Source organism: Streptomyces sp. NPDC044003, from assembly GCF_056435185.1.
Window position 1 is genome coordinate 1 of record NZ_JBWKFA010000004.1, and the last position, 742,065, is coordinate 742,065.

Annotated in this window: 664 protein-coding genes, 4 tRNA genes, 18 pseudogenes and 1 riboswitch; of the genes and pseudogenes, 275 read left to right on the forward strand and 411 right to left on the reverse strand. The window is 72.3% G+C overall.

What is annotated here, in order from left to right; all coding sequences use genetic code 11:
* Positions 1-390, forward strand: a 390-nt coding sequence (locus AC07AW_RS17065; RefSeq protein WP_478816275.1) for an integrase core domain-containing protein, incomplete at its 5' end; no start/stop codon positions are given.
* Between the two features lie 1,016 nt (positions 391-1,406).
* Here the strand turns inward: AC07AW_RS17065 and AC07AW_RS17070 are convergent.
* Positions 1,407-1,551, reverse strand: a pseudogene (locus tag AC07AW_RS17070) (IS5/IS1182 family transposase); the annotation flags it as partial.
* A gap of 15 nt (positions 1,552-1,566) precedes the next feature.
* The gene (locus tag AC07AW_RS17075; RefSeq protein WP_478816276.1) at positions 1,567-4,326 is read right to left on the reverse strand and encodes a heavy metal translocating P-type ATPase; all 2,760 of its coding nucleotides are present in this window, start codon (positions 4,324-4,326) and stop codon (positions 1,567-1,569) included.
* A gap of 160 nt (positions 4,327-4,486) precedes the next feature.
* Here AC07AW_RS17075 and AC07AW_RS17080 point away from each other — a divergent pair, with 160 nt between their 5' ends.
* The 6 genes from AC07AW_RS17080 to AC07AW_RS17105 all read left to right on the forward strand — a co-directional run bounded on the left by AC07AW_RS17080 (position 4,487) and on the right by AC07AW_RS17105 (position 6,743).
* Positions 4,487-4,726, forward strand: coding sequence for a DUF2933 domain-containing protein (locus AC07AW_RS17080; protein WP_478816277.1), 240 nt, complete (start codon positions 4,487-4,489; stop codon positions 4,724-4,726).
* A gap of 27 nt (positions 4,727-4,753) precedes the next feature.
* The gene (locus tag AC07AW_RS17085) at positions 4,754-5,053 is read left to right on the forward strand and encodes a hypothetical protein (RefSeq protein WP_478816278.1); all 300 of its coding nucleotides are present in this window, start codon (positions 4,754-4,756) and stop codon (positions 5,051-5,053) included.
* Positions 5,050-5,331 (forward strand): hypothetical protein, encoded by a 282-nt coding sequence (locus AC07AW_RS17090; RefSeq protein WP_478816279.1) that lies wholly within the window; start codon positions 5,050-5,052, stop codon positions 5,329-5,331. Before AC07AW_RS17085 ends, AC07AW_RS17090 begins: the two co-directional genes overlap by 4 nt.
* The gene (locus AC07AW_RS17095; RefSeq protein WP_478816280.1) at positions 5,325-5,525 is read left to right on the forward strand and encodes a hypothetical protein; all 201 of its coding nucleotides are present in this window, start codon (positions 5,325-5,327) and stop codon (positions 5,523-5,525) included. Before AC07AW_RS17090 ends, AC07AW_RS17095 begins: the two co-directional genes overlap by 7 nt.
* Positions 5,526-5,581: 56 nt before the next feature.
* Positions 5,582-6,238 carry a DUF305 domain-containing protein gene (locus tag AC07AW_RS17100; RefSeq protein WP_478816281.1) on the forward strand — a complete coding sequence of 219 codons (657 nt, stop codon included), beginning with the start codon at positions 5,582-5,584 and terminating at the stop codon, positions 6,236-6,238.
* A 202-nt stretch (positions 6,239-6,440) separates the two neighbouring features.
* Entirely contained in the window at positions 6,441-6,743 is a 303-nt protein-coding gene (locus AC07AW_RS17105) for a hypothetical protein (protein ID WP_478816282.1), read from the forward strand.
* Positions 6,744-6,911: 168 nt separating this feature from the next.
* Here AC07AW_RS17105 and AC07AW_RS17110 read toward each other — a convergent pair whose 3' ends face one another.
* Positions 6,912-7,343 (reverse strand): heavy metal-responsive transcriptional regulator, encoded by a 432-nt coding sequence (locus AC07AW_RS17110; RefSeq protein WP_478816283.1) that lies wholly within the window; start codon positions 7,341-7,343, stop codon positions 6,912-6,914.
* Between the two features lie 83 nt (positions 7,344-7,426).
* On the opposite strand from AC07AW_RS17110, the gene AC07AW_RS17115 reads away from it, so the two are divergent.
* Positions 7,427-8,401: an alkylmercury lyase family protein gene (locus AC07AW_RS17115; RefSeq protein ID WP_478816284.1), complete on the forward strand. Its 975-nt coding sequence runs from the start codon at positions 7,427-7,429 to the stop codon at positions 8,399-8,401.
* A gap of 72 nt (positions 8,402-8,473) precedes the next feature.
* Here AC07AW_RS17115 and AC07AW_RS17120 read toward each other — a convergent pair whose 3' ends face one another.
* Positions 8,474-8,899, reverse strand: a complete 426-nt coding sequence (locus AC07AW_RS17120) for a heavy metal-responsive transcriptional regulator (protein ID WP_478816285.1) — start codon at positions 8,897-8,899, stop codon at positions 8,474-8,476.
* Between the two features lie 54 nt (positions 8,900-8,953).
* Here AC07AW_RS17120 and AC07AW_RS17125 point away from each other — a divergent pair, with 54 nt between their 5' ends.
* The 6 genes and pseudogenes from AC07AW_RS17125 to AC07AW_RS17150 all read left to right on the forward strand — a co-directional run bounded on the left by AC07AW_RS17125 (position 8,954) and on the right by AC07AW_RS17150 (position 14,481).
* Positions 8,954-11,269, forward strand: a complete 2,316-nt coding sequence (locus AC07AW_RS17125) for a heavy metal translocating P-type ATPase (RefSeq protein ID WP_478816286.1) — start codon at positions 8,954-8,956, stop codon at positions 11,267-11,269.
* Positions 11,270-11,299: 30 nt separating this feature from the next.
* Positions 11,300-11,791: a hypothetical protein gene (locus tag AC07AW_RS17130; protein ID WP_478816287.1), complete on the forward strand. Its 492-nt coding sequence runs from the start codon at positions 11,300-11,302 to the stop codon at positions 11,789-11,791.
* Between the two features lie 2 nt (positions 11,792-11,793).
* Positions 11,794-12,108, forward strand: a complete 315-nt coding sequence (locus AC07AW_RS17135) for a hypothetical protein (protein WP_478816288.1) — start codon at positions 11,794-11,796, stop codon at positions 12,106-12,108.
* Between the two features lie 25 nt (positions 12,109-12,133).
* Positions 12,134-13,048, forward strand: coding sequence for an FAD:protein FMN transferase (locus AC07AW_RS17140; RefSeq protein ID WP_478816289.1), 915 nt, complete (start codon positions 12,134-12,136; stop codon positions 13,046-13,048).
* Positions 13,003-13,350: pseudogene (locus tag AC07AW_RS17145) on the forward strand (hypothetical protein); the annotation flags it as partial. The gene AC07AW_RS17140 and the pseudogene AC07AW_RS17145, both read left to right, overlap by 46 nt.
* 45 nt (positions 13,351-13,395) lie before the next feature.
* Entirely contained in the window at positions 13,396-14,481 is a 1,086-nt protein-coding gene (locus AC07AW_RS17150; protein ID WP_478816886.1) for a PDR/VanB family oxidoreductase, read from the forward strand.
* 65 nt (positions 14,482-14,546) lie between these two features.
* On the opposite strand, the gene AC07AW_RS17155 is transcribed toward AC07AW_RS17150, so the two are convergent.
* The 3 genes from AC07AW_RS17155 to AC07AW_RS17165 all read right to left on the reverse strand — a co-directional run bounded on the left by AC07AW_RS17155 (position 14,547) and on the right by AC07AW_RS17165 (position 16,457).
* Positions 14,547-14,810: a cation transporter gene (locus AC07AW_RS17155; RefSeq protein WP_478816290.1), complete on the reverse strand. Its 264-nt coding sequence runs from the start codon at positions 14,808-14,810 to the stop codon at positions 14,547-14,549.
* 20 nt (positions 14,811-14,830) lie between these two features.
* Entirely contained in the window at positions 14,831-15,901 is a 1,071-nt protein-coding gene (locus AC07AW_RS17160; RefSeq protein ID WP_478816291.1) for a sulfite exporter TauE/SafE family protein, read from the reverse strand.
* A 130-nt stretch (positions 15,902-16,031) separates the two neighbouring features.
* The gene (locus AC07AW_RS17165; RefSeq protein ID WP_478816292.1) at positions 16,032-16,457 is read right to left on the reverse strand and encodes a hypothetical protein; all 426 of its coding nucleotides are present in this window, start codon (positions 16,455-16,457) and stop codon (positions 16,032-16,034) included.
* 502 nt (positions 16,458-16,959) lie between these two features.
* Between AC07AW_RS17165 and AC07AW_RS17170 the strand changes: the two genes are divergently transcribed.
* Complete coding sequence (locus AC07AW_RS17170) at positions 16,960-17,415, forward strand: DsbA family protein (RefSeq protein ID WP_478816293.1); 456 nt, start codon at positions 16,960-16,962, stop codon at positions 17,413-17,415.
* A 27-nt stretch (positions 17,416-17,442) separates the two neighbouring features.
* On the opposite strand, the gene AC07AW_RS17175 is transcribed toward AC07AW_RS17170, so the two are convergent.
* Together AC07AW_RS17175 and AC07AW_RS17180 are read right to left on the reverse strand one after the other, a co-directional pair.
* A complete protein-coding gene (locus AC07AW_RS17175) occupies positions 17,443-17,961 on the reverse strand; it encodes a hypothetical protein (RefSeq protein ID WP_478816294.1) in 519 nt (172 codons plus the stop codon).
* Positions 17,958-18,758, reverse strand: coding sequence for a methyltransferase domain-containing protein (locus tag AC07AW_RS17180; RefSeq protein WP_478816295.1), 801 nt, complete (start codon positions 18,756-18,758; stop codon positions 17,958-17,960). Before AC07AW_RS17180 ends, AC07AW_RS17175 begins: the two co-directional genes overlap by 4 nt.
* 123 nt (positions 18,759-18,881) lie before the next feature.
* On the opposite strand from AC07AW_RS17180, the gene AC07AW_RS17185 reads away from it, so the two are divergent.
* Genes AC07AW_RS17185 through AC07AW_RS17195 form a run of 3 tightly spaced genes read left to right on the forward strand, consistent with a single transcriptional unit; the run spans position 18,882 to position 20,493 of the window.
* Positions 18,882-19,472, forward strand: a complete 591-nt coding sequence (locus tag AC07AW_RS17185; RefSeq protein ID WP_478816296.1) for an RNA polymerase sigma factor — start codon at positions 18,882-18,884, stop codon at positions 19,470-19,472.
* Complete coding sequence (locus AC07AW_RS17190; protein ID WP_478816297.1) at positions 19,469-19,693, forward strand: zf-HC2 domain-containing protein; 225 nt, start codon at positions 19,469-19,471, stop codon at positions 19,691-19,693. Before AC07AW_RS17185 ends, AC07AW_RS17190 begins: the two co-directional genes overlap by 4 nt.
* A 2-nt stretch (positions 19,694-19,695) precedes the next feature.
* Entirely contained in the window at positions 19,696-20,493 is a 798-nt protein-coding gene (locus AC07AW_RS17195; protein ID WP_478816298.1) for a methyltransferase domain-containing protein, read from the forward strand.
* A 2-nt stretch (positions 20,494-20,495) separates the two neighbouring features.
* On the opposite strand, the gene AC07AW_RS17200 is transcribed toward AC07AW_RS17195, so the two are convergent.
* From AC07AW_RS17200 to AC07AW_RS17210, 3 genes are read right to left on the reverse strand one after another with little or no spacing between them, the layout of a single operon-like run.
* Complete coding sequence (locus AC07AW_RS17200) at positions 20,496-20,816, reverse strand: sulfurtransferase TusA family protein (RefSeq protein WP_478816299.1); 321 nt, start codon at positions 20,814-20,816, stop codon at positions 20,496-20,498.
* Complete coding sequence (locus AC07AW_RS17205) at positions 20,813-21,994, reverse strand: cysteine desulfurase family protein (RefSeq protein ID WP_478816300.1); 1,182 nt, start codon at positions 21,992-21,994, stop codon at positions 20,813-20,815. The genes AC07AW_RS17200 and AC07AW_RS17205 overlap by 4 nt, the downstream gene beginning before the upstream one ends.
* Positions 21,991-22,668, reverse strand: a complete 678-nt coding sequence (locus AC07AW_RS17210; protein WP_478816301.1) for an ArsR/SmtB family transcription factor — start codon at positions 22,666-22,668, stop codon at positions 21,991-21,993. Before AC07AW_RS17210 ends, AC07AW_RS17205 begins: the two co-directional genes overlap by 4 nt.
* Positions 22,669-22,752: 84 nt before the next feature.
* On the opposite strand from AC07AW_RS17210, the gene AC07AW_RS17215 reads away from it, so the two are divergent.
* Positions 22,753-24,147: an MBL fold metallo-hydrolase gene (locus AC07AW_RS17215; protein WP_478816302.1), complete on the forward strand. Its 1,395-nt coding sequence runs from the start codon at positions 22,753-22,755 to the stop codon at positions 24,145-24,147.
* Entirely contained in the window at positions 24,144-25,424 is a 1,281-nt protein-coding gene (locus tag AC07AW_RS17220) for an MFS transporter (RefSeq protein WP_478816303.1), read from the forward strand. Before AC07AW_RS17215 ends, AC07AW_RS17220 begins: the two co-directional genes overlap by 4 nt.
* Before the next feature lie 767 nt (positions 25,425-26,191).
* On the opposite strand, the gene AC07AW_RS17225 is transcribed toward AC07AW_RS17220, so the two are convergent.
* The 3 genes and pseudogenes from AC07AW_RS17225 to AC07AW_RS17235 all read right to left on the reverse strand — a co-directional run bounded on the left by AC07AW_RS17225 (position 26,192) and on the right by AC07AW_RS17235 (position 28,419).
* Positions 26,192-26,815, reverse strand: a complete 624-nt coding sequence (locus AC07AW_RS17225; protein WP_478816304.1) for a cytochrome b/b6 domain-containing protein — start codon at positions 26,813-26,815, stop codon at positions 26,192-26,194.
* Positions 26,799-27,512 (reverse strand): molybdopterin-dependent oxidoreductase, encoded by a 714-nt coding sequence (locus tag AC07AW_RS17230; RefSeq protein ID WP_478816305.1) that lies wholly within the window; start codon positions 27,510-27,512, stop codon positions 26,799-26,801. Before AC07AW_RS17230 ends, AC07AW_RS17225 begins: the two co-directional genes overlap by 17 nt.
* 141 nt (positions 27,513-27,653) lie before the next feature.
* Positions 27,654-28,419, reverse strand: a pseudogene (locus AC07AW_RS17235) (phosphorylase family protein).
* Between AC07AW_RS17235 and AC07AW_RS17240 the strand changes: the two are divergent.
* On the forward strand, positions 28,403-29,464 hold the full coding sequence (locus AC07AW_RS17240) for an NAD-dependent epimerase/dehydratase family protein (protein ID WP_478816306.1): 1,062 nt from the start codon (positions 28,403-28,405) through the stop codon (positions 29,462-29,464). The pseudogene AC07AW_RS17235 and the gene AC07AW_RS17240 sit on opposite strands and share 17 nt — an antisense overlap.
* Before the next feature lie 6 nt (positions 29,465-29,470).
* On the opposite strand, the gene AC07AW_RS17245 is transcribed toward AC07AW_RS17240, so the two are convergent.
* Positions 29,471-30,583 (reverse strand): sensor histidine kinase, encoded by a 1,113-nt coding sequence (locus AC07AW_RS17245; protein ID WP_478816307.1) that lies wholly within the window; start codon positions 30,581-30,583, stop codon positions 29,471-29,473.
* Positions 30,580-31,302: a response regulator transcription factor gene (locus AC07AW_RS17250; protein WP_478816308.1), complete on the reverse strand. Its 723-nt coding sequence runs from the start codon at positions 31,300-31,302 to the stop codon at positions 30,580-30,582. The genes AC07AW_RS17245 and AC07AW_RS17250 overlap by 4 nt, the downstream gene beginning before the upstream one ends.
* Positions 31,303-31,436: 134 nt before the next feature.
* Here AC07AW_RS17250 and AC07AW_RS17255 point away from each other — a divergent pair, with 134 nt between their 5' ends.
* Genes AC07AW_RS17255 through AC07AW_RS17265 form a run of 3 tightly spaced genes read left to right on the forward strand, consistent with a single transcriptional unit; the run spans position 31,437 to position 33,435 of the window.
* Positions 31,437-32,126, forward strand: a complete 690-nt coding sequence (locus AC07AW_RS17255) for a glycosyltransferase family 2 protein (protein ID WP_478816887.1) — start codon at positions 31,437-31,439, stop codon at positions 32,124-32,126.
* On the forward strand, positions 32,123-32,755 hold the full coding sequence (locus AC07AW_RS17260; protein ID WP_478816309.1) for a TIGR04282 family arsenosugar biosynthesis glycosyltransferase: 633 nt from the start codon (positions 32,123-32,125) through the stop codon (positions 32,753-32,755). The genes AC07AW_RS17255 and AC07AW_RS17260 overlap by 4 nt, the downstream gene beginning before the upstream one ends.
* Positions 32,752-33,435 (forward strand): class I SAM-dependent methyltransferase, encoded by a 684-nt coding sequence (locus AC07AW_RS17265; protein ID WP_478816310.1) that lies wholly within the window; start codon positions 32,752-32,754, stop codon positions 33,433-33,435. The genes AC07AW_RS17260 and AC07AW_RS17265 overlap by 4 nt, the downstream gene beginning before the upstream one ends.
* Here the strand turns inward: AC07AW_RS17265 and AC07AW_RS17270 are convergent.
* Both AC07AW_RS17270 and AC07AW_RS17275 read right to left on the reverse strand, forming a co-directional pair.
* Complete coding sequence (locus AC07AW_RS17270) at positions 33,408-33,821, reverse strand: hypothetical protein (protein ID WP_478816311.1); 414 nt, start codon at positions 33,819-33,821, stop codon at positions 33,408-33,410. The genes AC07AW_RS17265 and AC07AW_RS17270 overlap by 28 nt on opposite strands.
* Before the next feature lie 5 nt (positions 33,822-33,826).
* Positions 33,827-34,993: a molybdopterin-dependent oxidoreductase gene (locus tag AC07AW_RS17275; protein ID WP_478816312.1), complete on the reverse strand. Its 1,167-nt coding sequence runs from the start codon at positions 34,991-34,993 to the stop codon at positions 33,827-33,829.
* A gap of 113 nt (positions 34,994-35,106) precedes the next feature.
* On the opposite strand from AC07AW_RS17275, the gene AC07AW_RS17280 reads away from it, so the two are divergent.
* On the forward strand, positions 35,107-36,498 hold the full coding sequence (locus tag AC07AW_RS17280) for a glycosyltransferase 87 family protein (RefSeq protein ID WP_478816313.1): 1,392 nt from the start codon (positions 35,107-35,109) through the stop codon (positions 36,496-36,498).
* Between the two features lie 42 nt (positions 36,499-36,540).
* On the opposite strand, the gene AC07AW_RS17285 is transcribed toward AC07AW_RS17280, so the two are convergent.
* Positions 36,541-37,014, reverse strand: a complete 474-nt coding sequence (locus tag AC07AW_RS17285) for a hypothetical protein (protein WP_478816314.1) — start codon at positions 37,012-37,014, stop codon at positions 36,541-36,543.
* A 3-nt stretch (positions 37,015-37,017) separates the two neighbouring features.
* Positions 37,018-37,257, reverse strand: coding sequence for a TfoX/Sxy family protein (locus AC07AW_RS17290; RefSeq protein WP_478816315.1), 240 nt, complete (start codon positions 37,255-37,257; stop codon positions 37,018-37,020).
* A 601-nt stretch (positions 37,258-37,858) separates the two neighbouring features.
* Between AC07AW_RS17290 and AC07AW_RS17295 the strand changes: the two genes are divergently transcribed.
* Complete coding sequence (locus AC07AW_RS17295) at positions 37,859-38,725, forward strand: SDR family oxidoreductase (RefSeq protein ID WP_478816316.1); 867 nt, start codon at positions 37,859-37,861, stop codon at positions 38,723-38,725.
* Positions 38,726-38,967: 242 nt separating this feature from the next.
* On the opposite strand, the gene AC07AW_RS17300 is transcribed toward AC07AW_RS17295, so the two are convergent.
* Both AC07AW_RS17300 and AC07AW_RS17305 read right to left on the reverse strand, forming a co-directional pair.
* Positions 38,968-39,702: a DUF899 domain-containing protein gene (locus AC07AW_RS17300; protein WP_478816317.1), complete on the reverse strand. Its 735-nt coding sequence runs from the start codon at positions 39,700-39,702 to the stop codon at positions 38,968-38,970.
* Positions 39,703-39,962: 260 nt separating this feature from the next.
* On the reverse strand, positions 39,963-40,523 hold the full coding sequence (locus AC07AW_RS17305; RefSeq protein WP_478816318.1) for a DM13 domain-containing protein: 561 nt from the start codon (positions 40,521-40,523) through the stop codon (positions 39,963-39,965).
* A 404-nt stretch (positions 40,524-40,927) separates the two neighbouring features.
* Here AC07AW_RS17305 and AC07AW_RS17310 point away from each other — a divergent pair, with 404 nt between their 5' ends.
* A complete protein-coding gene (locus AC07AW_RS17310) occupies positions 40,928-41,734 on the forward strand; it encodes a DUF2182 domain-containing protein (protein ID WP_478816319.1) in 807 nt (268 codons plus the stop codon).
* Positions 41,735-42,019: 285 nt separating this feature from the next.
* Here the strand turns inward: AC07AW_RS17310 and AC07AW_RS17315 are convergent, their stop codons facing one another.
* Positions 42,020-42,643, reverse strand: coding sequence for a DUF1326 domain-containing protein (locus AC07AW_RS17315; protein WP_478816320.1), 624 nt, complete (start codon positions 42,641-42,643; stop codon positions 42,020-42,022).
* 711 nt (positions 42,644-43,354) lie between these two features.
* Between AC07AW_RS17315 and AC07AW_RS17320 the strand changes: the two are divergent.
* Positions 43,355-43,592 (forward strand): annotated as a pseudogene (locus tag AC07AW_RS17320) (hypothetical protein); the annotation flags it as partial.
* A gap of 123 nt (positions 43,593-43,715) precedes the next feature.
* A complete protein-coding gene (locus AC07AW_RS17325) occupies positions 43,716-45,389 on the forward strand; it encodes an alpha/beta fold hydrolase (RefSeq protein WP_478816321.1) in 1,674 nt (557 codons plus the stop codon).
* A 10-nt stretch (positions 45,390-45,399) separates the two neighbouring features.
* On the opposite strand, the gene AC07AW_RS17330 is transcribed toward AC07AW_RS17325, so the two are convergent.
* Both AC07AW_RS17330 and AC07AW_RS17335 read right to left on the reverse strand, forming a co-directional pair.
* Positions 45,400-46,944 carry an HD domain-containing phosphohydrolase gene (locus AC07AW_RS17330; RefSeq protein WP_478816322.1) on the reverse strand — a complete coding sequence of 515 codons (1,545 nt, stop codon included), beginning with the start codon at positions 46,942-46,944 and terminating at the stop codon, positions 45,400-45,402.
* 1,254 nt (positions 46,945-48,198) lie between these two features.
* Positions 48,199-48,924, reverse strand: a complete 726-nt coding sequence (locus AC07AW_RS17335; protein WP_478816888.1) for an alpha/beta hydrolase — start codon at positions 48,922-48,924, stop codon at positions 48,199-48,201.
* On the opposite strand from AC07AW_RS17335, the gene AC07AW_RS17340 reads away from it, so the two are divergent.
* Positions 48,865-49,170, forward strand: coding sequence for a pentapeptide repeat-containing protein (locus tag AC07AW_RS17340; RefSeq protein WP_478816889.1), 306 nt, complete (start codon positions 48,865-48,867; stop codon positions 49,168-49,170). The two genes, AC07AW_RS17335 and AC07AW_RS17340, sit on opposite strands and share 60 nt — an antisense overlap.
* Before the next feature lie 50 nt (positions 49,171-49,220).
* On the opposite strand, the gene AC07AW_RS17345 is transcribed toward AC07AW_RS17340, so the two are convergent.
* The 3 genes from AC07AW_RS17345 to AC07AW_RS17355 form a co-directional block, all read right to left on the reverse strand.
* Positions 49,221-49,577 carry a SpoIIAA family protein gene (locus AC07AW_RS17345; RefSeq protein ID WP_478816323.1) on the reverse strand — a complete coding sequence of 119 codons (357 nt, stop codon included), beginning with the start codon at positions 49,575-49,577 and terminating at the stop codon, positions 49,221-49,223.
* A 644-nt stretch (positions 49,578-50,221) separates the two neighbouring features.
* Positions 50,222-50,689: an SRPBCC family protein gene (locus AC07AW_RS17350; protein ID WP_478816324.1), complete on the reverse strand. Its 468-nt coding sequence runs from the start codon at positions 50,687-50,689 to the stop codon at positions 50,222-50,224.
* On the reverse strand, positions 50,686-50,997 hold the full coding sequence (locus tag AC07AW_RS17355) for an ArsR/SmtB family transcription factor (protein ID WP_478816325.1): 312 nt from the start codon (positions 50,995-50,997) through the stop codon (positions 50,686-50,688). The genes AC07AW_RS17350 and AC07AW_RS17355 overlap by 4 nt, the downstream gene beginning before the upstream one ends.
* A gap of 108 nt (positions 50,998-51,105) precedes the next feature.
* Between AC07AW_RS17355 and AC07AW_RS17360 the strand changes: the two genes are divergently transcribed.
* Positions 51,106-51,522 carry an SRPBCC family protein gene (locus AC07AW_RS17360; protein WP_478816326.1) on the forward strand — a complete coding sequence of 139 codons (417 nt, stop codon included), beginning with the start codon at positions 51,106-51,108 and terminating at the stop codon, positions 51,520-51,522.
* 51 nt (positions 51,523-51,573) lie between these two features.
* Positions 51,574-51,987, forward strand: coding sequence for an SRPBCC family protein (locus AC07AW_RS17365; RefSeq protein WP_478816327.1), 414 nt, complete (start codon positions 51,574-51,576; stop codon positions 51,985-51,987).
* Positions 51,988-52,106: 119 nt separating this feature from the next.
* On the opposite strand, the gene AC07AW_RS17370 is transcribed toward AC07AW_RS17365, so the two are convergent.
* The 3 genes from AC07AW_RS17370 to AC07AW_RS17380 all read right to left on the reverse strand — a co-directional run bounded on the left by AC07AW_RS17370 (position 52,107) and on the right by AC07AW_RS17380 (position 54,795).
* The gene (locus tag AC07AW_RS17370; RefSeq protein ID WP_478816328.1) at positions 52,107-52,436 is read right to left on the reverse strand and encodes a TfoX/Sxy family protein; all 330 of its coding nucleotides are present in this window, start codon (positions 52,434-52,436) and stop codon (positions 52,107-52,109) included.
* Positions 52,437-52,620: 184 nt separating this feature from the next.
* Positions 52,621-53,577, reverse strand: coding sequence for a sigma-70 family RNA polymerase sigma factor (locus tag AC07AW_RS17375; protein ID WP_478816329.1), 957 nt, complete (start codon positions 53,575-53,577; stop codon positions 52,621-52,623).
* Between the two features lie 18 nt (positions 53,578-53,595).
* Positions 53,596-54,795 carry an NAD(P)/FAD-dependent oxidoreductase gene (locus tag AC07AW_RS17380; RefSeq protein WP_478816330.1) on the reverse strand — a complete coding sequence of 400 codons (1,200 nt, stop codon included), beginning with the start codon at positions 54,793-54,795 and terminating at the stop codon, positions 53,596-53,598.
* A 367-nt stretch (positions 54,796-55,162) separates the two neighbouring features.
* Here AC07AW_RS17380 and AC07AW_RS17385 point away from each other — a divergent pair, with 367 nt between their 5' ends.
* Together AC07AW_RS17385 and AC07AW_RS17390 are read left to right on the forward strand one after the other, a co-directional pair.
* Entirely contained in the window at positions 55,163-56,560 is a 1,398-nt protein-coding gene (locus AC07AW_RS17385; protein ID WP_478816331.1) for an APC family permease, read from the forward strand.
* 422 nt (positions 56,561-56,982) lie between these two features.
* Positions 56,983-58,194 (forward strand): ROK family transcriptional regulator, encoded by a 1,212-nt coding sequence (locus AC07AW_RS17390; RefSeq protein ID WP_478816332.1) that lies wholly within the window; start codon positions 56,983-56,985, stop codon positions 58,192-58,194.
* A gap of 177 nt (positions 58,195-58,371) precedes the next feature.
* Here the strand turns inward: AC07AW_RS17390 and AC07AW_RS17395 are convergent, their stop codons facing one another.
* Complete coding sequence (locus AC07AW_RS17395; protein ID WP_478816333.1) at positions 58,372-59,067, reverse strand: discoidin domain-containing protein; 696 nt, start codon at positions 59,065-59,067, stop codon at positions 58,372-58,374.
* Positions 59,068-59,071: 4 nt separating this feature from the next.
* Between AC07AW_RS17395 and AC07AW_RS17400 the strand changes: the two genes are divergently transcribed.
* Positions 59,072-59,638 carry a hypothetical protein gene (locus AC07AW_RS17400; protein WP_478816334.1) on the forward strand — a complete coding sequence of 189 codons (567 nt, stop codon included), beginning with the start codon at positions 59,072-59,074 and terminating at the stop codon, positions 59,636-59,638.
* Positions 59,639-59,738: 100 nt separating this feature from the next.
* Here AC07AW_RS17400 and AC07AW_RS17405 read toward each other — a convergent pair whose 3' ends face one another.
* Positions 59,739-59,873, reverse strand: a complete 135-nt coding sequence (locus AC07AW_RS17405) for a hypothetical protein (RefSeq protein ID WP_478816335.1) — start codon at positions 59,871-59,873, stop codon at positions 59,739-59,741.
* Positions 59,874-60,579: 706 nt separating this feature from the next.
* Between AC07AW_RS17405 and AC07AW_RS17410 the strand changes: the two are divergent.
* The 3 genes and pseudogenes from AC07AW_RS17410 to AC07AW_RS17420 all read left to right on the forward strand — a co-directional run.
* Positions 60,580-61,032 (forward strand): annotated as a pseudogene (locus tag AC07AW_RS17410) (discoidin domain-containing protein); the annotation flags it as partial.
* 96 nt (positions 61,033-61,128) lie between these two features.
* Complete coding sequence (locus AC07AW_RS17415) at positions 61,129-62,262, forward strand: chitosanase (RefSeq protein ID WP_478816890.1); 1,134 nt, start codon at positions 61,129-61,131, stop codon at positions 62,260-62,262.
* A 27-nt stretch (positions 62,263-62,289) separates the two neighbouring features.
* Positions 62,290-62,469 carry a carbohydrate-binding protein gene (locus tag AC07AW_RS17420; protein ID WP_478816336.1) on the forward strand — a complete coding sequence of 60 codons (180 nt, stop codon included), beginning with the start codon at positions 62,290-62,292 and terminating at the stop codon, positions 62,467-62,469.
* Between the two features lie 83 nt (positions 62,470-62,552).
* Here AC07AW_RS17420 and AC07AW_RS17425 read toward each other — a convergent pair whose 3' ends face one another.
* Both AC07AW_RS17425 and AC07AW_RS17430 read right to left on the reverse strand, forming a co-directional pair.
* Complete coding sequence (locus AC07AW_RS17425; protein ID WP_478816337.1) at positions 62,553-62,738, reverse strand: hypothetical protein; 186 nt, start codon at positions 62,736-62,738, stop codon at positions 62,553-62,555.
* Between the two features lie 124 nt (positions 62,739-62,862).
* Positions 62,863-63,633: a methyltransferase domain-containing protein gene (locus AC07AW_RS17430; RefSeq protein WP_478816338.1), complete on the reverse strand. Its 771-nt coding sequence runs from the start codon at positions 63,631-63,633 to the stop codon at positions 62,863-62,865.
* Between the two features lie 364 nt (positions 63,634-63,997).
* Here AC07AW_RS17430 and AC07AW_RS17435 point away from each other — a divergent pair, with 364 nt between their 5' ends.
* Together AC07AW_RS17435 and AC07AW_RS17440 are read left to right on the forward strand one after the other, a co-directional pair.
* On the forward strand, positions 63,998-64,171 hold the full coding sequence (locus AC07AW_RS17435; protein ID WP_478816339.1) for a hypothetical protein: 174 nt from the start codon (positions 63,998-64,000) through the stop codon (positions 64,169-64,171).
* Between the two features lie 221 nt (positions 64,172-64,392).
* A pseudogene (locus AC07AW_RS17440) lies at positions 64,393-64,764 on the forward strand (M48 family metalloprotease); the annotation flags it as partial.
* 577 nt (positions 64,765-65,341) lie between these two features.
* On the opposite strand, the gene AC07AW_RS17445 reads toward AC07AW_RS17440, so the two are convergent.
* Positions 65,342-65,764, reverse strand: a complete 423-nt coding sequence (locus AC07AW_RS17445; protein WP_478816340.1) for a MarR family winged helix-turn-helix transcriptional regulator — start codon at positions 65,762-65,764, stop codon at positions 65,342-65,344.
* A 175-nt stretch (positions 65,765-65,939) separates the two neighbouring features.
* On the opposite strand from AC07AW_RS17445, the gene eno reads away from it, so the two are divergent.
* Together eno and AC07AW_RS17455 are read left to right on the forward strand one after the other, a co-directional pair.
* Positions 65,940-67,256, forward strand: coding sequence for a phosphopyruvate hydratase (gene eno / locus AC07AW_RS17450; protein WP_478816341.1), 1,317 nt, complete (start codon positions 65,940-65,942; stop codon positions 67,254-67,256).
* Positions 67,257-67,614: 358 nt separating this feature from the next.
* Positions 67,615-68,250 (forward strand): VOC family protein, encoded by a 636-nt coding sequence (locus AC07AW_RS17455; protein WP_478816342.1) that lies wholly within the window; start codon positions 67,615-67,617, stop codon positions 68,248-68,250.
* A 464-nt stretch (positions 68,251-68,714) separates the two neighbouring features.
* On the opposite strand, the gene AC07AW_RS17460 is transcribed toward AC07AW_RS17455, so the two are convergent.
* Positions 68,715-69,239, reverse strand: coding sequence for a peptidylprolyl isomerase (locus tag AC07AW_RS17460; RefSeq protein ID WP_478816343.1), 525 nt, complete (start codon positions 69,237-69,239; stop codon positions 68,715-68,717).
* Between the two features lie 360 nt (positions 69,240-69,599).
* On the opposite strand from AC07AW_RS17460, the gene AC07AW_RS17465 reads away from it, so the two are divergent.
* Positions 69,600-70,445 (forward strand): competence protein CoiA family protein, encoded by an 846-nt coding sequence (locus AC07AW_RS17465; RefSeq protein WP_478816344.1) that lies wholly within the window; start codon positions 69,600-69,602, stop codon positions 70,443-70,445.
* A gap of 3,191 nt (positions 70,446-73,636) precedes the next feature.
* On the opposite strand, the gene AC07AW_RS17470 is transcribed toward AC07AW_RS17465, so the two are convergent.
* The 5 genes from AC07AW_RS17470 to AC07AW_RS17490 form a co-directional block, all read right to left on the reverse strand.
* A complete protein-coding gene (locus tag AC07AW_RS17470; protein ID WP_478816345.1) occupies positions 73,637-75,499 on the reverse strand; it encodes a trypsin-like serine peptidase in 1,863 nt (620 codons plus the stop codon).
* A 5-nt stretch (positions 75,500-75,504) separates the two neighbouring features.
* A complete protein-coding gene (locus AC07AW_RS17475) occupies positions 75,505-76,665 on the reverse strand; it encodes a trypsin-like serine peptidase (RefSeq protein ID WP_478816346.1) in 1,161 nt (386 codons plus the stop codon).
* A gap of 18 nt (positions 76,666-76,683) precedes the next feature.
* The gene (locus AC07AW_RS17480; protein WP_478816347.1) at positions 76,684-77,706 is read right to left on the reverse strand and encodes a zinc metalloprotease; all 1,023 of its coding nucleotides are present in this window, start codon (positions 77,704-77,706) and stop codon (positions 76,684-76,686) included.
* Between the two features lie 158 nt (positions 77,707-77,864).
* A complete protein-coding gene (locus AC07AW_RS17485) occupies positions 77,865-78,053 on the reverse strand; it encodes a hypothetical protein (protein ID WP_478816348.1) in 189 nt (62 codons plus the stop codon).
* Between the two features lie 104 nt (positions 78,054-78,157).
* Positions 78,158-79,246 carry a LacI family DNA-binding transcriptional regulator gene (locus AC07AW_RS17490; protein WP_478816349.1) on the reverse strand — a complete coding sequence of 363 codons (1,089 nt, stop codon included), beginning with the start codon at positions 79,244-79,246 and terminating at the stop codon, positions 78,158-78,160.
* Positions 79,247-79,360: 114 nt separating this feature from the next.
* Here AC07AW_RS17490 and AC07AW_RS17495 point away from each other — a divergent pair, with 114 nt between their 5' ends.
* The 4 genes from AC07AW_RS17495 to AC07AW_RS17510 are packed head-to-tail and all read left to right on the forward strand — an operon-like array spanning position 79,361 to position 82,902.
* Positions 79,361-80,266: an ABC transporter substrate-binding protein gene (locus tag AC07AW_RS17495; protein ID WP_478816350.1), complete on the forward strand. Its 906-nt coding sequence runs from the start codon at positions 79,361-79,363 to the stop codon at positions 80,264-80,266.
* Positions 80,266-81,375, forward strand: a complete 1,110-nt coding sequence (locus AC07AW_RS17500) for an amino acid ABC transporter permease (RefSeq protein ID WP_478816351.1) — start codon at positions 80,266-80,268, stop codon at positions 81,373-81,375. Before AC07AW_RS17495 ends, AC07AW_RS17500 begins: the two co-directional genes overlap by 1 nt.
* A 7-nt stretch (positions 81,376-81,382) precedes the next feature.
* Positions 81,383-82,126 (forward strand): amino acid ABC transporter ATP-binding protein, encoded by a 744-nt coding sequence (locus AC07AW_RS17505; protein WP_478816352.1) that lies wholly within the window; start codon positions 81,383-81,385, stop codon positions 82,124-82,126.
* Positions 82,127-82,152: 26 nt separating this feature from the next.
* Positions 82,153-82,902, forward strand: coding sequence for a type 1 glutamine amidotransferase (locus tag AC07AW_RS17510; protein ID WP_478816353.1), 750 nt, complete (start codon positions 82,153-82,155; stop codon positions 82,900-82,902).
* An 85-nt stretch (positions 82,903-82,987) separates the two neighbouring features.
* On the opposite strand, the pseudogene AC07AW_RS17515 reads toward AC07AW_RS17510, so the two are convergent.
* The 3 genes and pseudogenes from AC07AW_RS17515 to AC07AW_RS17525 form a co-directional block, all read right to left on the reverse strand.
* Positions 82,988-83,187: pseudogene (locus tag AC07AW_RS17515) on the reverse strand (hypothetical protein); the annotation flags it as partial.
* A 21-nt stretch (positions 83,188-83,208) separates the two neighbouring features.
* A complete protein-coding gene (locus AC07AW_RS17520; protein WP_478816354.1) occupies positions 83,209-83,391 on the reverse strand; it encodes a cadmium resistance transporter in 183 nt (60 codons plus the stop codon).
* Positions 83,355-83,813 (reverse strand): cadmium resistance transporter, encoded by a 459-nt coding sequence (locus AC07AW_RS17525; protein ID WP_478816355.1) that lies wholly within the window; start codon positions 83,811-83,813, stop codon positions 83,355-83,357. The genes AC07AW_RS17520 and AC07AW_RS17525 overlap by 37 nt, the downstream gene beginning before the upstream one ends.
* A gap of 233 nt (positions 83,814-84,046) precedes the next feature.
* On the opposite strand from AC07AW_RS17525, the gene AC07AW_RS17530 reads away from it, so the two are divergent.
* On the forward strand, positions 84,047-84,406 hold the full coding sequence (locus AC07AW_RS17530; RefSeq protein WP_478816356.1) for a hypothetical protein: 360 nt from the start codon (positions 84,047-84,049) through the stop codon (positions 84,404-84,406).
* Between the two features lie 10 nt (positions 84,407-84,416).
* Here AC07AW_RS17530 and AC07AW_RS17535 read toward each other — a convergent pair whose 3' ends face one another.
* Together AC07AW_RS17535 and AC07AW_RS17540 are read right to left on the reverse strand one after the other, a co-directional pair.
* On the reverse strand, positions 84,417-86,666 hold the full coding sequence (locus AC07AW_RS17535) for a CHAT domain-containing protein (RefSeq protein WP_478816357.1): 2,250 nt from the start codon (positions 86,664-86,666) through the stop codon (positions 84,417-84,419).
* Positions 86,667-86,764: 98 nt separating this feature from the next.
* Positions 86,765-87,046 (reverse strand): hypothetical protein, encoded by a 282-nt coding sequence (locus AC07AW_RS17540; RefSeq protein WP_478816358.1) that lies wholly within the window; start codon positions 87,044-87,046, stop codon positions 86,765-86,767.
* Positions 87,047-87,288: 242 nt separating this feature from the next.
* Here AC07AW_RS17540 and AC07AW_RS17545 point away from each other — a divergent pair, with 242 nt between their 5' ends.
* Positions 87,289-88,266, forward strand: a complete 978-nt coding sequence (locus tag AC07AW_RS17545) for an acetylxylan esterase (RefSeq protein WP_478816359.1) — start codon at positions 87,289-87,291, stop codon at positions 88,264-88,266.
* 123 nt (positions 88,267-88,389) lie between these two features.
* Here the strand turns inward: AC07AW_RS17545 and AC07AW_RS17550 are convergent, their stop codons facing one another.
* Positions 88,390-89,580, reverse strand: coding sequence for a cytochrome P450 (locus AC07AW_RS17550; protein WP_478816360.1), 1,191 nt, complete (start codon positions 89,578-89,580; stop codon positions 88,390-88,392).
* Positions 89,581-89,958: 378 nt separating this feature from the next.
* Here AC07AW_RS17550 and AC07AW_RS17555 point away from each other — a divergent pair, with 378 nt between their 5' ends.
* Positions 89,959-91,044 (forward strand): cytochrome P450 family protein, encoded by a 1,086-nt coding sequence (locus AC07AW_RS17555; protein WP_352029332.1) that lies wholly within the window; start codon positions 89,959-89,961, stop codon positions 91,042-91,044.
* A gap of 11 nt (positions 91,045-91,055) precedes the next feature.
* A complete protein-coding gene (locus AC07AW_RS17560; RefSeq protein ID WP_478816361.1) occupies positions 91,056-91,832 on the forward strand; it encodes a class I SAM-dependent methyltransferase in 777 nt (258 codons plus the stop codon).
* A 103-nt stretch (positions 91,833-91,935) separates the two neighbouring features.
* On the opposite strand, the gene opcA is transcribed toward AC07AW_RS17560, so the two are convergent.
* Positions 91,936-92,847 (reverse strand): glucose-6-phosphate dehydrogenase assembly protein OpcA, encoded by a 912-nt coding sequence (opcA, locus tag AC07AW_RS17565; RefSeq protein WP_478816362.1) that lies wholly within the window; start codon positions 92,845-92,847, stop codon positions 91,936-91,938.
* Positions 92,848-92,929: 82 nt separating this feature from the next.
* Entirely contained in the window at positions 92,930-93,493 is a 564-nt protein-coding gene (locus AC07AW_RS17570) for a DoxX family membrane protein (protein WP_478816891.1), read from the reverse strand.
* A 171-nt stretch (positions 93,494-93,664) separates the two neighbouring features.
* On the opposite strand from AC07AW_RS17570, the gene AC07AW_RS17575 reads away from it, so the two are divergent.
* The 3 genes from AC07AW_RS17575 to AC07AW_RS17585 all read left to right on the forward strand — a co-directional run bounded on the left by AC07AW_RS17575 (position 93,665) and on the right by AC07AW_RS17585 (position 96,252).
* Positions 93,665-95,041: a M20/M25/M40 family metallo-hydrolase gene (locus tag AC07AW_RS17575; protein WP_478816363.1), complete on the forward strand. Its 1,377-nt coding sequence runs from the start codon at positions 93,665-93,667 to the stop codon at positions 95,039-95,041.
* A 38-nt stretch (positions 95,042-95,079) separates the two neighbouring features.
* On the forward strand, positions 95,080-95,694 hold the full coding sequence (locus AC07AW_RS17580; protein ID WP_478816364.1) for an HdeD family acid-resistance protein: 615 nt from the start codon (positions 95,080-95,082) through the stop codon (positions 95,692-95,694).
* 135 nt (positions 95,695-95,829) lie between these two features.
* Positions 95,830-96,252, forward strand: coding sequence for a DUF350 domain-containing protein (locus AC07AW_RS17585; RefSeq protein ID WP_478816365.1), 423 nt, complete (start codon positions 95,830-95,832; stop codon positions 96,250-96,252).
* Between the two features lie 10 nt (positions 96,253-96,262).
* On the opposite strand, the gene AC07AW_RS17590 is transcribed toward AC07AW_RS17585, so the two are convergent.
* Both AC07AW_RS17590 and AC07AW_RS17595 read right to left on the reverse strand, forming a co-directional pair.
* Positions 96,263-96,715, reverse strand: coding sequence for a hypothetical protein (locus tag AC07AW_RS17590; protein WP_478816366.1), 453 nt, complete (start codon positions 96,713-96,715; stop codon positions 96,263-96,265).
* A gap of 26 nt (positions 96,716-96,741) precedes the next feature.
* Complete coding sequence (locus AC07AW_RS17595) at positions 96,742-98,178, reverse strand: WGR domain-containing protein (RefSeq protein ID WP_478816367.1); 1,437 nt, start codon at positions 98,176-98,178, stop codon at positions 96,742-96,744.
* A gap of 176 nt (positions 98,179-98,354) precedes the next feature.
* Here AC07AW_RS17595 and AC07AW_RS17600 point away from each other — a divergent pair, with 176 nt between their 5' ends.
* Positions 98,355-99,497, forward strand: a complete 1,143-nt coding sequence (locus AC07AW_RS17600) for an SPFH domain-containing protein (RefSeq protein WP_478816368.1) — start codon at positions 98,355-98,357, stop codon at positions 99,495-99,497.
* 8 nt (positions 99,498-99,505) lie between these two features.
* Complete coding sequence (locus AC07AW_RS17605) at positions 99,506-100,405, forward strand: M23 family metallopeptidase (protein WP_478816369.1); 900 nt, start codon at positions 99,506-99,508, stop codon at positions 100,403-100,405.
* 107 nt (positions 100,406-100,512) lie between these two features.
* Here the strand turns inward: AC07AW_RS17605 and AC07AW_RS17610 are convergent.
* The 3 genes and pseudogenes from AC07AW_RS17610 to AC07AW_RS17620 all read right to left on the reverse strand — a co-directional run.
* Positions 100,513-101,184: pseudogene (locus tag AC07AW_RS17610) on the reverse strand (ABC transporter ATP-binding protein); the annotation flags it as partial.
* Between the two features lie 45 nt (positions 101,185-101,229).
* Positions 101,230-102,717 (reverse strand): ABC transporter permease, encoded by a 1,488-nt coding sequence (locus AC07AW_RS17615; RefSeq protein ID WP_478816370.1) that lies wholly within the window; start codon positions 102,715-102,717, stop codon positions 101,230-101,232.
* An 82-nt stretch (positions 102,718-102,799) separates the two neighbouring features.
* Entirely contained in the window at positions 102,800-104,002 is a 1,203-nt protein-coding gene (locus tag AC07AW_RS17620; protein ID WP_478816371.1) for an ROK family protein, read from the reverse strand.
* A 158-nt stretch (positions 104,003-104,160) separates the two neighbouring features.
* On the opposite strand from AC07AW_RS17620, the gene AC07AW_RS17625 reads away from it, so the two are divergent.
* The 3 genes from AC07AW_RS17625 to AC07AW_RS17635 all read left to right on the forward strand — a co-directional run bounded on the left by AC07AW_RS17625 (position 104,161) and on the right by AC07AW_RS17635 (position 106,267).
* Complete coding sequence (locus tag AC07AW_RS17625; RefSeq protein WP_478816372.1) at positions 104,161-104,730, forward strand: winged helix-turn-helix transcriptional regulator; 570 nt, start codon at positions 104,161-104,163, stop codon at positions 104,728-104,730.
* Complete coding sequence (locus AC07AW_RS17630; RefSeq protein ID WP_478816373.1) at positions 104,727-105,668, forward strand: ketopantoate reductase family protein; 942 nt, start codon at positions 104,727-104,729, stop codon at positions 105,666-105,668. Before AC07AW_RS17625 ends, AC07AW_RS17630 begins: the two co-directional genes overlap by 4 nt.
* Before the next feature lie 89 nt (positions 105,669-105,757).
* Positions 105,758-106,267 carry a hypothetical protein gene (locus AC07AW_RS17635; protein ID WP_478816374.1) on the forward strand — a complete coding sequence of 170 codons (510 nt, stop codon included), beginning with the start codon at positions 105,758-105,760 and terminating at the stop codon, positions 106,265-106,267.
* A gap of 48 nt (positions 106,268-106,315) precedes the next feature.
* Here the strand turns inward: AC07AW_RS17635 and AC07AW_RS17640 are convergent, their stop codons facing one another.
* Together AC07AW_RS17640 and xylB are read right to left on the reverse strand one after the other, a co-directional pair.
* On the reverse strand, positions 106,316-106,543 hold the full coding sequence (locus AC07AW_RS17640) for a hypothetical protein (RefSeq protein ID WP_478816375.1): 228 nt from the start codon (positions 106,541-106,543) through the stop codon (positions 106,316-106,318).
* A 65-nt stretch (positions 106,544-106,608) separates the two neighbouring features.
* Positions 106,609-108,087 (reverse strand): xylulokinase, encoded by a 1,479-nt coding sequence (gene xylB / locus AC07AW_RS17645; protein WP_478816376.1) that lies wholly within the window; start codon positions 108,085-108,087, stop codon positions 106,609-106,611.
* A 104-nt stretch (positions 108,088-108,191) separates the two neighbouring features.
* Between xylB and xylA the strand changes: the two genes are divergently transcribed.
* On the forward strand, positions 108,192-109,361 hold the full coding sequence (gene xylA, locus AC07AW_RS17650) for a xylose isomerase (RefSeq protein WP_478816377.1): 1,170 nt from the start codon (positions 108,192-108,194) through the stop codon (positions 109,359-109,361).
* Positions 109,362-109,379: 18 nt separating this feature from the next.
* Here xylA and AC07AW_RS17655 read toward each other — a convergent pair whose 3' ends face one another.
* Positions 109,380-110,450 carry a LacI family DNA-binding transcriptional regulator gene (locus tag AC07AW_RS17655; RefSeq protein WP_478816378.1) on the reverse strand — a complete coding sequence of 357 codons (1,071 nt, stop codon included), beginning with the start codon at positions 110,448-110,450 and terminating at the stop codon, positions 109,380-109,382.
* A 226-nt stretch (positions 110,451-110,676) separates the two neighbouring features.
* Here AC07AW_RS17655 and AC07AW_RS17660 point away from each other — a divergent pair, with 226 nt between their 5' ends.
* The 3 genes from AC07AW_RS17660 to AC07AW_RS17670 are packed head-to-tail and all read left to right on the forward strand — an operon-like array spanning position 110,677 to position 113,488.
* Positions 110,677-111,393, forward strand: coding sequence for a (Fe-S)-binding protein (locus tag AC07AW_RS17660; protein WP_478816379.1), 717 nt, complete (start codon positions 110,677-110,679; stop codon positions 111,391-111,393).
* Positions 111,390-112,814 (forward strand): LutB/LldF family L-lactate oxidation iron-sulfur protein, encoded by a 1,425-nt coding sequence (locus tag AC07AW_RS17665; RefSeq protein WP_478816380.1) that lies wholly within the window; start codon positions 111,390-111,392, stop codon positions 112,812-112,814. Before AC07AW_RS17660 ends, AC07AW_RS17665 begins: the two co-directional genes overlap by 4 nt.
* On the forward strand, positions 112,811-113,488 hold the full coding sequence (locus tag AC07AW_RS17670; RefSeq protein WP_478816381.1) for a LutC/YkgG family protein: 678 nt from the start codon (positions 112,811-112,813) through the stop codon (positions 113,486-113,488). The genes AC07AW_RS17665 and AC07AW_RS17670 overlap by 4 nt, the downstream gene beginning before the upstream one ends.
* Here AC07AW_RS17670 and AC07AW_RS17675 read toward each other — a convergent pair.
* From AC07AW_RS17675 to AC07AW_RS17690, 4 genes are read right to left on the reverse strand one after another with little or no spacing between them, the layout of a single operon-like run.
* Positions 113,448-114,473: a LacI family DNA-binding transcriptional regulator gene (locus tag AC07AW_RS17675; RefSeq protein ID WP_478816382.1), complete on the reverse strand. Its 1,026-nt coding sequence runs from the start codon at positions 114,471-114,473 to the stop codon at positions 113,448-113,450. The two genes, AC07AW_RS17670 and AC07AW_RS17675, sit on opposite strands and share 41 nt — an antisense overlap.
* 28 nt (positions 114,474-114,501) lie before the next feature.
* A complete protein-coding gene (locus AC07AW_RS17680; RefSeq protein WP_478816383.1) occupies positions 114,502-115,419 on the reverse strand; it encodes a carbohydrate ABC transporter permease in 918 nt (305 codons plus the stop codon).
* A complete protein-coding gene (locus tag AC07AW_RS17685; RefSeq protein ID WP_478816384.1) occupies positions 115,416-116,348 on the reverse strand; it encodes a carbohydrate ABC transporter permease in 933 nt (310 codons plus the stop codon). Before AC07AW_RS17685 ends, AC07AW_RS17680 begins: the two co-directional genes overlap by 4 nt.
* A complete protein-coding gene (locus AC07AW_RS17690) occupies positions 116,345-117,661 on the reverse strand; it encodes an ABC transporter substrate-binding protein (protein WP_478816385.1) in 1,317 nt (438 codons plus the stop codon). Before AC07AW_RS17690 ends, AC07AW_RS17685 begins: the two co-directional genes overlap by 4 nt.
* Positions 117,662-117,870: 209 nt before the next feature.
* Here AC07AW_RS17690 and AC07AW_RS17695 point away from each other — a divergent pair, with 209 nt between their 5' ends.
* Together AC07AW_RS17695 and AC07AW_RS17700 are read left to right on the forward strand one after the other, a co-directional pair.
* The gene (locus tag AC07AW_RS17695; protein WP_478816386.1) at positions 117,871-119,895 is read left to right on the forward strand and encodes a beta-galactosidase; all 2,025 of its coding nucleotides are present in this window, start codon (positions 117,871-117,873) and stop codon (positions 119,893-119,895) included.
* 125 nt (positions 119,896-120,020) lie between these two features.
* Entirely contained in the window at positions 120,021-121,601 is a 1,581-nt protein-coding gene (locus AC07AW_RS17700) for a glycoside hydrolase family 53 protein (RefSeq protein WP_478816387.1), read from the forward strand.
* Positions 121,602-121,661: 60 nt separating this feature from the next.
* Here AC07AW_RS17700 and dgoD read toward each other — a convergent pair whose 3' ends face one another.
* The 5 genes from dgoD to AC07AW_RS17725 form a co-directional block, all read right to left on the reverse strand.
* Positions 121,662-122,807 carry a galactonate dehydratase gene (gene dgoD, locus AC07AW_RS17705; protein WP_478816388.1) on the reverse strand — a complete coding sequence of 382 codons (1,146 nt, stop codon included), beginning with the start codon at positions 122,805-122,807 and terminating at the stop codon, positions 121,662-121,664.
* A gap of 66 nt (positions 122,808-122,873) precedes the next feature.
* The gene (locus tag AC07AW_RS17710; RefSeq protein ID WP_478816389.1) at positions 122,874-123,626 is read right to left on the reverse strand and encodes an SDR family NAD(P)-dependent oxidoreductase; all 753 of its coding nucleotides are present in this window, start codon (positions 123,624-123,626) and stop codon (positions 122,874-122,876) included.
* A 31-nt stretch (positions 123,627-123,657) separates the two neighbouring features.
* A complete protein-coding gene (locus AC07AW_RS17715; RefSeq protein ID WP_478816390.1) occupies positions 123,658-124,608 on the reverse strand; it encodes a sugar kinase in 951 nt (316 codons plus the stop codon).
* Entirely contained in the window at positions 124,605-125,243 is a 639-nt protein-coding gene (locus AC07AW_RS17720; RefSeq protein ID WP_478816391.1) for a bifunctional 4-hydroxy-2-oxoglutarate aldolase/2-dehydro-3-deoxy-phosphogluconate aldolase, read from the reverse strand. The genes AC07AW_RS17715 and AC07AW_RS17720 overlap by 4 nt, the downstream gene beginning before the upstream one ends.
* A gap of 222 nt (positions 125,244-125,465) precedes the next feature.
* Complete coding sequence (locus tag AC07AW_RS17725; protein WP_478816392.1) at positions 125,466-126,371, reverse strand: SMP-30/gluconolactonase/LRE family protein; 906 nt, start codon at positions 126,369-126,371, stop codon at positions 125,466-125,468.
* A 150-nt stretch (positions 126,372-126,521) separates the two neighbouring features.
* Between AC07AW_RS17725 and AC07AW_RS17730 the strand changes: the two genes are divergently transcribed.
* Positions 126,522-127,796 carry an ROK family protein gene (locus tag AC07AW_RS17730; protein WP_478816393.1) on the forward strand — a complete coding sequence of 425 codons (1,275 nt, stop codon included), beginning with the start codon at positions 126,522-126,524 and terminating at the stop codon, positions 127,794-127,796.
* A gap of 14 nt (positions 127,797-127,810) precedes the next feature.
* On the opposite strand, the gene AC07AW_RS17735 is transcribed toward AC07AW_RS17730, so the two are convergent.
* A complete protein-coding gene (locus AC07AW_RS17735; protein ID WP_478816394.1) occupies positions 127,811-128,584 on the reverse strand; it encodes an IclR family transcriptional regulator in 774 nt (257 codons plus the stop codon).
* Positions 128,585-128,713: 129 nt separating this feature from the next.
* Positions 128,714-129,016, reverse strand: coding sequence for an antibiotic biosynthesis monooxygenase (locus AC07AW_RS17740; RefSeq protein ID WP_392155703.1), 303 nt, complete (start codon positions 129,014-129,016; stop codon positions 128,714-128,716).
* A gap of 271 nt (positions 129,017-129,287) precedes the next feature.
* Between AC07AW_RS17740 and AC07AW_RS17745 the strand changes: the two genes are divergently transcribed.
* On the forward strand, positions 129,288-130,316 hold the full coding sequence (locus AC07AW_RS17745; protein WP_478816395.1) for a LacI family DNA-binding transcriptional regulator: 1,029 nt from the start codon (positions 129,288-129,290) through the stop codon (positions 130,314-130,316).
* On the opposite strand, the gene AC07AW_RS17750 is transcribed toward AC07AW_RS17745, so the two are convergent.
* The 3 genes from AC07AW_RS17750 to AC07AW_RS17760 are packed head-to-tail and all read right to left on the reverse strand — an operon-like array spanning position 130,306 to position 133,945.
* A complete protein-coding gene (locus AC07AW_RS17750; protein WP_478816396.1) occupies positions 130,306-131,223 on the reverse strand; it encodes a carbohydrate ABC transporter permease in 918 nt (305 codons plus the stop codon). The genes AC07AW_RS17745 and AC07AW_RS17750 overlap by 11 nt on opposite strands.
* A complete protein-coding gene (locus tag AC07AW_RS17755) occupies positions 131,220-132,242 on the reverse strand; it encodes an ABC transporter permease (protein WP_478816397.1) in 1,023 nt (340 codons plus the stop codon). Before AC07AW_RS17755 ends, AC07AW_RS17750 begins: the two co-directional genes overlap by 4 nt.
* Before the next feature lie 2 nt (positions 132,243-132,244).
* Positions 132,245-133,945, reverse strand: coding sequence for a type 2 periplasmic-binding domain-containing protein (locus AC07AW_RS17760; protein WP_478816398.1), 1,701 nt, complete (start codon positions 133,943-133,945; stop codon positions 132,245-132,247).
* Positions 133,946-134,304: 359 nt separating this feature from the next.
* On the opposite strand from AC07AW_RS17760, the gene AC07AW_RS17765 reads away from it, so the two are divergent.
* The gene (locus AC07AW_RS17765; protein WP_478816399.1) at positions 134,305-137,166 is read left to right on the forward strand and encodes a glycoside hydrolase family 3 C-terminal domain-containing protein; all 2,862 of its coding nucleotides are present in this window, start codon (positions 134,305-134,307) and stop codon (positions 137,164-137,166) included.
* Here AC07AW_RS17765 and AC07AW_RS17770 read toward each other — a convergent pair.
* Positions 137,153-137,620 carry a pyridoxamine 5'-phosphate oxidase family protein gene (locus tag AC07AW_RS17770; protein ID WP_478816400.1) on the reverse strand — a complete coding sequence of 156 codons (468 nt, stop codon included), beginning with the start codon at positions 137,618-137,620 and terminating at the stop codon, positions 137,153-137,155. The two genes, AC07AW_RS17765 and AC07AW_RS17770, sit on opposite strands and share 14 nt — an antisense overlap.
* A 41-nt stretch (positions 137,621-137,661) precedes the next feature.
* Positions 137,662-139,674, reverse strand: coding sequence for a fibronectin type III domain-containing protein (locus AC07AW_RS17775; protein ID WP_478816401.1), 2,013 nt, complete (start codon positions 139,672-139,674; stop codon positions 137,662-137,664).
* 275 nt (positions 139,675-139,949) lie between these two features.
* Here AC07AW_RS17775 and AC07AW_RS17780 point away from each other — a divergent pair, with 275 nt between their 5' ends.
* The 12 genes from AC07AW_RS17780 to AC07AW_RS17835 all read left to right on the forward strand — a co-directional run bounded on the left by AC07AW_RS17780 (position 139,950) and on the right by AC07AW_RS17835 (position 153,476).
* Entirely contained in the window at positions 139,950-140,600 is a 651-nt protein-coding gene (locus AC07AW_RS17780) for a GntR family transcriptional regulator (protein WP_478816402.1), read from the forward strand.
* A gap of 57 nt (positions 140,601-140,657) precedes the next feature.
* Complete coding sequence (locus tag AC07AW_RS17785) at positions 140,658-141,560, forward strand: dihydrodipicolinate synthase family protein (RefSeq protein WP_478816403.1); 903 nt, start codon at positions 140,658-140,660, stop codon at positions 141,558-141,560.
* Positions 141,557-143,287, forward strand: coding sequence for an L-arabinonate dehydratase (araD, locus tag AC07AW_RS17790; protein WP_478816404.1), 1,731 nt, complete (start codon positions 141,557-141,559; stop codon positions 143,285-143,287). The genes AC07AW_RS17785 and araD overlap by 4 nt, the downstream gene beginning before the upstream one ends.
* Positions 143,288-143,378: 91 nt before the next feature.
* Positions 143,379-144,275 (forward strand): carbohydrate ABC transporter permease, encoded by an 897-nt coding sequence (locus AC07AW_RS17795; protein WP_478816405.1) that lies wholly within the window; start codon positions 143,379-143,381, stop codon positions 144,273-144,275.
* Positions 144,272-145,135 (forward strand): carbohydrate ABC transporter permease, encoded by an 864-nt coding sequence (locus AC07AW_RS17800; protein WP_478816406.1) that lies wholly within the window; start codon positions 144,272-144,274, stop codon positions 145,133-145,135. The genes AC07AW_RS17795 and AC07AW_RS17800 overlap by 4 nt, the downstream gene beginning before the upstream one ends.
* On the forward strand, positions 145,132-146,331 hold the full coding sequence (locus AC07AW_RS17805) for a Gfo/Idh/MocA family protein (RefSeq protein ID WP_478816407.1): 1,200 nt from the start codon (positions 145,132-145,134) through the stop codon (positions 146,329-146,331). Before AC07AW_RS17800 ends, AC07AW_RS17805 begins: the two co-directional genes overlap by 4 nt.
* Positions 146,328-147,173, forward strand: coding sequence for a DUF6807 domain-containing protein (locus AC07AW_RS17810; RefSeq protein ID WP_478816408.1), 846 nt, complete (start codon positions 146,328-146,330; stop codon positions 147,171-147,173). Before AC07AW_RS17805 ends, AC07AW_RS17810 begins: the two co-directional genes overlap by 4 nt.
* Positions 147,170-148,801: a glycoside hydrolase family 43 protein gene (locus tag AC07AW_RS17815; protein WP_478816409.1), complete on the forward strand. Its 1,632-nt coding sequence runs from the start codon at positions 147,170-147,172 to the stop codon at positions 148,799-148,801. Before AC07AW_RS17810 ends, AC07AW_RS17815 begins: the two co-directional genes overlap by 4 nt.
* A 56-nt stretch (positions 148,802-148,857) precedes the next feature.
* A complete protein-coding gene (locus AC07AW_RS17820) occupies positions 148,858-150,198 on the forward strand; it encodes an ABC transporter substrate-binding protein (protein WP_478816410.1) in 1,341 nt (446 codons plus the stop codon).
* Positions 150,195-151,001 carry a rhamnogalacturonan acetylesterase gene (locus AC07AW_RS17825; protein WP_478816411.1) on the forward strand — a complete coding sequence of 269 codons (807 nt, stop codon included), beginning with the start codon at positions 150,195-150,197 and terminating at the stop codon, positions 150,999-151,001. The genes AC07AW_RS17820 and AC07AW_RS17825 overlap by 4 nt, the downstream gene beginning before the upstream one ends.
* Entirely contained in the window at positions 150,998-152,293 is a 1,296-nt protein-coding gene (locus tag AC07AW_RS17830; protein ID WP_478816412.1) for a pectate lyase family protein, read from the forward strand. Before AC07AW_RS17825 ends, AC07AW_RS17830 begins: the two co-directional genes overlap by 4 nt.
* Positions 152,294-152,315: 22 nt before the next feature.
* Entirely contained in the window at positions 152,316-153,476 is a 1,161-nt protein-coding gene (locus AC07AW_RS17835; protein WP_478816413.1) for a pectinesterase family protein, read from the forward strand.
* Between the two features lie 16 nt (positions 153,477-153,492).
* Here AC07AW_RS17835 and AC07AW_RS17840 read toward each other — a convergent pair whose 3' ends face one another.
* From AC07AW_RS17840 to AC07AW_RS17870, 7 genes are all read right to left on the reverse strand, one after another.
* On the reverse strand, positions 153,493-154,992 hold the full coding sequence (locus tag AC07AW_RS17840; protein WP_478816414.1) for a carboxylesterase/lipase family protein: 1,500 nt from the start codon (positions 154,990-154,992) through the stop codon (positions 153,493-153,495).
* A gap of 89 nt (positions 154,993-155,081) precedes the next feature.
* Complete coding sequence (locus tag AC07AW_RS17845; RefSeq protein WP_478816415.1) at positions 155,082-156,749, reverse strand: rhamnogalacturonan lyase B N-terminal domain-containing protein; 1,668 nt, start codon at positions 156,747-156,749, stop codon at positions 155,082-155,084.
* Between the two features lie 74 nt (positions 156,750-156,823).
* Entirely contained in the window at positions 156,824-157,405 is a 582-nt protein-coding gene (locus AC07AW_RS17850) for a hypothetical protein (protein WP_478816416.1), read from the reverse strand.
* Between the two features lie 153 nt (positions 157,406-157,558).
* A complete protein-coding gene (locus tag AC07AW_RS17855) occupies positions 157,559-158,320 on the reverse strand; it encodes a MerR family transcriptional regulator (RefSeq protein WP_478816417.1) in 762 nt (253 codons plus the stop codon).
* Positions 158,321-158,405: 85 nt separating this feature from the next.
* A complete protein-coding gene (locus AC07AW_RS17860) occupies positions 158,406-159,077 on the reverse strand; it encodes a hypothetical protein (RefSeq protein ID WP_478816418.1) in 672 nt (223 codons plus the stop codon).
* Entirely contained in the window at positions 159,077-159,616 is a 540-nt protein-coding gene (locus tag AC07AW_RS17865) for a SigE family RNA polymerase sigma factor (protein WP_478816419.1), read from the reverse strand. Before AC07AW_RS17865 ends, AC07AW_RS17860 begins: the two co-directional genes overlap by 1 nt.
* On the reverse strand, positions 159,597-160,652 hold the full coding sequence (locus AC07AW_RS17870) for a LacI family DNA-binding transcriptional regulator (protein WP_478816420.1): 1,056 nt from the start codon (positions 160,650-160,652) through the stop codon (positions 159,597-159,599). Before AC07AW_RS17870 ends, AC07AW_RS17865 begins: the two co-directional genes overlap by 20 nt.
* Positions 160,653-160,949: 297 nt before the next feature.
* Here AC07AW_RS17870 and AC07AW_RS17875 point away from each other — a divergent pair, with 297 nt between their 5' ends.
* Entirely contained in the window at positions 160,950-163,826 is a 2,877-nt protein-coding gene (locus AC07AW_RS17875) for a glycoside hydrolase family 2 TIM barrel-domain containing protein (RefSeq protein WP_478816421.1), read from the forward strand.
* Positions 163,827-163,859: 33 nt separating this feature from the next.
* Here the strand turns inward: AC07AW_RS17875 and AC07AW_RS17880 are convergent, their stop codons facing one another.
* From AC07AW_RS17880 to arfA, 8 genes are all read right to left on the reverse strand, one after another.
* Positions 163,860-164,459, reverse strand: a complete 600-nt coding sequence (locus AC07AW_RS17880) for a DUF4328 domain-containing protein (RefSeq protein ID WP_478816422.1) — start codon at positions 164,457-164,459, stop codon at positions 163,860-163,862.
* Between the two features lie 119 nt (positions 164,460-164,578).
* Positions 164,579-165,628: a rhamnogalacturonan acetylesterase gene (locus AC07AW_RS17885; RefSeq protein WP_478816423.1), complete on the reverse strand. Its 1,050-nt coding sequence runs from the start codon at positions 165,626-165,628 to the stop codon at positions 164,579-164,581.
* An 8-nt stretch (positions 165,629-165,636) separates the two neighbouring features.
* Positions 165,637-168,372, reverse strand: a complete 2,736-nt coding sequence (locus AC07AW_RS17890) for an exo-rhamnogalacturonan lyase family protein (protein ID WP_478816424.1) — start codon at positions 168,370-168,372, stop codon at positions 165,637-165,639.
* Positions 168,373-168,815: 443 nt separating this feature from the next.
* Positions 168,816-169,577, reverse strand: coding sequence for a hypothetical protein (locus AC07AW_RS17895; RefSeq protein WP_478816425.1), 762 nt, complete (start codon positions 169,575-169,577; stop codon positions 168,816-168,818).
* A complete protein-coding gene (locus tag AC07AW_RS17900; RefSeq protein ID WP_478816426.1) occupies positions 169,574-170,434 on the reverse strand; it encodes a carbohydrate ABC transporter permease in 861 nt (286 codons plus the stop codon). The genes AC07AW_RS17895 and AC07AW_RS17900 overlap by 4 nt, the downstream gene beginning before the upstream one ends.
* Entirely contained in the window at positions 170,431-171,450 is a 1,020-nt protein-coding gene (locus AC07AW_RS17905) for a carbohydrate ABC transporter permease (protein ID WP_478816427.1), read from the reverse strand. The genes AC07AW_RS17900 and AC07AW_RS17905 overlap by 4 nt, the downstream gene beginning before the upstream one ends.
* On the reverse strand, positions 171,450-172,733 hold the full coding sequence (locus AC07AW_RS17910) for an ABC transporter substrate-binding protein (protein ID WP_478816428.1): 1,284 nt from the start codon (positions 172,731-172,733) through the stop codon (positions 171,450-171,452). Before AC07AW_RS17910 ends, AC07AW_RS17905 begins: the two co-directional genes overlap by 1 nt.
* Before the next feature lie 158 nt (positions 172,734-172,891).
* Positions 172,892-174,406, reverse strand: a complete 1,515-nt coding sequence (arfA, locus tag AC07AW_RS17915) for an arabinosylfuranosidase ArfA (RefSeq protein WP_478816429.1) — start codon at positions 174,404-174,406, stop codon at positions 172,892-172,894.
* A 291-nt stretch (positions 174,407-174,697) separates the two neighbouring features.
* Here arfA and AC07AW_RS17920 point away from each other — a divergent pair, with 291 nt between their 5' ends.
* Positions 174,698-175,810 (forward strand): WD40/YVTN/BNR-like repeat-containing protein, encoded by a 1,113-nt coding sequence (locus AC07AW_RS17920; protein ID WP_478816430.1) that lies wholly within the window; start codon positions 174,698-174,700, stop codon positions 175,808-175,810.
* A 93-nt stretch (positions 175,811-175,903) separates the two neighbouring features.
* On the opposite strand, the gene AC07AW_RS17925 is transcribed toward AC07AW_RS17920, so the two are convergent.
* Positions 175,904-178,816, reverse strand: coding sequence for a glycoside hydrolase family 48 protein (locus tag AC07AW_RS17925; protein WP_478816431.1), 2,913 nt, complete (start codon positions 178,814-178,816; stop codon positions 175,904-175,906).
* A gap of 322 nt (positions 178,817-179,138) precedes the next feature.
* Between AC07AW_RS17925 and AC07AW_RS17930 the strand changes: the two genes are divergently transcribed.
* Positions 179,139-180,677 (forward strand): cellulase family glycosylhydrolase, encoded by a 1,539-nt coding sequence (locus AC07AW_RS17930; RefSeq protein WP_478816432.1) that lies wholly within the window; start codon positions 179,139-179,141, stop codon positions 180,675-180,677.
* 15 nt (positions 180,678-180,692) lie between these two features.
* A complete protein-coding gene (locus AC07AW_RS17935; protein ID WP_478816433.1) occupies positions 180,693-182,447 on the forward strand; it encodes a glycoside hydrolase family 6 protein in 1,755 nt (584 codons plus the stop codon).
* A 59-nt stretch (positions 182,448-182,506) separates the two neighbouring features.
* On the opposite strand, the gene AC07AW_RS17940 is transcribed toward AC07AW_RS17935, so the two are convergent.
* A complete protein-coding gene (locus AC07AW_RS17940; protein ID WP_478816434.1) occupies positions 182,507-183,541 on the reverse strand; it encodes a LacI family DNA-binding transcriptional regulator in 1,035 nt (344 codons plus the stop codon).
* A gap of 358 nt (positions 183,542-183,899) precedes the next feature.
* Here AC07AW_RS17940 and AC07AW_RS17945 point away from each other — a divergent pair, with 358 nt between their 5' ends.
* From AC07AW_RS17945 to AC07AW_RS17960, 4 genes are all read left to right on the forward strand, one after another.
* Positions 183,900-185,249, forward strand: coding sequence for an ABC transporter substrate-binding protein (locus AC07AW_RS17945; protein WP_478816435.1), 1,350 nt, complete (start codon positions 183,900-183,902; stop codon positions 185,247-185,249).
* 90 nt (positions 185,250-185,339) lie between these two features.
* Positions 185,340-186,344 carry a carbohydrate ABC transporter permease gene (locus tag AC07AW_RS17950; protein ID WP_478816436.1) on the forward strand — a complete coding sequence of 335 codons (1,005 nt, stop codon included), beginning with the start codon at positions 185,340-185,342 and terminating at the stop codon, positions 186,342-186,344.
* Between the two features lie 4 nt (positions 186,345-186,348).
* Positions 186,349-187,230 (forward strand): carbohydrate ABC transporter permease, encoded by an 882-nt coding sequence (locus AC07AW_RS17955; protein WP_478816437.1) that lies wholly within the window; start codon positions 186,349-186,351, stop codon positions 187,228-187,230.
* A 50-nt stretch (positions 187,231-187,280) separates the two neighbouring features.
* Entirely contained in the window at positions 187,281-188,723 is a 1,443-nt protein-coding gene (locus AC07AW_RS17960; protein WP_478816438.1) for a GH1 family beta-glucosidase, read from the forward strand.
* 65 nt (positions 188,724-188,788) lie between these two features.
* On the opposite strand, the gene AC07AW_RS17965 is transcribed toward AC07AW_RS17960, so the two are convergent.
* Together AC07AW_RS17965 and AC07AW_RS17970 are read right to left on the reverse strand one after the other, a co-directional pair.
* Positions 188,789-189,259, reverse strand: a complete 471-nt coding sequence (locus AC07AW_RS17965) for a hypothetical protein (RefSeq protein WP_478816439.1) — start codon at positions 189,257-189,259, stop codon at positions 188,789-188,791.
* Positions 189,260-189,449: 190 nt separating this feature from the next.
* Positions 189,450-190,178: an IclR family transcriptional regulator gene (locus tag AC07AW_RS17970; RefSeq protein WP_478816440.1), complete on the reverse strand. Its 729-nt coding sequence runs from the start codon at positions 190,176-190,178 to the stop codon at positions 189,450-189,452.
* A 168-nt stretch (positions 190,179-190,346) separates the two neighbouring features.
* Here AC07AW_RS17970 and AC07AW_RS17975 point away from each other — a divergent pair, with 168 nt between their 5' ends.
* On the forward strand, positions 190,347-191,261 hold the full coding sequence (locus AC07AW_RS17975; protein WP_478816441.1) for a glycerophosphodiester phosphodiesterase: 915 nt from the start codon (positions 190,347-190,349) through the stop codon (positions 191,259-191,261).
* A gap of 15 nt (positions 191,262-191,276) precedes the next feature.
* Here AC07AW_RS17975 and AC07AW_RS17980 read toward each other — a convergent pair whose 3' ends face one another.
* Entirely contained in the window at positions 191,277-191,783 is a 507-nt protein-coding gene (locus tag AC07AW_RS17980) for an HD domain-containing protein (protein ID WP_478816442.1), read from the reverse strand.
* Positions 191,784-191,859: 76 nt separating this feature from the next.
* Here AC07AW_RS17980 and AC07AW_RS17985 point away from each other — a divergent pair, with 76 nt between their 5' ends.
* On the forward strand, positions 191,860-192,786 hold the full coding sequence (locus AC07AW_RS17985; RefSeq protein ID WP_478816443.1) for a TIGR03564 family F420-dependent LLM class oxidoreductase: 927 nt from the start codon (positions 191,860-191,862) through the stop codon (positions 192,784-192,786).
* Between the two features lie 86 nt (positions 192,787-192,872).
* Here AC07AW_RS17985 and AC07AW_RS17990 read toward each other — a convergent pair whose 3' ends face one another.
* The 3 genes from AC07AW_RS17990 to AC07AW_RS18000 all read right to left on the reverse strand — a co-directional run bounded on the left by AC07AW_RS17990 (position 192,873) and on the right by AC07AW_RS18000 (position 194,852).
* Entirely contained in the window at positions 192,873-193,550 is a 678-nt protein-coding gene (locus AC07AW_RS17990; RefSeq protein WP_478816444.1) for a recombinase family protein, read from the reverse strand.
* A complete protein-coding gene (locus tag AC07AW_RS17995) occupies positions 193,523-193,759 on the reverse strand; it encodes a zinc finger domain-containing protein (RefSeq protein ID WP_478816445.1) in 237 nt (78 codons plus the stop codon). The genes AC07AW_RS17990 and AC07AW_RS17995 overlap by 28 nt, the downstream gene beginning before the upstream one ends.
* Before the next feature lie 139 nt (positions 193,760-193,898).
* Positions 193,899-194,852: a sigma-70 family RNA polymerase sigma factor gene (locus AC07AW_RS18000; protein WP_478816446.1), complete on the reverse strand. Its 954-nt coding sequence runs from the start codon at positions 194,850-194,852 to the stop codon at positions 193,899-193,901.
* 123 nt (positions 194,853-194,975) lie between these two features.
* Here AC07AW_RS18000 and AC07AW_RS18005 point away from each other — a divergent pair, with 123 nt between their 5' ends.
* Positions 194,976-195,716: a methyltransferase domain-containing protein gene (locus AC07AW_RS18005; RefSeq protein WP_478816447.1), complete on the forward strand. Its 741-nt coding sequence runs from the start codon at positions 194,976-194,978 to the stop codon at positions 195,714-195,716.
* A gap of 31 nt (positions 195,717-195,747) precedes the next feature.
* On the opposite strand, the gene AC07AW_RS18010 is transcribed toward AC07AW_RS18005, so the two are convergent.
* From AC07AW_RS18010 to AC07AW_RS18035, 6 genes are all read right to left on the reverse strand, one after another.
* Entirely contained in the window at positions 195,748-196,773 is a 1,026-nt protein-coding gene (locus AC07AW_RS18010; RefSeq protein ID WP_478816448.1) for a hypothetical protein, read from the reverse strand.
* A 129-nt stretch (positions 196,774-196,902) separates the two neighbouring features.
* Positions 196,903-198,096, reverse strand: a complete 1,194-nt coding sequence (locus AC07AW_RS18015; RefSeq protein WP_478816449.1) for an NAD(P)/FAD-dependent oxidoreductase — start codon at positions 198,094-198,096, stop codon at positions 196,903-196,905.
* 302 nt (positions 198,097-198,398) lie between these two features.
* Positions 198,399-198,971: a Tn3 family transposase gene (locus AC07AW_RS18020; protein ID WP_478816450.1), complete on the reverse strand. Its 573-nt coding sequence runs from the start codon at positions 198,969-198,971 to the stop codon at positions 198,399-198,401.
* 87 nt (positions 198,972-199,058) lie between these two features.
* Complete coding sequence (locus AC07AW_RS18025) at positions 199,059-200,249, reverse strand: DUF4158 domain-containing protein (RefSeq protein ID WP_478816451.1); 1,191 nt, start codon at positions 200,247-200,249, stop codon at positions 199,059-199,061.
* Between the two features lie 230 nt (positions 200,250-200,479).
* A complete protein-coding gene (locus tag AC07AW_RS18030) occupies positions 200,480-202,750 on the reverse strand; it encodes an MMPL family transporter (RefSeq protein WP_478816452.1) in 2,271 nt (756 codons plus the stop codon).
* Positions 202,751-202,881: 131 nt separating this feature from the next.
* Positions 202,882-203,589 (reverse strand): DUF2470 domain-containing protein, encoded by a 708-nt coding sequence (locus tag AC07AW_RS18035; RefSeq protein WP_478816453.1) that lies wholly within the window; start codon positions 203,587-203,589, stop codon positions 202,882-202,884.
* 136 nt (positions 203,590-203,725) lie between these two features.
* On the opposite strand from AC07AW_RS18035, the gene AC07AW_RS18040 reads away from it, so the two are divergent.
* The 3 genes from AC07AW_RS18040 to meaB are packed head-to-tail and all read left to right on the forward strand — an operon-like array spanning position 203,726 to position 208,694.
* Entirely contained in the window at positions 203,726-205,537 is a 1,812-nt protein-coding gene (locus AC07AW_RS18040) for a methylmalonyl-CoA mutase family protein (protein ID WP_478816454.1), read from the forward strand.
* A complete protein-coding gene (gene scpA, locus AC07AW_RS18045) occupies positions 205,537-207,714 on the forward strand; it encodes a methylmalonyl-CoA mutase (RefSeq protein ID WP_478816455.1) in 2,178 nt (725 codons plus the stop codon). Before AC07AW_RS18040 ends, scpA begins: the two co-directional genes overlap by 1 nt.
* A complete protein-coding gene (meaB, locus tag AC07AW_RS18050; protein ID WP_478816456.1) occupies positions 207,711-208,694 on the forward strand; it encodes a methylmalonyl Co-A mutase-associated GTPase MeaB in 984 nt (327 codons plus the stop codon). Before scpA ends, meaB begins: the two co-directional genes overlap by 4 nt.
* A 33-nt stretch (positions 208,695-208,727) precedes the next feature.
* Here the strand turns inward: meaB and AC07AW_RS18055 are convergent, their stop codons facing one another.
* Positions 208,728-209,207, reverse strand: a complete 480-nt coding sequence (locus tag AC07AW_RS18055; RefSeq protein WP_478816457.1) for a MarR family winged helix-turn-helix transcriptional regulator — start codon at positions 209,205-209,207, stop codon at positions 208,728-208,730.
* Between the two features lie 156 nt (positions 209,208-209,363).
* Between AC07AW_RS18055 and AC07AW_RS18060 the strand changes: the two genes are divergently transcribed.
* Complete coding sequence (locus AC07AW_RS18060; RefSeq protein WP_478816458.1) at positions 209,364-210,866, forward strand: MFS transporter; 1,503 nt, start codon at positions 209,364-209,366, stop codon at positions 210,864-210,866.
* Positions 210,867-210,922: 56 nt separating this feature from the next.
* Here AC07AW_RS18060 and AC07AW_RS18065 read toward each other — a convergent pair whose 3' ends face one another.
* The 5 genes from AC07AW_RS18065 to AC07AW_RS18085 form a co-directional block, all read right to left on the reverse strand.
* Positions 210,923-211,807, reverse strand: coding sequence for a geranyl diphosphate 2-C-methyltransferase (locus tag AC07AW_RS18065; protein WP_478816459.1), 885 nt, complete (start codon positions 211,805-211,807; stop codon positions 210,923-210,925).
* A 15-nt stretch (positions 211,808-211,822) separates the two neighbouring features.
* Positions 211,823-213,127: a family 2 encapsulin nanocompartment cargo protein terpene cyclase gene (locus tag AC07AW_RS18070; RefSeq protein ID WP_478816460.1), complete on the reverse strand. Its 1,305-nt coding sequence runs from the start codon at positions 213,125-213,127 to the stop codon at positions 211,823-211,825.
* A gap of 300 nt (positions 213,128-213,427) precedes the next feature.
* A complete protein-coding gene (locus AC07AW_RS18075; protein ID WP_478816461.1) occupies positions 213,428-214,840 on the reverse strand; it encodes a family 2B encapsulin nanocompartment shell protein in 1,413 nt (470 codons plus the stop codon).
* A gap of 453 nt (positions 214,841-215,293) precedes the next feature.
* The gene (locus AC07AW_RS18080) at positions 215,294-215,638 is read right to left on the reverse strand and encodes a GNAT family N-acetyltransferase (RefSeq protein WP_478816462.1); all 345 of its coding nucleotides are present in this window, start codon (positions 215,636-215,638) and stop codon (positions 215,294-215,296) included.
* A gap of 52 nt (positions 215,639-215,690) precedes the next feature.
* Positions 215,691-216,614, reverse strand: coding sequence for a pirin family protein (locus AC07AW_RS18085; RefSeq protein ID WP_478816463.1), 924 nt, complete (start codon positions 216,612-216,614; stop codon positions 215,691-215,693).
* A gap of 118 nt (positions 216,615-216,732) precedes the next feature.
* Between AC07AW_RS18085 and AC07AW_RS18090 the strand changes: the two genes are divergently transcribed.
* Positions 216,733-217,224, forward strand: coding sequence for a carboxymuconolactone decarboxylase family protein (locus AC07AW_RS18090; RefSeq protein WP_478816464.1), 492 nt, complete (start codon positions 216,733-216,735; stop codon positions 217,222-217,224).
* Between the two features lie 64 nt (positions 217,225-217,288).
* Here the strand turns inward: AC07AW_RS18090 and AC07AW_RS18095 are convergent, their stop codons facing one another.
* The 7 genes from AC07AW_RS18095 to AC07AW_RS18125 all read right to left on the reverse strand — a co-directional run bounded on the left by AC07AW_RS18095 (position 217,289) and on the right by AC07AW_RS18125 (position 223,909).
* A complete protein-coding gene (locus AC07AW_RS18095) occupies positions 217,289-217,594 on the reverse strand; it encodes a hypothetical protein (protein ID WP_478816465.1) in 306 nt (101 codons plus the stop codon).
* Between the two features lie 147 nt (positions 217,595-217,741).
* The gene (locus AC07AW_RS18100) at positions 217,742-218,719 is read right to left on the reverse strand and encodes a transposase (protein ID WP_478816466.1); all 978 of its coding nucleotides are present in this window, start codon (positions 218,717-218,719) and stop codon (positions 217,742-217,744) included.
* A 26-nt stretch (positions 218,720-218,745) separates the two neighbouring features.
* On the reverse strand, positions 218,746-219,225 hold the full coding sequence (locus AC07AW_RS18105; protein ID WP_478816467.1) for an N-acetyltransferase family protein: 480 nt from the start codon (positions 219,223-219,225) through the stop codon (positions 218,746-218,748).
* Positions 219,222-219,950, reverse strand: a complete 729-nt coding sequence (locus AC07AW_RS18110) for an HAD family hydrolase (protein WP_478816468.1) — start codon at positions 219,948-219,950, stop codon at positions 219,222-219,224. Before AC07AW_RS18110 ends, AC07AW_RS18105 begins: the two co-directional genes overlap by 4 nt.
* 215 nt (positions 219,951-220,165) lie before the next feature.
* Positions 220,166-222,340: a TerD family protein gene (locus AC07AW_RS18115; RefSeq protein ID WP_478816469.1), complete on the reverse strand. Its 2,175-nt coding sequence runs from the start codon at positions 222,338-222,340 to the stop codon at positions 220,166-220,168.
* Positions 222,341-222,410: 70 nt separating this feature from the next.
* A complete protein-coding gene (locus AC07AW_RS18120; RefSeq protein WP_478816470.1) occupies positions 222,411-223,205 on the reverse strand; it encodes a polysaccharide deacetylase family protein in 795 nt (264 codons plus the stop codon).
* Between the two features lie 137 nt (positions 223,206-223,342).
* Positions 223,343-223,909 carry a type 1 glutamine amidotransferase domain-containing protein gene (locus AC07AW_RS18125; protein WP_478816471.1) on the reverse strand — a complete coding sequence of 189 codons (567 nt, stop codon included), beginning with the start codon at positions 223,907-223,909 and terminating at the stop codon, positions 223,343-223,345.
* 202 nt (positions 223,910-224,111) lie between these two features.
* Between AC07AW_RS18125 and AC07AW_RS18130 the strand changes: the two genes are divergently transcribed.
* Positions 224,112-224,267, forward strand: coding sequence for a hydrophobic protein (locus tag AC07AW_RS18130; RefSeq protein ID WP_478816472.1), 156 nt, complete (start codon positions 224,112-224,114; stop codon positions 224,265-224,267).
* Positions 224,268-224,360: 93 nt separating this feature from the next.
* Here the strand turns inward: AC07AW_RS18130 and AC07AW_RS18135 are convergent, their stop codons facing one another.
* Complete coding sequence (locus tag AC07AW_RS18135; RefSeq protein WP_478816473.1) at positions 224,361-224,702, reverse strand: DUF3040 domain-containing protein; 342 nt, start codon at positions 224,700-224,702, stop codon at positions 224,361-224,363.
* A gap of 185 nt (positions 224,703-224,887) precedes the next feature.
* Between AC07AW_RS18135 and AC07AW_RS18140 the strand changes: the two genes are divergently transcribed.
* The gene (locus AC07AW_RS18140) at positions 224,888-225,817 is read left to right on the forward strand and encodes a SigB/SigF/SigG family RNA polymerase sigma factor (protein ID WP_478816474.1); all 930 of its coding nucleotides are present in this window, start codon (positions 224,888-224,890) and stop codon (positions 225,815-225,817) included.
* A 2-nt stretch (positions 225,818-225,819) separates the two neighbouring features.
* Here AC07AW_RS18140 and AC07AW_RS18145 read toward each other — a convergent pair whose 3' ends face one another.
* Complete coding sequence (locus AC07AW_RS18145; RefSeq protein WP_478816475.1) at positions 225,820-226,233, reverse strand: hypothetical protein; 414 nt, start codon at positions 226,231-226,233, stop codon at positions 225,820-225,822.
* 222 nt (positions 226,234-226,455) lie between these two features.
* Here AC07AW_RS18145 and AC07AW_RS18150 point away from each other — a divergent pair, with 222 nt between their 5' ends.
* The 3 genes from AC07AW_RS18150 to AC07AW_RS18160 all read left to right on the forward strand — a co-directional run bounded on the left by AC07AW_RS18150 (position 226,456) and on the right by AC07AW_RS18160 (position 230,336).
* Complete coding sequence (locus AC07AW_RS18150; RefSeq protein ID WP_478816476.1) at positions 226,456-226,788, forward strand: STAS domain-containing protein; 333 nt, start codon at positions 226,456-226,458, stop codon at positions 226,786-226,788.
* A gap of 70 nt (positions 226,789-226,858) precedes the next feature.
* A complete protein-coding gene (locus AC07AW_RS18155) occupies positions 226,859-227,308 on the forward strand; it encodes an ATP-binding protein (protein WP_478816477.1) in 450 nt (149 codons plus the stop codon).
* A gap of 64 nt (positions 227,309-227,372) precedes the next feature.
* On the forward strand, positions 227,373-230,336 hold the full coding sequence (locus tag AC07AW_RS18160; protein ID WP_478816478.1) for a hybrid sensor histidine kinase/response regulator: 2,964 nt from the start codon (positions 227,373-227,375) through the stop codon (positions 230,334-230,336).
* Positions 230,337-230,355: 19 nt separating this feature from the next.
* Here the strand turns inward: AC07AW_RS18160 and AC07AW_RS18165 are convergent, their stop codons facing one another.
* From AC07AW_RS18165 to AC07AW_RS18175, 3 genes are all read right to left on the reverse strand, one after another.
* Positions 230,356-232,686 carry a SpoIIE family protein phosphatase gene (locus tag AC07AW_RS18165; protein ID WP_478816479.1) on the reverse strand — a complete coding sequence of 777 codons (2,331 nt, stop codon included), beginning with the start codon at positions 232,684-232,686 and terminating at the stop codon, positions 230,356-230,358.
* Between the two features lie 201 nt (positions 232,687-232,887).
* On the reverse strand, positions 232,888-233,133 hold the full coding sequence (locus tag AC07AW_RS18170) for a DUF6213 family protein (RefSeq protein ID WP_478816480.1): 246 nt from the start codon (positions 233,131-233,133) through the stop codon (positions 232,888-232,890).
* A gap of 35 nt (positions 233,134-233,168) precedes the next feature.
* On the reverse strand, positions 233,169-233,645 hold the full coding sequence (locus AC07AW_RS18175) for a universal stress protein (protein WP_478816481.1): 477 nt from the start codon (positions 233,643-233,645) through the stop codon (positions 233,169-233,171).
* 196 nt (positions 233,646-233,841) lie between these two features.
* Here AC07AW_RS18175 and AC07AW_RS18180 point away from each other — a divergent pair, with 196 nt between their 5' ends.
* The 6 genes from AC07AW_RS18180 to AC07AW_RS18205 all read left to right on the forward strand — a co-directional run bounded on the left by AC07AW_RS18180 (position 233,842) and on the right by AC07AW_RS18205 (position 241,874).
* The gene (locus AC07AW_RS18180) at positions 233,842-234,501 is read left to right on the forward strand and encodes an endonuclease (RefSeq protein WP_478816482.1); all 660 of its coding nucleotides are present in this window, start codon (positions 233,842-233,844) and stop codon (positions 234,499-234,501) included.
* Positions 234,498-236,396: a transketolase gene (locus tag AC07AW_RS18185; RefSeq protein ID WP_478816483.1), complete on the forward strand. Its 1,899-nt coding sequence runs from the start codon at positions 234,498-234,500 to the stop codon at positions 236,394-236,396. Before AC07AW_RS18180 ends, AC07AW_RS18185 begins: the two co-directional genes overlap by 4 nt.
* A gap of 159 nt (positions 236,397-236,555) precedes the next feature.
* On the forward strand, positions 236,556-238,742 hold the full coding sequence (gene katG / locus AC07AW_RS18190; RefSeq protein WP_478816484.1) for a catalase/peroxidase HPI: 2,187 nt from the start codon (positions 236,556-236,558) through the stop codon (positions 238,740-238,742).
* A gap of 162 nt (positions 238,743-238,904) precedes the next feature.
* Entirely contained in the window at positions 238,905-239,723 is an 819-nt protein-coding gene (locus tag AC07AW_RS18195; RefSeq protein WP_478816485.1) for an SDR family NAD(P)-dependent oxidoreductase, read from the forward strand.
* Between the two features lie 118 nt (positions 239,724-239,841).
* Positions 239,842-240,375, forward strand: a complete 534-nt coding sequence (locus AC07AW_RS18200; protein WP_478816486.1) for an EF-hand domain-containing protein — start codon at positions 239,842-239,844, stop codon at positions 240,373-240,375.
* 266 nt (positions 240,376-240,641) lie between these two features.
* A complete protein-coding gene (locus AC07AW_RS18205; protein WP_478816487.1) occupies positions 240,642-241,874 on the forward strand; it encodes a serine hydrolase domain-containing protein in 1,233 nt (410 codons plus the stop codon).
* A 22-nt stretch (positions 241,875-241,896) separates the two neighbouring features.
* On the opposite strand, the gene AC07AW_RS18210 is transcribed toward AC07AW_RS18205, so the two are convergent.
* A complete protein-coding gene (locus AC07AW_RS18210) occupies positions 241,897-242,418 on the reverse strand; it encodes a DUF3291 domain-containing protein (protein ID WP_478816488.1) in 522 nt (173 codons plus the stop codon).
* A 32-nt stretch (positions 242,419-242,450) separates the two neighbouring features.
* Positions 242,451-243,104: a helix-turn-helix transcriptional regulator gene (locus tag AC07AW_RS18215; protein WP_478816489.1), complete on the reverse strand. Its 654-nt coding sequence runs from the start codon at positions 243,102-243,104 to the stop codon at positions 242,451-242,453.
* Between the two features lie 81 nt (positions 243,105-243,185).
* Between AC07AW_RS18215 and AC07AW_RS18220 the strand changes: the two genes are divergently transcribed.
* The 4 genes from AC07AW_RS18220 to AC07AW_RS18235 all read left to right on the forward strand — a co-directional run bounded on the left by AC07AW_RS18220 (position 243,186) and on the right by AC07AW_RS18235 (position 248,257).
* Complete coding sequence (locus AC07AW_RS18220) at positions 243,186-243,845, forward strand: TetR/AcrR family transcriptional regulator (protein ID WP_478816490.1); 660 nt, start codon at positions 243,186-243,188, stop codon at positions 243,843-243,845.
* A gap of 91 nt (positions 243,846-243,936) precedes the next feature.
* Positions 243,937-245,367 carry a GH1 family beta-glucosidase gene (locus AC07AW_RS18225; protein WP_478816491.1) on the forward strand — a complete coding sequence of 477 codons (1,431 nt, stop codon included), beginning with the start codon at positions 243,937-243,939 and terminating at the stop codon, positions 245,365-245,367.
* 14 nt (positions 245,368-245,381) lie between these two features.
* Complete coding sequence (locus tag AC07AW_RS18230) at positions 245,382-246,647, forward strand: MFS transporter (protein WP_478816492.1); 1,266 nt, start codon at positions 245,382-245,384, stop codon at positions 246,645-246,647.
* 161 nt (positions 246,648-246,808) lie between these two features.
* Positions 246,809-248,257: a purine-cytosine permease family protein gene (locus tag AC07AW_RS18235; RefSeq protein WP_478816493.1), complete on the forward strand. Its 1,449-nt coding sequence runs from the start codon at positions 246,809-246,811 to the stop codon at positions 248,255-248,257.
* A 12-nt stretch (positions 248,258-248,269) separates the two neighbouring features.
* On the opposite strand, the gene AC07AW_RS18240 is transcribed toward AC07AW_RS18235, so the two are convergent.
* The 10 genes from AC07AW_RS18240 to AC07AW_RS18285 form a co-directional block, all read right to left on the reverse strand.
* On the reverse strand, positions 248,270-249,940 hold the full coding sequence (locus tag AC07AW_RS18240) for an NB-ARC domain-containing protein (RefSeq protein ID WP_478816494.1): 1,671 nt from the start codon (positions 249,938-249,940) through the stop codon (positions 248,270-248,272).
* 125 nt (positions 249,941-250,065) lie between these two features.
* Positions 250,066-250,515: a hypothetical protein gene (locus AC07AW_RS18245; protein ID WP_478816495.1), complete on the reverse strand. Its 450-nt coding sequence runs from the start codon at positions 250,513-250,515 to the stop codon at positions 250,066-250,068.
* Positions 250,516-250,638: 123 nt separating this feature from the next.
* Entirely contained in the window at positions 250,639-250,878 is a 240-nt protein-coding gene (locus AC07AW_RS18250; RefSeq protein ID WP_478816496.1) for an ABC transporter permease, read from the reverse strand.
* A gap of 48 nt (positions 250,879-250,926) precedes the next feature.
* Complete coding sequence (locus AC07AW_RS18255) at positions 250,927-253,356, reverse strand: WD40/YVTN/BNR-like repeat-containing protein (RefSeq protein ID WP_478816497.1); 2,430 nt, start codon at positions 253,354-253,356, stop codon at positions 250,927-250,929.
* A gap of 39 nt (positions 253,357-253,395) precedes the next feature.
* Positions 253,396-254,205, reverse strand: a complete 810-nt coding sequence (locus AC07AW_RS18260) for a hypothetical protein (protein WP_478816498.1) — start codon at positions 254,203-254,205, stop codon at positions 253,396-253,398.
* A gap of 139 nt (positions 254,206-254,344) precedes the next feature.
* Positions 254,345-257,293: an aminotransferase gene (locus AC07AW_RS18265; protein ID WP_478816499.1), complete on the reverse strand. Its 2,949-nt coding sequence runs from the start codon at positions 257,291-257,293 to the stop codon at positions 254,345-254,347.
* A gap of 63 nt (positions 257,294-257,356) precedes the next feature.
* Positions 257,357-257,797, reverse strand: coding sequence for an Lrp/AsnC family transcriptional regulator (locus AC07AW_RS18270; protein WP_478816892.1), 441 nt, complete (start codon positions 257,795-257,797; stop codon positions 257,357-257,359).
* Between the two features lie 127 nt (positions 257,798-257,924).
* The gene (locus AC07AW_RS18275; protein ID WP_478816500.1) at positions 257,925-258,131 is read right to left on the reverse strand and encodes a NaeI family type II restriction endonuclease; all 207 of its coding nucleotides are present in this window, start codon (positions 258,129-258,131) and stop codon (positions 257,925-257,927) included.
* 57 nt (positions 258,132-258,188) lie between these two features.
* Positions 258,189-258,926 carry a pyridoxamine 5'-phosphate oxidase family protein gene (locus AC07AW_RS18280; RefSeq protein ID WP_478816893.1) on the reverse strand — a complete coding sequence of 246 codons (738 nt, stop codon included), beginning with the start codon at positions 258,924-258,926 and terminating at the stop codon, positions 258,189-258,191.
* Between the two features lie 74 nt (positions 258,927-259,000).
* Positions 259,001-260,491: a globin domain-containing protein gene (locus AC07AW_RS18285; protein WP_478816501.1), complete on the reverse strand. Its 1,491-nt coding sequence runs from the start codon at positions 260,489-260,491 to the stop codon at positions 259,001-259,003.
* 425 nt (positions 260,492-260,916) lie between these two features.
* Between AC07AW_RS18285 and AC07AW_RS18290 the strand changes: the two genes are divergently transcribed.
* Together AC07AW_RS18290 and AC07AW_RS18295 are read left to right on the forward strand one after the other, a co-directional pair.
* Positions 260,917-261,555, forward strand: coding sequence for a CBS domain-containing protein (locus tag AC07AW_RS18290; protein WP_478816502.1), 639 nt, complete (start codon positions 260,917-260,919; stop codon positions 261,553-261,555).
* A gap of 51 nt (positions 261,556-261,606) precedes the next feature.
* A complete protein-coding gene (locus tag AC07AW_RS18295; protein WP_478816503.1) occupies positions 261,607-262,293 on the forward strand; it encodes a response regulator in 687 nt (228 codons plus the stop codon).
* Positions 262,294-262,299: 6 nt separating this feature from the next.
* On the opposite strand, the gene AC07AW_RS18300 is transcribed toward AC07AW_RS18295, so the two are convergent.
* The 4 genes and pseudogenes from AC07AW_RS18300 to AC07AW_RS18315 all read right to left on the reverse strand — a co-directional run bounded on the left by AC07AW_RS18300 (position 262,300) and on the right by AC07AW_RS18315 (position 265,966).
* Positions 262,300-264,030: a sensor histidine kinase gene (locus AC07AW_RS18300; protein ID WP_478816504.1), complete on the reverse strand. Its 1,731-nt coding sequence runs from the start codon at positions 264,028-264,030 to the stop codon at positions 262,300-262,302.
* 181 nt (positions 264,031-264,211) lie between these two features.
* Complete coding sequence (locus tag AC07AW_RS18305) at positions 264,212-264,523, reverse strand: universal stress protein (protein WP_478816505.1); 312 nt, start codon at positions 264,521-264,523, stop codon at positions 264,212-264,214.
* A 181-nt stretch (positions 264,524-264,704) separates the two neighbouring features.
* Positions 264,705-265,073, reverse strand: a pseudogene (locus AC07AW_RS18310) (universal stress protein); the annotation flags it as partial.
* On the reverse strand, positions 265,070-265,966 hold the full coding sequence (locus tag AC07AW_RS18315) for a universal stress protein (RefSeq protein ID WP_478816506.1): 897 nt from the start codon (positions 265,964-265,966) through the stop codon (positions 265,070-265,072). The gene AC07AW_RS18315 and the pseudogene AC07AW_RS18310, both read right to left, overlap by 4 nt.
* A gap of 260 nt (positions 265,967-266,226) precedes the next feature.
* On the opposite strand from AC07AW_RS18315, the gene AC07AW_RS18320 reads away from it, so the two are divergent.
* Both AC07AW_RS18320 and AC07AW_RS18325 read left to right on the forward strand, forming a co-directional pair.
* The gene (locus tag AC07AW_RS18320) at positions 266,227-266,853 is read left to right on the forward strand and encodes a CBS domain-containing protein (RefSeq protein ID WP_478816507.1); all 627 of its coding nucleotides are present in this window, start codon (positions 266,227-266,229) and stop codon (positions 266,851-266,853) included.
* Between the two features lie 22 nt (positions 266,854-266,875).
* The gene (locus AC07AW_RS18325) at positions 266,876-267,865 is read left to right on the forward strand and encodes an Acg family FMN-binding oxidoreductase (RefSeq protein ID WP_478816508.1); all 990 of its coding nucleotides are present in this window, start codon (positions 266,876-266,878) and stop codon (positions 267,863-267,865) included.
* 8 nt (positions 267,866-267,873) lie between these two features.
* Here the strand turns inward: AC07AW_RS18325 and AC07AW_RS18330 are convergent.
* Positions 267,874-269,634: pseudogene (locus AC07AW_RS18330) on the reverse strand (glycoside hydrolase family 65 protein); the annotation flags it as partial.
* Between the two features lie 287 nt (positions 269,635-269,921).
* Positions 269,922-270,962 (reverse strand): alcohol dehydrogenase catalytic domain-containing protein, encoded by a 1,041-nt coding sequence (locus tag AC07AW_RS18335; protein WP_478816509.1) that lies wholly within the window; start codon positions 270,960-270,962, stop codon positions 269,922-269,924.
* A 177-nt stretch (positions 270,963-271,139) separates the two neighbouring features.
* Here AC07AW_RS18335 and AC07AW_RS18340 point away from each other — a divergent pair, with 177 nt between their 5' ends.
* From AC07AW_RS18340 to AC07AW_RS18350, 3 genes are all read left to right on the forward strand, one after another.
* Positions 271,140-272,567: an MBL fold metallo-hydrolase RNA specificity domain-containing protein gene (locus AC07AW_RS18340; protein WP_478816510.1), complete on the forward strand. Its 1,428-nt coding sequence runs from the start codon at positions 271,140-271,142 to the stop codon at positions 272,565-272,567.
* A 10-nt stretch (positions 272,568-272,577) separates the two neighbouring features.
* Positions 272,578-273,234, forward strand: a complete 657-nt coding sequence (locus AC07AW_RS18345) for a CBS domain-containing protein (RefSeq protein ID WP_478816511.1) — start codon at positions 272,578-272,580, stop codon at positions 273,232-273,234.
* 70 nt (positions 273,235-273,304) lie between these two features.
* Positions 273,305-273,964: a DUF4389 domain-containing protein gene (locus tag AC07AW_RS18350; protein ID WP_478816512.1), complete on the forward strand. Its 660-nt coding sequence runs from the start codon at positions 273,305-273,307 to the stop codon at positions 273,962-273,964.
* 36 nt (positions 273,965-274,000) lie between these two features.
* Here the strand turns inward: AC07AW_RS18350 and AC07AW_RS18355 are convergent, their stop codons facing one another.
* The 6 genes from AC07AW_RS18355 to AC07AW_RS18380 all read right to left on the reverse strand — a co-directional run bounded on the left by AC07AW_RS18355 (position 274,001) and on the right by AC07AW_RS18380 (position 278,236).
* On the reverse strand, positions 274,001-274,588 hold the full coding sequence (locus AC07AW_RS18355; RefSeq protein WP_478816513.1) for an Rv1733c family protein: 588 nt from the start codon (positions 274,586-274,588) through the stop codon (positions 274,001-274,003).
* Between the two features lie 44 nt (positions 274,589-274,632).
* A complete protein-coding gene (locus AC07AW_RS18360) occupies positions 274,633-275,136 on the reverse strand; it encodes a flavodoxin domain-containing protein (RefSeq protein ID WP_478816514.1) in 504 nt (167 codons plus the stop codon).
* Positions 275,133-275,591: an Hsp20/alpha crystallin family protein gene (locus tag AC07AW_RS18365; protein ID WP_478816515.1), complete on the reverse strand. Its 459-nt coding sequence runs from the start codon at positions 275,589-275,591 to the stop codon at positions 275,133-275,135. Before AC07AW_RS18365 ends, AC07AW_RS18360 begins: the two co-directional genes overlap by 4 nt.
* 79 nt (positions 275,592-275,670) lie before the next feature.
* The gene (locus AC07AW_RS18370) at positions 275,671-276,084 is read right to left on the reverse strand and encodes a CBS domain-containing protein (protein WP_478816516.1); all 414 of its coding nucleotides are present in this window, start codon (positions 276,082-276,084) and stop codon (positions 275,671-275,673) included.
* A 245-nt stretch (positions 276,085-276,329) separates the two neighbouring features.
* Positions 276,330-277,334 (reverse strand): universal stress protein, encoded by a 1,005-nt coding sequence (locus AC07AW_RS18375; protein ID WP_478816517.1) that lies wholly within the window; start codon positions 277,332-277,334, stop codon positions 276,330-276,332.
* Complete coding sequence (locus AC07AW_RS18380; RefSeq protein WP_478816518.1) at positions 277,331-278,236, reverse strand: universal stress protein; 906 nt, start codon at positions 278,234-278,236, stop codon at positions 277,331-277,333. Before AC07AW_RS18380 ends, AC07AW_RS18375 begins: the two co-directional genes overlap by 4 nt.
* 170 nt (positions 278,237-278,406) lie before the next feature.
* Here AC07AW_RS18380 and AC07AW_RS18385 point away from each other — a divergent pair, with 170 nt between their 5' ends.
* Positions 278,407-278,766 (forward strand): universal stress protein, encoded by a 360-nt coding sequence (locus AC07AW_RS18385; protein WP_478816894.1) that lies wholly within the window; start codon positions 278,407-278,409, stop codon positions 278,764-278,766.
* A gap of 136 nt (positions 278,767-278,902) precedes the next feature.
* On the opposite strand, the gene AC07AW_RS18390 is transcribed toward AC07AW_RS18385, so the two are convergent.
* Together AC07AW_RS18390 and AC07AW_RS18395 are read right to left on the reverse strand one after the other, a co-directional pair.
* Entirely contained in the window at positions 278,903-279,625 is a 723-nt protein-coding gene (locus AC07AW_RS18390) for a helix-turn-helix domain-containing protein (protein WP_478816519.1), read from the reverse strand.
* Entirely contained in the window at positions 279,622-280,548 is a 927-nt protein-coding gene (locus tag AC07AW_RS18395; protein ID WP_478816520.1) for a universal stress protein, read from the reverse strand. Before AC07AW_RS18395 ends, AC07AW_RS18390 begins: the two co-directional genes overlap by 4 nt.
* Positions 280,549-280,843: 295 nt before the next feature.
* Here AC07AW_RS18395 and AC07AW_RS18400 point away from each other — a divergent pair, with 295 nt between their 5' ends.
* The gene (locus AC07AW_RS18400) at positions 280,844-281,524 is read left to right on the forward strand and encodes a CBS domain-containing protein (protein WP_478816521.1); all 681 of its coding nucleotides are present in this window, start codon (positions 280,844-280,846) and stop codon (positions 281,522-281,524) included.
* Positions 281,521-282,378, forward strand: a complete 858-nt coding sequence (locus tag AC07AW_RS18405) for a universal stress protein (protein WP_478816522.1) — start codon at positions 281,521-281,523, stop codon at positions 282,376-282,378. The genes AC07AW_RS18400 and AC07AW_RS18405 overlap by 4 nt, the downstream gene beginning before the upstream one ends.
* Before the next feature lie 12 nt (positions 282,379-282,390).
* Here AC07AW_RS18405 and AC07AW_RS18410 read toward each other — a convergent pair whose 3' ends face one another.
* The gene (locus tag AC07AW_RS18410; RefSeq protein ID WP_478816523.1) at positions 282,391-282,801 is read right to left on the reverse strand and encodes a molybdopterin dinucleotide binding domain-containing protein; all 411 of its coding nucleotides are present in this window, start codon (positions 282,799-282,801) and stop codon (positions 282,391-282,393) included.
* A gap of 49 nt (positions 282,802-282,850) precedes the next feature.
* Between AC07AW_RS18410 and AC07AW_RS18415 the strand changes: the two genes are divergently transcribed.
* The 3 genes from AC07AW_RS18415 to AC07AW_RS18425 all read left to right on the forward strand — a co-directional run bounded on the left by AC07AW_RS18415 (position 282,851) and on the right by AC07AW_RS18425 (position 286,017).
* Positions 282,851-283,858 (forward strand): ABC transporter permease, encoded by a 1,008-nt coding sequence (locus AC07AW_RS18415; RefSeq protein WP_478816524.1) that lies wholly within the window; start codon positions 282,851-282,853, stop codon positions 283,856-283,858.
* Positions 283,859-283,954: 96 nt separating this feature from the next.
* A complete protein-coding gene (locus tag AC07AW_RS18420) occupies positions 283,955-284,782 on the forward strand; it encodes a hypothetical protein (RefSeq protein WP_478816525.1) in 828 nt (275 codons plus the stop codon).
* A gap of 170 nt (positions 284,783-284,952) precedes the next feature.
* Entirely contained in the window at positions 284,953-286,017 is a 1,065-nt protein-coding gene (locus AC07AW_RS18425; protein ID WP_478816526.1) for a ferritin-like domain-containing protein, read from the forward strand.
* Between the two features lie 120 nt (positions 286,018-286,137).
* Here the strand turns inward: AC07AW_RS18425 and AC07AW_RS18430 are convergent, their stop codons facing one another.
* The 3 genes from AC07AW_RS18430 to AC07AW_RS18440 form a co-directional block, all read right to left on the reverse strand.
* Positions 286,138-287,391: an acyltransferase family protein gene (locus AC07AW_RS18430; RefSeq protein ID WP_478816527.1), complete on the reverse strand. Its 1,254-nt coding sequence runs from the start codon at positions 287,389-287,391 to the stop codon at positions 286,138-286,140.
* 2 nt (positions 287,392-287,393) lie between these two features.
* Complete coding sequence (locus AC07AW_RS18435) at positions 287,394-289,469, reverse strand: bifunctional polysaccharide deacetylase/glycosyltransferase family 2 protein (protein ID WP_478816895.1); 2,076 nt, start codon at positions 289,467-289,469, stop codon at positions 287,394-287,396.
* A 233-nt stretch (positions 289,470-289,702) separates the two neighbouring features.
* The gene (locus AC07AW_RS18440) at positions 289,703-289,939 is read right to left on the reverse strand and encodes a hypothetical protein (protein WP_478816528.1); all 237 of its coding nucleotides are present in this window, start codon (positions 289,937-289,939) and stop codon (positions 289,703-289,705) included.
* A gap of 351 nt (positions 289,940-290,290) precedes the next feature.
* Here AC07AW_RS18440 and AC07AW_RS18445 point away from each other — a divergent pair, with 351 nt between their 5' ends.
* Positions 290,291-291,241: a glycoside hydrolase family 16 protein gene (locus tag AC07AW_RS18445; protein WP_478816529.1), complete on the forward strand. Its 951-nt coding sequence runs from the start codon at positions 290,291-290,293 to the stop codon at positions 291,239-291,241.
* A 294-nt stretch (positions 291,242-291,535) separates the two neighbouring features.
* On the opposite strand, the gene AC07AW_RS18450 is transcribed toward AC07AW_RS18445, so the two are convergent.
* Both AC07AW_RS18450 and AC07AW_RS18455 read right to left on the reverse strand, forming a co-directional pair.
* A tRNA-Pro gene (locus tag AC07AW_RS18450) sits at positions 291,536-291,609 on the reverse strand.
* Between the two features lie 53 nt (positions 291,610-291,662).
* Positions 291,663-294,347 carry an ATP-binding protein gene (locus AC07AW_RS18455; protein WP_478816896.1) on the reverse strand — a complete coding sequence of 895 codons (2,685 nt, stop codon included), beginning with the start codon at positions 294,345-294,347 and terminating at the stop codon, positions 291,663-291,665.
* A 263-nt stretch (positions 294,348-294,610) separates the two neighbouring features.
* Here AC07AW_RS18455 and AC07AW_RS18460 point away from each other — a divergent pair, with 263 nt between their 5' ends.
* Positions 294,611-295,114, forward strand: a complete 504-nt coding sequence (locus tag AC07AW_RS18460; RefSeq protein WP_478816897.1) for a DUF309 domain-containing protein — start codon at positions 294,611-294,613, stop codon at positions 295,112-295,114.
* Here the strand turns inward: AC07AW_RS18460 and AC07AW_RS18465 are convergent.
* Both AC07AW_RS18465 and AC07AW_RS18470 read right to left on the reverse strand, forming a co-directional pair.
* Entirely contained in the window at positions 295,100-295,471 is a 372-nt protein-coding gene (locus AC07AW_RS18465; protein WP_478816530.1) for a DUF488 domain-containing protein, read from the reverse strand. The genes AC07AW_RS18460 and AC07AW_RS18465 overlap by 15 nt on opposite strands.
* Positions 295,472-295,708: 237 nt before the next feature.
* Positions 295,709-296,311 carry a TetR/AcrR family transcriptional regulator gene (locus AC07AW_RS18470; protein ID WP_478816531.1) on the reverse strand — a complete coding sequence of 201 codons (603 nt, stop codon included), beginning with the start codon at positions 296,309-296,311 and terminating at the stop codon, positions 295,709-295,711.
* A gap of 150 nt (positions 296,312-296,461) precedes the next feature.
* On the opposite strand from AC07AW_RS18470, the gene AC07AW_RS18475 reads away from it, so the two are divergent.
* From AC07AW_RS18475 to AC07AW_RS18505, 7 genes are all read left to right on the forward strand, one after another.
* Positions 296,462-297,367 carry a phosphatase PAP2 family protein gene (locus AC07AW_RS18475; protein ID WP_478816532.1) on the forward strand — a complete coding sequence of 302 codons (906 nt, stop codon included), beginning with the start codon at positions 296,462-296,464 and terminating at the stop codon, positions 297,365-297,367.
* Positions 297,364-298,551 carry a DMT family transporter gene (locus AC07AW_RS18480; protein WP_478816533.1) on the forward strand — a complete coding sequence of 396 codons (1,188 nt, stop codon included), beginning with the start codon at positions 297,364-297,366 and terminating at the stop codon, positions 298,549-298,551. The genes AC07AW_RS18475 and AC07AW_RS18480 overlap by 4 nt, the downstream gene beginning before the upstream one ends.
* Before the next feature lie 83 nt (positions 298,552-298,634).
* Positions 298,635-299,648: an SPFH domain-containing protein gene (locus AC07AW_RS18485; protein WP_478816534.1), complete on the forward strand. Its 1,014-nt coding sequence runs from the start codon at positions 298,635-298,637 to the stop codon at positions 299,646-299,648.
* Positions 299,645-300,544, forward strand: a complete 900-nt coding sequence (locus tag AC07AW_RS18490; RefSeq protein WP_478816535.1) for a hypothetical protein — start codon at positions 299,645-299,647, stop codon at positions 300,542-300,544. The genes AC07AW_RS18485 and AC07AW_RS18490 overlap by 4 nt, the downstream gene beginning before the upstream one ends.
* Positions 300,545-301,084: 540 nt before the next feature.
* On the forward strand, positions 301,085-301,951 hold the full coding sequence (locus tag AC07AW_RS18495; protein WP_478816536.1) for a GNAT family N-acetyltransferase: 867 nt from the start codon (positions 301,085-301,087) through the stop codon (positions 301,949-301,951).
* A gap of 359 nt (positions 301,952-302,310) precedes the next feature.
* Entirely contained in the window at positions 302,311-304,113 is a 1,803-nt protein-coding gene (locus AC07AW_RS18500) for a S8 family serine peptidase (RefSeq protein ID WP_478816537.1), read from the forward strand.
* Positions 304,114-304,339: 226 nt separating this feature from the next.
* Positions 304,340-307,339 carry a helix-turn-helix transcriptional regulator gene (locus tag AC07AW_RS18505; RefSeq protein WP_478816538.1) on the forward strand — a complete coding sequence of 1,000 codons (3,000 nt, stop codon included), beginning with the start codon at positions 304,340-304,342 and terminating at the stop codon, positions 307,337-307,339.
* A 199-nt stretch (positions 307,340-307,538) separates the two neighbouring features.
* Here AC07AW_RS18505 and rox read toward each other — a convergent pair whose 3' ends face one another.
* Both rox and AC07AW_RS18515 read right to left on the reverse strand, forming a co-directional pair.
* Positions 307,539-308,966: a rifampin monooxygenase gene (rox, locus tag AC07AW_RS18510; protein WP_478816539.1), complete on the reverse strand. Its 1,428-nt coding sequence runs from the start codon at positions 308,964-308,966 to the stop codon at positions 307,539-307,541.
* 155 nt (positions 308,967-309,121) lie between these two features.
* Complete coding sequence (locus tag AC07AW_RS18515) at positions 309,122-309,931, reverse strand: caspase family protein (RefSeq protein WP_478816540.1); 810 nt, start codon at positions 309,929-309,931, stop codon at positions 309,122-309,124.
* A gap of 162 nt (positions 309,932-310,093) precedes the next feature.
* On the opposite strand from AC07AW_RS18515, the gene AC07AW_RS18520 reads away from it, so the two are divergent.
* The 3 genes from AC07AW_RS18520 to AC07AW_RS18530 all read left to right on the forward strand — a co-directional run bounded on the left by AC07AW_RS18520 (position 310,094) and on the right by AC07AW_RS18530 (position 317,547).
* Positions 310,094-310,987, forward strand: a complete 894-nt coding sequence (locus AC07AW_RS18520; RefSeq protein ID WP_478816541.1) for a DNA/RNA non-specific endonuclease — start codon at positions 310,094-310,096, stop codon at positions 310,985-310,987.
* Positions 310,988-311,157: 170 nt separating this feature from the next.
* A complete protein-coding gene (locus AC07AW_RS18525) occupies positions 311,158-316,467 on the forward strand; it encodes a trypsin-like peptidase domain-containing protein (RefSeq protein ID WP_478816542.1) in 5,310 nt (1,769 codons plus the stop codon).
* A 6-nt stretch (positions 316,468-316,473) separates the two neighbouring features.
* Positions 316,474-317,547 (forward strand): trypsin-like serine peptidase, encoded by a 1,074-nt coding sequence (locus AC07AW_RS18530; protein ID WP_478816543.1) that lies wholly within the window; start codon positions 316,474-316,476, stop codon positions 317,545-317,547.
* Positions 317,548-317,554: 7 nt separating this feature from the next.
* On the opposite strand, the gene AC07AW_RS18535 is transcribed toward AC07AW_RS18530, so the two are convergent.
* Entirely contained in the window at positions 317,555-318,202 is a 648-nt protein-coding gene (locus tag AC07AW_RS18535) for a maltokinase N-terminal cap-like domain-containing protein (RefSeq protein ID WP_478816544.1), read from the reverse strand.
* 161 nt (positions 318,203-318,363) lie between these two features.
* On the opposite strand from AC07AW_RS18535, the gene AC07AW_RS18540 reads away from it, so the two are divergent.
* The 3 genes from AC07AW_RS18540 (at position 318,364) to AC07AW_RS18550 (ending at position 320,991) form a co-directional block, all read left to right on the forward strand.
* Positions 318,364-319,608 carry a serine hydrolase domain-containing protein gene (locus AC07AW_RS18540; protein WP_478816545.1) on the forward strand — a complete coding sequence of 415 codons (1,245 nt, stop codon included), beginning with the start codon at positions 318,364-318,366 and terminating at the stop codon, positions 319,606-319,608.
* 101 nt (positions 319,609-319,709) lie between these two features.
* On the forward strand, positions 319,710-320,174 hold the full coding sequence (locus tag AC07AW_RS18545) for a GreA/GreB family elongation factor (protein WP_478816546.1): 465 nt from the start codon (positions 319,710-319,712) through the stop codon (positions 320,172-320,174).
* Between the two features lie 4 nt (positions 320,175-320,178).
* Positions 320,179-320,991 (forward strand): hypothetical protein, encoded by an 813-nt coding sequence (locus AC07AW_RS18550; protein ID WP_478816547.1) that lies wholly within the window; start codon positions 320,179-320,181, stop codon positions 320,989-320,991.
* 18 nt (positions 320,992-321,009) lie between these two features.
* Here the strand turns inward: AC07AW_RS18550 and AC07AW_RS18555 are convergent, their stop codons facing one another.
* The 3 genes from AC07AW_RS18555 to AC07AW_RS18565 are packed head-to-tail and all read right to left on the reverse strand — an operon-like array spanning position 321,010 to position 323,453.
* Positions 321,010-321,648, reverse strand: coding sequence for a DUF1345 domain-containing protein (locus tag AC07AW_RS18555; protein ID WP_478816548.1), 639 nt, complete (start codon positions 321,646-321,648; stop codon positions 321,010-321,012).
* A gap of 3 nt (positions 321,649-321,651) precedes the next feature.
* A complete protein-coding gene (locus AC07AW_RS18560) occupies positions 321,652-322,467 on the reverse strand; it encodes a family 1 encapsulin nanocompartment shell protein (protein WP_478816549.1) in 816 nt (271 codons plus the stop codon).
* Entirely contained in the window at positions 322,464-323,453 is a 990-nt protein-coding gene (locus AC07AW_RS18565; protein WP_478816550.1) for a Dyp-type peroxidase, read from the reverse strand. The genes AC07AW_RS18560 and AC07AW_RS18565 overlap by 4 nt, the downstream gene beginning before the upstream one ends.
* A gap of 311 nt (positions 323,454-323,764) precedes the next feature.
* On the opposite strand from AC07AW_RS18565, the gene AC07AW_RS18570 reads away from it, so the two are divergent.
* Positions 323,765-326,086, forward strand: coding sequence for an FdhF/YdeP family oxidoreductase (locus AC07AW_RS18570; RefSeq protein ID WP_478816551.1), 2,322 nt, complete (start codon positions 323,765-323,767; stop codon positions 326,084-326,086).
* A gap of 7 nt (positions 326,087-326,093) precedes the next feature.
* On the opposite strand, the gene AC07AW_RS18575 is transcribed toward AC07AW_RS18570, so the two are convergent.
* The gene (locus tag AC07AW_RS18575; RefSeq protein ID WP_478816552.1) at positions 326,094-327,869 is read right to left on the reverse strand and encodes an FUSC family protein; all 1,776 of its coding nucleotides are present in this window, start codon (positions 327,867-327,869) and stop codon (positions 326,094-326,096) included.
* A 265-nt stretch (positions 327,870-328,134) separates the two neighbouring features.
* Here AC07AW_RS18575 and AC07AW_RS18580 point away from each other — a divergent pair, with 265 nt between their 5' ends.
* The 3 genes from AC07AW_RS18580 to AC07AW_RS18590 are packed head-to-tail and all read left to right on the forward strand — an operon-like array spanning position 328,135 to position 332,261.
* Positions 328,135-330,453 carry an FdhF/YdeP family oxidoreductase gene (locus tag AC07AW_RS18580; RefSeq protein ID WP_478816553.1) on the forward strand — a complete coding sequence of 773 codons (2,319 nt, stop codon included), beginning with the start codon at positions 328,135-328,137 and terminating at the stop codon, positions 330,451-330,453.
* Positions 330,441-331,283: a formate dehydrogenase accessory sulfurtransferase FdhD gene (gene fdhD / locus AC07AW_RS18585; protein ID WP_478816554.1), complete on the forward strand. Its 843-nt coding sequence runs from the start codon at positions 330,441-330,443 to the stop codon at positions 331,281-331,283. The genes AC07AW_RS18580 and fdhD (AC07AW_RS18585) overlap by 13 nt, the downstream gene beginning before the upstream one ends.
* 48 nt (positions 331,284-331,331) lie before the next feature.
* On the forward strand, positions 331,332-332,261 hold the full coding sequence (locus AC07AW_RS18590; protein ID WP_478816555.1) for a LysR family transcriptional regulator: 930 nt from the start codon (positions 331,332-331,334) through the stop codon (positions 332,259-332,261).
* A gap of 58 nt (positions 332,262-332,319) precedes the next feature.
* On the opposite strand, the gene AC07AW_RS18595 is transcribed toward AC07AW_RS18590, so the two are convergent.
* Positions 332,320-334,836, reverse strand: coding sequence for an ATP-dependent Clp protease ATP-binding subunit (locus AC07AW_RS18595; RefSeq protein ID WP_478816556.1), 2,517 nt, complete (start codon positions 334,834-334,836; stop codon positions 332,320-332,322).
* A 188-nt stretch (positions 334,837-335,024) separates the two neighbouring features.
* Between AC07AW_RS18595 and AC07AW_RS18600 the strand changes: the two genes are divergently transcribed.
* Positions 335,025-336,326 carry a YhgE/Pip domain-containing protein gene (locus tag AC07AW_RS18600; RefSeq protein ID WP_478816557.1) on the forward strand — a complete coding sequence of 434 codons (1,302 nt, stop codon included), beginning with the start codon at positions 335,025-335,027 and terminating at the stop codon, positions 336,324-336,326.
* A gap of 4 nt (positions 336,327-336,330) precedes the next feature.
* On the opposite strand, the gene AC07AW_RS18605 is transcribed toward AC07AW_RS18600, so the two are convergent.
* From AC07AW_RS18605 to AC07AW_RS18645, 9 genes are all read right to left on the reverse strand, one after another.
* The gene (locus AC07AW_RS18605; RefSeq protein WP_478816558.1) at positions 336,331-336,840 is read right to left on the reverse strand and encodes a hypothetical protein; all 510 of its coding nucleotides are present in this window, start codon (positions 336,838-336,840) and stop codon (positions 336,331-336,333) included.
* Between the two features lie 63 nt (positions 336,841-336,903).
* A complete protein-coding gene (locus tag AC07AW_RS18610; protein ID WP_478816559.1) occupies positions 336,904-337,869 on the reverse strand; it encodes a hypothetical protein in 966 nt (321 codons plus the stop codon).
* A gap of 170 nt (positions 337,870-338,039) precedes the next feature.
* Positions 338,040-340,139: a DNA helicase RecQ gene (recQ, locus tag AC07AW_RS18615; RefSeq protein WP_478816560.1), complete on the reverse strand. Its 2,100-nt coding sequence runs from the start codon at positions 340,137-340,139 to the stop codon at positions 338,040-338,042.
* 206 nt (positions 340,140-340,345) lie between these two features.
* Positions 340,346-342,163 (reverse strand): ABC transporter ATP-binding protein, encoded by a 1,818-nt coding sequence (locus AC07AW_RS18620; protein ID WP_478816561.1) that lies wholly within the window; start codon positions 342,161-342,163, stop codon positions 340,346-340,348.
* 157 nt (positions 342,164-342,320) lie between these two features.
* Entirely contained in the window at positions 342,321-342,830 is a 510-nt protein-coding gene (locus tag AC07AW_RS18625) for a hypothetical protein (RefSeq protein ID WP_478816562.1), read from the reverse strand.
* An 84-nt stretch (positions 342,831-342,914) separates the two neighbouring features.
* Positions 342,915-342,999 (reverse strand) — tRNA-Leu (locus AC07AW_RS18630).
* Positions 343,000-343,116: 117 nt separating this feature from the next.
* Entirely contained in the window at positions 343,117-344,280 is a 1,164-nt protein-coding gene (locus tag AC07AW_RS18635) for an oxygenase MpaB family protein (protein ID WP_478816563.1), read from the reverse strand.
* 22 nt (positions 344,281-344,302) lie between these two features.
* Positions 344,303-345,355, reverse strand: coding sequence for a polyprenyl synthetase family protein (locus AC07AW_RS18640; protein ID WP_478816564.1), 1,053 nt, complete (start codon positions 345,353-345,355; stop codon positions 344,303-344,305).
* On the reverse strand, positions 345,348-345,626 hold the full coding sequence (locus AC07AW_RS18645; protein ID WP_478816565.1) for a polyprenyl synthetase: 279 nt from the start codon (positions 345,624-345,626) through the stop codon (positions 345,348-345,350). Before AC07AW_RS18645 ends, AC07AW_RS18640 begins: the two co-directional genes overlap by 8 nt.
* Positions 345,627-345,853: 227 nt before the next feature.
* Here AC07AW_RS18645 and AC07AW_RS18650 point away from each other — a divergent pair, with 227 nt between their 5' ends.
* Entirely contained in the window at positions 345,854-346,723 is an 870-nt protein-coding gene (locus AC07AW_RS18650) for a S1 family peptidase (RefSeq protein ID WP_478816566.1), read from the forward strand.
* A 144-nt stretch (positions 346,724-346,867) separates the two neighbouring features.
* Positions 346,868-347,161 carry an SCO0607 family lipoprotein gene (locus tag AC07AW_RS18655; protein WP_478816567.1) on the forward strand — a complete coding sequence of 98 codons (294 nt, stop codon included), beginning with the start codon at positions 346,868-346,870 and terminating at the stop codon, positions 347,159-347,161.
* A gap of 16 nt (positions 347,162-347,177) precedes the next feature.
* On the opposite strand, the gene AC07AW_RS18660 is transcribed toward AC07AW_RS18655, so the two are convergent.
* Positions 347,178-348,902: an acyl-CoA dehydrogenase family protein gene (locus AC07AW_RS18660; protein ID WP_478816568.1), complete on the reverse strand. Its 1,725-nt coding sequence runs from the start codon at positions 348,900-348,902 to the stop codon at positions 347,178-347,180.
* Between the two features lie 41 nt (positions 348,903-348,943).
* Complete coding sequence (locus AC07AW_RS18665) at positions 348,944-349,501, reverse strand: PadR family transcriptional regulator (protein ID WP_478816569.1); 558 nt, start codon at positions 349,499-349,501, stop codon at positions 348,944-348,946.
* 132 nt (positions 349,502-349,633) lie between these two features.
* Here AC07AW_RS18665 and AC07AW_RS18670 point away from each other — a divergent pair, with 132 nt between their 5' ends.
* On the forward strand, positions 349,634-351,889 hold the full coding sequence (locus tag AC07AW_RS18670) for a macro domain-containing protein (RefSeq protein ID WP_478816570.1): 2,256 nt from the start codon (positions 349,634-349,636) through the stop codon (positions 351,887-351,889).
* 117 nt (positions 351,890-352,006) lie between these two features.
* On the opposite strand, the gene pntB is transcribed toward AC07AW_RS18670, so the two are convergent.
* From pntB to AC07AW_RS18690, 4 genes are all read right to left on the reverse strand, one after another.
* Positions 352,007-353,425 carry a Re/Si-specific NAD(P)(+) transhydrogenase subunit beta gene (gene pntB / locus AC07AW_RS18675; protein ID WP_478816571.1) on the reverse strand — a complete coding sequence of 473 codons (1,419 nt, stop codon included), beginning with the start codon at positions 353,423-353,425 and terminating at the stop codon, positions 352,007-352,009.
* A 1-nt stretch (position 353,426) separates the two neighbouring features.
* Positions 353,427-354,953 carry a Re/Si-specific NAD(P)(+) transhydrogenase subunit alpha gene (locus tag AC07AW_RS18680; RefSeq protein WP_478816572.1) on the reverse strand — a complete coding sequence of 509 codons (1,527 nt, stop codon included), beginning with the start codon at positions 354,951-354,953 and terminating at the stop codon, positions 353,427-353,429.
* A gap of 288 nt (positions 354,954-355,241) precedes the next feature.
* Complete coding sequence (locus AC07AW_RS18685) at positions 355,242-357,794, reverse strand: discoidin domain-containing protein (RefSeq protein ID WP_478816573.1); 2,553 nt, start codon at positions 357,792-357,794, stop codon at positions 355,242-355,244.
* Positions 357,795-358,071: 277 nt separating this feature from the next.
* Positions 358,072-358,145 (reverse strand) — tRNA-Pro (locus tag AC07AW_RS18690).
* A 582-nt stretch (positions 358,146-358,727) separates the two neighbouring features.
* Here AC07AW_RS18690 and AC07AW_RS18695 point away from each other — a divergent pair.
* Positions 358,728-359,936: an acyl-CoA dehydrogenase family protein gene (locus AC07AW_RS18695; protein ID WP_478816574.1), complete on the forward strand. Its 1,209-nt coding sequence runs from the start codon at positions 358,728-358,730 to the stop codon at positions 359,934-359,936.
* Positions 359,937-360,017: 81 nt separating this feature from the next.
* Here the strand turns inward: AC07AW_RS18695 and AC07AW_RS18700 are convergent, their stop codons facing one another.
* The 8 genes from AC07AW_RS18700 to AC07AW_RS18735 all read right to left on the reverse strand — a co-directional run bounded on the left by AC07AW_RS18700 (position 360,018) and on the right by AC07AW_RS18735 (position 368,440).
* A complete protein-coding gene (locus AC07AW_RS18700) occupies positions 360,018-360,590 on the reverse strand; it encodes a GAF domain-containing protein (protein ID WP_478816575.1) in 573 nt (190 codons plus the stop codon).
* A complete protein-coding gene (locus tag AC07AW_RS18705) occupies positions 360,587-361,210 on the reverse strand; it encodes a GTP-binding protein (protein WP_478816576.1) in 624 nt (207 codons plus the stop codon). Before AC07AW_RS18705 ends, AC07AW_RS18700 begins: the two co-directional genes overlap by 4 nt.
* On the reverse strand, positions 361,188-361,559 hold the full coding sequence (locus AC07AW_RS18710) for a DUF742 domain-containing protein (RefSeq protein ID WP_189806647.1): 372 nt from the start codon (positions 361,557-361,559) through the stop codon (positions 361,188-361,190). The genes AC07AW_RS18705 and AC07AW_RS18710 overlap by 23 nt, the downstream gene beginning before the upstream one ends.
* A gap of 2 nt (positions 361,560-361,561) precedes the next feature.
* Positions 361,562-361,996 carry a roadblock/LC7 domain-containing protein gene (locus AC07AW_RS18715; protein ID WP_041132185.1) on the reverse strand — a complete coding sequence of 145 codons (435 nt, stop codon included), beginning with the start codon at positions 361,994-361,996 and terminating at the stop codon, positions 361,562-361,564.
* 6 nt (positions 361,997-362,002) lie between these two features.
* Positions 362,003-363,991, reverse strand: a complete 1,989-nt coding sequence (locus AC07AW_RS18720) for a sensor histidine kinase (RefSeq protein ID WP_478816577.1) — start codon at positions 363,989-363,991, stop codon at positions 362,003-362,005.
* A 516-nt stretch (positions 363,992-364,507) separates the two neighbouring features.
* Positions 364,508-366,193: a serine/threonine-protein kinase gene (locus AC07AW_RS18725; protein WP_478816898.1), complete on the reverse strand. Its 1,686-nt coding sequence runs from the start codon at positions 366,191-366,193 to the stop codon at positions 364,508-364,510.
* A 291-nt stretch (positions 366,194-366,484) separates the two neighbouring features.
* On the reverse strand, positions 366,485-367,312 hold the full coding sequence (locus tag AC07AW_RS18730) for a glycoside hydrolase domain-containing protein (protein ID WP_478816578.1): 828 nt from the start codon (positions 367,310-367,312) through the stop codon (positions 366,485-366,487).
* Between the two features lie 291 nt (positions 367,313-367,603).
* Entirely contained in the window at positions 367,604-368,440 is an 837-nt protein-coding gene (locus AC07AW_RS18735) for an alpha/beta fold hydrolase (protein ID WP_478816579.1), read from the reverse strand.
* A gap of 304 nt (positions 368,441-368,744) precedes the next feature.
* Between AC07AW_RS18735 and AC07AW_RS18740 the strand changes: the two genes are divergently transcribed.
* Together AC07AW_RS18740 and AC07AW_RS18745 are read left to right on the forward strand one after the other, a co-directional pair.
* Complete coding sequence (locus tag AC07AW_RS18740) at positions 368,745-369,743, forward strand: AraC-like ligand-binding domain-containing protein (RefSeq protein ID WP_478816580.1); 999 nt, start codon at positions 368,745-368,747, stop codon at positions 369,741-369,743.
* Between the two features lie 78 nt (positions 369,744-369,821).
* Positions 369,822-370,817 carry an alpha/beta hydrolase gene (locus tag AC07AW_RS18745; protein ID WP_478816581.1) on the forward strand — a complete coding sequence of 332 codons (996 nt, stop codon included), beginning with the start codon at positions 369,822-369,824 and terminating at the stop codon, positions 370,815-370,817.
* A gap of 19 nt (positions 370,818-370,836) precedes the next feature.
* Here the strand turns inward: AC07AW_RS18745 and AC07AW_RS18750 are convergent, their stop codons facing one another.
* Positions 370,837-373,137, reverse strand: a complete 2,301-nt coding sequence (locus AC07AW_RS18750) for a helix-turn-helix domain-containing protein (RefSeq protein WP_478816582.1) — start codon at positions 373,135-373,137, stop codon at positions 370,837-370,839.
* A 207-nt stretch (positions 373,138-373,344) separates the two neighbouring features.
* Here AC07AW_RS18750 and AC07AW_RS18755 point away from each other — a divergent pair, with 207 nt between their 5' ends.
* Both AC07AW_RS18755 and AC07AW_RS18760 read left to right on the forward strand, forming a co-directional pair.
* Complete coding sequence (locus AC07AW_RS18755; RefSeq protein ID WP_478816583.1) at positions 373,345-373,797, forward strand: hypothetical protein; 453 nt, start codon at positions 373,345-373,347, stop codon at positions 373,795-373,797.
* A gap of 300 nt (positions 373,798-374,097) precedes the next feature.
* Complete coding sequence (locus AC07AW_RS18760; RefSeq protein ID WP_478816584.1) at positions 374,098-374,547, forward strand: hypothetical protein; 450 nt, start codon at positions 374,098-374,100, stop codon at positions 374,545-374,547.
* An 87-nt stretch (positions 374,548-374,634) separates the two neighbouring features.
* Here AC07AW_RS18760 and AC07AW_RS18765 read toward each other — a convergent pair whose 3' ends face one another.
* The 10 genes from AC07AW_RS18765 to AC07AW_RS18810 all read right to left on the reverse strand — a co-directional run bounded on the left by AC07AW_RS18765 (position 374,635) and on the right by AC07AW_RS18810 (position 384,864).
* Positions 374,635-375,291 carry a DUF5701 family protein gene (locus AC07AW_RS18765; protein WP_478816585.1) on the reverse strand — a complete coding sequence of 219 codons (657 nt, stop codon included), beginning with the start codon at positions 375,289-375,291 and terminating at the stop codon, positions 374,635-374,637.
* 258 nt (positions 375,292-375,549) lie between these two features.
* Positions 375,550-376,086: a hypothetical protein gene (locus AC07AW_RS18770; protein WP_478816586.1), complete on the reverse strand. Its 537-nt coding sequence runs from the start codon at positions 376,084-376,086 to the stop codon at positions 375,550-375,552.
* 181 nt (positions 376,087-376,267) lie between these two features.
* A complete protein-coding gene (locus AC07AW_RS18775) occupies positions 376,268-377,191 on the reverse strand; it encodes an SAM-dependent methyltransferase (RefSeq protein WP_478816587.1) in 924 nt (307 codons plus the stop codon).
* Complete coding sequence (locus AC07AW_RS18780) at positions 377,170-377,868, reverse strand: cysteine hydrolase family protein (protein WP_478816588.1); 699 nt, start codon at positions 377,866-377,868, stop codon at positions 377,170-377,172. Before AC07AW_RS18780 ends, AC07AW_RS18775 begins: the two co-directional genes overlap by 22 nt.
* Positions 377,865-378,926, reverse strand: a complete 1,062-nt coding sequence (locus AC07AW_RS18785; RefSeq protein ID WP_478816589.1) for an isocitrate/isopropylmalate family dehydrogenase — start codon at positions 378,924-378,926, stop codon at positions 377,865-377,867. The genes AC07AW_RS18780 and AC07AW_RS18785 overlap by 4 nt, the downstream gene beginning before the upstream one ends.
* Before the next feature lie 56 nt (positions 378,927-378,982).
* The gene (locus AC07AW_RS18790; RefSeq protein ID WP_478816590.1) at positions 378,983-379,519 is read right to left on the reverse strand and encodes an EF-hand domain-containing protein; all 537 of its coding nucleotides are present in this window, start codon (positions 379,517-379,519) and stop codon (positions 378,983-378,985) included.
* Between the two features lie 279 nt (positions 379,520-379,798).
* Positions 379,799-380,536 carry a VOC family protein gene (locus tag AC07AW_RS18795; protein WP_478816591.1) on the reverse strand — a complete coding sequence of 246 codons (738 nt, stop codon included), beginning with the start codon at positions 380,534-380,536 and terminating at the stop codon, positions 379,799-379,801.
* A gap of 81 nt (positions 380,537-380,617) precedes the next feature.
* The gene (locus AC07AW_RS18800) at positions 380,618-381,565 is read right to left on the reverse strand and encodes a hypothetical protein (RefSeq protein ID WP_478816592.1); all 948 of its coding nucleotides are present in this window, start codon (positions 381,563-381,565) and stop codon (positions 380,618-380,620) included.
* 30 nt (positions 381,566-381,595) lie between these two features.
* A complete protein-coding gene (locus AC07AW_RS18805) occupies positions 381,596-383,137 on the reverse strand; it encodes an APC family permease (protein WP_478816593.1) in 1,542 nt (513 codons plus the stop codon).
* Positions 383,138-383,661: 524 nt separating this feature from the next.
* A complete protein-coding gene (locus AC07AW_RS18810; RefSeq protein WP_478816594.1) occupies positions 383,662-384,864 on the reverse strand; it encodes an MBL fold metallo-hydrolase in 1,203 nt (400 codons plus the stop codon).
* 131 nt (positions 384,865-384,995) lie between these two features.
* Between AC07AW_RS18810 and AC07AW_RS18815 the strand changes: the two genes are divergently transcribed.
* Positions 384,996-386,174 carry a glutamate dehydrogenase gene (locus AC07AW_RS18815; RefSeq protein WP_478816595.1) on the forward strand — a complete coding sequence of 393 codons (1,179 nt, stop codon included), beginning with the start codon at positions 384,996-384,998 and terminating at the stop codon, positions 386,172-386,174.
* Positions 386,175-386,238: 64 nt separating this feature from the next.
* Positions 386,239-386,835: pseudogene (locus AC07AW_RS18820) on the forward strand (TetR/AcrR family transcriptional regulator); the annotation flags it as partial.
* A gap of 197 nt (positions 386,836-387,032) precedes the next feature.
* Here AC07AW_RS18820 and AC07AW_RS18825 read toward each other — a convergent pair.
* From AC07AW_RS18825 to AC07AW_RS18835, 3 genes are all read right to left on the reverse strand, one after another.
* A complete protein-coding gene (locus AC07AW_RS18825; protein WP_478816596.1) occupies positions 387,033-387,809 on the reverse strand; it encodes an SIMPL domain-containing protein in 777 nt (258 codons plus the stop codon).
* Positions 387,810-387,942: 133 nt separating this feature from the next.
* Entirely contained in the window at positions 387,943-388,935 is a 993-nt protein-coding gene (locus AC07AW_RS18830; RefSeq protein ID WP_478816597.1) for a DUF6745 domain-containing protein, read from the reverse strand.
* Between the two features lie 40 nt (positions 388,936-388,975).
* Positions 388,976-389,302 carry a hypothetical protein gene (locus AC07AW_RS18835; protein WP_478816598.1) on the reverse strand — a complete coding sequence of 109 codons (327 nt, stop codon included), beginning with the start codon at positions 389,300-389,302 and terminating at the stop codon, positions 388,976-388,978.
* A 165-nt stretch (positions 389,303-389,467) separates the two neighbouring features.
* On the opposite strand from AC07AW_RS18835, the gene AC07AW_RS18840 reads away from it, so the two are divergent.
* The 5 genes from AC07AW_RS18840 to AC07AW_RS18860 are packed head-to-tail and all read left to right on the forward strand — an operon-like array spanning position 389,468 to position 394,723.
* The gene (locus AC07AW_RS18840; protein WP_478816599.1) at positions 389,468-390,427 is read left to right on the forward strand and encodes an STM4015 family protein; all 960 of its coding nucleotides are present in this window, start codon (positions 389,468-389,470) and stop codon (positions 390,425-390,427) included.
* Positions 390,424-391,668 (forward strand): STM4014 family protein, encoded by a 1,245-nt coding sequence (locus AC07AW_RS18845; RefSeq protein WP_478816600.1) that lies wholly within the window; start codon positions 390,424-390,426, stop codon positions 391,666-391,668. The genes AC07AW_RS18840 and AC07AW_RS18845 overlap by 4 nt, the downstream gene beginning before the upstream one ends.
* An 11-nt stretch (positions 391,669-391,679) precedes the next feature.
* Positions 391,680-392,501, forward strand: a complete 822-nt coding sequence (locus AC07AW_RS18850; protein ID WP_478816899.1) for an STM4013/SEN3800 family hydrolase — start codon at positions 391,680-391,682, stop codon at positions 392,499-392,501.
* Complete coding sequence (locus AC07AW_RS18855; protein WP_478816601.1) at positions 392,498-393,850, forward strand: STM4012 family radical SAM protein; 1,353 nt, start codon at positions 392,498-392,500, stop codon at positions 393,848-393,850. Before AC07AW_RS18850 ends, AC07AW_RS18855 begins: the two co-directional genes overlap by 4 nt.
* 9 nt (positions 393,851-393,859) lie before the next feature.
* Positions 393,860-394,723: an STM4011 family radical SAM protein gene (locus AC07AW_RS18860; RefSeq protein ID WP_478816602.1), complete on the forward strand. Its 864-nt coding sequence runs from the start codon at positions 393,860-393,862 to the stop codon at positions 394,721-394,723.
* Here the strand turns inward: AC07AW_RS18860 and AC07AW_RS18865 are convergent.
* Both AC07AW_RS18865 and AC07AW_RS18870 read right to left on the reverse strand, forming a co-directional pair.
* Positions 394,710-395,504 carry an SGNH/GDSL hydrolase family protein gene (locus AC07AW_RS18865; RefSeq protein WP_478816603.1) on the reverse strand — a complete coding sequence of 265 codons (795 nt, stop codon included), beginning with the start codon at positions 395,502-395,504 and terminating at the stop codon, positions 394,710-394,712. The genes AC07AW_RS18860 and AC07AW_RS18865 overlap by 14 nt on opposite strands.
* A gap of 152 nt (positions 395,505-395,656) precedes the next feature.
* Positions 395,657-396,610 carry a M23 family metallopeptidase gene (locus tag AC07AW_RS18870; RefSeq protein WP_478816604.1) on the reverse strand — a complete coding sequence of 318 codons (954 nt, stop codon included), beginning with the start codon at positions 396,608-396,610 and terminating at the stop codon, positions 395,657-395,659.
* A gap of 2 nt (positions 396,611-396,612) precedes the next feature.
* Positions 396,613-396,787: riboswitch (cyclic di-AMP (ydaO/yuaA leader) on the reverse strand.
* 356 nt (positions 396,788-397,143) lie between these two features.
* Between AC07AW_RS18870 and AC07AW_RS18875 the strand changes: the two genes are divergently transcribed.
* A complete protein-coding gene (locus AC07AW_RS18875; protein WP_478816605.1) occupies positions 397,144-397,965 on the forward strand; it encodes a tyrosine-protein phosphatase in 822 nt (273 codons plus the stop codon).
* Positions 397,966-397,971: 6 nt separating this feature from the next.
* On the opposite strand, the gene AC07AW_RS18880 is transcribed toward AC07AW_RS18875, so the two are convergent.
* The 18 genes from AC07AW_RS18880 to AC07AW_RS18965 all read right to left on the reverse strand — a co-directional run bounded on the left by AC07AW_RS18880 (position 397,972) and on the right by AC07AW_RS18965 (position 416,656).
* Positions 397,972-398,127 carry a DUF6126 family protein gene (locus tag AC07AW_RS18880; protein WP_017236655.1) on the reverse strand — a complete coding sequence of 52 codons (156 nt, stop codon included), beginning with the start codon at positions 398,125-398,127 and terminating at the stop codon, positions 397,972-397,974.
* A 19-nt stretch (positions 398,128-398,146) separates the two neighbouring features.
* Positions 398,147-398,776 (reverse strand): helix-turn-helix domain-containing protein, encoded by a 630-nt coding sequence (locus AC07AW_RS18885; RefSeq protein WP_392156065.1) that lies wholly within the window; start codon positions 398,774-398,776, stop codon positions 398,147-398,149.
* A 75-nt stretch (positions 398,777-398,851) separates the two neighbouring features.
* Positions 398,852-400,237 (reverse strand): aspartate aminotransferase family protein, encoded by a 1,386-nt coding sequence (locus tag AC07AW_RS18890; protein ID WP_478816606.1) that lies wholly within the window; start codon positions 400,235-400,237, stop codon positions 398,852-398,854.
* Positions 400,234-401,259, reverse strand: a complete 1,026-nt coding sequence (gene hpnH / locus AC07AW_RS18895) for an adenosyl-hopene transferase HpnH (RefSeq protein WP_478816607.1) — start codon at positions 401,257-401,259, stop codon at positions 400,234-400,236. The genes AC07AW_RS18890 and hpnH overlap by 4 nt, the downstream gene beginning before the upstream one ends.
* 7 nt (positions 401,260-401,266) lie before the next feature.
* The gene (locus AC07AW_RS18900) at positions 401,267-401,917 is read right to left on the reverse strand and encodes a phosphorylase family protein (protein ID WP_478816608.1); all 651 of its coding nucleotides are present in this window, start codon (positions 401,915-401,917) and stop codon (positions 401,267-401,269) included.
* Entirely contained in the window at positions 401,917-403,902 is a 1,986-nt protein-coding gene (shc, locus tag AC07AW_RS18905; protein ID WP_478816609.1) for a squalene--hopene cyclase, read from the reverse strand. The genes AC07AW_RS18900 and shc overlap by 1 nt, the downstream gene beginning before the upstream one ends.
* A gap of 107 nt (positions 403,903-404,009) precedes the next feature.
* A complete protein-coding gene (locus AC07AW_RS18910; RefSeq protein ID WP_478816610.1) occupies positions 404,010-405,110 on the reverse strand; it encodes a polyprenyl synthetase family protein in 1,101 nt (366 codons plus the stop codon).
* Complete coding sequence (hpnE, locus tag AC07AW_RS18915) at positions 405,107-406,576, reverse strand: hydroxysqualene dehydroxylase HpnE (RefSeq protein WP_478816611.1); 1,470 nt, start codon at positions 406,574-406,576, stop codon at positions 405,107-405,109. Before hpnE ends, AC07AW_RS18910 begins: the two co-directional genes overlap by 4 nt.
* A gap of 103 nt (positions 406,577-406,679) precedes the next feature.
* Positions 406,680-407,630: a presqualene diphosphate synthase HpnD gene (hpnD, locus tag AC07AW_RS18920; protein ID WP_478816612.1), complete on the reverse strand. Its 951-nt coding sequence runs from the start codon at positions 407,628-407,630 to the stop codon at positions 406,680-406,682.
* On the reverse strand, positions 407,627-408,538 hold the full coding sequence (gene hpnC, locus AC07AW_RS18925) for a squalene synthase HpnC (protein ID WP_478816613.1): 912 nt from the start codon (positions 408,536-408,538) through the stop codon (positions 407,627-407,629). The genes hpnD and hpnC overlap by 4 nt, the downstream gene beginning before the upstream one ends.
* Before the next feature lie 304 nt (positions 408,539-408,842).
* Positions 408,843-409,490, reverse strand: a complete 648-nt coding sequence (locus AC07AW_RS18930) for a TetR/AcrR family transcriptional regulator (RefSeq protein ID WP_478816614.1) — start codon at positions 409,488-409,490, stop codon at positions 408,843-408,845.
* Between the two features lie 118 nt (positions 409,491-409,608).
* Positions 409,609-410,394: an ABC transporter ATP-binding protein gene (locus tag AC07AW_RS18935; protein ID WP_478816615.1), complete on the reverse strand. Its 786-nt coding sequence runs from the start codon at positions 410,392-410,394 to the stop codon at positions 409,609-409,611.
* A complete protein-coding gene (locus tag AC07AW_RS18940) occupies positions 410,387-411,316 on the reverse strand; it encodes an ABC transporter permease (RefSeq protein ID WP_478816616.1) in 930 nt (309 codons plus the stop codon). The genes AC07AW_RS18935 and AC07AW_RS18940 overlap by 8 nt, the downstream gene beginning before the upstream one ends.
* A 50-nt stretch (positions 411,317-411,366) precedes the next feature.
* On the reverse strand, positions 411,367-412,212 hold the full coding sequence (locus AC07AW_RS18945; RefSeq protein WP_478816900.1) for a glycosyltransferase family 2 protein: 846 nt from the start codon (positions 412,210-412,212) through the stop codon (positions 411,367-411,369).
* Positions 412,213-412,259: 47 nt separating this feature from the next.
* Positions 412,260-413,039: a CDP-alcohol phosphatidyltransferase family protein gene (locus AC07AW_RS18950; protein ID WP_478816617.1), complete on the reverse strand. Its 780-nt coding sequence runs from the start codon at positions 413,037-413,039 to the stop codon at positions 412,260-412,262.
* Between the two features lie 10 nt (positions 413,040-413,049).
* On the reverse strand, positions 413,050-414,111 hold the full coding sequence (locus AC07AW_RS18955; RefSeq protein ID WP_478816618.1) for an iron-containing alcohol dehydrogenase family protein: 1,062 nt from the start codon (positions 414,109-414,111) through the stop codon (positions 413,050-413,052).
* Positions 414,099-414,848, reverse strand: a complete 750-nt coding sequence (locus AC07AW_RS18960; RefSeq protein ID WP_392156077.1) for a phosphocholine cytidylyltransferase family protein — start codon at positions 414,846-414,848, stop codon at positions 414,099-414,101. Before AC07AW_RS18960 ends, AC07AW_RS18955 begins: the two co-directional genes overlap by 13 nt.
* Positions 414,845-416,656 carry a DUF5941 domain-containing protein gene (locus tag AC07AW_RS18965; RefSeq protein ID WP_478816901.1) on the reverse strand — a complete coding sequence of 604 codons (1,812 nt, stop codon included), beginning with the start codon at positions 416,654-416,656 and terminating at the stop codon, positions 414,845-414,847. The genes AC07AW_RS18960 and AC07AW_RS18965 overlap by 4 nt, the downstream gene beginning before the upstream one ends.
* Positions 416,657-417,044: 388 nt before the next feature.
* Between AC07AW_RS18965 and AC07AW_RS18970 the strand changes: the two genes are divergently transcribed.
* From AC07AW_RS18970 to idi, 3 genes are all read left to right on the forward strand, one after another.
* On the forward strand, positions 417,045-417,986 hold the full coding sequence (locus AC07AW_RS18970; RefSeq protein ID WP_478816619.1) for a cation diffusion facilitator family transporter: 942 nt from the start codon (positions 417,045-417,047) through the stop codon (positions 417,984-417,986).
* Between the two features lie 199 nt (positions 417,987-418,185).
* Positions 418,186-419,445 carry a GNAT family N-acetyltransferase gene (locus tag AC07AW_RS18975; RefSeq protein ID WP_478816620.1) on the forward strand — a complete coding sequence of 420 codons (1,260 nt, stop codon included), beginning with the start codon at positions 418,186-418,188 and terminating at the stop codon, positions 419,443-419,445.
* Positions 419,446-419,597: 152 nt separating this feature from the next.
* Positions 419,598-420,218, forward strand: coding sequence for an isopentenyl-diphosphate Delta-isomerase (gene idi / locus AC07AW_RS18980; RefSeq protein ID WP_392156081.1), 621 nt, complete (start codon positions 419,598-419,600; stop codon positions 420,216-420,218).
* A gap of 49 nt (positions 420,219-420,267) precedes the next feature.
* Here idi and AC07AW_RS18985 read toward each other — a convergent pair whose 3' ends face one another.
* Positions 420,268-420,720 (reverse strand): ATP-binding protein, encoded by a 453-nt coding sequence (locus tag AC07AW_RS18985; protein WP_478816902.1) that lies wholly within the window; start codon positions 420,718-420,720, stop codon positions 420,268-420,270.
* A gap of 130 nt (positions 420,721-420,850) precedes the next feature.
* Positions 420,851-421,513, reverse strand: coding sequence for an HdeD family acid-resistance protein (locus AC07AW_RS18990; RefSeq protein ID WP_478816621.1), 663 nt, complete (start codon positions 421,511-421,513; stop codon positions 420,851-420,853).
* A 66-nt stretch (positions 421,514-421,579) separates the two neighbouring features.
* On the opposite strand from AC07AW_RS18990, the gene AC07AW_RS18995 reads away from it, so the two are divergent.
* Positions 421,580-422,323 carry an enoyl-CoA hydratase/isomerase family protein gene (locus tag AC07AW_RS18995; protein ID WP_478816622.1) on the forward strand — a complete coding sequence of 248 codons (744 nt, stop codon included), beginning with the start codon at positions 421,580-421,582 and terminating at the stop codon, positions 422,321-422,323.
* A 199-nt stretch (positions 422,324-422,522) separates the two neighbouring features.
* On the opposite strand, the gene AC07AW_RS19000 is transcribed toward AC07AW_RS18995, so the two are convergent.
* Positions 422,523-423,161, reverse strand: a complete 639-nt coding sequence (locus AC07AW_RS19000; protein ID WP_478816623.1) for a DJ-1/PfpI family protein — start codon at positions 423,159-423,161, stop codon at positions 422,523-422,525.
* Between the two features lie 147 nt (positions 423,162-423,308).
* The gene (locus tag AC07AW_RS19005) at positions 423,309-424,280 is read right to left on the reverse strand and encodes a GlxA family transcriptional regulator (protein ID WP_478816624.1); all 972 of its coding nucleotides are present in this window, start codon (positions 424,278-424,280) and stop codon (positions 423,309-423,311) included.
* Positions 424,281-424,406: 126 nt separating this feature from the next.
* Here AC07AW_RS19005 and AC07AW_RS19010 point away from each other — a divergent pair, with 126 nt between their 5' ends.
* From AC07AW_RS19010 to AC07AW_RS19025, 4 genes are all read left to right on the forward strand, one after another.
* Positions 424,407-425,273 carry an SCO6745 family protein gene (locus AC07AW_RS19010; RefSeq protein WP_478816625.1) on the forward strand — a complete coding sequence of 289 codons (867 nt, stop codon included), beginning with the start codon at positions 424,407-424,409 and terminating at the stop codon, positions 425,271-425,273.
* A gap of 109 nt (positions 425,274-425,382) precedes the next feature.
* The gene (locus AC07AW_RS19015; protein ID WP_478816626.1) at positions 425,383-427,812 is read left to right on the forward strand and encodes a Tex family protein; all 2,430 of its coding nucleotides are present in this window, start codon (positions 425,383-425,385) and stop codon (positions 427,810-427,812) included.
* A gap of 211 nt (positions 427,813-428,023) precedes the next feature.
* Positions 428,024-428,473 (forward strand): DUF2690 domain-containing protein, encoded by a 450-nt coding sequence (locus AC07AW_RS19020; protein WP_478816627.1) that lies wholly within the window; start codon positions 428,024-428,026, stop codon positions 428,471-428,473.
* A 136-nt stretch (positions 428,474-428,609) separates the two neighbouring features.
* Positions 428,610-429,056: a DUF2690 domain-containing protein gene (locus AC07AW_RS19025; protein WP_478816628.1), complete on the forward strand. Its 447-nt coding sequence runs from the start codon at positions 428,610-428,612 to the stop codon at positions 429,054-429,056.
* Positions 429,057-429,130: 74 nt separating this feature from the next.
* On the opposite strand, the gene AC07AW_RS19030 is transcribed toward AC07AW_RS19025, so the two are convergent.
* Genes AC07AW_RS19030 through AC07AW_RS19045 form a run of 4 tightly spaced genes read right to left on the reverse strand, consistent with a single transcriptional unit; the run spans position 429,131 to position 432,413 of the window.
* Entirely contained in the window at positions 429,131-429,532 is a 402-nt protein-coding gene (locus AC07AW_RS19030) for a hypothetical protein (RefSeq protein ID WP_478816629.1), read from the reverse strand.
* On the reverse strand, positions 429,529-430,284 hold the full coding sequence (locus tag AC07AW_RS19035; RefSeq protein ID WP_478816630.1) for a 2-phosphosulfolactate phosphatase: 756 nt from the start codon (positions 430,282-430,284) through the stop codon (positions 429,529-429,531). Before AC07AW_RS19035 ends, AC07AW_RS19030 begins: the two co-directional genes overlap by 4 nt.
* A 28-nt stretch (positions 430,285-430,312) precedes the next feature.
* Positions 430,313-431,950 carry an ABC-F family ATP-binding cassette domain-containing protein gene (locus tag AC07AW_RS19040; RefSeq protein ID WP_478816631.1) on the reverse strand — a complete coding sequence of 546 codons (1,638 nt, stop codon included), beginning with the start codon at positions 431,948-431,950 and terminating at the stop codon, positions 430,313-430,315.
* A gap of 13 nt (positions 431,951-431,963) precedes the next feature.
* The gene (locus AC07AW_RS19045; protein WP_478816632.1) at positions 431,964-432,413 is read right to left on the reverse strand and encodes a hypothetical protein; all 450 of its coding nucleotides are present in this window, start codon (positions 432,411-432,413) and stop codon (positions 431,964-431,966) included.
* Between the two features lie 90 nt (positions 432,414-432,503).
* Between AC07AW_RS19045 and AC07AW_RS19050 the strand changes: the two genes are divergently transcribed.
* On the forward strand, positions 432,504-433,463 hold the full coding sequence (locus AC07AW_RS19050; RefSeq protein ID WP_478816633.1) for an FAD-dependent oxidoreductase: 960 nt from the start codon (positions 432,504-432,506) through the stop codon (positions 433,461-433,463).
* Positions 433,464-433,571: 108 nt separating this feature from the next.
* Here AC07AW_RS19050 and AC07AW_RS19055 read toward each other — a convergent pair whose 3' ends face one another.
* The 3 genes from AC07AW_RS19055 to AC07AW_RS19065 form a co-directional block, all read right to left on the reverse strand.
* Complete coding sequence (locus AC07AW_RS19055) at positions 433,572-433,874, reverse strand: hypothetical protein (protein WP_478816634.1); 303 nt, start codon at positions 433,872-433,874, stop codon at positions 433,572-433,574.
* A gap of 118 nt (positions 433,875-433,992) precedes the next feature.
* A complete protein-coding gene (locus AC07AW_RS19060; RefSeq protein ID WP_478816635.1) occupies positions 433,993-435,306 on the reverse strand; it encodes a M14 family metallopeptidase in 1,314 nt (437 codons plus the stop codon).
* A 37-nt stretch (positions 435,307-435,343) separates the two neighbouring features.
* Positions 435,344-437,368 (reverse strand): Xaa-Pro dipeptidyl-peptidase, encoded by a 2,025-nt coding sequence (locus AC07AW_RS19065; protein ID WP_478816636.1) that lies wholly within the window; start codon positions 437,366-437,368, stop codon positions 435,344-435,346.
* Positions 437,369-437,592: 224 nt separating this feature from the next.
* On the opposite strand from AC07AW_RS19065, the gene AC07AW_RS19070 reads away from it, so the two are divergent.
* Positions 437,593-439,143, forward strand: coding sequence for a M1 family metallopeptidase (locus AC07AW_RS19070; RefSeq protein WP_478816637.1), 1,551 nt, complete (start codon positions 437,593-437,595; stop codon positions 439,141-439,143).
* 33 nt (positions 439,144-439,176) lie between these two features.
* On the opposite strand, the gene AC07AW_RS19075 is transcribed toward AC07AW_RS19070, so the two are convergent.
* Both AC07AW_RS19075 and AC07AW_RS19080 read right to left on the reverse strand, forming a co-directional pair.
* The gene (locus tag AC07AW_RS19075; RefSeq protein ID WP_478816638.1) at positions 439,177-440,067 is read right to left on the reverse strand and encodes an oxygenase MpaB family protein; all 891 of its coding nucleotides are present in this window, start codon (positions 440,065-440,067) and stop codon (positions 439,177-439,179) included.
* 96 nt (positions 440,068-440,163) lie between these two features.
* Positions 440,164-440,652 (reverse strand): F0F1 ATP synthase subunit B family protein, encoded by a 489-nt coding sequence (locus tag AC07AW_RS19080; protein ID WP_478816639.1) that lies wholly within the window; start codon positions 440,650-440,652, stop codon positions 440,164-440,166.
* Between the two features lie 158 nt (positions 440,653-440,810).
* On the opposite strand from AC07AW_RS19080, the gene sph reads away from it, so the two are divergent.
* Positions 440,811-441,803: a sphingomyelin phosphodiesterase gene (gene sph, locus AC07AW_RS19085; RefSeq protein ID WP_478816640.1), complete on the forward strand. Its 993-nt coding sequence runs from the start codon at positions 440,811-440,813 to the stop codon at positions 441,801-441,803.
* Positions 441,804-441,809: 6 nt separating this feature from the next.
* Here sph and AC07AW_RS19090 read toward each other — a convergent pair whose 3' ends face one another.
* A complete protein-coding gene (locus AC07AW_RS19090) occupies positions 441,810-442,325 on the reverse strand; it encodes a hypothetical protein (protein ID WP_478816641.1) in 516 nt (171 codons plus the stop codon).
* 94 nt (positions 442,326-442,419) lie between these two features.
* Positions 442,420-442,902 carry a macro domain-containing protein gene (locus AC07AW_RS19095; RefSeq protein WP_478816642.1) on the reverse strand — a complete coding sequence of 161 codons (483 nt, stop codon included), beginning with the start codon at positions 442,900-442,902 and terminating at the stop codon, positions 442,420-442,422.
* A 94-nt stretch (positions 442,903-442,996) separates the two neighbouring features.
* On the opposite strand from AC07AW_RS19095, the gene AC07AW_RS19100 reads away from it, so the two are divergent.
* Genes AC07AW_RS19100 through AC07AW_RS19110 form a run of 3 tightly spaced genes read left to right on the forward strand, consistent with a single transcriptional unit; the run spans position 442,997 to position 444,553 of the window.
* Positions 442,997-443,206 carry a helix-turn-helix domain-containing protein gene (locus tag AC07AW_RS19100; protein ID WP_030315760.1) on the forward strand — a complete coding sequence of 70 codons (210 nt, stop codon included), beginning with the start codon at positions 442,997-442,999 and terminating at the stop codon, positions 443,204-443,206.
* A complete protein-coding gene (locus AC07AW_RS19105) occupies positions 443,206-443,760 on the forward strand; it encodes a Clp protease N-terminal domain-containing protein (protein WP_478816643.1) in 555 nt (184 codons plus the stop codon). Before AC07AW_RS19100 ends, AC07AW_RS19105 begins: the two co-directional genes overlap by 1 nt.
* Positions 443,761-443,815: 55 nt before the next feature.
* Positions 443,816-444,553 carry a MerR family transcriptional regulator gene (locus AC07AW_RS19110; RefSeq protein WP_478816644.1) on the forward strand — a complete coding sequence of 246 codons (738 nt, stop codon included), beginning with the start codon at positions 443,816-443,818 and terminating at the stop codon, positions 444,551-444,553.
* Here the strand turns inward: AC07AW_RS19110 and AC07AW_RS19115 are convergent.
* From AC07AW_RS19115 to AC07AW_RS19130, 4 genes are read right to left on the reverse strand one after another with little or no spacing between them, the layout of a single operon-like run.
* A complete protein-coding gene (locus AC07AW_RS19115) occupies positions 444,540-446,714 on the reverse strand; it encodes a 3-hydroxyacyl-CoA dehydrogenase NAD-binding domain-containing protein (protein WP_478816645.1) in 2,175 nt (724 codons plus the stop codon). The two genes, AC07AW_RS19110 and AC07AW_RS19115, sit on opposite strands and share 14 nt — an antisense overlap.
* A gap of 40 nt (positions 446,715-446,754) precedes the next feature.
* A complete protein-coding gene (locus AC07AW_RS19120; RefSeq protein ID WP_478816646.1) occupies positions 446,755-447,969 on the reverse strand; it encodes an acetyl-CoA C-acetyltransferase in 1,215 nt (404 codons plus the stop codon).
* Positions 447,970-448,015: 46 nt separating this feature from the next.
* On the reverse strand, positions 448,016-449,167 hold the full coding sequence (locus tag AC07AW_RS19125) for an acyl-CoA dehydrogenase family protein (RefSeq protein ID WP_478816647.1): 1,152 nt from the start codon (positions 449,165-449,167) through the stop codon (positions 448,016-448,018).
* Complete coding sequence (locus tag AC07AW_RS19130; protein WP_478816648.1) at positions 449,164-450,309, reverse strand: CaiB/BaiF CoA transferase family protein; 1,146 nt, start codon at positions 450,307-450,309, stop codon at positions 449,164-449,166. Before AC07AW_RS19130 ends, AC07AW_RS19125 begins: the two co-directional genes overlap by 4 nt.
* A 293-nt stretch (positions 450,310-450,602) precedes the next feature.
* On the opposite strand from AC07AW_RS19130, the gene AC07AW_RS19135 reads away from it, so the two are divergent.
* Complete coding sequence (locus tag AC07AW_RS19135; protein WP_478816649.1) at positions 450,603-451,808, forward strand: saccharopine dehydrogenase family protein; 1,206 nt, start codon at positions 450,603-450,605, stop codon at positions 451,806-451,808.
* A gap of 34 nt (positions 451,809-451,842) precedes the next feature.
* On the opposite strand, the pseudogene AC07AW_RS19140 reads toward AC07AW_RS19135, so the two are convergent.
* From AC07AW_RS19140 to AC07AW_RS19160, 5 genes and pseudogenes are all read right to left on the reverse strand, one after another.
* Positions 451,843-452,139, reverse strand: a pseudogene (locus AC07AW_RS19140) (DUF6191 domain-containing protein); the annotation flags it as partial.
* Between the two features lie 54 nt (positions 452,140-452,193).
* Positions 452,194-452,565: a VOC family protein gene (locus AC07AW_RS19145; RefSeq protein WP_478816650.1), complete on the reverse strand. Its 372-nt coding sequence runs from the start codon at positions 452,563-452,565 to the stop codon at positions 452,194-452,196.
* Positions 452,562-452,696 carry a morphogenic membrane protein MmpA gene (gene mmpA, locus AC07AW_RS19150; protein ID WP_392156132.1) on the reverse strand — a complete coding sequence of 45 codons (135 nt, stop codon included), beginning with the start codon at positions 452,694-452,696 and terminating at the stop codon, positions 452,562-452,564. The genes AC07AW_RS19145 and mmpA overlap by 4 nt, the downstream gene beginning before the upstream one ends.
* Before the next feature lie 49 nt (positions 452,697-452,745).
* Positions 452,746-453,441 carry an endonuclease V gene (locus AC07AW_RS19155; RefSeq protein ID WP_478816651.1) on the reverse strand — a complete coding sequence of 232 codons (696 nt, stop codon included), beginning with the start codon at positions 453,439-453,441 and terminating at the stop codon, positions 452,746-452,748.
* A 36-nt stretch (positions 453,442-453,477) separates the two neighbouring features.
* On the reverse strand, positions 453,478-454,011 hold the full coding sequence (locus tag AC07AW_RS19160) for a GlcG/HbpS family heme-binding protein (protein WP_478816652.1): 534 nt from the start codon (positions 454,009-454,011) through the stop codon (positions 453,478-453,480).
* Positions 454,012-454,177: 166 nt separating this feature from the next.
* Here AC07AW_RS19160 and AC07AW_RS19165 point away from each other — a divergent pair, with 166 nt between their 5' ends.
* On the forward strand, positions 454,178-454,477 hold the full coding sequence (locus AC07AW_RS19165) for a YciI family protein (protein ID WP_478816653.1): 300 nt from the start codon (positions 454,178-454,180) through the stop codon (positions 454,475-454,477).
* Here the strand turns inward: AC07AW_RS19165 and AC07AW_RS19170 are convergent.
* On the reverse strand, positions 454,474-455,559 hold the full coding sequence (locus tag AC07AW_RS19170) for a WD40/YVTN/BNR-like repeat-containing protein (RefSeq protein WP_478816654.1): 1,086 nt from the start codon (positions 455,557-455,559) through the stop codon (positions 454,474-454,476). The two genes, AC07AW_RS19165 and AC07AW_RS19170, sit on opposite strands and share 4 nt — an antisense overlap.
* A 76-nt stretch (positions 455,560-455,635) precedes the next feature.
* Here AC07AW_RS19170 and AC07AW_RS19175 point away from each other — a divergent pair, with 76 nt between their 5' ends.
* The 3 genes from AC07AW_RS19175 to AC07AW_RS19185 all read left to right on the forward strand — a co-directional run bounded on the left by AC07AW_RS19175 (position 455,636) and on the right by AC07AW_RS19185 (position 458,595).
* Positions 455,636-456,100 carry a (4Fe-4S)-binding protein gene (locus tag AC07AW_RS19175; RefSeq protein WP_478816655.1) on the forward strand — a complete coding sequence of 155 codons (465 nt, stop codon included), beginning with the start codon at positions 455,636-455,638 and terminating at the stop codon, positions 456,098-456,100.
* Between the two features lie 130 nt (positions 456,101-456,230).
* A complete protein-coding gene (gene ssgD, locus AC07AW_RS19180) occupies positions 456,231-456,647 on the forward strand; it encodes a spore wall synthesis regulator SsgD (protein WP_478816656.1) in 417 nt (138 codons plus the stop codon).
* 244 nt (positions 456,648-456,891) lie between these two features.
* Complete coding sequence (locus AC07AW_RS19185) at positions 456,892-458,595, forward strand: ABC-F family ATP-binding cassette domain-containing protein (protein WP_478816657.1); 1,704 nt, start codon at positions 456,892-456,894, stop codon at positions 458,593-458,595.
* Here AC07AW_RS19185 and AC07AW_RS19190 read toward each other — a convergent pair.
* Positions 458,581-459,054, reverse strand: a complete 474-nt coding sequence (locus AC07AW_RS19190; RefSeq protein ID WP_478816658.1) for an ATP-binding protein — start codon at positions 459,052-459,054, stop codon at positions 458,581-458,583. The two genes, AC07AW_RS19185 and AC07AW_RS19190, sit on opposite strands and share 15 nt — an antisense overlap.
* Positions 459,055-459,236: 182 nt before the next feature.
* Between AC07AW_RS19190 and AC07AW_RS19195 the strand changes: the two genes are divergently transcribed.
* From AC07AW_RS19195 to AC07AW_RS19205, 3 genes are all read left to right on the forward strand, one after another.
* Positions 459,237-460,088, forward strand: coding sequence for a helix-turn-helix domain-containing protein (locus tag AC07AW_RS19195; protein WP_478816659.1), 852 nt, complete (start codon positions 459,237-459,239; stop codon positions 460,086-460,088).
* 14 nt (positions 460,089-460,102) lie between these two features.
* Entirely contained in the window at positions 460,103-460,327 is a 225-nt protein-coding gene (locus tag AC07AW_RS19200; protein ID WP_478816660.1) for a hypothetical protein, read from the forward strand.
* A gap of 227 nt (positions 460,328-460,554) precedes the next feature.
* Positions 460,555-461,529 carry an acyl-ACP desaturase gene (locus AC07AW_RS19205; protein WP_478816661.1) on the forward strand — a complete coding sequence of 325 codons (975 nt, stop codon included), beginning with the start codon at positions 460,555-460,557 and terminating at the stop codon, positions 461,527-461,529.
* Between the two features lie 31 nt (positions 461,530-461,560).
* Here AC07AW_RS19205 and AC07AW_RS19210 read toward each other — a convergent pair whose 3' ends face one another.
* Positions 461,561-461,818, reverse strand: coding sequence for a WhiB family transcriptional regulator (locus AC07AW_RS19210; RefSeq protein WP_478816662.1), 258 nt, complete (start codon positions 461,816-461,818; stop codon positions 461,561-461,563).
* 106 nt (positions 461,819-461,924) lie between these two features.
* Between AC07AW_RS19210 and AC07AW_RS19215 the strand changes: the two genes are divergently transcribed.
* Complete coding sequence (locus AC07AW_RS19215) at positions 461,925-462,785, forward strand: hypothetical protein (RefSeq protein ID WP_478816663.1); 861 nt, start codon at positions 461,925-461,927, stop codon at positions 462,783-462,785.
* Here AC07AW_RS19215 and AC07AW_RS19220 read toward each other — a convergent pair.
* The 6 genes from AC07AW_RS19220 to AC07AW_RS19245 are packed head-to-tail and all read right to left on the reverse strand — an operon-like array spanning position 462,775 to position 468,409.
* Positions 462,775-463,857, reverse strand: a complete 1,083-nt coding sequence (locus AC07AW_RS19220; protein ID WP_478816664.1) for an LLM class flavin-dependent oxidoreductase — start codon at positions 463,855-463,857, stop codon at positions 462,775-462,777. The two genes, AC07AW_RS19215 and AC07AW_RS19220, sit on opposite strands and share 11 nt — an antisense overlap.
* Positions 463,858-463,862: 5 nt before the next feature.
* Complete coding sequence (locus AC07AW_RS19225) at positions 463,863-464,726, reverse strand: ABC transporter substrate-binding protein (protein WP_478816665.1); 864 nt, start codon at positions 464,724-464,726, stop codon at positions 463,863-463,865.
* On the reverse strand, positions 464,723-465,487 hold the full coding sequence (locus tag AC07AW_RS19230) for an ABC transporter ATP-binding protein (protein WP_478816666.1): 765 nt from the start codon (positions 465,485-465,487) through the stop codon (positions 464,723-464,725). Before AC07AW_RS19230 ends, AC07AW_RS19225 begins: the two co-directional genes overlap by 4 nt.
* Entirely contained in the window at positions 465,484-466,329 is an 846-nt protein-coding gene (locus AC07AW_RS19235) for an ABC transporter permease (RefSeq protein WP_478816667.1), read from the reverse strand. The genes AC07AW_RS19230 and AC07AW_RS19235 overlap by 4 nt, the downstream gene beginning before the upstream one ends.
* Complete coding sequence (locus AC07AW_RS19240) at positions 466,326-467,336, reverse strand: ABC transporter substrate-binding protein (RefSeq protein ID WP_478816668.1); 1,011 nt, start codon at positions 467,334-467,336, stop codon at positions 466,326-466,328. Before AC07AW_RS19240 ends, AC07AW_RS19235 begins: the two co-directional genes overlap by 4 nt.
* 38 nt (positions 467,337-467,374) lie before the next feature.
* Positions 467,375-468,409, reverse strand: coding sequence for an ABC transporter substrate-binding protein (locus tag AC07AW_RS19245; RefSeq protein WP_478816669.1), 1,035 nt, complete (start codon positions 468,407-468,409; stop codon positions 467,375-467,377).
* 519 nt (positions 468,410-468,928) lie between these two features.
* On the opposite strand from AC07AW_RS19245, the gene AC07AW_RS19250 reads away from it, so the two are divergent.
* The 3 genes from AC07AW_RS19250 to AC07AW_RS19260 all read left to right on the forward strand — a co-directional run bounded on the left by AC07AW_RS19250 (position 468,929) and on the right by AC07AW_RS19260 (position 472,417).
* Positions 468,929-469,723 (forward strand): IclR family transcriptional regulator, encoded by a 795-nt coding sequence (locus AC07AW_RS19250; protein ID WP_478816670.1) that lies wholly within the window; start codon positions 468,929-468,931, stop codon positions 469,721-469,723.
* A 52-nt stretch (positions 469,724-469,775) separates the two neighbouring features.
* Positions 469,776-470,447 (forward strand): TetR/AcrR family transcriptional regulator, encoded by a 672-nt coding sequence (locus tag AC07AW_RS19255; protein ID WP_478816671.1) that lies wholly within the window; start codon positions 469,776-469,778, stop codon positions 470,445-470,447.
* A gap of 209 nt (positions 470,448-470,656) precedes the next feature.
* The gene (locus AC07AW_RS19260; protein ID WP_478816672.1) at positions 470,657-472,417 is read left to right on the forward strand and encodes an RCC1 domain-containing protein; all 1,761 of its coding nucleotides are present in this window, start codon (positions 470,657-470,659) and stop codon (positions 472,415-472,417) included.
* Here the strand turns inward: AC07AW_RS19260 and AC07AW_RS19265 are convergent.
* Both AC07AW_RS19265 and ligD read right to left on the reverse strand, forming a co-directional pair.
* A complete protein-coding gene (locus AC07AW_RS19265) occupies positions 472,398-473,306 on the reverse strand; it encodes an alpha/beta fold hydrolase (protein WP_478816673.1) in 909 nt (302 codons plus the stop codon). The two genes, AC07AW_RS19260 and AC07AW_RS19265, sit on opposite strands and share 20 nt — an antisense overlap.
* 112 nt (positions 473,307-473,418) lie before the next feature.
* Entirely contained in the window at positions 473,419-474,450 is a 1,032-nt protein-coding gene (gene ligD / locus AC07AW_RS19270; RefSeq protein WP_478816674.1) for a non-homologous end-joining DNA ligase, read from the reverse strand.
* A gap of 52 nt (positions 474,451-474,502) precedes the next feature.
* Here ligD and AC07AW_RS19275 point away from each other — a divergent pair, with 52 nt between their 5' ends.
* From AC07AW_RS19275 to AC07AW_RS19285, 3 genes are all read left to right on the forward strand, one after another.
* Complete coding sequence (locus AC07AW_RS19275) at positions 474,503-475,561, forward strand: ATP-dependent DNA ligase (RefSeq protein ID WP_478816675.1); 1,059 nt, start codon at positions 474,503-474,505, stop codon at positions 475,559-475,561.
* Positions 475,562-475,945: 384 nt separating this feature from the next.
* Complete coding sequence (locus AC07AW_RS19280; RefSeq protein WP_221518607.1) at positions 475,946-476,140, forward strand: hypothetical protein; 195 nt, start codon at positions 475,946-475,948, stop codon at positions 476,138-476,140.
* Between the two features lie 63 nt (positions 476,141-476,203).
* Positions 476,204-478,297: an MDR family MFS transporter gene (locus AC07AW_RS19285; protein WP_478816676.1), complete on the forward strand. Its 2,094-nt coding sequence runs from the start codon at positions 476,204-476,206 to the stop codon at positions 478,295-478,297.
* Positions 478,298-478,345: 48 nt separating this feature from the next.
* On the opposite strand, the gene AC07AW_RS19290 is transcribed toward AC07AW_RS19285, so the two are convergent.
* Positions 478,346-478,792: a YchJ family protein gene (locus tag AC07AW_RS19290; RefSeq protein ID WP_478816677.1), complete on the reverse strand. Its 447-nt coding sequence runs from the start codon at positions 478,790-478,792 to the stop codon at positions 478,346-478,348.
* Positions 478,793-478,906: 114 nt separating this feature from the next.
* Between AC07AW_RS19290 and AC07AW_RS19295 the strand changes: the two genes are divergently transcribed.
* Positions 478,907-480,250 carry a 6-phospho-beta-glucosidase gene (locus AC07AW_RS19295; RefSeq protein ID WP_478816678.1) on the forward strand — a complete coding sequence of 448 codons (1,344 nt, stop codon included), beginning with the start codon at positions 478,907-478,909 and terminating at the stop codon, positions 480,248-480,250.
* 73 nt (positions 480,251-480,323) lie between these two features.
* Positions 480,324-482,216: a M64 family metallopeptidase gene (locus AC07AW_RS19300; protein WP_478816679.1), complete on the forward strand. Its 1,893-nt coding sequence runs from the start codon at positions 480,324-480,326 to the stop codon at positions 482,214-482,216.
* Between the two features lie 99 nt (positions 482,217-482,315).
* Here the strand turns inward: AC07AW_RS19300 and AC07AW_RS19305 are convergent, their stop codons facing one another.
* The 3 genes from AC07AW_RS19305 to AC07AW_RS19315 form a co-directional block, all read right to left on the reverse strand.
* On the reverse strand, positions 482,316-483,134 hold the full coding sequence (locus AC07AW_RS19305; protein ID WP_478816680.1) for an SAM-dependent methyltransferase: 819 nt from the start codon (positions 483,132-483,134) through the stop codon (positions 482,316-482,318).
* 73 nt (positions 483,135-483,207) lie between these two features.
* Positions 483,208-483,444, reverse strand: a complete 237-nt coding sequence (locus AC07AW_RS19310; protein WP_015037566.1) for a DUF397 domain-containing protein — start codon at positions 483,442-483,444, stop codon at positions 483,208-483,210.
* Entirely contained in the window at positions 483,445-484,320 is an 876-nt protein-coding gene (locus AC07AW_RS19315) for a helix-turn-helix domain-containing protein (RefSeq protein WP_478816681.1), read from the reverse strand.
* Positions 484,321-484,590: 270 nt separating this feature from the next.
* Here AC07AW_RS19315 and AC07AW_RS19320 point away from each other — a divergent pair, with 270 nt between their 5' ends.
* From AC07AW_RS19320 to AC07AW_RS19330, 3 genes are read left to right on the forward strand one after another with little or no spacing between them, the layout of a single operon-like run.
* Positions 484,591-485,022, forward strand: a complete 432-nt coding sequence (locus tag AC07AW_RS19320; RefSeq protein WP_478816682.1) for an ATP-binding protein — start codon at positions 484,591-484,593, stop codon at positions 485,020-485,022.
* The gene (locus AC07AW_RS19325; RefSeq protein ID WP_478816683.1) at positions 485,016-485,492 is read left to right on the forward strand and encodes a hypothetical protein; all 477 of its coding nucleotides are present in this window, start codon (positions 485,016-485,018) and stop codon (positions 485,490-485,492) included. Before AC07AW_RS19320 ends, AC07AW_RS19325 begins: the two co-directional genes overlap by 7 nt.
* 52 nt (positions 485,493-485,544) lie before the next feature.
* Positions 485,545-486,255: a class I SAM-dependent methyltransferase gene (locus AC07AW_RS19330; protein ID WP_478816684.1), complete on the forward strand. Its 711-nt coding sequence runs from the start codon at positions 485,545-485,547 to the stop codon at positions 486,253-486,255.
* Between the two features lie 47 nt (positions 486,256-486,302).
* Here the strand turns inward: AC07AW_RS19330 and AC07AW_RS19335 are convergent, their stop codons facing one another.
* The 21 genes from AC07AW_RS19335 to AC07AW_RS19435 form a co-directional block, all read right to left on the reverse strand.
* Positions 486,303-487,004 (reverse strand): hypothetical protein, encoded by a 702-nt coding sequence (locus tag AC07AW_RS19335; RefSeq protein ID WP_478816685.1) that lies wholly within the window; start codon positions 487,002-487,004, stop codon positions 486,303-486,305.
* 101 nt (positions 487,005-487,105) lie between these two features.
* Positions 487,106-487,468 (reverse strand): zinc ribbon domain-containing protein YjdM, encoded by a 363-nt coding sequence (locus tag AC07AW_RS19340; protein ID WP_478816686.1) that lies wholly within the window; start codon positions 487,466-487,468, stop codon positions 487,106-487,108.
* A gap of 102 nt (positions 487,469-487,570) precedes the next feature.
* Positions 487,571-487,658, reverse strand: a tRNA-Leu gene (locus AC07AW_RS19345).
* 200 nt (positions 487,659-487,858) lie between these two features.
* The gene (locus tag AC07AW_RS19350; RefSeq protein WP_478816687.1) at positions 487,859-488,923 is read right to left on the reverse strand and encodes a sugar phosphate isomerase/epimerase family protein; all 1,065 of its coding nucleotides are present in this window, start codon (positions 488,921-488,923) and stop codon (positions 487,859-487,861) included.
* 58 nt (positions 488,924-488,981) lie between these two features.
* Positions 488,982-490,367 (reverse strand): alkaline phosphatase family protein, encoded by a 1,386-nt coding sequence (locus AC07AW_RS19355; RefSeq protein ID WP_478816688.1) that lies wholly within the window; start codon positions 490,365-490,367, stop codon positions 488,982-488,984.
* Entirely contained in the window at positions 490,364-491,569 is a 1,206-nt protein-coding gene (gene eboE / locus AC07AW_RS19360; RefSeq protein WP_478816689.1) for a metabolite traffic protein EboE, read from the reverse strand. Before eboE ends, AC07AW_RS19355 begins: the two co-directional genes overlap by 4 nt.
* Positions 491,570-491,579: 10 nt before the next feature.
* Entirely contained in the window at positions 491,580-492,428 is an 849-nt protein-coding gene (locus tag AC07AW_RS19365; protein ID WP_478816690.1) for a TatD family hydrolase, read from the reverse strand.
* A complete protein-coding gene (locus AC07AW_RS19370; RefSeq protein ID WP_478816691.1) occupies positions 492,428-492,982 on the reverse strand; it encodes an EboA domain-containing protein in 555 nt (184 codons plus the stop codon). Before AC07AW_RS19370 ends, AC07AW_RS19365 begins: the two co-directional genes overlap by 1 nt.
* On the reverse strand, positions 492,976-493,911 hold the full coding sequence (locus tag AC07AW_RS19375) for a sugar phosphate isomerase/epimerase family protein (RefSeq protein ID WP_478816692.1): 936 nt from the start codon (positions 493,909-493,911) through the stop codon (positions 492,976-492,978). Before AC07AW_RS19375 ends, AC07AW_RS19370 begins: the two co-directional genes overlap by 7 nt.
* Positions 493,908-494,879, reverse strand: coding sequence for an SCO3242 family prenyltransferase (locus AC07AW_RS19380; RefSeq protein WP_478816693.1), 972 nt, complete (start codon positions 494,877-494,879; stop codon positions 493,908-493,910). Before AC07AW_RS19380 ends, AC07AW_RS19375 begins: the two co-directional genes overlap by 4 nt.
* Positions 494,876-496,006, reverse strand: coding sequence for an inositol-3-phosphate synthase (locus AC07AW_RS19385; protein ID WP_478816694.1), 1,131 nt, complete (start codon positions 496,004-496,006; stop codon positions 494,876-494,878). Before AC07AW_RS19385 ends, AC07AW_RS19380 begins: the two co-directional genes overlap by 4 nt.
* A gap of 277 nt (positions 496,007-496,283) precedes the next feature.
* Positions 496,284-499,973, reverse strand: coding sequence for a ThuA domain-containing protein (locus AC07AW_RS19390; RefSeq protein WP_478816695.1), 3,690 nt, complete (start codon positions 499,971-499,973; stop codon positions 496,284-496,286).
* 198 nt (positions 499,974-500,171) lie between these two features.
* On the reverse strand, positions 500,172-501,176 hold the full coding sequence (locus tag AC07AW_RS19395; RefSeq protein WP_478816696.1) for a sugar phosphate isomerase/epimerase family protein: 1,005 nt from the start codon (positions 501,174-501,176) through the stop codon (positions 500,172-500,174).
* Positions 501,177-501,189: 13 nt separating this feature from the next.
* The gene (locus AC07AW_RS19400) at positions 501,190-502,407 is read right to left on the reverse strand and encodes a Gfo/Idh/MocA family protein (protein WP_478816697.1); all 1,218 of its coding nucleotides are present in this window, start codon (positions 502,405-502,407) and stop codon (positions 501,190-501,192) included.
* A gap of 50 nt (positions 502,408-502,457) precedes the next feature.
* A complete protein-coding gene (locus tag AC07AW_RS19405) occupies positions 502,458-503,504 on the reverse strand; it encodes a substrate-binding domain-containing protein (RefSeq protein ID WP_478816698.1) in 1,047 nt (348 codons plus the stop codon).
* 109 nt (positions 503,505-503,613) lie between these two features.
* Complete coding sequence (locus tag AC07AW_RS19410; RefSeq protein WP_478816699.1) at positions 503,614-504,615, reverse strand: ABC transporter permease; 1,002 nt, start codon at positions 504,613-504,615, stop codon at positions 503,614-503,616.
* The gene (locus AC07AW_RS19415; RefSeq protein ID WP_478816903.1) at positions 504,612-506,099 is read right to left on the reverse strand and encodes a sugar ABC transporter ATP-binding protein; all 1,488 of its coding nucleotides are present in this window, start codon (positions 506,097-506,099) and stop codon (positions 504,612-504,614) included. Before AC07AW_RS19415 ends, AC07AW_RS19410 begins: the two co-directional genes overlap by 4 nt.
* A gap of 192 nt (positions 506,100-506,291) precedes the next feature.
* Positions 506,292-507,473 (reverse strand): ROK family transcriptional regulator, encoded by a 1,182-nt coding sequence (locus AC07AW_RS19420; protein ID WP_478816700.1) that lies wholly within the window; start codon positions 507,471-507,473, stop codon positions 506,292-506,294.
* A gap of 159 nt (positions 507,474-507,632) precedes the next feature.
* A complete protein-coding gene (locus AC07AW_RS19425; RefSeq protein WP_478816701.1) occupies positions 507,633-508,325 on the reverse strand; it encodes a class F sortase in 693 nt (230 codons plus the stop codon).
* Between the two features lie 94 nt (positions 508,326-508,419).
* Complete coding sequence (locus tag AC07AW_RS19430) at positions 508,420-508,977, reverse strand: hypothetical protein (protein WP_478816702.1); 558 nt, start codon at positions 508,975-508,977, stop codon at positions 508,420-508,422.
* A 339-nt stretch (positions 508,978-509,316) separates the two neighbouring features.
* Complete coding sequence (locus tag AC07AW_RS19435) at positions 509,317-510,261, reverse strand: beta-ketoacyl-ACP synthase III (protein WP_478816703.1); 945 nt, start codon at positions 510,259-510,261, stop codon at positions 509,317-509,319.
* Positions 510,262-510,497: 236 nt separating this feature from the next.
* On the opposite strand from AC07AW_RS19435, the gene fdhD (AC07AW_RS19440) reads away from it, so the two are divergent.
* Complete coding sequence (gene fdhD / locus AC07AW_RS19440) at positions 510,498-511,334, forward strand: formate dehydrogenase accessory sulfurtransferase FdhD (RefSeq protein ID WP_478816704.1); 837 nt, start codon at positions 510,498-510,500, stop codon at positions 511,332-511,334.
* 31 nt (positions 511,335-511,365) lie between these two features.
* Here fdhD (AC07AW_RS19440) and AC07AW_RS19445 read toward each other — a convergent pair whose 3' ends face one another.
* The 3 genes from AC07AW_RS19445 to AC07AW_RS19455 form a co-directional block, all read right to left on the reverse strand.
* The gene (locus AC07AW_RS19445) at positions 511,366-511,749 is read right to left on the reverse strand and encodes a (2Fe-2S) ferredoxin domain-containing protein (RefSeq protein ID WP_478816705.1); all 384 of its coding nucleotides are present in this window, start codon (positions 511,747-511,749) and stop codon (positions 511,366-511,368) included.
* Positions 511,746-512,267 carry an isochorismatase family protein gene (locus AC07AW_RS19450; protein WP_478816706.1) on the reverse strand — a complete coding sequence of 174 codons (522 nt, stop codon included), beginning with the start codon at positions 512,265-512,267 and terminating at the stop codon, positions 511,746-511,748. Before AC07AW_RS19450 ends, AC07AW_RS19445 begins: the two co-directional genes overlap by 4 nt.
* Before the next feature lie 171 nt (positions 512,268-512,438).
* Positions 512,439-513,509 (reverse strand): bile acid:sodium symporter family protein, encoded by a 1,071-nt coding sequence (locus AC07AW_RS19455; protein WP_478816707.1) that lies wholly within the window; start codon positions 513,507-513,509, stop codon positions 512,439-512,441.
* A gap of 113 nt (positions 513,510-513,622) precedes the next feature.
* On the opposite strand from AC07AW_RS19455, the gene AC07AW_RS19460 reads away from it, so the two are divergent.
* The 3 genes from AC07AW_RS19460 to AC07AW_RS19470 all read left to right on the forward strand — a co-directional run bounded on the left by AC07AW_RS19460 (position 513,623) and on the right by AC07AW_RS19470 (position 517,702).
* A complete protein-coding gene (locus AC07AW_RS19460) occupies positions 513,623-514,489 on the forward strand; it encodes a LysR substrate-binding domain-containing protein (RefSeq protein ID WP_478816708.1) in 867 nt (288 codons plus the stop codon).
* A gap of 461 nt (positions 514,490-514,950) precedes the next feature.
* A complete protein-coding gene (locus AC07AW_RS19465) occupies positions 514,951-516,774 on the forward strand; it encodes an AMP-dependent synthetase/ligase (protein WP_478816709.1) in 1,824 nt (607 codons plus the stop codon).
* A gap of 133 nt (positions 516,775-516,907) precedes the next feature.
* A complete protein-coding gene (locus AC07AW_RS19470) occupies positions 516,908-517,702 on the forward strand; it encodes an aldo/keto reductase (RefSeq protein WP_478816904.1) in 795 nt (264 codons plus the stop codon).
* Between the two features lie 147 nt (positions 517,703-517,849).
* Here AC07AW_RS19470 and AC07AW_RS19475 read toward each other — a convergent pair whose 3' ends face one another.
* A complete protein-coding gene (locus AC07AW_RS19475) occupies positions 517,850-519,124 on the reverse strand; it encodes an SUKH-4 family immunity protein (protein WP_478816710.1) in 1,275 nt (424 codons plus the stop codon).
* A gap of 153 nt (positions 519,125-519,277) precedes the next feature.
* On the opposite strand from AC07AW_RS19475, the gene AC07AW_RS19480 reads away from it, so the two are divergent.
* Positions 519,278-519,742 (forward strand): RICIN domain-containing protein, encoded by a 465-nt coding sequence (locus AC07AW_RS19480; RefSeq protein ID WP_478816711.1) that lies wholly within the window; start codon positions 519,278-519,280, stop codon positions 519,740-519,742.
* Positions 519,743-519,760: 18 nt separating this feature from the next.
* Here AC07AW_RS19480 and AC07AW_RS19485 read toward each other — a convergent pair whose 3' ends face one another.
* Together AC07AW_RS19485 and AC07AW_RS19490 are read right to left on the reverse strand one after the other, a co-directional pair.
* Positions 519,761-520,672 carry a class I SAM-dependent methyltransferase gene (locus AC07AW_RS19485; protein WP_478816712.1) on the reverse strand — a complete coding sequence of 304 codons (912 nt, stop codon included), beginning with the start codon at positions 520,670-520,672 and terminating at the stop codon, positions 519,761-519,763.
* 99 nt (positions 520,673-520,771) lie between these two features.
* A complete protein-coding gene (locus tag AC07AW_RS19490) occupies positions 520,772-521,704 on the reverse strand; it encodes an AraC family transcriptional regulator (RefSeq protein ID WP_478816713.1) in 933 nt (310 codons plus the stop codon).
* 100 nt (positions 521,705-521,804) lie between these two features.
* Between AC07AW_RS19490 and AC07AW_RS19495 the strand changes: the two genes are divergently transcribed.
* Positions 521,805-522,650: a Rossmann-fold NAD(P)-binding domain-containing protein gene (locus AC07AW_RS19495; RefSeq protein ID WP_478816714.1), complete on the forward strand. Its 846-nt coding sequence runs from the start codon at positions 521,805-521,807 to the stop codon at positions 522,648-522,650.
* A gap of 5 nt (positions 522,651-522,655) precedes the next feature.
* On the opposite strand, the gene AC07AW_RS19500 is transcribed toward AC07AW_RS19495, so the two are convergent.
* Complete coding sequence (locus AC07AW_RS19500) at positions 522,656-523,606, reverse strand: helix-turn-helix transcriptional regulator (protein ID WP_478816715.1); 951 nt, start codon at positions 523,604-523,606, stop codon at positions 522,656-522,658.
* A 39-nt stretch (positions 523,607-523,645) separates the two neighbouring features.
* Between AC07AW_RS19500 and AC07AW_RS19505 the strand changes: the two genes are divergently transcribed.
* Both AC07AW_RS19505 and AC07AW_RS19510 read left to right on the forward strand, forming a co-directional pair.
* Complete coding sequence (locus AC07AW_RS19505) at positions 523,646-524,125, forward strand: hypothetical protein (RefSeq protein WP_478816716.1); 480 nt, start codon at positions 523,646-523,648, stop codon at positions 524,123-524,125.
* Entirely contained in the window at positions 524,122-524,580 is a 459-nt protein-coding gene (locus AC07AW_RS19510; RefSeq protein ID WP_478816717.1) for a hypothetical protein, read from the forward strand. Before AC07AW_RS19505 ends, AC07AW_RS19510 begins: the two co-directional genes overlap by 4 nt.
* Here the strand turns inward: AC07AW_RS19510 and AC07AW_RS19515 are convergent.
* A complete protein-coding gene (locus AC07AW_RS19515) occupies positions 524,567-525,313 on the reverse strand; it encodes a class I SAM-dependent methyltransferase (protein WP_478816718.1) in 747 nt (248 codons plus the stop codon). The genes AC07AW_RS19510 and AC07AW_RS19515 overlap by 14 nt on opposite strands.
* A gap of 21 nt (positions 525,314-525,334) precedes the next feature.
* Positions 525,335-525,640: a 4a-hydroxytetrahydrobiopterin dehydratase gene (locus AC07AW_RS19520; RefSeq protein ID WP_189803504.1), complete on the reverse strand. Its 306-nt coding sequence runs from the start codon at positions 525,638-525,640 to the stop codon at positions 525,335-525,337.
* A 103-nt stretch (positions 525,641-525,743) separates the two neighbouring features.
* Between AC07AW_RS19520 and AC07AW_RS19525 the strand changes: the two genes are divergently transcribed.
* On the forward strand, positions 525,744-526,565 hold the full coding sequence (locus tag AC07AW_RS19525) for a helix-turn-helix domain-containing protein (RefSeq protein WP_478816719.1): 822 nt from the start codon (positions 525,744-525,746) through the stop codon (positions 526,563-526,565).
* Positions 526,566-526,568: 3 nt separating this feature from the next.
* Here AC07AW_RS19525 and AC07AW_RS19530 read toward each other — a convergent pair whose 3' ends face one another.
* Positions 526,569-527,000: a hypothetical protein gene (locus tag AC07AW_RS19530; protein ID WP_478816720.1), complete on the reverse strand. Its 432-nt coding sequence runs from the start codon at positions 526,998-527,000 to the stop codon at positions 526,569-526,571.
* 229 nt (positions 527,001-527,229) lie between these two features.
* On the opposite strand from AC07AW_RS19530, the gene AC07AW_RS19535 reads away from it, so the two are divergent.
* Both AC07AW_RS19535 and AC07AW_RS19540 read left to right on the forward strand, forming a co-directional pair.
* Positions 527,230-528,435 (forward strand): low temperature requirement protein A, encoded by a 1,206-nt coding sequence (locus AC07AW_RS19535; protein WP_478816721.1) that lies wholly within the window; start codon positions 527,230-527,232, stop codon positions 528,433-528,435.
* 26 nt (positions 528,436-528,461) lie between these two features.
* Positions 528,462-528,869, forward strand: coding sequence for an IclR family transcriptional regulator domain-containing protein (locus tag AC07AW_RS19540; RefSeq protein ID WP_478816722.1), 408 nt, complete (start codon positions 528,462-528,464; stop codon positions 528,867-528,869).
* A gap of 63 nt (positions 528,870-528,932) precedes the next feature.
* Here AC07AW_RS19540 and AC07AW_RS19545 read toward each other — a convergent pair whose 3' ends face one another.
* The 5 genes from AC07AW_RS19545 to AC07AW_RS19565 form a co-directional block, all read right to left on the reverse strand.
* Positions 528,933-529,103 carry a hypothetical protein gene (locus AC07AW_RS19545; protein WP_478816723.1) on the reverse strand — a complete coding sequence of 57 codons (171 nt, stop codon included), beginning with the start codon at positions 529,101-529,103 and terminating at the stop codon, positions 528,933-528,935.
* A 56-nt stretch (positions 529,104-529,159) separates the two neighbouring features.
* Positions 529,160-529,534 carry a hypothetical protein gene (locus AC07AW_RS19550; protein ID WP_478816724.1) on the reverse strand — a complete coding sequence of 125 codons (375 nt, stop codon included), beginning with the start codon at positions 529,532-529,534 and terminating at the stop codon, positions 529,160-529,162.
* 66 nt (positions 529,535-529,600) lie between these two features.
* A complete protein-coding gene (locus AC07AW_RS19555; RefSeq protein ID WP_478816725.1) occupies positions 529,601-530,992 on the reverse strand; it encodes an amino acid permease in 1,392 nt (463 codons plus the stop codon).
* 66 nt (positions 530,993-531,058) lie between these two features.
* A complete protein-coding gene (locus AC07AW_RS19560; protein WP_478816905.1) occupies positions 531,059-533,173 on the reverse strand; it encodes a phage holin family protein in 2,115 nt (704 codons plus the stop codon).
* A 164-nt stretch (positions 533,174-533,337) separates the two neighbouring features.
* A complete protein-coding gene (locus AC07AW_RS19565; protein ID WP_478816726.1) occupies positions 533,338-533,742 on the reverse strand; it encodes a hypothetical protein in 405 nt (134 codons plus the stop codon).
* A 109-nt stretch (positions 533,743-533,851) separates the two neighbouring features.
* On the opposite strand from AC07AW_RS19565, the gene AC07AW_RS19570 reads away from it, so the two are divergent.
* Entirely contained in the window at positions 533,852-534,631 is a 780-nt protein-coding gene (locus tag AC07AW_RS19570) for an MBL fold metallo-hydrolase (RefSeq protein WP_478816727.1), read from the forward strand.
* 25 nt (positions 534,632-534,656) lie between these two features.
* The gene (locus tag AC07AW_RS19575; RefSeq protein ID WP_478816728.1) at positions 534,657-535,319 is read left to right on the forward strand and encodes a DedA family protein; all 663 of its coding nucleotides are present in this window, start codon (positions 534,657-534,659) and stop codon (positions 535,317-535,319) included.
* Here AC07AW_RS19575 and AC07AW_RS19580 read toward each other — a convergent pair.
* The 3 genes from AC07AW_RS19580 to AC07AW_RS19590 all read right to left on the reverse strand — a co-directional run bounded on the left by AC07AW_RS19580 (position 535,299) and on the right by AC07AW_RS19590 (position 538,939).
* The gene (locus AC07AW_RS19580; protein WP_478816729.1) at positions 535,299-536,345 is read right to left on the reverse strand and encodes an MBL fold metallo-hydrolase; all 1,047 of its coding nucleotides are present in this window, start codon (positions 536,343-536,345) and stop codon (positions 535,299-535,301) included. The two genes, AC07AW_RS19575 and AC07AW_RS19580, sit on opposite strands and share 21 nt — an antisense overlap.
* A gap of 64 nt (positions 536,346-536,409) precedes the next feature.
* Positions 536,410-537,642, reverse strand: coding sequence for an aminotransferase class I/II-fold pyridoxal phosphate-dependent enzyme (locus tag AC07AW_RS19585; protein ID WP_478816730.1), 1,233 nt, complete (start codon positions 537,640-537,642; stop codon positions 536,410-536,412).
* 82 nt (positions 537,643-537,724) lie between these two features.
* Complete coding sequence (locus AC07AW_RS19590; RefSeq protein ID WP_478816731.1) at positions 537,725-538,939, reverse strand: sulfite oxidase; 1,215 nt, start codon at positions 538,937-538,939, stop codon at positions 537,725-537,727.
* Between the two features lie 164 nt (positions 538,940-539,103).
* Between AC07AW_RS19590 and AC07AW_RS19595 the strand changes: the two genes are divergently transcribed.
* Both AC07AW_RS19595 and AC07AW_RS19600 read left to right on the forward strand, forming a co-directional pair.
* Positions 539,104-539,604, forward strand: a complete 501-nt coding sequence (locus AC07AW_RS19595; RefSeq protein WP_478816732.1) for an N-acetyltransferase family protein — start codon at positions 539,104-539,106, stop codon at positions 539,602-539,604.
* Between the two features lie 89 nt (positions 539,605-539,693).
* The gene (locus AC07AW_RS19600; RefSeq protein WP_478816733.1) at positions 539,694-540,530 is read left to right on the forward strand and encodes a methyltransferase domain-containing protein; all 837 of its coding nucleotides are present in this window, start codon (positions 539,694-539,696) and stop codon (positions 540,528-540,530) included.
* Positions 540,531-540,579: 49 nt separating this feature from the next.
* Here AC07AW_RS19600 and AC07AW_RS19605 read toward each other — a convergent pair whose 3' ends face one another.
* Positions 540,580-542,538, reverse strand: a complete 1,959-nt coding sequence (locus AC07AW_RS19605) for a DUF5107 domain-containing protein (protein ID WP_478816734.1) — start codon at positions 542,536-542,538, stop codon at positions 540,580-540,582.
* 190 nt (positions 542,539-542,728) lie between these two features.
* On the opposite strand from AC07AW_RS19605, the gene AC07AW_RS19610 reads away from it, so the two are divergent.
* Positions 542,729-543,061: a DUF6204 family protein gene (locus tag AC07AW_RS19610; protein ID WP_478816735.1), complete on the forward strand. Its 333-nt coding sequence runs from the start codon at positions 542,729-542,731 to the stop codon at positions 543,059-543,061.
* Here AC07AW_RS19610 and AC07AW_RS19615 read toward each other — a convergent pair.
* From AC07AW_RS19615 to AC07AW_RS19625, 3 genes are all read right to left on the reverse strand, one after another.
* Positions 543,058-543,600 (reverse strand): GNAT family N-acetyltransferase, encoded by a 543-nt coding sequence (locus tag AC07AW_RS19615; protein ID WP_478816736.1) that lies wholly within the window; start codon positions 543,598-543,600, stop codon positions 543,058-543,060. The two genes, AC07AW_RS19610 and AC07AW_RS19615, sit on opposite strands and share 4 nt — an antisense overlap.
* 115 nt (positions 543,601-543,715) lie before the next feature.
* Positions 543,716-544,066, reverse strand: a complete 351-nt coding sequence (locus tag AC07AW_RS19620; RefSeq protein ID WP_478816737.1) for a hypothetical protein — start codon at positions 544,064-544,066, stop codon at positions 543,716-543,718.
* Positions 544,063-544,317 (reverse strand): LapA family protein, encoded by a 255-nt coding sequence (locus AC07AW_RS19625; protein ID WP_478816738.1) that lies wholly within the window; start codon positions 544,315-544,317, stop codon positions 544,063-544,065. Before AC07AW_RS19625 ends, AC07AW_RS19620 begins: the two co-directional genes overlap by 4 nt.
* A gap of 188 nt (positions 544,318-544,505) precedes the next feature.
* Between AC07AW_RS19625 and AC07AW_RS19630 the strand changes: the two genes are divergently transcribed.
* Complete coding sequence (locus AC07AW_RS19630) at positions 544,506-545,261, forward strand: GntR family transcriptional regulator (RefSeq protein ID WP_478816739.1); 756 nt, start codon at positions 544,506-544,508, stop codon at positions 545,259-545,261.
* Between the two features lie 79 nt (positions 545,262-545,340).
* Positions 545,341-546,429: an adenosine deaminase gene (locus AC07AW_RS19635; protein ID WP_478816740.1), complete on the forward strand. Its 1,089-nt coding sequence runs from the start codon at positions 545,341-545,343 to the stop codon at positions 546,427-546,429.
* A 7-nt stretch (positions 546,430-546,436) separates the two neighbouring features.
* Here the strand turns inward: AC07AW_RS19635 and AC07AW_RS19640 are convergent, their stop codons facing one another.
* Positions 546,437-548,209 (reverse strand): CocE/NonD family hydrolase, encoded by a 1,773-nt coding sequence (locus tag AC07AW_RS19640; protein WP_478816741.1) that lies wholly within the window; start codon positions 548,207-548,209, stop codon positions 546,437-546,439.
* Positions 548,210-548,420: 211 nt separating this feature from the next.
* On the opposite strand from AC07AW_RS19640, the gene AC07AW_RS19645 reads away from it, so the two are divergent.
* Positions 548,421-549,074, forward strand: a complete 654-nt coding sequence (locus AC07AW_RS19645; RefSeq protein WP_478816742.1) for a GntR family transcriptional regulator — start codon at positions 548,421-548,423, stop codon at positions 549,072-549,074.
* Positions 549,075-549,301: 227 nt separating this feature from the next.
* Here the strand turns inward: AC07AW_RS19645 and AC07AW_RS19650 are convergent, their stop codons facing one another.
* From AC07AW_RS19650 to AC07AW_RS19670, 5 genes are all read right to left on the reverse strand, one after another.
* A complete protein-coding gene (locus AC07AW_RS19650; protein WP_478816743.1) occupies positions 549,302-550,237 on the reverse strand; it encodes a S66 peptidase family protein in 936 nt (311 codons plus the stop codon).
* Positions 550,234-552,237 carry a S9 family peptidase gene (locus tag AC07AW_RS19655; RefSeq protein WP_478816744.1) on the reverse strand — a complete coding sequence of 668 codons (2,004 nt, stop codon included), beginning with the start codon at positions 552,235-552,237 and terminating at the stop codon, positions 550,234-550,236. The genes AC07AW_RS19650 and AC07AW_RS19655 overlap by 4 nt, the downstream gene beginning before the upstream one ends.
* 46 nt (positions 552,238-552,283) lie before the next feature.
* Positions 552,284-553,618, reverse strand: coding sequence for a M20/M25/M40 family metallo-hydrolase (locus AC07AW_RS19660; protein WP_478816745.1), 1,335 nt, complete (start codon positions 553,616-553,618; stop codon positions 552,284-552,286).
* A complete protein-coding gene (locus AC07AW_RS19665) occupies positions 553,611-554,444 on the reverse strand; it encodes a M55 family metallopeptidase (RefSeq protein ID WP_478816746.1) in 834 nt (277 codons plus the stop codon). Before AC07AW_RS19665 ends, AC07AW_RS19660 begins: the two co-directional genes overlap by 8 nt.
* A 95-nt stretch (positions 554,445-554,539) precedes the next feature.
* Positions 554,540-556,288 carry a hypothetical protein gene (locus tag AC07AW_RS19670; protein ID WP_478816747.1) on the reverse strand — a complete coding sequence of 583 codons (1,749 nt, stop codon included), beginning with the start codon at positions 556,286-556,288 and terminating at the stop codon, positions 554,540-554,542.
* A 161-nt stretch (positions 556,289-556,449) separates the two neighbouring features.
* Between AC07AW_RS19670 and AC07AW_RS19675 the strand changes: the two genes are divergently transcribed.
* Positions 556,450-557,589 (forward strand): hypothetical protein, encoded by a 1,140-nt coding sequence (locus AC07AW_RS19675; protein ID WP_478816748.1) that lies wholly within the window; start codon positions 556,450-556,452, stop codon positions 557,587-557,589.
* A gap of 5 nt (positions 557,590-557,594) precedes the next feature.
* On the opposite strand, the gene AC07AW_RS19680 is transcribed toward AC07AW_RS19675, so the two are convergent.
* Both AC07AW_RS19680 and AC07AW_RS19685 read right to left on the reverse strand, forming a co-directional pair.
* Positions 557,595-560,057, reverse strand: a complete 2,463-nt coding sequence (locus AC07AW_RS19680) for an MFS transporter (RefSeq protein ID WP_478816749.1) — start codon at positions 560,055-560,057, stop codon at positions 557,595-557,597.
* A 238-nt stretch (positions 560,058-560,295) separates the two neighbouring features.
* Entirely contained in the window at positions 560,296-560,739 is a 444-nt protein-coding gene (locus AC07AW_RS19685; RefSeq protein WP_478816750.1) for an SRPBCC family protein, read from the reverse strand.
* A 147-nt stretch (positions 560,740-560,886) separates the two neighbouring features.
* On the opposite strand from AC07AW_RS19685, the gene AC07AW_RS19690 reads away from it, so the two are divergent.
* The 4 genes from AC07AW_RS19690 (at position 560,887) to AC07AW_RS19705 (ending at position 565,595) form a co-directional block, all read left to right on the forward strand.
* Positions 560,887-561,918, forward strand: a complete 1,032-nt coding sequence (locus tag AC07AW_RS19690; protein WP_478816751.1) for an Rv2578c family radical SAM protein — start codon at positions 560,887-560,889, stop codon at positions 561,916-561,918.
* Positions 561,919-562,033: 115 nt separating this feature from the next.
* Positions 562,034-563,662, forward strand: a complete 1,629-nt coding sequence (locus AC07AW_RS19695; RefSeq protein ID WP_478816752.1) for an alpha/beta hydrolase — start codon at positions 562,034-562,036, stop codon at positions 563,660-563,662.
* A gap of 78 nt (positions 563,663-563,740) precedes the next feature.
* Complete coding sequence (locus tag AC07AW_RS19700) at positions 563,741-564,193, forward strand: RidA family protein (protein WP_478816753.1); 453 nt, start codon at positions 563,741-563,743, stop codon at positions 564,191-564,193.
* A gap of 133 nt (positions 564,194-564,326) precedes the next feature.
* The gene (locus tag AC07AW_RS19705; protein ID WP_478816754.1) at positions 564,327-565,595 is read left to right on the forward strand and encodes an MFS transporter; all 1,269 of its coding nucleotides are present in this window, start codon (positions 564,327-564,329) and stop codon (positions 565,593-565,595) included.
* Here AC07AW_RS19705 and AC07AW_RS19710 read toward each other — a convergent pair.
* Positions 565,569-566,177: a HEAT repeat domain-containing protein gene (locus AC07AW_RS19710; protein WP_478816755.1), complete on the reverse strand. Its 609-nt coding sequence runs from the start codon at positions 566,175-566,177 to the stop codon at positions 565,569-565,571. The genes AC07AW_RS19705 and AC07AW_RS19710 overlap by 27 nt on opposite strands.
* Positions 566,178-566,477: 300 nt before the next feature.
* Between AC07AW_RS19710 and AC07AW_RS19715 the strand changes: the two genes are divergently transcribed.
* From AC07AW_RS19715 to pssA, 9 genes are all read left to right on the forward strand, one after another.
* Entirely contained in the window at positions 566,478-568,259 is a 1,782-nt protein-coding gene (locus AC07AW_RS19715; protein ID WP_478816756.1) for a 3-hydroxyacyl-CoA dehydrogenase family protein, read from the forward strand.
* A gap of 115 nt (positions 568,260-568,374) precedes the next feature.
* On the forward strand, positions 568,375-569,217 hold the full coding sequence (locus AC07AW_RS19720; RefSeq protein ID WP_478816757.1) for a TetR family transcriptional regulator: 843 nt from the start codon (positions 568,375-568,377) through the stop codon (positions 569,215-569,217).
* 406 nt (positions 569,218-569,623) lie between these two features.
* The gene (gene ccrA / locus AC07AW_RS19725) at positions 569,624-570,961 is read left to right on the forward strand and encodes a crotonyl-CoA carboxylase/reductase (protein ID WP_392156306.1); all 1,338 of its coding nucleotides are present in this window, start codon (positions 569,624-569,626) and stop codon (positions 570,959-570,961) included.
* A 10-nt stretch (positions 570,962-570,971) separates the two neighbouring features.
* On the forward strand, positions 570,972-573,008 hold the full coding sequence (locus tag AC07AW_RS19730) for a protein meaA (protein ID WP_478816758.1): 2,037 nt from the start codon (positions 570,972-570,974) through the stop codon (positions 573,006-573,008).
* Positions 573,005-573,970 (forward strand): HpcH/HpaI aldolase/citrate lyase family protein, encoded by a 966-nt coding sequence (locus AC07AW_RS19735; RefSeq protein ID WP_015037486.1) that lies wholly within the window; start codon positions 573,005-573,007, stop codon positions 573,968-573,970. The genes AC07AW_RS19730 and AC07AW_RS19735 overlap by 4 nt, the downstream gene beginning before the upstream one ends.
* Before the next feature lie 5 nt (positions 573,971-573,975).
* A complete protein-coding gene (locus AC07AW_RS19740) occupies positions 573,976-574,488 on the forward strand; it encodes a MaoC family dehydratase (protein WP_015656728.1) in 513 nt (170 codons plus the stop codon).
* Between the two features lie 2 nt (positions 574,489-574,490).
* The gene (locus AC07AW_RS19745) at positions 574,491-575,696 is read left to right on the forward strand and encodes an acyl-CoA dehydrogenase family protein (protein ID WP_478816759.1); all 1,206 of its coding nucleotides are present in this window, start codon (positions 574,491-574,493) and stop codon (positions 575,694-575,696) included.
* Between the two features lie 169 nt (positions 575,697-575,865).
* Positions 575,866-576,522 (forward strand): phosphatidylserine decarboxylase, encoded by a 657-nt coding sequence (locus AC07AW_RS19750; RefSeq protein ID WP_352027469.1) that lies wholly within the window; start codon positions 575,866-575,868, stop codon positions 576,520-576,522.
* Positions 576,515-577,381 carry a CDP-diacylglycerol--serine O-phosphatidyltransferase gene (gene pssA / locus AC07AW_RS19755; protein WP_351190376.1) on the forward strand — a complete coding sequence of 289 codons (867 nt, stop codon included), beginning with the start codon at positions 576,515-576,517 and terminating at the stop codon, positions 577,379-577,381. Before AC07AW_RS19750 ends, pssA begins: the two co-directional genes overlap by 8 nt.
* Before the next feature lie 72 nt (positions 577,382-577,453).
* On the opposite strand, the gene AC07AW_RS19760 is transcribed toward pssA, so the two are convergent.
* Entirely contained in the window at positions 577,454-578,458 is a 1,005-nt protein-coding gene (locus AC07AW_RS19760; RefSeq protein ID WP_478816760.1) for a GNAT family N-acetyltransferase, read from the reverse strand.
* A 461-nt stretch (positions 578,459-578,919) separates the two neighbouring features.
* Positions 578,920-580,071 (reverse strand): glycerate kinase, encoded by a 1,152-nt coding sequence (locus tag AC07AW_RS19765; RefSeq protein WP_478816761.1) that lies wholly within the window; start codon positions 580,069-580,071, stop codon positions 578,920-578,922.
* Positions 580,072-580,183: 112 nt separating this feature from the next.
* Between AC07AW_RS19765 and AC07AW_RS19770 the strand changes: the two are divergent.
* Positions 580,184-581,094: pseudogene (locus AC07AW_RS19770) on the forward strand (BCCT family transporter).
* Between the two features lie 130 nt (positions 581,095-581,224).
* A complete protein-coding gene (locus AC07AW_RS19775) occupies positions 581,225-582,292 on the forward strand; it encodes an ADP-ribosylglycohydrolase family protein (protein WP_478816762.1) in 1,068 nt (355 codons plus the stop codon).
* Between the two features lie 153 nt (positions 582,293-582,445).
* On the opposite strand, the gene AC07AW_RS19780 is transcribed toward AC07AW_RS19775, so the two are convergent.
* The 7 genes from AC07AW_RS19780 to AC07AW_RS19810 all read right to left on the reverse strand — a co-directional run bounded on the left by AC07AW_RS19780 (position 582,446) and on the right by AC07AW_RS19810 (position 588,601).
* The gene (locus tag AC07AW_RS19780) at positions 582,446-582,649 is read right to left on the reverse strand and encodes a type II toxin-antitoxin system VapB family antitoxin (protein ID WP_093873280.1); all 204 of its coding nucleotides are present in this window, start codon (positions 582,647-582,649) and stop codon (positions 582,446-582,448) included.
* Between the two features lie 21 nt (positions 582,650-582,670).
* On the reverse strand, positions 582,671-583,171 hold the full coding sequence (locus AC07AW_RS19785; protein WP_478816763.1) for a methylated-DNA--[protein]-cysteine S-methyltransferase: 501 nt from the start codon (positions 583,169-583,171) through the stop codon (positions 582,671-582,673).
* Between the two features lie 22 nt (positions 583,172-583,193).
* Complete coding sequence (locus AC07AW_RS19790) at positions 583,194-584,672, reverse strand: AlkA N-terminal domain-containing protein (protein ID WP_478816764.1); 1,479 nt, start codon at positions 584,670-584,672, stop codon at positions 583,194-583,196.
* Positions 584,673-584,763: 91 nt separating this feature from the next.
* Positions 584,764-585,540, reverse strand: a complete 777-nt coding sequence (locus tag AC07AW_RS19795; RefSeq protein WP_478816765.1) for a metallophosphoesterase — start codon at positions 585,538-585,540, stop codon at positions 584,764-584,766.
* A 108-nt stretch (positions 585,541-585,648) separates the two neighbouring features.
* Entirely contained in the window at positions 585,649-586,269 is a 621-nt protein-coding gene (locus AC07AW_RS19800) for an L-threonylcarbamoyladenylate synthase (RefSeq protein WP_116158053.1), read from the reverse strand.
* A 10-nt stretch (positions 586,270-586,279) separates the two neighbouring features.
* Positions 586,280-587,683, reverse strand: coding sequence for a phytoene desaturase family protein (locus tag AC07AW_RS19805; RefSeq protein WP_478816906.1), 1,404 nt, complete (start codon positions 587,681-587,683; stop codon positions 586,280-586,282).
* 81 nt (positions 587,684-587,764) lie between these two features.
* Positions 587,765-588,601, reverse strand: a complete 837-nt coding sequence (locus AC07AW_RS19810) for an inositol monophosphatase family protein (RefSeq protein ID WP_478816766.1) — start codon at positions 588,599-588,601, stop codon at positions 587,765-587,767.
* 112 nt (positions 588,602-588,713) lie between these two features.
* Here AC07AW_RS19810 and AC07AW_RS19815 point away from each other — a divergent pair, with 112 nt between their 5' ends.
* From AC07AW_RS19815 to AC07AW_RS19825, 3 genes are all read left to right on the forward strand, one after another.
* A complete protein-coding gene (locus tag AC07AW_RS19815) occupies positions 588,714-589,769 on the forward strand; it encodes a lipoate--protein ligase family protein (protein WP_478816767.1) in 1,056 nt (351 codons plus the stop codon).
* 18 nt (positions 589,770-589,787) lie between these two features.
* Positions 589,788-590,672, forward strand: coding sequence for a hypothetical protein (locus AC07AW_RS19820; RefSeq protein WP_478816768.1), 885 nt, complete (start codon positions 589,788-589,790; stop codon positions 590,670-590,672).
* A gap of 220 nt (positions 590,673-590,892) precedes the next feature.
* Positions 590,893-591,705, forward strand: a complete 813-nt coding sequence (locus AC07AW_RS19825; protein WP_478816769.1) for a serine protease — start codon at positions 590,893-590,895, stop codon at positions 591,703-591,705.
* On the opposite strand, the gene AC07AW_RS19830 is transcribed toward AC07AW_RS19825, so the two are convergent.
* Positions 591,659-593,200 (reverse strand): NCS1 family nucleobase:cation symporter-1, encoded by a 1,542-nt coding sequence (locus tag AC07AW_RS19830; protein ID WP_478816770.1) that lies wholly within the window; start codon positions 593,198-593,200, stop codon positions 591,659-591,661. The genes AC07AW_RS19825 and AC07AW_RS19830 overlap by 47 nt on opposite strands.
* Positions 593,201-593,835: 635 nt before the next feature.
* Between AC07AW_RS19830 and AC07AW_RS19835 the strand changes: the two genes are divergently transcribed.
* Positions 593,836-594,357, forward strand: a complete 522-nt coding sequence (locus AC07AW_RS19835) for an SMI1/KNR4 family protein (protein ID WP_478816771.1) — start codon at positions 593,836-593,838, stop codon at positions 594,355-594,357.
* Between the two features lie 373 nt (positions 594,358-594,730).
* Here the strand turns inward: AC07AW_RS19835 and AC07AW_RS19840 are convergent, their stop codons facing one another.
* The 10 genes from AC07AW_RS19840 to AC07AW_RS19885 all read right to left on the reverse strand — a co-directional run bounded on the left by AC07AW_RS19840 (position 594,731) and on the right by AC07AW_RS19885 (position 605,666).
* On the reverse strand, positions 594,731-595,897 hold the full coding sequence (locus tag AC07AW_RS19840) for an aldose epimerase family protein (RefSeq protein WP_478816772.1): 1,167 nt from the start codon (positions 595,895-595,897) through the stop codon (positions 594,731-594,733).
* Positions 595,898-595,959: 62 nt separating this feature from the next.
* Positions 595,960-597,426 (reverse strand): non-reducing end alpha-L-arabinofuranosidase family hydrolase, encoded by a 1,467-nt coding sequence (locus AC07AW_RS19845; RefSeq protein ID WP_478816773.1) that lies wholly within the window; start codon positions 597,424-597,426, stop codon positions 595,960-595,962.
* The gene (locus AC07AW_RS19850) at positions 597,426-598,166 is read right to left on the reverse strand and encodes a cupin domain-containing protein (protein WP_478816774.1); all 741 of its coding nucleotides are present in this window, start codon (positions 598,164-598,166) and stop codon (positions 597,426-597,428) included. The genes AC07AW_RS19845 and AC07AW_RS19850 overlap by 1 nt, the downstream gene beginning before the upstream one ends.
* Positions 598,118-598,978 (reverse strand): DUF6807 domain-containing protein, encoded by an 861-nt coding sequence (locus tag AC07AW_RS19855; RefSeq protein WP_478816775.1) that lies wholly within the window; start codon positions 598,976-598,978, stop codon positions 598,118-598,120. The genes AC07AW_RS19850 and AC07AW_RS19855 overlap by 49 nt, the downstream gene beginning before the upstream one ends.
* Positions 598,975-600,021 carry a Gfo/Idh/MocA family protein gene (locus AC07AW_RS19860; RefSeq protein WP_478816776.1) on the reverse strand — a complete coding sequence of 349 codons (1,047 nt, stop codon included), beginning with the start codon at positions 600,019-600,021 and terminating at the stop codon, positions 598,975-598,977. Before AC07AW_RS19860 ends, AC07AW_RS19855 begins: the two co-directional genes overlap by 4 nt.
* A complete protein-coding gene (locus AC07AW_RS19865; RefSeq protein WP_478816777.1) occupies positions 600,018-601,058 on the reverse strand; it encodes an endo-1,4-beta-xylanase in 1,041 nt (346 codons plus the stop codon). The genes AC07AW_RS19860 and AC07AW_RS19865 overlap by 4 nt, the downstream gene beginning before the upstream one ends.
* Positions 601,059-601,084: 26 nt before the next feature.
* The gene (locus tag AC07AW_RS19870) at positions 601,085-602,503 is read right to left on the reverse strand and encodes a glycoside hydrolase family 30 protein (protein ID WP_478816778.1); all 1,419 of its coding nucleotides are present in this window, start codon (positions 602,501-602,503) and stop codon (positions 601,085-601,087) included.
* Positions 602,504-602,540: 37 nt separating this feature from the next.
* On the reverse strand, positions 602,541-603,371 hold the full coding sequence (locus tag AC07AW_RS19875; protein WP_478816779.1) for a carbohydrate ABC transporter permease: 831 nt from the start codon (positions 603,369-603,371) through the stop codon (positions 602,541-602,543).
* Positions 603,368-604,264 carry a carbohydrate ABC transporter permease gene (locus AC07AW_RS19880; RefSeq protein ID WP_478816907.1) on the reverse strand — a complete coding sequence of 299 codons (897 nt, stop codon included), beginning with the start codon at positions 604,262-604,264 and terminating at the stop codon, positions 603,368-603,370. The genes AC07AW_RS19875 and AC07AW_RS19880 overlap by 4 nt, the downstream gene beginning before the upstream one ends.
* Before the next feature lie 109 nt (positions 604,265-604,373).
* Positions 604,374-605,666 carry an extracellular solute-binding protein gene (locus AC07AW_RS19885; RefSeq protein WP_478816780.1) on the reverse strand — a complete coding sequence of 431 codons (1,293 nt, stop codon included), beginning with the start codon at positions 605,664-605,666 and terminating at the stop codon, positions 604,374-604,376.
* 233 nt (positions 605,667-605,899) lie between these two features.
* On the opposite strand from AC07AW_RS19885, the gene AC07AW_RS19890 reads away from it, so the two are divergent.
* The 4 genes and pseudogenes from AC07AW_RS19890 to AC07AW_RS19905 all read left to right on the forward strand — a co-directional run.
* Positions 605,900-606,916: a LacI family DNA-binding transcriptional regulator gene (locus AC07AW_RS19890; protein WP_478816781.1), complete on the forward strand. Its 1,017-nt coding sequence runs from the start codon at positions 605,900-605,902 to the stop codon at positions 606,914-606,916.
* Between the two features lie 9 nt (positions 606,917-606,925).
* A complete protein-coding gene (locus tag AC07AW_RS19895; RefSeq protein ID WP_478816782.1) occupies positions 606,926-609,145 on the forward strand; it encodes a glycoside hydrolase family 3 N-terminal domain-containing protein in 2,220 nt (739 codons plus the stop codon).
* 281 nt (positions 609,146-609,426) lie between these two features.
* A pseudogene (locus tag AC07AW_RS19900) lies at positions 609,427-610,521 on the forward strand (glycoside hydrolase family 10 protein); the annotation flags it as partial.
* A pseudogene (locus AC07AW_RS19905) lies at positions 610,508-611,692 on the forward strand (glycoside hydrolase family 6 protein); the annotation flags it as partial. The pseudogenes AC07AW_RS19900 and AC07AW_RS19905, both read left to right, overlap by 14 nt.
* Positions 611,693-611,784: 92 nt before the next feature.
* Here AC07AW_RS19905 and AC07AW_RS19910 read toward each other — a convergent pair.
* The 7 genes from AC07AW_RS19910 to AC07AW_RS19940 form a co-directional block, all read right to left on the reverse strand.
* On the reverse strand, positions 611,785-612,783 hold the full coding sequence (locus tag AC07AW_RS19910) for a TIGR03842 family LLM class F420-dependent oxidoreductase (RefSeq protein ID WP_478816783.1): 999 nt from the start codon (positions 612,781-612,783) through the stop codon (positions 611,785-611,787).
* A gap of 10 nt (positions 612,784-612,793) precedes the next feature.
* On the reverse strand, positions 612,794-614,197 hold the full coding sequence (gene hydA / locus AC07AW_RS19915; protein ID WP_478816784.1) for a dihydropyrimidinase: 1,404 nt from the start codon (positions 614,195-614,197) through the stop codon (positions 612,794-612,796).
* Positions 614,198-614,216: 19 nt separating this feature from the next.
* A complete protein-coding gene (locus AC07AW_RS19920) occupies positions 614,217-615,500 on the reverse strand; it encodes an aspartate aminotransferase family protein (RefSeq protein ID WP_478816785.1) in 1,284 nt (427 codons plus the stop codon).
* The gene (locus tag AC07AW_RS19925) at positions 615,497-616,339 is read right to left on the reverse strand and encodes a nitrilase-related carbon-nitrogen hydrolase (protein WP_478816786.1); all 843 of its coding nucleotides are present in this window, start codon (positions 616,337-616,339) and stop codon (positions 615,497-615,499) included. Before AC07AW_RS19925 ends, AC07AW_RS19920 begins: the two co-directional genes overlap by 4 nt.
* Before the next feature lie 210 nt (positions 616,340-616,549).
* On the reverse strand, positions 616,550-617,986 hold the full coding sequence (locus AC07AW_RS19930) for a UL36 very large tegument protein (protein WP_478816787.1): 1,437 nt from the start codon (positions 617,984-617,986) through the stop codon (positions 616,550-616,552).
* A 90-nt stretch (positions 617,987-618,076) separates the two neighbouring features.
* Complete coding sequence (locus AC07AW_RS19935; protein ID WP_478816788.1) at positions 618,077-618,457, reverse strand: PPOX class F420-dependent oxidoreductase; 381 nt, start codon at positions 618,455-618,457, stop codon at positions 618,077-618,079.
* A 10-nt stretch (positions 618,458-618,467) separates the two neighbouring features.
* Positions 618,468-618,863 (reverse strand): winged helix-turn-helix transcriptional regulator, encoded by a 396-nt coding sequence (locus AC07AW_RS19940; protein ID WP_478816789.1) that lies wholly within the window; start codon positions 618,861-618,863, stop codon positions 618,468-618,470.
* Positions 618,864-618,924: 61 nt separating this feature from the next.
* Here AC07AW_RS19940 and AC07AW_RS19945 point away from each other — a divergent pair, with 61 nt between their 5' ends.
* Entirely contained in the window at positions 618,925-619,581 is a 657-nt protein-coding gene (locus tag AC07AW_RS19945; protein WP_478816790.1) for an NAD(P)-dependent oxidoreductase, read from the forward strand.
* A gap of 7 nt (positions 619,582-619,588) precedes the next feature.
* Here the strand turns inward: AC07AW_RS19945 and AC07AW_RS19950 are convergent, their stop codons facing one another.
* Positions 619,589-619,840: a helix-turn-helix domain-containing protein gene (locus AC07AW_RS19950; RefSeq protein ID WP_351188357.1), complete on the reverse strand. Its 252-nt coding sequence runs from the start codon at positions 619,838-619,840 to the stop codon at positions 619,589-619,591.
* Positions 619,841-619,873: 33 nt separating this feature from the next.
* Between AC07AW_RS19950 and map the strand changes: the two genes are divergently transcribed.
* The gene (gene map / locus AC07AW_RS19955; RefSeq protein WP_478816791.1) at positions 619,874-620,641 is read left to right on the forward strand and encodes a type I methionyl aminopeptidase; all 768 of its coding nucleotides are present in this window, start codon (positions 619,874-619,876) and stop codon (positions 620,639-620,641) included.
* Positions 620,642-620,659: 18 nt separating this feature from the next.
* On the opposite strand, the gene ggt is transcribed toward map, so the two are convergent.
* Complete coding sequence (gene ggt, locus AC07AW_RS19960) at positions 620,660-622,465, reverse strand: gamma-glutamyltransferase (RefSeq protein ID WP_478816792.1); 1,806 nt, start codon at positions 622,463-622,465, stop codon at positions 620,660-620,662.
* Positions 622,466-622,569: 104 nt separating this feature from the next.
* On the opposite strand from ggt, the gene AC07AW_RS19965 reads away from it, so the two are divergent.
* Positions 622,570-623,301: a hypothetical protein gene (locus AC07AW_RS19965; RefSeq protein ID WP_478816793.1), complete on the forward strand. Its 732-nt coding sequence runs from the start codon at positions 622,570-622,572 to the stop codon at positions 623,299-623,301.
* Here AC07AW_RS19965 and AC07AW_RS19970 read toward each other — a convergent pair.
* Positions 623,252-624,547: a cytochrome P450 gene (locus AC07AW_RS19970; RefSeq protein WP_478816794.1), complete on the reverse strand. Its 1,296-nt coding sequence runs from the start codon at positions 624,545-624,547 to the stop codon at positions 623,252-623,254. The genes AC07AW_RS19965 and AC07AW_RS19970 overlap by 50 nt on opposite strands.
* 134 nt (positions 624,548-624,681) lie before the next feature.
* On the opposite strand from AC07AW_RS19970, the gene AC07AW_RS19975 reads away from it, so the two are divergent.
* Entirely contained in the window at positions 624,682-625,986 is a 1,305-nt protein-coding gene (locus AC07AW_RS19975) for a hypothetical protein (RefSeq protein WP_478816795.1), read from the forward strand.
* A gap of 91 nt (positions 625,987-626,077) precedes the next feature.
* Entirely contained in the window at positions 626,078-627,664 is a 1,587-nt protein-coding gene (locus AC07AW_RS19980) for an alpha/beta fold hydrolase (RefSeq protein WP_478816796.1), read from the forward strand.
* A gap of 20 nt (positions 627,665-627,684) precedes the next feature.
* Here the strand turns inward: AC07AW_RS19980 and AC07AW_RS19985 are convergent, their stop codons facing one another.
* From AC07AW_RS19985 to pcaDC, 4 genes are all read right to left on the reverse strand, one after another.
* Complete coding sequence (locus tag AC07AW_RS19985) at positions 627,685-628,128, reverse strand: DUF6278 family protein (protein ID WP_478816797.1); 444 nt, start codon at positions 628,126-628,128, stop codon at positions 627,685-627,687.
* 82 nt (positions 628,129-628,210) lie between these two features.
* Positions 628,211-628,990, reverse strand: a complete 780-nt coding sequence (locus AC07AW_RS19990; protein WP_478816798.1) for an exodeoxyribonuclease III — start codon at positions 628,988-628,990, stop codon at positions 628,211-628,213.
* Between the two features lie 46 nt (positions 628,991-629,036).
* A complete protein-coding gene (locus AC07AW_RS19995; protein ID WP_478816799.1) occupies positions 629,037-629,669 on the reverse strand; it encodes an MBL fold metallo-hydrolase in 633 nt (210 codons plus the stop codon).
* A 9-nt stretch (positions 629,670-629,678) separates the two neighbouring features.
* Positions 629,679-630,929: a bifunctional 3-oxoadipate enol-lactonase/4-carboxymuconolactone decarboxylase PcaDC gene (gene pcaDC / locus AC07AW_RS20000; protein ID WP_478816800.1), complete on the reverse strand. Its 1,251-nt coding sequence runs from the start codon at positions 630,927-630,929 to the stop codon at positions 629,679-629,681.
* 244 nt (positions 630,930-631,173) lie between these two features.
* Between pcaDC and AC07AW_RS20005 the strand changes: the two genes are divergently transcribed.
* The 3 genes from AC07AW_RS20005 to AC07AW_RS20015 are packed head-to-tail and all read left to right on the forward strand — an operon-like array spanning position 631,174 to position 640,486.
* Positions 631,174-631,371: a hypothetical protein gene (locus AC07AW_RS20005; protein WP_478816801.1), complete on the forward strand. Its 198-nt coding sequence runs from the start codon at positions 631,174-631,176 to the stop codon at positions 631,369-631,371.
* A gap of 56 nt (positions 631,372-631,427) precedes the next feature.
* Positions 631,428-639,950: a golvesin C-terminal-like domain-containing protein gene (locus AC07AW_RS20010; protein WP_478816908.1), complete on the forward strand. Its 8,523-nt coding sequence runs from the start codon at positions 631,428-631,430 to the stop codon at positions 639,948-639,950.
* On the forward strand, positions 639,944-640,486 hold the full coding sequence (locus tag AC07AW_RS20015; protein ID WP_478816802.1) for an SMI1/KNR4 family protein: 543 nt from the start codon (positions 639,944-639,946) through the stop codon (positions 640,484-640,486). The genes AC07AW_RS20010 and AC07AW_RS20015 overlap by 7 nt, the downstream gene beginning before the upstream one ends.
* A 73-nt stretch (positions 640,487-640,559) precedes the next feature.
* On the opposite strand, the gene AC07AW_RS20020 is transcribed toward AC07AW_RS20015, so the two are convergent.
* The 7 genes from AC07AW_RS20020 to AC07AW_RS20050 all read right to left on the reverse strand — a co-directional run bounded on the left by AC07AW_RS20020 (position 640,560) and on the right by AC07AW_RS20050 (position 646,966).
* A complete protein-coding gene (locus AC07AW_RS20020; protein ID WP_478816803.1) occupies positions 640,560-641,399 on the reverse strand; it encodes a YhjD/YihY/BrkB family envelope integrity protein in 840 nt (279 codons plus the stop codon).
* Between the two features lie 87 nt (positions 641,400-641,486).
* Positions 641,487-642,065 (reverse strand): hypothetical protein, encoded by a 579-nt coding sequence (locus AC07AW_RS20025; protein ID WP_478816804.1) that lies wholly within the window; start codon positions 642,063-642,065, stop codon positions 641,487-641,489.
* Positions 642,062-643,237 (reverse strand): ROK family glucokinase, encoded by a 1,176-nt coding sequence (locus tag AC07AW_RS20030; protein ID WP_478816805.1) that lies wholly within the window; start codon positions 643,235-643,237, stop codon positions 642,062-642,064. Before AC07AW_RS20030 ends, AC07AW_RS20025 begins: the two co-directional genes overlap by 4 nt.
* Before the next feature lie 58 nt (positions 643,238-643,295).
* The gene (locus AC07AW_RS20035; protein WP_478816806.1) at positions 643,296-644,090 is read right to left on the reverse strand and encodes an ATP-binding cassette domain-containing protein; all 795 of its coding nucleotides are present in this window, start codon (positions 644,088-644,090) and stop codon (positions 643,296-643,298) included.
* The gene (locus AC07AW_RS20040) at positions 644,087-645,142 is read right to left on the reverse strand and encodes an ABC transporter permease (RefSeq protein WP_478816807.1); all 1,056 of its coding nucleotides are present in this window, start codon (positions 645,140-645,142) and stop codon (positions 644,087-644,089) included. The genes AC07AW_RS20035 and AC07AW_RS20040 overlap by 4 nt, the downstream gene beginning before the upstream one ends.
* Positions 645,139-646,158 (reverse strand): sugar ABC transporter substrate-binding protein, encoded by a 1,020-nt coding sequence (locus AC07AW_RS20045; RefSeq protein WP_478816808.1) that lies wholly within the window; start codon positions 646,156-646,158, stop codon positions 645,139-645,141. Before AC07AW_RS20045 ends, AC07AW_RS20040 begins: the two co-directional genes overlap by 4 nt.
* An 88-nt stretch (positions 646,159-646,246) precedes the next feature.
* Positions 646,247-646,966 carry a GntR family transcriptional regulator gene (locus AC07AW_RS20050; RefSeq protein ID WP_478816909.1) on the reverse strand — a complete coding sequence of 240 codons (720 nt, stop codon included), beginning with the start codon at positions 646,964-646,966 and terminating at the stop codon, positions 646,247-646,249.
* Between the two features lie 140 nt (positions 646,967-647,106).
* Between AC07AW_RS20050 and AC07AW_RS20055 the strand changes: the two genes are divergently transcribed.
* Positions 647,107-648,102, forward strand: a complete 996-nt coding sequence (locus AC07AW_RS20055; protein ID WP_478816809.1) for a Gfo/Idh/MocA family protein — start codon at positions 647,107-647,109, stop codon at positions 648,100-648,102.
* Positions 648,103-648,193: 91 nt separating this feature from the next.
* On the opposite strand, the gene AC07AW_RS20060 is transcribed toward AC07AW_RS20055, so the two are convergent.
* Positions 648,194-648,856 (reverse strand): response regulator, encoded by a 663-nt coding sequence (locus AC07AW_RS20060; protein ID WP_478816810.1) that lies wholly within the window; start codon positions 648,854-648,856, stop codon positions 648,194-648,196.
* Positions 648,831-650,003: a sensor histidine kinase gene (locus AC07AW_RS20065; protein WP_478816811.1), complete on the reverse strand. Its 1,173-nt coding sequence runs from the start codon at positions 650,001-650,003 to the stop codon at positions 648,831-648,833. The genes AC07AW_RS20060 and AC07AW_RS20065 overlap by 26 nt, the downstream gene beginning before the upstream one ends.
* A gap of 175 nt (positions 650,004-650,178) precedes the next feature.
* On the opposite strand from AC07AW_RS20065, the gene AC07AW_RS20070 reads away from it, so the two are divergent.
* The gene (locus AC07AW_RS20070; RefSeq protein ID WP_478816812.1) at positions 650,179-652,449 is read left to right on the forward strand and encodes an MMPL family transporter; all 2,271 of its coding nucleotides are present in this window, start codon (positions 650,179-650,181) and stop codon (positions 652,447-652,449) included.
* A gap of 101 nt (positions 652,450-652,550) precedes the next feature.
* On the opposite strand, the gene AC07AW_RS20075 is transcribed toward AC07AW_RS20070, so the two are convergent.
* From AC07AW_RS20075 to AC07AW_RS20090, 4 genes are read right to left on the reverse strand one after another with little or no spacing between them, the layout of a single operon-like run.
* Entirely contained in the window at positions 652,551-653,729 is a 1,179-nt protein-coding gene (locus tag AC07AW_RS20075; RefSeq protein ID WP_478816813.1) for a cytochrome P450 family protein, read from the reverse strand.
* 17 nt (positions 653,730-653,746) lie between these two features.
* Positions 653,747-654,427, reverse strand: coding sequence for a response regulator transcription factor (locus tag AC07AW_RS20080; RefSeq protein WP_478816814.1), 681 nt, complete (start codon positions 654,425-654,427; stop codon positions 653,747-653,749).
* Positions 654,428-654,432: 5 nt separating this feature from the next.
* Positions 654,433-654,660: a hypothetical protein gene (locus AC07AW_RS20085; protein ID WP_478816815.1), complete on the reverse strand. Its 228-nt coding sequence runs from the start codon at positions 654,658-654,660 to the stop codon at positions 654,433-654,435.
* Positions 654,657-655,868: a histidine kinase gene (locus AC07AW_RS20090; protein WP_478816816.1), complete on the reverse strand. Its 1,212-nt coding sequence runs from the start codon at positions 655,866-655,868 to the stop codon at positions 654,657-654,659. The genes AC07AW_RS20085 and AC07AW_RS20090 overlap by 4 nt, the downstream gene beginning before the upstream one ends.
* Before the next feature lie 146 nt (positions 655,869-656,014).
* On the opposite strand from AC07AW_RS20090, the gene AC07AW_RS20095 reads away from it, so the two are divergent.
* Positions 656,015-656,236: a hypothetical protein gene (locus tag AC07AW_RS20095; protein ID WP_478816817.1), complete on the forward strand. Its 222-nt coding sequence runs from the start codon at positions 656,015-656,017 to the stop codon at positions 656,234-656,236.
* Positions 656,237-656,267: 31 nt separating this feature from the next.
* Here the strand turns inward: AC07AW_RS20095 and AC07AW_RS20100 are convergent, their stop codons facing one another.
* The 3 genes from AC07AW_RS20100 to AC07AW_RS20110 form a co-directional block, all read right to left on the reverse strand.
* Positions 656,268-656,627: a hypothetical protein gene (locus tag AC07AW_RS20100; protein WP_478816818.1), complete on the reverse strand. Its 360-nt coding sequence runs from the start codon at positions 656,625-656,627 to the stop codon at positions 656,268-656,270.
* An 11-nt stretch (positions 656,628-656,638) separates the two neighbouring features.
* Positions 656,639-657,565, reverse strand: coding sequence for a DMT family transporter (locus AC07AW_RS20105; RefSeq protein ID WP_478816819.1), 927 nt, complete (start codon positions 657,563-657,565; stop codon positions 656,639-656,641).
* 115 nt (positions 657,566-657,680) lie between these two features.
* Positions 657,681-658,289, reverse strand: a complete 609-nt coding sequence (locus AC07AW_RS20110; protein ID WP_478816820.1) for a dihydrofolate reductase family protein — start codon at positions 658,287-658,289, stop codon at positions 657,681-657,683.
* A 171-nt stretch (positions 658,290-658,460) separates the two neighbouring features.
* On the opposite strand from AC07AW_RS20110, the gene AC07AW_RS20115 reads away from it, so the two are divergent.
* Positions 658,461-659,201: an SDR family NAD(P)-dependent oxidoreductase gene (locus tag AC07AW_RS20115; protein ID WP_478816821.1), complete on the forward strand. Its 741-nt coding sequence runs from the start codon at positions 658,461-658,463 to the stop codon at positions 659,199-659,201.
* A 109-nt stretch (positions 659,202-659,310) separates the two neighbouring features.
* Here the strand turns inward: AC07AW_RS20115 and alc are convergent, their stop codons facing one another.
* Positions 659,311-660,426, reverse strand: coding sequence for an allantoicase (gene alc / locus AC07AW_RS20120; protein WP_478816822.1), 1,116 nt, complete (start codon positions 660,424-660,426; stop codon positions 659,311-659,313).
* Between the two features lies 1 nt (position 660,427).
* Positions 660,428-661,762 (reverse strand): allantoinase AllB, encoded by a 1,335-nt coding sequence (gene allB, locus AC07AW_RS20125; protein WP_478816823.1) that lies wholly within the window; start codon positions 661,760-661,762, stop codon positions 660,428-660,430.
* A gap of 339 nt (positions 661,763-662,101) precedes the next feature.
* Between allB and AC07AW_RS20130 the strand changes: the two genes are divergently transcribed.
* Both AC07AW_RS20130 and AC07AW_RS20135 read left to right on the forward strand, forming a co-directional pair.
* Entirely contained in the window at positions 662,102-662,908 is an 807-nt protein-coding gene (locus AC07AW_RS20130; protein WP_478816824.1) for an IclR family transcriptional regulator, read from the forward strand.
* Positions 662,909-662,915: 7 nt separating this feature from the next.
* Complete coding sequence (locus AC07AW_RS20135) at positions 662,916-663,512, forward strand: hypothetical protein (protein ID WP_478816825.1); 597 nt, start codon at positions 662,916-662,918, stop codon at positions 663,510-663,512.
* 53 nt (positions 663,513-663,565) lie between these two features.
* On the opposite strand, the gene AC07AW_RS20140 is transcribed toward AC07AW_RS20135, so the two are convergent.
* Together AC07AW_RS20140 and AC07AW_RS20145 are read right to left on the reverse strand one after the other, a co-directional pair.
* Positions 663,566-664,234 (reverse strand): response regulator, encoded by a 669-nt coding sequence (locus AC07AW_RS20140; RefSeq protein WP_478816826.1) that lies wholly within the window; start codon positions 664,232-664,234, stop codon positions 663,566-663,568.
* Positions 664,231-665,358 carry a sensor histidine kinase gene (locus AC07AW_RS20145; RefSeq protein ID WP_478816827.1) on the reverse strand — a complete coding sequence of 376 codons (1,128 nt, stop codon included), beginning with the start codon at positions 665,356-665,358 and terminating at the stop codon, positions 664,231-664,233. Before AC07AW_RS20145 ends, AC07AW_RS20140 begins: the two co-directional genes overlap by 4 nt.
* Before the next feature lie 195 nt (positions 665,359-665,553).
* Here AC07AW_RS20145 and AC07AW_RS20150 point away from each other — a divergent pair, with 195 nt between their 5' ends.
* Positions 665,554-665,982, forward strand: coding sequence for a DUF6223 family protein (locus AC07AW_RS20150; protein ID WP_478816828.1), 429 nt, complete (start codon positions 665,554-665,556; stop codon positions 665,980-665,982).
* Positions 665,983-665,996: 14 nt separating this feature from the next.
* Here the strand turns inward: AC07AW_RS20150 and AC07AW_RS20155 are convergent, their stop codons facing one another.
* Positions 665,997-666,677, reverse strand: coding sequence for an ABC transporter ATP-binding protein (locus AC07AW_RS20155; protein WP_392159754.1), 681 nt, complete (start codon positions 666,675-666,677; stop codon positions 665,997-665,999).
* A complete protein-coding gene (locus AC07AW_RS20160; RefSeq protein WP_478816829.1) occupies positions 666,674-667,750 on the reverse strand; it encodes an ABC transporter permease in 1,077 nt (358 codons plus the stop codon). Before AC07AW_RS20160 ends, AC07AW_RS20155 begins: the two co-directional genes overlap by 4 nt.
* A 112-nt stretch (positions 667,751-667,862) precedes the next feature.
* On the opposite strand from AC07AW_RS20160, the gene AC07AW_RS20165 reads away from it, so the two are divergent.
* Both AC07AW_RS20165 and AC07AW_RS20170 read left to right on the forward strand, forming a co-directional pair.
* On the forward strand, positions 667,863-669,032 hold the full coding sequence (locus AC07AW_RS20165) for a sensor histidine kinase (RefSeq protein ID WP_478816830.1): 1,170 nt from the start codon (positions 667,863-667,865) through the stop codon (positions 669,030-669,032).
* A gap of 3 nt (positions 669,033-669,035) precedes the next feature.
* A complete protein-coding gene (locus AC07AW_RS20170; RefSeq protein WP_351188462.1) occupies positions 669,036-669,662 on the forward strand; it encodes a response regulator transcription factor in 627 nt (208 codons plus the stop codon).
* Positions 669,663-669,687: 25 nt separating this feature from the next.
* Here AC07AW_RS20170 and AC07AW_RS20175 read toward each other — a convergent pair whose 3' ends face one another.
* From AC07AW_RS20175 to AC07AW_RS20205, 7 genes are all read right to left on the reverse strand, one after another.
* Positions 669,688-669,912, reverse strand: a complete 225-nt coding sequence (locus AC07AW_RS20175) for a hypothetical protein (RefSeq protein ID WP_478816831.1) — start codon at positions 669,910-669,912, stop codon at positions 669,688-669,690.
* A gap of 124 nt (positions 669,913-670,036) precedes the next feature.
* A complete protein-coding gene (locus AC07AW_RS20180; RefSeq protein WP_478816832.1) occupies positions 670,037-670,714 on the reverse strand; it encodes an amphi-Trp domain-containing protein in 678 nt (225 codons plus the stop codon).
* A gap of 2 nt (positions 670,715-670,716) precedes the next feature.
* Positions 670,717-671,142: a DUF7144 family membrane protein gene (locus tag AC07AW_RS20185; protein ID WP_478816833.1), complete on the reverse strand. Its 426-nt coding sequence runs from the start codon at positions 671,140-671,142 to the stop codon at positions 670,717-670,719.
* Between the two features lie 28 nt (positions 671,143-671,170).
* On the reverse strand, positions 671,171-671,632 hold the full coding sequence (locus AC07AW_RS20190) for an SHOCT domain-containing protein (protein ID WP_478816834.1): 462 nt from the start codon (positions 671,630-671,632) through the stop codon (positions 671,171-671,173).
* A 58-nt stretch (positions 671,633-671,690) separates the two neighbouring features.
* Positions 671,691-671,888 carry a hypothetical protein gene (locus AC07AW_RS20195; protein ID WP_392159761.1) on the reverse strand — a complete coding sequence of 66 codons (198 nt, stop codon included), beginning with the start codon at positions 671,886-671,888 and terminating at the stop codon, positions 671,691-671,693.
* A 128-nt stretch (positions 671,889-672,016) separates the two neighbouring features.
* Positions 672,017-674,686: a winged helix-turn-helix domain-containing protein gene (locus tag AC07AW_RS20200; protein WP_478816835.1), complete on the reverse strand. Its 2,670-nt coding sequence runs from the start codon at positions 674,684-674,686 to the stop codon at positions 672,017-672,019.
* 159 nt (positions 674,687-674,845) lie between these two features.
* The gene (locus AC07AW_RS20205; protein WP_478816836.1) at positions 674,846-675,163 is read right to left on the reverse strand and encodes a DUF5955 family protein; all 318 of its coding nucleotides are present in this window, start codon (positions 675,161-675,163) and stop codon (positions 674,846-674,848) included.
* A gap of 196 nt (positions 675,164-675,359) precedes the next feature.
* On the opposite strand from AC07AW_RS20205, the gene AC07AW_RS20210 reads away from it, so the two are divergent.
* The 3 genes from AC07AW_RS20210 (at position 675,360) to AC07AW_RS20220 (ending at position 679,212) form a co-directional block, all read left to right on the forward strand.
* Positions 675,360-675,974 carry a nucleotidyltransferase family protein gene (locus tag AC07AW_RS20210; protein WP_478816837.1) on the forward strand — a complete coding sequence of 205 codons (615 nt, stop codon included), beginning with the start codon at positions 675,360-675,362 and terminating at the stop codon, positions 675,972-675,974.
* A gap of 224 nt (positions 675,975-676,198) precedes the next feature.
* The gene (gene aceB / locus AC07AW_RS20215; protein ID WP_478816838.1) at positions 676,199-677,821 is read left to right on the forward strand and encodes a malate synthase A; all 1,623 of its coding nucleotides are present in this window, start codon (positions 676,199-676,201) and stop codon (positions 677,819-677,821) included.
* A gap of 245 nt (positions 677,822-678,066) precedes the next feature.
* Positions 678,067-679,212 (forward strand): GDSL-type esterase/lipase family protein, encoded by a 1,146-nt coding sequence (locus AC07AW_RS20220; protein ID WP_478816839.1) that lies wholly within the window; start codon positions 678,067-678,069, stop codon positions 679,210-679,212.
* A 12-nt stretch (positions 679,213-679,224) separates the two neighbouring features.
* Here AC07AW_RS20220 and AC07AW_RS20225 read toward each other — a convergent pair whose 3' ends face one another.
* From AC07AW_RS20225 to AC07AW_RS20235, 3 genes are all read right to left on the reverse strand, one after another.
* The gene (locus AC07AW_RS20225; RefSeq protein WP_478816840.1) at positions 679,225-681,012 is read right to left on the reverse strand and encodes a hypothetical protein; all 1,788 of its coding nucleotides are present in this window, start codon (positions 681,010-681,012) and stop codon (positions 679,225-679,227) included.
* Between the two features lie 51 nt (positions 681,013-681,063).
* Positions 681,064-682,191: a beta family protein gene (locus tag AC07AW_RS20230; RefSeq protein ID WP_478816841.1), complete on the reverse strand. Its 1,128-nt coding sequence runs from the start codon at positions 682,189-682,191 to the stop codon at positions 681,064-681,066.
* Between the two features lie 95 nt (positions 682,192-682,286).
* The gene (locus AC07AW_RS20235; RefSeq protein ID WP_478816842.1) at positions 682,287-683,246 is read right to left on the reverse strand and encodes a fibronectin type III domain-containing protein; all 960 of its coding nucleotides are present in this window, start codon (positions 683,244-683,246) and stop codon (positions 682,287-682,289) included.
* A gap of 132 nt (positions 683,247-683,378) precedes the next feature.
* Between AC07AW_RS20235 and AC07AW_RS20240 the strand changes: the two genes are divergently transcribed.
* A complete protein-coding gene (locus AC07AW_RS20240; RefSeq protein WP_478816843.1) occupies positions 683,379-683,981 on the forward strand; it encodes a hypothetical protein in 603 nt (200 codons plus the stop codon).
* 151 nt (positions 683,982-684,132) lie between these two features.
* On the opposite strand, the gene AC07AW_RS20245 is transcribed toward AC07AW_RS20240, so the two are convergent.
* The 9 genes from AC07AW_RS20245 to AC07AW_RS20285 form a co-directional block, all read right to left on the reverse strand.
* A complete protein-coding gene (locus AC07AW_RS20245; protein WP_478816844.1) occupies positions 684,133-684,795 on the reverse strand; it encodes an aspartate/glutamate racemase family protein in 663 nt (220 codons plus the stop codon).
* Positions 684,796-684,854: 59 nt separating this feature from the next.
* Positions 684,855-686,303: a nucleobase:cation symporter-2 family protein gene (locus AC07AW_RS20250; RefSeq protein WP_478816845.1), complete on the reverse strand. Its 1,449-nt coding sequence runs from the start codon at positions 686,301-686,303 to the stop codon at positions 684,855-684,857.
* Positions 686,304-686,607: 304 nt separating this feature from the next.
* A complete protein-coding gene (locus AC07AW_RS20255; protein ID WP_478816846.1) occupies positions 686,608-687,996 on the reverse strand; it encodes an 8-oxoguanine deaminase in 1,389 nt (462 codons plus the stop codon).
* A 48-nt stretch (positions 687,997-688,044) separates the two neighbouring features.
* Entirely contained in the window at positions 688,045-689,463 is a 1,419-nt protein-coding gene (locus tag AC07AW_RS20260) for a nucleobase:cation symporter-2 family protein (protein ID WP_478816847.1), read from the reverse strand.
* Positions 689,464-689,536: 73 nt separating this feature from the next.
* The gene (gene pucL, locus AC07AW_RS20265; protein WP_478816848.1) at positions 689,537-690,460 is read right to left on the reverse strand and encodes a factor-independent urate hydroxylase; all 924 of its coding nucleotides are present in this window, start codon (positions 690,458-690,460) and stop codon (positions 689,537-689,539) included.
* Between the two features lie 5 nt (positions 690,461-690,465).
* Positions 690,466-690,855 carry a hydroxyisourate hydrolase gene (gene uraH, locus AC07AW_RS20270; protein ID WP_116158141.1) on the reverse strand — a complete coding sequence of 130 codons (390 nt, stop codon included), beginning with the start codon at positions 690,853-690,855 and terminating at the stop codon, positions 690,466-690,468.
* A complete protein-coding gene (uraD, locus tag AC07AW_RS20275) occupies positions 690,852-691,385 on the reverse strand; it encodes a 2-oxo-4-hydroxy-4-carboxy-5-ureidoimidazoline decarboxylase (RefSeq protein WP_478816849.1) in 534 nt (177 codons plus the stop codon). Before uraD ends, uraH begins: the two co-directional genes overlap by 4 nt.
* A gap of 156 nt (positions 691,386-691,541) precedes the next feature.
* A complete protein-coding gene (locus AC07AW_RS20280) occupies positions 691,542-691,880 on the reverse strand; it encodes a helix-turn-helix domain-containing protein (protein ID WP_453522307.1) in 339 nt (112 codons plus the stop codon).
* A 44-nt stretch (positions 691,881-691,924) separates the two neighbouring features.
* The gene (locus tag AC07AW_RS20285) at positions 691,925-692,179 is read right to left on the reverse strand and encodes a YkoF family thiamine-binding protein (RefSeq protein ID WP_078908558.1); all 255 of its coding nucleotides are present in this window, start codon (positions 692,177-692,179) and stop codon (positions 691,925-691,927) included.
* Between the two features lie 138 nt (positions 692,180-692,317).
* Between AC07AW_RS20285 and AC07AW_RS20290 the strand changes: the two genes are divergently transcribed.
* The 3 genes from AC07AW_RS20290 to AC07AW_RS20300 all read left to right on the forward strand — a co-directional run bounded on the left by AC07AW_RS20290 (position 692,318) and on the right by AC07AW_RS20300 (position 695,731).
* Positions 692,318-693,151 carry a TIM barrel protein gene (locus tag AC07AW_RS20290; RefSeq protein WP_478816850.1) on the forward strand — a complete coding sequence of 278 codons (834 nt, stop codon included), beginning with the start codon at positions 692,318-692,320 and terminating at the stop codon, positions 693,149-693,151.
* Between the two features lie 44 nt (positions 693,152-693,195).
* Positions 693,196-694,086, forward strand: a complete 891-nt coding sequence (locus AC07AW_RS20295; protein ID WP_478816851.1) for a 2-hydroxy-3-oxopropionate reductase — start codon at positions 693,196-693,198, stop codon at positions 694,084-694,086.
* 187 nt (positions 694,087-694,273) lie between these two features.
* Entirely contained in the window at positions 694,274-695,731 is a 1,458-nt protein-coding gene (locus AC07AW_RS20300; RefSeq protein ID WP_478816852.1) for a catalase, read from the forward strand.
* Between the two features lie 327 nt (positions 695,732-696,058).
* Here AC07AW_RS20300 and AC07AW_RS20305 read toward each other — a convergent pair whose 3' ends face one another.
* Positions 696,059-697,261: an MFS transporter gene (locus AC07AW_RS20305; protein WP_478816853.1), complete on the reverse strand. Its 1,203-nt coding sequence runs from the start codon at positions 697,259-697,261 to the stop codon at positions 696,059-696,061.
* Positions 697,262-697,318: 57 nt separating this feature from the next.
* Here AC07AW_RS20305 and AC07AW_RS20310 point away from each other — a divergent pair, with 57 nt between their 5' ends.
* On the forward strand, positions 697,319-698,338 hold the full coding sequence (locus AC07AW_RS20310; protein ID WP_478816854.1) for an ArsR/SmtB family transcription factor: 1,020 nt from the start codon (positions 697,319-697,321) through the stop codon (positions 698,336-698,338).
* Here the strand turns inward: AC07AW_RS20310 and gcl are convergent, their stop codons facing one another.
* A complete protein-coding gene (gene gcl, locus AC07AW_RS20315; RefSeq protein WP_478816855.1) occupies positions 698,339-700,126 on the reverse strand; it encodes a glyoxylate carboligase in 1,788 nt (595 codons plus the stop codon).
* A 576-nt stretch (positions 700,127-700,702) separates the two neighbouring features.
* Between gcl and AC07AW_RS20320 the strand changes: the two genes are divergently transcribed.
* The 3 genes from AC07AW_RS20320 (at position 700,703) to AC07AW_RS20330 (ending at position 702,870) form a co-directional block, all read left to right on the forward strand.
* Positions 700,703-701,452, forward strand: a complete 750-nt coding sequence (locus tag AC07AW_RS20320) for a hypothetical protein (RefSeq protein ID WP_478816910.1) — start codon at positions 700,703-700,705, stop codon at positions 701,450-701,452.
* A gap of 97 nt (positions 701,453-701,549) precedes the next feature.
* Positions 701,550-702,335, forward strand: a complete 786-nt coding sequence (locus AC07AW_RS20325) for a TIGR04222 domain-containing membrane protein (protein ID WP_478816856.1) — start codon at positions 701,550-701,552, stop codon at positions 702,333-702,335.
* A gap of 19 nt (positions 702,336-702,354) precedes the next feature.
* On the forward strand, positions 702,355-702,870 hold the full coding sequence (locus AC07AW_RS20330) for a GNAT family N-acetyltransferase (protein ID WP_478816857.1): 516 nt from the start codon (positions 702,355-702,357) through the stop codon (positions 702,868-702,870).
* Here the strand turns inward: AC07AW_RS20330 and AC07AW_RS20335 are convergent.
* Together AC07AW_RS20335 and AC07AW_RS20340 are read right to left on the reverse strand one after the other, a co-directional pair.
* Positions 702,867-704,462 carry an AMP-binding protein gene (locus tag AC07AW_RS20335; RefSeq protein ID WP_478816858.1) on the reverse strand — a complete coding sequence of 532 codons (1,596 nt, stop codon included), beginning with the start codon at positions 704,460-704,462 and terminating at the stop codon, positions 702,867-702,869. The genes AC07AW_RS20330 and AC07AW_RS20335 overlap by 4 nt on opposite strands.
* A 121-nt stretch (positions 704,463-704,583) precedes the next feature.
* On the reverse strand, positions 704,584-706,269 hold the full coding sequence (locus tag AC07AW_RS20340; RefSeq protein ID WP_478816859.1) for an AMP-binding protein: 1,686 nt from the start codon (positions 706,267-706,269) through the stop codon (positions 704,584-704,586).
* A 91-nt stretch (positions 706,270-706,360) separates the two neighbouring features.
* On the opposite strand from AC07AW_RS20340, the gene AC07AW_RS20345 reads away from it, so the two are divergent.
* Complete coding sequence (locus tag AC07AW_RS20345; RefSeq protein WP_478816860.1) at positions 706,361-707,176, forward strand: helix-turn-helix transcriptional regulator; 816 nt, start codon at positions 706,361-706,363, stop codon at positions 707,174-707,176.
* 164 nt (positions 707,177-707,340) lie between these two features.
* Here the strand turns inward: AC07AW_RS20345 and AC07AW_RS20350 are convergent.
* Both AC07AW_RS20350 and AC07AW_RS20355 read right to left on the reverse strand, forming a co-directional pair.
* Positions 707,341-707,721 (reverse strand): annotated as a pseudogene (locus AC07AW_RS20350) (hypothetical protein); the annotation flags it as partial.
* 118 nt (positions 707,722-707,839) lie between these two features.
* A complete protein-coding gene (locus AC07AW_RS20355; RefSeq protein WP_478816861.1) occupies positions 707,840-708,952 on the reverse strand; it encodes a winged helix DNA-binding domain-containing protein in 1,113 nt (370 codons plus the stop codon).
* 133 nt (positions 708,953-709,085) lie between these two features.
* Here AC07AW_RS20355 and AC07AW_RS20360 point away from each other — a divergent pair, with 133 nt between their 5' ends.
* Positions 709,086-710,192, forward strand: a complete 1,107-nt coding sequence (locus AC07AW_RS20360) for a magnesium and cobalt transport protein CorA (RefSeq protein WP_478816862.1) — start codon at positions 709,086-709,088, stop codon at positions 710,190-710,192.
* A gap of 28 nt (positions 710,193-710,220) precedes the next feature.
* Here the strand turns inward: AC07AW_RS20360 and AC07AW_RS20365 are convergent, their stop codons facing one another.
* The 7 genes from AC07AW_RS20365 to AC07AW_RS20395 form a co-directional block, all read right to left on the reverse strand.
* Positions 710,221-710,997 (reverse strand): ABC-2 transporter permease, encoded by a 777-nt coding sequence (locus tag AC07AW_RS20365; protein ID WP_478816863.1) that lies wholly within the window; start codon positions 710,995-710,997, stop codon positions 710,221-710,223.
* Entirely contained in the window at positions 710,994-712,544 is a 1,551-nt protein-coding gene (locus AC07AW_RS20370) for an ABC transporter permease (RefSeq protein ID WP_478816864.1), read from the reverse strand. Before AC07AW_RS20370 ends, AC07AW_RS20365 begins: the two co-directional genes overlap by 4 nt.
* Positions 712,541-713,494 (reverse strand): ATP-binding cassette domain-containing protein, encoded by a 954-nt coding sequence (locus AC07AW_RS20375; RefSeq protein WP_478816865.1) that lies wholly within the window; start codon positions 713,492-713,494, stop codon positions 712,541-712,543. The genes AC07AW_RS20370 and AC07AW_RS20375 overlap by 4 nt, the downstream gene beginning before the upstream one ends.
* Before the next feature lie 173 nt (positions 713,495-713,667).
* On the reverse strand, positions 713,668-714,372 hold the full coding sequence (locus AC07AW_RS20380) for a response regulator transcription factor (protein WP_478816866.1): 705 nt from the start codon (positions 714,370-714,372) through the stop codon (positions 713,668-713,670).
* Positions 714,369-715,613 (reverse strand): sensor histidine kinase, encoded by a 1,245-nt coding sequence (locus AC07AW_RS20385; RefSeq protein ID WP_478816867.1) that lies wholly within the window; start codon positions 715,611-715,613, stop codon positions 714,369-714,371. The genes AC07AW_RS20380 and AC07AW_RS20385 overlap by 4 nt, the downstream gene beginning before the upstream one ends.
* A gap of 169 nt (positions 715,614-715,782) precedes the next feature.
* The gene (locus AC07AW_RS20390) at positions 715,783-718,578 is read right to left on the reverse strand and encodes a S8 family peptidase (protein WP_478816868.1); all 2,796 of its coding nucleotides are present in this window, start codon (positions 718,576-718,578) and stop codon (positions 715,783-715,785) included.
* A gap of 213 nt (positions 718,579-718,791) precedes the next feature.
* Entirely contained in the window at positions 718,792-720,444 is a 1,653-nt protein-coding gene (locus tag AC07AW_RS20395; RefSeq protein ID WP_478816869.1) for a phospholipase A2, read from the reverse strand.
* A gap of 174 nt (positions 720,445-720,618) precedes the next feature.
* Between AC07AW_RS20395 and AC07AW_RS20400 the strand changes: the two genes are divergently transcribed.
* The 4 genes and pseudogenes from AC07AW_RS20400 (at position 720,619) to AC07AW_RS20415 (ending at position 722,702) form a co-directional block, all read left to right on the forward strand.
* Positions 720,619-721,287, forward strand: coding sequence for a hypothetical protein (locus AC07AW_RS20400; RefSeq protein ID WP_478816870.1), 669 nt, complete (start codon positions 720,619-720,621; stop codon positions 721,285-721,287).
* Between the two features lie 183 nt (positions 721,288-721,470).
* A pseudogene (locus tag AC07AW_RS20405) lies at positions 721,471-721,719 on the forward strand (MFS transporter); the annotation flags it as partial.
* Positions 721,720-721,781: 62 nt separating this feature from the next.
* Positions 721,782-722,126: an MFS transporter gene (locus AC07AW_RS20410; RefSeq protein WP_478816871.1), complete on the forward strand. Its 345-nt coding sequence runs from the start codon at positions 721,782-721,784 to the stop codon at positions 722,124-722,126.
* Positions 722,127-722,174: 48 nt separating this feature from the next.
* Positions 722,175-722,702 carry a hypothetical protein gene (locus tag AC07AW_RS20415; RefSeq protein WP_478816911.1) on the forward strand — a complete coding sequence of 176 codons (528 nt, stop codon included), beginning with the start codon at positions 722,175-722,177 and terminating at the stop codon, positions 722,700-722,702.
* Positions 722,703-722,724: 22 nt separating this feature from the next.
* On the opposite strand, the gene AC07AW_RS20420 is transcribed toward AC07AW_RS20415, so the two are convergent.
* The 5 genes from AC07AW_RS20420 to AC07AW_RS20440 all read right to left on the reverse strand — a co-directional run bounded on the left by AC07AW_RS20420 (position 722,725) and on the right by AC07AW_RS20440 (position 727,632).
* Positions 722,725-724,287, reverse strand: coding sequence for an AAA family ATPase (locus tag AC07AW_RS20420; RefSeq protein WP_478816872.1), 1,563 nt, complete (start codon positions 724,285-724,287; stop codon positions 722,725-722,727).
* Positions 724,288-724,446: 159 nt separating this feature from the next.
* On the reverse strand, positions 724,447-725,019 hold the full coding sequence (locus AC07AW_RS20425; RefSeq protein WP_478816873.1) for a hypothetical protein: 573 nt from the start codon (positions 725,017-725,019) through the stop codon (positions 724,447-724,449).
* A complete protein-coding gene (locus tag AC07AW_RS20430) occupies positions 725,016-725,288 on the reverse strand; it encodes a hypothetical protein (RefSeq protein WP_478816874.1) in 273 nt (90 codons plus the stop codon). Before AC07AW_RS20430 ends, AC07AW_RS20425 begins: the two co-directional genes overlap by 4 nt.
* On the reverse strand, positions 725,285-727,054 hold the full coding sequence (locus AC07AW_RS20435) for a hypothetical protein (RefSeq protein ID WP_478816875.1): 1,770 nt from the start codon (positions 727,052-727,054) through the stop codon (positions 725,285-725,287). The genes AC07AW_RS20430 and AC07AW_RS20435 overlap by 4 nt, the downstream gene beginning before the upstream one ends.
* A gap of 80 nt (positions 727,055-727,134) precedes the next feature.
* Positions 727,135-727,632, reverse strand: coding sequence for a hypothetical protein (locus AC07AW_RS20440; protein ID WP_478816876.1), 498 nt, complete (start codon positions 727,630-727,632; stop codon positions 727,135-727,137).
* A 215-nt stretch (positions 727,633-727,847) separates the two neighbouring features.
* Here AC07AW_RS20440 and AC07AW_RS20445 point away from each other — a divergent pair, with 215 nt between their 5' ends.
* Positions 727,848-729,755 (forward strand): caspase family protein, encoded by a 1,908-nt coding sequence (locus tag AC07AW_RS20445; RefSeq protein WP_478816877.1) that lies wholly within the window; start codon positions 727,848-727,850, stop codon positions 729,753-729,755.
* On the opposite strand, the gene AC07AW_RS20450 is transcribed toward AC07AW_RS20445, so the two are convergent.
* The 4 genes from AC07AW_RS20450 to AC07AW_RS20465 are packed head-to-tail and all read right to left on the reverse strand — an operon-like array spanning position 729,736 to position 736,398.
* Entirely contained in the window at positions 729,736-733,920 is a 4,185-nt protein-coding gene (locus tag AC07AW_RS20450; RefSeq protein ID WP_478816878.1) for a CHAT domain-containing protein, read from the reverse strand. The genes AC07AW_RS20445 and AC07AW_RS20450 overlap by 20 nt on opposite strands.
* A gap of 2 nt (positions 733,921-733,922) precedes the next feature.
* Positions 733,923-734,576: an RES family NAD+ phosphorylase gene (locus AC07AW_RS20455; protein ID WP_478816879.1), complete on the reverse strand. Its 654-nt coding sequence runs from the start codon at positions 734,574-734,576 to the stop codon at positions 733,923-733,925.
* The gene (locus AC07AW_RS20460) at positions 734,576-735,223 is read right to left on the reverse strand and encodes a hypothetical protein (protein ID WP_478816880.1); all 648 of its coding nucleotides are present in this window, start codon (positions 735,221-735,223) and stop codon (positions 734,576-734,578) included. Before AC07AW_RS20460 ends, AC07AW_RS20455 begins: the two co-directional genes overlap by 1 nt.
* Positions 735,220-736,398 (reverse strand): macro domain-containing protein, encoded by a 1,179-nt coding sequence (locus AC07AW_RS20465; protein WP_478816881.1) that lies wholly within the window; start codon positions 736,396-736,398, stop codon positions 735,220-735,222. The genes AC07AW_RS20460 and AC07AW_RS20465 overlap by 4 nt, the downstream gene beginning before the upstream one ends.
* A 237-nt stretch (positions 736,399-736,635) precedes the next feature.
* Here AC07AW_RS20465 and AC07AW_RS20470 point away from each other — a divergent pair, with 237 nt between their 5' ends.
* On the forward strand, positions 736,636-737,241 hold the full coding sequence (locus tag AC07AW_RS20470; RefSeq protein ID WP_478816882.1) for a histidine phosphatase family protein: 606 nt from the start codon (positions 736,636-736,638) through the stop codon (positions 737,239-737,241).
* A 69-nt stretch (positions 737,242-737,310) separates the two neighbouring features.
* On the opposite strand, the gene AC07AW_RS20475 is transcribed toward AC07AW_RS20470, so the two are convergent.
* Both AC07AW_RS20475 and AC07AW_RS20480 read right to left on the reverse strand, forming a co-directional pair.
* Complete coding sequence (locus tag AC07AW_RS20475; protein ID WP_478816883.1) at positions 737,311-738,633, reverse strand: diacylglycerol/lipid kinase family protein; 1,323 nt, start codon at positions 738,631-738,633, stop codon at positions 737,311-737,313.
* 135 nt (positions 738,634-738,768) lie between these two features.
* Positions 738,769-739,509, reverse strand: coding sequence for a class I SAM-dependent methyltransferase (locus tag AC07AW_RS20480; RefSeq protein WP_478816884.1), 741 nt, complete (start codon positions 739,507-739,509; stop codon positions 738,769-738,771).
* 245 nt (positions 739,510-739,754) lie between these two features.
* On the opposite strand from AC07AW_RS20480, the gene AC07AW_RS20485 reads away from it, so the two are divergent.
* The gene (locus AC07AW_RS20485) at positions 739,755-741,494 is read left to right on the forward strand and encodes a sigma-70 family RNA polymerase sigma factor (RefSeq protein ID WP_478816885.1); all 1,740 of its coding nucleotides are present in this window, start codon (positions 739,755-739,757) and stop codon (positions 741,492-741,494) included.
* 182 nt (positions 741,495-741,676) lie between these two features.
* Positions 741,677-742,065: pseudogene (locus AC07AW_RS20490) on the forward strand (amino acid transporter); the annotation flags it as partial.

Sequence of the window (742,065 nt, forward strand, 5' to 3'; positions counted from 1 at the left end):
CGGATCTACCCGCGCTGCGACCAGAAGACCGCCGTCCAGTTCCTCGACTACGTCCTGGAACGCCTACCGTTCCGCGTCGAGGTGATCCAGACCGACAACGGAGCAGAATTCCAGTCCACCTTCCACTGGAACGTCCTCGACAAGGGCATCGCCCACACCTACATCAAACCCGCATCACCACACCTCAACGGCAAGGTCGAACGCTCCCACCGCATCGACGCCGAAGAGTTCTACCGCATGCTCGACGGCGTCGTCATCGACGACACCGGCGCCTTCAACGACAAGCTCCGCGAGTGGGAGGACTACTACAACTACCATCGCCCCCACGGCGCCCTCGGCGGCCAGACGCCCTACGAACGCCTCAAGCAGAAGACCCAGACCCAGGTGTAAGCAAGCTCCGGCAGATGCACATCTAGTTCATGGAAGACGGTCCCTTCGGCCATCGGCCGGGCAACGCTGGACCCTCCCAGAAGCCGGCTCGCTGCCTGCCGCCCGCGAGGCCCCTCGGCAATGTGGAACTCGCGAGCGGCGGCCTCGCGAGCCGGAGGCGCGGTACGAAACAGACCCCGGCCGGCGGCACACGGGTTGCTTCGGCCCTGAGAGCGGAAGCGTGTACGGACCCGGCTGCCGACGTTGCTGCAAGCGCCGGCCGAGGCAGCAGGACTGAACGCCCGGGACGCGAACGTCTATTCCGTGATCCGCAGAACCCATCAGCACTCGGCCAGTGCGCGACGCGCTGGCGCAGAGTAGAGGATCTCCCCCGGGCGGGGTCACCATGGAACCGGACGACAGGAGTGCGCGAAGGAGAGCCGCCGGGCGATCTTCCAGAAGCGCGCCGGCGGGGCGGAGCGGGCCGAGGCGGACATGCGGTCGGTCGGTCTGGAGCCGCTGGAGCCTTACCGAAACAGCCAGACACCGTGGCGCTGCCGCTGCACCACGTGCAGGGCCGTCGGCGCACTTCGGCTATCCGCGGCCCGGAACCTGATCAAGGAGAAGACCGCATCGGGCTGCGCCACGTGCACTCGAAGAGCCCGCGGTCGGCGGCAGCGCGAGGCCAACGCCGGGCGGTTCAATCCGCCCCCCACATCGCATCAGCGATCACCAGCCGAACAGACACATCCGATCAGCCGATCAGCCCGTCAAAGAGACACGCTCCAACCCGTTCGGTCCCGATCGCCCCCCAATTACTCCCACCGCAGTCGAAACACGACCCGATCCGGGCACCGCCACACCAAGATCCGGACCATTTACGGACCAACCTCCACCGTAGGGTCACGCCAACTACCGTTCTACCTGGTCAACATGGGTGCCACTGCTGCACCACCAGCACTCGAAGAACCTTCTCGTCAGCTACTCGCCGAAGAAGCTCGGGTTCTTCCAGGAGCATGAAAGAGGGGCGCCTGATTGCGGGCGAAGGTGTGCTCGACGCGTGCCCGCACCTGTTCATGGGACTTGTTGTGAGCCTGCTTCCAGTCGGGCAGCTTCCTTGCCCTTGCGGTGGCGGTGCGGGATGACCAACCCGTCCAGACAGCCGCCGTCGGCGATGGTCATCTCGATCACAGCGGTTCAACGGTGTTCGTGCCGTCGCGCGTGCGGTTCGTGGCTCGTGCCCGGTGCGTCGGCGAAGCGGTCGGGGGCGCTGTCGTAGGCGGCGGCGCAGTCGGCGGAGCAGAAAGAGAGGGTGCTTCCGTCCGGGCGTTCGCGGCGTTCGGGCGCGGTTGCGGGATCGACGTGCATGCCGCACACCGGGTCGATGGCCGTCTCCCGCTGCTCGTCCCCGTCTTCGTCCGGTGCTGCCCGGTCGGCGCCCGACTCGACGTCCGGTCGGACGCGCGCCGCCTCGACCTCTTCCGGGAGTGGCGTGGGGCGCCAACGGCGGAGCCGGGACGCGTTGGTGACGACGGACAGGGAGGACAGGGCCATGGCTGCGGCGGCGATGATCGGGCTGAGGCGGATGCCCCAGAGTGGGTAGAGAGCGCCGGCGGCGAGGGGGATGCCGACGGCGTTGTAGACGAGGGCGAAGAACAGGTTCTGCTTGATGTTGCGCATGGTGGCGCGGGACAGGCGGATGGCGGTGACGACTCCGGCGAGGGAGCCGGAGACGAGGGTGATGTCGGCGGACTCGATGGCGACGTCGGTGCCGGTGCCGATCGCGAGGCCGACGTCGGCCTGGGCGAGTGCGGGGGCGTCGTTGATGCCGTCCCCGACCATGCCGACGGTCCGACCCTCGCTCTGAAGTCGGCGGATCTCGTCGGCCTTGTGCTCGGGTAGCACCTCGGCCAGGACGCGGGGGATGCCGACCTGGCCGGCGACGGCGGCGGCGGTGCGGGCGTTGTCGCCGGTGAGCATCACGGTGTCGGTGCCGAGGTGTCGTAGGGCGGCGACGGCCCGGGCGGAGTCGTCCTTGACGGTGTCGGCGACGGCCAGGGCGCCGGCGGCGTGTCCGTCGACCGCGATGAGCAAAGGCGTCCTGCCCTGCTCGGACAGCCGCTCGGCCCGCTGGGCCAGATCGGCGGCGTCGATGCCGGCGTCCGCGAGGAGCCGGGCCGTGCCCACGAGCACGGTGCGACCGTCCACGGTGGCCCGTACGCCCTTGCCGGTGACGGAGTCGAACGCCGAGGCACCGGGGACGGTCAGGCCGCGGTCACGGGCGCCCTCGACGACCGCCCGGGCGAGCGGGTGCTCGCTGTCGCTCTCGGCCCCGGAGGCGAGCACGAGCAGCTCGTCCTCGGTGAAGCCGCCGACCGGCTCCACATCGGTGAGGACCGGCCTGCCCTCGGTGACGGTGCCCGTCTTGTCCAGGACGATCGTGTCGAGCTTGTGCGCGGTCTCCAGGGCCTCGGCCGAGCGGATGAGGATGCCGGCCCGCGCCCCCTTGCCGGTGCCGACCATCACCGAGAGCGGGGTGGCCAGGCCGAGGGCGCAGGGACAGGCGATGATCAGCACGGCGACGGCCGAGACCAGGGCCAGCGTGAGGGCAGGCGCCGGGCCGACCGCGTACCAGAGGGCGAAGGTCCCGATCGCGACGGCGATCACGGCGGGGACGAAGTAGGCGGAGATCGCGTCGGCGAGGCGCTGGATGGGCGCCTTGGACGCCTGTGCCTGCTGCACGAGACGGACGATCTGGGCGAGCATCGTGTCGGCGCCGACCTTGGCCGCGCGGACCCTCAGCGAGCCGGTGGTGTTGACGGTGGCGCCGATGACGCCGTCGCCCGCCTGTTTGGTGACGGGCATGGGCTCGCCGGTCACCATCGACTCGTCCACGGCGGACGAGCCGGAGAGGACCTCGGCGTCGACGGGGATCTTCTCGCCTGGCCGGATGGCGATCTCGTCCCCGACGACGACCTCCTCCACCGGGATCTCGGTCTCGGCCCCGTCGCGTACGACCCGTGCGGTACGGGCCTGCAGACCGATCAGGGAGCGGATGGCCTCGCCTGTGCCGGCCTTCGCCCGGGCCTCCAGGAGCCGTCCGAGGAGGATGAGGGTGAGGATCACCCCGACGGCCTCGAAGTAGACCTCCCGCACGTCCTCGGGAAGCAGGCCGGGGGCGAGGGTGACGAGCAGGCTGTAGCCGTATGCGGCCGAAGTGCCCAGCGTGATGAGCGAGTTCATGTCCGCGCCACGATGGCGAAGCGCCGCCCAGCCGATGGAGTGGATCGGCCATCCCGTGTAGAACATCACCGGAGTGATCAGCGCCAGCTGGACCCAGTGGTTCAGCATCCAGCCCGGCACCCATTCCGCTCCGAACAGCTCATGGGCCATCACGGCGAACAACACCGGTGCGGTGAGCACGGCTCCCACGGCTACCCGACGGGTCAGATCCTTGATCTCCGCCTGCCGCTCGGCGATGTCGGCTGCCTCCGCCTCCTCGGCCGACGCTTCCCCTGTCTTCTCCGTTGCCTCCCGCGTCGTCCCCCGCGCTTCGACGGTCTCACTCAGGGGTCCATCGTCGGCCGGTTCGACGACCAGGGTGCCGTGGATCATGTTCATGCCGCAGGCGAAGCCGAAGGAGCCCGGCCGGTCGGGGTTCAGTCGTACGGTCGTCCGGGTGTGGGCCGGCAGCCCGGCACCGACCCTGAGGTCGGGGAACACGACCCGCGAGGTGCACTCACCGGCCTCCTGCCGATCGAAGACCACCTCCACCGGCGTCCCCTGGCGCACCTTGATCAGATTCGGACTGTAGCCGCCCCGCACCGTCACCTCGACCCGCTGCACCCCGCCGTCAAGACGGGCGACACCCGCCTTGCGCGGGCCGAAGAAGTACCAGCCCAGTGCCGCGATCAGCCCGACAGCCACCACGATCACCACGACATCCGCGACGCCCATGGCCTCGCCTCCTCGCACGCGCCTGCCCTTCCAGCCTCCCGCGCGGCATCCGCTCCGGCCACCGTGGCAGGGCAAGGCCTCATCGGCCCCCTGGGCGGGACCGTTCGGCCCCTTCGCTGTGGGACCGACCGCGAGACGATGGGAGGGAAGAGGGAGGCCCATGATGAAGCAGAACCAATGGGGCCTTTACGCCATCGCCGTCGCGATCGCCGTCGTCGGGTCCCTCGCCCTCGGTGTGCCCGTCGGCACTCTCGCGATACTCGGCGTCGCGCTGGCGTGCCCGCTGATGATGTTCTTCATGATGCGCGGCATGCGCGGTCAGGACACGCACGGAGGCAACGACGACCGACGCGACGCTCACGAGCAAAGTCACGACCGCGACGATTCCCCGCGTCCCTGACGGCCCGGTCGAGCCGGGGCGAATCCCGTGATCGCTGTGGTCGCCGCCGTCGTCGCGGGGCTGATCGCCGCGGGCGTCTTCTATGAGATCGCCCGCCTGATCACCCCGGACGAGCCGCGCTGCCCGCCGCTCGTCCGCGCGGCCGGACGCCGGGCCGCACTGGACGCCGCCGAGCGGTGGGTGGCAGGGCTGCGTATCCGCGGCCGCATCGACAGCGCCGCGTACCAACGCCGCATGGCCGCCATCGCTCACGGCCGCCGCACGCCGGACCGCCGGTCTCGTGCACGCGTCCCCCGCTGGCGGAGCTCTGGAGGTGATCGGCTGTGACGGTACTGACCTGGCTCCTGCTCGTCGTCGGGATCCTCGCGGTGGCAACCTGCGCTGTCCGCGTTCATCGGCGCCACGGTCCCACGCGCGAGGTGGCCGTCGTCCTCCTGGTCACAGGTCTGCTGCCCCTCCCGGCGCTCCTGGCCGACGAAGCCTCCGCCGCCGCCTGGGGGCTGTGGGGCGCCGTCGTCATCGCAGCCTCACTGACCTGGGCCGTCGCCGACACCCTCCGCGACATCCCGGCCCCGCCACCGACGAGATCCCGGAGGACATGGTGACCTTCGAACGGACCGAGTCCCGGACGCGGGCCCCGGGCGCGACTCCGACCGAGCACTCCTCACACGAGCGCCATCTTCACGTCGTACGGGCGCGGGCCACCCCGGCGGCCATCACCCATGCTGCGGGCAGCGCCGACCCCGAGGTGCTGCTCCTTGACAAGCCCTCCGCCCGCTGTGACGTCGCCGCCACCTGAGCGCCGCCGCGCTCACGCCGCGGCTCGACCCATCCGGCCCGCCCCGGAGGCAGATCATGAAGACCACCCTCCGCACCGCCCGTCGCGGCACCGCGCTCACCGCCGCCGCGGCCGCACTGGTCGCCGGAATCGCCCTGACCGGCTGCGGCGACGACAACTCCGGCTCGCCGGCCATCAGCTCCCCCACCGCCACAACCGGGCCGTCGAGCGTCCAGCCCGGGTCCCACAGCCAGGCCGACATCGTCTTCGCCCAGCAGATGATCCCCCATCACCGCCAAGCCATCGTCATGTCCCAGATGGCCGAGAGCCACGCCGCCGACCGGAGCGTCAAGGAACTCGCCGACGAGATCGAGAAGGCCCAGGAACCGGAGATCCGCACGATGACGGGCTGGCTGCAGGCATGGGGCGAGCAGGTCCCCGAAGGTATGTACGGCATGCACGACACGGAGGGAACGGACAGCGTGGACGACAGCGCCATGATGCACGGCATGATGGGCAGACTGCAGACGACGGACCTCGACCATGCCTCCGGCCGGGCCTTCGACACCATGTTCCTGACCATGATGATCGAACATCATGAGGGCGCCGTCACCATGGCGAAGGCAGAGAAGCAGAACGGCACGTACGGGCCCGCCAGGGACCTCGCCGACCAGATCATCAAGACCCAGACCGCCGAGATCGTCCTCATGCGCGACATGCTCCACGGCTCCTGATCCGTGCCCGCCTCAGGACGGCAGGACCGGGCGCCCGCCGCGTGCACGACGAGCGCGCGGGGGAAGGGGATTCCGCTCGTCGCCTCCAGGGCAGCGCCCGGTCCTTGCCGTTCGGACGTGGATTCCCGTTGTCGCCGGGACCCGCGCCACGAGAAGGATCCTCACCTGCGTGTACGGGACGAGCCAAGCAGGGGCGCCCTGCGTGAACACACGCTGGCATGATCGCGCCAAGGTCACGATGCGGGCGATGATGCCCGTGCTCCGGTGCCACCGCTTCGATGGGTTGGACCTGAGGCAGCAGTCCGGCCACGGTCACCGCGACGAGCCGGTGTACCGCCGCCTTCGAGGGGAGCCCGGCGGCGGCCCCCAGGGCATGCAGGCAGTACGCAGCAAGCTCACCGGGGGCGACGTCCTCCCGGAGCGCGCCGCTCTTCGCTCCCTCGACCACCACTCCGGTGACGAGCTCCAGGAGCCGCCGGTGGGCGTGAGCGATTCCGGCGCCTGATGGAGGAGTGCGGCCACCTACCGCCAGCCCATCACCGCCGCCGCCAGCGGCTGCCAGGCCGCCATCGACACCGAGCGGTACCTCGCCGCACGGGGCCTCGCACTCCGGGCCCGTCGGCGTGACGGCATAACCCGCGAGGGTTCGACCTGGGTTCGTCCGCGCGCCGGTTCAGCGTGTGGACGGACCCACGGTCGCGTTCGGGACCGGCGTGCTGAAGATGCTGCAGATGCCGTCTTCCACACAGGTGGAAGGGTCGGTCTCGGCCGCCCGTCGGGCGAGCTCGCGCAGCTCGGTGCGGGTCTTGCGCAGCTCGGCCATGCGCCTGTCGATCTCGTCCAGGTGCTGGTCGATCAGTCCGGTGACATGGCCGCAGGGGGCTTCACCGCTGTCCCGGAGGGTGAGGACGCCTCGGATCTCGGCGAGGGTGAGACCGGCGTGCTGGGCATCGCGGATGAACGCCAGGCGAGTCGCGGCGCCGGGCGGATAGTCCCGATAGCCGCCGGACGTTCGTGGCGGTGCGGGCAGGAGGCCCGCCTGTTCGTAGTAGCGGATCGTCTTGGTCGTCACGCCGCCGGCCGCGGCGAGGTCTCCGATGCGCATGACTCCACCCTAGCCCTTGACCTTCCAGTGCACTGGAAGGTCTAGCGTCGTCCGCAGAAGCGACGAGCTGGGAGGACGCCACGATGCGGATCACTGTGCTGACGGTGCCGGACTGCCCCAACAGACCGGTCGTGCGAGAGCGGATCACGGCCGCTCTGGGCAGCCGGGCGGCCGACGTCGAACTGATGGAAATCACTGAGCAGGCCGACGCCGAGCGAACGGGCATGACCGGATCGCCGACCGTCCTCATCGACGGTATCGACCCCTTCGCGCAGGCCGGGGCTGCGCCGAGTGTGTCCTGCCGGATCTACCGGGACGCCGACGGCAAGACGGACGGGGCACCGAGCGTCGACGAGCTACGACGAGCCCTGGCGGCGGCCGGCCTGCCGGACGAGCCGTGCGACGACTGCTGTGCGGTGGACGCCCTGGACCTGGTCGGACGGGGCGGCCGGGGTCGCCTCGCTCCCGTCGCGTGCGGACTGCGAGCCGTCCATCAGGCCGTACTGCGGCACTTCGCCACCGTCGGCCGGGCACCGGAGTCGGCCGCACTGGAATCGGCCGCCGCGGCGGCGGGCCGGACAGCGGCCGAGGTACTCGCCGAGCTGGACCGGGAGGACTTCCTGACCCTGGACCAGGACGGTCGGATCCGGGCCGCGTACCCCTTCTCCGCCGTGCCCACTGCGCACCGGGTGACGATCGCCGGCGGGGTCCAGGTGTGGTCGATGTGCGCGATCGACGCCCTCGGCATCCCCACGATGCTCGGCCAGGACGCGGTGATCACCTCGTCCGACCCGGTCACCGGCGAGAGCGTGACGGTCACCAGTGAAGACGGGCGAACGACGTGGGAACCGATGACCGCGGTCGTGTTCGTGGGCCGGCGCAGCGCCTCCGGCCCCGCGGCCGAGGTCTGCTGCGACACGCTGAACTTCTTCACGAGCCGCGCCTCGGCCGGGACATGGGCCGTGCAGCACCCGGACGTGGCAGGACAGGTCGTCGACCAAACCCGCGCGGAGGAGATCGGCCGTCAGACCTTCGGCCCCCTCCTCGACGACGCATAGCCCGACGGCCCCTGTGCGGGCTCCCCTCGTACACCGGTCTCCGCCCGGTTCAGCCGCACGACCGCCGCACGGTCACACCCGTCGGTCTTGGTCGGGGTCTTCCTGAATGATGTGGCAGATCACTCCCGGTTCGCCCCGGCCCGCGGCCTGGTCGGCACGGTCACGGACGGACTGGAGCGTGTCACGAAGGGCGGTCAGGTCGGCGATGCGGCGGTCGATCTCGGTGAGGTGTTCGTCAAGGAGGCCGGTGACGAGGCCGCACGGCTGGTCGCCCTGGCGCTGGAGGTCGAGCACGCGCTTGATCTCCTTGAGGCTCAGGCCGAGGGCCTGTGCCTGCCGGATGAAGCGGAGGACGGGCAGGGCGTCCTCCGTGTACGTGCGGTAGCCGGCGGCGGTGCGGTCGGGCGGGTCGATGAGGCCGTGCTCCTCGTAGAGGCGTACGGCCTTGGGGCTGAGACCGGCCTGCTTGGCGACGCGGCCGACGGTCAGGGTGCTCATGCCGCCAGTGTGCGTTTGACCTTTCCCTAAGGGCAAGGTTTTACGGTCCCGAGCATGACGAGCAAGACGAGCACGGAGACGGTGGCGGCGGTCGCCGAGCGCACGACCGATCTGGCGATCACGGGCATGACCTGCGCTTCTTGCGCCAACCGCATCGAGCGCAAGCTGAACAAGCTGCCCGGCGTGAGCGCCTCCGTGAACTTCGCCACGGCCGGTGCCCGTGTCTCGCACACCGCCGAGGTGACATCTCAGGAGCTGATCGACGTGGTCCGGGCGACCGGCTACGGCGCCACCCTGCCCGCGCCACCCGTCGCGGAACGACCCGCCGGCGCACCGCCGGCGGAGGCGGACACCAAAACCGAGGAGGAACGTCACGTCCGCGCGCTTCGGCACCGGCTGATCATCTCGGCCGCCCTCACCGTGCCCGTCGTGGTGATGTCGATGGCGCCCACCGCGCAGTTCCGGTTCTGGCAGTGGCTGGCCTTCGCGCTCGCCTCGCCGGTCGCCTTGTGGGGCGCCTGGCCGTTCCACCGGGCCACCGCGCTCAATCTGCGGCATCGCGCGGTGACCATGGACACGCTCGTGTCGCTGGGTGTGCTGGCCGCCTGGGCGTGGAGCGTCTACGCCCTGTTCCTCGGCGGCGCCGGCGAGCCCGGCATGCACATGGCCTTCAGCTTCCTGCCGCGCTCCGGCACGCATGCGGGTGCGGCCGAGATCTACCTGGAGGTGGCGGCGGCGCTGACCACCTTCATCCTGGCCGGCCGATATTTCGAGGCCCGCGCCCGGCGCCATGCCGGTGACGCGATACGGGCGCTGCTCGACCTGGGCGCCAAGGACGTCACCGTGCTCCGGGACGGGCGCGAGATACGCGTCCCCATCGAACAGCTCGCGGTCGACGACGAGTTCGTCGTACGGCCCGGGGAGAAGATCGCCACCGACGGGGTGGTCGTCGAAGGAACCTCGGCGGTGGACGAGGCGCTGCTCACGGGCGAATCTCTGCCGGTCGAGGTCGGCCCGGGCGACGCCGTGACCGGTGCGACCCTGAACGCGGGCGGCCGGCTCGTCGTACGGGCCTCCCGCATCGGCTCGGACACCAAGCTGGCGCAGATCGCCCGGCTGGTGGAGGACGCGCAGACGGGGAAGGCGGCCGTCCAGCGGCTCGCCGACCGGATCTCGGCGATCTTCGTGCCGATCGTGATCCTGCTCGCGGTCGAGACCCTCTTCGCCTGGCTCGTCCTCGGTTATCCGGCCGCCGTGGCCCTCACCGCCGCCGTGGCCGTCCTGATCATCGCCTGTCCCTGTGCCCTGGGTCTGGCCACGCCGACGGCGCTCATGGTCGGTACGGGCCGGGGCGCCCAGCTCGGGCTGCTGATCCGCGGCCCGGAGGTGCTGGAGTCCACCCGTCGCATCGACACGATCGTCCTCGACAAGACCGGCACCGTCACCGAGGGCCGGATGCGCCTCGCCGACGTCGTCCTGGGTCAGGGCGAGAACCGCGCCGAGGTGCTGCACCTGGCCGGAGCCGTGGAGCACGCGAGCGAGCACCCGATCGCCCGGGCCATCGCCGACGCCGCCGACGACGAGACCGGCGACCTGGCATCCGTCACCGACTTCACCAACCACGCCGGGCGCGGTGTCACCGGCACGGTCGCCGGGCGGGAGGTCGTCGCGGGCCGCGCGAGCTGGCTCGCCGAGACCTGGGGCCTGGAGGTCCCGGCCGACCTCGTACGCGCCCAGCGGGAGGCCGAACAGGCCGGTCGTACGGTCGTGTTCACCGCCTGGGAGGGCACGGTACGGGCGGCCCTGGTCGTCGCCGACACCGTCAAGCCCACCAGCGCCGAAGCCGTCGCCCAGTTCCGCAAGCTCGGACTCACCCCCGTCCTCCTCACCGGCGACAACGAGGCCGCCGCCCGGCACGTCGCCGCCGAGGTCGGCATCGACACCGTCATCGCCGAGGTACACCCCGAGGACAAGGTCGCCGAGGTCAAGCGGCTCCAGGCGCAGGGCAAGGTCGTCGCCATGGTCGGCGACGGTGTCAACGACGCCGCCGCACTCGCCCAAGCCGACCTGGGGCTCGCCATGGGCACCGGCACCGATGCCGCCATCGCCGCCGCCGACCTCACCCTCGTCTCGGGCGACCTGCGCGGCGCAGCCGACGCGATCCGCCTCGCCCGCCGCACCCTCGCCACCATCAAGGGCAACCTCTTCTGGGCCTTCGCCTACAACGTCGCCGCCCTCCCGCTCGCCGCCCTCGGCCTGCTCAACCCCCTGATCGCCGGCGCCGCGATGGCCTCGTCGTCGGTCTTCGTCGTCACCAACAGCCTGCGCCTGCGCGGCTTCCAGCCCGCCCGGCGCACCGACACCCCCTGATCCACCCGGAAAGAGAAGAGAAAGCAGCTCATGGCAGCACAGCTCAAGCACCGCACCGCCCTCGCCGTCGCCGGCGCACTCGTGACCGTCGCCGTCACCTCCGTCGTCGCCACCGCCGCCGTCACCGGCGGCGGCGCGGACACCCCACCGGCCCCGAACGTGACGTCCACGCCGCCGGCCCAGCCGTCGACCATGCCGATGCCCGACGGCACCGGCCCGGCGGCTCCGACTCCGGCCCCGGCCCAGCCCCAGAGCCCGGCTCCTACCGCACCGCCGATCAGCGACGCGGAGATGCGGGCGCGCCTCGACGCCATGCGCATGGGAATGGAGGCCGGGATGAAGTCCGGGATGGACATGGGGATGCAGGAAGGCATGAAGATGGGCAAGCCTCAGCCCGCCGCCCCCGACGCGCAGAAGGGCATGGGCGGCATGGGGTCCGGATCAGGCATGGGCTCCGGATCCGGCACGGGGTCCGGCGGCATGAGCATGGGCATGGACGACATGGGCATGGACGGGATGTAGTCGTGGCCGAGCCCGATCGCACCGACTCCGACGAGCACGACCGGCTCACGGCCGTCCGTATCGTCGTCACCACGGCCTCGGTGGCCGGAGCCGCACTCCTCACCGCCGCGCTCGCCGCCGGAGCCGCCCCGTCCTCGGCGGCGCCGGCCCCCGCGGTCCCGGCGGCGGCCGTGGCCCAGGCGGCACCGGCCGCCGCCCCGGTGGCCCGTACGAGCGGAAGCGGCTGCCCCGCGACCACGACCTCGGCCGCCCCCGCTCCGGCCCCCGCTCCCGTACAGCCGCAGTCTCCCCCGATAGCACGCAGCAGTGGGAGCTGACCGTTCGGAGGCACGCTTCCGTGCCATGGGCAGCACCGCCCACGTGCTGGTGCACGGACACCCGGAGCTGCTCGGCTCGGCACGCGCCCGCCTGGCGGTTCTGGAGGCGCGGTGGTCCCGCTTCCGCCCCGACAGTGAGCTGAGCCGTCTCAACTCCGCCGGCGGGAAGTGGTGCGAGTGCTCTCCGGAGACGGTCGCCGTCGTCCGCCAGGCCGTACGGGCCTGGCGGACGACCGGCGGCCTGTTCGACCCGACCGTACTTCCCGCTCTCGAATCCGCCGGGTACGTAAGGGACTTCACCTCCCCCAGGCACTGCCTGCCGGATGGTCCCGCGGCCGGACCCGCGCCCGGCTGCGAGGGCATCGAGTTCGCCGCGGACCGCCTTCGCCTTCCACCCGGCGTACGGCTCGACCTCGGCGGCATCGGCAAGGGCTACGCGGCCGATCTCGTCGCCACGGAGCTGATCGCCGCCGGAGCGACCGGCGCCTGCGTGAACCTGGGCGGGGACGTCCGTACGGCCAGGGTCGCGCCGGACGGCGCCTGGGTGATCGCGGTGGAGGACGAGTCCGCGCCCGGTACCGACCTGGCCTGGCTCACCCTCGCCGAAGGCGCCGTCGCCACCTCCACCCGACTGCGCCGCCGTTGGCGAAGCCGTGCCGGCACGGAACTGCACCACCTCATCGACCCGGCCCGCGGCGCTCCGGCCACAGGTCCGGTCACGACGGTCACGGTCGCATCGGCCGAGACCCACTGGGCCGAGGCGCTCGCCAAGGCCGCACTCATCGCCGGACTGCCCGCAGGGCGCGCCCTGTTGGAGCGTCACGGGGTGGCCGGTCTGCTCGTGACGGAGGACGGGACCACGCACCATGCCGGTCCCTGGGAAAGGTATGTGACATGGACGCCCAGCTCTGGTGGCACCTCGCCCGCGCCGGCGGACTGATCTCCTGGTGGTTGCTGTCCGCCACCGTCGTGGGGGGACTCCTGCTCTCCAGCCGAGTGCTCGGCCCACGCCGCCACACACCCGCCCGCCTTCAGGACCTGCACCGCTTCCTGTCCGGCCTCGCGGCCGTGTTCGTCGCCCTCCATCTGTCGGCTCTGGTCGCCGACTCGTGGGTGGACATCGGGCCGGTGGAAATCCTTGTCCCGTTCACCTCCGCGTACCGGCCGGCGGCCGTCGCCTGGGGAGTCGTCGCGCTGCACCTCCTGGCCGCGATCGGACTCACCTCGGTGCTCAAGTCCCGTATCCCGTACGACTGGTGGCGTCGGATCCACGCGGGCGCGTTCGCGATGTACGTCCTGACCGCCGTGCACGCGTTCACCGCCGGCACCGACACCGGCATCGTTCGGGCGAGCGCCCTGCTCCTCGTCCCGGTCGTCGCGTTCCTCTCGCTCTACCGGGTGCTCGCCGGCCGCCGGGGCGCCGAGGACGAGATCCTCGTCGTACGCGGGCGGCGGACGGTTGCCGACGGCGTCGTACAACTGGAACTGGCCGCCCCCGACGGGGGCGCGCTGCCCGCCTGGGAGCCCGGCGCGCACCTCGACCTCGTACTGCCCTCCGGTCGCGTCCGCTCCTACTCCCTGTGCGGAGACCCGGCCGACCGCACCTCGTACCGCATCGCCGTCCTCCGCGTCCCCGGCGGGCGCGGCGGCTCGGCGGAGGTCCACGGACTGCGTACCGGGCAGCGGATCGCCATCCGCGGCCCCCGCAACGCCTTCCCGCTCTCGCCCTCGGGGCCGTATCTCTTCATCGCGGGCGGGATCGGCATCACTCCTCTCCTCCCGATGATCCGGGCCGTGGCGGAGACGGGAACGGAGTGGCGACTGCTGTACGGGGGACGATCGCGCGCGTCCATGGCGTATGCGGAGGAGGTCGCCGCCCTCGGCGGCGACCGTGTCCGGCTCGTTCCGCAGGACACAGACGGCCTGCCGGACCTGCACGCGGCACTGGCCGAGGTGCCACCCGGCACGGCGGTCCACTGCTGCGGCCCCGAGCCGCTCCTGATCGCCGTCGAAGAAGCCGTCGCCCTGCCCCGCTTCCAGGACCGTGGCCTGACGCTGCACCTCGAACGGTTCGCGGCACCGTCACGGGCGAGGACGGGCCATGCCTTCGAGGTCGAACTGCGGCGCAGCGGACGGGTGCTGCCGGTGCCGGCCGACCGGACCCTCCTCGACGTGCTGCGCGAGGAGGACCCGCGGGTACGTGCCTCGTGCGAGCAGGGTTTCTGCGGCGCCTGTGAACTGCGGGTCCTCGGCGGCAGTCCCGACCACCGCGACACGGTGCTCACGACCGGTGCGGACCGAGCCCGTCGGGACGTCATCTACCCGTGCGTCTCGCGCGCCGACGAGGGGACCCGGCTCGTCCTCGACCTGTGAAGTGGGGTGCGTGGGCGGCGCGGCCTGACCGCCGCCGCCCACGCACCCCTCAGCACGTCAGCACATCACTCCGCGACGCGTGCCGAGTACTCCCCCGCTGCCTCGACAGCGGCCACGAGCACGCCCGGGGCTACGTGCGCGCCCTCTTCCAGGCGGACGACGCTGCGTCCGGTCCGTACGTCCGTCGTGGCGGAGCGGACCCCGTCGACGTCCTCCAGCTCGTCGTCGATGAGCAGCCCGCAGCTCGCGCAGTGCATGCCCTCGACGAGGAGCGTGATGGCCGGACCGTTCTCCGTCTCGGCCTTGTTCTTCCGGTTGAACAGCTTCATGTCGTTGATCCCTGGGTTCTTCAGACGAATTCGATGGCGCCGGTCTTCATGCCCATGGCGCAGGAGAAGCGGAGCGTGCCGGCCTTCCGCGTGCCGAGGTCGATCTCGGTGTCGCCGTCCCGCTCGACGATCTCCTGGACGCCGAGTTCGGGGATGGTGAACGCCCGGGCGCAGCCCCCGGAGTCCCGGCCGTGCAGGACGAGCGTGGTGGGCACGCCCGCCTTGGCCGTGATGGCGGTGGGCGCGTAGACGTCGGTCACGGTGATGGAGACGATCTGCTTGCCGGTGGCGGCGTCGGTGCGTACGGGCGCCGGATCGTTGCCCGTACCACCCTTGCCCGTGCCGCTGCCCTCGCCGCCTTCGACGATGAACGGGCCGCTCGCGGTGGCCGCCCCCTTGTCCGGGGTGCTGAACGAGACCCAGCCGCCGGCCTGGAGTGCGGAGCCCATGGTCCAGACCGCGACAGCGAGGACGACGACGGCCGTGAGCCCGGCCAGCTTCCCGGACAGGGCCTGGCTGCTGCGGCGGAACACGAACCCCAGGACGGCGAACAGCGGGGCCGTACCGATGACGAATCCCGCCATCACCGCCGCGCCCGCGACGGCGGAGCCGGACGTGATGGCGAGCAGCTCCATCGACAGGGTGACCCCGCAGGGCACGAGGACGGTCGCGAAGCCGATGAGGGCCGGCGTCAGAGCGGATTCCGTCCTGCCGCTGCGCCGCAGCAGGCGGCCGAAGGACGCGGGCGGGCGGGGCACGAGCCGTCCGACGGCCTTCACCCCGAACAGGTCGAGGGCGAAGAGCACCATCAGCACACCGGCCGCGAGCAGCAGCACGGCCTGGGTGCGGGGGCTGGGCTGAAGCGCCTTGCCGAAGACTCCGAGCAGGGCGCCGAGGAGGGTGTGGGAGAGGAGCTTCCCGGCGAGGAAGGCCCCGACGGGGGCGAGCGGAGTGTCTTCCGCGGTGGTGGAGGTACGGCGGCGGGTGACGGCCCCGGCCAGCAGACCTCCCTGGACGGCGGCGCACGAGGCACCACCGGCGAGCAGACCGGTGCCGGCACCGGTCACGAGCAAAGCGATGGACGACGACATGGCGTCGTGACTCCTGTTCTGCGACGACGGCGGCCCACGGCACAGCGGGTGCGGGCACGCCGAAGCGGACGTGATGAGCGCGGAGCCCCACGAGGCGGCGTCGAAGCTCAGCCTCGCGGGCGGCGCGCCGTCACGTCCGCGACACGCACAACCGGTGCAGATCAGGAGGTGCCACCGCCACGGGCGGGGCATGGGGCCACGCGCTGCCCGGGTGTACGGCGGAGGTCACGACGAAGGGCGAGGCCACCGGTGCGGCCGCCGAAGGGCCGTCCTGCGCGGGCGTCCCCTTCGGCGCGACACACTGTTCGTCGACCACGGGGCAGTCGGGCGCCTTGGCCGGAGCGTCGGCCACGGGGCCGTCGTCCGACGTGCCGTGCGGGGCCACGGCGTGCGTGGTCGCATTCATCGGCGCACCCATGGCCATCGGCATGGAGCCGGGCATAGGCATCGCGGCGGCCATCGCCGGCCGCGCCAGCCCCGACAGGCACGCGAAGAGCGCACACACCAGCAGCACCCCGGACCAGGTCCGGAGCGGCAAGGGCGGGCGACTCGACATGCGCGCCATGCTAGGCCATCACTCCGGCGATTCCGCACGCCTTGACCTTGCCCCAGGGGCAAGGTTCTACAGTGCCGTCCTCCCCTGATGACAGTTCAGGATTCGCTGAACCCCTAGAGGGATCAGCCATCATCGCAGCCGCAGGAGTCGCCGCAGCACGGTCAGCCTCCACTGCTCCTTCTGCTTCCTCGTCTCCCGCCCCCACCTCCTCCCTCTCCCGCACCGCCGTTGCCTCGGGAGAACGCGCGGCCACCAGCCTCAAGGCCATCGGCATCGGCTTCGCCCTCGGGCTCGTCGGCATGGTCGCCGCGATGGTCGTCACCGTCCGCCGCCACAGGAGGAGCACGGACGATGCCGGCCGGTGACCCCGTGGACGCCGGTGCGGTACGGCTGACGCGCTGGACCTGGGCCGTCGCACCGGCCGTCGCCGCGCCCGCGGCAGCGGCCGTGGCCGGGCCGACGGCGGGGGCAGGCTCTGCCGGAACCGGCCACGGACGCCCGCGTGGTCCGCGACAGCAGCCACCGTCTCACTGAGCCCGCCCAGAGCCGGGGCACCGTCGTCGAGTTCCTGGACTTCGAGTGCGAGGGCTGCGGCGCCTTCCACCCGGTCATGGACCGGCTGAAGAAGGAGTACGGCGACCGCATCACCTTCGTCGCCCGCTACTTCGCGATGCCCGGCCACCGCAACAGCGGATCCGCCGCCCGCGCCGCGGAGGCCGCCGCCCAGCAGGACCGCTTCCGGGACATGCACGACAGGCTGTTCACCACACAGCACGAATGGGGAGAGGCCCAGGACCCCAAGGACGCCGTCTTCCGCGAGTACAGCCGCGAACTCGGCCTTGCCCCTCGCCCGCGTCCCCCCGGCCGCGCTCGCCACCACCTTCGTCACCTCACTGGTCGGCGCTACCGTCTTCGCGCTCCTCTCCCCTTGGTGCCCTGTACTCGGCACAGGTGCTGACCTGAGAGCCGAGGAGCCGACGGGGAGTCACGGTGCGGGTGTTCGGGCCCGAGCGGCCAGCAGGGGTTTGAGGGCGAGGGCGGCGCCGATGACGAACACAGCAGTGGCGAGGTAGATCAGCCCGAGGTGGCCGAGTGTGTCGAGGTGGTACGGATAGTGGGCGGGCAGGGCGACCGCCAGACCCACGACGGGTACGACGACGGCGGTGACGTACGCCCACAGCAGGCCCCGTCGCACGCCGAACCAGGCCAGTGCCGCCACGGCGAGTCCGGCCGCGGCGATGAACCCGGACACCGCGATGTGCAGGTGCGCGATGTACTCGTACAGGTCGGGGCTGAAGGCGCGGATGCCGTCCTTGGTGGCCCCGGCCTCGGCCCGGCCGACGCCGAGTTCCAGGAAGGAGCCGGTGAAGTTCCGCACGAAGAAGATCACCGCATAGGCGACGAACGCGATGCCGGCCAGTGCCATCAGGCCGGAGCCGAGTCGGAGTGTGCTCGTGGACTTCACGTCCGCGGCCTCTGTGGAGTGGTGGGCGATGGTGGTCATGACACGCCTCCAGGGGTGCCGGGTTTGACGGCGAGCAGGGAGACGCTCTTGACGCCGTAGCGGGTGCCGGCCTTGCGGGCCCGCTCGCTGAGGAAGGCGTACGGATTGGGGCGCGTGCGCAGGATGTGCAGGCCGGCGGCTTCGATGAGCTGCCGATAGGTGTCCTCCTGGGCTGCGCCGGCGATGCAGGAGGCCCAGAGGTCGGCCTGTGCGGTGATGGCATCGCTCAGCTGCCGTTCGGTGACGAGGTCGGCGACGGCGAGGCGGCCGCCGGGGCGCAGGACGCGGGCGGCGCCGGTGAAGACCCGCCGCTTGTCGGGGGCGAGGTTGATCACCCCGTTGGAGATGACGCAGTCGACGTCGGCGTCCGCGACCGGCAGGTCCTCGATACGGCCCTCCCGGAACTCCACCTGGTCGAAGCCGGCGGCCGCCGCGAGGCGGCGGGCCTTGTCGAGCTGGGCCGGGGTGAAGTCGACGCCGATGACCCGACCCGCCGGGCCGACGGCCAGCGCGACGCAGAAGACGTCCGTACCGGATCCGCTGCCCAGGTCGAGGACGCGCTCGCCCGGCCGGAGGGCCGCCAGGTCCAGGGCGTGGCCGACCCCGGCGAAGGAGTCGACGGCCTCGGCGGGGATCCGGTCGAGGAGGGCGGCGGGGTAGCCGAGCCGTTCGGCCAGAGACCGTCCCAGTTCGAAGTGGAAGGCACCGCCCGGTTCGGCGGCGACCTGCCGGTAGAGGTCCTTCACCTTCGTCTCCAGTTCCCGGATGTCCGGCACCCGGGTCAGCGGCTCGGTCATGGCACTGCCTCGCTTCCCGATTGCTTCCCCGTTGTCTCGGACGGACCGGGTCGCCGGTCTTATTGCATTCCGGGAAAATGCAATAAAGCGGGTGGCGGAAAGCGTCTGAGTGGTGTGGCATCAATGCCGGTCACCGAGACCCCGCGGCAGCGGGAAGACCTCCGGGAGCTGGTACGGAACCAGCTCCCGCGGCTGTACGCGCTCGCGCGCATGCTGGTGGCCGACGAGGCGGAGGACGCCGTGCAGGACTGCATGGTGAAGGCGTTCGAACACGCCGGGCAGCTGCGCGAGCCGGCGGCCGGTGCCGCATGGCTGAAGGCCATCCTCGTGAACTGCTGCCACGACCGGCTGCGGGCGAGGGCACGGCAGCCGGAACCCGTGGACTTCGAGGACGGAGAGACCGCAGGATTCTCCCTCTACCGGAAGATCGCCTACGAGGACCCGTTTCCGTACTCGGACTCCGTCCACCTCGACTTCCTGCAGAGTTTCAGCCGGGACGACGTACGGGCGGTGCTCCTGGGGCTGCCGGACATCTACCGCGTCCCGCTGATCCTGGTGCACATGGAGGGCTACCTGGCCAAGGAGACGGCCGCGCTGACGCGGGTCCCACTGGGCACCGTTCTCTCCCGACTGCAGCGGGGCCGCAAGCTCTTCGAGAAGGCCATGTGGGACTACGCGCAGGCCCACGGGCTACTGAAGGAGGACCGGCGATGATCAGCTGCTCCGAGGCGACCGACCGGCTCTGGGCGTACCTCGACGCCACCCTCGGACACACCGAGCGAGAGGCGCTGGAGGAGCACCTCACCCTGTGCCTGCGCTGCTGCGGAGAATTGGAATTCACGGTGGAACTGCGACGGTTCCTGGCCGCCTCGGGGCACGAGGACGTCCCGCCGGACGTGCTCGCACGGCTTCGGACCGCTCTGGAGGATCTGTGACCATGACCGGCGACCTGATGCACGGCGCGGAGATCAAGGAGCTGGTCCGCGACGCCTACCAGCACGTCCCGCCGACGACCGAGGCCGTCGCCCGTGCCCTCTACAGTCCGCAGGAACTCGCCGGCGTCCCCCGGTCCGCGATCACCCGCTCCCTTGGCGTCGCCAACCACCTGCGCCACGTCGACCTCCGCCTCGGCGACACCGTCCTGGACCTCGGCTGCGGCGGCGGGATCGACACCGTCCTGGCGGCCCACCGACTCGGCCCCGCCGGCCGGGTCATCGCGCTCGACTTCCTCCCGGAGATGCTCGCCCGCACCGCCGCCGCCGCGCGGGAGGCCGGCCTGTCCAACGTCGAGCCGCTCGAAGGCGAAATGGAGGCCATCCCCCTCGACGACGCCACCGTGGACGTCGTCATCTCCAACGGCGTGATCAACCTGTCGCCCCGCAAGGCACGGGTCATGGCCGAATGCGCGCGGGTCCTGCGTCCTGGCGGACGGCTCTGCTTCTCCGACCTCACCGTCCACCAGGAGGACCTGCCGCCCGAGATCCTCACTCGGCCGGCCGCCTGGGCCGGGTGCGTCGCCGGGGCCCTCGCGGAAGGCGATGTCGTACGCAAGCTCGAACGGGCTGGATTCCAGGACATCGAGATCCCCTACCGCCGACCCTTGAGCATCGACGACTGCGCTCTGTATCCGCTCTTCGACCCCGGCACCATCGCCCTCATGCGGCGCCTCGTGCCGCCCGAGAAGCACGGCTCCGTGGCCGTGGCGATCATCGTCCGCGCCCGCCAGGGGCACTGAGGTCAGACCCCCGCGTGGTGCCAGGGCGCATCGGGCCTGGTGAGGCGGGCGTCCACGGCGATGCGAAGCGCGTATACCGGGCGGCCCTTGTCGTCGGGCACGGGGCCGACGTAGTGGTGACCGGTCATGTGGCACCAGGCGGGCAGGTCGAGCGGGGCGGCCGGGTCCGTGGCGACGACGTGCACCACGGTGCCCGGCACGGCCCCGTCGATCTCCTTGCGGAGACGGAGCAGGAGGGTGACGCAGAGGAGGCCCGTGCCGTCGACGACGATGTCCGGGGCGGCCGGGGTGCGGGGCTCCGGAGAGTGGAAGGTCTCCGTCACAGCGCTGCAACCCCCTTGGTAAGCGCGGCCGCCGCGGTCGCGATGTCCTCGGCCGTGGTCCACCGCCCGAGAGACAGCCGGACCGCGCCGAGCGCCCGCGCCGGTTCGAGGCCCATGGCGGTCAGGACGGGTGAGGGGGTGTGGGCGCCGCTGTGACAGGCCGAGCCGGTCGATGCGGCGATCTCCTCGGTGGTGGCAAGGAGTTCGTGGCCGAGTACGCCGTCGATGCTGAGGTTGAGCGTGTTGGGGAGGCGCTCCTCCACCGGGCCGTTGAGGTGGACGCGGCCGGGGAGGGCTGCGGCGAGTCGCGCGTGGAGGTCGTCGCGCAGCGCGGCGACACGAGCCGGGGCACCGTCGGCGAGCTCCTCGGCCGCGATACGGGAGGCGGTGCCGAGGGCCACCGCCAGGGCCACGTTCTCCGTACCGGCGCGAAGGCCGCGTTCCTGGCCGCCGCCGTAGACGACGGGCTCCACACGTACGCCGTCGCGGACGTACAACGCGGCGGCGCCCTTCGGGGCGTACATCTTGTGACCGACGACGGTGAGCAGGTCGACACCCAGAGCCTCGACGTCGAGGGGGATCTTGCCCACGGCCTGGGCGGCATCGCAGTGGAACAGCGCCCCGTGCTCGTGCGCGAGGGCAGCGAGTTCGGCGATCGGCTGGAGGGCGCCGGTCTCGTTGTTCGCCGCCATCACCGACACCAGGACCGTCTCGTTGGTGAGGGCACCGGCCAGCGCCTTCGGGTCGACGAGCCCCTGCCCGTCGACGGGCATCACGGTCACACGGGCACCGTGCAGGCGTTCCAGTGCGCGGCAGGTCTCCAGGACGGCCGGGTGCTCGGTCGCCTGGGTGATCACGTGGGGGTGCGAGCGGCCGGAGGCCAGGACGGCGCCGCGCAGCGCGAGCAGGTCGGCCTCGGAGCCGGAGGCGGTGAACACGATCTCACCGGGCCGGGCGCCGAGGAGGGCGGCGACCTGGGTGCGGGCCTCGGCGAGCGCCCGGCGCGGCACTTCGGAGAAGGGGTGGTCGCTGGAGGGGTTGCCGAAGAAGTCGGTGAGGTGCGGCAGCATCGCCTCGGCGACCCGCGGGTCCACGGGCGTGGTGGCGTTGTGGTCGAGGTAGACAGGACCGTGGGCGAGTCCCGGGTGCCGTGCCGGGCTGTCGGCCGCGGCGCTCACGTGAGGGCCCTCGTGTCGACGGGCAGGTCCGCGAGACGCCACTCCACCATGCCATCGTGGAGGCGGATCGCCTGCCGTCCCCGCTCGGTGAGCATGCGTACGGCGTCGTAGGCCAGGACGCAGTATTCACCGCGGCAGTAGACCACGGTCTCGGTCTCCTCGGGCAGCTCGTCGATCCGCGCGGCGAGTTCGTCGACGGGGATCGACACGGCGCCGGGGATGTGTCCGGCGAGGCACTCCTCCACGGGCCGTACGTCCAGCACCACGACGTTGCCGGCCGCCACACGTGCGCGCAGCTCGTCGCGGGTCAGCTCGGCATCGGCGTCAGGGCCGAGGTAGGCGTCGCGGGCGGCGGGGACGGCGGCCTGGTGGCGGTCGGCGACCTTTCGCAGCAGGGCGAAGAGCTGGGCGACGTCGTCGCCGGCGAGCCGGTAGTGGATGCGGACGCCCTCGCGGCGGGTGGCGACGAACCCGGCCTGCTTGAGGGTCTGCAGATGCGCCGAGGCGGTGGTCAGGTTCAGCCTGGCCGCCTTCGCCAGGGCATCGACGGTGCGCTCGCCCTGGGCGAGCAGGTCAAGCAGTTCCAGGCGCTTTCCGCTGGCCAGCGCCTTGCCGCTGGCGGCGAAGGCGTCGTAGAGGGCGGCTTTGCTGCCGCTCGTGGTGGCATCCTGCATTGCTTCCTCCAAATATCCATGGATTACTGTAACTCATAGGCGGCCGCACAGTCCGCCCTCCTGGCTGTTCCTTTGGCTGTTCCTATGGAAGGACACGTGATGGGCTTCGCCGACGATCACCTCATCCCCCTGGTCGACCAGGGGCTGGGCAACAGTGCCTACCTGGTCGACCTGGGTGACGGCCGTGCGCTCGCGGTGGACGCAAGTCGGGATCTGCGGGCGCTGAAGGCGGCCGCCGCCCGGCGCGGACTGCGCGTGGCCTTCGCCGCCGACACCCACCTGCACGCCGACTTCCTCTCCGGTGCGCTCCAGCTCGCCCACGACGACGACGCCACCGTCCTGGCCTCCGCGGCAGGACGGCGGGCCTTCGACCACCGCGGTCTCGGCGACGGCGACGAGATCGATCTGGGCGGTCTGACGCTGCGGGCCCTCGCCACCCCGGGCCACACCGACGAACACCTCTCCTTCCTCCTCCTCGACGGCGGCCGGGAACTCGGGGTCTTCACCGGCGGCTCGATGATCGTGGACTCCGCCGCCCGCACCGACCTGCTCGGTCCCGACCGCACCGAGGAGCTCGCCCGCGCCCAGTACCGCTCCCTCCAGCGCCTGATCACCCTGCCCGATTCCACGGCGGTCTGGCCCACCCACGGCGCCGGGTCCTTCTGTTCGGCCGTGCGGAGTACCGAGCGCACCTCGACCATCGGCGGGCAGAAGCAGACCAACCCCCTCCTCGCCGCCGAGGACGAGGACACCTTCGTGAAGCAGCTCGTCGCCGGCCTGGGCAGTTACCCCGACTACTTCGATCGGCTCGCCGAGGTCAACCGGCGTGGCCCCGCCGTTCTGACCACGGCTCCACTGCTGTCCGCGCTCACTCCCGGACAGGTCAAGGCACTGCTCGCCGACGGCGCTCAGGTGGTCGACGTGCGCCCGGCGACCGACTACGCGGCCGGCCACATCCCCGGCTCCCTGTCGATCCCGCTGCGCGGCCAGTTCGCGACCTGGCTGGGCTGGCTCTTTGCGGACACCGCCCCGATCGTCTTCGTCACGGGCGACCACCAGGACTTGTCGGAGGTCGTCTGGCAGTCGTACAAGATCGGCTACGAGCGCCTCTCCGGGCGCCTCGCGGGTGGCATGGCGGCCTGGCTCGCCGACGACAACACCCTGACCAGCACGGAGTTCCTCACCCCCGATCGAGCCGGGAACCGCCCCTACGTCGACGTGCGGCAGGACGGGGAGTTCACCGCCGGGCACGTCCCCGGTGCGTTGAGCATCGAGCTCGGCAGCCTCGCCGCTGCGGCCTTCGACACTCCGGAGGGCGCAGTCGTGGCCTGCGGTCACGGCGAGCGCGCCATGACCGCGGCGAGCGTCCTGGAGCGCGCCGGTCACACAGATGTCGCCGTCCTCGACGGCGGAGCGGCCGACTACGCCGCCGCCCACGACCAGAAGCTCGTCGAGGGAACCGGGGACACGTCGTCGTGAGTGCCGCACCCTCCACCCTGGCGACCGACGCGCACGGGCAGCCCGTGCGTCTCGGCCTGCGGGAGAACTGGCTCCAGTTCACCCTGCTCGTCATCGTCAACATCTGCGTCGGCGGCCTCGTCGGCCTCGAACGCACCACCGTTCCGCTCATCGGTTCCGAGACCTTCGGTCTCACCAGCGACCTGGCCGTCTTCTCCTTCATCATCGCCTTCGGCGTCACCAAAGCCCTCACCAACCTCGCCGCCGGCGCCCTGACCGCCCGCTTCCGCCGCAAGCAACTCCTCGTCACGGGCTGGCTGATCGGCATACCCGTCCCCTTCGTCCTCGCGTATGCACCTTCCTGGGGCTGGATCGTGGCGGCGAACGTGCTGCTCGGCCTGAACCAGGGCCTGACCTGGTCGATGACGGTCAACATGAAGATCGACCTCGTCGGCCCGGCCCGCCGCGGTCTCGCCACCGGCCTGAACGAGGCCGCCGGGTACACCGCCGTCGGCGTCACCGCCCTGCTCACCGGCTACCTCGCCACGTCCTACGGCCTGCGCCCGGTCCCGGAGTTGATCGGTGTGGTGTTCGTCGTCGCCGGACTGGCCCTCGCTCTGGTGGTCCGCGACACCGCCGCGCACGTCGCCCTCGAACTCGCCCAGCACGCGAGGCCGCTGCCCAGCGACGAGGACACCGGCCTGAAGGCCACGTTCACCCGCACGTCCTGGCGCAACCGCTCCCTGCGCGGCGCCAGCCAGGCGGGGATGGTCAACAACCTGAACGACGGCCTCACATGGGGTGTCTTCCCCCTCCTGTTCACCGATCACGGCCTCGGCCTGGCCGCCGTCGGCCTGATCAAGGGCCTCTACCCGATCCTGTGGGGCCTCGGGCAGATCCCCACCGGCCACCTCGCCGACCGCATCGGCCGCAAACCCCTGATCGTGTACGGGATGCTCGTCCAGTCGGTCGGCTTCGTCCTCGCCCTCACTCTGCTCGACCGCCCCCTGCTCGCCGGAGTCCTCTCCGCCGTCTTCCTGGGCCTCGGCACCGCGATGGTCTACCCGGCCCTCATCGCCTCCATCTCGGACCACGCCCACCCCGCCTGGCGCGCCAACGCACTCGGCACGTACCGCTTCTGGCGCGACATCGGCTACGCCGCCGGCGCCCTCGTCGCCGGGATCCTGGCCGACTGGCTCGGCCTGAACGCCACCGTCATCGCCGCCGCCGTCCTCACCGCCGCCTCCGGCCTCCTCGCCGCACGCTGGATCACCGAACACCGTCCCGCCGGCCGGTGACCGCCGGCAAGCCCCACGGAGGTGAACTTGCCGTCGGGTCGTTTGTGCAGCCAGCCGCGGTCGGCCAGCTTCGTGAGCTTCCCGCGCAGTGGCTCCAGCTTGCCCCTCACCCCGGTGTCCAAGCCCAGCACCTCGCCGATCTGCCGGGTGGAGACCGGGCCTCCGGCCTGCCGCACGGCGGTCAGGATGCGCTGGTACTCCGCCGGCAGTGCGGACTCAGCCACCCCCGGCCCACGGTCCGGGACCAGCCGCACCGCCCGCCCCGCCACCTGGACCACCGGCGACCCGGCCTCCGTTCGCTCGTCGGCGAGTTGCTCGCTCATTCGCTGCCACACCCGCTCGGCCACGGCCAGCTCATCCCGCTCAGCTCGTACCTCCGACAGCTGCTTGACCAGCTGCTCTTCGAGTCCGTCCAGCTCCGCTCGCCGCGCGGCGATCCGCTCCAACCCCTCGGGATCCATCATGGGCGGAGCGTAGGAGCGGCACCCGCGACGACGGACGGGAATCCACAAACCCACTCCTGCCAGACGATCTACACCCCAGACTGCCGCCCACGACCAGCACGAGCACCCCGAACCGGCGCCACACCAGCACCCTGACCAGCTACTTCAAGATGGCGCAGCTTCATTGATCTGGCTCACCCGCAGGGCCGCAAGGAACTGCGCAGAGCCATAGGCGCCGTCGAGTACCCGGCGGCGGCAGGACTGACCCTGCCCGCGGCGCTCGACAACGCGCCAGACTGCCACTCCCAGGCCGTTCGCCCGGTATCACCGGCCGATCTCGCGGGCCGGTTCGGCGGACTTCCACAGCGGATGCTCACGCTCGGCCCAGCGACGGTCCACCGCACCGGTGCGCATGCCCCTCCGGGCTTCCGGATCCCGCAGTGCCATCGTGACGTGGGCGACCAAGGCCGCCGTGACGGCCGCGGCTCCCCAGTCGTGCACGAAGGTCGCGCCCGTCCGCCATGGGAGCGGTGTGAGACCGGTGAACCACATCGCCAGTCCGGTGCAGAGCATCACCAGCATGGACCCGAGCGTCCACTGGGCGTACAGCTTCTGTCCGGCGTTGAATTTGCCCGCGGGGCGCTCGGGCAGACGTCGGCGCACGGCTCGCAGCCATGCCCGGTCGGCCGGGACGAACCGGCTCAGCAGGACCGCGTCGGCGCGGACCGCCCTGAGGGCGAGCCCGCAGAGCAGGGGAACGGGGAGCGCCGTCCCGCACCAGACGTGGACGGTCACCACCGCGCGCCGGTTGCCCACCAGCTGGGCCAGGGGCGGGAGATACAGACACGCGGCGGTGGCCAGGCACGTCAGCATCAAGGCGGCGGTGGTCCGGTGGACCCGGCGCACCGCGCGGTCGAAGCGGATCAGGCGGTCAGACGGTGGCGGCATCGTCACGTCCGTTCGACGAGCCGACCCAGGCGTCCGTGTCGTAGCCGCGTTCTTCCCAGTAGCCCGGCCGGACGGTGTCGGTGACGGTGATTCCGGACAGCCACTTGGCCGATTTGTAGAAGTACATGGGTGCGACATAGAGGCGCACCGGGCCGCCGTGGGCGTGGGAGATCGGCGCGTCCTTGAGCCTCAGGGCGATCAGTACGTCGTCCCGCCGGGCCTGCTCCAGGGTGAGGCTTTCGGTGTAGACGCCGTCGAAGCAACTGAACCGCACCGCGCGCGCCTCGGGCCGTACCCCCGCCGCTTCGAGGAGGTGTGCCAGCGGTACGCCTCCGAAGGGGGTTCGCGGCACGCGCCAGCCCGTCACACACTGCACGTCGTGCACGATCCTGCGCTGCGGCATCGCCTGGAGGTCGGTCAGCCGGTACTCCGCGGGGCGCTCCACCAGCCCGTCGACCCTGAGGGTGTACGTGGCCGGTCCCCGTTTCGCGACGGACGAGGTCACGGAGTAGTACCGGAAGCCGCCGGATCCGGGCAGCAGGGCCGTCAACCCGCTCGGGTCCCGGCTCGTCACCGCCTCCTGCGCGCGCTGGAGGCGGGGCCCCGCCACCACTCCGGCCGCTCCCAGACCGAGGATTCCCAGTACGACGCGCCGGCCGACCGGGGTGCCCCGGCTCTCGTGATTGTCGTCATCCATGGCGCCGATTCGATCAGGCGGACCACGGCGACTGCCAGGGCCGACGGCCATCCGTCAGGCTTTCGTCATCTCTCGCCCGGGCGGTGGCGCCACCGGCGCGCCGCCCGCCGGGACGCCGCCGCTCACGGACCGCCCCGAGGGTCAGTCGCCGGACACCCCGGGGAGGCCGGTGGTGAGCCCGTCCAGAGCATGTCCGCACGAGCACGCGCGGACGACCGGGTGCTGTTCGAGCGCCTTGAACAGCACCGTGCGCAGCCGGTCCACATTGCGGGCGAACACCTTCAGCACCTCGGCGTGGGTGACTCCCGCACCGCTCTCCACGCCGGCGTCGAGGTCGGTGACGAGGGCCAAGGAGCTGTAGCAGATCCCGAGTTCGCGGGCCAGCGCGGCCTCGGGATGCCCGGTCATCCCCACCACCGACCAGCCGTTGGCCGCGTACCACCGGGATTCGGCGCGGGTCGAGAAGCGCGGCCCCTCGACGACGACCAACGTCCTGCGGTCCACCTGTTCCCACGACATGTCCCGGGCGGCCTCCATCGCCGCCCGCCGGCCCGCCGCGCAGTACGGATCGGCCATGGACACGTGCACCACCTCCGGCATCGAGCCCTCCGGCACCGGCACGCCGTCGTAGAGCGCGGTAGTGGATCACGTGCGGTGGGATGCGATGGCCACGTCCGTGCCGAGGCAGGAACGCCACGCGGCGCCCCGCGACCTCGCCCACGAACAGCGCGTCGCTGGGAGGCCCGTACGCGGTCTCCACCTGAGCTTCGGTCACGTCGTCCAGCAGCTCCCGGAGCCCCGTACTCGGCCGGGAACGCCAAGGTGACGGAAGTCTTACGGCGCGGCGCGGCCCGCTCCGGCCGGCGCGTGGTGTCCGTAGCGTGCCGGTCATGCGCGTACTCGTCACAGGCGGAGCCGGATTCATCGGCTCACACATCGTCATCGCACTCGCCGAGGCCGGTCACGAGCCGGTGGTTCTGGACTGTCTGCTGCCCGGCGCCCATCCCGTGGCCCCCGAGCCTCCGGTCGCGGAGTTCCTTCAGGTCGACGTCAGGGATGCGACGCCGCTCCGGGCGGCGCTGCGCGGCGTCGACGCGGTGTGCCACCAAGCCGCCATGGTCGGCCTCGGCAAGGACTTCGCGGACGCCCCCTCGTATGTGGGCTGCAACGACCTCGGCACGGCGGTACTGCTCGCGCAGATGGCGGAGGCGGGCGTGCGGCGGCTGGTCCTCGCCGGGTCGATGGTGGTGTATGGGGAGGGCCGCTACGAGTGTCCCCGCCACGGACTCGTCCGGCCGGGGCCCAGGCTCCCCGACGACCTCGCGGCGGGGCGATTCGAACCGCGTTGCCCCGCCTGCGGCTCCGACCTGACACCCGGCCTGGTGGGGGAGGACGCGCCGGCCGATCCCCGCAACGTGTACGCGGCCACGAAGCTGGCCCAGGAACATCTGACAGCGGCGTGGTCCCGCGCGGGGGGCGGGACCGCCGTGTCGCTGCGCTATCACAACGTCTACGGCCCCGGGATGCCGCGCGACACCCCGTACGCCGGCGTGGCCTCCCTCTTCCGCTCGGCGCTCGCCCGCGGCGAGGCCCCCCGTGTCTTCGAGGACGGCGGTCAGCGACGGGACTTCGTCCATGTGCGGGACGTGGCCGCGGCCAACGTCCTCGCCCTGGAGGCCGCCGACGAGCTGCCGGCCGGCGCCCTCACCGTGTACAACGCCGGCAGCGGCGACCCTCACACGGTGGGCGAGATGGCAACAGCCCTGGCCCGGGCCGACGGCGGCCCGGAGCCGCTGGTGACCGGCGAATTCCGGCTCGGTGACGTACGGCACATCACCGCCGACTCGTCCCGGCTACGGAGGGACCTCTGCTGGCAGCCGGGAGTCGGCTTCGCCGAGGGCATGGCGGAGTTCGCCCGTGCGGAGCAGCGGGCCTCGGCGGCGCTGCGCTGACCGGGCTCAGCCCGCCGCGGCGGGAAGCGTGACCTCGAAGCGGCAGCCGCCGGGGACGTTGCACACCTCGGCGCGGCCCGCGTGGGCCTCGACGATGCCGCGGACGATGGCGAGGCCCAGGCCGGCACCGGCGGGCGGGGTGCGGGCCTCCGTGCCGCGCCAACCGGTGTCGAAGACGCGGGGCAGGTCCTCGTCGCGGATGCCGCCGCAGCCGTCGGTGACCGACAGCACCACCGCGTCGTCGCGGCGTTCGGCGGCGACCGCGACCGTGCCGTCGGCCGGGGTGTGGCGGATCGCGTTGACGAGGAGGTTGGCGAGGACGCGGGTCATCTCCTTGCCGTCCACCTCGACGGGGACGGCCTCGACCTCCTCCCCCACGAGCCGGACCCCGTGCTCGCGGGCGAGCGGGTCGGCTCCGCTCAGGGCGTCGCCCACCAGGTCGTACACCGAGACGCGGCTCGGGCTGAGAGTCAGCGCACCGGCATGGATGCGGGACAGCTCGAAGAGGTCGGTGACCATGGCGTTGAGGCGCTCGACCTCGGTGCGGATCTGCCGGTGGTAGCGGGCGGGGTCGGCGGCCACGCCGTCCTCCAGTGCCTCCGCCATGGCCCGAAGCCCGGCGAGCGGGGTGCGCAGGTCGTGCGAGATCCAGGCGACGAGCTCGCGACGCGAGGCCTCCAGGGAGCGCTCGCGCCTCCGGGATTCGTCGAGCTTGGCACTGGTGGCGGCCAGTTCGCGGGTGAGGGCGGCGAGTTCGGCGGTGGCGGTCCCGTCGGGGGCGGAGAAGCTGCCGCCGTCACCGAAGTCACGCGTGGCGCGGGCCAGCGCCCGGCTGCGGGCCACGACCCACCGACCGAGAACCAGCGCCGTGCCGAGCGAGACGAGACCGGCCATCGCGGCGACGACGGTCACCACCCACAGGTCGTGCCCCGACAGGAACATCGCCTGGGCGACCGCGAGCGTCCCGGCGAGCATGGCCGTCACGGTGACGGCGGCGACGACGGTGAGCGAGACCGCGACCGAGCGGTGGCGCACCACCCGCAGGACTGCCGCTCCGGCCAGACCGGCGCACACGGCGCCGGCCAGGGCGAACGCGGCGATGAGGAGCACGTCCTTCACGCCGCCCCCTCCTCATGGCCCGCTTCGAAGCGGTAGCCGACGCCCCACACGGTCTGGATCAAGGTGGGGTGGGCCGGGTCGTCCTCGATCTTCGACCGCAGCCGGCGGACGTGCACCGTGACGGTGGACAGGTCGCCGAAGTCCCAGCCCCACACCCGCCGCATCAGGTCCTCCCGGGTGTGCGCCGTCCCGGGGTGCTCCAGGAGGTACGCCAGCAGATCGAACTCCCTCAACGTCAGGGCGATTTCGGCTCCCTGCCGGGTGGCCCTGCGGGTGGTGGGGTCGACGACGAGGTTCGCGGCCCGCAGCGCCGGCCGGGCGGCAGCCCCGGCCGCCGCCCGGCTCCTGCGCAGTACGGACTCCACGCGCAGCACCAGCTCACGCGGACTGAAGGGCTTCGTGACGTAGTCGTCCGCGCCCACCTCCAGGCCGGTGATCCGGTCCTCCTCGTCGCCGCGCGCCGTCAGCATGATCACCGGGACCGGCCCGGCGGCGCGCAACCGCCGGCACACCTCCAAACCGTCCAGGCCCGGCAGCATCAGGTCGAGCACCACCAGTACCGGCCGGCGTTCTCCGGCCCGCCGCAGGGCCTCGGCGCCGTCGAAAGCATGCTCGACGACGAATCCGGCACGCTCCAGATAGCCGGTGACCACCTCGGCCACCGTCGGGTCGTCGTCCACCACCAGGATCCGGCTCTCCGGGCCACCGCTCTCACTCATGCCCGACAGCGTCGCATCCCTCGCCCGTCCGGCGACGGGCGCCCCAGGGCGTCAAGGGGTGATGTCCGCGTTTCGTAAGGACTTCCGCGGCCTCGATCCGCCTCGCGCTTCCTACGGTATGACGTGTGACCCCCATGACCGTAGACGTCGTCCTTCCCTGTCTCGACGAAGCCGAGGCCCTGCCCTGGGTCCTCGCCCGCATCCCCGCCGGATGGCGGGCGATCGTCGTGGACAACGGCTCCACCGACGGATCGGCCGCGCTCGCGAAGAGCCTCGGTGCCGTTGTCGTCCACGAACCCCGGCGGGGCTTCGGCTCCGCCTGCCACGCCGGACTCCTCGCCTCCGACGCCGAGTTCGTCTGCTTCTGCGACTGCGACGCCACACTCGACCCGGGCTTGCTGCCAGGCCTCGTCAAGGCGGTGGCGGAAGGCACGGCGGATCTCGTCCTGGGCCGTCGTCGTCCCACCGAACACGGCGCCTGGCCCACCCACGCCCGGGCCGGGAACCGGGCGCTGTCCTGGCTGCTCCGCCGGCGCACCGGGCTGCGGCTGCACGACCTCGGGCCGATGCGGGCCGCCCGCCGCGAGGCGCTCCTCGGGCTCGGACTCACCGACCGGCGCAGCGGCTATCCCCTGCAGATGGTGGTGCGGGCGGCCGACGCCGGCTGGCGGGTGAACGAGGTCGACGTGCCGTACCTGCCTCGATCGGGCCGGTCCAAGGTCACCGGCACCTGGCGGGGCACCTGGCAGGCCGTGCACGACATGCGCAAGGTCCTCGACGAACCCGCGCCGGCCCCGGAACCGGCGGGCGGTGTCCACCGGTGACCACCCTGCTCGTCATCGCCAAGCAGCCTCTGCCCGGCCGGGTGAAGACCCGGCTCACTCCCCCGTTCACCCCGGAGCAGGCCGCCTCCCTCGCCGAGGCGGCGCTGGCCGACACCCTCGCCGCCGCGGCCCGGGTGCCGGCCTCGCGGCATGTGCTGGTCCTCGACGGCAAGCCCGGTCCGTGGCTGCCGCCCGGATTCGAGGTCGTGCCCCAGGCCTCGGGCGGGCTCGACGAGCGGCTCGCCGCCGCGTTCGCCGCCTGCGCCGGGCCCGCCCTGCTCATCGGCATGGACACTCCGCAGGTCACCCCGCAGCTGCTGACCCCTGCCCTCGACGGGAAGCACTGCGGCGCCTGGTTCGGCCCCGCGGCCGACGGAGGCTTCTGGGCCCTCGGCCTCGCGTCCCCCGACCCCGCCCTGCTGCTCGGCGTACCGATGTCGAGGCCCGACACGGGGGCCGTGCAGTACGAGCGGCTGCGCGCGGCCGGGTTGCGCGTCGGCACCCTGCCCACTCTGTGTGACGTGGACACCGCCGACGACGCCCGGCAGGTGGCGGCCGAAGCGCCCAGCACCCGTTTCGCCGCCCGGCACACCGCGCTGACCGGCACCAGGGCGGGAGCGACCACGTGACCACGACGACGGCCTGGCGCTCCGACCCGTACACCGACGCCCTGCGGGCCGGGCGCGGCCCGCTCTTCCTGCGCCGGGACGACGGATGGCTGCTGCCGCTGGAGGTCGAGCGCTGGTGCGAGGCGCCCGACCGGGCCGACCGCTCCGTCCTGAAGCGCTGCCGGGGCGCGGTCCTCGACGTCGGCTGCGGCCCGGGCCGGCTCGTCGCCGCGCTCGCCGCAGAGGGCCGGCGCGCACTGGGCATCGACATCAGCCCGGCGGCGGTGGCCCGCACCGTACGGCTTGGCGGGACGGCCCTGTGTCGCTCGGTCTTCGACCCCCTCCCCGCGGAAGGCCGCTGGGACACGGCGCTGCTCATCGACGGCAACACCGGAATCGGCGGCGACCCGGCCGCCCTGTTGCGCAGGCTGCGGGAGGTTGTGTCCCCTGCCGGGACCGTCATCGCCGAATGCGTGCCCATGGACGTCGACGAGCGCTGCGAGGTACGGGTCGACGACGGCCGGGGCGGCCGGGGGGCGCCGTTCTCGTGGGCCCGGGTGGGCAGCCGTGCACTGGCCGGGCACGCGGCCAGTGCGGGCTGGGCCGTCTCCGGGCGGTGGACGGTGGCAGACCGCCCCTTCCTCTCCCTTGTGCCCCAGAGTTCCCTCGTGCCTCACTCGTCGCCGGTGATACGCCTCTGAGGACGCGCCCGCCACCGTCGTACCAGCGCCACGGCGCCCGCCACGAGGGCCACGGCCACGAGCACGAGCACGAGGTTGCGTCCGTACGGGAGCGGCAGCGCCGAAGGGTTGGGCGGTTCCCCCGGCCGTACGAGCAGCGGGAGCGTCACCAGGACCACGCTCCCCGCGACGACCAGCGCCCCGCGCAGCAGACCCCGCGCGCGGCGGCCGACGATCAGCAGTCCGACGCCGAGGACGAGCGGCGCGAGGATCCCGTCGTGCAGGACCAGCGCCCCGGCCAACCACACCAGCACACCCCACGGGTCCGGCTCGACCGCCACCAGCCACGCCCCGAGCCCGATCAGGACGAGCCCGAGACCGCCGACCGCATACCGGAGCACACTCACGTTCCTCACAGCACCTCCAGGCGGTGCACCCACTTGGTCTGCAGCACCCCGGGCCGATTAGGGGCGATGATCCGGGCCGGGAAGCCGTGGTCCAGGGAGAGGGTCCGGCCGTTGAGGGTGAGTGCAAGGAGGGTGAGCGGGTCGTCGGCGTACGCGGCGCCCATCTCCATCACCCGGTAGGCGCCGCTCACTTCCAGCGAGGTCACCCGCAGAGCCGCCGTCCCCGGCCTTCCGCCGGCCCGCGCCAGGAGCTCTCGCACGCGTACCCCGCCCCAGTCGGCGTCGACGCTCCAGCCCTCGACGCAGGCGATCGGCAGTCGGACACCCACCTGCGGCATCGCCCGCAGCGCGGCGAGCGTGAGCGTGTACGGACGCGGGCCGACGACCTCAAGGCGCCACTCCTCCAGTCCGCCCGCCGAAACTCCGGCCGCGGCGGCAGTACGGTTCACCGGCAACCCTTGCGGGCCATGGTCCGGATGCCGGGGCGCGAGCAGGTCGAACGCGGCCAGTGGGGTGAAGGACTGACCTACCGTCGTCAGCGTCACCACACCGACCGCGCCGCCCGTGGCGAGGAGCAGCGAGCGCCGGTCGATGCCGTCCTCAGCAGGCAGCACGAGCGTCCCCGCCGAGCGCCGACCCCAGTGGTCCCTGATCTCCGGGGCCTTGACCGCGATGTGCAGCAGGATCGAGCCGGTCACCACCCAGGCGACGGCGAAGTGGACCGGGACGAACGAGAAGGGCCACGGGTACCACTCGACGATGTTGAGCAGCCCGGTCAGCACCTCGAAGACCGCCGCGGCCACCAGCACCGCGACGGACAGCCGCTCCAGGGCGTGGCGCACCGACCGGACCGGTGGCCACACGAACAGCCGCGGGTACACCGCCCACAGCTTGACCAGGAGCAGCACGATCGCCGCCAGTCCGGTGGCGACGTGCAGGCCCTGGTTGAGCGCGTAGCCCCAAACCGGCCGAGTGGGCAGACGATCGGCGAGCCAGTCGGGCGGACGCTGGAGGTAGTGGCTGACGAGGCCGGTCGCGAGGCAGACGGCGAAGGCGAGGCCGAGCCACCGGCCGACGGCGGTCGCCGTGCGGGCGTCGTGCAGCCGGCCGCGGAAGGCGGGAGGCCGGACCGCGGGCAGCGCGAGGCGCGGCCTGGGCAAGCGGAAGGTCATGCCGTCCATCACACCGCCGTGAGCCGCCCCGTGGACGGTCCGACACCTTACGAAACCCGAACGCCCCGAAGGGTCGCCCCCTCGCGGGCCGCTCACGCTGCCAGGCTGCGCCCATGACCCGCACCCGTTCCGCCGTCGTCGTCACGTCCCTGCTGCTCACGTTGCTGGCCGCGGCCCTCGTGACCCTGCTGGGCGGGGACACGCTCGGAGTCGACTTCCTGGCCGGATACGCGGTCACGTGGGCCCTCTTCGCGCTGTGCATGGTCGCCCTGCGCAGGGTTCCCGCCCGTGCTGCGCTCCCGCTGATCCTGGTCGGGTCGGTCGTGGTGGCTGCCACGGGTCTGGTGGCGCCGCCTCGTACCAGTACGGACTCCTACCGGTACGCCTGGGACGGGCGGGTCCAGGCCGCCGGCATCTCCCCGTACGACCACACGCCCGCCGACTCCGCCCTGGTCGGCCTGCGCGATCTCTGGCTCTTCCCGGACCGCGCGACCTGTGCCGAGGGCCGTGATCTGGCCCCTCTCGCCGACGGCTTGTGCACCCGGATCAACCGGCCCGCCGTCCACACCATCTATCCGCCGGTCGCCGAGGCCTGGTTCCTCGCCGTCCACGCCCTCTCGCCGTCCGGCGTCCGCCACAAGACCCTCCAAATGGGCGGCATCGTCCTCGCCCTGGCCGTGACCGGCCTGCTCGTCCTCGCGCTGCGCCGCCGGGGCGATCCGCGCCGGGCGGCCTGGTGGGCCTGGTGTCCGGCCGTCCCGGTGGAGGGCGTGAACAACGCCCATGTGGACGTCCTCGCGGTCCTCTTCTCCGTCGCCGCGCTGGTCGTGGTGGTGCGGCGGCGGGTGGCGGGCGGAGTGCTGCTCGGTCTGGCGATCGCCGCGAAGCTGCTGCCCGTCCTGCTGGTACCGGGTGCACTGTCCGGCGTACGACGGCCGCGCAGGGCGCTCGCGGTGCTCGCATCCGCAGCCGGCACAGTCGGGGCGCTGTATCTGCCGTACGTCATGCTCTCGAACGGCTTTGTCCTCGGCTATCTGGGCGGCTACACGGAGGAGGAGGGCTACGACGACGCCGGCGCGGGCGGCCGGTACGCATTGTTGCGGCTCGTGCTCCCCGACGCCTGGGCACTGCCCGCCGCCCTGCTGGGCCTGGCGGCGGTCTCCGTGCTCGTCGTGATCCACGGAGATCCCGAACGCCCCTGGCGGGGCGCCCTGGTGACGTTCGGAACGGCGCTCCTCCTGCTGACCCCCGGGTACTCCTGGTACGCGCTGTTGCTCGTCGCCCTGGTGGCGCTCGACGGGCGCTGGGAGTGGCTGGGCGTCGCCCTCGCCGGGGCGGTGGCGTACCTCGCGGGCACCGTGGCCGGGGAGGCCGCCGTGACGGCGGCGTATGGTGCGGCGGCGGCCGCGGTGCTTGCGGGGTGGTGGGCGAGGCGGCGCCCCGGAGCGCGCGGGGCGTGCTCCGGGGCGCAGGTTCACGGGTCGGTCAGCGGCGGGCGACCGTGAAGGCGCACCAGGCCGTCCACGCGGAGGCGGTGTCGCCGTCCTTCACGCGGACGCGCCAGCGGTAGGCACCGTCGCCCAGGGTGCCCTCGGGCATCTGGAGGGCGGCGTCGTGGCTGGTGTCGCTGGCGAGCTGCGGTGCAGCACGGGCTGTCCGGACGCGGTGTCGACCTCGAAGGTCACCTTGCGGCGCGGACCCGGCCGGGCGGGCTCGAGGGTGCCGGGCGGGGCGACGGACTCCAGGGTGGCGGCGAGGGTCGGGCTGCCGATGGTGACGACAAGGCCGCCGACCGGGCCGCCGACCGGGCCGCCGCAGAGCTGGAAGCAGGCGTAGGAGCCGTTGGAGATCCGGGGCGCCTCGGGGGTGGGCAGCAGCCGGTCGTCCCCGGGGGCCGCCGCCGGAGCGGGGCAGGCGGAGGCGGCGGCGAAGGCCAGCGGGGCCGCGACGGCTCCGAGGGCGCAGGCCGCGACGAGGGCGATGGTCGTCCGACGGGTTCCCTTGCGGGGCCGGGGTCGCACCTTCTACCACTCGCGTCCGACACGCAGGTCGACTCCAATCGAAGGCCTCGCCCCGGGCCGTGCGAGAGCAGCGTCGGTGGCATCGGGGCCGACCCGGACCATCAGCTCCTCGCCGGTCACGCCGACCGCCATGTTGCCGGAGTGCAGGAAGGCCAGGCCGCCGAACGTCCGCTTCTCCGTGCCGGCCGGGTCCGCACCCAGATGAGCGCGGATCCGTTCCGCCAGCCCTTCGTCGAACGCCATGGCCGTCCTCACGTTCCGTTCTGCGGCGGACTCAGCCGCCGCTCCAGGTCGCGCAGGTCGTTGACCAGCGAGGAGCACACCTTGCGCCCCGTCAGGGGAGCTGTCGGCCCATGGAGACCGGACGCGTCACCCCGTACGCGGATCCGGGCGAGCGTGCGCCTCCGTCCGGCGCCGGAGTGAAGGTGTACGTCATATGCATCGGCATCGGCCCCGCGACCGACACCGTGTCCAGCAGTAGTGGTGACTCGTACGCGGCCACCCGCTCACACGGCAGCGGGATCACCCGCTCCTCAGTCACGTCGATTCCCGTCCTCTGCCCCGTCTCCCGGACCCGGCCGCCCCACAGTCCCATGGACCCATCCCCGTCGGCGAACGGCAACCGGACCCGTGCGGGAGCCGACGTGTCCGCCCTCTCGCCGGCCGCGACGGCCTGATGGAGACGCTGGGGGCCAGAGGGCACGACCGGGCCGGCTCCACTCCCGCAGGGCAGCCCGCCCGCGCGTCCTGACGAGTGAACCCGCGCGTGTCCTGACGGGCTCAGGACGGTCGTCCCGCACAACGTGGGCAGGAAGGCCCTGAATCGGCGTGAGGACGCGACGAGATGACGACAGTAGTGGTGACCGGCGCGACCGGGAACGTCGGACGACATGTCGTGAGCGAGCTGCGCCGGCGCGGCCTCCCCCACCGCGCGCTCACCCGCAACCCGGAACGAGCCACTGCCGTACTCGGCCCCGGCGCCGACCTTGTGCAAGGCGACTTCACCGATCCCGCATCGCTCCGTGCCGCCTTCGCGGGCGCCGAGCAGGCCTTCCTCAGCTGCGCCAACGATCCGCGGCAGGTCGAGAACGCGGCCAACGCGATCGAGGCCGCAGCCACGGCCGGTGTCCGGCGGGTCATCCTGCTGTCCACGGTCGGAGCCGAGGTCGGCGCCGCCAAGACGTTCGCCGATCAACACGGCCGCATCGAGCACCACCTACGCCGGGCGGGAATCCCCTTCGTGATTCTCCGGTCCGGCTTCCTGATGTCGAACCTCCTCGGCTCACTGCCGACGATCGAGCAGGCCGGGCGGATCTACCTGCCCGCGGACGACGCCCGCGTCGCCATGATCGACCCCCGTGACGTGGCCGCCTGCGCGGTCGCGGTGCTCTCCGGCCAGAGCGGGGACGGAGAGACCCATGTGATCACCGGCCCCGAGGCCATCACCTTCACCGAGGTCGCCCGCCGGCTCTCCACCGCCCTCGGACGGACGGTGGAGTACGTCCCCGTACCCGACGAGGCAGCCCTGGCCGGCATGGTCGACGCGGGCATGCCGCCGTGGCTCGCGGAGGGAGTGGTGGGCATCTTCCAGCTGCTCCGGAAAGGCGCGAACGTCCACACCACCGACTCCGTTCTCCGGCTGACCGGGCAAGACCCACGGCCCGTCGCCGACTTCGCCCGCGACCTCATGGCACCGCTCCTGACGCGGTGACATCGCAGCGGGAGTCGGCCCTCGCGGCACAGTGGATCCCGGTACAGGGGCTCGCCGCTTGACGTGCGTCGACCTCGGCCTCTCCCGTCGCGCTCGCTCAACGGTGTCCAGTCGCGATCGGCTTGCTGAACAACCGACACCGGCCACCCCACCGACACCGGCCACCCCACCGACGCCTTGAACAACCGCCGCCGTAGACGCGCGCAGTTCCCCACGTCCCAGACGCATGGAAGGCCGCTCCCTCAGGCCTCCTCGTACTCGTCGTGGCGGCGCAGCCAGTGGGTCTCCTCGCCCTCCTCGTGACGGCCCAGCGGCGTGCGGTCGAGGAGGCCGTAGTAGGCCATGGCGGGCTCCAGGCCGCGGGCGGTGGTGACGTACGTCCGGTAGACGGTGCCCTCCGACAGCGCGTAGCAGCTCAGCCCCGGGCCCTCGGTGACGTAGCCGAGCACGTCCGTGCCGCACGCCTCCGCCATCTGGCTCACGGTCGCAGGAACCTCGCCCTGCAGGAACGGTCTCAGCTCCTCCTCCGTGTGCTGGAAGCCGAGGTCGCGGTGGAAGTCACCGCCGCCCGCGCAGACCCAGTCGAAGCTCCAGCCCATCCGCTCCCGGTAGGCGAGGAGCTTGTCGACCGGCGCTCGCGAGGAGCAGATCAGCGTCACGTCGCGGGCCTTGAGGTGAACCGCGTTGGGATCGAGGGTGTCCGCGATCGAGGAGCACACCGGGCATCCGGCCTCGTACGGCGGGCCGAACATGAAGTGGTAGACGAGCAGCTGCGAGCACCCCCCGAAGAGGTCCGCGAGCGACGCTTCACCGCCCTCGGTCTCGAAGCGGTACTCCTTCTCGACCCGTACCCAGGGAAGATCCCTCCGCTGCCGCGCGAGCTGGTCGCCGCGCCGCGTGAGTTCCTTCTCCTGCGCGAGCAGCTCCTCTCGGGCTGTCTCGAACTCCTCCTGCGTGCCGACCCTGTGCTCGCGCATCGCCTTTCCCTCCTGTGCGGGAGGAGAACACCCCATCGAGGCGGGCGGTCTCCCGCGGCGGCTGCCTCAGCGCCTGCACCGGCGTACCAGTCCGGCCCTACGTCCACCGTACGCGCGGCGGCGGACCTTCGAGAACAGCTGCGTTGCGGAGTGGAGCCCCTCGACCGCGCCCGGAGCCACCTCCGGAACGGGTCTCACACGGTGACGCCCCGGAGCACGCATGTTCTCCAGGGCATCGCCGACGAACGGGTGTCCGAGGGTCAGGTGCGAACGAGCGCCGCGGCGCCGAAGGAGACGTCGAACCGGTCGCACCAGATGCTGACGCTCGCGTACTTCGACCAGTCGAGGTCCGACGGCAGCGGGTAGTTCTGGTCTCCCTTGTTGCCCCTCAGCCTCGCGAGGTTCACGTACTGTCCGTCGTCGAAGACGTCCCAGCCCGCCTTGCCCTCGCTGACGGGCGCGTCGCTCAGCCAGACACGCACATCTGGGCCACTGCTCGTCTCCAGGCCTTCGAGACGGAGCAAGTGGGTGCCGTCCGCGAGCCGGATGATCTTCACCGTCCCGGTCGTCGCGTGCTCGTGGCTGATGAAGGTGCCCTGCGCGAGGGTGACCGGCCCCGACGGGGAGGGAGCAGCCGACGCGGACTCCTGCATACCCGTCGCCGGAGTCTCCGAGGCCGCGCTCGGGGAGGGCAGCGCCTCGTTCACCGTCTCGTCCACCCACAGGGCCCACGGCCTGAACCACACCAGTCCGGCCGCCACAACCGCCAGAGCCGCGACGGCACCCGCGGCCCACCACTGCTTCCTCGTCACGCTCCCCACGACGCCCCTCCTTCCAAGCCTTCTCACCTTCAACCGCCATCCAAGGTGGTCGAGCCCTCGTCCGACAGCCCTGGCCCGATGACGAAAGGCTTACGTCATCGACGCCGGCTGCGGGGCAGCCGTCAGCAACATCCCGGTCGTCGCCGGCATGGCGACCGCCGGAGTTCTGAAGCGGTGTCGCAAGGGAGGGGCCCCTACGACTGGTACGTACCGCAGCGGAATGGCTGGGCCCCTCGTGCGTACCTCGCCGGAGCGAAGGTGCCTCACCCGCCGACGGACGGCTTACGGTCCGGCGCTCGCTTGCGCCCCGGCCGACGCCGCACGAGCCGCAGCGCTGTCCGCCCCGTGGCACTGGCCGGTCGGGCGCCGGTGTGCTGTCCTGGAAGTGCCTTCAGGGAGGCCCCATGCGTTCCGTCACCGTGGAGAAGCAGCCGCTGCGGCCCGGGGTGTTGATGCCCGCGAGGGATCTGGCGGTGGCGTGGGGCCTGATCGCGGTGATCGCGGTGCTGGCCTGGGTGATCACGCTCGGGCAGGCCCGTGACATGGGGATCGGGCCGGGCACGATGGGGATGACTCTGGGGCTGTTCCTGCCGCTGTGGCTGGCGATGATGGCGGCGATGATGCTGCCCTCGGTGGCTCCGGTGGCGGTGACGTGGGCCAGGGGCATCGCCCGGCAGTCGAGCGGGATGAAGCGTGCGGTGCGGACCACCGAGTTCCTCGGCGGGTACCTGCTGGCGTGGACGGCGTTCGGGCTGCTGGCGTACGGCGGACTGGCGCTCACCGGCGGCCTGGTCGACCGCGACCCGCAGGCCGGGAAGTGGATCGGCGCGACGGCCTTCGCCCTGGCGGGGTTGTACCAGCTGGGGCCGCTGAAGTACGTGTGCCTTCGGCACTGCCGCAGCCCGATGGCCCAGCTGATGCGCTATGCGGGCTTCCGACCGCCGGTGCGCGACCTGCGGGTGGGGCTGCACCACGGCGGGTACTGCGTGGGCTGCTGCTGGGCCCTGATGGTGGTGCTGGTACCGCTCGGGGTGATGAACGTGGCGGCGATGGCCGCGATCGCGGTGGTGATCTTCCTGGAGAAGCTGTGGCGGCGCGGCGCGCTGCTGGCCCGGGTGACGGGCGTGGCGTTCCTGGTACTGGCCGCGCTGGCACCGTTCCAGGACTGGCTGCTGCCGGGACTGACCCCGAGCGGGATGACGACGATGTGATCGGAGGTGGTGCTGCTCGTGCCACATGGCCCGCCGGCTGCCGCAGAAGGCGGCGCTGGCGCTGGCGACACGGAACGGTACCGCGTAGGGGAACGTCACCCGGGCCCGGCTGACGGCGATGGCGGTCCCGGCGAAGATCGCCCCTCCCTGATCGACCAGGGAGAGCAGGGTGCCGACGGCCAGGGCGACCGGGGTGCACGTGGCCGGTGAGGCGTCCGGCAGGACGGTGGCGAGCAGTGGCGGAGGAGACCCCTTACGGCCTCCTCCGTGGTGTGGCGGCGCGGTTCACGCGCGCCCCTTGGGTGCTCCCGCCGCCGGCTCGCTGCTGAAGACGAAGTCGGCCTTCTCGCCGTAGGCCGGTTCGAATTCCAGGCCGAATGCGGACGAGTTTCCGCTGGTACGGCCGATCCCGTACTCGGGGGCGAAGCCGAACATAGCGTTCTTGACCGTCGTCGGCGCGTCGTCGGCGCCGAGCAGCGGCTCGTACGTCAGCCGGGTGTATCCGGCGACGCTCGCAGCCGGCTGCTCACCGTCGGTGAGCGAGACCTCGCCGCGTTCGGTGCCCAGGAATTCGCCGATGAACTGTGCGAGTTCACCCAGCATTCCGCCCTCGCTGCCGGAGAGGATCCGTCCGAGCGCGTCGGCCTGCTGGTCGCTGGCGCCGCTGTCGATGACGACCCCGACCTTCCAGTCGCCGGCCGTCAGGTGGGAGGGGAAGTGGTTGTAGAAGGCGAAGTCGACCCCGGAAAGGTCGATGTCGTCCAACCGCCCGTCGGCGATGTGGAACACCGCCGCGCCCCGGCACTCGGTGTCGCCGTGGGCGTCCCTCGGCTGGGCGTCGACACTGCAACCGCAGATCACGGCACACGAGCAGCCGGCCAGGTACTGCCCTGAGATGGTGTACGTCATGGAATCGGTTTCCTCTCGCTCGAGGACCCCGTCGCCCGGCTGCTCCGGACGACGTCCGGGGGGGTGGGTGGCTCGGTGGTGAGCGGGAGGACTGCATGGTGAGGGACTCCGCTCCGCGGGATCGGTCGGGGAGCGCCGGTACTTCCACGCTAGGCGCGCTCGACGTGACCTGTAAACCGCGCGGAGCTCTCGCCTCGTGTCTCGATCACCAGAACGTCGCCGTACGGCGGATCACGGACGCGCAGCCGTCCAGTGGGGGGCCGAGGGCGTCGTCCACGGCGCCACCGCAGGGCAGCTCAAGCCCCGGGGCGGGTACGGTACGGCGGGCAGGGCCCGCGTGGTGCCACATGGTGCTGCTCCGGATGCAGGGTGTGAGCCGGCTGGCCTCACGACCTCTTCCCCTGGGAAGCGGTGCCCCCGCGGCGCTCGCCAAGACCAGCGCGGTCACGCCGATGGGAGACCGTCAGGCCCGGTCTCCTCATCGCCTCCAGGACCAGGACGCCGAAGACGCAGAGGCGACGGTGGTGCACTTCCGCGGGCCCGGGTAGCCGACGTGGGCACGGGGACCGGGATCGCCGCCCGGGTTCTGCACGAGCGCGCCGCCGAGGCGGTGGGCGTGAACCCGGTTCCGGGATGGCGGCGCAGTTCCGGAGCGAGCTGCCCAGGATGCCGCTCGTGCGCGGGGGACGGCGACCGGCTGCCGCTGGCCGACGCCTCGCCCACCAGCGCAAAGGCGACCACGACGATGCCAAGGACGGCGCCGGCGGGCCGGGTCCCGGCGACCGCCGCCGGGACGACGGCGTCCGTACCCGGCCCGACGCCCTGCGCGACGCCCGCGGGAACGCGCAGCGCAACAGCATCCCGCTGGACAAGACCCACTGCGAGGGCGACCTCGTCGACGTGGCGACGGGGGAAGAGGATCCTGGCACAGACCGACGACGCCGACCTTGAGCAGGGCTCGGCACCGGCGGAGTCGGTCCTGTCTCTGTCCCGGATGGGTAGATCTGCCCATGCGTGGCCCATGCTCCGCGGACGATGCTGATGCCCTGATGCACAGAGAGGAGCGGCAGAGATGTCACGCATCGACGAGGATGCCGCCACCACGGCGGGTCCGATGAAGTACACCGAGGTCAACGGGGTGCGAATCGCCTACGAGGCGACAGGCGGGGGCGGTGTTCCGCTCGTGCTCGTGCACGGCAGTTGGGGGTCGCACCACAACTGGGACGCGGTCGTCCCCGGCCTGGCGGCGGGGTTCCGTGTCGTCACGTACGACCGCAGAGGGCACAGCGACAGCCAGGACGGGACCGGTCAGGGCACGTTCGCGCAGGACGTGGACGATCTCGCCGCGCTGATCGAGCGGCTCGGGCCGGGCCCCGCATGGGTCGCAGGGAACTCAGCGGGCGCGTTCATCACGTTGCGGCTGGCGGCGGCCCGCCCCGAGCTGCTGCGCGGGATCATCGTCCACGAACCGCCGCTGTTCTCCCTGATCCCGCCGGGCAGCCCGGCGGAGGCCGCGTACCAGGCCGTAGAGCGCGGGCCGCTGGCGGAGGTGGAGCACCTGATCGCCGCGGGGGACCGCACGGGCGCGGCGGAGCTGTTCGTGAACGCGGTGGCGCTCGGGCCGGGCAGCTGGGCCGGGATGCCCGAGAACATGCGGCGGACGCTCGTGACGAACGCGCCGACGTACCTCGACGAGCTGCGCTCGCCCGACGCCTGGACCGTCGACGAGACGGCGCTGGCCGGGTACGCCGGGCCGGTGCTGATCACCTCCGGGGACCGCAGCCCGGCCCTCTTCGAACCGGTGCTGACACGACTGGCGCAGCTGCTGCCGCAGGCCGAGCGGCTCGTCTTCCACGGCGCGGGCCACATTCCGCACGTGACGCATCCGGAGACGTACGTGAAGGAGCTCATGGCGTTCACCGCGCGACACGACGCACCCGAAGGCCAGGCCGTCGAGCGCATCGATGTCCAGGCACCCGACGGTACGCCGATCGCGGTGTGGGTCGAGGGTGATGGGCCGCCGCTCGTGATGGTGCACGGTTCTCTGCAGGACCACACGATCTCCGCGGCGCTCGTGGCGGAGCTGCGCAAGGACGTCACCACGTACGCCATGGACCGCAGGGGCTTCGGCGCCAGCGGTGACAGCGACGACACCTACACGATCGAGCGGGAGTTCGATGACGTGGCGGCGGTGGTCGATGCGGTCGCTGCGCGTGTCGGCGGGCCGGTGGCGCTCTGGGGCCACTCGTACGGGGCGAGCCTCGCCATGGGCGCGGCCACGCTCACGGACGACGTGGCTCGCCTGATCCTGTACGAGCCGAGTCTCGGCCTGGTCTACCCCGAGGGGTGGATCACGAGGGTCGAGCAGGCGCTCGCCGAGGGCGACGACGAGGCTGCGATCGTTCTGGCGTTCCGGGATGTTCTCGGGTTCACGGACGGACAGATCGATGCGATGCGGTCCGGCCCGGAGTGGGCGCCCCGGGTGGCCGTGGCACCCACTGTGGCCCGGGAGGCGCGGGCCGAGGAGAGCTGGGTCTACCGGCCCGGGCGGTTCGACGGGGTCGCGGCGGAGACGACGCTGCTCTCGGGGTCCGAGAGCCCCCTGTCGCTGAAGCAGGCGACGGGTACGGCGGCGGCAGCGATCCCGGGAGCCCGTGTGCACGTCCTCGTGGGACACGCGCACATCGCGCACCGGACCGACCCCGCAATGGTGGCGGGGCTCGTCCGGAAGCTCATCGCCCTGTGACCAGGGCTGTTCACCCGCGCAGCAGGTCGTGTTCCATGGCGAAGAGCGCGGCCGCAGCGCGAGTGGAGCAGCCGATCTTGTCGTAGATGTGCTGGACGTGGTGCTCGGCGGTGCGGCGCGAGATGACGAGTCGACTCGCGATCTCCTTGTTGGACAGGCCGCGGGCCAGCAGCCGGATGACGTCGGCCTCCCGCTCGGTCAGTCCGGCGGGCAGCCCGGGCCTGAGGCGCCCCGGCGTCTGCCCGGCAGCGGTGACGACTGCGCTCACGCAGTCGGCGTCGAGGCGGCCGACGGCCGCTTCCCGGGCCAGCAGGTCCGCCGCCTCGGCCGGACTGCGGGCGGGCCGGTGAGGGCGATCCTGCGTGGCGCTCTGGAACGTGTCGGCGACAGCGAGCACCCGGGCCGGCAGCTGAAGTGCCGACCTGGTGAGTCCGTGGTGGTAGCCGCTACCGTCCAGGCGTTCGTGATGGAGGCCCGCCGTTCGCCCCAGCGGTTCGAGGACGGGCGAGCAGGCCAGGATCCGCTCGGTGTGGTACGGATGCAGCCGGATCTGCTCGTGGTCGCGCCTGGTCAGCGGACCGGTCTTGTCCCAGATCCCGCTGGAGACGCCGACGCGGCCCAGGTCGTGCAGGAGGGCGGCCACCCGCAGGTCGGCGACGGCACGATCGGGAAGGCCCAGCGTCCGGGCCGCCCGGCCGGCCAGCTCGGCCACCCCGGCCGAATGCCCCAGGGTGTATGAGGCCTTGAGATCGACCATGTCCGCGAATGCCCGCGCCACCCGGTCCAACTCCTCGTGGGCGATGTACCGCACGGGCGACGGCTCGACCGCCAGGACGGCCGCCCACGGGTCCCCGGCATCGATCTCTGCGAGCAACCCGGCACCACGACGCCGGAAGACGTCGGCGACCGACGGGTCGAACCATCCCCCGGCACGCCGCTCCACCATGGCCAAGGCGGCGTCCGACCCGCCCGCGTGGTGGAACAGAACGGCCTGGGTGGCGACTTCACCGATCCGCGCCGGCAGCGAGATCTCCTCCTTCGCCAGCCGTCGCGGCGCCCCTCTGCCGTCCCACCGCTCGAACTGCTGGTACAGGCAGTTCTCCACCTCCTGCCCCAGCTCCAGCCGCCGTGCGAGCAGCGAGCCGGCCTCACAGACGGACTGAAAGATCATCCTTCCGTGCCGCAGGTCGCCCACCGCACCCCGTACGACCAGGGCCGGCCTGCGCAGCCCCGTCCCCCGCCCCGTGCCGAGCGTCAGTGCCAGCACCTCCTCGGCGCGGCCGAAGTCCGCCTGCTCGGCGGCCGATCGTGACACCAACTCGTCGCCCCCGTACAGACGAGCCTCGACGGACGCGGTGGCGGTACAGCCGAGATGCTTCAGCAGCGAGGCCAGGTAGACGTCCCGGACCTGCTCCTCGGGCAGCCGCAGCGCCCGCGCGAGACCGGTCGCCAGCAGGCACGAGCGGACCGCCTTCTCCGGCGGCTGCCCCATCCCCAGATCGGTGGCAACCGACAGGGCGGCCAGCAGGTCGGCCAGACGAAGCCGGTCCCGCATCGGCACTCCTCAGTCCCCAGGCCCACGATCATTTTCCCACCGGGCCCGGCCGGGCGCCCCGCGGGCGCTTCGGTCGTCTCCTCGCGGTGGCCGAGGGAGCGACCGGGGGCGCCCCGGCCGTCCCGGGGTGGTCACGGCTGATGTCGTCGAGGTGGTGGGCAGCCGAGCGCCTCACGTACTCGGACGACGCGCGGTCGGCGCCGGCCGTCCTGAGGCCGCCCGGCCGCGAAGGCGTGCCGCTCTCCGTCGTGGCCCGAACCGAGCGACCCGGCCGGGTAGCTCGGCCGCGCCACGCACACCGGCCTCGGTCGGGTCTCCACGTTCGCCGAGCATCACACGACTGAACTCGAAGACAGCACGAAGGTCCACTGCGTCCCCGACGTCTCACGCGGACACCTCCGCCAACTGGGCACGCTCTGCCGCCAGTTGAAGGTCACGAGCTGACACGTGACGCACACGGCGCAACCGCTCCTCCTCTCCGAGCCCCGACCTGGGCGTCACCGGCTCGTCGCGGGTGGACTGGGTGAGGTCGTCGCGGCGGACGCGGAGTCGGTCGCCCCTGGCTGGGGTGACCGTCCACATCACCGGAGCGTCGGGGAGGCGGTGGCCGGAGCGGTCGCTGCGGGCGCTGGGTGCCCTCGCCGAGGCCCTGCCGACCGCGCATGTGGCGGGTCTGGTGCACCGGGACGTGAAACCGGGCAGCGTCCGCTCGGCGCCGACAGGCCCGCCTGATCGGCTTCGGGAGCGCGGGGCCGTCGGAAGCCACGGCGCTCACCGCGGACGGCTCCGTCGTCGGCTCCCCCCGGATGCCCTTCCCCCGAACGGGCGCGGGGTAGGGAGGTGGGGCCGGTGAGCGATGTGGCCGAAGGCCTCGCAGGGCCGCCCGTCGCTCGCAGAGGTCGGCGAGGCCACGGTTCGATGCGCACGGCCGGCACCCTCCGGGTGTTCCCGCACTCGTCGCCCCGGCGCGCGACCCGGGTCTCGACCTGCAGGTTCCGGTGCGGACCGAAACGCGAGGCCGGGCGGACCGCCCGCCCGGAGCGTGCCGCGGAAGCCTGCTGGGGCGTCATCGATGACCGTCGTACGGCGGCAAGTGGCAGGTGGAGACCAGGGCCTTCACCCCTCCAGTACTTGATGGCCGGTACTCAACCGCCGCCATCGGGTACCGATTGGCGGGCGGCGTTCCCGAGGGTGGTTGCGCTGGGTGCGACCGTGTCCCCACCGCTCCATCGGGCGAGCGTTACTGAGGTGACGTCAGTTGCTCGTCTCTTCTTCGGTGCGTGCGCAGGTGACTGTTCCGACGATCGCCCGTAGCGCTTGGACCACCGTGGGCCAGGCAGCCGAGTCCGGGTCCATGACATCGAAGTGGCTGCCGCCGGCTACCGGGCGGAGCGTCGCTCCGACCGCATCTGCGTAGCGACGGGCCACCGCAAGAGGCAAGGCCTCGTCGGCGGTGCCGTGAACGAGGACCGTGCGGCCGGCCGGGGTTCCGAGGGCCGCGGGGTCGGCTGCGGCGTAGCGGTCCGGGACCTCGGTGCGCCCGCCGCCGAGGAAGGCGGCGACCGCGCCCCGGCCGCTGCCGAGTTCGTCGGCGAAGGCGACGTCGGCAGTGGGGGCGAGGGCCAGGACACCGAGGATCCCGGGTGGGGTGTCCGTGCGGCCTGGGGCCCCGTTGGGCAGGCGGTGGCGGGCAGCGGCCCAGAGGGCGAGGTGGCCGCCGGCGGAGTGGCCGGCGTACGCGACGCGCGACGGGTCGATCCGGCCGGGCGCTGCCTCGGATGCGAGGTACGGCAGTTGGTCAACGGCTCGGGCGGTGTCGGTGAGGGTGGTCGGCCAGCCGCCGCCGGCGCCCACGCGGCGGTACTCGACACTGGCGACCGCGCAGCCCGTTTCCCGTCCGCCGACTGCCTGCTGCGCGACGTGGACTTCGCCGGCGCGACCCTGACGGGTGTCACCTTCCCGGGAACGCCCCTGGACCAGGTCGACTTCACCAAGGCCACCCTCGCCCGGGTCGACCTGCGCGAGGCGACCGCACTGGGCATCACCTCCGGCATCGAAGCACTCAATGGCGCCACCATCAGCACCTCCAGCTCTTCGACCTCGCACCCGCCTCGCCCGGCACATCGGCCTCACCGTGCAGGACAGCTGATTCGGCGACGCGCTGCGGGCAGAGTGCGGCGGCATTCGGTCCAACGACCTGGGGCCGTCCCGGAGCGCACAAATTGAGGCCGGGGCAGCGGCGGTTCCGCCGTCGTCCCAGCCTTGCGCCCCTCGGATCAGCCGATGGCCCAAGCAAGTGCCTGGTCGCGTGGCGTGAGGGGGAAGGTCTTCGTCGCGCCGGGGGTCATCCAGCCGAAGAGCGACGTCACGTGGGCCATCCAGTCGATGCCGGTGACCAGGACGATGCGTTTCCAAGCGCGCAGGCGCTCGACGCCGACCTTGCCGTCTTCCCAGAGCGCCCCACCGCTCATGCCGTCGAAGTCACCTACGAAGAGGAGGAAGCGGACTTCGCCCGCTGTGGCTGCTTCGGTGAGCGCGGGCAGGACAGTGTCCCGGTAGTCCTCGGCGGAGATCTTCCCGGACGCCTCGAATCCGACGACGCCGTTCGGCGGGTCTTCGAGCTGACTGATCACATGGTCCCCCGACGGGTGGGGGCGGCTTCCGTCCTGTCCCGAGCCCTTCCGCCTCGCTCCGGGACGACCGCCCCTGCCCGCCGGGACCTCCCTCTTCGACGACGGGCTGCCGACGCGAGACGACCGAGGCCGTGTACGGGCAACTGGACCGGATCTCCCTCCTGCAGACCGACAAGCCCTCCACCCCGCGGGTGACCGGGTCGTAGACCGCGTAGAGGCAGGTGGCGGTGACCGGCGCGCCTGGCTCGCCCGCGACGGAGGCGGCGACCTTGTCGAGGCAGGTGGGCAGCTCCTCCGACGCAAAGTCCCGCATCGCGAGCGCCAGCGAGAACTGGGCTCCTTCTGGAGGACCAAGGGGGCTTGGGCACGAGTCGCATCAGTTCGGAAGCCTCGTCCTGAGCGAGGCGCGCGCCGGCCGTACGGCGCGAAGCCTTCGTGCTCGCCTGCGGTGTGATCCGTGAACCGGACTGCGAGAGATCAGGGCCCTGGGAGGTGGCCTGCTGAGCACCCGCCGGTGTCGTACTCGCCGAAGAGCTCGGCTTCTTCCAGAGCGGTGAAGTCCGTTGTCCGGTGGGGGCGTCGCCTTCTCCGGCGTCCGTCCTGGCCGCCGCCGGGATCACGACCTACCGAGCGGGCAGCGGCCGTCAATGTGCGGGCGGCTGCATCCAGGCGTCCGGGCCTGGGTCGCCGCCTTCGGCCCGGACCGCCAGCCGGCCGACGTAGTGCTGCCAGCCCTCGGCGTGCGCGGCGCAGGCTTCGGGAGACGGGAGTCCGCTGTGGACGAGCCGCAGCAGTGTGCCGCCGACGGCGGGTTCCAGGGTGATCTCCACGGTGCTGGAGCCGGGCGGGACGGGCATGGGGCCGCTCTCCCAGCCCCAGGTGAAGACGAGCCGCTTGGGCGGGTCGATGGCGATGAAGCGGCCGGTGGCGGTGTTCTCGCCGGTGACCCGGGTGCGGTAGGAACCGCCGGGCTCGAATGAGAAGGTGCCGTCGGCACCCATCCAGGACAGCCACTTCTCGCGGTCGGTGAAGAACGCGAAGACGGTCTCGGGGCGGGCTGCGATGTGCCGCTCCACGACCACGGTGCCGACGGGCTTCGAGGGGGTCGTCATGAGGGGGTCTGGTTCCGTTCGGCTTCTTCGGCGAGCCGGGCCAGGGTGTCGAGTTTCGTGGCCCACATGGCCTGAAGGTACTCGGCGAGCGGGCCCAGCGCCGCCCGGTCGGCCCGGTAGAACCGCTTGGTCCCCTCCTTGCGCAGCGTCACCAGGCCGGTGTCGCGCAGCACCTTGAGGTGCTGGGAGACGGCGCCGAAGGTGACCTCGAAGCAGCCGGCGATGTCGCCCGCGGACAGCTCGTCGTCCCAGATCAGCCGAAGGATCTCGCGCCGCCTGGGTTCGGCTATCACCTGTACCGCGTCCACGCTCCGAATTTTAGTCCAGGCTTCAGCTTGTCGCCCATGAGGGGCTTATTTTAGTCTTGACTCAAATAAATCCCCCACGGGTCCCACCGGCACCACCAGGAGCACGCCATGACCGCCGTCACCTACGAGACCGACATCGCCGCCGACCGCTCCCGCGTCCTGGAGGCGCTCGACACCCACGACGGGCTCACCGGCTGGTGGACCGACGACGTCAACCGCAAGGGCGAGGTCCTGTTCTTCAACTTCCCCGGCGTCCCCGAGCCCTTCCGGCTCCACCGCGACCGGGCCGACGAGGACCGCGTCGTGTGGGTGAACGCGGGCGCCTTCCCGCCCCACTGGGCGGGCACCACCATCACCTGGGAGCTGACCGGGACCCCCGAGGGCACCCGTGTGGCCTTCTCCCACTCCGGCTTCCCGGCCGGCGAGGCCGAGATCCCGATGATCACCGAGACCTGGGGCATCCTCATGACCCGACTCAAGGACTACGCCGAGACGGGCATCCCGAACCCGTTCTTCACCGTCTGAGGGGCCCACGATGCAGGTCGACGTCCTGACCGAGACCGTGATCACCGTCCCGTGCGAGCGGGTCGCCGCCTACGCGGCCGACCCCTCGCACGCGCCGGAGCGAACATCGCGTCGGTCGAGTGGCAGACCCCACCCCCCGTCGTGATCGGGTCGCGGATGGCGTTCGTCGCCGGCTTCCTCGGCCGACGTCTGGCCTACACGTACGAGGTCACCGCGTACGAGCCGGGGCGCCGCCTGGTCATGGGGACCGCCGAAGGCCCCTTCCCCATGGAGACCACGTACACCTGGGAGCCCTGCGGGAGGGCCTGGAACCACACCCGCATGACCCTGCGCAACAGGGGCGAGCCCAGCGGCTTCGCCTCCCTCGCGGCACCCGTCGTGGCAGCGGCCATGCGGCGCGCCCAGCGCAAGGACCTCGCGCGGCTCAAGGCCCTGCTCGAGGAGCGCACCGCAGCTTCGGAGTGATGTCCGGATCGTGCACCCGGCTGCTCGCGGCCGGTCTCGGCGACTGCCTCCGCCGCCTCGCGCCCCGGGCGTGCGAGGCCCTCGACCGAGCTGGCGCACTCCGGCTCGATCGGCACGGGCTATTTCGGCGGAAGGGTCTCTGCAAAGGCGATCGACTCCGTCACCCAGTGCCGCAGGACGGAGTCCTCCGCGAGCCCCGGGCCCGAGACCGTCACCCAACCGCGCATCGGACGGCCGGTGAAGTCCATGGGCCGGGCTTCGGGCCGGGCGAGCGCCTCCTCACTCCGGTCCGTGCCCACCCGGGCGATGAGCTCGTCGCCCACCACGCCCACGGTCATGTTGCCGCCCAGCAGGAAGGACAGCCCGCCGAACATCCGCTTCTCGGTGATGTCCGGCCTTTCGCCGAGCTGCTCCCTGATCCGCTGGGCCAGGCCTTCGTCGTACGTCATGCGCCCACTGTCCCGCAGGGGGTCGTGATCCGCCCGACGGAGCGCCGGTACCGAAAAGAACGGAGCGCCGGTACCGAAAAGAGGTGTCCCCTCTCCCCGTACCCTCGCCCACCCTCCGGCGGTGTGCCCGCCCGACAGGTCTCTCAGCAGCACGGGTGCCGGGCCGGCCGCGGTCGGCGTCGGGTCACCACTGGGGGATGAGCGGCGCGTCCGGTTCGTGCTGCCGCCAGGCGTCGACGAGACGGGCAAGGCGGTTGGGGGCGGCGATGCCGTACATGGTTGCGATCTTGCCGTTGATGATGTCGAACATCGTGGAGCCGACGACCTGGTCGCCGACCACGAAGAGGATCGCCGGGGCCCCGTTGACGAGCGCGTAGTGGATGGCAGGAGCGCCGCCGGCCAGTCGCCTCTTCGCGGGTGAGGGCTTGAAGCCGGCCCGCACGACGGCGGCGATGCGCTGCGGAGTGTCGTACCGCAGCAGCGTCGTGGCCAGACCGCCGGCGCCGTCGGAGCTCGCGGTCGCGTCGTCGGTGAGCAGCGCCACCAGCCGTTCGGTGCTGCCCGAGGAGGCAGCGGCGAGGAATTCCTCGATGATCCTGCGGGCGGACGCTGGGTCGACTTCGCCGCCGCCGCGGCGCGCGGCGGTGATGCGGCGCCGGGCCCGGTGGAGGTGCTGCTGGCTCGCGGACTCGGTGATGTCGAGGATCTCGGCGATCTCGGCGTGGCTGTAGGAGAACGCTTCGCGCAGGACGTAGACGGCCCGCTCGAGGGGTGACAGACGCTCCATGAGAGTGAGCACGGCCAGGGAGACCGATTCACGCTGCTCGAAGGTGTCGGCAGGGCCGAGCATGGGGTCGCCGTCGAGAAGCGGTTCGGGCAGCCAGGCACCGGCGGTGCGTTCGCGGCGGGCCTGTGCGGAGCGGAGGCGGTCGAGGCACAGGTTGGTGACGACCTTGGTCAGCCATGCCTCCGGCACGTTGATCCGCTGCCGGTCGGCGGCCTGCCAGTGCAGGAAGGCGTCCTGCACGGCGTCCTCGGCGTCGGCGGCGGAGCCGAGCAGCCGGTACGCCAGCGAGGCCAGCCGGCTCCGACTGGCCTCGAACCGACCGGTGTCGAAGCGATCAGTTGCGGTGGTGTCCACGCGGACACCCTAAGCGGGCTACGCCACCGCCGCGGCGGCGGACCGATCAGGAGCGGCGGTGAGGCGGTGCTTGCGCCTGGGCAGGCCGAAGGTCGGGTGCGAGGTGGTCCACAGCGACATCCTCAGGATGACCGCCTTGATCCGCGCGGCCTTCCGGCCGCCCAGGTACGTGGGCTTCGCCTGCGCGTGGTCGTCGACCATCTGCAGGATCCCGTCCCGCCGCCCGAGACTGATGTGGTTGCCCACGTGCTCCAGCTTGGTGTTCGCGATCTTGCGGCCGGTCAGGCGTCCCGCGATCGCGGCCGTGGCCTGCATGCCGGTGTAGCCGGCCGAAGCGCACGACATCGGCAACGGGCGGCCGTTGTCGCCGACGGCGTAGGCGCTGTCGCCCACGGCGTAGACGTTCGGGTGCGAGACCGACCGCATGGTGCGATCGACGACGATCCGACCGCTCTCCGTGACCTCCAGCCCGCTGACGGCGGCGATGGGGCTGACCGCGAACCCGGCCGTCCACACGGTCGCGTCGGACGCCAGGACGGTCCCGTCGGCGCACAGCACCCGCGTCGCTTCGACGGCCTCGACGCCGGTGTACTCCAGGACGGTGATGCCCAGCCGGTCGCAGGCCCGGCGCAGGTGGCTGCGGGCTCCGGCGGAGAGCGTGGCGCCCAGCTCACCGCGGGCGACCAGCGTCACCGAGAGGCCCGGCCGGGATTCGGCGATCTCGGTGGCGGTCTCGATGCCGGTCAACCCGTCGCCGACGACCAGCACACCCCCGCCTTCGCCCCGCCGGTCCAGGCTGTCCAGGCGCTCGCGCAGCCGCAGCGCCGAGGGCCGGGTGGCGACGTCGAAGGCGTGCTCGGCCACGCCGGGGAGCCGGTGGTCGTCGCCGTGGCTGCCGAGCGCGTAGAGAAGCGTGTCGTAGCCGAGCTCGCCGCCGCCGTCGCCGTCGGCCACGGCGACGACCTGGCGCTCGGGGTCGACAGCGGTGACACGGGCCAGACGCAGCCGGATCTCCGTGCCCGCAAAGACGTCGGCGAGCCGCGGAGCCTCGATCTCCTGTCCGGCCGCGAGCTGGTGCAGCCGCAGCCGCTGGACGAAGTCCGGCTCGGCATTGACCACAATGATCTCGGTGTCCGCCGGGGACAGCCGGCGGGCCAGGGTCCCGGCCACATAGGCCCCGGCATAGCCGGCGCCGAGGACGACGATGCGGTGCTTCATGTCATTCTCCTGTCGGTTCGCTTGCCTCCGGCGGATTGAGCGGGACAGCGACCCGATCCCTGACAGAAATCGAATGTGATGTGGGCCACATGGCGATAGGGTCATGGCGAAGCCGGCTCCCCGGAGGTTGCCCTCCTGCCGACGCAGCCCGGAACGGCAGCCGGCCGACGGAGAGGGCACGGCCCGGGCCGGTCTGCGGCCACGAGCGACGACAGCTCCTCAAATGCGCTGCCAGGCAGCGCATTTCGGCTATTCCTTGATGCGGTACTGGCGTACCCTTAACACCTGGTGTGCCGGGAAGTCTGGTCGGCGGTCAGGTACGCACGGGCACGTCCGTGCGCCGGCCCTCGCCCGAAAGGCATCCCTCATGACCGCCATACGGCAGCCTGCCGCGTCGGCTCCGAGCCCGGGGTCCACCGCCCGTCGCGGACCGCGCCGCTCGGTCCTCTTCTTCGCATTCGCCTTCGCCGTGATCGCCGACCCCGTCTCCTCCGTTGCCTACGCCATCGAGGCCGCGCTGCGGGCGCTGCACGGGGACCTCGCCCTGCTCCTGCCGACCATGTCCCTGGTGGTGGGCCTTGTGGTGGTCGTGACCGCGAACTACTGGCAGCTCGTGCGCCGGTTCCCCAAGGGTGGGGGTGCGGCGGCCGCCGCCGGGCGGGCGTTCGGGGCGCGCTGGACCTTCGTGCCGATCGGCGCGCTCGTCGTCGACTTCGTCCTGACCATCGGGATCTCCATCGCGGCCGCCGCCAGCGCCGTGATCGCCCTCTTCCCGGGCCTCGCCGGCTGGCGGATCCCGCTCGCCCTGGTCCTGCTGCTCGTGGTGGCCGGGCTGACCTGGTTCGGGCACGGCGGACGTCTGCTGTTCGCCGTGATGACCGTGCTCTTCGTGCTGGTGTCCGTGGCGGTCCTCGTGCAGGGCTTCGTCAACCCGCACAGCACGGGTGCGGCGCCCGCCTCCACCGACCCGGGTCGCTCGGCGGCGCTCGCCGTGGTCCTCGCCTTCCCCGTGGCCATGGCCCTGGCCACCGGAGTCGAGGCCCCCTCCACCGCCATCGCTCAGCTCGGCCAGCTCGACGACACCCACCGCCGCCGCTTCGGGCGCGGCACACTCGCCCTGGTGGTGGTCATCGTCGGCGGGCTCACCCTCGGGCTGACCGCGCTCGCCGTGCGCCTGCACATCGGCATCCCCGGCGAAGACTCCACCCAGATCGCGGACATCGCCCAGGCTGCCACAGGATCCGGCTGGCTCTACGGAGCGTTCCAGCTCACCAGCTCCCTGCTCCTCCTGGCCGCCGCCAGCTCCTCCTTCCAGGCCGGTCCCGGCCTGCTCAAAGCGCTGGCCGGGACCGCGGACCGACCCGGCGTACTCCCGTCGTTCCTCGGCCGGGTCAACCGGCACCACGCCCCGTACTGGTCCGTGGTGGTCTACCTGGCGGCGGCCGCCGTGATCATCGCGGCCTCAGCCGGCGAGGAGCAGGAGCTGGTGCTCTTCTACGCGGTTGCCGTGTTTGTCAGCTTCCTCGTCGGCCTGCTGGCCATGGCCAGCTTCGCCCGCGCCGAGTCCAAGCCCGCCCTGGCCTGGGTCAATGGGCTGGCCGCCGCGGCGGTGGCCTTCACGCTCGCGGTGAATCTGCTCCGCGGCTGGCCCGTCCTCTCCCTCGCCGCCACGCTCCTCATCGCCGGGGTGTTCTACCTCCGCTGGGTCCGGGCCGGCCGCCCCTCCGGCATCGAGGACATCGAGGCCCGCGCCGAGGCGGCCTGACGACCGGCGGGGCGTCGCGCAGTCCGGTTCGAGCCCGCGGCGGAGTGCTGCGACCCGGCAGTTCGACGGGTGATCAGTTCCAGCAGGCGGAGAACGGCCGGGTCCGCCTCCGGGCGCCGTACGGCGACCACGGTCGGCTGCAGGTACGTCGACTCACCCCGCAGCCGGACGAAGGTGACGCCGGGATGAGGAAGTCCCGCAGCCGTTCGGGCAGGAGGCTGACGCACAGTCCTGAGGCGACGTAGCTGAACAGGCCGGTGAGATCGTCGGCCTCTGCGCGGGCGCGGGGTGTGAAGCCCGCCTGATGGCAGGAGAGTTGGGCCTACTGGACCGCGGGCGACGACCGGCTTCGTAAGCGATCTCCGCGTCCGGGGCCGCCTGTAGGCTGACCCGAGCGAAGACGACCTGCGTGCGGAGGGCCCATGACCGACCTCGTCCGCGGGACGCCCCGGCTGGTGCGCGCCATCAACGACCGGGCCGCGCTCCATCTTCTGCTCCGTCGGGGCCCGCTCACCCGCCCCGAGATCAGCAAGCTCACCGGCCTCTCCAAGCCCACCGTCTCCCAGGTCCTCGCGCGTCTCGAGGTGGCCGGTCTGGTCGTCACCAACGGTGTCAGGACCGGACTGCCCGGCCGTGTCCCGGAGACGTACCGGATCGCACCGACCTCGGCGTACGTCGCGGCTGTCGACGTCACCCCGGAGTGGATGGCCGTCCGGACCGCCGACATCACCGGGACGGTCCTCGGCGAGACCGAGGTCCCCACGCCGACCACGAAGGAACCGGGGGTGCTGCTCGGCGCTCTGCGTACGGCTCTGGCCGGCCTGCCCACCCCGGAGCCGCCGCGACGCGTCGTCATCGGTGTGCAGGGAGCCATCGACCCGACGACCGGCCGGATCGAGTACGCCAGCGAGGAGGACATGGCCGGCTGGCTGATCCCCGACGTCGAGCGCGTCCTCAGCGAGGGTCTTGGCCTCCAGGCCGTCGTCGAGAACGACGTGAACCTCGCCGCCGTCGCCGAGCAGGCCCACGCGGCCGCCGACTGCCCCGACTTCGTGCTGCTCTGGGCCGACGAGGGACTCGGCGCCGCGCTCGTCATCGGCGGGCGCCTGCACCGAGGCTTCTTCGGCGGCGCGGGAGAGGTCGGCTATCTGCCGCTCCCCGGCGCGGCCACCGCCCGCGACGCCGGCCACTACGGCTGCCACGGCTATCAGGAGCTGGCGGGCGGCGACGCGGTACTCGACCTGCTGCGCTCCTACGGGGTGCCGGGCACCGACTTCCCGGACGCGGTCGTGGAGGCCGTACGGCTGGCCACCGAGGGCTCGGGCCGGGCGGCCGAGGCGGCGGAGGCGGGCCTGCGTGTGGTGGCGGCACGGCTCGCGATGGGCCTGGCGTCCATCGTGACGGTCCTCGACCCGGGGCTCGTGGTGCTTGCGGGCCGGCTGAGCGCGGCGGGCGGCGAGCACCTGCGCGCACTCGTCGCCCGGGAACTGCGTGTCCTCTCCCACTCCCGCGCACCGATCCGGCTCTCGGCGGTGGAGGGGAACCCGGTGCTGAGCGGTGCCCTCGAACTGGCGCTGGCGGCGGCCCGCGAGGAGGTCTTCGGCGCGACGGTGCCGGCCGCGGTGGAGGGGTGACTCCCGCGGGGCCGGCCCGGTCGCGCCGTCTCAGCGGGTGACAGTGATATTGGTGAGCCCCCAGGTCGCACGGGTCACGGTGTTGCCGGCGTGCACGACGTTCGATTGCCGGAACACTGCGACGTCGACGTGATCTTGATGGCGCAGGAGCCGACCCCGCCGAGGTCGGAGCGGTTGTCACGCCAGACGTTGCCACAGCCGTTCTGGAAGGACGGCGTGGTGGAGGGGTTGTGGGTCTCGTAGCCGTTGGCGAAGGTTCCGGGCAAGGCGAACGTAGGCGCAGGCGGCCTCCCATTCGAGCCGGACCCGGGAGATCGTGTGGGTGGCGCCGAGGTCGACGGTGATCCACTGCGGGTCGACGCCCTCCTCGCCGGCCCAGCGGGTTGCGGTGTCCCCGTGGATGGCCAGGGCCGGTTCGAAGCCTGAGGCCTCGACGGAGGAGGCGGCCGCCGTGCGCACCGGGGTGCCGCCCCCGCCGGACGCGGTCATGAAGGAGAGCGTGCTGCTCGGTCCGGAGGTGTTTCCTGCGGCGTCACGAGTGCGGACGGCGTAGGAGTACGCCGTGGACGCGGAAAGACCCGAGTCGGTGTACGAGGTCCCGGTCGCGGTCCGGACGAGCGAGCCGCCCCGGAACACGTCGTACGTGGGGAACAGGGATGGGGCGGCGTCGGTGCGGGTGGCGTTCACGCCGGCGTTCGGTGGGGCGCTGTAGTCCGCGTTCTCGTTGCCGGCCCAGTCCGGGATGGTGGTCCCGCCCTGGACGAGGTGCTGGTACGCCGACGGGTTCGAGGCCGCGCTGCCGAACTGGTAGACGCGCTGCTTGTCGGGGTAGTACGGCTGGAAGGCGCCGCCGGCGGTGGTCTGCTTGCTCATATCGTTGCAGAAGAAGAGGTTCTGCGGGCCGGTAGCCCCGGACCGCTTCACGGCCTTGGGGCCGGCGCCCCACCAGATGGGCCACCAGGTCGAGCTGCCGGGTCCGCCGCCGCCCTTCTCACCGCAGTTGGCTCGGCAGTTCTGCGAGGAGTTGGCGTGGCCGACCGCGACCTTGTTGTTCTCGAAGAGGTTGCGGAGTTCCCAGCCGCCGTGGAGGTTCAGGTCGCTGTCGAAGTCGTTGCCGATGGCGACGTTGTTCGACGCTGACCACTGGAAGGTGAAGTGGCGCAGGTTCCGACTGGTGTTGTACGCGGAGAGGGAGTCCCAGACGCGTGAGCCGCCGAAGTGTCCGTTGCCGCCCTTGCCCTTGTTCCAGGAGCGCTCGAAGGAGGACTCCTGGACCTGGATGTTCTTGGCGCTCTGGGTGACGACGACGTGCGAGCCGGTCAGTTTGGTGCCGACGCGCCGGATCCAGACGTTCGCCGCCCACTTGAGGGCGATGCCGTGCTGCTGGTACTCGGGGGCGATGTTGACGAAGTTGGCCTTGGCGTCGGCCTCGGTGACGCTGTAAGTACGCCGCCGAGCTTCGGCATGCCGTCGAGTTCCTGGGTGATGCTCAGGTCCTCGATGCCGACGCCCTGCACGACCTTGAGGGGGGTGACCCGGCTCGGTCAGACCGTGCCGCCGATGGCGGCGGAGCCGTCCGAGGTCGAGTTCAGGGGGAGGTCGTACTCGAGCGGCTTGTCGAGGGTGACGTTCCTGTTGGTGGTGTCCACGGCCGCGATCTGGAAGATCTGCCGGCGCATGTGGAGGTTGGTGTAGGCCGACGCGTCCGTGACGGTCTGCTGCTGGTAGAACTTCGTGGTGTTGGCCGCCCCGACCCAGAGGTAGCCGCCGGTCCTGAACCGGCGGCTCCGCCCCGGGTTCCGGCCTTGCTCCAGTCGGGGGGTCCGGCGACGGGGGCGCGGCGGTTCGCGCTGGTCAGGTCCGGGAGGGCGGCGGTGGCGCCGGTCGTGGCGGCGGCTTGGGCGAGTGTCGTGGTGGCGGCGGCCGGGGTGGGTGTCGCGGTGGCCGCCACAGGTGACGGAATGCGGCGAATCCGCCGAGGGCGATGGCGGCCACGACGGCTGCCGCCAGGGGGCCTCTTGCGGTGGACATCGGCAGTCCTTGGGATCGATGGGGGGAGGTGCCGGTCGACGCATCACGTTCGTTAGGAATATTTCCTAACTATGACTGGAAGGGTAGGGACGCCCGGGTGGTCACGCAAGACCCGAGGGCCGGAACCGTCGCGAAGGAGTGCGCAGATCAGTCCACGCGCTCTCAACGCCCCGTCAACTCCCGTTCTCAAAACTGGTCTTGCGCGGTGACCGAACGCCTGCGTACCGTCGACGCCCATCGGCGGGGTTAGGCAGCCTTCCTAACTGCCGCTCACCCCCCTGTGCCCGCACGCTCCGGCGGGCAGCGCGCCCACCGCTCACCGCTCCACCCACTCCCCGATCGGAAGGCACCCCCATGCGCGAAAACAGAAGGCTCTGGCAGGCGATCGCCGCCACCGGCCTCACCGGCGGCCTCGTCGCGGGCTTCGTCCAGCTCACCCCTGCCTCCGCCGTCGGCACGAACCTGGCCCTCGGCAAGACGGTGACGACCTCCTCGATCGAGGGCGCCGGCTTCGAGGGTGCCAAGGCCGTCGACGGCTCCACCGCCACCCGCTGGGCCAGCGTCGAGGGCCACGACCCCGAGTGGATCCAGATCGATCTGGGGTCCGTCACTCAGGTCGGCCAGGTGGTCCTGACCTGGGAGGCCGCATACGCGAAGGCGTACCGCATCGAGCTTTCCGACGACGGCACGACATGGCGGCAGGCCTACAGCACGACCAGCGGAAATGGCACCACCGACGACCTGGCGGTCAGCGGCTCCGGCCGCTACCTCCGCGTGTACGGCACCCAGCGCGGCACCACGTACGGCTACTCGCTCCTGGAGATCGAGGTCTACGGCCCGACCACCACCACCCCGACCCCGACCCCGACTTCCACCAGCAGCACCCCGCCCGTCACCGGCAACCTGCTCGCCGGGCGCCCGGTCACCACCTCCTCCGTCGAGACGGCCGGTTTCGAGGGCGCCAGGGCCGTCGACGGCTCCGCCACCACCCGCTGGGCGAGCGTCGAGGGCCACGACCCGGAGTGGATCCGGGTCGACATGGGCAGCGTCCAGCCCGTCGGCCGGGTCGTCCTCAAGTGGGAGGCCGCGTACGCCAAGGCGTACCGCGTCGAACTCTCCGACGACGGCACGACCTGGCGCGAGGCCTACAGCACCACCACCGGCAACGGCGCCACTGACGACCTGAACGTCAGCGGCTCCGGCCGCTACCTCCGCGTGTACGGCACCCAGCGCGGCACCGCGTTCGGCTACTCGCTGTGGGAGGCGGAGGCGTACGGCAGCGGCGGGCCGACCCCGACCCCCTCCCCCACCAACACCACGACCCCGCCGTCCAGCGGCACGAACCTCGACGACCCGGCCAAGAAGGATGTGGCCATGAAGCTCGTCTCCTCCTTCGAGAACTCCTCCCTGGACTGGCGGGCGCAGTTCTCCTACATCGAGGACATCAACGACGGACGCGGCTACACCGCCGGCATCGTCGGCTTCTGCTCCGGCACCGGCGACATGCTGGACCTCGTCGAGCTCTACACCTCCAGGAAGCCCGGCAACCCGCTGGCGCCCTTCCTCCCGGCGCTGCGGAACGTCAACGGCACCGACTCGCACGCCGGTCTGGGCACCGCCTTCGAGAACGCCTGGCGCCAGGCCGCGCAGGACGCCGTCTTCCGTCAGACGCAGGAGGACGAGCGCGACCGGGTGTACTTCAACCCGGCCGTGAGCCAGGCGAAGACAGACGGCCTCAAGGCCCTCGGCCAGTTCGCCTACTACGACGCCGCCGTGATGCACGGCGAAGACGGCTTCCGGGCCATCCGCTCGCGTGCCGTCTCGCGGGCGAAGCCGCCGGCCCAGGGCGGCAACGAGACCACGTTCCTGAACGCCTTCCTCGACGAGCGCGAGGCCGAGATGCGCAAGGAGGAGGCACACAGCGACACCACACGGGTCAGCACCGCCCAGCGCAGGTTCCTCAACGAGGGCAACCTCCACCTGAACCTCCCGCTCTACTGGAGCGTCTACGGCGAGGCGTTCTCCATAACTTCCTGACACCCCCTGGAGAATCCGTGCCTCACGGTGACGACCGGTTCGGGTGCCGGCGGGGCATGCCCGACCGCATGGTCCTCCACTCGCTCGTACGCGCCGGGCGACCTGGTCTCGTACGCCGGCCACACGTACACGGCCACGTACTACTCCACAGGAGCCGCGCCGAACGACGCGAGTTCCTGGGCCGTCTGGCGTGACGACGGCATCTAGCTGACACCCCGCCCGTGGCGCCGCCCCCGCGTTCCGCGTGCGGGGCGGCGCTCGGTCCATCCCGACGGCGATCACGGCGCGTCTCAGGCGGTCTCGTCCAGCGTGTCGGCGAGGCGGTTCAGGACGTGGGGCCATCCGTGGCCCATCCCGTCGAAGGCCGGGCGGCCCATCGCGTGCAAACGAGCCCGTGAACCGTTCGACTTGCTCCAGCGGAATGTCGGCGCGCGGTTGCCGGCGGATGCGACATGCCCGGCCTGGTCCAAGACCACGCCGGGCAGCCTGCGCGAACGGTGCCCCGGCCCCAGCTGACCGGAATGATCGGCCTCATGGGCAAGAGGCCGGCCCCCGGATCATCGCTGGGTAAGCAGAGGGCCGTGGGTGCCGGTCCGAGGGTCAAGCCCTCTTCCTGAAGACGAGCACCTCAGTGGAGGCGACACCCATGGGGGCCACGAAGCCCGCCTCCAGGCTGCAGCCGAGGGTCTCGAAGAGGTCCACACAGGTCTGGCGGGGCATGGTGGCCGGGTAGGAGTCGTGGCCGGGCCCGCCCTGCGTCGCCCACGTTCGCATCGTGGCCGGGTCCAGGCAGGTCTCGGTCATGACATCGAAGACGATCCGGCCTCCGGGTCGCGTGACCCGTGCCATCTCGAAGAAGTAGCGCGCGGCGCTGAGGAAGGTCACGGTGTTGAAGACCTTGTGGGCCTGGACGAGGTCGACACTGCCGTCGGGGGTCGGGGCGAGACTGGATCCAGCGGTCGGCTGGGCAATCACGCCGAACGTGTTCACGAGGTAGTCGGCCCACGGCGTCGCGGTCTCGTAGATCTCATAGCGGCCCGGCGAGCACTCCTTCATGGTCTTCTCCAGGTACCGGCCGGACCCGGGGCCGATCTCCAGCACCGTCTTCGGGTCGGCGGCGAAGACCTTCAATTCACGCAGTTCGTCGATGGTGGACTGGGTGGCGCCGGGCGTGCCGTTCATGACCTCGTCGATGTAGTCACCGACCGGCAGGCCGGCCGCACGGGCGGCCCGCATCGTCGCCTCGAAGGGGATGAAGTCGTCCACTCCGCCCCGGTTGTTGGTGCTCCGCACGATGTCGAATCCGATACGTGCCAGGAGCCGCTTGACCCCTGCCTTCACCGCCGACGTTCCCCGCTCTGCCGTGCTCATCGGTTGTTTCCCCCTCAGGTCGTGAAATCGCTGACACAGGCGCGCGATGGGTGACGGAGTCGATTGCCGCGCGGCTGCTGGTTCGCACACCGAGCCCGAGCGCCCGACATGGCCCGCTCTCCCCCACGAGACCGAGCGGTGCACGAGACCGCCCACTATGCCGCACTACCGACTGGTTCATTCTCCTTTCCTCTCAATCCAGTTGGCCCCATTCGTCCGCCTCGGCCGACAGCGCTGGGTAGGCCGTCGGGTGATCCGCTCGCAGATGATCGGTCTCCGCGCTTCAGGGCTTCACCGCCGAGGGCGAGGGGAAGGCGGTAGGGTCCTTCACTCCCGGGCCTTCGTGGGGAGCGAGGGGTAGCCGGTGCGCAGCGCGGCCCGGGGCGCCGACGACTACACGGCCGAACTCCTCGGCCAGGTCCTCGACGCCTCCGCCGATCGCACCAGCGCGCTGCTCCGCTTCGCCGGACAGCTCGCCCCGGAGGAGGTCGCAGCCCTGCGCGCCGCCCTGAACGCGAGTGAGGACTGGCGCTCGTGACGACGGCTCTGCTCGCCTACGCCGCCCTGCTCGGCTACGACGCCGACCGTCCTCTGGCCCGCTCCGCCCGGGCCGCCCACTCCCCCGGGCAGCGCTGCGGGTGTGGCACACCTGCGCCGTCTCCTTCCTGCTCACCATCGCCACGGTCCTGACCCTCGCCGCCCATGACGTGTGGGAGCACGGGGTCGTGTGGCTCTTCCACGCCGACAAGCTGCGGCTGCATGCCGCCTACGCCGGCGACCGGCACATCGACGCCGTCTCGGACGGAGCGGCCGTGCTGCTCCTCGCGGGCACGGTCGCGCTCGCCGCCCACGCCGCCCGGCAGGCCCGGGACACGCGGCGCGTCCGTCGGCGCCACCACCTCGTCATGGACGCGACCGCCGATCCCGGCCGGGCTCCCTCGACGGCGTCCACATCCTCGACGACCCGGCGCCCGCCGCCTTCTGCCCCCCGGCGCGGGCGACGAGGCCCGCGTGGTCCTCACCCGAGGGGCGCTGCGCCTCCTCACCGAAAACCAGATCGGGGCGACCATCAGCCACGAACGCGCCCACCTGCGCCAGGGCCACCACCGGGCGATCCTCATGGGCGACACCGCCATCGCCGCGATCGGCTGGAGCGGAGCCCTCCGCAACTACCCGTCCCAGGTCCGACGGCTCGCCGAGATGGCCGCCGACGACGAGGCCGCCGGCGCCCATGGCGGACGTACAGTCGCCTCCGCCCTCCTGGAGATGTGCAGCGTCCCGCCCCGCACCGGTCCCCTGGCCGGCCCCGCCGCGACCGGCGGCGAGCCCTCAGAACGGATCCGCCGCCTCATCGCCCGGCCGTCCGCCGCACGCCAGCCCGCTGTCCGGCAATCGGCCGGGCGGACAGCGAACGTGCGCGGCCATGACAGCGCGCAGGAACCACCGATACGCCATCGCCTTCGCGCGCGCCGGGGCAGCGCCTGGCAGTGCGCGACGATCGGACTGCGAACGCGGTGTTCGACCCCTTCAAGGCGGATGAGTCGTTCTTCCTCAACATGCGGTTCGCTCCGGACGGAACCGCTCTGCCGCTGTAGGACGCACGGCCCGCGCACCGACACACACTCATGGCCCAGGCCGACAACCAGCTGCGGACGATCACGGACCGGCGCCTCCTTCGCGACCAGGCGGACACACCACTGTGGGGGTGTCAGCGGGTGGCGAGCCGGTCCAGTAGTGCCGTACTCCGAGCCAGCAGTGCCCGTTCCTCGTCCGTCAGTTCGGCCTCGATGGCCTGCGCGAGCCAGCCGGCCCTGCGGCCGCGCTCCGCTTCGAGTGCGGTCCGGCCCGCGTCCGTCAGTTCGACGAGCGACTTGCGGCCGTCCGTGGGGTGTGGCCGACGTGTGATCAGGTCCTGCTCCATGAGCAGTCCGACCGCCCGCGCCATCGACTGCGGGCGTACGCGCTGATCGGCGGCGAGGTCGCTCGTGGTCATGGGGCCGTTGCGGTCGAGGGCGCCGAGCACGGCGGCCTGACCCAGGGGGATGCGGTCCTCATGCTTGACGCGCCGGGTGAGCTTGCCCATGGCAGTGCGCAGGTCGGTGGCGATAGCGGCGGCTTCCGTGGAGGGCATAGCGCACCTTACCCCGGTGCCTGCATCACTGTGCCGCTGACCTGCACAGCATTACTGCACAGCCAAACTGCACAGCAAAACTGATCAGCATTGCTGTAGTGTTTCGCAACGTCGGGCCCAGCGCCAACGCTGTCGCAGCCGGGGCCCTGGCACACGGCAACGGGAAGGACCTCCCATGTCCGCACAGGCAGTCGCCCCCCTCGACTCCGAAGCCACCACCATCCAGACCGTCACCGCCCGCCGGATCATCGACAGCCGCGGCAACCCCACAGTCGAGGTCGACGTCGTCCTGGCGGACGGCTCCCTGGGGCGCGCGGCCGTCCCCTCCGGCGCCTCCACCGGCGCCCGGGAGGCCGTGGAACTGCGCGACGGGGACGCGGCACGCTGGCACGGCAAGGGGGTCGACCAGGCGGTGGCCCACGTCAGCAGGGAGATCGCAGCGTCCGTACGCGGCCGTGATGCGGTGGACCAGGAGGGTCTCGACTCCGCGCTGGTCTCCCTCGACGGCACCCCCACGAAGTCCCGGCTCGGCGCCAACGCGATCCTCGGCGTCTCCCTCGCCACCGCCAAGGCGGCCGCTGCTGCCCACCGTCAGCCTCTCTACCGCTACCTCGGCGGCGCCGACGCCCATCTCCTGCCGCTGCCGATGATGAACATCGTCAACGGCGGCGCCCACGCCGACAATCCGCTGGACTTCCAGGAGTTCATGATCGCGCCGGTCGGAGCGGACACCTTCGCCGAGGCCGTCCGCATGGGCAGCGAGGTGTTCCACACCCTGCGCCGTGACCTGCTGGCTGCCGGATACTCCACCGGCGTCGGCGACGAGGGCGGCTTCGCGCCGGCGCTGCGCACCGCCGAGGAGGCACTCGACTTCGTCGTGACCGCCATCGAGCGCACCGACTACCGCCCCGGCACGGACATCGGCCTGGTCATGGACCCTGCGTCGTCGGAGTTCTTCCGCGACGGGGTGTACGACTACGCCGGCGAGGGGGTGCGCCGCACCCCCTCCGAGAACGCCGACTACCTCGCCAAGCTCATCGACGCCTACCCGATCGTCTCCATCGAGGACCCGATGGCGGAGAACGACCTGGACGGCTGGCGGGAGCTGACCGCCCGCGTCGGCGACCGCTGCCAGCTCACCGGCGACGACGTGTTCTGCACGAACGAGACGCTGCTGCGCGAGGGCATCCGTACCGGCGTCGGCAACTCGGTCCTGATCAAGGTCAACCAGATCGGGACCCTGACCGAGGCGCTGGCCACCGTGGACACGGCCCACCGGGCGGGCTGGACGGCCGTCATGTCGCACCGCTCGGGCGAGACGGAGGACACCACCATCGCGGACCTGGCGGTGGCGACCGGCTGCGGCCAGATCAAGACCGGCTCGCTCTCCCGCTCCGACCGCACCGCGAAGTACAACCAACTCATCCGCATCGAAGAGGAACTGGGCGACACTGCCCGCTACGCCGGCCGCTCCGCACTCCGTAGGGCGTAGACAGCGGGCAGAGGTGAGGCATGAGCGGGCCCTCGCTCACGTTTTTCGAGGACCGGCCCGCTCACACGCCGGCACGAAGTCTCTTCCCGGCAGGTCACCCCACCCGGATCCGGGCGACGCCCACGAGATCAACGCGTGCGCATGGGGCTGCATGCCGGATCGAAATCGTGTGGCAGAGGCTGATCGAGCGGGTGGTGGGCCTCGACGAGGCCGCGGCGCTGCTGCCTGGCTTCAACCGGGCCTCCCCCGCCGGGATGACGGTGATCGATCCGCTCCACGGCTGAATCCACGGCGGACGCGGCCGGGGCGGCGGGCGTGGCGTCGGGATTTGGACGGGTTGTCGGGTGATGATGCCGCAGTGCGACTTGATCATGTGTCCTATGCGGTGGCCCGCGACAGCTTCGTCTCGACCGTCCAGCGGATCGGATCGGCCCTCGGCGCCGGGTTCGTCGACGGGGGTGTGCACCCGCGATTCGGCACCCGCAATTTCATTCTCCCGCTGAGCGGCGGCACCTACGTCGAGGTCGTCACCACACTCGACCACCCCGCCGCCGACCGCGCACCCTTCGGCCAGGCGGTCGCGCGCCGCGCCGCCGAGGGCGGCGGCTGGCTCGGTTGGGTGGTCTCCGTCGACGACATCACCCCAGTCGAGGCCCGCCTCGGCCGCACTTCGACCGAGGGCCACCGTGTCCGCCCCGACGGGTTCGACCTGAGGTGGAAGCAGATCGGCCTGCTGGAGCTACTGGAGGACCCGCAACTGCCCTATTTCCTTCAGTGGTTGGTCCCCAGCGAGGAGCGCCCGAGCGCCGACCCGCGCACCTCCACCACCATCCACGGAGTCTCCATCGCCGGCGACGCCGCCTCCATCGCCGAATTCCTCGGCGAACCGGCCGACCACCCCCTCGACCAGATTGACGTCACCTGGGTCGAAGATGAGGAACCGGGCCTGGTCTCGGTCGAGTTCGCCACCGCCCACGGCCCGGTCACGATCTGAGCAGGGCCCGACTGCCCCGCGGGAGCAGCCGGCTGGGGTCTCCTGGCCAGCGCGTGTCTCTTTGACGGGAGGCGCGTCGCGGCGGACGATTCGGGACCTCCCGGACGCCAGCCGGGCAGCCGGGCAACGGGGCAGCCGGGCAGCCGGGCAGCCGGGCAGCCGGAGGTGCATCGGCGACGGCTGGTGGCTGAATACGCTCGGAGTTACGCGGGTCAGGCCGCCCGTACGCCCAAGACGGAGTCCGGCCCCCGGCAGGGAGCCGGGACCGGACAACTGGTGCGATGTCCACGGGCAGCATCGTACGGAGTGCAGAGGTTGGGCCTTGGGCGCTTCACGTAGTCCGGGCACAAGGTCCAAAGCCCTCCCCTTCCGCACCCGGACGCTTCACCCGGTCGGCGTAGTCCGCCTGGGGCGGCCGCAGGCGCCAGGCATGCTCATCGAGGACGTGGCCACGTCGCGGTGCGTCAATGCCGGCAGGACGGCCGGACGCGGAGCAGCTCGGTCCGCAGGACGGGTGTGCCGTCGACCGGTGCCGGGTTCTCCGCGGTCGGCTCGATGCCTGCGGCGGCGATTTTGTCGAGTGTCGTCAGGCCGTCGGGGCCGACCGTGCCGAACACCGTGTAGTTCGGTCGCAGTGCGGAGGCGCCGTAGACGACGAAGAACTGTGAGCCGTTCGTGTTCGGACCGGCGTTGGCCATCGCCAGCAGGCCGCGCCCGTAGAGGCGGCGCGTGCCGGTGGGATCGGTGGGTGCGGGCGGCAGGTCCACCGGCAGCTCGTCCTTGTACTTGTACCCGGGGCCGCCCTCACCGGTACCGGTCGGGTCGCCGCACTGCAGGACCTTCAGCGTCGGATACGCCGTCAGACGGTGGCACACCGTACGGTCGTAGAACCCGTGCCGTGCCAGGTGCAGGAAACTCTGCACCGTGCACGGCGCCTTGGCCCGGTCCAAGTGCAGCAGGAGCGAGCCCTGGCTGGTCGGAACTGCCATGTCCACCGTGCCACGAGTGGGGGTGCGCCGCGGGTCGGGCGGCAGCGGAACAGGCCGCGCCGGCGGCTCGTCCGGGGTCTGCGTGTACTGGCAAGGGCCGTGCGTGGTGCGTGGCGGAGCGCTGTCGGAAGCGGTGGCGACACTCCCCCCGGACACGACTAACGCCACGGCCGCGAATGCGCTGATCAGTGCTCGTTTCATCTTGCACGCCCTCCCGATGATCTCCAGGTCTTGGAGCGGTCGCAGTCTAGGGCGTGGTGTGGTCTGCGGGAGTGGAAGTTCCGGCCGATCAGCGTGACCACAGGCCAATGCTTCAGGAAGACACGCCCTTGGCCGTGCCAGGACAATGGGATCCGCTGCGTGGACGCCGACCATCAGGACTGCTGCCTCCGCCAACTGCGGGCGCTCTTCCCGCACTTCGCGCGCATGCTTATCGTCTTTTCCATGGCCAACGGGGTGTACCACACCAAGTACGGCATCACGATCAATCTGACCTTCGAGGACTTGGGCCACCCGGACCGCCCTGGGCTGCTGGAAGAAATCACCCAGCCCGTCGGGGAGCGCGACCGTGATCTTCTGCAGTGCCTGACCGACTACCAGGGCGGCGATTGCCGGTGCGCACTTGCCGACAAGACGCCGTGGATGTTCGTACGTCGGCAGCGCCGCGCCGGCCGTGTCGTGTGGGTGGCCGCACACTTACCGCTGACGCACGCCGCGACGCCCGAGGAGAGCGACAAGCACAAGGCCATGAAGGAGCGCATAGCCCGCTCCGCCTTCCGTCACGGACTCGACGTCCAGGTCGAGGCGCGGTCGTCGGACGGCCGGATCGTCACCGACGTCCTGGTGTCGGGTGCCGGCGGACGGGTGGGGTGGGAGGCGCAGTACTCCCCTATCAGTGCGAGCCGAGTGCGGCGGCGCTCCGGGCGAGCCCGGGAGAACGGCATAGCGCCCCTCTGGGTGACCGGCGACGCGTCGTCGGAGATCATCGATCGCGCACCGTGGACGAGGGTGGAGGCTCGGCGGTGTTTCCGGGGACTCGCCCGTCCGCATCCCCGGCCCGGAGTGTCATGTGTGGGTCGTGAGGGATTCGAGGAGGGTCCAGTGCGCGGTGTCCCAGCGGTCGAAGGCCCGTACGAGGGCATCGAGGCGTCGGGGGTCGGGATGTCGCTCCCGAGCACCCGCCAGAAAGCTGCGCGTGAGCCGTGAACGGTCGACGTACTCCACGAGCGTCACGAACGCCGTCCGGGCGCCGGACTCGCTCAGGAGGGGCAGGGCGTCAGGACGCAGATCGGCCACCGGGAGCGGCAGCAGCCCGGTCGCCAGGTCGCCGAGCGACTTCAGCCACGCGTCGTCGGGTGCCGTGTCGAGGAGCACTTTCCGGATCGCCGGCCGAAGCTCGGGGTTGTCCCCGCGCAGCGCCGGCAGGGCTTCGGGCGGGATCGGGCCCTTGCGGGCCTTCGCGCCGAGCTTCCGTCTGGCGATACGTCCCGCGAGGCTGCCGAGGACGTCGTGCGAGCGTACGGCGTCGGAATCGCCGGGGCCCGTCGCGCGCGCCCGCTCGGCGAGTTCCTCGAGGTCCCTCGCCACATCGTCGAAGCCCCGGTCGCACGTGAGCCGTCCGAAGGCCCTCATGACCTCGGGGTCCGGGACGAGCAGGCCCGCGACGTCCGGGAAGAGCGCTCCCCTCCGGCGCCGGGGCTGCCACCAGGCACCGGTGAGGGCGAGCACGGTGTACTGGCGCAACTGGTCGACGGGGAACCCCGGGGAGGGCCGGTTGCCCCGGTTGGGGCGGGAGTGAAGCCTCGTGTCCGACGCCGCGTGGCCGGTCGCCACCCCTCCGAGTGCGGTCAAGAAGGTCCTGAGCATGTCGTCGGCCTGAGAGGCGCGAACGGTCTGAGCGCTCTGAGCGCTCTGAGCGGTCTGAGCGGTCTGAGCCGTCTGAGTGGTCTGAGCGGTCTGAGCGGTCTGAGCGGTCTGAGCGGTCTGAGCGGTCTGAGCGACATCCTCGGGCGACTCGGGGTGGAGCAAGCGCTGTCGTGCCCGGTCGTCGTCCGACACGATGAGGTTCACGAACTCGTGGCGACCCGTCGGACGGAGGTCCCCGGCAAGGGCCTGCTCCGCGAAGTCGTCCCACCGGGCACTCTCGCAGAACGCCTGGGCGAGCCATCCCGGTCGCGTGACCGACTGCGGCCACGGACGGTCGAGGAAGAGGTCGACGGCCGCTTCCGGCTCCCCGATGTCGACGAACGACGAACCGCTGCCCTTGACGTGGCGTGCCCAGAGACCGTCGGGGAGCAGCGTGGCATGTCCAGGCTCCAGCCGATCGCCGCGCAGCAGCCGGAGCTGGGCCTCGACGGCCGGGGCCAGGTCGGAGACGCTCTCTCCGAGTTCGCGCGCGAATCGGAGGTGGTAGTCCCACCCTGCCGGGGACGGGCCGTACGCGTCCTGCTCGTCGACGGCCGGAGACAGGTGTTCCGTCTCCAGCATCAGCCGGTGGTAGTAGGCCTCGACGTTCTCCGTCGTCGCCGGTTCCGTGACATCGACGGCCTGCGGGTGGTACCAGGCGGCCGCACGCTTGTGGATGGTCCGGACCACTTCGTGTACGCGGGGGTCGCCGGACATGAGGGCGAGCATCGCGCGCCGCACTTCGGGCAGGTGCTGCAGGCTGCCGTCGCTCGCCTGCCGCACCAGCCAGATCTCGTCGGCGAGCCGGTCGACGAGGCGGGTCGCTTCGGCCGTCGTCATCTCCGGGAATCCACACGGCTCGGCCAGCACGTCCTTGACGATCTCCGGTGTGACGCGGCGCAGGAGCAGGCCCGGGTGAGCGAGCGCCCGCACCCGTGCGTCGATGTGATCGAGGAACCGGTCGTACAGCACCGCGCGCCGCAGGTCCTCGTCCAGCCCCGGGCTCATGGCACCGCCGGCGAGGAAACCCTCGCGTTCCTTCCCGTCGAGGCGGCCGAGGAAGCGCGCCGCGACACGCAGGGTGAGTGGGTTGCCGCCGACGTGGGCGGCGAGCCGGGGCGCGGCATCCTTTCCCACGCCGAGCCGGAGCAGGAGTTCCGTGGCGGAGGCGGCGTCCAGCTCGCCGAGCTCGATGCTCTCACCGGGGAGGAGGGAGAACCTCGACCGTCCCGACACCACGACGCGCAGACCGGAGAGCCCCATGGACGAGCGGAGCTTGTCGAGCCACTCGGCCATGATGCCCTCGGGATCGTTCCACGTGGACCGCGGGCCGGCGAACGGCCGTGCTCGCTGCCATTCCTCGAAGGTGTCGAGGACGAGCAGCACCGGCTCGCCGCCTCGGGGCGAGTCCTTCAGCAGGCCGCCGACTCTCCACTCCAGGGAGGAGGAGCTGCGGACCCCCCTCTCGACGTACGAGGCCGGGTTCCAGCCCAGTTCCCTGCGGCCGAGCCGGGACCGTGTTTCCGTCGCCCTCGCCTCGGCCAGGCCGCCGGCGAGTTCGGGCCAGGCGGCCTCCAGTTGACGTGTGACGTCGAAGCTCAGCTCGACCCCGGCGTCCGGGCGGAACGCGACGCGGTCGAGGTCGATCACGATCACTGCGGGCGCGCTCGCGCCCCTCAGCGGTGACGCGAGTCGGGGCCGCACGACATCAGCGAGGAGCGTCGACTTCCCGGATCCCCCGATACCGCTCAGCGTCAGGATGGGGACGCCTTCGCCGGGCGGCGGCGCCGGAGCTTCGATGAAGGCCTCGAGCCGGGCGCGCTCGCGGCTGCGCCCGACGACTCCATGGGCCAACAGACCCGCGTAGCTCGCGAGGATCGACTCGACATGGGCCAGTGCGGACGCGCGCGCGAGGACCGGGCCGACGTCCTTGGCGCTCTCCGCCCACAGGAGCGCCTGCACCACGTCGGCGGTCGAGGCCTCACCGACGACGTGGTCGGGGAGCCGGGCGGCACCGGGGTCGGCATGGAGGCTTTCGCCGAGGAGCCTGCGCAGCACGTGACCGGCCGGGTCCGTCTCCACGTGTGCGGCCCGCCGCAGCGCATCGGCGAGCCCGGCCTCGGTGGAGGCGAGCTGTTCCAGCGTGCCGGCCCGGTGTGCGGAGCGCATCGTCCACGTCATCCGCCCGTCGACGACGGCTCGGTCGAATTCGGCCGCGATCCCGCCGAGCAGCTCGGCGCGGCGGTTCGTATCGGTCTGTCCCTCGATGAGGTCTACGGGTCGCACGGCGCCGCTCACAGCGGCGACCTCCCGGATCGCCTCGACGTCCGTCCGGCCGGTGGCGGCCTCGGTGTGCGTGCTCGGCTTCGGGGCGAGGCTCCGGGCGAACGCGGCGATCTCCGCGGTCGGCCGTGCGGCCCACGCCTCCCTGAGGGCCTGCGCGACCTGCGGCTCGACCACAGGTCGTCCGGTGTCGCCCGACTGCGGCTCGTTCACTGTGCACCACCGCGCTCCGCCAACACGGCACTGAGCAGGGGACCGACGACGCCCGCCACGACGGAGCGCGCGCGTTCCGCGATCCGATAGGGGCACGCACCGGGCATCGCCCGCTCGGCGTCGCCCAGGGCGTCTTCGACCATGGGCACGACGACCGCGAGGAGCTCCGGCGACGGGGCCGGCGGGACGACGGTGCGCGCGATGTCCTCGGCCGTCGGCGCTACGAGGTAGTCGATGCTCGCCTCGAATCCGCTCGGGAGGGTCTCCAGCCACCCGGCCAGTACGAGGCGGACACCGGGCGACTGCGGCAGGTCGATGACGAGCCGGCGCACGAGGTCCACGACCGCGGCCGAGGGACGTTCGGCCGTACTGTCGAAGCCTTCGAGGACGAGCCACGCCCCGCCCGTCCCCGCCATCTCCTCGAGCGCCTCGGCCAGGGCGGGCGCGGTGCGGCTGCGCACCTCGTGCTGACGCGTGGTGAGCCCGGACGGCGGTCTCGCACCGGTGTCGGCGGCGAAGGCGCCCGCCACCTTCTCGGCGAAGGAAGCGGCGTCGTCACGCTGGCAGTTCGCGACGTCGACCGCCGCGTACACCCCGGAGAAGCGGGTGACGACGGCACGGACGAGGTGCTTCGTGAACCGGAGGCCGTACCCCGGCTCCCCGATGACCGCGATGAGGCGGTCCGACGCGGTGGCGTCGGGGGACAGGCTGCGATGGATCCGCTCCAGCGTCCCGAGTCGGCCGATGACCACGCGGGTCACCGGGTTTCCCTGCTCATCGGACTTCTCGACCGTCTGGACGAGCGGCGCGCTCTCGGGAACCTCCAGCGATCGGATCCTGGACGACCACGGCAGCATGGGGACGGCGCGGTTGGAGGCCTCACCGGACTCGAACCGACCCGGCTTGCCCGCCTGATGGAGGCCGACGACCCGGAATTCCGCGTCGAAGACCGGGGCACCCGACGAGCCCTCGGACGTGTTCGCGGAGTGCAGGAGCCGCACGGGCGGATCTCCGAGGGGCTTGTCGACCTTCCCGACCGACCACAGCATGGGGAGGGCTCTGCCCGCGCCGTCATCGGGGTGGTGCAGCACGTGGATCTGGAACGGATGGAGAGGGATGGACTTGCACGGGGGCATCGGGTGGAACGGGCGCTCCTCGGCCAGTCTCAGGATCGCGAGATCCCAGGGCCCCTCCGCATCGATGCCGTCGACGCTGTCGACGACGAAGCCGGTGCCGGCGACTTCCTGGGCGGCCGGGGGGCTGTAGTAAGCGAGCCAGGAGGCCGCGAGCGGTGCCGTCGTCCCCGTCAGCAGCGTGGGCGCCTCCGCGTCTTCGAGCAGGTCCGTCACGTCCCCGAACGTCACGTGGATGCGTCTCGTCGAGTCCTTGCGCGGTACGGGGCGTCCCGGGCCCGCCTCGTCGACGAGGGGCTCCACCACGTGGGCGGCGGTCGCGACCAGGGCCGGGGCGACGAGGACACCGGTTCCGTGCCCCCCGTCGACGTCGACGTGGCACACGAGGTCGGAGACGAGGAGGAGGCGCCGCGCAGCCACGCGGACATCGACGGGAGTGTAGGCGGCCGAGTGGAAGGACTGGAGCGAGACGAAGCGCTCGAACAACTCCCGCCGGATGTCGGCCCCTTCGTCGGTGATCAGTTCCGCCTTGGCCAGGGCGGCCTGGAAGGCGACGAGCTTCCCCCGGCCCAGCGCGTTGGCGAGCGCACTGGGCACGTAGTCCTCGGGATCCTCGTAGTCGACGCTGCGGATGCCGAGTTGGCCCAGGATGGCTCGGATCCGCGGGATGTCGCACTTGATGGATTTCGCCATCTTGATGATGCCCGGATCCCAGGAGAGCGGCACGGGCTTCACCACCCCGGTATGACGGCAGCCAGTTGGGGCGTCGCCCCTTCGAGGCCGTAGGCCCAGTTCACCCGGTCGGGCACCCCGGCGAAGTGGAGCCCGAGCACCATGCGGCCCTGGGCCTCGAGGTCGACGACGAGCGAGCCGGAACTGCCGCCCAGCGTGCTGGCGTCATGGCTGATGATCCAGCGCCTGGCATCGTCCACCACCTCACCCCGCCCCTCGGTGAGCACTCCGGGGGTAAGGCGCTTCACACCCTTGACCCCGGCGAACAGTTCGGCGAACACGTCCGGCGTCGTCGACGCGGGGCTGCCGGGGAAGCCGACGAGGTAGATCCTGCGCCCTCGGGAGGCGAGTGCTCCCCGCGTTGCCGGATCGTCGCCTCGGGCCACCTCGACGGGGGTGGGGAACTGCCGCCCCGGCACCCGGTCGAGTTCGAGCACGGCCATGTCGAGGCCGTCGAAGTTGACGCCGCGGACGGTGGGGTGAGCGTGCTCGGGAGCCCCCGAACGGCCCACGCCCAGCACCCGGCGGATCAGAAACGAGCGGTTCGCCGGCCCGCCGCCGACCTCCGCCCCGAAGTCGACCGCCACACCGGGGGCGAGCGTTCCGGTGAACGCGCCGTCGGTACGGGACGGATGCGTGGAGATGGCCTCCAGGACGTGGTAGTTCGTCACGACGACACCGTCGTCGATCGCCCACGCCGTGCCCTGGTAGCCGAGGGGTGAGCGGGGGTCGTTCACCCGGCCGACCGCCTGGCAGACGTTGCGGACCTCGGCCTTGACCCGCGACAGGGATGCCGCCCACTTCGCCGCCGCCGGCGCCAGGACGTCGAAGAAGTCGTCTTCGACGAACATCACCGGGCGCGACCCGTCACTGTGGACGACGGCCTCCAGCCTCGCCTCGTCGTGCAGGTCGAACCGGGCATCGCCGCCGTGGTCGACGACCTCCCGCAGCGCGTGCTCGGCGCCGCGCATCAGCCGCTCCAGGGCCTCGGGATCGGCTCGCTCCCCCAGACGCTCCTCCAGCCATCCGATGTCGTCGGACAGCCCTGCGATCAGGCGTTCGGGGTCCAGGGGACTCGGCGCGCCGCCCTCGGCGGCGCCCTCGAGCCCTCCGCGCGACGACCCGCCGAGAAGCTGCTCGTAGGCGGTGCCGTCAGACATGACGTCCTCCCGCTCGGCTCAGCCGGCGCCCGCGGCGTGCGCGGCGGCCAGCTCCTCGACGCGGCTGCGGTACGCCTCGACCAGGCTGCCGCCGTTCGCACCGGGAATCCCCTCCGGGCCGGCCCCGATCGACTGCAGGACCGCGTCGGCCCGGGCCTGAAGGTCCGCCAGCTCGTCGGCGGTGTGCGGGTACAGCAGCCTGAGCCCGCGCTTGTCGTCGTCCGACAGTTCCTGCCCGTCACCGCTCGGCGCGCAACTGCTCGGGTTGGACTTGTAGAAGAACGGCGGGAACCGGTACAGCATCACGGATCGTGTGTCGAAAGGCCCCGCGACGGCATCCGGGTCGTCCTCGGTGCGGAGGTTGTGATCCACCTTCGCGCGCGACCACTTGTTCGGCGAACCCGCGAGGTACGTGTAAATGCCGGGGAGCCGCCCTTGAGCGTCCGCCACGAACACACCGTCCGCGTTCTTCGTGGGGTTGTACCCCTCTTGGTCGTCCCAGCGGAATTCGACCTCGCAGGTGCCTCGCATGTTCTGGTGGGCGTGGTGGAATCCCAGCGCGTGCAGGAACTCGTGACGCACAGTGCCCTCCCACTTGGCGGGCCTGGCCTCCGCGAAGCGCCCGAGGTTGAGGCTGCGCTGGCCGGGGTTGCCCCCGACCGGGCCACCGTCGGCGCCGATGGTGCGATCCGTGCTGTCGGTGCCGACCAGGGAGAAGTAGCCGCCCTGGTCGAAGCTCACGCGGATCTCGGCGGCGAAGGCGGTATCGGCCGTGCTCCACCGCCGATACTTCCCGGTCGCTTCGTTGTGGCCGAAGTCGAGTTTCAGGTTGCAGCTGTCGGTGATCTGTTCCGTCGCTCCTGCGATGTCCGCGTGCAGTTGGTCGTTCCCGTCGAGGAACGCGACCTTCAGGGTCGCACCGGGTGTCCACCGTGCGATGTCGGTGACGAGGAACTCCAGGCCGCCGGCCGATGAACGCCTCCACCGATCCCGTACTTCGATCGCCGCGACGACGTCATCCGGGAGAGATTCGAGTTCCATGACGCATCCTTTCGCCTCGCATCCGAAATGGTCCCCCCGACCGCTCCGACGATGGCTGGGCTGCCCGGCTCGACGCGCGAGCAGGCCGCACTGGAAGCTCAAATCCCAGACTGTCACGAATAGGGCGAGTTTGCTACCGTACGCCCACTGAGAGTAGTTCAGGGTTCATCAGCTTCGCCCGGCCCGGAACCGGCGGGCGGGAGGGGGCTGGCACGGGGGCCCGCATCGGCGTGACCGAGCGGCAGCAGCGCGACCGCGAGGGCCGAACCGGTGGCGGTGGCCGTGGCGGTGACGTTGCGCAGGGGGCGGGGGCCCGGGATGCGGCGGCGCGAGGTGTGCGTGTCCATGACCGCAGTCCACCAGCGGGCCGGGGTGCGGAGCACCGTGCGAGGTACTCAGGCGGACGGGCACGGGGTACTCATCCTCGGACGGTACGGGGCACCCGTACCGCTCAGTTCCGCTGCGTCGACTCCCCCGGGACGAGCCGGGACGGCACCGTGATCGGTTCGGGTTCGGCGCCCGTCAGGCGGTCGATGAGGGCCGCCGCACAGACCGCGCCGACCCGCCGGGGGTCGAGGCTGAGGGTGGTGAGGGCCGGCCGGGTGCCCGGTTCGGCCTCGTCCATGACGGTGACCATGAGGTCCCCCGGGATCGAGAGACCCAGTTCCTGGGCCGCGGCCAACACCGCTTCGCCGTACGTGCGGTTGAGGGCGTGGACGGCGTCCGGGCGGGTGGCGAGGAGGCGGCGGGCGGCGTCGCGGGCGGGCTCGCCGGGGGCGGTGCGCTCGACGGCGGCCGGGAGGTTCCGGGCGGTGCACCACTCCGCGTACGTCTGCTCGCTGTCGAGGGTGAACGAGTCGAGCTCGGATCCGCTGAGCAGCCCGATCCGCCGGGCGCCCGCGTCGTGCAGATGGTCCATCACCAGCCCGATGCCGGTGACGATGTCACTCTGCACGTACGGGAGTTCGGCGTGCGCCGGGTCGATCGGGCGGCCGTCGGTGACGACGGCGAGGCCGCGGCGCAGGGCCTCGTCGATGACGGGGTCGTCGGCGATGGGGTCGACGACGATCAGGCCGTCCATCGGGATGCGGGTCCACAGGTCCGTACCGGGGCCGACGGGCACGACGACCAGGGCGTAGTCGCGGTCGACGGCCTCGACCATGGCACCGGCGGTGAAGGCCGCGTAGTAGGGCCGGTAGGTGCGCTCCCAGGGCTCGGAGCTCTGGTGTCCGGCGGCGAGGCCGATCACTCCCGTGCGGCCGGAGAGCAGGACCTGGGCGGCGGGGTTGGGGCGGTAGCCGAGCTCCTCGGCGACCTGCCGGACCCGCTCGCGGGTGCGGGTGCTGACCTGGCCCTTGTCGTTGAGGGCGTGCGAGACCGTGGTGATGGACAGACCGGCCGCGCGGGCCACGTCCTTGATTCCGACCGTGCGTCCGCCGTCGGCACCGCGCCCCGCTCCGGCCGTCCGGCCGGTGTCCTTGCGCCCGCCCATCGCCGGGTCCTCCTCACCCTTGACTCCCAAAACCTTTTGGGTCAGCATACTCGGCATTCCGCCACCCAAAAGGTTTTGGGAATCCGATCTCCCCACCCCCTCTCCCCCCTCTCCCCCCTCCTCCCCGCTTCTTCCTTCCTTCTCCGAGCCCCGGGAGCCTCCGTGCGCCGTCCCCTTCCCGCCCTCCTCCGATCCCCCGCCCGCGCCGCCGCCCTGCTCGCGGCCGCCGCCCTCACCCTCACCGCCTGTTCCTCCGGCCCCGGCGGTGACGCCACCAGCGCCGACACCAAGGCGCAGGGCAACCGCTACGGCGACTGCACGGTCAGCGGCAAGCGGGGCGAGCTGAAGCTGAAGACCGTCACCCCCGGCGCCCTCACCGTCGCCGGCGACCTGCCCTCCGCCGGATGGTGGAACGGCAACACCGTCGCCGACATCAAGAGCGGCTTCGAGTACTGCCTCGCCGCCGAGATCGCCCACCGCGCGGGTCTCGACACCCTCACCGTCCGCAACGTCTCCTTCGACGCGATGGTCGCCGGCAAGGCGCAGGGCTACGACCTCGCGCTCGCCGAGGTGTCCATCACCGACGCGCGGCGCAAGGTGGTCGACTTCTCCACCCCGTACTTCGACTCCGACATCGGCGTCCTCGCCAAGCCGGGCTCCGTCACCTCCGCGAACATCCGCGGGCTGCGCCTCGGCGTCAAGCAGGCCACCTCCGGCGCGGCCTTCGTCAAGGACGAACTCAAGCCCGAGAAGCCGGTGTCCGTGTTCCCCGGCGACCCCGAGATGCTCGCCGCGCTCCAGTCCGGGCGCATCGACGCCGCCCTGACCGACACCGCGATCCTGCTCGGGCAGGCGTCGAAGTCCAAGGGCGCGTTCTCCGTCGTCGGCCAGTACGCGACCGGCGAGTCGTACGGCGCGATCCTGCCCAAGAACGACCCCGACACCGCCGCCCTCGACGGCCTCCTCGCCACCCTGAAGCGCGACGGCACGCTCGACCGCCTCTCCCGCGAGCACCTCGCGAAGGCGTTCGGCGGCGACCCGGCCACCATCCCCGTCTGGAGCCTGTGATGAGCGCCGCCACCACCACCGCCAAGTCCCCCGTCACCGCTTCCCCGCCCTCCGTCCGGCTCCCGCGCGTCCTGCCGCCGGCGGCGCTCGCCGTCGCCGTGCTCGTGTGCCTGGGCGCCGCCTGGACCGCCGCGATCCTGTGGCAGGCCGCGCCCGCCGACGGCGCCTGGTCCTGGACGCTGCGCGCCGTGGCCGTCGCCGGCGGGCTCGGCGCGCTGGCGGTGCTGAAGCCTGCCGGTCAGGGGGTACGGGCCGCCGGCCGGGCCCGGAAGGCCGCCGTCGACCGCTCGCGGCTCGCCGAGGCGCGCGCCGAGGCGGCCGACGCCCGCGAGTCGGCCTGGGTCACGGTGGGGGCGTCGGCAGCGGTGCTCCTGCTGACCTCGCTCACGCTCTTCCTCCTCGCCAACGACCACGCCGTCCAGGCCACGTTCTTCAGCCCCGAGGCGATCGCGTCGAGCGCCGCCGACGTCGCCCGCGCCTTCGGCACCAACGTGTTCATCGCCGTGGCCGCCGAGGTCCTGGTACTCGTCTGGGGTCTGCTGCTCGCCGTCGCCAAGCTGGCCCCCGGCCGCGCCGGGCGCCCGCTGCGGCTGCTCGCCACCGCGTACATCGACGTCTTCCGCGCCGTGCCGAGCATCGTCGTCATCTACCTCATCGGCTTCGGCCTGCCGCTCGCCGAGATCCCCGGGCTGAGCGCCCTCACCCCCACCTGGGCGGCGATCCTCGCGCTCACGCTCACCTACGGCGCGTACGTCGCCGAGGTGTACCGGTCCGGCATCGACTCCATCCACTGGAGCCAGACCGCGGCCGCGCGCTCCCTCGGTCTGTCCCACTCCCGCACGCTGCGGCACGTCGTCGTCCCGCAGGCGGTGCGCCGGGTGGTGCCGCCGCTGCTCAACGACTTCATCGGGCTGCAGAAGGACACCGCCCTGGTCACCGTCATCGGCACCATCGACGCCTTCAACCAGGCGCGGATCTACGCCTCCAACGACTTCAACCTCTCCTCCGTGACCGTCGTGGCCGCGCTCTTCGTCGTGATCACGATCCCGCAGACCCGGCTCGCCGACCGGCTGCTCGCCCGGTCCGGCACGGCTTCGAAGGGCGACTGAGACCCCCATGGCATTTCTCGAGATCGAAGGCATACGGAAGTCCTACGGCGCCCACGAGGTGCTGCGGGGCCTGGACCTGACGGTGGACCAGCATCAGGTGGTCACCCTCATCGGGGCCTCCGGCTGCGGCAAGTCCACACTGCTGCGCTGCGTCAACGCCCTGGAGACCATCGACGCCGGACGGATCGTCCTCGACGGGGACCCGGTCTCCGGGCGCGGCGTCGACGTGGACCGGCTGCGCCGGGACGTCGGCATCGTCTTCCAGCACTACAACCTCTTCCCGCACATGGACGTCCTCCACAACATCACCCTCGCGCCGACCGTCCTCGGCGTCCTGGGCGAGAAGGAGGCCGAGGACCGGGCGATGGAGCTGCTGCGCCGGATCGGCCTCGCCGACAAGGCGAAGGCGCTGCCCGACCGGCTGTCGGGCGGACAGCAGCAGCGTGTCGCGATCGTCCGGGCGCTCGCGATGCGGCCCCGGCTGCTGCTCCTGGACGAGATCACCTCGGCGCTCGACCCCGAGCTGGTCGCCGAGGTCCTGAACATCGTGCGCGACCTCGCCGAGGACGGCATGACGATGCTCCTCGCCACCCACGAAATGGGTTTCGCGAAGGAGGTGGCCCACCAGGTGTGCTTCCTCCACCAGGGCACCGTCCTCGAACAGGGCCCACCGGAACAGATTTTCGGCGACCCTCGGGAAGAACGCACCAAGGCGTTCCTGCGACGCATCGTGGAGGCGGGACGACTGTGACGCACCTGTCCGCACACCGTGTTCTGGTGGTCCAGCACGAGGCCGACACCGGCCCCGGCCTGGTCGGCGAGCGGCTCCGCGAGGCGGGGCTCGATCTGCGGGTCCACCACCCGTGGCGGGGCGAGGAGTTGCCCGCCGACCTGTCCGGCTGGGCGGGCCTGCTCGTCCTCGGCGGCGCGCCCAACTGCGAGGACGACACGGCCGCGCCCTGGCTGCCGCGCGTCAGGGAGCTGATACGGGAGGCCGTCGACGCCCGCCTCCCGGTCCTGGGCATCTGCCTCGGCGGCCAGATCCTGGCGCATGCCCTCGGCGGCCGGGTCGTCCGGCGCCCGCAGGGCCCCGAGGTCGGGGCCGTACCGCTGCGCCGGCTGCCCGCCGCCGACGCCGATCCGGTGCTGGGCGCGGTGCCCGAGGGGGCGCTCGCGGCCCAGTGGCACTGGGACGAGGCCGAGACGCTGCCCGTCGGCGCGGTGCCGCTGCTGACCGGGGACGACTGCCCCTACCAGGCCTTCCGGGTCGGGTCCCGGGCGTGGGGCGTGCAGTTCCACCCGGAGGTCCTCGCCGACGCGATCGCCGACTGGGCGGAATCGGACGGGCCGGCCGTACGGGCGGCCGGCGGCGACCCGGACGGCGCCGTCACCTCCGTACGGGAGGCGGAGCCCGGGCTGCGCGCGGTCTGGGGGGCGATGGCCGGGGCGTGGGGCGCCGTCGTACGGGAGGCCGCGGAGCCGGAGGGCGTCCGCGAACCGGTGCCCGTGCCCGGCACGTGCGGGTGAGGGCGCGCCGCCCGGGGTCCGTCTCCTTGAAGGGCTACGGGCGCCGTTCCTGGCGGTAGGCGGGGTGCTCGGCGTATGACTGGGCAGCGCGGCCTCGCCGCAGAGGCTGGCCCCTCTGGTCGGAGGGCTGGGGAATGACCGTGCGAATCCCGTGTCGGCGGCGGTGACTCCGTGACTCCGGATCGCGCGGGATGAGTACGCGCGGTCCGCCAGGGCGGGCAGGTGCGGTACTTCCACGCGATGGTCCGCAGGGTTCGGCGGTGATCGGCCCACCGCCGGCCGCGGACACGCCCTGGCCCCGCCGCCTCACAGACCGAAGGCACCGCCTTCGACGAGGATGAGCAGGCCGATGGTGACGAGGACCAGGGGCAGCACGATGTGGCCCCAGCGGGCGAGGCCCTTGGCGATGACCGGGCGGGTGGCGAAGAACCGTCCGGCGAAGCACCACACCGCTACCAGGAGGAGGAACACCACGGAGTAGACGGCCATCCCGCCGTGCCGGCCGTGGCGAAGACGGGAACGTAGACGCCGATGTCGTCGCCGCCGTTGGCGAAGGTGACCGCGGCGACATCCAGTGGGCCGGGGCCGCCCTTCTTCGTCTGAGCTTCTTCCTCGTCCGTATCACCGTCGCGGTGGTCCTTCCACGCCTGCCAGGCAGCCTTGAGGCCGAGCGCGAGGGGCAGCAGGCCGAGGTAGGGGATGGCTGACTCGGGCAGGAAGGTGGCGCCGAACGCGGCGGCCACGACCACGGCCAGGATGGCGGCGAAGCCCAGGTACTGGCCGAGCACGATGCGTCGGGTGGACCCCGGGTTCCCGGCTCCCTGGGCGAAGAACAGCGCCAGGATCAGGATGTCGTCGATGTTCGTGACGGCGAACAGCCCGACGGCCTGCCCGATGATGCCCAGATCCACGAGTGGAAGTCCTCTCCTTCGGCACGGATGCCCCCGGTGACGCTACCGGGGCCCGAACACCACCCCTCTCGCTTCGGGGGCGCCGCGACGGCGTCGTGATCGGTGTTTGCGAGGAGCGACGGCACCAGCCGCTGAAGCTCCCGGCTCCCGCATGGTCGGTTCGGGGACCGGCGTGGCGCGCGCCGCGCCGGTACCTTGATCCGCGCACCTACCGGCGAAGCGAGGAGCCACACATGCAGATTTCGATGCTCAGCCTCTGGGGAGCCGGAGCCTTCGGCGCGGTGATCGGGTGGATCGCCTACCGGACGCTGCGGCGCGCCGACGGCGGGTCGCGGATCGCCGATCTCGTCACCGTCATCGCGGCGTTGGGCGGCGGCGCCGTCGTCAACAACCAGTTCGCGGAGCCGGACCTCTTCGCCGCCTACGGCATCGGTCTGTTCGCAGGTTTCTTCGGCTACTTCGTGGCCGGTCTGCTCGTCGACCGTTCCGAGGCCAGGGCGAAGGCGCGGCTCCGGGCCGAGGTGCCCGCGCAGGCGGAGGCCCCCGAGGTCGGTGCCGGTTCGTCCACGTCCACGTGGATGGGCGAGGAGTGACCGGCGCCGGTCAGGCGGTGGCGCGCAGGCGGAGGGCGGCGGAGCAGTACGCCGTGTAGGCGAGCCCCAGGACGTTGCCCTTGCGCAGCAACCGCATCCGGACGCCGTGCAGCGCGGGGCCGACCTCCTGTCCGGCGAGCAGCGCCTCCCAGAAGAGTTCGGCGAACTCGCCGGCGAGCGCCTGGTCCAAGGTGATCTCGGTGCCGATGACTCCGGAGGCGTGGAGTTCGGTGAAGGTGTCGACGAAGCCGAGCCAGGAGGCGGGGTCGCGGTCGGCGGTGTGACAGCCGTTGAGGAAGACCAGGGGCGCGAGTTCGTCCCAGCGGTCCCAGCCCTCGTCCACCGCCCAGGCCTTGAGGTCCTGCGGGAGGATCCGGTCCGTGTGGCCGATCTCCAGGACCGTGGCGGTGGAGAACTCGCTGTCGGCGGCGCGCGGCCGGCGCCCGTGCCCGTAGAAGTACACGCAGTCGCCGGGGTCGCCGACGAGTGCCTCGCGCAGCGCCTCGCGCCGGTCGTACACGTCGACCTGCCGGAACCCGGCGCGCAGCGCCGCGAGATGACGGTCCGCCAGTCGTTCGTCGAGGCGGTTGCCGCGGGCCACGGTGAGGACGGGGGCGGAGCCCGTGCGGCCGGCGGTGAGCCGCAGGCGCCGCCCGCGCGGGACGGACGGCGGGTGCTCGATGAAGTGGCGATAGCCCCAGAAGCCGTACGGGCAGAGCGTGTTCAGGCCGTGCCGTCCTTCGGCCGGGCAGGAGCGGGCCGTGGCGTCCCGCCCCACCTGCTCCCAGCCGGGGCCGCAGGGCAGCAGTGGCGTCCCGCTCTCGACGGGGATGTCGTACAGGAGGCCCCAGGGGAAGACGAGGTACTGGTGTTCCTCCCGGCAGATCTGGATCTGGGCGGGTTCCCGCAGGACGCTCATCAGCGCCGCCCGCTCCCGTCGGCCCCGCGCGATCATCTGGAAGAAGGACCAGCCGAGGCGCGCCAGCTTCGTCATGTCGTGGAGCAGGGCCTCGGGCGATTTGCCGTTGTCGGGGTCGAGTGCGTTCTCCAGCCGGCGGTTCTCCCCCTCCCCCGTCCGAACGGCGTGACAGTCGAGGAGGGCCGCGCGCGCCTTCTCCAGGACGTCACGCACCTGGTGGTCGCCGAGCCAGAAGGTGGCCACGGGGCCGTGCTGCGAGGTGACGTCGACCGTCATCGTGCCGTCTCCGGCGCGGCCCACCCGTACGCCCGCGGTCCGCGCGGGCAGTTCGGCGAGGTCCGTGAACCCGGGCGTGAGGGTGAAGTCGACGACGGCCGTGGTCGCGCCGCCCGCGCCCTCCCGGGCGGCGACCTGGGCCGTCAGGGACGCCGACTGGAGCTGGTTGCCGCGGTACGAGACGTACACCCGCATCCGCGCCGGTCCCGGCTCCTCCGGCGCGAGGAACGCGATGTGCAGGTACCGGCCCCGGTGCCCCGGCTCGCACCCGTGCGGTAAGCCGGGCGCGCAGGGGCAGACCCAGCTCCGGCCCGTCCGCGGCAGGAAGAGCGGGTACACGGCGACGGTCGGGAAGGAGAAGTCCTCGCTGATGACAGTCACCTCCAGCCAGTCGCCGCGACCCGCGTCGTCCGTGTGCGGGAGCGGCTCCTCGGGGAAGGGCCGGGCCTGCCCGGCGAGGAGGCTCTGCGAGGACAGCTCGCCGATGTCCACCCGGAGTTCGTACCAGCCTCCGGAGGCGAGAGCACGGTCGGCGGGGACGGTCTCCCGGGAGAGCGGCCACACGACGACAAGGTTGAGGAACCGTTCCACCTCGGCCGGGGCGGGTTCACGGGCGGACCCCGGTGAGGGGGGTGCGGTGACGCGCTCGGCGGCCGACGGCACGACCTCGCTCTCCACAGCGGGCGGGCGGCCACGGTCCTCGCGCCGGCGCCGGTGCTTGCGCCTCGACCAGCGGTCGCGCTCGACCCCGCGGGGGGCGGGTGGAGCGCTGTCGGTCGGTGCCTCTTCGGGGACGTCGCCGGGGATGCCGCGCGGCAGGGCCACGCACCTGGACCGGAAGAGCTCCACGGTCTCGTACGCGCCCCAGAACAGCGCCCTGATCTCGTCGAACGCGGACGAGAACCCCGCCTCGTCCACGTCCGCGTCACGCAGCAGACGTTCCCATCCGCGCCGGGCCTCCTCCTCCAACTCCGGGCGGTGCCACAGCTCGGAGGCCCGCAGAGCGCGCAGCTCCGCCTCCAGCTCCCAGCGCGGGGGCCACGCGTACGCGTCGTCGTGCAGCACAGGTGTTGCCTCCATCGTTCCGAAGCGGCCGATGAGGTCATTGTGGATCCCGCTCAGAGGTGGGGAACAACGGGCCCGTGCCTCCTGGGCCCGCCGCCTCAGGCGCTGTTGGCGTCCAGGAGGCGGCAGGTGCGGTCGCTGGCGCCGCTCAGGCTGAGGGGGACGCCGAGGCCCGCGCACATCCGATGGGCCCGGGCGAGGGCGCTGAGGGTGGCGGGGCTGGGGTCGGCGGCCGGGACGGCGATGACGACCCGGACGGGCCGGTGCTCCTGGACGAGCGCCTGGATCTGGAGGGCGGCCGCGGCACGGTTCGTGACGTCCAGGTCGCGGTGGAGCGTCACGTGCAGGGCGTCGTGACGTACGGCGTGGCTGATGAGCAAAGCGTCCCTCCGCACAGGAGACGAGGAAGGCCCACAGCGGGACGTCGGCGTGGGCGGTTCGTCCGAGGATGTCACGACTGACGGCCCTGTGGCGTTCTCGTGGCGTTCATCGCGCAAAGTGTTTTCCCGGGCGGGTCGGCGGGTTCACGTATATGAATAGCCGAGGTCAGGTCCTAGGGTGGGGAAGGCCGGGGCGACCGGTCGAGATTTCGAACGGCCTCCTCACTCACCAGGCGGTTTCCATGACTCAGTTCGACCTGTCCGTCGACCGGCTCCGCACGTACCGCAGCACGTCCGTGGAGCCCGAGGACTTCGACGCCTTCTGGACGAAGACCCTCGACGAGGCCCGCGCGCACGAGCTGGACGCGCGCTTCGAGCCCGTGGCGACGGGGCTGGCCACGGTGGACGTCTTCGACGTGACCTTCGCGGGGTTCGGCGGGCACCCGGTCAAGGGGTGGTTCGTCCTGCCGGCCGGCACGTCCGAACCCCTGCCCGTCGTGGTGGAGTTCCTCGGGTACGGCGGCGGGCGGGGCCTTCCGCACACGCATCTGCTCTGGGCCTCGGCCGGGTTCGCGCACTTCGTGATGGACACGCGCGGGCAGGGCAGCGGCTGGGCCACCGGCGACACCCCGGACCCGGCGGGCAGCGCGCCCTCGTACCCGGGCTTCATGACGCGGGGCGTCGAGGACCCGTACGCCTACTACTACCGGCGGGTCTTCACGGACGCGGTGCGCGCCGTCGAGGCGGCCCGCTCGCATCCCCTGGCGGACGCGGGCCGTACGGCGGTGACGGGCGTGAGCCAGGGCGGCGGCATCACGCTGGCCGTGGCGGGTCTGGTGCGGAACCTGGTGGCGGTGGTCCCGGACGTGCCGTTCCTGTGCGATTTCCCGCGCGCGACGACGATCACGGACCGCATGCCGTACCGCGAGATCGGCAACTACCTGAAGACGCACCGCGGCCGGGTGGAGCGGGTCGGGGAGACGCTCGCCTACTTCGACGGGGTCCACTTCGCGGCCCGCGCCACGGCCCCGGCCCTGTTCTCGACGGCCCTGGAGGACGAGACGTGCCCGCCGTCGACGGTTTTCGCGGCCTTCAACGCGTACGCCGCGGAGGAGAAGGCGATCGAGGTGTACGACTTCAACGACCACGAGGGCGGCGGCGCGTTCCAGCAGGCGGCGCAGCTCCGCTGGCTGCCGGGGAAGCTCCGTCAGGGCGCCTGATGTGGGCCGGAGCCCGAGCCGCGCAGCGGGCTCGGGCTCCGGCGGGGTGCACGTGAGCCGTACACCGGCGTGCTGCCCGCCTCCCGGACGGGCGTCACGCTCGCTGGTTTCAGTGCCAGTACTTCATGGTCGAACCTCCTCCCCCGCTCGTGGGCGCAGGGTGACCTCGAAGCGGTCGAGACCGCGGAGGGTCAGATTGCGCCTGTGGTCCGGTTCCGCGACCGCCCGTGCGTCCGGGTAGTCCCTGGCCAGGGCCCCGAGGACCGATCCGGCGAGCCGGATCGCCATGGACGCGCCCAGACAGGCATGGGCCCCGCGTCCGAAGCCGAGGTGCGGGTTCGGGGCGCGGTCGAGTCGCAGCTCTGTGGGGTGGTCGAACCGCAGCGGGTCGTGGTTGGCCGCGCCCAGGAAGAGCGTGACCGGATCACCCGCCTTGAGGGTGACGCCACCCAGTTCGGTGTCGGTGACGCAGACCCGGGCGTCGGCCTGGACGGGTGCGTCGTACCGGATGAGTTCGTCCACGGCCGTGGCCGGGCTCGCCCGGAACGCGGCGAGCGCGCCGGGGGTGGTGAGGAGGGCGGCCGTGGCATTGCCGAGGAGGCGTGAGGCGGATTCGTAGCCGGCGTGGAGGACGGCGCGCAGACTGTTCCGAAGAACCGTTTCTGCCACGCCGCTGTCCGCCGCGTGCTCGGCGACGTACGCGATGAGCCCTTCCTTGGGCGGATCCGCGAGCCATCCGCCGGCGTACTCCGCGAGCCGGGCGCGGGCGGCGACGGCCGGTTCGTGCTTCTCGGGCCAGAGCCCGGCGTCCATGCCGTCGACGACGGTACGGGACATGGGCACGAACCAGTCGAGTTCGGGCGCGGGGACGCCGAGGAAGGCGGTGACGAAGCGGAGGGCGACCGGTTCGGCGAGCTCTCCGACGAGGTCGAAGGAGGGCCGGCCGGCCAGCTCGGCGAGCAGCTCCGCGATCCCGTGCTCCAGGCCGTCGTGCAGGGCCTGGCGGTCCTGGGCGCGGAAGCCGTCGAGCAATAAGTGCCGGATGGCCGTGTGCTCCGGCGGATCGAGGGTCTGGACGCTCAGCAGCGGCGCGGGGATGTCCTCGCCGGCGCGGCGCCAGTCGGAGGCGAAACGGTTGCTGTCGGTGAGCACCGCGAGGCAGTCGGCGTGGCGGGTCAGGACCCAGGAGCCGAGCAGTTCGTGCCAGAAGACCGGCGTGGTCTCCCGCAGGTGGGCGTAGGCCGGGTAGGGGTTCCGCAGGATCGACGGACGGGCCAGATCCAGAATCGGGTCCACGGCTGCCGCTTGCTCCACGAAACGTCTCCCCCTGCGCATCGGGCCTGGTTGAGGCCTTGACTGCTTCCGAGTTGAGCGTACGAGACGCCGGATCACCGGGTGGGTGGAACGCCTCGTTGGTGCTTCACCGGCGGTTCGCCGGTCCTTCCCCGTACATCATCCGAGCCGAGCGCCGGTGACGCTACCACGCAACTGGGGTGGCTGGTATGACTACCTGCCTCAGATCTTTCACAAAGCTTCGGGGAGTTACGGAAGATGACCGGCCAAGACCAGACAATCGTTCACGATGTCCCGGTAAACGTTGCTCAACAGCCCAACCCCTACCCGCTTTTCGAACGCATCCGGGAGCACGGCGTCGTCCAGCGCGTCCGGCTGAATCCCACCCTTGAAGTCTGGATGGTCACCGGCTACGACGAGGCGGTGGCCGCGCTCACCGACCCGCGCCTCAGCAGCAGCCCCGTCGGGGTCAACGGGCTCGAGGAGGAGATGGCCCACCAGGAGCGCACCAACGTGCTGATGGCCAGCATGCTGGTGGCCAACGGCGAGGACCACACCCGGCTGCGCAACCTCGTCTCGAAGGCCTTCACCTTCCGGCGCGTGGAGGCGCTCGCGCCCCGTGTCCAGGCGCACACCGACGCCTTCCTCGACGCGATCGCCGCGCGCGGATCGGCCGATCTGGTCTCCGAGTTCGCCCTGCCGCTGCCGATGGCCGTGCTCAGCGAACTCATCGGCATCCCGGCCGAGGGGCAGCCGGACTTCGCCCGTCTCGCGGTCGGCCTCATCATGCCGCCCAACACCCCGGAGCGGCTCGCGAAGGGAGCCCGCGCGCGCGCCGAACTCACCGAGTTCTTCGAGCCGTTGATCGCCGCGCGCAAGGCGGACCCGAAGGACGATCTGCTGAGCGCGCTCTGTGCCGCGCAGGCCGAGGAGAAGATCAGCGACCGCGAGCTGACGGCCATGGCCATCCTGCTCACGCTCGCCGGCCACGAGACGACGGCGAGCCTCATCGCGAACGGCGTCCACGCCCTCCTGCGCCACCCCGAGCAGTTCGCCGCGCTGCGCGACGACCCTTCGCTGCTGCCCGGCGCGATCGAGGAACTCCTGCGCTACGAGGGGCCGGTGAGCCGGGGCGTCGCGCGCTTCACCGTCGACGCGTACGAGATCGGCGGGGTCACCGTGCCGCCCGGCGAGATGATCATCATCGGGCTCGCGGCCGCCAACCGCGACCCGGCGCGCTACGACCGTCCCGACATCCTCGACGTGGCCCGCCGCGAGGTGCCGCAACAGCTCGCTTTCGGCCATGGTGTGCACTTCTGCCTGGGCGCCCCGCTGGCCCGCGCGGAGGCCAGGATCGCGATCGGCACCCTGCTGCGGCGCTTCCCCGACCTGCGGCTCGCCGACCCGGACGCGGACCTGAGCCGGCGCGAGGGCATCCTGCGCGGCATGGCGACGCTGCCCGTGACCTTCACCCCGCAGGCGTGAGGGGCAGGACGGTGACCTCTGCTTCTCCGGCCCGCCCGGCGGCGGAGTTCGACGAGATCGCCCCGGGGTACGACGAGTCGCGCGGCGGTACGGAACGGGCGGCGGGCTTCGCGAGGATGCTCGCGCCGCTGCTCGACCCGGCGCGCCCGGTGCTCGACATCGGCGTGGGCACGGGCATCGTCGCGGCCGAACTGACCGCGCTCGGGCACGCGGTGCACGGGCTCGACCTCTCGCCGGGGATGCTCGCACGGGCGAAGGCCCGGCTCGGCGCACGGGTCGCGGTGGCCGACGCCTGCCGGCTGCCGGTGCGGAGCGGGTCGGTGGACCAGGCGGTCTCGACCTGGCTGCTGCACGCGGGACCGGACAACCGGGGCGTCCTGGCCGAGGTCGGACGGGTCCTGCGGCCGGGCGGCCGCTATCTGGTGATCCCGGCGGGCGGGACGCGCCCGACGGACGACATCGGCGTCCTCGTCGGGGAGTTGGAGGACCGTCTCGATCCGGAGGGCAGCCGCCGCGACGGTCCGGAGTGGCTGGCCCCGATCGCCGCGGCACACGGACTCGTCTACGAGGGGACGGCGTCGGAGCGCCCTACGTCGTTCCAGGTGTCACCGCGGGCGATGGCCGCGTCGCTGACGCGCGGTCTGTTCACCGGCGCCTGGGCGGTGGGCGGAGAGGCCACCCGTCTGGTCGACGAGACCCGGTCCCGCCTGCTCGCCCTGCCCGATCCGGACGTCCCCCGGGTCAGGGAGGCGGCGGACGTCGTCCTGGTCTTCCGCCGGCAGGCCTGACGCCGACGACGACGGTACCGGGCCTGCCCGACGACGACGGTACCGGGCCTGCCCGACGAGCCGTAACGGGCCTGCCCGATACGGCTCGTACGGGCCGGCCCGGTCAGGCGCTGCCGCGCAGGGCGGCCGCGTAGGCCTCGTCGGGGTCGAGGCGGCGGAGTTCCTCGGCGATCAGTTCCGCGGTGGTCCGGACCTTCAGGGCGAGGACCCTGCTGGGCTGGCCGGGGATGGCGAGCCGCGCGACCGGACCCTCGGGCCGGTCGATGCGGATCTCGCCGTCGGCGGTGCCCATGCTGACGGCCGTGACGACGGGCCCGTCGGTGACGACCCGGTCGACGGTAACCCCGAGCCGGACCTCGAACCAGCGGGCCAGGAGTTCGGCGCTGGGGTTCTCCGCCTCGCTCTCGACGGCGGCGGAGGTGACGGTGAGCGGTGCCTGGTCGAGGGCGGCGGCCAGCATCGAGCGCCATGGGGTGAGCCGGGTCCAGGCGAGGTCGGTGTCGCCGGGGGCGTACGAGGCGGCTCGGCGCTCCAGGGCGGCGAGGGGGTCCTCGACCGCGTACATGTCGGTGATACGGCGCTGCGCGAGCGAGCCCAGCGGGTCCCGGGAGGGCACCTCGGGGGCGTCGACGGGCCACCAGACGACGACGGGCGCGTCGGGCAGCAGCAGCGGCAGGACCACGGAGTCGGCGCGGGCGCCGACTTCCCCGTACAGCCGGAGCAGGACCGTCTCGCCCGAGCCGGCGTCGGTGCCGAGCCGGACCTCGGCGTCGAGCCGGGTCTCGTGCCGCTCGCGGGGGGTGCGGGCGTGGCGCTTGATGACGACGAGGGTGCGGGAAGGGTGTTCCCGGGAGGCCTCGTTGGCCGCCTTGACGGAGTCGTAGGCGTTCTCCTCGTCGGTGACGACGATCAGGGTGAGCACGGCGCCGACGGCGGGGGTGCCGACGGCCCTGCGCCCCTGCAGGATCGCCTTGTTGATCTTGCTGGAGTCGGTGTCCGTCAGATCGATCTTCATGTGCGGCGCCCGTCCCTTCCTCTGCGGCGAGCCTAACCCTCCCGCACGGCGGACGCGTGCGGGTCCCCCGGAGCGGTGCCTGCTAGGCGGTTTCCGGCCCCGGCCCCGGGGCGGGTTCCGGGTCGGGATCCGGATCGGGGGAGGCCTGATCCGCGGCGCGGCGGCCGACGACGGCCGCGGCGGCGATCGCCGTGCCGAGGAAGGCGGTGGCCACCACCCAGGGGCGGTCGAGGACGTGCCCGGTGGCGTGGTCCAGGGAGTACCGTCCGGCGCCGGCGATGCCGATCGCAGCGGCGGTGAAGCCGAGGAAGGCCGGGTACTCGTAGCCGCCGGCCGTGGCGAAGAAGCCGGCGGGTGCGTGGACGGCGACGGCGCCCGCCATGGCCCCCGCCGCGGCGGCGCCGGCGGCCGGGGTGGCGAGGCCGAGGGCGAGGAGGACCCCGCCGCCCGCCTCGCCGAGACCGGCGGCGATCGCGCTCTCGCGGCCCGGGTTGAAGCCCATGGCCTCCATCGCCTTGGTGGTGCCCTCGATGCCGCCGCCCCCGAACCAGCCGAGGAGCTTCTGCGTGCCGTGCGCGGCGAGCACGGCACCGGTGCCGACCCTCAGCACGAGCAGCCCGAGATCGCGGCGGTTGGGGTGGGCCATGAGGTTCTCCAGGTGCGGGAGGCGGACGCGTGCACCGTCCACTCTCGCCCCGCCTGCTCCCGCGCGCCCTCCGAACCCCACCCTCGATAGTCCACTTGAGTCACCTTTTGCGGCTGTTGCGCACTGTTGCTTGACTGAGTGTGCTTTCGTCCCCGAGGGAAGTGGGTACGCATGTCCGCCGAGTCCACCGAGACCGCAGCCCTGCGGGAGAAGGTCCGGGCGCTGATGCCCCGGGCGAAGGAGGACCTCACCGCACTGGTGGCGATGCGCTCGGTCGCCGACCCTCGCCAGTTCCCTCCCGAGGAGTGCGCGAAGACCGCGGACTTCCTCGTGCGGGCCTTCACGGAGGCGGGGCTCCGCGACATGCGCCGGGTGACGACCCCGGACGGCACGGACGCGGTGGTGGGGCAGGCGCCGGGCCCCGAAGGGGCTCCGACGGTGCTGCTCTACTGCCACTACGACGTGCAGCCGCCCCTGGACGACGCCGCCTGGCGGACTCCGCCGTTCGAGCTGACCGAGCGCGACGGGCGCTGGTACGGGCGCGGAGCAGCGGACTGCAAGGGCAACATCGCCATGCATCTGACGGCGCTGCGCGCGCTCGGCGGGCCGGAGGGCCGGGGCTTCCCCGTGCACATCAAGTTCGTGGCGGAGGGTTCGGAGGAGCAGGGGACGGGCGGCCTGGAGCAGCTCGTGCCGCTGCAGCCCGAACTGTTCGCCGCCGACACCCTGTTGGTCTGCGACACCGGCAACTTCGCGCTCGGCCTGCCCACCGCCACCACCTCGCTGCGCGGACTCACCAATGTCGTCGTGACGGTCTCCACGCTCAAGGGCGAGATGCACTCCGGGATGTTCGGCGGCCCGGCGCCCGACGCGCTGGCCGCTCTCGTCCGGATCCTCGACAGCCTCCGCGACGAACACGGCAACACGGCGATCAAGGGGCTTTCCGGCGACGGCGCCTGGGACGGGGTGGACTACCCGGTCGAGCAGTTCCGTACCGATGCGGGCGTCCTCGACGGGGTGTCCCTCGTCGGTACGGGCTCGGTCGCCGACGAGCTGTGGGCCCGGCCCGCCGTCACCGTCCTCGGCATCGACTGCCCGCCGGTGGTGGGTTCCTCGGCCGCGATCCAGGCGAAGGTACGGGCCAGGGTGAGCCTGCGGGTGCCGCCGGGGCTCCACGCGGACGACGCCCTGCGCGCCCTCACCGACCATCTGACCTCGGCCGCCCCGTGGGGCGCCCGGGTGGAGGTGGAGCCGGAGAGCGCCGGCCAGCCCTTCAAGGCGCGCACCGACGGACCCGCCTACCGGGCCCTGGGGGCGGCGCTCCGCGAGGCGTACGGGAAGGACATGGTCCAGTCGGGGCAGGGCGGCTCGATCCCGCTGTGCAACGTGCTCGCGTCGCAGTTCCCGGCGGCGGAGATCGCCCTGATCGGCGTCGAGGAGCCGGGCTGTCTCATCCACGCGCCGAACGAGAGCGTGGACCCCTCCGAGATCGAGCACATGGCGCTGGCCGAGGCCCTGTTCCTGAGCTCCTACGCCACTCCCCTCTGACCCCGCCCCTACCGCAACGAAAGGACCGGTGCGTTTCCATGACACAGACTCAAGACAGTCCGTACGGCCGTGATGCGCGAGGGGACGTGCCACCCGGGCCCCTGGGACTCCTCGCGGGCTTCGCCTGGCAGGCCCTGCTCGTCGCCGGGCTCGTCTCGCTGATCCTCGGCGCCATGGTGCTGGCCTGGCCGGAGGCCACCCTGCGGGTGGTGGGAGTGCTCTTCGGCCTGTACCTGCTGATCAGCGGTGTGATGCAACTGGTCGCCGCCTTCGGCACACACGCCACCACGGCACTGCGGGTCATGGCCTTCATCAGCGGCGCGCTGTCGATCCTGCTCGGCCTGTTCTGCTTCCGGGGCGCGACGCAGTCGACCCTGCTGCTCGCCCTGTGGATCGGGATCGGCTGGCTGTTCCGCGGCATCACCCAGACCGTGGCGGCGGCCTCCGACCCGGCGATGCCGGCGCGCGGCTGGCAGATCTTCCTCGGCATCGTCAGCGCGCTCGCCGGAATCGTGCTGATCGTGGCCCCGCTGGAGTCGGCCACGGTCCTCACCGTCCTCGCCGGCGTCTGGCTCCTCGTCGTCGGCGTGGTCGAGGTCATCACGGCCTTCATGGTCCGCTCCCGGGCCAAGGACCTACCGCCGGGGGCGTAGCGGCTACTCACCACCTCCCGTCCGCCGTCCGCCCGATCTCCGGGCGGGCGGCGGTCCTCGTTCACCCGTGCGCTACATTTTGCCGGTCCTTGACCACCGATCCGCCGCGATCACAACGTTCGGAGCCGGCACTTCATGAGCGACATCGTCAACGGCCTCGGCCGGGCCGGAGCCTACGGCGCCCTCGGCGTGGTCCTGCTGATCCTCGGCATCGTGCTCGTGGACCTGCTGACCCCCGGCAAGCTCGGACGCCAGATCTGGGAGGACCGCAACCGCAACGCCGCGATCCTGCTGAGCTCGGCGCTCCTCGGCATCGGCGGCATCGTCTTCACCTCGATCTGGACGACGTACGACGACTTCGGCAAGGGACTCGTCTCCACGGCCGTGTTCGGTCTGCTCGGCCTGGTCATGATGGCGGTGGCCTTCCTCGTCGTCGACCTGGTCACGCCGGGGAAGCTCGGCGCCACGCTCGTCGACCCCGAACCGCACCCGGCGGTCTGGGTGACGGCCTCCTGCAACATCGCGGTCTCGGCGATCGTCTCCGCCTCGATCGCCTGACGGCCACCTCTCACGGGGACATGGGCTCGACCTCCAGGAAGCGGCGGCCGCGCGGCCCCTTGTAGAGGAGGGCCTCCCAGCCGAGCCGTTCGAGCGCGGGCACGCACGCGCCCAGGGCCGCCGTCTCCTCCTGGGCGGCGCCCGCGCCCGGCGGACCGAGCCACTCCACCCTCGCCGTGCCGGGCCGCTCCCCCGCCGTGACCCGGTAACCGGTGGACAGCCGCGCCCCCGAAGCGTCCACGGACGAGGGCGTGATCCCGCCGGACTCCAGGGCGAGGGCCACCGCCCGGACCGGGCGACTGCGTTCCCAGTCGGCGGGCACGGTCCTCGGGTCCCCGCCCTGGCCCAGGGTCAGCCGCCGGATCTGGAGCAGCCCGTCGACGGCCGCGCGGATCTCCCGCGACCGCTGCTCGGCCTCGGCCGCGGGCAGCGGCGGTCCGTCACCCGTGGCCGCCTCGAACACCCCCGAGCCGCTCCCCGCACCGGTCGTCACAGGAGCCGCCGGATGTCGCCGCGCACCCGGTAGAACCCGCCCGCGGCCGGGTGCAGGGCATCCACCACGTACCGCGCGCCGGGCTCCCGGATCGCCCGCGGGAACTGGACGTTCCACCCGGAGTCGTACCCCTGCGAGACGACCCGCACCCGGGTCCTGCCCCCCTCGCTCACGCACTCCACGACCACCGAGCCGGCCGGGGCGTCGCTGACGGCGGTCACCGCGGTCACGGTCGTCGCCGGCTCGTACACCGGAAGGGCCGCGGCGAGCTTGATGTCGCGCGCGACCGGGACCGTGCCCTCCTTGGCGGCCTCGATCGCCGCCTCGCTCGCGTCCACGCAGACCAGCGAACCGTCGGTGGTCACCAGGTACAGCCGCTCGTCCCGGTACTGCATGGAGAGCGCCGAACCGCCGCCCGTGCCGAGCTTCCACAGCCGGGTGCCGTCCTCCGCGAAGCAGTAGACGGACGAGGCGGAGTCGGCCGCGAAGACGAACCGGCCGCCGGGCGAGGTGGCGCAGGAGTACACCGGGCTGTCGCAGGCGTACACCGCCTCCACGCGCCCGTCCTTCTTCGCGAGCCGCTGCACCTTCTTGCGGGACGTGCCCGCGTAGACCGCGGTGTCCTCCTGCCAGCCGAAGAGGACCGCACCGTCGGTGGCCGTGTGCCACCGCTCGCCGCCACCGTCCGGCGCGTGCGCCGCGACGCCGCGCGTGTCCCCGTAGTAGACGGCGTCGCCGTCGGCGCGGACCATCCAGGCGTGCTCGCCCTGGCCGCCGCGCGCCCATTGGTGCTCGTCCTCGTGGTCGATGACGGTGAGCCGGCCGGAGCGGTCGGCGACGTGCAGGACGCCCTCGTGGATGTCGAGCCAGAAGATGTCGACGTCGGTGGCGATGTCGTACGCGGCGAACGGCAGCTTGGACGAGAGGTCGTACACCTTGCCGTCGTCGCAGCCCGCGTAGATCCAGAAGTCGTCGGCGACCAGGCACTTGACGCCGTCCGGCAGGCTGAACCTGGCCTGCACCTCACCGGCGCGGTCGAGCGTGAAGACGTCCCCCGCCTGGTTGCCCACCCAGCAGCGCTCCTCGTCGACGTGGATGCCGAAGGCGGCCGAGCCGGTGCGGAAACGCCAGAGGACGGGGGCGACGGCGCGCGCGGTGGAGGGCGCGGAGGTGACCTCACGGCGCGTCACGGGGCGCGCGGCGCGCTGTCCCCGGACGGCGGGGGCATACCCCTTGCGGACCTTCTCGCCGATCTTCTTCGCCGCGGCGGCCTGGGCCTTCGCCGTCGTCGGGAACGTGGAGCGCTGGGTCTGGCCGTCCGAGCCGATCCGGCCGTAACGGACCGACACCGCGAGGTCCTCGACGGTCACTTCGTAGAACTTGTGGGCACCGCCGCCGTCCTGCGACAGCTCCAGATAGGTCGTCGTCGTCATGGTGAAAACGGTAGGGGCGACCACTGACAACGGCCTGCGGTGAAGCCGTGGCCAAGGGACCAAAGGCCCGGGCATTCGGGACTTTCGTCGCGGCATTCCGGACATTCACCCCTGTGACCATGGTGCGTGAAGATCATCCGACGAGCCGTCAACTCAGTCACGGCCGGAAGGGCCTCATGACCGAGCCACAGAAGCGGCCCCTGCCCGTCCGCACCCGCCGGCACACGGACGGCATACCGATGAACGACCTCTTCCGGTCGGACCCGGCCCGGCCGACCCAGACCCTGCCGAGGGCGGTGGAGGGGACGACGGAGCGGACGAAGGGCCGGACGAAGGGCCGGACGACGGAGCAGGCAGAAGACCGGACGGCTCGACGAACGGCGGAGCGGCCGGCCGAAGCGCCCGCCCCGTCGGTGACGCTCCCCCGCCGGCCTCCGCCCGCCGACCCCGACCTGACGGAGCGTCCGGGACCCGCCGTCCCCGGCTGGGTCGCCGTCCTCACCGGCCTCACCGCGCTCACGGGCGCGGCAGCGGCGCTCTGGCGCGCCCGCCCCCTGCGCACCGTCGAGCTGCTCCCGTGGCAGTGGGCCGCGCTCGCCGCCTGCGTCGTGGTCGCCGTCATCTCCTTCGGCGGGCTGACCCGCGGCCGGACGGGCTCCGCCTGGGTCCTTTCGCTCTTCGGCCGCTACCGGGGCAGCGTCCGGCGCACCGGCCTCGTCTGGATCAGCCCCTTCGTGCTGCGCCGCCGGATCGACGTACGGCTGCGGCACTGGCGCAGCGAACCCATCGCCGTCGTCGACGCGGAGGGTTCGGCGCTGCGCGTGGTGGTCCTGGTCGTGTGGTCGGTGCGGGACACGGCCCGCGCGCTGCTCGCGGTCGACGACCATCTCGGTTATCTGCGCGAGCAGGTGGAGGCGGCGGCCGCGCGCGTGCTCTCGCAGCTGCCCGCGGACGCGTTCCGGGGCGACGCGCCGACCCTGCGGGACGCCGAGGCGGTCGGCGACGCGCTGACCCGGATGCTCGCGGCCGAGTGCCGGCCGGTCGGCATCGCCGTCTTCTCCGCGCAGCCGACCCGTATCGAGTACGCCCCCGAGGTCGCCGCCGCCATGCGCCGGCGTCAGATCGCCGTCCTGGACGCCAAGCACCGGGACTCGGTCCTGACCGGCGTCATCGACGCCGTGGACGACACCGTCACGCGGCTGACCGCGCGGGGGCTCGTCGAGCTCGACGACTTCGAACGCCAGGCCCTGGTCAAGGACTTGACCGTGGCCTTCTACACCCGGAGCGGCGGCCCGGCCGACCCGAACCACCAGGAGTGAGGAGCAACGTGAACGACAACACCCCCGACCCCGAGTTCGACGTCCCCGCCTTCGCCGACGAGATACCCCCGGACTGCGCGTGCGCAGGCTGCGCCGAGGCCACCCGGACCGGCCGTGCGACCGGCGGACAACGCGCCCTCCACGGGGTGCGCCGCGCGGTCGTCGCGACCGTGGGCGTGGTCGCCCTGGCCGGCGCGGGCACGGGGACGGCCGCCGCCGAACCCGCCCCGTCGCACGCCGGCTGGGACGGCTCCAGGTACTGGTTCCGCAACGCGGCGGGCGAGTGGCGCTGGACCAGCCACCACGCCACGTACCAGCAGCGCACGCAGACCTCGGGCCGCGCCGGTGAGCCCGTCTTCCACGGCCGGCAGGGGTGGGACAAGCAGTCCCGCGTGTACTGGTACCCGTCACGCGGCCACTGGTACTGGACCGGTCACGCGGAGAAGTACGAGCAGCGGACGGGCCGCCCCGCGCAGCCGTCCGCCCCTTCCTCACCGTCTGCGCGGGGCTGGACGGCGCCGGTCTCCTCGTACGTCTTCACGGGGTACTACGGACAGCCGGGCTCCTGGTCGAAGGGCTACCACACGGGTCAGGACTTCGCGGTGCCGTCGGGGACAACGGTCCGCGCGGTGGGTCCCGGCCGGGTGGTGACGGCCGGGTACGGACGCTCGTACGGCTACGAGGTGGTGATCCGTCATCCGGACGGCCACTACACCCAGTACGCCCACCTCTCCCGGATCGACGTGTCGCCCGGGCAGAGCGTGTCGGGCGGGCAGCGGATCGCACGGTCGGGGGCGACCGGGCGGGTGACGGGTCCGCACCTGCACTTCGAGGTGCGGACCACGCCGTACTTCGGCTCGGACATCAACCCGCTGGCCTACCTGCGCGGCCACGGCGTGTCCGTGTAGGACGCCGGTCAGGCCTCGACGGGGTCCGTCGTGGTCCGCCGGTCAGCCTCGACGGGGTCCGTCGTCGTGCGCCGGTCAGCCTCGACACGGTCCGTCGTCGTCCGCCGGTTCTCCTTGATCGTGATCCGGCCCTTCCGGATCGTGGCCAGACGCGGGGCCCGGCGGGCGACGGCGCTGTCGTGGGTGACCATCACGAAGGTCAGCTTGTGCTCGTCGCACAGCCCTTCGAGCAGGTCCACGATCTCGTCGCGCATCGACTCGTCCAGGTTGCCGGTGGGTTCGTCGGCGAGGAGCACCTTCGGGCGCTTGACCAGAGCGCGGGCGATGGCGACGCGCTGCTGCTGACCGCCGGAGAGCTCGGACGGCAGGTGGCCGAGGCGCTCGCCGAGGCCGACCGACTCCAGTGCCTCGGCGGCCCTGGTGCGCCGCTCGGCGGCCTTGACGCCGAGGGGGACGAGGGCGGTCTCCACGTTCTCCTGGGCGGTGAGCGTGGGGATGAGGTTGAAGCTCTGGAAGACGAAGCCGATGGTCTCGCCCCGCACGGCCGTCAGCCGGCGCTCGGAGAGCGAGGCCAGGTCGGTGCCGTCCAGCAGGACCCGGCCCGAGGTGGGGCGGTCGAGTCCGCCGAGCATCTGCAGGAGGGTCGACTTGCCGCCACCCGTGGGGCCCTGGATGACCAGCCGGTCCCCCTGGTCGAGGGTGAGGTCGATCCCGGCGAGCGCTTCTACTCTCTTCTGTCCCCGCCGGTACTGCTTGGTGACGCCGATGAGTTCGTACATGGTGGGACTCCTGTGTTCCGTCAGTGGATGCGGGCGGGCGGGCGGCTACTCGACGCGGCGCAGCGCGTCGGCGGGGCGGAGCCGCGAGGCGCGCCAGGCGCCGAAGGCGCCCGCGACGAGTCCGCCGCCGAGGGCGAGGAGGACGGCGAGACCCACGGTGGTGACGCTGACGGGGGCGGTGAGGGCGATGTCGACGGTCTTGCCGACGGCCGTACGGGCTGCGCCGGGGCCGCCGAGGACCATGCCGCCGCCGCGTCCGCCGCCGAACCCGCCGCCGCTCGCGCCGAGTTCGGCGGTGAGGGTCGGGCTCGCGGCGGTGACGGCGTACGCTCCGGCGAGGCCGATCGCGATGCCGAGGACGCCGCCGATGACGCCGTTGACGAGGGCCTCGCCGACGACCTGGCGGGTGACCCGGCCGCTCTTCCAGCCGAGGGCCTTGAGGGTGCCGAACTCGCGGACCCGGCGGCCGACGGCGGCTGAGGTGAGGAGCCCGGCGACGAGGACGGCGGCGAGCAGCACGGCGTACGAGAGCCACTTGCCGACGTGGGAGGCGAGGTCGGCGGCGGTGTCGAGCGAGCCGGAGACCGTCTTCGCGAGGTCGGCGGAGGTGGTGACGGTGGTGCCGGAGACGTTCTTCTGGATGGCGGTCTTAACCGCGTCGATGTGCGTCGAGTCGGTCGCCTTCACATAGATCGTGGTGATCTTGCCGGCGGATCCGGAGAGGGTCTGCGCCTGCTTGAGGGGCAGATAGACCTGGGCGGCGGACTGTCCGCTGTCGGCGGTCGCGATGCCGATGATCTCGAACTTCACGCCCTTCACGGTCAGTCGGTCGCCGACGGAGAGGTCCTTCTCCTGCGCGTAGGCGCTGTCGACGACGGCGACCTCGGCGTCGGTCTCGGTGGTCTTGAAGGTGCGGCCCGTGGAGACGGTGGAGGTGGTGAGCGGGCCGAGGTCGGGGGTGGTGACGTCGGTGCCGTAGAGCGTGAAGGAGTCGACGTCGAAGGCCGCGCCGCCGCCGGTGACGGTGTCACCCGGGCCCGAGCCGGTCCCGCCGTTGCCGCCGTTCTCGCCGCCCGGGCCGCCGGGCTGGGCCTGCTGGGCCTGGCCGCGCTGGATCTGACCGCGCGTGAACTCGCCGTTGATCTTCAGATTGACGAGGCTGAGACCGCCGACCGCCTTGGCGACGCCCTGCTGCTTCCCGACCGTGCCGACGGTGGAGTCGGCGAGGGTCTGGAAGCCCTGGACCATCAGCCGGTCGCTGCTCTGCTCCTTGCCGTCCTCCTCGCCCTCGAACTCGAACCGGGGCCGCTGCGGCTGCGCGCCCTCCTGGGGCCGCTCCTGCGCCTTGGTCACCGTCAGGTCCGTACCGAGGCCGTAGAGGGATTCGAGGACCTTGCCCTGGGCCCGGCTCATGCCGGAGGAGACGGAGTTCACGACGATGACCAGCGCGATCCCGAGCGCGAGCCCGGAGGCGACGACGAGCGCCGCCTTTCTGCGACGGCGCAGCTCGCGCCGGAGGTAGGTGAAGAACATGGGCGCGAAGGTAGGGGCCGCGTGTGATGACGGGATAAGGCCCGCGTGAGAGCGGGATGAGAGCGGTCGGTGACGCGGGTCCCTACTGCGGCGCGTAGGTCAGGGGGTCGGCCAGGACGTCGTGGAGGACGAGGGCGGCCGCGCCGCGCGAGGCGTCGGTGGCGGCGGACGCCGGGCGCAGGCGCCCCGCGTCCGGGGTCCAGAGGCCGGAGACGACCCGGGCGGAGAGCTCATCGGCGAGGGCGGGCGTCAGCCAGGGCATCAGCTGCGGGTAGATGCCGCCGAGGACGACGGCCTCGGGGTCGAGGAGGTTCACGGCTCCCGACAGGGCGCGGCCGAGCATCCGGCCGGCTTCGGCGAGGGCGGTGAGGGCGCGCGGTTCCCCGCTCTCGGCGCGACGGGCGAGGTCCGGGACGCCGGTGGCGTCCGCCGCGGCGAGGAGGGCGGCCTGCCCGGCGTACTGCTCCAGGCAGCCGCGGGAGCCGCAGCGGCAGCGCGGGCCTTCGGCGTCGACGACGAGGTGTCCGATCTCGCCGGCGAAGCCGTGGGCGCCGCGCAGGAGTTCGCCGTGGACGACGATCGCGCCGCCGACGCCGATCTCGCCCGTGAGGTGCAGGAAGGTGCGGATGTCTCCGAGGGAGCCGGACCACAGTTCGGCGAGGGCCGCCATGTTGGCCTCGTTGTCGGAGGTGACCGGGAGGCCGGCGGTGGCGGGGCGCAGTGCGGTGAGGGCCTTGCCGAAGAGGGCCTCCGCGGGGACCTCGTTCCAGCCGAGGTTGGGGGCCTGCCGGACGGTCCCGCCGGAGACGAGTCCGGGGAGGGCGAGGGCGGCTGCGGCCGGGGCGAGGCGTCGCTCGGCGGCCTCGTCGAGGGCCTCCGCCGCGATGGCGGCGGCGCGGGCGAGGACGCCGGCGGCGTCGGCCTCCCGGTTGTCGAGGTGCTCGGTGCGGCGGACGCGGTCGGTGCCGGTCAGGTCGACGACGCGGACGGTGACGTAGTCGACGTTGATCTCGACGCCGACGCCGGCGGGTCCGGTGTCCGCCGGTTTGAGGACGGTGCCCGGCCGTCCGGCCTGCCCGCTGAAGGTCTTGCCCGATTCGACGAGGAAGCCGAGGTCGAGGAGTTGCTCGACGAGGGAGGAGACGGCGGGCCGGGTGAGCCCGACCCGGGCCGCGACCGCCGCCCGGGTCGTCTCGCCCGCCTCGTGGACGGTCCGCAGGACGAGGCTCAGGTTGTGCCGGCGCACTCCCGACTTGTCGGCCTTGGGTTCCGTGGGCTGGTTCATGGTGAGCCCGAGCCTAGTCGTCCCTTTCGCTCGACATGCATGCAGCCGTTCGACAGGGATGCGGTGGTTCGACACGGATGCAGCGGTTCGACACGGATGCAGCCGCTCGACACGAAAACAGTTCAGTCACCGAACTGATCTGCGCTAGGCTCCCGCCCATGACGCTTCCGCGCGACTACCGCGGTCAGACCTGCGCCCTCGCTCGCTCGATGGAGATCGTCGGCGAGCGCTGGACGCTGCTGATCCTGCGCGACGCCTTCTACGGGGTCCGCAGGTTCGGGGAGTTCGCCGCACACCTGGGCGTCCCCCGGGCCGTCCTCACCGACCGGCTCGCCACGCTCACCGAGGCGGGCGTCCTGACGCGCCGCCCCGAGGCGGGCACGGGCCGCCGCGAGGTCTACGGGCTCACGCCCAAGGGGATCGCCCTCTGGCCGGCCGTCCGCGCGCTCACTGTCTGGGGCGAGGAGTTCTACGCGGCGGGGGGCGGCCCGCGCCGCGTCTTCCTGCACGCGGAGGACGAGGCCCCGATCGGCCCGGACGGGCGCTGCACCGGCTGCGGCACGGCCGTGCCCGTCGGGGACGTCATGGTCGCCCCCGGCCCGGGGCTCGCCCCCTCGGCCCCGGACGACGACCCGGTGACGGCGGCACTCGCCCGGCCGCACCGGCTGCTCACCCCGCTGCTCACCACCGCGCCCTCGGGGCGCCCCACGAAGGGTTCACCCTCATGAACATCCTGGTCGTCGGCGCCGGTGCCACCGGTGGCTACTTCGGCGCCCTCCTCGCCCGCGCCGGCGAGGACGTCACCTTCCTGGTCCGCCCGGCCCGGGCGGCCGCGCTGCGCGAGCGCGGGCTGCGGGTGGTGGGCCGGGACGAGGAGTGGACGGTGGAGCCCCGCCTCGTCACGGCCGACGAGCTGCGCGAGCCGTACGACCTCGTGCTGCTGTCGGTGAAGTCCACGGGCCTCGACCGGGCGATCGAGGACGTCGCACCGGCCGTCGGACCGGACACGGCCGTCATACCGCTGCTCAACGGCCTCGCCCACATCGACACCCTCAACGCCCGCTTCGGCACGCGGGCCGTCCTCGGCGGCGTGGCGAAGGTGGTGACCACCCTCGACGACGCGGGTGACATCCGGCGGCTCGCCCCGCTGGCCCATCTGACCTTCGGGGAGCAGGACCCGCGGGACGGGACGGTCTCCGCGCGCGTGGAGCGGATCCGCAAGGTCCTCGAAGGGGCGGGGATCGACGCGCCGGTGCCGGCCGACGTCATCACGGCGATGTGGCACAAGTGGGTGTTCATCACGACGTTCGGCGCGGTGACGAGTCTGATGCGCGGCACGGTCGGCGACGTGTACGGCGTGGAGGGCGGCCCGGCCCTCGGTCCGGCGGTGCTCGACGAGGCGGCCGCCGTCGCCGCCGCGGCCGGGCACCCCGTACCGGAGGAGGAGCGGGCGGCGACGCTCGCCGTGGTGTCCGCGCCGGGTTCGCCGATGGTGCCGTCCCTCTACCGCGACCTGGCGGCGGGCCGCCCCACCGAGGTCGAGCATCTCTTCGGCGACCTGACCGCCCGGGCGCGCACCCTCGGCGTGGCGACCCCGCTCCTCGACCTGGCGACGCTGCACCTGCGCGTCCACCAGCGGCGGGTCACGGCGGTGACGGGGGCCTGAGGGAAGGATGCCGTCTCCCCCGCGCGGGGGAGACGGCGCGGCCTCCGGGGCGACGCCGGGCTCCTCGGTCCGGCGGCAGTCTGAACACCATGATGAAGCTCAAGGCCCTGCCGGACGTGCCCCGTTGGGCCGTCGTCGCCGCCCACGCCGTCCCGCTGATCGTCCTGCCGTCCGGCCTCTGGCGCGTCGCCCTGACGTTCGGCGCGCCGGTGGCCCGGGTGGACGACCCGACGCTCGGCCTGGCTGTCTTCCAGCTCGTCCTCACGGTGCTCGCCGAGCTGCTCGCCTTTCTGACGCTGGGTCTGGTCCGCGAGTGGGGCGAGGTGTTCCCGCGCAGGCTGCCGTTCGTCGGCGGGCGGCCGGTCGGCGCCCGGGGCGCGACCTTCGCCGCGCTGGCCGGGGCGTTCGGACTCGCCGCCCTCACCGGCTGGTTCGCGTACGTGGCGTACGCGGGCATCGGCGAGAACTCCCCCGGCACCCACACCGAGGGCCCGCTCCAGGAGACCCTGTTCTCCGTCTGCTACCTGCCCCTCCTGGCCTGGGCCCCGCTGCTCACGGCAGTGGCGGTCGCATACCACCGCCGCCGTGCGGCCCGCTGAGCGGCCGGGGGATGTGACGACGTCCCCTCAAGCCCGTACGACCGTGGCTCAACGCCGGCCGTTGCGGCGGATGTAGTTGTCGCTCGCGGTCGGGAGGGAGTTGTGGGCGCCCAGGCCGAAGGAGACCCGGTCGGCCTTGGCCTGGCGGAGGGACTCCTGTTCCTGGAGCAGGCCCTCGACCGTGTCCGCGCGGCGGCCGCCCCTGCGGAGCAGGGTGACGGTCAACAGCGCCCCGATGGCGCCGAGTACGCCGAACAGGATCAGTAGTGCGGTCATGGTGCCTCCCCCGTCGTTTTCCGCAGGGTAACCCGCAGATCGGGGGTGGAACAGGGTCCCGCACGTCACCGCAGCAGTGTCGGTGCCGCCGCGGCGAGGACGGTCGCGATCCGGTCCCAGGTCTCCTCGTCACGGGGAACCGCGGGCAGGAGCGCACCCTCGCCCGTGCCCCATGCCGTGGCCAGGGCCACCGGGTCGGCGCCGGTCACCGCTCCCGCGGCCAGCGCCGCCGCGCCGAGGGCGACGAGTTCCTCGGCGGCCGGGACGACCAGGGGGCGTCCGGAGAGTCTGCGGACGGTCTCGGTCCAGGCCCGGCCGCGGGCGCCGCCGCCGATGAGGCGCAGCGGGCGGTCCCGTACGGCCGGCTCGGCCGGGTCGAGGCCGCAGGCGGTCAGGAGTTCGTCGAGGGCGCGGAGGACGGTGAAGGCCGCGCCCTCGTAGGCGGCGCCCAGGATCGCGCGCGGGTCGGTGCCGTGCCGGAGGCCGGTGACGAGTCCGGCGGCGTGCGGGAGGTCGGGGGTGCGTTCGCCGTCCAGGTACGGGAGGACGACGACACCGCCGCCCGGTGCCGCGTCCTCGCGGTCGAGGCCGAGGAGGGTGGCGAACCGGTCCACGGCGAGCGTGCAGTTGAGGGTGCAGCCGAGCGGGAGGTACGTGCCGTCGGCGGCGGCGAAGCCGGCGAGTCCGGGGTCGGCGGGACGGGCGCGGGTCGCGGCGAAGACGGTCCCGGAGGTGCCGAGGCTGACCACGGGGTGGTCGAGCAGGCCCGCGCCGCCGAGCCCCAGTCCGACGGCGGCGGCCATGTTGTCGCCGGTCCCGGCGGCGACGGCGACCGTACGGGGCAGGCCGAGGGCCTCGGCGGCGGCCGGGGTGAGGGTGCCGACGCGGGTGGCGCCGGTGGCGGCGACGGCGGGCAGCAGGTCCGGGGCCAGGCCGAGGAGGTCGAGGATCTCCTTGTCGTAGGCGCCGGTGGCGGTCCCGTACCAGCAGGTGCCCGAGGCGTCCCCGGGGTCGGTGACGGCGGCTCCGGAGAGGCGTTCGGTGAGGTGGTCGTGCGGGAGGCGGATGCCGCGCGCGGCCTCGGCGTGCTCCGGCTCGTTCTCGCGGAGCCACTGCCACTTGGCGGCGGTCATGGAGGCGACGGGGACCGAACCGGTCCGCTCCAGCCAGGGCTCGGGGCCGCCGAGGCGGGCGGCGAGGGCGGCCGCCTGCGGGGCGGACCGGGTGTCGTTCCAGAGCAGTGCGGGGCGCAGGGGCCGGCCGTCGGCACCGAGGGTGACGAGGCCGTGCTGCTGGCCGGCGACCGCGATGCCGGTGACGGAGGCCGCGGGGACGCCCGCGTCCCGTACCGCCGCGCGGACGGCCGCGGCGAGGGCGGTCCACCACTCCTCGGGGTCGCTCTCGCGCGCCCCGGCGGAGCCGGTGACGGTGTGCGGGGCGCGGCCGAGGGCGAGGAGCTCGCCGGTGTCGGCGTCGACGGCGGCGGCTTTGGTGGACTGCGTGGAGCTGTCCACGCCGATCACGACGGAGCGGCTCGTGGGCACGCCCTCACCTCATCTCGGGTTCGTCCGGGGGTGGCGCCGAGCGGCCCCTTCCCGTATTAGTTATCTCAGAAAACAAATCCGACGGCCAGTAGCAGGGAGACACCATGTCGGAGCGCTTCACCCCCACGCCCGAGGACCGGTTCACCTTCGGCCTCTGGACCGTGGGCTGGCAGGGCCGCGACCCCTTCGGCGAGGCGACCCGCCCCGCCCTCGACCCCGTCGAGGCCGTCGAGCGGCTCGCCGCCCTCGGTGCGTACGGCATCACCTTCCACGACGACGACCTGATCCCCTTCGGGGCGCCGGACGGCGAGCGGGACGCCGTCGTCAAGCGCTTCCGGGCCGCCCTGGACAGCACCGGACTCGCCGTGCCCATGGCGACCACGAACCTCTTCAGCCACCCCGTCTTCAAGGACGGCGCCTTCACCGCCAACGACCGGGACGTGCGCCGTTTCGCCCTGCGCAAGACCCTCCGGAACATCGATCTGGCCGTCGAGCTCGGCGCCACCACCTACGTCGCCTGGGGCGGCCGGGAGGGCTCCGAGTCCGGCGCCGCGAAGGACGTCCGGGTCGCGCTCGACCGGATGAAGGAGGCCTTCGACCTGCTCGGCCAGTACGTCACCGAGCAGGGCTACGACCTGCGCTTCGCGATCGAGCCCAAGCCGAACGAGCCGCGCGGCGACATCCTGCTGCCCACCATCGGACACGCGCTCGCCTTCATCGAGCGCCTGGAACGCCCCGAGCTCGTCGGCGTGAACCCGGAGACCGGCCACGAGCAGATGGCCGGGCTCAACTTCCCGCACGGCATCGCGCAGGCGCTGTGGGCCGGCAAGCTGTTCCACATCGACCTGAACGGCCAGTCGGGCATCAAGTACGACCAGGACTTCCGCTTCGGCGCGGGCGACCTGCGCCAGGCGTTCTGGCTGGTGGACCTCCTGGAGACGGCCGGTTACACGGGTCCGCGCCACTTCGACTTCAAGCCGGTGCGCACCGACGGCTTCGACGGGGTGTGGGAGTCCGCGAAGAACTGCATGCGGAACTACCTGATCCTCAAGGAGCGCGCGGCGGCCTTCCGCGCCGACCCGGACGTCGTGGCGGCGCTCGCCGCCTCCCGGCTGCCCGAGCTCGCCGTTCCCACGGCCGCCGACGGTCTCGCGGGGCTGCTCGCCGACCCCACGGCGTACGAGACCTTCGACCCGGACGCGGCCGCGGCACGCTCGATGGCCTTCGAGCACCTGGACCAGCTGGCCCTGGAGCACCTGCTCGGCGTGCGCTGAGCCGCTCGCGCGAAGCGGTCAGCGCCCGGCGAGTGTCGAGCGGCGGACGACCAGTTCCGGCTGGAGCACCACGTGCTCGTGCCGGTGGTCGCCCGCCTGCTCGCCGGTCTCCTCCAGGAGCAGCTCCGCGGCCTTCGCCCCGAGGGTCAGCGCGGGCTGTCGTACGGAGGTCAGCGGTACGGTCGCGGCCGCGGCGAACTCGATGTCGTCGTAGCCGACGATCGCCATGTCCTCCGGGACCCGGACCCCCGCCGCGTACAGCGCCTGGAGCACGCCCAGGGCGAGCAGGTCGTTGGCGCAGAAGACCGCGGTCGGACGGTCGGCGAGGCCGAGCAGCCGGGACCCGGCGTCCCGTCCCGACGCCACGTCCAGGCGCTCGGTCGGAAGCTCCCGGAGCGCCGAGGCCGGCAGCCCGGCCTCGGCGAGCGCGAGCAGGGCGCCCTCGCGCCGGTCGCGGACCTGCTGGAGATGGCCGGGGCCGCTGACGTAGGCGAAGGAGCGGTGGCCCGTCGCGACGAGGTGCCGGATCGCGAGGGAGCCGCCGACGACGTCGTCGACGGAGACCGAGCAGCCGGCGTCGTCGCCCGCCACCCGGTCGACGAGCACGGACGGGATGCCGTGGCGGCGGAACGCCCGCAGGTTCTCCCCGCTGGGGTCGGCGGGGGTGACCAGGACGCCCCGGACGCGCTGTTCGGCGAAGAGGGAGAGGTAGTCGGCCTCGTCGGCCGGGTTCTGGTCGCTGTTGCAGACCATGACGCCCAGGCCGGCGGCGCGGGCGGTGCGCTCGGCGCCGCGGGCGATGTCGACGAAGAAGGGGTTCCCCATGTCGAGCACGAGCAGCGCCATGATGCGGCTGCGGCCCGCCCTGAGCTGGCGGGCGGACTCGCTGCGCACGTAACCGAGGCGCGCGATGACGTCCTGGACGTGTCGGCGGGTCGCGGGCGAGACGCGGTCGGGCTGGTTGATCACGTTGGAGACGGTGCCGACGGAGACCCCCGCCTCGCGCGCCACGTCCTTGATCCCGACGGAACCGGCACCACCGCCGGCCGCGCCGCCGCCGTGCCCACCCGTCCGTGCGGTGTCCGTCATCCGTCCCACCTGGTCCGTCCTGCCCCTGCCGCCCTGTCCGGGTGGGGTCCCGCTCCGTGATTTCATCCTAAGCGGCCGGGCGCCCGCAGCCCCTCACACGACGGAGAACCGACCGGTCAGTGCATCGACCCGTCGACTCGTCTCCTCGCCGCGGGGAAGTGACCCCTGCGACACTGCGTACCGCAAGCGCCGCCGCCCGACTCGACTCCGCCCCGAGGAACCCGTGATGCGTGTCGCCCTCTTCGTCACCTGCGTCAACGACGCCGTCTTCCCGTCCACGGGCGTGGCCACGGTACGACTCCTCGAACGGCTCGGCGTGGAGGTCGACTTCCCTGCGGCGCAGTCCTGCTGCGGGCAGCCGCAGTTCAACACCGGCTACCGCACGGAGACCGAGCCGCTCGTCCGGCGCACGGTCCGGGCCTTCGAGGGGTACGACCACGTCGTCACCCCGTCGGGTTCGTGCGCGGCCATGATCCGCCACCACTACCCGTCGTTCGGCGCGGACGCGGCGGGCCTGGCCCCTCGCGTGTACGAGCTGACGGAGTTCCTCGTGGACGTGCTGGGCCTGACGGACGTGGGCGCGTACTTCCCGCACCGGGTGACGTACCACCCCTCCTGTCACGGCCTGCGGCTGCTCGGGCTCGGGGAGCGACCGCGGCGGCTCCTGGAGGCGGTGAAGGGCCTGGAGCTGGTGGAGCTGCCGGGCGCGGAGGAGTGCTGCGGCTTCGGCGGCACGTTCGCGGTGAAGAACCCGGACGTCTCGGCGGCGATGGGCGCCGACAAGATCACGAACGCGCTGTCCACCGGCGCGGAGGTCCTGTGCGGCGCGGACAACTCCTGTCTGCTGCACGTGGGCGGCATGCTGAGACGTCAGGAGGCGCCGCTGCGCGCGCTGCACCTCGCCGAGATTCTCGCCAGCACGGAAGAGGAGCCCTGGGCATGAGCGGGACCTTCGTCGGTATGCCGGCCTTCCCGAAGGCGGCGCACGAGGCCGTACGGAACGAGACCCTGCGGGCGAACCTGCGGCACGCCACCCACACCATCCGCGACAAGCGGGCGAAGGCGGTCGCCGAGCTCGACGACTGGGCCGAGCTGCGCGAGGCCGGCAGGCGCATCAAGGACCAGACGCTCCGTCACCTCGACACATATCTCCTGCAGTTGGAGGAGGCGGTGACGGCCGCCGGCGGGACCGTGCACTGGGCGGCCGACGCGGCGGAGGCCAACCGGATCGTCGCCGACCTCGTCAAGGCCACCGGGGAGAGCGAGGTGGTCAAGGTCAAGTCGATGGCCACCCAGGAGATCGGACTCAACGAGGCCCTGGAGGCCGAGGGCATCGCCGCGTACGAGACGGATCTCGCGGAACTGATCGTGCAGCTCGGCGAGGACCGCCCCTCACACATCCTGGTCCCGGCGATCCACCGCAACCGCGGCGAGATCCGCGACATCTTCCGCTCCGAGATGGGCAAGTGGGGCCGCGAGGCACCCCACGACCTCACCGACAGCCCCGCCGAACTCGCCGAGGCCGCCCGCCTGCACCTGCGGGAGAAGTTCCTCCGCGCCAAGGTCGGCATCTCCGGCGCCAACTTCATGGTCGCCGAGACCGGCACCCTCGTCGTCGTCGAATCCGAGGGCAACGGACGCATGTGCCTCACCCTCCCCCAGACCCTCATCTCCGTCGTCGGCATCGAGAAGATCGTGCCCACCTGGCGGGACCTGGAGGTCTTCCTCCAGACCCTCCCCCGCTCCTCCACCGCCGAGCGCATGAACCCCTACACGAGCATGTGGACCGGCACGACCGACACCGACGGCCCCACGACCTTCCACCTCGTCCTCCTCGACAACGGCCGCACCGATGCCCTCGCCGACGAGGTCGGGCGGCAGGCCCTGCGCTGCATCCGCTGCTCCGCCTGCCTCAACGTCTGCCCCGTGTACGAACGGGCCGGAGGCCACGCCTACGGCTCCGTCTACCCCGGCCCCATCGGCGCCATCCTCACCCCGCAACTGCGCGGCACCGCGAGCGAGGTCGACGCCTCCCTCCCGTACGCCTCCTCCCTCTGCGGCGCCTGCTACGAGGTCTGCCCCGTCGCCATCGACATCCCCGAAGTACTCGTCCACCTACGGGAGAAGGTCGCCGAGCAGGGCGGGAAGGGACACCGCCTGGAGAAGGCCGCCATCAAGGCCTCCACCTGGGTCCTGAACCACCCCGGCGTCCTCGCCACCGGCGAACGCCTCGCCTCGAAGACCCGCACACTCCACCCGAAAAAGCTGCCCGGGCCGGGCGTCGGCCCGTGGACGGACAGCCGCGACCTGCCCGAGATGCCCGCCGAACCGTTCCGCGACTGGTGGAAGAAGAACCGCACATGACCGACTCCCGCGCACGGATCCTCGCCCGGATCCGTGCCGCCGTCGCGGACGCCCCCGAGGCGGCGCCCGTCGCCCGCGACTACCGGACCAGCCACACCCCGGACGACCCGGCCCGGCTCCTCGATCTCCTCCACGAGAACCTCGCCGACTACCGGGCCCACGTCCACCGCACCGCGCCGGACGGCCTCGCCGGGCTCGTCGCGCGGCTCCTCGCGGAGCACGGCGCGCGCAGTGTCGTCGTACCGCCCGGGCTGCCCGAGGAGTGGCTCGCCGCGGCCGGGGCCGTGCGGCGGTTCGACGAGCCCCGGCTGACCCCGTACGACCTCGACGGCATCGACGCCGTGGTGACGGGGTGCGCGCTGGCGATCGCCGAGACCGGCAGCATCGTCCTGGACGGCGGTCCGGGTCAGGGCCGCCGGGCGCTCACCCTCGTCCCCGATCTGCACCTCTGCGTGGTGCGGGCCCCGGAGCAGGTGGTGGCCTCGGTGCCGCCGGCGCTCCCCCGGCTCGACCCGGCGCGTCCGCTGACCTGGATCTCCGGTCCCTCCGCGACCAGCGACATCGAACTCGACCGCGTCGAGGGCGTCCACGGGCCGCGGACCCTTGAGGTGATCCTGGTGACGGACGGCCCCGCTACGCCGACTCCCGGCGGATCAGCTCCGTCGGCAGGATGACCGTCGCCGGGTCCTCGCCCGCTATCCGCGCGAGGAGCGTCCGGACCATCTCGGTGCTGATCCGGTCCCAGGGCTGACGGATCGTCGTCAGCGAGGGCCGGGAGGAGAGGGCCGCCGGGGAGTCGTCGAAGCCGCCGACGGCGACGTCCTCGGGGACTCGCCGGCCGGCCCGGGCGAGCGCGTCGAGGACGCCCTGCGCCATCAGGTCGGAGGCGACGAAGACGGCGTCGATGTCGGGTGCGCGCTCCAGGAGGGCGCGGGCCGCGTCCTCGCCGCTGGCGCGGCTGTAGTCGCCGGTGGCGATGAGGGTCTCGTCGACGGGCAGGCCGTGTTCGGCGAGCGTCTCGCGGTAGCCGGCGAGGCGCTCGACGCCGCCGGGGGTGTCGAGCGGGCCGGTGACGGTGGCGATCCGGCGCCGCCCGGTCGCGTACAGGTGGCGCACCATGTCGCGGGCGCCGTCCCGGTCGTCGGCGGCGACGTAGCCGATCTTGGTGGTCTGGCCGAGGGGCTTGCCGCAGGCGACGACGGGGACGCCGGCCTCGTGCAGCCGGGCCACCACGGGGTCGCCGGAGTGGCTGGAGACGAGGAGGACGCCGTCGACGTGGCCGGCCTCGATGTAGCGGAGGTTGCGGCGGCGTTCGTCCTCGGTGCCCGCGATCATCAGGAGGAGCGGGATGTCCTGGGCGGCGAGTGCCTGGGTGCAGGCCCTGAGGAGGACGTTGAAGTTGGGGTCCTCGAAGAAGCGCTCCTGGGGTTCGGTCAGGAGGAAGGCGACCGAGTCGGACTTGCCGGTGATCAGCGAGCGGGCGTGCCGGTTGACGACGTATCCCGTTCTTCGGATCGCGGCGTCGACGGCGGCTTTCGCCGTCGGGCTGACGTAGTGGCCGCCGTTGAGGACGCGGGAGACGGTGCCGCGCGAGACTCCGGCCTCGCGGGCCACGTCGTGGATGGTCGCCGGGCGGCGCCTGCTCGCTGCTGTGCTCATCTGTGTGTTTCCCCTCGATCCCCTGTGGTCAGGACTTTACGGCGCCGGAGAGCAGGTCGAGGCTCCAGAAGCGCTGGATGACCAGGAACAGGGCGATGAGCGGGAGTACGGCGAGGAGGGCTCCGGTGATGACGAGGGTGTAGAGGGAGGGCTGGCTGGCGCCCTGCTTGAGGAGGGTGAACAGGCCGACGGTCATGGGGAACTTCTCGTCGTCGCCGAGCATGATGAACGGAAGCAGGAAGTTGTTCCAGATGGCGACGAACTGGAACAGGAAGATCGTCACCAGGCCCGGGGACATCATGGGGACGGCGATCCGCAGGAAGATCCGCCACTCGCCGGCGCCGTCCATGCGCCCCGCCTCGACCAGTTCCATGGGGATGGCGGCCTCGGCGTAGATGCGGCCGAGGTAGACGCCGTACGGGGAGAGGATCAGCGGGAGCAGGACCGACGTGTAGGTGTCCGTGAGGTCGGCCTCGGCCATGAGGAGGTACTGGGGGATGGCGAGGATGACCGGCGGCATGAGGACGCCGGTGAGGATCAGGTTGAAGAAGGCCTCGCGGCCGCGGAAGCGGTAGACGGCGAAGGCGTATCCGGCGAACGCGGAGACGACGGTGGACAGGACGGCGCCGAGGCCCGCGTAGAAGACGGAGTTGCCCATCCAGCGCCAGTAGATGCCCTCGCGGTACGTGTTCAGGTCGGCGAGGTTGTCGGCGAAGCCGTCGCCGGGCAGGAAGGTGAAGGTGGCGAAGAGGTCCTGGCCCGACTTGGTGGCGGCGACCAGGACCCAGGCGACGGGCAGCAGGCAGTACAGCGCGCCGAGGACGAGGGCCGCCGTGGGGAGCAGGGCGGTGCGGCGGGGGCGGGGCGGCGGCGGGCCCTGGGAGGTGCCGGGGGTGGTGCCGGCGGCCGGGGCGGCGGCGCGGATCGGGGAGGCGAGCCCGGTCATCGGCTTGCTCCTTGTGTGGTGCGGCGGTTGGAGATCCTCAGGAGGGCGAAGGAGAGCGCGAAGGTGGCGAGGGCGAGCACGACGGCGGTGGCCGAGGCGGCGTGGATGTTCCCGCCGGTGAAGGCGTCGCTGTAGACCTTCATGAGGGGGCTCCAGGTGGAGGGGATGCCGTTGGTGAGCGGCTTGAGCGTCATGGGCTCGTTGAAGACCTGGAGGGTGGCGATGATCGAGAAGAAGAAGGTGAGCACCAGGGAGGGCGCCACCATCGGGATCTTGATGCGGAGCGCGATCTGGAGCTCCGAGCAGCCGTCGAGCTTGGCCGCCTCGTACACGTCGGCGGGCAGGGAGCGCAGGGCGGTGTAGATGACGATCATGTTGAAGCCGGTGCCGCCCCAGATCGCGATGTTCGACATCGCCAGGTAGAGCGGTCCGCCGTCCATGAGGTCCGGCTGCGGGAGGCCGAGGGCGTCGAGGACGTAGAGGAAGGGGCTGACGTCGGGGAGGTAGAGGAAGCCCCAGAGGAGCGCGGCGATGACGCCGGGGACGGCGTACGGCAGGAAGATCGCGAGGCGGGCGAAGGAGCGGGCCCGGACGCGCTCGGAGTCGAGCAGGAGCGCGAAGAACAGGGCGAGGCCGAGCATGACGGGGACGACGATCGCGCCGTAGCCGAGGACGCGCAGGGCGCTGTGGAGGAACTCGGAGTCGGTGAGGGCGGAGGTGTAGTTCTGCAGACCGGCCCAGACCTCGTGCCGGGCTCCCTTGCCGAGGCCGAGGCCCTTGATCTCGACCTTGTGGAAGCTGAGCCAGACGGCGTAGCCGATGGGCAGGGCGAAGAAGAGGGCGAAGAGGACGGCGGCGGGGAGGAGGAAGCCGTACGGGGCCGCCTTGACCCCGTACGACCGGCGCGCGCCCTGGTGGGGCTGCGTCACTTGGCGACTCCGAAGCCCTGCTTCTCCAGGTCCGCGACGGTGGTGTTCCGCACGTCCGTGAGGGCGGTGCCGAAGCCGGACTTGGCCTTGGCGGCCTTGCCGAACTCGTCCTTGAAGGAGGTGTAGGCGACGTTCACGTTGGGGCCCCAGGCGCCCGGCGCGGTGGTCTTCGCGATCTCGGCGGCGCGGGTGTAGAAGTCGGGCTGGTTGGCGAAGTAGTCGGGGGCCTTGGCGAGGGCGCCGCTGGTCTGGGCGGCGGTGGCGGCGGGGTAGATGCCGCTCTCCTTGACGAGGGCGGCGAGGGCCTTCGGGTCGGTGTTCAGCCAGATGGCGAACTTCGCGGCGGCTTCCTTGTGCTTCGAGTCGGAGGTGACGGCGGTGGAGGAGCCGCCCCAGCTTCCGGTGGAGTTGTCGCCCTTGGTCCACTGCGGGAGCGGGGCCATGGCCCACTTGCCCTTGCCGTCGGGGGCGGCGGTGGTGAGGGTGCCGGGGGCCCAGACGGCGCTGACCCAGGCGAGCTGCTCGCCGGTGTTCATGGCCTTGTTCCAGGCGGGGGTGTACATGGGCTGGTTGTCGATGGCGCCCTCGGCGACCAGGCCGCCCCAGAAGTCGGTGACCTTCTTGGTCGCGGCGTCGTCGATGCCGACCTTCCACTTGTCGCCCTCGTAGGTCCACCACTTGGCGCCGGCCTGCTGGGAGAGGCCGGCGAAGAGGCCGGCGTCGTTGGCGGAGAAGGTGGTGAGGGACTTGCCGGGGGCCTTCTTCTTCAGGGTGCGGGCGGTGGCGGCGAACTCGTCCCAGGTGGTGGGGACGGAGAGGCCGTACTGCTTGAAGAGGTCCTCGCGGTAGAAGAACATCAGCGGCCCGGAGTCCTGCGGCAGGGCGTAGACGCCGTCGCCGCCGAGGGTGGTCTGCTGCCAGATGCCGGGGGCGAAGGCGTTCTTGACGGTCTCCGAGACCTCGCCGTCCATGTCGGCCAGGGAGTCGTTGCTGACGAGGGTCGGGAGGGCCTGGTACTCGGCCTGGACGAGGTCGGGGCCCTTGTGCGCCTTCGTCGCGGTGATGATCTTGGTGACGAGGTCGTCGCCGGAGGCCTGCTTCTGCACGGTGACCTTGATGTCGGGGTGCTCGGCGTTCCAGAGGGCGGCGACCTTGTCCATGCCGGGCGCCCAGGCCCAGTAGGTGAGCGAGACGGGGCCGGACTCGGCGCCCGCCTTGTCGCCGGAGTCGGAGGAACCGCAGGCGGAGAGCGCGGTGGCGCCGAGCAGGACGGCGGTGGCGGCGGCGAGTCCGCGGCGCGAGATGTGAGGCATGGGGTACTTCTCCCTGACCGAAAAAGGGGCCTCTCCCGGGAGCGGGATGGCCGGTCATGCATCTGTGAGCGTTCACAGTAGAGAAATGTTCCGGACACTTGTCAATGGTTGTTCGTGTGCGGTTATGTTGCGTTGCCACATCGAGATCGAGTGTGTGCACGTTCCCAACGAACCAAAGCTTCCCGCTTCCGAGGTTTCAGGAGAGACTCATGCCGCAGACCGCTCCCAAGGGCCTGCACCGGCTCGCGTTCGGCGGGGACTACAACCCCGAACAGTGGCCGGAAAGCGTCTGGCAGGAGGACGTCCGGCTGATGCGCGAGGCCGGCGTCACCATGGTGAGCGTCGGGATCTTCTCCTGGGCCCTGCTCGAACCCGAGCCGGGCCGGTACGACTTCGGCTGGCTCGACCGGATCCTCGACCTGCTGCACGAGAACGGCGTCCGCGTCGACCTCGGCACCCCCACCGTCGCGCCGCCCGCCTGGTTCTACCGCGCCCACCCCGAGGCCCTGCCCGTCACCGCCGAGGGCGTCCGCCTCTCGTACGGCTCACGCGGGGCGATCTGCCACAGTTCGACCGCCTACCGCACGGCCGCCGCCGGGATCACCACCGAGCTGGCCCGGCGTTACGGCAGCCACCCCGCGCTCGCCCTCTGGCACGTCCACAACGAGTACGGCGTGCCCGTCAGCGCCTGCTACTGCGACAGCTGCGCCGCTCACTTCCGCCGCTGGCTCCACGAGACGTACGGCTCCGTGGACGCCGTGAACGAGGCCTGGGGCACCGCCTTCTGGGGCCAGCACTACGGCTCGTACGAGGAGATCGACCCGCCCCGCGCCACCCCCACCGTCGGCAACCCGGCACAGCAGCTCGACTACCGCCGCTTCGCCGACGTCACCATCCGGGAGAACTTCCGGACGGAACGGGACATCCTCCATGAACTGACCCCGGGAATCCCCGTCACCACCAACTTCATGACCGCGCTCAGCCAGTGCGACTCGATCGACTACTGGGCCTGGGGCCGCGAGGTCGACCTCGTCACCAACGACCACTACCTGATCACCGACGGCCGCCGCACCCACGTCAACCTCGCCATGGCCGCCGACCTCACCCGCTCCGTCGCCGGCGGCGCGCCCTGGCTGCTCCTGGAGCACTCCACCTCCGGCGTGAACTGGCAGGCCCGCAACCCGGCCAAGCGCCCCGGTGAGATGGCCCGCAACTCCCTCGCCCACGTCGCCCGCGGCTCCGAGGGCGCCATGTTCTTCCAGTGGCGCCAGTCCCGGCGCGGCGCCGAGAAGTTCCACTCCGCGATGGTCCCGCACGGCGGCACCGACACCCGGATCTGGCGCGAGGTCGTCGCCCTCGGCGCCGGCCTCGAGGCCCTGGAGGAGGTGCGCGGCAGCCGGACCGTCCCGGACGTCGCCATGGTCTGGGACTGGCACTCCTGGTGGGCGCAGAACCTCGAATGGCGGCCGAACGCGGCCCACGAGGCCCGCGAGCGCGCCGACAGCTTCTACGAGACCCTCTACGACCGGCACCTCACCGTCGACTTCGCGCACCCCGAGTCCGACCTCTCGGCCTACCCGCTGGTCGTCGTGCCCGCGCTCTACCTCACCACCGAGGCCGCCGGGCAGAACCTCCGCGAGTACGTCGAGAACGGCGGCACCCTCGTCGTCTCGTACTTCTCCGGGATCGTCGACGAGCACGACGCCGTCCACCCGGGCGCCTACCCGGGTGCCCTGCGCGAGGTCCTCGGCCTCACCGTGGACGAGTGGTCCCCGCTCCTGGACGACCAGCGCGTGACGGTCACCGGGCCGGACGGCGCCACGCTCACCGCCGACGTCTGGACGGAGTTCGTCCGCCCGCGCGGGGCGGAGACCGTGTGGACGTACGCGGACGGCCCGGCCGCCGGCGGGCCCGCCGTCACCCGGCACCGGCTCGGCCGGGGCACCGCCTGGTACGTCTCCACCCGCCTCGACGCGGCCTCGCTCGACGCGATCCTCGCCGCCGCCTGCGAGGACGCCGAGGTCGCCCCGCGCACCGCGCTCCCCCACGACGTGGAGGTCGTGCACCGCGCCGGGGATGCCGGACAGCGGTACGTCTTCGCCCTGAACCACTCCGCCGAGGACGCCGAGGTGCCGCTGGACGGCTCCGGTACGGAGCTCCTCCACGGTGACGCGGCGGACGGCAAGCTCACCGTCCCGGCCGGCGCCGTCAGGGTCGTACGCCTCGACGCCTGAGCCCACCCCCCTGAACTCCCCGGGGGCGGCCCGCACCCGCTGCGCCGCCCCCGGGTGACCCGTACGACCGCAAGGAACCACCGCACGACACTCTCTCTGTCCGCCACCGTCGAAGGGACTCGACGATGCACCCCGTCCGCAGCCGCATCCGCCTGCGCGCCACGGCCCTCGCCGCCGCGCTCGGCGCCCTGCTCCTGGCCCCGCTCCCCGCGGCGCACCGGGCCGAAGCGGCCTCCACCCTCACCAACGCGGGTTTCGAGGCCGACGGCACCGGGACCGCCACCCCCTCCGGCTGGTCCACCTACTCGGCCGCCGGGCAGAACTCCGCCTCCTTCACCGAGGCCGGCGGTCACAGCGGCGGCTACCGCCTCTCCCACTGGTCCTCCGCGGCGTACAAGGTGGAGACGTACCAGTACCTCTCCGGTCTCACCGACGGCGACTACACCCTCAGCGCCTGGGTCCGCTCCGGCGGCGGCCAGAACTCCGCCTATCTCGCCCTGCGCAACTGCGGCTCCACCGAGCAGCGCACCGACCTCCCGGTGACGTCGAGCGGCTGGATACGGATCGTCACCCCGATCAAGGTCGTCGGCGGGGCCTGCACGATCAGCGTCAACTCGGATGCCAACGCGGGCAATTGGATCAACGTCGACGATCTCACCTTCACCTCCGGCACGACCGGGCTCGCCGTGAAGGGCGTCGACCTGTCCGCACTGAAGAAGAGCGAGGACCTCGGCGGGACGTACAAGTCGAGCGCCGGAGTCACCGGCGACCCGGTCGCCCTGCTCAAGAACTCGGGCGCCACCTACGGCCGCCTCAAGGTGTGGGTGAACCCGGCGGACGGCTACAACAACAAGGCCCGCGTCCTCGCGACCGCGAAGCGGATCAAGGCGCAGGGCATGAAGCTCCTCGTCGACTTCCATTACTCCGACATCTGGGCCGACCCGGGCGCCCAGACCAAGCCCGCCGCCTGGTCGGCCCACTCGTACAGCCAGCTGAAGACCGACGTGTACGACCACACGTACGACGTCCTCAACGCCCTCAAGGCGCAGGGCACGACGGCCGACATGGTGCAGATCGGCAACGAGATCAACACCGGGATGCTCTGGCCCGAGGGCTCCACGAGCAACTGGTCCCAGCTCGCCGGCCTGCTCAAGTCCGGGATCTCCGCCGCGAAGGCGGTCTCGTCGAGCACCCAGATCGCGCTGCACCTCGCCAACGGCGGCGACAACACGCTCTACCGCACCTGGTTCGACAACGCGACGGCGCAGGGCGTGAGTTACGACGTCATCGCACTGTCCTTCTACGGCTACTGGCACGGCGCGCTGTCCTCGCTCCAGGCCAACCTCGACGACATCTCGGCGCGTTACGGCAAGAAGGTGATGGTCGCGGAGACCGCGTACCCGTTCCGTCTGGACAGCGAGGACGCCCACGAGAACATCATCGACCTCTCCTCCGAGCTGGTCGCCGGCTACCCGGCGAGCAGCGCGGGTCAGACGGCCTGGCTGCGGGACGTCATGAACGTCGTCGAGGCGGTGCCGAACGGCCGCGGTCTCGGCGTCGTCTACTGGGAGCCGACCTGGACGGCCGTCGCGGGCAACGGCTGGGACCCGGCCGACCCCTCCTCGGGCAACGGCTGGGAGAACCAGGCCCTCTTCGACTACGACAGCAGGCTGCTGCCGGCGGCCGGGGTGCTCGCGCACCGCTGACCCGTACGGCGGGAGAAGGGGCGGGCCCGTTCGCGGGCCCGCCCCTTCGGCGCGTTCCGGCTACCACTCGGCCAGCGAGCCGTCGTCCCGGCGCCAGGCCGGGTTGCGCCAGCGGTGGCCCACCTCGGCGGCCCGTTCGACCGCCTTCGCGTCGACCTCGATCCCGAGGCCGGGGCCGGTCGGCAGGGCCACGTGCCCGTCCTCGTACCGGAAGACCGTGGGGTCGACGAGGTAGTCGAGCAGGTCGGAGCCGGTGTTGTAGTGGATGCCGAGGCTCTGCTCCTGGATGAGGAGGTTCGGCGCGGCGAAGCCGACCTGGAGGCAGGAGGCGAGCGCGATCGGGCCCAGCGGGCAGTGCGGGGCGAGGGAGACGTCGTACGCCTCCGCCATCGCGGCGATCCTGCGGACCTCCGAGATGCCGCCCGCGTGCGAGAGGTCGGGCTGTGCGACGGCGATCCCCTGGGCGAGGACCTTCTTGAAGTCCCAGCGGGAGTAGAGGCGTTCGCCGGTCGCGATCGGGATGGAGGTGGAGCGGACGATGTCGCCGATGTGGTCGCTCATCTCGGGGACGACCGGCTCCTCCACGAAGAAGGGCAGGTACGGCTCCAGGAGCGGCAGGACCCGGCGGGACATCGGGGCGGTGAGGCGGCCGTGGAAGTCGATCGCGATGTCGAACTCGTCGCCGACGGCCTCGCGGAGGGAGGCGACGCGGTCCACGATGCCCTGGGTGGCGGCCGGGGTGTCGATGAGCCGCAGCTGGGCGGAGGCGTTCATCTTGACGGCGGTGAAGCCCTCGCTCTTACGGGCCAGGGCCTCGCTCGCGACCTCGTCGGGACGGTCGCCGCCGATCCAGCTGTACACGCGGGCGCGGTCGCGGACGTTGCCGCCGAGGAGCTGCCACACGGGGACGCCGAGGGCCTTGCCGGTGATGTCCCAGAGGGCCTGGTCGATGCCGGCGACGGCGCTGGAGAGGACCGGGCCGCCGCGGTAGAAGCCGCCCTTGGTGAGGACCTGCCAGTGGTCCTCGATCTTCATCGGGTCCTGGCCGATCAGATAGTCGGAGAGCTCCTCTACGGCGGCGGCGACGGTGTGGGCGCGGCCCTCGACGACGGGCTCGCCCCAGCCGGTGATGCCCTCGTCGGTGTCGACGCGCAGGAAGCACCAGCGGGGGGCGACGAGGTAGGTGCGCAGGGCGGTGATCTTCACTTGGCGTCCTTCTTCACTTGCAGTCCCTTGGTCACTCGGACTCCTTCTTCACGAGCGGTCCCTTGGTCACTTGGACTCCTTCTTCACGGTCCAGCCGCCGTCGACGACCAGGTCGGTTCCGGTGATGTAGGCGGCGTCGGCGGAGGCGAGGAAGGCGACGGCGGCCGCGACCTCCTCGGGGCGGCCGAGCCGGGCGAGGGCGGTGGCGTCGGCGGAGATCCGTCGTCCCTCCTCGTCGACGTCGTTCCACACGTCGGTGAGGATCGGGCCCGGCAGCACGGAGTTGAAGCGGACCTCGGGGCCGTACTCGACGGCCAGCTGGCGGACGAGCGCGCACATCCCGCCCTTCGCGGCGGCGTACGCGGCGTAGCCGGGCAGGCCGAAGGCGGCGTGCACGCTGGAGGTGGCGACGAGGCTGCCGCGCGCGGCGCGCAGGTCGTCGAGGAAGACGCGGGTGGCGAAGTAGAGGGCGCGCAGGTTGACCGCCATCTCCCGGTCCCAGGTGGCGACGGGGAGATGGTGGGCGGCGGCCGGGGTGTGGACGAAGGCGTTGCTGTGGAGGACGCTCACGGGGCCGAAGCGGGCGTGGGCCTCTTCCCGGAGGGCTGTCCAGTCGGCTTCGGAGGAGACGTCGCAGCGGACGTAGGCGGCTCGGCCGCCCTCGGCGCGGATGGCGGCGGCGACGGCCTCGCCGGCCTCGTCGGCGATGTCGGAGACGAGCACCGCGGCGCCCTCGGCGGCGAGGCGGACGGCGCTGGCGGCGCCGATGCCGGAGGCCGCGCCGGTGACGACGGCGGTCTGTCCGGAGAAACGGTTCATGGGGGTGGGTTCCTGGTGTCTGCGGGGCGGGTCAGCGGGTGATGTCCTGGCCCGTGAGGAGATCGAGTTCGGCGCGGTGCGGGAGGCCTTCCCAGTCGCCCGGTACGGAGACGGCGAAGGCTCCGCAGAGGGTGGCGAGGCGGAGGCGTTCCGCGGGCGGGGAGCCGTCGAGGACGGCGGCGAGGTAGCCGGAGACGAAGGCGTCGCCCGCGCCGACGGGGTCGACGGCGGTGACGGGCACGGCCGGCCGGACGTGGACCTCGTCGCCGACGACGGCGAGGGCTCCCTCGGCGCCGAGCTTCAGGACGGCCTGCCGTGGGCCGAGCCGGGCGAGGGCGCGGGCCATCCGTTCGGGCTCGTCCTCGGGCACGAACAGGGCGGCTTCCTCGGGGCCGGCGAAGACGATGTCGGCGTACGGGAGGAGGCGGGCGAGCACGTCGGCGGCCTCGGCGCGGCTCCAGAGCCGTTCGCGGTGGTTGACGTCGAAGGAGACGGTGACCCCGGCGGCGTGGGCCAGGGCGACGGCGTGTTCGACGGCGGCGCGCGCGGTGGCGCTCAACGCCGGGGTGATGCCGGTGACATGGAGGATCCGGGCCGCGGTGATCCGGGCCGCGTCGACGTCCTCGGGGGCGAGCCGGGAGCCCGCGAGACCGGACCGGTAGTAGGTGACGCGGAGGCGGTCGGCGGTGCGGCGTTCCCTGAGCATCAGGCCGGTGGGGGCGGCCGGGTCGGTGCGGGCGGTGGAGACGTCGACGCCCTCGGCGCGCAGCCCGGCGAGGACCATCGCGCCCGTGGCGTCGTCGCCGACGCGGCCCGTCCAGGCCGCCGGGTGGCCGAGCCGGCTGACGCCGACGGCGACGGTCGCCTCGGCGCCGGCCCAGCCGAGGCGCATCGGGGCGCCGTTGGCCAACGGCCCGGGTTCGGTGGCGGCGACGACGGCCATGGCCTCGCCGAGGGTGACGAGTGAAGGGGTCGCGCTCATCGGCGTATCCCGTCGAGGAACGCGGCGGCGCGCTCGGCCAGCGCCGCCAGGGAACCGCCCTCGCAGGCGTCGCCGACGAGGGGGCCGCCGATACCGAGGGCGGCGGCCCCGGCGGCGAGGTAGGCGGGGGCGTCGGCGGCACCGATGCCGCCGGTCGGGACGAGGGGGACCTCGGGCAGCGGGGCGCGGACGGCGCGGAGGTACTCCGGTCCGCCGGTGGCGGCGGGGAAGAGCTTCACCATGGTGGCGCCCGCCCGCCAGGCGGTGAGGATCTCGGTCGGGGTGTACGCGCCGGGGAGCACGGGGACGCCCAGGCGGACGGCCTCGGCGATGACCTCGGTGGAGGTGGTCGGGGTGATGAGGTACGTGGCTCCGGCCTCGACGGCCGCCTGTGCCTCGGCGGGCGTGGTGACCGTGCCGGCGCCGAGGGCGAGTCCGGGCGGGGCGTCGGCGGCGTACTCGCGCAGGGCGTCGAGCACGCCGGGGGTGGTGAGGGTGAACTCGGCGGCGCGGACGCCGGAGGCCCGGAGGGTGTCGGTGACTTCGGCGAAGCGGGTGGCGGAGGCGGAGCGGAGGATCGCGATGACGGGGACGGCGTCGAGGGCGGCGCGCAGCCCGTCGTGCGGGGTGGTCATGGGCTTCTTCCTTGGGGGAGGTAGGGGGTGTCTTGCCGATCAGGCCGGATCAGGGAGCGGCGTCTGGTGCCTGGGGCCTCCCCAGGCCCGCCAGGGCCGAGGGGCCGCATCGCAAGGCGGAGGAGGGAGGCATGGCGGAGCCATGCCGACCGACGACAACGCGGCGAGGCGCGGCACCAGACGCCGCGAGCCCGGCCTGATCGGCAAGACACCCCCTACGGGTCAGTGGTCGGCGTACGGGGTGGTGGGCAGGCCCGTCGCGCCCGGGCGGCAGACGAAGAGGCGGCCGGCGTCGGGTTCGGCGCGCAGGCGGGCCTCGTCGAGACCCACGGACGCCGTCGTGATGACCAGGACGTCGAGCCCGGGTCCGGCGAAGGCGCAGCTGGTGACGTGGGAGGCGGGGACCTCCACGCGCGCGTGGAGGCTGCCGTCGGGCGCGAAGGCGAGGACTTCGCCGCCTCCCCAGACGGCGACCCAGACGCGGCCCTCGCTGTCGACGGCGAGGCCGTCCGGGACGCCCCGCTCGAGGACGGCGAAGGGGCGGCGGTCGCTCGGGGTGCCGGTCTCCGGGTCGTAGGCGAAGACGTCGACGCGGCCGGTGGGGCTGTCGGCGTAGTAGAGGCGGGTGCCGTCGGGGCTCCAGCCGAGGCCGTTGGAGATGGTGACGGAGTCGAGCAGGGTGACGAGCCCGTCGCGGTCGAGGCGGTAGAGGGCGCCGGCGCCGGGGCTCTCGTCGTACGCCATGGTTCCGGCGAGGAGCCGTCCGGCGGGGTCGACGGCGGCGTCGTTCATGCGGCGCGGGAGGCCGTCGTCCGGGAGCGCGGGCGCGGCGATTTCGACGGCCTCGGTGACGGGCCGGCCGTCCGCCAGGTGCAGGAAGGACGTGCCGGCGGCGGCGAGGAGGGCGCCGGAGGCGCAGGGCAGGAGGGCGCCGACGGGCCGGTCGAAGCGGAGGGTGCCGAGGTGCGCGAGGTCCGGCAGCTCCTCGCCGGGTGACAGGGCGGCCCGGTGGACGAGCCCCTCGGGGATGTCCACCCACAGGAGTTCCTGGCGCCGGGTGTCCCAGACGGGCCCTTCCGTCAGGCGTCCGGGCAGGGGGGAGCAGGGTACGGCCCTGAGGTGGTGCATCTGGCCTCCTCGGTCGGCGACTGGTGCGGCGCGAGAAAAACTACGGCTTCGTCTAACGGTTGTAAATAACCTGCCCCCCCCTTCTTCCAACCCTTTGAATAAGATCCGGTGACAGTGGGGTACGGGCAGGCCGAGCGGAGGACAGCACAGATGATCAAGCGGACGTCGCAGGAGATTCGCCGCCTCAACCGCTTCGAGGTCCTGCGCCGCTTCTACGCGGGCACGGGCGCGATGAGCCGTCAGGACCTCGCGGCGGCGACCGGCCTCTCCTTCGCCACCGTCGCCAACCTCACCGCCGAGCTCCTGGAGGCCGGCGTCCTCGTCGAGGCGGGCCACGAGGACTCCAGCGGAGGCCGGCCCCGCGCGCGGCTGGCCGTCAACGCCGAGCGGGGCGCGCTGATCGGCATCGACATCGCCGAGACCGCCGTCCACGCGGAGCTCTTCGACCTGGCCCTGGAGGTCCGGCACTCGGTCGAGCGCCCCCTCCCCCCGGGCGACGTCCGGCCCGCCGACGTGGTCGAGCAGCTCGCCGCCTGCGTCGAGGAGCTCCTGCACGGCTCCGGCGTGCCCCGCGAGCGGGTCCTCGGCGCCGGTGTGAGCGTGCCGGGCATGGTGGAGCGCGAGGGCGGCGTCTCCTCGTACTCCCCGTACTGGTCCTGGCGCGAGGTGCCGCTGCGGTCCCTGCTCGACGAGCGGCTCGGGCTGCCCCTCCGGCTCGACAACCCGCTGCGCGCCAGCACGGTCGCCGAGCTGTGGTTCGGTGCCGGGCGGGAGGTCGACGACCTGGTGGTGGTCACCCTGCGCGCCGGTGTCGGCGCCGGGATCGCGATCGACGGGCAGCTCTATCGGGGCTTCACCAACAGCGCGGGCGAGTGGGGTCACACCTGCCTCGCCGTCGACGGCCGGCTGTGCACCTGCGGCAACCGGGGCTGCGTGGAGGCGTACGTGTCCACCCGGGGGATCGCGCAGACCTGGCGCGAACTCGCCCCCGGCGACGAGCGGGCGGCGGGGGCGGACGACGCGGCGACGGTCGCCGCCCTGGCGCGCGCGGCGGCGGAGCGGGACCCGGTGGCCGAGGCCGTCGTCGACCGGACGGCCCGTCACCTGGGCGCGGCGGTCGCGAATCTGATCAATCTGCTCAACCCCCGGGTGCTCGTCCTCGGCAACCAGGTCGTCGACCTGCTCGGCGAGCGCCTCCTCGACGCCACGTACGAGGCGGTCACCCGGCACGTCCTGCCGCTGCCGCACCGGGCCGCGACCCTGCGGCGCAGCGCGGTGCCGCACAACGCGGTGACGCGGGGTGCGGCCGCCTTCGCCCTGGAGGGCTTCCTCGACGACCGGGAGGTCTTCGGCCCGGTCAGCCGCATGCGCCAGCCGCGTGAACGCAAGGGCGCCGGGCGCGCGGCCGCCGACACGAGCATGTGACGGAGGCCCGGGGCTCAGCGCGCCGGCCGGTGGTGGCCCAGGCGGGCCGACAGTTCGCCGGCGCCCTTGACCGCGAGGGCGGTGAGTTCGTTCTCCTTGTCCTCGCTCCAGCGGAGCACCGGCACGGAGACGGACAGCGCCGCGACGACCCGGCCCGAGCGGTCCCGCACAGGTGCGGCGACACAGCTGACGTCGGGGTTGGACTCCTGCTGCTCGACGGCGACACCGAGGATCCGGATCTCCGCGAGCGCGGCCCGCAGGGCGTCCGGGTCGGTGAGGCTCCGGGGCGTCATGCCGACGAGTTCGCGCCCTTCGAGGCGCTCGTCGAGCTCGTCCTCGGGAAGGGTGGCGAGCAGCATCTTGCCGACGGCGGTGCAGTGGGCGGGGAGGCGGCGGCCGGCCGCCGAGACCATCCGCACCGCGTGGCTGGAGTCCACCTTGGCGATGTAGATGACGTCCGTGTCCTCCAGGACGGCGACGTGGACGGTCTCGCCGCAGGTGTCGGCCACCTCGCGGGCGACCTGGTGCCCCTCGGCGGCGAGGTCGAGCTGCTCCGCGTACCGGCTGCCGAGCTGGTACGTGCGGACACCGAGCCGGTAGCGGCCGGGCTGTTCCGGCACCGGCACGAGGTAGGTGCGGGCGGTCAGGGTGGTGACCAGCTCGTGGGTGGTGGTGCGCGGCAGCCCGAGCCTGCGGGTGATCTCGGGGGCGGACAGCGTGCCGTCGCCCTGGAGGAAGAGCTCCAGTATGTCGAATGCCCTGGTCACCGCCGGAACGAGTCGTCCCATGCCCCCACCTCACCCTGACGCTGTTCGATATCCCGTACAACGACCGAAATCGCGGACAGAGACTAGCGCGGGCACCCTCCCGTCGACACCCCCGCGGGGCGCCGACCCCTGCTTCCCGGCCCGGCCTTTTCAGTCGGCCTCGGGCTCGGCGAGCAGGTCGTCGACGAGGGTGAGGCGCGTCTCGGGGAAGTACTCCGCGATCGCCTCGCGCATCATCGCCTCGCCCTCCGGGTCGGGGGTCCCGCACTTCTCCCGGGTCTCCCGGTCGGGCCAGCGGGCGTACGCCACCCAGGTCCCGTCGTCCGCCTTGTGGAGCCGGGAGCCGTAGCTTCCGCACTCCTGGTGGATCGCCACGGTCACCCGGTGCCAGCCGTCGACGAGCAGCTGCTCCCTGCCCGGACGCACCCGCCACCGGTACACCACCGCGAACATCTCTCCGCCTCCCTCGTCACGGCCGGCGGCCCGTGCCGCCCCCGGGGACGACAGAACTACACCGACCAGTTCACTGTCAAGACTGAACCGTTCGGTAGACCACAGCCTCACGAGACTCGTTGAAGCGCTTCGATATTCCCCACACTTCACGTCTGGACACTCCAACTCCCCCGGACTACCGTCTGCTTGGGTCGCCGAAGCGATCACTCGACGGGTTGCGTCGAAGCGATTCACTCTGGACGCACCACCGTCCTGGCCCCGGGGAGAACGGATGGTCACCCTTGCCGAGGTCGCCCGGCACGCCGGAGTGTCGGCGAGCACGGTGAGCTATGTCCTCAGCGGCAAGCGGCCCATCTCCGAGCTCACCCGGCAGCGCGTGCGGGCCAGCATCGAGCAGCTCGGCTACCAGCCCCACGCCGGCGCCCGCGCGCTCGCCAGCAGCCGGTCCCGGATCATCGCGCTCATGGTGCCGCTGCGCACCGACATGTACGTGCCGGTGATGCTGGAGATCGCGGTCGCCGTCGCCACCACCGCCCGCGCCCACGGCTACGACGTCCTGCTCCTCACCGGCGAGGAAGGCCCGTCGGCGCTGCGCCGGGTCACCGGCAGCGGACTCGCCGAGGCGGTGATCCTGATGGACGTGCAGCTCGACGACGAGCGCCTGCCCCTCCTGCGCACGGCCGGTCCTCCGTCCGTCCTGGTCGGACTGCCCGCGGACCCTGCCAGACTGAACTGCGTCGACCTCGACTTCGCGGCGGCCGGGGCCCTGTGCGTGGAGCATCTGGTGGACCTCGGGCACCGGGAGATCGCGGTGATCGGCGAGGCCCCCGGCGTGTACGCGCGGCACACCGGCTTCGCCGAGCGGACCCTGCGCGGGCTGCGGGACCGGGCGGCCGAGCGCGGGGTCCGGCTGCTGCACCGGCCGTGCGAGGGCAGCCACGACGCGGTGGCGGGCGTCCTCGCGCGGATCCTCGACGAGCGGCCCGCGGTCAGCGCCTTCGTCGTGCAGAACGAGACGGCCGTCGAGCCGCTCCTCGCCCTGCTGCGCCGCACGGGCAGGGCCGTACCGGAGGACGTGTCGGTGGTCGCGGTCTGCGCCGACCTGATCGCCGCCCAGGCCTCGGTGCCGCTCAGCTCGGTGGCGATCCCCGCGCAGGAGCTCGGCCGCAGGGCGGTGGAGCGGCTGATCGCCCGCCTCGCCCGGCCCGGCGACGAGGGCGCCACCGGGGTCGAACTCCTCACGCCGGCCCTGACCGCTCGGGACAGCTCGGGCCCACCGCCCGAGCGTCTCAGCCCTTGACCGCGCCCGTGAGCATGCCCTTCCTGAAGTGCTTCTGGACGAACGGCGAGAGGACGGCGACGGGGAGGAGGGCGAGGACCATGACGGCCATCTGGACGGCGAGCCCGGAGAGGTTCCCGGCCTTGACCGCCTGGCCGAGGCCGACGGGGATCTCCTGCTTCTGGACGAGCTGGATGAGGACGTTCTGCAGCGGCATCATGTTCTGGTCGCTGAGGTAGAGGGAGGCGTTGAACCAGGCGCTCCAGTAACCGACCGCGTAGAAGAGGGTGATGACGGCGATCACCGCCCTCGACAGCGGCATCACGATCTGCCAGAGGATGCGCAGGTCACCGGCGCCGTCGATGCGGGCGCTGTCGACGAGTTCGGGCGAGATCCCCATGAAGAAGCCGCGCAGCACCAGGATGTTGAAGACGCTCACGGCGCTCGGCAGGATCAGCGCGAGATAGGTGTCGGTGAGGCCGAGGGTCTGCACGAGGAGGTACGTGGGGATCAGGCCGGCCCCGAAGAACATGGTGGCCACCAGGGCCAGCAGGATGAAGCGGTGGCCGAGCGAGCCGGGCCGGGAGAGCCCGTACGCGCAGAGGATCGACACGCCCGTCGAGAACAGGGTGCCGGTGACCGTGACGGCGACGCTGACGATCGCCGCCCGGGTGACCTGGCCGCCGCTCAGCAGCTCCTGGTAGGCGACGAAGGTGAGGTCCCTGGGGACGATGACCAGGCCGCCGGTCTCCGTGATCGTCCTCTTGGAGGAGAGGCTGGTGACGACGACGATCCAGAGCGGGAAGAGGACGGCGAGGCAGGCGAGGACGAGGGCGGCGCCCTTGGCGGCGAGTCCGGCGCGGCCGGGCGGCTCCTCCCAGGCGGGGCGGGCGGGGACGGCCCACCGTGATGTGCGCGGCCGGGTCATTTCCGGTACACCCCCTGCTCGCCCATCAGGTGGGCGGCCTTGTTCGCGGAGAGGACGAGCACGAGGCCGACGACTCCCTTGACGAGCCCGGCGGCCGCCGCGTAGCTGAAGTCCTGGCTGCGCAGGCCGGTCCACCACACGAAGGTGTCGAGGACCTCGGCGGCCCCGGGTCCGACCGCGTCGCGCTGGAGCAGCAGCTGCTCGAAGCCGACGGTCAGCGCGTCGCCGACGCGCAGGACGAGGAGCAGGGCGATGACGGGCCGCAGCGCGGGCAGGGTGACGTGCCACATCCGGCGCCACCGCCCGGCCCCGTCCATGGCGGCGGCCTCGTACAGGTCCTGGTTGACGGCGGCGAGTGCGGCGAGGAAGACGATGAGCCCCCAGCCGGCGTCCTTCCAGATGCCCTCGGCGGTGACGAGGAGCTTGAAGATCTCCGGGTCGGTCATGAGGTCGAAGCCCTCGTGGCCGTGTTCGCGCAGGGTCTGGGCGATGACGCCGGCGCCGCCCAGGATCTGCTGGAAGACGGTGACGACCAGTACCCAGGAGAAGAAGTGCGGCAGGTACAGCACGGCCTGGACGACCGCGCGGACCCCGGGACGAAGGATGCTGTTGACGAGCAGGGCGAGCGCGATGGGCACGGGGAAGAACAGCAGCAGTTGGAGGAGGAAGAAGATCAGGGTGTTCTCGACGGCGTGCCAGAACCCCGGGTCGGAGAAGACGCGGGCGAACTGGGCGAAGCCCACCCAGGGGCTCTCCAGGATGGCGGTGACGCCGTTGGTGGAGACGTACGGGTCGTAGTCCTGGAAGGCGACGACGTTCCCGAGGATCGGGATGTAGTGGAAGACCACGACGAGGGCGAGCGCGGGCGCGGTCATGAGGAGGAGGGTGCGGTCGCGCCGGAACCGCCGGCCGAGCGGAACCCTCCCGGCCGGGGGTGCGGACGTACGGCGACGGGCCCGGCCGCCGTCCTCGACGGGTTCCGCGTCCGGGTCCTTCGTCCTGGTGTCGAGCGTGCTCACGGTCAGCTCGCCGCGGAGCCGGTGGTGTCGAGGAGCTTCCGGTACCAGTCGCGCAGCCGGTCGCCGCCCCTGCTCTTCCACTCGGACACGGCCTGCTGCATGTCGGAGACCTTCTTGCGGCCCCGGACGATGTCCTTCTCCAGCTGCTCGAAGTCGTTCATGAGGCCGGTCCACTGGGCGGGTTCGGTGACGGTCATGCCGTAGAAGGCGGACTTGGTGGTGACGGCGCCCATGCGCTGCTGCCACTCGACCATGGCACGGGTCACGTCGGGCGTGTCGGGGTGGGCCACGTACGGGGCGGGGCTGGCGATGAACATCCAGGAGCTGTTGACCTCCAGGTTCCCCGCGTCCGTCTTGACGGGCAGGCCGTTCTTCACCGTGTGGTGGACGCCCTCGACGCCGTAGTCGGTGAGCATCCGCTCCTTGGTGCCGTAGGGGGCGGCGGTGAAGTCGGCGATGGCGAGGACGTCCTCGACGACCGCCTTGGAGCTGCCCTTCTTCACGAAGGCCCAGATGTTGGCGGGGTTGGTGGCCCAGAGCTTCGGGGTGCCGCCGGCGTGCCCGGGGATGTCCATGGCGGCCATGGCGAACGCCGGGTTCTGGGCGGCCTGTTCGGAGGTCTTGGCGTACCAGTGGGAGAGGTCGTTGTTGTAGATCAGGACCTGTCCGGAAGTGAAGCGGTTGCCGGCGTCGCCCTGGTTCTGGGCCTTGGCGTCGGGATGCACGACTCCGGCGTCGAAGAGTCTGCGGGTCCACTCCAGGGCTTCGAGGTACTCCTGCGTCTCGATCCGGTTGACCAGCTTCCCGTCGACGAGGTTCCAGCCGAGGGCCTTGTCGCTGCCGGACAGCACGCCGAACATGTTGTACGCGGTCCAGGTCAGGTCGTCGCAGGCCCACACCTTCGCCCTGGCGCTGGTGATCTCCTTGGCGAGGGCGAGGAACTCGTCGGCGCTCTTGGGGAGTTGCCAGCCCTTCGCGGCGAAGAGGTCCCTGCGGTAGAAGGGCGCGATGTTGGTGACGTACGAGGCGGGCATGGGCAGGCCGCGGAGCCTGCCGCCGAAGATCGAGCGCTGCCAGGCGTCGGTGGGGATGGCCGCGAGGTTCGGGTAGGCCTTGACCCTGTCGCCGGAGAGGTACGGGCCGAGGTCCTCGAACTTGGCGTTGATCGCGCTCGGGATCTTTCCGCCGAGGTTCCAGCCGGGCACGACGACCACGTCGGGGATGTCGCTGGAGGCGAGGACGGCGCCGAGCTTCTGGTCGTAGACGTTGCCGTCCTGGTTCTGCCAGGTGACGTCGGTGCCGATGGCCTCGTTCATGGCCTTGTAGTAGGGGTTGTCGGGGGCCGGCGGGGTTCCCCAGAGCGGCGCCATGACGGTGAGGGCGGTGCCCTTGCCCTTCTTCGCGGCCACGGAGGCCTTCAGCCCGGCGGCCGGGACGGCACGGGCGAAGCCCGCGGCGGAGCCGTTCTTCGGGGCGACGTCGGGCGCGACGACCGTGCTCGGCACGAAGGCGGGGAGGAGCTTCGCCGCGTCCTTGCCGGTGGTGGTGCCGTCCTTCTGCCCGGTGCTCCCGCCCTCACTGCACGCGGTGAGCAGAGGGGCTCCACCGGCGACGGCGACGGCGGCGACGGCGCTGGAGGCGAGGAAGCCCCGCCGGCTCGGGGTGGATCTCCGGGAGCCCGTGGAGACGGCGTTCGGCGTCATTGCGACAACCCTTCATGGCACGCGCCGGGACGAACGGCGACCGAGGTGTCGCCGGGCGGCTGCGGTGGTGGAGGTGGAGCGGGCGGGGGCGGAGCCCCGGGAGCCCTGGGCACGGTCGAACAGGCGCTGCCGACCGTCGAGTCGAAGCGCTTCGATATGGCTGCGAGGTTAAGTGAACGTCACAGGCGCGGCAAGAGTCGCTCCGGAGATTCTCGGGGCGGTAATCGGTGCTCGCACCCCCCAACACCACCTGCCCGCAGGGCAGGTGGGAACAGGGCACCTTGACACCCACTCCCCATCCACCGAGCATCGAAGCGCTTCGAAATCCACCTGTCCCCACTTCCCCGAGGAACTCGCACGTGACCGCACACCGGCCGCCCTTCCGTGACCCGGCGCTCCCCGTGGCCCGCCGGGTCGACGACCTGCTCGACCGGCTCACCGCCGACGAACGCCTCGCGCTGCTCCACCAGTTCACGCCCGGCGTCGAGCGCCTCGGGCTCGCCGCCTTCCGCACCGGCCAGGAGGCCCTGCACGGCGTCGCCTGGATGGGCCCGGCGACCGTGTTCCCGCAGGCGGTGGGGCTCGGGGCGACCTGGCACCCCGAGCTCGTGCGCCGGATCGGCGAGGCGGTGTCCCGGGAGACGCGGGCGATGCGCGCCAAGGACGACCGGGTGGGCCTCAACGTCTGGGCGCCGACGGTGAACCTGCTGCGCAACCCGCTGTGGGGGCGCGGCGAGGAGGGGTACGCGGAGGACCCGGTGCTGACCTCCGCGATCGCCACCGCGTACACCCGGGGGCTGCGCGGCGACCACCCGGTGCACTGGCGCACCGCGCCCGTCCTCAAGCACTGGCTCGCCCACAACAACGAGGCGGCGCGGGACACTTCCTCGGCGTCGGTGCGGCCCTGGGTGCTGCACGAGTACGACCTGCGGGCCTTCCGCGGGGCCGTCGAGGCGGGCGCGGTCGCCGGGGTGATGCCCGCGTACAACCTGGTCAACGGCCGCCCGAACCACCTCTCCCCGTACCTGGAGGAGGAGCTGCGCCGCTGGACGGATCAGGACCTCCTGGTCTGTTCGGACGCGGGGGCCCCGTCCAACCTGGTGGATTCCCAGGGGTACTTCGCCACGCACGAGGAGGCGGTCGGGGCGGCGCTGCGCGCCGGGGTCGACTCCTTCACGGACCACGGCACGGACGCCTCGGTGATCCTGGGCCGGCTGCGCGGGGCCCTGGAGCGCGGGCTGATCGGCCGGGAGGACGTGGACCGGGCGGTCCGGCGGCAGCTGTCGGTGCGATGCCGGCTCGGCGAGTTCGACCCGGGGCAGGGCCCGTACGCGGACGACGCGGCCTTCGACACGCCCGAGCACCGGGAACTGGCCCGTGAGGCGGCCGAGGCGGCGCTCGTCCTGCTGCGCAACGAGCCGGCGGGCGGCACGGGTCCCCTGCTTCCGCTGACGGACGACGGGGGCCGGATCGCGGTGGTCGGTCTCCTCGGCGACGCCTGCAAGCTGGACTGGTACAGCGGGGCGCTGCTCCACCGGTCGTCCCCGCTCGACGGGCTGCGGGAGCGTTTCGGACCGGACCGGGTGGACTTCGCCGAGGGCGTGGACCGGATCCGGCTGCGTACCGCGTCCGGCACCTGCCTGCGGGTCCCCGAGGTGGGGGCCGTGGGGGCGGTGCGGGACGGTGCGGGCGCGCTCGATCCGGCGCTGGTCACGGGCCGGACCGACCTGCCGCCGCTGACCGCCGACGCCGAGGGCTCCGAACTGGCCCTGATCGACTGGGGCGGCGGCGTACTCACGCTGCGGGCCCCCGACGGGCGGTACCTGTCGGTCGCCGAGGACGGTTTCGTCCGCGCCTCGGCGGAGGAGCCGGGCGGCTGGGTGGTCCAGGAGACCTTCCGGCGGGAAGCGCACGGCGGCGGTCACCTCCTTCTGCATCCGGGGACGGGTGGCTACGTCTCTGTCGCCGCCGACGGCGTGAAGGTTGCCGCCGACCGGGAATCCGCCGAGGTGTTCTCCGTGGAGACGGTCGAGCGGGGCGAGGAGGCGGTCGCCCGGGCCGCGGCGGGGGCGGACACGGTGATCGTCGTCGCCGGCAACGACCCCCACATCAACGGCCGGGAGACCGAGGACCGGACGACCCTCGCGCTCCCCGCCCACCAGGACCGGCTGTGGCGGGCCGCGCACGCCGCGAACCCGCGCACCGTCCTCGTCCTCGTCTCCTCCTACCCGTACGCCGTGCCCGAGGCGGCCGGCACGCTCCCGGCGGTGCTGTGGACCGCGCACGGCGGGCAGGCGGCGGGGACGGCGCTGGCCCGGATCCTGGCCGGGGACGTCTCCCCCGCGGGCCGGCTCCCGCAGACCTGGTACGCAGCCGACGCGGACCTGCCGGGGATGCTCGACTACGACGTGATCGGCGGCCGTCAGACGTATCTGTACTTCGACGGGACGCCGCTCTTCCCCTTCGGGCACGGCCTGTCGTACACGACCTTCGGGTACGAGGAGCTGTGGGCGGCCGTCGACGGCGACGCGGTACGGATCGGCTGCACGGTCACCAACACCGGCACCGTCGCCTCGGACGAGGTGGTGCAGGTGTACGCGCGGTCCGTGACGCCCTCGGTGCCGCGCCCGCACCGCGAACTGGTGGCGCACGAGCGGACGTCACTCGCCCCGGGCGCCTCGGCGACCCTCTCCTTCACGGTGCCGGTGGCGTCCCTCGGGTACTGGGACGTGGCGCACGGCCGGTGGGCGGTGGATCCCGGGGCGTACGAGATCCAGGTGGGCGCGTCCAGTACGGACATCAGGCGCACGGTCCGCGTCGAGGTGGCCGGCGAGGGGCCGGGCCCGCGGTCGGTCCTGACCGACGGGCTCGCGGCGGCGGACTACGACGAGCAGTGGGGCACGGTCATCGTGGACCGCACGAAGGTGTCGGGCGACGCGGTGACCCCGACGGGTCCGCATCGGGAAGGGGAACTCCTCTATCGGTCATGCGACTTCGCGGCCGGGGTGACGGAGGCCGCGGTGACGGCCGCGGGCGAGGGCGCGATCGAGCTGGCCCGCACGGACGGCACGCCCCTGAAGCGGATCGAGCTCGCCCCGACGGGCGGCCCGTACACGTACCGCACGCTCACCACCCCCCTGCGCCTCCGGGACGTGGCGGATCTCCGGGTCCGGCTCCACGGACCCGTCCGCCTGGCGCACATCGGCTTCACCGGGGCGTGACCGTCCAGACGCCGTCCTGCATGAGGTGTCGCCCCACCAGTTCGGGTTCCTCGTGCCAGGCCTGGACCTCGGTCGGGCGGACCCGGAACCAGTGGTAGGCGGGGCCGGAGCCGCGGGGGTCCCAGCCCGTCTTCTTCGCGAACGCGTCCGCCACCTCGGCCGGGACCTGGTCGGGGCCGAGGGTCGTGGCCTCGCCGTCGAGGAGGACGACGTCCCGTGTGTGTCCGAGCGCCAGTCGCGCCCGGCCGCCGGCCGCGAGGTTGCGGCCGGTGGGGTTGGAGAGGCGCGTGCACAGCCACAGGTGGGTGCCGTCCCAGAGGAAGGAGAGCGGCACGAGGTACGGCTCTCCGGTCGCGTCCGCCGTGGACACCCAGATGTCCTGTTCCTCGTCGAGCCGGCCGAGCACGTCCCGTATGCGGCGGGCGGTGTCACGCGGGGGCTGAGTGTTCGTCATGACCGTGAGGCTACCGGGCCCCCGTTCGGGGGCCCGGTGTTTCACTGGGTCAGCGTCGTGCTGTCGAAGAGCTCCCCGGTGTCGCTGTACGCGTTCAGGACGAGCTGGGTGGGCGAGACCGAGCACTGCACGTACTCGAATCGCGCCGACCTGTACGCGCTCCAGGACGGCTGGCTCGCCGTGAACTGGTTGAGCCCGTTGCCGCCGCCACCGGAGACGATGTACGTCACTCCCGTCGGATCGGTCACGCCCGCGCGCAGCGGATGGCTCCGCTCGTAGTTGTGGGAGTTGCCGGAGAGGCAGAGTCTGACCCCGTACAGCTCCAGGCGCGGGACCAGCTGGGAGAGGACCGTCGACGAGCTGGAGCTGGTGGTCGTCGAGCTGTAGGGCGGGCGGTGGACGACGCAGATCTTCCACGCCGCCGTCGCGGCGGCGAGGTCGGCGTCCACGAAGGCGCGCTGCGCGGAGCCGGCTCCCATGGGCTGCTCGCTGTCGACGACGAGGACGTGCAGGTCGCCCCATTCGTAGCTGTACCAGCGCTGGTTGTTCGGCGACCACAGGTTCCGTGCCGCCGCGCCGTCGCCGTAGTACTCCTTGTTCCCGTTCGCCGGATACAGGGTCCGGGTACGGATGACCGTGCCGTACTGCTTGTAGAAGCGGCTGTCGAAGTCGGAGTAGAAGTGCTCCGGGTCCGGGTCCTGGGCGTCCGGGTACACGTTGTCGCCGAGTGTCTGCAGGAACTGGGCCGAGGACGCGGCGATCAGGTTCGCGATGCTCGTCTCTGCCCCCGAACCGCCCCCGAAGTCGCCGACCGCCGCGAAGGTGAAGGCCGTGCCCGGCGCGGGTGCGGTGGTGAAGCGGTTGCCCGCGAGCGTGGCGTTGCCGGACCGCACCTGGTAGACGTACTCGGTTCCGGGCTCGAGCCCGCCGAGCAGCATGGCGTGCTGCAGCCGCGGAGTGGGGTCGAAGACGCTGTCGGAGAAGGTTCCGACCCCGAAGTCGACCGTGCTGTCGGTCGGAAAATTGGTCCACCACAGCACGCGTGCGCTCGTCGGGCCGGTCTGGACGACGTAGGGGCCACGGGTGACGAGGACGGTTCCGGCCGCCGGGGTGGAGCCGGCCCTTCCGGAGGTGAGTGCGGAGACGTTGCCCGCGGAGTCGACGGCCGCGATCCGGTAGGTGTACGACGTCGACGGGGAGAGTCCGTTGTCGGAGTACGTCTTGCGGAGCGGCTCCTCCACCGTGGCGATGAGGACGTTGTTGCGGTGGACCTGGTAGCCGGCGACGTCGCTGGAGCTCGACGACCCCCAGGTGATGTCGAGCCGGCTGTCGGAGTACCGCCTCACCACCACGCTGCTGTTCGAGACCGCCGAAGGGGCGCTCGTGTCGCTCGTGGTCTTGGTCGTGACCTCGATGGTGGCCGCCGGGCCGACGTGCCCCGCGACGTCGACGGCGCGGACCGCGAACTGGTAGGCGCGGTTGGCGAACAGCTTGCTCGCGGTGTAGCTGGTGGTGCCGTCGGTCGTCGCGATCTGGACCAGGCTCTCCGGCGGCGCCCCGGCGGCGCCGCGGAGGATCCGGTAGCCGGTGATCTTGGCGACGGCCGTGGACTTGGTCCAGCTGAGCTTCACGCCCGACGACGTGAGCGAGCTCGTCTTGAGGTTGGTCGGCGCCGTCGGTCCCGTCGTGGGGTCGGCCCGCTGGGTGAGCACGTCGACGGGGGCCGAGCGCGCCGACTCGACCCCGCCGATCACGGTGGTGACCTCGTAGCGGTAGGTCGTCGTCGCCGTCAGCCCGCTGTCCTCCAGCAGGGTGCCCGGCTGTTCGACGATCAGCAGGTCGTCCCGGTAGACCCGGTAGGTCTCGGCCCCTGTGACCGCGGTCCACAGGAGTCGCACGGTCGACGAGGTCAGCGCCTGACCGGCGAGCAACTCGGGCGGAGTCGGGGTGTCGGCGGCGCTCGCCGTACGTGGTGAGACGACGACGTCGCCGACGTCCAGCGCCAGTCCTGCACCGAGTGCATAGGCGACGAAGCTGCGGCGGCTCAGAGCCATGGTCATTTCCTCTCTCGGCCGACACGTCATGTGACCTGTGCACCAGCGGTTTCCCGGGCCGGGCGGTGATCGACAGGCACAGCCTGACCGCCGGAGGACCCACAACCGTCCGATTACACCGAAAGCGGCATGTCGCGGACCGGGCGCAGCACGGGCCCCCGAAAGAAAGCGCTTGCGCGATCCATTGACGAAACACGAACGCCCCCTTAACTTCATGCCCGTTGCACTTCGTACGTCATATATGAGACGCGATACACGAGATCTGAGAGTGCTCCATGGCCTTCGCCCCCAGCCCCATCCCCTCCCGCACCCAGTACGTCCTGGAAGCGATCAAGCACGACATCCTCACCGGGGGCCTCAGACCCGGCCAGGCGCTCGTGGAGACCGAACTCGCCGCGCGCTTCGGGGTGTCGAAGACCCCGGTCCGCGAGGCGCTCAAGACCCTCGCGGGCAGCGGGCTCGTGGTGATGAACCAGTACAAGGGCGTCACGGTCCGGATGGTCGACGCGGACATGGCCCGCGCCGTCTACGACGTCCGCCTGCTCCTGGAGCCCGAGGCCGTCCGCCGCGCCGTCGCCTCCGGTGCCCCGCTCGACGCGGCGGACGAGGCCCTGCGCCGCGCCGCGGGAGCGGAGGACCCGGCCGAACGGTCCCTGGCCAACCGCGACTTCCACCGCGCGCTCTACCTGCCCTGTGGCAACCCGCTGCTCGGCCGGATGCTCGACGAGGTCCGCGACCAGGCGGCCCTGGTCTCCACGGTCGCCTGGGCCGCCGTCCCGTCCTGGGAGCGCGAGGCCGCCGAGCACGCGGAGATCCTGCGGCTCGCCCTCGCGGGCGACGTCGAGGGGGCGGGCCGGGCCGTGCACGCGCACATCGCCTCGTTCGTGGAGCGCGCCTTCCCGCCTTCCCCCCAGGAGAGCACGTGAGCCTCCTCCCGGAGAGCGCGTGAGCCCCACCCCTTCCCCTCTGGACAGCGAGTGAGTATGCGATTCGAGACGATGAGGGCCGCCCTCGCCGAGGTCGTGGCCATCCCGGTCACCCCGTTCGCCGAGGACGGCTCCGTGGACACCGGGGCGCACCGCGCGCTTCTGCGCCGGCTGCTCGACGGCGGGGTCCGCACCCTCACCCCCAACGGCAACACCGGCGAGTTCTACGCCCTCACCCCCGAGGAGCGCCGCTCCGTCACCGAGGCGACCGTCGAGGAGGCCGGCGGCCGCGCCGCGATCCTGGTCGGCGTCGGACACGACGTGCCGACCGCGGTGGAGGCCGCCCGGCACGCCCGCGCCACCGGGGCCCACATGGTGATGGTCCACCAGCCCGTCCACCCGTACGTCTCCGAGAGCGGCTGGGTCGACTACCACCGGGCGATCGCCGAGGCCGTGCCCGAGCTCGGCGTCGTCCCGTACCTCCGCAATCCGCTCCTGAGCGGCGCCCGGCTCGCCGAGCTCGGCGCCGCCTGCCCCAACGTGATCGGTGTGAAGTACGCCGTCCCGGACGCGGCCCGGTTCGCCGGCTTCGCGCGGGACGCGGGCCTCGACCGGTTCGTGTGGGTGGCGGGCCTCGCCGAGCCGTACGCGCCCGCGTACTTCGCGGGCGGCGCGACCGGCTTCACCTCCGGCCTGGTCAACGTCTCCCCCGCGCTCTCCCTGGAGATGCTGGCCGCCCTGCGGGCCGGCGACTATCCAACGGCGATGAAGGTGTGGGAGCGGATCCGCCGCTTCGAGGAGCTGCGCGCGGCCAACGCGAGCGCCGACAACGTGACCGTGGTCAAGGAGGCCCTCGCCTCGCTCGGCCTGTGCCGCCGCGACATCCGCCCGCCGAGCCGGGAACTGCCGGAGGCGGAGCGGGCCGAGGTCGCTGCGATAGCCGCCGGGTGGCCGATATGAGCGGGACACCGAAGAAGCCGCAGGAGCTCCGCAGCCACCAGTGGTACGGCACGGACGGGCTGCGCTCGTTCAGCCACCGCGCCCGCACCCGGCAGCTCGGCTACCTGCCCGAGGAGCACCTCGGCAAGCCGGTGATCGCGATCCTCAACACCTGGTCCGACATCAACCCCTGCCACGTCCATCTGCGGGACCGGGCGCAGGCCGTGAAGCGGGGAGTGTGGCAGGCGGGCGGCTTCCCGCTCGAATTCCCGGTCTCCACCCTGTCGGAGACCTTCCAGAAGCCCACCCCGATGCTCTACCGCAATCTCCTCGCGATGGAGACGGAGGAGCTGCTGCGCTCGTACCCGGTGGACGGCGCGGTCCTGATGGGCGGCTGCGACAAGACGACCCCGGCGCTCCTGATGGGCGCGGCCTCGGTCGACCTGCCGACCGTGTTCGTGCCGGCCGGTCCGATGCTGCCGGGGCACTGGCGGGGCGAGACCCTCGGCTCCGGTACGGACATGTGGAAGTACTGGGACGAGAGGCGGGCCGGGACGATCGGCGACTGCGAGCTGGCCGAGCTGGAGAGCGGTCTCGCCCGGTCCCCCGGTCACTGCATGACGATGGGCACGGCGTCCACGCTGACCGCCGCCGCCGAGACGCTGGGCGTGACCGTGCCGGGTGCCTCCTCGGTGCCGGCGGTGGACTCCGGGCACGACCGGATGGCGGCGGCCTCGGGGCTGCGGATCGTGGAGCTCGTACGGCAGGACGTCAGGCTGTCCCGGATCCTGACGAGCGAGGCGTACGAGGACGCGGTGGCCGCGGTCCTTGCCCTCGGCGGCTCGACGAACGCGGTCATCCATCTGATCGCCATGGCCGGCCGGTCGGGGGTGAAGCTGACGCTCGACGACTTCGACCGGATCGCGCGGACCGTGCCGGTGCTCGCGAACCTGCGGCCCGGCGGGCGGTATCTGATGGAGGACTTCCACTTCGCGGGCGGCATGCCCGGCTTCCTGTCCCGGCTCACCGACGTGCTCCATCTGGACCGGCCGACCGTCTCGCACGCCACCCTGGGCGAGCAGCTCGCGGGCGCCCTCGTCCACGACGACGAGGTGATCCGGGAGCGGTCGAGGCCACTGGCCGCCGAGGGCGGGGTCGCGGTCCTGCGCGGCAACCTCTGCCCGGACGGCGCCGTCATCAAGCACATCGCGGCCGAGCCGCGGCTGCTGAGGCACACGGGCCCCGCGGTCGTCTTCGAGGACTACCGGACGATGCAGCGGACCATCGACGACCCGGCGCTCGGGATCACGGCCGAGCATGTGCTCGTGCTGCGCGGCGCGGGCCCGAAGGGCGGGCCGGGGATGCCCGAGTACGGGATGCTGCCCATCCCCCGGTACCTCCTGGAGCAGGGGGTGCGGGACATGGTCAGGATCTCGGACGCCCGGATGAGCGGGACGAGTTACGGGGCCTGCGTGCTGCACGTGGCACCCGAGTCCCATGTCGGCGGACCCCTTGCCCTCGTCCGTACGGGCGATACGATCACCCTCGACGTCGCGGCCCGCTCCCTCCATCTGCACGTCACGGACGAGGAGCTGGCCGACCGCAGGGCCGCGTGGACACCGCCGCCGGCCCGGTACGAGCGCGGCTACGGCGCGCTCTACATGGAGCAGATCTCCCAGGCCGACACCGGCTGCGACTTCGCGTTCCTGGCGAGGCCGGGAACCACCCCCGATCCGTACGCGGGCTGAGCCCCGCCCTCGAAGGAACCGCCCCCACCCCGCTTGTCCGACATCTCGAACGTCGTCCGCGAAGCGCTTCACCGAGAACGGAGCCGCCGTCATGGCCTCAGCTGTGACCCCCGCACGCCGAGCCGCCCTGCCGTACCTGCTGATCGCCCCCGCGGGCCTGCTGATGCTGGGGTTCATCGCGTACCCGGTGCTCAGCGTCTTCTCCTACAGCCTGCAGAACTACAACCCCACGAAACCGTGGCGGAACGGCTTCGCCGGCCTGGACAACTTCACCCGGATCCTCACCGACGACCCGCGCTTCTGGGGCACGCTGACCTTCAGCCTCAAGTGGGTCGTCGTGGAGGTGGCCCTCCAGCTCCTCTTCGGGCTCGCGCTCGCCCTCATCGTGAACCAGACCTTCGTCGGCCGCGCGCTCGGCCGGGCCCTGGTCTTCTCGCCGTGGGCGGTGTCGGGCGTGCTGACCTCGGCGATCTGGGTGCTGCTCTACAACTCCCAGACGGGCATCAGCCGTTATCTGGCGGACCTCGGCATGGGCACGTACGGCACGTCCTGGCTCTCCGACACCGCGACCGTGTTCCCGGCGGCGATCGTCGCCGACCTCTGGCGCGGGGTGCCGTTCTTCGCGATCCTCATCCTGGCCGACCTCCAGTCCGTACCGAAGGACCTGTACGAGGCGGCCGAGGTCGACGGAGCGAGCAGGCTCCGGCAGTTCCTGCACATCACGCTCCCCCACCTCCGGGACGCGATCGTCCTGTCCACGCTGCTGCGCGCGGTCTGGGAGTTCAACAACGTCGACCTGCTGTACACGCTGACCGGCGGCGGACCCGCGGGCGAGACGACCACGCTCCCCCTCTACATCGCCCACACCAGCGTCGACGCCCACAACTTCGGTTACGCCTCCGCCCTCACCACGGTGGCGTTCGTGATCCTTCTCTTCTGCTCGATGGTCTATCTGCGCCTGAGCAAGTTCGGAGGCGACGGCAAGTGACAGCCGCGATACCCCTGACCACCGCCGTCCGCGTGAAGCGCAGGGCCGCCTGGGACGAAGCGCCCCGCTGGCAGATCTATCTGCCGCTCGGGATCTATCTCCTCTTCACCCTGATCCCCTTCTACTGGATCCTCCTCTTCGCCGTGCGTCCGGCCGGCTCGACCTCGCTGCTGCCCTGGCCGATGACGACCGCGCACTTCGAGAAGGTGTGGACCGAGCGGAACTTCGCCGTCTTCTTCCAGAACAGCCTGCTGATCGGCGTGGCGGTGCTCATCAGCACCACCGTCGTCGCCCTGGCCGGCGGCTACGCCCTCGCCCGCTTCGACTTCCGGATCAAGAAGGGCTTCATGCTGGCCCTGCTCTGCTCCCAGTTCGTGCCGGGCGCCCTGCTCCTCGTCCCGCTGTTCCAGATCTTCGCCGAACTGCGGATGATCAACTCCCTCGGCAGCGTGATCATCGCCGAGACCGTGTTCCAGCTCCCCCTGTCGATCATCCTCATCAGCGGATTCATCAGGAACGTGCCGTACTCCCTCGAAGAGGCGGCCTGGGTCGACGGCTGCAACCGCTTCCGAGCCTTCCGGATCGTCGTCCTCCCGCTCCTGCGGCCCGGTCTCGTCGCCGTCGGCTCCTTCGCCTTCGTCCACGCCTGGAACCACTTCCTCTTCGCCCTGATGTTCCTCAGCAGCCAGGACAAGCAGACCATCCCGGTCGGCCTCAACACCCTCATGGGCGCCGACAGCGTCGACCTCGGCGCGCTCGCCGCGGGCGGCGTCATCGCCGCCGTCCCCGTGGTCGTCGTCTTCGCCTTCATCCAGAAGTGGCTGGTCACCGGCTTCAGCGCCGGGGCGGTGAAGGGATGAACAGCACCCACACGAACAGGGAAGACATGGACACCGCACGCACCCGCACCCCGCTGCCCGTTGTCCTCGCGGGCGCCCGCGGCCACGGCCGCAGCCACCTCCTCAACATCCGCCGCCTCGAAGACCTCGGTCTCGTCCGCCTCGCCGGGATCTGCGAGCTCCGCCCGCTCGACGCGGCCGAACTGGACGGCATCGGCGACCCGAAGCAGTCCGCCGACTTCGAGGCGCTCCTCACCTCGACCGACGCCCGGATCGTGGTGCTCTCCACCCCCATCCAGACCCACACCGACATGACGCTCGCCGCAGCCCGGCACGGCGCGCACATCCTCCTGGAGAAGCCGCCCGCCCCCTCGTACGCCGAGTTCCGCCGGATGGCCGACGGGGTCGAGGCCGCCGGGGTGGCCTGCCAGATCGGCTTCCAGTCGCTCGGCTCGCACGCGGTGCCCGCGATCCGCCGCATGGTGGAGGACGGCGCGATCGGCGAACTCCTCGGCGTCGGCGCGGCCGGGGCCTGGGTCCGCGACGAGGCGTACTTCCGGCGCGCGCCCTGGGCGGGACACCGGCGGCTCGACGGCGTGGACGTCGTCGACGGGGCCCTCACCAACCCGCTGGCGCACGCCGTCGCCACGGCGCTCGCGCTCTCCGGCTCCACCCGCGCCGAGGACGTCGAGCACATCGAGACGGAGCTGCTGCGCGCGAACGCCATCGAGTCCGACGACACCTCCGCCGTACGGGTCGTGACCTCGACCGGCACCCAGGTCACGGTCGCGGCGACCCTGTGCGCCGAGACGTCCGCGGAGCCGTACGTCATCGTCCACGGCAGCCAGGGCCGGATCACCTTCTGGTACCGGCAGGACCGGGTCCTGGTGCAGCGCGCCGGGCACGGCCCGGTGGAGACCGAGTACGGCCGCACCGACCTCCTGGAGAACCTCGTCGCGCACGTCACCGACGGCGCACCGCTCCGGGTGCCGCCGGCGGAGACCGGTGCCTTCATGCGGGTCGTCGAAGCGGTACGGACCGCTCCCGAGCCCCTCGACGTCCCCGCCGCCCACTGGCACACCGAGCCGGGCGAGAGCGCGCCGCGCCGGGTCGTCGACGGCGTGGACGCCCTGGTCGACGCGAGCGCCGACGCCCTCAGGCTCTTCTCCGAACTCGGCGCCCCCTGGGCGCCCTCGGCCCGGGCGGAGGCCCGATGACCCCCGTGTCCCCCACCGTCCTGCGCTGCGCGGGCCGCACCGTCGCCCGCTACACCACCCGGCCCGAACTGGCCGCCGACCACTCCCCCCGGCCGTATCTCCACCCCGTCACCACCCTCGCCGGACTCCCGGTGACCGAGACCCTGCCCGAGGACCACCCGCACCACCTGGGCGCGGGCGTCGCCGTGCCGGACGTCGCGGGCCACAACTTCTGGGGCGGGCGCACCTTCGTGCGCGGCCGGGGCTCCGTCGCGCTCGACAACCACGGGGTGCAGCGGCACGAGGCCTTCAAGCTGTGCGACCCGGACGGTTTCGTGGCGGAGCTGAGCTGGACGGCCGGCGGCGAGCGGCTGTTCCGGGAGCACCGGACGGTGGCGGCCACCGCGCTCACCGACTCCGCCTGGGCGCTCGACCTCACCTTCTCCCTCGCCAACGTGTCGGGCCGTGAGCTGTCGATCGGGAGCCCGGCGACGAACGGCCGGCCGGGCGCCGCGTACGGGGGCTTCTTCTGGCGCGCGCCGAAGGAGGCGACGGCCCCCGTGGTCTTCGGGGCGGAGGCCGACGGCGAGGAGGCGGTGCACGGGGTCGCGGCCGACTGGGTGGCCCTGGCCGGCGCGGGCTGGACGCTGGTGTTCGCCGGGGCGACCGCGCGGACCCGCCACGACCCCTGGTTCGTGCGCGCCGCCGAGTACCCGGGGGTCGGTTCCTCCCTCGCGTACGACGCGCGGCTTCCGGTGGCGGCCGGGGAGACGTTCGTACGCCGGGTCGTAACCGTGGTCGCCGACGGCCGGCTCGACCGGGCGGGGGCCGCGGCCCTGGTCCGCAAGGCGGTGGCGTCATGAGCACGACCCCCACAGCCGCCACCCCCACCGCCACCACCCGCACCGGCGCCACCGCCACCGCCACCGCCACCACCCCCACCGGCGACCTCGGTGACGGCACGTACCGCAATCCGGTCCTCGCGGCCGACTGGTCGGACCCGGACGTCCTGCGGGTCGGCGACGATCACTACCTGACCGCGTCCAGCTTCGGCCGCGCCCCCGGGCTGCCCCTGCTGCACTCCCGGGACCTGGTCAACTGGACGCTCGTCGGCCACGCCCTCGAACGGCTCGAACCGGCCGCCGCGTTCACCGCGCCCCGGCACGACTGCGGGGTGTGGGCGCCTTCCTTCCGGCACCACGACGGCCGGTTCTGGATCTTCTGGGGCGACCCCGACCACGGGATCTTCCAGGTCAACGCCCCTTCGGTGCACGGCCCGTGGACCGCGCCGCACCTGGTGAAGGCGGGCCGGGGCCTGATCGACGCCTGCCCGCTGTGGGACGAGGAGTCGGGCGAGGCGTACCTCGTGCACGCCTGGGCCAGGTCGCGCGCCGGGTTCAACAACCGGCTCACCGGCCACCGGATGAGCCCGGACGGCAGCAAGGTCCTCGACGAGGGCCGGGTCCTGGTGGACAGCGACCGGATCCCCGGCTGGTTCACCTTGGAGGGCCCGAAGCTGTACCGCCACGACGGCTGGTTCTGGATCCTGGCGCCGGCCGGGGGCGTGGCCACCGGCTGGCAGGGCGCGTTCCGCTCGCGGTCGTTCTTCGGGCCGTACGAGGAGCGGATCGTCCTGGCCCAGGGCGACACCGACGTCAACGGGCCGCACCAGGGCGGCTGGGTCCGCACCCGGCGCGGCGAGGACTGGTTCCTGCACTTCCAGCAGTCGGGTGCGCACGGCCGGCTCGTGCACCTCCAGCCGATGCGCTGGGACGCGGACGGCTGGCCGGTCCTGGGCGAGGACGGCGCCCCGGTCCGGGTGCACCGGAAGCCGGACCTGCCGGAGCAGCCTCGCGCGCGTCCCGCGGTGGACGACACGTTCCCGGGCGGGCGGTTCGGCCGGCAGTGGCAGTGGACCGCCAACCCGGAGGAGGGCTGGGCGAGTCAGCACACGGGCGACGGGCTGCGGCTCGGCTGTGTGCGTACGGAGCGGCCGGCCGATCTGCGGAGTGTGCCGCACGTGCTGACCCAGCGCCTGCCGGCCGGGGCCCTGATCGTCGAGGTCGGGCTGCGGCTCGACGGCGAGGCGCCCGGGGCCCGCGCGGGTCTGGTCGTCCTGGGTGACGCGTACGCCTGGATCGGTCTGGAGCGGGCCCCGGCCGGCACGGTCCGGCTGGTGCACCGCTTCGCCCCGGCGGGCGCCGACGGGGAACGGGACGCGGCGCACTCCCGGCCCGTCCCCGGCGGCGAGGTCCTGCTGCGGATCGAGGTCACGGCGGACGCGCGCTGCCGGTTCTCGTACTCCGTCGACGGCGCCGACGAAGCCGATGAGACCGACGAGGCCGCGGGCCCGGTCCGGCTCGGGCCGGAGTTCGCCGCCACGCCCTGGCGCTGGGTCGGCGCGCTCCTCGGTCTGTTCGCGGGCGCGCCGGCGGGGGCGGGACACGCCGGGACGGCCGTGTTCTCCGCCTTCCGCGTCACCCCCGCCTGAACGTCCCCCCGCACTCCCCCCATCACCCGCAAGACTCCGAGAGAAGAGAGCCGACGATGACCATCTTCCCCGGCGGACGGCGCAGAGCCGTCCTCGCCCTCGCCCTGTCCGGTGTCCTCGCCCTGACCGCCACCGCCTGCGGTGACGACGGCAGCGGCGCGGGCGGCGACAAGGGCACCGAGGGATCGGGCAAGGGAAAGATCACCTTCTGGGACAACAACGGCGGTGTCCGCACCGAGGTCTGGAAGGAGATCATCGCGGACTTCGAGAAGGCGAACCCCGACATCGACGTCGAGTACGTCGGGATCGCCTCCAAGGAGGTCCAGTCCAAGTACGACACCGCCATCCAGGGCGGCGGCCTGCCGGACGTGGGCGGCGTCGGCGCGGCGATGCTCGCCGGGATCGCCGCGCAGAACGTCCTGGAGCCGCTGGACGCCCGGATCGAGGGCGGCTCGCTGAAGGGGAAGCTGAACCCCGGCATGGTCGCGAGCGTGAAGTCGGCGGGCGGTCAGGGCAAGCTGTTCACCGTCCCCACGTCCGCCAGCAACGGCGTCCTCTACTACCGCACCGACCTGTTCAAGGCCGCCGGCCTGCCGGAGCCGACCACCTGGTCGACGTTCTACGCGGCGGCCGACAAGCTGACCGCCGCCGACAAGAACCGTTTCGGCTACACGATCCGCGGCGGCGCCGGCTCCATCGCCCAGGCGCTCGACGCCATGTACGGCCAGAGCGGCATCACGAGCTTCTGGAACGGCGACAAGACGACCGTCAACGACCCGAAGAACGTGGCGGCCCTGGAGAAGTACGCCGCGCTGTTCAAGAAGAACACCCCGGCCGCCGACGTCAACAACGACTTCACCAAGATGGTCGCCCAGTGGGACAGCGGCGAGATCGGCATGCTGAACCACAACCTGGGCTCGTACCAGGACCACGTGAAGGCGCTCGGCACGGGCAGGTTCCGGGGCATCCCGAACCCGACGCTCGACGACGGCACCCGGGTCCAGGTCTCCAACCCGGTCGACGGCCTCGGGCTCTTCTCGTCGAGCAAGAACAAGGCCGCGGCCTGGAAGTTCATCGAGTTCGCCGCCTCCCACGCCTCCAACAGCAAGTGGAACAGGTCGGCCGGCGCGATACCCGCCAACACGGAGGCCGCCGCGGACCCGTGGCTCGCCGAGTCCGAGCCCACCAAGCTCGGCGCCGAGGTCCTCTTCAGCGGCAAGGCCACGATCGTGGAGCTGCCGTACTACCTGCCCGACTGGAACACGATCTCCAAGGCCGACAACGAACCCGGCTTCCAGAAGGTCCTGCTCGGCAAGTCCACCGCGAAGGAGTTCCTGGACCACCTCGCCGATCAGCTGAACGCGGCGCAGGCCGAGTGGAAGCAGCAGAACCGGTGAGCGTCGACCGCCGCGCGGTCGTCACGGCCGGGGCGGGCCTCGCGCTCGCCCTGGCCGGGGCCCCCGCCGCCCGGGCCCAGGGACGGCCCCGGACGCGCACGGTCTTCCTCGCGGGCGACTCGACGGCCGCCCAGAAGTACGCCGACGCCGCGCCGGAGACCGGCTGGGGCATGGCGCTCCCCTTCTTCCTGCACCGGGACGTCACGGTCGCCAACCACGCGGTCAACGGCCGCAGCACCAGGAGCTTCCTCGACGAGGGCCGCCTCGACCCGATCCTCGCGGCCCTCCGCCCCGGCGACGTCCTCCTCGTCCAGTTCGGCCACAACGACCAGAAGGTCGCCGACCCCACCCGCTACACCGAGCCCTGGAGCACCTACCAGGACAACCTGCGGGTCTTCGTCGACGGCGCACGGTCCCGGGGCGCCCTCCCGGTGCTCGCCACCTCCGTGGAGCGGCGGAGGTTCGCCGTGGACGGCACCGCCCTGCGCACGCTCGGCGCGTACCCGGCGGCCGTGCGGGAGACGGCGGCCGAGGCCGACGTCCCGCTGCTCGACATCGAGGCGCTGTCCCTGGCGCTGTGGCAGCGGCTCGGCCCGGAGGCCACGAAGACGTACTTCAACTGGACGGCGACCGAGCAGGACAACACGCACTTCAACCCGCCCGGGGCGATCGAGGTGGCCCGGCTCGTCGCCGGCGAACTGCTCGCCACCCACGTCCTCGCGCCGCGCGAGACACGCCGCCTGGACGACGCGATCGACCCCGCCCGGATCACCTGGCCCGTTTCCGAGGAGACCCTCGCATGAACCGACGCAAGCAGCTGGGAGTGGTGGCGGCGGCCGCCCTCGTCCTCACGGTGACCGCCCCCGCGGCCGGCGCGCACGGCGCCCAGCGGCCGGGCGGCGACCCGGCCCGCGCGACCCTGCCGGCCGGTGACGGCTGGGCGTCCGCCGGCACCGGCACCACCGGCGGGTCCGCGGCCGACGCCTCCCGGGTCTTCACCGTCACCACCTGGGAGCAGTTCCGGGGCGCGCTCGCCGTGCCCGGCACGGAACCCCGCATCGTGCGGGTGGCCGGCGTCCTGGACGCGACCGCCGCCGGCTGCGCCGTCTTCGAGGCCCCCGGCTACGACTTCGCCCGCTACCTCGCCGACTACGACCCCGCCGTGTGGGGGTACGAGAACGAGGTCAGCGGCCCCCAGGAGGACCTGCGGGCGGCCTCGGCCACGGCCCAGGGGCAGGCGATCAAGGTGAAGGTCCCCGCCAACACCACGATCGTCGGCGTCGGAAGGCACGCCGGGATCACCGGCGGCAGCCTCCAGGTGCAGGGCGTGGACAACGTCGTCGTCCGCAACCTCACCCTGGAGTCCCCCCTGGACTGCTTCCCGCAGTGGGACCCCACCGACGGCGCGACCGGCGCCTGGAACTCCGAGTACGACAGCCTGGTCGTGTACGGCTCCACCCACGTCTGGATCGACCACGACACCTTCACCGACGGGGCCCACCCGGACAGTTCGCTGCCCTCGTACTACGGGGAGGTCTACCAGCGGCACGACGGTGAACTCGACATCGTGCGGGGCGCGGACCTCGTCACCGCCTCCTGGAACGTCTTCACCGACCACGACAAGACGCTGATGATCGGCAACAGCGACAGCGCGGGCGCCACCGACCGGGGGAAGCTCAGGGTCACCCTCCACCACAACCTCTTCGACAACGTGGTGGAGCGCGCGCCCCGAGTGCGCTTCGGCCAGGTCGACGCGTACAACAACCATTTCGTGGTGCCCGGTTCGGCGTACGTGTACAGCCTCGGCATCGGCCAGGAGTCCCGACTCGTCGCCGAGAAGAACGCGTTCACGCTCGCCGCCGACGTCCCCGCCGGGAAGATCCTGAAGAAGTGGAAGGACGCGCCGGTCACGACCTCCGGCAACTACGTCGACGGGAGCCCGGTCGACCTGCTCGCCGTGCACAACGCGCAGTACCCCGCCGAGCAGTTGCGCGCGGACGCGGGCTGGACCCCGGTCCTGCGCACCCGCGTCGACCACCCTCTGGCCGTCCCGGCCCTCGTCGACCACCACGCGGGCGCCGGCCGCCTCCGCTGAGTCCCCAGGAAGGAGGACCCGTATGTCTACGCACCCCACCGGAGCCCGGCGCACCGGAGCCCAGCCCTCGGAAAGCCACGCCCCCGGACGCCGCGCCGTGCTCACCGCCGGTCTCGGCGGCGCGCTCGCCCTGGCCCTGCCGGCCGGGACCGCGGGCGCCGCTCCCCCGGCGCCCTTCGGCCCGCTCGGCTCGCCCGCCGCCCGGCTCACCGGCCGGACCCTGTACGTGCACCCCGGAGGGCTCGGCGACCACACCACGGTCCAGGCGGCGGTCACCGCGGCCGAAGGACCCGGCTGGACGCTGGTGCTCGCCCCCGGCACGTACCGCGAGACGGTCACGGTCAGTCCCGCCCGTACGGACATGACCTGGATCGGCGCGAGCGGGGACCCCCGGGACGTCGTCGTGGTGTACGCCAACGCGGCCGGCTCGCCCCGGCCCGGCGGCGGCACCTACGGCACGTCCGGCTCCGCGACCACCACCGTCCAGGCGGACGGCTTCACCGCGCAGGGCGTCACCTTCGCCAACGACTTCCTCCGCACGGACCTCCCCGGGAACCCCGGCACCCAGGCCGTGGCGCTGAAGGTGCAGGGCGACCGGTCGGCCTTCTTCCACTGCCGGTTCCTCGGCCACCAGGACACCCTGTACGCCGACTCCATGACCCTCACGGCCGTGGCCAGGCAGTACTTCGCGCACTGCCACGTCGAGGGTGACGTCGACTTCGTCTTCGGCCGGGCCCGGGCGGTCTTCGAGCACTGCCGGTTCCATACGCTGCTCCGCCCGGACCTGGCGGCCGCCCCGCACGGCTTCGTCTTCGCGCCCTCCACGGCACGGAGCAATCCGTACGGCGTCCTCGCCGCCCGCTGCCGGATCACCGGCGAGGCTCCGGACGGCTTCTACAAGCTGGCCAGGCCCTGGGTGCCGGGCTCGGACCCCACCGCCCGGCCCTCGCTCGTGGTCCGGGACAGCGTCCTCGGCCCCGGGATCGACGCCGTCGCCCCGTACGCGAACATGCGCGAGGCCTACCCCTGGCAGGAGCAGCGCTTCGCCGAGTACCGCAACACCGGCCCGGGCGCCGGGATCACGGTCCCGGATAACCGCCCCCAGCTCGACTCCGCCGAGGCCGCGACCGTGACCCCGACGACGTACCTGGGCGACTGGGTTCCCCGGAGGCCCTGCGCCTGACGGCCGGACTCCGTGCTCAGGGACGCAGGAGGGGGAACTCGGCCCGCTCCCAGAGGGCGCGGAGCGCGACGGGCTCGTCCCGCTCCTCCCCCTCGGTCCGCCACACCCTCGCCTGCGCGGTGGTGTCGTCGTACGCCGGCCAGCCCGGGTCACCGGTGGTGGCGAAGCCGGCCCAGGCGCCCACCATCCGGCGGGCGAGGTCGTGGTCGGCGGCAGTGGGGGCGCCGCCGATGAGGAACGAGACGCAGTCCTTGTCGGCGTTGCCGAAGGCGAAGGGGATGTCCGCGCAGTGCCAGGCCCGCACGGTTCCGTGCGGGCCGCCGCGGCGGCGGTCGAAGCGCGACAGGAACGCCCGGCCGCCGCCCCGGGCCTGCTGCTCGGCGAGCCTGTTGGCGTACTCGCCGAAGAGGAGATCGCCGAAGACGGCCAGGTAGACGTCGAGCACCGGAGCGTCGGGCAGTGCGGCACGATAGCCGGCGACCAGGCCCTCGGGCAGCCCGAAGTCCTCGGCGAACCGGGCCAGTTGGCTCTCGGTGGAGACCTTGGTGCAGCTGTCGACGGCGTCGAACAGCCAGTACTCCTCCGTGGTGTGGCACACGAGGAGGTCGACGTCCCGGCCCGCTCCGGCGGCAAGGCCCGCGAGGGGGTCGACGGTCAGGACGTCGCCGTCGAGGACGGGCGCGTACAGCGAGGGGTCGTAGTGGCGGGATCCGGAGGCCGGGTCCCGTCGGTACGCCTCGACGACCCGGTCCGAGGCGGCGACCAGGGCCTGCGGGGTCGCGGCGGCCAGACCCTCGGGGGTGGCCGGGCAGCCGGCCTCGGCGGCGACCTCGCGGGTGGTCGCGGCGGCGATGTCGCGCGTGTAGTGGGGACTCGCGGGGCTGTGCACGACGGCGCGGTGGAACAGGCCGCGCGCCCGGTCCATCACCATGAGGCAGGCGACCGAGGCGCCCCCGGAGGACTGGCCGGCGACCGTGACGTTGCCGGGGTCTCCGCCGAACGCGGCGATGTTCTCCCGCACCCAGCGCAGGGCGGCGATCTGATCGAGGAGTCCCCGGTTGTCGGGGTACGACGTCTCCGCGGAGTCCGGGATGTGCCCGAACCCCTCGAAGCCCACCCGGTAGTTGAGGGTGACGACGACAAGGCCCGCGCGGGCCAGGGCGTCACCGTCGAAGTCGGGCTGGGCGGAGGAGCCGAAGGTGTAGGCGCCGCCGTGGACCCAGACCAGGACGGGCAGAGAGCCGCCGTCCGGAGCCGGGGTCCACACGTTGACGGTGAGGATGTCCTCGTCGCCGGGCGACCACACCGGCGAGCCGGGCAGCTCCGCCGACTGCGGGGCGATGGGACCGAAGGCCGTGCAGTCCCGTACGCCGCTCCACGCGTCCGCCGGGGCGGGCTCCCGGAACCGGTGGGCGCCGAACGGCGGTGCGGCGTAGGGGATTCCGAGCACGGCGACGACGTCGTCCGACGCCCGGAAGCCTCGTACCGCACCGCACGTCGTCTTGAAGATGTCCATGGCCTCAGCCTGCCATCACGGCCCTGACCGGCACCAACACCAAGATCATGACGATTGACACACGGGCGATGTCAATGGGGGCGCAGGTGTCACGGCAGCAGATCGACGCAGTCGATCGCGGTGCCGGGGCTGAGGAACCCGGTGCCGGTGGAGCCGCTGACGATGTTCAGCCGGAGCACGTTGTACTGGCTCGGGTCGGTCTTCCAGGCGCTCGCCGGGACGACGTACGTGAAGATGTGGTTGTTGCCGCGGTACGAGCCGTTGGTCAGCGACCGGGTCGCCGGCTGGGTCGGGGGCGAGGGGATCGCGGAGACCCAGTCGTTGACGGTGACCTGCGGGCGTCCGTTGAGGAAGGCCGTGGTGACGCCGATCCGCAGGGTGTGCGCGGCGGCGGCCTGGGCGGCGGTGAGCCTGAAGTACACGAGGACACCGTCGTTGACGTCCTTCCAGAGGTAGCAGGGGAACGACCCGGACACGTCGCCGCCGTCGAGGACGACGTTCCCGGTCCAGGGCGCGGCGCGGACGTCGGCGGGGTGGGCGTACGTCATGAGGGCCGCGTTCTTGAAGGCGCCGGGCGTGCCGTCCCAGTCGCCGATGCGCCAGATCGCGGGGGCCGTGCTCGGATCGTTGGCGAGGGTGATCGTGTGGAGGGCGGTGGCGGTCCCGGCGGTGACGGTCACCGTGCCGGTGTGGACGGCGAGTTCGCCCTTGTACACGGTGAGGGTGTACGTGCCGGGCAGCATGCCCCGGCAGGAGAAGGCGCCGGTGCCGGCGGCGGCGCGGGTCCAGTACTGGGCGTCGGCGTTGGCGAAACCGACGGTGTACGGGTGGCCGGCGTCCATCCCGGCGAGACCGACGCCCGCGACCCTGCCGCGACCCGCCGCGCCGACCCAGTTCGGGATGCCGAGGCCGTCGACCCAGGAGGTGTCGTGGTTCGCGGCGTGCAGCGCCGGGTCGGGTGCGCCGCCGTCGGTGAACGCGAGGACGTAGGGGCCCTGGAGGCCGAAGCGCATCGCCTCGGTCTGGGACTGGTTGTAGTGGAGGATCTCGTAGAGGCCGACGCCGAGTTCGTTGGAGTGGCGGAGCAGCGAGCGGTAGAAGGGCCCGCCGGAGGCCTTCTCGTGGTGGGAGCGGACCATCCAGAGGCCGACGGATCCGGTGGTGTACCCGATGTGGGTGTAGTCCATGACGCGGACGCCGGAGTAGTGCTTGGAGCGGGTCTGCCCGTCGGCCCGCCGCCACACGTCCCCGGCCTCGATGACGGTGTCGGCGCCCTCGACCCAGGAGTCGGGGCCCTCGTTGGGGAAGATCCCCGGCTTGATCCGGGCGATGAAGCGGGTGGCGGTGACGGAGGTGTCGGCCTTGTCGGTCCACAGATAGACGTTGTTGAGCCCGGCGCGGGCGGCCAGATAGTGGCGGAGGGTGCCGTGGACGACGGTGACGAGGACGGTGGAGCCGGTCTGGGCGAGGGTGACGGTGGAGGCGCCGAGGCCGGACTCGACGTGCGAGTGCTTGCCGCCGTACCCCTCGTACTCCTTGCCCTTGTAGAGGAGCGAGGTGAGGTCGCCGGTCGACTTGGAGACCTTGAACACGAGTCCGGCGCCGGTGTCGACGACGTACTGGCCGCCGTCGTCGCTCCAGCCGAACCCGGCGGCTTCGGCGGTGGACGGGACCGCTGCGAGGGCGGCTCCGGCGGCGGCCGCGCCGAGGACGGTACGTCGGCGCAGGGGGTGGTGGGGTGTCTCGTACGGGCTCATCGGCTGCGGCTCCTTCGGCGGACGGTGCGGTCTCCCGTAGGTCGCCGCCGGCCGGCGAAGGGTTGCCGGGGTGCTCACCTCTGTCGGCGCCGAAGGCCGTACGCGACGGTGAGGAGCGCGAGCAGCGGTCCCCACAGCACGAGCGGGGCGTAGCAGACGTAGTAGGAGGCGGCCATCCACCCGCCTGTCTGGCTGGGGAAGTCCGCGGGCAGGGGGTCGCCCTGGATCGTGGTGCCCATGATCTCCGTGGTGAGCGAGAGCACGGTCCACAGGAGCGTGAGGGCGGTGGCACCGAGGGCCGCGGGGACCAGCACCGCCGCCGGAGGGATCCGGCGGCCGCGCAGGACCGGGACCCAGGAGGGGACGACCTCACCCCAGCGGGCGACGAGCCCGAACGCGGTGAACGCGACCGCCTCCGAGAAGACCGAGAGGAAGACGATGTACACCCGCTCGCCGAGGCCGATCCCGGCGTCGAAGGCGGCGGGGAGGCGCCAGAGGCTCGCCGGGAGCACGGTCAGAGGCACGGCGAGGGCGAGCAGCCGGGTGCGGTGCGAGACGCCCGGGACGGGGGTGTGGGCGGTGCACCAGGCGGCGCGGAACCGGCCTTGTCCTTCGCGGCGGAAACGCGTCGTCCCCGTCGTCCTGGTCGTGTTCATCGCGTGGTCCTCGGTGCCGGTGGGCCGGCGGTCGGCCCGTCACCGACGACGATCCCGTCCGCGCGGGCCCGGCGGATCGCCCGCCGGGCCGAGCCCCCTCCGCCGCACGGGCGAGAGGGGATCGGCCCGGAGTCGCGCGCGGACCGGTCCGACTCAGCTCAGCCGGGTGTCCGCGTAGACGGTCATCGCCCGGCACTCGTACTCGGCGAGACCGACGGCGATCCGGTCGAAGTTCTCCCGGAAGCGGCCGTCCTCGACGTAGGTCCTGGCCAGACCCCGGTACGCCTCGGCGTTCGGGGTCCAGAAGCGGCAGACGTCCCGGTAGTGGACGTCCACCTCGGCCTGGACCGCCGGGTCGTCGGCGGGCGTGCCGGCGGCCATGAACTCGGCGAAGCGGATCATCTGGGCGGTGACCTCGCGCTGCCACTGCTCGGCGGTCTCCGGGGTCAGCCCCTCGACGGCCTGCCGGGACTGCTCGTACGCCTGCGGATAGCGCTCGCGGGTCTCGGCCTCCAGTGCGGGGTCGGGCTGGAAGCCCTCGAAGAGGTTCTCGGGGCGGTTGATCTCCACCATGTGCTCGTCCTCGTTCTTCTCGAGTTCGGCGATGGTGCGGGCGACCGTGCGGGCCAGGGTGCCGAGCCGGTCCTGCTCCGCGAGCAGCCGGGCGTGGTGCTCGCGCAGGACCGTCACGCGGTCGGCCCCGCTGTCCAGGACCTCCCGGATCTCGCGCAGACCCAGATCCAGCTCCCGCATGAGCAGGATCTGCTGGAGGCGCAGCAGCTGGGGCTCCTCGTAGTGGCGGTGCCCGTCGCTCGCGGTCCACGCCGGCTCCAGCAGACCGATCTCGTCGTAGTGCCGCAGCGTCCGGGAGGTCACCCCGGACATCCGGGCCACGTCCGCGATCGACCAGGCCATGACGGTGTCCTTCCTTCGCCGGGGCCGGTGTCTCCGGCCCCGTTCGAAGAACGTAGGGGTTGACGCCGCGTCAACCGCAAGTCGCTCAGTTCCCGCCGCCGGGGCCGAAGCCGCCCCGGAGGGTGGTGCGGCCGCCGTCGGGACCGGTCAGGAGGATGTCGTACGTGTCGGCCGAGGCGTCGCGTGCGCCTTCGGCGTGGTTGTACTGGGCGGCGAAGGTGTGGGGGCCGGGCGGCACCGTGCGGCCCGGCTTGAGCGTCCACCGGTAGACCAGGGCCCGGGGTTCCTCGGTCACGGTCACGGTGAAGTCCTCGGCGGGGCGGGTGCGCCAGTGCCCCGTGCTCACGACGCCGGGGGTACGGGCGATCCGCAGCTCGACGGTGAGGCCGGCGATCGGCGACTCCGTCGTCACGGCGAGGTCGCTCTGCGCCCACCAGCGGTTGCTGCCGGGGTCGACGGTGCCGGTGGCGTGGGCCGTGGGGCCGGGCGCGGGCAGGGTGGTGGCGGGCCCGGCGGGCCGGTCGTCCCGGGTGGTCACCGCGAGGCCGCCGATGCCGACGACCGCGGCGACGGCCGCGGCGACGGCGACGACCGTGGTCCAGCGGCGCCCGGTCCACGGGCGCGGGGACCGGGTCCGCCTGCCAGCCGGGGCGGGCGCGGCCATGCCCCGCTCCACGCGGGCGAGGATGCGGGCGTGGTCGGGCCGGTGCGCGAGCGCCGCCTCCCTCAGCTCGCGGCGGAGCTGTGTCTCGTCCATCAGCGCCTCCCCGCGGCGAGTTCGGTGGCGGCCCGGTCCCCGAGCAGCCGCTGGAGTTCCGCCATGCCCTTGGCCGTCTGGCTCTTGACCGTGCCGACGGAGACGCCGAGCGCGAGGGCGGTGTCGCGTTCGGAGAGGTCGAAGGCGTGCCGGAGCACGACGCAGGCGCGCTTGCGGAAGGGCAGGGCGCGCAGCGCGGTCCGGACGTCGACGACGGCGGGGACGTCCGGGTCCTCGGTGTGCTCCGGGCGGCGGTCCCAGAAGGCGGCGATCCGGCGCCGTTCGCGGACCGTGCCGCGGATCCGGGTGCGGACGAGGTTGGCGACGACGCCCCGGGCGTAGGCGGCGGGGTGGTCGGCGGCGCGGACCCGGTCCCAGCGGTTCCACAGAGCGAGCATGGCGTCGGCGGCGAGGTCGTCGGCGGCATCGGTCTCGCCGGTCAACAGGTGGGCCAGGCGCGCGAGTTCGGCGTAGTGGCGCTCGAAGAAGGCCCGGAACTCCGTCGCGCTTTCGTCGGCGTCAGCGCCCGCCGTGATCACGAGGGTCCTCGGTGCGGAAGGCCGGGCCCGTGCTCGCGCGGGCCGTGAGGACGGGCGCGATGAGCTCCGCGCCGCGCGGGGGCTCACCGTCGAGGCGCGCGACGAGCCGTTCGACGGCGAGGCGGCCCATCTCCCGGGCGGGTACGGAGACGGAGGTGAGCGGCACGGAGGCGTGCACGGCGACCTGGTCGGGGCAGATGGCGACGACGGAGACGTCCTCGGGCACGGCGCGGCCCTGGTGGCGCAGGAGCGCGAGGAGGGGTTCGACGGCGGCCTCGTTCTGGACGACGAGGGCGGTGGTGCCGGGACGTTCCTCGAAGACGCGGGTGACGGCGGCGGCGACGGCCGCGTAGCTGCCGTCGACGGGACGGTGGAGCAGTCCGACTCCGTGGATGCCGGCGGCGGCGCGCAGTCCGGTGAGGGTGCGGGTGGCGAAGCCCGTACCCCGCTCGTACACGGCGGGCGGTTCGCCGAGGACCGCGATCCGGGTGTGGCCGAGGCCGGCGAGGTGCTCGACGCAGCGGGCTCCGGCGGCCTCGAAGTCGAGGTCGACGCAGTCGAGTCCGGTGGCGTCGGCGGCCTCGGACGTCTCGGCGGGCAGGCCGATGAGGACCGAGGGCCGCTCGGCCTCCTGGAGACAGGGCAGCCGGGGGTCGTCGAGCCCGACGTCCATGACGATCATGCCGTCGGCGACGGCGCTGCCCTCGACGCGGCGGACGGCCTCGGGGCCTTCCTCGCCGGTGAGCAGCAGCACGTCGTAGCCGTGGGAGCGAGCGGTGGTGGTGACGGCCATCGCGATCTCCATCATCACGGGGACGTAGAGGCCGGTGCGCAGCGGCATCATCAGCGCGAGGATGTTGGTCCGACTGCTGGCGAGCGCGCGGGCACCGGCGTGCGGCCGGTAGCCGAGGGCGTCGATGCTGTGCTGGATGCGCTCGCGGGTGGGGGCGGATATGGAGCGTTTTCCGCTGAGCACGTAGCTGACGGTGCTGGCCGAGACGCCGGCGTGGCGGGCGACATCGGCGAGGGTGACCACGTGCGTGCTCCTGAACGGTTCCCGGCGTTCCGGGCGGCCGCCCGACGATTCGGCTCCTGACCCTAAGCGGCCGTTCGACGAGCTGTCCAGGTGGGGCGCGAAGAGTCCAAGGGCCCGGGGGCCGGTCGGGGTTGTGCGCGGCCTTCCGGCGCGGTGGGATGAACACCGTGCAGCAAGCGCTTTCCGCGCTGTCATGCGACCCCCTTTCCCTTCCCGCTCTCCGACAACTCCATCAACTCCGTCAACTCCGTCAAAACCGTCAACTCCGACAGCTCCGACAGCTCCGACAGGAGGCCCATGTCCGCCCTGCCCTGGTACGAAGACGTCTCCCCCGGTCGCGGCACGCTCCCCCCGCGCGCCTGGTACGCCCGCTCCGACGCCGCCGCCCTCTCCCTCGGCGGCGACTGGGCCTTCCGCCTCTCCCCCACAGCCGAGGCCGAGGACACCTCCTTCGCCGCACCGGACTTCGACGCGAGCACCTGGGCGACGGTCGCCGTGCCGGGCCACTGGGTGCTCCAGGGCAAGGACGGTGAGTACGGCGGCCCCGCCTACACCAACGTCCGCTACCCCTTCCCCGTCGACGCGCCCCGCGTCCCCACCGAGAACCCGACCGGCGACCATCTGCGCCGCTTCGACCTGCCCGCCGACTGGCCGGCGGAGGGCGATGCCGTCCTCCGCTTCGACGGGGTGGAGTCCTGTGCCCGGGTCTGGCTCAACGGCACGGAGCTGGGCGACTTCAAGGGCTCCCGACTGGCCCACGAGTTCGCCGTGGGACCCCGTCTGAAGCCCCGGGACAACGTCCTCGCCGTCCGCGTCCACCAGTGGTCCTCCGGCTCCTATCTGGAGGACCAGGACCAGTGGTGGCTGCCGGGCGTCTTCCGTGACGTGACCCTGCTGCACCGGCCGCAGGGCGCGCCCGGCGACTTCTTCGTGCACGCCTCGTACGACCACGTCACCGGCAGCGGCACCCTGCGGGTGGAGTGCGACGTGCCCGGCCGGGTCACCGTGCCCGAACTCGGTCTCGCCCTCGCCACCGGCGAGGCGGCGACGGTGGCGGTCGAGCCGTGGAGCGCCGAGGTCCCCCGCCTGTACGAGGGCGAGCTCGCGACCGCGGGCGAGCGGATCCCGCTGCGGATCGGCTTCCGGACGGTCGCGGTCGAGGACGGCGTCCTGAAGGTCAACGGACGGCGGATCCTCTTCCGGGGCGTGAACCGGCACGAGTTCCACCCGGAGCGCGGCCGTGCCCTCGACCACGCGACCATGCGCGCGGACGTCGAGTTGATGAAACGGCACAACATCAACGCCGTCCGCACGTCCCACTACCCGCCGCACCCCGCCTTCCTCGACCTGTGCGACGCCTACGGGCTGTGGGTGATCGACGAGGGCGACCTGGAGACGCACGGCTTCCAGGACCTGGCCTGGCAGGGCAATCCGGTCGACGACCCGCGCTGGACCCCGGCCCTGCTCGACCGGGCGGCCCGGCTCGTCGAGCGGGACAAGAACCACCCCTCGGTCGTGATGTGGTCGCTCGGGAACGAGTGCGGCACCGGCGCCGGGCTGACCGCGATGGCGGAGTGGATCCGCGACCGGGACCCGTCCCGGCTCGTCCACTACGAGGGGGACCGCTCCTGCGCCGACACCGACGTCTACTCCCGGATGTACCCGCCGCACGCCGAGGTCGAGGAGATCGGCCGCAGGGCCGACGAAGGACCGGAGGCCCGGCGTGAACTCCCCTTCCTGATGTGCGAGTACGCCCACGCCATGGGCAACGGGCCCGGCGGGCTGTCCGCGTACCAGCGGCTCTTCGAGACGTACGAGCGCTGCCAGGGCGGCTTCGTCTGGGAGTGGATCGACCACGGCCTCGCCCACCCCGTGCACGGCTTCGGCTACGGCGGCGACTTCGGGGAGGAGCTGCACGACGGCAACTTCGTCTGTGACGGGCTGCTCTTCCCCGACCGGACGCCGTCGCCGGGGCTCCTGGAGTACAAGAAGGTGATCGAGCCGGTCCGGATCACCGCCGGGGGCCCGGGCTCCGTCCTGGTGGCCAACGGTCACGACGTCGCCGATCTCGCGCATCTCGCCTTCACCTGGTCCTTCCTGGCCGACGGCGAGACCCTCACGACGGGCCCGCTGGTGGTGCCCGCGCTGGCCGCCGGGGAGAGCGCGCGCGTCGCGCTGCCGGCGCCGCCCGCACATCCGGCGGGGGCCGAGACGCTGTGGACGGTACGGGCGACGCTCGCCGCCGACACCCCGTGGGCGCGGGCCGGACACGAGGTCGCCTGGGGCCAACTCCCGGTGTCCGCGGCCTCCCCGACCCCGGACGGGGCGAGGGCGGTACGGCCCGTCCGTACGGCGGACCGGATCGCCCTCGGCACGGGTGTCTTCGACGGCCGCACCGGGGAGCCGCTGGCTCTCGGCGCCCTTCCCGTCACCGGTGGCCTCCGCCTCGACGTCTGGCGGGCACCCACGGACAACGACGAGGGCGCGCCCTGGCAGCCCGAGGAGCGTCACGGCCTGCTCTGGCGCGAGCTCGGGCTGCACCGGATGCGCCACCGGATCGACGAAGTCGCCCTGCATGCGGATGAGTTGACCGTACGTTCACGGGTGGCGCCCGCCGCGCAGGCGTTCGGGCTCCGCACCACGTACCGCTGGACCTCGGACGGCACCGCGCTGCGGCTCCGCGTGGAGGTCGAGCCCGAGGGCGACTGGCGGGTGCCGCTCCCCCGGCTCGGGGTCCGGCTCGGGCTGCCGGCCGCCCTGGACCGGGTGACCTGGTACGGCGGCGGGCCGGGCGAGGCCTACCCGGACACCCGGGCCGCCGCCCGGCTCGGCCGGTGGGAGTCGACCGTCGCCGGGCTCCGGACGCCGTACGTGCGTCCGCAGGAGAACGGGGCCCGGATCGACACCCGGTGGCTGGAACTCACCTCCGGGGAGCGGGGAGTACGGGTGGCGGGCGCACCGGCCTTCGCGTTCACCGCCCGCCGCTGGACCACCGAGCAGCTCGACGCGGCCGCCCACGACACCGATCTGGTGCCGGGCGACACGCTCTGGCTGCACCTGGACCACGCCCAGCACGGCATCGGCTCCCAGTCCTGCGGACCGGGCGTGCTCCCCGCCCACCGGCTGGACGCGGCCCCGGCCGCGTTCACCCTGACGTTCACCCCGCTCGGCTGATCTTCTCCCCGGCCCCCGGAAGGGGGCCGGGGCTCAGGTCATGTTGAAGTACGGCAGGGGGCCGGCGGGCTGGTCGGCGGTCACCCGGCGGATGACCGCGATCGCGTGGATCGTGGAGAGGATGTTGAGGCTCTCGTCGACCGGGTTGCGGTAGTCCCAGTGGCCGAGGAAGAGGAAGTGGAAGGCGACCGAGAGAGGGCCGTCGCAGAGCCAGACGAACCACCAGGCGTTGATCAGCCAGGCGTCACGGGGCGGACCGCCGGCCCGGCGGATGTCGAGGGTGATGCGGCGGGGCAGCCACCACATGGCGAGCGGAATGATCCAGGCGCCGACGGCGAAGCCCGGGCCGTACTTGTGGGTGCCCGGGGCGAGCACCTCGGCGTTGCAGCGGACGCGGTGGAACCAGACCAGGAACGTGATCCAGCACGCCACCTGGAGCACGGCCGGGAACGGGACCATGTCGTCGGCGAGCCAGGGCGAGTCCTTGCCGCCGGTCGCGATGATGTAGACGTCGGCGAGTCCGGAGGTGGCGATGAGCGACTGGGCGACGAGGGCGGGCCCCGCCGGGTTGCGGAATCTGTAGCGGGGCCCCCGCACGGCGGCCGGCCCGACGGGCACGTTGTACGCGTCCATGAACTGCGCTTCCCCCGGAATACGGTGCCGCCGCCGTGGTTCGCCACGGCGGCGGTGATCACCGGCATCGTAGGGCGCTCCGGCGGGGTGACCAAGGGTGGGCGGCCCTCGGACACCGCCTAGCGGAACAGCGGTGCGGGGAGGATGCCGAGGGCCCTCAGTTCGGCGGTCACGAGCGCCGCGTACTCCGTCGCCCCACGGACCGAGGTGTGGGTGTTGTCCCGCTTCTCGGCCGTGAGGTACAGCGCCTTGGACGCCTCGGGGCCGAGCTGTTCGACGCGCGCCTTCGTGAGGGCGGTGAGGTCGATCAGCGGGGTGCCGAGGGAGCCGGCGAGGGCGCGGATCTCGGCGGGGTGGTCGACGCCGAGGCCGTTGACGAGGAGCGCGATCCCGTTGTTCAGGGTGCCGTCGGCGTTGAACCAGCGCCGCACGACGGGCGTCACCAGGACCGGTTCGCCGCCCCTCGCCCGTACCCGCTCGACCAGCGTCGTGAGGTTGGCCCGATACGTGGCCGCGTCCGTCTGCTTGTCGTTGTGGGCGAGCTGGATCAGGACCGGGTCCCCGGGCCGGATCTCGGCCTCCACCCGGTCGAAGAGCGCCGGGTTCGCCAGGAAGGTGACGGTGCTCTCCCCGGAGTCGGCGTGGTTGGCGACGGCGACGCCCCGCCGGAGGTGGGCCGGCAGCATCTGCCCCCAGCCGGTGTACGGATCGCCCGGCTGGTCGCAGACCGTCGAGTCCCCGACCAGGAAGAGCTGCCGGGCGGCGGGCGCCGGGGTGACCCGGAGCGCGGCCACGCGCGGGGCCGACCCGCCGAGGACGAGGTCGAGGCCCGGGCTGCCCGCGGCCCCGGTGGGCTCGCCCTCGGGGTCGCGGACGTCCACGGTGAAGGAGCGCCGCAGCAGCTCCCCCGCCCCGGTGGCGGTCTCGGCGAGCAGTGCCCGCCGGGTCTCGCCGCTGACGGCGGTCGCTCCGGCGCTCTCGCCGCCGAGGGTCACGGTCACGTCGTACGTACCGGGGGCGACGTCGAAGTGGCAGGCGAGCGCCCCGGTGCCGGTGGGGGCGCAGTGGTCGAGGCCCTGTCCGAAGGGACCGTCGGCGTGGGCGGCGGGCGCGGCGGCGAGCGTCCCGAGCAGGGTCGCCGCCGTGGCGAGCAGCGCTGTTGTTCTCATCGTGGGCCTCACTGGGGGAGGTGGTCGCCGACGAGGGCGAGGTTCTGGATGGCGGCGAGTCCGAAGAGGGCGGTGGTGTTGGTGCTGATCCACAGGTGCTCGTAGCCGGGTTCGAGGGCGGCGGAGCCCTGGACGGGGGTCTTGTCCCAGACCATGGCCGCCGTGTACCCGTCGCTCTTGTCGAACTTGGCCCAGGCCCGCTGCGCGAGCTTGGTGTCGTTCAACTGGGCGGCGGCGTAGGCGTCCTGGCGCGAGTGCCCCTGGAAGAGGAGCAGCGTCCCGAAGTTCTGTCCGTAGCGGGCGGCCTGTTCGGTCTTGGTGGCGTTGAAGTAGCGGCAGTAGTCGAGCCAGGCGCTCTTGAAGGCCGGCATGTCGACGAGGTCGATGAGTTCGGCGCACATCTCGACGAGGCCGAACATGGCGGAGAGGTGGGAGACGCCGACGACGGGCTTGTCGGCGATCGCGAAGCGGCCGGTGTCGAGGTCGTAGAGACCGGTGCCCTGGACGAAGCCGTTGGGCTGGGCGGCGATCGTCTCCATGGTGGAGCGCAGCCGCGCCTCGGCCTTGGCGGCCTTGGGGCCGCCGCGCTCCCACTCGGTGAGCCAGGCGGCGGCGAGACCGCTCCAGTCGGTGCCGAAGCCGACGGAGAGGGCGTGCCGGTCGGGGGTGTAGGGCTCGGTGCGGATCTTGCGGATGGGGTCGAGGACGAGGAAGGTCTCGTCGGAGTCGACCTGGTCGTGCATGAGGTCGCCGACGCGTTCGTCGGCGGTGAGGAAGTAGTAGGGGCGGCGGTAGACGGCCGTGGAGATGCGCTGCTGCTTGGCGCTGTCGGCGAAGTGCTGGACGCCGTGGCGGGTGCCGAGGCCGGCCCACTGTCCGAGGTGGTAGACGTCGACCTCGCCGGTGTGGCGGGTCATGGCCTCGGCGAAGCGGAAGACGTCGGCGCGGCCGGAGCGCAGGTAGGCGTACCAGAGCCAGAGGTCGGGCGAGAGTTCGGAGTTGTCCCAGGCGTAGCCGCCGACGTCGTACCGCCACTGGTGCCGGTCCTCGTCGTAGGTGTGCATGATGTCGCCGTAGTCCCAGAAGCCGTACCAACGGCGCTGCTCGGCCTGGTCCTTGTAGTACGTGAAGAGGTAGTCGAGGTGGTCCTCGATCCTGGCCTTCGCCGGGGTGGACCGGTCGACGGGCGAGAAGAGCCCGCCGAACACCCGGGCGCGGACAAGGTCTTCGGGGCTCGCGGCCAGCTGTGGCGGGGTGCGGACGGCGGCGGCCTGGGCGACCAGGGTGGCGGTGGTGGGGGTGGCGGCGTTGGCCCAGAACATCAGCTCGCTGGTACGGGCGATGCCGTAGGGGGTGCCGAAGCCGGGCTCGTGGTCCTCGTAGGTGATGTTGAGGCCTTCGAGCTGTTCGGGGTACGTGTCCTGGCCCATGCCGTCGTGGTAGAAGCGCAGGTCCATGGGCTGGGCCTCGGGCGACCAGAGCCAGAGGGTGACCTCGGCGGCGTCGCCGGCGGCGCCGCGGACGTCGAGCTGGGCGGGGTGCTTCTGCCAGAAGTCCCGCAGGCCGAAGGAGAGTCCGCCGGTCACCCCGCCGACATAGCCGAAGCCGCTCGCGCGGCGGCCGCCGCCGGCGGCGATCCAGCCGTGCCCGGCCTTGGTGCGCTTGCGGATCCCGAACCCGTCGGCGGAGAGCTGGGACAGGGTGTAGTCGCCCCAGGTGGGGACGTACTGGAGGCGGCTGGTGACGCGCTGGTCCCAGGTGGCGGGGTCGGGCAGCTTCTCGCCCTTGACCTGGGCGGTGCGGACGGCGGCGCCGGGGTCGCGGCGCAGGCCGGTGATGCCCTGGACGGCTTCGGTGAGGAAGCCGGCGCCCTCGCCGGCGATGCGGACGTGGCGGTCGTAGGGGGCGTCGCGCAGGGGAACGGTGAACCGGACGCCGAGGCCACGGATGAAGTCCTGGTTCTGGTCGCCGTCGTAGGTGATCGTGTGCACCATCCGAAAGGACTCGGACCCGGCGTAGAAGTACAGCCGAACGGAGAACGGCAGCCAACTCCGGCTTCCCTTGCGGTGCTTGCCGTCGACCCGGACCACGGCCCGGACCGGTCCGCTCTGTTCGACGGTGGCGCCGGAGATCTCGCCGTCGAACCGCTCCCACTTGGCGTTGCCCTGGTCGCCGTCGTCGAGGTCGCTCTGCCGGAGGAGGACGAGCCGGCCGTCGGTCGCGATCTTCACGCCGTCGCGGGTGACGGACTCGACGAGCTTCCCGCCGTCCTTGGAGAGGACGGCCCGGACGGTCCCGGTGTCGACGGTGATGCGGCGGTCGGTCTGGCTGACGGACACGGTCTTCGCAGCGGCGGCGGGGGTCCCGGGGGCGAGGCTGAACCGCTCGGCGCCGGCGGCCTCGGGACCGACGGCATGCGCGGTCCACTTGAGGGAGCCGTCGGGCCAGCGGGCGGTGGTCCAGGTCTGTACGGGGACGGGGGCGCCGTCGGAGGTGGTGAGCGCGAAGCTCCGGTCCGCGGGGTGCACGCCCTTGGGCCAGGCGACACCGAAGGTCGACCCGGCGGCCGCGCCGAGCCCACCGGGCTCCAGCCAGGCCACGGTCGCGGGCCGGTCGGCGGCGGGTGCCTCGGCGGGCACGGCGGCCCGGGCGTCGCCACGCCCGAGCGCCCAACTGAACTGCGCGGCGGCCCCGGCGACGGCGGCGGCCTTGAGGAGGGAACGACGGGGGAGGGAGGAGGACATGGGACTCCTTTCATGGACATGCCCGAGGAGGGCATGCGTGGGGGACGGGGGGTGCGGGGTGAAGGGTGCGGGCGCGCGCCGGGCGGGACGGCGCCCACGTGCCGTGTGGGCGCGCCTGGCGAGACGGCGCCCACCCGCGGTGTGGGCACGCCCCGCGGAACGGCGCCCACCCGCCGTGCGGGCACACGCCCGGCGAGACGGCGCCCACCTGCCGTGTGGGCGCCCGGCGAAGCGGCACCCACCCGCCGTGTGGGCACGCGCCCGGCGGAACGGCGCCCACCCGCCGTGTGGGCACACGCCCGGCGGAACGGTGCCCACCCGCCGTGTGGGCAGGTGTCCCGCAGGGCGGGACGGGTGGGCACACGGGACGGCGCCTCTAGCGGCGCCTCCGCGTTCCGAGCCTGGACCCGCACCACGTTGCGCGCCGTACCTGCGGTGCGGGTTCAGGCGCGGAAGCCTCGGGCGCCGGCAGGGCGCGGGTCCGTTGTGCCCACCCGTTCCGCCCCAGCGGAACGATTGCCCACAACGGGGCGGCGGGTGGGCACCGCCCCTGAGGGACGCACGCCCACAACGGGGTGGGCGTGGGCGTCGCCCCGGCGAGTGGGCGCCGGGCGGGCGGAACGGGTGGCCACAACGGCCGAGGCCACGCGGCTCTCCGCCGCCAGCGTCGACGCGACGACGATGCCGAGGGCCGGCAGGGCCAGGGGCGCGGAGAGCCAGGCCGACGCGGCGATCACCGCCAGGCCGCAGACGACGAGCAGGGAACCCGCCGGGTCGCGCAGCGCACGCCTGGCGGCCGGGCCCAGTAGGTCCCGCCAGCGCCGCCCCGCGCGCCACGCCGTGGCCGCCCGCAGCACGGTGACCGTCAGCCAGAGCGCCGCGAGGATCGCGAGCGCCCCCGCCGCCCGACCGCCCGGCACGGGCAGCGCCCGTACGAGAGACAGGTCGGTACCCGCCAGGGCGAGCGCGGCCGCGTAGCCGAGCCCCGTGGACCAGCCGCCGCCCTGCAGGGCCGCCCGCAGGTCCGCGGCGAAGTACCGCAGGCCCGCGGCCTCGCCGTCCGTCCAGCGCCGCAGGTGCGCCGCGCCCGCCGCCAGCGCCGCCGGAAGCGTGACCAGCGGCAGGGCGGCCACGGCGATCCAGACCCCCACGAGCAGGCTCTCGGCGAAGATGCCGAAGCCGGCCCGGAAGCGTTCGCCCCTCACTTGAGCCCCGACGTGGCCATGCCGTCGATGAGGTGGCGCTGGAAGGCGAGGAAGAACGCGATCACCGGCAGGAGCGCGACGAGCGACATCGCGATCATGCCGCCGTAGTTGGCGACGCCGTCCTGGTCGACGAACATCTTCAGGCCCAGCGAGACCGTGTACTTCTCGGGATCGTTGAGGTAGATCAGCGGGCCCATGAAGTCGTTCCACGCGTTGATGAACGTGAAGATCGCGCTGGTGATGAGCGCCGGCCGGCACAGCGGCAGGACGATCGACCAGTACGTCCGCAGGTGCCCGCAGCCGTCGAGCCGCGCCGCCTCGTCGAGCTCCCTCGGCAGCCCCCGCATGAACTGGAGCATGAGGAAGACGAAGAAGGCGTCCGTGGCCAGGTACTTGCCCAGCAGCAACGGCGTGTAGGTGTTGACGAGTTCCAGCTTCTGGAACAGCACGTACTGCGGGATCAGCAGCACGTGGTACGGCAGCAGCAGCGTACCGATCATCAGGGTGAAGAGCAGCCCGCGCCCGGCGAAGCCGATCTTGGCGAAGGCGTACGCGGCGAGCGAGCTGGAGATCAGCACGCCGATCACCGAACCGACGGCGAGGAAGAGGGAGTTGCCGAAGAAGGTGGAGATGGGGATGTCGGCGATCCCGTCGGCGAGCCGCCGGTAGTTGTCGGTGATGGGGTGGGTGGGGAGGAGGTTCAGGCTGCCGACGATCTCGTCGTTCGGCTTGAGGGACCCGCCGATCACCCACACCACCGGGTAGAGGATGACCGCGAGGACGGCCAGGGCACCGACGTGCCAGGCGACCGACCCCAGTGGGCCCGTCCGCATTCCCGTACGCGTGGCGAGGCTCATCGGCCCCCCTCCTCGTAGTGCACCCAGCGCCGCTGGGACCAGAACAGGACCGCCGTGACCAGGCCGACGGCGAGCAGCAGCATCCAGGCCATGGCGGAGGCGAGGCCCATCCGGCTGTTCTCGAAGCCCTGGATGTAGAGGTAGCAGGTGTAGACGAGGGTGCCGTCGGCCGGCCCGCAGGCATTGCCCTGGCTGCCGATGATGTAGGCGGAGCCGAAGATCTGGAAGGAGTGGATGGTCTCCAGGAGCACGTTGAAGAAGAGCACCGGCGAGATCATCGGCAGGGTGATGTGCCAGAACCTCCGCCAGGGGCTCGCCCCGTCGACCTGCGCCGCCTCGTACAGCTCGCGCGGCACCTGCTTGAGCCCGGCGAGGAAGATGACCATCGGCGCGCCGAACTGCCAGACGGTGAGGGCGACCAGGGCGTAGATGATCCGGTCGGGGTCGCCGATCCAGCCGCCGGCCTCCAGGCCGAAGAGCTGCTGGGTACGGTCGACGGCGGCGCCGTCGGAGAAGAGCGCGCGCCAGACGATGGCGATCGAGACGCTGGCCCCGACGAGCGAGGGCGCGTAGAACGCGGCCCGGTAGAAGCCCTGTCCGCGCCGGCTCTGGTTGAGCAGCAGGGCGACGCCGAGCGCGGCGGCGAGTTTCAGCGGGGTGCCGATGACCACGTACCAGCCGGTGACCTCGACGGAGGTGCGCCAGCGGGGGTCGCCGAACATCTCGGTGAAGTTGTCGAGGCCGATCCATCGCGGGGCGTCGAAGAGGTTGTAGTCGGTGAAGGCGAAGTAGAGCGAGGCGACCATCGGTCCCGCGGTGAGGAGCAGGAAGCCCGCGATCCAGGGGGACATGAAGAGGTAGCCGGCGAGGTTCTCCCGGCGCGCCCTTCCGGTGCGGCGCCGGCCGCGCGCCCCGCCGGTGCGCGGAGCGCCCCGCGGGCGCCCGCCGTCCGACGGGGAGCCCACGGGGAGGTCCGGTCGCGCGGCATCCGGTACGGAAGTCACGGCGGCGTCCATCAGGAGGACAGCGCCGTCTTCGCCTCGGTGAAGTACTGCTTCACCGCGTCCGCGACGGGCCGCCTGCCCAGGGACATCTCCTCGGAGAGCCGCAGGAAGGCGGCCTCGCAGACGTCGGCGCCGGCCGGGTGCGGGGTGATCGGCTCCAGGACGCGGGACTCGACGAGCTGCTTCTCGTACGCGGCGATCTGCCGGCCGACCTCGTCGGTCGGCACGTACGCCCGGTACTGGGCCTCGGTGGCGGGGACGCCCCGGTCGTAGCCCATGATCTTCCCGACCTCGGGGTCGTGGACCATGAAGTCGATGAACTGGGCGACTTCCTTGGGGTGCTTGGTGCGCTTCGAGCCGCTGAGCATGAGGGAGCCGAGGTACTGGCCGGTCTTGTGGCCATCTGTGGTGGGGATGGGCGCGAGGCCGTACCGGCTCTTGCCCTCGGCGGTGTAGCGGACGGCGAAGTTGTCCCAGGTGAACTCGGCGCCCGCGAGTTCGGCGGTGACCGCCGACTTGGGCTTCGCCTGGATGGTCTTCTTCGGGTCGGCGTAGACGCCGGACTTCACGCGCTCGAACGCCTTGGTCCACCAGTCCGTGAGGTCCGCCTCGGTGAAGCCGAGGCCGGAGGTGGTGAAGAAGGCCTTGCCGTGCTGCCGCAGATAGAGGTCGTAGAGGTACATGATCCCGTACGGGCCCGCGTCGCCGGCCCGGCCCTGGCTGTCGTGGATCTTCGCGAGGGCCGCGTGGTACTCGTCCCAGGTCCAGCCGGGCTTCGGGTGGACGCCGGCCTTGGTGAAGACGGCCTGGTCGACGACGAGGGCCATCGAGTTGCTGCCGACGGGTATGCCGAGCAGCTTGCCGTCGACCTCGCCGAACTTCTCCAGGCCGGCCCGGAACCCTTCGAGGCGGAGGTGGCCCGCCTCGGCCTGCTCGCGCAGGTCGAGGAGGACGTTCTTCGCGTCGTACTTGCGGAGGAAGCCGATGGCGTTCTGGAAGACGTCCGGTGCGTTGCCGCCCGAGGCCTGGGTGTTGAACTTCTTCCAGAAGTCCATGTACGGCTGGAAGTCGGTCTTGATCTTGATCTTCGGGTACTTCTTCTCGAAGAGGGCGATCGACTGGTTGATCCGCTTGGCTCGGTCGTCGGAGCCCCACCATGCGTACCGGAGGGTGACGGTGCCGTCCCCGGATCCGGATCCGGTGCCGCACCCCGCTGCGGTCAGCCCGAGGGCCGCGATCGACCCGCCCGCGAGCTTGAGCAGACCTCGCCGGTCAACAGTGCCTTGAGTACGCACAGTTCGTCCTCCGCGCGTCATTAGAACGTTTCAGGAAAGCGCTTGCTGGGACAAAGTAGGTTCGCCCGCCAGCCGCGTCAACGCTTCGGACAGGATCTTTCGAAACGCTTCGAAAGGCGGCCGAGGGCAACATCCTTGAAAGGATTCAGGAAGGAGCGTCAGACGAGCTGGACGACGTTCCAGGACATCGGCTCCAGGACCGCCCGCAGCACCCCGTCCTCGATCCGCGTGCCCTCCACCGCGTGCGGTGCCACCCGCTCCGGCTCGTCGAGGGTGTTGCGGGCCTCGGGGTCCGCGTCGGCGAGCACGCTGTGCTCCACGACCCGGCTCAGGTCGAGACCGCGCAGCGCCACCTCCAGGGGCAGGGGCGCGTTCCGGCCACGGTTGACGGCGAAGACCGTCACCGAGCCGTCCTCGCCGCGCACGGCCGTGGCGTGCAGCAGCGGCACGTCCCCGAAGCGGGCCGTCGGGTACGTCGGCGAGGCCACGCGCACGTCGAGCACGGTCCCCCGGCCGTACCGGGAGGCCTGGGCGAAGGGGAAGAACGTCGTCTGCCGCCAGGCGGGACCGCCGGGCTCGGTCATGATCGGGGCGATCACGTTGACCAGTTGGGCGAGGCAGGCCACCGCGACCCGGTCGGCGTGGCGCAGCAGGGCGATCAGAAGGCTGCCGAAGACGACGGCGTCGGTGACGGTGTAGACGTCCTCCAGGAGGCGCGGGGCCTCCTGCCAGTCCTCCACCGGGTGCGGGTTGGGCCGGCGCTGGTACCAGACGTTCCATTCGTCGAAGGAGAGGGTGAGCTTCCTGGCGGACTTCAGCCGGGCGCCGACGTGGTCGCAGGTGGCGACGACCTCCTCGATGAAGGCCTCCATGTCGACGGCGGAGGCGAGGAAGGAATCGCGGTCGCCGTCGGTCTCCTCGTAGTAGGCGTGCAGGGAGACGTGGTCGACGACCTCGTACGTCTCCGCCAGGACGGTGGCCTCCCAGGCGGCGAAGGTCTCCATGCCGCGCGCCGAGCTGCCGCAGGCGACGAGTTCGAGCCCGGGGTCGATCTGGCGCAGGGCCCGTGCGGTCTGGGCGGCGAGCCGGCCGTACTCCTCCGCCGTCTTCTGGCCGGTCTGCCAGGTGCCGTCCATCTCGTTGCCGAGGCACCACAGGCGGATGCCGAAGGGGTCCTTGTCGCCGTGGGCGATGCGCCGGTCGGAGAGTTCGGTGCCGCCGGGGTGGTTGGCGTACTCGACGAGGTCCATGGCCTCGGTGATGCCTCGGGTGCCGAGGTTGAGCGCCATCATCGGCTCGGCCTGCGGGCCGAGCTTCCGCAGGAAGGCCATGAACTCGCTCAGGCCGAAGCGGTTGGTCTCGGTGGAGCGCCAGGCGACGTCGAGTCGGCGCGGCCGCTGTTCGACCGGGCCGACGCCGTCCTCCCAGCGGTGTCCGGAGACGAAGTTGCCGCCGGGGTAGCGGATCGCGGTGACGCCCAGCTCGCGGACGAGCTCCAGGACGTCGGTGCGCAGCCCGTCCTCGTCGGCGGCGGGGTGGCCGGGCTCGTGGAGGCCGGTGTACACGCAGCGGCCCAGGTGTTCGACGAAGGAGCCGAAGAGGCGGGGATCGACGGGGCCGACGGTGAAGTCGGGGTCGAGGGTGAAGCGGGCGGCGGGCTCGGGGAGTGACATGCGCATCCCTCTCGTTCGAGACGTTCGAAATATCGACCAACGGCCGTATGTCCGAACGAGAACGTAGGAGCGGAGCCGTCGGCCGTCAATGGATCGGCGGACCGGCACTTCCGAGGCGCTCCCGTCGCGCGGAATTCTTTTCGCATTCACCGGCTCCTCAAGAAGATCCTTCGTCAAGAAGCTTTCCGGTCAAGAAACTTGGCAAATGATCATGCTGTCCAAGATCAACTTTCCTGGATAGAACAAGATCGACAAGCGCCTCGTGCGCCCCACCCCACAAGGGAGGCACCCATGAAGCGAGCCGGTACCGCCGTCATCACGGCCGCCGCCGCCATCGCCCTCGCCCAGCCGTCCGCCGCCACCGCGGCCACGAGCGCCGGCTGGACCACCCCGACCTGCAACCGCGTCATCGGCGACGGAGCGGTCACCTTCACCACGGACGACGGAGCGAGCCTCGCCGGCACCACCGGCACGCTCAAGCCCGTCAGTTACACCCACGGCCTGGTCGCGCTCGGCACCGCCGGCACCCTCCTCGCCACCCGCAACAGCGAGCTCCAGCGCTCCACCGACGCGGGCTGCAGTTGGAACCGCGTCGCGACGCTGGGCGCGGACGTCACGAGACTCACGGCGGGCAGCGGCTCCCGTGCCTTCGCGTGGGAGCCGAACGGCGGCTACCTCGCCCGTGTCGACGGCACCACCATCACGCCCCTCACCGCCCCGGTCGCGGCCGTCGTGGGCCTCGGCACGGACCCGGCCGACGCGAACCACGTCCGCCTCGCGGGCGCCGACGGCCGCCTGTACGACTCGCGGAACGCGGGCGCCACCTGGACCGTCACCGGCACCCCGGCCTTCCCCGAGGGCACCGGCGTCTACGCGGTCTCGTTCGACCCGGCGAACCCGGACCACGCCGTCGCCGGCGCCATGGTGCGCGGCGGCGCGGTGACCACCGACGGCGGCGCCACCTGGACCGCCTCCACCGGGCTGACCTCCGGCACGAACGCGAACCTGTTCTCGACGGCGCTCTCCCCCGCCGACCCGTCCGTCGTCTACGGCGTCGGCGTCGACCTCGCCGAGGCCGTCCCGGGCTCCGGCAACGAGGGCCGGCACCTGTACCGCTCGACCGACGGCGGCCGCACCTTCGCGAAGATCCTCGACGACACGGCCGAGCACAAGCTGACCAACGGCACCCTGCTCGCCCCGAGCCCGTCCGACGCGAACGTGCTCCACTTCGAGTACGGCACGTACTTCATGAGCTACGGCACCGACCTGTTCCGCCTCGACGCGGGCACCGGCGCGATCACCAAGACCCACAACGCCTTCGACGGCGTGTCCGCCATCGCCTTCAACCCGGTCCGCCCCTCGGTCATGTACCTGGGCGTGGAGGAGGTCGGCCTGCCGAGCTGACGATCCCGTCATGCCCGAAGGCCGGGCGGACCCCCGAGAAGGGGGGCCGCCCGGCCTCGTCGTACGCGGAGCCCGCTCTCGCGGGGCGGGCTGTTATTCGAGCAGCTCCGCGTACGAGCCCATGGCCAGGGCGATGTCCGCCTGGGCCCAGAACCGGTGGTACGTGAAGACGGGGGCGGCGCCGCCCGCCAGGTAGGCCTCGACCTTCGGCCAGGCCGGGTCGTTCTTGTAGAACGAACGGATCGAGGCGAAGGTCGACGAGGAGTTCACCGCGTCCCCGTTCGGCATGGTGCCGGTCCAGCCGCTCGGCACGTACACGGGGTCGTCGAAGCGGTTGTAGTCGGCGCGGGTCTCCGGGACGGCGATGCCCAGGGCGTCCTGGTGGTGGTTCCACATGCCGTCGAGGAGGGCCTTGGCGACGCGCTTGGCCTCGGCGTGGCCGGACTTGGCCGCGTAGTAGGTGAGCGTCTTGGCGTAGGCGGCGGCGACGCCGACGTCGTCGGTGTAGTCGGCGACGGTGACGTGGAGTCCGGCGTTGGCGCCGGGGCTCGCCGCGTTCCAGGTGTCGGGCGCGCCGGACCACTGCAGGGTGGACGGGATCCGGTAGGTGCCGTCCGGGTTGATCGTCGTCTTCGACAGCGCCCAGCCCACCCACTTGTCGAGGACGGTCTTCGCCTTGGCGTCACCGGTCTGCTGGTAGTACTCGGCGACCCGCTCCATCGACCAGGCCTGGAAGCCGAACCACTGGTTGGACGCCGGGTCGTGGTAGACGGGCTTCTCGTCGTAGTACATGCCGTGGAAGGTGGGGGTGCCGGCCGGCGGGGTGGCGTACCGCCCCTGCCAGCTGTTGGTGGCGCCGCCCGCGATGGCCCCCTCGTCGGACTGGAGCCAGCGGTAGAACTCCAGCTGCCGGCCGAGGCTGGTCGCCCAGTCCGCCGCGCCCGTCGTCGACTTGGGCTTGAGCGGGGCGTAGGAGCTGAGGGCGTACGCGGCGAGCGGGTTCTGGTAGCCGCTGTGGTTGTGGCTGGAGCCGATGCGCCAGGACCAGCCGGCGGAGGTGTCGGTGGCGCCGCCCCAGGCGTAGTACCAGGACAGCAGGTAGTGGGCGCTGTCCTTGCCGGTGCCGGCCGGGCAGGCGGTCGGTCCGACGCAGTCGCCGACCTTCTTGAAGTACTTGTCGAACATGGCGTACCGCAGGTAGTCGCCCATCTTGGCGGCCTTGCCGACGGTCGTGGCGACCTGGGCGCCCTTGCCCTGCTGCTTGGCCCAGAGGTCGGCCCAGTAGGCGGCCTGGACGGCGCGGGCGTCGGCGTCGGGGGCGTCGGTGTACTTCCACTGCTTGGCGTAGGAGGAGTCCCCGGTGAAGAGGTCCAAGTAGCCGTTCTTCCCGCCGAAGGAGAAGTTGTCGCAGGTGGGGTGGGTGACGGTCTCCCAGACGGACTCCTGCGGGCCGCGCTGGAAGGTGTTGATGTACGAGGGGCCGGTCGCGGTCGGTCCGGCGGAGCACTTCCCGGGCTCGTTGCCGTAGCCGTAGACGTTGTCGACGTCCTGGATCCAGTGCATGCCGTAGATGTCGTCGGTGCCGTAGGCGCTCTTGAGCTCGGCGGCGATCGGGTCGGAGCCGGAGGTCACGCCGGAGTCGAGCCTCGCCGGGTACTGCGAGGGGAGGTCCCACTCGGGGGCGTACGTCGCCGGCTTGGAGGCGTTGTAGGAGGAGGTGGTGGGCTGGTCGGCGTGGGTGGGGATCATGAATTTCTCCATGGTCTCCCAGGCGCCGTTGAACTTGGTCCAGTCGCCGGTGATCTTGCCGTACATGGCCTGGAGCCAGATGAGGTAGCTGTACGCCTCCGAGGTCGTCTCGTGCCCGTGGTCGGGGGCCTCGACGATCAGGGTCTCCACGGAGTGGTACGGGATGCCCTCGGGCGAGAAGTAGCCGTTGGCCGGGTTGGTGATCTTCCCGTGGAGGTCGAGGAAGCGGGCGTCGTACGTGGAGTTCGCGGCCAGCTGGGCGACGGTGACCTCGGCCTTGGCGTGGCCGGGGGCGGTCGCGGTGAAGACGGCGGAGCCGGTGCCGGTGGCCGCGGCGGCGACGGTCACCTTCTGGGCGGTGCTCCAGTTCGCCGGGGTGAAGACGAGGCTCGCCGGGGTCGCGGTGAGGTTGGTGTTGCCGGAGGTACGGGCGATGCTCACCGTCACGTTGGCGGTGGGGGCGGTGGAGAGCTTCAGGTCGAACGTGCCGGTGGAGCCCTGGCGTACGCCGAGCTGGGCCGGGGAGGCGACGAGCGCGGGTCCGGCGGCGACGGTGATGCCGACGGGGGCGGACTCGGCGGAGGCGCCGAGGCTGTCGTAGGCCTTGGCGTAGAGGGAGTGGGCGCCGGTGGCGAGACCGGCAGCGCTGTGGGTGAAGGGCGCGGTGGTGTCGGTGCCGAGGAGGGTGGTGTCGCTGTAGAACTCCACCTTGCTCACGGTGGCACTGTCGGCCGCGGCCGCGGTGGCGGCGAGCGGCACCGCGTCGCCCTCGGAGTAGACGGCTCCCGGGGCCGGGCTGGTCAGGACCGCGACCGGGGGTTGATGGGCGCCGGCGCAGGTGGTGCCGTTGACGGCGAAGCCGGTGGGGGCGGCGTTGGTCCCGCTGTAGGTGAACTGGGCGCCGGCGGTGGTGGCGGCGCCCGCGGCGAGGGTGCCGTTCCAGGACGCGTTGGTCACCGTGACGTTCTTGCCGGACTGCGACCAGTTGCCGCTCCAGCCGTTGGTGAGCTTCTGGTCGCCGGCGTAGGAGTACGTGAGCGTCCAGCCGTTCAGGGGCTCGGCGGCCCGGTTGGTGAGCGTGAGTTCGGCGGTGAAGCCCGAACCCCAGTCGTTGGTCTTGTAGTCGACGCTGCACTGGACGGCGGCGGCCTGGGCGGTGGTGGCGCCGACGGCGGTGAGGCCGAGGGGGAGGGAGAGCGCGGCGGCCAGGGCGGTCAGTTGCCGGCGCGGGCGCGTTCTCGGGCGAAGTCGTGCCATGGGGGTGGTTCTCCTCGCGGCTCGGAAGGTGGGGATGCGAAGAGCTCGAAGGTGCGACGGTGCAAACGTGCGACGGTGCAGACGTGCGACGGTGCGACGGTGCGACGGTCAAGCTGTGAACCAGTGGGAGCGCTCCCACTGTGCAGTTGGGGTCCCACGCCGTCAAGGTGTGTGAGGAAGTCGAAGTCAAAAGCCGGGGAATTTACCCAACTCCTCTTTTCCTTGACGGCTGTTGACGCTACGGTCTGCCCCGACCCAGTGGGAGCGATTCCATCCAGTCGGCACACCGTCAGGGGTGTGCCCTCGCTGCGAGGACTCGCTCATGCGACATCCCCCACGTCTTTCGGCGCTGCTCGCGGGAGCGGCGCTCACGATGGCGAGCACCGCTCTCGCCGTCATGGGTACGGCCGCCGGAGCCTCGGCCGCACCCGCCTGCACGGTGGAGTACTCGGTCGTCGGCCAGTGGTCCGGCGGCTACCAGGGCGCCGTGACGATCACCAACAACAGTGCGGGGCTGAACAGTTGGAGCCTCGGCTTCGACTTCCCGGCCGGCCAGGTGATCAGTCAGGGCTGGGGCGGCAAGTGGTCCCAGTCCGGCACGACCGTCACGGTCGTCAACGAGAGCTGGAACGGCGCGCTCGGCACGGGCGCGAAGGTCTCGGGCGGCTTCATCGCCTCCTGGACGGGCACCAACACGGCACCCACCGCGTTCACGCTCAACGGCACGCCCTGCACCACGGACGGGCCGACACCGACCCCCACCCCGACCACCCCGACGACCCCGCCCACCACTCCCCCGACCACGCCCCCGACCACGCCCCCGACGACACCCCCGACCCCCGTCACCGGCGCGCCCGAACTGACCGTCTCCGGCAACAGGTTCACCGACCAGAACGGCGCCACCCGCCGACTCCTCGGCGTCAACCGCTCCGGCGGCGAGTTCATGTGCGTCCAGGGCTACGGCTTCTTCGACGGGCCCGTCGACGACGCCTCCGTCCAGGCCATCGCCGACTGGAAGGCCAACACCGTCCGCATCCCCCTCAACGAGGAGTGCTGGCTCGGCCTGGACACCATCAAGCCCGAGTACCGCGGCGCGAACTACATCGCCGCCGTCAAGGACCTGGTGGCCAAGGTGCTCGCCCACGGCATGACCCCCGTGGTCGAACTGCACTGGACCCACGGCCAGTACACCGGGAACTCGTCCGGCTGCTCCGACGTGCACGCCTCCTGCCAGAAGCCGATGCCGGACGCCCAGTACACCCCGGCCTTCTGGACCTCGGTCGCGAACACCTTCAAGAACGACAAGCGGGTCGCCTTCGACCTGTTCAACGAGCCCTACCCGGACCGGGCGACCTCCACCGCGGCTCAGGCCTGGACCTGCTGGCGCGACGGGGGCAGCTGCCCCGGCATCGGCTACGAGGTCGCCGGCATGCAGGACCTGGTGGACGCCGTCCGCGCCACGGGGGCGAAGAACCTCGTCCTCGTGGCGGGCCTGGCGTACTCCAACGACCTGAGCCAGTGGCTCTCGTACCGCCCCACGGATCCGGCGGGCAATCTGGCCGCCGCCTGGCACGTCTACAACTTCAACACCTGCTCCGACGAGACGTGCTGGAACACCACCCTCGCCCCCGTGGCCGCCCAAGTGCCCCTCCTCGCGGGCGAGATCGGCGAGAACACCTGCGCACACGCGTTCGTCGACCGCGTCATGAAGTGGTTCGACGACCGCGGCCTCTCGTACCTGGGCTGGACCTGGAACACCTGGAACTGCAACTCCGGTCCCGCGCTGATCACTTCGTACGACGGCACCCCCACCGCCTTCGGCATCGGGCTGCGCGACCACCTGCGCGCCCTCACCTCCTGAGAGGAACCCCCACCCATGAGCCGCACCAGCCGTACCGCCCTCCTGGCGGCCCTCGGCCTCGTCACCGCGACCGGAGCCACCGCCACGGTCTTCGGCACCACCGCCGGCGCCGCCACCCCGGGCTGCAAGGTCGACTACAGCATCACCAACCAGTGGAACACCGGTTTCGGCGCCAACGTCGTCGTCACCAACACCGGCGACCCGACGTCCTCGTGGACCCTGGAGTGGACCTTCGCCGGCAACCAGCAGGTCACCCAGGGCTGGAACGCCACGATCACCCAGGCCGGGTCCGCCGTCACCGCCAAGAGCATGTCCTACAACGGGGCCCTCGCGACCGGTGGTTCGACCTCCTTCGGCTTCAACGGTTCCTACAGCGGCTCCAACGCCGTACCGGCCACCTTCAAGCTGAACGGCGTCACCTGCAACACCGCCACACAGCCGACCGACCCGCCGACGACCCCGCCCACCACCCCGCCCACCACTCCCCCGACGACCCCGCCGACGACACCTCCGGCCGGGACCAAGGCGGACAACCCGTACGCCGGCGCCAAGGTGTACGTGAACCCCGAGTGGTCCGCGAAGGCGGCGGCCGAGCCCGGCGGCACCAAGGTCTCCAACCAGCCCACCGGCGTCTGGCTGGACCGGATCGCCGCGATCAACGGTTCGAGCACCTCCATGGGCCTGCGCGCCCACCTCGACGAGGCCCTGAAGCAGAAGGGCTCCGGCGAGCTCGTCGTCCAGCTGGTCATCTACGACCTGCCCGGCCGCGACTGCGCCGCGCTCGCCTCCAACGGCGAGCTCGGCCCGACGGAGATCGGCCGCTACAAGACCGAGTACATCGACCCGATCGCCGCGATCCTCGCCGACTCCACGTACGCGGGGCTCCGGATCGTCACCACCGTCGAGATCGACTCGCTGCCCAACCTGGTCACCAACGTCTCCGGGCGCCCCACGGCCACCGCCAACTGCGACGTCATGAAGGCGAACGGCAACTACATCACCGGCGTCGGTTACGCGCTCAAGAAGTTCGGCGCGATCGGCAACGTCTACAACTACATCGACGCCGGCCACCACGGCTGGCTGGGCTGGGACGACAACTTCGGCCCCTCCGCCGAACTCTTCAAGCAGGCCGCCACGGCCGAGGGCTCCACGCTCTCCAACGTGCACGGCTTCATCGTCAACACCGCCAACTACAGCGCCCTGAAGGAGGACCACTTCACCATCGACGACAGCGTGAACGGCGTCTCCGTGCGCCAGTCGAAGTGGGTCGACTGGAACCGGTACACCGACGAGCTGTCCTACGCCCAGGCCATGCGCGCCAAGCTGGTCTCGATCGGCTTCGACAGCAACCTCGGCATGCTGATCGACACCTCCCGCAACGGCTGGGGCGGCATCGCCCGGCCCACCGGTCCGGGCGCCACGACCAGCGTCGACACGTACGTCAACGGCGGCCGCTACGACCGGCGCATCCACCTCGGCAACTGGTGCAACCAGTCCGGTGCGGGCCTCGGTGAACGGCCCCAGGCGGCCCCTGCCGCAGGCATCGACGCGTACGTCTGGATGAAGCCCCCGGGCGAGTCCGACGGCGCCTCCAAGGAGATCCCGAACAACGAGGGCAAGGGCTTCGACCGCATGTGCGACCCGACGTACACGGGCAACGTCCGTAACGGGAACAGCATGTCGGGCGCGCTGCCGGACGCCCCGCTCTCGGGCCAGTGGTTCTCGGCCCAGTTCCAGGAGCTCCTGAAGAACGCGTACCCGGCGCTGTAGCCCCGCGACGGACGACCCCGAGGGATCCGGATCCCTCGGGGTCGTCCGCACGCGCCCCCTCAGCTCGACTCCCGCACGATCAGCTCCGTCGGCAGCACGTGCCGGCGCGGCTCCACCGGGGCGGCCCCCGTGGTCTCGTGGATCTCCTGGATCAGCATCCGCGCCATCGTGCGGCCCATCTCCTCGATGGGCTGCCGCACGCTCGTCAGCGGCGGGTCCATGAGCCGCGCCACCGGCGAGTCGTCGACCCCGACGAGCGCGACGTCCTCGGGCACCCGGCGGCCCGCCTCCCGCAGCACCCCGCGCGCGCCCGCCGCCATCACGTCGGAGGCGGCGAACACGGCGTCCAGGTCGCTCCGGCGGTCCAGGAGCTCCCGCATGGCCCGCCGTCCGCCCTCCTCGGTGAAGTCGCCGGCCGAGACCAGGGCATCGTCGGGCGGGATTCCGGCCTCCGTGAGACCGGCCCGGTAGCCTCCGAGCCGGGCCCGGGCCACGTACATGTCGAGGGGCCCGGTGACGGTCGCGATACGGCTCCGGCCGCGCCCCACCAGGTGGGCGACGGCCGCACGCCCGGCGCCGATGTTGTCGGAGTCCACGTACGGCACGGGCTCGGCCTCCGTGCGGCGGCCGTTCATCACGACCGGGAGGCCCAGTTCCCTGATGCGGTCGGGCAGCGGGTCGTCGCCGTGGACCGACGCGAGCAGCACCCCGTCGACCCGCTGGGCGGCGAGGTACTGCTCGAAGCGCTGCCGCTCCTGCTCGCTGCGGACCAGGGTGAGCAGCAACTGCTTGTCGGCCTCGGCGAGTTCGGCGCTGACCCCGCGGATGAGGTCGAGGAAGTAGGGCTCGGCGAAGAGCCGGGCCTCGGCCTCGGGGATGACGAGTGCGATCGCGTCGGTGCGACTGCCGGCCAGGGCGCGGGCGGCCTGGTTGGGTACGTAGCCGAGTTCGGCGACGGCTCGGGCGACGGCCGTTCTGGTCCGGTCGCTCACCCGGGGGGAACCGTTGATCACCCGGGAGACCGTGCCCCGGCCGACCCCGGCCCTGGCCGCGACCTGCTCCAGGGTGGGTCTGCCGCTCTGCCGTCCGCTCACGACTGCCGAACTCCCCTCGTAGGACCACGCGCTGCTCACCGACACCCAGAAAGGTATGGGAGCGCTCCCACAGTAGTCCACCATCACCCCGCCGCGCCACGCGCCCGCGTTCAGGAGATGACGGCTCGATGGCCGCAGGGCGTCGCGAAACCGCCGGAAAACCTTCCGGTAACGAATCCGCGTTCATGTCTTGACACTCGCACCCGCCAGGCAGCAACCTTCCGGCAACGACGTGGGAGCGCTCCCATCGGGACGCGACACAGCCCTGCATCAGGTCCTGGCAGGCGCCGCCGAGCCGCGATCAGCCGGCCGGGCCTCTTGGCGCACAAAGAGCACCACCTTGGACGAGGAGAGTGGAATGCGCACTTCCAGCAGCAGACGCGGACGCCGTGCGGCGATCGCGGCGGTCGCCGTCGTCGTGACCGGCACGACCCTGCTCACCGGTTGCGGCAGCGACGACGACGGCGGCAAGGGCGGCGCGAGCGGCCAGGGCTCCGGGAAGATCACGCTGCGGATCGGGACCTTCGGTTCCTTCGGCTACGACAACAAGACCGGCGCCAAGCTCTACGCCGAGTACGAGCGGCTCCACCCGAACATCAAGATCGAGGAGTCGAACGTCTCCGACGGCCAGAAGTACTGGGACACGCTGAAGCTGCGCCTCGCCCAGAACAGCGGCGTCGCCGACATCCAGGCCGTCGAGGTGGGCTACATCGCCGAGGCGACCGGCACGGCCATGGCGAACAAGTGGGTCGACCTGGGCAAGGAGGGCGGCGCGAACCTCGGCGACTTCCTCGACTGGAAGGTCAAGCAGGCGACGACGGGCGACGGCAAGGTCATCGGCCTCGGCACCGACATCGGCCCCATGGCCATCTGCTACAACAAGGACCTCTTCGCCAAGGCCAAGCTGCCCACCGCCCGCGAGGAGGTCGCCAAGCTGTGGGCCGGCGACTGGTCCAAGTTCATCGAGACCGGTGAGAAGTACAAGGCGGCCGCGCCCGCCGGCACCGCCTTCCACGACTCGGCCAGCGGCCTCTTCAACGCGGTCGTCTCCAGCGACCCGGTGCAGTACGCCAACGCGAGCGGCCGGCTCGACTGGGAGAACAGCCCCGGGGTGAAGAAGGCCTGGGAGACCGCCGTGAAGGCGGCCCAGGGCGGACTCACCGCCAAGCTGCGCCAGTTCGACGAGAAGGGCACGTGGAACGCGGCCTTCAAGAACTCGAAGTTCGCCACGGTCGCCTGCCCGAGCTGGATGACCGGCATCATCAAGGACCAGGCGGGCCCCGCCAACCAGGGCAAGTGGGACATCGCCGCGCCGCCGGTCGCCGGCAACTGGGGCGGCTCCTTCCTCGCCGTACCGAAGAGCGGCAAGCACACCAAGGAGGCCGCCGAGCTCGCCGCCTGGCTGACCGCCCCCGAGCAGCACGCCAAGGTGTTCGCGGTCAACGGCAACATCCCCTCCTCCAAGGACACGCTTGTCTCCTCTGCGGTCCAGGAGGCGAAGCTGCCGTACTTCGGCGAGACCCCGGTCGGCAAGATCTTCGCCGGTGCGGCGGTGGGCATCACCCCGGCCACCATCAGCCGCTACGACGGCCAGGTGAAGACCTTCCTCACCGACAACGGCATCCTCGACATCGAGCAGCGCGGCACCGACCCGGCCAAGGCCTGGGAGAACGTCAAGAAGCTGGTCGACGACAAGATCGACCAGTAGCGGGGGCGCCTGCCGGTCCGCCGCCGCCTGCCGGGCGGCGGACCGGCACCGTCCGCACCACCGCACGCATCGACCTGGAAGGACGCCCCCGTGGCCACCTCCGTCCGGGCGGAGCGGGCCGGCTCCCCGCCGCCCGCCGCACCGCCCTCCTCCCCCGGCTCCCGGCGCCGCCGCTCCTCCCCCGGCGGCCTGCGCAGCACCCTCTACCGCTGGGACATCAAGGCGGTCCCGTACGTCTTCATCACCCCCTTCTTCCTCACCTTCGCGGCCTTCGGCCTCTTCCCCCTGATCTACACCGGCTGGCTCTCGCTGCACCGGGTCGAGCTCGGCGGGGACCCGACGTGGAAGGGCCTGGAGAACTACACCGACCTCGCCACCAGCGAGTTCTTCTGGAACGCGCTGCTCAACACCTTCACCATCGGGGTGATCTCGACCGTTCCGCAGCTGCTCATGGCCCTGGGCCTGGCGCACCTGCTCAACTACAAGCTCCGCGGCCGCGGCTTCTTCCGGGTCGCGATCCTCGCCCCGTACGCCACCTCGATCGCGGCGGCGACCCTGGTCTTCGCCCAGCTGTTCAACACCGACTACGGGATGATCAACGGCCTGCTCGGCTGGATCGGCATCGATCCGGTGGACTGGGAGTCGTCCAAGTGGCCGGCGCAGATCGCGATCTCGGTGATCGTCACCTGGCGCTGGACCGGCTACAACGCGCTGATCTACCTGGCCGCGATGCAGGCCGTGCCGCAGGACCTCTACGAGGCGGCCTCGCTCGACGGGGCCTCGCGCTGGCGGCAGTTCATCAGCGTCACCATCCCGTCGATCCGGCCGACGATCCTCTTCACGATCATCGTCTCCACCATCGGCGCGACCCAGCTGTTCGGTGAGCCGATGCTCTACGGCGGCAGCGTCGGGATCAGCGGCGGCAGCGGCAACCAGTTCCAGACGCTGAGCCTGCTGATGTACGAGAAGGGCTGGGTGACCGGCGCGCTCGGGCAGGCCTCCGCGATCGCCTGGGTCATGCTCCTGCTGCTCCTTCTGATCGGCGGCGTCCAGGCGCTCGTCTCCCGCCGCAACCGCACGAAGCTGGGGGGATGACCTCATGGCCCGCACACTCGCATCACCCACGTCCGTACGCCGGTTCGGGCAGTCGGCCGGCCGGCAGCACCACGCGGGACCGCTGACGTACGTCCTGCTCGTCCTCGCCGCCGCCGTCTCGCTCTTCCCGCTGTACTGGAACGTGGTCGCCGCCTCCCACACCGGCGAGCGGGTCGTGGAGGCCCCGGCGCCGCTGCTGCCCGGCAAGCGGCTCCTGGACAACCTCAGCTTCGCCTGGAACCAGGTCGACATGGGCGAGGCCCTGGTCAACACCACGGTCGTGGCGAGCCTGGTGGCGCTGTCCACCGTGCTGTTCTCGACTCTGGCCGGCTTCGCCTTCGCCAAACTGCCCTTCCGGGGCCGGGGAATGCTGCTCTCGCTCGTGGTCGCCACCATGACGATCCCGCCGCAGCTCAGTGTGATCCCGCTGTATCGGATCATCACGGACCTCGGCTGGTTCGACCAGCTCCAGTCGGTCGTGCTGCCCTCGCTCGTCGCCGCCTTCGGTGTGTTCTTCATGCGGCAGTTCCTGGTGGAGGCGCTGCCGGTGGAGCTGGTGGAGGCGGCCCGGATGGACGGGGCGCACAGCCTGCGGATCATCTGGCACGTGGTCTTCCCGGTGGCCAGGCCCGCCATGGCGGTGCTCGGCATGCTGGTCTTCGTCCAGGCGTGGAACGACTTCTTCTGGCCGTTCATCGCGCTCACCCCGGACGGCAGTCCCACCCTTCAGGTGGCGCTCGCCGGCCTCGGCGCGGGCAACCACACCGTGGACCACGCCGTGGTGCTGACCGGCGCCCTGATCTCCACCGTGCCGCTGCTGCTCGTCTTCGCCTTCCTCGGCAAGCACATCGTCGGCGGCATCACCGCCGGAGCCGTGAAGAGCTGACCGGCCGCTCATCTCCGTCACCCCGTACCCGTGTTGGGAGACCCCTTCCTATGACCGCGTCCGAAACCCGGCCGCTCACCGCCGTCCGCTCGTTCCCCGCCGGCTTCCTGTGGGGCGCCGCCACCGCCGCGTACCAGATCGAGGGAGCGGCGGCGGAGGACGGCCGTACCCCCTCCATCTGGGACACCTACTCGCACACCCCCGGCAAGGTCTTCGAAGGCCACACCGGTGACGTGGCCGTCGACCACTACCACCGGTTCCGCGAGGACGTCGGGATCATGTCCGAACTCGGCCTGAACGCCTACCGGTTCTCCGTCTCCTGGTCCCGTGTCCAGCCCACCGGCCGGGGCCCGGCCGTCCAGAAGGGCCTGGACTTCTACCGGGCGCTCGTCGACGAGCTGCTCGCCGCCGGAATCGAGCCGGCGCTGACCCTCTACCACTGGGATCTGCCACAGGAGTTGGAGGACGCGGGCGGCTGGCCGGAGCGGTCGACCGCCGAGCGGTTCGCCGAGTACGCGGGGATCGTCGCCGACGCCGTCGGCGACCGCGTGAAGCGGTGGACGACCCTCAACGAGCCCTGGTGCAGTGCCTTTCTGGGGTACGGCTCCGGGGTGCACGCCCCGGGCCGCACCGATCCGGTGGCTTCGCTGCGCGCCGCCCACCACCTCAACCTGGGGCACGGTCTGGCGGTCCAGGCGCTGCGTGCCTCGCTTCCGGCGGACCGGCAGCTCTCGGTCTCGCTCAATCTGCACGAGATCCGGCCGCTGACCGGTTCGGCCGAGGACCTGGACGCGGCGCGCCGTATCGACGCCGTCGGCAACCGGGTCTGGCTGGGCCCGATGCTGGAGGGCGCCTACCCGGAGGACCTGCTCGCCGACACCGCGCACCTGACGGACTGGTCCTTCGTCCGGGACGGCGACACCGCGACGGCGAACCAGCCGCTGGACCTCCTCGCGATCAACTACTACACGCCGACGGTCGTTTCGCACGTGCCGGAGGGCGTGGAGAAGCCGCAGGACGACGGTCACGGGCACAGCGAGCACTCGCCGTGGCCCGGCGCGGACGCGGTCGCCTTCCACCGGGCGCCGGGCGAGCCGACGGCGATGGGCTGGGCGGTCGATCCCGGCGCGCTGTACGACCTGCTGACCCGGGTCTCCGCCACGTACCCCGACCTCCCGCTGGTGATCAGCGAGAACGGTGCCGCGTACGAGGACGTCGTCGGCCCGGACGGTTCGGTGCACGACCCGGAGCGCGCCGCCTATGTCCACGCGCACCTGGAGGCGGTGCACCGGGCACTGTCGGACGGGGTGGACGTGCGCGGCTACTTCCTCTGGTCGCTGCTCGACAACTTCGAGTGGGCGTACGGCTACGCGAAGCGGTTCGGGGCGGTGCGGGTGGACTACGACACCCTGGAGCGCACGCCGAAGTCGAGCGCCCGCTGGTACGCGCGGGTGGCGCGCTCGGGAGAGCTGCACGCGCCCGACGGGGACTGACGCGGGACGTGAGGAAGGGCCGTGCCGGAAGCCGGCACGGCCCTTCCTCCGCTGTCGACGGCCGATCAGATGTCGACGACCCGGTAGCCGATGACGTAGATGCCGCCGGAGCCCTCGACGGTGCGCCACTGGGTCTCGGCGCCGACCTCGCTGCCGGTGACGAGCGTGGCGCCCAGCTTGTCGTCGCTGCTGGTGGAGTCGTAGTCCCACAGGGTCAGGGTGCGGGCCTGCTCCTTGCCGAGGATGAGCGCGGCGTTGCCGTTGCCGTCCTCCATGGAGCGGACGTAACCGGTGCCCATGGTCTGGTACTTGATGCCGTTGCCGGGCCAGACCTTGACGGCGTTGCCGTTGGCGTCGGTGATCTTGAGGTAGGCCTCGTCATGGTCGCCCTCGCTGTTCTGCTGGCAGTGCAGCTCGAACAGCTCGATCTTCACGTAGTCGATCGGCTCGGCGTGCGCGGTGCCGGCGAAGGCGCCGAGGCTGCCGAGCCCGAGCAGGGCGATGGCGGCCGTTCGGACGAGTCGGTTCTTGCGCATGTGGTCCCCCCACACTTCGGGTCACTCGCGTGACATTGGTGTCCGGTCCGCCTTCCCCGGCGGCCCCGGTGTGCCGTTTCCCCCCGGCACGACACCTACTGTGCCCGGCGGGCCCGCCCCGGTTCTACGCGCGTTCCGCTGGATGGAACAGGCCCGGAAATCAGGGGACTACAGGGGGCTGTACAGGGGGCTAGAGGACGAGCGCGGTCGGCGGCACCGGTCGTCGCTGTCCGCCGCGGGCGAGCGCGCGGGTGACCGCGGCCCCCGCCTCGGCGACGGCCTGGGCGAGCGCGTCGAGTCGGTGGCCGGCCGGGACCATGGCGGCGAGCGCGGCGACCGTACGGCCGTCCGGGGCGCGGACCGGCAGCGAGGCGCAGCACACCCCCTCCATCACGTCCTCGCGGTCGAACACGGCCCCGCCCCGGAGCGGCCCGCGCAGCGCCTTCCCGGCGGCGGTGTCGAGGTGGAAGGCGATCCCGTCGCGTACGGGGAGCAGCGGCTCCAGGTCGCCCGGTACCGAGCTGACGGTGATGGCCATGTCCTCGCGCAGCACGGCGAGGACGACGCTGGCGCCGCTGACGGCCCTCAGTCGCTGGAGCGGCAGGCGGGCGGCGGTGCGCAGTCCGGGGTGGGGTTCCCAGGCCTGGCCGAGGCGGTAGAGCTGCGGGCCGACGCGGTAGCGGTTGCCCCTGCGTTCGACGGCGCCGACGCCGACGAGCTGGTCGAGGAGCCGGTGGACGCTGCCCTTGGGCACTCCGCAGGCGAGGGCGAGTTCGGTCACTCCGGCCTCGTCGCCGTTCCTGCGCAGGGCGTCGAGCAGCGCGAACGCTCCTTCGAGCACTCCCCGTCCGCGCTCCTGGCGTCCCGGCGCGGCCGTCTCCGTGACGCCGTCGGTTCTCCGTGCCGTTCCGGTGTCCATGAGTCCCCCTGACTCGGTACGCCCGACCGTGGTCCCCCGATGGCACGGCTGCGGGCACACGCCCCACCATGCCGCAGACCGGACGATTCGGCCAAAGGGCAGGCGCGGTGCGTCGTGTCGTGTCGCCCGCCCCCGGTCCGCCGGGCGTTGCGTCTAGGGTGTCCGGTCATGAGAGACGCTCACCCGCCCGTCACCAGGTCGCGCCGGCTCCGGACCGCCGGTCTCGTCGCCGTGCCCGTCGCCGTGGCGGCGCTCGCGACCGCGTTCGTCGCCACCGCCCCGGCCTCGCCGTCCGCGCCGCGCCCGGCGTCGGGGGCCGCGGCGAGCCACTGGATCCGCGCGGCGGGGGCGCCGCTGACCGTGTTCGCCCACCGGGGTGCCTCGTCCGCGGCGCCGGAGAACACCCTGTTCTCCGACGAGGTGGCCCGGCGGGGCGGGACGACGTGGATCGAGAACGACGTCCAGCCCAGCAAGGACGGCGTGCCGTACATCCTTCACGACGCGACCGTGGACCGGACGACCGACGGCACGGGCACGCTCCGCTCGCTGACCTCCGGTCAGGTGAACGCCCTCGACGCCGGTTCCTGGTTCGCCCCCGCCTTCGCCGGTGCGCGCGTCCCGACGCTGGCCGCGCAGCTGGCGGACCTGCGGACGCGCGGCGGCAATCTGCTCCTGGAGATCAAGGGCCGGCAGACCGAGGCCGAGGTGGAGCGGATCGTGCGGGAGGTCCGGGACCAGGGGATGACGACCCGGGTCTTCGTGCAGAGCTTCGACGAGACGTCCCTGCGGCGCGTCCACGAGCTGGCGCCCGAGCTGCCGCTGGGTCTGCTGCGTGACAGCCTGGACGCCGATCCGGTCGCCGTCGCCCAGGAGCTGCACCTGGCCGCGTACAACGTCGGGGACAAGGGTCTCTCCGTGCGTCCGGCGGCCGTCGACGAGCTGCACGCGGCGGGCGTGGCCGTGAACGTGTGGACGGTCGACAACGCGGCCCGCTGGAAGGTCCTCGACGAGCTGGGCGTGGACGGGATCATCACCAACCGTCCGACGGAACTCACGGGCTGGATCGCGGGCCGCCGGGCCTGAGCCCCTGACGGCGGCTCAGGCCGTCCCGGTGAGTTCGGCGAGCAGGTCGGGGTTGACCGCCCGGAGGATCGTCGCGATGTCGCCGGGATCGGCCGCCGGCCACAGGACGGCCCTGGCCGCCCGGTACTTGGCGGCGAGCCGTTCCCGCTGGGCGGGCGGCAGGGCGGCGGCCCGGTCCGCGCGGCTGTTGTGCGCGTTGTCGGCGATCTTCACGAGGGTCGCGCCGGGGTCCCGCGTGATCCGGCGGAGCTTCTCCTCGTAGGGCGTGTCCGGGTGGTTGGTGACGGCTTCGACGAGGGAGACGACCGCGTCGGGGATCCCGGCGGCGCGCAGCCGTTCGGCGGTCCACCCGGTGTCCTCGATGACGTCGTGCAGCAGTCCGGCCATGGCCAGGTGCGGGCCGAGCGGTTCCAGGCCGGCGGCGACCGCGCGGACGTGGGCGACGTAGGGGGCGCCGGCCTTGTCGACCTGTCCGGCGTGCGCGCGGTCGGCCAGTGCGTCCACTTCGGCGAGCGTCTTCATGCGCCCATCATCCCTGCCACACGGTGTTCACACGGAATCGGGAATGCCGGTCCGGGAGCGGCCGGTTTCCGGGTGCATGACTCTTGGAGTGACGCTCGCCTCGACCTCTCGGCAGCTTCCGATCGACGACACGGTGCGGCTCGCGAGAGAGGCGTACGACGCCGGCCTGCACTCGGCGTGGTTCGGCCAGTCCTTCGCGTACGACTCGCCCTCGCTCGCCGCGATCGTCGGGCGCGAGGTGCCCGGGCTTCAGGTGGGGACGTCCGCGATACCGGTCTTCGGCCGTCATCCGCTGCTGGTCTCCAGCCAGGCGCAGACCGCCCAGGCCGCCACCGGCGGCCGCTACCACCTGGGGCTCGCGCTCGGCACCCGGCATCTGACAGAGACCGGGTTCGGCCTCCCGTACGAGCGGCCCATCGGGCTGCTCAGGGAGTTCCTCACCGCGCTGCGGCCGCTCCTGGAGACGGGCGAGGCCGACTTCCACGGGGAGCTGCTGACCGCGACGACCCCGTACTCGGCTGCCGTTCCGGGGGCGCAGCCGCCGGTGCCGGTACTGGTCGCGGCGATGGGCCCGCAGGCGCTGCGGGTCAGCGGTGAACTCGCCGACGGCATCCTGCCGTTCCTCGCGGGTCCGCGTGCGCTCGCCGAGCACGTCGTCCCGGCGGTGACGGCCGCGGCCGAGGCGGCGGGCCGTCCGGCGCCCCGGATCGTGGCGCTCGTGCCGGGCGTGGTGACGGCGGACGCCGAGGGCGTGCGGCAGAGGGCGGCGGAGGCGCTCGCGCTCTACGAGCGGATTCCCTCCTACCAGCGGGCGATCGAGCTCTCCGGCGCCGACGGGGCGGCCGGACTGGCCGTGATCGGTGACGAGGAGACCGTGGCGGCCGAGGTGCGGCGCTATCGCGAGGCGGGGGCGACGGAGGTGGTGTTCACCGCGACGGACCTCGGCGGCGAGGACGACCGGCGGCGCACCTGGAAGCTGCTCGGCGAACTGTCGCGGGGGTGAACCGCGTCCAGGGGGCCTGTCTTCCGGATCACGCCGGATCGACCCCGGAGTCCTAGCCAGACACCAGCCGCAAAGTAGCGGGGTGATCACGCGCTCGTCGTCGTGCCGGCCTGTTCGTTGTGCTCCCGCAGCATCCGCATGACGGTGGCGTGCGAGGGGTGCCGGCCCTTCTTTGCGCCCGTGGTGATGACGAGCCGCTTGGCGATGTCGCGCAGGCTCATCTCACGGTCGCGTAGGTGGAGGGCCATGGACAGCATGGACTCGTCGGTGACGCCCGCTCCGCCGATGGTCTTGCCGCGTTTGCGGGCGGACTCGTGGCCTTCGAGGGTGCGGTCGCGGATGTACTCGCGCTCCATGCCGGACATGGCCGCGAGCACGGTGAACACGATGCCGGACGGGTCGTGCGAGCCCTTCAGCTCTCCGGTGAGGAACTCCAGGCCGACGTCGCTCGCCTTCAGTTCCTCGGCGAGCATGGCGAGTTCGATGCCGCGGCCGAGGCGCTTGTGCTCGTGCACGACGAGGGTGACGGCGACGCCGGAGGAGCGGATCTCTCCGGCGAGCTTCACGGCGGCCTCCAGCTCGGGACGCTTGGTGGCGCGGGTGGAGATCTTCTCCGAGAAGACCCGCGTCACCCCGGCCTCGCCGAGCGAGTCGAGCTGTGCGTCGAGGGACTGCCGGGCGGTCGATGCGCGAGCGTAGCCGAGGCGGACGTGCCCGACCGGCTCGGCGCCGGCGTTCACCGGCCGGGGCAGTTCGGTCCACACCGAGCCCGGCTTGCGTACGGCGGGGTCGACACGCTCAGGGCCTTGGCGAGTTGGGGCACCAGGCGAAAGCGGGCGGTGTGGTACTGGATGGCCGCCTTGCCCTTCCCGGTCCGGCACGGGGAGCCCACGGGGGCGGCGCAGGTGGACATTGGGCAGTCGTGCGATTCCACGCGCTTGAAGTCGTCGCTCACGGCCCCGGACTGTTTCATGAGGGTGTTTCAGACGTCCAGCCGTTTGCAACAACTCATGAAACATGATCGCCGCAGGTGGACCGCCGGGCGAGCGGGTGTTTCACGAGCGACCACCTATGAAACGCGGGCGCTGCGCCTGGCCGCGGTCGGCGTCGGGTCACCACTGGGCGATGAGCGGCTCCTCCGGTCCGTGCTGCCGCCAGGCTTCGGTGAGGCGGACGAGGCGGGTGGGGGCGGCGATGCCGCGCACGGTCGCGATCTTGCCGCCTGCGACGTCGAACGTCACGGCGCCGACGGGCTGGTCGCCGAGTACGAAGAGGACGGCGGGAGCGCCGTTGACGACCGCGTAGTGGACGGTCGGCGTGCCGCCGGCCAGTCGCCGCTTCGCGGGTGTGGATTTGAAGCCGGCCCGTACGACGGCGGCGATGCGCCGCGGACCGTCGTACCGCAGCAGCTTCTCGGCCAGGCCGCCGGCACCGTCGGAGATCGCGATCGCGTCGTCGGTGAGCAGAGCGACGAGGCGTTCGGTGCGGCCCGAGGTGGCAGCGGCGAGGAATTCCTCGACGATCCTCCGGGCGCTTGCCGGGTCGACTTCGCCGCCGCGGCGCGCGGCGGTGATGCGGCGCCGGGCCCGGTGGAGGTGCTGCTGGCTCGCGGACTCGGTGATGTCGAGGATCTCGGCGATCTCGGCGTGGCTGTAGGAGAACGCTTCGCGCAGTACGTACACGGCCCGCTCGAGGGGGGACAGGCGCTCCATGAGCGTCAGCACGGCCAGGGAGACCGATTCGCGCTGCTCGAAGGTGTCGGCCGGGCCGAGCATCGGGTCGCTGTCGAGGAGCGGCTCGGGCAGCCAGGCGCCGGCGGTGCGTTCGCGGCGGGCCTGTGCCGAGCGGAGCCGGTCCAGGCACAGGTTGGTGACGACCTTGGTCAGCCATGCCTCCGGCACCTTGATCCGCTGCCGGTCCGCGGCCTGCCAGTGCAGGAACGCATCCTGCACCGCGTCTTCGGCGTCAGTGGCGGAGCCGGGCAGCCGGTACGCCAGCGAGGCAAGCCGGCTCCGCCCGGCCTCGAAGCGGCTGGTGTCGAATCGATCAGTGGCGGCGCTGTCCATGCGGACCACCCTAAACGGTGCTGCAGAAGACTCTGCTCGGGCCATCTTGCCTGCATGAGTGGGGTGTTGCGGGATGGGTCGGTGTGCGCGGGTGGTCATGGGTGAAGCGGCATACTCTCCGGCATGACGACTTACGACGGCATCGGTGCGACCTACAGTCGCACCCGACGGCCGGATCCCCGGATAGCTGCCAAGATTCACACGGCACTCGGCGACGTCGAAACCGTGATCAACGTAGGTGCCGGCACCGGCTCCTACGAACCTCCGCAGACGATGCTGGCGGTCGAACCCAGCTCTGTGATGATCGCCCAGCGTCCGGCCGGATCCGCGAGTGCCCTGCAGGCGTCCGCCGAGTCGATCCCGGTCGCCGACGACTCCGCGGACGCGGCGATGGCCCTCCTGACCGTGCATCACTGGACCGACCTCGAAGCCGGTATCTCGGAGTTGCGTCGGATCGCCCGGCGGCGCGTCGTCATCTTCACCTGGGATCAGACCATCCTCCGCAAGTTCTGGCTGGTGGACGAGTACCTGCCGGAGGTTGCGGCGTTCGACGACACGCGGGCCGTCGCGATCGACCGGCTGATCGCACTGCTGGGAGGTGCCCGCGTCGAGACGGTCCCGATCCCGCATGACTGCACCGACGGGTTCGGCGCCGCCTTCTGGCGCCGACCCGAGGCCTACCTTGATCCGGAAGTGCGTGCCGGCATATCCATGCTCGCCCAGACTGCCGAGGAGGTACTCCGTCCGGGCCTGGCCCGGCTGTCCGACGACCTGTCCTCCGGCCTGTGGCACACACGCCATGCCGACCTGCTCCACCGCGAAACACTCGACATCGGCTACCGGCTTGTCATCGCCGACCTGTAGGGACAGGCGAGCGAGCGACACGACGCCACACTCAGACCGTGGCCAGTTGGGCGGCCGTTTCCTCGACGGTGGTGTGAGGACGGCGGCGCAGGCTGCCTGCCAGGCACAGCACGATGCCGAGCGTGAGCCACGTCGCCAGGACGGTGGCGGAGTGGCCGGCGCCGTGGCCGTCGAAGAAGGCGGTGGAGCGCAGCAGCCGGCCACCGGCCCCGGGCGGTAGCAGTTGGCCGAGGGTGCCGGACCAGCCCGGGAGCATCTCGGGTGCGGTCGCGGTACCCGACAGGGGGTTGCCTATGAGCATCATGGTGGCGGCGCCGAGGCCGAAGCCGACGTACCCGAGCAGTGACTCGAGACCGAGGATGGTCAGGGAAGTGGCCGCGATGGTCAGGGCGACGGCGCCGGAGTTGGCCCAGTACGAGCCGTCGAGTGAGCCGAACCAGAACTGCAGGATCGCCGCCACGGCAAGTCCGCCGGTGACGGCGAAGGCGAGTGCTCCGGTGACGCGGCGCACGCCGCCGCGGACGAGCCTGGTCAGGAGCAGGGCGGCGAGCAGGCCGCCCATGACCAACGGCAGGGCTCCGGCGGACAGTCCGGCGCCGCGCGGGTCGTCGGCCGGCAGCGGGACGAGGTCACGGGCGGCGGCCGCGGTGCCGGTTCCCTGTGCCTGGCCAAGCCCGGTCGCGATGCCGTTCAGAGTCTGCGCTACGGCGGTGCTTCCGGCGGACGCGGTGATGACCTGCGGGGTGCCGGTGCTGAGGTCGATCGCCCCGTACACCTTGCGGTCGCGGATCAGTCGCTCGGCGGCGGCGGTGTCGGCGACCTCGGTGACCTTGAAGCCGTCGGGAAGCCGTTGGTCGAGTACGGACGTGATCCGCTCGACGGCGGGGGCGGGCCCGGCGACGGCGATCGGCACGTCATGCACCGATGACCGCACCGACGGCCAGGCGAAGGCGGTGAGCAGCAGGCTGATGCTCACCGTGAGCAGGGCGACCGCCCTGGCCACGGTAGGCCAGGGTGAGGGCGACGCGTCGGCTGCGGGCGCGGCCTGAGAGGACATGGCTTCTCCTTCGAGGGAGGGAGTTCATCGCCGGGGAGCGGGGTTTCGGATCCGACGCCGGAACACGGCCCGGGCCCAGGCCCGGGCCCGGGTGGATTGCCGTATTGACCAGTGAGGTGGGGGACGCGGCTACGCAATCGCCTTCTCGGCCGGGGACGCGTCCGGCGCGGCGGCCAGACGGCGCTGGCGCTTGGGCATACCGAGGGTCGGGTGCGAGGTGGCCCACAGGGAGAGGGCGACGAGGCGCTCCTTGAGCCGCGCGGACTTCCGGCCGCCCATGTGCTTCGGCTTCGCCTGCCCTTCGTCGTCGACCGACTGCCAGATCGCGTCCCGCCGCCCGAGGCTGATGTGGTTGTACGTGTAGACCAGCTTGGTGTTCGGGATCTTGCGGCCGGTCAGGCGTCCCACGATCGCGGGGATGGCCTGCTGGCTGGTGTAGCCGGCCGATCCGCAGGACATCGGCAGCGGCCGGCCGTTGTCGCCGATGGCGTGGACGCTGTCGCCGACGGCGTAGACGTTCGGGTGCGAGACCGACCGCATGGTGCGATCGACGACGATCCGGCCGTTCTCGGTGACCTCCAGCCCGCCGACGGCGGCGATGGGGCTGACCGCGAACCCGGCCGTCCACACGGTTGCGTCGGACGCCAGGACGGTGCCGTCGGCGCACAGCACCCGCGTCGCTTCGACGGCTTCGGCGCTGGTGCGCTCCAGGACGGTGACGCCCAGCCGGTCGCAGGCCTGGCGCAGGTGGCTGCGGGCTCCGTCGGAGAGCCGGGCGCCCAGCTCTCCGCGGGCGACGAGCGTCACCGACAGGCCGGGCCGGGCTTCGGCGATCTCGGTGGCGGTCTCGATGCCGGTCAACCCGTCGCCGACGACCACCACACACCCGCCATCGCCCAGGCTGTCCAGGCGCTCACGCAGCCGCAGCGCCGAGGGCCGGGTGGCGACGTCGAAGGCGTGCTCGGCCGCGCCGGGGAGCCCGTCGACGTCGCCGTGGCTGCCGAGCGCGTAGACAAGCGTGTCGTAGCCGAGTTCGCCGCCGCCATCGGCGTCGGCCACGGCGACGACCCTGCGCTCGGGGTCGACGGCGGTGACACGGGCCACGCGCAGCCGTATCCCCCTGCCCGCGAACACGTCGGCCAGCTTCGGAGCCTTGATCTGCTGGCCGGCCGCCAACTGGTGCAGCCGCACCCGCTCGACGAAGTCCGGCTCGGCGTTGACCACGGTGATCTCGGTGTCCGCCGGGGACAGCTGGCGGGCCAGGTTCCCGGCCGTGTAGGCCCCGGCATAGCCGGCGCCGAGGACGACGATGCGGTGCTTCATGTCTCGCTCCTGTCGGTTCGCTTGCCTTCGGTGACTTGAGCGGGACAGCGACCCGATTCCTGACAGGAACCGGATGTGACGTGGGTCACGGAGTGGCGGTGGGCGCTGCGAGGCCGGTTCGCGGGGCCGGTCGCATGGTCGACGAAGCCCGGAAGGCCCTCAGCGTGTCTGCGTGCGTGATCGGTCGGCGGCGGCAGATGTGCGGGGGCGGGGCACGGCGGCGACCGGCCCCAGGTCGAGGCGCTTGTCCATGTCCAGGCGGAAAGTTCCGTACGGGTTGACGTTGGACCAGAACAGCGCGGTCAGGCCACGCCGGTCCTGGTCGCTGAGCTTCTTCGCCCAGGTCGGTTCGGCCAGAACCTGCTGAACCAGCAGTGTGTTGACGTGCACCAGCGCGGACTGGAGCAGGTGCAGGGGCGAGCATGGAGGTCTCGGCGTGCTCCTTGTCCGGGCCGGTCAGGGCGCCGTCCTGCCGTAGTGCAGCGCGGTGTTGGCGCTGTTCCAGTCTCCACGACCTGGAGCCCGCCGTGGATCTCCCGACGCAGGCCGGGGCTTGAGAGGTAGTGGCAGGCGAAGATGGTGCGGACCGCGCGGCCGAGTTCTTCACGGTGATCCACGGCTCGCCCTTGCGGGTGCTGACCTTCACCCCGCCCGCGAGCGCGCCGGACAGCTGGTCCAGGCCCGCGGTCATGCGCTTCTTCAGGTCCGCGATGAACGCCCTCGGGTTCAGCGGCTTCCGGATCGCGGTGTAGTGCACGGCGCGGGTCGCCTCGAAGTCGCCGGGCAGGTCGTCCTCCGGATTGCGCCAGCGCGCGGCGCCCTCGACGTAGACCTCGCGGCGGCGGACCGCGTCCCGCAGGGCGACCAGGACGCACAGCTCGTACGGGATGCGCTCGACCTTGCCCTTGTCGTCGACGACCGCCTCGCGCCAATCCTTGCGCACCACGCCGTCCATCGGCACCTCATCGCCGGCGTCGTAGAAGCGGGTCTTGCCGTCGACGTCGGCGTACTTCTTCAGCAGCTTCATCGCGTCCATCACCGGCCGGTAGGCGGTGTTGTTGCACTTGAAGCCCAGGGTGTTCAGCAGCGGCGGCATCTGCCGGTAGTACGAGCTGTACGACGACCGGAGCGTGGTGCGGACCTTGGACTTGAAGACCTTCTCGTTCGCCTTCGCCTCGGCCACCAGCTCGCGCAGCGTCTTCTCCCCGACCACCGAGAACAGGGCACGACGTACGACCTCGTCGGGCTTGTCGACGGCGGCCGTCGCCAGCTTGAAGAGGATGCCCTCCTTGCTGCGGACCTTCTTCAGCTCGGCGGTGAGCTGCTTCTCCACCCGCCGCTCGGGCACGTGCGTTGATCTTGTGGACCAGAGCGACCAGCAGATCGACCAGGGCATCGGTGATCTCCGCCTGCCGGGACGAGCACAGCGCCGCGAGCAGGGTGATCCGCACGTCCTCGCTCGTGTCGCGGAAGCCCGAGGGGTACATCTTGATCGCCCGTGCCCGCCAGGCGGCCACCAGCTTCTCCGAGCAGTCCGTAAACAGCCCGTCGGGCAGCCCGAGCTTGCGCACGTCGTTGAGCTTGGTGATCTCCGTGAGCAGGGAGTCCAGGCCCACCGCGCCCGGGTCGCGCTTGAGCGCGGCCAGCAGGGCGGTGCCCGTCTCATTGTCCTCGGCGACCAGGGACAGCAGCCGGGCCGTGCCCGCATCGCCGAGGCGGCTGATCGTGCGGGCGCAGAACGTCGTCTCCCACTTGCCCCGCGCCGCGACGAGGACTTTCTCGACCCGGGTCCGGCCCGGCGGCTCAATCTTCCGGGCCCGGCACTCGACCAGCAGGGCCTCGCGCTGCCGGTCCTCCACCAGCTCGACCGGACAGACCTCCACGGCCAGCCACCCGGCCAACGCCTTCTCGTCCGCGACCGTCGATGGCCGGAACCCCAGGGCCTGGCGGATCTGCTTGCGGTGGTACTCGGCAGTCCGGCCGACCAGCGTGTACTTCGCGAAATCGGTGGCCGGGACCTTCACCAGATCGGCGACGTACTCCACCGCGGCCGACGGGACCTCTTCCAGCACATCGGGGAACCGGCCTTCCAGCTCAAAGAACTTCAGCAAGAGGCTGAAGCCGAGCCGGGTCGTCCCGCTCTTGTTCGCCACCGGTCCCAGTCGCCGTCCACCAGCGTCCAGTTCGCCAACAGCTCCTCTGGCGACCACTCCTGCCGCACGCCCGCCCCTTTGGCCTCGGTCACTCGATGACTCCAACGACGACGCCTAGGATTGGGAAACGGGGCTCGTCTAGCTACCCGAGACCTACTTTGCGGCTGGTGTCTGAGCCAGGACTCCGGGGGCCGGATCCGGAGGACAGGCCCTGGACGGAAGGACAGGCCCTAGACCGACGCCTTCGCCCTCGGCTCGGGGACTCCCTCGCCCTCGGTGTCCAGGTGCGGAAGGATCCGGTCCAGCCAGGCGGGGGTCCACCAGGCGTGACTGCCGAGGAGGGTCATCACGGCGGGCACGAGCAGCAGGCGCACCACGGTGGCGTCGATGAGGACGCTGACGGCGAGCCCGAGGCCGAGCATCTTGACGACGATGTTGTCGGAGACGATGAAGGCCGCGAAGACGCTGACCATGATGAGCGCGGCGCAGGTGATGACCCGGGCGGTGATCTCCAGGGCGTGGGCCACGCTGGCCTTGGCGTCCCCAGTGCGCAGCCAGGCCTCGCGGACGCGGGACAGCAGGAAGATCTCGTAGTCCATGCTCAGGCCGAAGACGATGGCGAACATCATCATCGGCACGTAGCTCTCGATGGGCACCTTGCCGTTGACTCCGAGGGCGGGTCCGCCCCAGCCCCACTGGAAGACGGCGACGACGACGCCGTACGAGGCGGCGATGGAGAGCACGTTGAGCACGGCCGCCTTCACCGCGACCAGGACGCCGCGGAAGACGATGAGGATGACGAGGAAGGCGAGTCCGACCACGACGGCGATGATCAGTGGCAGACGGCTGGAGACGATGTCCAGGAAGTCGACCTGGGCGGCCGTGTTCCCGGTGACGTAGGTCTGCGCGTCGGTGCCGGCCACCGCCTGCGGAAGGACGTCGTCGACCAGGTGGTTGGTCAGGTCCGTCGTCTTGGCGTCCTGCGGGGAGGCCACGGAGTAGGCGGTGCCGACGAGGACGTCGCCGTCGGAGGTGGTCTGGAGCGGGGTGATGTAGGCGGCGTCCGGGACGCCCGTCAGCGCGTCCTTGAGTTGGGTGGCGAGGTCGGCCCGGTCGGCGGACGGGACGGCCGACTGGTCGACGACCACGGTGAGCGGCCCGTTCACGCCGGGGCCGAAGGAGGTGGAGATGAGGTCGAAGGCCCGCCGGTCGGTGAACGATTCGGGGTCGGCGCCGTCGCCGATGTGGCCGAGCTGGATGAAGAGCAGGGGGAACGCCAGGACCAGCAGGACGAGGACACCGCCGGTCAGGAACCACCAGGGGCGCTTCTCGACCCGTTGCGCGTAGCGGTGCCAGGTGCCGTGCGCGGGCGCTCCGGGTTCGGCGTCGGTCTCGGCCACGGGCTTGCGGACGTGGTAGCGGTCGATGCGTCTGCCGGCGAGTCCGAGCATGGCCGGGACGAGGGTGAGTGCGGCGATGACGGCGGTGACGACCGTGAAGGCGGCCGCCAGGCCGAGTTTGCCGATGAAGGTGACGCCGGAGACCCAGAGTCCGGACAGGGCGATGATGACGGTGCAGCCGGAGACGAGGACCGCGCGGCCGCTGGTGGTGGTCGCGAGGGCGGCCGCGTCGGCGGGATCGTGGCCGTTCATGAGGTTCTGGCGGTGGCGGGTGATGAGGAACAGCGCGTAGTCGATGCCGACGCCGAGGCCGATCATGGTGGCCAGGGTGGGCGAGACGGTCCCGAAGGTGAAGGCGGCCGCCATCAGGCCCAGCAGGGCCAGTCCGCAGACCGCTCCGAGCAGTGCGGTGACCAGCGGCATGACGGCGCCGATCACGCTGCCGAAGCCGATGAGGAGGACGACGATGGCGACGGCGAAGCCGATGGCCTCGCTGCTGCGGTCGTCGGCCGTCGGGCGGGCGAGTTCGCCGAGCGAACCGCCGTACTCGACGGTGACGCCGGCGTCCCGGAGGGGCTGTACGGCGGCGTCGACGCCGTTCAGGTAGTCGGTGCCCAGTGTGGAGGGCGCCACGCTGAAGCGGACGGTGATGTAGGCGGTCTTGCCGTCGGTGGAGAGCGGTCCCACGTTGGGCGTCCCGGCCGGGAGCGCCGGCGGGGTGGTCCCGGGCGGCGGGAGCGGGTTCTGCACGCCGATCACGTCGGGGAGCTTCCCCAGGGCGCTGACGACGGAGTTGACCGCGGACGACTCCTGCGTGAGGGGTTTGGAGGGGTCGTTCAGGACGACCTGCGAGGTGTATCCGCCGGCCGCGGGATCGTGTGCCTTGAGGACGTCGAGTCCGTCGGCCGACTGCACTCCGGGGAGCGAGAAATTGTCCTCGAACTGGCCGCCGACGGCCCGGTCGAGGACCTGGAGCCCCGCGACGGCCGCCAGCCAGAGAGCGATGACGACGACGAAGTGGCGGGCGCACCAGTGACCGGTTCGGTAGAGGACGCCTTTGCTGGGTGCTGGCCGGCCGTTGGCCGGGCTTCCTGCGTTCATGGCGTGGCCGTGTCCGGATAGGGAAGTCCCCGAGCGGTTCCGGCACCCGCTGCACGCGGGCCTACGCCGTCCATGGTGCGCCTGCCACGGCGCTCCGGCATCTCGGCGGGAGAACGCCTCGGACAGTGGGCTCAGGTGAGCAGGTGGTCCGTGTGGGAGGCGCGGCGTGCGGCGGCCAGCAGCGCGTGGATGCGGGGGCCGGCCTGGTCCATGTCCCTGAGGGGGGTGGGGAACGGCAGCCGGGCGTCCCGGTCGTGGCCCGCGCGGTGTTCGAGGCGCAGGGTGAGGCCGTACCGGTCCAGGGCGACGGGCAGGGCGCGGACCAATTCCCGTTCGGGGCGCGGCCGGACGAGGCGGAGGAGCAGGGGCACGAGTTCGGCGTGGCGGTCGACGAGGTGGGTGAGCATGGTCGCCTCGGCCGTGGCCATCGGGTCGGGGTCGGTCGCGCGGATCTCGTCGAGGGTGACGTACGTGCGTCCCTCGTCGTCTTCGAGGAGGGTCTGGCCGAACTCCACGCAGCTGCTGGTGGTGGCCTCCGAGGTGTACGGGGCGGAGAGGAGTCCCGTCAGGGTGACGCGGGCGCGCAGGCGCCGGCGGACGGGGGTGGGGGCTATGTCGGTGAGTTCGAGGCGGACGGGGATGCGTGCGGTGCGTCCGGCGGGGCAGTCCTCGGAGGGGTCGTGGAGGTGGAGGTGTCCCATCGGCCCGGTGCCGTCGAGGAGGTGGACCTCGCGGTGGACTCCGTCGGTGACGACGGTCATCGAGTGGGCGGCGGTCAGGACGGACCGGACGCGTTCGGCGGGCGTGGGCCGCGCGGCGTGGGCACTGAAGGGACGCATGCACGTACTCCCGGGAGAAGGATGACGAGGACCTTGCAACTTAGGGAAGCCTAACCTAATCCATCTCGGCGAAGAGAAGAAGGTCACAGTCGTACGCCCTCCTGCTCCTTTGTCGATCTCCCCTAGCATCCGAGCCATGACGGTCCTGCCTGACGACGGGCTCTCCCTGGCGTCCGAATTCCCAGACGCGCCACATGAGCAGTGGCAACACCTCGTGGCGGGTGTCCTGCGCAAGTCGGGCAAGGAGGTCTCCGGCGCCGCCGCCGAGGACGCCCTGTCCACCCTCCTTGAGGACGGCCTCGGCACACGCCCGCTCTACACCTCGCGCGACTCCGCGCCCGACCCCGGCCTCCCCGGCTTCGCGCCCTTCGTGCGCGGCGGGCGCGCCGAGGGCAACACCGTGGGCGGCTGGGACGTGCGCCAGCGGCACCTCACGGCCGACGGCGAGGCCGTCCTCGCCGACCTGGAGAACGGCGTCACCTCCCTCTGGCTCGGCGTCGGCGGCAACGGCATCCCGGTGTCCTCGCTCGACGGCGCCCTCGAAGGCGTCTACCTCGACCTCGCGCCCGTCGTCCTCGACGCGGGCGACGAGACGGAGGCGGCCGCCGAGCGGCTCCTCCGGCTGTACGAGGAGCGGGGTGTCGCCCCGGAGGCGGCCCGCGGCAACCTGGGCGCGGACCCGCTGGGCCACGAGGCCCGCACCGGCCGCCCGGCCTACGACCTCGCCTCCGTCGCCGGCCTGGCCCGCCGCTGCGCCGACACGTACCCGGGGCTGCGGGCCCTGACCGTGGACGCCCTGCCGTACCACGAGGCCGGCGGCTCGGCCGCGCAGGAGCTCGGCTGCTCCCTCGCGACCGGCGTCGCCTATCTGCGCGGTCTGACCGAGGCCGGACTCAGCGTCACCGAGGCCTGCGGGCAGCTGGAGTTCCGCTACGCCGCCACCGCCGACCAGTTCCTGACGATCGCGAAGCTGCGCGCCGCACGCCGCCTGTGGGCGCGCGTCGCCGAGGCCTGCGGCGCCCCCGAGGCGGGCGCGCAGCGCCAGCACGCGGTGACCTCGCCGGTGATGATGACGCGCCGCGACCCCTGGGTGAACATGCTGCGCACCACCATCGCGACCCTCGCCGCCGGGGTGGGCGGCGCCGACAGCGTCACCGTGCTCCCCTTCGACGACGCGCTCGGCCTGCCCGACGCCTTCGCCCGCCGCATCGCCCGCAACACCTCCACCGTCCTCATCGAGGAGTCCCACCTGTCCCGGGTCATCGACCCCGCGGGCGGCTCCTGGTACGTGGAGCGTCTCACCGACGAACTCGCCCACGCTGCCTGGGAGTTCTTCCAGAAGATCGAGCAGGCCGGCGGCCAGGAGGCCGCGCTGCGCTCCGGCCTGATCGGCGAGCGGCTCGCCGAGACCTGGGCCGCGCGCAGCAGGAAGCTCGCCACCCGCCGCGAACCCATCACCGGCGTCAGCGAGTTCCCGCACCTCGCGGAGAAGCCCGTCGACCGGGCGCCCGCGCCCGACCCGCTCTCCGGTGGCCTGCCCCGCGTCCGGCGCGACGAGGCGTACGAGGCGCTGCGCGCCCGCTCCGACGCCCACCTCGCGGCGACCGGCGCCCGCCCCCGCGTCTACCTGGCCGCACTCGGCCCGGCCGCCGCGCACTCGGCGCGGCTCACCTTCGCCGCCAACCTCTTCCAGGCGGGCGGCATCGAGGCCGTCACCGAGGGCACCTTCGAGGAGAGCGGCGCCCGCGAGGCCTGCCTCTGCTCCAGCGACGCGCTGTACGAGGAGCAGGCCGAGGCCACCGCCGGGGAGCTGCGCGCGGCCGGGGCCGAGCACGTCCTCCTGGCCGGGCGCCCCGCGTCGTACGCCGGTGTCGACTCGTACGTCTTCGCCGGCTGTGACGCCGTCGCCCTGCTCTCCACCGCCCTCGACCGCATGGGAGTGTCCTGATGTCCATCCCCGATTTCTCCGGGATCGAGCTCGGGGCACAGGCCGCCGACGGCGGGTCCGACGAGTGGCGCTCGGCCGTCAAGAAGGCGGCGGGCGGTGACGACCTGCTGTGGGAGACCCCGGAGGGCATCGCCGTCAAGCCGCTCTACACCGGGCAGGACCTGGAGGGCCTGGACTTCCTGGACACGCTCCCGGGCATGGCCCCGTACCTGCGCGGCCCGTACCCGACGATGTACGTGAACCAGCCCTGGACGATCCGTCAGTACGCCGGTTTCTCCACGGCCGAGGAGTCGAACGCCTTCTACCGGCGCAACCTCGCCGCCGGCCAGAAGGGCCTGTCGGTCGCCTTCGACCTGCCGACCCACCGCGGCTACGACAGCGACCACCCGCGCGTCACCGGTGACGTCGGCATGGCCGGCGTGGCCATCGACTCGATCTACGACATGCGTCAGCTGTTCGACGGCATCCCGCTGGACAGGATGTCCGTGTCGATGACGATGAACGGCGCGGTCCTTCCGATCCTCGCGCTGTACATCGTGGCCGCCGAGGAGCAGGGCGTACCGCCCGAGAAGCTGGCCGGGACCATCCAGAACGACATCCTCAAGGAGTTCATGGTCCGCAACACGTACATCTATCCGCCCGGGCCGTCGATGCGGATCATCTCCGACATCTTCTCCTACACCTCGGAGCGGATGCCGCGCTACAACTCCATCTCCATCTCCGGGTACCACATCCAGGAGGCGGGCGCGACGGCCGACCTGGAGCTGGCGTACACGCTCGCGGACGGTGTGGAGTACATCCGCGCGGGCCGGGCGGCCGGGCTCGACGTGGACGCGTTCGCACCGCGCCTGTCGTTCTTCTGGGCGATCGGCATGAACTTCTTCATGGAGATCGCCAAGCTGCGCGCGGCCCGGCTGCTCTGGGCGAAGCTGGTCAAGCAGTTCGACCCGCAGAACGCCAAGTCGCTGTCCCTGCGGACCCATTCGCAGACCTCCGGCTGGTCGCTGACCGCTCAGGACGTGTTCAACAACGTCACGCGGACCTGCGTGGAGGCGATGGCCGCCACCCAGGGCCACACCCAGTCCCTGCACACCAACGCCCTCGACGAGGCGCTCGCGCTGCCCACCGACTTCTCGGCGCGCATCGCCCGCAACACCCAGCTGCTCCTCCAGCAGGAGTCCGGCACCTGCCGGACCATCGACCCCTGGGGCGGCAGCGCGTACGTCGAGAAGCTCACCTACGACCTGGCCCGCCGCGCGTGGAAGCACATCCAGGAGGTCGAGCAGGCCGGCGGCATGGCCAAGGCCATCGACGCGGGCATCCCCAAGCTGCGCGTGGAGGAGGCCGCGGCCCGCACCCAGGCCCGTATCGACTCCGGACGGCAGCCGGTGATCGGCGTCAACAAGTACCGGGTGGCGTCCGACGAGCAGATCGACGTCCTCAAGGTCGACAACTCCTCCGTCCGCGCCCAGCAGATCGCCAAGCTGCGGCGGCTGCGCGAGGAGCGCGACGAGACCGCCTGCCGGGACGCGCTGGACGCGCTCACCCGCACCGCCGGCGGCGGCGACGGCAACCTCCTGGAGCTCGCCGTGCGCGCGGCCCGGGCCAAGGCCACCGTCGGCGAGATCTCGGACGCCCTGGAGAAGGTCTACGGACGGCACGCCGGCCAGATCCGTACGATCTCCGGTGTGTACCGCAACGAAGCAGGCGAGTCCCCCTCCGTGGACCGCACCCGGGCCCTGGTCGACGCCTTCGGCGAGGCCGAGGGGCGCCGGCCGCGCATCCTGGTCGCCAAGATGGGCCAGGACGGGCACGACCGCGGCCAGAAGGTCATCGCCACCGCCTTCGCCGACCTGGGCTTCGACGTGGACGTCGGCCCGCTGTTCCAGACCCCGGCCGAGGTGGCGCGTCAGGCCGTCGAGGCGGACGTGCACATCGTCGGGGTCTCGTCGCTGGCCGCGGGTCACCTCACCCTCGTGCCGGCGCTGCGCGAGGAGCTGGCGGCGGAGGGCCGCGAGGACATCATGATCGTGGTCGGCGGCGTCATCCCGCCGCAGGACGTGGCGACGCTCCTGGAGATGGGTGCGGCGGCCGTGTTCCCGCCGGGGACGGTGATCCCCGACGCGGCCCACGACCTGGTGACCCGGCTCGCGGCCGACCTCGGACACGAGCTGTGATCGGTCTCGACACGTATGTGAAGGGCGTGCTCGACGGGAAGCGGGCGGTGATCGCCCGTGCGATCACCCTCGTCGAGTCGACCCGCCCCCAGCACCGGGCCCTCGCGCAGGAGCTCCTCACCGAGCTCCTGCCGCACAGCGGCAAGGCCGTGCGGATCGGGATCAGCGGGGTGCCCGGGGTCGGGAAGTCGACCTTCATCGACGCGTTCGGGACGATGCTGACCGGGCTCGGCCACCGGGTCGCGGTGCTCGCCGTCGACCCGTCCTCGACCCGTACGGGCGGCTCGATCCTCGGCGACAAGACCCGGATGGAGCGGCTCGCCGTCGACCCGGCGGCCTTCGTCCGCCCCTCCCCCAGCGCGGGCACGCTCGGCGGGGTCGCGAAGGCGACCCGCGAGTCGATGGTCGTCATGGAGGCCGCGGGCTACAACGTGGTGCTCGTGGAGACGGTGGGCGTCGGCCAGTCCGAGACCGCCGTCGCGAACATGGTCGACTCGTTCCTGCTGCTCACCCTGGCCCGTACGGGCGATCAGCTCCAGGGCATCAAGAAGGGCGTACTGGAGCTGGCCGACGTGGTCGCCGTCAACAAGGCGGACGGCCCGCACGAGCGCGACGCCCGCGCCGCCGCCCGTGAACTGGCGGGCGCGCTGCGGCTCATGCACGGCGCCGACGCGGTCTGGACGCCGCCGGTGCTCAGCTGCAGCGCCCGGGAGTCGGCCGGGCTCGACGAGGTCTGGGACCGGCTGCGGCAGCACCGCGCGCTGCTCGACTCGACCGGCCGCCTCGCGGCCAAGCGCCAGGACCAGCAGGTCGACTGGACCTGGACGATGGTCCGCGAGGAGCTGCTGCGGCGGCTGAGCGCCGACCCGGCCGTCCAGGACGTCACGCCCTCCCTGGAGCGGCGGGTCAGGGACGGCGAGCTGACGGCGACGCTGGCCGCCGAGGAGATCCTGAAGACCTTCGGGGAGCGCCGGGACTGAGACGGGGTACGGGCGCCTGGACGGGTTCTCCCGTCAGGCGCCCTTCTCCATGCCGGGGTCCAGCCGCTCTCGGGCGCCCTTCTCCATGCCCGGGCGCAGCCGCGCGAGCAGGGCGTACAGGGTGGCGCTGTCGTCCGCGCCGAGCGTGTCGAGGGCGCCGTGGGTGGCCTGCATCTCCTCGCGGACCCGCCGGATGACCTCCCGGCCCTCGTCGGTCGCCACGACGTTCTTCACGCGCCGGTCGGAGGCGTCGGGCTCGCGGCGCACCAGGCCGCGCCCCTCCAGGCGGTCGATGATCCCGGTGACGTTCGAGGCGTCGCAGACGAGCAGGGTCGCGAGGGCGCGCATCGGCAGCGGGCCGTTCAGCTGGGCGAGGACCTTGGCCTGCGTGGACGTCAGCCCGTGGTGGGCGGCGGCCGCGGCGAAGTCGCGCCACTGGGCCGTGCCGATGGCGGCGAGGAGCTCAAGCAGCTGGAGCTTGGTGGGCGTCGTCTCGGGGGTCGTCGCGCTCATGGTTCGAGCGTACTCAAGATCCTTGACATTATCAATTATTTACTTAAGCACCTCAAGCATTTACTTGACCTCCTCAAGCATCGGGGCCTACCTTCGTCGTATTACTTGATGACGTCAAACATCTACGACGTGAAGCACCGAGAAGGTCCCCCACACATGAGTCACGAGACCACCCCGCCCGCCGCCGATCCCCGGCGCGAGACGCTCGTCGTCTTCGCGCTGAGCCTCGCCGCCATGGTCGTGTCGATGATGCAGACCCTGCCGGTCCCGATCCTCGGCCTCATCCGCGCCGACCTGGGCACCTCGGCCGCCAACGTCAGCTGGGTCACCACCGCCACCCTGCTCTCCGCCGCCGTCTTCACCCCGCTGCTCGGCCGCTTCGGCGACCAGCACGGCAAGAAGCCCACCCTCGTCGCCGTCCTCGGCGTCATGGTGGCCGGCTCCGTCGTCGCCGCCCTGGCGACCTCGCTCCCCCTGCTGATCCTCGGCCGCGTTCTCCAGGGCGCCGCCACCGCGATCTTCCCGCTGGCCCTGTCCGTGCTGCGCGAGGAGGTCCGCCCGCAGAAGCTGCCCGGCGCGATGTCCCTGGTCAGCGGCACCCTCGCCTTCGGCAGCGGCCTCGCGCTCGTCGCCACCGGCCTGCTCACCTCCGGCTCCGACGCCGACTACCGCAGCGCCTTCTGGATGGCCACCGGCTTCGCCGCGATCGCCCTGCTCGCCGTCGTGTTCCTGGTCCCCGCGACCCGCCACAAGACCGGCGGCCGCACCGACTTCCTCGGCGCGCTCACCCTCGGCGCCACCCTGCTGCTGCTCCTGCTGCCGATCTCGCAGGGCCACGAGTGGGGCTGGACCTCCGGCCGCACCCTGGGCAGCTTCGCCGCCGCGGCCGTCATGACCGTCGTCTGGGTGTTCACCGAGCTCAAGGTCCGTGAGCCCCTCGTCGACATGCGGATGTTCGTGCACCGGCCGGTGCTCATGGCCAACCTGGCCGGCATCCTCGTCGGCTTCGGCATGTTCGCGAACTTCCTGGGCGTCTCGTACCTCGTCCAGATGCCCGAGGCCCTCACCGGCTACGGCTTCGGCGCGTCGATCCTCCGCGCCTCCGTGGAGTTCCTGCTGCCCGGCGCGATCGTCTCGCTGCTCGCCTCGCCGATCGGCGGCCGCCTCGTCCGCCACCGCGGCCCGCGCACGGCGCTGACCCTGGCCGCCGCGCTCGGCGCCGTCGGCTTCGGCTGGCTCGCCCTCGACCACGGCCACACCGCCTCGGTGATCGGTGCCGGCGTGATCGTCGGCGCGGCCGTCAGCTTCGGTTACGCGGCCATGCCCGCCGTCATCATGGCGAGCGTCCCGCACCACCAGAGCGGCATCGCCAACGGCATCAACTCGATCTCCCGCTCCACCGGCAGCGCGGTCGGCAGCGCCGTGGTCACCACGATCCTCGCCTCGCAGACGATCGAGCACCTGCCCGCCGGCGTCCCGGCCCTCCCGGCCGAGTCCGGCTTCACCCTCACCTTCTGGATCGGCGCCGCCGCCTTCGCGCTGGTCGCGGTCATCGCCCGGCTCGGCCTGCGGACCGGCCAGGCGCCCCGTACCGAGCGGGTGAGCGCACCGGCCGCCGAGACCGCCGAGACCTCCGAGAAGGAGACGGCGGCGGCATGACGAGAGGGGCGGGCCCGTCGGACGACGGCCCCGCCCCTCTTCCGTACGCCGTCGGGTCAGACGCGGTCGGCCGCGATCAGGACGTACTGGAAGGAGCCGTCCTTGTACGACTCGATGAACGCCTCCTCGATGCCGGTGACCAGCGAGGACGTGGCCCGCAGCTCCCAGTAGGGCAGGGTGTCCGGCGTCAGGTCGATGACGGCCTGCGGGACGAGCCGGTGGTCGGCCATCGCCTTCAGGTACTCACGGCGCGAGTGGATGTTGCACTCGAAGTGCGCGTTGATCTGCGAGACCCACTTCGAGGGCTGGCCGTACTTCGGGTTCCAGCAGCCGGTGATGGTCACATAGCGGCCGCCGACCTTGAGGAACCGGGAGTGCTCGGCCATCAGGTCGTCCAGGTCGACGTACATGCTCGACTCGTTGTTCCACGAGGCGGCGATGGAGCCCTTCTCGAAGGGGGTGTCGAGCATGTTGCAGACCTGGGCGTGGACGTGGTCCTCGATGCCCAGCTCCTTGGCGCGCCTGTTGCCGAACTCGGCCTGCGTGGAGGAGAGGGTGACGCCCTCGACCTTGCAGCCGAAGCGCTGGTGGGCCATGACGCTCGAACCGCCGCGGCCGCAGCCCGCGTCGACGAGGGTGTCCTCGCTGCCGATCGTTCCGAGGTGGTCCAGGAGGACCTCGGCCTGGGCCGACTCCAGGCGGTGCAGCTCGGTGATCAGCTTCTTCTCGTACTCGCTGTCCTCGACGTCCCCGAGGGAGGCGTGGTCGACGGCGCCGATGCCGTAGTGGTGGTGGTACAGACCGTCGACGTCACCGAGGCGCAGGTTCACGGGCCTGGCCTCGGCGTTCCAGTAACGGGCGATGTCTCCCTGGTACGGCGTCGCCGGGCCGGGAACGAACGCGGAGGTGCCGTTGACGGTGGGGAGCTCGGTGTTGGTCACAGATGAAATCCGTTCTTACCAGAAATCGGGCAGGCTGTAGCGGTAGGTATTGGTCTGGTGCCAGTAGTGGTTGCCGTCGACCCACACGGCCACGCCCTTCAGGAAGCGGAGCACGCTCGGGACGGGGCAGGTGGCGGCCAGTTCGGCGGAGGCGGCCTCGAAGTCGCGCATGAGGTCGTTGTGGACCTCGACCGCCTTGAGGTACCCGTCCTTCTCCGAGAGGTTCTCCCGGTCGGAGAGCACCACGGGCAGGTTCAAGTGCCGGCCGGGGCTGGCGAGTTCCTTGGTGTACGAGTACAGGTCGTTCACGATGGTGCAGGCGTTTCCGGCGAGCGCCAGGACCCGCTGCATGGCCGGCTGGGCATGCAGATCGGCGGGGAGTTCGTAGCCTCCGACGGTGTCGGTGATCGTGGGACACGGCCGGAAGTTGTTGAACTGCCGCATCACCAGGTACTCCCACACCTCGGGCGTGTGGTCCGTCTCGGCCCACGCGCCCTCGGCGAGGTAGCCCAGGTGCAGCCGGGCCATGTCGTGCCGGAACCGGTCGGCCTGGGAGGGGGTCGCCTGCCGGACGAAGTACTCCATGGCGGAGCTGTAGGCCCGCCGGGGCGCGTCCGCGTGGAGCGACTCCGCCCACTGCGGCTGGTACTCCGCCGTCGAGTACAGCGGGTCCAGGGCGGTGTGCGCGAGGAGGAGACGTCCGCCCAGGCCGATGGGCGAACCGCCGTGGTCCTCGCAGTAGATGTCGTCGACGGCGTTCTCGGCGACCATCAGCCGGGTGGCGATCATGAGGTGCTCGACGGTCGGGGCGTCCGGGTGGCAGGCGACCATGTAGCGCCCGACGGAGAACCCGTCGAACTGGCCCTCCCAGTCCTCCGGGAACAGCTGGACCTCGTCGACCGCCCAGTTCTTGATCCGGAGGCTGACCTCCTCCACCCGCACCGGGTCGGGCTCCGGCACCGGGTGCCAGTAGAGCCCCGGGATGATCAGGGCGTCCGCCGGCGCCGCGACGGGCGCCACCGGGGGTGCCGGCGGCTCCGCGCGCGGGACCAGGGACAGCCCTGCCGTACCCAGTCCGCTGGGACCGCGCAGGACCCACCCCGGGCCGGGCCGGGCCGGCGGGGCCACGGCGACGGGGTCGACGGCGGGGGCCGCGGTGGGGGCTTCCGGGTGGGGGACCGTCGGGACGGCCGGTGTCTCGGTGGGGAGGTGGGGTACGGCGTGGCCGTGGGCCGCCGCGTCGGCGAGGACGCGGGCGGTGAACGAGGCCGCGGCGCCGGGCAGGCTGGACTGCAGAGGGGAAAGCCCGGGATCGGGCATCCGTGACTCCTTGGAGAGGTGGGTGGGCCGCCCCGGAGCATCCGGGCACGCGGGCCCGTCCCGGATGGTCCGGGTGGTGGTGGCCTGCGGGGGCAGGGTCCAGGGCCTGTCTGACAATTCGCGTCGGATCAGGCCGGGTCGTCCGGTGCGCGCGAGCGGCGTGCGGCCGGGACGCCCTCGATGGGGGTCCCCCCGCTCGAGCGAAGCCGAGAGTGGGGGAGGAGCTACTTGGGCGTTTCGGCCGTGCGGCGATCGTGCGTGCCGGGCGGGCCGGACCCGACGGGGATTGTCAGACAGGCCCTAGTCGCGCCTGCGCGCGATCTGCACGTTCTCCAGTACGCCGAGCGCGTTCGGGACCAGGACGGCGGCGGAGTAGTACGTCGTGACGAGGTACGACATGATCGCCTGCTCGCTGATGCCCATGAACCGCACGGACAGGCCCGGCTCGTACTCCTCGGGGAGACCGGTCTGGCGCAGACCGATGACGCCCTGGTTGTCCTCGCCGAGACGCATGGCGAGGATCGAGCTGGTGTTCTCCTTGCTGATGGGGATCTTGTTGCAGGGCAGGATCGGGACCCCGCGCCAGGCCGGGACCCGGTGCCCGTGGAGCTCGACGGTGTCCGGGTAGAGCCCGGCGCGGTTCCACTCGCGCCCGATCGCCGCGATCGTGCGGGGGTGGGCGAGGAAGAGCTTGGTGCTGCGGCGGCGGCAGAGGAGCTCGTCGAGGTCGTCCGGGGTGGGCGGGCCGGAGTGCGGCTGGATCCGCTGCTTGAAGTCGGCGTTGTGCAGCAGGCCGAACTCCGGGTTGTTGATCAGCTCGTGCTCCTGGCGCTCGCGCAGCGCCTCGATGGTGAGCCTGAGCTGCTCCTCCGTCTGGTTCATCGGCCCGTTGTAGAGGTCGGCGACCCGGGTGTGGACCTTGAGGACGGTCTGGGCGACGGAGAGCTCGTACTCGCGCGGCTTGAGCTCGTAGTCGACGAAGGCGCCGGGGATGTCGGCCTCGCCCTTGTGGCCGGCCGACATGGCGATCTCGGCCTCGCCGTACTTGTTCTGCCGCTGGTCCGGCAGCGAGCTGAAGTCCCGGATGTGGGCCTGGAGGCTCGGCGCCGAGGAGAGGATGTTCGCGAAGTCGGCGCGGGAGAGGGTGAGCAGGGTGCCGGAGGTCTCGGCGGTCGCGGTGTAGTCCCAGCCGGCGTCGCCGTCGAGCAGGGCGTTCTCACCGAAGCGGTCGCCGTCGGCGAGCGTGGAGACCGCGACCTCGTCGCCGTACTTGCCGACGGAGGTCTGGCTGACGCGGCCGTGGGCGATGAGGTGGATCCGCTCGGCGGGCGCACCGCGCTGGACGAGCACCTCACCGGCGCTGAAGTCGCGCTGAACGCACCGGTCGGCGAGGGCGTTCAGCACGTCGACGTCCTCGAAGCCGCGCAGCAGGGCGAGTTCGCCGAGTTCGCGGGGGATGACGCGGACGCGGGAGCCGTCCTGGACGAACTCGATGCGTCCGTCGCCGACCGTGTAGCTCAGCCGGCGGTTCACCCGGTAGGCGCCGCCCTTGGTCTCCACCCAGGGGAGCATCCGCAGCAGCCAGCGGGAGCTGATCTCCTGCATCTGCGGGGCGGACTTGGTCGTGGTGGCGAGGTTGCGGGCGGCCGCGGTGCTCAGACTGGACTGCCGGGGCGGCTCCAGCTGTACGTCCGGGCGGTCGTCAACGGTCATCGAGCGAGCTCTCCTTCGCAAAGGCGGCGATCGGCGCACGGGTGCGCAGAAATCCGGTGAAAGAAGGTGAAAGGGGGGCGAAGATCCGGGAATCCGTCCAGATCTCGGGGAACAGTAACGGCCGCCGAGCCCGCCTCGCTCGAAGAGTCCGAGGGCATTACCTCCTTGCAGTGATCTTGCTCGAAACGATGTTTAAGTCGATGACCAGTATGTTCTGGCCAACCGGTCGAGAGTCGGCCAGCGACGCGCGCCGGGTCCGCCGGTTCGGTCGCCCGTTCGGCCTCCCCGGCTCAGGGGGGCGCACGGGCCCGGTCGCACGCAACCGGCCATACGGAGGAAGCGTGCGCCACCGCGTGCGCCGCGTTGACGGGTGGTCACCCCGAGAGTGGTCGCTCCGGGGGTTCTCCGGTGGTGCTCCGGGGGGGTGCTCCGGGGGGCCCTTCGGGGAGTTGGTCAGCGCCGCAGCTGTCCGTCGAGCCACTCGCGGATCTCGGGCGTCACCGGGTCGGTGATGTCGGCGAACTCCTCGTGCTTCTTGAGGAACTTCGCCACGTAGGGGCAGACGGGGACGATGCGCATCCCGGAGGCGCGGACGTCGGTGAGGGCCTGCTCGACGAGGATCGCGGCCAGGCCCTGGCCCGCGTAGGCGTCGTCGACCTCGGTGTGGAAGAAGACGCGCCGGTCGTCGCGGTCGCGGTAGGCGGTCAGGCCCGCGCGCTTGCCGTCGACGAGGATCTCGTACCGGTGGCGGGGGTCCACTCGCCGGACGACGGGGGCGGTGGCGGTCTGCTCGGTCATGGGGAGTGCCTTTCGCGAGGAGGTGCGGTTCGGAAGCGGGAAGCGCCGCGCGTCAGCGCCGCGCGGGGTTCTTGCGGGGTGCGATCCGGGCGTTGGGCAGGGCGGGGGCGGGGAGGCGGTCGCCGGGGTAGCCCTCTACCTCGCCGAAGCGGTCGGAGGCCTTCCCCCACGCGTCGCGGGCCTCGACGATGTCCTCGTGGCTGCGGCCGATGAAGTTCCACCACATGACGATCTCCTCCTCGAACGGGGTCCCGCCGAGCAGGACCAGGCGTGCGGGGGCGTCCGTCTCGTTGGTCAGGGTCAGGGTGTCGGCCCCGGTGGGGGCGTATCCCAGTTCGGCCGGGCGCAGGAGCGTGCCGCCCAGGCGGACCGTACCGGTGTCGACGAGCAGGCCGTGCTCGAAGGCGGGGTCCGTGGCGAGGGTGACGGTCGCGCCCGGGTCGACGAGGAGTTCGGCGCCGAGGAGCGGGGTGAAGGTGCGGACCGGGGAGGTCGAGCCGGCGAGCGAGCCGAGGAAGACCCGGATGTCCGCGCCGTCGACGCGGACGGTCCCGGGGGCGTGGTGCTGGAAGTCGCGGGCGGTGTCGCGGTGCTCCTCGGGGAGGGCCACCCACAGCTGTACGCCGTGCAGGACGGTGGTGCGGGCGGTGGAGACCTCGGTGTGGCTGATGCCGTGGCCGCCGGTCATGAGGTTCAGCTCTCCGGGCCGTACGTACGCGTGGCTGCCGAGGCTGTCGCGGTGCTCGATCTCGCCGCTGAACAGCCAGCTCACGGTCTGCAGCCCGATGTGCGGGTGGGGTGCGACGTCCATGCCGCCGGACTCGGCGACGTCGTCGGGGCCGTAGTGGTCGGCGAAGCACCAGGCCCCTATCAGCGTCCGGGCCCGCTGCGGGAGCGTACGCCGTACGGTCATGGCCCGCGGCCCGCCCAGCGGGACGTCCCGCGCGGTCAGGACCTCGATCTCCGTGGTGCTCATCGCCGACCCCTCCATGGAAGTAGTTCCATTTTCAACAATCATGGACGATGATAGCCCCTGCGACGGTGACACGCACGGTCGGCGGACGAGGCCATCGGGCCTCGGGAAGGAGCGCACGGTGAGCGACACGGCAGGAGCCCCTGTGGACAGGCGGGTCTACGTCGACAAGCAGAGCCCCAAGGCCTATCACGCCCTCGTCCAGACGGCCGAGGCCGCCCGCGCGACCGCCGCGGACGCGGGGCTCGACCGCCTCCTGGTGGAGCTCGTCAACCTCCGTGTGTCCCAGATCAACGGCTGCGCGTACTGCCTCGACGTGCACACCCGGGCCGCCCTGCGCGCCGGTGAGACCACCCGCCGTCTGGGCGTGCTCGCCGCCTGGCGCGACACCGCGCTGTTCACGGCGCGGGAGCGCGCGGCCCTGGCCCTCGCGGAGGCCACCACCACCCCCGCCGACGCCCTCGCCCAGGAACGCGCCTACGGCGAGGCGCGCAGCTCCCTGAACGAGGACGAGATCTCGGCGGTGATCTGGGTGGCGATCACCATCAACGCCTTCAACCGGGTCTCGATCCTGAGCAAGCATCCCGTACGGGAGGCCTCCCCCAAGGCCTGACACGGCGAAGGTCCGGTGCCGTCGGGGCACCGGACCTTCGCGTCGGGGAGGCTTGTCGGATCGGTCAGGTGGAGATCTCCGGGAGCACCCCGGTGACGGGCGCCGCCAGGTCGGTCAGCTGCCGGAGCTGTCCCAGTTCGTTCACCCGGCTGAGGCCGCCCAGCTGGCCGGCGATGCCGGGGAACTGCCCCCGGGACTCCTCGGGGATGCCGGTCATCGTGAGGGCGTCGAGCTCGCTGACGGGGTTCACCTTGGGGCCGAGCGGCCCGGTGGTGTCGGCTGCGGTCGCGGCGGACGCCGCGGAGGCGCCGAGACACGAGAAGGCGGCGGCGACGGCGAGGATCGAGGAGATGCGTCGTGTTGAGGTCACACCCTCACAACGGACGCGCCCGCCGTGGGACACGGTCGGCCCCCGCTCTCACCGTTCTCACCGTCCGAACGGGGGGTCCGCCACCTAACGACCCCGGGGGAAATTGGGGTCGGTACGTGCTGGACTGGCGGCTCGGCTGGTGTGTGATCAGCTCGCCTTGTCGTGGACGAGGACGAGTTCGGTGCTCGTCCGGCGTCGGGTGGGGCGCCGCGCGGAGCGGTCGGAGACCATGCCGGCGATCGCCAGATGGGTCTCGTCGTAGGTGTCACGGCGTCGGGTGAAGCGTTGCAGGGGCGCCCATTGCCGCAGCTCGGCGTTGGTGTGCTCGACGCAGATCCGGGCCGAGGACTGCCGCCGCCGTGCCTCGCTCCAGGCCCTCTTGTCGCCGTCACACGCGTCGTCCTTCGGTCTCTTCGGCGGGGCGGTGACCTGGTCGGGGAACTCCTTGGCCAGCCCGGCATACCCGGCGTCGGTCTGGAACCTCACCGACGGGTGAAGCCGGAACTGCTCAGCGATGCCCTCAGTGCGTACGGCGGTCTGGTCGTGCATCCGGCCGGGCCGTACGACCCCGGACAGCAGCATCCGGCCCTGCCCGTCGCTGAACGTCGTGGTCTTGATCGTGTTCTGCTTCCGCTTGCCCGAGACGAAGGCGCAGCGTCCAGGGCGGCCCGTCTGTGGGCGCCTGACCTGGGTCTCGGCTCCGTCGAGCCGCAGTTCGACGCCCTCGGCCTCGGCGTAGGCGAAGACGTCGGCCAGAGTCCGCAGTCGCACCCCGGCCCGGTCGGGCACCGCGAAGCCGCGGGCCGCGAGCAGCGGGCGGACCTGCCGGATCGCCGCCGAGACGGTCGAGCGGTCGACGTCGAAGAGCTCGGCCAGGACCTCATGCGGCAGCTGATGGCGCAGGTACACCAGTGTGAGTAGCAGCCGGTCGCAAAAGACCAGCTTCGGCCTGCGCCCCGCCCCGGCCGCCCGCTTGCGCTCACCACCCCGAGCCACGCGCAGCGTGGACTGCCGTGCCGCCTCCCACGGGCCGGCGAGTTCGGCGAGCAACTCGCCGAAGTGAGCCCGGGAGACGCCGGACAGGGCAGGATGGGAGCAGGCCGTGCGGGCCCAGGTCAGCTTCACAACTCACCCAACCCGCACCGACCTTCTCATGTCACGGTCGACTGACCCGCCGGTACCTCCCCCCTGGCTAGGGCCAGGGGGTAGTCGTAGCGTATGAACCCCTTGAAGCTCGCCACCTTGTCGTACAGTGCGCGGGCGGTGGTGTTGTCCTCCTTGGTGGTCCAGTACAAGCGGGATGCGCCCCTCTCCCGCGATGCCTCGGCCACCTGCTCGATCAGCGTCCGCGCCACGCCTCGGCCGCGCGCCGCCTCATCGACGAAGAGATCCTGGAGGTAGCAGCTGTCTTCCATCCAGAACGTCCGGTGGAACAGATAGTGCGCGATGCCGACCAGCTTCCCGTTCGACCAAGCGCCGAGGCCGTGGAACTCTGTGCGGCGCCGTAGCCGCTGCCAAGTCTCCTCGTACCCCTCGTCCGGCACCGCGGTGCGGTAGTACGCCTTGTAACCGCGCGCCAGCACTTCCCAGGCGGCGCGATCGTCCTCGCGCAACGAACCAACGCTGATCACGGCTGTCCTTCCTCGCTCGCGTGCGCGCAACTGATCTGCTCATCCGCGGGACGCAGCCTGAGAGTCGCCTTGGCGCCCATGCCGTCGCCCGTGCGCCTGCGAGGCGCCACCAGCAGGTTGAGCACGTCGTACGGATGCGCTGCGACCAAGTGAGCACCGCCACGGACACCAGCGCGTGCGCCCCACCTGGCATGCACTCCGAGCGATCCCGCAGCGTTGGCACAACCGAGGTCCACTTCGGCATCACCCACATATGCGGTTGCCTCGGCCGGAACCCCGAGCTGCCGCTGCGCCAGCAACAACCCATCCGGCGCCGGCTTGGGCCTCTCAACATCGTCGCCCGCGACGACCACGGCAAATCGCGCGTCGATTCCGGCGGCAGCGAGCATACTCAGAGCCACTCGCCGGGTGGCTGCTGTGAATACGCCAAGCCGCAGGCCCGCATCGACGAGTTCATCGAGCAAGGCCGGTATGCCAGGGAATGGCCGCAACTCGGCGATCGCCGGATCCAGGTGAGCGTGGAAGCGCTCGACCTCGGCAGGGCCGCAGCGGCCGAGAAAGTGTCCCAGAACCAACTCGGTGTGGCCGACATGCCACTCGGCGACCACCTCATCCGGCGAAACCGGCGGGCCGCCGAGCGACCGAATCGCGTCGGCGTATGCCCGGGACACCGTGGGGACGCTGTCCAGCAACGTCCCATCCATGTCGAAGACAACTGCACGCATGGCTCACGATCCTGGCCACTACGCCCCGCTCAACGCCAGGGCCAACTCCCAAGCACTGGCCACATTCAAGGGTGCTGTATCACGGCAGACCGGGACATCCCGACCGCAAATTCCCCCGAGGTCGTAAGCAGAGGGGCGAGGAAAGCGAAGAGGCTATTTCAATGGGTTTTGAGAAGGAAGCCTCTTCATGGCCTCGCCCGGGACGACCGTAGCAGTCAGGCGGGGATCAGGTCGCGCAGATTTTCGGGAGTGAGCACGCGCGAGCCCGGCGGCAGACCGGCGGGCCGGTCCAGACCGATGTACGTGACGGGTCCGTCGGGCAGCGTCGAGCCGTCCCACCAGGTCGTGGCGGTGGCGTCGGCGGCCATCAGGTCGGTGAGGTGGCGGACCGTCAGCGGGGTGCGGGCGAGCAGACCCCGGAGGAGTACCGCGACCGACACCCGGTTCTCCTCGACCCGGTTCGCCGACGGGGTGCCCCTCAGATACAGGTGCAGCCACCGCGCGCGCCAGCCGCCGTCCTCGCCGCGCTCGAAGGCGAGCGGCAGCGCGACCCGGCCGGGCCCGCGCAGATCGGACTTCATCCGGACGGTGCGCGGCTCGAACGGGCGGCCCGCCTGCTCGCTCTCGCGCAGCATGAAGCCGAAGAAGGACTCCTCGACCTCCTCGAAGTCCTCGCCGGAGAACAGGTTCACCTGCGGGACGATGTAGCTGCCGCGGACGGCCCCGAGCCGCAGGTCGATGAACTCCGAGGCGCCGTCGGGCGCGTCGGTGATGTCGCCGGAGTGCGCGCCCTCGACGGCGGTGAGGGCCGTGTACGAGAGCCAGGTGACGGTCGCGTAGTCCTCGTCCAGGACCAGCGCCGACAGGTCGTAGTCCGTACTGCGGGCGGTCTGCTTCCAGTACGTGAAGAAGCGCAGCAGCTCGCCCTCGACGGGCGAGACGGAACCGCGCGGCAGGACGCCGAGCCCCGCCGCGGTCGCCCGGCCGCTGAGCGGCAGCGCCACGTCCAGGACGGCGGGGTCGACGAGCAGGTGCCCCGGGGCGGGGAGCCGGCGCCCCGTCTCGGCGTCGAGGACGGCGCACAGGCTCTCCCGTACCGCGGGCGGCAGTGGCGGCCGGGTGTCGGCGGTGACCCAGGCGGCGCCGAGCCGGTTGACGAAGACCCGCCGCTCCCCCGCCGTCCCCGTGCGGTTCTGGACGTGCTCGCGGAGGGAGAGGAGGACACGGCCGGAGGCCTGGGGGACCGCGCTCTCGAACGCGGCGAGGACGGCGTCGAGTTCCTTCTGTCCGTCCGCCGCGCGCAGCAGCCGGTCCAGGGCGCGCAGCAGTCTGCCGGGGGCGGACGTCAGGAGTCCGGCCGCCCCGGTGACGTCGCCGCGGCCGAGGAGCTCCTCGACGCGGCTGTCGAAGGAGGGCGCCTTCCGCTCGCCCCGGGCGACGGCGAAGACCTCGGCGGCGGCCGGCCACCGCGGGTACTCGTGCGGGTGCAGCCGCTCGCCGAGGCGCTTCCACGCCTCGCGGTGCGCGGCGACGTCGGCGAGCTTCGCGGGGGCTGCGGCGACGACGGCGTCGAGGCCGCCGAGCAGGGCGCGGCGGACGGGCCGGGACAGTGCGCGGAACCGGGTCGGCTCGCGCAGGGCGACGTCACCGTCGGAGAGTGCGCAGGCCAGGCGCAGGACGTCGGTGACCGTGTCCAGGAGGAGGTCCGCGCCGGCGTCGAGACGGGCCCGGTTGACGACGGCGCGGTGCTCCCGGATCGGGATCACCTCGGGCTGGGGTCCGTCGACCCGGTGGGCGGCGAGGAGCGCGAGGTCGCTCAGGTGGTCGTCGCCGAGCGGGGTGGTGCTGCCGGCCAGGGACAGGTAGAGGGCGGTGGTCTCCTCGTCGAGGGTGCCGCCGGGGTGCAGGACCGTCATGCGGTCGCCCGCCGCGGCGATCAGTTCGTCGTGTGCGGCGAGCATCTGCTCGTACGTGTGGCGGTAGGTGCCGTACGAGGGGAGGGTGAGGAGGTCGAGCACGCCGGCGCGCAGCCGCTCCAGGACGCTGGGGCGCGCGGTGTCGTCGTCGAGGGCCTCGGCGACGCAGCGCCTCCAGAAGTCGAAGGTGTCGGGCACGTTGGCCGGGAAGTCGACGAAGTACACGTTGTGCCGGACGTGGTCGCCGACGATCTCGCGCACGGTGTCGAGGGTGCGGGCGGCGAGGGCGACGACCGTCGCCTCCGGCAGCCGGGACAGTCCTTCGAGCAGTCCGGCCGACAGCTTGAACCCGACCGACATCAGGGCGGCGTCGAAACGCCGCGCCGCGACGTCGCCGTTTCCGCTCTCGGTTGCTGCCGGGAGGGGGAGGCGATGGGTGTGACGGACGACCAGACGTTCGAGAGCGTGGACCATTCCGGCATGCTGTCAGCCCCGCACGGCCCGGTGCATGCGGATTTCGGGCCGTGGGGGCGAGCCGAGGGGCTCAGGGGGTGGTGCGGACGGGGAAGCTGAAGGTGTGTCCGTTCTCCTTGAGCCACGGGAGGACCTGCCGCAGGGCCGCGACGGTCTGGCTGCGGTCGCCGCCGCCGTCGTGGAAGAGGATCGTGGGCCCGTTGGACAGCTCGTTCTTGACGGTGTTCACGATCGAGGCGGTGCCCGGCTGCTCGAAGTCCTTGGTGTCCACGTTCCAGCCGAGCGGCCGCATCCCCGCGGCGGCGGCGAGCCGGCGGCTGTCCGGGGTGAACGCACCGCCGGGCGCCCGGTAGTACTCGACCTTCGCTCCCCCGGCGGCGTCCTCGATCATCTTCTTCGCGTCGAAGATCTGCTGCTTCTGGTACGCGACGGACTTCTTGTCCATCGTCGTGTCGTGGGTCACGGTGTGGTCGCAGAGCCGGTGTCCCTCCGCGACGACCCGCTTGACTATCTCGGGGTGCTGCTGGGCCATCGGGCCGACCATGCAGAACACGGCCTTGACGTCGTGCTGCTTGAGGATGTCGAGCATCTGGGGCGTCCAGCGCGGGTCCGGACCGTCGTCGATGGTGATGTTCACGGCCGAGCCCCCCGCCTCGGCGGCGTGCGCGATGCTCTCGGGCACCTTCTGCGGCCGCACCTGGGCCGGCTCCTTCGCCTTCCCGTCGGGCGTCTGCGAGCTCGGCGCGCCCCCGATCTTCGCGGCGGCCTCGTTGTCCATCAGCGCCGCGGCACCCCATACCGCCAGACTCAGTCCCACTGCCGAAGCCACCACGGCTATGTGCGCGGTGTACTTGCCCTGCCCCATGGAATCCCCACTCCCCGTCGGTTCCGACCGTCTCCCTGGTGAGAGGACGGTACGAGGAGCTGGAAGGTTTCACCGAATCCCGACCAACTGGCGGGACGAGGGGAGGGGGAGGTGGGGCGCGGTCCGCTGACCGCCGGTCAGCTTCCGGCGAGGGCGCGGACGATCGCCGCCGCGAAGGCGTCGAGGTCGCGCGGCCTGCGGGAGGTGATCAGGGGGTGGGGTCCTGAGGTGTCGACGACGACCTCGCGGTCCAGCCAGGTGCCTCCGGCGTTCTCCAGGTCGGCTCGGAGCGAGGGGTACGAGGTCAGTTCGCGGCCCCTGGCGAGCCCGCTGTCGACGAGGAGCCACGGTCCGTGGCAGATGGCGGCCACCGGTCTGCCGGCCTCGGCGATGGCCGCGACGAGGCGGCGCGCGTCGGCGTCGGTCCGCAGACGGTCGGCGTTCAGGGTGCCGCCCGGCACGATCACGGCGTCGTACTCCTCCGGTCTCGCCTTCGCCAGGGTCGTGTCCGGCTGCACCTCGGCGCCGGGGCGGCGGTCCGAGACGAAGGTCCGTACGGCCTCGTCCTTCTGTGCGGCGACCGTGACCCGGGCTCCGTTCGCCCGCAGCACGGCCACCGGCTTCCGCAGCTCGTCCTGCTCGGTCCCGTAGTTCGTCGTGAGCACGAGGACGTGCTGTCCGTCGAGCTTTCCTTCGGGCGACACGACGGGCCTCCTCTCCGGTGTCGTGGCCCCCGCCACTTCTGCGCCTCACCCCGCACGGGCGTCTCAAACGTCGCGTTCCGTGCCGCCGCGGTGTCCGGCCGGGCGGCGCGCATGTTCCCGGGGGAAGCGGGCAACCGCGCTCATACCGAGTTCCCGTGCCGGCACCGACCGGCCGGGCCCCGCAGGCAGCGGAGGTGCCGCCATGGTTCCCCTTCTTCTCGTACTCCTGGTGATTCTGGTGCTGTTCGGCGCGGGATTCGCCGTCGACGTCCTCTGGTACATCGCCATCGCCGTTCTGGTGCTGTGGCTGCTCGGCTTCGTGATGCGCAGCGGCAGCGGCCGCTGGTACCGCTGGTGAGTGCCGGGACCGGAGTGCGCACACCGCCGCCCCGGACGGCGTCCGGGGCGGCGGTGTGCCGTTTCCGGGCCGGGAGCCCCGGAGCCCGGTGACTCACTCCTTCTTCCGCGCTTCCGCCGCCCGGCGCCGTGCCCAGCGGACGACCAGGATCAGCAGGGCGACCAGGGTCAGCACCCACACGGCGGCGAACGCCCAGATGAGCACCGGCGCCTCGGTGGCGACGGCGAGGACGAACAGGACCAGCGTCGTGGCGCCGAGCGAGGCGACGCCGAGGGAGGAGAGGTGACGGCGGACTCCGGCGATCGAGGGCACGGACGGGCGCGGAACACGCCGCATCGTGCGCAGCCGGCGCGCGAGCGACCCGTCCCGGTTCAGCTCTTCCTCGATCTCCGCCAGAACGCGCCGCTCGTGTGCCGAGAGCCCGGCCTCGTCCATCGCGGCCACCTCCTCCCGATCCCCGCGGCCGGCGCGAGCGCGCCGTCGCTCCGCGGCTTCCCTGGGGAACCGTGTCAAACCACTCTAAGCCGGGCATCCTCACTTCAGGACGCTCACCCGACGGACCCCCGCCACCGCCCTCGCGGCTGCGACGCAGGCCCCTCGCCACCGTCGAAGGAGCCCTCATGTCCACCGCCGGAGACCGCTCCGACCTTTCCCCGTCCGCCACGACCGTCGCCCCCGGCCCGCGCCCCGGGACCGGGACGATCCCCGCCGCCGGGGCCGCGACGCGCCGCCGGGCGCTGGACGGGCTCCCCGAGCCGGCCCGGCCGACCGCCGTCTCCACGGACGACGCCCGGACCCTGTCCGTGGCGCTGTTCGCACGGCTGCGGGCGCTGGACGAGGGGACGCCGGAGTACGCGTACGTCCGCAACACTCTGGTGGAGCTGAACCTCAGCCTGGTCAAGTTCGCGGCCCGGAGGTTCAGGAACCGGGCCGAGCCCGTCGAGGACATCGTCCAGGTCGGCACGATCGGCCTGATCAAGGCGATCAACCGCTTCGACCCCGACCGCGCCGTCGACTTCTCCGCGTTCGCCCTCCCGACGATCGTCGGCGAGATGAAGCGCTTCTTCCGGGACACCAGCTGGGCCGTACGCGTCCCCCGCCGGCTCCAGGAGCTCCGGATCGACCTCGCGAAGGCCGCCGACGCCCTGGAGCAGAGCCTCGGCCGCCGCCCCGGCCGGGCGGAGCTCGCCGCGGAGCTGCACCTCACGGAGGAGGAGGTCGCCGAGGGCCAGCTCGCGGCCCACGGCTACGCGGCCCGGTCCCTGGACGTCCCCGCCGACGACGAGGACTCCGCCACCGGCGCGGGCGCCCGTCACCTGGCCGACGCGGAACCCTCGTACGAACTGATCGAGTCGCTCACGGCGCTGCGGCCGCTGCTCGCCCGGCTCGACGACCGCGACCGGCGCATCCTGGAACTCCGCTTCGGCGAGGAGCTCACCCAGGCGGAGATAGGCGACCGGATCGGCCTCTCCCAGATGCACGTCTCGCGGCTGCTCACCCGCATCCTCGGCGACCTCAGGAAGGGCCTCCTCCAGGACGGCGGCCCCTGAGGTCACGCTGCGGTGGGCTCCTCCGGGGCCGACTGGTGGACGAGGCGGAAGCGGTGGTCCTCCCGGGCCAGGACCCGGCCCTCCGCGTCGAGGAACCGGCCCTTCACCTCGTACGTGCCACAGCTCGCCCGGCCGACGGGCAGCCGCTCGGGCGGCAGGTGGATCTCGTACGGTCCGCCCGCCCGGAATCCGCCGAGCGCGGTTCTTCGGGTGCGGATCACCTCCCCCGCGTACCGCCGGGTCTCCTCGAAGACCAGGCCGTCGGCCCCTTCCGCCAGGCGGAAGGTGAGGGAGAGGCTGACCGTCGCTCCCTCCGGCAGTTCCATGGCCTCGACCGCCCGCAGGTCCGGGGACGGCGTGCGGGCGCCCCGCTCGTCCGGGGCGAGGGCCACTTCCATCAGTTCGAACAGCGCCATGACGCCCTCCTTCAGCCGGGCGGCTACCCCGGTCTGCGGATCGGTAGACGCCCCGGCTTCCACCGATCCGCATGTCAGAAACGGGTGAAACCGGGCAGAAGACAGATGAGGGCCCTCCGAAGCCGCGGAGGTTCCCGGAGCGAGGTGCAAGGAGGCGGTGAGCCCATGGAGGCTGCGAGCCGGACAGGAACGCCGAGGGCTTCGCGGGCGGACCGTCTCAGCGTGGAGACCCGGCCCGGCCGGCGCCCCGGCACCGCCGTCCTGACGCTCGACGGCGAACTCGACCACGACACGGCGGAACCCCTCCGGGAGGCACTGGAGACGAACTCCGGGGCCGGCCGCCTCGTCGTGGACTGCTCGGGACTGCGGTTCTGCGACTCGACCGGGCTGAACCTCCTCCTGAGGACGCGGCTGCGGCTGCTCGCCGTGGGCGGGCACGTGGATCTCGCCGGGCTGCGGCCGCCGGTGGACCGCATCTTCGAGATCACCGGCGCCCTGAAGGTCTTCCGGGTGTACGAGGACGTCGACGCCGCGCTCGGCGCCCCGGAGGCGTGACGGGCACAGCCGGTCTCCGGAAGACGCGCCCGGCAGGGTTCGGAGGCCCGGGGGCGGGAAGCCGCACCACGTGACCAGTCCGCGCATGCGGCCCCCGACGGCTCGTACTCGCCGCTACGAGCTGAGGGCCGACGACGGGGTGGTGCGGGAGTGCCGTGAACTCACGCGGCAGGCGCTGACGGACTGGTTCGGGACCGCGGGCGATCCCGGGCAGACGGCCGCGGAGGACGCGCTGCTGCTGGTCTCCGAGGTCGTCACCAACGCGCTCACGCACGGTGGCGTCCCGTACGAACTGCGGCTCGACCGCTCCGAGGGACGGCTGTGGGTGGAGGTCAGCGACACGAGCGCGGTACGGCCCAGGCCGCACGGCCGGCACCACGCGGGCCGCCCCTCCGGGCACGGCCTGTACCTGCTCGGACGGCTCGCGGCCGCCTGGGGCTGCGTCCCCCGGGACAGCGGCAAGGCCGTCTGGTTCGAGGTGGAGGTGCCGGCCCGGGCCCGGGCCGTCGGACCGACCTAGAGTGGAGTGGTGGTGCGGGGCCCGGCCCCGTGCACCCGCCACGATCGCCCTGTGCGAGGTCCCCATGGCAGAGCGCAACCCCCCTTCCGACACGGCGGCGCCGCACGCGGACCTCGGGGAGGACGGCCTCCGGCGGCTGCTCACCGGTCTCACCGCCGTGCGCGACGGCGATCTCTCGGTGCGGCTCCCCGACACCGGCGGCGGCATCTTCGGGGAGATCGCCGGGGTCTACAACGACATGGTCGGCCAGCTCTCGCTCGTCACCTCCGAGGTCACCCGCGTCGCCGGCGAGGTAGGCGGGCAGGGACTGCTCGGCGGCCGGATCCGCGAGCCACGCGCGCGCGGGGTGTGGCGCGAGCTGACGTCCAACGTCAACACGATGGCCGACAACCTCACCTCCCAGGTGCGGTCCATCGCCCAGGTCGCCACGGCCGTCGCCCGCGGTGACCTCACGCGGAAGATCCGGGTGGACGCGCGCGGCGAGATCCTGGAGCTGAAGGAGACCATCAACACGATGGTCGACCGGCTGTCCTCCTTCGCCGAGGAGGTCACCCGGGTGGCCCGCGAGGTCGGCACGGAGGGCAAGCTCGGCGGCCAGGCCACCGTCCACGGCGTCTCCGGCACCTGGAAGGACCTCACGGACAACGTCAACTCCATGGCCGACAACCTCACCAACCAGGTGCGGAACATCGCCCAGGTCACCACCGCCGTCGCCCAGGGCGATCTGACCAGCCGGATCGACGTCTCGGCGCGCGGCGAGATCCTCGAACTGAAGACCACCATCAACACGATGGTCGACCAGCTGTCCTCCTTCGCCGCCGAGGTCACCCGCGTCGCCCGCGAGGTCGGCACGGAGGGCAAGCTCGGCGGCCAGGCCGAGGTCGAGGGCGTCTCCGGCACCTGGAAACGGCTCACCGAGAACGTCAACGAACTCGCCGGGAACCTGACCCGCCAGGTCCGCGCCATCGCCGAGGTCACCAGCGCCGTCGCCGAGGGCGATCTGACCCGCTCGATCACGGTCGACGCACCCGGCGAGGTCAGGGACCTGCGCGACAACATCAACTCGATGGTCGAGTCGCTGCGCGCCACGACCCGGGCGAACGAGGAACAGGACTGGCTCCAGACCAACCTCGCCCGGATCACGGGCCTCCTGCAGGGCACCCGGAGCCTGCCCGAGATCGCCGAACTGATCATGGCGGAGGTGCCGCCGCTGGTCGCCGCCCAGTACGGCGCCTTCTTCCTCGCCGAGGAGGGAGAGAAGGGTGTCGAGCTCGTCATGACCGCCTCGTACGGGTCCCCCGACGCCCCGGACGCCGCACCCCGCCGGTTCCGTCTCGGCCAGTCCCTGATCGGGCAGTCCGCCCGTGACCGGCGCGCCCTCCTCGTCGAGCACGTCCCCGACGGATACGCCACCATCGCCTCCGGGGTGGGCTCCGGCGAGCCGAGCATGCTGATCGTCCTGCCGGTCGTGGTCGAGGAACAGGTCCTCGGCGCCGTCGAGTTCGCCTCCCTCCACCCCTTCACCCCGCTCCGGCGGGAGTTCCTCGACCGGTTCGTCGTCAGCGCGGGCGCCGTCCTCAGCTCCCTGGTCGCCAACCTCCGTACGGACGAGCTCCTCGGGCAGTCCCGGAAGCTCGCGGACGAACTCCGGTCCAGGTCCAAGGAGTTGCAGACCGGACAGCAGGAACTACGGCACTCCAACGCCGAGTTGCAGGAGAAGGCGGCACTCCTGGCCCAGCGCAACAAGGACATCGAGTCCAAGAACCGGGTCATCGAGCAGGCCCGCCAGGAGCTGGAGGAGCGGGCCCAGCAGCTGTCCCGCACCTCCATGTACAAGTCCGAGTTCCTCGCCAACATGAGCCACGAGCTGCGGACCCCGCTCAACAGCCTGCTGATCCTGGCGCGGTTGCTCACCCAGAACGCCGAGGGGAACCTGACGCAGAAGCAGATCGACTACGCCGAGGTCATCCACTCCGCCGGCTCCGACCTCCTCCAGCTGATCAACGACATCCTCGATCTGTCGAAGGTCGAGTCCGGCAAGATGGAGGTCCGCCACGAGGTCTTCCCGCTGCGCCAGTTGATGGAGTACCTGGAGGCCACGTTCGGTCCGGTCGCCGACGAACGGCACCTCGACTTCACCGTCACGCTCGCGGACGGCGTGCCCGAGGAGCTGCGCGGCGACGAGGCACGCATCCGTCAGATCCTGCGCAACCTGCTGTCCAACGCGCTGAAGTTCACCGACGAAGGCCGGGTGACGCTCACCGTCGAGTACGCGACCGCCGAGGAGACACCCCCCGCCCTGGGCGCCGCCGGACAGGTCCTCGCCTTCCGGGTCACCGACACCGGCATCGGCATCCCCGCCGAGCAGCTGCACCACGTCTTCGAGGCCTTCCAGCAGGGCGACGGCACGGTCGCCCGCCGGTACGGGGGCACCGGCCTCGGTCTCTCCATCAGCCGGGAGGTGGCCGGACTGCTCGGCGGAACCATCCAGGCGCAGAGCGTGCCCGGCGGCGGCAGCACCTTCACGCTGTACCTGCCCGTGCCGCGGGCCACGGAGGCCCCGGCGCCCGGCGCGGGTCCCGCCGACACGGCCCTGCCGGACCTCGGCTCCTCCCCCGCCCGCCTGCCGGGCTCGGCCGCCGGTCCGGACGGGATGGCGGGCCGGACCGTGCTGGTCGTGGACGACGACGCCCGCAACGTCTTCGCGCTCACCGAAGTCCTCGAAGGGCATGGGCTGCGCGTCCTCACGGCCGACGGCGGCCGGGCCGGTCTCGACCTCCTCGCCGCGCACGAGGAGATCGGGCTCGTGCTGATGGACGTCATGATGGCCGGGATGGACGGCTACACGGCCATCCAGGCCATCAGGAAGCTGCCGGGCCGCACGGGGCTCCCCGTCATCGCGGTCACCGCGAAGGCGATGCCCGGCGACCGGGCCGACGCCCTGGAGGCGGGCGCCGACGACTACGTCGCCAAGCCGGTCGACGAGGCCGAACTGACCGCCAAGATCCGTGCCTGGCTGACGGGTTGAGCGGCGGTCCGGAGCGGCTTCAGCCGTCCGACGGCCGGCCCCGTACCCGTACGGCGACGAGGCTGGTGTCGTCGTCGGTGTCGCCGGCCGCCCTGCCGAGCAGCTCGTCGACGAGCGTGTCCGGCGCGTGGCCCGCGAGCCGCTCCGCCTCGGCGGCGAGCCGCGCCAGGCCCTCGTCGAGGCCGTCGTGGCGGCGCTCGATCAGCCCGTCGGTGTACAGCAGCAGGGTGTCCCCGGGGCGCAGCCCGATCCGCTGCTCGTGGTAGACGTACGACGCCACGGCCCCGAGCAGGACGTCCTGGGGCGCTTCGAGGAGCCTCGCCCGGCCGTCCCTGAGCAGCAGCATGGGCAGGTGGCCGGCGCTCGACCAGAGCAAGCCGCCGTCCTGGGGGTCGTACAGCGCGCAGACGGCGGTCGCGGTGGTGCCGCCGCCGGTGCGCAGGGTCACGTCGTTGAGCCACTCCATGAGCCGTCGGGGCGAGTGGCCGGTGAAGGCGAGCGCCCGCTGGGCGTTGCGGAGGGCCACCATGCCCGTGACGGAGTCGATGCCGTGTCCGGCGATGTCGCCGACGGCGACGAGGATCTTGCCGCTCGGCAGCGCGAGCACGTCGTACCAGTCGCCGCCGACCCGGTACTCCTCGGCGGCGGGCCGGTACCGGGCGGCCACCACGAGGTTCCCGGGCATCTCCTGGAGCCCGGGCACCTCGGGCACGATCGCCTGCTGGAGCTGGAGCGCCACCTGGTGGCGCAGCTCCGCCTGGTCGTGGAGTGCGGTGAGGTGGTCGAAGGTCGCGGTCAGCGCGGCCTCGGTCCTGCGGCTGTCCGACACGTCCTGGTACACCCCGGCGAAGCCGGTGACGGTCCCCTCGGCGATGAGGGGCTCCGCCGCGACACGCACATGGCGCACGGTCCCGTCGGGGAGCACGATCCGCAGGAAGGTCTGCCCGCCCGTCTGCCGTTCGGTCAGGTTCGTCAGCAGTTCGGCGAGGGCTTCCCGGTCGTCGGGACGGATGCGCTCGCGCAGCTCCGCGAGCGGGACCGGTGCCTCGTCGGGGTCCACGCCGAAGATGGCGTACGCCTCGCCCGACCACACCGTGTCGCCGCCGGTCAGGCTGTCCTGGAAGGGGGCCACGCTCTGCAGCCGGGCGACCGCCCGGGCCGCGGCGAGGCCGGTGTCGCCCACGGTGTGCCACATCAGCAGGGCGCGCGTCCCGCCGGCGGGCAGGACGCGTACGTCGAGGAGGGGCGGGGGTTCTCCCGGCGCGGCGGCCACCGGGAGCCGGGCGGCCCGCTGGGTGCGCCCGGTGCCGAGGGCGCGGCGCGCCATGCGGGTCAGGTCGGCGTGGACGAGGGGGAAGGCGTGGGCGAGGGAGGCTTCGCCCGCGACGGAGGCGCCGCCGAGCGCGGTGGCCGCCTCCTCGTTGAGGTGCCGCACGGCCGGCGCCCCCGGCGGGCTCCGGGTGCCCCGGGCGCCTGGGGCGTCCCGCAGGTCGAGCAGCATCGCCGGTTGTGCGAGGGAGTCGAGTACGTCCACGAGGACGGGGACGGGGCTCGGTGCCGGGTCGGCGGTGTCCAGGACCGTCCCCGCCACCTCCATGAGCCCGGTGAGGGCGCGCCGTACCACCCCGTCGAGGGCCGTGGGCTCCGGCCAGCCGACGAGCGCGAGGCCGACCGTCCGGTCGCGTCGGTGGAGCGGGAGCAGGGCGCGGGCGGCGCGCGCCGTGGGTCCCGGCAGCGGCTCTCCGGCGGGCGGGCCCGTCTCCAGCCAGACCGGTGCGTCCTCGTCGAGGACGGAACGGAAGGGTCCCGGGGCGGCGGGGGGTATCCACTGCCAGGCCGCTGCCTCGGCGGCGCCCACTCCCGCGTGCCCGGCGAGCCGCAGACAGTCCAGGTCGGCGCGTCTCCACAGCCAGAGGCTGTCCGCGCCGAGCGGGGCGAGGCCTTCCTCCAGGAGGGTGCGTGCCGCCTCGCGGACCGTGTCCGCGGTCTCCGCCGCCGCGGCCGCGCGGCGGGCCCGGCGGCGCTCGGCGGGACGCTCCGCGGTGGGACCGTCGCTCCCCGACGGGACGCCCTCCGGGGGAAAGACGGTGTCTCCTGCGGCCGCGTTCACGATGTCGGCGGCGAGGTCCTCGACCGACAGGCCGGTCGCCTGCGCGAGGGCGTCGAGGTACTCGGCCGCTTCGGAGGGGGGCAGCCGCAGCTGCGCGGAGAGCACTCCGGCGGCGAGGTCGAGCAGATGGCGTCGGGCGAGCCGGTCGCGCAGCCATCGGTTCTCGGCGGCGAGCGGGGCGTGTCCGGGATCGGCCCGGGCGCCGTGCGGCGGCCCGGTGGATCGTGGAGAACCTGTCACGACGACCTCCGATCCGCCTCCGCGCGGGCGAACGGAGCGCGCGTTCGAATCCGCTCCGGATTTTACTCGCCGGTTGGACCGCCGGGCCGCTCACGGCCGGGCGGCCTCAGGCGGTATCAGGCCGTCTCAAGCCGTCCCAAGCCGTCCCAGCGGTCTCAGGCCGTCCCAAGCGGTCTCAGGCTGCGCGGGCCTCGATGAACGTCACTCCCGCCTGTCTTCCCCGTCGCTGAGCGGCAGGAGGGCGATGCACTCGGCGTCGATCCGGTCCGCGACCTCCGTCAGTGAGCCGACCAGGGCCTCGACGGTCGCCGGTTCGAGGCCCGAGTCGCGGTCGTCGGCGGAGTCCAGCCAGCGTGACGCGAGCCGCCGCAGGAGCAGGGTCACCTCGTCGGCGGGGAGCAGGAGGGGACCTCCGGGGACATGCACGAGGGACATCGACGCGTTCATGGGATCCGACCTCCGCGGTACGGGACGGGCGTCCGTCAGTGGGTGTGCGTCGTTCCGGGGGCCTTCTGGGAGGCCTCCGCCCGGACGATGACGACCGGACAGGCGGCGTGCACGGCGCACTGCTGGCTGACCGAGCCGAGGAGGAGGCTCGCGAACCCGCCCCGTCCGCGGCTGCCGACGACGAGCAGGTCGGCGCCGGCGGACGCCTCGATGAGCACCTTGGCGGGATTGCCCCGGGCCACGTGCTGCTCCAGCGGTGGGATGTCACCGCTCCGGGAGAGCACCGCGCCGAGCTCCTCGGACACCGCCTTGCGGGCCTGCTCCTCGTCGAAGGCGGCGTCCACGGGCGGCGCGGACCAGCCCGTCGCCCCGGGCACGTCGTACACCCCCACCACGTCCAGGACCGCTCCGGTCTGCTGCGCCTGCCGGGCCGCCCACCGCAGCGCCGCGTACGACGAGGGGGAGCCGTCGACTCCCACGACCACACGGGGGCTGTCGTCGCTGAAGTTCATGATCGTGCCCCTTTTCGCTCACGGTCCCGACCGGGCCCGGGGGGAGCCGGACGGAGCCGGGGCTCCGGCCCCTCCTCCCCCTCCCCTACCCGGCGCCGCGTGCCGTACGCGTGGGTCCCGGATCGCGCGGGTAGTCGCGGGCCGAGAAGAGGTGGACGCTGGTCGAAGGGGGTCGGGCCGACGGAGGAGGGTTCCGATGGACACCGACCGGGCGATCGCGCGGCTGCTGCGCGAGCACGGACGGACCTTCGCCGACGAGGCCGGAATCACCCTGCGGGACGAGCCCGCCCCGCTGTACCAGCTGCTGGTCCTCACGGTCCTCTGCTCGATACGGATCAGGGCCTCGACCGCCACCGCCGCCGCCCGCGAACTGTTCGCCGCCGGGCTGCGGACCCCCCGCGCCATGGCGGACTCCACCTGGCAGGCGCGCGTGGACGCGCTCGGCCGGGCGCACTACGTCCGGTACGACGAGAGCACGGCCACCGCCCTGGGCGAGGGCGCGACGCTGGTCCTCGACCGCTACCACGGCGACCTGCGACGCCTCCGGGAGGAGGCCTCCGGCGATCCGGGGAAGCTCCGCGCGCTGCTGCGGGAGGTGCCCAGGATCGGCCCGGTGGGCGCCGGCATCTTCTGCCGCGAGGCGCAGGCCGTCTGGCCGGAGCTGCGCCCGTACTTCGACGAACGCGCCCTCACGACCGCCGCCGGCCTCGCCCTGCCCCACACCCCCTCGGGCCTCGCCCGCCACGTCCCGCCGAAGGACCTGGCCCGCCTGGCGGCCGCTCTCGTCCGCGCGGGTCTTTCGGGGCCCTCGGCGAACGGGAGCGGGACGGCCCGGCCGGAAAGGACCCCGTCATGACCGCACCTCCCCTCACCCCCACCACACTCGGCCCCCGGAGCGATCTCTCCCAGGTCTTCGAACTCGCCCAGCAACTGCGGGTGGACTCGGTGCGCGCCAGTACGGCGGTGGGGTCCGGGCACCCCACCTCCAGTCTGTCCGCGGCCGATCTGATGGCGGTCCTGATGGCCCGCCACCTCCGCTACGACTGGGAGGCTCCCCAGCACCCGGACGGCGACCACCTGGTCTTCTCGAAGGGGCACGCCTCGCCCCTGCTGTACGCGATGTTCAAGGCCGCCGGGGCGATCGGCGACGACGAGCTGATGACGACGTACCGCCGCGCCGGCCACCGACTCCAGGGCCATCCCACCCCCGAGCTGCCCTGGGTGGACGTGGCCACCGGCTCCCTCGGCCAGGGCATCGGCTACGCCGTCGGGATCGCGCTCGCGGTCCGTGACCTGGAGCGGCGGTCCTGCCGGGTGTGGGTGCTGTGCGGCGACAGCGAGACGGCCGAGGGGTCGGTGTGGGAGGCCCTCGACAAGGCCGGGCACCACCGGCTCGGCAACCTCACCGTCCTGCTCGACGTGAACCGCCTCGGCCAGAGCGGCCCCACGGAGCTGGAGTGGGACACCGAGGCCTACGCCCGCCGCGTCGAGTCCTTCGGCTGCCGGGCGATCGTGGTCGACGGCCACGACCTCGAAGCGATCGACCTGGCGCTCACGACGGCCGCCGACGGACGGGAGCCCACCGTCGTCGTCGCGAGGACCGTCAAGGGCCGTGGCGTGACGGAGGTCGCCGACAAGGAGGGCTGGCACGGCAAGGCGCTGCCCGAGGACCTGGCCGCACGTGCCGTCGCCGAACTCGGCGGCGTACGGGACCTGCGGGTACGCGGCCCCCGGCCGCCCGAACAACAGGGCACGCGGCCCGACGACCGGCATCTCGAGCCGATCGAGCTGCCCCGCTACGAGGTCGGGGACAAGGTCGCCACCCGGGTCGGCTTCGGTGCCGCCCTGGCCGCCCTCGGTGTCCGGCCGGACATCGTCGCCCTGGACGCCGAGGTCGGCAACTCGACCCACGCCGATGAGTTCGGCAAGGCCCATCCGGAGCGGTACTTCCAGACGTACATCGCCGAGCAGCAGATGATCGCGGACGCGGTCGGCATGGCGGTGCGCGGCTTCCGTCCGTACGCCACGACCTTCGCCGCCTTCCTCACGCGCGCGCACGACTTCATCCGGATGGCCGCCGTCTCGCGGATCACGATGGCCCTGTGCGGGACGCACTGCGGGGTCGAGATCGGCGCGGACGGCCCCTCGCAGATGGGCCTGGAGGACCTCGCGATGATGCGCGCGGTCCTCGGCTCCACCGTGCTGTATCCCTCCGACGCCACCTCCGCGGCCGCGCTGACCGCGGCCATGGCCGAGCGCGACGGGATCTCGTACCTGCGCGCCACCCGCGGGGCCTACCCCGTCCTCTACGACAGTGACGAGACGTTCCCCGTCGGCGGGTCGAAGACCCTGCGCCAGAGCCCGGACGACCGGGTCACGCTCGTCGGGGCCGGTGTCACGCTGCACGAGTGCCTGGCGGCCGCGGACGAGCTGGCCGCCGAGGGCGTACGGGCCCGGGTCGTCGATCTGTACTCGGTCAAACCCGTCGACAGGGGCACCCTCGGGCGCGCGGCCCGGGAGACCGGCGCCGTCCTCGTCGTCGAGGACCACCATCCCGAGGGCGGGCTCGGCGAGGCCGTCCTGTCGGCGCTCGCGGCAGACGCCGGGCGGCCCGCCTTCTCCGGTCTCGGCTTCGGTCATCTCGCCGTCACGGAGCTGCCCGGCTCCGGCACCACCGACGAACTCCTCGACGCGTGCGGCATCTCCCGTATCCACATCGCCCGGGCCGCCCGGGCGCTGATCGCGCGGTAGGCGCCCGTCCGTCCCGCCCGCCGGGCCGGTGGTCGGAAAGTCCTTCTTCGGATCATTCCCGTAGGTTGGCCGGGCTCTGCGTGTTATCGCCCCCGCGCGGTCCGCCGTACGCGAGCATGACGGACGCCGAAACCGTCACGAAGCGGAAGAAGGACCCACGTGCCCGGCAGCGACAGCGAGAACCCTGCGATCGCCTCCCCCACCCCCACCGAGACCCGGCCCAAGACCAACATGGACTGGTGGCCGAACCAGCTGGACCTCCAGGTCCTCCATCAGCATTCGCCCCTCTCCGATCCGATGGGCGAGGAGTTCGACTACGCGAAGGAGTTCGCCGGCCTCGACGTCGACGCGCTGAAGCGCGACGTCTTCGCCGTGATGACGGACTCCCAGGAGTGGTGGCCCGCCGACTACGGCCACTACGGGCCCCTGTTCATCCGGATGAGCTGGCACGCCGCGGGGACGTACCGCATCGCGGACGGCCGGGGCGGCGGCGGCCGCGGCGCCCAGCGGTTCGCCCCGCTCAACAGCTGGCCGGACAACGCGAGCCTCGACAAGGCGCGCCGGCTCCTCTGGCCGGTCAAGCAGAAGTACGGGCGGAGGATCTCCTGGGCCGACCTCCTGGTCTTCGCCGGCAACTGCGCCATGGAGTCCATGGGGTTCAAGACCTTCGGGTTCGGCTTCGGACGCCCCGACATCTGGGAGCCCGAGGAGATCTACTGGGGCCCCGAGGACACCTGGCTCGGGGACGAGCGCTACAGCGGCGACCGGCAGCTCACGGGCCCCTTCGGAGCCGTGCAGATGGGCCTCATCTACGTCAATCCGGAGGGCCCCAACGGCAACCCGGATCCGATCGCCGCCGCCCGGGACATCCGGGAGACGTTCGGGCGCATGGCGATGAACGACGAGGAGACCGTCGCGCTCATCGTCGGCGGCCACACCTTCGGCAAGTGTCACGGCGCGGTCGACCCGGAGTACATCGGGCCGGAGCCCGAGGCCGCCCCCATGGAGCAGCAGGCCCTCGGCTGGCGGAACGCGTCCGGCACCGGCAAGGGCGCCGACACGCTCACCAGCGGACTCGAAGGGGCGTGGACCAACGAGCCGACGACGTGGGACAACGGCTACCTCGACAACCTGTTCCGGTACGAGTGGGAGCTGACCACGAGCCCCGCCGGCGCCCACCAGTGGACGCCCAAGGACGCGGCCGCGAAGGACACCGTGCCCGACGCGCACGACCCGTCGAAGCGGCACGCCCCGATGATGCTCACGACGGACCTCTCGCTGCGTCTCGACCCGGTCTACGCGCCGATCGCGAAGCGCTTCCACGAGAACCCGGACCAGCTCGCGGACGCCTTCGCCAGGGCCTGGTACAAGCTGCTGCACCGCGACATGGGCCCCCTCTCGCGCTACCTCGGCCCGTGGATCGCCGAGCCGCAGCTCTGGCAGGATCCCGTCCCCGCGGTCGACCACGCGCTCGTCGGCGAGGCGGACGTCACGGCCCTCAAGGCCCGGATCCTCGACTCGGGGCTCTCCGTCTCCCAGCTGGTCACCACCGCCTGGGCGGCGGCCGCGAGCTTCCGCGGCACCGACAAGCGCGGCGGCGCCAACGGTGCGCGGATCCGGCTCGCCCCGCAGAAGGACTGGGAGGTCAACGACCTGCCCGAGGTGGCGCGGACGGTCGAGACCCTCGACGGGATCCGCGAGGACTTCAACGGCTCGGGCGGCGGGACGAAGATCTCGCTCGCCGACCTGATCGTGCTCGGCGGGTGCGCGGGCGTCGAGCGGGCCGCGAAGAACGCCGGACACGACCTCACGGTCCCGTTCACGCCGGGGCGCACGGACGCCACCCAGGAGCAGACCGACGTCGAGTCCTTCGCGGTGCTCGAACCCCGGGCGGACGGCTTCCGCAACTACCTCAGGGCCGGGGAGAAGCTGTCGCCGGAGACCCTCCTCCTCGACCGCGCCAGCCTGCTGACGCTGACCGCGCCCGAGATGACGGCGCTCGTCGGCGGCATGCGGGTCCTCGGCACCGGGTTCGGGCAGTCGGCGCACGGGGCCTTCACCGACCGGCCGGAGTCGCTCACCAACGACTTCTTCACCGGGCTCCTCGACATGGGCACGGAGTGGAAGGCGTCGACGTCCGACGCGAACGTCTTCGAGGGCCGCGACCGCGCCACGGGCGAGGTGCGGTGGACCGCCACCCCGGTCGACCTCGTCTTCGGCTCGCACTCCCAGCTGCGGGCCCTCGCCGAGGTGTACGCCTCGGCCGACGCCGGAGAGAAGTTCGCGCGGGACTTCGTGGCCGCGTGGGACAAGGTGATGAACCTCGACCGGTTCGACCTGCGCTGAGTACGGCGAGGGGCCGGCCGGCCATGTCGGCCGGCCCCTCGGTCTCCGCAGCCCGGCGGCCGGCCGTCTCGTCCGGCCGGCCCCTCGGTCAGCCTGGTGGTGTCGACACCAGGTGTGGCACACACTGCCGGTGTGCCGCCGAGTGGTGCCAGCGTGGTCACCATGACCCATCCCACCACCCTGATCACCGGCGTCACCCACGGCATGGGGCGCGCGCTCGCCCTCGACCTGGCGCCCCGCGGCGGCACCCTCCTCCTGCACGGCCGGAACGCCGAACGCCTCGATGCCGTGGCCGCCGAGGCACGGGCCGCCGGCCCCGGCACCACGGTCCGTACCTATCTCGCCGACCTCTCCGACCTCGACCAGGTGCGGGCGATGGCCGCCCGGATCCGGGCGGCCGAGCCGTACCTCGACGGCCTGATACACAACGCGGTGGCCGGCGGCGGCTCGCGGCCGCTCGTCCGGGAGCTGAGCGCCCAGGGCCATGAACTCCGCTTCGCGGTCAACCACTTGGCACCGTACGCACTCACCCGCGCCCTGCTGCCGCTGCTCACCGCCTCTGCTCCGGCGCGGGTCGTCAACGTCGCCTCCATCGGGCAGGAGGCCGTCGACTTCGACGATGTGATGATGGAGCGGGAGTACGAGGGCCTGCGGGCCTACTGCCGGAGCAAGCTGGCCCTGATCATGGCGACCTTCGAGCTGGGCGCCGAACTGGAGGGCACCGGCGTCACGGTGAACACCCTCCACCCGGCCCATCTGATGGACACACCGGGCGTCCGCACCTACGGCTTCACCCCCCTCACCACCACCGAGGGGGGCGTCCGCCCGACCGTACGGCTGCTCCTCGACCCGGAACTGGCGACCGTCACGGGGCGCTACTTCGACCGGTTCACCGAGGCGAGGGCCCACGAGCAGGCGTACGACGCCGGGGCGCGCGAGCGTCTCATGAAGCTGACGGACGAACTCGTCGGACAGGGGTGACCGGTAGGGGTGACGGTGGCAACTCCGCTGTCGGCGCCTGGCGGGTCGTCCGCGCGTGGAGAGCTCCACCGTCGATCATGGGAGGCGGTACGTCCCCCTGTGTGAAGGAATATCCGACATGCCGATCCCCCAGGCCGAGCCACAGGCGCCCCCGGCCGACCTCACCACCCCCAAGGCCCGTATCTACGCGATGCTGGACACGGACGGAGACGGAGTCGCCTCGAAGCACGACTACTTCGTCCGCATCGAACGGGCCCAGCGGGCGACCGGACGCGCCGACGACGACCCCCTGGTCATCGCCGCACGGGCCACGGGCGAACGCGCCTGGGCCGCGATGGACGCCAACGGCGACGGCGTGATGACCTATCAGGAGTACATCGCCTGGGTGGACGCGGAGAAGTTCGACAACATCTGCCAGTACGCCCTGGGTGCCTTGTTCGACCTCGCCGACGCCGACCAGGACGGCGCCCTGGACCGGTCGCAGTTCACCCTGCTGCGCGAGGCCCTGGGCAACCGGGCCGACAACGCCGGCTCGGCCTTCGACGCACTGGACGCCGACGGGGACGGACGCGTCGGCCGCGCGGAGTACCTGGCGTCGATCCGCGCGTACGTCACGGGCGACGGATCCCCCATGGGGGACGTCCTGTACTGACCGCCGGTGTCGGTCCCGCGGGCCGACGCGCGAAGCCCCTCGGTGTCCGGGACGCGTTCCCGCCGAGGGGCTTCTCTCGTTCCCGGCCGGACGGCGGGCCGTGCGGCGCCGTCATCACCGAGGCGGGAGACCTGCCCGACGGCGCGCCCCACCACCGGCTGACCTGCCCTCCTCACGGGCGTCGTCGCGCGGGCCTGACGGGTGATGTTCGCGCGGTTCGACGGCGCCTCCGGCGTCGTACCGCGCCACCGGCCAATACTCCGGCCATGAGACCACCCCGTTCCCTGCCCCGGTCGCGCCGCGCCGCGGCCACCGCCCTCGCCGCGCTCCTCGCCCTAGCCGCCCCGGCCACGGCGGCCGCCGGCCCGGCGGGCGACCCCGGTCGCGGCCGCCCCTGCGTCGCCTCCCGGCCGCCCGGCCACGGCCCGGCCCGCGACATCCTGCGGATCGCGGAGCAGGCCAAGGCGGAGATGGGCCTCAAGTCCGTGATCCTGCGGGTCACCGTCGACGGCCGCGAGGTCGTCACCACGGCGCTCGGTGAGTCGATGACAGGGGTACCGGCGACGCCCGCCATGCACTTCCGGAACGGCAACATCGCGATCGCCTACATGGGTACGGCCCTGCTGCGTCTGGTCGACCAGGGCAGGGTCGGGCTCGACGACCCCGTCGCCCGCTGGCTGCCCGGTCTCAAGGACGGCGACCGGATCACCCTGCGCATGCTGGCCGCGTCCACCACCGGTCTCGTCGACTACGTGAAGCTCCCCGCGTTCCAGCGGGCCGTCGTCGCGGACCCCTTCCGCCCGTGGACGGCCGAGGAGCTCGTGCGGCTCTCGACGAGCCAGAAGCGGTGGTACGAGCCGGGCACCAACTGGAGCTACTCGCACGCCAACTTCGTCCTGCTCGGCGCCGCCCTGGAGAAGATCACCGGCACCCGGCTCGACGTCCTGCTCCAGCGGCAGGTCCTGGGCCCGCTCGGACTGCGCGAGACCCGCAACGGCTTCACCCCCGACATCCCGGAACCCGCCCTGCACGCCTTCACCTCGGACCGGGGGACGTACGAGGAGTCCAGCTTCTGGAACCCCTCGTGGACCACCGCCCCCGGCGCGGTCGAGACCACCGACATCTGCGACCTGGCGCGCTCGGCCGCCGGCATCGGCTCGGGCCGGCTGCTCTCCCGGGCCTCCTACCGGGAGTTGCTGAACCCGGGGACCGTCGGTCTCGGCCACGCCACCCACAAGTGCCCGGCGACGATCTGCATCGCGCAGACCGAGGCCACCCACTACGGTCTCGGCCTGCTCGTGCTCGGCGACTGGGTGTCCCAGCACCCGCTGTTCTTCGGCTACTCGGCGTCCCAGGCGTATCTGCCGTCGGAGCGGCTGTCCATCGCGGTCTCGACCACGAACGACCCCGACGCCGCGGCCGGCCACACGGCGCACGTGATCACCCAGCGCATCGCCGCCGCGCTGGCCCCGGCGCACCCGATCCCCGACTTCGGCTGACCGGCGTCGCGGACGGTTCGTCTCACACCGCCGCCGAGTCCCCGTCCGGCGCGTGCTCGACGGCCGTGGCCCCGGCCGCGGCGGCCTCGGCGGCGGTGTAGGAGGAGGCGAAGGTGAAGGCGCGCGGGGAGGGTCCGTGCGCCCGGAGGTCCGCCAGTCGCTCCACGGCCTCGTGGACGGTCGGGATGTGCCCGGCGGGAACCCACCAGAGCACGAGGTGCGCCTCGACGTGCCGGTGGAACCAGTCACGTCGCCTGCGCATGACCTCCAGGTGCCCGCTGCGGTAGGCGAAGTCCCACAGGGCCTCCTGGCTCTCCCACAGGGACAGGTTGACGATGACGTCGTCGCCCAGCGGTCGCAGCCCGGTCGCGTCGCCCTCCCCGTCCTCCACGAGCCGCCACACGAAGCCGGGCGTCCCGTCGGCGGCGGCGTTGACCGGGTCGAGCATCTCGACGAACGGCGCCACGCGCGGGTCGTCGAGGGGGTACCGGAGCGTGGCGACGTTGAGCTGGGCGAGGTGGGCGGGGTGCGTGGATGCGGTCATGGCCTCATCCCAGCACGAGCCCGTTTTCTATGTCAATCATCATTGTTTTTAGAAGCTTCGACCACCACGCAGCACTCCCCCGGCCGCGGATCCATGCGCGCGCGTACGGGCCCCTCCGCGCCCAGCAGGCCTTCGAGCAGGGCGAGGTTCATGCCGCAGACGAGCGGCGGAAAGCTCTCGGCGACGGCATGGAAGGGGCAGTTGCGCATCCGAACGGCATCACCGTCGAGGAACGGCTCGTAGCCGCGCGCCGCCAGCGCCGCCGTGGCCTCGTCGAGGCCGCCGCAGGGTCCCGCCGCACCACGCAGGGCCTCACCCCGGCGGCGCGCGGCCGCGCAGAGACCGGCATCGAGCCCGGCCTGCTCGGCGGCCTCGGCGAGCAGCTCGGCGGCGGTGCGGTAGTCGCGGGCGGGCAGCGACACCGAGCGCTCACCCGGCGCCCGCGTGTACACCTTGGCGGGACGGCCCGCCCCCGGCCCCGAGCGCCCCGAAAGCCGGCGGCTGCCGCTCTCCAGGAGCCCGGCCCCGGTCAGCTTGTCCAGATGGTGCGCGGCGAGCGTGCGCGCCACCCCGACCGCCTCGGCGGCTTCGTTGCGGCCGACTTCTCGACCCTGTGCCACCACGTACTCGTACAGGCGGCGCCGTACAGGATCCTGCAGCACCGCGATCGCGTCGATGTCCTCCACGAGGCCATTCTAGGAACAACACGGATTGGCGATAGAAAAGCCTGCTGCTACGTTCGGACGTCCGACGACCGGGAGCGTGTGGTGACGGAGACGAAGAAGCCGGGGCCGGACGCGCGGCCGCGACTGCGGAGGCAGCCGCAGCAGGCGCGCAGCAGGGCCAGGGTCGAGGCGATCCTCGGCGCGGCCGACCGGATCCTCTCCCGGGAGGGGTACGAGGCGCTGACGATGCGGCGGATCGCTGAGGGCGCGGGCGTGCCGGTCGGCAGCATCTACCAGTTCTATCCCGACAAGGGCGCCGTGGTGGACGCGCTCGGCCGGCGATACCTGGAGGGGTTCGCGTCCGCCATCGACGAGCTCGTCGAGCGGGCCGTCGAGGGCGAACTGACCGACCTGGTCGGCACGATGGTCGACGTCTACAGCGAGCTGTTCCGGTCCCAGCCGGGCGGCATGGCGCTGTGGGCCGGGCGGCACCTCAGTCCCGAGCTCGCCCGGGCCGACGAGGCGAGCAACGCGCTCATCGCGGAGGGCCTGCGGCGCATCGTGGAGCACCTGACGGGCGCTCCCGGCGGCGAGCGGGCGAGGCGGGCGACACGGATGGTGGTGTGGGCGGCCAACGCCGTGCTGCACGAGGTGTTCAAGGGCGAGGGCGAGCCGGACCTGGAGACCGTGGACGAGCTCAAGCGGATGCTGAACGGCTACTGGGAGGACCTGCGCGGCCGGCTGGCCGCGGAGGAGGGGTGATTCCGGCCGGTCCGATCCATAGAACGTGAACAAGTGTTCATGTTACGGTGCGGCCCACCTCGGACGGCAAGCCGGCAGAAGGCAGACACCCGTGACCTCCAGCCCCACCGACCCCACCCGACTCCCCGCCCTCCCGGCCGACTTCGCCTGGGGCGCCTCGACCGCCGCGTACCAGATCGAGGGCGCGGCCGAGGAGGACGGCAAGGGGCCGTCGATCTGGGACACCTTCGTGCGGCGCCCCGGCGCCGTCCGCGACGGCCACACCGGTGACGTCGCCTGCGACCACTACCACCGAGTCGACGAGGACGTCGCGCTGATGCGACGGCTCGGACTCGACGCGTACCGGTTCTCGATCTCCTGGCCGCGCATCCTGCCGACCGGTGCGGGCAAGGTCGAGCCGCGCGGCCTCGACTTCTACGACCGGCTGGTCGACGCACTGCTCGACGCCGGGATCGAGCCGACGCCCACCCTCTTCCACTGGGACCTGCCGCAGGCCCTGGAGGACGAGGGCGGCTGGCTGAACCGCGCGACCGCGCACCGCTTCGCCGCGTACGCGGCGGTGGTGGCGGACCGGCTCGGTGACCGGGTCAAGCGGTGGATCACCCTGAACGAGCCCTTCGTGCACATGTCCTTCGGCTACGGCTTCGGCGTCCATGCCCCGGGCCGCGCCCTGCTCCTCGACGCGCTGCCCGTCGCGCACCACCAGCTGCTCGGCCACGGCCTCGCGACCGCGGCGCTGCGGGCCGCCGTCCCGGACGCGCGGGTACTGATCGCCAACAACTGCACGCCCGTACGGCTGCGCGCGGACGCCCGGTCGGACGGGGACGCGGCGGCGGCCGCGGCGTACGACATCCTGCACAACCGTCTCTTCAACGATCCCGTCCTGCTGGGCCGCCACCCCGATCTCTCGGCGTACGGCATGCCAGACCCGAGCTGGGGAGGGGTGGTGCGCGAGGGCGATCTCGCGACCGTCTCCGCACCGCTGGACGGCCTCGGCATCAACTACTACAACCCGACCTGGGTGACCGCGCCGGCCGATCCCGCCGCGGAGCTCCCCTTCGACCTGACCGAGCCTCAGGAGGCGTACCGGCGCACCGCGTTCGGCTGGCCGGTGGTCCCCGACGGGCTCACGGAGCTGCTCACCGGCCTCAAGGACCGCTACGGCGAGGCCCTCCCGCCGGTGTGGATCACCGAGAGCGGCTGCGCGCAGCCGGCCGGGCGGCACGACCAGGAACGCGTCGACTACCTCGCCGGACACATCACGGCGGTCGCGGACGCCGTGGCCCGAGGGGTGGACGTGCGCGGCTACTTCACCTGGTCGCTGCTCGACAACTTCGAATGGGCCGAGGGCTACCACCAGCGTTTCGGTCTCGTCGAGGTCGACTTCGCCACGGGACTCCGCACACCCCGGGCGAGCTTCGACTGGTACCGCGACCTGATCGCCTCCCATCGCGACGCCGGCCCTTCCCGCCGGGACGCCGGCGCCTCCCCTCACGCGACCGGCACCTCCCCCCGGTCCTGAGCGGCGAAGCCACCATGGCCCACGCTCCGGAAGAGGCCGCCGAGGACGCCGTCGCCGTCCTCGCCGAGCCCACCGTCCCGGTCACGGCCGGCTGGACGGCGAGCCTCTCGCTCTCCACCCTCGCCGTCTTCATGGCCTTCATGACGCCGATTCAGATCCTGCTGCCGCTCCAGCTGGAGCAGATCGACCCGCACGACAAGAACACCGCGCTGTCGCTCGTCACCGGCCTCGGCGCGCTCGTCGCGGTCCTGGCCAACCCGATCGCCGGCGCGTGGTCGGACCGGACCACCAGCCGGTTCGGCCGGCGCCGGCCCTGGATCCTCGGCGGCGCCCTCGCCGGGGCTGCGGGCCTCGCGGTCACCGCCTCCCAGCACACGGTGGCGGGAGTCGCCGTCGGCTGGTGCCTCGCGCAGGCGGGCCTCAACGCGATGCTGGCCGGGGTCACCACCCCGATCGCCGACCGTGTGCCGCTGACCCAGCGCGCGGTGGTCTCCGGCTGGACGGGCCTCATGCAGTCGGTCGGCCTGGTCCTGGGCGCGCTGATCACCGCCCTCCTCATCACCGGTGTCCGCTCCGGCTACCTCACGCTCGCCGTACTCACCGTCGTGCTGGCCCTGCCGTTCGTCCTGCGCCACGCCGAGCCGGCCCTGCCGCGGACGCTGCGCCCCGCCGTCGACGCCCGTGCACTCGCCCGCTCGTTCTGGGTGAGCCCCCGGAAGCACCCCGACTTCGGCTGGGCTTGGCTCACCCGGTTCCTGATCAACCTCGGGAACGCCCTGGGCACCCTCTACCTGTTCTACTTCCTCGCCGACGCGGTCCACTACGGCGACCCCGGCACCGGCGTGCTGATCCTGACGGTGATCTACACCCTCTGCGCGGCGCTCACGGCCATCCCGGTGGGGGTGCTGTCCGACCGGGCCGGACGCCGCAAGGGCTTCGTCGCCGTCTGCTCGCTGGTCATGGCCGCCGCCGCGCTGCTGCTCGCCCTGGTGCACACCTGGCCCTCCGCGCTCGCCGCCGCGGCCGTGCTCGGCGCGGGCTACGGCATCTACCTCGCCGTCGACCAGGCGCTGGTCACCCAGGTCCTGCCCGAGGCCGCCGACCGCGCGAAGGATCTCGGCGTCATCAACATCGCGAACTCGGGACCGCAGGTCCTCGCCCCCGCGCTGGCCTCACCGGTCATCGCCCACCTCGGCGGCTACACCGGGCTGTACGCCACGGCGGCCCTGGTCATCCTGGCCGGCGGCCTTCTCGTCCGCCGCATCAGGGGCGTGGCCTGACACCCACCCAGGCGCACGGCCCCCCGTCCCACTCTCTGAAATTCTGCATTCAGAGTCTTGCCCCCTGTTGGTCTCTATGCGAGATTCGGCGCACCGCAGTGCGGGTACACGGCTGCGGTCCGTCCGGATACACAGGAATCGCTGCGGGAGAGGTCTCCAACATGCCGGTCCAGCACGCCCCCGGGGAACGACTCGCGATGGAGAGGCGCACCATCGAGGTCATTCCCGACGCCGAGCGGCACGGCACGCCGCGCAGCCAGTTCACGCTGTGGTTCGGCGCCAACATGCAGATCACCGCGATCGTCGACGGCGCACTGTCCGTCGTCTTCGGCGCGGACGCGCTGTGGGCGATACCCGCGCTCCTCATCGGCAACGTGCTCGGCGGCATCGTGATGGCGCTGCACTCCGCGCAGGGCCCGCGGCTCGGCGTACCTCAGATGATCTCCAGCCGCGCGCAGTTCGGCGTCCACGGAGCGGTCCTGCCGCTGCTGCTCGTGATCCTCATGTACCTCGGCTTCGCCGCGACCGGCAGCGTGCTGGCGGGCCAGGCGGTCGCCGAGCTCCTCCACACCGACAACACGCAGGTGGGCATCCTCGTCTTCGGCGTCCTGACCGCCGTGGTCGCCGTCACCGGCTACCGGCTGATCCACGCCGCCGGCCGCGTCGCGACCGTCGTCGGCGTGCTGGGCCTCGGCTATCTCCTCGTACGGGTGTTCACCCAGTACGACGTCGGCGCGCACGTCGGGCTCAAGGGCTTCGAGGCGGCGACCTTCCTGCTCGCCGTGGGTCTGGGCGCCGGGTGGCAGCTGACCTTCGGCCCCTACGTCGCCGACTATTCGCGCTACCTGCCGCGCGACACCAGCACGCGCGCGACGTTCTGGTCGACGTTCGCCGGTTCCGTCATCGGCTCCCAGTGGGCCATGACGCTCGGCGCGCTCACCGCGGCCGTCGCGGGCAAGACCTTCCTCACCGACCAGGTGGGCTTCCTCGGCGAGCTGGCCGGCCCCGCGGCGCTCGCCTTCCTCATCTACCTGGTGATCGTGGTCGGCAAGCTGACCGTCAACTGCCTCAACGCGTACGGCGGCTTCATGTCGATCCTGACGACCGTCACGGCCTTCGACGGCCGCTCGCGGATCTCGGCGGCCGCCCGCGCCGCCTACATCGTCGGCTTCACGGCGGTGTCGGTCGGCATCGCGCTCGCCGCCAGCGCCGACTTCCTGAACAACTTCAAGAACTTCGTGCTCCTGATCCTGATGGTGTTCACCCCGTGGAGCGCGATCAACCTGGCCGACTACTACCTGGTCTCCCGCGAACGGGTCGACATCCCCGCCCTGTACGACCCGGAGGGCCGCTACGGGCGCTGGAACGTCACCGCGCTGACCTGTTACGTCGTGGGCGTCGCCGTCCAGATCCCGTTCCTGGCCACCAAGCTGTACACCGGCGCGATCACCGAGAAGCTCGGCGGCGCCGACATCTCGTGGATCGTCGGCCTGGTCGTCACCGGGGCCGTGTACTGGCTGTGGGTGCGGCGCACGGCCGACCCGCCGGCCGAGACCGTCCACCCGGCCACGACCGAGGACGGCGACCGCACGACGGCACCCGTCGGCTGACCCGTACGCACCTCACGAACCGTCCTGCACCCCGCCGTCGTGGTTTCGCCGCCGAACGGAAGCCTGCTGAGCACGGGTCAGCGGGTGATCGGCCCCGAGTACGCGCTTGAGGTGATCGAGGAAGCGGACGCCGGCGGTCGCCGCCCCGGAACGGTCGCCGGACGCTTCCCGCCAGTCGATGAGGTGTCTCCAGACGGTGAGGCTCTGCGGATGGCTCTCGCCCATCACGCGCAGGGTGGGCCCGAGGAGCTCGGCCAGGAGGGCGGCGGCGGCCTTGGCGTCGCCGCACCTTCCACTCCACACGGCGAGGTCCAGAACGGCCGTGAGTGTGTCGGGATGCTCGGCGCCCAGATGGCGCCGGGCCGCGGCGGCCAGACGGTCGAAGTGCTCGCGGGCTGCCGCGACCTGCCGGTTCTCGCCGAGGCTGTGGCCCGAGCGGTAGAGCACCGTGTGCACCTCGGGCCAGTGCAGGGCGTGTTCGGCATGGTCCTTCAGGACGTCCGTGTTGGACCGCAGCGCCTGGGCCAGGTCCGCGTCGCGTTCATGGTCGGGCCATCCGTCGGCAAGGGCGTCGGCCGCCGTCCGGGCGAGCCGTCGCTGCCGGTCGGGCTCCAGCGGTTCGCGGACCGCCCGCTGAATGAGCTGGTGAACGCGCACGGTTCGGTGCAGGACTCGGGGCGTGTGGTCGACCAGGCTCAGCTGGTGGAGGTTCCACAGCGCGCAGGTGACGTCCTGGAGGTCGATCTCCGCCTCGCGGTCCCGGTTGATGAAATCGAGGGCGGCCCACCCGTCGAGAATCATCGCGGGGATGCCGTTGGGGTCGAGCATCGCGGCGACTTCGAGGAGGGGACGTGCGACCCCTTGCGGGCTGAGCCGGTCCGCCAGGTCGACGGACAGGGACCAGGCGGCGGCCACCGTGTGCCGCTGGCCGTCGGGAAGACCGCTGATGTCCGCGAGCACGTCGTGCAGGACGAGTCTGCGGTCGGCCAGGCGCTGACGGTAGGCCGCGCAGTCCAGATGCTTGTTGACCATGTACGGCACGGCTTGGGCGAGAGCGAGCGGGAGGTGCCCGAAGTCCTCCGCCAGCGCGAGGATCTCCTCGGTGCTGTCGGCCCGTCGGTGGACGGCGAGCTTGCTGACCAGGTAGTCGTGGGACTCCTCGGGCGTGAAGAGACCGACCTCGATGCGGGCGCGTCCTTGTGCCAGAAAGGCGGCGTCACGGTTGCGCGTCGTCACCAGGGTGCGTCCGCCGGGGCCCTGCGGTGGCCAGAGATCGTGAAGGTCCGCCGGCTGGGTGACATCGTCCAGTACCACCAGCCAGCGCTTGCCGTGGTCCTGGCCGAGCCAGCGGAGGAAGGCCTCGGCGGCCCGCCGCGAGTCCTGACGGTCGGTGCCGAGCACGCTCACGGCTGCCTGCGCGTAGGCCTCGGTGATCGCCTCGGGGCCGGCGGCGTTCACCCAGACCAGCAGGTCGAGGTCTCCTTCGTGCCACAGCCGGCGGACATGACGGGCCGCCACCTGCGTCTTGCCCACGCCACCGCCGCCGACGAGGACGTGGCACCGCTCCCTGCCCTCTGGGCCTTCCCGAGCGGCAGACGCCAGGTCCAGGGCATGGATCGCGTCGCGCTCCTTGAAGCAGTCCGCCTCGGGAGGGAGCACCCCGACCTGCTGCGGCCAGGACACGGAGGGGCGGCTCGGCGGGTTCTGCAGCTGGAGGAATCCGATGTGCTGAGCGGCGATGCTGCCGTTCTGCGCGTGGACAGCCTGCTCCGCGATGTCGTTCGGGCGTACGGAGGTGCCGGGGACCGTCAGCCCTCGTCCGGGCCCGGCTGTGAAGGGGACCCCAGGACGACGTCTCCCATCCGGAGCGCGGCGACCGACCCACGGTCGGCCCGGACATCCACGTCTCCGCCGACGGACAGCCCGGCCCGATCGGCCGTCACCACGGGGCCCACCGGCCCGTGGGCCGCGAGCAGCGAGCGAAGCTCGGTGGCCGCCTGGGCGCGATCCGCTCCGTCCACGCTCTCGAAGAGCGCTTCGAAGCGCGCCTGCCACAGTCCTTCCTCGCGCGCACGGTCGACCTCGTGGCCCGCCTCCAGCGCCGCGGCACTGCGGTCGAGACGCTCGATCTCGGCCTGTTCCCGCTCCGGCCGGCCCCGGCCGAACCATCGGGCCACCGCGTTCCTGAAGCCGCCCCACGCATCCGTGCCGGCTGCCTGCACCACGGCGGCACCGCCTGTCTCGGCCAGTGCCGTCACGACCTCTTCCAGCATTCCCCCGCCCGGTGTCCGCTCAGCGATCCGATGTCCGGACCGTAGCGCACGAACAGCTCGCCGGGGCCGACTCGGCACAACCCGCGCGACGCCGCGCGCCGACGCGGCTCAGCTCTGCAGGGCGCGGGCCCTCTGGTACTCGGCGCGTGCGAGCAGCGAGAAGATGATCGTGGCGCAGAGTGCGACGCCGACGATCACCCACTCCAGGGCTCCGCTGTGCTGGTCGGGGTCGACCTCGAAGACCCTTTCGATCCAGTCGGGCCAGACCACGGTCAGGAGGAACAACAGTCCGCTGAGGGAGGCCGCGATCGCCTCGATCCAGCCCCGCAGGCGTACGTTGCGCGTCATCGTGCTCACCTTCACCATCGCCGGACCGTCAGAACCATCGCCGGACCGTCAGACCGAGGACAGGTCGATCCGGAACATGCCCCGGCCGTGGGTCACACAGACGAGGGTCTCGTCCATCCAGAACAGATCGTCGACCGAGCAGTTGGTCGGGCCCTCGTTCGTCGGTGACCAGGTCGTCCCGGAGTCCTCGCTCGCGAACAGGCCGACCTCGCAGCCGCAGTACAGGAACGCCGGTCGGCGCGGATGCACGGCGAGCGCCCGTACCGGAGCGGCGGGGAGCGTGGGAGAGAGGTCGGTCCAGCGGGCGCCGCCGTCCTTCGTCACCCACAGGTTGCCGGGCTCGAACCCGCCGAAGGCGACGTACGCGGTCTTCACGTCCGTCGGATGGGCGGTGATGCTCGTGCAGTACCGCCGCGGCCGCAGCGGGTCCGGGCCGATCACTCCGACGCGGTCCCAGGCCGGCGCCGCGGCCGTGCCGTCGGTGGTGCGGAAGAGCATGCCGTTGCGGTGGCCCACCCACACCACGTCGGAGTCCGCCGGAGCCACCGCGAGCGCGCTGATCGGCGACCCCGCGCTGGGCTTGATCGACTGCCATCTGGGACCCGAGGTCGGTGTGTTCGGCGCCTTCGCGTCGTTCGTCCGCCACAGCGAGAGACCGCCGGCGAGCAGCCGCTGCGGGTTGCCCGGGTCCATGACGAACGGCGCGATGAAGAGGGCCTTCTGGTTCTTGGCGTCGGGGATCAGGAACGGCACCGGCTTCCAGTCCCAGTCGGGGATCGCCGGGTTCCAGAACTGGCCGCTGATGTAGCGGTCCGGATCCTCGGTGGCGCCGCCGTCGTCGTTGCGGTGGATGTTGAGGTAGACGTACTCGCCGTAGAGGACGTCGGGGTCGGTCGGGTCGCAGGCGCACCAGCCGCCGTCACCGCCCTGGAACTCCCTCCATCCCTCGGTCCCGGTCGCGGGGTCGAAGACGAGCGTGCCGTTGTCCTGCGCGCCGCCGATGATCTTCCCGCTGGTGGTGTTGCCGGCGCCGCCGAAGAACTGCGTGACGCCGTAGTTGTTGTCCAGCTCGGTCCAGCCGTCCACGAACGGCGCCTCCGGCTCCGTCCCCACCACCGCGAGGTCGGCCGCCTGGAACACCCCGCCGTCGTTGCCGAAGAACACGGTCCTGTTGTGCACCCCGTCGTAGGAGGGGTGCGCGACGACGGCGTGGTGATCGGCGTGCGCCGAACCCGGTTCCCACCAGGTGCTGATCTCGGCCAGGTGGTCGCCGCCGTCCGTACTGCGCCACAGATCGACGCCGCCGGTGACGAGCAGGTCCGCGTCCGTCGGGTCCCCGGCCCAGATCGTGTTGCTGTACCAGCCCTGGTCGGCCAGGTAGTCGGCCACCTCCCCGCTCGGGGCCTCGGTCTTCCTGATCCGGTAGGTCCTGCCGCCGTCGGTGGACCGCCAGATGCGGCCGGTCCGCGCCTGCACCGAGGCGTACACGACCTTCGGGTCCTTCACCGCGTAGGCGAGTTCGACCCGGCCCGACCACGGGCCGTGTGTCGCGGCCTGCCAGGTGAGCCCGCCGTCGGCGCTGGACCAGGCCTCCCCCGCGTCGAGCGCGCCGGCGACCGCCCTGTCGTCGTCGCCCGGGTCGAACACGACCTGGCCGAGCGGGATGCCCAGGACCCGCGTCCAGGTCGCCCGTGCCGGGTCGGAGCTGCGGAACAGTCCGGTGTCGGTGGCCGCGAGGACCACGGCACCCGTCGAGGAGACCGCGATCCGGGTCACGGCCCGGAAGTCCTCGGTCTGCGTCGCCGGCAGGGGCGACCAGGTCGTGGCGTCGACGGTGCGGAAGATGCCGTTGCCGCGGAGGGCGTCGACGTTCGAGAAGCCCTCGCCGGTGCCCACGTAGATCGTCGACGGGTCCGAGGGGTCCATCGCCATGCACGCGCACGCGAGGTTGCCGAGGAAGTCGTCCACGGGCGCCCACTTCGCTCCGCCGTTGCGGGTGATCCACACGCCGCCGCCGGCGCTCGCGGCCCACATCCTGTTCGGGTGGCCCGGGTCGATCACGAGGGCGCGGGTCCGCCCGCCGATGTTTCCGGGGCCGAGCCACTCCCACCGCGTGAGCGTCATCCCCGCGGTCGGCGCCGGCCGGGCCGCACGCGCGCCGCGGTGACGGCCGGTCGGGACGCCGGCCGTCTGGGGAGCCGGGGGTGTGCTGCGTACCAGCGAGCGCATCCGGGCGCGTGCCGTCCCCTGGGCGTGCGCCGGCACCGTCCCGTCGTCGCCGCTCTCCTGTGCGTACCGGAACAGCAGCCGTGCGTGGGGCAGGTCGGGGTAGTCGAGGCGGCGCAGTGCCCGGCGCACCGCCGTGACGGGGAGGCCGTCCAGTGTCTCGTTCGTGGCACCCCGGCTCCTGCGCAGCAGTCGCACCTGCTCGACGGTGATGTCCTTGGCCTGGGCGAGCTGTTCGTCCGAGATGGTCATGATGCACCTCTGGGTGCGAGACGTTTCCGTTCGGCGTGGTCACGGGCGGAGTCTGCGGGGACGGCTCTCCGCCGTCTCGTCGAGCACCACCTCCCAGACGGCCGTGGCGGTGCGCGCGTCCACCGCCCGCAGGACGACGGCGTCCTCGCCGCGGGAGCCGGGGCGCACGGTGAGTTCCACCCGGAGCCCGCCGACCTGCCCGTGGTCGAGGACGTCGGCGGCGAGGGGCGGGTGCGGCGGCTCCGGGACCTCCGCGTCCGCCTCGGGGCCGGCCTCTCCGGCGGCCTCCGCGTCCGTGCCGGCCTCTCTGTCGGCCTCCACGTCCGCCCCGGTGCCTGCGCCTCTGCCGGCCTCCGCGTCCGCCCCGGTCGCCGCCCAGGTCAGCGGCTCCACCGACGGAGTCGCCACGCCGACGCGCAGGGCGCCGTGCGCCTCGCGGGGCTGACTCCCCGCCACTTTCGGACCCGGTGGCGCGCCGCCCCGGTACAGAGCCCGGGCGGTCCACCGGATCACCAGCGGATCCTGGTCCCCGCCCGTGGTCACGGTGAACTCGGGCGAGTCCTGCAGGGTCGGGTGAGCCCACGGCGGCAGCGCGAGGGTCGGCGACGTCCACCGTGCCGTTCCCGCACCCACGTCGAAGAGTTCGACGTCGAGAACGGGATCGAGAACGGGCGAGGAACCCGCGGGCGAGGAACCCAGGCGCAGCGCCACCACGTTCCCGCCCACGATCGCGCAGGGACGCAACTCGCGTCCATGACGCCACAACACCGCGCCGGTTCCCAGGTCCAGCGCGATGAGTGTGCCCTGGCGGTCGTGTACGACGGCCCGTCCGGCGGACGCGTCGGCCACGCCGCGTGGGATTCTGGGCATCCGGCCCCCGATCACCGACTCCGGGCGTGGTGGGACAGTTGCTGCAGACACGCCCCGGTCGCGAGGCGGAGCTCATTCACTATTTTCTCCGGCTGCCAGGTGGGCGGCAACCGGGAGGTCACCGGAGTTCGGTGAGGGCCCGGTCGAGGGTGTCGACGAAGAAGTCGGCGGCCGCGCGGTCGATGCACAGCGGCGGTTTGATCTTGAGGACGTTCAGGTGGTCCCCGGTCGGCTGGACGATGACGCCCAGGTCCAGCATGCGGTCGCAGAGCTCCGCGGTCTCCTCGGGGGCGGGTTCGAGGGTGATGCGGTCGCGGACGAGCTCGACGCCGAGGTAGAGACCGGCTCCGTGCACGGCGCCGAGGACGGCGTGGCGGTCCATGAGCTCGCCGAGGCGGGCCTTGAGGTGTCCTCCGACGCGTACCGCGTTGCCCTGGAGGTCCTCGTCCCGGAGCGTGTCGAGGACGGTGAGTCCGGCGGTGCTGGACACCGGGCTGCCGCCGGTGGAGGAGAAGAAGTAGCCCTGGTCGCGGTACCGCTCGGCCACGGCCCGTGAGGTGATCACGGCTCCGAGCGGATGGCCGTTGCCCATCGCCTTGGCCACGGTGACGATGTCGGGTGTCACGCCCTGCTGCTCGAACCCCCAGAACCAGGAGCCGAGGCGGCCGTATCCCACCTGGATCTCGTCCGCGATGGTCAGTCCGCCGTGGCGCCGCACCGCCTCGTAGACCTGGGCGAGATAGCGGTCGGGCAGCGCGACGGCGCCGGCGTTGCCGTAGAAGGACTCGCTGATGAACGCGCCCGGTGCCCGTCCCGCCGCCGCGAGGTCCTCGACGGCACGGACGGCCTCGGTCGCGTAGGCCGTCGCCTCCTCGCCGCGGTGGGTTCCCCGGTAGGGGTTGGGCGAGTCCACGGTGTGGACCCAATCCGGGCGGCTGGCCAGGGCGTTGGGGTTGTCGGCGATCGAGGTGGACACGGCGTCCGAGGCGTACGTCCAGCCGTGGTACGCCTCGCGCAGGGCGACGACGTCGTGGCGGCCGGTGGCTCCGATGGCCAGGCGGATGGCCAGGTCGACCGCCTCGGAGCCCGAGTTGACGAGGAACACCGTGTCGAGCGGCTCGGGCAGCAGGGCCGCGAGCCGTTCGGAGAACTCCACGACCGCCGCGTAGTGGAAGCGGGAGTTGGTGTTCAGGCGGCGCAACTGCCGTGCCACGGCCTGCTCGACGCGCGGGTGAGCATGGCCCAGCGGGGTCACGTTGTTGACCATGTCGAGGTAGGCGCGGCCGTCGGTGGACAGCATGTGGTGGCGCCAACCGCGTTCGATCCTGGGCGGGTTGCCGTAGTAGTGCCCCTGCACGGTGGCGAAGGAGGCGTCGCGCCGGGCGAGCAGGTCACCGTGCGACGGGGTGTCGACCACCGGCGCGCCGATGAGGGCCGCGGGGTCGGCGGTGAGCGCCAGCCAGCCCGCGGCGTACTCGGGCCGGACCAGGGCGGGGACCTCGGGACCGTACCGGTGCCGGAGGGTCACGTGCAGGCGGGTGCCGGAGGGCAGCGCGGCCAGCCGGTCGCCGGCGCGCAGCGCGGTACCGGCGGGCGGGTACGGGGCGTCGGCGCCGTTCCATGACAGGTCGAGGAGCTGGGAACCGCACGCGAGGGCGGCCCGGCCGGGCGACGCGTGCACGAGCTCGCCGTCGTACGGGGCGTGGAGCTCCGAGGGCTTGCCGAGCCAGAGGTCGATGCCCGTGGGCACGGTCGCGGGTGAGGTGGCGGACAGGACGGCGGAGGCACTCAGGCGCGGCCGGCCGTACGCGGTGGTGACGGCGTCGGCGCCCCGGTCGAGCAGCTCGGCCGCGAGGCTGTCCTCGGTGCCGGGGTCCAGCCAGCCGCCGTGGTCCATGGTGTCGGACTCGGCGGAGAGGTCGAGCGGCGTCGTGCCGGATCCGGCGAGGTCCGCCACGAGCGGCCGGACGACGGGAAGGGAGGGGGCGGGCCGGCGGGGCAGTCCGAGCGCGTCGCCGATCAGGCCGGTCATCACGGCGGAGGGCACCGCGGTGGCCTGCTCGAAGATCCGCCATTCCCGGTCGAGGGCGGCGTTCACATAGGCGTTGTCCCGGTCGACGGCGGCCTGCTGGCGGCCGCTGACGACGAGGGTGGCGGCGCGCAGCACGGTGAGCGGCCAGAGCGCCGCCGCTTCCTCGGCGGACAGGGGGCGGAGGGCGTGGAAGGCCCGGACGGCGGGGAGGATGTGGTGGGGTTCGGCGCCGCCGTGGTGGAGTACGGACGACAGGGTCACCGCGAGCTCGTTGACGGCCCAACTGTGCGTCAGGTCACCGAAGTCGATGATCCCGTCGGGGAGGGGAAGCGGGCTGTCGGGCGAGCGGACGAGATTGTCGTCGGTGAGGTCCAGGTGGACGGCCTGGCGGGGCAGTCCGTCGCCGACCTCGTGTACGGCGGCCCAGGCTTCGGCCATGGCGGCCTCGACGGCGGCGCGGTGTCCGGGTTCCGGCACGTGACGGAGCAGCAGGTCCACGACCCGGTCCGCGTGCCGGATGTCCCACTGGAGGACGCGGTCGAGTCCGGGGTGCCGGAAGTCGCGGAGCGTGGTGCTCACGCGGCCGGCCACGGCTCCCATGGCCGAGACCGTACGGGGCGAGAGGTGGCGGGGTCCGGAGAGGGCCCCGCCGGGCAGGTAGCGCAGCAGTCGCGCGGTGAGGGGTCCGTCGGCGGTGTCGACCGTGGCGACCTGCCGCGCGCCGCCGTGGTCACGCAGGACGGTGGCCACGCGCAGGGCGGGGTTCGCGTCGGCGATGAGGTCGGCGGCGAGGTCCTGGGCCTCGATCTCGGTCGTACTGAACGCCGGATTGGCGACCTTGAGCACGGCGACGGGCGCCGCTCCGGATCCGCGGAGGAGGAAGTTGGTGTCCTGCTGGCTGCCCAGCGACTCGGCGCGCACGTCCAGCCCGAAGGCCTCGGCGGCGATGCGCCGGGCGTCGCCCTCGGTCACCCGTGGGGCCGGCAGTGCCTCGCGGGCGAAGAAGTCGACGCCGGATGACTGGTGGGAGGGCATGGCTGATCTGGTCCTTGTCGGGTGGGTGCGGCGGCCGGGCGACGTGCGGGGCGACGGGGTCCGTCAGCCGACGTCCCAGAGGAACCGGTGGGTGTGGATCCCGAAGTAGGGGAAGCTCTCGACGGCCGTGACGCCCTCGACGGGACGCACCACGTCGTTGACGAAGTCGAGGAGCTCGGACGGGCGACGGCAGACGACCTCGACGAACATGTCGAAGGTGCCGGAGGTGAGCACGGTGTAGACGACCTCCTGGTGGCGCGAGAGCTCGTCGGCCACCGCCCGCGGATCGCCGTCGACGCGGACCCCGAGGAGTGCCATCGCCTGCCGGCCCATGGCCACCGGGTCGGTGACCCCCACGACCTGGACCACCTTGCCGTCGATCAGCCGCTGCAACCGCTGCCGGGCCGCCGACGGCGACAGGCCCACCTTGGGCCCCAGCTCGGCGTAGGGGATACGCCCGTCGGTCTGGAGCTCCTGAAGGATGGCCCGGTCGATGTCGTCCATGGCTGCTCGCTCAAACTCGCCCATGGATCGACGGTACAACCATTTCACTCCCGGGAACAGCCCTCGACGATCGATTCGAGCGTCACGACGACGGAATCGAGCGCCATCAGGTCGCCGTCGCCAGCACTCAGGTCGCCGTCGCCGGCACGGGATGCGGGGCGTCGTCCTCGTGGGCCAGCCGCCACGGCGTCCCGCCCAGGAGGATCGTCCGGGCCCTGCTCCCGTCCTCGGCGGGGACCAGCCGCGCACTGACCCAGGTGCCCTGCTCGGGCACCGGCAGCCCCAGGTCCCGGGCCAGCTCGGCATGTACGGGCTGATGGCCCAGGACGAGCACGCCCTTTCGACCTGGCGGCTGGGGGCGGGGAACAGGAGCGCCGCCCGAGGCCTTCCGTCAGGCCGAGGTGCTTCTGCGGAACCAGCCGCTGAAGGGCTGCGCCCCGGCACCGCGCGCCCCCGCACCGTGCGTGCCCGCGTCGGGGTCTCGCCGCGTCGCCCTCGCCAGGGCCCGTTCCGCTTCGGCCCGCCAGGTCGCCGCGTTCGCGCGGGGCGGCGGCAGGAAGGGGCCCCGTGCCGGTGCGTCGGCGGCCGCTCCGAAGAAGTCGCCGCCCTTGCGCTTCACGTCGTCCGTACCCCAGGAGCGGCCGGAGCCGCCCGCGGGGACCCTCTGCAGGTGCGGGATGTGCTTGGCGCAGTGGATGTACGCCTCCTCGACCGTGATCACCACCCATACGAGGACCCGCCGGCCGGGCACCGGGTCCACCGCGAGCGTGCTGTGGGCACGGCGCATGTCCTCGTCGGAGGCGATCGCGGCCCGGCCGTTGACGTGGAGTCCGATGCGGTCGCGCAGGAAGTCCACCATGAGGACGCCGACGTGCGGATTCTCCTCGATGTTGCCCAGGCTGGCGTGGATGCCGTTGCCCCGGTACTCGGGGTAGGCGAGCGTCACGTCGTCCAGGACGTGCAGGAAACCGGGCGGGCCGGCACGGAAGGTGTTGTCGCACTCGCCGTGCCGGTCGGCGGTGGCGAGGAAGAACATCTCCTGCCGGGCCGCGAACTCCCGCATCCGTGGGTTGAGTCGGTCGAGGACCTGCTCGGCGTAGAAGCGGTCGGCACGCTCCACGGTGCCCATGCGCTGCTGGACCTGGTGTTCACCGTCGCTGCCCGGGCGGGTGGTCCGCAGGGGCGCCGTCTGTTCGAAAGTGCTCACGTCGTCGCCCCGACCAGTCCCTCGATGGAGTCGTGCCGTATGCGACGCGGAGGGACACCCATGCCGAGCAGGGTGTCGACGCCGCGTCGGATCATGCCGGGCGGGCCGGACAGGTACACGTCGTGGGTCTGCCACGAGCCGTACTCGCGCACCGCCTCCGGGAGTCCGCCCGACAGGCCGACGGGCCCGTCGTCGACGACCGGCCGGACCGAGAGCCAGGAGTGCGACTGCTGCAGCCGCAGCATCGTGTCGAAGTCGTACAGGTCGTCGTTGCGACGGGCGCCGTAGAACACGTCCACGGAGCGGTGCCGGCCGTGCTGCACCACGTCCTCCACCAGGGCCTTGATGGGCGCGATCCCGGTACCGCCGCCGAGGCAGAGCAGCCCGCTGTCGGTGGTGTGGTCGACCGTCATGGAGCCGGTGGGGGCACCGAGTCGGAGGACGTCTCCGGGACGGGCGCGGTGGACGAGGGCGTTGGAGACCCAGCCCGCCGGCACGGCCTTGACGTGGAAGGAGAGCAGACCGTCGGAGCGCGGGGCCGAGGCGAAGGAGTAGTGCCGCCACACGCGGGGCCACCAGGGGGTCTCCAGGGCGGTGTACTGCCCGGCGAGGAAGGGGTACGGCTGGTCGGGCCGGACCGTGACGACCGCGACGTCCTTCGTACGCATCTCGTGGGCGACCACCTCCGCCTGCCACCAGGCGGGCGCGCGCAGCTCGTCCGCGGTCGCCGCGTCGATCATGATCTGGGAGATGGTCGTGTAGGCCCCGACCCACGCGGCTTCGGTCCTGGGCCCCCAGGTCGACGGCGCGTAACGGGCCAGGGCACCGATCAGAGCCTCGCCGACGGCCGGATAGTGCTCGGGCCGGGTCCCGTACTTGCGGTGGCCCCGGCCGAGCTGCGTCAGGTACGCGGTCAGGGTGACGGGGTCGTCCGCGTGGGTGGCGGCGGTGAGGAGCGCGGTGAAGAGCCGGTCGCGCTGGGTGTCCATCGCCGCGGGGAAGAGCGCCCGCAGGGCGGGGTGGCGGAGGAAGAGAAGCGCGTAGAAGTACGAGGTGACGGTGTCGGCGATCGGCTCGATCTCGGCCATCGTCCGGCGCAGCAGCGCAGCGTCGGAGGTGTCCGCGTCCACGCCGGCCGACTCCCGGTGGACCCGCTGCGGCGGCACGGAGCGGGACGCGGTCTCGTGACCGTTCGGGGGTACGGAGCGGGGGCCGGCCGCGTGGCCGTTCGGGGGTACGGAGCGGGGGCCGGGCTCGTGGCCGTTCGGGGGTACGGAGCGGGGGCCGGCCGCGTGGCCGTTCGGGGGTACGGAGCGGGATCCGGGCTCGGGGCCGTACGTCGGTACGGAGCGGGGGCCGGGCGCGTGGCCGTTCGGGGGTGCGGGTGTCGAGGTCGCCCCGCCCGGGCTTCGCGTGAACCAACCTCCGTCGTCCACGCCCCCGTCGGCCCGGTCGCCGGCGGCCGAAGCGGTGGCCGGAACTTCCATCGGTCTGCCTCGCCTCGAACGTCTGCGGTCGGTCTTTCGCCCTCCTCATTCACCCGGTCAGGCGAACGCGGCAGACCATACCCCTGTCGTTCGAACACACCACAGACCCAGCACCCAGCCTGACAAATCTACGTTTCTGCTGGTCAGACCGTGGTTACTGGCGAGTCGGCCCGATGCGGCAGACCCTCCCACCCGCTCCCGCGCGCGATTCGCCGACGGAAGACTCACGTACTTCCCCGAGCTCCTCCACATTTACGGGGCGGGCCTTCACGCATGCCGCCCCCTGTGATGGCGGGCGCGGGCCGGCGGCGCGACGGAGAGGGACCGGAAGGGGGCCGTCCGGCCCTCCCCGCACCCATGAGGTGAAGCGGAGACTGGATGCGGACACTGATGAGGTGGCTCCGACGAGCGTCAGGGAGCACGACATGCCTGCTTCGCACTACACGGTCAGTGACGTCATGACCCACACCGCCATCGCGGTCGGCCGTGACGCGCGCTACAAGGAGATCGTCGCGCTCATGGACGAGTGGAAGGTGAGCGCCCTCCCCGTCCTCGAAGGGGAGGGACGTGTCGTCGGAGTCGTGTCGGAGGCGGATCTTCTGCCGAAGGAGGAGTTCCGGCTCGATGAGCCGCGCCCCGACGAACGCGACGAGGCGGCCAAGGCCGGAGCCCTGCGGGCCGGGGAACTGATGTCGAGCCCGGCCGTGACCGTCCACCCGGACGCCACCCTCGCCGAGGCGGCGCGGATCATGGCCAAGCGCAGGGTGAAGCGCCTGCCCGTGGTCAACGGCCTCGGGATGCTGGAGGGGGTCGTCAGCCGGAGCGACCTGCTCAAGGTGTTCCTCCGTACGGATGGCGAGATCGAGGAGGAGATCCGCCGTTCCGTCCTCGACGAGTCGGCTGTCCCGGCAGAGCTGGAGGTCTCCGTACGGGAGGGCGTGGCCACGCTTCGCGGTGCGCTCGCCGACCGTTCGCTGGTGCCGCTGCTGGCCCGCGCCGTGCGGGCGGTCGAGGGTGTCGTCGACGTTCGGATGCGTCTCGGCGCCCATGAAGACGCCGCATGACGGACAATCCCTGTGGGGGCGGGTACGAGCCCACCGACCGCAGGGATCGCCATGTCCGATCTGCCGACAGCCGCCCCGCGCACGCGGGTCTTCCTCGTCGACGACCACGAGGTCGTACGCCGGGGCCTCCGTGACCTGATCGACGACGAGCCGGACCTGGAAGTGGTCGGGGAGGCGTCGACGGTGGAGCAGGCCCTGGCGCGGGGGCCGGCGCTGCGGGCGGACGTCGCGGTCCTCGATGTGAGGCTGCCCGACGGCGACGGGATCTCCCTGTGCCGGGAGCTCCGCTCCCGGCTGCCCGAGCTGACCTGTCTGATGCTGACGTCGTTCGACGACGAGGACGCCCTGCTCGACGCGATCATGGCGGGCGCGGCCGGGTATGTGCTCAAGCAGATCAAGGGGTCCGACCTCGTGTCGGCGGTACGGACCGTGGCCACGGGGCAGTCGATGCTGGACCCCGCCACCACCGCCCGGCTGATGCGCTCGCTGCGGGACCCCGAGCCGGCGAAGCCGCCCGAGGACGAACGGCTCGCGGTGCTGTCCGAGCGGGAGCGGTCCGTGCTCGACCTCATCGGCGAGGGGCTCACCAACCGGCAGATCGCCAAGCGGCTCTATCTGTCGGAGAAGACCGTGAAGAACCACATCTCACGGCTGCTCGGCAAGCTCGGCGTGGAACGCCGCGTGCAGGCCGCCGTCATCGCCGCTCAGGCACACGAGCACGACGCCGAGGAGAGGTAAGGGCTCTCACTCCCGCTCGTCCGGGAGCGGGATCCGCCACTCCAGGACCGTGCCGCCGCGCGGTTCCCCTCGCGCGTGGACCGAGAGGGTGCCGCCCAGCCGCTCGGCCCTTTCGGAGAGGTTCCGCAGTCCGCTGCGGGGGCCTTCCTGCCCGATGCCGGCACCGTCGTCGCTCACCGTCACCGCCAGGACGCCGTCATCGGCGACGACCGACACCTCCGCCCTGTGGGCGCGCGCGTGGCGGGCCACGTTGGTGAGTGCCTCACCGATGACCGCGATCACCTGCTCGGCCGCGTCGGGGGGCACGTCCGTGTCGAGGAGACCCTCCATGCGCAGGGCCGGCGCGAATCCGAGTGTGGTCGCGGCCTCGTCGACCGCTTTGACCACACGGTTTCGGAGCTTCGGGGCTTCGGAGAGCTCATGTTCCCGGAGGCCGAAGATGGTCGACCTGATGATCTTGATGGTGGCGTCCAGGTCGTCGATGGCCCGGCTCAGACGGTCCTTGGCCTCCGGGTGCTCGACGAACCGGCGGGCGCTCTGCAGCGTCATGCCGGTGGCGAACAGGCGTTGGATCGCGAGGTCGTGGAGGTCACGGGCGATCCGGTCGCGGTCTTCCAGGAGGATCACCTGCTCGGCGTCCCGGCGGCGGTCGGCCAGTTCGAGCGCCAGGGCCGCGTGCCCCGCGAATCCGGGGAGAGCCGTGATCTCCAGGCCGCTGAACCGGGGCCGCCCGTGCCTCCGGGCGAGGATCAGCACCCCGCTCAGTCGCTCCTTGGTGCCGACCGTGACGGCCACCGCCGGCCCGAAACCCTTCCACCGTTCGGGCTGCACCCTGATGCGGGGCTCGTTCTCGACGTCGGCGACCGTGAACAGGCCCTCCTGCGCGAGGGCGGCCTCGGCCAGGGTTCCTTCGCTGGTCGGCAGGACGACGCCCCGGTGCGCTTCGGCCCCCTCACCGCTGGCGAGCGAGCCCTTCAGTTCGCCGCCGGCGCCCACCAGGTAGAACACCCCCATGTCGGCGGCCGCGATGTCCACGGCCTGCTCCAGCATCCCGTCGAGCACCTCGGTCTCCTCCGCGCCGGACAGGAGCGCGTTGGTCAGGTCGGAGCTCGCGGCGAGCCACCGCTGCCGGAGGCGGCCCTCCTCGTAGAGGCGGGCGTTCTCGATGGCGACGCCGGCCGCGACGGCCAGCGTCGTCACGACCGCCTCGTCCTCGGCGTCGAAGTCGGCCCCTCCCCGCTTCTCCGTGAGATAGAGGTTGCCGAACACCTCGTCGCGGACGCGGATCGGGACGCCCAGGAACGAGTGCATCGGCGGATGGTGGGGCGGGAAACCGTACGACGCGGGGTGCTCGGACAGCTCCGGGATGCGCAGCGGGGCGGGGTTGCGGATGAGCTCGCCCAGAATGCCGTGCCCGGACGGCAGCGCCCCGATCTGCCGCCGTACGTCGTCGTCGATGCCGATGGGCAGGAACTGCGAGAGCTTCCGGCCCTCACCGATGACGCCCAGGGCTCCGTACTCGGCGTCCACCAGACTCACGGCCGCCTCCACGATGCCGCGCAGCACCTGGGGGAGGTCGAGCTCGCGGCCCACCGACATGACGGCTTCCAGCAGCCCGTTGAGCCGGTCCCTGGTGCCCCGCACCTCGTCGATGCGTGCCTGGAGCTCGTCGAGCAGCTCGTCGAGTCGCAGCCGCGGCAGCCTGCCGTCCTCCGGCACCGGCTCCTCGTTTTCCATCACCACCTCCGGGCGCGCCGCACGCGCGCTCCTCGCTTGACGGGCACATCTTCACGGTAGTTTCCGTGGCCCCAAGGCTCCAGCCGGACGCGTCCCACGGGAGGCGGCGCGGACACCGTGACCAGCGGGCCGGCCGGGCACGGCCCGGCTGCGGAGACGGGGCGGCGCGGTCACGGTTCGCTCACCTCGCGGGGACGGTGACCACGGGGCAGTGGGCACGGTGCAGCAGCCCGTGGACGACGGAACCGACACGCATCCCGGTGTATCCGCCCCGGCCCCGGCGGCCGACGACCACGGCCAGGGCGTGCTCGGCGGCGTTCGCGAGCGTCTCGACGGGAGAACCGGTCTCGACCTCGTGGGTGAGCCGGACGTCGGGGTACTTCTCCGCCCAGCCCACGGTGGTCTCGTAGAGCAGACGGCGCTCGGCGTGGAACAGCGTGTCGCCGCCGTGCGTGGAGAAGACGGGCGGCTGCCAGGCGGCGACGGCGATCACGGCACAGCGCCGGAGGTCCGCTTCCTCGAAGGCCCAGGCCAGGGCTGCTCGATGAGGACTCGCTGCCGTCGACGCCGACCACGAGGTGGGGCGTCTCCTGCGTGACGTGCTCCGCGTCGCCCACGACGACCACCGGGCAGCGCGCCTTCGCGGTGACCGGGACGACCAGGGAACCGGCGCTCAGGAACTCCTCGGTACGGCTGAGGTGCCGAGAGCCCAGCACCATGAGGCCGGCCTCGCGTGACAGACCGCCCAGGACTCCTGAAGGGAACCCGTCGAGGAGGGAGGAGGTGGCCTTGACGGCCGGCTGCCGCTCGTGCGCCCAGGCGAGTGCCGTACGCAGAGCTTCCGTGCCGGCCTGCCGCTGTGCCGCGTGCCGAGGGGTGTCGCCGCCGTGTGGGGTGTCGTGCCGCGGTGGTACCGCGACCACCAGGCGCAGTTCCATGCCGCGCAGGTGAGCCTCGTCGACGGCCCGGGCAAGGGCGAGGTGCCAGTTCCTGACCGGTTCCACTCCGAAGACGACGGCACGGCGATCCCTGGTGCGTGTCATGGCGTGCTCCCGTGTCCGGGCCCTTGCCGGGGAAGGAGCTCCACGGGGCAGTGGGCGTGCTGGAGGAGGCTGAGCGTGATCCGTCCGATGGTGGGTCCGAGGTAGCCGGGCGACCGTCGGCCTCCGGCGACGACGAGGTCGGCGTCGTGCGTCGCGTCGACGAGAGCTCCGGCCACGCTGTGGCTCTTCTGGCCGTCGGCCTCCACGGTGAGTTCGGGAAACTCCTCCCGGACCCGGTCCAGGACCGAGAACAGCGGGCGTACGTGATCGCGGGCGGCCTCCTCGCCGCGGTCGCGCACCACAGCCCGTGAGCCGGCGGACAGCCCCACCCTCCAGATGTGCAGCAGCCGCAGCGGAACCTTGCGCAGCGCGGCCTCGCGGGCCGCCGCACGGGCACAGCCCGCGTCGGCCTCGTCCCGCACCGCTGCCAGGACGACACCTGCCTCGGCGGCCTCGGTGTCCCCACGCACCACGACGACAGGTGTGGTCGCGGCAGCCGCGACCTCAAGACCGACCGATCCGAGCAGCAGGGAGGAGAAGCCTCCAAGACCCCGGTGGCCGACGACGATCGTGCCGGTCAGGGCGGCGGCTCGCCGCAGCCGCTCGGGGGCCGGACCCTCGGTGAGTTCCTCGACGACCGTGAGCCCGGGGTGGAGCGCCGTGATCTCCTGGGCGGTCCGGTCGAGCAGTTCCCGCCCTGCCAGGCGGCTCCTGGTGATCTCCTCCCGGGACAGGAACGGCGCGTCCGTGTCCGCCGCATGGACGAGGCAGAGCGTGCCGCCCCGCAGGGCCGCCTCCGCTGCCGCCCACATCGCCGCCTTCCGCGCGGAGGGTGATCCGTCGACGCCGACCACGACCCTGCCGAGGCCGGGACGGGCTGTGATGCCGTCCATGACTCCTCCTCCCCACGATCCGGGAGACTCCTTCCACCGTGGCAGCCGATCCCGGACGGCCGGAGGGCCGCTGGGGCCAATGACGGGACCAAAGGTCCCCACCGGTCGGTCGAGGAGGCAGGCGGACCGGGGGTGACGAGCCCGTTCGGTCCTGACGGTGGACCATTCGGCCCCTCCCCGGCCCCGAGCGTGCGGTGGAGGGTGGGTGACACGGGACAGCGCACCCTCCGAACCCTCGCCCTCGAAGAGGAGGCGCGACGATGAAGCACATGAAGGTCGGCGGCCTGATGACCGACGACGTGGTCTCCGCCGTCCCTGCGACGCCGTTCAGACAGGTGGCGAAGTTGCTCGCCGAGCACGACATCAGCGGTGTCCCCGTGGTGGACGAGGACGACCACGTCGTCGGCGTCGTGTCCGGGAGCGACCTCCTGGCCCGCCACGAGCTGACCGTGCGGGACCTGATGACCGCGCCCGCCGTCACGGTGCACGCCGAGGAGACGGTGGCGGACGCGGCGCGGCTGATGGTGCGCCGTGGAGTCGAACGCCTTCCGGTCGTCGACGAGGAGGAACGGCTGGTGGGCATCGTGACCCGCCGTGACCTGCTCTGCGTCTACCTCCGCCCGGACGCGGAGGTACGGCAGCGCATCCGTGAGGACGTCCTCACGGATGCCCTGGACCTGCCCTGGGACGCGGTGGACGTGCACGTCCTCGACGGCGTGGTGACGCTGGAGGGCCGCGTCCGGCGGCGGAGTCAGGCTCGGATGCTCCTCGGACTCGCCGAGCGCGTGGACGGCGTCGTCGCCGTCGTGGACCGGCTGTCCTTCCACGAGGACGACGCTCCACGGCTCGCATCCTCCACCCGGACTCCGCACGACATCGCTTGGTGACTCACCACAGACAGGACGAACCGTGTCTACCACCGCTCTGACCCGACCGCTCGTGACGTCGCTGATCGAAGACGCCGTCACGGCTCCCTCGATGCACAACGCGCAGCCGTGGAGTTTCGTCGCCAGGACGGAAGCCGGCGTCATCGAGCTGCACGGCGATCCGCTGCGCGGCATGCCGCACGAAGACCCCGACCACCGCGCCCTCCACCTCGGCTGCGGCGCCGCACTGTTCGGTCTGCGGGTCTCCGCCGCGCACCGGGACCTGCATCCGGTGGTGCGGCTGCTGCCGTCCCCGGACGATCCCTGGCACCTGGCCGACCTGCGGTTCGACGGTTCCGAGGACGCCGACAGTGATCTGGGCTCGCTGCACGGCGCCCTGGCGCGGCGGCACACCAGCCGCTTCCCCTTCACCGAGGAAGTGATCCCCTCCGAGGTGATCGACGGCCTCCGGGCCGCGGCTCTGCTGGAGGGCTGCCGGCTGGTCGTACCGGGGGAATGGCACACCGACACCGTCATGGACCTCGTCCATGCCTCCGAACTGTTCGAAGCGGCGGACGAGGCCGTACGCGCGGAGATCGCCGCCTGGATGCGCACGGGCGCGGTCGGTGAAGGCCCCGGCACCGAAGGCATCCCCGCGTACGCCTTCGGCCCACGGCAGTACGACGTGACCTCCCCGGTCAGGGACTTCGGCGCTCCGCGACAGATGCCCGGCCGTGGGTCGGCGCGCTTCGAGAAGAGGCCTCAGATCGCCCTGCTCGGCACGGTCGAGGACACCCCGGAGGACTGGCTGAAGGCCGGCCAGGCGCTGCAGCGCGTCCTGCTGCAGGCCACCCTCGACGGCCTTGCCACCTCGCTCATGTCCCAGCCGCTGGAATGGCCCGAACTCCGTTCCGACGCCCGCGATCCCGGCTCGACGATCGGCTTCGTCCACATGGTGATCCGCCTGGGTTACGGCCCCCTGGGCCGAGCCACACCGCGCCGGCCCGTCTCCGAGGTGCTCGCCTTCGGCTGAGCAACTCTTCACAGACGGAACCAACGCTCCTGGCCGGGTTCGACGGTGAACCGCCGGTCGCCGGGGAGTACGACGGCGAGCGGGCCCTCGGGCGAGGCGGGGACCCGAACGGCGAGCCGCCCGGGGAGCATCCGCAGGCGCACCCCTCGATGACGGCCGCAGCACACGGTGAAGGTGAACCGCGGGATCTCCGCCAGTGCCACCGGAGCCACCCGAAGCCCTTCCGGCCCCGTCTCCAGGCCGGTGATCCCCCGCTCGACGAGGTCGATCGTGCCGGCCATCGCACCGAGATGGATCCCCTCCCCGGTCGTGCCCCCTTGGACATCGGCCACGTCGGCGAGCAGGGCCTCCTCGCAGTACCGCCAGGCGTCGGCGCCCATCTGCCGGGCCAGCACCCACCCGTGGACGAGGCTGCTGAGGGTGGAGCCGTGGCTGGTGCGCCGCAGGTAGTACGAGACGGTCGCACGCCAGATCTCGTCGTCCAGCGCGTATCCGAGCCGGCCGAACAGGCCGTACAGCTCCCCGGGCCGGAAGAGGTGGCCGAGCATGAGGGTGTCGGCCTGCTTCGACGCCTGGTAGCGGTTGACCGTGTCGCCCTCGGCCTCCAGGATCCGGTCGAGTCTGCGGATGTCGCCGTAACGGACCCGGTACGCCTCCCAGTCGAGTTCCGCCAGGTCTCCGTATCCCTCGAACTGGCTCACCACGCCCTGGTGGAACGGCACGTACAGGCATCGGGAGACGTCCTCCCAGCGAGTGAGTTCGTCTTCGTCCACCGACAGTCGCTCCGAGAGCTCCGCGCGTCGGGCCTGGGACAGTTCGCCGAGCAGGTCGAGGCCGCGGGCGAGAACCCAGGCGGCGGTCGCGTTGGTGTAGGCGTTGTCGTCGATGCCCGGGACCGTCGCGTCGGGATAGGCGTCGTGGTACTCGTCCGGTCCCACGATCCCGCGGATACGGTAGCGCTCCAGGGCCGGGTCGAAGGCGGCGGCCCCGGCCCAGTAGCGGGCGATCTCCAGGAGGATCTCCGCACCGGCGGAGTGCAGGAAGCCGCGGTCGCCGGTGGCCTGCGCGTACCGGTGGCGGCCGGGTCGGCCGTCTCCCGTACGGGCAGCTCGGGACGGGTGACCGTGCGCACGGCCATGGCGACCCTGATGCCCGGGTCGGCCGTGCGGCAGGAGATCCATGCGACGCCGCCGGGCTCGAACCCGGTCCGGTGGTCCGTGAGATGACGCCCGTCGAGGTTCCGGTAGCGCTCGACTCCGGCGTTGGTGACGGTGCCGTCGAGGACGGACCGCACCTCGACGGCGCCGCTCCAGCCATAGGCACGGAAGAGGGTGCACTGAGCCGCGAGCCCGGCGTCCCCCATGTGCACGACACGGATGTGGCTGACACGGAGGCACCGCCCGCGGGCGTCCTCGAAGAACAGTCGTCGCGTGAGGACCCCCGCGCGGAGGTCGAGGTGGACGTCGTAGTGGCGCAGTTCCCCGGCGTCGGGAGTGAGCCAGTCGCCCGGCGGGCCGTCGTCCGGGAGGCAGCGGTAGCGCAGCAGCGTCCAGTTCGGAAGGTTGACGAGATCCTCGTTCTCGACCCGCTGCCCCGCGACGGTCGAGGTGAGCCGGTCGTAGCAGCCGGCCAGATACGTGCCCGGGTAATACGCGCCCCCGGCGGTGCACTCGGGAGCGGAGCCCCGAGTGGCGAACCGGCCGTTGCCCAGGGTGCAGAGCGCTTCGACCAGCGGCTCGCGTTCCGGGTCGTACCGGTCGTATCTCCACTCCCAGTCGCCGGTCATCCGGGCCGCCGCGCCGTCGTAACGGGATCTTCCGTCGACGAATCGGCGGTACTCGGCGTCGGCGTCGAAGGGCGGCTGTCCCGCGCCCGGAACGGCTGTCAGGCAGGCGTCGAGCGCGGTCTTCCAGGCCGCCGCGTGGAGGCCGGCCGAATCGAGGAGCACACCGTCGGTGTCCAGGACGAGGGCGCGGAGCGGACGGGATCCGGGCCGTCGGCCGTTCGTGGGGGCGCTCGGTTCGGGATGCGCGTCGGAGCCGGCCATCGGCGCGGCCTACGTCCCGCCGAGCACGACTTTGAGGGCGCTCGTCTCCGACGCGCGTCCGAAGACGTCGTACGCCTCTTCCATCTGCCCCAGCCCGAAGCGGTGGGTGACGAGGGACGAGGACGGGAGCCGTCCGGCGGCCATCATGCGGAGCAGCAGGGGTGTGGACGAGGTGTCCACGAGGCCGGTGGTGATCGTGACGTCCTTGATCCACAGGTCTTCGAGGTGGAGTACCGCCGGCTTGCCGTGGACGCCGATGTTGGCGACCCGGCCTCCGGGGCGGACCATCCGCGTGCACGTCTCGAACGCCTCCGGGACGCCGACGGCCTCCATCACGACATCGGCACCGAGGCCGTCGGTCAGGTCCGCGACGAGCTGTTCCGGCTTCTCGGTTGCGTTCACGGTGGCGTCCGCGCCGAGGGCTCGGGCGGCGGCGAGCCGTGACTCCGCCAGGTCGACGGCGATGACACGGCCGGGACTGTAGAACCCGGCGGTGGCGATGGCGGCGAGACCGATGGGTCCCGCGCCCACGACCACGACCGTGTCGGCGGGGCGCACGGCCCCGTTCAGCACCCCGACCTCGTAGGAGGTGGGGAAGATGTCGGCGAGCAGGACGGCGTCGGCGCTGTCGATCGAGTCCGGCAGGGGATGGACGGACAGGTCGGCGAAGGGCACGCGGACGTATTCGGCCTGGGTGCCGTCGATGGTGTGACCGAGGATCCAGCCGCCCCCGCCGCGGCACTGTCCGTAGCGGCTCTCACGGCAGAAGCGGCACCTGCCGCAGGCGGAGATGCAGGAGATCAGGACACGATCGCCGGGCCGTACGGTACGGACATCGCCCCCGGTCTCGACCACCGTGCCGACCGCCTCGTGTCCGAGGACCCGGCCGGACTCCACCTCCGGCACGTCGCCCTTCAGGATGTGCAGGTCCGTGCCGCAGATGGTGACGGCGTCGACCCGCACGATCGCGTCGGCCGGGTCCTCGATGCCCGGGTCGGGTACGTCCTGCCAGGCGGTCAGGCCCGGCCCCTGGAAGACGAGTGCCTTCATGGCGCCCACCCACTTCCTGTCGCGCGTCGCGGCGGTGGTCCTCTTCCACCAGGTTCCGCGCGATTCTCCGACCGCGGCATGGGCCGGTCGGACCCCCGATGGGCCCGTACGGACTCTCCGGGCGGGCCCGGTCCGGGTGCGAGAGTGAAGACCGGTACACCTTCCGAAGGAGGGGCCATGTCCGAGGCAGCCCCGAACCCCGCTCCCGCCGCTCCGCGCCCGGCTCTGCTCAGCTTCCTGGGCGGGGTGGGGACGGTCACCGGGAGCAGGTTCCTGGTGGAGAGCGACCATGCGCGGATCCTCCTCGACTGCGGTCTCTTCCAGGGTTTCGCGGCCCTGCGGCGCCGCAACTGGGAGCGGTTCGCCCGCGACGCCGCGGACGTCGACGCCGTGGTCGTCACCCATGCGCATCTGGACCACTGCGGCTACCTGCCCCGCCTGGTCCGGCAGGGCTTCCGGGGACCGATCCTCACCAGCGCCCCCACGGCCCGGCTCGCCGGGATCGTGCTGCGCGACAGTGCGCGCCTGCAGATGGAGGCGGCCCGTCATGCCAACGAGCACGGCTGGTCGAAGCACCGCCCGGCCAAGCCCCTGTACGACGACTCCGACGTCGAGAAGACGCTGTCGTTCCTCGACCCGGTCCCCGTCGGCGCCGACGTGGAGATCATGACCGGAACCGGGCTCAGCCTCCACCACTGCGGGCACATCCTCGGCTCCGCGTGGGCCCACCTGACCCTGGAGGACGGCCACACCCTGGCCGTCTCCGGAGACCTCGGGCGGCCCGGGCACCCGCTGCTGCTGCCGCCGGAGCCCTTCTCGGGCGCCGACGTCCTGCTCATGGAGTCCACGTACGGCGACCGCCGGCACGACCCGGAGTCCGCCCGCTCGGAGTTCTCCTCCGTCATCAGCCGCACCCTCTCCCGCGACGGCACCGTCGTCGTCCCGGCTTTCGCGATCGACCGTACCGAGGTGGTCCTGCACGAGCTGACGCGGCTGCGCGACGAAGGCGTCCTGCCCCGGTCGGTCCCCGTGTACGTGGACAGTCCCATGGCCCTGGCCGCGCTGGACGTCTACCGTGACGCGGTGCGCGAGCGCTCGGCCGAGCTGAGGCCGGAGATCCTGGCCCGGGGCGGGGCCGCGCTGAGCCCCGAGCCCTTCCTCGCCGCCAGGACGGTCCAGGAGTCCATCGACATCAACAGCGCGCACGGCCCCGCCGTCATCGTCTCCTCGGCCGGCATGGCCACCGGCGGCCGCGTCCTGCACCACCTGCGCCGGCTGCTCCCGGACCCGCGCAACGCGGTCGTCATCGTCGGCTTCGCCGCCGCCGGCACCCGGGCGCGGGACCTGGTCGACGGAGCCCGGACGCTGAAGATGTTCGGCGAGTACGTGCCCGTACGGGCCGAGGTCGCCGATGTCCCCCACTTCTCGGCCCACGCCGACGCCGGACAGATCGTCGACTGGCTGCGTGACGCCCCTCCCCCGCACACCACCTACCTCGTCCACGGCGAACCGGCCGCGTCCGCCGCCCTGCGCGACCGCATCGACCACGAGCTGGGCTGGACGGCCGTCGTCCCCCGCTCGGGCGAGGCCGTCCTGGTCCGCTGAGGAGAGAGTCATGAGCACCCAGCCGTTCACCGTCGCCGACGTGATGACCAGGAAGGTCGTCGCCGTCCTGCGCGACGCGGAGTTCAAGGAGATCGTCACCGCGATGGAGCGGTGGAAGGTGACCGCCGTGCCCGTGGTCGAGGGCGAGGGACGCGTCGTCGGCGTGGTGTCCGAGGCGGATCTGCTCCTCAAGGAGGAGTTCCACGACCACCGCGTCGGCCTCGTCGAGCAGATGCGACGCCTCGACGCCACGGCCAAGGCCGGCTCTCGCCGTGCCGGGGACCTGATGACCTCGCCGGCCGTCACGGTCCGTCCCGAGGCGTCCCTGCCCCAGGCGGCCCGGATCATGGCGGCCCACCGTGTCAAGCGGCTCCCGGTCGTGGACACGAGCGGGACCCTCCAGGGCATCGTCAGCCGGGCCGACCTCCTCAAGGTCTTCCTCCGCCCGGACGAGGATCTGGCCGCCGAGGTGCGCAGCGAAGTCATCGAGCACCTGTTCCCGCTTTCTCATCGCCAGGTGGACGTCCGTGTCGAAGCCGGTGTCGTGACCCTGTCCGGCCAGGTCCGCGACGACGCGCTCGTCCCGCTCGCGGCCCGCCTGACACGCGCCGTCGAAGGGGTGGTGGACGTGCGGTGTGAACTCACCGCCCGGGCCGAAGGCGGGTGATCCTGGAAGGTGGGACCGACGTCGACCTCCTGACGTAAGAAGACGACGACCTGCCGAGGAAGTGACGATCATGAACACCCCGGGCACCTCGTACGCTCCCGTGGCCGTGACGGCCGAACTCGACGACCGGCTGTCACGCTGGCTGTGGCTGGTCAAGTGGATCCTGGCCATCCCCCACTGGATCGTGCTGATCTTCCTCTGGATCGCCTTCCTCGTCGTGACGGTGATCGCGTTCTTCGCCGTCCTCTTCACCGAGCGCTACCCACGGGCCCTCTTCGACTTCAACCTCGGCGTGCTCCGTTGGTCCTGGCGCGTCTCGTACTACGCGTACGGCGCACTCGGCACCGACCGCTACCCGCCTTTCAGCCTCGGCCCGGAACCCGGCTACCCGGCCCGGCTCGACATCGCCTACCCGGAACGGCTCTCCCGCTCCTTGGTCCTGGTCAAGTGGTGGCTGCTCGCCATCCCCCACTACCTGGTGCTCGCCTTCTTCTCCGGAGGCATGCGCGCCGGCTGGTGGAGCGGCGGCCTGATCACCCTGCTCGCCCTCATCGCGGGCTTCTCCGTGACCTTCACCGAACGGTATCCGCGCGACCTGTTCGCCCTCGTCGTCGGCCTGAACCGCTGGGTCCTGCGCGTCGCCGCCTACGCGAGCCTGATGACGGACGTCTACCCGCCCTTCCGCCTCGACCAGGGCGGCACGGAGCCGGGCCAGGGCACCGTCCGCTGACCGCGCCGCCTCGCGCGCCGGAGTTCGGCGGCGTGTTCAGTCGTCGCCGCTCTCCGGAGCGTTCCCCCGTCGTCGCAGTCGGCCCGACCACTCGGGTTCGACCTCTTCCCACTCCCGTTCCCAACCCGCGAGCCGGCGTGCTTCGGTTCGCCGTCGTACGAGGAGGAGCGCACCCGCTCCCACGGTGACCGTGGTGAAGCTTCCGCCCGCGATCGTGGTCAGCGCGCGGTCGGCGGCGCTGCCCGGCGGGCGGGCGGGAGCGCCGGTGTCGTCCACCCAGATCGGCACGGTGCGGCCCTGGGGCGTCCGGGGCGGGACGTGGATCGTCCCGGACCGGCGGACGTTCTCGGGGTACCGCCAGACCGCCGGTGCGACGGACTGCTGTTCCACGCCGAATCGGGCGGCCACAGGTGAGTCCTTGGCCCCTCCGGTCGTGGTCGCCCGCACCTGGTGGCGGTGGGAGGCGAGTTCACGGTCGGCCTCGGCCCCGGCGTTCCACACGACCACGGCTGCCACGGCGCCGCAGATCAGGGCGATCATCAGGGCGAGGATCAGCGCGGCGCGTCCACCGGGGGCACGCCAGGACGGCGTGGGCCGAGGGTCCGTCGGTCGGTATGGGCCCATGTCGCGCCTCCTGGGGGAATGGCCGGGCGGACCGGTGGCGGCGTTCAGTGCGTGATGCCGAGGTCGGTTCCGATGTGATGGGCCCACTCCTGGATCCGTGCCGTGTCGCGGAAGTCTCCGCCCTTGCCGTGGCGGGCCATGGACCGGGCGAGGGGATTCGGGCTGTCGGCGGTCACGGCACCGCCGAAGGTGATGTGCTCCCGTGCGCCGAGCTGCTTCATCCGTCGGGCGACACCGGGTACGGGCGGGATGTCGTGCTCCTCGGCGGAGCTGTCGACGGGGCCGCTGCTGAAGAGCCAGACGGGCCGCCTGCGGAGCTGCTCGGCGTTGCGCCGGGCGCAGCGGCGCGCCTTGCCGTTCCAGCGCCCGGCGTACAGGGCTCCGCCGAGGACGACCCCGTCGTAGCCGCCGACGTCGGTGACGGTGTCGGCCGGCACGACGTCGGCGTCGAAGCCGTCGTCGCGGAGCGTCTTGCCGATCTCTTCGGCGATCCCGGCGGTCGCGCCGGCCTTGCTGCCGTACGCGACGAGGACTCGCTTGGCGTTCATGACACCGCTCCCCCGGCCGGCTTGTCCCTCCGCGTCACCGGAACGGTCCGGACCGAGGTGGTCTGCTCCTCGGGCAGCGGGACGCGAATGGTCAGAATGCCGTCCGCGTACGACGCCTCGACGTCGTCGGCGGGGATCGTGCCCGGGAGGCGCACGGTACGGCGGAACGATCCGTAGCGGAACTCCGAGTGGTCCTTGTCCTCCGTGCTCTCGCTGTGCTCCGCGCTCACCGTGATGAGGTTGTCGTCGACGGTGATGGTGATGTCGTTGTCCGGGTCCATTCCCGGGAGCTCGGCCCGCAGCACGTACGTCCCGGCACCGCTGGTCACCTCCACGGGAATGGAGTGGGCGGCCGTCCCCGGTCGCCACCCGGGCAGCCCCGGGAACTCCCTGCCGAACCAGCTGTCGAAGTCGGGGAAGAGGCTGTGCCTGCGTTCCACCTTGTCTCCGGTCATGGCTCTCCTCCTCGTGCACGGGCCCGGCGGGTCGCCGGAACCCGGGTCGGTGCGGACGGTCGCGACGGCTCCGGTGCCGTCAGCAGCAGATCTCCTCGACGAAGTGCCCGACCCGCTCCTCCGGAAGGTGCCGTGCCAGGTCGGCCTCGCTGATCATCCCGACGAGGCGGTGGTCCTCGATCACGGGCACCCGGCGGATGCGGTGGTCCTGCATCGTGCGGAGCACCTGCTCGCTGTCGGCGTCCGCGTCCACGGTGACCGGCTTGCCCTGGGCCAGGTATCCGGCCGTCATCCGGTGGGGGTCCTTGCCCTTGGCGAGGCACTTCACCACGATGTCGCGGTCCGTGATGATGCCGTGGAGCCGGTTGTCCGGCCCGCAGATGGGCAGCGCGCCGACGTCCAGTTCGCTCATGCGGCGGGCGGCCTCCATCAGGTTCTCGTCCTCCTGCACGCAGCTCGCGCCGGAATGCATGATCTCCCTCGCGGTCGTCATGACCGTGTCCTCCTTACCGCTCCCCCTGCTCGTGATCGGCGTGTGCACCGTCGTTCAGAGGAAGAGCCCCGACACTCTGACGGTCTGCACGGGACGCCCGGGACGCCCCTTGGTTCCCTCCACCGGCTGCCGGCGGTTCGCGGCACGAGCGGGCAGCGCGTCCCCCGTGGCCGCCCGTGTGCCGCTCCGGGCCGACGACCCGGTCTTCTGTGCGACTCGGTGCCGTGTCTTCTTCCTGGGCATGGTCACTCCTCCCTCCGTCCGGTGCCGCTCGTACCTTCCATTCCACCGTCCCGCCCCGGACGGGGCGCGCCCAGTGCCGAGCGGGCCACGGATCCGGGGGCCGGTCGGTCCGGATGGGAGCGGGTCCGTTCGGCCCCCGGCCGGTCGCCGTCCCGCCCTCCTGGTGCGGGGAAGGGCACGGTGATCACCGGGCACTGCGCGCGGTGCAGCAGCCCGTGGACCGTCGAGCCGAGCCGCAGGCCCGTGGTGCCGCCCCGTCCCCGGCGGCCGACGACCAGGGCGAGGGACTCCCGGGAGGTCAGGGTGAGCTGCTCGACCGGGTGTCCCCAGAGGACCTCCACGGTGATGCGGACGTCCGGATACCGCTCCGCCCAGCCCGCGACGGACTCGGACAGCAGCCGCCGGCGCTCGGAGAGCTCTTCCTCCACGTCGCCGTGCGAGCGGAAGGCGCGGGGCCGGACGCACACCGCGCGGAGCCGCGCTTCCCGAAGGCTCGCCTCCTCGACCGCGAAGGCGACGACTGCTCCGTACGTCCCGCTCCCGTCCACACCGACGACGAGGGTCGGGGGGTGAACCGCGGTGTGCTCCGGGGCACGGACCACGACGACAGGACAGTCGGCCTGCGCCGTCAGCGGAACGACCACCGATCCCTCGCTCAGCATCTCGGCGGCCCGGCCGAGGTGGCGCGACCCCACGACGGCGAGCGCCGCACGTGCCGTCCTGGCCAGCAGCACCGTGGCCGGTGACCCGACGACGAGCTCGGTCGCGGTCCGCAGTCCCTCGTGCACTTCCCGTACGAGATCCTCCGCGTTGACCAGCGCCGACTCCGCGCGGATCCGCACGCTGCCCTGGTGGGCGAGCGCGTCGTACGGGATCCGGTCGTGCACGGGTGGCACGGCCGCGACCAGCCGCAGGGGCAGTCCGCGGCGTGCCGCCTCGTCGGCGGCCCAGATCAGCGCCGGGATCGACAGCTCGCGGGGATCGACGCCCAGCAGTACGTCGCTCATGGCTCCTCGTCCGGCTTCGGGAAGGAGAGCGGGACGATCTCCACCGGGCAGTGCGCGTGGTGGATCAGCGTGTGGGCGACGCGCCCCAGGGACGGTCCGACGCCCAGCGGACGACGGTCGCGGCCCATCACGATCAGGTCGGTGTGGCCGCTCGCCTCGACCAGGATGCCGGGGGTGCTCGTCCCCGTCTCCACGTGGTGCCCCACGATGAGATCCGGATGGACGGCGCGGACACGGTCGGCGAGCGCCTTCACCTCGTGGACGCGTTGCCTGGCGATCCCGTCGAGGTCGTCGAGCATGGTCGCGACACTGCCGACGTGGGTGAACACGTTCCAGACGCTCACGAGCCGCAGGGCCGCCTTGCGGGCCTCCGCCTCCGCGGCCGCCAGGAGCAGCCACCCCAGGTCCTCCGCGTCGTGCACGGCCGCCGTCACCGAGCCGGTGTCCGGGCGCTCGCCCTCCCCGCGTACGACGATCACGGGGACCTCCGCCCGGGCGGCCACGCCCAGACCGACGGAGCCCAGCATGAGGCTGGAGAAGCCACCGAGCCCCCGGTTGCCGACCACGATCGTGCCCCGGTGCCCGGCGGCCGCCCGGAGACCGGCGACCGGTTCCTGACGGCTCAGTTCCTTCGTGACCTCGAGGTCCGGGAAACGCTCCTGGACCGCGCTCGCGGTCCCGGCCAGCAGATCGCGGCCCGCCTCACGCACGGCCTGAAGCGTGTCGGCGTTGGCGTAGAGGGCCCTGCGGTCGGTGTCGGCGGCGTGCACGAGACGCAGCGGCCGTCCTCGGCGGTCCGCCTCGGCGGCGGCCCACAGCGCGGCCGTGCGCCCGGAGGGGGAGCCGTCGACTCCGACGACGACGTGGCCGAGCTCCGGTCGGACGGGGATCTCGCTGTTCATGGTTCCACCTCCGGAGAACGTCCGAGGCTCGGGAGCACGTCCCGAGGGGGGCGACACCTCCCACGCTGTCACCGCGGCGGTCCTTCGCGGGATGGGCCGTTCGGTCCCCATCGCGACCTGCCCGGCCCCTGCCGGCGGGGGCGAGCGGCCAGCACCACCCGTGCGAAGCCCTGCTCGCTTTCTCGTTCAACGAAGCCGCGCGCAGGGGTCTGCCGCTGCGGTTCCTGCACAGCTGGACGCTGCCCGCCTCGTACGGCTACGCGGCCGTCGAGGAGCCGGGCAGCCACCTCCACGGAGGCCTCGACGACCTGCTGGAACCGTGGCGGAGGCGGTACGCGGGCGTCGACGTGACGGCCCGGACAGTGGTGGGCTCGGCCGCGTACCAGCTGGTCGACACGGCACGGACCGCGCAGCTCGTCATCGTGGGACGCCGGAACCGGAGGGTCCCCGTCGGCCCGCATCTGGGCCACGTCGCCCACGCGGTCATCCACCACAGCCCCGCGCCGGTCGCCGTCGTTCCCCTGCCGTGAGCGTCGCCCTCGGCAGGCGGACGACGGTGACGACTCCGGTGTGCAGGTGCCTCGGGGCGGCGAATCCTGCTGTCGCGCGGCGCGCGGCCGGCCGGTGCCCGTCCGTGCGGGTCGGGCCCCGCCACGGCTCACGTGCTCACTCCTCGGCGATCGCGCCACCTGCTCCGGGCGGCGTTCCGGGCGCGCCCGGCACCACGACGCGCCGTCCGGTCACCCGGCGCGGCGAGAGCGTGACGACGGTGTCCCGCCCGTCCCCCGCCCACGGCGCCGAGTGAACGGCGCTCTTGATCCTCCGTACCCCGTTCTCGTCCGACACCGTGCGTACCGGACCGACGAAGAGGACGCTCCAGCCCTGGCTGAAGACTTCGTCCAGGCGGTCCTCCTCGAAGGCGACCTCCGCGCCGGACGCCGAGGCACGCGCGAGGGACGAGTCCGCCGCGGTCATGAAGGCGATCTCCCCGTCGACGACCTGGTAGTTCACGGGGAAGACCGCCAGACCCTCCGGCCCTTCGACGGCGACCCGGCCGACGCCGTGGCCGTCGATCAGCTCCCAGCATTCGGCCTCGCCGATCTCCTCCATTCGCGCCCCGCGTCCGGCGCGGGCGCCACCGGGCGCAAGGTCCGCCGTGTACCCGGCGAGGTCCTGGACGGTCGTCTCCAGGGCGTTCGCGAGACGGACGAGGAACTCGATCCCAGGTGTGGGCAGGCGTTCCTCCACGGAGGCGATGTAGCCGGGGGTGGAGCCGGTCCGTTCGGCCACGTCCTCCCAGGACAGACCGAGCCGGGCACGCCTGGCCGCGACGCGGCGGCCCAGGTCGCTCGTGGCGTGCGGGGCGTGCCGCTCATCAGCCGTGTTCATGACCCGTCTCCCTCCGTGCTCTCCGCACGCCGCTGCGGCACGACGGCGACCGGACACGAGGCGTGGTGCAGGGCGCGGTGGGCGACCCTGCCGAGCTCCAGACCGACGAGCCCGTCCCGCCGCCGTGCCCCGATGACCAGGAGGTCGGCGGCGGCGGAGCGTTCGGTGAGCACCTTGTGGGCGGGGCCCTCGACCGAGCTCCTGCGCAGACGCACCTGGGGATGTTCGGACGCGGCGGCCTCAAGGGCCTTCTCGAGCAGCTCGGAGGACTCCTCCGCGAAGTAGGCGGCCCCGGCGCGCCGCATCAGCAGGTGGTCGGCCGGTCCGTGTGCCGGCTGTCGCCAGGCGCGGACGACATCGAGTTCCGCGTCCCGGACCGCCGCCTCGCGGAAGGCGAACCGTACGGCCGGCGCGTCCACGTCGTTCTCTCCGATGCCGAGCAGGACACGCCCGTGGCGTGCCTCCAGGGCGTGCCGGTCCCCTCTGACGACGACCACCGGGCCGTGTGCCCGGGCGGCCACCACGAGGCTGACGGATCCGAGCAGGAGCTCGGCGATACCGCCGCGCCCGCGGGACCCGACGACGAGCATCGCGCTCTCCCGTCCCTCCCTGAGCAGCGCGGTGGACGCGTCCTCGGCGATGACGTCCGTGGTGAGGGTGAGGGCGGGTGCGCGGCGCCGGGCGCGTTCGGCAGCGGTACCGACGATGTTCTCGGCCAAGACCTGGCCGGAGGGCCGGTCCGTGCTCCAGGCCGGCACGACGCCCTCGTACCGCTCCCACAGCGAGGCATGGACGATGCGCAGGGGAAGCGCATGCCGTACCGCCTCGTCGACGGCCCAGTCCAGGGCCGCGAGGCTGGCATCGGACCCGTCGACTGCTACCACCAGGGGCGACTCCATCGTGCCCACCGCCTTCCAGGTCATGAGGTGTCCTGCTGCCACGCTCGCACCGAGCGGGGGTGGCCGGGTAGGGCCGGTCGGCCCCGGGCACGGCTCGCCCGCGGCACACGTGGAGGCGGCGTGGTGGTGTCCGGTCCCCCGGGAACACCGGAGTGTCCCGGACCCTCATAGGGGCCAACAGTCCCGGAAGGGGACCGTTCGGCACTGCCCCGGGGCGGTCTCCACGCAGCAGGGTGAGAGCTGCCGGGGCCGCGCGAACGGCCGCGCCGCTCGGCCGGTGGCCCGGGGCGGGTGCGTCCGCGCACGGAAGGAGAAGGTGATGCGTCACCGGAGGATCGACCGGCTGATGACGCGTGACGTGGTGAGCGTCCGCGGCGACACCCCGTTCAAGGAGATCGTCCGCGTGCTCACGCAGCACCGGGTGACCGCTGTTCCCGTCGTGGGCGGTGACGGCCGGGTGGTCGGGGTCGTGTCGGAGGGGGATCTGCTGCGCAAGACCGCCGACCGGGCCGCCGCACCGGACGGCCTGCCGGCCGTTCCGGACCTGGAGGCGTGGGAGCGGGAGAAGGCCGAGGGGACACGGGCCGAGGAGCTGATGTCCGCACCCGCCGTGTGCGCCCGCCCGGACTGGACCGTGGCGGAGGCGGCGCGGCTGATGGAGGTCCAGCGGGTCAAGCGGCTCGTCGTGGTCGACGGCGAGGACCGGCCGGTGGGCATCGTGAGCCGCCGCGACCTGCTGGGCGTCTTTCTCCGTGAGGACGACGACATCCGCCGGGAGATCGTCGAGGACGTGCTCGGCGAAACACTGCGTCTCGAACCGGCCGCGCTCACCGTCGAGGTGCGCGACGGCCGGGTGGAGCTCGGCGGGAGCCTTCCCTTCCGGCGCATGATCCCGGCGATCGAGCGCATGTGCGCGACCGTCGACGGCGTGGTCTCGGTCTCCGCCACCCGCCTCGGCTACGACGTCGACGACACCCGACAAGGAGGTGGACGGTCATGACGCGGAGCATCGTGGTCGGCCTGGACGGCACGGAGCAGGCGAAGGCGGCCGCGGAGTGGGCGGCCGAGGAGGCCCTGTTGCGCGGCACCGGCGTGGATCTGGTGTACGCGAAGGAACCGGTGACCGCGGCCGTGGTGTCGCTCGTGCCACGGGAGTCCGAGGACGCGTGGGCCGGGGAGATGATGGAGGGCGTCGCCGATGGGCTGCGCGAGCGTCATCCCGGCCTGTCGGTGACCACCCGTCTGCTGCCCGCGGGTCCCGTGCCGGGTCTCCTCGCCGCGTCCGACGAGGGCGAGCTGCTGGTCCTCGGCTCACGGGCCCTCGGCAGCGTGGCCGGCTATCTGATCGGCTCGGTCGGCCTGACGGTCGCCGGTGCCGTCGAGCGGCCTGTCGTCCTGGTACGGGCGGGCGGCGGGGCGGCCACGCCGAAGGGCCCCGTCCTGGTGGGGACCGATGTGCGGCAGCCCGTGGACGCCGTCCTGGGCTTCGCCTTCGAGGAGGCCGCCCGGCGTCGGTCCCCGGTGCATGCCGTGTACGCGGAGCAGCTTCCGCTGTTCGCGGGACTGGGACCCGCCATGGTCCCGGACATCCGCCCTGCCGTGGCCCCGGAGATCGAGCGCTCGCTGGAGGACCTCCTCGATCCCTGGCGCGCGAAGTACCCCGAGGTCGAGGCGGCCGCGCGGGTGGTGGTCGGATCGGCCGGCCTCGAACTGGTCCGGGCCGCCGGGGACGCCGCGCTCATGGTGGTCGGCCGGCGTACCCGCCGTTCCACCCTCGGCGCGCGCATCGGCAGCGTGGCCCACGCGGTGCTGCACCACAGCCCCGTTCCGGTGGCTCTCGTACCCCACACCTGAGTCGGGGGCCGGTCAGTCGCCGGACGCCGTCGGCCGCAGCCGTACCGCCGTGACCTTGTACTCCGGGCATGAGGTCACGGCGTCGGCGTGCTCCGAGGTGAGGGAGTTGACGCCGCCGGCCGGGAAGTGGAACGCGCAGAAGACCTGCCCGGGGGCGAGTTCCGTCCCGACGCGGGCGACGAGCCGTGCCTGTCCATGGCGGCTCTCGACGGTGACCGGGGTGCCGTCCCGGACACCGAACCGGGCGGCGTCCTCCGGGGTCAGGTCCAGGCGCTCGTACGCGTCGAGAAGGAGGTTGCCGCCGCGTCGGGTCATGCTCCCGGAGTTGTAGTGGGTCCAACGGCGCCCGGTGACGAGCAGCAGCGGATAGTCCCGGTCCGGCTCCTCGCCGGGCGGCAGGAAGGGCGCCACGGGGCGGGCCACCGATCCGGGACACCGCACCCCCCAGCAGCTGGACACGGCCGTCGTCGGCGTGCCCGACGGGGCGATCACCGGCATCACGTTCCGGGAGCGGCTGCCCGGCCTGACGAACGACGCCGCGGTCTGGCACGCGCTCGCCTCCGACCCCCGTTACGTCGTCCTCGACGGCTTCTTCGGCAGCACCGGCGGCCCCGCCGGCGACTACTACGACCCCGGCGACACCCTCACCCTGACGGATCCCCGCACGGGCCGCAGCGAACAGAAGGTCATCGCGGGCGTGCTGAGCAACGGGATGGTCTTCTACCCCGGCACCGGTGCCAGTTCGACCACCTACCCCGTCGTGTCGAGCGAACAGGCGACGCGCGAACTCTTCGGCACCCAGGCACAGAACGCCTCCGCGCTGGTGAGAACCAGCCCCGGAACCTCCCCGGACGCGCTGGCGACCCGACTCCAGGGCGAGCAGCTCTCGGCCAGCCTGGTGGCCACGCCCATCGAGTCGGACATCCGCCGCCAGTTCGACTCCAGCACCGCCTTCTTCCGTCTCATGCAGGGCTTCCTCGCCCTGGGCCTCGGCGTGGGCATCACCGGCCTCGGCGTCGTCATGGTCCGGGCCGTACGCGAACGCAGGCGGACCATCGGAATCCTGCGGGCCCTCGGCTTCCGGGCACGGACCGTCCAGCGGTCCTTCCTCGCGGAGAGCGCCTTCATCGCCGTGGAGGGCATCGTCCTCGGATCCCTCCTCGGCGTGCTCACCAACCTGGCTGATGTACGGCAACAGCGCGGCGTTCGAGGGCCTCGAAGGAGGATTCCCGGTCGAATGGACCAGCATCCTCGGTCTCGCCGCAGCCACCTTCGCCGCGTCGCTCCTGGCCACGATCGGCCCGGCACGCCGTGCGGCCGCCATCCGCCCGGCCCTGGCGGTCCGCGTGACCGAATGACAGCGTGCGCATGTGGGCTGCGACGGCCACAGACGCCTTCAATGGTAAGTCTCGCAACCACATTTGGCGCGACGGGCCACCCCTCCACGAGTGGCGCGAGCAGGGCCCGGGGTACACGCTGAAAGACGAATGCCGACCACCGTGTGCCCGCACACTGGAGGCGAACAAAAGTGGCCGAGAACATGATGAAAGGTCAACAGAACGACCTCACTTCACTGATGGACCGGGCATCGAGACGTGACTCCACCGTCGCCTTCGAGGGCTACAGCCGCGATGACGGCAACATCCCGGGAAACCTCCTGATCGTCGAGTCCGGCGACTGTGTGTACTCCTTCGCCAAATCCGACATCATGGACCGGGAGACCATCGGCGAGGACCGGATCAGGGTGTACGTGCGGGAGGGTGCCCCCGTATTCCGTCTGGACCGGATGCGCGCCGGTGAGACACAGGGCGCCTTCATGGCCGCCATGGAGAACATCGCACCGCCCACGAGCCCCGCCGTGCCGGGAGAGCCGAGGCCGGCAGGCGGGCCGGCCGGAACCACGAGCGCCGAAGCGATGGAGCTCATGGCCCCTCCACCGGCCATCGAGGTGCCGGGGGCGCCGCGCTACGCGGCGACGGGCGTGGAATCGGCACAGGCGGCCCGGCCCCGGGTGCTCGCACCGCCCCTGTCCACCGTGGGCGACCACTGGACGAACCACTGCATCGGCGGCGACGCCTACGCCAACAACTGTGCCCACTTCCTCTCGGACGCGTTCATCCGCGCGGGATACACGGAACTCTCCACCGCCAACCCGCACATCAAAGCCCGGTGCAACACCTACGCCCGCCGTCCCGTCAGAGCGCGGAACATGTGGTCCTGGTTCGCGTCGAAAGCGGTGCGCACGAGTTCCACCCCGACGCCGCACACAGGATGGTGGGCCGTCTTCCAGCTCGACGAGAGCGTGTACTGGGGCGGTCACGTGGCGCTCTTCGATTCCGACTCGTGGACGCACTACGGCACGGGCTGGCACGGCACGTGGCGCCAGTACATGTACCAGTGGTGAAAGAACGGCACCCGGCGCAACCGAGTGCGCCCCCGGCTCCGACCGTCTCGCACCCTGACGCGGCCGGACCGACGGCCTCACCGTCCCGGTCCTGCCGGGCAGTGACGGCGGAGTGACGCGACGCGGGCGCACTCGAAGACGGGTAGGGCTCGGCCGGAAGGAGACCGGTGGTGAACGCGCTTGTGCATGCCCGAGGCAACCGCATCGTCGAACTGATGGAGCAGCCCGCGGAACGGCGTGACGCCGACTGGATGCGGGACGCGGCTCAGCAGGCGATCCTGCTGGAACTCGCCACGCTCCCCCCGTATCTGTGCGGCATGTGGTCGATCGACACGTCGACCGGGGACGGCTCCGTCCACCGCACGCTGCGCGAGATCGTCTTCGACGAGATGTCGCACTTCGGTCTGGCGTGCAACCTGCTCACCACGCTCGGCGGGACTCCCGTGCTCGACGACCCGTCGGTGCTGCCGGCGTATCCGGGGCCACTGCCGGGAGGCGTGCGGCCCGGACTCAAGGTCTTCCTCAGCGGGCTGACGACGGACGCGGCGGAGATGTACTCCCTCATCGAGCAGCCGGACGAGCCACTCGCGAGGGACGCGGCGCCGCACGTGTCGATCGGGGCCTTCTACACCGCGCTCCTCGAGGCGTTCCGTGCACACCCGGAGCGGATCACCGGCGCCCGGCAGTTGACCCTGCACTTCGGTCACGGCGCGGGGAACCCCGTCGTGCCCCTCACCACGCTCGCCGCGGTGGAGAAGGCCATCGGCGTGATCAAGGAACAGGGCGAGGGCACATCCGCCTCGCCCGAGAACCCGCACCCCGGGGCGGCGGGAGAGTTGGCCCACTACTACGCCTTCCGGGAGATCTTCCACAAGCGCAGGCTCAGGAAGAACCCCGACACCGGGAAGTTCGAGTTCACGGGAGCGGAGATCCCGATGCCGAACGCCCTGCCGATGGGGATCGTTCCCGCCGGCGGCTGGCCCCGCACAGGACCTTCCGCACCCGACGCCGGGACGATCCAGCTCCTCGACGACTTCAACGCGGCGTACAGCAAGCTGCTGAGCCTGCTGCAGGGCGCGTGGACGCGGACCGACGAGGGCGAGGCGGAGGGGCTGCTGTTCGAGGCGATCGACCAGATGCCGCTCCTGCAGGACCCCGCACAACAGCTGATGGCACGCCCGCTCCCCGTCGGCGGCACGAACTACGGACCGGAGTTCCGCTACGTGACTCCCTGACGAGTGCGCGCGTCCGCGAGCGGAGAACGGCGACGATCCCAGGCGCTCGGACTGCCCTCCGACACGCTCACCCCGGAGGTGCCTGCCGTCCCTGCACGTCTGCGGTGCGGGCGGCCCGCGTCAGGCGCCGGCCCGGCGCCTGCCCCGCACGCGGCGCGGGTACGGGAAGAGCCGCGGAGAGCGCTTCGCGGCCACGTCCTCGACCCAGCCGAAGGTCAGCACCAGCAGTCCGATGAGTGGGATCGCCACCATCAGCGGAAACCACTGGCTGGTCAGCAGCCACTGGAAGTGTTCGTAGAAGAAGTCGACGGACCAGAGGGGGTCGATCAGCGGGATGGCGGCCACCAACGCGGCCTCGTGCCAGAGGTAGACGCTGACAGCGCGTGCGTTGAGCAGGCTGATCAGGCCGTTCCAGCGTTCCAGCGGTCGGGGCCACTGTTCCCAGGAGGGACTGACGTGGAGCAGGACGGCGACGAAGCCGAAGGACCACAGGGCCTGGGCTATCGGCCAGCTCTCGATGTCGGTGGGCACGGTCGGATCGACCGGTCGGGTCTGCAGGTACCACCAGCCGGCCACCATGATCAGCGGCGCGACGGACGGCACGATGTACTGGGGGAGCTTCTTGAGCAGGCCCTCCTGGTGAGCCATGCCGAGGATCCAGCAGGAGCCGAAGGTGGCGAAGTCGCTGACGGTCTCCCAGACCCGGCTGTAGACGAACTCCTGGTCGATGAAGAACGTGTTCATGACGATCGCCAGCGCGAGCGGCGCGGCCAGCGTCACCACCGGCATCCGCCGCAGCGCCCACAGCATCAACGGTGAGAGCAGGACGTACCAGAGGTACGCGCGGAGGTACCAGAGCGGGACGATGACCTGCACCGCCCAGCCCTGCCCCACAAGATGGTCGAAACCGTTCAGTGATTCGGCGTACGGCGGAGTGCTCAGCGGCACGAGCCAGAACAGCAGCTTGCCCCACCACCAGTCGGGATGTCCCTCGGCCGCGGGCCCCCAGCCGTCGACGATCTCGAGGGTGAGCATGACCGCGCCGAACAGCCACATCGGCGGCAGCAGCCGACGCAGACGGCCCCGGATGACGCCCAGGGCGGGACGGCTGAGCGAGCGTGCCATCAGCGACCCGGCCAGCGCGAACATCACACCCATCGACGGGAAGACGATGGGCAGCCAGAACCAGCCGAAGTTGTGGTAGAGCACCACGCGCACCAGCGCCAGCGCGCGCAGCAGGTCGAGATAGCGATCCCGGCCGCCCTTGCGCGGGGACGGCGCCGACGGCTCCGGCTCCGGCTCCCGTCGCAGAGCGGCGGGGATCCTCAGCCGGACGGTGTCCTGGGCTCCCCCGAACTCGAAGGACGCGGTCATGGTCAGGCCTCCACTGGTGCGGCGACCTCGCCGGTGCGCCGGAGCTTCTGCCAGCGCAGTCGGCCACCGGTCAGCGCCGTGATCGTGGACTGCAACAGGACGATGTACATCAGCTGCCGGTAGACCAGTTGCTGGATCGGCAGGCTGATCAGATGCAGGGGCTTCTCGCCGTCGAGCCGGAAGGCGTACCAGGACAGCACGGCCTGGAGCAGGATGAAGCCGCCCCAGCTGGCGAGGGTGATCGGGGCGTCCGCGAACAGCACGCCGTACAACAGGAACATGTCGACGAGCGGCGCGAGCAGCGGGGCGACCACGCCGAACAGCACGACGAGGGGCAGCCCGATCCGGCCGAAGCGCCCGGCCGGACCCCGGGAGGTCACGGCGCGCCGGTGCTTCCACATCGCCTGCATGCTGCCGTAGCTCCAGCGGTACCGCTGGGACCAGAGCTGCTGGATGCTGGCGGGGGCCTCGGTCCAGGCGCGGGCGCGCTCGGCGTAGACGATCCGCCAGCCGTCGCAGAGCACCGCCATGGTGATGTCGGTGTCCTCGGCGAGGGTGTCGTCGCTCATCCCGCCGACCCGCTGCAGGGCTTCCCTGCGGAAGGCGCCGACCGCGCCGGGGATGGTCGGGATGACGTTGAGCATGTCGTACATCCGGCGGTCCAGGTTGTGGCCGAGGACGTACTCGATGTGCTGCCAGGCGCCGATCAGGCTGTCGCGGTTGCCGACCTTGGCGTTGCCCGCGACCGCGCCGATCCCTCTGTCGCCGAAGGGCTGGACCAGCTCGCGCACGGTGGACGGCTCGAAGACGGTGTCGCCGTCCATCATCACGATGATGTCGTGCGACGCGGCCGCGATGCCGGCGTTGAGCGCGCTGGACTTGCCGCCGTTGACCTTGCGGATCAGCCGGACGAACGGCAGGTTCATCTCCTCGACGATGTCCGCGGTGCCGTCCGTGGAGCCGTCGTCGATGACGATCACTTCGATCGGATGGTCACTGGCGATCAGGGAGTTGAGGGTGTTCGCGATGCACTCGCGCTCGTTGTAGGCCGGGACGAGAACGGTGACCGGCTCGGTGACGGGTGGCCCCCACGCGTCCCGCCGCCGGGAGCGCCGGGCGTGGAGCGGTGCGAGGACGAGCATCAGCGCGAACCGGCCGAAGTTGAGGAAGCCGACGACGGCCAGCAGCGCGACCAGCACCGGCAGGGTGAGCACGGCGGCCTTGCTGGCCCAGATGAAGCACTTGCCCGCCCACAGCTGGTAGCCGTGCACCGGCACGGTGCCGTTGGTGGCGCCGAGCGCCTCGGAGACGGTGGCGAACCGGTACCCCTCGCCCTGCAGCTTCACGATGATCTGCTCGAGCGCGGCGATGGTCTCGGTACGGTCGCCACCCGCGTCGTGCAGCAGGACCAGCTCGCCCGCGCCGGGCCTGCGCGGCATCGCCGCCTTGACGATCTCGTCGACGCCAGGACGCTTCCAGTCGTCGGTGTCGCGGTCGATGAACGCGGTGAGGTAGCCGTGGGAACCCACGTACTTGATCACCGGGTAGTTCCAGTCGTCGAGCGCCGAGGCGTCGGAGGAGTACGGCGGGCGGAACAGCGCGCTGTGGACGCCCGCGACGCCGGCCAGCGCCAGTTGCGTCTGGGCCAGCTCCCAGCTGATCCGGGCGTGGGACTGGTACGCCAGATCGGGATGGGTGAAGGTGTGCACGCCGATCTCGTGGCCGCCCGCGACGATCTGCCGGATCAGCTCCGGGTGACGCGTGGTCATCGCGCCGGTCACGAAGAAGTCTGCGCGGACGTTGTGGGCCGCGAGCACGTCCAGGATCTTCGGGGTCCACTCCGGCGAGGGGCCGTCGTCGAAGCTCAGGACCACGGTGTGGTCGGGGATCCGATAACTCACCGGGTGCTCGTTCTTGGTGCCGCGCGCATCGATGATCGGGCCGCCCTTGAGCAGGTTCTCCGGCACGGTCGTCTTGTCGACCGAGGTCGCGATCCGGGTGTCGTGGAACGCCTCGTTGGTGGCGAGGCCGCGCAGGACGAGGAGCGCGAGCAGGCAGGCCAGCAGGGACAGCGGCATGAAGAAGCGCAGCGGCGGCGCAGCCAGTCGACGCGGCCTCAGCAGGGACTGCCGACGACGCTGGTGGCGGGACAAGGGCGCTCCTGGAGATGGGTGGTGCGGACGATCAGGCACGCTCGGCCGGCCCGCAGGCGTTGCTCCGGGCGGCACGACGGTCGCGGCATGTCAGGGAATGTCGCGGTGTTCGGCGTGATCGCCGAACTTTTCGGGTGCGGTGTCGCAGACCGCGCCCTCTAGGGCCAGGAGGGTGACAAGGGGCCGCTGGCGGGCAGGTACGAGGGCTTCGGCGGTATCCCCATCGCCGGGGCGTCCGACTGCATGCCGATCAGGCTGCCGCCCATGGCGGCCGCCAGGATCGCGCCGACCACGGAGACAGGCCAGCCGAAGCGCCGCAGCAGACGGCTGCGCAGACCCGACTGGTCGACGAACACCGGCGCCGGAGCAGGCTCCCCCTGGCGCGATTCAGCCACGCCGGGCTGCGTCGAGTGGACCGATCCACGCCCGGAGTATGTGGCGACGTTGCGCATGACTTGTGGCCTTTTTGTGCAGGGTGCGGAGACCGCTGAAGCGTAGAGCGGACCGTAGCGCATGACCTGAATTGATTGGGGCGTGATGTGCGTATTTGACACAGTCCGATCGAAGGTCGTAACCGGATCGGTACCTCAACGGGCGCCTTCCGACCCTTGGGTGGCCGGGTCGCGAACACGAGGCGGGATGGCTTGAATCCTTCGCTAGGATGACCGCTCGATTCATGCGATCAGCGGTGGATCCGCATGCAACGGGCGTGTCCAGTCACCGCCTCTACGCCCCAAGGAGCCTGTGTGAGCCAGCCCCGCCGCACCTCTCGTCGCCGAGCGTGGACCGCGCTCACGCTGCCCGCCCTCCTGTGCGTACTCGCCGCGTGTTCCGCCGACCCCGCGACCGGCGGGGGCACCGACGCCGCCGGGCCCGCGCGGGACGCCTCGCCGACTCCCACCGGACCGCCGGGAACCCTGTTCGACAACTTCAACTACACCGGCGCCGACGATCCTTCCCTCGCCGCGCACGGCTGGGAGATCCGTACGGGCGGGGGCGGCCCGGGGATCAAGGACACCTGGAGCGCCGACGGCGCCGCCTTCCCCTCCGACCCGACGGCCAAGGGGGGCAAGGTCCTACGACTGCGCTCCTCCACCGACGGCACCGAGCAGGGCACCACGCAGGTCGAGGTGCAGACCACGAGCCGGAACTTCTTCAGGGGAACCTACGCCGCCCGGGTCCACCTCAGCGACAAGCCCACGAACGGACGCGACGGCGACCACGTCGTCCAGACCTTCTTCCCGATCTCCCCCTCGGACTCCTCGGAGAACTACAGCGAACTCGACTTCGAGTACCTGCCGAACGGCGGCTGGGGTTCGGTGGGTCCGCAGCTCGACAACGTCAGCTGGTACAGGGCCGACCCGCCGGACCGGGTCCACAACACCCTCGAGCGACGCCTCGAGGGCTGGCACACCATGATGATCACCGCCATGGACGGAAAGGTCACCTACTCCCTGGACGGCAAGGAGCTCTTCACCAGCTCCGGCAAGTACGTCCCGCGCGAGCAGATGGACATCCACTTCAGCAACTGGCTCATCGACCTCCCCTTCACCGGTGGCCCGCGCATCTGGGACATGAAGGTCGACTGGGTCTACTACAAGGCCGACGAGGCCGTCTCCCGGGCGGACGTCCAGAAGACGGTGGACGGCTTCCACAGCACCGGCACCGACTACATCAACACCGTCCCGAAGTCCTGACCCCACCCGACGCACGGTCGTCCCCCTCAACGTGCCGCTCACCGAACGGGAGATCACCCAGCGCCTGGAGGACCGCCGGCGGGCTTCACCCGTGACGTGCCTGCCGAGTTCGGTTTCGCCGTGGGCGCGACCATCGTGCTGCCGCCGCGCGCGGAGGCCCGGCCGGATCGGCCTTCCGGTGTGGGGCGTGGAGGTACGGGTCACGTGCGCTGGTCCCCACATGGTCCCCGAAAACGACCGAGGGGCCGTTTCAGATCTCTCTGAAACGGCCCCTCGACCTGCGACTTTTTCAAGTCGGGACGACAGGATTTGAACCTGCGACCCCTTGACCCCCAGTCAAGTGCGCTACCAAGCTGCGCCACGTCCCGATGCGCGTCTCCGCGGGGTTTCTCCCGCGTCGCCGTGCAGGGAAAACATTACCTCACTCCGGAGGGTGGGATGACGCACGGGCTGTCACAGCGTCCGAGGTGAGGAGGTCGGCGCCGCAGGTGGCGGCCAGGGCGGTGGCTTCGGCGAGGGTCGTGGCCGAGCCGGTGGCGTGGGCGAGGTCGAGGCGGGCGCGGGCTTCCTCGTAGCGGGACGGCGACGCCGCGAGGTGGTCGACGGCCCGTTCGAGAAGCCGCTGGGACTCCGGCGGGTCGACGAAGAGGGCCAGGCAGCGGAGGGCTTCGCCGAAGGCGGTGTGCGTGCCGAGCCGTTCCGCGTGGGTGAGGGCCTCACGGGCGATCCGGGCCCCGCGGTCCGGGTCCGTGGGCGCGAGGGCGCGGGCGAGGTCGAGCGGCCAGGGGGCCCAGACGATGTGGTGGCGGCCCCGGACGGTCAGGGCCTCTGCGGCGCCCTCCAGGGTGGAGACCGCTTCCTCGGTACGGCCTTCGGCGAGCAGGAGCCGGCCGAGGACGCTCGGGCCGTCGGGCAGCACGATCGCGCCCGGCCAGGGCGGGCCGAAGGAGTACCGGTCGGCGACGAGGCGGGCCTCGGCGGTACGGCCCCGGGCGACGAGGGTGTCGACGAGGAGGCAGGCGGTGTCCCAGTGGACGGGGAGGCCGTCGCCGACGCGGTCGGCGAGCCGGAGCCCCTCCTCCAGGTGGTGCTGGGCGAGGGGCAGATTGCCGCGGCGCCGGTGGACCAGGCCCAGGAGGGTGTGGGCGAAGGCGAGGTGGGCGCCGCTCCAGCCGGAGATCTCGAAGGCGCGGACCGCCTCGGTGAAGAGGGCCTCCGCCCGGTCGGGACGGTCGGCGAACGCGTACGCGATGCCGGTGAGGGCCGGGATCTCGAAGCCCCAGACGGGGTCGGTCCAGCCGAGGCCCCGGGCGGGCGAGCCCTCGACGAGGGCGAGGTCGCAGAGCCGTACGACCTCGGTGGCGGGTTCCCCGCGCATCATCGCGTCGAAGCCGCGGACGGTGATGAGGGCCCGTTCGGAGTTGTCGGCTCCGGTGAAGCCGGCGGTGAGCTCGGCGAGGCGGCGGGAGCGGTCGTGGCCGTCGACCTCGGCCGCCTGGAACCCCTCGTACATGAAGTGCGCGGCCTGGAGCCGTCGTCGGCCGGTGCCGGGCGGTGTCCGGCCGTATTCGACGGCGGCGGCCCGCGCGGCCTCGTGGAGCTCGTTGTTGTGGGCGAGGGCCTGGGTGAGCCGGAACGTCGCGTCGATGCGCAGCTCGTCGTCGAGGCCGGGCAGGTCGAGCGCGGAGCGCAGGTGCCGGACGGTGGCGGCGGGCGCGGTGAGCAGGGAGGCGCAGCCGAGTTCGTACAGGACCCTGGCGTACGTGTCGGGGCCGGGCGGTTCGGTGAGGGCCCGCTCCAGGCAGCGGCGGGCCGCGTCGGGGGCTCCGACGGCGAGGTGTTCGACGGCGGCGGCCCGCAGTCGGCTCACGACGTCCTGGTCGTCGTCGGGGTGCACTTCGAGGAGGTGGCGGGAGACGGCGGCCGGTCCGTGGCCCGCCTGGGTGAGCGCCCAGGCGGCGCGTCCGTGCAGGGCGGTCCGTACGCCCGGGGGCACCGAGCCGTACACGGCGGTGGCGATGAGGGGATGCGCGAACTCCAGGGGCGGGACGGGCACGAGGGCCAGCCTGTTCCGGCCGGTCGTCGGCCCCGTCACGATCCTTGCGGCCCGCAGGAGTTCGGTGTCCTCGGCGACCTGCTTCGCGCTCAGGCCGGTGAGGGCTTCGAGGAGCTCGGGCGTGCTGTCCGTGCCGAGGACCGCCGTCGCCCAGGCGAGGCGGGTCGGGCCGGAGCCGAGCTCCTCCAGGCGGGCGACGAGTCCGCCGCCCCGGGCTCCGGCGCCGAGGCCCCGGAGGAGGGCCGCGGAGCCGGCGACGGGTTCGAGCATCCGGTCGCGGGCGTTGGCGAGCAGCTCGACCGTCTCGTACGGGTTTCCGGAGGTGACCGTCCACAGTTCGCGGCAGAACGGCTCGTCCGCGTGCCCGCCGAGCACGTCCCGGGCGAGCTCGGCGGTGGCTCCCGAGGTGAGGGCGTGCAGGCCCAGGGTGAGAACGGCCCGGTCCGCGAGCGCGGCGAGCGTCGCGTGCCCGCCGGGGCCCTGCGGCTCCCGCACGAACGGGCGGTGGGCGAGAACGACGAGGACCGGCAGCCGGCGGTCGCGCCGGGTCCGGGTGAACGCGTCGAGCCAGGCCAGGGATTCGGCGTCGGCCCAGTGGACGTCGTCCACGAGCAGTACCGGGGGCCGGTCCCGCAGCCGGTCCGCGAGGCGGTCCAGGAGCCGGGCGAGGCCCAGCAGCACGCCCTGCGGGTCGGCGGGCGCGTCCAGGGACGGCGCGGCGAGTCCGAGGGCCGGCGCGAGGAGGTCGAAGTGGTCGCCGAAGAGCTGCCGCACCTCGTCGGCGGCGAAGCCGTCCAGCGCGGGCTGGAGAAGCTGTCGGGTGAGGTGGAAGGGAACGGAGGTGAGGGTCTCGCCGCCCCGGGCGGTCAGGACGGTGCAGCGGTCCCGGGCGGTGCGGTGTATCTCGGCGAGGAGCGCGGTCTTGCCTATGCCCGGCTCGCCCCGGTAGACGAGTATCCCGCCGCGTCCCCGGCCGCCCGCGGCGGCTCCGGCGACGAGTTCATCGACGGCGTGGGCGGCCGCGGCGAGCTCCGGGCCGCGCTCCAGCAGACCGCCGCGCTCCGCGCCGGAGACGCCCGATGCGAACGGCGTTGCGGGCGGCGACTGTTCGGGATCCGTCGGCACCGGTGACTCACTCCCCACACGAACTGTTGGTATGACGCGTCCGGCACCACCCGCGCGGACCGGAACAGCGCCGGACAGACGAGCCTAGCGCTCGTGATCGCCCAAGGGGCGACAATGGACGGGTGAACCGGACAACGGGTGACGACGACGGCGCGCGGGACCGGGTGGAGGGCGGCGCGCCGGACGGCGTGCGGGACGCTGCGCGGGTCGACGAGCGCGGCAGGGATCGCGACGCGGAGGGGCGTGCCCGCAGCGCCAGGCCGCGCGACGGGCTCGGCCGTCCGCTGCCGTACGGGGCGGAGGGCGTGCCCCGGCAGCCCGAGGGGGTCGTCCGCGCGCCCGACGAGACCGTGCGCGAGGCGCAGCGGCTGCTCGACGCCGGGATGCCCTTCCATGCGCACGAGGTCTTCGAGGACGCCTGGAAGTCCGGCCCGGCGGCGGAGCGGGACCTGTGGCAGGGGCTCGCACAGCTCGCCGTCGGCCTGACGCACGCGGCCCGCGGCAACACGGCGGGCGGGGCCCGGCTGCTGCGCCGGGGCGCCGACCGCCTCGCCGGCGGGAGCCCGGTTCCCGGTGCGTACGGGATCGATGTCGGCGGACTGGTGGTGTGGGCGCGGGAGTTGGCCGACCGTGCGGAGGGCGCGGGCTCGCTCGACGCCGCCGCGGAGGCGCCCCGGCTACGCCGGCTCTAGTGCGCGCCGCAGTACGGACGTGTGGCTCGCGGACGGGTCCTTCGCGGCGGTCAGGAGGGTGACGGTCTCCTGGGCGGCGAGGTCCCGGAGCCGGTCGAGGGCCGCGGCGGCGTCCGGGGCGTCGAGTTCGGCCTCGTAACGGCGGCAGAACTCCTCGTACTCGCCCTCGGGGCCGTGGTACCAGTGGCGGAGCTCGGTGGACGGGGTGAGCGCCTTGGGCCACTCGTCGATGTGGGCGTCCGTCTTCTTGAGGCCGCGCGGCCAGAGCCGGTCGACGAGGACGCGCACCCCGTCGTCGGGTGAGGGCTCCTCGTAGACGCGGCGGACACGGACGGCGGGGGTGGTGCTTGCGGCCATGCCTCCAGGGTGCGGGACGGGAACGGGTCTCGGCATACCCGACGCGCGGGGGTGGGGCCAGTCCGCGTACGTGCGGCCGAGCCGGGTCCCCGACGCGAGGGCCAGCGCAGCCCTCCGACGCGTGGCCGAGCCGGGTCCCCGACGCGAGGGGCCGGCGGGTTCAGCCCTCGACACGAAGGGCCGAACTCAGTACCTGACGCGAGGGGCCGGGTTCAGCCCTCGGCGCCCAGGGCGGGTTCAGCCCTTGACGCCCAGGGCCGGGAGGAGGACCGCGTCGACGAAGGTCCGCATCGTCGAGGCGTCCGCGAACCGCTCCTCGAAGAGCCGCTCGATACGGAGCATGCCCATGAAGCAGGGCGCGACGAATCCGATCGCCGGGTTGTCGGCGTCGACCTCGCCGCGCTCGACCGCGCGCGCCACGACGGCGTCGATGGCCGCGATCTCGGGGGCGATCACGGTCTCGCGGAGCGCGGCGCGCAGGTCGGGGTGCTGGATGTAGGCCTGGGCGACGGCCTCCATGAGCTCGGCGTCCCGCTCGCGGCGGGAGGCGGCGATCCGGGCGGCCTCGCGCAGGTCGCCGGCGAGGGTGCCGGTGTCGATGCCGGTGAAGACGGTGCAGCGGCGCTGGGCGAGCGCGGCGGTGACCAGCTGGGGCTTGGTGCCCCACTGCCGGTAGAGGGTGGCCTTGCCGCACTTGGTGCGGGCGGCGACGCCCTCCATGGTCACCGAGTCGTAGCCGCCCTCGCGGAGGAGGCAGAGCACGGCGTCGTAGAGCTCCGTCTCGCGCTCCGGCGTGATCTTGCTGCGACGGGCGGCGGCGGTCGCGGCTTGTGTGGACATCGATCCCTCCCGGACACCTCTGTCTCTGCACATACGAGAGTAGGGGGTGCACAATCGAGACGCAAACGTATCGAGACGCTTGCGTCTCGATGAAAACGGATCTAGGCTCACTCCGTTTGTTGGCGATTTGACGGATTAGAGGGCCGCGCGATGGCTGTCGGGATACGCGGGATACATGGACCACGTCCTGCAGGACCGGGGACGCCTCCTACCCCCGCACCCGCCGCCCGGGGCGGAACCGGGGAGCCGGAAGCGGCCTCCGAACCGGAACAAGAACCGGAGCCCGGATCCGGGCCCGCGTCCGCGCCCGCCAGACCCCCGCTCCTCCGCGAGCTCCTGCTCGTCACCGCGCTGTTCCTCGTCTACAAGTTCGGCCGGCTCTTCGCCAACGGCCACGAGACCCGCGCCTTCCGGAACGCCGACCGCGTCTGGGACGCCGAACGCGCGATCCACCTGCCGGGTGAGGGAACGATCCAGCAGCTGCTCCTGCACGGCGAACCGCTGATCCGGGCGGCCAACACGTACTACGCGGCCGTGCACTTCCCGGCCACCATCGCCTTCCTCGTCTGGCTGTACTGGCGCCGCCCCGCGCACTACCTGTGGGCGCGCCGGGTGCTGGCCCTCACCACCGGCGCCGCGCTCGCGCTGCACCTGCTGATGCCCCTCGCCCCGCCCCGGATGCTCGCCACGTCCGGACTCGTCGACACGGCCCGCGTCTACGGCCCCTCCGTCTACGGGGCGACGCCGGAGACGGACTCGATGGCGAACCAGTTCGCCGCCATGCCGTCGCTCCACTTCGGCTGGGCCCTGATGGTCGCGATCGGCCTGATCGCCGCCACCCGGTCCCGCTGGCGGGTGCTCTGGCTGCTGCACCCGGCGCTCACCCTGCTCGTCATCGTCGGCACCGCCAACCACTACTGGTTCGACGCGCTCGCCGCCGCCGTCCTCCTCGGCCTCGCGCTGCTCGTCGTCCGCGCCCCCGGCCACCGGACGGCGCCCCCACCCCTGTCCCGCCCGCTCGGCGCGGCGCCCCTCCCGGTCGGAGCCCTGCGATGAACCCCGCCGCCGGCACCGTGCTCGCGGTGCTCCTCTCCCTCGTCTCGGCCGCCGGGTACGCGCTCGCCGCCGTCGCCCAGTCCCGGCTCGCCGCCTCCCCCGCCGCCGACGGGCGCGGCGCGCTGCGCGCCCTGCTCGCGCGCGGGCAGTGGTGGTGGGCCGTCGGCCTCAATGCGGCCGGGGCCCTCGCCCACGTGGCCGCCCTGCACTACGGGCCGCTGACGCTCGTACAGCCGCTCGGCGCGCTGACGCTGGTCGCGGCGCTGCCCCTTGGCGCGTACTGCGCGCGGCGCCGGGTGACCCGTACCGAGTGGCGCGGCGCCCTGTGGACCCTGGGCGGGCTCGTCGGGCTCGTCGCCGTCACCGGACCCACCGCCCCCGGCGAGGCGCTCAGCCTGCGCGAGTCCCTGATCGTGGCCGCGGCGACCGCGCTCCTGATCGCCGTACTGGCCTCCGGTCGGCTGCACGGGCGCGAACAGCGCGGGACCGGCGGCCCGGCCGCGCGCGGACTCGGGCATGCCACGGCCTCCGGGATCGCCTCGGGCGTCGCCTCGGCGCTCACCCAGACGCTCACGGCCGCGCTCGCGCTCGACCTGCCCGGCACCGAGCCGACCTGGTGGCAGACCGCGCTGCTCGCCGTACTGATATCCGGCTTCGCCAGCGGTGGCCTGCTGCTGTCGCAGGCCGCCTACCGGGGCGGACTCGCCGCCCCGCTGGCCGTCGTCAACCTCTCGAACCCGGCGGCCGCCGCGGTGATCGGCGTGGCCCTGCTCGGCGAGACCTTCCGGGCGGGCGCCTGGGGCTGGCTGGTCGCGGCGGGCGCGTCGCTGGTCGCGGCGCGGGGGGTGGTGCTGCTGACGAAGGGCGGGGCGGCGGTGGAGACGGTACGGACGGCGGAGCCTGTACGGACGGCGGAGCCCGTACGGACCGCGGAGCCCGTACGGACGGTCGAGCCGACGCGGACCGCCGCGCCCGTTCCGGTGATGGCGACTTCGGGCTCGATGCCGGCGCCGTCGGCCTCGCTGGCCCCGTCGGACTCGTCGGCCTCGCCGGTCGGGGAGGCGCTGCTCGCGGCCGTGCCGGCACCGCCCACCGCCCCGGAGGCACGGCCGGGGCCGGCGCCCCGCGCGGCCGGCCTCGGTGCGCCGGAGGGCGAGCCGGTGCCGGCGCCGGTCGCGGGGTGAGGGCAGCCGCACCGCACTGAATTCGTCACCTTGACGACAATCACCCGACCCCCTATCGTCAACCTGACGACAAAGGGGTTTCCATGGCCGACATCACCCGGCGGGCCGGCTGGCGCCATCTGCGCTCCGCGCCCACCGCCCACATCCGCCACCAGCGCCGCGGCACGCTCGTCCACGACGGCGAAGGGCTGAGCTTCTGGTTCCGGCCGCTCACCGCCGCGCTCTCCGAGGTCCCGGTGAACGACCGCGAGCTCGCGATGGCCTTCCACGCCCGCACCGCCGACTTCCAGGACGTGAGCGTGCAGTCCACGGTCACGTACCGGATCGGCGACCCCGGCGCGGCGGCCACCCGGCTCGACTTCTCCATCGACCCCGACACGGGCGCGTGGCGCGGCACCCCGCTGGAGCAGCTCGCCACGCTCCTCACCGAGACCGCCCAGCAGCACGCCCTCGACGTGCTCGCCCGCACCACGCTCGCCGCCGCGCTCGTCGACGGCGTGGCGGCGGTACGGGACCGCATCGCGGCCGGACTCGCCGCCGAGCCGCGCCTGCCGGACACCGGCATCGAGGTCGTCGCGGTCCGGGTGGTGGCGATCCGCCCCGAGCCGGAGGTCGAGCGCGCCCTGCGCACGCCCGCGCGTGAACAGATCCAGCAGGAGGCCGACCGGGCCACGTACGAGCGCCGCGCGGTCGCCGTCGAGCGGGAACGCGCCATCGCCGAGAACGAACTCGCCAGCAAGATCGAGCTCGCCCGGCAGGAGGAGCGGCTGGTCGAGCAGCGCGGCACCAACGCGCGCCGCGAGGCCGAGGAGAACGCGGCCGCCGACGCGGTACGGGCGGAGGCCGAGGCCGTACGGAAGGTCCGGCTGGCCCGGGCCGAGGCGGAGGCGGCACGGGAGGTCGGCGAGGCGCGCGCCGCAGCGCAGTCCGCGTGGCTGCGGGCGCACGCCGAGGCCGACCCGGCGACCCTGCAGGCCCTGGCCGTGACCCGGGCGGCGGAGAACCTGCCGCGCATCGAGCACCTCACGCTCTCCCCGGACGTGCTGACCGGGCTGCTCGCCAAGCTGGGCGGCGGCGAGGGCGGGGCGCGGCCGTGAGCCTCGCGCCGCGCGCGGTGCTCGTGCACCGGACCACGGAGTACGAGGAGCTGCTGGCCCGGCACGGTACGCACGGGCAGGCCGCGTTCTTCCTCTCCGCGCGCGGCCGCTCCGTCGACGCGGTGCGCGAGCGGCACGAGCGGACCCGGCGGGCGCTCGCCGAGGTGGCGGCCGCGGTTCCGCTGACGTGGCGCCAGACGCGGGTCGAGCGCGCCGACCTGGACCGGTTCCTGTTCGGGCCCGAGGACGTCGTGGTCGTGGTGGGGCAGGACGGTCTGGTGGCCAACGCCGCGAAGTACCTGACGGGGCAGCCCGTCATCGGCATCGACGCCGACCCGGGGCGCAACCCGGGCGTCCTGGTCCGGCACCGGCCGGACCGGGCGCGGCGACTGCTGCCGTACGCGGCGGGGGCCGGGGCGGCGGTCGACGAACTGACGATGGTCGAGGCGGTCACCGACGACGCGCAGCGGCTCCTCGCGCTGAACGAGATCTACGTCGGGCCGCCGGGCCACCAGACCGCCCGTTACACCCTCGGGCTCGACGGCACGGACGCCTCGCCCGAGCCGCAGGCCTCCTCCGGTGTCCTGGTCGGGACCGGGACGGGGGCCACGGGCTGGCTGCGCTCCCTGTGGGAGCAGCGGTCCAGCATGCTCGCCCTGCCGGCGCCCTCGGACGCGCGGCTCGCCTGGTTCGTCCGCGAGGCCTGGCCGTCCCCGACGACCGGCACCACGCGCGTGGAGGGCCTCCTCGATGCGGGCCGGGGCCTGCGGCTCACCGTCGAGTCGGACCGCCTGATCGCCTTCGGCGACGGCGTCGAATCGGACGCGCTGGAACTGACGTGGGGCCAGACGATCCGCCTCACGGCGGCGTCGGCACGACTACGCCTGGTCCACTGACCCCGTTGCGGGCATGCGTTCCGCCGGGCGGTGCCCACGCCCACCCGTTGTGGGCCTGCGTTCCGCCGGGGCGGCGCCCACCCCGTTGTGGGCAATCGTTCCGCTGGGGCGGAACGGGTGGGCACAACGGACCCGCGCCCTGCCGGCGCCAGAGGCTTCGTGCCCTGACCCGCACCCCTAGGTGCGCCGCACGCGTGGTGCGGGTCCAGGCCCGGAACGCGGAGGCGCCGCTGAAGGGCGCCGTCCCGTGTGCCCACCCGTCCCGCCCCAGCGGGACGATTGCCCACACGGCGGGCGGGCGGAGGGCACCGCCCCAGCGGGCTCGGGCCACACGCGGGGGCGCCGCCCAGCCGGGTGCGGGCACACGGGGGCCAGAAGGCGCCCCGCGGCCGGAAACGGTCGGCCCCGGGTCGGCGGTACCTGGCGCGGCGTTATGCTCGCCGCGCTTTGCCCGGGTTTCCACCCGCCACGGCCCGCCCGGGCCCCGCTCACCCCCGCTCACCCCCGCCCGCCCGCCCCCCGGCCGTCGAAGGACACCCCATGACCTCCGTCTCCCCCGGCTCGCTGTCCGTCTCCTCCGCCACCCCGCGGGAGTGGACGCTCGTGCGGTCCTGGGCCGTCAAGGAGGGGTGGAATCCGGGACTTTCCGACATTCCGGCGTTCTTCGCCCAGGACCCTTCCGGCTTCTTCCTGGGCCGGGTCGAAGGCGAGCCGGTCTCCGCCATCTCCGTGGTCGACTACGACGACTCCTACGCCTTCCTCGGCTTCTACCTCGTCCGCCCCGAACTCCGAGGTCTCGGCTACGGCCTGGCCACCTGGCACGCCGCTCTCGCCCACGCGGGCGGCCGAGCCGTCGGGCTCGACGGGGTGCCGTCGCAGCAGGACAACTACCGGCGCTCCGGCTTCACCACGGCGTACCGCACCGCGCGGTACGTGGGCGAGGTCCCCGCCCCCGACCGCCCGGTGACCGGCCTGGTGGCCGCCGGGAGTGTCGACCGGGCCGCCCTCGCCGCGTACGACAACCACTGCCACCACGCCGACCGGCCCCGGTTCCTGGACACCTGGCTCACCACTCCCGGCCATCGGGCGCTGGCCCGGGTCGTCGATGGCCGTCTGACCGGGTTTGGCGTGGTTCGTCCCGCCGAGGACGAGGCCCGTGTGGGCCCGCTGTTCGCGGACACCCCGGCCGACGCGGCCGCCCTCCTCGACGGGCTCGCCGCCGAGGCGCGGGAGTTCGGCGCGGCCCGGATCGCGGTCGACATGCCGGAGGTGAACCCCGCGGCGGCCCGGCTGGCCCAGGAGCGCGGCCTGGAGCCGACGTTCGAGACCGCCAGGATGTACACGGGCCCGGTCCGCCCGGTGGCCCGTGAGCGCATCTTCGGCGTCACCACGCTCGAACTCGGCTGACCCCGCCGCTCTTCGGACGGGGAGGGGACGCCCCCTCCCCGGACCCCCGCCACCCCTTGAGGGGTGACAAGGGTTTTCCCCGTATCGGGTTCACCCCCCCGTTCCCTACTGTCCTCCGCACCGGCAGATATCATCCCCCGAGCGCACCCTGACAGGTGCATGCGGAGGGTGTCGTCCGCCGGCGGCGGCCTTGACCCGGGCCGTCGCGCCGGTGGCGGCGCACGGGCCCCCCAAGCCCAGGGAACGGCGGACGCGACCCCACTTCGCCCCGTGCGTCCCGCGCCGCCGCCACTGCTCCGCAGTTACGTCGTACTCGAAAGGGCCACACCTTGAACGGTTCCAGGCGGAGAGTCATATCCGTGGTCGCGAGCGCCGCGATCATCGGTGCCGCTGCCATGACTTCCGGGGCGTTCGCCGCCGCCCCGGTCGCAGCCACCCCGAAGCCCGCTCCGGCTTCGCAGGCGATCCAGGCGCTTCCCAGCGCCCCCGTCGAGAAGGTGATCGTCACCTACAAGACCCGGACCGCCGAGGCCGGTTCCAACACCGCCGCGAAGAGCGACACGGCCGAGAAGGCCGTGCAGACGGGCGAGAAGCTCTCCTTCGAGCGCCGCCTCGCCGGCGGTGCCGCCCTCGTCAACCTGGGCGGCAAGGCCACCAAGCAGGACGTGACGGAGGTCATGGACGCCTTCCGCGCCGATCCGTCCGTCGCCTCGGTCGAGCCCGACATCCGCGCCTACGCGATGGCCGTCACCCCGGACGACACCGACTACGCCAAGCAGTGGGACCTCTTCGAGCCCACCGGCGGCATGAACGTTCCTGCTGCCTGGGACAAGACGACCGGCTCCGGCGTCACCGTCGCCGTCATCGACACCGGCTACGCCGCCCACTCGGACCTGGCGTCCAACGTCATCGCCGGTTACGACTTCATCTCCACCTCCGCCGACGCCCGCGACGGCAACGGCCGCGACGCGGACTCGAAGGACGAGGGCGACTGGAACGCCACCGACGGCGAGTGCGGCACCGGCTCCAAGGCCTCCAACTCCTCCTGGCACGGCACCCACGTGGCCGGCACCATCGCCGCGACCACGAACAACACCAAGGGCATCGCGGGCATCGCGTACAACGCGAAGATCCAGCCCGTGCGTGTGCTCGGCAAGTGCGGCGGCTCGTCCTCCGACATCGCCGACGCGATCACCTGGGCCTCCGGCGGCACCGTGCCGGGCGTCCCGGCCAACCCGACCCCGGCCAAGGTCATCAACATGAGCCTGGGCGGCGCGAGCTCCACCTGCCCGAGCGTCTACCAGACCGCGATCAACGGCGCCGTCGCGCGCGGCACCACCGTCGTCGTCGCCGCGGGCAACAGCAACGCCAACGCCTCCGGCTTCACCCCGGCGAACTGCACCGGCGTCATCACCGTGGCGTCGACCAACCGCGCCGGCGCCCGGTCGTACTACTCCAACTACGGCACCATCGTGGACGTGGCGGCGCCCGGCGGCGAGACCCGCAACGCCACCGACACGCCCGGCACCGTCACCACCCCCGAGAACGCGATCTACTCCACGCTGAACTCGGGCCTGACGACCCAGTCGACCGAGACGTACAAGCCCTACCAGGGCACCTCGATGGCCGCGCCGCACATCGCCGGCCTCGCCGCCCTGCTGAAGTCGGCCAAGAGCACCCTCACCCCGGCCGACATCGAGTCCGCGATCAAGAACAACGCCCGCCCGCTGCCCGGCACCTGCACCGGCGGCTGCGGCACCGGCATCGCCGACACCTCGAAGACCGTGGACGCGGTCCTCAACACCACCCCGCCGACCGGCACCGTCTTCAGCAACGCGACGGACGTGCAGATCCCGGACAACACCACCGTGTCGTCCTCGATCGCGGTCACCGGTGTCACCGGCAACGCCCCCGCCACCCTCAAGGTCGGCGTGGACATCAAGCACACCTGGCGCGGAGACCTGGTCGTCGACCTGGTCGCCCCCGACGGCACGGTGCGCAACCTGAAGGCCTCCTCCTCCTCGGACAGCGCCGACAACGTCATCGCCACCTACACGGTCGACGCGTCGAGCGAGGTCGCCAACGGCACCTGGAAGCTCCAGGTCCGCGATGTGGCCTCGGGTGACACCGGCTACATCGACTCGTGGAGCCTCACCTTCTAAGGCACCATCGCATCACCTCTGAACCACCCCCCACATCAGCATCATTGCTGGTCAGCGACGCGCCCGTGGTCTACACCACTGGCGCGTCCTGGCGTTGGGGGAGCATGCACCCACCAGGCCCCCTGTCCGTATGCCGGACACGGGGCCTGGACTGTGCCGGTGGGCTCCGTATCCTCTGCGCACGGGGTCCATGGGCCGGACCCCGAGGGGCCGGAGGTGGTGGACAGTGACGACAGCTCCACAGAGCCCTGCTCCGGTGGGCCGCGAGGAACTCCTCACCCGGCTCGAACGAGCCCTCCACACGCGGGGCCGCGCCCTGCTCACCGGACCCGCCGGCGTCGGCAAGACCGAGGTCGCGCTCGCCGAGGCCGCCCGCGCGGAGGCCCGCGGCGAGACCGTGCTGTGGCTCGCGACCCTGCCGTCCGACCGTGAGATACCCGGGGCCGCCGCCGCGGCGCTCGTGGCCTCGGTGGCGGCGACGGTGACCTGGCCGGGGCTCGGCACCAGCCGCCCCGAACCGCCCGCCCGCGCGACCTCCCCCACCGATCCGCACGGGGCCGACCCGGCCGCCGCGGGCACGCCCGCCGCCGGTCCCCCCGACCCCGGCGCGCTCACCTCCGGGATCCTCACCTCCGGCGTGCTCAACGCCGGGATCTTCTCCTCCGGGGTCTTCGACCAGCTGCCCGGACCCCAGCGCACCGCCGTCGCCATGCTCTGCCGCGAGGCGCCGATCGACGCGGGCGGCTGGGACCCGATCGCGCTGCGCCTCGGCATCGCCCGCATCCTGCGCGCCCTCACCTGCCGCGGCCCCGTCCTGCTCGTCGTCGACGGCGTGCAGCACATCGACGCGGACAGCGCGGACCTGCTCCGCTTCGCCCTCCACCTGGCCCCGCCCGCGCTGCGGGTGGTGGCGGTGGAGACCCCCGAGCCGTACGCCGAGGCCCACGCCCCGTACCGCGAGAGCCACCGCCACGAGGACCCGCACGCCGCGCACCTCTGGGTGCCCTCGGAGGCGGACGTGCTGCGCGTCCCGCCGCTGCACGCCGACGAGATCGCCGAACTCCTCATCCACCACCGGCTGCCCTCCCGGATGGCCGGCCGCATCCACCGCGCCAGCGGCGGCAATCCGCGGCTCGCGCTCGCCGTCGGCCGCTCGCTGGCCGACGCGCGGACCCCGGTGCACCACGCCGAGGCGCTGACGCTCTCCGGGCGCGCCCGCGACCTCGCCCGCCAGCTCCTGGGCGCCGCACCGCCCGCCGTACGCGAGACGCTGCTGCTCGCCGCGCTCGCGCTGCGCCCCTCGGCGACGCTGGTGCGCCGGGCCGGGCGGCCCACCGCCGAGGCGGACCTCGCGGCGGCCGAGCGGGCCGACCTGGTGTCGCTCTCCGAGGACGGCTCGGTGACCTTCACCGCGGGGCTGCTGCCCTCCACCCTGGTGCACGACGCCTGTTGGGCCGAGCGGAGCGCCGGGCACGCGGCGCTCGCGGAGGTCGTGGACGACCCGGTCGAGGCCGTACGGCACCGGGCGCTGGCCACCGAGCGGCCGGACGAGGAGCTGGCCGCCGAGGTCGCGGCCGCCGCCGACCTGGCCCGGCGGCGCGGGAACAGCGCGCTCGCCGCGGAACTGGCCCTGCTCGCCGCCGAGTCGACCCCCGGCCGGCACGGGACGCGAAGGATCGCGCGGCTCGTCGACGCCGCCGAGGAGGCCGCCCGCGCGGCCCGCGCGGACCTCGCGATGCGGGCCGCGACCGATCTGCTCGCCCGGGACGCGGTGCCGTCCGACCGGGTCAGGGCGCGGCTCGCCGTGCTCGACACCGCCGGTCAGGGGCTCACCGGGCTCGACGAGATGTACGTCCACGCCATGGAGGACTCCGAGGGGGACACCGCGCTGCGGGCCGCCGTGCAGCTGCGTCTGGCCGTCAAGTACGTGCTGGCGGACGGCGATCCGGAGCGCTCGCGCACGGCCGCGGTCGAATCGGCGGCGCTGGCCGCCTCGATGGGCGATCCGCGGCTCGCGGCGCAGGCCCTGACCGTGCAGGCGCGGATGGAGCGGGCCCTCGGTTCGCCGGACGCCGAGACCGTGCTCGGCCAGGCGCGGGCCCTGGAGCGGGCCGAGCGCCCGCTGGGGATCCGCAACGCCGCCCAGATCCTGACGATCCGTCACGCCCTGTTCGACGACCGGCTGGACGACGCGCGGGACGAACTGAACGCGCTGCTGCCGCTGGTCCAGCGGCGCGGTTCGGTGGAGGACACCATCGAGCTGTTCTCCACGCTGGCCGCGATCGAGTCCCGCAGGGGCGCCTGCGCGGCCGCCCTCGCGCACGCCGGGCAGTCCCTCGCGCTCACCCTGGAGGCGGGCCTCTCCCCCGGCCCCGCCTGGTACACCCTCGCGCTCGCCGAGACCGCCGGCGGCAGCTTCGCGCGGGCCGCGAGCTATGCCCGCCGCAGCGTCCAGGCCTCGGAGGAGGAGGGCGACCGCGTCTTCCTCTCCCGCAGCCGGTACGCGCTCGGCCGCGTCCAGCTGATCAACGGTGACGTCGCCGCCGCCCTGGAGACCCTGCGACGGGTCCAGGCCGACGAGCGTGCCCAGTCGACGGTGGACCCGTCGATGCTGCGCTGGCACGAGGAGCTGGCCGAGGCGCTGCTCGCGCAGGACGCGGGCGACGAGGCCCTGGCGCTCCTCGCGGAGGTACGGCCGGTGGCGGAGCGTCTGGGCCGGTCCACGGTCCTGCTGGGCTGCGACCGGGCGTACGCCCTGTGCCTGGCGGCGGAGGGGCGGACGGACGAGGCGGCCGAGCTGCTGACCCGTACGGCCGAGAGCTTCGGCCGGGCCGGGCTGCCGCTGGAGCGGGGGCGGGCACTGATCGCCCTGGCCCGGGTCGAGCGGCGCCGCCGGCGCCGGTCGGCGGCGCAGAGCGCCCTGCACGAGGCGGCCTCGGTGTTCGAGCGGGCCGGAGCGGCTCCGTGGCTGGCGCTCGCGAGCGAGACGCCGGCGGGCGAGGCGGCCGGTCCCGGCCCGGCCGGTGAGGAGTCGGTGTCCGCGCTCTCCTCGCTGACGGAGGCGGAGCTGCGCCTGGCCCGGCTCGTGGGTCAGGGCGCGAGCAACCAGGAGGCGGCGGCGAAGCTGTACCTGAGCGTGAAGACGGTGGAGGCTCGGCTCACCCGCATCTACCAGAAGCTCGACGTCCGCTCCCGCGCCCAGTTGGCGACGGCCCTGCGCCCGTGAACGACGCGGGCGGGAGGGCGGATCACGCTACGCCGCCCCCGGCACCCAGCCCCCGCACCTCCGCACGACCGGCCCCGCCGCCCGAGCCCCGAACACCCTTCACCACCCGATGCCCCGCCCACGGCAGGCCCGCGCCGAGGCGCCCGAAGGGCGGGGTCCGGGAGACCGGACCCCGCCCTTCGGAACACCGTCGCGCGGCTCAGGCCTGCGCGGCGCCGAACCACTCCGTCAGGCTGCCGCGGAGCTCCTCCTGGTCCTCGCCGACCCAGACGACGTGGCCGTCCGGCCGCAACAGCACGGCGGGCGCGTCGAGTTCCTCGGCGGCGTCGACGACATGGTCGACCCGGTCCGCCCAGCCCTCCGCCGAGAGCCGGCCCGTCCGGTCGAGCAGCAGTCCGCGGCCGCCGTGCGTCAGCTCGTACAGGCGTCCCTGCTTCAGGGACAGGTCCCGAAGGCGCCGGCCGAGGAGTTCATGGCCGTCGCCGAGGTCGTAGCGGACGTCGACCGCGGTGATCACGCCGGTGATGTACCGGTTCACCTCCTCGAAGTCCATCAGCTTCGAGAACAGTTCCCGCAGCGCGGTCGCCCCGGGGTCGGTGCCGAGGAGGGTCATCTGCGCGCGGGTGTTCCGCACGACGCTGGCGCCGACGGGGTGCCGTTCGGCCTCGTACGTGTCGAGCAGCCCCTCCGGCGCCCAGCCGGCGACCGCGGCGGCCAGCTTCCAGCCGAGGTTGAACGCGTCCTGGATGCCGAGGTTGAGGCCCTGGCCACCGGTCGGCGGGTGGATGTGCGCCGCGTCGCCGGCGAGGAACACCCGGCCGACGCGGTAGCGCTCGGCCTGCCGGGTGGCGTCGCCGAAGCGGGACAGCCAGCGCGGCGAGTGGACGCCGAAGTCGGTGCCGGCGAAGGCCCGCAGCTGGGTCTTGAAGTCCTCCAGGGTCGGCGGCGTCGTACGGTCCTCGGCCACGCCGTCGGCGGGCACGATGACGCGGCACGCGCCGTCGCCGAGGGGCTTGAGGCCGAACCGCAGCTGGGTCTTCTGGACCTCCGCGGTGACGGCGGCGATCGTCTCCGGGTCCGCGGTCACCTCCATGTCGCCGAGCAGGGTCTCGACGGTGGCGGGCTCGCCGGGGAAGGCGACGCCGAGCAGCTTGCGCACCGTGCTGCGGCCGCCGTCGCACGCGGCGAGGTAACGCGCGCGCAGTTCGGTGCCGTCCGCGAGCTCGACGGTCACCCCGTCCTCGTCCTGGCTGACGCCGACCACTTCGGCGCCGCGCCGGATCTCCGTGCCGAGTTCGAGGGCGCGCTCGTTCAGCAGCCGCTCGGTGACCGGCTGGGGGGTGGCGAGGCCGTACGGGTGGGCCGTGTCGAGCCGCTCGGGCCACGCCTTCATCACGCCGCCGAAGAGGCCGCCGACCGAGAACTTCTCGCTGACCGCGGTGAACCGCTCCAGGAGACCGCGCTGGTCCATCATCTCGACGCTGCGCGCGTGCAGGCCCTGTCCCCGGGACTCCTTGGTCGGCTCGGTCAGTTTCTCGAGGACGACCACCCGCACGTCGTGCAGGCGCAGTTCGCTCGCGAGCATCAGGCCGGTCGGTCCGCCGCCGGCCACGATCACGTCAATCATCAAATACGCCCCGTATTTCCGCAGTTCAAAGCTTCGAGCGGTGATTCTGCAGGACGAAGGGGGCCTTGCCGCAAGGCCCCCTGTGCGCTATATCTTGAGAGTGGCAAGGAGAGGTCGTCCCTCCTTGCCTTTCTGTTTTTCCGGGTCGGCCGGCCTCAGACGGTGAAGGGGCGCTGGTTCAGGAAGTCCGCGGCCGGGGTGCCCGTCAGGTAGAGGTTCGGGCTCTGGGTCGGGGGCAGCAGGCGCTGGATGGCCCGGTGGAAGGTCCGGTAGTCGCCCCGGAAGGCGCCCTCGTCCCACACCCGGAGCAGGGCCCCGGTGAAGGCGCCGTTGACGGCTCCGTCGGCGGCGACCTGGTTGTCCTGGCAGGCCGAGACGAGGAGCGCGTCGGGGGCCGTCCCGTCGGCGGGGGTGTCCTTGGCCAGGGTCCGCTGGAGTTCTTCGAGGTAGGGGCGGTCGCGCTCGTAGAGCTGGATCCGCCACGGCTCCGGCATGTAGCGGCCGGTGGTCTCCTCCGACGCGCCGCCGGGCAGTTCGATGCTGCTGCCGCTGTGGCAGCAGTCGAAGAGGGCGACGATCCGCACGCCGTCGGCGAAGGCGCGGAAGGCCTGCTGGACCTCGTCGTCGAGGAACTGGCGGTCGTAGAACACGAGGGTCTCGTCGAGCGCGTCGGGCTCGTCGTCGGAGCCGGTGACGTCGGGGACCTGACCGCCGTGGCCCGAGTAGGTGAAGAGCAGGATGTCGCCGGGGGCGAGGCGGGCGGCGGCCTCGTGGAGCACGGAGGTGACGTTGGCGACCGTGCCGTCAGGGGTGAGCAGGGTGGTGGCCTCGAATCCGGCGGTCCTGGCGAGCCGCGCCATGTCGTGGGCGTCGTTCTCGCAGGCGTTCAGGGTGCCGTCCCAGCCCTCGTATCGGGCGGGGTCGACCCCGTTCAGTCCGACGTGCAGGGAGAGTCCGGTGGCCATGGGGTGCCTCCTCGTACGGAGCGGAAGGGTGCCGGGGCGGGGGGATGCCCGGGGCGAGTAATGCCGGGGACGGATGCCTGCGGCGGGGGGTGCCAGGCGTCTGATCGAGTGGCCTGCGGTCCGGCGCCGAGCACGACCCTCTCCACGCGGTACTTACATCGTATGAACCCTTCCGACGCGCCGCTTCCTCCCGGCCGGCCGCCCGCGGCCGAGCGCCTGGCCGCCCTCGCCGACCGCACCGGCTACGACGAGACCTTCCTGGGCCCCGTCGTCCCGCTCGCGCTCCCGGTCCGGGACACGGTCGAGACGGTGATCCTGCCGTACACCCACTTCACCGTGGTCTTCCGGCCCGACCGGCGGCTCGCGGCCTCGACCGCCGTCTGCATCGAGGGCGGGCAGCTCCTGGAGGACGTGCCCCGGGAGGACGTCTGGGAGTACGATCCCCGGCTGCCGGAGGAGCAGCAGGCCGGCAACGACGTCTACCGGAACAACAGCCTCGACCGGGGTCATCTGGTCCGCCGCCTCGACCCCGTCTGGGGCGCCTCGGCCGTGGCGTCCCTGGCCAATACGGACACCTTCCACTTCACCAACGCCGCTCCCCAGGCGGACGTCTTCAACCAGGGCAAACAGCTCTGGCAGGGCCTGGAGAACTATCTCCTCGACCACGCCGCCGAGTACGACCGGAAGCTGACGGTCCTCACCGGCCCGGTGCTCCAGGACTCCGACCCGCCGTACCGCGGGGTGCAGGTGCCGCTGCGGTTCTGGAAGGTGGCCGCCTTCGTGCAGGACGGGGCGCTCGCCGCCGCCGCGTACGTCCTGGACCAGAGCCCCGATCTGAGCCGGGACGCGGAGCGGGCCCTGGCGGGCGCGAAGGCCGGCGCGCCGCCGCCGCTGGGGCCGTTCCGCACGTACCAGGTGCCCGTCTCGGACGTCGCGGAGATCACCGAGCTGGAGTTCGGGCCGCTGCCGGACGTGGACGTGATGCCGCCGTTCCGCGCGCCGGAGGAGCGCTGGCGGCGCCTGGAGTCGTACGAGGACATCGTGCTGCACCCCTGACGCGGGCGGGTCCCCGGGCAGCGATTGCGACGGTCCCCCGCCGGTGAAACGATGAGGGGGGATCAGCCAGTTCGTCTGGCCTCGACCGGTGATGTCCGGTCACGACTGATCTCGTCAGGTCCGGCGCCGGAGCGACCGGCGCTGCGCGAAGAGCGCCGGGCAGGTGCGGTATGCCGCTCACCGAGACGGAGTGGGGGCTCGTCGCCAGCTGGGTACGGGACCATCTCCTCGACTCCCCCGAGCCACGGGCCCGGCTGCTGCACGCGGGCCTGCCGGCCGGCTTCGTCGAGGACCTGCCCCTCACCCCGGACCCCGGGCGGAACGCCCTGCTGGTGGTCGAAGCGGCCCGCCGCGACATCGCCCACCAGCGGCGGCTGCTCTCCGTGCTCGCGGGACTCGACGCGCTGGCCGCGATCGACGACCCGCACGCCTTCGAGCAGGGCGCCGAGGCCCGGAACCTGCTGACCCGGCTGCGGGAGGACGAGCAGCTGCGCCGGTCCCCCCAGGATCCGTTCGACAGCACGCTCCTGAAGCACGGCACGGAGGTCTTCCTGGACCGGCGCGAGCTGCGCGGGAAGCTCAGGGAGTTCCTGGCCGACCCGGAGCAGACGGTGCTGGTCGTCGACGGGCCCCCGGACAGCGGGCGGTCCTACACGTACGAGCTGATCCGCCACCTCGGCCAGCACTGCGACTTCCGTCCGGTCCGGGTCACGCTCTCCCGCACGTCCACGGCGGCGCGCCTGATGCAGCGGCTCTCGGCCTTCGTGGCGGGGCCGGAGGCCGACCGGGTGCCGCTGGACCCCACACGGTTGAACGATCCACTGCCCTCCTTCGAGGACGCCGCGCACCGGATCGTCGCCCGCGCCACGGCCGCCGAGGAGCGCTTCTGGCTGGTCCTCGACGACTGCGACCGGCTCGACCCGCACTCGGACGTGTGGGACTGCATCGGCGTCCTCGCGCGGGCGATCTACGAGCACACCCCGGTGCGCGCGGACACCGTGCCGCGTCTGGTGCTGCTCGGCTACGCGACGACGATGCGGCAACTCCCGTACGAGATCCGCAAGAACGAGTGCCGCGACACGACCCGCCTCGCCGACGAGGGCGATCTCCGGGACTTCTTCCGGGAGTTCTTCACCGACACCGCACCCGCCGGGGGCGAGGCGGCCGTCCGCGAGCTCACGGAGACGGCCGTCGCCGAGGTGCTGCGGTCCCTCGAATCCCCTGCGAACGGCGACAGTTACATGCGCCGGCTGTGCACCGCCGTGGAGGACGTCGTACGGCTCCACCGGGCGCTCCCCCCGACGGCACCGCCGCCGGGCGAGGCCGGTCAGGTGCTGCGCGACGCCCTGCGCACCAGCCTCGCCGCCCCCGCCGCCGCGCTGCCCGACCTGCGCAGGTCCTACCGCGAGGCCGCGTGCCTGCTCCAGGAGTTCGACCCCGCCCGGCTCATGCTCCCGGGCGAGGAGCGGGCCACCGGGCGGGCCGTCCTGGAGCTCGTCGACGACTGCACGGCCCTGCCGGCCCCCGGGGCCACCGTGTGGACGCTCAAGCCCGAGATCCGCGACACGGCCCTGGCGGGCCTGGACGGCCCGGACGCCGCGCTGCGCGCCCTCCGGACCAACATCACCCTGCGCCCCGAGGGCCCGGGCCCGGAACGCACGGCACTGGCCCTGCTGACGGGCGCGGGCCTGCCCCCGGCGGGTGCGGAGCCGACGGGCCCCGGCCCGGACGCCCGCGACGAGGTCCAGGTGCTCTCCGACACCCTGCAGGCCACGCTCTGGCTGAGTCGCGTCCCCGGGGTGACCGGACTGCCCGACGTCGACGAGGTGCAGAACCGCCTGGAGCGGGCCCGGCTGCTCCAGCCGATGCGGCGGCTCGTCCGGGGCACGTTCCACGGCCGGACCGCCGAGCTCGACGCCCTGCACGCCTATGTCGCGCTGCCCGAGGAGCCGGCGGAGCCGCCCGTCCTCCTGCACGGCGTCGGCGGCATCGGCAAGAGCACCCTGCTCGCCAAGTTCCTCGTCGACGCGCTCGCCGCCGCCGGTCCCGCCGGATTCCCCTTCGCCTACATCGACTTCGCGCGTCCGACGCTCTCCATCCACGAACCGGCCACGGTGATCGCCGAGATGGCGCGGCAGCTCGGCGTCCACCATCCCGCCCACCGCGCCGCCTTCGAGGAGCTCGCGGACGAGTGCGAGCGGACGGCGGCGCTCCAGCGCGGCGAACGCAACGAGCTCGACGAGCTGTACCAGCTGGCCGGCACCCGGGCGACGCTCGGCCGCGACTACTCCTCCGACTTCCACGCCCGGGCCAGCGCCCGCGAGCAGGAGCTCGCCCACCGGGTCGCCTCCCTGGTCGCCGAGGCGGTCCGCCCGGCGCCGGGCGAATCGCCCCCGCCGCTGGTCGTGGTCGTCGACTCCTTCGAGGAGGCCCAGTACCGGGGCTCGCCCGTCATCGCCCGCATGTGGGCCGTCTGGACGGCTCTGCGGGCGGCCTACTCGCGGCTTCGGTTCGTCGTCTCCGGGCGGGCCCCGATCGACCATCCGGCCCGGGTGCTCACCCCGCGCACGATGGAGCTGACCGAGCTGGACCACGAGGCCTCCGTGGACCTGCTGATGTCCTCCGGGGTGGACGACGAACCGCTCGCGGAGGACCTCGCCGACCGGATCGGCGGTCATCCGCTGAGCCTCAAGCTCGCGGCCCGGACCGCCGTCGCCCTGGGCGCCGACTCCCCGTCCCTCGGCGAGCTGCTGCGCGGGCTGCCCTCCCGGCGCCGGTACTTCGACCGGCAGGTCGACCAGATGCTGATCCAGGGCACGCTGTACGACCGACTGCTCAAGCACATCGCGGAGGACGACGTCCGGGCCCTCGTGCAGGCGGGTCTCGCCCTCCGCTTCATCACCCCCGACCTGATCCGGGAGGTCCTGGCCGGGCCGGCGGGGCTGACCGTCGACAGCGCCGCGGAGGCCCGGCGGCTCTACGGTCTGCTCACCTCCCGGGTCGATCTGATGGAGTCGGCGGGACCGGAGGCCATCCGGCACCGGACCGATCTGCGGGCCATCATGCTGCGCCTCTCGGACAGCGCGCGGACCGATCTGATGCGGGCCGTGGACCGGCGGGCCGTCGCGTACTACGCGGTCCGCGAGGGGTCCCGGGAGCGCGCCGAGGAGATCTACCACCGGCTCCGGCTCGGTGAGAACCCCCGGACGGTGGAGGCCCGTTGGGAGCCGGACGTCGCGCCCTACCTGGGCGGGTCGACACACCGCGAGATGTCGCACCGCTCGGCGGCGTTCCTCCTCGGCCGGATCGGCGGGCACGTGCCCGACCAGATCATGACCGAGGCCGACCAGGAGGACTGGGAGCGGATCGCCGCGCGCGAGGTCGAGGACCTGCTCACCCAGGGGTACGTGGACGCCGCGGCGCAGCGCCTGGAGGAGCGGCGGCCGTGGACGCCGTGCAGCAGGCTGCACGCGCTGCTCGCCGAGACGCTCGCCCGCTCGGGGCGGACGGCGGAGGCGCGCGAGGGCGCCGAGCGGGCCGTGGACCGGGCGGAGGAGGCGGGCTGCGCGGAGACCCAGCTCGAACTGCTCCAGCTGTCGGCGCGGCTGGCCCAGGACTCGGGCGACTTCGCGGAGGCGGACCGGGACCTCCAGGAGGCGGAGGAGATCGCCGCGGGCCTCGGGCTGCGCTTCGAGTCGCTGGGGGTGCTGGTCGCCCGCTCGCGCCTCGCGGCGCTCGCGGACGGCGACGCCGCGCCCGCGGAGAATCGGCTCGCCCGGACCCTGCGCGGGATGCCGGACGCGGACCTGGCCCGGCAGCCCTCCCTGGCCCGGACGGCGGCCGCCACGGCGTGCCGGGCGGACCCGAGGCTCCTGGAGCACACGCTGCGGCTCGTGGGGCTCCCGGCGGACGAGGAGGCGGTGGTCACCGAGCTGGCCCGCTGGATCGACACCACGCTCACCGACGAGCCCGGCCTTCACGTGCCGCTGACCCGCATCCTGGAGTCCGCCGCCGGGGCGGAGCCCTCCTCCGGGGCCGGCCGTCCGGATCTGGAGCGGATCGAGCGGGACCTGCGGGAGGCACGGCGGCGCGGCACCCTGGACAGCGTGGCCCGGCAGGCGCTGACGCTCCGGGACGGCAGCGGGGACCTGCTGCTCGGGGTGGCCTCCGCGATGGACGCGGGCCCCTCCCCACGCGGAACCGCCTCGCACGCAGCCATCGCGCGCGGTACGGCCCCGGCGGGACACGGCGCCGAGCAGGGGCCCCGTACCGGCCTGTGGACGCGTCCGCCGCCGAACGCCGCCGGGGCCGCGCTCCGGAAGGTGCCGTTCCTGCCGCAGGAGGAGCTGGTCCGGGTCCGCAACGCCACCATGGAGGCGGGCCTCGCCGACCGGGCCCTGCGCCCTGCCCTGCTGAAGGGCATCCCGGGCTACTTCACGGCCACCCTGGAACCGCTGGACGACCCGCTGGAGCAGGCGCACGCCGACCTCAACGCGATGAACCAGGTCGAGCGTCTCCTCGACGGTCTGGTGCCGCTGGAGATCTGGCTGCACAACGCGATCGAGCAGACCCACGAGCAGGGCCCGCGCGCCGTCCTCCAGGGCGCCCTGGACGCGGTCGCCCGCGCGATCACCGGCGAGGCGGAGCTCCCGGCGGAGATGATGCCCGGGGAGATGAAGGAGGAGATCGTCCTCCAGGACGACACCGTGCCGTACGAGTTCCTGCACGGCGGCATCCGGGCCGGCGCCTCCGTGGCGCTGCTGCGGATCCCGCCGTACGAGTCGGGCGCGCCACTGCTGCCCTCGTACCCGCACGGCGGCACCGGCTGGATGATCGCCCCGGGGCTGCTGATCACCAACCACCATGTGGTGATGGCCCGTTCGTGGGAGGCGGGCGTCCGCCCCTATGTCAGCGACGAGGACCTGCGGCTCCAGGCGCTCATGTCGCGCTCCCGCTTCGACTTCGTCGAGAACGCGGCGGCCGCGCCGGAGGCGACGGCGGGCGAGCTGGAGGCCTGGGACGCGGCGCTCGACTACGCGATCGTGCGGCTCTCCGCCGGCCAGGAGGAGCGGCCGACGCTGCGGGTCGCCACCCGGCCGCTGCTGGTCCGGGAGCGGCAGCGGGTCCCGGTCAACATCATCCAGCATCCGGGCGGGCTGCCGAAGCGGGTCGCGCTCCGCAACAACCTGGTCTACCGGGCGGACGAGCAGGACATCCTGTACTTCACCGACACCCGGGGCGGTTCCTCCGGCTCCCCGGTCTGCCTCGACGACTGGACGGTCGTGGGGCTGCACCGGGGGACGCGGAAGGTGGACGAGGTCGAGTTCCAGGGCGCCCGGACGCGGTTCGTGAACGTGGGCACCCAGATGAGCGGCATCCTGACCCATCTCCGGGAGTCCCGGCCCGAGTTGTACGAGGAGATCACGGCGGCCCAGTCGGGGCGGCCGGCCCGGGGGGAAGCGAACGCGAAGCCGAGGTGAACGACCATGCCGAACGGACCACGGAGCGTGTCGCCGGTGGCGACCGGCGCCGAGCGGATCTTCGACGATCTGCGGGAGGTCGCCGCGCGGGTGCGCGCGGGACTGGAGGCGGAGATCGCCGAGTCCGCGCTCGAACTCCCCGCCGACGTGGCACCGGCGGTCGAGATCTCCCGCTTCGCCCGCGAGGAGCGGGCCCGCGTCCTGGAGGCCGGGGTCAGCGGCCTGGAGAAACTGGCGGCGCACCGGGAGGACGAGCTCGACGGGGACGAGACCTTCGGCGTGGAGGCGATCGTCCTCCTGGAGGGCCGGCCGGCGATCCTGGTCCAGCGCCAGGACTTCGCCCCGCAGCGGGACGAGTGGTCGGTCCTGGAACCGCAGCGGCCCGCGATCCGGGATTCGATCCTGCGGGTCGGCCGGGTCGAGGTCACCGGGCACCCCAGCCTGGACTGGATCGGCACGGGCTTCCTGGTCGGCCCGCGCACGGTGATGACGAACCGTCATGTGGCGGCGGAGTTCAGCCGTTTCGAGGGTGAGCGCTGGACCCTGGAGTTCGGGATGTCGGCGCGGGTCGACCCGGCGGAGGAGCTGCCCGTCGAGGGCGAGCCGCCCGGGCCCTCGGTGCCGTACGAGATCACCGACGTCATCGGCATCCACCCCGACGTCGACATGGCGCTGCTCCGCGTCGAGCCCTCGACGGAGCACGGCCTGCCGACGCCGCTCGCCGTGGCGGCGGACGGTCCTGCGGACCTGCCGGGCCGGCCGGTGTACGTGATCGGCTACCCGGCCTGGGACGGCCGGCGCAACGAGCCCGAGTCGATGCGCCGGATCTTCATGGACGTCTACAACGTGAAGCGGCTCCAGCCGGGCGCGGCCACCGAGTTCACGCCCGGCGGCCTGGTGATGAAGCACGACTGCTCGACGCTCGGCGGCAACAGCGGTTCCCCGGTGTTCGACCTCGCCGACCACCGGGTCCTCGGGCTGCACTTCGGCGGCCGCTACCGCACGGGCAACTTCGCCGTCCCGCTGTGGGAGCTGGTGGACGACCCGCTGCTCGCGAAGGCGGAGGTCAACTGGGTCTGAGGCATGGCTAGTCGGCGGCGACGGCATAGGTGCCGCGGGCGGTGGCTCCGTCAGGGAGGCGCCACTCGGCCGTGACCCGGCCGCGGCCCGGTCCGCCGTCCGCGCCGGGGCGCAGGACGCGCCGGATCCGGAGCGTCAGCGGTGCGTCCGCGCCGGTCTCCCGCACCTCCACGTCGGTGTGGTCGGGGCCTTCCGTGACCCGTACGAGCTCCGCTCCGGACCCGGCGGGGTCGAGCGAGGCCGCGACGGTGGGGTCGGTCGTGTCGTCGACCGACTGGTGCTGCGCCTCGGCCCGGCCCGCGAGCAGGGCGTACAACTCGGCGACGAGCACCGGGTCGTGGGTGCCGTCGTAGATCCAGCGCGTGCCGAGGACGCCGTGCTCGGAGGTGCCGATGAGAGCGTGCTCGGCGCCCTCCAGGGGCGCGCCCCGGTAGGTCATCGGGACCAGGTAGGTGACCGCGTCCGGTCCGGCGCCGTCGGCGACCGCCATGAACTCGATGCCGACCTCGCCCGCGGGGTCGTCGAGCCGGAAGCCGCCCACCTTGGCCGGGCTCGGCGCGTCGGCCCCGCCGGCGTACCAGGCGCGGCCGGGCAGCCAAGCGGTGAGCAGCTCCAGCTTGGTGGGCTGCATCGTGGTGTGGTGGATGACGGCCATCGTGCGCATCTCCCTCTGGACCTGGGACGAAGAACCCCGGAGCGAAGAACCTCCGGGCAAAGAACCGCAACCTAACAGACCGGCCCGGTCGCGATGCGGGGCTGTCCACGCCGACCTAGCCTGGAGGTGGAGTGTTGTCCCCGGCCGGCAGGAGGCCCGCCGTGAGGTACTCGCACACCCGGAACCGGCGCGTCTGCGCGGCCTTGGCGGCCCTGGGAATCCTCGTCGCGCCCGTGGGCGCGGGTGCCGCCTTCGCCGCCGAACCCCCGGGCCCCGCCGCCCTCGTGGCGACGACCCCCTCCCCCTCGGCGGACGCCGGGTTCCCGGAGCTGACCCCGGCCGTCGCCGCCCGTCTGGACCGGGCGGTGCAGGACGTGATGCAGGAGACGGGCGTCCCGGGTGTCACGGTCGGTCTCTCGGCGCCCGGCAAGGGCACGTACATCCGCTCCTTCGGTGTCGCCGACAAGGCCACGGGACAGCCCATGAACCCGGGGCTGTACATGCGGATCGGCAGCGAGACCAAGACGTTCACGGTGACCGCCCTGCTCGAACTGGTCGACCGGGGCGCGGTGAGTATCGACGACCCGATCTCGAAGTACGTGGACGGCGTGCCGAACGGCGACCGCATCACCCTGCGGAACCTGGCGTCCATGCGCAGCGGGCTCTTCAACTACTCGGCGGACGAGGGCTTCTACAAGGCGCTCACGTCCGATCCCTACCGGCCCTTCACCCCGCAGGAGTTGCTCGCCTACTCGTTCAAGCACCCGATCCAGTTCCAGCCGGGCGCCGAGTTCGACTACTGCAACACGAACCTGATCCTGCTCGGGCTCGTCGTGGAGAAGGTCAGCGGGACGCCGCTCGACGAGTTCGTCCGGGACAACGTGATCGAGCCGGCGGGCCTGCGCCACACGGTGTTCCCCACGGACGCGGCGTTCCCGAGCCCGCACGCCCACGGCTACACCGAGCAGACGGCCTCGGGGCAGCTGGAGGACTCCACCGACTGGAACCCGTCCTGGGGCTGGGCGGCCGGTGCGATGATCTCCGACCTCCAGGACCTGCGCACCTGGGCCCGGGTGGTCGCGACCGGCACGCTGCTGACCCCGAAGACGCAGGCCGAGCGGCTGAAGACGTACCCCTCGGGCATCCCCGGCGCGGGCTACGGGCTCGGCATCTTCAACATCCAGGGCTGGATCGGGCACAACGGCTCCCTGCCGGGATACGAGTCGCTCACGATCTATCTGCCGGAGGCCAAGGCCACCCTGGTGGTCCTCCTCAACACGGACGTGCTGCACGACAACAACGAGCCCAGCACGCTCTTCGGGCAGGCCATCACCCGGATCGTGACTCCGGACCATGTCTTCGACATCCCGGTGACGGAGCCGAAGCCCAGCCCGAGCGGAAGCTGACGCGCGTCCCCCGCCTCCTCCCATCACCTGACTGATAATCTCCGAATTGTCCTGAATGATTCCCGGCACTCGCCCGTGCCACCGCAGAATCGGGAGCAGCAATGACCGGTGGACCCGAGCCCCTCAGCGCCGTCGCCCGTGAGGCGCTCGAGCGCGAGCTCGCCGATCTGCGCACCGAACGCGAGGCCGTGGCCGTCACGCTGCGGGGCGGCGGTGGCGACGAGGTCGGCGACCGGGCGGACCAGGCCGACGAGTTGCAGCGCGCCGACGAGCTGGACCGGCTCGCCACCCGGATCGACGAGATCGAGGGGCGGCTCCGGGAGGGATCCGTCGCGGGCGCGCCGTCCACCGACGCGGTGGGCGTGGGCAGCAGCGTGACCGTGCGGTTCGCGGACGGCACCGAGACGACCGTCCAGATCGGCGAGCTCGCGAACGCCCTCGACGCGGCCCTGGTCACCGCCGACAGCCCGCTCGGCCGGGCCCTGCTCGGCCACCGTGCCGGCGACACCGTCACGTACGACGCACCCGAGGGCCGGACGACCGCGGTCGTGGTCTCCCTCGGCTGACGGCGTGCCGGACACCGCCTCCCCCGGGTCCGCCCAGATCCGGGAGGCCGACCGGAAGGGCGGCCCGGGGCACACGGTCCTGGTCGCGCTGGCCCTCGCGGTGCCCATCACCAAGCTGGCCTACACGGTCGGCGGCGGCGACGCCGTACGCGACGTGCTGGTCGGCATGGAGCCGGCGAACTGGCCGGACATCCTGCTCGGCATGGTGATCACGGACCCGCTCCTCGGGTCGGTGCTCGGCGTCGTCGTCTCCCGCGTGATCTTCGCCCTGTTCGCCGCGCGCGGGGCGGTCCCGCTCGGGGGCGGGACGGCCCGGGCGCTCCGCCGGGCGGCGCTCACGCTCGTCAACCCGGTCGCCGTGGGAGTCATCGACGCCTGTTTCTTCGGGCCGTGGTGGGGCCTCGCCACCGGGCTCGCCGCCTTCGCGCTGCGGCAGGGCGTGGTCGTGGAGTACCGCACGGGACGGCGCAGGCCGCACCACCGGCACGAGCAGGACCGGGGCGGCGACCCCGGCTACCGGCCGTCCTCCTGGCTGCGCGGGGCCGCCGGCGTGGAGCAGTGGGTGGCGCTGGCCCTGACGGTCCTCGTGCTGCCGTTCCTGGCGTTCGTCTCGGCGCTCGACGGGCAGGCGTGGACGTCGATCGTCGCCTGCCGGGTCACGGACGGAACGCGGACCGAGAGCAACCGGCTGATCGAGCTGAGCCGCAAGGGCGACGGCGTGGTCGGCTGGAACCTGGACACCGAGCAGATCTCCAACGGCCTCGGCTGCACGAGCGAGGAGAGCCGCTACGTACGCGAGCCGTGGTGGCGGCGCTGAAGGCCGGCGGGACCCGGGTCAGCGGCCCGTGACGATCCCGGCGACCAGGTTGATCGTGGTGGCCAGGATGCTCGCCCCGAACACGTACGACAGAAGGCAGTGCCGGAGGACGACCGAGCGGACCGTGGGGCTGGAGACGTTCGTGTCGGAGACCTGGTAGGTCATGCCGAGGTTGAAGCTGAAGTAGAGGAAGTCGCTGTACCTCGGCGGGGCCTGGGAGTTGAAGTCGATCCCCCCGCCGGGTTTCAGGGCGTAGTAGAGGTACGCGTACCGGGTGGCGTACATCAGGTGGAGCGCCGCCCAGGCCATGAAGACGCCGCCGAGCGCCGTCGCGGCCGCCGCGTGGCTCAGGTCGGTGCGGCCGACCAGGAGCAGCACGACGATGCCGACGAGCCCGCACAGGGAGGTCGCGACGACGACGAGCTCCTCGACGAGGGGCCGGAACTCCTCGCGCCGGACGTTCCGGTGGGTCGTGGTGGCGTCCATGGGCCACAGGACGAGCCAGCCGGTGACGACGAAGAGCGTCTCGGCCGCGGCGATGCCGGCGAGGACGCCCATCGGCGTGTGGGTCAGGGCGGCGACGACCGCGCCGGTCGCCGCGCCGGCGAGCGCCGACACGGCGAGCCGGGGCACGGCGCCGAGCAGCCGCCGGTCCACGGCTCAGGGCTCCAGGACGACGACGGCCTCGTCCGTGTAGGCCAGGAACGTCAGGGTCTCCTGGAGGTACAGCTCGACGCTGCTCGCGTCGTGCGACGTGTAGCCGATCGCCACGTCCTGGCCGAGACGCAGCTCGAAGTCGCCGCCCCGGGTGGAGAGGACGAAGCCGCCGTCGAGGGCGGGCGCCCAGATCGGGGAGCCGTCGAGCATCCGGGCGAGGTGGGCCGCGATCGGGTAGCCGTGGTCGGAGGTCTCGCTGACGGCCCGGTACTGGTCGGCGCCGAGCAGCAGGGCGTACGGTCCGTCGACGCCGGCGAGCCGCAGGGCGGTGAGGGCCCGGCTGACCGCGTCGGGGTAGTCGCGGGGTTCGGTCGGCAGCCGCAGCGCCGGGTTGGAGCTGCGGCCGCGCAGTCCTTCGACCCCTGCGGCCTCGTACCCCTCGAAGACCATGCGGTCCTCGATGAGCGCCAGGGCGCGGGCCGCGTCCTTGACGGGCTGCCAGTCGGAGTCCTTCGAGCCGCGCTCGACGTCGTCGACGGCGGACCGGTCGACGGTGAACGGCACCCGGACCTCGACGAGGGGCCGCGCCTCGCGCAGCCGTGCCGTGACGCCGGGTGCGGGCTCCGCCAGGTCGGAGAGGTGGCCCGTGCCGACGGCCGAGAGCTCCGGTCCGGCCGGGTCGGGGACGTCGACGACGCGGCGGCCCGCGACGTTGCGGCGGAAGGTGCGGCGGGCCTCCTCCTCGATCTCGCCCCACGCCGCGGCGGTGATCGGGGCGAGTTCGCGGTGGAGGTTGCTGGTGGACTCGGGGGGCGTCATGGGGCCAGGGCTCCTTTCAGGCTGCCGATGCCCAGGGTCGCCCCGGGAGCCGCGGCGGCCGGCGGGGCGGGGAGGGCGTCGAGGAGGTCGGCGCTCGGCACGAAGAAGAGGCCGCCGGTCACAGCCCGGGAGAAGTCGAGGATGCGGTCGGTGGTGCCGGGGGGATCCCCGAGGAACATGTTGTGGAGCATCCGTTCGGTGACGGCGGAGGTGCGCGCGTAGCCGATGAAGTAGGTGCCGAACTCGCCGGTGCCGATCCGCCCGAAGGGCATGTTCGCGCGGAAGATCTGCTGCTGGACGCCGTTCTCGTCGGTGACCGTGTTCAGGGCGACGTGCGAGTCCGCGGGCTTGACGTCGTCGGACAGTTCGATGTTGGAGCCTTTGCCGCGCCCGATGACGTGCTCCTGCTGCTCGACGGTGAGCGCGTCCCAGGCCGCCATGTCGTGCACGTACTTCTGCACGATCACATAGCTGCCGCCCCGGAAGTCCGGGTCCTCGTCGCCGATGTGGACCGCGTCGGCGGCCGTGACGCCCTCGGGGTTCTCGCTGCCGTCGACGAATCCGAGCAGGTCGCGGTCGTCGAAGTACACGAAGCCGTGCACCTCGTCGACGACGGTCGCCGCGGTGCCGAGGGCGGCCACGATATGCCGGGCCAGTTCGAAGCAGAGGTCCAGGCGCCGGGCCCGCAGATGGAAGAGCAGGTCGCCGGGGGTGACCGGCGCGCGGTGGCGGGGGCCTCGCAGGGGCGTGAAGGGATGCAGTTCGCGGGGGCGGGGGCCGCCGACGAGCCGGTCCCATCCCTCGGAGCCGATGCCGGCGACGCAGGTGAGCTGCGCGTCGGGGGCACGGAACGCCACCGAACGGGTCAGTCCCGTCAGGTCCCGGAGCGCCTCCCGCACCGCGGTCTCGCCGCCCGGGTTGACGGTGGCCACCAGGAAGACGGCCGCGCGCGCGGGCGAGGCGACGACGGGCTGGGGTACGGCCATGGCGCTCCCACGAGAGATGAACAGAAAACCGGACAGAAGGGACAGCGTCAGCGTAGGTGCGCATGATCCGGTACGCAGCCCGGCGCACCGCCCTCCGGCGGCGGGCGACAGGTACAGAGCGGGGCAGGCATAGGGCGGCAGGCACGGGGGCGGTGCACTGGGGTGGCAGGCACGGGGGCGGTGCACTGGGGCGGCGCAAGCACGGGCGGACGGCACGGGGTGGCAGGGGCTCGGTGGCGGGCTTAGCCTGCCCGAAGGGGTCCCTTTGTCCCGCCATGCCCTGCGTCCGCAGGGCGAGAGGGTGAAGCGCCTTGAGCACCGACCAGGACGAGAACACCGCCCGGAACGAACGCGAACCCCGGGTGGGACCGACCCCCGAGGGCGAACCGGAATTCCATCCGTACCACCACCCGGCCGCCGGCTGGGGTGCCGCGAAGAGCGTGACGAACTTCCTCGTGCGCGAGGGCGCGCTCGTCGACGGACCGCGCGCGATCATGCGGATGAACCACGAGAACACCGGCTTCGACTGTCCCGGCTGCGCCTGGCCCGACGACACCAAGGGCCTCCATCTGGACATCTGCGAGAACGGCATCAAGCACGTCACCTGGGAGATGACGCGCAAGCGGGTCGGGCGGGAGTTCTTCGCCGCCCACTCGGTGACCGAGCTGGCCGGGTGGAGCGACTACGACCTGGAGAACGAGGGCCGCCTCACCGAGCCGATGGTCTACGACCCGGAGTCGGACCACTACGTGCCGATCAGCTGGAAGGACGCGTTCGAGCTCGTCGGCCGCACCCTGCGCGGCCTCGACGACCCGAACCGGGCCGCGTTCTACACCTCGGGCCGGCTCGGCAACGAGGCCACCTTCCTCTACCAGCTGATGGCCCGCGAGCTCGGCACGAACAACCTGCCCGACTGCTCCAACATGTGCCACGAGGCCAGCGGCCGCGCCCTCCAGGCCTCCCTGGGCACCGGCAAGGGCACGGTCGACCTCCAGGACTGGGAGACGGCCGACGCGCTGTTCATCTTCGGCGTCAACGCCGCCTCGAACGCGCCCAGGATGCTCACGGCCCTCGCCGAGGCGTACCACCGCGGCGCAAAGATCGTGCACGTCAACCCGCTCGTCGAGGCGGCCGCCACCCGCACCATCGTCCCGCACGACTTCACGGACATGGCCCTCTTCAAGACGACGAGGACCAGCACCCTGAACCTCCAGCCGCGCATCGGCGGCGACATGGCACTCGTGCGCGGCATGGCCAAGGCGATCCTGGAGCAGTCCTCGACCGACCCGAAGGCCCTGGACCGGGAGTTCATCGAGCGGCACACCTCGGGCTTCGAGGAGTACCGCGCCCTGTGCGAGGCCACGCCCTGGGAGGAGCTGGAACGCCAGTCCGGGCTGAGCCGGGCCGACATCCTCAAGGCCGCGCGCGTGTACGGGGAGGCCGACCGCTCCATCGTCAGCTGGTGCCTCGGCATCACCCAGCACGAGCACGGCGTCGACACCGTGCGGGAGATCGTCAACCTGCTGCTGCTCCGCGGCAACCTGGGCCGGGAGGGCGCGGGCCCCTCCCCCGTGCGCGGCCACAGCAACGTCCAGGGCAACCGTACCTGCGGCATCGACCACCGCCCGAGCGAGGAGTTCCTGGACCGGCTCGCCGAGGTCTGCGCGATCGAACCGCCCCGCGCGCACGGCAAGGACACCGTCGCGAGCATCAAGGCGATGCACGACGGCGAGATCACCGTCTTCGTCGGCATGGGCGGCAACTTCGCGCTCGCGGCCCCCGACACCCCGTACACCTGCGCGGCGCTGCGCACCTGCGAGCTCACCGTCCAGGTCAGCACCAAGCTGAACCGCAGCCACATCGTGCACGGCCGGCAGGCGCTCATCCTCCCCTGCCTCGGCCGGACCGAGAAGGACCACCAGCGCAAGGGCGTCCAGAGCACCTCCGTCGAGGACTCGATGAGCATGGTGCACCTGTCCGTCGGCATGAAGAAGCCCGCCTCGCCGCACCTGCTCTCCGAACCGGCCGTCGTCGCCGGCATGGCGCGCGCCGCGCTGCCCGACAGCGCCACCCCCTGGGAGTGGTACATCGAGGACTACGACCGCATCCGGGACACCATGGCCCGCGCGCTCGACGGCTTCGAGGACTTCAACCGGCGCGTACGGCTGCCGCTCGGCTTCCGCATCAAGCAGCCCGCCCGCGAACTGGTCTTCCTCACCCCGTCCGGGCGCGCCGAGTTCTCCCGTGCCGAGCTTCCCGACGTGGTGCCCGCCCCCGGCACCCTGGCACTCGGCACCATGCGCTCCCACGACCAGTGGAACACCACCATCTACTCCGACAACGACCGCTACCGGGGCATCAAGAACTGCCGCACCCTGGTCTTCATGAACCGGGCGGACATGCGCGAGCGCGGGATCGCCGACATGGGCCCCGTCGACATCACGAGCACCGCGAGGGACGGCAGCCGACGGCATCTGAACGGCTACCTCGCCGTCCCGTACGACATCCCGCGCGGCTGCGCCGCCGGGTACATGCCGGAGATGAACGTGCTGTGCGCCCTGGGCGACTACAGCACCCAGAGCGACCAGCCGATCATGAAGCACGTCAACGTGACGATCGAGACCACCTCCTGATGGTCCGTCACGCCCGGCGGGCGATCCGGTCCAGGAGGAGGTAGGCGCGCCGCTCCGCGGCGGCGAGCTCGGTGGGGTCGATCTCCGCCGGCCACAGCTCGCCCGCCGCGGCGTCGTCCGCCTCCCGCAGCTCCACCGCGGCCGCCGCGAGCCGCGTCTGGACGAGCGGGAACGACCGCACGGCCCCCTCCTCCAGGGCCCGTTCGGCCCGCTCCGAGGCCGTCGCGCAGGCGGCGAGCGCACGCTCCGCCCGTACGGCCGCCCGGTCGTGGACCACCATCAGCGCGCAGCCGAGCGCGACGCCGACACCGAGCACGCTGCTCAGCGCCCGGTCCTGCACGAGGGCTCCGGCCGGGGCGGGCGCGGCCAGGTCGGTCAGGAGCAGGGCCAGCGGGGTGAGGAAGACGACGCCGAGCCCGTAGTTGCGGGCGACGACGTACTCCATGAGGAACTCGAAGAGGACGATCACGAGGACGAGGGTCACCGGCTCGGGGCCCAGGGCGAGGACGCCGAGGGCGAGCAGGAGGCCCGCGACCGTGCCCAGGGTGCGCTGGACGGCCCGCTGGGCCGCCGTCCGGACGTTGATCGAGTGGAGCACCGCGGCGGCGGAGATCGCCGCCCAGTAGCCGTGCCCGAGGCCCAGGAGGAGCGCCGCCCCGCCCGCGATGCCGGTGCCGAGGACCATCCGCAGGGCCGGCACGAGAAGGACCGCCGCGCGGCCGTGGGCCGGTCCCGTGACCAGGGCGGCGGCCCGGAGTTCGGTGGCGCGCAGGGTCGTCGGAGCCGGCGCCCCCGGCCCCGGGCCCGTCCCGGCCGGCCCCGGGCGGGCGAGCATGCCGGCCTGGGCGATCAGGACGGGCAGCGCCAGTTCGGGCAGCAGGCGAGGGGCGCGCAGGCGGCGGCTGAGGAGCAGCCGGACCTGGCGGCGCAGCGTACGGGCCAGGCCGGTGGGGTCGTTCGGCGCGCGGCGGGCGGATCCGATGAGCAGCGACCAGGAGAGGTCGGTGAGACGGACGCACGTGTCGCCCCGGCCGGCCCAGTCGACGCCCGACGGCGGCAGGACGCCGAGTGTGCGGTACGCCTGGAGGACGGCGGCGGTCGCCCGGTGCCGTACGGGCCCGACACCCTGTCCGGCACCGCTCGCGTCCCACAGGTCGGCGAGTTCGCGCAGGGCGGCCGCGACGGCGAGCCGCTGCGGGCGGTCCGGGTGCACGAGCCGGCCCGCCAGGGCGAGGATCCAGGCGACGGCCGCACCGATCGCGGCGAGGCCGGTCTGGGGCAGGACGTCGGCGGGGGCCGAGGAGCCGTTGGCCGCCACCGCGAAGGAGGACAGCAGCAGTACCGCGCCGAGCCCGCCCAGCCGGGCCGCGTCGCAGGCGAACTTCGCGAGACCGGCCACCAGGGCCGTGGCCGCGACCGTCACGGCGGCGCCGGTTCCGCCGTCCCCGGGACGGGCCCAGGCGGCGAGCGCCGCGCCGCAGCCCACGCACGCGGTCATCGCCACGGCGGCGACGGCGAGCACGCGGGCGCGTCGCGCGTAGGGAAGATTGCGTCCGAACGTGGTGGTGAAGGAGCCCAGCATCGTGTAGACGGCCTGGTCGGCCCGCCCGGCGAGTGCCATCGGCAGTGCGGGCAGCGCCATGGCGAGCGCGGCCCGCACGGCGAAGGACAGGGCACCGTCCACGCTCTGCAGGGCGAGCGCGCCCCTCGGGGACAGTGCGCGTCCCAGCCGGGCGGCGGCGCGCCGCGGTCCGCCCGGCGGGCGCCGACGAAAGGAATTCATGACCCGATCACCCTCGGAGAATTCCCTGCGAAAGTCAAAGAGGCATTTCCGATGACGTCATCCGCACCGCTTTTCCGAGCTTCTCCGCCGCTTCTCCGATGCCTCTGCCGATGCTTCGCCGATGCTTCTCCGTGGAAAGGAAAGGCAGGCGATAGGCGGCACCTATCAGCTCATCGAAAACATCTCTTTGACTTCGCTCCGGAACGGGCCGAATCTGCTCTGCGGCGAGAATCCGATACGGGCGAGGAACGAGGCGGACCAGAGCATGAGCGGCATCGAGGACCCGGTCGACGACCTGAAGGTCACCCCGCCGAAGACCTGGGCGACGGGACTGCCCGCCGTGACGCACGCGCTGGAGTACTCCCTCGGCCAGACGTCCCCGCGGCGCACCGCGCTGACGCTGCTCCACATCAACCAGCCCAAGGGCATCGACTGCCCGGGCTGCGCCTGGCCGGAGCCCGCGCCGGGCAAGCGGCACATGAACGAGTACTGCGAGAACGGCGCCAAGCACATCAACGACGAGGCCACCTCGCGGCGCGTCACCCGGGACTTCTTCCGCGAGCACTCGATCGCGGAGCTCGACGGCATGTCCGACTACTGGCTCAATCAGCAGGGCCGGCTCACCGAGCCGATGGTGAAGCGGCCCGGTGCGACGCATTACGAGCCGATCGGCTGGGACGAGGCGCTCGGTCTGCTCGCCGAGGAGCTGAGGGCGCTCGACTCCCCCGACGAGGCCCTCTTCTACGTCTCCGGCCGGCTGAACAACGAGGCCGCGTTCCTCCTCCAGCTCTTCGCGCGCGCGTACGGCACGAACAATCTGCCGGACTGCTCCAACATGTGTCACGAGTCCAGCGGTTCCGCGCTGTCGGAGACGCTCGGCATCGGCAAGGGCAGCGTCTCCCTGGACGACATCCACCACTCCGACCTGGTGTTCGTCGTGGGGCAGAACCCGGGCACCAACCACCCCCGGATGCTGTCGGCCCTGGAGGAGACCAAGCGGAACGGCGGCCGGGTCGTGGCCGTCAACACGCTGCCCGAGGCCGGGCTCATGCGCTTCAAGCACCCGCAGAAGGCCCGGGGGATCATCGGCCGCGGCACACCGATCGCCGACCAGTTCCTGCACATCCGCGCCGGCGGCGACCTCGCCCTCTTCCAGGCCCTGAACCGGCTGCTCGTGGAGGCCGAGGACGCCGCGCCCGGCACCGTGCTGGACCACGAGTTCATCCGTACGCACACCATCGGCTTCGCCGACTTCGCCGAGCACGCCCGGAAGGTCTCCTGGGACGACATCCTGGCGGCGACCGGCCTCGACCGCGAGGAGATCCAGGCGCTCTTCGAGCGGGTCCTCGCGAGCGAGAAGATCATCGTGTGCTGGGCGATGGGCGTCACCCAGCACAAGCACGGCGTGCCCACGATCCGCGAGATCGTCAACTTCCTGATGGCGCGCGGCAACATCGGGAGGCCCGGCGCGGGCGTCTGCCCGGTGCGCGGCCACAGCAATGTCCAGGGCGACCGCACGATGGGCGTGTGGGAGCGGATGCCGCAGGCGTTCCTCGACGCCCTGGGGCGCGAGTTCGGCTTCACCCCGCCCGCCCACCACGGCCTGGACGCGGTGAACGCCATCCGCGCCATGCGCGAGGGGCGCGCCAAGGTCTTCCTGGGCGTCGCGGGGAACTTCGTACGGGCCACCCCGGACAGCGCGGTCACCGAGGAGGCGATGCGGGGCTGCCGGCTCACGGCGCACGTCTCCACCAAGCTCAACCGGTCCCACACGGTCTGCGGCGAGACCGCCCTGATCCTGCCGACGCTCGGCCGCAGCGACCGCGACGTGCAGGCCGGTGTCGAGCAGTTCGTGACCGTCGAGGACTCCATGAGCGACGTCCACGCCTCCCGGGGGAAGCTGCCGCCCGCCTCGCCGCACCTGCTCAGCGAGGTCGCGATCGTCGCGCGTCTCGCCCGCAGGACCCTCGGTGACGAACCCGCCCTGCCCTGGGAGGAGTTCGAGCGCGACTACGGCACCATCCGGGACCGCGTCGCCCGGGTCGTGCCCGGCTTCGAGGACTTCAACGCGCGCGTGGCCCGGCCGGGCGGCTTCCATCTGCCCAACCCGGTGAACCACGGGGTCTTCAACACCCCGAGCGGCAAGGCCGTCTTCACGCGCAACGCGTTCACGATGCCGCACGTCCCCGAGGGGCACCTGCTGCTGCAGACCCTGCGCTCGCACGACCAGTGGAACACCGTCTGGTACGCCCCGAACGACCGCTACCGCGGCATCCACGACGCCCGCCGGGTCGTCCTCGTCAACCCGGCCGACCTCGACGCCCTCGGCCTCGCCGACCGCGAGCTCGTGGATCTGGTGAGCGTGTGGCACGACGGGCGGGAGCGGCGCGCGGAGGGCTTCCGGGTGGTCGCGTACCCCGCGAGCCGGGGTTCCGCGGCGGCCTACTACCCCGAGACCAACGTCCTGGTGCCGCTGGACAGCGTCGCCGACATCAGCAACTGCCCGACGTCCAAGGGCGTCCTCGTCCGCCTGGAGCCCGCCGCCGGACAGCGCGACACGAGGAGCGGCTCATGGGACGCGTGACCCGGCGGCGGCGCGTCCTGCGCGTCCGGGAGGGCGGCGCCACGTACCGCCCCGACACCCTGGCCGCCGAGGAGCCGATGGAGATCCGGGTCGGCGGACGCCCGCTGACCGTGACCATGCGCACCCCCGGCGACGACTTCGACCTGGCGGCCGGCTTCCTCGTGAGCGAGGGCGTGGTGCGCGCCGCCGGGGACGTGGCCGGGATCCGGTACTGCGCGGGCGCCACCTCCGACGGAGGCAACACGTACAACGTGGTGGACGTCGTCCTCGGGCCCGGTGTGGCCGCCCCCGACGTCTCCCTGGAGCGGAACTTCTACACCACCTCCTCCTGCGGTCTGTGTGGCAAGGCGAGCCTGGACGCGGTGCGGACGACGGCCGCCTGGTCCGTCGCCGAGGACCCGCTCCGCGTCGGCCCCGAGACCCTGACCGCCCTCCCCGACCGGCTGCGGGCGGCCCAGAAGGTCTTCGACAGCACCGGCGGGCTGCACGCGGCCGGGCTGTTCTCGGCCGAGGGCGAGCTGCTGTGCCTGCGCGAGGACGTCGGCCGGCACAACGCCGTGGACAAGGTGGTCGGGCACGCCCTGCGCTCGGGTCTCCTGCCGCTGCGCGGGACGGTGCTGATGGTGAGCGGCCGGGCCTCCTTCGAGCTGGTGCAGAAGGCGGTGATGGCCGGGATCCCCCTGCTGGCGGCCGTGTCCGCGCCCTCCTCGCTCGCCGTGGACCTCGCCGCGGAGAGCGGTCTCACGCTGGTCGGCTTCCTGCGCGGGACGTCGATGAACGTGTACTGCGGTGACGACCGGCTGGAGGCCGGGCCCGTGGGCGTGGAGTGACGGCGGTGGCGACTGGCGTTCGGGCGGGCGGTCCGGTAGACCCGTGGGGTGCTGTTCCGTCAACTCGAGTACCTGGTGGCCCTCTCGCGGGAGCGTCACTTCGCCCGCGCCGCCCAGGCCTGCCACGTCTCCCAGCCCGCCCTCTCCGAGGCGATCCGGAAGCTGGAGGACGAGCTCGGCGTCCCGCTGGTCCTGCGCGGCCGCCGGTACGAGGGCCTCACGCCCGAGGGCGAGCGCATCGTGGTGTGGGCGCAGCGGCTCCTTGCCGACCGTGACGCTCTGAAGAGCGAGGTCGGTGCCCTGCGGACGGGTCTGAGCGGCCGGCTGCGGATCGGTTCGGTGCCGACCGCGTCCGGCGCGGTCGCACTGCTGACGGAGCCGTTCTGTCTGGCGCACCCGCTGGTGACCGTGGAGGTGGCGACGGACCTGCGGGCGGAGGACGTCCTGCGGCAGCTGCGGGACTTCGAGATCGACGCCGGGGTGACGTATCTCCACAAGGGGCTGGCGGAGAACTTCCGGGCGGTGCCGCTGTACGAGGAGCGGTACGTGCTCCTCACCGGCGCCGCCGACGCCCCGGCGCACCGGACGACGGCGACCTGGGCGGAGGCCTCGCGGCTGCCGCTCTGTCTGCTGACCGGGACCATGCAGGGGCGCCAGGTCCTCGACGAGGTGTTCGCCGAGGCCGGGGTGCGGCCCTCGCCGCGGGTGGAGACGGACTCGGTGGCGGCGCTCTTCGCCCATGTCAGGACCGGCCACTGGGCGGGCATCGTGCCGCACGCCTGGCTGCACGTCTTCGGGGTGCCGCACGGCATGCGGGCGGTGCCGATGACCGAGCCGACGCGGTCGGTCCCGGTCGGTCTGGTGACGGTCGTCCGGGAGCCGGAGTCCGTGATGGCGCGCGCGCTCAGGGAGGTCGCGGGCCGCACCGACGTCGCCGCGGCCCTCGACCGCCTTCCGGGAGACTCCGTACCGCGGTGAGAGAAGGGGAACGGGGCCGCTCGGGACGGCCCCGTTCCCTGCTCGTGCGCGGCGGCCGTCAGGCCGCCGCGGTGCCGCTCTCCACGGCCTCGCCCTTGCGGACCGTGCAGTGCAGCGAGTCCTCGATGACGTCCGCGACGATCGCGTCGCCGGGGTCGGCCTCGCCGCCGAGCAGCAGGGAGGCGACGCGGTTGTCGAGCTCCGTCTGGATCGTGCGGCGCAGCGGCCGGGCGCCGAACGCCGGCTGGTAGCCGTGGGCGACGAGGAGCTTCTTCGCCGCCTCGGTGACCTCCAGGGTCATGCCCTGGGCGTGGACGCGGTGCTTGCTCCGGTCGAGGAGGTGGTCGAGGATCTCCGACAGGTCCTCCTCGGTGAGGCTGTGGAAGACGATGATGTCGTCGATGCGGTTGAGGAACTCGGGCAGGAAGCGTCCCTTCAGGTCGTCCATCAGGTCGTCCTTCAGCTCGGCCGCGTCGCCCTCGTGGGCGAGGATGCGGTGGGCGCCGATGTTGGACGTCATGATGACGACGCAGTGGCGGAAGTCGACCGTGCGGCCCTGTCCGTCGGTGAGGCGGCCGTCGTCGAGGATCTGGAGCAGCGTGTTGAAGACGTCGGGGTGGCCCTTCTCGATCTCGTCGAAGAGGATCACGCTGTACGGCTGGCGGCGGACCTTCTCGGTGAGCTGGCCGGCCTCCTCGTAGCCGACGTACCCGGGAGGCGCGCCGACGAGCCGGGCGACCGTGTGCTTCTCCTGGAACTCGCTCATGTCGAAGCGGATCATGCGGTCCTCGGCGCCGAAGAGCAGCTCGGCGAGGGTCTTGGCGAGTTCGGTCTTGCCGACGCCCGTGGGCCCCAGGAAGAGGAAGGAGCCGACGGGCCGGTTCGGGTCGCCCATGCCGGCCCGGTTGCGGCGTACGGCCTCGGAGACCGCGGTGACCGCCTCGTCCTGGCCGACGATTCGGGCGTGCATCTCCTCCTCCAGCTTGAGCAGCTTCTCCTTCTCGCTGGCGGTGAGCTGCGAGACGGGGATGCCGGTACGGCGGGAGACGATGTCGGCGATGTCGGAGGCCGTGACCGAGACGACGCCCTCGCGGCGCTCCTCGATCCCGGCGAGCTCGCCCTCGACTTCGGCGATCCGGTCCTTGAGTTCCTTGGCCTTCTCGAAGTCCTCGGCGGCGACGGCCTGGTCCTTCTCGCGGCGCAGTTTCGCGAGCTTGTCCTCGCGGCTGACGACCTCGGTGGAGCGGCCGCCGCTGCGGAGCCGTACGCGCGCGCCGGCCTGGTCCATCAGGTCGATGGCCTTGTCGGGCAGGAAGCGGTCGCTGATGTAGCGGTCGGAGAGTTCGGCCGCCGCGGCGAGGGCGCCGTCGGCGAAGCGGACCTGGTGGTGGGCCTCGTACGCGTCCCGGAGTCCTTCGAGGATCTGCACGGTCTCCTCGACGGTCGGCTCCGGGATGAGGACGGGCTGGAAGCGGCGTTCGAGGGCGGCGTCCTTCTCGATGTGCTTGCGGTACTCGTCGATGGTGGTGGCGCCCACGACGTGCAGTTCGCCGCGGGCGAGGGCGGGCTTGAGCATGTTGCCCGCGTCCATCGCGCCCTCGCCGGTGGCGCCCGCGCCGACGACGGTGTGCAGCTCGTCGATGAAGAGGATGATGTCGCCGCTGGCCTCCTGGACGTCCTCGATGACCTTCTTGAGGCGTTCCTCGAACTGTCCCCGGTACTGCGCTCCGGCGACCATGCCGGACAGGTCGAGGGAGACGACCCGCTTGCCCTTCAGGGTGTCGGGGACCTCGTCCGCGACGATGCGCTGGGCGAGACCCTCCACGATGGCGGTCTTGCCGACGCCCGGCTCGCCGATGAGCACGGGGTTGTTCTTGGAGCGGCGGGAGAGGATCTCGATGGTCTGCTCGATCTCCTCGGCCCTGCCGACGACGGGGTCGAGCCTGCCCGCCTTCGCCTCCTCCGTCAGGTCGCGGCCGTACTCGTCGAGGGTCGTGGCCGGCTGCTTCGCGGCGGCGGTGGCGCCGCCCTGCTCCGGGCGGGCCGTCTGGTCGGTGAGGCCGCGCAGCTTCTTCACGTCCAGGTCCTCGGCCCGCAGGAAGCGGGAGGCGCCGGAGTCCGCGTCGCCGAGGAGGGCGCTGAGGATGTGCTCGGGGCCGATGTACGAGACCCCCGCCGCCTGCGAGTAGGCGTGGGCGGTCGCGAGGGTCCGCTTGGCGGCCGGGGTGAGTCCGGGCTCGGCGGACGGCTCGACGGCCTCCCGGGGCAGGACCTGGGCGAGCTGCTCGGCGAGCTTGTCGGGGTTCACCCCGCCCTGGGAGAGCAGCCGGCGGGTGGGCTCGACCTGGGTCGCCGCCCACAGGAGGTGTTCGGTGTCCAGGTCGGAGCTGCCGTCCTCGTCGGCCTTGCGGGCGGCCGTGTTCAGCAGTTCGTGGGAGGACTCGGTCAGCAGCCGTCCGATGGGCACCCGCTGCACCGCCGGGGGCGAGGACGCGGGCGACATACCGAAGAACCGGTTGAACAGGTCGCTGAACGGATCCGACGAACCGAAGGATGAACCGAACGCCATCGACATGGCAGCTCCTGAAAGCGCGAAAAGGGGTCGCCCCCACTCAAACCCGGCGTCCGCGCCTCTGCAATCGGAGCGGGACCGGTGGTGCGCCCGGCACACCGTCGGAGCGGGACCGGCGGGGAGCCCGACACACCCACCGCAGGGGCGACCGAAATGCCCGGATCGCGGCTCGGGCCGTCGACGATGGGCCCATGACCTCCGCGATCCCCCCGAACGCCCCGGAACCCGAGCCCGGACCCGGTGCCCGCCCTCAGGTCCGTGCCTCCGCGCTCGTACGGCACGCCAAGCTGTGGCTCGTACCGACCGTCCTGTGCGCCCTGGTGTCGCTGCTGCTGTCGCTCCTCTACATGGGGGGCATCCTCAGCCCGAGCGACCACCTCGACCGGCTGCCCATCGCCCTGGTCGACGAGGACGAGGGCCGCCCGCTGCCGGGACAGTCGGAGAACCTGGGGAAGCAGATCACCGACTCGGTCGCCGCCGTCGGGTCCTCGAAGACCACCATCGACTGGCGCCGCCTCGACAGCGCGGAGGCCCAGGACGCCCTGGCCTCGGGCAAGGTCTTCGGCGCCCTGGTCGTCCCGAAGGACTTCACCGCGTCCGTCGCGGCCCTGACCACGAACCGGGCGACGGAACGCCCGACGCTCACCGTGCTCACCAACCCCGGTCTCGGCAGCCTGGGCTCGTCGCTGGCGGCCCAGATCAACCAGGGCGCGGCGCGCCAGGCCTCGCTGACCATCGGCAAGCAGCTCTCGGCCACCTCCGCCGTACCGACCACGCGGGTGCTGCTGGCCGACCCCGTCGCGGTCGTCACCCGCGTCGGCCATCCGATCGGCCGGCACAGCGGCCTCGGCCTGACCGCCTTCTACTACACCCTGCTGCTCGTCCTGGGCGGCTTCATCGGCGGGAACCTCGTCAACACCGGCGTCGACACCGCGCTCGGCTACTGCGACAGCGAGATCGGCCCCTGGCACACCCGCCGGCCGACCGTTCCCATCAGCCGCACCCAGACGCTCGTCCTGAAGATGCTGATGACCGCGGGGATCGCGCTCCTGACCACCACGCTCGTCATGGTCGCCACGATCGGGATCCTGGGCATGGACGCCGACCACCTGCCGATGCTGTGGCTCTTCTCCTACTGCGCGACGGTCGCCGTCGGCCTGGGCGTCCAGGCCATCAACGCCGCCTTCGGCGGCATCGGCCAGCTCGTGTCCATGTTCATCTTCATCGCGCTGGCCCTGCCCTCCTCCGGGGCGACCGTCCCCCTGGAGGCCACCCCCGCGTTCTACCGCTTCCTGGGCATCTTCGAGCCGATGCACCAGCTCAGCTCGGGCATCCGGTCCATCCTGTACTTCGACGCCCAGGCCGACGCGGGGCTCGCGCGTGGCTGGATCATGATCGCGGTCGGTACGGCAGGGGCCCTGGCGTTCGGCTTCGCCATGACGCACTACTACGACCGCAGGGGGCTGCGGCGCCTCACGCCGCAGCCCGAGTGAGCGACTACCAGGAGACGCTGAACTGGATGGAGCGGTTGTCGTTCCGGGTGTTCACCAGCGTGGAGACGCCGGACCGGCTGCCGACGTAGTCGTAGGCGCCCTTGTAGCCGGCGCTGTAGTACACGTTGGCGGAGTAGCCGTCGTACCAGTTGTAGGCGGAGGCCGCGTTGTTGCCGGCGACCTGGCCGCTGCCCGAGCCGGTGTTGGGGCAGAAGCGGAGCGGCGTGGCCGTGGTGTACGGCATCTTGAGGGCCAGCATGTCGTAGATGTTGTGGCCGATGTTGACCCAGGCGCCCGAGTAGTTGGGGCTGTAGTAGAGCCGGAAGCGGAACTCCTCCGACGAGCCGGCGCACTTCTGGCTCGACATGATGGTGTCCTCGTCGCTGGAGATCCAGGCGGTGGGGTCGCCCTCCGCGTGGGCCATGCCCGTGCCGGAGAGGACGGAGGCGCCCATCACGGAGGCGACGAAAGCGGTACGCAGGCGGGCGCGCCGCGCGGTGGTCGAGGTCTTCACAAGGGTCTCCACAGTGATCGTCGAAACAGAAACAGAAACAAACAAGGACAGAAGGTCTGAGGGTCAGGGGCGGGCGAGGACGTCCGCCGCCTTGCGCAGGCTGGTGTCGAGCGCGCGGCGTTCCGCCGCGAGCGCCGTGGCGTTGCGCGCGATCGAGGCACGCTGGAGCCGGGTCTCCGCCTCGTGCCAGATCTCCGCGACCCGGTGCGTGGCGCGGCAGTCGATGTCGGCGAGCGCCGTGTCGATCTCGGCGCGGGACGCGCCCCCGGGACTCGGCCGGAAGCGGGGGTCGTCGTTGGCGGCCATGGGAGCCGGGTACGTGAAGCCCTTGGCCTTCATGCAGGTGGACCAGCGTCCGAACACCGCCTTCACCAGCGGGTCTTCCATGGACGCGGGGTACGACTCGTTCGTGAGCCGCTGCACGAGCGGGGAGGCGCCCTGCGCCGAACCGCCCAGGGTCCTGCGGGCCTCGCCGAAGCAGCCGCCCTCGGGGATCTTCCGGCCGTCGTAGAAGCCGCGCCGGGCCTCCGGGCCGACCCTCTCCAGGAGTTCGGCGGGCATGTCGGTGCCGCCCAGGACCAGCTGGGCGTCGGCGGAGAGCTGCGGCTGGGCGTCGGCGGCGCGCAACGCCTTGTCGTAGCGGGCCTGTTGGGCCGGGTCGACCTGGTAGCCGAACTTCGCGGACATCCCGGCGTCGTGGATGCCGTACCGCCAGTCGAGCAGGTTCTTCGGGCCGATCGCGGGCAGGTCCGGGGCCGGCTTCCAGGCGATCCCGAACCCCTTGACGCACTGGCCGACCAGCTTCCGCTCCGCGCGGGCGAGGGTCCTGCCCTGCGCGGCCGTGGGGCGGTACGCCTGCATGGGCAGGGTCCAGGCCGAGGCGTCGGCGGCGGAGCGCACGACGACGGGGGAAGCCGGCGGCGGCGCGTCGATCCCCGTCTCCTGCCCGGTGGAACACCCGGTCAGGCCAAGGGCGGTGACGGCGAGAGCCGCGCATATGCGCGGATTTCTGTGGTGGCTGCTCGCCATCGACTGAGGGATCCTCACATGACTGGTCCCGGTGGGGCCTTGGTTCGGTCGGAGAGCAGGATACCCGGCTGTCACAGCTGGTCAGAGCCACCCCGGAAGCTCGCGGAAACAAGAACGGAGGCCGTGTCGGATCTCTCCGACACGGCCTCCGGCAACCGGGATACCCGGGGCTACTCGTCCTCGTCCCACGGCGGTTCGAGCTCGTCCAGGTCGAACGGCGGCTCCTCGTCGTAGGACGGCCCGGCGTCGTACACCGGGGGCGCGGCAGCGGGCACCGACGGCGCGGCAGCGGCAGCGGCAGGTGCGGACGCGGTGTGCGTCCCGGCGGCGGCAGGGGCGGACGCGTCCCCGGTCCCGGTCCCGGTCGCGGTCCCGCTCCCGGCGCCGCCGGTCTGGGCCAGGGTGTCGAGGACGCCCTCGGCGTACTTGCCGAGCTTGGCCTCGCCGACGCCGCCGACGGTGCCGAGCTCCTCGACGGTGGTGGGCATGAGGGTCGCGATCTCGCGCAGCGTCGCGTCGTGGAAGACGACGTACGCCGGCACGCCCTGCTCGCGGGCGGTCGCGGCCCGCCAGGCACGCAGCGCCTCGAAGACGGGCACGGCGGCCGCCGGCAGATCGACCGGCACTCGGGCGCTCTTGCCGGAGCGCGCCCCGGACTCCTTGCGGGCGGGCGCGGTCGCCTTCTCCTTGCGCATCGGGACCTGCCGGCGTCCGCCGAGGACCTCGCCGCTGTCCTCGGTGAGCACGAGCGTCCCGTAGTCGCCCTCCACCGCGAGCAGCCGCTGCGCGAGGAGCTGGCGGACGACCCCGCGCCACTCGGCGGTGCCCAGGTCCGAGCCGACGCCGAACACCGACAGCTGGTCGTGGTCGAACTGGATGACCTTGGCGGTTCGCTTGCCCTGGAGGATGTCGATGATCTGGCCGGCACCGAACTTCTGGCGCCGCTCCTTGGCGAGCCGCCACACCGTGGACAGCAGCTTCTGCGCGGCTACGGTCCCGTCCCAGGACTCGCCCGGCGTCAGACAGGTGTCGCAGTTCCCGCACGGCGTGCCGGACTGGCCGAAGTACTCGAGGAGCCGCACACGGCGGCAGTCGACCGTCTCGCAGAGGGCGAGCATGGCGTCCAGATGCATGGCGAGGGAGCGGCGGTGCGTCTCGTCGCCCTCGGAGCCGTCGATGAGCTTGCGCTGCTGGACGACGTCCTGGAGGCCGTACGCCAGCCAGGCGGTGGCCGGCTCCCCGTCACGGCCCGCGCGGCCGGTCTCCTGGTAGTAGCCCTCGACCGACTTGGGCAGGTCGAGGTGGGCCACGAAGCGTACGTCCGGCTTGTCGATGCCCATGCCGAAGGCGATGGTCGCCACGACGACGACCCCGTCCTCCCGCAGGAAGCGCGCCTGGTTCGCCGCGCGCGTCCCGGCGTCCATGCCGGCGTGGTACGGGACGGCGTCGATGCCCTGCTCGACGAGGGCGGCCGCCGTCTTCTCCACCGACGCCCGCGACAGGCAGTAGACGACGCCCGCGTCTCCGTCGTGCTCGGTCCTGATCAGCTCCAGGAGCTGCTTGACCGGGTTGTTCTTGGGGACGATGCGGTACTGGATGTTCGGCCGGTCGAAGCCGGCGACGAAGTGCCGGGCGTCCTCCAGGCCGAGCCGCTTCGCGATCTCGGCGTGGGTGGCCTGCGTGGCCGTCGCCGTCAGCGCGATCCGCGGCACCTTCGGCCACCGCTCGTGGAGCATGGAGAGGGCGAGGTAGTCGGGCCGGAAGTCGTGACCCCACTGGGCCACACAGTGTGCCTCGTCGATCGCGAAGAGCGACACCGTGCCCCGGTCGAGCAGCCGCTGGGTGCCCTCGGTGCGGAGCCGCTCCGGGGCCAGGTAGAGCAGGTCCAGCTCGTCCGCGAGGAAGGCCTGCTCGACGGCCTGCCGCTCGTACGGGTCCTGCGTCGAGTTCAGGAAGCCGGCCCGGACCCCGAGCGCCCTGAGCGCGTCCACCTGGTCCTGCATGAGGGCGATGAGGGGCGAGATCACGACGCCCGTGCCCGCTCTGACCAGGGCCGGGATCTGGTAGCAGAGCGACTTGCCGCCACCCGTCGGCATCAGGACGAGCGCGTCGCCGCCGCCGACGACCTGCTCGATGATCTCCTGCTGCTCCCCGCGGAAGGAGCTGTAGCCGAAGACACGGTGGAGCACCCGAGCGGCGTCGGAGATCTCGGCGGTGTCGTCGGGAGTGTCAGGAGCGGCCGGAGCGGCAGAGGCGTCGGAAAGGACCATTTCTGAAGCCTAGCCGCCCGCACCGACACCCCGGCCCCCGCCCGAGACAACCTGTGGATAACCCTGCGAAGGCCGACGTCAACGGACGCCGGCCCCCGCGAACACCGACGTCAACGGACGCCGGCCCCCGCGAACACCGACGTCACCGCACGCCGGCCCCCGCGAAGACCGACCTCAGCGCACGCCGGCCCCCGCGAGGGCCGCCGTCAGTGCACCCCGGCCCCCGCAGGGGTGTCGTCCAGGAAGCCGCCCGATTGGTGCTGCCACAGCCTCGCGTAGGCGCCCTCGGCGGTGAGCAGCTCCTGGTGGGTGCCCTGCTCGACGATCCGTCCGCGGTCGAGGACGACGAGCCGGTCCATCGTGGCCACCGTGGACAGCCGGTGGGCCACCACGAGCGCCGTCCGTCCCTCCATGAGCCCCCACAGCGCGTCCTGGACGAGGACCTCGCTCTCGGAGTCCAGGGCGCTGGTCGCCTCGTCGAGCAGGAGGATCGGCGCGTCGCGCAGGATCGCCCGGGCGAGGGCGACCCGCTGGCGCTGGCCGCCGGACAGTTTCACGCCGCGCTCGCCGACCATGGTGTCGAAGCCTTCGGGGAGCGCGTCCGCGAACTCGGTGACGTGCGCCGCCTCGGCCGCGCGCCGGATCTCGGCGTCGGTGGCGTCCGGCCGGGCGAAGGCGATGTTCTCCCGGAGGGTGCGGTGGAACATCGCGGGGTCCTGCGGCACGTACGCGATCATGCTGCGCAGTTCGGTCTGCCGGAGCCTGCTGATGTCCTGGCCGCCGATCATGATCCGGCCGCCGTCGATGTCCGTCATCCGGAGGAGCAGCCGGGTGAGCGTGGTCTTGCCGCCGCCGGACCGGCCCACGAATCCGATCTTCGCGCCGCTGGGCACGTCCAGGTCGAGGTCCTCGAAGAGCGGCTTCGCGCCCGCGTGGGCGAAGGTCACCTTCTCGAACCGCACCTGGGCGTCCTCGGGGCGGAGGGGTTCCGGGGATTCCGGGTCGAGGACGGTCGGCTCGTCGAGGAGGAGTTCGGTGAACTGCGCGGCCTCCGTCATCGAGCTCTCCAGGCGCCGGTAGATCTGGTTGAACTCGAACATGATCCGGGTCGCGTTGGCGTAGTACGTGAAGGCGACGATGACGGCCTCCACGCCGTGCTCTCCCCCGCCGAGGGCGACGGCGAGGACGAGTCCGAGGACGTTCGTCAGGATGGACATCGGTGCGATGACCGTGTCGATGCGCAGGTTGCCGTAGTCCCAGGAACGCAGCATCAGCTTCCTCGACTCCGCGACGCGGGACCGGTGTTCGGCGGCCTCGCGCCGCTCGGCGCCGAAGGAGCGGACGGTGTCCATGTTGGTGAGGCTGTCGGCGACGTGGCCGGAGACCCGGGCGATCGCCTGTTCGCGCTGGGCGACGAGCGCCTGCCGGCGGCGGATCAGCGGCACCACGCCGACGCCGGTGACGGCGATGAGGACCAGGAGTCCGACGACGAGCAGCGGGTCGTACTGCCAGAGCACCACCGAGGCGAACAGCAGCGGGACGAAGTTGCCCATGACCGAGAAGGTCAGGGTGTCGACGCACTCCTCGAAGCGGGAGGCGAAGCTGAGGACGCGTTTGGTGAGCGAGCCGGCGAAGTTGTCGTGGAAGAACGCGGCGTCCTTGGCGAACAGTTCGTCCATGCCGATGACGTAGAGGTTCTCGATGCCGCGGGCGTCGACGCGGTTGAGGCAGTGCAGCCCGATGCGTGTCAGGGCTTCCGCGAGCAGCAGGACGCCCGCGAAGACGAGGACGTACGGAAGGAGTGTGTCGAGCCCTGTGCCGGTGCCGTCGCCGGCGATGCGGCCGACGAGCTTGGCGACGACGAGAGGGGCGATGTAGTTGATGCCGATGTTTCCGAGCGCCGGCAGGAACAGGGCGGGAGCGGCCAGCCATCGGAGGCGGACCAGTTCCCGTGCGTAGAAGCGGACCGCGAGGAGTACCGAACCTTTGTTCGGCAAACCTTCGCGCGATTCAGGTGATCCCATACCCAACCCTGTGCAGTCGTACCGAAGGTGAGTAAAAGGAGTCTGCCGTGCCGGCGCTCCCACGGTCCAAGCATTTTCGCCGGGGCGCGCCTTCCGGGGCGATCGCAGCGGAGAAGCAGCGGTCCCGCCGGAGGAATTGCGGCGGGACCCGCGTCACTCAAGAGCCGTGCGGAGCCGTCGGATTGACGGTGTCGAAGACCATGATCCCGGCTCGGGGATCCAGATGGAACGAGCCGGTGTAGACGTTCCGGGTGACCTCGGAGGTGAACTCCTCGCTCGTCCGCCACTCGGTGCCCTCGGGCGCCTGGGGCGCGATGCCGGCGAGGACGGCCGGCGGCTCCTCGGCGGGCACCCAGTCGTACTCCTTCAGGAGCCGCTGGACGTCCGTCTTCGCGAGGTTCACCACCCCGGACATCCGGATGTCGGTGGGCCCGGGCACCCGTGAATCCGCCACACCGAGGGGGGCCGCGGCCCATGCGACGCCGGTGAAGTTCCCGAACTGGGGGAATCGCTTCTCCACCGGCTTCCGGTCCCGCTCGACCTCCGCCACCGGCGGCTGCTGCGAGGCCGGGCGGCTCGGCGGCTCGGCCGTTCCGGCGCAGCCGCCGACGAGCGCGAGCAGTATCAGGACTCCGACCGCTGTACGGCGCGGATCACCCGGCATCATCGGCCCCCCGGCTCCATGCGACAACACACGGAAACACCATGTGGTGGCCGGGATGATCCCGACCACCACATGGTGCTTTTCCTGTGTCCGAGGGGGGACTTGAACCCCCACGCCCGATAAAGGGCACTAGCACCTCAAGCTAGCGCGTCTGCCATTCCGCCACCCGGACCGGTAGCCTGCCGCGCTCCCGCATCTCTGCTGGTCGCGGCGACAGAGAACAATCTACCAGGCTTCCGGGGTGCTCCTCACCCACGTTTCCGGTGGTCAGCGGGGTGCCGGGGGCGCCTCACGGGGAGACCGTGGCGGCGGGCGGGGTCCAGCGGCGGGTGCGGGGCGGTCCGGACGGGAGGCCGTAGTCCTTCCTGAGGTGTTCGGGGATCGCGTAGTGCATGACGCGGCCGCGGGTGAGGGAGGACAGTTCGAGGACGGTGGTGAGGTGGCCGAGGCGGTCCAGGGCCCAGGCGCCGAGCGGTGACCGGTCCTCGACGGTCTCCAGGACGCCGAGGAGGTGGGGGACGGACTTCACGACGGTGTCCCACCGGGTGCGGGGCACGTCGAGCCAGTCGCCGCAGGTGTCGCCGACGAGGTAGCGGATGAGCGCGGAGACGATCGGGTCGAAGAAGGTGCCGGGGACGACCTCCTCGTAGAGGTCGATCAGCTGCCGGGTGAGGTGGACGCCCTCGGGGGACGGGCCCATGTGGCGGATCATGTACAGGTCGAGGAAGCGGCGGGCCTCGTCGAGCGTCTTGGGGACGGCGTCCTGGTCGACGCCCAGCATGGCGCCGACCACGCGCCAGGCGTAGGAGTAGGCGTCGGCCCCCTCGGAGGACATGTGGATGCCGAGTCGGTGCAGGCTGTCGAGGACCAGCATCGAGAAGAACATCTGCCCGCCGATCATGTCCTCCTGACAGATCGGCACCCCCAGGGCCTCGACGTCCCAGCGGTTCTCGCGCCTGAGGTGGTGCCGGATGGAGGCGTGGAGCAGGCGGACCTTCTGCGCGGCGGGGATGAAGCGGCTGCCTGCCTCGAAGGCGTCGGGCTGCATCAGATAGACGGTGAACTGGCCGGTCTCCGCCATCCGCTTCGAGGGGTACTTCAGACCGTGCGTCGCCGACAGCAGCTGCGCCACGTGCGGGACGAGGTAGCAGGCGGGCATGGAGGCGAAGGACAGCGCGGTGGAGATGTGCACGTTGTTGTCGATGAAGAACAGCCGGGCCTTCTCCATCTCCGCCCAGTCCACCCAGGACGGCGGGGTGCTCGTGGCGTGGAGGTACTCCCGGGCGACGTCGGGCAGCCCGTCCGGCAGCGGGGATCCCACGGTGGACACGTACCGCATGAGGGTGTTGAAGGTGCCCACCTCCCCGCGTTCGAAGAGGGCGGCGACCGTGGCGTCGGCGAGTTCGTCACCGGTCCGCCGCAGGGCGTCCATCGACGCCTCGGTGATGCTCATGGGCAGGGCTCCTTGTTCTGCGTCAGGAACGGCGGACCGCGGCCGCGTGCGCCAGGGTGGTGAGCGCGGCGGCGGGGGCGGCCGGCAGGTTCAGCTCGTCGAGGGCGCGCAGGGCCTCCCCGACCCGCTCGGTGATCATGACCTCGACGCGCTCGGGCGCTTCCAGCCGCCGCATCACCTCGCGTACGGCCTCCAGGGCGTCCCCGTCGGGCTCGCGCCGGGCGAGCAGCTCGCGCAGCCGCCCGCGCTCCTCGTCGCCGGCGAGCCGCCAGGTCTCGGCGAGCAGGGCCGTGGGCCGGTTCCCGCGTACGTCGTCGGCGCCGGCCTTGCCGGTGGTCTCCGGGTCGCCGAACAGGCCCAGCAGGTCGTCCCTCAGCTGGAAGGCCTCGCCGAGCGGCACCCCGTACGCGGAGTAGCCCCCGCGCAGCCTTCCACTCGCCCCCGCCAGGGCGCCTCCGATCAGCAGCGGCTGCTCGACGGTGTACTTGGCGGTCTTGTAGCGGATCACCTTCAGTGAGGCCGTCGTGTCCGGGGCGGCACCGGTGTGCAGGATCTCCAGGCACTCACCGGCGACGAGGTCGCGGGCGAGTGCCGCCCACAGCGGGCGGGCCCGGCCGAGGTAGGCGGCGGGCAGGCCGCTGGTGACGAAGAGCTGCCCGGCGAGCGACATGAGCAGGTCGCCGACGAGCATGGCGAGCGACCGGGCTCCCGCGGCGGGCCGCGGGTGGTGCTCCACCGCCGCCCGCAGGGCCATGTGCGCGGTGGGCCGGCCGTGGCGCAGCGGACTGTCGTCGATCAGGTCGTCGTGCACGACGGCGGCCGCGTGCACGAGCTCCATGGCGGATGCCGCCCGCACCAGGGCGTCGCTGTCGGGCTGCCCCACCGCGCGCCAGCCCCAGTAGCAGAACGCCGCCCGCAGCCGCTTGCCGTCGGCGACGGCCGCCTCCAGCTGCTCGGCCACCGGGCCCAGAGCCGGGTCGACCGCGGTGAGTCCGTCGGCCTCCTGTGCGACATGGCTCTGCAGCACGTCGTCGACGCGCGCCTTGAACGCGGCCGACTCCCACCGCTCAGCCACCGTCGCCGGCCCGGCGCGCCAGCACGTGCCGGGCGAGGACCTCCAGGTGGGCGGGGGGCGGGGACATGTACCGGTCGAGCACGAGCCGGCCGCGCGCCTCCAGGTCCCGCTCCGCCTCGGCCGCCACCTCGGCGGCGTCCGAACGCCTCAGCAGCCCCCGTACGAGTCCGAGGCCCGATCCCAGCGTGCTCACCGCCAGGTCCGCAAGGCCCGCCGCCAATAAGACCGCCCGCTCGTCCAGACCCCCACGGGGTCCCGTCTCTCGCGTCACATCCACTCCCCACCCGACAGCGTCGACGTCACTCCTCCCAGAGTCGCGCCGGACGTGCGACGACGAGCCCGGAACTCACGAACGAGTGATCATTTCGCCGGAAGGTGGACCCGTCCGTCCCTCCCAACCCCGCACGCCCTCTTGCCACTTGGGCGACTCCCTTCAAAGAATGCACATGACAACCGAAGGATTCTCGGTTGCATGGTCATTCAGAGGGGAACCCCCACATGAAGAAGCCTCTCGCCGGCGCCCTGCTCGCCCTGCTCCTGACAGGAGCGGCGGCAGTCCCTGCCGCGGCCTCCGCACCACCCCGGGAGACGGTCGCCCAGGCACCGGCCGCCGCATCCAGGACACAGGCCGTGGCCGCCGTCGGCTTCGCGGGAACGGTCGCGCTCAGCAACTGTTCCGGCTCCGTCGTCCGCACCCCCAGCTCCCTGCCGACCGACCCCGCGCTCGTCCTCTCCAACGGGCACTGCCTGGAGACCGGCATGCCGGCGGCGGGCCAGGTCATCAAGGACCGGCGGTCCAGCCGCTCGTTCACCCTGCTCAACTCGGCCGGTACCGGCGTCGGGACGCTGCGCGCCAGCAAGATCGCGTACGGCACGATGACCGACACGGACATCTCGATCTACCAGCTGACCAAGACGTACGCGCAGATACAGAGCCAGTACGGCATCAGCGCCCTCACCCTCAACGACGCCCACCCGACCCAGGGTTCGGCGATCAGCGTGGTCTCGGGGTACTGGAAGCGGATCTACAACTGCAACATCGACGGTTTCGTCTACCGCCTGAAGGAGGGCGGGTGGACCTGGAAGGACTCGGTCCGCTACACCTCCTCGTGCAACACGATCGGCGGCACCTCCGGCTCGCCCGTGATCGACACGGCCACCGGCAAGGTCGTCGCCGTCAACAACACGGGCAACGAGAGCGGTGAGAGCTGCACCGTGAACAACCCGTGCGAGGTCGACGAGAACGGCGCCGTGACCGTCCGCCAGGGCATCAACTACGCCCAGGAGACGTACACGATCGTTCCCTGCATCGGCCCCGGGAACGTGATCGACCTGAACCGCGCCGGCTGCGTCCTGCCCAAGCCGTAACGCCCCCGCCGTCTCCGCGGGCCGGCCGCAACCGGTCGGCCCGCGGAGACGACACACGACTCACCACCAGGTGAGTACGCGTACTCATCACGAGGTTCCCTCTCTCGCCGAGACTGTGTGCACCAGCGAGAGAGGCCAGTGAACGTGACCACCCAGCAGAACCGCCGCCCCCTCCCCGTCCTCGTCGTCGCGGGCCTGACCGCGGCCCTCCTCCTGACGGGCTGCACGAGCCAGGAACGCGTCTGCGGCTCCGGCCGCTACCCGGTCAAGGCGGTCGGCAACGCCGACGGCCAGGACTGCGTGGCCGACGGCCAGGAGCCGGCGGAGGGCTGGGTCCGCTACCCGGCGGGCCAGGTCCCCGAGTACGTCGGCGACGAATGGGACCGCCACTGGGCCACGGTCGTCGTGGACGCCGAGGGCCGTCCGACGCGGGGCTGACGGCCCTCGGCGTGCCTCACGGCGTCATCTCGTACGCCCCCGACAGCGCCTCGACGCGCTGCCAGACGCGCCCCGAGCGGGCCTCGTCGACGACGGGGCGGCGGACGGCGCCGAGCGCCCAGAGCTGCTGCTGCTCCGTCGCGGAGTCCTTGCCGTGCAGCTCGACCGCGTGCGCGGAGAAGTCGCGGACGAGGACGGCGAAGAGCTCGTCGAGGACATCCTCGTCGAGACCGGTAAGGGCGGCCTGCTCCAGGACCAGCTGCCCGTGGACGACGAGCGCGAAGAGCTGACCGACGGCGAGGAGGAGGTCCAGGTCGCGGCTCTGCTCCTCGTCGGGGGCGGCCTTGAGCACGAACTCGCAGAGCGCGTCGGCCTGTTCGCGGAAGCGGCTGACGTTGGGCACATGCGCGTACGTGTCGTAGGCCGGGCGCCAGTCGTGGAAACGGACCCCGCCGAGACCGCGGGCCGGCCCCTGACGGAAGAGGAACGTGTCGTCGGCCGCGTCCAGACGGGTCGGGACGGGCTCGTACGCGACCGGGTCGAGGAGGTGGTTGCGCATGAACTTGAGGATCAGCGCCAGGTTGACGTGGACCGTGCCCTCCAGCTTCGGCAGACCGCGGATCTCCACGGCGGCCTCGGCGAAGTAGTTGTCCTTCTCGAAGCCCTTGGCGGCGATGACGTCCCACATCAGGTCGATGACCTTCTCGCCCTCCGTGGTCACCTTCATCTTCGTCATCGGGTTGAAGAGGAGGTAGCGGCGGTCGTCGGGTCCCGCGGTGCGGAAGTAGTCGACGGCGCGGTCGCTGAACAGCTTCATGCCGACGAGCCGGACGTACGCGTCAGTCAACTCGCGCCGCACGTGCGGGAAGACGGTGACCGGCCGGCCGTACAGGATGCGGTTCTGCGCGTGGGTGACGGCCTCGTACATCGCGTGCTCGCAGATGCCGATCGAGGCGGTGCACAGGTTGAACTTGCCGACGTTGACGGTGTTGAGGGCGGCGTCGAAGGCGGCGCGGCCGGTGTGCAGCACGTCCTCGGCCGCGACCGGGTAGTCCTCCAGGCGGAACTCGCTGACGTACTTCGAGGAGTCGACGACGTTCTTGACGAGGTGGTACGCCGGGTGACGGCTGTCGGCAGCGAAGAAGACGTAGCCGTCGGGGCCTTCGACGTCGGTGCGACGGCCGAAGACGGAGACGAGCCCGGCGGCGTTGCCGTTGCCGATGTAGTACTTGGAGCCGGTGGCACGGAAGCCGCCCGTGCCGTCGGGCTCCAGGAGCATGTCGGTGGAGTAGATGTCGGCGCCGTGGGACTTCTCGGAGAGACCGAAGGCGAACACCTCTCCCTGGGAGAGGAGTTCGGCGGCACGGGCGCGGGCGGCGGCGTTGTCGCTCTGCCAGACCGGGCCGAGGCCGAGGATGGTGACCTGCCAGGCGTACCAGTAGTCCAGGCCGTAGAAACCGAGGATCTCGTTGAGGGCGGCGATGCGGGCGGTGTCCCAGCGCTTGTCGCCCTCGTCCTCACCGGCGGCGGAGGACGGCGTCAGGAAGGTCGCGAAGAGCCCCTCCTCCGCGGCGAAGGCGAGGAAGTCACCGAGCCAGGCCCGGGTCCGGTAGTCCTCGATGATCCGGCGCTTGCCGCGCGCCTCGAACCAGTCGACGGTGGCGCGCAGCAGCCGGCGGGTCTCCGGGTCGAAGTGGGCGGGGTCGTAGGTGTGCGGGTTGAACAGCAGCGGGTCGGCCATGACGTCCGCCTTTCCTGGATCGGGGGTTGGTACGGCTCGGTTCAGCGGTCGGCTTCGAACCGGGCGAGCGTGGCGAGGACGTCGTCGAGCCAGGCGATCATCATCCGCTCGTAGGCGATGCCGCCGCGGAGCACGGCGTGCTGGAGCTCCCGCTCGGCGTCGAGCGCCCCCTCGCCCTCGGCTTCCGGGAAGTCCCGTGCCTCGCCCGCGAGGTAGTGCTCCAGACGATCGGTGTGCGCCTGCCGGTGCCGCTCGACCTCGCCGATCAGTGCGGCGGGATCGTCGAAGGCGGCACCGCGGATCTTCACCGCGAGGTCGTGCCGCACGCTCTCGGGCTCGATCGGTGCGGCCAGCCAGGCGGAGAGCGCGTCCCGGCCGGGCCCGGCGACGGAGTACTCCTTCTTGTCCGGGCGCCCCTGCTGCGGCACGTCCCGGACGTCCACCCAGCCGTCGCTCTCCATGCGCTTGAGCACACGGTAGATCTGCTGGTGGGTGGCGGTCCAGAAGTACCCGATGGACCGCTCGAAGCGCCGGGCCAGCTCGTAGCCGGATCCGGGCTTCTCGAGCAGGGAGACGAGGATCGCGTGGTCGAGCGCCATGCGCCCGATCTTGCTATGCAACGAGTTGCATAGCAAGACGGACCGGATCGATGAGACACGGCTCACGGGCGTTGTCAGTGGTGCGCGATAGCTTCGAGAACGTTCGAAAGAGTGCACGAGGAGGGGGAATTCGTGGGTGTCGAGCGTGCGTTGAAGGTCGTTCTCGTCGATGTCAACGACGAGGTGGTGGCGGCCTGGAAGTCCGCGTTCGCGGACACGCCGGAGGTAGAGATCCGGCGGGGTTCCGTTCTCGACGTGGACGTCGACGCGTGGGTGTCCCCCACCAATGCCCGGGGCCGGATGGACGGAGGGGTCGACGCCGTCGTCAAGCGGCACCTCGGCGCCGGCGTCCAGGTGCGGGTGCAGCGGGCGATCCGCGAGCGGTTCGGCGGGAGCCTGCCGGTGGGCAGCGCGGTGTGCGTGCCTTCGGGGGCGGCCGTGCCGCGGTATCTGATCTCGACGCCGACCATGCGGCAGTCCTCGCAGAACGTCAGCGACACGATGAACGTGGCGCTGGCGTGCGCGGCCGCGTTCCAGGCGGTGCACCTGCAGAACCTGGCGAAGCCCGGCAGCATCCGGTCGGTGGCGCTCGTCGGGATGGGCGCGCGGACGGGCCAGGTGCCCGCGCAGGTGTGCGCGAATCTGATGTGGACGGGCTACACGCTGTTCCACGACCACGGATTCGCGGACTACGACGAGCTGCGGGCGGCGGTACTGGGTCAGCTGGAGGACATCGAGGCCGCGGGCCCGGCGCAGCGGGTACGGATCAAGGCACCGGCCCAGGCGCCCTCCCCCGCTCCCTCCCCCGCGCCCTCGGGCGACCCCTTGGGGCTGGCCGAGCTGTTCAAGGGCGGTGGTGAGCCGTGGCTGCCGCTGCTCGGCCCGGTGATCGAGGCGCTGCCGGGGGCGGGGGCCTTCATCGGCCCGAAGCGGAGCCCGGAGGTGGTTCCGGTGCGGGAGCTGACGTTCCAGGCGCTGAAGCCGCATCCGCCGCACAAGTGGAAGGTGGTGGCCTTCGGGCAGAACCCGTATCCGCGGGCGGAGAGCGCGACGGGCATCGCGATGTTCGACAACACCTTCCACGACTGGAAGGACAGTCAGTTCGGCCGGGTGGTCAGCATTCGCTGCATCATCAAGGCGGCCGCGATGTGGAAGTACGGCATCGCCAAGAAGACGCCGATCGCCGACGTCCGGGCGCTGCTGAAGAAGGAGGACGCGGTCCAGCCGCCGGAGTGGTTCCAGGCGATGCTGACCCAGGGCGTGCTCCTGTTGAACGCCTCGCTCACGGCGAGTGCGGACGGGGCGGTGCCGACCGATCAGCACACGTCCTTCTGGCGGCCCGTGGCCGAGCAGATCGTCGAGGAGATCCTCCGGGCGAAGCAGGATGCCGAGGAGGAGGACCGCGGGGTGGTGTTCGCCTGGTGGGGCGCGCACGCCAGGAGCCTGAAGAGGGTCGTCCAGCGGCTGGAGAAGAAGTACCCGGGGGTCGAGGTCCGGCACCTGGACCACGCGAACCCGGCGGCTCAGGGGGACATCTTCTGTGAAGGCGACCATTTCTCCCAGGTGAACGACGCCTTGGCGGCGGTGGGAGCGGAGCCGGTCGACTGGCTGCCGAGCAAGGGCTGGGACCAGCACACGACCGACGCCGCCGGCTCCGAGCGGATGGGCGCGTTCATCGCGTCGACGATGGAGCTGCACCAGCTCTATCTGGAGCGCCTCACGAGCGTCAAGGACGAGGGACTCGTCCTGCCACCGATCACCGGAGTGTTCGACACGCCGCTGATGGACTTCCGCAAGGCCGTCGAGCCGGTGACGCGGGTGCTGGCGAATCTGGACCGGTACGTCGAGCGGTCGACCCGGTTCGCGGAGACGAGGACGGCACAGCCGGAGGCCTCGGGCGGCCTGTCCGCCGACGCGATCTCCGCGCTGTACCTGTACACGTGCGAGTCGGCGTTCTACCGCGAGATCAACGCCGTACTGAGGTCCCCGGACCGGGAGCGGGTGACCCCGTACCTGCCGTACCTGCGCCTGCTGTTCTCGGCCGTGGCCGACCTGCCGGCGCAGACGCGGCCGCTGTGGCGGGGCGTGGCCCTGGACCTGCGCTCCCAGTACCCGCTGGGGCGCACGGTGACCTGGTGGGGCGTCTCGTCCTGCACGTCCGAGCCGGGCGTGGCCCGCGCCTTCCTCGGCAGCCGCGGCCGCCGCACCCTCTTCGAGGTGACGCCGGCGCGCGCGGTGGGGATCCGCCGCTTCTCCGCGTTCACGGGCGAGGAGGAGTACATCCTCACCCCCGGCACCCGACTGAAGGTGACGGACGTGAAGACCGAACGCGGCGGCCTGTGCACGGTCCGCCTGACGGAACTGGAGGGCCAGGGGCTGGTGTCCTAGGCGAGGGCGCCCGGCCGCTGCGGTCCGGCCGTCGTCGGAACGCCGGACGAGCTGTGACGGACCCCTCCTGGGCCGCGGTCGGCCCAGGAGGGGTCCTGGCGGGTCCCGGCGCGCGGGTCAGAGCGCGCCGACGATGTCCTCGACCCGGGCCTTCGCGTCGCCGAAGAGCATCGCGGTGTTCTCGCGGAAGAACAGCGGGTTCTGCACGCCCGCGTAGCCGGAGGCCATCGAGCGCTTGAACACGATGACCTGGTTGGCCTCCCAGACGGTGAGGACCGGCATTCCGGCGATCGGGCTGCTGGGGTCCTCGGCCCCGGCCGGGTTGACCGTGTCGTTGGCGCCGATCACGAGGACGACGTCCGTGTCGGCGAAGTCGTCGTTGATCTCGTCCATCTCCAGGACGATGTCGTACGGCACCTTGGCCTCGGCGAGCAGCACGTTCATGTGGCCGGGCAGGCGACCGGCGACCGGGTGGATGCCGAACCGTACCTCGACGCCCTTCGCCCGCAGCTTCGCGGTGAGTTCCGCGACCGGGTACTGCGCCTGCGCCACGGCCATGCCGTAGCCGGGCGTGATGACCACGGACCGAGCCGCGCCCAGCAGTTCGGCGGCGGCCTGGGCGGTGATCTCCTGGTGCTCGCCGTAGTCGACGTCCGTGCCGGAGGGTGCCTCGATGCCGAAGCCGCCGGCGATCACGGAGATGAAGGAGCGGTTCATCGCCCTGCACATGATGTAGGACAGGTAGGCACCGGAGGAGCCGACGAGCGCGCCGGTGATGATCAGCAGGTCGTTGCCGAGCAGAAAGCCGGAGGCCGCCGCGGCCCAGCCGGAGTAGCTGTTGAGCATCGAGACCACGACCGGCATGTCGCCGCCGCCGATCGAGGCGACCAGGTGCCAGCCCAGGGCCAGCGCCAGGACGGTCACGACGATCAGCAGCCACAGCTCCGGCGTGATCACGAACCACACCGTCAGGGCGACGAACAGGCCCAGCGAGCCGAGGTTCAGCAGGTTCTTGCCGGGCAGCATCAGCGGCTTGGAGCTGATCTTCGCCGAGAGCTTCAGGTACGCCACGATCGAGCCGGTGAAGGTCACCGCACCGATGAACAGGCCGATGAACACCTCGGCGTGGTGGATGCCCAGCGTGCCGAGCGCGTCCAGGGCCTCGGCCTCGTGGCCGTCGGGCTCGTGCTCGACGTTCAGGAAGCCGTTCCAGCTGACCAGTACGGCCGCGAGCCCGACGAAGGAGTGCAGCAGCGCGATCAGTTCGGGCATGCCGGTCATCTCGACGCCCCGGGCCCGCTGCAGCCCGATCAGCGCGCCGATCAGCATGGCCACGGCCATCAGCCCGAGGCCCGCGGTGCTGATGTCGCCGTCGATCGCGAGCACGACCGTCGCGACGAGCGCGACGCCCATGCCGAGCATGCCGAACGCGTTGCCGAGCCGCGCGGACTCGTGCTTGGAGAGTCCTGCCAGCGCGAGGATGAACAGCAGCGCGGCAACGAGGTAGGCCGCCTGGGCGGCAATGGTCGCAGACATGTCAGCTCCGGTTGAACATGGCGAGCATGCGACGCGTCACCGCGAAGCCGCCGAAGACGTTGATACTGGCCAGAAGGATCGCCACGGACGACAGCACCGTGACCGTCGTGCTCGCCTGCCCGATCTGCAGGAGCGCGCCGACGACGATGATCCCGGAGATCGCGTTCGTCACCGACATCAGCGGCGTGTGCAGTGCGTGGTGCACATGGCCGATCACGTAGAAGCCGATGACGATCGCGAGCACGAAGACGGTCACATGGGGCAGCAGCGCCGCCGGCGCGAACGCGGCGGCGAGGAACAGCGCCAGCGCGCCGAGGGCCACGCCCCCGAACTTCCGCTTCGGCGTCATCGGCTCCTTCTTCGGCGACGGCTTCTCCTCGACCGTCCCGGAAGCAGGGGCAGGGGCCGCCGAGACCTGGACCGGCGGGGGCGGCCAGGCCGACTCGCCCTCGCGTACGACGGTGATCGAGCGCTGCACCGGGTCGTCCCAGTCGAGGACGAGCTCCGCGTCCTTGCCCGGCGTCATCAGCTTGAGCAGGTTCACCAGGTTCGTGCCGTACAGCTGCGAGGCCTGCGCCGGCAGCCGGCCCGCCAGATCGGTGTAGCCGATGATCGTCACGCCGTTCTCCGTGACGACCGTCTCGCCCTTCACGGTGCCCACCACGTTGCCGCCGTTGGCGGCCGCCATGTCCACGATCACGGAGCCCGGCTTCATGGCTGCCACCATCTCCGCGGTGATCAGCGTCGGCGCGGGACGCCCGGGGATCAGCGCGGTGGTGATGACGATGTCGGCCTCACGGCACTGCGCGCTGTAGAGCTCGACCTCGCGCGCCTTGTAGTCGTCGCCCATCTCCTTGGCGTAGCCCGTCTTCGAGACCTCGACCTCCGGGGACTCGATCGACAGGTACTCGCCGCCCAGCGACCGGACCTGGTCGGCCACCTCGGGCCGCGGGTCGGTCGCCCGTACGATCGCACCGAGCGACCCGGCCGCACCGATCGCGGCCAGACCCGCGACGCCGGCGCCCGCGACGAGCACCTTCGCCGGCGGCACCTTGCCCGCCGCCGTCACCTGGCCGGTGAAGAAGCGGCCGAACGCGTGCGCCGCCTCGACCACGGCCCGGTAGCCGGCGATGTTCGCCATCGAGGACAGCACGTCCATCGACTGCGCCCGGCTGATGCGCGGCACGGCGTCCATCGACAGCGCCGTGAACGGCCGGCGACCCAGCTCCTCGACCATCGCGGGGTCGAACGCCGGGGCGAACAGCGCGATCACGGTCGCCTCGGCCCGTACCCGGTCCAACTGCGCGGGGGCCGGGGCGTTGACCCCCAGCACCACGTCCGCGGCCGTCGCCTCACCGATGCGCGCCCCGGCGGCCTCGTAGGCGCTGTCGGTGAAGCCCGCGGCGACACCCGCGCCGGAGTCGACGACCACGTCGTACCCCAATTTACGGATCGGCTCGATCGTGGCCGGTGTGGCCGAGACGCGGCGCTCACCTGCCCGCGCCTCCTTGAGGACTCCGACAATCACGAGTGTGCTCCGTTCGCTGGCGTTGGCGTCGACGGCCTGTCTACGAACCCGACTCAGATTCGACTTCTGAACCCGCCCAGAATCGGGCCACTACCGCCTCCATCGGAAGCCTGCCAGCCGTGATCCATCCCACACCACCCCGACAGCACGGCCGGGAGTGGCTGAGCCGCACGTCAGAACGGGGTCCGAATACTCGATCGGACCGCCGAAGCGCAATGTGGTGCACGACATCGGCGCCCGCCCCCCGACCGGTGCCCCGGGCAGGTGACGGACGCCGCTGTCGTGCCGTCAGGAGACGGTGATGAACCGGGAGGTGCTCGGCACCCCTTGGGCGTCCAGGGCGAAGAGCATGTAGGTGCCCGGCAGGACCACCCCCTTGTCGGCCGGGATGGACACCGTGTACGTGCCGGGCGCCGCGGCCGTGGAGGCCAGCGGGACCCGCCGCTGGTCGTTGTCCGTGGAGTGGGTCGCGGCCGCGGCCCGCATCAGGACGAAGGAGGCCACCGGCTTGTCGGTGCTCACGGTGAGGGAGGTGCCGGCGGCGGCCCGGGGCGGTACGCCGCCGGTGATGACGGGACGCGGCTTGGGCGAGCCGTCCGCGTTGAGCAGGTACGGCGGGGTGAACACGGCCCCGTCGGCGTGGTTGGTGGCGCAGCTGCCGCACAGGCCGCCGCCGCCGGAGAAGATCCGCCCGTCCGGCAGCAGGTTCGCCACGCTGTGGTAGTTGCGCGGGATGGCCATGCTGGCGAGCGGGGTGAAGCGTCCGGTCGCCGGGTTCCACAGTTCGGGGGTCAGCACGGACGCGGCGTCGCTGAACGCCCCGGGGATCGCCTGCCCACCGAACACGGCGACCTTGCCGTCGGGCAGGACGACGCTGTTGCCGAAGGCGCGGGCGTAGCCCATGTCGCCGGTGCGCGCGGGCTGGACCTGATCGCCGTCGACGCTCACGGTGTACGCGCGCCGGGTGGCGGGCGTGTTCTCGTACGCGGGCGAGCCGCCCAGGGTGAGCAGCTTGCCGATGTCGTACGCGACGGCGTTGCCGGTCATGGCGTCCTGGCTGTCGCCCCGGGTGCCGGCGGAGGTGATGGTCCCGTTCCCGCCGGTCGTGATCCAGTTCATCTGCTTGCTCGGGCCCAGCTGGAGCACCTTGCCGCCCGAGGTGGCGTACAGCCACATGTGGTTGTCGGCCCGGTAGGCGCCACGGGGGTCGGCCGTCATCGCCGGGACGGCGGGGACGCCGGGGAGCTTGCGCCAGGTGCCGGTGTCCGGGGACCAGACCTCGCCGGACTTGTCGCCCGCGGCTCCGCTCCAGGATCCGCCGAGGACGAAGGCCTCGCCGGTGGAGAGCAGGGTCATGGCCTGGTAGCCGCGGGCGATGTTCATGTCGGCGGTCGCGGACCAGGCATCGGTGGCCGGGTCGTAGATGCTCGCCTTCTCCGCGTTGCTGCCGCCGGTGACCAGGACCCGGCCGTCGGCGAGCATCGCTATGCCCGGGCAGAACATGTCGTGGCCGGTGTTGTCGATGCGGCGCTGGGTGACCTGTCCCGTCTTGAGGTCCAGGATCGCGGTCTGGGTGTAGCCGTTGCTGCCTCCGAAGCGGTCGACCGCGTACGCCGACCAGGCCAGGAGTTTGTCGCCGGGCAGGACGGCGGTGGCCACCGGCACCAGGGGGAAGCCGGTGATCCTGCTCCATGAGCCGTGGGCGGCCGGGTTGGCCGGTCCGCTCAGGCGTATCTCGGCGGCGGAGGTCCAGGGCCCGCGGTTGCCGGCCTCGCGGGTCACGGTCAGGCGTATGTAGCGGGCGGTGCTCGCGCGGGTGAAGGTGGCTGTCTTGACGGTGTCGTCGTCGCGCCAGGTGCCCGTGGCGACGGGTGTGCCGAAGGTGGTGCCGTCGGTGCTGGTGGCGATGGTGTACGCGCCCGCGCGCCCGTTGATGCCGTACTTGCGGGGCTGGTAGACGAGGGCGGAGACGGTCGCGGTGCGGTGCATGTCGATGGTGATGCTGTGCGGCAGCGGAACCGGGGTCCCGTAATACCTGCTGTGCCAGATGGTGGCGGCATCACCGTCGAGGACGTTGGCCGCGCGGCCGTTCTCCTTGACGGTCTCCTCGTCGCTCGCGGTGGCGGTCCATCCGGTCCGGGGCAGGTCGACGGTGGCGGCCGGGGTTCCGGGGTCGCCGAGGAGGTTGATTTCCGCGGCCGAGGTCCACGGGCCGCGGTTGCCGGCCTCGGTGACGGCGGTGAGCCGGACGAACCGCGCGCCCTGCGGGGCGAATCCGAGAGTCTTCGCACTGCCGTCGTCGGCGAGCGTGCCGGTGGCGACCGGACTGCCCCAGTTCTGGCCGTCGGTGCTCACGCTGATGCGGTACTCGCCGATGCGCCCGTTGATCCCGATGGCGCGGGGCAGGTAGATGAGCGCCGAGACCACCGCCGTGCGGTGCATGTCGATGGTGATGCTGTGCGGCAGCGGAGCCGGGGTCCCGTAATACCTGCTGTGCCAGATGGTGGCGGCATCGCCGTCGAGAACGTTGGCCGCGCGGCCGTTCTCCCTGGTGATCTCCTCGTCGCTCGCGGTGGCGGTCCACCCGGTCCGGTTGAGCACGGGAGCCGCCGGCTCCATGGCGTTCGCCGGGGCCACGCCATGGTGGGGCGACAGCATCGCCGACTGCTGGTCAGCGGCCCCCGGCGTCGGCCGCGGTGTCGGGGCGCGGCCGCCCGACCCCGTGCTCGCCACGCCGAGCAGGGGGGTGAGCGCGACGAGCAGCGAGCCGAGGGCGACGGCGATGAGCAGGGGGGAGCGTCGGAACGCTCCGGCAAGGGCGCGCATGCGTCTGGGCTGCAATCGGACCTCCTGGGCGACCGTGAACCGCTGCGGGCCTTTCGAACATAGGGCAGAACGGTTCAACTCGACCGCAAAACAGAGGAGTTGGCGCGAACCTCCGCCAGAGGCGCGCAGGGCCGAAGAAGTCGAGCCCGATGAGGACGAGGGGCGTCTTCGCGACCTGCACCGCAGCGGGCTGACGGGGGTTCGCGGACACCGGGGCCCCAACCGCCCCCAAAAACGATTCGAGGCCGTATCGGATACTTCCGATACGGCCTCTGACCTGCGTAAAAGCAAGTCGGGACGACAGGATTTGAACCTGCGACCCCTTGACCCCCAGTCAAGTGCGCTACCAAGCTGCGCCACGTCCCGTTACCCGTCTGACCTGGGGTTTCCCCTGGCCGAACGCGCATGAGAACAATACCGCACTTTCCCCGGTGGTCACGCACGCGTTTCCTGCGCGCCCGCGTGTGGAGGTGCGCCGGGTGTGCGCGTTCACTCTCTGTGACAAGCCCCCGCGCCCCGGAGTACGACCGCGCGCCCGCTCCGGTGGGCCCGAAGGGGGGCCCGCGACGTCGGAGGCGGGTGCGACCTGGGCAGGAAGGGGGACGGCGGGGTTCGGGAATGCCGGTCTTCTGGGGAGGAAGGGGCGCATGTGGCGATACCAGCGCTCTCATCGCCATATGCCACCGACCTCCTTGCCATGGGCATGTGGCAAAAAGATGACCATGGGGAAGGAGTCCGGGATCCGGCCGAGAAGGCCAAGACCACACGAAACACAGTCAGAACCAATCGTCAACCGCTCCGGTTTCGGACAAACTTCGTGGCGATATTGATCCGTTCCGGAAAGATCAACACCATGAAGAGGTCGGCCTGTTCGGGACGGGACCACTGCCGATGCACCACCTGTTCGGACAACCCCGCCGGGCAGGCGTTTCGCAGGTGAGGACTCGTATGGACAGCTACTTCAGCAGCCGACTGCATCATGAGCTCAGGGAAACGGTCCGCGACTTCGCGGAGCGTGAGGTCCGGCCGCGGATAGCCGAGATGGAGGCGTCCCGTACGGTCCACCACGAGCTGTCCCGCAAGATCGCGGAGCAGGGCTGGCTGGGTGCGACAATCAGCCAGGAGTACGGGGGCATGGGCGCCGGCCACCTGGCCAAGACGATCATCATCGAGGAGCTCTCCCGGGTCAGCGGCGCCATGGGCGCCATGGTCCAGGCCTCCCAGCTGGGCACGGCCAAGATCGTCCACTTCGGCAGCGACGAGCAGCGCAAGACCTGGCTTCCGGAGATAGCCGCCGGCGCCTGCCTGCCCACCATCGCGGTCACCGAGCCCGAGTCCGGCGGCCACGTCCTCGGCATGAGCGCCAGCGCGGTCCGTGACGGCGACGACTACATCCTCAACGGCAGCAAGGTCTACGTCGGCAACAGCCACGTCGGCGATCTGCACGGTGTCGTGGTCAGGACCGGTCCGGGATCGAAGGGACTCACCGCCTTCCTGGTCGAATCCGATCGCCCGGGTTTCAGGACCGGTCCCCAGCAGCCGGCCATGGGCCTCCACGGCTTCAGCTTCGGTGAGCTGATCTTCGAGAACTGCCGGGTGCCGGCCTCCAACCGCCTCGGCGACGAGGGAGACGGCCTCGCCGTCGCGTACTCCTCCAGCGTGCTGTACGGCAGGGCCAACCTCACCGCCGTCTCGCTCGGCATCCACCAGGCGATCCTGGAGGAGACCACCCGCTTCGCCTCCGAGCGCATCCGCTACGGCAAGCCGCTCCACGACCTGCCCACGGTCAAGCTGAAGCTCGGGCAGATGCAGTCCCGGCTGATGACCGCCCGGCTGGCCGCGTACCACGCCGTGCACCTGCTCGACCAGGGCCTCTCCTGCGACACCGAGCTGATGAACGCCAAGCTCGTCAACGTCGAGTCGGCCATCGACTCCGGTCGCAACGCCATGGAGATCCACGCTGCCGCCGGCCTCTTCACGGACCGGGCCATCGAGCGCTACCTCCGGGACGCCCACCACATCTTCGCCCCCGCCGGCACCTCCGACATCCAGCTCCTGCGGCTGGCCGAGGTCGCTCTCGGCCAGGACAAGGGCAGCTGGTCGGAGCGGCTGTCCGAGCTGGTCCGCACGCCCGAGCCGGAGCCCGCGCACGTCTGATCACCCCACCCCCACGAGCCGGGAGCCCCGGTACGGCCGCTGCCGTACCGGGGCTCCCGGGTGTACGCGAGGAGGGGACGGTCAGAACATGCCGTCCTCACGGCGGTGGATCTGCTCCACGAGCTCCGCCGCCATCGCCTTGATCGTCTCCAGACCGGCCCGCCCCCACGGCCGTACATCGGTGTCGACCACGCAGATGGTGCCGAGCGCGACACCGGTACGGTCTATCAGCGGCGCCCCCATGTAGGAGCGGATGCCGATCTCGTCCACGACCGGGTTCCCCGCGAAGCGCGGGTAGTCGCAGACGTCCTCCAGTACGAGCGCCTTGCGCCGCACCACCACGTGCGGGCAGTAGCCGTGGTCACGGGCCATGAAGCGGCCGACGCCGCCACCGCCCGCGGCGGCCGCGCCCAGGTCGCTGCCGGAGTGGGTGCCCTCGGGGGTGTGCAGACCCGCGAAGAACTGCCGGTTCTCGTCGATGAAGTTCACCATCGAGAACGGGGCGCCGGTCACGTCGGCGAGCCGGTGGGCGAAGTCGTCGAACGCCGGGTCCGGTCGCTCCCCGAGACCGAGTTCGCGCAGCCGCTGCACGCGGGCGGGCGCGTCCTTGTCGATGGGGGTCAGCAGGAGGTGACCGGTCGGGTCGTAGGTCATGGCGTTGCTCCGTAGCTCGGCACGGTGTCCGGGATGGTGGTGAGCAGATGCTGGACGAGGGTCAGCAGGGTGCGGATGCCGGAGCTGGAGATCCGGGCGTCGCAGAGGACGACCGGCACCTCCGGCTTGAGGTCGAGGGCGGCCCGTACCTCATCCGGTTCGTAGCGGTAGGAGCCGTCGAACTCGTTGACCGCCACGATGAACTGGATCCCCCGCCGTTCGAAGAAGTCCACGGCGGAGAAGCACTCCTGGAGCCTGCGGGTGTCGGCCAGGACGACCGCGCCGAGCGCGCCCTCGGAGAGCTCGTCCCACATGAACCAGAAGCGCTCCTGGCCCGGGGTGCCGAAGAGGTACAGGACGTGCTGGTCGTCGAGCGTGATGCGGCCGAAGTCCATGGCGACGGTGGTCGTCGTCTTGGACTCCACGCCCTCCAGGCTGTCGGTGGCCGCGCTGACCGAGGTGAGCAGCTCCTCGGTGCTCAGCGGTTCGATCTCGCTGACCGCGCCCACGAGGGTCGTCTTGCCCACGCCGAATCCGCCCGCCACCAGGATCTTGAGCGCGGTGGGGAAGGGGTCGGTCGCGAAACTGTCGTGGCGCTCAGAGCCGTTGTCGTAGGCCATCGAGCACTGCCTCCAGCAAGGAACGGTCGGTGGGATTGGCGTGGAAGCGGGGCGCGCGGGCGGTCAGCGCCCCGCAGTCCACGAGGTCGGAGAGCAGGACCTTGGTGACGACGGCCGGGAGCCGTAAGTGCGCCGCGATCTCGGCCACCGAGGTGGGTCCGTCGCACAGCCCGAGGGCCAGGCTGTGCTCGGGACCCATGTGGGCCTGGGGGGTGGATCCGGTCGCCATCACCATGGACAGCAGGTCCAGTGCGGTGGTGGGTTTGGTCCGGCCGCCGCTCACGGTGTACGGGCGGATCAGCCGCCCGGCCGCGTCGTCGAGCCAGGGCCCTTCCTGATGAGACGTCACGCCTACTGCCCGAGACCGCCCACCGCGCCGGCGGCCTGCCGGGCGGGGGTGACCAGGTAGGGCCGGACGCTCTTGACGAGCATCGCCATCTCGTAGCCGAGGACCGCGGCGTCCGCCTCGCGCCCGGCGAGGACGGCCAGGCAGGTGCCGGAGCCCGCGGTGGAGACGAACAGGAGGGTGGAGTCGAGCTCCACGACCACCTGACGGACCTCGCCGCCGTCGCCGAACCGGGCGCCGGCGCTGCGGCCGAGCGAATAGAGCCCGGAGGCGAGGGCCGCCATGTGGTCGGCGGCGTCGGGGTCGAGACCGTGCACGGATTTCACGAGACCGTCGGAGGAGAGCAGGACGGCGTTGCGGGTGTAGGGGACCCGCTGGACCAGGCCGCTGAGCAGCCAGTCGAGGTCCGAGGAATGGCCGGTCGGCACATTGCTCGCCATGGTGATCTACTCCTTGTGCGCGTCGCCGGGACGCAGCGATTCATGGGGGGCGGGCTGGGATTCGGCGAGGCCGATGCCGCGCTGGAACGCGGCCATCAGACCCGGGTCGTGCAGGGCGTGCTCCTCGGTCTTGCGGGTCACGGGCTCGTCCCGCAGCTGCGGGACGATGTGCTCCTGTGCGCGCCTCTTGGGGAGCAGGGGCCGGCCGTCGTCCTCGGCACGGGGGGCCGGGGGGAGCGGCGAGAGCAGGTGGTCCGGCGGGCCCGTGTGCTCGGATCCGGCCGGCTGGGCCGGTATCGCGGGGGCGGGACCGGGGTCCCCGTACCCGCTCGGCTGCGCGCTCGTACGGAGGTACGGGTGCGAGCCGGGCATGGGGGGCTCCTCGTGACGGGCGGCGGCCCGCTCCGGGGAGGGCGAGGGTACGGACTGCGGTACGGGGGCGGTGGCGACCGGTCCGCTCGGGGCGGCCTGCACGGGCGTCTGCGGGTGGCCGGGGACGTGGCCCGGGGTGTGCGCCACGAGCGGGGCCGGTGCCTGGCTCGGCGCGGGGGCGGGAGCCTGGGCCGGGACGTGCCCGGGAGCGTGCGCCGGGGTGTGGCTCGGCGCCGGGGCCTGGGTGTGGCTCGGCATCTGCGTCGGTGCGCCGGCCGCGGGCGTGCTCTGGGGCTGGATCTGCACCTGGCCGGGCGGGATCGCCGCGGAGCCGGCGGTCGCGGCGGTCTGGCGCTCGTGCTGGGCGAGACCCTCGGGGTCGGAGCCGAGGAGGCCCTGCGGGAGCACGAGGACGGCCTGGACGCCACCGTAGATGTTGGACTGGAGGCGTACGGCGATGCCGTGGCGGCGGGCGAGCGCCGAGACGACGAAGAGGCCGATGCGGCCGTCCTGGAGCAGATGCGCGACGTTGACCTGGTCGGGGTCGGCGAGCAGGGCGTTCATCTTGTTCTGCTCGGTGACGGGCATGCCCAGGCCGCGGTCCTCGACCTCGATCGCGAGGCCCGCCGTGACGTACTGGGCGCGCAGCAGCACGGTGGTGTGCGGCGCGGAGAACAGCGTCGCGTTCTCGACGAGTTCGGCGAGGAGGTGGATGACGTCGGCCACGGCATGGCCCCGGAGCGTACCGTCGATCGGCGGGACGAGCTTCACGCGCGGGTACTGCTCGACCTCGGCGATGGAGGAGCGCAGCACCTCGGTCATGGTGACCGGGTTCGACCACTGGCGGCGGGAGATGGCGCCGCCGAGCACGGCGAGGTTCTCGGCGTGGCGGCGGATGCGGGTGGCCAGGTGGTCGACGTGGAACAGGCCCTTGAGCAGCTCGGGGTCCTCGACCTCGTTCTCCAGCTCGTCGAGGAGCTGGATCTCGCGGTGGACCAGGGACTGCAGGCGCCGGGCGAGGTTGACGAAGACCTCGACCTTCTGTTCGTTTCCGACGCTGCTGGAGAGCCGGGACGCCTGCACGACGGCTGCGACGGCTGCCTCGTGAGAGCGCGTCAGCTCCTGGGAGAGCAGGTCGAACTCGTCACCCGAGGCGGGCGTGGCCGGCTGCGCGGGGCGGGGCGGGGGGCCTTCTCCCCTGCGCAAGTGTTCGATGACCGTACGGAGTTCGCTCTGGCCCTGGGCGCTGGTGCGGCGCAGGGCGTTGCAGCGGTCGAGGACGGACTTGGCGGCCCGGTCCGCGCCGAGCGCGGCGGCGGTCACGGAGGCCACGGTGAGGGCGGCCGCTCCGGTGAGCGCGGCCCAGAGGCCGGGGGTGGGGCTGGCTCCCGTGGAGCGGATGGTGAAGAGGACGGCCGCCGCTCCGCCGAGGGCCACCGCGACGGCGGGGAGCACGGAGGTGCGCAGAAGTTGGGGGCGTATGCGGGCTTCCGCGGGAAGCGGCGCGGAGGCCTGCGCCGGGGGGTTGCTGTGGGTACCGGTGGCGGAGCGGGCGCCTGGCCGGCCGTGCCGCCCGCCCTCGCGTCGATCGGACCGCGAGGCGGGTGCGCGAAGTTGAGACATGAGTGTCCTTGGTACGTGCCCAGGAATCGGCGTACTGCGGGGGTGTTCTGCAGGGGGTCTACGGGGGAGGTGTTCTACAGACGTGCGATGAGCCTACCGATGATCATCAGCCACACACTGTAGTCGTCAACCGTTCATGTGCGGTGCGCAGTTGACAAACTTACCCGTAGAGCGGGCCGGTCTGGTATCGCCCCGTGCACGACAGGCCGAGAATGTTCGGCCGAAAGTCGATGCCGTGGCTTGGAGGGGGCTACGACGGGCGGGAACGGAAGAGGGCGGAGGCGTCCTCACGCCTCCGCCCTCTGCGGAAACCGCCCCCGACCGGAATCCCCCGGAGGAGGTGCGGGCAGGCCGGCCCCCGGGTGTGCGGGCGGCCCCGGGATCCTCCCTGAGCCGCGCCCCCAGGAGGTCCCGGACATCGCCCCGGCAAACGGATCCGCGACGACGACGGGCGACCTCGTCCGCGACTGGCCGGTAACCGTCGGTGAGAGCGGAAGGCCGGCGCGCGGATCGGTCTCAGCAGCGGGCGAGCGTGCCGCTGTCCAGGGTGGATTTGTCGCCGAACACCCAGCCTTCGGTCTCCGTGCCCGCGATGCGGGCGTAGATCCACTTATTGGCATGGGCGTTGGTGATGTAGCAGTGGTAGTAGAGCTTCGTACCGGAGTTGACCGCGGTCACATAGGAGCACTCCGCGTACGGCCCGGTGTAGAGATGGGTGTTCTGGGACGCCTTGCCGTAGCCGTCGCTGCGGTTCGAGTGGGCCCAGCCGGTGCACGCCGTCGACACCGGGGTGGGCTCCTTGACCGTGGCGCTGGGCGTCACCTTCGGCGAGGCCGACGGGGAGCCGGACGGCTTGTCGCCTCCGCCGCTCGGCGACGCCGACGCGGTGCCCGTCTGCTGGTCCCCGTCCTTCGTCGAGGGCGTGCCGGACGGCGTGCCGCCAGGTGTGCCGGACGCCGTCTCGCCGGGGCTGAGGGACGTCAGGTCCCCCGGGGAGGTCGGGCCGTCGGTCGGGCCGCCCGCACCGGGCACGCCGCCGTCGGTGGAGGTGCTCGCCGTGGGAAGCGCCGTGTTCGACCCGCCGCCCTCGTCGCCCCGCAGGTCCATCAGGGCGTAGGCGACTCCGCCGGAGACGAGGACGGTCGCGGCCGCCACCGCGACGATGGTGCGGGTGCGCCGACGCCGGGCCCGTACCGACGTGGCACGGGTCTCGGAACGGCTGTTCCGACCGGCCGGTGCGCCGGGCACCACGCCCGGCTGTCCGGCGCCCGCCGGCGGCGGGGCAGCGTACGCGCCGGGCGCCATGTAGGGGGCAGGGGGCTGCGGGGCCGGCGGGGAGAACGGCGCGGCCAGGGCCGGACCGAAGCCCTGCGGAGCGGCGGGCAGGGGCGCCGGTGCCGCCGCGAGGTCCGACGTCCCGCCCCCGGCGACCGCCTCCAGCATCTCGCGCGCCTGCCCGGCGTCGGGCCGCTGCAGCGGGTCCTTCGCCATCAGCGCCTGCAGCACCGGGGTGAGCGGCCCGGCGCGCCGGGGCTCCGGCAGCGGTTCGCCGACGATCGCCGCCAGCGTGGACCACACCGACGTACGGCGGAACGGCGCAGCGCCCTCCACGGCCGCGTACAGCGTCATGCCGAGCGCCCAGATGTCCGACGCGGCACCCGGTACCTGGCCCTGCGCGCGCTCCGGCGGCAGGTAGTCGAGCGAGCCGACGATCTGGCCGCTCTGGGTCAGCTTGGCCAGGGCCTCGTCGCCGGAGGTCTCCATGCTGGCGATGCCGAAGTCGGTGAGCACCACCCGGCCGCCGGGCTCGAGCAGGACGTTGCCGGGCTTGACGTCCCGGTGCAGGACGCCGACCCGGTGGGCCGCGTCGAGCGCGTCCATCAGCTTCGCGCCGATCGCGGCCGCTTCGCGCGGATCCAGGGAGCCGCGCTCCGCGAGTACATCGTCGAGGGAGGGCCCTTCGACCAGCTCCATGACGATGACCGGCAGCCCCTGCTCCTCGACCACGTCGTGCACCGTGACCACACCGCTGTGCCGGACACGGGCGGCGGCCTGGGCCTCCCGCTGCATCCGGACCCGCAGATCGGCCAGTTCGGCCGGGGCCGCGTCGGTGTAGGCCCGCAGGACCTTGACGGCGACCTCCCGGTTCAACAACTGGTCCACCGCCCGGGCGACCACGCCCATCCCACCGCGGCCGATCATCGCGGTCACGCGGTATCGACCGCCCAGAACCACGCCGACCAGATCCGCGCCGTTCGCCCCCGTCACCTGTCACATCCCGTTCGTCGCACTGTTCGAAATACGCCTGTGGCGGGCACCAGGGTAGGGGTTCGCGCGTGTGCGAGTGCGCACGCCCCGGCTCTCCGAGACACTTGTACCGCGCAACAGCCGTGGTCACCACGGCATCTCACCTGAGATCAGGACACGCGTATGCTCCGCCTCTGCAAGCGTGAGCCTGGCTCGTGCGGGGTGAACCGGCCGAAGCGGGGACGTTCAGCCGATGATGGCGACGGGGCCGTCCCAGGCGTCCTGGTCGACGGTGATCGTGTAACCGCCCCTGGTCTCCCTGCTGTTGACCAGGTACTGGTGGCCTCGGCTGTGGCCGGTGTACTGGGTGGCGCCCCAGGGCCAGTCGGCGGTGGTGGTGTTCTGCTTGTCCCACAGCGCGTACCAGAGGTTGCCCGGCAGGTCGGTGCGGTCGGTCGCGGTGGCGACGGCCTTGGCACTGGAGCTGGTGAAGCCGTAGAAGCCGCCGCGGTAGGTCTTGCCGCGCAGCGTCTTGGTGAAGGAGCGCACGTACGTCAGCACGGCGTCGTTGCACGCCTTGTTGGTGACGTCGTACGGCTCCATGTCGAGGAAGATCGGGCTGCCGGGCTTCATGCCGAGTGCCGACGCCTTGGCGACCGCGTCGTTGGCGTCCGTGACGCCGAGGGAGGCCGCCGTCGAGGCCGTGAGCTTCTCCGGATTGGCGCTGGTCTGGCAGGGCGGCTGGGCGCCGACGTAGATCGGGATGAGCTTCCAGCCCATGGCGCTGACCGACTTCGTCCAGGAAGCGGTGAGGTTCGGCTGGGAACAGCCGCGGTTCCTGCCTCCGACGTACACCGCGGCGGCACCGTAGAACCCTGTGTTCCACGCCTTCATGGCGGCGAGAGAGGGGGCCGCGCAGGTGTCGAACGCCCGGCCGGTGAAGGTCTTCTGGGCGGGCCAGACCGTGGCCGCCATCGAGGTCTGCGCCGCGACGACGGCACCCACGACGGCGACGGCGCCCCCCGCCGTCACGGCGATGTAGCGACGCTTCTTGGACAGCCGATGACCGGCCATACCCACCCCCTTCACCACCACGGCCCACGGCCGCATCCGGCACGCCGGCCGAGGACGACGGGTGTGCGAGGCGGATGCCGACCCGCCGAGGCTGTGCCCGCCGCCACAGGGAGCGGCGCAGTGCGCTTTCCGCTCCGTACGTGCGGAGCAGACCGCACTGTAACGGACAGCGGCCGGCACTCGACGGCCCGGGCACCCCCAGCACGCACACCGCGGCCCCGGCAGCCGGGCCGGCTCCCCCGGCTGCCGGGCGGCGTCCCGCTCACCCCATGTGAACCTGCGGGTGGGGCGTCACTTCGCCAGGAAGGCGAGGAGGGCGGTGTTGACCTCCTCGGCGTGGGTCCACAGCAGGCCGTGCGGGGCGCCCTCGATCTCGACGTAGTCGGCGGCGGGGAGCGCCTTGTGGAAGGGGCGGGCCGTGTTCTCGGCGGGGAGGATGCGGTCGGCGGTGCCGTGCAGGATCAGGGCCGGCACGTCGACGGCGGGGATGTCGGCGCGGAAGTCGGTGTACCAGGTCGCCGGCGCGGCGGACGCGGCGAAGGAGCCACCGCGGGCAGCGGTGTCCCAGCTGTTGCGGACGGCCTCCTCGCTGATCCGGCTGCCCAGGTTCTCGTCGAGGTTGTAGAAGTCCTGGAAGAAGGCGGTGTAGTAGGCGTACCGGTCGGCCTTGACGGCGGCGACGACTCCGTCGAAGAACTCCTTCGGGGCCACGCCCTCCGGGTTGTCGTCGGTCTTGAGCAGGCAGGGCTCCAGGGAGGCCAGGAAGGCGACCTTGGCGACGCGGGCGGAGCCGTACGTGGAGACGTAGCGGGCGACCTCACCGGTGCCCATCGAGAAGCCGACGAGGACGGCGTCGTTCAGGTCGAGGGTCTCCATCACGGTGTTCAGGTCGGCGGCGAAGGTGTCGTAGTCGTAGCCGGTCGTCGGCTGCGAGGACTGGCCGAAGCCGCGGCGGTCGTACGTGATCACGCGGTAGCCGGCGTCGAGCAGAGCGGCGCTCTGGCGCTCCCAGGAGTGGCCGTCGAGCGGGAAGCCGTGGATGAGGACGACGGGCTGTCCGGCGCCGTGGTCCTCGTAGTACAGCTCGATGGGGGTGGTGTTCTCCTGGCCCACGGTGATGAACGGCACGGGTTGTCTCCTCGATGCGAATCGATACGAGTGATGCAAGTGACGCGAGCGACGCGACGTCGGCGGTCCGCGCCGCTGTGCGGTACGGAACGCCTTCACGCTACGGCCGGGGAAGCGCCGTCTGTTGTCGCGCCACGCACCACTCCTTGCACCTGAGTGCAGCGTTCCGCCTGCGCGTGATTCCTGCCTGTGGTTCTGCCTGGAGGCCGAGACGGCCCGCTGCTTGGCTGTGCGGTGCGGGCCGGAACCCGGGGGCGCGCCCCCGTCGCCCCCCCGGAGTCACTTCCTCTGAGCGGAGAGCATTTTGACCTTGGTGTTGACAACCGCCTCCGTGCCGGACCGGGACAAGGTCGCGTACTGGAACAATGCGGTGAGCAGGACCCTGGTGCCGATGACGGTCGCCCCTCGGGGCGACGGGCCGTTCGACGGCCGGATCGCCACCGACCGGATCGGATACCTCCAGGTCTCCACCATGGAGGCCGACGCGAAGCGGGTCAGGCGCACGCCGGCGCTGATCGCCGGGTCGTCCGAGGCGCTGGTGGCGGTCGGCGTCCAGATGTCCGGCACGGCCACCTTCGTCCAGGACGGCCGGCGGGCCGAGGTGGGCGAGGGTGACCTGGTGGTGTACGACACGAACCGGCCGTACTCCTTCGACTATCCGCACCGGTTCACCACGCACGTCTTCCAACTTCCGCGCCGCGCGCTGGGCGTGTCGGACAGCGACATCCGGCAGGTCACGGGCAACGCCATCGGCACCGGGGACGGATTCGGCGCGATGCTGCTCCCGTTCCTGGCCACCCTGGCCTCCTCCTCGGCCGACGGCTACCCGCCGCCCCTCGCGAACCGGTTGGCCGGCCATGTCGTCGACCTGTTGGCCACCCTGGTGGCGGAACGGGCCCACCTGGGCGGTACGGACGCGGACGCGCGGAGCCATCTGACACTGCGCGTCCGTGACTTCATCAACCGGAACCTGGGCGATCCGGACCTGTCACCGGAGCGCATAGCCCAGGCGCACCGGATCTCCGTCCGGTACCTGCACCGGCTGTTCGAAGGCGAGGGGACCACGGTCGGCCGGCTCATCCGGCAGCGGCGCCTGGAGGAGTGCGGCCGTGAACTGGCCCGCCGCGGCAGGACGGCACCCACCGTGTCCGCCGTGGGCCAGAGGTGGGGCTTCGTGAACGCCGCCCACTTCAGCCGTTCCTTCCGCGCCGCGTACGGCGTCTCCCCCCGTGAATGGCGCGACCTGCGCACGGTCCACGGGGCCGACCGGCGAGGGGCTGACCTTCCGCCGTCCAGCGGGTAAGGTCCCCGCTCGGCCGGTGCGCCGGTGCGCACCGAACCGCCCTTTCGCTTCAGGCGCCCTCCCGGCAGGAGACCGTGTGTGACCGACTTCGTCCCTTCGTCCGTTCGGCACCCGGTCCTGGACCACCGCACCCAAGCCTTCGTGGCCCGGCACACCTGCCCACCGTCGCCGCAGGACCAGGACCTGGCACAGGCCCGTCGGGAACTCGCACGTCTCCAGGGGACGAGCGCGCCCGACCCTCTCGACGAGGGAGCCACCTCCACGGAGTGGTTCGCGCTGCCGGGCGGGCCGACCGGTCACGTCCGGGTGCAGGTCGTCAGGCCCGCCGACAGCGTCGGCGAGATCCCCGTCGTCCTGTTCCTGCACGGTCTCGGCTGGGCCCTGGGAGACGCCGGCACCCATGAACGCCTGGTGCGGGCCTTCGCCCTCGGCACGGACGCGGCCGTCGTCTTCGTCGAGTACGAGCGCGCCCCCGAGGCGCGGTACCCGATCGCCGTCGAGCAGTGCTACGCGGTCGCGCGGTGGATCTGCGAGCGAGGCGCCGAGATCGGCCTGGACGGAAGCCGGATGGCCGCCGTGGGCGAGTCGGCGGGCGGCAACCTGGTGGCGGCCCTGACCCTGCTCGCCAAGGAGCGCGGTGGGGTGCGGCTGCTGCAGCAGGTGCTGCTCTGCCCGGTCACCGACGCCGGCTGCGACACGCCCTCGTACGAGGAGTTCGCCGACGGCTACTTCCTCGGCGGCGAGACCATGCGCTGGTTCTGGGACCAGTACCTGCCCGACGTACGGCAGCGGAGCCGGACCACCGCGTCACCGCTGAGGGCGTCCCTGGAGCAGCTCGCCGGGCTCCCTCCGGCGCTGGTGGTCACCAGCGAGGCCGACGTGGTGCGCGATGAGGGCGAGGCGTACGCGACGAAGCTCCGGGCGGCCGGCGTACCGGTGGTCTCCCTGCGCTACCACGGGACGATCCACGGCTTCATGGTGCTCGATCCGCTCCGCGACACGGATGCCGCCCGCGCCGCCCTCGTCCAGACCCTCGACACCGTGCACCTCGCCCTGCACCGGTTCCGCGGCTGAGCGCGGCGCGGGCCGCTCCTCACTCGGCGGGGAGCGTGTCCAGGAGCTTCTGCGCGGTCTTCAGGTCCTTGCTGTCGACCGCGTCGCCGAGGGCGACGGCCTGACGGAGACAGGAGCGGGCTTCCTCGGTCTCTCCCAGTGCCATCAGGGCCTCTCCCAGGTGCACGAGCGTGCTGCCCTCGATGTGGGAGATGCCGAGGGAGGTCGACCGCCCCAGAGCATCGCGATAGTGGTCGGCCGCCTCGCGCCAACGCTTCATGTCGGCGTAGCCGCGACCGAGCGCACGGGTCGTGTTGGCACGGTAGATGTCGGCGAGGTGCCCGCTCACCGGGCATTCGGGCGTGTCCAGGAAGGTGATGATGCGCCTGTACTGGATCAGGGCCTCGTCGGCACGGCCGAGCAGGCGCAGGGAGGTGCCGTGGGTGAACATGGCACCCAGCCAGCCCTCCCGGTCTTCGGTCTCTTCGTAGAGTCCTATCGCGGCGAGCGAGGTGTCGGCTGCCTCCTGGACCTCGCCGAGCTCCGACTGGGCCCAGGCCGCCAGCGTCAGGGCCGAGGCCTGCTGCGGGGTGTTCTCGGCGCGTCGGGCGAAGCTCAGCCCTTCGTGGGCCTGCTCGACGGCCTCCCCGTACCGGGTCTCGCAGGAGAGGGACCAGGAGTACATGTTGAGCTGAAAGGCCCGCATGTACGGGTCGTCGAGAGCGGCGGCGGACAGGACGGCCAGGCGGAACACCTCCGGCCAGTGTCCCCAGTGGACCCACAGGTTGACGAACCACTCCATGGCACCGGCGGTCTCCACGACCCGGGTGTGCTCCCCCCTCAGGGCGGCACAGCGCAGCGCGGCGAGCCAGGAGGGGGCCTCGCTCTGGAGCCAGGCACGGGCCTCCTCGGCGCTCTCCAGCGGGACCAGGCCCTGCCAGGAGGGCGGCGGCGCACCGTACTTGGGCTTGTACCAGCGGCCCGCGACCACGGCCGTCTCCAGAAGCCAGGTGCGCAGCCGGTCGTCGGCCGCTTCCCGCTCTCCCGGTTCCTCCTCGCGGGACAGCCTGGCGCGGGCGAACAGCCGTATCAGGTCGTGCAGTTGGTAGCGGCCGGTGAAGGCGGCCTGCAGCAGCCCGGCCTCGACGAGCTCCTCCATCACGTCCTCGGCGTCGAAGACGTCCGTCGCCATCAGGGCGGCGCCGTAGGCGGCGGTCATGTCCGGCCCCGGCACCAGACTCAGCAGCCGCAGCAGCCGCGCGGCCTGGCCGGTCAGTTGTCGGTAGGACAACTCGAAGGCCGCTTCCACCCGCACGTCGCCGGCGGCGAGCGCGCCCAGTCGGCGTTCCTCGTCGGCCAGGCGCCGGACCAGGTGGTCGACGGTCCATCCGGAACGGACCGTCAGCCAGCTTCCCGCCACCCGCAGGGCGAGCGGCAGCCGCCCGCACAGCTCCGCCACCCGCGCCACGGCCCGGGGTTCCGCGTCCGCCCGTTCCTCGCCCAGGATCCGGCGCAGCAGATCGACCGCCTCGTCCTGCGCCATCTCGCAGAGCACCAGGCGGCCGACGTCCTCGAGACCGGTCAAGGGCCGCCGGCTGGTGATCAGCACGAGACTCCGCCCGCCCGCGGGCAGCACGGCACGGACCTGCCCCTCGTCGCAGGCGTTGTCCAACACGACCAGGCACCGGCGGTCACCCAACAGCGCGCGCAGCAGCCCCGCGCGGCCGTGTGCATCCTCCTGCGCCAGCCTGCGGTCGGACACGCCGAGGGCCTTCAGCAGCTTCAGCAGCGCCTCGCCCGTGTCCACGGGCCCGTCCACCCCGTGCAGGTCCACCACGAACCGCCCGTCGGGGAACTCCTCCGCCAGATCCGCCGCCGCCTTCAGCGCCAGCGTCGTCTTCCCGCACCCGGGAGGACCCGAGACGACCCACACCGACGTCTCCCCGCCGGCGCCGGCCCGTTCTGCCGCCTTCCGCAGGAGCGCCAGCTCCGGTTCGCGCCCCGTGAAGTCCCCCACCGATCGCGGCGGCACCACCGTCCCCGCCGCCGCGACCGCGCGCGTCGGACGTGCCGACCGCGCCGAGGTGAGCAGCGCCTCCCGCTCCGCCTCCGCGAGCCCGAGGCCCTCCGCGAGCGCCACCACCGTGCGCCGCTGCGGAACGCGACTGCGCCCCCGCTCCATGTCGCCGATGGCCCGGACGCTCACACCCGAGGCCTCCGCCAGCTCCTCCATCGTCAAACGGCGCTGCTGCCTCAGACCACGCAGAACAGCACCGAACGACTTCTCGCCGTACACAACTCCTCGTTCCTCCCGCCCCGAGGAAAGAATACGGTGTGCCATTTTGCGCAAAACCGCAGGCCAGCGGCGTGAAGCAGCGTGCCGGGCCCACCCCGGAGGGTGGACCCGGCACGGGTTGCGGGTCGGCGCGCGCAGCCCGGTGTCTCAGAGGCCGAAGCGTGCGCGGCGCGGCTCCGGCACCAGGTCGGCGTACCGCCCGGTACATGCAGTGATCGCACCCCAGGAAGGACACACGCCATGACACACGCCATGACACACGATGACAACGCCCGGGCCGCCTTCCTGCTGTACGCCCCGGAACGGGAGCCGCATGCCTGGGCCCTCGACCTCGCCGGCCTGGGCGAAGCCCTGCGGGAATCCTTCCCCGAAGTCCGCTACAAGGTCCGCCAGGACCGCACGCACCAGGGCGAGCCGTACCTCTCCTTCTGGGCGAGCACCGACGACGGCACCGAGTACGACGGCACCGCCACGGTCCACGGCCGGGACTGCGTGATGCTGGCCGACACCACGGCCGACGAGGCAGCCCCGTTCCTCCTCTGGCTGCGGGACACCTACCTCCCCGCCCCCGACCTCATCCGCTTCAGCAGCGAACCGGCCGTGGAACGGGGCATCGAGACGGACTGGCGCCTGCCCGCCCACGGCGACGCCGCACAGGTGGCCGACGAACTGCGGCACCACCTCGCGCTCGTGGACGGGACCTGACTCCCACCGGCACAGCCGCTCGGAACCGCCACGGGCGGTGAGGCCTCCACCGAGCATGCGCGCAAAGGTCAGCTCAAGGGCTGAACAGACGCCATATCAGGGGGAGTTCATGACCTTGACCACCTCAGGCCGCATCCGCCTGCATACGTCCACGGAGGAATCCGGCCGCCAAGGATGTGAACGAGACAAAGCTCGGTGGCCAGGTGGTGAAGTTGTCATGAACTTGCAAGGTTGAAGGAGCGCGACGCACCACCAGTGAGGCCCATGTCCACCGATCACTCCCTGACCGGAGGTGCCACTATGGCCCCTGCACAGACAACCGTCCCGGCGCGCCTCTCCCGCATCATCGGCGCGCTCGCCCTTGGCGTCGGCGTGAGCGCCGCCTTCGTCACGCCCGCCTCGGCCGCCACCTCGCAGGCATCGGGGGTGACCGTGACCAGCGTGCAGAACGTCGCTGCCGACTACCCCTGCTACGGGGTCTCCACCTCAGGCGCGACGAGCTGTTTCCAGCCCTACGGTGAGCACCTCTACACCTGCGACACCGCCTCCGACGGCCACCACCCGGGCAGCTGGTACCGGATCAACGGCGGCTCGTGGCACAACGTGCAGTACAACCTCGGCAACGGCTACTGCGCCGACCTCAACCTCTCCATCGGCGAGAGCGGCTACATCGACATCCAGGCGTGCAACTACGAGGGCAGCACCGAGCTGAACTGCAGCGGCATCCGGAGGGTCACCGCCAACGGGTGACCGCTCGCCCGGGACCACCACCCGGGCGCGCACCGGCCCGTGGCTCGTGCGGCCCCGCCCCACCGGGCGGGGCCGCACGGCCTTTCCCTACGACCGGCGGCCCGTGGCCGAGCCGAAGCCCAGCCAGGTGTGCCGGTTTCCCCACCAACACCAGCCGACCTTCGGGGCATTGCGCCGCTCGCGGCCGTCGCGCCCCGTCCCGTTGCTGATCCAGATCGCCGGCGTACGGGCGTCGTAGGATCCGTTCGCCTTACGCAGCCGCGAACCGATGGTCATGAAGCAGCGGTTGCGCTCCAGGGCGGCCAGCTGCTGAAGAACCCAGTGGATCCCTTCGGCGAGCGTGAGCGGGCTGCGCCCCTCCCGCACGATGGCCGGCAGCGCCTCCTCGGGGCTCCAGTTGGCCATGTGGTCGCCGCGGTCGAGGCCGGTGACGAGATAGAGCGGGGCGTCCGGAAGCTCCACGCCGTACGGTCGGAAGTCATCGACGTCCGGCATGTCGACGACCACGAACCCGGGCTTGTCGTCACGACGGAGCAGCGGCGCGAGCGTGGACGCCGGGATCCGGTCCGGGTGTACGGCGAGCAGGGCGTCGCCGTCGGCGGCCTCGGCCTCCCTGGCGAAGGCACGCAGCTGGTCGGCGGTCAGCCCGGCGAGCTCGTGCATTCCGAGCTCGATCAGTCTCTCGGCCTGGGCGGCGAGGGACGGCAGCGGGGCAAGGGCGGCGGCGGTCACGGCGTCGGTCAAGGCACTCCTGGGTTCGAGGGGGATCGGCCTTGAGCCGAACGACGCCCGGCCCGGGATTGTTCCCGCCGCGGCGCGAGGGAGAGGGGCGCCGATGGAGGCCGTGCGGTCCGGGCGCGGGTGTGCGCGGTCGGCAGGACCGCCCCCTGCGCCACGTGGCCGTCTCGACGACCCCCGTCGTCCCCTCCAGCACACCGCACCCCGACGGCACCTCCTCCATGCGTGCCTTCCACGCGAAGGCCGCCGGCCCGGGCCTCGCCGTCACGCGCTCGCGCAGCCGGCCACCGGGGTCACCGACAGTACCTCCGTGACGGGGATGTCGACGGTACGGCCCTGGACGGTCAGGGCCAGTGCGCCGCTGCCGCGGGTGAGCTCGCCGCACACGGTGCCGGCCGAGGTGGTGACCTCGACGGCCGTGGTGGGCGTGTCCGGGGTGGGCCACCAGGAGCTCGTGGCGGCGAGGGCCGTCAGGAGGACCGTGGCGAAGGTGAGGACCAGGCCCGTGCGCAGGCGGCGGGCGGCGCGTGGTGGGGCGTCGGGGGCCCCGGAGTGCGGCCAGGCCGTGCGGCCGACGAGGTAGACCGCCAGGCAGGCCAGGAGCAGGGCCAGCAGGACCAGGACGCCCGCCAGCGCCTCCACGCCGTTCGGGGCCGCGGACGCGCCGGAGCCGCCGGCCTTCAGCGCGCCGCACAGGCCGACGAAGCCCAGGGCCGCCAGCTGGAGCGTCAGCCAGCCGCGGGCCGAGGCCTGGACCTCGTGTGTTCCGACCTCGCCGCCGCCACCGCTGCCGTCGCTCATGGCCGCAAGGATGCCGACGTCCGGGCCCGGGAGGCGGGGTGCCACGCCGAGGGACCCTGACCTGGACGGAGTCGTCCGGGCCGCACCCCTGTCGTACGTGGGGACGGACGGACGCGGCCGTGGCCTCGGCTGCCGAAGGGTGACGCCGAACGCTCGAAGGCTCGTCGACCCGCCGTCCCCGTCATCCGGCGGGGACAGGGGCGAGCCGGGAGCGCACCCCCGCCGTCGCGAACACCCAGCGGTTGGCCGCCAGGGCGTCGTTCGGCTCCGGAAGCGGCCCGCGGCCGTACAGGGCGGTGAAGTCGTACGGGGTGCGGACGGCCACCGCCCAGTCTCGCCGGGCGAGTTCGCCGGCCGAATCGGGCCGGGGCCGGGCGTCGAAGAGGGCCGGAAGGTCGATGCCGAGACGCTCCCGCGCCGCGACGTACACCGGGTTCGAGCACACCTCCGGCGACTCCGCGACCTCCTTGATCTCGTACGCCAGGGTGCTGCCGGCCGAGCTCAGCCGGTCCACCGTGGCAATGAGCCGTCGCTCGGCCTCGGCCGGAAGATAGAGCAGCAGGCCTTCGGCGAGCCAGGCGGTCGGTACGCCGGGGACGAAGCCCGAATCAAGCAGCGCCCGCGCCCAGTCGTCCCGCAGGTCGACCGCGAGCGTCCGGCGCTCGGCCACCGGCGTGGCGCCGGTCCGGTCGAGCACCCCCTGCTTGAAGGCCAGTACCTCCCTGGTGTCGACCTCGTGGACCGTGCACCCGGGCGGCCAGTCGAGCCGGAACGCCCGGGTGTCCAGGCCCGCGCCCAGCAGCACCACCTGGCGCACGCCCGTCCGCACGGAGCCGAGCAGGTGGTCGTCCAGTACGCGGGTGCGCAGACCGAAGTACCGGCCGAGCCGCCCCCAGAGCGGGTCGGCGATCCCGTCCCGAACCTGTTCCGGGTGGACCGGCCAGTCGGCCGAGACCGCTGCCTCGCGGACGAAGTGCTCCGCGAGCGGGTCCCGGGCCAGGGCGTCGGGGCGATGGGTCTCGATGGCGCGGGCGGCCGCCACCAGCAGCGCGGTGCGGCCCACGCCCTCCGCCACACCGGCGGTCAGCCCCGGGGCGGCGGGCACGCCTCCTCCTTCCGTTCGGGTTCGCCGTCGGACAGTGCTGCGGATACGGATACGGGGACGGGTACGGGTACGGGGACGAGTGCGGGCGTGACCCATGCCTCGTCGTCGTCCAATGTGGTGGTCCGTGCGCCGTAGAGGACCCTCATGAACCGCAGAACGCTGTCGTACGGCAGGTGCAGCGCGGTGGTGCAGTCCGTCAGTACGGTGACGTGGAAGCCCTTCTGGAACGCCGTGCGCGCGGTCGAGTCCACGCACACGTCCGCGAACAGCCCCGCGAACACCAGATGCCCGATGCCCCGTGCGGTCAGGTGCTCCTCGAAGCCCTCGCCCAGGAAGGCGTCGAAGCAGGCCCGCTTGGTGAAGACCCGCTCGCCCGGGCCCGGGACCACCCCGTGGAACTCGGCCCCGTGCGATCCCTCCAGGCATTTCGGCCGCTTGCCCAGCTGCTGGTCGCGCCACCGCCAACTGGCCCCCTGGTATGCGGAGTCACCGACGAAGCGGACGAAGACGACCTCGACGTCGCGCCGACGGGCCGCCTCGGCCGCCCGGACACTGCCGGCGACGACCGCGTCCAGAACGGCGGGGTCGCCGCCGAAGCGGGCCCGGGCCACGGGAGTCGCGCAGAAGTCGTTCTGCAGGTCCACGACGACCAGCGCCGTCCTCGACGCTCCGGTCATGACCCGCGGACCAGGGCCGCGGGCTGCGGGGCCTCAAGGGCGCCGAGCAGTGCGTCGACCACGGCGGTGGTGGAATGCCGGCCGCCGAGATCCGGGGTGCCCACGCCCCGCTCGTCCAGCGCGGCGAGTGCCGTCTCCGTGGCCCGTACGGCGCCGCCGCAGCCGCAGTGCCGTTCCGCGACGACAGCCGCCGCGCGGATCGTCGCCACCGGATTGACCAGGTTCCGGCCCGCCAGGTCGTCGGCGGAGCCGTGCACGGTCTGGTACTCGACCAGCCCGGCCGCGTCCGGATCGAGGTAGACGTTCTCCGTGCAGCGGTTCTCCTGCCGGTCGGAGCCGAACCGGTCGAGCAGCATGACGTGCATGATGTCGGCCCATTCGTTGCCGGCGATGAGCAGCGTGCGGTCCGGGAGACCGTGCGCGAGCAGATTGCGGTTGACCGTGTCCGGCTGGAAGACCTCGATCCGTACGCCGAGCCGACTCGCGAGGTCGGCCACCCAGGCGTCGAAGGCTCCGTCGAGCAGATGGAACTTGTACGCCATCACGATCCGGCCGATGTCCCCGTCGGGCCACTCGCGCCGCGCCCGCTCCAGGGCGTAGCCGACGACCGCCTCGGTGACCTCGCGGCTGAAGGTCAGCGTACGGGTGACCTCGCCGGGGGCGTGCCGGTTCTCGCCGGTGTAGAACCCCTGCGCCTGGTCCCGCACGAGCAGCAGGGACTCCTTCTGGCTCGTGAGGAGGTCCACCTTCACGGCGCGCAGGCGCCGGCGCACGAGGTAGAGGGACTGGGCGTTGATCGCGGTGCGGAAGACGGCGGGTGTGCCACGCCGTCCCTGGTCGCGGCAGAACCGTTCGTAGTGATCCGCGTCCTCCGCTGTCAGCTCGTTCATGCGGGCGACGTCGTGGTCCGCGCGGAGCGAGACGTACGAGTGGTAGAGACGCGGGGAGCGCACGAGCTCCACGCCGACCGGGTGCGCGGCGGTGAGCGTGCCGAGCACCCGCTCGAAGACGTCGGCGAGCTCGGGGCCGGTGCCCCGGCCCACCGCCAGCCCGATCACAGGCTTGACGGCGGATAACTCCCCACCGTGCACACCCTGTCGGGCGATCCGATGCGTCACCGGGATGCGCCGCCGGTCAGGTGGTCGCCGGGGATGCCGGCCTTCTCGGGCCGGTAGTAGTCCCGGATGCCGTCCGCCCACGTGGCCACGGGGATACGGTCGCCCTCGACCGGTTCGAAGGCGTCGAACAGGGCCTCGATGTTGGCCGGTTCGAAACCGATCGCGGTCATCAGAGCGAGGAACTCCGGCCGGGCGACGAAGCCGTCACCGTCCGGGTCGCCCATCCCGGCGAGCGCCTCGGCGAACTCGTTCACGGTGGCGTCGAACCGCTGGGGATCGAGCACGACGGCCGAGAACTCCTGGGGGCTGATCCGCCCGTCGCGGTTGGTGTCCAGCTCGGTCTCGAGGGTGTTCCAGTACGCGCGGAACGCCCCGAGCAGCCGGCCCTTCGCGACGTCGCCGGCCGCGGGCACCGCCGCGACGACCCGGTCACCCATCAGGTCGAAGTCGGCGGGCTCGATGTAGCCGTTCCCGTCGGCATCGAAGAGCGAGAAGACGACGTGCACGCGGTCGGCGGCCTCGGTGGTGGTCATGCTGATGCGCCTCTGTATTTCCGGGAGTCGGGCGGTGTGGATCAAGAGTGCGCCGGGGCGTACCCCGGCGGCTGATCCATTGTCCGGTCGCCTCCGGAGCACTCACGGAACAGAAACGTGCCTGCACACACAAAGGAATGGAATCCACCGGTCGGCGAATGAAGCACCGCCTCCTTGGGAATCGACGCCTGCCCACCCACGGCGACGCCGCACAAAAGGACGCGCGCTGTCACACGGTCTTCGCCCTGCCCGGGAACCGGCCGGAGCCGTCGCTCAAGGTCAGCGAGGCGCGAGGAGGCAGAACTCGTTGCCCTCCGGGTCGGCCAGAACCGTCCAGGAGATGGCGGACTGGTCGATGCCGGGGTCGGTGGCGCCCAGGGTGCGCAGTCGGGCTTCCTCTGCTGCCAGGTCGTCACCGGGGTAGGGGCGGACGTCGAGGTGGACGCGGTTCCACCCGCTCTTGGTGTCGGGGGTGCGGAGGAACTCCAGGTAGGGACCGACGCCTTCGGCGGAGCACATGGTCGCGTGGTCGTCGGTCACCTCGTGCACCGTCCAGTCCATCGCCTCGCCCCAGAACCGGGCCATCTCGCGTGGGTCGGTGCAGTCGACCACGACCGCGGCGATCGGCCCGGTGTTCCGGTAGATCGGGCGGGGCTCCAGGACGCAGAACTCGTTGCCCTCCGGGTCGGCCATGACCGTCCAGGGGACGTCGCCCTGACCCACGTCGGCGAGAGTCGCGCCGAGCTCCTTCAAGCGTGCGACCAACTCGGCCTGATGGGCGGTCGAGGTGGTGGCCAGATCGAGGTGCACGCGGTTCTTGACCGTTTTGGGTTCCGGGCGGGCGACGATGTCGATGCAGACGGCCACGGGGTCGGGGTAGGTGAAGCCCACGGGTTCGAGGTTGGTCACGCCGGGTCCCTCGCTGTCGACACCCCAACCGAGTGCCTCCGCCCAGAACCGGCCGAGCGCGGAGTCGTCCTGGGCCTTCATGTTGATCTGCACGAGTCGTGTCGCCATGCCGCAGATCCTAGAAGCTGCCGCAGCCCAGGCTGGCGTGATCAGACATGCGCTCGACCATGTGCTGACTACGGTCGCGCTCTACGGACCTGAAGCCGCCTCGTCCCGCCAGTGGACGAACAGCTGCTCCGGGTCCCCCGTGTACGACCAGGGCACCCGGGTCGCCCGGTTGGCCAGCAGCCGGAAGACGTCCCCGGCCTCCTGCTTCCGACCCGCGTGGACCAGCCCGTGCGCCAGGTGGTTGAGGTCGGCGACGTCCTGCGCGTACGCCGTGGTCCGCCCGTCGATCCACTTCTCCATCGTCACGCTCAGGTCCCGCTGCGCCCGCTCGCCGTTCCAGTGGTACGTCAGGCCGATCGCTGTCCGGCCCTCGTGCTCCATGCGGTAGCGGTACTGCTCCGACCGCGAGACCAGCGGCAGCACCGTCAACGGCGAGCCGGCCGGGGCGTACTCCGCCGCGTCCCAGGCGAAGTTGTGCGCCTCGCCGTGCGAGCCGTGCCAGCGGGCCGACAGATAGCGCAGCGCCTGGTGGTGGCCCTCCCGGTGGTACGGGTCCCGGTTCCGGAGCTCCCGCCACCACTGCCCCATGTCGCCGTGCCCCGACTCGTACAGCCGGCCCAGCGCGATCAGCGAGACCCAGGGCTGGGGGTCGGCCGGGGCGAGTTCGGCCGCCCGGAGGCAGAACCGCGCCACCTGGTCGAGGACGTCCGCCGCCGGGGACGTACCGGAGCGCGCGGCGGCGAACATCCGCATCACCTCGGTCTCCGCGCGCAGCACGGCGGCGTCCGGATTCCGGGGTTCGGCGGCGTGCCACACGTCCACGGTGCGCCGCCCGGCCGCGGAGTCGGCGAGCAGCCGGACGCGGTGCGAGCGGCGGTCCCAGTCGGTGTGGGGCTGCTCGGCGAGCAGGTCGCGGGCGCCCTCCCAGCGGCCCATCAGCATGTCCTCGCAGCCGTCCGCGAGCGCACGGTCGCCGTACGTGTGGTCGTAGACGGGCTTGCTCGAACTGCGGCGCAGCCAGGCGGACATGGGCATGCTCCAGACGTCGGAGGTGAGGGGTCAGAAGTCGGAGAGGACGTCGTCCCGGCGGGCGGAGCCGACCGCCGGCCCGGACGCCAGGGGCCGGCTGCCGAAGGCGTCGAAGGAGTCGAAGGCGGCGGACTCGCCTGCCGGGCCGTCCTGTTCGAGGTGAGGCGCGGCCGACGCGGCGAGCGGGCGCGGCCGGTAGTAGCTCCGGCCCTGGAACCAGGAGACGACCATCGGGATCAGGCCGAGCGCCAGCGCACCGAGTCCGGTACCGAGCGCCTGGACGCCGAGTCCGGGCAGCGACTCGACGAAGACCCAGCCCATGAACACCGCGCCGCCGAGCGGCCACAACCCGACGAAGACGAGTGTGCCGACGGAGGAGAACAGCACCTTGCGGTGGGCGACGACGACGGCGAGTCCGGCCAGCGCGTAGTAGAACGCGATGTGCAGGCCCACGCCGGAGACCGCGTTCTCGACGAACGAGGTGCCCGAGCCCACCGTCACGGAGAGGACGAGGAGGAGCACCGCCACCGCCGCGACGGCGAGCGTGGCGACCCAGGGCGTGCGCCACTCGGGGTGGGTGCGGCCGAACACACGGGGCAGCGTGCGGTCGCGGCCCATGGCGAACAGCGTCCGGGTCGCCTGGACGAGGGTGGTCTCCAGCGTGGCGACCGTGGACAGCAGCACGGCGAGGGCGAGCAGCCGGCCGCCCCAGCCCGGCCAGATCGACTGGCCGAGCGCGGACAGGTACCCGGCCGGGTCGTCCGCGATCGCCGCCGGGCCGAGCACGCCCAGCGCGGAGACGGTGAAGAGCACGAAGACCGCGCAGGTCACCACCACGCCGATCAGGCCGCCGATACCGGAGGCACGTCGGCCGTCGCGGGTCTCCTCGCTCAGGTTGCTGGTGACGTCCCAGCCCCAGTAGGTGACGCCGGCGACGAGTGCGCCCGCGACGAAGGCCTGCGGGCCGTCGAAGTGGCCGAATCCCAGCCAGGAGAAGGAGAACCCGACGGCCTTGCGGTCCGCGAGGAGACCGGCGACGGCGAAGAGCAGCAGCAGGACGAGCTGGACGGCGCCGAGCGTCGTCCGGGCGATGGCACCGATCCGGCTGCCGCGCACGGCCACCAGGGCCATGATCAGGAACCAGCCGACGCCGATGGTGGTGGCCCACGCGGTGTTCTGGGCCGCGCCGGGGTCGATCAGCGAGAGCGTCGCCCCGCCGGCGGGCAGGGTCGCCGAGACGAGGAAGACGGTGGCCGAGCAGACCACCGCCCAGCCGCTCAGGAAACCGAGGAACGGGTGCAGGGAGCGGGCGACCCAGCTGTACGAGGCTCCCGCGTTGACGTCGAGCCGTCCGAGGTGCCGGAAGGCGAGCGCGATCCCGACCATGGGGATCGCGCAGTACAGCAGGACGGCGGGGGCGGCGAGTCCGGCGACGGCGACGATCAGGGGGACGATGCCGGCCACGGTGTACGCGGGTCCGCAGCCGACGATCGCCATCACCACGGAATCGAACGTGCCCAGGGCGCCGGCCCGCAGGCCACCGCCGCCTTCGTTGCCGGGCCTGTTGCTCAACGGACGCGCCTCTCCAGCGAAGTGAAGTGTGGGGGAGTTCCGGCCGACAGGTTTCGGCCGATCGCACAGATCTTCCTCACGCACCCGTGGTTTCACAAGAGGTATGACGCGGATTCAGTCGAATCGACAGGGCCAAGCGGCTGCTTTCGTTTCCTTGACGGAGGCAGCGCTTCGGATTTCGTCGTCACCTGTCCTGACGGAGAACCGCCTGAACACCTTGTGCGCAAACAGGTGCGACCCGGCCAAGTCGTCAGGTTTCGACCGGCTCGGAGTCGCGTTTGAGGGTGTCAGGCCTTCCCGAGCCCGCTCAGCAGCAGCTCCGCCGGGCGCTCGTACGCCTCCGCGTCCGCAAGCCCGGGTCGCAGCCGCCACCCGGCGCTGCGGGATCCGCACCTTCACCGACGCGATCACGTCCACGTGACGAAGCCGAAGCCGGTGGACCGCCCTCACCACACAGTCACGGCCTCAAGCCGGGAGACGCTCCCGCAGCCGTACGGCCTCGGCGAGAGCGTCCCCGGCCGACGTCACCTGTCGCCCGCCAGGTCCAGGTCGTCGCTGCGCGTCTCCTCGGCCGTGACCTCGACGCTGCGGGGGCGGCGCCACGGGCGCGGGATCGGAAGGGACACCGATCGCCACCACGACTCGCCCGGCAGCTTCCCCGCGGGTTCGAAGGGCTCGCCGGGGTGGGGGAAGGCCACCGCCTGGCCGGCCTCCTCGGCCGCGTCCCTCGTCCACTCGCCCGGTTCCGCCCAGGCGTGCGGAGCCAGGCTGAACGTGCCCCAGTGGATCGGCAGCAGCACTCCGCCCGGAGCGCCTCCCTGCAGGTCGAGGTGGGTCTGGACCCCCTCGGCGGGCGTCATGTGGATGTCGGTCCAGAACTCCGAGTAGGCGCCGATCTGGATCATGGTGATGTCGAAGGGGCCATGGGCGGCGCCGATGTCCTTGAAGCCGGAGAAGTAACCGGTGTCGCCGCTGTGGAAGATCCGGTGGGCCGGTCCCTGCACGACCCAGGACGCCCAGAGCGTGTGCTGCTTGTTGCGCAGGCCCCGCCCGCAGAAGTGCCGGGCCGGGGTGGCCGTGAGCCGCAGTTCGCCGATCTCGGTGGACTCGTTCCAGTCCAGCTCGCGCAGGCGGGACGCGGGCACGCCCCAGTGCTCCAGGTGCGCGCCGACGCCGAGCGGCACCGCGAACACGGTGTCCGTGCCGGCCAGCGCCTTGATCGTCGGCAGGTCGAGGTGGTCGTAGTGGTCGTGCGAGATCACGACCACGTCGACCGGGCCGAGCTCGGCCAGCGGCACGGGCACCGGGTGAAGCCGCTTGGGGCCCGCGAAGGGGAACGGGGAGCAGCGGTCGCCCCAGACCGGGTCGAAGAGGACCCGGTGGCCGTCGATCTCCGCGAGCACGCCGGAGTGCCCCATCCAGGTCACGCGCAGACCGGTGGCCGGCGGCCTGGCCAGGTCGGCCAGGGTGGTCGGGTGGACGGGGATCGCGCCGGTGGGGGCTCGGCGCGCGCGTCCCTCCTTCTCGAAGTAGACCTTGGCGAAATCGATGCTGGACCCGGAGGGGCCGCGTCGCGCCGGTTCGGGGTTCTGGAAGATCCCGTCCGCGAAGTTCGGCGAGCGGTGGATCCGGGCGAGGCGCTCACCCGTGGGTTCCGCGCCGAAGGATTCCGGGCGCAGCGCGCGCAGCCGGGCCCGCGGCGAACGGTCGGAGCCGGTACCGGTCACAGGACCTCCTGATCTCTGGGGGTCGTTCCATTATGGGCGGCCCGGGACGGAGACGGCCGGGCGGTCCGTCATACTGAATCGTCGTTCAGTACGACCCACCCTGCCGGCCTTTGTCTCGTAGGAGATCCGCGATGCCTCCTTCTCCCCTTCTGTCCGTCTCCTGGACCGACCACGTGACCGGGCGCCGGGGCCATCTGGTGGTCGACCGGCTCGTACGCGGGGTGGCCAGCGGCGGCCTGCGGATGCGGGAGGGATGCACGGCCGAGGAGGTCGCCGGGCTCGCCCGGGGCATGACCATGAAGGAGGCCCTGCACTACGACCCCTCCGCCCGGTACGTGCCGCTGGGCGGCGCCAAGGGCGGCATCGACTGCGACCCCCGTTCCCCCGAGGCGTACGGCGTGCTCGTGCGCTACCTGAGCGCGATGCGGCCGTACGTCGAACGGTTCTGGACCACCGGGGAGGACCTCGGCCTCACCCAGGACCTGGTGGACCGCGCCGTGGCCGAGGTCGGGCTCGTCTCCTCGGTGCAGGCCGTGTACCCGCTCCTGGAGGACGAGGCGGAGGCCCGGAAGCGGCTCGCCGACGCGTTCGCGATCGAGGTGGACGGCATCGGGCTCGACGAGCTGGTCGGTGGCCTCGGGGTGGCCGAGTCCGTGCTCGTCGCGCTCGACCGGGCCGGGCGGGAGTACGCGGGGACCCGGGTGTCCGTGCAGGGCCTCGGCACCATGGGCGGGGCGACCGCCCGCTTCCTGGCCAGGGCCGGACTGCGGGTGGTGGCCGTCGCCGACGTCCGGGGCACGATCGTGAACCCCGACGGCCTCGACGTCGAGGCGCTGCTCGCCGCCCGGGACGGCCACGGGACCGTCGACCGTGCGGCACTGCGGCCCGGCGACCGCGAGGAGCCCGGGGACGCCTGGCTCTCGGTCGACGCCGAGGTCCTCGTCCCGGCGGCCGTCTCGTACGCGATCGACACCGCGAACCAGGGCCGGATCACCGCCCGCTGGATCGCCGAGGCGGCCAACATGCCGGTCCTGCCCGAGGCCGAGGAGGCGCTCGCCGCGCGCGGCGTGACCGTCCTGCCGGACGTGGTCGTCAACTCGTGCACCAACGCCTGGTGGTGGTGGACGCTCTTCGGTGACATCGAGGCCGACGCCGACCAGGCCTTCGAGCGGGTACGGGACGCGATGCGGGTCCTCGTCGGCGGGATGCTCGACCGGGCGGAGGCGGACGGCGTCAGCCCGCGCGCCGCGGCGCACGCGCTGGTGGACGAGCGGCTGCCGGTCATCGCGGAACGCTACGGCTGGTACTGACACCACCACGCGCCGCGATCAGGGATGATCATGCTCTTGTCATGTGCTGTGTAGGCTGCACGGCGTGGCGAGAGTGCGGTTGAGCGTGGCCGAGCGGCGGGACGAACTGCTGAGGGCCGCCGTCGAGCAGATCGAGGCGCGTGGCGTCTCGGCCGTCCGGATCTCCGACGTGGCCGCCGCGCTCGGGGTGAGCAACGCGCTCGTCCTCTACCACTTCTCCTCGAAGGAACAGCTGGTCGCCGCGGCCTTCGCGCACGCCGCCGAGGCCGACCTCGCCCAGCTGCGGCAGCTGCTCGGACGCCGCTCCACTGCGGTACGGCGGCTGCGGGCCGCGGTCCGCTGGTACGCCCCCACCGGCCAGGCCAAGGGCTGGCGGCTGTGGATCGAGGGCTGGGCGGTCTCGCTGCGCGACCCGGAGCTGCGCCGGGTCTCCGCCTCCCTCGACCAGGAGTGGAAGGCGGCGCTGACCCGGGTGATCGAGGAGGGGGTGGCCGCCGGGGAGTTCCGCTGCGCGGATCCGGCCGCGGCGGCCTGGCGGCTCACCGCCTTCCTCGACGGCCTCGCCGTACAGACGACGGCCTACGCCGGCTCCCTCTCCCGCACCGCGATGCTCCGCTGGGCGGACGAGGCCCTCGCCCGAGAACTGGATCTCCCGGCCGACGCCCCGATGACGGCGAGCGGGGCGGCACGGACCGAGGAGGATCCGACGGCCGGACGAAGCGAGACGAGAGGCGACGGGACCCCGGCGGCCGAAGCCGGGAAGGCCGACGACGGTGGCGACCCGGTGGCCCGGGGTGGGGCCGCGGCCGGCGAGTCGACCGGGGCCCGAGGTGGGGCCGCGGCCGGCGGGCCGTCCGGTCAGATCAGTTCGTAGACCGCCGAGACCGTGACCTGCTCCTCGATCTCGCCCGGCGCCAGCGGCACAGTCGGTTCGTCCGCCGGGACGCCCGGGGCCGCGCCCGGGCCCGGGCGGACCGACTCGCCCTCGCTCAGGGAGACCAGCCGGCCCAGCCGGTGGCCGCTCAGCCTGGCGTGCTGCGAGGCCTTGTCGTACGCGTCCCGGTAGGCGGCCTCACGGGCCTTCGCCCGCAGCGCCGAGGGGTCGGCGACGTCGAAGACGACACCGTTGACCCGGCCCGCGTTCCCGGTGGCCTCGTTGACGGCGCCGATGACCTGGCCGGTCCGGTCGAGGTCGCGGACCTTCACTGAGAAGGACTGCCCCGCCTGATAGCCGGTCACCTTGCTGTCCCCGGCGGTGTTCTGGGTGTAGACCGGGGCCAGTGAGAGGTTGTCGGTGCGGATGTCCCGGTCGGCGATCCCCTGCTTGTGCAGGACGTCGAGGAGCGCCTCGGCCGAGGTGGTCTGCGCCGCCATCGCCTCCTTCGCCGTCGGGCGGGTGGCCTCGACCCCGACGGACAGCAGCGCCAGGTCGGGGGCGGCGGACGCGCGGCCGTTGCCCGTGACGGTGACCGTGGCCGTGGTCGTGGCCGGGTCGGGGGCGGCGGTACGGAGGGCGGTCCGCCCGGGCGCAGCGGCCAGGGCGGGGGCCGCGGTGCCGGCGAGGAGGCCGCCAAGCAGGGCGGTGGCGGCGAGCAGACGGGCGGTGCGGGCGGCGCTTGGCCGGCGGATCGTCACAGGCGGTCCCTTCGGAGGGTGGGTGCCGGGGCTCCGGCGGGCACATCCCAGCACCCGGCGCCGCCGCCTCCCGCGCGCCACTCCTGACCGGCGGCTCCCTTCACCTCTCCGCACCAACCGCCCGGCCCACGCCCTAGGTCTGGACGAGCGGCTCGTACTCTTCGGGCCGGAGCCCGAAGGTCCAGGCGACGCCCTCCCGCGCGGTCCGGGTCGTGGGCGGCACCCTCAGCCAGTACGTCCGGTGGGTGCCGTCGGGCTCGGGCGTGGAGTTCACGACCTCCACCATCACGACGTCCTCGTCGTCGGCGAGTTCGATCCGCCAGAGGACGCCCGTCTCGTCGCTGTGCTCGTGCCGGGCGCCGGAGGCGGCGAGGTACCGGTCGTAGCCGTAGTACTCCAGCATCACGCGCCGCAGTTCGGCGTTCTCCTCCTCGCGTATCCGCTCGGGGGTGAGGTCGGCGAGACCGGCGAGGAACTCGGCGGGCACCGGCATGCCCCGCCAGGCGTGGAGGGCGAACCCGTCGGCGAAGGCGAGCGCGGGGCCGTCGCCCCGGTCGAGCCTGCCCGCCTCGTCCCGGTGGAGTTCGACCGGGCGCTCGCAGACCACGACGGCGTTCTCGTACGGCCACCACCAGCCGGCGTGCCCGGCGACGGCGGCGAGGCCCGCGAGCCGGTCGCCGTGCCCGTCGAAGGCGGCGAGCCAGGCCGCGTCGTGCTGCCCGAGCACGGCGTCGAGGAGCAGCAGTCGCGCGTCCGCGCCCGCCGCTTCCGTCACCCCCGCCCGTATCCGGTCCGCGAGGCTCCGCGTCAGGTCCCAGAGCCGCGCCCCGGTCGTCTGCCAGTGGGCCGCCCAGCCGGCCGGGCCGAGCGCGTCGTGGAGGCGGCGGCGCTCCTCGGCCCACGGCCGGGTGCGTACGTCCTCCCGTACCGAACGGCCCCGGTCCGCCAGGCCCCGTACGAGCGTGACGGCGGCGAGCGGCGAGTCCGCCCACAGGACGCGCTCCGGTTCGGCGAGGCCGGCGGTGCGGTACGCGAGCCGGATGCCGGCCTCGGCGGCGGCGCGGTCGGCGGGCCCGGTGGCGGCGGCGACGGCCCGCCACTTGTCCACGGCGGTGGTGCGGTTCATCTCGTTCTCCCCCATGTCCTTCACTTCACTCCGGCGGACATCAGTCCGCCACGATCCGGTACGCCCCCGGCACGTACTCCCGCTGCCGCACCACCCGGTACCAGCCCTTGGGGAGCGGTATCGGCGCGTGCTCCTCGTGCACCACCCGGCCGCCCTCGGGCAGTTCGAGCAGGAGCGGGCCCAGCGGCCCCGGTTCGCGCACGAGCCGGCCGGGGCCGGGGATCGCATGGGCGTGCCCGGTGACCTCGCCGAGGGCGAGGAGCAGGCGGCCCCGGGCGTCCCTCGGCTCCCCCGCCGCCGACTTCACCCGCTCCGGAACGGCCGTCTGTGCGACGGGCGCGATCAGCACGTCTCCCTGCCGGTACATGGCTCTGCCCTCCCGTCCGGCACGGGCGGCCGAACACGAGGACGACGCTAGGACCCGGCACTGACAATCGGTCCGGACACCACCCGGCGAGGGGCGTTGTCGGTGCCGCTTGGTAGAACTCTCTCCATCAGCCGACCCACCCCGACCGTTGTCTGGAGCACCGTCATGACCGTTGGCACCTACCTGCAGGAATTCCACGGCCTGCCCGTGTTCGACTTCCCGGGCGCGGATGCACAGGTCGAGCTGCCCGCGCCGGACACGGTCGCCTGGCGGATCTCCGCCCCGACGTACTCCGATCCCGGGGACGAGCTGTGGGGGCCGCAGTTCGAGCGGTTCCTGAAGACGGTCGACACGGGCCGGGTGCGCGCGCTGGTCGTCGGCGGCTGGGACGAGGCCTACGAGAACTCGTCCGCGGACATCGTCACCGCGCTGATCGGCGCCAACAACCGGCTGACCGGCCTGGAGGCGGTCTTCCTCGGCGACATGACGAGCGAGGACTGCGAGATCTCGTGGATCATCCAGTCCGACGTGACGCCGCTCCTCGCCGCCTACCCGGCCCTGACGGAGTTCGGGGTGCGCGGTGGCTCGGAGCTGGCCTTCCCGTCGATCCGGCACACCGGTCTGCGGACCCTGGTCGTCCAGACCGGCGGCCTCCGCGCCGCGGTGGTGCGCGGCATCGTCGGCAGCGACCTGCCCGCCCTGGAGAAGCTGGAACTCTGGCTCGGCACCGACGAGTACGGCGGCGACAGCACCACCGACGACCTGGCGCCGCTGCTCGCCGGCACGACGTTCCCCGCCCTGCGCGACCTGGGCCTGTGCGACAGCGTGATCCAGGACGCCGTGGCCGCCGCCGTCGCGGGCGCGCCCGTCGTCGCCCGGATCGAGCGGCTCGACCTCTCCATGGGCGTGCTCACCGACGACGGTGCGGCGGCGCTCGTCGACGGACAGCCGCTGACCCATCTCACCCACCTCGACCTCTCCCACCACTATCTGTCGGAGGCGATGTGCGAGCGCGTCCGCGCCGCGCTCGTCCCGCACGGTGTGACCGTCGATCTCGACGACGCGCAGGTGGCGGAGGACGACGGCGACGGGGACGTCTGGCGCTACGTCGCGGTCGCCGAATGACCTCCCGCCCGCGCCTCGTGGAGGTCGGGGATCCGCCGGATCGCCGACGACCGCGCCTCGTGCCCGTCGTTGATCCGCCGGGCCGCCGGCGACCGCGCCTCGTCGTCGTGGGCGATCCGGCGGGCCGCCGCGTCGCGTTCTTCCAGGACGCGCTGCGGACCGCCGGGCTGCCCGAGGCGCGGGCGGTGTCCTGGCCGGACGTGCTCCGGGGCCGGGCGCGGTTCGCCGCGGGCGAGACCGTGCGGCTGGATTCTCCCGGCGAGGATCCGGAGGCCGACCGGCTGCTGCGCGGGGTCGACGATCCTGCCCGGGTCGAGGGCACCGGCCGCTGGTACGGGCGGTTCGTCGCCGCCGTGGCGGACCTCGCCCGCTCCGTCGCCGAGGCGGGCGCCGTTCTCGTCGACGACCCCGCCGAGCTCGCGGTCCTGTTCGACAAGCGGCTGAGCCACGGCCGGCTGAGGGCGGCCGGGGTCCCCGTGCCCGAGTCGCCGACCTCGGGAGCCGACGCCCCGGCGGTGCGCGGCTGGACGGACGTCAGGGCGCTGACCGCCGGGAGCGGCATGCGCCGGGTGTTCGTGAAGCTCGCGCACGGCTCCTCCGCCTCGGGGGTGCTCGCGCTGGAGACGAACGGCGCGGGCCGGGTCCAGGCCACCACCTCGGTGGAGCGCGGAGCCGACGGTCGGCTCTTCAACTCCCTGCGGGTACGGCGCTACACGAGCGAGCCCGAGGTCGCCGCGATCGTGGACGCCCTCGCCCCCGACGGCCTGCACGTCGAGCGCTGGCTGCCGAAGGCCACGCAGGACGGCCGGGCCGCCGATCTGCGGGTGGTGGTGATCGACGGGCGCGCCACCCACGCCGTGCTCCGCACCAGCCGTTCCCCCATGACCAATCTGCACCTGGGCGGCGCCCGGGGCGATCTGGCCGCGGCACGGGCGGCGATCGCGGCGGCCGGGGGCAGCTGGGCGGACGCCCTCGGGGTGTGCGAGCGGGCCGCCGCCGCCTTCCCGGGCACCCGGTGCGTGGGCGTGGACCTGCTGCCCGCGAGCGGCTGGCGCCGGTTCGCCGTGGGCGAGGTGAACGCCTTCGGCGATCTGCTGCCCGGGCTGACGGGCCTGCCCGGCAGCGGCGCCGAGGGGCTCGACACGTACGCGGCCCAGGTCGCGGCGCAGTTCGGGAACGCACCCGGCATCCCCCGTACCCCCCTGGACATCCCCGGCACCACAGGAACGAGCACCACGTGAACCAGCCCGACATGAACGCGATCGTCGGCAGCCACGACCTGCTCCTGGTCACCCTCGACACCCTCCGGTACGACGTGGCGGCCGAGCTCGCGGCCGAGGGCCGTATCCCGAACCTGGCCCGTCATCTCCCCGGCGGCGTCTGGGAGCGGCGGCACGCGCCCGGGAGCTTCACGTACGCCTCCCACCAGGCGATCTTCGCCGGCTTCCTGCCGACCCCCGCGGCGCAGGGGCCTCACCCCCGGTTGTTCGCGGCCCGTTTCGCGGGCAGCGAGTCGACCGCCGACGGCACCTGGGTCCACGACACTCCGGACTTCGTGTCCGCCCTCGCGGGCGAGGGGTACCGGACGGTCTGCGTCGGCGGCGTGGGCTTCTTCAACAAGCAGCCGCCCCTCGGCTCCGTGCTCCCCGGCCTGTTCCGGGAGAGCCACTGGGAGCCCTCCTTCGGTGTCGCCTCCCCGTCCTCCTTCGAGGCCCAGGTCGCCTGCGCCGAGGAGGTCGTCGCCGGGCTTCCCCGCGAGGAGCGTCTCTTCCTCTTCGTCAACGTGTCGGCGCTGCACCAGCCCAACTGGTTCCATCTGCCGGGGGCGACCCGCGAGGCCGGCGACTCCCGGGAGACCCACGCGGCGGCCCTGGAGTACGTCGACCGGCACATCGGTCGGCTCTTCGCCGCGATGAGCAGCCGCCGCCCCTGCTTCGCGATCGTCTGCTCCGACCACGGCACCGCGTACGGGGAGGACGGCTTCACCGGGCACCGGCTGGGTCACGAGGTCGTGTGGACCGTGCCGTACGCGCAGTTCGTCCTGCCGGGACCCGAGGGCGAGGTGGCGGCGTGAGTGCCCTGAGCGACACCCCCGACACCCCCCGCCCGTACCGCAGCTACGTCTACGCCTACCCGCACAAGACGGCGTACCGCCCGCTCCCCGGGCGCCCGGAACTCGCCGGACTCTGGGCCGGGGAGCCGAAGGACGCCCTCTCCCTCTACGCGCACATACCGTTCTGCGAGGTCCGCTGCGGCTTCTGCAACCTCTTCACCCGGATCGGCGCCCCTGACGAGCTGACCACCCGTTACCTCGACGCCCTCGACCGCCAGGCCACCGTCGTCCGCGAGGCCCTCGGGGACGCGTCCCCGGTGCGGTTCGCCACGGCCGCGTTCGGCGGCGGCACGCCCACGTTCCTGACCGCCGCGGAGCTGTCGCGCCTGTGCGACATCGCCGAGAAGCGGATGGGCGTGGATCTGCGGGCGGTGCCCCTCTCCGTGGAGACCTCACCGGCGACCGCGACCGCCGACCGGCTCCGGCTGCTCGCGGACCGGGGCGCGACCCGGCTCAGCATCGGCGTGCAGAGCTTCGTGGAGGCCGAGGCGAGGGCCGCCGTCCGGCCCCAGCACCGCGCGGACGTCGAGGCGGCGCTCGGCCGGATCCGGGACACGGGGGTTCCCGTCCTCAACATCGACCTGATCTACGGCATCGACGGGCAGACGGAGCGGTCCTGGCGGGTCTCGCTGGACGCCGCGCTCGCCTGGCGGCCCGAGGAGCTGTACCTCTATCCGCTGTACGTGCGCCCGCTCACCGGTCTCGGCCGGCTCCAGGACCCGGCGGCCGCCGACCGGGAGTGGGACGAGCAGCGGCTGCGTCTCTACCGGTACGGCCGGGACCATCTCCTCGCGCACGGCTACGAGCAGGTGTCGATGCGGATGTTCCGCCGTGCGGACGCCGGTCCCGCGGGGCCGGACGACTACGCCTGCCAGACGGACGGCATGATCGGCCTGGGCTGCGGAGCCCGGTCGTACACCTCGGCCCTGCACTACTCCTTCGACTACGCCGTCGACATGCGGGAGATCCGCTCGATCATCGACGCGTACACGGAGACCGAGGACTTCTCCCGCGCCGCGCACGGATACGGGATGAGCGAGGCCGAGGCCCGTCGCCGTCATCTCCTCCAGTCGCTGCTGCAGGCCGAGGGCATGCCGGTCGCCGGGTACGAGGAGCGGTTCGGGTCCTCGCCGTTCGCGGACTTCGGCCCGGAGCTCGCCCGGTTCGAGGAGTACGGATGGCTGGATGCGGACGCTCCGGCGGGGCTGCTGCGGCTGTCGCCCGAGGGACTCGCGTACTCGGACGGGCTCGGCCCCGAGCTGTTCTCCCCCTCGGTGGCGGCCGCGATGGCCGCGTACGAGGCGAAGTAGGCGGCGGCCGTGGATCTCACTCTTCTCTACCGGGGGCCGCTCTCCTCCTGCGACTTCGACTGCCCGTACTGCCCGTTCGCCAAGCGCCGGGACAGCCGGGAGCAGCTGCGCGCGGACCGGGCGGCGCTCGAACGGTTCACCGGCTGGGCCGCCGCGCAGACCGGGGACCGGCTGCGGATCCTCTTCACCCCGTGGGGCGAGGGTCTGGTCCGCTCCTGGTACCGGCGGGCGCTGGTCGAGCTGTCGCGGCTGCCGCAGGTGGAGCGGGTGGCGATCCAGACCAATCTGAGCTGCCGGACGGAGTGGCTGGCCGAGGCCGACCCGGAGAGCGTGGCGCTCTGGTGCACGTACCACCCGGGGCAGACGGCGCCCGAGCGGTTCCTCGCGAAGTGCCGGGAGCTGGCGGAGCGGGGCGTCCGGTACAGCGTGGGCGTGGTCGGTCTTCCGGAGCACCGGGAGGACGCCCGCCGGCTGCGGGCCGCGCTGCCGCCGCACGTCTACCTCTGGGTGAACGCGGCCGAGGGGCACAGGTACACCGACGCGGAGGCCGAGGGGTGGACGGAGCTCGACCCGTTGTTCCCGTACAGCCGGCATCCGCACCGCTCGGCGGGGCTGCCCTGCCGCACCGGTGAGTCGGTGATCTCGGTGGACGGCGAGGGGACGGTGCGGCGCTGCCACTTCGTCAGGGCCGAGCTGGGGAACCTGTACGACGGCTCGTACCGTGCCGCCCTGCGTCCCCGCGCCTGCCCCCTCGCCGTCTGCGACTGCCACATCGGCTACGTCCACCTGGAGACGCTGCCGCTGTACGACGTGTTCGCCGGCGGGGTCCTGGAGCGGATCCCCGCCGCCGTACCGCCCGCTACAGGGGCATGAGGTCCGGACGCTTGGCCTCGACGTGGTCGCCGGAGCTCTCGCCGCGCAGCCGGCGCCCGATCCACGGCACCAGGTACTCCCTGGCCCAGTGGATGTCGTCGCGGCGCACTTCGAGCGTGCCGCGCGGCGGGACCGGCGGCCAGGGCTGGTCCGGGTCGGCGGGCACCGGCAGGCCGAGGACCTGGGCGGCGCGCAGGGCGACGCGGGTGTGTCCCTCGGGCGAGAGGTGCAGCCGGTCGTCGTCCCAGGCGCGCCGGTCCTGGACGGACTTCAGCGACCACAGGTCGAGGACCGGGCAGTCGTAGCGGTCCGCGATGGCCCGGACGTGTCCGTTGTAGGTGGCGATCTTGCCGCGCAGGTGCTTGAGCAGGGTCACGTCGCGGGTGTCGAAGCCGGTGGTCACCATGACCGTGCCGACGGCGGAGGTCAGGTCGGCGACGGCGCGCTCGAAGCGCTCGGCCACATCGTCCGGGTCCGTTCCGGGGCGGATGATGTCGTTGCCGCCCGCGCAGAAGGTCACCAGGTCGGGGGCGAGTTCCTTCGCCCGGGGGACCTGTTCCGCCACGATCTGGTCGAGAAGGCGCCCGCGTACGGCCAGGTTGGCGTAGCGGAAGTCGTCGTGCTCCGGCAGCTGGTCGGCGAGCAGGACCGCGAAGCGGTCCGCCCAGCCGACGTACGTCCCGTCGGGCCCGGGGTCTCCGACGCCCTCGGTGAAGCTGTCACCGATCGCCGCGTACGACCCGAATGCGTTCTTGTCTGTTGATGTCGAATCGTCTGCCACGGAAACACATCCTTCCCTTTCGGATGTGACCTACGCGACCGTAAGGAAGGGTTGACGGAGGGTGACATATGCCACCGATAAAGATTCCGCCAAGCCGGAATACGCCGGAAGCCCGGCACGTGCGTGCCGGGCTTCCGGAGGACGACGTGCCGTCAGATGCTCACGCCGTGCTGGCGCAGGGCGGCCAGCGGGTCGATGTCGGAGCCGTACTCCGGCCCGGTGCGCATCTCGAAGTGCAGGTGCGGGCCGGTGACGTTGCCGGTCGCGCCGGAGAGGCCGATCTGCTGGCCGCCGCTGACGGTCTCGCCGGCGGAGACGGAGATCGAGGACAGGTGGGCGTACTGCGAGAAGGTGCCGTCGGCGTGCTGGATGACGACCTGGTTGCCGTACGCGCCGCCGTCGCCCGCGGAGTAGACGGTGCCGGGGCCGACCGCGACGATGGTGGTGCCGGTGGAGGCGATGAAGTCGACACCGGTGTGGTAGCCGGAGGACCACATGGAGCCCGAGGCGCGGTACGGAGTGGAGATGCCACCGCTGACGGGGGCGAACCAGCCGGAGGAGGAGGTCGTGCCGGCCGACGAGGAGGTCGCGGAGGACGACGAGGCGCTGGTCGCGGCGGCGGCCGGGGCCGAGGAGCGCTCGCTGCTGCGGGAGGCGCGCGGGGCGTCGCCGTTCTTGCCGGAGCTCTGCGTGCTCTTGTGCGCGGCCTTCGGCGCGGCGGCCTTGGCGGTGCTCTTCGCGCCGAGGGTGAGCTTCATGCCGGGCAGGATCAGCGAGGGGTTCTCGCCGACGACCTGGCGGTTGTCCTTGTACAGCTTCTGCCAGCCGCCCGCGAGGTGGTGCTCGGCGGCGATCTTCGACAGGTAGTCGCCGCGGACGACGGAGTACGTCTTCGGCGCGGCCTTCGCAGCGGCGGGCGCGGCCTCGACGGCGGCGGCCTTCACCTGGGCGAGGGCCTGGGCGGGAGCGGCGGCCGGGGTGGCGGCGTGGGCGCCGGTGGCTCCGAGGAGCGGGAGGGCGACGACGGCGCCGCCGGTGCCGGCGGCGGCGATGCCACGGGTCAGGCGGTTGGCCTTGGGGCGGCGGTGCTTACCCTTCGCGGGCATGGCGAATTCCTCTCCGTCGCCTGCGAGGTGAGCTGTCGGGTTCGGACTGGAGATGTCCGGCCGCGTTCTCACGCGACTTCACCCCGAGCCGTCCTTCTTCGAGGGATCGGCGTACTTACCTGGGTCCCCCGCTCCTGCCTTGTACGGGTGAGTGCGGATTCCGGGCGGTGGCAGGATTCGGCGGTCCGACCGGAGTGAGCGCGACGCTAGACGAGTGGGGTCGGCGTGAACAAGCCACGGTTTTCAAGTGCTCTTGGATCGCGCAATATCCGTCCGGAATTCCGGTCACCCTCCGTGGATGACGGTCCCTCGATCTCCTTTTCCCGGGGGGTATTTGGAAAAGACGATCAGGCACGGTCCGTCACGGTTATGACGCTGCTCACGCGCCGGTCCCCATCTCCCCTGCAACCGGGGCGGGTTATACCGAACTCCTCAATACGGACAGATCACCCATTCCCGTCCGAGGGGGTGCGCGCTGCGACCCTCACCGGAGATGATTGCCCCAGGAACCGATCTACAGAACAGGAGCAGCCGTGACGGAGCAGCTGCCGCAGATCCCGCCCGCCGAAGCCGACGAGCCCGAGCTGGCGGAGGTCCGCAACTTCCGGGACGTGGGCGGCCTGCCGACGACGGACGGGCGCGCCGTCCGTTCCGGCCGCCTCTTCCGCAGCGGCCATCTCGCCCACGCGACGGAGGGCGACGCCGCCTTCCTCGCCTCGCTGGGCCTGCACACCGTCTTCGACTTCCGCAACGAGGCGGACCGGAAGATCGAGGGCGCGGACGTCGAGCTGCCCGGCGTGCGGAACGTGAACATACCGCTCAACGACCCGGCCGACGGCAAGGAGTTCTGGCGGCTGGTGCGCGAGGGCGAGATCGCGCAGCTGCGGGAGATCCTCGGCGACGGCAAGGCGGCCGCCCGAATGTCCCATTCGTACCGTAAGAACGTGCTGGAGCGGACCGAGGAGCACAGCCGGCTCCTCCACTCCATGGCGGAGGAGAGCGTCCCGGCCCTGCTGCACTGCGCGGCCGGCAAGGACCGGGCCGGGGTCGCCATCGCGATCACCCTGCTCGCGGTCGGGGTCGAGCGGGAGGCGATCGAGGCCGACTACGTGAAGTCGAACGCCCCGCACCGCCGCTACCGGGTACGCCGCAGCTCCACCTCCCCGGACGCGATGTCGCCCGAGGTGATGGAGCTGCTCAGCCCGCTCTTCGACGCGCGGGTGGAGTATCTGCGGGCCGCGTTCGAGACGATCGAGACGACCTGGGGCTCGGTGGACGGCTACCTCGCCGAGGGCCTGAAGCTGGCCCCGGAGACCCGCGAGCGGCTGCGGGAGCGGCTCCTCACCGAGGGATAGCCCCGGCTACTGGTTCTGCCCGCCCAGCATGAAGAGCAGGTAGAGGAAGCCGGCGAAGAGGTGGCCGGCGACCAGATAGGCGAAGAGGCGGAGCACGAGCCCCTTGGGGAACTTGCCTTCACCGCGCTCCTCGCCGGTGACCGGTACGGACTTCTCGGACATGTCGGTCCTTTCTGGTGCGTCAGCGCCGGTGCGGGGTCCCGTCGCCGAGGCACAGCTCGGCGGCGGGGCTCTGCATCAGGGTGTGAACGAAGAGCAGCTCGGCCCCGCCGGGTGTGGCGGCGCCGATCCGGTGCGGGGTGAGCGAGTCGAAGTGCGCGCTGTCCCCGGGGTCGAGCACATGGACGGCCTCGCCGAGCGCGAGCCGTACCCGCCCCTCCAGGACGTGGATCCACTCCTCGCCGGGGTGGACGCGCACGATGTCGGCCCGGGTGGCGTACGGCACGTGGACCCGCAGGCACTGGAGGGCGCGCCCGGCGCCGCCCGCCTGCCGGTAGATCCAGCCGTCGGCCTCGACGGGTTCGGAGCGGCCGGCCCGGACGACGGGGTCGCGCTCGGGGGGCGTCTCGCCCAGGAGCTCGGAGACCGTCGTACCGTAGATACGGGACAGGGCGAGCAGCATCGGCAGCGAGGGCTGCCGGTTCCCGGTCTCCAGGCGCGAGAGGTGGGCCGGCGAGAGACCGGCCCGCTGGGCGGCGGCCTCCAGGGTGAGTCCCCGGCGGCGGCGCAGGGCCCGCAGCTGGGGGGCGACGTCGGGCAGGACGTCGGGGGTGACGGGGTCCGGGGAGGTGTCCCCGGGGACGTGGTCCATGCGTCCATTCCGCCAGGATCGTGCCTCTGAGGCAAGTTTCTTGCCTCAGAGGCAAAACCCGCGTCGCGGCAGGCGTCAGCGCTGTGCGATCGCCTGCTTGACCAGCGTCTTCCCGAAGTCCCACATCAGCCCGCCGCCGCCGTGGGCGTCGTCCATGACCGCGGTGAAGGCGGTGACGAACCGGTCCACGTCCGCCTCGTCGATGACCAGCGGCGGGATCAGCTTGATCACCTCCAGGTGGTCCCCGGAGACCTGCGTGAGGATCCGGTGCCGCTGGAGCAGCGGCACGACGACCATCTGGGCGAAGAGACCCTTGCGGGCCGCCTGGAGCATCGTCCAGCGCCCGCGCAGACCGATCGAGGAGGGCCGCCCGAACTCGATCCCGATCATCAGGCCGCGCCCGCGGATCTCGTGCAGCAGCTCGTACCGCGGTACGAGCTCCTTCAGCCGGCCCGAGAGCAGCTCGCCGATCCGGCGGGCGTGCGCGACGGTGTCCTCGTCCTCCATGACCGACAGGACGGCGAGCCCGGCGGCCATGGCCTGCGCGTTCGATCCGAAGCTGGCCGAGTGGACCAGGACCCGGTCCATCGACGAGTAGACCTTCTTGAAGATCCAGTCCTTGCCGAGGGTGGCGCCGACCGGCACATAGCCGCCGGAGAGCGCCTTGGCGACACAGACCAGGTCCGGCTCGACGCCCTCCTCGTGCTGGTAGGCGTAGAAGTCCCCGGTCCTGCCGAGGCCGGTCTGCACCTCGTCCGCGATGAGCAGCGCGCCGTGCCGGTGCAGCAGCTCCTGCGCGGCCCCCAGGAAGCCCGGGGGCGCCTCGTGGACGCCCTTGCCCTGGATGGGCTCGACGACGAAGGCGGCCACGTCGCCCTTCCGCAGCTCCCGCTCCAGGGCGGCGAGGTCGCCGAGCGCGATCGCCGTGTCCGGGAGGAGCGGGTCGAAGCCCTCCCGGAAGCCCTGCTCGCCGTTGACGGAGAGGGAGCCGGTGGTGAGCCCGTGGAAGGCGTGGGAGCAGTAGACGATCCTGGTCCGGCCGGTGGCGTACCGGGCGAACTTGAGGGCGGTCTCCACGGCCTCGGTGCCGCTGTTGCCGAAGAAGACCCGGTCGAGGTGCGGGCTGTGGGCGAGCAGCTTCTCGGCGAGGAGACCCGGCAGCGGCGGGCAGTCGAAGCGGGTGAGGTCGGCGAGCTGGGCGTCCAGGACGTCGTGGAGGGCCTTGCGGACGACGGGGTGGTGCCGTCCGAGGCCCATCACGCCGAAGCCGGCGAGCATGTCGAGGTGGTCGACACCGTCGGCGTCCCAGAAGTGGGCGCCCTCGGCCCGCTCGTAGACCTTGTCGAAGCCGATGGTGTGCAGCATGCGGGGCAGCTGGTGGTTGAGGTACTTGGCGTGCAGCTCGTACCGCTCCGCGCCGCGCTCGGAGAGCAGCGCCCGCAGGTCGAACCCGCCGGTCATGACTTGTCGTTCCCGGAGACGGTCTCCCTGACCGCGCGCAGGGACTCCTTGAGGGAGCTCATGGTGGCGAGGACGGCGGTGGGCTCGTAGCCGCAGTGCGCCATGCAGTTGGCGCAGCGCGGGTCCTTGCCGCGGCCGTACTTGTCCCAGTCGGTGTCCTCGACGAGTTCGCGGTACGTGGGGACGTATCCGTCGCTCATCAGATAGCAGGGGCGCTGCCAGCCGAAGAGCGAGTAGTTGGGAATGGCCCAGGCGGTGCAGGGGAAGTCCGCCTTTCCTTCCAGGAAATCCAGGAAGAGCGGCGAGTGGTTGAGCCGCCAGCGGCGCCGGTTCCCGCCGGCGAAGGCCTTCTTGAAGAGTTCGCGGGTCTGCTCGACGCCGAGGAAGTGCTCCTGGTCGGGGGCCTTCTCGTAGGCGTAGGCGGGCGAGATCATCATTTCGTCGACCTGGAGGTCGTCGTTGAGGAAATTGAGCACCTCGATGATGGTCTGCGGGGTGTCGGTGTTGAAGAAGGTCGAATTGGTGGTGACCCGGAAGCCGCGCCGCTTGGCCTCCTTGATGGCCGCCACCGCCTCGTCGAACACGCCCTCCTTGGCGACGGACTCGTCGTGCCGCTCGCGCAGCCCGTCGATGTGGACGGCGAAGGCGAAGTACGGGGAGGGGGTGAACTTCTCCAGCTTCTTGCGCAGCAGCAGGGCGTTGGTGCAGAGGAAGACGTACTTCCTCCGGGCCACCAACTGGCGCACGATCTCGTCGATCTGAGGATGCATCAGGGGCTCGCCGCCCGCGATGGACACCATGGGGGCGCCGGACTCCAGGACCGCGCCGACCGCCTGGGCGACCGGCATGCGCTGCTTGAGGACACCCGCCGGGTGCTGGATCTTTCCGCAGCCCTCGCACTTGAGATTGCAGGCGTAGAGCGGCTCCAGCTCGACGATCAGCGGGAACTTGTCCCGCTTGCGGAGCTTCTGTTCGAAGAGGTAGGTCCCGACCCGGATGGACTGACGGAGCGGCATGGCCATAACTCGTTCACCTCCTGGGGAGCAGCAAAGAACGGTGCCATTCGAAGAAAGCGGGAAGGACGGCACGAAGGACACGGAAAGCTGATATTCCCCCGCGTACCGTGCCGATCCGGACCAGTTCATGTTCCGGAGCGTCCACGACCACCCGGACGGCCGCAACCGGGCGGGGTCCACCCGACGTCGCGGTACGGAGCGTGGCGGCGGACTCCATGTCGACGGCGATCGCGCCGCCCGCGCCCAGCGCGGCCCGCTCGGGGCCGCGGACCACGTGGTCGGAGCCGATCAGCGGCCCGGTGTGGACGGCACGCCCGGGCACCGCCTTGGCCAGGGCCTTCGCCAGGAGCTCGGTCCCGGTGCAGAGGGTCGTGCCGTCGGGGGCGCGGGTCTCGTCGGCGACGATCAGGTCCCCCGGGTGCATGCCGGGGGCGAGGCCCGCGCAGAAGCCGGAGGCGATCACCGCGGCCTCCCGCCAGGGCTCCTCGCCGAGCGCCCGGGACACGGCCCGCCGGGCCCGGTAGGGTCCCATGCCGGTGCGCAGCACGCTCACGGGGCCCGGCGCGCCGACCCGGTCCCCGCTGCGCAGGGCGAACTGCTCGATGCCGAGCGCGCAGGCGATCAGCAGCGGCGGGCCGGCGCCCGGGCCGGGCTCGCGGCCCATCAGTCCTCCTTGCGCGGCGAGGGATCCCCGTACACATAGCGCCCGAGCGCCGTGAGCGGGAACACCTGCCGGTAGAGGTGGTAGTTGATGGAGAAGTCCCAGGGGAAGCCGGTGCCGGTGAAGTACGGCTCGTCCCAGGAGCCGTCCTCCCGCTGGTTCTCGGCCAGCCAGGCGATGCCCCGCCGGACGGGCTCGGAGTCGCGCTCGCCCGCGGCGAGGAGGGCGATCAGGGCCCAGGCGGTCTGGGAGGCGGTGGAGGGGCCGCGCCCGACCCATTCCTCCTCCTTGTACGAGCGGAGGTCCTCGCCCCAGCCGCCGTCGTCGTTCTGCGCGGACCCGAGCCAGTCGACGGCCCGGCGGAACGCCGGGTGCGAGGCGGGCAGCCCGGCGGCGGCGAGCGCGGGCAGCACCGAGCCCGTGCCGTACACGTGGTTGACGCCCCAGCGGCCGAACCAGGCGCCGTTGGACTCCTGTTCGGCGAGGAGCCACTCGATGCCCCGGCGGGCGCGCGGGTGCCCGGCCATTCCCTCGTACGCGAGCATCTCCACCACGTGAGCGGTGACGTCGGCGGAGGGCGGGTCGATGACCTCGCCGAAGTCGCAGAACGGCAGCTTGTTGGGGAAGACGCTGGTGTTGTCGGCGTCGAAGGCTCCCCAGGCGCCGTTCTTCGACTGCATGCCGAGCGTCCAGCGGGCGCCCCGGGCGACGGCCGCCTCCAGCCGGGCCGGGTCGGGGTGCTTCACCCGGCGCAGGGCGAGCAGGACTTCGGCGGTGTCGTCGATGTCGGGGTAGTTGTCGTTGTGGAACTCGAACGCCCAGCCGCCCGGCGGGAGTCCGGGCCGGCGCACCGCCCAGTCCCCGGTCCGGGTGATCTCCTCGTCGAGCATCCAGTCCACGGCCTTCACGAGCGCCGGATGGTCGGGGCGGAGCCCGGCGTCGGCGAGCGCGATGGTGGCCAGGCAGGTGTCCCAGACGGGCGACTGGCAGGCCTCGATCATCCGCGAGCCGTCCTCGCGCCAGACGGCGAACCGGTCGAGCGACTCCAGGCCGGCCCGCATGACCGGGTGCTGGAGGTCGTAGCCGAGGAGGTGGAGGGCGATGACCGAGTAGACGGCGGGCGGCTGGATGCCGCCCCAGCAGCCGTCGTTCTCCTGGCGCTCGACGATCCACCGGGCGGCGACGTTCATGGCCGTACCGCGCACCCCACGCGGGGCGAAGCGGTGGTAGACGTGCAGCGCCTTGTCGAGCCGCTGGAAGATGCCGTCCCAGCCGGTGGCCGGGGCGAGCGGCCGGGGCGGGTTCGGGCGCGCCGGGTCGGTGTGCAGCTCGTCGAGCGGGAAGGGCGCGGGCCGGACCGGGCGCTTCGCGGAGACGACGGTGAGCGGCACGATCGTCTGCCGGGCCCAGCAGCCGAAGTCGTAGATGTTGAGCGGGAACCACTTCGGCAGGAAGAGCAGCTCCGGTGGCAGCTCGGGCAGGTCCTCCCAGCGCCACCAGCCGAAGAGGGCCAGCCAGATCCGGGTGAAGACCCGGGTGGCGGCGATCCCGCCGCGGGCGCGGACCCAGGCGGAGGCGCGGGCCATGTGCGGGGCCTCGGGCGGGTCTCCGGCGAGCCGCAGGGCGACATAGGCCTCGACGGTGGCGGAGAGCTCGCCGGGTCCGCCGAAGAAGGTGGCCCAGGCGCCGTCCTCGCGCTGCTCGCGGCGGATGTGGAGGGCGGCGGCGCGGGTGGTGTCGGCGTCGAGGATGCCCAGGAACTGGCGGAGGAGCAGGTCCTCGGCGTCCATGGTGACGTTGGTCTCCAGGTCGCCCTTCCACCAGCCGGCCGGGTCCTGGCGTGCGAGCAGGTGCTCGGCGGCCCGTTCGGCGGCCCGCGCGGCGGTGCCGTCGAGGCCGGACGCGAGGGCGTCGGTGTCGTTCGTCTTGCTGGCCGCGGCTGCCCGGGGGCCCACGGCCCCGGCGCTTCCGTCGGTCGTCGCTGTCATGGCTTCCCCTTTGTGCAGTCGGTTCCTTCTGCTCCTGCGGGTCTGCCGTCGGCCGGCGCCGGATGGCACCGGCCGGCGACTGCGAACTCATATGAGGGTGATGGTGATCATCTCTTCCGTACGACCACGAAGTCGGCCAGTGCGACGAGCTGGTCCCGCACCCGCGACGGCATGTCGACCTCGTTCAGCGCCGCGATCGCGATCGCGTGCTGGCGGCGGGCCTCCTGGGAGGTCCACTCGCGTCCGCCGGCCTCCTCGATGAGGGCCGCGCGGGTGGCGAACTCCTCCTCGGAGAAGGTGTCGAAGTCGATGGACTTGGCGTCCGCGGCGAGCAGTTCGCCGAGCCGCTCGGAGGCCGGGCCGCCCGCGGCAAGGGCGGCGACGACCGGGAGGGACTTCTTGCGCTGGCGCAGGTCGCTCCAGGTCTGCTTGCCGGTGGCCTCCGGGTCGCCCCAGATGCCGAGGAGGTCGTCCACGGCCTGGAAGGCGAGGCCCAGGTGGTAGCCGTACTCCTCCAGCTTGTCGGCGGTGCGGTCGTCGGCTCCGCCGAGGACCGCACCGATGGAGACGGCGCAGGCGAGCAGGGCGCCGGTCTTGTTGCCCTCCATCTCCAGGCACTCCTCGACGGTGACCCGCTCGCGGTGCTCGTAGGAGATGTCCTGGGCCTGCCCGTCGATCAGCTTGCGGCTGGCCGTGGTCAGCCGGCGGGTGGCACGGCCGGCCTCGACGGTGCCGAGTTCGAGCAGGATCTCGTTGGCGAGGGCGAAGAGGGCGTCGCCGACGAGGATCGCCTGCGCGGGGCCGTGCACCTTCCATACCGTGTCGCGGTGGCGGCGCTGCTCGTCGCCGTCCATCAGGTCGTCGTGGAGCAGCGAGAAGTTGTGCACGAGCTCCACGGCGACGGCGCCGGGGATCCCGACCTCGGGCCCGACACCCGCGGCCTCGGCCGACAGCAGGGCGAGCGCCGGGCGAACGGCCTTGCCGCTGTCGGCGTCCGTCGGGTTGCCGTGGGCGTCGATCCAGCCGAAGTGGTAGGCGGCCACGGTGTCCATGGGCGGCGCGAGGCGGTCGACGGCCGCCCGCAGTACGGGGGTGGACAGGGTCCGCCCCCGCTCCAGCAGTGCGGACACGTCCGCGGTGTCGACGGCCGGGTGTCCCGGCTGCACTGTCGGCACGGTCTCTCCTCTTGTTCCGGTACTCACACTCATACCGCCTCCTGCAGCGGATGGTCATGGCGGCGGCCGAGGGCGGAGAGCGCGGCGCCCGCGGCGCTGAAACCACTGCGGACGGCACCCTCCATGGTCGCGGGCCAGCCGGTGGCGGTCCAGGCCCCGGCCAGATACAGCCCCGGGGCCCTGGTGCGGGCGCCGGGCCGGAGCCGGCCGACGCCCGGGGTGGGGGCGAACGTGGCCGTCCGCTCCCTGGTGACGAAGAAGTCGCGGATCCCGGCGCCGCGGGCGGCGGGCAGGAGTCGCTCCAGCTCGGGGAGGTACTTCTCGCGCAGGGCGGCGACGGGTTCGTCGATCTCGTCCTGGGCGGCGGACTGGGAAACGGCGAGGTACTGTCCCACCCGTCGCCCACCACCACCCTTGTCCGAGGGCCCTTCGGGCCCGCCCCTCAGTAGTCCGGAGGAGTCGGTGCGGTCGAAGACCCACTGCACCGGGGAGCCGAGCGTGGTGAAGAAGGGCTGCTTCAGCACCTTGCGGTCGTAGACGACGTGCAGGTTGAGGATGGGCGCGGTGTCGATGTCGAGGAGCCGGTCGGGGTCGTCGAGGGCGCCCTCGGGCAGCAGGCCGTGCGTCTCGTGCTGCGGGACGGCGAGGACGACCGCGTCGGCCTCGATCCGCTCCCCCGGCACGTCGACGGCCCAACGCCCGTCGTCGGTACGGGAGATCCGCTCGGCCTTGGTGCGCAGCGCGGTGCGGACCCCGAGGGCGTCGAGTTCCTTCGCGGCGCGGGTGTCGTGGAGTTCGCCGAGCGGGACGTGGGCCCAGCCGATGTCGGCGGCGCCGGGCTCGGAGAGGAGTCCGGTCTTGAAGACCATCGCGGCGAGCCCCATGGAGGCCTGCGGGGCGGGGGCGTTGAGGGTGGGGATGCCGACGAGGTCCCAGAGGGCCTCGACGGTCCGCGGGGACTGTCCGTGCCGGCCGAGCCAGGTGGCGAAGTCGATGCCGTCGAGCGCCGGGTCGGCCGGGTCGAGCTTCTTCAGCGCGAGCGCGGCCCGGCCCACGGACGCGCGCTCGGCGAGGGAGAGGTGCGGGTAGCTGGCGAGGCTGCGCGCGAGGTGCAGCGGTACGGGGAGGTTGTCGCGGCGGATCCGGCCGAGCCGGGGGCCGCGGGGGTGCGCCACGTCGAGGACGGGGACGTCGAGGCGGTCCTGGAGCGGCGCGAGCCGGGCGCCGCCGACCCGGTCGAGGAACCAGCGGTAGGCGGTGCAGCAGCGCAGGTAGACGTGCTGGCCGTTGTCGACGGTCAGGTCGCCGCGGCGGAAGGAGAAGGCGAGGCCGCCGAGCCGGGGCCGGCCTTCGAGCAGGGTGACGTGGACGCCGCTCTCGGCGAGCTGGAGCGCGGCGGTGATCCCGGCGAGCCCGCCGCCGACGACGACGGCGGAGAGCTGCCGGCCGGTGCCGGACGCGACCGACGGGGTGGTGTGCTCGGTTCCTTCGGGGTTCACTCGGCCTCCGTTCGGGTCGTCGCGGTCGGATTCGGGGACGCCTCGGGCAGGGACGCCGGAGAGGCGCCCGGGGTTGCCCGGCGGGCGGGGGCGCACGGGCGCATCAGGCACGCCTCCTGACCGTGCGGCGGGCGATGTGGCGGGTGTCGAGGCCGGAGAGGCCGCGCACCGCGACGTACGCCTTCTCGCGGCCCGGCAGGGAGACGCGGCCGCGCAGGACGGCCTCGGGGTCGCGCTCGATGCGGTCCAGGAGGCGGCGGTAGATGCCGGCCATGGCGGCGACGCAGGCGCCGCTGCGCCGGTCGAGCATGGGCAGGAGCCGGTAGCCCTCGGCGAACAGGGCGCGGGCGCGCCGCACTTCGAAGTGGACGAGCCCGGCGAAGTCGGCGCCGGGGGCCGGCGTCTCGCTGCCGAAGCCGTCTCCGCAGCCGAACTTGGCGAGGTCGTCGGCGGGCAGGTAGGTGCGCCCGTTCCCGGCGTCCTCGCGTACGTCCCTGAGGATGTTGGTGAGTTGGAGCGCCAGGCCCAGGGTGTCGGCGTACTCGGGTGCCCGGTCGGCGCCCTGGGCGCCGGGCTGGGTGCCGAAGACGCCGAGGGAGAGCCGGCCGATCGCGCCGGCGACGCAGCGGCAGTAGACCTTGAGGTCGTCCCAGGTCTCGTAGGTCGCGCCGCGCACGTCCATGAGGACGCCGTCGATGAGCTCGTCGAGGCCGCCGAGCGGGATCGGGAAGCGGCGGGCGGAGTCGGCGAGGGCGACGGCGACGGGGTCGGTGTCGTCCTCCTCGACCAGGCCCTTGCGGATGCGGTCGAGGATGTCCCGGGTGGCTTCGAGCCGCTCCCGCTTCTCCTCGGTCGGGAGCGTGCCGTCGCCGATGTCGTCGACGCGCCGCGAGAAGGCGTACAGCGCGGACATCGCCTGCCGCTTCTCGGCCGGGAGCAGCCGGATCCCGTAGGCGAAGTTGCGGGCCTGCTGTCCGGTGACCGCCTCGCAGTAGCTGTAGGCGGCCTGGACCGGTGCGGACGGCTGGTGCTGTGCCTCCACGGTCGCGCTCACCCCTCTCTCCGCGCCCGGAGCAGTACCGCTCCCGCCTGGCGCATCAGGCTCGGCTTGGTGGACTTCGGTGGGCCGGCCAGCACGTCGTATCCGGCGTCGGTGACGGCGTCGAGCGCGGCGAGGCCCCCGGCGGTGAACCCGGCGAGGAGGAGGCGGAGCCGTCCGTGGACGCTGCCGACGAGCGGCTCGCCCGCGTGCAGGAGCGCGCGGGCCCGCTCGGCCTCGAAGGCGATCAGGGCCCGCACGGAGGCGCCGGCGGTGGGCGCGGCGAGGTCGCGCTCGGTGACGTGGAAGCGCTTGAGGTCCTCGGCCGGCAGGTAGATCCGGTCGCGGGCGAGGTCCTCGGCGACGTCCTGGAGGTGCTCGACGATCTGGAGGGCGGTGCAGATCTCGTCGGAGCGCCGGATCCGCTCGGGGGTGTCGGTGCCGGTGATCGCGAGGACGAGCCGGCCGACGGTGTTGGCGGAGAGCTCGCAGTACGCGAGGAGGTCGTCGTACGTCTCGTAGCGGCGGACCAGCTGGTCCTGCCGGTTGGCGGCGATCAGGCCGAGGAAGGGCCCGGGGGTGAGCCCGCGCCGGCGGACGGTCGGCTGGAGCGCGCGCAGCAGGGGGTGGTGCGGGGTGGAGTCGAAGACCCGGTGGAGGTCGGCCTCGAAGGCGTCGAGGAGGACGAGCCGGTCCGCCGCGGCCGCGGGGTCGACGCCGAGGTGGCGGGCGTCGGCGCCGCCGGGGGCGAGGTCGCCGTCGCCGATGTCGTCGACGAGCCGGGCGAAGCCGTAGACGGCCATGAGGTCGTCGCGCCAGGCGCGGGGCAGGAAGAAGGGGGCCACGGGGAAGTTCTCGTCCGCGGCCTTGCCGAGTGTGGCGCGCGAGGAGGCGTCGGTGCGCGCCTGCCGGGTCTCCGTCACTGGGCGGTTCCCGACGGAGGGACGGCGACACCCTCGTGGAGCTGGAGATTCTGCGTCATGGCCGTCACGTCTCCCGTTCTACACTGCCGATCCAATCCATCCTATTTCGGACACGCCGCCGACCCCCTGCCCGTGGGGCCGCCACCCGGGGGCCCGATGGCCGCGGGGTATCGCCCTAACTTGCCGCGAAACAGACCGGTCCAGCTTACGTTGTACGACGACCTTCGCCATTCCGGGGTGGCAGGGGTCGCGCACCTCACCCGTACGGACCGCCAACGAGCTTGCTCCGCAAGGGACTTCGGGGTCAGCCGGCGGTCGCGCCGGAGACCACCATGGCGAGGGTCGCCTCGACGACGACACTCCTGCCCTGGGCGGAGAGACGACGAAGGGGACCGTCGACCAGGAGGAGTGACAGACCGTGCACGGCCGACCACGCGGCGGCACCGGTGGCGGGGCGGGCGCCGGGCCGCGCGGCGCCGAGCGCGGCGAGAGCTTCGAGCGCCTCCCTGAGCAGGGTGAACGCCCGGATCTCGGGCTCGGCGGGCGAACGGTCGGGCGCGGGCTCGCACGCGGTGGCGGGGCGGGGGACGCAGAACGCCGCCCGGTAGAGGCCGGGCTGCTCCACGGCGAAGCCGACGTACCCCCGGCAGAGGGCGGTGACCCGGCGCTCGGCCGCGAGGGCGGGGTCGTCGGCGCCGGGTTCGCGGGCGGCGGCCCGCTCCATGGAGGCGGCGAGCTCCCGGCGGGCGTGGGCCCGGACGGTGCGGAGGAGTTCACCGCGCCCGTCGAAGTGCCGGTAGGCCGCGGTGGGCGAGACGCCGACCCGGCGGGCCGCCTCGCGCAGGACGACCCGCTCGGGGCCGCCTTCGCCGGCGAGGTCGACGGCCGCGCAGATCAGCGCGTTGCGCAGATCGCCGTGATGGTAGGTCTTTCCCGCCGAGGTCGCTGCCATGGGCTCATCCTGCCCGAAGTTAACCGCATGAACATTCCGGGTGGGGCTCGCGACGCGCGGAAAACGGAAGAACCCCTACCGGATGAAATCCAGTAGGGGCTTCCATGGGCCGAGGGGACTAGCGCGCGGTCTCGCGCTCGTACGCCTTGAGGACTTCCTCGGTGGGGCCGTCCATCAGGAGCTGCCCCTTCTCCAGCCAGAGCACCCGGTCGCAGGTGTCCCGGATGGACTTGTTGCTGTGGCTCACCAGGAAGACCGTGCCGGCCTCCTTGCGGAGCTCGCGGATGCGCTCCTCGGAGCGGATCTGGAACTTGCGGTCACCGGTGGCGAGGGCCTCGTCGATGAGGAGGACGTCGTGGTTCTTGGCGGCCGCGATGGCGAAGCGGAGCCGGGCTCCCATGCCGGAGGAGTACGTCCGCATGGGCAGGCTGATGAAGTCGCCCTTCTCGTTGATGCCGGAGAAGTCGACGATGCCCTCGTAGCGGGACTTCACCTCCTCGCGGCTCATGCCCATGGCGAGACCGCCCAGGATCACGTTGCGCTCGCCGGTGAGGTCGTTCATGAGGGCCGCGTTGACGCCCAGGAGCGAGGGCTGCCCGTCGGTGAAGACGTTGCCGCTCTCGGTGGGGAGCAGGCCGGCGATGGCGCGCAGCAGGGTGGACTTGCCGGAGCCGTTGGAGCCGATGAGGCCGATGGCCTCGCCGCGGTAGGCGGTGAAGGTGACGCCGCGGACCGCGTGGACCTTGCGGACGCCCCGGGACACCTCGGCCTTGCCGCGGCCGACGATCCGGCTGAGCGCCGCCGTGGCGCTGCCCTTGCCGCCGCCACCGGCGTTGACCCGGTAGACGATGTGGACGTCGTCGCAGATGACGGTGGGGACCTTGCCCTGGTTCGTGTCAGCCACGGCCGTACCTCTCCTCGGCCTTCCAGAAGTAGACGAAACCGCCGATGCCGAAGAGCACGGCCCAGGCGAGTGCGGTGATCCAGACGTGGTCCGGCAGGTTGTGCGCGCTGTAGCCCTCGATGAGGGCGTAGCGCATCAGGTCCATGTACACGGCCGCCGGGTTGTACATGAGGACGTCGGAGATCCAGGCGGGCTTGTCGGCGAGCATCGTCTGGATCGAGAACATCACGCCGGACGCGTACATCCAGGTGCGCATGATGAAGGGCATCAGCTGCGCGAGGTCGGGCGTCTTGGCGCCCATCCTGGCCACGATCATGGCGAGGCCCGTGTTGAACACGAACTGCAGGGCGAGCGCCGGGATCACGAGCAGCCAGCGGAGCGAGGGGTAGCTGCCGAAGAAGATCGCGACCGCCACGAGCACGATCATCGAGTACAGCAGCTGCTGGAGCTGCTGCAGCGAGAAGGAGATCGGCAGGGTGGCGCGCGGGAAGTGCAGGGCCCGGACGAGTCCGAGGTTCCCGGAGATCGCCCGGACGCCGGCCATGACCGAGCTCTGGGTGAAGGTGAACACGAAGATGCCGGTGACGAGGAAGGGGATGTAGACCCCCTTGGACATGCCCCGGCCGGCGTCCAGGATGAGCCCGAAGATCAGGTAGTAGACCAGGGCGTTCAGGAGCGGGGTCGCCACCTGCCACACCTGGCCCAGCTTCGCCTGGCTGTACTGGGCGGTCAGCTTCGCGGAGGAGAAGGCCAGGATGAAGTGGCGGCGGCTCCACAGCTCGCGGACGTACTCGCCGAGACCGGGCCGGGCACCGCTGACCGAGAGGCCGTACTTCGCGGCCATCGCGGCCGAGGAGAGGCCCTCGTCGACGGACGGAGGCGCGCTCGTCGCGACCGCCCCGCCCTGGTGTGTGTCACTCACAAGTCGAAACTTTCGTGTTCAAGATGCGCGGCACGTCGGGTACCACGATGTCAGACGACCGGGGGGCGACCCAGCCGGGTCAGCCGCCACACCGTACGCCACCTCATGGGGCGGCGCGGTCCGCAGGGGGTCGTCCAGCCCGCACGGAATCCGCCGAGCCACGCCTTCAGCGCGGAGGGCGAGGGCCGCCGGGCCAGGGTGAGCAGGAGCCAGACGCCGAGATAGACCGGCACCAGGGGCGCGGGCAGATTGCGACGTGCCAGCCACACTCGGTTGCGGGCCACGTTGAAGTGGTACGAGGCGTGCCGGGACGGGGCTGTGGTGGGGTGCAGCAGCACCATGTCGGAACGGTAGTCGATCATCCAGTCGGCGTCGAGCGCGCGCCAGGCGAGGTCGGTCTCCTCGTGCGCGTAGAAGAACTCGTCGGGCAGACCGCCGACTTCGGCGAAGACCTTGGTACGGACGGCGTTGGCGCCGCCGAGGAAGGTGGTCACCCGCGAGGAGCGCATCGGGTCCGCGGAGCGGAGCCGTGGCACGTGCCGGCGCTGGGTGACCCCGGTCTCCGGATCGGCGATCCGGAAGCTGATGATGCCGAGGCGCGGGTCGGCGGTGAAGGCCTGCCGGACCAGCTCGGCGGTGTCGGTGTGCGCGAGCAGCCCGTCGTCGTCGAGGAAGAGCAGGACGTCGACGTCGGTGCCGCCGGGGCCGAAGGCCTCGATGCCGACGTTCCGGCCGCCGGGGATGCCGAGGTTCTCGGGCAGGTCGACGGTCCGCACCCAGTCGGGCACCCCGGTGACCGGGGCGCCCTGACCGACGACGACGACCTCGATCGGGTCGCCCTCCTGCTTCGCGATCGAGTCGATGAGCGCGCGCAGGTCGTCGGGGCGGGTGCCCATCGTGATGACGACGGCACCCACCCTGAGCGGCGTACTCACGGCCGGCCTCACTTCAGCCTGCTGGAGACCATGATCGACACCAGGTGCAGCACGGTCTGGAGCAGTGCGATGCCGGCGAGGACGGCGACACCGAGCCGGGAGAAGAAGAGGTCTCCCCTGGCCTGGTCCGCGATCGCCAGGACCACGATGAGCAGCGAGGCCTCGATGCCGAGGACGAGCCGGTGGAACTTGAGCGCGGCGGCGGCCCGGCGGGCGAGCGCCATGCCGGAGGAGCGCGGCTCGGAGGCGGCCTCCTTGACCGGCGGCAGTCCGCCCTGGTGGCGGGCGACACCGACGAGGTCGGTCTCGGCCTTGATCAGGATGGCGCCGAGGGCGGCGAGCGTGCCCAGGAAGGCCCACAGCCAGTCGATCCGGCCCGAGCCCCACAGGTCGGAGGCGCGCAGGCCGAAGCCGACGAGGACGGCCGCGTCGCACAGGTAGGCGCCGACCCGGTCCAGGTAGACCCCGGCCAGCGAGTACTGCTTCTTCCAGCGGGCCACCTCGCCGTCGACGCAGTCGAGCAGCAGGTAGAGCTGGACCATGAGCGCGCCGAGCAGCGCCCCCGGGATCCCGGGCACGAGCAGGGCGGGTGCGGCGAGGACGCCCGCGAGCGTCATGACATACGTGAGCTGGTTCGGCGTCACCTTGGTGCCGACGAGCTGCCGGGTGATCCTGAGCGAGATCTCCCGCATGTACAGGCGGCCGCCCCAGTGCTCACCGCTCCGCCGGTCCTTCACACCCGGGGGGTGGACGACCGGGCGGAGCTCCGCCACCGAGGGCTTCCGCACAGGACGGACCTCAGCTACCGATGGATTTGGCATAGTCGGCGTACGCGTCCCTGATCTCGTCGTCGGACAGGTCGAGGTGTTCGAGGATGGTGAAGCGGCCCGGCCGGGTCTGCGGGGCGAAGGACACCGCCTGGACGAACTCGTCCACGGTGAAGCCCATCTCCTCCGGCAGGACGGGCAGTCCGTGCCGGCGCAGGGTCTCGACCATCAGCGCGGAGGCGTCGCGGTCGCCGCGCAGGTGCATGGCGAAGGCCGCGCCGAGACCGCACTGCTCGCCGTGGCTGGCGGCGCGGGTCGGGAAGAGCAGGTCGAAGGCGTGGCTGATCTCGTGGCAGGCGCCCGAGGAGGGGCGGCTGTCACCGCTGATCGACATGGCGATGCCGGACATCACCAGGCCCTCGGAGAGCGTGACGAGGAAGTCGTCGTCGCCGACGCCGCCGGGGTGGCGGAGCACTGCCTCGCCGGCGCTGCGGGCCATGGCGGCCGCGAGGCCGTCGACCTTCTCGCCGGTCTCGCGGTGCGAGAGCTCCCAGTCCGCGATGGCGGACAGGTTGGAGATCGCGTCGCCGATGCCGGAGCGGACGTACCGCACGGGGGCGTCCCGGATCACGTCGAGGTCGATGACCAGCGCGATCGGGGTCGGCACACCGTAGGAGCCGCGCCCGTTGTCGTTGTCCAGGGTGGAGATCGGCGAGCAGATCCCGTCGTGCGACAGGTTGGTGGCGATGGCCACCAGCGGCAGCCCGACCCGGGCCGCCGCGTACTTCGTCACATCGATGATCTTGCCGCCGCCGAGGGCGACCACGGCGTCGTACCGCTTGCCGCGCATGGCGTCGGCGAGCTTGACGGCCTCGTCGATCGTGCCGCCCGAGACCGGGTACCAGTCGGCGCCGGGCAGCTCGGGGGCGAAGTGGTCACGCAGCTTGAGGCCCGAGCCGCCGCTGATGGCGACGGCGATCTTGCCGTTGCTGGAGATCCGCTGGTCCGCGAGGAGCGCGGACAGGTCGTCCAGCGCTCCCCGGCGGATGTCGACGACGACCGGCGAAGGGATCAGCCGAGTCAGTACTGGCACGCGATCTCACGGCCCTTCGCGAGGTCGTCGTGGTTGTCGATCTCGACCCACTTGACGTCACCGATGGGCTCGATGTCGACGGTGAAGCCGCGGTTGACGAGCTCCTGGTAGCCGTCCTCGTAGTAGAGGTCGGGGTCGCGCTCGAAGGTGGCCTTGAGCGCGTCGGCGAGCTCCTCGGCGGCCTCGGCCTCGATGAGGGTGACGCCGATGTACTCGCCGGTGGCGGTGGCCGGGTCCATCAACTTGGTGATGCGCTCGACGCCCTTGCCCTCGGCGACGATGACCTTCATCTCCTCGTCGGCGAGGCTCTTCACCGTGTCGAGGGCGAGGATGATCTGGCCCTTGCCGCGGGCGGCGAGCAGGGTCTTCTCGACGGAGACCGGGTGGACGGTGTCGCCGTTGGCGAGGATCACACCGCGCTTGAGGACCTCACGGGCGCACCACAGGGAGTAGGCGTTGTTCCACTCCTCGGCCTTGTCGTTGTCGATGAGGGTGAGCTTGAGGCCGTACTTGGCCTCGAGGGCGTCCTTGCGGTCGTAGACGGCCTCCTTGCGGTAGCCGACGACGATCGCGACCTCGGTGAGGCCGATCTCGGCGAAGTTCTTCAGCGTCCCGTCGAGGATGGTCAGCTCGTTCTCGGTGCCCTCGCCGGACACGGGCACGAGGGCCTTCGGAAGCGTCTCGGTGTAGGGGCGCAGACGCCGTCCGGCACCGGCTGCCAGTACGAGGCCGATCATGCTGTTTCTCCTTCGTCGTGAACGGCGGGTGCTCCGGAGGAGACCCAGAAACGGATGGACTCCACGAGCACCACGAGCGCGACGGCGACCGCGAGGGCGGTCAGTGCCAGAGTGAAGTCGTCACCGCGGTCCGCCAGGAAGGCGGCGAGGACGGTCACCAGGAGCGTGCGCCCCTCGTGTCCGCCGGTGACGCGCACCAGCCACGCGGGCGGCGCGCCGGTGCCGCCGCGAATGCGGTACACCGTGTCGTAGTGATGGTAGGCGACGGCCGCGACCAGCCCGAATGCGGCGGGGAGCGCCTGGGCGGCGTCGGAGCGCGCGGCGAGGATCAGGATCGTGCCGTACTCGGCGGCGCGGAAGAGCGGGGGCAGGAGCCAGTCGAGGGCGCCCTTGAGGGGCTGGGAGACGGCGAGTCCGGACAGGAGCGCGTAGGCGACGGCGCCGCCGACCACGGCCCAGGGGTCGCCCTGGACGAGGGCCGAGCCGAGCACGGCGACCGCTGCGAGAGCCGCGAGCAGCGGCGTACTCACAGAGTGGCGGGCGTCACGGGACCGGAGCCGCGCGACGGTCTCGGCGATCGGCCCCGAGTCCGCCAGGTCCGCCAGCGCCTGGGCGGCCCGGTCGGTGCGCTTCGCCTTGCGGGTCAGGGAGCGCAGGACCCGGCCGGCCGTGGTGTAGCAGGCGCCGAAGGAGCAGCCGATGATCAGGGCCCAGAAGACGATCCGGGGGCTGGTGGTGGCGGTGAGGACGGCGATCATCGCCCAGCGCTCGCCGATCGGCAGGATGATCATGCGGCGGGCCCAGACCGTCCAGCCGACGCTGTCCAGCTTGCTGGAGAGGGCGGCGGTCGGGCTGGTGTTGGCCGTGGCGTCGTGGTTGGCCTCGTTGAAGGAGAAGTCCACGACGTGCCGGCAGGTCATGAGGACCATCGCGCCGAGCGCGAGCGCCCAGACGTCGTCCCCGTTGCGGGCGGCGCCGAGGGCGAGGCCCGCGTAGAAGGCGTACTCCTTGGCGCGGTCGAAGGTGGCGTCGAGCCAGGCGCCCATCGTCGAGTACTTGAGCGCGTAGCGGGCGAGCTGCCCGTCGGTGCAGTCGAGGACGAAGGAGACCAGGAGGAGGACGCCGGCGGCGATGTAGCCGCCCCGCTCGCCGGTCGCCGCGCAGCCGGCCGCGATCAGGGCGGTGAGCAGCGAGGCGGTGGTGACCTGGTTGGGCGTGAGACCGCGGCGCGCGCACCAGCGGGCGATATAGCGCGAGTACGGGCTGATGAAGAAGGTGGTGAAGAAGCCGTCGTGCGCCTTGACGGCCGAGCGAAGGCGTACGGCCTCGTCGTCGACGGCGTCGACGGCGGCGCGGGCCTCGTGGCGGGCCTCGGCGTCGGTGGGCACGGTGGCGACGAGGGTGCCGAGCTGGGGCCGGTGCACGGCGACGCCGTCGGCGTCGAGGGCCTCGGCGAGCGCGTCGGTGAGGCCGTCGGTGAGCGTGCCGGTGACGGCGGGCCCGGTGGTCGCGGAGACCGTCTCCAGGGCGCGGGCGAGCGCGGGGCGGGCCTCGCGCTGCGCGGTGAGCGCGCCGGGGGCGGCGGCCGCGGGAAAACGGGGGTCGGTCAGGGTGAGGCGCAGCGCGTGCAGGTGACCGACGAACCGGGGGTCGACGAGCGCGACGCGCTCGCCCGCCGGGACGGCGGCCAGCAGGGCACCGGCCTCCTCGGCGCCGGAGACGATCCGGACGTCGAAGCCGAGCGACCGCAGATCACCGTCGAGCGAGGATCCGGGTGCCGGCGGGCCGGTGAGGATGGCGGTCGACAGACGAACTCACTCCTTGAAGCTGACGGAGGGGCCGGCGGGGCCATGGCGGCCCCGGGCGCGGCGGTGTGGCCCGGCACCGGGCGGCGACACGTCGGCTGAGGCTATCGGATGAACGGAACACGAGTTCACCGAGGCTTCGCCGCCAGGACTCCCCCGGGACCGTCCGTGTCCGTCCGGGTGCGCCGTGTGCCGCGGAGATCATCATGGGCGATCGGCGGCCCGCCTCACAAACCCGCTCCGGACGACCGGCGGCACCGTCTCCTCGTTCTGGCGTTGTCGCAGGTCAGAGCATATGACAACGGTGTTCAGTACCGTGTTGCACATACCCCCCACCCGTAGTTCACTTGCGAATCGGGGCACACGAGCGACACGACCGGGAGGCCTTGTCATGGGGGCTGGACACGACCACGGGCACAGCCACGGCGGCCCGCCGCCGACGGGTACGGCGGCTGCCGGGTACCGGAACCGGCTGCGGATCGCACTCGGCATCACGCTCTCCGTGATGGTGATCGAGATCATCGGCGGTCTGGTCGCCGACTCGCTCGCGCTGATCGCGGACGCGGCCCACATGGCGACCGACGCCGTCGGCCTCGCGATGGCGCTCCTCGCGATCCACTTCGCGAACCGGCCGCCCTCGGGGAACCGCACGTTCGGGTACGCCCGGGCCGAGATCCTGGCGGCGCTCGCCAACTGTCTGCTGCTGCTCGTCGTCGGCGGTTACGTGCTGTACGAGGCGATCCAGCGGTTCATCGAGCCGGCCGAGACCAAGGGCGGTCTGGCGATCGCGTACGCGGTGATCGGCCTGGTGGCCAACGTGATCTCGCTGTCGCTGCTCATGCGGGGCCAGAAGGAGAGCCTCAACGTGCGCGGGGCGTATCTGGAGGTGCTCGCGGACGCGCTGGGTTCGGTGACCGTGATCGTCGCGTCCGCGATCATCCTGACGACGGGCTGGCAGTACGCCGACCCGATCGCCTCGATCGTGATCGGTCTGATGATCGTGCCGCGCACGTTCAAGCTGCTGCGCGAGACCCTGGACGTGCTCCTGGAGGCGGCCCCCAAGGGCGTCGACATGGCGGAGGTACGGGCGCACATCCTGGCCCTGCCGGGCGTCGAGGACGTGCACGACCTGCACGCCTGGACGATCACGTCGGGGATGCCGGTGCTCTCGGCGCACGTGGTCGTCGACCAGGGCGCGCTGGACTCGGTCGGGCACGAGAAGATGCTGCACGACCTCCAGGGCTGCCTGGGCTCCCACTTCGACGTGGAGCACTGCACCTTCCAGCTGGAGCCGGTCGGGCACGCGGAGCACGAGGCGAAGCTCTGCCTCTGAGCGGCCCCTGCTGTTAGTCTCACCCGTACGCACACGTGTGGAGAGGAGCTGAGGTTGATGACCGTCGCGATGGAGGCTGCCCAGTGCGGCAGCGCCCGGTCGTCCCTCAGCCTCCGGGTCTCCGGCTGACCTGATCCCGGTCTTCCCACCGGTACGTCACGTCGTCGGCCGGGACCCTCTTCGCAAAGGGTTTCCCACGTTGTCCGACAACGCTCTGCACGACTCCTTCTTCGCCCTGCACCACGGCCTTCCGCGCCAGGGTCCGGGCTCCGACACCACCACCCGTCGGCTCCTCGCGCTCGCGGGGCGGCTCCCCGAGCGCCCGCGTGTGCTCGACCTGGGCTGCGGCCCCGGCCGCTCCGCGCTGCTCCTGGCCGCCGAGGCGGGCGCCGAGGTGACCGCCGTCGACACCCATGAACCGTTCCTCGCGGAGCTGCGGGAGACCGCCGCCGCCCGCGGGCTCGACGGTGCGCTCCGCACCCTGAACGCCGACATGGGCGCGCTGCCCTTCCCCGACGGCTCCTTCGACCTGGTCTGGGCCGAGAGCTCGGTATTCGTCCTCGGCTTCGACCGGGCCCTGGCCGAATGGCGCAGGCTCCTCGCGCCCGGCGGCACCCTGGTGCTCACCGAGTGCGTCTGGACCACCGAGGAGCCGGGCCCGGTGGCCCGCGCCTTCTGGGAGGACCACTACACCCTCCGTACCGTCGCCGGGAACGCGGCGGCGGCCGTCGAGGCCGGCTACCACGTCCTGGGGACCGTCCCGCAGCCCGAGAGCGACTGGGACGAGTACTACGTCCCGCTCGCCGCGCACGCCGACGCGGCGGACACCACCGTGCCCGGCATGGCCGAGGCGGTGGCCGGGGCCCGCACCGAGATCGCGCTGCGGCGCGAGCACGGCGCGGACTACGGGTACGCCGGCTTCGTCCTGCGGCCCGCCGATCCGCGCTGGCACACCCGCCCGGAGACCGAGGCGGACGCCGCGGCGATCCGGCGGGTCGTCTCCACGGCCTTCGGGTCGGAGGCCGAGCCCTCGGCGACGGAGGCCGATCTCGTCGAGGCGCTCCGTCTCGACGAGTCCTGGCTGCCGGGTCTGTCGTACGTGGCCGAGGCCCCGGACGGCACGGTCGCGGCGCACGCGCTGATCACCCGCTGTCTGGTGGGCGGCGCCCCCGCGGCCGCGCTCGCTCCGGTCTCGGTGGCTCCCGCCCACCAGCGGACGGGGGCCGGGCAGGCCGTCGTCCGTGCGGTGCTCGACGCGGCCCGGCTGCGCGGCGAGCCGCTCGTGCTCGTCCTGGGCCATCCGGAGTACTACCCGCGGTTCGGGTTCGTACGGGCGTCCGCGTATGGAATCAAGCCAGGTTTCGAGGCTCCGGACGAAACGATGATGGCGCTCGTCCTGGACGGTTCCGTACCCGTTCCACCGGGCACGCTCGCCTACCCGGCACCTTTCGGGGTGTAGTGCCCCATTGCGTCCCTCCCGCTCCCGCCGCACCGCCTGTACTCCGGTGCGGTGGGAGCGGCCACGCCCGGCCGCCGAAGTACGGACAAGCCGGTTTTGTACGGCAGACTGTGGGGGCCCCACCGGGCCGAGGACCGATGCGAAGGATGGGTATGCCGATCACACCAGCCCCCGCGGCTCAGATCTCGCCGGAGACCGCGTCGAACGGCGTCCAGCCGTCCGGAGTCCCGGCGCCGATCATGCTCGAACTGGTCGACGAGGAGGGGAGGACCATCGGCACCGCGGAGAAGCTCGCCGCGCACCAGGCGCCGGGTCAGCTGCACCGCGCCTTCTCCGTCTTCCTCTTCGACGAGTCGGGCCGGCTGCTGCTCCAGCGACGGGCGCTCGGCAAGTACCACTCCCCCGGCGTCTGGTCGAACACCTGCTGCGGACACCCCTACCCGGGCGAGGCGCCGTTCGCCGCGGCGGCCCGGCGCACCTTCGAGGAGCTGGGCGTCTCGCCGACGCTGCTCGCGGAGGCCGGCACCGTCCGCTACAACCACCCGGACCCGGCCTCGGGCCTGGTGGAGCAGGAGTTCAACCACCTCTTCGTCGGCCTGGTGCAGGCCGACCCGCGGCCGGACCCGGAGGAGATCGAGTCCACCGCCTTCGTGACCGCCGACGAGCTGGTCGAGCGGCACGCCGCCGTGCCCTTCTCGGCCTGGTTCATGACGGTCCTGGACGCGGCGCGTCCGGCGATCAGGGAGCTGACGGGTCCGGCCGGAGGCTGGTGACCTCGGAGGCACCTCCCGGCCCCGGTGCCACCGGGGCCGGGGGTGTCCGTCAGATCGGCCCCAGCGGCAGCGCCGCCCAGATGATCTTCCCGCCGCTCGCGGTGTGCTCGACGTCGCAGGCGCCGCCGGCCTCCTGGGCGATCTCGCGGACGAGAAGCAGCCCCCGGCCGCCGGTCTGCCCCCAGTCCGCCTCCAGCGCCTTGGGGCGGTACGGGTGGTTGTCCTCGACGGACACCCTGACCCACTCGGGGCCGATCGCGACCTCCACCGCTATCTCCGGGGAGAGCAGCGCCGCGTGCCGCACGGCGTTGGTCACCAGCTCGGAGACGATCAGCAGCAGGCCGTCCATGATCTCCTCATGGACCGGGACGCCCTGGCGCACCAGCAGGTCGCGTACGGCGTGCCGGGCCTGCGGGACGGAGACGTCGACCGCTGCAGCGGTGAAGCGCCAGACTCCTTCGTAGGACGGTTGCCGGGCGGGGACGCCTCCGTGGGTCTCCACGGTCCCGTTCCCACCCTCGTGCTCGATTCTCGCCACGGATCGAGTCTTGGCAATGCGCGCGGGCCGACCGACCTACTGACCAGAAGTCGACACTTATCGGCCACCTTCTGATCGGCTGAGTATGCCAACGTCAGTTGTTCGACTGTTCCTGCGTACTTTCTGAGGACTCCGGAGGCGGGGCGGCAGCCGGCGCCGACGGGGTCACCATACGGACGATCCGTCGGCCGCCCACCCCGATCGCGATCAGGCCGAGACCGTCGAAGAGCAGGGCGAGCGAGAAGAAGACGCCGAGGACGTACCGGCTGCTGTCCGGCCAGTCGAACAGCACCAGCAGACCGAGCAGCAGCCCGAAGGCGCCCTGGAACAGCGTCCAGCCGAACTGCGGCCCCCGCACCACCAGACTGCCCACCAGCCGGAACAGCCCGCCGGTGAGGAACAGCAGGGCGGCGAACATCGTCAGCGCCTCCGCCGAGCCCTCCGGGTGACGGATGACCACGACACCGGCCGCGATGTTCAGCGCGGCCACCACGACGGCGAGCCAGAAGTAGCTGGTGCCGCGCGACTGGACGGCCTGCAGCAGCCCCACGACGCCGCCGAAGAGCAGCAGCAAGCCGAAGAGCAGCATGGACGTCAGCGTGGCGGCGGCGGTGTAGACGAGGCCGACGAGACCGCCGATCACGAGCAGGGCGCCGAGCACGGCCAGCCCGCTGAAGTTGCGGCGGAGCTTCTTCCCCTCGCGCGCCATCTCACGGACCGGGTCCGGGCCGGCCTGCGCCCCGGCGTCCTCGGCCATGTGGTGCCTCCTCGGAGCGGCCCCTTCCTGATCGTACGTTCGGGTCCGGCGGATAGCATCCGCCCCATGGAGCCGCAGCTGAAGGAAAGCGTCACGGACGGGATCGCCACCGTCGTCATCGCCAACCCCGCCAAGCGCAACGCCATGAGCGCCGGGATGTGGCGCGCCCTGCCCACCGTCCTGGAGCGGCTCGCCGCCGACCCCGCCGTCCGGGTCCTGGTCCTCACCGGCGAGGGCGACACCTTCTGCGCCGGGGCGGACATCGCGGGGCTGCGGGAGCCCGGCGACGAGCAGCAGACGCTGGCGGTACGGGCCGAGGACGCACTCGCTGCCTTCCCCAAGCCGAGCCTCGCCGCCGTGCGGGGCTTCTGCGTCGGGGGCGGCAGCCAGCTCGCCGCCGCGTGCGACCTGCGCTTCGCCGAGGAGGGTGCCCGCTTCGGGATCACGCCCGCGAAGCTCGGCATCGTCTACCCGTCCTCCTCGACCCGCAGGCTCACCGCCCTGGTCGGGCCCTCGACCGCCAAGTACCTGCTGTTCTCGGGCGAGTTGATGGACGCCGAGCGGGCGCTGCGGACCGGGTTCGTGGACGAGCTGCACCCGGCGGGCGCGCTGGACAAGCGGGTGGCCGAGTTCGCCCGGGTGCTCGCCTCCCGCTCGCTGCTCACCCAGGCGGCGGCCAAGGAGTTCGCCGACGGGCGCGTCGACCGGGACGAGCACTGGGCGGAGCAGGCACGCGGCAGCGGCGACACCGCCGAGGGCGTCGCCGCCTTCCTGGAGCGCCGCGCGCCCCGGTTCACGTACGGGATCTAGGGGGTGTCTTGCCGGTCAGGCCGGATCAGGGAGCGGCGTCTGGTGCCTGGGGCCTCCCCAGGCCCGCCAGGGCCGAGGGGACGCATCGCAAGGCGGAGGAGGGAGGCAACGCGGAGCGTTGTCGACCGACGACAACGCGGCGAGGCGCGGTGCCAGACGCCGCGAGCCCGGCCTGATCGGCAAGACACCCCCTATAGTCTCAGCCCTCCCGTACCGGGATCTTCTCGCCGCGCCAGTGCGCCACGATCGCGGCCGGGGCCTTCTCCGGGGAGCCCGCGTCGTACGGCGGCTGCGGGTCGTACTCGGTGAGCAGCTGGATCGTCTGGGCGGTCTCGTCCCCGGCGATCCGGCCGAGCAGGTGCAGCGCCATGTCGATGCCGGAGGAGACGCCGGCGGCCGTGACGTACTTGCCGTCGAAGACGACCCGCTCGCCGGTGGGCTCGACGCCGAGCGCCCGCAGTTCGTCGAAGGCGAGCCAGTGGGTGGTCGCCCGGCGGTCCTTGAGCAGGCCCGCCGAAGCGAGGATCAGGGAGCCGGTGCAGACGGAGGTGGTCCAGGTGCTGGTGGCGTCCGCGGTACGGAGCCAGTCGAGGATCTCCGGGTCGTTCATGGCGACCCGCGCGTCGGGGCCGCCGGGGACCAGGACGATGTCCGGGCGCGGGACCTCGGCGAGGCTCCGGTCGGCGACGAGCGCGAGACTCCCCTGGTCGTTGCGGACCGGCCCGGCCTCCTTGGCCACGAAGACGGTCTCGGCGCCGGGGAGGCGGGCGAGCAGCTCGTAGGGGCCGACGGCGTCGAGGGTGGTGAAGCGGTCGTAGAGCAGGACGGCGATCTGCATCCGTGGTTCCTCTCAGGTGGTGTGGCAGGTCGACCACGGATCAACTGGCAAGGGGTCGACACACGAAGGGATCTCTTGTGGACGACGCTCGGACGACCACGGGGTGGATGACGACGGCGGAGGCCGACGACAGCGGAGGCTGACGGGTCAGGCACGCGCCACGTGGAAGCGGCGGCGGTACTCCGCCGGGGCGGTCCCCAGGGTTTTCAGGAAGGCGCGGCGCATCGCCTCGGGCGTGCCGTACCCGGAGGCGCGGGCGACCTCCTCGACACCGCGCGAGGACTCCTCCAGGAGGCGGCGGGCGTGTTCGAGGCGGACCCGGTCGACGTAGCGGCCGGGCGGGATGCCGGTCTCCGCGTGGAAGGCGCGGGCGAAGTGGCGGGGCGAGAGCCGGGCGCGGGCGGCGAGCGACTCGACGGAGAGGTCCTCGCCCGGGTGCTCCGTGATCCAGTGCTGGAGGTCCCGGAGCGGCTCCCGGCGGGCGGTCTGGGCGGACAGCTGGGCGCTGAACTGGGCCTGGTTGCCGGGGCGGCGCAGGAAGACGACCAGGTGGCGGGCGACGGTGAGGGCGACGTCGCGGCCGAGGTCCTCCTCGACCAGGGCGAGGGCCAGGTCAATGCCGGCGGTGACGCCGGCGGAGGTGGACAGCCGCCCGTCCCGTACGAAGATCGGATCCGGGTCGACGTCGACCTCGGGGTGGCGGCGGGCGAGGTGGTCGCAGGCGACCCAGTGGGTGGTGGCCCGGTGTCCGTCGAGGAGCCCGGCCTCGGCGAGGAGCAGGGCCCCGGTGCAGACGGAGACGAGGCGCTCGGCCCGTGGGGCGTGGACGCGCAGCCAGTCGATCAGGGCCGGGTCGGGTGCGCGGGTGCCCTCGCCGCCGGGGACGACGAGGGTGTGCGGGGGCCCGTCGGCGACGGCGGCGTCGAGGTCGGTGTCGGGGAGCAGGCGCAGTCCGCTGCGCGTACGGACCGGTCCGCCGTCCAGGGAGGCGGTGCGGATCGGGTACGCGGACGGGTCTCCGGCGGCGCGGCCGGCACCGGCGAACACCTCGACGGGGCCGGTGATGTCGAGGCTCTGGACGTCGTCGAAGACGACGACGAGGACGGGTCGCTGCGTCATGGCTCCATCCTTGGCGGGTGCGGAGGCGTCCGCAACGACGGGGAACCCACCTTTTCTGCCATCGGGCTCGGATCGGCGCGGGCCGCCTGTTCCCGTCGTACCGACCAGTCGGTAACGTTCGGGTCCATGACGACTGCCCTTCCCCCGCACGCGGGACGCCGCTGCCACAACGCGCTCAACCCGCTGCACTCCACGCTCTACTTCTCCCCCGACCTGGACCGCGAGTTCGGCACCCTCGGCTTCACCCACCAGAGCGCGATGCGGCTCGCCGCGCGGAGCGCCGCGCTCGGCGCGGTGGGCGCGGGCACGGTCGCCGCGACCTTCTACAACTACAACCACGAGTTCCTCGCGCAGCACCTCCCGGCCGTCTGGGAGACCGCCTCCCCCGCCGAGGTCCTCGACGCGCGGCTGCGGACCGTCGACGCGACCCTGCGCCGGCTGCTGGGCGACGACGTGGTCACCTCCCCGGAGATGGCCGAGGCGGCGGAGCTCGCCCTGCGCGCCACCGAGGCCTGCACCCGGCACGCCCGGCCGCTGTACTCGGCCCACGCCGACCTGCCGGTGCCCGAGCAGCCCCACCTCGCGTACTGGTTCGCCGCCACCCTGCTCCGCGAGCACCGCGGCGACGGCCATCTGTCGGCCCTGCTCTCCGCCGGGCTCGACCCCGTCGAGGCCCTCGCCTCGCACACCGCCACCGGCAAGGGCATGGCCCCGCGCTGGATCCTCGGCACGCGCGGCTGGGGGCGGGCCGACTGGGAGGCGGCGACGGAGCGGCTGCGCGAGCGCGGGCTCCTCGACGCCGACGGCGAGCTGACGGACTCGGGCACGGCCCTGCGCGCCGAGCTCGAGGACCACACCGACCGGCTGGACTCCGCCCCGTACGAGCACCTGGGCGCGGCCGGGGTCGAGCGCCTCACCGAGCTGGGCCGGGGCTTCCTCTTCGCGGCGGCCGGCGCGGGCGCCTTCCCCGCGGACCTGGTCGGCAAGGGCTGACCCGGCGGGCCGGGGACGCGCGCGGGACGGGTCGGTTACCGCGTCCGGGTGACGGACCCGGCAGAATGCACTCGCAAGCTTGAGGCACGAGAAGGCGAGTCGGGACACCGTGACGACGTCCATCGAAGCAAGGATCGCCGAGGAGCTCGGCGTACGCGAGCGACAGGTGAAGGCAGCCGTCGAGCTCCTCGACGGCGGTTCGACCGTGCCGTTCATCGCGCGCTACCGCAAGGAAGCGACCGAGATGCTCGACGACGCGCAGCTGCGCACCCTGGAGGAGCGGCTGCGCTATCTGCGCGAGCTGGAGGACCGCCGGTCGGCGATCCTCGACTCGGTCCGCGAGCAGGGCAAGCTGACGGCCGAGCTCGAGGCGAGCATCCGGGCGGCCGACACCAAGGCGCGCCTGGAGGACATCTACCTGCCCTTCAAGCCGAAGCGCCGGACGAAGGCCCAGATCGCCCGCGAGGCGGGGCTGGAGCCGCTGGCCGAGGGACTGCTCGCGGACCCGTCCGTCGAGCCGGCCGCCGCGGCCGCGGCCTTCGTGGACGCGGACAAGGGCGTCGCGGACGCCCCCGCGGCCCTGGAGGGCGCGCGGGCGATCCTCGCCGAGAAGTTCTCCGAGGACGCCGACCTCATCGGCGAGCTGCGCGAGCGCATGTGGGGCCGCGGACGCCTGGTGGCGAAGGTGCGCGAGGGACAGGAGGAGGCGGGAGCGAAGTTCGCCGACTACTTCGACTTCGCCGAGCCCTTCACCGCACTGCCCTCGCACCGGGTGCTCGCCATGCTGCGCGGCGAGAAGGAGGACGCCCTCAGCCTGGAGCTCGAGCCGGAGGAGCCTACGGAGGGTCCTTCCTCGTACGAGGGGATCGTCGCGGGTCGCTTCGACGTCGCCGACCGGGGCCGGCCCGGCGACAAGTGGCTCCAGGACACGGTCCGCTGGGCCTGGCGGACCCGCATCCTGGTGCACCTGGGGATCGACCTGCGGCTGCGGCTGCGGACCGCCGCCGAGGACGAGGCGGTGCGGGTCTTCGCGACGAACCTGCGGGACCTGCTGCTCGCCGCGCCGGCCGGCACGCGGGCGACGCTCGGGCTCGACCCCGGTTTCCGTACGGGTGTGAAGGTCGCCGTCGTCGACGCGACCGGCAAGGTCGTCGCCACCGACACGATCTACCCGCACGTCCCCGCCAACAAGTGGGACCAGGCCCTTGAGAAGCTGGCGCGGCTCGCGAAGGAGCACGCGGTCGAGCTGGTCGCGATCGGCAACGGCACGGCCTCCCGCGAGACCGACAAGCTGGCGGCCGAACTCCTCGCCAAGCACCCCGAGTTGAAGCTGACCAAGGTGATGGTCTCGGAGGCGGGCGCCTCGGTCTACTCGGCCTCCGCCTTCGCCTCGCAGGAACTCCCGGGCCTCGACGTGTCGTTGCGCGGCGCCGTCTCGATCGCCCGGCGGCTCCAGGACCCGCTCGCGGAGCTGGTGAAGATCGACCCGAAGTCCATCGGCGTCGGCCAGTACCAGCACGACCTGGCCGAGGTGAAGCTCTCGCGCTCGCTCGACGCGGTGGTCGAGGACTGTGTGAACGGTGTGGGTGTCGACGTCAACACCGCCTCGGCGCCGCTGCTCTCGCGGGTCTCGGGCATCAGCGGCGGCCTCGCCGAGAACATCGTGGCGCACCGGGACGCCAACGGCCCCTTCCGCTCCCGCAAGGCGCTCAAGGACGTGGCGCGGCTCGGCCCGAAGGCGTACGAGCAGTGCGCGGGCTTCCTGCGCATCCGCGGCGGCGACGACCCGCTGGACGCCTCGGCGGTGCACCCGGAGGCGTACCCGGTGGTGCGCCGGATGGTGAAGACGACGGGCGGCCAGGTCGCGGCCCTGATCGGCGACACGGGCACGCTGCGCTCGCTGCGGGCGGACGACTTCGTCGACGAGACCTTCGGTCTGCCGACGGTGACGGACATCCTGCGGGAGCTGGAGAAGCCGGGCCGTGACCCCCGTCCGGCGTTCCGTACGGCCACCTTCAAGGAGGGCGTCGAGAAGATCGGCGACCTGGCGTCCGGGATGGTCCTGGAGGGCGTCGTCACCAACGTGGCCGCGTTCGGCGCGTTCGTGGACATCGGCGTGCACCAGGACGGTCTCGTCCATGTGTCGGCGATGTCGAAGACCTTCGTCAAGGACCCGCGCGACGTGGTGAAGCCCGGCGACGTGGTGAAGGTGAAGGTGCTGGACGTGGACGTCCCGCGCAAGCGGATCTCGCTGACGCTGCGGCTCGACGACGAGCCGGGCGCCGACGGCCAGGGCGGTGCGCCCCGGCGCGACCGGGGCGACCGCGATGAGCGCTCCGGCCGGCCGCCGCAGCAGCGTCAGGGCGGTGGCCGCCGGGCCGAGGGCGGGAACCGGAACGACCGCGGGGAGCGGGGCAACAACCGGAACGACCGCGGCGGCCGGGACCGCTCGGCGGCTCCCGCGCCCACCAACAGCGCGATGGCCGACGCCCTCCGCAAGGCCGGCCTGCTCGGCGAGGGCGGCGGCAAGCGCCGATAGAACCCGCAGGTCGGAGGCGGTTTCCGACCGGACTGCCGGAGTCGTCCCCGTACACACCGATCGGCGTGTGCGGGGACGACGCACGTTCACCGGATGTTGAAGCAGGTCGTCCGTTTTTTCCATTGACGCGCGCAGGACAACGAACCAAGATCATCTCCGGCCTCCGCGGAAGGCCGCGACATGTTCCTGCTCCCAGAGGTAGTGACGACCTATGAAGCGCGCGATCGCGAAGGTGGCGGGAGTCTCCGCCGCCGCGATGACCATGGCTCTGATCCCGCTCGCGGGCACCTCGTACGCCGCCGGCTGCTACGGCACCGGCTGCGACAACCTCGGCCCCGTCTCGCAGTCCTGCGACGGTGACGCCACCACCAAGGCGACCGCCACCGCCGACGGCGGGCTCAAGGCCGAGCTGCGCTGGTCCGCCGCCTGTCAGGCCGCCTGGGTCCGCGTCACCGACTCCAGCGGCGGCCAGTGGTGGGACAAGTACGGCTACATCGAGAAGTGGTCGGGCTACGGCACCGGCTTCGTGCGCAGCCTCTCGGTGAAGTTCCCCAACCCGGGCTCGGACTGGTCCAACATGCTCGGCGGCAGCAGCTACTACTACCGCACCTGCATCAAGGACACCGGCACGGGCCACATCGACTGCAGCACCTTCTGGTAGACCCACCGGCTCCCGCGTCGACGCGCACGCGGTCGTCCATTTTTCCTGCTGACGCAGACATGTCAGACTAGCAAGATCAACTCCGGCCCCTCCACGGGGCCGGAGAAATCCCCGCTCCCGGAGGTATCGGCAACAGATGAAGCGCGCACTCGCGAAGGTCGCGGGCGTCGCCGCCGCCGCGATGACGATGGCCCTGGTCCCGCTCGCGGGCACCTCGTACGCCGCCGGCTGCTACGGCTCCGGCTGCGACAACCTCGGCCCCGTCTCGCAGGCCTGCGACAAGGACGCCACCACCAAGGTGTCCGCCACCAACAGCAACGGCTTCAGGGCCGAGCTGCGCTGGTCCGGCACGTGCCAGGCCGGGTGGGTCCGCGTCACGTCCCCCTCCGGCAGCCAGTGGTGGCCCCGGTACGGCTCCATCGAGAAGTGGCTGGGCCCCGGCACCGACTTCCAGCGCAGCCTCACGGTGCAGTTCCCCTACGAGGCGGGCTCCGACTGGTCCAACATGCTCGGCAGCCCCAGCGCGTACTACCGGGTCTGCATCAGCGACAACGGCAACGTGACCTGCAGCAACTTCTGGTAGACCGCTGACCCCCGCGTCCGCGTGAACGAGGCCGCAGCCCGAAAGGCTGCGGCCTCTTCGCGTCGCCCCCCCGGTTACGGCAGGAAGCGTAGCGCCCAGTCCGCGCGGTTGGCGACCGAGAGGTCGTCGTCCTCCGTCAGCGGCTGGAGGAGCCGCCGGGCCGTCTTCGGGTCCGCCTGGACCAGCTCGACGATCTCGGTGGCCAGGCCGTCCTGGTCGTCACCGAGGTCGACGGCGGAGGCACGGATCAGGGCCGGGAGCACGTCCGGTCCGCCGAGGGCGGCGAGGACGCCGCCGAGGAGTTCCCGCGCGTAGAAGTTCCGCTCGGTGATGACGCGGTCCAGCTCCGCCTGGAGGCGCGGCAGGAGACCGGCGTCGCCCGAGGCGGCGATCTCGTCGGCGAGGTCGATCGTCTCGTCGACGTCCGCGTCCAGATCGTCCAGCATCTCGGTCAGCCGGGTCAGTAGGTCGGTCATCGTGCCTCCTGGAAAGCGCCGTCCACCAGGACCGGAACGGCCGCCGAGCCGTCGAGCTCGGCGGCCACGGCCACGTCCTGCGGAAAGCCGTACTCGTACAGTTCACGGCCCGAGTCGCAGCCGTGCAAGGCGGCGACCGGGTCCTCGGTCGCGTCCCACAGCGTGGCCGCCGCGGTCGCCTCCGGGGTCAGGGTGTGCGTCCTCGCGAAGGCGGACAGCACCGCTCCCGCGCCCAGCAGGTCTTCGAGCGCCGGGCGCAGCGAGCCGTCGGGCCACCGCTCGCCGGAGGCGATGACGGCGAGCGGGCGGTCCGCCGTGCCGTAGCCCCGGTCGGCGAGCAGGCGGGCGACGGCCGAAGGGTTGCGCAGGGAGGCCGCCACGACGGTCGCGCCGCCCGAGGCGGCCTCCGCCGCGATCGTGGAGCCGTTCGGGGAGGGCAGGACCAGGCGCGGCGGCCTCGGGGCGGCGCGCAGGGCCGCCGCGGAGAGCGTCCAGGGGTTCGCCTCGGTGGCCTCGCGCCGGCCGACGGCGAGCGCGGCGTCGTGCTCCCGCGCGTACGCCACGGCGGTGGCGTCCCTCCCCCAGACTTCGTCCGGGGGGACCCCCATGCCGTACGGGTAGACGGCCGTGCCGCCCTCGACCGCGACACCGACGGACGTCGTGAACGACAGCACGTCAACCACGACCACGCAGGCGGCCGCCGGGGCGAGGGCCCGCGCCTCGACGGGGCCCCAGCCGAAGGAGACGGTCATCGCGGTCCCCGTCCGAGCGCGACCGGCATCAGAGCTCGGTCACCTTGCCGTCGGCCACCTCGATGCGGCGGGTGGTGCGGACCGCGTCGAGCATGCGCCGGTCGTGGGTGACGAGCAGCAGCGTGCCGGTGTACGAGTCGAGGGCGGACTCCAGCTGCTCGATGGCCGGCAGGTCCAGGTGGTTGGTCGGCTCGTCGAGGACGAGCAGGTTCACGCCCCGGCCCTGGAGCAGGGCGAGCGCGGCGCGCGTCCGCTCGCCCGGGGAGAGCGTGGTCGCCGGCCGCAGCACATGGACGGCCTTCAGGCCGAACTTGGCGAGCAGCGTCCGCACCTCGGCGGGCTCGGTGTCGGGCACGGCCGCGCAGAACGCCTCCAGGAGCGTCTCCGTGCCGTGGAACAGCTTCCGGGCCTGGTCGACCTCGCCGACGACGACGCCCGAGCCGAGCACCGCGTCGCCGGAGTCCAGCGGGAGACGCCCGAGGAGGGCGGCGAGCAGGGTCGACTTCCCGGCGCCGTTGGCCCCGGTGACGGCGACCCGGTCGGCCCAGTCGATCTGGAGGGTGACGGGGCCGAAGGAGAAGTCGCCGCGGCGCACCTCGGCCTCCCGCAGGGTCGCCACGACCGAGCCGGAGCGGGGCGCGGCGGCGATCTCCATGCGCAGCTCCCACTCCTTGCGGGGCTCGTCGACGACGTCGAGGCGCTCGATCATGCGCTGGGTCTGCCGGGCCTTCGCGGCCTGCTTCTCGCTGGCCTCGCTGCGGGCGTTGCGCCCGAGCTTGTCGCTGTCGGTGGCCTTGCGGCGGGCGTTCTTGACGCCCTGCGTCATCCAGGAGCGCTGCATGTGGCCGCGCGCCTCCAGGGCGGCCTTCTTGCCGGCGTACTCCTCGTAGTCCTCGCGCGCGTGCCGCCGGGCGGTGTCCCGCTCCTCCAGGTAGGCCTCGTAGCCGCCGCCGTACAGGGTGATCTGCTGCTGGGCGAGGTCGAGTTCGAGGACCTTGGTGACGGTGCGGGTGAGGAACTCGCGGTCGTGGCTGACGACGACCGTCCCGGCGCGGAGCCCCTTCACGAAGGCCTCAAGGCGCTCCAGGCCTTCGAGGTCGAGGTCGTTGGTGGGCTCGTCGAGCAGGAAGACGTCGTAGCGGGAGAGGAGCAGCGAGGCGAGGCCCGCGCGGGCGGCCTGGCCGCCGGAGAGGGCGGTCATCGGCTGGTCGAGGCCGACGGTGAGGCCGAGGGAGTCGGCGACCTCCTCGGCGCGCTCGTCGAGGTCGGCGCCGCCGAGGTTCAGCCAGCGCTCCAGGGTGATCGCGTACGCGTCGTCCGCGCCGGGCGTGCCGTCGACGAGGCCCTGGGTGGCCTCGTCCATGGCGGTCTGGGCGGCGGCGACCCCGGTGCGGCGGGCGAGGAACTCGCGCACCGTCTCCTCCGCGCGCCGCTCGGGCTCCTGCGGGAGGTGACCGACGGCGGCGGTGGGCGGGGAGAGCCGCAGCTCGCCCTCCTCCGGGGTGTCGAGTCCGGCGAGCAGCCGCAGCAGGGTCGACTTGCCGGCGCCGTTGACGCCGACGAGGCCAATCACGTCACCGGGGGCGACGACGAGGTCGAGCCCGGCGAAGAGGGTGCGTTCGCCGTGGCCGGCGGCGAGGTCCTTGGCGACGAGGGTTGCAGTCATCAGGGAACGAATCCTAGGCGACGCTGCGACACGCCGAGGATTCGAGGAGCCGCAGGAGCACGGAGCGGTAGGTGGCGCCGTGGAAGCGGTACGGGCCGACGCCGGGGTAGCCCTCGCGGACGAGGCCGTCGACGGGGCCGGTCTGCCAGGCGAAGTCGCGCCAGACGACGTCCCCGCCCTCGCGGGCGACGACGGCGGTGACCGCGCCGCAGCCGGGGTCCTCGCAGTCGGGGCAGGAGTGGATCACCTGGCGGGTGCCGTCGGCGCGGAGGAGACGGTGCGCGTGCTCGGGGCGGACGGTCGGCGGGAGGTCCGCCGCGAGGGGCGAGACGGTGTCGAAGCCGTCGGTCTCGTCGAGCCGGTGGAGCAGCGGCCTGCCGTCGACGAGGAAGTCGTGGTGGAGGTGCTCGCCGACCGGGCTGGCGGCGGAGACGAGGTCGAGGGGCGTGTACGGGACCGGCATGACTCCAGTGTTTCCCCCTTCCGTGGCCGCACCGTCCCGGAAATGTCCCGGTCCCGGTACGGTCCGGGTCGTTGCCGGTACGGTCCGGGCATGAAGAGCGACGTGATCGTGGTGGGCGGCGGGGTCGTCGGTCTTGCGACGGCGACCACGCTGGCGGAGCGGGGGCTGCGGGTACGGATCTGGTCCCGGGATCCGTTGTCGAGCACGACCTCGGCGGTGGCGGGCGCCCTGTGGTGGCCGTACCGGATCGAGCCGGCGACCGAGGCCGGGGCGTGGGCACTCACCTCCCTGCGGGTGTACGGAGAGTTGGCCGTCGATCCGGAGCGGAGCGGCGTCCGCTTCGTGTCCGGGGTCCACGCGGACACGGTCCTCGGCGGTCTGGGCCCGTGGGCGAAGGAGGTCGAGGGGCTGCGGCAGTTGGCGCCGGAGGAGGTGCCCGGGCCGTACCGGACGGGGATCGCGGCGCGCCTGCCGCTGATCGACATGCCGGTCCATCTGACCTTCCTGCGGGGCCGGTTCGAGGCGATGGGCGGGACCTTCGAGCAGCGCGAGGTCAGGGACTTCGGGGAGGCCGCCGCCCTCGCCCCGGTGGTGGTCGACTGCACGGGGCTCGCGGCGCGGGAGCTCGTACCGGATCCCGGACTGCGGCCGGTGCGGGGGCAGTTGGTCCTGGTGGAGAACCCGGGGATCGAGGAGTGGTTCACGGCGGCGGACGATTCGGCGGGCGAGACCACGTACTTCTTCCCGCATTCCGACCGGCTGGTGCTCGGCGGGACGGCGCAGGAGGGCGACGAGCGGCTCACCCCGGATCCGGCGACGGCGGCGGCGATCGTGGCGCGGTGCGCGCGGGTGCGGCCGGAGATCGCGGAGGCCCGGATCCTGGGGCACCTGGTGGGCCTGCGGCCCGCGCGGACGGGCGGGGTACGGATCGAGGCGGTGCCGCTGCCGGGCGGCGGGCGGCTCGTCCACCACTACGGGCACGGCGGCGCGGGGGTGACGGTGGCCTGGGGCTGCGCGGAGACGGCGGCGGACCTGGCCCTCGGCCGATGACGGCTCCGTCCAGGGCTGAGGACAGCTCCCTCTACGGGAGACGGGCGGCCGGAAACGACCGCGGGGCGGTTGCCGTCCTTTCGGATGGCAACCGCCCCGCGTGACGTACTACTGCCAGAGCGGCGGCTTGCTGTTGTTGTCCGCGTCGGCGCACTGCTTGGCCTTGCGCTCCAGGGCGTCGGCGCGGGCGAAGGCCTTGCGGGCCTCGTCCGTGGCGCCGAGGCGCTTGAGCTGGTTGCCCCGGTCGCGCTCCTTGTGGGCATCCGCCCGCAGCTTGCTGACGTTGCAGGTGACGGTCTTGGCGGCGGCCGGCTCCGCGGTCGCCGTCTGTCCGAACAGCACGCCCCCGGCGAGCAGCGTCGTGGCGAGCAGGGCCGTCAGGGCCCGGCGCGCGGGCTTGATGTGGCGCATGGTGGTTCTCCAACTCCAGGGCCGTGTCGGCCCGTTCGAGGCATGGTCAGTACCAGCAGGTAACTTTACCTCGGCAAACGTCGGAATCACGCCACGCCGGGCCGGGGGCACCCGATCGTCAACACCTCTCCACAGGACTCCCACTGACGAGGTGATAGGTCGCCCGTGCGTCCAGGAGCAGCGGGACGAGCGCGCGCTGCGACTGGCGCAGCGGCACGAACGCCCCGGCGCCCTCCGCTCGTACGGTCACGCCGTGCAGGGCGAGTTCGTCGCCCACCTCGGCGTACTGCGCGGCGTCCAGGCGGTAGCCGCAGGGCGGGTCGGCGAGGATCTCCGCCGGATCGGCCCGGTCGTTGTCGGCGCCGCCGAGGTAGACCGGGCCCCGGTCGGCGAAGCCGGTGCGCCGGGCGAGGGAGGTGGCTGCCGTGAGCGGCCCGCGCCGCTCGTCCAGGTACGCGAAGGCCCCGTCCAGGGCGGCGTGCTGGGTGGCGACCCGGCGCCGGTGGTTGCGGGCCGGATCGTCCTTCTCGGCCTGGTCGAGGGCGTCCACCCGGGTCTCGACGAGCAGTCCCGCGGAGTGCTTGATGCCGGCCGTGTTGCGCAGGATCCGCTCCTGGCCGTCCCCGGCGACCTGTTTGATCGGCTCGCCGGTGAGCGGGTCGGTCCAGATGCCGTAGATGCCGCTGCTGTAGCCGGCGAGCCCGGCAGTGGGCCGGACGTACGACTCCGACAGCGTCCGGGACTCGTCGTGGACGTGCGGGTCGGCGTCGAGGCTGCGGGGCCAGAGGGCGAGCAGGTCCTTGTCGTAGTAGCGGGGGGTGGCGCCGTACTCGTGGAGGTCGTAGACGAGTGCGGGCCGCCGGTCGCGGACGACGGCTGCGATCGCGCGCGCCTCGGCGGTCCGCAGGGCGAGGTGGTCGCGGTTGACGTCGACGCCGTCGCCGTTGCCCCGGGTGTCGGCCTCGCGGCCGTCGGGGTTCGCGGTGGGGACGACGAGGAGGGTGGTACGGGCGAGGAAACGCAGGGTCTCCTTGTCCTGGGCGTACGCGAGGTCGCGCACCGTGCTCAGGCACGCCTCCCGGCCCGCCGGCTCGTCACCGTGCTGACTGCACACGAGCAGCACGGTCGTGCCCGCGCCGCCCGCGCCGAGGGTGGCGAGCCGCAGCGGGCGGCCCTGCCCGGTGGTGCCGATCTCGCGCAGCGACACCCGGTCGCTCCCCCGGTCGACCGCCGCGAGGAACTCCCCCTCCTCGGCCTCGGTCGTCCACCGGGCGCCCCGGCTCTCCTCGAAGCCGGTGCGCGGGAGGGCCTGTACGGGAGCGCTGTCCGCGGCCTTGGCGGGGACGGTGACGAGCGGCAGGGCGAGGGCGGCGGCGCCCACCGCGAGGGCGAGGGTCCGGCGGGAACTCCGGTGCCCGGTACGGGGGTTCATCGGCGGCTCCCGGTCCTGGCCGGTCGGGTACGGGGGTTCATCGGGCGGCTCCCTCAGGGGCGGTGCCCGGCAGACGCGGTCCGGTGACGGCGGCCGGCGGGACGGGGCCGGTCAGGGACGGGACGGCGGTGGGCGAGGGCACGGCCGGGGCCGGTCCCGTCGTCGCCCGGTCGAACGCCCCGGCACCGCCGACGAGGGGCACCTTCGCCCAGGTGCGGGAGAGGTCGAGGGTGAGGGTCGGGGTGGTCGACGGGGGATCGAGGAGGTCCTTGTCGGTGCCGCCGACGATCAGGGCGAGCCGGTGGCCTGCCGGGACGACGTGGTCGGTCGCGGCGAGGTCCACGGTGAGGGTGTACGCCCTTCCGGGGGTCAGCGGGCGCCCCTTGTGCGGGTCGGCCCAGGTGCCGAGGTCGGCCCAGCCCCGGCTGACGACCGTGTACGCGACGTCCGTCGTGCGGGCCGCGGTCTCCTTGAAGCAGGCGCTGTCGCCCGGGGTGCTGGCGCCCCAGCAGGTGCGGTCGGTGAGGGTGGTGATGCCCTCCCCCGCGGCCCCGTAGTCCCGGATCGTGTCCGGGCCGAGGTCGACGAGGACGGCGGAGAGGTGCGCGGTGGAGGTGGTGGGGGTCGCGGTGACCGTCACCTTCGAGGAGCCGGAGATCCGCAGGTCCCGGGAGAGCGGGCGGGTGACGAAGCCGGCCTTCTCCGGGGTGGGGTCGTCGATCCGGGCGGCCCAGTCCAGCTCGCCCAGGGCCGGGTCGTCGGTGAAGGCCGCCGTCGAGCCGGGTGCGGCGGACGCGCGGCCGAGGACGCCGGGGCCGGAGACGGCTCCGGGGGCGGGGCGCAGGGTGGTGGTCGCGGTGCCGGTCGCCGGCCACTGCCGGTCGGTGGTCCAGACGTCCGGGGCGCGCTCGATGTCGGCGACGGGCTCGCGGTCGATGCCGTTGTCGTAGCCGAGGAGGTAGTGGTCGAACCAGCGGTGCAGGGTGCGGACCCATTCGGCGCGCCGGAAGTCGAAGGGGTCGACGTGGCCGGTCTGGGAGAGCCAGATCTTCCGCTCGACGCCGTGGGCGGCGAGCGCGTCCCACCACTGGCCGAAGTGCTTGGTGCGGACGTTGAGGTCCTGCTGTCCGTGGACGACGAAGACGCTGGCCCTGACCTTGCCGGCGTCCTTCACGTGGTCGCGCTCGGTCCAGGCCGGGGTCCAGTCGCCGCTGTAGGGGGTGCCGGCGGTGATGCGCTCCTGGACGGCGCCGCAGCGGCCCCGTGCCTCGGGGCTGTTCACGTAGTCGGAGAGCCAGCTCGGGTTGTCGCTGTAGAGCGGGGCGCCCTGTGAACGGAAGTAGTCGTACCAGGAGGAGATGGCACCGATCGGAACGATCGTTTTCAGCCCTTCGACGCCGGTGGCGGCGACGCCGTTGGCGATGGTGCCGTCCCAGCTCTTGCCGATCATGCCGACGTTCCCGGTGCTCCAGGTGGTGGCGCGGGCCGGGGTCCCGCCGGTGCGGGAGGTGTAGCCGCGGGCGCGGCCGTTCAGCCAGTCGACGACGGCCTTCGCGGACTGGACGTCGGAGCGGCCGCCGACATCGTCGCAGCCGTCGGAGCGGTTGGTGCCGGCGAGGTCGACGGCGACGAAGGCGTAGCCGCGGGGGACGAAGAAGTTGTCGTAGAAGAGCGGGAGCTGGACGGGGTTCCCGTCGGCGTCGTAGGTCTTCTTCTGGCCCTCGTTGCCGCGTCCGCAGCAGGCGTAGTACGGGCTGGCGTCCATGATGACCGGGATCTTCCGGCCGGCCGCAGCGGGCTCACGGGGGCGCACGATGTCGACGGCGACCCGGTCGGTGCGCCCGTCGCCGTCGCCGTCGAGGCCGGTGTCGACCCAGACGGACTCACGGACGGCGTCGGCGTACGAGTGGACCGGGCGGGACTCGCGTACGAAGGGCGAGACCGCTTCCGGCCGGGCTCCGGCGGGGGTGACCAGGGTGGCGAACAGGGCGGCCGTGGCCGCGGACACGAGGGTTCCGTACGTCAGTCGGGCTCCGCGGGTTCTCCGCTTTCGCATCGGCATGCGCCGGAACGTACCCCGGTCAACTCCCGTGCAAAAGAGTGCCGGAGGGAATCAGGGGGGATTCAGGGCACTCCGGTGACGCACGGGTTCATGTCGGCCGAATGGCGATCGTGTGACAGGGGGTCCTCTGGACGTGACGGTGCGTCGGAGGGCTGAATAGGGTCCGAGCTAAGGACCGACGACCACCCGCGCGTCTTACGTTTCTTATGACTTGGGGAGCACCTGTGCACCGCAGACTCATCGTTCCGAGCGCCCTCGCGGCCTCGCTGCTGCTGGCGATCCCGGCATCGGCCGCCTCTTTCACCCCGGGCGCCCCGGGCATCGGCGACTCCTACTACCCCGCCAGCGGCAACGGCGGCTACGACGTCTCCCATTACGACCTGCGTCTGAAGTACCAGCCGGCCACGGACCTCCTGGAGGGCACGGCGACGATCCTCGCCACCACCCGGCAGGACCTGTCCCGCTTCAACCTGGACCTCGGTCTGAAGGTCAGTGAGATCCGGGTGAACGGCCGCCTGGCGAAGTTCACCGCCTCGGGCGACCACGAGCTGGAGGTCACCCCGGCGTCCCCCCTCGCGAAGAACACGCCGATCACGGTGGTCGTCCGCTACGCGGGCAAGCCCTCCGAGTTCAAGATCGACGGCTGGTCGGCCTGGGCCCGCACCCCGGACGGCGGCGTCGCCGCGCAGGAGCCGGACTCGGCCGTCTGGTGGTTCCCGTCCAACGACCACCCGCTGGACAAGGCCACCTTCGACGTGTCGGTGCTGGTGCCGGACGGTCACCAGGCCATCAGCAACGGTGTGCTGCAGTCGCAGTCCTCGCGGCTCGGCTGGACCCGCTACAACTGGCGCTCCAACAAGCCGCAGGCGACGTATCTGGCGACGCTCGCCGTCGGCAGGTTCGACATCACGACGGACAAGACCGCGAACGGGCTGCCCGTCCTCAACGCCTACAGCAAGGACCTCGGCGACAACGCGGGCGCGGCGCGCGCCTCGATCGAGCGCACGACCGAGGTGGCGGAGTGGCTGGAGTCGGTCTTCGGGCCGTACCCCTTCAACTCCCTCGGCGGCTACGTGCCGAACGTGACCAGCGGTTTCGCCCTGGAGACGCAGACCCGCCCGTTCTACAGCCCGCGCCAGTTCGCCAACGGCGCGAACGTGTCGGTGGTCGTCCACGAGCTGGCGCACCAGTGGTACGGCGACAGCGTGTCCGTCAAGGACTGGAAGGACATCTGGGTCAACGAGGGCTTCGCCCGCTACAGCCAGTGGCTCTGGTCGGAGAAGGAGGGCGAGGGCACGGCCCAGGAGCTGGCGGACTACGCGTACGCCTCGCGGGCGGCCGACGACCCGTTCTGGACGGTGAAGCCGGGTGACCCGGGCGCCGACAACCAGTTCCACATCGCCGTGTACGACCGGGGCGCGCTGGCGCTCCAGGCGCTGCGCAACGAGGTCGGCGACGAGACCTTCTTCGCGATCCTGAAGGGCTGGCCGCAGGAGAACGCCTACGGCAACGCGCACGTCGCGGACTTCGTGACGTACGCGGAGCGGGTCTCCGGCCGGCCGCTCGCCGGCCTCTTCGACACCTGGCTGTACCAGCCGTCGAAGCCGGCCGCCGCGTCGGCTACGGCGGCGGGCCTGTCCGCCCCCGCGGCGGCGCCGTCGTCCCGGTCCGCCGCGAAGCCGGCGAAGCCCGCGCAGCCGAAGTCGTGGAAGAAGATCGCGGAGACGAACACGATCCACGAGAACGAGGCCCCCGAGGGCCACGCCGGGCACTGATCCCCGAGGGCCCCGGTCCCGCGAGGCCGTTCGTCAGCGCTGTGCGCGGCGGGCGGCCTCGCGGGCCTTTCGGGCCAGGGGGAGATAGCGCAGGCGCTCGGGCAGGACGGGCACCACGGCCCGGACGACCCGGGCGAAGCGGCGCAGGGCGCGCTCCTGGGTGTCCGTCCACTCCAGGCCGATGGCCTCGCGGGCGTCCGGCGGCATCAGGCCGACGGTGAGGAAGGCCCGCAGCCGCAGGAAGGGGCGGCGGAGCACGGGCCAGAGGAGGCGGAGGGCGAGCCGGAGCGGCAACGGGCCGCGGTCCGGGGCGGGCAGCGGCAGGTCGGTGTCGAGCAGCTCCCGGACGACGGTGGTGGCCTCGATCTCCTCGGCGAGGACCTTGCGGTAGTACGGCCAGAACGCCTCGATCGTCTGCGGCATGTCCCGGTCGTGGATGCCGAGGATCCGCCCGACCTGGAGCCACTCGGCGTACAGCTGCCGTTCCTGCGCCTCGGTGAGGGGGCGGGCGAGGAGGCGCAGCCCGTGCCGGTAGATGGGGAAGCCGGTCGCGTGCACCCAGGAGTAGTAGGCCGGGGTGAGGGCGTGGTAGCGGCGGCCGTGGGCGTCGGTGCCCTGGATGGTCCGGTGCAGCTCCCGGAGCCGGCGGCCCTCCCTCGCGGCTTCCTCGCCGCCGTAGATCCACAGCTGGAGCGAGCGCAGGGAGCGCTCGCCGCGCCCCCAGGGGTCGGTGCGGAAGACGGAGTGGTCGTCGACGCCGGCGCCGATCGCGGGGTGGGCGACCTGGAGGGTGAGGGCGGCGGGCAGCATCAGGAGCGCCCGGATGTCCCCCGCGACGCTCCACAGCACTCCGCCGACGGGCGGCGGCACGGGCTCGTGACCGGCCGGGGCCCGGTCGAGCGGCTTCACACGGTCCATGGCCATCGCCTTCTCCTCACATGTCCAGGCTGCACCCATGAAGAAGGGGCCGTCACCCGGGCGCTGCGGCCAGGGTGACGGCCCCTTCCGGGGAGTACGGGGTCAGGCGCGGTCGGCGCCGACCGGCTCGCCGACGATGCGGGCGGCGAGGGCGTGGGCCCAGGCGTCGACGTCGGCGGTGAGCTCGCGCTCGGCGGCGGCGCGCTCCTCGGCGATCTTGGCGGCACCGGCGGCGAGGATCGCGTCGCGCTCGGCCTGGCCCTCGGCACGGGCGGCGGCGATGGCGGCCGAGCCCTCCTCGGTGGCCTGGGAGCGGATGCGCGCGGCCTCGTGGCGGGCCTCGGCGAGCTCCGCCTCGTACTGCTCGCGGATGGCGGTGGCCTCGGAGCGCAGGTCGTCGGCGCGCTCGGTGCCGCCCTCGATGGCGTCGTCGCGCTCGTCGAGGGTGCGCTTGATCTTCGGGAGGATGCCCTTCGCCAGGATGAGGAAGGTGAGCCCGAACAGCACCAGACCGAGGATGAGCTCGGCCCAGACGGGGTTGAGCGGACCGAGGTCCATCTCGAAGACAGTGGGGTTGGAAGCGAGGGTCATGCGCGCATTCTACCTGCTCCAAAACACCACAATTCAGACACCGGGAGGAGAGTTGGCGTGATCTTGCGGGCTCGGCCAGATTCCCGGCACCCAAAGGCTACCGGAAGGTAACCACGGCTGATTGTATGTGCGGCGCCAGTCCAACCCCCCACGTACTCATGGGAGTTCACGTGTCGTTCGCCGCGCTCCGCCGCGCCCCCGGCGCCGCCCTTTCGCTCGCGCTCGCCGCCGCCACCCTGGCGACGGCCGCCCCGGCCGCGTCCGCCGCCTCCACCGAGGCCCCCCGGCTGAAGGTGCTCACGTACAACACGTTCCTGTTCTCCAAGACCCTGTACCCGAACTGGGGCCAGGACCACCGGGCCACGGCGATCCCCGCCGCCCCCTTCTTCCAGGGGCAGGACGTCGTGGTGCTCCAGGAGACCTTCGACAACTCCGCCTCGGACGCCCTCAAGGCGAACGCCGCCGCGCAGTACCCGTACCAGACGCCGGTCGTGGGCCGCAGCAAGACCGGCTGGGACGCCACCGGCGGGGCCTACTCCTCGACCACGCCCGAGGACGGCGGGGTGACGATCCTCAGCAAGTGGCCGATCGTCCGCAAGGAGCAGTACGTCTACAAGGACGCCTGCGGTGCCGACTGGTACTCGAACAAGGGCTTCGCCTACACGGTGCTCGATGTGAACGGCACCCGCGTGCACGTCGTCGGCACGCACGCGCAGTCCACCGACCCGGGCTGCTCGGCGGGCGAGGCGGCGCAGATGCGCAGCCGGCAGTTCAAGACGATCGACGCCTTCCTCGACGCCAAGAACATCCCGGCGAACGAGCAGGTGATCGTCGCCGGTGACATGAACGTCGACTCGCACACCCCCGAGTACGGCACGATGCTCGCCGACGCGGACCTGGCGCCGGCCGATGCCCGCACCGGCCACCCGTACTCCTTCGACACCCAGCTGAACTCGATCGCGTCCTACCGCTACCCGACCGACCCGCGCGAGGACCTCGACTACGTCCTCTACCGCTCCGGGAACGCCCGGCCCGCCGGCTGGACCAACAACGTGGTCCTGGAGCAGAGCGCGCCGTGGACGGTCTCCAGCTGGGGCAAGCAGTACACCTACACCAACCTCTCCGACCACTACCCCGTGACCGCGTACTGACCTGAGTCAGTACCCGTAGCCACCGAAGACGCCGTAGAGCCAGACACCGAGCACTCCGGCGACGCAGAGCAGGACGAACCAGGAACCGGGGCTGGTGTGCCGCTCCCTGCGGGGGCGGCGGCCGGGACGGGCGGCACGCGCCGCGCGTCCCGGCCTCTCGCGCTTTCCGGGCCTCCCCGGCTCCCCCGACCTTCCGGCGCGGGACGGGCCCGGTCCCGGCGCCGGCTCGGCGGCCGCGGCGACATCGGCGAGGAGCCGGCGGCAGACGGTCGCGAGCTCCGCCGTCCCGGCCGTCAGGTCGACGACCACCTCCGTACGGGCCGGGGCGGTCGTCCCCCCGTCCAGGATCCGCCCGGCCCGCAGCAGGGCCCGGTCCCTGCCCCCGGTCGGGGCGAGACTGATCCAGCGCCGCACATGCTCGCCCCGGATCACCACACCGCCACCCCGCTCGCGGTAGACGGTGTGCTCCCGCCACAGGACGCCGGCCAACTCGTCGGCCGTCTCCCTGAGTTGCGCGTACATCTGACTCCCCTGATTCCCGTTCCCCCGATTCGAACAGCCGCCGACTCTAGCCCGCGCGCCCGGACTTCCCCACGACGCCCCGCCCCCGTGCCCGTTACCCGCCGAAGTCGTACACGGTGACCGGTATCCCCCGCGCCGTCAGCCGCCCCCGGACCAAGGGCTCCACGCGGTCCCAGGTGCCGCCGGCGAGTCCGCAGCCGATCCGGGGCATGTGGACCGAGGCCCCCAGCTCCACGGCCTTGTCCGCCAGCAGACCGAGGGCCGCGTCGATCGCCTCGTACCGTACGGGGACGCCGCTGCTCCGGCCGGTGCGGATCCCCCGCTGGCCCACCAGGTTCGCCACCCAGAGGTACGGCGAGACCTGCACGAACTGGGCCGCGCCGAGTCCGAAGTCGTTGCCCGCCCGCTCCCGGTGCCAGCGGCGGAAGGCCGCCTCGGGCTCCGGCCAGCGGCGCGAGACGGCCAGCACGAAGCCCTTGCCCCAGCCACCCAGGTCGTTGCAGACGTGGGCGACGATCCGGACACCCTTCCCCTGGGGCGCCGTGGCGTCCCCGCGTACGTACTCGATCTCGGTCATGGGGTCACCGTAGGAGGCGGCACTGACAGGGGGGCGACATCCCGGATGTCAACCAAGGTTGACGGACGCCCGGGTGTCAACCTACATTGACAGCATGACCGATGCGACCGATCTCGCCGCACGGGCCGGAGACCGCGACCCCCGGGTCGGGCTACGGGCCGTCTCCGCCCTGCGGCGACTGCTGGAACAGCTGGAGGCCGTCCAGGTGCGCAGCGCGCGCAACCAGGGATGGTCGTGGCAGGAGATCGCGACCGAGCTGGGTGTCAGCCGGCAGGCCGTCCACAAGAAGTACGGGAGGCAGTGATGTTCGAACGGTTCACGAAGGCCGCGCGCGCCACGGTGAAGGAGGCGGCCGCGTACGCGGAGCGCGGCGGCGCGGCCGTCGTCACCCCGGAGCACCTCCTCCTGGCCCTGCTCGACCGCGAGGAGACCCGCGCGGCGGCGGTGCTGGGACGGCTGTGCCCGCCGGAGCGCCGCCCGTCCCTGCTCTCCGCGCTCTCCGACGCGCGGCGCCGGGCCGGACTGTCCCGGGCGGACGCGGAGGCCCTGGCCGGCCTCGGCATCGACGTCGGCGCGATCGTCGAGCGCGTCGAGGAGACCCACGGCACGGGCGCGCTGGCCGGCGACCGCAAGGACACCGGGTGGTGGTCGGGCCGCCTCACCTTCTCCCGCGAGGCGAAGACCGTCCTGGAGAAGTCGCTCCGCCTGGCCCTGGCCCGCAAGGACCGCGAGATCGGCGACGAGCACCTCCTCCTGGCCCTCACCGTCCTCGGCGGCGTCGTCGCGGAGGCGCTGGCCGACCACGGCGTCACCTTCACCTCCGTCGAGACGGCCCTGTCCTCCCCCGCACCCCTCTGATCCGGTCCCGCCAAGGTCTTTTACAGCGATGGTGAGACAGCAATACTGTTGAACCATGGAGGACGCGAGCGACGACGACCTGGTGCCCGGCTACACCGTGGACGAGCTGGCCGCGCGGGCCGGGGTCACGGTGCGGACCGTGCGGTTCTACGGGACCCGGGGGCTGCTGCCGCCGCCCGTCATCGGGCCCCGGCGGGTCGGGCGCTACGGGGCCGACCATCTGTCGCGGCTCGCGCTCATCGAGGAGTTGCAGCGGCAGGGGATGACGCTGGCCGCGATCGAGCGGTATCTGGAGCAGCTGCCGGACGACCTGAGCGCGCAGGATCTGGCGATCCACCGGGCCCTGGTGGCCTCGTGGGCGCCCGAGTCCGCCGAGACCATCACCCGGCGCGAGCTGGAGCGGCGGGCCGGTCGGGCGCTGACCGGGCGGGACGTGGACCGGCTCGCCGCGATGGGCGTGCTCGACCGGACCGAGGAGACCGATACGTACCGGCTCGACGGCGCCCTGCTGCGGCTCGGGGTCGAGCTGCTCGACGTGCCCATCGAGCACGAGACGATCCTCGCCTCCCGGACCGTGCTCCTGCAGCACGCGCGCGCCGCCGCCCAGGAGCTCTCCCGGCTCTTCCGGGACGAGGTGTGGAGCCCGTACCGGGAGAGCGGGGAGGACCCGGACCACCTGAGCGCGATGAAGTCGCTCTCGGCGCACATGCAGCCGATGGTGGTCCAGGCCCTCCTCACCGCTTTTCAGCGCTCGCTGAGCGAGGAGCTCAGGACCGCCTTCAGGAGTCGGTGAAGGTCTCGCCCCGCTCCGCCTTCTCCACCAGGAGGGCCGGCGGGGTGAACCGCTCGCCGTACGTCGCCGCCAGCTCCCGCGCGCGGGCGGTGAAGCCCGCGACCCCGCCCTCGTAACCGTTGATGTACTGGAGGATGCCGCCCGTCCAGGCCGGGAAGCCGATGCCCATGATGGAGCCGATGTTGGCGTCGGCGACCGAGGTCAGGACGCCCTCCTCCAGGAGCCGGACGGTGTCCAGGGCCTCGGAGAACAGCATCCGCTCCTGCATGTCGCGGAACGGGATCTCGTACCCCGGCTTCGCGAAGTGCCCGCGCAGGCCCGGCCAGAGCTTGCCGCGCCTGCCGTCCTCCCCGTACTCGTAGAAGCCCGCGCCACCGCTGCGCCCGGGGCGCCCGAACTCGTCGACCATGCGGTCGATGACGGCCTCGCCCGGGTGGGTGACCCAGGTGCCGCCCTCGTCCTCGATCGCCTTCTTCGTCTCGTTGCGGATCTTGCGCGGCAGGGTGAGGGTCAGCTCGTCCATGAGGGAGAGGACCTTCGCCGGGTAGCCGGCCTGGGCGGCGGCCTGCTCGATCGAGGCGGGCTCGATGCCCTCGCCGACCATGGCCACACCCTCGTTGATGAAGTGGCCGATCACCCGCGAGGTGAAGAAGCCGCGCGAGTCGTTGACGACGATCGGCGTCTTGTTGATCTGGCGGACCAGGTCGAACGCGCGGGCCAGGGCCTCGTCGCCGGTCCGCTCGCCCTTGATGATCTCGACGAGCGGCATCTTGTCGACGGGCGAGAAGAAGTGCAGACCGATGAAGTCGGTCTGGCGCTCGACGCCTTCGGCGAGGACGGAGATCGGGAGGGTGGAGGTGTTGGAGCACAGGAGGGCGTCGGGGGCGACGACGTGCTGGATCTCCTGGAAGACCTTGTGCTTGAGCGCCGTGTCCTCGAAGACCGCCTCGATGACCGCGTCGCAGCCGGCCAGGTCCGCCACGTCGGCGGTGGGCGTGATGCGGGCGAGGAGGGCGTCGGCCTTCTCCTGGGTCGTACGGCCCCGGGAGACGGCCTTGGCGCAGAGCTTCTCGGAGTACGCCCTGCCCTTCGCGGCGGACTCGGCGGAGACGTCCTTGAGGACGACCTCGATGCCGGCGCGGGCGCAGGAGTACGCGATGCCGGCGCCCATCATGCCCGCGCCGAGGACGGCGACCTTGCGGACCTGCTTCTTCTCCACGCCCTTCGGGCGGCTCGCGCCCGAGTTCACCGCCTGGAGGTCGAAGAAGAACGCCTGGATCATGTTCTTCGCGGTCTGGCCGATGACCAGCTCGGTGAAGTAGCGGGACTCGATGGTGATCGCGGTCTCGAAGTCGACCTGGGAGCCCTCGACGGCGGCGGCCATGATCGCCTTCGGCGCCGGGTAGGGCGCGCCGTTCAGCTGCTTGCGCAGGTTGGCCGGGAAGGCGGGCAGGTTGGCGGCGAACTTCGGGTTCGACGGGGTGCCGCCGGGGATGCGGTGGCCGGGGACGTCCCAGGGCTGGTGGGACTCGGGGTGCGCGTCGATGAAGGCGATGGCCTTGGCCATCATCTCCTCGGCGGTGGCGGCGACCTCGTGGACGAGGCCGTTGTCCAGGGCGCGCTTCGGGGCGTACTGGGTGCCCTGGAGCAGCACCTTGAGGAGGGCGTCGGTGATGCCCATGAGGCGTACGGTGCGGGCGACGCCGCCACCGCCCGGCAGCAGGCCGAGGGTGACCTCGGGCAGGCCGATCTTGGAGCCGGGGGCGTCGAGGGCGACGCGGTGGTGGGAGGCGAGGGCGATCTCGTAGCCGCCGCCGAGCGCGGCGCCGTTGATGGCGGCGACGACGGGCTTGCCGAGGGTCTCGATCCGGCGCAGCGCGTTCTTGATCTCGATGGCGCTGTCGAAGATGTCCTGGGCGTGCTCGGGGCCCGCCTTGATCATGTCCTTGAGGTCGCCGCCGGCGAAGAAGGTCTTCTTCGCGGAGGTGTAGATGATGCCCCGGATGGAGTCCTTCTCGGCCTCCACGCGGTCGGCGATCGCCTTGATCGAGGCCCGGAAGGCCTGGTTCATGGTGTTGGCGGACTGGGTGGGGTCGTCGAGGACGAGGGTGACGATCCCGGTCTCGTCCTGCTCCCAGCGGATGGTGGTGCTCTCGCTCATGACTGCTGCTTCTCCGTGAGTAAGGGGTGCGGACGGGACGTCAGACGCGCTCGATGACGGTGGCGATGCCCATGCCGCCGCCCACGCAGAGGGTGGCGAGGCCGTAGCGCTTGTCCTGGCGCTCCAGCTCGTCGACGAGGGTGCCGAGGATCATGCCGCCGGTGGCGCCGAGCGGGTGGCCGAGCGCGATGGCGCCGCCGTTGACGTTGACCTTGTCCAGGGAGATGCCCATGTCCTTGACGAAGCGCAGGACGACGGCGGCGAACGCCTCGTTGATCTCGACGAGATCGATGTCGTCGATGGTGAGGCCGGCCTTGGCGAGGGCCTTGCGGGTGGCCGGGGCGGGGCCGGTGAGCATGATGGTCGGCTCGGAGCCGGAGACGGCGGCCGAGACGATCCGGGCGCGGGGCGTCAGCCCGTACCGCTCGCCGACCTCCTTGGAGCCGACGGCGAGGAGCGAGGCGCCGTCGACGATGCCGGAGGAGTTGCCGGCGTGGTGGACGTGGTTGATCTCCTCGACCCAGTGGTACTTCTGCAGGGCGACCGCGTCGAAGCCGCCGAGCTCGCCGATGTCGGCGAAGGAGGGCTTGAGGCGGGCGAGGGTGTCGGCGGTGGTGCCGGGGCGGATGAACTCGTCGTGGTCGAGGACGGTGAGCCCGGCGCGGTCCTTGACGGGGACGACGGAGCGGGCGAAGCGGCCGTCCTTGACGGCGGCGGCGGCGCGCTCCTGGGAGAGGGCGGCGTACTCGTCGACGTCGCGGCGGCTGAAGCCTTCGAGGGTGGCGATGAGGTCGGCGCCGATGCCCTGGGGGACGAAGTTGGTCTCCATGTTGGTCATCGGGTCGGCGAACCAGGCGCCGCCGTCGGAGGCCATCGGCACGCGGGACATGGACTCGACGCCGCCGGCGAGGACGAGGTCCTCCCAGCCGGAGCGGACCTTCATCGCGGCCATGTTGACCGCTTCGAGGCCGGAGGCGCAGAAGCGGTTCTCCTGGACGCCCGCGACGGTGTCGGGGAGTCCGGCGGCGATGGCGGCGATCCGGGCGATGTCGGAGCCCTGGTCGCCGACCGGGCCGACGACGCCGAGGACGATGTCGTCGATGGCGGCCGGGTCGAGTCCGGGGTTGCGGGCCTGGATCTCCCGGATGAGGCCGACGACCAGGTCGATGGGCTTGGTGCCGTGCAGGGAGCCGTTGGCCTTGCCGCGTCCGCGCGGGGTGCGGATCGCGTCGTACACGTACGCTTCGGTGCTCACGGGAAGCCTTTCGCGATGAGGGTTCTTCGAGGGGTGCGGGACGGGGTCAGCCGAGGAGGGAGCGGCCGATGATCTCCTTCATGATCTCCGTCGTCCCGCCGTAGATGGTCTGGATCCGGCCGTCGGTGAAGGCACGGGCGACCGGGAATTCGCTCATGTAGCCGTACCCGCCGTGCAGTTGCAGACAGCGGTCGGCGACCCGCTTCTGGAGCTCGGTCGCCCACCACTTGGCCATGGAGGCGTTGACGGGGTCGAGTCCGAGGCCGGTCGGGTCGGCGTGCTCGGCGATGCAGCGGTCCACGAAGGTGCGGGTGACGGCGCACTCGGTGGCCATCTCCGCGATCTCGAAGCGCACGTGCTGGAGCTTGGCGAGCGGCCGGCCGAAGGCCTCGCGCTCCTTGACGTAGCGGGTGGTGAGCTCCAGGAGGTGCTCGGCACCGGCGATGCCCGCGACGGCGATCGCGAGGCGCTCCTGGGCGAGATTGGTCATGAGGTGGACGAAGGCGCCGTTGAGCTCGCCGAGCAGGTTCTCCTTGGGGACGCGGACGTCCTTGAAGAAGAGTTCGGCGGTGTCCTGGGACTTCTGGCCGATCTTGTCGAGGTTCCGGCCGCGCTCGAAGCCCTCCGTGCCGCGCTCGACGACGAGGAGGGAGAGGCCGTGGGCGCCGCCCTCGGGGGTGGTCTTCGCGACGACGATCACCAGGTCGGCGAGGATGCCGTTGGAGATGAAGGTCTTGGAGCCGTTGAGGATCCAGTGGTCGCCGTGGTCCTCGGCGGTGGTGCGGATGCCCTGGAGGTCGGAGCCGGCGCCGGGCTCGGTCATCGCGATGGCGGTGACGATCTCGCCGGAGCAGAAGCCGGGCAGCCAGCGACGGCGCTGCTCGTCGGTGGCGAGCTTGGTGAGGTAGGGGCCGATGATGTCGTTGTGCAGGCCGATGGCGAGTCCGGGGGCGGCCGCCTTGGTGAACTCCTCGGCGAGGACGGAGGCGTACCGGAAGTCGGGGTTGCCGCCGCCTCCGTACTCCTCCTCGACGGCGAGCCCGAGGAGCCCCTGCCGACCGGCGGCGAGCCATGCCTCGCGGGAGACGATGCCGTCCTTCTCCCACTGCTCGTAGTGGGGCAGCACCTCCTTCTCCAGGAAGGTGCGCACGGTCGCGCGGAAGGCCTCGTGGTCCTCGGTGTAGAGCTGACGCTTCATGCTTCGGGCTCCTGAGTTTTCAGGGTGGGTACGGCCCAGTCGCGGGCGACCTCTGCGGTGTCGGCACCGGGCAGGGCGGGGCCCGTGCGGAGGGTGCCGGGGGTGACGGAGAAACGGGGCGCGGGGGCGGGCTGGGCGATCCCGTCCCGCTCGGCGAAGGTGGCGCGGGCGGCCAAGTGCGGGTGCGAGGGCGCCTCCCGCAGCGAGAGGACGGGGGCGACGCAGGCGTCGGAGCCGTCGAAGACGGCGGTCCACTCCTCGCGGGTACGGCTCCGGAAGCGGTCGGCGACGGCCTTGCGCAGCTCGGGCCAGCGGGCGAAGTCACGGCGGGCGGGGGCGACGTCCTCGACGCCGAGGAGGCGGACGAACTCCGCGTAGAACTGCTCATCCAGGGCTCCCACCGCCATGTGGCCGCCGTCGGAGGTCTCGTACACGCCGTAGAAGGGGCAGCCGCCGTCGAGCAGGTTCACGCCCCGGCGGTCCTGCCAGCCGCCGGCCGCGAGCATGCCGTGGATCATGGTGGTGAGGTGTGCGGTGCCGTCGACGATGGCGGCGTCGACGACCTGGCCCTCGCCGTGCGTCCGGGCGTGCTGGAGGGCGGCGAGGACGCCGATGACGAGGTAGAGGGAGCCGCCCGCGTAGTCGCCGACGAGGTTGGCGGGGATCGTCGGCGGGCCGTCCGGGTCGGGGCCGATCATGCCGAGGGCGCCGGTGATCGCGATGTACCCGATGTCGTGTCCGGCGGTGGGGGCGAGTGGCCCGTCCTGGCCCCAGCCGGTCATCCGGCCGTAGACGAGGCGCGGGTTGCGGGCGAGGCAGGCCTCGGGGCCGACGCCGAGGCGTTCGGCGACGCCGGGCCGGTAGCCCTCGACCAGGATGTCGGCCCGCTCGACGAGGTCGAGCACGGTGGCGGGGCCGTCCTCAGCCTTGAGGTCGACGAGGACGGAGCGCTTGTTGCGGTTGGTGAGGTCGCGGGCGGGGTCGATGCCGAGGCCTGCGCCGCCGGGCCGGTCGACGCGGACGACGTCGGCGCCGAGGTCGGCGAGGAGCATGGCGGCGAAGGGGCCGGGGCCGATGCCGGCGAGTTCGACCACACGCACCCCGGTGAGCGGGCCGTTGCGGGCGGTGTGCGTCGTGCTCATCGAGCCCCCAGGAGTGTGTGACACCAATGATGTAACACCGGAGATGCTAGGAACGTGTTCCACTCGGCACAAGCCCCCCGGCCGAGCAAGCGCTTGGAAATTCCGGGGCCGGGGCCCGGAGGGAGCCGTGCCCGGGGCTCAGGGGGAGCCGCGCCCGGGGGCCGGAGGGAGCGGTGCCCGGGGCCCGGGGGGAGCCGCGCCTGGGGGCCGGAGGGAGCGGTGCCCGGGTTCCGCTATCCTCCGCCGACGACAACCGCGCGCGGCGGCGCGGTACGGCCGAGACGAGGGTCTTGATGGAGACAGGGGCGGGCGTGGGACGCGAGACCGGAGCCAGACCGTACGACGTGGTGCTCTTCGGGGCGACCGGCTTCGTGGGCGAGCTCACCGCGGAGTACCTGGCCGAGCACGCCCCGGCGGAGTGCCGGTGGGCACTCGCCGGGCGCAGCCTCGGCAGGCTGGAGGCCCTGCGGGAGCGGCTCGCCTCCGGGCGTCCGCACCTCGCCGGCCTGCCGCTGGTCGTCGCCGACTCGGCCGATCCCGGCTCGCTGCGCGAACTCGCCGAGTCCACGCGGGTGGTGGCGACCACGGTCGGCCCGTACGTCTGGTACGGCGAGGGTCTGGTCGCGGCCTGCGCGGAGGCGGGCACGGACTATCTGGACCTGACGGGCGAGGCCGAGTTCGTGGACCTCATGTTCGTACGGCACGACGCGCGGGCGCGCGAGACCGGTGCCCGGATCGTGCACGCCTGCGGCTTCGACTCCGTCCCGCACGACCTGGGCGTGTACTTCACCGTCCGGCAGCTGCCGGAGGACGTACCGCTGCGCGTCGACGGCTTCGTCCGGGCCGGGGCCGCGTTCTCCGGCGGCACCTTCGCCTCGGCGCTGACCGCGTTCGGCCGGGGCCGGGAGATCCTGCGGGCCGCGCACGAACGGCGGCTGCACGAGCCGCGCCTGGTGGGCCGCCGGGCCCGCGCGCCGCTCGGCGGGCCTCGGTTCAGCCGGGAGACGGGCACCTGGGCGCTGCCGCTGCCGACGCTCGACCCGCAGGTCGTGGCCCGGTCGGCCGCGGCCCTCGAACGGTACGGACCGGACTTCCGCTACCGGCACTACGCCTCCGTGAAGACGCTCCCGATGGCCCTCGGTGGCGCCGCCGCGGTCGGCGTGGGCGTCGCGGCGGCCCAACTCCCGCCGGTCCGCTCCTGGCTGATGGGGCGTTACTCCGCGGGCGAGGGCCCCTCGGCCGAGCGGCGCGCCCGCAGCTGGTTCTCGGTCCGGTTCGTCGGCGAGGGCGGCGGACGGCGGGTCTTCACCGAGGTCTCGGGCGGCGACCCGGGCTACGACGAGACGGCGAGGATGCTCGCCGAGTCGGCGCTCTGCCTGGCCTTCGACCCCCTGCCGAAGACCGCGGGCCAGGTGACGACGGCGGTGGCGATGGGCGACGCCCTGACCGCCCGCCTGCGGGCGGCGGGCATCCGCTTCCGGGTGGCGCACCGGGGCTGACGGGTCTCCGTCCGCCGGGACGGATCACGGCGGTGCCCGCCTCCAGGTCGATGCCGGTGCGGGGCGGGGCGCCGTCCTGGACGTCGTGGCGGATCAGTCGCTCCTCCTCGCGCTGCTCGATCTGGACGCGCTTGTTCGCGTTCAGGAAGGCGAGCAGTTCGTCGGTGGCGGTGGCGCCGGCGCCGGTCGGTGTGTCCTTGGCGCGTGCGGCGATGACACGGCGCACCCACTTCGGCCGGCCCGTCCGCAGCACCACGTGCCGGGCCGCGCCGAGCAGGAAGGGCAGCAGGACGACCACCGCCATGACCATGAGGCCGACCGTCATCACCATGCCCGCCCAACGGGCGGCGGAGCGAGGACGTTCCCTCCTCACCGGTCCCGTCGGTCAGGGCCGTACGAGCCGGAAGGGGTGGCCGGCCGGGTCCGCGTAGACACGCCAGAGGGCGTCGCCGGTCTCCCCGTCGAGCGGTACGGCTCCGAGGGCGAGGACGGCCTCGTGCGCGGCGGTCAGGTCGTCGACCCGCACGTCGAGGAGGAACTGCTGCTCGGGCGCGCCCCAGACGGGCGGCAGATGGTCGGCGACCCCCTGGAAGGCGAGGACCGGGCCGTCCGTGCCGCGCAGCACGGCGGAGCCTTCGCCGACGGCCCAGCGGGGGTCGGGTCTCTCGACCTCGCCGCCGATCAACCGCTGGTAGAAGGCGGCGAGTTCGAGGGCGTCGGGGCAGTCGAGGACGACGCACCGCAGCCGCCCGATCACCCGAGCGTCCAGCTGGTGAGGACGTACAGGATGGCGCAGGTCCAGGCCAGGGCGAGCACTCCGGCGGCGGCGAGGACCAGGGTCAGGCCGCGCCCGGTCGAACGCGGCGGAGCGGAAAGGGGAGTTGTCATGAACCCCACTCTGCCGGGCCCGGCGGCGGACCGGTATCCGTACGCGTACTCAGACGGTCCCGAGTGCTTCCTTGAGGGCCCTGCGGCAGAGGGAGTCGGCGTGCCGGGTGGTCTCCGGGATCCGGTAGCGCGGGGCGAGATGGAGGGTGTGGGCGCAGGCGTTGGCGAGGGAGACGCGGTGGCCGACCGAGACGAACACGGGCTTCACGCCGGCCTGGGTGCGCAGCGCCCGGCCCACCTCCTCGCCCTCGGCCAGGAGCGGGGCGGCGTCGCCGCGCGCGGGGCCGGGCTGGGCGTAGGTGAAGGTGAAGGGGTTCTTGGCGACGCCGATGGACGGCCGTCCGGTAAGCACCCCGAGGTGGCTGGCGAGCCCGAAGCGGCGGGGGTGGGCGAGGCCGTAGCCGTCGCAGACCAGGAGGCCCGGGTCGGCGGTGAGGGCGTCGAGCGCGGCGAGCACGGTCGGGATCTCGCGGAAGGCGAGGAGGCCGGGGACGTAGGGGAAGGAGACCCGGCCGACCGCCGTGGCCTCCTCCACCACGTCCAGGGTCCGCGCGTCGAGCACGACGGCCGCGGCGGCGACGAGGTCCCGCTCGTCGTCGTAGGCCACGTCGAGGCCGGTGACGTGGCCCTCGCCGACCGCGGGCCCCTCCTCGTCGCGCACGAGCCGTCCGCGCAGCTCCCGCTGGACGGCCCGGGCGGCGCTCTCGTCGGCGGGCCAGCCCGCCGGAATCTCGATGATCGTCATGATGCGGGCCACCCTACGGCGGGCGCCCGCGCGCGGTCAGTGGCTGATGGCCGCGATGCCCGCCGCCGCGTACTGCTCGTCCGAGAGCCCGCTCGGGGCTCCCGCGACGCCGATGCCGGCGATCGGGGCGCCGTGGTGGTGGATCGGGAGCCCGCCGGCGAGGAAGAGGGTGCCCGGGATGTCGGCCAGGGTCGGGTTCTGCTGGAGGCGGCCGACCAGGACGGAGGTCGGGGCGTTGAAGGACGCGGCGGTGTACGCCTTGCGCTGGGACGACTCGTAGGTGTGCGGGCCCGAACCGTCGCCCCGCAGGACGACGATGGTGTTGCCGTTGCGGTCGACGACGGCCACGCTGACGTGCTGGCCGTCGGCTTCGGCCGCGGCGAGCGCGACGCGGGCGGCCCTGAGGGCGGCCTCCTCGGTGAGGTGCTCGGTCTGGACGACGTTCTTGTCCTTCACCTCGCCCGGGCCCGACGCCGCCGTCGCGGGCACGGCGGTCGCCGCGCCCAGGCCGAGGACGATCAGGGAGGCGCCGACGGCGACGCGCGTGCGCAGGGAGGGGGAACGCTTCACGGGGGCTCCTGGGCCGGAGGGGGCCCCGGGGGATCCGGAGCGCCGGTGCCGATCATTGGAACAGCCGTGCGCGGGTTTCCCGGGTCGGCACCGCGCCCGGTTGACCCTTTGCGGGAACGGTCGTACGCCGAACGGGCGCCGGGCGGCGGCAGGTAGCCTGGCGATCATGTTCGTACTGGAATTGACCTACACCGCGCCCGTGGAGCGGGTGGACGCGCTGCTCGACGCGCACGTCGAGTGGCTGGACGCGCAGTACGCCGAGGGCGTGTTCCTGGCGTCGGGGCGGAAGAACCCGCGGGACGGCGGGGTGATCCTGGCCGCCGGGGTCGACCGCGCGGAGATCGAGAGGATCGCGGCGGCCGACCCGTTCAGCGTCGAGGGCGTGTGCGTGTACCGGATCACGGAGTTCTACGCGACCAAGACGGCCGACGGGATCGCCGCGTACCGGGAGCAGCTGCCCTCCTAGTCCTCGGTGGCAAGCCGGGCGATGCGGCCCTTCTCCCCTGAGGCCCAGCAGGAGCCGTCCGGGGTGCAGTCGACCGTGTCGTACGAGCCGGTGTCGACCGTGCGCCAGGTGCGGCCGCCGTCGGTGGTGAGGTCGGTGCCGGTCGGGCCGACGGCGAGCGCGGCGGTCCTGCTGTGCGGGAGCCAGGCGACGCCCGAGCGGTAGGCGGGCGGCGGCGTGGCGGCGGGGAGCCAGGTGCGGCCGCCGTCGGTGGAGACCGCGCCGGCCTGCGGGGACGGCTGGTCCTTGCGGTAGTCGCCGCCGACGGCGATGCCGTGCGTACGGTCGCGGAAGGCGAGTCCGAAGACCCCGCGGGCCGGGTCGCCGGCCGGGATCGGCGTCTCCGTGGCGGTCCAGGTGAGTCCGCGGTCCGCGGAGTGCAGCACGCGCGCGGTGGCGCCGCCGCCCGTCGCGAGCCACACGTCGCGGGGTCCGGCCGACACGAGGCACTGGCCGCTCGCGGCGAAGGCGGCCTCGCCGGGGAGCGCGTCGGGCATTCCGGCGCTCGGCAGGACCTGCCAGGAGCGGCCGCCGTCGCCGGTGGAGAGGATGCGGTACTTCCCGTCGACCGGGTCGCTCATGGCGAGTCCGTGCCGGTGGTCGAAGAAGGTCATGCAGTCGTAGAAGGCCCGCGCGTCGGTGTTGCGGAAGGACTCGGTCCAGGTGGCGCCGCCGTCCTCGGTGCGCAGCACCCGGGAGGCCTCGCCCTCCCCGATGGCGAGTACCACGGCCCGGCGGGCGTCGAAGGCCTCGACGTCGCGGAACTCCAGGTCGCCCGTGCCGGCCGGCGATACGTTGCGCCAGCTCCGGCCGCCGTCGGTGGTGCGCAGCACCGTGCCCTTCGAACCGGCGGCCCACGCGGTCCTGCGGTCGACCGGCGCGAGCCCCCGGAAACGGGCGTCGGTGCCGGTCGGTGTCAGCTGCCAGCCGGCCGCTGCCGTGGGGGTCTCCCCGGCCCGCGCAGGGGCGGCCAGGGTCAGCGCGAGCGCCGCCCCGATCAGCCCCACCGACATCATTCGTCTCGTCTTCCCCATGGACGTCATGGCGCCGGAAGCTAGTGCCCCGGGCCGGTCCCCGTCCAGGGTGCGTCCCGGGCCGGGCGTTCCTAGGCTGGATCGCATGACGGAAGGTGAAGGGACGACGGAGGAGCGGCCCCGTCTCAAGGAGTACGAGGGCGAGGGCATCACCGTCACGTTCGAGCCGCGCCGCTGTCTGCACGCGGCGGAGTGCGTCCACGGCCTGCCGGAGGTCTTCGACCTGTCCCGGCGCCCGTGGGTGCTGCCGGACGATGCCGAGCCGGACCGGGTCGCGGAGGTCGTCCGGCGCTGCCCGTCCGGGGCGCTCCAGTACCACCACCGCCTCGAGGACGCCGTGCCCGAGCCCCCGGACTCCCCCACCACGGTGCGCCGCACGCCGTCCGGGCAGCTGGTGGTCCGCGGCGATCTCGTCGTGACGGGCGCGCACGGGGACCGCCACGAGACCCGGGTGATGCTCTGCGGCTGCGGAGCCTCGGGAAACCAGCCGTACTGCGACCACTCGGGCCCCTGCGCGGAACCGGACGACGACGTGCCGGAGAATCGCTGACCCATCGGTGACACAGCTCACGTGGGGGCCCAGTGCACGTTCCGGTCCTCCCGCTCGTCTAGAGGGGTGTCAGGTGCCCTGGTGTCGGGGAGACGCACAGGATCCGAAGCCCGCGTGAGAGGAGCCGGTCTTGTCCGCCGTCATCGAGCAGGCCGTGCAAGCCCGTCTGGTCGCATCCGTTCCCCGGATGGAGACCGTTCCCGCCACCCTCCGGTACGACCGTGAGGATCCGTACGCCGTGAGCATGGCCTTCCCGCCGCCGGCGACCCTGGAGGGCGTCGAGGTCTCCTGGGCCTTCGCGCGGGAACTCCTCGTCCAGGGGGTCGAGCGCCCCGCCGGCGTCGGGGACGTGCGCCTGCGTCCGTACGGCTACGACCGCACCGTGGTCGAGTTCCACGCCCCGGAGGGCGTGGCGATGGTCCACGTGCGGACCTCCGAACTGCGCCGCTTCCTGGAGCGCTCGCAGCACCTCGTCCCGGCCGGGCGCGAGCACCAGTACCTGGACTGGGACCAGGACCTGGCGGAGCTGCTCCGCGACCGCCCGTAAGACAATCCGCGTTAAATCGTTTGCCGCTCCTCCGGTCCCGGGCGTACGGTCGATCCTGACCTTGTCGTCACCCGATCGGAGAAGGACGTTGCTCGTCTGAGGTTGCGAGACACCGAGCCGCGCGTGCCCCCTGTGCCGCGTGTGCCGTTCTCGACCTCGGCGTACGAGCCGTTCTCCACACTGCCCGCGCCCCGGTGTCTCTCGCGTTGCCCCTTTTCCCTGCTTACGCGACCGGGAGGCCTCCATGGCGCATCACCCCACCTTCCTCACCTGTTCCTCGCTCTCCTTCTCCTGGCCCGACGGCACCGAGGTCTTCGACGACTTCCGGCTCTCCGTCGGCCCCGGCCGCACCGGCCTCGTCGGCCTCAACGGCTCCGGCAAGTCCACGCTCCTGAAGCTGCTCGCGGGCGAACTGACCCCGCAGGACGGCAAGGTCCGGGTCACCGGCGAGCTCGGCTACCTCCCGCAGAACCTGGTCCTGGACACCTCGCGGCCGGTGGACGAGATCCTCGGCATCGCCGCCGAGCGGGTCGCCCTGCACGCCATCGAGGCGGGCGACCCCGCGGAGGAGCACTTCACCGCGATCGGCGACGACTGGGACGTGGAGGAGCGGGCCCGGGCCGTCCTCGACCAGCTCGGTCTCGACCACGTCGGTCTCGACCGGACCGTGGGCGAGATCTCGGGCGGCGAGTCGGTGCTGCTGCGCCTCGCCGCGCTGCTGCTCGCCCGACCTGACGTACTCCTGCTCGACGAACCCACCAACAATCTGGATCTGCACGCCCGCGCCCGGCTGTACGAGGCGGTGGAGAAGTGGTCCGGGGTCCTGGTCGTGGTCAGCCACGACCGTGAACTCCTGGAGCGGGTCGACCAGATCGCCGATCTCCGCGACGGCGAGGTCGCCTGGTACGGCGGCAACTGGTCCGCCTACGAGACGGCGCTCGCCGCGGAACAGGAGGCGGCGGAGCGGATGGTGCGGGTCGCCGAGGCCGACGTGCAGCGTCAGAAGCGCGAACTGTCCGAGACCCAGATGAAGTTGGCCCGGCGCAGGCGGTACGGGCAGAAGAGCTTCGAGAACAGGGTCGCGTCGAAGCTCGTCGCCAACAGCAACAAGAGGGACGCGCAGGTCACGGCCGGCAAGCAGCGCACCCTGCACGCGGAGCGGCTCTCGGAGGCGAAGGAGCGGCTCGACGCGGCCGTGGAGGCGGTACGGGACGACGACGAGATCAGGGTCGAGCTGCCGCGCACCTCGGTGCCGCCGGGCCGCGAGGTCCTGCACCTGCGGGACCTGGAGCTGCGGTACGGGGCCAGGGTCGGCGGCGCGTTCGAGCTGCGCGGCCCGGAGCGGATCGCCCTGGTCGGGCGGAACGGCGCCGGGAAGACGACGCTGCTCCGGACGATCGCCGGCGAGCTGGAGCCGCTGTCGGGCGAGACGGACGCGCGGGTGCCGCTCCGCTTCCTGCCGCAGCGGCTCGACGTGCTCGACGACGGGCTGAGCGTGGTGGACAACGTGGCCCGCTTCGCGCCCACGGCGACGCCGAACACGATCAGGGCCCGGCTCGCCCGGTTCCTGTTCCGGGGGGCGCGGGCGGATCAGCCCGTCGGCACGCTCTCGGGCGGGGAGCGGTTCCGGGCGACGCTGGCCGCGCTGCTCCTCGCGGAGCCGGCTCCGCAGCTGCTGATGCTGGACGAGCCGACGAACAACCTGGACATGGCGTCGGTCCGGAAGCTGACGGCGGCCCTCGACGCCTACGAGGGGGCGCTGATCGTGGCGAGCCACGACGTGGCGTTCCTGGAGTCACTGGGGATCACCCGCTGGCTGCTGCTCGACGGTGAGCTGCGGCCGACGACGGCGGAGGAGGTCAGGGGGACGGCCCCGAGCCCTCGCCGGAGGCCTGACGCCGGTGGGAGCACCGGGTCGGCGGTGGAGCGGGTCCTAGCGGTGGAGTAAGGCCCAGGACTTGGTGCCTCCGCCGGGTGTGAGGACGGGGGCGAGTCCCCAGTCCCCGCCGTGCGCGTCGACCGCCGCGGCCAGCAGCCACATGCTGCGGCTGCGGCGGTCGCGGCATTCCTCGGCCGCGTGCGGCGAGGCATGGGCCGGGTGCTGGTCGTAGAGGACGATCCGCAGGGCCTCGAACTGCCAGCGGACGCGCAGGATCATCTCCCGGTCGGGGGTGAACCGGTAGGCGGCGGAGACGAGTTCGGAGGCGGCGAGGGTGGCGGTCTCGCAGAGTTCGGAGAGACCGTGCCGGGTGAGGAGCGTGCGGACCGCCTGCCGCGCGAGTCCCGCGCAGTAGGCGCCGCCGGGGAGCAGCATCGAGTAGCTGAGGTTCTCCGTGGCGGGAGGTATGGGCCCGGCCGTGGCGGCGGTCGGGAGGCAACGCAGGGCGCCCTTCATCGATTTGCTCACATTTCCTGGTGCATGGGGGGGGTACCTGCACACGGAAACCGTAGCCCCGTGTGAGACTTGCGCTACCGACCGTAGCGCACGCCCGGAGCACAGTGCTACTACTTGCAAGTAGTCATGCCATTCCGGCCGAAACCGGCGGCTCGCCCGCGCCGCGGCGCCACGGAACGAAAGGGAGTCAGAGCGTGCCACCGAGGAGCAGCCCGACCGCGCGACAGCAGCGCCTCGGGAGCGAACTGCGCAAACTGCGCGAACAGTCGGGGATGTCGGCCCTGCAGGCCGCAGCCCTCCTGGGCGTCGACCGCACCCGTATCCCGAACATCGAGTCGGGCCGCTTCGGGATCAGCGCCGAGCGGGTCCGCACCCTCGCCTTCAACTACGGCTGCCCGGACACCGGACTCGTCGACCTCCTCGCCGGCATGGCCCACGAGCGGGACCGGGGCTGGTGGGAGGAGCACCGCGGGCTGCTGCCGCCCGCCCTCCTCGACATCGCCGAACTGGAGTTCCACGCCTCGGAGTTGGAGACCTCCGTCACCACCCACATCCCGGGCCTCCTGCAGACCGGGGAGCACGCCCGGGCGGTCTTCGACACCGCCGTCCCCCCACTGCCGCAACCCGACCTGGAAGCCCGGCTCGCGCTGCGGCTGCGCCGCCAGGAGATCCTGGACCGGGACCGGCCGGTACGGTACGAGGCCGTGATCCACGAGGCCGCGCTGCGCATGCAGTTCGGCGGACCGAAGGTCGCGCGGGCCCAGCTGGAGCACATCCTGAACCACACCGAGCGGGACACCGTCTCCGTACGCGTGATCCCCTTCGCCGCGGGGGGTTTCCCGGGGGCGGGCCAGTCGTTCACCTACGTGACAGCGCCGGTGCCGCAGCTCGACACCGTGCAGCTCGACTCCTCGCACGGCTCGCTCCTCCTGGACACCGACATGCAACTGCGCCGGTACCGCGGCCTGCTGGACCGACTGCGCGGGCTCGCGCTGTCCGCGACCGAATCGCGCGCCTTCGTCCGCGCCATATCCCAGGATCTGTGAAGGACCCCCACACCATGAACGTCACGCCCCACGCCCCCACCGCCCCCGCCGCCGCGATCGACTGGAACGAGGCCTTCTGCAGCGAGGGCGCCAACTGCTTCCGCTTCGGTCTCGACGGCTCCGGCCGGGCCTACATCGGCTCGACGCTCTCCCCCGACCAGTACGTCAGCGACTCCGTCGAGGCGCTGCGGGCGCTCATCTCGGCGGTGAAGGCCGGAGCGGCCGATCATCTGCTCTGAGCCGCCGGCCGTCTGCGCTGCGTAGTCGACCGCAAGGGCGTCGACTGCCGGCCGGGACGTGACCTGCGTCTCCGACGGCCCGCCGGAGCAGCGAACATAACGGAACGTAACCGGACATCGCCGGGACGAGCTTGGCCGACGCCTTACGGAGGCTTAACCTACGGTCTCGTAACCTACGAATCCGTAGGTATGCCCGTATGCCCCCCTCTCCGTCCCCAGGAGTTCCCGTGACGCTCACCTCTCCCCACCTCGGCAGCTCGGCTGAGTGGACCGACGCACGGCTGCTCTACGCACTGGAAGAGGTCGTGGAGAAGGAGCTCAACCGGCACCTGAAGGTCACCAAGGACTGGATGCCGCACGAGTACGTGCCGTGGTCCGACGGCCGCAACTTCCCCGGCTTCTTCGAGGACGGCGAGGCCTGGGAGCCGTCGCAGTCCAAGGTCACCGACATCGGCAAGATCGCCCTCGTCGTCAACCTGCTCACCGAGGACAACCTCCCGAGCTACCACCACGAGATCGCCAGCCTCTTCGGCCGCGACGGCGCCTGGGGCACCTGGGTGCACCGCTGGACCGCCGAGGAGGGCCGCCACGGCATCGTGATGCGCGACTACCTGCTCGCCTCGCGCGCCGTCGACCCGGACAAGCTGGAGCAGTTCCGGATGTCGCACATGAGCGAGGGCTTCGAGTCCGACAACCGGCACTCGATGCTCCACTCCGTCGCGTACGTGGCCTTCCAGGAGCTCGCCACCCGCATCTCGCACCGCAACACCGGCCACCAGTCCGGCGACCCGGTCTGCGACCGGATGCTCAGCCGCATCGCGCTGGACGAGAACCTGCACATGATCTTCTACCGCAACCTGCTCGGTGCGGCCTTCGAGATCGCCCCCGACCTGACCATGCAGGCCGTGCGGGACGTCGTGGTCAACTTCCGGATGCCCGGACACGGCATGCCCGGCTTCGAGCGGGCCGCCGCGCAGATGGCGATCGGCGAGATCTACAACATGCGCATCCACCACGACGACGTCCTCCAGCCCGTCCTGCGCTTCCTCAAGGTCCTCCAGATCGAGGGCCTCGGCCCGGACGGCCTGCGCGCCCAGGAGGAGCTGGGGCTCTACATGAACGGCCTGGACAGCGAGGCCAGCAAGTTCGACGAGAAGCTCGCGGCCCGCAAGGCCCGGATGGCCGCCCGCGCCGCCGGCTGAGCCACCGGCCCCCGCGGGGCGGCCCGGCGGCTCAGCGGCCCTGCCGCTTGAGCCGCCCGCGCTCCTTCTCGGAGAGCCCGCCCCACACCCCGAACCTCTCGTCGTGGGTCAGCGCGTACTCCAGGCACGCCAGGCGCCCCTCGCACGCCCCGCACAACTGCTTCGCCTCGCGCGTCGACGAGCCGGGCGCCGGGAAGAAGAACTCCGGTCCGGCCTGGGCGCACAGGGCGTTCTCGCGCCAGGTCATGTCGGGCTCCTGTGCGGTCAGTACGCTCGTGTAGGTCTGCATGACGTACAGACTGCCGAGGGGTCGTAAACGGGCCATCAACGTTCGATCAATGCGGCGCGCCGAAAGGGTTTGCCGCCTGGACCGGCCCTCGGCGAGGATCGCCGCCATGCAGAAGACGGCCCTCGCCCCGTACGCCCGCCTGCCCCGCGCCCACCACGACCGTCACGTCCTGACCAGCACCGTCGACGCCTTCGGCACCGCCCACTGGCTGCTCGCGGACCAGACTCCGAAGCCCGGTAGTGACCTGCGCCCCTTCGACGCGCTCGTGGTCTCCGTCCACGACGGCTGTGACGTTGAGGTCACCGCGCTGAGCTCAGTACGCACGCGATGGCCGCATCTGGACCGTCTGCCGGACGGCGGCTTCGTCGTCGCCTCGGCCCGTGCCCGCGGAGCCGACCAACGGCACCAGGTGCAGGTCTTCGACGCGCTCGGCCGCGAGACCCGGTCCTTCGCCGTCGGCGACGCCGTCGAGCACCTCCTCGTCGACGGCACCGGCGACCTCTGGGTCGGGCACTTCGACGAGAACCCGGACGGGATCCGCCGCTGGAGCGCCACGGGAGAGCTCCGGTGGGCGTCCGACGACACCTCCGGCGCCGGCTGGATCATGGACTGCTACGCCCTCAACGTGTCCGGCTCCACCGCCTGGGCCTGCCCGTACACCGACTTCCCCCTGCTGGAGATCGCACCCGGCCGGCCCGTGAAGGTGCGCTCCAACACCGTGCGGGGCGCCAAGGCGGTGGCCGTCCACGAGGGGTCGGTCGCCTTCGTCGGCGGCTACGGCGAGGACTGTGACCGGATCGTGTACGGAGGGCTCACCGAGACCTCCGTCGAGGTGGGCGGGACCGGCCTGCTCACCGCGCCGGACGGCACTCCCCTCGGCCGCCGCCGGGTCGTCGGCCGCGGGAGCAGGGTCTACGTCCAGACCGAGCCGTTCACGGAGTGGGGCGTGTTCGACCTCAGCGAGTGACGCCCAGCGCCGGGAGGACCGTCTCGGCCACCCGGTACGCCTCCTCCAGGAGCGGGTTCCCGGACAGGATGAACGTGTCCACTCCCAGCTCCCGGTACTCCTCGAGCCGCTCCACGACCTGGGCCGTGGAGCCCACGACGGCCGTGCCGGGGCCCGGCCGGAACAGGCTCATGCCGGGCCACAGGTTGGGGTGGGTCTCCAGCTCACGGGCCCGCGCCGGGACCTTGCCGCCGTGCTGGCGGAACTGGCGCTGCCAGCCGACGCCGTCCTCACCGGCGCGGTCCCCGAGCTGCCGGGCGTACGTCGACTCGCTGGTGACGTCCAGGAGCCGGTCGGCCGCCGCCCAGGCCTCGTCCTCGGTGTCCCGGACGATCAGGTGGAGCCGCAGCCCGATCCGCAGCGTGCGGCCGTGGGCGGCGGCCCTGGCCCGGACGTGGTCGAGCTTCTCCTTGAGCAGGTGCGGGGGTTCGCCCCAGGTGAGGTAGACGTCGACGTGCTCGGCGGCCATCTCGATGCCGGGCGCCGAGGAGCCGCCGAACCAGAGCGGGACGTGCGGCGCCTGGACGGGTCGCAGGTCGCGGAAGGAGGCTCCGGCGCCCTTGAGGTCGTAGAACCTCCCCTTGTGGTCGAAGACCTCGCCGGCCGTGAGCCGCTTGACGATCGACCAGTACTCGACGCTCAGTTCGTACCGCTCGTCGTGCTCGACGTGCAGGCCGTACTCCCGCAGGGAGTTCGTCGATCCGTTGACGACGTTGAACCGGAGCCTGCCGCCGAAGAGGTTGTCGAAGCTCAGCGCCATCTTGGCCAGCAGCGTGGGGGAGATCAGGCCCGGGTGGACGGCGAGCAGCGGCTTGAAACGGGTGCTGGTGGAGGCCGCGAGCGCGGAACCGAGCGGCCACACGTCGTACAGGTCGGTGGCGAGCAGCGCGCCGGTGAAACCGAGGCGTTCGACCGTACCGGCGAGCTGGGTGAGATAGCCGAGGTCGACGGGGCGGCGGCCCTCCGGCTCCCACGGGTAGGCGCCTTCGCGCGGGATGACGTACCAGAGGACTTCGGGTGCCTGCGTGGTCACGGTGATCAGGCCTTCCGGGGCAGCGCGTCCGCGACGGTGACCGCACGGTCGACGAATCCGGTGCGGTGGAAGATGTCCGTCGCCTGCTGCTGCTCGGCGAGGAACTCCTCACCGACCTCCTCGATGGTCCAGGGCAGGGCGCGCAGGGCGGTCTCCCAGTCCTCGACCGTGCCGCCCTGGTCGGCCGCGGCGATCTCGGCGGCCTCGCGCGGGTGCGCCGCGGCCCACTCGTCGGCCCGCCGCAGCGCGCGCGTGAACGCCTCGACGAGCTCGGGCCGCTGCTCGGCCAGGTCGCGGCGGGTGAAGAAGACGGACCGGTCGCTGATGACCTCGCCGGTCCGGATCAGGGTGCGCAGGCCGCCGGTGCGGCGTGCGGCGGCGAGTTCGGCTCCCTGCGCGACCCAGGCGGTGATCTCGCCGGCGCGGAGCTTCGCCTCGCTGCCGGCGTCGCCGCGTACGGGGGTGATGTCGGTGGCGTACGAGAGTCCGGCGTCGTCCAGGGCCTTGGCGACGAGGTGCGTCTGCCAGGAGCCGACGGCGATGTGGACGGTGCCGCCCTTGAGGTCGGCGACGGTGCGGACCGGGCTGTCCTCGGGGACGAGGAGGGCACCGTGGTCGGGCCGGGGTGCGGAGACGGCCGTGTAGACGATGTCGTGGCCCGCGGCCTGCGCGGTGACCGGCGGGGTGGAGCCGGTGCCGCCGAAGTCGATGGTGCCGTCGGCGAGGTGGGCGCCGGTGCGGACCCCGTCGGTGTACGGGTGCCAGGTCACCGTCTCGCCGAGGGCGGCCAGCTCCTCCTCCGCGTAGTCGAGGCGGGAGAGGTGGTAGAGGGAGGGGTTGCTGCGGTGGACACCGATGACGACGGTCATGCGGGGGCTCCTTCGAGAGAGACGGGGGAGACGGTGGGCGCCTCCTCGGGCGTGTGGACGTCCTCGGGCGTGTGGACGCCGAGGTCGGCGAGGAGGCGGCGGCGCAGGGCCACGAAGGCCGGGTCGCCGGGGTCGCGGGGGCGGGGGACGGTCACGGCTTCGTCGGTGACGAGCCGGCCGTCCCGCAGCACGGCGACCCGGTCGGCGAGGCGCACGGCCTCGTCGACGTCGTGGGTGACGAGCAGGACGGCCGGCCGGTGGATCCGGCGCAGTTCGCCGACCAGGTCCTGCATGCGGAGCCGGGTCAGCGCGTCGAGCGCGGCGAACGGCTCGTCGAGCAGCAGGAGTTCGGGCTCGCGGACCAGGGCCCTGGCCAGGGCGACGCGCTGGGCCTCGCCGCCGGAGAGGGTGGCCGGCCAGGCGTCGGCGTGCCGCTCCAGGCCGACCTCGGCGAGCGCCCGCAGGCCGGTCGCCCGGGTCTGGGCGCCGCGCGGCAGCCCGACGGTGACGTTGGCGAGGACCTTCTTCGAGGGGATGAGCCGGGGCTCCTGGAAGACGAGGGTGCGGGCGGCGGGGACGAGGGCCTCTCCCCCGTCGGCTCCGTCGAGGGCGCCGAGGATGCGCAGCAGCGTGGTCTTGCCGCTGCCGCTGGCACCGAGCAGGGCGACGAACTCGCCGCGCCCGATGGTGAGGTCGAGGCCGTCGATGACGGCGCGGTCGCCGAAGACCCGGCGCAGTCCCCTGACCCGTACGGCGGTCATGTCGTCCCTCCCGGTCCGGCGGTGCGCCAGGGCATGAGGATCCGCTCCAGGCCGCGGACGAACACGTCGGCGGTGAGGCCGAGGAGTCCGTAGACGAGGATGCAGACGGCGAGGATGTCGGTGCGGGCGTAGCTCTGGGCCTGGGACATCAGATAGCCGATGCCTTCGGTGGCGTTGATCTCCTCGGCGGCGATCAGCGCGATGACGCTCAATGTCATGGACAGCCGCAGTCCGGCGAGGAGCGAGGGCAGCGCGCCGGGGAGCACGACCTGGCGGACGAGCGCGAGCCGGCCGAGACCGAAGCTGCGCATGGCCTCGACGAGTTTGCGGTCGGTGTTGCGGACGCCGCCGGTGGTGGAGACGTACATCGGGAAGGTGGTGGCGACGGCGATGAGCAGGATCTTCGCGGTCTCGTTGATCCCGAACCAGACCATGAAGAGGGGGACGAGGGAGAGGAAGGGGATGGTGCGCAGGGTCTGGAGGGAGGAGTCGAGGAGCTCGTCGCCGAGCCGGGTGAAGCCGGTGGTGATGCCGAGGGTGAGTCCGGCGGCGAGGCCGATGACCAGGCCGAGGCCGGAGCGGGTGAGGGAGGTGGCGAGCGCGTCGGGCAGCTGCCCGTTGCCCCACAACTCCCCCACCGCGCCGACGACTTGCGCGGGCGAGGCGAGGACGTCGGGGGTGAGGAGGCCGGCGGCGGAGGAGGCCCACCACAGGGCGAGCAGGGCGAACGGACCGAGGGCGCGGACGGTGACGGAGTACGTGCGGGAGCGGGCGCGGCGGACGGGTGGACGCGGCGCGACGAGCCCCTCCGTCCGCTCCCGTTCCTCGGTGGGGGCCGTCATGACAGCTTCTCGACGTCGAGGAGGTGGGCGGCGATGTCGACCTTGCCCGGGGTGACCTTCTGGTCGGCGTAGAACCGGGCGACGGTCTCGAAGCGCTCGATGTCCTCCGGACCGATGGGGTCGACCGTGCCGCCCTTGGCGGTGAAGGCGATCTGGACGTCCTTGGCCTTGCCGTTGACGGCGGTGGGGCCGGCGTCGGTGAAGACGTTGAGGTAGGCGGCGGGGTTCTTCCTCTCCTCGGCGCTGTGCTCGTGGAGGTACGTGTAGAGCGCCTTGACGATCTCGGGGTGTTCCTCGGCGAAGTCCGAACGGACGGCGTTGAGGCTGTAGTTGTCGGAGCCGATGGCGGTCCCGTCGGCGACGAAGTGGGCCTTGCCGGTGCCGATCTCGGCGACGGCGTACGTGGACCAGACGGCCCAGGCGTCGACCTGTCCGGCGTTGAAGACGGCGGCGGTCTGGTCGGGGCGCAGATAGACGCGCTCGACCGTGTCCGCGGGGATCCCGGCCTTGGCGAGGGCCTTGAGGAGCAGGTACTCGCCGGTGCCGCCCTTGTTGACGGCGACCTTGCGGCCGACCAGGTCCTGGACGGAGGTGATGTCCGAGCCCTCGCGGACGAGGATGCCCTCGCCGACGGGGTCGGGGTCGGTGGCGGTGAAGAAGGCGAAGCCGGGGCTCTGGGAGAGGGAGGTGATGCCGGAGGTGATGGAGCCGGTCGCGATGTCCAGCTGGTCGGCGTTGAGCGCCTGGGCCGCGGGGGCGAAGGGGCCGGCGCTGCCGGTCCAGGCCACCTCGGCGCCGACGGCGGCGAGGGCCTTGTCGAGGCTGCCGTCCTTCTTGCCGCGGGCGAGGACTCCGGCGTTGCCGGGGTCGGGGATGCGCACGGTGACCGTCCCCTTTCCGCCTGCCTTCCCCTTCGGGGCGCCGTCGTCGTCCGTGCCGCCGCAGGCGGTGACGGTGGAGAGGGCGGCGAGGGCCGCCAGAGCGGCGAGCGGGGTGAGTGGGCGCATGGCGGTCTTCCTCCGGGGATCAGGGAGTGGGGCGGGTGTCACGAGACGGACTGCGGGGACCGGTCCGGCGCGGCGGCGGCCGCGATGAGGCGGGCGCGGCGCAGGGGCTCCGGCTCGGCCCAGGCCCGTACGTCGACGGCCTCGGGCAGGAAGCCGTGGGCGCGCAGGGCCTCCTCCTGGCGGGCGAGCAGGTCGAGCCGGGTGCCGGACAGGTCCGGGTGGAGGGTGCGGTGGGTGCCGGGCCGGTAGGCGCCCGCGACGCCTTCGGCGCCCGCCCCGGTCTCGGCGCCCAGGATGCGGGCGACCTCGTCGGGCTCGCCGGCGGCCCAGTCGGCGGCGCGGAGCAGGACGGCGAGGAAACGCGCGACGAGCTCGGGGTGTTCGTCCAGGAGGTCCTGGTGGACGGTGAGGGGGCGCGGGGTGCCGTTGTTGACGCGGTGCGCGGGGTCGGGCAGTTCGTCGAGCTCGACGGCCACCTCGGCGCCGGCGCGGCGGGCCGCCTCGACGGCGAGCGCTCCCTTCACGTAGACGGCGTCGACCTCGCCGCGGCGCAGGGCGTCGAGCTCGGCGGCCCACTGGCCCTGACAGCCGTCGGCCGGTACGTCGACGAGGACGGCGTCGTCGAGTCCGTACCCGGCCGAGGCGAGGACGCCCTCGAAGCCGCGCAGGGCCATCGCCCGCCAGAAGTCGATGGGCACGGAGTGGCGCGGCACGGCGAGCCGCAGTCCGCGCAGGGCGGCGGCCCCGCGGAGCGGGGAGCCGGGGGCGACGAGCACCACCTGGCGCTCCTCGATCCAGGTGAGCCCGACGAGCCGGGTGCGCTCGCCGCGCGAACGGGCCCACAGTGCGGGCACGTTGCCGCCCTCGCGGAAGAGCCCGGGCAGGGCGTGGGTGAAGTGGGTGGCGCGGTCGGCGCCGGGTTCGGCGTCCTGCAGCGAGCGGACGGCGATGCCGTCCGGGGCGAACTCCCCCGCCAGCCAGCCGCGGTCGGCGGCGACGCCGGTGGCGGTGGGGACGGGGCAGCGGGTGAACCAGAGCGTGTCGGGCACGCGGGCGTACGTCATGGAGGGCATCCCGGGGGGTGAAGGGTCGGGAGAGGGCGGCGGGGCACGGCCGGGCGCGACGGAAGGGTCTTCCGGGCAGGCCGGCGGGGTCGGCGGAGGACCGGAGGGCGTGGGGGTGCGGCGTGAGCGGCTACGGCGTGACTGGACGGCTGGGGCCGGACGCGGGTCGGCGAAGACCATGGGCCGGCGAAGGCCGGGTGTCAGCGGAGGCTGGGGTCAGCGGAGGCCGGGGTCAGCGAAAGCCGGGTGTCAGCGACAGCCGGTGCCGGTGACGCGCGCCAGGTCGATGTGGCGGCGCCGGGTGAGGGCGAGCGGTATGTGTCGTGCGTTCATCGCCTGCTCCTTCCGGTGCGCTGCCGCCGTGGTGTGTTGGCCGGAACCTTGCCACGGTCGTTCCGTCGCCCACAACTCGGCTCCCACCATGTGGGATTGCTTGTGAACGCAGTGTTTCCTACCTCCCCCGGAGCCCGATTCGGCTCCCGCCATGTGGGAGCGTGGGAGCCCGATCACCCACGGGGAGCGAACCCTATGACGACCGAGGCCGGCATCGTCCGACCCCCGGCGGGCGCCCAGGCGGTCCGCCGCGCACTGGACGTGCTGCACTGTTTCCACGACAACGGGCCCGACCTGAGCGCCTCCGACCTCGCGCGCCGGCTCGGGCTCTCCACCTCGACGGCGCACCGCCTGGCCCGCACCCTGCTCGGCGCGGGCTTCCTGGAGCAGGACGCACGGACCGCGCGCTACCGGCTCGGTCCGGCGATGACGGAGCTGGGCCGCCTCTCGTACCACCAGCGAGGGCTGCACCTGGCCGCGCCCGAGCTGTCCGATCTGGCCGAACGGACGGGCGCGACGGCCGACTTGGCGCTGCGCAGCGGTCCGCACGCGGTGATCGTGGCGGGCGGTTCGGTGACCCCGAAGGTGGGGCTGCGCCGGCCGCTCCACTCGACGGCGCTCGGGAAGGTGCTGCTGGCCTGGCCCCGGGCGGGCGAGGCGGGCCCGCGCTCGCTGCCGCCGCTGTACGCGTTCACGGAGCGGACGATCGTCGAACCGCCCGCTCTGGACGCCGAGTTGGCGCGCGTACGGGAGGCGGGGTACGCGCTCAACGACGGTGAGTCGGCCCACGGGGTGCGGACGGTGGCCGTGCCGGTCCTGGAACGCACGGGACACGCGCGGTTCGCGCTCGCGGTCCGGGCGACCCCCGAGCTGATCACCGACGCGCGGCTCGACTGGTACCTGGCGCAGGCTCGGGCCTGCGCGCGGGCCCTGGAGGTGCTGCTGCTCGCCCCGGCGGAGCGCCGGGACCCGGGAGAGCGGGCCGGGTAGCCCCGGGAGCGCCGAGATATCCGCACGGTCGTGCGTTCAGTACGATGGGGTCATGAGCGGCAGCACCGGAAGCGGCACCGGCACCAGGACCGACGGACGCGTCGAGCGGGGCAACCAGACCCGGCGGCTCGTCCTCGGCCGGACGATGGACATCGCCTCGGTCGAGGGCCTCGAAGGCCTGTCCCTGGGACGCATCGCGACCGAGCTGAAGCTGAGCAAGAGCGGTGTCTTCGCCCTCTTCGGCTCCAAGGAGGAGCTCCAGCTCGCGACCGTCAGGGCCGCCGTCGCCGTCTTCGCCGACCGCGTCGTCACCCCGCTGCAGGACCTGCCGCCGGGCGCGCGGCGGGTCCGTGAGCTGTGCCGGAACTGGCTCGCGTACTCCTCGGAGCGGGTCTTCGCGGGCGGCTGTTTCTTCTACGCCGTCTCGGCCGAGTTCGACGCCCGCACGGGCCCGGTCCACGACGCCGTCGCCCAAACCCGCAGCGACTGGACCGCGTACATGGAGGGGGCCCTGACGGAGGCGCGTGCCGTCGGGGACTTCGCCGAGGACCTGGACGTGGAGCAGCTGGCCTTCGAGGTGATCGCCCTCATGGAGGCGGCCAACGCCCGGTCCGTCCTGTTCGGCGACCCCGGCACGTACGCCCGCGCCGAACGGGGCATCACGGCGCGGCTTCTCGCCTCGGCGACGGACAGGGGCCGGGCGGCGCTGAGCGATCCCGCCTGACCGGAGCCCACCCCAAGGCTCCTTCCTCTCACGTCTCCGCACCCGCCGCACCCCGGGCCGCCCGCCCGGCTACCGCGCACTCGCTGATCGAGTGAAGGTCAGGTGTCGCTCGTCCCTGTGCTCCCGGGCGCGCCCGCATGGTGAGCGGGACGGCCGGAACCGTCGGCACCCCCGCCCACGGTCCGGTCCGGCCCGTGAGAGGAGCGCGAATGTCCGTATCGGACTCCCCGCCAGGCGCCCGCCGCAGACCACTCCTGCGAAGACGACTCGCCCTCGTGGCGGCCCTGGCCACCACGCTGCTGCTGTCCGGCCCCGGCCTGTCCGCCCCGTCCCCCGCGCACGCCGACAGCGCGGGGGCACGGGACATCCGTACGGCCCCGCCGGGCACCGTGCTCACCTGGGGGAACAACGCATCGGGCCAGCTCGGCGACGGCAACACCGCCGGGTCGGCGCTGGTCCCCGGGCGGGCCTGCGGGAACGTCACCTGCACCGCGCCGCTCGACAAGGTCGTGCAGGTCGCGGCCGGTGACGGGCACAGCATCGCCCTGCTCGACGACGGCACGGTCCTCGGCTGGGGGAACAACGCCTACGGCCAGCTCGGCGACGGCACCAAGTCCGACCGCGTCACCGCCGTCCGGGTGTGCGCCGTCGGCGAGCCCGCGCCGTGCGCATCCTTCCTGAAGGGCGTCGTCGCCGTCGCGGCCGGCGACTTCCACAGTCTCGCGCTGCTCGCCGACGGGACCATGGTCGCCTGGGGACTCGGCGGCCGGCTCGGCGACGCAGAGACGACGGAGAAGCTGACACCCGTCCGGGTGTGTGCCCCGTACGCCTCCGCGCCGTGCACCACGCACCTGTCGAACGTCATCGGTGTCGCCGCCGGATTCCAGCACACCCTCGCGGTGACCTCCGACGGCCACGTCCTCGCCTGGGGCTACAACGGCAACGGCCAGCTCGGCGACGGCACCACCCTGCCCCGCACGTCCCCGGTGTACGTCAGCCTCCTGTCCGACGCGGTCTCCGTGGCGGCCGGTGTCTTCCACAGCGTGGCGGTCCGGGCCGACGGCTCCGTCGCCACCTGGGGTATCGGCGACGCGCTGGGCGACGGCACCGGCGCGCAGACCACCACCCCCGTCCGGGTCTGCGCCATCGGGCAGGCAGCGCCCTGCAGTGCCTACCTGACGGGTGTGAGATCCGTGGCCTCGGGCGCGAATCACGTCCTCGCGGCCCGCACCGACGGCACCGCCCTCGCCTGGGGCTACAACGGCAACGGCCGGCTCGGCGACGGCACCACCACGAACCGGAAGGTCCCGGTCCAGGTGTGCGCGCCGGGCGGCTGCTCGGGCTTCCTCAACGGCGTCACCTCGGTCGCCGCGAGCATCTCGGGCGGGCACAGCCTCGCCCTGCGCTCGGACGGCTCCGTCCGCGCCTGGGGCAACAACACCTACGGCCAGGTCGGCGACGGGACCAGGCTCGATCGCCACACGCCCTTCCGGGTCTGCGCCGTCGGCCAGACCTCGCCCTGCCTCCGGTACCTCGAGGGCATCACCTCGATCGGCGCCGGCGAGACGCACAGCATCGCCGTGTACCGGCCGCTCGCCGACCTGGCCACGTCCATCGCGGCGAGCCCGGAGCCGGTGGCCAACGGCGGGACCCTCACCTACACGGTGCGCGTCCGCAACCACGGCCCGACCGCGTCGGAGGACGTGGTCCTCACCGACACTCTCCCCGCCACCGTCCGCTTCGTCTCGGCCACCCCGTCCGCCGGCGCCTGCGACACTCCCCCGGCCGGCAGTACGGACACCGTGACCTGCCGCTTCGGCACCCTGGCCGCGGGCGGAACGGCGACCCTCACCCTCAAGGTGCTGGTGCGCTCGACGGCGGCCGTGACCAACGGGGCCTCGGCGACCGCCACCACACCCGATCCCCGGTCCGGCAACAACGCGACCGCGATCACGACCCCGTTGGGCTGACACTCTCACGGGCCATGACCGCCGGCTCCGCCGCGAGGCCGGATCCGGCGGTCGCGAACTCCACCGCCTCGGCCACCACCTCCGGGTCCGTGAGGATGCGCCGGTGGCCGAGGCCGCGGGTGACGACGAGCCGGGCCCGCTCGCCGTGGGCGCGGGCGAGGAACCGCGCCTGGGCCAGGGGCACCATGTCGTCGCCCTCGTCGTGGAACAGCAGGACGGGCGCGCCGAGTTCCTCCGGCGCGTGGTCGGCGCCGAAGCGGTCCCAGACGCCCGGCTCCCCGGGGACGAGGTGCCCCTCGACGTACCGGCGCATGGCCCGCACCACCCGGTCGTCCAGGCCGAGTCCGGCCCGGAAGCCCTCCAGGAGCATGGCGAAGGAGCCGACGCCGCCGAGGCCCACCAAGCGGGCCGTGCGGACGCCGTCACGGAGGGCGAAGAGCGAGGCGAGGACGCCGAAGGAGTGGGCGACGACAGCCTCGAAGTCGCCGTGCCGGGCGTGCACCTGCCGGATGATCTCCCGGTATTCGACGATGTTGGTGGCCGTGCCGGAGGAGTCCCCGTGGCCGGGCCCGTCGAAGGCGACCGGGCTGTACCCGCGCGCGAGCAGCTCCTCGGCGAAGGCGCCGAGCCGCGAGGCGCGGGAGGACCAGCCGTGGACGAGGAGGACGGGCCGCCGGCCGTCGCCCCAGGCGTACGTGACGACCTCCTTGCCCCTCACGCGGAGGGTCCCGATGCGGGCGGCGGCGAGGAGAGCCTGTTCCTCCGGTCTTACCTTGGCCCTGCCGAGCGGGCGGACGAAGAGGTGGAAGGCCCAGCGGCCGGCCGGGCCGGGGGCGACCCGCGCGGTGGCGTTCAGGGCGGTGCGGATCAGCGGAGCCATCGGGTACATGCCGGATCTCCTCGGTCGTCCTGGGTACACCAAAAATGCTAGCACGACCGTTCGTGTTGTTTTAGAGTGAACGGCGAGGGCCGGTGACGCCCACCCGGAGGCGTCCCGGCCCTCAGCCGTCGGCAGGAGGCTCCTTCTTCGCCCGGCTCGGCTGCACCCGCTTGGGTTCGCCCGGCATCTTCGGGTACTCCGGCGGGTAGGGCAGGTCCCCCAGACCGTGCTCCGCCTCGTCCCGCCGGGCCAGCTCCAGCAATGACTCCAGGCTGAACCGCTCGTCGTCCATGTCCGCGTGGACGTCGCCGACCTCCGCGTACCGCGCCTGCATCGTCCTGATGTCGAAGTCCCTCGGCACGGCCTCGTCGATCTCCTCCCACCGCAGCGGCGCCGAGACGGGGGCATGCGGGCGGGGGCGTACGGAGTAGGCGGAGGCGATCGTGCGGTCCCGGGCCGTCTGGTTGTAGTCGACGAAGATCCGCTCGCCGCGCTCCTCCTTCCACCACTTGATCGTGACCCGGTCCGGCATGCGCCGCTCCAGCTCCCGGCCGCAGGCGATCGCCGCGCGTCTGACCTGGGTGAACGTCCACTCGGGACGGATCGGCACGAAGACGTGGAGGCCCCGGCCGCCCGAGGTCTTCGGCCAGCCGCGCAGTCCGTGATCGTCGAGGACCGCGCGCAGTTCGTGGGCGGCCCGGACGGCATCGGTGTAGTCCGTGCCGGGCTGCGGGTCGAGGTCGATGCGCAGTTCGTCGGGGTGGTCGGTGTCGTCGCGCCGTACCGGCCAGGGGTGGAAGGTGACGGCGCCGAGGTTGGCCGCCCAGAGCACGGCCGCCGGTTCGGTGGGGCACATCTCGTCGGCCGAACGGCCGCTGGGGAAGGTGATGTGGGCCGTGGGGATCCAGTCGGGCAGGTACTTCGGGGCGCGCTTCTGGAAGAAGGACTCGCCGGTCACCCCGTCGGGGTAGCGCTCCAGGGTGGTGGGGCGGTTACGCAGGGCGCGCGTGACGCCGTCGCCGACGGCCAGGTAGTACTGGACGAGGTCCATCTTGGTGTAGCCGGGTTCGGGGAAGTACACCTTGTCGGGGTTGGAGACCCGCACGGTCCGGTCGCCGACTTCCAGTTCCACCGCTGCCGCCTTGCCTGCCATGCCGGTCAGCCTAGGGCTCGCCGACAACTCCCGCATACCAGACAATCACGACATGGATCTTCCGGTGATGCCGCCCGTGAAACCGATGCTCGCCAAGTCCGTGAAGCGGATCCCGCCCGGCATGCAGTACGAGGCGAAGTGGGACGGCTTCCGCGCGATCGTGCACCGGGACGGGCCGGAGCTCGTCATCGGCAGCCGTACGGGCAAGCCGCTCACCCGCTACTTCCCCGAGCTGGTCGAGGCCCTCTCCGCCCGGCTGCCGGAGCGCTGCGTGGTCGACGGGGAGATCGTCATCGAGCACGACGGGCGGCTCGACTTCGACCGGCTCTCGGAGCGGATCCATCCGGCGGACTCCCGGGTCCGGATGCTCGCGGAGACCACCCCGGCGCGGTTCATCGCCTTCGACCTGCTCGCCCTCGGGGACGACGCGCTGCTCGACACCCCGCTGAGCGAGCGCCGGGAGGCCCTGGAGCGGGTCCTCGACGGGGTCGACGCGCCGGTCCACCTGGCGCCGGCGACCCGGGACCCCGAGCTCGCCGCGCGCTGGTTCGAGCAGTACGAGGGCGCCGGGCTCGACGGGGTGATCGCCAAGCCGCTCGACCTGCCGTACCGGCCGGACGCCCGCCTCATGTACAAGATCAAGCACGAGCGGACGGCCGACGTCGTCGTGGCCGGATACCGCTTCCACAAGAGCGGTCCCGTGGTCGGCTCGCTGCTGCTCGGCCTGCACGACGACCGGGGCGTCCTCCAGCACGTCGGCGTGTGCGCGGCCTTCACCGCCGCCCGCCGCGCCGAGCTCGTCGAGGAGCTGGAGCCGCTCCGGATGGACCCCCCGGACGGGCACCCGTGGGCTGCGTGGACGGACGAGACCGCGCACGAGGGGGCCCGGCTGCCGGGGGCGCCGAGCCGCTGGTCGGGCAAGAAGGACCTGTCCTGGGTGGCGCTGCGGCCGGAGCGGGTCTGCGAGGTCGGTTACGACCACATGGAGGGGGACCGCTTCCGCCACACCGCGCAGTTCAAGCGGTGGCGCCCGGACCGGACGCCGGAGTCCTGCGGCTACGGGCAGCTGGACGAGCCCGTCTCGTACGACCTGGCCGAGATCCTCACGTAGGCACGGGACGCGGCGGCGCGGAAGACCTCGGACCGCAACGTGATTTGCCACACACTCGGCATACCCGAAACCGCCCGCGCCCGCGGGGGGATTCCGGGCGATACGCAAGATCGGTGCGCGGTACGGCGGCCGCCACCCGGCCCCGTACCTGCGGGAACGTCCCGGCCGTCGGCCACGGCGCCGCCGGGTTCGATCTTCCCGCTCCTCCGACGGCCCACTCCGCCGTTGCCCGCCCGCGACATCGCCGTACCGGAACCCGTACCGCGATCCGGTACGTATGGAGAGGAGACCCTTCCGTACCCTCCCCGGACCGACTAGGACTGACCCGTGATCACCTCGCCCTCGCGCCTCGTTCCCGTACCGATCCCCGACAGCGTGGCCGCGATGATCGGCGCCTGCCTGCCGCTGCACGTCCTCCAGGCGGAGGTCGACGCGGACTGTGCGGCGCGCGAGGTGTACCGCTTCCGGGGACCGCTCTGCGCGGAGGACCGGGCGGACCGCGAGCACGCCCTCGCCGCCCTCGCGCGGGCCAACAAGATCCTCGCCAAGCACCACCCCCGACTGCCCGTCACCCCCTGACCGGTTACACCTTTCGGCCGTCCCCCGCATGCGTGAGGGCGGTGGCGGTGTGACGCTGCGAGAGTGACCACGACCAGCGACGCAGCGCCCGCGCCCTCGGCCGCAACCGAGCCACCCGTGCTCGACAGCCGCCGCCGCAACATCGTCTTCGGCACGATCATGCTGGGCGTCCTTCTCGCCGCCCTCGACCAGACGATCGTCGGCACCGCCCTGCCCACGATCGTCTCGGACCTGGGCGGCGCCGCCCACATGTCGTGGGTGGTCACCTCGTACCTCCTCGCCGAGACGGTCGCGACCGTCCTCGTCGGCAAGTTCGGCGACCTCTTCGGCCGCAAGGTGATCTTCCAGATCTCCGCGATCATCTTCATCACCGGCTCGTTCCTGTGCGGACTCGCCACGAACATGACGCTGCTGATCGTCTGGCGCGGCCTCCAGGGCATCGGCGCCGGCGGTCTCATGGTCACCTCGATGGCGCTCATCGCCGATGTGATCCCGCTGCGCGAACGCGGCAAGTACCAGGGTGCGATCGGCGCCGTGTTCGGTGTCTCGACCGTCATCGGCCCGCTCCTCGGCGGTCTGTTCACCGACCACGCGAGCTGGCGCTGGGCGTTCTACGTGAACGTGCCGATCGCGATCCTGGTCGTGATCGCCGCCGCCCGGACGATCCCCTCGGTGCGCTCGGCGAGCCGGCCGGTCATCGACTACCTCGGCATCGCGCTGGTCGCCATCGGCTCCAGCGCCCTGATCCTGGCGACCAGTTGGGGCGGCAACGAGTACGCGTGGGGATCCGCCGTCATCATCGGACTGTTCGCCGGTGGCTTCGTCGCCCTGGCGCTGTTCTGCTGGGTGGAGACCCGGGCGGCCGAACCCATGCTGCCCATGCGGCTCTTCGGGAACCCCGTCTTCACGGTCTGCTCCGTGCTCAGCTTCGTCGTCGGCTTCGCCATGCTCGGCGCCATGACGTTCCTGCCGACCTATCTGCAGTACGTCGACGGGGAATCGGCCACCATGTCCGGCATCCGCACCCTCCCCATGGTCGTCGGCCTGCTCATCGCCTCCATCTTCAGCGGCAACGTCGTCAGCAAGACCGGCCACTACCGGACCTTCCCGATCGTCGGGTGTCTGGTGATGGGCGTCGGCCTCTACCTGCTCTCCCTCATGGGGCCCGACACCGGCACCTGGCTGGAGTCGCTGTACATGTTCGTCCTCGGCGTCGGCATCGGCCTGTGCATGCAGGTCCTGACCATCGCCGTACAGAACACCGTCGACTACGCCGACCTCGGCACCGCCACCTCCGGCGTCACCTTCTTCCGCACCCTCGGCAGCTCCTTCGGCACCGCGGTCTTCGGCACGATCTACGCCAACTCCCTCAAGCCCAACCTCGCGTCGGGCATCGTCGAGGCCGGCACCATCGCCAGGAGTCTCGGCGTGAACCCGGCCGGAATCCCCCAGGCAGCCCAGAGCCCCGCCGGCCTGCACCGGCTCCCGGACCGGATCGCCGAGCCGATCGTCCAGGCCTACGCCGACACCCTGCACACCGTGTTCCTCTGGACGGTGCCGGTCGCGGCCGTCGGCTTCGTCGTCGCCCTCTTCCTCAAGCAGGTGGAGCTGCGTGACTCGGCCCGCTCCGCCGCCCCGGACATGGGCGAGGGCTTCGGCTCCCCCACCATGTCCGGCGACTCGGAGAAGCTCCTCGAACTCTCCGTCGGCCGGATCCTGCGCCGTACCGACTACGAGACGGCCCGGGCGATCGTCTCCGCGTCCGACACCCGGCTCGACACGGCGGGGGCCTGGGCGGTGATGCAGGTCGAGCTCTTCACGCGGACCGTCGGGCACGCCAGCCTCGGACTGATCTCCGCCGGACGGCGGGTGCCGCCCGAGGTGCTGCTTCCGGTCTTCGACCGGATGGTCGACGAGGGCTTCCTGACCCGTGACGGCAACCTGCTCTCCCACACGACGGCGGGCAAGCGCGAGGCGGACGTCATCACCCACGCCTGGGGCGACTGGCTGTCCGACCAGGTCGAGCAGGAGCGTGGCCGGCCCAGCGGACCCGAGCTGCGGGTGGCGACGGACGCGATCGCCAAGAAGATCGTGGCCGAGGACCTCGCGCAGGGACTCCCGAGGGAACGGGTGACGGCGGGCGTGGGCGCGCGCTGAAAACTCGGTCGATCGCGTGCTGAACCTCGGTCGATCTCGCGCTGAGCCTCAGTCGACGAAGTCGCCGTCCACGTACACCCACGCGCCCTCGTGGCGGGCGAAGCGGCTCCGCTCGTGCAGGGCGCCGGCCTCGCCGCCGTGCGCGTAGCGGGCGGTGAAGGTGACGGTGCCGTGCTGGTGGAAGGCGGTGCCGTCGGTGGCCCCCTCGATCTCCAGGCCGGCCCACCGCATCCCCTGGTCGAAGTCGACCTCGCCCGGCCGCGTCTCCGGCGCCCAGGTGCGTAGGAGGTACGCCTCGTCGCGGACGACGAAGGCGCTGTAGCGGGAGCGCATGAGGAGCTCGGCGGTGGGCGCCGTACCACCGGTGCCCGAGTGGAACCGGCCGCAGCACGCGCCGTGGACGGCGTCGAGTCCGCAGGGGCAGGGCGAGGTCGCGGTCACGGCGGTCGCGGGGGCGGCCGGGGAGGTGCGGGGGCGGGTCTTGCGTCGGGACATGGCGCCATTGTCCCCCACCGGCTGGGGCGCGGCGGCGCCCGGCATATGGACGCCGCCGTGGACGGCGTCCCGGAATCCCGCTGCTCAGAGGGCTCGTCCGAGTAGCGTACGAGCATGAAACTGACGATTCTCGGAGGCGGCGGATTCCGGGTGCCGCTGGTGTACGGCGCCCTCCTCGGCGACCACGCCGAGGGGCGGGTCACCCACGTCACCCTGTACGACCTCGACGAGGGCCGGCTCTCGGCCATCGCGCGGGTCCTCGCCGATCAGGCGGACGGCGTGCCGGACGCGCCGGCGGTGACGGCGACGACGGACCTGGACGAGGCGCTGCGCGGGGCGGACTTCGTGTTCTCCGCGATCCGGGTCGGCGGTCTGGAGGGCCGCGCGGCCGACGAGCGGATCGCGCTCGCCGAGGGCGTGCTCGGCCAGGAGACGGTGGGCGCGGGCGGCATCGCGTACGGGCTGCGGACCGTTCCCGTGGCCGTGCGCGTCGCCCGGAGGATCGCCGAACTCGCCCCCGACGCCTGGGTCATCAACTTCACCAACCCGGCGGGACTGGTCACGGAGGCGATGTCCCGGGTGCTCGGCGACCGGGTCGTCGGCATCTGCGACTCCCCCGTGGGCCTCGGCCGCCGGGTCGCCCGCATCCTGGGCGCGAACCCGGACGAGGCCTGGATCGACTACGTGGGCCTCAACCACCTGGGCTGGCTGCGGGGGCTGCGGGTCGGCGGGCAGGACGTGCTGCCGCGGCTGCTCGCCGACGAGGAGGCGCTCGGCTCCTTCGAGGAGGGCCGGCTCTTCGGCCCGGAGTGGCTGCGCTCGCTCGGCGCGATCCCCAACGAGTACCTGCACTACTACTACTTCAACCGGGAGGCGGTCCACGCCTACCGGACGGCCGAGCGGACGCGCGGGGCGTATCTGCGCGACCAGCAGGGCTCCTTCTACGAGGAGATGGGCAAGCCCGACACCCCCGCCCTCGCCACCTGGCACCGGACGCTCGCCGACCGCGAGGCCACGTACATGGCCGCCAACCGGGAGGCCGCCGGGATCGGGGACCGCGACGAGGAGGACCTGGAGTCGGGCGGCTACGAGAAGGTGGCGCTCGCGCTCATGCGGGCGATCGCCCGTGACGAGCGCACGACCCTGATCCTCAATGTCCGCAACGGCTCGACGCTCTCCGTGCTCGACGCGGACGCGGTGATCGAGGTGCCGTGCTTCGTGGACGCGAACGGCGCCCATCCGGTGTCGGTGGCCCCGCTGCCGTACCACGCCGTCGGTCTGGTGACCGCCGTGAAGGCGGTGGAGCGCGAGGTCCTCGCCGCGGTGGAGAGCGGCTCGCGGGCGACGGCCGTCAAGGCCTTCGCGCTGCACCCGCTGGTGGACTCGGTGGCGGTGGCGCGTCGGCTGGTGGAGGGGTACACGGCGGAGCACCCGGGACTTGCCTGGCTGCGAAGCTGAGATGGCCGGGCGACGAACGCACGGCTGACGAACATCTTTACGAGCTCGGGGGCGCGGCCTAGGCTCGCGCCCCATGACCTCACAGCGCAAGGGAGTTCGACGTGCGGCGGCGCGCTTCGCCGCGGTCTGTCTGTTGGCCGCCGGCCTGCTGGGAACAGCACCGGCGGCCGTCGGGACACCCACGTCCGGTGCGGGGCCGGCCGTCGTTCCCGTACAGACCACCGGGCCCGCCGACCGGCGGTTCAATCTGGTGTTCATGGGCGACGGCTACACCGCGGCGGAGATGCCGGCCTTCCGGGCCGACCTGGAACGGCACCTGAACACCCTGTGGAGCATCGAGCCCTTCGCCTCCTACCGCTCGTACATCAACGTGTGGGCGGTGGAGGTCCCCTCGGCGGAGTCCGGCGTGGACTGCGACCCGGGTCTCACCGCCCCCGCCCGCGACACGGCGCTCGACATGGGCTTCTGGGGCGGCTGCAATCCGGACAGCGTGCAGCGGCTGCTCACCGTCGACAGCCGGAAGGCCGCCGCGCTCGCCGACCTCGTCCCCGGCACGAGCCGCGCCAACCGCCAGATCGTCGCCCTCGCCCACAGCTCCACCTACGGCGGCGCGGGCGGGAGTTACGCCACGGCCTCCGGCGGCAACGCGCTCTCCTCGCTCATCACCCCGCACGAGATAGGGCATTCGCTCGGCGGCCTCCAGGACGAGTACGACTACTACGCGCGCGGCGTCCCGGGCGCGACCTACGAAGGCCCCGAGCCGTCCTCCGTCCACCACACGCTCCTGACGGAGCGCCAGATGCGGGAGCAGCAGGCCAAGTGGTGGCGCTGGCTCGGCGAGGAGAGCGAGTCCGGCGGGGTCATCGGCCGCCACGAGGGCGGCATGTACAGCACGAAGGGCGTCTGGCGCCCGAGCCGGCACTCCCTCATGAAGACCCTCGGCTACGCCTTCGACCAGGTGGAGCGCGAGGTGATGGTCCGGGCGATCTCGGCGAAGGTGAACCTGGTCCAGGACCACACCCCGAACACGGCGCCGATCGGGGCGGACCGCACGGTGTGGGTGGACACCCTGCACCCGGTGGGCGGCGCGCTGGCCGTCACCTGGAAGCTGGACGGGCGGAGCCTCGACACCGACGGCGCCCGCACGGTCGACCTGCGGAGGCTGACGGTCTCCCCCGGCACGCACACCCTGACGGCGACGGTCACCGATCCGACGCCCTTCGTCCGCGACCCGGCGGTCCGTGCCTCGACGGCGCTCACCCGGACCGTCGACTGGACGGTGGACCCGTCGCTGACCACCGTACGGAGTCAGGAGGATCCCGGATTCACCGGCCACACCCCGACCGGGTCCCCCGTCGGTGCCCGGAGCGTCGTCCACGCGGACACCACCCACACGGTGGACGGCACCCCCGCCGTGCGCTGGCTCCTGGACGGGCGCCCGGTCGCGACGGCCGACCGCAACGACCGTGACCTGGACCTGCGTTCGCTGCGGATCGCGCCGGGAACGCACACCCTCACGGCCCGTCTCGCGGGCACGGACGGGGAGTTGAACTGGACGGTGGACGCCCGCCCGGCCACGGCGGCCTACGAACTGTCCGATCCGCTGCGGACGATCCGGCGTCCCGGGCGTCCCGTGGAGTACGTCTACGACGGCGCGTTCACGATGCGGCTCACCGCGCGGGACGACCAGGAGGGCGCCGTGGTCAGCCAGTTCCGGGTCGACGGCGACGGCTGGTACACGTACTACGGCTGGCCCACGGACGCCGCCGCGCCCTTCCGCTTCTCGCCGGGCGGCACGGTCATCGACGACCTGGTGTACGGGAAGCTGGGCCGGAGCCGGGCGGTGCCGTGGGACGACGCGACCCCGGACTACGGCACGCACACCGTCGAGTACCGCGCGATCGACGCGGCCGGCAACATCGGCCGGGCGCGGAGCTTCCTGGTGACGCTGGTGGAGCCGAAGTAGGAGGAGAAGAAGAAGAGGCCCGCTCGGAACTTCCGAGCGGGCCTTCTCATGGACGATCCACGGTGACGATCTGCGGTGACGATCTGCGGTCGGTACGGGTCAGGGCTTGCGGGCCACCGCGGCCCACCCCGGGATGGGGTCGTCGCCCTGGACCGGGACGGGCTCGCCCAGCTCCGGGTGCCACTCGGCGGTGAGCGAGACTCCGGGCTCGACGAACTCGAGGCCCTCGAAGAACGCGGCCAGCTCGTCGCGCGAGCGGGGCCGCAGGGTCAGCCCGCGCGCCTTGTACATGGCGCTCGCCTTGGCCGCGCCCTCGGGGTCGAAGTCCCCGGTGACGTGGGAGAGGACGAGATAGCTGCCCGGCGCGAGCTTGTCGACGATCTTGGAGACCAGTTCGTACGCGCCGTCCTCGTCCCCCACGAAGTGCAGGAGGGCGAGCATCGACAGCGCAATGGGCTGGTCGAAATCAAGGACCTTTCCGGCCCTTTCGAGGATGATCTCGGGCTCGCGGGCGTCCGCCTGGATGTACTCGGTGGCCCCCTCCGGGGTCGAGCGCAGCAGGGCGGCCGCGTGCGCGAGCACGATCGGGTCGTTGTCGCAGTAGACGATGCGGGACTCCGGCGCGGCCTCCTGCGCGATCTGGTGCAGGTTGGGCTCGGTCGGGATGCCCGTGCCGACGTCCAGGTACTGGCGGACGCCGTGGGCGCTGAGCCAGCGGATGGCGCGGTGCATGAAGGCCCGGTTGACGCGGGCCATGTCCCGGCCCCGGGCGTCCACGGTGAGCAGCTGGCGTGCCATCGCCTCGTCGACCGGGTAGTTGTCCTTGCCGCCCAGGAACCAGTCGTACATGCGCGCGGGATGCGGCTTGCTGGTGTCGATGCTCTGTCCGCTCTGTGGGACTGCGGGTTCCTGGGTCATCGGCTCTCCTGGTCGGTCGAACGGGTGGCACAGCAACAAGAGTTACGCGATGGTAGGGGTGGGACGGAAGAGGTCAGGTGAGCAGAAAGTCAGCCTGGCCGGATTTGGCGCCCTGGATGAAAGCGGCGATCTCCCCGTGGGTGTAGATGAGCGCTGGTCCTTCAGGGTCTGCGGACTGTCGCACGGCGACTCTGCCGTCGGCCAGCTTCATGGCCTCCACGCAGTTGCCCCCGTTCCCGCCGCTCCAGGGCTTGTGCCAACCCTCGGCACCGAGCTCAGCGGCGGGCATGCCGTTGTATATGCGATCCATTCACAGCTCCTTGCGGAGATCCCGGAGAATCTCCTTCGTGCGTTGTGCAGTCGCGGCCTGCGCCGCCATGCGGTCCATGACCTCCAGGTGGGATGCCACCTCGGGACGCGCGTCGAGGTAGACGGCGCCGGTCAGGTACTCGCTGTAGACCATGTCCGGGAGTTCGGGCATGGCGAAGCGGAAGAGGACGAACGGCCCGTAGGTGCCGGGATGGTGGCCGGACGCGAACTCCGCGATCTGCAGGGTGACGTTCGGCAGCTCTGACGCTTCGAGCAGCCGGTCGAGCTGGTCGCGCATCACCTCGGGCCCGTCGCCGACCGGTCGGCGGAACACCGTCTCGTCCATGATCACCCAGAGCTTCGGAGCGTCGTCCCTGGTCAGCAGGGACTGGCGCTCCATCCGCAGGGCTACATGGCGCTCGGCGTCCTCGTCCTTGCCGGCATCGCTGCCGCCACCGACCGCCCCGCTGCGCAGAATGGCGCGGGCGTACTCCTCGGTCTGGAGCAGACCGGGGACGAACTGGGGTTCATAGGCCCGGATGAGGCTCGCGGCCCCCTCCAGGCTGACGTACATGGAGAACCAGCCGGGCAGCACGTCGTGGAACCGCTGCCACCAGCCGGGGAGGTTGGCCTCCTCCGCGAGGGCGATGAAGCCCTCGGCCTCGGAGTCCGTGATTCCGTACTCCCTCAACAGGAGCTGCACGTACGGAATCTTCAGCGCGACCTCTGCGGTCTCCATCCGCCGGACGGTGGCCGGGGCCACCCGCAGGATCTTCGCCGCCTCTTCCCGCTTCATACCGGCCCGCTCGCGCAGGTCCTGCAGACGCTTTCCGAGGACGACCTGTCCCACCGTGGGGGCGGACCGCGGCTCGCTCACTACAGACCTCCCCGACGCACTGTTTCGACGAGTGTGCCACGAAGCCGGGCCAGAGAGAACACAGCACTCTGCAATTTTCAGAGTGCCACTTGCCAAGTGTCCGACGCAGGAGGACAGTGTTCCGGTGAACCAGTACACGCTGCCGCCGTGCGCCACCGCGCCACGGCGACAGCGCCGTACGGCAGTCCTGCCCACTGTTGTGAGGAACCGGTCGTGGCTTCTGGTAACGCGCAGCCTTCAGGTCTCATGAGCCCTCGAGCACCTCGGGTCATGGCCCAGCGCCCACAGCCGCACACCGACCCCGTCCGCCGCTTCGCCTTCGAGCTCCCGGCCCTCACCGCCTCCGTCGCCCGCGCCCGCAGGCTCGCGGAGGAACGGCTCATCCTCTGGGGCTGCGACCCCGAGATACGCGACACGGTCGCCCTCGTGGTCTCCGAACTCGTCACCAACGCCGTCGTGCACACCGCGAGCGACCGCATCGTCTGCGAACTCCGCGAAGGCGAGGAGACCATGCGGATAGCCGTACGGGACGAGGGCGGCCCCGCCGGACCACGGATACGCGACTGTGGCGAGGAGGAACGCGGCCGCGGCCTCCTCATCGTCGACGCGCTCTGCACCGCCTGGGGCGCCGACCGCACCGGCCACGGCACCGCACAGATCGTCTGGGCGGAACTCGCCCACGGCATGGGGGAACCGTGCTGAGGTCCCTCCGCATCATCCCGCGCAGCCTCCGCTCCCCCGACACCGCCGCCGTACCGCCCCAGCGCCGCTCACCGGAATCCCTCCGCACCCGGACCCGGGCAGGAGAACTCGGCGCCACCCGCCTCACCGTCCCCGTCGGGCTCCACACCGGCCTCGGCTGCGACGCCGTCGGCGTCCCCGCCCGCTTCGGCTTCAAGATCCTCTCCCGGCTCCCCGCAAAGGGCTGCGTCTACGCCGACTCCGACTGGTGGTGGTGGCTCGTCCCCGCCGGCTCCGACCACGACCTCACCTGGCCCCTGCCCGCCTGCTACGCCCCCGGCGCCGAGATCCCGGACCGCGGCCCCCGCCTCATCCACCACCCCGACGGCACCTCCCCCTACACCCCGCCGATCCCCCTCTACCTCCTCGTCTGCCAACTGACGGGCATCGCCCCGTCCTGGTCGGCGCCGCCGGTACGCAGCGCGCTCTGACACGTACGGTGCGTGGCGAACGGGTCACCGCGATCCGGCTAGGCTCGATGCCATGTTCACCCCGCAGGGTCCCAGCCTCCGCGAGCTGACCGTCCAGGCCCTCTCCTCGGTCGAGCACGGCTACGACCTGCTCGCGAGCAAGTTCGACGCGACCCCCTTCCGCACCTCCGACCGGCTCCTGACCGCGGTCGCCCACAGCCTGGAGACCCTCGGCCCCTTCGACTCCGGCCTCGACGTCTGCTGCGGCACCGGCGCCGGGCTCGGCGTCCTCCGCTCGGTCTGCGCGGGCCGCATCATGGGCGTCGACTTCAGTACGGGGATGCTGACCCGGGCCCGGAACGCCCACCCGACCGCCGACCTGGTCCGCGCCGACGCCCTGGCGCTCCCGTTCGCCCCGGTCTTCGACCTGGCCGTCAGCTTCGGCGCCTTCGGCCACTTCCTCCCGGCCGCCCAGCGCACCCTCTTCACCCAGGTCCACGCCGCCCTGCGCCCCGGCGGCACCTTCGCGTTCCCCCTCCCGGCCCCGCCCCCGGTCGGCTCCCGCGTCTACTGGACCCTGTGGGGCTTCGACGCGGCGATGCGCGTGAGGAACGCCGTCTGGCGCCCCCCGTTCGTCATGTACTACCGCACCTTCCGGCTTGCGGACGTCCGCACCCGCCTGCAGGAGTCGGGCTTCGAGGTCACCCTCACCCCGCTCGAACTCCTGGGCCGCCGGGAGGACGGCAGCCCGCACTGCCGGCTGGTGGTGGCACGGAAGGCATAGGGATCAGGTCAGGGGATCGGGCGGCGCCAGCGGCGGAGGGCGTCACGTCACGGAATCCGGCCGCTCCAGAAGGCGGAGGGCCTGCCGTCGAAGCCGATGGCGACCTCTATCTCGACCTCCGTCGCCGCACCGGGCGGCAGGTCGAAGCCGTACACGCCGACGGCCTTCCGTCCGGAGAGCAGTGTGCCGTGCAGCCCGAGCACGGGCGGCGGCCCCGTGTCGAAGACGCGCCCGAGCTCCCTGCCCTCCGCGTCCCGCCCCGTCACCACGACACCCCCGAGGGCGAGCCGCTCGCCGCTGCCGTTCCACACGGCCACGTCCACCGCCACGGACTTGTTCCCGGCCTGGTGCCCGGAAGCACCCTGCGACGGTGAGAACGTCCTCGGCGCCGACACCGTCACCTCGACCCCGTCCGCGTACTTCTGCGTCTCACCGAAGGCGTGCGCACCGTCGTCGGAGGGTCGGGCCGTCGGGACGGGAGGTGCGGCGGTCTCGGCACTCCGGGATGCGGGCGTGGTGGGTGATGCCGGCCCCGGGGTCTCCCCCGTGGCCCGCCCGCCGCCGTCGAAGGCCCCGGCACCCATGAGGATGCCGACGACGCCCACGACGAGGCCGATCCCTCCGATCAGTACGGCGAGGAGCGTCCACCTCCTGGAGGGTCTCCGCGGGGGCGGGCCGCTCAGGGGGCCGGAGGGCGGGCCGGAAGGAGGTGGTCCTGAGGGGGTGCTGCCGTCGGTGCCGTCGGCCATGAGATGCCTCCGCCGCTCGGTGGGCGACGTGCGATCACCTCAGCGTAGGACGGGGGCGGGCACCCCGCGCGGTGAGTGTCAGCGGGGGCGCCGGGGTCGCGTCAGGCCTTCTTGACGACGCTCGACTTGAGCTGCATGGCTCCGAAGCCCTCGATGCGGCAGTCGATGTCGTGGCCGTCGACGCCGTCGACGAGGCGGATGTTGCGGACCTTGGTGCCGGCCTTGATGCCGGACGGGTTGCCCTTGACCTTGAGCGCCTTGACGACGGTCACGGTGTCGCCGTCGCTGAGCACGTTGCCGACGGCGTCCTTGATCACACGCTCCCCGGTGGCGTCGGCGGAGCCGGTGGTGCCTTCGGCGGCGGGGACCCACTCGTGGCCGCACTCCGGGCACACCACCAGATTGTTCATCTCGTAGGTGTACTCGCTGGAGCACTGGGGGCAGGGGGGAATGTTCTCGTTCACACCCCCAGGATAGGCGCCGTCCACCCCCACTGATCTCGGACGATGCCCATCTGTGGATAACGCGAAATGCCGGTCGATTCGAGATCGACCGGCACTTTCGCGTGGTGTCCGAGGGGGGACTTGAACCCCCACGCCCGATAAAGGGCACTAGCACCTCAAGCTAGCGCGTCTGCCATTCCGCCACCCGGACAAGGTGTCTGTCGCTCCGGGGTTTCCCCCGCGGCGACAGAGATAACTCTACCAGGGGTTCGAGGTGCCTTTCACCAGCGTTTTCCATGGTCAGTGGGGTGGGACGGCCTCATCGACCTCGATCCGGTCCGGACCGCCCCACCCCTCGTGCGGGGTGCTCGTCCCCGTACGCGCAGGGTGACGGGGACGAACGGGCCCCGCTCAGCCCTTCTCTCGCAGGGAGTGGAGGTGCTCGCTGGACCTGCGGGCGAAGGTCAGGGAGTCGACGGGGTTGTCGCGCTCGGTCTGCCAGTGGTGGGCGTTCCTGCCGTTGCGGGTGCGGTCGACCGCCGAGATGAAGCGCCGGTAGTCGATGTCCCCGTCCCCCACGTCGGTCATCCTGTAGCCGTAGGGGACGACCGAGTCGTCGCGGTCCCCGTCCTTCACGTGGAAGAGCGGATAGCGGTGCGGCTGGGCGAGGACGTAGTCGAGGGGGTCGAAGGGCGCGGGGGTGCCGTCCGGGCGTACGGAGTAGCGGTACTGGCCGACGTACGCCCAGAAGATGTCCATCTCCAGGTGCACGAGCTCGGGGTCGGTCTCGGCGAGGAGGACGTCGTAGAGCCGGACGTCGGGGCGGTCGGTGGCGAAGGAGAACTCCTCCGAGTGGTTGTGCTGGTAGAACTTCATGCCCCGCTTGCGCGCCTCCTCGCCGAAGCGGTTGAACTCCTCGGCGCAGCGCTTCCAGCCGTCCACGGTGGCGCCGTAGCGCCAGGGTCCGGAGGCGGTGCCGATGTGCGGGAGGCCGAGGGCGGCGGCGTCGTCGAGGACCCGGTCGAGGTTCTGGGCGAAGGTGTACGCGGCGGGGTCGGTGGAGTAGTAGCCGACGTGGCTGCCGATGGCCCGCAGCCCGTGGTCGCGGGTGAGGGTCCTCAGCTCGGCGAGGGTCAGCGGGCCGGCGGCGCCCTGGCCGTATCCGGCGTACTCGACCTCGTCGTAGCCGTACTTCTGCAGTTCGGCGAAGACGGCGGCGAAACCGAGGGTGGCGACCTTGTCGCGCACCGAGTAGAGCTGGATGCCGAGGCGCCCGGGCGGCAGGACGGGACGGCCGAGCCCCTCCCCCTGGGTCGCGGGGTCGGCGGCGGCAGCCGTGGCGGGCGCCGCGGCGCCGAGGAGGGCTGCGGCGGTCGCGCCGGCGGCGACGCCCAGCATGTTCCTCCTGCTGAGCCGTCGGCCGAGCTCGGGGTCGGCGGCGGTGTCGGTACGGCCGGTGCGGCGGATGCGACTCATCTGTGGATAACTCCTTGGCTGTCGTCGGGGTCTGCTTCACTGGAATCCGGTCGGGGCCTCACGCGACTCCGGCCAGCCTGAGCAGCAGGTTCTTCACATCGGTGGCCGCGACGCGGCCGCTTACGGCGCGGGGGGTGGAGCACAGAATGAGCGGACTTTCGTCCTCGCTCGTGGGGAGGCGGCCATGGCTGCCGCGAAGAGGTGACGGGTCGAGAGGAACGACCGCGAGCCGGTAGCGCATGCCGAGCTTCTTGCGGGCGATCTCCTTGGCCGCCCTGATCCGGACGTACGGGTCGAGCGGGTCCATGAGCAGTTCGGCGGGGTCGTAGCCGGGCTTGCGGTGGATGTCGACGAGCCGGGCGAAGTCGGGGGCGTGGTCGTCGTCGAGCCAGTAGTAGTACGTGAACCAGGCGTCGGGCTCTGCGAGGGCGACCAACTCCCCCGAGCGCGGGTGGTCGAGGCCGTGTTCCTTCTTGCCGTCGTCGTCGAGGAGCGTGTCGAGACCGGGCAGGTCCGCGAGCGCTTCCCGGACAGCCGGCAGGTCGCCGGGGTGCCGGACGTAGACGTGCGCGATCTGGTGGTCGGCCACGGCGAAGGCCCGTGAGGTCATGGGGTCCAGGTACTCCATGCCGTCCTGGGTGTGGACCTCCAGGAGGCCGGCGCGGCGCAGGGCGCGGTTGATGTCGACGGGCCGGTCGGCGCGGGTGATGCCGTACTCGGAGAGCGCGACGACCGTGCGTCCCTCGGCCCGGGCGTCGGCGAGGAGCGGGGCGAGGACGGTGTCGAGTTCGGCGGCGGCGCGGAAGGAGCGCGGATCGTCGGGGCCGTAGCGCTGGAGGTCGTAGTCGAGGTGCGGGACGTAGCAGAGGGCGAGGTCCGGGCGGCGGGTGCGGAGGATGTGCCGGGTGGCGTCGACGATCCACCGGCTGGAGACGAGGTCGGCGCCGGGGCCCCAGAAGTGGAAGAGGGGGAAGGTGCCGAACTCCTCGGTGAGTTCGTCGTGGAGGGCGGGGGGCCGGGTGTAGCAGTCGGGCTCCTTGCGTCCGTCGGCGTAGTAGACGGGTCGGGGGGTGACGGTGATGTCGGTGTCGGCGCCCATGGCGTACCACCAGCAGATGTTGGCGACGGTGTAGCCGGGGTGGGAGCGGCGGGCGGCGTCCCAGAGGCGGTCGCCGGAGACGAGGCCGTTGTGCTGGCGCCACAGCAGGACGTCGCCGAGTTCGCGGAAGTACCAGCCGTTGCCGACGATGCCGTGCTCGGCGGGGAGGGTGCCGGTGAGGAAGGTGGTCTGGGCGGTGCAGGTGACGGCGGGCAGGACGGTGGAGAGCGGGGCCTGGGAGCCGCTGCGGGCGAGGGCGGCGAGGTGGGGCATGTGCGGGAGGAGTCGTGGGGTGAGGCCGACGACGTCGAGGACCAGGAGGGGGGTGGGCCGCTTGTCGGTCATGGCAGTTCCTTGAGGCCGAGGTCGGTCAGCAGGTCGCGGGCCAGGGTCAGTTCGGCGGCGATGCCGTCGGCGAGCCGGGCCCGGGTGCGGGGGCGCCGGTCGGGAGGGAGGACCTGCCAGGTGTAGGTCTCGACCTCCAGGTGGCGGGTGCGGGGGCGCGGGCCGCCGACGAGGAGGGCGAGCGTGTCCCGGAGGACGGGCAGCGTGGAGGCGAGCGGAGGGGCGGGGGGAGCGTGCAGGGGTACGTGGAAGTGGGCGCGCCACGGTGTCGCGTCGGGAAGTCCGGGGCCGGCGGCCTCGGGACCGGGGTGCGGGGTGCCGAGGGCCTCGGGGAGGTCGTCGGTGCCGCGCAGTCCGGCGGCGGTCCTGGTGCGGGTCTGGTGGAGGAAGCGGGGCTCCGTGAAGGCGGCGAGCGCGGCCCTGACCTCGGGGAGGTGCGGGTGCTCGGCGTGCAGGGCGGCGGAGAGCTGGGCCTTGGGGACGGTGATGCCGGCGGCGGTGAGCGATTCCAGGGCGGTGCACGGGTCCTCGAACGAGGTCGCGAGGTGGCAGGTGTCGAGGCAGACGCCGATCCGGGGGCCGCGGAGGCCGGGGGCGGCGGTGAGAGCGGCGACGGCGTCGGCGACGGTCTCGACGGTGCAGCCGGGTTCCGGTTCGAGGCCGATCCGGATGCTCTTCCCGGTGAGCTCCTCCAGGGCGTCGAGGCGGGTGGCGAGGGTGGTCAGAGCGGTGTGGGCGGTGGCGGCGGCCCGGGTGGTCCAGCCGGTCCGCCAGGCGAGCGGCAGGGTGGAGACGGAGCCTTCGGTGACGTCGTCGGGGAGGAGCGCGGCGAGGAGGTGGGCCAGGTCGGTGGTGTGGGCGAGGCGTTCGGGGCGGGTCCAGTCGGGCTGGTAGACGCGGTACTTGACCTCGTCGGCGCCGAAGCCCTCGTAGGGGAAGCCGTTCAGGGTGACCACTTCGAGGCCCCGGCGGTCGAGTTCGGCGCGCAGTGCGCGGAGCGAGGCGGGGTCGGCGGTCAGGGAGTGCGCGGCGTCCCTGGCGAGCCAGAGGCCGATGCCGAGGCGGTCGCGGCCGAGGCGGCGGCGGACCGGCTCGCAGTGGTCGCGGAGCTGGGCGAGGACGCCGTCGAGGGTTTCCGCCGGGTGGACGTTGGTGCAGTAGGCGAGGTGGACGGTGGAGCCGTCGGGGTGCCGGAAGCGCATCCGGGGTGCCTCATTCCCCGCCGCGGAGGACGGAGTTGCCCTCGTGCAGGTCCGGTGGGGCGGGGAGGTCGAGGTGGAGGCGTCCGCTGAGGCGGTAGAAGGCGACGGGGTTGCGCCACAGGACCTGGTCGACGTCGTCGTCCGTGAAGCCGGCGGCGAGCATGGCGTCGGCGACCGCGCGGGTCTTGAGGGGGTCGCTCCTGCCCCAGTCGGCCGCGGAGTTCACGAGGACGCGGCCCGTGCCGTACTCCTTCAGGATCGCGACCGTCCGGTCCTCGTCCATCTTGGTGTCCGGGTAGACGGAGAAGCCGAGCCAGGCGCCGCTGTCGGCGGCCTCCTTGACGGTCGTCTCGTTGAGGTGGTCGAGGAGGACGCGGTCCGGGGGGAGGGCGGACTCGCGGACGACGTCGATCGTGCGGCGCAGGCCGGTGAGCTTGTCGCGGTGCGGGGTGTGGACGAGGGCGGGCAGGCCGTGGTCGGCGGCGAGCTGGAGCTGGGCGGCGAGGGCGGTGTCCTCGGCCGGTGTCAGGGAGTCGTAGCCGATCTCGCCGACGGCGACGACGCCGTCCTTGGCGAGGTACCGGGGCAGTGTGTCGAGGACGGGGGTGCAGCGGGGGTCGTTGGCCTCCTTGGGGTTGAGGGCGAGGGCGCAGTGATGGGCGATGCCGTGCTGGGCGGCGCGGAAGGGCTCCCAGCCGAGGAGGGAGTCGAAGTAGTCGAGGAAGGAGGCGGGTGAGGTGCGGGGCTGGCCGAGCCAGAAGGAGGGTTCGACGAGGGCGCGGACACCGGCGTCGTGCATCGCCCGGTAGTCGTCCGTGGTGCGCGAGGTCATGTGGATGTGGGGGTCGAAGATGCGCATCAGGACTCCTCGGCGGGGCCGGTGAGGGCGAGGACGCGGGACAGGTCGGCGGGGAGGGGGCGGCCGGCGGCGGTGCGTTCGGCGGCGTGGTCGGCGAGCATCCGGGCGAGTTCGGTGTCACCTGCGGCGCGCTCGGCGAGGCCGGCGACGGCGGTGACGGGCACTCCGGTGAACAGGCACTTGAGGAGGGCGTGCCGCCAGGCGTGGGGGGTGAGGTGATTGGCGGCGTAGGGGCCGAGGGCGGCGGCGACGAGGGTGGTGTCGTGGGTGCGCAGGGCGTCCTCGACGAGGGGCAGGGCCTGCGGGCCGGTGACGAGGGAGGGGAGGGCGAGGAGGACGGCGCGGCGTTCGGCGGCGGTGCCGTGGTGGTAGAGGCGGGCGAGGGTGTCGGGCCCGGCACCGGCCGCTCTGAGGAGGCGGGTGCGGACCTCGTCCGCGTGCGCGGGGCCGCAGTGTCGTCCGGCGGCCACGAAGTGGGGTTCCCACGCGGGAGTTCCGCCGGCGGCCTCGGCGAGGGCGGTGTCCAGCCAGGCTCGGGTGGTGTCGGTCAGCATGCCGGGGTCTCCTGGCGCAGGAACGAGAGGGAGGAGCGGGCGAGTTCGGGGCCGGCGTGGGAGTGCCGGGGCAGTTCGACGACCGTCAGCCCCGGATAGCCGGCCGCGCTGAGCTCCGCGAGGGCCGCCAGGACGGGCGGGAAGTCGATCTCTCCGTCGCCGAACGGGAGGTGCTCGTGGACACCGCGTCGCATGTCCTCGATCTGAACGTGGTGGACCCAGGGGGCGGCGGCGCGGAGGCAGTCGGCGGGAGGGAGGGGTTCGAGGCACTGGCAGTGGCCGATGTCGAGGGTGAGGCCCAGGACGGCGGGAGGGGGGTCGCCGAGGAGTTCGCGCAGTCGGTGGAAGTCGTCGAGGGTGGAGAGGAGATGACCGGGTTCGGGTTCGACGGCGAGGGGCACGCGGGCGGCTTCCGCGGCCTCCAGGACGGGAGGGAGTGAGGAGGCGAGCCGCTTCCAGGCCTCGTCGGGCGGGGTGCCGGAGGGGAGGGTGCCGCTGAAGCAGTGCACGGCGTGCGCGCCGAGGTCGGCGGCCACTCGCACGGCCCGCAGCAGGAGTCGTACGCGGGCGGCGCGGTCCTCCGGGTCCGGGTCGAGCAGGGACGGACCGTGCTTGCGGCGCGGGTCCAGGACGTACCGGGCCCCGGTCTCGACGGTCACGCCGAGCCCCAGCTCGCCCAGGCGCCGGGCGACGCGGGCGGCGCGGACGGCCAGGTCGGGCGCGAGGGGGTCGAGGTGCATGTGGTCGAGGGTCAGCCCGACACCGTCGTAGCCGAGGTCGGCGAGCAGCCCGAGGGCCTCGTCGAGACGCAGGTCGGCGAGCCCGTTGGTGCCATAGCCGAAGCGGGGGGTGGGGTGGGGGGTGGGGACGGGGGCGGGGCGGGGGGCGGGGGCTCCCCCGGGGCGGCCTGTCGGGTGGGGCCGGCTCATGTCGGGCTCACCTTTCGGGCGAGGGCTCGGGCGGCCGGGACGAGGCCGAGCAGGGCGAGCGCGGTTGCCGGTGCTCCGCCTCGGGCGGCGAGGGCGGCCTGGAGCGGGATCGTCGCCCGGATCCCGCCCGCGACGGCCCGCTCGGTCAGCGCCGCGGACGGGTTGAGCGCGGCGTGCAGGAGGAGGGTGGCGGGGGTACGGGCGTAGGCGAGGGCCGTCAAAGGTCCGAACGGGCTCTTGTCGGTGCCGGACGTCGCTCCGGCGACCGCGAGGGTCACGGCGAGGGCCGCGAGGGGGGTGCGGGTGGAGCCGCCCCGGGTCTCGTGTCGGGAGACGGCGGTGACGGCGTAGGTGTGGGCGGCGAGGAGGGCGGCGGAGGGGAGGGCCCGGGCGGCGTTGAGGCGGGGTGCGGATGCGAGTCCGGGTGCGGGTGTGGGCGTTGTCGAGGCGAGCGCGCCGAGGAGGAGGTCGAGGGCGCGGGCGGTGGCCATGGTGGCGGGGCCCGCCGGGGTGTGTTTGAGGCCGAGGTCGTAGGCCCAGACGGTGGTGGCGAGGGCGGTGGCCGTCGCGAGGGCGGGGCGGCCTGCCCGGGAGGCCAGGCCGAGGCCGGCGAGTGTCAGGGCCGCGGAGGCGGCGAGGGCGGCGCCGGGCGGGATGCGGCCCGAGGGCAGGGGCCGGTGGGGGCGTTCGAGGGCGTCCTCGTGGCGGTCGGCCCAGTCGTTCAGCGCCATGCCCGCCTCGTACAGGAAGAGGGAGGCGCCGATCGCGCGGAGGGTGCCGCGGCCGGGGCGGGCGCCGGTGGTGGCGGCTCCGGCGAGGGCGTCGCCGGGTACGGAGAACAGGGCGGAGACGCGGAGCAGTTCCGCCCAGGCGCGTGCCGTTCCGGCGGCGCGGCCGGTCGTCGGGAGGCCTCCTGTCGCGGTTCGGCTGCTGACCCTGCGCCTTCCCCGCGCGGTCCGGCCGGTCATCGGGTGGCCTCCCCGGTGGTGGGGCCGGCGAGCGTGCGGCCGAAGGCGAGAAGGCGGTGGTACTGGTCGGCCAGGGAGGCCGGTGGGGTGCCTTCGGGGTCTTTGAAGTAGAAGGCGAGGTCGTGGAGGGGGCCGGTGCGGCCGGTTTCGTGGGCGCGGGCGGTGAGGCGGGCGAGGTCCAGGACGAGGGGGGCGGCGAGGGCCGAGTCGCAGCCCTGCCAGAGGGTCTGGAGGATCATGCGGGTGCCGAGGAAGCCGTCGAAGGCGATGTGGTCCCAGGCGGTCTTCCACTCCCCCAGGGCGGGGACGTCGTCGATGTGGACCTGGCCTTCGACGGTGGTGCCGAGGGTGTCGGTGAGGACGCGTTCCTTGCCGGCGTTCTTGGCGGCGGCGGCCGCCGGATCGGCGAGGGCGGCTCCGTCGCCGCCGCCGAGGAGGTTGCTGCCGGACCAGGCGCGTACGGTGAGGGCCCGCTGGCGGAACATCGGGGCGAGGACGGCCCGCAGGAGGGTCTGTCCGGTCTTGCCGTCGCGGCCGGCGTGGGGCGGTCCGCCGGCGGCGAGGGGTGCGGCGAGGGCGGGGTGCCGTAGTCCGGTGGACGGGGTGAAGTTGACGTACGGGCAGTCGGCGCGGAGTGCCGCTGCGGCGTAGAGGGTGCTGGGTGGGAGCCCGGCGCCCCCCGACGCCGGCTCCGTGGAGGCCACATTGACGACCACGACGCGGTCCAGGCCAATCTTTTGGCGGAAGTCCGTCAGGTCGGTGGTGAAGGCGGTGATGAGCTGTTCGTCGGTGCGGGTGTCGCCCGGGAGGGGTCCGCCGGGGCGGATCTCACGGTCGGCGGCTTCGAGTTCGCGGGCGACGGCGTGGGCGAGGCCGTGCGGGAGGACGCCGGCGGTGGTGAGTTGTTCGGCGCGTTTGGGGAGGGGGCAGTCGGTGGTGTCGTGGCCGCCGAAGACGAGGGAGGCGAGCGGGGGGAGGCCGGCGTCGGCGAGATCCGGTGTCTCGGTGACCATGCCGGTGGGCGGGTGGAGTCCGGCGACGAGGGCGGCGCAGCCGGCCACGGTGGTGGTGGCGACGGAGCCTCTCGCCCCGATGAGCCAGATTCCGGTGCGGGGTGCGGTGGTCATGGCGTCGGCCTCCCTCTGGAGGAGAAGTGGGGTGGTGACGGTGGGCGGGGGGTACGGCGCCTCCCCGCCCACCGCCGGCTGTGGCGGGCTCCCGTCGGACGGCGGGTCACTGTCGGACAGCGCGTCACCGGCGGACGTCGGACGGCGCGTCACCGGCGGACGTCGGACGTCGGGTCCGTCGGACGGCGGGTCCATCGGACGGCGGGTCCATCGGACGGCGGGTCCATCGGACGTCGGTTCCGTCGGACGGCGGGCGGCCGTCGGGCGGGAGGTCCCGTCAGGAGGGGAGTTCCTTGATCCGGATGTCGCGGAAGGCGGCCTGGTCCTCGGCTCCGTGGTTCTGGATGCCGATGTGGCCGTTGGTGAGGCTGCGGGCCGGGTCGGTGTTGGTGAAGTCGTTGATCTTGGTGCCGTTGAGGAAGACCTGGAGGCGTTCGCCCGTGACGCGGAGTTCGTACGTGTTCCATTGGCCGGGCGGGCGGAGGGCCTGGTCGCGGGCCTTGAGGTCGGCGGACTTGAAGCCGTAGACGGCTCCGGTGGTGCGGTCCGGGGTGTCGGTGGCGTCGATCTGGATCTCGTAGCCGTTGTTCACGGCGGACCAGGGGTCGTCGGAGGCGGGGAAGCCGAGGAAGACGCCGGAGTTGGAGTCGCCGGTGAGCTTCCAGTCGAGGGTGAGGGAGTAGGAGCGGAACTCCTTGGCCTGGTACCAGAGGAGGCCCATGCCGCCGGTGGAGCGGAGTTCGCCGTCGGTGACGTCGAAGGCGCCGGGCCCGGCCTGCTTCCAGCCTTCGCGGGTCTCGCCGTTGAAGAGGCTGCGGTAGCCGGTCTGCGGGCGGCAGTCGGCCTGGGTCTGCCCGCTGGCGTACTGGAGTCCGCCGAGGAGGTGCTGCCGGAAGGCGGGTTCGGTGTAGGACTCCTTGGTGTGCCCGCCGCCGGTGTAGAAGGAGCGGCCGCCGCCGTAGGTCTGGCACCAGGCGATGGGGTGGTCGCCCTTCATGGTGCCGCCCTGGTAGGTGGTCTCGTCGAGGGTGGCGAGGACGCGGGCCTGCTCGCGGGGGTTGGTGCGGTAGTTGTACCACTCGTCGGTGCGCTGCCAGGGGCCGTCGAGGTGGGCGGTGGCGGGGTGGGTGTGGTCCTCGACGCGGACGGTGGCGGGCTGGATCTGGGGGTGGGACTGGAAGTAGGCGCCGACGAGTCCGCCGTAGAAGCCCCAGTCGTATTCGGTGTCGGCGGCGGCGTGGATGCCCATGTAGCCGCCGCCGGCGGAGACGTACTGCTCGAAGGCGGTCTGCTGGTCGGCGTTCAGGACGTCGCCGGTGGTGGAGAGGAAGACGACGGCGTCGTAGCGGGCGAGGTTGTCGGTGGTGAACTGGCGTGGTTCTTCGGTGGTGTCGACGACGATGTCGCTGCCGGCGCCGAGTTCCTTGAGGGCGGTGATGCCGCTGGGGATGGAGTCGTGGCGGAAGCCGGCGGTCTTGGAGAAGACGAGGACGCGTCGGGTGGTGCGGTCGACGGGGGTGCTGGAGAGGGTGAAGTCGTCGAGGTCGTAGAGGGCTCCGGCGCCGCCCTTGAAGACGAGGTAGAGCTGGGTGGTCCTGTGGGGTGCGGCGCGCAGGGGGATGTCGATGTCCTGGAAGGTCTCCCAGCTGCCGGTGACGGGGACGGGGGCGGAGCCGAGGAGGGTGCCGGTGGGTGAGCCGGTGCGGACTTCGAGGAGGCCGCCGGCGCCGCCGGAGGAGACGCGGGCGGTGAGCCGGGTGGCGCCGGCGAGCTGGTAGGGGGTGAAGGCGATCCAGTCGCCGTTGTCGATGTCGCCGACGGTGCGGCCGCCGTGGGCCTGGGTCTTGTCGTAGGTGCGGATGCCGCTCTGGGTGTCGAAGTGTTCGGCCTGGCGGTGGCGGGGCTGGAGTTTGGCCTGGTCGCTGCCGGTGAGGGGGGCCTGTCCGCCGCCTCCGTTGTCGGTGTACTCGGCGTTGAAGACGGCGAAGATGTTGGCGTCGTCGTCGTGGCCGCCGTCCGCGGAGGTCTTGATGGTGCCGGTGCAGCCGTTGGCGGTGGTGACGGGGTGGCCGTGGCTGTCGTGGCCGAGGACGTAGGTGACCTTGACCTTGGTGCAGTCGATCGGGCCGGTGGCGGAGTCTTCGGGGTCGTTGACGGTGACCTTGAAGGGGATGTCGTCGCCGAAGGTGAAGAGGGCTCCGTCGGCGGGGAGTTGGAGGGTGACCTTGGGTGCGGTGTTGCCGACGGTGAGGTGGACGGAGGCGGATCCGGTGCGGCCGGTGGTGTCCTGGGCGGTCACGGTCGCGGTGTACGTGCCGTTGGTGCGGTAGGTGTGGGTGGGGTTGGCGGTGGTGGCGGTGGTGCCGTCGCCGAAGTCCCAGCTGTAGGTGAGGGGGTCGCCGTCGGCGTCGGTGGTGCCGGCGGAGGAGAGGGCGACCTTGAGGGGTGCGGTGCCGGAGGTCTTGTCGGCGCTCGCTTCGGCGACGGGTGAGTGGCCGCCGGTGGCGTTCTCGATGCGGTAGAGGCCGGAGTTGTGGTCGCCGCCGAACCAGGCGGTGCCGTAGTCGAGGACGTAGAGGGCGCCGTCGGGTCCGAAGGCCATGTCCATGATCTGGGTGCCGGTCCAGGGGACCGGGTTGATGGAGCGGACGGTGCCGTCGGTGTCCTGGTCGATGCGCTTGATCCAGCGGCGGCCGAACTCTCCGGCGAAGAAGTCGCCGTCGTACGACTCCGGGAACTTGACCGGGGAGGTGTTGGCGGGGTCGTAGTGGTAGACGGGTCCGCCCATGGGTGATTCGGAGCCGGTGCCGAACTCGGGGACGGAGCCGCCGTTGTAGGGGATCCAGGCGGGTTCGGCCGGGGGCAGGTCGACGAGTCCGGTGTTGTACGGGGATTCGTTCTTCAGGGCGCCGCAGTCGAAGGTGGCGCCGGAGGTCCCGGTGGCGAAGTCGTAGGCGACGTAGGGGTCGTTCTTGCCGGTGCAGAAGGGCCAGCCGAAGTTGCCGGGCTTGGTGACGCGGGCGAACTCGACCTGTCCCGCGGGGCCGCGCTCGGGGTCGGCGGCGCCGGCGTCGGGGCCGTAGTCGCCGACGTACAGGACGCCGGTGGCCTTGTCGACGCTGAAGCGGAAGGGGTTGCGGAAGCCCATGGCGTAGATCTCGGGCCGGGTCTTGGCGGTGCCGGGGGCGAAGAGGTTGCCGTCGGGGACGGTGTAGCTGCCGTCGTCGGCGACCTTGATGCGGAGGATCTTGCCGCGGAGGTCGTTGGTGTTGCCGGAGGTGCGGCGGGCGTCGAAGGCGGGGTTGCGGCCGGGGCGGTCGTCCATGGGGGTGAAGCCGTCGGAGGCGAAGGGGTTGGAGTCGTCGCCGGTCGACAGGTAGAGGTTGCCCTGGGCGTCGAAGTCGATGTCGCCGCCGACGTGGCAGCAGATGCCGCGGGTGGCGGGGATGTCGAGGACCTTCTTCTCGCTGCTGTTGTCGAGGGTGAAGTCGGCGTTCAGCGTGAAGCGGGAGAGGCGGTTGACGCCGTCGTACGGGGCGAACTGGGCCGGTGTGCCGTCGTTGGGGGCGTCGCCGGCGGGGGTGTCCAGGGGCGGGGCGTAGTAGAGGTAGACGGCTCTGTTCCGGGCGAAGTCCGGGTCGAGGCCGATGCCCTGGAGGCCTTCCTCGTCGTGGGAGTAGACGGGGAGGGTGCCGATGACGGTGGTGTTGCCGGCGGCGTCGGTGCGGCGGAGTTCGCCGCCGCGGTCGGTGTGCAGGACGCTGCGGTCGGGGAGTACGGCGAGGGACATGGGTTCGCCGACTTCCTCGCCGCCCTTGGCGAGGGTGACCTGCTGGAACTCCTCGGCGGAGGCGGCGGGGGCGGCGGGGTCCGTCTCTGCCGCGAGGCCTTGGGGGGCGGCGAGGGCGAGGAGTCCGACGGTGAGGAGGGCGAGGGTCTTCCTGGCTCGGAGTCGTTGTCTGTGCACGGATGTCCTCCGGAGTAGGGGTGTGCGGGTGTCCGGGGACCGGCGTGCGCCGTCACGCTGGTCGAATGGGCCAGTTACGCCATGTACACATCAGGGACCGTAGCGAGGTTCGTCCACTCCGGGAACCCCTTGTGCACGCTTCGATCGAACTTTCCACCGCGAGAGGACAAAGCCTCCCGCGGTGGAAGCGGGCGGACCTCAGTCACCGCCCCCGAAGGCGGCGTCGAAGGAGGCCGCCGGAGGGTCGAAGTCGTACCGCTTGAGGAAGGCGAGCGCCTCGGGAGCGCCGGTCAGCCGGTCCATGCCGGCGTCCTCCCACTCCACGGAGACCGGGCCGCCGTAGCCGATGGACCGCAGCATCCGGAAGACGTCCTCCCAGGGCACGTCGCCGTGCCCGGCGGAGACGAAGTCCCAGCCGCGCCGGGGGTCGCCCCAGGGCAGATGGGAGCCGAGCCGCCCGTTGCGGCCGTCGAGCCGTTTGCGGGCCTCCTTGCAGTCCACGTGGTAGATCCGGTCGCGGAAGTCCCACAGGAAGCCGACGGGGTCGAGGTCCTGCCAGACGAAGTGGCTCGGGTCGAAGTTGAGCCCGAAGGCGGGCCGTCGGCCGACGGCGTCCAGGGCCCGCTGGGTGGTCCAGTAGTCGTACGCGATCTCGCTGGGGTGCACCTCGTGGGCGAAGCGCACGCCCTCGGCGTCGAAGACGTCGAGGATCGGGTTCCACCGTTCGGCGAAGTCCTCGAAGCCGCGCTCGATCATGCGCTCGGGGACCGGCGGGAACATCGCCACCAGGTGCCAGATCGACGAGCCGGTGAAGCCGACGACGGTGTCGACGCCGAGCGCCGCCGCGGCCCGCGCGGTGTCCGCGAGCTCGCGCGCGGCCCGCCGCCGCACCCCCTCGGCGTCGCCGTCGCCCCAGATCCGGGCGGGCACGATCGCCTGGTGGCGCTCGTCGATCGGACGGTCGCAGACGGCCTGTCCCACCAGGTGGTTGGAGACCGCCCAGCACTTCAGGCCGTACGTGTCGAGGAGTTCGCGTCTGCCCTTGACGTACGCGGGGTCGGCTAGGGCCTTGTCGACCTCGAAGTGGTCGCCCCAGCAGGCGAGTTCGAGGCCGTCGTAGCCGAAGTCGCGGGCGAGCCGGCAGACCTCCTCCAGGGGCAGGTCGGCCCATTGGCCGGTGAAGAGCGTGAAGGGTCGTGGCACGGGCGGGCGCCTCCTAGCCGGATACGAGGGCGGTGGGTACGGGGGTGTAGACGGCGTTGTTCCGGGCGCTGTCCTCCACCGCCGCCAGGACGCGCTGCACCTGGAGACCGTCGGCGAAGGAGGGCGCCGGGGCGGTGCCGCCGGCGATGGCGTGGACCAGGTCGCGGGCCTGGTGGGCGAAGGTGTGCTCGTAGCCGAGTCCGTGGCCGGGCGGCCACCAGCCCTCCAGGTACGGGTGGCCCGGTTCGGTCACGAGGATGCGGCGGAAGCCGGCCGAGACGGCGGGCTCGGTGTGGTCGTGGAAGGACAGTTCGTTGAGCCGCTCCAGGTCGAAGGCGAGGGAGCCCTTCTCGCCGTTGATCTCCAGGCGCAGCGCGTTCTTGCGTCCGGAGGCCATCCGGGTGGCCTCGAAGGAGGCGAGTGCCCCGGAGGCCAGCCGCCCGGTGAACAGGGCGGCGTCGTCGACCGTGACCTGTCCGTACACCTCCGATCCCGCTCCCCCGCCGAGACCGCCCGCGCCGGCTCCGGCGAGCCTCGGCCGCTTCCGTACGAAGGTCTCGGTGAGCGCCGACACGCCGACGAGCGGCTCCCCGGCAAGGTACTGGGCGAGGTCGACGGCGTGCGCGCCCAGGTCGCCGAGCGCGCCCGAGCCGGCGTGCTCGCGCTCCAGGCGCCAGGTCAGCGGGAAGTCGGGGTCGACGAGCCAGTCCTGGAGGTACGTGACCCGGACGTGCCGCAGGGCGCCGAGCCGGCCGTCCGCGACGAGGCTCCGGGCGTACGCGAGGGCGGGCACCCGGCGGTAGTTGAAGCCGACCATGGCGATCTGGCCGCGGGCGGCGGCGGCCTCGGCGGCCGCCGCCATCGTCTCGGCCTCGGCGACCGAGTTGGCGAGCGGCTTCTCGCACAGCACGTGCTTGCCGGCCTCCAGGGCGGCGACGGCGATCTCCGCATGGCTGTCGCCGGGGGTGCAGACGTCGACGAGCTGGACGTCCTCGCGGGCGATCAGGGCCCGCCAGTCGGTCTCGGCGGCGGCCCAGCCGTGCCGGCGGGCGGCGGCCCGGACGGCGTCGGCGTCCCGTCCCGCGACGGCGGCGAGGACGGGCCGCAGCGGCAGGTCGAAGGCGCGGCCCGCGGTGCGCCAGCCCTGTGAGTGGGCGGCGCCCATGAATGCGTAGCCGACCATGCCGACGCCGAGCGTCGGCGGTGCGGCCCCGCTCTCCGTCTGTTCCATACGGTTCCTCCGTTTCGTGGTGCGGCGAGTGGCTCCCGGGACCGGCGAGGTCAGTTGAAGCCGGTGGGGAGGTACTCGTCGACGTTCTCCTTGGTGACGACGGCCGAGTAGAGGGTGATCGAGGCGGGGATCTCCAGCTCGGCCATGCCGCCGATCCCCTTCTTCTGGCCGAGGGCGCGGGCGAGGTCGATCGCGGAGGCGGCCATGGTCGGCGGGTAGAGGACGGTGGCCTTGAGGACGCTGTCGTCGGCCTTGATGGCGTCCATGGCGGATTTGGCTCCGGCGCCGCCGACCATGAGGAAGTCCTTGCGGCCGGCCTGGGCGATGGCGCGGAGGGCGCCGACGCCCTGGTCGTCGTCGTGGTTCCACAGGGCGTCGAACTTCGGCTGGGCCTGGAGGAGTTGGGCCATCTTGGCCTGGCCGGACTCGACGGTGAAGTCGGCGGCCTGGCGGGCGACCTTGCGGATGTTGGGGTAGTTCTTGAGGGCGTCGTCGAAGCCCTGGGTGCGCTGCTTGGTGAGTTCGAGGCTGTCCATGCCGGCGAGTTCGACGACGGTGGCGTTCGGCTTGTCCTTGAGCTGTTCGCCGATGAAGCGGCCGGCGTTGAGGCCCATGCCGTAGTTGTCGCCGCCGATCCAGCAGCGGTAGGCCTGCGGGGAGGCGAAGATCCGGTCGAGGTTGACGACGGGGATGCCGGCCTTCATGGCCTGGAGGCCGACCTGGGTGAGGGCCTTGCCGTCGGCGGGGAGGACGACGAGGACGTCGACCTTCTTGTTGATGAGGGTCTGGACCTGGCCGATCTGGGCGGCGGTGTCGTTGGAGCCCTCGGTGATCTCCAGGGTGACGTCGGCGTACTTCTTGGCGCGCCGTTCGGCGTTCTCGTTGATGGCGTTGAGCCAGCCGTGGTCGGCCTGCGGTCCGGCGAAGCCGATGGTGACGGGGGTGCCGGGCTTGTCGTCGGCGGCGGGGGCGGCGCTCGCGACCGGGGCGTCGTTCCCGGCGTTCCTCGGTTCGTTGCTGGTGCAGGCGGTGAGGAGGGCGCCGGCGGAGACGGCGGCGCCGCCGAGGAGGAGGTGTCTGCGGCTGGTTTCGGGCATGGCGGATCAACCCTTCGAGGGGGAAGGACTTCGGCGGGGGGGACTACCGGCGGGACTACCGGGGACTACTGGGGGCTTCCGGGGGCTTCCGGGAGGGGCTACCGGCGGGTCAGGCCTCGCCGTCGCGGACCGTGCGGCGCTGGACCAGGACGGCGGCGACGATGATGGCGCCCTTGGCGATCTGCTGGACGTCGCTCTGCAGGTTGTTGAGGGCGAAGATGTTGGTGATGGTGGTGAAGACGAGGACGCCGAGGACGGAGCCGACGATGGTGCCCCGGCCGCCGCTGAGGAGGGTGCCGCCGATGATCGCGGCGGCGATGGCGTCGAGTTCGTACAGGTTGCCGTTGGTGTTCTGACCGGAGCCCGCGAGGACGATCAGGAGGAAGGCGGCGATGCCGCAGCACAGGCCGGACAGCAGGTAGAGGGAGAGGCGCTGGCGGCGGACGTCGATGCCGGCGAGGCGGGCGGCCTCGGGGTTGCCGCCGACGGCGATCGTACGGCGGCCGAAGGTGGTGCGGTTGAGCAGCAGCCAGCCGGCGGCGGTGACGGCGGCGAAGACGAGGACGAGCGGCGGGATCCCGAGGACGTAGGCGTCGGGGACGCCGAGGTCGAGGACGGCCGGGACGGTGACGATCTGCGTCTTGCCGTCGGTGATCTGCAGGGCGAGACCGCGGGCGGAGGCGAGCATCGCGAGGGTGGCGATGAAGGGGACCATCCCGCCGTACGCGACGAGGACGCCGTTCACCAGGCCGCAGCCGAGGCCGACGACCACCGCCGTGAAGAGGATGCCGGCGAAGCCGAACTCCTGGGTGGCGAGGGTGGTGGCCCAGACGGAGGCGAGGGCGACGATCGCGCCGACGGAGAGGTCGATGCCGCCGCTGGTGATGACGAAGGTCATGCCGACGGTGACGACGCCGATGACGGAGGCCTGCGTCAGGACGAGCTGGAGATTGGAGGTGGAGAGGAACTCGGCGGGCCGGGTGAGGCCGCCGACGGCCACCAGGGCGGCGAGGACGCCGAGCAGGGACAGGTTGCGGACGTCGGCCTTGAGACCGAGCGCGCGCCGGCGGCCTTCCCTGGCCGGTGCCCCGGCCGGGGTGGTGAGCGTCATGCCGTCGGACTCCCTTCCATCACGAGGTCGAGTACGCGGTGTTCGTCGAGGTCGCGGGCGGGCGCCTCGTGGACGACCCGGCCCTCGCGCAGGACCAGGACGCGGTCGGCGAGGCCGAGGACTTCGGGGACCTCGCTGGAGACGAGGAGGACGGCGAGGCCGTCGTCGGCGAGGCGGCGGATGACGGCGTACAGCTCGGCGCGGGCGCCGACGTCGACGCCGCGGGTGGGTTCGTCGAGCAGGAGGACGCGGCAGCCGCGGAGCAGCCAGCGGGCGAGGACCGCCTTCTGCTGGTTGCCGCCGGAGAGGGTGCGGACGCGGGCCTCGGGGTGGTCGGGGCGGAGGGACAGCTCGCGGGTCGCGGTCCTGGCGGTCTCGCGTTCGGCGGTGCGGTCGATCCAGCCGGCCCGGGAGAAGCGGGCGAGGGAGGAGACGGAGACGTTGCGGGTGACGGATTCGAGGAGGAGCAGGCCCTGGGCCTTGCGTTCCTCGGGGGCGAGGCCGAGGCCGGCGCGGACGGCGGCGGGGACGCTGCCGGGCCGCAGGGGCCGTCCGTCGACGAGGACCCGGCCGGCGGTGGGTCTGCGCGCCCCGTACACGGTCTCCAGGATCTCGGACCGTCCGGAGCCGACGAGTCCGGCGAGGCCGACGATCTCCCCGGGGCGCAGTTCGAGGTCCAGCGCCTCGAACTCCCCTTTCCTGGCGAGTCCTTGGACGCGGAGTACGGGTTCGGTGGTGGGAGGTCGGTCGCGTCTCTCCGGGAAGACGTACGGGACGTCCCGGCCGGTCATGAGGGCGACGACGTCCCGGGTGGGGGTGGTCGCGGCGGGCAGTCCGCGGGCGACGGCCCGGCCGTCCTTGAGGACGGTGACGCGGTCGCCGATGCGGCGGATCTCCTCCAGGCGGTGGGAGATGTAGACGACGGCGACGCCGGCCGCGGTGAGGTCGGCGACGATCCGGAAGAGGTTGTCGACCTCGTCGGGGTCGAGGGCGGCGGAGGGTTCGTCCATGACGATGAGACGGACGTCGTGGGAGAGGGCGCGGGCCATGGAGACGATCTGGCGCTGGGCGGCGGAGAGTTCGCCGACGCGGCGGGCGGGGTCGATCTCGGGGTGGCCGAGGCGTTTCAGGAGCGCGGTGGTGGTGGCCCGGGCGGCGCGGGTGCGGACGAAGCCGGCGGTGGTGGGTTCGTGTCCGAGGTGGACGTTCTCGGCGACGGTGAGGCCTTCGACGAGGTCGAGCTCCTGGTAGATGGTGGCGATGCCGAGGCGGACGGCGGCGCTCGGGGAGCGGAGCCGGACGGGTTCGCCGTTCCAGGTGATGCGGCCGTCGTCGGGCTGGTGGGCGCCGGCGAGGACCTTGATGAGGGTGGATTTGCCGGCGCCGTTCTGGCCGAGGAGGCAGTGGACTTCGCCGGGGGTGACGTCGAGGTCCACGCCGTCCAGGGCGCGGACGCCGGGGAAGGACTTGGTGATTCCGGACATGGTGAGCAGGGGTGGGTGTTCTTGGGGCATGGCGGGGGTCCCCTCGGCGGATGCGATGGCGCCTGGGCGTGTGGGGTGCGGGGTGGCCGGGCGGGTGCAGCCCGGTGGGTGGTCTGTGCCCACCCGTTCCGTCCCGGGGGACGATCGGATGCCCACGGACCACCGGCGGAGCCGGCGAACTGCACGTGCGTGTTACGCCGGGGAGAAGAGGTGGTCGCTGATGAGGCGGGCTGCGCCGGTGACGCCGGCGGTCTGGCCCAGCTCGCCCAGGACGATGGGGAGGTTGCCGGTGGCCAGGGGCAGGGACTGCCGGTAGACCTGGGTGCGGACACTGGCGAGGAGGTTGTGACCGAGGCCGGTGACGCCGCCGCCGATCACCACCAGACCGGGGTTGAAGAAGCTGACGAGTCCGGCGATGACCTGCCCGACCCGGTTGCCGCCCTCACGGATGAGGGCGAGTGAGGTGGCGTCGCCCGCGGCGGCGGCCGCGGCGACGTCGGCGCCGGTGAGGTGTCCGGCCGCCGCGAGGCGCGCGGCGAGCTCCTCCGAGCGGCCGGCGCGCGCCGCGTCCTCGGCGTCGCGGGCCAGGGCGGCGCCGCTGAAGTGGGCTTCCAGGCAGCCGTTGTTGCCGCAGGCGCAGGGGCGGCCCTCGGGTTCGACCTGGATGTGTCCGATGTCGCCGGCGCTGCCCGTCGTCCCGCGGTAGACCTCGCCGCCGACGACGATGCCGCAGCCGATGCCGGTGCCGATCTTGACGCAGAGGAAGTCGCCGACGGAGCGGGCGACGCCGGCGTGCTGCTCCCCCATGGCCATGAGGTTCACGTCGTTGTCGACCATGACGGGGCAGCCGAGTTCCTGGCTGAGGGCCTCCCGTACGGGGAAGCCGTCCCAGCCGGGCATGATCGGGGGTGCGACGGGGACGCCCTCGGGGAAGCGGACGGGTCCGGGGACGCCGATGCCGGCGCCGTCGAATCCTTCCGCGATGCCCGTGGAGCGGAGCTTCGCCGCCATCGACAGGGCCTGTTCGAAGACGGCGACGGGGCCCTCGCGGACGTCCATGGGGTGGTTGAGGTGCCCGAGCACCTCCAACTCGGCGTTGGTGACGGCCACGTCGACGGACGTGGCGCCGATGTCGATGCCGAGGAAGCGGAGTTCGGGCGCGAGGCGGATGTTGTGCGAGCGGCGGCCGCCGCGGGAGGCGGCGAGGCCGTCGGCGACGACGAGGCCGGTCTCCAGGAGCCGGTCGACCTCGACGGCGAGCTTGGAGCGCGAGAGGTCGATCTGGTCTCCCAGCTGTGCGCGGGAGTTGGGTCCTCCGTCGCGCAACAGCCGGAGGAGTCGCGCCTGGTGCCGGTTGGCAGGTCGTGCCGTCATGCGCCTCACGCGCCCCTCCCTCTCGCACACGCTCGTGTTCGGGCTTTCGAGGGGAACGTAGCAGCGGCGTACCGGGGTGGGAAGAAGTTGCGCAGGAATCCGCCCCTACTTCTTCCCGGTTGGGGACAAAGAACGGTGCGGGTGGGGAGAAGATTACGGTCAGCGCACCTCGACCAGGCGGGCCGAGACCACCACGTTGCCGGCGTAGCCGCTCTCCTCCGTGAAGGTGCCGCCGCAGGTGATCAGGCGCAGTTCGGGGACGCCGGCGTCGCCGTAGACCCGCTCGGCGGGGAAGCCCTCCTTGGGGACGACCTCGACCCCGTACACGGCGAAGACGGCGGTCCTGCCGTCCCGGCGGGCGATCTCGACGCGGTGTCCCTTGGTGAGGGCGCCGAGGTCGTAGAAGACGGCCCGGCCGTTCGGGGTGTCGACATGACCGACTACGACGGCGGTGCCGCGCTCGCCGGGGGTGACCGCGCCCGTGAACCAGCCCGCGAGCCGGTCGTCCTCGGGCGGCGGGGCCTCGATCCACCCGTCGGCGTCGAGCCCGACCTCGGTGACCGGGGCGTCGATGCGGACGGCGGGGACGCGGACCCGGACCGGCAGCGAGGCGGGCAGCGGAGCGGGGACGGAAGCGGGGACGAGGGCCGAGAGGCCGGCGCGGGTGCCGTCGGGCGCGGCCGCGGCGAGGGGCTGCGGCGGGCCGGCGCCCTGCAGCTCCCCCGTACCGCCGCGCACGAGGTGCACGCCGACGAGGAGGACGACGGCGACGACGCCCCAGGCGCCGCGCCGTCCGGTGCGGTCCGGCTGCGCCGCGCCGTCCGGGCCTCCCGTGCCGTCCGCAGGCCCCACGTCCGCACTCCTCCTCAGGTACTGGCGCCCCTCCGCCCCGGACCTCGTCACACCGGGGCGGAGGGGCCGTTTCGGGCCCCCGGGGTCCCGGCCGTCAGGTGCGGCCGTCGGCGCGGCGGCGGGTGAGCACGACGGCGGCGCCGAGCGCTCCGGCGATGAGCAGGACGCCCGTGACCACTTCGGTGGTGCCGAGTCCGTCGGTGTCGGCGCCGGAGGCGGCGGCGGTTCCGTAGCCGGCCTTCACGCCCTTGTGGGCTCCGGTGTGCGTGCCGGTGTCGTGCTCGGTGTCGCCGCCGGTGTCGCCGCCGCCCTGGGCGATGGTGAGCTGGGTGGTGCCCCGCTCGCCCTTGCAGTCGAAGGTGATCTCGACCTGGCTGCCGGCCTTGGCGTCGACGTCCACGGTCGCGGTGCCGGGGCGGCCCTCGTTGAGGGTCACGGTCTCGAACACGGTGGAGGTGACGGTCACGGACGGCACTTCGCAGCCGTCGGACGTGAGGGTGACGGTGCCGCCGGGGGCGATCGTCGCAGGGGTGACGGAGAAGCCGAACGACGTGATGTTGTTGTTGCCGTCGCCGGCCAGGGCCAGGGGCGCGACCGACACGACGGCGACGGCGCTGAGCAGGGCGGCGGAAGCGGCACGTATCACGCGCATGGCGGTCCTCCAGATCACGCGAGGGCTCGGACGCGGAGCGATTCCGCGTCCGGAAAGGGACAACCCTCACCGCGATCGAAGCTAGGTCCGCGCCGGGCCCGCCGCCACCGGTCTCCGCCGAACGGGTCACGGGCGTTCGGCGGGATCCATCCGGGGGCCGGAGCGCGAGGCCCGAGAGCGCGGGGCCCGGAAGCCGGAGGCCCGAGACCCCGAAGCCCGATACCCCGAGCCCCGAGCCCCGAGAGCGAGGGGCCCCCGAAGCCCGAAGCCCGGAAGCCGGAGGCCCGAGACCCCGAGCCCCGAGAGCGAGGGGCCCTCGAAGCCCGAAGTCCCCGCCCCCTACGGCACCCGTACGACCTGTCCCGCGTACGACAGGTTGCCGCCGAAGCCGAAGAGCAGGACCGGGGCGCCGGACGGCAGTTCGCCGCGATCGACCAGCTTGGCCAGGGCCAGCGGGATGGAGGCGGCCGAGGTGTTGCCGGAGTCGACGACGTCCCGGGCGACGACCGCGTTCACGGCACCGATCTTCGCGGCGAGCGGCTCGATGATCCGCAGGTTGGCCTGGTGCAGGACGACGCCCGCGAGGTCCTCGGGGGCGATGCCGGAGCGCTCGCAGGTCTGCCGGGCCAGGGCGGGCAGCTGCTGGGTGGCCCAGCGGTAGACGGACTGGCCCTCCTGCGCGAAGCGGGGCGGGGTGCCCTCGATGCGCACGGCGTGGCCCATCTCCGGGACCGAGCCCCACAGGACCGGGCCGATCGCGCCGGTGTCGGCCTCGGTGGCCTCGACGATCGCGGCGCCGGCCCCGTCACCGGTGAGGACGCAGGTGGTGCGGTCGGTCCAGTCGGTGATCTCGGTCATCTTGTCGGCGCCGATGACGAGGGCGCGGCGGGCCGCTCCGGCCCGGAGCGCGTGGTCGGCGGTGGCGAGCGCGTGGGTGAAGCCGGCGCAGACCACGTTGAGGTCCATGGTGGCCGGCGAGCCCATGCCGAGGCGGGCGGCGACCCGGGCGGCGGTGTTGGGCGAGCGGTCGATCGCGGTGGAGGTGGCGACGAGGACGAGATCGATGTCGCCCGCGGTGAGGCCGGCGGTGGCGAGCGCCTTGCCGGCCGCGTGGGCGGCCAGCTCGTCGACGGGCTCGTCGGGCCCGGCGACGTGCCGGGTGCGGATGCCGACCCGGCTGAGGATCCACTCGTCGCTCGTGTCGACCAGCTCGGCCAGGTCGTGGTTGGTCAGCACCTTGGCGGGCTGGTAGTGCCCGAGCGCGGCAATGCGAGTGCCCGTCATACTCGGGACCCCCTAGGTGGTTCGTTCGTTCGGCAGGATCCCCCAGTCTTGCCAGCGACTGATCAGTAACAGGTGACGTAAACCACCAACATTCCCCCGAATCGCTTGGCCGACCGTGACAACGGCCCGGGCATGAGCGGGCCCGCCGGTGCGCGTGCGGTGGTGGGGCGTGGCGGAGAATGGGGCGGTCAGGGCCTTCCCGGCCTTCCCTGCGGAGAGAATCGAGTGCGGTCACGATGGGACGGGTCACCGAGCGACGGCGTGTCCTGCGGATCCGGGGCGGTGCGGTCACCACGCGGCCCGACACCCTGGTGGCGGAGGAGCCGCTGGAGATCCGGTTGAACGGGCGGCCGATCGCGATCACCATGCGCACGCCGGGCGACGACTTCGCGCTCGCGGCGGGTTTCCTGGTGAGCGAAGGGGTCCTCGCGGCGGCGTCGGACGTGCGGAACATCGTGTACTGCGCGGGCGCCACGGACGACGGCCGCAACACGTACAACGTGGTGGACGTGCAGCTGGCCCCCGGTGTGACGGTCCCGGACATCACTCTGGAGCGGAACGTCTACACGACGTCCTCGTGCGGGCTGTGCGGCAAGGCCAGCCTGGACGCGGTCCGCACCACGGCCCGCTTCCCGATCGCCGACACTCCCCCGCTGCGGCTCGCCCCCGAGCTGCTCTCGGTGCTCCCGGACCGGCTGCGGGCGGCGCAGCGGGTGTTCGACTCGACCGGCGGGCTGCACGCGGCGGCGCTGTTCACGGAGGACGGCGAGCTGCTCGACGTGAAGGAGGACGTGGGCCGGCACAACGCCGTGGACAAGCTGGTCGGGCGGGCGCTGCGCGAGGGGCTGCTGCCGCTGGAGCGCGCGGTGCTGCTGGTGTCGGGGCGGGCCTCGTTCGAGCTGGCGCAGAAGGCGGTGATGGCGGGGATCCCGGTGCTCGCCGCGGTGTCCGCGCCGTCCTCGCTCGCCGTGGACCTGGCCGCCGAGACGGGCCTGACGCTGGTCGGCTTCCTGCGCGGGCCGGACATGAACGTGTACGCGGGCGAGCACCGGATCGACGTGAAGGCGCCCTAGGCCCGTCCGGCGGATCAGGGTCGGACAGACCCTAGTTCTTCGGGGGGTCGATCATCTGGAGGGCGAGGGTGTCCGGGGGCGAGGCGATGCCGGGGCCGCCGGCCTCGGTCCAGGCGAGGACCTCGTCGAGGCAGTCGTCGTCCGCGCTCCAGCCGATCCAGGCGGCCCGCCCGCCCCGGCGCCGTCCCTCGGTGGAGGGCTGGACGACGAGCACGTTGGCCTGGGCGCAGGGGCCGAGACAGTCGCTGGTACGGACGAGCAGGCGGCCCCCGGAGGCCGCGGCGGCCGCCCGGAGGCGGGCCAGCTGGCCCGCGTGGTCCATGCCCGGGTTCTTGCGGGCGTCGCCGCAGCAGCAGCCGCGGCAGACGACCAGGGAGCAGGGGCGGGCCCCGTACCGTATCGGGACCGGGGTCACTCGGGGCCGTCCAGGGTGATCGCGGAGACGGGGGCGACCGTGCCGAGGCGCGGGAAGTCGAGGTCGACGGAGGCGCGGTGCTCGTCGGCGGTGAGGGCGGACATGGCGTCCTCGGCGAAGACGAGGTCGTAGCCCAGGTCGCAGGCGGCGCGGGCGGTGGACTCGACGCCGAGGTTGGTGGCGATTCCGCCGAGGACGAGGGTGGTGGCGCCGAGTCCGGCGAGCAGCTCGTGGAGTCCGGTGTCCTGGAAGCCGCCGATGGTGCGCTTGACGACGACGGGGTCGCCGTCGCGGACGAGGTCGGGGACGAGTTCGCTGCCGGGCGGCTGGGTGTCGACGTTCGGGCGCTCGACGCGGATGTGGACGACGGGCGCGTCGGCGGCCCGGAAGGTGTCGGCGAGCCGGGCGGCGGCGGTGAGGACGTCGGTGCCAGGGCGGGGGGCGAGGGGCAGCGCGACGATGCGTTCCATCAGGTCGACGAGGACGAGCGCGGTGCGGCCGGGATCGAGTGCGGGCATGGGAGCACCGTAGCGGCCCGGATGATCATCACGGTTCGGCTGTGGGTGTGATCCGGCCGACGCGGCGGGTGTACGGGGCGGGCGCGGGTCGCGGGAGCGGGTGTACGGGTCGGGCCCCGGCCCCGGCCCCAGCCCCGGCCCCGGCCCCGGCCCGGGAGCGGGTGTACCGGCTCAGGTGCCGGTCGCCGGGATCTGGGGTGCGGCGGGTACGGGTTCGGACGCGGTCCCGGTCTCCTCGGCGGCCTCGGGGTCCCTCGAACGGCGCTTCGCGATGACCGCGCAGACCATCAGCTGCATCTGGTGAAAGAGCATCAGCGGGAGCACGGCGAGGGAGGCCTGCGGGCCGAAGAGGACGCTCGCCATCGGCAGCCCGGCCGCGAGGCTCTTCTTGGAGCCGGCGAACTGGATCGCGATCCGGTCGGCCCGGCCGAAGCCGAGGCGCCGGGCCCCGTACCAGGTCAGGCCCAGCATCACCGCGAGGAGCAGGGCCTCGACGGCGAGCAGCGCGCCGAGCCGCGCGGGGGTCACCAGGTGCCAGATCCCGGCGACCATGCCCTGGCTGAAGGCGGTGTAGACGACGAGGAGGATCGAGCCCCGGTCGACGTATCCGAGGACCTTCTTGTGGCGGACGAGGAAGCCTCCGACCCAGCGGCGCAGGAACTGTCCGGTCAGGAAGGGCACGAGGAGCTGGAGCACGATCTTCAGGAGCGCGTCGGCGGAGAGGCCGCCCGCGCTGTTGCCGAGGAGCAGGGCCGCGAGCAGGGGGGTGAGGACGATGCCGGCGAGTGAGGAGAACGAGCCGGCACAGATCGCGGCGGGCACGTTGCCCCGGGCGATCGAGGTGAACGCGATGGAGGACTGGATGGTGGACGGCACCAGGCAGAGGAAGAGGAAGCCGCTGTAGAGCTGGGGGGTGAGGACGCCGGGCACGAGGCCGCGCGCGGCGAGGCCGAGGAGCGGGAAGAGCAGGAAGGTGCAGCCGAGGACGGTGAGGTGGAGCCGCCAGTGCTTGAGGCCGTCGAGGGCCTCGCGGGTGGAGAGCCGGGCCCCGTAGAGGAAGAAGAGCAGGGCGACGGCCCCGGTCGACGCGCCTTCCGTGACCGTCGCGGCGCTCCCGGAGGCGGGGAGGAGCGCGGCGAGGGCGACCGTGCCGAGCAGCGCGAGGACGTAGCCGTCGACGGGCAGCCAGGAGGGCAGGCGAAGGGGACGGCGTGCGGTGCGGCCGGGCGTGCGGGGGGTCATGGGCTCCAGTGCTCCTACGGGGATCGCGCCTGTCCATCCTGCTCCACGGCGCGGTGATCGGGAATCCCGTACAGCCCTCTGACTGTCATCACGGTTCGCGATAGCCTCGTGGGGTGTACGAGCCCACCCAGCTGCGCACCTTCCTCGCCGTGGCCCAGACGCTGAGCTTCACGCGGGCCGCGGACCGTCTCGGGCTGCGTCAGTCGACCGTCAGCCAGCATGTGCGGCGCCTGGAGGAGGCGACGGGCCGGGCGCTCTTCGCCCGGGACACGCATCGCGTGGAGCTGACGGAGGACGGCGAGGCGATGCTCGGTTTCGCGCGCACGATCCTCCAGGCGCACGAGCGGGCGGCGGCCTTCTTCGGCGGGACGCGGCTGCGGGGGCGGCTGCGGTTCGGCGCCTCTGAGGACTTCGTGACGACCCGGCTGCCGGAGATCCTGGAGTCCTTCCGGCGTGAGCATCCCGAGGTCGACCTGGAGCTGACGGTCGAACTCTCCGGGACGCTCCAGGCGCGGCTCGCCGCCGGCCGGCTCGATCTGATCCTGGCCAAGCGGCGCGGGGCGGAGAGCGAGGGCCGGCTCGTCTGGGAGGACACGCTCGTCTGGATCGGGGCGCCGGGGCTGCGGCTCGATCCGGACCGGCCGGTGCCGCTGATCCTGTACCCGCCGCCGGGGATCACCCGGGCGCGGGCCCTGGAGGCCCTGGAGGCGCAGGGCAGGGCGTGGCGGATCGCCTGCACGAGTTCCAGCCTGAGCGCGAACGTGGCAGCGGCCCGCGCGGGACTCGGGGTGATGGCGCACACCCGGGGCCTGGTGCCGCCGGGTCTTGTCCCGGTGCCGGCCCGCGCGGGGCTGCCGGAACTCGGGGACGTGGGCTTCGTGCTGCGCAAGGGGCGCCGGGGCGGGGAGACCCAGGAGGCGGCGGACGCCCTGGCGGAGGCGATCCTGGCGGGCGGCGACCGGCTGCACCGGCCACGCTGAACCGGCCTCCCTGAACCGGCCGCGCTGAACCGGCCTCCCTGAACCGACCGCGGTGAACCGGCCGCGGTGAACCGGCCGCGGTGAACCGGCCGCGGTGAACCGGCCTCGATGAACCGACGGTAACCGCTTGCCGCGGCCCCGGTAACCGCTTGCCACGTCCCCGGTGGGCGCCGGGCCCCGATGCGTCGAGAAGCCGCCACGGCGGCGCTTCGGAGTCGGGGGCGTGAGCGGGCCGTACAGATTCCGTGGAGATTCGCCCGCGGAGGACGTACCGTCCGGTCGGTAACAGCCCCGGGACACCACCGACTTGGCCACCTCACCGGCCCTGACCTGTGCGAACGCGGAATGTCCCGGCTTGGTGAAGGCCCTCCCCCAGGCCGGTCGGGTGGGGTACCGTCACCGGCGCCGTACGGAGTGCGACAACGGGCTTTTCCAGCCACGAGCCGTCGAGGAGCAGGTCAGTGCGCGAGTTCACCGTGCCGCCCGTCGAGGCGGCGCCTCAGGTCGGCGGTCTGGCGGACGCCGTGTTCGACCGCGGCCTCGCCGAGCCGGACCGGATCGCCTTCGGCCGCAAGGGCCCGGACGGGCAGTGGCACGACGTGACCGCCGCGCGGTTCCGGGACGAGGTCCTTGGGCTCGCGAAGGGGCTGATCGCGGAGGGCGTGCGGTTCGGCGACCGGGTCGCGATCATGGCCCGGACCCGGTACGAGTGGACGCTCTTCGACTTCGCCCTGTGGACGCTGGGCGCGCAGCCCGTGCCGGTCTATCCGACGTCCTCCGCCGAGCAGGTCTTCTGGATGCTGCACGACGCCGAGGTCACGGCCTGCGTGGTGGAGCACGAGGACCACGCGATGACGATCGGCTCGGTGATCGACCGGCTGCCGCGGCTCCAGCGCCTGTGGCAGCTGGACGCGGACGCGGTGGGCGAGCTGACGGCGGCGGGCACGGACATCGACGAGGAGGTCGTGCACCGGCACCGGCGGGCGGTGACCCCGGAGACGATCGCGACGATCATCTACACCTCGGGGACGACCGGCCGCCCCAAGGGCTGTGTGATCACCCACGCGAACCTGATGTTCGAGACGGACATGGTGATGGGCCGCTGGGAGCCGGTCTTCCGCTCGCGCCCCGACGAGCAGGCCTCGACGCTGCTGTTCCTGCCGCTCGCGCACGTCTTCGGGCGGATGGTGGAGGTCGCGGCGGTCCGGGGCGGGGTGAAGCTGGGGCACCAGCCGGTGATGGCGGCGGCCGAGCTGCTGCCGGACCTGGTGGCGTTCCGGCCGAGTTTCGTGCTCGCCGTGCCGTACGTCTTCGAGAAGGTCTTCCACGCGGCCCGCCGCAAGGCGGAGGGCGAGGGGAAGGCGGGCCCCTTCGACAAGGCCGTGGAGGTGGCGGTCGCGTACGCGGAGGCACTGGAGCAGAAGGCCTTCGGGACCGGTCCCGGGCCGTCGGCGGCGCTGCGGGTGCAGCACCAGTTCTTCGAGAAGACGGTGTACGTCAAGGTGCGGGCGGCCCTGGGCGGGCGGGTGCGGCACGCGATGTCGGGCGGTTCGGCGATGGACCGCCGGCAGGGGCTGTTCTTCGCGGGCGCGGGGATCACGGTCTTCGAGGGGTACGGGCTCACCGAGTCCTCGGCCGCCGCCACGGCGAACCCGCCCGGGCGGACCAAGTACGGCACCGTGGGTCAGCCGGTCCCGGGGACGACGGTCCACATCGCCGAGGACGGCGAGGTGTGGCTCCACGGCGGCCAGGTCTTCTCCGGCTATCTGAACGCCCCGGAGGCGACGGCCGCCGTCCTCAACGACGGCTGGCTGGCCACCGGCGACATCGGCGCCCTCGACGCGGACGGCTATCTGACGATCACCGGGCGGAAGAAGGAGATCCTGGTGACCTCGGGCGGCAAGAGCGTCTCCCCCACCGCCCTGGAGGAGCGGGTGCGGGCGCATCCGCTGATCGCCCAGTGCATCGTGGTCGGCAACGACCGTCCGTACATCGCCGCGCTCGTGACGGTCGACCACGAGGCGGTGGAGCACTGGCTCGCGATGCAGGGGCGGGCGCCGCTCTCCCCGGCGGAGCTGGTGCGCGACCCGGCCCTGGAGACGGAGATCCGGCGCGGGGTGGTGGCGGCGAACACGCTGGTCTCGCAGGCGGAGTCGATCCGGACGTTCCGGATCCTGGCGCATCCGTTCAGCGAGGAGCACGGGCTGCTCACCCCCTCGCTGAAGCTGAAGCGAAAGGCGATCGAACGGGCGTACGCGACGGAGGTCGCGGCGCTGTACGGCTGACGGAATGCGGGGCGGTGCGTGATCGTTGACGCTGGGAGTACCTCCGTACAGCCAGTGACGACGACGTAAGGATCCACCCCACGTGAGCACGGACAACAGCGTTCCCTCGGTCACCCTGAACAACGGCGTGAGCATGCCGCAGCTGGGCTTCGGTGTCTGGCAGGTGCCGGACGACGAGGCGACGGCGGCCGTGGCGACGGCCCTGGAGGCCGGGTACCGCTCGATCGACACCGCCGCGATCTACGCGAACGAGCTGGGCACGGGCCGTGCCGTCGCCGAGTCGGGGATCGCCCGCGAGGAGCTGTTCGTCACGACGAAGCTGTGGAACAGCGAGCAGGGTTACGACTCGACGCTGCGCGCCTTCGACGCCTCCCTCGACAAGCTGGGCCTCGACTACGTCGACCTGTACCTGATCCACTGGCCGGTGCCGGCGAAGGACGCGTACGTCGACACGTACCGGGCGTTCGAGAAGATCCTCGCGGACGGGCGCGCCAAGGCGATCGGCGTCTCGAACTTCCTCCCGGAGCACCTGGAGCGGCTGATCGGCGAGACCTCGGTCGTGCCCGCCGTCAACCAGATCGAGCTGCACCCGCAGCTCGCCCAGGCGGAGTCGCGCGAGGCGCACGCGAAGTACGGCATCGCGACCGAGGCGTGGTCGCCGCTCGGCTCCGGCAAGGGGCTCCTGGAGGTGCCGGCGATCGTCGCGATCGGCCGCAAGCACGGGCGGACCCCGGCCCAGGTGGTGCTGCGCTGGCACCTCCAGCTGGGGAACGTGGTGATCCCGAAGTCGGTGACCCCCTCGCGGATCCGGGAGAACATCGACGTCTTCGGCTTCGAGCTGGACGCCGAGGACCTGGCGGCGATCGCCGCCCTCGACGAGAGCCGCCGACTGGGCCCGAACCCGGCGGAGTTCAACGTCGGTGCCTGAAGGACACGGAGAGGGTGGGGCCGGCGCGCCGCTTCGGCGGTGCGCCGGCTGGGTGGCCGTGCGTCGCGTCGGTAGCCGTGCGTCGCGGGGCCCGGCGGTGCCGCGGCCCGGTCGCCGCGCACCGCGTCGCCTCGGCGGTGCCGCGGCTCAGTAGCCGTCCACGCCGAGCTCGGTGATCGACGCGAAGAGGTGCTCCCACACCTCGGAGCCGGGCGCGTCGTCGGCCAGTGCCCCGGCGTCCACCTCGGCCATCGCCCGGAGGAACGCCTTCACGCCCTCCTCCCCCGGGTACGGGTCCCAGCAGGCGCCCATGTATCGGCGGACGCCCTCCAGGAACCGGACGAAGGACTCCAGGTCGCGGACGAGCGGGAAGACCGCGTCGCCGCCGGGGCCGTGGCTGCCGTCCGGCTGGCGCAGGCCGACGGCTCCGGTCCCGGGATGGACGAAGACCTCCCCGGGATCGCAGTACCCGAGGTCGAACTCCCCCACGCGCAGCAGGCCCTCGGGGCCCGGGGCCAGCGGCTCGTCGGCGAGCGCGAAGGACGTGACGCCGGCCGCCCAGTGGCGAGGCAGTCCGGCCTCGGTGAGCAGCGTCCTGGTCGGTGCGTGCGTGAGGGCGTCGGGCAGGTCGGCCGCCGGGAAGCGGAGGACCGCGGAGGGGCCGAAGACCTCGTCGAGCCGGGCCGCGGTGAGCGGCCCGTCGGCGTTCCTCGTGCCGGGGCGGAACCACGGTCCGCCGTCCGCCGGTGCCGGGCCGGAGGAATCGGCCCCGCCCGTCGGCCAGTCGGCGAGGGCCGTGTCGTTCTGCTCCACCACGGCCACTCCGCGCGCGTCGAGGAAGACGTAGCGGCCGCCGTCCAGCGGGATCGGCTCCTCCCAGGACTCCGGGCTGCGCAGCGCCCAGGACTCCTCGTCGCCGTCGAACAGCCAGGGCCCTTCCGGCTCGGTCTCCTCGTACGGTTCGGCCGTGCCCTCGGCGGGCGCCGGCAGGGGCCGGCCGGTGGCCAGGTCGAACCAGGTGTCCTCGCACCACAGGGCCCAGACCTTCAGGAGCGGCGTGCCTCCGGCCTCGTACACCTCGGCGGAGCGGTCGCCGCTGAGGTTCGGTGCGGCCTCGTGGGCGCCGACCGGCCGCCACCAGGCCCACACCGTCCGCCACGGCAGCCCCGGTGCGGCGGCCGCCACACGCTCGGCGTACTCCCGGTGGCCGAGGACGGTCGCGGCGAAGTGCAGCCAGGAGGCGAACTCGGCGGAGGTCGCCGGGGCGCTCCCGAACACCGCCTCGGCCTGGGTGAACACCTCGCGGCCGATGCCGCCGTGCTCCTCCGGCAGGGCGTCGAGGCGGGCACGGAGCTCGGCGCGGTCGTGGCGAAGGACCTCGGCGGGGTCGTCGAGCAGGGTACGGAGATCGTGATCGGTCACCGGCCCATCGTGCCAGCCGCCGCCCTGGGCGGGGCGGCGGCCCCCGGCCGTTGTCGTACCCGGGACGTAGAGTCGGAGACGGCCCCTGAGGGGTGCGCGCGGTGGTGACGGCCGCGCGGTGCAACTGCCCGGCGAGGAGAAGGAGTCGGTACGGTGAGCGGTGCCCCGGAGCCCGTGGCGGAGGGCCTCTACCGGGTGCGGAACGTGGCCAGCGGGCTGCTCCTGGAGGTGTACCAGGGGTCGAGCCGCAGCGGCGCGAACGTGCAGCAGGGCACCGGGAACGGAACTCCCGGACAGCACTGGCACATCGCGCCCGTGCCGAACGGCGGCGGGCTGTACCACCTGGTCAGCGCGGCCAGCGGTAAACGGCTCGACGTCGCGAACGCGTCCACGGAGAACGGCGCCAATATCCAGCAGTGGAAGGCCAACAACTTCGGGGCGCAGGAGTGGATCATCGAGCAGGACCTCCAGTCGCCGGGGACGGTGGCCCTGGTGAGCTTCGTCAGCGGCCTCTTCCTGGAGGTCGCCGACGAGTCGAAGGAGGACGGGGGGAACGTCCGGCAGTGGGAGGACACCGACTCGCCGTTCCAGTGGTGGCGGCTGGAGCCGGTGTCCTGACCCGGGCCCGGTGCGGGCTCAGCCCTTGCGGGCGGTGTGGACGGTGCGGGCGGTGAGGTGGAACAGGTCCGTGCGGTGGTGCAGGGACAGTTCGTCGGCCGGGTCGAGGAGCCGGTCGAGGGTCTCCTTGTCGTCCGCGTCCAGACGGGCGCCCAAGCCGTCCCGGAGGCGCTCGTAGTGGGCGACGGCCAGCTCCCGGACGACCGGGGACACGGGCGCGGGGACGTCGGTGAGGAAGGTGCGGGTGCCGGCGGGGGTGAGTCCGGCGCCGGCGAGCAGGGCCCGCCAGTCGTCCGGCTCGTCCTTGGAGCCCGGGAGCTCGGCGCGCATCTCGCCGAACCAGTCGGCGTTGGCGGCGTCGAGACGTGCCTCCAGGCCGGGGCGGCCCATCCCGATGTGCCGGGGCAGGTGCCGGGTGGGCAGACCGCCCTCGACGAGGACCATCAGACCGCCGGGGTTCAGGATGCCGGCGAACTCGGCGAGCGCGGCGCCCTGGTCGCCGATGTGGTGCAGGGAGTTGCCCGCCCAGACGAGGTCGGCCCGCCCCAGGGTGCCGATCCCTTCGGGGAGTTCGGCGTGGAGGGTGGAGACCCGGGCGCCGAGGCCGCGGGCCTCGGCGCGGGCCCGGGCCCGGGCGAGGAGTTCGGGGCTGCCGTCGACGGCGACCGTCTCGGCGGCCGGGAAGGCCTCGGCGAGGAGGCTGGTCACGACCCCGGGGCCGCTGCCGACGTCGAGGATCCGGCGGACGCCCTGCACGGGCGCGAGGGTGCCCAGCCAGGCGGCGGCTTCCGCGTAGGCGGGGCTCGCGATCTCGGCCTGCCGCTCCAGGAGCGGAGCCAACTCGTTCCAGTCGAGGTGGGTGTGATCGTGGTGACGGTGGCCGTGACCGGCGCCGTGCTGGCCGTGGTGGGACTCGCGATGCTGGCTCATGGCTCCAGAGTGCGGCGGGGGCGGCCCGGGGCGCGAGAAATGTTGCCGGTCCGGCAATATCGCCCGCGTGGCGGCGGCCCGCACCGACCGCGCCGGAGGTCAGCGGGAGCTCCGGTGTTCCTGCGGGCTGATGCCCCGTACCCGTTTGAAGGCGGCGCTCAGGGCGAACGCGCCGCTGTAGCCGACCTGCCGGGCGACGGACTCGACCGTGGCGTCGGTCTCGCGGAGCAGATCGGCGGCGAGCGCGAGGCGCCAGCCGGTGAGGTACGCCATCGGGGGCTCCCCGACGAGGTCGGTGAACCGGCGGGCGAGCGCGGCCCGGGACACGCCCGACTTCGCGGCGAGCGAGGCGACGGTCCACGGGTGGGCGGGGTCGTTCTGGAGCAGCCGGAGCGCCCGGCCGACCACCGGGTCGCCCATCGCGCGGTACCAGGCGGGTGCCTCGGCCCCGGGCCGGGAGAACCAGGCGCGGACGGCGGCGATGAGCAGCAGGTCGAGGAGCCGGTCGAGGACGACGCTCTGGCCGGGTTCGTCGCGGGAGATCTCCTCGTCGAGGAAGGGCATGAGGGGGCAGTTCCACATGTCGGCGGGCAGGTGCACCAGGCCCGGCAGGGCGTCGAAGAGCCTGCGGCCGACCTCGCCGTCCATCAAATAAGTGCCGACGAGGACGGTGGTGTCGCCGTCCGGGGCGTTGCCCCAGGTGCGGACGCCGAGGCTCATGGACTGGGCGAGCGGCTCCCCGGAGAGGGTGGCGCACGCGCCGTCGGGGCCGACCACGGCCTGGGGCGGGGCGTCGGGGGTGTGGGCGACGGTGTACGGCTCGGGACCGCGGATGACGGCGATCGCCCCCGGGCGCAGCAGGACGGGGTCTCCGGTGTCGGGGACGATCCAGGCCTCGCCGTCGGTGACGCACATGAGGCAGATCGGGGCCTCGTCCTCGATGCGTACGGACCACGGCGGCTCCATGATCATGCGGAGCAGGAAGGCGCCCTTGGCGCGTGGCCCGTCGAGGAGTCCGGCGAGTGCGTCCATGGTCCGCAAGGGTAGGGCGTCCGCGGGCCTGAGACGCAGGCGTAGGCAGATGAGACGGTGCAGCATGGGCGGGCGGCGCTCCGGGCGGGAGTCTTGAGCCATGACGACGCAGACGAACGACGCACAGAACACGACGGTCCTGGTGACGAGCGCCACCGGCAAGACCGGGCGGCGGGTGGCCGAGCGGCTGGCCGCCCGCGGCCTGACGGTCCGGGCCGGGTCCCGGAGCGGGGCGACCGTCTTCGACTGGGAGGCCCCGGAGACCTGGGCCCCCGCGCTGCGGGGCGCGGACGCCGCGTACGTGGCCTACTACCCGGACCTGTCCGCCCCCGGGGTGATCGAGGCGATGGAGACCTTCGGCCGGCTGGCCGAGGAGAACGGCGTACGGCGGCTCACCCTCCTCTCCGGACGCGGGGAGCCGGTGGCGGTCCAGGCGGAGGAGGCCCTGCGGGCGGCGGCTCCCGGGGCCGAACTGACCGTCGTACGCGCCTCGTTCTTCGCGCAGAACTTCTCCGAGGGGCTGCTGGCGGAGGGCGTCGCGGAGGGCGCGGTCGTCTTTCCCGCCGGAGACACGGCGGAGCCCTTCATCGACGCGGACGACCTGGCGGACGTCCTCGTGGAGACCCTGACGGCGGACGGGCACGCGGGCCGGGTGCACGAGGTGACGGGCCCCCGGCCGGTGAGCTTCGCGGAGGTGGCGGCGGAGATCTCCCGCGCCTCGGGCCGCCCGGTGGTGTACGAGGCGGTGTCCGAGGCCGCATACGCCGGTCTGCTCGGCGGGTTCGGGCTTCCGGCCCCGGAGGCGGAGTGGCTGGCGGCGTTATTCGCGACGCTCCTCGACGGGCACAACGCCTCGGCGACGGACGGGGTGAAGCGGATCCTGGGCCGTGAGCCGCGCTCCTTCGCCGAGTTCGCGACGGAGACCTGGGGCGGGCCGCGGGCCTGAGAGGTTCAGGCGTACCGCGCGGCCAGGGTCCGTACGGTCGCGGCGATGCGGTCGCGGAGGTCCTCGGGGGCGAGGACCTCCACCTCCGCGCCGAGCCCGAGGAGGGTGTCGTGGGCGTGTTCGGGCGTCTCCACGGGGAGGGTGGCGCGCGTCCAGCCGTCCGGTTCGGGGGTGCCGGTGGCGGCGAGCGCCCGGGCGGCGGCGCTGGTGAGGCGCGCGGCGCCGCGGGGGGAGATCCGTACGACGGCCTCGCCCTGGTGGAGCCGCCGGTGGAAGTCCTCCTGGCCGGCCCGCCAGTGCGCGGCGAGGTCGAAGCCCTCCGGGACGGTGGCCTCCTCGTCGGTGACGGTGAGGGCGAGGATCTGGTCGACGCGGTAGGTGCGCGGTCCGGGTCCGGCGATCAGGTACCAGCGGCCCGCCTTGAGGACGAGACCGTACGGCTCCAGGCGCCGGTCGACGTCCGTCGGCTCCCTCCAGCGCCGGTAGCGGACCTCCAGGACACGTCCGCTGCGGACCGCGTCGGCGACCTCCGGCAGGAACGGGGCCTCGTCGCCCTCGTCGTACCAGCCGGGGGCGTCGATGTGGAAGCGGCCCCGCAGCCGGTCGACGTGCTCGCGCAGGGCGGCCGGGAGGGTGGCGCGCAGTTTCAGCTGGGCGTCGGCGAAGTGCGGGCCGAGTCCGAGTCCTTCGGCGGCCCCGGGCATGCCGGCGAGGACCAGCGCCTCGGCCTCGCGGGCGAAGAGTCCGGTGAGACGGGTGCGGCTGCCGGGCAGGAGCCGGTAGCCGCCGCGGTGCCCGGCGTCGCCGTAGAGGGGCACGCCGGCGGCGTGCAGGGCCTCGACGTCGCGGTAGACGGTGCGGACGGAGACGCCGAGCTCCTCGGCGAGCCGGCCGGCGGTCATCCGGCCGCCGGTCTGGAGCAGCAGGAGGATCGAGAGGAGACGGCTGGACTTCACTGACACAAGGTGTCAGTGAAGGGTTCCTACAGTCCAGCCATGGCTTTCGCAGAGAAGAATCTCCTTACGCTGCCGCCGGTCGAGATCGCCGGGCGGCACCTCAAGCGCTACCACGTCACCTCCGGCCCCGAGGGCATCGAACCGGAGGTGGAGAAGGCGGCGTACGCGCTGCTTCCGGAGCTGCTCCCGGCGCCGGACGGCACCCCGTCGGCGGGTTTCGTCGTGCTGCACCGGGGCGGTGACAGCGGCGCGTACCTCAACGCGTACAGCTGGGTGTGGGACAACGTGCTGCACTTCGGCGGCGGGGCGGCCGGCCAGCCGGCCCTGGACTGCCCCGACACCGATCCGACGAACTGGGTCCGGAACGACCGGTCGTGGATCGGCTGCGTGTGGGAGCTGGGGCCGCTCGGGCACGAACGGGACGCCTGGGTACGGCACATGCTGGCGCCGGACACCCCCGACCTCGCCGGCTACCTCGGCGACACGCTGCCCTCCGGCACGACGGGAGGCCGCGCGTGACCGCCGACGGCTTCGCCTTCCTCGACGGGCGGTGGCGGGTCCGCAACCGCCGCCTCGCCGACTTCCTCGACCCGGAGAGCGGGTGGAAGGAGTTCGAGGGGCGCACGACCGGCTCGCTGTTCTGGGACGGCCGGGCGCATGTCGACGAGATCGTCTTCCCCTCGGAGGGGTTCAGCGGGCTGACGCTGCGGCTGTACGAGCCGGAGACCGGCGAGTGGACGCTGAACTGGTCCAACAGCCGTACGGGGAGGCTGGACCCGCCGGTCCGGGGCCGGTTCGCCGAGGACGGGACGGGCGAGTTCCACGGCACCGACTCCTACGAGGGGCGGCCGGTCCGGGTGCGGTTCCGGTGGTCGGGGATCACGGCGGACGCGGCCCGCTGGGAGCAGGCGTTCGCGCCGGTGGGCACCGAGGCGTGGGTGACGAACTGGGTGATGGAGTTCAGCCGCGCCTGACGAAGCTCGCGAGCCGGTAACGGGGGTCGGCTCGGGGGCGGTCCTGGTCCGGGAGGGCGGACAGCTCGGCGGCGAGCGTCTCGGTGGTCGCCGGGTCGCCGTCGAACCAGGAGGCGAAGTATCCGGCGCGCAGCTTCCGGACGGTGTCGCGTGGGGTGCTGCCCTGTCCGTGGCCGGTGAAGCGGGTGCCGGGGGCGGGGTCGAGGCCGTGGGCTGCCGCGGCGGCGGTGATGAGGTCGGCGCGGTCGGAGGCCGTCTCGGCCGAGCGGTACGGGCGGAGGACCGTGTCGATGTCGCTGCCGACGTCGTGGGCGGTGTCCTTGTCGACGGTGGCGACGAGGACGCCGCCGGGGCGCAGCACGCGGGCCGCCTCGGCGACGATGTCCGTGGCGAAGGGCACGAGGTGCAGCAGCCAGACGGCGGCGACGGCGTCCAGGGAGGCGTCGGGCAGCGGCAGCCGCCGGGCGTCGGCGCGTACGGCGCGGCCGGGGGCCCGGTCGGCGGTGACCCGCACCATGGCGTGGGCGGCGTCGGCCCCGTAGACGCGCAGGCCGGGCCGGGCGAGGCGTTCGGTGACGAGGCCGGTGCCGCAGGCGAGGTCGAGCAGGGTGCGGGCGCCGGGCGGCACGAGGCGCAGCACGGCCTCGGCGGCCGCTTCGGCGCGGGGCACCCCGCCGCGGGTCCGGTCGTAGTGCGCTGCCTCTGCCTCGTAGTCGAGCACGGTGTCCGCCATGCCCGCGAGACTAACGGGGGGTCAGTTCGCGCCGTGGCCCGGGGCGATCCGTTCGACGCGGTCGGCGAGTTCGAAGTCCTTCTCGGTGACGGCGCCTCCCGCGGAGTGGGTGTTCACGGCGAGGGCGACCGTGTTGTAGCCGAGGGTGAGGTCGGAGTGGTGGTCGAGCTCCTGCTGGATCTGGGCCACGTGGACGACGAGCGCGGTCGCCGCGAAGTGGTCGCCGAGCCGGTAGGTCCGGGTGAGCCGGTCCGCGTCGACGGACCAGCCGGGGAGCTCCCTCAGGCGGTCCTCGATCTCCTTCTGCGACAGCGGCTGTGTGGGCACGGCGGTGCTCCCTCCGGTCGGGTGGTGCGGGGTGACGGGGTGACGGACAAAGGGGCCCCGGGGGAAAGCTACCCGGCGTCCCCCTCTGGGATACCGTCTGGCCATGACAACTGTCGTGAGCGACACGGGGGTGGGGCCGCTGCTGCGCGGATGGCGCGAGCAGCGGCGACTGAGCCAGCTGGAGCTGGCGCTGCGCGCGGACTCCTCGGCGCGGCACATCTCCTTCGTGGAGACGGGCCGCTCCCGGCCGAGCGAGGAGATGGTCCTGAAGCTCGCCGAGCACCTGGAGGTGCCGGTGCGCGAGCGGAACGCGCTGCTGCTCGCGGCGGGATACGCGCCGCGGTACGCGGAGTCGCCGCTGGACGCGCCGCGCCTGGAGACGCTGCGGTGGGGCATCCAGCAGCTGCTCGACGGGTACGAGCCGTATCCGGCGCTCGTGGTCGACGGCACGTACACCGTGGTGGCGGCGAACCGGGGTATCGAGCTGCTCCTGGGCGGGCTTCCGCCGCATCTGCTGACGCCGCCGATGAACGCGATGCGGCTCACCCTGCACCCGGAGGGCCTGGCGCCCCGGATCCGGAACCTGCGGGAGTGGCGGGGCCACCTCCTGGCGCAGATGGAGCGTCAGATCGCGCTGGCCCGCTCGGAACCGCTGCGGGAGCTGTACGAGGAGGTGGCGGCGTATCCGCTGCCCGAGCGGGTCGACCCGGAGGACCGTCCGGACGCGGAGCCGTACCCGTACTTCGCGCTGCCGCTGCGGATCGAGCACGACGGGCGTGTGCTGTCGTTCGTGTCGTCGATCTCGACGTTCAACACGCCGATGGACGTGACCGTCGCCGAGCTGGCCATCGAGACGTTCCTCCCGGCCGACCCGGAGACGGTCGCGTACCTGCGGTCGCTCTCCGCGGCCGCGGCGGACGGCTGACCTTCAGCGGGCCGCGGACGCGACAGCCCTGAGGGCGGCCCACTGCAGTCCGGCGAAACCGGCGACGGTCGCGGCCTGCATCGGGGTCCACAGCAGGCCGGCGGTGGTCGGCTCCAGCCAGGCGACGAGGGCGACGACGCTGAGGACGGCCCAGAGGACGTTGGCGTCGACGACGAGCTTCACGGCGAGCGCCGGGGGCTGCGGGCGGCTCGCGAGCCAGGCGACGCCCGCGGCGAACGCGGTGAGGAAGACGCCGAGTTCGAGGAGGAGTGCCGCGTCGACGCCGAGGAGTTCGCCGAGGGGGCCGGAGGCGGCGAGGTAGGCGATCCCGTTGGCCCCGGTGACGACGGCGTCGAGGGCGAGGAAGCGGCGCACCGCGGACTGGGGCCGGGTGGTGCGGGCGATCCTCAAAGATCGGTGCAGGGCCTGGGACATGACGGATCACCCTCCAGAAGGGGACGTTGGTGCTGGTGGTGGGCCCGGAGCCCGAGCGGAGTGCGCCGCCCGGGTTCCGGTGTTCATGAGCATGCCGGGCGGCGCGGAAGGGGTCGATTACCTCCTGGGTAATACCGGTCCGCGAGCGGCCGGGTCGCTGCTCCCCGGGGGTGGGTAGTCTTCGCGCCGGGGTGGCCGGAACCGGTGCCCCTGAGGGGGGAGAACACGGATGGCGTGGAACAGGGAACGGGCCATGGTGGCCACCGGGGACGATCACAAGGTGACGCCCGCGGAACTCTTCTTCGACCTGGTGTTCGTGTATGCGATCACACAGGTCACCGCCCTGATGGCAGCCGCGCCCTCGCCGGTGCGGATGGTGGGCGCGATGGTCGTGCTCGCGCTGCTGTGGTGGTGCTGGTGCGCCTTCGCCTGGCTGGGCAATGTCGTACGGGCCGATTCCGGGGCCCTGTTCGGCGTCCTCGTCACCGTGATGGCCGTCGTCCTGATCGTGTCCCTCGCCGTGCCCGAGGTCTTCGCGGACGCTCCGGGCGGCCTCTCGGCGCCGCTGGTGTTCGTGCTCTGCTACGGCGCGGTGCGCACCCTGCACCTGACCTCGTACTGGCTCTCCAGCCCGGGGGACGCCGCGCTGCGGGTCACCCTGCGGCGTACGGCCATGTCGTCCGTGCTGCCGCCGCTGGCCCTGCTGCTGATCGGCTGCGCGTACGACGGCCGGGCCCAACTCCTGTGGTGGCTGGGGGCGGTGGCCGTCGACTACGGCGGGATCTACATCACCGGCTCCTCCGGCTGGCGGGTCAACTCCCCCGGGCACTTCGCCGAGCGGCACGGTCTGATCGTCATCATCGCCCTGGGCGAGTCCATCGTGGCGATGGGCGTCGGCGTCTCCGGTTTCCCGCTCTCGTACGCGGTGCTCGGCGCCTCGGCCGCGGGGCTGCTGCTCTCGGCGGGGCTGTGGCGCCTGTACTTCCGGCAGCTCGGCGAGGCCGCGGAGCACCGTCTCACCGGGCTCGACGGCGACGAGCGCACCCGCTTCGCGCGGGACGTCTACACGTTCCTCCACCTGCCGCTGGTGGCGGGGGTCGTGCTCCTCGCGCTCGGGATGAAGAAGGTCCTCCAGCAGGTCGCCGACACCGGGCACTACGGTCTCGCCGAGCCGCTGCACGGCGTCGTGGCCTGGTCGCTCACCGGGGGTGTCGGCGTCTATCTGCTGGGCGCCGCCGCGATCGTGCTCCGCACCTCGGGCCGGCGGCCGACCGCCCTGGCCGTCGGCGGGGTCTGCTGCCTGGCGGCGGGCCCCCTGGTCGGCCTGGTCCCGGCCCTGGGGGCCCTGTCGGTCCTGGCCGCGACGGCGACGGTCCTGGTGGGTCTGCACACGAGGCGGGCCACGGGCCTGTCGCCCGAGGCGGAAGCGGTCTGAGGCGGGCGCGGCCGGTCGGAGGGAGTGTGGACGCCCCCGGGCGGCCCGCCGTCGCGGAGTGGGTGGAGTTCCGCGCCACGGCGCACGCGCACGCGCTCGGGCAGTGTCTCCTCGCCCAGCTGGATCCGGAGGCCCGCCGGGCATATCTGGCGCGGCGGCCGGTGAGCCGGCTGACGCCGCGGACGGTCCCGGACGAGGAGGCGCTCATGCGCAGGCTGGCCGGGCTCCGCCGGGGCGCGCCGGTGGTCGAACGGGAGGAGTACGTGCTCGGCACGGTGTGCGGGGCCGTGCCGAGCACGGTCGGCGGGGTCCACTCGGCGGTGGGGTTCTCGCTGCCGGTGGATGAGGAGGACCGTCTTGAGGGGACGGCGCTGCGGCTGCGCGCGCGGCTCGAACGGGCGTTGACGGCCCATGCCTTCACGGTGCTCGCCTGACGGTCCGGCGGCCTCCCGGAGGCGCGCTCCGGGAGGCGGGTGCCGGGAGGCGGGTGCCGGGGGTCAGCCCAGGGGGCGTTCCCGGCGGAGGCCGTCGGCCCGGCGGGCGGGCGGCTCGGGGGTCGGCGCGGGTGCCGGGGTGCCGGGCTCGGGGGCGGTGCGTTCGGTGCGCCGGGCGCGGGAGGCCTCGGCGCGCAGCAGGGCCTGGAGGACGGCGTACGGGTCGACAGGCATGGCGAAGCTCCTCGTGGTGAGGGGGTGATGGGGGGACTGCGGGGAGGCGGGGCCTCTCAGCAGCGCATCACCACGCACCGGAGGGCGTCATCGCGCGGGGCGGGTACGGGAGCGGACTCACGGGCCCGACGCGGGCCGTGGGGCCGGGGCGCGGGTCCGGCGGGGCGCAGGCCCGTGCCGGGCCGCCGGGTCCGGCCGGGCAGTCCGGCCTCGGTGGCGGCCTGGTCGTGGGTCTCGCCGCCCGGGTCGGAGGCCGGGGCTGCGGCCGCGGCGCGCGTCTCGGCGACGGGGAGCGCGGCGGCGGCCCCGGTGCCGAACAGCGCGGCGAGGACGAGGAGGAGCGCGATCCAACGGTGCCCGCCCCGGTCCGGGCGCGTCGGGCGCCCCGCCGGGACGGCGGGCGCGGCGGGTGTCTGGCGCGCGGGGCTCACGGTGATCCGTACTGCCCCGCCGTACGAGGGGTACGGCGCCCCCGGCCCGAGATCCGCCCGGGCGGCCTACGCGTGGAGCTCCGGATTCACTCCCCGGGCCCCCAGGCGCTGCTTGCGGGCCGCCATCCCCGCGTACACGAGCACGCCGGCGAAGAGGAAGAGGACGCCCTGGTAGACGGCGGCGTAGCCGGAGCCGGCGACGAGCCAGAGGGAGAAGCCGAAGGCGGCGAGGGCGAGGACGCCGTCGCGGGCGAGTCGGGCCCGGGACACCTTCTCGGTCTGGCCGGAGAGCAGGAAGTAGATCTGGGCGGCGGTGGACAGCAGGTAGGGCACGGTGGCGGTGAAGGTGGTGACGAGGACGAGGATCTCGAAGACGCCCTTCGTGCCGGCCGTGTAGTTGTAGACCGTCAGGAGCGAGGCGAGGACGACGGTGACGAGGACGCCGACGGTCGGCACGCCGCGCCGCTTGACGGTGAAGGCCTTCGGGAAGAGTCCGTCGCGGGCGGCGGCGTAGGGGGTCTGGGCGCTGAGCAGGGTCCAGCCGTTGAGGGCGCCGAGCATGGAGACCATGGCCATGCAGGCGACGGCGGCGCCGCCCCAGGAGCCGCCGTCCATGGCGTTCACGGCGTCGGAGAAGGGCGCGGTGGAGGTGACGAGCTTGTCGTGGGCGACGGTGCCGAAGACGGCGAGGGTGCCGAGCAGGTAGACCGCGGCGGCGCCGAGGGTGCCGAGGACGGTGGCGCGGCCGACGTTGCGGCGGGGGTCGCGGACCTCGCCGGCGCTGACGGCGGCGGACTCGACGCCGAGGTAGCTGAAGAGCAGGATCGCGGCGGAGGCGGAGACCGCGCCGAGCGCGCTGCCGTCGCTCGGGTGGAAGGGGCCGAGGTTGGCGCTGTCGAAGAAGAACAGGCCGCCGACGGCGACCAGGATCAGCGGGACGAACTTGAGCACGGTCGCGACGAGCTGCACCGCGCCGACGTAGCGGGTGCCGGCCAGGTTGGCGAGCGCGGGCAGCCACTGGAAGGCCAGGGCGGCGGCGATGGTGGCGGCCTTGGACGCGTGGACGGGCACGAGGACGTCGAGGTAGCCGACGGCGGCGACGGCGAGGGCGGCGTTGGAGACCCAGGCGGTGATCCAGTACGACCAGGCGGCGAGGAAACCGGCGAAGTCGCCGAAGGCGGCGCGGGCGTAGACGTACGGGCCGCCGGTCTGCGGCAGGCGGTGGGCCAGCCGGCCGAAGACGAGGGCGAGGGCGATCGCGCCGAGGGTGAGGACGCCGAAGGCGACGAGGCTGATGGTGCCGTACGGGGCGACGGAGGCGGGCAGCAGGAAGATTCCGCCGCCGATGATGTTGCCCATGACCAGGGCGGTCGCGATGGGGAGTCCGAAGCGGCGGGCGTGCTGGGTGCCCTCCTGCTGTGCCGCGTCCCGCTGTGGAGTTGTGGTGGCCGTGCTCATGGGGTGGTGCGCCTTCCGTCGTGCAAATCCGGACCATCGTCCGGTAACGGCGAACAGGCGTCCAAATCAGTGGTTTTTGTCCTGCGTGACCGGGTCATCAACCGGAAGAAGTGATTCCGAGGTGCCCGTGGACGGGGAAATCTCCAGAGGACCCAGCGGCACCTGCGGACCCGAGGACTCGCGCAGCCAGCGCCGCAGCACCCGGTGCACCTGCTCCGCCCCCACCAGCTCCTCCCCCTCCCCCACCGGCGGCGAGAGGTCCGGCGGCGAGAGCAGGAAGGCGTGCGACTGCTCACCGCCGAGACCACCGTGCGAGCCGATCTGCTCCTCGAAGGCGTGCACGGTGCCCGTCGCCGGGTCGTACATGGAGTTGACCATGATGTCCGCGACGTGCGGGAAGCCGTCCGTGCGCCGCACCGCCCGCGCCGCGCCCCGCCCGAAGACCGCGAGCGGCCCGTCGTCCACGAGCTCGGCGACCGGCACCTCCACCCCGTCGCGGGCGAGCACCACGGAACCGTGCTCGGCGCTCGCCACGAGCACGAAACCGACCCCCGGATGGTGCGCGAGGGTCCGAAGCAGCGCCGGATGGCGCCGGTCGATCTCCTCCCGGGTCATCCGGTGCGGCACGTCCGGGAAGGAGACCAGCCCCAGGTTCCCCGAGGCGAGGACCACCGGCTCGGAGAGCCGGGCGGGCAGCTCCCGCGCCGTCTCGCCGCTCTCGTCCACCGGCCGGTGCAGCGCGCTGCGCAGCGCGTCCCTGGCCGCGTCCCGCGCCTCCGAACCTCCCCCGGACTCCGCCCGGGGGCGCCCCCGGCGGGTGCGGCGCACCCGGCGCGGCAGCGGAAGCCCGCACCCGGCCCGTACGAGCTCCTTGAGCGTGAGCCCGTACGCCGACGCGAAGGTCTCGCCCGGGGACTGCCCGTGGTCGGAGAGGAGCACGATCCGGTACGGACGCGGGGCGTGCTCGGCGACGGTGGCGATGAGCGCGATCGCCCGGTCGAGGCGCTTCAGGACCTGGTCCGTGTCCCGGCCGTGCGGCCCCGAGTGATGTGCCACCTCGTCGTACGCGACCAGGTCGGCGTAGACCGCGGTCCGCCCGGACAGCATGTCCCCCATCACGGCGGAGACCACGACGTCCCGCTCGACGACCGTCGCGAAGGCGCGGACGAAGGGGTACGTGCCGCCGCGCGAGACCCTCGGGGTCTCCCGGCGCAGCAGCGCCCGCGTCGACTGGTACATCTCACGGACGCACTCGGTGACGAGCGATCCGGCGGTGCGGACGGCGTTGGCCGGGTCGGAGAAGTAGGCGAAGTAGCCGGCCCGGGAGCGGTTGCGGCGGCCCCGGCGGGCGGCCATCGACAGGACGAGGGCGAGCTGGTCGGCGCCGCCGCTGAAGAGGTTGCCCCGGGAGGCCCCGTCGACGGTGAGGAGGCCGCCGTCCCCGGTGCGGCGCACGGCCCGGCGCTGGAGCTCGACGGCGCTCGCCGGGCGGTTCGACACCATGAGCCGGCCGGTGTCCTTCTCGTACCAGCGGAAGGCGGGCACGTCCTCGTTGGAACCGTGCAGGATGCCGAGCTGGCTGGCGCCGGTCTGGCTGGACCAGTCGGTGCGCCAGGGCGTGAGCCGGTGGCCGGCGTCCAGCCAGCCCGCGACGGTCGGCATGAGGCCGTCGGCGACGGCGCCCCGCAGCACGTGGTGGCCGACGCCGTCGAGCTGGACGAAGACCGTGCCGGGCACCACCCCCGCCGTGTCGACGGGGTCGCGGGGGCGGGTGCGCCCGGTGAGACGGTAGAGCCGGCGCCGGTAGGCGTCGTCGTCGCGGACGGCGAGGGCCGTGGAGGTGCCGGAGGCGACGGCGGACATGACGGCCGCCACCACGACGGCGGTCTCGGGGTCGGCGGCGCCGCGCCCGTCGGGGATCAGCCAGAGCGCGACGAGCAGCAGCGAACCGTTGAGGAAGAAGACGAGCAGGCCGAGGACGAGCGCCGGGACGAGCAGCAGGGCCCGCACGATCACCGGCCAGACGAGCGCGCCGAGCAGACCGAAGACGCCCGCGGCCGTGGCGGCGGTGAGGGCGGTTCTCGTGAAGCTGTCGCCGTTGGCGGACTGGAGCTGGAAGTCGGGGAGGAGTCCGGCGAGGACGAGCATGGTGAGCGTGGAGACCGCCCACACCGCGACCATCCGCCACACCGCTCTGCCCGCGGACCGCCAGCGGTCGGCGCCACCCCATCGCCCGTCACCCACGCCCGCTTCACCTTTCGCCCGTTTCCTGCCTCAAGCGTGGCACAACGGCCGCGATCGGGCGGGAGAGGCGTGTGCCGGGAGCCGGGGGTGAGGCAGGGGGCTCAGGAGCCGTCGTATCCGGCCGTGGGCATCGAAAGACGCCGGTGCACCACCGCTTTCGCCGCCGTGTCGTACGGGGGTTCGTCAAGTCCGACGGTCTCCACCCGCACCCCGCGCCGCTCGCACTCGGCGCGGAAGCCCGGCACGGAGGTCAGCGCGCGGGCGAGGACCCGCTCGCTCGGGGCCACGAAGAGGTCCACCGTCCCGGCCTCCACGTCGGCCCAGAGCGCCGCGTGGTCCGGGCGGATTCCGTAACAGAACAGCTGGCGGGCGAGCACGTACCCCTTGTCGTCGGCCCAGCGGGCACACACCGCGTGCTGGCCGCGCGTGTCGACAAGGAAGGGGTTGCTGTCCAGCTCTTCGAGCGGGGTGAGGCTGGCGATCGCCGCCACCCGAACGTCGTCCATGGGCCGACCCTACTGCCGGAAGGCGACGCCCGAACATCCTCCGGAGCATGCTCCGGACATTTACTCTCGTTACGGAACGAGCACGGACGACGCAGAGCAGAAGGGCGGCATGCCGGTGGAGGTCACCTGGTGGGGTCACGCGACCTGCACGGTCGAGGACTCCGGGGTCCGCTTCCTCACCGATCCGCTGTTCGCGCGGCGGCTCGCCCATCTGCGCCGGCGGCGCGGCGCCCTGCCGCCGCCGGAGGCCGCCCGCGCCGAGGCCGTCCTCGTCTCGCACCTGCACGCCGACCACCTCCATCTCCCCTCGCTCGCCCAGCTGCCGCCGGGGACGCGGATCCTCGTGCCGCGCGGTGCGCCCGCCGCCGTACCCGGGCTGCGCAGGCTCGACCGGAACGGGCTGCGGCTGACCGAGGTCGAGCCGGGCGACGCGGTGACGGTGGAGGGCGTGACGGTACGGGCCGTCCCGGCGCTCCACGACGGGCGGCGGCTGCCGGTCGGGCCGCACCGCTCCCCCGCGCTCGGGTACGTCGTCGAGGGCGAGGCGCGCACGTACTTCGCCGGGGACACCGGCCTGTTCGACGGCATGGCGGACGCGGTGGGCCCGGTGGACGTGGCCCTGCTGCCGGTCGGTGGGTGGGGGCCCTACCTCGGGCACGGGCACCTGGACGCGGGGCGGGCGGCCGAGGCGCTCGCCGCGCTCTCGCCGGCGGCGGCGGTGCCGGTGCACTACGGCACGTACTGGCCGATCGGGCTCGACGGGGTGCGGCCGCACGAGTTCCACGCGCCGGGCGACGAGTTCGTCCGGCACGCGGCCCGGCTCGCGCCGAAGGTGGCGGTCCACCTCCTCGGCCACGGCGACCGGGTGCGGCCGGAGGTCGCGCGGTGACCGGAGAGCTGCGGGAGGGCGCCCGGTGATCGGTGGTCTCACCGGCGTGGTCACGGCGGTGCGCGAGCTGCCGCCGGAGTCGACGCAGCAGGCGGTCGGCTATCCCTCGCTGTTCCTGCTCGTGGCGCTCGGCGCGCTGGTGCCGGTCGTGCCGACGGGCGCGATCGTCAGTTCGGCGGCGGTGGTCGCCTTCCACCAGTCCTCGCCGTTCTCGCTGCTCTTCGTCTTCCTGGTGGCGGCGTCCGCCGCGCTGCTCGGCGACACCGCGCTCTACTGGCTCGGGCAGCGCGGGGTCCGCTCCCGCAACGGCTCGCGGTGGCTCGCCGCACTGCGGTCCCGGGTGACGCCGGACCGGCTCGCGCACGCGCAGGAGCGGCTCGACACCCACCAGGTGTCGGTGCTCGTACTGTCCCGGCTCGTACCGGCGGGGCGGATCCCGGTGATGCTGGCCTGTCTGCTCGCGGAGATGCCGCTGCGCCGCTTCGTCCGGGGGGACGCGGCGGCCTGCCTGGCGTGGGCGGCGACGTACCAGCTGATCGGGATCCTGGGCGGCTCGCTCTTCCCGGAGCCCTGGCAGGGAGTGGTCGCGGCGGTCGGCCTGACGGTGCTGATCAGCCTGGTCCCGACGCTGTGGCGGCGGATCCGGAGGACGGGCCACGAGGTCCCGTCAGGGCACGAGCACCCGTGAGCCGCCGACCGGCAGGTCCCACAGGTCCTCGCGGGGCAGACCGGCGTTCTCCCAGGCGGTCCTGACCCGGGTGAGGGGTTCGAGGACCGGCTCGGAGGAGAGCACGAAGGTGGCCCAGTGCATGGGCGCCATCCGCCGCGCGCCGAGGTCCTGGTGGGCGCGGACCGCCTCCTCGGGGTCGGTGTGGACGTCGCTGAGCCACCAGCGCGGGTCGTACGCGCCGATCGGGAGGAGCGCCAGGTCGATGCCGGGGTAGCGGCGGCCGATCTCCGCGAACCAGTGGCCGTATCCGGTGTCCCCGGCGAAGTGGATCCGGCGCCCGGTCCGGTCGGTGAGCACCCAGCCGCCCCACAGGGAGCGGCAGGTGTCCAGGAGGGTGCGCTTGGACCAGTGGTGCGCGGGGACGAAGTCGAAGCGGACGCCGTCGAGTTCGGCGGCCTCCCACCAGTCGAGCTCGGTCACTCGGCTGAACCGGCGGCGGGTGAACCAGCGGCCGAGGCCGGCGGGGACGAAGACCGGGGTGTGCCGGGGCAGTCGCCTGAGGGTGGGGCCGTCGAGGTGGTCGAAGTGGTTGTGGCTGATGACGACGGCGTCGACGGGCGGCAGGTCCTCCCAGCGGACCCCGACGGGGGTGAGCCGGGCCGGTGTGCCGAAGATGCGGCGGGACCAGACGGGGTCGGTGAGGACGGTGAGTCCGCCGACGCGCAGGATCCAGCTGGCGTGCCCGGCCCAGGTGACCGCGAGGGTGTCGGGTCCCGCGGGCGGCAGCGGGCCGGGCTCGAAGGGCAGCAGGGGGATGTCGCGGAGGCCCTCGGCGCGGGGGCGTACGGCTCCTTCGCGGGCGAGGCGGGCCAGGGCCCGGACGCCGGGGAGGGGTGCGGTGAGCCGGTCGGCGAAGGTGCGGGGCCAGTCGTGGCGCAGCCGTCCGACGGGCTGGAGGACGGGAGCGGGTGCGGGGGGCGTGACCTGTTCGGGGGTGTACGGGGCCTGTGCGGCGCGAGCGGGGGGCGCCGTCCGTTCGGTCATCTGCGGGCTCCGTTCCGCTCGGCGCTGGGTGGCGTGGTCGGGGGACGTCGAGGTACGGCCGCGGTCATCGGAGTTCCTCCAGGGCTCCCCCGAACTCCTCCAACGCGCGGGCCACATGGGGCAGTTCCACGGGGTCGGGTACTCCGAGCGTCTCGGCGCGCTCCTCCTCGGTGGCGCCGAGGAACATGCCGGTGCCGAACCTGACGCGCAGCGCGCCGAGTTCGTCGCCGAAGCGGTGGCCGCCGGTCGCCGGGGCGCCGAGCCGCTCGGTGAGGTGGCTCTCCAGCTCCAGGGAGTCGGTGACGCCCCGGGCGGCGAGCCCGGCGCGCAGCGGGCCGAGGTCGGCGTAGAGGTGGCGGCCGGCCTGCGGGGGCCGGGCGAGGGCTCCGGCGGCGAGGACGGCGCGGTGCGCGGCCGTCGCGAGGAGTCCGTGGACGGTGGCGGCGCGCCGGGCCCGTACGGTGACGTCCTCGGGTTCGTCGAGGGCGTGGGCCATGGCGGGGGCCACGGGCCCGGGGACGAGCGCTCCGAGGACGGTGAGCACGTCGAGGACGCGGGCCCTGCGGTCGGTCCAGCGGTCGGCCCGGGAGGGATCGGTGGGCGGGAAGCGGGCGACGGCGCAGGGCCAGGCGGCGGGGGTGAGGGCGCCGCCCAGGTCGGTGAGGACGGTGACGTCGTCGGGGCACATCTCGGCCGGGCTGAGCAGCACGGTGTCGTGCGGGTGGTGCAGGGTGTCGCGCCAGGTCTCGTCGCTGATGACGTGGAGTCCCTCGGCGACGGCGGCCTCGCAGGCCTCGCGGACGAGTTCGGGCGGGGCGACGGTGGCGGTGGGGTCGTCGGCGACGGAGAGCAGCAGGACCCGGGGGTCGCCGCCCTCGGCGCGGATCCGCCGGACGGTCTCCAGGAGGGCGTACGGGTCGGGGACGCCGCCGGCCTCGGCGGGCGTGGGCACGTGGTAGGCGGGGCGGCCGAGGAGGCGGGCCTGCGGGGTCCACCAGGCGGGGCAGGGGCGGGGCAGCAGGAGGTCGCCGCCGTGGGCGGCGATCAGGGCGAGGAGGAGGGCGGGGGCACCGGGGGCGGCGACCACGTCCTCGGGGTGGGTGCGCAGGCCGCGGCGCCACCAGTAGCCGGCGGCGGCCTCGCGCAGGACGGGCCCGCCGCCGGGCGGCTCGGGGGCGGCGCGGTCGGCGGCCGCGGCGAGGAGCCCGGCGAGTCCGGGCAGGACGGGGAGGCCGGTGTCGGGTGCGGGGGGTCCGTAGCGCACCGGGCCGCGGCCTTCCGGAGCCGTCTGCCGCATGTCCCGTACCTCCTGAGCGCACAGGGGCGCCGGGCAGGCACCCCCGTGCCCTTTATACGAAGGTTCGGGCGGTTCCGCCCCTTCAGGCGACGGTGACCGGGTGACGCACGACCGCGTTGAAGAGGTACCCCTGGGTGTTGTGGACGGCCCGCTCGGGCTGGGTGTTGCCGGCGGCGTCGGTGGTCCGGGAGAGCAGCGTGGCAGGTCCGGTGGTGTGCGGGCGCCAGGGCACGCTCCAGCGGACCCAGCCGTCGCGGCGCGGGGTGTCGTGGAGGAGGGCGTGCCGCCAGTGCGCGCCGCCGTCGGTGGAGACCTCCACGGTACGTACGGGCGCGAGGGCGGACCAGGCGCGGCCGGTGAGCCGGTGGAGGCGGCCTGCCTCCAGGGTGGCGCCGAAGGGCAGCTGGTAGGCGGACTTGAGGGTCTGGCGGCCGATCGGGGTGCCGCCGGCGGGGTGGGCGTCGCCGAAGAGGCGGTACCAGTCGGTGGACCAGGGCGAGCTGAGCGGCCTGGTGGAGACCTCGATGTCGCCGAGCCACTTGATGGAGGCGATGCCGACCCAGGAGGGCACGACGAGCCGGACGGGGTAGCCGTGGTCGTACGGGAGGGGCTCGCCGTTCATCTCGTACGCGAGGATCACGTCGTCGAGCGCCTTGGCGACCGGCAGCGGGCGGCGGACCCGGCCGAAGTCGACGCCGCCGGAGACGTACGGGTCGTCCAGGCCGCGGGGCTGGAGGTCGACGGCGTCGTGGGCGATCCCGGCGCTCCGGAGCACGTCGGCGAGGCGGACGCCGCGCCAGTGGGCGGCTCCGACGGCGCCGAGGGTCCAGGGGGTGCCGGTGACGGGCTCGCCCTGCTGGGTGGCGTAGAGGCTGCGCCCGTTTCCGGCGCACTCGATCAGGGCCGTCCGGGTGACGGGGGGCAGGTCCCGCAGCTGTCCGTAGGTGAAGTGGACCGGGTCTCGGCCGTGGAGTCCGTCGCCCCAGAGGGTCAGCCGCCAGTCGGCGGCGTCGAGGACGGGGGTGGAGGTGTGGTTGCGGACGAAGAAGCGGTCGGCGGGGGTGAGGAGGCCGGTGTCGGCGAGGGTCTCGTAGCGGGCCTCGGCGTTCGTCCCGCGGACCGTGAAGTACTCCGGCGGGAGAGCTTTGACGATGCCGGGCGCGGCATCCGCCACGACGTCCATGGGACCAGCGTACGCGGGGGCGGCGGTGGCGAGCCCGCCGAGGGCGGAGACCGCGGGACCCGCCGCGAGCAGCTTCAGCAGGGAGCGGCGGGCGGGCGCGGGTGAGTACGGCACGGGACTCCTCGGCGGGCGGGCTGGCGATCGACGCGCCCACCCTAGGGGCGCGGGGGCGCTCCGGACGGTCCGTTCACAGTGCTGTCATACGAGGGTTCGTCAGGCCGACGGCCTCCCGCCGATATCCGGGTGTGGCCGGGGTGTCCCCCGGGCCAGAATGCGCCATGTCGATACGTGAAGCGCTTCCCGAGGACGCCGCGGCCCTCGCCGTCGTGCACGTCCTGTCCTGGCGGGCCGCCTACCGCGGCCTGGTCCCCGACCCGTATCTCGACGCCCTCGACACGGAGGAGCGCGCCGCGGTGTGGCGCGACCGTCTCACGGCCCCGGACCGGCCCACGGTGCTGGTGGCGACGGGGGACGACGGGCGGGTGGTCGCGTTCTCCTGCTTCCGGCCCTGCCCGGACGGCACGGCCGAACTGGCCGCGCTGTACGCCCTGCCGGAGGTCTGGGGTACGGGCGTCGGGCGGGCGCTCCTCGCCGCGTCCACCGAGGCGCTCGTCGCGGACGGGTTCCGGGCGGCGGCGCTGTGGGTGTTCGCGGGGAACGCTCGGGGGCGGAGGTTCTACGAGGCCGCCGGGTGGCGGCCGGACGGGACGGCGGTGCGGGAGGAGACGGGCGGCCGGGTCCTGGAGGAACTCCGGTACCGGCGGGACCTGTTGGCGTGACCGTTGTCCACATCTCAAGACGTGGGTCTCATTATTCGGCGGCGCTGCGTACGGTGGAGGCACGCACCCACACCGAGGGAGTCGCTTCCATGACGCACGCCTCCGCGCAGCCCGCGGCCCACGAGACCGCCGTCTACACGCACGGCCACCACGAGTCGGTCCTGCGCTCGCACAGCTGGCGCACCGCCGCCAACTCCGCCGCCTATCTGGTGCCCGAACTGCGCGCCGGCCTCGACGTCCTGGACGTGGGCTGCGGGCCCGGCACCATCACCGCCGATCTGGCCGCGCTGGTCGCACCGGGCCGCGTGACCGCGGTCGACGCGGCCGAGGACGTCCTGGTGAAGGCCCGCGCGGTCGCGGCCGAACGCGGCCTGGAGAACGTCGAGTTCGCCGTCGCCGACGTCCACGCCCTGGACTTCCCCGACGACTCCTTCGACGTCGTCCACGCCCATCAGGTGCTGCAGCACGTCGGCGACCCGGTCCAGGCGCTGCGCGAGATGCGGCGGGTCTGCCGGCCCGGCGGGGTCGTCGCGGCCCGGGACAGCGACTACGGGGCCTTCACCTGGTTCCCCGAGCGGCCCGCCCTGGACGGCTGGCTGGACCTGTACCACCGGGTCGCGCGCGCCAACGGCGGCGAACCGGACGCGGGACGGCGGCTGTTCTCCTGGGCCCGGCAGGCCGGCTTCACCGAGATCACGACGACGGCCGGCACCTGGTGTTTCGCCACCCCGGAGGAGCGGGACTGGTGGAGCGGCCTGTGGGCGGACCGTACGACCGCCTCCGGCTACGCCGACCTGGCCGTCGCCGGCGGACACGCGACCACCGCCGAACTGGAGTCGATCGCGGAGGCCTGGCGGGAGTGGGGCAAGCAGGAGGACGCCTGGTTCATGGTCCCGCACGGCGAGATCCTGTGCCGGGTGTCCTGACCCGTACCACCGTGGGGCCCGCCCGGCGTTCCGGGCGGGCCCGCGCCGCTCATCGGCTCGGGCGCATCCGGAACTCGTAGGCGTCCGGCAGGGGTTCGTCGGTGAGCTCCGCCCAGAGCTCGCCGAGGATCTCCGCGCCCTCGCGCAGGTCCGCGACCTCGAAGCCCTCGTCGAAGACGGCGCGCGCCTCGGCCGGCCGGCCCTCGGCGAGCAGGATCCGGATCTCCAGGAGACGGCCCGCGCCCCCGCCCCGGACCCCGTCCGGCAGCCTCGCCCACAGCTCCCGGGCCCGGGCGGCCCGGCCCGTCGCGAGCAGCGCCGCCACTCCCTCGCGACCGAGCGCGGCGGCCACGACCTCGCCGCCGTCCTGCTCCTGGTGCTCGGCGAAGGCCTCCACGAACCGCTCGGCGGCCCGCTCCGGGTGACCGTCCTCCCGGTCGGCGACGGCCAGGCAGTACAGCAGGGGCCAGCGGACCTCCGCCCGGTACAGTCCGCGCTCCCAGCTCCGTACGGCCTGGGCGCGGTCTCCGGCGTGCCACTGGGCGATGCCGAGGTGGTACTCGGTGGACGGGTCGGCCGGGGCGGTCTCCAGCATGTCCCGCCAGGGCGCGGCGACCAGCGGCGCGCCGGGGCCCGCGCCCTTCGGCGGGGGCGGCAGGACGCCGGTGAGCAGGAGCTCCCGCCAGGGTTCCTGGTCCGGTCCGAGCGTCGACTGGGGGAAGGGCGTACCGGGCAACGCGTATCCCCCGCGCAGGACTTCGAGCGCTCCCCAGCCGGATCCTGCCGCGAGGACGGTCTCCGGCTCGGCGTCGGCCGCGCCCTCCCGCCAGGCCGTGTACGCGGCGGCGACGGCGGCGCGGGGCAGCGCCGTCTCCAGCCGGTGTTCGACGTCCGCGCGGGCGGCGGTCCAGTCGTCGCCGAGCGCCGTCGCGGGGTCGGCGGCGAGCGGTCCGTACGCCTCCAGCCAGCTGAACTCCGCCTCGCCCGCGAGCTCCAGGTGTTCCAGCTGGGTGCGGGCGAGCCCGGCCTGTATCTCGGCGTAGCCAGGAGTGCCGGGTTCGGTCAGCCAGTCCTGCCAGCGCCGGCCGCCGCGCTCGGTGCCCCACAGGAAGAGCTTGCGGCCGCGCAGTGCGTCGGTGGAGGTCTGGACGAGTCCGTGGCCGTCCGCGTCGAGGGCGGCGATCCAGCGGCGCTGCTCCTCGGGCAGGTCGTAGAAGAAGTCGGCGGCGTGGGTGCCGTTCAGCGGGTACGAGCGGTCGGTGCCGTCCTCGGTGACGGGCACGGGCAGCCGGGTCAGGCCGCGTTCGTAGCCGTGGTGCCAGGCCGCGTCGGCGGGCACGAGGACCCTGCGCTCCTCGGGGACGGCGGTGTTGGACCACCAGTAGGCGGGGGCGGTCCGCTCGTGCGGGTTGCGGATGCGGACGCCGACGTACAGGAAGTCGGAGCCTTCCGGGAGCCACAGGTCGACCTGGAAGGGCAGGTCGCGCAGCCGCTCCCACTCCCACAGGCGGAGCATCGGGCCGCCGTCGGGGGCGCGGACGGTGGCCGCGTGGAGGGGCGAGCAGGAGAGGGTGGTGTGGCCCGTGGCCCCGATGTTCCACTCGATGCCGCCGGAGAACCAGGCGCCGTTGAGGGCGAAGGCGGCGGGCTGGAGGACCGGGTTGCGGTACAGGAGTTCGCGGCCGGTGGGCTTGTGGTGCAGGGAGTGGACGCGGCCGCCGAGACCGGGCAGCACGGTCACCCGGAGCCGGTCGTTCTCGATCACGATCGTGTCGAGGTCCGCGGGGGTGCGCTCGCGGCCGTAGCCGTCGCGCACGGGAGCGGGGAGCAGGCTGCGCAGGGGCGCCCGTCCGATGCCCCGGGCCATGTCGCGCGGGAGCTCCGCGAGGGTCCGCGCGTCGACCGCGTGGGCCCCGGCGCCTGCGGGGGCCCGCAGTGCGGGGAGAGGGTTGTCCGGGCCCAACGGGGCCGCGGGCAGCGTCAGTACGGCACGTCGTACGGTCGTCATTGATCCATGGAACACGCCGGAGCCGGTCCTGACCAGGGGCTCTCCAGGGTTCTCCGCGTCAGGCTTCGGCAAAGGAGCCGGGGTCGGGGCGCCCGGATATTCGCGGCGGCGACGGCGCCCGCCGCCTTAGTGTGGAGGGTCGGTCCGCCGCCGTGGCGGCCGGGGATCACGGGCACAGGGAGTACGAGGAATGGGCACGCAGCACACCTACCGGGTCATCGTGCGCGGCACGTTCGACGGTCTGTCGGAGGAGAGCCGGTCCCGGCTGCTCGCCGAGGTGAACGCGCACGGGCTGACGGCGATGCAGTTCACGGAGGAGGGCTCGCTGGCCTACGACCGGACGCTGAAGCACTTCTCGTACCGCCTGGTCGTCGTCTCGGACGCCGAGGACGGCGACGAGATGGCGGGCGCGATCGCGGAGGACCGGGTGGAGACCGCGCTCCGGGAGCTGGGCCACGGGTACAAGGCGCTGCGCTCGACGGTGACGGACCTCGACACGATGAAGATCAACCGGAAGCGCTAGTCGTTCGCCGTGACGGCCCACCGTTCGTGGTCGCGCCAGGCCCCGTCGATGTGCAGCATCGCGGGCGAGAAGCCCTCCAGGCGGAAGCCGGCGCGGCGGACGAGGGCTCGGGAGGCCGTGTTGCCCGGCTGGATGTTCGCCTCCAGGCGGTGCAGCTCCAGGGGCCCGAAGGCATGCTCCATCACCAGGCCGAGGGCCTCGGTGAGCAGTCCGCGTCCGGCGGCGTGCGCGAAGGCGCCGTAGCCGAGGGCGCCGCTGCGGAAGGCTCCGCGGACGATGTTGTTGATGTTGACGAAGCCGGCGATCCCGCCGCCGTCGGCGCGCTCGCACACGAGGAAACCGGCGCGGGCGGGGTCCTCGATCAGCGCGCCCGCGTAGCCGGCGTACGCCTCGGCCGTGCACGGCGGGAAGAGCCAGGGGCGGTGGAGCTCCCGGCTCTCCCGGGCCCGGGCGGTGAACTCCTCGGCGTCGGCCGCGGAGAAGGGGCGCAGACCCACACGGGGCCCGGCGGCGAGGTACGGACCATGATCGTCGGACATGGGGCCAGGCTATGCGGTGCGCGCGGCGGGCGCGGGCCGGGCGCGTGCTCGTCCGGGCACGACGCACCTCAGCGGCGTACGGGCACGGCGAAGGCTCGTACGGCCACCGCGACCTTCAGCGGCGGGCGTCGCGGACGCGGGGTGGGCAGGTCTCGCCCTTCCGTACGACTCCGATCATGACGGTCGTGCGCCGGTCGAGGGCCGTCCCCGCCGCCGGGTACTGGGTGCAGACCTGCCACCGCGGCGGCCACAGCACCCGGCGGTCGCGGCCGCTCACGTCGTGGACGTCGAGCCGGGTCCGGCGGTCCAGACGGGTGAAGACCCGCCACAGGCCCCGCCCGAGGAAGTCCGGCATCGGCCGCGTCCCGGACTCGTCGTCGGGAGTGGCGGCCTCCTCCGCCGAGGAGGCGGCGAAGGCCGCGAGCGCGAGGACCGCGCCGCCGACGACGAGGGCCGCCCGCCTCACTTCCGCCTCCGGGCCGCGACGTAGTAGCCGCAGGCGGCGCCGAGCAGGGCGGTCGTGAGCAGCGCCCCGTAGAGCGGCATCGTGACTTCGGGGACGAGCAGGCGGATCTCGACCTCGCGGGTGTTCTCGAAGATGAAGACCAGGGTGAGGACCGCGACCGCGATCATCGCGATCCGGCCCGGGGTGAAGGCGCCGGCGAACCGGGACGAGGTGCTCCCGCCCGATGTCCGTGGCGTCTGCTTCGGACTCATTACCCGGCCCCTCTCCTCCGTCGTGCCGTCGGTCGTACCCGGCCACAGCCGTGGGACCAGAATGGGACGCGCGGCGCCCGCCCGTGACGGCGAGGAGAGCCGTACGGGTGACTTGTCAGACAACGTGGGCGACTACCGTGGTGCGAAGACCGGCGGAGAACGGGCCGGGGACGAGACGAGGAGGGGCCGTGGCGGTCAGCGGACAGCGGCGGCGACCGGTCGTGGCGCTCTACGAGCGGATCGCGGACGCCGTCCACGACGGCACCTACCCGCCGGGCTCCACGCTCCCCTCCGAGCCGAAGCTCGCCGCCGAGCTGGGCGTCAGCCGGCCGGCCCTGCGCGAGGCGCTGCTGCTGCTCCAGGAGGACGGCGTCCTCACGGTGCGGCGCGGGGTGGGCCGCACGGTCAACGACCGCCCGCCGCGGCGCGGCTTCGAGCACGTCCAACCGCTGGAGGAGCTGATCGGCGCGGGCGCCCCGCTGCGGGTGCGGGCGCTGGTCAGGACCGTCGAGGAGCCGACCGACTTCACCACCCAGCACCTGCTCGCGCCTGCCCGCGCCGAGCTGCGGTTCTGGGAGTCCGTCCTGACCGGGGAGGGCGCGGCGGCGGCGCTGAGCCACGAGTGGGCGGCGCCCGACGAGCTGCTCGACCGGGTGCACCCCGAGTTCGCGCGCGCCCTGCGGGAGGCGGCGGCGGACACCGGGGGCGCGGTCTCGATGCTCGCGGTCCTGGTCGCGGCCTCGCGGGAGACGGCGCTGAGCGCCCACAGCGGGATCACGGCGACGCTCCTCGGGCGGCGGCGCGGGGAGCAGCTGGGCCGCCCGGCGGACACCCCCGCGGTCCTGGTCACCCAGGTGGTGCGGGTCGGCGAGACACCGGTCCTGGCCGCCAAGCACATGCTCCCGACGGGCACCCCCGCGCTGCCGGTGCTGCAGTCGCACTGAAGGCGGGAGAACGGGCCCGCGGGGGGCCTGCCGGGTGCGTCACAGCACCCCGCCCGGCCGTGGCGTACACTTCCCCGCCATGCACTTGTCTGACAACCCTGCCACGCCTGCCGCCGCCACCGTCTCCGAGTGGATCCGCCGGGCCCCCAAGGCCGTCCTCCACGACCACCTCGACGGCGGGCTGCGCCCCGCGACCATCGTCGAGCTGGCGCGGGAGTGCGGCTACACCGCGCTGCCGACCGAGGACCCGGCCGAGCTCGCGGTCTGGTTCCGGGACGCCGCCGACTCCGGTTCGCTGGAGCGCTACCTGGAGACCTTCGCGCACACCTGCGCGGTCATGCAGACCCGCGAGGCGCTCACGCGCATCGCGGCCGAGTGCGCCGAGGACCTGGCGGCGGACGGCGTCGTCTACGCCGAGATCCGCTACGCCCCCGAGCAGCACCTGGAGGGCGGGCTGACCCTCGACGAGGTCGTCGAGGCGGTCAACGACGGCTTCCGCGAGGGCGAGCGCCGCACCGGCGGCCGGATCACCGTCCGTACCCTGCTCACCGGCATGCGGCACACCGACCGCTCCCTGGAGATCGCGGAGCTCACGGTCGCGCACCGGGACAACGGCGTGGCCGGCTTCGACATAGCGGGCGGCGAGATCGGCAACCCGCCGGCCCGCCACCTCGCCGCCTTCCAGCACCTGAAGCGGGAGAACTGCCACTACACGATCCACGCCGGCGAGGCCGTCGGCGCGGAGTCGATCCACGAGGCCGTGCAGGTCTGCGGCACCGAGCGGATCGGCCACGGCGTGCGGATCACGGACGACATCGCCGAGGACGGCACCCTGGGCCGGCTCGCCTCGTACGTCCGGGACAACCGCATCGCCCTGGAGGTCTGCCCGACGTCCAACCTCCAGACGGGCGCCGCGAAGGACTACGCCTCGCACCCGATCGACGAGCTGCGCCGGCTCGGCTTCCGGATCACGCTGAACACCGACAACCGGCTGGTCTCCGGCACCACCATGAGCGAGGAGTTCCAGCACATGGTGGACGCCTTCGGTTACGGCCCGGAGGTCTTCGAGGAGTTCACGGTCGCCGCTCTGGAGGCCGCCTTCCTGCCGCTGCCGGAGCGGCAGCGGCTCGTCGACGAGGTCGTCCGCCCGGGGTACGCGGCGCTCTAGGAGAGCCCTATCCGACCCTGCCCTCCACCAGGGGCAGGGACAGCGTCCCCGTGGATTCGGGGGCGCTGACGACGGTCACCGGCTTGATGCCGCGGTTGCCGGAGTACGCGGTGTCGCTCGCGGCGACGACGAACTCCAGCCGGTGGCCGGTCTCGTAGCGGTGGACGATGCCCGGCAGCTCGACGGTGAAGGGGCGGGTGACGTCCGGTACGCGCACGGGCGCGACCAACCGGTTGACCAGGGTCTTCGTCCCGTCGGGCGCGATGTCGTACAGCTTCGCGAAGAGGACGAGCCGGTCGGCGGCGTCGCCCGAGTCCTGGACCCGTTCGGTCGCCGGGGACACGACCTGGAGGGTCGCCCTCGGCGCGCCGACGAGGTCGACGGGCTCGGTGAGCGGGGCGCTGCTCCAGCCCAGGTAGGTGCCGGGGGTGTCGTACGGGCGGGGGTCGGGGAGCCCGATCATCCCGGCGAGCGAGGACTCCGAATGGCTCGTCGGGACCAGCCAGTTGACGTACCGGCGGGAGCCGCGGGCGACCTTCGTACGGTTGTCGACGAGCTTGCCGTCGCCGGAGAGGTACAGCTTCTGGCTGAGCGCCGGGACCCTGTCGGCGGTGCCGTAGCCGCTCTGCCCCTCGCGGTACCAGGCGAAGGCGGGGCCGGTGTCCGCGGCGGCGTTCTTCCGGAGGTGGCGGTCGAACCAGGCGAGGACGCGCTGCCCCACGTAGCTTCCCTCCGGGTCGCCGAGGTCGAGTTCGCCCGGCCGCTGTCCCCCGCTGTGGCCCCAGGACTGCCAGATCATCCGGGTGTCGACGCCTCGCTCGCGCAGCCGGTCGTAGGTGGCGCGGGCCTCGTTGAGGTTGAACAGGCTGTCGGACTGGCCCTGGACGATCAGGGTGGGCGCGGTGATCCGGTCGAGGTAGGAGACCGGGGAGACCGAGCGGGCGTAGGCGAGCATCTTCTCGCTCGCGGCGGCCGGGTAGCGGCCGGAGTTGAGGAGCTTGATCGTGTCGCAGGCGTCGGTGACGAAGTGCAGACAGCCGAGGGAGTTGATCCGGCTGGGGTCGAGCGACGGGGAGAGCAGGGGCTGACCCTCGCCGATGAGGTAGAAGCCGTTGGCCCACTGCCATTTGAAGACGCCGGGGGTGTTGCGGTCGGCGGCGTTGGGGGCGAGCGAGTACGCGAGGTCGTTCCAGGTGATGAGGGGGACGAGGGCGTCGATACGGGGATCGACGGAGGCGGCGGCGAGCTGGACGGCACCGCCGTAGGAGCCGCCGATCATGCCGACGCGCGGGTCCTCCGCGCCGTCCCGGGTGACGAAGTCGGCGCGGGTGCCGTCGTCGGCGGCGCGGGTGCCGGCGAGGAAGTCGACGAGGCGGGCGGCGGCCCGGCCGTCCGCCTCCGGGGCGTCCAGGGAGATCAGGCACCCGGACTTCCCGAAGCCGAGGCCCGAGTAGACGAGGCCGACATAGCCGCGCTCGGCGAAGGCCTTGCCGATGGCGGCGGTGGACCCGTCGCTCTTGCTGCCGCCGAAGCCGTTGGTGGCGAGGACGGCGGGCGCGGGGTGCGCGGCGTCCACGCCGGCCGGGCGGTACAGGTCGGCGTCGACGGTGCAACTCCGGCCGCCCGCCTCGACGGTGAACCGGAGCGGGGTGACGGTGTACGGGGCGTCGCCGGGCTCCGCGCCGGCGGCGGGCACGGCGAGGGCGAGCGGCGCGGCGAGCGCGGCCGCACCGGCCACGAGCGCGAGGACCTTGCGGGATCGGGGCACGGCACGGGACACAGAGACCTCCACACTGAGGACGACGCCGAGTGGCCCACGGGTACCTACCGACTGGTAGGTATCCAGGCAGCGCCCATGCTGTGACACGTGTCCAGCCCCGTCAACGCGCCGGACGAAGGTTGTTGACGCAGATTCAGTGAAGGCCGCGCGCCCCGCTCCGGCAGCCGGGTCCTGCGGATCGCCGTCCGCTCCTCGATGGGAGAATGGCGGCATGACAGGCGCTGAGGAATTCAGACCCGAATCGGAGCGGGTGACGCGCGCACTGCGCGATCAGATCATCGACGGGACCCGGGCACCCGGCAGCAGGCTGGTGGAGCGGGAGATCGCGGCCGAGCTGGACGTGAGCCGGCTGCCCGTCCGCGATGCCCTGCGGGACCTGGTCGCGGAGGGCCTGGTGACGCCGCGACCGCGCACCTGGGCGGTGGTCCGGGAGTTCAGCGCGTCCGACATCTCCGACCTCGGCGAGGTCAGGTCCGCCCTGGAGATCCTCGGCTTCCGACTCGCCGCGCAGCGCCGCACCCGGGCGGGGCTCGCCAAGCTCCGCGCCGACCTCGACGCCGAACTGGCGGCGGCGGCCAAGGGCGACGGCCAGGCCGCGCGACGGGCGGCCGCCGACTTCCACGAGACCGTCACGGAGCTCGCGGACAACGCACTGCTCAGCGAGCTCAACGCGACGCTGCGCAGCCGGATGCGCTGGATGCTCGGGCAGCACGACGACTTCACCGTCGTCGCCGAGGAGCACGCGGAGCTGTACCGGGGCATCGAGGCACGGGACGTGGAGCGCGTCGAGAAGCTGGCCCTGCGCCACCTGGAGACGAGCCGCGACGAGGCCGCGGCGCACCAGCGCAGGACGGCGCCGGAGTAGTCCTCCCGGCGCCGTCGTCCCCGAACAGGTCGTGTCGTAGCCCTCCCGGCGCCGCCGTCCCCGAACGGGTTGTGTCGTGCCCTCCCCGCGCCGCCGTCCCCGAACGGGTCGTGTCGTAGCCGTCAGGCGCCGAGGCCGCGGGGCAGTCCCTTGCGCCGAAGAGACGCGCCCTCGCCCCGCCTTCCGTGGGGCGAGGGCGCGTCGCGTCGTACGGCCACCGCTTCCGCTCACCGCAGGGCCGGTACCTCCAGGGTGAGCGTGCCCGTCTCCGCGTCGAGCACGGCCGGCAGGCCGAGCGGCAGGGTCAGCGCCGTCGGGCTGTGCCCGAAGCCCATCTCCTCCAGGACCGGCACCCCGAGGCCGCCGAGCCGGTCGGCGAGCACCGCGCGCACCTCCTCGTACGGGCCGCACTCCTCCCAGGAGCCGAGGCCGATGCCCGCGACCCCGTCGAGCCAACCGGAGCGCAGGAGTTGGGTGAGGATGCGGTCGAGGCGGTACGGCTCCTCCCCCACGTCCTCCAGGAGCAGCAGCCCGCCGCGCGCCGAGGGCCGTCCGTGCGGGGTGCCGAGGTCGGCGGCGAGGAGGCTGACGCAGCCGCCGAGCGTCACGCCCCGGGCGCGGCCCGGCACCAGGGCCCGTGCCGTCGCCGGGGCGAGCGTCTGCACCGTCTCGGGTTCGAGCAGGGTCGCCCGCAGCGACTCCTGGGTGCGCGGGTCCGACAGGAACGTGCCGGCGGCGACCATCGGTCCGTGCAGGGTGGCGAAGCCGGCGCGGACGGCGAAGGCCTCGTGCAGGGCGGTGACGTCGCTGTAGCCGACGAACGCCTTGGGCCCGGCCGCCCGGATCGCCGGCCAGTCCACCAGGTCCACCATGCGCTGGGCCCCGAATCCGCCGCGTGCGCAGAGCACGGCGGAGACGGTGGGGTCGCACCAGGCCTCGGTCAGGTCGCGGGCCCGCGCCCGGTCCGCCCCGGCGAGGTGCCCGAGCGTGGGGTGGGTGTCCAGGACGTGGGGAGCGACCACCGGTTCGAGGCCCCAGCCGCACAGGATGTCGAGCCCGGCGGTGAGCCGCTCCTCGGGAACGGGTCCGCTGGGGGCGACGACGGCGACCCGCGCCCCGGGCGCGAGCCGCTCGGCCCGGGCCGGGGCGTCCACCGGGGTCACGTGCGGTACTCCAGCTCCGCCGTGTCCGTACGGTCGATCCCGAAGGTCCTTACGTACAGGGCGAGTTCGGCCTCCAGGGCCCGGACCATGGTGTCGGCCCTGCGGAAGCCGTGGCCCTCCCCCTCGAAGGCGAGGTAGGCGTGCGGGACGCCCCGGCCGGCTGTGCGGGCGAGGAAGCGCTCCGCCTGCGCGGGCGGGCAGATGACGTCGTCGAGGCCCTGGAGCAGCAGGAACGGGACCGTGACGCGGTCGACGTGCTCGATCGGCGAGCGCTCCTTGTAGCGGGCGGGCACCTGGTCGAGCGGTCCGACGAGTCCCTCCAGATACTGGGACTCGAAGTCGTGGGTCTCGTCGGTGGCCCAGCCCCGCAGGTCCAGGATGGGGTAGATGATCGTGCCGCAGGCGTACACGTCGGTGGAGACGAGGGACGCGGCGGTCGTCCAGCCGCCCGCGCTGCCGCCGCGCACGGCGAGCCGGGCCGGGTCGGCGGTGCCCTCGGCGGCGAGCGCCGCCGCGACGGCCGCGCAGTCCTCGACGTCGACGACGCCCCACTGCTCACGCAGCCGCTCCCGGTACTCCCGGCCGTAGCCGGTGGAACCGCCGTAGTTGACCTCGGCGACGCCGATGCCCCGCGAGGTGAAGTAGGCGATCTCCAGGTCGAGGACGAGCGGGGCGTGCCCGGTGGGCCCGCCGTGCGCCCAGATCACATAGGGCGGCAGCTCGCCTTCGGGCCCCTCGTACCCGGGGTGGTGCGGCGGGTACACCTGGGCGTGGATCTCGCGTCCGCCGGGACCGGTGAAGGTGCGGATCCGGGGCGGGGGAAGGTGGGCGGGGTCGACGGCGTCGGTGTGCGCCGCGCCGACGACGCGGCTGCGGCCGGTGCGGGTGTCGAGTTCGACGAGCTCGTAGGAGCGGTGCGGTCCCGCGGCGACGCCGACCACGCGGGTGCCGTGCGCGGCGAGGGTGGAGGCCCACTCCGTGCGGGCCCCGCCGCCCGCGTCGACGAGGGCGCGGCGCTCGGGGTCGAGGATCCCGAGGGTGGTGGTTCCCCTGCCGTGGACGACGGCGATCAGCCCGTTCTCCAGGGGCGTGAACCAGCGGAGTCCGATCTTCCAGAGCGGGCCGCCGAACTCCTCGGCGCGGGGGCAGAGCGCTTCCGGTTCGGCGAGGCCGCCGTCGGCGGCGGTCTCCGCGCGGTAGAGGTTCCACCAGCCGGTGCGGTCGCTGACGAAGAGCAGCCGGCCGGCCGCGTCCCAGTCGACCTGCGGGATCGACTCGGCGGTCCCCCCGGCGACGGTCCTGGCCTCTCCGAAGGTGCCCTCGGCGGTGACCTCGGCGAGGAGGACCTCGGTGCCGTCCCAGGGCATCCGGGGGTGGTCCCAGCCGAGCCAGGCGGCCCGGCGGCCGTCCGGGGAGAGCCGGGGTCCGGTCACGAACCGGTGGCGCCCGTCGGAGAGTTCACGGACGGCGGTGCGGTCCTCGGCGGCCGAGCCGTCGAGGGGCACGGCGGCGAGGACGCGGCGCACGTCGGTGGGCGCGGGACCGGTGAACTCCTCCAGGACGCACCACACCTCGCCCCGGTCCGGGTGGATCACCGGGTCCACCCAGCGCAGTCCGCCGCCGACGGCGGAGAGCGGGGTGAGCGGCCGCGGCTCCGCGCCGGGGGCATCGGGTTCGTACGCGTAGAGCCGCTGGTCGGGGAAGTGGCAGAACACGGCGAGCGGTCCGTCCGCCCGGCGCGCGACCGCCGCCCAGGGCTGCCCGCCGTACTCGATCACCCGGCTGCGGACGTTCCACGGGGCGGGCAGCAGGCTCTCCTCGGTGCCGTCGGCGCGCCGCCGGACGAGGGCGCGCCGGCCGCCCTCCTCGGGGCGGGGCGCGGTCCACCACAGCTCGTCGCCGACGGTGCCGAGGTACTCGGGCCGCCCGTCGCGCGCGGCGGCGAGCGCGGCGCTCACGGGTGACGGCCAGCTGCCGTACCCGGCCGTGGTCGTGGCCATACCGTCTCCCCTGCCTGTCACGGACCTGTCTCCCCCTGTCACGGGCCTATGCGGACTTCAGATAGTGGTCGAGCACCCGGACGCCGAAGTGCAGGGCGTCCACGGGCACGCGCTCGTCGACGCCGTGGAAGAGCGCCCCGTAGTCGAGGCCCGGGGGCAGCCGGAGCGGCGAGAAGCCGTAGCCGGTGATGCCGAGCCGGGAGAACTGCTTGGCGTCGGTGCCGCCGGACATGGTGAACGGCACGACGTGCCCGGCCGGGTCGAAGCGCTCGACGGCGGCCCGGAGCCTGGCGAAGGTCGGCGAGTCGACCGGGGCCTCCAGGGGCACCTCGCGGTGGTGGAACTCCCACTCCACGTCGGGCCCGGTGAGCTGGTCCATGGTCGCGGCGAACTCCTCCTCGGCGCCCGGCAGCATCCGCCCGTCGACGTAGGCGACGGCCTGGCCCGGGATGACGTTGACCTTGTAACCGGCTTCGAGCATCGTCGGGTTGGCGCTGTTGCGGACGGTTGCCTCGACGAGGGCCGCGGCGGGGCCGAGCTTGTCGAGGAGGAGGTCGACGTCGAGGTCGGGGGCGCTGGTGTCGACGTCGATGCCGTACAGCGCGGCCAGTTCGGTGAGGGCGGCGCGGACGGTCGTGGTGAGGCGGACCGGCCAGGTGTGGCTGCCGATCCGGGCGACGGCCGAGGCGAGGCGGGTGACGGCGTTGGCCGTGTTCACCTTGGAGCCGTGGCCGGCCCGGCCGTGGGCGGTCAGCTTGAGCCAGGCGGTGCCCCGCTCCCCCGCCGCGATCGGATAGAGGGTAGTGCCGGGCTGCGGGTGGAAGCTGAACGCCCCGGACTCGCTGATGCCCTCCGTACAGCCCTCGAAGAGGGGAGCGTGCCGGTCGGCGAGGAAGCCGGAGCCGTCCTCGGCGCTGGCCTCCTCGTCTGCCGTGTAGGCGAGGACGATGTCCCGGCGCGGGCGGATGCCGTGCCGGGCCCAGTTGCGGACGACGGCCAGGACCATCGCGTCCATGTTCTTCATGTCGACGGCGCCGCGCCCCCACACGAGCCCGTCGCGGACCTCGCCGGAGAAGGGGTGCACGGTCCATTCGGCGGGGTCGGCGGGCACCACGTCCAGATGGCCGTGGACGAGGAGCGCCTCGGCCGAGGGGTCGGTGCCGGGGATCCTCGCCACCACGTTGGTGCGGCCGGGGGTCCGCTCCAGGAGGGTCGGTTCGATCCCTGCGTCCGCGAGCCGCTCGGCGACGTACTCGGCGGCCGGCCGCTCGCGGCAGTCGCCGCCGCCGCGGTTGGTGGTGTCGATGCGGATGAGCTCGGAGGTGAAGGTGACCACCTCGTCGAGCGCCGTCGTGTCCGGGCCCCGGACCTCCTCAGCCATACTGCTCCTCCACCGCGGCCGAGACGATGGTCGTGACCGCCTTGAACGTGCGAATTGCCTCGTACATCGTCTCGCTCGTGTACGCGACGCGCCGCTCTCCGCGCCGCGCCACGCCGGGAACCACCGTGGCGGCGGCGCCCAGGTGCTCGGCGTCGAACTCGACCTCCACGGTGAAGGGACCGCCCCGGACCGGCTCGTGCCGGACGGCGAGCGCGGCGGCGGTCTTCGCTGCGGCCCGGATGTCGGCGGCGGTCCTGGCCGGGGTGCGGCACACCGCCGCGTACCGCGAGACGTGGTCCTTGACGGCGACCTTGGGTGCCTCGGGCGCGTATCCGAGGGCGTCCTCGCAGGTCAGGTCGTCCCCGGTGACGAGGACGACGGGCACGCCGTACTCCGCGACCACATGGGCGTTGAGCACGCCCTCGCTCGCCCGCTCGCCGTTGAGCCAGACCCCGGTGATGGAGTTGGCGAGGTAGGTGTGCGCGAGGACCCCCTCGGCTCCGGCGCCGGTGTGGTAGCCGACGAAGGCGATGCCGTCGACGTCCCCGTGCTGCACGCCCTCCACCATCGAGAGGGACTTGTGCCGCCCGGTGAGCATCTCGGCCCGCTCGTCGAGCTGCTCCAGGAGCAGGTTCCGCATGGACCAGTGCGCCTCGTTGATGAGGACCTCGTCCGCGCCGCCGTCGAAGAAGCCGAGCACGGCGGCGTTCACGTCGGAGGTGAACATCGCGCGGCACCGCTCCCACTGGGGCGTGCCGGGCAGCACGTCGGCGGGCCAGGTCACACCGGTCGCGCCCTCCATGTCGGCGCTGATGAGGATCTTCATGCCTGGCACCGTACGCGCCGCCCGGCCGCCCTACCACCCCTGTGGATAACCGCCGTTGGAGTGGACCTCTGGCACCCATCGGACGGCGGTACGGATCATCGGGCCGGTTCCGGATACCGCCTGGGGTCCTCCTCCGCGAACCGGCGCAGCGCGGCGGCGGCCCGCCGCTCGGGCCGGGTGCCGTCGTCGGGGAGCCGCCACAGGTACTGCCGCGGCTGGACGTCCGGCGCGCCGCCGGCGGTCGGGGGCAGGTCGTCGTAGGTGATCACGGTGGTGTCCGGGTCGCCGAACTCCGTGCTCGACCACCCCGGCCGCAGGCCCCAGCGGGCGAGGAGGCCGGGCCGCTCGCGCAGCCCCCGGGCGATCAGCCGGGCGGTGTCCCGGGCCGGCCAGCTCCAGCCCCGGTCCTGCTCGGCCCGGGTGACCTCCGTGTCGTACGCGGCGGCGTCGAAGCGGAGGACGGGGAGGTCGGGCAGGTCGCGCGGGGCCCCGGGCCTGCTCCAGTCGCCCCACACGACGTGCGGGCCCTCGCGGCGCACGGTGACGTAGAGGGCGCCGCAGCAGCCCTCGGTGCAGTACGCCTCGGCGAGCCGGACCTCGCGGGGCTCCGCTCCGGCGCGCAGGGCACCGGTGTCGAGGAGCCGTTCGGGCGCGTCGCCGGGCCCCCGGCCGAACGCCCAGGGGACGAGGGGCCGGCCGTCGACCAGGAAGCGGGTCTCGACGGCGTCCGGGTCGCCGGGGTCGGCGACGGCGACCTCGATGCGCAGCCGGGGTGCCCCGGCCGGCTCCCGGGCCGCGAGGGCCGCGCGGAGGCGGGGTGCCGTGCGGCGGATCCACGCGGCCCGCTGCCGGGTGCGGGGGTCGGCATCGCCCTCGTCCTCCTCCGGCTGCTCGCCGGCGGCGGCGAGCAGCGCACCGAGGACCGCCTCGCGCCGGCCGGGCGCCCAGTCGAGGAGCTGCGAGGCGCCGCTGTGCAGGTCGAGGGCGAGTGACAGCAGCCGGGCCTGCCGGTCGAGGTCGGTCACGGGGCCCGCCACGCGCGCGGTGATCGCCTCGTACAGCTCCCTGGCGTCCTCGTACCGCAGCAGCGCGGTCGTGTAGTCGCGGCGGCTGGTCATCCGGGTCAGCAGGAGTACGGCCTGCGCAAGCAGCTCGGGGTCCTGGGGGTGTGCCCGGAGGAGGGCGTGGAGCCCGGTGGACTCCGCGATCCACCGCGCCTGTTCGGGGCCGACGTCCCGGGACGTGCGGGCCGGCACCGCCACGACGAGGTCGCGGAGCTCGCCCGTACGGCCGGAGAGGAGGGCCTCCACGAGGGCGCGCTGCGCGGCTCCCCGCGCGCGGTGGGCCAGGCTGACCGTCGCGGCGGCCTGCCGGTCCAGCGGTGCGAGGGCCTCGACGGCGGCGCTGTCGAGTGCGGTGAGCAGCCCGAGGTCGCGCAGGTACGGCACGTCCTCGGGTTCCCCGTACCGGCTCAGCAGCCCGAGGCCGCCGGCCACGCCGACGAGGGTGGTACCGGTCCGGACGAGGAGGCGGCCGAGGGCGCGGGCGGCCGGTGCGTCGGGATGTTCGAGGGTCGCGGCGGCCCGGAGGACGGTCCGGTGGCGGACCCCGGTGGCCACGAGGGCGCTTTCCGGGTCGGTGCCGGGTCCGTTGATCAGGCGGCGGAGGGCGTCCGTCACGCGGGCGTGTGCCTCGCCGGGGCGGGTGCCGGGGCCGCGGAGGCGTTTCGTGCGTGCGCTGTCGGGGAGGGGGTGGCCGCCCCTGGGGACGGGTACGCCGCGCAGACCGCGGGCGTGGTCGGACAGGGCGGGGGCGAGCGTCGAGCGCTCGTACGAGGCGCTCACCGCGCGGGGTGGAGCTCGATTCCGTAGGTCATGGAGGCATGCTGTCCTGACTGCCGCCCCACGCGCCACCCGTTTGGCGTCCTCCGAATCGGACGAACCCTTGCCAAGGGGTGCGTATAGGCTGTCTCAGTTGTCGTTCCCGACCTTCCGGAGAGCTCTCGGTGACCATCGCCTTCACCCCGTCCGAAACCACGCCCGTCATGGCCGAGGAGCCGGAGTTCTGGGAGCCCTCGGCTCCCGAGCCCCAGGGCGCGCAGGGCGTCCAGGACACCCCGGAGGAGGAGGACGACGACCACGGCCGGGACCACGACCCCGTCGTCGTCCGTGACGCCCAGGACTTCGGGGTCTACGCGCGGACCGGCGGCTGGACCTTCGCCCTGAAGGTGGCCCGGAGCGTGCGGCCGGGCGGCCAGCCCGCCGAGGGGACGGCCCGGACGAAGGTCTCCGCGAAGGCCTTCGCGGAGCTCGCGGGGTGCTCGCCCGAGCGGGTCATGCGCTACTACAAGGCCTGGGACATGGCGGCCGACGACGGTCTGGTCCCGCAGTTCGAGGTGCTGGTCCCGGGCGAGGACATCGAACTGCCGGACGCGGACGTCTGGCTGTCGTACTACACCTCCCGCAACAGCGCGTCCTCCGTGCGCGGTCAGGCGATCACCGCGGCGGCCGAGGCGGAGGGCATCCGGCCGACGAAGGCGCTGGAGGTCGCGGAGAACCCGACCGCGCTGCGGGCGGCGATCCTCGCCGACCCCGGGACGGCGGAGGCCGCGCGCGGGGCGCTGCTCGACCGGATGAAGGAGGACCCGGCCCTCCAGACGGAGATGGCCCGGGCCTTCGCCCGCACCGACGGCCTGAAGAAGGCGGTGGCGAACGAGGCGAAGGCGGCCGACCGCATCGGGTACGTGCGCCAGATCGTCGAGAACGGCCAGATCAAGACCCCCGCCGGGCAGACCGTGGAGGCCCCGGCCGAGCTGCGGGCCGAGGCCGAGCGGCACCTGTCGCTCCTCGACGAGCTGGACGACTCGGAGGAGGCGGGCGAGTGGGCCGGCGAGGCCTACGACACGGTGAAGGGCCTGGTCGCCAAGGCGGTCGAGGACGATCCGGCGCTGCGCGTCCAGGAGCGGCGGACGAAGTTCTACAACAGCCTGCAGAAGGCGACGAAGGTCTTCGAGGAGCTGACGCTCGACGAGGTGATGGAGGAGGACATCTACGAGGCGGACATGCTCCAGCGCCTCGAAGCCCTCCAGGAGGCGATCGGCACCTGCATCAGCGCGCTGCGCAGGGCGACGACCGCCTCCGACTGATCCGGTCAGTCCTCGTGGCCGAGCTGGAGGTCGCGCTCGGTGCGGCCGCCGCCGGCCACCTGGAGGACGGTGGCGACGGGCGGGTACCCGGCGGCGATGACCGTGTACTCGCCCGAGGACAGGTCGATGAAGCGGAAGGTGCCGTCGGTGCCGGTGGTGAGGGTGTCGACGACGTTGCCCGCGGCGTCGAGGAGGGTGACCCGGGCGTCCTCCACGGGCCGCCCTCCCCCGGCCCGCACGGTGCCGCGCAGTACCGCGCCGCCGGCCAGTTCGATGTCCTGGCGGGTCTCGCGGGAGGACTGGACGCTCACGGGGAGCGCGGCGGGCCGGAAGGCGGGGGCGCTGACGGCGAGCGTGTACTCGCCCGCGACGAGTTCGCCGATGACGTACCCGCCCTCGCGTCCGCTGCGGGTGGAGGCGACGACCTCGCCGCGCACGTCGGTGAGGGTGACGGCCGCGTCACGCACGGGCGTGCCGTCGGCGGTGACGACGCTGCCCGCGAGCCGTCCGGCGCCGCCGAGGACGACGTCGAGCTCCACCGGCCGGTCGCCGACGGTGACGGAGACGGCCTGCGGCTGGTGGCCGCCGGCCGCGGCGATCAGGACGTACGCGCCGCCGCCGGGGACGCTCAGGGCGTACCGGCCGTCCTCGCCGCTCGCGCCGCGGCCGACCTGGCGGCCCTGGACGTCGATGAGGGTGAGCGCGGCCCGGGGGACACGGCTGCCGTCGTGGTGCTGGACGGTGCCGCAGACGGGCACACCGGAGTGCGGAGGGGTCGCGGCGGCCGGGGCGGGGGCGGCGTGGCGGGCGTGCGGCACGCCCTGGGCGGCGGTGTCGAAGGTGATGTCGGTGGCCTCGGTGAGGGGGCTGTGGTGGGACACCAGCGGTTTCTCCTTGAGGAAGAAGGCGAGGACGAGGCCGAGTACGAGGACCGGCACGAGGTAGAGGAAGATCCGCGGCATCGCGTCCGCGTACGCCTGGATGTACGCGTCGCGCAGGGCGGGCGGCAGGGTGTGGACGGTCCCCGGGGTGATCGACTCGGCCGGCGGCAGGTGCACGGAGCCCTGCGCGGGGACGCGGGCGAGCCGGTCGCCGAGGGCGTCGTCGAGCCGGGAGGCGAAGAGGGTGCCGAAGACGGCGGCGCCGACGCTGCCGCCGATCTGGCGGAAGTAGTTGTGGGCGCTGGTGGCGGTGCCGAGGTCGGCGGGGCGGACGGAGTTCTGCACGGCGAGCACGAGCACCGGCATGACGAGGCCGATGCCGGTGCCGAGGACGGCCTGCCAGAGGCTGTGCTGGAGGCGCGGGGTGTCGGTGTCCATGCGGGAGAGCAGCCACATGCCGAGGACGGAGACGGCGCCGCCGATCACCGGGTAGATCTTGTAGTGGCCGGTGCGGCTGATGAGCTGGCCGGAGACGACGGAGGCGATGACGATGCCGCCCATGAGCGGCAGCATCAGGAGGCCGGACTCGGTGGCGCTGGCGCCCTCGACCATCTGCAGGAAGCTGGGGAGGTAGCTGGCGGCGCCGAAGAGCGCGATGCCGACGACGGCGCCGACGAGGGCGGTGACGGTGAAGACGGAGTCGCGGAACAGCCGCAGCGGGATGAGGGGTTCGGGCGCGAAGTGCTCGACGACCAGGAAGAGCAGGGTCGTTGCGGCGGCTCCGCCGGCCAGGGCGAGGATGACGCGGGAGTTCCAGGCGTACTCGGTGCCGCCCCAGCTCGTCAGGAGGACGAGGCAGGTGGAGGCGGCGGCGAGGAGCAGTGCGCCGAGGACGTCGAAGCGCGCGCGTGCGGTGGGCTTCGGTAGCTTGAGGACGGCGGCGACGACGGCGAGGGTGACGAGCCCGAAGGGCACGTTGAAGTAGAAGCACCAGCGCCAGGAGACGTGGTCGGTGAAGAAGCCGCCGAGCAGTGGTCCCGCGACGGAGGCGAGGCCGAAGGCGGCGCCGATCAGTCCCATGTAGCGGCCGCGTTCCCGGGCGGGGACGATGTCGGCGATGATCGCCTGGACGCCGATCATGAGGCCGCCGGCGCCGATGCCCTGGACGGCGCGGAAGGCGATGAGCTGGTCCATCGTGCGGGACCAGCCGGCGAGGCCGGAGCCGATGACGAAGACGACGATCGCGAAGAGGAAGACGCCCTTGCGGCCGAGGAGGTCGCCGAGCTTTCCGTAGACCGGCAGGCCGATGGTGGAGGTCAGCAGGTAGGCGGTGATCGCCCAGGACATCCGGTCCAGGCCCTGGAGTTCGCCGACGATCTTCGGCAGGGCGGTGGCGACGATCATCTGCTCCAGCGCGGCGAGGAGCAGCGCGAGCATGAGGCCGCAGAAGACGAGCCGGACGCGGCGGGGGTCGAGGCCGGCGGGCCCCGGTCCGGCCGGTGGGGCGGGGTCGGTGGGTGGAGTGTCCAGGGGTTCCGTGTCCCCCGTGGCGTCCTCGACGCCTTTCACCATCGTGATCGCACCCACGTGCCTGCTCCCCTCGTCGCGGCGTCTGCGCCGCGCCATTCTTCGCATTGCGCGCGAAGGGGGAGCAAGTCGGGCGGTACGGGAGGACAGTGGCGCGCCGGGGGGTGAACGTCCCTGCACTACGGCGCACTTGGGTCGCTCATCAGCGCGTTTACGAGAAGGCCCGCGCCCCCCGGTACGCGGTTGCGCGGGTACGGGGGCGCGGGCGATCCACTCGAATCGGTGAACGCTCCGGGCGTTACTTCTCGACCTCGTCCGCCAGCTTGGCGAGGAGGGCGTCGTAGATGCGGCCGAGCCCCTTGGGCGCGAAGGTCTTCTCGAAGAAGCCGCCGATGCCGCCGGCGCCGTTCCAGACGGTGCTCACGACGGCGCGGGACTTGCCCTCACCGGCGGGGGTCACGGTCCAGGTGGTGACCATGGAGGAGTTGCGGTCCTTCTCGACGAGCTGCCCGTCGGTGGGCTCGGTGACCTCCAGGAGGCAGTCGCGGACGCGCTTGCTGGTGGCCTGGAGCTTCCAGTGGACGAGGGTGCCCTCGCCGTCGCCGCCCTCGCGCACCTCGTACTCACTGAAGTGCTCGGGGAGCACCTTCGCGCGCGTACCGCTGTAGTCGGCCAGCGCGTCGAACACCGTCTCCGCGTCGGCGGCGATGATCCGTTCGGTGGTGGCCTCGACCTGCGCCATGGACTTCCTCCAGCTCGTGCTTCCTCAGGGGTGTGGGCCAAGCGAACCACGTGGGCTCCGAGGGGAGAAATCCGGGTTGCAACGATCATGGGAACAGGTGTTCTATTCTGAGCGAACGGCCGAGGCAGAGCCACCGAGGAGGCGCCCATGCGCTGGGACAATCTGGGCGACACCCCCGCCGCCCCCGCCGACATCGCCCTGTTCGGCACGGACGCGGTCACCACCCGCACCTTCGACACCCCCGAGTTCCGGGGCATCACCTTCCACGAGGTCCGGGCCCGCTCGATCCTGAACCGGGTGCCCGGCGCCTCCCGGATGCCGTTCGAGTGGACGGTCAACCCGTACCGCGGCTGCACGCACGCGTGTGTGTACTGCTTCGCCCGCAGGACCCACAGCTATCTCGACCTCGACACCGGCCTCGGCTTCGACTCCCAGATCGTCGTCAAGATCAACGCCCCGGAGCTGCTCGCCCGGCAGCTGGCCTCCGCGCGCTGGCAGGGCGCGCACATCGCCATGGGCACCAATGTCGACTGCTACCAGCGCGCCGAGGGCCGCTACCGGCTGATGCCGGGCATCCTCACCGCGCTGCGGGACCGGGCCAACCCCTTCTCGATCCTCACGAAGGGCACCCTGATCCTGCGCGATCTGGAGCTCCTCACCGAGGCCGCCCGGGTCACCGAGGTCGGCATCTCCGTCTCCGTCGGCTTCACCGACCAGGAGCTCTGGCGGACGATCGAGCCCGGCACCCCCTCGCCGCAGCGGCGCCTCGACGTCGTCCGCACCCTCGGCGAGCACGGCATCGACTGCGGGGTCCTGATGGCACCCGTGGTGCCCTTCCTCGGCGACCGGCCCGAGCAGCTGCGCGCGACGGTCCGCGCGATCGCCGAGGCCGGCGCGAGCTCGGTCACCCCGCTCGTGCTGCACCTGCGGCCGGGCGCCCGCGAGTGGTTCATGGCCTGGCTGCGCGAGCACCACCCGGGCCTGGTGCGGCGGTACGAGCGGATGTACGCGGACGGGGCCTACGCACCGACCTGGTACCAGCGCCGGATCACCCGTCAGGTGCACGAGCTGGCTGCCGAGTTCGGCATCGGGCCCGCCCACCGGGGAGCGGCGCGCCGGATCCCCGTACCGGAGGAGCCCTCCCTGGCGGCCGCCCCGGAGCAGCTCACCCTCCTCTGAGAGCCTTTTCCGATCGTCGGACCGGTCACCTGACACGCCGTCGGATCGCCCTCCGTTCGGGTCAACTCTCGGCGAAACAGGTCCCCTCGGCGCCGGTTCGGGACACAAACGCCCTATGACCCCACGCGCAGGAATGCTGATCGCCGCTGGAGCGCTGGTCGCCGGGACGGTCACCGTCCTGCCCGCCGCCCCCGCGGGCGCCGGTGAACCGACCCCCCGACCGCTCCCCCCGCTCACCTGGACGGACTGCGCCTCGAAGGCGTACCCCAGGCTCCAGTGCGCCACCCTGAAGGTGCCGCTCAACCACGACGACCCGGCCGGACGCAGGATCACCCTCGCCCTGACCCGGGTCCCGCACACCGCGAAGACCTTCCAGGGCCCGCTGCTCGTGAACCCGGGCGGGCCCGGCGGCAGCGGGCGCGGCATGGCCGGGTACGTGGCGGCCTCACTGCCCGCGAAGGTGGCCGCCGAGTACGACGTGATCGGCTTCGACCCGCGCGGGGTCGGCAAGAGCGAGCCCGCGCTCGACTGCAAGCCCGGCCACTTCGCACCGGTGCGGGCGGACTCGGTGCCGACCGGGGCCGCGGCCGAGCGGGCGGCGATCGAGCGGGCGCAGTCCTTCGCCGACGCCTGCGGCAAGAAGTACGCGGACGTGCTGCCGTACATCGACACCGTGAGCACCGCCCGGGACCTGGACCTGATCCGCAACGCGGTCGGCGCGCAGAAGATCAACTACCTCGGCTACTCCTACGGCACCTACCTGGGCTCCGTGTACGCGCGCCTGTACCCGGACCGGGTGCGGCGGATGGCGCTCGACTCCGTCGTGAACCCCCACGGCGTCTGGTACGAGGACAACATCGCGCAGGACTACGCCTTCGACACCCGCCACAAGGACTTCATGGCCTGGGTGGCCCGGCAGAACGCCGTGTACAAGCTGGGCACCGACCCGGCGGCGGTCGAGGCCGCCTGGTATCGGATGCGCGACGAGCTGCGCGAGAACCCGGCCGGCGGCAAGGTCGGACCCGGCGAGCTGGAGGACACCTTCCTGCCGGGCGGGTACTACAACGGTTACTGGCCCCGCCTCGCGAGCGCCTTCGCGGCGTACGTCAACGACGCGGACCCGGAGCCGCTGAAGGAGGCGTACGAGCGGTACGGGGAGGCCGACGCCGCCGCCGACAACGGCTACTCGGTCTACACGAGCGTCCAGTGCCGGGACGCGGGCTGGCCCCGCGACTGGAACGTGTGGCGCAAGGACAGCTGGGACGTGCACGCGAAGGCGCCGTTCTCGACCTGGAACAACGCCTGGTACAACGCGCCCTGCGCCTTCTGGCCGGTCGAGTCCCTGACCCCGCCGGACGTCACCAACGACCAGGTGCCGCCGGTCCTCATCCTCCAGGCCACGAACGACGCGGCGACGCCGTACGAGGGCGGCGTCGCCCTGCACCGGCTGATCCGCGGCTCCAGCTTCGTCGTCGAGGAGGGCGGCGGGAACCACGGGGTGACCCTCGGCGGGAACGACTGCCTCGACGAGCACCTGGCCGCCTACCTCGCCACCGGCAAGGTCCCGCGGGGCGAGGGCGACGCCGAGGTGGACGCGGTCTGCGCCGCGCTCCCCGAGCCCGAGCCGGAGCCCGTGACCGCGGCCGCGCCGACGACCCCGGAGAAGTCCGGGAAGCGGGCCGGCGCCGTACGCGCGGAACCAGCGGGCGTCGCCCTCCACGGCCTCCTGGGCCACGTCCGCTGACGGCCTTCCGACCGCCACGGTGCCCGCGTCCCCCATGGGGTGCGGGCACTGTCAGTGGTGTGCGCGAGGATGTGGGGCATGACGAGCCACCTCACCCATGTGCCCGCCCCCGACGGCCTCGCGCCCAGCCCCCAGTACAGCCACGTCGTGTGGGGCACGGGGCGCTTCGTCGCGATATCCGGGCAGTGCGCCCTCGACGCCTCCGGGGCAGTCGTCGGGGAGGGTGACGCGGCGGCCCAGGCCCACCAGGTCTTCGCCAACCTGGAGCGCTGCCTCGCGGCGGCCGGCGCGGGCTTCGGGGACGTCGTGAAGCTGACGTACTTCGTCACGGACGTCGCCCATCTCCCGGCGGTGCGGGACGCCCGGGACGCCCACTTCGCGGGCGCGCCCCTGCCGGCGAGCTCGGCGGTGCAGGTCTCCGCACTCGTCCGGCCGGAACTGCTCGTGGAGATCGAGGCGTTCGCGCTGGTGCCGGAGCAGGCGGCGAGTGCACCCGGCGATGCGGGGGCGGAGCTCCGTTTGCTACGTTGACGCGCATGTTCCTCTTCCGTGCGTAGGAGTCGGCGATCCGACGACCGTGCCCAGCCGGGCGCGGTGTCCCGCCGTCCCCGCACGCCCAGGCGCCGCAGGCCGCTGCCCGGCGCCTCTTCCGAGGAACTCCGTCATGTCCGTGATCTCCCCTGTCCACTCCCCCGCGCCCACGTACGCCGCGGTGCTGCGGACCCCGCACGCCCGCCGTACCTTCGGTGCGGCCCTCCTGGGGCGGCTGTCCTACGGCGTCACCCCGCTCTCGCTGATCCTCTCCGTCAAGGACGGCACCGGTTCGTACGCCATGGCCGGCACGGTCATGGCCGTGTTCGGACTGACCGGTGTCCTGCTGTCGCCCGCGCGGGCCGCCCTGGTCGACCGGTTCGGGCCGCGCCGCGCCCTCGTACCCCTGGCCGCCGGGTCCGCGCTGCTGCTCGTCGCGCTCGCGGTCGCGACGGCACGGCCCGCGACCCCGCCGGTCGCCCTCGCGGTCCTGGCCGCCGCCGCGGGGGCGCTGACCCCGCCGCTCGGCCCGGTGTCGCGGGCGCTGTGGAGCGGAATGCTGACCGACCGGGATCTGCTGCGGCGCGCGTACAGCCTGGACACGGTGGCGGAGGAACTCCTCTTCGTCACGGGCCCGTTGCTGGTGGGTCTGCTCGTGCGGTACGCGTCGGCGCCGGCCGGGCTCGCGGTGAGCGCCGGACTCGTCCTGACCGGCACGCTCGCGTTCGTCACCTCGCCGGCGGTGCGCGGCGGGACCGGGGAGCGGAAGCCCGGGACGCCGGAGCAGGAGCCCGGGACGCCGGAGCGGGCCGCGGGCCGGCGGGGCGGCCCCGGGGCCGGGCTGCTGAGGGCGGCGGCCGTGGCGGCCGGGGTCGGCATGTGCCTGGGCGCCGTCGAACTCCTTGTGATCGCGTTCGCCGACGCCCACCATCGCCCCGGGGCCGTGCCGTGGGCGGCGGCGGCCCTCTCCGCGGGCAGCGCGGTGGGCGGCCTCGTGTACGGCGCCGTGCCGTGGCGGGTGCCCACCGCCGTACGCCTGTCGGCGCTGGCACTCGGCCTCGGTGCGGTTCTGGCGTCGGCGGGGCTCTCCCCGCATCCGTACGCACTGGTCGGCTGGATGGCGCTCGGCGGTCTCTTCGTGGCGCCGGCGCTCACCAGCGCCTATCTCCTGGCCGACGAGGCGGTCGGGGAGGAGAGGCGCACCCGGGCCGGCGCGTGGGTCAACACCGCGTTCAACGCGGGCACGACGGCGGCGACGGCCGGTGCGGGTCTCCTGGTGGGGCGGCTGCCGCTGTCCCTGTGCTTCGCGCTCGCCGCGCTCCCTGCGGTCCTCGCGGCGGCCGGGACCCTGGTTCCGGCCCACCGGCGTCCCACGTCAGTGGGCGTCGAGTCGCTGAAGTGACGTCCTGGCCGCGGCGCCGAGCCGGGGGTGCGGAAGGGCCGCCTCCAGGGCGGGGCGGGCCCGGGCGTCGCCCAGGGTGCCGAGGCCCTCGACGCAGGCGAGGCCGACGCGCCAGTGCGGGTCGTCGGCCCGAAGTCGCCGTCCGAGGACGGTGATCAGGGCCGGCACCGACTCGGGGGCGCCGAGCTCGGCGAGCAGCCGCACCGGCAGCAGGGCGTAGGCGACCCGGAGTTCGTTGGTGGCGAGGGCGGCCGCCGCGCGCGCGGTGCGCGGGTCGCCGAGCCGGGCCAGGGCGTGGGCGGCGGTGACGCAGCGCTCCGGGTCGCGGTGGTTGAGGAGGAGCACGAGGGCCTCGAAGGCGCGGGGGTCGCCGCCGGCACCGAGGACGTAGGCGGCGATCTCGCGGGCCCAGAGCGGCTGTCCGGGCGCGGTGAGGACGCGGTGCAGTTCCTCGCGATCCCCTGTCGCGGCGCGTTCCGAGAGTTCCGTGAATGCCGCCGGGACTTCTCCGGTGTCATTCTCGATCTCGTCCCGCAATCGATCGATCATCGAGCAGAATTCCGGATCCTCGGAGATTTCCATGAATCCGACCCTATCCGCGATCCAGATCACACTTTCCCAACTTCCCGGGACTGGCGCGCTCGTTACCGGCCGGTTAGTCTCAGGTGAGCGGGCACCACCCGCACTTCGCACGACGGCCTGGTGACGCAGCCGTTGTGTTCGCTTGTCGGTTCGGCAGTTTCGACGTGGCTCCGGGACAGAGTCCGTCGCTCCTTTTCCCAGGGCACCGCCCTCTTTCTCCGGGCATCGCCCTCGCTCTTTTCCGCGCCCCTTTCGTGCGCGCACTGCCCTCAGTCGTCACTCTTCCTCTGGAGTCCCCTGATGGACACCCCTCTCTCCACCATCGCCGTCGTCGGTCTCGGCACCATGGGCTCGGGCATCGCCGACGTCCTCGCCCGGGCCGGCCACGAGGTCGTCGGCATCGACATCAGCGACACCGCCGCCGCCCAGGCCGTCGCCGCCCTGGAGGCCTCCACCGCCCGCGCGGTGGCCCGCGAGCGGATCACCGAGGAGGAGCGGCAGGACGTCCTGGCCCGTTTCCGTACCTTCTCCGACCTCCAGGCGGCCGCCGGGGCCGACCTCGTGATCGAGGTCGTGCCCGAGTCGTACGAGGCGAAGCAGGAGGTCTTCCGGGCCCTGGACGGGATCGTCCGGCCCGACACGATCGTGGCCACCGGCACCAACGCCCTCTCCGTGACCCGGCTCGCCGCCGACTCGGCGCACCCCGAGCGGGTCCTCGGTCTGCACTTCTTCGCCCCGGTCCAGGCCATGAAGCTGGTCGAGGTCGTCTCCTCCGTGCTGACCGACCCGCGGGCCGTGGACGCCGTGACCCGCCTCGCGCAGGACCTCGGCAAGGAGCCGGTGGCGGTCGGGGACCGGGCCGGTTTCATCGCGGACGGCCTGCTCTTCGGCTACCTGAACCAGGCCGCCGCCATGTACGAGGCCAAGTACGCCTCCCGCGAGGACATCGACGCGGCGATGAAGCTGGGCTGCGGCCTGCCGATGGGCCCGCTGGCGCTGCTCGACCTGATCGGCGTCGACACGGCCCGTACGGTCCTCGAGGCCATGTACACGGCCTCGCACGACCGGCTGCACGCCCCCGCCCCGATCCTCAAGCAGCTCAGCGAAGCCGGTCTGACCGGCCGCAAGGCGGGCCGCGGCTTCTACACGTACGCGGCGCCGGGCTCCGGCGAGGTCGTGCGCGACGCCCTGACCCCGCTGACCTCGGCCGGGACCGGCGCGGGCCGCGAGGTCCGCTCGGTCGGCGTCGCCGGCTCGGGCACGATGGCCTCCGGCATCGCCGAGGTCTTCGCCAAGGCCGGATACACGGTCGTGCTCGCCGCCCGCTCCCAGGAGAAGGCGGACACCGCCAAGGCGCGGATCGCCAAGTCCCTGGCCCGCTCGGTCGACAAGGGCCGGATGACGGGCGAGGCCCGCGACGAGACGCTCGCCCTGATCACCCCGGCCGGCTCCCTCGACGCCTTCGCCGAGGTCGACCTGGCCGTCGAGGCGGTCGCCGAGGACCTGGAGATCAAGCAGGAGCTGTTCGCGCGGCTCGACAAGATCTGCAAGCCGGGCGCGGTGCTCGCCACCACGACCTCCTCGCTGCCCGTCATCGCCTGCGCCCGGGCCACCACGCGCCCGCAGGACGTCATCGGGATGCACTTCTTCAACCCGGCGCCGGCGATGAAGCTGGTGGAGATCGTCCGCACGGTCCTGACCGGCGACGACGTCCACGCCACCGTCCGCGAGGTCACCGCGAAGATCAGGAAGCACCCGGTGGACTGCGGCGACCGCGCCGGCTTCATCGTGAACGCGCTGCTCTTCCCGTACCTGAACAACGCGATCAAGATGGTCCAGGAGCACTACGCCTCCCTGGACGACATCGACGCGGCGATGAAGCTGGGCGGCGGCTACCCGATGGGCCCGTTCGAGCTGCTCGACGTGGTCGGCCTGGACGTCTCGCTCGCGATCGAGCAGGTGCTGCACCGCGAGTTCCGCGACCCGGGCCTCGCCCCCGCCCCGCTCCTGGAGCACCTGGTCGCGGCGGGCTGCCTCGGGCGCAAGACGGGTCGCGGCTTCCGCGAATATGCCCGACGCTGAGCCCCGCACCGCCGGCTGGGGCGGTCTGCTGAGTCCCCCGGGCACCGCCGGTGTCCCGGGGGTCTCCCCGCCCCCACCTGGGCACACTCCCACTCCGATGCAGTACGTTCGGACCATGCCCAAGGCCGCGAAGACACCCCGTGCCACGTCCCCGTCCGACGCTCCGGAGAGCACGGCGGGCACTCGTGCCGCCGCGCAGCGGCTCAAGATGCGCCGGGAGCTCGCCGCCGCGGCGATGGAGCTCTTCGCGACGAAGGGGTACGAGGCGACGACCGTCGACGAGATCGCGGCCACGGCCGGGGTCGCGCGGCGGACCTTCTTCCGGCACTTCCGTTCCAAGGAAGAGGCGATCTTCCCGGACCACGACGACACCCTCGTGCGGGCGGAGGCGGTGCTGAACGCCGCCCCGCCGCACGAGCACCCGCTCGACACGGTGTGCCGGGGCATCAAGGAAGTCATGAAGATGTACGCGGGGTCCCCCGCGGTCTCCGTGGAGCGCTACCGGCTCACCCGTGAGGTGCCGACCCTGCGCGAGCGCGAGATCGCCTCGGTGGCCCGCTACGAGCGGCTCTTCACGCGCTATCTGCTCGGGCACTTCGACGAGCGGGACCACCACGCCGGCAACGACGACCCGCTGCTCGCCGAGGTGGCCGCGTCGGCGGTCGTCACCGCCCACAACCACGTGCTGCGCCGCTGGCTGCGGGCCGGCGGCGAGGGTGACGTGGAGGCGCAGCTCGACCACGCCTTCGCGATCGTCCGGGAGACCTTCGGCACGGGCATAGGCGCCCGCCCGGCGCCCGCCGGGTCCACCACCGCCGTACCGGCCGAGCCGGCCCCGGAGCAGCCGGTGGCCGCGACCGCGTCCACGACGGGCGACGTCGTGGTCGCCGTGGCGCGTACGGACGCTCCGCTCGACGAGGTCATGCGGACCATCCAGCAGGCGCTCACGAAGCCCTGACACCTCTTCCACCAGGAGGGCCGCCCCCGATGTCCGGGGGCGGCCCTCCTTGCGTTCCCGCAGCTCACGGGCCATTTCGATCGATCATCGCTCATCCGTGACGGGCAGATTGCATCTGAGTGAAATTGTTGGCACGCAGTGCCTTGTCAGGTGACACGGCGTGCCATACGTTGATGTTGTCCGGGCGGCCGGCGCGCAGAGATCACACCTCGTGCGCCGGCTGTCCCCACCAGCCGACGGCTTGTGCGCCCGGACGCCTGCGTCACAGGCACCCTCGCGCTCCACCACACAGCGCCGCCACCGCACCACCCAGCCGAACCGACGGCACACCTCCACAGCAGCAGCACTTCCCCGCCGTAACCCCCAGGCGTCCCTCCCTCAGGACGCTCACCGCCGGAGGCAACCCGTGAAGGAAATCCTGGACGCGATCCAGTCGCCGGACTCCACGTCCGCCGATTTCGCGAACATCAAGCTCCCCGAGTCGTACCGGGCCGTCACCGTCCACAAGGACGAGGCGGAGATGTTCGCCGGAGTCGCCAGTCGCGACAAGGATCCCCGCAAGTCGCTCCACCTCGACGACGTCGCGCTCCCCGAGCTCGGCCCGGGCGAGGCCCTCGTGGCCGTCATGGCGAGCTCCGTCAACTACAACTCGGTCTGGACCTCGATCTTCGAGCCCGTCTCGACCTTCGGCTTCCTGGAGCGCTACGGGCGCCTCTCCGAGCTCACCAAGCGCCACGACCTGCCGTACCACGTCATCGGCTCCGACCTCGCGGGCGTCGTCCTGCGCACCGGCCCGGGCGTCAACGCCTGGCAGCCCGGCGACGAGGTCGTCGCGCACTGCCTCTCGGTCGAGCTGGAGTCCTCCGACGGCCACAACGACACGATGCTCGACCCCGAGCAGCGCATCTGGGGCTTCGAGACCAACTTCGGCGGCCTCGCCGAGATCGCCCTCGTCAAGTCCAACCAGCTGATGCCGAAGCCCGGCCACCTCAGCTGGGAGGAGGCGGCGGCCCCCGGCCTCGTCAACTCCACCGCCTACCGCCAGCTGGTCTCCCGCAACGGCGCCGGCATGAAGCAGGGCGACAACGTCCTCATCTGGGGCGCGAGCGGCGGACTCGGCTCGTACGCCACGCAGTTCGCCCTGGCCGGCGGCGCCAACCCGATCTGTGTCGTCTCCTCCCCCGAGAAGGCCGACATCTGCCGGTCGATGGGCGCCGAGGCGGTCATCGACCGCAACGCCGAGGGCTACAAGTTCTGGAAGGACGAGAACACCCAGGACCCGCGCGAGTGGAAGCGCTTCGGCTCCAAGATCCGTGAGCTGACCGGCGGCGAGGACATCGACATCGTCTTCGAGCACCCGGGCCGCGAGACCTTCGGCGCCTCCGTGTACGTCACCCGCAAGGGCGGCACCATCACCACCTGCGCCTCGACCTCGGGCTACATGCACCAGTACGACAACCGCTACCTGTGGATGTCGCTGAAGCGGATCATCGGCTCGCACTTCGCCAACTACCGCGAGGCGTGGGAGGCCAACCGCCTGATCGCCAAGGGCAAGATCCACCCCACCCTGTCGAAGGTCTACTCCCTGGAGGAGACCGGCCAGGCCGCCTACGACGTGCACCGCAACCTCCACCAGGGCAAGGTCGGCGTCCTCGCGCTCGCCCCGCAGGAGGGCCTGGGCGTCAGCAACCCGGAGCTCCGGGCCCAGCACATCGACGCCATCAACCGCTTCCGGAACATCTGAGGTCCCGAAGATGACAGAGCGCCAGAAGGACCGGCCGTGGCTCATGCGGACGTACGCCGGTCACTCGACCGCCGAGGCGTCCAACGAGCTGTACCGGCGCAACCTCGCCAAGGGTCAGACCGGCCTCTCGGTCGCGTTCGACCTGCCGACGCAGACCGGGTACGACCCCGACCACATCCTCGCCCGCGGCGAGGTCGGCCGGGTCGGCGTCCCCGTCTCGCACCTCGGTGACATGCGCCGGCTGTTCCAGGACATCCCCCTGGAGCAGATGAACACCTCGATGACGATCAACGCCACCGCCATGTGGCTCCTGGCGCTCTACCAGGTGGCCGCGGAGGAGCAGGGTGCGGACATCACCCAGCTCCAGGGCACCACCCAGAACGACATCGTGAAGGAGTACCTGTCGCGCGGGACGCACGTCTTCCCGCCCGGCCCCTCGCTCCGCCTCACGACGGACATGATCGCGTACACGGTCAACCACATCCCGAAGTGGAACCCGATCAACATCTGCAGCTACCACCTGCAGGAGGCCGGGGCCACGCCGGTCCAGGAGATCTCGTACGCGATGGCGACCGCGATCGCCGTCCTCGACTCCGTCCGCGACTCGGGCCAGGTCCCCGAGGAGCGGTTCGGCGAGGTCGTCGCCCGCATCTCCTTCTTCGTGAACGCGGGCGTCCGCTTCATCGAGGAGATGTGCAAGATGCGCGCCTTCGGCCGCATCTGGGACAAGATCACGCTGGAGCGGTACGGCATCGAGAACGCCAAGCAGCGCCGGTTCCGCTACGGCGTCCAGGTCAACTCGCTCGGCCTGACCGAGGCCCAGCCGGAGAACAACGTCCAGCGGATCGTCCTGGAGATGCTGGCCGTCACCCTCTCCAAGGACGCCCGCGCGCGTGCCGTGCAGCTCCCGGCCTGGAACGAGGCCCTCGGCCTCCCCCGGCCCTGGGACCAGCAGTGGTCGCTCCGCATCCAGCAGGTGCTCGCCCACGAGTCCGACCTGCTGGAGTACGAGGACATCTTCGCCGGCTCGCACGTCATCGAGGCCAAGGTGGACGCCCTGGTCGAGGAGTGCCTGGCCGAGATCGACCGGATCCAGGAGATGGGCGGCGCGATGGCGGCCGTCGAGTCCGGCTACCTCAAGTCGCAGCTGGTCTCCTCGCACGCCGAGCGGCGCGCCCGGATCGAGGCCGGCGACGACAAGATCGTCGGCGTCAACATCTTCCAGTCGACCGAGGAGAACCCCCTCACGGCCGACCTGGACACCGCGATCATGACGGTCGACCCGGCGGTCGAGGCCCGGGTCGTCGGCTCGATGAAGACCTGGCGCGACAACCGCTACCAGCCGCCGTTCAACCACCCGCGGCCCTGCAAGGCCCTGGAGCGCCTCAAGGAGGCCGCCAAGGGCACGGACAACCTCATGGAGGCCACCCTGGAGTGCGCCCGCGCCGGGGTCACCACCGGCGAGTGGGCCGGGGCCCTGCGCGAGGTGTTCGGCGAGTTCCGCGCCCCGACCGGCGTCTCCTCCGCCCCGGTCGCCGTGACGGCCGAGGCGGGCACCCCACTCGCCCTGGTCCGCGAGAAGGTGGCCAGGACCGCCGAGGACATGAACGTCGGGCGGCTGCGGCTGCTCGTCGGCAAGCCGGGCCTGGACGGGCACTCCAACGGGGCCGAGCAGATCGCCGTACGCGCGCGTGACGCCGGTTTCGAGGTGGTCTACCAGGGCATCCGGCTGACCCCCGAGCAGATCGTCGACGCCGCCCTGGCCGAGGACGTGCACTGCGTGGGTCTGTCGATCCTCTCCGGCTCGCACTCCGCGCTGGTCCCCGACGTCCTCGACCGCCTCCGCGAGGCGGGCGCGACGGACATCCCGGTCATCGTCGGCGGAATCATCCCGAACGCCGACGCCGCAGAACTGAAGCGTGCGGGTGTCGCCGCCGTCTTCACACCGAAGGACTTCGGTATCACGGAGATCATCGGCCGTATCGTCGACGAGATCCGGCAAGCGAACAAGCTCAGCCCCCTGGAAAGTACGGAGGTCCTCGCATGACCAGCCCTGTGAACCGGCTCCGCCCCCGCCGCTCCTGCCTGGCGGTCCCCGGCTCCAACCCGCGCTTCCTCGAGAAGGCCCAGGGCCTCGCCGCCGACCAGGTCTTCCTCGACCTGGAGGACGCGTGCGCCCCGCTGGCCAAGCCCGAGGCCCGGCACACCATCGTGAAGTTCCTCAACGAGGGCGACTGGACCGGCAAGACCCGCGTGGTCCGCGTCAACGACTGGACGACCCACTGGACCTACCGCGACGTCGTCACGGTCGTCGAGGGCGCCGGCCAGAACCTCGACTGCATCATGCTGCCGAAGGTCCAGGACGCCCAGCAGATCGTCGCCCTCGACCTGCTGCTCACCCAGATCGAGAAGACCATGGGCTTCGAGGTCGGCAAGATCGGCATCGAGGCGCAGATCGAGAACGCCCAGGGCCTGACCAACGTCAACGCGATCGCCCAGGCCTCCCAGCGCGTCGAGACGATCATCTTCGGCCCGGCCGACTTCATGGCCTCCATCAACATGAAGTCCCTCGTCGTGGGCGAGCAGCCGCCCGGCTACCCGGCCGACGCGTACCACCACATCCTGATGAGCATCCTGATGGCGGCCCGCGCCAACAACCTCCAGGCGATCGACGGCCCCTACCTGCAGATCCGCAACCAGGAGGGCTACAAGGCGGTCGCGCAGCGCGCCGCGGCCCTGGGCTTCGACGGCAAGTGGGTGCTGCACCCGGACCAGGTCGCCGCCGCGAACGAGATCTTCTCGCCCTCGCAGGAGGACTACGATCACGCCGAGCTGATCCTCGACGCGTACGACTACTACACCTCCGAGGCGGGCGGGAAGAAGGGCTCCGCGATGCTCGGCGACGAGATGATCGACGAGGCCTCCCGCAAGATGGCCCTGGTCATCTCCGGCAAGGGCCGCGCCGCCGGCATGCAGCGCACCAGCAAGTTCGAGATCCCGGAGGCCTGAGTCCGATGCAGTTCGGCCGTACCTACGAAGAGTTCGAAGTCGGTGCCGTCTACAAGCACTGGCCCGGAAAGACGGTCACCGAGTACGACGACCACCTCTTCTGTCTGCTCACCATGAACCACCATCCGCTGCACATGGATGTGAATTACGCCGAGAACACGACGGACTTCGGCAAGAACGTCGTCGTCGGCAACTACATCTACTCGCTGCTGCTCGGCATGTCCGTGCCGGACGTCTCCGGCAAGGCCATCGCCAACCTGGAGATCGAATCGCTGCGGCACGTGGCGCCGACCTTCCACGGCGACACGATCTACGGCGAGACCACCGTCCTCGACAAGACCCCGTCGAAGTCGAAGAACGACCGCGGCATCGTCTACGTCGAGACCAAGGGCTACAAGCAGGACGGCACCCTCGTGTGCGTCTTCCGCCGCAAGGTGATGGTCCCCACCGAGACGTACATCAAGGAGCGCGGCGGCGAGCAGCCCGGCCGCCCCGAGCTCAAGGAACAGGGGAAGTAGTCATGGCGCGACTCGCCCAGACCCACGGTCTGACCGATGTCCAGCAGGAGATCCTCGCCACGGTCCGGGACTTCGTCGACAAGGAGATCATCCCGGTCGCGACGGAGCTCGAGCACCGCGACGAGTACCCGCAGCAGATCGTCGACGGGCTCAAGGAGCTCGGCGTCTTCGGCCTGATGATCCCCGAGGAGTACGGGGGCCTGGGCGAGTCGCTGCTCACCTACGCGCTGTGCGTGGAGGAGATCGCCCGTGGCTGGATGTCGGTCTCCGGCATCATCAACACGCACTTCATCGTGGCGTACATGCTGAAGCAGCACGGCACCCAGGAGCAGAAGGAGTACTTCCTTCCGCGGATGGCGGCCGGCGAGACGCGCGGCGCCTTCTCGATGTCGGAGCCGGGCCTCGGGTCGGACGTGTCGGCGATCACGTCGAAGGCGGTCAAGGACGGCGACGAGTACGTCCTCAACGGCCAGAAGATGTGGCTGACGAACGGCGGCACGTCAACGCTGGTGGCCGTTCTCGTCCGAAGTGACGAAGGACACCCGGAGGGCACGGCCCCCCACAAGTCGATGACGACCTTCCTCGTCGAGAAGGAGCCCGGCTTCGGAGAGGTCCGCCCCGGCCTCACGATCCCCGGGAAGATCGACAAGATGGGTTACAAGGGCGTCGACACGACCGAACTCATCATGGACGGACTGCGCATTCCGGCCAATCGCGTGCTCGGCGGGGTCACCGGCCGAGGGTTTTACCAAATGATGGACGGCGTCGAGGTCGGCCGCGTGAACGTGGCGGCCCGTGGTTGCGGCGTCGCACAGCGTGCTTTCGAACTGGGTGTCTCTTATGCCCAGCAACGTCACACTTTCGGCAAGGCGATCGCCCAGCACCAGGCGATTCAGTTCAAGCTGGCCGAGATGGCTACCAAGGTCGAGGCCGCCCATGCCATGATGGTGAATGCAGCACGCAAAAAGGACTCCGGGGAACGAAACGACCTCGAAGCAGGGATGGCGAAGTACCTCGCCTCCGAATACTGCAAGGAGGTCGTCGAGGATGCCTTCCGCATTCACGGTGGATACGGCTTCTCCAAGGAGTACGAGATCGAGCGCCTCTACCGGGAGGCGCCGATGCTGCTCATCGGCGAAGGTACCGCCGAGATCCAGAAAATGATCATTGGTCGGCGACTGCTCGAGGAGTACCGACTCCAGGGCTGATTGTCAGGTTTGGGTTGATTCGGCCGCGAAGAAGATCACACCCCGTGTTCATCTTCCGGCCGTCGACTCGGTTCCTGGCTTGCCCAGTTGCGCCCCGCAACCGATAGCATCGCCGGAAAGCCGCCGTCCCCCGTTGCCAGTGCGGCATCATCCGCTACGAAGGTCATCCATGCCCCACAGCCAAACCTCTGCACACCGCGACAGCCCCAAGGGCGTACGCATCGCACGCGGAGCATCGCCGTGGCTTCTGCCGACCGTCGCCACCGCGGCGCTCAGCCTCGTGCGCGCCCGGAAGTCGAAGCGCGCCGCGGCCATCGCCGTGCCGACCACCGCTCTCGCGGCCGGCATGCTGTGGTTCTTCCGCGACCCCGAGCGTGAGATCGCTCAGGGCCGGGTCATCTCCCCCGCCGACGGTGTGGTGCAGAGCATCATGCCGTGGAAGGACGGACGCACCCGGGTCGCCATCTTCATGAGCCCGCTGAACGTCCACGTCAACCGCGCCCCGCTTGCCGGCACGGTGACGTCCGTGGAGCACGTCCCCGGTGGGTTCGTCCCGGCGTTCAACAAGGAGAGCGAGAACAACGAGCGCGTTGTCTGGCACTTCGACACCGAGCTCGGCGACATCGAGATGGTCCAGATCGCGGGCGCCGTCGCCCGGCGGATCGTGCCGTACATCCCGCAGGGCACGAAGGTCGAGCAGGGTGACCGTATCGGTCTGATCCGCTTCGGCTCGCGCGTCGACATCTACCTCCCCGAGGGTGTCGAGGTCGCGGTCGAGGTCGGCCAGGCCACCACAGCGGGGGTGACTCGCATTGACCGTGATTGATCCCGACACACGGGCCGCCGACTGGGTCGCCGACGCCGAGGCGGAGGCGGCCGAAGAGGCCGAGGAGATGCCGCTGTCGCTGAGGCTGTCCATAGCGGACGCCCTCACGCTCGGTAACGCCACGTGCGGCTTCATGGCGGTGTACTTCACCACCACCGGCATCCTCATCCCGCACCTCACCGGCAGCAGCGAGACCGGCATGGCGCGCAACAGCGCCGCCACCGCCGTGATCCTGATGCTGGCCGCGGCGATCTTCGACCTCTTCGACGGCATCGTGGCGCGCAAGCTCCGCAGCTCGCCGATGGGCGCCGAGCTCGACAACCTGTCGGACCTGATCAGCTTCGGTCTGGCCCCGGCCTACTTCGTGCTCGTGTACGGCATGGTCGCGGACGACGCGCAGCAGAAGGTCTCGGCGGTCGCCGCGATCGTGGTGCTGCTTGCGGTGGTCCTGCGGCTGGCACGCTTCTCCTGCGTGACGATGAAGGACGGCATGTTCCAGGGCATGCCGAGCCCCTTCGGCGCGCTGACGGTCGTCTCGATCGTGCTCCTGGAGCTGCCCTTCATCCCGACGCTGCTCGCGATCATCGGAGTGGCGTGGCTGATGGTCAGCCGGGTCGAGTACCCGAAGCCGCGGGGTGTCCTCGCGGTGGCGATGCTCAGCTGGATCGTCGGCGCGATGGCCATGCTGGCGGCCTGGGCGTTCGACGCACCGGGCGGGGCGTTCCTGCTCCAGACCGGCTGCGCGCTCCAGGTCGTGATGGGCGCCGTGATCCCCCTCTTCGCGACGGCCCGTCGGGTGAACACCTTCCGCGGCAACCGGCGCGAGAGCCGGGAGGCGCGGGCGGCACAGCTGCCGTAGCGGACGGATGACGTACCGAAGGGCCCCGGGAGGCGACTCGCCTCCCGGGGCCCTTTCGCATGCCCGCCTCGGCTAGCCGACCTGCTTGTAGTACAGCGTGGTGGCGCGGAGGGTGCCGGCCGGGTCGGCGGCGAAGTCCGGGATCGTCCCGGCGGCGGTCCAGCCCGCGCCCCGGTAGAGGTGCTCGGCGGGGCTGTCGGTCTGGGTGTCCAGGACGAGCAGGCGGAGGCCGGTGCTCGCGGCGTGCGCCTCGGCCGTGGCGAGCAGACGGCGGCCGAGGCCGCGGCCGCGCGCGGAGCTGTGCACGAGGAGGCGGGCGATCTCGCCGCGGTGCCGGCCGTTGGCCGTGCCGGCGAGGACGAGGGTGACGACGCCGGTGAGGCGCCCGTCGGGTCCGTGGGCGGCCCAGACGTCCCGTACGCCCTGCGCTGCCTCCTCGGCGACGCGGGACCACCAGGCGGCCGCCTCGGCGGGGTCCAGGGGCGCCAGGAAGCCGACGGAGGCCCCGCCGTCCACGGCGTCCACGAGGAGCGCGGCGAGTCCGGCCGGGGCGTGGGCCCGTACGGCCTCGGGGGACAGCCGCTCGATGACGTCGAGCCGCCGCTCCAGGCACAGGAGGTCCGGCCGGTCGTCCCAGGGCTCCACGGCCGCGAAGCCGAGGCTCCGGTAGAGGGCGAGCGGCTCCTCCCGCCAGTTCCAGACGGTGAGGCGCACGGCGGGCACACCGGCGTCCGCGGCCCGGCGCAGGGCCTCGGCCATGAGGGCCTTCGCGATGCCCTTCCTCCGGGCCCCGGGCGCGACCCAGAGCCGCTTGATCTCGGGCGCGCGGCCCTCCCGCGGGGCCTTGAGGACGACACATCCGGCCGGCTCGTCCGCACCGGGCGGGGTGGCGAGCAGGACCGTGTCCGCGGCGAACGCGGCGGCCGGGTCCTCGGCCTCGACGCGGTATACGGCCGGGAGGTCGGCGACGGTCGCCACGGCCGTGCCCTTCTCGGCCTGGTTGACGAGATGGTAGGCGCCGAGCAGGTCGGGGAGGCGGGGGTGGGAGCGGTTCTCCTCGATACGTGCAGCAGTCATGCGCCGAGCTTCACACCACCGTGTTTCCACCAGATGACGATCTCCCGCAGCGGGCCGCGCGCGACTGGACGGCGCCCCGCCGCCGTTGGGCCCGCGCCGGGCTGGGCGGCGCCCCCGCGCCGTGTGGCCCCGCGCCCGCGTGGGCGGCGCCCCAACCCACCCGCCGTGTGGGCAATCGTCCCGCAGGGCGGGACGGGTGGGCACACGGGACGGCGCCCTCTAGCGGCGCCTCCGCGTTCCGCGCCTGGAACCCGCACCTCCGAGGCGGTGCACATCGTGGTGCGGGTCAGGGCGCGGGAGCCTCGGGCGCCGGCAGGGCGCGGGTCCGTTGTGCCCACCCGTTCCGCCCCAGCGGAACGCATGCCCACAACGGGGGCGGGTGGGCACCGCCCCGATGGAACGCGGGCCCACAACGGGGTGGGCGTGGGCACCGCCCCGGTGGTGCGGGTGCCCACTACGTCCTACGACAGGAAGTCGCTCGCGATGTTCGACGCCACCGATTCCAGCAGCGGGCCCGCGTTCGCGATGCACTTCGCCGTGTCCGGCTCCAGCGCCGTCAGCGGGTACGCGCGGCGGATGCCGGCCGCTCCCAGGGCCTCCGGCGGCAGGGCGAGGCGGCCGCAGACCGCGACGACCTCCTTGCCGGCGGCGCGCGCGGCGGCGGCGACGCCGGCGGGGGCCTTGCCGTGGAGGGTCTGCTCGTCGAGGGAGCCCTCGCCGGTGATGACGAGGGTGGCCCGCTCCAGGGCCGGGGCGAAGCCGAGGACCTCCAGCATCAGCTCGATGCCGGGCCGGAAGCTCGCGCCGAGGATCAGCGCGCCGTACCCGATGCCGCCCGCCCCGCCCGCGCCGGGCGCGACGGCCGCCTCGGCGGCGCGCGGCCCGATGGCCTTCTCCAGGACGGTGGCGAAGTGGGCGAGGGCCGCGTCAAGCACCCGGACGTCGTCCGGGGTCGCGCCCTTCTGCGGTCCGTAGACAGCGGGGGCGCCCTTCGGGCCGGTCAGCGGGTTGTCGACGTCGCTCGCGAGGATCAGGTCGACGGAGGCGAAGCGGGGGTCGAGGCCGCTGAGGTCGGCCGTGGCGAGGTCGGCGAGCGGCGCGCCGCCGGGGCCGACGGGCTCGCCGGCCGCGTCGAGGAAGCGGGCGCCGAGCGCGGCGAGCATGCCGGAGCCGCCGTCGGTGGTGGCGCTGCCGCCGACGCCGAAGACGAGGGTGGTCGCACCGGCGTCGAGGGCGGCGCGGAGCAGCTCTCCGGAGCCGTACGTGGTCGCCGTCAGCGGGGCGAACACGCCGGGCGGGAGCAGCTGGAGGCCCGAGGCCTCGGCCATCTCGACGACCGCGGTGGTGCCGCGCAGTGCGAACGCCGCGGTGACCGGCTCGCCGAGCGGGCCCGTCACGCGGACCTCGCGCCGCTCGAAGCCGGCCGCGACGGCCGCCGCGACGGTGCCGTCGCCGCCGTCCGCGACGGGCAGCGTCTCCACCGTGAGCTCCGGGACGACCCGTCGCAGTCCTGCTGTGACCCGCTCCGCGACCTGCACGGCCGTGAGCGAGCCCTTGAACTTGTCGGCCGCCACGAGCACGTGAGCGACCTGAGTTGCTGCTCCGTCCGTCACCTTGCATCCCTTGCTTTCGAACGTGCAGTCGCGCCGAGGGGGAGCCTATCCGTACCGCCAGACGGCGTGCCACCCCCTGATAAGGCGATATTCCGCACCATAGTGGGGTCGCATGAGTACGGGAAAGATCGTTCCGGACGGCAGGCCCGACGGCAAGGTCATCGGGATCGGGGTCGCGGCCGTCGTCGCGGTCGTCGGCTGGGCGGCACTGGGCGAGGCCTCCTTCGACAGCGCGTCCTCCACTGCGCTGAGCTGGGTGTTGTCGAACTTCGCCTGGTTGTTCGTGGTCGCCGCGGACACCTTTCTGGTGCTGTGTGTGGTGATCGCGCTGAGCCGGTTCGGCCGGATCAGGCTGGGCGCGGACGACTCGGAGCCGGAGTTCACGAACCTGGCGTGGATCGCGATGATGTTCAGCGCCGGAATGGGCATCGGTCTGATGTTCTACGGGGCCGGGGAGCCGCTGACGCACTTCCTGAACCCTCCCCCGGCGAGCGGGGTCGAGGCGGGGACGGGCGCGGCGGCCCGGACGTCCTCGGTGATCGCGATGCTCCTGGTGATGACGTACTTCGTCACGAGCGCGGACTCGGCCTCCCTCGCGATGGGTTCGCTGACGAGCCGCGGCTCGCTCCACCGCCGACCTGGCTCGTGGTGACCTGGGGCGTCCTGATGGCGGCCGTGGCCGCGGTGCTGCTCGTGGCGGGCGGTCTGACCTCGCTGCAGACGGCGACGATCCTGGTGGCGCTGCCGTTCGTGCTGGTGATGCTGGTGCTGTGCTTCGCGCTCCTGAAGGAGCTGCGGGAGGACCCGGGGGCGGGCCCGGCCCGGCACCACGCCCTGCACGGGCTGCGGGACGCGGTGCGGACGCTGGTCGGGGAGGCGATGACGGAGCGGGCCGACGACCGCCGGCACGAGCTCCGGCCGCCGGAGAAGGCCCGCACCGGCGCGGAGCCGCCGGAGAAGGCCAGTACCGGCGCGGAGCCGCCGATGAAGGCCCGTGCCGGCACGGAGCCGCCGGAAGACTGAGGGCCGGCACGGAGCCGCCGGAGGACTGAGGGCCGGCGCGGAGCCGCCGGAGGACTGAGGGCCGGCGCGGAGCCGCCCGGGGACTGAGGGTCGGCGCGCGCACGGCCCCCGCATTCGGTACACCGGAGGTATGGGGTTCACGGACGGGGAGCTCGGGGACCGGATCCTGGGCGGCTGGACGGGCCGGATCGCCGGGAACATGCTCGGCAAGCCCGTGGAGCACGGCGACCACTGGACCCGGGAGCACATCGACGCGTATCTCCGGCTGACCGGGGCGCTCCCGCTCACCAACTACCTCCCTCCCCCGCCGCCCGGCGCGGAGGGCTTCGAGCTGCGGCCGGAGTGGGAGCGGTGCGTGCGGGGCGGGATCGACGGCAGCTGCCGGGACGACGACGTCGACTGGTCGGTCCTGGGGCTGCACCTCCTGGAGACGTACGGCTTCGCGTTCAGCACCGAGCAGGTCGGCCAGGAGTGGCTGCTGCGGCTGCCGTACCTGCAGACGTTCACGGCGGAGCGGGTCGCCTACCGGAACCTCGCAAACGGGCTGCGGCCGCCGCTGACGGCCACGTACGACAATCCGTACCAGGAGTGGATCGGGGCACTGATCCGGGCCGATGTCTACGGCTGGACCTGCCCGGGCGATCCGCGCCGGGCGGCCTCGCTCGCCCGCCGGGACGCCGTCCTCTCGCACACGGGGAACGGCGTGTACGGCGCGATGTGGGCGGCGGCGCTGATCGCGGCGGCCTTCACCGCGCCGGACCTGCGGTCGGCGCTGGAGACGAGCCTGGAGCCGGTGCCGGCGAGCTGCCGGCTGGCCAGGACCGTACGGGGCACGATCGCGCTGTACGAGTCGGGGCTCGGCTGGTCGGAGGCGCTCACCGAGCTCGCGGAGCGGACGGCGGGCCTCGGCTGGATCCACACCGTCCCGAACGCGGCCGTCCTGACCGCCGGACTCCTGTACGGGGAAGGGGACTTCACCCGCACCATCGCGCTGACCGTCCGCGGCGGCCTGGACACCGACTCCAACGGGGCGACGGCGGGCTCGGTGGCCGGAGTCCGCTGCGGCGCGGCCGCGATCCCGCCGCAGTGGTCCGCACCGCTGCGGGACCGGGTGCGCAGCGCCGTCTTCGGCTTCGACGGCGTCCGCATCAGCGAACTGGCGGAGCGGACCCTGCGGTTGGCGGAGCGGACGGAGTGAGGGGCGGCTTGGGGTCCGCGGGCCGTTCGAGGGAGGACAGGGCGGTCGCGAGGAGCAGCAGGGCGCCGACGACCAGGACGGTGGCGCCGACGAGGACCCAGAAGCACCCGCCCAGGAGCAGGCGGGCGCGTCGGTCGGAGGCCTCCGGCACCCTCACCCCTGCGGGGGCTCCGGCGGGACGATCTCGCCGGTGCGCTGCGGTTCGTCCCGGCTGACGGCGCGTGCCTCGGTGCGGTGGCCGCGGGCGATGTAGTCGCGGACCACGGCCTCGACGGCGTCCTGGGGGTTGCCGATGCCGGCCAGGACCATGACTTCCACGACGAGTTCGGCGTCGAGACCGATGTTCACCTTGGCCATGGCCGGAACCTAACACCCCGATCAGAAGAGCGCGTCCGGTTCCGCCCTGCCCGATTCGAAGGCGATGAGCCGCTGCTTGCGGTCCAGGCCGCCGCCGTAGCCGGTGAGGCTGCCGCCCGACCCGATGACCCGGTGGCAGGGGACGATGATGGTGACGGGGTTCTTGCCGTTGGCGAGGCCCACGGCCCGGGAGGCGCCGGGGCTGCCGAGCTCCTCGGCGAGTTCGCCGTACGTCCGGGTCTCCCCGTACGGGATGCGCAGGAGCTGCTCCCAGACGCGCAGCTGGAACGGGGTGCCGACCAGGTTCAACGGCAGGTCGAACTCGGTGAGTTCGCCGGCGAAGTAGGCGTCGAGCTGGCGGATCGCCTCGCCGAAGGGGCGCGGGTCGGGCTCGCCGAAGGTCTCCTCGGGCGGGCGGTGGCGCTGTCCCGTCATGTACATGCGGCTGAGGACGCCGTCGACGGCGACGAGGGTCAGCGGGTCGTAGGGGCTGTCCACGACGGTGTGCTGGATGGAGGGCATGGGAGGGGTTCCTGACGGTCCGTTACGCGGGAAGGAGGTTGATCGGGTGGTCGTCGGTCGCCCAGAGGTACTGGACGGCGTAGGCCCGCCACGGGCGCCAGTGCGCGGCGCGGGCGGTGAGTGCGGCCGGGGTACCGGGCAGTCCGAGGCCTTCGGCGGCGCGGCGGACGCCGAGGTCGCCGGGGAGGAAGGCGTCGGGGTCGCCGAGGGCCCGCATGGCGATGACCTCGGTGGTCCAGGGGCCGAAGCCGGGCAGGGCGAGCAGCCGGGCGCGGGCCTCCTCGCGGTCGTCGGCGGGGCCGAGCGGGAGCGAGCCGTCGGCGAGGGCCCGGACGAGGGTGAGGAGGGTGGTGCGGCGGCTGCGCGGCAGGGCGAGGGTCTCGGGGTCGAGGGCGGCGAGCGCCTCGGGGCTCGGGAAGAGGTGGGTCAGGCCGCCCTCGGGATCGTCGATCGGGACGCCGTGCGCGGTGACCAGGCGGGCGGCGTGGGTGCGGGCGGCGGCGGTGGAGACCTGCTGGCCGAGGACGGCCCGTACGGCGAACTCGGCGGCGTCGACGGACCCGGGCACCCGGCGGCCGGGCGCCTTGTCGACGATCGGGGCGAGCAGCGGGTCGGTGCGGAGCTGCTCGTCGACGGCGACGGGGTCGGCGTCGAGGTCGAGGAGCCGTCGGCAGCGGCTGATCGCGTGGGTGAGGTCGCGGGGGTCGGTGAGGAAGAGGCGGCAGGCGATGTGGTCGGGGCGCGGGGAGAGGGCGACGATGCCGTGTCCGTACGGGAGGCTCAGCGTCCGCCGGTAGGCGCCGTCACGCCACTCCTCCACGCCGGGGACGGCGGTCGCGGCCAGGTGCCCGAAGAGGTTGGAGGGTTCCAGCGGGGCACGGAACGGCAGCCGGAGGCCGATGACGCCCGGGGTCGCGCTCGCCTGGAGCGGTGACCGGCGGGTGGCGCGGGCGCGGAGCTCGCCGGGGGTGAGGGCGAAGACCTCGCGGACGGTGTCGTTGAAGGTGCGGATGGAGGAGAAGCCGGCGGCGAAGGCGATCTCGCCGAAGGGCATCGCGGTGGTCTCGATGAGCAGTCGGGCGGTCTGGGCGCGCTGGGCGCGGGCCAGCGAGAGTGGTCCGGCGCCGAGCTCGGCGAGGAGTTGGCGTTCGATCTGGCGGGTGGACCAGCCGAGCCGCCGGGCCAGGCCGGGGACGCCCTCGCGGTCGACGACGCCGTCCTGGATGAGCCTGACGGCGCGGGCGACGGCGTCGGCCCGGACGTTCCACTGGGGTGAGCCGGGGCTGGTGTCGGGCCGACATCGCTTGCAGGCCCGGTAGCCGGCGCGCTGGCAGGAGGCGGCGCTGGGGTGGAACTCCATGTTCTCCGGCTTGGGCGGGACGGCCGGGCAGCTGGGCCGGCAGTAGATCCGGGTGGTGCGGACGGCGGTGAAGAACACGCCGTCGAAACGGGCCTCCTTCGACTGGACGGCCCGTACGCAGCGCTCGGTGTCGGTGTGCATGGTTCCAGGATCGGGGACGGACGGCCCGCGGGCTGGCGAGAAAACGACATGGACGTCCGCCCCCTCCCGGTCTCGGAGAATGACCCCGGTCTCAGAGGGTGACGGTCCGGTAGTGGGTGGTCAGCCGGCCGTCCTCGCCGAGGACGTGGAAGGCGAGCGCGGGCGGCAGGCCGAGGTGGACGTGCGGATCGTCGGTCGGGTTCTCCCAGGACAGCCGGAGGGCGGAGACGACCCCGGGCGCGACGAGCAGCGGACGCCCGGCGAACGTGGTGGCGGCGGCCGTGTGGGCGTGGCCCGCGAGGAAGGCCGTGAGGTGGGGGTGGCGGTCGGCGAGCGCGGCGAGCCGCTCCTCGCCGAACTGCCGGATCCCGTCCACGTACGGGGTGTGCAGCGGCACCGGCGGGTGGTGGAAGGCGACCAGGACGGGCACCTCGTGCGGGGTGGCGGCGAGGACGCCGTCGAGCCACTCGACGGTCTCGTCCTCCAGGAGGCCCTGGTCCTCGCCGGGCACCGAGGAGTCGCAGAGGGCGATGACGAAACCCTCGCCGCGGAGCACCTGGTTGACGGGGGCGTACGGGCGCGCCGCGGCCTCCTCGGGGAGGCTCTCCCCGGGGAGGAGGCCCTTGCGGAAGGCGGCGCGGTCGTCGTGGTTGCCGGGGCAGACGAGCAGCGGATGGCGGGAGGTCAGCAGCTCCCGCGCCACCGCGTACTCGTCCGGTGTCCCGTGGTCGGCGATGTCGCCGGTGACGAGGACGGCCGCCAGGTCGTACGGCAGCTCCTCCAGGTACCGCAGGACGGCGCGGGTACGGTCCTGACTGCGCCGCTCGCTGTCGATGTGGACGTCGCTGACGTGGGCGATGACGATCATGCGGCCGGGCCTCCGTGGGTGCGCGTGAACGGGCGTTCACGCGACCGTACGGTGATCACGGGCGGGCCGGGAAGGGCCGATCCGGGACCGGTGGCCTCCCCGGTGCGTCTACTCGAAGCGGGTGGTGTCCCCCGCGCCGCGGCGGACGATCTCGGGCTCGCCGCTGGAGAAGTCGACGACGGTGGTGGGTTCGGTGCCGCAGTCGCCGGAGTCGAGCACGGCGTCCACCTGGTGGTCGAGCCGCTCCTTGATCTCCCAGCCCTGGGTGAGCGGTTCGGCCTCGTCGGGCAGGAGCAGGGTGCTGGAGAGCAGCGGCTCGCCGAGTTCGGCGAGGAGCGCCTGGGTGACGACGTGGTCGGGGATGCGGACGCCGACGGTCTTCTTCTTGGGGTGGAGCAGCTGGCGCGGCACCTCCTTCGTCGCCGGGAGGATGAAGGTGTACGCGCCGGGCGTGGACGCCTTGACCGCGCGGAAGACGTCGTTGTCGATGTGCACGAGCTGGCCCAGCTGGGCGAAGTTCGCGCACATCAGTGTGAAGTGGTGCCGGTCGTCGAGGTCGCGGATGGCGCGGATGCGGCTGATGCCGTCGCGGCTGCCGAGCCGGGTGCCGAGCGCGTAGCAGGAGTCGGTCGGGTACGCGACGAGCGCCCCGTTCCTGATGGAGTCGGCCACCGCGCCGATGGTGCGGGGCTGGGGGTTGTCGGGGTGCACGTCGAAGTACTTGGCCATGGGGAGCAGTCTATTTTCGCAGGCTCCGCCATACGGCCTTCGCCGCGTTGTGCCCGGACATGCCGTGCACGCCGGGGCCGGGCGGGGTCGCGGAGGAGCAGAGGAAGACCGCCGGGTGCGGGGTGGCGTAGGGGCGGAGGGAGAGCGTGGGGCGCAGCAGGAGCTGGAGGCCGCGGGCGGCGCCGCAGGCGATGTCGCCGCCGATGTAGTTGGCGTTGCGCTCGGCGAGTTCGGACGGGCCGGCGGTGGCGCGGGCCAGGACGCGGTCGCGGAAGCCGGGGGCGAAGCGCTCGATCTGACGCTCGATCGCCTCGGTGAGGTCGCCGCGCCAGCCGTTCGGCACATGGCCGTACGCCCAGAAGACGTGCTTGCCCTCGGGGGCGCGGGAGGGGTCGACGAGGCTGGGCTGGGCGGTGATGAGGAAGGGGGCGTCGGGCGCGGTGCCGGAGGAGGCCTCGCGCAGGGCGGTGCCGATCTCGCCGGCGGTGGGGCCGACCTGGACGGTGCCGGCCCGGCGGGCCTCCTCGGCGGTCCAGGGCACGGGCCCGTCGAGCGCGTAGTCGATCTTGAAGGCGGCGGCGCCGTACTTGTAGTGGTCGTAGTGCCCGCCGAAGCCGGCGATCCGGGCGAGGGCGGTGGGCGAGGTGTCGAAGACGTAGGCGCGGGCGGGCGGCAGGTCGTCGAGCCGCTTGACCTCGAAGTCGGTGTGGACGGCGCCGCCGAGGTCCTTGAGGTACGCGGCGAGGGCGTCGGAGATCGACTGGGAACCGCCCCGGGGCAACGGCCAGCCGCCCGCGTGCGCGGCGAGCGCGAAGACCAGGCCGACGGCGCCGGTGGCGATGCCGTCCAGCGGGGCGATGACATGACCGACGAGCCCGGCCAGGAGCGCGCGGGCCTTCTCGTCCTGGAACCTTCGCATCAGCCAGGTGGACGGCGGCAGTCCGGCGAGGCCGAAGCGGGCGAGGGTGACCGGGTCGCGGGGCAGCGCGGTGAGCGGCAGCTGCATGAAGTCGCTCGCGAGGGTGTCCCACTTGCCGAGGAAGGGGGCTACGAGCCTGCGGTACGTCCCGGCGTCGCGCGGGCCGAAGGAGGCGGCAGTCTCGGCGACGGAGCGGGCGAGGACGGCGGCGGTGCCGTCGTCCCAGGGGTGGGCCATGGGCAGTTCGGGGTGGAGCCACTCCAGGCCGTACCGGTCGAGCGGCATCGTCTTGAAGACGGGCGAGCCGGCACCGAGCGGGTGCACCGCGGAGCAGGGGTCGTGACGGAAACCGGGGAGGGTGAGCTCCTCGGTCCTGGCTCCGCCGCCGACAGTGGACTTGGCCTCGAAGACGGCCACGGAGAGGCCGCGCCGGGCCAGTTCGACGGCGGCCGTCAGTCCGTTGGGCCCCGCCCCCACGACGACGGCATCGAACATCGACGTCTCGTGCGTCACCTTCGGACTCCTTCGTCAGCCGATGGCCAAGGCTCCCAGGATAGGCGGGTGGCGGTCAGCGGCTCACTCGCCCCCGAGGAGCGTCCGGATCCGCTCCGCGGTGGCCGCGTCCCGTGCGGTCGTGAACGGCAGCGCGTTGCCCCCGGCGATACGGAACGGCTCCCCCGCGATCGTCGTCGTCGCGCCGCCCGCCTCCGCGACAAGGAGGAGCCCGGCGGCGTGGTCCCAGGCGTACTCCCAGCTGAAGGCGGTGCCGGAGAGCTCTCCGCGCGCCACGGCGAGGTATTCGAGCCCGGCCGAGCCGCAGGGGCGCGGACGGACGCCCTCGACCGACAGGCCCAGCAGGGCCCGCTTCTGGTCCGGGGTGGTGTAGTCGGGGTGCGAGGTGGCGACCTCCAGGACCTCGCCGGGCGCCGGCGAACCCGACCTGATCGCTTGCCCGTTGAGCGTGGCACCGCGTCCGCGGACCGCGACCGCCATCTGGTCCAGGGCGGGGGCGAAGGTCCAGGAGGCGAGCAGCTCGCCGTCCTTGGCGAGGGCGACGAGGGTGCAGAAGGCGGGGTCGCCGTGGACGAACTGGCGGGTGCCGTCGACCGGGTCGACGATCCAGACGGGGGCGTCGCCGCGCAGCGCCTCGTACACGGTGGGGTCGGCGTGGACGGCCTCCTCGCCGACGACCACGGAGCCGGGCAGCAGGGCGGTGAGGGAGGCGGTGAGGTGGGCCTCGGCAGCCCGGTCGGCGACGGTGACCAGGTCGTGCGGGCCGTTCTTCTCGATGATGTCGTCGGCGGCGAGCTGCCGGAAGCGCGGCATGATCTCGGCGGCGGCCGCCTTGCGGACGGCCTCCTCGACCTCGGTCGTACGGCCGCCGAGGACGCTTTCAAGGAAGTCTTCGATCATGCCTCCAGCTAAGCACGGGGCGCTGACATCCGGAATGCCGCCCTTGTCACCCCCCGTTTCCCCGGGGAGTACCCTTTGGCCGAGTTCACCCCTTACAGACAGGGAGGCTTCCGTGCACGGCGAGTACAAGGTCCCGGGCGGAAAGCTGGTGGTCGTCGACCTCGACACCGAGGACGGGGTCCTGCGGAACGTCCGGGTCGCGGGCGACTTCTTCCTGGAACCGGACGAGGCGATCCTCGCGATCGACGGGGCCCTCGAAGGCGCGCCGGTCGACACGGACGCCTCGGGGCTCGCGGCGCGGATCGACGCGGCGCTCCCGCCGGGCACGCAGATGTTCGGCCTGACCACGGAGGGCGTCGGGGTCGCGGTCCGCCGCGCACTCGCCCACGCCACGGACTGGACCGACTACGACTGGCAGCTGATCCACGAGCCGCCGCAGTCCCCCGCGCTCCACATGGCGCTCGACGAGGTCCTGACGGCCGAGGTCGCGTCCGGCCGCCGCCCGCCGACCCTACGGGTGTGGGAGTGGGGCGCCCCGGCCGTGGTGATCGGCAGCTTCCAGTCCCTGCGCAACGAGGTCGACCCGGAGGCGGCGGAGCGGCACGGCATCCAGGTGGTGCGCCGGATCAGCGGCGGCGGGGCGATGTTCATCGAGCCGGGCAACACGATCACGTACTCGCTCTCCGTCCCCGACGCCCTCGTGCAGGGCCTGTCCTTCACCGACAGCTACGCCTACCTCGACGACTGGGTGCTCGGCGCGCTCGGCGACATGGGGATCCGGGCCTGGTACCAGCCGCTCAACGACATCGCGACGGACGCCGGCAAGATCGCGGGCGCGGCGCAGAAGCGGCTGGTGGCGGGCGAGGGCGCGGTCCTGCACCACGTGACGATGGCGTACGACATCGACGCGGACAAGATGACGGAGGTGCTGCGGATCGGCCGGGAGAAGCTCTCCGACAAGGGCACGAAGAGCGCGAAGAAGCGCGTGGACCCGCTCCGCCGCCAGACGGGCCTCCCGCGCGAGACGGTGATCGCCCGCATGATCGCCTCCTTCCGCACCCGCTACGGCCTCGCGGAAGGCAGCCTCACAGAGGACGAACTGACCCGCGCGAAGGACCTGGCGGAGTCCAAGTTCGGCACGCCGGAGTGGACGTCCCGGGTGCCGTGACGGCCCTAGGGTGGCGGGATGCGTGTCGAGACGCCGGTGAAGCCCGGTCTGCGGATGGAGTGCGCCGACGGACGCCGGCTCGTGCTGCTGCAGGGCTCGACCCCGGTGCTGTTCGCCCGGCAGCGGGCCACCCACCGAGGGGTGCACTACGCGCGGACCGGCCGGTACGTCTCCCCGCTGGCGCCGCTGCGGGCCGAACGGGCGCGCGCGTTCGCGGAGTTCGCGGCGCCGGGCACGGAGGGATGGACGGCGCGCTGGGCCGCGCACGCGGAGACCGAGCTCCGGACGGCGGCCGCCGGGCCGCTCCACGCGGGCGAGTGGCGGCTCGGGCCCCAGGCGAACGGCTGGTTCGTGGACGGCAACTGGCCGAAGGTGCTGGCGCACGATCCCGACCGGGGCCATCTGACCTGGTTCGGGTACGGCGACCCGGCCGAGGACGCACGCGACCTGCTGCCGCTGCGGGCGCTCTCACCGGTGGAGGCGCCCCGGGTGCGGGCGTACCGACGCCAGTACCGGGAAGGGGTGCTGCCGCCGGTGTTCGCCTGGTGGATCAGCGGGCTCAACTCCCCCGTCGTCCTGGACGGCCACGACCGGCTGGCGGCGGCGCTCGCGGAGGGCGGCCGGCCCCGGGTGCTGGTCCTCTCGCGGACCGTGGACGCCGCCTGGGTGGAGCTCTGCGCGGCCCGCCCGGTCCGGGCGTACGAAGAGCGGGTCGCCGCCCTGGACGGCTCGGACGCCCGGATCCGGATCGCGAACGAGAGCCGCCGTCTCGCGGAGACACTCCGGTCGATCACGGACTCGCCCGACGTGACCCGGGCCTGGCCGTTCCCGGGCGGAGCCCCGGCCTGGGACGCGGCCGCCGCTGCGTACGTCCCCGGGTGGGCCCCCGACGCCGATCGCTGATCACCGCCCGGAGCCCGGAGCCCGGAACCTGGAGCCTGGAGCCTGGAGCACGGCGAACATCGGGCGTGGTCCGGGACCCTCGGTCACCAGTCCGGACCCGGGATCAGGTGACCCCGCCGCGCCCGCGTCGTTGATGCCCACGCGGGCCGGGACGGACGTGCGGAAACGTCTCCGCACCGTCGTCGGCCCCGGAACACGGTGTCGACAGGGCGGAGATCAGGTGGGACGGGCGAGGAAGCTCATGGCGGCGGTCGCGGGTGCGGTCATGGGGATGTGCCCCCTCGGTGTCGCGCCGCACGCGTACGCGGTCGTGGGCGGGCAGGAGGCACGGCCCCATCAGTACCCGTTCATGGTCGGGCTCGTGGATCGGGAAGAGCGGCGGGTGATGTGCGGCGGGGCACTGGTCGGCGAGCGGTACGTACTGACCGCCGCGCACTGTCTCACCGGCTCGTACAGCAGCACCGCGCGCGTGGGGGTGCTCCTCGGCGACCACGACCTGACGCGCGCGGACGACAGCCCGAACGCGGTGCTCGCGGCCCCGGCCTCGTTCCTCCCGCACCCGGGCTACGACCCGGCCACCCAGCGCGACGACATCGCGCTGATCCGGCTGGCCGAGCCGGTGGCGTTCAACCGTGACGTGCGCCCGGTCGCCCTGCCCGGCCGGTACGCCCACGGCACCTTCGACCACACCCAGGTCGAGGCCCCCGGCTGGGGCGCCACCTCCTTCGGGGGCCGCACCTCCGACGTCCTGCGGACCGTGGTCCTCGGCACCATGAGCAGTCCGACATGTGGCACCCGGGGCATGTCCGAGGTCACCGCCACGCAGCTCTGCACGTACGCGCCCGGGCGGGACACCTGTCAGTACGACTCCGGCGGCCCCCTGGTGCACACGGTCGCGGGGACGCCGTACCTGGTCGGTCTGGTCTCGTACGGGAAGGGGTGCGCGACCGACACCCCCGCCGTGAACACCCGGGTCTGGTCCTACCTCAGCTGGATCGGGAGGACCGCCGGGCGGCTGCCCCGCGCTTCATGAGGGCGGTGTAGAGGAGCAGGGCGGCGGCCAGGCCCACGGCCCAGCCGTAGTCGGCGAGCGGTTTGAGGAAGGGGATCAGGCCGTCCTCGGGGAACGGGCCCGCGCCCGGCGCCGAGTGGGAGCCGCCGACCGCGAGGACGCCGCCGACGATGAAGGCGAGGACGGCCGCCGGGTTCCAGCCTCCCCGGTACCAGTAGGGGCCGTCGGCCCGGTAGAGGCCTTCGAGGTCGAGGGCCGTCCGGCGGACGAGCCAGTAGTCCGCGATGAGGATGCCCGCGACCGTACCGAGGAGGCCGCCGACCAGGCCGAGCCAGGTGAAGATGTACAGCTCGGGGGTGGCCGTAAGCTTCCACGGCATGATCAGTACGCCCACCACGCCGGTGATCAGCGCGCCCGTACGGAAGTTCACAAGCCGCGGGGCGAGGTTGGCGAGGTCGTACGCCGGAGAGACGACGTTCGCCGCGATGTTCACGGAGAGGGTCGCCACCAGGACGGTGACGAGGGCGAAGAGGAGCCCGAAGACGTTGTCGGTCTTGGCGGCCAGGGCCACCGGGTCCCAGACCGGCGCCCCGTACACGGCCTGCGAGCCGGAGGTGACGAGCACCGAGAGCAGCGCGAACAGGGTCATCGTGGTGGGCAACCCGAGGGTCTGGCCCAGGACTTGGGACCGCTGGCCGGCGCCGAAGCGGGTGAAGTCCGGGATGTTGAGGCTGAGCGTGGCCCAGAAGGCGATCATGCCCATGAGAGCGGGGAAGAAGACGGGCCAGAAGTCGGGGCCCCAGCCGAGCTTCGACGGCTGGTCGAGGAGGGGTCCGAGGCCGCCCGCCTTGACCGTGATCCAGACGAGCAGGGCGAGCGCGCCGACGATGACGAAGGGCGCGGCCCAGTTCTCGAAGCGGCGCAGGGCCTCCATCCCCCGGTAGATGATGGCGAGTTCGAGCGCCCAGAAGAGCACGAAGCAGAGCCACAGCGTCCAGGGCTGCCCCGCGACCTTCGCGACGTCCGCCCAGCCGCCGCCGAAGACCTTGTCGAGCAGGACGAAGACGCCCTGACCGCCGATCCAGGTCTGGATGCCGAACCAGGCGCAGGCGACGCCGGCCCGGACGAGCGCGGGCAGATTCGCACCGCGCAGCCCGAAGGAGGCACGCGCGAGGACGGGGAAGGGGATGCCGTACTTCGGCCCGGCGTGCCCGGTGAGCAGCATCGGCACGAGGACGACGACATTGGCCAGGGCGATCGTGAGGACGGCCTGCTTCCAGTCCATGCCGAGGGCGACGAGACCGGAGGCGAGCATCCAGGAGGGGATGTTGTGGGCCATGCCGACCCAGAGGGCGGCGAAGTTGTACGTGGTCCAGCGGCGCCCGGCCACGGGGACGGGCAGCAGGTCGTCGTTGACGAAGCGGGGGTCGGCGGGTGCCGCACCGGGCGCGAGCTCGACGCGGCCGTCGTGCACACCGGAGGGGCCGGGTCTACCGGAGGACGAGGTTGTGGTCATGGACGGAACCCTTCGTTCGGGGGACGGAACGAGGCCGTGCGGGGCGTGGGGTTCTTGACCGGAAGGAGTCTTGTCCTGCGGGGCAGGGGCGTCAAGAGAAGCGGAACGCCCGGTCACCTGCCCGACGGGCGTAAATGCCCCTCTTGTGAGTGCGCTTGACGAGACGTCATCTTCGTGATGAACATTCCCACCGCCGTGACCTGATCTCGGACCGGAAGGTCGCTTCCCGCGCGCGGGAGGTGGCCTGCTTCGGCATGCCCTGAGGCGTGCGTGTGCCGAGGTCAGGCCCTCCACGTTCAGATGGGGATTTTCGTTGACAATGAAATACGGGCGGGCGATAGCGCACCGGTTTCAAGAGAAGACGACAAGGGCATTGCCGACACCCTGTCGAGTTGGTTCTCCGGCGACGGCGACGACAGGGCCGAACCGGACAGGCCGAACGAGCCTTCGACCGGAGGGACTCCAGTCCTCCCGAGCCGGGAGAGGCTACCGAAGGGCAAGGCTGCGGCGAAGCCGAAGCGCGTCGCGGAGCACAACATCACGCCGAACTCACGATGCGTACGGCTTCAGGCCCGGAGTCGTCTCCGGCGACGCTCGGCCGAGGATCGGCTCGACATACGAGAAGGGGCCCAGTGGTGGCAACGCTTTCGGACATTCAGGCCCTGTTGGGCGAACCTCGGTTCAACTCGTCGGACCCGGCACCGTGGACCGCGCTGGAGCGGGAGCTCGGCGTGGAATTCCCCGCGGACTTCCACGAGATCGTGGATGCCTACGGCTCGATCTCGGTCAACGGGCAGCTGTATCTGAAGCACCCCGCCCGTCATCTTCTGCACGATCTGGGCACGATGATCAGGCAGGACCTCGAGTTCTGGCGCGAGGAGGACATGGCCGAGTTCCTGCCGGATCCGGCAGGAACGAGCCCCGGTGAACTGCTGCCGGTGGCGACGGCCACGACGGGGGAGATGATCTTCCTCCGTGTTCCCGAGGAGCCCTCGTCGCCGTGGCGCGTCCTCGTTCAGGAGATGGACAGTCCGTCCTGGACTCTCTACGAGATGACGTTCGGCGAGTGGCTGCTCGCCTATCTCAAGGGGAGGGACGTGACGTTGTGCGCGCGTCACCGCGCTCCCGATGGACCCTTCTACGAGTTCCTGCCCTGACTTCGGGCGAAAACGACGTGAGCCCCGCCACCTTGTGGCGGGGCTCCTGTCGTTCCACGGGGCGCCCGAGACCTCGTTTCCGGCCGGATCGATCGGCATGTGGACCGTCGAAGGGGAGCCTCCGGGCCGTGCCGGCTCCTAACGTGGCGCCTCGGACGCAGGTCAGGTCGGGTTACCGGCCGGTCATCGAAAATCATTGCAGGGGCACCCTGTACCTGGCGGTGCGCAGCGGGGCCCTCCAGGACTACCGGCTCTCCCGGATCCACAGCGAGCTGTTGCGCACGGCGCAGAACTGGACCTGACACCGTGCGGTGTCGCCGCCCGCCGGCGGCGACACCGCACGGTTGTCGTGCATGTCGTGGAACGGTCAGGATCAGCGGGTGCCGAAGGAGTGGACGGTCGTCGAGCGGTAGGTCTGTCCCGGGCGGAGCACCGTCGACGGGAAGGACGGGTGGTTGGGCGAGTCGGGGAAGTGCTGGGTCTCCAGGCAGAAGCCGTCACCCTGGCGGTAGACCTTCCCGGAGGATCCCGCCAGCGTGGCGTCGAGGAAGTTCCCGCTGTAGAACTGCACGCCCGGCTCGGTGGTCGCGATCTCCATCACGCGGCCGTGGACGGGCTCCGTGACGGTCGCGACAGGCTGCGGGGTGTCGGTGAGTCCCTTGTCGAGCACGAAGTTGTGGTCGTAGCCGCGGCCGAAGACGACCTGCGGGTGCGCGTCGCGGATGTCCCGGCCGATGGGCTTGCTGTCGCGGAAGTCGAAGGGGGTGTGCGCGACCCCGGCGAGTTCGCCGGTCGGGATGAGGGTGGAGTCGACGGGGGTGTAGCGGGACGCGGCGATCCTCAGGGTGTGGTCGAGGATGCTGCCGCTGCCTTCGCCCGCGAGGTTGAAGTACGTGTGGTTGGTGAGGTTCACGACGGTGGCCCTGTCCGTGACGGCCTCGTAGTCGATGCGGAAGTCGCCGCGGGGCGTGAGGACGTAGTCGACCCGGACGCGCAGGGTGCCGGGGTACCCCATCTCGCCGTCGGCGCTGACGTAGCGCAGGGTGAGGCCGGTGTCCCGCCCTCGCGCGTACGGCTCGACGTCCCACACCCGCTTGTCGAAGCCCTTGTCCCCGCCGTGCAGGCTGTTCGGGTCGTCGTTGACCGGGAGTCGGTACGTTCTGTCGTCGAGTGTGAAGGCGCCGCCGGCGATGCGGTTGCCGTAGCGGCCGATGATCGCGCCGAAGTACGGGCTGCCCGCCACGTAGTCCTCGAGGTTGTCGAAGCCGAGCGACACATTCGCGTACCGCCCACGCCGGTCGGGTATGTCGAGGCCCTGGACGATGCCGCCGTACGACAGCACGCGCAGCCGGGTGCCTCCCGCGGCCACCGTCCAACGGTGGACGCGTGTGCCGTCGGGAAGGGTCCCGAAGAGCTCCTTCACCGGCCTTCCACCCCGCCGTTCCGCGCCTCCCGACGCGAACGCCGGGGCCGTCCCGACGACCGCTGCCGCCACTCCGGCGGCGCCCGCCGCCATCACCGTACGTCTGTTGATGGTCATGTCGTTGTGGCTCCTTGACACAGAGAGTCCGTTGCTTCGTCGCAGGTACGAGGGCGCGGCCGTCAGCGCTGCAGCGTCAGCAGACCCGGCCGGTAGGGCAGGAGGCCGTAGTCGACGCCGTCGGAGCCGGGGCTGCGTCCCTGGTAGAGCAGTCGCAGATGGCAGGGATCGACGGTCATGGTCTGATCGGCGCCGGTGCGGATCAGTTCGCCGTGGCTGATGTCGTTGGTCCACGTGGCGCCGCTGTTGGCCTTGCCGGCGAAGGGGTTGTTCTCGGTCGCGGTCTGGGGTGTCCACGAGCCGTTCAGGCCGGTGGCCGTGAACGAGCGGAAGTACCGGCCCTGCGAGCCGATCGCCTCGACGATCATGAGGTAGCGGTTCTGGCCCTTGAGCTTGTAGACCTGCGGGGCTTCGAACAGGTTGTTCGTCGTGTCGCTCATGATCACTGTCGAGCTCGTGCCGAAACTGCCCGGGAAGTTCCCGATCGGCATACTGGCCCGGTAGATCTTGCCGTTGTCACCGGCGAAGAACAGGTACATGTTCGTCCCGTCACCGATGAGCGTCTGGTCGATGGGGCCCGTTCCGGAGCCGGCGATGGTTCCGGAGAAGAGCTCCTTCGGTGATGACCAGCCGTTCGGGTTGGTGGGGTCGTTCGATGTCCGGTAGGAGAAGGCGGTCGCACCCCACTGGTAGGTGAGCACCCAGATGTTCTTCGGCGCGAAGTAGAAGAGCGTCGGCGCGACGGCGGAGCTCGACATCGTGTTCTGGCCGGCCGAGGCCATCTCCGACCAGTCGGTGAACGGGCTGAAGTTCATCGAACCCCAACTCGTCCCGGTGTCGTGCGTCGTCGCGTAGACGAGCTGCTTGCCGTTGTACGGGACGACGGTGAAGTCCTTGAGCGAGACCCAGCCCGACCTGGGCTGCGCCAGCGCGCCCGTCGAGCTCCAGCGATAGGTCGACGGAAGATCGCACACACCGGGATCGCCGGAACCGACCTGGACCAGCTGCCACTGCTGGTTGTTGCCGCCCCAGTCGTCGTACTGGACGACGTTCGCGCCGTCGGCGGTGGAGCCGCCCTGCACTTCGAGGGCCTTGTTGCTGTGGCGCGCGATCAGCCGCACGTAGCCACCCGAACTGTCGGCGAGCCGCCACTGCTGGTTGGCGGCGTTCAGATCGGTCCACTGGACGATCGGGGCGCCGTTGGCGGTGGACCCGCCCTGGACGTCCAGCACCTTGCCGGAGTGGCGGGACTTGACGCGGTAGTAGCCGCCTCCGGCGTCGACGAACTGCCACAGCTGCTGGTTCTGGTCGTTCCTGGTCCACTGGGTGATACGCGCGCCGTCGTCGGTCGCCAGGTTGTAGACGTCCAGGGCCTTGCCGCTGGTGCGGTTGACCAGCACGTACGAGGCGTTGGGGTCGACGGTCGCCGCGGCGGCGGGCGGGGCACCGAGGAGCGTGGCCCCGAGCAGTAAGGACGACAGGACCGCGAGGACGAGACTCAGGACCAGGGGCGGATGGCGAAACCGCATCAGTACAGCTCCTTCTGGGATTCGGGGACGGGATAGGGGTGAAGGTGGCCGCACATGCCGAAGAGCCGGTGCTCCGGGCGCTCCAGGCGTGACACTTCACCGTGGTCGAGGTGGGAGAGGTCTCCGGCCTTGAGCCCTTCCAGCTGACGGCCGGTCTCTTCGGCGGCGGCCAGGGGGCCGTCACGCCAGCGGATCCGCCAGTCGTCCAGGAGCTCGCTCTTCAGGCGGTGGGCCGCGATGTGGAACTGCCGCAGCCCGCCCTCGCGCAGGGCCAGGAAGCCCTCGAGTGCCAGGTCGCGGCGGCGGCGCGCTGCCGCCTCCGGGTCGCCTGTCAGGGCGGCCGCCTCCTGGTAGGCGTGGGGATCGGCCAGCACAGGAGGGGGGAAGGTGAAGACGGCGTCGCCGGCCTCGGGAAGTCCGCTGTTCTGCATGAGCACCACGAGCCGCAGGCCGCCGCCGTTGACGAGGCGGTGGATCGTGCCGGGGGTGAACCAGACGACGTCGCCGGGGTGCAGCGGGGTGTCGGCGAAGCCCGAGGCGGCGAGAGTCTGGACGCTGCCCGCGCCGTCGATGACGACGTAGGCCTCGGAGCAGACGAGGTGCATATGGGGGGTGCCCCCGCACAGCCCGTCGGCGGCCTCCCAGTCGTACACGGTCAGCCCGGAGATCCCCACGCTGCCGGGGAGCCGGGTCACCACGGGTGTTCCGCGACATGGCGGGTCAGACGCCCGCGGGTCCATGCGCCGTCGGCCACGACGATCCGGTAGCGGCGCGACAGGATGTCACCCGGGGCCAGCGTCAGTTCCTTGTCGAACGCCAGGGACGGGTTGACGGCGGGGATGGGCTCACTGCGCACGAACCAGTGGCCGGGGACGTCCGGATCGTCCAGGAACAGGAGCGTGGAGGAGTGGTCGACCTCGTCGTGCCTGCCGATGAAGGCCAGCCAGTCGCCCTGCTCGCCCATCGCGGGCCCGATCACGTCGCCGCCGGTGAAGTCGCGCGGGCCGCGCCAGAAGAGGCCGGAGTATCCGGCGAGCTCTCTGCCCTGTGTGCCCGGGCTGCCGAACATCAGGGCGGTGTCGTGGACGTTGGTCAGCGCGGTGGTGACCTCCAGGGTCCAGGAGTCGGACTCGACGTCGCGTGCGGTGAGCGTGCGGCGCTCGTCGATCCAGTGCTCCCCCGCCATCGTGTGCCAGGCCAGGTCCTCGGTGATGACGGCGCGGCCGTGGCCCGTCCCGGCGGACACCGTGAGGCTGCGCATCGTGCCCAGGTTCGGCAGGTCCACGTAGCCCCGGCCGCGCAGATAGGTGCCGCCGCCCCAGAAGTTCTGCCCCGACACCCACGACGCCGTGAGCTGGACGCCCTTGTGCCAGCGGTGGTCGTGCGGCCGGTACCCGGTGACCACGTCGCCGGCGAGCGTGCGCACCGGATGCAGATAGGGCTTCGGCGCCTCGAAGGGGTCCATGACCGGCCGGTGCACATACCGGAAGAGGTCGACGCCGCGAGTCCGGACGATCAGCGAGTCCTCGTCGTCGAGGAGTTCGAACGTCATCGGAACACCTCCGGGTGTCCTCCGTTGAGCGAGGCGTAGAACGGGTCGGCCGCGTCGATCTCCCCGCGCCGGACCGGCAGTCCGGTGATCGCGGCCTTGTACAGGGCGGTCACCAGTTCCATGGTGGATCTGCCGAGGTCGGGCCGGATCCCCGCCTCGTAGCCGTCCAGGAAGGCCGCGAGCTGGGCGGTGTGCGAGCTGGGCAGGTCGTCCGGCGGGTCCCACTTCACGCCGGGCGACCTGGGGGTGAACGTCCAGTCCGCGTTGGAGTAGCCGTACAGATGACGCAGCTCGACCGTGGCCTCGCTGAGGTCGAACCGCAGGTAGCTCTCCTCGCGGGGGGAGAGGACGCTGTTGACGACCGTCGCGACGGCTCCGTTCTCGAACCGGACCAGGGCCGTGGACACGTCCTCGGTCTGGACGTCGCGCTCCAGACGGCCGGCCATCGCGCGCACCTCGGCCCATTCCCCGAGCACCGCGAGCATCAGGTCCATCTGGTGGATGCCGTGGCCCATCGTCGGGCCACCGCCCTCGCTCTCCCACGTGCCGCGCCAGGGCACCTCGTAGTAGGCGTCGTCGCGGTACCACGCCGTGACGCACTGCGCGACCAGCGGACGGCCCAGCGCCCCGGCCGCGATCAGGTCGCGCAGGTACCGGGCCCCCGTGCCGTACCTGTGCTGGAACACCGCGCCCGCGGCGGCGGCCCCTTCGGCGGCATGGATCCGGTCGAGCTCGGCCAGCGACAGCGCCACCGGCTTCTCGCACCACACCCACGCCCCCGAGTCCAGGCAGGCCACGGCCTGGTCGGCGTGGAGGAACGGGGGCGTGCACAGGTGCACGAGGTCCGGCCGTTGCTCTTCGAGCATCGTGTGCAGGTCGGTGTAGACCGCGGGAATGCCGTGTTCGGCCGCGAACGCCTCGGCGCGCGCGGCGTCCACGTCCACGGCCGCCACGATCGCGGCCCGGTGCGCCTGGGCCCGGAGGGCGGGAACGTGGCAGATGCCGGCGATCCCGCCCGTTCCGACGATCGCCGTTCTGATCATCCGCCCAGCACCTCCTTGATCGAGTCGTAGGCGGGCTTGGGCCGCAGGTTCTCGTCGTAGGGCAGCGCGGCGCCCTCGCCGGGGAAGACGGAGGGGATCCACGAGTACTTGTCCGTGTAGTCCCAGATGGTGACGCCGACGCATTTCTCGACCGCCAGGCAGGCCTTGACGTAGTCGGCGTACCAGGTGGCCTGGGTGGCGAGCTTCTCCGGGGTCGCGGGGAGGTTCATCCGGATGTCGAGCTCGGTGACCGCCACCTCGACCCCGAGGTCGGCGAAGCGCTGCATGTTCTGCCGGACGTCGGAGGGGAAGCCGTACTGGAGCGCCAGATGGCCCTGGATGCCGAGGCCCTCCACCGGGACGCCGTCGGCCTTCAGCTGCTTGATCAGGGTGTAGTAGGCGTCGCTCTTGGGGCCGATGCCGTCGATGTTGTAGTCGTTGAGGTACAGCTTGGCGTGCCGGTCGGCCTCGTGTGCCCAGCGCAGGGCGTCGGCGATGTAGCCGGGGCCGAGCGTCTTGTAGAAGAGCGATTCGCGGTAGGTACCGTCCTCGTTGAAGGCCTCGTTGACGACGTCCCAGTGGATCACCCGACCCTTGAAGTGACGGACCTCCGTCTGTATGTGGTTCTTGAGGACGGCACGCAGCTCGTCGGCGGTCCACGTGCCCTCGGTGAGCCAGTCGGGGAGCTGGTTGTGCCAGAGGAGCGTGTGGCCGCGGACCTTCTGGTGGTGGGCCTTGGCGAAGGCGACGACCTGGTCGGCGGCGGTGAAGTCGAAGACGCCGCGCCGGGGTTCGGTGGCGTACCACTTCATGGCGTTGCCGGGGGTGGTCTGCCCGAACTCGCTGCCGAGGAGCTTCAGATAGGCGGCGTCGGTGAACTCGGGGTTGTCGGTCGCGGAGCCGAAGTACTTGTGGTGCTTCTTGGCCAGTTCGCCGAGCGTGCTGGGGCGGGACTCGGCGGCCGCGGGCGCGGCGGCGAGGCCGGCCGCGAGGCAGACGGCGGCGGACAGGGCGATGAGATGCCGGGACATGGGCATGACGGACTCCTCGGGTGCTGGACGGTTCAGTCGAGGACGATCGTGGTCAGCGCGCGTGGGGCGAGCGTCGCCGTGAGGGTCGTGCCGTGCGTGGAGACGATGTCGGCCGGGGTGATCGAGCGGGTCTCGTCGGTGACGTAGCCGTCGGGGTGCCGGTCGTGCCCGCCGCGAAGGGAGAAGGCGGCGGAGCGCTCGGTGGTCGCGGTGTTGAGGATCTCGATCACGCGGCTGCCGTCGGTGTTGCGGAAGGCGGTGACCTGAAGTGCCGGGTCTGCGTTGGTGACGGGCACGCGGACGGCGTCGGGGCGGATGAACCGGCTGAAGGCGGCCAGCGCCCAGTACCGCTTGGACACCCGGTAGCCGTCACCGGGGTTGGCGAGTTGGATGAGACCCCGGGTCGCGCCGAGGGACGCGCCGGTCCAGTAGACGTAGGCGTTGGCGTTGCCGACGGTCAGGGTGTGCTGGATGTCGGCCGCGACGGTGAGACCGTCGTAGCCGCTGCCGTCGTCCCAGTTCTCGTTCCAGGTGGAGCCGTCCGGCGACCATTCCGACATCCACACGCGCTTGTCGGTGGGCTGCGGGACGTCCGTCGGACCGCTGTAGCGGTGACCGGTGACGGTCCGCACGGCCTTGTCGGCCGCGGGGTCCGCCTCGATGGCCCGGGTGTAGGCGACCTGGCGGTCCCAGCCGGCGGCGTCGCAGCAGACCAGCTCGGTCTTCAGTCCGGATGCGCGAACGGTCGGCCCGAGCACCTTGAGGAAGTCGACGGCCTGCTGCGGGGTGAACCGCATCGAGGCGTAGGTCGCCGTCCAGTCGGGTTCGTTGGTGAACCCCAGGTCGGTGATCCCGATGCCTTCCTGCCGGTAGAACTTCACGTACTGGACGAGGTAGTTCGCGTAGGCCTGACGCCATTCGGGCCGGAGCTCACCGCCGTCGTTCTCGCTTCCGTTGGTCTTCATGAAGGCCGGGGCGCTCCAGGCGTCGGCGACGAACCGTCGGACGCCGTACGCCTTGGCCTCCTTGGCGAGCCAGACCTGGCCGCCGTCCCAGCCGTCCCAGACGTACGTCGGGACGGCGTCCGGACCGCCGGGATCGGCCGGCTGGATCGTCGGCATGTGGTCGTAGACCCTGTCGGTCGACGACCCGATGCCCAGGCGCAGGATCGAGAGGCCCGCGCCCTTCTCCTTGCTGAGCAGCAGGTCGAGCACCTCGCGCTGCTTGGCCGGGCTGAGGCCTCGCGCGCCGTGCAGCAGGTCGGCCCGCTGGAAGGCCATCGAGAAGCCGAATCCGTCGACGGTCTGGAGTTCGGCACGGAAGTCGATGGTGGGTCGCGCGACGTCGGCGGCGGGTCGTACGGGGTCGGAGGCGGGTCGTACGGGGTCGGAGGCGGCCTGCGACGTCGACGCGAACAACAGGACGGCTGCCAGTGCGGTCAGGCGTTTCACGGGGTCTCCTCGGGGGGTGGAGGTCGCGCGGGGCGGGTCAGCCCTTGGTGGCTCCCGCGGTGAGGCCGCCGATCAGCTGTCGCTCGGCGACGGCGTAGAAGGCGAGGGCGGGGACCATGGCGAGCACGATGTAGGCGAGGACGCGCGCGTAGTCGGTCGAGTACTGGCCCTGGAACTGCTGGACTCCGACGGGGATCGTCTGCCATTGCGGATCGTTGAACACCAGCAGCGGCAGGAAGAAGTTGTTCCAGCTCGCGACGATCGCCAGTACCGAGACCGTGCCGAGCGCCGGCCGGGCCATCGGCAGCAGGATCTTCCAGAAGAAGCGGAACTTGCCGCAGCCGTCCATGATGGCGGCCTCCTCGACCTCCGCCGGGATGGTCCGGAAGAAGCCGCGCAGAATGATGATCGTCATGGGGAGCCCGAAGGCGGCCTGCGGGAGGATCACTCCGAGCGGGTTGTCGAGCAGGTCGAAGGTGCGCAGCAGCAGGAAGAGCGGCAGGACGGCCACCGCGAACGGGAACATCAGCCCGATCGTGAAGAGCATGTAGAACAGCTCGCGGCCCCGGAAGGCGTAGCGGGCCAGCGCGAACGCCGCCATGGCGGAGGCCGCCACCGTGCAGACCGTCGTGCCGATCGCGATGCCGGCACTGTTGGCGATCTGCCGCCAGAACATTCCGTCGCCGAGGATGCCGGTGTAGTTGCCGGTCTTCCAGTGCTCCGGCAGCCCGAACGGATTGGTCGTCAGCTCGCCGGTGCTCTTGAACCCGGAGATCACCGCGTAGATCAGCGGCACGACGACGAACGCGGCGATCAGCCAGACCACGGCGTGCATCGACAGGCCGCGTGCCGCCCTGCGGGCGTTCATCGGCCACCTCCCGTGGTGACGGCCCCGCTCAGGTCACGGCGGAGCACATAACGCTGGTAGAAGAGGGAGAAGACCAGGCTGATCATGAACAGCACGACGCTGATCGCACTGGCGTAGCCGACCTGGTAGCGCTTGAACCCGAACTGGAACATCGAGATCGCCATCGTCTCGGAGGAGTGGTTGGGACCGCCCGCGGTCATGACCCAGACGAGGTCGAAGAGCTGGATGGCCCCGATGACCGACAGGAAGACGCTGATCCGGATCGTCGGGCCGAGCAGCGGCAGCGTCACGTACCGGAAGCGCTGCCAGACACCGGCGCCGTCGATGGCGGCGGCATCGAGGATCTCGCGCGGGATGCCCTGCAGCCCGGCGAGGAAGAGCATCATGTGGAATCCGAAGTACTTCCAGGTCATCACCACGAACAGGGTCGGCATCACCGTCGAGGGGTCGGCGAGCCACTTGCCCTGCAGCCCCTCCAGGCCCAGGGCGCCGGCGAGATGGTCGGCCATGCCGTCACCGGGAAGGAAGATCATGGTGAAGAGGACCGCCGTGACCACCTCGGACAGGATGTACGGCGCGAAGAACAGCATCCGGTAGACGGCCCGGCCGCGCAGCTTCTGGTTGAGCAGGACCGCGGTGAACAGCGCGAAGGGCAACTGCACCGTGATCGACAGGACGATCAGGTAAAGACCGCGCCCCATGTCCCCGAGGAAGACCTGATCGGCGAACAGCCTGGTGTAGTTCTCGAAGCCGACGAAGTCGTCCATGGGGCCGATCCCGCCCCACTTGAAGAAGCTGGTGCGGACGGCGACGGCGATCGGGGCGAGGACGAAGACGAGGAAGAGGACCAGAGCCGGGACGAGGAACCAGGCGATCGACGCCCAGCTGCCCAGCTCGCGCGCGAGCGACCGGGCCGGGGCGGGCGGGCGCACCGGTACGGCGTCCTCCGTCCGCTCCTCGGCCGGGTCCACGGTCGGGCCCTTGGTCGGGGTGGCCACGGAGCTAGGCACCCTTCGCAGCCTCGGTGATCGACTGGGTGACCTGCTCGGGCGTCTTCTTGCCCGCGATGAGGTCGGCGACGCTGTCGTTGACCTCCTGGCCGACCGCCGGCGGGTAGGCCTGGTCGAGGAAGAGCTGGAAGCCGGTCGCCTTGACCAGGCTGTCGGCCACCACTTTCTTGTTGGCGTCGGTGAGTTGGCTCTCCGCGCCCTTGACCACCGGCAGGTAGCCGTTGGAGGCCAGGAGCTTGGACTCGTTCTCCAGCACGAGGAACTTCAGGAAGTCCAGCGCCTCCTTCGGGGCGCCCTTGCGCAGCGCGAAGCCGCCGCCGCCCCCGAACACCTCGGTGGCCTGGCCGGCACCGCCGTCGACCGTCGGGAACGGGAAGAAGCCCAGGTCCGCCCCGAGGTCGCCGCCCGCGTCCTTCTGCACCGACGGTCCCCACTGCCCCATCAGCTCCATGGCTGCCTTGCCGTTGCCCATGGTCGCCGCCTGGCCGCCCGGGGTGGCGTATCCGGCGCCGAGGAAGGCCTCCTGGAACGGCTGGAGGTCGACCAGTTCCTTGAGGTGAGCACCGGCCTGGACGAAGCCTGCGCCGGTGAAGTCCTTGGTGGTCGCGGCCTTCTGCAGTGCGGGGAGGCCCGCGACGCGCATCGCGAGGTAGGCCCAGTAGTAGTGACCCGGCCATTTCTCCTTGCCCGCGAGGGCGATCGGAGTGACGCCCGCCGCCTTGAGCTTCCTGACGACGTCGAGGAACTCGGCCCAGGTGGCCGGCGGCGCGGTGATCCCGGCCTTGGCGAAGAGTTTCTTGTTGTACCAGAAGCCGACCATGCCGATGTCGTAGGGAACGCCGTAGGTCCGGCCGTCGATCTGATAGGCCTGCAGCGACACCGGGGTGAGGTCGGACGACCAGCCGAACGCGTCGGTGAGGTCCTCGACAAGGCCCGCGTCGACCTGCTGCCGCAGCACACCACCGCCCCAGGTCTGGAAGACGTCGGGGAGCTTTCCGGAGGAGATGGTGGCGGTCAGCTTGGACTTGAACGCCTCGTTCTCCAACGAGGTCGTGTCGATCCGTATGTTCGGGTGAGCGGCCGTGAACGCCGAGGCTATCTGCGGGAAGAGGGACTTTCCCGGCTCCGTCGTGGCGATGTTCCACCACGCGAAGGTCACCTTGCCGTCGGCCGCCGGTCCGCCGTCCGAGTCGCCACCGCCGCAGGCCGCGGCCAGGGGGACGGACAGTGCGGTCAGGGCCGAGAAGGCCAGGAAGCTTCGGCGGCTCGGGGGGATGCTGGCCATGGGACCTCCGGGGTGAGGGATGCCGATGCGAGCTCGAAAACTTTTCGTAATATTCTCGAATTCGGTGCTGCCACAAACTAGGAACGCGCGGCCTCTCGGTCAAGGCTTGTCACCGAACTTCCTGTAGCAGCAGCTCATTTCGGGGTTGACAAGCAGGTCATGCCGACCGGAAACTCTTCGAAAAGTTTGCGGTACTTGTCGCCGGCCGAAGGCGTCCGCGCAGAGGAGAGAAGTTGAGCGAACAGCGTCCGACCCTGGCCGTCATCGCCGCGGCGGCCGGGGTCTCCCAGGCCACGGTGTCCAAGGTGATCAACGGCCGCTCCGATGTCGCACCCTCGACGCGCGAGCGGGTCGAGACCCTGCTGCGATCCCACAACTACCTCCAGCCCGGCCGGCAGAGCCGGGCCCGCAGGTCGGGCCTGGTCGACCTGATCATCGGTGGTCTGGACAGCGCGTGGGCGGTCGAGATACTGCGCGGGGTCGAGGCCGAGTGCGCCCAACGGAGCGTCGGCACCGTCGTGTCGCTCGTCCCGCCGGGCGAGGCCACACCGTCGAGCTGGGCCGCACTGCCGGTCCTGCACCACAGCGACGGCGTCATCCTCGTCACCGCCTCGGTCACCCAGGCCCAGCGCGCCCAGGTCGAACGGGCCGGGGTGGCGCTGGTCGTCATCGACCCGATCGACCTGCCGGACAACGGTGTGCCGAGCATCGGCGCGACCAACTGGGCCGGCGGCCTCGCCGCCACCGAGCACCTGCTGGAGATGGGGCACCGCCGGATCGCCGCGATCGGCGGGCGCAGGGAGATGCTCTGCAGCCAGGCCCGCATCGACGGGTACCGGGCGGCGCTGGAGCGGGCCGGGGTCGAGGTCGACCGCGACCTGATCCGGTTCGGCGACTTCCAGCACGAGGGCGGGTTCCGGCAGGCCCAGGAACTGCTCGCCCTCCCCGATCCGCCGACGGCCATCTTCGCCGGCAGCGACCAGCAGGCGATGGGCGTCTACGAAGCCGCCCGGCAGGGCGGGTTGAGCATCCCGGAGGACCTCAGCGTGGTCGGCTTCGACGACCTGCCGATGTGCGAATGGCTGTCTCCTCCCCTCACGACGGTCCGCCAGCCACTGGAGGAGATGGGCCGGCTCGCCGCCCGCACTCTGTTCCAGCTCATGGAGGACGAGCCCCTGGTCAGCCCCCGGATGGAGCTCTCGACCGAGCTCAAGGTCCGGCACTCCGCCGCCCCGCCCCGCCGTCACTAGGAGAACCCCTTGACCGAGCCCTGGCGCGACCCCCTCCTGCCCGCGTCCGTGCGAGTCGCCGATCTGCTGAAACGGATGACGCTGGAGGAGAAGGCGGGGCAACTCACCGGCTTCTGGGCGTTGCCCTCGGATCCCGGAGCGCCGGTCGCGCCGATGGAGGACGATTCCGGAGAGTCCGCGCCCGGCTTCGACGAGATCACCGCCCACGGGCTCGGCCAGCTCACCCGGGTGTACGGCACCGCGCCGATCACTGCCGAGGCCGGGATGGAACGGCTCGCCTCGCTCCAGCGGCAGGTGACGGGATCCGGCCGGTTCGGGATCCCGGCGGTCGCTCACGAGGAGTGCCTGACCGGCTTCATGACGTTCGGGGCGACGGTCTTCCCCGGGCCGCTCGCCTGGGGTGCGTCCTTCGATCCCGGGCTCGTGCGCCGGATGGCCGCCGCCATCGGCGCGGGGATGCGGCGGGTCGGCGTCCACCAGGGGCTGGCTCCGGTGCTCGACGTGGTCCGCGACTACCGGTGGGGCAGGACCGAGGAGTGCATCGGCGAGGATCCCTATCTCGTCGGAGCGATCGGCACCGCCTATGTGCAGGGTCTGGAAGGCGCCGGGGTCGTGGCGACGCTCAAGCACTTCGCCGGGTACTCGGCCTCGCGCGGCGGCCGGAACATGGCCCCCGTCTCCTCCGGGCCGCGCGAGTTCGCCGACGTGCTGGTCGAGCCTTTCGTACGGGCACTGCGCGAGGGGGGCGCCCGGTCGGTGATGAACAGCTACACCGACGTGGACGGTGTCCCGGTGGCCGCCGACGAGCGGCTGCTGACCGAACTGCTCAGAGGTGAGCTCGGTTTCGGCGGTGTGGTCGTCGCCGACTACTACGCCGTCTCCTTCCTGGAGACCCGGCACGGCGTCACCGGATCGCGCGGCGCGGCCGGCGCGCTGGCGCTGACCGCCGGGATCGACGTCGAGCTGCCCACGGCCCGCTGCTACGGCGAGCCGCTGACCGCACTCGTACGGGCAGGAGCCGTACCCGAGGAGCTCATCGACCGGGCCGCGGAGCGGGTCCTGCTGCAGAAGACCGAACTCGGCCTGCTCGACCCCTACTGGGAACCCGTCGAGCCCGAGCCGGTCGACCTCGACCCGCCGGAGAACCGGGCACTGGCCAGGCTCCTGGCCGAACGGTCCACCGTGCTGCTCGCCAACGACGGAATCCTGCCGCTGCGGCCGTGCCGGGTCGCCATCAGCGGGCCGTACGCCGACGACCCGCAAGCCTTCCTCGGCTGCTACTCCTTCCCCAACCACGTCGCGCTGCCCGGCGACCTCGGCCTAGAGATCCCGACACTCGGCGAGGCGCTCACCGCCGCCGGGTTCACGGTCACCGCGGACGATCCGGACGTGCACGTGGTGGTACTCGGAGACCGGGCCGGCATGTTCGGCCGGGGCACCTCCGGGGAGGGCTGTGATGCCGAGACCCTCGACCTGCCCGGCGATCAGGCCGCGGTCGCGTCCGCCGTCCTGGAGTCCGGGGTCCCGACCGTCCTGGTCCTCGTCTCCGGACGGCCGTACGCGCTCGGTACCGCGGCCGAACGCGCGTCGGCCGTGGTGCAGGCCTTCTTCCCCGGCGAGGAGGGCGGGACGGCGCTCGCCAGGATCATCAGCGGGGCCGCGGAACCGTCCGGGCGGTTGCCCGTCTCCATCCCCCGCCAGGTCGGCGGTCAGCCCGGCACCTACCTGCGCTCCAGGCTCGGCGGGCACACCGACTGGAGCTCGGTGGACCCGACCCCGCTCTTCCCGTTCGGACACGGGCTGAGCTGGACCAGCTTCGACTACTCCGAACTCTCGGTGGATCCCGTCGCGGCGACGGACGGAGCCGTCTCCGTCGCGGCCACCGTGCGCAACGTCGGCGACGTGGCCGGGACCGAGGTGGTCCAGCTGTACCTCTCCGACCCCGAGGCGTCCGTCGTCCGGCCACAGCGGTGGCTCGCCGGATTCGGAAGGGTCGAGCTGCAACCGGGCGAGGCCGCCCGGATCACCTTCTCCGTCCATGCCGACCGGACCTCGTTCACCGGGATCGACCTGCGGAGGAGAGTGGAGCCCGGGGAGATCGGCGTGGCCGTCGGCCGGTCCAGCGGCGATCTTCCGCTCCGGGGCTCCTTCACCCTGCACGGCCCTGTACGTCACCCGGGAGCCGACCGAGTGCTGTCCGTGCCGGTCGAGATCGTCCCGGTTCCCTGAGCACGGTGCTCGGCGATCCCGTGCGGCGCTGAATTCCTGCCGCTCGATTTCTTCTCCGTCTGCATGAAAGCGGTCCGATTTCACCCGTCCCTCGAAATGCTTTCGAGGGACGGATTATCGAAACACCTTCGAAACCATTGACATGCATCTGTCAAATTTCCACACTGAGTCGTGAGGTCCTGCTGCTCAGCGACCTGCACCCACGGACACGACGCGCCACTTGAGCGGATGCATTCCGCCGCGCGCCCATTCTTCCGCAATTCCCTCCCGGAGGCTCAGTCATGCGCTTAGACGCCTTTCCCCCGACCGTCGTCCGCCGAAAAATCCGCGGCCTGTGTACGGCCCTGATCGTGGGCGTCCTCGGTCCGGCCGCCGTGCTGGTGGCGCCGACGACCTCGCACGCCGCCGAGAGCACGCTCGGCGCCGCGGCGGCGCAGAGCGGCCGCTACTTCGGGACCGCCATCGCCTCGGGCCGGCTCAACGACACGACGTACACCTCGATCGCGGGCCGCGAGTTCAACTCGGTGACGCCCGAGAACGAGATGAAGATCGACGCCACCGAACCCCAGCAGGGCCAGTTCAACTTCACCGCCGGTGACCGCGTCTACAACTGGGCGGTGCAGAACGGCAAGCAGGTGCGCGGCCACACCCTGGCCTGGCACTCCCAGCAGCCCGGCTGGATGCAGAACCTCGGCGGCAGCGCGCTGCGCCAGGCGGTGATCAACCACATCAACGGCGTCATGGCCCACTACAAGGGCAAGATCGCCCAGTGGGACGTCGTGAACGAGGCCTTCGCCGACGGCAGTTCGGGAGTCCGCCGCGACTCCAACCTGCAGCGCACCGGCAACGACTGGATCGAGGTCGCCTTCCGCACCGCACGCGCCGCCGACCCGGCCGCCAAGCTCTGCTACAACGACTACAACGTCGAGAACTGGACCTGGGCCAAGACACAGGCCGTGTACGCCATGGTCCGGGACTTCAAGCAGCGCGGCGTGCCGATCGACTGCGTCGGCTTCCAGTCGCACTTCAACAGCGACAGCGCCTACAACAGCAACTTCCGCACCACCCTGCAGAGCTTCGCCGCCCTCGGCGTCGATGTGGCCGTCACCGAACTCGACATCCAGGGCGCCTCGGCCACCACCTACGCCAACGTGACCAACGACTGCCTGGCCGTCCCGCGCTGCCTCGGCATCACCGTCTGGGGCGTGCGCGACACCGACTCCTGGCGAGCGGATCAGACGCCGCTCCTGTTCAACGGCGACGGCAGCAAGAAGCCCGCCTACACCTCCGTCCTCAACGCGCTCAACGCCGCCTCCCCCACCACCCCGCCGACCCCCTCGCCCGGTTCCGGACCGATCAAGGGCGCCCGCCGGGGACACCCTCACCCCCGCCACGAAGTTCTACGTGGACCCCCACAGCAAGGCCGCGAAGCAGGCGCTCACCGACCTCGGGAACGGCGACCTGACGAACGCCGTGAACATGGCCAAGCTCGCGAGCCAGCCGCAGGCCGAGTGGTTCACCGAGGGCACGCCCGACGAGGTCCGGGCCAAGGTGAGAAGCCTCGTCCGCCAGGCGCGGGTGGTGAACCGGACCCCCGTCCTGGTCGCCTACAACGTGCCGGGCCGGGACTGCAGCCAGTACTCCAGCGGCGGTGCCGCGTCCTCCGCCGCCTACCGGCAGTGGATCGACGCCTTCGCCGCCGGTGTCGGCGACAGCAAGGCGGTCGTCGTGGTCGAGCCCGACGGCCTGGCTCTCCTCCCCCGCGACTGCGGGCCGGGCGTGGACCCGACTGGCGAACTCACGGAGGCCCGCATCGCCGATCTTTCGTACGCGGTGAAGGCGATCAAGTCCAAGGCCCGCACCGCGGTCTACCTCGACGCGGGCAACGTCCTGTGGCGGCCCGTCGGCGACATGGCCCGGCGACTGCTCGACGCCGGTGTCCAGGACGGCGACGGCTTCGCCCTCAACGTGTCCAACACCCACCCCACCGACCACAACGCCAGGTACGGAACCTGGATAGCGAAGTGCATGTGGTTCGCCACCGAGGGCCCCGACTGGGCTCGCGGCCACACCGACTGGTGCGCCACCCAGTACTACTCGCCCGCCGCGCCCAACGACGGCACCCCCGGCCATGCGGTCGACTCCGCCGACCCCGCCACCTGGCGCTGGACCGACGCCTGGTTCGACCAGAGCGTGGGGTCCCCGCCGAACGACGCGCTGCACCACTTCGTCATCGACACCAGCCGCAACGGTCTGGGCGCCTGGAAGCCGGAGCCCGGCAAGTACACCGGCGACCCGGAGGTCTGGTGCAACGCGCCCGGCCGCGGCCTCGGCCCGCGCCCGACCGCCGACACCGGCGTCCCGCTGGTCGACGCCTACCTGTGGGTCAAGATCCCCGGTGAGTCCGACGGCAGCTGCACCCGCAACACCGGCGGCACGATCGACCCCGAGTACGGCATCGTCGACCCGCCCGCCGGCACCTGGTGGCCCGACCAGGCCCACACCCTCGCCCGCAACGCGGCACCGCGGCTGACCTTCAACCACTGAGCTCGGCACCGACCACGCCCGGGCCACGGGAGGCTCTCCCCCGTGGCCCGGGCTCACGCGATACGACGCGAAGGTGCGGGGAGCACCGACGCTCAGCCGAGCGCGGGGATGATGTCGGAGCCGTACGCGTCGATGGTCCCCTCCCGGTTGTCGTGCATGTTGTAGACGGCGAACTGGTCGACGCCGAGGCTCTCGAGGTGGCGAAGCTTCTCGATGTGGGCCTCGGCGGGGCCGAGGAGGCAGAAGCGGTCGACGATCTCGTCGGGGACGAAGGCGGTGTCGGGGTTGTCGGCGCGACCGTGGTGGGAGTAGTCGTAGCCGTGCCTGTCCTTGATGTACGCGGTGAGCTCCTCCGGCACCATGTCCGAGTGCTCGCCGTACTTGGCGACGAGGTCGGCGACGTGGTTGCCGACCATGCCGCCGAACCAGCGGCACTGGTCGCGCGCGTGGGCCAGGTCGTCGCCGACGTAGGCGGGGGCCGCGACGCAGATGGTGAGGGCGTCGGGGTCGCGGCCGGCGTCGGTGGCGGCCTGGCGGACGGCCTTGACCATCCACTCGGTGAGGAAGGGGTCGGCGAGCTGGAGGATGAAGCCGTCGGCCTTCTGCCCGGCGAGCGCGAGGGCCTTCGGCCCGTACGCCGCCATCCACACCGGCAGCTTCCCCTCCTTGATCCAGGGGATACGGATCGGGTTGCCGTCGACCTCGGCCTCCCGGCCCTCCGCGAGATCACGGATGACGTCGATGGCCTCGCCGAGACGGGCCAGGGTGTTGGGCTTGCGGCCCGCGACGCGCATGGCGGAGTCGCCGCGGCCGATGCCGCAGACGGTCCGGTTTCCGTACATGTCGTTGAGGGTGGCGAAGGTGGAGGCCGTCACCTCCCACGTCCGCGTCCCCGGGTTCGTCACCATCGTGCCCACATGGAGCTTGGTGGTGTGTTCGAGGATCTGGCTGTAGATGACGAAGGGTTCCTGCCACAGCACGGCGGAGTCGAAGGTCCAGCCGTAGCGGAAGCCGTTGCGCTCCGCCCGGCGCATCAGCCCGACGACCTCCGAGGCGGGCGGGTCGGTCTGCAGGACGAGTCCGAAGTCCAACGTGGTTCTCCTAGTTCAGGTACTGACAGGTGGAGCGGGGGGTGAAGACGCCGCGGCCGGCGCGGCCGGTGAACTTCCGCTGGTCGATGACCGGTTCGCCGCGCGAGAGGACCGTCTCGACCTGGCCGGTGATCGTCTTCCCCTCGTAGGCGGAGTAGTCGACGTTCATGTGGTGGGTCTCCGCGGAGATCGTCTGGGTGGCGTGCGGGTCGTAGATGACGATGTCCGCGTCGGCGCCGGGCGCGATCGTGCCCTTCTGCGGGTAGAGCCCGAACATCCGGGCCGGGGTGGCGCAGGCGATCTCGATCCAGCGACGGCGGCTGATGTGCCCGTCGACGACGGCCTGATGGAGGAGGTCCATGCGGTTCTCCACCCCCGGCAGGCCGTTGGGGATCTTCGAGAAGTCGCCGCGACCGAGGTCCTTCTGGCCCACGAAGCAGAACGGACAGTGGTCGGTGGAGACGACCTGGAGGTCGTTCGTCCGCAGCCCCCGCCACAGGGCCGCCTGGTGTTCCTTGGGCCGCAGCGGCGTCGAGCACACGTACTTGGCGCCCTCGAAGCCCGGCTCCGCGAGGTTGTCGGTGGAGAGGAAGAGGTACTGGGGGCAGGTCTCGCCGAAGACGGGCAGCCCCTTGTCGCGGGCGGCGGCGATCTCGGCGACGGCCTCCTCGGCGGAGACGTGGACGACATAGAGCGGGGCGCCGGCGACCCGGGAGAGCTGGATCGCACGGTGGGTGGCCTCGGCCTCCAGGAGCGCCTTGCGGACCTCCCCGTGGTAGCGGGGGTCGGTCTCGCCGCGCGCGAGGGCCTGTTCGACGAGGACGTCGATGGCGATGCCGTTCTCCGCGTGCATCATGATCAGCCCGCCGTTGTCGGCGGAGCGCTGCATGGCCCGCAGGATCCGGCCGTCGTCGCTGTAGAAGACGCCGGGGTAGGCCATGAAGAGCTTGAAGGAGGTGATGCCCTCCTGGACGAGCTTGTCCATCTCCTTGAGCGTGTGCTCGTTGACGTCGGAGAGGATCATGTGGAAGGCGTAGTCGATCGCGCAGTTGCCGTCGGCCTTGGCGTACCAGGCGTCGAGGCCTTCGCGGAGGCTGTGGCCGACGCTCTGGACGGCGAAGTCGACGATGGTGGTGGTGCCGCCCCAGGCGGCGGCGCGGGTGCCGGTCTCGAAGGTGTCGGAGGCGAAGGTGCCGCCGAAGGGCAGCTCCATGTGGGTGTGGGCGTCGACGCCGCCGGGCAGCACGTAGCGGTCGGTGGCGTCGATGGTCCGGTCGGCGGTCCAGCCGGCCGCCGCGTCGGAGCCGTGGGCGGCGAGGGCGACGACGCGGCCGTCCTCGATCAGCACGTCGGCGTGGACTTCGTCGGCGGCGGTGACGACGAGACCGCCGCGGATGAGGGTACGGGTGCTCACGGGACTTCTCCCCTGCCAACTAGAGGGATCTCAGGGCCTGTTCGAGGATCGCGGCGCCTTCCTCGGCCTCGGAGACGGTGAGCGAGAGCGGCGGGGCGATGCGCAGGGTGCTGGTGTTGTGGGCGCCGCCCTTGCCGATGAGCAGGCCGTTCTCGCGGGCGGCCTCCAGGACGGCGCCGGCCGCGTCCGGGTTCGCCCGGTCGGTGCCGGGTTCGGTGAGCTCGATGCCGATCATGAGGCCGCGGCCGCGGACCTCCCGTACCGCCGCGACTCCGGCGGCCGCCGCCCGGACGCGTTCGACGAGGAGGCCGCCGACGCGGCGGGCGTTGCCCTGGAGGTCGTGCTCCAGGAGGTACGCGAGGTTGGCGAGGCCGGCGGCCATCGTGATCGGCGAACCGCCGAAGGTCGAGATGGAGTTGGCGTCGAGGCAGTTCATGATCTCGGCGCGGGCGACGACCCCGCCGACGGACATGCCGTTGCCGATGCCCTTGGCGAAGGTGAGGATGTCGGGCGGTCCGGCCTGGCCGTGGGCCTGCCAGCCCCAGAAGTGGTCGCCGGTGCGGCCCCAGCCGGTCTGCACCTCGTCGGAGATCCAGAGGATGCCGTGCCGGTCGAGGACGCGGCGGAAGGAGGCGTACAAGCCGTCGGGCGGAGAGGTGAAACCGCCGACGCCCTGGATCGGCTCGGCGATCAGGGCGGCGACGCCCGCCCGGGTCTGGCCGAGCATGTCCTCCAGGTCGGCCGTGCACGCCTCGATGAACCGCTCGTCGGTGAGCCCGGCGTACGGGCCGCGGCCGCGGACGCCGCCGTGCACATACAGGGTCTGAAGCGGGGAGAGACTGGTCGTCGACCAGGCACGGTTGCCGGTGATGCCGACGGTGGAGAAGGAGCGGCCGTGGTAGCTGTTGCGCATCGCCACGATCTGGTTGGAGCCCGTGTAGGCGGTGGCGAGCAGCAGGGCCGTGTCGTTGGCCTCGGTGCCGGAGGTGGTGAAGAAGACCCGGGCGTCGGGGATGCCGGAGAGACCCGCGACCCGCTCGGCGAGCTCCACCATGGGGCGGTTGAGGTAGAGCGTCGAGGAGTGGATGATCCGCCCGGCCTGCTCGGAGACGGCCTTGGTGACCTCGGGCAGGGCGTGGGCGGTCATGGTGGTGAGGATGCCGCCGAAGAAGTCGAGGTACCTGCGCCCCTCGGCGTCCCAGACGTGGCGGCCCTCGCCGTGGGTGATCTCCAGGGGGTCGCGGTAGTAGAGGGAGACCCAGTCGGGGATGACGGCCCGGTGCCGGTCGTACAGGCTGCTCACGGCTGCACCAGCCCGTCGTACGCGTCGGGGCGGCGGTCCCGGTAGAAGGCCCACTGCTGCCGGACCTCGTCGATGAGGCCGAAGTCCAGGTCGCGGACGACGAGCTCCTCGGCCTTGTCGGAGGCGACCTCGCCGACGAACTGGCCGCGCGGGTCGACGAAGTAGCTCGTGCCGTAGAAGTCGTTGTCGCCGTACTCCTCCTGACCGACGCGGTTGATCGCGGCGACGAAGTACTCGTTGGCGACGGCGGCGGCGGGCTGTTCCAGCTGCCAGAGGTAGGAGGAGAGGCCGCGCGAGGTGGCGGACGGGTTGTAGACCAACTGAGCACCGTTCAGGCCGAGTTGGCGCCAGCCCTCCGGGAAGTGGCGGTCGTAGCAGATATAGACGCCGACCTTGCCCACGGCGGTCTCGAAGACCGGCCAGCCGGCGTTCCCCGGGCGGAAGTAGTACTTCTCCCAGAAGCCTCTGACCTGCGGGATGTGATGCTTGCGGTACTTGCCGAGGTAGGAGCCGTCGGCATCGATGACGGCCGCGGTGTTGTAGTAGAAGCCGGAGCCCTCGATCTCGAAGACGGGGACGACGATCACCATGCCGGTCTCGCGAGCGAGGTCCTGCATCCGTCGGACGGTCGGCCCGTTGGGGACCGGCTCGGCCCAGCGGTAGTGCTCGGGCTCCTGGACCTGGCAGAAGTAGGGGGCGTTGAACACCTCCTGGAAGCCGATCACCTGGGCGCCCTGCCTCGCGGCCTCGCGGGCGTGCTCCTCGTGTTTCGCGATCATGGATTCGGTGTCGCCGGTCCAGGTCGCCTGGACGAGCGCGGCGCGTACGACGTCGGTCATGAGCTGCTCCTTCGGCACGGCGTCAGAGAGCCTCTACGCACGTAGACGCGATGCGTAGGAGGAGAACGTAAGCCCCGTCACACCCCGGAGCAAGACCACCGCCGCGAAGCGGCCGGGTCGATCATGTTTCATACCCGAGTGGTCCACGTCGGACACGTACCGACACGTACTGACCCGTACGGACCCGTACGGATAGCGCCCCGTCCTACGTCACGCCCCGGCCAGTCCCGCCACCCTCAGGGCATGGAGCAGGTCGCGCTCCCGGGACGCGGACACCGCGCGTGCGGCCGCGAGGAGCTCGGGGACGAGCCCGTGCGGGTCGGCGCCCGCGAGCCGGGCGGCGTCCTCGGGGGTACGGACCCGGACGAACGCGGTGAGCAGGGCGTGGGCCTCGCGGTGATGCTGCTCGGCGTGCAGCGCGGCGCAGGCCCCGGCGAGCTCCTCGACCGGCCGGGCCACGCCCTGCCGAAGCAGCTGCTCACAGTCGGCCTCCCGGCCCGCGTCGGCGAGGACGCCCGCGACGGCGGCGAGCCGGCCGGGGGGCAGCGAGGCCGCCTCCCAGAGCAGGGTGGACCAGTCGGCGCCGAGCCCGGCCCGGTGCAGCTCGGCGGCGAGGGCGGGCAGCCGGTCGGGCGGCCCACCGAGCGCCTCGCAGAGCAGGGCGTGCGCCTCACCGCTGCGGCCCTGTGTACGGAGGCGCCGCAGGGCGTAGACGGCGTTGCCCGCGGCGCGGAGGGCTTCGGCGTGGTCCGTGGCGGAGGCCTCGGACCCGGCCTCGGCGACGGCGTCACCGGCGCCCCCGAACCGGGCCCCGCGCGGCGCCGCTCCCCCGGCCGGGAGAACGGGCACCGGCACCGCCACCTCCTCGGCCCCCTCCTCCAGCCAGGCGTACCGGGCACCGCGAGGCCGCCGCTTGACCTTGCCGGGCCGCGGGGCAGCTGCGGACGGGCCGACGGCCGGACCGGCGGCACGGGCCGGCGGCGTGGGCGCCACCGGGGCGACGGTACGGGTCGGGGACCCGACTGCGGCTGAACCGACGGTTCGGGCTGGAGTCCCGGCTGCCACCGGACCGGTCGTACGGGCCGGCATCCCGGCCGCCACAGGACCCGCGGCGCCGCTCGGGGCGACCGCCTCCGGCGTCCCCCGCCCCGGCCCCCGCCCCAGCCCGGCCAGTCTCCCCGTCAGCTCCCTGACGCGGGCCGACGCCCTGGCCTGGTCGTCCCGCGTCCAGGCGAGGTCGTGCTCCAGGCGGGCCGCCTCCGTCGGGTCCGGGGTCGTGCGCAGCCGTGCGGCGAGTTCGCGGCCGCGGGTCTCGGCGTAGTGGCGTTCGCCCTCCATCAGGTCCCGGCGTTCCGCCAGGGCGTCCGCTCCGCCGGGCCGGCGGTCGTGGGCGCCCGCGGCCGCCGCGTACAGCATCCGGCCGCGAGCGGCGAACGGTCCTTCGACCGTCTCCCCGGCGTCCTGGAGGAGGGACTCGACGACGTCCCAGGGCAGGATCTCGGCCCCGTCGAGGCAGGCGCGCAGACCCTCCGGGTCGCGTGCGGCGAAGACTCCGTACCAGCCGCCGTCCGGCCGGCAGCGGCCGACGAGGTCCGTCAGCCAGCCCCTGAACGTGGCGACTTCCACCGGGAGTTGATACACCGTCATGCGCTCCGCACCTGCCCCGCCGTCGACTGGAACCTTCCGGTCCGCGGGTATTGGACCGCAGTCGTGTTACGGGACGACTACGGACCGTTTTCAGAACGTGACGACGATCCCGGTGTGCGGGCGCTTCCCGAGCCGGACGATCATGGCGGGCACGTCGGTCAGCCAGTACTGCCAGGTGTACTTGCGCGAGAGCAGGCGCCGGATCCGGCGCAGCTCCTCCCCCTCCACCAGCCGGCCCGTGCCGGAGAACCGCTCGGCGCCCTCGGCGATGGTGCCGCGCAGGTCGCAGACGGCGACCTCGACCCGGGGGTCGTTGGCCAGGCGCTTGACCTTCCAGGAGTCGGAGCGGGTCCACACGTACAGCTCGGAGCCCTCCACCGCGTACCAGACGGGTGTGGCGACCCCCGTGCCGTTCTTCCGGAAGGTGGTCAGGCTGACGTAGCGGCCGCGCCGCAGCTCTTCGGGCATCATGCCCGGGAGCTTAGAGCGCCGCCTGTTCGTACGCGGTGCGGGCCTCGCTGATCTCGGGGGCGTGAGTGCGGGCCCAGTCGCAGGCGGTGTCGAGCGGGGCGATGAGGGACCGGCCGAGGACAGTGAGGGCGTACTCGACGCGGGGCGGGTTCTCGTCGTGGACGGTACGGGTGAGGAAGCCGTCGCGCTCCATGGCGCGGAGGGTCTCGGTGAGGACCTTGGGGGTGATCCAGTGCAGGGGGACACGGAGTTCGGAGAAGCGGCGGGGAGTCCCGTCCTCCAGGCAACGCAGCACCATCGCCGTCCACTTGCCGCCGACACGGATGGGCTGCGCGGGGCTGCCGCCGCAGTCGGGGTCGGCGAAGAGGGAGGGGCTCAGCGGCTCCGGGGACGGCTGCTCGGTCATGCGGCCGACGCTAGCCCAGTACCTTTGAAGTAACCAGGGGTGCCCGTTCTACGGTCCCGGCATGGACAACGACAGCAAGCGTGTAGTCATCTTCGGCGCCGGCGGACGGGTCGGCCGGGCGGCCGTGGCGGAGGCGGTGGCCCGGGGCCACCGGGTGACCGCCGTGGTCCGTGACCCGGACAGGTACCGCGATCTGGAGGGGGCGGGCGTCACGCTCGTACGGGGCGACGCGACGGACGCGGCCTCGGTGGCGGCGCTCGCGACCGGCCACGACGCCGCGGTGAACGCGACCGTCCGTCTCGACATCCCCTCGGTCGACTTCTTCACGGCCGCGGCGAAGGCGCTGGTCGCCGGGCTGACGGAGGCCGGGGTGGGGCGGCTGCTCACCCTGGGCATCGCCACGACTCTGGAGACCGCCCCCGGGGTGCGGCTGATGGACGCACCCGACTTCCCGGAGGCGTGGCGGACGTTCTCCCAGGGGCACGTGGCCGAGTTCGAGCTGCTGACGGCGGAGGCCGGACCCGGGCTCGACTGGCTGATGGTGGTCCCGGGGATGGACCTGAACGCGGAGGCGGAGCGGACGGGCGGCTACCGGACGGCGGTGGGCACCGTGATCGACGGCCCGGGCCGCATCGCCCACGCCGATCTGGCGCTCGCGCTCCTGGACGAGATCGAGCGCCCGCGCCACAGCCGGGTGCAGCTGGCGGTCTCCGTCTGAGCAGGCCCTAGACGGGGGCCGGGGTGCAGTGCACCACGAGCTCGTCCATGGAGAGGTTCAGGACCCCGGCCAGGGCCGCGACGGTGAAGAAGGCCGGGGTCGGGGCCCGACCGGTCTCGATCTTGCGGAGGGTCTCGGCGGAGAGACCGGCGGCCGCGGCGATCTCGACCATGGACCGCTCGCCGCGCGCCTCGCGCAGGAGCAGGCCCAGACGCTCGCCGCGCTCGCGCTCTTCGGGGGTCAGGGGTGTGCGCACCATGCCCCCATACTAATACCGGTATAGTAATTGGTCATGGTGGAGATCAAGACGAACGAATCCCTGGCGGCCATGCGTGAGTCGGGCCGTGTGGTGGCCCGTGCCCTGGCGGCCGTACGGGAGAAGGCGGCGCCCGGCGTGGCACTCACCGAGCTCGACCGGGCCGCCCGCGCGGTGCTCACGGAGGCGGGCGCCGGCTCGCCCTTCCTCGACTACCACCCGGAGTGGGCCCCGGTGCCGTTCCCCGCGGTCGTGTGCGTCTCCGTGAACGACGCGATCGTGCACGGCATCCCGGACGGCACGCGCCTTGCCCCGGGCGACCTGGTGTCCGTGGACTGCGGGGCGACCCTGGGCGGCTGGGCCGGCGACTCGGCCGTCAGCTTCACGGTCGGCCCGGCCCGGCCGGAGGACGCCCGGCTGATCGCCGCGGCGGAGGAGGCCCTGGAGGCCGGCATCGCCGCGGCCGTCGTCGGCAACCGCATCGGCGACATCGCCCACGCGATCGGCCGCGTCTGCCGCGCCGCCGGGTACGGCATCCCCGACGGCTTCGGCGGCCACGGCATCGGCCGCGCCATGCACGAGGACCCGGGCGTCCCCAACGAGGGACGCCCGGGCCGGGGCATGAAGCTGCGCCACGGGATGGTGCTCGCGATCGAGCCGATGCTCATCGGCGGCGGCACGGACGAGCACTACACGGCGCGGGACGGCTGGACGATCCGTACGTCCGACGGCTCGCGCGCGTCCCACGCCGAGCACACGGTGGCGATCACGGACGACGGCCCGCGCATCCTCACGGCGCTGTAGCGAGACGCGCTGCCGCCCTCAGGGCGCCGGCCGTACGACCATCGCCGAGCCGCCGCCCCGCCGGACCGTCTCCGCGGCGGCCACCCATCGGCCGTCCGGGAGGCGCTGGACGCCGGTCGCCGCGCCGATCTCCGGGTTCTGCCGGAAGCCGTGCCCGATGCCCTCCAGTTCCGTCCTCAACGGGCTGTTCCACAGCGCCGGTTCGAGTTCGGTGGTGGCCTGGTTGCGCTGGCTGGCGCGCGGCGCGGCGATCGCGTCGACGAGCGGGAGGCCCCGGTCGACGACGCCCGTCAGGGTCTGGAGGACCGTGGTGATGATGGTGGCGCCGCCCGGGGAGCCGAGCGCGAGGACGGGACGGTCGTGCCGGTCGAGGACGATCGTCGGGGAGATCGAGGAGCGCGGCCGCTTGCCGGGGCCGGGCAGGTTCGGGTCGTGGACGGCCGGGTTGGCCGGGGCGAAGGAGAAGTCGGTCAGCTCGTTGTTGAGCAGGAAGCCGCGGCCGGGCACGGTGATGCCGCTGCCGCCGGTGGACTCGATGGTGAGGGTGTAGGCGACGATGTTGCCCCACTTGTCGGCCACGGTCAGATGGGTGGTGTTCTCACCCTCGTACGTGGTCGGGGCGGCCGTTCCCCCGCTCGCGCAGGGCGCCGGGTTCGCGGGGTCGCCCGGGGCGAGCGGGCTGGTGAGGGCCGCGTCGTCGCGGATCAGGCAGGCCCGGGAGTCGGCGAAGCGCTGGGAGAGCAGGCCGCGCGTCGGCACGGACTCGAAGGCCGGGTCGCCGACCCAGCGGCCCCGGTCGGCGAAGGCGATGCGGCTGGCCTCGATGGAGCGGTGCAGGTAGCCGGCCTGGGAGGCCGCCGAGAGGTCGGTGCCCTCCAGGATGTTGAGCGCCTCGCCGACGCTCGTGCCGCCGGAGGAGGAGGGGGCCATGCCGTAGACGTCGAGCCCGCGGTACGAGATCTTGGTGGGCCTGCGGGACTCGGTGCGGTACGCGGCGAGGTCGGCTTCCGTCAGGTCGCCGGGGCGGACGGTCCGGGTGGCTCCCGCGCGGAGCGGGGGCGTACGGACGGTGTTCACGATGTCCCGGGCGAGCGGCCCTCGGTAGAGGGCGCCGACGCCTTCGCGTCCGAGCGTCTCGTACGTACGGGCCAGGTCGGGGTTCTTGAAGACGGAGCCGACCACGGGCAGCTGCCCGCCGGGCAGGAACAGTTCGGAGGTGGCCGGGAAGTCGCGGAACCGGGCCTCGTTGGCGGCGGTCTGGGCGCGGAAGGTCGGGTCGACGGTGAAGCCGTCCCGGGCGAGCCGCTCGGCGGGTTCGAGCAGGGTGTCGAGGCGCTTGCTGCCCCAGGCGTCGAGGGCGGTCCTCCAGGTGGCCGGGGTGCCGGGGGTGCCGACACCGAGGCCGCTGGTCTGGCCCTCCTCGAAGGGGATGGGCTTGCCGTTCTCCGTGAAGAGGCCGGCGTCGGCGGTGCGGGGTGCGGTCTCGCGGCCGTCGATGGTCCGTACGGTACGGCTCTTCGCGTCGTAGTACACGAAGTAGCCGCCGCCCCCGATGCCCGCCGAGTACGGCTCGGTGACGCCGAGGGCCGCCGCGACGGCGACGGCGGCGTCGACCGCGTTGCCGCCCTTGCGGAGCACCTCGATGCCGGCGGCCGAGGCGTCGGCGTCGACACTGGCGACGGCGCCGCCGTACCCGACGGCGACGGGTTCCTTGACGGGTGGGTCGCCGACGGGCGGGGCCTTCGGTGGTGCGGCGGCGCCCATCGAGAGCACCGTCGCCGCGACGGCGAGAAGGGAGACCTTGCCAGCGGCGGAGCGACGCATTCCTACCTCCAGTCAACGACCGTCCGCGCAGCGTAACTTCCCGCGCCTCCTCCCGTCAGGACCGCCTCGAACTGAAGACCGGATCGCCGCTAGCATGCGCGCCCATGAACGAAGACGTCCGGAACATCGTGCTCGGGGTCCTGGCGACCGGGGTCAGCGCCTCCATCGGCTGGCTGGGCCGTACGTACCAATGGCGGCGCAGGCTCCGCCGCAAGCAGGCGTTCTTCGGCCTGCCCGGGAGCTCGGAGTGCCTGCTCGTGGTGAACAAGGAGGCGGGCGGCACCACGGCCGTGCACCGCTACGACGTGTTCGCGCTCCTCGAACTCTGCGCGCTCATCAAGGACTGCGGGGCCCACGCGCGGATACTCCAGCACGACCAGACGCATCAGGGCTTCGGCGACCGGACGGAGTTCTGCGTCGGCGGGCCGGGCTCGAACCGCCGCATGGCGGCCCACCTGGCGACGCTCCTTCCGGGGCTCACGGTGAACACGGACGTGGAACGGGGCCCGGACCAGGGCTCGTTCGTGATCGGCCCGGAGCGCTACCGGATGGACGCCGGGGTCGAGGAGTACGTGATCCTGGCCCGGCTCATGGCGGGCGAGGACTGCCGGCCGGTCTTCCTCTTCTGCGGACAGCGGGCGATCACCAACCAGGCGGCCACCCGCTATCTCGCCCGCCACTACGAGTCGCTCTCCCGCCGCCATCGCTCGGGTACCTTCGTGCTCCTCCTGAAGGTGGTCAACTCGCAGGCGTACGGCCCCGATGTGGTCGAGCTGGTGGCCGACGTCACGAGCGCGGCGCGGACGGCGCCTGCGGCCGCACCGGCAACGACTTGATCCCGTTGATGAAGTTGGAGACGAGGCGCCGGGGCGGTCCGGCGAGTTCGAGCCCGCCACAGGCCGCGCGCACCTCCTCGTAGAACACCCTCAGCTGGAGCCGGGCGAAGTGGGCGCCGAGGCAGACGTGCGGGCCGTCACCGAAGGAGACGTGCAGGTTCGGGGTCCGGGCGAGGTCCAGGCGGTGCGGGTCGGGGAAGACGCGCTCGTCGTGGTTGGCGGAGGCGTGGAAGACGACGACCTTGTCGCCCGCGAGGATCTTCTGCCCGGCGAGCTCGGTGTCGTGGGCGGCGGTGCGGCGGAAGGAGAGCACGGGCGGGTGCACGCGGAGGAGTTCGTCGACGGCCGTGTCCATGGACACCTCCCTGCTCCACAACCTGCCTTGCTCTGACGGGTGTCGGGCGAGGGCGAGGATCCCGCCGGGGGCGGCGCTGCGGACGGTGTCGTTACCGGCGACGGTCAGGAGGAAGAAGAACATCTCCAGTTCCGCGTCGGCGAGTTCGGAGGCGGCGAGGACGCTCATGACGTCGTCGGCCGGGTGCGCGCGCTTGTACGCGGCGAGCTCCTGGGCGTAGTCGAACATCTCGGCGAGCATGGCGGGCGAACGGGGGTTGACCGGTCGCCCTTCGGCGTCGAGGAGAGGGGGTTCGTCGGGGTCCTGGTAGGCGATGACCCGCTCGGTCCAGGTGTGCAGCAGCCCTCGGTCACTCGCGGGCACCCCGAGCAGGTCGGTGAGGTTGAGCAGGGCGTAGTCGTCGGTGACGGTCCGGACGAGGTCCACCTCGCCGCCGTCCGCGAACGCCTCGGCGAGGAGCCCACGGGCCCGGTCGCGCGCGGTGACGGCGAAGCGCTCGATCCGCCCCGGGGTGAAGGCCCGGCTGACGAGCCGCCTCAACCTCCCATGTTCATTGGGGTCTCCCCTGCTCGAACGTAGTTGAGAGCTTGGGGAAGGATCCTGATTGAGCATCATGCGCCGGATGAAGGGCAGATCGAGGGGGTCGGGATCGCGGATCTGGGTGGCGCCGAGATGTGAGGAGTACGTCCCCGAGTCCTTGAGCACCCGGACGACGTCGGCGTGCCGGGTGACGGCCCAGAACCCCGACCCGGCGGGCCAGCCGAGGATCTCGGGCTCCTCCTGCCGGGCGACGGGGGCATGGTCGCGCAGGACGCGGAACCGGTCGTGCGGGATGCCCGCGGCGTAGATCCGCGGGTCGAAGACGTCGGGTACGTCGTCCGGGTCCCCCACCGTGCGCCTCCCGTCCGGGTGATCCAGGGGTGAAGACGTCACCATCATGACAGGTCAGGGCCGGTTTTCGTAGGACGGAACGCACAGTTGGCGAGCCTTGTCCGGGCTGTCGCCCGACTCCCAGAATCTCCGTCATGAATCACTCCGAGAACGTCGATCATGATGCGGTGCTGCGAGCACGGACGATGCTGCTCGGATCGGGCCGGCTGGGCCTGATGCAGGAGGTAGAGGCGTACCGGGTGCTGTCGCAGGTGAGTCCGGCGGCCTATCTGCCGAAGTATGTCCGGGCGTTGACGTCCCAGGCATCGACCGTCGGCCTGCCCGCGCCGACGCGGCTCGCCCTGTTCGCCGAGGCCGTCGAGGCCGCCCGGCGCGTGCCCGCGGAGGTTCCGAGCAGGGCGGAGGTGCTCTACCGCGCCCTCGACTCCTATCAGCGCGACCTGTACCGGAACGGCCGGCGGGCGGAGGGGCTCGCCGCGTGCCAGGAGATGGCAGGGGTTGGGCGGTCCGGCTTCGAGCAGGGGCAGGCGCCGGGCCCGGCCTTCGGGGACTGGCCGCTGGCTGTCGCCCTGGCGGAGGAGGGCCGCCACGAGGAGGCCGCCGCGCTGCACGGACGGGCCGTCCGGTCGGAGAGGGCACAGGGCGGCCCCGGCCGCAGGTCGGACCTGCCCCTCTGGAGGACGGTCGAGTGGGCGGCCGAGCTGGAGGCCGCCGGGCGCCCCGGGGAGGCGGCGGACGCCTTCGCCGAGGCGGTGAGCGCCGACCGCAAGGCTGTCGCGGCCGGCGAGGAGTTGCGCTCCTCGCTGGTACCGGCGCTGGTGCACCATGCGCGGATGCTGGACGGCGCCGGGCGCCCGGCGGAGGCCCGCGCCGGCCGCGAGGAGGCGCTCGCCCTGCTCGCCGGGCTGGCCGAGACCGATCGCCCCGAGAGCCGTGGCGGGTTTCCCTCCTGGTGGGTGGCGCTGTTCGCGCTGTCGGGTCGCTCGGCGGAGCCGGCGGCCTCCGCCGAGGCGCCGGCGCCTTCGTTCAGTACGCACGCGCACCATTGGTCGCACGGCGTCAGGGCGGCGTACTTCGACGAGGTCCCGGCACTGGAGGCCGAGGCGGCCGTCCTGGCCGAGGCGGCACGCCGCGCCCCCGCGGAGCACCTGCCCGCACTGGTCACCCTCCATCGGCGGCTGACCGTGCGCGCGGCGCTGCGGTGGAATCTCGGTCCTCGCTCCGAGGTCGAGTCGCTCCGGGCGGTCTTCGACGAAGGGGTGTCGCTCGCCCGCCGCCTGGCGGGGCTGGAGGGCGGGGAGGGGTTCGCGTTGGCGCGGGCCCTCACCGACCGGTCCCTGTTCCTGCTCGCGATGGAGCGGTTCGGGCCGGCGCACGCCGACTTCGCGGAGGCCGCCGCCCTGCGCAGCACCCTGCCACCAATCGTTACCCGCACGTAACTTACCGACCAGTTACCACGGGTAAAGCACTCCGGTTACCGTCGGGTCACTTTCACTGCCCCCCATCAGTGACTCCAGTGAGGAGTGCCCCGTGCGCACATCCCTGGTCCTCGCCGTCTCGGCCGCTCTCGTGGCCGGGACGGCGTTCGGGCTCGCCCCGACAGCCCAGGCCGCCGACACCTCCATCCGGTTCGTCGACATCGCCGGGGACGGCGGCACCGTCCTCAAGGCGAACGTCGTCACCCCCGCCGGAGCCGGCACCGACGCCCGCCACCCCCTGATCGTGCTGCCCACCAGCTGGGCCATGCCCCAGGTCGAGTACCTCGCCCAGGCCCAGAAGCTCGCCGACTCCGGTTACGTCGTGGTGAGTTACAACTCGCGCGGCTTCTGGCAGTCCGGCGGGGAGATCGAGACCGCGGGCCCCAGGGACATCGCCGACGCCTCCAAGGTGATCGACTGGGCCCTCGCGAACACCCCGTCCGACCCCGATCACGTGGGCGTGGCGGGAGTCTCGTACGGCGCGGGGATCAGCCTGCTCGCCGCCGCGAACGACCCGCGGATCAAGGCCGTCGCGGCGCTCAGCGGCTGGGCCGACCTCATCGACTCCATCTACAGCGGCCGCACCCAGCACCTCCAGGCCGCCGCCCTGCTCGGCGGCGCCGGCTACCTCACCGGCCGCCCCGGACCCGAACTCCAGCAGATCCTGGGCGACTTCCTCTCCTCCAACCTGGCCAAGGAGGAGGACATGATCGCCTGGGGCCGCAAGCGCTCCGCCGTCGAGCAGCTCGACCGGATCAACGCCAACGGCACCGCGATCATGCTCGGCAACGCCTGGGGCGACACCATCTTCCCGCCCAACCAGTACGCGAGCTTCTACGAGAAGCTCACCGGCCCCAAGCGCCTGGAGTTCCGTCCGGGCGACCACGCCACCGCCGAGGCCACCGGCCTCCTCGGCCTGCCCAACGACACCTGGACCAGCGCCCACCGCTGGTTCGACCACTACCTCAAGGGCGTCGACAACGGCATCGACCGCGAGCAGCCGGTCCAGCTGAAGCCCCGCCCCCAAGCTCTCGACTCCGCTCGAGCAGGGGGGACCCCCATCGACGGCGGCTACGAGGGCTACCCGGACTGGAAGTCGGTCAACGCCGACCAGCGGAAGTTCGCGCTCACCGGCTCCGAGCACCTCTGGGCGAATGTCGACTCGGGCGCCGACGGCGGCATCGTCATGCTGTCCAACCTCCTGGACCAGTTCTTCCAGGCACCGCCCGTCGCCTCGATCCCGCTGCTCCCCCGCGCCTTCGCGGGCGTCTGGCAGTCGGAGCGGTACGACACCCCGCAGCGGGTGCGCGGTACGGCGCGCCTGCACACCACGGTCACCCCGACCGCCGAGAGCGGCACCTTCGTCGCGTACCTCTACGACGTCGGCCCGCTGGGCATCGGCAAGCTGATCAGCAACGCCCCGTACACCTTCCACGGCAAGGCCCCGGGGAAGGCGTTCTCCGTCGATCTGGACCTGTTCTCCACGGCGTACGACGTCCCGGCCGGGCACCGGCTCGCACTGGTCGTCGACACCGTCGACCCGCTCTACATCGAGCACAACCCGACCGGCGCGCAGCTGACCTTCTCCTCCCCCACGGCCGACCCGTCGTACGTGTCGGTCCCGCTGCGGGCGGAGTAGTCACCGGCCGCGGACCGGAGTCAGTACTCGGAGGCCTCCGCGTACACCTGGGAGAGCTGCGGCGCGCCCGTGATCGCCCAGTCGAGACCCGCCTCGACGACCTGGATCTCCCGGCCGGAGGCGAGCCGCACGACGGGTCCGCCGCCGGGCCACACCTGCCACCGGGCACCCGGCACGTTCCGGACGATCACGGTGCCGAGGTAGAGGCCTGCGTCGTTCCCGAACCAAGGGAGCTCCTCCGGATCGTTTCGCCAGCGGGGCGGCAGCTGGTCGAGCTCCTGGAGGGAGCCCGGGGTGTCGTCCAGGGCCACCCCGGCCTCCTCGACACGGGAACGCAGCAGCTCACACTCGGAGAGGAGCTCGGCCACTCCCTCCGGGTCGCGGTCGAAGGCCGCGGCCAGGGGGGAGTCGACCGGCTCGGGCTCATGTCGCTTGCGCCAGTTGTCCAGAAACGGGATGTTCATCCGAACAGCCTCGCACCGTCACCTCCCGGTCGACCACCCGGCGCGCGGAGATGATCTCCGCGGCCGTGTCGGATAGATCCGGTCAGACGTCGAGGTCGACGACGACGGGCGCATGGTCCGAGGCGCCCTTGCCCTTGCGCTCCTCGCGGTCGACATAGCTGTCGGAGACCGCCTCGGCGAAGGGCTTGTTGCCGTAGACCAGGTCGATCCGCATGCCCTTGTTCTTCGGGAAGCAGAGCTGGCGGTAGTCCCAGTACGTGAAGGGGTGGTCGTACTTGAGGGGGCGCGGGACCACGTCGGCGAGACCGGTCTCGCGGAGCCCGGCGAGCGCGGCCCGCTCCGGCTCCGTCACGTGCGTGGCGCCCTCGAAGACGGCGATGTCCCAGACGTCCTCGTCGGTCGGGGCGATGTTGTAGTCGCCGAGGATCGCGAAGGGGCGCTCCCCCGCCGCGTCCTCCGCGACGGCCGCCTTGAGCGCCTCCAGCCAGCGCAGCTTGTACGCGTAGTGCTCGTGGGCCACCTCGCGGCCGTTCGGCACGTACACCGACCAGACGCGGACGCCGCCGCAGGTCGCGGAGATCGCCCGGGGCTCCTGCACGCCCTCGTAGTCGGGGCCGCCGGGCAGCCCGGTGACCACGTCCTCCAGGCCCACCCGGGAGACCAGGGCGACCCCGTTCCACCGCCCGGTGGCGTTGACCACCGACTCGTACCCCAGCTCGCGCAGCTCCTCGGTGGGGAACTGCTCGGCGGTGCACTTGGTCTCCTGGATGCACAGCACGTCGGTGCCGCTGCTCTCCAGCCAGGCCAGGAGCCGGGGCAGCCGGGCGGTGATCGAATTGACGTTCCAGGTGGCGATGCGCATGTGCGCAAGCCTACTGGCGGGGTGTGACAGTCGGCCTTCGCGCCGCTCAGAGCTCGGTGGACGCCCCGGAGGCGAGACGCGCGTGGTGGGTCCCGCCGAGCTCGCCGATCTGCCGGTCGTAGATGGGCCGGGCGAGATCGGTGAGCAGGGCGTCGTGGATGTCGTACGCCCGGCGCGGCTTGACCTCGCGCACGTAGTCGATGACCTCGGAGATCTTGTTCCAGGGAGCCATGACGGGCAGCAGCAGCGTGTCCACGGGCTGGTCGGGCACGGTGAGCGCGTCGCCGGGGTGGAAGACGGCGCCGTCGACGAGGTAGCCCACGTTCGTGATGCGCGGGATGTCCCGGTGAATCACCGCGTGCAGCTCGCCGTGGACCTGGACGTCGAAGCCGGCCGCCGTGAAGGTGTCGCCGTGCCCGACGGTGTGCACCCGCCCCGGGAAGGCAGCCGAGAGCCGCTCGGCGACGCTGCGCAGCGTCCAGATCTCGGCGGCCTCGTCGGCCTCCAGGGCTGCCCGCAGCCGGCCCTCGTCGAAGTGGTCGGGGTGCTCGTGGGTGACGAGCAGCGCGTCGGCTCCGAGGACGGCGTCCTCCTCGGTGAACATGCCGGGGTCGAGGACGAGCGTGCGGCCGTCCTTCTCCAGCCGCACGCAGGCGTGGGACTTCTTCGTCAGCTTCACGGGCCCAGGCTACGCCGGGGGCGTCGTCTCCTCCGCGATGACGCGGGAGACGACCCGCAGCGCCGTCTCGGCGGCCGGGAAGCCGCAGTACACGCCCGCGTGGAGGACGATCTCGCGCAGCTCCTCGGGCGACAGACCGTTGCGGAGGGCAGCACGGGTGTGGTCGGCGAGGGCCTCCCGGTGGCCGCCCGCGAGGAGCGCGGTGAGGGTGACGACGCTGCGGGTGCGGCGGTCGAGTCCCTCACGGCTCCAGACCTCGCCCCAGGCGTAGCGGGTGAGGAGCTCCTGGAAGGCCCCGTCGGGGTCGTCGGCGAGGGCCTGGTCGACATGGGCGTCGCCGAGGACCTCACGGCGCAGCCCGAGCCCCGGTGCGTACGGGTCGGGGCGCCCGGCCTCGGCGGGCTCGGCCTCGGCGACGGCCGGGGCGGGCTCGGCGACGGGGACGGGCGGCGGAGGCACGGCCAAGGTGCCGCTGGTCTCCGGGACGATGCCGGCGAAGTGCTCGGTAAGCAGGTCGGTGACGGCGGCGGGCTGCTCGACCGGGGCGAGGTGCGAGGCGCCGGGCACGACGGCGAGCCGGGCGTCGGCGATCCCGGCCACCAGGGTGCGGGCCTCGGCGGGGCCGGTGACCTGGTCCTCGGAGCCGACGAGGACGAGGACGGGGATCCCGATGCTGCCGAGGGCCTCACGGACGTCGAAGACGGCCAGGGCCTCGCAGGCGGCGATGTAGCAGGCGGGGTCGGTCGTCCGGACCATCTGGACGGCCCAGTCCACGATGGCGGGCTGCGCGCCGGCGAAGAGCGGGGTGAACCACTGCTCGGGCGCGGTGCGGGCCATCGGCTCCAGGCCGTTGGTACGGACGATGACGCCCCGCTGCCGGAACTCGTCGGCGGTGCCGAACCGGGGTGAGGTGGCGACCAGGGCGAGCGAGGCGACCCGGTGGGGCGCGCGGAGGGCGAGGTCGAGGCCGACGGCACCGCCGAGGGAACAGCCCGCGTAGCCGAAACGCTGGACGCCGAGCGTGTCGAGCGTGGCGAGGAGCCGGTCGCCGAGCTCGGCGACGGAGGTGAAGGGCTCCGCGGGAGCGCCCCCGTGCCCCGGAAGATCGAACCGGACGACCCGCCAGTCACGGGTGAGCTCCGGTATCTGCCGGTCCCACATGTGGAAGGTGGTACCGAGGGACGGCCCCAGGACCAGGACCGGGGCGTCCTCGCGCCCGTCGACACGGTATTGCAGGGTGTTCGTCGCTGTCTCACTCACCGCAAGACCCTCTCATCCCTCCCGGTCTCTCGCACCGCCGGGTCGAACCCAGTGACTCCCTGGACCCGCGGGCCTCACCCAGGGGGACCACTCCGTCGCACCTCATTCGCGGCCTCGATCCCGAGCCGGTCGCGAGGCTTCGTCGCGCCGGACGCGAATTCGGGAACATTGCGCCACATGCACCGGAGCATGAATTCCGGATTGCCCGAAATGGCTTATCAGTTGACGACGCATCAACTCCGTGATGCAGAATCCACCCGCCGCGATCGGCGCACCGCAAAAAGAGGCCGCTCTCCCGTACGAGGTGGCCTGGTTCGGCATGTCTTGCGGTGCCGCGATCGAGGTCGGCTCCATCGCGACCGGCGACGGAACGCCCACGCCGGCGCGCCTGACGCACCTTTCCGCCCGAAACGGAAGGGTGCTTGAGAAGGGATTCGCGTGAGACTGAAATACGGGCGGGCGATAGCCTGCCTCGTGGTTTCGGCAGTCGCCGGAACCATGTTGCCACAAGTCGCTTATGCGGCTCCCGTTTCGGATGACGGTGATACGGGCGTCTTTGATGCCCTCTCGGGCTGGCTCTCCGACACGGATGACAGGGCCGAGCCGGCGAAGCCGGTCGAGCCGTCGACCGGTGGGACTCCGGTTCTCCCGAGCCGGGAGAAATTGCCAAAGGGTAAAGCTGCGGCGAAGCCGAAGCGTGTCGCGGAACTGGCCGGTAAGCGGACGGCGAACGCGCGGTACTGGCAGCTGTCCGACGGGCGGGTGCAGGCCGAGGTGTCGGCCGTCCCGACCGGTTACCGGGCGGGGAAGTCCTGGAAGGACATCGACGCGACGGTCGTTCCGTCCGGCGCCAAGGGCTTCGACTTCGCCAACACGACGAACGCTGCGTCCAGCTGGTTCGGTTCGGACGCGGAGCGGTTGCTGCGCTTCCAGGCCGAGGGTCACGTGGTGACTCTTGGTCTGAAGGGTGCGGGGAAGCTCGCGCCGGTGGCCAAGGGCGACACGGTCACGTACAAGGACGCGGTGTCCGGTGCGGATCTGTCGTACGTGGTCGGTCCGGGCCGGGTGAAGGAGAACATCGTCCTGGACGCGAAGCCGTCCGGTCCGGTGTCGTTCACGTTCACGCTGGACGCGGGTGGTCTGACGCCGAAGCAGAACAAGGACGGCTCGATCTCCTTCTTCGGTGAGGGCGCGGACCCGGTCCTCGTCATCCCGGCGGCGTTCATGACGGACGCGAAGAAGGACGCCAAGGCCGCTTACGGCTCGGCCTACAGCGGGAACGTCACGCAGAAGCTGACGCGGGCCGGCAAGGGCTGGGAGCTGTCGGTCACGCCCGACGCGAAGTGGCTGGCCGCGTCCGAGCGGCAGTACCCGGTCACGATCGACCCGACGATCTCGATCGCTCCGACGCCGTCGACGGCGCAGGACGTGATGATCTCGTCGGACGGTGCGACGACGAACTACGACGACAACTGGCGTCTGTCGGTCGGCAACACCTCCACGGGTGCCTCGCGTGCGCTGATCCGGTTCCCGGTCAGCAGCATCCCCGCGGGCACGAAGCTGGACTCGGCCGATCTGCGGATGTACTTCGACCAGACGCACACCACGGGTGACACCGAGGTCCAGCTGGAGGCGCACCGCGCCACCCAGGCGTGGACCGAGTCCGGGGCGACCTGGAGCAACGCCAACGCGATCACCGGTGAACTGTCCGGCACCTCGGTGCTGGTGGACAACGGTGAGGCCGGCCGTACGGCGGCTGTGGGTGCCTGGCCGGCGTCGGGGAACACGGCGTACACGCAGTACGCGGTGAACCAGACGTACATGTACAACAAGGACTCGGTCGCCGGCGACACGTACACCTGGCAGCCGAGTCTTCCCGAGGACGGCACCTACCAGGTCGAGACGCACTACGTCCCGGCCTCCGACCGTGCCACCAACGCCCCCTACACCGTCACTTACGACGGCGGGACGAAGGCCTACACGGTCAACCAGCAGACCGGCACCGCCGGTGTGTGGAAGACGCTCGGCTCGCACCCGTTCAAGGCCGGAACCCTCGGCAAGATCGTCCTCGGCGACGGGCCGGCATCGACCGCTACCTCCGTCATCGCCGACGCCGTCCGCTTCACCAAGGGCGGCGTGGTCACCAAGCAGCCCGGCGAGCTGAACACCTGGCACTCCTTCCCGGTGACCAAGACGGTCCAGCAGTGGATCGACGGCACCTACACGAACAACGGTTTCGTGATCAAGGCCGGTGACGAGTCCGCCAACGGCCCGAAGGGCGGGCCGCGCTACGAGGGCAGCGAGTACGCCTACGAGGGCGAGACCGCCAACTACCCGCGCCTCGTCCTCACGTTCGGCCGTCAGGGCGTCGACCTCTCCACCCCGACGACGATCCACGACACCGGCGCGGAGCTGAACTGGTCCGCGTACCAGGACAAGGACCCGGTCGGCACCGGCGACGACATCGTCGAGTACCAGGTCCACCGCTCGGTCAGCCAGACCTTCACCCCCTCGGCCGCCACGCTCGTGGCCCCGGTCACGCCGGGCACGACGTCGTACACGGACACCTCCGCGACGCCGACGAAGGCCGACGATCCGGATCCGTTCGGCCGTGCGTACTACTACATGGTCGCGGTCAAGACGAAGGACGGGCAGGTCGTCGCAGCGCCGACCCAGCTCGTACGTCTGCCGAAGGCGGGACGCACGATCAAGGTGCAGTTCGCGTCCCAGGACACGACTCTGTCCTCGGCGCAGCCCACGCTCGCGCACGACACCTTCGACGACGGCGGTCCGCAGAACTGGCTGAGCGTCGGCAACAACTCCGCCACCTACGAGGACACGCGGGCCCTGCTGAAGTTCCCGGCCCTGGGCATTCCCACCACGGCCCGGGTCCTGGAGGCCGATGTCCGCATCTGGTCCACCCAGACCTCCCAGGACACCACCGGCGCCGTCTACGAACTTCGGCCACTGACGCGCGACTTCGACGAGTCGGCGACCTGGGTCAAGGCGGATGCGGCGACGAACTGGACCGCGCAGGGCGGTGACTTCGGTGCTTCCGTCGGCGATGTCGGCGCGATGACGAACGACCCGGCCCGCCACAACTGGGACGTCACCTCGCTCGCCCAGTCCTGGGTGACCACCCCGGCCTCCCAGAAGGGCGTGGCCATCAAGATGGCCGACGAGGTCGCCCGGCAGGAGCGCACGCTGTTCCTGTCCTCCGAGGGCGCCGAGCCGAAGCTCCGGCCCCGCATCGCGGTCACCTACATCGACTCCACCACCGAGTCGACGTACTACGCGCCGCAGACCCCCGCGCGCATGACCCCGAACACCGACTACACCGTCGACTTCACTCTCACCAACACCACCGCCGCCAACTGGACTTCGGCCGACAACGTCCTCACCTACAAGTGGACGCTGCCCGACGGCACCGACGTGACGACCGGTGGCAACCAGGTCCAGACCGCCCTGCCGGCGAACGTCGCCCCCGGTGACAGCATCGACCTCCAGGCCGTGGTGAAGACCCCGATCAACTCGGACAACGGCAACAAGCGCACGGACTACATCCTGACCTGGGACGTCTACAACAAGACGACCGGCACCTGGACCTCCGGCACCTCCGGCATCCCGGGTCTCGCGCAGAACGTGGCGGTGGAGGACCCGACCTCCAACCAGCTCGGCATGGAGAAGTTCTACTCCTACACAGGGAAGAACACGGGCGCCGGCTCGACCGTCATGAACAACACGGCGTCCGGCAACCTGGTCTGGCAGTACAACGCGTTCACCAACCCCGGCCGCGGTATCACCACCTTCGCCCGGTTCGCGTACAACAGCCAGGACACCTCCGACACCGTCTCGGGCTACGGCTGGTCCTTCCAGGCCTCGGGCCCGGTCCGGCTCGGCGCGCCGCTGGAGTTCCACCCGAAGCCGCACCCGACCGAGATCCGTCTCCCGGACGGCGACGGCACCACCCACGTCTTCCGTGAGCAGCCCGACGGCTCCTGGAAGGCCCCCGCCGGTGTCCACTACAGGCTGACCGCGAAGCCCGGTCTGGACTGCACCCCGCTGAAGGACCCGATCCCGGACGCCTGGACGATGAGCCGTCCCGACGGCACGCGGTTCGTGTTCGGCTGCGACGGCTACATGACCTCGGTCGTGGACAAGAACGGCAACACGCAGACGTACACCTACGAGGAACGCAAGTCGAACAACAAGCCGACCAAGTTCCTCAAGTACATCACCGACCCGGTCGGCCGTCAGTCGCTGACCGTCGAGTACTACTCCAAGGCCGACAGCAGCAACCCGAAGATCATCGACCACATCAAGTCGATGACCGACATCTCGGGCCGCAAGGTCACCTTCGAGTACTCCGACAAGGGCCTGCTCACCAAGATCACCGACGGCGCGGGCTCGACCCAGCCGAAGGTCTTCGGCTTCGAGTACGACGCCACCCAGGGCAACAAGAACGTCAAGCTCGTCAAGGCCACCGACCCGCGCGGCAACGCCACTTCGCTGGCGTACAACTACCCGCAGACCGGTGACGACCCGAAGTACCACTGGTGGACCAAGACGATCACCGACCGTCTCCAGGGCCCCACGGGCTACACGTACGCGGTGGACGCGGGCAACCCCAAGTTCACGGCCACCCGGGTCACCGACGCCGAGAACCACGCCACGGCCTACGTCACCGATGACTTCGGCCGCCCGGTCCAGACGACGAACCCCAAGTCGCAGACCACGAAGATGTCGTGGGACGCCGACAACAACGTCACGTACCTGGAGGAGGCCAACGGCGCCAAGACCGCGTACTGCTACGACCAGAAGACGGGCTACCCGCTCTGGCAGCGCGACGCGGAGAACAACAAGGCCGGCGTGCCGGACCAGACGGTGACCTGCGTCTCCGACGCCACCAAGTGGCCTGCGAACGCGGCGAAGTTCGAGTACCAGACCCGCGCCGACGGCTTCTCCGCGGACCTCTTCCGCAAGACGTCACGGGCGGGCCGCGCCTGGCAGTTCGGGTACGACACCTTCGGCAACCTCAAGACGGTCACCGACCCCAAGGGCGTCGCCACCGCGACGGCGGGTGACTACACCACGTCGTACGAGTACGACGCGTACGGCGAGCTGACCAAGGCGACGGACGCCAACGGACACCCGACGACCAACAGCGGCTTCGGCCCGACGGGCTACCCGTCCACCATCACCGACGCGCTGGGCAAGGCGTCGACGTTCGTCTACGACGTACGCGGGCAGGTCACCGAGGTCACCGACGCACTGGGCAAGAAGACGACGCAGTCGTACGACACGTTCGGCCGTCCGCTGGTGAAGACCGTGCCGAAGGACCAGGTCGCGGGTGACCTGATCACCCTCCAGGCTCCGGTCTACGACGCCAACGACAACATCACCACGTCCACGGCGCCCAACGGCGCGGTGTCCTCCGCGGTGTACGACGCCGCGGACCAGATGGTCTCGTCGACGGACCCGAAGGACACGCCGACCGGTCCCGAGCGCAGGACCGACTACACGTACGACAGGACCGGTCATCTGAGGACGACGGTGCAGCCCAAGGGCACCGCGACCACCGGTGACTCCGGCGACTACCTCACGACCCACAGCTACGACGAGCTCTACAAGCTCGTCTCCGTGGTGAACGCGGTCGGCGACAAGATCTCCTACGAGTACGACAACGTCGGCAACCTCCTCAAGGTCGTCGACCCGAAGAAGAACGCGACCGCCGACACCACCGACTACACCAGCAAGATGTCGTACGACCTCGATCACCGGACCGTCTCGATCACCGACGCTCTGGGCAACTCGAGTTCGCGCACCTACGACAAGGACTCGCTCGTCGTCTCCAGCAAGGACCCGGAGAACAACGAGACCCTGATCACCTACGACGAGCGCGGCAAGCAGACCGAGGTCAAGGTCCCGCACAAGGGCACCAGCCCCGGCATCACCTACCGGACGACCAAGTACGAGTACGACCAGGTCGGCAACACCACCAAGGTGATCACCCCGCGCGGAGTGGAGACGGCGAACGCCGACGACTTCACCTCCCGGACCGAGTACGACGCGCTGAACCGCCCGGTGAAGCAGTTCCAGCCGTACGACCCGGCGGACGCCCGCTACAACGACCCGAACGTCTACACCGAGACCGAGTACGACGCCGTCGGCCGGGTCGCCAGGACCTCCCTGCCGCCGTCCGAGGGCCAGACGGTCCGCAACGACACCACGTACCGATACTTCGACAACGGCTGGACCAAGTCGACGACGGACCCGTGGGACATCCTCACCACGTACGACTACAACGAGCTGGGCCGCCAGACCGCCCGTACGCTCACCTCTGCGGGAGGCTCGTCCAATCGCACGATGAGCTGGTCGTTCTACCCTGACGGCAAGCTGAAGTCGAAGTCGGACAACGGTGTGCCGGTCGGCACCGCCGTGCCGCTCGTCGACAACTCCGACACCCAGAACACCGGCTCCACCGGTACCTGGACCCACGCCAGCCTCCCCGGCCAGCAGGGCTTCGACCACCAGGTCCACGCCGCGGGCGCCGGGACGGACGCGTTCACGTGGACGCTGAACATCCCCAAGGACGGCACCTACACGGCGTACGTGCGCTACCCGCAGGTCACCGGCGCCGCGACGGCCGCGAAGTACACGGTCACCAAGTCCGACGGCACGACCACGGACGTCATCAGGAACCAGACGACGACCCCGGGCGCCTGGGTGAGCCTCGGCTCGTTCGCCTTCACCCAGGGCAACGCGGCCAAGCTGCAGCTGTTCCAGAACAGCGGGGGTGCGGTCGTCGCCGACGGCGTGAAGCTCGTCCGCGACACCGCGGCCGACACCGACAACGAGAAGCACGCCTTCGCGTACAGCTACGACGTCAACGGCAACCTGACGTCGATCGACGACACCTCCCCCGGTGCGCCGGTCGATGCCTACTCCATCGCCTACACGGGCCTCGACCAGATCCAGAAGGTCACGGAGTCGCTGGCCGGCCAGGAGAAGAAGTCCACGGCCTACACCTACGACGCCAACAGCCTGCCGGACACGATCAGCCACCCCGACCAGTTCTCCAAGTACACCTACGACACCCGTGATCTGACGAAGACGGTCTCGGTCGGAAAGTCGGCCACGGACACGTCCCCCAAGGTCACGTCGTACACGTACAACGACCGCGGCCAGGTCCTGCGGCAGACCAAGGACAACGGCAACACGGTCGACAGCACGTACTTCCTCGACGGTTCGGTCACGTCCACCGTGGAGAAGAAGGCGGGCGGCACGCTGGTCGCCTCGCACACCTACCAGTACGACGGCAACGGCAACCCGACGCAGGACGTCACGAAGAAGATGGACGCCGACAACCACTCGGCGTACCTCGACTCCACGACCGACTACACCTACGACCCGGTCGACCGGCTCGCCAAGTCCGTCAAGACCGGCAACGGCGCGTCGACGGACACCTACGTCCACGACGACAACGCCAACGTCGTCAGCCAGAACGTCCAGGGCACGACCACGACGTTCTCCTTCGACCGCAACCGGCTGCAGAGCTCTTCCGTCGCCGGTACGGCGTTCCAGTACAACTACGACCCGTTCGGCCGCCAGGAGTCGGTCACGAGCAACGGCAAGGTCGTCGGGCGCAGCGTGTACGACGGCTTCGACCACGTCGTCGAGTCCCAGAAGGCGGACCCGACCGGCGCGATGAAGTCGACGCGCTACACCTTCGACCCGCTCGACCGCACCCTGTCCACGACCGCCGACGGCAAGACCACGGACTTCGAGTACCTGGGTCTGTCCGGCGAGGTCCTGGACGAGAAGGTCGCCGGCCAGCTGTCGAAGTCCTACCAGTACAGCCCGTGGGGCGAGCGCCTGTCCCAGATCAAGCACACCGACGGCACCGACGAGGCCACGTACTACAGCTACAACGGCCACACCGACGTCGACGCGCTGACCGACAAGAACGGTGACACCAAGGCCACGTACGGCTACACCGCCTACGGCAGCGACGACGAGTCGGAGTTCACCGGCATCGACAAGCCCGACGCCCAGAACCCCACCAAGGAGGACTACAACCCGTACCGGTACAACGCCAAGCGCTGGGACACCGCGTCCGGCACGTACGACATGGGCTTCCGCGACTACAACCCGGGGCTCAACCGCTTCACCACGCGGGACATGTACACCGGCGCACTGGCCGACATGGGTCTCGGGGTCGACGCGTTCACCGGCAACCGCTACGCCTTCACAGGCGGCAACCCGGTGAGCAACGTCGAACTGGACGGCCACTTCGCCCTCATCGACGACCTCGCCGAGGGCGCCATCCTGCTCGTGGCGGTCGCCGCGGTCGTCACGTACGAGGTCGTGGTGAACGACGAGGACGTGCAGACCGCCATCAACGACACCTTCGACTCGATCGTGGAGGGCATCGGCGACCTCTTCGAGGACGACGAGCCGGAGGCGGGGCCGACGACCGAGCCGGTTCCCCTGCCGATCCCGGTGCCGGACGGGGACTCGGACACGGACAACAGGAAGCGGTGTGCGGACGCGCCCAAGTCGTCCCGCTTCCAGTACCAGCCGCTGGACGGGGAGGGTCGTGCCCAGGGTGCGACCGCGCTGATCTGCCCGGACGACCTCAAGGCTCCGCTCGCGCCCCGGGACACCGGCACGGTGAACGTGTACGGATTCCCGGACCCCGCGTCGAACACGAACCGGTCGGGCAGGGGCAACATCTTCGACCGTACGCACATCGTCGGTGACAAGGTGGGCGGCGACTGGGTCAACGAGAACCTCTTCACCGGGTTCTCGCGCATGAACAAGAGCGGCATGCGACGGTGCGAGATCCAGATGGAGAAGCAGCTCGCGGCCGGCAAGTGGGTCATGTACACGGGCAAGGTCAACTACAGCCATACGACGGGATACGCGGACAGCATCACGATGTCCGCGTACACCGAGGACGGAGTACTGTTCAGCAACGTCGTGGTACAGAACAGCCCGGATTGGCAGACGACATGCTGAGAATCGAAGAGCTGGAGGCCGCCCTCCCGGCGATGGTGCCGTGGCGTGCTGCGGCGGGACGCGACGTGGACTGGGCTGCTCTCGAGGCGGTCCTCGGGACGGCTCTGCCCTCGGACTTCCGTGCTCTGGCGGAGGCCTATCCGGTCCTGGTCGTCGACGACTTCCTGACGGTGTCCGTGCCCCGGCCCGGCACCGAGGCGTTGTGGGCGTCCGAGGCCAGGGACGACGAGATCCTCCAGGACCTGTTCGAGATGGGCGACACCGAGGACTACGTCCCCTTCCCGCAGCCGGGTGGTCTGATCTCCTGGGCGTCGTCCTCCTCGGGCGACACCTTCTACTGGAGGACGAGCCCGGCCGATCCGGACGCATGGCCGGTGGTCGTCCGCGGAGACAACGGCGACTGGTCGGAGTTCCCGGTCGGTGCCGTCGCCTTCCTGGCCGGCGTGTACGGTCGCACGATCGACGTGGGCGGCATGCCCGGGGACTTCCCCGGCCGTGACCCACAGGTGCTCGGCCTGAGTGACAGCGCCGGCTGATCGGCGACTGATCCGCACGCGCACATGAACGACGATCGCCCCCAGGGTCTCCTGGGGGCGATGGTCGTAGGGATCAGTTCTCGCGGCGGTCCACGCCCAGGTAACGGTCGAGCGGGGGTTCCCGGGCCAGGACGGCGCCGATCGTGAAGGCGAAGGTGATCGCGGCGCAGACCACGATCAGCCAGGACAGCAGGGTCAGGACCAGGCCCAGCGAGCCGTACTCGCCCAGGGCCCGGTTGAGGGCACCCGGCATGTAGAGACGGGCCGTGAGGCCGAGGACGGTCGAGGCGGTGCCCGCCAGGACGGCGCCGGGCAGGAGCGGCAGCCAGTCGACCCGCTTGGCGAGCAGGAGGTGTTGGGTCCACAGCCACACTCCCGTGTTGACCAGGAAGAACAGCGGCAGGCCCAGCCAGGCGCCGGCCCCGAAGCCGTTGCGGATGGGGGCCTGGAGAAGCACCACGACGACCAGGGCGAGCAGCCACACGAGCCACCGCCAGGCCGCGATCCGGGTCCCGGCCTTGGGCAGCCCCCAGGCCCGCTCGCACACCCTGGCCATGGCGCGACTGAAGCTCGTGGCCGACACCAGTGCCACGAGCGCGCCGACGACGCCGGTGGTCTCCCGCGCTCCCTCGGTGGTGTTCTGGTCGAGGACCTGCTGCAGTTCGTGCTCCGACTGGCCGCTGAGCCCGAAGATGGCGCGGAGGGACTCGCCCAGCTGGTTGCGGATCGCGAGCGGGGCGAAGGCCGCGAGGGCGAAGAGGAGGGGTACGGCCGCCAGGAAGGCCTGGGCCGCGAGCCGTGTGCCCGCGTCCAGGAGGTTCCCGCTCACGAGCCGGCTGGTCAGTTCCGTGAGTACGGGAAAGCGGCTCTCGGCTCCGGTCCGGATGCTCCGCACCCGGGTCGCCCACGACATCCCGCCTCCCGACCCAGCCCCGGCCCGTCCCGCCATTGGACGCGATCCCGCGCGTCCGCGCGAGCCGGGCGGTTCTTCCGGGGGACGTCAGGGGCTGGTGGTGGAGACCGCGTACACGCGGGGGAAGGCCGGGTCGGTGAGGTCGACCGTGATGTTGGTGTGGGGGCGGGGTTTCTCGCGGGTCACGGTGGTGCCCGCCCAGGTCATGTCGGGGGCGAAGGTCCAGCCCGCGATGTCGGCGTCGCGCTCGCCGACGGTGATCCGGCCCGAGGTGAGCGCCGAGCGCGAGGTCCCGGACTCGGCGAGGAAGGCGTCGAGGCCGCCGGCGGTCGTCGTGAACTGGACGTACAGCCGGCTGGTCTTCCAGTTGCTGGTCTCGTAGTAGGCGACGTCCCAGGCCCCGGCGGGGATCGGGACCTCGAAGACCCGGCGCTTCATCAGCGAGGGCCAGTTGTCCTGGAGGCCGGCCGCCGAGGACTCGCGTTCCTTGTCGCGGCCGCTGTCACGGCTCTGGCCCGCGGAGATGACGAGGTAGCCGGCCGGGATGCCGACGAGGAGCACGATGATGACGGCCGTCAGCCAGCGGCGGCGGATCATGTGCCGGCGTTCCTCGGGCATCTTGTCCTGCGGGGGGCGGGGCGGGGCGGACTGGTGGGGCACGGTCATGAAGAGGGGTCCTCGGGGGTACGGGCGGCCCGGCCCGAGGTCCCGTTGCGCAGGGCCTGGGCGTAGCGCTCGTACCGTTCGTACCGCTCGACGCGGCGCCGGTTGGCGCGGCGGAAGCGGCGGGCGACGAGCCGGGCGAGGTCGGCGGCGCCGACCATCCCGGCCTCGGGGCCGAGCTGGGCGCGGGTGATGCGGGCCTCGGGACGGTAGCCGCGGCCGGTGAGGTGGCGGCGGAAGGCGTCCCTGGCGGGGCCGATGAGCAGGTCGTCGGCGGCGGAGACGCCTCCGCCGATGACGAAGCAGGAGGGGTCGAGGGCTGCCGCCAGGTTGGCGATGCCGACGCCGAGCCACTGGCCGATGTCCTGGAGCAGCTCCACGCACATGGCGTCGCCCTCGCGGGCGAGCTCGGTGATGAGGGGGCCGGTGATGTCGGGGATGTTCCCCTTGACCCGCTCGATGATCTCGTACGCGACCGGGGAGTCGGCGGCGGCCAGCTCACGGGCCTCGCGGACCAGCGCGTTCCCCGAGCTGTACTGCTCCCAGCAGCCGCGGTTGCCGCAGGGGCAGCGGTGGCCGCCGGGGACGACCTGCATATGGCCGAACTCTCCGGCGACGCCGAACTTGCCCCGCTTGACCTGGCCGTCCTCCAGGATGGCGCCGCCGATGCCGGTGCCGAGGGTGATCATGACGAGGTGGTCCTCGCCGCGTCCGGCGCCGAAGCGCCATTCGGCCCAGGCGGCGGTGTTGGCGTCGTTGTCGACCATGACGGGGACGGCGAGGCGGCCCTGGAGGGCGTCGCGGAGGGGTTCGTTGCGCCAGGCGAGGTGCGGGGCGAACAGGACCCGGGCCCGGTCGGCGTCGACCCAGCCGGCCGCGCCGATGCCGACCGCGTGCACGTCGTGCCGGTCGGAGAGGTCGAGGACCAGCTCGACGATGGTGTCCTCGACGACCTTGGGGCTCTTCGACTTGTCCGGGGTCTCCGTGCGGAGCTTCTCCAGGATGTTGCCGTCGGCGTCGACGACGCCGGCCATCACCTTCGTACCGCCGATGTCGATGCCGACGGTCGGCACCCGGGGCGCGGTCAGGTGGGAGCGCCGCTCCCGGGTCCCGACGGTGCGCAGCACGGTCCCGCGGGCGGCTCCCCGGTGGGCGAGGTCACGGTAGGTACTCATCGGCTCCGATTCTGCCAGGTGGGGTGTGAAGGGGCCGTCACGTCGCGCCGGGGCCCGGTCATGTGCCGGTCGGCCGCTCCAGCTCGTGCCGCAGGTCCTCCAGCTCGCTGCCGCCGGCCATCTGCCGGGTCAACTCGTCGAGGGTGACGGAGTCCTTGGTGTGGCTCGCGGCCATGACGCCCCGCTTGAGGAGGACGAAGCGGTCGCCGACGAGGTACGCGTGGTGCGGGTTGTGCGTGATGAGAACCACGCCGAGACCCTGGTCGCGGGCGGCGGCGACGTACTTCAGGACGACCCCGGACTGCTTGACGCCGAGCGCGGCGGTCGGCTCGTCGAGGACGAGGACCTTGGCGCCGAAGTGGACGGCGCGGGCGATGGCCACGCACTGGCGCTCGCCTCCGGACAGGGTGCCGATCGGCTGGTCGACGTCCCGGAGGTCGATGCCCATGCGGAGCAGCGCCTCGCGGGTGGTGGACCGCATCAGGCCGACGTCGAGCCGCTTGAAGGGGCCGGAGCCCCTGGTGGGCTCGGAGCCGAGGAAGAAGTTCCGCCAGACCGGCATGAGGGGGACGACGGCGAGGTCCTGGTAGACGGTGGCGATGCCCCGGTCGAGGGCGTCGCGCGGGTTGGCGAGGGTGACCTCCTCGCCCTCGATGCGGAAGGTGCCGGCGTCGTGCCGGTGGAGGCCGGCGACGATCTTGATGAGGGTGGACTTGCCGGCGCCGTTGTCACCGAGGACGCAGGAGATCTCGCCCGCGCGGACCTCCAGGGAGACGCCTTCGAGGGCGCGGATGTTGCCGTAGTACTTGCTGACGTCGTCGAGCTGCACGAGAGGAGCGGTGTCGGTCGTCACTTGGTGGCCTCCACGCGCTTGCGGATCCAGGCGTTCAGCAGGGTCGCCAGGAGGAGCATCGCTCCCAGGAAGAACTTGAACCAGTCGGGGTTCCACTCGGCGTACACGATGCCCTTGCTGGTCATGCCGAAGATGAGGGCGCCGACCGCCGAGCCGATGGCCGAGCCGTATCCGCCGGTGATCAGACAGCCGCCGATGACGGCCGCGATGATGTAGATCAGCTCGTTGCCGACTCCTTCGCCGGACTGGACGACGTCGAAGGAGAAGAGCAGGTGCTGGCCGGAGATCCAGGCACAGAAGGCCACGCCCATGTAGAGGCCGATCTTCGTGCGGTAGACGGGGACGCCGACCGCGCGGGCCGCGTCGGCGCCGCCGCCGACGGCGAAGATCCAGTTGCCGAAGCGGGTGCGGAGCAGGATCCAGGTGGCGAGGGCGACGAGGCCGAACCACCACAGGATGGTGACCTTGAACTCGACGCCGCCGATCGTCACCTCCGAGGCGAAGAGCTTGCGGGCGGAGGGGAAGCCCTCCATGTCGGCGATGCTCTTGGTGGAGACGGTGCCGCTGATCAGCTTGGTGAGGCCCAGGTTCAGGCCGGTCAGCATGAGGAAGGTGCCGAGCGTGATGATGAAGCTGGGCAGCTTGGTGCGGGTCAGCATGAAGCCGTTGAAGACGCCGATCGCCAGGGTGACGAGCAGCGAGACGCCGACGCCGACCCAGACGTTCGCCGTCATCTGGTAGCTGAACATCGAGGAGACCAGCGCGGAGCTGGTGACCAGGACACCGGCGGAGAGGTCGAACTCGCCGCCGATCATCAGCAGGGCGACCGGGACGGCCATGATGCCGATGGTGGAGGCCGCGTAGAGGACGGTGCCGAGGCTGGAGGGGTTCAGGAAGCTGTCGGCGACCACCGCGAAGAAGGCGAAGACGGCGATCGCGCCGACGACCGAGCCGAGCTCGGGGCGGGCGAGCAGCTTCTTCAGCGGGGTGGTGCGCAGCAGCCGTTCGTCGACGTGGTCGACTCCGTCCGACGGTGGGGCGGTGGAGCTCATCGGGTGCCCCGATCCGCGTACTGCTTCAGCGCGGCGGCCTGGTCCTTGGTGATGATCTGGGGGCCGGTCAGGACCGGCTTGCCGCCGCCGAGGACGTCGGCGTTGTAGCGGTACAGCCAGAGCAGGTCGACGGCCTCGTAGCCCTGGAGGTAGGGCTGCTGGTCGACGGCGAAGCCGAGGGTGCCGGCCTCCAGGGCGGTCGCGACCTTGGCGTTGAGGTCGAAGGTGTCGACCTCGGCCTTGCTGCCGGCGCTCTTCGCGGCCTGGACGGCGGTGTCGGCGAAGGGGGCGCCGAGGGTGACGACGGCGTCGACCGCCTTGTCGGACTGGAGCTTGGCCTCGATGGAGGCCTTGACGTCGGGCATGTTGGTGCCGTCGACGTAGAGGTTCACGAGCTCGCCGTCGAAGGTCTTCTTCACACCGGCGCAGCGCTGCTCGTGACCGACGTTGCCCTGCTCGTGCAGGACGCAGAGGGCCTTCTTCCTGCCGCGCTTGTCGAGCTCCTCGCCGACGGCCTCGCCGGCGACGGTCTCGTCCTGGCCGATGTGGGTGAGCGCCCCGTAGGCCTTGGACTGCTCGGCGCCCGAGTTCACGGTGATCACCGGGATGCCGGCCTTGACGGCCTTCTCCACGGCGGCCTTCATCGCGTCGGGCTTGGCGAGGGTGACGATCAGCCCGTCGACGCCCTTGGCGACGTACGAGTCGATCAGCTGCGCCTGCTGCTGGGCCTCGTCGCTGTGGGCGTACAGGAAGTTGATGTTGTCCTTCACGGCGGCCTGCTTGGCGCCCTTCTGGACGATGTCCCAGAAGGTGTCGCCGTCGCCCGAGTGGGTCACCATGGCGAAGGTCCACCGGGGGGTGTCGACGGCCGCCCTGCCCTGGGCCTCGGCGGCCTTGCGGGCGTCCTCCGCCCGCTTTCCGCCGGTGCTGCTGCACCCGGCGAGCGCCGCGGTGAGTGCGAGGGCGAGCACGGCGCCGACTGCGGCGCGTACCCCTCCTGTCCGAAGCCTGGTCACGAGACCGTGCCCTCCTTTGTGTCCTTCTGCGTGCATTGCAGTATCGGTCATGCGGGTCTTGGCACTGGTGAGGGGCCCCCTCGAGCGGCTACGGACGGACCATCAGCTGGAACTCGAAGGAGTAGCGGGTGGCCCGGTAGAGGTGGGAGCCGTACTCGACGGCGCGTCCGGTGTCGTCGAAGGTGACGCGCTCCATGGTGAGCAGCGGGGCACCCTCCGCCTCGTCGAGGAGCGCGGCCTCCTCGGCGGTCGCGGCGCGGGCCCCGACGGACTGCCGGGCGCTGTGCAGCGTGAGCGCGGCGGAGCGGAGCATGCGGTAGAGACCGGTGGTCTCCAGCTGTTCGGTGTCGGGGTCGACGATCCCGGTGGGCAGGTGGTTGCACAGGTACGCCATGGGCTCGCCGTGCGCGGTACGGAGCCGTTCGAGGTAGTGGACCTCGGTGCCCTCCGGTACGCCGAGGGCGGCCGCGACCGGTCCCACGGCGGGTTCGAGGCGGTTGACGAGGACCCGGGTGGCGGGGCGCTGCCCGGCGGCGGCGAGGTCGTCGTACAGGCTGCTGAGCTCCATCGGCCGCCGGACCCTGCTGTGCACGACCTGGGTGCCGACGCCCCGGCGGCGGACCAGGAGGCCCTTGTCGACGAGGGTCTGGATGGCCTGGCGGACGGTGGGCCGGGAGAGGCCCAGCCGGGTGGCGAGGTCGATCTCGTTGCCGAGGAGGGTGCCCGGGGCGAGTGTCCCGTTCTCCACGGCGCTCTCCAGCTGCTGGGCGAGCTGGAAGTAGAGCGGGACCGGACTGGTGCGGTCCACGGAGAGCGGGGGCAGGGGGGAGCCGGACTGCTTGGGCACGGGGGGAGCGTAGCCCGGGGCGGTGATGACGGGAAGTCGTGACGTCCGGTTGTCCTGACAAATCCTTGACACCCGGGTGCGCCCGGCTCCACGGTGGGGCCATGCGCATCGGACTGATCGGTACGGGACGGATCGGGAGCTTCCACGCGGGTGTGCTGGCCCGCCACCCGGAGGTCGAGTCGCTGATCGTGGCGGACGCGGACCCCGTCCGGGCGGCCGGGGTCGCGGGGGCGCTGGGCGCGGAGGCGGCGGCGGACGTGGACGCGCTGCTCGGGCACGCCCTGGACGCCGTGGTGATCGCCTCGGCGACGGCCGCGCACGCGGAGCTGATCGCCCGCGCCGCCGGGGCGGGGCTGCCGGCCTTCTGCGAGAAACCGATCTCCCTGGACGTGCCGGGGACGCTGGCCGCGCTCGACGCGGTGACGGCGGCGGGCACGGTGCTCCAGCTGGGGTTCATGCGCCGCTTCGACGGGGGCTACCGGGCGGCGCGCGAGGCCGTGCGGTCGGGGCGGCTCGGCCGGCTGCACACCGTGCGGGCGGTCACCTCCGACCCGGAGCCGCCGCCAGCCGCGTACCTGCCGCTCTCCGGCGGTCTCTTCCGCGACTGTCTCGTGCACGACTTCGACATCGTCCGCTGGGTGACCGGGCGGGAGGTCGTCGAGGTGTACGCGACGGGCTCGGACGCGGGCCCGTCGATGTTCCGGGAGGCGGGCGACGTCGACACGGCCGCCGCCGTGCTGACCCTGGACGACGGCACGCTGGTGACGGCGACCGCGACCCGGTGCAACGGCGCCGGGTACGACGTCCGCATGGAGCTGGCGGGCGAGCGGGACCAGATCGTGGTGGGCCTGGACGACCGGTCCCCGCTCGCCTCGGTGGAGCCGCAGGGCCCGCCCGCCCCGGGCAAGCCCTGGCCCGGCTTCCTGGAGCGGTTCGCCCCCGCGTACGAGGCGGAGCTGGACGCCTTCGTCCGCCTGGTGCGCGGCGAGGCGCCCAACCCGTGCGACGGCCGGGAGGCCCTGGCGGCGCTCCGGATCGCCGAGGCGTGCGAACGGTCGCGGCGGGAGCGCGTTCCGGTGCGGGTCGAGGCCGCCTAGGGCGCGTACCGAGTCGTGATCATCGGGTGGTCCTGGTGAGGGTGCACTGATGTCCGGGCGGGGACTCAGGGGACATGGCCCGGCACCCGGCTCAGGTTCCGGGGAGGATACGGCGCGTTTCGTAGGCCCACATCGCGATCTCGACCCGGTTGCGGGCGCCGAGTTTGGCCATCAGGCTGGCCAGATGCGTCTTCACCGTGCTGAGGCTGATGTGCAGTGCATCGGCGATCTCGGTGTTGGTCAGCCCGCGAGCGACGGCGAGGAGCACCTGCTCCTCGCGGGCGGTGACCGGGGAGACCGGCTGGGCCACGGGCCGGCCGGCGGGCAGGTCCGAGAATGCCTGGAGCAGACGGACGGTGACGCTGGGCGCGATGAGCGCCTCACCGTCGGACGCCGACCGTACGGCCTGCGCCAGAAGGTCCGGTCCCGTGTCCTTGAGGAGGAATCCGCGGGCGCCGGCACGCAGTGAGCCGTAGACGTACTCGTCGAGGTCGAACGTGGTGATGACGACCACGGCCAGCGGGTCGGCGACGCCCGGGCCGGCGACCAGCCGGGTGGCCTCGAGCCCGTCGAGTACGGGCATGCGGATGTCGAACAGGCAGACGTCGGGGCGTAGTTCGCGGGCCAGACGTACCGCTTCCAGCCCGTCGGCGGCCTCGCCGACCACCTCGATGCCGGGCTGGGCGTTCAGCATGATCCGCAACCCGGTGCGGATGATCGTCTGGTCGTCAGCGACGAGGACGCGAATGGACACCGCTCTCGCTCCTCGCTCTCGGCAGTTCGGCTTCGACATGCCAGCCCCGGTCGGCACCCGGGCCGGCTCGTAGTGTGCCGCCGAGCAGGGTCGCGCGCTCGCGCAGTCCGGTAAGTCCGTATCCGTCGCGGCCCCGGCCGGTGCGCCGGCCGTTGTCGCGCACGCTCACCTTTACCGTGTGCCGTTCCGCGGCGACCCGGACGACGAGCTCGGTCGCGTCGACCGCATGGCGCAGCGCGTTGGTCACCGACTCCTGCACGATCCGGTAGACGGCCGCGTCCACGGCCGGGGGCAGCGCGTCCAGTTCGCCGTCGAGCCCCAGGTCGACCCTGAGGCGACCACCCGGGGTGCGCACCAGGCGCTCCAGATCCGCGACTCCGGCAGGGGGCGCCAGCTCGGCGCCGACCCCGCGGTCGCGCAGCGCGGCGACCATGGCGCGCATTTCCTCCAGCGTGCGCGCCCCTTCCTCCTCGACCCCCTCCAGCGCCTCGACGGCGGTGGACGGGTCGGTGCCCGCGAGCACCCGGCCCGCCTGGGCGATGATCACCATGGCCGACACGTGGTGGGCCACCGTGTCGTGCAGTTCCCGGGCGAGCTGCTCGCGCTCGCGGGAGCGCACCTGCTCCAACTGCCGCTCGCGAGCGGTCATCCGGAACCGCACGGCAGCCCCGACCACGCCGGGCAGCAGCAGGAAGAGGAAGCCCACGACCTTTTCGACGACCGGGGTCTCATCCACGACGACACACAGCGCGCCGGCCGCGAGGATCACCGCGCCGCCCAGCACGATGTCGCGTCCCGATCCCCAGCGGGGCAGCGCGTACACCAGCACGAGTACGACCGCGCTGGTGTTCAGGCCGACGGGTTCGTGCGGTGCGGCGACGAGCGAGGCCACCGGAAGCAGGATCACCGAGCCGAACGCCAGCGTCACCATCGCCAGCGGGCGGGTCCGGCGCCACAGGGTCAGCAGGCACAGCCATACGGCGAGCACCACCGCCGCCGGCCGCCACACGACGTTCTCGCGCAGGGTGGCCTCCAGCGCCACACCGGCAAGGCACGCGGCGAGCAGCGCCCAGTCCCGCCGCACCCGGGCGGGCGCGTCGGGCGGCCGCTGTTCGGTCCACAGGGTTCGCAGGTCGTCTCGGAGCACGATTCTCAGCTTAGGGACCGCGGCGTGCCGCGCATCGGCCGAAAGGACGGGTCGTCACTCGGCCCCGGGGCCGACGGATCCGCGGCCCTCGGGCCGATGCCGCGGAGCGCCGTGGCGACGAGCCTCGGCATCGGCGGCCGTACAAGGACGGCCGACGAGGTGGTTGGAGGACCCGATGCTCTCGAAAGCCCTGTTGCGCCTGGGCGCAAGCGCCGCCCGCCATCCCTGGCGGGTGATCGGGGCATGGCTGATCGCCGCCACGCTCGCCGTCCTCGCCGCCGTCGCCCTCGGCGGGCGTACCGCGGATTCGATGACCGCTCCAGGACTGGACTCCCAGCGGGCCGCGGAACTGATCGAGCGGGCAGGCACCGGCCAGGAGGGGATGACCGCCCAAGTGGTCGTCACCCCCCTCGACGACGGTGCGACGTTCTTCGACGACGACGGCGCGCGCACCGCTCTCACGCGGCTGCAGGCCGAGGTGAAGCGGCTGCCGCACGTGCTCGGCACGAGCGACCCGGCGGGGGCGCTCGACACGGGCGGGGACACCGCCGTGCGCGGCGGACTTGTCTCGGCCGACGGACGGATCGCGGTCGTCCGGGTGCAGTACCCCGACCAGAGCCGACTGTCGGCCGAGGACCTCGACGCCCTCGTCGATCTCGGCGACCGGCTGCGCGCCGAGCTGCCCCTGCGGATCGAGATGGGCGGGAGCCTCTTCTACGCCTTCTCCGACCCCGACGGCGGCGCAAGCGAGTTGATCGGGATCCTTGCCGCCGCCGCTGTCCTGTTCCTGGCGTTCGGTTCGCTCGTCGCCGCCGCGCTCCCGATCGGCATGGCGGTCTTCGGGCTGACCGTCGGCGTCGCCACGATGACGGTACTGGCGGGGGTGACGGACGTCCCCACCTTCGCACCGGTCCTGGGCAGCATGGTCGGGCTCGGAGTGGGCATCGACTACGCGCTGTTCGTGCTCGCCAGACACCGGGAGTACCTCGCGCGCGGGCTCGATCCCCACGAGGCAGCCGGACGGGCGGTGGCCACGGCGGGGCGGCCCGTGGTCTTCGCCGGCGGCACCGTCGTCGTATCGATCCTCGGCATGGCGGTCGCGAACGTGCCGTTCATGACGGTGGGCGGCCTGGCGGTCTCGATCGTCGTCCTGACCATGGTGCTCGCGTCGGTGACGCTACTGCCGGCCTTCCTCGGCGCGGCCGGCCCGCGGCTGGGCCAGGCCGGCCGGATCGTCCGGGCTCTTCGGGCCAGGCGGTCGGGCCGAATCGACCGACGGCGGGACACGGCGGCGGGCGCCGCCTCCGCCGCCGGGTGGGGGCGCTGGATCGGCCACGTCAGCCGGCACCCGGTGCCGTACGCGGTCGGCGCGGCGGGGCTGCTGCTGACGGCGACGCTGCCCGTGCTCGGCCTGCGCGTCGGCCTGCCCGACGACGGCTCACTGCCGCAGAGCCGTACGGAACGCCGCGCCTACGACCTCGTCGCCGAGGGATTCGGCCCGGGCACCAACGGTCCCCTCGTCATCGCCGCGGACCCCTCCGGCGATCGGGGAGTGGTGGACCGTCTCGTCACCACGGTCGCGGCGGATCCGGGCATCGCATCCGTCGCGCCGACGCACATCGATCGGGCTACCGGCATCGCGACCCTCGTGGTGTTCCCGACCACCAGCCCTCAGGACAAGGCCACGGCCGACACCATCGCCCGGCTGCGCACCGAGGTGCTGCCCATGGCGATCGGGCACGGCCCGGCCAGGGCCCACGTCGGCGGCGCCGCCGCGAGCCTGTCCGATGTGGGCCGACGCACCAGCCAACGCCTGCCGGTGTTCGTCGCCGCCGTGCTGGCGATGTCGTTCCTGCTGCTGATGCTGGTCTTCCGCTCGGTACTCGTACCGCTCAAGGCGGTACTGCTGAACCTGCTGAGCATCGGCTCGGCCTACGGCATCATGGTCGCGGTCTTCCAGTGGGGCTGGGGAGGCGCACTCATCGGGCTGGAAGCGACGGTTCCGATCGTGTCGTTCATCCCGATGTTCCTCTTCGCCATCCTGTTCGGCCTGTCGATGGACTACGAGGTGTTCCTCCTCTCCCGCGTACGCGAGGAGTACCTGCGCACCGGCGACAACGGCACGGCGATCGTCGAGGGCGTCTCGGGCACCGCCCGGGTCATCACCTCGGCCGCCCTCATCATGGTGGCGGTCTTCCTGTCCTTCGCCGTCGCCGACGACCCCTCCACCAAGATGTTCGGGCTCGGCCTGGCCACCGCGATCTTCGTCGACGCCACGGTCGTGCGCATGGTGCTGGTACCGGCGACCATGACACTCCTCGGCCGGACCAACTGGTGGCTGCCGAAGTGGCTGGACCGGATGCTTCCCCGCGGCCCGGTCGGCACCGACGACACCGACGCGGAATCCACGGGTGAGACCCCGCGTCCACGGCTGGTCGACCGTTGACTCAACTCCTGCCCGCCCCTGGCCCAGGGCCTGCCTGAAAGGCCCTGGGGGGTGTCTTGCCGCGAGTCCGGCCGATCGGCAAGGCACCCCCTACCGCTGTGTCACCAGCGGACCGGGAGGTGGCGGACGCCGCGCATGAGGAGGCCGGGCAGCCACTCCCAGGGCGCGCCCTCGGGGTCGAGTTCGAGCCGGGGGAAGCGGTCCAGGAGGGTCCGGAGCGCGATCCTGCCCTCCAGGCGGGCGAGCGGGGCGCCCAGGCAGTAGTGGATGCCGTGGCCGAAGGCGAGGTGACCCTTGGTGTCGCGGCGGATGTCGAAGCGGTCGGGCTCGGGGAAGCGGGCCGGGTCCCGGTCGAGCGCGCCGATCGCCACGAGGACGCTCTGTCCCGCGGGGACGACGGTGTCGCCGATGGTGACGGGCTCCCGGGTGAAGCGGAAGGTGCCGGTCTCCACGGGACCGTCGTACCGCAGGGACTCCTCGATCGCCCCGTCGAGGAGGTCGGGGTCCGCGCGCAGGGCGGCGAGCTGCTCGGGGTGGGTGAGCAGGTTGCGGACGGTGTTGGAGATCAGGTTGACGGTGGTCTCGTGGCCGGCGATGAGCAGCAGGTAGGCCATGGCGCGGAGTTCGGGTCCGGAGAGCCGGTCGCCGTCCTCGGCGCGGGCGGCGATCAGGCCGGAGAGCAGGTCGTCGGCGGGTCCCGCGGCCCGCTTGTCCTCGATGAGGCCGTCGAGGTAGCCGCCGAAGCCCTCCAGGGCGTCGAGGATGCCGCGCTCGCCGGTCGGGGTGACGAGCTCGTTCGACCAGCCGCGGAAGGTCTCGCGGTCTTCGGCGGGGACGCCGAGGAGCTCACAGATGACGGTGATCGGCAGCGGGAACGCGTAGGCGTCGACGAGGTCGGCGCGTCCTGCCGGTTCCATGGCGTCGGCGAGTTCGTGGGTGAGCCGCTCGATGCGGGGGCGCAGGCTCTCGACGCGGCGGCCGGTGAACTCCGCCGTGACCAGGCGGCGCAGCCGGGTGTGGTCGGGGGCGTCGGCGGAGAGGAGGTGGACGCCGATGACGTCCTCCTCCGGCGGCCGGACGCCGATGACGGAGGGGGACTTGGCGAGCCGGGGATCGGCGAGCGCCGCGCGCCCTTCCTCGTGGCCGACGACCAGCCAGAACTGGAAGCCGTCGGGCATCCGTACCTCGTGGACGGGACCTGCTTCACGGAACTTCGCGTAGTAGGGGTACGGATTCGCGGTGAAGTCCGCGCCGTACTCCCCCAGTTCGATGACGGACATCGAAGCAGACTATCCGACTAGTCGTTCCGGTCCGTGTCGATGAGGCCCGCGTCATGGACGAGCAGCGCGATCTGGACACGGTTGTTGAGGCCGAGCTTGGCGAGGATCCGGGAGACGTGGGCCTTGACCGTGGGAACGCTCATGTAGAGCTCGGTGGCGATCTCGGCGTTGGACCGGCCGTGCCCGACGGCGACGGCCACTTCCCGCTCGCGGTCGGCGAGTCCGGCGAGGCGGGCGGCGGCCGTGGCACGCCGGGGCTGGTCCGGCTGTTCCTGCTGTTCCGTGACGTGGGTCATGAGCTGACGGGTGACGGCCGGCGAGAGGACGGGATCACCCGCGGCGACCCGGCGGACGGCGGCGACGATCTCGGCGGGCGGGGTGTCCTTGAGGACGAAGCCGGCGGCGCCGGCCCGCAGGGCGCGCAGCACCTGCTCGTCGGCGTGGAAGGTGGTGAGGACGACGACCTCGGGGGCGCCGGGGAGGGCGCGGAGACGTTCGGTGGCGGTGAGGCCGTCCACGTGGGGCATGCGGATGTCCATGAGGACGACGTCCGGGGCGTGCCGGGCGACGAGTTCGGGGACGTCGCGGCCGTCGGCGCCCTCGCCGACGATCTGGAGGTCGTCGGCGCCGCCGAGCATGAGGGTGAGGCCCGCACGGACCAGGGGGTCGTCGTCGACGACGATCAGCCGGATGGTCATGGGGGTCACGGTAGCCGCGCATGCGACGGGATCGGCCGGAAGGTCGTGCGGGCCACGGCGGCCGCGCGTAGCGGTGGGATCCGCCGGAAGGTCATGTGGGCCACGGCGGACGCGCGTGGCGGTGGGATCCGCCGGAAGGTCACGCCGGCCATGGCGGACGCCTTGTACGGCGCGAACCGCCGGAAGGTCATGCCGGCGGCCGCGCGTACGGCGCGGACCGGACGGAAGGTCATGCCGGCCACGGCAGCCAGGCGTGCAGGGCGAATCCGCCGTCGGGGGCCGGGCCGTGTTCCATCCGGCCGCCGGCGAGGGCGGCGCGTTCGGTGAGGCCGATGAGGCCCTGGCCGGAGCCGGGGACGTGCGGGACCGGGCCGGCGGGGGCCGGGTTGTGGACGTCGACGGTGAGGCCTTCGCCGGGGCGGCCCCGGACGGTGACGGTGACCGTCGTGCCGGGGGCGTGCTTGCGGGCGTTGGTGAGGCCCTCCTGCGCGATGCGGTAGACGGTACGGCCGGTGGCGGCGGGCACGGCGGCCGGGTCGTCGACGGTGGTGTCGAGGACGACCTCCGTGCCGGCCTCGCGGGACTCCTCGACCAGCGAGTCGAGGGTGGCGAGGGTGGGCTGGGGCCGGTCGCCGTCGCCGTTCTCGCCGGGCGCGCGCAGGACGCCGATGATCTCGCGGAGGTCCTGGAGGGCTTCGTGGGCGCTGTCGCGGATGACTCCGGCGGCGCGGGCGATCTGCTCGGGCGGGGCGTCCGGCCGGAACTCCAGGGCTCCGGCGTGCACGCTGAGCAGGGTGAGGCGGTGGGCGAGCACGTCGTGCATCTCGCGGGCGATGGCCTCGCGGGCGAGCCGCTGGGCCTGGGCGGCGCGCAGCTCGGCCTCGGCCTCGGCGCGGCGGGCCCGTTCCCTGAGGGCTTCGACGAGCTGGCGCCGGGAGCGGACGAGCATGCCCCAGGCGGTGACGAGCAGGATGAGGACGAAGCCGAGGGCGATGGAGAGCCCGGCGTTGGTGGTGGGGTCGGGGCGGACGAAGACCTGGGCGGTGGAGGTGGCGACGGCGAACGCCACGATCCAGCCGACCTCGCGGAACGGCCGACGCACGGCGACGCTGAACAGGCTCACGAGGAGGGCGCCCGCGGCGACGGGGGCGAGGATGTTCGCCACGGACAGGGCGACCGCGAGCCCGACCGGCCAGCGGCGGCGCGTCCAGAGGGCGCAGCAGGCGGCGGCGCCGGCGAGCTGGTCGAGGAGGGTGACGGTCTCGCTGGTGTACTGCGCGCTGGTGTCGGCGGCGAGGAGGCCGACGAGGGCCGCGAGCAGGAACAGCGAGGTGTCCACGATCCAGTCGCGGACGGTACGGCGGGGCCGGGCGGCCCCGCTCCCGCCCGGTTCGACCAGGTGGGAGGGGAGCAGCCAGCGCTGCCGGTCCGTGCGAGTCATGTCCGCAAATGTACGCAGGCCGGGGGCGGTGCAAGGGGTGTGCGGGCCGTCGGGATACCGGAGTCGCTCAGGTCGATACTTTGGTATCGACGGCCGTAGACGAGCGGCGGACGCGGCCGGCCGGCCCTCCCCACCATGATCGGATCATGAAGAGGTTTCTTGAGGGTCTCGGGGTGCTGCTGCTCGTGGCCGGTGTGGCCGGGGTGATCCGCGAGCTGACGGGCGGCTGGTTCCACTTCATGGGTCTGACCCGGTTCCTCACGGAGAACGTGGGGTTCCTGGAGGGCCGGGAGCTGTTCGCGAACGTTGTGGTGGCGGTCGTCGGCCTGGCGCTCGCGATGGGGACGAGCCGCATAGCGAAGGACTGAGACGGGCGCTTCCGGCATCTTCCGGATCCGGTCAGGCGCTCGCTTCGTTGAGGCGGGTGACCTCGGCGAGGTGCTCGGCCATGCGGTGGGAGACGGAGCCACTGGTGTAGAGGACGCCGCCGATGACGGCGAGGGGCACGGACGCGCCGAGAACGGCGAGGAGTTCGGGCCAGTCGCGCTCGTTGACGCAGCCGCTGTCGTTGTCGTGGAGGCTCTCGCTGGTGAACCGGGAGGTGCACTCATAGTTGGCCCCACTGGCCTCGTAGGGCGTGAAGAGGAGCACCGCGAGCCAGATCCACAACAGCCCGGCCGCGGCGAGGAGTCCGAGTCCCCACGCCTGGGTGCGGCGGGCCCGGGCGCGGAAGTCGATGTCGTACGGCAGTGAACGCATGGGGCGAGAACCTACCGGGCGTCCTGGTCCGCCGTGCGGCGGCCCCAACTGGTGCCCGCGAGAACGAGGATCGCGCCCGCGAGGCCGAGGGCGCCGGGGCGGTCGCCGGCGAGGGCGATGCCCGCGGCGGCGGCCCAGAGCGGCTCCGTGCCGAGGAGGAGGCTCACCCGGGACGGCGAGGTGCGGCGGACGGCCCACATCTGGACGAAGAAGGCGAAGAGCGTGCAGAAGACGGAGAGGAAGAGGAGCCCGGCCCACTCGCGCGGGCCGAAGTCGAGGGCCACGGCCCAGGGCGAGGTGCCGGTGCCGGGGAGGGCGGCGATGACGGCGAACACGGCGACGGCGGAGCCGAGCTGGACGGTGGTGAGGGAGAGCGAGTCGGCCGAGCGGACCGCCTTGATCCGGGACATGGCCAGGACGTGCACGGTACGGGCGAGGGCGGCGAGCAGCATCAGCAGATCGCCGAGGGACGGGGTGGTGAACCCGCCGCCCTGGGTCAGCAGGACGACACCGGCGACGGAGAGCGCGGCGGCGGCGAGGAAGGCCCTCGGCGGCCGCACGCGGGTGACGGCGGCCTCCGCGAGCGGGGTGAAGATCATGGTGAGGCTGATGATCAGGCCCGCGTTGGTGGCGGAGGTGTGGACGACGCCGTACGTCTCCAGGAGGAAGATCCCGCTGAGGATCAGCCCGAGGGTCGCGGCGCCGCGCCACTGGGCCGCGCTCAGGGCCTGGAGCCTGCGCCACCCCGCGGCGACGAGGACGGGCAGCACCACGGCGAACCGCAGCACGAGGACCGCGATGACGGTGTGGCCGGTGGTGATGCCCTTGGCCGCGAGGTAGCTGGCGCCCCAGACGACGGCGACGATCAGGACGGGCAGGTCGGTGAGCCAGGCGCGGCGGGGGGCGCCGAGGGGCACGGGTGCGGCAATCGAGGACATGGCGGGCCGGTTCTCCAACACTGGGGGCGGGGTGGAGACTTCGACGGCTCGCACTCGGAGCGATCACCGTAGCCGGGACGGACCCGTGGTGGCTACACCATTCCCTCGGTCCGGATCAGTAGCTGCCGTACGTGGGGCGGCCGGCCAGCTCGTACGTGTGGAGGGCGACGCCCGTGCTGGTGGTGCGCGCGTCGGCGAGGCGGAAGGCGGTGGGGCGGACCCCTTCGGTGAAGAGGCGGCGGCCGGTGCCGAGGACCACGGGGAAGACGTGCAGGTGGAGGATGTCGATGAGGTCGTGGTCGAGGAGGGTCCGGGCGAGGCCTGCGCTGCCGTGCATCTGGATCTCGCCGTCGAGGCTCTCCTTGAGGGCGGCGACCTCTTCCACCACGTCCCCCTTGAGCAGGGTGGTCCCGGCCCAGTCGGCGGAGGTGAGGGTGGTCGTGGCGACGTACTTGGGGAGGGCGTTGAGCTTGGAGGCGACGGGGTCGGTGGGGTCGGTGTGCTTGGGCCAGTAGCCCGCGAAGATGTCGTACGTGTGGCGGCCGAGGAGGAAGGCGGTCGGCCGGGCGAAGATCTCGGTGATGCGCTGTCCGAAGTCCTCGTCGCCGAACGGCACGGACCAGCCGCCGTGCTCGAAACCGCTGCTGCGGTCCTCGTCGGGGCCGCCGGGGGCCTGGATGACGCCGTCGAGGGTGAGGAACTGGGTGAGGCTGAGGGTGGCCATGGTGGGTGCCCTTTCTGTTCTCCGGACCATCGTGTCCCGGAAGCTCAGACCGCGCCGCCGGGCGGAACTCATCGGTGATCGGGTCGGCGTCCGATTCCCGCCAGCGTCCTGGACCCCCGCCGACTTTCCTTGAACCCGCAACCACTTAGTACTTCTCACGGAGGTTTCGGGATGTCCACGATGAACGGCACGGCGGTCCTGGTGACGGGTGGCGGCCGGGGGATCGGCGCGGCGACGGCGGTACGGCTGGCGCGGGAGGGCGCCGATGTGGCCTTCACCTACGTCCAGGACGAGGCGCGGGCCAAGGAGGTCGCGGCGCGGATCGAGGCGGCCGGCCGCCAGGCGCTGCCGCTGCGGGCCGACGCCGCGGACGCCGGGGACGCGGCGGGCGCGGTGGAGTGGGCGGCGGACGCCCTCGGGCGCCTCGACGTCCTCGTGAACAACGTCGGCGCGGGCGTCCTCGGCCCGCTGGAGTCGCTGTCCCTCGCGGACGTGGACCGGGTCCTCGCGGTGAACGTCCGGGCGGCCTTCCTCGCCTCGCAGGCGGCGGCCGCGCGCTTCTCCGAGGGCGGCAGGATCGTCACGATCGGCACCTGCATGACCCAGCGGGTGCCGGGCCCCGGCGGCACCCTCTACACGATGAGCAAGGCGGCGCTGATCGGCCTGACGAAGGCGCTCGCGCGGGAGCTGGGCGGGCGCGGCATCACGGCGAACATCGTCCACCCCGGTCCCGTCGACACCGACATGAACCCCGCGGACGGGCCGTACGCGGAGGGGCAGGCGGCCATGACGGCGCTCGGCCGCTTCGGCACCCCGGACGAGGTGGCGGCGATGGTCGCCTTCCTCGCGGGTCCCGGCGGGCGGTACGTGACGGGCGCGGAGTTCTCGGTGGACGGCGGGCACGCCGCGTAACCCCCGGTGAAGGGGGTTGCGCGAGGGCGCACCGGTGCTGTCGGGTCGGTGCGCCCTCGCGGGCCGGGCGGGGTGTCGTACCCGCCCAGTTCGGGGGAGTCGGTGGGTTCTAGCCGCCGAGCTCCTGGTGGCGGGCGGTCAGCCGCGCCGTACCGGCCTCCGTGAGGGAGCCGAAGAGACGGAGGCGGGAGATGCCGCCGTCCGGGTAGATGTCGATCCGGACGCGGGAGCCGACCGCCGGGGTGTCGAGCACGAACCGGTGGTTGGTGTCGGGCTGGAGGCGGGTCCGGGGCAGGATCTCGGTCCACTCCTCCGAGCCCTCGGCCGCGACGGAGAGCGCGGCCCAGCCGGCGCTGTTGCCCTTGAGGTAGGCGGTGTCGATCTCGACGGCGCGGATCTCGGACTCGGCGACCAGGCCGTAGCGGATCCAGTCGTTGCCCTTGTCGCGGCGGCGGCGGGTCTCCCAGCCGTCGTCCATCTTGCGGGAGCGGCCCGGCTGGATGGTGTTGGTGGCCGGGGAGTAGAAGCGGTCCGAGGCGTCCTCGACCTGGCCGCCGTTCTCCAGGGCGGCGAGGTCGAAGGTGCCGAGGACGCCCAGCCACGCCGGGTCGGGGGCGACCTCGCCGTAGACGCGGAGGCGGGCGATGCCGCCGTCCGGGTGCTGGTTGACGCGCAGGTGCGTGAAGCGCTGCTCGACGTCGACGGCGAAGCCGTTGGCGGCGTGGCCGCCGACGGCGGTGCGCGGGACGAGCGTCGTCCACTTCACGTCGTCGGCGAGGAGCTCCTGGGGCGAGGGGGAGCCGGCCACGGAGGTGGCCTCGACGGAGACGGCCTGCGGGTAGTTGCCGCGGAAGTGGGCGGTGTCGACGACGATGCCGCGGACGACGCCGGGGGCGCCGAGGCGTACCAGGGCCCAGTCGTGGTCGTCCTCGGTGGGGTGCGGCTGCTGGGCCGAGACACCGCGGCGGCGGCGGGTCTCCCAGCCGTCCATGATCTTGCCCTTGTGGCCGAAGTGCTCGGGGTCGAACTCGGCGGCCTCGGGCTTCAGCAGGTTCTCGCGCTCGGCGAAGAACTCGTCGTTGGCCGCGATGACACCCGCACCCAGACGCCGGTCCGCGAGGTCCGCGTACTGGGTGAAGGGGAAGTCGGCCGTCCGGTAGTCGGCGTACGGGTCGCCGCCGCCGTAGGGGCTGGCGTCACCGGTGAAGCTGGGTATGGACGACACGTCAGTTGTTCCTTTCGAGGAGGCGGCCGGAGGGCTCGGCGAGGGTGCCGTGGTCGGCGATCCGCTCTCCACGCAGCCAGGTGGAGGTGACGACGCCGTGGAGGGTCTTGCCCGCGTAGGCGGTGATCCGGTTGCGGTGCTCCAGGCCGGCCGGGTCGACGGTGAAGGTGGCGTCCGGGGCGAGGACCGCGAAGTCGGCGTCACGGCCGGCCTCGATGGCGCCCTTCCGGGTGAGTCCGGCGAGCCGGGCCGGGCCCTCGGACATCCAGCGCACCACGTCCTCCAGCGAGTGGCCGCGGCGCCGGGCCTCGGTCCAGATCGCCGGCAGACCGAGCTGCAGGGAGGAGATGCCGCCCCAGGCGGAGGCGAAGTCCGGGGTCTTCAGGTCGGCGGTGGACGGCGAGTGGTCGGAGACGATGCAGTCGATGGTGCCGTCCGCGAGCCCCTGCCACAGCGCGTCCTGGTTCGACGCCTCACGGATCGGCGGGCAGCACTTGAACTCGGTCGCCCCGTCCGGGATCTCCTCCGCCGTGAGCGTGAGGAAGTGCGGACAGGACTCGACGGTGATCTTCACGCCCTCGGCCTTGGCGGCGGCCAGGGCCGGCAGCGCGTCCGAGGAGGACAGGTGCAGCACGTGGACGCGGGCGCCCAGCCGGCGGGCCTGGTTGATCAGGTTCTCGATCGCCGTGTTCTCCGCGTCCCGGGGACGCGAGGCCAGGAAGTCGGCGTACGCGCCGCCCGAGCGCTGCGGCGCGGCGGCCAGGTGGTGCGGGTCCTCGGCGTGCACGATCATCAGGCCGTCGAAACCCGCGATCTCGGCCAGCGAGGTCGCCAGCCGCTCCTGATCGAGCTCCGGGAACTCCTCCACCCCGGAGGGCGACAGGAAGCACTTGAAGCCGAAGACGCCGGCGTCGTGCAGCGGCCGCAGGTCCTTGACGTTGTCGGGCAGGGCGCCGCCCCAGAAGCCGACGTCGATGTGGGCCTTGCCGCGGGCCACCTCCTGCTTGACCCGCAGGTGGTCCACCGTGGTGGTCGGGGGCAGCGAGTTGAGCGGCATGTCGAGCAGGGTGGTGATGCCGCCCGCGGCGGCCGCGCGGGTGGCGGTCCAGAAGCCCTCCCACTCGGTGCGCCCCGGGTCGTTCACGTGCACGTGAGTGTCGACCAGACCGGGCAGGACCACGTCGTCGCCGACGTCCTCAAGCCGGGCACCGGCGGGCACCTCGGCGTCGTACGGCAGCACGGCCGCGATCGTCCCACCGGAGACGGCGATCGACGCCGGGCGCGTCCCCTCGGGGGTGATGACGCGTGTCGAGCGCAGGACCAGGTTGACGTCCACCCGTACCCCTATCTTCAAGCGATTCGCAGAGAGAGCGCGCGAATTTCAACGAACTGTTGAAAAGGAGTCTTCACTTCCGGGCGATGGGTCGTCAAGGGCACACTTCCAGCATCGGCCGTCGGCGAACCCGACTTAGAGGTTTCCACAAAGTGGAATGAAAATTCCGTACAGTAGAACGTAGCTCCGCACATGCGGGCCAGACCCGGACAGCTCCGGGCCCGCTCAGACACCGGACAAACACCCCCTGACCGGCGCTGACGCCGATACCAGGACCGTGTACCCCGGCCGGCGGCCCGGTAGGCTGCTGCCTTGCCCGCCTGCCCCGAAAGGACCGTTGACGTGCCGACGTCCAGCGCCAGCACCACCGACGCCGCCAAACCCGCCGCGAGCGGGGGCGTCCAGTCCCTTGAGCGCGCCTTCGACCTCCTGGAGAGGATGGCCGACGCCGGGGGCGAGGTAGGGCTGAGCGAGCTCTCCGCCAGCAGCGGACTGCCGCTCCCCACCATCCACCGCCTGATGCGCACCCTCGTCGCCTGCGGCTACGTGCGCCAGCAGCCCAACCGTCGGTACGCGCTCGGTCCCCGGCTCATCCGGCTCGGCGAGTCCGCCTCCCGCCTCCTCGGCACCTGGGCCCGCCCCTACCTGGCGCGGCTCGTCGAGGAGACCGGCGAGACCGCGAACATGGCGCTGCTCGACGGCGACGAGATCGTGTACGTCGCGCAGGTGCCGTCCAAGCACTCCATGCGCATGTTCACCGAGGTCGGCCGCCGGGTCCTGCCGCACTCGACCGGTGTCGGCAAGGCGCTCCTCGCGCACACCCCGGCGGAGGAGGTCCGGGCGCTGCTCGCCCGCACCGGCATGCCGGCCGCGACCGAGAAGACCATCACCACGCCGGACGGCTTCCTCGACGCGCTCGTGGCGGTCCGCGAGACGGGGTACGCGGTCGACGACAACGAGCAGGAGATAGGAGTCCGCTGCCTCGCGGTCTCCGTACCGGACTCCCCCACCGCGGCGGCCATCTCCATCTCGGGCCCGGCGGGCCGGGTCACCGAGGCGGCCACGGAGAAGATCGTCCCGATCCTCCAGGAAGTGGCCCGCGAACTGTCGGCGGCCCTGGCCAACACCTCGGGCAACCACCAGGGCTGAGGCCGGCGTGGGAGCCGACATCGACGGCGTGATCGAGGTCCGCGAGCGCGACGGCCGCTGGCGGACCGCCCTCGGCCTCCCGGAGTCCGCGCTCCGGCGCGACCGGCACGCCAGGGAGTGCCTCTTCGGCTACGGCGGGGTCCTCCAGGTGGAACGGCCCCTGTTCGACCAGCGGGGGATCCCGGACGACGCCTCGGAGGACGCCCCGGCGTACGACGAGCTGAGCCACAGCCACTCGTACGCCACCTGGGCCGAGATCACGGCCGTCGACTGGGACGCGCCGCTCTGCGACGGTCCCGACGGCAACCACATCGGCGAATGGCGGCCGGGCCCGGACGGCGAGCTCGTCCTCCACGCCGTGCCCGGGACGCCGATCGAGGTCCTCGACGCGGCGGAGGAGCTCTTCGGCGAGGACCTGATGCCACCGGAGTGGCCACCCGGCGGCGAGGTCTCCTGGAACGGCGCCGTGTACCGCCCCGTGACCTGGACGCCCCGCATGTTCGTCCCGCAGGACGGCGACTGGGGCCCGGTGTGGACGGCGATGCGGGACCAGGCCGCCGTCCACGGGGACGAGAACGTCCGCCTGGTCGTCTGGTTCGGCTGACGTCGAGCGTCAGGGCCGGGGCGGCGGGGTCATCCAGGCCCCCGCGTCGTACGTCAGGACCCGGGTGCGCGCGGCGACACCAGGCCGGATTCGTAGGCCAGGACGACCAGTTGGGCACGGTCGCGGGCGGCGAGCTTGGCCATGGCCCGGTTCACGTGGGTCTTCGCGGTCATCGGCGTGATCACCATGCGCGCGGCGATCTCGTCGTTGGACAGCCCCCGCGCGACCAGGACGACGGCCTCCCGTTCGCGGTTGGTCAACTCCTCCAGGCCGGCTCCGGCCCCCGTCTCCAACGGCTCGGCGACGTACCGGTCGATGAGCCTGCGCGTGATCGACGGTGCCAGCAGGGCGTCGCCCCGCGCCGCGACCCGTACCGCGTGAAGGAAGTCCTCCGGCAGGATGTCCTTGACCAGGAACCCGGCGGCTCCGGCCCGCAGCGCGTGGAAGACGTACTCGTCCAGGCCGTAGTTGGTCAGGATGACCACGTGCACCCCGGCCAGAGCCGGGTCGGCGGCGATGCGCCGGGTCACCTCGACACCGTCCATGACCGGCATCCGGATGTCCACGAGCGCGATGTCGGGCAGGTGCTCACCCGCCAGGGCCAGGCCCTCCCGGCCGTCGCCGGCCTCGCCCACCACCTGGATGTCGTCCTCCAGGTCGAGGAGTGCGCGGAATCCGCTGCGGAGGAGCGGCTGGTCGTCGACGAGCAGAACGCGGATCACGACGTCCGCTCCAGGGGCAGCCGGGCCCGGACGGTGAAGCCGCCCTCCGTGCGCGGGCGCGCGCTCAGCCCCCCGCCGAGCGCGGTGACCCGTTCACGCATCCCGAGCAGCCCGGTGCCGGGTGTCGGCGCGGTGTCCGGCGCGGCCTTCCCGTCGTCGTCGACCCGTACGGTCAGGGCGTCGGGACGGCAGTCGATCCGTACCGAGGCCGTGGCCGCTTCCGCGTGACGGGCGATGTTGGTGAGCGACTCCTGGACGATCCGGTAGACGGTCCTGTCGACCGCGACCGGCACGTCCTGCCGCTCCCCCTCGATCGTCAGCGTGGCGTCCAGACCGGTCAGCCGGGCCCGTGCCACCAGGTCCGGAACGTCGTCGAGACCGCGCGGCGGGGCCGTGTCGTCGTCGCGCAGCGCCTCCAGGGTCGCCCGCAGTTCCCGGGTCGCCTCCCGCCCGGCCTCCTGGATCGCGAGCAGGGCCTCCGGCACCCGCTCGCCGCGCCGGCGGGCCACGTGCACGGCGACCTCGGACTGCACCTTGATGATCGAGATCTGGTGGGTGAGCGAGTCGTGCAGCTCACGCGCGATCCGCAGCCGCTCCTCGTCCGCGCGGCGCCGCGCGGTCTCCTCCCGGGTGCGCTCGGCCTCGTCCGCCCTCCGCTCGGCCTGCCGCAGCGCCTCCCCCGCCGCCCCGGCCGCGACCAGCCAGGCCAGCTCCAGGGCGCCCCGTGCCCGCGCGAACGCCTCGCCCGTGTCGTGCAGCGAGGCCAGCGCGGCCACCGGCAGAGCGGCGAGCACGAGCAGGCTCACCGCGATCGCGACGGTGCGGTGTCCCGCCCGTACGGCCGCGTACACCGCGAACAGGTACGCGACGGCGGGCACGTCGAAACCGGCCGCCTGATAGCCCGCCGCACAGAGACCGGTCACGACGAGGACGGGCACAGGAGCGCGGCGGCGCGCGGCAAGGGCAAGACCGCCGGCCGCGAGCAGCACGTAGCCGAGCAGGTCCGGGCCCGTGCCGGCGTGCGGCCCGGACGACGCCCCGGTCGACAGCAGCGCCGCCGCCACACCGACGGCGATCACCCCGTCCACGACCCCGTCCGGGACCTCGAAGCGTCCTCTGATCATGCGCGCACCCTAGCCGCGCGGGAGGCGTGGGCGGATCCCGCTCACGGAGGAGCCGACGCCTACCGCGGACGCGGTAGTCCCGCCGTTCCTGCCGCGTCCGCGGCAGTGCGAAGTGACCGCGTCCGCCGGACGACGCGCGGCCGGTCCGGTGGCCATCCTCAAGTGGTCCCGCTCACCGAGGAGAAGGAGCAGCCCATGTCCGTCCGCACCGTTCTCGCCCTGACCGGAGCCGTCGTGGTCGGCGGTCTCGCGTTCGCCGTGCCGGCGGCCGCGGACCCCGCCGTCCAGCCGGTCGCCGCGAGCGTCTACACCCTGAGCGTCGGCCGCGTCTCATCCTCCGTGGCCGCGCTGGTCGGCCTCCTCGGCGTGGTCAACGGCGGCCTCGCCCTGGCCCGCACGACGGGCCGGGGCCGCGTCCGCACCTGGGCCCGCCGGAACGGGGCGGTCACCGCGCTCGTCGCCGGGCCGATCGCCCTGGTCGTCGGCGCGGTGGTCGCGGCCACCGCGGACGGTGGCCTCGGCACCGGCAACGGTCTCGGCGGCGCGTACGTCGCCATGCTGGTGGGCCTGGCCGCGGTCGCCCTCGGAGGGCGAGCGCGCGCCCGGGCCCACCGGACCGGCTGAGCGCCCCGCCGGGCTCAGGCGGGGATCGACTCCGTCAGACGGCCGTCCTGGACCGTCACCGTGCGGTCCGTGCGGGCGAGGTGCGTGCGGTCGTGGGTGACCAGGACCGTCGCCGTCCCCCGCTCCGCCGTCAGCGTGGCCAGGAGGTCCATGACCGCCGCCCCCCGCTCGTGGTCCAGGGCGCTCGTCGGCTCGTCGACCAGGAGCACGGACGGCTCGTTCATCAGCGCCCGCGCGATGTTCACCCGCTGCCGCTGGCCGCCCGACAGCTGGTGCGGCCGCCGGTGCGCCTGGTCCGCGAGGCCCACCGCGTCGAGCAGGTCCAGGGCCCGGCCCCGTACCGCCTTGGGCGAACGCTTCGACAGGTGGGCCATCACCTGGAGCTGCTCCGCCGCACTCAGCGAGGGCAGCAGATTCGGCTGCTGGAAGACGATCCCGATGTGCTCGCGGCGCAGCTCCGCCTTGGCGGCGGCCGTCAGCGGCCCCGTGTCCGTACCGGCGACGACGACCCGCCCCTCGTCCGGGGTCACCAGGGTGGCGGCGACCGCGAGGAGGCTGGACTTGCCGGAGCCGGACGGGCCGACGACGGCCGTGAGCGTACCGGCGGGGACGGTGAGGGAGACGGCGTCGAGGGCGGTGAGCCGGCCGTCGCCGTCGGGGTAGGTGAGGGTGACGGCGTCGAGGACGAGGCTCATCGGGCGCTCCCGAGGGCGGTGAGGGGGTCGACGGCGGTGATCCGCCGGATGGACAGGGCGGCGCCGAGGACACCGAGGACGACGATCACGGCGGCCGGCCCGAGGACGGTGAGCGGTTCCAGGACGAAGGGCACGTTCCCGCCGCTGACGAGGGCGCCGATGCCGACCGCGAGCGCGGTGCCGAGCAGGGTGCCGGCGGTGAGCATGAGGACGGCCTGCCCGAGGGCGTCCTTGAGGAGGTACGGGGTGGAGGCGCCGAGCGCCTTGAGGACGGCGACGTCACCGCTGCGCTGGATGGTCCAGACGGTGAAGAAGGCTCCTATGACGAGCGCGGAGATCGCGAAGAGGAACCCGCGCATCAACTGCAGCGAACCGTTCTCGGCCTGGTAGGACCCTATGGCGGTGAGGGCTCCGTCGAGGGTGCGGGCCTCGGTGCCGGCGGCCTTGTCACCGGCCGCCCAGTCGACACCGTCGCCGCTCAGCGCGATCACGGTGGCCTGCTCCTGCGCGGCGGTGCCGCTCCGGCCGACCTGCTGCCAGTCGTCGAGGGAGGTCCACACCACGGGGGTGTGGCTGTACGAGGCGTCGCCGGAGACCGCGGCGACGGTGACCTCCAGCGGGCCGAGGCGGAGCTTGTCGCCGGCGCCCACGGCCAGCTCCTCCGCCGCCGACTCGGACAGGACGACCTTGCCCGCGCCGACGGTCCCGGGGGCGAGTCCGGCGTCCGGCTCCGAGCCGAAGGCGGAGACGGCGGCGGTGTGGTCACCGGCGGCGGCGTTGAGGGTACGGATGCCGAGCGGGTCGGCCGCCGTCACCCCGGGGCGCTCCGCCCACCCGCGCCACTGCTCCTCCGTCACCGTCGAATTGGTGAAGGAGGCCGACTGCCCGGACGGCGGCGCCGCGAAGGCGAGCCGGTCGGCGGGCAGGCCGGTGATCGCGGAGATGTTCTCTCGCGCGAGTCCGGCGGTCAGCCCGGACAGCAACCCCACGAGCAGGGTGATCAGCACGATCACCGTGCCCATGAGGGTGAAACGCCCCTTGGCGAATCTCAGGTCTCTCCATGCCACGAACATGCTGACCAGAGTGGTCGGCGAGGTGCCCCGCGGGCATCGCGCCACGGATGGCTCCGGAATCAAACTTTCGGTTGAGTCCGGATTGTCGCCCGGTGTCTACGCTGGAGGGATCATGGATCCCCGCTCTCTGACCCCCGCTCTGCGCGCGCTGCGCCTCTGCCTGCACCTCCTCATGGCGGGCCTGCTCGTGCTGGCGGCGGTCCGGGCGCACTCGACCGCCGGGACGGTCGCCGCGGTGGTCATGGGCGCGGTCTACGCGGCCGGCTCGTACCTGCCGTCCGTGCGGAGCTCGCAGCGCGCCGCCGCGGTGTGGCTGGCGGTCCTGGGAGCGTCCTGGCTCGGGCTGCTCTGGCTCACCCCGGAAGCGCTCTGGCTGGCCTTCCCGCTGTACTTCCTCCAGCTGCACCTGCTGCCCACCCGCTGGTCGCTGCCGGCCGTGGCCCTGACGGCGGGCGCGGCGATCCTCTCGTACGTGGGGCACGGCGCCGCGCTCAATCCGGGGGTCTTCATCGGTCCGCTGCTCGGTGCGGCGGTCGCGGTGGCGACGGTCCTCGGCTACCAGGCCCTCTACCGGGAGAGCGAGCGGCGGCGCCGGCTCATCGAGGAGCTGATCGCGACGCGGGCCGAGCTGGCGGCGGCGGAGCGGCACGCGGGGACGCTCGCCGAGCGAGAGCGGCTCGCGCGGGAGATCCACGACACGCTCGCGCAGGGCCTGTCCTCGATCCAGCTGCTGCTGCGGGCGGCCGAGCGGGTGCTCCCGCCGGACTCCCCCGCCGCGGGTCACATCGGCCGGGCGCGCGAGGCGGCGCAGGACAATCTGGCGGAGGCGCGGCGCTTCGTCCGGGCGCTCTCGCCGCCGGACCTGGAGCACGGCTCACTGGCGGCGGCGCTCGAGCGCCTGTGCGAGCCGGTCACCGGGCTGCCCGCGGACGGGCCCCGGGTCCGGTTCTCGGTGAGCGGGACCCCGGCCGAGCTGCCGACGCCGTACGAGGTGGCCCTGCTGCGGATCGCGCAGTCGGCGCTCGCGAACACGGTGCGGCACGCCTCGGCCTCGCGGGCCGAGATCACCTTGTCGTTCATGGACGCGTCGGTGACCCTGGACGTGGTCGACGACGGCCGGGGCTTCGACCCCGCCTCCGTACGCCCCTCTTCCGACGGCGGTTTCGGGCTTCCGGCGATGCGCTCGCGGGCGGAGTCGCTGGGCGGCACGTTCACCGTCGAGTCGGCGCCCGGCCAGGGCACCGCCGTCGCCGTCTCCCTCCCTCTCCCCGCTGGAGCCTGAAGCATGACCATCCGACTCCTCCTGGCCGACGACCACCCGGTGGTACGGGCGGGCCTGCGCGCCGTCCTCGACACCGAGCCGGACTTCGCCGTGGTCGCGGAGGCGGCCACGGCCGAGCGCGCGGTGGAGCTGGCCGCCGCCGGGGACGTGGACGTGGTCCTGATGGACCTGCAGTTCGGCGCCGGGATGCACGGTTCGGAGGCGACGGCGGCGATCACGGCGGCGCCGGGCGGGCCGAAGGTGCTGGTCCTGACGACGTACGACACGGACGCGGACATCCTGGCGGCGGTGGAGGCGGGCGCGTCCGGCTACCTCCTGAAGGACGCGCCGCCGGAGGAGCTGGCGGCGGCGGTCCGGACGGCGGCGGCCGGACAGTCGGCCCTCGCACCGGCGGTGGCGCACCGGCTGATGGACCGGATGCGGACCCCGGCGGAGGCCCTGACCAAGCGCGAGCTGGAGGTCCTCCAGCTGGTGGGCGAGGGCCTGTCGAACCAGCAGATCAGCAAGGCGCTGTTCCTGAGCCAGGCGACGGTGAAGTCCCACCTGGTGCACATCTTCGCGAAGCTGGGCGTGGACTCGCGCACGGCGGCGGTGGCGGCGGCGACGGCCCGCCGGCTGATCCGGCGGTGACGACGACGGCGGCGACGGCGCCCGGTCAGGCCATGGCGCCGTCCGGCCGGCCCTCCGCCGACGCCTCGGCCCGTGCGTTCATCAGGTCCTGGAAGGACCGCATGCACGACGGACAGTGCCGGTCCGTCCGCACGCCGTCGGCGCCACGGTCGACGGGCTGACCGCAGAGGCTGCTTCCCGCCTCCTTGGCGATCACGTGCCAGACCAGAAGTCCGCTGGAGTCGTCGGGCGCGATGTGCATCTCGTACATGGCAGGCTCCGTTCTCCGGGGTCCAGGTGTCCCTGTTCCACCCAACTCGCGCCCGGCCGCACCGGCACGGCAGCCAGGTCATGCGGGTGAAACAGGAGCACTCGGTCCCCCGAGCGCCCCCGGCTCACGTACGCTTCGCGGCGGCGCGCCCGGACTTGGCGGCCTTCTTCGCCGGCGGCTTGGTCGTGGCCTTGACCTCGGCCTTCTTCGTCGCCGGCTTGGCCTTGGCCTTGACCACTGGCTTCTTCGCCGCCGGCTTGGCCTTGACCGCTGTCTTCTTCGCCGCCGGCTTGGCCTGCGTCTTCTTCGGTTGCGCCTTGGCCTTGACCTCGGTCTTCTTCGCCGCCGGCTTGGCCTTGGCCTTGACCTCCGTCTTCTTCGCCGTCGGCTTGGCCTTCGCCTTGACCTCCGGCTTCTTCGCCGCTGGCTTGGCCTTCGCCTTGACCTCCGTCTTCTTCGGTTCCGCCTTGGTCTTGGCTTCGGCCTTCTTCGGCTCCGGCTTGGCCTTCTTCGCCTCCGGCTTGGCCTTCTTGGCCTCCGGCTCGGCCTTCTTCGCCTCCGGCTCGGCCTTGCCGTCGCCCGTCGGCCACTTCAGCTCGATCTCCAGCTCGATCTCGCCGTCGCCGACCTCGAACTCCACCTCGGTGTGGAGTTCGTCGGGAAGCTTCACGCTCAGCACACCCGGTCCCATCGGGAGGTCGGCCTCGCCACCCGCCCTGAGCGCGGCGGCGAGCGCCTCCAGCTGGGCCGCGGCCTCGGCGCGCGACATGGAGCTCTTCTGCTCGAACTTCAGATCGCTCATGGCTACCGCCCTGCGCCCGTGTCCTCGCCCCGGTCGACACACAGGGCCCAGATGATGAAGCCGGACATCGTGATCATGATGACGGACCACCACGGGTAGTACGGCAGCGACAGGAAGTTGCCGATGATCACGAGTGCGGCGATGCCGATGCCGCTGTACCGCGCCCAGGTCGCCGCCCCGAAGAGTCCGAAGCTGACGAGCGCGGCGACGATGCCCAGGCCGAGGTGGACCCAGCCCCACCCGGTGAGGTCGAACTGGAAGACGTAGTTGCGCGTGGTGACGAAGACCTCGTCCTCGGCGATGGCCGAGATGCCGCGGAGGATGCTGAGCACCCCCGCGATGGCGAGCATGACGGCGGCGAAGATCCGCAGGCCCCCGGCCCAGGCGTACTTCGCCGATGACGCGTGAGGGGTGTGCGTGGCGTTCATCTCGGTCTCTCCTTTCCTCGCGCCCGTCTCACTGACGGGCGGTGGTGGTGTCGGCGGCGGGCGTGGGCCGGTCGTCGTGCAGGACGAGGTTCTTGGCCCGTTGGAACTCCTCCTCGCTGATGTCGCCCTTCGCCCGGAGGTCGGCGAGCCGGCCGAGTTCCTCGGCCCGGCTGGGACGGCTGTCACCGGCGGCGGTCTCGCGGACGTAGGCGTCGAAGGCCTGCTGCTTCTCGCGGGCGTGCGCGATCTCCCGGCCGCCCATGCTCTTGCCGCGGGCGATCACGTACACGAGCACACCGAGGAACGGCAGCAGGATGACGAAGGCGAGCCAGCCGCCCTTGCCCCAGCCGCTCAGGGAGTCGTCGCGGAAGATGTCGCCGATGATCCGGAAGAGCAGGATGAACCACAGGATCCACAGGAACAGCCAGAGCATGGTCCAGAACATGCTCAGCAGCGGATAGTCGTAGGCCAGGTACATCGGTGTGTCCATGTCCGTGCTCCGTTTCCGGGTCCTTCTCCCGTCGGGCTCCCGCCGGGATCCACCTCGGTCACTCCGGCAGCCGCCGCAGTTCCACCACGTGCAGTCCGAGCGACTGGAAGCGGGCCAGCAGGCCGTAGAGGTGCGCCTCGTCCAGGAGGGGGCCGTACAGCAGCGTCTGGCCGGAGATCATCACGTGCTCCAGCTCGGGGAAGGATCCGATCAGCGCCTCCGACATGAGCCCGTCGACGCGGATCTCGTACTGCATGGCGTGCCCCTCCCGGAAGTGGCTGTCGCCAGGCCGGTCGGCCCTTGCCTCCAGGTTCCGCCTCCCTGGCTCCGCCGGCCTCACCCGCCGCGGGTGAAACGGGGCGGTGGCACGGTCCCCGCTCCGGCTCACAGCAGCCGCAGCTCTCGGGCGCGGCGGACGGCGTCGTTGCGCCGGTGCACCGACAGCTTTCGGTAGACGCTCTTCAGGTGGGTCTTCACCGTGTTCACCGACACGTACAGGTCGGCGGCGATGTCCTCGGTCGACATCGCCCGGGCGAGCCGCTCCAGGACCTCGCGCTCCCGTCCGCTGAGCTCCTCCGCCGGCGTTCCGGGCCCGGTTCCGTCCCGGGCCGGTTCGCCCGGCGCCTCCGGTCCGGGTACGAGCCATCCGGCGAGCGCGCCGAGCGGGGGCTCCGCGAGGAAGGGCCCGATCCAGGGCCCGGCGTCCCGGAAGGCACGCCTGAGCCCCTCGCGGCGGCCCGCGTCGAGCGCCTGCGCGAGCAGCCTGCGGGTGGTGGCGGTGTCTCCTTGCAGCGCCGCCGCCTGGGCCCGTACCAGCGCGGCCGGCACGGCCACCCCGGGTCCTGACCGCCCGTGGTCCGCGAGGCCGTCGAGCAGGTCGAGGGCCGTGCCGGGGTCCCCGGCGGCGAGGTGTGCCCGCGCCGTGGCGACGGTGCACAGCGGCTGGTCTCCGGCGAGCCGGCGGAGGACTTCGACCGCCGCGTCCGGGCGGCCTTCGGTCAGGTGCGCGTCCGAGACGGCCAGCGCGGCACGGCCCCGCGCCCAGGGCGAGGCGTCGGCGGCGGGGACGGGCCGGGTCGCGACGGTCAGAGCGGCGCTCGTACGGCCCCGGGCCCGCAGCACGTCTGCCGTGACGGCGTGTCTGGTCGCGGCCGCCACCGGATCCACCGGCGCCGGGTCGGGCATCTCGGCGAGGAGGGCCTCGGCCCGGTCCACGTCGTCCCGGCCGAAGGCGACCGCGGCCAGGACCAGCTGTCCGAGGCCGGAGCCCCACGGCGGGGTGAGGCCGTACCGCTCGGCCTCGGCCGTCATCGCGAGGACCTTGCGTTCCGCCGCGTTCGGCCATCCGTTGAGGTGGTCGACGAGCGCCAGGTGTTCGAGTGCCTCCATGCGCGGGAGCACGGTGGACGCCGTACGGGGAGTGCGGGCGACCAGGGTGAGGGCGGCCCGGGCCTCGTCGAGGTGCCCGGCCCACAGGCGGGACGAGCCCAGGTGGGTCAGCAGCAGGGCGTGGAGTTCCGGGTGTCCGTCGAGGAGCCGGGAGGGAATCTGCGGCATGAGCCGGCGGGCCGACCGGGCGGCCTGTTCGGCCAGGTGCGCCGAGCCGGACAGCCGCCCGGCCAGTGCCCCGAGGAGGGCGCAGCTCAGCAGGGCCGCCGGGGAGCCGCAGCCCTCGTCCGAGAGCTGTTCCGCCGCTCGGCGGAGGTGTGCCAGGCCTCTCTCGAGGTCCGACCGGGACAGCTCGCACGCGGCGCGGACGAGGTTCGTGGCCGGGTCGGGTGTCTCGCCCTCCATCCCGGCGAACCAGTCCACCGGCTCTCCGGAGCCGAGGCCGGTGAAGAGCTGCCCGATCGCGAGATCCTCGACCAGGGCCCCGGCGATGTACGTCCAGTCCTGCCCGGCGGCGCCGTGGACCAGCATCTCGGCCAGTGTCCCGGAGCGCCGGAGCCAGTGCGCGGCGCGCCGGTGCAGCCGGGTTTCGAGGCCGGGGGCGCGGCGGCGCAGATGGGCCCGGAGGATCTCCCGGAACAGCGGGTGGAGCCGGTACCATCCGTGGCCGTAGTCCTCGACGAAGGCGTTCGCGCGGTGCAGTCCCGCCAGGATCGTGGCGGCGTCGCGCCGCCCGGTCAGCTCGTCCGCGAGGTCGGGGCAGAAGCGGTCCAGGACGCTGATCCGCAGCAGCAGGTCCTGGGTCTCGGGGGGCTGTCGGTCCAGCACTTCGGCGAGCAGGAAGTCGGCGATCGTGCTCCGTCCCGCCTCGAACTCCTTCAGATAGAGCTCGGGGTCCGGGCTCGTCCGCGCCGCCAGGGCGCTCAGCCGGAGGCCGGCCGCCCATCCCCGGGTGCGCTCCACCAGCGCCCGGGCCACCGGGACGGACAGGGACAGCCCGTGCAGTTCGAGGAGATCGACCGCCTCCTCGGTGGTGAAGGCCAGCTCGGCGTCCCGGATCTCGGTCATCTCACCGGCGATGCGGTAGCGGTGGAGCGGGAGGAGGGGCTCGCTGCGGCTGACGAGGACGAGGCGCAGTCCCGGGTTCGCGTGCCGTAGGACGAACTCCAGCTGGCGCGCGACCTCGGGGTCGGCGACCTGGTCGAACTCGTCGATCACCACGGTGACGGGCCGGTCGCGCCCGGCGAGTTCCGAGGCGATCCGGCTCAGGAGCGTGTGGTGGACCCGGGTCGCGTCGGCGGGGAATCCGATCGCGGCGGGTACGGGTACACCGGCGGCGTTCAGGGACTGGAGCAGCTGGGCCCAGAACATTCCGGGGCCGTCCACGGCCGCGTCGAGTGTCAGCCAGGCGACCGGCCGGCCGAGGTTCGCGGCCCAGTCCGCGACCAGGAGGGTCTTGCCGGCCCCCGCGCTGCCGTTGACCACGGTCAGCGGGGTCTGCAGGGCCTGTCCGAGGTGCTCGACCAGCCTGTCGCGGCGCAGAAACGTTCCGGGGCGGCCCGGCAGGGCGAATCGTGTCTGCAGGAACGGATCTCCGAGCGGGTCGGAGCCGCCGGGGAGCGGGCTGTCCCGCTCGTCCTCGTCACCCGTGGCCGCCACGTCCACCACCACCTTCCGGCCGGCCCCGCCGAGGCGGAGCCTTCCCTCAGGATGGAAGTCTTCTCCCCGGTTCGGCCACCGCACAGGGCCCCGGAAACCTCGGCGGGGTACCCGAAGGTCCCCCCTCCGGGTACCCCGGAGGTCCCGGCCCGGGAGCGGTCGCCGCTACTGCCCGGGCCGCGGGGGGCCGAAGAGTTCGACGGCCCGCCGCACGCCGGCGAGTCCCTCGGCGAGCGCGCTGACGGAGCCGACGGAACCCGCGACGAGCAGCAGGGAGCGGCGCAGCCGCCACACCTCGGGGTCGCCGCTGAGCGCCATGGCGTCCAGGGCGGCGAGCTCGTCCTCGGCGATGCCGCGGTCGGCGAAATCGACTCGGAGCGCGGCCAGTTCGCGCCGGAGCCGGGACACGGCGGACCGCAGTTCGGTCACCCTGGGGTCCATGCCCTCGCCGGTCACTCGCCTCTGCCCCACGCTTCGCAACATGGTTCTCCCCCCGCACGACTCTGTGCGCAGAACTCCGTACGACGAACACTCCGGGCACCCCGAGCCGATCCCCCGAACGGCGGCCGGGCGCCGTGAGCCGCGGGTCAGTTAACTCCTTCGCCACCCCACCGCGCCACCCTTGGTGGACGGAATTCAGGCGACCGTGTGATTCCGCCGCATGAGGTATGCAGTCCCCATGACAAGCGCTGAAGATCGAACCCCCGTCGTCGCCGGACTGCTGCTCGCCGCCGGGGGCGGGAGGCGGCTCGGGGGGCGGCCCAAGGCCTTGCTCCCGCACCGGGGGCGGCCGCTGGTCGAGCATGCGGTGGGGGTGCTGCGTGCGGCCGGGTGCGAGGTGGTGCATGTGGTGCTCGGGGCGGAGGCGGAGACCGTACGGGAGCGGGCGGAGCTGTCCGGATGTGTGCTGGTGGACAACCCGGAGTGGGCGGACGGGATGGGGTCCTCGCTGCGGGCGGGGCTCGGCTCGCTGGCCGCCGATCCGCGGGGTGTGGACGCGGCGCTCGTGCTCCTGGTCGATCAGCCGGGGATCGGCGCGGAGGCCGTGGCCCGGGTCCGGGCGGCGTACGGCTCGCGGGATTCGCTGGTGGCGGCCTCGTACGAGGGGAAGCGGGGTCATCCGGTGCTGTTCGGTGCGGACCACTGGGCGGGGATCGCCGAGGGGGCGGTGGGCGACCGGGGCGCACGGGACTATCTGGCGGCGCACCGGGATGCGATCACCCCGGTGGACTGTTCGGATGTGGCCGAGCCCTATGACATCGACACGGAGGCGGATCTGTCGCACCTGGAGTGAACGGGATGGCACCCAGCGCCATGTTCTGTCGATCCGGAGAATCTCGACATCAACAAACCATTGAACTTCCACCATGAGGAAACTAGTATCCACTGTTCAGAAGCCCTGCTGGTTCAGAGGGCGCTCGCGGCCGTATCTCGGCGCCTGCGGCACTCCGTGCCGTCCCGTGACGCCCGGCGGCCGCCTGGCACGCCCGTGAAGTCCGCTGAAGGAAGTGACAGTTCATGTCCGCACCAGCGCCGTCCCCCCTGGCCGTCGTCGATGCCGAGCCCCTCCCGCGTCAGGAGGAGGTGCTCACCGAGGCCGCCCTGGCCTTCGTCGCCGAACTGCACCGGCGGTTCACCCCGCGCCGGGACGAGCTCCTCGCCCGACGGGCGGAGCGTCGCGCCGAGATCGCCCGTACGTCCACCCTGGACTTCCTTCCGGAGACCGCCGCGATCCGCGACGACGACTCCTGGAAGGTCGCGCCGGCCCCGGCGGCCCTGAACGACCGCCGTGTGGAGATCACCGGCCCGACCGACCGCAAGATGACGATCAACGCGCTCAACTCCGGCGCGAAGGTCTGGCTCGCCGACTTCGAGGACGCCTCGGCGCCGACCTGGGAGAACGTGATCCTCGGCCAGGTCAACCTGATCGACGCGTACACGCGGAAGATCGACTTCACGGACCCGAGGTCGGGCAAGTCGTACGCCCTGAAGCCGGCGGATCAGCTCGCCACCGTCGTCATGCGGCCGCGCGGCTGGCACCTGGAGGAGCGTCACCTCACCTTCGACGGACGCCCGGTGCCCGGCGCGCTCGTCGACTTCGGTCTCTACTTCTTCCACAACGCCCAGCGTCTGATCGACCTCGGCAAGGGCCCGTACTTCTACCTCCCGAAGACGGAGTCGCACCTGGAGGCCCGCCTCTGGAACGACATCTTCGTCTTCGCGCAGGACTACGTCGGCATCCCGCAGGGCACCGTCCGCGCCACGGTCCTCATCGAGACCATCACGGCCGCGTACGAGATGGAGGAGATCCTCTACGAGCTCCGCGACCACGCCGCCGGCCTGAACGCCGGCCGCTGGGACTACCTGTTCTCCATCGTCAAGAACTTCCGTGACGGCGGAGCCAAGTTCGTCCTGCCGGACCGCAACGCGGTCACGATGACCGCCCCGTTCATGCGCGCGTACACCGAACTCCTCGTCCGCACCTGCCACAAGCGCGGCGCGCACGCCATCGGCGGCATGGCGGCGTTCATCCCGTCCCGCAAGGACGCCGAGGTCAACAAGGTCGCGTTCGAGAAGGTCAAGGCCGACAAGGACCGCGAGGCCGGCGACGGCTTCGACGGCTCCTGGGTCGCCCACCCCGACCTCGTCCCGATCGCGATGGCCTCCTTCGACGCCGTCCTCGGCGACAGGCCGAACCAGAAGGACCGCCTCCGCGAGGACGTCTCCGTCGCACCCGGCGACCTCATCGCCATCGACTCGCTGGACGCCAAGCCCACCTACGCGGGCCTGGTGAGCGCCGTCCAGGTCGGCACCCGCTACATCGAGGCCTGGCTCCGCGGCCTCGGCGCCGTCGCCATCTTCAACCTGATGGAGGACGCGGCCACCGCCGAGATCTCCCGCTCCCAGATCTGGCAGTGGATCAACGCCGGCGTCGTCTTCGAGAACGGCGAGAAGGCCACCCCGGAGCTGGCCCGAAAGGTCGCCGCCGAGGAACTCGCCGCCATCCGCGCCGAGATCGGCGACGAGGCCTTCACGGCCGGCAAGTGGCAGCAGGCCCACGACCTGCTCCTGCACGTCTCCCTCGACGCGGACTACGCGGACTTCCTGACGCTTCCCGCATACGAGCAGCTGGTCGGCTGACTCGATCCGTACGGCTGACTCGGCTGCCCGCACAGCCGCCGACAGCAACCTGAGCAGGGCTTCGTCCCCGGTGTCGCACAGCACCGGGCACGGGGCCCTGTTCCCGTTCCTGTGATCACACAGGCGACGTGACGCAACCGAGATATGCAGCTACCTAGCGGTAACAAGCCGGGGCGTGCGAGATTCCGCCATGCCACCGGCCGGCGGCTGTCCCCCACGTCACTGCGTACCGCAGGAGCACAGCCATGCCTTCGACCCCCCACCGTGCGCTGCGCGCACTCCTGGCACTGTGTACCGCCGCCGGGCTCGCCTCCGTCGCCGCCCCGGCAGCCCATGCCGCACCCGGCGCGGGCCCCACCGCCGTCGTCGCCATGGGCGACAGTTACATCTCCGGCGAGGCCGGCCGCTGGCAGGGCAACAGCCTCACCAACTCCGGCAGCCGCAACGGCACCGACCGCGCCTGGACCGGCAGCACCTACGACCCGTCCCGGGTGTACGGCTCCACCGCCGGCGGCTGTCACCGCTCGGACACCGCCGAGGTGAAGAGCGCCGGCCCGATCGCGAGCTCCCTGATCAACCTCGCCTGCTCCGGGGCGACGACGGAGAACGTCTTCCGCGCCTCCCAGGGCGGCCAGGCCTACAAGGGCGAGGCGCCCCAGGCCGACCAGCTGGCGGCCGTCGCCGCCTCGAACGACGTCAAGCTGATCGCGCTGTCCATCGGCGGCAACGACCTCGGCTTCGCCGACATCATCTCCACCTGCGCGACCGACTACATCGTCTGGTACTCGTACTGCCACGACGACCAGCAGGCCGAGGTCGACGCGAAGATCGACGGGGTGATGGCCGACGTCGGCCGGTCCATCGACGAGATCCGCGCCGTCATGACCACCGCCGGATACGCCGCCTCCGACTACCGGATCGTGCTCCAGTCGTACCCCTCCCCCATCCCGCGCGCCGCCGAGAACCGGTACGCCGAGAGCGGCTGGACCCGCACCAACACCGGCGGCTGCCCCTTCTGGAACGCCGACTCCGACTGGGCCCGCGACTCCCTCGTCCCCCAGATCGCCGACCGTCTCAAGGGCGTCGCCACGGCCAAGGGCGTGCAGTTCCTGGACCTGCGGGACGCGCTCCAGGGCCGTGAGGTCTGCGCGAAGGCCAGCAAGCAGGTGACGTCGACCGTGCCGCCGTCGGCGACGACCAGCGAGTGGGCGCGCTGGATCGACAGCCAGAGCACCCAGGGCCTCGTCCAGGAGTCGATGCACCCCAACGCCTACGGTCAGCAGGGCTTCGGCCGCTGCCTGGCTCTGATCTACGCCCGCCCGACGGGGCACCAGAGCTGCCGGAACACGGCGGGGGCGGGGCCGTCGGGGATGTACCTCACGGCGGGGTGACGCCTGCCGGGCTCACGGGAGAGCGATGCCGAGCGGGCGGAGGACCCGCTCGGTCTCGTGGCGGTCCGCCGCCGCCATCGCGCGGACCAGGGCGGCGGAACCGCCGGGCCAGGCGGCCGCCGCCCCGTCGAACGCGGCCCGGCGGGACTCCAGGGGCCCCTTCTTGGCGGGCAGCGCGTCGAGGACGTGCAGGGCCCGGGCCGAGGTCCGCACCTGGATCGGGTCCGCCTCCTCGTCCCTGTCCCGAAGGACATCGAGGGCGTACGCGCCGATGACCGGGTCGCGCAGGGCGCCGCGCAGGGCCTCGGGCGGCGCGGAGGCCGTGTCCAGGGCGGCGAAGAGACCGCGGGTGGCGGCCGCCTCGGCGGTCCCGGCGTGGACGGTACCGAGGGCGGCGAGCAGCTGCGACCAGGCGTCGGCGGTGCCGGCGCGCGCGTGGAGCCAGTCGGCGAGTACGCGCGCGGCGACGGACGCGGACCAGCCACCGGCGGCGGCGACCACGTCCGAGGCGGTCCAGGCGGTGGCCTCGGCGGCGTCGGGCGCGGCGACCCCACGCACTCCCAGCAGATAGCGCACGACGCCCGCGCCGCGCGGAGTGAGCCCGAAGGCGTCCCCGGCGCGGAGGACCAGGCCGGTGGCGGCCAGGCGGTCGAGGACGGCGGCGAGGTCGCGGGCCGGTCCTTCGAGCCGGACGCGGTCGGCCTCGTTCAGCTCCTCCGTGCCGAGAAGCCGTACGAGCTCCGGCACGGGCGGGGTGGTGTACGTGTCGGGTGCCGCGTCCGGCACCGCCACGGGCAGGTCCTCGAGCGCCGGGTCGACGGACCAGTCCTCGTACTCGGCGGCCTTGCGGGCGACGGAATCGGCGGAGCAGCCGCGCTGGTACACCGCGTACAGCAGGTGCGGCGCCTCGCCCCCGTAGGGCTCGAACTCCTCCTCCGCGAGCTCCTCGACGGCGGCGATGAGGGCGTCGGCGTCCTCCTCGACGGGCCCGGCCTCGATCGCCGGCGGCGGGGGTACGGGGGCGGCGGGGTCCCCGTAGTAGTCCAGGTGCTCGTCGAGGAGGGCGTCGGCGAGGACGAGGTGCGGGAAGGCGTCGGGTCCGGGTGCGAAGCGCGCGTACGGGCCGGCGAGCTGTTCGGCGAGCCCGGCGGCGGTCCAGCGGTCCTGGAGGGCGGCGGCGAGCTGCCCGATGCCGGTCGCGACGGCGTGGTCGGTGAGCAGCGGACCGGCGGCCGGGGGCGCCTCCGCGTCCCGTACGTACGCGCGCGTGAGTGCCTCGGCGAGCAGGACGTCGGCGAGGGCCGTCCGCCCCATGAGGTGGGCGCGGCGCACGCCCTCGGGGAGCGGTGCGCCGTCGAGGGCGGCGAGCCGGCGGCGTACGTCCTCGGGGTCGGCGAGGTCGGCACCGACGGTCCGCAGGAGCGAGGCGTACCAGCGGTGCCAGGTGAGGTTGCCGGGGTCGTTCATGGCGCGTTCGAAGTCGGGCGCGGACTCGGCGACGACCACGGCGATCCGCTCGCGCCGCCCGCCGTCGAACCGCGCGGCGAGGGCCCCGAGCACGGCCGGGTAGGCGGCGAGCTCGCCGGGCGGCGCGTACACGAAGGTGGGCAGGTCCTCCACCAGGAGCTGCCGCACGAGCCCGGGCGTCGGCTCGGGCACGCCGCTCGCCCGGTCGGCGCCGCGCAGGGCGAGCAGCCCCAGGACCGCCTCGGCGGCCCGTACGAACGCGGGGTCACGGCGCTCGGGCGCTCCGTCGAGGAAGCTGTCGAGCCCGGTGTTGGTGAGAACGGTCCCGGCCACGCTTCCCAGGGTAATTCCGGGGAGCCGGTTCCGGCGGGCAAGGACCATGGGTCAGGAGTGTCGCCGCAGGCCGCGGACGACCTGGGCCATGTGCTGGACGTGGCCGGTCCGCAGCCAGACGGCGGGGTTCCCCGCTCCGGCGGTTCCGGCCCCCTCCGCGCAGAGGGCGAGCCAGCGTTCCCCCTCGCTGAACCCCGCTCCCCGGAAGTCCTCCGCTTCGACGATCTCCCGGACGAGCGCGCGGACCGCGTCCGCGTGGTCGGGGCCCTGGGTGGGCACCCGGCCCAGGAGGAAGGTGCGGTCGGTGGTGTAGCCCACGACGCCCCAGGGCGAGCCGCCGCCCGCGGTGCTCGGCCGGTCGACGCCTCCGGTGTGGTCGGCCCCGTAGTCGCCGTAGGTGACGCGTGCGCGTGGCCGTTCGGGTCCGTCGACGAGCATGTGCCAGAGGTCCCAGTCGAATCGCTGGGCCTCCGCGAGCGGGGCTCCGTAGCCCTCGGGGAACGCGTGGGGGAAGGAACCGGCGAGCACGGCGATCGTCCGCCAGGGGCGGAGGCGGCCGAGCAGGCCGAGGGCGCGCAGCGCCCACTTCTCCGCCGGCCGGTGCTCGTCGACTACCTCTCCCAGGTCGAGCAGGAGGTCCACCGGGCCGTGCGCGAACCCGATCCGTTCCAGGAGTCCACCGACCTCGTCCCTCATCCGCTCGTCGGGGAGCGCGTGCAGGAACACCCGGACACCCAGACCGTTTCCGCTCGCGCGGGCGGCCTCGGCGGTCGCCACCTGCTGCCGGACGTCCCGCTCGACGCCGGTGACCGGTCGGAGCGAGGTCCCTGCCAGGCTGTGCCGGAACTCCGTGACGAGGTGCCACGGCTCGTCCTCCGCGTGGAAGGTGTCCACCCAGGCGGGCAGACCGCGCTGCACGACCACCAGTCGGCGCAGCGCGGTCCGCAGGTGGCAGGCGAGTGCGGACGGGTCCGGATCGAGCGGACGGAACGGGCGCGTGCCCAGGGTGCGGGCACCGCCGACGCGTGGCGGGACGCTCCAGAGCGGCGCCACGCGCGTGCGTACGTCCCGCGCCAGCCGGTCGTACGCGGCGAGCGCGCTGGGCCGTGCCGGCAGGGCGGGTACGTAGAGCGGTTCGGACGGCGGCTCTGAAGGCGACTCGTACGGCGGTTCGGACATCGGCGCCCCCAGCGGCCCGTCGCATCCCCTGGTCGCAGGGTGAGGTGCCGTCACGTCCGGCGAAAGGGTGCGATTTCGGCCAGGTGGAGGGGAGTTCAGCGCACCACCACCGTCCTCGGTGCCGAGAAGTCGCCCCAGGTGCCGTCCGGGAGCCGGGCGCGGAGGGTGAGGGTGTAGCGGGTGCCCGGGGGGTCCTGGACCGCGAAGGTGTAGGTGGCGCGGCCGGGGGGCGGGGTGGTGCCCCAGACGATGGTGGTGGCGAAGCGGCCGTCGAGGTGGAGTTCGTGGTGGGTGACGGGGGCGCCCGTGTGCGGCGGGGTCCAGGTGAGGGTGATCTCGCCCTTTCCGGCCGTGGCCGTGAGGTCCCTCGGGGCGGTGTTCGGCGGGGCGCCCGGGGAGGGGGCCGTGGTGAGGTCGGCCGGGGTGCTGTCCCGGGAGGAGTTCTCGGCGGCGTCGCGGGCGCGGACGGTGAACGCGTAGGCGGTGCCGGGCCGCAGGCCAGTGAGGTGGGCGGTGGTGGCGGTGCCGGGGACGGTGTGGATGCGGGTGTCGGCCTGGTAAACGTCGTACGCGGTGACCCGGGTGTCGTCGCGGGCCGGGGCCCAGCGGAGGGTGGCGGCGCGGCCGCCGTCGGCGGTGACGCGGAGGGCCGTCGGGGCGGTGGGGGGTGTGCGGTCCTCGGCGGCGGCGGGGAGGGTGGTGGCGGTGACGGCGGCGCTGGGGGGTGAGTCGTTGCCGGCGGCGTCGCGGGCGCGGACGGTGAAGCGGTGCCGGGTCGCGGGGGTGAGGCCGACGACGTCGGCCATCAGGGTGGTGGCGGGGAGGTCCTTGACCTTGCGGCCCTCGCGGTAGACGGAGTATCCGGTGACGGCGCGGTCGTCGGTGGCCGCGCTCCACATGACGTGGACGGTGCTCGCGCTGCCCGCCGTGGCGGTGACTCCGGTGGGGGCGGTAGGTGCCCGGGTGTCCTTCGGTACGGGGGCGGCGGCGCCGGAGCAGGCGGTGAGGGCGAGCGCGAGCGCGGTCAACAGGCTTGCGGCGAGCGGGCGTTGCACGGGCCGGCCTCCGTCCGTCGAAAAGGTCCAGACCTATATCGCACAGCCGGCGCCGGCTCGGCAAGGGGGCGTTGTCAGTGGGGTGCGCTTCACTGGAATCGTCACGCTCCGTAGTCGACCGAGGGGGAAATCATGACGGACCGTACGACCTATGTGACGCTCGCCGGGGTGCGCCGCCGCGGCTGGACCGACGCGATGGTGCGGGATCTGCTCGGCACGCCCGACGTCCAGGGGCGCGATCCGCGCCGCTGGTCCCTCGCGCCCGTGCGGCTCTATCTCCTGGCCCGGGTGGAGACGGTGGAGCGGACGCCCGAGTTCACCGAGACCGCCGCGCTCTGCCGTGCCCGGGCCACAGCCGCTGGGGTCCATGCCGAGCGGCGGCGGGCCGCCGTCCTGACCGCGATCCGCGCGGAGCCGATCGAGGTGCCGCGGCTGCCCGGGCCGGAGCTGGAGCGGAGGGCGGTGCGGCACCGGCACCTGCTGGGGGCCCGAAGTCCGGGGCCCGATCCCGCCGCGGCACAGGCCGGCTCACCCGCCGGGGCCTTGGTGCGGTGGCAGGTGAGCTATCTGCGGCATGCCCTCTCGCGGTACGAGTCCCTGCTCGACGGGTTGTACGGGGAGACCGGGCGGGGCGAGGCCGAACGGTTGTTGAGGCGGCGGTCGTACGAGGCGATCGCCGCGGCCTACCCGTCGCTGGCCGGGGAGTGCCGCCGGCGGATCGCGGTGGAGGGGTGAAGGCCGTCGGCTGCGGCGGAGCGGCGAGGGTCGTCGGCCGCGGTGGAGCGGCGAGGGCCGTCGGCCGCGGTGGAGGGGTGAGGGCCGTCAGCTGCGGTGGAGCGGCAAGGGCCGTCAGCTGCGGTGGAGAGGTGCATGCTGTCGGCTGCCGTCAGCCCGTCAGCGCGTGGGCGATCGCCCGGCACGCCGCCGGGATCGGGGCGACGACCCGGACCGCGCAGCGGGAGTGGAGTTCCTCGGCCGCCTCGCCGAGCGGGCCGCCTCCGATGACGACCGCGCGGGCGCCGTCCCGTTCGGCGCAGGCGCGGACGGCGCGTTCGAGCCGGTCGAGGAGGACCGCCGGGTCGGCGGAGAGCCGTTCGGGGGTGCCGGCGGTGAGCCGGAGGCCGGTGTACCGGTCGGCGAGGCCGAGGGCGGTCACGCGTGCGTGGATGGCGTCGGCAAGGAGCGGGGTGGTGGTGGCGATCCCGAAGGGGGTTCCGTCGGCGGCCGCTTCCAGGAGCGCCGCCTCGCCGAGGCCGACCACCGGGGTCCCGGTCCCCTCCGCCGCCGTCGCCGCGCGCAGCTCGCCGAGGCCCGGGTCGCCGAAGGCGGCGACGAGGAGGGCGGCGCAGTCGCCCTCGGCCCTGGCGCGCAGGCCGGCGGCGAGGACCTCGGGGGCGGCGGCCCGCAGGGCCTCCGGGTCGGTGAGCATGCGCGGCCCCCGGGCGACGGTCACCCCCCGGACGGGGAGGGCGGGTCCGAGGGTGCGCCGGGCGATGGCGGTCATCATCGCGGTCGTGGCAGTGGAGGTGTTGGGGTTGACCAGCACCACGGCCCCGGGCCCCGCGGCGTGCGCGGGGACCGGGGCGGGCGGTGGGACGAGGAGCGGGTTCAGTGGGCGTGCGCCGCCTTCGCGCCGGCGGTGCCGGAGATCTCCTCGCCGGGCTCCATGGGCGCGGTGACCTGGTCGTCGTCGCGGCCCCGGCCCAGGTGGTTGAAGACCACGTTGAGCAGGACGGCGGCGACGCAGCCGGTGGAGATGCCGGAGTCCAGGATGATCTGGGCGGTCTCCGGGAAGGCGTGGTAGAACTCCGGCTTGGTGATCGGGATGATGCCGACGGCCAGGGAGACGGCCACGATCAGCACGTTGTTGTCCTTCTCCAGGCCGGCCTTGACCAGGGTCTGGATGCCGCTGGCGGCGACCGAGCCGAAGAGGACCACACCGGCTCCGCCGAGGACCGGCCGGGGCACGACCGAGATGAGCGAGGCGGCGACCGGCGAGAGGCCCATCAGGACCAGGAAGCCACCGCCGCAGGCGACGACGAAGCGGCTGCGGATCCGGGTCATGGCGACCAGGCCGATGTTCTGCGCGAAGGCGCTGCACATGAAGCCGTTGAAGAGCGGGCTGAGTGCGGAGCCGAGGGTGTCGGCGCGCAGTCCGGCGGCGATGGTCTTCTCGTCGGCGGGCCGCTCGACGATCTCGCCGAGCGCCAGCATGTCGGCGGTCGACTCGGTCATGGAGACCAGCATGACGACGCACATGGAGATGATCGCGGCGAGGGCGAACTGCGGGGCGCCGAAGTGGAACGGGGTCGGGAAGCCGACGATGTCGGCCTCCTTCACCGGGCTGAAGTCGGTGACGCCGAAGGGTATGGCGATGAGCGTGCCGAGGACGAGACCGACCAGGACCGCGACCTGCTTGAGGAAGCCGCGGGTGAAGCGGCGGAGCAGCAGGACCACGACGAGCGTGATGCCGGCGAGCGAGAGGTACGTGGTCGAACCGTAGTCCTCGGCCTTGGGGTTGGGCCCCTGGGCCCAGCCGAACGCGACCGGGAGGAGGGAGACACCGATGAGGGTGATCACGGTGCCGGTGACGACCGGCGGGAAGAACCGTACGAGCCGGGAGAAGAAGGGGGCGGCGGCGAAGCCGAGGAGCCCGGCGACGATGATCGCGCCGAAGATCACGGGGAGCGCGTCGGCCTTGTTCTCGGTGGTGTCGACGATCGCCAGCATGGGTGCGACACCGGCGAAGGTGACGCCGTTGACGAACGGCAGCTTGGCGCCGATCTTCCAGATGCCGAGCGTCTGGAGGAAGGTGGCGAGGCCGGCGGTGAAGAGGCTGGCGCCGGTGAGGAAGGTCAGTTCGGTGCCGGAGAGGCCGACGGCCGCTCCGACGATCAGGGGCGGGGCGACGACGCCCGCGTACATGGCGGCGACGTGCTGGAGGCCGCTGGTGAGCATCTTGATGGGGGGCAGCGTCTCGTCGACCGGATGCTTCTCGCGGTCTTCGGGGGCGGGGCCTGCGTCTGGTGCATTGCGAACCTGGGGCTTGGCGGCCACGGCGGTTCCTCCGGTCGGTTACACGTCGGCGGTGACGCGGGGTTCAGGGAGGTGGTGCGATGCGGTGCGAAGTGCAGGAGGTGCGGCTCGTTGCGGGGTGGAGCGGGGTGGGGCGGTGTGCCGCGGAGGGGGTGCGGCGCGGGGACGGGTGCCCGGTGTGGGGGTGCGGGCACGCTTCACCGTCCCGGGTGGTGCCGTACGGCTTGTGCGTACGGCACCACCCGGTCGGGCTGCCGCGGACCCCGCTCGGGTCCACGGCGACCGACCGAGGGCCGTCCCCCTCGGTCGGACTCCATGGGGAGGGTCAGCTCTGGGCCGTGATGCGGGCCAGTCGCTGCGCCTCCGCGCGCGCGTCGCGCGCGATCTGCTCCTCGTCGGCGAACAGGAGTCGGTTGTTCTCGACGATCTGCTTGCCGTTGACGAAGGAGGCGGTGACCGGGGCCGCCGCGCCGAAGACGATGGCGGTGACCGGGTCGGCGATCGAGGAGTGGCCGAGGCCGTCGATCTTCCAGAGGACGAAGTCGGCGAGCTTGCCGGCCTCCAGCGAGCCGATGTTGTCGGCGCGGCCGAGGACCTGGGCGCCGCCGTAGGTGCCGAGGCGCAGGGCCTGGCGGGCGTTGAGCGCGGCCTCACGGTGGGCGCCGAGGCGGTTGATGAGGAGCGCGTTGCGCAGCTCGGTGTGGAGCTCGCCGGACTCGTTGGAGGCGGTGCCGTCGACGCCGAGGCCGACGGGGACGCCCGCCTTGAGCATGTCCGGTACGCGGGCGATGCCGGCGGCGAGGCGCGCGTTGGAGGAGGGACAGTGCGCGACACCGGTCTTGGTGCGGGCGAAGGCCTCGATGTCGGAGTCGTTCATGTGGACGCAGTGCGCCATCCACACGTCCTCGCCGAGGAAGCCGGTGGACTCGAAGTAGTCCGTCGGGCCCATGCCGAAGAGCTCGTGGCAGAACTTCTCCTCCTCCACGGTCTCCGAGCCGTGGGTGTGCATGCGCACGCCGAGGCGGCGGCCGAGCGCGGCGCCCTCGCGGAGCAGCTCGGTGGAGATGGAGAAGGGCGAGCAGGGGGCGACGGCGACCTGGGTCATCGCGTCGAAGGAGGCGTCGTGGTACTTCCGCACCGTCTCCTCGGTCGCGGCGAGCGCGCCCTCGGTGGTCTCGACGGCGAAGTCCGGCGGCAGGCCGCCGTCCTTCTCGCTGCGGTCCATGGAGCCGCGGGCCAGGGTGAAGCGGACGCCCATGTCGGAGGCGGCGCCGATGATGGCGCCGGACAGGTCGCCGGAGCCCTGCGGGTAGACGTAGTGGTGGTCCATGGCCGTGGTGACACCGCCGCGGGCCATCATCGCCAGGGAGCCCTGGGCGGCCACGCGGACCATCGACTCATCGATCCGCGACCACGTCGGGTAGAGCGCGACCAGCCAGTTGAAGAGGTTGTGGTCGGTGGCCAGGCCCCGGGTGATCCACTGGTAGAAGTGGTGGTGGGTGTTGACCAGACCGGGCGTGATCAGGTGACCGGTGGCGTCGATGCGCCGGACCACGTTCTCCAGGCCCTCGGGGGCCTTGCCGGCACCGATGGACTCGATCTTGTTGTCGGCGACGACGAGGTGGCCGGAGGCGTACTCGGTGTCGTTCGCGTCGACGGTCGCGATCGCCGCGTTCTCGATGACGATGCGCTGGGCTGCCGAAGGTGCTGCCATGGCGGTGCTTCCTTCATTCCTCGGGGATGGTTCGGGCACGGCAGGACCCTAGGAGGATTTGAGTGCCGGAGCCGCGTGACGGCTCCGGGTGCCGAGATGGTGGAAGAACAGGTTCAGCAGGACGGCCACGAGCGCGCCCGCGCTGATGCCGGAGCCGAGCACCGTCTGCGCCCAGGCGGGGAAGCCGGCGTAGAAGGTGGGCGCGGCGAGCGGGATGATGCCCGCTCCCAGCGCGACGGCCACCAGGATGATGTTGGAGCTGTCGTCGAGTCCGGCCTCGGAGAGGGTACGGATGCCGCTGACCGCGATCGAGCCGAAGAGGACGATGCCGGCGCCTCCGAGGACGGGCATCGGGACCATGGAGACGACCGCGCCGAGGACCGGGAAGGCGCCGAGGACGAGGAGGGCGCCGCCGGCGACGGCGACCACGTACCGGGAGCGGACCCGGGTCAGCGAGACGACGCCGACGTTCTGCGCGAAGGCGGAGGTCGGGAAGCCGCCGAAGACGGGGCCGAGGAGGGTGGCGATGCCGTCGGTGCGCAGGCCGCGGGTGATGGTCTTCCCGTCGCTGCGGCGCTCGCAGATCTCGCCGAGGGCGAGCATGCCGGCGCTGGACTCGGTCATGAGGACCAGCATCACGATGCACAGGGAGAGGATCGCGGCGGGCTGGAACTCGGGGGCACCGAAGGCGAAGGGGGCGGGCAGGGCCGCGACGGGCGCCTCGCGCAGGGCGCTGAAGTCGGCCATCCCGAAGGGGATCGCGGCGAGGGTGCCGATGAGCAGGCCGAGCAGCAGGGCGATCTGCTTGACGAAGCCCTTGCCGAAGCGCTGGAAGAGCAGGATGACGACGAGGGTGAAGCCGGCGAGTGCCAGGTACTTCATGGCGCCGAAGTCGGCGGCGGTCTTGTCGCCGCCCTGGGCCCAGCCGACGGGCACGGGCATCAGGGTGACCCCGATGAGGGTGATCACGACGCCGGTGACGAGCGGCGGGAAGAAGCGCAGCAGCTTGCCGAAGAAGGGTCCGACGGCGAGGCAGAAGACTCCGGCGACCATCACCGCGCCGTAGATGGCGGGGAGTTGGTGTCCGGGGGCGCTGGTCTCGGCGATGGCGAGCATCGGGGCGATACCGGCGGACGAGGCGGCGTTGACGAACGGCAGCCGGTTGCCGGCGAAGCGTCCGAGGCCGAGGGTCTGCAGGATGGTCGCGCAGCCGGCGATGAGCAGGCTGGCCGCGATGAGCCGGGTCATTCCTGCGGCGTCCAGGCCGACGGCCTGGCCGATGATGAGCGGAGGGGTGACGACGCCGGCGTACATGGCGGCGATGTGCTGGAGTGCCGCGGGGACGAGCCGCGAGGCGGGGAGCTTCTCGTCCACCGGGTGGCACTCGGCCGTTGCCGAGGCGGAGGTGGACGGAGGGGTGGAACACGGGCCTTCGGCGTTTGCCGGCCCCTTTGCAGGCTGAGCCATTGTTGTTCCCTCCGGTCCGGTGCACCGGCCCCGCCCGACTGCGGGCGGGCGGGTCCGGTGACGCGGATGCCGCTTAGAGGTTGGTCATGTCGACCGGGATCTGCGCCGTGGCTCCGTCGCGGAGGACGGTGGCCTCGATGAGGCCGTACATGCGGTCGGCGGCGTAGTAGACCTCATTGTCGTTCTTCAGGCCGAAGGGCTCGAGGTCCACCAGGAAGTGGTGCTTGTTCGGGAGCGAGAAGCGGACTTCGTCGATCTCCGAGCGGTGGTTGATGATGCGCGTGGCCATCTGGTACAGCGTCTGCTGCAGGGAGTACGAGTACGTCTCCGAGAAGGCCTCGAGCATGTGCTTCTTGGTCTGCTCGTAGGACCGCTCCCAGTTGGGCATGCGCTGGTCGTCGTCGGTCCAGTTGAACCGCCAGCGGGCGGACACCTGGGTGGCCAGGATGCGGTCGTACGCCTCCTGGAGCGTCGTGTACTGGTCCTTGATGTAGCCCCAGAACTCCGAGTTGGTGGAGTTCATGACGACGAGGTCCTTGAGGCCGGAGATGACCTCCCACTTCTCGCCGTCGTAGGTGATCTGGGTGACGCGGGTCTCCTGGCCCTTGCGGGCGAAGGAGTGGTTGACCTCGTCGGCGCCGATGAACTTGGAGTTGGCGTCGGAGGAGGCGATGCGCTCCCAGGCGTACTCCTCGATCCGGATGCGCGCCTTCTTGATCGGCTCCTGGCTCGTCACGAAGTGGCGGGCGAGGTGGATGCCGAACTGCTCGGCGGACTCGATGCCGTACTCCTTGGCGAACGCGAAGACGGTGTTCTTCGTCGTGTCGGTGGGGAGGCAGTGGGCGTTGGAGCCGGTGAGGTGGACGTCGTCGAGGTCGCCGGAGAGGGCGACGGAGACGTTCAGGTCCTTGATGTGGTGGGTGGCGCCGTCCCGCGTGATCTTGACGACGCGGTTCTCTGCTTTGCCGTACTGGTTCTGGCCGAGAATCGTGGGCATGTCTGCTAGCTCCCTCGGTAAACGGAGTAGCCGAACGGGTTGAGCAGCAGCGGTACGTGGTAGTGCTCGCCCGGCTTGACGGCGAACGTGATCGCCACCTCCGGGAAGAACGCACCGCTGTCCCTTACGCGGGGGGCGTCCTGCTGCGCCTCGGCTTGCTTCTTGGCGAAGTACGTCTCGGTCTCGAAGTCGAGACGTACGTGGGTGGTTTCTTCCGGCAGCGCCGGCAGGTCCTTGCAGCGCCCGTCCGCGTCGGTGGCGGAGCCGCCGAGCGTGACCCACTCCGCGTCGGAGCCGCTGCGGGCCGCGAGCGTGATGGCCACGCCCTCGGCCGGGCGGCCGATGCTGGTGTCCAGGATGTGTGTGGACACCGAGGCGGTGGTGTCGGTGCTCATCGGGAGCTCTCTTCCTCGGGGGTCTCGGGGGTCTCTACGAGACGGGTCAGCCGGATGCGGTTGATCTTGCCCAGTTCGGTGCGGACGATCTCCCGCTCCTGCTCGGGCGCGTTGCCGATCCGCTCCCGGACCGCGTCACGCATCTGCTCGCCGGTCCTGCCGGTGGCGCAGATGAGGAAGACATGACCGAACTTGTCCTGGTAGGCCAGGTTGAGTTCGAGCATCTCGGCCTTGAGCTCCGCGGAGGCGCCGGCCATCCCGCTCTGTTCGCGGGAGGAGGTCGGGTCCCCTGCCTTCGGACGACCGATCGGCGGGTGCCCCGCCATCGCCTCGGCCAGGTCCTCGGCGGTCAGCTCGGCCATGGCGGCGTCGCTGGCGAGGAAGAGGGCTTCGGCGGTGGAGTACGGGCGCTGGGCGAGGACCTTGCTCCCCCACGCCGAACTGGAACACACCTCGTGGAGCGCGGCGACGGCCTCGCTGTCCGAGGAGGTGTTGAACCGGGTGAGGCCCGGTGTCGTACCTGAAGTCACGGGAAGCCTCCGTGGCTGTTTTTCGCTGTGCGTCGGACGGGCTGCGGATAGCTAACGCCCTCCGCAACACAACGTCAACACTTTGTTGAAAACTCGGCCATACAAAAGCCGTCGTCCCGACATCTGGACGACGGCTCACGGCCCGCACATGATCAACTACTCGCTCTTGGCGGCCTTTTCCCTGTTCAGGGCGGTCTCCCTGTTCAGGTAGTTGTACACGGTGAAGCGGCTGACGCCGAGCGCCCCCGCCACCGTCTCCACTCCATGGCGCACGGAGAAGGCACCGCGTGCCTCCAGGATCCGGACGACCTCCTGCTTCGCCTTGCGGTCCAGTTCGGCCAGCGGCATCCCGTGCCGTCTTTCCATCGCCGCGAGGATGTGGTCCAGGGAGTCCGAGAGCTGCGGCAGGCGCACGGCGAGCACGTCCTCGCCCTCCCAGGACAGGACCACGTCGTCGCCCTCCGCCTGCGCGGGGACCAGGAGCTCGGCGCCCATGGCGTCCACCAGGGGCTTCACCGCCGCGACCAAGGGGTGCTCGTTCACTTCTCGCCCTCCCCGATCACGTTGACCTGGAGCGAGACGCGCGTGGCGCCGGCCGCGAGCGACTTGCGCAGCAGGGCGTCGACGGCGGTGAGCACCGCGTCGGCGCCGCCTTCCGCCGTGTTGCCGAAGGGGCCGACGTCGACCGCGTCCAGCTCGGCCGACTGGATGACCTCACGAGCCACGACCGCGTGCGCCGGCGCCTCGTCGAGGTCGAACGGCTCGGTGGTGAACTCCACTCTCAAACGCTCCATGGCCCCCACGCTACGGCCCCACCCCGCCCTACGGGAGCCCCGGACCTGCGGGGACCTCTTGACAAGTGCGTCACCCGCCTTGCAACATTCCGTCAGACAGAAACTTACTTCCGCAATACGGAAGGAGCGCCGCCCCTCATGGGATACACGGACCAGCGCTTCGATGTGAACCTGTCGATCCTCTTCACGGAACTCCCGCTCCTGGAGCGCCCCGCGGCCGCCGCCGCGGCGGGCTTCACCGCGGTCGAGCTGTGGTGGCCCTGGATCGACACCGCCACCCCCGAGCAGAGCGAGCTCGACGCCCTCAAGAAGGCTCTTGAGGACGCCGGCACCCAGCTGGTGGGCCTGAACTTCTACGCCGGCCAGCTCCCCGGCCCGGACCGCGGAGCCCTCTCCGTACCCGGGGAGGAGTCGGACCGCTTCCGCGCCAACATCGAGGTCGCCGCCGACTTCGCCGCCTCGGTCGGCTGCAAGGCGCTCAACGCGCTCTACGGCAACCGGGTCGAGGGCGTGGACCCGCAGATCCAGGACGCCCTCGCCCTGGAGAACCTGGTCCTGGCCGCCCGCGCGGCCGACCGCATCGGCGCGATCCTCCTCGTCGAGACCCTCAACAAGCCGGAGTCGCCGCTCTACCCGCTGGTGAGCGCCCCCTCCGCGATCGAGGTCGTCGACAAGGTCAACGCCGCCACGGGCCTCGGGAACGCGAAGTTCCTGCTCGACATCTACCACCTGGCCATGAACGGCGAGGACGTCAGCGCGGTCATCGCACAGTACGCCGACAAGACCGGCCACGTGCAGATCGCCGACAAGCCGGGTCGTGGCGCCCCGGGCACCGGCGACCTGCCGCTGGAGCAGCTCCTCGACGAGCTGAAGAAGGCCGGTTACGACGGCTGGGTCGGCCTGGAGTACAAGGCCGCCGACGCCGCCGCTTCCTTCGAGTGGCTGCCCGCCGAGGCCCGCCCGGCCCGCTGACGCAGGCCCCCTCCCCGTACCACCTTGTTTTGAGAGGCACCCTCATGAGCAACCTCCCCAAGATCGCTTGGATCGGCCTCGGCATCATGGGCTCCCCCATGTCCGAGAACCTCCTGAAGGCCGGCTACTCGGTCACCGGCTTCACCCTTGAGCAGGACAAGCTGGACCGCCTGACCAAGGCCGGCGGCACCGCCGCCGCCTCGATCGCCGAGGCCGTCAAGGACGCCGACGTCATCATCACGATGGTGCCCGCCTCCCCGCAGGTCGAGGCCATCTCCTACGGCCCCGAGGGCATCCTGGAGAACGCCAGGCAGGGCGCGCTGATCGTGGACATGTCCTCGATCACCCCGCAGACCTCGGTCGACCTGGCGAAGAACGCAAAGGAGAAGGGCATCCGCGTCATCGACGCGCCCGTCTCCGGCGGCGAGGCCGGCGCCATCGAGGCCGTGCTCTCGATCATGGTCGGCGGCGAGCAGGCCGACTTCGACGAGGCCCTCCCGATCCTGGAGGCCCTCGGCAAGACGATCGTCCTCTGTGGCCCGCACGGCTCCGGCCAGACGGTGAAGGCCGCCAACCAGCTGATCGTCGCGGTCAACATCCAGGCCTGCGCCGAGGCCGTGGTCTTCCTGGAGAAGTCCGGTGTGAACCTCCAGGCCGCCCTGGACGTCCTCAACGGCGGTCTGGCCGGCTCGACCGTGCTGACCCGCAAGAAGGACAACTTCCTGAACCGGGACTTCAAGCCCGGCTTCCGGATCGACCTGCACCACAAGGACATGGGCATCGTCACCGACGCCGCCCGCAACGTCGGTGCGGCCCTCCCGGTCGGCGCGGTCGTCGCCCAGCTCGTCGCCTCGCTGCGCGCGCAGGGTGACGGCGGCCTGGACCACTCGGCCCTGCTCCGCGCCGTCGAGCGCCTCTCCGGCCAGCAGGTCTGATCCCCCGCCCCTTCACCGGGGCCCCTGAATTCCGGTCGGCGGCGGCGCTGACAACCTGTCCTGTCGCGCCCAGGCGTCGCCGCCGACCGGAACACCACACTTCATTTTCAACAAACTGTTGACGTGCTGTTCGAGCCGAATTTACGCTCCTCGGACCGTCAGCAGAGCTCCCGTACGGAAGGTCACGATGTCGAAGCGCGTGCTTACGACCGAGTCCGGCGCCCCCGTCGCCGACAACCAGAACTCCGCCACCGCCGGCGTCGGTGGCCCTCTCCTCCTCCAGGACCAGCACCTGCTGGAGAAGCTCGCGCGCTTCAACCGTGAGCGGATCCCGGAGCGCGTGGTGCACGCCCGCGGTTCCGGTGCGTACGGCTACTTCGAGGTGACCGACGACGTCACCGCGTACACCAAGGCGAACTTCCTCGGTGAGGTCGGCAAGAAGACCGAGACCTTCATCCGCTTCTCCACCGTGGCCGACTCGCTCGGCGGCGCGGACGCGGTGCGCGACCCCCGCGGCTTCGCCCTGAAGTTCTACACCGAAGAGGGCAACTACGACCTCGTCGGCAACAACACCCCGGTGTTCTTCATCAAGGACCCGATCAAGTTCCCCGACTTCATCCACTCCCAGAAGCGCGACCCCTTCACGGGCAAGCAGGAGGCGGACAACGTCTGGGACTTCTGGGCGCACGCCCCCGAGGCCACCCACCAGATCACCTGGCTCATGGGCGACCGCGGCATCCCGGCCTCGTACCGTCACATGAACGGCTACGGCTCGCACACCTACCAGTGGACCAACGAGGCGGGCGAGGCCTTCTTCGTCAAGTACCACTTCAAGACGAACCAGGGCATCCGCTCCCTCTCCGCCGAGCAGGCCGCCGAGCTCGTCGGCAAGGACGCCAACTCGCACCAGACCGACCTGCTGCAGGCCATCGAGCGCGGTGTGAACCCCTCGTGGACCCTGTACGTCCAGGTCATGCCGGCCGCCGAGGCCGCGGACTACCGCTTCAACCCGTTCGACCTCACCAAGGTGTGGCCGCACAGCGACTACCCGCTGCAGCGCGTGGGCCGCCTGGTCCTCGACCGCAACCCGGAGAACGTCTTCGCCGAGGTCGAGCAGGCCGCCTTCTCCCCGAACAACTTCGTGCCGGGCATCGGTCCCTCGCCGGACAAGATGCTCCAGGGCCGTCTCTTCGCCTACGCGGACGCCCACCGCTACCGCCTCGGTGTGAACCACACCCTGCTGCCGGTCAACGCCCCCAAGGCCACGACCGCGCAGAACTACGGCCGCGACGGCGCCATGGCGCTGCGCAACGGCTCGCGCCACGACAAGAACTACGAGCCCAACTCGTACCAGGGCCCGGCCCAGACCGACGCCGCGCTCTCCGCGCCGCTCGCCATCCACGGCTGGACCGGCACCCACGAGGCGCCCGCGCACACCAAGGACGACGACTTCTTCCAGGCCGGTGAGCTCTACCGCCTGATGTCCGAGGACGAGAAGAAGCGCCTGATCGCCAACATCGCCGGCGGTCTGTCCCAGGTGTCCCGCGAGGACGTCATCGAGAAGAACCTCGCGCACTTCGCCGCCGCCGACCCGGAGTACGGCAAGCGCGTCGCCGAGGCCGTCCAGGCCCTGCGCGAGGACTGACCGCACAGCAGTACCCAGACTGCGTACGGCACCTGACGGGAGGTCAGTGCCGTACGTGGTCCGGATCACCGGCCCGGATGAGGGGTGGTCGGTGAACCGGACAAGCGTGAGGACCGCGGCGGCTCCGAGCCAGTGCGGTGGTAAGGACGCCGGGCCCCCTTCTTGACCTGAAAGAAGGGGAACAGCCACGGCGCCCGTCGGAACCGCCGCGGTCCCAACGCCCCCCCTTCCGAGGGGATCCCGCAACACCCGCACCACCCGCACCACCCCGAGACTCCGCCCGGCGGCGCGAACGTCCTGTCGCGCCAGCCTCGTGCCGTCGGGCGGTCACAAGACGGGAGAGCGCGGAACCAGGTTTACGGTCCCTGGTTCCGCGCTCTTCTTCGTTGTACGGGCGAGCAGAAACGTCACGGTGAGCGAGGCCAGGGCGAGCAGCACCATCCCCGTGCGCGGTGACGTGTACTGGGCGAGGGTGCCGGCCAGCGCCGCGCTCACCCCCTGGAGCGCGAGCATCCCCGAGGTGTGCAGCCCGAGGGCGTGACCGCCCAGCTCCTCCGGCACCAGGGTCATCAGCACCTCCTGGTGCAGCAGGCTCGCCGCGTACCCCACCGCCGACACCGTCACGAGGACGAGCGCGAGAGGCAGTCCCGGATCGAGGGCGAACAGCAGGAACGGGGCCGCGAGCAGCGCCTGGAGCGGGAAGCGGATCCGGCCGCGCAGCCGCGCCGGTACGAAGCGGCCGACGACGGTGTCCCCGGCCAGCATCCCGAGCGCGCCGCAGGCGAAGAGGAGCCCGGCGCGCTCGGGGGCGTACGGCACGAAGAGCGACTCGCAGCCGACGATCAGGCCGTTCGGCACCCAGAGCGCCAGGTAGGCGCGGCGGCGGGCGGGGACGGCCCAGAGGCGTCCGTTGGTGCGCCAGGTCTCGGCCACCGACGGGCGCCCGGCCGCGCGGGGCGGGCGCGCCCCGAGGCCCAGGCGGGCGGTCAGGGTGGCGGCGAGGTAGAGCCCCGCGCCGGCGAGGACCGTGCCGCGGGGCGAGAGCAGGGCGATGAGGAGCCCTCCGGTGGCGAAGCCGCCGATCTGGCAGGCGCCGGTGGCCATGTTCGTCACGGAGCGGCCGAGGAGGTACTCCTCGCGCGGGAGGATCTCGTTGAGGAGCCCGTGGCGCACCCCGCCGCCCAGCGAGGCCGCGAGCCCCTCGGCGAGCAGGATCACGAAGACCGCCCAGGTCGGCAGGGCGGGGATCGCGAGGGCGGCGGTGCCGAGGGCGAAGAAGAGGGCGATGCCGGAGAGTGCGGCGCGCGGCGGCAGCCGGTCGGCGGCGGAGAGCAGGGTGGTCGCGCCGAGGAGCTGGGCGAGCGAGGGGCCGAAGAGGGCCAGGGCGGAGAGGAACGGGGACCCGGTCGCACGGAGCACGAGCGTGGCGAGACCGAGTCCGGCGACGGTCTGGGCGGCGGTGTGGGCGGCGCCGGTGAGGAAGAGCGGGGTGAACTCGGGGGCGCGGAAGAGAGCGCGGTAGCGGGGCATGCGGGGAGTCTCGGAGGCGCGGCGGACCACCGGTACTGTTTCGCGGGGAGGCGAAACATGGGCTGGTGGCAGATCGGCACGGACACCCTGGCGGGGAGCTCGTTCGTGCTGTCGCCGCTCGCCGAGACGGTCGCCTCGCTCAAGACCCTGCACGCGGGGGCGGCGGCGCACCCGGGTGAGCGGGCCTGGCTCGGCCGGCACCTGCCCGCGTACCGGGAGCGGCTTGCGGCCGAGCCGCTCGACGCGCTGCTCGTACGGGCGGCGATCGGGCCGACCTGGAACGCGGACTTCCTCACGCCGACCCCGCTGGGCGACCGCGAGCGGAGCTTCGAGGAGGAGGTCGCGGCCGTCCGCGCGACCGGACCGGCGGACGCCGTGGACCAGTTGGCGGTGGCGATCGGCGGCCCGGTGCCGGAGCCGCTGCGCTCGGCGAGGGATCTGCCGGAGCGGCTCGCGGACGTGCTCGGCTGGGTGTGGCGGGAGACGGTACGGCCGGAGTGGGCGCGTCGCCGGCGGATCCTGGAGGCCGACGTGGTGGCGCGGACGGCGCTGCTGAGCCGGGGCGGCTGGGCGGCCGCGCTCGACGAGCTGTGCCCGGGGAGGATGCGCTGGCTCGGTGACGGCCGGCTCCAGGTCAACACCCGTGACTATCCGCCGCGTTCGGTCCACCGGGGGCGTCTGCTGTTCGTGCCGGTGACGCCGGCGACCGGCTGGGTGTCGTGGGAGGGGACGGAGCGGTACGCGATCGTCTACGCCTGCGCGGGAGTTCTGGCGGACGCGTCCGGTCCCGCGGTGCCGCAGGCCCTGGGGGCCCTGCTCGGGACGGCCCGCGCCGGGGTGCTCGTCCGGCTCGAATCCCCGCTGTCCACCAGTCAGTTGGTGGCGCTGACCGGGCAGGGGCTCGGATCGGTCGGCCGGCATCTGAAGGTGCTGCTCGACGCCGGGCTCGTACGGCGGGGGCGGGCGGGCCGCTCGGTGCTGTACGAGTGGACGGAGGCGGGCGCGGTGCTCGTGGCGGCACAGGGAGACCCCCGCCCCGGTGCTCCTCGGGGCGGGGGTCGTCTCACGACTCCGTGATCAGACCTGGAGGGCCTTGATCGCGGTCGGCGCGTGGTCGGGCTCGGTGGCCAGGTCCTCGAACTCGGTGACGTCGCTCATGTCGACCGTCTTGCTCATGGCGATGTTGGTGATGCGCTCCAGGATGGCCTCGACGACGACCGGGACCTGGTGCTCGACGGCCAGCTTCTTGGCCTCCTCGAGCGCCTCGCCGAGCTTGTCCGGGTCGGTGACGCGGATGGCCTTGACGCCGAGGCCCTCGGCGACCTTGACGTGGTCGACGCCGTAGACGCCGATCTCCGGGGTGTTGATGTTCTCGAACTCGAGGTTGACCTCGAAGTTGATGCCGAGGCCGCCCTGCGCCTGACGGATCAGACCGAGGTAGGCGTTGTTCACGAGGACGTGGACGTAGGGGACCTTGTGCTGGGCGGCGACCGCCAGCTCCTCGATCATGAACTGGAAGTCGTAGTCGCCGGAGAGCGCGACGACCGGGACGTCCGGCTGCGCGGTGGCGGCACCGATGGCGGCCGGGATGGTCCAGCCGAGCGGGCCGGCCTGGCCGCAGTTGATCCAGTGACGCGGCTTGTAGACGTGCAGGAACTGCGCCGCGGCGATCTGGGAGAGACCGATGGTGGTGACGTAGCGGGTCTCCGGGCCGAAGGCCTTGTTCATCTCCTCGTAGACGCGCTGCGGCTTCATCGGGATGTTGTCGAAGTGCGTGCGGCGCTGGAGGGTGGCCTTGCGCTCCTGCGCGGAGGCGGCCCAGGCGGAGAAGTCCGGCAGCTTGCCGGCGGCCTTCAGCTCCTTGGCGATCTCTATGAAGAGCTCCAGGGCGACCTTGGCGTCGGAGGCGATGCCGAAGTCGGGGGCGAAGATCTTGCCGAGCTGGGTGGGCTCGATGTCGACGTGGACGAACTTCCGGCCCTTGGTGTACGCCTCCAGGTTGTAGCCCGTGTGGCGGTTGGCCCAGCGGTTGCCGATGCCGAGGACGAAGTCCGACTCCAGGAAGGTCGCGTTGCCGTAGCGGTGCGCGGTCTGGACGCCGACCATGCCGGCCGCGAGCTCGTGGTCGTCCGGGATGGTGCCCCAGCCCATGAGGGTGGAGATGACCGGGATGTTGGTCAGCTCGGCGAACTCGACGAGGAGGTCGGAGGCGTCGGCGTTGATGATGCCGCCGCCGGCGACGATCAGCGGGCGCTCGGACTCCAGGAGGAAGTTGAGTGCCTTCGCGGCCTGCGCGCGGGTGGCCTGCGGCTTGTAGACCGGCAGCGGCTCGTAGGTCTCCGGGTCGAACTCGATCTCGGTCAGCTGGACGTCGATCGGCAGGTCGATGAGGACCGGGCCGGGACGGCCGGAGCGCATCAGGTGGAAGGCCTGCTGGAAGACGCCGGGGACCTGCGCGGCCTCCAGGACGGTCGTCGCGGCCTTGGTGACGGGCTTGGCGATCGTGGCGATGTCGACGGCCTGGAAGTCCTCCTTGTGGAGCTTCGAGACCGGGGCCTGGCCGGTGATGCAGAGGATCGGGATGGAGTCCGCGATGGCCGAGTACAGGCCGGTGATCATGTCGGTGCCGGCGGGGCCGGAGGTACCGATGCAGACGCCGATGTTGCCGGCCTGGGCACGGGTGTAGCCCTCGGCCATGTGGGACGCGCCCTCGACGTGGCGGGCGAGCGTGTGGCTGACGCCGCCGACGTTCTTGAGCTCGCGGTAGAAGGGGTTGATCGCCGCGCCGGGGACGCCGAACGCCTGGGTGACGCCTTCGCGCTTGAGGATCTCAACGGCCGCTGCGGCGGCGGTCATACGAGGCATGGGAGTGCTCCTGCTTCGGCCGGTCGGATCCAGGCGGGCGCCTCGTCTCGGGAGGTCCGGACCGCCTGTTTCCGTAATGCGGAAATACTGTTCTGCTATACGGAAGCAATGTAGGTCGGGCCCCGGAGAGCCGTCAAGAGACGTCCGCCCGCCGGGATCACGGAAGTGGCCGAACACCCTCCCCCGGGGTGTCGGATGGGTGGACGATGGGGCGGAACGACAGGGGGTTGGGCTGTGGGCGAGTCGGTACCGGTGCGCTGTCCGGAATGCCTGCGCACGCAGGCGTACGCGCCACCCGTCTTCCCCTGCGTCTGCGGAAGCCCGGTCGCCCCACCGGTGGCGGCGGGCGCGGCCGCGGAGCCGATCACGCACCGGAACTGGGCGGACGAGTGGGTCACCGTCCGCTGCGAGGCCTGCGACCGCGACAACGACTGGCCCCACCCGGAACTGTGCTGCCCGTGCGGGACGGTCCTGCGGATACCGGTACGGACGGTGGGAACGAGGAGTACGGAGCCGGGGGCGGCGGACGGAAGCGGTGCGGGGGCCGACGGCGCGGCGGGAGGTACGGACGGGGGCGTGGCCGGAACCGGTGCGGGCACCGCACCGGCGCGGGAGCCGGGGGCCTCGGCACCGCTCCCGCCCCCCGCGCCGGCCTCCCCGGCCCCGGAGCGGCCCGGTGCGCCCCAGGGGCCGGGGGCACTGCCCGGCGCCGAGGCGCCGTCCGGTGGGGCGCCGCCCCGGCCCGTGGAGTCCGGGTCCCCGTGGTTCGGGCCGGGGCCCAGGGCGCGCGGCGGGGCTGGTACGGCGGCGGGGCGCGGGGCCGACGAGCCCGGCCCGGCCGGGCGGCACACGGACAAGGCCGGTCCCGCGGGGCCGCGCACCTTCGCCGAGCGGTACCCCGCGGACGTCCCGCTGCCGGTCACCGCCCCGCGCCCGGACCCGCTGCGCGGGACCTTCCGGCCCGTGACGATCCGGACCTCGCGGGACGCGGTCGCGGCGGCGGCCGGGTATCTGCGGTGGCTCGGCTTCCGGGAGGTGGTCCAGCCCGAGGAGCGCCCCTCGTCCGGCGTGGACCTGCGGGCGCCCGGCCTGGTCGCCCAGGTCGACCCGAGCACCCGGCCCACCGGCCTGCGGGCCGTCGAGTGCCTGTGGCTCAACGGGCTGAGCACCGCCACCGTGAGCGTCTTCTTCTCGCTCGCGGGCTACACCCCGGAGGCCCGCTCGCGCGCCGCCGAGGTCGGGCTCCCCCTCTTCGTGCTCGACCTGACGGGCACCCCGCAGCCGGTCAACGACGCGGCGGACGACCTGGCGGCGGGCGGCGCCTGACCGCGGAAGCCGCACACAACTCCTCGGCATCCGAAATCGGCCATTCACGCGTGACGATCACGCTCCCCCGGGCACAACATCCTCGGGGGTGGGTGTCATGCCGACGGCTACGTGGTGGTTCATCGGGGCGGCCTGGGGTGAACTCCTGCTCGCCGCCCTGCTGTTGAGAAGCGGCGGAAGCCGCAGCGAGGAGACCGGGGCGGACGCCGTACCCGCGCCGCAGGCCCTCGCGCTGCTGCGGGGCGGGCGGCGGGCGGCCGTCACCGTGGCCCTGGTGGCCCTGCACCAGCGCGGGGCGGTCGCGGCGGGCCGCAAACATACGATTCGGGCCAATGGCGGACCGGGCCGCACACGTGACCCCGTACAGCTGGGCGTGCACGGGGCGCTGCACCGGGCCCTCGCGCTGCGGACGCTCGCGCTGCGCCCCGAGGCACGGCGGGCGGTGGACGCGCTGCGCGGCGAGCTGCGCGGGGCGGGGCTGCTCCGGCCGCTCGCGCGCCTGTGGGCGGCCAGGGCGCTGCTGGGGTGCGTACCGCTGACGGCACTGGCGGGGCCGTTCCTGGCCGGGGCCTCGGGGTCGGCCCTCGCCGGGGCGCTCACGGCCGGGGTCCTGCCGGTCCTGGCGGCGGTGGCGCTGCTGCGCCTGCCGGACACCACGAGGGCGGCGCGACGGCTCCTGACCGGCCTGCGGGAGCGGTACCCGCTGCCGGCCCACCGGCGCGAGGTGACGGACGGCGGGCTCGTCCAGCTGTACGTGGCGCTGTACGGCGATCCGGCCCTGGCCCTGTTCCTGCCCCGTTTCTCCCGCGAGGGCGGCCTGCTCGACCGCCCCCGGGAGGACGACCGCGACCGACCACCGACGCAGGGCGGCCCACCGCGCTGAGCCCGCGCCATACTGTCGTATGCGCATCAGAGCGGCCGCTCCGGCCGAACTCCCGCTGCTCCAGGACATCGAACGGGCGGCGGGCGAGCCGTTCCGTACTCTCGGCATGGCGGCGATCGCCGACGACGACCCGCTGCCCCTGGACGTCCTGGAGACGTACCGCAGTGCCGGCCGGGCCTGGGTGGCGGTGGACGCCGCCGACCGCCCGGTCGCGTATCTGCTCACGGACACCGTCGACGGCGCCGCCCACATCGAGCAGGTGTCGGTGCACCCGGACGCCGCCCGCCGGGGCGTCGGCCGGGCGCTGATCGAGCACCTGGCGGCGGCCGCCAGGGAGCAGGGCCTGGCGGCCCTGACCCTGACGACCTTCACCGAGGTCCCGTGGAACGCCCCGTACTACACCCGCCTCGGCTTCCGCCCGCTCACCGACTCCGACCCGGCGCTCACGGAGGGGCTGCGCGCCATCAGCCGGGCCGAGGCGGCCCACGGCCTGTCGGTCTGGCCCCGTGTGTGCATGCGCCGGGAGGTGGTCTAGGAACCGTAGGTCTGCCGGAGCTCCACCTTCCGCACCTTGCCGCTCACCGTCATCGGGAACTCGGTGAGGATCTCCACCCTGCGCGGGATCTTGTAGTGGGCGAGCCGGTCCCGGCAGAAGGCGGCGAGCTCGTCCCGGGTGGGCGGGTCGGCGGGGTCGCGCGGGATCACGCAGGCCAGGATCTCCTCGCCGTACCGCTCGTCGGGGACGCCGACGACCTGGACGTCCGCGATCTTGGGGTGTCCGTAGAGGAACTCCTCGATCTCGCGCGGGTACACGTTCTCCCCGCCCCGGATGATCATGTCCTTGATGCGGCCGACGATCTGCACGTAGCCGTCGTCCCGCATGACCGCCAGGTCCCCGGTGTGCATCCAGCGGCCGGGGTCGATCGCCTCGGCGGTCTTGTCCGGCTCGTCCCAGTAGCCGAGCATCACGCTGTAGCCGCGGGTGCACAGCTCCCCCGCCGTGCCGCGCTCGACGGTCAGCCCGGTCGCCGGGTCGACGACCTTCACCTCGACGTGCGGCATGACCCGGCCGACCGTGCCGGTGCGGCGCTCCAGGTCGTCGTCGCGGCGGGTCTGGGTGGAGACGGGCGAGGTCTCGGTCATGCCGTAACAGATCGACACCTCCGCCATGTTCATCTCGGCGACGACCCGCTTCATCACCTCGACCGGGCACGGCGAGCCCGCCATGATCCCGGTGCGGAGCGTGGAGAGGTCGTACGCGGCGAAGTCGGGGAGGTTGAGCTCGGCGATGAACATCGTCGGCACCCCGTACAGCGAGGTGCAGCGCTCCTCCTGGACCGCCCGGAGGGTGGCTGCCGGGTCGAAGGAGGCGGCCGGGATGACCATGCAGGCACCGTGCGAGGTGGCCGCGAGGTTGCCCATGACCATGCCGAAGCAGTGGTAGAAGGGCACCGGGATGCAGATGCGGTCCTGCTCGCTGTAGGCGATCATCTCGCCCACGAAGTAACCGTTGTTGAGGATGTTGTGGTGGGAGAGCGTGGCGCCCTTCGGGAAGCCCGTGGTCCCCGAGGTGTACTGGATGTTGACGGGCTCGTCGCAGGAGAGCGGCTCCGGGCGCAGCTCGCCGGGCGTCCGGGCGAGCAGCGCGTCCCAGGTCGGGTCGCCGAAGTAGACGGCCTCGCGCAACTCCGGGCATTCGACCCGGACTTGCTCGACCATGGCGCGGTAGTCGCTCGTCTTGTGGGCGAGGGAGGCGAAGAGCAGCGAGATCCCGGCCTGCTTGAGGACGTACGCCAACTCGTGGGCGCGGTAGGCGGGGTTGATGTTCACCATGATCGCGCCGATGCGGGCGGTGGCGTACTGGACGAGGACCCACTCGGCGCAGTTCACCGCCCAGATGCCGACCCGGTCGCCCTTGCGGACGCCGCTGCCGAGCAGGGAGCCGGCCAGCCGGTCGACGTCGGCGCCGAACTCCGCGTACGTCCAGCGGCGGCCGGTGGGCACGTCGACGAGCGCCTCCCGCTCGGGCCAGGCGGCGACGGCCCGGTCGAGGTTGTCGGCGATGGTGTCGCCGAGGAGCGCGGTCGTGGAGGTCCCGTGGGCGTAGGCCAGGTTCACGGTCGTCATGCGAGGTCCCCTTCCGCGTACGAGAGGTTCATGGCGGTCATGCGAGGTCCCCCTACCGCGTACGAGAGGTTCACGGCGGTCACGCGAGGTCCCCCTACCGCGTACGAGAGGTTCACGGCGGTCACGCGAGGTCCCCTTCCGCGTACTCCTTGCCGCCGCCCTCCGCCGTCAGCCGGCGCAGCTCGACGCGCCGGATCTTGCCGGAGACGGTCTTGGGCAGGTCGGCGAACTCGATGCGGCGGACGCGCTTGTACGGGGCGAGGACCGCCCGCGAGTGGGCGAAGAGGGTCTTCGCGGTCTCCTCGCCGGGCTCCCAGCCCGCCGCGAGGACGATGTACGCCTTGGGGACGGCGAGCCGCAGCGGGTCGGGGGCGGGCACGACGGCCGCCTCGGCGACGGCCTCGTGCTCCAGGAGCGCGCTCTCCAGCTCGAAGGGGCTGATCTTGTAGTCGGAGGCCTTGAAGACGTCGTCGGCGCGCCCGATGTACGTGATGTAGCCGTCCGCGTCCCGGGAGCCGATGTCGCCGGTGCGGTAGAAGCCGCCCTCCATCGCCTCCGCCGTACGCTCCGGGTCGCCGTGGTAGCCGGTCATGAGGCCCACCGGGTTGGCGGCGAGGTCGAGACAGATCTCGCCCTCCTCGACGTCCGGCGTGCCACTGACCGGGTCGACGAGGGTGACCCGGAAGCCGGGGCTCGGGCGGCCCATGGAGCCCTCCTTGAGCCGCTGGCCCGGGCTGTTGGACACCTGGACGGCGGTCTCGGTCTGGCCGAAGCCGTCCCGGATGGTGACGCCCCAGGCGCGCCGCACCGACTCGATGACCTCGGGGTTGAGCGGTTCTCCGGCGGCGACGACCTCGCGCGGCGGGGTCTTCAGCTGGCCGAGGTCGGCCTGGATCAGCATCCGCCACACGGTCGGCGGGGCGCAGAAGCTGGTGACGCCGTTCCGCTCCATCTCGTCCATGAGGCGGGCCGGGTCGAAGCGGGTGTAGTTGTGGATGAAGACGGTCGCCTCGGCGTTCCACGGCGCGAAGAGGTTGGACCAGGCGTGCTTCGCCCAGCCCGGCGAGGAGATGTTGAGGTGCACGTCCCCGGGCTTGAGGCCGATCCAGTACATGGTCGAGAGGTGGCCGACGGGGTACGAGGTGTGGGTGTGCTCGACCAGCTTGGGGCGCGCGGTCGTGCCGGAGGTGAAGTACAGCATCAGGGTGTCGTCGGCGAGGGTGACGCCGTCGGGCTCGAACACCTCCGACTCCTGGGCGGCGAGCTCGTACCCCAGCCAGCCGACCCCGTCGCCGCCGACCGAGATCCGGGTGTACTCCCCGGGGACGTCGTCGAACTTGACGGTGTCCTCGGCGCGCACGATCACGTGCCGGGCGCGGCCCCGGTCGACGCGGTCGCGCAGGTCGGCGGGGCCGAGGAGCGGGGTCGCGGGGATGAGGACGGCGCGCAGCTTCATCGCGGCGAGCACGGTCTCCCACAGCTCGGCCTGGTTGCCGAGCATCAGGATGATCCGGTCGCCGGCGCGCACGCCCTGGGCCCGGAGCCAGTTCGCGACCCTGTTGGAGCGGGCGGACATCTCGGCGAAGGACACCTTCGTCTCGGAGCCGTCCTCCTCGACGATGTGCAGCGCGGTCCGGTCGTTGCCGGCCGCGATGACGTCGAACCATTCGAGCGCCCAGTTGAAACGGTCGGGCCGGGGCCAGGCGAAGCCCGCGTAGGCCGTCTCGTAGTCCTCGCGATGCTGCAGCAGGAAGTCCCGGGCGGCCCGGAACCTCTCCGTCGCGCCGGTCGCGCTCGTGGCCGTCATGTGTCCTCCTCGTTGCGGGACCTGTCCCGGACATCGTGTAATCGGTGACCCAGGTCTCACTACCCCCGTTCGGGGGTGAAGGAGTGGTTCCGTGCCCGAGATGGTGGAAGCGGCGGAGTTGCGTACGGCGCTGCTGCGGCTGAGGCGCGCCAGCGGGCTGCCCGTCGTCTTCGGTGGGCTGCTCCAGGAGGGCCGCGCGATGCGGATCGCCGAGCTGAGCGGGGCGGTGACGCCGGCGCTGCGCGGTCTGGCGATCTCGGCGGGCTCCGGCCTGGGCGGGAAGTGCCTGGCGCTGTCGCGGCCGTGCGCGGTCACCGACTACCCGGCGTCGCGGCACATCACCCACGAGTACGACGTACCGGTCTCGGCGGAGGGCCTGCGCGCGGTGATCGCCGTCCCGGTCGTCGTGCGGCGCAAGGTGCGCGGTGTGCTGTACGGGGCGCTGCGCGAGTCCCTCCCGATCGGTGAGCGGGTCTTCGACGCGGCGATGGCGGCGGCCCGTGACGTCGAGCAGGCCCTGGCGGTACGGGACGAGGTGCGGCAGCTGCTCGCGCCCCCGCCGCCGGGCCCGTCCTGGGAGGAGGTGCGGCAGGCGTACGGGGAGCTGCGCGAACTGGCCCCGAAGGTCCTCGACCCCGGGCTCCGCGAGCGCCTCCTCGCCGTCTGCGGCCGCCTCGAAGCGGCCTCCGGCGCCGCCCCCGCGCCCCTCGGTGTCTCCCTCACCCCACGCGAGACGGACGTCCTGGCGGCGGTGGCCTCCGGCGCCACGAACGCGGCGGCGGCGGAGCGGCTCGGCCTCCGCCCGGAGACGGTGAAGGGCTACCTCCGCTCGGCGATGCGCAAACTGGGCGCCCACACCCGCCTGGAGGCGGTGGTGGCGGCCCGGAGGGCGGGGGCGCTGCCGTAGGGGGCCCGGGGCCGGTGGGGCCGCCGGCCTCATCGGAGAGCGGCGACCCAGGCGTCGAAGGCGGCGACGGAGGCGTCCACGACGGTCGACGGGCGGCCGATCGAGGCGCCCGGTCCCGTCGTCAGCGTCAGGGCGAAACGGGCCGGGCCACCGAGCGTGACGCCGCTCTGGTCGAGGTTCACACCGTTCTGGACGCCCAGCGCGTCCATGCTCACCTGGACGACCAGGTCCGCCGCCATGTTCTCCAGCGCGGCCACGACCGGCTCGGTCATCACTCCGACGATGTGACCGACGGCCTCCTCCATCGCCTCCGTGATCTGCTCCAGCAGCTGCTTCTTCGTGAACGCGATCGCCCCCGCGCCGAGCAGCGCGGACAGACCACCGGTGACCGGGATGAGAGCGAGCGCCAGACCCGTCTGGCCGGCCAGAACTCCCAGCTCCGCGACGGCCTTCCACTTCATCGCCTCGATCGCACCCGCGGCGAGGTCCGGGGCGTCCGCGATCGTACGGGCCGCGGACACCATGTCCTTGAGGTGCTTTCCCTTGTGGCCGAATCCCCTCATACACGCAGACGTTCGCAGAACGTAAGTGTGAACACCCTGCCATGTCCCGAGATCCATCAACGCAGTACCGGTCGGACGTGCCGGTGTTCCCGACTGTCCGTCACTCTGCGGCGTGCACGATGTCGTACGGGGTACCGGGTGGCGTCATGAGCCGAAGAGTCCGCTCGGCCTCGGCGGTGAGCGCGGCGCGCGTTGCGCGCGTCACGTGCGCGAAGGGTTCGATGGTGAGTGTCGTGCGATCCTTCGCCTCGTCGAGGTGCCAGATCCCGGCGAGGAAGCCGTCGACGAGGAACGTGCGGTGCGCCTGGTTGCCGGTCCAGGTGCGGCCGTGGTGTTCGGCGGGGACGACGCGGCTGCGGTCGGCGTGCGAGAGGAGCAGGTTGTCGAACTCCGGCAGGAAGCGAGGCGGGGCCGGGGTGTCCTCGTCGGGGCGGGGCGCGTCGGGCAGGTCGAAGAGCTCGGTGCCCCGCTCGTCCCGGAAGACGAGGAGCTCGGGCCGCAACCGCTCGAAGGCGGGACGCAGCCGGGTCAGGCCGCACCAGGTCTGCATGTCCTTGACGGAGGCGGGACCGAAGGCGCCGAGGTAGCGCCGCACCGTCTCGTCGAGGTCGGCGGCCTCGTCCTCGACCCCGTCGAACCACGTACGGACGGTGGTGAGCGCGACCTGTCCGCTGCGCCCCCACAGACCGCGCGGGGTGACCTGCACCATCAGGAGCAGACAGCGGGCGGCGATGGTGAGGGCCTGCGGGTCGGCGTCCGGCCACTGCCGGAGCAGGTGCTCCCGGAGCTCCTTGGGCGTGCGGGGCTGCTCCTCGACGTACGCGGTGGCCAGGGCGGTGAGCCGGTCGAGGTCGACGCCGTCGAGCCCCTTGCGGAACATCTTCAGCTCCCGGTCGATCGCCCCGGCCTGCACGAGCCGGCGCAGGCCGACGGCGTCGCGGGCGGTGTGAGTGTGCACGGTGGACCGCAGCGAGACGATCCGGGCGACCTGCCGGGACTCCATCAGGGCGGACAGGTCCTCGGGCCGGAACCCGTCGAGGCGGGCGGCGAGCGCGTAGTACGGGGGCTTGGTGTTCTGCGCCTGCAGCCCGACGAGGTGATCGACGGCCTCCTCGACACCGAGCGGGGCGGGGCGCAGAAGCAGCTGCCGGTCGAGGGTGGCGCGGTTCAGGGCGCGGGGACCGAGCAGCGGGTGGGTCGTCTTGAGGGCCATGACAGGCACGCTACCGAGGCTTGCGGACGATATCCGTCCTCAATGCGCACGGGACAGGGATCCCTACGAGAGGGATTCACCCCATATATCCTGCACCCGACCGACCCGCAGCCCCAGGTGGAGGTGCCCGACGATGTCCGACCGCCGCCCCCGCGCGGCCTGGCGCCGCCGGCTCGACCCGCCGCCGGAGGCCTCGGCCGCGCGGCCGCCCTCGGTGGAGCCGAGCGTCGTGCAGTCGACGCTCTACCGCGACGGCCATCGGGTCGCCTCCCCCAGCACGCTCGCGGAGACGTTCCGGCAGCTGCGCGAACACCCCGACGGCATGGCGTGGATCGGTCTCCAGCGCCCGACCGAGGAGGAACTCCATTCCCTGGCCGCCGAGTTCGACCTGCACGAGCTCGCGGTCGAGGACGCGATGGAGGCCCATCAGCGCCCCAAGCTGGAGCGGTACGGCGACACGCTGTTCGTCGTCCTGCGCGCCGCCCGCTACCTGGACGCCCCGGAGGAGGTCGACTTCGGCGAGCTCCATGTCTTCGTGGGCCCGGACTTCCTGATCACGGTCCGGCACGGCGCCGCCCCGGACCTCTCGGCGGTCCGCCGCCGCATGGAGGAGAACCCGGACCTGCTGGCCCTGGGTCCGGAGGCGGTCCTGTACGCGATCCTCGACGCGGTGGTCGACGGCTACGCGCCGGTGGTGGCGGGCGTCCAGAACGACATCGACGAGATCGAGACGGAGGTCTTCGGCGGCGACCCGGCGGTCTCCCGCCGCATCTACGAACTCTCCCGCGAAATGGTGGAGTTCCAGCGCGCCACCCGCCCCCTGGTGGGCATGCTCCACGCCCTGATGGCGGGCTTCGCGAAGTACGGCACGGACGAGGAGCTCCAGCGCTACCTCCGGGACGTCGCCGACCACGTCACCCACACCAGCGAACGCGTCGACGGCTTCCGCCAGGCCCTCACGGACATCCTCACGGTCAACGCGACCCTGGTCACCCAGCAGCAGAACGCCGAGATGCGCGCCCTGGCGGAAGCCGGCTTCGAGCAGAACGAGGAGATCAAGAAGATCTCCTCGTGGGCGGCCATTCTGTTCGCACCCACGCTGGTGGGAACGATCTACGGCATGAACTTCGACAACATGCCGGAGCTGCACTGGGCCGGCGGGTATCCGTTCGCGGTGGTGCTGATGGCGGTGGTGTGCACGAGCCTGTACGTGGTCTTCAAGCGGAAGGACTGGCTGTAGTCCCGTCCCTCGTCGCCCCGTGGCTCGGTCAGACGTCGCGCGCGTGCAGCATCGCGCCGCCGAAGGCCAGCGCGCCGGCGGCCCACAGGGCCACCACGCCGAGACCTTCCCAGGGGCCGATCGGGAGCCGGTCGACGCCGATCGTCGTCTGGACGGAGAGGCCGGCCGTCATGGGGGCGATCTGCTGGAGGAGTCGCTGCCAGTCCGGGTCCGTGATCACCTGGGTGAGGATCGGGAAGAAGAAGAGCAGCCCCAGAACGATCCCGATCGCCGTCGCCGAGCTTCGTACGATCAGTGCGATGCCGAGGCTGAGCAGCCCGATCAGGGCGAGGTAGAGGACGGATCCCACGGCGGCGCGCAGCGTCTCCGGGTCGGCCGGCGACATCGCCTCGTACCCGTGCGCCTCGGTGAAGCCCCGGCCCGGCTGCACCATCCCGCCGATCAGCAGGGACCCGAAGACACCGAGGGCGCCCGCCACCAGGATCACCGTGCTGAGGACGGCCGCCTTCGAGAGGAGGACGGTCAGCCTGCGCGGTACCGCGGCGACCGTGGTCCGCATCATGCCCGTGCCGTACTCGTTGCCGACCATCAGCACCGCGACGATCGCGACGACCACCTGGCCGACCATGACACCGGTGAGGCTGAGCTTCGTGGCGTCCTCCCCACAGCCCATGGCGTCACACCGGGAGGTCATGGCCACCACGGTGCCGACCGCCAGGGTCAGGGCCACGACACCGAGCAGCAGCCAGCCGTTGACGGGGTCCGTCCGCAGCTTCGTCCACTCCGCGCGTCCCGCGTACCTCATGCGTCCCTCCGGCGGATCAGGACCAGGGCGCCGGCGAAGGCTGCCGCCGCGTAGGCGCACAGGACGGCGAAGCCCTCCCACGGCGCCAGCGGGAAGTAGCCGTGGGCCGGCGAATAGACGGTGACGACCTGGTCGTAGTGGGTGACGGTCTGCTGGATGGCGAACCCGGCGGCCGGTGTGATCTTCAGGAGCCAGTCCGAGGCCGCGGGGGGCAGGACGGATGCGGTGGCGAGCAGGTAGGGCAGCACCATGCCGACGACCACCACGGTGATGGTCACGGCACTGCGCCGCAGGATCGCGCCGAGCGCGAGGGCGAACACACTGGCGGCCGCCAGCAGCAGGCCCGTGCCCAGGACGACCCTGATCTCGGTCGATGACGGGACCGTCAGGACGGGAAAGCCGTTCGCGAGGGACCGCGCCGCGCCGAAGGGGAGCATGACAGCGGCAGCGACGGCTCCGGCGAGGAAGGAGGCGCAGCCCACCACGAGGGCCTTGGACACCAGCACACGACCTCTGCGCGGGCTGGCCGCGAACGTGACGCCGATCAGTCCTCGCCGGTACTCGACGGTCATGTAGCCCGCGGCCACGACGACCACCATGATCAGTCCTGCGAACGCGCCGACGAGGAAGTTCGAGAGGATGCGCACGCCGCCGGCGGCCGGTCCGCCGACCACCGGCGCGATGTCGCCGGCCCCGGTGATGCGGTAGCCCGTGCCGGACGGGGTCACTTCGCCCTTCGTCGACTGGCTGTAGCTGCCGCTCGTCCCCGCGCCGTCGCTGACCTGCCGGTCCTGCCAGGCCTTGCCGCTCCACCCGCCGCTCAGGACGGGGGCTCCGAACGTGCCGGTGGCAATGGCGGGATTGAACCCTGTTCCCGTGCCGGTCTCCTCCGTGGCCGACGGCGACGTCACGAACAGCCCGACCTGCGGCGACTCCGAGAGCCCGGAGAGGCGGGCGGTGCCCACCTCGGCCCACGTGCTGCCGTCCGTCGACTGATAGCCGGTCACGGTGTCGCCGGAGCGCTCCAGCCGGAGCCAGCGCGGCGCCTGTGCCGACACCGCGCCGGGCAGTCCCGCCGTGTCGTGCGTGTAGTCGTACTGCATCCGTACGCCGTGGGCGCCGGTGACCATCATCGCCGCGTACGAGGACCCGGGCGTGAGGGAGTCCTTCACGATGATCCCGGCCTTGGCCCAGGGCGCGAGACCGGGCTTGTTGCTCGTGGGCGACGCCGCGACCTGACCGGTCAGCGAGGACACGGACACCGTGATGCCGCCGTCGCCCTTCAGCGGCTGGTGCAGGAAGGAGAAGGCGTCGTTGACCGCTTCGCCCGAGGGGCCGACGGGCAGCTTCGACGCGTTGGCGCCCCCGTCGTTGCTCTGGGCCGTCGCGAGCAGACCGACCAGGCAGGTGACCACCAGCGCACCGACCGTGCCGAGCACCCAGCCGCGCACGGTCCGGAACTTCGTCCATTCGGCGTGCAGTACGCGTCCGAAGCCGCCCCGTTCCGTCCGAGTGGGGGCGGGCGGCGGCGAGAGCGTCGTGGTCATCGTCCGGCCTCCCTGGTGACGACCCCGCGGTACTGCACGGAGTCCCGGGTGAGTTCCATGTACGCCTCTTCCAGGGACGCGCGGTGCGAGGACACTTCGGAGAACGGCACCGCGTGCGCGCCGAGCACGGACACGACGTGCTCGGCCGACAGGTCGGTGACGCTGATCGTGTCGCCGCCCGTGGAACTCACCGTCGCGCCGGCCCGCGCGAGGACGTCCATAGCCTGCGCCCGTGCGGACGTACGCAGGGTGACGCGTCCCTCGGAGAACGAGGCGAGCAGGTCACGCACGCTCACATCGGCGACGACCTTGCCGCGCCCGACGACGATCACGTGATCGGCGGAGTCCTGCAGTTCACTCATCAGGTGACTGGAGACCAGTACGGCGCAGCCCTGTTCGGCGAGCGACGCCAGGAAGCCCCGCATCCACATGAAGCCTTCGGGGTCCAGACCGTTGAACGGCTCGTCCAGCATGAGCATCGGCGGGTCGCCGAGCAGCGCGGCCGCGATGCCCAGCCGCTGCCGCATCCCCAGGGAGAAGCCGCCGGCCTTCCGGCCTGCCACGTCCTGGAGGCCGACCCTGCGGATCACCTCGTCCACCGCGGCGGTGCCGAACCCCTGTGAGTGGGCCAGCCACAGCAGGTGATGGCGGGCGGTCCGGCTCGGCTGCACGGCAGCCGCGTCGAGCAGCGCGCCGACGTGCCTGAGGGGAGTGCGCAGCGTCCGGTACGGGCGTCCGCCGACGAGCGCGCTCCCCTTGTCCGGCTTGTCCAGGCCGAGGATGACACGCATCGTCGTGGACTTCCCGGCGCCGTTCGGACCGACGAAGCCGGTGATCTGCCCCGGCCTGACGGAGAACGACATTCCGTCCAGCGCCTGAGTGCCGCCGAAGCGCTTGTGGACGTCCCTGACCTCGATCACGGACGGCGACCCATCGATCGTTTTCTCCATGAGGGAAGGCTAGGGAAAGGGAGGTCAGGACTCTTCACGGCAGAGAGCGAAGTTCCGTGGCGCTCGTCCGGGGGACGCGGCAGGCCGCCCTCCCTCGTACGAGGGAGGGCGGCCTGCTCCTGAGGGATGAGCCCCGGGGCCTGCCGTGCGGATCGGGCCCCGGGGTTCCGGATTCACTGGTCGGTTCTGCGGGACCCCGGGACGACGAGTCCCGTTTCGTACGCCGCGATCACGGCCTGGGTACGGTCCCGCAGGCCCAGTTTGGTCAGCGTGCGGCTGACATGTGACTTCACCGTCTCCTCCGTGACGAGGAGGCGGGCGGCGATCTCCCCGTTGGACATGCCTTCGGCGACGAGCAGCAGTACCTCGGTCTCCCGCGCCGTGAGCATCTTGAGCTCTGGCGACGGCTGGGCCGGGCTCCTGGCGGGCAGCTGCGTGAACTCACTGATCAGCCGGCGGGTGACCCCCGGGTCGAGCAGGGCCTCTCCTGCGGCGACGACGCGCACGGCGTCGAAGAGCCGCTCGGCGGTGGCGTCCTTGAGCAGGAAGCCGCTGGCTCCGGCGCGCAGGGCGTCGTAGACGTACTCGTCCAGGTCGAACGTCGTCAGGATGAGGACACGGGGCGCCTTCGCTCCGTCGGGTGCGTCGCCGAGGAGCTGCCTGGTGGCCTCGATGCCGTCCATCCCGGGCATGCGGATGTCCATGAGGACGACGTCAGGGGAGACCTCACGGCAGGCACGGACCGCGTCGACGCCGTCGGCGGCGGTCTCGACGACGGTGAATTCCGGCTGGGAGTCGAGGAGTGTGGCGAATCCGGTGCGGACGACCAGGTGGTCGTCCGCGATGACGACGCGGATCGGTTGCGGAGGGGAGGTCATGTGGCCCGTTCTGGCTTGGCGGGGAAACTGGCTTCGACGATGAATCCACCGGAGTCCGCCGGACCTGTCCTGATCCGGCCGCCGACGGCGGCGACCCGTTCCCGCATGCCGAGCAGGCCGTGGCCGCCGCCCGGCGTCGCGGGCGGCGCTCCGGGACCGTTGTCGCGGATGCTGACGTGAAGGACGTCGTGGGCGTAGTGCAGTTCCACGTCGACCGGTGCGCCCATGGCGTGTTTGCGGGCGTTGGTGAGGGACTCCTGGACGATGCGGTAGGCGGCGAGCTCGATTCCTGGACCCATGGGGCGCGGGACACCGCTGAGGATGAGCCGGACGGTGGCGGTGGAGACCTTGCGGGCCTCGTCGAGCAGAGCGTCGAGCTGGGTGAGGTCGGGTTGGGGCCTCCGCTCACCGCCGGTCGCGGGCTTGTCGTCGTCGCGCAGTACGCCGAGCAGGCGGCGCATCTCCGTGAGGGCCGCGCGGGCGGTGTCGCCGATGCCGAGCAGCCGCTCGCCGCCTGCGGCGGGCATGCCGGGGGTGGTCACACGGGCGGTCTCGGCCTGCACCGCGATCATGGAGACGTGGTGGCCGACGACGTCGTGCAGTTCGCGGACGATACGGGCGCGCTCCTCGCGGGCGGCGTTCTCCCATCGGCTGTCGGCCATGACTTCGCGCGTGGCGTCGTGTTCCCGGTCGCTCTGTCTCGCGCGGCGGGCGAGACCGGCGAAAGCCGCCATCGGGGCCAGCGAGGCGAGGAGCACCGCGCGCACCCGGTAGTCGGCGTCCGTGGACCCGGCGAGGGCCAGCACGAGGAACGGTGTGGTGAAGAGCATCGCCGCCAGAACGTTGCCGCCGCGGCCGAGTCGGTACTGGGCGATGAGCTGGGCGGCGAAGCCTGCCAGCGTCAGCGTGTGGAAGACGGTGAGCGAGCCGAAGCTCGCCGCGGTCACCGTGAATCCGGCGAGGACGGGCCGCAGGAGAGCCAGGGGCAGTGCGGTGCACAGGCACAACAGCCCGATGACCATGGCGAGTGGTAAACCGCCGGCACTTCCGTTCTCGGCCGCGTTCTGCGAGGTGGCCGCGAACATCCGGGGGATCGAGCCACGGACGGCGACCAGCTCGGCGAGCGATTCGGCGATCGCGAGCACGCACAACGTCGAGATGAACACGGCGTCGCGCGGGAGGACCGAGGCCCGCCGCAGCATTCCGGTCCAGCTGTCACGCCAGCCAGTCGCACGGTTCACGCCGGCCATTATGGCAGTCGGCCCTCCGCACAGCCGTCCCTCCGGACAGTGATCGGCTGCTCCCTCGCGCGAGGGACAGGGACCTCACTCGCGCGAGGGAGCAGGGCTCATGGAGGTGAGCAGCCCCCGGAGGCCGGTGCCTTCGGGGGCTGCTCACCTCGACCGGCGTCTACCGTGCCGAGTAGCCGAAGGCCACGCCGTTGGCCGGGAGTCCGCCGGAGCCGGGCTTGTACGTGGTGGTGGGGGCGACCGTGCCGCCCTGGGTCACGTTGGACATCGGCAGCGCGTAGAGCGCGCCGGTGGCCAGGGGCCCGAAGGGCATGCCCGCGTACAGCTTGGTCGCCGTGAAGTGGATGTTCTTGCCCAGGTACTGGCTGGCGCCAGGGGTGCCGGGGATGCCGGTGCCGTTACCGGCCTCGATCCAGCGGTCGTTCGGACCGGCCGATCCGGCCAGCGAGAACGTGTGGATCGCGCCCGCGTCGGCGACGGTGCCGAGGTCCTCACCGGGCGTTCCCACGGCGAGCCGCATGGACGCCACGGTGCTCACCGAACCGGGGGCGGTGTTGACGGCGGTGAGGTACTCGCCCATGCGGTCACCGGTCTCGGAGGTGCCGGACACGTCGTCGTCCGCGGTGCCCTGCTTCAGCTCGCGCAGGTAGCTCCAGGTGCCGTCGGGCTTGATGCGGATCTGCACCACACGGCCCGCGTTGGCGCGGTCCTCGGTGCCGACCGTCACGCTCTCACCGGGCGAACCGATCGCCAGGATCGACTCCGTGGCGGCCGCGGCGCCGCTGGCCCGGAACGGGGCCATGGCCACCGCGTACCCGAACTGGTCGCCCGCCTCGGCGCCACCGGAGATGGCCGCGTTGTCCTGGTCGAGCCAGGCCAGCGGCAGCGGGTGGCCGGTGGAGTCGAAACGGTTGGCGTCGAAGATCACGACGCTGCCGGACTTCGCCATGCTGCCGATGGCCTCGTTGGGAGAACCGATGGCGATGTAGTTCTGGTCGGCGGTCACGGACCAGGCGAAGAGGTCGCCCGTCTCGGGGGCACCGGCGACACCGGCCGTCGCCTGGCTTATCGCGAGGCTGGTGGTGCCGTACACGTAGAACGCGGAACCCGCCTGCGCGACGCTGCCGATGGCTTCACCGGGCAGGCCGATGATCAGGTACGGCCGTCCGGCGTCGTTCACCGCGGCCGCGATCCTGTGGCCCATCCGGTCGCCCGCCTCGGACGTCGAACCCGCGATCGCACCCGTGCCGGCACCCTGTTCGAAGTGCGTGGCCTTCAGAGTGCCGGTGCCCAGACCGCCGGCCGCGCCGTACAGGATGTCGACGAAGCCCGCGTCGGCGGCGGTGCCGACGGTCTCGCTCGGGGTTCCGGCGACCAGGTCGGTGAAGCCGTCCTTGTTCCAGTCGATGGTGGCCAGGGTCTCGCCGAAGTAGTCGTCCGCCTCGGCGCCGCCCGGCACCCAGTCCAGGTCCTGGCTGATCTCCGCGGTGCCCTTGCCGCCGCCGTACACGAGGCGGATCAGACCGGCCTTCGCGTCCGTACCGACGGTGGCCTGAGGGTCGGAGATCGCGATGTCCTCCGCGCCGTCACCGTTGAAGTCGGTCATCCCGGCAGGCTTCGGGGTCGTGCCTCCGCCGCTGAGAGCGGTCCCGAGGTCGATCCGCGGGGTGGTGGCACCGGTGTAGATGATGCCGCGGCCGCTGCTCTTCAGCAGGGCCGTCAGGTCGGCGATGCTCTTGGTGGGGAAGGCCTGCTTGAGCACGGCGTACGCGCCGGCCACGTGCGGCGCGGCCATGGAGGTGCCGTTCTTGGAGGCGTAGGTGCCGCCGGGAACGGAGGAGACGATGCCCGTGCCGGGGGCGAACAGGTCCAGGAGGGGGCCCCGGTTGGTGAAGGCGGACAGCTCGTCGTCGTCGGTGGTCGAGCCGACCGTGACGGCGGAGGAGATGCAGCCGGGCATGCTCACCGCGTCGGTGTGGCCGTTGTTGCCGGCCGCGATCACGGTGGCCACGCCGGCGCTCAGCAGGCTGTCCACGACCGGCTTGCGCAGATCGCTGTCGCAGGCGGTGGCGTAACGGCCGTTGCCGAGGCTGAGGTTGGCCGCGACGATCGGGGTGCCGGCCTGCTTGAGCTTCAGCACGTGCTCGAGGCCCTTGAGCTGGGCGCTCTGGTAGCTGCCCACGCAGGGGGCGGCGCCACCGCAGAACTCCTCGGTGGTGAACTGGCTGAAGACCTGGATGGCGACGATGTTGGCGCCGGGCGCGACACCGTGCTGGGGAGCGCCCGTGATGCCGGCGCCGTTGCCCGCGGCGATACCGGCCACGTGGGTGCCGTGGTCACAGGCGGCCATGGTCGCGCAGGGGCCGGCCGCGGTGTTGGCGGAACCGATGCCCTCCTGCGTGTCGGCGCCGTTCGGGCACAGGCTGACGACGCCGCTCTCGGCATCGCTCGGCGAGAAGCAGGCCTCGGCCACGACCCGGTTCTTCAGGAACGGGTGCCCGGTCTCGACACCGGTGTCGAGGACGGCGATCGCCTGGCCCGTACCGGTCTTGCCCGCCGCGAAGGCGTCGTCACCGCCGATGAGCGGGATGCTCTCGTCCAGGGTCGCCGGCTCCGCCTTGTCCTCGGTGACGCTGACCACGCTCGGCTTCGCGGCGAGTTGGTCGAGACCGGCCCGGTCCACCTTGAGGGTGACCACCGGCACGGTCTCGAATTCCTGCTTCGTCTCGCCGGCGGTCGCCGCGTCGGCGACGTCCGCGAGGGTCTCGGTGACGACGTTGACGCGGATCTTGCCGCCGCCCGCGGTCTGGTCGTAGAGCGGCGGGTCGACCGGGTCGGTCGCGGCTTCGGCCGCTGTCGCGGTGCTCGCCGGTGTGACGGCGTGGGCCGGTATCGCGGCGCCGAGGGTCACGGCCGTCATCGCGGTGACGACCGTCGCCCAGATCGTTCTCTTCATATTGCCTCGGTGAGCAGGGGGCGCGCCATGGCAGACCTGTGGGGAAGCAGACATGGCCGAGCCCGGGGAGATGTGGGGGGGCGATGTGGTGAGGGGCCCCGGCGGAACGGGCCGGGCGGCGGGGGTGTCCGCCACCCGGCCCGTTCACGCCCGAGGGGCGTGCTCCGTCAGGAGGTTGTGCGGTGCGTCGTCAGAAGGCGCGAGGACCCGTGATCAGGTCGCGTTGGCGCCGTTCTTCGGGTTGCCCTTCCAGGCCACGGCCTTGAGGTAGACGTACGCGTAGGAGTTGCAACGCCAGCGGATCAGGATGTTGTACGCCTTGCAGCTGTGCGTCTTCATCGTGGTGTAGAAGGCGTTGTCGACGTTCGACTTCTTGCTGCGGTCCAGGTAGTACCTGTAGCCCTTGTACGTGTTGCCGATCAGGCCGTAGCCGTAGTCGTGGGTGTCGCACGCGGCCCGGAAGTTGAAGCCGCCCGGGCGGCTGATGTTCGGGCCGGGGGTGCTGCAGCCGTCGTAGAGGATGCCCGCCACGCGGAAGCCGGTCGGCGTGTACCGGAAGTACGGCCAGTGCCAGCCGTAGTGCGCGGCCCACGCGACGCAGCCGCGGTTGAGGTACCACATCCACTCGGTGGCGCGGTTGCAGTAACGCGGGTAGGCCTGCGGGTCGTTGATCTCACCGGTGGTGAAGTCCCCGGCCGGGGGCGTGGTCGCGGTTCCGTCGCCGGCCGGGCCCGCCAGGGGCTCGGTGGAGGACGGCAGGTCGGTGCCGACGGGCTCGGCGTTCGGGGCGGCCGACTCGGCCGGGAACGTCAGGTCCCACTCGCCGTTGGACGGCGAGGCGATGTCGGAGACACGGCCCGTGGAGTCGTAGGCGTACGACGAGACCGGGTCGGTGCCCTCGACCGGGTTGGTCACGTTGCGCAGCAGACCCGAGGCGTCGTAGGAGTAGCGCGCCAGCGTCTGCGTGGTGGCACCCGAGGTGAGGGTGATCTCCTTGGCGCGGCCCGTGTACTCACCGAGCGTCGTGCCGGTGGCCGTCGTGGCGGTCGAGTACTTGACCGTCAGCGACTGCGCCGGGGCGTCGGCGGTGGCGGGCTCGCCGACCGTGGCGAGCCGTCCCTTGGTGTCGTAGGACACCGTGGCGGTGGCACCGTCGGCCAGGTTGCCCAGGCTGGTCACACGCCACTTGTCGGTGCCCGGAGCGACCTGCTTCCAGTTGTACGTGGCCGTGAGGTTGGCGACCCCGATGGCCGCGCCGGCGTCCTCGTCGCCGGTCACGTCCGTGTCCGGGGTGCCGGTGGCCGGGGCGAGAGTCTCGACCGCGGTCGTCACCAGCGTGCCGGTCGCCTCGTTGTACGTGGTGGTCTCGGTGAGCTTGTCGCCGGTGGTGGTCTCGTACTTCTTGACGCCACCGCCGCTCGGGTAGTCGACGCTGCTCTTCAGGGCGTACGAGACGGAGACCTTCGCGTCGAGGTCGGTGACCACGACGGAGTCGGTCTTCTGCTCCAGCTTGCGGTTGAGCTGGCCCCCCAGGAACCCGGCTTCCCAGCCGGGGCCGAAGACGCCCTGGTCCGGACGGGTCGCGGGCGCCGACTCGGGCCTGGCGACCCCGTCCGCGCCTTCGGTCACCGTGTGGGTACGGCCCATGAGGCCCTCGGCCACATCGGTCTCGTACAGCTCGAAGGACTTCTCCGCGGTGGAGTACTGGCCGGGGCCGACCTGCTGGATCTCCCCGTCCGCCAGCGGCGGATCGACAGTGGCGGCCGCGGCCTGCGGCTGCACGGTGGCAACGGCTCCTGCGGTCTGCTGCGGGATCAGCAGCGCCATGGAAAGCGCGGCCATGACAGGCAGAGCTGTTTTGCGCACGAGTTCCCCCCTCGTGTCGTCGGTGTGTTGCTTGATCGCTGCGGACCGTAGACCGGCGTCGATCACTGCCACAAGTGCCGTATCAGCGCGGGTAGTTGCCTCCACTTCCTTGCAGCAGTGAAGTTGAGTACGCGTACTCATGTGGCGTGTGCGGCCCGACCCAAGACTGAGTACATGACGCGAACCCGAGCCCGGATCAAGGCAGTTGACCCCGTAATGCGCCGCCGTCGGCGCACCCTCGCGGTGACCGCTCTCGCCGCTCTGACCCTGGCCGCCTGCGCCGAGCAGCCGGCTCCCCAGGAGGTGCGGGGCAAGTCCGCCGATGCCGTCTCGACCAGGGACGACGCGGCCTTCACCAAGATGCTGGACGAGGTGGCACGGGAGTGCCCCCCGCCGGGCACGAAGAGGGAGTCACCGGCCGCCCCGGAGGGCGAGGCACCGACCGCTCCGGTGGAGGCGCCGCCCGGCGCCACGGTCGAGCCGCCGCCGGGCGGCGCGATCGAGCCCGCCGCCCCCACGGGGGGCCCGGAAACGGAGCTCGACGCCCACGACTGGTGCGCCGGCGTCCAGCACGAGCAGCGCGTGGCCGAGGCGCTCCTGAAGCTCAAGAAGCCCGATCCTGCCCAGGTCAGGAAGACGCTGAACGGCCTCGGCTACACCGACGAGCGCATCCACGACCTGAAGCAGTCGGGCGCGGTCACGAAGTTCGCCGTCGACCTCCGCGACAAGGGAGGCCGCCTGTGCCTGGACGGCACCGCCAACGGCGAACTGACGGAGGTCGTAGCTTGTGTCGCACCTACGAACGGACCATTCGTTATTGCAAATCCCCACCGTCAGCCGTGAGTTCAATGTGATCCAGGTCACACATTTCGCCTCATCCTGAGTGATCAACTAGCCACATCATGTTACCCATGAATGGGAGATAGTGTCCTAAATCGGTGCTGTAGCGGCGAGTTGGGGGGTCGCCGGACCATTGGGGGCAGTTGTCCGCGGAAATTGCAATCGAGATTGCGCGAGCAATCAACCATGCCTGCGGATGGCCGGCTTCCACCGCCACTCGACCGCGCCCCCCGCGCACGAAGCCTGGCCCTGGCGACGTTCGCCGTCGGCACCGACGGCTACGTCATCGCGGGGCTGCTTCCCTCCATCGCCGCCGACCTGGGGGTGTCGACCCCCGCGGCCGGTCAGTTGGTCACGGCCTTCGCGCTGACACTGGCCCTGTCCGCGCCGATCACGGGGGCTCTCACCAGCAGGCTGGACCGGCGATCGGCGCTGCTGGCCGCCCTGACCGTGTTCGTGATCGGCAACGCCGTCACCGCCTGGGCACCGGTTACGGCGTGGTGCTGGCCGCGCGGATCGTCACCGCCGTGGGAGCGGACACGATCACCTCCGCCGCCTCCAGCACGGCGGCGGCCGTCGCGCCGCCGGAACGCCGCGGCCGGGCCCTGGCCTTCGTCCTGGGCGGCCTGACCCTGGCGACCGCGCTGGGGCTGCCGCTCGGCACGCTGATCGGCCGCACCGACTGGCACATCACCCTGTGGGCCGTGGCGGGGATCGGCCTGGTGGCGATGGCCGGCATCGCCGTCGGTCTCCCCCGGGTGACGCTCCCCGCCGCCTCGCTGCCCGACCGCCTGCGTCCGCTCAAGCAGGGCCGGGTACTGCCGCTGCTCGCGGTCACCTAGCTCGCGTTCCTCGGTACGTACACCCTCTATACGTACGTCGCCCCGGCCCTGCGGGACGCCACCGGCGGCAACGAGTCGCTGCTCACCCTGATCCTGCTGGCCTGGGGCGTCGGCACCCTGGCCGGGAACATCGCCGCCGGCCGCCTGGTCGACCGTCACGACTCCGCCCGCGTCCTCACCGGCGCCCTCGCCCTCGCGGCACTCGTCCTGGCCGTCACCCCGTGGGCGACCCGCACCCTCGCATCCGCTCTGGTCTGGGCGGTGCTCTGGGGTGTGAGCACCGGCGTCACCGTCGTCCCGCAGCAGCACCGGCTCATCTCCCTCGGCCCCGCCGCCGCGCCGGTCCTGCTCGGGCTCAACTCCTCCGCCCTCTACATCGGCGTCGCCCTCGGCGGCGGACTCGGCGGGCTGGCACAGGAAGGGCTCGGGCTCGCCCCGGCCGAGCTCGGGCCGGTGGCCGCCGGCGTCACCGCCCTCACCCTCCTCTGGCACCTGGGAACCGCGCGCCGCCGCGTCGTGCCCGCCCCCGTGACGCCCTCGCCGGCCTCGGCCCTGCCGGAGAAGTCCCCGTCCTGACGCAGCCTGCTCCGCCGCTCTCTCAGTCCTCCATGAAGACGATGCGCCGGGGGCCGCTCGCGCCCGGGGACGCCGCCTGGGAGGAGCGGCCGGCCGGGACGGCGCGCTCACGGCCCCAGGCCCGGATCTCCTCGATCTGCTCGGGGTTGACCCGGCTCAGCGGAACGGTGTTGGCGAAGGCGTCCACGATCAGCGAGGGGCGGAGGAACTCCACGCCGCCGCTCAGGTGCGCCTCGGCCCCCACGTCGTGCAGGGCCGCGGCGATGTCGGAGCCCGCGAAGCCCTCGGACAGGTCGACCAGCCGGTCCAGGTGCTCGGCCTCGGGCGCCTGCTTCAGGTAGAGCCCGTAGTACAGCTGGATGATCTCCCTGCGGTCTTGGGCGTCGGGCAGGTCGACGAAGAAGAGCTCGTCGAAGCGGCCCTTGCGCAGGAGCTCGGGCGGCAGGCTCCGTACGTCGTTGGCGGTGGCGACGACGAAGGCCCGGGAGTCCGACTCCTGGAGCCAGAAGAGGAACTGGCCGATGATCCGCTGCGGCACGCCCGAACCGTCGTCCCGCCCGGCGAGCCCCTTCTCGATCTCGTCGATCCACAGGATGCAGGGCGCGACCCGGTCCGCCATGGCCAGCGCCTCCCGGAAGCGACCCTCCGACTCGCCCAGGTACTTGCCATGGATGCTGCCCATGTCGAGCCGGTAGAGCGGCAGTTGCCACTCGCTGGCGATCGCCTTGGCGGACAGCGACTTGCCGCAGCCCGGCACACCGACGAGGAGCACCCCGCGCGGCGGCCGCAGGTGCGTCCCGCGCAGATCCTCGTGCATCAGCTCATGCTTCCGCTGGAGCCATCCGCGCAGGCTCGACAGGCCGCCGACGGTGTAGTCCGAGTCCTTCAGCCGGACCCGTTCGAGGCCGGTCAGATCGCTGAAGATCCGGTCCTTGGCCTGGGCGAGCCCGAGCACGTCGTCCTTCTCGATGGCACCCTTCGCGGCCACCGTGGCCATCAGGTTGATCGCCTCCGCCTCCGTGACGCCCCGCAGGAACTCCGCGGCCCTGCGCGTGTCCCCCTCGTCCCAGTGGACGGGCATGATCCCCTGGTGGTCGGCGAGGAACCCCCTGAGCGTCTCGTACGTCTCGTCGGGGTGCGGCAGGTCGAGGTGCAGGCTCATGCCGAGACGCTGCAGACCGCTCCAGATGGGGCTGTCGGTGATGACCACGATGCTGCCCATGTTGTTGCCGGCCAGCCGGGCGAGCTCCGACATGTGCCGGGCGACCGGGGTGTCGGTCTCCAGGTCGGCCGGGTCGACGAAGACGACGGTGGCGTTGGCGCGGCTGGTGAACTGGGCGGCGGCGAAGTCCATGGCGCCGGTCAGGGAACGGTCGTCGATGACGGCGGTGTTGCTGCGCAGGTCCCGCAGGCCGGTCGCCCGCGTGTAGATCCAGAAGGGCAGGCTGCTGCGGCGGGGCTGCGTGGCCGCCTCCCTCAGCAGCCGCAGCGCCCGCTCCTGCTCGATGGTGCGCATGCCGATGACCGGGACGCGCGCGGAGATGTAGCTGTCGAGGTGCTTCAGGGAATCGGCGTAGTTCGACATCGGGGACCTTCGGGACTCGGCTCGGACGGACTCGGCTCGGACAGGCTCGGGCTCGGCTCGGACGGACTCGGCTCGGACAGGCTCGGGCTCGGCTCGGACGGGCTCGGCTCGGACGGGACTCGGACGCGTACATGAGGGAGGGCGGGTGTGCCCCTGCGGTCAGTCCCTCAGGACCCTGCGGCGCGGTGCCGCCGCGGGGTCGTAGCTCCACGGATCGGTCGTGGGGCCGCTCGACGGAGGGTGCGGAGGGGTGTCCAGTACGGCCGTGAGCTTGTTGTCCCGCAGCGTGCGGCGGCGCTCCTCGACCCAGTCGGCGCCCGGGTCCTGCCCCGCCGCCTCCTCCAGGAGCCGCTCCAGCTGTTCCTGCACCTGGACGATCTGCTGGTCCACCACCTCGGTCAGCCGCCGGCGGAGCTGCTCGGGCAGCCCGGCGTGGCCGGCCAGGGCGCGGATCGGCCGCAGACCGTTGCGGGCCTGGGCCAGCTCGCGCCCGGCCTCGAACTCGTCGGTGACCGCGCCCATGGCCCGGGTCAGCGCGTCGGCCCAGGCCTGCAGGCGCGTGCCGAGTGCCTGGACGAGGTGCGCGGTGAGCCGGGCGATCGTGTCGCCGTCGTACGCCTCCGCCGCGATCGGGGGCAGGAGTGCCGGGTCCACCGGCTCGCCCGCGGCCCAGCGGCGCAGGAACTCCGCCCACTCCCCGTACGGGCCGCCGTGCCCCCAGAATCCGCTCATCGGCCGGTGCCGGGCCGGCGGACCAGCGTCTCGCCGGGCGGCAGCGGTTCCCAGTCGGGCAGGCCTTCGACGACGCGGCGCAGCCGGCTGGTGGCCCGCTCGTTCTGTTCCGGGCGGCGGGCGGCCCACGGCGAGTCGGCGGTGGGCCTGCGGACCACCGGCAGCGCAGCGGCCTGCGGAGGTACGGCGGGCCTCTGCGGTGACTGCGGGGGTACGGCGGGCTTCTGCGGTGACTGCGGGGGTACGGCGGGCATCTGTGGTGTGCTCATCGGTGATCCTCCTGGAGTACGGTCCGGCCTTCGAACGGAGAGGGGCCGTGATGAGCGGTGGCGAGCGAGGTGATGAACTCCCGGCACCGGGCCTCGACGACGTCGGCCGCCCGGAACGTCTCGTACCAGTCGGTCAGTTCGGCGGCCGCGCCACGGAGCTGGTGCAGCGATTCCAGCTTGGCCTGCTCGAGCAGGCCACGGGCGTCGGCCTGCAGCTTCTGGGCGGCCTTGTACCCCTGGAAGACGACCAGGCCCCACACGGCGCCGACGATCGCCGCGGCCGCGAACGCGAAGCCCAGGCTGATCTGGCCGATGAGGAACAGGATGCCGAGCACGACGATGACGGGCGCCACCAGCTTGTTCGCCAGCGGATAGGCGAGCCCGTCGACGAACGGCGCCATGTGCCGGTCCCAGTGACCCGAGAGCGAGGCCTCGTTCTCCTGGAGCGGCCGGGTGAAGGAGCCTTCCCAGGGCGGCAGTTGGAAGACCTGCGCGCCGACGGTGTGGGCCGAGCCGAAGACCGCCCGCACGTCGTCCGGTACGGCCGCGCGCACGTCCCTGGTGAAGCCCGTGTGCGCCTGGAAGAACCACTCGTCGCAGGCCGCGATCGCCATGCGCTGCGTCGCCGCGGAGGTGCCGATGGCGGCGGGATTGAGCGCGGCGGCGCTCTGCACGGTCAGATAGTCGAGGGTCTCCTCGTACGAGGAGGCGTCGGCGTCCGTCTCGTGCCGGGCCGTCTGGACGTCGCCGTCGCGCTCGACGACCTTCTTGTTGAAGGCCAGGTCCCGGCGGAGCGGCAGCTCTTCGTTGTCGTACTCCGCGACCAGCCGGTCGAGGATGTCGTCGACGGCGTCCTCGAGCCGTCCGGGCGCCTCCGACTCCCCCGCCATGATCGCCTGGTACTTGTCCAGGAGTCGCTGATGGGCGCCGGCCCCGGACAGCGTGCCGTCGAGTGCGGGCCACTGCGGGGAGACCGCCGACAGCCGCGGGTAGCGGTCCTTGGCCGAAGGGGCGCGCAGGGACTCGATCTCCTCGCGCCAGCGCTGCACCTGCCGGGCCCGGGTGTCCGCGTCCGCGCTCAGCGTCTCGCGCCATTCGCGGAGGGTCGCGTCGAGCATCGCCCGGCCTTCCGGGCCGAAGGCGCCCTGGGCGATGGACTCCAGGATGACCGCGAACTCGCGGCCCAGCCGCGCGGGGTCCTGCGCGATCAGGTAGTGCCGGAGCCAACGGACCGCGGCCTGCCGCCTGTTCTGGCGGCGCAGGACGAGCGCGAAGAACAGGGAGGTGCGCTCCGGCGAGCGGCGGAACGCCTCTTCGACGGCGCGTTCGCACAGGTGCCGGTCGTCGGAGGACCAGGAGGCGAGGGCGACCAGGGCGGGGGCGAGCCAGTAGCGGGGGGTCTGCAGCATCAGCTGGTCGCTGACGAGGCGGATGCTCTCCTCGGACACGATGCCGACGTCGAACGCCTGGAGCATGCCGACGGCGGTGCGCCGGACCGACTTGTAGTGGCCGAAGGCGTGGTCGATCTCGTCCTGGATGACGCCGATCTTGGTCTCGGCCCGCTGCACGTTGGCCAGCCGCACCGAGTGCTGGGCGAACTCCAGGAAGTCGGCGCGCAGCTGCTGCAGTTCGCTGCTGGTCTGCTGCTGCCGGTTCTCCACGGACGCGACCTGTCCGGACACCGCTCCGACCTGCTCGCTGAGCCGGGTCACGAGGTTGCCGACCTCTCGCACCTTCTGATGAAGGGCGAAGTCCCTGTCGACCATTGCGTCGGTTCTCCGTTCGGGTGGGTGATTGGGGGCGTACGGAACCGCACCGAGGCCCTGCCTCGGGTGGTCACGCCGGGTCAGGGGCGTACGACGGTGCCGTCTTCGAGGACCGGGAGGATCAGCCCGTTGTCGTAGACCTCGACGTACGCGTAGCCGCCCGAGCGGGCGGTCATACGGGCCCTGCCGAAGGGGTCGGGCATGGCCTCCGCCGGCGAGAAGTGCCGGACGATCACCTGGAACAGGTTGAGGACATGGTCGACATAGGGCGGGCCGAGGTAGCAGCGGGCGACGAAGCCGAGGGGTACGGCGCCGTGGGCCGCGGCGTACTCCTCGCGGGCCCAGTCGGCCAGCTGCCGGCTCGCGGCCTCGTCGAGGCCGGCGTCGAGCCGGCCGAGGGCGCCGCGCAGCCGGTCGGACCGGGGGTCGTACAGCTCGCGGGGCGTGCCGCGGACTCCTGGCGGGCCGGCGGGGCGCGCCTCCGGTCCGGTGACGAGCCTCCGGGACGTCCCGGTGTCGCGTGCCTGGCCGGCCGGTGCGGTGCCGCCCGACTGCACGACGCGTCGCGGCCGTTCCATGTGACCCATGTGTCGTCCCCCGAGATGTTCTGCCGTCACGCACCACCGCCGGACACAGAGAACCGCTGTGAGGGAGGAGGTGGCTGACATCACATCAATAGTGCTCTGCGAAAGGCACATTGTGTCGCCGTCGGCCAGGTCGCACCCAGAAAACGACCAGTTTCCGGCCGTCAAGGGGGCCCTTTCGCCCGCACGCTCCTGCGAGACTCTCCCGCATGGGTTCGATCTACGCGCTCCTTGTCGGCATCGACGACTATCCGCCGGGGACGGCCCCGTCGTTGCGCGGCTGTCTCAACGACATCGCCGAGGCGCGGCGCCTGCTGGAGGAACGCGGCACGGGGGACGTCCTCATCCGGACGCTGCTGGACGGCGAGGCCACGCGCGGTGCGGTCGAGGACGCCGTGCGGGGGCATCTCGGCCGGGCGGGTGCCGAGGACACCGCGCTGCTGTGGTTCTCCGGGCACGGCACACAGTCCCTCGCCCGGACGGAGGAGCATCTCCGGATCGAGGCGACGGGCCGGAACCAGGCCCTGGTCTGCGTCGACGGACCCCTCCTGGACAAGCGCCTGGGTCGCCTCCTCGACGGTGTGGCGTGGCGCGGCGCGCATGTCGCGGCCGTGCTGGACTGCTGCTTCTCGGGCGGCGCCACCCGCGAGGACACGAGCACCGTCCGGTATGCCGCGCCGGCCCCTTCGTGGGACCTGACCGACGGGGCGGGGGACGAGCTCCCGCCGGCCTCTGTCCGGGCGGCCTCGCCCGGCCAGGGGTGGGCCCCGCCCCGCCATGTGCTGCTGGCCGCGGCGCGCCTCGACCAGTACTCGTACGAGGACGACTACGCGGGGCGCCGCCACGGCGCCTTCACCCACGCCCTGCTGGGCGCGGTCCGCGACGCCGGGGAGGGGGCGACGTACCGGGAGCTGCTGTCCGCCGCCGACGCCCGTCTGCAGCGCTCCGGCGGTCGTCAGCAGCCGGTGCTGTACCCGGCGCGGCGCGGATCGCTCGCCGACGCGCCGTTCCTCGGAGGGGCCGTCGGCCGGCCGAGGAGCCCCCATCTGCTGCGTTTCGGGGCGCTGGGCTGGGAGGTGGACTGCGGCGCCGCCCACGGTCTGGCCGACGGCACGGACCCGGCGGTCACCGAGTTCACCGTACTGCCGTCCCACGGGCCGGAGACCGGGCCCGCGCCGTCGCTCCGGGCGCGGACCGTGCACGCCGCGCGCACGCTCGTCGACCCGGTGGGCTGGTCGCCGTCGACGAACCGCGTCTATCCCGTCGCGCTCTCCGCCGTTCCGCAGCCGCCGGCCACCGTCTCGTGCACGGCCGCGGAGCCCGCATCGGGACTGCTCGACGCGGTACGGGCGGAGATCGCGGTCTCTCCGATGCTGCGGGTTCTCGACGACCCGCGACAGGCGGGCGACCTGCACTTCCGCGTGCACCTGGAGGGCGGTCTCGCCCACGTGCTGCGCCGGGACGGCACCCCGTTCACCGACCCGCTGCCGCTGCGAGGGGCGGACGGCGCGGTGCGGGTTGCGGCCTGCCTCAACCATCTGACGCGGTGGCATCTGATCCGTGACCTCGCGCCGGGGCCTTCGACCCTGGACGGCCTCGTGCGGGTGGAGATCGCGCCCTGGGAGGCGCCCGACCAGGTGCTGACGCCCGACGCCGCCGGTGAGATCGTCTGCTCCTACGCCTCGGACACCTGGGCCGGGAGTCCGGAGCCGCGCGTCTCCATCCGGTTGCGCAACCGCTCGACCGACCGGGCGCTGTGGTGCGTACTGATCGATCTGACCGACGATTACGCGAGCCACACCCAGCTCTTCCCCGGGCACTTCATCGGACCCGGCCGCACCGGCCACGCCCTGGACGGTGAAGCCGTGCAGCTCAGCGTGGCGCCGGACGGGCCCGCCGTCCCCGGGACGAGCACCAGGGATTGGCTCAAACTGATCGTCTCGGAGAGTGAACTGAACACGTTGCCGTACGAGTTGGATGCCTGGGACCCCTCGAATCCCGGATCCCGCCTGCTGCGTCGGGTCCCCGCGCCGCACGGCCGGTGGACGGCCCGCACCGTGTCGCTGCGCACGGTGGTGCCGCCCGTCCCCGCGCCGCCTACTGCCCCAGGTGGGTGAAGCCGGCCCACGCGCTCAGATCGTCCGGGTCGACGCTCCGGGCCCGCTCCGCGAGCAGCGGGGGCAGCGCCTCGGGTAGTTCCCGCGCCGGGTCCAGCATCCACAGCTGGGCCCGGCGCAGCGCCTTCGCCGGCGGTTCCCCCTCCGTCCGCAGATAGTGGTGGGTGAGGAACATGAGCAGCGAGGTCGCGTCGTCGGGCACCGGCCAGAGCGAGCCGACCACCGAGCGGGCCCCGGCCACCAGGAAGGCGGTGGCGAGACTGTAGGCCTCGTTGTGCCCGCGCCCCGAGACGCTGCTGCGGCAGGCCGCGAGCACGACGAGACCGAGCCGGCCGCCTCCTCCCCCGATCGCCTCGGTCAGTTCCTCGGCGGCCAGATCGCCCCCGTGCAGCGACAGATGGGCGGTACGGCGGGCGTCGCGTGCGATCGCCGCATGGCAGGCGAGATGCAGCACCCCGCCCTCGTCCGTCACGGACTCCGTCAGCCACGACAGCACCTCCTCGGGGGTGCCGGGACCGTCGGCGGTGCCGCCGGCCCGGCGCCCGAGGAAGGTGCCCCCGGGGTAGAAGGCCCGCTGCACGGCGTCGGCCTCCTCACCCGCGTAGGGCAGGTCACCCGTGGGGTTGCCGACCACGAGCGCACCGCCACCCGTGGAGGGCGCCGCGGTGCGGGAGGCGACCTCGCAGAGCAGCCGCGCCGAGGCCGCGTACGAGATCTCCGCCTCCTGGAGGGCGTACCGGCGCCCGTCCGGGCCGTCCGCCCACGCCGCGTGCCAGGGGACGAGCCCGAGCGGGCCCATCGGTACGAGAACGAGGCGCGGCGCGCGTCCGCTCGCGGTGGCGAAGGCGTCGAAGAGCGGCCGCACGGCCGCGTACCAGGCCCAGCCGCACAGCCGGTCGAGCTGCTCGCGCAGGGGCACGGCGCGCCGCCGGGCGCCGTGCCCGGCACCCGGCACGGGTCCCATGTAGCGGTCCGTGTCGGCCTCCGGGGTCTCGGGGACCTCGCGGCCCGCGGCCCGCGGGGGCAGGAAGTCCCGGAGGGGGGCCGCGTCCTCGGTGAGCCGGGGCAGCGGCACGGTGTGGACGTCGCCGCCGTTGGTGACGACCACGGCGGTGCCGCCGTGCTCGTCGGAGGCCGGCATCAGATAGATCAGGGCGTCCTTGCGCAGCGAGCGCAGGGCCGTCCCGATCTCGTGGACGGCCGGCGGGTCGAGCAGCCGGTCGTGCACTCCGTCCGCCCCGGTCAGCGCGGCGAGCACACGGCGGCGCAGCGGACTGGGGATGGACTGCGGTGCGCGCAGCGCCGCCAGCGGATCCAGGGCGGGATCCGCGGTGTTCCCGCCGGCGCGCCATTCCTCGGCCAGGTCCTGATGGCCCGCGGCTTCGAGCCGTTCGGGTACCTGGCGGGAGGTGACCGCGGCGTGCAGCACGAGTCCGCGGCAGGAGTCGAGGGCGTGGACGGCGTCCTCCAGGGCGTTGTCCTTGAGGCACCAGGCGGCCACTTCGAGGGCGGTCGAGGTGGCCTTCTCCGCCGCCACGGCCGCGTGGTCGGTGCCGGACTGGAGCAGCGCGGCCCAGGCGTGGCCGCGCAGCGCGTCGAGGCCGATGCGCCGCCCGTTCGCGCGGTCGTCGCGGCCCAGTGCGCCGCGCGTGCGGTAGGCGCGGGCGAGGGAGAGCGACACGGACGCGTACTGGGGGTGCTCGGGACCTCCCAGGCCGCGGAACGCGGTCTCCAGGAAGCCGATCCCCTCGGCGAGACGGCGCGAGCGGAGCACCGGGCTGCGCTGCATCACGGCGACGGAGCACAGGGCCGCGCCGAGGAAGGCGCCGTAGCGCAGTCGGCTCTCCGTCCCCTCGTCGACCATGTCGTGCGCCTCCCGTGCCAGGCCCAGGCCCTCCTCCAGGCCGGCGGCGTCCCGGGTGTGCATCGCCCTCACGGAGCGGGCGATGCCGTTGTCCCCGAGGACCCAGGCCCGGTGGTCGCGGGGCAGCCGGCGCGCCTCCGTGCGCAGCCGGTGGGCGGTGGGGCGGCCCGTCAGGGGTGGTGCCGCGGGGGCGTCGAGGTCGCGGGCGAGTTCGTCGCGGCCCATCCGGAGGGCCTCGATGGAGGTCCACAGCTCGATGCCGGTGGGATCGTCGTCGCGGAGAGCGGCGTACGTCTCGGTCATCGTGGCCAGATGGGTGTCCACCGCTCCGAGGTCGCCCGCCTGCAAGGCCCGGTGGCCGCTGCTCCCGGCGACCTGGGCGGCGATCATGCGTCGCTGGTACGGGGAGAGGCGGGTGTCCCCGGCCATGCGGCGCATGGCCTCCTGGGCGGCCTCCATGTCGTCCGCCGCACCCGCGGCCTGTCCCCGGTGATGGGTGGCCATGATCCCGCCGAGGTCGAGGGCGGCCCCCACGTCGTGCTCGGGCCCGGCGGCGTCCCGCGCCCTCGCGAGGTGGTGCATCACGTCGTCCGTGCCCGATCCCAGGCCGTTCAGCTCCTCCCAGAGCCGCACCTGGGCGACACAGGCGTGCGCCCGCCACTGCCACGTCTCGTCGCCCTCGGCGTTCAGGACGCATGCGGTCAGCGCTTCCTTCTGGGCCGCGGTGACGTGCGTGGCGTGCGCGTCGTACATGGGCACGACCGTCAGCAGGGCGAGGGCGAACTCTGCACGCGGGTGGCCGGGTTCCATGGCGAGCCAGCGCGCGTACTCGCCCTGGAAGGCGTCCTTGAGCCAGGAGGGGTTCGCCGTGGCTTCCATGAGGCCGGGGAACTCGTCGTCGCTCTCGCTGAAGTCCGCGAAGGTGCGGCCCTGCTTCAGGTCGTCGAACAACGCGAGGATCGACCGGTCCAGTTCCTGCGTGCTCAGCCCCGACGGGCGGCGGTCGAGGGACTCGGGCGGGACTCCGTGCCGCTGCTCCAGCATCATCAGGGCCCAGCCGCCGACCAGTTGGGTCATGTTGCGGTAGTCCTCGGGGAGTTCACCGTCCTCCAGGACCAGGTCGGTCATCCGGAGGACCTCGTGCAGGCGCTCGATCCCCGCTTCCTCCCGGTAGCGGCCCTGCTGATAGGCCGCGAGGAGGAAGGCGGTCGCGGTGATCTTGCCGTCCCTGGCGGGCTGCCAATGGTCGACGGCCCGCCGGACCATCGCGATGGCGCGGTCCTTCGCCGGGCCGTCCCCGCGCAGGCCGGCGCGCTCGAACAACAGGCGCCCGAAGGCGTCGAGATAGTGCGGTGTGAGCCGTTCGAGGGCGTCCGGGGCGGTGAGCAGCCGGTTCAGGTCAGCTTCCGCCGCGGCGCCTTGGGCGTGGTCCTTCCAGTTGGCCCAGACGAAAGTGCGGATGTAGGCGCAGCGGATCTCCGAGTCCCACGCCCATGAGGGTTCTCCGCCGGCGAGCCGGGCCTCCTGCAGGGCGGCTCCCAGTTCGTTCCTGGCCTCCTCCAGCGCCTTCCGGTCCCGGGTCGCGCACGCCTGGGTCATCGTCGCCAGGCCGATGCTGTGCCGTAGCAGCGGCAGGTCGGAGGCGGGCAGCGCCGCGTCGAGGCACGCCCGGTAGTGGCCGGCCGCGGCGGCGGCGTCGTCGGCGTCCCCGCCGCCTCCCGAGGCACGCAGGAAGTGCAGATAGCCCAGGCCTTCCCGCAGGTCGATCTCCGCCTCGGTGCCCGGTTCCATCAGGGGCAGCAGCTGGTAGTGGTACTCCAGGGACTCGGCGATCAGCCTGCCGCGCTCGGCGGCGTCGTACTGCTCCGGAAGCTTCATGACGCGCTCTTTCGAGCCATACGCGAGGAGGGGGCCGGCGATCGCCAACTGCTCCTCGTGCTCCGCGTGTTCCTCGGGGAACCAGGCCAGTCCCTCCCTGGCCAGGTCCAGTGTCCGGTCGAGGAGGTCGGGGGCGTCTTCCTGGTCGTGCCGGCAGGCGCACACGTACGCGTACTTGATGCGGAGGGCCGCCCACACCTCGTCGTCACCGGGCGCCCGGAAGGCGAGCTCGAAGGCCTGCGCGCCCAGCTCCAGGTCCTCGGTCAGGCCCGAGCGCGCGAGCAGCACCGCGCTGATCTCACCCACGCGGGCACAGAGTTCGGTGGCTTCGGGAGCGTCGGACGGCAGGCGGGAGAGGCTGTCGAGCAGCTCCTCCCGCTCGCCGCGCAGTTGCTCGTCCAGGGGATCCGTCTGTCCGTCCATGGTCAGGCCGAGAGCCTCACGTGGTACGGCTGGAGCACGGAGTCGAGCCACTCCTCCCCCTCGGCCGTACCGAAGTCCACCGCGTTCTCCGGTTCGCTCCGCACGGCCCCGGGCGGGCAGCGGTCCCCGAACAGCACGACGGTCCGGTCGGCCGGTTCCCTCTTCGAGGACCAGATGAGGCCCTGTGCCCAGGGGCCGGTGTGGCGCCGGATCCAGTGGGCCCAGTCCCGCGTGTACGCGTAGTCCTGGGCCTCGGTGTGCACCAGCCAGCTGTCCTGGTGCACGGCCGCCAGATCGCGCGCCGACACGAGGGGGACGACGTGCACATCGGTGGCGAGCCGGAGCGGGGACAGCTTCCGGCGGGCCACGCTCACCCGGGGCAGCAGCCGGGGCCTGCCGTCCGGGTCGAAGGGCAGGGAGCGGAGCAGCGTCTCGCAGATCGCCGCCTCGGCGCTGAGCCCGACGTACAGATAGGCGTACGGATCGCAGGCCGTGCCGTCGAACCGCCCGCCGCCGTAGAGGCAGTGCGAGGGGCGCGGGTTGAAGGCGGCGGCGTCCCGGTGCGCCGCGTGCACGCGGTACAGAACGGTGCCGCGCGCCAGGGTGACCTTGCCCGGGGCTCCGGTCATCGCGGCCGGCGGTCGGTAGTGGGGCACTACTCACCCTCCATCAGGAAGCCTGCCAGGTCGGCCAGTTGGTGCTCCATCGGTCCGCCGAGGAGTTCGGCGGGCGCGGCGCCGAGCCAGGCGTTCGCCGACAGCCACCAGTCCGCGGCCCCCCAGGGGTCGCGGTCGGCCTCCAGGAGCCGGTTGACCTCCAGGACGGCCATCCACGGGAGCGTACCCTCGGAGAACTGGAACGTGGGCAGGCGCAGGACACCGCCCGCCCCGCGCAGCCTGATCAGCTCGCGTGCGTACGGGTCACCGCCCCGGCTCAGCACGGTGTCGGCGTCGAGGGCGGGCGCGGCGAGCAGCCGCTCGCGCACGGGCCCGAGGACGGGGCCGACCATGCGGTGTCCGTCGAGCAGCAGGACCGCGAGGTCCTCGGCGTGGAATCCCAGGTAGGCGTCGTCGAGCACGTCGGCCGCCCACCGGGCCTCGCCCTCGGTGCCGAACTCGTCCGGCAGGCCTTCCCTGAGCACGTGGACCGCGGCCTGAGCGGCCGTCGCCCGCCCCTGCTCGTCCTTCGCCCGCCGCACGGTGGCGAGGTGCTCCGCGAGGGCCTCGCGCCGCGGTCCGTCGAGGCCGTCGGCGACCTGTTCCCAGCGGGCCGCGGCGGCGGCGAGTACGGCGTACGGATTCATGATGTCCCCCGGTCGTCGGTGATCGGGTCGGTCAACGGGTCGGTCAACGGGTCGGGTCTCGGGTCGGCGAGCGGCGCGAGGAGACGCTCGATGAGATCGGCGCGGGCGTGGGCGCGGACGACGAAGTGGACCTGCCAGGGCCGCCCGCGGACGAGTTCCGCCTCGACGGCCGGCCAGAGCGCGCCGAAGCTCTCCAGCGGTGTGAGGCCGCCGCGGCCGGCGCCCAGCAGCGGCAGGCAGACGGAGGTGAGCGGCGGCGTGTGCCGGGCGGACTCCTCGGCGAGCAGCGTGAGGGCCCGGGCCACGCCGCGCGTGATGTCGGCCGGCTGGACGTCGTAGTCGTTGGTGCCGGGCCGGGGTTGGGCGACGGCCACGTGGTAGACGCGCCGCAGGCCCTGGTCGGCGAGGATGCCCGCCGAGGTCGTCGCGACGGTGCCCGGGAGCGCCGCCCGGCCCGCGATCCCCTGGCGGCGGCCCCACTCCCGCAGCTCGTCGTCCAGGTGGTCCTCGATGACTCCGCCGGCGTGGTCGAGGCGCGCTCCGGCGCGCCTGAGCGTGGCGGACACGGAGGACTTGTAGGCGGGCGGCAGGACGAAGTGTGTGTTGGAGGGCGACAGGACGACGTCCACGTCGCGCAGCAGGTCGACCGAGTGGACGTGGATCCGCACGGTCACCGGCCCGGCCCGCCCGGGGAGGCGCAGCCGGAGCGAGCGGTGCACGGGCGCCAGGGAGCCCGCGGCCTCGGGTTGTTCGCCCGGGTGGCCCGGTTCGCTCGGACGGCGGCTGTGGAGGACGACGACCTGTTCGGTGATCTGCCCGAGCACCATGAGCTCGTGGTGTTTGCGGAAGCGCTCCACGCTGACGCCGTACACCTGGGCCGCCCGGCGGCGGCGCTCGGAGGCCGGCCAGTCGCGGGTTCCCTGGGCCAGTCCGAGGCTGTACTCGGCGGCCGTCTGAAGACTTCCGCCGCCGATCCGGGAGACCGCGGTCCGTAACAGGCGCTCGATGGCCGCGACGGCGACCCCGTCCCCGGCCGGATTCCCGGACACGTCCAGGGCCAGGCGGGCGAGTTCGGGCAGATGCAGCTCGCGCAGCCGGACGAGGCCTGCTCGCCTCACCTGCCTCACCTCCGCGAGGACCGATCCGTGTTCCAGAGGCGGGGGGTGCGCTCGCATGGCGGAAGGATCGCACCACCGCAAGCACGCCCACAAGCCTGGCCCTTTCTTCTCCAGTACAGCGGACGCCCTGGTCGGTCCCCGGCCGCTTCCGGGTCGAATCCGGGTCGGCACCCGGCGGGCGGGCGTCCGTCGAGGGGTGCGACGGGCGGTGGCGACGGCGGCGGCTCGCGCCGATGCTGGTGGTGTGCCGTCCTTCAGCGGAGGGACCGGCGGGAGCGGAAGGAGCAGCGGGCCATGGGTGACCTCCTCCTGATCCGCCACGGTGAGACGGAGTGGAGCGCCGCCGGGCGGCACACCGGCCGTACGGATCTGCCGCTCGCGCGGGACGGCGAGGCGGAGGCGCGGACCCTCGCGCCCTTCTTCGCGGGCCGGTCCTTCGCCTTCGTCCGCACGAGTCCGCTGCGGCGGGCCCGGGAGACGGCCGAGCTGGCCGGGCTGCGGGGCGCGAAGACGGACGAGGACCTGTGCGAGTGGGACTACGGCGGCTACGAGGGGCTGACCACGGCCCGGATCCACGAGGCCCGGCCGGACTGGTCGCTGTGGCGGGACGGGGTGCCTCCGCATCCCGACGGGCGGCCCGGTGAGTCGGCCGAGGACGTGGGGCGGCGGGCCGACCGGGTCCTGGCACGCGTCGCGGCCCTGTCGGCGAGCTCCGGGGAGGACGGTGTGCTGGTGGCGCACGCGCATCTGCTGCGGGTCCTCACCGCCCGGTATCTGGGCCTGCCGGCGTCCGAGGGGAGGCTGTTCCTCCTGACGACGGCGAGGGTCGGCCGGCTGTCGACGGAGCACGGCCTTCCGGTGGTCGCGGGCTGGAACCAGCGCCCCCTCGCCGGCACGTGACGCGCTCCCGGCCGTCGAGCTGCCGGGCCTCGCGCGGGCTCCGGCCCTCGTTCCGGCTCACGCCCTCCCTCAGGCGCGGCGGCCGAACGCCAGGGCCAAGATGTGGGGCCATTTCACGGGTGGTGCGGGCACGGGGACGCCCGGGCGGTCGCGGGGGACGCGGACCCGCAGGACGCCGGGGCGGAGGGTGCAGACGACCGGGGTGGGCAGGCGGAGGGCCTCGCCGTCCACGGCCACGGGGATCTCGCCCGTGGCGGCGGTCACTTCGACGCGGTGGGCGGTCAGGACGGTGAGGCCCGTGGACTGCGAGCCCCGTACGGCCAGGTCGGCGGCCTGGGCCGCGTCCTCCACCCGGATGCCGACGACCCCCAGCTCGCCGTCGTCGAGGGTGGGCCGGCGGCCGCCACCGGTCAGCTCGTCGGGCGAGACATAGGGGTTGTTGCTGATCAGCAGGGCCTGTTGGGCGGAGAGGGCGGTGTCGTCGACGCGTGCGTCGAGCCGGCTGACACCGTCGCCGAGGAGCAGGTCCGGCATGAGGGTGAGTGCGGTGCCCGCCTTGGCGTCGCGGTACTCGGGGTGTTGGACGACGTCGGCGTAGACACCGAAGGACACCGTGTTGACGAAGGCCCGGCCGTCGACGTCGCCCAGGTCGATCCGGAGTTCCTCGCCGTCGGTCAGCGCATCGAGGCAGCGGGACGGGTCGGAGCGGTCGAGGCCCAGGTCCATGGCGAGATGGTTGCGGGTGCCGGCGGAGATCACGAGGAACGGCAGGTCGTGCTCGGCCGCGACCGCCGCGACCAGGGCCTGGGTGCCGTCGCCGCCCGCGACGCCGAGGAGGTCCGCGCCCTCGGTCACCGCCCCGCGGGCCAGCTCGGCGACATCCGCCGGGGCCGACGGGTCGAGCAGGATCACCCGCGCCCCGAGCTCCTCCGCGCGCTCGACCAGGTGGAAGCGGCCGACCTTCCCGCCCCCGGACTTCGGGTTCATGATCAGGACGGCGTTCTTCGGCGGCGCCGCCGCGACCGCCCGCATCGACGGCTTCGGGCGCGATCTGCGCAGCGCCGCCCGCGCGCAGGCCAGCGTCGCGGCCCAGCACAGGCACATGATCAGCGCCATCAGCCACAGCCCCTCGTGCGTGAAGAGGACCAGGACCCCGACGGGTGCGGCGATCGCCAGGAGCGCCCCGACGAGGCGTACGGCGCCTCGGTGCGCGACGAACCACCAGACGCCGGCGGCGCAGAGCACCAGGCCGAGGAAGCCCGCCCCCACCACCAGGAGGCCGCCGTCGCCCAGCGCGAGCAGGAGGACGACCAGCGAGCCGAGCGCGGCGAGCAGGGCCAGACGCGCGAGGAGTCGCGCGGCGGGGTTTCCTTCGGGACCTGACCCTGTCATGCCGTCCTCCCCTGCCCTGCTCCCGCGACCGTGTCTCCCTGCCGGGCGGCGCCTGCGAGGCGCGCCCGGTCCGGAGCACCAGCCTGCCCGTGCCCCGCCCGGAGGGCATCCGGGCGCGGGCCGTTCGAGGGCTCGTCAGGCGCGGCAGCGCAGCAGTTCGAACGGCGGGTTGGCGAGACAGTCCGCCCAGAACTCCTCGCCGAACTCGCGGACGCCCGCCTCGGAGATCTCCAGCGGGACCCAGGTCAGGTCGCCGAATCCGGCCGCGCGCAGGGAACCCTCGTACACCTCGCGGCGCGGGCAGGCGCCGACGAACGAGACCGGCGGGTCGAGCAGCGCCGTGATCCGGACGCGCGGTCCCGTCTCGATCTCCTCGCCGGTCGCCTCGCAGAGGAAGCCGTACTTGGCCAGGGACGGCCCGTCGAAACGGTAGTCCGGCTTCTGCGCGAGCACGAAGAACTCGGCACCCGGCTTCAGGCTCCGGTGCACATGGCGGCACATCTGCTCCATGGCGGCGATGTCCGGCGCGTAGTTGAGCAGCTGGACCCCCAGCGCGATGTCGTAGCGCCGGTCGAGGGCGCGCAGCGCGGACACGTCCCCCACCTCGTAGCGCACCCCCAGCGGATCGCTCTCCTCGAACGCCTGCGCCGCGGCGACCATCTCGCCCGAGATGTCGATGCCGAGCACCTCGGAGGCGCCGCGCCGCTTGAACTCCCTGCTGTAGAAACCGGTGCCGGAGGCGAGGTCGAGGACCGACTTGCCCCGTACGTCACCGACCAGGCCCAGGAAGCTGGGCACCTCCCCGTACTGTGTCAGCGGCAGGGACTTGAATCCCTCGAACGCCTCACCGATCTCGTCGTACTGCTGCACGCTCATCGCGCGGTCCTCCCCAGTGCTCGGTCATGTGCCTGGTGATCCGTCATGCCCTGGCAGTCTTGTCGGACCGCGGCGGAACCTTGTACTGGCAGAAGCCACGAAGACCCGGCCATACTCCTGGCCTGCCGTACGGAAGGGCGATCTTCCGGAATCGCTCCGCAGGTTTCCGTTATCGGACCGCCTCCCCGCGATCTCCCTTTCGTTGGCCGTCGACGACAGCGGGAACAGGCAGGGTGATTCGGAGCATGGGCGCACAGCACGGTACGGAACTGGTCAGGGCTGCACAGAGCGGAGACCCTCGGGCGCAGGACCGGCTCATCGCCCTCCACCTGCCCCTGGTCTACAACATCGTGGGCCGGGCGATGAACGGTCACCACGACGTCGACGACGTCGTGCAGGAGACGATGCTGCGGGCGCTCGCCGGGCTCGGCGACCTGCGCTCCCCGGACAGCTTCAGGTCCTGGCTGGTCGCCATCACCATGAACGGCGTCCGCAGCCACTGGCACCGGCAGCAGCGGAACGGGCTCCCCGCGGGCGGCCTCGACGACGCCCGCGAGATCGCGCAGCCCGGGTCCGATTTCGTGGAGCTGGCCGTGGTCCGGCTGAACCTCTCCGGCCAGCGGCGCGAGACCGCCGAGGCGACCCGCTGGCTGGAACCCGAGGACCGGGAGCTGCTCTCCCTGTGGTGGCTGGAATGCGCCGGCGAGCTGAGCCGCCACGAGGTGGCCGCCGCCCTCCAGCTGTCCCCGCAGCACACCGCGGTGCGGGTCCAGCGGATGAAGGACCGCCTCGAAGGCGCGCGGGTCGTCGTACGGGCCCTGTCGCAGAACCCGCCCTGCGCCACGCTGCGGTACGAGACCGACGCCTGGGACGGCCGGCCGTCCGCCCTCTGGCGCAAGCGAATATCCCGGCACGCGCGCGCGTGCGCGTACTGCGCCGGCCTGTGGAGCGGGCTCGTACCGGCGGAGGGGCTGCTCGCCGGACTGCTCCTGGTGCCGCCGGCCGCGCTGCTCCTCGCGGGCGTCCGCGAGCGGGCCGGTTTCGAGACCGTCGCCGCGACCGGCCCGCTCGACGGCTGGGGCGGCGACCCGTCCGCCGCTCAGGCCTCCGCTCCGTCCGTCGCCCATCAGGCCGGCGCCCCGGTCTCCGGGCCGGGCGGGGAGTCCGGGCCGGGCTCGGGGTCCCCCGGCCGCGGCCCCCGCTCCTCCCGCGCCGCCCGTCGCCGGCGTCGGCAGCAGCGGCAGCGTGGCCGCAGGCGCCTCGTCGTCGCGGCGGGCATAGCCGTGGTGGCGGTCGCCGGCGGCGCGTTCACCCTGACCACCGGCCCCGACGAGGGGAAGGAGGGCAGGGACACGACCCTCGCCGCGACCGCCGACGCGGGCCTGCCCACCGCGCAGGAGCCGAGCGCGACGGAGACGGCCACGGCCACCCCGTCCCCGTCGGCCAAGGCGTCGAAGACCCCCCACGCGACCCCCAAGCCCTCGCGCCCCAGCCCGACCGCTTCCCGTACCTCGCCGCCGGCACCGCCCCGCCCGACGCGTACGGCCACGACCGCGCCCGCGCCCGCCCCCACACGCAGCACCACGCCGACATCCGGATCCGGATCCGGCTCCACCGAGCAGCAGGTGATCAGCCTGGTGAACACGGAACGGGCCAAGGCCGGCTGCGGGCCGCTGACCGAGCACCCCCTGCTGACCAAAGCCGCCCAGGGGCACTCCGACGACATGGCCGCGCGGGACTTCTTCGACCACACCAACCCCGACGGCGACGGCCCCGGCGAGCGCATCACGGCCGCCGGATACACGTGGTCGTCCTACGGCGAGAACATCGCGAAGGGCCAGACCACGGCGGCGCAGGTGATGGAGTCCTGGATGAACAGCCCCGGCCACCGGGCGAACATCCTCAACTGCGGCTTCAAGGAGATCGGCGTCGGGCTCCACACCTCCGGCGGCCCCTACTGGACGCAGGCCTTCGGCAGCCGCTGAGGAAGGCCGCCGGTGTGACAAGTACGACGTCCGACAGGGGGATCTTGACGCTTCCCTGACGCGTGACCCCCGGTCGGCGGCCCATGGGCTGTTTAGGCTTGCCCGGCCGTCGATCCGATGGCCGAAAGTCGACAGTCGGTCGACTTCCGAGTCGCCGCCCACCACCACCTCAGGGACACCCGATGGCCACCACCAAGGACGCCCGCTCCGGACGATTGCGCGCGTGGATGCTGGAGGGCCTGTCCGACATGGGCAAGGGCAAGCCCTCCCGGCCCGTGGAGGCGGCGCCGGACGCCGCGCACAAGGGCCAGCGCTGGTGGCGGGTGATGTGCCTGACGGGTGTCGACTACTTCTCGACCCTCGGCTACCAGCCCGGCATCGCGGCCCTGGCCGCCGGGCTCCTCTCCCCCGTCGCCACGATCGTGCTCGTGATCGTCACCCTCGCCGGCGCGCTGCCCGTCTACCGACGCGTCGCCGAGGAGAGCCCGCGCGGCGAGGGCTCGATCGCGATGCTGTCGCGGCTGCTGTCGTTCTGGAAGGGCAAGCTCTTCGTCCTCACCCTCCTCGGCTT

Bases quoted from the DNA above. Each gene is read 5' to 3' on its own strand.
- AC07AW_RS18515 (WP_478816540.1), bottom strand. From the start codon at position 309,931: ATGGCCACCGGACTCTCCCTGCACGTCGGACTGAACGGGGTCGACCCC.
- AC07AW_RS20400 (WP_478816870.1), top strand. From the start codon at position 720,619: ATGACGCGAACCCGAGCCCGGATCAAGGCAGTTGACCCCGTAATGCGC.
- AC07AW_RS17815 (WP_478816409.1), top strand. From the start codon at position 147,170: ATGAGCACGACCCCCACAGCCGCCACCCCCACCGCCACCACCCGCACC.
- AC07AW_RS19200 (WP_478816660.1), top strand. From the start codon at position 460,103: ATGAACGTCACGCCCCACGCCCCCACCGCCCCCGCCGCCGCGATCGAC.
- AC07AW_RS17545 (WP_478816359.1), top strand. From the start codon at position 87,289: ATGACTCAGTTCGACCTGTCCGTCGACCGGCTCCGCACGTACCGCAGC.
- AC07AW_RS20020 (WP_478816803.1), bottom strand. From the start codon at position 641,399: ATGTCGTGGGCGACCCGGGTGCGGAGCATCCGGACCGGAGCCGAGAGC.
- AC07AW_RS19665 (WP_478816746.1), bottom strand. From the start codon at position 554,444: ATGAAGATCCTCATCAGCGCCGACATGGAGGGCGCGACCGGTGTGACC.
- AC07AW_RS20485 (WP_478816885.1), top strand. From the start codon at position 739,755: ATGGGCGCACAGCACGGTACGGAACTGGTCAGGGCTGCACAGAGCGGA.
- AC07AW_RS19355 (WP_478816688.1), bottom strand. From the start codon at position 490,367: ATGACCGACAAGCGGCCCACCCCCCTCCTGGTCCTCGACGTCGTCGGC.
- AC07AW_RS17860 (WP_478816418.1), bottom strand. From the start codon at position 159,077: ATGGACGAGACACAGCTCCGCCGCGAGCTGAGGGAGGCGGCGCTCGCG.
- AC07AW_RS19750 (WP_352027469.1), top strand. From the start codon at position 575,866: ATGCCCCACAGCCAAACCTCTGCACACCGCGACAGCCCCAAGGGCGTA.
- AC07AW_RS19005 (WP_478816624.1), bottom strand. From the start codon at position 424,280: ATGACGCAGCGACCCGTCCTCGTCGTCGTCTTCGACGACGTCCAGAGC.
- AC07AW_RS20305 (WP_478816853.1), bottom strand. From the start codon at position 697,261: ATGCCCCGCTACCGCGCTCTCTTCCGCGCCCCCGAGTTCACCCCGCTC.
- AC07AW_RS19400 (WP_478816697.1), bottom strand. From the start codon at position 502,407: ATGGAACAGACGGAGAGCGGGGCCGCACCGCCGACGCTCGGCGTCGGC.
- pucL (WP_478816848.1), bottom strand. From the start codon at position 690,460: ATGCCCACGATTCTCGGCCAGAACCAGTACGGCAAAGCAGAGAACCGC.
- AC07AW_RS19470 (WP_478816904.1), top strand. From the start codon at position 516,908: ATGCCGCAGCTGGGCTTCGGTGTCTGGCAGGTGCCGGACGACGAGGCG.
- AC07AW_RS19800 (WP_116158053.1), bottom strand. From the start codon at position 586,269: ATGGCCAAGTACTTCGACGTGCACCCCGACAACCCCCAGCCCCGCACC.
- AC07AW_RS19115 (WP_478816645.1), bottom strand. From the start codon at position 446,714: ATGAGCGAGAGCACCACCATCCGCTGGGAGCAGGACGAGACCGGGATC.
- AC07AW_RS18230 (WP_478816492.1), top strand. From the start codon at position 245,382: ATGGCCCACGCTCCGGAAGAGGCCGCCGAGGACGCCGTCGCCGTCCTC.
- AC07AW_RS19810 (WP_478816766.1), bottom strand. From the start codon at position 588,601: ATGATCGAAGACTTCCTTGAAAGCGTCCTCGGCGGCCGTACGACCGAG.
- AC07AW_RS17380 (WP_478816330.1), bottom strand. From the start codon at position 54,795: ATGAAGCACCGCATCGTCGTCCTCGGCGCCGGCTATGCCGGGGCCTAT.
- AC07AW_RS17875 (WP_478816421.1), top strand. From the start codon at position 160,950: ATGTCCGCCCTGCCCTGGTACGAAGACGTCTCCCCCGGTCGCGGCACG.
- AC07AW_RS18405 (WP_478816522.1), top strand. From the start codon at position 281,521: ATGACGCGGAGCATCGTGGTCGGCCTGGACGGCACGGAGCAGGCGAAG.
- AC07AW_RS19615 (WP_478816736.1), bottom strand. From the start codon at position 543,600: ATGTCCGACGATCATGGTCCGTACCTCGCCGCCGGGCCCCGTGTGGGT.
- AC07AW_RS19985 (WP_478816797.1), bottom strand. From the start codon at position 628,128: ATGAACATCCCGTTTCTGGACAACTGGCGCAAGCGACATGAGCCCGAG.
- AC07AW_RS19000 (WP_478816623.1), bottom strand. From the start codon at position 423,161: ATGCAGATCGCCGTCCTGCTCTACGACCGCTTCACCACCCTCGACGCC.
- AC07AW_RS20370 (WP_478816864.1), bottom strand. From the start codon at position 712,544: ATGACCACGACGCTCTCGCCGCCGCCCGCCCCCACTCGGACGGAACGG.
- AC07AW_RS18620 (WP_478816561.1), bottom strand. From the start codon at position 342,163: ATGGGATCACCTGAATCGCGCGAAGGTTTGCCGAACAAAGGTTCGGTA.
- AC07AW_RS20150 (WP_478816828.1), top strand. From the start codon at position 665,554: ATGTCCGTCCGCACCGTTCTCGCCCTGACCGGAGCCGTCGTGGTCGGC.
- AC07AW_RS17580 (WP_478816364.1), top strand. From the start codon at position 95,080: ATGACACAGACTCAAGACAGTCCGTACGGCCGTGATGCGCGAGGGGAC.
- AC07AW_RS20145 (WP_478816827.1), bottom strand. From the start codon at position 665,358: ATGATCAGAGGACGCTTCGAGGTCCCGGACGGGGTCGTGGACGGGGTG.
- AC07AW_RS17740 (WP_392155703.1), bottom strand. From the start codon at position 129,016: ATGTTCGCGGTGGTGTACCGGTGGCGGGTGCGTCCGGGCAGGGAGCAG.
- AC07AW_RS20340 (WP_478816859.1), bottom strand. From the start codon at position 706,269: ATGACGGCCACGAGCGCGACCGGCGCGACGGAGAGGTTCCGGGCCGCC.
- AC07AW_RS19950 (WP_351188357.1), bottom strand. From the start codon at position 619,840: ATGGTGCGCACACCCCTGACCCCCGAAGAGCGCGAGCGCGGCGAGCGT.
- AC07AW_RS17500 (WP_478816351.1), top strand. From the start codon at position 80,266: ATGAGCGCCGCCACCACCACCGCCAAGTCCCCCGTCACCGCTTCCCCG.
- AC07AW_RS17180 (WP_478816295.1), bottom strand. From the start codon at position 18,758: ATGACCGAGCCGCTGACCCGGGTGCCGGACATCCGGGAACTGGAGACG.
- AC07AW_RS19255 (WP_478816671.1), top strand. From the start codon at position 469,776: ATGAGCGGCAGCACCGGAAGCGGCACCGGCACCAGGACCGACGGACGC.
- AC07AW_RS18115 (WP_478816469.1), bottom strand. From the start codon at position 222,340: ATGGTCCACGCTCTCGAACGTCTGGTCGTCCGTCACACCCATCGCCTC.
- AC07AW_RS20475 (WP_478816883.1), bottom strand. From the start codon at position 738,633: ATGACAGGGTCAGGTCCCGAAGGAAACCCCGCCGCGCGACTCCTCGCG.
- AC07AW_RS20080 (WP_478816814.1), bottom strand. From the start codon at position 654,427: ATGACCATCCGGCTGATCGTCGTCGACGACGACCCCCTGGTCCGTGCG.
- AC07AW_RS17275 (WP_478816312.1), bottom strand. From the start codon at position 34,993: ATGACCTTCCGCTTGCCCAGGCCGCGCCTCGCGCTGCCCGCGGTCCGG.
- AC07AW_RS17715 (WP_478816390.1), bottom strand. From the start codon at position 124,608: ATGAGCGCGACCCCTTCACTCGTCACCCTCGGCGAGGCCATGGCCGTC.
- AC07AW_RS19720 (WP_478816757.1), top strand. From the start codon at position 568,375: ATGCCCAAGGCCGCGAAGACACCCCGTGCCACGTCCCCGTCCGACGCT.
- AC07AW_RS18395 (WP_478816520.1), bottom strand. From the start codon at position 280,548: ATGACCTGGAAGGCGGTGGGCACGATGGAGTCGCCCCTGGTGGTAGCA.
- ligD (WP_478816674.1), bottom strand. From the start codon at position 474,450: ATGGCAGGCAAGGCGGCAGCGGTGGAACTGGAAGTCGGCGACCGGACC.
- AC07AW_RS19375 (WP_478816692.1), bottom strand. From the start codon at position 493,911: ATGAGCCGGCCCCACCCGACAGGCCGCCCCGGGGGAGCCCCCGCCCCC.
- AC07AW_RS20465 (WP_478816881.1), bottom strand. From the start codon at position 736,398: ATGCGAGCGCACCCCCCGCCTCTGGAACACGGATCGGTCCTCGCGGAG.
- AC07AW_RS19560 (WP_478816905.1), bottom strand. From the start codon at position 533,173: ATGGTCGCGGTGTGGGCGGTCTCCACGCTCACCATGCTCGTCCTCGCC.
- AC07AW_RS18380 (WP_478816518.1), bottom strand. From the start codon at position 278,236: ATGAACAGCGAGATCCCCGTCCGACCGGAGCTCGGCCACGTCGTCGTC.
- AC07AW_RS19350 (WP_478816687.1), bottom strand. From the start codon at position 488,923: ATGAGTCGCATCCGCCGCACCGGCCGTACCGACACCGCCGCCGACCCC.
- AC07AW_RS18285 (WP_478816501.1), bottom strand. From the start codon at position 260,491: ATGGAAGTTCCGGCCACCGCTTCGGCCGCCGGCGACCGGGCCGACGGG.
- AC07AW_RS19530 (WP_478816720.1), bottom strand. From the start codon at position 527,000: ATGTCCCAGGCCCTGCACCGATCTTTGAGGATCGCCCGCACCACCCGG.
- AC07AW_RS18375 (WP_478816517.1), bottom strand. From the start codon at position 277,334: ATGAGCGACGTACTGCTGGGCGTCGATCCCCGCGAGCTGTCGATCCCG.
- AC07AW_RS17890 (WP_478816424.1), bottom strand. From the start codon at position 168,372: ATGTCCTCCTCCCTCCCCCGTCGTTCCCTCCTCAAGGCCGCCGCCGTC.
- gcl (WP_478816855.1), bottom strand. From the start codon at position 700,126: ATGCCTCGTATGACCGCCGCCGCAGCGGCCGTTGAGATCCTCAAGCGC.
- AC07AW_RS19060 (WP_478816635.1), bottom strand. From the start codon at position 435,306: ATGAACCCCCGTACCGGGCACCGGAGTTCCCGCCGGACCCTCGCCCTC.
- AC07AW_RS19100 (WP_030315760.1), top strand. From the start codon at position 442,997: ATGACCGATGCGACCGATCTCGCCGCACGGGCCGGAGACCGCGACCCC.
- AC07AW_RS19715 (WP_478816756.1), top strand. From the start codon at position 566,478: ATGGACACCCCTCTCTCCACCATCGCCGTCGTCGGTCTCGGCACCATG.
- aceB (WP_478816838.1), top strand. From the start codon at position 676,199: ATGTCCGCACCAGCGCCGTCCCCCCTGGCCGTCGTCGATGCCGAGCCC.
- AC07AW_RS17665 (WP_478816380.1), top strand. From the start codon at position 111,390: ATGAGCGGGACCTTCGTCGGTATGCCGGCCTTCCCGAAGGCGGCGCAC.
- AC07AW_RS17325 (WP_478816321.1), top strand. From the start codon at position 43,716: ATGTCACGCATCGACGAGGATGCCGCCACCACGGCGGGTCCGATGAAG.
- AC07AW_RS20165 (WP_478816830.1), top strand. From the start codon at position 667,863: ATGGATCCCCGCTCTCTGACCCCCGCTCTGCGCGCGCTGCGCCTCTGC.
- AC07AW_RS18485 (WP_478816534.1), top strand. From the start codon at position 298,635: ATGGCCGACATCACCCGGCGGGCCGGCTGGCGCCATCTGCGCTCCGCG.
- AC07AW_RS18055 (WP_478816457.1), bottom strand. From the start codon at position 209,207: ATGAGCGCGACGACCCCCGAGACGACGCCCACCAAGCTCCAGCTGCTT.
- xylA (WP_478816377.1), top strand. From the start codon at position 108,192: ATGTCGGAGCGCTTCACCCCCACGCCCGAGGACCGGTTCACCTTCGGC.
- AC07AW_RS18475 (WP_478816532.1), top strand. From the start codon at position 296,462: ATGGCTGTCGGGATACGCGGGATACATGGACCACGTCCTGCAGGACCG.
- AC07AW_RS17725 (WP_478816392.1), bottom strand. From the start codon at position 126,371: ATGCACCACCTCAGGGCCGTACCCTGCTCCCCCCTGCCCGGACGCCTG.
- AC07AW_RS19580 (WP_478816729.1), bottom strand. From the start codon at position 536,345: ATGACCGAACGGACGGCGCCCCCCGCTCGCGCCGCACAGGCCCCGTAC.
- AC07AW_RS20175 (WP_478816831.1), bottom strand. From the start codon at position 669,912: ATGTACGAGATGCACATCGCGCCCGACGACTCCAGCGGACTTCTGGTC.
- AC07AW_RS18075 (WP_478816461.1), bottom strand. From the start codon at position 214,840: ATGACCGTTGACGACCGCCCGGACGTACAGCTGGAGCCGCCCCGGCAG.
- AC07AW_RS17945 (WP_478816435.1), top strand. From the start codon at position 183,900: ATGCGCACTTCCAGCAGCAGACGCGGACGCCGTGCGGCGATCGCGGCG.
- AC07AW_RS19385 (WP_478816694.1), bottom strand. From the start codon at position 496,006: ATGACCACCGCACCCCGCACCGGAATCTGGCTCATCGGGGCGAGAGGC.
- AC07AW_RS20055 (WP_478816809.1), top strand. From the start codon at position 647,107: ATGCGCATCGGACTGATCGGTACGGGACGGATCGGGAGCTTCCACGCG.
- AC07AW_RS18535 (WP_478816544.1), bottom strand. From the start codon at position 318,202: ATGGCCGTCATCCACCACACCACGATGCAGCCCACCAAGCTGGAGCTG.
- AC07AW_RS20110 (WP_478816820.1), bottom strand. From the start codon at position 658,289: ATGGCCACCCTCAGCCTCACCCAGTTCCTCACCCTCGACGGCGTCATC.
- AC07AW_RS18135 (WP_478816473.1), bottom strand. From the start codon at position 224,702: ATGGACGAGGCCGGGCTCTCGGCACACGAGCGGCGCGTTCTGGCGGAG.
- AC07AW_RS18700 (WP_478816575.1), bottom strand. From the start codon at position 360,590: ATGACCTACGACCCGACCGGTCACCTCCTGCTGACCCCCATCGACAAG.
- AC07AW_RS17585 (WP_478816365.1), top strand. From the start codon at position 95,830: ATGAGCGACATCGTCAACGGCCTCGGCCGGGCCGGAGCCTACGGCGCC.
- AC07AW_RS19260 (WP_478816672.1), top strand. From the start codon at position 470,657: ATGTCCGTATCGGACTCCCCGCCAGGCGCCCGCCGCAGACCACTCCTG.
- AC07AW_RS17315 (WP_478816320.1), bottom strand. From the start codon at position 42,643: ATGACGTACACCATCTCAGGGCAGTACCTGGCCGGCTGCTCGTGTGCC.
- AC07AW_RS17690 (WP_478816385.1), bottom strand. From the start codon at position 117,661: ATGCCTCACATCTCGCGCCGCGGACTCGCCGCCGCCACCGCCGTCCTG.
- AC07AW_RS17095 (WP_478816280.1), top strand. From the start codon at position 5,325: ATGGTGACCTTCGAACGGACCGAGTCCCGGACGCGGGCCCCGGGCGCG.
- AC07AW_RS18280 (WP_478816893.1), bottom strand. From the start codon at position 258,926: ATGGGCACCGTGGAGCGTGCCGACCGCTTCTACGCCGAGCAGGTCCTC.
- AC07AW_RS20195 (WP_392159761.1), bottom strand. From the start codon at position 671,888: ATGCAGTACGAGATCCGCGTCGACGGGCTCATGTCGGAGGCGCTGATC.
- AC07AW_RS17935 (WP_478816433.1), top strand. From the start codon at position 180,693: ATGAGCCGCACCAGCCGTACCGCCCTCCTGGCGGCCCTCGGCCTCGTC.
- AC07AW_RS18845 (WP_478816600.1), top strand. From the start codon at position 390,424: ATGACCTCCCGCCCGCGCCTCGTGGAGGTCGGGGATCCGCCGGATCGC.
- AC07AW_RS19565 (WP_478816726.1), bottom strand. From the start codon at position 533,742: ATGGACGACGTTCGGGTGGCGGCGATCGCCAGCCTCACCCCGCTCGAA.
- AC07AW_RS19935 (WP_478816788.1), bottom strand. From the start codon at position 618,457: ATGATGCCCGAAGAGCTGCGGCGCGGCCGCTACGTCAGCCTGACCACC.
- AC07AW_RS18430 (WP_478816527.1), bottom strand. From the start codon at position 287,391: ATGACCGCGTCCTTCGAGTTCGGGGGAGCCCAGGACACCGTCCGGCTG.
- AC07AW_RS17640 (WP_478816375.1), bottom strand. From the start codon at position 106,543: ATGACCGCACTACTGATCCTGTTCGGCGTACTCGGCGCCATCGGGGCG.
- AC07AW_RS17430 (WP_478816338.1), bottom strand. From the start codon at position 63,633: ATGAGCACGGCAGAGCGGGGAACGTCGGCGGTGAAGGCAGGGGTCAAG.
- AC07AW_RS18340 (WP_478816510.1), top strand. From the start codon at position 271,140: ATGTCCGAGGCAGCCCCGAACCCCGCTCCCGCCGCTCCGCGCCCGGCT.
- AC07AW_RS17570 (WP_478816891.1), bottom strand. From the start codon at position 93,493: ATGGCCCACCCCAACCGCCGCGATCTCGGGCTGCTCGTGCTGAGGGTC.
- scpA (WP_478816455.1), top strand. From the start codon at position 205,537: ATGTCCATCCCCGATTTCTCCGGGATCGAGCTCGGGGCACAGGCCGCC.
- AC07AW_RS18235 (WP_478816493.1), top strand. From the start codon at position 246,809: ATGCCGGTCCAGCACGCCCCCGGGGAACGACTCGCGATGGAGAGGCGC.
- AC07AW_RS18390 (WP_478816519.1), bottom strand. From the start codon at position 279,625: ATGAACACGGCTGATGAGCGGCACGCCCCGCACGCCACGAGCGACCTG.
- AC07AW_RS19265 (WP_478816673.1), bottom strand. From the start codon at position 473,306: ATGTACCCGATGGCTCCGCTGATCCGCACCGCCCTGAACGCCACCGCG.
- AC07AW_RS17960 (WP_478816438.1), top strand. From the start codon at position 187,281: ATGACCGCGTCCGAAACCCGGCCGCTCACCGCCGTCCGCTCGTTCCCC.
- AC07AW_RS18665 (WP_478816569.1), bottom strand. From the start codon at position 349,501: ATGGCGCTCGACCACGCGATCCTCGTCTCCCTGCTCGAGAAGCCCGGA.
- hpnH (WP_478816607.1), bottom strand. From the start codon at position 401,259: ATGGCCATGCCGCTCCGTCAGTCCATCCGGGTCGGGACCTACCTCTTC.
- AC07AW_RS19020 (WP_478816627.1), top strand. From the start codon at position 428,024: ATGAAGCGCGCGATCGCGAAGGTGGCGGGAGTCTCCGCCGCCGCGATG.
- AC07AW_RS19295 (WP_478816678.1), top strand. From the start codon at position 478,907: ATGAAACTGACGATTCTCGGAGGCGGCGGATTCCGGGTGCCGCTGGTG.
- AC07AW_RS18720 (WP_478816577.1), bottom strand. From the start codon at position 363,991: ATGTCTCAACTTCGCGCACCCGCCTCGCGGTCCGATCGACGCGAGGGC.
- AC07AW_RS20460 (WP_478816880.1), bottom strand. From the start codon at position 735,223: ATGAATCCGTACGCCGTACTCGCCGCCGCCGCGGCCCGCTGGGAACAG.
- AC07AW_RS18890 (WP_478816606.1), bottom strand. From the start codon at position 400,237: ATGACCGGCGGGTTCGACCTGCGGGCGCTGCTCTCCGAGCGCGGCGCG.
- AC07AW_RS18610 (WP_478816559.1), bottom strand. From the start codon at position 337,869: ATGGCGAGCAGCCACCACAGAAATCCGCGCATATGCGCGGCTCTCGCC.
- AC07AW_RS18205 (WP_478816487.1), top strand. From the start codon at position 240,642: ATGAGACCACCCCGTTCCCTGCCCCGGTCGCGCCGCGCCGCGGCCACC.
- AC07AW_RS17350 (WP_478816324.1), bottom strand. From the start codon at position 50,689: ATGACGACCCCCTCGAAGCCCGTCGGCACCGTGGTCGTGGAGCGGCAC.
- AC07AW_RS18730 (WP_478816578.1), bottom strand. From the start codon at position 367,312: ATGGCCGGTCATCGGCTGTCCAAGAAGCGTCGCTACATCGCCGTGACG.
- AC07AW_RS19330 (WP_478816684.1), top strand. From the start codon at position 485,545: ATGTTCACCCCGCAGGGTCCCAGCCTCCGCGAGCTGACCGTCCAGGCC.
- AC07AW_RS18790 (WP_478816590.1), bottom strand. From the start codon at position 379,519: ATGACCACCACCGAGGCCGCCGACCGCGTGCACGTCGTCTTCTCGCTC.
- AC07AW_RS20425 (WP_478816873.1), bottom strand. From the start codon at position 725,019: ATGAGCGGATTCTGGGGGCACGGCGGCCCGTACGGGGAGTGGGCGGAG.
- AC07AW_RS18210 (WP_478816488.1), bottom strand. From the start codon at position 242,418: ATGACCGCATCCACGCACCCCGCCCACCTCGCCCAGCTCAACGTCGCC.
- AC07AW_RS18530 (WP_478816543.1), top strand. From the start codon at position 316,474: ATGCCGAACGGACCACGGAGCGTGTCGCCGGTGGCGACCGGCGCCGAG.
- AC07AW_RS17710 (WP_478816389.1), bottom strand. From the start codon at position 123,626: ATGAACCGTTTCTCCGGACAGACCGCCGTCGTCACCGGCGCGGCCTCC.
- AC07AW_RS18545 (WP_478816546.1), top strand. From the start codon at position 319,710: ATGACCGGTGGACCCGAGCCCCTCAGCGCCGTCGCCCGTGAGGCGCTC.
- eboE (WP_478816689.1), bottom strand. From the start codon at position 491,569: ATGCGCTTCCGGCACCCCGACGGCTCCACCGTCCACCTCGCCTACTGC.
- AC07AW_RS17770 (WP_478816400.1), bottom strand. From the start codon at position 137,620: ATGACGAACACTCAGCCCCCGCGTGACACCGCCCGCCGCATACGGGAC.
- AC07AW_RS18320 (WP_478816507.1), top strand. From the start codon at position 266,227: ATGAAGCACATGAAGGTCGGCGGCCTGATGACCGACGACGTGGTCTCC.
- AC07AW_RS18270 (WP_478816892.1), bottom strand. From the start codon at position 257,797: ATGGACGACATCGACCGGGCCATCCTTCAGGAGCTCCAGACCGACGGG.
- AC07AW_RS17185 (WP_478816296.1), top strand. From the start codon at position 18,882: ATGCCGGTCACCGAGACCCCGCGGCAGCGGGAAGACCTCCGGGAGCTG.
- AC07AW_RS17230 (WP_478816305.1), bottom strand. From the start codon at position 27,512: ATGGATGACGACAATCACGAGAGCCGGGGCACCCCGGTCGGCCGGCGC.
- AC07AW_RS20440 (WP_478816876.1), bottom strand. From the start codon at position 727,632: ATGGAACGGCCGCGACGCGTCGTGCAGTCGGGCGGCACCGCACCGGCC.
- AC07AW_RS19245 (WP_478816669.1), bottom strand. From the start codon at position 468,409: ATGCCCTCCATGACGTACGCCCGCGTGCCCGACACGCTCTGGTTCACC.
- AC07AW_RS17165 (WP_478816292.1), bottom strand. From the start codon at position 16,457: ATGTCGAGTCGCCCGCCCTTGCCGCTCCGGACCTGGTCCGGGGTGCTG.
- AC07AW_RS19095 (WP_478816642.1), bottom strand. From the start codon at position 442,902: ATGACCGAGATCGAGTACGTACGCGGGGACGCCACGGCGCCCCAGGGG.
- AC07AW_RS18580 (WP_478816553.1), top strand. From the start codon at position 328,135: ATGAGCGGCATCGAGGACCCGGTCGACGACCTGAAGGTCACCCCGCCG.
- AC07AW_RS19740 (WP_015656728.1), top strand. From the start codon at position 573,976: ATGCAGTTCGGCCGTACCTACGAAGAGTTCGAAGTCGGTGCCGTCTAC.
- AC07AW_RS19660 (WP_478816745.1), bottom strand. From the start codon at position 553,618: ATGGCTGAGGAGGTCCGGGGCCCGGACACGACGGCGCTCGACGAGGTG.
- AC07AW_RS18840 (WP_478816599.1), top strand. From the start codon at position 389,468: ATGACCGTTGGCACCTACCTGCAGGAATTCCACGGCCTGCCCGTGTTC.
- AC07AW_RS19840 (WP_478816772.1), bottom strand. From the start codon at position 595,897: ATGACCATCAACAGACGTACGGTGATGGCGGCGGGCGCCGCCGGAGTG.
- AC07AW_RS18300 (WP_478816504.1), bottom strand. From the start codon at position 264,030: ATGGAAAACGAGGAGCCGGTGCCGGAGGACGGCAGGCTGCCGCGGCTG.
- AC07AW_RS19710 (WP_478816755.1), bottom strand. From the start codon at position 566,177: ATGGAAATCTCCGAGGATCCGGAATTCTGCTCGATGATCGATCGATTG.
- AC07AW_RS19780 (WP_093873280.1), bottom strand. From the start codon at position 582,649: ATGGCCAAGGTGAACATCGGTCTCGACGCCGAACTCGTCGTGGAAGTC.
- AC07AW_RS19105 (WP_478816643.1), top strand. From the start codon at position 443,206: ATGTTCGAACGGTTCACGAAGGCCGCGCGCGCCACGGTGAAGGAGGCG.
- AC07AW_RS20255 (WP_478816846.1), bottom strand. From the start codon at position 687,996: ATGGCAGCACCTTCGGCAGCCCAGCGCATCGTCATCGAGAACGCGGCG.
- AC07AW_RS17880 (WP_478816422.1), bottom strand. From the start codon at position 164,459: ATGGACGCGTACAACGTGCCCGTCGGGCCGGCCGCCGTGCGGGGGCCC.
- AC07AW_RS19165 (WP_478816653.1), top strand. From the start codon at position 454,178: ATGTTCGTACTGGAATTGACCTACACCGCGCCCGTGGAGCGGGTGGAC.
- AC07AW_RS19585 (WP_478816730.1), bottom strand. From the start codon at position 537,642: ATGCGGCAGACGGCTCCGGAAGGCCGCGGCCCGGTGCGCTACGGACCC.
- AC07AW_RS17780 (WP_478816402.1), top strand. From the start codon at position 139,950: ATGGCCTTCGCCCCCAGCCCCATCCCCTCCCGCACCCAGTACGTCCTG.
- AC07AW_RS18885 (WP_392156065.1), bottom strand. From the start codon at position 398,776: ATGGACCACGTCCCCGGGGACACCTCCCCGGACCCCGTCACCCCCGAC.
- AC07AW_RS17575 (WP_478816363.1), top strand. From the start codon at position 93,665: ATGTCCGCCGAGTCCACCGAGACCGCAGCCCTGCGGGAGAAGGTCCGG.
- AC07AW_RS17255 (WP_478816887.1), top strand. From the start codon at position 31,437: ATGACCGTAGACGTCGTCCTTCCCTGTCTCGACGAAGCCGAGGCCCTG.
- AC07AW_RS19655 (WP_478816744.1), bottom strand. From the start codon at position 552,237: ATGGCCACGACCACGGCCGGGTACGGCAGCTGGCCGTCACCCGTGAGC.
- AC07AW_RS17845 (WP_478816415.1), bottom strand. From the start codon at position 156,749: ATGAGCCCGTACGAGACACCCCACCACCCCCTGCGCCGACGTACCGTC.
- AC07AW_RS19775 (WP_478816762.1), top strand. From the start codon at position 581,225: ATGGGGTTCACGGACGGGGAGCTCGGGGACCGGATCCTGGGCGGCTGG.
- AC07AW_RS18770 (WP_478816586.1), bottom strand. From the start codon at position 376,086: ATGAGCGACGGCAGCGGTGGCGGCGGCGAGGTCGGAACACACGAGGTC.
- AC07AW_RS18705 (WP_478816576.1), bottom strand. From the start codon at position 361,210: ATGGCCTACGACAACGGCTCTGAGCGCCACGACAGTTTCGCGACCGAC.
- AC07AW_RS19025 (WP_478816628.1), top strand. From the start codon at position 428,610: ATGAAGCGCGCACTCGCGAAGGTCGCGGGCGTCGCCGCCGCCGCGATG.
- AC07AW_RS17970 (WP_478816440.1), bottom strand. From the start codon at position 190,178: ATGGACACCGGAACGGCACGGAGAACCGACGGCGTCACGGAGACGGCC.
- AC07AW_RS17670 (WP_478816381.1), top strand. From the start codon at position 112,811: ATGACCGACTCCCGCGCACGGATCCTCGCCCGGATCCGTGCCGCCGTC.
- AC07AW_RS19010 (WP_478816625.1), top strand. From the start codon at position 424,407: ATGACGACTGCCCTTCCCCCGCACGCGGGACGCCGCTGCCACAACGCG.
- AC07AW_RS20160 (WP_478816829.1), bottom strand. From the start codon at position 667,750: ATGTTCGTGGCATGGAGAGACCTGAGATTCGCCAAGGGGCGTTTCACC.
- AC07AW_RS17695 (WP_478816386.1), top strand. From the start codon at position 117,871: ATGCCGCAGACCGCTCCCAAGGGCCTGCACCGGCTCGCGTTCGGCGGG.
- AC07AW_RS18815 (WP_478816595.1), top strand. From the start codon at position 384,996: ATGCCTCCTTCTCCCCTTCTGTCCGTCTCCTGGACCGACCACGTGACC.
- AC07AW_RS17675 (WP_478816382.1), bottom strand. From the start codon at position 114,473: ATGAGCACAGCAGCGAGCAGGCGCCGCCCGGCGACCATCCACGACGTG.
- AC07AW_RS19695 (WP_478816752.1), top strand. From the start codon at position 562,034: ATGACCCCACGCGCAGGAATGCTGATCGCCGCTGGAGCGCTGGTCGCC.
- AC07AW_RS19175 (WP_478816655.1), top strand. From the start codon at position 455,636: ATGACGGAAGGTGAAGGGACGACGGAGGAGCGGCCCCGTCTCAAGGAG.
- AC07AW_RS20470 (WP_478816882.1), top strand. From the start codon at position 736,636: ATGGGTGACCTCCTCCTGATCCGCCACGGTGAGACGGAGTGGAGCGCC.
- AC07AW_RS20430 (WP_478816874.1), bottom strand. From the start codon at position 725,288: ATGAGCACACCACAGATGCCCGCCGTACCCCCGCAGTCACCGCAGAAG.
- AC07AW_RS19250 (WP_478816670.1), top strand. From the start codon at position 468,929: ATGACGACCGAGGCCGGCATCGTCCGACCCCCGGCGGGCGCCCAGGCG.
- ggt (WP_478816792.1), bottom strand. From the start codon at position 622,465: ATGCGTCGCTCCGCCGCTGGCAAGGTCTCCCTTCTCGCCGTCGCGGCG.
- AC07AW_RS19690 (WP_478816751.1), top strand. From the start codon at position 560,887: ATGCGCTGGGACAATCTGGGCGACACCCCCGCCGCCCCCGCCGACATC.
- AC07AW_RS19990 (WP_478816798.1), bottom strand. From the start codon at position 628,990: ATGCGCATCGCCACCTGGAACGTCAATTCGATCACCGCCCGGCTGCCC.
- AC07AW_RS19320 (WP_478816682.1), top strand. From the start codon at position 484,591: ATGGCCCAGCGCCCACAGCCGCACACCGACCCCGTCCGCCGCTTCGCC.
- uraH (WP_116158141.1), bottom strand. From the start codon at position 690,855: ATGAGCACCGACACCACCGCCTCGGTGTCCACACACATCCTGGACACC.
- AC07AW_RS19930 (WP_478816787.1), bottom strand. From the start codon at position 617,986: ATGACGGTGTATCAACTCCCGGTGGAAGTCGCCACGTTCAGGGGCTGG.
- AC07AW_RS19820 (WP_478816768.1), top strand. From the start codon at position 589,788: ATGCGTGTCGAGACGCCGGTGAAGCCCGGTCTGCGGATGGAGTGCGCC.
- AC07AW_RS17900 (WP_478816426.1), bottom strand. From the start codon at position 170,434: ATGAGCCTCGCCACGCGTACGGGAATGCGGACGGGCCCACTGGGGTCG.
- AC07AW_RS19310 (WP_015037566.1), bottom strand. From the start codon at position 483,444: ATGGATCGCATATACAACGGCATGCCCGCCGCTGAGCTCGGTGCCGAG.
- AC07AW_RS20260 (WP_478816847.1), bottom strand. From the start codon at position 689,463: ATGGCTCAGCCTGCAAAGGGGCCGGCAAACGCCGAAGGCCCGTGTTCC.
- AC07AW_RS17460 (WP_478816343.1), bottom strand. From the start codon at position 69,239: ATGGCAGTTCCGACCAGCCAGGGCTCGCTCCTGCTGCACTTGGACCGG.
- AC07AW_RS17980 (WP_478816442.1), bottom strand. From the start codon at position 191,783: ATGAAGACGCTCGCCGAAGTGGACGCACTGGCCGACCGCGCGCACGCC.
- rox (WP_478816539.1), bottom strand. From the start codon at position 308,966: ATGATTGACGTGATCGTGGCCGGCGGCGGACCGACCGGCCTGATGCTC.
- AC07AW_RS20310 (WP_478816854.1), top strand. From the start codon at position 697,319: ATGGGCTGGTGGCAGATCGGCACGGACACCCTGGCGGGGAGCTCGTTC.
- AC07AW_RS19045 (WP_478816632.1), bottom strand. From the start codon at position 432,413: ATGCCGGTCCCGTACACGCCCCTCGACCTCGTCTCCGCCGCCAGCCCG.
- AC07AW_RS18200 (WP_478816486.1), top strand. From the start codon at position 239,842: ATGCCGATCCCCCAGGCCGAGCCACAGGCGCCCCCGGCCGACCTCACC.
- AC07AW_RS18495 (WP_478816536.1), top strand. From the start codon at position 301,085: ATGACCTCCGTCTCCCCCGGCTCGCTGTCCGTCTCCTCCGCCACCCCG.
- AC07AW_RS17210 (WP_478816301.1), bottom strand. From the start codon at position 22,668: ATGCAGGATGCCACCACGAGCGGCAGCAAAGCCGCCCTCTACGACGCC.
- AC07AW_RS18000 (WP_478816446.1), bottom strand. From the start codon at position 194,852: ATGGACAGCGCCGCCACTGATCGATTCGACACCAGCCGCTTCGAGGCC.
- AC07AW_RS18715 (WP_041132185.1), bottom strand. From the start codon at position 361,996: ATGGCGAGCAATGTGCCGACCGGCCATTCCTCGGACCTCGACTGGCTG.
- AC07AW_RS17635 (WP_478816374.1), top strand. From the start codon at position 105,758: ATGATGAAGCTCAAGGCCCTGCCGGACGTGCCCCGTTGGGCCGTCGTC.
- AC07AW_RS20030 (WP_478816805.1), bottom strand. From the start codon at position 643,237: ATGAGTACCTACCGTGACCTCGCCCACCGGGGAGCCGCCCGCGGGACC.
- AC07AW_RS20015 (WP_478816802.1), top strand. From the start codon at position 639,944: ATGCTGAGAATCGAAGAGCTGGAGGCCGCCCTCCCGGCGATGGTGCCG.
- AC07AW_RS19485 (WP_478816712.1), bottom strand. From the start codon at position 520,672: ATGAGCCAGCATCGCGAGTCCCACCACGGCCAGCACGGCGCCGGTCAC.
- AC07AW_RS17280 (WP_478816313.1), top strand. From the start codon at position 35,107: ATGACCCGCACCCGTTCCGCCGTCGTCGTCACGTCCCTGCTGCTCACG.
- AC07AW_RS20285 (WP_078908558.1), bottom strand. From the start codon at position 692,179: ATGGAGCGTTTGAGAGTGGAGTTCACCACCGAGCCGTTCGACCTCGAC.
- AC07AW_RS19545 (WP_478816723.1), bottom strand. From the start codon at position 529,103: ATGCCTGTCGACCCGTACGCCGTCCTCCAGGCCCTGCTGCGCGCCGAG.
- AC07AW_RS18355 (WP_478816513.1), bottom strand. From the start codon at position 274,588: ATGGGCCCATACCGACCGACGGACCCTCGGCCCACGCCGTCCTGGCGT.
- AC07AW_RS17240 (WP_478816306.1), top strand. From the start codon at position 28,403: ATGCGCGTACTCGTCACAGGCGGAGCCGGATTCATCGGCTCACACATC.
- AC07AW_RS18110 (WP_478816468.1), bottom strand. From the start codon at position 219,950: ATGCGTGCAGTTGTCTTCGACATGGATGGGACGTTGCTGGACAGCGTC.
- AC07AW_RS18635 (WP_478816563.1), bottom strand. From the start codon at position 344,280: ATGAGCATCACCGAGGCGTCGATGGACGCCCTGCGGCGGACCGGTGAC.
- AC07AW_RS19415 (WP_478816903.1), bottom strand. From the start codon at position 506,099: ATGTCCGGAATCACCAAGTCCTTCCCCGGCGTCCGCGCCCTGGACGGC.
- fdhD (WP_478816554.1), top strand. From the start codon at position 330,441: ATGGGACGCGTGACCCGGCGGCGGCGCGTCCTGCGCGTCCGGGAGGGC.
- AC07AW_RS17920 (WP_478816430.1), top strand. From the start codon at position 174,698: ATGAAGCGAGCCGGTACCGCCGTCATCACGGCCGCCGCCGCCATCGCC.
- AC07AW_RS19735 (WP_015037486.1), top strand. From the start codon at position 573,005: ATGACCAGCCCTGTGAACCGGCTCCGCCCCCGCCGCTCCTGCCTGGCG.
- AC07AW_RS19370 (WP_478816691.1), bottom strand. From the start codon at position 492,982: ATGCTGACCGACACCACCCGAGCCTGGCTGGACACCGCCCTCGCCGAG.
- AC07AW_RS17075 (WP_478816276.1), bottom strand. From the start codon at position 4,326: ATGGGCGTCGCGGATGTCGTGGTGATCGTGGTGGCTGTCGGGCTGATC.
- AC07AW_RS18695 (WP_478816574.1), top strand. From the start codon at position 358,728: ATGGACAGCTACTTCAGCAGCCGACTGCATCATGAGCTCAGGGAAACG.
- AC07AW_RS17150 (WP_478816886.1), top strand. From the start codon at position 13,396: ATGTACGTCCTGACCGCCGTGCACGCGTTCACCGCCGGCACCGACACC.
- fdhD (WP_478816704.1), top strand. From the start codon at position 510,498: ATGGGACGGGTCACCGAGCGACGGCGTGTCCTGCGGATCCGGGGCGGT.
- AC07AW_RS19625 (WP_478816738.1), bottom strand. From the start codon at position 544,317: ATGAGTCCGAAGCAGACGCCACGGACATCGGGCGGGAGCACCTCGTCC.
- AC07AW_RS19420 (WP_478816700.1), bottom strand. From the start codon at position 507,473: ATGACGGCACGACCTGCCAACCGGCACCAGGCGCGACTCCTCCGGCTG.
- AC07AW_RS19730 (WP_478816758.1), top strand. From the start codon at position 570,972: ATGACAGAGCGCCAGAAGGACCGGCCGTGGCTCATGCGGACGTACGCC.
- AC07AW_RS17080 (WP_478816277.1), top strand. From the start codon at position 4,487: ATGATGAAGCAGAACCAATGGGGCCTTTACGCCATCGCCGTCGCGATC.
- AC07AW_RS17615 (WP_478816370.1), bottom strand. From the start codon at position 102,717: ATGTTCTTCACCTACCTCCGGCGCGAGCTGCGCCGTCGCAGAAAGGCG.
- recQ (WP_478816560.1), bottom strand. From the start codon at position 340,139: ATGGTCCTTTCCGACGCCTCTGCCGCTCCGGCCGCTCCTGACACTCCC.
- AC07AW_RS19760 (WP_478816760.1), bottom strand. From the start codon at position 578,458: ATGACTGCTGCACGTATCGAGGAGAACCGCTCCCACCCCCGCCTCCCC.
- AC07AW_RS17805 (WP_478816407.1), top strand. From the start codon at position 145,132: ATGAACAGCACCCACACGAACAGGGAAGACATGGACACCGCACGCACC.
- AC07AW_RS19230 (WP_478816666.1), bottom strand. From the start codon at position 465,487: ATGACCGCCGTACGGGTCAGGGGACTGCGCCGGGTCTTCGGCGACCGC.
- AC07AW_RS18015 (WP_478816449.1), bottom strand. From the start codon at position 198,096: ATGAAGCACCGCATCGTCGTCCTCGGCGCCGGCTATGCCGGGGCCTAC.
- AC07AW_RS19380 (WP_478816693.1), bottom strand. From the start codon at position 494,879: ATGACCGGCCGGACCGCGCGGGGAAGGCGCAGGGTCAGCAGCCGAACC.
- AC07AW_RS18995 (WP_478816622.1), top strand. From the start codon at position 421,580: ATGGAGCCGCAGCTGAAGGAAAGCGTCACGGACGGGATCGCCACCGTC.
- AC07AW_RS17975 (WP_478816441.1), top strand. From the start codon at position 190,347: ATGAGAGACGCTCACCCGCCCGTCACCAGGTCGCGCCGGCTCCGGACC.
- AC07AW_RS20115 (WP_478816821.1), top strand. From the start codon at position 658,461: ATGTCCACGATGAACGGCACGGCGGTCCTGGTGACGGGTGGCGGCCGG.
- AC07AW_RS17680 (WP_478816383.1), bottom strand. From the start codon at position 115,419: ATGACCGGGCTCGCCTCCCCGATCCGCGCCGCCGCCCCGGCCGCCGGC.
- AC07AW_RS19410 (WP_478816699.1), bottom strand. From the start codon at position 504,615: ATGACGCTCACCACCCCGGCCGGGGCACCGGCCAGGGAAGGCCGCCGG.
- eno (WP_478816341.1), top strand. From the start codon at position 65,940: ATGTCCGCACAGGCAGTCGCCCCCCTCGACTCCGAAGCCACCACCATC.
- AC07AW_RS18290 (WP_478816502.1), top strand. From the start codon at position 260,917: ATGCCTGCTTCGCACTACACGGTCAGTGACGTCATGACCCACACCGCC.
- AC07AW_RS20155 (WP_392159754.1), bottom strand. From the start codon at position 666,677: ATGAGCCTCGTCCTCGACGCCGTCACCCTCACCTACCCCGACGGCGAC.
- AC07AW_RS19050 (WP_478816633.1), top strand. From the start codon at position 432,504: ATGAAGAGCGACGTGATCGTGGTGGGCGGCGGGGTCGTCGGTCTTGCG.
- AC07AW_RS17905 (WP_478816427.1), bottom strand. From the start codon at position 171,450: ATGGACGCCGCCGTGACTTCCGTACCGGATGCCGCGCGACCGGACCTC.
- AC07AW_RS17630 (WP_478816373.1), top strand. From the start codon at position 104,727: ATGAACATCCTGGTCGTCGGCGCCGGTGCCACCGGTGGCTACTTCGGC.
- AC07AW_RS17190 (WP_478816297.1), top strand. From the start codon at position 19,469: ATGATCAGCTGCTCCGAGGCGACCGACCGGCTCTGGGCGTACCTCGAC.
- AC07AW_RS18030 (WP_478816452.1), bottom strand. From the start codon at position 202,750: ATGAACGCAGGAAGCCCGGCCAACGGCCGGCCAGCACCCAGCAAAGGC.
- AC07AW_RS17295 (WP_478816316.1), top strand. From the start codon at position 37,859: ATGACGACAGTAGTGGTGACCGGCGCGACCGGGAACGTCGGACGACAT.
- AC07AW_RS19795 (WP_478816765.1), bottom strand. From the start codon at position 585,540: ATGATCGTCATCGCCCACGTCAGCGACGTCCACATCGACAGCGAGCGG.
- AC07AW_RS19600 (WP_478816733.1), top strand. From the start codon at position 539,694: ATGACGCACGCCTCCGCGCAGCCCGCGGCCCACGAGACCGCCGTCTAC.
- AC07AW_RS18990 (WP_478816621.1), bottom strand. From the start codon at position 421,513: ATGGCCGAGGACGCCGGGGCGCAGGCCGGCCCGGACCCGGTCCGTGAG.
- AC07AW_RS19875 (WP_478816779.1), bottom strand. From the start codon at position 603,371: ATGAACGCCCGCAGGGCGGCACGCGGCCTGTCGATGCACGCCGTGGTC.
- AC07AW_RS20330 (WP_478816857.1), top strand. From the start codon at position 702,355: ATGCGCATCAGAGCGGCCGCTCCGGCCGAACTCCCGCTGCTCCAGGAC.
- AC07AW_RS18795 (WP_478816591.1), bottom strand. From the start codon at position 380,536: ATGGCGACACGACTCGTGCAGATCAACATGAAGGCCCAGGACGACTCC.
- AC07AW_RS20280 (WP_453522307.1), bottom strand. From the start codon at position 691,880: ATGGGCGCCGAGCTCCTGGTCCCCGCGCAGGCGGAGGGCGACGACGTG.
- AC07AW_RS19455 (WP_478816707.1), bottom strand. From the start codon at position 513,509: ATGACCCCCCGCACGCCCGGCCGCACCGCACGCCGTCCCCTTCGCCTG.
- AC07AW_RS19745 (WP_478816759.1), top strand. From the start codon at position 574,491: ATGGCGCGACTCGCCCAGACCCACGGTCTGACCGATGTCCAGCAGGAG.
- AC07AW_RS20390 (WP_478816868.1), bottom strand. From the start codon at position 718,578: ATGAAGAGAACGATCTGGGCGACGGTCGTCACCGCGATGACGGCCGTG.
- AC07AW_RS19790 (WP_478816764.1), bottom strand. From the start codon at position 584,672: ATGCACACCGACACCGAGCGCTGCGTACGGGCCGTCCAGTCGAAGGAG.
- AC07AW_RS18575 (WP_478816552.1), bottom strand. From the start codon at position 327,869: ATGAATTCCTTTCGTCGGCGCCCGCCGGGCGGACCGCGGCGCGCCGCC.
- AC07AW_RS18365 (WP_478816515.1), bottom strand. From the start codon at position 275,591: ATGACCGGAGACAAGGTGGAACGCAGGCACAGCCTCTTCCCCGACTTC.
- AC07AW_RS18040 (WP_478816454.1), top strand. From the start codon at position 203,726: ATGACGGTCCTGCCTGACGACGGGCTCTCCCTGGCGTCCGAATTCCCA.
- shc (WP_478816609.1), bottom strand. From the start codon at position 403,902: ATGACAGCGACGACCGACGGAAGCGCCGGGGCCGTGGGCCCCCGGGCA.
- AC07AW_RS19430 (WP_478816702.1), bottom strand. From the start codon at position 508,977: ATGCGCGTGATACGTGCCGCTTCCGCCGCCCTGCTCAGCGCCGTCGCC.
- AC07AW_RS18565 (WP_478816550.1), bottom strand. From the start codon at position 323,453: ATGGCCGTACCCCAGCCCGTCGTCGCCTCGCCCGCGCGCGCGGCCGTC.
- AC07AW_RS17130 (WP_478816287.1), top strand. From the start codon at position 11,300: ATGGCAGCACAGCTCAAGCACCGCACCGCCCTCGCCGTCGCCGGCGCA.
- AC07AW_RS17310 (WP_478816319.1), top strand. From the start codon at position 40,928: ATGCGTTCCGTCACCGTGGAGAAGCAGCCGCTGCGGCCCGGGGTGTTG.
- AC07AW_RS18755 (WP_478816583.1), top strand. From the start codon at position 373,345: ATGACACACGATGACAACGCCCGGGCCGCCTTCCTGCTGTACGCCCCG.
- AC07AW_RS19945 (WP_478816790.1), top strand. From the start codon at position 618,925: ATGGACAACGACAGCAAGCGTGTAGTCATCTTCGGCGCCGGCGGACGG.
- AC07AW_RS18180 (WP_478816482.1), top strand. From the start codon at position 233,842: ATGGACACCGACCGGGCGATCGCGCGGCTGCTGCGCGAGCACGGACGG.
- AC07AW_RS19275 (WP_478816675.1), top strand. From the start codon at position 474,503: ATGGATCTTCCGGTGATGCCGCCCGTGAAACCGATGCTCGCCAAGTCC.
- AC07AW_RS20335 (WP_478816858.1), bottom strand. From the start codon at position 704,462: ATGACGACCGTGAACCTGGCCTACGCCCACGGGACCTCCACGACCGCG.
- AC07AW_RS19300 (WP_478816679.1), top strand. From the start codon at position 480,324: ATGACCTCACAGCGCAAGGGAGTTCGACGTGCGGCGGCGCGCTTCGCC.
- AC07AW_RS17720 (WP_478816391.1), bottom strand. From the start codon at position 125,243: ATGACCACCCCGCACGACGGGCTGCGCGCCGCCCTCGACGCCGTCCCC.
- AC07AW_RS18850 (WP_478816899.1), top strand. From the start codon at position 391,680: ATGAACGCGATCGTCGGCAGCCACGACCTGCTCCTGGTCACCCTCGAC.
- AC07AW_RS17730 (WP_478816393.1), top strand. From the start codon at position 126,522: ATGATCAAGCGGACGTCGCAGGAGATTCGCCGCCTCAACCGCTTCGAG.
- AC07AW_RS19225 (WP_478816665.1), bottom strand. From the start codon at position 464,726: ATGACCGTCGTCATCGGTGTCCACCGCAGCAACCCCTCCCTCTACCAC.
- AC07AW_RS19135 (WP_478816649.1), top strand. From the start codon at position 450,603: ATGGAGACAGGGGCGGGCGTGGGACGCGAGACCGGAGCCAGACCGTAC.
- AC07AW_RS19605 (WP_478816734.1), bottom strand. From the start codon at position 542,538: ATGACGACCGTACGACGTGCCGTACTGACGCTGCCCGCGGCCCCGTTG.
- map (WP_478816791.1), top strand. From the start codon at position 619,874: ATGGTGGAGATCAAGACGAACGAATCCCTGGCGGCCATGCGTGAGTCG.
- AC07AW_RS17810 (WP_478816408.1), top strand. From the start codon at position 146,328: ATGACCCCCGTGTCCCCCACCGTCCTGCGCTGCGCGGGCCGCACCGTC.
- AC07AW_RS19685 (WP_478816750.1), bottom strand. From the start codon at position 560,739: ATGGCGCAGGTCGAGGCCACCACCGAACGGATCATCGCCGCCGACGCG.
- AC07AW_RS17830 (WP_478816412.1), top strand. From the start codon at position 150,998: ATGAACCGACGCAAGCAGCTGGGAGTGGTGGCGGCGGCCGCCCTCGTC.
- AC07AW_RS17660 (WP_478816379.1), top strand. From the start codon at position 110,677: ATGCGTGTCGCCCTCTTCGTCACCTGCGTCAACGACGCCGTCTTCCCG.
- AC07AW_RS17290 (WP_478816315.1), bottom strand. From the start codon at position 37,257: ATGGCGTTCGACGAAGGGCTGGCGGAACGGATCCGCGCTCATCTGGGT.
- AC07AW_RS17160 (WP_478816291.1), bottom strand. From the start codon at position 15,901: ATGTCGTCGTCCATCGCTTTGCTCGTGACCGGTGCCGGCACCGGTCTG.
- AC07AW_RS17595 (WP_478816367.1), bottom strand. From the start codon at position 98,178: ATGACGACGACGACCTATCTGGAGCTGTCGCAGGACGGCGGCGGTGCC.
- AC07AW_RS17360 (WP_478816326.1), top strand. From the start codon at position 51,106: ATGACCGCCGTCACCTACGAGACCGACATCGCCGCCGACCGCTCCCGC.
- AC07AW_RS19290 (WP_478816677.1), bottom strand. From the start codon at position 478,792: ATGTCCCGACGCAAGACCCGCCCCCGCACCTCCCCGGCCGCCCCCGCG.
- AC07AW_RS20190 (WP_478816834.1), bottom strand. From the start codon at position 671,632: ATGGACACACCGATGTACCTGGCCTACGACTATCCGCTGCTGAGCATG.
- AC07AW_RS19555 (WP_478816725.1), bottom strand. From the start codon at position 530,992: ATGAGCACGGCCACCACAACTCCACAGCGGGACGCGGCACAGCAGGAG.
- AC07AW_RS20445 (WP_478816877.1), top strand. From the start codon at position 727,848: ATGGGTTCGATCTACGCGCTCCTTGTCGGCATCGACGACTATCCGCCG.
- AC07AW_RS18195 (WP_478816485.1), top strand. From the start codon at position 238,905: ATGACCCATCCCACCACCCTGATCACCGGCGTCACCCACGGCATGGGG.
- AC07AW_RS17555 (WP_352029332.1), top strand. From the start codon at position 89,959: ATGGTCACCGGCTACGACGAGGCGGTGGCCGCGCTCACCGACCCGCGC.
- AC07AW_RS18070 (WP_478816460.1), bottom strand. From the start codon at position 213,127: ATGCCCGATCCCGGGCTTTCCCCTCTGCAGTCCAGCCTGCCCGGCGCC.
- AC07AW_RS19090 (WP_478816641.1), bottom strand. From the start codon at position 442,325: ATGTACGCGCAACTCAGGGAGACGGCCGACGAGTTGGCCGGCGTCCTG.
- AC07AW_RS18480 (WP_478816533.1), top strand. From the start codon at position 297,364: ATGAACCCCGCCGCCGGCACCGTGCTCGCGGTGCTCCTCTCCCTCGTC.
- AC07AW_RS20170 (WP_351188462.1), top strand. From the start codon at position 669,036: ATGACCATCCGACTCCTCCTGGCCGACGACCACCCGGTGGTACGGGCG.
- AC07AW_RS19075 (WP_478816638.1), bottom strand. From the start codon at position 440,067: ATGGCCATGGACCGTGTGAAGCCGCTCGACCGGGCCCCGGCCGGTCAC.
- araD (WP_478816404.1), top strand. From the start codon at position 141,557: ATGAGCGGGACACCGAAGAAGCCGCAGGAGCTCCGCAGCCACCAGTGG.
- AC07AW_RS18910 (WP_478816610.1), bottom strand. From the start codon at position 405,110: ATGAGTGTGAGTACCGGAACAAGAGGAGAGACCGTGCCGACAGTGCAG.
- AC07AW_RS18350 (WP_478816512.1), top strand. From the start codon at position 273,305: ATGAACACCCCGGGCACCTCGTACGCTCCCGTGGCCGTGACGGCCGAA.
- AC07AW_RS19035 (WP_478816630.1), bottom strand. From the start codon at position 430,284: ATGACCGTCTCCTTCGGCTGGGGCCCCGTCGAGGCGCGGGCCCTCGCC.
- AC07AW_RS19065 (WP_478816636.1), bottom strand. From the start codon at position 437,368: ATGCCGATGCGAAAGCGGAGAACCCGCGGAGCCCGACTGACGTACGGA.
- AC07AW_RS20180 (WP_478816832.1), bottom strand. From the start codon at position 670,714: ATGAGCGATCTGAAGTTCGAGCAGAAGAGCTCCATGTCGCGCGCCGAG.
- AC07AW_RS20025 (WP_478816804.1), bottom strand. From the start codon at position 642,065: ATGACCGTGCCCCACCAGTCCGCCCCGCCCCGCCCCCCGCAGGACAAG.
- AC07AW_RS19490 (WP_478816713.1), bottom strand. From the start codon at position 521,704: ATGGACGCACTCGCCGGACTCCTCGACGGGCCACGCGCCAAGGGCGCC.
- AC07AW_RS19210 (WP_478816662.1), bottom strand. From the start codon at position 461,818: ATGCAGACCTACACGAGCGTACTGACCGCACAGGAGCCCGACATGACC.
- AC07AW_RS17125 (WP_478816286.1), top strand. From the start codon at position 8,954: ATGACGAGCAAGACGAGCACGGAGACGGTGGCGGCGGTCGCCGAGCGC.
- AC07AW_RS17750 (WP_478816396.1), bottom strand. From the start codon at position 131,223: ATGACCCGGCCGCGCACATCACGGTGGGCCGTCCCCGCCCGCCCCGCC.
- AC07AW_RS17140 (WP_478816289.1), top strand. From the start codon at position 12,134: ATGGGCAGCACCGCCCACGTGCTGGTGCACGGACACCCGGAGCTGCTC.
- opcA (WP_478816362.1), bottom strand. From the start codon at position 92,847: ATGAAGATCGATCTGACGGACACCGACTCCAGCAAGATCAACAAGGCG.
- AC07AW_RS17775 (WP_478816401.1), bottom strand. From the start codon at position 139,674: ATGGCTCTGAGCCGCCGCAGCTTCGTCGCCTATGCACTCGGTGCAGGA.
- AC07AW_RS18970 (WP_478816619.1), top strand. From the start codon at position 417,045: ATGGGGGCTGGACACGACCACGGGCACAGCCACGGCGGCCCGCCGCCG.
- AC07AW_RS17760 (WP_478816398.1), bottom strand. From the start codon at position 133,945: ATGACGCCGAACGCCGTCTCCACGGGCTCCCGGAGATCCACCCCGAGC.
- AC07AW_RS20480 (WP_478816884.1), bottom strand. From the start codon at position 739,509: ATGAGCGTGCAGCAGTACGACGAGATCGGTGAGGCGTTCGAGGGATTC.
- AC07AW_RS19700 (WP_478816753.1), top strand. From the start codon at position 563,741: ATGACGAGCCACCTCACCCATGTGCCCGCCCCCGACGGCCTCGCGCCC.
- AC07AW_RS17505 (WP_478816352.1), top strand. From the start codon at position 81,383: ATGGCATTTCTCGAGATCGAAGGCATACGGAAGTCCTACGGCGCCCAC.
- AC07AW_RS17600 (WP_478816368.1), top strand. From the start codon at position 98,355: ATGACCGAGCCACAGAAGCGGCCCCTGCCCGTCCGCACCCGCCGGCAC.
- AC07AW_RS17110 (WP_478816283.1), bottom strand. From the start codon at position 7,343: ATGCGCATCGGAGACCTCGCCGCGGCCGGCGGCGTGACGACCAAGACG.
- AC07AW_RS17250 (WP_478816308.1), bottom strand. From the start codon at position 31,302: ATGAGTGAGAGCGGTGGCCCGGAGAGCCGGATCCTGGTGGTGGACGAC.
- AC07AW_RS17855 (WP_478816417.1), bottom strand. From the start codon at position 158,320: ATGGCCTGGTCGATCGCGGACGTGGCCCGGATGTCCGGGGTGACCTCC.
- AC07AW_RS20450 (WP_478816878.1), bottom strand. From the start codon at position 733,920: ATGGACGGACAGACGGATCCCCTGGACGAGCAACTGCGCGGCGAGCGG.
- AC07AW_RS18250 (WP_478816496.1), bottom strand. From the start codon at position 250,878: ATGACGCGCAACGTACGCCTGCGGGGCTGGATCGAGGCGATCGCGGCC.
- AC07AW_RS20085 (WP_478816815.1), bottom strand. From the start codon at position 654,660: ATGACCTTCCGTCCGGTCCGCGCCGTACGCGCGGCCGCCGGCATGACC.
- AC07AW_RS18900 (WP_478816608.1), bottom strand. From the start codon at position 401,917: ATGGGCCGCGAGCCCGGCCCGGGCGCCGGCCCGCCGCTGCTGATCGCC.
- AC07AW_RS17850 (WP_478816416.1), bottom strand. From the start codon at position 157,405: ATGAACACGACCAGGACGACGGGGACGACGCGTTTCCGCCGCGAAGGA.
- AC07AW_RS19280 (WP_221518607.1), top strand. From the start codon at position 475,946: ATGATCGGCGCCTGCCTGCCGCTGCACGTCCTCCAGGCGGAGGTCGAC.
- AC07AW_RS17745 (WP_478816395.1), top strand. From the start codon at position 129,288: ATGGTCACCCTTGCCGAGGTCGCCCGGCACGCCGGAGTGTCGGCGAGC.
- AC07AW_RS20420 (WP_478816872.1), bottom strand. From the start codon at position 724,287: ATGTCGAACTACGCCGATTCCCTGAAGCACCTCGACAGCTACATCTCC.
- AC07AW_RS19595 (WP_478816732.1), top strand. From the start codon at position 539,104: ATGTCGATACGTGAAGCGCTTCCCGAGGACGCCGCGGCCCTCGCCGTC.
- AC07AW_RS18145 (WP_478816475.1), bottom strand. From the start codon at position 226,233: ATGGCGCTGTTCGAACTGATGGAAGTGGCCCTCGCCCCGGACGAGCGG.
- AC07AW_RS20010 (WP_478816908.1), top strand. From the start codon at position 631,428: ATGTTGCCACAAGTCGCTTATGCGGCTCCCGTTTCGGATGACGGTGAT.
- AC07AW_RS17930 (WP_478816432.1), top strand. From the start codon at position 179,139: ATGCGACATCCCCCACGTCTTTCGGCGCTGCTCGCGGGAGCGGCGCTC.
- AC07AW_RS18335 (WP_478816509.1), bottom strand. From the start codon at position 270,962: ATGAAGGCACTCGTCTTCCAGGGGCCGGGCCTGACCGCCTGGCAGGAC.
- AC07AW_RS18420 (WP_478816525.1), top strand. From the start codon at position 283,955: ATGGACCGGGCATCGAGACGTGACTCCACCGTCGCCTTCGAGGGCTAC.
- AC07AW_RS17490 (WP_478816349.1), bottom strand. From the start codon at position 79,246: ATGCTGACCCAAAAGGTTTTGGGAGTCAAGGGTGAGGAGGACCCGGCG.
- AC07AW_RS18370 (WP_478816516.1), bottom strand. From the start codon at position 276,084: ATGACGACCGCGAGGGAGATCATGCATTCCGGCGCGAGCTGCGTGCAG.
- AC07AW_RS19450 (WP_478816706.1), bottom strand. From the start codon at position 512,267: ATGCCCGCACTCGATCCCGGCCGCACCGCGCTCGTCCTCGTCGACCTG.
- AC07AW_RS19965 (WP_478816793.1), top strand. From the start codon at position 622,570: ATGAACGAAGACGTCCGGAACATCGTGCTCGGGGTCCTGGCGACCGGG.
- AC07AW_RS17485 (WP_478816348.1), bottom strand. From the start codon at position 78,053: ATGGACACGCACACCTCGCGCCGCCGCATCCCGGGCCCCCGCCCCCTG.
- AC07AW_RS19405 (WP_478816698.1), bottom strand. From the start codon at position 503,504: ATGCCCGAAACCAGCCGCAGACACCTCCTCCTCGGCGGCGCCGCCGTC.
- AC07AW_RS19030 (WP_478816629.1), bottom strand. From the start codon at position 429,532: ATGACCGACCTACTGACCCGGCTGACCGAGATGCTGGACGATCTGGAC.
- AC07AW_RS18035 (WP_478816453.1), bottom strand. From the start codon at position 203,589: ATGCGTCCCTTCAGTGCCCACGCCGCGCGGCCCACGCCCGCCGAACGC.
- AC07AW_RS20075 (WP_478816813.1), bottom strand. From the start codon at position 653,729: ATGTCCGTCATCGAACTGGGGGAGTACGGCGCGGACTTCACCGCGAAT.
- AC07AW_RS19805 (WP_478816906.1), bottom strand. From the start codon at position 587,683: ATGTTCGATGCCGTCGTCGTGGGGGCGGGGCCCAACGGACTGACGGCC.
- AC07AW_RS17530 (WP_478816356.1), top strand. From the start codon at position 84,047: ATGCAGATTTCGATGCTCAGCCTCTGGGGAGCCGGAGCCTTCGGCGCG.
- AC07AW_RS18005 (WP_478816447.1), top strand. From the start codon at position 194,976: ATGACGACTTACGACGGCATCGGTGCGACCTACAGTCGCACCCGACGG.
- AC07AW_RS19860 (WP_478816776.1), bottom strand. From the start codon at position 600,021: ATGATCAGAACGGCGATCGTCGGAACGGGCGGGATCGCCGGCATCTGC.
- AC07AW_RS19940 (WP_478816789.1), bottom strand. From the start codon at position 618,863: ATGACCGAGCAGCCGTCCCCGGAGCCGCTGAGCCCCTCCCTCTTCGCC.
- AC07AW_RS17955 (WP_478816437.1), top strand. From the start codon at position 186,349: ATGGCCCGCACACTCGCATCACCCACGTCCGTACGCCGGTTCGGGCAG.
- AC07AW_RS19305 (WP_478816680.1), bottom strand. From the start codon at position 483,134: ATGACCCAGGAACCCGCAGTCCCACAGAGCGGACAGAGCATCGACACC.
- AC07AW_RS18960 (WP_392156077.1), bottom strand. From the start codon at position 414,848: ATGATCGGCCTCGTACTGGCAGCCGGTGCCGGACGGCGTCTGCGCCCC.
- AC07AW_RS17215 (WP_478816302.1), top strand. From the start codon at position 22,753: ATGGAAGGACACGTGATGGGCTTCGCCGACGATCACCTCATCCCCCTG.
- AC07AW_RS18175 (WP_478816481.1), bottom strand. From the start codon at position 233,645: ATGAACTTCAGCGACGACAGCCCCCGTGTGGTCGTGGGAGTCGACGGC.
- AC07AW_RS19110 (WP_478816644.1), top strand. From the start codon at position 443,816: ATGGAGGACGCGAGCGACGACGACCTGGTGCCCGGCTACACCGTGGAC.
- AC07AW_RS17445 (WP_478816340.1), bottom strand. From the start codon at position 65,764: ATGCCCTCCACGGAAGCCGCCGCTATCGCCACCGACCTGCGCACTGCC.
- AC07AW_RS20005 (WP_478816801.1), top strand. From the start codon at position 631,174: ATGCAGAATCCACCCGCCGCGATCGGCGCACCGCAAAAAGAGGCCGCT.
- AC07AW_RS19335 (WP_478816685.1), bottom strand. From the start codon at position 487,004: ATGGCCGACGGCACCGACGGCAGCACCCCCTCAGGACCACCTCCTTCC.
- AC07AW_RS19505 (WP_478816716.1), top strand. From the start codon at position 523,646: ATGGCTTTCGCAGAGAAGAATCTCCTTACGCTGCCGCCGGTCGAGATC.
- AC07AW_RS18930 (WP_478816614.1), bottom strand. From the start codon at position 409,490: ATGGCAGCGACCTCGGCGGGAAAGACCTACCATCACGGCGATCTGCGC.
- AC07AW_RS17195 (WP_478816298.1), top strand. From the start codon at position 19,696: ATGACCGGCGACCTGATGCACGGCGCGGAGATCAAGGAGCTGGTCCGC.
- AC07AW_RS17620 (WP_478816371.1), bottom strand. From the start codon at position 104,002: ATGAACCAGCCCACGGAACCCAAGGCCGACAAGTCGGGAGTGCGCCGG.
- AC07AW_RS20095 (WP_478816817.1), top strand. From the start codon at position 656,015: ATGAAGAGGTTTCTTGAGGGTCTCGGGGTGCTGCTGCTCGTGGCCGGT.
- AC07AW_RS20070 (WP_478816812.1), top strand. From the start codon at position 650,179: ATGCTCTCGAAAGCCCTGTTGCGCCTGGGCGCAAGCGCCGCCCGCCAT.
- AC07AW_RS19125 (WP_478816647.1), bottom strand. From the start codon at position 449,167: ATGAAGCGTCAGCTCTACACCGAGGACCACGAGGCCTTCCGCGCGACC.
- AC07AW_RS17175 (WP_478816294.1), bottom strand. From the start codon at position 17,961: ATGACCACCATCGCCCACCACTCCACAGAGGCCGCGGACGTGAAGTCC.
- AC07AW_RS18520 (WP_478816541.1), top strand. From the start codon at position 310,094: ATGAACCCTTCCGACGCGCCGCTTCCTCCCGGCCGGCCGCCCGCGGCC.
- AC07AW_RS17995 (WP_478816445.1), bottom strand. From the start codon at position 193,759: ATGAAACAGTCCGGGGCCGTGAGCGACGACTTCAAGCGCGTGGAATCG.
- AC07AW_RS20435 (WP_478816875.1), bottom strand. From the start codon at position 727,054: ATGGTCGACAGGGACTTCGCCCTTCATCAGAAGGTGCGAGAGGTCGGC.
- AC07AW_RS19080 (WP_478816639.1), bottom strand. From the start codon at position 440,652: ATGACCCTCGCTTCCAACCCCACTGTCTTCGAGATGGACCTCGGTCCG.
- AC07AW_RS18345 (WP_478816511.1), top strand. From the start codon at position 272,578: ATGAGCACCCAGCCGTTCACCGTCGCCGACGTGATGACCAGGAAGGTC.
- AC07AW_RS17965 (WP_478816439.1), bottom strand. From the start codon at position 189,259: ATGCGCAAGAACCGACTCGTCCGAACGGCCGCCATCGCCCTGCTCGGG.
- AC07AW_RS18360 (WP_478816514.1), bottom strand. From the start codon at position 275,136: ATGAACGCCAAGCGAGTCCTCGTCGCGTACGGCAGCAAGGCCGGCGCG.
- AC07AW_RS17820 (WP_478816410.1), top strand. From the start codon at position 148,858: ATGACCATCTTCCCCGGCGGACGGCGCAGAGCCGTCCTCGCCCTCGCC.
- AC07AW_RS19865 (WP_478816777.1), bottom strand. From the start codon at position 601,058: ATGCCCATGTCCCGGCATCTCATCGCCCTGTCCGCCGCCGTCTGCCTC.
- AC07AW_RS19525 (WP_478816719.1), top strand. From the start codon at position 525,744: ATGACAACTGTCGTGAGCGACACGGGGGTGGGGCCGCTGCTGCGCGGA.
- AC07AW_RS17840 (WP_478816414.1), bottom strand. From the start codon at position 154,992: ATGGACATCTTCAAGACGACGTGCGGTGCGGTACGAGGCTTCCGGGCG.
- AC07AW_RS18400 (WP_478816521.1), top strand. From the start codon at position 280,844: ATGCGTCACCGGAGGATCGACCGGCTGATGACGCGTGACGTGGTGAGC.
- AC07AW_RS18010 (WP_478816448.1), bottom strand. From the start codon at position 196,773: ATGTCCTCTCAGGCCGCGCCCGCAGCCGACGCGTCGCCCTCACCCTGG.
- AC07AW_RS19535 (WP_478816721.1), top strand. From the start codon at position 527,230: ATGGCGTGGAACAGGGAACGGGCCATGGTGGCCACCGGGGACGATCAC.
- AC07AW_RS19845 (WP_478816773.1), bottom strand. From the start codon at position 597,426: ATGCGGTTTCGCCATCCGCCCCTGGTCCTGAGTCTCGTCCTCGCGGTC.
- AC07AW_RS18185 (WP_478816483.1), top strand. From the start codon at position 234,498: ATGACCGCACCTCCCCTCACCCCCACCACACTCGGCCCCCGGAGCGAT.
- AC07AW_RS17120 (WP_478816285.1), bottom strand. From the start codon at position 8,899: ATGAGCACCCTGACCGTCGGCCGCGTCGCCAAGCAGGCCGGTCTCAGC.
- AC07AW_RS19155 (WP_478816651.1), bottom strand. From the start codon at position 453,441: ATGACGATCATCGAGATTCCGGCGGGCTGGCCCGCCGACGAGAGCGCC.
- AC07AW_RS20300 (WP_478816852.1), top strand. From the start codon at position 694,274: ATGTCGAAGCGCGTGCTTACGACCGAGTCCGGCGCCCCCGTCGCCGAC.
- AC07AW_RS18800 (WP_478816592.1), bottom strand. From the start codon at position 381,565: ATGTCCGCCTGGCTGCGCCGCAGTTCGAGCAAGCCCGTCTACGACCAC.
- AC07AW_RS18830 (WP_478816597.1), bottom strand. From the start codon at position 388,935: ATGAACCGCACCACCGCCGTGGACAAGTGGCGGGCCGTCGCCGCCGCC.
- AC07AW_RS18130 (WP_478816472.1), top strand. From the start codon at position 224,112: ATGGTTCCCCTTCTTCTCGTACTCCTGGTGATTCTGGTGCTGTTCGGC.
- AC07AW_RS18625 (WP_478816562.1), bottom strand. From the start codon at position 342,830: ATGATGCCGGGTGATCCGCGCCGTACAGCGGTCGGAGTCCTGATACTG.
- AC07AW_RS17390 (WP_478816332.1), top strand. From the start codon at position 56,983: ATGACCGACCTCGTCCGCGGGACGCCCCGGCTGGTGCGCGCCATCAAC.
- AC07AW_RS19635 (WP_478816740.1), top strand. From the start codon at position 545,341: ATGCACTTGTCTGACAACCCTGCCACGCCTGCCGCCGCCACCGTCTCC.
- AC07AW_RS19170 (WP_478816654.1), bottom strand. From the start codon at position 455,559: ATGACGTCCATGGGGAAGACGAGACGAATGATGTCGGTGGGGCTGATC.
- AC07AW_RS18660 (WP_478816568.1), bottom strand. From the start codon at position 348,902: ATGGCCGACCCGCTGCTGTTCAACCCGCACACCTACGACCCCGCCCAC.
- AC07AW_RS19235 (WP_478816667.1), bottom strand. From the start codon at position 466,329: ATGACGGCCCCCACCGAGGAACGGGAGCGGACGGAGGGGCTCGTCGCG.
- AC07AW_RS20230 (WP_478816841.1), bottom strand. From the start codon at position 682,191: ATGTCCGAACCGCCGTACGAGTCGCCTTCAGAGCCGCCGTCCGAACCG.
- AC07AW_RS19785 (WP_478816763.1), bottom strand. From the start codon at position 583,171: ATGCCCTCCATCCAGCACACCGTCGTGGACAGCCCCTACGACCCGCTG.
- arfA (WP_478816429.1), bottom strand. From the start codon at position 174,406: ATGTCACTCCCCGAGCCCGCCGCCCGCTTCACCCTCGACCCCGACTTC.
- AC07AW_RS19435 (WP_478816703.1), bottom strand. From the start codon at position 510,261: ATGACGGGCACTCGCATTGCCGCGCTCGGGCACTACCAGCCCGCCAAG.
- AC07AW_RS17395 (WP_478816333.1), bottom strand. From the start codon at position 59,067: ATGAGCAAGCAGACCACCGCCGGCGGCGCCTTCCAGCCGTACTACCCC.
- AC07AW_RS17385 (WP_478816331.1), top strand. From the start codon at position 55,163: ATGACCGCCATACGGCAGCCTGCCGCGTCGGCTCCGAGCCCGGGGTCC.
- AC07AW_RS20325 (WP_478816856.1), top strand. From the start codon at position 701,550: ATGCCGACGGCTACGTGGTGGTTCATCGGGGCGGCCTGGGGTGAACTC.
- AC07AW_RS18170 (WP_478816480.1), bottom strand. From the start codon at position 233,133: ATGAACGCGTCGATGTCCCTCGTGCATGTCCCCGGAGGTCCCCTCCTG.
- AC07AW_RS17785 (WP_478816403.1), top strand. From the start codon at position 140,658: ATGCGATTCGAGACGATGAGGGCCGCCCTCGCCGAGGTCGTGGCCATC.
- AC07AW_RS19130 (WP_478816648.1), bottom strand. From the start codon at position 450,309: ATGAGCACGACGCACACCGCCCGCAACGGCCCGCTCACCGGGGTGCGT.
- AC07AW_RS17155 (WP_478816290.1), bottom strand. From the start codon at position 14,810: ATGAAGCTGTTCAACCGGAAGAACAAGGCCGAGACGGAGAACGGTCCG.
- AC07AW_RS18760 (WP_478816584.1), top strand. From the start codon at position 374,098: ATGGCCCCTGCACAGACAACCGTCCCGGCGCGCCTCTCCCGCATCATC.
- AC07AW_RS20090 (WP_478816816.1), bottom strand. From the start codon at position 655,868: ATGACTCGCACGGACCGGCAGCGCTGGCTGCTCCCCTCCCACCTGGTC.
- AC07AW_RS18315 (WP_478816506.1), bottom strand. From the start codon at position 265,966: ATGGACGGCATCACAGCCCGTCCCGGCCTCGGCAGGGTCGTGGTCGGC.
- AC07AW_RS19185 (WP_478816657.1), top strand. From the start codon at position 456,892: ATGGCGCATCACCCCACCTTCCTCACCTGTTCCTCGCTCTCCTTCTCC.
- AC07AW_RS18295 (WP_478816503.1), top strand. From the start codon at position 261,607: ATGTCCGATCTGCCGACAGCCGCCCCGCGCACGCGGGTCTTCCTCGTC.
- mmpA (WP_392156132.1), bottom strand. From the start codon at position 452,696: ATGACAACTCCCCTTTCCGCTCCGCCGCGTTCGACCGGGCGCGGCCTG.
- AC07AW_RS19215 (WP_478816663.1), top strand. From the start codon at position 461,925: ATGCAGAAGACGGCCCTCGCCCCGTACGCCCGCCTGCCCCGCGCCCAC.
- AC07AW_RS18265 (WP_478816499.1), bottom strand. From the start codon at position 257,293: ATGCCCTCCCACCAGTCATCCGGCGTCGACTTCTTCGCCCGCGAGGCA.
- AC07AW_RS17520 (WP_478816354.1), bottom strand. From the start codon at position 83,391: ATGGCCGTCTACTCCGTGGTGTTCCTCCTCCTGGTAGCGGTGTGGTGC.
- AC07AW_RS17370 (WP_478816328.1), bottom strand. From the start codon at position 52,436: ATGACGTACGACGAAGGCCTGGCCCAGCGGATCAGGGAGCAGCTCGGC.
- AC07AW_RS18255 (WP_478816497.1), bottom strand. From the start codon at position 253,356: ATGACCATCTCGGACGAACAGCTCGCCCAGGCCAAGGACATCACCGTC.
- AC07AW_RS19365 (WP_478816690.1), bottom strand. From the start codon at position 492,428: ATGCGCATCTTCGACCCCCACATCCACATGACCTCGCGCACCACGGAC.
- AC07AW_RS17405 (WP_478816335.1), bottom strand. From the start codon at position 59,873: ATGCGCCGGCAGATCTTCCAGATCGCGGCCGTGGACACCACCAACAGG.
- AC07AW_RS18465 (WP_478816530.1), bottom strand. From the start codon at position 295,471: ATGGCCGCAAGCACCACCCCCGCCGTCCGTGTCCGCCGCGTCTACGAG.
- AC07AW_RS18870 (WP_478816604.1), bottom strand. From the start codon at position 396,610: ATGCCCGCGAAGGGTAAGCACCGCCGCCCCAAGGCCAACCGCCTGACC.
- AC07AW_RS20210 (WP_478816837.1), top strand. From the start codon at position 675,360: ATGACAAGCGCTGAAGATCGAACCCCCGTCGTCGCCGGACTGCTGCTC.
- AC07AW_RS19830 (WP_478816770.1), bottom strand. From the start codon at position 593,200: ATGACCACAACCTCGTCCTCCGGTAGACCCGGCCCCTCCGGTGTGCAC.
- AC07AW_RS18080 (WP_478816462.1), bottom strand. From the start codon at position 215,638: ATGACCGAGCAGACCGCCACCGCCCCCGTCGTCCGGCGAGTGGACCCC.
- AC07AW_RS19925 (WP_478816786.1), bottom strand. From the start codon at position 616,339: ATGACCGACGTCGTACGCGCCGCGCTCGTCCAGGCGACCTGGACCGGC.
- AC07AW_RS18650 (WP_478816566.1), top strand. From the start codon at position 345,854: ATGAAGAAGCCTCTCGCCGGCGCCCTGCTCGCCCTGCTCCTGACAGGA.
- AC07AW_RS17985 (WP_478816443.1), top strand. From the start codon at position 191,860: ATGACTCTTGGAGTGACGCTCGCCTCGACCTCTCGGCAGCTTCCGATC.
- AC07AW_RS19055 (WP_478816634.1), bottom strand. From the start codon at position 433,874: ATGCGCCACATCAAGCCCGCGCGCCGGGCCCTGACGGCCCTGCTCGCC.
- AC07AW_RS17795 (WP_478816405.1), top strand. From the start codon at position 143,379: ATGGCCTCAGCTGTGACCCCCGCACGCCGAGCCGCCCTGCCGTACCTG.
- AC07AW_RS18595 (WP_478816556.1), bottom strand. From the start codon at position 334,836: ATGTCGATGGCGTTCGGTTCATCCTTCGGTTCGTCGGATCCGTTCAGC.
- AC07AW_RS18525 (WP_478816542.1), top strand. From the start codon at position 311,158: ATGCCGCTCACCGAGACGGAGTGGGGGCTCGTCGCCAGCTGGGTACGG.
- AC07AW_RS17300 (WP_478816317.1), bottom strand. From the start codon at position 39,702: ATGCGCGAGCACAGGGTCGGCACGCAGGAGGAGTTCGAGACAGCCCGA.
- AC07AW_RS17885 (WP_478816423.1), bottom strand. From the start codon at position 165,628: ATGAGAACAACAGCGCTGCTCGCCACGGCGGCGACCCTGCTCGGGACG.
- AC07AW_RS19495 (WP_478816714.1), top strand. From the start codon at position 521,805: ATGACGACGCAGACGAACGACGCACAGAACACGACGGTCCTGGTGACG.
- AC07AW_RS18560 (WP_478816549.1), bottom strand. From the start codon at position 322,467: ATGACGCCCCCCGAGTCCACCAGCAACCTCCACCGCGAACTCGCCCCG.
- AC07AW_RS19885 (WP_478816780.1), bottom strand. From the start codon at position 605,666: ATGGCCAGCATCCCCCCGAGCCGCCGAAGCTTCCTGGCCTTCTCGGCC.
- AC07AW_RS19610 (WP_478816735.1), top strand. From the start codon at position 542,729: ATGGGCACGCAGCACACCTACCGGGTCATCGTGCGCGGCACGTTCGAC.
- AC07AW_RS18750 (WP_478816582.1), bottom strand. From the start codon at position 373,137: ATGGCACACCGTATTCTTTCCTCGGGGCGGGAGGAACGAGGAGTTGTG.
- AC07AW_RS17115 (WP_478816284.1), top strand. From the start codon at position 7,427: ATGCGGATCACTGTGCTGACGGTGCCGGACTGCCCCAACAGACCGGTC.
- AC07AW_RS18435 (WP_478816895.1), bottom strand. From the start codon at position 289,469: ATGCCGCTGTCCCTGCTGGCCTGCCTGCTCGCGCTCCTCGTCCTGCGC.
- AC07AW_RS17475 (WP_478816346.1), bottom strand. From the start codon at position 76,665: ATGTCTGACGGCACCGCCTACGAGCAGCTTCTCGGCGGGTCGTCGCGC.
- AC07AW_RS20205 (WP_478816836.1), bottom strand. From the start codon at position 675,163: ATGTTGCGAAGCGTGGGGCAGAGGCGAGTGACCGGCGAGGGCATGGAC.
- AC07AW_RS20380 (WP_478816866.1), bottom strand. From the start codon at position 714,372: ATGACCTCCCCTCCGCAACCGATCCGCGTCGTCATCGCGGACGACCAC.
- AC07AW_RS19240 (WP_478816668.1), bottom strand. From the start codon at position 467,336: ATGCGCCCACTCACCCCGCTCGCCGCTCTGGCGGCCCTCGCCGCCCTC.
- AC07AW_RS18140 (WP_478816474.1), top strand. From the start codon at position 224,888: ATGTCCACCGCCGGAGACCGCTCCGACCTTTCCCCGTCCGCCACGACC.
- AC07AW_RS19570 (WP_478816727.1), top strand. From the start codon at position 533,852: ATGCCGGTGGAGGTCACCTGGTGGGGTCACGCGACCTGCACGGTCGAG.
- AC07AW_RS17925 (WP_478816431.1), bottom strand. From the start codon at position 178,816: ATGGCACGACTTCGCCCGAGAACGCGCCCGCGCCGGCAACTGACCGCC.
- AC07AW_RS18085 (WP_478816463.1), bottom strand. From the start codon at position 216,614: ATGAGCACCACGGAGATCGAGGTCCTGACCGCGCGGGACGTCCCGCTG.
- AC07AW_RS18725 (WP_478816898.1), bottom strand. From the start codon at position 366,193: ATGATCGGCCGCGGTGGGATGGGCGTGGTCGCCCGGGCGGTGGACCAG.
- AC07AW_RS19705 (WP_478816754.1), top strand. From the start codon at position 564,327: ATGTCCGTGATCTCCCCTGTCCACTCCCCCGCGCCCACGTACGCCGCG.
- AC07AW_RS18600 (WP_478816557.1), top strand. From the start codon at position 335,025: ATGACCTCCGCGATCCCCCCGAACGCCCCGGAACCCGAGCCCGGACCC.
- AC07AW_RS18835 (WP_478816598.1), bottom strand. From the start codon at position 389,302: ATGTACCGGCAGGGAGACGTGCTGATCGCGCCCGTCGCACAGACGGCC.
- AC07AW_RS20220 (WP_478816839.1), top strand. From the start codon at position 678,067: ATGCCTTCGACCCCCCACCGTGCGCTGCGCGCACTCCTGGCACTGTGT.
- AC07AW_RS18780 (WP_478816588.1), bottom strand. From the start codon at position 377,868: ATGACCGGAGCGTCGAGGACGGCGCTGGTCGTCGTGGACCTGCAGAAC.
- AC07AW_RS20240 (WP_478816843.1), top strand. From the start codon at position 683,379: ATGACGGACCGTACGACCTATGTGACGCTCGCCGGGGTGCGCCGCCGC.
- AC07AW_RS19850 (WP_478816774.1), bottom strand. From the start codon at position 598,166: ATGGACCCGCGGGCGTCTGACCCGCCATGTCGCGGAACACCCGTGGTG.
- AC07AW_RS20100 (WP_478816818.1), bottom strand. From the start codon at position 656,627: ATGCGTTCACTGCCGTACGACATCGACTTCCGCGCCCGGGCCCGCCGC.
- AC07AW_RS17655 (WP_478816378.1), bottom strand. From the start codon at position 110,450: ATGACGGACACCGCACGGACGGGTGGGCACGGCGGCGGCGCGGCCGGC.
- AC07AW_RS20360 (WP_478816862.1), top strand. From the start codon at position 709,086: ATGTCCGACCGCCGCCCCCGCGCGGCCTGGCGCCGCCGGCTCGACCCG.
- AC07AW_RS17835 (WP_478816413.1), top strand. From the start codon at position 152,316: ATGTCTACGCACCCCACCGGAGCCCGGCGCACCGGAGCCCAGCCCTCG.
- sph (WP_478816640.1), top strand. From the start codon at position 440,811: ATGGGAGTTCACGTGTCGTTCGCCGCGCTCCGCCGCGCCCCCGGCGCC.
- AC07AW_RS18060 (WP_478816458.1), top strand. From the start codon at position 209,364: ATGAGTCACGAGACCACCCCGCCCGCCGCCGATCCCCGGCGCGAGACG.
- AC07AW_RS20375 (WP_478816865.1), bottom strand. From the start codon at position 713,494: ATGGAGAAAACGATCGATGGGTCGCCGTCCGTGATCGAGGTCAGGGAC.
- AC07AW_RS18470 (WP_478816531.1), bottom strand. From the start codon at position 296,311: ATGTCCACACAAGCCGCGACCGCCGCCGCCCGTCGCAGCAAGATCACG.
- AC07AW_RS18120 (WP_478816470.1), bottom strand. From the start codon at position 223,205: ATGGGGCAGGGCAAGTACACCGCGCACATAGCCGTGGTGGCTTCGGCA.
- AC07AW_RS17100 (WP_478816281.1), top strand. From the start codon at position 5,582: ATGAAGACCACCCTCCGCACCGCCCGTCGCGGCACCGCGCTCACCGCC.
- AC07AW_RS20295 (WP_478816851.1), top strand. From the start codon at position 693,196: ATGAGCAACCTCCCCAAGATCGCTTGGATCGGCCTCGGCATCATGGGC.
- AC07AW_RS18160 (WP_478816478.1), top strand. From the start codon at position 227,373: ATGGCAGAGCGCAACCCCCCTTCCGACACGGCGGCGCCGCACGCGGAC.
- AC07AW_RS20365 (WP_478816863.1), bottom strand. From the start codon at position 710,997: ATGAGGTACGCGGGACGCGCGGAGTGGACGAAGCTGCGGACGGACCCC.
- AC07AW_RS19040 (WP_478816631.1), bottom strand. From the start codon at position 431,950: ATGACTGCAACCCTCGTCGCCAAGGACCTCGCCGCCGGCCACGGCGAA.
- AC07AW_RS19515 (WP_478816718.1), bottom strand. From the start codon at position 525,313: ATGGCGGACACCGTGCTCGACTACGAGGCAGAGGCAGCGCACTACGAC.
- AC07AW_RS18880 (WP_017236655.1), bottom strand. From the start codon at position 398,127: ATGTCCGAGAAGTCCGTACCGGTCACCGGCGAGGAGCGCGGTGAAGGC.
- AC07AW_RS20355 (WP_478816861.1), bottom strand. From the start codon at position 708,952: ATGGCCCTCAAGACGACCCACCCGCTGCTCGGTCCCCGCGCCCTGAAC.
- idi (WP_392156081.1), top strand. From the start codon at position 419,598: ATGCCGATCACACCAGCCCCCGCGGCTCAGATCTCGCCGGAGACCGCG.
- AC07AW_RS17330 (WP_478816322.1), bottom strand. From the start codon at position 46,944: ATGCGGGACCGGCTTCGTCTGGCCGACCTGCTGGCCGCCCTGTCGGTT.
- AC07AW_RS17735 (WP_478816394.1), bottom strand. From the start codon at position 128,584: ATGGGACGACTCGTTCCGGCGGTGACCAGGGCATTCGACATACTGGAG.
- pntB (WP_478816571.1), bottom strand. From the start codon at position 353,425: ATGTCTGCGACCATTGCCGCCCAGGCGGCCTACCTCGTTGCCGCGCTG.
- AC07AW_RS19645 (WP_478816742.1), top strand. From the start codon at position 548,421: ATGACAGGCGCTGAGGAATTCAGACCCGAATCGGAGCGGGTGACGCGC.
- AC07AW_RS17225 (WP_478816304.1), bottom strand. From the start codon at position 26,815: ATGCCGCCACCGTCTGACCGCCTGATCCGCTTCGACCGCGCGGTGCGC.
- AC07AW_RS20290 (WP_478816850.1), top strand. From the start codon at position 692,318: ATGGGATACACGGACCAGCGCTTCGATGTGAACCTGTCGATCCTCTTC.
- AC07AW_RS18945 (WP_478816900.1), bottom strand. From the start codon at position 412,212: ATGGGCACCCGCCCCGACGACCTGCGCGCGCTCATCGACTCGATCGCG.
- AC07AW_RS17700 (WP_478816387.1), top strand. From the start codon at position 120,021: ATGCACCCCGTCCGCAGCCGCATCCGCCTGCGCGCCACGGCCCTCGCC.
- AC07AW_RS17625 (WP_478816372.1), top strand. From the start codon at position 104,161: ATGACGCTTCCGCGCGACTACCGCGGTCAGACCTGCGCCCTCGCTCGC.
- AC07AW_RS19855 (WP_478816775.1), bottom strand. From the start codon at position 598,978: ATGACGTTCGAACTCCTCGACGACGAGGACTCGCTGATCGTCCGGACT.
- AC07AW_RS20185 (WP_478816833.1), bottom strand. From the start codon at position 671,142: ATGAACGCCACGCACACCCCTCACGCGTCATCGGCGAAGTACGCCTGG.
- AC07AW_RS20105 (WP_478816819.1), bottom strand. From the start codon at position 657,565: ATGTCCTCGATTGCCGCACCCGTGCCCCTCGGCGCCCCCCGCCGCGCC.
- AC07AW_RS17480 (WP_478816347.1), bottom strand. From the start codon at position 77,706: ATGGAACTCGAATCTCTCCCGGATGACGTCGTCGCGGCGATCGAAGTA.
- AC07AW_RS20040 (WP_478816807.1), bottom strand. From the start codon at position 645,142: ATGAGCTCCACCGCCCCACCGTCGGACGGAGTCGACCACGTCGACGAA.
- AC07AW_RS19975 (WP_478816795.1), top strand. From the start codon at position 624,682: ATGAATCACTCCGAGAACGTCGATCATGATGCGGTGCTGCGAGCACGG.